This window comes from Mesorhizobium sp. ORM8.1 (assembly GCF_053005525.2).
This window is the reverse complement of sequence record NZ_CM132600.1, coordinates 1441831-2349370: the sequence shown is the minus strand read 5'-3', so window position 1 is coordinate 2349370 and position 907540 is coordinate 1441831. Positions and strand designations below refer to the sequence as shown.

General features: G+C 62.4%; 803 protein-coding genes, 1 tRNA gene, 91 pseudogenes and 2 riboswitches (2 of these 897 running past the window's edge). Of the genes and pseudogenes, 441 read left to right on the top strand and 454 right to left on the bottom strand.

Annotated features, from left to right (window positions below; all coding sequences use genetic code 11):
• On the top strand, nt 1-666 hold the 3' portion of the coding sequence (locus tag ACVDG8_RS12085; RefSeq protein ID WP_447254922.1) for a tyrosine-type recombinase/integrase. Its footprint begins 174 nt before the window's first position; the window shows 666 of its 840 coding nt (coding positions 175-840); its start codon lies beyond the left edge, outside the window; the stop codon is at nt 664-666.
• Here ACVDG8_RS12085 and ACVDG8_RS12080 read toward each other — a convergent pair whose 3' ends face one another.
• The 5 genes from ACVDG8_RS12080 to ACVDG8_RS12060 form a co-directional block, all read right to left on the bottom strand.
• Entirely contained in the window at nt 667-1665 is a 999-nt protein-coding gene (locus ACVDG8_RS12080) for a tyrosine-type recombinase/integrase (protein WP_455707826.1), read from the bottom strand.
• Nucleotides 1662-2600, bottom strand: coding sequence for a tyrosine-type recombinase/integrase (locus ACVDG8_RS12075; RefSeq protein WP_447254919.1), 939 nt, complete (start codon nt 2598-2600; stop codon nt 1662-1664). The genes ACVDG8_RS12080 and ACVDG8_RS12075 overlap by 4 nt, the downstream gene beginning before the upstream one ends.
• Complete coding sequence (locus ACVDG8_RS12070) at nt 2597-3820, bottom strand: tyrosine-type recombinase/integrase (RefSeq protein WP_447254918.1); 1224 nt, start codon at nt 3818-3820, stop codon at nt 2597-2599. The genes ACVDG8_RS12075 and ACVDG8_RS12070 overlap by 4 nt, the downstream gene beginning before the upstream one ends.
• Before the next feature lie 107 nt (nt 3821-3927).
• Nucleotides 3928-4710: a tyrosine-type recombinase/integrase gene (locus ACVDG8_RS12065; protein ID WP_447254917.1), complete on the bottom strand. Its 783-nt coding sequence runs from the start codon at nt 4708-4710 to the stop codon at nt 3928-3930.
• Entirely contained in the window at nt 4707-5948 is a 1242-nt protein-coding gene (locus ACVDG8_RS12060) for a site-specific integrase (RefSeq protein ID WP_447254916.1), read from the bottom strand. Before ACVDG8_RS12060 ends, ACVDG8_RS12065 begins: the two co-directional genes overlap by 4 nt.
• Before the next feature lie 124 nt (nt 5949-6072).
• On the opposite strand from ACVDG8_RS12060, the pseudogene ACVDG8_RS12055 reads away from it, so the two are divergent.
• A pseudogene (locus ACVDG8_RS12055) lies at nt 6073-6215 on the top strand (transposase domain-containing protein); the annotation flags it as partial.
• A gap of 48 nt (nt 6216-6263) precedes the next feature.
• On the opposite strand, the pseudogene virG reads toward ACVDG8_RS12055, so the two are convergent.
• Nucleotides 6264-6991 (bottom strand): annotated as a pseudogene (gene virG / locus ACVDG8_RS12050) (two-component system response regulator VirG).
• A gap of 454 nt (nt 6992-7445) precedes the next feature.
• Between virG and ACVDG8_RS12045 the strand changes: the two are divergent.
• From ACVDG8_RS12045 to virB11, 11 genes and pseudogenes are all read left to right on the top strand, one after another.
• Entirely contained in the window at nt 7446-8228 is a 783-nt protein-coding gene (locus tag ACVDG8_RS12045; RefSeq protein WP_447254914.1) for a type IV secretion system lytic transglycosylase VirB1, read from the top strand.
• A gap of 74 nt (nt 8229-8302) precedes the next feature.
• The gene (virB2, locus tag ACVDG8_RS12040; RefSeq protein WP_411908931.1) at nt 8303-8608 is read left to right on the top strand and encodes a pilin major subunit VirB2; all 306 of its coding nucleotides are present in this window, start codon (nt 8303-8305) and stop codon (nt 8606-8608) included.
• The gene (locus ACVDG8_RS12035; protein WP_447254913.1) at nt 8608-8934 is read left to right on the top strand and encodes a type IV secretion system protein VirB3; all 327 of its coding nucleotides are present in this window, start codon (nt 8608-8610) and stop codon (nt 8932-8934) included. Before virB2 ends, ACVDG8_RS12035 begins: the two co-directional genes overlap by 1 nt.
• Entirely contained in the window at nt 8934-11303 is a 2370-nt protein-coding gene (gene virB4, locus ACVDG8_RS12030) for a type IV secretion/conjugal transfer ATPase VirB4 (RefSeq protein WP_447254912.1), read from the top strand. The genes ACVDG8_RS12035 and virB4 overlap by 1 nt, the downstream gene beginning before the upstream one ends.
• A gap of 9 nt (nt 11304-11312) precedes the next feature.
• Nucleotides 11313-11990 (top strand): type IV secretion system protein VirB5, encoded by a 678-nt coding sequence (locus ACVDG8_RS12025; protein WP_455707825.1) that lies wholly within the window; start codon nt 11313-11315, stop codon nt 11988-11990.
• Between the two features lie 58 nt (nt 11991-12048).
• Entirely contained in the window at nt 12049-12936 is an 888-nt protein-coding gene (locus ACVDG8_RS12020) for a type IV secretion system protein (protein WP_447254910.1), read from the top strand.
• A 22-nt stretch (nt 12937-12958) separates the two neighbouring features.
• Nucleotides 12959-13117 (top strand): type IV secretion system lipoprotein VirB7, encoded by a 159-nt coding sequence (locus ACVDG8_RS12015; RefSeq protein ID WP_447254909.1) that lies wholly within the window; start codon nt 12959-12961, stop codon nt 13115-13117.
• Nucleotides 13114-13827 carry a type IV secretion system protein VirB8 gene (locus ACVDG8_RS12010; protein WP_447254908.1) on the top strand — a complete coding sequence of 238 codons (714 nt, stop codon included), beginning with the start codon at nt 13114-13116 and terminating at the stop codon, nt 13825-13827. The genes ACVDG8_RS12015 and ACVDG8_RS12010 overlap by 4 nt, the downstream gene beginning before the upstream one ends.
• Nucleotides 13824-14704 (top strand): annotated as a pseudogene (locus ACVDG8_RS12005) (TrbG/VirB9 family P-type conjugative transfer protein). Before ACVDG8_RS12010 ends, ACVDG8_RS12005 begins: the two are co-directional and overlap by 4 nt.
• Entirely contained in the window at nt 14701-15849 is a 1149-nt protein-coding gene (gene virB10 / locus ACVDG8_RS12000) for a type IV secretion system protein VirB10 (protein WP_447254907.1), read from the top strand. The pseudogene ACVDG8_RS12005 and the gene virB10 overlap by 4 nt, the downstream one beginning before the upstream one ends.
• Nucleotides 15833-16873 (top strand): P-type DNA transfer ATPase VirB11, encoded by a 1041-nt coding sequence (virB11, locus tag ACVDG8_RS11995; protein ID WP_447254906.1) that lies wholly within the window; start codon nt 15833-15835, stop codon nt 16871-16873. The genes virB10 and virB11 overlap by 17 nt, the downstream gene beginning before the upstream one ends.
• A gap of 117 nt (nt 16874-16990) precedes the next feature.
• Here virB11 and ACVDG8_RS11990 read toward each other — a convergent pair whose 3' ends face one another.
• The 4 genes and pseudogenes from ACVDG8_RS11990 to ACVDG8_RS11975 all read right to left on the bottom strand — a co-directional run bounded on the left by ACVDG8_RS11990 (nt 16991) and on the right by ACVDG8_RS11975 (nt 22492).
• The gene (locus ACVDG8_RS11990) at nt 16991-18916 is read right to left on the bottom strand and encodes an ATP-binding protein (protein ID WP_455707709.1); all 1926 of its coding nucleotides are present in this window, start codon (nt 18914-18916) and stop codon (nt 16991-16993) included.
• Nucleotides 18895-19455 (bottom strand): hypothetical protein, encoded by a 561-nt coding sequence (locus tag ACVDG8_RS11985; RefSeq protein WP_455707708.1) that lies wholly within the window; start codon nt 19453-19455, stop codon nt 18895-18897. The genes ACVDG8_RS11990 and ACVDG8_RS11985 overlap by 22 nt, the downstream gene beginning before the upstream one ends.
• A gap of 180 nt (nt 19456-19635) precedes the next feature.
• Nucleotides 19636-20388: a carbonic anhydrase gene (locus ACVDG8_RS11980; protein ID WP_447254904.1), complete on the bottom strand. Its 753-nt coding sequence runs from the start codon at nt 20386-20388 to the stop codon at nt 19636-19638.
• Nucleotides 20389-21338: 950 nt separating this feature from the next.
• Nucleotides 21339-22492: pseudogene (locus tag ACVDG8_RS11975) on the bottom strand (porin).
• Nucleotides 22493-23262: 770 nt separating this feature from the next.
• Between ACVDG8_RS11975 and ACVDG8_RS11970 the strand changes: the two are divergent.
• Nucleotides 23263-23595, top strand: coding sequence for a helix-turn-helix domain-containing protein (locus tag ACVDG8_RS11970; RefSeq protein WP_447254902.1), 333 nt, complete (start codon nt 23263-23265; stop codon nt 23593-23595).
• A 107-nt stretch (nt 23596-23702) separates the two neighbouring features.
• Nucleotides 23703-23953, top strand: a pseudogene (locus ACVDG8_RS11965) (IS1 family transposase); the annotation flags it as partial.
• A gap of 202 nt (nt 23954-24155) precedes the next feature.
• Here the strand turns inward: ACVDG8_RS11965 and ACVDG8_RS11960 are convergent.
• On the bottom strand, nt 24156-24341 hold the full coding sequence (locus tag ACVDG8_RS11960) for a hypothetical protein (protein WP_447254901.1): 186 nt from the start codon (nt 24339-24341) through the stop codon (nt 24156-24158).
• A gap of 360 nt (nt 24342-24701) precedes the next feature.
• Nucleotides 24702-26348, bottom strand: coding sequence for an MFS transporter (locus ACVDG8_RS11955; protein ID WP_447254900.1), 1647 nt, complete (start codon nt 26346-26348; stop codon nt 24702-24704).
• Between the two features lie 141 nt (nt 26349-26489).
• On the opposite strand from ACVDG8_RS11955, the gene ACVDG8_RS11950 reads away from it, so the two are divergent.
• Complete coding sequence (locus ACVDG8_RS11950; RefSeq protein WP_455707707.1) at nt 26490-26678, top strand: hypothetical protein; 189 nt, start codon at nt 26490-26492, stop codon at nt 26676-26678.
• 10 nt (nt 26679-26688) lie between these two features.
• On the opposite strand, the gene ACVDG8_RS11945 is transcribed toward ACVDG8_RS11950, so the two are convergent.
• The 9 genes from ACVDG8_RS11945 to ACVDG8_RS11905 form a co-directional block, all read right to left on the bottom strand.
• On the bottom strand, nt 26689-27672 hold the full coding sequence (locus tag ACVDG8_RS11945; protein WP_447254899.1) for a beta-ketoacyl-ACP synthase III: 984 nt from the start codon (nt 27670-27672) through the stop codon (nt 26689-26691).
• Nucleotides 27669-28934, bottom strand: a complete 1266-nt coding sequence (locus ACVDG8_RS11940; RefSeq protein ID WP_447254898.1) for an adenosylmethionine--8-amino-7-oxononanoate transaminase — start codon at nt 28932-28934, stop codon at nt 27669-27671. The genes ACVDG8_RS11945 and ACVDG8_RS11940 overlap by 4 nt, the downstream gene beginning before the upstream one ends.
• Nucleotides 28934-29569 carry a dethiobiotin synthase gene (gene bioD / locus ACVDG8_RS11935; protein WP_447254897.1) on the bottom strand — a complete coding sequence of 212 codons (636 nt, stop codon included), beginning with the start codon at nt 29567-29569 and terminating at the stop codon, nt 28934-28936. The genes ACVDG8_RS11940 and bioD overlap by 1 nt, the downstream gene beginning before the upstream one ends.
• The gene (locus ACVDG8_RS11930; protein WP_455707706.1) at nt 29566-30708 is read right to left on the bottom strand and encodes an 8-amino-7-oxononanoate synthase; all 1143 of its coding nucleotides are present in this window, start codon (nt 30706-30708) and stop codon (nt 29566-29568) included. Before ACVDG8_RS11930 ends, bioD begins: the two co-directional genes overlap by 4 nt.
• Nucleotides 30705-31715 (bottom strand): biotin synthase BioB, encoded by a 1011-nt coding sequence (gene bioB, locus ACVDG8_RS11925; protein ID WP_447254895.1) that lies wholly within the window; start codon nt 31713-31715, stop codon nt 30705-30707. The genes ACVDG8_RS11930 and bioB overlap by 4 nt, the downstream gene beginning before the upstream one ends.
• 199 nt (nt 31716-31914) lie before the next feature.
• Complete coding sequence (nadC, locus tag ACVDG8_RS11920) at nt 31915-32796, bottom strand: carboxylating nicotinate-nucleotide diphosphorylase (RefSeq protein ID WP_447254894.1); 882 nt, start codon at nt 32794-32796, stop codon at nt 31915-31917.
• A complete protein-coding gene (locus ACVDG8_RS11915) occupies nt 32793-34340 on the bottom strand; it encodes an L-aspartate oxidase (RefSeq protein ID WP_447254893.1) in 1548 nt (515 codons plus the stop codon). Before ACVDG8_RS11915 ends, nadC begins: the two co-directional genes overlap by 4 nt.
• Nucleotides 34337-35311, bottom strand: coding sequence for a quinolinate synthase NadA (gene nadA / locus ACVDG8_RS11910; RefSeq protein WP_455707705.1), 975 nt, complete (start codon nt 35309-35311; stop codon nt 34337-34339). The genes ACVDG8_RS11915 and nadA overlap by 4 nt, the downstream gene beginning before the upstream one ends.
• Before the next feature lie 64 nt (nt 35312-35375).
• On the bottom strand, nt 35376-36335 hold the full coding sequence (locus ACVDG8_RS11905; protein ID WP_455707704.1) for an NUDIX hydrolase: 960 nt from the start codon (nt 36333-36335) through the stop codon (nt 35376-35378).
• Nucleotides 36336-36510: 175 nt separating this feature from the next.
• Between ACVDG8_RS11905 and panB the strand changes: the two genes are divergently transcribed.
• The 8 genes from panB (at nt 36511) to ACVDG8_RS11865 (ending at nt 42404) form a co-directional block, all read left to right on the top strand.
• Entirely contained in the window at nt 36511-37347 is an 837-nt protein-coding gene (gene panB, locus ACVDG8_RS11900; RefSeq protein WP_447254890.1) for a 3-methyl-2-oxobutanoate hydroxymethyltransferase, read from the top strand.
• Nucleotides 37344-38207 carry a pantoate--beta-alanine ligase gene (gene panC / locus ACVDG8_RS11895; protein ID WP_447254889.1) on the top strand — a complete coding sequence of 288 codons (864 nt, stop codon included), beginning with the start codon at nt 37344-37346 and terminating at the stop codon, nt 38205-38207. Before panB ends, panC begins: the two co-directional genes overlap by 4 nt.
• A gap of 169 nt (nt 38208-38376) precedes the next feature.
• A complete protein-coding gene (locus ACVDG8_RS11890) occupies nt 38377-39102 on the top strand; it encodes a LuxR family transcriptional regulator (protein ID WP_447254888.1) in 726 nt (241 codons plus the stop codon).
• 94 nt (nt 39103-39196) lie between these two features.
• The gene (locus tag ACVDG8_RS11885; RefSeq protein WP_447254887.1) at nt 39197-39832 is read left to right on the top strand and encodes an acyl-homoserine-lactone synthase; all 636 of its coding nucleotides are present in this window, start codon (nt 39197-39199) and stop codon (nt 39830-39832) included.
• Between the two features lie 771 nt (nt 39833-40603).
• Nucleotides 40604-40819 carry an RNA-binding protein gene (locus ACVDG8_RS11880; protein ID WP_447254885.1) on the top strand — a complete coding sequence of 72 codons (216 nt, stop codon included), beginning with the start codon at nt 40604-40606 and terminating at the stop codon, nt 40817-40819.
• Between the two features lie 559 nt (nt 40820-41378).
• Nucleotides 41379-41600 carry a hypothetical protein gene (locus tag ACVDG8_RS11875; RefSeq protein WP_447254884.1) on the top strand — a complete coding sequence of 74 codons (222 nt, stop codon included), beginning with the start codon at nt 41379-41381 and terminating at the stop codon, nt 41598-41600.
• Nucleotides 41600-41848, top strand: coding sequence for a DUF982 domain-containing protein (locus ACVDG8_RS11870; protein ID WP_447254883.1), 249 nt, complete (start codon nt 41600-41602; stop codon nt 41846-41848). The genes ACVDG8_RS11875 and ACVDG8_RS11870 overlap by 1 nt, the downstream gene beginning before the upstream one ends.
• Before the next feature lie 280 nt (nt 41849-42128).
• Entirely contained in the window at nt 42129-42404 is a 276-nt protein-coding gene (locus tag ACVDG8_RS11865) for a DUF982 domain-containing protein (RefSeq protein ID WP_447254881.1), read from the top strand.
• A gap of 1531 nt (nt 42405-43935) precedes the next feature.
• On the opposite strand, the gene ACVDG8_RS11860 is transcribed toward ACVDG8_RS11865, so the two are convergent.
• The 6 genes and pseudogenes from ACVDG8_RS11860 to ACVDG8_RS11835 all read right to left on the bottom strand — a co-directional run bounded on the left by ACVDG8_RS11860 (nt 43936) and on the right by ACVDG8_RS11835 (nt 50958).
• Nucleotides 43936-45171, bottom strand: a complete 1236-nt coding sequence (locus ACVDG8_RS11860; RefSeq protein ID WP_447254880.1) for a coniferyl-alcohol dehydrogenase — start codon at nt 45169-45171, stop codon at nt 43936-43938.
• Between the two features lie 221 nt (nt 45172-45392).
• Nucleotides 45393-46199 carry a galactosyl transferase gene (locus ACVDG8_RS11855; protein WP_447254879.1) on the bottom strand — a complete coding sequence of 269 codons (807 nt, stop codon included), beginning with the start codon at nt 46197-46199 and terminating at the stop codon, nt 45393-45395.
• Nucleotides 46196-47212, bottom strand: coding sequence for a polysaccharide pyruvyl transferase family protein (locus ACVDG8_RS11850; RefSeq protein WP_447254878.1), 1017 nt, complete (start codon nt 47210-47212; stop codon nt 46196-46198). Before ACVDG8_RS11850 ends, ACVDG8_RS11855 begins: the two co-directional genes overlap by 4 nt.
• A 34-nt stretch (nt 47213-47246) precedes the next feature.
• Nucleotides 47247-48728: a lipopolysaccharide biosynthesis protein gene (locus ACVDG8_RS11845; protein WP_447254877.1), complete on the bottom strand. Its 1482-nt coding sequence runs from the start codon at nt 48726-48728 to the stop codon at nt 47247-47249.
• 333 nt (nt 48729-49061) lie between these two features.
• Nucleotides 49062-49996 (bottom strand): annotated as a pseudogene (locus ACVDG8_RS11840) (polysaccharide pyruvyl transferase family protein).
• Entirely contained in the window at nt 49993-50958 is a 966-nt protein-coding gene (locus tag ACVDG8_RS11835) for a glycosyltransferase family 2 protein (protein ID WP_447254875.1), read from the bottom strand. The pseudogene ACVDG8_RS11840 and the gene ACVDG8_RS11835 overlap by 4 nt, the downstream one beginning before the upstream one ends.
• Before the next feature lie 519 nt (nt 50959-51477).
• Here ACVDG8_RS11835 and ACVDG8_RS11830 point away from each other — a divergent pair.
• Complete coding sequence (locus tag ACVDG8_RS11830; protein WP_447254874.1) at nt 51478-51732, top strand: helix-turn-helix domain-containing protein; 255 nt, start codon at nt 51478-51480, stop codon at nt 51730-51732.
• 169 nt (nt 51733-51901) lie between these two features.
• On the opposite strand, the gene ACVDG8_RS11825 is transcribed toward ACVDG8_RS11830, so the two are convergent.
• Nucleotides 51902-52291, bottom strand: a complete 390-nt coding sequence (locus tag ACVDG8_RS11825) for a hypothetical protein (protein WP_447254873.1) — start codon at nt 52289-52291, stop codon at nt 51902-51904.
• Between the two features lie 485 nt (nt 52292-52776).
• Between ACVDG8_RS11825 and queC the strand changes: the two are divergent.
• From queC to queE, 3 genes and pseudogenes are all read left to right on the top strand, one after another.
• Nucleotides 52777-53474: pseudogene (gene queC / locus ACVDG8_RS11820) on the top strand (7-cyano-7-deazaguanine synthase QueC).
• Nucleotides 53474-53830 carry a 6-carboxytetrahydropterin synthase QueD gene (queD, locus tag ACVDG8_RS11815; RefSeq protein WP_447254871.1) on the top strand — a complete coding sequence of 119 codons (357 nt, stop codon included), beginning with the start codon at nt 53474-53476 and terminating at the stop codon, nt 53828-53830. Before queC ends, queD begins: the two are co-directional and overlap by 1 nt.
• Entirely contained in the window at nt 53827-54561 is a 735-nt protein-coding gene (queE, locus tag ACVDG8_RS11810; RefSeq protein ID WP_447257311.1) for a 7-carboxy-7-deazaguanine synthase QueE, read from the top strand. Before queD ends, queE begins: the two co-directional genes overlap by 4 nt.
• Before the next feature lie 162 nt (nt 54562-54723).
• On the opposite strand, the gene ACVDG8_RS11805 is transcribed toward queE, so the two are convergent.
• The gene (locus ACVDG8_RS11805) at nt 54724-54885 is read right to left on the bottom strand and encodes a hypothetical protein (protein ID WP_447254870.1); all 162 of its coding nucleotides are present in this window, start codon (nt 54883-54885) and stop codon (nt 54724-54726) included.
• 51 nt (nt 54886-54936) lie between these two features.
• Between ACVDG8_RS11805 and ACVDG8_RS11800 the strand changes: the two genes are divergently transcribed.
• Both ACVDG8_RS11800 and ACVDG8_RS11795 read left to right on the top strand, forming a co-directional pair.
• Entirely contained in the window at nt 54937-55311 is a 375-nt protein-coding gene (locus ACVDG8_RS11800; RefSeq protein ID WP_447254869.1) for a hypothetical protein, read from the top strand.
• Nucleotides 55266-55597 (top strand): annotated as a pseudogene (locus tag ACVDG8_RS11795) (LysR family transcriptional regulator); the annotation flags it as partial. The gene ACVDG8_RS11800 and the pseudogene ACVDG8_RS11795, both read left to right, overlap by 46 nt.
• A gap of 34 nt (nt 55598-55631) precedes the next feature.
• On the opposite strand, the gene ACVDG8_RS11790 reads toward ACVDG8_RS11795, so the two are convergent.
• Together ACVDG8_RS11790 and ACVDG8_RS11785 are read right to left on the bottom strand one after the other, a co-directional pair.
• Complete coding sequence (locus ACVDG8_RS11790) at nt 55632-56444, bottom strand: TIM barrel protein (protein WP_447254868.1); 813 nt, start codon at nt 56442-56444, stop codon at nt 55632-55634.
• Between the two features lie 383 nt (nt 56445-56827).
• Nucleotides 56828-57534 (bottom strand): annotated as a pseudogene (locus tag ACVDG8_RS11785) (NAD(P)H-dependent flavin oxidoreductase).
• 448 nt (nt 57535-57982) lie between these two features.
• Here ACVDG8_RS11785 and ACVDG8_RS11780 point away from each other — a divergent pair.
• The 6 genes and pseudogenes from ACVDG8_RS11780 to ltrA all read left to right on the top strand — a co-directional run bounded on the left by ACVDG8_RS11780 (nt 57983) and on the right by ltrA (nt 64134).
• Complete coding sequence (locus ACVDG8_RS11780; RefSeq protein ID WP_455707703.1) at nt 57983-58909, top strand: LysR family transcriptional regulator; 927 nt, start codon at nt 57983-57985, stop codon at nt 58907-58909.
• Nucleotides 58910-59884: 975 nt separating this feature from the next.
• A complete protein-coding gene (locus ACVDG8_RS11775; protein ID WP_447254866.1) occupies nt 59885-60373 on the top strand; it encodes a hypothetical protein in 489 nt (162 codons plus the stop codon).
• A 364-nt stretch (nt 60374-60737) separates the two neighbouring features.
• Entirely contained in the window at nt 60738-60935 is a 198-nt protein-coding gene (locus tag ACVDG8_RS11770; RefSeq protein WP_447254865.1) for a hypothetical protein, read from the top strand.
• Between the two features lie 9 nt (nt 60936-60944).
• A complete protein-coding gene (locus ACVDG8_RS11765; RefSeq protein WP_447254864.1) occupies nt 60945-61703 on the top strand; it encodes a nitroreductase in 759 nt (252 codons plus the stop codon).
• Between the two features lie 289 nt (nt 61704-61992).
• Nucleotides 61993-62246, top strand: a pseudogene (locus tag ACVDG8_RS11760) (Tn3 family transposase); the annotation flags it as partial.
• Between the two features lie 625 nt (nt 62247-62871).
• The gene (gene ltrA, locus ACVDG8_RS11755; protein WP_447254863.1) at nt 62872-64134 is read left to right on the top strand and encodes a group II intron reverse transcriptase/maturase; all 1263 of its coding nucleotides are present in this window, start codon (nt 62872-62874) and stop codon (nt 64132-64134) included.
• 249 nt (nt 64135-64383) lie between these two features.
• Here the strand turns inward: ltrA and ACVDG8_RS11750 are convergent.
• Nucleotides 64384-65683 (bottom strand): annotated as a pseudogene (locus ACVDG8_RS11750) (ISNCY family transposase).
• Between the two features lie 630 nt (nt 65684-66313).
• On the opposite strand from ACVDG8_RS11750, the gene ACVDG8_RS11745 reads away from it, so the two are divergent.
• The 21 genes and pseudogenes from ACVDG8_RS11745 (at nt 66314) to ACVDG8_RS11645 (ending at nt 88887) form a co-directional block, all read left to right on the top strand.
• Nucleotides 66314-67276 carry an ArdC family protein gene (locus ACVDG8_RS11745; RefSeq protein WP_447254862.1) on the top strand — a complete coding sequence of 321 codons (963 nt, stop codon included), beginning with the start codon at nt 66314-66316 and terminating at the stop codon, nt 67274-67276.
• A gap of 126 nt (nt 67277-67402) precedes the next feature.
• Nucleotides 67403-67813, top strand: coding sequence for a DUF2958 domain-containing protein (locus tag ACVDG8_RS11740; protein ID WP_447254861.1), 411 nt, complete (start codon nt 67403-67405; stop codon nt 67811-67813).
• Nucleotides 67814-67896: 83 nt separating this feature from the next.
• Nucleotides 67897-69624 (top strand): ParB/RepB/Spo0J family partition protein, encoded by a 1728-nt coding sequence (locus ACVDG8_RS11735; protein WP_447254860.1) that lies wholly within the window; start codon nt 67897-67899, stop codon nt 69622-69624.
• Nucleotides 69625-70146: 522 nt separating this feature from the next.
• Nucleotides 70147-70470, top strand: a complete 324-nt coding sequence (locus tag ACVDG8_RS11730) for a DUF736 domain-containing protein (RefSeq protein ID WP_013533279.1) — start codon at nt 70147-70149, stop codon at nt 70468-70470.
• Nucleotides 70471-70615: 145 nt separating this feature from the next.
• The gene (locus tag ACVDG8_RS11725) at nt 70616-70855 is read left to right on the top strand and encodes a helix-turn-helix transcriptional regulator (protein ID WP_447254859.1); all 240 of its coding nucleotides are present in this window, start codon (nt 70616-70618) and stop codon (nt 70853-70855) included.
• A complete protein-coding gene (locus ACVDG8_RS11720) occupies nt 70852-71400 on the top strand; it encodes a S26 family signal peptidase (RefSeq protein ID WP_447254858.1) in 549 nt (182 codons plus the stop codon). Before ACVDG8_RS11725 ends, ACVDG8_RS11720 begins: the two co-directional genes overlap by 4 nt.
• Complete coding sequence (locus ACVDG8_RS11715) at nt 71388-72071, top strand: lytic transglycosylase domain-containing protein (protein WP_447254857.1); 684 nt, start codon at nt 71388-71390, stop codon at nt 72069-72071. The genes ACVDG8_RS11720 and ACVDG8_RS11715 overlap by 13 nt, the downstream gene beginning before the upstream one ends.
• A gap of 180 nt (nt 72072-72251) precedes the next feature.
• Nucleotides 72252-74222: a relaxase/mobilization nuclease RlxS gene (rlxS, locus tag ACVDG8_RS11710; RefSeq protein WP_447254856.1), complete on the top strand. Its 1971-nt coding sequence runs from the start codon at nt 72252-72254 to the stop codon at nt 74220-74222.
• A gap of 758 nt (nt 74223-74980) precedes the next feature.
• Nucleotides 74981-76803: pseudogene (gene glmS / locus ACVDG8_RS11705) on the top strand (glutamine--fructose-6-phosphate transaminase (isomerizing)).
• 188 nt (nt 76804-76991) lie between these two features.
• Nucleotides 76992-79022, top strand: coding sequence for a conjugal transfer protein TraG (locus ACVDG8_RS11700; RefSeq protein ID WP_455707824.1), 2031 nt, complete (start codon nt 76992-76994; stop codon nt 79020-79022).
• A gap of 116 nt (nt 79023-79138) precedes the next feature.
• A complete protein-coding gene (locus ACVDG8_RS11695) occupies nt 79139-79552 on the top strand; it encodes a CopG family transcriptional regulator (protein WP_447254854.1) in 414 nt (137 codons plus the stop codon).
• Complete coding sequence (trbB, locus tag ACVDG8_RS11690) at nt 79549-80517, top strand: P-type conjugative transfer ATPase TrbB (RefSeq protein ID WP_013533270.1); 969 nt, start codon at nt 79549-79551, stop codon at nt 80515-80517. The genes ACVDG8_RS11695 and trbB (ACVDG8_RS11690) overlap by 4 nt, the downstream gene beginning before the upstream one ends.
• A gap of 11 nt (nt 80518-80528) precedes the next feature.
• Nucleotides 80529-80837: a TrbC/VirB2 family protein gene (locus ACVDG8_RS11685; RefSeq protein ID WP_013533269.1), complete on the top strand. Its 309-nt coding sequence runs from the start codon at nt 80529-80531 to the stop codon at nt 80835-80837.
• Nucleotides 80837-81109 carry a VirB3 family type IV secretion system protein gene (locus ACVDG8_RS11680; protein ID WP_447254853.1) on the top strand — a complete coding sequence of 91 codons (273 nt, stop codon included), beginning with the start codon at nt 80837-80839 and terminating at the stop codon, nt 81107-81109. The genes ACVDG8_RS11685 and ACVDG8_RS11680 overlap by 1 nt, the downstream gene beginning before the upstream one ends.
• The gene (gene trbE / locus ACVDG8_RS11675) at nt 81103-83544 is read left to right on the top strand and encodes a conjugal transfer protein TrbE (RefSeq protein ID WP_455707702.1); all 2442 of its coding nucleotides are present in this window, start codon (nt 81103-81105) and stop codon (nt 83542-83544) included. Before ACVDG8_RS11680 ends, trbE (ACVDG8_RS11675) begins: the two co-directional genes overlap by 7 nt.
• Nucleotides 83545-83549: 5 nt before the next feature.
• Complete coding sequence (gene trbJ / locus ACVDG8_RS11670; protein WP_447254852.1) at nt 83550-84275, top strand: P-type conjugative transfer protein TrbJ; 726 nt, start codon at nt 83550-83552, stop codon at nt 84273-84275.
• Between the two features lie 30 nt (nt 84276-84305).
• Nucleotides 84306-85628: a P-type conjugative transfer protein TrbL gene (trbL, locus tag ACVDG8_RS11665; RefSeq protein WP_447254851.1), complete on the top strand. Its 1323-nt coding sequence runs from the start codon at nt 84306-84308 to the stop codon at nt 85626-85628.
• Nucleotides 85629-86360, top strand: a complete 732-nt coding sequence (trbF, locus tag ACVDG8_RS11660) for a conjugal transfer protein TrbF (protein ID WP_447254850.1) — start codon at nt 85629-85631, stop codon at nt 86358-86360.
• Nucleotides 86350-87378 (top strand): P-type conjugative transfer protein TrbG, encoded by a 1029-nt coding sequence (gene trbG / locus ACVDG8_RS11655; RefSeq protein ID WP_447254849.1) that lies wholly within the window; start codon nt 86350-86352, stop codon nt 87376-87378. Before trbF (ACVDG8_RS11660) ends, trbG (ACVDG8_RS11655) begins: the two co-directional genes overlap by 11 nt.
• Nucleotides 87379-87391: 13 nt before the next feature.
• Nucleotides 87392-88612, top strand: coding sequence for a TrbI/VirB10 family protein (locus tag ACVDG8_RS11650; RefSeq protein WP_447254848.1), 1221 nt, complete (start codon nt 87392-87394; stop codon nt 88610-88612).
• A gap of 2 nt (nt 88613-88614) precedes the next feature.
• Entirely contained in the window at nt 88615-88887 is a 273-nt protein-coding gene (locus tag ACVDG8_RS11645) for a DUF2274 domain-containing protein (RefSeq protein WP_013533261.1), read from the top strand.
• Between the two features lie 254 nt (nt 88888-89141).
• Here the strand turns inward: ACVDG8_RS11645 and hemN are convergent, their stop codons facing one another.
• The gene (hemN, locus tag ACVDG8_RS11640; RefSeq protein WP_455707701.1) at nt 89142-90503 is read right to left on the bottom strand and encodes an oxygen-independent coproporphyrinogen III oxidase; all 1362 of its coding nucleotides are present in this window, start codon (nt 90501-90503) and stop codon (nt 89142-89144) included.
• 139 nt (nt 90504-90642) lie between these two features.
• Here hemN and ACVDG8_RS11635 point away from each other — a divergent pair, with 139 nt between their 5' ends.
• The 13 genes from ACVDG8_RS11635 to ACVDG8_RS11575 all read left to right on the top strand — a co-directional run bounded on the left by ACVDG8_RS11635 (nt 90643) and on the right by ACVDG8_RS11575 (nt 104978).
• Nucleotides 90643-91392, top strand: a complete 750-nt coding sequence (locus ACVDG8_RS11635) for a Crp/Fnr family transcriptional regulator (protein WP_447254846.1) — start codon at nt 90643-90645, stop codon at nt 91390-91392.
• Between the two features lie 448 nt (nt 91393-91840).
• On the top strand, nt 91841-93469 hold the full coding sequence (gene ccoN, locus ACVDG8_RS11630) for a cytochrome-c oxidase, cbb3-type subunit I (RefSeq protein WP_447254845.1): 1629 nt from the start codon (nt 91841-91843) through the stop codon (nt 93467-93469).
• Nucleotides 93460-94191, top strand: coding sequence for a cytochrome-c oxidase, cbb3-type subunit II (ccoO, locus tag ACVDG8_RS11625; RefSeq protein ID WP_447254844.1), 732 nt, complete (start codon nt 93460-93462; stop codon nt 94189-94191). The genes ccoN and ccoO overlap by 10 nt, the downstream gene beginning before the upstream one ends.
• 10 nt (nt 94192-94201) lie before the next feature.
• Nucleotides 94202-94351, top strand: a complete 150-nt coding sequence (locus ACVDG8_RS11620) for a cbb3-type cytochrome c oxidase subunit 3 (RefSeq protein WP_447254843.1) — start codon at nt 94202-94204, stop codon at nt 94349-94351.
• A 2-nt stretch (nt 94352-94353) separates the two neighbouring features.
• Entirely contained in the window at nt 94354-95217 is an 864-nt protein-coding gene (ccoP, locus tag ACVDG8_RS11615; protein ID WP_447254842.1) for a cytochrome-c oxidase, cbb3-type subunit III, read from the top strand.
• A gap of 139 nt (nt 95218-95356) precedes the next feature.
• The gene (ccoG, locus tag ACVDG8_RS11610; protein ID WP_447254841.1) at nt 95357-96916 is read left to right on the top strand and encodes a cytochrome c oxidase accessory protein CcoG; all 1560 of its coding nucleotides are present in this window, start codon (nt 95357-95359) and stop codon (nt 96914-96916) included.
• Nucleotides 96913-97410 carry a FixH family protein gene (locus tag ACVDG8_RS11605; protein WP_447254840.1) on the top strand — a complete coding sequence of 166 codons (498 nt, stop codon included), beginning with the start codon at nt 96913-96915 and terminating at the stop codon, nt 97408-97410. The genes ccoG and ACVDG8_RS11605 overlap by 4 nt, the downstream gene beginning before the upstream one ends.
• Nucleotides 97407-99692: a cation-translocating P-type ATPase gene (locus ACVDG8_RS11600; RefSeq protein WP_455707700.1), complete on the top strand. Its 2286-nt coding sequence runs from the start codon at nt 97407-97409 to the stop codon at nt 99690-99692. Before ACVDG8_RS11605 ends, ACVDG8_RS11600 begins: the two co-directional genes overlap by 4 nt.
• A complete protein-coding gene (gene ccoS, locus ACVDG8_RS11595) occupies nt 99692-99847 on the top strand; it encodes a cbb3-type cytochrome oxidase assembly protein CcoS (protein WP_447254839.1) in 156 nt (51 codons plus the stop codon). The genes ACVDG8_RS11600 and ccoS overlap by 1 nt, the downstream gene beginning before the upstream one ends.
• A gap of 424 nt (nt 99848-100271) precedes the next feature.
• Nucleotides 100272-100559 carry a hypothetical protein gene (locus ACVDG8_RS11590; RefSeq protein WP_455707699.1) on the top strand — a complete coding sequence of 96 codons (288 nt, stop codon included), beginning with the start codon at nt 100272-100274 and terminating at the stop codon, nt 100557-100559.
• Nucleotides 100560-100682: 123 nt separating this feature from the next.
• Nucleotides 100683-101870, top strand: a complete 1188-nt coding sequence (gene ubiM, locus ACVDG8_RS11585) for a 5-demethoxyubiquinol-8 5-hydroxylase UbiM (RefSeq protein WP_447254837.1) — start codon at nt 100683-100685, stop codon at nt 101868-101870.
• Between the two features lie 520 nt (nt 101871-102390).
• A protein-coding gene (locus tag ACVDG8_RS11580) for an IS5 family transposase (protein ID WP_455707698.1) occupies nt 102391-103142 on the top strand; the annotation gives its coding sequence in 2 pieces (ribosomal slippage) (nt 102391-102721 and nt 102721-103142; 753 coding nt in all).
• 264 nt (nt 103143-103406) lie between these two features.
• Nucleotides 103407-104978 carry a RelA/SpoT domain-containing protein gene (locus ACVDG8_RS11575; RefSeq protein WP_455707697.1) on the top strand — a complete coding sequence of 524 codons (1572 nt, stop codon included), beginning with the start codon at nt 103407-103409 and terminating at the stop codon, nt 104976-104978.
• Nucleotides 104979-105235: 257 nt separating this feature from the next.
• On the opposite strand, the gene ACVDG8_RS11570 is transcribed toward ACVDG8_RS11575, so the two are convergent.
• Nucleotides 105236-105997 carry a DUF5677 domain-containing protein gene (locus ACVDG8_RS11570; protein WP_455707696.1) on the bottom strand — a complete coding sequence of 254 codons (762 nt, stop codon included), beginning with the start codon at nt 105995-105997 and terminating at the stop codon, nt 105236-105238.
• Nucleotides 105998-106453: 456 nt separating this feature from the next.
• On the opposite strand from ACVDG8_RS11570, the pseudogene ACVDG8_RS11565 reads away from it, so the two are divergent.
• Nucleotides 106454-107823: pseudogene (locus ACVDG8_RS11565) on the top strand (TolC family outer membrane protein).
• A gap of 354 nt (nt 107824-108177) precedes the next feature.
• Here ACVDG8_RS11565 and hxsA read toward each other — a convergent pair.
• The 9 genes from hxsA to ACVDG8_RS11520 form a co-directional block, all read right to left on the bottom strand.
• On the bottom strand, nt 108178-108702 hold the full coding sequence (gene hxsA, locus ACVDG8_RS11560; protein WP_447254834.1) for a His-Xaa-Ser repeat protein HxsA: 525 nt from the start codon (nt 108700-108702) through the stop codon (nt 108178-108180).
• Entirely contained in the window at nt 108699-109088 is a 390-nt protein-coding gene (locus ACVDG8_RS11555; protein WP_455707695.1) for a hypothetical protein, read from the bottom strand. Before ACVDG8_RS11555 ends, hxsA begins: the two co-directional genes overlap by 4 nt.
• On the bottom strand, nt 109085-109798 hold the full coding sequence (locus ACVDG8_RS11550; RefSeq protein WP_455707694.1) for a hypothetical protein: 714 nt from the start codon (nt 109796-109798) through the stop codon (nt 109085-109087). The genes ACVDG8_RS11555 and ACVDG8_RS11550 overlap by 4 nt, the downstream gene beginning before the upstream one ends.
• Nucleotides 109795-111204 (bottom strand): His-Xaa-Ser system radical SAM maturase HxsB, encoded by a 1410-nt coding sequence (gene hxsB / locus ACVDG8_RS11545; protein WP_447254832.1) that lies wholly within the window; start codon nt 111202-111204, stop codon nt 109795-109797. Before hxsB ends, ACVDG8_RS11550 begins: the two co-directional genes overlap by 4 nt.
• Entirely contained in the window at nt 111201-111584 is a 384-nt protein-coding gene (locus ACVDG8_RS11540) for a hypothetical protein (protein ID WP_447254831.1), read from the bottom strand. Before ACVDG8_RS11540 ends, hxsB begins: the two co-directional genes overlap by 4 nt.
• Before the next feature lie 32 nt (nt 111585-111616).
• Complete coding sequence (locus ACVDG8_RS11535) at nt 111617-112345, bottom strand: thermonuclease family protein (RefSeq protein ID WP_447254830.1); 729 nt, start codon at nt 112343-112345, stop codon at nt 111617-111619.
• A 195-nt stretch (nt 112346-112540) separates the two neighbouring features.
• On the bottom strand, nt 112541-113743 hold the full coding sequence (locus tag ACVDG8_RS11530; RefSeq protein WP_455707693.1) for a PAN domain-containing protein: 1203 nt from the start codon (nt 113741-113743) through the stop codon (nt 112541-112543).
• Complete coding sequence (locus ACVDG8_RS11525; protein ID WP_447254828.1) at nt 113715-115364, bottom strand: hypothetical protein; 1650 nt, start codon at nt 115362-115364, stop codon at nt 113715-113717. The genes ACVDG8_RS11530 and ACVDG8_RS11525 overlap by 29 nt, the downstream gene beginning before the upstream one ends.
• Nucleotides 115365-115866: 502 nt before the next feature.
• The gene (locus ACVDG8_RS11520; RefSeq protein ID WP_447254827.1) at nt 115867-116427 is read right to left on the bottom strand and encodes a YdeI/OmpD-associated family protein; all 561 of its coding nucleotides are present in this window, start codon (nt 116425-116427) and stop codon (nt 115867-115869) included.
• A gap of 501 nt (nt 116428-116928) precedes the next feature.
• On the opposite strand from ACVDG8_RS11520, the gene ACVDG8_RS11515 reads away from it, so the two are divergent.
• Both ACVDG8_RS11515 and ACVDG8_RS11510 read left to right on the top strand, forming a co-directional pair.
• Complete coding sequence (locus ACVDG8_RS11515; protein WP_455707692.1) at nt 116929-117192, top strand: hypothetical protein; 264 nt, start codon at nt 116929-116931, stop codon at nt 117190-117192.
• A 12-nt stretch (nt 117193-117204) separates the two neighbouring features.
• Nucleotides 117205-117393: a helix-turn-helix transcriptional regulator gene (locus ACVDG8_RS11510; RefSeq protein ID WP_447254825.1), complete on the top strand. Its 189-nt coding sequence runs from the start codon at nt 117205-117207 to the stop codon at nt 117391-117393.
• A 1007-nt stretch (nt 117394-118400) separates the two neighbouring features.
• Here ACVDG8_RS11510 and ACVDG8_RS11505 read toward each other — a convergent pair.
• Nucleotides 118401-119300, bottom strand: coding sequence for a LysR family transcriptional regulator (locus ACVDG8_RS11505; protein ID WP_447254824.1), 900 nt, complete (start codon nt 119298-119300; stop codon nt 118401-118403).
• A gap of 103 nt (nt 119301-119403) precedes the next feature.
• Between ACVDG8_RS11505 and ACVDG8_RS11500 the strand changes: the two genes are divergently transcribed.
• Both ACVDG8_RS11500 and ACVDG8_RS11495 read left to right on the top strand, forming a co-directional pair.
• Nucleotides 119404-120219: an alpha/beta fold hydrolase gene (locus ACVDG8_RS11500; RefSeq protein WP_447254823.1), complete on the top strand. Its 816-nt coding sequence runs from the start codon at nt 119404-119406 to the stop codon at nt 120217-120219.
• Between the two features lie 158 nt (nt 120220-120377).
• Nucleotides 120378-120827, top strand: coding sequence for a hypothetical protein (locus ACVDG8_RS11495; RefSeq protein WP_447254822.1), 450 nt, complete (start codon nt 120378-120380; stop codon nt 120825-120827).
• A 139-nt stretch (nt 120828-120966) separates the two neighbouring features.
• Here ACVDG8_RS11495 and ACVDG8_RS11490 read toward each other — a convergent pair whose 3' ends face one another.
• The 3 genes and pseudogenes from ACVDG8_RS11490 to ACVDG8_RS11480 form a co-directional block, all read right to left on the bottom strand.
• The gene (locus ACVDG8_RS11490) at nt 120967-121788 is read right to left on the bottom strand and encodes an alpha/beta hydrolase (protein ID WP_447254821.1); all 822 of its coding nucleotides are present in this window, start codon (nt 121786-121788) and stop codon (nt 120967-120969) included.
• Nucleotides 121789-121799: 11 nt separating this feature from the next.
• Nucleotides 121800-123281, bottom strand: a complete 1482-nt coding sequence (locus tag ACVDG8_RS11485) for an NAD-dependent succinate-semialdehyde dehydrogenase (protein ID WP_447254820.1) — start codon at nt 123279-123281, stop codon at nt 121800-121802.
• Nucleotides 123282-123297: 16 nt separating this feature from the next.
• Nucleotides 123298-124523, bottom strand: a pseudogene (locus ACVDG8_RS11480) (iron-containing alcohol dehydrogenase).
• A 179-nt stretch (nt 124524-124702) separates the two neighbouring features.
• Here ACVDG8_RS11480 and ACVDG8_RS11475 point away from each other — a divergent pair.
• The 5 genes and pseudogenes from ACVDG8_RS11475 (at nt 124703) to ACVDG8_RS11455 (ending at nt 129661) form a co-directional block, all read left to right on the top strand.
• Entirely contained in the window at nt 124703-125404 is a 702-nt protein-coding gene (locus ACVDG8_RS11475; RefSeq protein ID WP_447254818.1) for a GntR family transcriptional regulator, read from the top strand.
• Nucleotides 125405-125415: 11 nt separating this feature from the next.
• Nucleotides 125416-127008 carry a sugar ABC transporter ATP-binding protein gene (locus ACVDG8_RS11470; protein WP_447254817.1) on the top strand — a complete coding sequence of 531 codons (1593 nt, stop codon included), beginning with the start codon at nt 125416-125418 and terminating at the stop codon, nt 127006-127008.
• Nucleotides 126996-127994: an ABC transporter permease gene (locus ACVDG8_RS11465; protein WP_447254816.1), complete on the top strand. Its 999-nt coding sequence runs from the start codon at nt 126996-126998 to the stop codon at nt 127992-127994. Before ACVDG8_RS11470 ends, ACVDG8_RS11465 begins: the two co-directional genes overlap by 13 nt.
• 54 nt (nt 127995-128048) lie before the next feature.
• Complete coding sequence (locus ACVDG8_RS11460) at nt 128049-128999, top strand: substrate-binding domain-containing protein (RefSeq protein ID WP_447254815.1); 951 nt, start codon at nt 128049-128051, stop codon at nt 128997-128999.
• A gap of 70 nt (nt 129000-129069) precedes the next feature.
• Nucleotides 129070-129661: pseudogene (locus ACVDG8_RS11455) on the top strand (DJ-1/PfpI family protein).
• A gap of 223 nt (nt 129662-129884) precedes the next feature.
• Here ACVDG8_RS11455 and ACVDG8_RS11450 read toward each other — a convergent pair.
• From ACVDG8_RS11450 to ACVDG8_RS11425, 6 genes are all read right to left on the bottom strand, one after another.
• Nucleotides 129885-130631 (bottom strand): ribonuclease activity regulator RraA, encoded by a 747-nt coding sequence (locus ACVDG8_RS11450; protein WP_447254813.1) that lies wholly within the window; start codon nt 130629-130631, stop codon nt 129885-129887.
• 24 nt (nt 130632-130655) lie between these two features.
• Nucleotides 130656-131819: a mandelate racemase/muconate lactonizing enzyme family protein gene (locus tag ACVDG8_RS11445; RefSeq protein WP_447254812.1), complete on the bottom strand. Its 1164-nt coding sequence runs from the start codon at nt 131817-131819 to the stop codon at nt 130656-130658.
• A 32-nt stretch (nt 131820-131851) separates the two neighbouring features.
• Entirely contained in the window at nt 131852-132949 is a 1098-nt protein-coding gene (locus ACVDG8_RS11440; protein ID WP_447254811.1) for an ABC transporter ATP-binding protein, read from the bottom strand.
• A 124-nt stretch (nt 132950-133073) separates the two neighbouring features.
• On the bottom strand, nt 133074-133964 hold the full coding sequence (locus ACVDG8_RS11435) for a carbohydrate ABC transporter permease (protein WP_447254810.1): 891 nt from the start codon (nt 133962-133964) through the stop codon (nt 133074-133076).
• Nucleotides 133961-134908, bottom strand: a complete 948-nt coding sequence (locus ACVDG8_RS11430) for a carbohydrate ABC transporter permease (protein ID WP_447254809.1) — start codon at nt 134906-134908, stop codon at nt 133961-133963. The genes ACVDG8_RS11435 and ACVDG8_RS11430 overlap by 4 nt, the downstream gene beginning before the upstream one ends.
• A gap of 78 nt (nt 134909-134986) precedes the next feature.
• Entirely contained in the window at nt 134987-136468 is a 1482-nt protein-coding gene (locus tag ACVDG8_RS11425) for an ABC transporter substrate-binding protein (RefSeq protein WP_447254808.1), read from the bottom strand.
• A gap of 182 nt (nt 136469-136650) precedes the next feature.
• Between ACVDG8_RS11425 and ACVDG8_RS11420 the strand changes: the two genes are divergently transcribed.
• From ACVDG8_RS11420 to ACVDG8_RS11360, 13 genes and pseudogenes are all read left to right on the top strand, one after another.
• Nucleotides 136651-137361, top strand: a complete 711-nt coding sequence (locus tag ACVDG8_RS11420; RefSeq protein ID WP_447254807.1) for a GntR family transcriptional regulator — start codon at nt 136651-136653, stop codon at nt 137359-137361.
• Nucleotides 137362-137409: 48 nt separating this feature from the next.
• Nucleotides 137410-138576, top strand: coding sequence for a mandelate racemase/muconate lactonizing enzyme family protein (locus ACVDG8_RS11415; protein ID WP_455707691.1), 1167 nt, complete (start codon nt 137410-137412; stop codon nt 138574-138576).
• A 44-nt stretch (nt 138577-138620) separates the two neighbouring features.
• The gene (locus ACVDG8_RS11410; RefSeq protein ID WP_447254806.1) at nt 138621-139979 is read left to right on the top strand and encodes a mandelate racemase/muconate lactonizing enzyme family protein; all 1359 of its coding nucleotides are present in this window, start codon (nt 138621-138623) and stop codon (nt 139977-139979) included.
• Between the two features lie 46 nt (nt 139980-140025).
• Entirely contained in the window at nt 140026-140352 is a 327-nt protein-coding gene (locus ACVDG8_RS11405; protein WP_447254805.1) for an NIPSNAP family protein, read from the top strand.
• Nucleotides 140353-140360: 8 nt separating this feature from the next.
• A pseudogene (locus tag ACVDG8_RS11400) lies at nt 140361-141559 on the top strand (mandelate racemase/muconate lactonizing enzyme family protein).
• 190 nt (nt 141560-141749) lie between these two features.
• The gene (locus ACVDG8_RS11395) at nt 141750-142352 is read left to right on the top strand and encodes an ANTAR domain-containing response regulator (protein WP_447254803.1); all 603 of its coding nucleotides are present in this window, start codon (nt 141750-141752) and stop codon (nt 142350-142352) included.
• Nucleotides 142349-143586 (top strand): annotated as a pseudogene (locus tag ACVDG8_RS11390) (CmpA/NrtA family ABC transporter substrate-binding protein). The gene ACVDG8_RS11395 and the pseudogene ACVDG8_RS11390 overlap by 4 nt, the downstream one beginning before the upstream one ends.
• 355 nt (nt 143587-143941) lie before the next feature.
• Nucleotides 143942-145258: a CmpA/NrtA family ABC transporter substrate-binding protein gene (locus ACVDG8_RS11385; RefSeq protein WP_447257307.1), complete on the top strand. Its 1317-nt coding sequence runs from the start codon at nt 143942-143944 to the stop codon at nt 145256-145258.
• Between the two features lie 61 nt (nt 145259-145319).
• The gene (ntrB, locus tag ACVDG8_RS11380) at nt 145320-146216 is read left to right on the top strand and encodes a nitrate ABC transporter permease (RefSeq protein WP_447254801.1); all 897 of its coding nucleotides are present in this window, start codon (nt 145320-145322) and stop codon (nt 146214-146216) included.
• Nucleotides 146217-146226: 10 nt separating this feature from the next.
• A complete protein-coding gene (locus tag ACVDG8_RS11375) occupies nt 146227-147024 on the top strand; it encodes an ABC transporter ATP-binding protein (RefSeq protein WP_447254800.1) in 798 nt (265 codons plus the stop codon).
• A gap of 4 nt (nt 147025-147028) precedes the next feature.
• Nucleotides 147029-149477: pseudogene (gene nirB, locus ACVDG8_RS11370) on the top strand (nitrite reductase large subunit NirB).
• A 66-nt stretch (nt 149478-149543) separates the two neighbouring features.
• Entirely contained in the window at nt 149544-149873 is a 330-nt protein-coding gene (nirD, locus tag ACVDG8_RS11365) for a nitrite reductase small subunit NirD (protein ID WP_447254798.1), read from the top strand.
• Nucleotide 149874: 1 nt separating this feature from the next.
• A pseudogene (locus tag ACVDG8_RS11360) lies at nt 149875-152537 on the top strand (nitrate reductase).
• A gap of 38 nt (nt 152538-152575) precedes the next feature.
• Here ACVDG8_RS11360 and atzF read toward each other — a convergent pair.
• From atzF to ACVDG8_RS11320, 8 genes are read right to left on the bottom strand one after another with little or no spacing between them, the layout of a single operon-like run.
• Nucleotides 152576-154402: an allophanate hydrolase gene (gene atzF / locus ACVDG8_RS11355; protein ID WP_447254796.1), complete on the bottom strand. Its 1827-nt coding sequence runs from the start codon at nt 154400-154402 to the stop codon at nt 152576-152578.
• Nucleotides 154399-154749, bottom strand: coding sequence for a cupin domain-containing protein (locus tag ACVDG8_RS11350; protein WP_447254795.1), 351 nt, complete (start codon nt 154747-154749; stop codon nt 154399-154401). Before ACVDG8_RS11350 ends, atzF begins: the two co-directional genes overlap by 4 nt.
• Nucleotides 154742-155410, bottom strand: a complete 669-nt coding sequence (locus ACVDG8_RS11345; RefSeq protein WP_447254794.1) for a cysteine hydrolase family protein — start codon at nt 155408-155410, stop codon at nt 154742-154744. Before ACVDG8_RS11345 ends, ACVDG8_RS11350 begins: the two co-directional genes overlap by 8 nt.
• Nucleotides 155410-156933, bottom strand: coding sequence for an ABC transporter ATP-binding protein (locus ACVDG8_RS11340; protein WP_447254793.1), 1524 nt, complete (start codon nt 156931-156933; stop codon nt 155410-155412). Before ACVDG8_RS11340 ends, ACVDG8_RS11345 begins: the two co-directional genes overlap by 1 nt.
• Nucleotides 156934-156943: 10 nt before the next feature.
• Entirely contained in the window at nt 156944-157645 is a 702-nt protein-coding gene (gene biuH / locus ACVDG8_RS11335; protein ID WP_447254792.1) for a biuret amidohydrolase, read from the bottom strand.
• A gap of 14 nt (nt 157646-157659) precedes the next feature.
• Nucleotides 157660-158586 (bottom strand): ABC transporter permease, encoded by a 927-nt coding sequence (locus ACVDG8_RS11330; protein WP_447254791.1) that lies wholly within the window; start codon nt 158584-158586, stop codon nt 157660-157662.
• A complete protein-coding gene (locus ACVDG8_RS11325; RefSeq protein ID WP_447254790.1) occupies nt 158586-159710 on the bottom strand; it encodes an ABC transporter permease in 1125 nt (374 codons plus the stop codon). The genes ACVDG8_RS11330 and ACVDG8_RS11325 overlap by 1 nt, the downstream gene beginning before the upstream one ends.
• 18 nt (nt 159711-159728) lie before the next feature.
• Entirely contained in the window at nt 159729-160856 is a 1128-nt protein-coding gene (locus ACVDG8_RS11320; protein ID WP_447254789.1) for a BMP family ABC transporter substrate-binding protein, read from the bottom strand.
• A gap of 262 nt (nt 160857-161118) precedes the next feature.
• Here ACVDG8_RS11320 and ACVDG8_RS11315 point away from each other — a divergent pair, with 262 nt between their 5' ends.
• The 6 genes from ACVDG8_RS11315 to ACVDG8_RS11290 all read left to right on the top strand — a co-directional run bounded on the left by ACVDG8_RS11315 (nt 161119) and on the right by ACVDG8_RS11290 (nt 167501).
• Nucleotides 161119-161847 (top strand): GntR family transcriptional regulator, encoded by a 729-nt coding sequence (locus ACVDG8_RS11315; RefSeq protein WP_447254788.1) that lies wholly within the window; start codon nt 161119-161121, stop codon nt 161845-161847.
• 326 nt (nt 161848-162173) lie between these two features.
• On the top strand, nt 162174-164723 hold the full coding sequence (locus ACVDG8_RS11310; RefSeq protein ID WP_447254787.1) for a caspase family protein: 2550 nt from the start codon (nt 162174-162176) through the stop codon (nt 164721-164723).
• A gap of 17 nt (nt 164724-164740) precedes the next feature.
• On the top strand, nt 164741-165010 hold the full coding sequence (locus ACVDG8_RS11305; protein WP_455707690.1) for a hypothetical protein: 270 nt from the start codon (nt 164741-164743) through the stop codon (nt 165008-165010).
• 142 nt (nt 165011-165152) lie between these two features.
• On the top strand, nt 165153-165740 hold the full coding sequence (locus ACVDG8_RS11300) for a YceI family protein (RefSeq protein ID WP_455707689.1): 588 nt from the start codon (nt 165153-165155) through the stop codon (nt 165738-165740).
• Nucleotides 165677-166255, top strand: coding sequence for an OmpA family protein (locus tag ACVDG8_RS11295; protein ID WP_455707688.1), 579 nt, complete (start codon nt 165677-165679; stop codon nt 166253-166255). The genes ACVDG8_RS11300 and ACVDG8_RS11295 overlap by 64 nt, the downstream gene beginning before the upstream one ends.
• Before the next feature lie 40 nt (nt 166256-166295).
• Nucleotides 166296-167501, top strand: coding sequence for a caspase family protein (locus tag ACVDG8_RS11290; RefSeq protein WP_447254784.1), 1206 nt, complete (start codon nt 166296-166298; stop codon nt 167499-167501).
• A gap of 63 nt (nt 167502-167564) precedes the next feature.
• Here the strand turns inward: ACVDG8_RS11290 and ACVDG8_RS11285 are convergent, their stop codons facing one another.
• Entirely contained in the window at nt 167565-168032 is a 468-nt protein-coding gene (locus ACVDG8_RS11285; protein ID WP_447254783.1) for a DUF6931 family protein, read from the bottom strand.
• Nucleotides 168033-168313: 281 nt separating this feature from the next.
• Between ACVDG8_RS11285 and ACVDG8_RS11280 the strand changes: the two genes are divergently transcribed.
• Nucleotides 168314-168814, top strand: a complete 501-nt coding sequence (locus ACVDG8_RS11280) for an OmpA family protein (RefSeq protein ID WP_447254782.1) — start codon at nt 168314-168316, stop codon at nt 168812-168814.
• A gap of 90 nt (nt 168815-168904) precedes the next feature.
• On the opposite strand, the gene ACVDG8_RS11275 is transcribed toward ACVDG8_RS11280, so the two are convergent.
• From ACVDG8_RS11275 to tagH (ACVDG8_RS11245), 7 genes are all read right to left on the bottom strand, one after another.
• A complete protein-coding gene (locus ACVDG8_RS11275; protein WP_447254781.1) occupies nt 168905-171343 on the bottom strand; it encodes a M23 family metallopeptidase in 2439 nt (812 codons plus the stop codon).
• Nucleotides 171340-171837 (bottom strand): DUF1036 domain-containing protein, encoded by a 498-nt coding sequence (locus tag ACVDG8_RS11270; RefSeq protein ID WP_447254780.1) that lies wholly within the window; start codon nt 171835-171837, stop codon nt 171340-171342. Before ACVDG8_RS11270 ends, ACVDG8_RS11275 begins: the two co-directional genes overlap by 4 nt.
• Before the next feature lie 12 nt (nt 171838-171849).
• Entirely contained in the window at nt 171850-174441 is a 2592-nt protein-coding gene (locus ACVDG8_RS11265) for a protein kinase domain-containing protein (RefSeq protein ID WP_447254779.1), read from the bottom strand.
• Nucleotides 174438-175217: a PP2C family protein-serine/threonine phosphatase gene (locus ACVDG8_RS11260; RefSeq protein ID WP_447254778.1), complete on the bottom strand. Its 780-nt coding sequence runs from the start codon at nt 175215-175217 to the stop codon at nt 174438-174440. The genes ACVDG8_RS11265 and ACVDG8_RS11260 overlap by 4 nt, the downstream gene beginning before the upstream one ends.
• 135 nt (nt 175218-175352) lie before the next feature.
• Entirely contained in the window at nt 175353-178883 is a 3531-nt protein-coding gene (tssM, locus tag ACVDG8_RS11255) for a type VI secretion system membrane subunit TssM (protein WP_447254777.1), read from the bottom strand.
• On the bottom strand, nt 178883-180415 hold the full coding sequence (gene tssL, locus ACVDG8_RS11250) for a type VI secretion system protein TssL, long form (RefSeq protein WP_447254776.1): 1533 nt from the start codon (nt 180413-180415) through the stop codon (nt 178883-178885). Before tssL (ACVDG8_RS11250) ends, tssM (ACVDG8_RS11255) begins: the two co-directional genes overlap by 1 nt.
• 392 nt (nt 180416-180807) lie before the next feature.
• On the bottom strand, nt 180808-181884 hold the full coding sequence (gene tagH / locus ACVDG8_RS11245) for a type VI secretion system-associated FHA domain protein TagH (protein WP_447254775.1): 1077 nt from the start codon (nt 181882-181884) through the stop codon (nt 180808-180810).
• 247 nt (nt 181885-182131) lie between these two features.
• On the opposite strand from tagH (ACVDG8_RS11245), the gene tssI reads away from it, so the two are divergent.
• Genes tssI through ACVDG8_RS11230 form a run of 3 tightly spaced genes read left to right on the top strand, consistent with a single transcriptional unit; the run spans nt 182132 to nt 185237 of the window.
• Nucleotides 182132-184459: a type VI secretion system tip protein TssI/VgrG gene (gene tssI, locus ACVDG8_RS11240; protein ID WP_447254774.1), complete on the top strand. Its 2328-nt coding sequence runs from the start codon at nt 182132-182134 to the stop codon at nt 184457-184459.
• Nucleotides 184460-184470: 11 nt separating this feature from the next.
• Nucleotides 184471-184896 carry a DUF6484 domain-containing protein gene (locus ACVDG8_RS11235; RefSeq protein WP_447254773.1) on the top strand — a complete coding sequence of 142 codons (426 nt, stop codon included), beginning with the start codon at nt 184471-184473 and terminating at the stop codon, nt 184894-184896.
• Nucleotides 184896-185237 (top strand): hypothetical protein, encoded by a 342-nt coding sequence (locus ACVDG8_RS11230; protein WP_447254772.1) that lies wholly within the window; start codon nt 184896-184898, stop codon nt 185235-185237. The genes ACVDG8_RS11235 and ACVDG8_RS11230 overlap by 1 nt, the downstream gene beginning before the upstream one ends.
• Here ACVDG8_RS11230 and ACVDG8_RS11225 read toward each other — a convergent pair whose 3' ends face one another.
• From ACVDG8_RS11225 to tssA, 18 genes and pseudogenes are all read right to left on the bottom strand, one after another.
• Nucleotides 185238-186149 (bottom strand): hypothetical protein, encoded by a 912-nt coding sequence (locus tag ACVDG8_RS11225; RefSeq protein WP_447254771.1) that lies wholly within the window; start codon nt 186147-186149, stop codon nt 185238-185240.
• A 10-nt stretch (nt 186150-186159) separates the two neighbouring features.
• Complete coding sequence (locus tag ACVDG8_RS11220; RefSeq protein WP_447254770.1) at nt 186160-187131, bottom strand: DUF4150 domain-containing protein; 972 nt, start codon at nt 187129-187131, stop codon at nt 186160-186162.
• Nucleotides 187131-188150 carry a 3-oxoacyl-ACP synthase gene (locus tag ACVDG8_RS11215; RefSeq protein WP_447254769.1) on the bottom strand — a complete coding sequence of 340 codons (1020 nt, stop codon included), beginning with the start codon at nt 188148-188150 and terminating at the stop codon, nt 187131-187133. The genes ACVDG8_RS11220 and ACVDG8_RS11215 overlap by 1 nt, the downstream gene beginning before the upstream one ends.
• Nucleotides 188147-189244, bottom strand: a complete 1098-nt coding sequence (locus ACVDG8_RS11210; RefSeq protein WP_447257306.1) for a DUF2169 family type VI secretion system accessory protein — start codon at nt 189242-189244, stop codon at nt 188147-188149. Before ACVDG8_RS11210 ends, ACVDG8_RS11215 begins: the two co-directional genes overlap by 4 nt.
• Nucleotides 189244-189426 carry a hypothetical protein gene (locus tag ACVDG8_RS11205; RefSeq protein ID WP_455707687.1) on the bottom strand — a complete coding sequence of 61 codons (183 nt, stop codon included), beginning with the start codon at nt 189424-189426 and terminating at the stop codon, nt 189244-189246. The genes ACVDG8_RS11210 and ACVDG8_RS11205 overlap by 1 nt, the downstream gene beginning before the upstream one ends.
• Before the next feature lie 68 nt (nt 189427-189494).
• Nucleotides 189495-189785 carry a type VI secretion system-associated protein TagF gene (tagF, locus tag ACVDG8_RS11200; RefSeq protein WP_455707686.1) on the bottom strand — a complete coding sequence of 97 codons (291 nt, stop codon included), beginning with the start codon at nt 189783-189785 and terminating at the stop codon, nt 189495-189497.
• The gene (gene tssM, locus ACVDG8_RS11195; protein ID WP_447254767.1) at nt 189767-193309 is read right to left on the bottom strand and encodes a type VI secretion system membrane subunit TssM; all 3543 of its coding nucleotides are present in this window, start codon (nt 193307-193309) and stop codon (nt 189767-189769) included. The genes tagF and tssM (ACVDG8_RS11195) overlap by 19 nt, the downstream gene beginning before the upstream one ends.
• Before the next feature lies 1 nt (nt 193310).
• Nucleotides 193311-194639, bottom strand: a complete 1329-nt coding sequence (gene tssL, locus ACVDG8_RS11190; protein ID WP_447254766.1) for a type VI secretion system protein TssL, long form — start codon at nt 194637-194639, stop codon at nt 193311-193313.
• 4 nt (nt 194640-194643) lie between these two features.
• On the bottom strand, nt 194644-195978 hold the full coding sequence (tssK, locus tag ACVDG8_RS11185; RefSeq protein ID WP_447254765.1) for a type VI secretion system baseplate subunit TssK: 1335 nt from the start codon (nt 195976-195978) through the stop codon (nt 194644-194646).
• A gap of 107 nt (nt 195979-196085) precedes the next feature.
• A complete protein-coding gene (gene tssJ / locus ACVDG8_RS11180; RefSeq protein WP_447254764.1) occupies nt 196086-196538 on the bottom strand; it encodes a type VI secretion system lipoprotein TssJ in 453 nt (150 codons plus the stop codon).
• A gap of 6 nt (nt 196539-196544) precedes the next feature.
• A pseudogene (tagH, locus tag ACVDG8_RS11175) lies at nt 196545-197998 on the bottom strand (type VI secretion system-associated FHA domain protein TagH); the annotation flags it as partial.
• On the bottom strand, nt 197995-199062 hold the full coding sequence (gene tssG / locus ACVDG8_RS11170) for a type VI secretion system baseplate subunit TssG (RefSeq protein ID WP_447254762.1): 1068 nt from the start codon (nt 199060-199062) through the stop codon (nt 197995-197997). The gene tssG and the pseudogene tagH (ACVDG8_RS11175), both read right to left, overlap by 4 nt.
• Entirely contained in the window at nt 199026-200900 is a 1875-nt protein-coding gene (tssF, locus tag ACVDG8_RS11165; RefSeq protein ID WP_447254761.1) for a type VI secretion system baseplate subunit TssF, read from the bottom strand. Before tssF ends, tssG begins: the two co-directional genes overlap by 37 nt.
• A 1-nt stretch (nt 200901) precedes the next feature.
• Nucleotides 200902-201654 carry a type VI secretion system baseplate subunit TssE gene (gene tssE, locus ACVDG8_RS11160; RefSeq protein ID WP_447254760.1) on the bottom strand — a complete coding sequence of 251 codons (753 nt, stop codon included), beginning with the start codon at nt 201652-201654 and terminating at the stop codon, nt 200902-200904.
• A complete protein-coding gene (locus ACVDG8_RS11155) occupies nt 201641-202102 on the bottom strand; it encodes an Hcp family type VI secretion system effector (protein ID WP_371011106.1) in 462 nt (153 codons plus the stop codon). Before ACVDG8_RS11155 ends, tssE begins: the two co-directional genes overlap by 14 nt.
• 48 nt (nt 202103-202150) lie before the next feature.
• Nucleotides 202151-203656, bottom strand: coding sequence for a type VI secretion system contractile sheath large subunit (tssC, locus tag ACVDG8_RS11150; RefSeq protein ID WP_320251167.1), 1506 nt, complete (start codon nt 203654-203656; stop codon nt 202151-202153).
• 3 nt (nt 203657-203659) lie between these two features.
• Nucleotides 203660-204196, bottom strand: a complete 537-nt coding sequence (tssB, locus tag ACVDG8_RS11145) for a type VI secretion system contractile sheath small subunit (RefSeq protein ID WP_447254759.1) — start codon at nt 204194-204196, stop codon at nt 203660-203662.
• A 6-nt stretch (nt 204197-204202) separates the two neighbouring features.
• Entirely contained in the window at nt 204203-205375 is a 1173-nt protein-coding gene (tssA, locus tag ACVDG8_RS11140; protein WP_447254758.1) for a type VI secretion system protein TssA, read from the bottom strand.
• Nucleotides 205376-205697: 322 nt separating this feature from the next.
• Between tssA and ACVDG8_RS11135 the strand changes: the two genes are divergently transcribed.
• Nucleotides 205698-208523: a type VI secretion system ATPase TssH gene (locus tag ACVDG8_RS11135; protein ID WP_447254757.1), complete on the top strand. Its 2826-nt coding sequence runs from the start codon at nt 205698-205700 to the stop codon at nt 208521-208523.
• A gap of 125 nt (nt 208524-208648) precedes the next feature.
• Here the strand turns inward: ACVDG8_RS11135 and ACVDG8_RS11130 are convergent, their stop codons facing one another.
• Genes ACVDG8_RS11130 through ACVDG8_RS11110 form a run of 5 tightly spaced genes read right to left on the bottom strand, consistent with a single transcriptional unit; the run spans nt 208649 to nt 212186 of the window.
• Nucleotides 208649-209461, bottom strand: a complete 813-nt coding sequence (locus tag ACVDG8_RS11130) for an SDR family NAD(P)-dependent oxidoreductase (RefSeq protein ID WP_447254756.1) — start codon at nt 209459-209461, stop codon at nt 208649-208651.
• A 28-nt stretch (nt 209462-209489) separates the two neighbouring features.
• Complete coding sequence (locus ACVDG8_RS11125) at nt 209490-210011, bottom strand: SRPBCC domain-containing protein (protein WP_455707685.1); 522 nt, start codon at nt 210009-210011, stop codon at nt 209490-209492.
• A 3-nt stretch (nt 210012-210014) separates the two neighbouring features.
• Nucleotides 210015-210617, bottom strand: a complete 603-nt coding sequence (locus ACVDG8_RS11120; protein WP_455707823.1) for an NADPH-dependent F420 reductase — start codon at nt 210615-210617, stop codon at nt 210015-210017.
• Nucleotides 210618-210648: 31 nt separating this feature from the next.
• Nucleotides 210649-211401 (bottom strand): SDR family NAD(P)-dependent oxidoreductase, encoded by a 753-nt coding sequence (locus ACVDG8_RS11115; protein WP_447254753.1) that lies wholly within the window; start codon nt 211399-211401, stop codon nt 210649-210651.
• A gap of 50 nt (nt 211402-211451) precedes the next feature.
• Nucleotides 211452-212186 carry an SDR family NAD(P)-dependent oxidoreductase gene (locus ACVDG8_RS11110; protein WP_447254752.1) on the bottom strand — a complete coding sequence of 245 codons (735 nt, stop codon included), beginning with the start codon at nt 212184-212186 and terminating at the stop codon, nt 211452-211454.
• Nucleotides 212187-212475: 289 nt separating this feature from the next.
• On the opposite strand from ACVDG8_RS11110, the gene ACVDG8_RS11105 reads away from it, so the two are divergent.
• A complete protein-coding gene (locus tag ACVDG8_RS11105) occupies nt 212476-213372 on the top strand; it encodes a LysR family transcriptional regulator (protein ID WP_447254751.1) in 897 nt (298 codons plus the stop codon).
• Between the two features lie 173 nt (nt 213373-213545).
• Here ACVDG8_RS11105 and ACVDG8_RS11100 read toward each other — a convergent pair whose 3' ends face one another.
• Entirely contained in the window at nt 213546-214085 is a 540-nt protein-coding gene (locus tag ACVDG8_RS11100) for a TetR/AcrR family transcriptional regulator (RefSeq protein WP_447254750.1), read from the bottom strand.
• Between the two features lie 166 nt (nt 214086-214251).
• Here ACVDG8_RS11100 and ACVDG8_RS11095 point away from each other — a divergent pair, with 166 nt between their 5' ends.
• Entirely contained in the window at nt 214252-215226 is a 975-nt protein-coding gene (locus tag ACVDG8_RS11095; protein WP_455707684.1) for an alpha/beta hydrolase, read from the top strand.
• 50 nt (nt 215227-215276) lie between these two features.
• Here the strand turns inward: ACVDG8_RS11095 and ACVDG8_RS11090 are convergent, their stop codons facing one another.
• The 4 genes from ACVDG8_RS11090 to ACVDG8_RS11075 all read right to left on the bottom strand — a co-directional run bounded on the left by ACVDG8_RS11090 (nt 215277) and on the right by ACVDG8_RS11075 (nt 227189).
• Nucleotides 215277-215978, bottom strand: a complete 702-nt coding sequence (locus ACVDG8_RS11090) for a thermonuclease family protein (RefSeq protein ID WP_447254748.1) — start codon at nt 215976-215978, stop codon at nt 215277-215279.
• Nucleotides 215979-216005: 27 nt separating this feature from the next.
• Nucleotides 216006-217229 (bottom strand): ABC transporter substrate-binding protein, encoded by a 1224-nt coding sequence (locus ACVDG8_RS11085; protein ID WP_447254747.1) that lies wholly within the window; start codon nt 217227-217229, stop codon nt 216006-216008.
• A 274-nt stretch (nt 217230-217503) separates the two neighbouring features.
• The gene (locus tag ACVDG8_RS11080) at nt 217504-217872 is read right to left on the bottom strand and encodes a hypothetical protein (protein WP_447254746.1); all 369 of its coding nucleotides are present in this window, start codon (nt 217870-217872) and stop codon (nt 217504-217506) included.
• A gap of 257 nt (nt 217873-218129) precedes the next feature.
• Nucleotides 218130-227189, bottom strand: a complete 9060-nt coding sequence (locus ACVDG8_RS11075) for an Ig-like domain-containing protein (RefSeq protein ID WP_447254745.1) — start codon at nt 227187-227189, stop codon at nt 218130-218132.
• A gap of 322 nt (nt 227190-227511) precedes the next feature.
• Here ACVDG8_RS11075 and ACVDG8_RS11070 point away from each other — a divergent pair, with 322 nt between their 5' ends.
• Nucleotides 227512-228450, top strand: coding sequence for a transglutaminase-like cysteine peptidase (locus tag ACVDG8_RS11070; protein ID WP_447254744.1), 939 nt, complete (start codon nt 227512-227514; stop codon nt 228448-228450).
• Between the two features lie 132 nt (nt 228451-228582).
• On the opposite strand, the gene ACVDG8_RS11065 is transcribed toward ACVDG8_RS11070, so the two are convergent.
• Genes ACVDG8_RS11065 through ACVDG8_RS11050 form a run of 4 tightly spaced genes read right to left on the bottom strand, consistent with a single transcriptional unit; the run spans nt 228583 to nt 234100 of the window.
• Complete coding sequence (locus tag ACVDG8_RS11065) at nt 228583-229161, bottom strand: ribbon-helix-helix domain-containing protein (protein ID WP_455707683.1); 579 nt, start codon at nt 229159-229161, stop codon at nt 228583-228585.
• Nucleotides 229151-230440 carry an HlyD family type I secretion periplasmic adaptor subunit gene (locus tag ACVDG8_RS11060; RefSeq protein ID WP_447254742.1) on the bottom strand — a complete coding sequence of 430 codons (1290 nt, stop codon included), beginning with the start codon at nt 230438-230440 and terminating at the stop codon, nt 229151-229153. Before ACVDG8_RS11060 ends, ACVDG8_RS11065 begins: the two co-directional genes overlap by 11 nt.
• A 42-nt stretch (nt 230441-230482) precedes the next feature.
• The gene (locus ACVDG8_RS11055) at nt 230483-232615 is read right to left on the bottom strand and encodes a type I secretion system permease/ATPase (protein ID WP_447254741.1); all 2133 of its coding nucleotides are present in this window, start codon (nt 232613-232615) and stop codon (nt 230483-230485) included.
• Between the two features lie 36 nt (nt 232616-232651).
• On the bottom strand, nt 232652-234100 hold the full coding sequence (locus ACVDG8_RS11050; RefSeq protein WP_447254740.1) for a TolC family outer membrane protein: 1449 nt from the start codon (nt 234098-234100) through the stop codon (nt 232652-232654).
• 554 nt (nt 234101-234654) lie between these two features.
• On the opposite strand from ACVDG8_RS11050, the gene ACVDG8_RS11045 reads away from it, so the two are divergent.
• Complete coding sequence (locus ACVDG8_RS11045) at nt 234655-234888, top strand: FCD domain-containing protein (protein ID WP_455707682.1); 234 nt, start codon at nt 234655-234657, stop codon at nt 234886-234888.
• Nucleotides 234889-235205: 317 nt separating this feature from the next.
• On the top strand, nt 235206-236399 hold the full coding sequence (locus ACVDG8_RS11040) for a tetratricopeptide repeat protein (RefSeq protein WP_455707681.1): 1194 nt from the start codon (nt 235206-235208) through the stop codon (nt 236397-236399).
• A gap of 20 nt (nt 236400-236419) precedes the next feature.
• Here ACVDG8_RS11040 and ACVDG8_RS11035 read toward each other — a convergent pair whose 3' ends face one another.
• From ACVDG8_RS11035 to ACVDG8_RS11025, 3 genes are read right to left on the bottom strand one after another with little or no spacing between them, the layout of a single operon-like run.
• A complete protein-coding gene (locus ACVDG8_RS11035; protein WP_447257304.1) occupies nt 236420-237202 on the bottom strand; it encodes a GntR family transcriptional regulator in 783 nt (260 codons plus the stop codon).
• Nucleotides 237203-237207: 5 nt separating this feature from the next.
• Nucleotides 237208-238071 (bottom strand): Gfo/Idh/MocA family protein, encoded by an 864-nt coding sequence (locus ACVDG8_RS11030; RefSeq protein WP_455707680.1) that lies wholly within the window; start codon nt 238069-238071, stop codon nt 237208-237210.
• Nucleotides 238035-238241 (bottom strand): hypothetical protein, encoded by a 207-nt coding sequence (locus ACVDG8_RS11025; RefSeq protein WP_455707679.1) that lies wholly within the window; start codon nt 238239-238241, stop codon nt 238035-238037. The genes ACVDG8_RS11030 and ACVDG8_RS11025 overlap by 37 nt, the downstream gene beginning before the upstream one ends.
• A 178-nt stretch (nt 238242-238419) precedes the next feature.
• On the opposite strand from ACVDG8_RS11025, the gene ACVDG8_RS11020 reads away from it, so the two are divergent.
• The 11 genes from ACVDG8_RS11020 (at nt 238420) to ACVDG8_RS10970 (ending at nt 248616) form a co-directional block, all read left to right on the top strand.
• On the top strand, nt 238420-239688 hold the full coding sequence (locus ACVDG8_RS11020) for an ABC transporter substrate-binding protein (protein WP_447254737.1): 1269 nt from the start codon (nt 238420-238422) through the stop codon (nt 239686-239688).
• Between the two features lie 97 nt (nt 239689-239785).
• Nucleotides 239786-240673: a carbohydrate ABC transporter permease gene (locus ACVDG8_RS11015; protein WP_447254736.1), complete on the top strand. Its 888-nt coding sequence runs from the start codon at nt 239786-239788 to the stop codon at nt 240671-240673.
• Between the two features lie 8 nt (nt 240674-240681).
• Entirely contained in the window at nt 240682-241557 is an 876-nt protein-coding gene (locus ACVDG8_RS11010; protein WP_447254735.1) for a carbohydrate ABC transporter permease, read from the top strand.
• A gap of 33 nt (nt 241558-241590) precedes the next feature.
• Entirely contained in the window at nt 241591-241785 is a 195-nt protein-coding gene (locus ACVDG8_RS11005; protein WP_455707678.1) for a hypothetical protein, read from the top strand.
• On the top strand, nt 241782-242633 hold the full coding sequence (locus tag ACVDG8_RS11000) for an SIS domain-containing protein (RefSeq protein ID WP_455707677.1): 852 nt from the start codon (nt 241782-241784) through the stop codon (nt 242631-242633). The genes ACVDG8_RS11005 and ACVDG8_RS11000 overlap by 4 nt, the downstream gene beginning before the upstream one ends.
• Nucleotides 242633-243562, top strand: coding sequence for an ROK family protein (locus ACVDG8_RS10995; RefSeq protein ID WP_455707676.1), 930 nt, complete (start codon nt 242633-242635; stop codon nt 243560-243562). The genes ACVDG8_RS11000 and ACVDG8_RS10995 overlap by 1 nt, the downstream gene beginning before the upstream one ends.
• Before the next feature lie 4 nt (nt 243563-243566).
• Nucleotides 243567-244658 (top strand): ABC transporter ATP-binding protein, encoded by a 1092-nt coding sequence (locus ACVDG8_RS10990; protein WP_447254732.1) that lies wholly within the window; start codon nt 243567-243569, stop codon nt 244656-244658.
• Between the two features lie 172 nt (nt 244659-244830).
• The gene (locus tag ACVDG8_RS10985) at nt 244831-245829 is read left to right on the top strand and encodes an ABC transporter ATP-binding protein (RefSeq protein ID WP_447254731.1); all 999 of its coding nucleotides are present in this window, start codon (nt 244831-244833) and stop codon (nt 245827-245829) included.
• 1 nt (nt 245830) lies between these two features.
• On the top strand, nt 245831-246700 hold the full coding sequence (locus tag ACVDG8_RS10980; RefSeq protein WP_447254730.1) for an ABC transporter permease: 870 nt from the start codon (nt 245831-245833) through the stop codon (nt 246698-246700).
• The gene (locus ACVDG8_RS10975) at nt 246697-247500 is read left to right on the top strand and encodes an ABC transporter permease (RefSeq protein WP_447254729.1); all 804 of its coding nucleotides are present in this window, start codon (nt 246697-246699) and stop codon (nt 247498-247500) included. Before ACVDG8_RS10980 ends, ACVDG8_RS10975 begins: the two co-directional genes overlap by 4 nt.
• 69 nt (nt 247501-247569) lie before the next feature.
• Nucleotides 247570-248616, top strand: a complete 1047-nt coding sequence (locus tag ACVDG8_RS10970; protein ID WP_447254728.1) for an extracellular solute-binding protein — start codon at nt 247570-247572, stop codon at nt 248614-248616.
• Nucleotides 248617-248689: 73 nt separating this feature from the next.
• Here ACVDG8_RS10970 and ACVDG8_RS10965 read toward each other — a convergent pair whose 3' ends face one another.
• Nucleotides 248690-249391 carry a GntR family transcriptional regulator gene (locus tag ACVDG8_RS10965; RefSeq protein ID WP_447254727.1) on the bottom strand — a complete coding sequence of 234 codons (702 nt, stop codon included), beginning with the start codon at nt 249389-249391 and terminating at the stop codon, nt 248690-248692.
• A 141-nt stretch (nt 249392-249532) separates the two neighbouring features.
• On the opposite strand from ACVDG8_RS10965, the gene ACVDG8_RS10960 reads away from it, so the two are divergent.
• The 4 genes from ACVDG8_RS10960 (at nt 249533) to ACVDG8_RS10945 (ending at nt 253133) form a co-directional block, all read left to right on the top strand.
• Nucleotides 249533-250417 carry a fumarylacetoacetate hydrolase family protein gene (locus ACVDG8_RS10960; RefSeq protein ID WP_447254726.1) on the top strand — a complete coding sequence of 295 codons (885 nt, stop codon included), beginning with the start codon at nt 249533-249535 and terminating at the stop codon, nt 250415-250417.
• Nucleotides 250418-250445: 28 nt separating this feature from the next.
• Nucleotides 250446-251720 (top strand): amidohydrolase family protein, encoded by a 1275-nt coding sequence (locus ACVDG8_RS10955; RefSeq protein ID WP_447254725.1) that lies wholly within the window; start codon nt 250446-250448, stop codon nt 251718-251720.
• Between the two features lie 5 nt (nt 251721-251725).
• Nucleotides 251726-252244 (top strand): DUF5943 domain-containing protein, encoded by a 519-nt coding sequence (locus ACVDG8_RS10950; protein WP_447254724.1) that lies wholly within the window; start codon nt 251726-251728, stop codon nt 252242-252244.
• Between the two features lie 361 nt (nt 252245-252605).
• A complete protein-coding gene (locus tag ACVDG8_RS10945) occupies nt 252606-253133 on the top strand; it encodes a hypothetical protein (RefSeq protein ID WP_447254723.1) in 528 nt (175 codons plus the stop codon).
• Between the two features lie 128 nt (nt 253134-253261).
• Here ACVDG8_RS10945 and ACVDG8_RS10940 read toward each other — a convergent pair whose 3' ends face one another.
• Both ACVDG8_RS10940 and ACVDG8_RS10935 read right to left on the bottom strand, forming a co-directional pair.
• Entirely contained in the window at nt 253262-253969 is a 708-nt protein-coding gene (locus tag ACVDG8_RS10940) for a hypothetical protein (RefSeq protein ID WP_447254722.1), read from the bottom strand.
• Between the two features lie 490 nt (nt 253970-254459).
• Complete coding sequence (locus ACVDG8_RS10935) at nt 254460-255446, bottom strand: aldo/keto reductase (RefSeq protein ID WP_447254721.1); 987 nt, start codon at nt 255444-255446, stop codon at nt 254460-254462.
• A 163-nt stretch (nt 255447-255609) separates the two neighbouring features.
• Between ACVDG8_RS10935 and ACVDG8_RS10930 the strand changes: the two genes are divergently transcribed.
• The 5 genes from ACVDG8_RS10930 to ACVDG8_RS10910 all read left to right on the top strand — a co-directional run bounded on the left by ACVDG8_RS10930 (nt 255610) and on the right by ACVDG8_RS10910 (nt 260208).
• Nucleotides 255610-256824: an ABC transporter substrate-binding protein gene (locus ACVDG8_RS10930; protein ID WP_447254720.1), complete on the top strand. Its 1215-nt coding sequence runs from the start codon at nt 255610-255612 to the stop codon at nt 256822-256824.
• Nucleotides 256825-256896: 72 nt separating this feature from the next.
• Complete coding sequence (locus ACVDG8_RS10925; RefSeq protein ID WP_447254719.1) at nt 256897-257769, top strand: branched-chain amino acid ABC transporter permease; 873 nt, start codon at nt 256897-256899, stop codon at nt 257767-257769.
• Nucleotides 257766-258770, top strand: coding sequence for a branched-chain amino acid ABC transporter permease (locus ACVDG8_RS10920; protein WP_447254718.1), 1005 nt, complete (start codon nt 257766-257768; stop codon nt 258768-258770). Before ACVDG8_RS10925 ends, ACVDG8_RS10920 begins: the two co-directional genes overlap by 4 nt.
• Complete coding sequence (locus ACVDG8_RS10915) at nt 258767-259489, top strand: ABC transporter ATP-binding protein (RefSeq protein ID WP_447254717.1); 723 nt, start codon at nt 258767-258769, stop codon at nt 259487-259489. Before ACVDG8_RS10920 ends, ACVDG8_RS10915 begins: the two co-directional genes overlap by 4 nt.
• Nucleotides 259486-260208 (top strand): ABC transporter ATP-binding protein, encoded by a 723-nt coding sequence (locus tag ACVDG8_RS10910; RefSeq protein ID WP_447254716.1) that lies wholly within the window; start codon nt 259486-259488, stop codon nt 260206-260208. The genes ACVDG8_RS10915 and ACVDG8_RS10910 overlap by 4 nt, the downstream gene beginning before the upstream one ends.
• Nucleotides 260209-260210: 2 nt before the next feature.
• Here the strand turns inward: ACVDG8_RS10910 and ACVDG8_RS10905 are convergent, their stop codons facing one another.
• Nucleotides 260211-260951, bottom strand: coding sequence for a FadR/GntR family transcriptional regulator (locus ACVDG8_RS10905; protein WP_447254715.1), 741 nt, complete (start codon nt 260949-260951; stop codon nt 260211-260213).
• 122 nt (nt 260952-261073) lie between these two features.
• On the opposite strand from ACVDG8_RS10905, the gene ACVDG8_RS10900 reads away from it, so the two are divergent.
• Nucleotides 261074-261988 (top strand): NAD(P)-dependent oxidoreductase, encoded by a 915-nt coding sequence (locus tag ACVDG8_RS10900; RefSeq protein WP_447254714.1) that lies wholly within the window; start codon nt 261074-261076, stop codon nt 261986-261988.
• A gap of 70 nt (nt 261989-262058) precedes the next feature.
• On the opposite strand, the gene ACVDG8_RS10895 is transcribed toward ACVDG8_RS10900, so the two are convergent.
• From ACVDG8_RS10895 to ACVDG8_RS10880, 4 genes are all read right to left on the bottom strand, one after another.
• On the bottom strand, nt 262059-263135 hold the full coding sequence (locus ACVDG8_RS10895) for an ImmA/IrrE family metallo-endopeptidase (RefSeq protein ID WP_447254713.1): 1077 nt from the start codon (nt 263133-263135) through the stop codon (nt 262059-262061).
• A 5-nt stretch (nt 263136-263140) separates the two neighbouring features.
• On the bottom strand, nt 263141-263773 hold the full coding sequence (locus ACVDG8_RS10890) for a hypothetical protein (protein WP_455707675.1): 633 nt from the start codon (nt 263771-263773) through the stop codon (nt 263141-263143).
• Between the two features lie 527 nt (nt 263774-264300).
• Complete coding sequence (locus tag ACVDG8_RS10885; protein WP_447254711.1) at nt 264301-265086, bottom strand: FadR/GntR family transcriptional regulator; 786 nt, start codon at nt 265084-265086, stop codon at nt 264301-264303.
• A 3-nt stretch (nt 265087-265089) separates the two neighbouring features.
• A complete protein-coding gene (locus ACVDG8_RS10880) occupies nt 265090-266532 on the bottom strand; it encodes an FAD-binding oxidoreductase (RefSeq protein WP_447254710.1) in 1443 nt (480 codons plus the stop codon).
• A gap of 161 nt (nt 266533-266693) precedes the next feature.
• On the opposite strand from ACVDG8_RS10880, the gene gloA reads away from it, so the two are divergent.
• Nucleotides 266694-267107, top strand: a complete 414-nt coding sequence (gene gloA / locus ACVDG8_RS10875) for a lactoylglutathione lyase (RefSeq protein ID WP_095080570.1) — start codon at nt 266694-266696, stop codon at nt 267105-267107.
• A 71-nt stretch (nt 267108-267178) separates the two neighbouring features.
• Here gloA and ACVDG8_RS10870 read toward each other — a convergent pair whose 3' ends face one another.
• The 4 genes from ACVDG8_RS10870 to ACVDG8_RS10855 all read right to left on the bottom strand — a co-directional run bounded on the left by ACVDG8_RS10870 (nt 267179) and on the right by ACVDG8_RS10855 (nt 272097).
• Nucleotides 267179-268144 carry an ABC transporter permease gene (locus ACVDG8_RS10870; protein ID WP_447254709.1) on the bottom strand — a complete coding sequence of 322 codons (966 nt, stop codon included), beginning with the start codon at nt 268142-268144 and terminating at the stop codon, nt 267179-267181.
• Between the two features lie 4 nt (nt 268145-268148).
• The gene (locus ACVDG8_RS10865) at nt 268149-269651 is read right to left on the bottom strand and encodes a sugar ABC transporter ATP-binding protein (protein ID WP_447257303.1); all 1503 of its coding nucleotides are present in this window, start codon (nt 269649-269651) and stop codon (nt 268149-268151) included.
• Between the two features lie 5 nt (nt 269652-269656).
• Nucleotides 269657-270640 carry an ABC transporter permease gene (locus ACVDG8_RS10860; RefSeq protein ID WP_447254708.1) on the bottom strand — a complete coding sequence of 328 codons (984 nt, stop codon included), beginning with the start codon at nt 270638-270640 and terminating at the stop codon, nt 269657-269659.
• Nucleotides 270641-271020: 380 nt separating this feature from the next.
• Nucleotides 271021-272097, bottom strand: a complete 1077-nt coding sequence (locus tag ACVDG8_RS10855; protein WP_447254707.1) for a sugar ABC transporter substrate-binding protein — start codon at nt 272095-272097, stop codon at nt 271021-271023.
• Between the two features lie 213 nt (nt 272098-272310).
• Here ACVDG8_RS10855 and ACVDG8_RS10850 point away from each other — a divergent pair, with 213 nt between their 5' ends.
• Entirely contained in the window at nt 272311-273909 is a 1599-nt protein-coding gene (locus ACVDG8_RS10850) for a GMC family oxidoreductase (RefSeq protein ID WP_447254706.1), read from the top strand.
• A gap of 335 nt (nt 273910-274244) precedes the next feature.
• Here ACVDG8_RS10850 and ACVDG8_RS10845 read toward each other — a convergent pair whose 3' ends face one another.
• The gene (locus ACVDG8_RS10845) at nt 274245-275072 is read right to left on the bottom strand and encodes an NAD-dependent epimerase/dehydratase family protein (protein ID WP_447254705.1); all 828 of its coding nucleotides are present in this window, start codon (nt 275070-275072) and stop codon (nt 274245-274247) included.
• Between the two features lie 202 nt (nt 275073-275274).
• On the opposite strand from ACVDG8_RS10845, the gene ACVDG8_RS10840 reads away from it, so the two are divergent.
• Nucleotides 275275-275952, top strand: a complete 678-nt coding sequence (locus ACVDG8_RS10840) for a FadR/GntR family transcriptional regulator (RefSeq protein ID WP_455707674.1) — start codon at nt 275275-275277, stop codon at nt 275950-275952.
• 48 nt (nt 275953-276000) lie between these two features.
• On the opposite strand, the pseudogene kdgD reads toward ACVDG8_RS10840, so the two are convergent.
• From kdgD to ACVDG8_RS10820, 4 genes and pseudogenes are all read right to left on the bottom strand, one after another.
• Nucleotides 276001-276908, bottom strand: a pseudogene (gene kdgD, locus ACVDG8_RS10835) (5-dehydro-4-deoxyglucarate dehydratase).
• A gap of 104 nt (nt 276909-277012) precedes the next feature.
• Nucleotides 277013-277840: an ATP-binding cassette domain-containing protein gene (locus ACVDG8_RS10830; RefSeq protein WP_447254703.1), complete on the bottom strand. Its 828-nt coding sequence runs from the start codon at nt 277838-277840 to the stop codon at nt 277013-277015.
• Entirely contained in the window at nt 277837-278910 is a 1074-nt protein-coding gene (locus tag ACVDG8_RS10825; protein ID WP_447254702.1) for an ABC transporter permease, read from the bottom strand. Before ACVDG8_RS10825 ends, ACVDG8_RS10830 begins: the two co-directional genes overlap by 4 nt.
• A 141-nt stretch (nt 278911-279051) precedes the next feature.
• Nucleotides 279052-280098 (bottom strand): substrate-binding domain-containing protein, encoded by a 1047-nt coding sequence (locus ACVDG8_RS10820; RefSeq protein ID WP_447254701.1) that lies wholly within the window; start codon nt 280096-280098, stop codon nt 279052-279054.
• Nucleotides 280099-280296: 198 nt separating this feature from the next.
• Here ACVDG8_RS10820 and ACVDG8_RS10815 point away from each other — a divergent pair, with 198 nt between their 5' ends.
• A complete protein-coding gene (locus ACVDG8_RS10815) occupies nt 280297-281325 on the top strand; it encodes an aldo/keto reductase (protein WP_447254700.1) in 1029 nt (342 codons plus the stop codon).
• A gap of 13 nt (nt 281326-281338) precedes the next feature.
• Here ACVDG8_RS10815 and ACVDG8_RS10810 read toward each other — a convergent pair whose 3' ends face one another.
• From ACVDG8_RS10810 to ACVDG8_RS10790, 5 genes are read right to left on the bottom strand one after another with little or no spacing between them, the layout of a single operon-like run.
• A complete protein-coding gene (locus ACVDG8_RS10810; RefSeq protein WP_447254699.1) occupies nt 281339-282643 on the bottom strand; it encodes an NAD(P)/FAD-dependent oxidoreductase in 1305 nt (434 codons plus the stop codon).
• Nucleotides 282640-283620 carry a branched-chain amino acid ABC transporter permease gene (locus ACVDG8_RS10805; protein ID WP_447257302.1) on the bottom strand — a complete coding sequence of 327 codons (981 nt, stop codon included), beginning with the start codon at nt 283618-283620 and terminating at the stop codon, nt 282640-282642. Before ACVDG8_RS10805 ends, ACVDG8_RS10810 begins: the two co-directional genes overlap by 4 nt.
• The gene (locus tag ACVDG8_RS10800; RefSeq protein WP_447254698.1) at nt 283617-284525 is read right to left on the bottom strand and encodes a branched-chain amino acid ABC transporter permease; all 909 of its coding nucleotides are present in this window, start codon (nt 284523-284525) and stop codon (nt 283617-283619) included. Before ACVDG8_RS10800 ends, ACVDG8_RS10805 begins: the two co-directional genes overlap by 4 nt.
• Entirely contained in the window at nt 284522-285271 is a 750-nt protein-coding gene (locus tag ACVDG8_RS10795) for a branched-chain amino acid ABC transporter ATP-binding protein (protein ID WP_447254697.1), read from the bottom strand. The genes ACVDG8_RS10800 and ACVDG8_RS10795 overlap by 4 nt, the downstream gene beginning before the upstream one ends.
• Nucleotides 285268-286068 (bottom strand): ABC transporter ATP-binding protein, encoded by an 801-nt coding sequence (locus tag ACVDG8_RS10790; protein ID WP_447254696.1) that lies wholly within the window; start codon nt 286066-286068, stop codon nt 285268-285270. The genes ACVDG8_RS10795 and ACVDG8_RS10790 overlap by 4 nt, the downstream gene beginning before the upstream one ends.
• Nucleotides 286069-286190: 122 nt before the next feature.
• Between ACVDG8_RS10790 and ACVDG8_RS10785 the strand changes: the two genes are divergently transcribed.
• The 6 genes from ACVDG8_RS10785 to ACVDG8_RS10760 are packed head-to-tail and all read left to right on the top strand — an operon-like array spanning nt 286191 to nt 290544.
• A complete protein-coding gene (locus tag ACVDG8_RS10785) occupies nt 286191-286922 on the top strand; it encodes a GntR family transcriptional regulator (protein ID WP_447254695.1) in 732 nt (243 codons plus the stop codon).
• Nucleotides 286919-287401 (top strand): DUF3830 family protein, encoded by a 483-nt coding sequence (locus ACVDG8_RS10780; RefSeq protein WP_447254694.1) that lies wholly within the window; start codon nt 286919-286921, stop codon nt 287399-287401. The genes ACVDG8_RS10785 and ACVDG8_RS10780 overlap by 4 nt, the downstream gene beginning before the upstream one ends.
• A 1-nt stretch (nt 287402) precedes the next feature.
• A complete protein-coding gene (locus ACVDG8_RS10775) occupies nt 287403-287756 on the top strand; it encodes a TIGR04076 family protein (RefSeq protein WP_447254693.1) in 354 nt (117 codons plus the stop codon).
• Complete coding sequence (locus ACVDG8_RS10770; protein WP_447254692.1) at nt 287753-288808, top strand: aldo/keto reductase; 1056 nt, start codon at nt 287753-287755, stop codon at nt 288806-288808. The genes ACVDG8_RS10775 and ACVDG8_RS10770 overlap by 4 nt, the downstream gene beginning before the upstream one ends.
• Nucleotides 288809-288813: 5 nt before the next feature.
• Nucleotides 288814-289242 carry a hypothetical protein gene (locus ACVDG8_RS10765; protein WP_447254691.1) on the top strand — a complete coding sequence of 143 codons (429 nt, stop codon included), beginning with the start codon at nt 288814-288816 and terminating at the stop codon, nt 289240-289242.
• A 42-nt stretch (nt 289243-289284) separates the two neighbouring features.
• Nucleotides 289285-290544, top strand: coding sequence for an ABC transporter substrate-binding protein (locus ACVDG8_RS10760; protein ID WP_447254690.1), 1260 nt, complete (start codon nt 289285-289287; stop codon nt 290542-290544).
• A gap of 125 nt (nt 290545-290669) precedes the next feature.
• On the opposite strand, the gene ACVDG8_RS10755 is transcribed toward ACVDG8_RS10760, so the two are convergent.
• The 6 genes from ACVDG8_RS10755 to ACVDG8_RS10730 form a co-directional block, all read right to left on the bottom strand.
• Nucleotides 290670-291755, bottom strand: a complete 1086-nt coding sequence (locus ACVDG8_RS10755; RefSeq protein WP_447254689.1) for a Gfo/Idh/MocA family protein — start codon at nt 291753-291755, stop codon at nt 290670-290672.
• 53 nt (nt 291756-291808) lie between these two features.
• Nucleotides 291809-292573, bottom strand: coding sequence for an ATP-binding cassette domain-containing protein (locus ACVDG8_RS10750; RefSeq protein WP_447254688.1), 765 nt, complete (start codon nt 292571-292573; stop codon nt 291809-291811).
• The gene (locus tag ACVDG8_RS10745) at nt 292570-293574 is read right to left on the bottom strand and encodes an ABC transporter permease (protein ID WP_447254687.1); all 1005 of its coding nucleotides are present in this window, start codon (nt 293572-293574) and stop codon (nt 292570-292572) included. Before ACVDG8_RS10745 ends, ACVDG8_RS10750 begins: the two co-directional genes overlap by 4 nt.
• Nucleotides 293571-294560 (bottom strand): sugar ABC transporter substrate-binding protein, encoded by a 990-nt coding sequence (locus ACVDG8_RS10740; protein ID WP_447254686.1) that lies wholly within the window; start codon nt 294558-294560, stop codon nt 293571-293573. Before ACVDG8_RS10740 ends, ACVDG8_RS10745 begins: the two co-directional genes overlap by 4 nt.
• Nucleotides 294561-294938: 378 nt before the next feature.
• Nucleotides 294939-295139, bottom strand: coding sequence for a hypothetical protein (locus tag ACVDG8_RS10735; protein WP_455707673.1), 201 nt, complete (start codon nt 295137-295139; stop codon nt 294939-294941).
• A 59-nt stretch (nt 295140-295198) separates the two neighbouring features.
• Nucleotides 295199-295585, bottom strand: coding sequence for a hypothetical protein (locus ACVDG8_RS10730; protein WP_455707672.1), 387 nt, complete (start codon nt 295583-295585; stop codon nt 295199-295201).
• Nucleotides 295586-295703: 118 nt separating this feature from the next.
• Here ACVDG8_RS10730 and ACVDG8_RS10725 point away from each other — a divergent pair, with 118 nt between their 5' ends.
• Nucleotides 295704-297233, top strand: coding sequence for an MDR family MFS transporter (locus ACVDG8_RS10725; RefSeq protein ID WP_447254684.1), 1530 nt, complete (start codon nt 295704-295706; stop codon nt 297231-297233).
• 21 nt (nt 297234-297254) lie between these two features.
• On the opposite strand, the gene ACVDG8_RS10720 is transcribed toward ACVDG8_RS10725, so the two are convergent.
• From ACVDG8_RS10720 to ACVDG8_RS10675, 10 genes are read right to left on the bottom strand one after another with little or no spacing between them, the layout of a single operon-like run.
• Entirely contained in the window at nt 297255-298346 is a 1092-nt protein-coding gene (locus ACVDG8_RS10720) for an ABC transporter ATP-binding protein (RefSeq protein ID WP_447254683.1), read from the bottom strand.
• Nucleotides 298347-298401: 55 nt separating this feature from the next.
• On the bottom strand, nt 298402-299439 hold the full coding sequence (locus ACVDG8_RS10715; protein ID WP_447254682.1) for an ROK family protein: 1038 nt from the start codon (nt 299437-299439) through the stop codon (nt 298402-298404).
• Entirely contained in the window at nt 299439-300161 is a 723-nt protein-coding gene (locus ACVDG8_RS10710) for a ribulose-phosphate 3-epimerase (RefSeq protein WP_447254681.1), read from the bottom strand. The genes ACVDG8_RS10715 and ACVDG8_RS10710 overlap by 1 nt, the downstream gene beginning before the upstream one ends.
• A complete protein-coding gene (locus ACVDG8_RS10705) occupies nt 300158-300976 on the bottom strand; it encodes an alpha/beta fold hydrolase (protein WP_447254680.1) in 819 nt (272 codons plus the stop codon). The genes ACVDG8_RS10710 and ACVDG8_RS10705 overlap by 4 nt, the downstream gene beginning before the upstream one ends.
• Nucleotides 300976-301794, bottom strand: a complete 819-nt coding sequence (locus ACVDG8_RS10700) for a sugar phosphate isomerase/epimerase family protein (RefSeq protein WP_447254679.1) — start codon at nt 301792-301794, stop codon at nt 300976-300978. The genes ACVDG8_RS10705 and ACVDG8_RS10700 overlap by 1 nt, the downstream gene beginning before the upstream one ends.
• Nucleotides 301794-302870 carry a Gfo/Idh/MocA family protein gene (locus tag ACVDG8_RS10695; RefSeq protein WP_447254678.1) on the bottom strand — a complete coding sequence of 359 codons (1077 nt, stop codon included), beginning with the start codon at nt 302868-302870 and terminating at the stop codon, nt 301794-301796. The genes ACVDG8_RS10700 and ACVDG8_RS10695 overlap by 1 nt, the downstream gene beginning before the upstream one ends.
• Before the next feature lie 2 nt (nt 302871-302872).
• Entirely contained in the window at nt 302873-303694 is an 822-nt protein-coding gene (locus ACVDG8_RS10690; protein ID WP_447254677.1) for a sugar phosphate isomerase/epimerase family protein, read from the bottom strand.
• 22 nt (nt 303695-303716) lie between these two features.
• Entirely contained in the window at nt 303717-304553 is an 837-nt protein-coding gene (locus ACVDG8_RS10685) for a carbohydrate ABC transporter permease (RefSeq protein WP_447254676.1), read from the bottom strand.
• On the bottom strand, nt 304550-305482 hold the full coding sequence (locus ACVDG8_RS10680) for a carbohydrate ABC transporter permease (RefSeq protein ID WP_447254675.1): 933 nt from the start codon (nt 305480-305482) through the stop codon (nt 304550-304552). Before ACVDG8_RS10680 ends, ACVDG8_RS10685 begins: the two co-directional genes overlap by 4 nt.
• Before the next feature lie 2 nt (nt 305483-305484).
• Entirely contained in the window at nt 305485-306846 is a 1362-nt protein-coding gene (locus ACVDG8_RS10675) for an ABC transporter substrate-binding protein (protein WP_447254674.1), read from the bottom strand.
• Between the two features lie 173 nt (nt 306847-307019).
• Between ACVDG8_RS10675 and ACVDG8_RS10670 the strand changes: the two genes are divergently transcribed.
• Together ACVDG8_RS10670 and ACVDG8_RS10665 are read left to right on the top strand one after the other, a co-directional pair.
• Nucleotides 307020-308168, top strand: coding sequence for a Gfo/Idh/MocA family protein (locus ACVDG8_RS10670; RefSeq protein WP_447254673.1), 1149 nt, complete (start codon nt 307020-307022; stop codon nt 308166-308168).
• Between the two features lie 10 nt (nt 308169-308178).
• Entirely contained in the window at nt 308179-309132 is a 954-nt protein-coding gene (locus ACVDG8_RS10665) for an alpha/beta hydrolase (RefSeq protein ID WP_447257301.1), read from the top strand.
• Here ACVDG8_RS10665 and ACVDG8_RS10660 read toward each other — a convergent pair whose 3' ends face one another.
• Nucleotides 309133-310149 carry a LacI family DNA-binding transcriptional regulator gene (locus tag ACVDG8_RS10660; protein WP_447254672.1) on the bottom strand — a complete coding sequence of 339 codons (1017 nt, stop codon included), beginning with the start codon at nt 310147-310149 and terminating at the stop codon, nt 309133-309135.
• A gap of 231 nt (nt 310150-310380) precedes the next feature.
• Nucleotides 310381-311877 carry an HAL/PAL/TAL family ammonia-lyase gene (locus ACVDG8_RS10655; protein ID WP_447254671.1) on the bottom strand — a complete coding sequence of 499 codons (1497 nt, stop codon included), beginning with the start codon at nt 311875-311877 and terminating at the stop codon, nt 310381-310383.
• 304 nt (nt 311878-312181) lie between these two features.
• Here ACVDG8_RS10655 and ACVDG8_RS10650 point away from each other — a divergent pair, with 304 nt between their 5' ends.
• The 3 genes from ACVDG8_RS10650 (at nt 312182) to ACVDG8_RS10640 (ending at nt 313923) form a co-directional block, all read left to right on the top strand.
• Nucleotides 312182-312682 (top strand): carboxymuconolactone decarboxylase family protein, encoded by a 501-nt coding sequence (locus tag ACVDG8_RS10650; RefSeq protein WP_447254670.1) that lies wholly within the window; start codon nt 312182-312184, stop codon nt 312680-312682.
• A 14-nt stretch (nt 312683-312696) separates the two neighbouring features.
• Nucleotides 312697-313539 carry a sigma-70 family RNA polymerase sigma factor gene (locus ACVDG8_RS10645; RefSeq protein WP_447254669.1) on the top strand — a complete coding sequence of 281 codons (843 nt, stop codon included), beginning with the start codon at nt 312697-312699 and terminating at the stop codon, nt 313537-313539.
• 90 nt (nt 313540-313629) lie between these two features.
• Nucleotides 313630-313923 (top strand): hypothetical protein, encoded by a 294-nt coding sequence (locus ACVDG8_RS10640; RefSeq protein WP_447254668.1) that lies wholly within the window; start codon nt 313630-313632, stop codon nt 313921-313923.
• Between the two features lie 72 nt (nt 313924-313995).
• Here the strand turns inward: ACVDG8_RS10640 and ACVDG8_RS10635 are convergent, their stop codons facing one another.
• On the bottom strand, nt 313996-314898 hold the full coding sequence (locus ACVDG8_RS10635; protein WP_447254667.1) for an SDR family oxidoreductase: 903 nt from the start codon (nt 314896-314898) through the stop codon (nt 313996-313998).
• Nucleotides 314899-314997: 99 nt separating this feature from the next.
• On the opposite strand from ACVDG8_RS10635, the pseudogene ACVDG8_RS10630 reads away from it, so the two are divergent.
• A pseudogene (locus ACVDG8_RS10630) lies at nt 314998-315830 on the top strand (helix-turn-helix transcriptional regulator).
• Nucleotides 315831-315880: 50 nt separating this feature from the next.
• Here the strand turns inward: ACVDG8_RS10630 and ACVDG8_RS10625 are convergent.
• Both ACVDG8_RS10625 and ACVDG8_RS10620 read right to left on the bottom strand, forming a co-directional pair.
• The gene (locus tag ACVDG8_RS10625) at nt 315881-316489 is read right to left on the bottom strand and encodes an NAD(P)-dependent oxidoreductase (RefSeq protein WP_447257300.1); all 609 of its coding nucleotides are present in this window, start codon (nt 316487-316489) and stop codon (nt 315881-315883) included.
• A 33-nt stretch (nt 316490-316522) separates the two neighbouring features.
• Nucleotides 316523-317158 (bottom strand): annotated as a pseudogene (locus tag ACVDG8_RS10620) (DsbA family protein); the annotation flags it as partial.
• 105 nt (nt 317159-317263) lie between these two features.
• Between ACVDG8_RS10620 and ACVDG8_RS10615 the strand changes: the two are divergent.
• The 3 genes from ACVDG8_RS10615 (at nt 317264) to ACVDG8_RS10605 (ending at nt 318821) form a co-directional block, all read left to right on the top strand.
• Entirely contained in the window at nt 317264-318205 is a 942-nt protein-coding gene (locus ACVDG8_RS10615) for a LysR family transcriptional regulator (RefSeq protein WP_447254665.1), read from the top strand.
• A 125-nt stretch (nt 318206-318330) separates the two neighbouring features.
• A complete protein-coding gene (locus ACVDG8_RS10610) occupies nt 318331-318666 on the top strand; it encodes a hypothetical protein (RefSeq protein ID WP_447254664.1) in 336 nt (111 codons plus the stop codon).
• Nucleotides 318651-318821: a hypothetical protein gene (locus ACVDG8_RS10605; protein WP_455707671.1), complete on the top strand. Its 171-nt coding sequence runs from the start codon at nt 318651-318653 to the stop codon at nt 318819-318821. The genes ACVDG8_RS10610 and ACVDG8_RS10605 overlap by 16 nt, the downstream gene beginning before the upstream one ends.
• A 9-nt stretch (nt 318822-318830) precedes the next feature.
• On the opposite strand, the gene ACVDG8_RS10600 is transcribed toward ACVDG8_RS10605, so the two are convergent.
• Nucleotides 318831-319748, bottom strand: coding sequence for a LysR substrate-binding domain-containing protein (locus ACVDG8_RS10600; RefSeq protein ID WP_447254662.1), 918 nt, complete (start codon nt 319746-319748; stop codon nt 318831-318833).
• 78 nt (nt 319749-319826) lie between these two features.
• Here ACVDG8_RS10600 and ACVDG8_RS10595 point away from each other — a divergent pair, with 78 nt between their 5' ends.
• Nucleotides 319827-320654, top strand: a complete 828-nt coding sequence (locus tag ACVDG8_RS10595) for a class I SAM-dependent methyltransferase (RefSeq protein WP_447254661.1) — start codon at nt 319827-319829, stop codon at nt 320652-320654.
• Between the two features lie 68 nt (nt 320655-320722).
• Nucleotides 320723-321226 (top strand): hypothetical protein, encoded by a 504-nt coding sequence (locus ACVDG8_RS10590; RefSeq protein WP_447254660.1) that lies wholly within the window; start codon nt 320723-320725, stop codon nt 321224-321226.
• Here the strand turns inward: ACVDG8_RS10590 and ACVDG8_RS10585 are convergent, their stop codons facing one another.
• The 9 genes and pseudogenes from ACVDG8_RS10585 to ACVDG8_RS10545 form a co-directional block, all read right to left on the bottom strand.
• A complete protein-coding gene (locus ACVDG8_RS10585) occupies nt 321227-322114 on the bottom strand; it encodes an intradiol ring-cleavage dioxygenase (RefSeq protein ID WP_447257299.1) in 888 nt (295 codons plus the stop codon). It lies immediately after the preceding gene.
• Nucleotides 322114-323878: pseudogene (locus ACVDG8_RS10580) on the bottom strand (FAD-dependent oxidoreductase). Before ACVDG8_RS10580 ends, ACVDG8_RS10585 begins: the two are co-directional and overlap by 1 nt.
• Nucleotides 323871-324959, bottom strand: a complete 1089-nt coding sequence (locus tag ACVDG8_RS10575; RefSeq protein WP_447254658.1) for a branched-chain amino acid ABC transporter permease — start codon at nt 324957-324959, stop codon at nt 323871-323873. The pseudogene ACVDG8_RS10580 and the gene ACVDG8_RS10575 overlap by 8 nt, the downstream one beginning before the upstream one ends.
• A 1-nt stretch (nt 324960) precedes the next feature.
• Entirely contained in the window at nt 324961-325824 is an 864-nt protein-coding gene (locus tag ACVDG8_RS10570) for a branched-chain amino acid ABC transporter permease (RefSeq protein WP_447254657.1), read from the bottom strand.
• A pseudogene (locus ACVDG8_RS10565) lies at nt 325821-326530 on the bottom strand (ABC transporter ATP-binding protein). The gene ACVDG8_RS10570 and the pseudogene ACVDG8_RS10565 overlap by 4 nt, the downstream one beginning before the upstream one ends.
• Nucleotides 326530-327249: an ABC transporter ATP-binding protein gene (locus tag ACVDG8_RS10560; protein ID WP_447254656.1), complete on the bottom strand. Its 720-nt coding sequence runs from the start codon at nt 327247-327249 to the stop codon at nt 326530-326532. Before ACVDG8_RS10560 ends, ACVDG8_RS10565 begins: the two are co-directional and overlap by 1 nt.
• Nucleotides 327250-327414: 165 nt before the next feature.
• Nucleotides 327415-328692 (bottom strand): ABC transporter substrate-binding protein, encoded by a 1278-nt coding sequence (locus ACVDG8_RS10555; RefSeq protein ID WP_447254655.1) that lies wholly within the window; start codon nt 328690-328692, stop codon nt 327415-327417.
• A 22-nt stretch (nt 328693-328714) separates the two neighbouring features.
• The gene (locus ACVDG8_RS10550) at nt 328715-329773 is read right to left on the bottom strand and encodes a maleylacetate reductase (protein ID WP_447254654.1); all 1059 of its coding nucleotides are present in this window, start codon (nt 329771-329773) and stop codon (nt 328715-328717) included.
• Nucleotides 329770-330624, bottom strand: coding sequence for a dioxygenase family protein (locus ACVDG8_RS10545; RefSeq protein ID WP_447254653.1), 855 nt, complete (start codon nt 330622-330624; stop codon nt 329770-329772). The genes ACVDG8_RS10550 and ACVDG8_RS10545 overlap by 4 nt, the downstream gene beginning before the upstream one ends.
• A gap of 78 nt (nt 330625-330702) precedes the next feature.
• Here ACVDG8_RS10545 and ACVDG8_RS10540 point away from each other — a divergent pair, with 78 nt between their 5' ends.
• Nucleotides 330703-331653: a LysR family transcriptional regulator gene (locus tag ACVDG8_RS10540; RefSeq protein ID WP_447254652.1), complete on the top strand. Its 951-nt coding sequence runs from the start codon at nt 330703-330705 to the stop codon at nt 331651-331653.
• Nucleotides 331654-331656: 3 nt separating this feature from the next.
• Here ACVDG8_RS10540 and ACVDG8_RS10535 read toward each other — a convergent pair whose 3' ends face one another.
• Complete coding sequence (locus ACVDG8_RS10535; RefSeq protein WP_447254651.1) at nt 331657-332196, bottom strand: Lrp/AsnC family transcriptional regulator; 540 nt, start codon at nt 332194-332196, stop codon at nt 331657-331659.
• A gap of 48 nt (nt 332197-332244) precedes the next feature.
• Between ACVDG8_RS10535 and ACVDG8_RS10530 the strand changes: the two genes are divergently transcribed.
• Nucleotides 332245-333423, top strand: a complete 1179-nt coding sequence (locus tag ACVDG8_RS10530) for an MFS transporter (protein WP_447254650.1) — start codon at nt 332245-332247, stop codon at nt 333421-333423.
• Between the two features lie 12 nt (nt 333424-333435).
• On the opposite strand, the gene ACVDG8_RS10525 is transcribed toward ACVDG8_RS10530, so the two are convergent.
• From ACVDG8_RS10525 to ACVDG8_RS10515, 3 genes are all read right to left on the bottom strand, one after another.
• Nucleotides 333436-334389, bottom strand: a complete 954-nt coding sequence (locus ACVDG8_RS10525) for a sigma-70 family RNA polymerase sigma factor (RefSeq protein ID WP_447254649.1) — start codon at nt 334387-334389, stop codon at nt 333436-333438.
• Between the two features lies 1 nt (nt 334390).
• Nucleotides 334391-334810: a GFA family protein gene (locus tag ACVDG8_RS10520; protein ID WP_447254648.1), complete on the bottom strand. Its 420-nt coding sequence runs from the start codon at nt 334808-334810 to the stop codon at nt 334391-334393.
• 160 nt (nt 334811-334970) lie between these two features.
• Complete coding sequence (locus ACVDG8_RS10515; protein ID WP_447254647.1) at nt 334971-335615, bottom strand: dihydrofolate reductase family protein; 645 nt, start codon at nt 335613-335615, stop codon at nt 334971-334973.
• 51 nt (nt 335616-335666) lie between these two features.
• Here ACVDG8_RS10515 and ACVDG8_RS10510 point away from each other — a divergent pair, with 51 nt between their 5' ends.
• Nucleotides 335667-336089 (top strand): GNAT family N-acetyltransferase, encoded by a 423-nt coding sequence (locus ACVDG8_RS10510; protein ID WP_447254646.1) that lies wholly within the window; start codon nt 335667-335669, stop codon nt 336087-336089.
• Here ACVDG8_RS10510 and ACVDG8_RS10505 read toward each other — a convergent pair.
• A complete protein-coding gene (locus ACVDG8_RS10505) occupies nt 336086-337201 on the bottom strand; it encodes an anhydro-N-acetylmuramic acid kinase (RefSeq protein WP_447254645.1) in 1116 nt (371 codons plus the stop codon). The genes ACVDG8_RS10510 and ACVDG8_RS10505 overlap by 4 nt on opposite strands.
• A gap of 200 nt (nt 337202-337401) precedes the next feature.
• Between ACVDG8_RS10505 and ACVDG8_RS10500 the strand changes: the two genes are divergently transcribed.
• From ACVDG8_RS10500 to ACVDG8_RS10480, 5 genes are all read left to right on the top strand, one after another.
• Nucleotides 337402-338085, top strand: a complete 684-nt coding sequence (locus tag ACVDG8_RS10500) for an SDR family NAD(P)-dependent oxidoreductase (protein WP_447254644.1) — start codon at nt 337402-337404, stop codon at nt 338083-338085.
• A 187-nt stretch (nt 338086-338272) separates the two neighbouring features.
• Nucleotides 338273-339115: a MetQ/NlpA family lipoprotein gene (locus ACVDG8_RS10495; protein WP_447254643.1), complete on the top strand. Its 843-nt coding sequence runs from the start codon at nt 338273-338275 to the stop codon at nt 339113-339115.
• A gap of 83 nt (nt 339116-339198) precedes the next feature.
• Nucleotides 339199-340290: a methionine ABC transporter ATP-binding protein gene (locus ACVDG8_RS10490; protein WP_447257298.1), complete on the top strand. Its 1092-nt coding sequence runs from the start codon at nt 339199-339201 to the stop codon at nt 340288-340290.
• A complete protein-coding gene (locus tag ACVDG8_RS10485) occupies nt 340271-340927 on the top strand; it encodes a methionine ABC transporter permease (protein WP_447254642.1) in 657 nt (218 codons plus the stop codon). The genes ACVDG8_RS10490 and ACVDG8_RS10485 overlap by 20 nt, the downstream gene beginning before the upstream one ends.
• Nucleotides 340928-341187: 260 nt before the next feature.
• Nucleotides 341188-342207 carry an isopenicillin N synthase family dioxygenase gene (locus ACVDG8_RS10480; protein WP_447254641.1) on the top strand — a complete coding sequence of 340 codons (1020 nt, stop codon included), beginning with the start codon at nt 341188-341190 and terminating at the stop codon, nt 342205-342207.
• Between the two features lie 225 nt (nt 342208-342432).
• Here ACVDG8_RS10480 and hpaH read toward each other — a convergent pair whose 3' ends face one another.
• From hpaH to ACVDG8_RS10460, 4 genes and pseudogenes are all read right to left on the bottom strand, one after another.
• Nucleotides 342433-343236, bottom strand: coding sequence for a 2-oxo-hept-4-ene-1,7-dioate hydratase (hpaH, locus tag ACVDG8_RS10475; RefSeq protein WP_447254640.1), 804 nt, complete (start codon nt 343234-343236; stop codon nt 342433-342435).
• A pseudogene (locus ACVDG8_RS10470) lies at nt 343233-344109 on the bottom strand (fumarylacetoacetate hydrolase family protein). The gene hpaH and the pseudogene ACVDG8_RS10470 overlap by 4 nt, the downstream one beginning before the upstream one ends.
• A 19-nt stretch (nt 344110-344128) precedes the next feature.
• Nucleotides 344129-344263, bottom strand: a pseudogene (locus ACVDG8_RS10465) (3,4-dihydroxyphenylacetate 2,3-dioxygenase); the annotation flags it as partial.
• A gap of 52 nt (nt 344264-344315) precedes the next feature.
• Nucleotides 344316-344702, bottom strand: a complete 387-nt coding sequence (locus tag ACVDG8_RS10460; RefSeq protein WP_447254639.1) for a 5-carboxymethyl-2-hydroxymuconate isomerase — start codon at nt 344700-344702, stop codon at nt 344316-344318.
• 185 nt (nt 344703-344887) lie between these two features.
• Here ACVDG8_RS10460 and hpaR point away from each other — a divergent pair, with 185 nt between their 5' ends.
• Together hpaR and ACVDG8_RS10450 are read left to right on the top strand one after the other, a co-directional pair.
• Complete coding sequence (gene hpaR, locus ACVDG8_RS10455; RefSeq protein WP_447257297.1) at nt 344888-345292, top strand: homoprotocatechuate degradation operon regulator HpaR; 405 nt, start codon at nt 344888-344890, stop codon at nt 345290-345292.
• Between the two features lie 138 nt (nt 345293-345430).
• Nucleotides 345431-346594, top strand: a complete 1164-nt coding sequence (locus ACVDG8_RS10450) for an IS4 family transposase (RefSeq protein WP_447253600.1) — start codon at nt 345431-345433, stop codon at nt 346592-346594.
• 186 nt (nt 346595-346780) lie between these two features.
• Here ACVDG8_RS10450 and ACVDG8_RS10445 read toward each other — a convergent pair whose 3' ends face one another.
• The 3 genes and pseudogenes from ACVDG8_RS10445 to ACVDG8_RS10435 all read right to left on the bottom strand — a co-directional run bounded on the left by ACVDG8_RS10445 (nt 346781) and on the right by ACVDG8_RS10435 (nt 348300).
• Complete coding sequence (locus tag ACVDG8_RS10445; RefSeq protein WP_447257296.1) at nt 346781-346966, bottom strand: flavin reductase family protein; 186 nt, start codon at nt 346964-346966, stop codon at nt 346781-346783.
• Between the two features lie 19 nt (nt 346967-346985).
• Nucleotides 346986-347304, bottom strand: a pseudogene (locus ACVDG8_RS10440) (4-hydroxyphenylacetate 3-hydroxylase C-terminal domain-containing protein); the annotation flags it as partial.
• A 105-nt stretch (nt 347305-347409) separates the two neighbouring features.
• Nucleotides 347410-348300, bottom strand: a complete 891-nt coding sequence (locus ACVDG8_RS10435; RefSeq protein ID WP_447254638.1) for a LysR family transcriptional regulator — start codon at nt 348298-348300, stop codon at nt 347410-347412.
• Nucleotides 348301-348416: 116 nt separating this feature from the next.
• Between ACVDG8_RS10435 and ACVDG8_RS10430 the strand changes: the two genes are divergently transcribed.
• Nucleotides 348417-349163 (top strand): SDR family NAD(P)-dependent oxidoreductase, encoded by a 747-nt coding sequence (locus ACVDG8_RS10430; protein WP_447257295.1) that lies wholly within the window; start codon nt 348417-348419, stop codon nt 349161-349163.
• A gap of 9 nt (nt 349164-349172) precedes the next feature.
• Here the strand turns inward: ACVDG8_RS10430 and ACVDG8_RS10425 are convergent, their stop codons facing one another.
• Nucleotides 349173-349310 (bottom strand): hypothetical protein, encoded by a 138-nt coding sequence (locus tag ACVDG8_RS10425; protein WP_447254637.1) that lies wholly within the window; start codon nt 349308-349310, stop codon nt 349173-349175.
• Between ACVDG8_RS10425 and ACVDG8_RS10420 the strand changes: the two genes are divergently transcribed.
• Nucleotides 349303-349494 carry an ABC transporter permease subunit gene (locus tag ACVDG8_RS10420; protein ID WP_447254636.1) on the top strand — a complete coding sequence of 64 codons (192 nt, stop codon included), beginning with the start codon at nt 349303-349305 and terminating at the stop codon, nt 349492-349494. The two genes, ACVDG8_RS10425 and ACVDG8_RS10420, sit on opposite strands and share 8 nt — an antisense overlap.
• 6 nt (nt 349495-349500) lie before the next feature.
• Here ACVDG8_RS10420 and ACVDG8_RS10415 read toward each other — a convergent pair whose 3' ends face one another.
• Complete coding sequence (locus tag ACVDG8_RS10415; protein ID WP_447254635.1) at nt 349501-350403, bottom strand: LysR family transcriptional regulator; 903 nt, start codon at nt 350401-350403, stop codon at nt 349501-349503.
• 102 nt (nt 350404-350505) lie between these two features.
• Here ACVDG8_RS10415 and ACVDG8_RS10410 point away from each other — a divergent pair, with 102 nt between their 5' ends.
• Nucleotides 350506-351492 carry a zinc-dependent alcohol dehydrogenase family protein gene (locus ACVDG8_RS10410; RefSeq protein WP_447254634.1) on the top strand — a complete coding sequence of 329 codons (987 nt, stop codon included), beginning with the start codon at nt 350506-350508 and terminating at the stop codon, nt 351490-351492.
• Nucleotides 351493-351569: 77 nt separating this feature from the next.
• Here the strand turns inward: ACVDG8_RS10410 and ACVDG8_RS10405 are convergent, their stop codons facing one another.
• Complete coding sequence (locus ACVDG8_RS10405; protein WP_447254633.1) at nt 351570-352604, bottom strand: class I SAM-dependent methyltransferase; 1035 nt, start codon at nt 352602-352604, stop codon at nt 351570-351572.
• 319 nt (nt 352605-352923) lie between these two features.
• On the opposite strand from ACVDG8_RS10405, the gene ACVDG8_RS10400 reads away from it, so the two are divergent.
• Entirely contained in the window at nt 352924-354882 is a 1959-nt protein-coding gene (locus ACVDG8_RS10400; protein ID WP_447254632.1) for a putative bifunctional diguanylate cyclase/phosphodiesterase, read from the top strand.
• 90 nt (nt 354883-354972) lie between these two features.
• Here the strand turns inward: ACVDG8_RS10400 and ACVDG8_RS10395 are convergent, their stop codons facing one another.
• Entirely contained in the window at nt 354973-355869 is an 897-nt protein-coding gene (locus tag ACVDG8_RS10395) for an AraC family transcriptional regulator (RefSeq protein ID WP_447254631.1), read from the bottom strand.
• Nucleotides 355870-356018: 149 nt separating this feature from the next.
• On the opposite strand from ACVDG8_RS10395, the gene ACVDG8_RS10390 reads away from it, so the two are divergent.
• Nucleotides 356019-356744: an SDR family oxidoreductase gene (locus ACVDG8_RS10390; RefSeq protein WP_447254630.1), complete on the top strand. Its 726-nt coding sequence runs from the start codon at nt 356019-356021 to the stop codon at nt 356742-356744.
• Between the two features lie 12 nt (nt 356745-356756).
• On the opposite strand, the gene ACVDG8_RS10385 is transcribed toward ACVDG8_RS10390, so the two are convergent.
• The 7 genes from ACVDG8_RS10385 to ACVDG8_RS10355 all read right to left on the bottom strand — a co-directional run bounded on the left by ACVDG8_RS10385 (nt 356757) and on the right by ACVDG8_RS10355 (nt 364345).
• Nucleotides 356757-356927 (bottom strand): hypothetical protein, encoded by a 171-nt coding sequence (locus tag ACVDG8_RS10385; RefSeq protein WP_447254629.1) that lies wholly within the window; start codon nt 356925-356927, stop codon nt 356757-356759.
• A gap of 143 nt (nt 356928-357070) precedes the next feature.
• Nucleotides 357071-360472 carry an acyl-[ACP]--phospholipid O-acyltransferase gene (locus ACVDG8_RS10380; RefSeq protein ID WP_447254628.1) on the bottom strand — a complete coding sequence of 1134 codons (3402 nt, stop codon included), beginning with the start codon at nt 360470-360472 and terminating at the stop codon, nt 357071-357073.
• 470 nt (nt 360473-360942) lie between these two features.
• The gene (locus ACVDG8_RS10375; protein WP_447254627.1) at nt 360943-361668 is read right to left on the bottom strand and encodes an MgtC/SapB family protein; all 726 of its coding nucleotides are present in this window, start codon (nt 361666-361668) and stop codon (nt 360943-360945) included.
• A gap of 104 nt (nt 361669-361772) precedes the next feature.
• Nucleotides 361773-361931, bottom strand: coding sequence for a peptide ABC transporter permease (locus ACVDG8_RS10370; RefSeq protein ID WP_447254626.1), 159 nt, complete (start codon nt 361929-361931; stop codon nt 361773-361775).
• Between the two features lie 132 nt (nt 361932-362063).
• Nucleotides 362064-363128, bottom strand: coding sequence for a class II fructose-bisphosphate aldolase (gene fba / locus ACVDG8_RS10365; RefSeq protein ID WP_447254625.1), 1065 nt, complete (start codon nt 363126-363128; stop codon nt 362064-362066).
• A 157-nt stretch (nt 363129-363285) separates the two neighbouring features.
• Nucleotides 363286-364020 (bottom strand): FadR/GntR family transcriptional regulator, encoded by a 735-nt coding sequence (locus ACVDG8_RS10360; RefSeq protein WP_447254624.1) that lies wholly within the window; start codon nt 364018-364020, stop codon nt 363286-363288.
• 61 nt (nt 364021-364081) lie between these two features.
• Nucleotides 364082-364345: a hypothetical protein gene (locus ACVDG8_RS10355; protein ID WP_447254623.1), complete on the bottom strand. Its 264-nt coding sequence runs from the start codon at nt 364343-364345 to the stop codon at nt 364082-364084.
• 34 nt (nt 364346-364379) lie between these two features.
• On the opposite strand from ACVDG8_RS10355, the gene ACVDG8_RS10350 reads away from it, so the two are divergent.
• Nucleotides 364380-366191 carry an autotransporter outer membrane beta-barrel domain-containing protein gene (locus ACVDG8_RS10350; RefSeq protein ID WP_447254622.1) on the top strand — a complete coding sequence of 604 codons (1812 nt, stop codon included), beginning with the start codon at nt 364380-364382 and terminating at the stop codon, nt 366189-366191.
• Between the two features lie 143 nt (nt 366192-366334).
• Here ACVDG8_RS10350 and ACVDG8_RS10345 read toward each other — a convergent pair whose 3' ends face one another.
• The 3 genes and pseudogenes from ACVDG8_RS10345 to mtnK all read right to left on the bottom strand — a co-directional run bounded on the left by ACVDG8_RS10345 (nt 366335) and on the right by mtnK (nt 369911).
• A complete protein-coding gene (locus ACVDG8_RS10345) occupies nt 366335-366799 on the bottom strand; it encodes a 6,7-dimethyl-8-ribityllumazine synthase (RefSeq protein WP_447254621.1) in 465 nt (154 codons plus the stop codon).
• A 77-nt stretch (nt 366800-366876) separates the two neighbouring features.
• Nucleotides 366877-367021: riboswitch (FMN riboswitch) on the bottom strand.
• A 529-nt stretch (nt 367022-367550) separates the two neighbouring features.
• Entirely contained in the window at nt 367551-368645 is a 1095-nt protein-coding gene (gene mtnA / locus ACVDG8_RS10340) for an S-methyl-5-thioribose-1-phosphate isomerase (protein ID WP_447254620.1), read from the bottom strand.
• Nucleotides 368642-369911 (bottom strand): annotated as a pseudogene (gene mtnK, locus ACVDG8_RS10335) (S-methyl-5-thioribose kinase). Before mtnK ends, mtnA begins: the two are co-directional and overlap by 4 nt.
• Before the next feature lie 137 nt (nt 369912-370048).
• Between mtnK and ACVDG8_RS10330 the strand changes: the two are divergent.
• The 3 genes from ACVDG8_RS10330 to ACVDG8_RS10320 all read left to right on the top strand — a co-directional run bounded on the left by ACVDG8_RS10330 (nt 370049) and on the right by ACVDG8_RS10320 (nt 373713).
• The gene (locus ACVDG8_RS10330; protein ID WP_447254618.1) at nt 370049-371560 is read left to right on the top strand and encodes a sugar ABC transporter ATP-binding protein; all 1512 of its coding nucleotides are present in this window, start codon (nt 370049-370051) and stop codon (nt 371558-371560) included.
• 66 nt (nt 371561-371626) lie between these two features.
• Nucleotides 371627-372622, top strand: a complete 996-nt coding sequence (locus tag ACVDG8_RS10325; RefSeq protein ID WP_447254617.1) for an ABC transporter permease — start codon at nt 371627-371629, stop codon at nt 372620-372622.
• A gap of 38 nt (nt 372623-372660) precedes the next feature.
• Nucleotides 372661-373713 carry a substrate-binding domain-containing protein gene (locus ACVDG8_RS10320; protein ID WP_447254616.1) on the top strand — a complete coding sequence of 351 codons (1053 nt, stop codon included), beginning with the start codon at nt 372661-372663 and terminating at the stop codon, nt 373711-373713.
• Nucleotides 373714-373788: 75 nt separating this feature from the next.
• Here ACVDG8_RS10320 and ACVDG8_RS10315 read toward each other — a convergent pair whose 3' ends face one another.
• Entirely contained in the window at nt 373789-374028 is a 240-nt protein-coding gene (locus tag ACVDG8_RS10315) for a DUF1127 domain-containing protein (protein WP_447254615.1), read from the bottom strand.
• Between the two features lie 258 nt (nt 374029-374286).
• Between ACVDG8_RS10315 and ACVDG8_RS10310 the strand changes: the two are divergent.
• A pseudogene (locus ACVDG8_RS10310) lies at nt 374287-375814 on the top strand (winged helix-turn-helix domain-containing tetratricopeptide repeat protein).
• A gap of 50 nt (nt 375815-375864) precedes the next feature.
• Here ACVDG8_RS10310 and ACVDG8_RS10305 read toward each other — a convergent pair.
• The 4 genes from ACVDG8_RS10305 to ACVDG8_RS10290 form a co-directional block, all read right to left on the bottom strand.
• Entirely contained in the window at nt 375865-376935 is a 1071-nt protein-coding gene (locus ACVDG8_RS10305; protein WP_447254614.1) for a D-alanine--D-alanine ligase family protein, read from the bottom strand.
• Between the two features lie 30 nt (nt 376936-376965).
• Complete coding sequence (locus ACVDG8_RS10300) at nt 376966-377580, bottom strand: hypothetical protein (protein ID WP_447254613.1); 615 nt, start codon at nt 377578-377580, stop codon at nt 376966-376968.
• A gap of 215 nt (nt 377581-377795) precedes the next feature.
• Entirely contained in the window at nt 377796-379850 is a 2055-nt protein-coding gene (locus ACVDG8_RS10295) for a bifunctional aldolase/short-chain dehydrogenase (RefSeq protein ID WP_455707822.1), read from the bottom strand.
• Nucleotides 379851-379934: 84 nt separating this feature from the next.
• Entirely contained in the window at nt 379935-380900 is a 966-nt protein-coding gene (locus tag ACVDG8_RS10290; protein WP_447254612.1) for a sugar-binding transcriptional regulator, read from the bottom strand.
• Nucleotides 380901-381103: 203 nt separating this feature from the next.
• Between ACVDG8_RS10290 and ACVDG8_RS10285 the strand changes: the two genes are divergently transcribed.
• The 5 genes from ACVDG8_RS10285 (at nt 381104) to ACVDG8_RS10265 (ending at nt 390086) form a co-directional block, all read left to right on the top strand.
• Nucleotides 381104-382744, top strand: coding sequence for an acyl-CoA synthetase (locus ACVDG8_RS10285; RefSeq protein WP_447254611.1), 1641 nt, complete (start codon nt 381104-381106; stop codon nt 382742-382744).
• A gap of 451 nt (nt 382745-383195) precedes the next feature.
• The gene (locus ACVDG8_RS10280) at nt 383196-383810 is read left to right on the top strand and encodes a TetR family transcriptional regulator (RefSeq protein WP_447254610.1); all 615 of its coding nucleotides are present in this window, start codon (nt 383196-383198) and stop codon (nt 383808-383810) included.
• Between the two features lie 53 nt (nt 383811-383863).
• Nucleotides 383864-385012 carry an efflux RND transporter periplasmic adaptor subunit gene (locus ACVDG8_RS10275; protein WP_447254609.1) on the top strand — a complete coding sequence of 383 codons (1149 nt, stop codon included), beginning with the start codon at nt 383864-383866 and terminating at the stop codon, nt 385010-385012.
• Between the two features lie 307 nt (nt 385013-385319).
• Nucleotides 385320-388469, top strand: a complete 3150-nt coding sequence (locus ACVDG8_RS10270; RefSeq protein WP_447254608.1) for an efflux RND transporter permease subunit — start codon at nt 385320-385322, stop codon at nt 388467-388469.
• A 261-nt stretch (nt 388470-388730) separates the two neighbouring features.
• Entirely contained in the window at nt 388731-390086 is a 1356-nt protein-coding gene (locus tag ACVDG8_RS10265; protein WP_447254607.1) for an LLM class flavin-dependent oxidoreductase, read from the top strand.
• Nucleotides 390087-390157: 71 nt separating this feature from the next.
• Here the strand turns inward: ACVDG8_RS10265 and ACVDG8_RS10260 are convergent, their stop codons facing one another.
• From ACVDG8_RS10260 to ACVDG8_RS10185, 16 genes and pseudogenes are all read right to left on the bottom strand, one after another.
• The gene (locus ACVDG8_RS10260; protein ID WP_447254606.1) at nt 390158-391867 is read right to left on the bottom strand and encodes an APC family permease; all 1710 of its coding nucleotides are present in this window, start codon (nt 391865-391867) and stop codon (nt 390158-390160) included.
• A 268-nt stretch (nt 391868-392135) separates the two neighbouring features.
• A complete protein-coding gene (locus ACVDG8_RS10255; RefSeq protein WP_447254605.1) occupies nt 392136-394505 on the bottom strand; it encodes a DUF1989 domain-containing protein in 2370 nt (789 codons plus the stop codon).
• A gap of 257 nt (nt 394506-394762) precedes the next feature.
• Nucleotides 394763-395386, bottom strand: a complete 624-nt coding sequence (locus ACVDG8_RS10250; protein WP_447254604.1) for a sarcosine oxidase subunit gamma — start codon at nt 395384-395386, stop codon at nt 394763-394765.
• Nucleotides 395379-398359, bottom strand: a pseudogene (locus ACVDG8_RS10245) (sarcosine oxidase subunit alpha). Before ACVDG8_RS10245 ends, ACVDG8_RS10250 begins: the two are co-directional and overlap by 8 nt.
• Nucleotides 398359-398634, bottom strand: coding sequence for a sarcosine oxidase subunit delta (locus ACVDG8_RS10240; protein ID WP_447254602.1), 276 nt, complete (start codon nt 398632-398634; stop codon nt 398359-398361). Before ACVDG8_RS10240 ends, ACVDG8_RS10245 begins: the two are co-directional and overlap by 1 nt.
• A gap of 10 nt (nt 398635-398644) precedes the next feature.
• A pseudogene (locus tag ACVDG8_RS10235) lies at nt 398645-399897 on the bottom strand (sarcosine oxidase subunit beta family protein).
• A 37-nt stretch (nt 399898-399934) separates the two neighbouring features.
• On the bottom strand, nt 399935-401242 hold the full coding sequence (gene glnT, locus ACVDG8_RS10230) for a type III glutamate--ammonia ligase (protein ID WP_447254600.1): 1308 nt from the start codon (nt 401240-401242) through the stop codon (nt 399935-399937).
• 36 nt (nt 401243-401278) lie between these two features.
• A pseudogene (locus ACVDG8_RS10225) lies at nt 401279-402606 on the bottom strand (FMN-binding glutamate synthase family protein).
• Between the two features lie 6 nt (nt 402607-402612).
• On the bottom strand, nt 402613-403344 hold the full coding sequence (locus tag ACVDG8_RS10220; RefSeq protein WP_447257294.1) for a GltB/FmdC/FwdC-like GXGXG domain-containing protein: 732 nt from the start codon (nt 403342-403344) through the stop codon (nt 402613-402615).
• A gap of 19 nt (nt 403345-403363) precedes the next feature.
• On the bottom strand, nt 403364-404260 hold the full coding sequence (locus ACVDG8_RS10215; RefSeq protein ID WP_447254599.1) for a class II glutamine amidotransferase: 897 nt from the start codon (nt 404258-404260) through the stop codon (nt 403364-403366).
• Nucleotides 404261-404355: 95 nt separating this feature from the next.
• Nucleotides 404356-404682: a hypothetical protein gene (locus ACVDG8_RS10210; RefSeq protein ID WP_447254598.1), complete on the bottom strand. Its 327-nt coding sequence runs from the start codon at nt 404680-404682 to the stop codon at nt 404356-404358.
• Complete coding sequence (locus ACVDG8_RS10205; protein WP_447254597.1) at nt 404679-405368, bottom strand: hypothetical protein; 690 nt, start codon at nt 405366-405368, stop codon at nt 404679-404681. The genes ACVDG8_RS10210 and ACVDG8_RS10205 overlap by 4 nt, the downstream gene beginning before the upstream one ends.
• Before the next feature lie 48 nt (nt 405369-405416).
• A complete protein-coding gene (locus ACVDG8_RS10200; RefSeq protein ID WP_447254596.1) occupies nt 405417-406820 on the bottom strand; it encodes an APC family permease in 1404 nt (467 codons plus the stop codon).
• A 14-nt stretch (nt 406821-406834) separates the two neighbouring features.
• On the bottom strand, nt 406835-406996 hold the full coding sequence (locus tag ACVDG8_RS10195) for a hypothetical protein (RefSeq protein WP_447254595.1): 162 nt from the start codon (nt 406994-406996) through the stop codon (nt 406835-406837).
• A 15-nt stretch (nt 406997-407011) separates the two neighbouring features.
• Entirely contained in the window at nt 407012-407389 is a 378-nt protein-coding gene (locus tag ACVDG8_RS10190; protein ID WP_371011888.1) for a hypothetical protein, read from the bottom strand.
• 11 nt (nt 407390-407400) lie between these two features.
• Nucleotides 407401-407688, bottom strand: a complete 288-nt coding sequence (locus ACVDG8_RS10185; RefSeq protein ID WP_447254594.1) for a hypothetical protein — start codon at nt 407686-407688, stop codon at nt 407401-407403.
• Between the two features lie 297 nt (nt 407689-407985).
• Between ACVDG8_RS10185 and ACVDG8_RS10180 the strand changes: the two genes are divergently transcribed.
• The 4 genes and pseudogenes from ACVDG8_RS10180 to ACVDG8_RS10165 all read left to right on the top strand — a co-directional run bounded on the left by ACVDG8_RS10180 (nt 407986) and on the right by ACVDG8_RS10165 (nt 411868).
• Nucleotides 407986-409119 (top strand): aminomethyltransferase family protein, encoded by a 1134-nt coding sequence (locus tag ACVDG8_RS10180; protein ID WP_447254593.1) that lies wholly within the window; start codon nt 407986-407988, stop codon nt 409117-409119.
• Nucleotides 409120-409260: 141 nt separating this feature from the next.
• Nucleotides 409261-409857, top strand: coding sequence for a dimethylamine monooxygenase subunit DmmA family protein (locus ACVDG8_RS10175; RefSeq protein ID WP_447254592.1), 597 nt, complete (start codon nt 409261-409263; stop codon nt 409855-409857).
• Nucleotides 409854-410819 carry a PDR/VanB family oxidoreductase gene (locus ACVDG8_RS10170; RefSeq protein ID WP_447254591.1) on the top strand — a complete coding sequence of 322 codons (966 nt, stop codon included), beginning with the start codon at nt 409854-409856 and terminating at the stop codon, nt 410817-410819. Before ACVDG8_RS10175 ends, ACVDG8_RS10170 begins: the two co-directional genes overlap by 4 nt.
• A gap of 9 nt (nt 410820-410828) precedes the next feature.
• Nucleotides 410829-411868 (top strand): annotated as a pseudogene (locus tag ACVDG8_RS10165) (heme-dependent oxidative N-demethylase family protein).
• A gap of 48 nt (nt 411869-411916) precedes the next feature.
• Here ACVDG8_RS10165 and ACVDG8_RS10160 read toward each other — a convergent pair.
• Nucleotides 411917-412633 (bottom strand): helix-turn-helix domain-containing protein, encoded by a 717-nt coding sequence (locus ACVDG8_RS10160; protein ID WP_447254589.1) that lies wholly within the window; start codon nt 412631-412633, stop codon nt 411917-411919.
• 318 nt (nt 412634-412951) lie between these two features.
• Between ACVDG8_RS10160 and ACVDG8_RS10155 the strand changes: the two genes are divergently transcribed.
• Entirely contained in the window at nt 412952-414310 is a 1359-nt protein-coding gene (locus ACVDG8_RS10155) for an NAD(P)-binding domain-containing protein (RefSeq protein WP_447254588.1), read from the top strand.
• A 75-nt stretch (nt 414311-414385) separates the two neighbouring features.
• Here the strand turns inward: ACVDG8_RS10155 and ACVDG8_RS10150 are convergent, their stop codons facing one another.
• The 4 genes and pseudogenes from ACVDG8_RS10150 to ACVDG8_RS10135 form a co-directional block, all read right to left on the bottom strand.
• On the bottom strand, nt 414386-415150 hold the full coding sequence (locus ACVDG8_RS10150; protein WP_447254587.1) for an SDR family oxidoreductase: 765 nt from the start codon (nt 415148-415150) through the stop codon (nt 414386-414388).
• Nucleotides 415151-415205: 55 nt separating this feature from the next.
• Nucleotides 415206-415727, bottom strand: coding sequence for a hypothetical protein (locus tag ACVDG8_RS10145; RefSeq protein ID WP_447254586.1), 522 nt, complete (start codon nt 415725-415727; stop codon nt 415206-415208).
• 155 nt (nt 415728-415882) lie between these two features.
• Nucleotides 415883-416626, bottom strand: coding sequence for a DUF427 domain-containing protein (locus ACVDG8_RS10140; RefSeq protein ID WP_455707670.1), 744 nt, complete (start codon nt 416624-416626; stop codon nt 415883-415885).
• A gap of 211 nt (nt 416627-416837) precedes the next feature.
• Nucleotides 416838-418491: pseudogene (locus tag ACVDG8_RS10135) on the bottom strand (ABC transporter substrate-binding protein).
• Between the two features lie 125 nt (nt 418492-418616).
• On the opposite strand from ACVDG8_RS10135, the gene ACVDG8_RS10130 reads away from it, so the two are divergent.
• Nucleotides 418617-419519 (top strand): LysR family transcriptional regulator, encoded by a 903-nt coding sequence (locus ACVDG8_RS10130; protein WP_447254584.1) that lies wholly within the window; start codon nt 418617-418619, stop codon nt 419517-419519.
• A 6-nt stretch (nt 419520-419525) separates the two neighbouring features.
• On the opposite strand, the pseudogene ACVDG8_RS10125 reads toward ACVDG8_RS10130, so the two are convergent.
• The 8 genes and pseudogenes from ACVDG8_RS10125 to ACVDG8_RS10090 all read right to left on the bottom strand — a co-directional run bounded on the left by ACVDG8_RS10125 (nt 419526) and on the right by ACVDG8_RS10090 (nt 429288).
• Nucleotides 419526-421558, bottom strand: a pseudogene (locus ACVDG8_RS10125) (dipeptide ABC transporter ATP-binding protein).
• The gene (locus tag ACVDG8_RS10120) at nt 421539-422423 is read right to left on the bottom strand and encodes an ABC transporter permease (RefSeq protein ID WP_447254582.1); all 885 of its coding nucleotides are present in this window, start codon (nt 422421-422423) and stop codon (nt 421539-421541) included. The pseudogene ACVDG8_RS10125 and the gene ACVDG8_RS10120 overlap by 20 nt, the downstream one beginning before the upstream one ends.
• Nucleotides 422420-423310 (bottom strand): ABC transporter permease, encoded by an 891-nt coding sequence (locus ACVDG8_RS10115; protein ID WP_455707821.1) that lies wholly within the window; start codon nt 423308-423310, stop codon nt 422420-422422. The genes ACVDG8_RS10120 and ACVDG8_RS10115 overlap by 4 nt, the downstream gene beginning before the upstream one ends.
• Nucleotides 423311-423504: 194 nt before the next feature.
• Nucleotides 423505-425162, bottom strand: a pseudogene (locus ACVDG8_RS10110) (ABC transporter substrate-binding protein).
• Nucleotides 425163-425406: 244 nt separating this feature from the next.
• The gene (locus ACVDG8_RS10105; RefSeq protein ID WP_447254580.1) at nt 425407-426591 is read right to left on the bottom strand and encodes a mandelate racemase/muconate lactonizing enzyme family protein; all 1185 of its coding nucleotides are present in this window, start codon (nt 426589-426591) and stop codon (nt 425407-425409) included.
• Nucleotides 426588-427694: a mandelate racemase/muconate lactonizing enzyme family protein gene (locus ACVDG8_RS10100; RefSeq protein WP_447254579.1), complete on the bottom strand. Its 1107-nt coding sequence runs from the start codon at nt 427692-427694 to the stop codon at nt 426588-426590. Before ACVDG8_RS10100 ends, ACVDG8_RS10105 begins: the two co-directional genes overlap by 4 nt.
• Nucleotides 427695-427720: 26 nt before the next feature.
• Nucleotides 427721-428413, bottom strand: a complete 693-nt coding sequence (locus ACVDG8_RS10095; protein ID WP_447254578.1) for a GntR family transcriptional regulator — start codon at nt 428411-428413, stop codon at nt 427721-427723.
• A gap of 86 nt (nt 428414-428499) precedes the next feature.
• Nucleotides 428500-429288, bottom strand: coding sequence for a HalD/BesD family halogenase (locus ACVDG8_RS10090; protein WP_447254577.1), 789 nt, complete (start codon nt 429286-429288; stop codon nt 428500-428502).
• A gap of 103 nt (nt 429289-429391) precedes the next feature.
• Between ACVDG8_RS10090 and ACVDG8_RS10085 the strand changes: the two genes are divergently transcribed.
• Nucleotides 429392-430300: a LysR substrate-binding domain-containing protein gene (locus tag ACVDG8_RS10085; RefSeq protein ID WP_455707669.1), complete on the top strand. Its 909-nt coding sequence runs from the start codon at nt 429392-429394 to the stop codon at nt 430298-430300.
• Here ACVDG8_RS10085 and ACVDG8_RS10080 read toward each other — a convergent pair.
• From ACVDG8_RS10080 to ACVDG8_RS10070, 3 genes are read right to left on the bottom strand one after another with little or no spacing between them, the layout of a single operon-like run.
• Nucleotides 430221-431540 (bottom strand): efflux RND transporter periplasmic adaptor subunit, encoded by a 1320-nt coding sequence (locus ACVDG8_RS10080; protein ID WP_455707668.1) that lies wholly within the window; start codon nt 431538-431540, stop codon nt 430221-430223. The two genes, ACVDG8_RS10085 and ACVDG8_RS10080, sit on opposite strands and share 80 nt — an antisense overlap.
• A 15-nt stretch (nt 431541-431555) precedes the next feature.
• Entirely contained in the window at nt 431556-434756 is a 3201-nt protein-coding gene (locus ACVDG8_RS10075) for an efflux RND transporter permease subunit (RefSeq protein ID WP_447254574.1), read from the bottom strand.
• On the bottom strand, nt 434750-434986 hold the full coding sequence (locus ACVDG8_RS10070) for a hypothetical protein (RefSeq protein WP_447254573.1): 237 nt from the start codon (nt 434984-434986) through the stop codon (nt 434750-434752). Before ACVDG8_RS10070 ends, ACVDG8_RS10075 begins: the two co-directional genes overlap by 7 nt.
• 253 nt (nt 434987-435239) lie before the next feature.
• Between ACVDG8_RS10070 and ACVDG8_RS10065 the strand changes: the two are divergent.
• Nucleotides 435240-435822, top strand: a pseudogene (locus ACVDG8_RS10065) (TetR/AcrR family transcriptional regulator).
• 469 nt (nt 435823-436291) lie between these two features.
• On the opposite strand, the gene ACVDG8_RS10060 reads toward ACVDG8_RS10065, so the two are convergent.
• The 6 genes from ACVDG8_RS10060 to ACVDG8_RS10035 all read right to left on the bottom strand — a co-directional run bounded on the left by ACVDG8_RS10060 (nt 436292) and on the right by ACVDG8_RS10035 (nt 442032).
• Entirely contained in the window at nt 436292-437314 is a 1023-nt protein-coding gene (locus tag ACVDG8_RS10060) for a LacI family DNA-binding transcriptional regulator (RefSeq protein WP_447254572.1), read from the bottom strand.
• Nucleotides 437315-437357: 43 nt separating this feature from the next.
• The gene (locus ACVDG8_RS10055) at nt 437358-438152 is read right to left on the bottom strand and encodes an ATP-binding cassette domain-containing protein (protein WP_447254571.1); all 795 of its coding nucleotides are present in this window, start codon (nt 438150-438152) and stop codon (nt 437358-437360) included.
• 3 nt (nt 438153-438155) lie between these two features.
• Nucleotides 438156-439142: an ABC transporter permease gene (locus tag ACVDG8_RS10050; protein WP_447254570.1), complete on the bottom strand. Its 987-nt coding sequence runs from the start codon at nt 439140-439142 to the stop codon at nt 438156-438158.
• Between the two features lie 94 nt (nt 439143-439236).
• A complete protein-coding gene (locus tag ACVDG8_RS10045; protein WP_447254569.1) occupies nt 439237-440169 on the bottom strand; it encodes a substrate-binding domain-containing protein in 933 nt (310 codons plus the stop codon).
• A 180-nt stretch (nt 440170-440349) separates the two neighbouring features.
• Nucleotides 440350-440784: an ABC transporter permease subunit gene (locus ACVDG8_RS10040; protein ID WP_455707667.1), complete on the bottom strand. Its 435-nt coding sequence runs from the start codon at nt 440782-440784 to the stop codon at nt 440350-440352.
• A gap of 90 nt (nt 440785-440874) precedes the next feature.
• Nucleotides 440875-442032, bottom strand: a complete 1158-nt coding sequence (locus ACVDG8_RS10035; RefSeq protein ID WP_447254568.1) for a fumarylacetoacetate hydrolase family protein — start codon at nt 442030-442032, stop codon at nt 440875-440877.
• A 183-nt stretch (nt 442033-442215) separates the two neighbouring features.
• On the opposite strand from ACVDG8_RS10035, the gene ACVDG8_RS10030 reads away from it, so the two are divergent.
• From ACVDG8_RS10030 to ACVDG8_RS10000, 7 genes and pseudogenes are all read left to right on the top strand, one after another.
• Entirely contained in the window at nt 442216-443499 is a 1284-nt protein-coding gene (locus tag ACVDG8_RS10030) for an NAD(P)/FAD-dependent oxidoreductase (RefSeq protein ID WP_447254567.1), read from the top strand.
• A gap of 108 nt (nt 443500-443607) precedes the next feature.
• A pseudogene (locus tag ACVDG8_RS10025) lies at nt 443608-444497 on the top strand (ABC transporter permease).
• Entirely contained in the window at nt 444494-445312 is an 819-nt protein-coding gene (locus tag ACVDG8_RS10020; RefSeq protein WP_447254565.1) for an ABC transporter permease, read from the top strand. Before ACVDG8_RS10025 ends, ACVDG8_RS10020 begins: the two are co-directional and overlap by 4 nt.
• Before the next feature lie 26 nt (nt 445313-445338).
• Nucleotides 445339-446405: pseudogene (locus tag ACVDG8_RS10015) on the top strand (ABC transporter substrate-binding protein).
• 176 nt (nt 446406-446581) lie between these two features.
• The gene (locus ACVDG8_RS10010; RefSeq protein WP_447254563.1) at nt 446582-447184 is read left to right on the top strand and encodes a cupin domain-containing protein; all 603 of its coding nucleotides are present in this window, start codon (nt 446582-446584) and stop codon (nt 447182-447184) included.
• Entirely contained in the window at nt 447174-448259 is a 1086-nt protein-coding gene (locus tag ACVDG8_RS10005; protein WP_447254562.1) for an ABC transporter ATP-binding protein, read from the top strand. The genes ACVDG8_RS10010 and ACVDG8_RS10005 overlap by 11 nt, the downstream gene beginning before the upstream one ends.
• A 34-nt stretch (nt 448260-448293) precedes the next feature.
• Nucleotides 448294-449721 (top strand): aldehyde dehydrogenase family protein, encoded by a 1428-nt coding sequence (locus ACVDG8_RS10000; protein ID WP_447254561.1) that lies wholly within the window; start codon nt 448294-448296, stop codon nt 449719-449721.
• Between the two features lie 36 nt (nt 449722-449757).
• On the opposite strand, the gene ACVDG8_RS09995 is transcribed toward ACVDG8_RS10000, so the two are convergent.
• Nucleotides 449758-450459 (bottom strand): GntR family transcriptional regulator, encoded by a 702-nt coding sequence (locus ACVDG8_RS09995; RefSeq protein ID WP_447254560.1) that lies wholly within the window; start codon nt 450457-450459, stop codon nt 449758-449760.
• 229 nt (nt 450460-450688) lie between these two features.
• Here ACVDG8_RS09995 and ACVDG8_RS09990 point away from each other — a divergent pair, with 229 nt between their 5' ends.
• From ACVDG8_RS09990 to ACVDG8_RS09950, 9 genes and pseudogenes are all read left to right on the top strand, one after another.
• Nucleotides 450689-451729: an ABC transporter substrate-binding protein gene (locus tag ACVDG8_RS09990; RefSeq protein WP_447254559.1), complete on the top strand. Its 1041-nt coding sequence runs from the start codon at nt 450689-450691 to the stop codon at nt 451727-451729.
• 131 nt (nt 451730-451860) lie between these two features.
• Nucleotides 451861-452943, top strand: a complete 1083-nt coding sequence (locus tag ACVDG8_RS09985; protein WP_447257291.1) for an ABC transporter ATP-binding protein — start codon at nt 451861-451863, stop codon at nt 452941-452943.
• Complete coding sequence (locus ACVDG8_RS09980) at nt 452940-453851, top strand: ABC transporter permease (RefSeq protein WP_447254558.1); 912 nt, start codon at nt 452940-452942, stop codon at nt 453849-453851. Before ACVDG8_RS09985 ends, ACVDG8_RS09980 begins: the two co-directional genes overlap by 4 nt.
• Entirely contained in the window at nt 453848-454648 is an 801-nt protein-coding gene (locus ACVDG8_RS09975; protein WP_447254557.1) for an ABC transporter permease, read from the top strand. Before ACVDG8_RS09980 ends, ACVDG8_RS09975 begins: the two co-directional genes overlap by 4 nt.
• A 15-nt stretch (nt 454649-454663) precedes the next feature.
• A pseudogene (ggt, locus tag ACVDG8_RS09970) lies at nt 454664-456249 on the top strand (gamma-glutamyltransferase).
• Between the two features lie 175 nt (nt 456250-456424).
• A pseudogene (locus ACVDG8_RS09965) lies at nt 456425-457949 on the top strand (acyl--CoA ligase).
• Nucleotides 457949-458934 (top strand): annotated as a pseudogene (locus tag ACVDG8_RS09960) (2-dehydropantoate 2-reductase). Before ACVDG8_RS09965 ends, ACVDG8_RS09960 begins: the two co-directional pseudogenes overlap by 1 nt.
• Nucleotides 458935-458991: 57 nt before the next feature.
• Nucleotides 458992-459630, top strand: coding sequence for a 2'-5' RNA ligase family protein (locus tag ACVDG8_RS09955; RefSeq protein WP_447254554.1), 639 nt, complete (start codon nt 458992-458994; stop codon nt 459628-459630).
• Nucleotides 459631-459759: 129 nt separating this feature from the next.
• On the top strand, nt 459760-460113 hold the full coding sequence (locus ACVDG8_RS09950) for a SnoaL-like domain-containing protein (RefSeq protein WP_447254553.1): 354 nt from the start codon (nt 459760-459762) through the stop codon (nt 460111-460113).
• Nucleotides 460114-460178: 65 nt separating this feature from the next.
• On the opposite strand, the gene ACVDG8_RS09945 is transcribed toward ACVDG8_RS09950, so the two are convergent.
• Together ACVDG8_RS09945 and ACVDG8_RS09940 are read right to left on the bottom strand one after the other, a co-directional pair.
• Nucleotides 460179-460658, bottom strand: a complete 480-nt coding sequence (locus ACVDG8_RS09945; RefSeq protein WP_447254552.1) for an SRPBCC family protein — start codon at nt 460656-460658, stop codon at nt 460179-460181.
• Nucleotides 460655-461008, bottom strand: coding sequence for an ArsR/SmtB family transcription factor (locus tag ACVDG8_RS09940; RefSeq protein WP_447254551.1), 354 nt, complete (start codon nt 461006-461008; stop codon nt 460655-460657). The genes ACVDG8_RS09945 and ACVDG8_RS09940 overlap by 4 nt, the downstream gene beginning before the upstream one ends.
• A gap of 149 nt (nt 461009-461157) precedes the next feature.
• On the opposite strand from ACVDG8_RS09940, the gene ACVDG8_RS09935 reads away from it, so the two are divergent.
• A complete protein-coding gene (locus ACVDG8_RS09935; protein WP_447254550.1) occupies nt 461158-461520 on the top strand; it encodes an ArsC family reductase in 363 nt (120 codons plus the stop codon).
• A 192-nt stretch (nt 461521-461712) separates the two neighbouring features.
• Here ACVDG8_RS09935 and ACVDG8_RS09930 read toward each other — a convergent pair whose 3' ends face one another.
• From ACVDG8_RS09930 to ACVDG8_RS09920, 3 genes are all read right to left on the bottom strand, one after another.
• On the bottom strand, nt 461713-462063 hold the full coding sequence (locus tag ACVDG8_RS09930; RefSeq protein ID WP_447254549.1) for a DUF488 domain-containing protein: 351 nt from the start codon (nt 462061-462063) through the stop codon (nt 461713-461715).
• A 76-nt stretch (nt 462064-462139) separates the two neighbouring features.
• A complete protein-coding gene (locus ACVDG8_RS09925; protein WP_447254548.1) occupies nt 462140-463396 on the bottom strand; it encodes an aminopeptidase in 1257 nt (418 codons plus the stop codon).
• A gap of 159 nt (nt 463397-463555) precedes the next feature.
• Nucleotides 463556-464470: a LysR substrate-binding domain-containing protein gene (locus tag ACVDG8_RS09920; protein WP_447254547.1), complete on the bottom strand. Its 915-nt coding sequence runs from the start codon at nt 464468-464470 to the stop codon at nt 463556-463558.
• 99 nt (nt 464471-464569) lie between these two features.
• On the opposite strand from ACVDG8_RS09920, the gene ACVDG8_RS09915 reads away from it, so the two are divergent.
• The 3 genes from ACVDG8_RS09915 (at nt 464570) to sbmA (ending at nt 467616) form a co-directional block, all read left to right on the top strand.
• Nucleotides 464570-464761, top strand: a complete 192-nt coding sequence (locus ACVDG8_RS09915; protein WP_447257290.1) for a hypothetical protein — start codon at nt 464570-464572, stop codon at nt 464759-464761.
• Between the two features lie 367 nt (nt 464762-465128).
• On the top strand, nt 465129-466244 hold the full coding sequence (locus ACVDG8_RS09910; protein ID WP_455707820.1) for a YbfB/YjiJ family MFS transporter: 1116 nt from the start codon (nt 465129-465131) through the stop codon (nt 466242-466244).
• A gap of 118 nt (nt 466245-466362) precedes the next feature.
• Entirely contained in the window at nt 466363-467616 is a 1254-nt protein-coding gene (gene sbmA / locus ACVDG8_RS09905) for a peptide antibiotic transporter SbmA (protein WP_447254545.1), read from the top strand.
• 27 nt (nt 467617-467643) lie between these two features.
• Here sbmA and ACVDG8_RS09900 read toward each other — a convergent pair whose 3' ends face one another.
• On the bottom strand, nt 467644-468651 hold the full coding sequence (locus ACVDG8_RS09900; protein WP_447254544.1) for a polysaccharide deacetylase family protein: 1008 nt from the start codon (nt 468649-468651) through the stop codon (nt 467644-467646).
• 214 nt (nt 468652-468865) lie between these two features.
• Here ACVDG8_RS09900 and ACVDG8_RS09895 point away from each other — a divergent pair, with 214 nt between their 5' ends.
• Together ACVDG8_RS09895 and der are read left to right on the top strand one after the other, a co-directional pair.
• Nucleotides 468866-469531 carry a tetratricopeptide repeat protein gene (locus tag ACVDG8_RS09895; RefSeq protein ID WP_447254543.1) on the top strand — a complete coding sequence of 222 codons (666 nt, stop codon included), beginning with the start codon at nt 468866-468868 and terminating at the stop codon, nt 469529-469531.
• Nucleotides 469532-469537: 6 nt separating this feature from the next.
• On the top strand, nt 469538-470965 hold the full coding sequence (gene der, locus ACVDG8_RS09890; protein WP_447254542.1) for a ribosome biogenesis GTPase Der: 1428 nt from the start codon (nt 469538-469540) through the stop codon (nt 470963-470965).
• A 1-nt stretch (nt 470966) separates the two neighbouring features.
• On the opposite strand, the gene ACVDG8_RS09885 is transcribed toward der, so the two are convergent.
• Nucleotides 470967-471887 carry a LysR substrate-binding domain-containing protein gene (locus ACVDG8_RS09885; RefSeq protein ID WP_447254541.1) on the bottom strand — a complete coding sequence of 307 codons (921 nt, stop codon included), beginning with the start codon at nt 471885-471887 and terminating at the stop codon, nt 470967-470969.
• Nucleotides 471888-472002: 115 nt separating this feature from the next.
• Here ACVDG8_RS09885 and ACVDG8_RS09880 point away from each other — a divergent pair, with 115 nt between their 5' ends.
• The 7 genes from ACVDG8_RS09880 to ACVDG8_RS09850 all read left to right on the top strand — a co-directional run bounded on the left by ACVDG8_RS09880 (nt 472003) and on the right by ACVDG8_RS09850 (nt 477624).
• A complete protein-coding gene (locus ACVDG8_RS09880) occupies nt 472003-473301 on the top strand; it encodes an MFS transporter (protein WP_447254540.1) in 1299 nt (432 codons plus the stop codon).
• Nucleotides 473302-473441: 140 nt separating this feature from the next.
• On the top strand, nt 473442-474629 hold the full coding sequence (locus ACVDG8_RS09875; protein WP_447254539.1) for a cell wall hydrolase: 1188 nt from the start codon (nt 473442-473444) through the stop codon (nt 474627-474629).
• 334 nt (nt 474630-474963) lie between these two features.
• Nucleotides 474964-475356 carry an AtpZ/AtpI family protein gene (locus ACVDG8_RS09870; RefSeq protein ID WP_447254538.1) on the top strand — a complete coding sequence of 131 codons (393 nt, stop codon included), beginning with the start codon at nt 474964-474966 and terminating at the stop codon, nt 475354-475356.
• A gap of 65 nt (nt 475357-475421) precedes the next feature.
• Nucleotides 475422-476183: a F0F1 ATP synthase subunit A gene (locus ACVDG8_RS09865; protein ID WP_447254537.1), complete on the top strand. Its 762-nt coding sequence runs from the start codon at nt 475422-475424 to the stop codon at nt 476181-476183.
• 78 nt (nt 476184-476261) lie between these two features.
• On the top strand, nt 476262-476486 hold the full coding sequence (locus tag ACVDG8_RS09860) for a F0F1 ATP synthase subunit C (protein WP_447254536.1): 225 nt from the start codon (nt 476262-476264) through the stop codon (nt 476484-476486).
• A 59-nt stretch (nt 476487-476545) separates the two neighbouring features.
• A complete protein-coding gene (locus tag ACVDG8_RS09855) occupies nt 476546-477121 on the top strand; it encodes a F0F1 ATP synthase subunit B (protein ID WP_447254535.1) in 576 nt (191 codons plus the stop codon).
• 11 nt (nt 477122-477132) lie between these two features.
• On the top strand, nt 477133-477624 hold the full coding sequence (locus ACVDG8_RS09850; protein ID WP_447254534.1) for a F0F1 ATP synthase subunit B: 492 nt from the start codon (nt 477133-477135) through the stop codon (nt 477622-477624).
• A 232-nt stretch (nt 477625-477856) separates the two neighbouring features.
• Here the strand turns inward: ACVDG8_RS09850 and ACVDG8_RS09845 are convergent, their stop codons facing one another.
• On the bottom strand, nt 477857-478552 hold the full coding sequence (locus ACVDG8_RS09845) for a ribonuclease HII (protein ID WP_447254533.1): 696 nt from the start codon (nt 478550-478552) through the stop codon (nt 477857-477859).
• Nucleotides 478553-478699: 147 nt separating this feature from the next.
• Nucleotides 478700-479854, bottom strand: coding sequence for a PA0069 family radical SAM protein (locus ACVDG8_RS09840; protein ID WP_447254532.1), 1155 nt, complete (start codon nt 479852-479854; stop codon nt 478700-478702).
• A gap of 149 nt (nt 479855-480003) precedes the next feature.
• Between ACVDG8_RS09840 and ACVDG8_RS09835 the strand changes: the two are divergent.
• Together ACVDG8_RS09835 and ACVDG8_RS09830 are read left to right on the top strand one after the other, a co-directional pair.
• Nucleotides 480004-480506 (top strand): annotated as a pseudogene (locus tag ACVDG8_RS09835) (glycosyltransferase family 2 protein).
• A gap of 160 nt (nt 480507-480666) precedes the next feature.
• Entirely contained in the window at nt 480667-481641 is a 975-nt protein-coding gene (locus ACVDG8_RS09830; protein ID WP_447254530.1) for a hypothetical protein, read from the top strand.
• A 7-nt stretch (nt 481642-481648) separates the two neighbouring features.
• Here the strand turns inward: ACVDG8_RS09830 and ACVDG8_RS09825 are convergent, their stop codons facing one another.
• From ACVDG8_RS09825 to ACVDG8_RS09795, 7 genes and pseudogenes are all read right to left on the bottom strand, one after another.
• The gene (locus tag ACVDG8_RS09825; RefSeq protein WP_447254529.1) at nt 481649-482074 is read right to left on the bottom strand and encodes a GFA family protein; all 426 of its coding nucleotides are present in this window, start codon (nt 482072-482074) and stop codon (nt 481649-481651) included.
• 122 nt (nt 482075-482196) lie between these two features.
• Complete coding sequence (gene moaB / locus ACVDG8_RS09820) at nt 482197-482754, bottom strand: molybdenum cofactor biosynthesis protein B (protein ID WP_447254528.1); 558 nt, start codon at nt 482752-482754, stop codon at nt 482197-482199.
• Nucleotides 482754-483610, bottom strand: a pseudogene (locus ACVDG8_RS09815) (4-(cytidine 5'-diphospho)-2-C-methyl-D-erythritol kinase). The gene moaB and the pseudogene ACVDG8_RS09815 overlap by 1 nt, the downstream one beginning before the upstream one ends.
• 50 nt (nt 483611-483660) lie before the next feature.
• Nucleotides 483661-483846 carry a hypothetical protein gene (locus ACVDG8_RS09810; RefSeq protein ID WP_447254526.1) on the bottom strand — a complete coding sequence of 62 codons (186 nt, stop codon included), beginning with the start codon at nt 483844-483846 and terminating at the stop codon, nt 483661-483663.
• 83 nt (nt 483847-483929) lie between these two features.
• The gene (locus tag ACVDG8_RS09805; protein ID WP_447257289.1) at nt 483930-484787 is read right to left on the bottom strand and encodes a S49 family peptidase; all 858 of its coding nucleotides are present in this window, start codon (nt 484785-484787) and stop codon (nt 483930-483932) included.
• A gap of 114 nt (nt 484788-484901) precedes the next feature.
• Nucleotides 484902-485699 carry a methyltransferase gene (locus ACVDG8_RS09800; protein WP_447254525.1) on the bottom strand — a complete coding sequence of 266 codons (798 nt, stop codon included), beginning with the start codon at nt 485697-485699 and terminating at the stop codon, nt 484902-484904.
• Nucleotides 485699-485923: a putative signal transducing protein gene (locus tag ACVDG8_RS09795; protein WP_371011816.1), complete on the bottom strand. Its 225-nt coding sequence runs from the start codon at nt 485921-485923 to the stop codon at nt 485699-485701. The genes ACVDG8_RS09800 and ACVDG8_RS09795 overlap by 1 nt, the downstream gene beginning before the upstream one ends.
• Nucleotides 485924-486087: 164 nt before the next feature.
• Between ACVDG8_RS09795 and ACVDG8_RS09790 the strand changes: the two genes are divergently transcribed.
• From ACVDG8_RS09790 to ACVDG8_RS09780, 3 genes are all read left to right on the top strand, one after another.
• Complete coding sequence (locus ACVDG8_RS09790) at nt 486088-487101, top strand: polyprenyl synthetase family protein (RefSeq protein WP_447254524.1); 1014 nt, start codon at nt 486088-486090, stop codon at nt 487099-487101.
• Nucleotides 487102-487104: 3 nt separating this feature from the next.
• Nucleotides 487105-487443: a DUF1284 domain-containing protein gene (locus tag ACVDG8_RS09785; RefSeq protein WP_447257288.1), complete on the top strand. Its 339-nt coding sequence runs from the start codon at nt 487105-487107 to the stop codon at nt 487441-487443.
• Nucleotides 487444-487650: 207 nt separating this feature from the next.
• The gene (locus ACVDG8_RS09780; protein ID WP_447254523.1) at nt 487651-489420 is read left to right on the top strand and encodes a tetratricopeptide repeat protein; all 1770 of its coding nucleotides are present in this window, start codon (nt 487651-487653) and stop codon (nt 489418-489420) included.
• Between the two features lie 49 nt (nt 489421-489469).
• On the opposite strand, the gene ACVDG8_RS09775 is transcribed toward ACVDG8_RS09780, so the two are convergent.
• Nucleotides 489470-489931: an N-acetyltransferase family protein gene (locus ACVDG8_RS09775; RefSeq protein ID WP_447254522.1), complete on the bottom strand. Its 462-nt coding sequence runs from the start codon at nt 489929-489931 to the stop codon at nt 489470-489472.
• A gap of 192 nt (nt 489932-490123) precedes the next feature.
• Between ACVDG8_RS09775 and ACVDG8_RS09770 the strand changes: the two genes are divergently transcribed.
• A complete protein-coding gene (locus tag ACVDG8_RS09770) occupies nt 490124-491047 on the top strand; it encodes a glycine--tRNA ligase subunit alpha (RefSeq protein WP_447257287.1) in 924 nt (307 codons plus the stop codon).
• Here the strand turns inward: ACVDG8_RS09770 and ACVDG8_RS09765 are convergent.
• Nucleotides 491044-491226 (bottom strand): hypothetical protein, encoded by a 183-nt coding sequence (locus tag ACVDG8_RS09765; protein WP_447254521.1) that lies wholly within the window; start codon nt 491224-491226, stop codon nt 491044-491046. The two genes, ACVDG8_RS09770 and ACVDG8_RS09765, sit on opposite strands and share 4 nt — an antisense overlap.
• A 253-nt stretch (nt 491227-491479) precedes the next feature.
• On the opposite strand from ACVDG8_RS09765, the gene ACVDG8_RS09760 reads away from it, so the two are divergent.
• From ACVDG8_RS09760 to ACVDG8_RS09750, 3 genes and pseudogenes are all read left to right on the top strand, one after another.
• Nucleotides 491480-491881 carry an endonuclease domain-containing protein gene (locus ACVDG8_RS09760; protein WP_447254520.1) on the top strand — a complete coding sequence of 134 codons (402 nt, stop codon included), beginning with the start codon at nt 491480-491482 and terminating at the stop codon, nt 491879-491881.
• A 69-nt stretch (nt 491882-491950) separates the two neighbouring features.
• Nucleotides 491951-494273 (top strand): annotated as a pseudogene (gene glyS, locus ACVDG8_RS09755) (glycine--tRNA ligase subunit beta).
• A 164-nt stretch (nt 494274-494437) separates the two neighbouring features.
• The gene (locus tag ACVDG8_RS09750) at nt 494438-494797 is read left to right on the top strand and encodes an ATPase (protein WP_447254519.1); all 360 of its coding nucleotides are present in this window, start codon (nt 494438-494440) and stop codon (nt 494795-494797) included.
• Between the two features lie 98 nt (nt 494798-494895).
• Here ACVDG8_RS09750 and ACVDG8_RS09745 read toward each other — a convergent pair whose 3' ends face one another.
• Nucleotides 494896-495279 (bottom strand): hypothetical protein, encoded by a 384-nt coding sequence (locus ACVDG8_RS09745; protein ID WP_447254518.1) that lies wholly within the window; start codon nt 495277-495279, stop codon nt 494896-494898.
• Nucleotides 495280-495390: 111 nt separating this feature from the next.
• Nucleotides 495391-495906 carry a hypothetical protein gene (locus ACVDG8_RS09740; protein WP_447254517.1) on the bottom strand — a complete coding sequence of 172 codons (516 nt, stop codon included), beginning with the start codon at nt 495904-495906 and terminating at the stop codon, nt 495391-495393.
• A gap of 171 nt (nt 495907-496077) precedes the next feature.
• On the opposite strand from ACVDG8_RS09740, the gene ACVDG8_RS09735 reads away from it, so the two are divergent.
• From ACVDG8_RS09735 to ACVDG8_RS09725, 3 genes are all read left to right on the top strand, one after another.
• Nucleotides 496078-497040, top strand: a complete 963-nt coding sequence (locus ACVDG8_RS09735) for an L-threonylcarbamoyladenylate synthase (RefSeq protein ID WP_447254516.1) — start codon at nt 496078-496080, stop codon at nt 497038-497040.
• A gap of 80 nt (nt 497041-497120) precedes the next feature.
• Nucleotides 497121-498551: an FAD-binding oxidoreductase gene (locus ACVDG8_RS09730; RefSeq protein WP_447254515.1), complete on the top strand. Its 1431-nt coding sequence runs from the start codon at nt 497121-497123 to the stop codon at nt 498549-498551.
• A 185-nt stretch (nt 498552-498736) separates the two neighbouring features.
• Nucleotides 498737-499303, top strand: coding sequence for a DUF6101 family protein (locus ACVDG8_RS09725; protein WP_447254514.1), 567 nt, complete (start codon nt 498737-498739; stop codon nt 499301-499303).
• A 164-nt stretch (nt 499304-499467) separates the two neighbouring features.
• On the opposite strand, the gene ubiA is transcribed toward ACVDG8_RS09725, so the two are convergent.
• Together ubiA and ACVDG8_RS09715 are read right to left on the bottom strand one after the other, a co-directional pair.
• Entirely contained in the window at nt 499468-500451 is a 984-nt protein-coding gene (ubiA, locus tag ACVDG8_RS09720) for a 4-hydroxybenzoate octaprenyltransferase (RefSeq protein WP_447257286.1), read from the bottom strand.
• Nucleotides 500452-500502: 51 nt separating this feature from the next.
• Nucleotides 500503-501414, bottom strand: coding sequence for a LysR family transcriptional regulator (locus tag ACVDG8_RS09715; protein WP_447254513.1), 912 nt, complete (start codon nt 501412-501414; stop codon nt 500503-500505).
• Nucleotides 501415-501504: 90 nt separating this feature from the next.
• Between ACVDG8_RS09715 and ACVDG8_RS09710 the strand changes: the two genes are divergently transcribed.
• The 3 genes from ACVDG8_RS09710 (at nt 501505) to ACVDG8_RS09700 (ending at nt 504287) form a co-directional block, all read left to right on the top strand.
• Nucleotides 501505-502299, top strand: coding sequence for a phytanoyl-CoA dioxygenase family protein (locus ACVDG8_RS09710; RefSeq protein ID WP_447254512.1), 795 nt, complete (start codon nt 501505-501507; stop codon nt 502297-502299).
• A gap of 174 nt (nt 502300-502473) precedes the next feature.
• Nucleotides 502474-503754: a phosphoribosylamine--glycine ligase gene (purD, locus tag ACVDG8_RS09705; RefSeq protein WP_447254511.1), complete on the top strand. Its 1281-nt coding sequence runs from the start codon at nt 502474-502476 to the stop codon at nt 503752-503754.
• Nucleotides 503755-503903: 149 nt separating this feature from the next.
• Nucleotides 503904-504287, top strand: a complete 384-nt coding sequence (locus ACVDG8_RS09700) for a hypothetical protein (protein WP_447254510.1) — start codon at nt 503904-503906, stop codon at nt 504285-504287.
• Nucleotides 504288-504324: 37 nt separating this feature from the next.
• On the opposite strand, the gene melA (ACVDG8_RS09695) is transcribed toward ACVDG8_RS09700, so the two are convergent.
• The 6 genes and pseudogenes from melA (ACVDG8_RS09695) to melA (ACVDG8_RS09670) all read right to left on the bottom strand — a co-directional run bounded on the left by melA (ACVDG8_RS09695) (nt 504325) and on the right by melA (ACVDG8_RS09670) (nt 513310).
• Complete coding sequence (gene melA, locus ACVDG8_RS09695; RefSeq protein WP_447254509.1) at nt 504325-505695, bottom strand: alpha-galactosidase; 1371 nt, start codon at nt 505693-505695, stop codon at nt 504325-504327.
• Between the two features lie 18 nt (nt 505696-505713).
• Nucleotides 505714-507384 (bottom strand): ABC transporter ATP-binding protein, encoded by a 1671-nt coding sequence (locus ACVDG8_RS09690; protein WP_447254508.1) that lies wholly within the window; start codon nt 507382-507384, stop codon nt 505714-505716.
• A gap of 10 nt (nt 507385-507394) precedes the next feature.
• A pseudogene (locus tag ACVDG8_RS09685) lies at nt 507395-508474 on the bottom strand (ABC transporter permease); the annotation flags it as partial.
• 53 nt (nt 508475-508527) lie between these two features.
• Nucleotides 508528-509535, bottom strand: coding sequence for an ABC transporter permease (locus ACVDG8_RS09680; protein ID WP_447254507.1), 1008 nt, complete (start codon nt 509533-509535; stop codon nt 508528-508530).
• Nucleotides 509536-509644: 109 nt separating this feature from the next.
• Nucleotides 509645-511725 (bottom strand): annotated as a pseudogene (locus ACVDG8_RS09675) (ABC transporter substrate-binding protein).
• Nucleotides 511726-511843: 118 nt separating this feature from the next.
• Nucleotides 511844-513310 carry an alpha-galactosidase gene (melA, locus tag ACVDG8_RS09670; protein ID WP_447254505.1) on the bottom strand — a complete coding sequence of 489 codons (1467 nt, stop codon included), beginning with the start codon at nt 513308-513310 and terminating at the stop codon, nt 511844-511846.
• 246 nt (nt 513311-513556) lie between these two features.
• On the opposite strand from melA (ACVDG8_RS09670), the gene ACVDG8_RS09665 reads away from it, so the two are divergent.
• On the top strand, nt 513557-514399 hold the full coding sequence (locus ACVDG8_RS09665; RefSeq protein WP_455707819.1) for an AraC family ligand binding domain-containing protein: 843 nt from the start codon (nt 513557-513559) through the stop codon (nt 514397-514399).
• A 16-nt stretch (nt 514400-514415) separates the two neighbouring features.
• Here ACVDG8_RS09665 and ACVDG8_RS09660 read toward each other — a convergent pair whose 3' ends face one another.
• Nucleotides 514416-515579: a glycoside hydrolase family 25 protein gene (locus tag ACVDG8_RS09660; protein ID WP_447254503.1), complete on the bottom strand. Its 1164-nt coding sequence runs from the start codon at nt 515577-515579 to the stop codon at nt 514416-514418.
• Nucleotides 515580-515874: 295 nt separating this feature from the next.
• Between ACVDG8_RS09660 and ACVDG8_RS09655 the strand changes: the two genes are divergently transcribed.
• From ACVDG8_RS09655 to ACVDG8_RS09630, 6 genes and pseudogenes are all read left to right on the top strand, one after another.
• On the top strand, nt 515875-516759 hold the full coding sequence (locus ACVDG8_RS09655; RefSeq protein WP_447254502.1) for an AraC family transcriptional regulator: 885 nt from the start codon (nt 515875-515877) through the stop codon (nt 516757-516759).
• Nucleotides 516760-517065: 306 nt separating this feature from the next.
• Nucleotides 517066-518145, top strand: a complete 1080-nt coding sequence (locus ACVDG8_RS09650) for an ABC transporter substrate-binding protein (RefSeq protein ID WP_447254501.1) — start codon at nt 517066-517068, stop codon at nt 518143-518145.
• A 70-nt stretch (nt 518146-518215) separates the two neighbouring features.
• The gene (locus ACVDG8_RS09645) at nt 518216-519046 is read left to right on the top strand and encodes an ATP-binding cassette domain-containing protein (protein ID WP_447254500.1); all 831 of its coding nucleotides are present in this window, start codon (nt 518216-518218) and stop codon (nt 519044-519046) included.
• On the top strand, nt 519043-520296 hold the full coding sequence (locus tag ACVDG8_RS09640) for a sugar ABC transporter permease (RefSeq protein WP_447254499.1): 1254 nt from the start codon (nt 519043-519045) through the stop codon (nt 520294-520296). Before ACVDG8_RS09645 ends, ACVDG8_RS09640 begins: the two co-directional genes overlap by 4 nt.
• A gap of 23 nt (nt 520297-520319) precedes the next feature.
• On the top strand, nt 520320-521048 hold the full coding sequence (locus ACVDG8_RS09635) for an SDR family oxidoreductase (RefSeq protein WP_447254498.1): 729 nt from the start codon (nt 520320-520322) through the stop codon (nt 521046-521048).
• Nucleotides 521049-521231: 183 nt separating this feature from the next.
• Nucleotides 521232-522838: pseudogene (locus tag ACVDG8_RS09630) on the top strand (FGGY-family carbohydrate kinase).
• A gap of 8 nt (nt 522839-522846) precedes the next feature.
• On the opposite strand, the gene ACVDG8_RS09625 reads toward ACVDG8_RS09630, so the two are convergent.
• Nucleotides 522847-523077, bottom strand: coding sequence for a hypothetical protein (locus tag ACVDG8_RS09625; RefSeq protein WP_447254496.1), 231 nt, complete (start codon nt 523075-523077; stop codon nt 522847-522849).
• A 434-nt stretch (nt 523078-523511) separates the two neighbouring features.
• On the opposite strand from ACVDG8_RS09625, the gene ACVDG8_RS09620 reads away from it, so the two are divergent.
• Together ACVDG8_RS09620 and ACVDG8_RS09615 are read left to right on the top strand one after the other, a co-directional pair.
• Nucleotides 523512-525281: an acyl-CoA dehydrogenase family protein gene (locus tag ACVDG8_RS09620; RefSeq protein ID WP_447254495.1), complete on the top strand. Its 1770-nt coding sequence runs from the start codon at nt 523512-523514 to the stop codon at nt 525279-525281.
• A gap of 26 nt (nt 525282-525307) precedes the next feature.
• Nucleotides 525308-526060 carry a crotonase/enoyl-CoA hydratase family protein gene (locus ACVDG8_RS09615; protein ID WP_447254494.1) on the top strand — a complete coding sequence of 251 codons (753 nt, stop codon included), beginning with the start codon at nt 525308-525310 and terminating at the stop codon, nt 526058-526060.
• Nucleotides 526061-526082: 22 nt separating this feature from the next.
• On the opposite strand, the gene pdxH is transcribed toward ACVDG8_RS09615, so the two are convergent.
• Nucleotides 526083-526700 (bottom strand): pyridoxamine 5'-phosphate oxidase, encoded by a 618-nt coding sequence (pdxH, locus tag ACVDG8_RS09610; RefSeq protein ID WP_455707666.1) that lies wholly within the window; start codon nt 526698-526700, stop codon nt 526083-526085.
• A 40-nt stretch (nt 526701-526740) separates the two neighbouring features.
• Between pdxH and ACVDG8_RS09605 the strand changes: the two genes are divergently transcribed.
• The 4 genes from ACVDG8_RS09605 (at nt 526741) to ACVDG8_RS09590 (ending at nt 529784) form a co-directional block, all read left to right on the top strand.
• The gene (locus ACVDG8_RS09605; protein WP_447254493.1) at nt 526741-527190 is read left to right on the top strand and encodes an RT0821/Lpp0805 family surface protein; all 450 of its coding nucleotides are present in this window, start codon (nt 526741-526743) and stop codon (nt 527188-527190) included.
• A gap of 99 nt (nt 527191-527289) precedes the next feature.
• A complete protein-coding gene (locus tag ACVDG8_RS09600) occupies nt 527290-528219 on the top strand; it encodes a DnaJ C-terminal domain-containing protein (RefSeq protein WP_447254492.1) in 930 nt (309 codons plus the stop codon).
• A gap of 106 nt (nt 528220-528325) precedes the next feature.
• Entirely contained in the window at nt 528326-529144 is an 819-nt protein-coding gene (fabI, locus tag ACVDG8_RS09595; RefSeq protein ID WP_447254491.1) for an enoyl-ACP reductase FabI, read from the top strand.
• A gap of 52 nt (nt 529145-529196) precedes the next feature.
• The gene (locus ACVDG8_RS09590; RefSeq protein WP_447254490.1) at nt 529197-529784 is read left to right on the top strand and encodes a histidine phosphatase family protein; all 588 of its coding nucleotides are present in this window, start codon (nt 529197-529199) and stop codon (nt 529782-529784) included.
• A 134-nt stretch (nt 529785-529918) separates the two neighbouring features.
• On the opposite strand, the gene ACVDG8_RS09585 is transcribed toward ACVDG8_RS09590, so the two are convergent.
• The 7 genes from ACVDG8_RS09585 to ACVDG8_RS09555 all read right to left on the bottom strand — a co-directional run bounded on the left by ACVDG8_RS09585 (nt 529919) and on the right by ACVDG8_RS09555 (nt 534523).
• Complete coding sequence (locus ACVDG8_RS09585) at nt 529919-530182, bottom strand: DUF1344 domain-containing protein (protein ID WP_041002438.1); 264 nt, start codon at nt 530180-530182, stop codon at nt 529919-529921.
• Nucleotides 530183-530343: 161 nt separating this feature from the next.
• Complete coding sequence (locus ACVDG8_RS09580; protein WP_455707665.1) at nt 530344-531399, bottom strand: hypothetical protein; 1056 nt, start codon at nt 531397-531399, stop codon at nt 530344-530346.
• On the bottom strand, nt 531350-531898 hold the full coding sequence (locus tag ACVDG8_RS09575) for a hypothetical protein (protein ID WP_455707664.1): 549 nt from the start codon (nt 531896-531898) through the stop codon (nt 531350-531352). The genes ACVDG8_RS09580 and ACVDG8_RS09575 overlap by 50 nt, the downstream gene beginning before the upstream one ends.
• A 67-nt stretch (nt 531899-531965) precedes the next feature.
• Complete coding sequence (locus ACVDG8_RS09570; RefSeq protein WP_447254488.1) at nt 531966-532682, bottom strand: methyltransferase domain-containing protein; 717 nt, start codon at nt 532680-532682, stop codon at nt 531966-531968.
• Between the two features lie 2 nt (nt 532683-532684).
• Nucleotides 532685-533092 carry a GtrA family protein gene (locus tag ACVDG8_RS09565; RefSeq protein ID WP_447254487.1) on the bottom strand — a complete coding sequence of 136 codons (408 nt, stop codon included), beginning with the start codon at nt 533090-533092 and terminating at the stop codon, nt 532685-532687.
• Nucleotides 533089-534072: a glycosyltransferase family 2 protein gene (locus tag ACVDG8_RS09560; protein ID WP_447254486.1), complete on the bottom strand. Its 984-nt coding sequence runs from the start codon at nt 534070-534072 to the stop codon at nt 533089-533091. Before ACVDG8_RS09560 ends, ACVDG8_RS09565 begins: the two co-directional genes overlap by 4 nt.
• Before the next feature lie 322 nt (nt 534073-534394).
• Nucleotides 534395-534523: a hypothetical protein gene (locus ACVDG8_RS09555; RefSeq protein ID WP_447254485.1), complete on the bottom strand. Its 129-nt coding sequence runs from the start codon at nt 534521-534523 to the stop codon at nt 534395-534397.
• Here ACVDG8_RS09555 and aroC point away from each other — a divergent pair.
• Both aroC and ribB read left to right on the top strand, forming a co-directional pair.
• Nucleotides 534522-535628 carry a chorismate synthase gene (gene aroC, locus ACVDG8_RS09550; RefSeq protein WP_447254484.1) on the top strand — a complete coding sequence of 369 codons (1107 nt, stop codon included), beginning with the start codon at nt 534522-534524 and terminating at the stop codon, nt 535626-535628. The two genes, ACVDG8_RS09555 and aroC, sit on opposite strands and share 2 nt — an antisense overlap.
• A gap of 134 nt (nt 535629-535762) precedes the next feature.
• Nucleotides 535763-536863, top strand: coding sequence for a 3,4-dihydroxy-2-butanone-4-phosphate synthase (ribB, locus tag ACVDG8_RS09545; protein WP_455707663.1), 1101 nt, complete (start codon nt 535763-535765; stop codon nt 536861-536863).
• 264 nt (nt 536864-537127) lie between these two features.
• Here ribB and ACVDG8_RS09540 read toward each other — a convergent pair whose 3' ends face one another.
• The gene (locus tag ACVDG8_RS09540) at nt 537128-538348 is read right to left on the bottom strand and encodes an MFS transporter (protein WP_447254483.1); all 1221 of its coding nucleotides are present in this window, start codon (nt 538346-538348) and stop codon (nt 537128-537130) included.
• A gap of 122 nt (nt 538349-538470) precedes the next feature.
• Between ACVDG8_RS09540 and ACVDG8_RS09535 the strand changes: the two genes are divergently transcribed.
• Together ACVDG8_RS09535 and ACVDG8_RS09530 are read left to right on the top strand one after the other, a co-directional pair.
• Nucleotides 538471-539064, top strand: coding sequence for a TetR/AcrR family transcriptional regulator (locus tag ACVDG8_RS09535; protein WP_455707662.1), 594 nt, complete (start codon nt 538471-538473; stop codon nt 539062-539064).
• 132 nt (nt 539065-539196) lie between these two features.
• On the top strand, nt 539197-540180 hold the full coding sequence (locus ACVDG8_RS09530) for a hypothetical protein (protein ID WP_447254481.1): 984 nt from the start codon (nt 539197-539199) through the stop codon (nt 540178-540180).
• Here the strand turns inward: ACVDG8_RS09530 and bluB are convergent, their stop codons facing one another.
• Nucleotides 540181-540825, bottom strand: a complete 645-nt coding sequence (bluB, locus tag ACVDG8_RS09525) for a 5,6-dimethylbenzimidazole synthase (RefSeq protein ID WP_455707661.1) — start codon at nt 540823-540825, stop codon at nt 540181-540183.
• A 126-nt stretch (nt 540826-540951) separates the two neighbouring features.
• Nucleotides 540952-541129: riboswitch (cobalamin riboswitch) on the bottom strand.
• Between the two features lie 115 nt (nt 541130-541244).
• On the opposite strand from bluB, the gene ACVDG8_RS09520 reads away from it, so the two are divergent.
• From ACVDG8_RS09520 to ACVDG8_RS09495, 6 genes are all read left to right on the top strand, one after another.
• Nucleotides 541245-542171 carry a histone deacetylase family protein gene (locus ACVDG8_RS09520; protein ID WP_447254479.1) on the top strand — a complete coding sequence of 309 codons (927 nt, stop codon included), beginning with the start codon at nt 541245-541247 and terminating at the stop codon, nt 542169-542171.
• A 3-nt stretch (nt 542172-542174) separates the two neighbouring features.
• On the top strand, nt 542175-542426 hold the full coding sequence (locus ACVDG8_RS09515; protein WP_027164646.1) for an exodeoxyribonuclease VII small subunit: 252 nt from the start codon (nt 542175-542177) through the stop codon (nt 542424-542426).
• Between the two features lie 43 nt (nt 542427-542469).
• Nucleotides 542470-542736 (top strand): DUF2277 domain-containing protein, encoded by a 267-nt coding sequence (locus tag ACVDG8_RS09510; RefSeq protein ID WP_371011765.1) that lies wholly within the window; start codon nt 542470-542472, stop codon nt 542734-542736.
• Nucleotides 542737-542745: 9 nt separating this feature from the next.
• Nucleotides 542746-543666 carry a pirin family protein gene (locus tag ACVDG8_RS09505; protein ID WP_447254478.1) on the top strand — a complete coding sequence of 307 codons (921 nt, stop codon included), beginning with the start codon at nt 542746-542748 and terminating at the stop codon, nt 543664-543666.
• Between the two features lie 270 nt (nt 543667-543936).
• Nucleotides 543937-545844 (top strand): 1-deoxy-D-xylulose-5-phosphate synthase, encoded by a 1908-nt coding sequence (gene dxs, locus ACVDG8_RS09500; RefSeq protein ID WP_447254477.1) that lies wholly within the window; start codon nt 543937-543939, stop codon nt 545842-545844.
• Nucleotides 545845-545992: 148 nt separating this feature from the next.
• Nucleotides 545993-546277: a hypothetical protein gene (locus ACVDG8_RS09495; protein WP_447254476.1), complete on the top strand. Its 285-nt coding sequence runs from the start codon at nt 545993-545995 to the stop codon at nt 546275-546277.
• On the opposite strand, the gene ACVDG8_RS09490 is transcribed toward ACVDG8_RS09495, so the two are convergent.
• Nucleotides 546278-546679, bottom strand: a complete 402-nt coding sequence (locus ACVDG8_RS09490; RefSeq protein ID WP_447254475.1) for a GFA family protein — start codon at nt 546677-546679, stop codon at nt 546278-546280. It lies immediately after the preceding gene.
• A gap of 98 nt (nt 546680-546777) precedes the next feature.
• On the opposite strand from ACVDG8_RS09490, the gene ACVDG8_RS09485 reads away from it, so the two are divergent.
• The 3 genes from ACVDG8_RS09485 (at nt 546778) to ACVDG8_RS09475 (ending at nt 551509) form a co-directional block, all read left to right on the top strand.
• Complete coding sequence (locus ACVDG8_RS09485; protein WP_455707660.1) at nt 546778-547560, top strand: TlyA family RNA methyltransferase; 783 nt, start codon at nt 546778-546780, stop codon at nt 547558-547560.
• Complete coding sequence (locus tag ACVDG8_RS09480) at nt 547557-548792, top strand: class I SAM-dependent RNA methyltransferase (protein WP_447254473.1); 1236 nt, start codon at nt 547557-547559, stop codon at nt 548790-548792. The genes ACVDG8_RS09485 and ACVDG8_RS09480 overlap by 4 nt, the downstream gene beginning before the upstream one ends.
• Nucleotides 548793-548947: 155 nt before the next feature.
• Nucleotides 548948-551509 (top strand): caspase family protein, encoded by a 2562-nt coding sequence (locus ACVDG8_RS09475; protein WP_455707659.1) that lies wholly within the window; start codon nt 548948-548950, stop codon nt 551507-551509.
• A gap of 144 nt (nt 551510-551653) precedes the next feature.
• On the opposite strand, the gene ACVDG8_RS09470 is transcribed toward ACVDG8_RS09475, so the two are convergent.
• From ACVDG8_RS09470 to ACVDG8_RS09455, 4 genes and pseudogenes are all read right to left on the bottom strand, one after another.
• The gene (locus tag ACVDG8_RS09470; RefSeq protein WP_447254471.1) at nt 551654-552331 is read right to left on the bottom strand and encodes a transglutaminase-like cysteine peptidase; all 678 of its coding nucleotides are present in this window, start codon (nt 552329-552331) and stop codon (nt 551654-551656) included.
• Between the two features lie 108 nt (nt 552332-552439).
• Nucleotides 552440-552565 (bottom strand): annotated as a pseudogene (locus ACVDG8_RS09465) (AbrB/MazE/SpoVT family DNA-binding domain-containing protein); the annotation flags it as partial.
• A 116-nt stretch (nt 552566-552681) separates the two neighbouring features.
• On the bottom strand, nt 552682-554094 hold the full coding sequence (gene tldD / locus ACVDG8_RS09460; RefSeq protein ID WP_447254470.1) for a metalloprotease TldD: 1413 nt from the start codon (nt 554092-554094) through the stop codon (nt 552682-552684).
• A 115-nt stretch (nt 554095-554209) separates the two neighbouring features.
• A complete protein-coding gene (locus ACVDG8_RS09455) occupies nt 554210-554749 on the bottom strand; it encodes an invasion associated locus B family protein (RefSeq protein WP_447254469.1) in 540 nt (179 codons plus the stop codon).
• 329 nt (nt 554750-555078) lie between these two features.
• Here ACVDG8_RS09455 and coxB (ACVDG8_RS09450) point away from each other — a divergent pair, with 329 nt between their 5' ends.
• From coxB (ACVDG8_RS09450) to ACVDG8_RS09375, 16 genes and pseudogenes are all read left to right on the top strand, one after another.
• Nucleotides 555079-555963, top strand: a complete 885-nt coding sequence (gene coxB / locus ACVDG8_RS09450) for a cytochrome c oxidase subunit II (RefSeq protein WP_447254468.1) — start codon at nt 555079-555081, stop codon at nt 555961-555963.
• Nucleotides 555964-556001: 38 nt separating this feature from the next.
• Nucleotides 556002-557654, top strand: a complete 1653-nt coding sequence (gene ctaD, locus ACVDG8_RS09445; protein ID WP_447254467.1) for a cytochrome c oxidase subunit I — start codon at nt 556002-556004, stop codon at nt 557652-557654.
• Between the two features lie 72 nt (nt 557655-557726).
• A complete protein-coding gene (locus ACVDG8_RS09440; RefSeq protein WP_447254466.1) occupies nt 557727-558671 on the top strand; it encodes a heme o synthase in 945 nt (314 codons plus the stop codon).
• Entirely contained in the window at nt 558668-558859 is a 192-nt protein-coding gene (locus tag ACVDG8_RS09435; protein WP_447254465.1) for a hypothetical protein, read from the top strand. The genes ACVDG8_RS09440 and ACVDG8_RS09435 overlap by 4 nt, the downstream gene beginning before the upstream one ends.
• Entirely contained in the window at nt 558859-559491 is a 633-nt protein-coding gene (locus tag ACVDG8_RS09430; RefSeq protein WP_447254464.1) for a cytochrome c oxidase assembly protein, read from the top strand. The genes ACVDG8_RS09435 and ACVDG8_RS09430 overlap by 1 nt, the downstream gene beginning before the upstream one ends.
• Nucleotide 559492: 1 nt before the next feature.
• On the top strand, nt 559493-560374 hold the full coding sequence (locus ACVDG8_RS09425; RefSeq protein WP_447254463.1) for a cytochrome c oxidase subunit 3: 882 nt from the start codon (nt 559493-559495) through the stop codon (nt 560372-560374).
• Nucleotides 560375-560630: 256 nt separating this feature from the next.
• Nucleotides 560631-561137, top strand: coding sequence for a L,D-transpeptidase family protein (locus tag ACVDG8_RS09420; RefSeq protein ID WP_447254462.1), 507 nt, complete (start codon nt 560631-560633; stop codon nt 561135-561137).
• A gap of 107 nt (nt 561138-561244) precedes the next feature.
• Nucleotides 561245-561631, top strand: coding sequence for a DUF983 domain-containing protein (locus tag ACVDG8_RS09415; RefSeq protein ID WP_447254461.1), 387 nt, complete (start codon nt 561245-561247; stop codon nt 561629-561631).
• Entirely contained in the window at nt 561628-562383 is a 756-nt protein-coding gene (locus ACVDG8_RS09410; protein ID WP_447254460.1) for an SURF1 family protein, read from the top strand. The genes ACVDG8_RS09415 and ACVDG8_RS09410 overlap by 4 nt, the downstream gene beginning before the upstream one ends.
• Nucleotides 562380-562526: a hypothetical protein gene (locus ACVDG8_RS09405; RefSeq protein ID WP_447254459.1), complete on the top strand. Its 147-nt coding sequence runs from the start codon at nt 562380-562382 to the stop codon at nt 562524-562526. The genes ACVDG8_RS09410 and ACVDG8_RS09405 overlap by 4 nt, the downstream gene beginning before the upstream one ends.
• 15 nt (nt 562527-562541) lie before the next feature.
• A pseudogene (ispH, locus tag ACVDG8_RS09400) lies at nt 562542-563545 on the top strand (4-hydroxy-3-methylbut-2-enyl diphosphate reductase).
• 6 nt (nt 563546-563551) lie between these two features.
• Nucleotides 563552-564514, top strand: coding sequence for a homoserine kinase (locus ACVDG8_RS09395; protein WP_455707658.1), 963 nt, complete (start codon nt 563552-563554; stop codon nt 564512-564514).
• Nucleotides 564511-565056, top strand: a complete 546-nt coding sequence (gene rnhA / locus ACVDG8_RS09390; RefSeq protein ID WP_447254457.1) for a ribonuclease HI — start codon at nt 564511-564513, stop codon at nt 565054-565056. Before ACVDG8_RS09395 ends, rnhA begins: the two co-directional genes overlap by 4 nt.
• Before the next feature lie 29 nt (nt 565057-565085).
• Nucleotides 565086-565184, top strand: a pseudogene (locus ACVDG8_RS09385) (histidine phosphatase family protein); the annotation flags it as partial.
• 317 nt (nt 565185-565501) lie between these two features.
• Entirely contained in the window at nt 565502-565783 is a 282-nt protein-coding gene (locus ACVDG8_RS09380) for a ribbon-helix-helix domain-containing protein (protein WP_447254456.1), read from the top strand.
• Nucleotides 565773-566084, top strand: coding sequence for a type II toxin-antitoxin system RelE/ParE family toxin (locus tag ACVDG8_RS09375; protein ID WP_447254455.1), 312 nt, complete (start codon nt 565773-565775; stop codon nt 566082-566084). Before ACVDG8_RS09380 ends, ACVDG8_RS09375 begins: the two co-directional genes overlap by 11 nt.
• A gap of 175 nt (nt 566085-566259) precedes the next feature.
• On the opposite strand, the gene ACVDG8_RS09370 is transcribed toward ACVDG8_RS09375, so the two are convergent.
• The 3 genes from ACVDG8_RS09370 to ACVDG8_RS09360 all read right to left on the bottom strand — a co-directional run bounded on the left by ACVDG8_RS09370 (nt 566260) and on the right by ACVDG8_RS09360 (nt 568210).
• Entirely contained in the window at nt 566260-566736 is a 477-nt protein-coding gene (locus ACVDG8_RS09370; protein ID WP_447254454.1) for a DUF2938 domain-containing protein, read from the bottom strand.
• 100 nt (nt 566737-566836) lie between these two features.
• Entirely contained in the window at nt 566837-567319 is a 483-nt protein-coding gene (locus ACVDG8_RS09365) for a redoxin family protein (protein WP_447254453.1), read from the bottom strand.
• An 84-nt stretch (nt 567320-567403) separates the two neighbouring features.
• Nucleotides 567404-568210, bottom strand: coding sequence for a protein-disulfide reductase DsbD domain-containing protein (locus ACVDG8_RS09360; RefSeq protein ID WP_447254452.1), 807 nt, complete (start codon nt 568208-568210; stop codon nt 567404-567406).
• A gap of 127 nt (nt 568211-568337) precedes the next feature.
• On the opposite strand from ACVDG8_RS09360, the gene ACVDG8_RS09355 reads away from it, so the two are divergent.
• Entirely contained in the window at nt 568338-568946 is a 609-nt protein-coding gene (locus ACVDG8_RS09355; RefSeq protein WP_447254451.1) for a YqgE/AlgH family protein, read from the top strand.
• 24 nt (nt 568947-568970) lie between these two features.
• On the opposite strand, the gene ACVDG8_RS09350 is transcribed toward ACVDG8_RS09355, so the two are convergent.
• Genes ACVDG8_RS09350 through thrC form a run of 4 tightly spaced genes read right to left on the bottom strand, consistent with a single transcriptional unit; the run spans nt 568971 to nt 575180 of the window.
• Nucleotides 568971-571859 (bottom strand): EAL domain-containing protein, encoded by a 2889-nt coding sequence (locus tag ACVDG8_RS09350; protein WP_455707657.1) that lies wholly within the window; start codon nt 571857-571859, stop codon nt 568971-568973.
• Nucleotides 571860-571861: 2 nt separating this feature from the next.
• Nucleotides 571862-572458, bottom strand: a complete 597-nt coding sequence (locus ACVDG8_RS09345; protein ID WP_371011735.1) for a GNAT family N-acetyltransferase — start codon at nt 572456-572458, stop codon at nt 571862-571864.
• Between the two features lie 17 nt (nt 572459-572475).
• Nucleotides 572476-573768 carry a M16 family metallopeptidase gene (locus ACVDG8_RS09340; protein ID WP_447254449.1) on the bottom strand — a complete coding sequence of 431 codons (1293 nt, stop codon included), beginning with the start codon at nt 573766-573768 and terminating at the stop codon, nt 572476-572478.
• Nucleotides 573769-573782: 14 nt separating this feature from the next.
• Nucleotides 573783-575180: a threonine synthase gene (thrC, locus tag ACVDG8_RS09335; RefSeq protein WP_447257284.1), complete on the bottom strand. Its 1398-nt coding sequence runs from the start codon at nt 575178-575180 to the stop codon at nt 573783-573785.
• Between the two features lie 128 nt (nt 575181-575308).
• On the opposite strand from thrC, the gene ACVDG8_RS09330 reads away from it, so the two are divergent.
• The 4 genes from ACVDG8_RS09330 to ACVDG8_RS09315 all read left to right on the top strand — a co-directional run bounded on the left by ACVDG8_RS09330 (nt 575309) and on the right by ACVDG8_RS09315 (nt 576967).
• Entirely contained in the window at nt 575309-576064 is a 756-nt protein-coding gene (locus ACVDG8_RS09330; RefSeq protein WP_447254448.1) for a hypothetical protein, read from the top strand.
• 309 nt (nt 576065-576373) lie between these two features.
• On the top strand, nt 576374-576586 hold the full coding sequence (locus tag ACVDG8_RS09325; protein ID WP_447254447.1) for a hypothetical protein: 213 nt from the start codon (nt 576374-576376) through the stop codon (nt 576584-576586).
• Entirely contained in the window at nt 576529-576654 is a 126-nt protein-coding gene (locus ACVDG8_RS09320; RefSeq protein ID WP_447257283.1) for a hypothetical protein, read from the top strand. The genes ACVDG8_RS09325 and ACVDG8_RS09320 overlap by 58 nt, the downstream gene beginning before the upstream one ends.
• The gene (locus ACVDG8_RS09315; RefSeq protein WP_447254446.1) at nt 576626-576967 is read left to right on the top strand and encodes a BrnA antitoxin family protein; all 342 of its coding nucleotides are present in this window, start codon (nt 576626-576628) and stop codon (nt 576965-576967) included. The genes ACVDG8_RS09320 and ACVDG8_RS09315 overlap by 29 nt, the downstream gene beginning before the upstream one ends.
• Nucleotides 576968-577028: 61 nt before the next feature.
• Here ACVDG8_RS09315 and ACVDG8_RS09310 read toward each other — a convergent pair whose 3' ends face one another.
• The gene (locus ACVDG8_RS09310) at nt 577029-577718 is read right to left on the bottom strand and encodes an HAD family hydrolase (protein WP_447254445.1); all 690 of its coding nucleotides are present in this window, start codon (nt 577716-577718) and stop codon (nt 577029-577031) included.
• A gap of 154 nt (nt 577719-577872) precedes the next feature.
• On the opposite strand from ACVDG8_RS09310, the gene ACVDG8_RS09305 reads away from it, so the two are divergent.
• Nucleotides 577873-579006, top strand: coding sequence for a DNA methyltransferase (locus ACVDG8_RS09305; RefSeq protein ID WP_447254444.1), 1134 nt, complete (start codon nt 577873-577875; stop codon nt 579004-579006).
• A gap of 44 nt (nt 579007-579050) precedes the next feature.
• On the opposite strand, the gene ACVDG8_RS09300 is transcribed toward ACVDG8_RS09305, so the two are convergent.
• Both ACVDG8_RS09300 and mutY read right to left on the bottom strand, forming a co-directional pair.
• Entirely contained in the window at nt 579051-579662 is a 612-nt protein-coding gene (locus ACVDG8_RS09300) for an HAD family hydrolase (RefSeq protein ID WP_447254443.1), read from the bottom strand.
• Between the two features lie 26 nt (nt 579663-579688).
• Entirely contained in the window at nt 579689-580852 is a 1164-nt protein-coding gene (gene mutY, locus ACVDG8_RS09295; RefSeq protein ID WP_447254442.1) for an A/G-specific adenine glycosylase, read from the bottom strand.
• A 26-nt stretch (nt 580853-580878) separates the two neighbouring features.
• Here mutY and ACVDG8_RS09290 point away from each other — a divergent pair, with 26 nt between their 5' ends.
• From ACVDG8_RS09290 to smc, 3 genes are all read left to right on the top strand, one after another.
• Nucleotides 580879-581388 (top strand): DUF721 domain-containing protein, encoded by a 510-nt coding sequence (locus ACVDG8_RS09290; RefSeq protein ID WP_447254441.1) that lies wholly within the window; start codon nt 580879-580881, stop codon nt 581386-581388.
• Nucleotides 581389-581542: 154 nt separating this feature from the next.
• Nucleotides 581543-582289, top strand: coding sequence for a DsbA family protein (locus ACVDG8_RS09285; protein ID WP_447254440.1), 747 nt, complete (start codon nt 581543-581545; stop codon nt 582287-582289).
• A 117-nt stretch (nt 582290-582406) separates the two neighbouring features.
• Nucleotides 582407-585865 (top strand): chromosome segregation protein SMC, encoded by a 3459-nt coding sequence (smc, locus tag ACVDG8_RS09280; protein ID WP_447254439.1) that lies wholly within the window; start codon nt 582407-582409, stop codon nt 585863-585865.
• Between the two features lie 112 nt (nt 585866-585977).
• Here smc and ACVDG8_RS09275 read toward each other — a convergent pair whose 3' ends face one another.
• The 7 genes and pseudogenes from ACVDG8_RS09275 to ACVDG8_RS09245 form a co-directional block, all read right to left on the bottom strand.
• Nucleotides 585978-587096 carry a DUF262 domain-containing protein gene (locus ACVDG8_RS09275; RefSeq protein ID WP_447254438.1) on the bottom strand — a complete coding sequence of 373 codons (1119 nt, stop codon included), beginning with the start codon at nt 587094-587096 and terminating at the stop codon, nt 585978-585980.
• 83 nt (nt 587097-587179) lie between these two features.
• A pseudogene (locus tag ACVDG8_RS09270) lies at nt 587180-588378 on the bottom strand (IS256 family transposase).
• An 83-nt stretch (nt 588379-588461) separates the two neighbouring features.
• On the bottom strand, nt 588462-589313 hold the full coding sequence (locus ACVDG8_RS09265) for an FRG domain-containing protein (RefSeq protein WP_455707656.1): 852 nt from the start codon (nt 589311-589313) through the stop codon (nt 588462-588464).
• Nucleotides 589314-589437: 124 nt separating this feature from the next.
• Nucleotides 589438-591146 (bottom strand): annotated as a pseudogene (locus tag ACVDG8_RS09260) (HAD-IIB family hydrolase).
• 297 nt (nt 591147-591443) lie between these two features.
• The gene (locus tag ACVDG8_RS09255; RefSeq protein WP_447254435.1) at nt 591444-592073 is read right to left on the bottom strand and encodes an SDR family oxidoreductase; all 630 of its coding nucleotides are present in this window, start codon (nt 592071-592073) and stop codon (nt 591444-591446) included.
• A 1-nt stretch (nt 592074) separates the two neighbouring features.
• Nucleotides 592075-593025 carry an alpha/beta hydrolase gene (locus tag ACVDG8_RS09250; protein WP_447254434.1) on the bottom strand — a complete coding sequence of 317 codons (951 nt, stop codon included), beginning with the start codon at nt 593023-593025 and terminating at the stop codon, nt 592075-592077.
• Nucleotides 593026-593061: 36 nt separating this feature from the next.
• The gene (locus ACVDG8_RS09245; RefSeq protein ID WP_447254433.1) at nt 593062-593940 is read right to left on the bottom strand and encodes an NmrA/HSCARG family protein; all 879 of its coding nucleotides are present in this window, start codon (nt 593938-593940) and stop codon (nt 593062-593064) included.
• A gap of 113 nt (nt 593941-594053) precedes the next feature.
• Between ACVDG8_RS09245 and ACVDG8_RS09240 the strand changes: the two genes are divergently transcribed.
• The 5 genes from ACVDG8_RS09240 (at nt 594054) to ACVDG8_RS09220 (ending at nt 598760) form a co-directional block, all read left to right on the top strand.
• On the top strand, nt 594054-594950 hold the full coding sequence (locus ACVDG8_RS09240) for a LysR family transcriptional regulator (RefSeq protein WP_447254432.1): 897 nt from the start codon (nt 594054-594056) through the stop codon (nt 594948-594950).
• Between the two features lie 648 nt (nt 594951-595598).
• Nucleotides 595599-596132 carry a sigma-70 family RNA polymerase sigma factor gene (locus ACVDG8_RS09235; protein ID WP_447254431.1) on the top strand — a complete coding sequence of 178 codons (534 nt, stop codon included), beginning with the start codon at nt 595599-595601 and terminating at the stop codon, nt 596130-596132.
• Entirely contained in the window at nt 596119-596904 is a 786-nt protein-coding gene (locus tag ACVDG8_RS09230; RefSeq protein WP_447254430.1) for an anti-sigma factor family protein, read from the top strand. Before ACVDG8_RS09235 ends, ACVDG8_RS09230 begins: the two co-directional genes overlap by 14 nt.
• A gap of 430 nt (nt 596905-597334) precedes the next feature.
• On the top strand, nt 597335-597742 hold the full coding sequence (locus ACVDG8_RS09225; protein ID WP_447254429.1) for a hypothetical protein: 408 nt from the start codon (nt 597335-597337) through the stop codon (nt 597740-597742).
• A gap of 367 nt (nt 597743-598109) precedes the next feature.
• A complete protein-coding gene (locus ACVDG8_RS09220; RefSeq protein ID WP_447254428.1) occupies nt 598110-598760 on the top strand; it encodes a DUF4336 domain-containing protein in 651 nt (216 codons plus the stop codon).
• A 645-nt stretch (nt 598761-599405) separates the two neighbouring features.
• On the opposite strand, the gene ACVDG8_RS09215 is transcribed toward ACVDG8_RS09220, so the two are convergent.
• The 9 genes and pseudogenes from ACVDG8_RS09215 to ACVDG8_RS09175 form a co-directional block, all read right to left on the bottom strand.
• Nucleotides 599406-600953 carry a Do family serine endopeptidase gene (locus ACVDG8_RS09215; RefSeq protein WP_447257282.1) on the bottom strand — a complete coding sequence of 516 codons (1548 nt, stop codon included), beginning with the start codon at nt 600951-600953 and terminating at the stop codon, nt 599406-599408.
• A gap of 319 nt (nt 600954-601272) precedes the next feature.
• A pseudogene (locus ACVDG8_RS09210) lies at nt 601273-601856 on the bottom strand (virulence factor family protein).
• A 754-nt stretch (nt 601857-602610) separates the two neighbouring features.
• Nucleotides 602611-605277: a bifunctional lysylphosphatidylglycerol flippase/synthetase MprF gene (gene mprF / locus ACVDG8_RS09205; RefSeq protein WP_455707655.1), complete on the bottom strand. Its 2667-nt coding sequence runs from the start codon at nt 605275-605277 to the stop codon at nt 602611-602613.
• A gap of 3 nt (nt 605278-605280) precedes the next feature.
• Nucleotides 605281-606240 (bottom strand): ABC transporter permease, encoded by a 960-nt coding sequence (locus tag ACVDG8_RS09200; RefSeq protein ID WP_447254424.1) that lies wholly within the window; start codon nt 606238-606240, stop codon nt 605281-605283.
• A complete protein-coding gene (locus ACVDG8_RS09195) occupies nt 606224-607165 on the bottom strand; it encodes an ABC transporter ATP-binding protein (protein ID WP_447254423.1) in 942 nt (313 codons plus the stop codon). Before ACVDG8_RS09195 ends, ACVDG8_RS09200 begins: the two co-directional genes overlap by 17 nt.
• Nucleotides 607162-608037 carry a COG1470 family protein gene (locus ACVDG8_RS09190; protein ID WP_447254422.1) on the bottom strand — a complete coding sequence of 292 codons (876 nt, stop codon included), beginning with the start codon at nt 608035-608037 and terminating at the stop codon, nt 607162-607164. The genes ACVDG8_RS09195 and ACVDG8_RS09190 overlap by 4 nt, the downstream gene beginning before the upstream one ends.
• Nucleotides 608038-608606: 569 nt before the next feature.
• Nucleotides 608607-609032, bottom strand: a complete 426-nt coding sequence (locus ACVDG8_RS09185; protein WP_027167798.1) for an ion channel — start codon at nt 609030-609032, stop codon at nt 608607-608609.
• 172 nt (nt 609033-609204) lie between these two features.
• Nucleotides 609205-609396 carry a hypothetical protein gene (locus ACVDG8_RS09180; RefSeq protein ID WP_447254421.1) on the bottom strand — a complete coding sequence of 64 codons (192 nt, stop codon included), beginning with the start codon at nt 609394-609396 and terminating at the stop codon, nt 609205-609207.
• Between the two features lie 307 nt (nt 609397-609703).
• Nucleotides 609704-610903, bottom strand: coding sequence for an IS256 family transposase (locus ACVDG8_RS09175; protein ID WP_023780675.1), 1200 nt, complete (start codon nt 610901-610903; stop codon nt 609704-609706).
• Between the two features lie 264 nt (nt 610904-611167).
• Between ACVDG8_RS09175 and ACVDG8_RS09170 the strand changes: the two genes are divergently transcribed.
• Nucleotides 611168-611440, top strand: coding sequence for a hypothetical protein (locus tag ACVDG8_RS09170; RefSeq protein WP_447254420.1), 273 nt, complete (start codon nt 611168-611170; stop codon nt 611438-611440).
• An 18-nt stretch (nt 611441-611458) separates the two neighbouring features.
• On the opposite strand, the gene ACVDG8_RS09165 is transcribed toward ACVDG8_RS09170, so the two are convergent.
• The 6 genes from ACVDG8_RS09165 to ACVDG8_RS09140 all read right to left on the bottom strand — a co-directional run bounded on the left by ACVDG8_RS09165 (nt 611459) and on the right by ACVDG8_RS09140 (nt 616430).
• Nucleotides 611459-612205, bottom strand: a complete 747-nt coding sequence (locus ACVDG8_RS09165; protein ID WP_455707818.1) for an FAD-dependent monooxygenase — start codon at nt 612203-612205, stop codon at nt 611459-611461.
• The gene (locus tag ACVDG8_RS09160; protein ID WP_455707654.1) at nt 612202-612660 is read right to left on the bottom strand and encodes an FAD-dependent monooxygenase; all 459 of its coding nucleotides are present in this window, start codon (nt 612658-612660) and stop codon (nt 612202-612204) included. The genes ACVDG8_RS09165 and ACVDG8_RS09160 overlap by 4 nt, the downstream gene beginning before the upstream one ends.
• A 16-nt stretch (nt 612661-612676) precedes the next feature.
• Nucleotides 612677-613237: an SH3 domain-containing protein gene (locus ACVDG8_RS09155; protein WP_447254418.1), complete on the bottom strand. Its 561-nt coding sequence runs from the start codon at nt 613235-613237 to the stop codon at nt 612677-612679.
• 91 nt (nt 613238-613328) lie between these two features.
• Nucleotides 613329-613646 carry a DUF982 domain-containing protein gene (locus ACVDG8_RS09150; protein ID WP_447254417.1) on the bottom strand — a complete coding sequence of 106 codons (318 nt, stop codon included), beginning with the start codon at nt 613644-613646 and terminating at the stop codon, nt 613329-613331.
• Nucleotides 613643-614068, bottom strand: a complete 426-nt coding sequence (locus ACVDG8_RS09145; RefSeq protein WP_447254416.1) for a hypothetical protein — start codon at nt 614066-614068, stop codon at nt 613643-613645. Before ACVDG8_RS09145 ends, ACVDG8_RS09150 begins: the two co-directional genes overlap by 4 nt.
• A gap of 490 nt (nt 614069-614558) precedes the next feature.
• Nucleotides 614559-616430: a chloride channel protein gene (locus ACVDG8_RS09140; protein WP_447254415.1), complete on the bottom strand. Its 1872-nt coding sequence runs from the start codon at nt 616428-616430 to the stop codon at nt 614559-614561.
• 123 nt (nt 616431-616553) lie between these two features.
• Between ACVDG8_RS09140 and ACVDG8_RS09135 the strand changes: the two genes are divergently transcribed.
• The 3 genes and pseudogenes from ACVDG8_RS09135 to ACVDG8_RS09125 all read left to right on the top strand — a co-directional run.
• Entirely contained in the window at nt 616554-617102 is a 549-nt protein-coding gene (locus ACVDG8_RS09135; protein ID WP_447254414.1) for a MarR family transcriptional regulator, read from the top strand.
• A complete protein-coding gene (locus tag ACVDG8_RS09130; RefSeq protein ID WP_447254413.1) occupies nt 617089-617850 on the top strand; it encodes a DUF4336 domain-containing protein in 762 nt (253 codons plus the stop codon). Before ACVDG8_RS09135 ends, ACVDG8_RS09130 begins: the two co-directional genes overlap by 14 nt.
• A gap of 234 nt (nt 617851-618084) precedes the next feature.
• Nucleotides 618085-618456, top strand: a pseudogene (locus ACVDG8_RS09125) (ATP-binding cassette domain-containing protein); the annotation flags it as partial.
• Here ACVDG8_RS09125 and tnpB read toward each other — a convergent pair.
• The 6 genes and pseudogenes from tnpB to ACVDG8_RS09095 form a co-directional block, all read right to left on the bottom strand.
• The gene (gene tnpB, locus ACVDG8_RS09120) at nt 618451-618774 is read right to left on the bottom strand and encodes an IS66 family insertion sequence element accessory protein TnpB (RefSeq protein WP_447254412.1); all 324 of its coding nucleotides are present in this window, start codon (nt 618772-618774) and stop codon (nt 618451-618453) included. The pseudogene ACVDG8_RS09125 and the gene tnpB sit on opposite strands and share 6 nt — an antisense overlap.
• A complete protein-coding gene (gene tnpA, locus ACVDG8_RS09115; RefSeq protein ID WP_447254411.1) occupies nt 618771-619652 on the bottom strand; it encodes an IS66-like element accessory protein TnpA in 882 nt (293 codons plus the stop codon). The genes tnpB and tnpA overlap by 4 nt, the downstream gene beginning before the upstream one ends.
• Nucleotides 619653-619907: 255 nt before the next feature.
• Nucleotides 619908-619982, bottom strand: a tRNA-Gln gene (locus tag ACVDG8_RS09110).
• A gap of 99 nt (nt 619983-620081) precedes the next feature.
• Nucleotides 620082-621201 (bottom strand): annotated as a pseudogene (locus ACVDG8_RS09105) (glycosyltransferase).
• Nucleotides 621198-622322, bottom strand: a complete 1125-nt coding sequence (locus ACVDG8_RS09100) for a glycosyltransferase family 4 protein (RefSeq protein ID WP_447254409.1) — start codon at nt 622320-622322, stop codon at nt 621198-621200. Before ACVDG8_RS09100 ends, ACVDG8_RS09105 begins: the two are co-directional and overlap by 4 nt.
• A gap of 77 nt (nt 622323-622399) precedes the next feature.
• On the bottom strand, nt 622400-623674 hold the full coding sequence (locus tag ACVDG8_RS09095; RefSeq protein ID WP_447254408.1) for a hypothetical protein: 1275 nt from the start codon (nt 623672-623674) through the stop codon (nt 622400-622402).
• Nucleotides 623675-623895: 221 nt separating this feature from the next.
• Here ACVDG8_RS09095 and ACVDG8_RS09090 point away from each other — a divergent pair, with 221 nt between their 5' ends.
• The gene (locus ACVDG8_RS09090; protein ID WP_455707653.1) at nt 623896-624651 is read left to right on the top strand and encodes a hypothetical protein; all 756 of its coding nucleotides are present in this window, start codon (nt 623896-623898) and stop codon (nt 624649-624651) included.
• A 644-nt stretch (nt 624652-625295) separates the two neighbouring features.
• Here ACVDG8_RS09090 and ACVDG8_RS09085 read toward each other — a convergent pair.
• On the bottom strand, nt 625296-626024 hold the full coding sequence (locus ACVDG8_RS09085) for an FkbM family methyltransferase (RefSeq protein ID WP_455707652.1): 729 nt from the start codon (nt 626022-626024) through the stop codon (nt 625296-625298).
• Between the two features lie 218 nt (nt 626025-626242).
• Between ACVDG8_RS09085 and ACVDG8_RS09080 the strand changes: the two genes are divergently transcribed.
• Complete coding sequence (locus ACVDG8_RS09080; RefSeq protein ID WP_447254405.1) at nt 626243-627064, top strand: ABC transporter permease; 822 nt, start codon at nt 626243-626245, stop codon at nt 627062-627064.
• A complete protein-coding gene (locus ACVDG8_RS09075; protein WP_447254404.1) occupies nt 627064-627768 on the top strand; it encodes an ABC transporter ATP-binding protein in 705 nt (234 codons plus the stop codon). The genes ACVDG8_RS09080 and ACVDG8_RS09075 overlap by 1 nt, the downstream gene beginning before the upstream one ends.
• A gap of 26 nt (nt 627769-627794) precedes the next feature.
• On the opposite strand, the gene ACVDG8_RS09070 is transcribed toward ACVDG8_RS09075, so the two are convergent.
• The 7 genes from ACVDG8_RS09070 to ACVDG8_RS09040 form a co-directional block, all read right to left on the bottom strand.
• Entirely contained in the window at nt 627795-628553 is a 759-nt protein-coding gene (locus ACVDG8_RS09070; protein WP_447254403.1) for a hypothetical protein, read from the bottom strand.
• A gap of 347 nt (nt 628554-628900) precedes the next feature.
• A complete protein-coding gene (locus tag ACVDG8_RS09065; protein ID WP_455707651.1) occupies nt 628901-629023 on the bottom strand; it encodes a hypothetical protein in 123 nt (40 codons plus the stop codon).
• An 80-nt stretch (nt 629024-629103) separates the two neighbouring features.
• Entirely contained in the window at nt 629104-630015 is a 912-nt protein-coding gene (locus ACVDG8_RS09060) for an NAD-dependent epimerase/dehydratase family protein (protein WP_447254401.1), read from the bottom strand.
• A gap of 11 nt (nt 630016-630026) precedes the next feature.
• Nucleotides 630027-631013: a GDP-mannose 4,6-dehydratase gene (gene gmd, locus ACVDG8_RS09055; protein WP_447254400.1), complete on the bottom strand. Its 987-nt coding sequence runs from the start codon at nt 631011-631013 to the stop codon at nt 630027-630029.
• 86 nt (nt 631014-631099) lie between these two features.
• A complete protein-coding gene (locus ACVDG8_RS09050) occupies nt 631100-632515 on the bottom strand; it encodes a mannose-1-phosphate guanylyltransferase/mannose-6-phosphate isomerase (RefSeq protein ID WP_447254399.1) in 1416 nt (471 codons plus the stop codon).
• 11 nt (nt 632516-632526) lie between these two features.
• Nucleotides 632527-633939 (bottom strand): phosphomannomutase, encoded by a 1413-nt coding sequence (locus ACVDG8_RS09045; RefSeq protein ID WP_447254398.1) that lies wholly within the window; start codon nt 633937-633939, stop codon nt 632527-632529.
• Nucleotides 633940-634032: 93 nt separating this feature from the next.
• Nucleotides 634033-634377 (bottom strand): VOC family protein, encoded by a 345-nt coding sequence (locus ACVDG8_RS09040; protein WP_447254397.1) that lies wholly within the window; start codon nt 634375-634377, stop codon nt 634033-634035.
• 216 nt (nt 634378-634593) lie between these two features.
• Between ACVDG8_RS09040 and ppdK the strand changes: the two genes are divergently transcribed.
• The 5 genes from ppdK to ACVDG8_RS09015 all read left to right on the top strand — a co-directional run bounded on the left by ppdK (nt 634594) and on the right by ACVDG8_RS09015 (nt 640619).
• Nucleotides 634594-637278, top strand: coding sequence for a pyruvate, phosphate dikinase (ppdK, locus tag ACVDG8_RS09035; RefSeq protein WP_447254396.1), 2685 nt, complete (start codon nt 634594-634596; stop codon nt 637276-637278).
• A 114-nt stretch (nt 637279-637392) separates the two neighbouring features.
• Nucleotides 637393-638496 (top strand): glycosyltransferase family 9 protein, encoded by a 1104-nt coding sequence (locus ACVDG8_RS09030; protein WP_447254395.1) that lies wholly within the window; start codon nt 637393-637395, stop codon nt 638494-638496.
• A gap of 174 nt (nt 638497-638670) precedes the next feature.
• Nucleotides 638671-638829 (top strand): hypothetical protein, encoded by a 159-nt coding sequence (locus ACVDG8_RS09025; RefSeq protein ID WP_455707650.1) that lies wholly within the window; start codon nt 638671-638673, stop codon nt 638827-638829.
• A gap of 88 nt (nt 638830-638917) precedes the next feature.
• On the top strand, nt 638918-639769 hold the full coding sequence (locus ACVDG8_RS09020) for a glycosyltransferase family 9 protein (protein ID WP_447254394.1): 852 nt from the start codon (nt 638918-638920) through the stop codon (nt 639767-639769).
• Between the two features lie 103 nt (nt 639770-639872).
• Nucleotides 639873-640619 (top strand): polysaccharide deacetylase family protein, encoded by a 747-nt coding sequence (locus ACVDG8_RS09015; RefSeq protein WP_447254393.1) that lies wholly within the window; start codon nt 639873-639875, stop codon nt 640617-640619.
• 43 nt (nt 640620-640662) lie between these two features.
• Here the strand turns inward: ACVDG8_RS09015 and ACVDG8_RS09010 are convergent, their stop codons facing one another.
• A complete protein-coding gene (locus tag ACVDG8_RS09010) occupies nt 640663-641052 on the bottom strand; it encodes a DUF427 domain-containing protein (RefSeq protein ID WP_447254392.1) in 390 nt (129 codons plus the stop codon).
• Between the two features lie 106 nt (nt 641053-641158).
• On the bottom strand, nt 641159-641515 hold the full coding sequence (locus ACVDG8_RS09005; RefSeq protein WP_447254391.1) for a hypothetical protein: 357 nt from the start codon (nt 641513-641515) through the stop codon (nt 641159-641161).
• A gap of 191 nt (nt 641516-641706) precedes the next feature.
• Between ACVDG8_RS09005 and ACVDG8_RS09000 the strand changes: the two genes are divergently transcribed.
• Both ACVDG8_RS09000 and ACVDG8_RS08995 read left to right on the top strand, forming a co-directional pair.
• Entirely contained in the window at nt 641707-643335 is a 1629-nt protein-coding gene (locus tag ACVDG8_RS09000) for a fatty-acid--CoA ligase (RefSeq protein ID WP_447254390.1), read from the top strand.
• 140 nt (nt 643336-643475) lie between these two features.
• Nucleotides 643476-644261 carry a DUF1499 domain-containing protein gene (locus tag ACVDG8_RS08995; RefSeq protein WP_447254389.1) on the top strand — a complete coding sequence of 262 codons (786 nt, stop codon included), beginning with the start codon at nt 643476-643478 and terminating at the stop codon, nt 644259-644261.
• A gap of 2 nt (nt 644262-644263) precedes the next feature.
• Here the strand turns inward: ACVDG8_RS08995 and ACVDG8_RS08990 are convergent, their stop codons facing one another.
• Complete coding sequence (locus ACVDG8_RS08990) at nt 644264-645169, bottom strand: MBL fold metallo-hydrolase (protein WP_447254388.1); 906 nt, start codon at nt 645167-645169, stop codon at nt 644264-644266.
• Nucleotides 645170-645268: 99 nt separating this feature from the next.
• On the opposite strand from ACVDG8_RS08990, the gene ACVDG8_RS08985 reads away from it, so the two are divergent.
• The 9 genes from ACVDG8_RS08985 (at nt 645269) to ACVDG8_RS08945 (ending at nt 653554) form a co-directional block, all read left to right on the top strand.
• Complete coding sequence (locus ACVDG8_RS08985) at nt 645269-645859, top strand: biotin transporter BioY (protein WP_447254387.1); 591 nt, start codon at nt 645269-645271, stop codon at nt 645857-645859.
• Between the two features lie 255 nt (nt 645860-646114).
• On the top strand, nt 646115-647005 hold the full coding sequence (rfbA, locus tag ACVDG8_RS08980; protein WP_447254386.1) for a glucose-1-phosphate thymidylyltransferase RfbA: 891 nt from the start codon (nt 646115-646117) through the stop codon (nt 647003-647005).
• Nucleotides 646998-647552 carry a dTDP-4-dehydrorhamnose 3,5-epimerase gene (rfbC, locus tag ACVDG8_RS08975; RefSeq protein ID WP_447254385.1) on the top strand — a complete coding sequence of 185 codons (555 nt, stop codon included), beginning with the start codon at nt 646998-647000 and terminating at the stop codon, nt 647550-647552. Before rfbA ends, rfbC begins: the two co-directional genes overlap by 8 nt.
• A gap of 14 nt (nt 647553-647566) precedes the next feature.
• Complete coding sequence (gene rfbB, locus ACVDG8_RS08970) at nt 647567-648649, top strand: dTDP-glucose 4,6-dehydratase (protein WP_447257281.1); 1083 nt, start codon at nt 647567-647569, stop codon at nt 648647-648649.
• Complete coding sequence (gene rfbD / locus ACVDG8_RS08965) at nt 648646-649533, top strand: dTDP-4-dehydrorhamnose reductase (protein WP_447254384.1); 888 nt, start codon at nt 648646-648648, stop codon at nt 649531-649533. Before rfbB ends, rfbD begins: the two co-directional genes overlap by 4 nt.
• A 349-nt stretch (nt 649534-649882) precedes the next feature.
• Complete coding sequence (locus tag ACVDG8_RS08960; RefSeq protein WP_455707649.1) at nt 649883-651895, top strand: SDR family NAD(P)-dependent oxidoreductase; 2013 nt, start codon at nt 649883-649885, stop codon at nt 651893-651895.
• 208 nt (nt 651896-652103) lie between these two features.
• A complete protein-coding gene (locus tag ACVDG8_RS08955; protein WP_447254382.1) occupies nt 652104-652262 on the top strand; it encodes a glycosyltransferase in 159 nt (52 codons plus the stop codon).
• A gap of 63 nt (nt 652263-652325) precedes the next feature.
• Nucleotides 652326-653015, top strand: coding sequence for a glycosyltransferase family 2 protein (locus ACVDG8_RS08950; RefSeq protein WP_447257445.1), 690 nt, complete (start codon nt 652326-652328; stop codon nt 653013-653015).
• Nucleotides 653015-653554 carry a sugar transferase gene (locus tag ACVDG8_RS08945; protein WP_447257280.1) on the top strand — a complete coding sequence of 180 codons (540 nt, stop codon included), beginning with the start codon at nt 653015-653017 and terminating at the stop codon, nt 653552-653554. The genes ACVDG8_RS08950 and ACVDG8_RS08945 overlap by 1 nt, the downstream gene beginning before the upstream one ends.
• Here the strand turns inward: ACVDG8_RS08945 and ACVDG8_RS08940 are convergent.
• Together ACVDG8_RS08940 and ACVDG8_RS08935 are read right to left on the bottom strand one after the other, a co-directional pair.
• A pseudogene (locus ACVDG8_RS08940) lies at nt 653542-654479 on the bottom strand (NAD-dependent epimerase/dehydratase family protein). The gene ACVDG8_RS08945 and the pseudogene ACVDG8_RS08940 overlap by 13 nt on opposite strands.
• Nucleotides 654476-655768, bottom strand: coding sequence for an O-antigen ligase family protein (locus tag ACVDG8_RS08935; protein ID WP_447254380.1), 1293 nt, complete (start codon nt 655766-655768; stop codon nt 654476-654478). Before ACVDG8_RS08935 ends, ACVDG8_RS08940 begins: the two are co-directional and overlap by 4 nt.
• A gap of 441 nt (nt 655769-656209) precedes the next feature.
• Between ACVDG8_RS08935 and cysD the strand changes: the two genes are divergently transcribed.
• From cysD to cysQ, 3 genes and pseudogenes are all read left to right on the top strand, one after another.
• On the top strand, nt 656210-657115 hold the full coding sequence (gene cysD / locus ACVDG8_RS08930; RefSeq protein WP_447254379.1) for a sulfate adenylyltransferase subunit CysD: 906 nt from the start codon (nt 656210-656212) through the stop codon (nt 657113-657115).
• A 2-nt stretch (nt 657116-657117) separates the two neighbouring features.
• Nucleotides 657118-659052 (top strand): annotated as a pseudogene (gene cysN, locus ACVDG8_RS08925) (sulfate adenylyltransferase subunit CysN); the annotation flags it as partial.
• A 12-nt stretch (nt 659053-659064) separates the two neighbouring features.
• Nucleotides 659065-659859 (top strand): 3'(2'),5'-bisphosphate nucleotidase CysQ, encoded by a 795-nt coding sequence (gene cysQ / locus ACVDG8_RS08920; protein ID WP_447257279.1) that lies wholly within the window; start codon nt 659065-659067, stop codon nt 659857-659859.
• 194 nt (nt 659860-660053) lie between these two features.
• On the opposite strand, the gene ACVDG8_RS08915 is transcribed toward cysQ, so the two are convergent.
• The 4 genes from ACVDG8_RS08915 to ACVDG8_RS08900 form a co-directional block, all read right to left on the bottom strand.
• Nucleotides 660054-661196 (bottom strand): DegT/DnrJ/EryC1/StrS family aminotransferase, encoded by a 1143-nt coding sequence (locus ACVDG8_RS08915; RefSeq protein ID WP_447254377.1) that lies wholly within the window; start codon nt 661194-661196, stop codon nt 660054-660056.
• 294 nt (nt 661197-661490) lie between these two features.
• Nucleotides 661491-662414, bottom strand: coding sequence for a carbohydrate kinase family protein (locus ACVDG8_RS08910; RefSeq protein WP_447254376.1), 924 nt, complete (start codon nt 662412-662414; stop codon nt 661491-661493).
• The gene (locus ACVDG8_RS08905; protein WP_447254375.1) at nt 662411-662857 is read right to left on the bottom strand and encodes an RbsD/FucU family protein; all 447 of its coding nucleotides are present in this window, start codon (nt 662855-662857) and stop codon (nt 662411-662413) included. The genes ACVDG8_RS08910 and ACVDG8_RS08905 overlap by 4 nt, the downstream gene beginning before the upstream one ends.
• Nucleotides 662858-662859: 2 nt before the next feature.
• Nucleotides 662860-664083 carry an ROK family transcriptional regulator gene (locus ACVDG8_RS08900; protein ID WP_447254374.1) on the bottom strand — a complete coding sequence of 408 codons (1224 nt, stop codon included), beginning with the start codon at nt 664081-664083 and terminating at the stop codon, nt 662860-662862.
• A gap of 211 nt (nt 664084-664294) precedes the next feature.
• Between ACVDG8_RS08900 and ACVDG8_RS08895 the strand changes: the two genes are divergently transcribed.
• The 10 genes from ACVDG8_RS08895 to bglA all read left to right on the top strand — a co-directional run bounded on the left by ACVDG8_RS08895 (nt 664295) and on the right by bglA (nt 680449).
• On the top strand, nt 664295-665323 hold the full coding sequence (locus ACVDG8_RS08895; RefSeq protein WP_447254373.1) for a substrate-binding domain-containing protein: 1029 nt from the start codon (nt 664295-664297) through the stop codon (nt 665321-665323).
• A gap of 95 nt (nt 665324-665418) precedes the next feature.
• On the top strand, nt 665419-666495 hold the full coding sequence (locus ACVDG8_RS08890; RefSeq protein ID WP_447254372.1) for an ABC transporter permease: 1077 nt from the start codon (nt 665419-665421) through the stop codon (nt 666493-666495).
• Nucleotides 666492-667271: an ATP-binding cassette domain-containing protein gene (locus ACVDG8_RS08885; protein WP_447254371.1), complete on the top strand. Its 780-nt coding sequence runs from the start codon at nt 666492-666494 to the stop codon at nt 667269-667271. The genes ACVDG8_RS08890 and ACVDG8_RS08885 overlap by 4 nt, the downstream gene beginning before the upstream one ends.
• A gap of 134 nt (nt 667272-667405) precedes the next feature.
• Nucleotides 667406-669868: a glycogen/starch/alpha-glucan phosphorylase gene (locus ACVDG8_RS08880; RefSeq protein WP_447254370.1), complete on the top strand. Its 2463-nt coding sequence runs from the start codon at nt 667406-667408 to the stop codon at nt 669866-669868.
• 57 nt (nt 669869-669925) lie between these two features.
• Nucleotides 669926-672148, top strand: a complete 2223-nt coding sequence (gene glgB, locus ACVDG8_RS08875; protein ID WP_447254369.1) for a 1,4-alpha-glucan branching protein GlgB — start codon at nt 669926-669928, stop codon at nt 672146-672148.
• A 52-nt stretch (nt 672149-672200) separates the two neighbouring features.
• Nucleotides 672201-673466, top strand: coding sequence for a glucose-1-phosphate adenylyltransferase (gene glgC, locus ACVDG8_RS08870; protein ID WP_447254368.1), 1266 nt, complete (start codon nt 672201-672203; stop codon nt 673464-673466).
• 95 nt (nt 673467-673561) lie between these two features.
• Entirely contained in the window at nt 673562-675007 is a 1446-nt protein-coding gene (glgA, locus tag ACVDG8_RS08865) for a glycogen synthase GlgA (protein WP_447254367.1), read from the top strand.
• A gap of 3 nt (nt 675008-675010) precedes the next feature.
• Nucleotides 675011-676639 carry an alpha-D-glucose phosphate-specific phosphoglucomutase gene (locus ACVDG8_RS08860; RefSeq protein ID WP_447254366.1) on the top strand — a complete coding sequence of 543 codons (1629 nt, stop codon included), beginning with the start codon at nt 675011-675013 and terminating at the stop codon, nt 676637-676639.
• A 154-nt stretch (nt 676640-676793) separates the two neighbouring features.
• The gene (gene glgX / locus ACVDG8_RS08855) at nt 676794-678794 is read left to right on the top strand and encodes a glycogen debranching protein GlgX (protein WP_447254365.1); all 2001 of its coding nucleotides are present in this window, start codon (nt 676794-676796) and stop codon (nt 678792-678794) included.
• The gene (bglA, locus tag ACVDG8_RS08850) at nt 678794-680449 is read left to right on the top strand and encodes a beta-galactosidase BglA (protein ID WP_447254364.1); all 1656 of its coding nucleotides are present in this window, start codon (nt 678794-678796) and stop codon (nt 680447-680449) included. Before glgX ends, bglA begins: the two co-directional genes overlap by 1 nt.
• A 16-nt stretch (nt 680450-680465) precedes the next feature.
• On the opposite strand, the gene ACVDG8_RS08845 is transcribed toward bglA, so the two are convergent.
• Both ACVDG8_RS08845 and ACVDG8_RS08840 read right to left on the bottom strand, forming a co-directional pair.
• Nucleotides 680466-682208 (bottom strand): TadG family pilus assembly protein, encoded by a 1743-nt coding sequence (locus tag ACVDG8_RS08845; protein ID WP_455707648.1) that lies wholly within the window; start codon nt 682206-682208, stop codon nt 680466-680468.
• A gap of 19 nt (nt 682209-682227) precedes the next feature.
• Nucleotides 682228-682674, bottom strand: coding sequence for a TadE/TadG family type IV pilus assembly protein (locus ACVDG8_RS08840; RefSeq protein WP_447257278.1), 447 nt, complete (start codon nt 682672-682674; stop codon nt 682228-682230).
• 293 nt (nt 682675-682967) lie between these two features.
• Here ACVDG8_RS08840 and ACVDG8_RS08835 point away from each other — a divergent pair, with 293 nt between their 5' ends.
• The 4 genes from ACVDG8_RS08835 (at nt 682968) to ACVDG8_RS08820 (ending at nt 688413) form a co-directional block, all read left to right on the top strand.
• Nucleotides 682968-684560, top strand: coding sequence for a peptide ABC transporter substrate-binding protein (locus ACVDG8_RS08835; protein WP_447254362.1), 1593 nt, complete (start codon nt 682968-682970; stop codon nt 684558-684560).
• Between the two features lie 175 nt (nt 684561-684735).
• Complete coding sequence (locus ACVDG8_RS08830) at nt 684736-685659, top strand: ABC transporter permease subunit (protein ID WP_447254361.1); 924 nt, start codon at nt 684736-684738, stop codon at nt 685657-685659.
• A complete protein-coding gene (locus ACVDG8_RS08825) occupies nt 685652-686776 on the top strand; it encodes an ABC transporter permease (protein WP_447254360.1) in 1125 nt (374 codons plus the stop codon). Before ACVDG8_RS08830 ends, ACVDG8_RS08825 begins: the two co-directional genes overlap by 8 nt.
• A 17-nt stretch (nt 686777-686793) precedes the next feature.
• The gene (locus ACVDG8_RS08820; RefSeq protein ID WP_447254359.1) at nt 686794-688413 is read left to right on the top strand and encodes an ABC transporter ATP-binding protein; all 1620 of its coding nucleotides are present in this window, start codon (nt 686794-686796) and stop codon (nt 688411-688413) included.
• 27 nt (nt 688414-688440) lie between these two features.
• Here ACVDG8_RS08820 and ACVDG8_RS08815 read toward each other — a convergent pair whose 3' ends face one another.
• Complete coding sequence (locus ACVDG8_RS08815; RefSeq protein ID WP_447254358.1) at nt 688441-688782, bottom strand: hypothetical protein; 342 nt, start codon at nt 688780-688782, stop codon at nt 688441-688443.
• A 194-nt stretch (nt 688783-688976) separates the two neighbouring features.
• Between ACVDG8_RS08815 and ACVDG8_RS08810 the strand changes: the two are divergent.
• Both ACVDG8_RS08810 and ACVDG8_RS08805 read left to right on the top strand, forming a co-directional pair.
• Nucleotides 688977-689257, top strand: a pseudogene (locus ACVDG8_RS08810) (type II toxin-antitoxin system ParD family antitoxin); the annotation flags it as partial.
• A 14-nt stretch (nt 689258-689271) separates the two neighbouring features.
• Complete coding sequence (locus tag ACVDG8_RS08805) at nt 689272-689637, top strand: type II toxin-antitoxin system RelE/ParE family toxin (protein ID WP_447254356.1); 366 nt, start codon at nt 689272-689274, stop codon at nt 689635-689637.
• 191 nt (nt 689638-689828) lie between these two features.
• On the opposite strand, the gene ACVDG8_RS08800 is transcribed toward ACVDG8_RS08805, so the two are convergent.
• Nucleotides 689829-691139: a tyrosine-type recombinase/integrase gene (locus ACVDG8_RS08800; RefSeq protein ID WP_447254355.1), complete on the bottom strand. Its 1311-nt coding sequence runs from the start codon at nt 691137-691139 to the stop codon at nt 689829-689831.
• Nucleotides 691140-691749: 610 nt separating this feature from the next.
• On the opposite strand from ACVDG8_RS08800, the gene ACVDG8_RS08795 reads away from it, so the two are divergent.
• A complete protein-coding gene (locus ACVDG8_RS08795; RefSeq protein ID WP_447254354.1) occupies nt 691750-692712 on the top strand; it encodes an ArdC family protein in 963 nt (320 codons plus the stop codon).
• Nucleotides 692709-693098 carry a DUF2958 domain-containing protein gene (locus tag ACVDG8_RS08790; RefSeq protein ID WP_447254353.1) on the top strand — a complete coding sequence of 130 codons (390 nt, stop codon included), beginning with the start codon at nt 692709-692711 and terminating at the stop codon, nt 693096-693098. The genes ACVDG8_RS08795 and ACVDG8_RS08790 overlap by 4 nt, the downstream gene beginning before the upstream one ends.
• A gap of 19 nt (nt 693099-693117) precedes the next feature.
• Here ACVDG8_RS08790 and ACVDG8_RS08785 read toward each other — a convergent pair whose 3' ends face one another.
• Nucleotides 693118-693324, bottom strand: coding sequence for a hypothetical protein (locus ACVDG8_RS08785; RefSeq protein WP_455707647.1), 207 nt, complete (start codon nt 693322-693324; stop codon nt 693118-693120).
• Nucleotides 693325-693363: 39 nt separating this feature from the next.
• Here ACVDG8_RS08785 and ACVDG8_RS08780 point away from each other — a divergent pair, with 39 nt between their 5' ends.
• The 4 genes from ACVDG8_RS08780 to ACVDG8_RS08765 all read left to right on the top strand — a co-directional run bounded on the left by ACVDG8_RS08780 (nt 693364) and on the right by ACVDG8_RS08765 (nt 702079).
• Nucleotides 693364-695280, top strand: coding sequence for a DNA-binding protein (locus ACVDG8_RS08780; RefSeq protein ID WP_455707646.1), 1917 nt, complete (start codon nt 693364-693366; stop codon nt 695278-695280).
• Nucleotides 695281-695441: 161 nt separating this feature from the next.
• Nucleotides 695442-699782 (top strand): strawberry notch-like NTP hydrolase domain-containing protein, encoded by a 4341-nt coding sequence (locus ACVDG8_RS08775; protein ID WP_455707645.1) that lies wholly within the window; start codon nt 695442-695444, stop codon nt 699780-699782.
• Nucleotides 699730-700791 carry a DUF7146 domain-containing protein gene (locus tag ACVDG8_RS08770; protein WP_447254352.1) on the top strand — a complete coding sequence of 354 codons (1062 nt, stop codon included), beginning with the start codon at nt 699730-699732 and terminating at the stop codon, nt 700789-700791. The genes ACVDG8_RS08775 and ACVDG8_RS08770 overlap by 53 nt, the downstream gene beginning before the upstream one ends.
• A 358-nt stretch (nt 700792-701149) precedes the next feature.
• Nucleotides 701150-702079, top strand: coding sequence for a DUF2493 domain-containing protein (locus ACVDG8_RS08765; protein WP_447254351.1), 930 nt, complete (start codon nt 701150-701152; stop codon nt 702077-702079).
• A 17-nt stretch (nt 702080-702096) separates the two neighbouring features.
• Here ACVDG8_RS08765 and ACVDG8_RS08760 read toward each other — a convergent pair whose 3' ends face one another.
• The 3 genes from ACVDG8_RS08760 to ACVDG8_RS08750 are packed head-to-tail and all read right to left on the bottom strand — an operon-like array spanning nt 702097 to nt 705390.
• A complete protein-coding gene (locus ACVDG8_RS08760; RefSeq protein WP_447254350.1) occupies nt 702097-702663 on the bottom strand; it encodes an ATP-binding cassette domain-containing protein in 567 nt (188 codons plus the stop codon).
• A 55-nt stretch (nt 702664-702718) separates the two neighbouring features.
• Complete coding sequence (locus ACVDG8_RS08755) at nt 702719-703723, bottom strand: hypothetical protein (protein ID WP_455707644.1); 1005 nt, start codon at nt 703721-703723, stop codon at nt 702719-702721.
• Nucleotides 703720-705390: an ATP-binding cassette domain-containing protein gene (locus tag ACVDG8_RS08750; RefSeq protein ID WP_447254348.1), complete on the bottom strand. Its 1671-nt coding sequence runs from the start codon at nt 705388-705390 to the stop codon at nt 703720-703722. Before ACVDG8_RS08750 ends, ACVDG8_RS08755 begins: the two co-directional genes overlap by 4 nt.
• Before the next feature lie 100 nt (nt 705391-705490).
• Here ACVDG8_RS08750 and ACVDG8_RS08745 point away from each other — a divergent pair, with 100 nt between their 5' ends.
• From ACVDG8_RS08745 to cydX, 3 genes are read left to right on the top strand one after another with little or no spacing between them, the layout of a single operon-like run.
• Nucleotides 705491-707065, top strand: a complete 1575-nt coding sequence (locus ACVDG8_RS08745; RefSeq protein WP_447254347.1) for a cytochrome ubiquinol oxidase subunit I — start codon at nt 705491-705493, stop codon at nt 707063-707065.
• Nucleotides 707066-707091: 26 nt separating this feature from the next.
• The gene (gene cydB / locus ACVDG8_RS08740; RefSeq protein ID WP_447254346.1) at nt 707092-708246 is read left to right on the top strand and encodes a cytochrome d ubiquinol oxidase subunit II; all 1155 of its coding nucleotides are present in this window, start codon (nt 707092-707094) and stop codon (nt 708244-708246) included.
• A 24-nt stretch (nt 708247-708270) separates the two neighbouring features.
• Nucleotides 708271-708402, top strand: a complete 132-nt coding sequence (gene cydX / locus ACVDG8_RS08735) for a cytochrome bd-I oxidase subunit CydX (RefSeq protein ID WP_447254345.1) — start codon at nt 708271-708273, stop codon at nt 708400-708402.
• Nucleotides 708403-708435: 33 nt separating this feature from the next.
• On the opposite strand, the gene ACVDG8_RS08730 is transcribed toward cydX, so the two are convergent.
• Both ACVDG8_RS08730 and ACVDG8_RS08725 read right to left on the bottom strand, forming a co-directional pair.
• Nucleotides 708436-708765, bottom strand: a complete 330-nt coding sequence (locus ACVDG8_RS08730; RefSeq protein WP_447254344.1) for a rhodanese-like domain-containing protein — start codon at nt 708763-708765, stop codon at nt 708436-708438.
• A 116-nt stretch (nt 708766-708881) separates the two neighbouring features.
• Nucleotides 708882-709244, bottom strand: coding sequence for an ArsR/SmtB family transcription factor (locus tag ACVDG8_RS08725; protein WP_447254343.1), 363 nt, complete (start codon nt 709242-709244; stop codon nt 708882-708884).
• Nucleotides 709245-709590: 346 nt separating this feature from the next.
• Between ACVDG8_RS08725 and ACVDG8_RS08720 the strand changes: the two genes are divergently transcribed.
• The 16 genes and pseudogenes from ACVDG8_RS08720 (at nt 709591) to ACVDG8_RS08645 (ending at nt 725231) form a co-directional block, all read left to right on the top strand.
• The gene (locus tag ACVDG8_RS08720) at nt 709591-709764 is read left to right on the top strand and encodes a hypothetical protein (protein WP_447254342.1); all 174 of its coding nucleotides are present in this window, start codon (nt 709591-709593) and stop codon (nt 709762-709764) included.
• 483 nt (nt 709765-710247) lie between these two features.
• Nucleotides 710248-711012 (top strand): ImuA family protein, encoded by a 765-nt coding sequence (locus ACVDG8_RS08715; protein ID WP_447254341.1) that lies wholly within the window; start codon nt 710248-710250, stop codon nt 711010-711012.
• Nucleotides 710924-712447 carry a DUF6504 family protein gene (locus ACVDG8_RS08710; protein ID WP_447254340.1) on the top strand — a complete coding sequence of 508 codons (1524 nt, stop codon included), beginning with the start codon at nt 710924-710926 and terminating at the stop codon, nt 712445-712447. Before ACVDG8_RS08715 ends, ACVDG8_RS08710 begins: the two co-directional genes overlap by 89 nt.
• Nucleotides 712444-715710, top strand: a complete 3267-nt coding sequence (locus ACVDG8_RS08705) for an error-prone DNA polymerase (protein ID WP_447254339.1) — start codon at nt 712444-712446, stop codon at nt 715708-715710. The genes ACVDG8_RS08710 and ACVDG8_RS08705 overlap by 4 nt, the downstream gene beginning before the upstream one ends.
• Before the next feature lie 695 nt (nt 715711-716405).
• Nucleotides 716406-716732 (top strand): DUF736 domain-containing protein, encoded by a 327-nt coding sequence (locus ACVDG8_RS08700; protein WP_447254338.1) that lies wholly within the window; start codon nt 716406-716408, stop codon nt 716730-716732.
• A gap of 180 nt (nt 716733-716912) precedes the next feature.
• Nucleotides 716913-717167, top strand: a complete 255-nt coding sequence (locus ACVDG8_RS08695; protein ID WP_447254337.1) for a DNA -binding domain-containing protein — start codon at nt 716913-716915, stop codon at nt 717165-717167.
• 128 nt (nt 717168-717295) lie between these two features.
• Nucleotides 717296-717604: a transcriptional regulator domain-containing protein gene (locus ACVDG8_RS08690; RefSeq protein ID WP_447254336.1), complete on the top strand. Its 309-nt coding sequence runs from the start codon at nt 717296-717298 to the stop codon at nt 717602-717604.
• A gap of 49 nt (nt 717605-717653) precedes the next feature.
• Nucleotides 717654-718058 carry a DUF2285 domain-containing protein gene (locus tag ACVDG8_RS08685; RefSeq protein ID WP_447254335.1) on the top strand — a complete coding sequence of 135 codons (405 nt, stop codon included), beginning with the start codon at nt 717654-717656 and terminating at the stop codon, nt 718056-718058.
• Nucleotides 718059-718186: 128 nt separating this feature from the next.
• Nucleotides 718187-718468, top strand: a complete 282-nt coding sequence (locus ACVDG8_RS08680; RefSeq protein ID WP_447254334.1) for a helix-turn-helix domain-containing protein — start codon at nt 718187-718189, stop codon at nt 718466-718468.
• An 84-nt stretch (nt 718469-718552) separates the two neighbouring features.
• On the top strand, nt 718553-719071 hold the full coding sequence (locus ACVDG8_RS08675; RefSeq protein ID WP_447254333.1) for a DUF2840 domain-containing protein: 519 nt from the start codon (nt 718553-718555) through the stop codon (nt 719069-719071).
• A 102-nt stretch (nt 719072-719173) separates the two neighbouring features.
• Nucleotides 719174-719611 carry a S26 family signal peptidase gene (locus ACVDG8_RS08670; protein WP_455707643.1) on the top strand — a complete coding sequence of 146 codons (438 nt, stop codon included), beginning with the start codon at nt 719174-719176 and terminating at the stop codon, nt 719609-719611.
• Nucleotides 719612-719681: 70 nt separating this feature from the next.
• Nucleotides 719682-720017, top strand: coding sequence for a DUF736 domain-containing protein (locus tag ACVDG8_RS08665; protein WP_447254331.1), 336 nt, complete (start codon nt 719682-719684; stop codon nt 720015-720017).
• 3 nt (nt 720018-720020) lie between these two features.
• Entirely contained in the window at nt 720021-720779 is a 759-nt protein-coding gene (locus tag ACVDG8_RS08660; RefSeq protein ID WP_447257276.1) for a lytic transglycosylase domain-containing protein, read from the top strand.
• A 243-nt stretch (nt 720780-721022) separates the two neighbouring features.
• Nucleotides 721023-722762, top strand: coding sequence for a relaxase/mobilization nuclease domain-containing protein (locus ACVDG8_RS08655; protein ID WP_447254330.1), 1740 nt, complete (start codon nt 721023-721025; stop codon nt 722760-722762).
• A gap of 21 nt (nt 722763-722783) precedes the next feature.
• Nucleotides 722784-724771 (top strand): annotated as a pseudogene (locus ACVDG8_RS08650) (conjugal transfer protein TraG).
• A gap of 58 nt (nt 724772-724829) precedes the next feature.
• On the top strand, nt 724830-725231 hold the full coding sequence (locus ACVDG8_RS08645) for a CopG family transcriptional regulator (protein WP_455707642.1): 402 nt from the start codon (nt 724830-724832) through the stop codon (nt 725229-725231).
• 97 nt (nt 725232-725328) lie between these two features.
• Here ACVDG8_RS08645 and ACVDG8_RS08640 read toward each other — a convergent pair whose 3' ends face one another.
• From ACVDG8_RS08640 to ACVDG8_RS08625, 4 genes are all read right to left on the bottom strand, one after another.
• A complete protein-coding gene (locus tag ACVDG8_RS08640; RefSeq protein WP_455707641.1) occupies nt 725329-725841 on the bottom strand; it encodes a Fic family protein in 513 nt (170 codons plus the stop codon).
• 8 nt (nt 725842-725849) lie between these two features.
• Nucleotides 725850-726116, bottom strand: coding sequence for a hypothetical protein (locus tag ACVDG8_RS08635; RefSeq protein ID WP_455707640.1), 267 nt, complete (start codon nt 726114-726116; stop codon nt 725850-725852).
• A complete protein-coding gene (locus tag ACVDG8_RS08630) occupies nt 726116-726883 on the bottom strand; it encodes a hypothetical protein (protein WP_455707639.1) in 768 nt (255 codons plus the stop codon). Before ACVDG8_RS08630 ends, ACVDG8_RS08635 begins: the two co-directional genes overlap by 1 nt.
• Before the next feature lie 128 nt (nt 726884-727011).
• Nucleotides 727012-727215: a hypothetical protein gene (locus ACVDG8_RS08625; RefSeq protein ID WP_447254326.1), complete on the bottom strand. Its 204-nt coding sequence runs from the start codon at nt 727213-727215 to the stop codon at nt 727012-727014.
• 217 nt (nt 727216-727432) lie between these two features.
• Here ACVDG8_RS08625 and trbB (ACVDG8_RS08620) point away from each other — a divergent pair.
• From trbB (ACVDG8_RS08620) to ACVDG8_RS08575, 10 genes and pseudogenes are all read left to right on the top strand, one after another.
• A pseudogene (gene trbB / locus ACVDG8_RS08620) lies at nt 727433-728417 on the top strand (P-type conjugative transfer ATPase TrbB).
• On the top strand, nt 728414-728746 hold the full coding sequence (locus ACVDG8_RS08615; RefSeq protein WP_447254324.1) for a TrbC/VirB2 family protein: 333 nt from the start codon (nt 728414-728416) through the stop codon (nt 728744-728746). Before trbB (ACVDG8_RS08620) ends, ACVDG8_RS08615 begins: the two are co-directional and overlap by 4 nt.
• A 287-nt stretch (nt 728747-729033) precedes the next feature.
• A pseudogene (trbE, locus tag ACVDG8_RS08610) lies at nt 729034-731478 on the top strand (conjugal transfer protein TrbE).
• A complete protein-coding gene (gene trbJ, locus ACVDG8_RS08605; protein WP_447254323.1) occupies nt 731475-732233 on the top strand; it encodes a P-type conjugative transfer protein TrbJ in 759 nt (252 codons plus the stop codon). The pseudogene trbE (ACVDG8_RS08610) and the gene trbJ (ACVDG8_RS08605) overlap by 4 nt, the downstream one beginning before the upstream one ends.
• A gap of 9 nt (nt 732234-732242) precedes the next feature.
• Nucleotides 732243-732569, top strand: coding sequence for a putative entry exclusion protein TrbK-alt (gene trbK-alt / locus ACVDG8_RS08600; protein WP_447254322.1), 327 nt, complete (start codon nt 732243-732245; stop codon nt 732567-732569).
• A 2-nt stretch (nt 732570-732571) separates the two neighbouring features.
• The gene (trbL, locus tag ACVDG8_RS08595; protein WP_447254321.1) at nt 732572-733918 is read left to right on the top strand and encodes a P-type conjugative transfer protein TrbL; all 1347 of its coding nucleotides are present in this window, start codon (nt 732572-732574) and stop codon (nt 733916-733918) included.
• A gap of 3 nt (nt 733919-733921) precedes the next feature.
• Nucleotides 733922-734612, top strand: a pseudogene (gene trbF, locus ACVDG8_RS08590) (conjugal transfer protein TrbF).
• Nucleotides 734609-735586, top strand: a pseudogene (gene trbG / locus ACVDG8_RS08585) (P-type conjugative transfer protein TrbG); the annotation flags it as partial. The pseudogenes trbF (ACVDG8_RS08590) and trbG (ACVDG8_RS08585), both read left to right, overlap by 4 nt.
• A gap of 72 nt (nt 735587-735658) precedes the next feature.
• Nucleotides 735659-736813, top strand: coding sequence for a TrbI/VirB10 family protein (locus ACVDG8_RS08580; protein ID WP_447254318.1), 1155 nt, complete (start codon nt 735659-735661; stop codon nt 736811-736813).
• 1 nt (nt 736814) lies between these two features.
• Complete coding sequence (locus ACVDG8_RS08575; protein WP_447254317.1) at nt 736815-737039, top strand: DUF2274 domain-containing protein; 225 nt, start codon at nt 736815-736817, stop codon at nt 737037-737039.
• A gap of 75 nt (nt 737040-737114) precedes the next feature.
• On the opposite strand, the gene ACVDG8_RS08570 is transcribed toward ACVDG8_RS08575, so the two are convergent.
• Entirely contained in the window at nt 737115-738032 is a 918-nt protein-coding gene (locus ACVDG8_RS08570; protein WP_447254316.1) for a LysR family transcriptional regulator, read from the bottom strand.
• Between the two features lie 307 nt (nt 738033-738339).
• Here ACVDG8_RS08570 and ACVDG8_RS08565 point away from each other — a divergent pair, with 307 nt between their 5' ends.
• The 4 genes from ACVDG8_RS08565 (at nt 738340) to ACVDG8_RS08550 (ending at nt 741992) form a co-directional block, all read left to right on the top strand.
• Nucleotides 738340-738999, top strand: a complete 660-nt coding sequence (locus ACVDG8_RS08565; RefSeq protein ID WP_447254315.1) for an ABC transporter permease subunit — start codon at nt 738340-738342, stop codon at nt 738997-738999.
• A 10-nt stretch (nt 739000-739009) separates the two neighbouring features.
• Nucleotides 739010-739759, top strand: a complete 750-nt coding sequence (locus ACVDG8_RS08560; RefSeq protein ID WP_447254314.1) for an ABC transporter permease — start codon at nt 739010-739012, stop codon at nt 739757-739759.
• Nucleotides 739760-739828: 69 nt separating this feature from the next.
• Nucleotides 739829-740659, top strand: a complete 831-nt coding sequence (locus tag ACVDG8_RS08555) for a transporter substrate-binding domain-containing protein (RefSeq protein WP_447257274.1) — start codon at nt 739829-739831, stop codon at nt 740657-740659.
• Nucleotides 740660-740738: 79 nt separating this feature from the next.
• The gene (locus ACVDG8_RS08550; RefSeq protein WP_447254313.1) at nt 740739-741992 is read left to right on the top strand and encodes a CapA family protein; all 1254 of its coding nucleotides are present in this window, start codon (nt 740739-740741) and stop codon (nt 741990-741992) included.
• 16 nt (nt 741993-742008) lie between these two features.
• Here the strand turns inward: ACVDG8_RS08550 and ACVDG8_RS08545 are convergent, their stop codons facing one another.
• Nucleotides 742009-742515 carry a helix-turn-helix domain-containing protein gene (locus tag ACVDG8_RS08545; protein WP_447254312.1) on the bottom strand — a complete coding sequence of 169 codons (507 nt, stop codon included), beginning with the start codon at nt 742513-742515 and terminating at the stop codon, nt 742009-742011.
• 196 nt (nt 742516-742711) lie between these two features.
• On the opposite strand from ACVDG8_RS08545, the gene ACVDG8_RS08540 reads away from it, so the two are divergent.
• Together ACVDG8_RS08540 and ACVDG8_RS08535 are read left to right on the top strand one after the other, a co-directional pair.
• Complete coding sequence (locus ACVDG8_RS08540; protein ID WP_455707638.1) at nt 742712-742912, top strand: helix-turn-helix domain-containing protein; 201 nt, start codon at nt 742712-742714, stop codon at nt 742910-742912.
• Nucleotides 742913-743301: 389 nt separating this feature from the next.
• Nucleotides 743302-743604 carry a hypothetical protein gene (locus ACVDG8_RS08535; protein WP_455707637.1) on the top strand — a complete coding sequence of 101 codons (303 nt, stop codon included), beginning with the start codon at nt 743302-743304 and terminating at the stop codon, nt 743602-743604.
• Here ACVDG8_RS08535 and ACVDG8_RS08530 read toward each other — a convergent pair.
• Nucleotides 743582-744634 carry a sensor histidine kinase gene (locus tag ACVDG8_RS08530; protein ID WP_447254309.1) on the bottom strand — a complete coding sequence of 351 codons (1053 nt, stop codon included), beginning with the start codon at nt 744632-744634 and terminating at the stop codon, nt 743582-743584. The two genes, ACVDG8_RS08535 and ACVDG8_RS08530, sit on opposite strands and share 23 nt — an antisense overlap.
• Nucleotides 744631-746070 (bottom strand): ATPase domain-containing protein, encoded by a 1440-nt coding sequence (locus ACVDG8_RS08525; protein WP_447257273.1) that lies wholly within the window; start codon nt 746068-746070, stop codon nt 744631-744633. The genes ACVDG8_RS08530 and ACVDG8_RS08525 overlap by 4 nt, the downstream gene beginning before the upstream one ends.
• Before the next feature lie 271 nt (nt 746071-746341).
• On the opposite strand from ACVDG8_RS08525, the gene ACVDG8_RS08520 reads away from it, so the two are divergent.
• Nucleotides 746342-748258, top strand: a complete 1917-nt coding sequence (locus ACVDG8_RS08520) for a PAS domain S-box protein (RefSeq protein ID WP_447254308.1) — start codon at nt 746342-746344, stop codon at nt 748256-748258.
• 421 nt (nt 748259-748679) lie between these two features.
• Here the strand turns inward: ACVDG8_RS08520 and ACVDG8_RS08515 are convergent.
• The 5 genes and pseudogenes from ACVDG8_RS08515 to ACVDG8_RS08495 form a co-directional block, all read right to left on the bottom strand.
• Nucleotides 748680-749872: pseudogene (locus ACVDG8_RS08515) on the bottom strand (IS91 family transposase).
• A 3-nt stretch (nt 749873-749875) separates the two neighbouring features.
• A complete protein-coding gene (locus tag ACVDG8_RS08510) occupies nt 749876-750781 on the bottom strand; it encodes a tyrosine-type recombinase/integrase (RefSeq protein ID WP_447254306.1) in 906 nt (301 codons plus the stop codon).
• 259 nt (nt 750782-751040) lie between these two features.
• Nucleotides 751041-752453, bottom strand: coding sequence for a hypothetical protein (locus ACVDG8_RS08505; protein ID WP_455707636.1), 1413 nt, complete (start codon nt 752451-752453; stop codon nt 751041-751043).
• Complete coding sequence (locus ACVDG8_RS08500) at nt 752443-753651, bottom strand: MFS transporter (protein WP_447257272.1); 1209 nt, start codon at nt 753649-753651, stop codon at nt 752443-752445. Before ACVDG8_RS08500 ends, ACVDG8_RS08505 begins: the two co-directional genes overlap by 11 nt.
• A gap of 96 nt (nt 753652-753747) precedes the next feature.
• Nucleotides 753748-754419 (bottom strand): helix-turn-helix domain-containing protein, encoded by a 672-nt coding sequence (locus ACVDG8_RS08495; protein ID WP_455707635.1) that lies wholly within the window; start codon nt 754417-754419, stop codon nt 753748-753750.
• Between the two features lie 2 nt (nt 754420-754421).
• Here ACVDG8_RS08495 and ACVDG8_RS08490 point away from each other — a divergent pair, with 2 nt between their 5' ends.
• Nucleotides 754422-755621, top strand: a complete 1200-nt coding sequence (locus tag ACVDG8_RS08490) for an IS256 family transposase (RefSeq protein WP_023780675.1) — start codon at nt 754422-754424, stop codon at nt 755619-755621.
• On the opposite strand, the gene ACVDG8_RS08485 is transcribed toward ACVDG8_RS08490, so the two are convergent.
• On the bottom strand, nt 755622-755972 hold the full coding sequence (locus ACVDG8_RS08485; RefSeq protein ID WP_447254303.1) for a hypothetical protein: 351 nt from the start codon (nt 755970-755972) through the stop codon (nt 755622-755624).
• A gap of 371 nt (nt 755973-756343) precedes the next feature.
• Between ACVDG8_RS08485 and ACVDG8_RS08480 the strand changes: the two genes are divergently transcribed.
• Complete coding sequence (locus tag ACVDG8_RS08480) at nt 756344-757339, top strand: class I SAM-dependent methyltransferase (RefSeq protein ID WP_447254302.1); 996 nt, start codon at nt 756344-756346, stop codon at nt 757337-757339.
• 15 nt (nt 757340-757354) lie between these two features.
• A complete protein-coding gene (locus ACVDG8_RS08475; protein WP_447254301.1) occupies nt 757355-758284 on the top strand; it encodes a LysR family transcriptional regulator in 930 nt (309 codons plus the stop codon).
• On the opposite strand, the pseudogene ACVDG8_RS08470 reads toward ACVDG8_RS08475, so the two are convergent.
• From ACVDG8_RS08470 to ACVDG8_RS08460, 3 genes and pseudogenes are all read right to left on the bottom strand, one after another.
• A pseudogene (locus ACVDG8_RS08470) lies at nt 758262-758965 on the bottom strand (type II toxin-antitoxin system HipA family toxin); the annotation flags it as partial. The gene ACVDG8_RS08475 and the pseudogene ACVDG8_RS08470 overlap by 23 nt on opposite strands.
• A 227-nt stretch (nt 758966-759192) precedes the next feature.
• Nucleotides 759193-759642, bottom strand: a complete 450-nt coding sequence (locus ACVDG8_RS08465) for a response regulator (protein WP_447254300.1) — start codon at nt 759640-759642, stop codon at nt 759193-759195.
• 859 nt (nt 759643-760501) lie between these two features.
• On the bottom strand, nt 760502-762604 hold the full coding sequence (locus ACVDG8_RS08460; RefSeq protein ID WP_447254299.1) for an acyltransferase family protein: 2103 nt from the start codon (nt 762602-762604) through the stop codon (nt 760502-760504).
• Between the two features lie 710 nt (nt 762605-763314).
• On the opposite strand from ACVDG8_RS08460, the pseudogene ACVDG8_RS08455 reads away from it, so the two are divergent.
• Nucleotides 763315-765295: pseudogene (locus tag ACVDG8_RS08455) on the top strand (ABC transporter ATP-binding protein/permease).
• Between the two features lie 363 nt (nt 765296-765658).
• Here ACVDG8_RS08455 and istB (ACVDG8_RS08450) read toward each other — a convergent pair.
• Nucleotides 765659-766385, bottom strand: a pseudogene (gene istB / locus ACVDG8_RS08450) (IS21-like element helper ATPase IstB).
• Nucleotides 766318-767886, bottom strand: a pseudogene (gene istA / locus ACVDG8_RS08445) (IS21 family transposase). The pseudogenes istB (ACVDG8_RS08450) and istA (ACVDG8_RS08445) overlap by 68 nt, the downstream one beginning before the upstream one ends.
• A gap of 571 nt (nt 767887-768457) precedes the next feature.
• On the opposite strand from istA (ACVDG8_RS08445), the gene ACVDG8_RS08440 reads away from it, so the two are divergent.
• Entirely contained in the window at nt 768458-768766 is a 309-nt protein-coding gene (locus ACVDG8_RS08440; protein WP_455707634.1) for a DUF768 domain-containing protein, read from the top strand.
• 193 nt (nt 768767-768959) lie between these two features.
• Here ACVDG8_RS08440 and ACVDG8_RS08435 read toward each other — a convergent pair whose 3' ends face one another.
• Nucleotides 768960-769223, bottom strand: coding sequence for a hypothetical protein (locus ACVDG8_RS08435; RefSeq protein WP_447254297.1), 264 nt, complete (start codon nt 769221-769223; stop codon nt 768960-768962).
• Nucleotides 769224-769237: 14 nt separating this feature from the next.
• Nucleotides 769238-769828, bottom strand: a complete 591-nt coding sequence (locus ACVDG8_RS08430; protein ID WP_447254296.1) for a hypothetical protein — start codon at nt 769826-769828, stop codon at nt 769238-769240.
• Between the two features lie 566 nt (nt 769829-770394).
• On the opposite strand from ACVDG8_RS08430, the gene ACVDG8_RS08425 reads away from it, so the two are divergent.
• Nucleotides 770395-770874 (top strand): enolase C-terminal domain-like protein, encoded by a 480-nt coding sequence (locus ACVDG8_RS08425; protein WP_447254295.1) that lies wholly within the window; start codon nt 770395-770397, stop codon nt 770872-770874.
• Between the two features lie 175 nt (nt 770875-771049).
• Here the strand turns inward: ACVDG8_RS08425 and ACVDG8_RS08420 are convergent, their stop codons facing one another.
• The 6 genes and pseudogenes from ACVDG8_RS08420 to ACVDG8_RS08395 all read right to left on the bottom strand — a co-directional run bounded on the left by ACVDG8_RS08420 (nt 771050) and on the right by ACVDG8_RS08395 (nt 774439).
• Nucleotides 771050-771376: a low affinity iron permease family protein gene (locus tag ACVDG8_RS08420; RefSeq protein WP_447254294.1), complete on the bottom strand. Its 327-nt coding sequence runs from the start codon at nt 771374-771376 to the stop codon at nt 771050-771052.
• A 276-nt stretch (nt 771377-771652) separates the two neighbouring features.
• Nucleotides 771653-771781, bottom strand: a pseudogene (locus tag ACVDG8_RS08415) (DUF2269 family protein); the annotation flags it as partial.
• Nucleotides 771782-771859: 78 nt separating this feature from the next.
• Entirely contained in the window at nt 771860-772234 is a 375-nt protein-coding gene (locus tag ACVDG8_RS08410) for an NAD-dependent epimerase/dehydratase family protein (RefSeq protein ID WP_447254293.1), read from the bottom strand.
• Nucleotides 772235-772380: 146 nt separating this feature from the next.
• Nucleotides 772381-772671, bottom strand: coding sequence for an FAD-dependent oxidoreductase (locus tag ACVDG8_RS08405; protein WP_447254292.1), 291 nt, complete (start codon nt 772669-772671; stop codon nt 772381-772383).
• Nucleotides 772672-772693: 22 nt separating this feature from the next.
• The gene (locus ACVDG8_RS08400) at nt 772694-773647 is read right to left on the bottom strand and encodes an IS481 family transposase (RefSeq protein ID WP_447252244.1); all 954 of its coding nucleotides are present in this window, start codon (nt 773645-773647) and stop codon (nt 772694-772696) included.
• Nucleotides 773648-774061: 414 nt separating this feature from the next.
• Nucleotides 774062-774439: a hypothetical protein gene (locus ACVDG8_RS08395; protein ID WP_455707633.1), complete on the bottom strand. Its 378-nt coding sequence runs from the start codon at nt 774437-774439 to the stop codon at nt 774062-774064.
• 156 nt (nt 774440-774595) lie between these two features.
• Here ACVDG8_RS08395 and ACVDG8_RS08390 point away from each other — a divergent pair, with 156 nt between their 5' ends.
• Nucleotides 774596-774886, top strand: a complete 291-nt coding sequence (locus ACVDG8_RS08390) for a hypothetical protein (RefSeq protein ID WP_447254291.1) — start codon at nt 774596-774598, stop codon at nt 774884-774886.
• A 601-nt stretch (nt 774887-775487) separates the two neighbouring features.
• Here the strand turns inward: ACVDG8_RS08390 and ACVDG8_RS08385 are convergent.
• On the bottom strand, nt 775488-778640 hold the full coding sequence (locus ACVDG8_RS08385; protein WP_447254290.1) for a GAF domain-containing protein: 3153 nt from the start codon (nt 778638-778640) through the stop codon (nt 775488-775490).
• Nucleotides 778641-778868: 228 nt separating this feature from the next.
• Between ACVDG8_RS08385 and ACVDG8_RS08380 the strand changes: the two genes are divergently transcribed.
• Nucleotides 778869-779111: a hypothetical protein gene (locus ACVDG8_RS08380; RefSeq protein ID WP_455707632.1), complete on the top strand. Its 243-nt coding sequence runs from the start codon at nt 778869-778871 to the stop codon at nt 779109-779111.
• Between the two features lie 237 nt (nt 779112-779348).
• Nucleotides 779349-780038 (top strand): annotated as a pseudogene (locus tag ACVDG8_RS08375) (IS256 family transposase); the annotation flags it as partial.
• 569 nt (nt 780039-780607) lie between these two features.
• Here ACVDG8_RS08375 and ACVDG8_RS08370 read toward each other — a convergent pair.
• The gene (locus tag ACVDG8_RS08370; RefSeq protein ID WP_447254288.1) at nt 780608-780862 is read right to left on the bottom strand and encodes a hypothetical protein; all 255 of its coding nucleotides are present in this window, start codon (nt 780860-780862) and stop codon (nt 780608-780610) included.
• A gap of 1086 nt (nt 780863-781948) precedes the next feature.
• Nucleotides 781949-782212 carry a hypothetical protein gene (locus tag ACVDG8_RS08365; protein WP_447254287.1) on the bottom strand — a complete coding sequence of 88 codons (264 nt, stop codon included), beginning with the start codon at nt 782210-782212 and terminating at the stop codon, nt 781949-781951.
• 181 nt (nt 782213-782393) lie between these two features.
• Between ACVDG8_RS08365 and ACVDG8_RS08360 the strand changes: the two genes are divergently transcribed.
• Nucleotides 782394-782558, top strand: coding sequence for a hypothetical protein (locus ACVDG8_RS08360; RefSeq protein WP_447254286.1), 165 nt, complete (start codon nt 782394-782396; stop codon nt 782556-782558).
• A gap of 317 nt (nt 782559-782875) precedes the next feature.
• Here ACVDG8_RS08360 and ACVDG8_RS08355 read toward each other — a convergent pair whose 3' ends face one another.
• From ACVDG8_RS08355 to ACVDG8_RS08340, 4 genes are all read right to left on the bottom strand, one after another.
• Nucleotides 782876-783172: a DUF982 domain-containing protein gene (locus tag ACVDG8_RS08355; protein WP_447254285.1), complete on the bottom strand. Its 297-nt coding sequence runs from the start codon at nt 783170-783172 to the stop codon at nt 782876-782878.
• A gap of 189 nt (nt 783173-783361) precedes the next feature.
• Entirely contained in the window at nt 783362-783502 is a 141-nt protein-coding gene (locus tag ACVDG8_RS08350; protein WP_447254284.1) for a hypothetical protein, read from the bottom strand.
• Nucleotides 783503-783547: 45 nt separating this feature from the next.
• Nucleotides 783548-784234, bottom strand: a complete 687-nt coding sequence (locus ACVDG8_RS08345) for a PDZ domain-containing protein (protein ID WP_455707631.1) — start codon at nt 784232-784234, stop codon at nt 783548-783550.
• A 14-nt stretch (nt 784235-784248) separates the two neighbouring features.
• Entirely contained in the window at nt 784249-784941 is a 693-nt protein-coding gene (locus tag ACVDG8_RS08340) for a trypsin-like peptidase domain-containing protein (RefSeq protein WP_455707630.1), read from the bottom strand.
• A 253-nt stretch (nt 784942-785194) separates the two neighbouring features.
• Here ACVDG8_RS08340 and ACVDG8_RS08335 point away from each other — a divergent pair, with 253 nt between their 5' ends.
• The 4 genes from ACVDG8_RS08335 (at nt 785195) to ACVDG8_RS08320 (ending at nt 787664) form a co-directional block, all read left to right on the top strand.
• Nucleotides 785195-785554, top strand: a complete 360-nt coding sequence (locus ACVDG8_RS08335) for a hypothetical protein (protein ID WP_447257269.1) — start codon at nt 785195-785197, stop codon at nt 785552-785554.
• 266 nt (nt 785555-785820) lie between these two features.
• The gene (locus ACVDG8_RS08330) at nt 785821-786291 is read left to right on the top strand and encodes an Hsp20 family protein (protein WP_447254282.1); all 471 of its coding nucleotides are present in this window, start codon (nt 785821-785823) and stop codon (nt 786289-786291) included.
• A 75-nt stretch (nt 786292-786366) separates the two neighbouring features.
• Nucleotides 786367-786861 (top strand): Hsp20/alpha crystallin family protein, encoded by a 495-nt coding sequence (locus tag ACVDG8_RS08325; protein ID WP_447254281.1) that lies wholly within the window; start codon nt 786367-786369, stop codon nt 786859-786861.
• A 71-nt stretch (nt 786862-786932) separates the two neighbouring features.
• Nucleotides 786933-787664 (top strand): NADH dehydrogenase ubiquinone Fe-S protein 4, encoded by a 732-nt coding sequence (locus ACVDG8_RS08320; protein WP_447257268.1) that lies wholly within the window; start codon nt 786933-786935, stop codon nt 787662-787664.
• A 321-nt stretch (nt 787665-787985) separates the two neighbouring features.
• Here the strand turns inward: ACVDG8_RS08320 and ACVDG8_RS08315 are convergent.
• A pseudogene (locus tag ACVDG8_RS08315) lies at nt 787986-788207 on the bottom strand (DUF3072 domain-containing protein).
• Nucleotides 788208-788665: 458 nt separating this feature from the next.
• Nucleotides 788666-789865 carry an IS256 family transposase gene (locus ACVDG8_RS08310; protein WP_023780675.1) on the bottom strand — a complete coding sequence of 400 codons (1200 nt, stop codon included), beginning with the start codon at nt 789863-789865 and terminating at the stop codon, nt 788666-788668.
• Nucleotides 789866-790163: 298 nt separating this feature from the next.
• Between ACVDG8_RS08310 and ACVDG8_RS08305 the strand changes: the two genes are divergently transcribed.
• Nucleotides 790164-790475, top strand: a complete 312-nt coding sequence (locus ACVDG8_RS08305; RefSeq protein WP_447254280.1) for a hypothetical protein — start codon at nt 790164-790166, stop codon at nt 790473-790475.
• A 51-nt stretch (nt 790476-790526) separates the two neighbouring features.
• Here ACVDG8_RS08305 and xth read toward each other — a convergent pair whose 3' ends face one another.
• Entirely contained in the window at nt 790527-791312 is a 786-nt protein-coding gene (gene xth / locus ACVDG8_RS08300) for an exodeoxyribonuclease III (RefSeq protein ID WP_447257267.1), read from the bottom strand.
• Nucleotides 791313-791618: 306 nt separating this feature from the next.
• On the opposite strand from xth, the gene ACVDG8_RS08295 reads away from it, so the two are divergent.
• From ACVDG8_RS08295 to ACVDG8_RS08280, 4 genes are all read left to right on the top strand, one after another.
• Nucleotides 791619-792548 carry an alpha/beta fold hydrolase gene (locus ACVDG8_RS08295; protein ID WP_455707817.1) on the top strand — a complete coding sequence of 310 codons (930 nt, stop codon included), beginning with the start codon at nt 791619-791621 and terminating at the stop codon, nt 792546-792548.
• Nucleotides 792545-793090: a DUF1003 domain-containing protein gene (locus tag ACVDG8_RS08290; RefSeq protein ID WP_447254278.1), complete on the top strand. Its 546-nt coding sequence runs from the start codon at nt 792545-792547 to the stop codon at nt 793088-793090. Before ACVDG8_RS08295 ends, ACVDG8_RS08290 begins: the two co-directional genes overlap by 4 nt.
• Nucleotides 793091-793367: 277 nt before the next feature.
• Nucleotides 793368-793760, top strand: a complete 393-nt coding sequence (locus tag ACVDG8_RS08285) for a response regulator transcription factor (RefSeq protein ID WP_447254277.1) — start codon at nt 793368-793370, stop codon at nt 793758-793760.
• A 309-nt stretch (nt 793761-794069) separates the two neighbouring features.
• Complete coding sequence (locus ACVDG8_RS08280) at nt 794070-794219, top strand: hypothetical protein (RefSeq protein WP_447254276.1); 150 nt, start codon at nt 794070-794072, stop codon at nt 794217-794219.
• 3 nt (nt 794220-794222) lie between these two features.
• On the opposite strand, the gene ACVDG8_RS08275 is transcribed toward ACVDG8_RS08280, so the two are convergent.
• The 4 genes from ACVDG8_RS08275 to ACVDG8_RS08260 all read right to left on the bottom strand — a co-directional run bounded on the left by ACVDG8_RS08275 (nt 794223) and on the right by ACVDG8_RS08260 (nt 796005).
• Nucleotides 794223-794573, bottom strand: coding sequence for a hypothetical protein (locus ACVDG8_RS08275; RefSeq protein ID WP_447254275.1), 351 nt, complete (start codon nt 794571-794573; stop codon nt 794223-794225).
• Nucleotides 794524-794700 carry a hypothetical protein gene (locus tag ACVDG8_RS08270; RefSeq protein WP_447254274.1) on the bottom strand — a complete coding sequence of 59 codons (177 nt, stop codon included), beginning with the start codon at nt 794698-794700 and terminating at the stop codon, nt 794524-794526. Before ACVDG8_RS08270 ends, ACVDG8_RS08275 begins: the two co-directional genes overlap by 50 nt.
• A gap of 314 nt (nt 794701-795014) precedes the next feature.
• Complete coding sequence (locus ACVDG8_RS08265) at nt 795015-795251, bottom strand: DUF6894 family protein (RefSeq protein WP_447254273.1); 237 nt, start codon at nt 795249-795251, stop codon at nt 795015-795017.
• A gap of 13 nt (nt 795252-795264) precedes the next feature.
• A complete protein-coding gene (locus ACVDG8_RS08260; RefSeq protein ID WP_447254272.1) occupies nt 795265-796005 on the bottom strand; it encodes a Crp/Fnr family transcriptional regulator in 741 nt (246 codons plus the stop codon).
• 464 nt (nt 796006-796469) lie between these two features.
• On the opposite strand from ACVDG8_RS08260, the gene ACVDG8_RS08255 reads away from it, so the two are divergent.
• The 4 genes from ACVDG8_RS08255 to ACVDG8_RS08240 all read left to right on the top strand — a co-directional run bounded on the left by ACVDG8_RS08255 (nt 796470) and on the right by ACVDG8_RS08240 (nt 802258).
• Nucleotides 796470-797675 (top strand): hypothetical protein, encoded by a 1206-nt coding sequence (locus tag ACVDG8_RS08255; protein ID WP_447254271.1) that lies wholly within the window; start codon nt 796470-796472, stop codon nt 797673-797675.
• Nucleotides 797676-797791: 116 nt separating this feature from the next.
• Entirely contained in the window at nt 797792-798910 is a 1119-nt protein-coding gene (locus tag ACVDG8_RS08250) for a DEAD/DEAH box helicase (RefSeq protein WP_455707629.1), read from the top strand.
• 22 nt (nt 798911-798932) lie between these two features.
• Nucleotides 798933-799790: a TRCF domain-containing protein gene (locus ACVDG8_RS08245; RefSeq protein WP_455707628.1), complete on the top strand. Its 858-nt coding sequence runs from the start codon at nt 798933-798935 to the stop codon at nt 799788-799790.
• A gap of 476 nt (nt 799791-800266) precedes the next feature.
• A complete protein-coding gene (locus ACVDG8_RS08240; protein ID WP_447254269.1) occupies nt 800267-802258 on the top strand; it encodes an AI-2E family transporter in 1992 nt (663 codons plus the stop codon).
• A 75-nt stretch (nt 802259-802333) separates the two neighbouring features.
• On the opposite strand, the gene cyoD is transcribed toward ACVDG8_RS08240, so the two are convergent.
• The 6 genes from cyoD to ACVDG8_RS08210 form a co-directional block, all read right to left on the bottom strand.
• On the bottom strand, nt 802334-802744 hold the full coding sequence (gene cyoD, locus ACVDG8_RS08235; protein ID WP_447254268.1) for a cytochrome o ubiquinol oxidase subunit IV: 411 nt from the start codon (nt 802742-802744) through the stop codon (nt 802334-802336).
• Entirely contained in the window at nt 802741-803427 is a 687-nt protein-coding gene (locus ACVDG8_RS08230) for a cytochrome (ubi)quinol oxidase subunit III (protein ID WP_447254267.1), read from the bottom strand. The genes cyoD and ACVDG8_RS08230 overlap by 4 nt, the downstream gene beginning before the upstream one ends.
• The gene (cyoB, locus tag ACVDG8_RS08225; RefSeq protein WP_447257266.1) at nt 803424-805424 is read right to left on the bottom strand and encodes a cytochrome o ubiquinol oxidase subunit I; all 2001 of its coding nucleotides are present in this window, start codon (nt 805422-805424) and stop codon (nt 803424-803426) included. The genes ACVDG8_RS08230 and cyoB overlap by 4 nt, the downstream gene beginning before the upstream one ends.
• Nucleotides 805425-805426: 2 nt before the next feature.
• A complete protein-coding gene (locus ACVDG8_RS08220) occupies nt 805427-805993 on the bottom strand; it encodes a cytochrome ubiquinol oxidase subunit II (RefSeq protein WP_447254266.1) in 567 nt (188 codons plus the stop codon).
• Between the two features lie 74 nt (nt 805994-806067).
• Nucleotides 806068-806379, bottom strand: coding sequence for a hypothetical protein (locus ACVDG8_RS08215; protein ID WP_447254265.1), 312 nt, complete (start codon nt 806377-806379; stop codon nt 806068-806070).
• A 299-nt stretch (nt 806380-806678) separates the two neighbouring features.
• Complete coding sequence (locus ACVDG8_RS08210; RefSeq protein WP_447254264.1) at nt 806679-807548, bottom strand: MBL fold metallo-hydrolase; 870 nt, start codon at nt 807546-807548, stop codon at nt 806679-806681.
• A 313-nt stretch (nt 807549-807861) separates the two neighbouring features.
• On the opposite strand from ACVDG8_RS08210, the gene ACVDG8_RS08205 reads away from it, so the two are divergent.
• The gene (locus ACVDG8_RS08205) at nt 807862-809031 is read left to right on the top strand and encodes a beta-glucosidase (protein ID WP_447254263.1); all 1170 of its coding nucleotides are present in this window, start codon (nt 807862-807864) and stop codon (nt 809029-809031) included.
• Nucleotides 809032-809083: 52 nt separating this feature from the next.
• Here ACVDG8_RS08205 and ACVDG8_RS08200 read toward each other — a convergent pair whose 3' ends face one another.
• The 4 genes from ACVDG8_RS08200 to ACVDG8_RS08185 form a co-directional block, all read right to left on the bottom strand.
• On the bottom strand, nt 809084-809239 hold the full coding sequence (locus ACVDG8_RS08200) for a hypothetical protein (protein ID WP_447257265.1): 156 nt from the start codon (nt 809237-809239) through the stop codon (nt 809084-809086).
• Complete coding sequence (locus tag ACVDG8_RS08195) at nt 809205-809462, bottom strand: DUF892 family protein (RefSeq protein WP_447254262.1); 258 nt, start codon at nt 809460-809462, stop codon at nt 809205-809207. The genes ACVDG8_RS08200 and ACVDG8_RS08195 overlap by 35 nt, the downstream gene beginning before the upstream one ends.
• Before the next feature lie 182 nt (nt 809463-809644).
• A complete protein-coding gene (glf, locus tag ACVDG8_RS08190; RefSeq protein WP_447257264.1) occupies nt 809645-810790 on the bottom strand; it encodes a UDP-galactopyranose mutase in 1146 nt (381 codons plus the stop codon).
• Between the two features lie 2 nt (nt 810791-810792).
• Nucleotides 810793-811965 (bottom strand): glycosyltransferase family 1 protein, encoded by a 1173-nt coding sequence (locus ACVDG8_RS08185; RefSeq protein WP_447254261.1) that lies wholly within the window; start codon nt 811963-811965, stop codon nt 810793-810795.
• A 354-nt stretch (nt 811966-812319) separates the two neighbouring features.
• On the opposite strand from ACVDG8_RS08185, the gene ACVDG8_RS08180 reads away from it, so the two are divergent.
• Nucleotides 812320-813237, top strand: a complete 918-nt coding sequence (locus tag ACVDG8_RS08180; RefSeq protein WP_447254260.1) for a hypothetical protein — start codon at nt 812320-812322, stop codon at nt 813235-813237.
• Between the two features lie 215 nt (nt 813238-813452).
• Here the strand turns inward: ACVDG8_RS08180 and ACVDG8_RS08175 are convergent, their stop codons facing one another.
• Nucleotides 813453-814232, bottom strand: a complete 780-nt coding sequence (locus ACVDG8_RS08175; RefSeq protein ID WP_447254259.1) for a hypothetical protein — start codon at nt 814230-814232, stop codon at nt 813453-813455.
• Nucleotides 814233-814292: 60 nt separating this feature from the next.
• Nucleotides 814293-814973, bottom strand: coding sequence for a M20/M25/M40 family metallo-hydrolase (locus ACVDG8_RS08170; RefSeq protein ID WP_447254258.1), 681 nt, complete (start codon nt 814971-814973; stop codon nt 814293-814295).
• Nucleotides 814974-815257: 284 nt separating this feature from the next.
• Here ACVDG8_RS08170 and ACVDG8_RS08165 point away from each other — a divergent pair, with 284 nt between their 5' ends.
• Entirely contained in the window at nt 815258-815749 is a 492-nt protein-coding gene (locus tag ACVDG8_RS08165) for a DUF6894 family protein (RefSeq protein WP_447254257.1), read from the top strand.
• 186 nt (nt 815750-815935) lie between these two features.
• Here the strand turns inward: ACVDG8_RS08165 and ACVDG8_RS08160 are convergent, their stop codons facing one another.
• Complete coding sequence (locus ACVDG8_RS08160) at nt 815936-816301, bottom strand: hypothetical protein (protein WP_447254256.1); 366 nt, start codon at nt 816299-816301, stop codon at nt 815936-815938.
• Nucleotides 816302-816369: 68 nt separating this feature from the next.
• On the opposite strand from ACVDG8_RS08160, the gene ACVDG8_RS08155 reads away from it, so the two are divergent.
• The 4 genes from ACVDG8_RS08155 (at nt 816370) to ACVDG8_RS08140 (ending at nt 818557) form a co-directional block, all read left to right on the top strand.
• On the top strand, nt 816370-816981 hold the full coding sequence (locus tag ACVDG8_RS08155) for a hypothetical protein (RefSeq protein WP_447254255.1): 612 nt from the start codon (nt 816370-816372) through the stop codon (nt 816979-816981).
• Nucleotides 816978-817349: a phage holin family protein gene (locus tag ACVDG8_RS08150; protein ID WP_455707627.1), complete on the top strand. Its 372-nt coding sequence runs from the start codon at nt 816978-816980 to the stop codon at nt 817347-817349. Before ACVDG8_RS08155 ends, ACVDG8_RS08150 begins: the two co-directional genes overlap by 4 nt.
• Nucleotides 817350-817365: 16 nt before the next feature.
• Entirely contained in the window at nt 817366-818205 is an 840-nt protein-coding gene (locus ACVDG8_RS08145; protein WP_447254253.1) for a hypothetical protein, read from the top strand.
• Between the two features lie 103 nt (nt 818206-818308).
• On the top strand, nt 818309-818557 hold the full coding sequence (locus ACVDG8_RS08140; protein ID WP_447254252.1) for a hypothetical protein: 249 nt from the start codon (nt 818309-818311) through the stop codon (nt 818555-818557).
• A 36-nt stretch (nt 818558-818593) separates the two neighbouring features.
• On the opposite strand, the pseudogene ACVDG8_RS08135 reads toward ACVDG8_RS08140, so the two are convergent.
• From ACVDG8_RS08135 to ACVDG8_RS08120, 4 genes and pseudogenes are all read right to left on the bottom strand, one after another.
• Nucleotides 818594-819647 (bottom strand): annotated as a pseudogene (locus tag ACVDG8_RS08135) (GGDEF domain-containing protein).
• 267 nt (nt 819648-819914) lie between these two features.
• Nucleotides 819915-820952 carry a sensor histidine kinase gene (locus ACVDG8_RS08130; RefSeq protein ID WP_455707626.1) on the bottom strand — a complete coding sequence of 346 codons (1038 nt, stop codon included), beginning with the start codon at nt 820950-820952 and terminating at the stop codon, nt 819915-819917.
• Nucleotides 820952-822438 (bottom strand): annotated as a pseudogene (locus tag ACVDG8_RS08125) (ATPase domain-containing protein). The gene ACVDG8_RS08130 and the pseudogene ACVDG8_RS08125 overlap by 1 nt, the downstream one beginning before the upstream one ends.
• A gap of 915 nt (nt 822439-823353) precedes the next feature.
• A complete protein-coding gene (locus ACVDG8_RS08120; protein WP_447254249.1) occupies nt 823354-823527 on the bottom strand; it encodes a hypothetical protein in 174 nt (57 codons plus the stop codon).
• Nucleotides 823528-823891: 364 nt separating this feature from the next.
• Here ACVDG8_RS08120 and ACVDG8_RS08115 point away from each other — a divergent pair.
• From ACVDG8_RS08115 to ACVDG8_RS08065, 11 genes and pseudogenes are all read left to right on the top strand, one after another.
• Nucleotides 823892-824805 (top strand): annotated as a pseudogene (locus tag ACVDG8_RS08115) (hypothetical protein).
• A 316-nt stretch (nt 824806-825121) separates the two neighbouring features.
• Nucleotides 825122-825610, top strand: a complete 489-nt coding sequence (locus ACVDG8_RS08110) for a hypothetical protein (protein ID WP_447254248.1) — start codon at nt 825122-825124, stop codon at nt 825608-825610.
• Nucleotides 825607-826827 carry an Nramp family divalent metal transporter gene (locus tag ACVDG8_RS08105; protein WP_447254247.1) on the top strand — a complete coding sequence of 407 codons (1221 nt, stop codon included), beginning with the start codon at nt 825607-825609 and terminating at the stop codon, nt 826825-826827. Before ACVDG8_RS08110 ends, ACVDG8_RS08105 begins: the two co-directional genes overlap by 4 nt.
• On the top strand, nt 826824-827186 hold the full coding sequence (locus ACVDG8_RS08100) for a hypothetical protein (protein ID WP_447254246.1): 363 nt from the start codon (nt 826824-826826) through the stop codon (nt 827184-827186). The genes ACVDG8_RS08105 and ACVDG8_RS08100 overlap by 4 nt, the downstream gene beginning before the upstream one ends.
• 2 nt (nt 827187-827188) lie before the next feature.
• Nucleotides 827189-827509, top strand: a complete 321-nt coding sequence (locus ACVDG8_RS08095; RefSeq protein ID WP_447254245.1) for a hypothetical protein — start codon at nt 827189-827191, stop codon at nt 827507-827509.
• Nucleotides 827510-827524: 15 nt separating this feature from the next.
• Complete coding sequence (gene coxB / locus ACVDG8_RS08090) at nt 827525-828592, top strand: cytochrome c oxidase subunit II (protein WP_447254244.1); 1068 nt, start codon at nt 827525-827527, stop codon at nt 828590-828592.
• On the top strand, nt 828589-830520 hold the full coding sequence (ctaD, locus tag ACVDG8_RS08085; RefSeq protein WP_447254243.1) for a cytochrome c oxidase subunit I: 1932 nt from the start codon (nt 828589-828591) through the stop codon (nt 830518-830520). The genes coxB (ACVDG8_RS08090) and ctaD (ACVDG8_RS08085) overlap by 4 nt, the downstream gene beginning before the upstream one ends.
• A complete protein-coding gene (locus tag ACVDG8_RS08080) occupies nt 830517-831119 on the top strand; it encodes a cytochrome c oxidase subunit 3 (protein WP_447254242.1) in 603 nt (200 codons plus the stop codon). Before ctaD (ACVDG8_RS08085) ends, ACVDG8_RS08080 begins: the two co-directional genes overlap by 4 nt.
• Nucleotide 831120: 1 nt before the next feature.
• Nucleotides 831121-831462, top strand: a complete 342-nt coding sequence (locus tag ACVDG8_RS08075) for a hypothetical protein (protein ID WP_447254241.1) — start codon at nt 831121-831123, stop codon at nt 831460-831462.
• Nucleotides 831459-832349 (top strand): cytochrome c oxidase assembly protein, encoded by an 891-nt coding sequence (locus ACVDG8_RS08070; RefSeq protein WP_447254240.1) that lies wholly within the window; start codon nt 831459-831461, stop codon nt 832347-832349. The genes ACVDG8_RS08075 and ACVDG8_RS08070 overlap by 4 nt, the downstream gene beginning before the upstream one ends.
• Before the next feature lie 90 nt (nt 832350-832439).
• Complete coding sequence (locus ACVDG8_RS08065) at nt 832440-833015, top strand: c-type cytochrome (protein ID WP_447254239.1); 576 nt, start codon at nt 832440-832442, stop codon at nt 833013-833015.
• On the opposite strand, the gene ACVDG8_RS08060 is transcribed toward ACVDG8_RS08065, so the two are convergent.
• Nucleotides 833000-834079 carry a c-type cytochrome gene (locus ACVDG8_RS08060; RefSeq protein ID WP_455707625.1) on the bottom strand — a complete coding sequence of 360 codons (1080 nt, stop codon included), beginning with the start codon at nt 834077-834079 and terminating at the stop codon, nt 833000-833002. The genes ACVDG8_RS08065 and ACVDG8_RS08060 overlap by 16 nt on opposite strands.
• Before the next feature lie 180 nt (nt 834080-834259).
• Between ACVDG8_RS08060 and ACVDG8_RS08055 the strand changes: the two genes are divergently transcribed.
• Nucleotides 834260-834487: a hypothetical protein gene (locus ACVDG8_RS08055; protein ID WP_455707624.1), complete on the top strand. Its 228-nt coding sequence runs from the start codon at nt 834260-834262 to the stop codon at nt 834485-834487.
• Between the two features lie 45 nt (nt 834488-834532).
• On the opposite strand, the gene ACVDG8_RS08050 is transcribed toward ACVDG8_RS08055, so the two are convergent.
• Nucleotides 834533-836866: an FdhF/YdeP family oxidoreductase gene (locus ACVDG8_RS08050; protein WP_447254237.1), complete on the bottom strand. Its 2334-nt coding sequence runs from the start codon at nt 836864-836866 to the stop codon at nt 834533-834535.
• Between the two features lie 308 nt (nt 836867-837174).
• Between ACVDG8_RS08050 and ACVDG8_RS08045 the strand changes: the two genes are divergently transcribed.
• On the top strand, nt 837175-837477 hold the full coding sequence (locus tag ACVDG8_RS08045) for a hypothetical protein (RefSeq protein WP_447254236.1): 303 nt from the start codon (nt 837175-837177) through the stop codon (nt 837475-837477).
• 13 nt (nt 837478-837490) lie between these two features.
• Here ACVDG8_RS08045 and ACVDG8_RS08040 read toward each other — a convergent pair whose 3' ends face one another.
• Nucleotides 837491-838054, bottom strand: a complete 564-nt coding sequence (locus ACVDG8_RS08040) for a DUF1003 domain-containing protein (protein WP_447254235.1) — start codon at nt 838052-838054, stop codon at nt 837491-837493.
• A 247-nt stretch (nt 838055-838301) separates the two neighbouring features.
• Between ACVDG8_RS08040 and ACVDG8_RS08035 the strand changes: the two genes are divergently transcribed.
• A complete protein-coding gene (locus ACVDG8_RS08035) occupies nt 838302-838862 on the top strand; it encodes a sigma-70 family RNA polymerase sigma factor (protein WP_447254234.1) in 561 nt (186 codons plus the stop codon).
• A gap of 6 nt (nt 838863-838868) precedes the next feature.
• Here the strand turns inward: ACVDG8_RS08035 and ACVDG8_RS08030 are convergent, their stop codons facing one another.
• The 4 genes from ACVDG8_RS08030 to ACVDG8_RS08015 all read right to left on the bottom strand — a co-directional run bounded on the left by ACVDG8_RS08030 (nt 838869) and on the right by ACVDG8_RS08015 (nt 841928).
• Nucleotides 838869-839045 carry a hypothetical protein gene (locus ACVDG8_RS08030; RefSeq protein ID WP_447254233.1) on the bottom strand — a complete coding sequence of 59 codons (177 nt, stop codon included), beginning with the start codon at nt 839043-839045 and terminating at the stop codon, nt 838869-838871.
• 443 nt (nt 839046-839488) lie between these two features.
• On the bottom strand, nt 839489-840442 hold the full coding sequence (locus tag ACVDG8_RS08025; RefSeq protein WP_447254232.1) for a class I SAM-dependent methyltransferase: 954 nt from the start codon (nt 840440-840442) through the stop codon (nt 839489-839491).
• Complete coding sequence (locus ACVDG8_RS08020) at nt 840403-841395, bottom strand: GNAT family N-acetyltransferase (protein WP_447254231.1); 993 nt, start codon at nt 841393-841395, stop codon at nt 840403-840405. The genes ACVDG8_RS08025 and ACVDG8_RS08020 overlap by 40 nt, the downstream gene beginning before the upstream one ends.
• The gene (locus tag ACVDG8_RS08015) at nt 841392-841928 is read right to left on the bottom strand and encodes a glycosyltransferase (RefSeq protein WP_455707623.1); all 537 of its coding nucleotides are present in this window, start codon (nt 841926-841928) and stop codon (nt 841392-841394) included. The genes ACVDG8_RS08020 and ACVDG8_RS08015 overlap by 4 nt, the downstream gene beginning before the upstream one ends.
• Nucleotides 841929-842110: 182 nt before the next feature.
• On the opposite strand from ACVDG8_RS08015, the gene ACVDG8_RS08010 reads away from it, so the two are divergent.
• Nucleotides 842111-842461: a hypothetical protein gene (locus ACVDG8_RS08010; protein ID WP_455707622.1), complete on the top strand. Its 351-nt coding sequence runs from the start codon at nt 842111-842113 to the stop codon at nt 842459-842461.
• On the opposite strand, the gene ACVDG8_RS08005 is transcribed toward ACVDG8_RS08010, so the two are convergent.
• From ACVDG8_RS08005 to ACVDG8_RS07965, 9 genes and pseudogenes are all read right to left on the bottom strand, one after another.
• Nucleotides 842452-843297, bottom strand: coding sequence for a PIG-L deacetylase family protein (locus ACVDG8_RS08005; RefSeq protein WP_455707621.1), 846 nt, complete (start codon nt 843295-843297; stop codon nt 842452-842454). The two genes, ACVDG8_RS08010 and ACVDG8_RS08005, sit on opposite strands and share 10 nt — an antisense overlap.
• Before the next feature lie 7 nt (nt 843298-843304).
• On the bottom strand, nt 843305-844237 hold the full coding sequence (locus tag ACVDG8_RS08000; RefSeq protein ID WP_447254227.1) for a beta-xylosidase: 933 nt from the start codon (nt 844235-844237) through the stop codon (nt 843305-843307).
• Nucleotides 844230-844991, bottom strand: coding sequence for a TIGR04290 family methyltransferase (locus tag ACVDG8_RS07995; protein ID WP_447254226.1), 762 nt, complete (start codon nt 844989-844991; stop codon nt 844230-844232). The genes ACVDG8_RS08000 and ACVDG8_RS07995 overlap by 8 nt, the downstream gene beginning before the upstream one ends.
• Nucleotides 844992-844993: 2 nt before the next feature.
• Nucleotides 844994-845797: a nucleotidyltransferase family protein gene (locus ACVDG8_RS07990; RefSeq protein WP_447254225.1), complete on the bottom strand. Its 804-nt coding sequence runs from the start codon at nt 845795-845797 to the stop codon at nt 844994-844996.
• Nucleotides 845797-846897 carry a CgeB family protein gene (locus tag ACVDG8_RS07985; RefSeq protein ID WP_447254224.1) on the bottom strand — a complete coding sequence of 367 codons (1101 nt, stop codon included), beginning with the start codon at nt 846895-846897 and terminating at the stop codon, nt 845797-845799. Before ACVDG8_RS07985 ends, ACVDG8_RS07990 begins: the two co-directional genes overlap by 1 nt.
• A gap of 13 nt (nt 846898-846910) precedes the next feature.
• A complete protein-coding gene (locus ACVDG8_RS07980; RefSeq protein WP_447254223.1) occupies nt 846911-847507 on the bottom strand; it encodes a histidine phosphatase family protein in 597 nt (198 codons plus the stop codon).
• Nucleotides 847504-848606: pseudogene (locus tag ACVDG8_RS07975) on the bottom strand (inositol-3-phosphate synthase). Before ACVDG8_RS07975 ends, ACVDG8_RS07980 begins: the two are co-directional and overlap by 4 nt.
• Nucleotides 848506-849060 carry a hypothetical protein gene (locus tag ACVDG8_RS07970; RefSeq protein WP_455707620.1) on the bottom strand — a complete coding sequence of 185 codons (555 nt, stop codon included), beginning with the start codon at nt 849058-849060 and terminating at the stop codon, nt 848506-848508. Before ACVDG8_RS07970 ends, ACVDG8_RS07975 begins: the two are co-directional and overlap by 101 nt.
• A gap of 6 nt (nt 849061-849066) precedes the next feature.
• The gene (locus ACVDG8_RS07965; protein ID WP_455707619.1) at nt 849067-849468 is read right to left on the bottom strand and encodes a hypothetical protein; all 402 of its coding nucleotides are present in this window, start codon (nt 849466-849468) and stop codon (nt 849067-849069) included.
• 84 nt (nt 849469-849552) lie between these two features.
• On the opposite strand from ACVDG8_RS07965, the gene ACVDG8_RS07960 reads away from it, so the two are divergent.
• Nucleotides 849553-850506: a hypothetical protein gene (locus ACVDG8_RS07960; protein ID WP_455707618.1), complete on the top strand. Its 954-nt coding sequence runs from the start codon at nt 849553-849555 to the stop codon at nt 850504-850506.
• Between the two features lie 12 nt (nt 850507-850518).
• Here ACVDG8_RS07960 and ACVDG8_RS07955 read toward each other — a convergent pair whose 3' ends face one another.
• The 9 genes and pseudogenes from ACVDG8_RS07955 to ACVDG8_RS07915 all read right to left on the bottom strand — a co-directional run bounded on the left by ACVDG8_RS07955 (nt 850519) and on the right by ACVDG8_RS07915 (nt 859719).
• Nucleotides 850519-850704: a hypothetical protein gene (locus tag ACVDG8_RS07955; protein ID WP_447254220.1), complete on the bottom strand. Its 186-nt coding sequence runs from the start codon at nt 850702-850704 to the stop codon at nt 850519-850521.
• Nucleotides 850705-850799: 95 nt separating this feature from the next.
• A pseudogene (locus ACVDG8_RS07950) lies at nt 850800-851830 on the bottom strand (UDP-glucuronic acid decarboxylase family protein).
• Between the two features lie 23 nt (nt 851831-851853).
• Nucleotides 851854-852963 (bottom strand): CgeB family protein, encoded by a 1110-nt coding sequence (locus ACVDG8_RS07945; protein ID WP_447254218.1) that lies wholly within the window; start codon nt 852961-852963, stop codon nt 851854-851856.
• Nucleotides 852960-854054 carry a CgeB family protein gene (locus tag ACVDG8_RS07940; protein ID WP_447254217.1) on the bottom strand — a complete coding sequence of 365 codons (1095 nt, stop codon included), beginning with the start codon at nt 854052-854054 and terminating at the stop codon, nt 852960-852962. Before ACVDG8_RS07940 ends, ACVDG8_RS07945 begins: the two co-directional genes overlap by 4 nt.
• Nucleotides 854051-855181: a CgeB family protein gene (locus ACVDG8_RS07935; RefSeq protein ID WP_447254216.1), complete on the bottom strand. Its 1131-nt coding sequence runs from the start codon at nt 855179-855181 to the stop codon at nt 854051-854053. The genes ACVDG8_RS07940 and ACVDG8_RS07935 overlap by 4 nt, the downstream gene beginning before the upstream one ends.
• A gap of 255 nt (nt 855182-855436) precedes the next feature.
• Nucleotides 855437-856243 (bottom strand): annotated as a pseudogene (locus tag ACVDG8_RS07930) (glycosyltransferase family 4 protein); the annotation flags it as partial.
• Between the two features lie 23 nt (nt 856244-856266).
• A complete protein-coding gene (locus ACVDG8_RS07925) occupies nt 856267-857559 on the bottom strand; it encodes a TIGR04295 family B12-binding domain-containing radical SAM protein (protein ID WP_447254215.1) in 1293 nt (430 codons plus the stop codon).
• A pseudogene (locus tag ACVDG8_RS07920) lies at nt 857556-858616 on the bottom strand (NAD-dependent epimerase/dehydratase family protein). The gene ACVDG8_RS07925 and the pseudogene ACVDG8_RS07920 overlap by 4 nt, the downstream one beginning before the upstream one ends.
• The gene (locus ACVDG8_RS07915) at nt 858613-859719 is read right to left on the bottom strand and encodes an NAD-dependent epimerase/dehydratase family protein (RefSeq protein WP_447254213.1); all 1107 of its coding nucleotides are present in this window, start codon (nt 859717-859719) and stop codon (nt 858613-858615) included. The pseudogene ACVDG8_RS07920 and the gene ACVDG8_RS07915 overlap by 4 nt, the downstream one beginning before the upstream one ends.
• 203 nt (nt 859720-859922) lie before the next feature.
• Here ACVDG8_RS07915 and ACVDG8_RS07910 point away from each other — a divergent pair, with 203 nt between their 5' ends.
• Entirely contained in the window at nt 859923-860198 is a 276-nt protein-coding gene (locus ACVDG8_RS07910; protein ID WP_447254212.1) for a hypothetical protein, read from the top strand.
• A gap of 63 nt (nt 860199-860261) precedes the next feature.
• Nucleotides 860262-861281 (top strand): SDR family oxidoreductase, encoded by a 1020-nt coding sequence (locus ACVDG8_RS07905; protein WP_447254211.1) that lies wholly within the window; start codon nt 860262-860264, stop codon nt 861279-861281.
• A 349-nt stretch (nt 861282-861630) separates the two neighbouring features.
• On the opposite strand, the pseudogene ACVDG8_RS07900 reads toward ACVDG8_RS07905, so the two are convergent.
• Nucleotides 861631-862808: pseudogene (locus ACVDG8_RS07900) on the bottom strand (zinc-dependent alcohol dehydrogenase).
• A 94-nt stretch (nt 862809-862902) separates the two neighbouring features.
• The gene (locus tag ACVDG8_RS07895) at nt 862903-863688 is read right to left on the bottom strand and encodes an SDR family NAD(P)-dependent oxidoreductase (RefSeq protein WP_447254210.1); all 786 of its coding nucleotides are present in this window, start codon (nt 863686-863688) and stop codon (nt 862903-862905) included.
• Between the two features lie 164 nt (nt 863689-863852).
• Here ACVDG8_RS07895 and ACVDG8_RS07890 point away from each other — a divergent pair, with 164 nt between their 5' ends.
• Entirely contained in the window at nt 863853-864062 is a 210-nt protein-coding gene (locus ACVDG8_RS07890; protein ID WP_447254209.1) for a hypothetical protein, read from the top strand.
• Nucleotides 864063-864098: 36 nt separating this feature from the next.
• Here the strand turns inward: ACVDG8_RS07890 and ACVDG8_RS07885 are convergent, their stop codons facing one another.
• Both ACVDG8_RS07885 and ACVDG8_RS07880 read right to left on the bottom strand, forming a co-directional pair.
• Nucleotides 864099-864284 carry a hypothetical protein gene (locus tag ACVDG8_RS07885; protein ID WP_455707617.1) on the bottom strand — a complete coding sequence of 62 codons (186 nt, stop codon included), beginning with the start codon at nt 864282-864284 and terminating at the stop codon, nt 864099-864101.
• A gap of 666 nt (nt 864285-864950) precedes the next feature.
• Nucleotides 864951-865532, bottom strand: a complete 582-nt coding sequence (locus tag ACVDG8_RS07880; RefSeq protein WP_447254208.1) for a response regulator — start codon at nt 865530-865532, stop codon at nt 864951-864953.
• 237 nt (nt 865533-865769) lie between these two features.
• Here ACVDG8_RS07880 and ACVDG8_RS07875 point away from each other — a divergent pair, with 237 nt between their 5' ends.
• The 6 genes from ACVDG8_RS07875 to ACVDG8_RS07850 all read left to right on the top strand — a co-directional run bounded on the left by ACVDG8_RS07875 (nt 865770) and on the right by ACVDG8_RS07850 (nt 870534).
• A complete protein-coding gene (locus ACVDG8_RS07875) occupies nt 865770-865994 on the top strand; it encodes a hypothetical protein (protein WP_447251567.1) in 225 nt (74 codons plus the stop codon).
• A 162-nt stretch (nt 865995-866156) separates the two neighbouring features.
• Nucleotides 866157-867611 (top strand): CheR family methyltransferase, encoded by a 1455-nt coding sequence (locus tag ACVDG8_RS07870; protein ID WP_455707616.1) that lies wholly within the window; start codon nt 866157-866159, stop codon nt 867609-867611.
• Between the two features lie 74 nt (nt 867612-867685).
• Entirely contained in the window at nt 867686-869200 is a 1515-nt protein-coding gene (locus ACVDG8_RS07865) for a sensor histidine kinase (RefSeq protein ID WP_455707615.1), read from the top strand.
• Between the two features lie 14 nt (nt 869201-869214).
• On the top strand, nt 869215-869580 hold the full coding sequence (locus ACVDG8_RS07860; RefSeq protein ID WP_447254207.1) for a response regulator: 366 nt from the start codon (nt 869215-869217) through the stop codon (nt 869578-869580).
• Nucleotides 869581-870183, top strand: coding sequence for a diguanylate cyclase (locus ACVDG8_RS07855; protein WP_447254206.1), 603 nt, complete (start codon nt 869581-869583; stop codon nt 870181-870183).
• Between the two features lie 219 nt (nt 870184-870402).
• Entirely contained in the window at nt 870403-870534 is a 132-nt protein-coding gene (locus ACVDG8_RS07850; RefSeq protein WP_447254205.1) for a hypothetical protein, read from the top strand.
• Nucleotides 870535-870556: 22 nt separating this feature from the next.
• On the opposite strand, the gene ACVDG8_RS07845 is transcribed toward ACVDG8_RS07850, so the two are convergent.
• The 5 genes and pseudogenes from ACVDG8_RS07845 to ACVDG8_RS07825 form a co-directional block, all read right to left on the bottom strand.
• Nucleotides 870557-870769, bottom strand: a complete 213-nt coding sequence (locus ACVDG8_RS07845) for a hypothetical protein (protein ID WP_447254204.1) — start codon at nt 870767-870769, stop codon at nt 870557-870559.
• Between the two features lie 52 nt (nt 870770-870821).
• Complete coding sequence (locus ACVDG8_RS07840) at nt 870822-871421, bottom strand: hypothetical protein (RefSeq protein ID WP_447254203.1); 600 nt, start codon at nt 871419-871421, stop codon at nt 870822-870824.
• A 22-nt stretch (nt 871422-871443) separates the two neighbouring features.
• A complete protein-coding gene (locus tag ACVDG8_RS07835; protein WP_447254202.1) occupies nt 871444-872190 on the bottom strand; it encodes a DUF4142 domain-containing protein in 747 nt (248 codons plus the stop codon).
• 124 nt (nt 872191-872314) lie between these two features.
• Complete coding sequence (locus ACVDG8_RS07830) at nt 872315-872518, bottom strand: hypothetical protein (protein WP_447254201.1); 204 nt, start codon at nt 872516-872518, stop codon at nt 872315-872317.
• Between the two features lie 496 nt (nt 872519-873014).
• Nucleotides 873015-873394 (bottom strand): annotated as a pseudogene (locus tag ACVDG8_RS07825) (hypothetical protein).
• 308 nt (nt 873395-873702) lie between these two features.
• Between ACVDG8_RS07825 and ACVDG8_RS07820 the strand changes: the two are divergent.
• Nucleotides 873703-876390: an EAL domain-containing protein gene (locus ACVDG8_RS07820; protein ID WP_447257262.1), complete on the top strand. Its 2688-nt coding sequence runs from the start codon at nt 873703-873705 to the stop codon at nt 876388-876390.
• A 431-nt stretch (nt 876391-876821) separates the two neighbouring features.
• Here the strand turns inward: ACVDG8_RS07820 and ACVDG8_RS07815 are convergent.
• From ACVDG8_RS07815 to ACVDG8_RS07785, 7 genes and pseudogenes are all read right to left on the bottom strand, one after another.
• A pseudogene (locus tag ACVDG8_RS07815) lies at nt 876822-877780 on the bottom strand (NAD-dependent epimerase/dehydratase family protein); the annotation flags it as partial.
• Nucleotides 877781-877813: 33 nt separating this feature from the next.
• Nucleotides 877814-878209, bottom strand: coding sequence for a DegT/DnrJ/EryC1/StrS family aminotransferase (locus ACVDG8_RS07810; RefSeq protein WP_447254200.1), 396 nt, complete (start codon nt 878207-878209; stop codon nt 877814-877816).
• A gap of 205 nt (nt 878210-878414) precedes the next feature.
• Nucleotides 878415-878648, bottom strand: a complete 234-nt coding sequence (locus ACVDG8_RS07805; protein ID WP_447254199.1) for a hypothetical protein — start codon at nt 878646-878648, stop codon at nt 878415-878417.
• A gap of 669 nt (nt 878649-879317) precedes the next feature.
• Complete coding sequence (locus ACVDG8_RS07800; protein WP_447254198.1) at nt 879318-879530, bottom strand: hypothetical protein; 213 nt, start codon at nt 879528-879530, stop codon at nt 879318-879320.
• A gap of 302 nt (nt 879531-879832) precedes the next feature.
• Nucleotides 879833-880297 (bottom strand): hypothetical protein, encoded by a 465-nt coding sequence (locus ACVDG8_RS07795; RefSeq protein WP_447254197.1) that lies wholly within the window; start codon nt 880295-880297, stop codon nt 879833-879835.
• A 178-nt stretch (nt 880298-880475) separates the two neighbouring features.
• Nucleotides 880476-880964 (bottom strand): hypothetical protein, encoded by a 489-nt coding sequence (locus tag ACVDG8_RS07790; RefSeq protein WP_447254196.1) that lies wholly within the window; start codon nt 880962-880964, stop codon nt 880476-880478.
• A gap of 63 nt (nt 880965-881027) precedes the next feature.
• Nucleotides 881028-881924: a PRC-barrel domain-containing protein gene (locus ACVDG8_RS07785; RefSeq protein ID WP_455707614.1), complete on the bottom strand. Its 897-nt coding sequence runs from the start codon at nt 881922-881924 to the stop codon at nt 881028-881030.
• Nucleotides 881925-883589: 1665 nt separating this feature from the next.
• Here ACVDG8_RS07785 and ACVDG8_RS07780 point away from each other — a divergent pair.
• The 3 genes from ACVDG8_RS07780 (at nt 883590) to ACVDG8_RS07770 (ending at nt 885965) form a co-directional block, all read left to right on the top strand.
• Nucleotides 883590-884075 (top strand): hypothetical protein, encoded by a 486-nt coding sequence (locus ACVDG8_RS07780; protein ID WP_447254194.1) that lies wholly within the window; start codon nt 883590-883592, stop codon nt 884073-884075.
• Nucleotides 884076-884897: 822 nt separating this feature from the next.
• Nucleotides 884898-885113 (top strand): CsbD family protein, encoded by a 216-nt coding sequence (locus tag ACVDG8_RS07775; RefSeq protein ID WP_447257261.1) that lies wholly within the window; start codon nt 884898-884900, stop codon nt 885111-885113.
• Between the two features lie 432 nt (nt 885114-885545).
• The gene (locus tag ACVDG8_RS07770; RefSeq protein WP_455707613.1) at nt 885546-885965 is read left to right on the top strand and encodes a hypothetical protein; all 420 of its coding nucleotides are present in this window, start codon (nt 885546-885548) and stop codon (nt 885963-885965) included.
• A gap of 154 nt (nt 885966-886119) precedes the next feature.
• On the opposite strand, the gene ACVDG8_RS07765 is transcribed toward ACVDG8_RS07770, so the two are convergent.
• The 5 genes and pseudogenes from ACVDG8_RS07765 to ACVDG8_RS07745 all read right to left on the bottom strand — a co-directional run bounded on the left by ACVDG8_RS07765 (nt 886120) and on the right by ACVDG8_RS07745 (nt 889228).
• Nucleotides 886120-886884: an ABC transporter ATP-binding protein gene (locus tag ACVDG8_RS07765; RefSeq protein ID WP_447254192.1), complete on the bottom strand. Its 765-nt coding sequence runs from the start codon at nt 886882-886884 to the stop codon at nt 886120-886122.
• A 1-nt stretch (nt 886885) separates the two neighbouring features.
• Nucleotides 886886-887431 (bottom strand): hypothetical protein, encoded by a 546-nt coding sequence (locus ACVDG8_RS07760; RefSeq protein ID WP_447257443.1) that lies wholly within the window; start codon nt 887429-887431, stop codon nt 886886-886888.
• A gap of 17 nt (nt 887432-887448) precedes the next feature.
• Nucleotides 887449-887556: pseudogene (locus tag ACVDG8_RS07755) on the bottom strand (hypothetical protein); the annotation flags it as partial.
• Nucleotides 887553-888392 carry an ABC transporter permease gene (locus ACVDG8_RS07750; protein ID WP_447254191.1) on the bottom strand — a complete coding sequence of 280 codons (840 nt, stop codon included), beginning with the start codon at nt 888390-888392 and terminating at the stop codon, nt 887553-887555. The pseudogene ACVDG8_RS07755 and the gene ACVDG8_RS07750, both read right to left, overlap by 4 nt.
• Nucleotides 888389-889228, bottom strand: coding sequence for an ABC transporter permease (locus ACVDG8_RS07745; protein ID WP_447254190.1), 840 nt, complete (start codon nt 889226-889228; stop codon nt 888389-888391). The genes ACVDG8_RS07750 and ACVDG8_RS07745 overlap by 4 nt, the downstream gene beginning before the upstream one ends.
• A 514-nt stretch (nt 889229-889742) precedes the next feature.
• Here ACVDG8_RS07745 and ACVDG8_RS07740 point away from each other — a divergent pair.
• Nucleotides 889743-890048, top strand: coding sequence for a hypothetical protein (locus ACVDG8_RS07740; RefSeq protein ID WP_447254189.1), 306 nt, complete (start codon nt 889743-889745; stop codon nt 890046-890048).
• A 159-nt stretch (nt 890049-890207) separates the two neighbouring features.
• On the opposite strand, the pseudogene ACVDG8_RS07735 reads toward ACVDG8_RS07740, so the two are convergent.
• The 3 genes and pseudogenes from ACVDG8_RS07735 to ACVDG8_RS07725 form a co-directional block, all read right to left on the bottom strand.
• Nucleotides 890208-891456: pseudogene (locus tag ACVDG8_RS07735) on the bottom strand (type II toxin-antitoxin system HipA family toxin).
• Complete coding sequence (locus tag ACVDG8_RS07730; RefSeq protein ID WP_447254188.1) at nt 891449-891784, bottom strand: helix-turn-helix domain-containing protein; 336 nt, start codon at nt 891782-891784, stop codon at nt 891449-891451. The pseudogene ACVDG8_RS07735 and the gene ACVDG8_RS07730 overlap by 8 nt, the downstream one beginning before the upstream one ends.
• Before the next feature lie 175 nt (nt 891785-891959).
• Nucleotides 891960-892157, bottom strand: coding sequence for a hypothetical protein (locus ACVDG8_RS07725; protein WP_447254187.1), 198 nt, complete (start codon nt 892155-892157; stop codon nt 891960-891962).
• A 156-nt stretch (nt 892158-892313) separates the two neighbouring features.
• Between ACVDG8_RS07725 and ACVDG8_RS07720 the strand changes: the two are divergent.
• Both ACVDG8_RS07720 and ACVDG8_RS07715 read left to right on the top strand, forming a co-directional pair.
• Nucleotides 892314-892478 (top strand): annotated as a pseudogene (locus tag ACVDG8_RS07720) (glycoside hydrolase family 108 protein); the annotation flags it as partial.
• A 508-nt stretch (nt 892479-892986) separates the two neighbouring features.
• Nucleotides 892987-893463: a class I SAM-dependent methyltransferase gene (locus tag ACVDG8_RS07715; protein WP_447254186.1), complete on the top strand. Its 477-nt coding sequence runs from the start codon at nt 892987-892989 to the stop codon at nt 893461-893463.
• Here the strand turns inward: ACVDG8_RS07715 and ACVDG8_RS07710 are convergent.
• A complete protein-coding gene (locus tag ACVDG8_RS07710; RefSeq protein ID WP_447254185.1) occupies nt 893440-893688 on the bottom strand; it encodes a hypothetical protein in 249 nt (82 codons plus the stop codon). The genes ACVDG8_RS07715 and ACVDG8_RS07710 overlap by 24 nt on opposite strands.
• A gap of 493 nt (nt 893689-894181) precedes the next feature.
• On the opposite strand from ACVDG8_RS07710, the gene ACVDG8_RS07705 reads away from it, so the two are divergent.
• Together ACVDG8_RS07705 and ACVDG8_RS07700 are read left to right on the top strand one after the other, a co-directional pair.
• Complete coding sequence (locus tag ACVDG8_RS07705; RefSeq protein ID WP_455707612.1) at nt 894182-895012, top strand: Fic family protein; 831 nt, start codon at nt 894182-894184, stop codon at nt 895010-895012.
• A 557-nt stretch (nt 895013-895569) separates the two neighbouring features.
• Nucleotides 895570-895716 (top strand): hypothetical protein, encoded by a 147-nt coding sequence (locus ACVDG8_RS07700; protein WP_447254183.1) that lies wholly within the window; start codon nt 895570-895572, stop codon nt 895714-895716.
• Between the two features lie 159 nt (nt 895717-895875).
• Here the strand turns inward: ACVDG8_RS07700 and ACVDG8_RS07695 are convergent, their stop codons facing one another.
• Complete coding sequence (locus tag ACVDG8_RS07695; RefSeq protein WP_455707816.1) at nt 895876-896034, bottom strand: hypothetical protein; 159 nt, start codon at nt 896032-896034, stop codon at nt 895876-895878.
• Nucleotides 896035-896626: 592 nt separating this feature from the next.
• Here ACVDG8_RS07695 and ACVDG8_RS07690 point away from each other — a divergent pair.
• Nucleotides 896627-896755: pseudogene (locus ACVDG8_RS07690) on the top strand (IS256 family transposase); the annotation flags it as partial.
• Here ACVDG8_RS07690 and ACVDG8_RS07685 read toward each other — a convergent pair.
• Nucleotides 896754-896936: pseudogene (locus tag ACVDG8_RS07685) on the bottom strand (transposase); the annotation flags it as partial. The pseudogenes ACVDG8_RS07690 and ACVDG8_RS07685 overlap by 2 nt on opposite strands.
• Between ACVDG8_RS07685 and ACVDG8_RS07680 the strand changes: the two are divergent.
• Together ACVDG8_RS07680 and ACVDG8_RS07675 are read left to right on the top strand one after the other, a co-directional pair.
• The gene (locus ACVDG8_RS07680) at nt 896908-897759 is read left to right on the top strand and encodes a nucleotidyltransferase and HEPN domain-containing protein (RefSeq protein ID WP_447254181.1); all 852 of its coding nucleotides are present in this window, start codon (nt 896908-896910) and stop codon (nt 897757-897759) included. The pseudogene ACVDG8_RS07685 and the gene ACVDG8_RS07680 sit on opposite strands and share 29 nt — an antisense overlap.
• A gap of 416 nt (nt 897760-898175) precedes the next feature.
• Nucleotides 898176-898274: pseudogene (locus ACVDG8_RS07675) on the top strand (BA14K family protein); the annotation flags it as partial.
• A gap of 574 nt (nt 898275-898848) precedes the next feature.
• On the opposite strand, the gene ACVDG8_RS07670 reads toward ACVDG8_RS07675, so the two are convergent.
• Together ACVDG8_RS07670 and ACVDG8_RS07665 are read right to left on the bottom strand one after the other, a co-directional pair.
• On the bottom strand, nt 898849-899148 hold the full coding sequence (locus ACVDG8_RS07670) for a DUF1236 domain-containing protein (RefSeq protein ID WP_447254180.1): 300 nt from the start codon (nt 899146-899148) through the stop codon (nt 898849-898851).
• A 382-nt stretch (nt 899149-899530) separates the two neighbouring features.
• Nucleotides 899531-899770, bottom strand: coding sequence for a hypothetical protein (locus ACVDG8_RS07665; RefSeq protein WP_447254179.1), 240 nt, complete (start codon nt 899768-899770; stop codon nt 899531-899533).
• 496 nt (nt 899771-900266) lie between these two features.
• Here ACVDG8_RS07665 and ACVDG8_RS07660 point away from each other — a divergent pair, with 496 nt between their 5' ends.
• On the top strand, nt 900267-900530 hold the full coding sequence (locus ACVDG8_RS07660; protein ID WP_447254178.1) for a hypothetical protein: 264 nt from the start codon (nt 900267-900269) through the stop codon (nt 900528-900530).
• 212 nt (nt 900531-900742) lie between these two features.
• Here the strand turns inward: ACVDG8_RS07660 and ACVDG8_RS07655 are convergent, their stop codons facing one another.
• The 4 genes and pseudogenes from ACVDG8_RS07655 to istA (ACVDG8_RS07640) all read right to left on the bottom strand — a co-directional run bounded on the left by ACVDG8_RS07655 (nt 900743) and on the right by istA (ACVDG8_RS07640) (nt 903887).
• Nucleotides 900743-900961 carry a hypothetical protein gene (locus ACVDG8_RS07655; protein WP_447254177.1) on the bottom strand — a complete coding sequence of 73 codons (219 nt, stop codon included), beginning with the start codon at nt 900959-900961 and terminating at the stop codon, nt 900743-900745.
• 4 nt (nt 900962-900965) lie between these two features.
• On the bottom strand, nt 900966-901274 hold the full coding sequence (locus ACVDG8_RS07650) for a DUF3606 domain-containing protein (protein ID WP_447254176.1): 309 nt from the start codon (nt 901272-901274) through the stop codon (nt 900966-900968).
• Between the two features lie 385 nt (nt 901275-901659).
• Nucleotides 901660-902386 (bottom strand): annotated as a pseudogene (istB, locus tag ACVDG8_RS07645) (IS21-like element helper ATPase IstB).
• Complete coding sequence (istA, locus tag ACVDG8_RS07640; protein ID WP_447257260.1) at nt 902319-903887, bottom strand: IS21 family transposase; 1569 nt, start codon at nt 903885-903887, stop codon at nt 902319-902321. The pseudogene istB (ACVDG8_RS07645) and the gene istA (ACVDG8_RS07640) overlap by 68 nt, the downstream one beginning before the upstream one ends.
• 116 nt (nt 903888-904003) lie before the next feature.
• Here istA (ACVDG8_RS07640) and ACVDG8_RS07635 point away from each other — a divergent pair.
• The 3 genes and pseudogenes from ACVDG8_RS07635 to ACVDG8_RS07625 all read left to right on the top strand — a co-directional run.
• Nucleotides 904004-904261: pseudogene (locus tag ACVDG8_RS07635) on the top strand (hypothetical protein); the annotation flags it as partial.
• A 232-nt stretch (nt 904262-904493) separates the two neighbouring features.
• Complete coding sequence (locus tag ACVDG8_RS07630) at nt 904494-904589, top strand: putative RiPP precursor (protein ID WP_447254175.1); 96 nt, start codon at nt 904494-904496, stop codon at nt 904587-904589.
• A gap of 625 nt (nt 904590-905214) precedes the next feature.
• A complete protein-coding gene (locus tag ACVDG8_RS07625; protein WP_447254174.1) occupies nt 905215-905622 on the top strand; it encodes an ArsR/SmtB family transcription factor in 408 nt (135 codons plus the stop codon).
• A 687-nt stretch (nt 905623-906309) separates the two neighbouring features.
• Here the strand turns inward: ACVDG8_RS07625 and ACVDG8_RS07620 are convergent.
• Nucleotides 906310-906540: a DUF3606 domain-containing protein gene (locus ACVDG8_RS07620; protein ID WP_447254173.1), complete on the bottom strand. Its 231-nt coding sequence runs from the start codon at nt 906538-906540 to the stop codon at nt 906310-906312.
• A 129-nt stretch (nt 906541-906669) separates the two neighbouring features.
• Here ACVDG8_RS07620 and ACVDG8_RS07615 point away from each other — a divergent pair, with 129 nt between their 5' ends.
• On the top strand, nt 906670-907540 hold the 5' portion of the coding sequence (locus ACVDG8_RS07615; protein WP_447257259.1) for an ATP-dependent DNA ligase. The gene runs 11 nt beyond the window's last position; 871 of the gene's 882 nt are visible here — the first part of the coding sequence; it begins with the start codon at nt 906670-906672; its stop codon lies beyond the right edge, outside the window.

Genomic DNA, 907540 nt, shown 5'->3' with positions numbered 1-907540 from the left:
AGGGAGGCGCGGAACGCGACGCCAGCCTCCTGGGCGCGCCGCCTCGAAGTGCTGCGGCCCTTTGCCGAGCATGAGAGACGTCTCGACCCACGCAACGAGCTTCCCGCAAGCAGCATGTTCGGCAAAGCGCACCAGCGCCGGACGCCACATATCTACACCGACCAAGAGATCGTCGCGCTGCTGCAGGCGGCGCGGCGGCTGCAGCCGCAACACTCCATTCGACCGGCAACATACGAGACCATGTTGGGGCTGATCGCAGCCACGGGATTGCGGATTTCCGAGGCACTCAAGCTCCGATGCGGCGACGTCGATATTGCCGGCCGATGTCTGACCGTGCGCATGACCAAGTTCACCAAGTCAAGGCACGTGCCATTTGATGCCAGCGTCGCGGCTGCGCTCTCGCGCTATGTGGCAATCCGCGCCCGCTACGCTCCGGCCGAGTCGGATGCATCTTTCTTCGTCGGCGCCTCAGGGCAAGTGCCGTCCAAGCGGCAGGTCCATTGGACATTCCAGCAGTTGCGTCGGGACGCAAATATTGTTGCTCGTGGGGCCTATGACGAGGTTCGCATTCACGATCTGCGCCATAACTCCGAGTGCCGGATTATTCCGAGTAGCGACCGGGAGGCCAAAGAGTGCGGGCGATCTGTGGCTGTTGGGTCGGCATAATCAGAGGCTCTTCAGGAATGCAAGGAGATGGTCGTCGGGCTTGTAGCGGCCCAACCGGATGTCGGCCGTGTCGGTCTTCGCCAGAGCTTGCTCCTTGAGCTTCATGTCGGCCTGAAGATAGATGGCGGTGGTTTCGACCGACTCGTGGCCCAGCCACAGAGCAATGACAGAGCGGTCGACGCCGTGCTGGAGCAGGTCCATTGCCAGGGTATGCCTCAGCACATGCGGCGTTACGTGCTTGCTGGCCAGCGATGGGCAGTGGCGACGTGCGACGGCGAGGTGCTTGTTCAGCAGGTATTGAAGTGCGTCGTGACTCAATGACGTGCCGCTTATCGTCGGGAAGGCAGGATCGGCGCTCCGCCCGTGTCGCTCGACAAGCCAGGCACGCAGCACCGTGACCGTATCCTTGCGAAGCGGGGTGTTGCGGAGTTTTCGGCCCTTTCCCTGGCATTGCACATAGGCGGCCGGGCCGAGGACAATGTCCTCGCAGCGAAAGCCGACGATTTCGGCAGCACGCAGGCCGGTTTGCACGGCCAGCAACAGAAGCGCCCGGTCACGGCGCCCGATCCAACTGCTGAGGTCGGGAGCGGCGAGCAAGGCGGCCACTTCGACGCTGGTGAGGAAGGCGACCGGCCGGCGAACATAACGCTTGCTCGGGATGGCGAGCACGCGCTGAGCCAATGCGCTGTGTTCCGGCGCATGCAAGGCCACATAGCGGAAGAAGGAATGGATGGCGGCAAGACGGACATTGCGGCTCCTGGCGGTGTTGTCGCGGTCGCGTTCGAGATGGTCGAGGAAGGCGCCGAGGAACGCGGTGTCGAGATCCGGCAAGGTGACGTGCGAGGCCCCCTTGCGTAGCTGCCGCTGGGCATAGGCCAGCAGCAGGCAGAAGGTATCGCGGTAGCTCGCCAGCGTATGCGGGCTTGCTTGTCGTTGTCTGATGAGGCGATCGGTGAAGAAGGCCTCAAGAAGAGCGGGGAACGTTGGGGCGGCGCTCATGGGCGGGATTCCGGCTGAGATTGTTCCGCCCGCAGCAGCGCCTGCTGCAGCAGCTCCGGCGTTGCCGTCAAATACCAATAGGTGTCGGTGATGTGGGCATGGCCGAGATAGGTCGCCAACTCGGGCAGGTGGCGTTCGACATCGACGCCGTTGCGATACCAGCGCAGCAATGTTGTCACGGCCAGTCGGTGGCGAAGGTCGTGCAGGCGTGGCCCGCGGGAGTCATTGGCGCCGCGGAGGCCGACCTCGCGCGACAGCATGACGAACGTCCACCGCACGGCCCATTCGGTTAAACGCGTCCCGCGTTCGGAAAGGAAGAAGCTGGCGCTCAGCGGATTCGGGCATGACCGGTCTCGGCTGGCCGCATAGATTTTGAGCGCCTGTTGCGTCGAGGGGTGAAGCGGCACATAGCGCGACTTGCCGAACTTCGTGTCGCGAACCGTCAGGACGCCATCAACGAGATCGGTGTCGTCGCGATCGAGACGCAACGGTTCGTTACAGCGCATGCCGGTCGCAGCGTACAAGCCGAAGAGCGTGGCATACGTCTGGGGGCGAAGGCCGACTGTCGACGGCAAGCGTTTTGCCGCGTCGATCAGTCGGATGATCTCTTCGTCGCGATAAATATAGGGGGACGATGGCCGACGATACCGGTGAGGAAGAAGGTCGGGCGGCGGCACGACGGTCCCCGGGTCAATGGCGCTGCAATAGCGCGCGAACCGGCGAACCATCGCCAACCGGTTGGCCCACTGGGCGGGCTGTGCCTCTGCCGGCTGCATGGCCCAGGCCAGGGCAATCTCGGTGGTGATGAAGGTGGCGCCGGAAGATTCGGCAAAGACAACGAAGCGCTGCAGCAACCGTCCGGAAAGAAGCAGCTTATGGCCGAGGGCGCGGCGCGCGGCCAGATACGCTTCGAGCGCTGCTTGCAACGCGCTCATGATGCGACTCCTGGCCAGGGTAGCGCAATGGGACGCAACGCCGCGATGTCGACTTTGGCATAGATCTGCGTCGTGTTCGGCTGGCTGTGGCGGAGAAGTTGACCGATTTCAACGAGCGAGGCGCCGCGGCGCAGCAGATCGGTGGCGAGTGAGTGACGCAACAGGTGCGCACCCTTGAACGCCGGCGTCAGACCGGCGCGCTTGAGCGCACGATGGACGATGCAGCAAATAGTCGACGGGCTGACAAAACTCCGTCTGGGCGCCTTTATGCGAATGAAGACGCGGCGTGTTGAGCAAACAGGCCGATCCTGCCGCAGATAGTCGACCAAGGCGGCACCGACATCCGCCGGCAGTGGCAGCCGCGCCAGCCGTTGACCCTTGCCATGCACGACGATCTCGCCGCAATCCCAGTCGAGATCGTCCAGGGTCAGGGCTGAGACTTCGCCACCCCGTAAGCCGAGGCGCGCGAGCAGCATCAGAACCGCGTAGTCCCTGCGGCCGGCCGGTGTTCTCCTGTCGCAAGACGCAAGGAGCCGTTCGACCTGTTCGGCAGGCAGCGCCTTCGGCAGGTGTGCCAAGCGCCAGCTGGCGATCCCAGGCACCGCAACAGCGAGATCGGCGGCAAGCAACCCGCGTTGCTGGAGGAAGCGCAGAAACGAACGCAGCGCCGTGACCGCCAACTTGGCGCGGCCGGGCGAACCGGCCTGGGCTCGCCGCACGATGAACCGATGAACGTCGCCCACTCGCAGTCGGTCAAAATCCGGATCGTTGCCCCCAAACTGTTCGTCCAGGAATCCACGAACAATCGGCAGATAGTTCGTCAATGTCGATGCCGAGAGACCACGCTCGGTGCGCAGGAATTCCCCAAATGCGTCGATCAGCTTACCCTTGGCGCTCGTATCGACCTCTGGCAGCGGCACCGGCACGCCGCCCGTGTCGCGCAGATATCGTAGCAACTGCCGAATGGTCCAAGCATCGCCACGCCTCGGGCGCAGACCAAGTTCCGTCAGAAATCGATCGGCGTGCTCTTCCCCGAGCAGGTCCAGTGGAACATCCTGCCTCGCCAGCCAAGCGCTGAAACCGGCCAGGAGCTTCATCTTCTCCCGAACAGTCGCTTTGGCGTATCCCTGGCCATCAAGCAGAGCCTCGAAGCCATCCTGGTGGCTCTCCAATCGGCCTATCCAGCGATCTTTGTGTAGCGCCTCATTCAGATCAAGCATCGTCTGTCTCCCTATAGCGTGGGAAGTCCACGCTCAGAAAGAGCAGCCAAATAATGCCGAGCAATCAACGGCTGACGCTGATCCAATCACTTCCAATCATTAGAAAATTACGCCGCAGCGATGGCGTCACTCGGAATAATCCGGCACTCGGAGTTATGACGAAGATCGTGAATCCGCGGACCATTGCGCTGCCCCCGCTGCCGCAGACCGATCTGTCGCGAGAGCTGCCAGAACACCCGGTGCACGTATTGGTGCAGCAATCTGCCGCCCTGCTCGGCCACAAAGAAATAGGGGCTACGAGGCGCGACGAGATGCGCGTCGCGTCGCGCGGCATAGTCCGACAGCACGGCGACCGTCGTGGCATGGAGCGGGACCAGCCGCGACTTGCCGAACTCCGTCTCCCGAATGGTGAGGATACCTTGGTCGAGATCGACGTCGTCTCGGCGCAGGTCGAGCGCTTCGGAATGGCGTAGCCCGGCGACCGCAATCAATCCGAACAGGCAATGATATGTCCAGCGACGCAGCGCGTTGGCCGGCGGCAGCGACAGTGCCGCCGCCAGAAGCGCCGTGATCTCAGCATCGGTATAGATGTAAGGCTTTGCACGCCGCGCCGGCGGCACAGCGTCTTGAGGTGGCACTTCCGTCATGGGGTCGAAATGAGCGAGGTGCTGAGCGAAGCAGCGCACATCGGTCAGGCGGATGGACCAACTCGGTTGTCGGCCGATCAACGTCACCCACTTCATCGCCAGCGCCGTGGTGACGGTCTCGGCGCCGCGAGCCTCCATAAAGGTGACGAAATCCGACAACCGTCGAGCGGGGCCATGATACTTGTATCCCAATCCCTGGCGCATGCCCACATAGCGCTCGAGCGCTGTTCGAAGACGGCTCATTGGACACCTCCCGGCCAGGGCAGGCTCAGTTCGCGCACCTTCTCGATGTCGAGCTTGGCATAGATCCTTGTGCTGTCGATGCTCCGGTGACGAAGCAACTGGCCGATCTCGGCAAAGCTGGCCCCCGACCGCAGCAGGTCGGTCGCAAGGCTGTGGCGGAAGAGGTGCGCGCCGTGGTGCGCATAGCCGTGAATACCCGCCCGCTCGAGGGCCTCCGTCGCGATCATCGTGATGGCGCAGCCTGAGGCAAAGCCGACGTGCGGAGCAAGCATTCGCAGAAATAACCGGCGACACGGTGAAGCCGGTCGCCCATGCCGGATGTAGGCGACGATAGCCGCACCGACATCGTGGCGTAGCGGCATCATCGCTTGCCGCCGTCCCTTGCCATGGACGAGGACACTGCCCGACTGCCAATAGATATCATCAAGACTGAGCGCGGCAACCTCGCTGGCGCGCAAGCCCAGCTTGGCCAGCGCCATCAAAACCGCATAGTCGCGAAGGCCCATTGCCGTGGTCCGATCGCAGGCATCGAGAACCATCTGAACCTTCTGTGGTGGCAGGAAGGTTGGTAGGCCAGCAAGCCGCCAGCGACGGATCGACGGCACACAATCGGCCAAGGCCACCGAAATGAAGCCCTTCAGATGCAAATAGCGCAGGAAGGCGCGCACCACCCCGCACATCGCCTTGCCGCTGTCGGCGGAGCCATCGAGAGCATGTCGCTCGACATAACCGATGACGATCTCCGGGGTGAGCGCTGCAAACCCATCTGCGCCAGCCGGACAGACCTCCTGCAGAAATCGGCGCGAGAGCAGCTTGTGGCTTTCCACCGTCGAGGCGGCGAGCCCTCTCTCATTCGTGAGGTAAGCCGCGAACACATCAACAATCTGCTCGTACTCCGTGCGCTCAATCGGAAGGGCGGTTGGTATCAAACCTTCTTGCCGTAACGCGGCAAGCAAGCGCCGGAGCGCCGATCGGTCGCCCGAATCGATGCTCCAGTGTTTGGAACGGTGCTCAAGAAACCGCTCAACATGAACTTCGCTTAAATCCTGGAGATCGTGCCCGTTGCCGACATGCCAGTCTCTCAGCTCACGAAATAGGCTTAGCGATCGCCAGGTGCATTGCCGACCGAAGCCTTCGTCCGACAATCTGCCCGCATAAACGCGTGCAAACTCGCCAAATGGCCCGTGGATCAGCTTCCGATACAGTGTGCTGTGTTGCAGATAGTCACTTGCGTTCATGTGTCCTCTCCTTCGCGTCTATTGCGACGGAGAGAGCCTAAGCTATGCCGATCCAGCTACCGCTACGTTGAGGAAAGTGTTGGTAAAGACTTGCTCACTCGGCATAGTTCGGCGGTCGGCATAAACCCGCAAGCTCAATGGTGTCCAGCCACGCGGCTGTCTCGCCGACGTCCTCACCAGCATCGACAACAGCCATCCCAACAGCCGGATCGACGACCTGCGCCTTGGGCGGATACCCCGGCGCCCGAGCTAAAGGCCGTGGCCTGAGAACACCGCTTGATCAGCCTCATCAGCCAATCGCCAGAATCGCCCCTGTCACGCGGCCAAGGTGCCTCCGTAGCTCACGTCTACGTCAGCGTTGAAGAAGTACCCCGCACCACGACACGTCTTGACCAGGCGAGGATTGGCCGCATCAGCCTCGAGCTTTCGGCGCAAGCGCAAGATCAGGACATCGATACTTCGATCGTAGACCTCTTCTCCACGCACACGGCTCGCGAGCAAAAGCCGTTCTCTGGATAGAACGCTGCGGGGGTTCTCCAGGAACGCGATCAAGAGATTGAACTCACATGCGGTAAGCTTGACCTCGCCACGCTCTGCACAGATCAGCCGCCGCTGCTTGACGCTGAGCTTCCACGGGCTCCAAACCGGAATGAGCGATGATCTTTCGTTCGCGGATTGGAAATGCGCTGGCGGAGCGCTACGCGAATGCGGGCCAGGAACTCGCGCAGCCCGAAAGGCTTGGGAATGAAATCGGTTGCGCCGAGCTCCAGTGCAACGACTTTTTCGGCCTCATCGAGCCGGTCGCCGCTGATCACTATGATGGGCAAATCCGATCTCGTCGCCAGCTTGCGGACGATCGCAAGCCCGTCCTCCCGGCCCAGGTTGAGGTCAACAACCACGAGGTCGACTGGCTCATGGGATAGAACGTGGTTGAACTGCTTGCTATCGTTGACTGCGGTCACCTTCAAGGCATGCATCATGAGATACTCGGCGATGAGGCGCCGCATTGCGGCATCATCGTCAATGACAAGAACATGTTTCAACGGCTCACCTTCAATCTTGAATCCCCTTCAGTCCAAAGCTGTTGCCGAGCAACCTTCTGGCACGGACGCACAACAGCTATCCCTTGCTACCACGCGCCGTTGCGTGCGGCCAATGTAGGGCCGTTGCTCGTCCTGTTCTTTTCATCCACAGCCAATTGACCGCATCAAGGCGGTCCGCGGCGACCAGACGGATCCAAGCGCCGGCATGACCCTGCCGTGGCGTCCTTCGCTTCAGGACTCGTCATACCAAGATGCTTTGGATGTCGTGGCTGATCGGGCCCGCCACCCCGCGGATGCGCAAGATGCTCACCGACGCTGACACGAACAAGGTCTTTGTTTCAGTTGAAGCCGAAATGCTGAACTTGAACATCACGCAGTAACAAACCTCCCCGATAAGCGCGTGCCGGACAGGGCCAGAACCTGTCGGGCGGCTTGGAAAGGTAGGTGATAGGGAATGTTTATTGCAGTTTGGCCGCTGGCCATCGCCCTGTTGACATCCATGTCACTCACAGCCGAGCCCGCGCCACTTTCGCCCCGTGAGTTTCACCGCCTATCGCGCAAATGCGCTCCATGGGTTGCGCCGTCCACCCTTGCCGCGATTGCCAAGATTGAAAGTGGCTTTGAAACGCTGGTGGCTCATGACAACACCACAGGTGAGCAGCTTCGCTGGGTAGACCACCTGCAAGCCACGCGCGGCATCAAGGACCGACTCGAAGCACAACATTCCGTCGATGTTGGGTTGATGCAGATAAACAGCAAGAACTTTCCCATGCTCAATCTCACGCCGGAAAAGGCTTTCGAGCCCTGCGCCTCGCTTTCGGCCGCCGCCCACTTGCTTGAAAGCCGGTATGCCGGCGGCACGACTGCTCCGGCGCAGCAGCTGGCGCTTCGCCGTGCCATCTCGGCCTACAACACGGGCGACGTCACGCGTGGCTTTGCCAACGGTTATGTACGCAAGGTCGAGTCGGCCGCAAAGGACATCTCAAGCCACCTTGAGGCAACGCAGGAGCCGACCGCCCAAGATGCGCAACACCTTGAGGCACCCGGTCGGAAAGCCGTGCCGCCTCTGCTCCAACAGAACCAAAAGGCCAACCGAAAGCAGCCCCGCCAAAATTCCTGGGACATCTGGGGCTCCTATCAGACAAACCGCTCCGGGGCCGATCCCTCCGATCCGACAGACAGCCAGGCTGCGGATGAGCGGGAACCCTCGAACCCGAACAAACTCGTATTCGAATGAAACATGGAGATACAATGATGAAGCCACTCAAAATACTTCGTGCGCTTAAAACGCGTGTTCCTTCACCTTTTTCCATGCTGCGCATGGCGGCTGAATATGCACCGGCCGCTGCTGCGGGCGTGGCGTGGACGGTCTTCTCCAGCGGGCCGGCCGCGGCCCAGGTGACCGGAGGGACGGATCCTGCCAAGATGGTCCAGAATATCTGCACCTTCATACTTGGTCCCTTCGGACAATCACTGGCCGTGCTCGGCCTCGTGGCCATCGGCATCTCCTGGATGTTCGGTCGTGCTTCACTTGGCCTGGTTGCGGGTGTCGTTGGAGGAATCGTCATCATGTTTGGCGCCAGCTTCTTGGGCAAGGCGCTCATAGGCGCTGGCTGATGAGCGACCGGCTGGAAGTGAGCACCCTCTATGTGGCGGCGACACGCCCCGCACTGGTTCTGGGGGTGCCGCTGACCCTGGCCGGAGCGCTCATGATGTTGGCGGGACTCATCATCATCATCCTTAAGAACCCGCTCTATGAAGTCGTGCTCGTGCCACTCTGGTTCGGAGCACGGCTGATTGTTGAGCGTGATTATAATGCCGCAAGCGTCGCGTTCCTCTATTTGCAGACCGCCGGCAGAAGCGTGGACGGGCAGGTCTGGGGCGGCGCGAGCGTCAGCGCCAATCCGATTAGAGTGCCGAAACGCGGAAGAGGAATGGTGTAATGTTTGGCGCCAGTGGCCGGACCGAGAGATCTGGCGAGATCTACCTTCCGTATGTCGGTCATCTAAGCGATCAGGTTGTCCTTCTGGAGGACGGATCGATCATGGCCATGGCACATGTGAACGGGCTGCCGTTTGATCTGGAAGACGCTGAGATGCGCAACTCGCGCTGCCGCGCGTTCAACACTCTCTTGCGTAACATCGCCGATGACAATGTCACGCTGTACGCGCATCTTGTGCGAAACAACGATGTGCCGGAGCCGGCCTCGCGCCAGTTTCAAAGTGCATTCGCTGGCAGTCTGAGCGAGGCGTATGAGAGCCGTGTGCTGTCGGGCAAGCTCTTTCGCAACGATCACTTCCTCACTGTCGTCGTGTTCCCTCGCACCGCAATCGGCAAGGTCGGCTGGCGTATTGCCAAATCGTCCAGACGCAATGACAACGATCTGGCCACACAAATGCGAAGCCTGGAGGACCTCTGGCAGATCATTGCTGGCTCACTGGGCGGTTACGGTCTGCGCCGGTTGGGCATTCGTGAGAAAGGCAACGTGCTGTTCACGGAGATCGGCGAGGCGCTTCGGCTGATAATGACGTGCCGGTTTCTTCCGGTTCCAATGGTTACCGGCTCGCTTGGCGCCTCGATCTACACGGACCAGGTCATCTGCGGGAAGCGGGCGCTTGAGATTCGACGGCCCGGGGCTAGCTCCGTGGGATCATTGTTTTCGTTCCGTGAATATCCCGCGACCACGCGCCCGGGCATGCTTAACCCGTTGCTGTCGGCCAACTTCCCGCTTGTGCTCAGCCAGAGCTTTTCCTTCCTCACTCGGCCACAAGCTCATGCGAAGCTTAGCCTTAAGTCCAGCCAGATGACGAGCGCTGGCGACAAGGCTCTCACCCAGATCAATGAACTTGCCGAGGCAGAGGACGCACTGGCAAGCAACGAGTTCGTCATGGGTTCGCATCATCTGAGCCTGTGCGTCTATGCCGAGAGCCTCAACAGCCTTGCAGATCGCGCAGCCAATGCGCGCGCAAGGCTGGCCGACGCGGGCGCGGTTATCGTCCAGGAGGGCATCGGCATGGAGGCCGCGTACTGGTCTCAACTTCCGGGGAACAACAGATGGCGCACACGTCCCGGGGCGATCACCTCGCACAATTTTGCCGGGCTTGTGTCATTTGAGAACTTCCCAAGCGGTTCCGCTTCCGGCCACTGGGGCAAAGCTGTTGCGCGCTTTCGCACGAACGGTGGAACTTCTTTCGACTACATCCCCCATGAGAATGACGTCGGCATGACGGCGATATTTGGGCCCGTCGGCAAAGGCAAGACGACGCTGATGACCTTTATCCTCGCGATGCTTGAGCAAAGCGTGGTCGATCGCGATGGTGCCATCGTCTTTTTCGACAAGGACCGGGGTGGCGAACTGCTGGTGCGAGCCACGGGAGGGACATATCTAGCATTGCGCAGAGGCGCTCCGAGCGGCCTGGCCCCTCTGCGCGGACTGGACAACACCTCTGCCTCGTTGGACTTTCTGCGCGAATGGTTGATCGCCCTGATCGAGAGTGACGGCCGTGGTCCGATCTCGCCGGAGGAAAGCCGTCGGCTGGAACGCGGCATTGTTCGTCAACTTTCGTTCGAACCCGTCATGCGCTCAATTGCGGGCCTGCGCGAATTCCTGCTGCACGGCCCGTCCGAGGGCGCCGGCGCGCGGCTGCAGCGGTGGTGTAGAGGGAATGCGCTCGGATGGGCCTTTGACGGCGATGTCGACGAAGTAAGGCTTGATGCCTCAATTACCGGCTTCGACATGACGCAGCTCTTGGAATTTGAGGAGGTCTGTGCGCCGGCCGCCGCATATCTTCTGCACCGCGTGGGCGCTGTTGTCGATGGGCGCCGGTTCGTCATGAGCTGCGACGAATTTCGCTTCTATCTGCTCAACCCGCAATTCTCGGCTGTTATCGACAAGTTCTTGCTCACCGTCCGCAAGAACAACGGCATGTTGATACTCGCAACGCAGCAGCCTGAACACGTGCTTGAATCGCCGCTCGGAGCCAGCCTCGTTGCACAATGCATGACCAAGATCTTCTATCCATCACCGACGGCCGACCGGGCCGCTTATGTCGATGGCTTGAAATGCACCACGCAGGAGTTCGAGGCAATCCGACACGGAATGGCAATTGGCAGCCGCAAGTTCTTGCTCAAGCGCGACAGCGGGAGTGTTGTTTGCGAATTCGATCTTGGCCAGATGCGCGAGTATGTAGCCGTACTCTCGGGGCGGGCCAACACCGTGCGCTTTGCCGACCAGCTTCGTGACCAGCACGGAGATGCCCCAAGTGCGTGGCTCGACAAGTTCATGGCTCGTTACCACGAAGTTCAAGACTGACGGAGGAATATTCATGAGATTTGCCAAGCTTGCAGCGCTGCTTCCTTTCTGCTTAGCACACAGGCCCGGGCGCAATTGGCCGTCTTCGACCCGGCGGTACTAACACAAGCAGGCTTAACAGCGGGTTCCACTGCGAAGATCCTTGTAACGTCGGCCCAGACGCTCGCTACGACCATCGAAATGGTGGAGATATTAAAGTCGTCATTTGCTGTAACGGGACTGCTGAGCACACTGAACCAAGGAAATCACTACCCGTCGAGCAAAACGCTGGAGGGGCAGATGTTTGATGCTCGGGCGCCAGTTTCGAACATGGCGCGTAACATTGTGCAGGACCCAACTCGGAGAGTCACCGGCACAGATGCAGAAGGGAAATTGTTAGAGGGGCAAATCGCTGGTGCCGCCAATGCCGCAGCTCTTGCAGCCGACACTCTGGACATAATGGACAAGCGCCTTAAGGCTAACGACAACACGCCTGGTCAGCTTTCCAGCTCGAGGAATATTGTGCAGGCCACCGTGACCAACGGTCTGGTCCTCAAGCAGATTCACGATGCGATGATCCAAAATGTCGAGGCCACGAGTCTGCTGACGATGGCCACTGCACAAGGCAGCCTTCACGCCGTGGAGGAGGCCGTCACGCAGCGTCGCGAACGCCAGGACACCGCCAAGCTATTTAGCCCCCTCCCGTGAACCACGCACAGTTCATCCGGCTCAACTGCGCTGATCAGGGACAAATCAGGCTCACGCCATGAATTTCAAAATTCCCGCGCCATTCACGACTATACACGCCATCTTTGATGGGGCCTTTAAGGCCGGGCTGCACACAATGCTTGAAAACATCCAAGAGGCGGTCAGTGCGCCTCTGGTTGCGTGTGTCACGCTTTGGATAATAATCCAAGGCTGTCTGGTCATGCGTGGTCAAGTCGATGCGCGCGGGGGCATATCGCGCGTGATCATGGTCTCGATTGTCGTTGCCCTTATCTTAGGCCAGGCCAACTACCAGCAGTACATTGAAGTGCTCTTCGACGAGACGATTCCCAAGTTTGCCAACGAGATCAGTGGCAGCGACTTGCCCTTCCTCGGGATTGCCCAGAAGCTCGATATCATGTTTGCTACGAGCCAGTATGCCTTTCAGCTGATTGCTGCCGAAATCGGGCCTATGAACGGCCAGGACATACTTGCTTTCGAGGGAGCGCAATGGATTTTCTACGGCGCGCTGTGGACAGCGTTCGAGATCTACGATGCCGTTGGAATTCTGACGAAGGTGCTCCTGACGATCGGCCCGCTGGTCCTTGTAGGCTACCTGTTCGATCACACTCGAGACATAGCCACCAGATGGATCGGCCAACTGCTCTCGTACGGGCTGCTGCTTCTCCTCCTCAACATCGTCGCAACGATCGTTATCGGTGCCGAAGCAGTCTCGCTGGCAGCCATTCTTGTGGTGATCAAGCTGGCGAACACGACGGCAGCCAAGATCATCGGGCTTTACGAGCTCGACATGCTTTTCCTGGCTGGTGACGCTCTCATCGTCGCGCTTCCGACGATCGCAAGCGCCATCGCCGGCGGCTCCTGGGGAGGGGCCAACCGATCTCTTAACAGCCTCAATCGCCACTTTGCCAAGACGGCGGGTGGTTAATCAATCAACCGGTGCCAAGAACATGAAACGTTATCTACTGTTGTCACTCCTCGCTTTGGCGGCCTGCAAGACAACCGATCGGCTTGCGACCTGCACGGGTGCGCCATTCCAGCTGAACGCGGGACAATGGGAAACCACCCCTGAGGATCTTCAGGTCGAGTGTGCGGAAGAGCCCAAGTGAAATTTCCTGAACATGCCCTTCTGGTGGAAAGAGAAACGCTAGCCGCCCACTACAAGAAGGTGGAAGCGTTTCAAACGTCACGAGCGAAGTCTGCGCGGCGGCTATCAAAGGCCCTGATAGCCTTTGCCGCAGCGGCGGTCCTAGGAAATGTGGCCCAGGCATTTACGATCGCTGCCATGGTCCCGTTGGCCAAGCTCGTACCTGTGTTCCTCTGGGTACGGCCGGATGGAACCGTTGACAGCGAAGTGGCAATCTCTCGACTGCCGGCAACCCAAGATCGAGCCGTCATAGATGCTTCCCTGTGGGAATATGTACGCCTGCGCGAAGGCTACACAGCAGATACAGCCCAATATGCCTATGACCTCGTATCGAGTTTCAGCGCACCTTCTGTGCAACAGCAATATCAGGATTTCTTCAACTATCCCAATCCCACCTCGCCGCAAATCACGGTTGGCAAGCGCGGCAAGCTGGAGGTCGGGCATATTTCCTCAAATGACCTCAGTCCGGACGTTCAGCAGATCCGATACAAACGTTCGCTTGTTATCGATGGGCAGATGCCGATCGTGACCACCTGGACAGCCACCATCCGCTACGAGCGCTTGACGGGTCTGCCCGGGCAATCGAGGCTCACCAATCCGGGAGGTCTACTCGTCACCTCCTATCAAGCCTCGGAAGATTCCGTATCGAACCTGGGCAACGTGCAGCCATGACAAAAAGAGCATTTCTCGCGCTGGCCTGTTCACTATTGCTAACGATGGAAGCGTGCGCGGAAGACACGCCACTTGCCGGCAAGCATGATGCGCGGATGCGCTACCTGGCTTACCGTCCCGACGAAGTGGTGCGCCTATCGACCGCAGTGGGGGCAACGCTGGTTGTCACATTCGCGGCCAATGAGACCGTCGCAGCCGTGGCCGTTTCCAACAGCAAAGACCTGGCTGCGCTTCCGCGTGCCAACTATCTTTTTTCAAGGCTAGCCGGATGCTGCCGCCGCAGCCGGTGATCGTGCTGGCCGAGAGCGAGTCCGGTACGCGCAGATACGTCTTCAGTATTTCAACGAAAGCTATGCCTAAACTCGATGAGCGGCAACCAGACCTATACTATAGTGTGCAGTTCACCTATCCTGCTGATGAGGCTGCTGCTCAGAGAAAGGAGGCAGCAAGGCGCTCGATACTTGGGCAGGCCAGGGCGAAAGTGCTGCAAGACGAGAAAGTTCAGGATCTGTTGAATCGGCCCGCCGCAACTGCCAGTCCGGACGAAAGCAATTTTCACTACGTCGCAAAGGGCGATCGATCGCTGGCGCCACTGGAAGTTTTTGATAATGGCTTTACGACCGTATTTGGCTTCGCAGGCAATTCCCGCATACCTTCCCTCTACATTATCAATCCCGACGGCAAGGAAGCCGCTGCCAATTACACGGTCAAAGGGGACTATGTTGAAGTTTCCGCGGTGGCCCGGGAATGGCGACTGAGAGATGGCAAAACGGTCTTGTCCATTTTCAACAGAGCTTATGATCCTGTGGGACGAGCGCCAGCGAGCGGTACAGTGACACCCGACGTGTGGCGCGTTTTGAAAGGCTCGGGCCGATGAGTGAAACCGGCCCACAGGCGGGACATGATGTCCATGCATCATCGATGGTTGCGGAGCCGGCCCGCCGGCATCTATCGGGATTGCAGAAGTTGGCCGTCGCTGCTCTTGTTCTCATCTCATCTCTATCGCTCATATGGCTCGGAGGTCGCCCTAGCGCACAAGACGAACCATCTCAGCCAAAACCGCCAATTGTCGCCAACGCCGAGCCATTCCGCTCCGTGCCGATTGAGATTGCTCCCGAACCTCCAGCACCCGTACAGGCGGCGCAGGTGGCAGATCCTGCGCCATCCTCGCCTTCCACGCCGGCCCCACCGGCGCCGGCTGATCCGCCGCCGGAGGAAACACCAATTTTCGCCTACAGCGGCAGCGGTCAAACGCCAAATGACGATCAGCGAAGCCAAGACAACCATAAGGATGCACCGGCGACCACGGATGAGATTTCAATCGATGGCGATCTGTCAGGCCGATTGAAGCCGGATGTACAGGAGCCGAGCCGGGCCACACTTTTGCCACACCCTGATCTCGTGATTACTCAAGGAACGATCATTCCCTGCATTTTGCAAACGGCGATCGACACAAATTTGCCCGGCTATGTGAAGTGCGTCTTACCTAAAGCCGTCCGCGGCGCCACCAACAATGTCGTGCTCTTGGATCGCGGGACGACCGTGATTGGCGAGATCCAGAGCGGTCTCCAGCAGGGTGATGCGCGTGTCTTCGTGCTGTGGACGCGCATCGAAACAACTGACCATGCCCTGGTTTCGATAGCATCGCCGGGTGCTGACGAGCTCGGCCGCTCCGGAATGCCTGGCACGGTGGACAATCACTTCCGGGAACGCTTTGGCGGAGCGATTCTCATGAGCGTCATCCAGGGCGCGTTTCAGGCGGCCGGTCAATATGCCGCCGGCTCTGGCGGAGGAAGCGGCAGCAACAGCTTCCAGAGCAGTGGTGGACAAGCCGTCGAGACGACACTGAGATCGACGGTCAACATTCCGCCAACCCTGAAGAAAAACCAGGGAGATGCCGTATCCATCTTTGTGGCTCGGGACCTCGATTTCTCGGATGTATACGATCTTAGAGCGACTGCTGTGGCGCCATCCCCGCAACATCGCGAACGCAGGAGAGACAACAATGCAATCGGAGGCTGATCCTCAATTGCGTTTGCTTCTCGAGCCCGTTCTGAAATGGCTTGAGGAGCCAAAGACCGAGGAGGTCGCTATCAACCGGCCTGGGGAAGCCTTTGTCCGACAGGCCGGCGTTTTCACGAAACATCCGCTACCGCTGTCTTATGACGATCTGGAAGACATCGCGATCCTCGCTGGAGCGCTGCGCAAGCAAGATGTCGGACCGCAAAGCCCCCTCTGTGCGACTGAGCTGCCGAACGGAGAGCGGTTGCAGATCTGTTTGCCGCCCGCTGTTCCCTCAGGAACAATAAGCCTGACGATACGGCGTCCCTCAAGTCGTGTGACCGAACTCAAGGAAGTTTCTTCTCGCTACGAACACTCGCGTTGGAATCAATGGCGGTCACGAAAAGAGCGCCAGGAGCGGCAGGACGAAACGATTCTTCAGCACTACGACCATGGTGACTTGGAGCAATTTTTGCGGGCCTGCGTTTGCGGGCGGCTCACCATGCTGCTTTGTGGGCCTACTGGAAGCGGCAAAACGACAATGAGCAAGACTTTGATCGACGCTATACCCCCGCAAGAGAGGTTGATTAGTATCGAAGACACGCTCGAGCTTGCAATCCCGCACGAGAATCATGTCCGGTTACTCTATCCGAAAGACAGGACAGGCGTAGGCGCGGTGACAGCCGAGCAACTGTTGCAGGCCAGCTTGCGCATGCGCCCTGATCGAATATTGCTCGGCGAGATGCGCGATGATGCTGCTTGGGCTTACCTTAGCGAAGTCGTCTCCGGCCATGCGGGATCAATATCAACCATCCACGGGGCTGATCCGGTCCAAGGCTTCAAGAAGCTCTTTTCACTCGTCAAGAGCAGTGCACAAGGAGCCGCTGTGGAAGACCGCACGCTTCTTGACATGCTCTCGGCTGCCGTTGACGTCATTGTCCCGTTCCGTACCCAAGGAGAAGTCTATGAGGTGGGAGAAGTATGGCTCGCCGCCGATGCCCGGCGACGGGGAGAGACAGTAGCCGACCTTCTCAACAAGCACTAAGGCTGAAACAGCGTCTCGGGATCGATAGGTCGGTGATGTGACGCGTCGCTTTGTTCTGCGTCGATGCCTTTTGAGAGGCCTTCCCGGATTGCTTGAGGCACGAGCAAGCCGGCAGCATCATGCCATCATCATGGTACGAACGGCATGCCCCATTGACCGCGACGGGACCGGCTTGGATAGCCAAAGGACGAAGGCCTGATCATCAGGTGTGACCGGTATGGGGTCGATTTCACCGACGACTATGACAGGCACCGTCATGAGGATGGGGCATACGGAGCCGGCCTGTCCTCGCTCCAGGAAAGGCATTTTACCCAGGATCAGCAGGTCAGCTGCCTTGCCGCTCTCGATCCACTCGCAAAGACCTTCGAAGGTCGCGAAGCCGACCGGCTCATAACCCAGCGCGGCGATCCGGTCGGTGTAGATCTCCAACTCTGCTGGATTGGGCTCCACGACTGCAACGATTTCTCCGTTGCCAAGTGATCCGTCGTACCGACCGAAAGCGATGTCTGCGCTGACTGCCTCCTCCTCGGAGGCCGGCAGGTAGATGTCAAAGCGCGTACCTCGGCCAATAGCCGAGGTGACGTCAAGGCATCCTGCGAGCGCGCTCACGTGCCTGTCAACCGCGGCAAGACCAAGCCCGGTCCCGCCGACACGAGAGCGTGTCGTAAAAAAGGGCTCAAAGACATGCGGAAGTATCGAACTTGCAATTCCTGGGCCATTGTCGCTGATGGATATGAGAACGTAATCTCCAGGTCTCAAGGTTCCCTGAGCCAGCGGCTTGGTGTGGCGCACCTGGGCGCGAGAAACGCTAACCTCGACACGGCCCTCGTGCACGAAAGCCTCAGATGCGTTTTTGCACAGATTCATGAGGATCTGCTGTATCTCCGTTGGGCTGCCGTCGACCACGGTTTGCCACTGGTTGATCTTGAAGTTCAACTGAACATCCGTACGAACTGTGACCCGCAGCAATGGCGCAAGATCCATAAGAAGTTCAGAGACGTTGAAAGGCACTGCCACGCGCTGTCGGTTTCGGCTGAGTGACAAGATCTGGTCGACGATCAGCTTGGCTCGGTGTCCAGCTAAGATGATTTGGTCGATGTGATTCCGAATTCTGGAGGGGCGACGCACAAGGCTTTGAGCAATCTCTGAATAGCCGATTATTGCTCCTAAAATATTGTTGAACTCATGTGTGGCGCCGCTTGCGATCGTGCCGACCGTCCTCAGCCTTTCCACATGCTCCCATCGACTCACCAGAAGGTCGCGTTCGGCATTTACACGTCGCACCTCAAGATGATTGCCCAAACGCACAATAGCACTGGCAAGAACCCGCAGTTCGTCTGCTGAGGGGAGCGAGCGGGTTCGTTCAAAAACAAGGAGGCAAACCACAACCTGCTGATCGGAAGCTCTGCAAGCAACAATTTGACAAACACCGGAAAGCGGTAGGGCGGTCGAAACCATCTCAGCCGCCGGAACGACGCGAAACACTGGCCGTCCGGCGCGCACAAGTGAAACGACTTCAGCAATGAGCGGCACGTTCCAGACGGGTGCGTACGTGTTCGCCACAAAGCACTCAGTATGCCTGCTGAGAGTCGGATCTACCAGGGCAAGCGCGCATTGATCCGCACCGAAAACGCGTTGAACGGCTCTGAGTGCTTCTTCGGTGGAAAAGCGCGCCGAGGTGTCCTTTGCTTTACTTTCGTTGAGGCGAGTTTCGATCTCACGCATTGCCTCTTCAAGCTCCAACCGCCTTTTCAGCCGGTTCGTCCGCAGATGCTGCCTGGAGGACCGAATGATCGCGAACAAGCAGAGGCACGTGGACACCAAACCGAAGAAAAGTCGCGTGCGCTGCGCTCGCGCGCCGGCCAGGCTGTAGCCGTCCAGATGCTCTCGCTCCAGTTCGGCAGCCGTGGAGAACGTGTCCGGAGATGCGATCTGATCGGCAGCTTGGTCCAACCTCCATGAAGAAGAAAGGGCAGCGCCAGCCTTGCTCAGAACGAGCTTGGGTTCAGCCGAAAACACGATCAGCATCGAAAGTTCAACCATGCCCGAGGGTGCCCCCCAAGGCGACCAATCGAGCGAGCTAGGTGTGCAAGACAGCTTTTTATGAGTTGATTTTGTTCGACCAAGGCTGAGACGGCAGCCTTTTTGCTTTCGATCGAGTTTATGAGCTGCGCGAGCAATCTGGTTTGCCGGGAACTCTCATCGGGCGAAATCTCGAGAGCGCCTTGCAAGTTTTCACGATTCTTTTGCAATGCCTGTCCGGTAGAAGCAACCGAACGGGAGTCCAATGCCATATCCATCCTGGCGAAGCGGGCGATGTCGCGCCGGAGCAATGCGTCGTTGATCTGAATCGTTCGCAGCTGGCTTAGGATCGCGTCATCGATTTTCGGGGGCTGCCCCTGCGTCCCGACCAAGAACGCAATCGAGGCGGCTAGGGCGATCATAATTGCCTTGTCGGGATTGAGCCATGTTTCCCAAGGAAACGGCGTTTGATCCGCGATGCACCCCTTGCGAAGGTCCGACATGAATTCCAGTTCATGGGTTCGGTATGCGGCCGGATGCTGCTGGAACAGGAAAGCCACGCCTACCTCTCCCCCTTATGAGAACGGCTTAACACCGTTACTGAACCTGGTCCTGGTCCGCTCCATGGCGAATATGACCGCCCAAAGGGCCTACGCGACACGGAGCACATCCTTACGATCTTGAAAGCAGATCAATATGACGCGCAGGCGGTGCTTCGACCTCTCACAACGGCAGGGGCCTCAGCTTAGGCCTAGGATGAAGCGCCGATTGGGTGTGCGGATAGGGCGCGCGTTTCCGGGATACAGCGAGGTAAATCGCTCTATATCTGCTGGGTCGACATCAACCGGTTCCGTCGCCACCATCCAGTCGACGTTTTCCGTGCATGGCGGCGTCGTCAAAGATCCTTCATACGTCCAGTAGCCTAGCGAAGCCGGCAGAAGCTCATTCGGGTCTACGTGATCGACGGCTGCCTCTTCGCCGGACCTTGCAGGAAATACGGCAGCAAGCCTGGCAAAACTGGCATTTGGGGCCCCTGGCGTCAGAAACACGGCCAGAACACCCACAGTATCGCTGTTGCGGTCCTTATGGACAAAATGCGCTTCCATCGGGAAGCTCTTGCCTGCTACGTGGTGCTCGCTTGGTGCATGGAAATGGAACTGTAGCAGCTCATAGACACGGTCCCCTCGAGTGAGCGTGCCGCCTTGCGGCAGGTTGATCTGAATGGTGTGGCCGTTGTTCACCATCCTGCCGCCGCCGCTGCGCCAACCTATGGCGATGTGCGGAATATCCGCTTTGACCGCGCCCCTGATATCGACCGGCGACTGCTGCATGCCCGCCGAGCAGACCAAATTCGCCTTGTCCAGATGCCCCCATTGTTCGGGGCCCACCGGGCCGGCATATCCCCATTGCGTGCTGTCCGCCCGCGCGGCTTCAGCGCAAATGGGACACGCGCCGAGTGCAACGAATCCTTTGATCAGATTACGACGGTGCATATTGCTGTGGCTCCTGCTGAACACTTCAATTTAGCGTGGCATGGGAACTGCGCGCGCAGCTGTGATGTGGCGACAGGGGCCAAACAGTTCGGTACGCCACCATCGCGGCCTCAGGGCGGCCGATGGTCCCGCGCACGGTCGTGCTCGCCGGCCACATGCGCTTGTGGCGGCTATTTCCCCCGGTAGAGGGTGGCCCCAGCTGCCCGGCAGTATCCATGCTCATTGTCCCCACGACCGCCATTGGCCGTTCGGTTGCAGATCACATTGGCAACTCCACCGAATGGCGGCACCCGGGCCGCACTGGACAAGCGATTCCATGCAACAACTCCGATGGCCCCACCACGCCAACTGACGCGTCATATTCATCATCGGACAGCCAGAGAAATCGATTGGTTCGATAAAGAGCATCCATGACGTGGATGCATACATCGCCCAACCCGCGGTGCTGCTTGGGACCCGGCTCGGGATCGGAGGGCCGCCATATCCCGGCGACAATCACGCGGCTGAGAACTAGGCGAGGTGGCACGAAATTGGACTAGACCTTATGCTGTCACGCGTTCCATCCGGACCAAAGGCTTGCGAGCCTGGGCATTCGGCTGCGATTGAGATCGGGTTGCCCTGAAGGCGGCCCAAACAGAAAAATTCTCACTGATGTTGCGACGACGCCCGCCGAAACTGATCCTGAACCCCTGAAGAAGGTTCGAGTGACTGGACGAAATGTCCAGGTGTTTCTCAGCCCTCTTGCGTCGTGCTCTCGATATCGGCAGCTTCGTCGCAATGGTAGTAGCACAACAGGGATGCAGATCGATGTCGCGAACCAGCTGTTGAGTTTGCTGAGCGCTCTATGGGAGTCTCGCCGAGGAGGAGTCGGGGCATGATCGTGCGGGACGGCATCTTGAAGGGCCAGACACCGAGGCGCCCGTCGGGCGCCGACGTTCAGATTCATTCCGTTAGAACGAGCTTTGGAATCGCAGAACGCCGCCGAGGCTGTCCGCTTTGCCGACGTTAGCCGGGTTCGTGCCGGAAGGGCCGACGGGAGTGAGCTTGGCGTAGTCGGCATAATCGAGTTCGGCTGTGATTGTGAAACCTGGAATGGCCGTATAGGCGATGTTTGCAGCCAGTCCGCAGTTGCTGAGCTGATCAGCTGAGACCTGGAGGTTCAACGACGTTTTCTCGTCGAAGCTGTAAGTGGCCCCTACCCACAAAGCCCAGTCGCCGCTCCAATTCTTGTAGAAGCTGCGACCATGAGCGGCGATTGCCTTGGTTGGGTCGTCGTTGAGATTGCCAGGGAGCCGTAGCCGAACATACCGAATAGCGACAGGTCATCTGTGACGTTGAGGTCGATGCGGACCTTGCCGGCCAAAGCGTTGTAGTTGCTGTCACGAGCGATTAGGCCGGTGATCGCGCCGCCGGCCTGCGTCTGTCTCATGCCTAAGACGACGTGGGGAACATGGCCGTCAAGAGAACCGACCTCACCCGCCCCTTGTTCAAGTGAAACCAGAGCTGAAAACCCAGTGTCGGAATCTAAATAGTACTGAGCTACGTTGGTGTCGAATTCGCCATACGGAACGAGTGCGTTGTTGAGGACGTTCCCGGCGTATCCTGCAAACGTGTCGAAGGCCGAGTCGTCCTTCCCGACACGCAGGCCACCAAGCTGGATCCAGGCGGAAGACAACTTGGCGCCGCTGTTGAGGGCATGGTTCTGAGCAATGTCCGGACCCGGATAGGCATTGCGGTTGCCGAAGTTCACGCGGCTTTCAGTATAGGTCTTAAGTGGTCCGATTTCGGTCTCCTGGTCCGTCCAAGTCTTAAACGTGAGACGCGTGTTGCTTCCCCAGGTCGGCCGAACTTCCCCGGTTCTCGCAGTGGACGTGGCTGCCCCCACATGCGAACGGACACCGCCCAGGCCGACGTCGTAACGGACGTAGCCGCCGACGCGCAGGCAGGTGTCGGTGTTGGGGACATGGAAATAGCCCGGACCGTAGACGTCGCAGATCTGGACGTATTCGGTCCGGTCCAACGCGGAGATTTCGTCCGCCGCGCGCGCCGCCGAAACCGAGATCAGGGCCGCAACCGAGCCGAGAAGAAGACTGCATACCTTCATTCTGGATCTCCATTCAAAAAGGTGATCGCGCTCTTCTTTGCAATCTGAGGAATGCGGAATACCCGCTGAATAGGTGAGTAGCCGTCTAGTCGCATAAGGGATCGACATCTTGTCTGGCGCAAAGTGCGACATACGGAAGACGCGCTTTGCCGGGCGGTCTTCTGCCCGACGAAGTGAGAGTCGAGTCCGGCTGAAACAGACTGTCACAACTCTATTGCCCGCCCCGCTATGCTTCCACATGGCTGTTCGGCCAGACTCTTGCGACACACCGGAGGGGCAGCCCTAGTGCATCCATCGCCATGGTCTTCTCCGCTGTTCGTGGGCTGGCCGTCTGTGTTCCATGCGGACCAGCAAGCGACGTGCCAATTCTGACCAGCTGGCTCGCGACATTTAAATTCGCCACTGCTGCTTGAAGTTGGGACAACTTCCATGTTTGGAACGTGACGTCTTTGGTTCCATGCCGACAGCTTTTGTTCGCTATGAAAGGTCACGACAGCGTGCGTGCCCGCTCACGGCGAGCAATCTGGAATCGAGCCAAGCATGGCCCGCTCGGTTCGCACCGGCACATGCGCATTCGCGGCAAAGTTGACCGTCCGCAGTTCACCCAATCCGAATGCGGATTGGGTGATGCATGCTCACGGGATTTGCGCGGCTGGTACAGGACGATATCTCTTGGGGGGCGGACACAGTCTGGCCAACTCTCGACAGATCCGGCTTCGGGCTTATATAAACGGCCTAAAATGGGTTAAGGTCGTTTTTATGAGACAAGAATGCGCTCGACGGTGACCGATACATTGCCTCCCAGAGTCAAGCGGGCGCTCGGCAAGCTGGGCGCCGACATCGCGCTCGCCCGTAAAAAGCGCAGTCTCACCGTAATGATGATGGCGGAACGACTCGGCATCGCAAAGAGCACCTATCTGAAGATCGAAAAAGGAGAGCCGACAGTCGCTATGGGTGCTTACGCCATGACCTTTTTTGTTCTGGGCTTTGACGAGGCTCTGACTAAAATCATCGACGCCCAGCGCGACGAACAAGGCCTGCTCCTCGACGCCGAACGTTTGCCCAAAAGGGTAAGGGTACGGAAATCGACCGGTGCAACATGAGACGTTTCACCTCGGCGAGGAAGCGAGGTCACTGGGCACGGGCTTCGCGCGAGAGCGCTCGTCACTGGCCATCAATTCCATCGAAAGAGCGGCGACGAATCCGTGTTCCACAACGCGCTGGCTACACCTGGACTTGGACGGCCGTTGGTGCCGACACAAGCTTGTCAAGCGTGGCTTGTCGGCGGGCGCCACAGTGAATACGCGATGGGCTTCATGGACGATCTTCGCGCCGCCTCGGCAATCGCGTCCAGCTGACCAGCGACGGTCACCGGCCTATCTGGAGGATGTTGAAGGTGCATTCGGCGGAGACGTTGACTTCGCTATGCTGATCAAGCTCTACGGCGCTTCGCCTGAAAGCGCCGTTCTCGAAGTCGGTCGAGGCTCAGGACAATTCGTTGCCCTGCACTTCATGTACTACAATTTCGTGCGCTTCCATGCTTCGCTGCGCGTGACCCGGGCGCTGGAGTGGCTGGCAAGCTTTGGAGAGAGGCGATATCATTGCGCTGATCGAAGCCGAAAGGCCTACAGTTCGCGACTCCTACAAGCAGAACATTGCCTCGCTATCTGCCCTTCACAGCGTCCTTGACTATCGAGAGCTTCGGCCCGTGAGCTTCCCGGATGATCTTGGCGGCTTCGTCTCTGGTGATGCCGACCTTGCGGGCATAGTAGGCGGCCTCCGCTTTAAGCCCGTCCTCTAACGCCGCATCAATCGCCTGCTTTGCCTTCTGCTTCGCCTTCTTTGCCATAAAGCGAATCATAGCACATCGCGGGACTTGGCTGAATGGTCGCAGCGCGCGAGCGAATTGATGCGTAGTCGCTGCGCTTCGCCTCGAGACCGGGATCGAGACCGGATATGCCAAGAAATCCGGCTCGCGAGGGCCTGGCGACACCGCCACAATTTTAGACTGCCCAGGAGTGGGAATGACTGCTGGGTTTCGGGCCAGGGATCGTGTGGCCGATGCTGTTTCACACGCGAACTGCTGTATGCCGAGCTTCTGGTTGGCCGCGCGGAATCCGGAGCTTTTGCGGCAAAGTAGGTCTCTCGGCCCGCCAGAAGCGCCAGAGGCCAGACCCCAATGCCCGATGCGATCGCTTTTGTGCTCACGTCACCTCGGAGGGCGAGAAAAGAGTGTTGGGGAACGGGTACGCGCGGCCTCAGTCGTGCGTTCAATGGAAAGCACTGTGTGAGGAGGATCCTCCCCATCATGCAGTGACAGGAGATGATCACCGATTTCCTTATCCGCTGCCGTGAGCCGATGATTCAGGCGAAGAAAGTCCATCCAGGTCGGCGTGCGGAATGTCTCTGTCCAAATCGAAGGCGTTTGAAGATTTCGCTGCAGTGTCCAGTTTCGCGCACCGGCACGGCTCTGAACATGCCGCCTGGCGCGCATGTAGCCCAGAAAGGTCTCGATGTTCTCTTCGGGTATCCGATACTCCACCTTGACCACTATGGGTCCACTTCTGGGCTTCAAGTCGAGTGCCAGCTCCGGCGGGCGAAAATCCGAACTTTCCTGATCCGTTTCCTCCCATGGACCGACCGGAAACAGCATTCCCGCAGCCGCAACCAGCAACAGAGCGCCTGCGGCGCCCTCCAAAGCCCAGCCTAAGGAGTAGTTCTGTGCGACAGTACCCCAGATCCAGCTGCCAGCCGCCATCCCGCCTGCGCTCAAGGCGTAGTAGATCGACAGTGTGCGGCCGACCACCCATCTGGGGCTTGCCAGTTGCACCGACACGTCGATCCCAGTCCAGGTGATGAGCCAACCCGCGCCGCCAAGTGCCAGCGAAACGGCCGCCACGGGTACCGATGATGTGAGTGCAAGCGAAAGGCAACATGCCGCACAAGCGACGGAGGCGAAGGACACCAGCCTGTTTTGAGACGTGATCCGCCTTAGAAAGCTATTGCTCATGCCCGCAATGAAAGCACCCATCCCGAAGCCGGCCAGCAAGATGCCGTAGATGATCGGGCCGCTCTTCAGCTGGTCCCGGACAAATAGAGGCAGCAATGCAAGGATGGAGATGCTTGCCAGGCCGAAAAGGGCTGCACGGGCAATCGCTGCCCTGATCTCCAGGGACATCACAGTGAAGCGGACTCCGTCATGAATTGCCATCGTCATGCGTTCACGAGGGAGAGGGGAAGTAAGAACGTTCCATCGTGTGCGCCATATCGCGGTTAGCGGCGCCAGATCACTCAGCGCTGCCAAGGCGAAAGCGGCAAGCGGTCCAAAGAACGCCAGGACCACGCCCCCCAAAGCCGGACCAACGCTGCGTACAATGTTGTATCCTACGGACATCAGGGTGACCGCGGCCGGGATGTCCCTTTTGTGAAGGATATCGCCAACAGATGCATGCCAGGCCGGATCATTCAAGGCAAAGCCGCAGCCGGCCAGGAAACCCAATGCGAGAATTAGCCATGGACCGGCAAATCCCAGACCCACGGATATCATCAGCGTCGTTGAAGCCAATGCTATCAGGCAGTGCCCCGCAAACATCACCCATCGGCGGCTGAAATTGTCGGCAATGGCTCCGGCAACGATTGAGAGGAGGAACACCGGCAAGGTGGATGCAGCCTGCACGAGCGCAACCATCAGGTCCGAAGCGGAAATAGTGGCCATCAGCCAACTGATGGCCACCGTCTGCACGAGCCAGCCCAGGCTGGATATTTGTGTGGCAGTCCAGATCGAGCGAAACACCGGGTTTCGAAAGGGAGCGAGCGTTGCTGAGGCAGGCAGATGGGTATTGTTTTCGGACTGCATGATCATTTGATGCCTTCGAGGGGCCGCTTGTTCAATTCTCGGCTGCCGGTGCTGCCGCTACAATATTGATCTATGGACCAGAAGGGCCGGACTTATCGACCAGGAGGACTCCGTCGAGGTGAGGAGGGGTGATGAACTCTGTTGGCTCCGCTCTCCCATGCTGGCGCCGACAAGCCGCGAAAGACAGCATGGCCGATCGTGCTGATCGACAGAATCGTCTGCAACTTTGATCACTCTGGCCTGACCACGCCAGCGCCCATGAAGCTTGCCGGCGACCATTTTTTCGTGCGCCCGTTCGTTCGTGTCATCGGTGACGGATCCTGTGCATGACCGCGTACGGCTAAATTCCTATGACGAGTGCGCCTCCGCTGAGACCGGCACCGGCCGCCGCAAGAAGAATCTTTTCGCCTGGCCGAAACGGCTGCACCCGATGCGAAAGCGAGAGCGAGAGCGGGATCGTCGCGGCGGAAGAGTTGCCGTAATCGGCAATCGTCTTGACGATTGCTTCATCGGCTATGCCGAGATTCCTGCCGACCGCATCGAAAATCCGAGCATTGGCCTGGTGCGGCACGAAACAATCTATGTCTTGCGGCAGCATTCGGGCGGCAGTGAGCGCACCTCTCGAGCAGTCAGTCATCATCTCCACGGCCTTGGCGAACACTTCACGCCCGTCACTGATGGTCATCCGGGTTTGCTCGAGGTCCAGCTCGCCATGAAACGGCGTGTTGCTTCCGCCGGCGGGAATCTGAATCAGCCCGTAGCGCGAGCCGTCCGAGGCCAGCGCCGCGCCGAGAATGCCTCGGTCCGGCTCTTTGCACGGGGCAACCACCACCGCGCCGGCGGCATCTGCGAACAGCACCGCGCTTGCGCGCTCGGCCGGATTGATCCGGCGGCTGAGGATATTGGCGGCAATCACCAAGCTCGCTTTGCCATGGAGGCGGGTGAACCCATCCGCCAACATCAAGGCATAGATGAAGCCGGCGCACGCGCCCGTCAGGTCAACTGCACCAGCGCGGTCGAATCCCAGCCGGTGGGCCACCAGCGGCGCGCTCGGCGGCAGAAGATGGTCGGGCGTGGACGTCGCCAGCAACAGCAGGCCGATATCGTCACGGTCGACACCGGCATTCGCCAGCGCCATGTCGCCGGCGCGCGCGGCAAGGCCCGACAATGTGTCTTCGCCCGCTGCCCAGAAGCGCGACCGTATCCCGGTGCGCCGCTCGATCCAGCCGGGTTCGAGCCCGAGACGACCTTCGATTTCCGCGTTCTCGACCTTGCGCGCCGGCGCGTGATGACCGAAGCCGACGATGCGCGACGACCGGTTCATGATCGCGAACCGAAGCGTTCGCCGGCCTCCTCTATGGCGTCATAGAGCCCGTCCAGTTCGTCGCCGGTGATGCAATAGGGCGGCAAAAGATAGAGGACATTTCCGAGCGGGCGCACCAGCATGCCACGCTCGAGGAAAAAAGCGCGCAGTTTCGGCCCGATCTCCGCCAGATATCCGGCCGAGCCGGTGCGCAGATCAAGAGCTAGGATCGTGCCGTTCGCTCGGCTCTCGGCGAAGAAGGGATTGTTTTGGAAGCGTTGCAGGCCAGCGGTCTGTCTCGCGCTTATGGCCGCAATCCGCTCGGCGACCGGCTCGTTCCGCCAGACCTCGACATTTGCAAATGCGGCCGCGCAGGCGATCGGATTCGCGGTGTAGGAACTTGAGTGGAAAAAGGTCTTCTTCCGATCCACCGAATAGTGGGCCTGGAAGATGGCATCGCTGGCGAGCGTGGCCGCCAGCGGGAGGGCGCCGCCAGTCAGGCCCTTCGAAGTGCACAATATGTCCGGTGAGATCGATGCCTGCTCGCAGGCGAACATGGTTCCGGTGCGCCCCCAGCCGGTCATCACTTCGTCGGCGATCAAGAGCGTGCCGGAGGCCTCAGCGATCCTCTTCAATTCGGTCAGAACCCAGGCCGGATACATCAGCATGCCGCCGGCGCCAAGCACGAGCGGCTCGATGATCAGCGCGGCGGCGCGGCCCTCGCGAGACAGGGCCTCGAAACGGTCCAGCGTTTCCTGCTCGCGCCCCGCGGCCGGAAAAGGAATGGTGTCGACCTCGAACAATAGCGGTTCATAGGCGGCATTGAACACGCCTCGGGCGCCGACGCTCATCGTGCCGATCGTGTCGCCATGATAGCTGTGTTCCATGGCGACTATGCGCGAGCGCGGCGCGCCGATGTTGCGGAAATAGCCGAGCGCCATCTTCAGCGCGACTTCAACGCACGTAGAGCCGCTGTCGGAATAAAAGACCCAGTCGAGGCCTGACGGCACCATGTCGATCAGCGCCGAGGCCAATTGCTCTGCCGGCTGATGGGTGAGGCCGGCGAAGATCACCTGGTCAAGCATCTCGGTCGCGCGCCGGATCGCTTCCATGATCGGTGGATGGCAGTGGCCGTGAGTGACCACCCACCAGGAGGAGATTGCATCGAGGATATGACGTTCCTCATTCGTCTGCAGCCAAGCTCCTTCCGTGCGGACAATGGACGGCATCGGTGGCTCGATCGCGTGCTGGGTGAATGGATGCCAAACGCACGACCGCGACATCACTCGCCTCCGAGAATCTGGGCGAGGTCGAAGCCAGCAAACATCGCCTTTCGCAGAGTTTCGCGCGTGAGCGGAGCGAGGTGTGGCAGTCTGCCGAGCTGACGCACCGCGCCCAATTCGGTAATTGTCCTTTGCGTATCGGTCGCCTCTTCACCGATAAAGACAACGCCAATCAGCGGGATGGAGCGAGCCCGCAGGGCTTCGATCGACAGCAGGCTGTGGTTTATCGTGCCGAGCTCGGTGCGGGCGCACAGGATCACCGGCAGCCGCCATTCGGCGAAGATGTCAATGAATCTTGTCTGTCGGTTGATCGGCACCATCAGTCCGCCAGCGCCTTCGATGACCAGCGGTGTGGCCAGGACCGGAAATGAAAGATCGGCAGCCTCGATCGAGACACCGTCGATTTCGGCTGAACGGTGCGGCGACAGCGGGCTCCTCAAGCGGTAGGCCTCCGGCAGCACGCGCCCAGATGGCAGGCCAGCGAGCCGTTCGACCACCTCACTGTCGGTCTCCTCATCGAGACCTGATTGCACCGGCTTCCAGTAGAAGCCGTCGAGCAGGCCTGCCAGCCCCGCGGCAAAAACCGTTTTGCCAATTCCGGTATCTGTTCCGGTGACGACGATGCGTTTGCTCATGCCGTGGTGGCCAACACTTCGGCAAGCGTCTCGACCATGGCGCAAATGTCAGCCTTGCCGACATTGAGCGTCAGCGAAATGCGCAGCCGCGAGGTACCCTCCGGCACCGTCGGCGGACGAATGCCGCGTATGTCGAAGCCGCGAGCCTGCAGAGCCGCCGCGATCGCCATGGTGCGCGTCACCTCCCCAATGACAAATGGCTGGATCTGCGAACCGCTGGGCTTGGCTCCGCAATGCTCGGCCAGTTGCCGGCTTGCGAAGGCAACGTGCTCGTGCAACTGAACACGGCGCATCGGCTCGTCGACAAGCATTGCGAGCGCTTCGCGCGCCGCCACTGCCATCAGCGGCGATGGTGCGGTAGCGTAGATAAACGGCCGGCAGCGGTTGACAATATAGTCGCACAGCACTCCCGGCCCGGTAACGAGCGCGCCCGATGCTCCGAGTGCCTTGCCGCATGTATGGAGAGCCATGATGTTGTCGCGGCCCTCGAACGCCGCGGCCAGCCCGCGGCCCCCGGCTCCCCAGACCCCGGTGGCATGTGCCTCGTCGACCAGTATGAAGGCCTCGTGCCGATCGGCAAGCTCGACCAGGCTCTCCATCGGCGCGCAGTCGCCATCCATGCTGTAGAGGCTTTCGACCCCGATCCAGATGCGGCCCATGCCGCCTTCGGCGCGCCAGCGCCTGATCGCGTCCTCAAAAACATCAATGTCATTGTGCGCCACCAGCCTGAACTCGGCGCGTCCAGCCCGCGCGCCTTCATGCATGCTGGCATGCGCGAGTTCATCGAGGATCAAGAGGTCCCCCTTTTTCACCAGGGTGCTCAGGAGGGCGAAGTTGGCGATGTAGCCGCTGCCGAAGAACAGCGCCCGTTCGGCCCCGAAGAACGCGGCAGCATCTGACTCCAGCGCCTCATGCTCCGGCGCGTTGCCGCGCAGAAGCCGCGATCCGGTAGCGCCGACAGGGGTGCCCCGTTTGATTGCCGCCGCGACTGCATCGCCAAGTCTCTTGGAGGCAGCAAGCCCGAGATAATCGTTGGACGAGAAGTCGAACCCGACCCGCGGCGCCAGTGCGCGCAACCGGTCCTTGCGCGCCAGACCCTGCAAGGTTGCTTGATAGCGGGCAAGCTGCGGCTCGTTCATTTCGCCTCGCATTGCATCGGTTCGATGCCCAGACGTCTAAATAGACGAGTATCCTTGTCCTCCCCGGGATTGCCCGCAGTCAGCAGCGTATCGCCGACAAAAATGGAGTTGGCGCCGGCAAAGAAGCACAGCGCCTGGGTCTCGTCACTCATCGCCGTCCTGCCAGCGGAGAGCCTTACATCCGACTTCGGCATCATGATGCGGGCGAGCGCAATGGTGCGGATGAAATCGATCGGATCGATGGGTTCGGCATCGGCAAGCGGCGTCCCCGGGATGGGGATCAGCATGTTGATCGGCACGCTTTCCGGCGGCTCGGGCAGGTTCGCCAGCGTCACCAGCATGTCGATGCGATCGGCCTTTTCCTCTCCCATACCGACAATGCCGCCGCAGCAGACCCTGATCCCAGCCTCGCGCACGCGCCCAAGCGTTTCCAGCCGGTCGGCAAAGGTCCTGGTCGAAACGACCTTGCCATAATAGCGCGCGGACGTGTCGATGTTGTGGTTGTAGTAGTCGAGACCAGCCGCTTTCAGGCGCTGCGCCTGGCTGAGGTCGAGCATGCCGAGCGTCATGCAGGTCTCCATGCCGAGCGCCTTCACGCCTTCGACCATAGCGAGCACGGCGTCCATGTCGCGCTCCTTCGGACTGCGCCAGGCAGCGCCCATGCAATAGCGGGTTGCGCCAGCATCTCGTGCCTTGGTCGCCTCCTCGATGACATGTTTGACCTCCATCAGCTTCGATGCCTTCAGGCCGGTTTCGTGATGCGCAGACTGGCTGCAATAGCCGCAATCCTCCGGACACCCGCCGGTCTTGATGCTGAGCAGCCGCGACAGCTGCACCCGGTTGCGATCGAAGTTCTGGCGATGGATGGTCTGGGCCAGGAAGAGCAGATCGTTGAACGGCATGCCGTATATAGCCTCGGCCTCTTTGCGGCTCCATCGGGCTAGTGCTGCCTCCATCGACTGCGTGGCAAAGTCCGATTCGCACTCCTCATTCATTCCCGTCATCATCGTCAAAGAACCTCTATTGCTGATCAGCGAGCGCACTCACGAGTCCTTCCAGTGGCGAGCCCCTTCCGATGGGCTCGTCGGTGAGCGCAATACTGGGCGACACCGGAAGTATTGAAGGGTGAGCCGCATGAAACGTGCTCTTTCGAGCCTCTTGTCTGCGCGTGCAGCCCCAGCGTGCTGCTCCTCATTGTGTCTCCCGTTAGTTCAAATGAGTGCTGATGTTCCCGCGAGTCGGCATGTCCAGGCCGATGTCGAGAATGGGCGCGCTGTGTGTCAGCCATCCGACCGAGATGAGGTCAACACCCGTCGCAGCAATAGCCGGAGCCATTTTCGGCGTCACCCGACCGGAAGCCTCGGTGATGGCGCGGCCACCGACCATTGCCACGGCGCGGGCAAGGTCCTCAACCGACATATTGTCGAGCAGCACTGCGTCTACTCTCAGCGCGAGCGCTGTATCGAGCTGCTCAAGGGTCTCGACCTCGACCTCGATCTTCACCATGTGCCCTGCGGCGGCGCGCGCCCGCTCTATTGCCGTGCGAATGTCGCCGGCGATCGCGATATGGTTGTCCTTGATCAGCACGGCATCGTCGAGCCCGAAGCGGTGATTGGCGCCGCCGCCGACGCGTACCGCATATTTCTCCAGCGCGCGCAGGCCGGGCGTCGTCTTTCGCGTGCACACGATCCTCGCCCTGTGGCCATGCACGGCTTCGACCATGGCCGCCGTGGCAGTGGCAATGCCGCTCAGATGACACAGAAAATTGAGCGCCGTGCGCTCGGCCGTGAGCAGGCCTCGCGCCGGTCCGCACAGCATGGCGATAGTCTCGCCCCCGGAGACATCGCTGCCGTCAGCGCGCCAGATTTGCATGTCGATCGCAGGTTCGACGAGCATGAAGGCGAAGGCGGCCAGATCGAGCCCGGCAACGATCCCCGTCTGTCGCGACTTGAGCACCAGCGTGGCGGTGCGATCACGCGGGATCACGGCGTCGCTGGTCAGATCGCCGCATCTGCCCAGGTCTTCGAGAAGAGCACCGCGCACGATCGGCTCGATCAGGGTTGAGGGGAGGGGTGAGAACGAATTCATGTCAGGGTGCTCCGTATTGGTGCCCGCCAGCTGAGTGCGACGGCGGTCTGTATTGCGCTGCGCAGTGTCAGCCGTGACTGGCGCGCATCTGCATCGCGTCCGGCGAAGTCGGAACGATAGTGCGAGCCGCGGCTCTCTTCGCGCCGCAGGGCCGCAATGGCGATCATCAGCGCGACCAAGGCGGGGTCGGAGGCAGCGCTGTCGTGAGCTGCAATCGGCAACAGGGTCGCCACCCCGTCGCGTAGCGTCTCGCCATCGCGGATGATGCCGAGCGCGGCGGAGACGATTGGACGGATGCCGGAGGCGTCTGGCCGTTGAGGCACGAATGCGGAACACACGCGCGGTCGCCGGGTGTGTGATGCGTCGGCGACGCTTTCAGCAACCCAGCGCGCAGTGACCGCCGCTTCGACAAGCGAGTTGCTGGCGAGTCGGTTCGCGCCGTGCAGACCGGTGCAAGCGACCTCTCCGCATGCCCACAATCCCTCGATGGAGCTGCGGCCAGCAGCGTCTACAGCAACACCGCCCATGTGATAATGTGCCGCCGGGCGCACCGGGATCGGGTCGGTCGCGGGATCGATGCCGGCCTGGCGGCACAAATCGGCGATCGCCGGAAAGCGCTTGTCAAATCTGGGGCCCAGACATTGCCTTGCGTCAAGGAACACACGGCGTCCGACAGCGAGCTGGTGCCAAACCGCGCGCGCAACCACGTCGCGAGGCGCAAGCTCGCCCCCTGGGGTTTCAGCGAGGAAACGCTCTCCTTGCTCGTCGACGAGCACAGCACCCTCGCCGCGCACCGCTTCGCTCACCAGCGGCATCGGCCGCCGCGGACTCTCGAGAGCGGTCGGGTGGAACTGAACGAATTCCAGGTCGGCGAACTCCGCCCCGGCACAGGCGGCAAGCGCGAGCCCCTGTCCACATGAGCCAGGCGGGTTTGTCGTATCGCTAAACAAGCCGCCGATGCCGCCGGTTGCCAGCACCGCGCGGCGCGTTGGCAAGGCGATTGCGCCCGCGCACCCGGCCGCGACCACGGCGATAATCGCCCCGTCTTCCACGATAAGCCGGCGGGCCTCCACGTTTTCCAGGATAGTGATGGAGGCTGTGCGCCGCGCCGCGGCGATCAGCGCGCGGACCAGCTCGCGACCCGTGGCATCGCCCGCCGCATGCACGATCCGCCGCTGCGAGTGCGCCGCCTCAAGCCCGAGCTGCAACGCGCCGTCAGCGCGTCGATCGAATGCGACACCGAACCGCTCTAGAGTCCTGATCGCTTCGGGTGCAGCTCGGACCGTTCGCCGCACCGTCGTTTCGTCGCAGAGGCCGTCGCCGGCCGCGAGGGTATCACAAAGATGAAGTTCGGGACTGTCCTCGCCGCCGAGACTTGCCGCAAGACCGCCTTGGGCGAGCTCGCTGCAGGCTCCGGTTCCCAGCCCCGCATTGGACAGAAGCACAACCGGTTCCGGCGCCAGGTGAAGCGCCGTCATCAGGCCTGCCACACCAGCGCCGATGATGACCGGCGCCCCGCCGATGTCATGAACATCGAGGCTCATATGGAAAGCATGCGCTCGACCGAGCGGCGCGCGCGCCCTGCAATCCCGGGATCGATCCGAACCTCATGCCGGTTCTCCTCGAGTGCGACGCGAATGTTAGCCAGCGTGATGCGCTTCATGTGCGGACAGAGATTGCAGGGGCGCACGAACTCGACCTCGGGATGCGCGACCGCGACATTGTCGCTCATCGAACACTCCGTTAGCAGGACGACGCGCGGCGGTTTCTCCCGCTCGACATAATCCAACATGGCCGCAGTCGAGCCGGAGAATTCCGCCTCTGCGACAATCTCTGGCGGGCATTCGGGATGGGCGAGCACGATGACCCCTGGATGCGCATCGCGCAGTTCCCGGATGTCGGCCGCCGTGAAGCGCTCATGCACTTCGCAGTGGCCCTTCCAGGCAATGATCTCCACCTCCGTTTCCGCCGCCACGTTTTTCGCCAGATATTCATCGGGCACCATGATCACACGCGGCACGCCGAGCGATTCCACCACCGCCCTGGCGTTGCCCGAGGTGCAGCAAATGTCCGACTCCGCTTTTACAGCCGCCGAAGTGTTGACGTAGGTGACAACCGGGACCCCCGGATAGCGCTGCCGCATCAGCCGCACGTCTTGTGCCGTGATCGAATCGGCCAGCGAGCAACCGGCGCCCAGGTCTGGGATGAGGACGATCTTGTTCGGATTGAGCAGCTTGGCCGTCTCGGCCATGAAATGCACGCCGGCAACCACGATGATTTGCGCCTCAACCGTAGCCGCTTTGCGGGCCAGTGCCAGGCTGTCGCCGACAATGTCGGCCACGCAATGGAAGATCTCCGGCGTTTGGTAGTTGTGCGCAAGGATGACCGCATTGCGATCGCGCTTCAGCGCGAGGATGGCTTCAATGTCGTTGGAGAATGCCGGCCATTCGACTGGCGGGATCACCCGCCGGACGCGCTCGTACAGGGACGCAGCCGTAGGTAACGCCCCAGTCATCAGCGCCTCCGATTATATTCGATCTGACAATAAGGGGAATATGTCTACCTTGACTATAACTATGTCAAGCCCGCGTGAGCGGCAATTTTGTCCCGGCCACAGCTCTGTCGTCGAGGACGGCGTGGCGGAACCGATAGAGCTTCGCCGGCCGCCCGCCCGTCTCGAGGGAGGTCTCGCCGGTTTCCTCGACCAGCTCTTGCTGCTCAACAAGTCTTCGGAAGTTCGGCTTGTTGATGAGCCTCCCGGCGAGCGCCTCCACGGTCCGCTGCAGCTGAAGCAGCGTGAAGGACGGCCTCATGAGCTCGAATACGACCGGCCGGTACTTGATCTTTGAACGTAGCCGCGCAATGCCGGTCGCCAGGATCCTTCGATGGTCGGCGATCATTGCCTTGCCAGATACCGCCGGCGCGACGTCCCGCCCGCCACCAGCCTCTTCGATCAGGGCAGATTCGTAGAGCAACTCGTAGCGTTGAAGCGTGAGTTCCTCGTTCCAATTGCGGTCGTCGAAACCGAAGGCAATCGCGGCGCGCTGCCGGCGTTCGCGTCGCGTAGTGGCGTCGCTCGCGCCCTCAGCCCACTCAATCAGGCGTGGTCGTAAAATATCGAGCACGACCGGCGTGCCGGAGCGATGATCCTCCCAGGGAAAATACTCGTACCAACTCCGCCACCCACAATTAGCGGAGCCCGTTGCCTGTTCCTTCCGAGTGAGTGCCAGATAGCTGATTGAGATGGCGCGTTCCTGGCGCTCGGCCCCTATGCGGTCCCGATCGGCGAAGGTGTAGAGCTGCTCGATGTACCCCAGCGGGTGGCCGGTCTGTTGCTCCACCCAACCCCTCAGACCGGATTGCAGCGATCGATGCTCAAGCGCATATGGTCCGGACGGAAGGGTGTCCGCGTTCCCGATGGTGAGAAGACAGGGTTCACTGTCGTTTACGGCGACAACAACGGCGATCAGGTCCACTTTTGCTTCGTCGGTCTTGACCGCGGCTCTGACTTTTCTGGTTCCTTTTGCCTGATGGTCCATGATCGCGAAAGTAAGTTGGTCCCAAATTCAGAGTGATTGAATCGATTGAATTTAAGCGTTGCTGCACAAAGGTCAACACCGCACAGCTGGACGTCTTTTTTAGCTCTTCGCACTCGCACAAAAATATGCCAAACGCGACACCCGCGGCGGGTAACGCTAGGGAAGGACGCGTCGGTTGAGCGCAACTGGTGAGACAAAGGCGATGACACCGCCGGATATTCGAACGCGGAAAGGCCAGACTCCACTCGTCTGCCTGACGGCATACACCACGCCGATAGCCAGATTGGTTGATCCACACTGCGACATCGTTCTCGTTGGCGACAGCGTTGGCATGGTACTGCACGGCCTCTCGTCGACGCTGGGCGTCACTCTCGATATGATGATCATGCACGGCCAGGCGGTGCGCCGCGGTCTGGTGCGATCATTGATGGTCGTAGACTTGCCATTCGGTTCCTATGAAGAGAGCCCCGAGCAGGCCTTCCGCAACGCTGCGTGCCTGATGGCGCAGACCGGTTGTGCAGCTGTGAAGCTCGAAGGCGGTGAGAAGATGGCCGAGACCATTCGCTTCCTCGGCGCCCGCGGGGTCCCTGTCATGGCCCATGTCGGTTTAACGCCGCAGGCGGTCAATACTTTCGGTGGCTACCGCGTCCAGGGGCGGGGAGACGATGCCGAGCGCATCAGGCGCGATGCCAGTGCGGTTACGGAGGCCGGCGCCTTCTCCGTGGTGCTGGAGAAAGTGCCCGAGCCCCTCGCAAAGCGCATCACTGCGGAGATCGCCGTCCCAACCATCGGCATCGGCGCCTCACTCGCCTGTGACGGCCAGATTCTGGTGAGCGACGATATGCTCGGGCTTTTCAGCTCCTTCCGGCCGAAATTCGTCAAGCGCTACGCCGAACTAGGCGAACAGGCCGATGCAGCGATTGCGGCTTATGCCGCTGACGTCAGGAGACGGTGCTTTCCGGCGGCGGAACATCTCTACACCAACGAGGCGAAGGCCGGAGACGTCATATGAGCGTGCCGATCGTTCGAACCGCTGCCGAACTTCGCGCGGTTGCGGCGCGATGGCGCCGCTCAGGCGCCAGTATCGCCCTTGTGCCGACCATGGGCGCCTTGCATGAAGGTCATCTGAGTCTCGTGCGTGCCGCGCTTCAGAAGGCCGATCGGGTAGTCGTGACGCTGTTCGTCAACCCCAAGCAATTCAACAGTGCCGCCGACCTTGATGCCTATCCTCGCACGGAAAACGAAGATGCTGCAAAGCTTGCGCCGCTGGGCGCACATTTGCTCTATCTGCCGGATGCAGAAGAGATGTATCCGCCAGGTTTCGCCACGACCATTTCGGTATGCGGTATCAGCGAGGGCCTGTGCGGCGGCTTCCGGCCGGGCCATTTCGACGGCGTGGCGACGGTCGTTGCCAAGCTCTTCCTGCAGACCGGCGCTGACTTCGCCTTTTTTGGCGAAAAGGACTTTCAGCAGCTTCAGCTGGTCAGGCGCGTGGTCCGGGACCTGGACATTCCAATCACTATCCTGGCCTGTCCGACAGTCCGCGAAGCCGATGGTCTTGCACTATCCTCGCGCAATCTTCGGCTCTCGCCAGCACAGCGCGCCATTGCCCCAACATTAGCAGCGGTCTTGCTCGGGGTGGCTGACCGGCTTGCGCGCGGTTCTGCTGTCCTGCCCACTCTTGCCGAAGCGCGCGCAGCAATTCTGGCTGCCGGCTATCGCGAAGTCGAATACCTGGAACTTCGCGGCGAGGCAGATCTGCAACCGCTGACGAGCCTTGACCGACCGGCACGCCTGCTTGTCGCGGCATGGCTCGGCGACATACGGCTTATCGACAACATAGGAATGTCACCGATTGGTGCAACAAATTAGACGCTCGCGGCGCTGAGTCGCCGCACAACAGCCTCATTAAGTAAAGTAGCAGAGCGATACCGGCGGTTATAGTGACGAACCCGCATACGTTGCATCGATCGCCAATCATTTAGACCAAGGTCTCCGCCTGGCAATCGAGCGACGGGCACGGAGGTTATGCAAAGCGCAGATGCATCGCGTATTTGAAGATTTCCTCGAGCAACTCTCCGAAAGCGTCGATGCTGTCGATCTGTGTGAGGCAATGGCGTCTGCCGCAGCCGCATTCGACTTTCCGCTCTTCGCCTATTTCAGTTACCCGTCGGCCTCCGGCCAGAAGCCGCGCTTGATTTCAAATTATCCTTCATCCTGGACGTCACACTATATGCAAATGCGCTATCACAGCCTTGATCCGGTCATCCTGCGCGGGCTTCAAGGCTGGGACACCTTTGTTTGGGGTGTGGACCGACCTCGGCAAGATCTCCCGGCCTCACAGCGACAACTTCTAGAAAAAGCAGCTCGATTTGGCATTCGTTGCGGGCTGACCATGTCGATGCACGACCATCGCGGCCGCTTTGCTGCCCTGACATTCGCTTCCGACCAGTCCCGTCCGCCTCTCTTGCAGTCACTGACACGTTACGAAAAAGCATTGCAGCTGGTCGCGATCAGCTTTCATATTTATGCCCGGCGCAATCTCGCCGAAGATTGCGTGGTGGATGGCGTAATCCTGACCCCGCGAAAATTCGAATGCTTGAAATGGGCGGCGGATGGAAAGTCGGCTTGGGATATCAGCCAGATTCTCAGCGTGTCGAAGCGCACAGTAACCTTCCATTTGGAAAACGCTAAGGCAAAACTGGGCGTGCGAACCATCAACCAAGCCGTAGCACGGCTAGCTGCTTCCTGTCAGTCGAGACCCTGATTCCTTTCTTCGGATACCTGTAAATGTCTACAGGCTGCATCAGCGTGGGCTTTGCTCTTCGATGACCGGAACACATTCCGCACGGAGGCGCCAAATGATGCAGCTAATTACACCTGAGCTCTACGACGAGTTTTCAGGCGAGCTCAACGAAATGTACGGACTGAGGCATCGGGTTTTCAAGGAAAGGCTGGATTGGGATGTTCAGACCCAAGAGGAAATGGAAACGGACGCATACGACGGCCTCAACCCCGTCTATCTCCTTCTCAAAGGATCCGACTGGCGCATTTGCGGTTGCGTCCGTTTTTTGCCGACGACGGGACCGACAATGTTGCGCGACACCTTCCCGAGGCTGCTGGGTGAGACCACGGCGCCAGCGAGTGCCCGCATTTGGGAAAGCAGTCGTTTCGCACTCGATCTTCCTGCATCAACGCCCAAGGCTGGCGGGCTGGCCCAAGCAACGTACGAGCTCTTCGCGGGCATGATCGAATTCGGCTTGGCGAACGAACTCACTCGGATTGTGACAGTGACCGATACCCGCATGGAACGGATCCTGCGTCTCGCAACCTGGCCGTTGGCGCGCATCGGGCAGCCCAAGGTGATCGGCAACACGGAGGCGGTTGCCGGTTTTCTCGAGGTTTCGCAGGCTAGCCTCATGCGCATCCGCTGGAGGGGACGTTTGAACGGACCTGTATTATGGCAGCCGGTTCTCGGCCTGTCGGCATGCGCTTAAGGATGCTCGTCCTGACCACTCGTCTGCCCGGAGCTGACCCGGGCTAGCCCATTCACTGAAGCATGGTAGCGCGATGGCCTGATTGGCGGGCGGTGGTGGGTCAGCGAAAAGGGTTAGACGGCTCCTACTTGCCGATGATCCAATCCACACAGCCAGCCTCGATCCGGTCGCACCCGGTATATTCGCGTACCAGGCCCTTAGCCAATTCGCGCCAGTGAGACTCAGGCAGCCTTATCTCCAAGACCAAATCTCGAAACGCAGCGCGGAGAATGTCGGCATCGAACGCGGAGACCGCAACAGAATCCGGGTCTATATCTTCCCACCCTTGTACGGCGTCATCGCACTGCCGTTGGCGAAGACGTTTCAGGAGCTCACGTGAGGCCTCTATCGTCCGTCTGGTATGGTCCATATCGCGGCGAAAGCTGGCGGTTCCAGCAAGGAGCGGTGCCGCAACCGGAAGCTGACCTCAATGACCGCCCGCGCGATGTCTGTATGCTTGGCAACCACCGCTGCCTCCCCATGAAGGTATTCTTTACTCCCTTTCCATCGGAGCCACTAAAAGGAATCCGCGTACGGTTTGGTTCCTACGTGAAGCGAAGCAGCTCGCCATTGCGTGACGACGAGGAGGAGGCACGGAGGGCGGGCCACGTGCTTGTTATTCGATCCCTCGCTCAGAGATTTTACCGAAGATTCCGACCACATAGAGCGGAGCCTTGGACGCGTTTCATTCGCCTGATACCACGCATGATCCCTTTAAGCGCAGGGGGTCACATGCCAACAAGACGCCTCGCAGACAGCGGTATCTTTGAACCTGAGGAGCTGTCCCTTCTCCAGGAAGTGTTCCATCAAATCTGCGCACACCGTAGGATCGCCCGCCAGAGCGATCAAGGCCAAGCGGCGGCTGAGGCGCTGATCTACCATTACAAAGCTGGCCTTCGCGGCAAGCAGCTGCTGCAGGCTGTCCTTCCCAAGAAGGAGCTGCCTTAGTTTCCTTGTAACCCGACAGGGAACCAGTAGGAAACCCGGAAGTTCGGCTCTCAGCCACTCATGCAGGCGACTGTGGAAAAACCTGACAAAGCCCGGCAGCAGCGATAGCCCGCCTTTATTCGTCAGTGGATCAAGACCGAGACGTTCCGCCGCTACCTTAGGCGGTTGCTGGGATTGCAGGTAGACGACGATCTTCCCCGGGAGCATCGTTTCCTGCTCGACGAACTGAAACGCAGATACGACGAATGGTCCTATGAACCCGAGGTACGAGCTGAAGAGAGATCCCAAGGGGTGGACGGTGGTCGACAGACACACCGGGAAACCCGCTGAACCCGAAGGCCACAAAGCGGTCGGCCTGGAGATCACTTACGCGACGGACTTGGTGATGCTCCTGAATGCCACACACCTGAAAGGCAGGCTTTCCCAAGGTCGGTTCGTCTGAGGGCACCTGCCGACGGCGAGCAGACATCGCCCTTCTTCTGTACGTTTCCGACACTTGATTTTTCAAGAAATTGCGAGGGAGAATAGTCGGTTAGCTTCTGTCTCTCTGGAGGGTGGGATGGATACGCAAGCGTCTGCTGCACAGCGCACGGCGAGGGAACTGGTTCGCGAGGTCCTAGAGGGCTTTCAAGTCGGGGACATGGTGTCCCTAACGGCTACCATTGCAACCGTGCGGGAACGCGGCCCGCATCTTTCGGAGACCGAGTCCCAGCTGGTCGAGATGATCGTTGATGTTGCCCCTAAGTGGGGTGTGTTCATTGACTTCGACTGCGAACCCTGATGCTCCTCGGATGGTTCCATGCCCCGGTAACCGTCAAAGCCCCCAGTCAGGGTGACGTCCGGCACGACATCAGCCACGTTCAGGCGGCCCGGGAACAACTCCTTCAATGGACCAAAAGAGGCCCCAAATGGTATTTGGCGGCGGATGCCTGCTTAGGCGCCATTGACGGCAAGGTTCCGCCACACGAGGTCCGAAAGGCTTTCGTTGAGGCTGCCAAGGAGGAAGGAATGCTGCTCTCCGATCTGTAGGGGGCTTTTTTGTCACTGTGCCCCAGTCACACGATCCCTCGCTCAGAAATTTGCACCAAACATTCCGATCTCCTAAATTAGCCCTGCATGGCACAGCAGAAGTACGACCTGAAGCGAGACCCAGACGGGACCTGGACGGTATTCGATGTGTTCACCGGGCAGCCGGCTGAACCTGATGGTTGGCCGGCCACAGGTCTCGACATGGAGTATGCCGACGATCTGGTGGACATACTGAATGTCGAGGACCTCAAGCGTCGGCTGTCGCAAGGAGGTTCATCTGATGGCCACCCATTGGTTCAACCCTCCGGTCCCTGTCAGCGGCGAATGCCCCGGCATGACCTACAACGTCAACAACGTCGAGGCCGCCTCTGAGCATCTCCTGCAGTGGACCAAGCGTGGCCCGGAATGGAAACAAGCGGTGCGCGTGTGTGCGGCTGCTCTGGCCGATAATGCTACGCCACAGACCGCAGGAAAGTGCTTCAGACTGGCTGCTATAGAGGAGGGAAGGTTCCGAGCTGATCATCAAGGGCTGAATAGAAACGGGGGCTTCGCCTGATGGCGCTCTATTGGTCTTCCGGCCTCTCGCACATTGGGCTTAGCTAAAGCGGTAACTCCCAGTAGACGTTGCCGGAACGAAAGCAGCCCACGGCCGGAGGGAACGACAGTGGGCCTCTCAGCGGCTACCTTCTTGAGAAATGGACCACTGTGGGAAGTAATTTCGACGGCGAAGAATTGTTGCGCCTACTGGCGCCTGCAGTCGAAATTCCGGCTAACGACGTGCCGAGGATCGAGCGTCACCCGGAAATTCACACGACGCATTCGAGGAGGCTGCCAAGGAGCAGGGGATGCTTCGCTCCGCTAAGGCTTGCGGTACAAAGGGTTCAGGTACCTGTGCCTGCGGTCAAACCATGGAAGAACTGAAAACCGAGAGGGGAGCCTTGAAGTTGGGCTCTCAGTCTTTCGACGGATATTCCCATTGGCTCTCCAGGCGTATTGCTTTCGCCGAGCTTTGGCCCCCCTATTCACAGCCAGCCGGCTGCCCAGTAATGTGAGTGGGGAGTGGGGCAGCGGAATGGTGCCTGAGGACGACCTGAAGTTCCGAATTGAGGCAGCGCTTGCTCGCGGCCATCATAGCCAATGGCAGCGCCGATTCCTCCTCGACATGCGCGACCGCCTGGCAAAGCACGGCCCGCACACGCGGCTGAGCGCGAAGCAGTGGGCAAAGCTCTACGAGATCATAGGCGCCGCAACGCCAATTGCCTGTGCACCGCCGCGCTCCAACAAAGCCCCATCGCCCCGCTGGCGGAAGAGCCGCTGGTCAGCCCCAGTCACACGCGAAATCCAGTATTTGACAGCTAGGTTCGCCAGAGCGTTCGGGATTGCTCTGGCACTGTTCGTCGGGTCCCTGATCTACTCGTTCGTTATAAACGGCGAGCAGGTCACTTGGCCGGCCATGCCATCCTTCGCGAGGTCAGGCGTGGGGGACAGAGTCCCGATTGACAGGACACAGTTCACCATAACGGACGGAGATACCATCCGGCTCGGCGGCAGGGCAAAAGGAACCCGGCTGGTCGGCTTCAATGCACCTGAAAGCATCGAGCCGAGGTGCGCGGTTGAAGCAGACCTCGGGCGACGAGCTAAGGCACGACTAACGGAGTTGGTCGCTTCCGCAAAGCTCGAACTGCAAATGATCCCTTGCTCGTGCCCCCAGGGCTCTGAGGGCACAGATCGCTGTAACTATGGTCGAAGCTGCGGGTCTCTCTTTGCAAACGGCCAAGATGTGGGTGACGTTCTGATCGCTGAGGGGCTGGCGGTGCCGTTTGTGTGCGGCGCGAGAAGCTGCCCATCCACCCCAAGGCCGTGGTGTTTATAGACGGTGTCGTCTCAATATTGGCCGGCACCTGGGCCAGAGCATCCCGGATCAGCTGCTTGCGACGGCGCTGTTCGGGCTGTTGATGAAGATGTGGTGGCGCCATCCAAAGCGGCCGCTCGGCGTTGGGCGGCTATATACAGCGCTGATGGGCAGTTCTCTGCCACATGTCCAATACAAAGCGTCAACTAAGTCTCCGGTCTAAGCACCAGCTAGGCTAACCGATTGTCACATTGGCACCATGGAGAAAGCACGACTCATCCGACAGGAGAAAGACGACAGGTCCAACACCTTCGACTGGAGCGATCGGCCCGACAAAACGGCCAACGTCCCCCTCTACGGGTTTTCGGCCGCGGGTGGTGAAGAAATCGCCCAGAATGGTCAAGTCAGGTTCGGGCGCCACCGTGTTCATGCGTACGCCCCGCCGCCAATAGAGGTCCACGCTCGCCGTGGCCGACCAAACCATCACGGCCTCCCTGAAATACCGATAGCAGGTGTCCTGTGGCACCGGGTTGGCGGCTAGCCAAGCGAGTCCATCTGTAAAGCTCTGAGTGACGGCAAGTTCCTTGTGCAGATCAAGCCGCTTGGGCCATTCGGGATCCAGGAGGCAGGCGAAATTCACGATCGAAGAGCCCTCAGGCATTCGACAGGCAAGTGCATGTGACAGATGCCGAATCCCGAGATAATTCACACGTGCGACAATGTCTCGATCCAGCGTACCTGAGACGCCCGCGGCATTCACAAGGCCGTCGATGCGTTCGGGGAACTGGGTAAGCGCTGCATCAATTTCTTCGGGCAAACCCTGATCGATGCGGAGGAACTCGTCCAGCCTGACCACGGGATCACCCAGATCGACGCCAATGAGGCGCGCGCCTTCGCACCGGGCGAGACGGGCGACTTCGGCGCCGACCCCGGAGCAGACGCCGGTTACGACAACGGTTTTACCTGCAAGCTTCAACGGCTTCTCCATTTTGGGCAAAGGACGGCACTCTCGTGAAACGACCTTCCCAACGACTTGTCTGATGACGTCGCGGCGTCCTTGAACGCCGACGCCGCTCGATTGAACTCTTCGATGCCGCCTGAGACGCCGGCGCGTGCCGTTGCCCGCCTTAAACGCTTCGTGCCTCAGAGCGATTGAAGCAGCGATACCGGGCCAATGCACCGCAGTGCTGTCGCTTATGTCGCGTCGGGCAAGATCGACAAATTGATTCTTTGCATGGAGCTCATCCACACCGTAGATACAAAACGGATCCCCATTGGCTTGGACGTCTAAGCGCAAATGCCAAGCCAAACGCTGAAAGAGCCGTTCGGCCTGGCTGCTGAGGTATGGCTTCAGCTTGCAGACATTTTTCCGGGAGCAGCCGGCGCGACCCAGCAGACCTTGGGCCTTCGAATGCCAATGCCTAGCCCGCCTGCGGATGTCAGATAGCTGGAAAGTAGACGATCCGGTCATGTGCGCCGCTCCATCTCTGAAGCGGTGGCCAACATCTTCTTGAATTGCTCCCTCACCTGTGGCGAGGCAATCTCTCTATTATCTGGGGGACTCAGTAGCGGGCTGCCAATTCAAGCCAGCCCATCAACAGGAGTGTCAAAAATCAAGAAAGGGGCGGAGAGCACGGCCGCACGCCCATATTGCGTAAACATCCTGGCTAAGAATTTACAATCACCAACCTATTATGTACGTCCGAAGAACTCTTTTCTGTGCTGAGCTGACAAAATACGCAACCCGACAAGGTTCCTCGCCATACGGATGGGGCGCTTCAGAGCGCTTCTGTTTGCAAAATACATCTGGATCAGGCTCGGAGTCTTACTGTGCGACCCCTTATGTGCAACACGGTATACAGCGCCCCGGAACGGTAGGCAATTTAAGGGAGTTCCGCGCTTGGCCAGAGCTGGTGCTATGCGGACGTGGCTGCCAAGCATGTCTTTGATCCATTCGATGGAAGCGTCTTCCATCTTTGCCGGCAGCCCGTACAGATCCGAACGAATGATCAGCGACGTGCCGCAATAGTGGCTGAACTGGTCGCGACAGAGCAGAAGACTGCCGCCATCATCCCAGAGGTAGCCCTTGTCAATCGTCCAGCCGTTTTCGTTCCGATGCTCCGAAGCATACTGGACGATGCGAGCACTTACAAAATCGTCGTCATCAACGACCATGAAGAAGCGGCTGCCACCGGCATTGAGCATGCCGGCAAGGACACGGCGACCTTTGTCGGCGCGGAATGAATCCAGAAAATCATTCTCAGTCGCCTTGCCTCGCTCATGAGTGTCGTTCGGTGGAAAGCTTACCCAGACCACCGAAAACTTATCGGGTAGCACAGGAAGATCGGCCCCTTCATTGGCAACGACTATCCCTCGCCAATCGGGGTTGGTTTGATTAGCGATGGATGTGACTGTTTGGGCGAGGTTCCTCTTCAGGAGGCTCCAATCACGCGCGTTATCCTGGTGCCTGACAGGGACAATGAACGTGACAGCAGTCATGACAGTCTCCAGTCGCTGACTGCGCCAATCGCCTGTTCTCTTGCCCATCTGATGCCGTCGTCGATCGAAGTTGCCTTGTAGGATAGATCGGTACCGCCGGAAAAAGCATTCATGAACCGGCGAATTTTTCCGTAGTTGTTGTCCAGCACCGCGTGGGGGCGTCCGATGAGAATCGAACAGATATGCACATGCAGCCGGTCCGTAAGGATGGCTTTGCCACGGGAAATCTGCCGGATGCCGCGTCGGAAGCGGTTGTTGGCCGCAGCATTCAGTTTACGCAGCCGCATTTCGGAGGGGCTGAGGTGCAGAAACGCAGATGCCGCACCGAGCGCCTTTGCAACGCGCACCTTCGAGCGGTGCTCGGTGATCCAGTCCTCCTTTGGGATATGGGGATAGGCAGAAAAATCGACCGCTCCGACCTGCTCTTTGTCCTGGCGAAGCATCGCTAGCACCGGGAAGCGGGGCGCATCAGGCAGCACGCTGCCGATGCAAAAAGCCATGTCCGGGCAGAGATACACCTCGCAATCAAAGTTTTCCTGGGCGAACAGAAGGGATTCCTCGTCGCGCACCAGCAGCACGAAGTTCTTATGTCTGCCGATGGCGCGTCTGCTTTGCTCAAGCCGTTCCGCAGACCTGTAATGGATCGATTGCGGAAACTGGACGATCTGCCGGTCGGGAAACAACTGCATTATATGCTCCCGGAAGTCCTGGTGAGACACCCACAAGTCCCCGAAATTGCCGCCCCCATGAATGAATATGGGACCACTCGGGGCGCTTTCCTTGAGTTCATCACGGGAAAAATCATCCGTCGTGCAAACATATGAAGGCCGCTTCGCGTAACGATCCCTCAAATAGGCAATCTCTCCCAGCCATATCGCCGAGTCCCCACAGTTCTTGATGTCGGGAAAATCCAGTATCGCTATCGGCTCATCGGGCTTGACGAACATCTTTAGGCAATCGTGCGTCATGTCCTGCAGCGCAGCGATGAGTTCTAGTTCCTGAGCACCTGGCATCGTACCTCTCTTTTGAATTCAAACGAGCTGGAGATCACGCGTAGCTGACTTTGGACAGCACCTTGAAAGCGAGCTTTCTCACTTCGGTTTCCGGGCCATCCGGACGGCCCATAACGATCCAGAGAAAGAGACTGAAGCCGCAATAGAGAATGCCGCCGAGGCAGATGAGGACGGCGAGTTGGATAACCAACCCGGCCTGCGTGGTCTCAACTCCGATGTAATGATCGGCGAGCGTGACGCCCGCGGCCAGAACGGCCGAGCTGGCGAGCGCCCTGAAATTTGCCAACAATTGAGCCCTGACCGAGACATTGATGAGCCGCTCCACCACGACCATGTTGACCACAGCGCTGAAGAGACCGGTGAGCACCCGGGCGAATATCAGCCCCGGAAGCCCCCAGCACACCAAACCAATCGTAATCACCGGAATTCGGACAAGAAGCATCTGGGTATCACGAACGAACAGCGTGCGGGTCTGCCCTAGCGCCATGCCAAGAGGCTGATTGAGAGAACCCAATGTCTGCAGGGCATAAACTGACGCGAGCGCCTGGATGATGAAAATAGCGGGAAGCCATTTTTCGCCGAGCACCAGTCTCACGAGGGGATCTGCTATGACAGCCATCCCTATGCCGGCAGGCAAGGCAGCCGCCGTCAGCAGGGCCTGCGTTCGCGAATAGGCTGCCGCCAGACGCTGAGCATCATGGCGCACATTGGCGAAAGCCGGATAGATGGTTGCAGTCAGTGGCGCAGTGGCTTCACGGGTGGCCATCATGGCGAGCTGCCCACCCAGCGAATAATAGCCGATCGCAGACCTGTCTAACAGCTTTCCTATGAGCAGGTAGTCGAAACGCCAATTGAGCGTATTGACGATCTGTCCGGCAGTAATCCAGGCCGAAAACGAAAAGAACTCTCGCATATGGGAGAAAGTTACGCGGGGACGGAATGGCATGACCAGATACGACGTCACGACATTTGTCGCCTGCATCACCAAAGTGCCGACCACAAGCGCCCAGTAACTCTGGTAGATGACCACCACGCCGATCGCAGCTACGAATCCGGCCACCTTCTGGGCCACATTCAATACGAACTCTTGTCTGAAAATCAGCTTGCGCTGAAGAATGATTTTTCGCGGGTTCACCAGTCCGCTCATAGCAAGACTGAGGCTCAAAGCGAGTAGCACGCCGAACAGGCGCGGCTCGTTATACATGAGGGACGCAGGATAGGCGAAGGCGGCGAAGAAGATGCACAGGATCAGGCCCCGCGTCGCACCCAATGTCCATGCGGCGCTGAAATGGGATTCTCCCGGGTCTTCATGACGGATGAGCGCTTCACTCAGGGAAAGATCGGTGATCGAGGTCACGACGGCCAACATTGTCGTCGCCAGTGCCACTACGCCAAAGTCTGAAGGCAAGAGATACCTGGCCAGGATAATGGTGCCGAGCATTGAGAGCCCGTTGACGATTATTCTTGAGAGAGTGACCCAGAGACTTCCCGCTACCAGCCGGTCAGCGATGCTCATGGCTGACCCCAACTGGCAAATCCAGAACTCCCGGCTGCAGCCCCATTCTATCGGTGTCCTCTACTGCGCAACTGCTCCGCACCGCGCCTGTCTCGCCGTGGATACGGTCAAAGCTTCCTCGCGCCACAAGACCGTGACGTCTTTGGCTAAGGTCCGTGGGAACTGCCCAACGCACCATTCTCGCCAAGTCTCACCACCACCGAGTTCCAGAATTTTCGGCCCGATTCAGTGCTCGCCCAGTTTCTGTCATCGCGGGTCTGTTCAATCGAGCGACCTCGTCTGGCGAGCAGCACGCCACGCTGATTTTCAACATTTGCTGGAGAGTCCCGTTGCTTAAAGATAGTCTTTGCGGATTCCGTTCAGAACCTCACCCAAGCGACCTTTCAAGCCGTCAAGCGAGCCATCGGGACTAAGCTGCGGTTCCCGGCGGCTCGCTTTGAACAGACCTGCTGCCGAGGGTGCCGCCAAGAATGTTTTGATCTTCGACCGAAGCAAGGACTGGGGCCTTCCCGGCAGCGTGGGCCCTGGGGCCGGGCCAACGATCACTGGTTTCGGAAGGCTGCCAGTGAATGTGACACCCCAAAAGCGCTTCCCTTTCGCCGAGGCTTCCCCCGCGAGGACACGGGCATGAGGTGGGGCTTGTACGTCGCGCCGACACTCATCGCCCAGTCGTTCCATTTGAAGTCATTGATGGAGGCCGATGTGGCTACCGCGATCCAGGGAACTCGAAAGGCATCGGCGATAATCGCGCCGTGCATCGATTCCGCGATGATTAGCTCCGATTGCGCGATATGGCGGATGACCGCCTTTGCGTCACCGCGCGGATCCAGATAGGTGAGTCCGGCCATCTCGCAGACGGCTCGCCACATGCCGAGTTCGGCGGATTCCCAGTGTGGAATGAAGGTCTTCTTGTATAGTTTAGGCAGCTGCTGGAATTCCGGCATCTCGGCAAGCATGACGGCTGGATCAACGATACCCCGTTCGACAGCAAGCCCGAGCCGCTCGGCTGTTTTCGGACCTCGCACACAGCGCAGGTCCCATTCCCGGTTGTTGCTGACATCGGGCGGTATGCCGTATCCGCAACCGCTTCCCACAACCAGCTTGTGCACACCGCGTGGGAGAAGGATGGAGTTGAGGACGGTGCCGACGCCCACGAGCATGGTTTGTTGGTGCACCTCCCGGAATCCAGGCAGCAGAAAGTCCCATAGCCAGAGATTGAGGTCATCGCCAAAATTGCCGTGGCTCGATTCCCAGTGATATGGAGTCATTTCGCCACCGCAAACTTAGCTGTCCCGAGTTCCCTCAGTGTCAGTAGCAACTCAGGGTCACGCCACGCCCAACGCGCGAGTAGGCCGAGGTTTGGCACTTTGCCGCGGCGAAGAAGCCCGGCTTGGCTCCACAGCGCCTGGCGACGCGCTCTGCCTTTGGAGTTGGCGATCGACTCAACTTCCTCTGGCCTTCGAGCAAAACAAGCTTCGAGCGCGTCGAGCGCTGCCCAGGTGTTGAATTGCTGCTGCAGGAAGTGGCGCGATGTGCCGTCGATGCTGTGAAAGATATTAACGCCCAAGCCACGCACGACACCCGGATCACCGCAGAGCAGGCTGCGCCGAGAGGCGAGAACGGTATCGCAGAAGAAAAGCACGTCCTCTGCGGCGCGACGAAGAGTGGCGTCGAAACGGATTTTTTTGAAGATGGTGCGGCCGATGATCATTCCCGATAGATGGAGAAAGCTCCAGTCCTTCAGCATTGCGCTCGCAAGGTCAGGAACTTCGATGACAAGCGGCTCCTCCCGCAATCGAATCACCCCTTCGGCCTCGACGAGTTCGGATATTGCGAGGTGGTAATAGAACTCTTCGCTCGCCTGAATTGAAGCCCAGTAGCAGTCCCCTCCGAAGCACAACATGCTCTCAAATGCATTGTACAGATGATGTGGAAGCCACGTGTCGTCTGAATCGAGGAAAGCGACGAAACGCGTCGAAGGAGAAACGTTCTCAAGCCCGGTGTTGCGAGCGCCACCGGGGCCGGCGTTGGCCTGCCTTATGACCGTGATCCGCGATCTCTGATCGGCGTCAAGCGCTTCCAGCTCGACATCAGCCGGAAGAGGGGACTCATCGTCGATGACCAGAACCTCAAAGTCTTTATAAGTCTGCTCAAATACGCTCTGTAACGACCGGCGAAGAATGCCCGCTTCTTTCTGGTAAAATGGGATGACGATTGTGAAAGTGGCCAATTCTCATCCTTGCCTTCGGGAGGTCTATGCGACGGGCCGAGTAGCGCATTCGGCAATGGCTGGCCAAAGTGATTGTTTGGATGATGGTCATCCATGGTATGGATAGGCCGTCGCGGTGAGATCGGCCTCGGCGCCGTGGTGCTCCGTGATCTGTGGCGGCGATCAGCTCGGGGTTACTCGGCCTACTCTCGTCACCCTTGCCCCAGGCCCGGGCCGCCGCTTCGACATGGCAAGGAAGCTTGAACGACCACCGATCCCAGGGTTGAGCAAACGCCGAATTCCTGCTCAAGAACGTCGGCGATGATCAGCCCCGGATTGCGCAGGGTCGTACAGCCGATCAGACCATCTTACGGCAGGCCGACTTGATGGGACCCAGTCGAACCACCATATACCGCCTCCAGCCGCCGGTCTAATGTGCCCCATGCACCAGGCTGAATTGGCGTCAGTTTATTTGACTATCCGGGTCCAGAGGAACTCTCCCGAGGTGCCAGGCGTCTTTGCTCTTGTTTTGAGGTGTTTATGAAAGAATCACGCATTCCCGAGCCGGTGTTGACGGCCATGTCGGCGGGGACCCACATCATCCGTGCTTATCGTGAGCACCTTGGATATTCCGTCGAGGACCTGGCAGTGGCATGCGGGCTTGCCGCTGAGGAAATCCTCAACATTGAGTCCGGCCTGAGATACAACAAGGGTTATCGGGACCGGATCGCCAAATCGTTGTCGCTACCCGCCGGAATTCTTGAGCCGGAGCCGGACATATTGGACGCTGCCTGATCAGTAGAAGAGTCGTTCCCCGGTCGGCTACCTGGGAGGTCACGGACGCGAGCAGCAGATGGTCGCGGTCTCCCTGGCTGTGAGACATCCGCCCTGGAGAAGCTCGGTAGACAGTTGCTCGCGGGCCGGCCCCGGGCGGATGCAAAATCACACATGCATTCCGGTCACGCTAACTGCCAAGCATATGACCGGCATTTCGTAAGGCGCCGAGGAACAGACCGGCATGGGCGGTAACATCGATCTTGGCCTGCACGGACAGCGGCATGCGGGTCCAGTTCTCCAACGGTGCCATCAGATCTGAGAAAGTGCCATTCACCATGCAATACTGGGTAACAAGGCCTTGTCTGTCCAACGCGACCAGGCCAGTCCGTTCGCTTTGATAGCGGATGGCTGCGATGCGCTGCACCTCCGGGTCACCGTCGACCCGCACGTCGAAAACCAAGGTACCCTGGCTCCTCGCCGCTATTTCCGCGGCTCTTTCGTTGAAGCTTAGCGAGAGTGAGCGGACGCTTTCGACCGCCATCTGGAAAATCGCCCAATCCAGTTCATCCGAGGCCATGTCGGCAATTGCGCGTAACAGAGGGGTGATTGCAACGACGCAGACGGCTTGTTCACAGATGTCGGCTGACGACCGCCTTAGCAGGGTTCTGCCGCCCAGCCACCGTGGTGTCCGATTCGGACTGATGCTGAAGCGGGGGCACGACGACCCCTAAACTTAGACCTCTGCACTAGGCTCACTTTTCCTCATTGCCCTGCCAGGCAGCGCGTGGCCTCTGCAGCCTCCGCTCTTCAACGCAGATCTTTAGCAAGGCAGCTTCTACCCCAGCCATGTCGCGAGGTCCGCTTCGCATCTGTCCTTCTGAGCATATGCCCGGGTTTGAACATCCGCCTGAAGAGGTTCAGTCCCGCAGTCGCGACCCTGCCGCACTCCGGCACGTCAGCGCTTCACACTCCCGCAGGGTTCACAAAGTGGACAGGCTGGGCTAGGGGAGCGCAGAGAAATCTCCGGTCGCAGCCTTACCCGGTCAAAACAAGGATACCATTATGAAGACTCTCGTCATCTGCTCCGGCGGATTGGATTCCGTTTCCCTTGCCCACAAAGTGGCAGCGGAGCACGATCTCGCCGGGCTGCTGTCCTTCGACTACGGCCAGCGGCACAGGAAAGAATTGCGATTCGCCGCTCTGTGCGCGGAGCGACTGAACATTGCGCATCAGATCATCGACATCCGCCAAATCGGCCGCGGCCTTCGCGGCTCGGCGCTGACCGACAGTGTCGACGTGCCGGACGGCCACTATGCCGAAGACACCATGAAGATCACGGTGGTGCCGAACCGGAACGCCATCATGCTGGCAATCGCCTTCGGTCTCGCCGCAGCGCACCAGGTCGAAGCTGTGGGGATGGCCGCTCACGGCGGGGACCATTTCATCTATCCAGATTGCCGTCCCCCTTCATCGAAGCTTTCCAGACGATGCAGGACCGAGCGCTCGACGGCGACCCGCAGATCCGCCTTTATACGCCTTATGTGAACCTCACCAAGGCCGACATCGTCGGCGATGGAGCAAGACACGCAACCCCTTTTGCGCAGACCTGGTCCTGCTACAAGGGCGGCGAGCGTCACTGCGGACGGTGCGGGACCTGCGTCGAACGGCGCGAGGCGTTTCATCTCGCGCAGCACGCCGATCCAACCGACTATGAGGACACCGATTTCTGGCTTGAGGCGCTGCGGAGGAGGAGCGCCTGATGTTCCGCATCACCAAGGAATTCCACTTCTCGGCCTCGCATCAGCTCACCTTTTTGCCACCTGAACACCAGTGCGCGCGCCTGCACGGGCATAACTACATCGTCGAAGTGGAGCTTTCGGCCAAGGAGCTGGACGCGCACGGCTTCGTTCGCGATTATCACGATCTCGCGCCGCTCAAACGCTATATCGATGAGCGCTTTGACCACCGGCACCTCAACGACGTGCTGGCACATGAGCAGGTCACAGCGGAATATTTGGCCAGGCATTTCTATGAATGGTGCAAGGCACGGCTGCCGGAAACCGCCGCCGTGAGGGTGAGCGAAACCCCGAAAACCTGGGCGGAGTACCGGCCGTGACGGACACGCAGCCCGCGATCCGGGTCAGCGAGATATTTGGGCCGACGATCCAGGGCGAGGGCGTGCTTATCGGTTTGCCAACCGTCTTCATCAGAACCGGCGGGTGTGATTACCGCTGCTCCTGGTGCGACAGCCTCCATGCGGTGGACAACCAATTCCGCCATGAATGGAAGATGATGCCAGCGGATGCGGTGTGGCAAAGGGTGATTGCGCTGTCCGGCGGCCGGCCGGTGATGGTGTCGCTGTCAGGCGGAAATCCCGCCATTCAGCCCTTCGGCGGCCTGATCGAGCGAGGCCATGCTGAAGGTTACCGGTTCGCGCTGGAAACCCAGGGTTCGGTGGTCAAGGACTGGTTTGCCGAGCTTGACGTACTGGTCCTCAGCCCAAAGCCGCCGTCGAGCGAGATGAGGATCGATTGGCTTGCATTCGAGGCTTGCATCGAAGCGGCGCGGGAGAAGCCGCAACTCGTGCTCAAGCTCGTTGTTTTCGACGAGAGTGACTACGCCTTCGCCAAAGACGCCGCCGCGCGATTTCCACATCTCCCGGTCTATCTGCAACCCGGCAATCACACGCCACCGGGCCATGGTGAGGAAGACGCGGCCGTCGACCTTGCCGGAATCATGAGGCGCATGGAGTGGCTGATCGAAAAGGTGACGCGAGACAGATGGTTCGAAGCCCGCGTATTGCCGCAGCTGCATGTTCTGCTCTGGGGCAACAAGAGGGCCGTCTAGGTCTCGCTCGCCGTGTGGGAACTGCACGGCCAGAATAACTCGCTCGCATATTACAGCGCTGCTCGGGCAGGTGAGGGGTGTTCAAGCTGGAAAGCGGCGCTCCTGGGCGGTTCTCTTCGGGGAGCCGGACCAGCCTTGGCGGGTCAGAGAAAGGAACGCAGTTTATGCGCGATTGAACGGAGCGAAGGGAAGAAAAAGGGGCTTGGGCGTGAGTCCGAGCCCCCTCGATTGCGCGGCGATGAAGCCGCGACGGCGAGCCTTGTCGGCATACGCCGAGACTGGGCTCACGCCGCAAATGTCCAGATGCCCGCCTTCCTCATCCATTGCGCAAGGTCTCCTTGCTTGCCGCAAGCTGGTGCCGCTCAAGCGTCAGGGTTGGACCGAAATCGCCGCAATGCTCCCGATCAGCTCCAGCGCAAAGTCGCGAGCGCCATCAAGAATGCGGTTCTTGGAGGGACGGCCACGCGCCTTGTGGCGAAGAGCCGGCGCGCCTTGATTGAAACGTCTTCATTAGCCGCTGGACTTGCATGGCCGAGACGCCGAGCAAACCCGCAGCCGTGGCGCTGGCAATTCTTCGTACAGAACCTCGATCCGCTGCAGCTCGCGCTCGCCCATCAGAACCAGTCCCAACTTGCAATCTTCGACGGCGGGACACCCGACGAGGTCTACGCTACGGCAGAAATGAAGAAGCAACTGGCGATCGCTCCGTCCGGCACTTGCGGCAATCGCACTACTCAAGGTCCGAGCTGAAGCCCTCCATCGAGGAGCGGTTTTTCTTGAGCATGGCCTCAAGAGACGTGTCGAGGTTATCGGGTAGGCCTCTAGCATGATCGGCCGATGGTCTCAGGCACAGAGCCTATAGCGACCATGCCCTTCCGGCGAAACTTTCCCGCTGCGGATCATCGAACTTCCCCTGCCGCTTCCCGCATTTACCGAGGCCGTCCAATGGCCCGCCCTTCACAACAGTGATCCGGCAAGCATCCGGATGGTATTGTTACAGGAGACGTCTCGAATGACTTCTCCGCGGGACCCAAAAGCCGTCTCAGCCACCCCTAATTTACTCCCGCCTCTCACGCCGCCATTCGCGTCAATAGCCCTTGTCGGACTAGATCGATGCTCGCGGCAAGTGCGCCTGCCAGATCGTCCAGCGGGTGCGCTGCGTCGACAAACGGTGCGAATGAGAAGGGGCCCACATAACCGCCATCACGTAGCGCGCGGATCTGGCTGCCATTGTCGAAACCTCCCAGGATGCGATCCGGGCGGATCCAGTGGATTGGATCGTTGACTCTCGAAATGTGCACCAGACCGGTCAGTTCGCAGGAGAAGAACGGCTCCCCGGCGAGCGTGTGATGAAACGTGTCGTGCACGAGGCGGAAGATGGACTTGCCATCAATGGAGGCAATGGCCTTAGCCGCTTCGTTCTTCGATCGAAGCGAGCAGGTCTGGAAGCCCTGCGGCTCGATGAGACCGATCAGGCCGCGCGACTGGAGGATCGGCTTGAGCGCCTTCAAGGCGACGTGGAGATCGCCCCGGCGCTGGCCATTGGCGGGCCAGGAGCCGTCGTTGACCGGCATCAGCATGAGCGTCTTGGCTCCGCAGGCCGCCGCATAATCGGCGAGCTTGCTCGCTTCGGCCTTGCGGGCGGGACTCCACTCGTTGAAGCGCTGCAAGGCATTGATGGAAATAATCCCAACGCCTGCTTTGGCGGCGGCAGACCGGACGTCCGCCGCCGGCATGCCGCGTGCAACAGCATTGCTGTGCTGTTGGCTGCGGATCTGGACATCGGTCAGGCCCTGGTCACGGGCAAAAGCGAAAAGCGCCCTGACGTCGAGTCCGGGCGTCGCCATGTGGTCGAGTGCAAAGCGGGGCGCTGCTTGGCGCATGGCTTGGCTTTCCTTCAATATTCCCGGAAATTTTTTTGACCCTATTGCGACACTTCACTTAAGACAAACGATTAGAACAGATGTTTTTCATCTGAAAAGGAGATGGCTGATGAACAGCGCCGACCTCATGGTTTTCCGGGCGGTTGTGAGAGCAAACAGCACGGTTTGGAGCACAACGGCTGGCCACGGTGCTCCGCTTCGCGTGTCATGCGGCCAAACTCATTTCGACATCGGTTAAGGAGCTTGAGGTCAGCACTGCTCCTCTTAAGACCGAGGATCAACGATCAAATCGAGATCAGTAAGTGTGACTGTCGTCGACGGTGACCCGCAGCAGCCGAGTGCCCATCTGTGGGATGCCTCTCGTTTTGCCAAAACTTGGACAGTCACACGATCTTCGCATGATGGGCTCGAAACAAGAACTGCTCAAAATCGTACGATTTGATGATGGTTCCTCCACCCAGGCTTCGGCGCAGCTGACGCCCGTGGCGGCGCGATAGAGGTGAAATCTTTCGCCTGCCTCGCGTGTCCTTCGCCGACGGCAGATCGTTGATGAGGCCCACCGCCTCACCGACAGTCACGTTGGCCGTGTCGAAGTCGCCAGAGCCCATGCCGCCTCGACCTTCGACAATTCTTCGGAATGCAGCGGTGCGCAGCTCTTCTTCCCGCCCGTGCCACTTCTCGATGAATCCGTTTTTGAGCAGTCGGCCGGTATAACCAGCGGTCCAGGCTTTCTGACGGACGATATCGTAGACGGAAGTCCGGATTGTCTCGTCGCCGGAAGCCGCGACTACCTTGTCCTTGGCTCCCGGATGGATGAGCGAATCGCGCGTAGCCCAGAAGCTGGTTCCCATCAGGACCCCGTCTGCTCCGAGCATCAGCGAAGCGGCCAGGCCCCTACGTCGGCGATGCCGCCTGCCGCCACGACAATGACAGAAGGCGAAATCTTTGCCACCAAATCCACGACTGCGGGAACGAAGGGCATGGCTGACCGCGCGACCAGGCCGTGGCCGCCGGCCTCGGTCCCTTGAACAATAAGAACGTCGGCGCCAACGTCGATTGCGCGCCGGGCCTGTTCGAGTGTGTGGATCATGCAAATCAGCGGAACATCGGCTGCTTGACCCGTGCCGCGAGCTTCGCCGGATCCGAAAACGAAAGCATCATCGCGGACGAACGCTCCGCAACTGCGCGGTCAAACCGATCAAGGTCGGCTCGACTGCCCAGGCGACGAACCCGCAGCCAACCCGTTCATCGGTAATCAGCGACGACTCTGTTTCGTACCATTGACGATCAGCATATCCCAACCCAACAGGCCCAGACCGCCGGCGTCGGCGACGGCGGACGCATGCGCGCCACCGGCGGCCTGTGTCATCGCGGCAAGGATGATGGTGCTCGATTTCGAAAGGTTATGTCAGACGCGTTCGTATCGATCTGTACTTCTCCTCCGCTTGAGGAAGTTCCCGGAATTTTCTTTAACGTATTGTCTTGACTTAAGACAAACGATTAGATCAGATGTTTTTCATCTGAAAAGGAGATGGCTGATGAACAGCGCCGACCTCAGGTTTTTCCAGGCGGTTGTGAGAGCAAACAGTATCGGAGGGGCTGCCGGTGTACTCAACACGGTGCAATCCAACGTCACCGCGAGAATAAAATCGCTTGAGGAGGAAATCGGTGCTCCGCTTTTTCATCGCTCCAGGCGAGGGGTCACACTGACAGCCACCGGCATTCAGCTCGTTCCCTATGCCGAGCGCGTCGGAGAGCTTCTGGACGAAGCCAAGCGCGTCGTCACAGACCGCGGTACGCCGTGCGGTTTACTCAGGATCGGCTCGATGGAGACCACTGCAGCGCTTCGCCTTCCGCCGATCCTGATCCGCTATGCTGCAGAATATCCAGAGGTCGACGTACTGGTGGAGGCTGCCCCGACGGAAAAGCTCGTCAGCGAGGTCGTCGCACGCAAACTAGATGGCGCGTTCGTCTCCGGCCCCATCGCTCATCCCGAACTGAAAAGCCTATCGATCGTCGAAGAGGAGCTCGTTGTGATCTCCTCGCCGCGGTTTCGCCAGCTTTCGGATCTGAAGGCCTTGGCCGCATCACCGGCTCTGAAGGTCCTCGCCTTTCGATCGGGATGTTCCTACCGCCGGCGCATGGACATGTTCCTGGCGGCGTGTGGGGTAACGCATGTCCGCTGGATGGAACTTGGAACAATGGACGGGATAATCGGCTGCGTCGCCGCCGGGGTAGGGATGGCCATGCTACCTCGGGGGGTCGTTCAGGATGCGGCAGCCGACGGACGGCTCATTATACACCTGCTACCTGACAACCTGCGGTCGGCCCCGACTGTTTTTGTGACGCGGAGAGACGAGTATCTCTCCGCAGCACTTCAGGCTTTCATGACGGTGGCGTCTGAGGCGCATTCACGGCCTCAGCCGGCAAGACCAGAGCCGGTGCGACAACTACAGCGGGCTTAGGAAAGGTGGAGCAAAAACAAGGGGTCACTCAGACGCAATCGTCGGCGGATCTTGTTGGCAACTCGTAGCGTCCGTTTGCCCAGAGATCGCCTACGATGCTGGACAGGCGCTGCATGCTGCTGCAAAAGCAAGGAATGAGCACGGATTGGAGCACAATGGCTGGCCTGGGTGCTCCGCTCGCGCGTGCCATGCGGCCAAACTCATTTCGACATCGGTTAGGGAGCTTGAGGTCAGCACTGCTGCTCTTAAGACCGAGGTTCAACAATCAAATCGAGATCAGTAAGTGTGACTGTCGTCGATGGTGACCCCCAGCAGCCGAGTGCCCATCCGTGGGATGCCTAGCGAGAACGCGAGTCACCGTTCCATCGAGTATTGTGATGGAGTCGGGCGATTCGCAGACGGAAGCTTCTCAAAGATCAATATCAGCATAGACCTTTCAGTGTGCCGAGGACAGCGATAGTGTCGGATGACGCTGTCCTCATCGGCGCAGGGCGCAGCAAGTCAGAAATGCGACAGTGACGCGTACCTGGTACGACCTAGCGCTTGAAAGCGAGCGCACAGCCGAGGGGCTCGGCTACCGTTCGAGGTTTGTGGCCGCGTTCGGTGAAATTTCACAGACCTGTTTCCTGCAAAGTGCCGAACACAGGAAGCGCTGACAAATCCCGCAAATTGTTTCAACGCTTCCCGACTTATGTCGCGAAACCGCCGCCGGTTGCGCCGTCTTATGGTGGCTCGTCGCGCGAGGCCACCCAGCCTACGAAGTCAGCTGTGAGCCACGGCGGTGTTCGGTGCACGATGGCCCACGCTTCCGCAGCGCAGCGCTGCGTGAGCTTCTGCTGCGGGTACCTGGCACGGGAATTGCGGGACGGGGTGCGGCGCACGACCGAAGCGACGCGATGGGAGCATCTGGGGGAGGGGCCGGAGGTGCCGCTGCCGCGGGCGTGCTGCCATTTGTTTCTTTCTTGGAGCCTATCCATGTCCAGACTAAATGCCGCCTTTGTCACAGTGATCGCTCTGTTGGCCCTCGCATTGTCGCTGCTGGGAGCGCTGAAACGACATCTGGATACGGCCGAGGATCCGCAACGACCGGAGGAACAACGGCCGATAGCAGTTGACTTGCGCATACGCATTCCGCAGCCGCGCGACGCCCTCCTCAACGACCCAGGCGCGCCAATCGCAGGCAATCCGTTTGGCGATGCCGGTATGGTCTCGTTCTTCGACTACAACTGCGGCGTTTGCCGGGCGGCAGCTCTCGACCTTCAGCAGGCCCTCAGGAATGATCCCAATGTAAAGCTTCAAGGAACTCCCAGTCCTGGGGCCATCTTCCAAATTCGCCGCCGTCGCAGCGCTCGCCTCGCGCACTGCGGATCAGGTGTGCACGACGCGTTGCCCGACAGCTTTCTTGCGGGCGACGGTCCGCGCGAACGGCAAACGCCAGAAGTCACTTCACATGCGCCGGCTTGAAGGAGCCGATGCGGGCAAATCCGTATGTCGCCGAAGGGCTCAGCGGCAGCCTCAAAAGACCAAAATCAGAGCGGCTTCCTGTATCCACAGCGCCGATAAGATTCATACAAACAATCGATTTTATCAATCTTGCCCGATGCTGGATAAGGACAGCGCCTAACGGCGCTTCGATCTTTCGATCGCCAGGTGGGACGAACGCTTAAGTCGGGCAACGGCGGGCGCGGGCGCGGTCTGTGGCGGTCATTGAGAAGTTCAATTGAGCGGCTGGCTCCGGTCAAGGACGCCGCGCGCCTCATCAGGCAACTCGTTCGGAAGGTCGCCTGCACGAGAGTGCCGTCCCTCAGCCATTAAATTGGAGAAGCCGTTGAAACTTACAGGTAAAATCATCGTCGTAACCGGTGTCTCCTCCGGAGTCGGCAGCGAGGTCGCCCGTCTTGCCCGGTGCGAAGGCGCGCGCGTCATCGGCTCGTTCGAGGTGATCCCATTGGCACGCTGGATCATTTCTAGACTGCGCATGATCCTTTCCGGAAACCGATTTCCGGTTTCCGGGGTGATGCGCTAGGGACGGTCCATGCCGGAAAACAGAACTACAGTTGCAGATGATGCGGCGATCGTAGACGAGGCAATCACGTCGCGCCGTTCGGTGCGCGCCTTCCTGCCCGACATGGTCGATGACGAGACGATCCGCACCATTCTCTCTGTTGCCGCGCGTGCACCTTCGGGCACCAACATGCAGCCCTGGCGGGTCTACATCATCACCGGCGAGGTCAAGCAGCAGATCACCGACGTCATCCTCAACTCCGGTATCCGCGCCGAAAAGGCCGAGTGGGACGAGTATCGCTTTTATCCCGACCAGTTCTTCGAACCCTATCTCACCCGGCGGCGGGCTAACGGCTTCGGTCTCTACGGCGTGCTCGGCATCGGCCGTCGCGAGGTCGACAGGATGCGCGCGCAGCATGACCGTAATTTCGTCTTCTTCGACGCGCCGGTCGGCATGATCTTCACCGTCGACCGGCGGCTGAACAAGGGATCGTGGATCGATTACGGCATGTTCCTGCAGAACATCATGGTGGCGGCACGGGGCAGGGGCCTGCACACCTGCCCGCAGGCCGCCTTCGCACCCTATCACAAGCAGATCAGGCCGGTGCTCAACATTCCCGATGAGGAGATCGTCGTCTGCGGCATGGCACTCGGCCGTGAAGACACATCCAAGCCCGAAAATGCCTTCCGCACCGACCGCGCGCCGCTGGAAGAGTGGGTGACGTTCGCCAATGAGCTGGCGCCGCGTGAGGTGACGACGCGCCGTCTCTCAGTCTCCTGCATTTCGTAGCCGACTTCCTTGCTGGCGTGACAGAGCGCCTTCCAGAACGAGCGCGCAAACGAGCGGAACCCATAGATGTCGAACTGGTCGGTGCCGGTGCGCTGAGTCCTTGGTCGAGGTCAGAAGGCATCACCCATGACTGTTGCGCCCGATCTGACATCTGGGTCGACGGCAGCCGATCCGTCCGGCCGATCGACGAGCATTTGATGCCACGATCAACGTTCATCACAATGAAGGAGCAGGATCATCTCGGACTGGGCGTGCAAGGTGATGCCGCCGTGTGGCAAACGGAAGCGCGGCACCTCGGCTGCGCAATCTCAAAGACGGGAAGTTCCACACGTTCGAGAATGGCGGTGCATATCCAGCGCTCGCCAATCATATCGGTGCTCCGATCAACTCCGCCCTGATAGTCGACCGCTGGGACGATCTTCTTCACCTGGCGGCGTCGATCACACGCGATCTGTCGTGCCGTCGACGATACTGAAGAAGCTCTCGGCATCGCCAAAGGAGAGCCAGCTCGCCAGGGCGCTGCGGGAACTCGGCCGTATCGAGGGTCTTGACGCCAAGCCACCTGCGGCAATTTGGGATAGACCGCCCGCTGGCGGGCTAGCTAGTGCGCGTCCATAGTGTGCTGCAGCAAGCAGAAGGAGGTTCGATGGTGAACTGACAACATGCTGAGAAGCTGCGTGAAAGATGAGGGTAGGCCCCTCGGGATCGGCTTTCAGGAGCGGGTCTCAAACCAGCCCAAGCTGCTGTGGTAGAAGAGCCATGGTGGTTAGCGTTGGGTCAAAAGCCGCGGACATGATCCGGGGCAGGTAGGCATCCGGAAGATGAGCGCAAGCAAACCCTTCGATGACGCGTCGTTAGCACTCTTTGATACCACTAAAACCGAGGGCGTATGGATCTCTCGGGACAAGTCCGTCGGGAGCCTGATGACTGGGCGGACAGTGGACGGCGTATAGGGGGCATGAGCCGGATGCAGGCTTTTGCGCGGAACTGCAGGAACCAGCTTTCTGATGCCAAGGGAGAAGCACAAGCGGCACACCACCGTGAGGCGAGGGTACCGATGCAGGAAGTTGGGGCGGATCGACCCGTAGTAGTGATGAAAGTCCTGTAATGGGGCTGGAGCGAAGGGGTCGGATCAGGTGGTCGTATTTTCGAAGCAACTGGTAACAGGATGACAACGACAGATGCGACAAACAAGCCGTTTATGATCGATAAGCGGCTGGTGTACGAAGCCTATAAAGCGGTCAAATCCAATGGTGGTGCGGCTGGCGTGGACGGGCAGACGATCGAGCAGTTCGAGGCCGACTTGAAGGGGAATCTCTACAAGATCTGGAATCGGATGAGCTCGGGAAGCTATTTTCCGCCACCGGTGCGTGCCGTCCCCATTCCAAAAAAGAGTGGTGGGGGCCAGCGGATTTTGGGTGTGCCCACCGTGAGCGACAGGATCGCGCAGATGGTGGTCAAGCAGCTCATCGAACCGGATCTCGATCAAATCTTCCTGAAAGATTCCTACGGTTACAGGCCGGGAAAATCGGCACTCGATGCCGTAGGGGTCACGCGTCAGCGGTGCTGGAAATATGACTGGGTTCTAGAATTCGACATTAAAGGACTGTTTGACAACATCTCGCACGAGCTTTTGCTCAGGGCGGTTCGCAGGCACGTAAAGAGCAAATGGGCATTACTATACATCGAGAGATGGCTGACAGCGCCCATGGAAAAGGATGGACAGAGGGTTGAACGAAACTGCGGAACTCCACAAGGGGGCGTAGTTTCGCCGATTCTTTCAAATCTTTTTCTGCACTATGCGCTTGATCTGTGGATGAAACGGACACATCCCGACCTCCCATGGTGTCGGTATGCGGATGACGGGCTGGTGCACTGCCGGACCGAGCAGGAGGCAGAAGCCGTCAAGGCTGCGCTTCAGGCGAGGTTGGCGGAATGCCGACTGGAACTGCACCCGACGAAGACCAAGATCGTCTACTGCAGAGACTCCAAACGCAGAGGGCAACATCCGAACGTGACGTTCGACTTCCTCGGATATTGTTTCCGGCCGCGCGCGGTATGGGGAACGCAAAGCGGGCGACTGTTTTGCGGCTTCACACCAGCGGTCAGTTCCTCGGCGCTGAAAGCGATGCGGGAAAAGATCAGGGACTTGCACATTCGCCGACAGACGCAGCTCTCGCTGAACGACATCGCCTGGCTGATCAATCCGCTCCTCAGGGGGTGGATCAGCTATTATGGACGGTACGCGCCAACGGGGCTGCAGCCCATACTTCGCTACGTCAATCAGACGGTGCTTGCGTGGGCAAGGCGGAAGTTCAAACGCTTTGGCAGGGGTAAGGCTCGGGCAAGTCGGTTCTTACAACGGATCGTCAAGCAGCGCACCGATCTCTTCGTGCACTGGCAACTCGGTCTGATCGGCACGTTTGCCTGATGGGAGCCGTGTGAGCTGAGAGGTTCACGCACGGTTCTGAGAGAGCGGAGGCGCGCAAGCGTCTCCGCTACTCGCCAACCCACTATTTTATTGCGTTTACGATAGTTTGCGACTCAATGGGCAGCGCCTTCGAAGCTGTGTGGTCGGCATGATGGGTGTAAATCGCCGGCGAAAGGCTTTCTGGCGAGAATACGCGCACCGCCAGCGACCGGCGCTCGCCGGTCCATCTCGACCTGGTCGAATGGGATGTCAGGTTAGCCTGAGATGCGCGAAGAGGGCGAGGTTGTAAGCCACCACTGAGGACCAGACGTAAGTCTTGAAGTGGTCGAGCCCGCGCCAGGTGCAGCGTCCCAGACCATAGGCCCGCTTGAGGCAGGAGATGCCGGCCTCGATGCCGGCGCGGAAGTTTCTGAGCTTGCGGTAGACCCAGCGGCTTTTGACCATGTCTTCGATCTTGAGGCCGGCCTTTTTGTGGAAGGCCATGTCGCTGATGCCGAGCTCCTTGGCCTGGCGCAGATTGTTGTGGCTGGCATAGCCGCCGTCGGCTGCCGCCTGCTGCGGCGCCTCGCCATAGAAGGCGATGTGGCGTTCCAGCATCGGCAAGAGACGCTCGCTGTCAGCCGGGTTGCCGGCTTCGATGACGAGATCGAGGATCAGTCCGCTTCTGCCGCTGGTGAGGTTGATTTTGTGGCCATATTGGACGTCGCGGCTGCCCTTGACGATGATTTCGGCATGCGGCTCGAACAAGCTCACCAGCTTCTCGCCGGCCGGCACCGCCTCGCCGGCCAGCACCCGCCGCTCGGTCTGGGCGATGATCCGCTCGATCAGCAGCCGGTAGTGGCCGACAACGGCCTGCCACAGTTCGCCGGCCGGGCCCGACGCCAAGGGCAACTGCGCCGCCGCCTGGTTCAGATACTCCAGGGTTTTGTGGGTGATTGTGAGCAGCTCGCGGTAGCGCTTGATCCGTTTCGGGCGACCGCGGGCATACTGGATCGTGCCATGGGATGGTGCTGCCCAAGGCATCGGCCGCATCGAGAAGCCGCACCATCACCCGCACGCAGTCCCACAAAAGGCTACTGTCGCTCGGCTCGTGCATTAGCGCTGCAGTGACGGTGCTGTCGACACGCACGAGCTTGCCGCTTTCCATCTTGTCCCGCCGGGCGCTCAAAAGCAGCGTCCGATTGATTTCTTCCCAGGTCTCGGCCCGAAGCGCGCTGATCGTCTTGTGCAAGACCGACTTCTTCGGGCTCCAGCCCCACGGCAGCCGGGCAAAAGCTCGGAACGAGGCGGAGTCTTCCAGATGGAAGGCCAGCTCTTGATAGCTCAGTTGGCGGTGCTGCTTGAGCAAAGCGCAGCGCAGCACGGCCTCCGCCGGCAGTCCCTCGCGGCCGGTTTCCTTGACCCCATGCCGGCGCAAGTCCCCAGCCGCTAACTCGAGCAGGTCGCGATGGGCGTCCAGCCATTGCGACATCGCTTTCAGTTCACAGCCGATCTCGTGTCCGCAGAAAAGATCGAATATACTGCTCTGGACGGTGCGTTCTTGACGCATTGTTGGCTCCGGCGGTTGCGGGTTTGTCTTTAGAATCAGTCGCTTGATCTAAAGTGTACCTGAAACCGCCGGGCTTTACCTGCGGAATATCGCGATTCTTCCAACAAATTCAGCAGCTTGCCGTTTATGGATGGGCACTAGCTAGGTCAGCACGCGCCGGGCCTGACCGAAGGGGCTCGGAAGCCAAACATGGCAGCGGCTGACAATATACAATACGCCATTGCTAATGCCAAAACGCCGCCAGAGTGATCGCGGACCTGAGTGGCGCCCGCGCGCCTGAAGGCGCGCGCCGGGTGCTCGTGCACCGAGCCCGCTTTTCTTCGGCAGGCTCAGGCGGTCTCGGCCATCCGGCTTCGCCCCCTGGCTTGGGCAGCCATTCGGCTGCAGACGGCCGCCGGCCGGTTGGCCGGCGTGGTCTGTCTGTTAGGCCGTCCCCGGTGGCGCGCGGTGGGCGGCTCTCCCTTCTAGGCCCGCCGCGGCATCCCGCAACCCTTCGCTGCGCTTCGGGTCCTCCTCTCCGTTCCGGTCCTTCGGATGCGGTCCGCCTTTCACGGCGGGCCTTTCCGGTCGTTTTCGCCGCCCACCCCGCTTCCGGGGGAGGGCGCGATTTGGCGAGCGGAGGACCAGCGCATGCGTTCAACCAACAAACGTTCCGGCAGCCGAAAGGCTGGCGCAAGCAGGGGCGGGCGCTCAGGCGCCAGCCTTTATCAAGAGATCACGGACCGCATCATTGCCGAGCTGGAGCGCGGCACCGTGCCATGGGTCAAGCCATGGGGCACCGCCAAGGCAGGCCTCGGCCTGCCCAGGAACGCAGCCACCGAGCGCCGCTATTCCGGCATCAATATCCTGATCCTGTGGGGCGCGGTCATCGAGCGCAGCTATGCCAGCCAGAACTGGCTGACCTTCCGGCAGGCGCTTGCCCTTGGCGGCAATGTCAGGAAAGGCGAGCGCGGCACGACCATCGTCCACGCCGACCGCTTTGTTCCGCAAAACGAAAAGGAACGCGCCAAGGTCGATGGCGACGAACCACAGGCAGTGCCTTACCTGAAGCGCTTCACCGTCTTCAACGTCGCGCAGTGCGACAACCTGCCCGAACATCTCCATGCCGCCGCCGAACCGCTGCCGTCGCGCCAGATAATCCCGCAGGCCGAGACGCTCATTCGTGCAACCGGCGCGGATGTCCGCATCGGCGGCGATCGCGCTTTCTACATGCCGGGCAGCGACTTCATTCAGGTGCCGCCGCAACCGGCCTTCTTTCAGCAGATCAATTATTACCGCACCTGCTTTCACGAGCTTGGCCACTGGACCGGCCACCCGACGCGCCTTGCGCGCGACCTCTCCGGCTCGTTCGGCACCAAGGCCTACGCGCGCGAGGAACTGGTCGCTGAAATCTGCGCAGCCTTCGTGTGCAGCAGTATCGGCATCGAGCCGACCGTGCGCCATGCCGATTATATCGGCTCGTGGCTGACCGTGCTGCGCGAGGACAATCGCGCCATCTTCCGCGCCGCCAGCCATGCCTCGAAAGCCGCCGATCTCCTGCTCGGCTTCAATGCCGTCGCCGAAGGCGAGGCGCACGCCGAGATCGCCGCATGAGCGCGCTTCGTCGCTGTCCGGCAACCTCGCGCTTCTCGACGCGCGCGAAGCGGCCTCGCCGCTCGATATCGGCGTGTTTGTCAACCCGCTCTCAACCAGCACCAACCGTTCTGAAGGAACTCCGCAATGATCCTGATCACTGACGAACTGCGCCTTCTTCTGCTCGCCAATGGCGCTGCGGAGACCGAAACCGACCACGTTCCGGTCGTGAAACTGTTCAATCCGCTGGGCGCCGCCACCTGGCTCCTGAGCGAGCTCGACGCCGATGGCGATACACTCTTCGGCCTTTGTGATCTCGGATTCGGCTTCCCCGAACTCGGCAGCGTCAGCCTTGCCGAGCTCCAAGCCGTCAAGGGACCGCTTGGCCTCGGCATCGAGCGCGACCTGTATTTCAAGGCGCGATTTCCGCTCTCGGTCTATGCCGAAGCCGCTCGTCTATGCGGTCACATCACCGAGGCCGAACGGCTCTTGCGGCAGGCCGCCGCCGCCCTCTCGCTTTCACTTCCCGAGCTTCCGCCCGACTGGGCGGAACAATAGCGCCATCCGGCGCAAAACCGTCGCGCCGCTCGGCCAGCGGCCTCGCGGTCAGGCAATTTCGGCCATAGCAAAGGAGAAAGACCATGCAGCTTGCCCACGTTTCCATCGACCAATTGAGCGTAGCTGCCGCCAACATGCGGCATTCCAAACGCGCGCCTGACATCTCCGACATCCTGCCCTCGGTGCGGGCGCGCGGCGTCCTTGTTCCGCTTCTGGTGCGGCCCAACGGCTCGCCCGAGACCTTCGAGATCGTCGCCGGACGGCGACGCTATTTCGCCGCCAAGACCGTTGCCGACGAGCGCGGCGAGGCCGAGCCGCTGCCATGCGCCATAATGGAGGATGGTGACGACGCCGACGCGCTCGAAGCCTCCCTGATCGAAAACATCGCCCGCCTCGATCCCGACGAGGTCTCGCAATGGGAAACTTTTTCCCGCCTCATCAAGGAAGGTCGCACCATTGCCGATATCGCGGCCACGTTCGGCCTCACCGAGCATCAGGTGAAGCGGATTCTGGCGCTCGGCGAGCTTCTGCCCAGGATTCGCGAAGCTTATCGCCGCGAGGAAATCGACGCCGAGACGGTGCGCCATCTCACCATGGCCTCGAAGGCGCAGCAGAAGGACTGGCTGGCGCTCTTTGCCGATCCCGACAACCGCGCGCCGCGCGGCTGGCAATTGAAGCAATGGCTGTTCGGCGGCCAGTCGATCTCGACCAAGGTGGCGCTGTTTGCCATCGAGGACTATCCCGGCCTGATCGTCTCCGATCTGTTCGGCGAGGAAAGCTATTTTGCCGACGCCGACCTGTTCTGGCTCAAGCAGAACGAAGCGATAGCCGCCAGGCGCGATGCCTATCTCGAGGCCGAATGGAGCGAAGTGATCGTGCTCGAACCGGGTCAACATTTCCACGCATGGGACCACGAAAAGACGCCGAAGAAGAAGGGCGGCAAGGTCTTTATATCAGTCTCGCATCGCGGCGAGGTCGCGTGTCACGAGGGCTGGCTGTCGCACAAGGAAGCCCGCCGCGCCCGCGCCGATGGCGAGGCCGCAGAGGCCGAGACCCCGGACAAACCTTCGCGGCCCGAACTCACCGGACCAATGCAGAATTATGTCGATCTGCACCGTCATGCCATCGTGCGCTTGGCGCTCCTTGACCGTCCGGCCGCAGCCCTTCGCCTGATGGTGGCGCATGCGATTGCCGGCTCAAGCCTCTGGCAGGTGCGCACCGAGCCGCAGCGCGCCGCCAACGAGATCGTGGCCACAAGCCTTTCAGCCTGCAAGGCCGAGGCCACCTTCGCCGAAAGGCGGCGTGAGATCCTGGCGCTGCTTGGAGAACCGGATGAGGGTGGCACGATCGCTGGCCGCAATGGCGGCGACGTCGGCACGGCAAGCCTGTTCGCGCATCTCCTGACGCTGTCCGACAATGATGTGACGCGCGTTCTCGGCATCGTCATGGCCGAGACGCTCGAAGCCGGCAGCGCCGTCATCGAAGCGCTCGGCAATCATCTCACTGTCGACACCGCCGCTTGCTGGCAACCGGACGACGCCTTCTTCGACCTGTTGCGCGACAGGGAAATTGCCAATTCCATGCTTGCCGAAATCGGCGGCAAGCATGTCGCGGACGGCAATGTCGCCGAGAAGGTGAAGACGCAAAAGACGATCATCCGCGACTTTCTGTGCGGCGACAACGGCAGGCAAAAGGTCGAGACCTGGCTGCCGCGCTGGATGAAATTCCCGGTCGAAAGCTACACGGATCGAGGCGGCTTGCGCACCGCCGATCAATGGGCCCGGGTCCGCTCCCTGTTCGGCTGCCAATAGACCGTCAGGCTGGGCGGCGGCCTCCAAAGTGGCCGCCGCTCGGCATCGTACCCCGGTCGCAATGGCCGCATGTTCGTGACCTTTGCCCCGTCTCACGCGGCACAGTCCAAACCGCCTTGATCCCGCCGATCAATCAGCCAACCGGATGCCTGCCTGGCGCCCAACCTGTGCGCACGGTCTCGATCGGCATGGCGCGGCATCAGCCGCAGTCCTCCAATCCCGGCCCTTCCTGGTTGGCTGCAGCGACCGCGCTTGCCACGATCTCCATGCTCCCTGCCAGGACCATCCCCTGCGGCTGGCTTGTCGACCTATGGACGGGTCCGGCCGCCCGAAACCCTCGCCAGCAGCTTTTTTCCCCGCCGCCTGCGGCGGCTTCCTCGCGCCGCTCCGCTTCAAAAAAGCCGCCCACTCGGGTCCTCCGCTGGCGCTGCGGCCCTGTCGGGTTCAGGCGCTCCGGACGCGTCCATCACGGTCAGCCATCGCAGGGGATGGTCCCCGGCGACAGCAAAAGGAGACTTCGAAATGACCGCGATCGGTTACGTCAACAAGCAGGAAAACGGCGCCTACAAGGGCCAGCTCAAGACCCTCAGCGTCCGCGCCGACATCGACATCATCCCCAACCAGGCCAAGAGCGCCGACAACCATCCCGACTACCGGGTGCTGACGCAAGGGGTCGAAGTTGGCGCCGGCTGGATCCGCACCGGTGAGACGTCCGGCAAGGATTATGTGAGCCTGTCGATTGCAGCGCCGGAGTTCGGACCGCGCAAGCTCTACGCCAATCTGGGCCGCGCCGCCGGCCAGGACGATGACGACACCTACGCCATCATCTGGAACCCGGCCGACTGATCGGGGCTCATCAGAGCCCCGCGCCGCACCCGGCGCGGGGCTCTTGCCGAGGAGCGGCGAAAACTCGCCCCCAACTCTTCGCCCGTCCCCAAGACGACCTCGCCCGCCCATCCTCGCCTGGCTCGCAAGCCAAACGAGGATCATCATGGACAACGAAAACGAACGCGCCGCCCGCGCCAAAAAGGGCAGTCCGTTTCTCAACACAGCCCAAGCCGCCTTCTACATAGGGCTCTCCCAGCGCACGCTGGAAAAGATGCGGCTCAAGGGCGGCGGCCCGAAATTCCGCAAGCATGGCCGCTACGTCCGCTACCACATCGACGAGCTCGACGAGTGGTCGAAAGGCCGCCACAACCAGACCCATTCCAACGATGGAGGCCGCTCATGAGCCGGCGTCCCTCCATCCGTCTGACCGGCAGCCGCCTGCGCCGTGTCCGGGCGACAAAGGCGATCGCCGGGACCACGATCGCGCTGGGCCTGATTGCCTTTGGCCCCCTTGCAAACCCGTCGCCCTTCTTGGTCTGGAACGCCTCGGCGAGCGCGCCGGCCGGCCTCTATCGCGTCGTCGCGGGAGCGCCCGCACGCGGCGACCTGGTGCTCGCCGGCGCACCGGATGCCATTGCCGGCCTCGCTGCCGAACGCGGCTATCTCCCGAACGGCGTTCCCCTTGTAAAGCACATTGCCGCGCTGCCGCACGAACGTGTCTGCGCCTTCAACGAGGCGATCATCATCGGCGGCAAGATCGTCGCACGTCGGCTTGCTACCGACACCCAAGCCCGTCCGCTGCCCTGGTGGAGCGGCTGCCGCGCGCTCGCTGACGACGAATTCTTCGTGCTGAACGGCGAGGTGCTGCGCTCTTTCGACAGCCGCTATTTCGGGCCGGTCCGAGCCGCAAACATCATCGGGAGGCTCGCGCCGCTATGGACCGAGTAGCCCTCCTGATGCTTGGCATGATCGCTGTCGCGCCATGCGCCTGTTCCGCCTCGACCGGCGCTGAGCCGGTCGCCATCTCCCAAAGTCCGCAGCTTGGAAAATGGCAGCACTTCGTTACGGAAGCAAGCAAGCGTTTCCGTATTCCCCAGGCCTGGATTTACGCGGTGATCGATGCCGAAAGCAGCGGCAAGACGATGCTCGACGGCCGGCCGATCACGTCGCGCGCCGGCGCCATGGGCCTCATGCAGGTGATGCCCGACACCTATTCGCAGATGCGTGCCGAGCACGGCCTGGGCGCCGATCCACACGATCCGCGCGACAACATTCTGGCCGGCACTGCCTATCTCCGCACCATGTATGACCGCTTCGGGTTCCCCGGCCTGTTTGCCGCTTATAACGCCGGCCCCGAGCGCTACCAGGCGCATCTGAAGCGCGGCAAGCCGCTGCCGAAAGAGACCGTCGACTACCTCGAGCAGCTCGGGGCGGCCGGAGTCTCGGCATCCGACATCAAGGGATTCAACAGCAAATCTGTCGCTCCGGGCAGGCAAAATGCGCCCTCGGGGCGCTCGCTGTTTTTCCCGCAAAATGGTGGTCGCGCCGGCGCGCGAAACGGCGATCTCTTCGTGCCGCTGGGAAGCGACGTCGCACAGGTCAACGAGCCGGAACGCTAGCAATGGGGGGGGCCGGACGCGTCCGAAGGGGTGGGCGCGGAAGGCAAGATAAAGGCACCGCCTCCAAGAGCCGGCGAAGTGTTTGTCTGCACATCATTTTAGCTGGAGGCAGCCTCCAGCGTCAGGAGAGCTTTGGAGCGCAAATGGCTGATTCGACTCTGTTCCAGGCGGAGGCCAAGCATGCGGGATGACGAGTTCAGACCGAAGCTCGGGAAGATTGGCTCCCGTGGTTCGAAGGCAGGCAAACGCTTTGCCGGCCAGGTGCGGGCGGCGATCAACCGAGCTGGTGGCCGGCCGCAGCGTGGTGGCCGCTTCGCGGGCAGCCGGATAGGCCGGGGTGGGGCGACGGCCGCGCTGCTGAAATCACGCGATCGCCATGCAGCCTTCCGCCAGCGCCGGGTCGTAGTCAAGGCGCGTGTCGTCAAGCTGGCCGGCAAGAGCGCGGACGGGGCGCGTGCGCATCTGCGCTACATCCAGCGCGACGGCGTCACCCGGGACGGCGCGCCTGGCGAGCTCTACGGCGCAGACAGCGACCGCATCGCCGGCAAGGACTTCCTCGATCGCGCCGATGGCGATCGCCATCAATTCCGCTTCATCGTCGCACCCGAGGACGGCATCGAATTTGACGACCTCAAGCCACTGACGCGGCGGCTCATTGCACAGATGGAGGAGGATCTCGGCACGAAGCTCGACTGGGTTGCCGTGGACCATTTCAATACCGGCCATCCGCACACCCATATCATCGTGCGTGGCAAGGACGATCGCGGTGAGAATCTCGTCATAGCGCGCGAATACATCTCGAGCGGCATCCGCGAGCGCGCCGCCGAGCTGGTCAGCCTCGATCTCGGTCCGCGCACAGACCACGAGATCGAGCACCGCCTGCGCCAGGAAATGGAGCAGGAACGCTTCACCAGCATCGACCGCCGCCTGCTGCAGCTGCGTGACGACAGTGGGCTCGTTTCGCCGGATAGCCGCGACGCGTTTCGGCAGACCTTGCACCAGGGGCGCCTGCGCAAGCTCGAGCGGATGCATCTGGCCGAAGAGATCGGCTCGGGCCGCTGGCGCCTCGATGACGGGCTTGAAGCGACGCTGCGCCGGATCGGCGAACACGGCGACATCATCAAGACCTTGCATCGCGAACTGACGGGCAGGGGGATCTCCCGCAGTGCCGCCGACTGCGTGATCCACGATCGATCCGGCGAGCGGGCCGACCCGGTCGTCGGCCGCGTTGTCGCGCGCGGGCTGGCCGACGAGCTCAGCGACCGGCATTACCTCATCGTCGACGGTGTGGATGGCAAAACCCGATACATCGACATCGGCAAAGGCGAGGCGACAGAGCCGACGCCCGACGGCTGCATCGTGCGTGTCGCGCCGAGGAACACAGAGCCCAGGCTGGTTGACCGCACGGTGGCCGAAATCGCGGCTGCCCATCACGGCCGCTACAACATCGACATTCATCTAAAGCACGATCCGACCGCCACCGACCGCTTCGCCGAAACGCATGTCCGCCGGCTGGAGGCAATCCGGCGCGCTACCGGGGGCATCGAGCGCGAGCCCGACGGCACCTGGATCATCGCGCCGGATCATCTCGACCGTGTAGCCGCCTACGAGCGCCAGCAGGCCAGGACCCAGCCTGTCACGGTCGACAAGCTCTCTTCGATACCGCTGGAGCGGCAGGTTGGCTTTGACGGCGCCACCTGGGTCGACAGCCAGCTTGTCTCCGATGAGTCAGAGAGGTTGCGCAATTCGGGCTTCGGCCGTGAGGTGCAGGAGGCGCGGAGCCGCCGGCAGCAGTGGCTCATCGCGCAAGGCCTTGCCCATGAGGAGCAGGATCGGATCGTCTATCGCGCCAACATGATTTCGATCCTCCGCCAGCGAGAGCTGAACCGTGTTGCCGGTCAGCTCTCGGAAGAGCTCGGTCTGTCCTATGCTGAAACGCAACTCGGAGACCGCGTTGAGGGCACGCTCCGCTGCTCAGTTGAGCTCGCCACCCGCAAATATGCCGTTATCGAGAAATCGCGCGAGTTCACGCTCGTGCCATGGCGGCCGGTGCTCGAGCGGCATGTCGGCAAAGAGGTTTCCGGCCTGGTGCAGCGCGAGGGTATCTCTTGGAGCATCGGTCGGCAAAGGAGTGGGCCCAGCGTTTCGTGACTTTCATGGCATATGCGCTGGTGCGGTGTGCCTTCGACCGGCCGGCAAGAGTTCGACAAGGTGCTCCGAGCGATGAGGCATAAATGGCACAACGCGTCCGCTGCTTGCATAGGCAGCCAAAAATGGGGCTGATAGCCCCCGATTCGCATCGGCATCGATCTTTGATGCACGATCCCAAATCGACCGACGCAGACGACGGGAATGCGCTGGACAGCAGAGGACGGTAGCAATGCAAATGATCCTTAGAGCCATCGGCAGAGCCTGGCATTCGGCCTTGTCTAAGGTCGACACAGCCCGGTTGCGGCGGCAGCGCAGGCTACTTGGCGACGTGCCCACGGCTGAATTTCAGCGGCCGAAACCCCGCACCGCCGAACACTCCGCGACTAGGTCGGCCACCGGACCAACTCCGCAAAAGGCGGCGGTGCCCAACAGGGATAGCTTGCAGGGACAATTTGCGCGGCCGCGCAGGTCGAAGAAGCACTGAACATGGCCGCAAATCGCGCCAACCGTTGGCGAATTTGACTGATTACTCACTGTCTGAGACGGGTGAGTTGACGTCACGAGACCTGGCCTATAGCCGAGATCGACGGTCCGTCTCGCCGGATGTCAAACACATGCTCGCCTATCCGCTGGCTGGATGGCAGCTATCCCAAAAATCGATTTTACCTGTTTTGCAGAATTCTACTACGGAGGCTGAGCGCTTGGCGCGTTCCCTTCAGGCCGACTGAGGCCACCGGGAAGAATTCGGAGACGAAGTCATGTGCGGGATTGTTGGCATTGTCGGGCATCAGCCGGTGTCGGAGCGGTTGGTCGAAGCGTTGAAGCGGCTCGAATATCGCGGCTATGACTCAGCCGGCCTTGCCACCATTTGCGAGGGCTCGCTGCACTCCCGGCGCGCGAAGGGCAAGCTTGTCGACCTCGAGAGAAGGTTGAAGGAAGAGCCGCTGAGTGGCATCGTCGGCATCGCACACACACGTTGGGCGACCCATGGCGCACCCACCGAGCGCAACGCGCACCCGCACATTGCGGAGGGTGTGGCCGTGGTGCACAACGGCATCATCGAGAATTTCGCCGAGTTGAAGGATGAACTGGCGGCGGCGGGCGCCGAGTTCCAGACCGATACCGACACCGAGGTTGTCGTACATCTCTTGGCACGATACCGCCATGAGGGCATGGGGCGGGGTGAGGCTATGCATGCCATGCTGAAGCGCGTCAGGGGTGCCTACGCGCTTGGCGTTCTCTTTGAGGATGATCCGTCTACCATCATGGCGGCGCGCAATGGTCCCCCATTGGCGATCGGTCACGGCGACGGCGAGATGTTCCTGGGCTCCGACGCCATTGCGCTTGCTCCCTTCACAAATGCGATCACCTATCTCGTCGACGGCGATTGGGCCGTTATCAGCAAGTCAGGCGCCGATATCTTCAATTTGGACGGCCATCCCGTCGAGCGTCCTCGCCAGACTTCCCTTGCCGGGGCATACCTGGCCGATAAGGGCACGTATCGCCATTTCATGGAGAAGGAAATTCATGAGCAGCCCGACGTCGTGGCCCGTGCGCTCGGTCACCACATCAATTTCGAAGGAATCGCGTCGATACGGCTTCTTGCATGGATTTTGCCAGGATCCCGAGCTTGGCGATCTCGGCTTGCGGCACCGCCTATCTGGCTGGACTGATCGCGAAATACTGGTTCGAGCGCTATGCGCGCCTGCCGGTCGAAATCGATGTCGCATCCGAATTCCGCTACCGGGACATCCCATTGCCGCCGCAGTCGGCGGCTCTTTTCATTTCGCAGTCCGGTGAAACCGCCGACACGCTGGCATCCCTCAGATACTGCAAGGCGCATGGGCTGAAGACCGGCGCTGTCGTCAACAGCCTGGAATCGAGCATCGGACGGGAGGCCGACGCGGTCTTCCCGATCTTCGCCGGCCCGGAGATCGGCGTTGCCTCCACCAAGGCGTTCACCTGCCAGCTTGTGGCTCTAGCCACACTCGCCATTGGCGCTGCCAGGGCCCGTGGAACGGTAACGCAAGATGAGGCGAAGGCGCTCGTCGCGAGTCTTGCCGAAATGCCGGGCGTCATGGGCCGGGTCCTGAACAGCATCAAGCCAGATGTCGAGCTCCTGTCGCGCGAACTGTCAAAATGTCACGACGTCCTGTATATCGGCCGCGGCACCAGTTTCCCACTGGCAATGGAAGGTGCGCTGAAGCTCAAGGAGATTTCCTACATTCATGCCGAGGGATATGCGGCTGGTGAATTGAAGCATGGTCCGATAGCACTGGTCGACGAAAACATGCCAGTGATCGTCATCGCGCCACATGATCGCTTTTTCGACAAGACGGTCTCAAACATGCAGGAAGCGGCCGCCAGAGGCGGTCGGATTATCCTCATCACGGATGAGAAAGGGGCCGCTGCTTCGAAACTCGACACGATGCACACGATCGTGCTGCCGGTAGTCGACGAAATCATCGCGCCAATGATCTTTGCGCTGCCGATACAGCTTCTTGCCTATCACACGGCGGTCTTGATGGGCAAAGATGTCGACCGACCGCGCAATCTCGCAAAGTCGGTTACCGTCGAATGATGGTCACGGCCCTTCGATAGAAATGCACTTCGCCTGAACGAGCAGTCGGACGTTATCGTCGAGGCCTTAATAGCTCCGGCTGGGCCCGGCGCTGCTCCTCATCGCACCTGGTCGTGCGTAGTGTGCATTTCGGTTCACATCGCGCCGCGCGATGCTTGCCCCGGTGTTCAGAACAGCGGAGCAAGCCAATGACGCCCACGAAGTTGCTGATTGGGCAGATCGTCGTCGTATTCGCAATCGTCATGCTCGGCGTGTGGACGGCCACGCAGTGGTGCGGGCACATGCTGGGCCATCAGCCGCCACTCGGCGCGCCGTGGTTTGTTGCGGCTGGGTGGCCGATCTACAAGCCGTGGAAACTGTTCGAATGGTGGTACCACTTTGACGCCTATGCGCCCGAGGTCTTCGATAAGGCCGGTGCGCTCGCCGGCGCGAGTGGGTTCGTGGGCTGTGCCGCCGCCATCGGCGGTTCGCTCTGGCGCGCGCGACAGCTCGGATCGGTGACGACCTATGGCTCGTCAAGGTGGGCAACGACTCAGGAGATCGCGACGGCAGGGCTGTTCCGGCCGTCCGGCGTTTTCCTAGGCAAGCTGAAGGATCGCTATCTGCGACATGACGGGCCCGAGCACGTCATGGCCTTTGCCCCAACACGTTCAGGCAAGGGCGTCGGACTGGTTGTTCCAACTCTTCTGTCCTGGACCGGTTCGGCGGTCATTCATGATATCAAAGGCGAGAATTGGCAGTTGACCTCCGGCTGGCGGTCGAAATTCTCCTATTGCCTTCTATTCAATCCGACGGATCCTAGGTCGGCGCGCTATAACCCGCTGCTTGAGGTACGAAAGGGTCCACAAGAGGTCCGCGATGTTCAGAACATCGCCGACATCCTGGTAGATCCGGAAGGCGCGCTGGACCGCCGGAATCACTGGGAAAAGACAAGTCATTCCCTCCTCGTCGGCGCCGTTTTGCACGTGCTCTATGCCGAAGAGGAAAAGACGCTTGCCCGCGTGGCCACTTTCCTGTCGGACCCGCAGCGTTCCTTTTCCGCGACGCTGCAGCGGATGATGACCACCAACCACCTGGGCACGCCCGACAAGCCTGAGGTCCATCCGGTCGTGGCCTCGGCGGCACGTGAGCTGCTGAACAAATCGGAAAACGAGCGTTCGGGTGTTTTATCGACCGCCATGTCATTTCTCGGGCTCTATCGCGACCCGACGGTCGCGGCGGCAACATCGGCCTGCGACTGGCGCATTGTCGACCTCATGGATGCCGAGCGACCGATATCACTCTACCTGGTCGTGCCGCCGTCGGACATCTCGCGCACCAAGCCCCTGGTACGCCTGATCCTGAACCAGATCGGCAGACGCCTGACCGAGCGCCTTGAGGGCGATCCAAGCAGGAGCCGCAAACATCGGCTCCTCATGATGCTCGACGAATTCCCGGCGCTCGGGCGGTTAGATTTCTTCGAGACCGCGCTCGCCTTCATGGCCGGCTACGGCATTCGCGCATACTTGATCGCGCAATCCTTGAACCAGATATCCAAGGCCTATGGCGAGAACAGCGCCATTCTCGACAACTGCCACGTGCGTATTGCCTTTTCCTCCAATGACGAACGCACCGCCAAGCGCATTTCGGATGCGCTCGGCACCGCAACGGAGCTTAGATCGATGCGCAACTATGCCGGCCACCGGCTGGCGCCCTGGCTGTCGCACGTCATGGTCAGCCGGCAGGAAACGGCCCGACCGCTGCTCACTCCTGGCGAGGTGATGCAGCTGCCCCAAACCGACGAGCTGGTGCTGATTTCAGGGCTGCCGCCGTTGCGCGCCCAGAAGCTGCGCTATTATGAGGACCGGAATTTCACCGAACGCGTGCTACCTTCCCCGGTGCTGCGGGACAGCCCTTACGCAGACCGCCCGGCTTCGCGCACAGACGACTGGACTGGACGGGTGCGCAGCGTTGACGGTCGTCTGGCTGCAGGCGACGAAATTGCCGACGCGGCGATCGGGGACGAGGGCGGCGTCCAGCAGCAGCGCCATCCAGCTCTGCCGGACGATCAAGTCGTGCTTTCTCAAGAAGCTGAGCAGGGCGATCTCTTCAAGTCTGTTGACGATGATAGCGAGCCGGTCGCCGACAAACGTGTCATGGATCGGATTTCGACGGCGGCCCGGGCCTACGGCCTCAATGAGGGAAGGGGCGACGACAAGGACATCGTGCCCGGCTTCTGAACGCTGCTTCCTGTCGGCGTACCTCAGCGTAGATAAGGGCGATAAGCGTTTTTGGGCATCTAGCGGATGCTTGTTCCCGTCGCCGGCGCGCAGCGCTGGCAGTTGGAACAAGCCACATGAAGCCCCGCCGCATTCGTCACCAGTTTCTGCTTGAGTTTGAGTTAAGCGAGAAGCTGGACAAACTCAGTCGTGATCCTTCGACCACCAAATCGGCGATCGTCGCCAAGGCAGTAGAGGCCTTCATCGAGCGGCGTGGCGAGAACGAGCTCGACCAACGCTACGGGGTAAGGCTCGACCGTCTTTCTCGCGACCTCGCTCATGTCAGGCGCGACGCCGAGATGACGATGGAGAGCCTGGCGCTCTTCATCCGCTTCTCGATCACGCTTCACGCCCACACGCCGGCCCCGGACAGGGTAACGCAGGCCATCGGCCAGGAGCGCTTCGACAAATTTGTCGAGCAGGTCGGGCGGCAGATCGCTTCCGGGAAGCGGTCGCTTGGCAAAGACAATGGCGGGGGAGGGGAAGGGTGAACTCTCATCCGGAAGCCGACCATCGCCGCCGCGCGATGCTGCGCACCGCCATGGGCCCGGCGATCACCAAAGCGCTTTCAGACCCATCGATCATCGAGGTGATGGTCAATCCCGACGGAGCACTGCGGATCGATCGGCTCGGGGAAGGCTTGGTCGACACAGGCGTGCACATCCATCCTACCGAGGCGGAGCGCATTGTCCGCCTCGTCGCTTCCCACGTGCGCGCCGAAGCGCATGCGGATAATCCGATCGTAAGCGCCGAACTGCCCTCGGGCGAGCGGTTCGAAGGCCTGCTGCCACCTGTGGTGTTGGCGCCATGCTTTGCCATTCGCAAGCCCGCCGCAAAGCTCTACAGCCTAGCCGATTATGTCGCCGACGGGGTCATGCTGCCGCTGCAGGCTGATGCGTTGAAGAAAGCCGTCCGCGAGCAGCGCAACATCCTGGTCGCGGGCGGCACCTCATCGGGCAAGACAACCCTTGCCAATGCGCTGCTGGCCGTGGTCGCCGACTGCCACGAGCGGGTGATCCTGATCGAGGATACGCGCGAACTTCAATGCGCAGCAAAAGACTGCGTTGCGCTGAGGACCAGGCGTGGTTCTGTCACGCTCGCCGATCTCGTGCGTTCGACACTGCGCCTCAGACCCGATCGCATCATCGTCGGCGAGATCAGAGGCGCGGAAGCGCTCGACATGCTGAAGGCATGGAACACTGGTCACCCAGGCGGCATCGCCACCGTTCACGCCAACTCGGCGCGGTCCGCCCTCTACCGCATCGAGCAGCTCGCACAGGAAGCCGTGGTCACCGTTCCCCGCCGGCTCATCGCCGAGGCGATAGACCTGATTGTCTTCATCGCCGGCCGCGGATCCTCGCGCCGCATCGAGACGATCGCCGAGGTCACTGGCCTCGACGGCAGTGGCGACTACGCCGTCACCCAGCTCACGCTTCCGCAACTCCAGCAACTCTGAAAGGTCACTTCATGCGCAAGAAGCCTCGCTTTCTCTGGGCCACCACGCTCGCGTTTCTTCTCACGTTTCCAGCATACGCCGCCGGCTCCGGAATGCCCTGGGAGCAGCCGCTGCAGCAGATCTTGGAATCTGTGCAGGGGCCGGTCGCCAAGATCATCGCGGTCATCATCATCATCAGCACCGGCCTGACACTCGCCTTTGGGGACACGGCAGGTGGGTTCCGTCGGCTCATCCAGATTGTCTTCGGCTTGTCGATCGCCTTTGCCGCATCGAGCTTCTTCCTCTCCTTCTTCTCCTTTGGCGGCGGGGCGCTCGTCTGATGTTCGCCAGAGAGCACCATATCGAGGGCTTTGAGGTTCCGGTTCACCGGGCACTGACCGAACCGATCTTGCTCGGCGGCGCGCCGCGAGCGGTGGCCATCCTCAGTGGCACCGTCGCCGCGGCCGTCGGGCTGGGGTTGCAGCAGTGGATTGCCGGACTGGTGCTGTGGACCTGCGGGCACACGGTGGCTGTCTTCGCGGCCCGCCGCGACCCGGATTTCGCCAGCGTGCTCGTCCGCCATCTTCGCCTGAAGGGGTGGCTCGCATGCTGAACCTTTCCGAATATCGGGGCAAGGCCGACCGACTTGCCGATCATCTGCCTTGGGCCGCACTGGTGGCACCGGGCATCGTGCTCAACAAGGACGGCAGTTTCCAGCGCACATTTGCATTCCGCGGCCCTGATCTCGAGAGTGCAACAGAAGCCGAACTCATCGGCATCTGCGCACGGGCCAACAATGCGCTCAGACGGCTCGGCTCCGGCTGGGCATTGTTCTTCGAGGCCGACCGCATCGAGGCGCTGGGCTACCCAAGCTCGCGTTTTCCCGACGCCGCGTCATGGTTGGTCGATGAAGAACGGCGCGCGGCCTTTCAAGGCAAGGTCGCGCACTACGAGAGCCGCTATCACCTGACGCTGACGTTCATGCCACCGCCGGACAACCAGGCGCGGGCGCAACGCGCTCTCGTTGACTCGCATCATTCAGGAGGCGAGAGAGAGTGGCGCCAGGAACTGACGCGGTTCCGGGACGAGACCGGCCGCGTGCTGGATCTCCTGTCGGGCTTCATGCCCGCAATACGCGCACTCGATGATGCCGAGACGCTGACTTACCTCCACGGCACGATCTCCACTCTTCGCCATCCAGTCGCCGTGCCGAAAACGCCGATGTATCTCGACGGCATCCTGGTCGATGCGCCGCTTACCGGCGGATTGGAGCCGATGCTTGGCAACCACCATCTGCGCACGCTCACCCTCCTCGGTTTTCCGAATGTCACACGGCCCGGAATTCTCGACGCGCTCAACCATCAGGATTTCCCCTACCGCTGGATGACGCGCTTCATTCCGCTGGACAAGACCGAGGCCACCAGGACGCTGACTCGGTTGCGGCGGCAGTGGTTTGCCAAGCGCAAATCGATCACGGCAATCCTGCGCGAGGTGGTGACCAGCGAACCCGTGCCGCTCGTTGACACCGACGCCGAAAACAAGGCGCTCGATGCCGACGCCGCACTCCAGGCGTTAGGCGGCGATCATGTCGGGTTCGGCTATCTGACGACGACGGTGACGGTTTGGGACAAGGACCATCAAGCCGCCGCGGAGAAACTCCGCGCGGTCGAGCGGGTCGTAAATGGCCTGGGCTTCGCCACGATCCGTGAAGGCGTGAATGCGGTCGAGGCCTGGCTCGGCTCGTTGCCCGGCCATGTCTATGCCAATGTCCGTCAGCCACTCATTCACACATTGAACCTCGCCCACTTGATGCCGCTTTCCTCGGTGTGGGCCGGCCCGGCGGTGAACGAGCATCTCGCCAAAGTTACACAGGCAGAGGCCCCGCCGCTTCTCTTCGCCTCAACCAGCGGGTCGACACCGTTCCGGCTTTCCACCCACGTCGACGATGTCGGCCACATGCTGATCGTCGGACCGACCGGCGCCGGCAAGTCGGTTCTCGTTGCCCTGTTCGCTCTGCAGTTCCGACGCTATGCCGGCGCGCAGGTCTACGTCTTCGACAAAGGCAATTCAGCCCGGGCCGCAATTCTTGCCATGAGTGGCGAGCATCACGCGCTTCGCGCGCACGGTGCGCTTGCCTTCCAGCCGCTGCGCAAGATTGACGATCCGGCGATCCGCAGCTGGGCAGCCGAATGGATCGCCGGGCTGATCGCCCATGAGAACGTCACCGTCACCCCGGAGGCGAAAGAGGCAATCTGGTCGGCACTCACCAGTCTTGCAACGGCGCCGGCGCAGGAACGCACACTCACCGGCCTGTCGGTCTTGCTTCAGTCCAACGCGCTGAAGTCCGCTTTGATGCCCTACACGCTCGACGGGCCCTTCGGCCGGTTGCTGGACGCGGATGACGATCGGCTGGCCTTGTCGGATGTGCAGTGCTTCGAGACCGAAGAGCTGATGCACAGCCAAGGCGCTGTGCTGCCGGTGCTCACCTATCTTTTCCATCGCCTCGAGGCGCGGTTCGATGGACGACCGACATTGCTCATGCTCGACGAGGCCTGGCTCTATCTCGACAATCCGCTCTTTGCGGGGCGTATACGCGAATGGCTGAAGGTGCTGCGCAAGAAGAACGTCTCCGTCGTTTTCGCCACGCAGTCACTGGCCGACATCGCTGGCTCTGCAATCGCACCGGCCATCATCGAGAGCTGCCCACAGCGCATCTTTCTTCCCAATGACCGTGCCGCGGAACCACAGGCACGGGAAGCCTACGAGCGTTTCGGCCTGAACGAGCGGCAGATCGAACTGGTCGCGCGCGCCACGCCGAAGCGGCAATATTATCTGCAATCGCGCCGCGGCAACCGGCTGTTTCAGCTGGGCTTGGGCCCCATCGCGCTTGCGCTATGCGGCGCCTCCGATCCGGCCAGCCAGACCCTGATCGACAGGATCCTGTCGGAACACGGACAGGACGGCTTTGCCTTTCATTTCGTGAATGCCCGCGGGCTCGATTGGGCCGCCGAGCTTCTCCGCCAATTCCCTCAACTAGACATGGAGTAATCGTCATGATGCGGCGCCGTTTCCTTTCCGGCCTGATCACCCTTTCCCTGATGGCCAAACCGATGGCCGACTATGTCCAGCCAGCCTACGCGCTCATTGTCTTCGATCCCTCGAACTACACCCAGAATGTGCTGACGGCGGCACGCTCACTGGAGCAGATCAACAACCAGATACAGTCGCTCCAGAACCAGGCGACCATGCTACAGAACATGGCGCGCAACCTTCAGAGGTTGGATTTTTCTTCGGTGGGCCAGCTCACCGGTTCGCTGCAGCGGATCGACGGGCTCATGGACCAGGCGAGTGGCCTGAGTTTTGATCTGGGCAAGCTGCAGGACCAGTGGCGCAATCAATATCCCGAAAGCTACGACGCCACGATCAAGGTCAGCGATGTGGCAAGCGCAGCGCGCGAGCGCTGGCAGAGCGCCATGCAGGCGTTCCGACAGACTATGGGTGTCCAGTCGCAAATCCTCGAGAACGTCCGCGGCGATCGCGACCTGCTTGCTGATCTCGTCAACCGCAGCCAGGGTGCTGCCGGTGCGCTTGAGGCAAGCCAGGCCACCAACCAACTGATCGCGCTGTCAACCAAGCAGCAGATGCAGATCCAGACGCTGCTCGCGACGCAGTTTCGCGCTGAGGCGGAGGATGCGGCTCGCAAGGCGCAGTCCGAAGAAGCCGCGCGCCAGACGACAAAGCGTTTCCTCGGCACCGGCACGGCCTATCCCGGCAACTGATCACCATTTCTGTCACGAGGGGAAGGCGCAATGAACGACCTCGGGGTCATCGATCGCTTCATGGAGACTTTCATCCGCTATATTGACAGCGGGTTTGGTCTGCTGTCGGGCGATGTCGCCTTCCTCACCACGACCCTGATCGGCATCGACATCACCTTAGCCGGGCTCGCTTGGGCATTCGCCGGCGAGCCCAACATTCTCGGCCGCTTCATCCGCAAGGTGCTCTATGTCGGCGTATTCGCTTTCATCCTGAACAATTTCAAGAATCTCGCCGACATTATATACCGCTCCTTCGCAGGGCTGGGCATCAACGCTTCGGCCGCCAATCTGTCGCCCGACAGTCTCCTGCGGCCCGGACGTATTGCCGCCACAGGCTTCGAGGGCGCGTGGCCGCTGCTGGATCAGGCGAGCCAGCTTCTTGGCTTTCCCGAAATCTTCGGCAACGCGCTCACCATTTTCGTGCTGCTCGTGGCCTGGTTCCTGGTCATCATTGCCTTCTTCATTCTTTCCATCCAGCTCTTCATCACCATTCTGGAGTTCAAGCTCACCACTCTCGCCGGCTTCGTTCTGGTGCCCTTCGCAGTCTGGAACCGGTCGGCGTTCCTGGCCGAGCGCGTGCTCGGCAACGTGATCTCGTCGGGCATCAAGGTGATGGTGCTTGCGGTCATCGTCGGTGTCGGGTCCACGCTGTTCGGCGAGTTCGCTTCGGCGCTGCAAGGCAAGGAGCCGGATTTGGCCGCCGCCATGTCACAGGTGTTGGGCGCGCTGGCGCTGCTTGGGCTAGGTATTTTCGGGCCTGGAATAGCGTCCGGTCTCGTCTCGGGTGCCCCGCAGCTTGGTGCGGGCGCCGCACTGGGTACGGCCGCGGCCGCCGCCGGTGCGTCACTCGTTGCCGGAGGCGCTGCGATCGCCGGGGTGCGCATGGCAGCTGATGGCGGGCTTGCCGCAATTCGCGCCAGCACCACGATTGGTTCGGCAGCTTCCTCTGCCTGGCAATTGGGGCGCGCAACCTCGCCTGACTCCGGCCTGTCGGGTGTGGCTGCCGGGATGCAGGGCGTGGCAGGTGCCGCCAGTGGCGCCGCTGTGCGAGCGGCACGATCTGCCGCGGAAACCTTCGGGCGCAGCGCTGATGCCGGGCGCCAGGCCGCATGGACCGCGACCGGCGGGTCTCCAATCGCCTCGATGACCGAAACTACTGCGGGTCCGACCACCGATGCTGCCCCTAGCTGGGCCAGGCGCCTGCGTTCCCAGCAGTCTGCGCGAGCCCACCGCCACGCCACCATGCAGGCCGTGCGCGATGGTGACAGACCGGGCGGTAGCGCCAATCCCTCTCTCAACGACAAGGACGACTAGATGCTCTTCAAGCGATCCGTTCAACGCTACGGCAAGACACCCGAGCCCATCACACCGTACCAGAAGGCGGGCCAGCTTTGGGATGAGCGCATCGGCTCATCGCGGGTGCAGGCCCGCAACTGGCGGCTGATGGCACTTGGCTGCCTGGCATTGGCGACCGGGCTCTCCGGCGGGCTCGTTTGGCAGTCAATGCAGAGCCGGGTTGTGCCCTACGTCGTCGAGGTCGACCGCTTCGGCGAGGCGCGCGCCGTAACCTCGGCAATCCGGGACTACGAGCCGACGGACGCCCAGATCGCCTGGCATCTTGGCCGTTTCATTCAGAATATCCGTTCCGTTTCCACCGATCCGGTGTTGGTGCGGCAGAACTGGCTGGCCGCCTATGACTTTGCCAGTGACCGCGCCGCGCTCTTCCTCAACGAATATGCCAAGGCGAACGATCCTTTCGGTCAGATCGGAACGCGGAGCGTTTCCGTCCAGGTGACCAGCGTGGTGCGGGCTTCCGGCAGCTCGTTCCAGGTCAAATGGACCGAGCAGGTCTTTGAGCGCGGCAGCCTTGCCAGCACGACCCGCTGGACGGCGATCCTCACCATCATGATCCGCCCGCCAAGCAATACAGACCAACTGCGCAAGAATCCGCTCGGCCTTTTCATCAACGCCATCGATTGGTCGCGCGAGCTCGACAGTGCCGCGCCGACCTCCATTTCCCCCAAGGAGCCCGCCAATGACAAATAAAGCCCCATCGCTCCGTGCCGCGCTGATCCTGTCGGCCTCGGCAGCGGTGCTGTCCGCCTGCGCATCCAAGCCGGTGCCGCCGCCCGAGATTGCCTATGACGCTGCCGACTTCAAAGCAGCGTCGATCGAGAAGCCGCCAGAGAAACCGGTTAAAATCGTCGAGGTGCCAAAGCCGCTACCGCTTCCCGGCCAGTTGCAGCCTGACCCAGTCAAGTCCGCCGAGGACAAGCGCTCTCCTGAAGAACGCGTTGCCGATGCCAATAGGGCCGCAACTCGGCAGCCAACCAGGTATGGCTATGTCAACGCGGTCCAGGTCTATCCCTTCACCGATGGCGCGCTTTATCAGCTCTTTGCCGCGCCGGAGCGCGTCACCGATATCGCTCTGCAGCCGGGCGAGAAACTGACAGCCGTGTCCGCCGGGGACACGGTCCGCTGGGTCATAGGCGATACCATCAGTGGCACCGGCGACGGTCAACGCACCCATGTGTTGGTGAAGCCGTTCGCGCCCGAGCTTACCACAAATCTGGTGATCACCACGGATCGACGCACCTATCACTTGCAGCTCCAAAGCACGGAGAAGACCGCAATGGCGGCCATCTCTTGGACCTACAGCGAAGACCAGATCCTTGCGCTCTCCCGGCGAAACGTTCAGGCCGACGCTGCAACGCCGGTCGCATCGAATGTTGCGCTCGAAAATATCCGCTTCCGCTATTCAATCGCCGGCGACACTCCGCCCTGGAGGCCGACACGGGCCTTTGACGACGGCAGCAAAGTCTATATCGAATTCCCGCGCCGCATCGATCAGGGCGAGGCGCCGCCGCTCTTCATCGTCGGTGCTGACGGCGGCAATCAGCTGGTCAACTACCGCATGCGCGGCAACTACTACATCGTCGATCGCCTGTTCGCCGCGGCCGAACTGCGCCTCGGCGCCAAGCCGCAGCAGGTCGTTCGCATCTCAAGGATTGACGGCGGGCAATTGCCGCGTCGGATGCCACTCTTTGCCGGTTTCGGCAGGTGAGGGGAAAAGGCTCATGACCGATACGTCCCACTCCAATGCGCCTCCGAAACTCGATCCCGACCAGCTGCAGCTGCGCGCCTCACCCCGCGGTGCTGTGCGCTTCAGGCGGGGCGTGATTGTCGCGATCTCTGCCGCCGGATGTGGTGCCATTCTGGGCGTCATGATCATTGCGCTTCAGGGACCGGCATTGCGATTCAAAGAGCAGGCGGAAGACCTCTACCATCCTGACCACAAGCCCACCGCCGAGGGGCTCGACAGCCTGCCCAGGGACTATTCCGGCGTCAAGCCGAAGGCCCCGGTGCTCGGACCGCCGCTACCCGGTGATCTCGGCCGCCCCATCCTCGAGCGGCAGCGCCAACTCGGAATTGCGCCGGGACAGGAGGTCTCCGCCGAGGATCAACGCCTTGCCCAGCAGGCGATCGAAGCGCGCGAGTCGCAAGTGTTGTTCCGGATCGATAACCGACCCAAACCGACAGATCTCGCTGGCGGCGAGGAGAGTCTACAGCAGCGGCCTGAAGCGCCCCAATCCGTAGCGACAGCCGGGTCGGCTTCCGTTGCGCCAGCCGAGGGCGATCAGAACAACCAACAGCGCAAGCTGGATTTTGTCAGTCAGCGGAGCACAAGCGGAATCTACAATCCGCATGCGCTGCAGACGTCTGCTTCGCTCTACCAACTGATGGCTGGAAGCGTAATCGCGGCAAGCCTCATTACCGGGATCAATTCCGACCTACCCGGCCTCGTCGTCGCGCAGGTCACAGAGAATGTGCAAGACACAGTCACTGGCAGCATCTTGCTCATTCCACAAGGTTCCCGGCTGATCGGCACCTATGACAGCGTGGTGGCGTTTGGGCAAAAGCGCGCATTGCTGGTCTGGCAGCGAATAATCCTGCCGGACGGGTCCTCGATCGAGATCGATAATCTGCCGGCGACAGACACCGCCGGATATGCGGGGCTTGAGGACAAGGTGGATTTCCACACCTGGCAGCTGATCAAGGGGGTTGCGCTCGCGACCTTGCTTGGCGTGGGCACCGAATTGAGCCTCGGAGACAATGAAAGCGATCTGGTCAAGGCGATCCGCGAATCCGCCCAGCAGAACGTCAGTCGAGCCGGCCAGCGCATAACTGAGAAAAATCTCAACGTTCAGCCCACCATAACGATCCGACCAGGCTGGCCACTGCGCGTCATCGTGCACAAGGATCTCTTGCTGCGGCCATACAAAATTGAACGGGAGTGATTATGGCCAACTTGAAACTTGGCAAGCTTCCAGACCGAACGCCCTTGAAGATTACGATCACCGTCAGCGCGGAGTTGAGCCAAGAACTCAAGGCCTATGCTGCGCTCTATCGTCAGACTTATGGCGAGTCTGAAACAGTCGCGGAACTCATCCCTTTTATGCTGGCGGGATTTCTGGACGGCGACCGAGCGTTTGCCAAGGCCAGAAAAGAAGGTCTGGCGACCGCCAGCATCTCAGACGAATCGCGGTCTTTGAAAGCCTCAGATTCCGAATGACCGAAGCAGAGAGTCGGTCAAGTGCAATTGTGGCGCACCGCACGCTCGGCCGGTCCATCCATGAGGCCGAGCTGTGCCAAGCGAAGCTTCCATCTCTCCATCATGTGCCGGCCGGTGTCGACCGGGAAGACGACCATAGCGGAGCGCGTTGATCTGCCTGCGTGCCTGTCAAACAAGGGTGTGGGCGGGCAACATCGTCTGGCAAATAGGTCACCGATGATGGGCCCTGCGCGGACCGCGACGCACTCGCGGGCTCAAACTGCCACGGAGTGCCTGGCCTTTCCCGTTTTGAGATATTTGTCGAACTTCGCAGCGACGCATCTGACAAAGGGACGACTTTCCACCGGTACGACGAAACGATCGCCGTCGAGTTCAAGTCGGACCGACTTGTCGAGGGCCACCGTACTCGACCGAAGAAGGAGCTTCTGGCCGGCTTTGCCGAAGCGTTCCACCAAATCGACTGCCGAGAAGCCGAAATCGCACATCAGGCGCTCAATGATCCAGCCGCGAGCGCGGTCGTCGTTCGAGAAGGCAATCCCGCGGACCGAAGCCAACCCACCGTCATCCACCATGCGGCCATATTCGACGGTGGAAGGCATGTTCTGTATATAGCCTTGCCGGAATTGGCTGATGGACGAGGGGCCGAGGCCGATCAAGGTTTCGTAGCGATCCTCGGTATAGCCCTGAAAGTTGCGACGCAAAGTCCCCGCATGCGCGGCAAGCGCCAGCGCATCGTCCGGTTTGGCGAAATGGTCGAGGCCGATTGGTTCGTATCCTTGGTCGAGTATGGCGCGTGCTGCCAGTTGCGATTGGGCAAGCCGCTCCTCCGGGCTTGGCAACCACGCCTCGTCGATCATGGTCTGATGTTTCTTGAACCATGGCACATGGGCATAGCCAAAAAGGGCGATCCGGTTGGGCTCAAGCATCAGCGCCTGCATGACAGTTGACAAGACGCTCTCCCGGGTCTGGTGCGGCAAGCCGTAGAGCAGGTCGAGGTTGACAGATTCGACGCCGCGGGACCGAACGCCGTCGACAACCGTTTTGGTCTGGGAGAAGGTCTGCTCGCGATTGATGGCTTTTTGCACCTTCGGATCGAAATCCTGGACCCCGAGGCTCGCCCTCGTCATGCCGATTTCGGCAAGCGCATCGAGGCGGGCTTCGTCCATATCGTTGGGTTCGATTTCGACGCTGATCCTGGTGCCGGGAAGAAATGAGAAGCTGTGGCGCAATGCGGTCCCGAGCGCCACCATGTCGTCGGGCCTGAGCATTGTCGGCGAACCGCCGCCCAAATGGACGGCACGCACCCGGCCCTTGCCTCCGGCGAGACTTGCGACGGTGGCGATCTCCGTATGCAATGATCCCAGATATTTGGTCACCGGTTCATAGTGGCGTGTCTGCTTGGTGTGGCAAGCACAGAACCAGCAAAGCCTGTCGCAGAAAGGGATGTGCACGTAGAGCGATATCTCATCGTCCTCGCCGAGCGCCTCCAGCCAGCCACGATAAGCCGCAGCATCGACGCCCGCGTGGAAATGCGGTGCGGTCGGATAGCTGGTATAACGAGGGACGTTTTCGACAATCCGAGCAAGCTGCTTTCGACTGCATGTCGTGGTCACCATGTGCACCGCTGGAACTCTTGACTGGTTGGCCGGCCAACGCCCTGATTTCGATCAAGTGCAGCTCGGACAAACTGCCGCAAGGATTTTTCCACCCTGGATTGCTACCCTGTCGGTGCTTGGAAGAGGGTAGAGCGAACGCATGACATTACGGCAGGACATTCACAGTTCCGGCATTCCCGTTCTTTGCCGCTCTTGCGAGGGAAGGCGTCGCGGTATTTGCGGAGCGCTCGATCCAGACCGCTTGGCTGCGCTTGCCAGGAGTTCATCGCGGCACAAGATCGAGCCAGGAGTCGAACTGGTCGGCGACTGCGAGGCCGTCAACAGCTATTCGAATGTGCTTTCAGGCGTGGTCAAGCTGACGAAGAGCCTTTCGGACGGGCGCCAGCAGATCGTAGGGCTCCAGTTTGCACCGGATTTTCTGGGGCGACCCTTCAAGGTCGAAAGCGAGATCAGTGCGGAAGCGGCAACCGTTGTCACGCTGTGTTCGTTCCCCAAGGCAGCCCTCGAACGGATGGTGAAGGAATCACCGGAACTCGAGCATCGCCTGCTCAAGCAGGCGCTGGACGAACTTGACGCAGCACGCGAATGGATGGTGACGCTCGGGCGCAAGACGGCATCGGAAAAGGTGGCGAGTTTTCTCGTCATGCTCGCCCTGAACATGGATTCCAGTGTTGATCCGGCCGCCATATCGGCGTGCTTCGATCTGCCACTGACTCGTGCCGATATCTCTGATTTCCTTGGTCTGACGAATGAAACCGTGAGCCGCCATCTGACTCGACTGCGAGCTGAAGGCGTGATCCGGATCGAGAACAAGCGCCATGTGAGGGTGGAGAGCGTCGGCCGGCTGGAGCAGCGCTGCGGCGGCCGAAGGCCGCGGCAGTTTGGATAAGCCCAAGCGGCGGGGTCTGCGCCGCCAACTCGAATCCGCGGCAGGACATGCTGCGTTCGAAGACAATGTATTGCTATAGCCTCGAGACGCCCGGTAGCATAGACCCAAGAGCATCCGCGACCCTTGTCGGATAGAGAGGCAGCCGGCAAGAGTTCCGCAAAGCCCGCCGGTGAAGCATTGATCCTTGAGGTCCTCGTACCGGCAAGGGTGGCGGCGATGTCACTGCGTCTTTCCCGAGCCATTCCAGGCGACCTTAGCAGCGCTACTTCCAACGTCGCGGAGGCCGCGCTTCGACATATCCGCCCGCCCCAACGTCCGCTCTTTTTGCGCGAACTCGATTCTACGGAACAAACCTGGCACCTGACATGGATCAGGGCGGGCAGAGGGCAGCTGCGCAATTGATGCCGAGCGGATTTGGCGTCCGCCCGATTCGGGATCAGGATTTGCGATGAAATTCGGCACAGCGATCGTCGTGGTGGGCTTTTTTGCCTTTGCAGCCCTGGTGGCTGCCGGCTTCGGCATTGATGGACCTTTCCGCCAGCATATGGGGGTGCTGTCTTTTGCCCTTGTTGCCTTTACCGGGATCTTGTTGCGCAATACGGAGTTCAAGCCGGCCGCTCCGATCGACCCGTCCGCCTATATGGACGGTCCGATCCGCTACGGCGCCATCGCCACCATGTTCTGGGGTGTCGTTGGCATGTTGGTCGGCGTGGTCATCGCGCTGCAGCTGGCCTACCCCGATCTCAACATTCAGCCGTGGTTCAATTTCGGCCGCTTGCGGCCGCTGCACACGTCAGGCGTCGTCTTCGCATTCGGCGGCAACGCCCTTCTCTGCACATCAATGTATGTCGTGCAGCGCACCAGCCGCGCCCGCCTGTTCGGCGGCGATCTCGCCTGGTTCGTGTTCTGGGGCTACCAGCTTTTCATCGTCATGGCCGCGACCGGCTACCTGCTCGGCATAACCGAGAGCCGCGAATACGCCGAACCCGAATGGTATGTCGACATCTGGCTGACCATCGTCTGGGTCGCTTACCTCATCCTGTTCCTTGGCACGATCCTGAAGCGCAAGGAACCGCATATCTACGTCGCCAACTGGTTCTACCTGTCCTTCATCGTGACCATCGCGATGCTGCATGTGGTCAACAACCTTTCGATGCCGGCTTCTTTCCTCGGTTCCAAGAGTTACTCCGCCTTTTCCGGGGTCCAGGACGCGCTGACGCAGTGGTGGTACGGCCACAACGCCGTCGGCTTTTTCCTCACCGCCGGCTTCCTCGGCATGATGTACTATTTCGTTCCCAAGCAGGCGAACCGGCCAGTCTATTCCTACCGGCTGTCGATCATCCACTTCTGGGCGCTGATCTTCCTGTACATCTGGGCCGGGCCGCACCACCTGCATTTCACCGCTCTGCCCGACTGGGCGCAGACGCTCGGCATGGTGTTCTCGATCATGCTGTGGATGCCGTCATGGGGCGGGATGATCAATGGCCTGATGACGCTGTCCGGCGCCTGGGACAAGCTGCGCACCGATCCGATTATCCGCATGATGGTGATGGCCGTCGCCTTCTACGGCATGTCGACCTTCGAAGGCCCGGTGATGGCGATCAAGGCGGTCAACTCGCTGTCGCATTATACCGACTGGACCATCGGTCACGTGCACTCCGGCGCGCTCGGCTGGGTCGGCATGATTTCTTTCGGCGCGATCTACTACATGGTGCCGAAGCTCTGGAACCGCGACCGGCTCTATTCGCTGCGGCTGGTTACCTGGCACTTCTGGCTGGCGACGCTCGGCATCGTCGTCTACGCCGCCGCCATGTGGGTGTCCGGCATCACGCAGGGCCTGATGTGGCGCGAATACGACGAGCAGGGCTTCCTGGTCTACTCCTTCGCCGAAACCGTCGCTGCCATGCGCCCCTACTACGTCATGCGCGCCATCGGCGGCGCCATGTACCTGTCCGGCGCCCTGATCATGGCCTGGAACATCGTGATGACGATTCTCGGCCGCCAGCGCGAGGAAAAGCCGGTGTCGGGTGCCGCGCCTGTCCTTCGACCTGCCAGGGAGCCAAACCAATGGGCTTGATGGACAAACATGCCATTATCGAGAAGAACGCCACGCTTCTTCTCGTTGGCTCCCTTCTTGTCGTGACTGTCGGCGGCATCGTCGAAATCGCGCCGCTCTTCTATCTCGACAACACGATCGAGAAGGTGGAAGGCATGCGTCCCTACTCGCCGCTCGAGCTCGTCGGGCGCAACATCTATGTGCGCGAGGGCTGCTACCTCTGCCACAGCCAGATGATCAGACCTTTCCGTGACGAGGTCGAGCGCTACGGCCATTACAGCCTGGCGGCAGAGTCGATGTACGATCACCCCTTCCAGTGGGGATCGAAGCGGACGGGGCCGGATCTGGCCCGGGTCGGTGACCGCTACTCGAACGCCTGGCATGTCGCGCATCTTTCGGATCCGCGTTCCGTTGTCCCGGAATCGATCATGCCGAGCTATGCCTTCTTGAAGGACGCACAGATCGAGGTGAAGGATTTCTCGACGCATCTGGTCGCCAACAGGCGGGTCGGCGTTCCCTACAACGATGACATGGTCTCCAACGCCAACGCCGATCTGATGGCGCAGGCCGACCCGAATGCCGACACCTCGGGCCTGGAGAAACGCTATCCCAAAGCTAAGATCGGCGACTTCGACGGCAACCCGCAACAGGTCACCGAAATGGATGCGCTCGTTGCGTATCTGCAGATGCTCGGCACGCTGGTCGATTTTAAGAACTACGACGAAGGCGCCGGTTACCGCTGAGGAGTTTTCCATGAATTACAATCTTATGCGGGAGTTTGCTGACAGCTGGGGTCTAGTTGCCATGGCGCTTTTCGTTGCGGGGGCAAGTGTCTTCGTCCTGCGTCCCGGCAGCCGCGAGCTGGCGGACGAAGCTGCACGAATTCCGCTTCAGGACGAGTGATCATGAGCGAGGAGCACATCGATGAAGTCTCTGGGGTCTCGACCACCGGCCACGAATGGGATGGCATCCGCGAGCTGAACAACCCGCTTCCGCGTTGGTGGATCACCATCTTCTACGTCACCGTCGTGTGGGCGATCGGCTACACAATCGCCTATCCCGCATGGCCGCTGCTGCACTCTGCGACGACGGGTGCTCTCGGCTATTCGAGCCGCAATGACGTCAAGAACGAACTGGCGGCTGCGGAAGCAGCGAAGAGCAAATACCTCGCGGCGGTGAAGTCGAAAAGTGTCTCGGAAATCGAATCGGATGATGCCTTGCGCGAATTCGCCATCGCCGCCGGCGGCGCCGCATTCAAAGTCAACTGCACGCAGTGCCACGGCTCCGGCGCCGAAGGATCCAAGGGCTTTCCCAACCTAAACGACGACGACTGGCTGTGGGGCGGCAAGGCCGAGCAGATCCAGCAGACAATCACGCATGGGATACGCTTCGCGGCCGATCCAGACACCCGACTCTCAGAAATGCCCGACTTCGGCGACATCATCACCGCCGACGAGATCAAGCAGGTTAGCGCATATGTCGTCAGTCTCTCCGGCAAGGTCGCCGATGCGAGTCTGATCCAACCCGGTGCCAAAGTCTTTTCCGACAATTGCGTCGCCTGTCATGGTGAGAACGCGGAGGGGAACAGGGAATTTGGGGGCCCCAACCTCACCGACGCCATTTGGCTGCATGGGGCCGGCGAGGCAGCGGTCGCAGCCCAGGTCCGCGCGCCAAAGGAAGGTGTCATGCCGGCCTGGCTCGGCCGTCTCGGCGAGATCAAAGTCAAGGAGCTTGCGGTTTATGTCCATTCGCTTGGCGGCGGAGAATAGGAAGGCAAGGCCTATTCTCAGCCTCCCCCTGCCAAGCGACGGGGCCCGGCGCAAGCCGGGCCTCGACACCATTTCGGCTGCGCCGCTCGTCGATGCGGCACGAAGCCCCCTTCTGACATCGGATGGGAGTGGTACGCACGTGCGCAATGATACGCGAACAGAACGGCTCGAAGGCTCGGCCACAAATTCCTGGAATATCCGTCAGCCTCTTTACGCTGCGCGCAAGAAAATCTTCCCAAAGCGCACCTCGGGCAACTTTCGCCGCTTCAAATGGCTGGTGATGGCGATCACGCTCGGCATCTACTACCTGACGCCGTGGCTGCGTTGGGATCGCGGTGCATTTGCTCCGGACCAGGCCGTGCTGCTCGACCTTGCCAATCGGCGTTTCTACTTCTTCTTCATCGAGATATGGCCGCAGGAATTCTTCTATGTGGCCGGCCTCCTGGTCATGGCCGGCGTCGGCCTCTTCCTGATCACCTCGACGGTCGGGCGCGCCTGGTGCGGCTATACGTGCCCGCAGACCGTTTGGGTCGATCTGTTTCTGGTCGTAGAGCGCGCCATCGAGGGCGACCGCAACGCTCGCATGAAGCTCGATGCGGGACCCTGGACAGCGCGAAAGCTGATGCTGCGCGTCTCGAAGCACGCGATCTGGCTGGTCATAGGCGCGGCCACCGGCGGCGCCTGGATCTTCTATTTCGCCGATGCGCCAACGCTGGCCGGCGAGCTCTTCACCGGCACGGCGGCTCCCGTCGCCTACATCACCATCGCCGTACTGACGGCGACGACCTATACGTTCGGCGGGCTGATGCGCGAGCAGGTCTGCACCTATATGTGCCCGTGGCCGCGCATCCAGGCGGCCATGCTCGATGAGAACTCCCTCACCGTCACCTACAATGACTGGCGCGGCGAACCGCGCTCGCGCCACGCCAAGAAGGTGATCGCCGCGGGGCAGCCTGTCGGCGACTGCGTCGACTGCAATGCCTGCGTCGCGGTCTGCCCGATGGGGATCGACATCCGCGACGGCCAGCAACTCGAATGCATCACCTGCGCGCTCTGCATCGACGCTTGCGACGGCGTCATGGACAAGCTCGGCAGGGAGCATGGGTTGATCTCCTACGCGACGCTCTCCGACTACAACGCCAACATGATGCTGGCGACCGCCAGGGGCTCGGGTTCAGTCAATCCTTCGCTGGTCCGAACCGCTGACAGCCTGTTCTCCGACAAGGTGGCCCATTTCCACATTCGCAAGATCTTTCGGCCGCGCACCTACGTCTACATGGGCCTGTGGTCGCTGATTGGCCTCGGTCTGCTGTATTCGCTGCTGACGCGCGACCGGCTCGAAGTGAACGTGCTGCACGACCGCAATCCGCAGTTCGTCACCCTGTCCGACGGTTCCATCCGCAACGGCTACACCGTCAAGCTGCTCAACATGATCCCCGAGCCCAGGACGATCATCGTGACCTTTCAGGGCCTGGAAGGAGCAGAGATGAGCGTCGTCGGCATCGATCAGCCGGCAGGCCGCTCCGTTCCCATCTCGGTCGAACCCGACCGCCTGAAAATGCTGAAGGTCTTCGTGCGGCAGCCCGCGGATCAGATCCAGCGCGCGGCGCAGACCTTCACGTTCCGGGTCGAGGACAGAGCGAGCTTCGAGTCGGACCAATACACCGCCACCTTCAACGCGCCGGAGACTACCAGATGACCGCCAAGGCGCAAAAGCCCCGCGAATTCACCGGCAAGCACATGCTGGCCATCATCCTTGCCTTTTTCGGTGTGGTCATCGCGGTCAATCTGACCATGGCGACATTCGCCAACACCAGTTGGACCGGCCTTGTCGTCGAGAACACCTACGTGGCGAGCCAGCAGTTCAACAGGAAGGCCGAGGAGGCGCGCGCGCAGGCTGCCCTTGGCTGGAGCGGGAAACTGACCATCGCATGGGGTGAAGTCCGCTACAACCTTACCGATGCCGGCGGCAAGCCGGTTCCCTTGCGTGGTGTCAAAGTGCTGTTTCGCCATCCCGCTTACGAGAAAGAGGACAAGCCGGTCACGCTCGCACCCGCCACGGGTCAGGAATTCGCCGCCCAGCGCATGCCGAAGGACGGCGTCTGGATCGTCGAGGTGGACGCCGATGCCGGCCTCGCGATGCCCTATCGCGACGTCCGCAGGATCATGATTTCCCATGGAGCGCTGCAATGAGCTGTTGTGCGCCGGGCGCCGAAATAGCGCTGGAACTGGCCCGCACCACATCGGTTCTGGCATCGAGCCAGGAGATCAGGTTGGCGAGCCGCTCGCTTGGCGACAATCTTCGACAGACCGACCTTTCAGTGCCGACGGTTCATTGCGCGGCGTGTATCCAGACGATCGAGACGGCGCTGGGAAAGCTCGAGAATATCGAAGGCGCGCGTGTCAACCTGTCGACGAAGCGGGTCGCGGTCCGGTGGCGTGGAGACGAGGTGCCACCGTTCGTCGCCGCGCTTGGAAGGCTGGGCTACGAGGCGCATCTGTTCGCACCCGAGGTCGGCGACAAGGACAAGACGCTTGCCGAACTGATCCGCGCCGTCGCTGTTGCCGGCTTCGCGGCGGGCAACATCATGCTGCTTTCGGTCTCGGTCTGGTCCGGCGCGGAAGGGGCTACCCGCGACCTGTTTCACTGGGTCTCCGCATTGATCGCCATTCCTGCGCTCGCCTTCGCCGGCGGCATCTTCTTCCGCTCGGCCTGGAATGCACTGCGCCATGGTCGCATGAACATGGACGTGCCGATCGCGGTTGGGGTGTCGCTCGCTTATGCGATGAGTCTTTACGAGACGATCAACCATGGCGAACATGCCTATTTCGATGCGTCGGTGTCACTGCTGTTCTTCCTTTTGATCGGCCGGACGCTGGATCATGTGATGCGGGAGCGTGCCCGGACTGCCGTGAAAGGCCTGTCGCAGCTGGCCGCGCGTGGCGCCATGGTGCTGCGCGGCGACGGCGCGCGCGACTATCTGCCGGTCGGCGAGATCGAACCAGGCATGCAGTTGTTGATCGCGGCCGGCGAAAGAACCCCCGTCGACGGCAAGATCATCCAGGGAACATCGGATCTCGACTGCTCGTTGGCCTCAGGCGAAAGCACGCCGAAAAACGTGGCGCCGGGCGATGCCGTGCAGGCCGGCGTGCTCAATCTTACCGGCCCGCTGACGATCCAGGCGGCAGCCGCCGCAAAGGATTCGTTCCTGGCGGAAATCGTTCGGCTGATGGAGGCCGCCGAGGGCGGCCGCGCGCAATATCGCCGTATCGCCGACCGCGTTTCAGCACTTTATGCCCCGGTGGTTCATCTCACCGCCTTCGTGACCTTCCTGGGCTGGATGGCGGCGACCGGCGACTGGCACCGGGCGATGACGATCGCCATCGCTGTTCTCATCATCACATGCCCGTGCGCGCTCGGCCTCGCCGTGCCGATCGTGCAGGTGGTCGCCGCACGGCGCCTGTTCGAGAACGGCATCATGGTCAAGGACGGCTCTGCCATGGAACGCCTGGCGACAATCGACACGGCGGTGTTCGACAAGACCGGCACGCTCACGCTTGGCCAGCCGCGGCTCGTCAACGCGTCGTCGATCGATCCCGCAATGCTGGAAATCGCAGCCGACCTGGCCGCGCATTCGCGCCATCCATATTCAAAGGCCATAGCCGGCTTTGCCATTCCTGGCGGGCAGCTCAAATTCGATGCCGTCACCGAGCACCCGGGATTTGGAATCGAAGCCACTGACGCGGGAGGTACGTGGCGACTGGGCCGACGCGGATGGGCTGGCTGGAAGGCGCGAACGGGCGGTGAAGGCAAACACGGCTACGGCGGAACGGTGCTGACGAGAAACGGGATGATCGCCGCATCCTTCGTTTTCGAGGATGCGTTGCGCGCCGACGCCAGAGCCGCCATCGATCAATTGAGCGACGCCGGGGTTCCCGTAGAAATGCTGTCGGGCGATACCGCGGCAGCCTGCGCCGAGGTTGCGAAGTCACTCGGAATCGAAGACTTCGTTCCGTGCCTGCTGCCATCCGGCAAGCTCGAGCGCATAGAGACCCTCGCGAAAGCCGGGCACAGGGTTCTGATGGTTGGCGATGGCCTCAATGACACGCCGGCGCTGAGCGCAGCGCATGTCTCGATCGCACCGGCGACCGCCGCCGATGTTGGCCGCAACGCGGCGGACTTCGTCTTCCTGCGCGAAAGTCTTGTGGCCGTGCCCCTCGCGCTGGACGTCTCGCGCAAGGCAGGAAGGCTGATCCGGCAGAACATCGCCATGGCTATCGTCTACAATGCGGTCGCGGTTCCGATCGCTATCTCGGGGCACGTCACACCGTTGATCGCCGCAATCGCGATGTCCGCCTCGTCGTTGCTAGTCATCGGGAATGCATTGCGCCTGGAAGGCTTTGTTCGGCACGCACCAGCGGAAACTGTTGCCAATGATAGACACTCCAACAATGGCGGACGGGTACAGTTGTAATGAGGACGCTTGCCTATTTGATACCTGGGACCCTCCTCCTCGGCGCGCTTGGGCTGTCGGGCTTCCTATGGGCGTTGAAAAGCGGTCAATACGAGGATCTCGACGGGGCAGCAGAGCGTATCCTTCTCGACCATGACGACAAGCCAGAAGGCTGATTCAAGCCGCTCCGCAGAGGACTGCGCGGAATGAGGTTGCATAGGGCAGCTTCACTGCCGCCGGTTGACGCTGATCTGTGAACAGCCTGTGTCGCGGCAGGATTACGTCGCCCATTCCGCCCAATATGCAGGCGGTGATCGTCTAACCGCGGTCGCCCGATTTCTCACGCCGCCTGACCCAGATCAGGGTTATCTACTCATCGGTGTGGTTTCATGGGTCAGTGTTTCAAGGAGAAACCATGCCTACTCGACTAATCGCGCCGCCGAGCGCCTCGCGATCGGTCTGGATCAACACCCACACATCGAGCCTTTTGTTCCAGGAGTATGGCAGGGCGTCGCTTTCGGCTGAGCGAGCGTGGCGAAGTTGAGGTGGATGCTGAACATGGCATGCGTATGCCAACGTTTTGTTTGCAGGAGTGAATGGATGTCGCGATTTCGCCTATTGACGATCTTTATGTCGGGAATGCTGGTAACGGCGGCGTTGCCGGGTCCAGTCGCCTCAGCACCAGTCCTTAACCCCGCCAATCGCAATGCGCTGGTCGAGCAGAACGAATCACTGATGCTGGAGAACAGGCTGAGGCGGCAGCAATTTCAGCAGCAGCAGCACTTCCGTGCCCAGTATCGCGAGATCGCGCCGCTGCAACGGCCCGATCGTATGCTTATTTGCCAGCTTCAGCCGTCAAGCAACGGCTTTGTGAGCATCTGCCGCTGATGAGGCGGCTTGCCACTTATTTAGGCGGCCATAGCTTGCGCGCGTCGTGCTTAAACTAGCATCAAAGGCGTCTTTGATTTCGCAGTTCGTGCTTGGGCACTGGAGAGCCTACGCGATGGCGCCATGTTGATGGCCGAGTCCGATTACAGCTTCGACATCATTGTCGTTGGAGCGGGGCCGGTCGGACTTTCCTTCGCCGCGTCGCTTGCCCAGAGCAAACTCAAGGTGGCGCTTGTTGAAGCGCAGGCCCTGGAGAGACTGGCCAATCCGGCTTTCGACGGTCGCGAGATCGCGCTGACTCATGCCTCGATCAGAATCCTTCGGGAGCTCGGCGCCTGGGATATCATTCCCGCTTCGGACAAATCACCACTTCGAGGCGCGCGCGTGCTTAACGGTTCGAGCGGTTTCGCACTGCGTTTTGATGCTCCAAGGGCGTGTGGAGAAACTCTCGGAATTTTCGTCCCGAACTGCCGCATTCGCGACGCGCTGTTCAAAATCGTTCGGATGCGTGATCAGCCAGAGCTCCTGTGCGGCCACTCGGTCATCGACGCAACGACCAGCCACAAAGGAGCCGTGGTAAGGCTTTCCGACGGCATGCAGTTGAGCGCCAGGCTTGTTGTTGCCGCGGACTCGCGCCTGTCCCCCACGCGTGATCTGCTCGGCATCGGCGCCGACATCAACCGGCTTGGCCACTCGATGCTGATCTGTCGGGTGCGGCACGAGCGCGACCATCACCATGTGGCAACCGAATGGTTCGATCATCATCAAACGATAGCGATGTTGCCTCTGGGGGAGGGGGTGTCCTCGCTGCTGCTCACTCTGCCCTCAAGCGACGTCGACAGACTGCTTGCCTTCAGCGACGATTTGTTCGTCAGGGAATTGACGAAGCGGTGTCGAGGCCGTCTCGGGGAAATGACATTGACAAGCAGCCGCCACGCCTATCCGCTGGTCACCACTTGGGCGCACGAATTCAGGGCTCCGAGCGCCGCCCTCATCGGTGACGCTGCAATCGGCATGCACCCGGTGACAGCGCATGGCTTCAACATTGGTCTCGGCAGCCAAAGGCAACTCGCCGATGCAATCCTGGCTGCAAGTCGCGACGGCCGCGACATTGCCGATCCCGACATGCTGCATCGATACGAAAGGCGGCTGCGCCTCTCGGCGGCGCCGCTCTACCATGGTACGAATATGCTCGTCCGACTCTACTCAAGCGAGCGAACGGGGGCACGGCTTGCGCGCCATGCGGGGCTTCGGTTCGCCCAACATTTTCCTCTTATCCGGCATGGTATTTCGGCCATGCTCAAACGGTGAAAGCAACCAGCAGCTCTGGACCTGTGGACTTGTTGCGACGACCGTCCGGCAAGAGTGGCAGCACTGCCCAAATCACCACTACCGCCGCTCCAGTCGGCAAACGCCTGTTCGTTCGGTGACGGCGTTATTCAGCGCGGATCATCGGCCGCACGGCGAGCTGAATGACCTAACAGTCTGGGTTTGGATGGGATTCCAAAGAGTTGATCTTCCTGTAAAATCACCGCGCAATCCCATGCCACTGCAACTGCCAAAAGGTCCGAAGCAGAACCCGAGCACTTTGAGGTGGGCGGCGCACACCGATCTCCTTGAGTTCGAGCACGAAGCGCCGGCGCAAACGGGATGGGTTGGAGGAGCAACTGGTCGGCACTGGAGGCCTCGGTGTCCGAGCTACAGCTGTTCGACGGCCCATATTTGCGGATGCAGGCAACCAACGCCTCTATCGTCGACCAGTTCATCACCCGACTAGGGCCTGTTGATATTCATGATTCCCATTCTGGCTTGATCGTGATTCAAGCTTCGGATGGAACGATTCGTGCTGACGGACGCCCAGTGGGCGAAGATGGAACCGCATTGTCTGGGTAAGCCAGCGGATCCTGGGCGAAGCGGCCACGACAATCGCCTGTTCGTCGAAGCGGTTCTTTGGATCGTGCGGACTGGCAGTCCGTGTCGTGATCTGCCTGCCCTCTTCGGAAAGTGGAACAGCGTTTTCACGCGATACCGAGGTTGGGTCAAAGCCGATGTTTTCATTCGGCTTTTCGAGGCTTGCTCGGGCCAGCCGGACATGGAATACGCCATGGTCGACGCCGCCATCGTCAAGGTCCATCGACACGGCCAGGGCGCAAAAGGGGGACTCAAAGCCAGGCCATAGGTCGCTCCAAGGGCGGCATGACAACCAAAATCTTGGCGCTTACCGACGCGCTTGGCAATCTCGTGCGCTTTGTCCTGCTGCCGGGCCAGCGCTTCGATACGGTCGGCGTCGAACCGCTCATCCAAGGCCTCTCCTTCGGCGCTCTGATCGCCGACAAAGCCTTCGACAGCAACACCATCATCGCCGATATGAACGAGCGTGGCGCCAAGATCGTCATTTCCCAGCATCCGCGCCGAACAAAGCCGATCCCGCTCGATGCCGAGATGTACAAATGGCGTCATCTGATCGAGAATTTCTTCTGCAAACTCAAAGAATTCAAACGCATCGCCATGCGCGCCGACAAAACCGACCAGAGCTTCAATGCCATCATTCATCTCGCAGCTGCCGTCATCAACTCCAAATGAATCTCAACAAGCCCTAGAACACGGCGCGTTGCAGAGCGATTCCACGAACAGCTCGATCCTTTGTTACTCGCCTTCCTCAACGCCCAGTCGCAGATGTGGATTTTCAGCCCCTACGAACTGCTTCGTACATGGCGGGCCCGCGTCAAGGACGTCGTCAAGTGGCATGAAAACGGCGACCTGAAACTGAAGATTGGAGCGCTGAGCCGGGACGAGGGTCTTCGCCACTAAGCGAAAGAGCTTCGGGTTAAGCAGTTCCAGCGGGTTATGGATGACCCGACCATCATCGACAAATCCGTGAAGAACTTCGGGTCTCCCACGTTCTGTTCTCCCAGCTCGAATTCCTGCACATATTCCCTCGCCAAGCGGCAAAAAGAGCTCGACCGCCTACACGCCGGGTTACGGCCAGCATCGCTGGTGCGGATCGCTGGACTACCAGATGGAAGCCGGGCAGGATTGGGGCAACCTGAACCGTCGCAACGTGGCCGAAGGCATTCGGTCGTGGCGAGCCCGAAGCGAATAGCCACCGACGAACGCCTTGCCGGGTTCGATGCATACATGAGGCTGTCGGACGGGCCAGAGTTCGACCAGCTGACTAGCGATTTCTGTGAAGGGCGCGCAAGAACGGATGCAGAACTTCCGGAATCAGGCTATGGTGCGCAATCCTCAATAGAGACTCAAACTCTGACGATGCAAGCAGCAGCAATCCTCGCCGGCAATGAAGTGCGGCCTGCCGGAAAAAGACTCGGCCAACCGATCGTTGGGTTTGAACACATGTCGAGGGCGGAGAAGGACGAACTCTACCGGGTGTTCTCGGTCGCCAACGATTGGCGAGAGTCGCACGTCTACCCGATGCGAAGCGTCCGCCAGTCCGTCATAGCCCGGATGCGAACACTGGGGTGCAACGGCATAACCGCTGGCCGCGTGAAGCGCATGGCAGCCATTCGCCGTAAGCTCTCCACGACGCCTATCCATCTCGACCAGATACAGGACATCGCCGGTTGCAGGGCGATCCTCGACAACATGGATGGCGTTCGAAAGCTGCTCGCATCCATCAGCGACGAGTTTCCGCACAATATCCGACGTCAGTCACCCTACATCGACGCGCCGAAAGACGATGGCTACCGCAGTCACCACTTTGCGCTGGACTTCGAAAAGGGCGAGCGACGGCGTGTTGAGCTTCAGGTTCGGACCCGGCTCCAGCATTCATGGGCAACCGCCGTGGAAGCTGTCGGGCTCTTTCTCGGGCAGGACATCAAGCACCACAAAGGCGATGTGAACTGGCTAAGGCTGTTTCAGCTCATGTCGGGAGAGTTTGCCCGCGTGGAAGGAGGCGCCGGTCCGCAGGGGATGCCGAGCCGCAGCGACTGCCTGAAGGAGTTGCGGGAGCTGGATCACGTTCTGGGTGCCGCGCAGCTGCTCGATAACATCAAGATTTTGGCGCACTACGCCGAGAACTACGACTACGACAAGGGTCAGTTCTATGTGATCCGCTACCGCCGCGTTGAGAAGACGGTTGATGTCACATCGTTCAGCAGCGAGGGCGACGCCTCGACGTTGGTGAGCGCCATAGAGCGACTGGTCGAAACAGGGCAGGACGACTCCCGCGTGGTCATGGTTGAGGTCGACCGGATGGATGGCCTGGTGGAGACCTACCCCAACTATTTCGGCGACGTGTCGCTGTTCGTGCAAAACCTGAAGCAAATCTGCCTCGGCAAGGACGCCATCAAATACCACATGGCGCCGCAGAAGCTGGTGAAGCCCAAGCCGGAGGAGAAGCCGGACCCAACTTCGCTGTTCCGTCGATACACGCGCTGGAACGATCCTTCCCGCAAGTGACCGTTTAGGTGGGATCGTGTTGGGGTGAATGCCGCTGATCGTTACCCCGCATAGCCGCCCCAGGCTGCGTGGTGGTTTTTCCTGATACCGGTGAACGCTGCTGGTCGCCGGCCGAAATCCATCATCCCCGTGACGGCCAAGGCATGGGACAACGTGCTCCCCCTTCTGAAGCTATTCCTTTGTGCTGGCGGCATCACTTTCACAGTCAGACCTCCCTTATGGTCACGCCATCCCTAAAGGGGAGAAGAGGCTCGAGGCTATTTATGGGACGGAGGCTGCTCTGCTGGAATGGACGCGGTCACTGGTGCAGCGACCGGCATTTCCGCCCGCCGCTGCGCATACACCTCCAGCTTCTCCAGTTGGTCTGAACCCAGGTAGTGGTGAACGGTGCGGTTAGAGCCGGTGAGGATTGACAGGAAGGTGTCGATCGCCGCGTCGAAATCCACCTTCTCCATGTTGGTGAATATCGCGATGTGGAAAATTGGTAACTCGTCCGAGCCCTGGTTGGCGAAATGGCGATCCATCAGCGCCCGCATGTTGTTGTGGGTCTCACAGCACAGGCTGTTGTAGATCGATCGGTAGATGTCGCCCATTCCCGCCATGTCGAAGCGGGTCTTGGTGTCCAGTGGCTTCCCGAGCCGCGCAAGCTCCTTCTCGTGTTCCGCAAGACGCGCTGGCGCCTCGGCCTCAATCGCGGCAAGAAACGGGTTGGTCCTCTTGATCGCCTCGCGGCAAACGATCCGAAACTGCTGATGGTAATGAGCTTGCATCTGGTCGGCATACGCCGGGTCTGACGCCAAGTTCAGTAGGTCGACATGAGCCTCCAGGCACGAGCGCAAGATTGCCTCAACGCCTGTAGAGCGACCGGAGTCGACCAACGCGACTGCGCTATCGATCTGCTCGATGATGGTGGCGTAAAGAGCCATAATGAGCCGCTGGACGGCGTTGCCGCTATTGAAGGTTGTGACCCTCAGCGCGTGAATGGTTGCGGCAAGTTGCTCCTTTAGGAGCTGATACATTGGTCCGTCCATAGCTGTCCCCCTAAACGGAGATAGTGGCTAAGGGCGGCCGCGTTGGAAAGGCGCTTACGATCATCAGGCACGGTTGAGGACACCAACTATGATGGGAGCATCGAGACCTGCGACGGTATGCAGGCCTGCTTAGCCCCGGGCCAAGCTCATTCGATCTCGACCCCAGCGACCGCAAACTGATGCGGCCGCCCTCTTTGGGTGCGAATGTGGTGATCCAATGGTGCTCAGGCGGGAAGCGGTTGCATCCATGGTGTGGATGACATCGATCGAAATAATCTTTTGTGCAATCTATCACCCTTCGCAAAAAAGCTTACCGCGGTACGAAGCGTGGCTGCGCAGATGGGGGCGCGGGTGCGTTCAAAGCGGGCCCGTGCGTGGGCTGATAGCTGCTGTGCCGCCGCGATTGTCCAGCGTTCAGAAGTGAATTTGCGACCAAGTAAGAGACTGGCGGGACTGGCATTCTCCATTCTAGCGACTGCACCGCTATCTTCGAACGCCGCCTCCGCCGAGAGCATTTTGGAAGCTCTATCGGAGGCATACCAGAACAATTCCTCTCTGAATTCGTCCCGCGCCAAGGTCCGCGTTACCGAGGAGAGCGTAGCCATCGCCAAGTCAGGGTGGCGCCCGACGATCGAGGGTTCCGCGAACATCGGTCAATCCAGCAGCCATGTGAACGGGAGCAATAAAAAACGCGCGTAAGACCACCGGCGAATATGGCGTCCAGATCAAACAGACGCTGTTCGACGGTTTTCAGACTAGGAACAACGTCGCCGCCGCCGAATCGCAGGTCAGAGCTTCGGTCGAAAGCCTGCATAACACCGAAGAGAACATTCTGTTCAAGTCAGCCCAGGCTTATATGAATGTCATTCGCAACCGGCAGATAGCAGTTCTGACGCAGCAAAACGTGAGGTTCCTGACCGGGCAGGCGCGAGCTGCGCGTTCCCGCTTCGAGGTTGGCGAGGTTACGCGTACCGACGTCGCTCAAGCCGACGCTTCGCGCGCGTCCGCCGTGGCGGAATTGGCCGCCGCCCGTGAGCAGCTCATGGTGAGCGCGGCGACCTATCGTCAGCTCGTCGGCCACGAGCCGGGGAGGCTCAGGGCCGCTTCGCCGCCGACGAGGCTTTTGCCGCCGAGCCTCGATGCGGCAATCGTGACTGCATCAAGCGAGCACCCCGCTATCCTGGCCTCGCAGCATCTGGTCGACGCGGCAGCGTTTTCGGTGAAATCGGCCGAAGGTGCGCTGCTGCCTCAACTCTCCGCCTCGGCCGGCGTCTCAAGCGCCTATCGCGACACCTTGCCTATATCGAGTCAGCAGGACGGCACGACCAATTCAGCCAGCATCGGCGCGACATTGACCATACCGATCTATTCGGGTGGCCGCACTTCGGCGCTTGTACGACGGAACAAGGAATCGCTTAGTCAGGCCCGGATCGAAGTCGATGTCGGCCGCGATCTGGTGCGTCAGCAAGTGATTGCACCATGGACCACGTACAGCGCAGCCCGGCAAACGGTAGCGGCCAACAGGCAGGTGACCGCCGCTGCGCAGCTTGCCCTGAAGGGCGTCATCGAGGAGCGCGATGTCGGGCAACGCACCACGCTCAACGTTCTCAACGCCCAGGCCGCAGTCATCGCCGGCAAGATCAATCAGGCCAAAGCCGAACACGACGTTGTGGTGGCGAGTTATGGCATCCTACAGGTGATCGGTCACCTTTCGGCCATGCGTCTCAACCTGCAGGTGACAAAATAAAGGCGGGACGACTGTCAAGGACAAGTGGATCGGTCTACACACGCCAGATTCGCGATCCCCGAGTTGAAGCTTCGCATCGATGACACGTGGATGCACGTTCGTACTCCCCACCAGCATGACATTGCCTGCCTCTCATCGTTGATACGTCTCTCTCGGGCATGCGGGTTGCCGGCGAATAGAACCGGCTCATCACCGAGCGCAGCCGGCCGAGTATGATCGTCAGCGACAGCGAAGTGAGTTCACAACAAAAAAACCGCGTCGAATGGCGTTTCATTGCCTGCCCGAAACCCTTCGCCAAAGTGGTTATCGCTCAACCTGCGCCAGAAAGGCCAGGTCGGGAGGGGCTCTGCTGGCCACTTTCGAGCATACGTCGTCGCGACGCCGCGGGAGTTCCACGCCAGAACGCAGCGCTCGGAAGTCCTCAGTTGGCCACGATCCCTAACGCGGTTAACGTTTCTGGGGTGATTGTACCTGTGACCTTGAGATTATAGTCCGACTGCATTCTCAACAAGCCGGCCCTCATTTCGGGGCTCATCGTTCCGTCCAATTCCCCATTGTAGTAGCCGAACGCAAGCATCGCGAATTGAACCTGGAATACGATCTCTTTGAACCGGTTGGCGTTTCCAGGAAGCGTCGCAAGAGGAGCCGGTACTGGCGCCGCAATGGGCGGTTGGTAGGTAGGCGCGGGTGCCTGATAGACGGGTGCCGAATCTGCCGGCGGCGGATAGTAGGTGCCTCCGGATGAAGATCGGTGGCTGCTGTGGGAGCTATGGCTGCTGTGCGAGCTATGGCCAGCCAACGTGTATCTGTGATCCAGCTTGAAGATATCAAAAAGCGATTTTGTCTTGCCGCTATCACCACTTGGCGCGAGCGGCATTGCGACGCTTTCGATCGGCATAAACCCAGCAGCGATCAAGGATGGGATCGCGAAGAACCGCTTTTTCATGCGACACCAAACCTTCCATATCCATGCACTTTTGGATGCCATTCGAAGAAGCCGCCGCACTGATTGCGAAGACTGCAGTTAACGCAATCCTCAACATAAGCCCGTTTCCAATCCGAAATCGTGGATGGTGCGAATGCGCGATAGTCAGGAGGAACAGTGCACAGCGGGAAATTGTAGAGCTTGGTGTCGATGCCACGGCTGATCGAGAAATCCAGCGCCTTGCTCACCAAATCGAAGCCGAGGGAACTGTCGAAAAACAGGGAATCCCAGTTCTTTCGGCCATAGCCGATATTTTCGAGCTGCATGATTGCCCATTTGTCGATGAATGGTAGGGCGACCGTAACGAACTTGGCCAGGTCCAGCAGCCCGGGTGCGTTGGGCTTCATGAGGACGGTTCGCAACTCGATTTTTGCCCCAGCCTCGCAAAGGAGCGAAAGGTTGTTCCTGACCTGATCGAAGGCCCCTGGCTTTCCGACGACATGATCGTGAATCGCGCTGTCGCTGGAATAGACGGGAACCCCCAAAGGATCCGGCTTAGATCCAAAGCGCGGAGCTTGGCGCGATCATCGGCTTCGAAATGCTGAGCATTGGTCAGGATGTGAAAATCGATGTCACGCCGCTGCTCCATCGTCTTTCGCAAGAATTCGAACAGCTCCGATTTGAAAAGCGTCGGCTCTCCGCCTGACAGGCCTATCGTTGAATTCTCCGGCGCCAGAAGCACGGCCGTCTCGAAAAACGGAAACATGTCGACGTGCTGCTGTTTCGGCGGCTGCGAGCACATCACGCATAGCTGGTCACAGCGTTCGGTGATCAAAAGCGTGTTGTGGCGAGAGTTCGCCCGAATTAGCCGATGTGCCGCTTTGCGGAATGGCACGACAAACACAACATCACCGTCCACCTCGGATGGGTCGATCCCAAACAAGTGAAGGCTTCCCGCAGCCCCCTCAAAGTGCGCCTTTTCACCGTCTGCGGTTTCCAATACTGCGTCCAGAGAACTGACGTTGCCCAGCGGCTCAGGCATTCCTTCGCACGACCGCAGCCGAACCACATATGGCTCGATAACGTCAGTCTCGATCTTGACGCGGAGTGGGATCATGTATGCACCGTGATCATGTGATCCCCCCAAGATGGCACACCAGCCCATTTGGCGACCGATTGAAGCGCGGCTTCATCCCGCCGACTGATAACCTCTACAACCTTGTCGAAGAGGTGCATGTGTCGTTGGCAGAACCAAGTATCGGTGCGAGGCAGGTCAATTCGCCCCTCCCTCGACAGATCGTCAACAACGTCTGTCCCGCAGAAGGGCTGATAGGCGCAGTGGATGCAGTCCGGATCAAAGTTGTTGAGCGAGGCACTATTGAGCAACTGGATCTTGGCCTGGTCAATGCCGACCGTCACCGTGCCGATCGACAGATCGACGCGACCTACGCGCGAAAGCATCCTGGCTTCATCCGTCGGGTAAAGCCGCCCGTCGTGATCAATGACTATGTAGTCCGAAGCAAAGAAGTTGGGATTGCGGAGGTCGACATGATCGTCGGTCCCCGATCTGAGGAATCTCCTTAGGCACTGGCTGAAATAATACTCCTCGACGTAGTGACCAGTGCGATGGTTCCGATCAATCAAGTAGTCGATGAAGCTGGAATGAAGTGCATTCCACTTGGCTGTCGAATGCGGATTGGTTTTTCGGCGGCGAGCGAATCCCTGGTGGTTTATCGGTCGGAGATAGATCGATTGCATTCCGTAGCGCTCGAAATTGCCGATGAGCTCCCCGAAATCCGGCGGTGCATCCACGTCGATCGTGGGGAGCGCGGATACCTTGCCCGGTCCAAGGCGACGCACAGCATCGGCCAGGTTGTTGAAGAACGCATCGGTTGTCGCATCATCTTCGGTGCGTTGGCGCTGATGGCTATTTCGATCTCCGTCTAGCGACGTGCTGACGAAAGTGTCCGCTTGATCGAGGTAGGCCCATTCTCGCTCGCCGAGGCGTTGGAGATTGGTGCAGACCACAAATTGGCTGCCAGGAAACCTCGCTCGGGTGAATGAGCGTATCTGTTCAAGCAAATCGACACGCAGCAAAGGTTCGCCGCCCTGAAACTCGACTTTAATCCGTGGCCCCTTCATCGCTCCGATAAAGCGGAGAATCGCGTTCAGAGTCTCGTCGCTCCAGTCGAAACCTTGTGCAGTTTCCGGCGCTCGGGAAACTTGACAGTAGCCGCACGTCAGATTGCAGCGCAGGGTAGGCACGAGGATAACGTATGAAAGTTCCTGCTGTTTTGATTGGCGTCGAGCCCATCGATACGCAAAAGCCGTCCAGTCGGGGTCGCCTTTCCGTTCGAACGAATGGCCACTTTCACGAAGAAAAGTCTGATCGTCAGCCGATAGTTTGTTGCCGACATACCGTTCGAGAAATAACTGATCGCTGAGGAAGAACCCGCCTGCATCGTCGGTTAAGAGAAATTCGCCATCGCCACGCTCGCGAAACTTAAGTGGCCACACTGTCATTTCGCAGTCACCGCTTCGATCAAGGCTTGCCGAAGCGGCAGCGTCTCAACGTAGATCTTCTCTCGATAAACGGCATGGAGCACGCTTTTGCGCACGACATCCATGTCACCCGGAGAAATGCAAGCCACCTCAAGCCCAGCAGCCGATGCGACAAATCTAAGGGATGGATATTGAGCTTGGACACGAACTAACGCGCCATCCACAAAACTGCGAAAGTTCGGCGGAATCTCAATTGTAATCGGATCTGCGCTGTGCGGCCCCATCTGGTCGAAAATCTCCACCCCGGCCATTATACTTTGAAATTCAGATTTGAATATCGGCGGACGGCTGTATTCGAGAGAAATGCCTAAGGCGGTCTCGTCAGGCTTAATGACTGTCAAAGAGCCTCTTGTACTGGGACCCGACACATGTCTCAGCATAGGCTCTCGCACGGAATGCCGTCCTTGTCGCGGTCGAGCTTGCCGCCCCAGGGGCAGTTGGCCAAATACCAGTTCGCTTCATCGCAAGAACTGATTTGCGGGCACGTTCGGCGCGGCTGGCAGGAGTAGCTCTGCGCCACCGGAGGGCGGCTGATGATCCCGAGCGGCTTGACAGTGGATGGCTTAACGCCCCCGGCATGCTCTGCGCGCCAATCCCAGGGCGCCTGAAAGGCACCAACCCACAGACCGACTTTGGCCGCCTCTGCCTTCGCCTGCTGCCTCGCATAGGCGCCGTGGCTGTATTTGGGCCAATCCAGGGCCAAGCCATTCTCAACCAGCCATCCGGCGATGCTCTTGCCGTCCGCGCGGTGGCAGTCCCCGACATAGCGGCCATAACGGTCCCACGAGACGAACGTACAAAGAGTGGGCCTGGAGAGCGTCAGGAACGTATCAAGGGCAGCGGCCGACTTTACGCCGCACTGATATCGAAAGCCCTTGGCGTCGTCGCACTGCTGCCCGGACTCAGGAGCGTCGATGCCGTTGAAGCGGATGCGCTGTCCGTGGATCTCGATCGTGTCGCCGTCGATGACAGAAGCCACCCCGGTGATCGGCTCCGGAGTACGCCCAATCCAGTGGGATACGTTGAGGTCGAGTGCGCCTTCACTGTGCTGAACGACAAACTGCGCCACGAAGGCGGCCGTCGCCGCCACTGTCACGAACACCAGCCGCTTCGGAATGCCTGCCAGCCTACGAGCACGCCGTCGCTGTGCGCCTCTCCGTTTGCGCCATTGGTCGGACCGATTGTCGTATCGGTATTTGTCCACACCCCTCACTCCCCAAGAGGAAGATGCGCCACTGCCCTTACAAGCCAACATAAGGTCCGCCTGTGCGGGTAGGCCGCCTAAGGCCGATGATCGTCAATTCCCTGCAGTCTTTGTCCCCGAAGCCACCCCCTTGAACAGGGACAGCGAGTCTACCTGATCCAGCATTGAACACATCTTATTCGGAGAGTCGAAATTGAAGCCCAAGCACTTCTGATCCGCCGCACATGCCATGACACAATCGGCGTATGCGCCAGGGACGTTCGAATAAGAGTCGCCCACCACAACGGTGTTCTTGTAGAAAACGAGACTGGAGTATTGCAGCTTACCCGCAACAGCCTGCTTCGCTGCCATGGTGGCATCTGGATCCTTCACCAAAATAGACGCGTCCCCTTTCATGAAACATGCAGAATGCTTTTTGTCGTATGTGATAGCTGAGCAACGATTGTCGCCCTCGCATTGGGTCTGACATTGGTCGAATGACACATTCCATAGCGGCATACTCGGCAGGTCGAAGCCCATCGCATCCCAGCCATCCTGGGCAACGAGTTTATTGGCCATCTCGGCTCTGCCAGCGGGAGCCTCATAGTCACTAGCGCTAAAGGTGCCTTTGTCGAGCCATACACATTTCGATCCGAGTTCCAAAGCGGATGCGTCATTCAGCCCGATGGATGCGAGAGTCGTCGCGGGAGAAACCGGCGCTTGAGGCCTCGCCGTTGGGGAGGCCCGGTTCACCAGGTCTGCGTTTACGTCGACGCCATTGACGAGCCGGCGTGTGTAGCACCAGGCATGGTCCCAAGTCGCGTCGTGTTCGTCATTGAAATGATGGCCAGAAACCAACGACCAGTGCGAACCCTGCCAGTCGATTTCTCGAGTGAGGAACTTGTTGAAGTCCGCAGTTATGACATCGGGTTGTTTTGGAGCCGGCGTCGGGGTTGTGGTCTCCGGTTTAGGAGACACTTCGGGGGCAGGTGCTTTGGTGCGCTCCGTCTTACCTTCCTGGGGTACTGTCTCCGTCGTTGGTATCCTGTCATCGCGTTTTTCGGTTTGCGTCGTGTCTATGACAGGTGGAAGTCCGTAGTCTCGTCCGAAGAACAGCGCCGCCCCGTAACCGATACCAACAGCAGCGACAGCGATCGCACCGCCTGTCATCATCCTCCTGAACGCGTTTGCGCGGGCGATCTTGTCATACGCCGCAGCCTCTGCCTGCAGCGTCGGGATGGCCGCCTGTTTGACGACCAGATCGACAGCACGCTCAAGAAGCGCCGTGTTATGCCGGATCAGCACTTTTGCGGCCACCCTTTGTAGACACCTTGACCAGATCGGCGACCTCGGCCGGCAAATCCTCGTTCAGCGCTTTTCGAAGAGCATCCGGATCGTCGGTCAAAACCGGCACATAGAGGATTTCTTTCACGACCTTTTCGACTGGAACCTCAATCCGTTTCTCGACCTCCCTGTCGACAACCACTTCAAAAGGGACCTTGACGGTGCGAACTCGGCGCCAGCGCCATCTTATTAGCATCCGTCTAATCAGTCTCGACAGTCGGCTCTCGGAGCGGTCTTCGGCCTGTGCTGCTATTCTCTGCAAGCCGAGCGCCACCATGGCAGTGATCGGACCGGCCAATCCGGCAATTACGGCGAGAGAGCCGAACCAGATTGCCGCAACCTTTCCTGCTTGGGCCTCGCTTACTTCTTCCGGCTTTTCGCCATACCAGCGAGCCGCGATGCGTCTGATCTGGTCTGTGCGAGCAAGCGGGATGCGCTTCTTTTCGAGTCCGTTCAACTGGGTCGCTATTTCGTCGCGCCGCGCCTGATTTGCAGCCAATACCTTATCCTGGGAGGCCTCCGCTGATTGGGCGGAAGCCAACGTGCTCCGCGCCTGATTGAGGCGCTGCTCCCAATCCGCGGACGTGGCGTCTAGTGACTTTTCGAGGTCACTTCGGCGGTTCTGAAGCACCTGTTTCTGGTCGGCAGTCATCTCAGGGCTTTCAACCCTCAGGCGGTCGAACTCTGTTCGGGCAGCCGCGATCTCTTGATTGATGGCGAGGATTTGCGGTTCGTATCTCGCCTCCATCTTGGCGCGAGGATTGGCAAGTTTTCCGATCTCGTCTTCCCAGTGCTTCACGGACGCAGCGTCGCCGGCTTCTCGCGCGTCTTTGATCCGCTGGACGAAACTGTCCCTTTGCCCTTCAAACTCCCCCACAGCCTGCTTAACCTTGCCATCGCGCTCGGCGACCAAGTCCGCTCGCCTCTGCTCGCTCTCGTGGACTTGTTCCCGTGCTCTGGCCGCCTGAGGCGTCAATACGGTGGCAGCCTGGAGTTCGGTGTCGACGTCGGCGATACGGTCCTGGATTTCCTTACGAGCCTTGTCGGCAAGCGCATTCACCTCTTCCAAATCCGCCCTTGCCTTCGCGACCTGATCAGTCTGCTGAGCTGCCTGATCCGAGGCAGTCAGCTTCGCGCTCTCTCTGTTGAGCGTGTCGATCCCATCCGCCAGCTCCTCATATTGCAGTTCACGAAGGGTGCCGGCGCGCTCCAAGCCCAGCAAGACCGTCTCAAAAGTGATACCGGCCAGAAGCAGGAGAAACACCAGGATAAAAGGCTTCCAGAACCAGGAGGCGCTGTACAAGAGGGTCGCGATCGGAATCTTCGTAAGCTCTGCGATCGAGACGATGAAGAACGGCGCGCTGGCCAGAATGAGGTCCATCGCGGTTGCAGATTGACTTGCTTCGAAGGCTTGGACGCCCAATACAAGACCAGTGGCAAGGCCAATGATTGAAGCTATTATCTCAAGCGCCCACGCGCCACGGTATGTCCACTGGCCATAGCTGGCCAGCTTCTGGCTCATACTTGCGTACATCAGGCTCCCCGCCTCCTTATATCCCCAGTGCACCTTGCCACCGCGCATGGGAATTTGCATCAAAAATTGCCGTCCGCTTGGTTAATCTCCTTGATTCCAAGAAACATCGTTACTTTCACCCTCGGGATATCGATAGAATATGTGCGAGACGTTGGGGTGAATAATTGCCCGTTAGCGGTTGAGCAGCTCTGCGATGAGAACAAGGATCAGCGCCCCGGCTACCACTCGCAATGCGGCGCCCCGGTCCGCAGTTATGGCTGCGAAGGCGCTACCGGAAACGATGCAGTCAAAAGGATGCATGCCGCGACAGCGACTACATTGTTGTAGCCTTTTCAACAGCGTAAGAATCCGACGGTATTTGGGACGGTATTATAGAAATCAGTGAGCGAAATTTGGGGGAAAAATCAGTGTGTTGAACTTGCGGTTGATCATCGAGTGGGAGTGACGGGGGAGTAGAACGGGCTAATTTCGGATAGTGCGGGATAGGATTGCGGAGCGAGATCAACCGAACGTTTTCGATCGTCGCTGATCATCTCTCTGTACGCATCCACAGTTTCATAATCTATCGCCGCTCCAGGAACCCTCGTCCTTCGAAGATCGCAGGCATTGCCTTCTCGATCCGCGCGGTCCGCGTCCGAGACTGCTTCGCGCCGGCGAAGTGAAACAGGTATCCCCTTTGCCGACCCGGCGTCAGCGCCTCGAACGCGCGCTTGAACCGCGGATCGCTGCGGAACTTCTCCTTCAACTCCTCAGGTACGGGAAACTCCGGGGGCTTCGTCTCGACCTTCATTCCGGCCTTCTCGGCCGCCACGGCCTCGCCCACGTAGGCCTTGATGGTGGCCGCCTTCGTCGCAATCTCCTTGGCGCTGATGAACTTCATCACCCGCGCTGCCTGAACCTGCCCGAGCTGCACCAGCAGCTTCTTCGGGTCCTTCAGCAGCGCACCCTGAAAGAACCCCAACGCGCAATATTCTTTGAAGCCCTGAATGATGACGACGTTTTTTCCATCCATTGTGTAGCAGGGCTTTCCCCACTTGCACTCCTCTCTTAAGTCGAACCCAGACAAGATCCTTTGCAGCTCGGCAATCTCAGCCTGCCACCGCTCTCGATACGCCATCTCCATGCTGCACCTCCGTTGTTGCAAGTTGCCGTGAGGCTGACAATCGTTCGAGGGTAGCTTATGTCGAAAATTGGCCGATCCTATCGTCGAAATTCGTGTTTGAAGAGCTCAATGCTGACGGATTAGCGAGACGGCTCTTTCTCGTGCGCGGACTTCGATAGCTTCGGAAAGTCGCCGATCACGCAGGAGACGTTGGGGACAAATGAACGCCTCGCCGTGCCGAAGCCCTGGGAAGGCCGTTGCGCGCCGATACATGTCAAGCAAACTTGACACTCACCGCTGGCTATGACAAGTTTGCTTGACATATAGGAGTATCCAGCTCATGCCTAGCCACCGACAAGTCGCGTTCATCGGATCCCTTGCGGTCGCCGTTATCGGCGCGGTCGTCATCTGGTTCGGCGCAGCCGCCATCATACTGGCCGTCTTCAACCACGATGTGCAGGCCGCGGCGCCTTGGCTGGCGTTGGCCAAGTTCGCGAGCCTGGCGTGGGCGGCGGCAATAGGATGGATGATCACCTGGCCCCGGCTCGACGAGAGGAAAAGGAAGCGCGCAAGCTCTCTTGGTTCATCGGGTCCACCGCAGCCATCCTGCTGACCGCGCCGATCATGCTGCTGTGGCTGGTGAACGGCGGAGCGTTCCTCGCTGAGCTTATGGGTCGCCGCGGCACGCCCGGCGTCTACTTTGCGCTGGGATGGGTCGGACTCGTCTTCGCCCAGCTGCTCTCCACCTTGATTGCCCGGGCCGGGTGGTGGGCGGCAAAGCGCTAGAGGCGCCTGCCCATGAAGAACCGACTGAAGGAGCTGCGCGCCGAACGCGGGTGGAGCCAGGCAGAGCTGGCCGAGCGCCTCGACGTCTCGCGCCAGACCGTCAACTCCATCGAGACCGGCAAATACGACCCCAGCCTGCCGCTCGCCTTCAAGATCGCGCGCCTTTTTGGCCAGTCGATCGAGGCGATCTTCGAGGACTGATGAGGCCGGCAACGGCAGATCTGTTTTGAAGGAGCAACCCGTTTTGAAGGATGCGATCGTCGCTGACGGCATTTTCCGCGAAGATATTCTGGTCGCTCTTTGCAGTCGACGTGGAAAATCGGCCAATCGATGCCGATAGTCGCTGAAACCGAGCAAATCGCATATCGTCCAAATTCTTCTTCAAAAATCAGGAGCGCAAATTTCCGACGGATCGGGCGCACGGTGTTTCATGGCCTGCGGAAAAAATTTTCGTCGACAGATCAAGGCGTTACCATGCCTTGGAACGATCGAGTGGGCGTGAGGGGTTAGCGTAGTTTGGCGTGCTCCGGCGTAGTTTTTCGCAGAAAAACAATGATTTGCGGAATACCGGATTTACTGAAGCCGACTGCCTAAGTCACCGATTTTATGATTTGTGCAAACGAGAGTCGCGCTGGACGCAAAAGGTTGGCAGATCAATGCGACGGTACTTTTCACACTCGATCCGACCCCCGAGAAAAGTTCCGTTACCGGTTTCCGCGCGAACGGTACTTTGGCGCGTTTCAGCGTCCCGCCAAGACCACGGCATCAGGATGTGAGGCCGACTGTCCAGCCGCGGCGGCGCTTGGTCTGCGCAGCATACTAGCCCGCTGGTTGCTCAAGCCGCTCGCCGCCTGGCGCGCCGGGCTGCGCCTGTTCAGAGGCGGGTGCTTTCGATCACTTCCACCAGACAGTCGCCCGCTTGCGTACCGGGGATGCCTAAATCCCGCACACTGTCCATATGGTGCCGATCGCGCAGACAAAGCTCGCATTGATGGCTTTGCAAAAGACCATCAGGTAAGCGGTTCCGACATGGGGTCTTTTTCCCGGAGATCAGGTATCGGCGGAACGATACAAATCCTCGAATAACAGGCGTCGGGATCCGAGGTTCCGTATCAAGGCTGGAGGCAAGACAGCCCGGCGAGGACTTTTAACGGGACACTGCCGAGACTATTCAGGGCTCAATGTTCCGCATTAGAGTTTTTCGATAATTAAGAGCTTTCCCTCACATAAGCAGTAAGACCTTCCGCGAGATGGTCGAAGAGCAAGCGTATGCGGCGAGTCGCTTTCGCATCCTCGTGCATCACGAGCCACATCTCGCGCGTGAATGTGAAACTCTTTTCCAAGATGCGGATCAGATTGGCGTCTCGGCGCGCCGTGTTCAGATGAAGTGAACCGATGCCGATCCCCGCGCGAAGAGCTGCCACCTGCATGGGAGTGCTGTCGCATCGAAAGCCGAACTGAGCGCGGCTCGGCGGAGGGGCGCCGCCGTCAGCGGAGCGCACAATGTACTGGTCTTGGTCGAAGCCGACGAGACGATGGCCGCTGATATCGGCCGGTGTTTTGGGCATGCCGAATGCGGCGACGTAGCTGCGATGGGCGAATAGCCCGAGTTTCACCACTCCGATGCGGCGCGCGAGCAAGGCCTGCTGAGTCGGACGAACCATGCGAACGGCGATATCCGCATCTCCACGCAAGACGTCTTCATTCCGATTGGAGAGTTTGAGTTCGAGCACGATGCCTGGATATCGTTGGCAGAAAGGACTCAAAATATCCGGCAAAACCTCATGACCGATGAGTTCGGCGGCGGTGAGCCGGACAATGCCGCGCTCATCGCGCCTTCCGCCGGACGAAGCGCGCTGCAAGGCGCCGGCCGCGGCCGCCATGGCTTCGGCGCCAGGAAGAAGCACGCGCGCAGCTTCAGTCGGCGCCAGGCCGCCCGGCAAGCGTGTGAACAGGCGCACTCCGATGGCAGTTTCAAGCACTTCGATGTGCCGGCTGGCGGTGGGTTGGCTGATGCCGATTTCTCGGGCGGCCCTGGAAAAGCTGCCCTCACGAAACACCGCCAGGAAAGTGCGGTAGAGATCCCAGGAAAGGCCAGGTTTGTCCATTCATATATGAATAGCTGTTTGGCAAATTTATGCAATTTATTTTGTCGGTGCATTCTGATGTCCTCATGCGAGACAACCTCACATCGAAATGGAAACCTTGCATATGGACAAACAGATACCCGACACCATGACGGCGACCGCCGACGGATCGCCGATGCAATTGATCAGAATGGGCCAGCGCGAGCTCGCATTCGCATGTTCCGGCCAAGGTTCGCCCGTTGTTGTGCTTGAAACAGGACTGGGCGCAGAGAGCGCCGAGTGGGAAACTGTGGAGCGCGCTGTAGCCGGCTTCGCTCGCGTTTTTCGCTACGACCGAGCGGGACGTGGCATGAGCGCTCCAGCGCCCACGCCACGCGACGCGGATATGATTGTCGACGAGCTACATGGACTGCTTCGCGCAGTCGGTCTTCCAGGGCCTTATCTGCTGGTTGGTCAATCGCTCGGCGGTTTGTTGATGCGGGTGTTCGCGCAAAGATACCGGGCGGAAGTTGCCGGCCTTGTGCTCGTCGATTCTATGCACGAGGACCAATTCGATGTGTTCGGTCCCACCTTTCCGCCGCCGACTCCATCCGATCCGCCGGCCCTGGAGGGGATGCGACAATTCTGGACCGGCGGCTGGAAAAGGTCGGACTCGACAGTTGAACGGATCGACTTGGTCGAAGCCATCCGGCAGGGCCGCGAGGTCGGGTCCTTGGGTGATCTCCCCTTGCACGTCATCACGGCAGGTTGCTTCCTGCACATGCCGTTCGTGCCGCCGGCCCGTCGCGAAACGCTACAGGGGCTTTGGGAAGGATTGCAGAGACGTTTCTTGCGATTATCCTCCCAAGGGACCCAGACCTTCGTAAGAACCAGCGGCCATTTCGTTCAACGTGACGATCCTCGGGCAGTCATAGAAGCGATCCGACGCATAAGGTGCTGAAAATTGGACTAGGGTTCGGGACAGTTACCACGAACCCGGACGCGTCTTACGTCGGCATCGCTCGTTCCCAACCCCGATCCCACCTTGTTTCGACATGGTTCGACTGTGGGGCGCCGATGTTCCGCCCACAACATCGATCAAATCAATGAGATATAAAGATGAGAAAACTCGTTCTCGGAACAGCCGTCTTGCTTGGCGTCGGAGCCAGCGTGAACGGAGTATTCATGCTCACCTTACCAGTGGATTGGTATTTCATGGTGCCGGGCGTCACCACGACCGGTCCTTTCAACCAGCATTTCGTCCGTGACATCGGCCTCGTCTTCCTCTTTGTCGGAACGGCGTTTCTGATCGGCGTCGCACGCCCGCGACTTCGCCTGTCTCTGTGGGCCGCGCCCACGCTCTGGGTATGGGGGCATGTGCTGTTTCACTTCTGGGAGGTCGCCGTCGGCATTTGCGGCCCGTCGGCGCTCGCACGTGACTTCCCCGCAGTCACGTTGCCCGCAATCCTCGGCACGGCCGTGACCTTCTGGGCAGCAAAGGACAGCTACGCGCCAAGCAGGGAAGCCGCCAGGTTCGTACCTCCGCAGCTCCAAACATCGACCGATTGATGCCGGTTGGCTTTCGTTCGCCTGTGAACGTTTTTCCGTCTGGATTGCGTAAAAACAAGGAGATAGAGCAGTTTGCCGTTTCCGTGAAACGGTGAAACGCTCTAGGAGGTAACGTCGATAGTCGCCCTCCGGCTCGCAATCAGAGGTGGGTGCTTTCGATCACTTCCACCAGACAGTCGCCCGCTTGCGTACCGGGGATGCCTAAATCCCGCACACTGTCCATATGGTGCCGATCGTGCAGATACGCCTCGATGACAATGAGCCCCCGCGCACGCAGTTGAGCCGCAAAATCGGCCGCTTGCTGGTGAAAAGGTGGCGTTTCCTGATCCCCGACCAGAATGGTCACTGCCGTCTCCGGTGCATGCTGCCGTGACATTGGTGTAAAGGCGGCTGTCTCCACATCGGTGATCCCGATTAGTGGCTCGAGGAAGGACGTTTGAAGCGGCTTCAGATCGTAGAGACCACCCAGCAGCAGCGCTGCATGGATGCGCGCCGGTGTTGGTGTTTCGAACAGGAATGTAGCCAGATGCGCCCCGGCGGAATGGCCGCTGAGGCTTATCCGGCCGGGATCGCCGCCATAGCTGGCGATGTTGTCCAGCACCCATTGTTTGGCACGCCGGACCTGTTCCACGATCGCCGCCATCCTGACCCCAGGCATCAGCGCATAGTCGACGATCACCGCAATCGCGCCAGCCTTGGTCGCGGTATCGGCGATATAGGAATAGTCGGCTTTGGAGAACATGCGCCAGTAGCCGCCATGGATGAAGATATGAACCGGAAGATTGCCGCCCCGGCCTGGCGGAAAGAACAAGTCGAGCTTCTCGGCAGGGTGTTCGCCATAGGCGAGATCGCCCGCCATGGCCAGCGTCGCCCGGGTCGTGGCGCTGCGCGCCACGATATCGGCCACGATGTCATCGAAATCGGCAACGTGGTCGCGGGTGCGGAAGGGATCTTTCTGCATGGAGTGCCCGATCAGAAGGTCACGGCGATATATTTCGCCTCCATGAATTCGGCGATGCCGTGATGCTGGCCGCCTTCGCGGCCAAGGCCGCTCTGCTTGACGCCGCCGAAGGGCGCCGCCGGATCGGACATCATTCCTCGGTTGAGGCCGATCATACCGGCCTCTATTCCCGAAGCCACGCGCATGCCGCGCCCCACGTCGCGCGTATAGATATAGGCGGCAAGGCCATATTCCGTGTCATTGGCATATGCGATGGCCTCCTCCTCGGTTTCGAACCTGGTGATGGGCGCTACCGGCCCGAAGATCTCCTCGTGCGCCATGTCAGCTTCGGGCGATACCTCCGACAGCACCGTCGGCGGATAGAAAAAGCCTTCGCCGTCAGAAGTCGAGCCGCCGCAAAGCACCTTGGCTCCTCGCGACACCGCGTCTTTAACGAGACGGTCGATTTTGTCCACGGCCTTTTTCGTGATCATCGGGCCGCATTCGGTATCGGCATTGGTGCCGGCTCCCACCTTGAGCGCCGCCATGCGCTTGCGGAGCCCGTCGGCAAAGGCATCATGAATGCGCGACTGCACATAGAGACGGTTGGCGGCGGTGCAGGCTTCGCCGGCATTGCGCATCTTCGCAATCATCGCGCCGTCAAGAGCGGCTTCGAGATCGGCATCGTCGAACACGACGAACGGCGCATTGCCGCCGAGCTCCATCGAACAGGAGATCACGTGCCTGGCAGCCTCGCCGAGCAAGGTTCGGCCAACACCGGTCGAGCCGGTGAAGGAAAGCTTCCTGACGCGCGGATCGGCCAGCATGACCGAGGTCAATGGGCCGGGATTGGTCGTGGTGAGCACATTGACGACACCGGCCGGCACGCCCGCGTCGCTGTAGAGCGCTGCCAACGCGAAGGCCGTCAGCGGCGTTTCGCTGGCCGGCTTCAGGATGACCGTGCAGCCCGCTGCCAGCGCCGGTGCGATCTTTCGCGTCGCCATCGCGGCCGGGAAATTCCACGGCGTGATCAAGACGCAGATGCCAATCGGCTCATAGTCGACCACGATGCGGTTGGTGCCTGACGGCGCGGTGCCGAATTCGCCGGTGATGCGAACCGCTTCCTCCGCATTCCAGCGGAAGAACTCGGCCGCGTACGCCACTTCACCGCGCGCGTCGCGCAGCGCCTTGCCGTTCTCCAGCGAGATCAGCATTGCAAGCGTTTCCGACCGTTCGACCATCAGTTCGAAACAGCGCCTGAGAATTTCCGAGCGTTTGCGCGGCGCCGTCTCCCGCCATCCTTTGGCCGCCTTGGCTGCGGCCTCGACAGCAGCGCTGGCATCCTCGATCGTCGCATCCGGAACTGCGGCGATCACCGCCCCTGAAGAGGGATCGACGACATCGATGAGCCGGCCATCCGAAGACCGTCGCCAGATGCCGCCGATATAGAGCCCGTGCGAAAAGCCACGCACGTCGTAGCCGTCCTGGTCGAGTTGCTCAGCGTTCAAGTTCATCATCTTGTTCCGTCGTTCACATTGCGCAGGCGGCGAGGTCGCCGTCATGGGCCGCTTGGACAAGGCGCCGCATGGCGGCGAGATCGAAGGGGCGCGGGTTGTTCTTGATGAGGCGGTCGATGCCGAGCGCTTGCTCGGCGGTCCAGTCGAGCTTATCGGCGGGAAGGCCGAGATCCGCCAGCGTTGGCGTGATGCCGATCGCTGCGAACAACCGCCTGATCTCCCCGATTGTGGCCGCGGCCATCTCGGTCGCGCTTCGCCCTTGGCCTCCAGGCCGAGTGCTGCGCCGATCTCGGCCATTTCGGCTGATGCCACGCGGCTGTTGTAGGTCATGACGTAGGGCATCATTGTCGCAACGCCGAGTCCGTGCGCGGTATGCGTTAGTGCGCCGGCCGGATATTGCACGGCATGGGCCGCCGCCGTTCCGGCGGTGCCGAACGCGCAACCCGCTGCCAGCGCGCCCATCATGACATCGGCACGCGCGTCGGCGTCGCTACCGTCGCTGCAGGCTTTCTCCAGGCTCCGACCAAGCAGCTTGATCGCCAGCAACGCGAAATGGTCGGTCAGCGCGGTCTTTCCAATGAAGACGTGTTGTTGCGGCAGGTTGGGGTCTTCTCCGCGCCGCATGGCGGTGTAGGCCTCGATGGCATGCGTCAAGGCGTCGGCGCCGGCGATCGCGGTCAGGCCGGGCGGGCAGGTCACCGTCAGTTCAGGATCGCAGACGGCGACAGCGGCGATAAGACAGGGGCTCGATATGCCGACTTTAAGCGTCCGGTCTGGATCGGAAATCACCGCGACCGGCGTCACTTCGGAACCGGTGCCGGCCGTGGTGGGTACAGCGATAAGCGGCAGCGTCGGGCCCGGGACCTTGAACTCACCGTAATAGTCCTGGAGCTTGCCGCCATGGCTGAGCAGCAAGCTGGCGCATTTTGCGAAATCGAGACAACTGCCACCGCCGATGCCGATCACCATGTCCGGCTTGAACCCCTTCGCTTCCTCGACGCAGATGCCGACCGTGTCGCGTGGTACGTCGGGCAGCACACGGTCATGCACAAGCACCTCGATCGAGCCTGACTGAAGGGACTTGATGATCTCCGCGAACGCCGACGTGCCGGCGAAACGCTCGTCGGTGCAGACCAGCGCGCGCCGGCCGAACCGGGCGGCGACCGTCGGCAGCACATGGCGCTGCCCCTTCCCAAACAGGATTTCACGCGGCAACCGCAAGGCGGCGAAGAGGGTCATGATGATCGGATCCTTGACGGCGGCTGAACTGGAAATAACGGGGTTAACTCGGTCTGGATCGGTCAGTCCGCGAGGACATCTCTCGCATCCAAAACATATCCGCTTTAAAATCGTATAGGATATAGTATTGCATCGGCCGGAGCATCGTGTTAGCAGTCCTCACTGTCAAGAGGCAAAAGATGCAGACCGCAAACTTACCCGATACGAGTGATGTCAGCCTTGGCGCCGGTCGCATCCAGCGCGCCAATAGCCTCGTCGAAGATGTCTATGAGGCCATCTTCGCGCAGTTGATGGCGTTGAAGATCGCGCCAGGCTCGCGCATTACCGTCGACAGCCTGGTCAAGGAATTCAACGTCTCCCACACGCCGATCCGCGAAGCCCTCGGCCGGCTCGAAGGCGAAGGCCTTGTGCTCAAGACGCATCTGATCGGCTATCGTGCGGCGCCCCAGATCACCCGGCGCCGTTTCGACGAATTGTACGAGATGCGCTTGCTGCTTGAACCGCACGGCGCGGCAAAAGCCGCCGCGGCCATGGACGAGAACAAGCTCAACCTGTTGCTCGAAGCCGCCGGCGTGATGTCGCGCCGCGAAGGCAAGGACGACCGCGTGCGCTATTCGAACTTCGCCAGGCAGGACGCGATCTTCCACGACAAGATCATGGAGTTCTCCCAAAACGAACTTATCCGCGAGACGTTGAGCCACCAGCACACGCACTTCCATATCTTCCGCCTGATGTTCCATGCGCGCGTGACCGAGGAGGCGCTCGACGAACACGAGGCGATCCTGGCCGCGTTCGGCGCGGCCGATCCCGATGCCGCCGAAAAGGCGATGCGCATCCACATAGAACACTCACGCGATCGCCTGCTGCCGGCATTCGATTGAGGTCGCAACTCATGTCCATTGCCGCCAATATCGCCGGGGAAGGCGGGAGCACGTTGTCCAGCGATGCGCATGGTTCGCTAGAACCGGTGCTGCGCGCCCAGGGCTTGTCCAAGCAATACGGCGCCGTGACGGTGTTGTCGGACGTCACGCTCGACGTCCTGCCCGGCGAGATCCACGCTATCATCGGCGAGAACGGCGCCGGCAAGTCGACACTGATGCGGCTGCTTTCCGGTTATGTCGAGCCGACGAGCGGCACCTTGTCGATGTCCGGCCAGCCGGTGAAGTTCGCCAAGCCCGACCAGGCGCAGAATGCCGGCATCGCGCTGGTGCATCAGGAAATCCTGCTCGCCGAGGCGCTTACGGTGACCGACAATCTGTTTCTCGGGCGCGAGCTTTCGCGCGGTCCTGTCGTGGACGACCGCACCATGCGGCGGCTGGCTGCCGAGAAACTGGCGCAGATCGGCTGCGCGGTCTCGCCGACGGCACTGGTGCGCGATATCTCGCTGGCCGATCGGCAGATGGTGCAGATCGCCCGCGCGCTGCTTGACGACCACAAGGTGGTGATCCTCGACGAGCCGACCGCCGTGCTGACCGGCGGGGAAGTCGAGCGGCTGCTGGAGATCGTCCTGCAGCTGAAGGCCCACGGCACCGCCGTGCTCTATATCAGCCATCGGCTGGACGAGGTGCAACGGGTCGCCGACAAGGTCACCGTGCTGCGCGACGGCAAGATGGTCGGCACCTATCCCGGCAAGACGCTAAGCCAGATGGACATGGCACGGCTCATGGTCGGCCGCGAACTGGCAGCGCTCTATCCCGAAAAAACCACGGCGCGTTCCGATGTGCCGATGCTGAGCGTCAGCAACGCCACCGTTCCGGGCTATGCAGAGGACGTGTCGTTCACGGTCCATAAGGGCGAGATCCTTGGGTTTGCCGGCATGATCGGCGCTGGCCGCACTGAACTCTTCGAGGGCATCATTGGGTTGCGTCCGGCAACCGCGACGGTCGAGCTCGAGGGCAAGCCGGTCCATTTCCAGTCGCAACGCGCGGCTATCGACGCCGGTGTCGGCTACCTGACCGAGGATCGCAAGGGCAAGGGACTTCTGCTTCAAGAGCGCCTGGCGCCCAACCTCACGCTGTCCGCCCTCGGCATATTCCATCCTGGCCTTTCGATGGGCCGGCGCCGCGAAGCGGAAGCCCTGGAACAGGCCATCGACACCTATGACATCCGGCTGAAGAGCCTCGGCGCCAAAGCGGGTCAGCTTTCAGGCGGAAACCAGCAGAAGCTGCTGCTGGCCAAGGTGCTGCTGACCGACCCATCCGTGGTCATTATCGACGAGCCGACACGCGGCATCGACATCGCCAACAAAGCGCAGATCTACGCCTTCATCCAGGGTCTGGTGGCCAAGGGAAAGGCCTGCATCGTCATCTCTTCGGAGATGCAGGAATTGATCGGCATTTGCGACCGCATCCTGGTGATGCGGGAAGGCCGTATTACCGGTGAGCTTGCCGGCGCCGAAATGACCGAAAGCAATGTGGCGGTGCTGGCGACCAGTGGTCCCAAGCCAAAGCCAAAAGCCAAGGGATACACAGAATGGCTGTCATGACCGAATCCGCATCCAGGCGCCGCGCCCTCGATCTCAACATCAGTTGGACCGACATTGGGCCCTTCCTTGCGCTGGCGGCTCTTCTGGTGGTGGGTTACCTCATCAACCCCGACTTCCTGTCCGCCACCAACCTCGCCAACGTCGTCACCCGCAGCGCCTTCATCGCCATCATCGCGGTCGGCGCGACTTTTGTGATTTCGTCGGGTGGGCTCGATCTATCTGTCGGCTCGATGGCCGCGTTCATCACCGGCATCACCATCATGTTCATAAATGCGGTGGCGCCGCATGCCGGCATCTGGGCTATTCCCGAGGGCATGGTGGTGGCGATCCTGGTCGGCCTGCTGTGCGGGCTTGCCAACGGGCTCATCGTCACGGTCGGCAAGATCGAACCGTTCATCGCCACGCTGGGCACGATGGGGATATTTCGGGCGCTGATAACCTATCTGACCGACGGCGGGACGATACCGATCGACCGGTCGCTGCGCGAAGCCTACCGGCCGGTCTATTTCGGCACCGTCGCCGGCGTTCCGGTTCCGATCCTGATATCCGTAGCCGTGGCGGCGATCGCATCCTTCATCCTCTACAAGATGAAATACGGCCGCAAATGCGCGGCGGTCGGCGCCAATGAGGATGTCGCCCGCTATTCCGGCATCTCGGTGATCAAGACACGGACCGTCGCCTACATCGTCCAGGGCGTCTGCGTGGCGATCGCCGCGATCTGCTATGTGCCGCGCCTGGGCGCCGCAACGCCGACCACCGGGCAGCTTTGGGAACTGCAGGTCATCACAGCCGTGGTGATCGGCGGCACCGCGCTCCGCGGCGGCAAGGGCCATGTCTGGGGAACGGTCGCCGGCGCCGTCATACTGGAGCTCATCGCTAATCTCATGGTGCTGTCGGACTTCGTCTCCGAATACCTCGTTGCCGCTGTCCAGGGCGTCATCATCATCATCGCCATGCTCATCCAGCGGTTTTCGAATTCGAAATAGCGCCGCGTCCGGACCACGCGGATTAACGTTCTTGTAGGTCCAAGGGAGAAGACAATGTTCAGTAGAAAATGGATTGCGGCGGCGGCACTTGGCTCGCTGCTGCTGGCCGGCCAGGCCATGGCGCAGGACAAGAAAGTCATCGCGGTGTCGATACCGGCGGCCGATCACGGCTGGACCGCCGGCATCGTCTATCACGCGCAGGCCGCTGCCAAGGAAATCAACGCCGCATTCCCGAACGTCGAAGTGGTCGTGAAGACGTCGCCGTCGGCGGCGGAGCAGGTCAGCGCGCTTGAGGACCTGTCGGCCAGCCGCAAGCTGGATGCTCTGGTGATCCTGCCTTACAGCTCGGAAGAGCTGACCCAGCCGGTCAAGGCGATCAAGGACATGGGCACGTTCATCACCGTCGTCGATCGCGGTTTGACCGACGCGTCGATCCAGGATCTTTACCTCGCCGGCGACAACATCGCGGTCGGCACCAACACCGCCAAGTTCATGATCGACAAGCTCGGCGGCAAGGGCGACGTGGTTGTGCTGCGCGGCATTCCGACCGTCATCGACGACGAGCGCATCAAGGGCTTCCAGGACACGATCAAGGGCACGAACCTGAAAGTCCTCGACATCCAGTACGCTCATTGGAACAGCGACGAAGCCTTCAAGCTGATGCAGGACTATTTGGCCAAGTACCCGCACATCGATGCGGTGTGGGCCAATGACGACGACATGCTGCTTGGCGTGATCGAGGCGGTCAAGCAATCGGGCCGGGCCGACATCAAGCTGGCGCTGGGCGGCAATGGCATGAAGGACATCGTCAAGAAAGTGATCGACGGCGACGCCATGACGCCGGTCGAGACGCCATATCCGCCGTCGATGATCAAGACCGCGATCTACATGACCGTCGCTAATCTGGTCGGGCAGGCGCCTGTCCGCGGCGCCGTCAAACTTGACGCGCCGCTGATCACCCAGGCCAACGCCAAGGAATATTACTTCCCCGACTCTCCCTTCTAAGCTTTTCCAGAAACGAAAAGCGGGGCGCCGTGTTTGCGCCCCGCCCCTTCAATCCACAGAGGAAACGACCATGCCAGGCAAGAAAATACTGATGCTGACCGGTGAATTCACCGAGGAATATGAAATCTTCGTCTACCAGCAAGCGATGGAGGCTGTGGGCCACACCATCCACGTGGTATGCCCAGACAAGAACGCCGGAGACCTGATCAAGACCTCGCTGCACGATTTCGAGGGTGACCAGACCTACACCGAAAAGCTCGGCCACTACCAGGTGATCAACAAGACCTTCTCGGAAGCAGAGGCAGCTCGACCAGTACCATGCCGTATATTGCGCGGGCGGCCGTGGCCCGGAATACATCCGTACCGACAAGCGAGTGCAGGCGATCGTGCGCCATTTCCACGAGACCAAGAAGCCGATCTTCACGATCTGCCACGGGGTGCAGATTCTCATCGCCGTGGACGGCGTGGTGCGTGGCAAGAAGGTTGGCGCACTAGGGGCTTGCGAGCCGGAAGTGACACTCGCCGGCGGCACCTACATCGACCTATCTCCGACGGAGGCTTATGTCGACGGCACAATGGTTTCGGCCAAAGGCTGGACGGCCCTCGCTGCCTTCATCCGGGAATGCCTGAAAGTACTCGGCACGGAAATCCGGCACAGCTAGTCAGATGGGTTGGATCCAACGCTTGGTACCCGCCCGAAACCGTCCCAGACCGGTGAAAAGCGGCGTGGGAGACCTCCTCTACGAGGGCTAGCCAGGTCGCTTGCATTTCGGTTGCAGCACGTCGTGTGCAGCCGAGATGTCTGGTCTATGGAGGTTACGGCGGTCGGGGAGCGAACCAGCTGTTGAGGACGCCATGCTGTCGGGCCCGTCAGCTTCCGCCCGGCTACGTGGGTTTGCCAGGATTTGTTCTGCGCCACTCTTCGTACTCTTCGCGGGCATCGTCGTGCAGCGGGTAATAGCGTTGTAGCGGGGCGCCTTTGAGGAGCTTCTCTCGCGAGAACTCTTCCCAGTCGTGGTGCTTCTTCGCTTCTTCGATTACCTTTGCGGCCATTGCGACGGGAACCACCACGACGCCGTCATCGTCGGCAACGATAATGTCGCCGGGGATCACCGTGACACCGCCGCAGGCAATCGGAACGTTGACGGCGTTCGGATAGATGCTGGTTTGCACATGGTAGTTGGGCGTCCAGCCGCGCAGCCATAGGGGCAGATCGAGCTTCTCGACATTTGGTCGGTCGCGCATGCATCCATCGATGACGATGCCCGCGCCGCCTCTGCCCTTGAAATAGGTCGACATCATATCGCCGAAGACGCCCGAGCTCATGTCGCCGCGCGCGTCGACGACGACCACATCGCCGTCCTGCGCATGATAGAGCACGTGCCGGTGCAGTTGCGTTTCCGGATCGGCGTATTCTCCTTCGCTGAAGAGGTCCGGCCGCTGCGGCAAGAACTGCAGCGTCAGCGCCGGCCCGACGATCGACTTCCCATGGTTCTGCGCCACCGGACCGACCATGTGGGGATTGCGGAAGCCCATGTGGCCGAGAGTGCCGGCAACCGTCGCGGCGCCGATTTCCCTTAGCGCGTCGATGAGGTCTTTAGGCGGGCGGGTGATGTCGGGAGTATGCGTCATTGTTGGGCTCCGGATGAAATTGAACTACCAGTTGGTGACAGAACCATCGCGGCGCTTGAGATGAGGCGCTTCCCAGAATCGGAAGCTCTGCGCCTGGATCGCCGCCTCGTTGACCTCGACACCAAGCCCCGGCAGATCGCTGACCGGATAATCGGGGCCGTCGAGCTGTGGTTGCACGGGAAAGAACTCGGAATTGTCGAAGCCTAGCTTCCTTTCCGGCGCCCTGGTCTCGAGCCAGGCGAAGTTCGGTACCGCGGCGGCCAGATGTATGGTCGCGGCCGTGCACACCGGACCCAGCGGGTTGTGCGGCATCAGGTCGACATAATGCGCCTCGCTCCAGCCAGCGATCTTCATCGCTTCGGTGAGCCCGCCGACATTGCAGACATCGAGCCGGTTGAACTGATGGATGCCGCGTTCGATGTAGGGCAGGAACTGCCACTTGCTGGCAAACTCCTCGCCTATGGCGAACGGGATGTCAGTCATCGTGCGCAAGGATTCGTAGGCCTGCGGTGTCTCGTCGCGTATCGGCTCCTCAAGGAAATCCAGCACACCGCGGTCAAGCTTGTTGCAGAAGCTCGCCGCCTCGGCCACCGACAGCCGATGATGATAGTCGATGCCGAGCACGACCTCATCGCCCAGCGCCTCACGCGCCTTGTTCAGCATACCGGCGGTGGTGCCGATCGACTCACGCGGCTCGAAGATGTCCTTGCTGCTTTGACCGGCGGGGAAGAAGCGGATCGCCTGCCATCCCTGCGCCCGCAGTTCGCGGGCCCGTTCAATGGCGACATCGCCCTCGGCCTCGTCGCCTGTCGATGCGAAAGTGGGAATACGGTCGCGCTGCTTGCCGCCGAGCAGCTCGTAGACCGGCACCCCCAGTGCCTTGCCCTTGATATCGTGAAGGGCGATGTCGATGGCCGAAATCGCCGCCTGCAGAACGCGCCCGCCCTCGAAATACTGGCTGCGATAGACTTCTTGCCAGATCCGGCCGATCTGCATGGGGTCTCGGCCGATGAGAAACTCGCGATAGTGCTCGAGCGCGCCGGCCACGGCTTTCTCGCGACCGCTCAAGCCGCTCTCGCCCCAGCCGAAGATGCCCTGGTCGGTCTCGACCTTGACCAGCATCTGGTTGCGCGTTCCCACCCACACCGGATAGGGCTCTATCGCCGTGATCTTAAGCTTCCCGGTCATCTCGGCACTCGTTCCACACGCATCCGCCTGTCTCAGTTGGCCTCGAGCGCCATCTCCGTCTCGCCGTCGAAGAGATGGATGCGCTCCTGATCGAACTCGAGCCAGATCTGCTCGTCGGGTGTGACGGCGATGTTGGGAGACACGCTGATGTTGACGATGGCACCCGAGAGGAGCGCCTGCACGAAGGTGACGTCTCCGGTTGGTTCCACCGTGTAGGCTTTGGCCGGAATGGCGCCGGGAACGGCGCCCTTGTGCAGCTTGATCGTCGAGTGTCGCGCACCGAGCACGACCTTCCTGGTGGTCGCTTTCTGAACCTTGCGCGCGTTGGGGGGCGACAGCGCCAGGCTCCAGCCTTCAGCGCTCGTGAGAACGGTATCGCCGTTTGCCGTCGATGCCTCCAGCGGAACAAGGCTCATTGCCGGGCTGCCGACGAAGCTCGCCACGAACATGTTGGCGGGATGCGCGAAAACCTGCGCCGGCGAATCGTATTGCTGCAGATAGCCGCCGTTCATCACAGCCATCCTATCCGCCATGGTCACGGCCTCAAGCTGGTCGTGCGTCACATAGATGATCGTCGCTTTAAGATCCTGATGGAATCGCTTGATTTCGGAGCGCATCTGCACGCGCAGCTTTGCGTCGAGATTGGAGAGCGGTTCATCCATCAGGAACACGGCCGGATCTCGAACGAGGGCGCGGCCGAGCGCCACGCGCTGCTGTTGGCCGCCCGAAAGTTCGCGCGGCTTGCGTTCAAGCAGTTGCGTCATGTCGAGCACGCGCGCCGCTTCCCTGACCTTCCTGTCGATCTCGGTTTTGGGCAGCTTGCGCATCTGCAGCGGGAAGGCGAGGTTCATATAGACAGACTTTTGCGGATAGAGCGCATAGTTCTGGAACACCATTGCGATGTCGCGGTCCTTTGGGTCGAGGTCGTTGACCACCCGATCCCCGATAAGGATGTCGCCCGATGTGATCGGGATCAGCCCTGCGACAAGATTGAGCGTGGTTGTCTTGCCGCAGCCTGACGGGCCGACGAGCGCAACGAACTCACCGTCATTGACCGTCAGCGAAACGTCATTGACAGCTTTGAAGCTGCCATAGGTCTTGACGAGATCTTTGAGGACCACGTGGGCCATCGGCAAACTCCCCAGAGCATGATGCCGAAAAGTGTGAAGCGGTTTTCGGACGACATCATGCTCTATCTCCCGATTTAGAGCCGGATTCAGATTTCAGGTCGGTTCGACCTGAAATCATCCGGCTCTAGTGCTTGACCGCGCCTTCTGTCAGGGCGCGTACGAAGTATCGTTGCAGGACGAGGAACAGCACCACGACGGGCACGCTCATCATAAAGCTTGCCGCCATCAGCCCCGGAAAGTCGGTCGTATTTTCCGAGAAGAAGCGCTGGATGCCGACCGGCAATGTCAGCTGGTCATTCTTGGAGAGGAAGGTGTAGGCATAAATGTACTCGTTCCACGCGCCGATGAAGGAATAGATCGCCGTGGCGATGATTCCTGGCGCCGAGAGCGGCATCACGATCAGGATAAAGGCCTGGAGCCGCGTCGCCCCGTCGATGCGCGCCGCCTGTTCGAGCTGAACCGGGATGTTGTCGTAGAAGCCCTTGAGCAGCCAGATTGCCAGCGGCAGGCCGAAGGTCAGGTAGGTGAGGATCAGCGACCCATGCGTGTTCACCAGTCCGATCGCGCGCATCAGGATAAAGAGCGGCACGAGAAAGATCACCGCCGGGAACATGTTGCGCAGCAATACCGCGAAGAACAGGAAGTTCCGGCCCGGGAAGGTGAAGCGCGAAAACGCGTAGGCGGCGGGGACCGCCACGATCACTGAAAGGATGGTCGTGGCGGTCGAGACGTAAAGGCTGTTCCAGAAGAAGCGCAGGAAGTCGTGGCCGACGCTGTTCTGCGGGTCGAGCAGTTTTTGGTAGCTGGCGAGGGTAGGTTGGTCAGGCCACCATTGCGGTGGGAATTGCATCGCGGCAAAGCCGGATTTGATCGAGGTGAGCAGCATCCAGATCATCGGCAGCGCGGTGTAAAGCAGCATGAAGATGAGAAAGATGCGCCCCGCCCACCGCCATCCGTCGACGCGCGCACGACGGCGCCGCTGGCCTGGAGGGGCCGTCTCGGCAATCGTGCTCATGCGCTGCCATCCTTCCGCTCGTTGCCGCTTAGCGCACGCACGTAAAAGTAGCCGAGCGTCATCAGAATGAGGAACAGCAGCACCGAATAGGCTGATGCCACTCCCCAGCGCTGGCGGCCGAAGGCGAGTTCATAAATGTGGGTGATCCAGATATGCGACGCGTTCGATGGGCCGCCGCCGGTCATGATCCAGGGGATGATGAAGGAATTGAAGTTGGCCACCGCCAGCAGCAGGATCGTCACCGTCGAGACGTTTCTCAAATGCGGGAAGGTGACGTGCCAGAAGCGCTGCCACGCATTGGCTCCGTCGACTTTAGCGGCGCGCAACAACTGGTCGGGGACCGTCTGCAGGCCGGCCATCATCATGATCATGGCGAACGGAAACTCCCGCCAGATGTTGACGACGATCAGTGAGGGCAGCACCGTGCTGACGCTGTCGATGAAATTCGGCGGCCTGTCGGCCCATCCGAGCTCGACCAGCACCGCGCCGATGATGCCAAAGTCCGAGTGATAGATCCACTTCCAGATGTAAGAGGCGGCGACCGCGCTGATGACCCAGGGAATGATCAGGATGGCGCGCAGAAAACCCCGACCGACAAACTCGCGATGGAGCGCCAGCGCGCTGGCAAACCCCAGGACAAAGGAGATGAAAGTGGATCCCAGCGTCCAGATAAGGGTGTTCCAGGTGACCTTCCAGAAAACCGCGCTGCCGAGGATCGCTGTGTAATTGTCGACGCCGACGAAGATCTTGTCGCGAAGCTGCAGCCCAGGCGGCGTATTAAAAAACGACAGCTCGATCGTGTAGTAGATCGGATAGGCGATGACGATGAGCATCACGGCGATTGCAGGGAGCACATACGCGTAGTCGGCTCGATGCTCCCAGATCTTCCGCAGCAGGGGGCGCAACCTTCGCCGAGCCGCGGTCTTGCCGGTCACGATCGTCACTTTGGCTTGCTCCTGTTTTTTGGAACGAGCCGGCTGCGCTCTTGGGCGCAACCGGTAAGATCGCAGGTCAGGTCGCGACTAGAGCCCGCCGCCCATCAGGTCTTTCACCTTCTTGGCCGCGTCGTCCGCTGACTGATCGACGGTCATTGCCCCGGTAAGGGCATTCTGGAGCATGTCCGGTATGATGATGTTCATAATCTCGGGGGACTGCGGCAGCGCCGGGAACGGGATGCCGTATGGCAGCATCGAAGTGGTGACATCGAGGAACTTGATGCTGTCCAAACGTTCCTTCATCCATTTGGTCTTGAAGCCATTGAGATTGCCCGGGTTCGAGCCGGCATAGGCCATCTTCAGCGACCATTCCGGGCTGGTCCACATGCAGATCAAGGCCTTTGCGGCCGGCTCGTCTACTTTGCCGCCGTCGACATATTCGGGCTTCAGGATGTGAATGTTGGAGCCGCCGAAGACGACTGCGCGCTTCCCGTCGGGGCCGGTCGGTATCAGGCCGTAGCGCATGTTGTCGATGACGGTCTGCGCCTTGTCCTTGTCGGTGCCCGTCGCCTTCTTCTGCAAGTCGAGCATGACATTGTAGTCGGACGGGTGCGAGATCATCATGCCGAGCTGGCCGGCAAGGAACAGCGGCTGGTTGTCGGCCTGCTGGTTGGTGAGCGCCGAAACCGGGACCGACTTGTCGCGAACATACATGTCGTAAGACGCTTGCAGCGCGGCCTTGCTCTGTGGGCTGTTGAGTTCGATATCCTTGTAGGTCGGGTTCGCCGTGGCTTCGTCGAAGACGCCGCCGCCATAGGCCCACAGCTGCGGCATGAAGCGGTACGGCGTATTGCCCGCATTCTTTCGAGCCACGAGACCGTAGCCGGCGATGCCGAGCTTGTCGTGGATCTGCTTGGAGTACTTGACCACATCGTCCCAGGTTGCCGGAGCCTTGTCCGGATCGAGGCCCGCGCGCTTGAAGATGTCGGCATTCCAGATGAAGGCCATCGTTTCGTTGTTGGTCGGAACGCCGTAGGTCACGCCATCCCAGGTCACGGCCTTCATGGCGCCGGGCCAGAAATCCTCGGTCGAATATCCCACGTCCTCGGGCTTGAGCGGTTGCAGATAGCCCTTTGAAGCGAACTCGGTGCCACCCAGGATTTGCAGGCGCACCGCCATTGGCGCGGCGTTGCCAAGCAGCGCCGTGCGGAACTTGTCCAGGAGATCGTTGTAGGTGAGGGCTTCTTCCTCAAGCTGGATGTTCGGGTAGGTCTTGCGGAAGGTTTCGAAGAAATCCTTGTAGTATTGACGCAGGAGGTCAGGGTCGCCCTCGAACACGCCCTGATACCAGAACGTCAGTCGCCCCTTGTAGTCGAGCGGGGTGACCTTGGCGCAATCGCCTGCCGTGTCAAAGTCCTGTGTTCCCGCGATTGAGCGCACATATTCCGGCGACCACTTGCTGAGGTCGACCGGCGGCGCACCCAGCGCAGATGTGGACATCAGCGATGCCGTCAAAACACCGGCGACAGTGCCGCGCAGGACCGCACTGCCGAGCGTTATCCTCGTCATAGGTATCCTCCCTGGTTCTCCGCCCTGCGACCGCGAGGATGCCTTTTCGGCACAGTGTATCCTCTCGATCACTTAGTACGTTTTCAGATCGCCGATTGCCTGTCAACGCACCGGATCGTACATTGTTTGTGAAAGCCGTGTGTGATATCGGGCAAGGTGTGTATTAATTTGGGGAGCCGGCTTTGGCCGAAACGAGCGAATTCAAAGCAGAGCCACCTGAGGGGATCGATCCTCTTGGGGCATCGAGCGAGGGCGCCTCGCTTTATGAGTTGATCAGAGACGACATCATCGAGGGGCGGCTCGCCGCCAACGAACGGCTTGTGGTCACCGATCTCGCCCGGCGTCACGGCACCTCGACCAATCCCGTGCGTGAGGCGCTGCAGCTTTTGCGCGGGGAGGGCTTCGTCACCTTCGTCGCCAACCGCGGGGCGCGCGTCCGCCCCATAGATCAGGATTTCGTCCGCGATATCTACGAGATCGGTGTTCTGATCGAGCCAGCCCTGACGCGATGGTTTGTGAGCATGGCCACCGACGAAGACATCGCCGAACTCGAACGTCTCCAAGGGTTGATCGAAGAGAACAACTTCGCCGACACCTTCAGGCACAGCGAGCTGGATACCGCCTTTCACACCGTGATGTACCAGAGGCACTACAATCGCCATGCCGCCGAACTCTGGTGGAAGCATCGCGAAGTCCTGCGAGCGGTGAGCCGGCGTTTCAACTTCACGCTTGCCCGGCGTGCGGCGATCCTTCGCGAGCACCGCGAGCTCATCGCCCATGTAAAAGCGGGAAATGCGGACGAGGCAGCCGAACTCATTGCGCGCCATGTCGAGGGCTCCGGCCGGCATGTCCTCGAACACATGCGCGCGCGTAGCGCAGCCCGGGCTGGATAACCAATCCAGGACATCGTTTGTCCAGCCATTCAGACAGAGGTAGTTGAGATGAAAATCACGAGCATTCGGCCGTGGCTGATCAAGTCCGATGCTTCATATTGGGGTGAGTATCTGTTCGTCGAAGTGACGACCGACGAGGGGGTGAGCGGCTGGGGCGAGATCACCACCACGACCAAGCTGGCCAACCGCGCGCTCTGCACGATCCTGCGGCAGATCGGCATCGCCGTGGCTGGCGAGGATCCCGCTCGTATCGAGCATCTATGGCATAAGATTTTCCGCAGCTTTACCTACATGGGAAGCCGCGGCGCCGCAGTCGAATGCGTGAGCGCCATCGATATAGCGCTCTGGGACATCAGGGGCAAAGTTCTCGGTAAGCCGATTTACGAGCTGCTGGGCGGACCGGTGCGCGATGAGATCGCACTCTACACCCATCCCAACCAGCGCAAGTTTACCAGCAAGGAGGCGGTGGTCCGCGAAATTCGAGACATCGTCGAGTCCGGACATACCGGGCTCAAGTTCGATCCGTTTCCCCACCAGGGCCGCACCGCCGATGGCTTGTCCCGCGAACAGCGCGACGGCTACCTCGATGGCAGCATGACTCGAAAAGACGAGCGCGAGGCGGCCGAGCTCACGGCTCTGATCCGCGAAACGGCAGGTCCTGATGTCGACATCCTCATCGATGCGCATGGCCGCTTCGACGTTCCGACCGCCATTCGCCTCTGCCGTAGCCTCGAGGAAGCCGGCCAGATCGACTGGTTCGAGGAGCCGTGCCCGCCCGAGAGCCTCAACGCCCTCAAGCAGGTGCGTGAGAAGGTCAGTGCCGCCATCTCATGGGGCGAGCGCGGCCACACGAAGTGGGATTTCGTGCCGGTGCTCGAGAACAAGCTCGCCGACTACATCATGCCCGACGTCACCTGGACCGGCGGCATTACCGAGCTCAAGAAGATTTCCGCCCTATGCGAAGCCTATTACATCCCGGTCTCGCCGCACGACGCGGCGGGCCCGATCAACGTGGTTGCGGGAGCGCAGGTGATGATGACCGTTCCCAACTTCTACAAGCTCGAAACGTCGGAGTGGAACCTGGGCAAATATGATCACCTCATCGACAGACCGCTCGACGTTTCAAACGGCAGCCTCAAGCTGACGTCCAAGCCAGGTCTCGGGGTTGAGATGAATCGCGACTACCTGCAGGCCCACGAGATCGAGCTGGGCTAGCAGCGCCCAGCGACAAGCCCCGCCGATCAGAACGAGGACAAGTCATGCCAAAGACGGGTGGAGCCGGAGAGGCTCTCAATCGGGTCAACACCAACTCCATACCATCCGATCTCCGCATCACCGACATGCGGGTGGCCGAAATCGTTGGCGCACCGTTCACATCGGCGCTGCTCAAGATCTACACAAACCAGGGCATCGTGGGTCTTGGCGAGGTGCGCGACGGCGCCAGCGCCACCTACGCGCTGATGCTGAAGAGCCGGTTGCTTGGCGAAAATCCTTGCGACATCGATCGCCTGTTTCGCCGCATCAAGCAGTTCGGCGGTCACGGGCGGCAAGGCGGTGGCGTCTCGGCGGTCGAGATCGCGCTCTGGGATCTCGCCGGCAAGGCCTATGGCGTCCCGATCTACCAGATGCTCGGCGGCAAGTTTCGCGATCGCTTGCGCGTCTATTGCGATACCGACGCCGAGAAGCCGAGCGGCACCGAGACCGGCAAGCGGCTCAAGGCGCGGATGGATCTCGGTTTCACCTTTTTGAAGATGGACTTGGGCTTGATGCAAATCGCCCATATCCCGGGCGCGGTGGTCGCGCCCGCTGGTGTGCTCGACGGTTTGCGCACTCATGCCAGCCGCGCCCGGGCACGCACGCTGGACGAACGCCGGGCGCGCAACGCCGCCTATGACGCGCAGAACGTGCCGCATCCCTTCACCGGCCTCCATTTCACCGAAAAGGGCATCGACCTGCTCGACCGATATATCCACGAGGTCCGCGAGGTGATCGGCTACGAGATCCCGCTCGCCATCGACCATGTCGGCCACATCTCGCTGCAGGACGGCATCCGGCTCGCCCGGCGGATCGAGAAATATGCTCCGGCCTGGCTCGAGGACGTGGTCCCCTGGCAGTATACCGAGCATTATCGCCAGCTGCAGCAGGCGACGTCGGTGCCGATCTGCACGGGTGAGGACATCTACCTCAAGGAAGGCTTCGAGCCGCTGCTCAAGGCCGGCATCTCGGTCATCCATCCGGACCTGCTTACTTCGGGTGGCATCCTCGAGACCAAGAAGATCGGCGACGCGGCGCAGGACCATGGCGTCGCCATGGCTATCCACATGGCGGAAAGCCCGATCGCCGCGATGGCCGCCGCGCATGTAGCGGTGGCGACGGAAAACTTCATGGCGCTCGAATATCACAGCGTCGAAGTGGACTGGTGGGACGACATCGTCACCGGTCTGCCCAAGCCGCTGGTCAAGGACGGCTTCATCACCGTCCCCGACAAGCCGGGCCTGGGCATCGACGACGTCGTCGACGAAGTAATCAGCCAGCACCTACAGCCCGGCGTCACCGGCATCTGGCAGCCGACCGATCACTGGGACGATGAATATTCCTGGGACCGCACCTGGAGCTGACCCTACATCTCTCCCTTTGGGGGAGAGGTGAACAGAAGGATCGACCATGATCTACGAACTTCGCATTTACGACTGCCTGCCGAGCCGGTTGCCGGCGCTGCTCAAGCGTTTCAACGACCATACCTTGGCGCTGTGGGATAAGCACGGCATTCGCCAGGCTGGGTTCTTCACCACGGTGGTCGGCGAAAGCAGCAATCGACTGACCTATTTCGTCGCCTGGGACTCCCTTGCCGAGCGCGAAGTGAAATGGAAGGCTTTCACCACCGATCCGGCGTGGCTCAAGGTCCGCGACGAGTCCGAGCGCGATGGTCCGATCCTGGCCAATATTTCCAGCCAGTTTCTCGCGCCAACCGCCTTCTCGTCGGTGAAATAGAGGACATCATGAAGATCACCGACCTGCGCTGCGCCGTCATCGGCAAACATCCGATTGTTCGCGTCGTCACCGACGAAGGCCTCTATGGCCTGGGCGAAGTCGAGTATACCAAAAGCTATCTCAAGCCCTTCGTGCTGCATTTCCGCGAGGCGTTGATCGGCGAGGATCCGACCGATGTCGAGCGGGTGATGCTGAAGATCCGCCAGCGCGGCTCGTTCAAGCCCTATGGCGCGGCGGTGAGCGCTATCGAGCACGCGCTGTGGGACATTGCCGGCAAGGCCGCAGGCGTGCCGGCCCACAAACTGCTCGGCGGCAAGGTGCGCGACAAGGTGCGCGTCTACAATGGATCGATCCGCCGGAAACGCACGGGCGACCGGCCGGAGGACTACGCCGCCGACGTCAAATGGATGATGGAGCAGCCGCAGAACTTCTTCATGGTCAAGCAGGAATCTCGTTCCATTCCAACATGAAGGACAGCATCGAGGACTTCCATTATGGCGTGACGCAGAAGAAGGCCGGTTACCACGGTGCCATGGACCAGGGCGTGATCAGCGAGCGCGGTTTCAACCACATGCTCGATTGCGTGATCGCAATGAAGGAAGTGCTGGGCGACAAGGTCAGCCTCGCGCTCGACTGCGGCCCCGGCTGGATGCTGCCCGATGCGATCAAGTTCGCTCGCGCGGTCGAGAAGTACAATTTGATGTGGCTCGAGGACATGCTGACCGGCGACTATGTGCCGTGGGTCAATCCGCAGGCCTATCGGGAGCTGACGACCTCCACCTCGACGCCGATCCACACCGGCGAGCAGATTTACCTGCGGCACAATTTCAAGGAACTGATCGAAACGCAGGCGGTACGCGTCATCGGCCCAGACCCCGCAGATATTGGTGGCATCGCCGAACTCAAATGGGTCGCCGAGCACGCCTACATGCACTCGATCCTGATGGCACCGCACGGCACCGCGAACGGTCTGCTCGGTCTCGGCGCGCTGATCAACGTCTGCGCCACCTTGCCCGCCAACTACATCGCCTTCGAGTACCCGAGCGCCTCCGACCCCTGGTGGGAGGACATCGTCATCGGCCTGCCGCCACGGATCGTGAAGGACAGCATGGTGGACCTGCTCGAAGCGCCGGGGTTGGGCCTCGATATCGACACCGAAGCGGCCGGGAAATATCTCAGGGAAGAGGATGCGGGCTTCTTCGACTGAACCTCCGTCCACATAGCTGTCCCACGCTTCCCGCTCCTCAAGCGCGTGCCACTCAAGCACCAGACGCTGGCGCACACATGACATGTCGCCATCGTGCCGGGTGGCAGTGACGTATGAATAGGGTGGTTTGATTCGGCTGACCACGCCATGCCGCATTGCACAATTTTTCTGTTTAAGCACAATGCCTGGCATGGTCCGATCCTCCCTAGCCGTCCTGGTGATCGACGAAAACCGCATCCGCGCCGCGATCATCGAGGCCGGTTTGCGCGAGGCCGGCCATGAGCGGGTCACCGTCATCCACGACGTGACCGGCATCGCGAGGCGGATCGCCGAGATCGCGCCCGACGTCATCGTCATCGATCTTGAGAACCCCAACCGCGACATGCTGGAAAACATGTTCCAGCTGTCGCGTGCCGTGAAGCGGCCGATCGCCATGTTCGTCGACCGCTCGGACCAGGCCTCGATCGAGGCAGCGGTCGATGCCGGCGTTTCCGCCTATGTCGTCGACGGCCTCAGGCAAGAGCGGGTCAAACCGATCCTGGACATGGCGGTCAGCCGCTTCAATGCCTTCTCGCGTATGGCGCGCGAACTGGAAGAGGCGCGCAGCGAACTGGAGAGCCGCAAGGTGGTCGACCGTGCCAAGGGCATCCTGATGAAGTCGCGCGGCCTGAGCGAAGAAGCGGCCTACACGCTGCTGCGCAAGACGGCGATGAACCAGAACCGCAAGATCAGCGATATCGCCCAGAGCCTGGTGACTGCCGCCAGGCTGCTGGGACCGGCGGAGGACGAATGAGCATGAGGCACCAGATCACCGCTGGCTTCATGCCACTCTTCGACAGCGCCGTGCTGGTCGCCGCAAGCGAGCTCGGCTTCGCAGCACGCGAAGGCATCGATCTCACGCTGCACCGCGAGACGTCCTGGGCCAACATCCGCGACCGCATCGCTATCGGCCACTTCGATCTGGCGCATATGCTGGGGCCCATGCCGCTCGCCTGCAATCTCGGGCTGACGCCGCTCGCCTCGGAGACCATCGTGCCGTTCTCGCTCGGGCTCGGCGGCAATTGCGTCACCATCTCCAACGCGGTCTGGGCGGGCATGGCGGCGCATGGCGCCGAACCCGATCTCGATCCGGCACGCGCCGGGGGGCACTTGGCGCATTCATCCGCGAGCGGGCGGCCGCGGGTCGCGAGCCGCTGCGTTTTGCCGTGGTGCATCCGCACTCCGGGCACAATTACGAACTGCGCTACTGGCTTGCGGCCTGCGGCATCGATCCCTCGCGCGAGATCGAGATCGTCATCGTGCCGCCGCCGTTCATGACCGACGCGCTGGCCGCAGGCCGCATCGACGGCTACTGCGTCGGCGAGCCCTGGAACAGCGCTGCGGTCGCCGCCGGCACCGGCCATATCGTCACGGTCAAGGCGCAGATATGGCGCAACAGCCCCGAGAAGGTGGTCGGCGTCCGCAAGGCCTGGGCGGACGAGAATCCCGAGGCTCTGGCCGCACTGCTGCGCGCGCTGCATCATTCCGCGCGCTGGTGCCAGGATCCGGCCAACCACGCCGAATTGGCCGCAGTGATGGCGCAACCCGGTTTCCTCGGCCTGCCGCCGGCGGTGCAGATGCCGATCCTGACCGGCCATCTCCAATTGGGCGGTGGGGCGGCGCTGGATATCGGCGACTTCTTCCTGCCCTTCGACAAGGCGGCGAATTTTCCGTGGAGGAGCCATGCGCTATGGTTCTACACGCAAATGGTGCGTTGGGGGCATGTGGCGCACAAGCCTGACAATCTGGCCATCGCCCGGGATTGCTACCGGCCCGACCTCTACCGCTCGGCGCTGAAGCCGCTGGGCGTGGCACTTCCCGGTGCCAATTCGAAGGTCGAGGGCGCGCTCAAGGTCGCAACCGCGGTCGGTGCGACCGGGGCGGGTCTGGTGCTCGGGCCGGACGGCTTCTTCGACGGCCAGATCTTCGACCCGGACGAGATCGACGCCTACATCGCTCGCCAGAAATCGACCCGCGCAGAGGCCTGATCATCTCTGCGCCATTCTTGTGCATTGCACAAATATTGTGCGAAGGGTTGCTCTAATGAGCACCCCTTCGCCGGCCAGCCATTTCGCCTGGTATGCCGTTCACGAGCGCTAATCGCTGATTTCATTGATATTTTTCCTTCCTCCCCAAAACTGGCACGGTTCCTGCTTTGAAATAAACAGGCCCTTCGTGGGTCACGAAACCGGCGTCCAATGACGGGCGCCACAGGCAAAGCTGCCGCTCAGGTCAAGACGCGATCCGGATTTCCGGACGCGAAGACCTGGCCGGCGGCTTTTTTGTTTTGGGTCAATCGACGGCGCGGATCGCGTTCAACCGGAGACGACGATGAAGAAGACGATGAAGAAATGGATCGGGACGGGAACATCTCTCAAGGATGTGACACGTCGCGATTTTCTGGTCAGCAGCGCGATGACGGCCGGCCTGTTCGTGGCGGCCCGCAAGCTCTTCCCGTCCGGCGCCTATGCTGCCACTTCCGCGCCGGAAGTCACCGGCGCCAAGCTCGGCTTTATCGCGCTGACCGATGCCGCACCGCTAATGGTCGCCAAGGAGAAGGGGCTGTTCGCCAAGTTCGGCATGCCCGATGTCGAGGTGCTCAAGCAGGCTTCCTGGGGCGCGACGCGTGACAATCTGATGCTCGGCGGCGCCGCCAACGGCATCGACGGCGCCCACATCCTGACGCCGCTGCCCTATCTCATGCATACCGGCAAGGTGACGCAGAACAACCAGCCTCTGCCGATGGCGATCGTGGCGCGGCTCAACTACGACTGCCAGGGCATTTCGGTGGCGCAGGAATATGCCGCCACCGGCGTCGGCCTCGATTCCTCTAAGTTGAGGGACGCCTTCGCCGCCAAGAAGGCGGCCGGCAAGGAAATCAAAGCCGCCATGACCTTCCCGGGCGGCACGCACGATCTGTGGCTGCGCTACTGGCTGGCCGCCGGCGGCATCGATCCCGACAAGGACGTCTCGACCATTGTGGTGCCGCCGCCGCAGATGGTGGCCAACATGAAGGTCGGCAACATGGACGTGTTCTGCGTCGGCGAGCCGTGGAACGAGCAGCTCGTCCACCAGGGCGTCGGCTTCACCGCCGCCACGACGGGCGAATTGTGGAAGGGCCATCCGGAAAAGGCACTCGGCCTGCGCGCCGAATTCATCGAGAAATATCCGAACGCCACCAAGGCGATCCTGATGGCCGTCATGGAGGCCCAGCAATGGTGCGAGGCCCAGGAGAACAAGGATGAGATGGCCGCCATCATCGGCAAGCGGCAATGGATGAACGTGCCCGTCGCCGACATCATCGGCCGCCTCAAGGGCGACATCAACTACGGCAATGGCCGCGTCGCCACCGGCACCGATCTGTATATGAAGTTCTGGAAGGGCGGCGTCTCCTATCCGTTCAAAAGCCACGACTCCTGGTTCATCGCCGAGAACATACGCTGGGGCAAATTCGCCCCGACCACCGAGGTCAAGGCGCTGGTCGATCAGGTCAACCGCGAGGATTTGTGGCGCGAGGCGGCCAAGGACCTCGGCGTCGCGGCGGCCGACATCCCGTCATCCTCCTCGCGCGGTGTCGAGACCTTCTTCGACGGCAAGGTCTTCGATCCGGCCAACCCGTCCGCCTATCTCGACAGCTTGAAGATCAAGACATCGGCTTGATCGGCGGCAACGGCCCTTGCGCCGCTGTCGCGAAATCCCGACCACGGAGTTTTTCCCAGACATGTCGATACAGACTATTGAGGACACCACGGTGAAGGCGTTCCCCGCGCCACCCAAACCGGCTGAGATCATCGCCTTCACCGCCAAGGCGCGGCGCCGCTTCGATCCGATGGCGATTGCCGGCAAACTGGCCAGCGCGCTGGTGCCGCCGGCCGTCGTCATCGCCCTCATGCTGATCGTTTGGCAGATCGCCTGCTCGTCGCCGACATCGAGCCTGCCGCCGCCGAGCCAGGTATGGAACGAAGCTTACGACCTGATCGCGCATCCGTTCTTCAACAACGGCCCGCAGGACATCGGGCTGGCCTGGCGGGTGCTGATCTCGCTGCAGCGTGTTGCCATCGGCTTCGGCATGGCGGCGGTCGTCGGCGTCGCGCTTGGCGCGCTGGTCGGCCAGTCGATCTGGGCGATGCGCGGCCTCGATCCGGTGTTCCAGATCCTGCGCACCGTGCCGCCGCTCGCCTGGCTCCCGCTGTCGCTGGCGGCGTTCCGCGATTCCAGCCCGTCGGCGCTGTTCGTCATCTTCATCACCTCGATCTGGCCGATCATCATCAACACCGCCGTCGGCGTGCGCAACATCCCGCAGGACTACCGCAACGTCGCACGCATCCTGCGGCTCAACCCGTTCGAATTCTTCGTCAAGATCATGGTGCCTGCCGCCGCACCCTACATCTTCACCGGCCTGCGGATCGGCATCGGCTTGTCCTGGCTCGCCATCGTCGCCGCCGAAATGCTGACCGGCGGCGTCGGCATCGGCTTCTTCATCTGGGACGCGTGGAACTCGTCGCGGCTGCCCGACATCATCGTCGCGCTCGCCTATATCGGCGTCACCGGCTTCTGCCTCGACCGGCTGGTCGCGGCCGTCGGCGCCTTCGTCACCCGCGGCACGACGGCAAAGTGAGGACAGCGTGATGACCGCCTATCTGAAGCTCGACCACATCGACAAATCCTTTGCCCGCGGCGGCCAGGTCAGCGAGGTGCTGAAAGACATAAGGCTGACCATCGACAAGAGTGAATTCGTCTCCATCATCGGCCACTCCGGCTGCGGCAAGTCGACCTTGCTCAACCTGATCGCCGGTCTGACCAATGTCTCCGCCGGCGCCGTGCTGCTCGAAGACAAGGAGGTCGACAGCCCCGGTCCCGAACGCGCCGTGGTGTTCCAGAACCATTCGCTGCTGCCCTGGCTGACCGTCTATGAAAACATCAACCTCGCGGTCTCGAAAGTCTTTGGCCGTTCCAAGAGCAAGGCCGAGCGGCATGACTGGATCATGCGCAATCTCGACCTCGTGCAGATGGCGCATGCCAGGGACAAACGCCCGGCGGAGATTTCGGGCGGCATGAAGCAACGCGTCGGCATTGCGCGCGCTCTGGCCATGGAGCCCAAGATCCTGCTGCTCGACGAGCCGTTCGGTGCGCTCGACGCGCTGACGCGCGCGCATCTCCAGGACGCGGTGATGGATATCCATTCCAGGCTCGGCTCGACGACGATCATGATCACCCATGATGTCGACGAGGCGGTGCTGCTTTCCGACCGCATCGTCATGATGACCAACGGCCCGGCGGCGACCATCGGCGAGGTGCTTCCGGTGCCGCTGGCCCGCCCGCGCCGGCGCATCGAACTCGCCTCCGACCGCACCTTCCTGCGCTGCCGCGAAGCGGTGCTGAAATTCCTCTATGAACGCCACCGCTTCGTCGAAGCCGCGGAGTAGACCAATGAGCAAAAAACTCGTCATCATCGGCAACGGCATGGCCCCTGGGCGCATGCTGGAGCACCTTTGGAGCAGGCGCCGGGTCGCTACAGCGTCACTATTTTCAACGCCGAGCCCAGGGTCAATTACGACCGCATCATGCTGTCACCGGTGCTGTCCGGCGAGAAGGCCTATGAGGAAATCATCATCCATGGCGACGGCTGGTACATCGCCAACAACATCACTCTGTATAAAGGCCACAAGATCGTCGCCATCGACCGCACGGCCAAGACCGTCACGTCGGACCACGGTGTCACCGAGCCTTACGACAAGCTCGTCATCGCCACCGGCTCGGTACCGTTCATCATCCCGGTGCCGGGTCACAACCTGCCCGGCGTGCTCACCTATCGCGATCTCGACGACGTCCAGGCGATGATGCTGGCTGCCCAGTCGCGGTCCAAGGCCGTGGTCATCGGCGGCGGCCTGCTTGGGCTCGAAGCCGCGGCCGGCCTGAACGCGCAAGGCATGGACGTCACCGTCCTGCACGTCATGCCGACGCTGATGGAACGCCAGCTCGACCCCGCCGCCGGCTACCTCCTGCAGCGCGCGGTGGAAGAACGCGGCATCAAGGTCATCACCAAGGCCAACACCCAGGCGATCACCGGCAACGGCAAGGTCGAGCAAATTGAGCTTGCCGACGGCACCGTCATTCCAGCGACTTTGGTGGTGATGGCGGTCGGCATCCGGCCGAATGCGGCGCTGGCGAAAGAAGCGGGCATTGCCGTCAATCGCGGCATCGTCGTCGACGCCGGCATGCGCAGCAACGACCCCGACATCTATGCGCTCGGCGAATGCGCCGAGGTCAACGGCATGGTCTACGGGCTGGTGGCGCCGCTCTACGAGATGGCGCGTGTCGCGGCCAGCCAGCTCGCCGGCGACGAGGCAGCCGGGTTCGTCCACATGGACACGCCGACCAAGCTCAAGGTCACCGGCATCGACCTGTTCTCGCTCGGCGACTTCGCCGAGGGCGAGGACCGCCAGGAGATCGTGCTGCGCGATGCCGCGGCCGGCGTCTACAAGCGGCTGGTGCTGAAGGACGACCGCATCATCGGCACCGTGCTCTATGGCGAGACGGCCGATGGCGCCTGGTTCAACGACCTCAAGAAGAAACAGACCGACATATCGCAGATGCGCGATACGTTGATCTTCGGCCAGTCCTACCAGGGGGTGCCCCGCTGGACCCTATGGCGGCCGTTGCAGCCTTGCCGGATGATGCGGAAATCTGTGGCTGCAACGGCGTCTGCAAGGGCAAAATCACGGGCGCGATCACGGCCAAGGGGCTGACCTCGCTCGACGACGTCAGGGCCCACACCAAGGCCTCGGCCTCCTGCGGCTCCTGCACCGGACTGGTCGAGAAGCTGATGGTGCTCACCATCGGCGACAAATACAATCCGGCCGCCGTGCAACCGATGTGCGGCTGCACCACGCTCGGTCATGACGAGGTGCGCCGGCTGATCAAGGCCAAGCATTTGAAGACCATTCCAGCCGTCATGCAGGAACTGGAATGGACGACCTCCTGCGGCTGCGCCAAATGCCGGCCGGCGCTCAACTACTATCTCGTCTGCGACTGGCCGAACGACTACGCCGACGACTACCAGTCGCGCTTCATCAACGAGCGCGTCCACGCCAACATCCAGAAGGACGGCACCTATTCGGTGGTGCCACGCATGTGGGGCGGCGTCACCAATGCAGCGGAGTTGCGCGCCATCGCCGATGTCGTCGACAAGTTCGAGATCCCGATGGTCAAGGTCACCGGCGGCCAGCGCATCGACATGCTGGGCATCCGCAAGGAGGATCTGCCAGCGGTGTGGGCCGATCTCGGCCAGGCCGGCTTCGTCTCCGGCCATGCCTACGCCAAGGGTCTTCGCACGGTGAAGACCTGCGTCGGTTCGGACTGGTGCCGCTTCGGCACGCAGGATTCGACCGGCTTGGGCATCCGCATCGAGAAATTCATGTGGGGTTCGTGGACCCCGGCCAAGGTGAAAATGGCGGTGTCGGGCTGCCCGAGGAACTGCGCCGAGGCGACCTGCAAGGATGTCGGCGTCATCTGCGTCGACAGTGGCTACGAGATCCACTTCGCCGGAGCCGCCGGCCTCGACATCAAGGGCACAGAAGTCCTCGGCCTGGTCAGGACCGAGGATGAGGCGCTGGAGCATATCGTGGCGCTGACGCAGATGTACCGCGAACAGGGCCGCTATCTCGAACGCATCTACAAATGGGCCAAGCGCATCGGCATCCCCGAGATCAAGCGCCAGATCATGGACGATGGCGACAAGCGCAAGGCCTATTACGACCGCTTCGTTTTTTCGCAGAAATTCGCCCAGGTCGATCCATGGTCGGAACGCGTCTCGGGCAAGGACAAGCACGAATTCCGGCCGATGGCTTCTGTCGGGTTTGCCGAGGCGGCGGAGTAGGCGCGTGTACCCGAAAAGTGGAAACCGGTTTTCGGTCAAGAACACGCGCCAGCAGGGATGGAACATATGAACTGGATCGCCATCGGCTCCCTCTCTGATATTCCCCGCCGTGGCGCTCGCTGCGTCGCCACGCCGCAAGGCAAAGTCGCCGTCTTCCGCACCCAAGACGATCAGGTCTATGCCATCGACGACCATTGCCCGCATAGAGGCGGGCCGCTGAGCCAAGGCATCGTCCATGGCACGGCGGTGACCTGTCCCTTGCACAATTGGGTCATCTCGCTGGAGACGGGCAAGGCGCTCGGCGCCGACGAGGGTGCGGTGCGCACCGTTCCGGTCAAGATCGAGGGCGAGCGCCTGTTCCTGGCGCTGGAAGCCCTGGCCAGCCGCGCGGCCTGACATGCAGATCGACGAAGCTCGCGAGATAAAGACCACCTGCCCCTATTGCGGGGTGGGCTGTGGCGTGCTGGCCAAGGTCGCCGCGGACGGGCAAGTGACCGTCCGCGGCGACCCAGACCATCCCGCGAATTTCGGCCGGCTCTGCTCCAAGGGCTCGGCGCTGGCCGAGACCATCGACCTCGACGGCAGGCTGCTTCATCCCGAAATTCACGGCCGCCGCGCCGGCTGGAACGAGGCGCTCGACCTCGTCGCCTCGACTTTCTCGCAGGCCATCGCCGAGCACGGGCCGGATGCGGTCGCCTTCTATGTTTCCGGCCAGTTGCTGACCGAAGACTATTACGTCGCCAACAAGCTGATGAAGGGCTTCATCGGTTCTGCCAACATCGACACCAATTCGCGCCTCTGCATGGCCTCTTCGGTGGCCGGTCACCGCCGCGCCTTCGGCTCCGACACCGTGCCGGGCACCTACAAGGATCTGGAACTCGCCGATCTCATCGTGCTGGTCGGCTCCAATCTCGCCTGGTGCCATCCCGTGCTCTACCAGCGCATCGCCGCGGCTCGTGAAAAGCGGCCGGAGATGAAGGTCGTTCTCATCGACCCGCGTCGTACCATGACCGCTGACATCGCCGACATGCATCTGGCGATCGCGCCGGATGGCGATGTCGCTCTGTTCACCGGCCTGCTGGCCTGGCTTGGCCGGCGCAACGCGCTCGACCGCGCCTATATCACCGCGCACACGACGGGCTTTGGGCAAGCGCTGTTCGCGGCCTCGACGCTCGATCTTGCCGGTGTTGCCGCCGCAACGGGTCTCAGCGAAGACGAACTTGGCCGCTTCTACAGCCTGTTCGCCGCGACAGCGAAGACGGTGACTGTCTATAGCCAGGGCGTGAACCAGTCGTCGTCCGGCACCGACAAGGTCAATGCCATCATCAACTGCCACCTCGCCACCGGCCGCATTGGCAAACCGGGGACTGGGCCGTTTTCGGTAACCGGCCAGCCCAACGCCATGGGCGGCCGCGAGGTCGGCGGCATGGCCAACATGCTCGCCGCCCATATGGAGATCGAGAACCCCGAACACCGCGACCGCGTGCGGCGCTTCTGGAACGCCCCTGACATTGCGCAAAAGCCCGGTCTGAAGGCGGTCGAGATGTTTCAAGCCGTGGCCGACGGGCGCATCAAGGCGCTGTGGATCATGGCCACCAACCCGGTCGATTCGATGCCGGATGCCGACGCCGTCGAAGCGGCGATCAAGGCCTGCCCCTTCGTCGTGGTTTCGGACGTGCTGTTGAGCACGGATACGGTGCGCCGCGCCCATGTCAGGCTGCCCGCCGCCGCTTGGGGCGAGAAGGACGGCACCGTCACCAATTCCGAGCGCCGCATCTCGCGCCAGCGCAGCTTTCTGGCCGTGCCCGGCGAGGCGCGTCCCGACTGGCGGATCATCGCTGAAGTCGGCAAGCGAATGGGCTTTGGCGCTGCGTTTTCCTATACATCACCGTCGGAAATCTTCAGCGAGCATGCCGCTCTGTCAGGTTTCGAGAATAACGGCGCCCGCGATTTCGACATTGGCGCCTATGCGGGTGTCGATGGGGAGACTTATGAGGCGTTTGCCCCATTTCAGTGGCCAGCGCCCGACACCCCTTGGCACGCCGATCGCTTCTTTGCCGACGGCAGCTATTACACTCCGGACGGCAAAGCACGCTTTGTCGCCATCCGCCCGACCGTGCATACCCGCGTCACTCCGGATTATCCGCTGTTGCTCAACACCGGGCGGGTCCGCGACCAATGGCACACCATGACGCGGACCGGCAAGAGCCCGCGTCTGTCCCAGCATATGGCCGAGCCCTTCGTCGAGATCCACCCGGCCGATGCCGCAAGATTCGGCATCGGCGATGCCGACATCGTGCGCGTCTCGACCGCACATGGCCAAGCGCTGCTTCGCGCGCTGGTGACGGCGCGACAGCGGACAGGTTCGGTCTTCGTGCCGATGCACTGGACGGACCAGTTCTCCGCCCGTGCTCGCGTCGATGCGCTGGTGGCGCCAGTCACCGATGCGATATCCGGCCAACCGGCTTCGAAGAACGTTGCTGTCCGCATAGAGCGGTTCGCCGTTGCTGCATTCGGTTTTGCAGCGGTTGCCGAACGTCCCACCTCGATAGACGCGGACTATTGGAGCCTCGCCCGCTGCGTAGGCGGCTGGCGCCTCGAATTTGCCCTCGCGGGCGGCCGGGACTGGGCGGGTTTCGCAGTCTCGCTTCTCGGTGCTGACGAACAAAACGAGACGCTTGCCTATCGTGACGTTGCCGGAGGCCACCATCGCTTCGCTCACTTTGTCGGCAATCGGCTGGTGGGCGCGCTCTATCTTTCACCCGCGCCGGTTGCCGTGTCGCGCGGCTGGGCGGCGGAACAGTTGAATGTCGATCATACCGACCGGCGCGGCAGGCTTGCGGTCGTGGCCGGGCGACCGGGTGGAATCACACCGACCGTGGTGCCATCGTCTGCTCCTGCTTCAACGTCGGCGCCAACCAGATCGCGGAAGCGGTGCGTCGCGGCTGTGCCAGCGTCGAGGCGATTGGCGTGGCCCTTCATGCAGGAACGAATTGCGGTTCGTGTCGTGCCGAGATCAGGACCATCGTCGAGGCACAAGGTCTTCAAGCAGCGGAGTGACAAACGCCAGGGCGTGTCAGGAAGAGTCCGGCTCCATTCTAGTGGGCGTTTTCGGTTTGGTCCGCCATGTTTTTGCCGGGGCCGACGAAGCGGCGCCAGCCGCCGAAGGATGAGATGTCGGACGCACCGCTGAGGCCAACGGTTTCGACCAGAAAGCCCTTGGCCGAACTGCCGTCCTCGAGTTCGATGGTGCCGATGCCGAGCGGTGGCGGGATGGCTGCGACGAAGCGGCCGAAGGCCTCTGCCGGCAGCCGCCAGACTTCGACCTCGACGGCAGCGCCGCCCTTGGCGACACGGATCAGGCCAGGCTTGGGCACGGACTGGCCAGCCAGCGCATAGAGCCTGTAGGCGCAGGATGTCTTTGCCGAGCGCGAGAATCGTGCGCCGAGCTGGCCCAGTTGTCCGTTGAGCGGCATTCCCGAAAGATGCGCGCCGACAACCACGAGGTCGATCATGCCATCATCGGCTGATGATGCTGCGGGTAGACAACCCGGCTGCTGCCAGCCGGTTGCGCCAAGTGGCAGGTTGCTCGTCGCATGGATGTCGCGGGCAAGTGCCGCGGTCAACCAATCCTTGCCGCCCGCCGCCAGCAAGGTCACGCTCATCGGCAGCCCGTCATCGCGCTTGCCGGTCGGCACGGCGATGCCGCACATGTCGAGCAGATTGACGAAATTGGTGTAGGTGCCGAGCCGGCTGTTGGTGGTGATCGGATCGGCGAGCACTGCATCGAGCGCGTAATGCGTCGGCGCGGTCGGCACGCAGAACATATCTACCGAGGCCATGACTGGCGCGAGCTTTGCCTTGTAGTCCTGAAGCGCATAGAGGCCCTTGAAGGCGTCGGCCGCCGAGAGGCCGCGCGCGCCGCCGATGATCTTGCGCGTTACCGGGTGCATGATCGCTTCGTTGGTATCCATGAAATCGCGGATCGCCGCGTAGCGTTCGGCCACCCAGGCGCCTTCATAGAGAAGATTGGCGGTGGCGTAGAAATCGCCGAACGGGACTTCGACCAGCCGGCAGCCAAGCCTCTCCAGCGTGCTAAGAGCGGCCTCGAAGCCTCCCTGCATGGATGCGTCGCCGAAGAATTTCAGATCGGCCTTCGCTGGCACCCCGACGCTCAGCACCGGCGGACGCGCGGCCAGGGCCGGCACCTGCACGGTTCGCGAATAGGCGTCGGCCGCGTCCTTGGCCGCCGCGACACCGAACACTTGATAGGCGTCGTCGACTGTGAGCGCGAACACCGAGACGCAATCGAGCGTGCGGCAAGCCGGCACGACGCCCGCGGCCGACAGCGCGCCGACCGTCGGCTTCAGCCCGACGATGTTGTTGAGACCGGCGGGTATGCGGCCGGAGCCGGCCGTATCCGTGCCGAGCGCGAAGGAGACGATGCCGCGCGCCGTCGCCACCGCCGAACCCGACGAGGAGCCGCCCGGCACCAGGCTGGCATCGACCGCGTTTCGCGGGATCGGGTATGGTGTGCGCACGCCGACCAGGCCGGTGGCGAACTGGTCGAGATTGGTCTTGCCCACCACCAGCGCACCGGCGGCCTTCAGCCGCGCCACCACGGTGGCGTCCTTGTCGGGCGTATAGGCATATTCGGCGCAGGCGGCGGTTGTCGGCATGCCGGCGACGTCGATGTTGTCCTTGACCGCGAACGGTACACCCCACAGCGGCTTGGCCGCCGGGTCGAACCGTCCGAGCTTTTGCGCTTGCGCCAGCATGTCCGCCTTGCCGGCGAGATGTATGAAGATGCCCGGATCGTCGGCGGCCGCGATGCAGGCATGAACGGTATCGATCATGGCGGAGATGGCAACACCGCTGGCATAGGCCGCGTGCAGACTGCCGATGTCGAAGCGGATCTCGCTCATATGGCCTCTCCCAGAATGATCACCGGCAGGTCCCACTGAATCAGCACGGCGCAACCGTCCTTCGTCCACACTGAATGCTCGGTCCCGACCGGGTTCAGGATCACGCTGCCCGAGAAATAATCGCCGTTCTCGTCACTCTGCGTGCCCTCGAGCACGACGATGGTTTCGAGCCCGACATGGCGGTGGCGCGGCACACTGGCGCCGGGCTGGTAATTCAGGATTGCGACCGAGGGTTCGACCGGCCCGCCCTTCGACAGCCAGTGCACGGTGATACCGTCGCGAAAATGCTCGAAGGCCAGATCGCGCCAGCCGCCACTGATGAGGCCGGCAAAACTCAGATTAGCCATTGGCAATTCCCTGCAGCACCTGGTCGGTTGTCGCCGTCCAGCCGACGATGGCGCCCTGCGCGCGGATCATGGCGATGGCCGCCGCCTTGAACTCCGGGAAATAGCTTTCCGTCGCGTCCTCGGCGAGCAGGCATTCATAGCCGCGATCATTGGCCTCGCGCATCGTCGTCTGCACGCAGACCTCCGTGGTGACGCCGGCAAAGACCAGCTGCTGCGCGCCGAGCCGTTTCAGATCGTCGCCGAAGCTGGTTGCATAAAACGCGCCCTTGCCGGGCTTCTCGATGACGGTCTCGCCCGGCAGCGGCGCCAGCTCGTCGAGAATCGCCGTGCCCGGCTCGCCGACGATTAGCACCCGGCCCATCGGCCCGGTATCGCCGATACGGATCGACGGATTGCCGCGATTGCGCTTGGCCGCCGGCAGGTCCGAGAGATCGGCCCTGTGGCACTCCATCGTATGGATGACCGGCAGGCCGGCGGCGCGGAAACCCTCGATCAGTTTCTTCACCGTGGGCACGATGGCCGCGACGCGGCTGACGTCGTTGCCGAGGCTGGCGCCGAAACCGCCGGGCTCGGCGAAATCGCGCTGCATGTCGATGACGACCAGCGCCATCGTGTCGGGCTGGAACGCAAAGGCGAAAGGCTGCGCATCGATCTCCGCCATCAGTGATGTCCCGCCATATGCTCGCCGATGGTCTGCACGCTCGCCTGCGCGATCGGCGTCTCATAGACCAGCGCGCCGTCCGACATGACGAAGATGCGGTCCGACAGTTCCAGCAATTCGTCGAGATCCTCCGACATCAACAGCACGGCCGCACCTGCATTACGCGCCTTCATGATGCGGGCGCGGATTTCGGCCACCGCCGAAAAGTCGAGGCCGAAACATGGGTTGGAGACGATCAGCAGGTCGACCGCGCCGGTCAGTTCGCGCGCCAGCACGGCGCGCTGCACATTGCCGCCCGACAGTGACGCGATGGGCGATGACAGCGAGGCGGTCTTGACCTTGAACTGCTCGATCAGCCTGGCGCTGAAGGCGCGAATGGCACTGGTGCTGATCCAGCTCACCGGTTTGCCGTTGCCGTCGATGTCGAAAGTGCGGAAGGAGATGTTCTCGGCCACCGTCATTTTCGGGGCACAGGCATTCTTCAGCGGCTCCTCGGGAATGAGCCGCACATTGAGCGCACGCGCCTCGGTCCGGGTCGCCGCGTAGGCGGAGCCGCGCACCAGCACTTCACCCGCATCGCGAGGACGCTGGCCGGCCAGCACTTCCAGGAACTCCTTCTGTCCGTTGCCGGAAATGCCAGCAATGCCGACGATTTCGCCCGAGCGCACGCCGAGGTCCTCGATGCGGATCGACTTCAGCCCGGTGCGATCCGGCGCCTTCAACGCCTTGACCTTGAGCACGATTTCGGCATCCGGCTTCGGCGCGGCACGGCTGTCGAGCGCCGCGATAGGCTGGTCGCCGATCATCATCGCCGCCATCGCCTTGTGGTCGAGATCGGCGACACGGCCGGTTCCGGTCAGCTTGCCCTTGCGCAGCACGCTGACATCGTCGGCGAAGGCGGTGACCTCATGGAATTTGTGCGAGATCATCAGCACTGTCAGGTCGCCGGCCCTGGTCATGTCGCGGACCAGCCCCAGCACCTCCTGCGCCTCGCCGGGCGTCAGCACCGAGGTCGGCTCGTCCAGCACCAGGAAGGAGCGGCCGAGATAGAGCTGCTTGATGATTTCGAGCTTCTGCTTCTCGCCGGCGGCAAGCTCAGCCACCTTGACGTCGAGCGGCAGCTTGAACGGCATGCGCTCCATGAACACGGCGAGCTCGCCACGCTCCTTGCGCCAGTCGATGATGCCAGGCACGTTTTCACGCGAGATGACGAGGTTCTCGGCACCCGTCAGTGACGGCACCAGTGTAAAATGCTGGTAAACCATGCCGAGCCCAAGCGCTGAGGCATCGCGCGGACTGGCGACCGCCACCTCGCGGCCGTCGACCAGCATGTCGCCTGATGTCGGGTGATAAAAACCCATCATGCATTTGACCAGCGTCGACTTGCCGGCGCCGTTCTCGCCGAGCAGCGCGTGGAACGAGCCCGCCGGCACCTTCACCGACACGGCGTCCAGCGCCGTGAAGCCGCCGAAGCGCATGGTCATGCCGACGGTTTCGACGCCGACCGCTTTCCTGTCGCTCATCGCGCCCTCCTCACGGCAATTGCGCGACGAGCGCCTTCGAATTGGACACCGTGCCGAAGACGCCGCCCTGCATCTTGATCATCTTGATCGCCGCCAGATGGTTGCCGTGGTCGGTCGCCCCACAGCAATCCTCCAGCATCATGCATTCGTAGCCGCGGTCGTTGGCCTCGCGCATGGTTGTGTGCACGCAGACATCCGTGGTGATGCCGGTGAGCACGATGTTCTGGATGCGGCGCTGGTTGAGGATCAGTTCCAGGTCGGTAGCGCAGAACGAGCCCTTGCCGGGCTTGTCGATGATCGGCTCGCCCTCGATCGGATAGAGGTCGGGGATGATGTCCCAGCCCGGCTCGCCACGCACCAGGATGCGCCCGCACGGACCGGGATCGCCGATGCCGGCATTGATGCGGCGCGAGCGCCAGCGCTTGTTGGCCGGCAGGTCGGCGAGGTCGGGCCGGTGTCCCTCGCGCGTGTGGATGATGGTGTAGCCCTTGGCCCGCATCGCCGAGAGCACCGATTTGATCGGCTCGATCGGCGCGCGCACCAGCGACAGGTCGTAGCCCATATGGTCGACATAGCCGCCCGGTCCGCAGAAATCAGTCTGCATGTCGATGATGATCAGCGCCGTGTTGTCGGGCCGCAGGTCGCCATTGTAGGGCCACGGATAGGGTTCGGCGTCGATCGTGTGCTGGGTGATTTCGGCTCTGGCGTTCATGGGCAAAACTCCAGTCATTTGGTGATCGACAGTTCGCCCGGTGCGCCGACAAGCGAGCGTGTCGGTGACGAGGTGGCGATCATGATGATGAGGGTGAGGATGTAGGGAGCGGCGTAGAACAGGTAATAGCCTTGGGTGACGCCGACCGATTGCAGCGCCGGGCCGAGCGCGCCCGCGCCACCGAACAGAAGGGCGGCGGCAAAACAGCCGAGCGGGTTCCAGCGTGCGAAGATGACCAGCGCCACTGCCATCAGGCCCTGGCCCGACGAGATGCGTTCGGTCCAGCTGCCGGGATAGTAGAGCGACAGATAGGCGCCACCAATGCCGGCCAGCGCGCCACCGACGCCGGTGGCGATCAGCCGGACCGTATCGGGGTTGAGGCCCATGGCGCGCGCCGCATCCGAACTGTCGCCGACAACGCGCACGATGAGGCCGGCGCGCGTGTTGCGGAACGCCCACCACAGGATGATCGAAAGCACCGCCCCGATCAGGAACAGCACGTTGACGTCGAGCGCCGCCTGCACCTGCGGTATGTCGGACCAGCCACCGAACGGAATGGCGGGCAGATTGGGCGCCTTAGGCTTGATGAATGGCTTGCCGAAGAAGAAGGCGAGGCCAGAGCCGAACAGCATCAGCGCGATGCCGATGGCGATGTCGTTCACCTTCGGGAATTTGCAGATCCAGCCGTGGAACAACCCGAAGCACAGGCCGGCGAAGGCTGCGGCAAGCAGGCCGAGCCAGGGCGAGTTGGTCATCACCGCCACCGCATAGGCGGTCATGGCGCCGAAGACCAGCGTGCCTTCGAGCCCCAGATTGATGCGGCCCGAACGCTCGGTGATCGCCTCGCCGAGCGAGACGAAAATGAAGGGGGTCGACACGCGGATGGCGCCGCCGAGAATGGCCAGCGGTACGCCCCAGAGGCCGATCTCGGTTGCGTCCATCAGGAGGCCCTCTGCCACAGATCAGGATTGAAGGCCTTGAAGCGGCCGTAAAAGGTTTCACTGAACAGGATGACGATGAAGATCATGCCTTGCAGCACCAGCACGGTGGCGTCGGGCAGGTCCATGCGGCGCTGGATCAGCCCGCCTGAGGCGTCGATGCCGCCAAGCAGGATGGCGACGGGGATGATGGCCAACGGGTTGTGACGGGCGAGGAAGGCGACGAGGATGCCCGTGTAGCCATAGCCGGCGGCGAGCGAGGCGTTGGCGCTGCCCTGCACGGCGGCGACCTCCAGCATGCCGGCAAGCCCCGCAAAGCCGCCGGCGAGCGCCGTGAAGCCGACGATGAGCGGCCCGACGGCCAGCCCCTGCACCTGGGCGGCCCGCACATTGCCGCCGGCGATGCGTGCGGCAAAGCCCCAGCGGGTCTTTTCGATGAGCACCCAGGAGAGGATGCAGGCGACGACGCCGACAACCAGTCCCCAATGCACGTCCATGCCCGGAATGTTGCCGATGCGATAGATGTCCGCCAGCGGCTGCGTCGACGGCTTGTTTAGCGAGGCCGGGTCGCGCAGCGGACCTTCCACGAGCTGGTTCATCAGCGCGATGGCGATGTAGGCCATCAGCAGGCTCGAGATTGTTTCGTTGACAGCCCGGTAGTGACGCAGCGCGCCGACGGCACCGATCCAGATGCCGCCGGCGGCCATGCCCGCCACGCCCATGGCAAGAATGACGATTGGAGAAGGCGCGCCGCTGAGCGCCACGCCGATGGCAGCCGCCGCGACGCCGCCGAGCACGATGGCGCCTTCGCCGCCGATGACGACAAGGCCAAGTCGCGCCGGCAACGCCACGCAAAGTGCCGCCAACAACAGCGGTGAGGCGCGCGACAGAGAGTTCTGAACCGAGAACCACGAGCCGAAGCCGCCCCGCCACATGGTTTCATAAAGCAGGATCGGTGACTTGCCGACCAAGGCAATGAAAAGGCTGAACAGGGCCATGCCGACGACAACTGCCACGAACGGAATGACGAAGGCCTCCGCTCGCCGCGCGATCCATTCCAGCGCCCCCGGATATCCCCTGGCGCCGGATAGCGCCGGTACGCCGGCCCCTGTCACTGTATCCGCCATCGCCCTGTTCCCCTCAGATCAGGCGGTCGAGCCGACGACCCCGTCGACCAGATAGTCCATGCTTTCGAGTTCGATAGCGGTCTCGACGAAGGCCTGGCCTTCGGTGGCGACGACGACGCCCTTGTTGCTCTTCAGCGGTCCCTTGATCACCGCGAAGCCGCCCTTCATCATCTCGGCTAGCGTGGCATCGAACTGCTTGCGCGCCGGCTCGCCGACGGCGGGGCCGAGCGGGCTCATCTTGACGAAGCCGTCGGCAAGGCCGCCGCGCGTGAAGTTGGGCAGCGGCGTGCCGGCGGTCAGGTCATCGACGAACATCTTGTAGACCTTGGCCCAGTTCCACTCGGCGCCGGTGAGATACTTTTCCGGCGCCAGCGGGCTCTGGTTGGCATGGTAGCCGCACACGAACGCGCTGCGCCCGGCGGCCGTCTCGACCACCACTTTCGGGCTGTCGACATGGCAGGTGATGACATCGGCGCCCTGGTCGACCAGCGCGTTGGTGGCCTCCGCCTCCTTGACCGCCAGCGACCATTCGCCGGTGAAGATGACCTGGCAAGTGATGGCCGGATCGACCGAGCGCGCGCCGAGCAGGAAGGAGTTGATGTTGAGCAGGACCTGCGGAATGGGCTTGGCCGCGACGAAGCCGAGCTTCTTGGTCTTCGAGGTGTGGCCGGCAACGACGCCGTTGAGATACTGGCCCATGCCGATATAGCCGAAATACGAGCCGGCATTCATCGGGTGCTTGGCCTTGTCCCACATGCCGCCGCAATGGCGGAACTGCACGTCGGGGAATTTCTTGCACATGGCCAGCATGTGCGGGTCGAAATAGCCGAACGAAGTCGGGAAGATCAGCGAAGCGCCGTCGAGGTTGATCATCGATTCCATCGTCTTCTGGACATCGACCGTCTCGGGGACGTTCTCTTCCTCGACGACGGTGATGCCCTCGATGCCTTTCAGCGTCGCCGCACCTTCGGCATGCGCCTGGTTGTAACCGTAATCGTCCTTCGGGCCGACATAGATAAAGCCGACAGTTGCTGTGGCGGCAAAGGCCCGTGAGATGGGAAAGGCTGCGGAGGCAAGCCCGAGCGCGGCTCCGGCGGCGGAGGTCTTGAGCAACTGGCGGCGGCTAAGCATGAAACGGTCGGTCATCTTGAATGCTCCCCTGTAGGACCCTTTCCGGGTCGGTTAACGCCTTCTCAAGAAAGTGCATGCAATCGTTGTGCCAGTTTAGAAATCAAGATTTATCCAATATAATCAGCCACTATGATCTTTCGTGCTGCACAAGCGAAAGGCAATTGCATGCACTTTTTGCCTTGAAAACAACCAATTTGACAGGAAGCTTAAAACATAGGCATAGAGGGAGAAGGTGAGTCGGAAGCGGCATTCGTCCTGCCGGATCATCGCCTGGCGAATGCGAACGGAAGCTGGAGGAGACGTGCCGGGAAAGCGCAGCTTGATCAGGTCGGGAACGACTGTCGATCAGATGGTGAGGGCGATCGGCGACCGCATCGTCACCGGCGTGCTGCGCCCCGGCGAAAAGCTCGATGAGGCCTCGCTTGCCGCCCGCTTTGAGGTGTCACGCACACCGGTTCGCGAAGCGCTCGGCCAGCTCAGCGCCATGGGTCTTGTCGAAAGGCGGCCCAACAGGGGCGCCATCGTCGCCGTCGTAACGCAGGGATACCTCACCTCGATGTTCGAAAGCATGGCTGAACTGGAAGGCATATGCGCGCGCTTCTGTGCCGAGCGCATGACCGGCAGCGAGCGCCGCGCGCTCGAGGCCGAGCATCAGGCCTCGGCGCGGCTGGTCCAGCTGGGTGCAGAGGAAGACTACGAGTACTTCAACACCGAGTTTCACAGCCGGCTTTATCGCGGTGCCCACAGCACGCACATCTACGAGTTGACCGCGACGACGCGCAGCCGCCTTGCCCCCTTCCGCCGTGCCCAGTTCAGGCTTGCCGGCCGCCTGGCGAAGTCGTGGCAAGAGCATGACGTCATCGTCACCGCCATCCTGCGCGGCGATGGAACCGCGGCCGGGACCGCAGCCAGGAACCACGTCTCGATCGTCAGCGAGGCAAGCGCCGTGTTTGCCGTCGGTGACCAACCGAAAGCCGCAATCACGACGCCGGTCACCGCCGACTGAGAACTTGCTGGTGCACCGGCACATGGCGCCGAAGATACGGATCTGGCGAGCAGGGCGCGCTCGGTGGATCGCAAGCATCCTTCAATCAAAAACATTTTTGGAAAATTCGTCGTTCCGCGATGCGGCACAGCTGTCGTGAACCCATCCGATCATTGCGGTGCCGATGCCCCTGCGGTAACCTCGACCTGATTGGACGATACGCATGCCTCCTGTCGTTAACAGAAGGGTTCCGATCTGTCCCGGCGGATTGTGAACTCTTTAACAGACCTTCGCGTCGCAAGCTGCGTTCTTGAGGCTCACAGGTCATAGCGGTTAGGGATTTTGCCATGCTGCGACGCTGCGCGCTGATTGCAGCCTTGATCGTCGTGGGCCTCGCGACAGTGCAGGCGCGCGCCGATCGAAGGGTTGCCCTTGTCATCGGTAATTCGGAATACCGCGAAATTCCGGCCCTCAAGAATCCGGACAAGGATGCCGAGGACGTGTCGAATACGTTCCGGCTCGCCGGATTCGATGTCTTCGTCGCCAAGGATCTCACCAAGATCGAATTCGAAAAGCAGTTCCGCAACTACCTCGCGGCGGCCGACGGCGCCGATCTGGCGGTCGTCTATTATTCCGGCCACGGCTTTCAGATCGGCGGCGAGAATTTCCTGATCCCGGTCGATGCCTCGCTCAAGGATGCGGCCGACATCGAGGTTCAGGCGGTCAAGCTTGATGATGTGCTGCAGCAGTTGCGGGCGAAATCGAAGATCCAGGTGATCATCCTCGACGCCTGCCGCAACAATCCGTTTCCACGCAAGGACTATTGGCTGCGCGACCAGTTGATCGCCGCCGGCGGCACCGGCCTTGCGCAGGTGAAAAGCTCGCTGAATACGCTGATCGCCTTCGCCACCGAGCCTGGTGCAGTCGCCTATGACGGAACTGGCGATCTCAGCCCGTTTTCCTCCGCATTCTCGCGTCGCGCGCTGGCGCCGAACCAGGAGATACGCTCGGTCATGGCCGCCGTTCGACGCGATGTGGTCGAGGCTACGGCTGGCAAGCAGGTGCCTTGGGAGAACTCCTCGTTGATCGACGAGGTCGTCCTCATGCGTCGCGCCAACCGGCCCGCATTGCCGCCGGTGCTGGAAAAGGTCGTGCCCTCGGGCGTTGGCCCGGTCGCGCTCGACCTGCCCGTGCCGGTCGACGTCGATGGCGGCGCGGTCACCATCAGCATCGAGAGACCGCCGGCTCTGGGACGTCTGATTTTGGACGGCAAGCCGATTGCGACGGGTGAGCCGATAGCCGGTAAGGACTTGCCGCGACTGCAAATGGATGTGCCGAAGAGTACAGGCGCCCAGGAAGAAGTCGATATGCTGGCCTATGCCACGCATGACGACTGGGGCGGTGGATCCCAGGGGATACTGGTGTTCCGGGTCAAGAACGGCGACGGCGCCGAGGGCAAGCAACTCGTGGCCTCGCTCCAGTCCGAGCAGAAGCAGGAGGTGGTGGAACGCGGCATCCACATCACCGGCGCGGCCGAAGCGATCGAGAACCGCGACGTCCAGGTTCCCGTCGGCGTCGGTCCGGTGCCGTTGAAGCTGGATTTCCCGACCAAGGATCCTGCAGTCAGCCTGAAACTTGCCAGCTATCCGGCAACCGGAACACTGTCCTTGCCGGACCGCACCTTGTCTCCGGATTCGAGCCTGATGGCCGATGAGGTCGATAGTTTGCGCTACGAACCCCAGATAGGCGCCGTCAAACCACTGATAGTCGGCTTCCAAATCAGTGCCGACAACACTCCATCCAAGCCGGCCACCATGAAGTTGTCGCCTAGCGTCGATCCCTGCGACAATGAAGCCGGCGAGCCTTTGGACCTGCAAGGTGTCGTCCCCGGTCTGTTGCCGAACGAGATCGGCGCCGACGCGGTGAAAGCCTGCCAGGCGGCGGTGAAGGCCTATCCCGATGTCGCCCGCTTCCATTACGAACTCGGACGCGCGCTGCTTGCAGCCGGCAAGGCCGACGAGGCAAAGAAGACCATCCAGCAAGCTGCCGACGAAGGGCATGTCCGCGCCGTGTTCGAGCTGGGCTACATTGCCTCGTCCGGAATAGGAACGGCTGTGGATCCGAAGAAGGCCAACGGCTTCTACGCGAAGGCATCCGACAAAGGCGATCCGTACGGCATGACTGCCTGGGGGCGTGCCTTGTTCAACGGTCTCGGCGTCGAGCGCGACACCGGCAAGGGACTGGACCTGCTGCTCAAGGCGGCGGCTATGGGCCACACCTATGCCATGAACGACCTGGCCGCGATCTTCAGTGAAGGCCGCAATGGCGTGCCCGCCGATCCCGAGCGCGCCGTTGCCTTCCTCAAGGCGGGCGTTGAACGCCAGGACATGTATTCGATGAACATTCTCGGACGCAACTATCTCAGTGGACTTGGCGTCGAGAAGGATCCGAAGCAGGCACAGGCGCTTTTCCAGAAGGCGATGGACCTCGGCCAGCCTTATGCTCCCGGCAGCCTTGCCCGCATGTACCGTGACGGTGAAGGGGTCGACCAGAACCTTGCCGAAGCGCAGAGGCTGTTCGAGCTAGCGACCGATCGCGGCGACTACTCTGCGGCATATGATCGAGCGGCCATCGAGATGCAGAAGGGCGACAAATCCGACCAGGCCGTCGCCGTACGGTACCTGGCGTTCGCGTCAGGGCTCGACCTTCGCAACGAGTTGCCGAACGCGCGCGCGACGCTGGCGCAGTTCGGCGTGAAGCCGAAAACGGCTGCCTTGAAGCAGTTGCGCTCGGAACTCAAATCGAAAATCCCGGCCGGCGGTTCGGTCGACGACCAACTGGTCAAGACGGCAAGGGCCGTCTGGGAGCAAGCCAATCCGCGTCGGGATCTGTTCTGATCAACAAGGAGGCAATGGTGGGCAGGGCATTGAAGCAGGCGGTCATCGCGGCATTTCTATCCTTTGCGGTCGCTGGGTGCACAACCGTGCCGCCCAGGCTGGAGCCGGCGCCGCCGACGAAACATCGCACCCAGCACGTTCGCTCCACGACCGCGCCGAAGGTGGTCAAGCGGAAGAAGGTGACTGCCAGGAAACTGGCCGAACCGGTCAACACCGAAGACAAGCCTGTGATAAAGCCATTGGGTGGTGGTGGCGGTGCTGGCGGCGGTGGCGGCGGCGGGTGGTGACAAGCCTTGACGCGCCACGCTTTTTGGCCTGCGGTTAGCGCCGTTTCACAGACAGTCGGAAGCGCTCGCCAAGCAAGCGCAAGTGCTCTATGCTCCCGCCTCGTGCCGGTATCGAGATAGGTTGTCCTGGCGGGGGCGTTCCATGTTCGAAGTCGTTGCATTATCGCGCAAAACGCGGGCGAGAGCCGCACCGTGGCGTATTGGCCTGATCGTTGCGGCGATCTTGGGATTGCTGGTCTTCGGATCGCGGTCCGCAAGCGCGGCGCCGAACTGGACCCTCGATCCTGACGCTTCGGTGCTCACCTATCAGTCGGTCAAGAAGAACACGATCGTCGAGACCAACAAGATCAGGAACATCACCGGCACGCTGAGTTCGGCCGGCGACGCCAAGATCAGCTTCGACCTCAATTCCGTCGACACCGGCGTCGACCTGCGCAATGTACGCATGCGCTTCCTGTTCTTCGAAACGTTCAAGTTCCCGACGGCCGAGCTGACGGCGAAGGTCGATCCGGCCGCCTTTGCCGATTTGCCGACCAAGCGCCGGATCAAGACAATTTTGCCGTTCCGGCTGAGCATGCACGGTGTCGATAAGGACCTGGAGGCGAGTGTTGTCGTCACCATGATCAGCGACACCCAGGTCTCCGTCGCTTCGAGGCTCCCGTCGCGGTGCATGTCGAGGACTTCGGCCTGCTGCCGAATGTCGACAAGCTGCAGCAGGCCGCCAATGTGACGAACATCGTGCCTACCGCCTCGGTGTCGTTCGATTTCGTCTTTACCGCCGACGGCAGCAAGCCGGCCGCGGTGCAGACGGTCGCCGCCAGCGCCGAGGTCGGTCCGGTTGCCACCGACGCCGCCAAGACCAATTTCAGCGACGAGGAATGCCTAAACCGGTTTGCCGTGCTGTCGCGCACCGGCGCCATTTACTTCCGCCCGGCAAGCGTCCGGCTCGATGCCAAAAGCCGTCCGCTGCTTAAAGAGGTCGAAGGCGTCGTCGGCAAATGCCCGACCCTCAAGGTCGAGGTGTCCGGCTACACGGATTCCGACGGATCGCCCGAGGCAAACAAAGCGCTCTCCGAACGGCGCGCCAAGTCGGTCGCCGATGCTTTGGTTGCCGACGGCATTCCGCGCAACCAGATAAGCGCTGCCGGCTATGGCGAGGATAAGCCGGTTGCCGCCAACGACACGCCAAAGAACAAGGCGCTCAATCGGCGGATCGAATTCTCCGCCACCAAGCTTGCGAACTGAGGTCGGGGTGGGTTTCCGTCCAATCGCGGTTTGTGCTGGCTTGCTTCGCGGCGCCGGGCTTGCCGCGCTTGTCTTGCTTTTGACGTTGACGGCCGCCAGCGCCGAGCGCCGGGTCGCGCTGGTGCTCGGCAACTCGCAGTATCAGCACGCCGCACCGCTCGCCAATCCCGCCCGCGATGCCCAGGCGATGGCCGATCGCTTGCAGAACCTCGGCTTCGAGGTGGTCTCCGGCTTCGACCTCACCAAGCAGCAGACACAAGCCACGGTCGCCCAGTTCGCCAAGCAGGTGCGCGGCGCCGATGTGGCGCTTTTCTTCTATGCCGGCCATGGCTTGCAGGTTTCAGGCAAGAACTATCTGCTTCCGGTGGATGCCGCGCTCGAGGACGAGACCTCGCTCGATTTCGAGGCCGTATCGGTCGATTTCGTTCTTCGCCAGATGTCGCGCGAGACCAGCATAAGGCTGGTGTTTCTGGATGCATGCCGGGACAATCCGTTGGCCGACGTGCTGGCCAAGACCGCGGGCATCAAGGGCGCGAGCAGCGGCCTTGCCGAAATTCCGATCGAAAATGGCGGCGCCGGGACGCTCGTCGCCTTCGCGGCCAGTCCCGACCAACTCGCCTATGACGGGTCGGGCGACCACTCGCCATTCACGTCGGCATTGCTTCAGCACATCGGGGAATCCAACGTCTCCATCACCGAAGCGATGAACCGGGTGACCAGCGATGTCTTCAAGGCGACCGCCGGCAAGCAACGCCCCTGGATCAATGTCTCGCTGACCACCGAGGTTGTCCTGCATAAGGTCGATCTCAACGCGCCGTTGATCGTCGGCGAGGCAAACACCCCGCCGGCTGAAGCGGGTTCCGAGACGCGCAACACTGGCGCGTCCTCAGGGCAGAATGACGACCAGCTTGCGCTCAATGTTCTTCGCGCGAAGATACCGAAGCTGGCAACCGATGGCCCGATCCTTTTCGATCATCCTATCAAGTTCGGCGACCCGGCGATCGACGGCAAGAGCATCGCCCAGCTGATCAGGAGCGAACCGCTTTTCAGTCCGGTCGAAGGCCTCGACAAATCGGCCTGGCAAGGCAAGCACTGCGACACCTGCCATGAGTGGAACGAGGCAAGGCTCTGCGAGCAGGCGAAGAATTTCGCGGCCAACGACGTCTCGGTCCTGCGCCTGCAGCATCCGCTCGGCACCCGTTTCAAGGTCGCGCTGGCCAGATGGGCGCAAGGCGGCTGCCGGTGATATTGGGCTGAACGATGTCATGCCTATTATGATGGAAAGGCGAGCAGGGATCGGCGAACGCCGTTACGCTTCCATCTCCACCATCTGGATGCCCATTTCGACAAACGCGGCAAGCACGGCGAAACGGTCCGCCAGCGAAGCGCGGGCAAGCCCAGCCAGAATTCCGGCATTGACCGCATGGGCGGCAGGAAATCCGGTCGACAGCATGTTGAAGGCAGGGTTGTGCCATGCCGCTGCCAGAGCGATCCAGGCAGCCGGCGTCGCTGGCGGCAGGTCCAGGGCATTGCTTAAGGCTGCCTGATGGTGTGGGCTGTCAGGTGCGCCGACGCGGTCGTGGACAAGCGCCAGCAATTCGACATCCCGGTCCGGGAGGAGCTCAGCCAGATTGCTCAGGCATTCATGTCCCCACCAGACGGCGGCTCGCTCAGGCAGGAGATAGGCACAGAACGTGACAGCCTCTTCCGGCACGCGTCCGGCAAGCAGGGCACGGCAAAAATCAAGCGGTGGCTGACCGCTGGCCGGCGATTTCATGTCCCTGGCGATGGCGGGACAAGCAAGGAATAGATCCCGAGCCGTTCTGTATCCGAGTTCATTGGCCATGGCTGCTGCACCCCGAGAGCCAGCGGAATAGCACTCAAGCCTTTAGCCGAGAGCCGGTCAAGCCTCACCGTTTAGCAGCTGGCAGCCATCGGCAACGTGCGTTTGTTCACAGACAATCGCTTCCCGATTTGATATCGTGCACACCAGCGAAATCCTCTCAGACAGGAGTGACAGTCATGCGATGGGGCAGTTCAGCCTTGGCATTGGCGGCCATGCTTTTTTCAACGCATGTCTTCGCCGATCCGCTTCAGAAGTCGGAAGACATCGTAAAATTCTTCGCCGGCCAGACCGCCGATCTCGGCGCCTCGCGCGGTATCTGCGTCGGCACGGAGGAAGAGTGCAAGAGCAAGGCCGATAAGAGCGGTTCGTCTCAAAAATCCGGTCTCGACATGATGATCAATTTCGCCCTGGATTCGGCGCAGCTCGACCAGACCGCGCGCACCGAGCTCGACGAGTTCGCCAAGGCTCTGAAGGACAACCGGCTGAGCACGTTCAGCTTCGTTGTCGAAGGTCATACCGATGCAACCGGCCCGGATCGTTACAACCAGACCCTTTCGCAGCGCAGGGCGCAGTCGGTGGCCGCCTTCCTGACGGCAAACGGCATCGAATCGGCCAGGCTCGAAGCAATCGGTGTCGGCAAGTCGCATCCGCGTGTCGCCAACCCTTACGATCCGGTCAACCGCCGCGTGGAAATGCGCATCAGGACCGAGTAAGCGGTCGAAGCCAAGCCGAGACGGTTGGCTAGAGCAATTCCAGGAAAAGTGTGATCGGTTTTCCGTCCGGAATTGCGTAGAAACAAAGAGCTAGAGCGCATCCTGGATTGAATTGACCAGCGCCGTTATCGCCTGCTTGTATTTTTCGAACTCCGGCGATGTCTGCCGGATTTCGGTCGTGGTGGTCGTCGGCTGGCTTGCATCCGTCGCCACGCGCGGCACCTTCTGGCCCATCTTCCGCTCGGCCCAATCTATCACGTAGCCGACGGTCTTGCCGGTAAGGAACGGGTTGGCCTGGATCACGGCCGATCCCAGAACGGCGCTCAGTTGCGACGCGCCGGACGCGGCCAGCACCTGGTGCGCTCCTTCCATGCCGAGGAAGTGGCAGAGATAAAGGCGCCCAGCGGTGATCTGATGGCCGCGGGCGCGCAGATAGGCCTCGCCTTCGCGCGCGAGATTGCGCACCATCTCACGCGACAGCGTCGCGTCGTAGCGAAGCGCAAGCAGGTCGGCCGTCGATAGCGACCGGGCAAGATCGGGACGATAGGTGTTCATCATCCGGATCCAGGTCTTGGTGATGAACTGGCCGGCGCCGGTCGCCGACGAGTTGGGGTTCTTGGCGCGGGCGCTACCGCCGCTTTCGACATGCACGATCCGCTCGGTCAGCGTCTCGACGGCGGCATCGCCGGAGCCGCTGGAAACGACAGAGGTGCTGGAATCGGCGCTGGCGACCGTGGTTGCGCTCCCGAGCGGATCGATCGCCTCGCCATTCTGGTAGAGTTCGAAATGCAGATGGGGGCCGGTCGAAAGCCCTGTGGTCCCGATATAGCCGATGACGTCGCCGGCCTTCACCTTGGTGCCGACGCCGCTGGCGATGGCGAATTTCTGCATATGCGCGTAGCGCGTCTCGCGCCCGTTGGCATGCGTGATCTTGACCAGATTGCCGTAGCTGCCGCCATCGCCCTGGAAGCTGATCTCGCCATCGAACGCGGCCATGATCGGTGTGCCGATCGGGGCCGCCCAGTCGACGCCTTTGTGGATTCGAACCGTGCCGAGGATCGGGTGCTTGCGCGGGCCGAAGGTCGATGTCATCACCCCGGCGACCGGCGTGACCATGCCGTTGGTGACGGTTAGCGAATGAACCTGGTCGTCGCCGGTCACGCAGGCATACTGGCCGTCGCTTTGCTGGAAGACGAAACAGTCGAGCTTGTTGTCCTTGCCCTGGACGCCGACATAGAGCACCCGTCCGGAGATTTCTCCCTGGCCGCGCGGCGTCTGCGAGTAGATCAGCACCAGGCGCTGGTCCTCGCTGGCAAAGGCGTCGAGATCCTGTCCTCGCGACAGATACATGATCGCTTCGCCGATGACGCTGGTCGGCACCTTGTTGCGCGCAGCGGTCGAATAGATCGCATCGAGCAGGCGGTATTGTCGCTTCGGCCCGCCCTGGTCCGAGGCGCCGGAATAGTTGAAGAGGTCCTCGCGGACCCAAGGGTCGACGCCGGACACGAAGGCGCCTGCGGCGTTGCGCGTCAGTGTACCGACATAAATGTTCCTGGCGTAGACGGAGACCTGCATCAGCGACATGGTCGTCGTCTCGCGGTTCGGCCGGAAGCCGCGCATGGCGACAACAAAGCCGGGCTCCAGCCCGTCATGGTTGAACAGCGCCTTCAGCGCTTCGCCCGCAAGCCTGGCGTCGTCGGCGGAGAAATGCGCGTCGAGCGCAACGCTGTCCAGGCTGCGATCGTTGAGGATCTTCACGAAAGTGTCCTCGGTCGCCTCGAAACGCTGATATTCGCTGGTGACGGTCGCGACGGTGGTGTTGTTCTCGATGGCGGTCTTCTTGAAGGCGGGAAGTGCCGCCTCGCCCTGGTCGATGGTTTCGCCCCAACCGGCCTCGGGGTCGTCCGCGTCGGCTTTGGCGGCCGAACCAGCCGGGGCGTCGCTCTCTTCCGGCGCCGCCTGGAGGTCGTTCTCCAGATCGCCCTGCTGATCGTTTGGCGCCACGGCCGGAGCTGATGGAGCCGGTTGCTCATCGTCGGGCAGCGCCGTCGCCGAAGGCTTGGGAGCGGCCTGCCGCTGCGCCTGGAAGAAGGCGAAATCCTCCTGTGTCGACGGGATCGTCGTCATGAACTTTTCGCTGGCGCTCAGCATCACGTCGGAGAGGATCTCGATCTGTGGCGAAGCCCCGGAACTGTCGAGCTCAGCCGGGCGCGAGACGGTGTGGCCCTTGGTGGCGGTGTCGGCATCGGGCGCCAGCGTGATCCACATCGGATCACCGGCAAGGTCGATGATGGCCGGCACATAGACCGACGCATCGGCAGGCACGTCTTCCATGCCCTCGACGGGATGCAGTTCCTCATCCTCGTCGCCGAACGACCAGTCATCCTTGGTGAGATAGAAGCCGGTGGCGATCGCGATGACGGCGAGCGTGGCAACGCCGGCAAGAACGCCACGCCAGATTTTGCGCCGGCGCTCGGCCAGCCGCGCCAGCTTCTTCTGTTTGAAGCTCGTGTCGATGCTGTGCGTCACGGGCTGTTTCCGGTCAGGAAATAGGTCCAGCGCGCCTGCTCGAGCGTGTCGACCTCGACGAAACGCGCCGCGATATGGCCGCGCTGCCAGCACTCGTCGATGCCGCGGATGGAGAAGCGCCGCCGATCGACGCACATCTCCGTCGATCCGTTGAGGATCGCATGGCCGAACACATCGGTCGCGTAAAGGTAGATGTAACGGTTTGCCAGCTCCTCGCGGATGACGTTCACGCACTGGTTGGCGCCGATGGTCCACCAGCCATCGGTCTGGTCGGCATTGTCAACCTTCTGTCCGACGGCGAGGTTGACGACGTCGAGCGTCTGGTTGCAGACGGTGAATTCGGCATGCGCGCTGTTGGTCGAAAGCATCGTGAACAGCGTCGCGCCGAACAGCGCGGCAAACGTCATGCGGCCGGAGAGGTCCGGCAAGGTATGGAGCCAGCTACGTTTCGAGCGTGACGACTGGCAAAATGAATGCGGGGAGCGAAGGTCCATCGGCGTCCATGTCTATCCGCCAAGCCTGAAATACTTGGCGGTGGCGGAGAACTGCGAGCCGTCCGCCTCGATCTCCTCGAGGATTTTGGGCAGGAGTTCCGATACCGGTGTCGGTCTTGCAAACATCGCGGCCTGGATGTCTCGCGGTCCGGTGATCACCAGCATGATCTGGGGCAGGGCCTTGCCGGCCGCCTTGTCCGCGGCGCCAAGGCCAATCGGGATACTGAAGGTCGCCTTGTCGGGTTGCGCGACCATGCGATCGTCGAGATTGAAAGCGATGCCCCGGTGGTCGATCAGCATCACGTTTGAGACGAGCCCGCCATGCGTCAGCAGCGTGCCGCTGATCGGCGCGCCGTCCGGCACCGATGTCCGGTCGAGATCGAGTTGTGGTCGTTCCGCACCGTTGCGGTCGACGAAGCGCAGGAAGTTGGTCACTTCACATTGGGGCTGGTCGATGAGACGAACGCTGATGTCCGGCTCGAGGTGAAACCTCGACTTGAAATCATTGAGCATCTGCTCGAATGGCCGGACGGCCGTTGCGAAGCCTTCGATGGCGGCGGCGCCACCGGTTGCCGATGTCAGCGACGCATAGAAACAGTCGCCGCCGCTGAAGTCGCGCACCCATGAAGCGCGTTGTGCCGCCTCGTCGATCGTCTTCACCGGCGGGACCTCCGGCTTGGGGACATTGATGGCGACGTTGGTATTTTCGGGCTGCGTGGTTGCCGGCGGCTGCGGCTGCTGGGACGGCTGCGTTGTCTGTGTTGGCTCCGATGGCACGGGTTGTGCTGCCGGTTGGCTGGCCGATGCGGCGGGCGCTGCCGGTTCAACAGCCGGGCTGATTGGTTGCGTCGGCGTCTGGCTCGCCGGCGGCAGGGAAGCCTTTGGCTTGGCGAGCTTGGAGAGCATGTCGACGAGGTCCGTTGCGCTGGGTTTTGTCGCCGGCGGAGTTGCTCCCGGGGCGGGCTTGCTTGTTGCCTCCGCCTGGCCAGGCGTCTTCGCCGGCGGCGGCTCGATGACTGGTCCCGGCGGGGTCGAGCTTTCCGTAGCCTTCGGCGGTGACGCCGCCGTTGGCGGGTTCAGTTGGGCAGGCTGCTCGGCGGACTGCTGTGCCTCCGTTGCCGGCGGCACCTCGGGCCTGGGAGTCGGCATGGGGATTTCGGCGGGCTTCCCCGGTTCCGTTTTCTGCTCCGCTGTCGCGTCCGCCTGGCTCTCGGCCGCTGTTGGGGTCTTCACCGGTGCATCCGGCAGGGCAGGTGGGTTCGCCGTCCCGTCAGTGGCAGCGTTGTCCGATTTTGAGGGCTCCGGCTGAGGCTGCACAGGCGATTGCGGCTGCGGTTTCGGCGCTTCCGGTTGCGGTGCCTGGGCCACCGGCTTGGGTGCGTCCGCAACGGGTTTGGGCGGCGCAGGCTTCGGCGTCAGCGGTTTGACTTTCTCTTCGGCCGGCGCAGGCGCCATGATCCCGCTGAAGTAAACGCCGCCTCCCAACAAAACCGCCAGCGTCACGAGACCGCCAGCGATAGCCGGCATCCGCGAGGACTTTCGCGGCGCGGCCGGCGTTGGCGCACTGGCCGGCGCGGGCGCTGGACGTGGTTCCGAAAGATGCGCCGGCCTCACATGCTCAACGAAGCGCTGTTCGCCGGGAGGCGACGATGGCGGACGTCTGGAGTCGGGCGGCGCCGTCCAGCCGGCGCGCGGCAAGCCCGAGCGTTCGCGCGCGCCAAACGATGCCGGCGGCAATGTCGCTTCGACATCCTCGCCTCGCGTTGCCCTGGCGATCTCCGCCATGCTGGCCGGCCGATCGCGCGGATCCGGCTGCAGCATCGCGTCGAGAAGCTCGTGGAAATCGGGGTCGATGTCGGACAGATCCGGCACGGTCCGGCGTTTCTCGATGACCTCGTACTGCGAACCGCTCATGTCGAACGGCTTTCCCCGCAATGCGGCGGCGAGCACCAGTCCGAGGCTGTAGATATCGGACTGCTCGCTGACCTCGCCGCCATAGAGGCCGAGCTGTTCGGGCGAGACGTAGTTGTATTTGCCGGCGAACTTTCCGCCGATCAGCGTTTCGCCGCCGACGGTCGCCGAACGGGCGATGCCGAAATCGATGATCTTGGCGTGATCCACCCGCCCGCCAGGCAGGATGATGTTGTCTGGCGAGAGATCGCGGTGAACCGCGCCCGCCTGGTGCACCGCGGCGAGCCCCGATGTCAGGCGATGACAAAGCCGGCGTACGTCTTCACTTGGCATCGGCCCGCGACGCATCACGTCGAACAGCGATTGGCCGTCCACGAACTCCATCGCGAGATAGGGTCGGCCGATTCCCGGATCGATGGTGAAGACGTGGTAGCGCACCACCGCGTCATGCGACAGATGGTTGAGGATCGACGCTTCCTTGCGAAAAAGAGACAGGATCGTCTGGTCGCGGGCGAATTCGGGCAGCACGATCTTGATCGCCACATGGTCGCCGGTCTGGATATTGTGGCCGCGATAGACTTCGCCCATGCCACCGGAGGCGATCTTCTCGTCAAGCTCGTAAATGCCGCTGAGCTGCGTGCCGACGCCAGTATTGACGTTCGTCGATATCCGGGTCTTGTCGTCGTCGCTCATTTCGCCAGGCTCTCCGCTCCGGACCGATCCGGATGGAGCGCGCCGTTGCGCTCGCCGCCGATCTTCACGAGTACGACAGTCACATTATCGGTTCCGCCGCGCGCAAGCACAGTATCCAGCAGGTTCCGGCACGCCGCTTGCGGCGTCGCGGATATGACCGCGGCTTCGATCTCGGCGTCACTGACATGCGCCGTCAGCCCGTCGGTGCTCAGAACGAAAACATCCCCTGGCATCAGCGCGCCCTGCTGGAAATCGATCTCGAGTTCATCGCTGACACCAACGGCATGGGTGATGACATTGCGGCGCGGCCAGGTGAGCGCTTCCTCCGCACTGATCATGCCGCGATCGAGCAGTTCCTGGACCTCGGTGTGATCCTTCGAGACCTGGAAGATCGTGCCGTTACGGACCAGATAAATGCGGCTGTCACCGGCCCACAGGCAGGCGAACCGCCCGTCCATGGCAAGCAACGCCGCGAAGGTCGAGCCGATGGTGATGCCGCGCGATCGCGATATGTCGCGGATCTCGGAATTGGCGCGGCTCAGCCGGTCCTCGAAGCGCGCGCGAAGGTCGGGCGCCGAGCTCGCAATGCCGATCGTCGCCAGATGATCGACGATGCTGGCCGACGCGACCTCGCCGGCCTCGTGCCCGCCCATGCCATCGGCCACCACCCAGAGGCCGGTCTCAGGCTCTATCAGGTAATTGTCCTCATTATGGTCGCGCACGCAGCCCTTATGGCTCACGCCGAAGCTCTCGATGGGAAGGGCGACAATGCTCAATGTGCCACCAAGCGCTTCGCGAGCGTCCTCTGTGACCAACCACGGGCCGCATGCCCAGCCCACTTTGCCACAAGCGCATACATTAGAGTACCGAAATGAAGGCCGAAGCCGGCGATGCTCTGGAACGCGGCCATGTCAGAACGCCTTCGGACAGCTGAAGCCGGACAGGGCCGGCAGCAAGAAGGGATTGGCCCCGGATCCGGTCTGGAGCGTGTAGGCGACGTCTCGCCCGCCGATCACGAAGCGGGCTTCGGCGTTGGCGCCATTGGCGGTGATGGTCGCCTTGTCAAACAGGCGCTTCAACGCCCATGGCCCTTCGAACTTGAGCGCGGAGTCGCGGCCCGGCATTTCCGGGACGAGGCTGAGGCTCGCCGATCCCGAAGCGGCGCCGCTCGGCCATGTCACCGTGCTTGGCGGGTTGCCGGCCTGCGCGCTCTGCACCGTCTGCCCGTCCACGTTGAGCACCGCGCTGTCGGCTTCGCTGTTCAGCGAGGTGGGCGTGAAGGTGATCGACACCAACGGTGTCGATCCGCCCGACGGGAAGAAGGCGCCGCGGATTTCCGCCGCTGACTGGAACGCCTTTAAGGTCGACTTCGCGAGGTCGCGACTGGAGCGGGCATCCTGTTTCCAGGTCCACTCCTGGCCCGTCATGTCGATCAGCGGCGCAAGGTTCTGCGCAAAGAAGCGGTCCATCAATCCGCCCGGCGCGAACAGCTTGGCGAAATCCGCCATCGAGATCTCTTCCCTGGCGTCGACGGCGAAGGGATAGCGGCCGTTGACGGCTTCCTCGCAGACGCGCGTGACGGTCTGATCGAGGACCTGGTTGAGGTTGGCCACCGAGGCTTCGGCGACATTGCCTTCGAACTCGTCCGCCGCTGCATTGACCATGCGCGCCAGCGGCTTCGGCAGGCGCGAGACATTGGCGCGCAGCGTCGAGATCTGCAGTTGCAGGTTGGCGTTGACGCGTTCGGTCTGAGTAGGGACATCGGCCGCGAGTTTCAGGCTTTGAAAAATGTCGTGGAAATTCTGGGTCAGCGCATCGAGCGGCCGGCGTCCGTTGCTGCCGCTGATCAGCGCCTGGTAAGGCCGGAACTGCGCCTCGACGCTCGCGCCGGCATTCTGCCCAACACCCTGGCCCGAGCCGGCACGGCTCTGCGACTTGCCGCCGGCGATCTGCAGGCCGATGCGGGCCAGGCCCTTGGCCATGCTGGCGATGTCCTGTTGCGGCGCGCTGTTCTCCCCCTCGGCCGCGGTGTTCTCCGTCGTCAATGCGGTCTCACCGGCGATCGCCGTAAAGAGCTGGTCGAGAGGTGAGTCCGGCGCGGCGACGGCGGAAAGCGCGAGATAGTCCGGCTTGTCTTTGAGCAACGCCTTGAACTTCAACTGGTCCAGCACGCCGTTCCATGCGGCGGCGAATTCCTTGCCGTAGCGGTCGATGAGCTTGGAGCCGAGCTTGCGCAGGTCCTGGTCGATGCCGCCCTGTTCGCCGCCGCCGCCGAGCACCCACCGGTCGTCGACGAGCATTTGCGCGATGCGCGAAAGCTGCGGCAGGAAGAAGCGGTTGAAGCCGGCGCGCGTGTAAAGTCCCGGAACGCTGAGATCGGCGAAATCGCTGCCATCGATGCGCTCGAACAGAAGCTGCGCCTCGGGGCCGGCTTTCGCGGCGACGGAGAAGTTTTCCAGCCTTGCTGCGTAGACGGCCGACCTGATCAGTGCCGAAGCGCGGTCGGCAAGGCTCATGCGCCCAAGCGAACGTTGCGCAGCCTCGACCAGCGGCTGGTTGAGATCGAAGACCGGATCATAGGCGTCGTCGAGCGCGAGCATGGCGCGCAGATGCTTTTCGAGTTGCGCGCGGCCCCCGCGGTTGTTCTCGCCGGGATAGCGGTTTTCTTCCCAGTCCTGCCGCATCCAGGAAACGATCAGCTCGTCATCGACCTTCGGCGCCTTGCCGCCCAGCATCAGATAGATCTTCAGCGGCTCGTAGAGCGCGATCGGATCGGCCATCTTGGCCCGGATCGTCCGCTCGGCCTGCACCAGGAGCCGGGAGCGGAAGGTCCGCTCCAGCGCTTGCCGATAGGCGGCTTTAGAGGCCGACAGCAGCCGCTCGCGCTGGCTGAGCCCGAACATCTCCTCGATCGGGTTCCCCTGGTCGCCGTTTTCGAACCCGGCCGGGAGATTGCGCAACTGGTCGAGCGGGCCGATGACGTTTTCGAGGTCGACGTCGGTCACCGTCGTGCTCTTGAGCAGCGAATCCGCGCTGTCGCGATATTGCGCCATCGCCTGCCTGGTGGAAGCGATCAACGACTTGTTGGCGAAGAAGCTGAGGCCAAGCAAGCCCAGCGCCGCCAGGGCCGCCAGCGCAATCGCGGCAAGGCCGCCAAATCTGGCGAGCCTTGCGCGCCGCTCGGCCGCCCGGTCGAAAGACACCCAGCCCGATTCCGGGAAGATCACATTGGTCAGCAGATCGTGCAGGAAGAAGCTTTTGCCGGTGCCGGAAAGATGCGCCTGCGAAGCGCCGCCGAAGCTGCGGCCGATCGAGCCCAGCACCTGGTCGAACGGCGTCCCTTCCTGGGTGCCGGAGGAGAAATAGAGGCCCCGCAGGCTGACATTCACCTGTGATCGGGAGGCATCGAACAAGCTGCCGATGAACTGCATGATCCGGGTCCTGAGCGCACCGAACTGCGCCGGAAAGCCGAAGAGTGCGATACGCGCCACCGGATCGGCCTCTTCCTGCAGGCGGTCGGCGAGTTCTTCCGCCAGGCGCTTCGCCAGCCCGTCGAATTCGGCCGGCGCTTCACCGGCCATGTTCCTGATGCGGTCGGCGGTCTGGAACGTCGCGCCCCACACCTTGCGCCGGCGCGCTTCGTCGAACTCGCCGAAATAATCCATGAAGCCAGAAACGAGATCGGCCTTGGTGAAAAGCAGATAGACGGGAAACTGGATTTTCAGCGTCTCGTGCAGTTCGCGCAGGCGGCTCCTGATCTCGGTGACATGCGCCTCGAGCTGCTGGTCGTCGAAGCCGATGAGATCGGCAAGGCTGACGGCGAGGATCACGCCGTTGATCGGTTGCTTGACGCGGTTCTTTTTGAGCAATCCAAGGAAGGCGAGCCAGCTTGCCTTGTCGCGCTCGCGGTCCGATTCCTGCGTCGTGTAACGGCCGGCCGTGTCGATCAGCACCGCTTCGTCGGTAAACCACCAGTCGCATGACCGGGTGCCGCCGACGCCGGCCACCGGCTGCGCGCTGCCCGAGCCAGCGAGCGGAAACTTCAGCCCTGAATTGACCAGCGCCGTCGTCTTGCCGGCGCCGGGCGGGCCGATGATGATGTACCAGGGAATATCGTAGAGGAAATTGCGCTTGCCACTCGTCCGCTTCAGCGTCGCGATGGCCTCGCTCATGCGCGCTTCGAGGACCTGTGCATCGTCGTTCCGGTCGTCGCTGCGCACGATGGCCGTTTCCAGCGCCTTTTGCGCCTTGCACCCCTGCCAGAAGCGAATGCCGTAGAACAGCGCGAGCACCGCGACGGTCACGCCGATGATCGTCGCCCTCAACCACTCGGGGCCCAGCGGTCGGGTATCAGCAAAGCGGATCAGCGGCCCGACATACCAGACCGCGGCCGAAAAACCGGCCAAGGCAAGCACGCTGAATATCCGCAGCATCCAGCGCATCAGTTGCCGTTCTCCGCCGAGCCGGTCTGCAAGGTTTCCTGTTTCGGGATCATGATGTCGACGCGGCGGTTCCTGGCGCGGCCATCCGCAGTCGTGTTGTCGGCGATCGGCTCGTCCTCGCCCTTGCCGTCGGCGCTGAGCCGCGACGGATCCTTCAATAGCTTGGCCAGCAGCGCCTGGACCGCCTTCGCGCGGGCGACGGAAAGATCGAAGTTCGATTTGAAGGTGCTCGACTTCTTCGGCTTCGCATTGTCGGTGTGGCCGACGATCTTGATCGGCCCGGGCTCGGCGTCGAGCGCTGCGGCGATATCCGCCGCGATGGGCGGGAACTGTGCCTTCAACTCAGCTTGGCCGGAGGCGAACGAAAGCTGGTTGCTGATCTCGACAACGATGAAGTCGCCCTTCGTCCCGACGCTCAGACCGCCGCCGGCGATCTCCTTGGCAAGTGCCGCGCTGATGCGATCGATCTGTGAGGTGTCTGGAACAGCGGGCGGCGGCGGGGTCGCCTGCACCGGTTCGGCAGGCGCCGCCACGCTGGCGCGTTCGATCGAGACCGGGGTGGAGGGATTGAGCGCCAGCAATGCGCCGGCGGTCGCGTCGCCTTCGTCGGTGATCAATATCCGCAGCCCGAAAAAGGCGGCCGTCACCATGGTCGCCGCGGCGGCCGCGATCGCCCAGAGCGGCAGTCGCCCTCGTGGCCCGGGCATCGCCGCTGCCATGCCTTGCCACCGGGGCGACATGTCCCCGGAGGCACGCGGCCTGAAATAGCGCAGCGTGTCGTAAACGTCGCGGCGGATGCGCTCAAGCGTGTTTTGTTCGCCAGGCAATCCCCGATACTGACCTTCGAAACCCAGAGACAGGCAGGCATGCATCAGTTCGAGCAGATCGTAATGCGCCTCGGGCTTGGCGAGGATCTGGTTCAGCGCCTCATAGAAGCCGGCGCCTGTCGGTCGTGTGTGGAAGAACTGCTGCACCAGGCTGTGCTGAGGCCAGGTTTCCTTGCTTGGCCACGGCAGGTTGCCGACAAGGTCGTCGGCGGTTTCGCAAAGCGCGAATTTCGCTATCCGCGCGTCTTCTTCCCCAATACCGGCCTTGGCGACTGCACGATCGAAGGTTTCGACAATGTCGGCGATGTGTTCCGCCAACGCCGCCGCTTGCCGTTCGACCGGTATCAGCCGCAACTGACCGAACAGCATGAGCAATGGGGCCGCGGCGGCAAGGATGGGATTTGTCGCGGCGTATTTCACGCCGGCAGTGGCGTTGAGCAGTGCGTCCTGCTGCAACGCCGGCCTCGCGGCGGGCGCCGCTGCCGGCGTGGCCTCTTGAAAGACCATGGTTCCGGACGACCAGCCGGGCGGCATCTGTCGGCCAACGCCGGGGTCGAACACTGTCGACTCCCCGGCGGGCGCGGGAGCAGACCGTAAACCTTGGGGACCGGAACGATCGGGGGCGGCAAGCGGCTTTTGCCTTTGCCGCGGCGCTCGGATGACGGTTTTGTCCGGCGGCTTGGAGGAATCATCCTTCGAGCTCATCGGCGCACGACCGTCGACGTCGAATGAGGATGTTGAAGGCGCGAAAGGAGAGGCAGACCAGGCTCAATCTTAGCTGCCGGCCGGGTGGAAAGGCTCATCTTGCCGAAACATGACATTCCCGCACACGCCCCAAACCACGCCGCTTTGCCCACTGGGCAAGCTCCCATGCGCTATTCTAGTCGCACGGGAAGCCGATGGAAATCGGAAAGCAGGATGATCAAAGCGGCGGCTTCTTCTATGAGACCCGTCACATAGCGGGCAACCGTGCCGCTGACGGCATCTCTCGCCTAGAGCGCTTCACCGTTTCACGGAAACGGCGAACCGCTCCATCTCTTTGTTTGACGCAATTCCGAACGGAAAACCGCTTCACACCTTTCCTGGAATTGCTCCTGCTATTTCTGTTTGCCGGCCTTTGTGTAGGCTTCGGCGAAATAGGCAAGGAACACATCCAGCATGCCGTTTTCGTGCTTGTCCTCCATCATCCGCCACGTCGCGACAAGCGCGTCCCAGGCCTGGCTTTTCCTGGATGAAAAGGACGCAGGCGGAATTCTTTTGGCGATAGCCTCCGGCGAAAGGTCGTCGAGCAGTCGGGACAATGCTGCCTGCATGGCGGCGTAGGTTGCGATTTCGTGGGTCTTCAGGTCGTGGAACGCGTCCTCGATGCTGTACCTGGCGTCGAGATAGCCGGCCCTGCGCTTGGCGAACATGATCTCCAGTATGTCGTCGGTGCCCGGCACGAATTTCAGCGGGTTGTTGTCCTCGGCGCCGATCATCGTGCGGTGCGGGCTCTTGGCGAGGACTTTGGCCGCCGCGCGTGCCTTCAGCAGCAAGGACAATTGCTCGACCGTGATTCTCAGCACCGTCCCGATCTCGGCGGCAACGTCACGTGGATCGCGCGACTGCAACAACTCCGGCGATATGCCTGCCGCCTTGGCTATGTCGCGTAGTATTCCGTCCGCTTCCGCCGGCCGGTTGGCTGGGATAGCCGGGCTGGGCTGCAGCGCTGAAGACGCCGGTATCGGCGCTGCCCCAGCCGGGCGCTGCTCCAGCGGATTGAGTGGCGCGCTGCCGAGTTCCAGCGGCGTCCCCGTCGACGCTGGCAGCTCGCGTTGCGTCGAACCGGTCCTGGCCTGCGGACGATCGGTCGCGGCGCGTTCTTCGTCGATCGAAACGGCAACGACGTAACGGCCGATCAGCAGCCGGTCACCCTGGGTCAGCCGATGCGGGGCGTTCATGCGCTGGTTGGAGCCGTTGACGAAAGTGCCGTTGCGCGAGACGTCATAGAGCCAGAACGAACCCGCCTGATAGCGAATTTCGCAATGCCGGCCCGAGATGAATTTGTCGGGGTCCGACAGGGTCCAGTCGCAATTTTCGCGCCCGATCTCGAAGCCGCGATCGCGGGCTGCATAGCTCGTCGCGATGCCAGCCGGCAGCCTGTCAACGTTACTGATCTGGAGCGAAATGAACATCCGAAGCCATGGCGGAACCTGAGGTCCCAGACACTCTAGCAGCTTGCCGGCTCGGTGGGCGAGGTGCGTTTCACATGATTGCGCGGCACGGTTTAGCCATTGCTGTTATTTGGCCTCCGTCAAACCTATGCTAAGCTTGCGGCGGTCCGATGCGGTGAATTCGAAAACCTCCCGAACGTGATGCAGTTTACAGAGCGGAGGCTTCAATCCATCACACTGGCGGCCGCGTCCAGGAGGGGCACGACCCATGCCGAACGAACGTGCCACGGTTGTGCAGACGCCGCTTGGCGCCGATGTGCTGACCTTTACCCATCTCGTCGGGCGTGACGAGATCAGCCGTTGTTTTGCCTATACCGTCGGGTTCGTCTCGAAGAGCCGCGACGTCGATCCGCTGAAGATGCTGGGCGGCGTTGTTTCGGTCGAGGGTGAATCCGATCCGAAGCGCTGGTTCAGCGGCCTGGTGTCGGATTTCAAGCTGACCCGCATTGAGGACCGGCTGGCCTTCTACGAAGCCACGGTCAGGCCGTGGCTCTGGTTCCTCGGCAACACCACCGATTGCCGCATTTTCCAGAACATGACAGCGGTCGAGATCGTCGAGAAAATCTTCACCAAATACGGTATCGCCAAATGCGAGAAGCGGCTGCAGGGCTCTTATCCGCAGCGCGAATACTGTGTCCAGTATGACGAGAGCGATCTCGATTTTGTGCAGCGGCTGCTCGAGCACGAGGGCATTTTCTATTTCTTCGAGCATGACGAGGGCAAGCATACGCTGGTGCTCTGCGACGCAATGAGCAAGCTGAAGCCGGCGCCGGGCTATGAGAAGGTGCTTTATAATTTCGAGGGGCATGGCTCGCGGCGCGACGTCGAATACATCACCGAATGGATCCCCGGCAGCGCGGTGCGGCCGGGCGCCTATGCCCATACGGACTATGATTTCGAGAAGCCCGGCGCGGACCTGATGGCGAAATCCGCCCAGCCGTTCGGCCACAAGGAAGCATCGGGCGAAAACTACCGCCAGCCCGGTGCGCATCTCGATGTCGGGCGCGGCGACACGATCGCCGGAATCCGCCGCGAGGAACTTCAGGCGGTGCACCAGCGCAATACAGCCGTTGGGACCGTGCGAGGGCTCTTTTCGGGCTGCAAATTCACGCTGGAAAGTTTTCCGAGTGACGACCAGAACCAGGAATATCTGGTGGTAAGCGCCGAGTATCGGCTGTTCGATCCCGGCTACCGGACCCAGAACGAGGCCCACAGCGAGAACTTCAAAATCGTGCTGGGCGCCGCGCCCACCAAATTGCCTTATCGCCCGTCGCGCATCACGCCGCGGCCGATCATGCGCGGTCCACAGACGGCGACGGTGGTCGGCCCTTCGGGCGAGGAAATCTTCACCGACAAATACGCGCGGGTGAAGGTGCAATTCCACTGGGACCGCCTCGGCAAGAAGGACCAGAATTCTTCTTGCTTCGTGCGCGTGTCGCAGACCTGGGCCGGCAGCGGCTGGGGTTTCATCCAGATCCCGCGCATCGGCCAGGAGGTCATCGTCGATTTCATCGAAGGCGATCCGGACCTGCCGATCATCACCGGCCGCGTCTACAATGCCTCCGAGATGCCGCCCTACGCGCTGCCGGGCAATGCCACGCAATCGGGCTGGAAATCCAATTCCTCGAAGGGTGGCGGCGGCTACAATGAGCTGATGTTCGAGGACAAGGCCGGTTCCGAACTGGTCAACTTCCAGGCGCAGAAGGACCACCATCTGCTGATCAAGCACGATCGCAACAAGACCGTGCAGCACGACCAGTCCGATCGCATCGACCACGACGCCAAGCACTCTGTCGGCCACAACCTCGACGAGGACGTCGGCAACAACAAGACGGTCAAGGTCGGGGTCAATCAGACCACCAACATCGGCAGCAACGACACCGAGACGGTGGGCGCCAACCGCTCGCTGACCGTCCAGGCGAACGAGACGATCCACGTCGCGGCCAATTCAACGGAGAATATCGACGCCAATCATTCGCAGACGGTGGGGATTGTCCAGACGGTGACGGTGGGCGCGGCGCGCATCGATACGGTGGGAGCGTCCGAGACACGCAGCGTCGGTGCGATGCAGTCGAATACGATTGGGGCGTCGCGGTCGGTCGCAGTCGGAGCTGAGCAGAGTCATGATATTGGAGCCGCCGACAGTTGGAACATCGGAGCCGCGCAAAGCGTCAGTGTCGGCGCCGATCAGAGTTTCAATATCGCAAAAAATCAGGGCACCGAAATCGGAGCCGATCGCTCTGCTAAGATCGCAAAGGACGATCTTACCGAGGTCGGGGGCAATAGCGCGCTGAAAGTTGCGAAGAAGAGCTTAGTGGAGATTGGGGAAGACGGCGGCATCAAAGTTGGCAAAACACTGTCGATTGAGGCCGGCGACGCGATCGTCATCAAATGCGGATCGGCAGCGATCGGGATGAAGAAGGATGGTACGATCACCATCGAAGGAAAAAACATAACTATCATCGGATCGGGCGAGATAGAGGTGAAGGCGTCGAGCAATATCACCATGAAGGGCAGCAAGATTAATCAGAATTGAGAGACGCACGAATGGCCAAAACGGTCGCGAAAATCGATGGTGTCGTGATTGGCATTTTTCTCGGATTCGACGATGATGTCGTTCCGTTGGTCGTCTTCCCGGGAAATCCTGAGCAGACGGCGCTGCCTGCACGCAGCTTAACAGAGCTGACGTCTGCCATGATTGGCTCTGAAATCGCCCTGATGTTTCAGGGCGGTGATACCCGAATGCCGTTGATCGTTGGGCGAATAGTCGATCCCGTTCGCAGATCCTCCAATCAGGTTGTCCGTGATGGTGAAAATGTCCGCATAAATGCGGAAGAACGGCTGGAACTACGTTGCGGCAAAGCAACCATCGTCTTGGAAAAGGATGGGCACATCACGATACGTGGGACTTACCTTGTCAGTCATGCAAGCGCATCGAACCGCATTCGCGGCGGGTCGATCAATCTGAACTGATGCCTGTTCCGGTATTGCGCGAGATTGTACGCCAGCACGCCGAAATGGCGGCTTTCCTTTGGGGCGTCTACGATCACCATCTGCTCCATCCGGAAGAAAATCCAGACATGGATGAGGATCGGCTGGCCAGGCTGGTTGAACGGTTGGAGGCGCATCTCGACGGTTTGCGGGTCGCGGGTGATATTGGTCGCGAGATTGCTAACGAACGGTTCGCCGAATATCCCGAGGCAGGGGAGCTTTTCGTCGTTAGGATGCTTCAGTCAACGACTGAGACGGTCGCCGTGACGCGGCTCAATCTCGAGAGTGTGCGGAAATATCTCGCAGCTCATCTGCCGCGCTGACTACTGAATAAGGCGAAGGTCGGTGCCGTCATAGTCGAGTTGCAACGAATTCCATTTCTTGCCGTCGAAACGCCATGCAATACCGCCGCCGACAACATAAAGGTAGTCGGCGTCGGAACGCATGTCCCATCCGGTTCCGGCGGGGTGGAACTCTACCAATTGATTGCCTTGCTCCCGGTAGATGCCATAGTCGCTATCGCCCCAATACGTCTCGCCCTGAAATTGGTGGACGCAAAAAAATCGGCTCTTTGGCGCTTCCAGTTCGATGATCTCCTCATTCACCACGCGAATGCAGGTGCCATTATTGCCGCAGGCGCGGACCACGCCGTTTGGTGTAACGAATACGCCCCAAAGATCGTTCTCGATGGGAAGGTCGATGGCTTGCCAGCCGTCGCCAGCAAGCCGCTGAAGCGTTCCGACTTGCCCGACGCAGTGAATTAGGTCTCGCCGTGGGCCGTGGACGTCACGTAGCCGGTGCGGTCGGGCCGCCTTAAGCGCCGACCAGCTATTTCCATCAAATGCCCATGATTGTCCCTTGTCTCCGACCAGTAGGGTGAGACCGTCGTCATAGGACCACACACGCTGCATCAAGTTCTTAGCTACCTTGGTGGTCGTCCAGTTGCCGCTTTGGTAGCGCCACACTACCCTTCCCACCTGAAGGGCAAAAAGATTGGCAAGACTTGGCGACGTCAGGGAGGCCAGCCACTCGTCAACTTTCAGAGTTTGAGCTTGTGTGCGCGGAGCGAAGCTGCTCACCTCAAACACAACCGAGTATGCGACATCGTGGTCCTGCGTTCCAAGTTCGAACAGAAGCGCGCAATGATCTCGACCAAATGGAACGATCTGCATGCATTGCGCATGATATCGTGGGTCACGAAGGATCGTTTCGATGTCGTCGGTGAACTTGCTCATGGGCGAACTCCTACCTGGTCATGGCCCTGACGTCTTTGATGCTCATTGCCGGTTTGCCGGTCGCTTTCCTGTGTTCGTTGATCTTCTCCTGGATGTGAGCAAGAAAGACTGCGACCAGACAGGCTGCGACCCTTGCTTTCTCCGCAGGGGATTTGCCATCCATGTTCTCATGATTGTCTACTGATGCCTGCGCGCAGGTATCAGTGAACTCGCCGAGGTTGGGATCGTCATTGCTCAGGTTGTCGCGGCATACCTTGCTCTTGTCATAATGATCCGTGCCCGTCGTCTGACCATTTCGGATCCCCCTTGGCTTGCTGTCGCTCTTTGTCCATCTGGAGTGCATGCAAAGGCAGGGCGCGTCGTCGCACTTGTAATTCTTGAACTTGGCCTTGGTCTTATTGCGATTGCCGGACACCGCCATGAATTGATTTTCCACGTAGTGTTCCGACCATTCGCCTTTCTTGCTGTCGCATGGGCTGTCGCCATGCCTATGGAGAACCATGTCATTCCTGGTCAGGATCGTCTTGCAGGAGATGCCGTCGACCTGCCATTGTGCCGCGTGGACCATTGGCGGAGTGTTCGCCTGGGGTGATGCGTGATTGTTGGTCGCGAGATCCGTATGGCGGACGACCGGCTCGCCGTCGAACTTCACATCGCTTGACCAGGAATTGAAATATTCTTTGCCCGTATTTGTGGAGGTGATCACCCCCTTCTTCGCCGCGCACCCGGCTTCGGTCCCAGACGTCTTCGTTAGATATGACTGATTCTTGATGTTGACTGTCTTGTCGGCGATTTTGACGGTGCCTGTTCCTTTGTCGGTGTCCGAGGCGAAGCCGAAGCTCGGATAAGGAACCGGCACACCTGGCGGCGTGGCAGGGTTCTCCGGCGGCGTAAAGCAGACGTCCGGGAATGCTCCCAGGGTTTTCGCGTCGACAGCCTTGCCCGAGATCTCCAGACTGTTCGCAAAAACGTTTGTCGACATCAGCTTGCCACCGCAAAAATGGCAGCGCCACAGGCGCCACTGTCATTGGAAGCCTCTATAAGGACCGGATTGCCCTTATCGTAGCCTTTTCGGGCGGCAGTCCACGCCATCCCGATCATCATGGGAACGACGGCGGCGCCAACATTGCCGACGAATTCGGTGGGCGACCACAAGTCCTGGAAGGCATCGCGACCGCGAATCAGACGCAACGATGCCAGAGCGGTCTGTCTGAACCAGTATTGCTCGCCGACGAGATCAGAAATTCGATAGCCAAGGCGATTCATCTCGATCCCGGTCTGATCAAGTGCGGCTCGATAAGCGGCGGTCATTCCGTCGCCGCGAAGCGGTAGATCTTCTTTGTTGTATATCGCGGCCAACTCGCGAGCCAGGCCGAGGCCGGTCAATCGCAGCGTTCTAGTTCCGCGTTGTGACAACAAGACTGCGGCTGCGGCTTCGCCGGGGATAAAGCCATTTGGATTTTGCGGGGCCAGTATACGACTTTCGCCGATATAGTAGCGGATGGCCTCGGAGGTGAGATAGCTGTCAACTCCGACGATCATGACATATGGCGTTTCACCTGTGGAAATGAGCCGTCGCGCCTGCTCCAGGGCGACATGACCGGATGGGCGTCCATATGCAATAACGCGGGAGCGAGAATAGGCTTCGACTTCCACAATGTCGGCAATGCGGCGCAATAGGTTTGATGGGTTGCGGACAGGATTGCCCGGCCGACCATCTTCTCCAATGCAGAGGATCAACGCGGTCTGTCCCCTTGCTTCGGGGAAACCGTTAAATGCTTCTACGATCGCGCCTGAAGCTAGATGCGCGATGCGCTTCTCTCCGATCCAGGTTCGCGGAAGCGGCACTGGCGCTCCCGTTAGCCACCCGCCTCGCGGACCTCGAAAGCGTGTCTCCTGAAATCCGTCTAGCTTTGCACGCATGGCCGCACACGAAGACGGAGCATCGAGGCCAACTGCCGTCACCATGCCGATCGAGACAACTTCAACCGGCTTGCTCATGAGTCGGCATCCGCAGATGTCTTCATCGTTGCTCGGATATACTCCTTACCTCTGTCCATCGCCCGCAACATGGACTCACTGGGTGGGCCGACCCAGCACTCCGTAAACTCCAGGATCATCCGCTGGATTCGATGCGAGATACGCCAAACCATCGAGAAACGCCGGTTTTCGGCGTCAACAAGCAGTGTGTCCGGCAAGACGCTGGCGTCGAAGACCCTGTGCTGCTGCTTGAACAGAGTCATCGACAGTGCTGTCGAAGGCAATTGGAAGCCCAGTCGTCCTTCCGGCGTCAGATTGACCAATTGCACGTCTTCGCCGCCATGCGGATAGTCGATCTGCTGATCGGGTGGCGCCATCTGGAAATAACGGTCATCGAAATCCGGTGGTAGAAACGGAAAGATGTTCTTCATCCAGTTCTCGTCATAGGTGCCACCATATTCTATGCGCCCGGGCCAGCCGCGGCCCATCGGCCCGAAACTCATCGGTTTGTAGTCGCCGAATGGCGATCGAATTTCCTCGCCGACGGCCTGCGTGTTCGGCAAGCGAAGGCCCGGAATGAAACGTTGGTTCCTTGCCCGTGACCAACCCGTGCCCATGGGATTGTACTTATAGCTGGCGGGAAGCTTGTCTTCCGGATCCAGCCTGTCGACGCCACCCCAGGCGACATCGTAGGAGATCGGCAGCTTCAGGAAGGGCGCCGGCGCGGTCGCCGTAAATACAGGTCCGACGGCTCGCCACTCTCGGTGGCCGACGACTTCGAACAGCTTCGACCAGTTGCCGACTTTGATGCCGACCGGCACTCGCACTGCCGGACGTCCTCCCGGCGCATAGGCCAAGCCATTGACGATCACGTCGCATCGTGGCTTGCGGAAAGCGAAATCGGATTCCCAAAGCGTGGCCGAGAAACCGGGCGTGCCAGTCAAGATATCCGCCATCACCAGAGGAACCTGCTGAGCGGATTTTCGCACTGTCCCGCCAAGTGCTGACGGAAAATCAAAGGTACCCTTCACGATGACCACGATATGCTCGTGGCCGGCGACATCCGTCGCTGTGGTATACTCGTGCGGATATCCCATCTGGTTCCAGATCTGCATCAACTGGTCTCCCAGCTTGCGGCGAATATCTGCTCCAGCGTCGGCTGGGGCGTCTGCGGATCGACGTCGAAAATATCCGTATGCGATGTCCACACCACGAGGTCGTCGATAACATCGCCATCGCCATCAACGGCCGGAACAGGCAGCGCGGCCAGCGCCATGTCGAGTTCGTCGGGCGTCATCTCGCCCCGTTGCGCGGCGAGGGCGGCGGTCTCGATGCCGTCGAACCAGGCATCGGCATAGGCAAGCTTCAGGGTACTTCAGCAAGCCGCGCGACGACGCTCAGCGGAAATTGCCGGCCGACCCGGTCAGCACTTTGCAGCACGATGCCGGCTGAGGCGCCGAAGAAACCAGGACCAGCCAGGAAACGTAGTGCCGTACTCTGCGGCCAAGCTTCGAGCCCAAACATCGGCACAATATTCTGAGCCAGCCAGCGGTCCCACACACGCACGAAATCTCCCGGCAGCCGGCGCGTCACGAAATCGCCGGTGGCGGGCATCTTGCCGTAGAGGCCGGGCACGATCAGATCTGCGGCGGACATGTGAACTTCTTGAACATTTCGAGGGTGTAGGGGTTCTCGACGCTGGCTGCCTTCAACTCGAAGTCGGCCCACATCCCCTTCGTGCCGAGCCGCAGGCTGTAGACGTCGGTGAGCTTGGTCGCTGCGAAGCGGCCGCCGCGCAGCATTCTGAGCCACGCCCAGCTGCCGGTCTCGTTGAGCATTATTTCGGGCGAGCCGTCGACCGGCTGGAAGGCCAGCGAGATCACCCCGGTGCCGTCCTTGCCGGGCCATGTCATCGGCTGCGGCCTGGTCGCGTTGTTGTAGTAGACGAGGTTCTGGCCATCGAGGTTGAGCGTCATCCGCGTCACGTTGGGCGACAGATCCTTGGGCTCCAGCGTGAAGTTCATCACCGGGCCGGTGCCGCCGGGAAACAGGTCGTCGCGGATATGCCTTGCCTGCTCGAACGCCGCGAGCGCCGCCGGGTCGAGGCCGAAATCGGCGCGCCATTTCCACGGCTCGCTGGCGGTGTCGACATAGTTGATCAGGTGGTCGTTGGTGAAGGCGTCGATCAGTCCCGTCGGGCCGAACAGGCGCTGGAAGTCGCGCACGTTGACGTCAACCGCGCTGTCCGGGCTGAACGGATAGCGATTGTTGAGCGCTGCCTGGCAGAAGGGCAGTATGTCGGCGCGCCAGATGGCGTTGAGCTCGTTGGTGACGGCCTTCTGCGACAAGCCGCTTGTGTCGCCGGCAATGCCGCCCAGCCAGTCGTTGATCGGCGAAGGCAGGATCTGCGCCTGCCTGGCGACCGCGCCGGTCAGTTCGGCGAGCCCGCCCTGCTTCTTGATCGCGTCCTGCGGGTTGGGATTGGCGGTTACCGTCTGCAGCACGTTGGACAGCGCCGTCAGCGCCACGATGGCAGCGTCGAGCGACGGCGGCTGGCCGTCGACCTGGGCGATCGTGCCTTTGAGCGGCTTGAAATGCTCGGCAACCAGGCTACCGGTCATGTCCACCTGGTTGGCGGAGCCGGCGCGCGGCAGGAGTTTTGCGCCGGTCGTCACCACCTTGCCGAGCTTGCCCAGTTTCGAAAGCAGCTTCGAGCCTGTCTTGACGGCGCCGCCGCTTTTGTCGTCGGCCGAGGCATCGTCGGAGCGGGTGAGATCGGTTTCCTGCACCACCGCCGTCAGCAAGCGCTTCAGCGCGGAGTCGGCGCTTGAAAGGTCCTTGAGGTTCTCGCTGGCGACGTTGAGGTCGGTCAGCGGCGCCAGCCGCATGTCGCGCAGGAAGGAATCCCACTGCGCGATGTAGTCGTCGTAATAGAGCTTCAGGATGTCCTCGGACAGCGCCGAAACCGATGTTTCAGAATTCTCCGAGCATCCGCCGGCAAACACCGCGCGGTCGAGCGCCGCCTGGCCGGCCACGTCCTCGACCCGGTCGAGGATGGCGTCGTGGAAGCCGGCATAGGTATAGGGCCCAGGAACGCCGACACGCAGCGTCTTGTCGGAGCGGCGGGCGAACACCTTGGCGCCATTCGGCCCGGCAAAGTTGGCCGGTACCCATTCCTTGGCGGCTGCCACTTCCGGGTCGGCCAGAAGCTGCTTATAGGCGCGCTCCGGCAGCGAGATCGTGCAGACCGTCTTGAGTGCCTCGGCGACCAGTTCCTTGTCAGGGGCGATATAGCTGTCGTCGACGGCCATGCGGCTGATGGCGGCAAGCTGGTGCTGCTCGGCATCCGCGGTCGGGAAGGGCGGGGCCGGCGCGAATTGCGGCAGGCTGTTCACCCACCAGTTCTGGACGAAATCGGTGTCCATCTGCGAGAGCCCGGTCATCATCCGGTAGGTCTTCAGCGCGCCGAGCATGAAATCCGGGTCACGGATCTGCCGCCACATCGTCGCCTCGAGCAGGGCGACCATATGCGGTTCGAGCACGTTGCGCAGCGCATGGTCGTAAGTATCGGTCTGCGCGCGCACCAGCTCGGGCGAAGCGGTCGGGCCGAGCAGATTGTGGATCGCGCCTGGTGGCTCGGTTCGGGCCGCCACCACCGCATCCATCGCCGCCAGCGCGCCATCCATCGTCGGCTGCTCGACCGCGGCCGGCATGGCGGCGACGTCCGTGAGCGGCCCCTGCAGCGCTTCGAACTGGCCGGCCTGTTCGGTGATCGCATTGCGGTTGTCGAGATAGGACCAGGTGAATAGTCCGGCGGCGAGCAGGGCGGCGAGCGCGCAGGCGGCGGCGGCCCCGCGCCAGATCCAGGCGCGACGGCGCTGCGCCAGCGGATCGAACGTGCCGAGGCCGGCCTCCTTGAAGATCACTTCGGTAAGCAGGTTCCTGAGGAAGAAGCTGCGTTTCTCGACCCGCGCCGCCGGCATGGCGCGACGCGGCGGCAGCCCGAAGGAAGACGACAGCGCTGCCGTCAGGCGGTCGATGGGTGCGCCTTCCTGCGTCGCTGATGTTAGATAAAGACCGCGCAGCCAGGCGGCTTCCTCGTAGCGGCTCTCGCCGAACATCGCCTCGATCAGCACCTGGATCGGCTCGGACAGGCTGGTCAGCTGCGCCGGGAAACGGAAGATTTCCGCGCGCGAGCCGAGTTTTTCTTCGTCTTCCAGGCGCGGCACCAGCCGCCGCTCCAGTTCGGCGGCAAGCCGGGCTAGCTCGGTCTGGATTGTGCCGGCGTTGACGCGGGCATCGAGCGGAAAAGTGGTTCCCCAGACCTGCTCGCGCGCCGTTGTCGACAAGCCGCCGAAGAAGGCCTCGAACCCCTTGATCAGGTCGGCCTTGGTCAGCATCAGATAGACAGGCAGACGGATCTCGAGCCGATCGTTCAGCTCCGCAAGGCGCCGGCGGATCTTGCGGCCGTGCGCCTTGATCGCTTCCTCGCCCTCCGAGAGCGCATCGATCGACAGCGCGACAATGACGCCGTTGAGTGCGCGGCGACCCCGGTGCTTCTTCAAAAGATCGAGGAAGCCTAGCCACTCCGCCGCGTCAACGTCAGGCTGGCTCTCCTGTTGGACGTAGCGCCCCGCGGTGTCGATCAGCACCGCGTTCTCGGAGAAGAACCAGTCGCAATTGCGCGTGCCGCCGACGCCCTGCAGATCGTCGGTGAGGTCGATTGGAAAGTTGAGGCCGGACTGGCGCAATGCCGTGGTCTTGCCGGTGGCCGGCGGTCCGACGATCACATACCACGGCATCTCGCGCAGGAATTTGCGGCCGCCAAGCTTACGCCGCTTGAGCTCGGCCATCACCTCGCCGAACTTGGCGCCGACGGCCGCGACGCTCTCCTCGCCGGGTGTGAGCTGCTTTTCGGCCACCGGCGCCGCGATCTCGGCGACGAACATGCGGTTGGCGCGGATCGCGCGGCGCTGCGCGATGATCAGCCAGATCAGCCACAGGATGATCAACCCGGCGATCATGCCGATGCGCACATTGTCGGATTCGAACGGCGCGTACGGGCCTACCTGCACGATCGGCCCGAACACCCAGATCAATAGCGACAGCAGCGCGATCCCGATCAACGTCCAGAGGAAGCGCGATGTGATGACGGCCCAGAAGAAGCGCAGGATGAACATCTCAGAGCCTCTTCTCGACCAGGACCTCGACGCGGCGGTTGAGCGCGCGGCCCTCGCGCGTCGAGTTGTCGGCCACGGGGTCGGTTTCGGCGCGGCCCTCGGAAGAGATGCTCTCCTGCGGCACGCCGGCTTGCACCAGAAGCTTGGCTATGGTTTCAGCGCGCGCTTCCGAAAGACGCTGGTTGCTGGCAAGCGGGTTGGACCTTTGCAGGCGCACATTGTCGGTATGGCCAATGACGGTGATTTTTCCGATCAGCTCCTTGTTGTCCAGGATCACCTTGGCGATCGACTCGACCAGCGGCTCGTAGCCCTGGGTCAGTGTCGGCCGCGAAGACTGGAATAGCTCAGGATTGGAGGACTGTATGACAAGCTTGGCCAAGGAGACGCTCTCGGTGCCGCTGAGCGCGCCCTTGAGGTTGTCCGGCGCTGCGGCCTTGAACTCGGGCAGCAGCGCGAAATCGACCGGCTGCGGCGCTTCGGGTTCGGGGGCATCCTGCTTGGGCGCGGCGCGGGTGACGTCGCCGCGCGAGGCCGGCGGCAGCGTGCGCACGAGCGCGGAGAGTTCGACCGCCCGGCTGCTCAAGCCCATCGACAGACCGATATAAGCAGCGGCGGCCACGACAACCGCGGCAAGCGCCATCACCCAGATCGGAACGATGAAGCGCTGTGGCTCGTCGGAGGCGATCACGCCTTTCCAGTTCGGCGACAGTGGCGCGTCCTCGGCATCCGCATTGCGCAGGAAGCGCGCGGCCGCCACACGCACGGCATTGAGCGAACGGTCGCCGGCGCGTCCGGGCACTCGATATTTGCCGCGGAAGCCGAGCGCGAGGCAGTAATACTGCAGCTCCAGCATCTCGCGGTCGCGGTTCGGATGACGCTCCAGCTCGTCAAGGCGGGTGAAAAACTGGGTGCCGGCGTCGACGTCGCCGCGCAGCATGACCACCAGCGGCTGGCGCGGCCAGGCGCTGGCGCCGCCCCATGGCGTGTTGAGCGCAAGGTCGTCGAGCAGCGCCGCCACGGCCCAGGCCGCCTGGTCGGCGCGTTCGAGCGGGGAGCCCGCCGCAACAGCGGCGTCGCGCGCCCGAACTAGCTCGTCGAGCAGGCGCGTGCGCATCACTTCCGGGTTCTCCGGCGCCAGAGCGCTTTCGAGTTCCGGCGCGAATTCGAGCAGCGGCGCGAAGATGTTGATGAGCGTGTTGGGATGGGCGCGCGCTCTTTTTACCGGCGCGCCAGGCGCCAGCGGCGCCAGCGGCCGGGGCGCGGCGCCCGCCAGCCTGATGCGTGTGCGCTCGCGATCCTCCGACAGTCCGAAAGGATCATCCCGGCTCATGGCCTCACCTGTTAACCGAATAGCAATCGACCTGCGGCTCGCTCGGCAGGACACCGGAAACGCCGATGACGAAGCCGGGGGCTTCGAGCAGCGAGGCCCAATGCTCGCTCTTCTGATCCAACTCCAGGCACAGCCTGTCGCCGTCGTAGGGAATCTCGCGCGGCTGCGAATGAAGCGGCTTCAGCGGAATGCCGGGCAGGCGCGACTTCCATAGCCCTTCGAACTGGTCGGCGGAGCCGACGGTCGCCTGGTTGACGAAGATCTTGCGCAGCGCGTCTTCCGACAATTCCGATCCGACACGGATGACGATGCGGCTGGCAACCAGCAGCTTCGGATTGTCGATGCGCACTTTCCAGACATTGGTCGCGTGCCGCATGACCGGTAGCGCGCGCGATTTCGGCTCGATATAGCGAAGGCTGAGGATCAGCGAACGCAGGGCGTCGGCCAGCGCCATATAGGCAGGGCCGGGCGCCATGTGGTCGTAGGTCGGCAATTCGCCGAGTCGGCGCGAGCTCGAGCCGTAGGTCGCCATTTCGCCGGCGAGGCCTGCAAGCTCGAGATAGAGCTCGGCCGGATGAAAGACATCCTGCGCAAGCATGTGCGCAAGTCGCGGCCGCGCGGCATTGGCGAGGTGCAGCATCAAAAGGTCTTCGACGCTGCGGCCGGCTCCGCCCATCACCATCTTGCCATGCGCCTCGGCGATCTGGTCGAGACCGGTGACGACCTCCTGCAGCAATTGCCGGTACCAGTGGATCGCGCCGGTGATCAGCGTCGGCGGCAGGAAAGTTTCATCGAGCGAAATGCCGCCGTCGGCGCGGATACCTTTGATGTCGGCAATCGGCAAGGCGGTATAGCCGCCGACCGATTTGCCGGGCGCGAGCAGAAGCGCTTGTGGCCGGGCGATCTCGATCTCTTCCGGATCGGCGCCGCTCTGGACGGCGTCGCGCACCGAGACGATCTTGCCGTGGTAGCGCGCGCCGGTCGATGCCGCATGCGCCGGATCGAATCCGACGCCGCCGGGCGGCTCGAGCGGCAGCGCGACCAGCACCGGCCCGGCGCCGGTGTCGGCCGTGACCGGCAACGGCTTGGGCGCGTCCATAAGCTCCGGGATGGAAAAGGGCGTGCCGTCCGGGAAAATGCCCCGGGCGGACACGATCGAGACCTGGCCGGCATCGAGCAGCGACTGGTCGAGCGTCAGCTGCTGGAAGCCGAACGTATGGAGCTGGCCGGCCTGCAACGCGCCGCGCACCATGCCCTCGAAGAACCGATCCTGCTGCTGGAAGTGCTGGGTCCTGAGAAACAGGCCCTCCGACCACAGCACCCTGTTTGCATCGCTCATGCCGTTACTCTCTGCACTGCCCTGTCGCCTGTCGTCGCGCCGCTGAGCAATTCCAGGAAAAGTGTGAAACGGTTTTCCGTCCCGGAATTGCGTAAAAACAAGGAGCTCTAGGCGGAAATACCGCCCTTGCCGAGGCTGACATTGATGGTGAATTTCGACCCCGGCGATACCGATTTGGTCGTGCGCCAGTTGCGTCCGCCCGGCTCGCGGATCAGCGCCACGAAGCCGATAGCCGTCGCGTTCGGCTCGACCGTGATGGTCTTGGCCGCCGTCTTGCCGGGCGCGACCGAGATCGCGTCGGAGCCGATGAGATCGGCGCCGAGCGTCGAACTGGCGTCGCCCTGCAGCGCGAAATAGTCGGCTGAGTTGAACTTGCCGGTGCTGGCAAGCCGCATCACCAGCACCGTCACCGGCCGGTCGCCGCCGCCCGGCCCCGGATTCATGCCGGCGCCTCCGGTCACGTTGACCGAGATAACCGATGGTTTCGGCGGGCCGCTCTGGCAAGCCGCAAGCAGCCCCGTAGCGCCGATGGCAACGATGAATTCGCGTCTGTCGATCATGTCCCACTCCTCTTCGTATGCGTCCCTGAAGTCTGCGCCGATCTCGCCCAGGAAACTCGATTCCGCGCTCTGGGCGATGTCGCGATGGCGTTTCTGGTAGAGCTCCCACAACTTGGCATTGCGCCCGCCCGAAAGCAGATTGCCGATCGCGGAATTGGATTTGAGCTCTTCCTCGATCGCGGCCGGATCGAACCGGTCGATCATGCGCCGCAAAGCTGCCTGCACGCCGCGCCAGGCGCGTACGTGATGCTGCGCAAGATCCTTCACCGCATCGCCGATCGCCGCCTCACCGGAGAGAAAGCCAGGGCTGCGTTCTGCAATGATCGTGACGATGACATCCTCGACCGTCGGCAGGAATTTGAGCGGGTTGACCTCGGAAGCGCCAACCATCGTCTGGGCGACGCGCGCGCTTCCTTTTTCTTCGGCCCGCTTGCGCAGAAGCTGCATCAGGCCATCCAGCATCAGCCGGTATTCACGCCCGAATTTTTCCATTTCAGCAACCGCATCGCGGCCGGGAAAGTCGGCCTCCTCGACGCCCATGCCGCGCAAGAACGCAGCGCGAAGCGCCATGTCGTTCGAAGCGGCCTGCGCCGGGCGGGCGGGCTTGGGCGCCGGAAAGGAACGTGGCTGCGGCGGTGGCTCGACTGCTTGCGCCGGAATATCCCAAGGCTGCGCCGGGCGTGGCTTTTCAGCCTGACGCTGCACACGTCCTGCCATATCGGCGCCGTTGGCGGAGGTGGCGTCGCGGCCGGCCCGAAGCTGAAATCGTCATCGAAGCTCGCCGGCTTTGCCGCAGGCCCGGACGCATCGTTGCGCGAAGGCATTTCGCCGAACCCGAACGGATCTGGTTGACGCGGCGCAGCGGCATCGCCGGATTGAGGCGTCGCCACCGGGTCGAGGCTGAACGGGTCGTCGAAGGCAGGCGAACTGCGCTGGATCGCGGCGCGATCATAAGCTCCGGGAACAGGCTGCTCGAACGGGTTAGGCAGGTCCGCCGGACGTGGCGGCCGCGGTTGTTCTTCGACCCTGGCCGAGAAAAAGTCGTCGCCGCCAATGCTGGCGGGCGTCCGGGCTTCCGGCGGTAACCAGGCGGCTGCCGGACGGCTGGCGACCGGGGCGGAGCCGACTGAGGTCTGGCTCGCCTTGGACTGAACCTCGACATGGAACACATAATCGCCCATGCGCAGCCGCATGCCGCTCTGCAGCCGCGCCGACCGGCCGGGTCCCAGAGGGCTGTCGGAGTTGTCGACGAACAATCCGCTGCTCGACGTGTCGGTGATGAAATAGCCGTCGCGGCCGCCGCTGATCTTGCAATGCGCGCGCGACACGAACATGTCCGGATCATCGATCTGCCAGCCGGCGTCGGCGCTGCGTCCGATCACCAGCTCGCCCTCGTCCAGCCGGGCCTGCCTGACCACCTGCGAGCGCGGGCCTTGTTCCAGCGTCAGCAGCAGGCTCATGCGACCGCCTCCGCCAGTTCCGGCCGCCAGCCGACGATGGTATGCAGTCTGAGATCGTCGGCGTCACCTTTTTCGGCGGGCCGTGGCAGCCAGGAGGTTCGCCCGAGCTGGATGGTTCCCATGCGCGGCGGCGGCACGGCGTCGCGCGCCAGCACGATGCGCAGATCGACGTCGAGCGCCTCGCCGATCATGTCGCGAACCGCCTTCTTGAACAGGCCAAGACGCCGTTCGCCGGGCAGGAACGACTTGAAGTCGTCGAGGCTGAGCGGGCCGACGCGCAACTCTATCCTGCTTTGGCGGTTGAAGACGCGCGGGCCGATCGTTACCCCCTTGCCGAGCGTTGCATAGGCCTTGCCGACTCGGCTCTGCAGCGCCTTTGGTATGGTGATCCAGGCGGCGACGAATTCCTTGATCTGCACCGGCACCTTGAAGGCCGTGGCTAGAAACAGGGTCAGCCGTTCCACGCCGTCAACCTGGTTGGCCAGCGATCCAGCCTGTCGCAGCCGCACGGTGTCGAGTTCGGGATCCTGCGTGCCGGGGAGGCCGATCCCGGACATTGCCTCCAGCATGGCGCGGACGCGCCCGCCGACGGAACGCTCGACCTGCACCGCCGGGTGTGCGTCCGCCCAGGCACGGTAGTAAAGCGCCATCATGCGGTGCTGCAGGATGTTGACGAAGTCGATGAAGGTGGTGTCGCTGGTCTGCTCGGCGTCGGCCCCGGTGAACCAGCGCTGCGACAGCCGGTCGAGCACCCAGCGGGTCAGATGCAGCGGCATTGGTCCTTCCGGTCCGAGCAGGCCGAGATTGGCTACCGTCACCCGCGCTGGTGACTTGTCCCCTGTGTCCTGGAACTTGACGACGTCCCGGGCCGAGAAGCTCAGGCGCACATGCTGGCCAAGCCTCGCCGGCTCGCGGTCTGCCGTTCCGGAATGGCCGAACAATCCGTGGCGCTGCTCCAGGCGTCGCAGCAGCTCGAAAAAGTCGAAGCCCTCCGACAGCGTTTCGGCGGTCGTCGTTGCGGGCTGTGCTAGATCAGGTAGCGATTGCCGGGCGTCATCGGCCATGGCACATCCTCCTGTTTCTGCAGCAACCGCGTGCGTGTCCGCACAAACCCATTTATCCCTGCATGGCGGGCGAACAGCCGCGAAAGCAGGGCCGAAAGCAACAGCGAGCTTTGACCCGCCAGCACGGACTGGTCGACATGCAGCGTCACTTCGGTGCCGCGTCCGAAACACATCGGTCCGTCGATCTGCAGCCGCTCGATGACCGGACGCGAATCGATGCGCACGATCGAATGCACGTTGCGGGCAAGGTTTGGATCGCCACGGTCGGCATAGAGATCGAGCAGCGCATGCAACGGATCGACGCCACGTCCTTCCTTGGCCAGGCTGAGGAAATTGAGCGAAAGCTGCGCCACCAGCCGCCAGGCGAGATTGTCGGCGCGGGATTCGCCCTCGGCGCCGGCCGGCAGTGCTGCCGGGATCGCCGGCTGCGGCGGCCGCAGTGCCCCGAGCAAGCGCACTGCCTCCACAGGATCGGCCGTTTCCAGCGTCAGCGTCGGCGTGTCGTCCAGGATCGGCAGGTCGCGGTTGGTGCAGAGCGCCATGATGTCGAGACGCTTGAGCGGCCGGTTCGGCGCGCTCCCTGCCGGGCGCGAGATGGCGATAAAGAGATCGTCACCGGTGTAGGAGGTGCGGGTCAGGCCCTCACGCCGCTCGTCTTCCGTGGCCCGGCGCGGACGCCGCTCGGTCGAATAGACCCAGCCGCTGCCGCGGTTCTGCCCCAGGCTGAACAATTCAGGGATCGTAGCCTCGCTGCCCTCCGCGTCGGCGTCCTCGACCCGGGTGACCCGGAAGATCTCGAAATCGCGCGCCCGCGTGCGGTCGGCATGGAGAACTTGCCGCGTCTTCCGCGGATCGATTTCGATGACGTTGCATTCGCGTTCGAAGAGATTGATGATCGGCGTCGCGAACAGCTCGAAATCGGTCGGCGCCACATCGGCGAGCTCGGGCACCGGGCGCCGGAACAGGAAGATGATCTCCATTCCGCCGTCGCATTTGCGCACCACTGGCTGAAGGCCGGCGACCCGCACATAATGGAAACGCTCCGGAATCATGAAGTATTCGCGCAGCAGCCGATATCCCTCGAAGGTCGGACGGGTGCGCGGCATCAGCGCTTCATCGTCGCGTATGCCGATCATTTCGGGCTCGGGCAGGGCCGTGAGCGGATTGGTCTTGCCTTCTGCCCGCGCGCCGACGGCCGAGCAGGCGCCGAAGATCGCATCGAACAGCAGCGGCGCCTTGGTGCGGCCCGCGAAATAGAGATCGAGGCGGTCGAGCGACAATTCGCTGAGCTTGCCTTTTCCCGACCGGCCGAGCGCGATGCGGAACGCCGCCTCTCCTCGCACGCCGCCGAGCGGCGCGATGCCGGCGGCCGCAAGCGCGCTGCGGTCCTGGAAATAGCTGACCGAGGTGATTGCGATCGGCCACAGCGTGACCTCCTGCGCGGTGGTGAAGGTCGAGCGCGTCGACAGCCCTGGATGCAGGCTGGAGACCAGGCGTGTGCCGCGCGCGACGGCGTGGCCGGCAATCATCGACTGCACCTGCTGGCCGGGTTTCAGCACCGCCATCGCCGTCGCCGGCGCCGGTGTAACCAGATCCGGATAAAGCACATCGAGCACGGCGCGCGAGAAGCGCGAGCGCTCCGCGTCGACCTTCAGCCGGGTGCGCGCGGCAAGGAAGGCCACGCCGTCAAGCAGCCGTTCCACATAGGGATCGGGACAGGGCACCGTATCGAGGGAGAGATTGCGGGCGACTGCCGGGTGCATGTCGGCGAATTCCGCGGCCAGCGCCCGGATATGGGTCAGTTCCTCTTCGTAATATTCGACGAAGACCCGATCCATCTCAGGCCTCCCGGAATTCGGTTCGTGCCAGGCCGTTGTCGAGATTGATCGTCGTGCGCAGCCGCATGCGTTCCGGTGTCGGCGTCATGATCAGCACCGCGTCGATCTCGATCTTGAGGCCGACGGTTTTGTCGCCGAGCGTGACGTTGACGGTCGTGGCGCTCTCCTTCAGGCGCGGCTCGAACGTGGCAAGCACCGCGCGGATTTCGCGCGCCAGCACATCGCGGTCGAAATCCCGTGACGAGCGGCCGGAAAAGGACGGCACGCCATAATTGACGACACTGCGGCGCACCTCCGGAAAGTCGGCGAGTGGCGGCAGCTCGTCCAGCGGCTGTTCGTGTTCGGCGTCGGAAAGCATCGGTACGCATTCGAAGCGCTCGGTGTTGAACAATGCCTCGATGTCGCGCCGGACAGCTTCTCTCAACACGCGTGCCGAAACGACCACGCCGCGGCTTTCGATCTCGGCGCGATGCTCGGTCTGGAAGACCAGCCGGTGCAGGCGCCGTTTCTGCTCCGATGTGAGTTCGGCGTCAGCATCGATGGCGCGTGCGCTGCCGGCAAGAAGAACTTCGACGCGCTCGGCGCCGAGTTCTTCGTCCAGCAGGCGGCGCTGCCCGTCGATCTCCGACGTCAGCCCGGGCAAGTCGTTGACGAGGCGGTCCCAGAGGGAGGGCTGGACCGCCTCGCGCTTTGCCCGCGAACTGCCGGCAAGCTGCGCTTTCGCGCCAGGCCGCTTGGCCTCACTTGCCGACATAGACGTCCATTTCGATCTCGTCGTCCTTGTTGTAGACGAACTTGATCTTCTTGTAGGCGAAGCTGACTTCTTCCTCGATGAGGTCCGCCTCGTCAGCGGCCTGCCGCATATCGTACTCCATGACCGAAGCGTCGGTGAGCGTCACGACCAGATAGTCGCTGGTCTCGCCGTCGATGGTGCGGCGCGCCGAAAACTTCACTTCGTCGAGCGCCTTGTTCTCGAACAGCGCCTTCTTCAGGTAGGGCGACGACTTGTCGTAGTGCTTCGAGAACTTGATCATCCCCATCGACACGCGCCCGCGGCGCGACAGTGAATTGGGATCGTAAGGCGCGATCATCTTGTAATCGACGCCGAATACCTCGATCTCGTCCTCATGGCCGTCGCGCTTGCTTGGGCCCTTTATGTCCGGAACTTTCAAAAAACCATCGATTTTCGTTGTTGTAGCCATTGTCCTTCTCCACCGCTTTCAATGAAACAAAATGACTTTCCTGCAATTTCAGCCCTTCACCGACGGCAGTTCCGACACCAGCCGGAGCGAGGCGTTGATGCCTTCCAGCTGGTAATGCGGACGCAGATAGAAACGGGCGTTGTAGTAACCGGGCCGGCCCTCGACGCTGTCGACCTGGACCTCAGCCGCGGCGAGCGGACGCTTGGCGCGCGCCTTGTCGTCAGCAAAGGCCGGGTTGGCCAGCACGTACCGGTTGATCCATTCGGTCAACCAGATCTCCATGTCGGTGCGTTCCTTGAACGAGCCGATCTTGTCGCGCGCGATCGCCTTGAGATAATGCGCGAAGCGCGACACCGGGAAGAGATAGGGCAGGTTGGCGCTCAGCCTTTCGTTGGACTGGGCGTCGGGATCGACCAGACGCCCGGCACGCGTCTCGTCATCCTGAAGCGAATGCGCGCCGATGAAGGCCGCGAGGTCGGTGTTCTTGCGATGCAGGATCGGCATCAGGCCGAGCTTGGCCAGTTCCGCCTCGCGCCGGTCATCGATGGCGACCTCGGTCGGACATTTCATTGCAATTGAGCCGTCGTCGGTCGGGAAGGCGTGCACCGGCAGGTTCAGCACCGTACCGCCATTCTCGACGCCGCGGATCTGCGTGCCCCAGCCATAGAGCTTGTGGCTGCGGTTGATGTTCACGCCCATCGGGAAAGCGGCGTTCATCCAGACATATTTGTTGTGGTCGCCGCCCACTTCTTCCTCGAAGGTGAAGCCCTTCACCGGAACGGTCTCCGAGCCGTAGGGCAGGCGTGCCAGCACGCGCGGCATGGTGAGGCCGATGTAGCGGGCGTCCTCGCTCTCGCGCAGCGATTGCCAGGAGGCATAGGCCGGGTTGTTCACGATCATCTGCAGGTCTTGCGGGTTCGGCAGTTCCTGCCAGCTGTCCATGCGGAACAGACGCGGCGAGGCGGCGGCGATGAACGGCGTATGCGCCGAGGCGCAGACACCCGAGATGTTGCGCAGCAGGCCGACGTCGCGCGGATGGTTGGAGAACTCGTAGGCGCCGATGATGCAGCCGATCGGCTCGCCGCCCAGCATCGAATACTCATCCGTGTAGACTTTCTTGAAGACCGGGCTCTGGTCCCACATCTGGCCTTCATAATCCTCGAGCGTGTCGGCCAGTTGCTCCTTGGAGATGTTCATCACCCGGATCTTGAGCTTGGTATCCGTCTCGGTGTTGTTGATGAGGTACCAAAGGCCGCGCCAGGTGCCTTCCATCTCGCGCACTTCCGGGGCATGCAGGATCTCGTTGACCTGCGTCGTCAGCATCTTGTCGATGCCGGCGATCAGCGACTTGATCGACTTGATCGCGTTGGACGAGATGGTCGTCGTTTCGGAGCGCGATTGGGCGGCAAGCGCCAGGTTGCGAACCAGTTGCTGCAGCTTCTCGCTGTCGTCCTTCTTGACCTTGAAATCCTTTTCAAGGAGTCCGCTGAATTCGCCAAGATCGATGGCTTCCGCCTCGGCGGTGGCGGCTGCGGTCTTTTGCTGTTCGGCCATGACTTACTCCTCGCCCTTGCCGTCAGACATCGCCTGGTCGGCGATCTTGCTCAGCAGCGGCTCATTGTTCAGAAGCTGCGCGATGCGCTTTTCGGCGTCGACGCGGCCATCCATGAAGCCCAGCAGTTCCTCGAGTTGCCGCCGCATCTTCAGGATCTCGGCCAGTTGCGGCACCTGCTCGGCAACCTTGTCAGGCGCGAAATCACCCATTTTGGCGAAGGTGAGATCGACGAAAAGCTCTTCATCGCGCTCCTGGCCTTCGACTTGCGGCAGGGTGTTCTTGACACGCGCCTTCACGCGCGGTCCCATCGCTTCCATGAATTTGGGGAAGCGGTTGGCGTCGGTTTCGACGAAATTGCGGTCGAGCACCGACTTCGACGCTTCCTTGGTCTGCGAGGCGCCGGAAAGATCGGCCATCACGGCCATGACGAACGGCAACTCGATCGTCGTCGGGCTGCCGTAGGTTTCGACGTCGTAGGCGATCTGCACGCGCGGCGCGCGGTTTCTTTCGATGACCTTCGCTTTGCTCTCTGCTGGCATGCTTTTTTACCTTTCGTCCTTCTGGGCCGGCTTCTTGGGATCGGCGACACCGGCAAGCAGCCGGAATTCCTTCAGCCCCGACGGGGCGAGATCTTCCATCAGTTCCACGAAATCCATGTGCACCATGCGGCGCACGCGCCGGGCGAGATGCGGGATGGGACTGGACGGTTCGGTGCGATCGTAGAAGGCGACCACAAGATCGAGGCATTTGACGACTTCGTCGCGCGAATTGATCCGGTCGGGCAGGCCGGTGCTCGCTTCCATAGGGCTGGACACACTTGCCATCACCTCGGCTCCATGACCGTTTCGGGCGGGCGTCGATGCCCGTTGCTCCGGCTGAGGAGCAGGCTTTGCCGCACCGTTGGCCACGGCGCCGGGGCCGGAATTCCGCTCCAGCGTCGTCAGTAAACGCTGCAGGAACTTCTTTAATTCCGGAACGGTGGCGCCATTGCCTTCGATGCGGGGGTTGAGGGCGGTGTCCACCGCCTCCAGCGCCGAAATAGCGCTACGCGTGTCGGCCATAAATGTCGTCATCGCGTCCGCGGCCTGATCGACCTGCGCCGCGCATCCTGTGCGCACCCGGTTCAGCAACTGGTTGTGGGCCGCCGTCAGTGCCGCTTTTTCGGCATTCCCTAGGCCTGAGGCGGCTTCCTGGAGCATGACGCGCTCGTCGAGCGCTGCCTGTTCCAGATCACGCCCGCTGATCGGGCCGATCGCGCGCGGCGAGAAGAAGATGGTCTGCCTGAGGCTCGCCAGCAGGCCTTCCTGGCCGTTCTGCAGATCGAGCAACGCGTTCATGCGGCGCAAGGCGGCTTCACGCGGCGCGCCCGACCGCAGCGAGGGGTGCATCGTGTCCCAGTACTGCTCGAAGGTCCGCGCAATCAGCGTCAGTCCTTGGGCGAGGCCGGCCAGCCCTTCTTCATTGGCGAGCGCGCGTGTCACGAGAACCAGCAGACGCAGGTCCCGGCCGCGGAGCCGCAATTCCTCCGCTTTTTCCAGAACGGCTGCCCAGTCGACGGGGATCGTGGACTGCGAGGTCTTGTTGCCGCCGTCATGGACGACCTTGAGCTGGGCTTCCGTCAGCCGCTCCAAGTCGTGAAAAGCCGGGTTGTTGCGCAAATCCTCTCCCGACGGATTCGCACCGTCTAGAGGATTCAGCCAGAGTGCGAGATCAATCACACCTACCCCCAGCAAGCGGCTATGTGACTTAACGTTATCATCGGCCCTATGCCACGACAATTGAGCACATGCTCAAAAACTAAAAGAAGCTGAACGCTTCAGTTATCTTTCGGCAAACCCATTGCGCGATTGGCGGACCGGGTATGTGAAATGGCTCGCATAGTTCGGCGCGCAATCCGGGTTTGTTGCTGGAGTTTGCAAGGCTTGTGTAACCGCGAGGTGCCGCCCGGATAGGGTCCGAAGGCCTCGCTCGGCACATGGTTTTGTCAAGCAGCCGCTTATATGGCAGGGTGCGGTCAGCAGATCTCGGGGGCAAGGTTCAATGGAACAGCGCCGGTCGTCGCAGAGTTTCAAGCGCAAGGAACTCGTTGCAAAGCTCAATCCCACAGGGATGCGCGCCTTCAAGGCCGCTGCCGACACGGCCAAGCTGCGCGGCAACCCCTATGTCGAGCTCGTCCATTTCGTCCAGCAACTGGTGCTGTCGGAACGCTCGGACGTGCAGATGATCCTTGCCGACGCCGGCATCGATGCCAGCCGGTTGACGGCGGACATGACGCGGGCCATCGACAAGCTGCCCTATGGCGCGACTTCGGTCGAAGAATTCTCCGACCACATCTTCCACGCCATCCAGGAAGGCTGGAACCTGGCCACATTGGAGTTCGGTGTCGAGGAGGTGCGCAGCGCCCATATCCTGCTCGCCTGCCTGAAGACACCGGTGCTGGAAGGCCTGGTGTCGAAGATCAGCGCCGAATTCGACAAGATCGATGCGGATGGGGTCATTTCCCGTTTCGCCGATGTCACTGAAGGCTCGCTCGAAGCCGGCTCGCCTCCCGCCACAGCCGCCGAACCACCGATGAGACGTGGCCCGGGCGGGGATTCGGCGCTCGCCAAATACGCCACCGATCTCACCCAACGCGCCCGCGATGGCAAGATCGATCCGGTGGTCGGCCGCGATCCCGAAATCCGCCAGATCGTCGATATCCTGATGCGACGCCGGCAAAACAACCCGATCCTGACCGGCGAGGCGGGCGTCGGCAAAACGGCCGTGGTCGAGGGCTTCGCGCTGCGCATTGCCCAGGGCGACGTGCCGCCGACACTTCAGAACGTTTCCGTGCGCATGCTCGATGTCGGGCTGATGCAGGCGGGCGCCAGCGTCAAGGGCGAGTTCGAGAAGCGGCTGAAGGCGGTCATCGACGAAGTCCAGTCGTCCGAGGTGCCGATCATCCTGTTCATCGACGAGGCGCACACGCTGATCGGCGCCGGGGGAGCCGCGGGGACCGGAGACGCGGCCAATCTCCTGAAGCCCGCGCTGGCGCGCGGTGAGTTGCGCACCATCGCCGCCACGACCTGGGCCGAATACAAGCAGCATATCGAGAAGGATCCGGCGCTGACCCGCCGCTTCCAGGTGGTCAAGATCGACGAGCCATCGGAAGCGGTGGCCGTCCTGATGCTGCGCGGCGTCGCCGGCGTCCTCGAGCAGCACCACAAGGTCCAGATCCTCGACGAGGCGATCGAGGCCTCGGTTTCGCTTTCGCATCGCTATATCCCGGCAAGGCAATTGCCGGACAAGGCGGTCAGCCTCCTCGACACCGCCTGCGCCCGCGTTGCCGTCTCGCAGCACGCGACGCCGGCCGAGGTCGAGGATATCCTGCGCCGCCGCCAGGCGCTGGAAGTGGAGAACGGCATTATCGGCCGCGAGGCGGCGATCGGCATCGACGTTGCCGACCGGCAGGCTCGCGTGGACGCTGGATTGGCGGAAACCGAGACCACTTTGGCGGCCGCCCAGGCGCGCTGGGATCGGGAAAAAGCGCTGGTGGCCGAGATCCTGGACTTACGCGCAAAATTGCGTGGCGAGGGCGTTCCGCTCGACGAGGCGGCAGCCGAGGAGGCCGCTGTCGAAATGGAGAACGCGGCCGCGGCCGTTAAAACGCCTGAGAAAAAGGCGGACGAAAGCAAAGCCGCTGAGACCAAGCCTCAGAAAACCAAGGCGTCGAAGGTCAAAGGGGCCAAGGCTGATGTGGCGAAGGCCGAGGCAACGTCCGCAGAGCCGGCGGATGAAGCGACTGCCGATCTGGCGCGACTGCGCGAATTGATGGCGGAACTTGCCGAGGCGCAGGGCGAGACCCCGTTGATCCTGCCGTCGGTCGATCGCAACGCCATCGCCACCGTGGTGCAGGACTGGACCGGCATCCCGACAGGGCGGATGCTCTCCAGCCAGACCGAGAAAGCCCTCAAGCTCGCCGCTACCTTGTCTGAGCGCGTGGTCGGCCAGGACCATGCGATGGAGATGATCGCGAGACGCGTGCAGACCAGCCGCGCCGGCCTTGGCGCGCCGGAAAAGCCGGTCGGTGTGTTCCTGCTTTGCGGTCCCTCCGGGGTCGGCAAGACCGAGACAGCCTTGGCGCTGGCCGAAACGCTCTATGGTGGCGAGCAGAACCTGATCTCGATCAACATGTCCGAATTCCAGGAAGCGCACACCGTATCGACGCTGAAGGGCGCGCCGCCCGGCTATGTCGGCTACGGCAAGGGCGGCATTTTGACCGAGGCCGTGCGGCGCAAACCCTATTCGGTAATCTTGCTCGACGAGGTCGAGAAGGCGCACCCCGACGTGCACGAGATCTTCTTCCAGGTCTTCGACAAAGGCATGATGGACGACAGCGAGGGCCGGCGGATCGATTTCAAGAACACGCTGATCCTGCTTACCTCCAATGTCGGCTCCGAGGTCATCATGGACCGCACCAGGAACGGCACCGTGCGCACCGGCATCGACGATCTGGACACCGCCCTGCGCAGCCCATTGCTCAAGGTCTTTCCGGCGGCCTTCCTCGGCCGCGTGGTGACCATCCCCTATTATCCGCTGTCGGATGCGATGATCGAAGCGATCACGCGCCATCAGTTCGCCAAGATCGCGCGCCGGCTGCGCGCAAGCAACGACGCGGAACTGGTGATCGGCGATGGCGTCATGGATCTGGTCAAGGCGCGCTGCAACGAGATCGAGTCCGGCGGGCGCATGATAGACGCCATCCTCACCAACACGTTGCTGCCGGAACTGAGCCGTGGCGTGCTCAATCGCTCGCTGGAGGGCCAAAAGATGACGAAGGTCACCGTCGGCACTTCGGCGGATGGGTTCACTTATACGTTCGAATAGCTTCCAAAAACCGGTGAAGGTCACGGCCAGTATTCGGCCTGAAGACACCGGGCAGGAGAAACTCAAGGGACGCTCAGCCGCTGGCGTCGACCGTCTGCTGGTCGGCGCCATAATCGTCCCGGCAGCTACGCGACGAAACGGACTACGCCGCCATCCACCCGTAAAGCCGCGCCAGTTGTCGCCGAAGACTGCTCCGAGCATGCATAGATGATCATGTTGGCCACCTCATCGGTAGTCGCGAAGCGTTGGATGAGGGTGGTTGGACGCATCGCCTTCAGGAAGCCCTGCTCGGCTTCTTGCTGCGTGATCCCGTTTGCGTCGGCCTGCTTCGCCATGAAGTCGCCCAGGATCTCAGAGCGGGTAGGTCCCGGCAAGACGGCGTTGACAGTGACGCCCGTGCCCGCGACCGCCTCGGCAAGCCCGCGCGAGATCGCGAGTTGAGCTGTCTTGGTCATGCCGTAGTCAAGCATTTCCTTAGGGATGTTGACCGCGGACTCGCTACTTACAAACACGACACGGCCCCAGCCTTTCGCCACCATCCGCGGCAGGTAATGACGGGTCACGCGCACGCCACTCATTACGTTCAACTGGAAGAGGCCGAGCCAGTCCTCGTCGGGGATCTTCGCGATGTCCTCAACGCCATTGTAGCCCCGGATGTGAGCAGTACCAACGTTGTTCACAAGGATATCGGCGTCCGGCGCCAGCGCGATCAAGGCCTCGGCACCCTCGGCTGTCGCAAGATCGGCGGCGATACCCGAGATGTCGCTTCCGGGAAAGGCCTGCCGCATCTGCCGCACCGCCTCGTCGACCCGGGTATTCCCACGGCCGTTGACGACGACCGATGCACCGGCACGGGCCAGCCCCTCCGCCGTCGCGCGGCCGATACCGGCGGTCGATCCGGTGACAATCGCCTTGCGGCCCCTGAGTTCAATATTCATATCATTCATCTCCAATGGTAGGTGGTGATCATCCGCCGATCCAGGCTAGATCCGCCTTGTTCGCGACTTCCGCCTCCGCAGCGCGGGCGAGGCTTTCGACCCATTCCTGGTGATAGCGGTAAAGCGCGCCGGGACGCTTTCGCCCGAGCTCCTCGAGGAACCAGGGCCCCTGCTGCGTTTCTTCGGTCAGCACATGGCAGCCATCGGCTGTAGGAGTGATGACCCAGCCGTGGTACGCGCTCGAGCCGGTCTCGTCGCCATCGACTGTTGTCGCCCACGCGAGCCTGCGGAAGGGCTCGCACTCCGTCACGACCAGGCTCATCGGGAATCCAACCGTCACCCGGCTGTATCTGGTTTCAAGCGCCAGTTCCCGCTCACCGGTCAGGATCTTGACCTGGTCTTCGGCGGGAAAGTAGCTCGACCAATTCTCGGCTTCGACGAGCAGCTTCCAGACCACTTCAGGCGGCGCCTTCACGTCAATGTCGTTGAGTGCGTAGATGGCCGACGTCTTCGGATCATATGGCCCAGGCCAACTCACATGGTCGTACATCGATCACTGCTCCTTCTTGAACAAATCCTGGAAGATCAACTGGCCCCAAATGCGGCCGCGTGCGTGCACCAGCGCGCCACCCTCGTTGAGCTTTCCCAGCTTGACGGGTGCAAACCCGAGCTGCTTGGCCAAGGCCGCCACGGGAGCGATCGCGTCCTCGTCGTCGCTCGACAGAAAGACGACCCGATGGCCGCCCTCGACGACCGGATCGGCAGCCAGTGTGGCCGCAATCAGGTGATTGAAACCTTTCACGAGCTTGGCGCCGGTGAACGCCTTCGCGACGAAGGCGGAGGACGGGAGACCGTCCAGCTCTTCGGGGAGAACTCCAAACGTGTTCATCGCGTCGATGGCCGTCTTGCCTTCCCAGTTCGGCAGCGCCTTCGCGACCTCGCGATGCTCCCAGAACGGGACCGCCAAGATGATCGTGTCGGCCTCGAGCGCATCCCGCAGCGACTTGGCGACGACCGTGGGTCCGATCGCCCGGGCCTGCGGCGCCAATGCCTCGGGCGGCCGGCGGCTCGCGACGGTCACGTCCATGTTCTTGCGGGCAAACGCCTTGGCGAGAGCCTGGCCGATATTGCCGAAGCCGATAATTGAATAGCTCATAATGTTTCTCCGATCTCGTGTTGATGCCGGGTCAGACCTGCGCCATGCCTCCATCGACCGCCAGATCCACGCCGGTGATGTAAGAACTTTCATCGGAGGCGAGGAAGGTGACGGCAGCCGCGATTTCCTCGGGCTTTCCCCTGCGACCCATTGGGATCTGTGAAGCAAATTGAGCGGCCGCTTGCTCGGCTTGCTCACGGGTAAGGCCCGTCGTTGTCTCTAAGGCGGGGGTCTCGATTGGCCCGGGGCTCATCGTATTCACGCGGATTTTGCGGTCTTTCAGCTCCAGTGTCCAAGCGCGCGCAAAGTTGCGCACAGCAGCCTTACTCGCGGCATAGGTGCTAAACCCAGGAACCCCCAACACGTTCGACACTGAAGAGTTCAGGATAATCGAACCGCCGTCTTTGAAGAGAGGAAGGGCCTTCTGCACCGTAAAGAACAGACCCTTCACGTTCACATCGAAGGTCTGGTCAAAATGGGCCTCGGTAGCGGCCGTGAGCGGTGCGATTGTCCCAGCGCCCGCGTTCGCGAAGACAATGTCGATGTGACCATGTTTCTCTTTCACGACAGCATAAAGCCGGTCCAGATCTTCCAAGTGCGAGACGTCGCCGACGACGGTCGTAACGTTTCTCGCGATGAAGCCCGCAGCCTCCCTCAGCTCTTTCTCTCTTCGCCCGGTGATCACGACGTGCGCACCTTCTTCGACGAAGCGTTTGGCTGTGGCCAACCCAATCCCGCTGCTTCCGCCCGTGATGACAGCGATCTTACCTTCGAGTTTTTTCATAGTCGTTTTCCTTTCGTTGTACGCACGCGAGGCGCGGGACCGCGCCGGGATCAGACTTGCGCCAGGCCACCGTCGACGGCGACCTCGCTGGCGGTCATGAAGCTGCTGTCAGACGACGCGAGAAAGGCGGCCACGGCCCCGATCTCCGCCGGATCGGCCATGCGCTGGAGCGGCGTCATCGCGGCGAAGACCTTCTGGCCCTCCTCGCCAAGCGCCTCCTTCGCGAGTTCGGTCGCGGTCGCCCCGGGCGACAGCACGTTTACCCGGATGCCGGTGCCCTTCAGGTCCTCGGCCCAGGTCCGCGCGAGGTTGCGCACTGCCGCCTTGCTCGCGCTGTAGGCGCTCATTGCCGGGGCGCCCGTGGTGCCGGCGCTCGATCCGGTCAGGATGATCGAGCCGCCCTTGCCCATCAGCGGCAGCGCCTTCTGGACCGTGAAGATCGTACCCTTCACATTGGTGTCGAAGGTTTCGTCGATGTGTTCGGCGGTGATCTCGCCGAGCCGGCCCTGGCTTCCCGCCCCGGCATTGGCGAAGACGATGTCGAGGGTTCCGCGCTCGGCCTTCACCGCCGCGTACAGCCGGTCGAGGTCGGCCTCATCCGAGACCGAGCCCGTCACCGCGCGGGCATTGAGCCCAAGCTCGGCCACGGCGGCGTCCAGCGCTTCCTGCCGGCGGCCGAAGATGAAGACGAAGGCGCCCTCGTCGATGAAGCGTTTCGCCGCGGCGCGGCCGATGCCGGTAGCGCCGCCCGTGATGACTGCAACCTTACCGTCCAGCTTTCCCATGACTTTTCCTTTCGGGCTCTGCCTTTGGTCGTTCGGGAAGAACCCCGAGATCCCGGAGATAAGTCCGCCGGCGTCAGCCTTTGAGTGCGGAAGCGCGCACATCGGTGGTGCAAAATCGATCCGGTTGACGACTGGCGCCAGCCGCGACGATCGGTGTCCCCGATTCAGGATTGGACCGTGCTTATCGGCGTGGGCTATGATGATCGCCCCGCGCAACCCACATGCGAGATGCTGTTCGATGTGTTGGGCACAGGCTTCGAAAGCGCACCTTGCGGTGCCGCATTGCACCATGATCGACTGGGATGACATTCGCTATTTTTTGGCCGTGGCGCGCGGAGGCTCGGTGCGCGCTGCCGGCGAGCGGCTCAGTGTGAACCACTCGACCGTGCTGCGGCGCATCGCCCAGCTCGAGGAACGCCTCGGGGTGCGGATGTTCGAAAAGCTGCCTTCGGGCTACCGCCTGACGGCTGCGGGCGAGGAGGTCCTCGAGCTTGCGGAGCAGATGGAAGCGTCGTCGCACCAGCTTGAGACGCGCGTCTACGGCCGCGACCAGAGCGTGCGCGGGCTTCTGCGCGTGACGCTGGCACCGCCCCTCGCGACACACCTGCTCATGCCGGACTTCGCCGATTTCACGCGTCTGCATCCCGATATCGAGATGGAAATCCTGTCGTCCGGCGAGCTGGCAAATCTGACCAACCGAGAGGCCGACGTGGCGATCCGCGTCGTCTACGACCGCAAAACCCTGCCGCTCAATCTTCACGGCCTGAAGGGACCGGAGCTGTTCGGCGGCGTCTACATGTCCCGCGATCGGCTGGCCGCATGGCGTGCGGGCGCGCCCGATCCCATCCGGTGGATCGTCATAAGCGTGCATGGAATTCCGGATTGGGCCAGCGAGGGTGAGGTCCGCACCACGGGGGTTCCGTTCAGGGTCACGGACGCCGAGGCACAGATCGTTGCTGTGCGACAAGGGCTCGGGATCACGACGCTGCCGTGCTTCGTCGGAGATGCCGACCCCTTGCTGGTGAGGGTGCCGGGCGCCGACCTGCACATGTACGGAACGCTCTGGCTTCTCACACAGGGGGAGACACGCAAGACGAAGCGCGTGCGCCTCTTCACGGAGTTCGTATCCCGCAGGCTCGCCGCGTACGCCCCGCTTCTTATGGGGCTGTCCATAGCGCGCGACTGACGCCCGGCAGGTCGCCGGCGACGCCTGCGCAATCCGGTCGGAGGCCGAGCTGCGGTCGCTTGAAGCGGCGTCGGCGCTTCGTTTGAAGGGCTGCGTGCTGAACTTCCGGCCGATGGCGATCTACGATTACTGACGGCGCCCGCCCCTGACTTGCCTTCTGCGCCCTTGCGTCATCAAGTCGTGCCATCCTTTGGTCGTACTCCACGCAAGATCTGATCGACAAGGTCGTTGCCATATCCTTCTGTGAGTGGAGCGAACCTCAGCAGCAGGCGAAGATAGATCGCGCCGAAGAGAGCATCGATCAGCAAGATCGGATCAGTGCCGGTTGCAAATTCGCCCGTTGCCTTGCCGCGTTCGACATCGGCGGCCGCCGATGCGCGCCGTTCCGCAATGTGCTTGTCATAGAGCTCTCTTAGGACCGCGGGGTCGTTTTGGCCCTCTGCAATAAGGTCCGCGAAGAACTTGCCGAACAGGCCGTTGAACTCGCCGATCAGGATCCGCACCCTGCCACGGAGGGCCGCCTCCGCGGTCACGGCTTCTACCGCGTCCAGTTTAACCGAAACGCGCTCGTGAAACATCGCCATGATCAATGCGGCCTTGTTCGGCCACCATTTGTAGAGCGTGGGTTTGCCGACCCCGGCGCGCTTGGCGATGGCTTCCATGGTCAGGTCGCGAGCGGAGCTCTCCTGCAGCAGCTCGTAGACAGCATCCATGATCACCGAGTGTGCTTCGGCCGCATCGCTGCGGGGTCGACCGGAGCGGGGTGTTGAAACGGGGATTTTGGACATCGAGCCAAATTAACAGAACGGCACGTCAGCGCAATTGACCGCGACTTATAATTACGGTACGTTTCGTTAATTAAACGCAATGGAGAAAGTCATGAAATCGGCAACCGTACAAAACCCGGCTCGGCCCCGGCCGCGGATTACAACCCACCCGCTAACCGCTGAGGACGCTGCCGTCATGGCGACATTGCGCGGCCTCGCCGTGCCAAATAAGGGTCGAATGCAGGGCGTCGGCGCTCGCGGCACTTTCGACGCCATCATGAGCAACATCGGCGCGCCAGAGGCTGTCACCTATCGATCCGATACCGTGGGCGGCGTCTCGGGTTGGTGGTGCATGCCGAGCGACGCCGCGGCCGGGCAGGCGCTCCTGCATTGCCACGGCGGCTGGTTCAACTGGGGCACCGCGAAGGCGTTCCGCCACCTGGTGGGCCACATAGCCGCGCGTGCCAAAACGCAAGCCTTCATTCCCGATTACCGGCTGGCCCCCGAACATCCCTTTCCGGCCGGATTGGATGACGTTCAAGCCGCTTATGATGGCCTTGTCGCAGGAGGCGCTCAGCGTATCGTCATTCTCGGCGACTCAGCGGGAGGCAATCTCGCGCTCTCGCTGCTCTCAATCCTTGCGGGCCGCTCCTCCACCGATACCGACAAGCCAGTCGGAGCGGTCGTGTTGTCGCCGGTGACGGACCTGACGCTCTCGGGGGCATCCTGGGAGAGCCGTGCGACCGCCGACCCATATTTCACGCGGCTCCAGGTTGTTGAACTGGTCCGCTCTTACCTTGCTGGTCACGACCCATCCGATCCCCTGGCTTCGCCATTATACGGGAGCATGGTGGGTCTTCCTCCGGTGCGCCTACATGTCGGCGACGACGAGATGCTTCTTGATGACGCCACACGCTATTTCGAGCAGGCCGTTGCGGCCGAGGTCGATGCCACGCTCGACGTTTGGAACGGCATGCCGCACGGCTTTCTGTCCGGCGTCGGCCACCTGTCGGCAGCGGACAAGGCGCTGGACAAGATCGCAGCTTTTGTGACCGCGCGCATAGCTGCCAGCTGCAGTCAAGCCTAGTCGCAAGCTCGTCCGCTTCCTGCAAGGCGCGCCGGTTTGGGCCAATGCGGCTATTGGGGCGGGCCGAAAATACCCATTTGCGCGCCCTTGGCCACGGCCTCGGCCTTGGCGTAGATGCCGCTCGGCAGCGCCGTCGCCCAGCCGTTGGAAACGAGCCAGGCGCCGGCGTCCTGTCTGCCCAGTCTGCAGGGCGCGGCGATGGCAAAGCGCTCGGTGTCAGGCGGTACGAAGCAGTTCAGCGCTCGCCCGCGCAGCCATGAATTGAACGCGGCGCGCGCACGCTGCCCGCAGGGCCATGCGACATCGTGGAATGAACAGATCTTGTCCGGGTCGACGCCCCGGACCCCGCTGATCGCGAGACTGCGCCCCATTGCTTCGAAGGTCACGGATGATGTGGCGATCGGACGGTAGAGCAGGACCTCCCGCCAATCCTGCGGCATTGGCGTTTTCAAAGGCACGGCCAGGCCGAGATCGCCGAGCGGCGGGCGAGCCTCGACCCGTTCGAGCTGGTCAGTATCGAGCTGCGGCGGCGCGATAAGATCCTGGGCAATCGTGCGCGCCGGCGAGCGTCGTTGCGCGGGGATTGCGAGCATAATCGGCCGGTCGGGCTGATGAACCTCGTTGGATGGTGGCGTCGGCGTGGACTCGTCGACGGAAAGCGAACCCCTTGCCCGGACGATCAGCAGCGCGCCGGCCAGGAGCAGGACGCCTGCGAGCGCTACCGCGAGTTGGCTGCGGGCCAGAAAGACCATCAGTCCAAGCGAGAGCCCGAGGCCCGGTCAGTAACCTGACGTCGACTTCTCAACCAGTTTGAGCGCACCTTTCTGGACCTGATAAAACGGCATCGATCGTTCACTGGCCCCATCCGTTCGAAACCGAAACAGACCTGTCGATCCGCGAAATCCGCTCCGGTTCTCGAGGACCCGATTGCTGAAGCCGTCAGGCCCGACCGAGCTGGCAATCCCGGCGGTCAGCGCAACCATATCATAGGCGTAGGCGACATTGGCGTCGGCCGGATAATTGTAGGTCGACTTGAAGCGGTCGGCGATCGGGCCGGCTTCACTTGCGTCAAGCGTGGCGATGTAGGCGCCTTCGAACCCCGGTTCGAGCGGGCGTTCCAGCCAGCGGTTGGTCCCCACCACCGCGGTCGCTTTTCCCGGAATCCCCTTCGACTTCAACGCATCGAGTATAGCCGAGGGGCTGGCGCCGCCGCTGGCGATGATGACCGCGTCGGGAGCATCGACGACCGCCTGCATGTCGTTGACCACCTTGGTGCCGCCGTCGCTTGCCGAGTAAGGGATGGTGACCGCAAGCGCCGCGCCATAGATGCTGAGGCCGTTGGTCACTCTTTTTTCGACAGCGGCGGCGTCCGGACCGGCCGCGACCAGCAAAACGAATTTCTTGCGGCCCTTCGCCGCCAGGCCAGCGGCTCCGGCTGCCGCACTGTCCGCTTCGCTGAGGCGCACCGCATAGACACCCGGAGCGCCGGCGAAATCGTCAGCCAGCGCCAGCACCGGCGGATGGTTCGATCCCGACAGCTTGGCAAGGTGCTGGGCTGACGGCAGCTCGACCGGGCCGATGACGGCCTTCGCGTCCGTGGTGATCGCCTTCACCGCCAGCTCACTGGCAAATGCGCTATCGCCTTTGGTGTCTTCCACCGTGAGCGTCAGCAATTTGTCGCCGAGATCGGCCATCGCCAGCTTGGCGCCATCGAGCATCTTCCTGCCGGTTTCCCCGGCGATCCCCGGGGCCGACAATGGCAGCAGCATGGTGATCTTGGTCGGGCCGGCGCCGAGTGATTGAGCGCCTTTGGCCGGCGCGGTTGCCACAGCGCCGCCTGGCGCGGTTGCCGCACTGCCGGCCGGCGCCGATGTTGCCGCGATCGCGGCCGGGTCGAGCGTGTCGGAAACGCTGCTTTTCGACTGGCATCCCGACACGATCGCCCCGATCGTGAGGGCGATCGCCCACGTCCACGAACCGTGGACCTGCCGGCCATCCACCATGGATATCCCCAACCCCATATCCCAGCCGGGTATCTCCCGGTCTGATCGTCACTTCATCTTACGCTAAAGCAATTGCAGGAAAAGTGTAAACGGTTTCCGTGCGGAATTGCGTCAAAACAAGAGTTAGAGCAGTTCGCCGTTTCTATGAAACGGTGAAATGCTCCAGACTTGCCTCGCCGTCTTTCGAGACCGGATGCTGAAGGTGCCGGTGAGTGGCCTCGACCAGTCTTCCATCGGCTGTCATGCCCAGCCAGCCGACGGCTTCATATTGCGCTTACTGCATGTACTCGACCATGCGATCGTGGAAGCACTCGCACTTGTTGAGCGTATCTTCGTCTTTGTAGTTCGTCTTCAGGTAGCCGTAGGCCATGCCGCAGGCAACCTTGGCCTCCGAGGCCCAGACGAAGGCGGGCCGGGACGAATTGATCCATTCCGAGCTGTTGGCGACGGCGACCGACTCGTCCATCAGTTTCACCACCTGGGCCTTGAGGTCGACGATGTTGTCGTTCAGCACCAGGTTGGATGTGCCGGCGGTTCGGCAATAGTCGGCCACCGGTCCCCCGATAATGTCGGCTGCGAAGCCCGTCGATCCGGCCAGCAACAGCGCCGCGGCCGAAGCCAGCAATCTTGCACAACGCTTCATTTAAGTCCCTCTCCAAACTTCAATTTTATGCCTCGCTAATACATAGCATGGAGCACAGTTGCGTACTGTGCCACTTAAGCCACAGTCATCGTCGTAAGGGACGGTGCCCGCATCTGTCTGGGCCGCCTATCCCGTCGTCTGCTTCAGCCAAACGGTCAGGCAACCAGAGGCACAGCTTCACACATTCTTAGATCAGGTTTCGCCGAAGGGATATTTGTTTCCCTTCGGCGAAACTGATTGATCGCCGCGCATGCATCTTATGGCACAGCCACACTCGCTGCGTGATGCGCGTCGTCATATACAATATTGATTGTATGGGAGATGCCCGAGTAGGCCGTCAAAGTTGCCACTTCGACAGTCGAGCCGCCGTGGGTGACGTCGATGTGGATGTTTGTCCCGTCGTTGGTCGCGCTGAGGCTACCGAGTGCCTGCGTCTGAGTCTGGCTGCCGCCGAAAACGGCATCCAGGACTTTGCTCAAATCGACAATGTCCCCCTCACCGGAGTGATAATCTGCGATCAGGTCATGGATTCCCACGTGGGTCCACGTAGCGGCATTGATGACGAAGGTATCTGCGCCGGCGCCACCGGTCATGTTGGTCTGGCCGCTGCCGGCGATCAGGGTATTGGCATTGGCATCGCCAACCAGAATGTCACCATCATGCGAGGAGCCGATCAGGTTCTCTATCCCCGTCAACGTGTCACCGGTCGCTGCTCCGCCGTAAATGTGCGTCAAGAGATTGACCTGGACGGAACCCGCCGCGTTTGAGAAGTCCACCGTGTCGTTGGTTCCGTTCCCCGTAAAAGTGTCGTGCCCGTTCGCGCTTGCGGCAAAAACGTCGTTCGTCCCCGACAGTTGGTATCCGGGAGCGGTGTGGGTGCCGACGAGGGATACCGAGAGATTGCTTGCGCTCGAGGCTATATCGCCATCGCCATCGGTGATAGTTGGAGCGAAGGTCAGGCTTGTATCGGTCACCGTCACTTTCTCGTTATAGCTGACGGATGTGAGGCCAACCGTGGTCCCGGTGTTTACAACGTCCATCTCTGAGAAACCACCATACGTCGCGACAAAGCTATTGAATGCTGCCGTGGCGCCAGTTCCAGTCCAGTGGGCCGCGTCGACTATGAAAGTTGCGGCATTCCCCGTCAGCGTCTCGGTCAAAGAGTGTGTATGCGAGGAATCCCAGATATAAACCTGGAAGCTGTCGGTTGATGTCGGCGAATAGACGCCAAACGACGCGTAAATTTGTGCTGTGCCGAACTTGAAACCAACAACCTCGCCGTTGTCAAAGTTGGCATTATTTACCCCAAAGCTGTGATTGTTTGAATTCACATATCCCAGCGTAAACGTGTCGGATGCCGGTATATAATTGGTGCCCCCCTGGATCAGAACGTCGTAGCCGGACGGCGGGGTGCCGCTGCCAGTGCTGGAGGTTGTCCCGTTGACTTCAGCCCAGCCGCTATGACCAGCCGAGATGCTCGTCAGATCAGTGCTTGCCGAGGCTTGCAGCTGGTTCGATGCGAGATGGAAATCGTATGTGCCATCCGTCGCCATCGTAAGTGTGAAAAACTGATCACTTGCCAGTCCCGACTGCGCGCCCGCCAGCGTCTGATACGCGAACATTTCCGAGCTGTGGGTTGTCGCGTCGTAATGCGTGTACTCGTAGAATGTGTAGGCCGCCCCCGTGGTCGGAGTGACCGTGACCTTGTTGATTTGCTCGCTGGTTGCGCTGGTCCCCACATTATTGCTGAACGCATAAGTCTCGCCAGCGGGCGCGGTGCCCATGGCGATCCCGATCGCGGTCGCCGCACTGGGGCCGTCCGCGCCGAAGATAGGCTGCCATGAACCGTGGGCGTCGGTATTGCTCACGTTTGGCATGACGGCGCTTTGAATGGAGAGGATCTGGGGAACGTCGTCGAGCGCGTTGACGGTGATGGTGTTGGTGGTCGTGTTGCCGACGCTGTCCTTCACCTGGTAGGTGAAGGTGTCGGCCAGTTCGCTCGACGAGCCGTTGATCACCGGGCTGGTCAGCGTGTAGGTGAACGTCCCGTTGCTGTTGAGGATGATCGTGCCGTGGGTGCCCGTCCCCGAGCCCACCAGGCTGTAGGTGTCGGCGCCGACCCCGCCCGAAGCATGTCCGACCAGGGTTGCACCGCTCGTCACGTTCGAACCGTTGCCCGCCAGCGAACCGACCACCGGCAGACCCGCCTCGTTCACCGTCACCGTGTCCGGCGTCGCCGCCAGGCCCGAGGCGTTGACCGTGATGGCCAGCGTCGTCGTCGAGGTGTTCCCGTCGCCGTCCTTGATTGTGTAGACGAAGTTGTCCACCCCGCCCACATTGGGCTTGGCCACATAGCTGTAGCTGCCGTCCGCGCTCAGCGTCAGGTCGCCATAGGTGCCGTGGATCACCGAACCCACGCCGCTGCTCAGCGCCGTCGCCGTGTTCGTTCCCGCCGCAACCCCGACGACACCGCCGCCCGCCGCATAACCATCGGCGCCCGACTTGTCGTTGCTCTCGACATTGGCCCCCACCGTCTGGCCCGAGATCAGGCTGTTGGTGTCAGGGGCCGCCACAGGCGCGTCGTCGAGCGCGTTGACGGTGATGGTGTTGGTGGTCGTGTTGCCGACGCTGTCCTTCACCTGGTAGGTGAAGGTGTCGGCCAGTTCGCTCGACGAGCCGTTGATCACCGGGCTGGTCAGCGTGTAGGTGAACGTCCCGTTGCTGTTGAGGACGATCGTTCCGTGGGTGCCCGTCCCCGAGCCCACCAGGCTGTAGGTGTCGGCGCCGACGCCGCCCGAAGCATGCCCGACCAGGGTTGCCCCGCTCGTCACGTTCGAACCGTTGCCCGCCAGCGAACCGACCACCGGCAGACCCGCCTCGTTCACCGTCACCGTGTCCGGCGTCGCCGCCAGGCCCGAGGCGTTGACCGTGATGGCCAGCGTCGTCGTCGAGGTGTTCCCGTCGCCGTCCTTGATTGTGTAGACGAAGTTGTCCACCCCGCCCACATTGGGCTTGGCCACATAGCTGTAGCTGCCGTCCGCGCTCAGCGTCAGGTCGCCATAGGTTCCGTGGATCACCGAACCCACGCCGGTGCTCAGCGCCGTCGCCGTGTTCGTTCCCGCCGCAACCCCGACGACACCGCCGCCCGCCGCATAACCATCGGCGCCCGACTTGTCGTTGCTCTCGACATTGGCCCCCACCGTCTGGCCCGAGATCAGGCTGTTGGTGTCAGGGGCCGCCACAGGCGCGTCGTCGAGCGCGTTGACGGTGATGGTGTTGGTGGTCGTGTTGCCGACGCTGTCCTTCACCTGGTAGGTGAAGGTGTCGGCCAGTTCGCTCGACGAGCCGTTGATCACCGGGCTGGTCAGCGTGTAGGTGAACGTCCCGTTGCTGTTGAGGATGATCGTGCCGTGGGTGCCCGTCCCCGAGCCCACCAGGCTGTAGGTGTCGGCGCCGACCCCGCCCGAAGCATGTCCGACCAGGGTTGCACCGCTCGTCACGTTCGAACCGTTGCCCGCCAGCGAACCGACCACCGGCAGACCCGCCTCGTTCACCGTCACCGTGTCCGGCGTCGCCGCCAGGCCCGAGGCGTTGACCGTGATGGCCAGCGTCGTCGTCGAGGTGTTCCCGTCGCCGTCCTTGATTGTGTAGACGAAGTTGTCCACCCCGCCCACATTGGGCTTGGCCACATAGCTGTAGCTGCCGTCCGCGCTCAGCGTCAGGTCGCCATAGGTGCCGTGGATCACCGAACCCACGCCGGTGCTCAGCGCCGTCGCCGTGTTCGTTCCCGCCGCAACCCCGACGACACCGCCGCCCGCCGCATAACCATCGGCGCCCGACTTGTCGTTGCTCTCGACATTGGCCCCCACCGTCTGGCCCGAGATCAGGCTGTTGGTGTCAGGGGCCGCCACAGGCGCGTCGTCGAGCGCGTTGACGGTGATGGTGTTGGTGGTCGTGTTGCCGACGCTGTCCTTCACCTGGTAGGTGAAGGTGTCGGCCAGTTCGCTCGACGAGCCGTTGATCACCGGGCTGGTCAGCGTGTAGGTGAACGTCCCGTTGCTGTTGAGGACGATCGTTCCGTGGGTGCCCGTCCCCGAGCCCACCAGGCTGTAGGTGTCGGCGCCGACGCCGCCCGAAGCATGCCCGACCAGGGTTGCACCGCTCGTCACGTTCGAGCCGTTGCCCGCCAGCGAACCGACCACCGGCAGACCCGCCTCGTTCACCGTCACCGTGTCCGGCGTCGCCGCCAGGCCCGAGGCGTTGACCGTGATGGCCAGCGTCGTCGTCGAGGTGTTCCCGTCGCCGTCCTTGATTGTGTAGACGAAGTTGTCCACCCCGCCCACATTGGGCTTGGCCACATAGCTGTAGCTGCCGTCCGCGCTCAGCGTCAGGTCGCCATAGGTTCCGTGGATCACCGAACCCACGCCGCTGCTCAGCGCCGTCGCCGTGTTCTGTCCCGCCGCAACCCCGACGACCCCGCCGCCCGCCGCATAACCATCGGCGCCCGACTTGTCGTTGCTCTCGACATTGGCCCCCACCGTCTGGCCCGAGATCAGGCTGTTGGTGTCAGGGGCCGCCACAGGCGCGTCGTCGAGCGCGTTGACGGTGATGGTGTTGGTGGTCGTGTTGCCGACGCTGTCCTTCACCTGGTAGGTGAAGGTGTCGGCCAGTTCGCTCGACGAGCCGTTGATCACCGGGCTGGTCAGCGTGTAGGTGAACGTCCCGTTGCTGTTGAGGATGATCGTGCCGTGGGTGCCCGTCCCCGAGCCCACCAGGCTGTAGGTGTCGGCGCCGACCCCGCCCGAAGCATGTCCGACCAGGGTTGCACCGCTCGTCACGTTCGAACCGTTGCCCGCCAGCGAACCGACCACCGGCAGACCCGCCTCGTTCACCGTCACCGTGTCCGGCGTCGCCGCCAGGCCCGAGGCGTTGACCGTGATGGCCAGCGTCGTCGTCGAGGTGTTCCCGTCGCCGTCCTTGATTGTGTAGACGAAGTTGTCCACCCCGCCCACATTGGGCTTGGCCACATAGCTGTAGCTGCCGTCCGCGCTCAGCGTCAGGTCGCCATAGGTGCCGTGGATCACCGAACCCACGCCGGTGCTCAGCGCCGTCGCCGTGTTCGTTCCCGCCGCAACCCCGACGACACCGCCGCCCGCCGCATAACCATCGGCGCCCGACTTGTCGTTGCTCTCGACATTGGCCCCCACCGTCTGGCCCGAGATCAGGCTGTTGGTGTCAGGGGCCGCCACAGGCGCGTCGTCGAGCGCGTTGACGGTGATGGTGTTGGTGGTCGTGTTGCCGACGCTGTCCTTCACCTGGTAGGTGAAGGTGTCGGCCAGTTCGCTCGACGAGCCGTTGATCACCGGGCTGGTCAGCGTGTAGGTGAACGTCCCGTTGCTGTTGAGGACGATCGTTCCGTGGGTGCCCGTCCCCGAGCCCACCAGGCTGTAGGTGTCGGCGCCGACGCCGCCCGAAGCATGCCCGACCAGGGTTGCACCGCTCGTCACGTTCGAGCCGTTGCCCGCCAGCGAACCGACCACCGGCAGACCCGCCTCGTTCACCGTCACCGTGTCCGGCGTCGCCGCCAGACCCGAGGCGTTGACCGTGATGGCCAGCGTCGTCGTCGAGGTGTTCCCGTCGCCGTCCTTGATTGTGTAGACGAAGTTGTCCACCCCGCCCACATTGGGCTTGGCCACATAGCTGTAGCTGCCGTCCGCGCTCAGCGTCAGGTCGCCATAGGTTCCGTGGATCACCGAACCCACGCCGCTGCTCAGCGCCGTCGCCGTGTTCGTTCCCGCCGCAACCCCGACGACCCCGCCGCCCGCCGCATAACCATCGGCGCCCGACTTGTCGTTGCTCTCGACATTGGCCCCCACCGTCTGGCCCGAGATCAGGCTGTTGGTGTCAGGGGCCGCCACAGGCGCGTCGTCGAGCGCGTTGACGGTGATGGTGTTGGTGGTCGTGTTGCCGACGCTGTCCTTCACCTGGTAGGTGAAGGTGTCGGCCAGTTCGCTCGACGAGCCGTTGATCACCGGGCTGGTCAGCGTGTAGGTGAACGTCCCGTTGCTGTTGAGGACGATCGTTCCGTGGGTGCCCGTCCCCGAGCCCACCAGGCTGTAGGTGTCGGCGCCGACGCCGCCCGAAGCATGCCCGACCAGGGTTGCACCGCTCGTCACGTTCGAGCCGTTGCCCGCCAGCGAACCGACCACCGGCAGACCCGCCTCGTTCACCGTCACCGTGTCCGGCGTCGCCGCCAGGCCCGAGGCGTTGACCGTGATGGCCAGCGTCGTCGTCGAGGTGTTCCCGTCGCCGTCCTTGATTGTGTAGACGAAGTTGTCCACCCCGCCCACATTGGGCTTGGCCACATAGCTGTAGCTGCCGTCCGCGCTCAGCGTCAGGTCGCCATAGGTTCCGTGGATCACCGAACCCACGCCGCTGCTCAGCGCCGTCGCCGTGTTCTGTCCCGCCGCAACCCCGACGACCCCGCCGCCCGCCGCATAACCATCGGCGCCCGACTTGTCGTTGCTCTCGACATTGGCCCCCACCGTCTGGCCCGAGATCAGGCTGTTGGTGTCAGGGGCCGCCGTCGGATGGTCGTCGACCACGTCGATCGTCAGGGTGCCGGCTTTTGTCTGGCTGTCCAGATCCGTCACCGCGATATCAAAGCTTGGGGTGGCCTCGGGGTCCGCCCCCGGCGTGGTGCTGTGATAGGCGTCCGTCAGCGTGTAGGTATAGTGGATCGTGCCGTTGAGCGTGCCGTCATAGGTGTAGTAGGCGTTCACCGTGCCGCCCGTCGTCGGGTCCGTGAACGTTGTCGGATGCGCTGGATCGCTCGACAGCGTGTTCCCGCCCAGCGAGACCGTGCTCACGCCATCCTGGGAGGTGAAGCCGATCGTGCCGCTCGTCGCGTTCGAACCGTCGTGCAACGAACCGGTCGCCAGCCCCGCCTCGTACACGATCGCACCGGCAGAACCCTCGGTCGGGATCGTCCCCAGCGTGACATCCCCCTTTGCGATATCGACCGTCAGCGTCGTGTGCGACAGGTCGCCGTCGCCGTCCTCGATCGTGTAGGTGAACACGTCGCTGTGGCCGCCGGCCGTGTTCGCGTCGCGAACATAGTTGTAGCTGCCGTCCGAGTTCAGCGTCAGCGTGCCGTACAGGCCATGGATCGCATTGCCGACATTGGCGTCGATGCCGCCGAGCGTCGTTCCGGCCGTGACGCCGACAACGCCATTGCCGGCCTTGCCGTCCGCGCCGAACACGTCCACGTTCGTCATGCCGGCGGCCGGAGCGGTCTCGCCAACACCCGTCAGCACGTTGCCGCTGATCAAGGCATGGCTGCCCGACGCGACGCTGTTGGCGTCGGTGTTGGCCACCGGCGCATCGTCGACGACGTTGATCACCAGGCTGCCCTGCGCGGTGTGCGGCACCGCGTCGGCATCGATCACCGTGACCGCAAAGGTCGGCTGCGTCTCGGTGTTCTGCCCTTGGGTCTGGGTCGGGTCGAGATAGTTGTGCTGCAGCGTGTAGCTGTAGTGGATCGTCCCGGTGCCGGCGGTACCGTCATAGGAATACCACGCGCTCACCGTGCCGGTCGCGTCGGTGAACGACGTCGGATTGGCGGGATCGCTCGACAGCGCATGGCTGCCCAGCGACACCGAACTCACCCCGTCGGGAGAGGTGAAGGCGATCGTGCCGCTCGTCGTCGTCGCCGTCAGGCCGACGCCCGAGCCGTTGGCCAGACCCGCCTCGTAGACGATATCGGCCGTGCTGCCCGCGTCCGGCGTGTTGGCGCCGATCTGCGGCGTCCCTGCCGCGACGTTGATCGTCAGCGTGGTGTGCGCCAGATCGCCGTCGCCGTCCTTGATGGTGTAGGTGAACGTGTCGCTCACCCCGCCCGGCGAGCCGGCGTCCCGCTGATAGGTGTAGCTGCCGTCCGAGCCCAGCGTCAGCGTGCCGTACAGGCCATGGATCGCATTGCCGACATTGGCGTCGATGCCGCCGACCGTCGTTCCGGCCGTGACGCCGACAACGCCATTGCCGGCCTTGCCGTCCGCGCCGAACACGTCCACGTTCGTCGTGCCGGCGGCCGGAGCGGTCTCGCCAACACCCGTCAGCACGTTGCCGCTGATCAAGGCATGGCCGCCCGACGCGACGCTGTTGGCGTCGGCGTTGGCCGTGGGACCATCGTCGTGGAAGCTGGCACTGCCGCCGATGTCGGCCGAGGCGCTGGCCGTGTGGCCGCCGGAATCCGTCACGGTTGCGGTCAGCTTCACCAGGTTTGACGCCAGACTGGTGGCATCGTCCGGCGTATTGGGCAGATCGTCCTGATGCACCGCGCGGTCCTGCGTCAGCGTCACCACGCCAGTTGCAGTGTTAACGCTCATCGTGAAGACCAGCGCGCCACCGGCATCGCCGACATGGGCCTCGACCGTGTTGCCGTTGAGCACCAGCACCACTGCCTCGCCGGTGGCGCTGTCGATGAGGTTCGACGTCTCGCCCTGGGAAGTGACGCTCAGGCCGTAGCTGATCGCGGGCGTGCCGCTGCCCGGCACCACCGTGAATATGCCGGCAAAGCTCAGCGTGTCGGTGGTCGAGCCGGCGGGGCCGGTGTGCGAGCCGTCCGGCAGGAAACTTTCGTCCACGTTCAGCGTCGGAGGAGCACCTGTCAACGAGATCGTTGAATCCTTCTCGACCAATCCCGGAAACAGTTCGCGGGTTTCCGGATGGCCGAACGCCAGATCCGTCGGCGGCAGCAAGGCCGAAAGGCCGAATCCGTCGCCGATCCCGCCAGCGGGAACTTCGAAGTTGCCGCCGGCGCTGCCCGGGGCGGAAGCCGATCCGGCCGAAATCGAGCCGTCGGCGCCGAAGGCGACATCGACATGGCTTGCCTCGAGCGCCGCCAGCAGCGCAACGCGCGGCACCTCGACGTCGCCGATGATGAAGGTTGGCACGTTGAGGGCGCCGTCCTTGATGACGATGACGGTGCCGTCGGCTTGTTCGAGCAACAAATTGTGGCCGTCGACCTTGATGTTGTCGATGGAAATGCTGGCGGGCAGTTTGACGATGTGGTTGGCGTCGGCGACGTATTCGTGCGGAGCGGCCGGCGCATTCGTTGCCGCTGTTTTTGCCGCCGGAGCTGCCGGCTGAACGGGCGCGCCGCTGCCGACATCGACCGGTACCGGCTCGGCGGCCGCCGGCTGGGCAGCCTGGGCAACCTGGATGCCCGCCTGCGTCGGCGAATTGTTGTGTTCATAAGAGACGGAATGCTCGTCCCAAGAACTCGATACGGTGTCCAATTCGTTACTGGTCGTCATCGCCAAACCCCTCCGGCATTTCCCGGAAAGAGACAGGGGCCACCTCTGCTTTGCAACCATCCCGCAAGCATTTTCATATATTATAATATGTCTGCTCAGGCATTTTTTACACGTGGTAAACCGCGAACATATAACCTGATATACGTACGCCTGAGTTCCGGTCTTTTGTGCATTGCTCAACGCTCGCGGATGATAAACAGAAGTATAAATTTGAATAAAATTTTACGAAAATAAAGTGTTGTCGCTTATATGAAACTTATCCACCTTCATTTCCAGTAACTTGAGACAAGATTGGTAGCGTCCACAGTCAAAGGTGGGCGTTATGACAAAAGAAAAATCTGCCCTGGGGATAACCGGGCTCAAACTGCTCCTGCTGGCAATCGGCATCACCGGCCTGCCGCAACCGTCATCGGCGAGCGCCGTTGCGGGCGGCCTCGACCCTGTCGAGATGTCGCTGGCGAAGGTCGAAACGCCTTTCGCGCTCGGCGGTGTTTCGCTGCTGCGGCCTAAGCCTTGGCAGCCTGCCTCCGCCTACACGATAGGCATGGCTTTCGACAGTTACAGCATTGCCGCTATCGATCAGGAAGGCGGCGCTTCGGCGGCGCAAGGCAATGCCGGGATCGACCCCATCCAGACGGCGGCGATCATTCCCGGCGTGTTCGGCTCCGTCGCTCTGTCGATGAACAATTTTCCCGTCTCGGCGCGCTGGGCGCCGGTCTACAAGGCAATTGTCGACTGTACCGCGGGCAGTGCCTGCGATCGCAAAGACAGCATCTTTGCCGCGATCATCGATGTCGCCAAGGACAAGCGCTTCATCGACAAGCTGTCCTTCGTCAACGCGAGCATAAACCGCGCCATCGCCTACAAGAAGGACAGCGTCGTATACGGCAAGCTCGACTACTGGGCCAAGCCCTCGGAAATCCTCGAGCACCGGGCAGGCGACTGCGAGGATTTCGCCATCCTCAAGATGGCGGCGCTGCTGCGTGCCGGCATTCCGGCGCAGAGCATGTCGCTTGTCGTCCTGCAGGATCGCAAGCGCGGTTTCTTCCACGCCGTGCTGTCGGTCAGCACCGGTAGCGGCGTGTTCATTCTCGACAGCCTGAGCAACGTCGTTTCGCGCGACACCGATCTGCCGGACTACGTGCCGCTCTATTCGTTCAGCACCGACCGCGCCTGGATCCATGGCGCCAAGGCCGGCGCGGCACAAGTCGCCGACATCAAGGGCGGCCTTGCGACGGTCGCACCCGGCGAGGGCCTGTAACGGAGCCGGTCTTCCGGAATTGCGTGAAAACAAAGCGATAGAACGGTTCGCCGTGAAACGGTGAAACGCCCTAGCCGCCGAAGACGAACGCCATCAGGAGTTCCTGCTCGATCACCGGCGCCCGCACCGCGCTCAACTGACCCCGGTAGCGGCGGTCGCCCGCGCCGATGACGAAACCGGTCGCCACAGGTGTTTCGCCATTGGCATCGAGCCGCGCGAAGATATCGGCGACATTGAGATCCAGCGCCAGCTTGAGATCGGGCGCGTGTCGTCGTTTGACGTGACCGGCAACTGACGCCGGACCAGCTGCTGGAACGGCGCGTTGAAGGTCAGGATTTTCTTCGACGATGCCAGCGCGAAAGCCGGCGAAGGGCAGGCGAGAAGGATGGCATTGATCGTCTTGATCGACGCCAGCTTTTGCAGGGTCGAATTTTCGTCGGCCAGCCCGCGCATGCAGGCCACCCGGATCGCCGATGTCAGGTTTCCGGTGTGGGCATGGCTCTCGGCGATCTCGTCGATCAGCGAGCCGATGGTGCATTTACGGTTCTCGGCCATCTGCTTCAGCGCGGTCCAGAAGGCCCGCTCGAGGCGAATGCCGCGCCGTACGCCGCCACGCGCCACGACGCGGAACTCCAGCCCGAAATCCTCGGTCGCCAATGGCGGCAGCAGCCGTTCGCGCGCGACGGGAGGAGAGATAGTGCTATCGCTCACTCATCGCCTCCTCGCGCGCCTTGTTGATCGGCTTCATCAGATAGGTGAGGATGGTCTTGCGTCCGGTCTTGATGTCGACCGAACAGATCATGCCGGGGATGATCGAATAGGTCTTGCCGTCCCGCGCCAGTGTCGACTTCTCGGTGGCGACGCGCACCTGGTAGTAGGGCTCGCCCGTCTTCTGGTCGACGAGGCTGTCGGCGGTGATGTTGGATACCTTGCCCGCGATGCCGCCGAAGATCGAGAAGTCATAGGCGGTTATCTTGATCAACGCGTCCTGGCCCTGCCGGATGAAGGCGACATCGCGCGGCGAGACCCGCGCTTCGACCAGCAGCGTCTCGGAGGTCGGCACGATGCCGGCCACCACGGCGCCCGGTTGCACGAAGGCGCCGAGGGTGTTGACGTCGAGCGTGTTGACGATGCCATCGACCGGAGAGCGGATGTCGGTTCGCGCCACCTTGTCGGTAGCGCCGCGAATGGTCTCGTCGACGACCGAAATATCGGCCAGCGCCTGGGTCAGGTCGCCCAGCGCTTCCTGCTTCAGCTGCAGGCCGAGCTCGTCGACCTGCAACTGCGCTTCGGTGATGGCCGCCTGGCTTTTCTTGATGGTCTCGCCGGCGAGGTTCAATTGCCCATGCAATTCAGTTTGCTCGCGCTCGACGCGGAGCTGCTCGGTCCTCGCCATAAGGCCTTTCTTGACCATGGCTTCGACCAGCGTCGTTTCCTGGTCGCTGACCGCAAGGTTCTTGGTCAGGCGATCCACATTGGCATTGGCTTCGTCCAGCTCCTTCTCGCGCTGGTCGAGGCGCGACTTCAGAACCGAAAGCTTTACTTCAAAATTGCCGCGGCGCGCGAGCAGCAGGTTCTGCTCGTTGTCGCAGATTTCGGGCGCCACCGTCTGGATCTCGGAGGGGCAGGGAAACGCACCCTCGATAGTGCCGCTCTGCTCGAATTTCAGTCGCGCGATACGCGCCTGCAAGGCGCGCGCCTTGGCCTGCTGCTCGCCGAGGCTGGACGTGTTCATCGTGTTGTCGAGGCGGATGATCAGGTCGTTCTTCTTCACGACCTGTCCGATTTGCACGGCAATTTCCTGGACGACGCCCGGTTCGCTGGCCTGGATGACCTGGGTCTTGGAGGCCGGTATGACCTTGCCGTCGCCGCGCGCGATCTCATCGACCTCTGCAAAAGACGCCCATGCGACGGAGCTCGCAAAAAGCGCTCCGATGATGAATATGGAGGCCGACGCGAACAGCGGCGGCCGGTCTTCCCTGGCAAGCATTTCCCGAGCCCCAACGCTTTGAATGCAATAGAGTCTGCTTCGTCAGGCGCTTGTTTTCTGCAGCGCCTGTATCACTTGGTCCTTCGGTCCATCGGCAACGATCTTGCCTTGATCCACAACGATGAGGCGGTCGGCGAGCTCCAGCATGCTGAAGCGGTGCGTCGAGACGATCAGCGTCGTGTTGCGGTCGAAGGCCACTTTCAACTGCTTGATGAGCTGGCGTTCGGAAGCCAGATCCATGGAGCCCGACGGCTCGTCGAGGAAGACGATCTTCGGCTTGGTCAGCAACAGACGGGCGATGGCCACGGCCTGTCTCTGGCCACCCGAGAGGTTGGTGCCGCGCTCGCCGACATTCATGTCGTAGCCACGCGGGTGGCGGGAGACGAAATCGTCGACGCCGGCCGCCTTGGCCGCTTCGACGATTTGCTCATCGCTCGCCTCCGGGCAGGCCATCAGGAGATTTTCCTTGATGGTGCCGGAGAACAGATCGTTGGCTTGTGCGACGATGCCGACAGCGGCGCGAACTTCCGAAGGATGGTATTGGCGGATGTCGACCCCGTCCAAAAGCAGCTCGCCGGAAGTCGGCACGAAAAGGCGGCCGATGAGCCGGCCCATCGTCGTCTTTCCCGAGCCGATGCGACCGATGATGCCGATGCGTTCACCGGGCTTCACCGCAAAACTCATCGCGGTCAGGACTTCGGTTTCGGCCCCCGGATAGGTGAAGCCGACATTCCTGAACACCATGGCGCCGTTTCGGATGGGGCGGTTGACGAAGCCGACCGTATCCGGCCGATCCTCCGGCTGCGCCATGATCGAGTTCACCATGCGCAGCGAAAGCATGGCCTGGCGATACCTGGACAGGGTCATCGCGATCTGGCCAAGCGGAGCCACGGCGCGACTTGCCAGCATGACCGTGCCGATGATTGCTCCGGTGGATACATGGCCTTCCGCGAAAGCATAGGCGCCGGCCACGATCAGCGCGATGGTGACCATCTGCTGGATGGCTGAGGTTATGTTGCCGGCGGCTGCTGAAAGCTGCTTGATTTTCTCGGACGTGTTGGCCGCGTTTTTCGAGTGCTCGCCCCATTTGCGCAGCAGATACGCCTCGGCCCGCAGCGACTTGATGGTCTCCAGCGTCGAGATGGACTCGACCAGCAGCGCCTGGCGCTGCGAGGCCTCGTTCATGGAGGCCGCGACCCGCTTGCCGATGCGCCGTTGCGTGACCAATCCGACGATCACCGACGCGACGAAGGCCAGCGCCGGTATGATGACCAGCCAATCGCCGATCGCATAGATAACAAGCAGAAAGACGAAGACGAATGCGGTGTCGATGAACACGCTGATGGTGTTCGAGGTGAAGAATTCGCGCACGAACTCATATTGCGACACCCGGTTTGCGTATTCGCCTGTGGAGCCGGGGCGTGCCGACAGCGATGAGTTCAGCACTTTCTCGAACAGCATGTAGGAGATGCGCAGGTCTGCCTTGCGCCCGGCATAGTCGATGAGGGAGGCCCTGGCCGTCTTCAGCAACAGATCGAAAAGGATGACGGCAGAGATGCCGATCGACAGCACCCAAAGCGTCGATATCGCCTTGTTCGGCAAGATCCGATCGTAGACGTTCATGGTGAAGACCGGCGACGCGATCGCCAGCAGATTGATGAATAGAGCCGACAGCACGACCTTCGAATAGGTGCGCCAGAACGGCCCCATCGTTCCGGTCAGCCAATGCCGCCGTTCGATCCTGGCGGCCGAACCGACATTCATCCCCTCGGTTGCATTGGCATAGGTGATCGAGAACGAGACGCCGCCGCTGATGTAGCTTTCGGCAAGCTCTGATTTGCTGACGGTGGTGCGCCCGTCTTCCTGAGGCGCGGTCGTGAATGCGCCGTCCTCGGTCTCGGCGAGCAAAGCGACGGGAAGTCGGCTGACGCGGAACAGGATAGCGGGGAGATCGATGCGCCCCCGAACGAAGTCGCGATGGCTGAACTCGGTGATTTCAAGGCCGACGCGCTCTGCAAGGCGCCGGATGGCGTCAATGTCGATGCGCGTGTCGGACAGCGGCACGCCGGCAAACAGCACCGTCTCCGCGCTCGGCCGGCCGAGATATCCGGCGACAGCCGCGAAGCAGCCCTTGAAGGCCTCCTTTGGGGAAAGAATGTTGGGTTGCTGGTTCACGGTCCGCCCGGGGGCACTCTCGCTTGGCCCGACCTGTCACTTCTTCCTTACCGGTGCGAGGATATCGAAGGGCAGGTCGTTCTTCTGCTCCGACGGCGTCCGCGCATAGGTTTCGGTGTCAGCCGTTTCAGGCGTGCCGAACTCGGTCTTCGCGTAGGCGCTGGCCTGTTTTGGCGGCTGAATGTCCATTGTCTTCAGCAATTGCCCGGTTGCGGCAAGCAGCCGGTATTCGGCGAAAAGCGACGCATAGGACGCCGTGTCCGCCAGTGTCGCGGTGTTGAAGCGGGTGTTCTGCGCGTCGAGCACGTCGAGCAGCGACCGCTGCCCGACCTTGAACTGCTCGCGATAGGACGCCACCAGCTTTTCGTTGGTGGCGGCCTGCTGCCTCAGCGTCTTTGCCTGCTCGGCCTGCCGGAAGCGACGATCCCATGAGGTGCGAACAGCTTCCTCGATTTCGCGCAGGACCTGGTGCAAGGCCAGCCGCTGCTCGCTGGTGCGGCGGATTTGCTCCTGCTCGTTGGCCTTGTCGATGCCGCCGCGATAAAGGTTCCAGCGCAGCACCACCCGCGCCTGCAGGTCGTTGGTGCCACCGTCGCTGCCATCGATGTCGGAGCCTGCCCGGGCAACTCCTTCGGCAGTGATGGAGGGGCCGAACTTTGCCCGTGCGGCGTCCACCAGCGAGGCCGCGGCGTCGATATCGCTGTTGGCCATGTGCACGCGTGGATTGTTCTGTCGCGCCAGCCCGATCGCTTCATCGAGCGACCTTGGCAACGCAGCGGAAACATCGCCCGGTTTGGCGGCGCTGGTCAGCGGCTTTCCGACAGTCTTGAAGAACCGGATCTTTGCGGCCTCCATTTCCTCGGTGGCTTCCTGCAAGCGCGCCTTGGCGGCGAACAGCCGCTCCTCCGCCTGTTGGCGGTCGGCATCGTTCAGCGCGCCGCCGGCGATGCCTTGCCGGATGTCGCCGAGAATTGCCTGATGGAAGGCAAGGTTCTTTTTGGCTTCGGCAACGATCGAAGCCTGCAGCATGGCTTCGAGGTAATCCTGGACGACGGAGAGGCCGATGAATTCGGACCGTTCCAGAACGCGGAACGAGGCACCGTCCACCCGCGAGGCCTGGCGGTTGAGTTCGGCGCGCCTTGCACCGCTATCATAGAGCGTTTGCGAAACCGTGAGATCGGTTTCTGCCGGATAGAGCGTGTCGTTCTCGATATCCAGCGCGCGTCTGTCAGGATTGTCGAGGCGGCGAGCCCCTGCCGATGCCTCGACATCCACACTCGGCAGATAGAGGCCCTTCGCCTGGCGCAATTCGAATTCGATGGCTTCACGATTTTCGATCGCCTGGCCGATCTCCGGATTGGACTCCACCGCCACTGCCATGGCCTCTCGTAGCGTGAGAGCGTGAGCGCTGCCATAGCCCAACATGGTGGCAGTCATCATCAAGCCAAGACGCTTGGCCATGGCCGACATTGCTGTCTTATTCATTCCCCACACCCCATGCTCCCGACGCCATTAGGGCGCTACATCCCCGGTGAGAGTGTCTAACAAATTACGGGAGATGTGAGCACTGATTGATTTAGTGATCCCTAAAATCGCTCAATAAGATTGCAGGATGTGGCAGAAATGGCACAAAAAATGCTCTTTTGGCCGCAAACGAGGGCGGTCCGACATCGGGAAGACGGCTAAAGCGTCTTCAACTCACCTGTATGGGGACTCAACCACTCGATCCCGGGCATGAAGAGTCTGACATGGCGACGATTTTTGCAGTAATGGTTCTTGGCATCTGTATTCGCCATGCTCTGAGGCGGTGGAAATCCGACAGCTTGAAGACCTCGCGGATCGGCGGTCTGATGTCTGTTTCCTCGACATGCCGCAAGATGCGGCGAGAACTTGCGAATGCCCGGCCATTGGCTCGCCGCTCACCGGGAGGCTTTTGTTCGCATCGAAGCGCGGCCTGACCAGCCATCCTGTGCGCAAAGCGCGCGGCCGAGGCCGCTCTCGAATTCCACGCAATCATTGCGGCTGCCTGCCCTAACAGAATGATCGTTGACCTCTATCAGCCTGTCCGTGACAAGCTGACAGAGACACAAATCCAGCCGATTCCAATTACCGAGCCGGCTCGAATGAGGGCCTCGATCGCGGAGCATAGGCGCGTCACTGACGCCCCTAGGATGCGCGATGCAGCCAAGGCAACGCGCGAGATGCAAAATCACATTCGCAACACGGCCCGCTGCGCCGGTATCTCCCTCACGTCGAGCGTCCTTTCGGATTGAGTTAACGGAGCTGCCGCCCAGACTCCGTGTGCGGCTCGGCAGATGACTTTGGCGCGCAGCTGGTCCCGACATTTGACGAAGCCTTGAGTGAAGGCCGCTCCTATTCCTGGGTACACCCCGGCGTAGCCGTCTTGCAGAGAATATCGCCGCTGCGTCGACCGATGTTTAGGTGCTACTTGCATCGTACACGCCAAACTGTCTGTTCTGCTGTTTTCTCGACAATGTGTATGGCCGCCGCTTTGCATCTCAGCCTATGTCCTTCGGCTCGACCTGCCCGGTGAAGTAGAAACCGGTTGAGGTCTTCTGGGGAAATTCCGATGAAGGTGGCCATGACCAGGGATGAGCAGACAGCGCTGGCGCGCAAATGGCGTTGGCTTATCAGGCTGGTGTTGATCATTATCGTGGCGGTTGTCCTGCAGTACTTCCGCGATTTTTTCACCGACCCGAATTACACCGCGTGCCTTGATAAGACCTTAGGCGCCGACCGGCGGATCGAGACTTGCACACAAGTGATCGAGCACGGCGCCATCGACAGACGCGGTGCCGCCTATGAAATGCGCGGCAATGCCTGGATTACAAAACGCGACTATGACCGCGCCATGGCCGACTACGACCAGGCCGTCAGCCTCCATCCGAAAAACGCGCTTGTATTTTACAATCGAGGCAGGGCGTGGTTGTTGAAGGGCGACAACGACCGCGCGATCGCCGATTGCGACCAGGCTATCGCTCTCGATCCAAAAATGGTCGATGCCTATAACAATCGTGGCCTGGCGTGGGCCGGGAAGGGTGAAGACGACCGCGCGATCGCCGACTACGATCACGCGACCAGCCTCGATCCGTTGCGTGCGAACCCTTTCTACAATCTGGGCATGGCGCGCGCCCGTAAAGGTGACAAAGACCGGGCGATGGCCGATTTCAGCACCGCCATTACGCTCGATCTGAATTTCGGTGCTGCTTATGTCGGCCGCGGCTACATCCGCATCGATAAGGGTGACAAGGAGGGTGCCGTCGCGGATTTCGACAATGCGCTCCGGATCGATCCGAAGAATGACGAAGCTTCTTATGGGCGGGGGATTGCCTATTTCCATTCCGGCGCGATGGCCAAGGCGCGGGTCGATTTCGAGCGTGCCGCGATACTGCATCCAGACTGTGCCTACTGCGCGATATGGCTGGATATGGCCGAGCGGCGCCTCACCGGCGCCGGAAGCCATCTACAGGGCCGGATCGGCAAGATCGACATGACCAAATGGCCAGCGCCGGTGATCCGGATGCTGCTCGGCGAGAAAACGGCCGCCGAGACGCTGGCGGCGGCAGCCGACACCGTGGATGCCAACACAATGACCGGACAGGTCTGCGAGGCCAATTTCTACACGGCCGAGTTCGACCATATCCAGGGCCAGGAGGATGAGGCGTTGCGGCTTTATCGGACGGCCGTCAGCGATTGCCCTGCGGACTTCATCGAAGCCGCGGCGGCCAAGGCGGCGCTGCGCGAACTGGGCGCGTCGCTATAGGTTGCCTCCCAGCCCACCGGCTATTCGCGGGCCATAGGTGTTATTGGAATACGGGCGGCGGTCTTGCCGGCGCGCGAGAACGATGTGCGCAGGCGGTAGCGGTCGCCGGCGTAGCGGATCGTCGAGGACAGGAGCGGCCGGCCGGCCGCATCGACGATGAGCTGGCGCATGACCAAAGTGGATTTGCCGACCTCGATGTCGAGATGCCCGGCCAGCACGGGATCGGCGCCGCGTGCCTCGATCGTGGCCTCGGCGCGCGCCAGGTCGATACCGGCATCGATGAGTAGCCCGAACAGCGAGGCATTGCTGAAATCGACATGGCTGAGATCGGGGACAAGCGCGAGCGGGAAGAACGAGGTGTCGACGGCGACCGGCACCTGGTCGAGGCGCCGGATCCGCTCCAGGTGGAACAGCGCAGCACCCGGCGCGATCGCAAGCTCCTCGGCTTCGTCCAGCGATGCCGGCGCCTGTTCGGCGCGCAGCACGTCGGAAGAGGGCGTCAGGCCGAGGCGCCTGGCGGTCTCGCTGAACGATTCCAGCGTGTTGGGAAACTCCTTCGGCACCTTGGCCGAGACGTACCAGCCGCGCCCGTGCGAGGGCGTCAGCACGCCTTCCTCGACAAGGCTCTGCAGGGCACGGCGCAAGGTCACCCTTGAAATCGACATGCGCGTGAACAGGTCGCGCTCGGCCGGCAGCCGTGCGCCAGACGCAAGCTTGCCGCTGGCGATCTCCTTGAGGATCGCATCGGCCGCTTGCCGCCAGAGTGGTTCGGGTCCGTCCGACTGCAGTGGCGAGCCCTCCATCTCGGTCACCTCTTGATCTTTTCCCACACGCCCGTTCGCATCGAACGGTAGCAGGCGTCAATTATGTGGTTGACGATGACGCCGTCCTCGAAGGTTTCGAGCGGCGTCGTCCCCGCCGCGAAATGGTCGACAAAGTGGCGCATCTGTTGCGAAAAGCCGTAGGCGCGGGTCTCTTCGGGCACCGGGTAAACCCAGCCGGTCTCGGCATCGGCCTTCTCGACGAGATAGCCCACCGGCTTTTCGATAAAACCCCAGACCGGACCGACCGACGTGTCGGTGACGATGCGGCCGGCCGACCCGACCAGTTCGTGGCGAAGCTGCATGCCGCCTTTCTCGATCCATGACGATTCGATCGTGGCGAGCTGGCCGCCGGCGAATTTCAGCAGCGCGATCGCCGTGTCTTCCCCGGTCGTCTTGTCGCCATGCGCCATCGTGGCGCCCCATGCGAACACCTCGGTGATGAGATTGTCCTTGCCGAAAAAGTGGCGCGCGCTTTCGACGGTGTGGCAGCCCATGTCGAGCAGGGCGCCGCCGCCGGCAAGCTCGGCGTTCCAGAAATGCGGCGCGTGCGGGCCGGAATGCGCCTCACGCGCCCGCATGGTCAAGAGATTGCCGATGCCGCCGGCCTGGATCATCTGGTGGGCCTTGGCGATGTTGGGGGAGAATACCGCGCATTCGGCGTAGCCATGCCAGATGCCGGCGCGCTGGACGATGTCGAGGATTTCCTGCGCTTCCTTGCCGGTGCGCGCCAGCGGCTTGGTGCAGATCACCGCCTTGCCATGCCTGGCGGCGATCCTGACGGCTTCGAGATGGATTTCGTTGGGCAGGGCGATCACCACCAGCTCGACCGCCGGATCGGCGCACAGCACCTCGATATCCCGGTGCGCGGTGACCTTAGGCCCCCACTTTTAGCGAAGGCCGTGGCGCGCTCGAAGCTGCGCGACGAGCAGGCGACGAGCTCGGCATTGCGCACGTCGAGCAGCGAGTCCGCATAGGTGTCGGCGATGAAGCCCGAGCCCAGAATTCCAACGCCAATCATTCAAATCCTCCCAGATTTTTTGCCATCAGCTTGCTGCTGCTCAGCCATAGCAGCGGCTGTTTGATGGAAAAGACAACACAATACCACTTGTCACAAGATGTATCAGTAGGTATGGTCCGAGGCAACAGTGCAAAATCGTGAATCCACACGAAGCACCATCTTGAGGGAGAGCAGGAAAATGCGTTCCATACGTGTATCGATCCCGCTGGCGGCGACGCTCGGCGTGATGTTTTCAGGCGGTGTCGGTGCGGCGCTGGCCGACCCGGTCACCATCACCTTGAACAGCTGGCGCACCGAGGACATCGCCGTCTGGCAGGATACCATCCTGCCGGCCTTCGAGGCCAAGCATCCCGACATCAAGGTCGAGTTCGCGCCGATCAACACCAATGAATACAACGCCGCCATCCAGTCGCAGATCGAAGGCGGCGCCGGCGGCGACCTGATCACCTGCCGGCCGTTCGACGTCAACCGCGAATGGATCAAGCGCGGCTATTTCGAATCGCTCGAAGGCCTGCCGGGCTTGGCGAATTTCGACAAGACCTCGCGTGCGGCATGGAGCGGTGCCGACGACAAGACCTATTGCCTGCCGGTCGCGGCCGTGCTCGCCGGCTTCTACTACAACGCCGACATCTTCAAGGAACTGAACCTCAAGGTGCCGACCACCAGCGCCGAGTTCATCGACGTGCTGACCGCAATCAAGAAAGACGGCCGTTACACGCCGCTTGCTTACGGCTCGGCGGAGTCCTGGCAGCTCGCCTATAACGGTCTCTACTCGATCGGCCCGGCCTATTGGAAAGGCGAGGCGGGCCGGCTCGGCCTGATCGACGGCAAGAAGAAGCTGACCGATCCGGAGTTCGTCGACGCCATAGCCGCCTTCGAAGCGTGGAAGCCGTTCCTGCCGGCCGGGCAGGAGAGCCTGAACTATGCCGACATGACGCAGCTGTTCACGCTCGGCAAAGCCGCCATCCTTCCCGACGGCTCATGGGACATCAACCAGGCGACCTCGACCAACCTTAATGTCGGCGTGTTCGGCCCGCCGGTGCCGAAGGCGGGCGACCAGCGCTATCTCCAGGAAATGCCGGATATGGGCATCGGCATCAACGCCAAGAGCACGCATAAGGAAGCGGCAAAAACCTTCCTCGACTGGGTCGCCGGGCCTGAGTTCCAGGAGCTCTACGTCAACGCCGCGCCTGGCTTCTTTGCCATGAGCTCGAAGCCTGTGACCTACAAGAACAAGCTGGCGCAGGACTTCGCCGACCTGAAGAAGGGTGCTCAGCTCACCCCGCGTTTGGCGCTGGATCGGCTCAGCGCCGGCACGCCGCCGCTCGACGACGAGACCTGGCGCCTGCTGCAGGTGATGTTCACCAAGTCCGACGTCACGCCGCAGCAGGTTGCGACCGAACTCCAGGCCGGCCTCGCCTCCTGGTACGGACCGCAGAAGAAGTAATCCGGCACCGTCTCGCGCATGCCTTGCCAGAGGGCAGGGCATGCGCAAGCTACCGGCACGCCAGCCATGATGACCGGCGTGAAGATGAGGTTTTCCGTTGATATCTCCCGCCGTCGCCTATCGAAACCTGCTTCTGTTCGTGCTGCCGGCCCTGGCCGTCTACCTGGTCTTTGCCGTGCTGCCGCTGGCGACCTCGATCGTCATGAGCTTCTTCCAGACCAGCGGTGCGGCGGGTGACACCTTCGTCGGCTTTGCCAATTACGTGCGGCTGTTCACCCACCCGACGATCAGCGCCCGTTTCTGGAACGCATTGCTCAACAACATGCAGTATTTCGCCATTCACCTGATCGTCGAAGTGCCGATGGGCCTGCTGCTGGCAGCATTGCTGACATCGGGAAAACTTGCGCGCTCGGAAGGCATCTACCGCACGCTGCTGTTCATCCCGGCGACGCTGTCGGTGGTGATCGTCGGCTTCGTCTGGCGGCTGATCATCAACCCGCTCTGGGGTCTGGTCGGCTTTCCCTTGCTGGGCACGGAATCGACGGCGCTCACCACCATCTCGCTGATGTCGGTCTGGCAGTATTTCGGCATTCCCATGGTCTTCCTCTACAGCGCCTTGCTGGCGGTGCCCAACGAGCTGGTGGAGGCCGCCAACATCGACGGTGCCGGCGGCTGGACGACCTTCTGGAAGATCAAGTTCCCGCTGATCGCACCGCAATTCGGGCTGATCGCGATCCTCACCTATATCTGGACGTTCAACGGTTTCGACCTGGTGTTCGCGCTCAACGGCTCGGCGCCCGGTCCGAACTACAGCACCGACATCCTCGGCACCTATTTCTACCGCACCTTCTTCGGCTCGAGCGGACAGCTTGCCGATCTCGATCTGGGCAGCGCCGTCGCAACGGTCATCTTCCTCACCGTGTTGCTGGTCACCGCGGCCTATTTCTGGCTGATCCAGCGCCGCCTGAAATCCTATTCGGTCTAGGAACTGAGATGAGCGCCCCAGACCTCAGCATACCTGTCGCCCGTCGTCACCGGGACCGCGAACCCTGGACGGCCGAGCGCGTCATCGTGCATGCGCTGCTGATCCTGTTCGTGCTGCTCGCCATCGGGCCGGTGCTGATCGTCATCATCAATTCGCTGAAGACGACGCCGGCGATCTTCGGTGGGCCGTTCGACCTGCCGACGGCCAAGACCTTCAGCCTCGAAGGCTACAAGCGCGTCTTCACGCGCGGCAATTTCATCGTCAACTACCGCAACAGCCTGATCGTCACGGTGACGACCATCGTGCTGACCGTTGTGCTGTCGACGCTCGCCGCCTTCGCCTTGGTCGAGTACCGGGTGCGGCTGGCCTCGCTGCTTGGCGGTCTGTTCGTGATCGGCATCATGCTGCCGATCCGGCTCGGCACCATCCCGCTCATCCAGATGATGCTGGCCTGGCGACTGATGGACACGCTGGCCGCGCTGATCCTCGTCTACACCGCCATGAGCATCCCGATCGCGGTGACGTTGATGGTCACCTATTTCCGCACCGTGCCGACCGATCTCAAGGAAGCGGCGCGCATGGATGGGGCGAGCGAATTGCGCACCTTCTGGATCGTGCTGCCTTTGGTCAGGCCGGGCCTCGCCGCTGTTGCCGCACTCACCATGCTGCCGGTCTGGAACGACCTCTGGTTCCCGCTGATCCTGGCGCCTAGCCGGCAGAACCAGACGGTCACGCTCGGCGTCCAGCAATTCGTCGGCCAGTTCATGAACGACTACCCGGCACTGCTCGCCGCGCTGACGCTGGGCGCGGTGCCGCTGGTGCTGCTCTTCACCCTCTTCTCGCGGCAATTCATCAGCGGGCTGAGCAAGGGCTACAGCAAATAATTTCCGACATTTCGAACTGATGGAACACCAAAAATGCAGATAGGCACTTACATCCGCCGGCAGCCCGAGACCCTCACCCGGATTCCCGGCGCGATAGGGAAGGCGCTCGATGGTTTTTCAAGCCTGCGCCAGACGCCGGAACGGATTGTGCTGCTCGGCACCGGCTCTTCGATGAACGCGCTGCTGGCAGGTGCGGAGGCGCTTGAAGAAGGACCGGCGCCTCGGTGATCGCCAAGGAGCCGGAGGCTTTTCTGCGCCTGCCGCCCAGGGCGTCGAACCAGCGGACGCTCGTGCTGGCCGCCTCGCAATCCGGCATGAGCATCACCACCATCGAGGCGGTACGCCTGTCGGTCGAGCACGGCTTTCCGACGCTCGTCATCACCGGCGAGGAAGGCAGCCTGATCACCGAGACCGGCGCCGAGATCATCGTCATGCCGATCGGCCCGGAGACCGTCGGCCCCAAGACCATGGGTTACACCGCGACCGTCATCTCGGTGCTGGCGGTGACGGCCAGGCTTGCCGGCAAAACGGTCGATGTGTCGGGGCTGCTTGCGCAGTTGCAGCAGACAACCGAAACCGGCCTTGCGGCGGCAAAGGACCTGATCGCTCGCTTCGGCGTCCCCGACTACATCCTGGTCGCAGGCCAGGCGACGCATCTCGGCACCGCGCTCGAAACATCGCTCAAGATCGCCGAGATCAGCGGCGTGCCGACGGCTGGCTTCGACACCGAAGAGGCGCTGCACGGCCATGTCTACGGCACCACCAACAACAGCCTGGTCGTCGCCGTCGCGCAGACCGAGACCGAGGCGAAAGTGGCCGCCAATCTCGGCGAGGCGCTGGCCGAGCTTGGACCGCGCACGGTCGTGCTCAACCTCTCCGGCCATCCAACGCGCTTCGACCTCGATGTCAGCTGGCCGACAGCGCCCGGGCAGCAATGGCTTGCCGGCTGCTGGGCGCCGATCCCGCTGCAATGGTATGGCTGCGAGTTGGCAATCGCGCGCGGCATCGATCCCGACAAGATGATCTACCCCAACCTCGGAAAGCGGCTCAACGTGCGCATCCGCAAGGAGGCATGATGGTAACCGCGATCGGAATCGACATTGGCGGCAGCCTGGTCAAGCTCGGCGTCGTCGATGGTTCGGGTAAGGTCCTGGCGCGCGGCGCGGTCCCTGTCCATCGCGACATCGAGTTCGCCGATTTCGTGCATCTGGTCACCGAGGCGACCGAGGCGCTGAGGAAGGCCTATCCCGGCATCGCCGCCATCGGCATCGGCGTTCCCGGCACGCCCAATCCCGAGACCGGCATGCTCAACGGCCGCTGCCCGGCGATCCCGGCGCTGCTCAAGGGCTCATTGTCAAAGCTGTTCTCGATCCGCTTCGGCGTGCCGGCCGTGGTCCGCAACGATGCCGTCAGCGCCACCCACGGCGAAATGCGCCACGGCGCCGGGCGTCCGTTCTCGCGCTTTGCGCTGTTGACGCTCGGCACCGGCATTGGCGGGTCGATGGTCATCGACCGCAAGGTCATCGACGGTCCGGACGGACTGCCGCCGCAATTCGGCTGCATCTCGCTCGACCCGGCCCGCACCGACATCGCCGATCCGGTGCCGGGCATGGTCGAGAACCTGGCCAGCGCCCGCGCGCTGGTCAATCGCTATCGCCAGCTCCAGCCCGACACCGACGCGAAGGACGCCGAGACCGTCGTCGACCTCGCCAAGCAAGGCGATGCGATCGCACTGCAGGTCGTCGACGAGGTGGCGCGCTGGCTTGGCCAGATGATCGGCATCATGTCGAACATGCTCAACATCGAAGCGGCGATCATCGGCGGCGGCCTGTCGCTCGCCGGTCCGTTCTTCATAGATCGCATCGCCGAGAATGTCAGGGATTTCGTCCTGCTCAAGCCTGGCCGCCCACCGGTGATCGTGGCGGCCGAGCACGGCAACGACGCCGGCGTGATCGGCACCGCCGCACTGGCGCTCGACATGTTCGCGCCCGGGGCAAAGGAGTAGCGCCATGGCCGATGTCGAACTGCGCAAGATTTCGAAGAGCTTTCAGAACCTCAAGGTCGTCCACGATATCGACCTCGACATCGCCGAGGGCGAGTTCGTCGTCCTCGTCGGGCCGTCCGGCTGCGGCAAGTCGACGACGCTGCGCATGGTGGCGGGGCTCGACCGGCCAAGCGGTGGCGAGATCCACATCGGCGGCCGGCTGGTCAACGACGTCCAGGCCAGGGACCGCGATATCGCCATGGTCTTCCAGAGTTATGCGCTCTACCCGCAGATGACGGTGGCGCAGAACATGGCTTTCGGTCTGCGCATCCGCAAAGTGCTGGACGCCGAGGTGACGCAGCGCATCGCCCGTGTCGCCGACATACTCGACCTCAGCGAGCTGTTGCAGCGCAAGCCGCATCAGCTTTCGGGCGGCCAGCGCCAGCGCGTCGCCATGGGCCGCGCCATGGTGCGCCAGCCGAAAGTCTTCCTGTTCGACGAGCCGCTGTCCAATCTCGACGCCAAGCTTCGCGGCAAGATGCGCGCCGAGATCAAGCGGCTGCATCAGATGGTCGCCACCACCACGGTCTATGTCACCCACGACCAGGTCGAGGCGATGACCTTGGCCGACCGTGTCGTGGTCATGAACAAGGGCCGCATCGAACAGATCGGGCCGCCCAACGATCTCTACCACGAGCCGGCCAGCCGCTTCGTCGCCGGCTTCATCGGCAGCCCCGGCATGAACTTCTTCAAATGCCGGCTGGAAGCGCGCGGCGACAAGCTGGCGGTCATACTCGGCGACGGCACGGCACTCGCCGTGCCTGCCTCCCGCACGGCGCGCTATGCTGGCCATGCCGGGCGCGAGCTCGAATTCGGCCTGCGGCCCGAGCACATCACCGAGCAGTGCGAGCGGCCCGATACCGTCGACATCAAGGTGCCGGTCGAGGTCGTCGAGCCGATGGGCATGGAGACGCTGCTGCATGTACTGGTCGCCGGCGCCGAGGCCACAGCGCGCATCGATCCGGCGGCGACGCCGAAGCCTGGCGAGATGGCGACGCTGTCGCTCGGCATGGCGCATATGCACCTGCTCGATCCCGAAACCGGCAAGGTGCTGTGAAAACCCGAAGGTTCCGGCGCAACGGGCTCCGCCACACATTCGCGTGTCGAAACGCAAAAACAATATATTATCCGTTGACAAATATAATTTTGGAGCGAATTTTTAGGTGCGGCGCCAGACGGCCGTGATGGCCCATGGGCCGTCTCCATGCAGTCCCAGGAATGTGCCGGTCATGATCGACATCCACAGCGTGTCAAAATCCTTCGTGACCAGGGATGCCGATCCCGTCCACGCGCTGAGGCAAGTCAGCCTGGAAATCTATGACAACGAGTTCTTCACGCTGCTTGGCCCGTCAGGCTGCGGCAAGACGACCCTCTTGCGCCTGATCGCCGGCTTCGAGGCGCCGACCACGGGCGCCATCCGCATCGCCGGCAGCGATGTCGCCGCCTTGCCGCCGCAGAAGCGGCCGGTCAACACGGTGTTCCAGAGCTACGCGCTGTTCCCGCATATGAGCGTGGCCGAAAATGTCGCGTTTGGGCTGGAAATGCAGAACGCGCCGAAAGCACTGATCGACGAGCGCGTCGGGGAAGCGCTGGCAATGGTGCGGCTCGAAGGCTTTGCCGCGCGGCGCCCGTCGCAATTGTCGGGCGGCCAGCAGCAGCGCGTCGCGGTGGCGCGTGCATTGGCGCCCAAGCCCAGCGTGCTCTTGCTCGACGAACCCCTGTCGGCGCTCGACCTCAAATTGCGCAAGGGCATGCAGAGCGAATTGAAGCGGCTGCAGCGCGAAACCGGCATCACCTTCGTTCTCGTCACCCACGACCAGGAAGAGGCGCTGGCCATGTCCGACCGCATCGCGGTGATGCGCGGCGGCGACGTGCTCCAGGTCGGCACGCCGCGCGACATCTACGACAACCCGCAGGATCGCTTCGTGGCCGACTTCATCGGCGAGTCCAATCTGTTGCCCGGCGCCGCGCTTGGCCGCGATCCGGCAAAGACGATCGTCGTGCGGCCCGAGCATATCGTTGTCTCACCGGCATTCGGCGATGCGAAAGGTCACGCCCGCGGCGCGGTCTCCGCCATCACCTTCCTCGGCTCCGACACACTCTACGAAGTCGTGCTGGAGGAGGGGGCAAAGCTGCATTCGCGCACGCGCGGCGGCGCCGTGCTCGCGACAGGCGACAGCGTCGTCGTCGACTGGGCGCGCCATGTCGAGCGAGAGCTGGCGAACTGAGATGGGTCCGAACCGCACCTGGCTCCTGATCGCGCCGGCCATGCTGGTCATCGGCGTCTTCATGGTGCTGCCGCTGTTCCTGGCGGTCGGCTATTCCTTCATGACCGCCAACCCCTATGGCGGCGTCACCGCGCCGGCGACCTTCGATGCCTATCTGCAATTCCTCTACCAGCGCGATTTCGACGACAGCCTGGTGTTCTCGCCGAGCTACGCGCTGATCATCCTGCGCTCGGTCTATCTCGCCGTCGCCACGACTTTGATCTGCCTCGTGCTCGGCCTGCCGGTCGCCTGGTACATCGTCTGCCAGACGCCGGAGCGGCGGCGCATTCTCCTCTTCGCCGTCACGCTGCCGTTCTGGATCAACACGCTGATCCGCACCTATTGCTGGATCCTGATCCTGCGCGACGAAGGGCTGGCCAACGGCGCGCTGCGGAGCGCCGGCATCATCTCCGATCCCTTGCCGCTGCTTTACAATGACGGCTCGATCCTGCTCGGCCTCGTCTACACCTTCCTGCCCTTCATGGTGCTGCCGATCTATTCGACGCTGGAGCGCATCGACCCCAGGCTGATCGAGGCCGCGCACGATCTCTACGCCAGCCGCGCCGCCGTCTTCCGCCGCATCGTCTGGCCGCTGGCGCGGCCCGGCGCGCTGGCCGGCGCCACGCTGGTCTTCGCGCCGGCATTGGGCTCCTTCCTGGCGCCGGATCTGCTCGGCGGCGGCAAGAAGCTTTTGATCGGCAGCCTGATCCAAATGCAATTCACCTCCTCGCGCAATTGGCCATTTGGCGCAGCGCTGTCGACCGTCGTCACGGTCGTCGTGCTGACCGTCTTCGTGGTGCGTTCGCGTCGCGTACAGGAGGACCGGCGATGAGCGGCGCAAAACCCTTCGACTGGCGCCGCACGCCCGGATTATCGGCCTACACGGCGCTGATCTTCGTGTTCTTCTACGCGCCGCTGCTGATCCTGGTGATCTATGCCTTCAACTCGAGCCGGCTGGTCACCGTCTGGGCCGGCTTCAGCGTCAAATGGTTCGTCGCGGTCGCCAACAATGACGCGATCCGCGACGCGGCCATCAACAGCGTCATCATCGCCATCGTCGCCACCATCGCCTCGACGGCGATCGCCACCGCCGGCGCGCTGGCGCTGGAACGCGGCCGGCTGCGCTTCGGGCGCGGCGCCGCGACGGCGCTTATCGCGATGCCGCTGGTGGTGCCGGAGATCGTCGTGGCGATCACCACCCTGATCTTCTTTTCCGGGCTCGGCATGCATCACGGGCTGTTCAACCTGATGATCGCCCACACCGTCTTCTGCATCCCGTTCGCGCTGCTGCCGATCCAGGCGCGGCTGCGCGACATGGGCGGGACATTGGAGGAGGCGGGGCGCGACCTCTATGCCGACGAGTGGCGGCTGTTTGTCCGCGTCACGCTACCCCTGTTGCTGCCGGCGATCTCGGCCGGCGCCATCATGGCCTTTGTGATTTCGCTCGACGATTTCCTGATCTCGATGATGGTGTCGAGCGCCGGATCGACCACTTTGCCCGTCTACATCTACGGCATGATGCGGCTTGGCGTGACCCCGGAGGTCAACGCCATCTCCACCATCCTGCTTGCCGTTTCCATCGTCTTCGTCGCCGCCGCCCTGCTGGTCGGGAGGCGCAACAGATTTGCCTAAGCCATGAGCCCGGACAATGGGAACCGGGATCATGGTCACAACGAGAAGACAAACCAGAGGAGAATAACCGTGACCAAATGGAAGGAAGGACTTTCGGGACTGGCCTTGGCCGCCGCCATGCTCGGCGCGATCACCACCAGTGCGCTGGCCGACGCCGGCGAGCTGCATATCTACAACTGGACCGACTACACCTCGGACGAGATGATCAAGAAGTTCGAGGCCGAGACCGGGATCAAGGTCACCATCGATACCTACGATTCCAACGAGACAGCCCTCGCCAAGCTGAGCTCGGGCGCCGCCGGCTACGACGTGATGATCATCAGCAACGATTTCGTGCCGATCTTCGTCAAGCAGAAGCTGTTCCAGGAAGTCGACGCCGGCGCGATGCCGAACTTCAAGAATGTCGATCCGAAATGGCAACACCGGCCCTGGGATCCGGATGCGAAATACACTGTGCCATGGGTCTGGGGCACCACATCCTATTCCGTCGACACCGCCGTCTACAAAGGCCCGACCGACAGCCTGAAACCGCTGTTCGATCCGCCGGCGGAATTGAAGGGCAAGGTCGGCATGTTCGGCTCGCCGACCGAGGTGATATCGCTGGCGCTGGTCTATCTCGGCAAGGATCAGTGCAACAGCAATCCGGCCGATCTGAAGGAACTCGACGCCTTGCTCGAGGCGCAGAAGCCGTTCGTCAAAGTCTATAATTCGGACGGCATCGTCGAGCGCCAGGTCGCCGGCGAAACGGTCATGCACGAGCAGTGGTCGGGCAAGGCGCTGGCGACGCGGCAGCAGAAGTCGACGGTCAAATACGTCTATCCCAAGGAAGGCGCTGTCGGCTGGATGGACAATGTCGCCGTGCCGACCAGCGCGCCCAATGTCGAGAACGCCAAGAAGTTCCTCAACTTCCTGATGGATCCGCAAAACATCGCGCTGCAGCAGAAATACACCGGATACCAGAGCGCGATCGCCGGTTCGAACAAATTCCTGGCGGCCGACATTGGCGGCTCGCCGGAGTTCAACCCGCCGGCCGATCTCAAGATCACCTTCGCCCCGTCATGCGACGAGAAGGCGATCCGCGCCTATGACCGGATCTGGACGAATTTGCGCCAGTAGGACGGCAACGCAAAACGCCGCCCGTTTGCACGGGCGGCGTTTTGTTTTCCGCAGGAGGAAGCCGAATGAAAAGCTACGCCCGCTCGATCGTCTTCGGCGCCGGAAGGTCGGAGGCTTCCGCCGCCAGCAGGATGTCGGTGGTCACCGCCAGATGCGCCGCCAGCAATTCAGCGGCCTTCTCGGCATTGCGGTCAAGCACGGCGGCGGCGAGGTCCTGATGTTCCTTGCTGATGTTGCGCGCCCTTGGCGCCAGCGAGACCGAGCGGCGGCGGTAGCGCTCGCTCTGGTCGTAAAGCTGGTCGCGCAGGCGCAGCAGCCAGTGGCTGTCGCAGCCGGCGACCAGGGCCTTGTGGAAGGCGGCATGCGCGGTCGCCCATTCGTCGCTCGAATGCACCGGATCGTCGGGCGTATGCTCGGGCGTGCGCGACAGCCGGTGCAGGGCGGCGACCAATTGCGATTCCCAGGCGACGTCGCCGACCTCGATGGCGCGGCGGATGCAAAGCGTCTCGATCTGGATGCGCGTCTTGGTGAGGTCGAGCAGATCCTCGGCCGAGATCGGCGCGGCGCGAAATCCGCGCTGCGGCTCGGCCACGACGAGGCCTTCCGAGGTCAGCCGCGACAGCGCCTCGCGGATGGCGCCGAGGCTGACCGACAGCCTGTCGCACAATTCCTGGACCTTGAGCCGGCTGCCCGGCGCGATCCGGCACGACAACAGGTCGGCGCGCAAATCCTCATACGCGCCCTGGGTGAGATTGATCGAGCCTTCCCTAGCCATGCGTTTGCCTGCGGCCGAATCCGTCCATTAAGGAGCCTTGATACATTATCTCAGAAGTCAGAATACAAAATAATATATTCTCTGTTGACAGATATATAATTTCTCAACAAAGTCCAGCCTTCACAAGCGAGGATGTGGCCAGTGCGATTTGCAGCTTATAAATCGCCGCGGGGACCTGGGCTGGCGATCGCCTTGCCTTCAGGCGAGTTCCGCGGCATCGACGCCGGCGATGCGATGTTTCCCGGTTGGCTGGACGAGCTGATCGCCGATGGTGCGCAGGCGCTGCATGCCGCCGGCGAGAAGCTCGCCTGCGGTCGCAAGATCGATCCGAAAGCCGTCGAATGGCTGCCGCCGATCTCGCGGCCCGGCAAGATCGTCTGCGTCGGCCTGAACTATGTCGACCATTCGGTCGAGAGCGGCTTCGTGCCGCCGACCTATCCGACTTTGTTCGCCCGCTTCTCGACCAGCCTGATCGGCCATGGCGCGGCGATCCGTCGTCCCGAAGCCTCGATCCAGCTCGACTATGAGGGCGAGATGGTGGCGGTCATCGGCAAGGCCGGCCGCCACATCGCTCCCGCCCAGGCGCTGAGCCACGTCGCCGGCTATTCCATTTTCAACGACGCCTCGATCCGCGACTTCCAGACCAAGGCGCCGCAATGGACCGTCGGCAAGAATTTCGACGGCACCGGCTCCTTCGGTCCGATCTTCGTGACGGCGGACGAGTTGCCGCCGGGCGGCAAGGGCCTGCGCATCCAGACGCGGCTGAACGGCCAGGTCGTGCAGAACGCCTCGACCGACGACATGATCTTCGATGTCGTCTCGCTGATCTCGATCATCAGCGAGGCGATCACGCTGGAGCCCGGCGACATCCTCGTCACCGGCACGCCCTCCGGCGTCGGCGTGGCGCGCAAGCCGCAATTGTTCATGAAGCACGGCGACATCTGCGAGGTCGAGCTCGAAGGCGTCGGCATCCTGTCCAATGTGGTGGCCGACGACGTCGCCGCCCGGCAAGCCGCCAATCAATAACCCGCCAAACGCGAAAGGACGTTTTGCCATGACAAGAGTGATGTTTCGAAATGCCATGATCTGGGACGGCACCGGCGCCGATGCCTTTCCGGCCGACGTGCTGGTCGAGAACGGCCGCATCAAAACCATCGCGCGTACCCTCAACCAATTGTCGGGCGACGGCGCAACGACGGTCGACTGCCATGGCATGACGCTGATGCCCGGCCTGGTCGAAGGCCACGCCCACATCTCCTTCGGCGGCGCGGTCAAGGATTCCGACCTCGGCCTGATCCCGCCCGAAGAGCATCTGCTGCTCACCATGCGCAACGCCAAGACCTTGCTCGACCATGGCTTCACCAGCGCCTACAGCGCCGCGACCTCGAAGCTCAGGCTCGACATCGTCATCCGCAACGAAATCAACGCCGGTCGGCTGCCGGGACCGCGCATGCGCGCCGGCAGCCCGGAGATCACGGTCACCGGCGGCCTCGGCGACGAGCGCCAGCAGCACATGTATCACGAGAGCTTCGGCATGATCGCCGACGGCGTCGAGGAGATCACCAAGGCGGTGCGGCTCTGCTGCCGCGAAGGCGCCGACAACATCAAGATCAATATCTCCGGCGATGATCTCAGCCCCGCCGCGCATGGCGGTCTGACCGTCATGAGCGAGGCCGAGGTGCTGACGGCCGTGCAGGTGGCGCGCGACTTCGGCAAGAAGATCAACTGCCACGCCCGTGCCGCCGGTTCGGTGAAGCGTGCGGTCAAATGCGGCGTCGACGTCATCTACCACTGCGAATCCGCCGACGAGGAGGCGCTCGACGCGCTGGAATCGGCCAAGGACCGCATCTTCGTCGGCCCGGCCATCGGCATCATCTATGGCACGCTGTACGAAGGCGAGCCCTTCGGCTTCACCCATGAGATGGCGGTCAAGTTCGGCATGCAGCGCATCCTCGACGACAGCCGTAAGGTCTATACCGAATTGCGCAAGCGCGGCGTGCGCGCGCTGATCGGCGGCGACTATGGCTTCGCGCAGACGCCGCAAGGCACCAACGCGCGGGATCTAAAACATTTCGTCGATCTCTTGGGATATTCGCCCAGCGAAGCGCTGCAATGCGGCACGCGGCTCGGCGGTCAGGTGATGGGCCTCGGCGACGAGCTCGGCATGGTCAAGGAAGGTTTTATTGCCGACCTCCTGCTGGTCAATGGCGACCCGCTGAAGGACCTCGACATGATGGTGCATGAGAAGAACCTCATCGTCATCATGAAGGATGGCGAGCTCTACAAGGACCAGTCGGCCTCGGTCGCCTCGCAGCGGCAGGCGGCTTGAGCATCATGCAGCCTGCCGTTCCGATCGATGTCGATGATACCAGCGGCATCTGGCGGACCGACGGGCTGCCGATGGTCTATCTGCCCAGGCACTTCCTGGTGAACAATCACCGCGCGGTCGAGGCAGCCCTCGGCCGCGAGGCTTACAGGACGATCCTGCGCGCCGCGACGGCGAAATCCGCCATCGAATGGTGCGCGGCGCAGGTGCGGGGCAAAGGCCTCGACCCGGAAGCGACGTTCCGCCACTATTTCCAGCGCCTATCGCAGCGCGGCTGGGGCCAGTTCTCGGTCGACACGCTCGATATCACCGTCCGTCGCGGCAGCATCAGCCTGCGCAACTCGATCTTCGCACTGGAGGCCGGGCAGGGGCGCGCCCAGCCCGTCTGCTACATGTTCGAAGGTTTCGTCACCGGCGCCTTCTCATTCCTGCTCGGCATTGCCGATCCGACGGCCGTCGAGTGCGAGGAGACGTACTGCGCCTCCGACGGTCAGCATGACCATTGCCGGTTCGATTTCGCGGCTTAAACATACAGGTATCAGGAAACGCTATAGCCGAGGTTCATTCCGGTCTTTGTGGCAAAACCTATAACGACATCAATTTCGAGGTGTTAGCGGAAGAGCCTTGCCTCCTCTGTGCGTAATCATAAAGTCGCAATTCGCTTCGCTGTTGCGGGCCAGGGGAGCGTAAACTTGGGAAAGGCCGTCTTTTTCGGGGATGCAGATCAGAGTGGAGAACCATCGGCTGATACAACTTTGCATATTACATTGAATAAGATACCTGAGCCAAATGATGGGAAGTTGATATCATCAAGTTTTGGGGAGGTCTGTAAGAGTCATGGGTCAGGCAAAACAACGGGCTGTAGCGAATAGACAATGGCACGACACGTTGACGCTCGATGAGCGCGTCCTGGTTGATGCAGCAGAGCGTCTCTTTGGTCGATTCATTGAACCAGCCGAGTCGACTGGCATGTGCTACCGTATGACGTTCTTCCTACACCTCTACCTCGCCGCCAAAGGCATACGGACGGTTCCCGTTGTGGGATACGTGAATGACGGGTCCGATGAAGTTATGATATCGCACGCCTGGATCGAGTTTGAGGGCAAGAAGACGGACTTGACGCTCGGCATTACCGAACACTCTGATCTCAATCCCGTCGGCAATGTAATCATCCTAGATCGAATAGTGCGATCCGGTCGAAACTATAGCTACCACCGGGAGAAGTCGCCTGAGGGTCGCGCCATTGAAACCCTGTGGCTGCAGGATTCGGAAATAGGCCCTCTCGTCCGGCGCAAGGCCGATGAACACTCGGCGATGTGCATTTGGGCGAGTAGTCCCGACCAAATGCGTGCGTTCCTAGACGCTGCGCCTGATGGTCTTACCTACGATGCGATCCGGACAATCATCGACAGATAAGTGGCGAAAACGCAACCGTGAAAAAGGGCAAGGAGGGCCGCTGCTGGTGAAGATCGGCTGACTATATTTTGTCGTTAGGAGCGTCGCGCAAGCCGGAATGCAAGTGCTCCGTCTGATAGAAGGTTCTCTCACGAGTCTCGGTCCGGGATCGAGTAGATATACCAATGGCCCTCTTGTTCGGCGCGCCATAGAAGCCCGGACGCTTGTAGCTCTAAGTTTATATGGGCCAGAGGCACATCCTCTATTTTGCTGCGATTAATTTTGTCGACTGCGCCTTGGGCATGAAAATACGCAGCGCGGATAGCTTGGACGATCTGATGGCGCTGCAGGTATCCGGCCGACATCCCGCCGTAGCCAGGGTACATAACGCCCCAATCGGGTGACTCCCCCTGTTTTGTGAGATAATCGTCGTAGCCGGATCGGGCTGGAGGATACCAGATATTCTCGCCATCGACGGAACCGCCGTCACCGCCGATGATCAAGCCATTGCCATGGATTACGCCGCTGCCTCCATCGCCCCCACGACCCCGGCTGCCGAAGCCGACGCGACCACCTCGACCGCCTATCACCGTGCCATTACCAAAGATTTCGCCGCCTCCGCCGTGGCCTCCCTGCGCAAGTGTTGGCGCATCTGAAGCGATTTCGCTCGTGCGACTGTTCACGGCGTAGAGTTCCTCGCGAAAGGATTTTACCTCCGTGATTGTGAACCCTTTCCGCTGGCTTGTTTGGCTGTCGTATTCATCATGGTGGACAAGGCACAGGAACGCGAGATTGTCCTCCTTGGGGTTGGCGCTGTCGCGATCAAGATGAGAGATCTGGCCTTGCTTGATAGCCATATCGCCGTTGAGTCCGTAGCAGATGCAACACCGCCTCCGAGACCGCAAGAGCACTTTTGCCTGTACGTTATCGGATATTGGTGCTCGCGCCATCGGTTATTCATTTCGACAGAGATGTTCCTATCTAGCGTAAGATACCGTATTCCTTTGGGCGTGTCTTCCGCGCGTGCGAATAGAACTTGCGGCCGAAGTATCGGCAACGACCGGCAAATTCTCCCTGCCGGCGACCAAGGTAAATCGGCTGCTTTTGGTGTGCCCAAAAGCGGCCAATTCAGTACCGCTGCTAGGAAGGGGTACGATGTAAGACGTACCGCCGTTCTTCGATTGGCCCGTGGTCCTTCGAAGGTTTCGTCACCGGCGCCTTCTCGTTCCTGCTTGGCACCGCCGATCCGACGGCGGTCGCGTGCGAGGAGACGTACTGCGCCTGCAATGGCCAACATGACCATTGCAGGTTCGATTTCGCGGTCGAGCTATAGGCGACTGAGGCTGATCACCAGCGCTGGTGCACGTAAGGCTTGATGTCCTGTTCGTAGATCGCCTTCACCTTACCCATGACGTCGTCCGACAACGGCGCAAGTGCTGCGGCCTCGGCATTGGAAACCGCCTGGGCCGGATTGCGGGCGCCGGGGATGACCACGCTGACCGCGTCGAACATCAGGATCCAGCGCAGCGCGAACTTCGCCATCGTCGTGTCGCCGGAGACCAGCGGCCGGATGCGCTCGACCGCCGCCAGCCCGACCTCGTAGGGCACGCCCGAAAACGTCTCTCCGACATCAAAGGCTTCGCCGTTGCGGTTGAACAGGCGATGGTCGGTGGTCTCGAACTTGGTGTCGGCCTTGAACTTGCCTGACAGCAAGCCGCTGGCCAGCGGCACGCGGGCAATGATCGCCACATCGTTCTTCTTCGCCTCGCCGAAGAACAGTTCGGCCGGTCGCTGGCGGAGGGCGTTGAAGATGATCTGCACGCTGACGACGCCGGGATACTGCATCGCCTTCAGCGCCTCTTCGACGCGCTCGACGCTGACGCCGTAATTGCGGATCTTGCCCTGCTCAGTGAGCTTGTCGAGGCGCTCGAACACCTCCGGGTGGTAATAGAGGTCGGTCGGCGGGCAGTGCAGCTGCACTAGGTCCAGCGTATCCGTCTCGAGATATCTCAGGCTGCGGTCGATCCAGCCGGTCAAATTCTCCAGGCTGTAGCCTTCGACGCTCTGCTTCGGCAGTCGCCGTCCGGCCTTGGTGGCGATGAACGGGCGCTCGCCGCCACGCTCCTTCATCACCCGCGCGATCAGCTTTTCCGAGCGGCCATCGCCATAGACGTCGGCGGTGTCGAGGAAGGTGACGCCGGCGTCGAGCGCGGCATGGAGCGCCGCAATCGCGTCGTCGTCATTGACCTCGCCCCAGGCCGCGCCGATCGCCCAGGCGCCGAAGCCGATTTCGCTGACTGACTTGCCGGTACGGCCAAACTTCCGTGATTGCATCTTGCTGTTCCTGACTGCGGTTCCGCGGGCGATTCTGGTGAGCGCCGGCGTTCTAGCGCATCGCAATGCGATTGACATCCCTGTCCGTAAGATTTACCAGATTACAGGGTTGTATGACAACCCGGTAAGACTGCAAAGATTTTGGAGTCGGGAGGATCTCAAGTTGAATATTGTTCTGAAACTGGCCGCGTCAGCGGCCTTATGCCTCGGCGCGTTCGCCCATCCGGCCATGGCCGAGGACAACATCGTCAAGATAGGCGTCGTCGCCGCCGAGTCCGGTTCGTTCGTCTCCGCCGGCCATACCTTGCCGGCCGGCGTCGGCCTTGCCGTCAAGCAGATCAACGATGCCGGCGGCTTCAAGGTCGGCGGCAAGACCTACAAGCTCGAAATGGTCAAGCGCGACGACCGCACCGATATCGCCACGGCAATAGCCGCCACGCAGGAACTGGTGCGCGACGTGAAGGTGCAGGCGATCTTCGGCTCGGAGACGCATGACTTCACGCTGGCCATGGCCAAGATCACCCAGCCGGCCAAGATCATCCATTTCGCCGGCAATTCGACGCTGGCGAAAATCCTCAACCCGGATTCGGTCAAGCCGGGCGGCGAGGACCACTATCTCTTCCAGTCCGAGCCGCAGGAATTCCAACGCTCGGGCTCGACCGCGCGCGGCGTGCTCTCCCTGCTCGAGCCACTGCTCGGCTTCAAGCCGAAGAAGTCGGTGATGATCGTCGGCAACGACGCCACCGGGCAGTTCCTGTCGTCCTACTACTTCAAGGCGCTGAAGGCGGAAGGGCAGGACGTTCCCGACATCATCTTCTACCCGCCCGACACGACCGATTTCTCGCCCTTCCTGACGCGGGCCAAGAGCCTCAATCCGGATATCATCCACTTCTGGTACAATGGCGATTCAACGCTGACGGCGCTGCCGCAGGCGCTGGAGCTGGGGGCGGCCAAGAGCTACTTCCTGTTCGGCGTCGACCCCGGCATCTGGAAGGAAAAGCAGCTTTCGGCCGACGTGCCGGTGGCGATGAGTTGCGTTCCGGTATGCTGGGGCGAGTCCTCCAACCCGAAGGCCAAGGCCTATTTCGACGCCTACTTCGCCGCCGGCGCGCCGCATGGCGTGACCTCGTCGGTGTCGCTGCTCTACCACGACTATGTGCACTTCCTCGTCGAGGCCTGGCAGAAGGCCGACAGCTTCGATCCGGACAAGACGGTCGATGCGCTGCTGACGCTGCACCATCAGGGCGTGGTCTCGGATGATTTGACCTTCAATCCGACGCACCAGGTCACCCACGCGACGGAAGTCTGCGCCGCGGCGCCGGGCGGGAATATCTCCTGCGCCATGCAGCAGCCGCCGGCCGAAGCGCCGAAGAGCTAAGGCGTCATCATCCCCGGGTTGGCGGCAACACCTGCCGCCAAGCCCTTTCTTGCAAGACAGGTCCCGATCGCCGTGGATATTTTCATCCAGCAAATCCTCAACGGCCTTTCCATCGCCAGCGTCATCACGCTCATCGCCATCGGCGTGACGCTGATCTTCGGCCTGACCGGCATCATCAACTTCGCCCATGGCGAGTTCCTGATGATCGGCGGCATCGTCACCTGGCTTGCCGTCAGCGCCGGCCTCGGTTTCCCGGTTGCCGTGGTGCTTTCGATCCTGGCGGTCGGCCTGATGGGCTACATCCTCGAGCGCGGCCTGTTCCGTTTCACGCTGGAGCGGCCGACCAACGGCTTCATCGTCTCGCTCGGCCTCATCGTCGTCCTGCAGCACGTCGTCGTGCTGTTCTGGAACCCCAACCAGAAGAGCATTCCGCGCCCGCTGACCACGGTCTGGGAGGTCGGCGGCGTACGCATCGCCTCGGTCCGCGTCATGGTCATCGCCATCACCATTGCCGTGGTGGCGCTGAGCTTCCGCATGATCACCGCCAGCCGCTACGGCCGCGCGCTCAGGGCAAGCGTCGAGGACCGCGATACGGCCGCCTTGATGGGCATTCCGGTGCGCCGTTACATCACCGGTGTCTTCGTGCTCGGCAGCGCGCTGGCCGGGCTCGGCGGTGCGCTTTTGATCGCGCTGTTTCCGATCACGCCCTTCACCGGCGGCACCATGGTGATGAAAGGTTTTGCCGTGGCGCTCATCGGTGGCCTCGGCAACATCTACGGCGCCGTCGCCGCCGGTCTCATCCTCGGCATCGTCGAGGGCTTCAGCGCCGGCTACGGCTTCTCGCAATGGACCGACGCCTATTCCTTTGCCCTGATGATCCTCGTGCTGATCGTGCGCCCGCACGGCCTGTTCGGCGGCACCAGTGGCCCCCGGATGGCGTCATGAATGCGGGCTCCAGGGCGTTGCGCTCGCTGCTGCCTGTGCTGGTGATCCTGGCGTTGATCGCGGCCGTGCCGCTGTTTTCGCCCAGCAACCGCTTCCTGTCGCTGGCGATCTCCGCCGGCATCAACGTCATCGCGCTTTACGGCCTGTCGGTGCTGTTCGGCCAGACCGGCATTCTGTCGATGGGCCACGCAGCCCTGGTCGGCGTCGGCGCCTATGCGGCGGCGATCCTGGCGCGGGATTTCGGCGTCGGTTTCTGGCTGGCGCTGCCGGCGGCCGCCCTTGCCAGTGCCATCTTCGCGATGGTCGTCGGCATTCCGTCGCTGCGCGTCGGCGGCCATCACTTCGTCATCATGACATTCGCCTTCGGCCAATTGCTCGCCATCGTGCTCACCAATAGCGGCGACTATACAGGTGCGGCCACAGGGCTCGACATCGCCGGTCCGGTCACCCTGTTCGGCGTCGATATGAGCGATCTGACGCGCTACTATCTGATGGTGGTGGCCTTCGTCACGCTCGCCGCGGTGGCGAGTTGGGCGATCATCCATTCCTCTTATGGCCGCACGCTGCGCGCCATTCGCGAGAACGAAAAGCTCGCCGCTTCGCTCGGCATCAATGTCGGCCGCCACAAGATCGGCGCCTTCGTCGTCAGCGGCGTCTTTGCCGGCATCTCCGGCGTGCTCCTAGCCTATTTCCTCGGCCACATCTCGCCCTCGCAATTCTCGTCTTTCCCGAGCATCTATCTGGCGCTGATGGTGATGATCGGCGGCGCCAGGCTGATCGAGGGGCCGCTCGCCGGCGGCATCCTCGTTGCCTTCCTGCCGGAAGTGCTCAATCTCGATCCGGTGCAGTCACGCATCGTCTACGGCGTCTGCCTGATCGCGGTGATCATGCTTCTGCCTGACGGGCTGATCGGCGGCATCGTGCGCGCGCTGCGCGGCCTGGTCGCCGGCAAGCCGAAGACCGAAGAGCGCGACGCCGCCCCCTCGGAGGCGCGGCGATGAGCCCGATCCTGGCGATCAACGGCTTGAGCAAACAGTTCGGCGGCGTCACCGCCCTTGCCGGCGTCGACCTCGCCATCGCGGAGGGCGAAATCCTCGGCGTCGTCGGCCCGAACGGTTCGGGCAAGACCACCTTGTTCAACGTCGTCACCGGCGTCCACAGACCGAGCGGTGGCACGGTCGCGTTTCGCGGCCGCAACATCACCGGCCTCGCACCACATGCCATATCGCGCGCCGGCATCGGCTACACCTTCCAGCAGGCCATGGCCTTTGCCGGCCTTGGCGTGCTGGAAAATGTCCAGATCGCCAGCGAACACGCGCGGGCAGGGGGCAACGCCAACCCGTGGCCGACACCGCAGGCGCTGCTCGACTTCGTCGGCTTGAGCGCGCTTGCCAATGAGAAGGCCGGCGTGCTGCCCTTCGGCAGCCTGCGCCTGCTCGGCCTGGCGCTGGCGCTGGCCACGCGACCGTCGCTGCTGCTGCTCGACGAGCCGGCCGCCGGGCTCAACGACCGAGAGACCACCGCCCTTGTCGGGCTGGTGCGCCAGCTTCCTGGACACGGCATCACCGTCTGCGTCATCGACCATGACATGAAGCTGATGCAGATGCTGTGCCGGCGTCTTGCCGTGCTCGACTTCGGCTCCAAGATCGCCGACGGGCCGACCGAAGCCGTGCTTGCCGATCCCAAGGTGCTCGAAGTCTATCTCGGAGGCGATCTGTGAGCCTGCTCGCCGTTTCCGATGTGGTCACCGGCTATGGCCCGACGATCGTCAACCGCAACGTCTCGCTGACGCTGGAGAAGGGCGAGATCGTCACCATCCTCGGCCCCAACGGCGCCGGCAAATCAACCTTGCTGAAGGCGATAGCCGGCCTGATCAAACCCCGCGCGGGGAGCATCACCTTCGATGGCGCCGATGTCACCGGGCTTGCCGCCGACGTTATGGCCAGGCGCTCCGTCGTGCTGGTGCCGGAGGGCCGCAAGATCTTTGTCGACATGAGTGTCGAGGAAAACCTGCGCCTCGGCGCCTATGCCCGCCGCGACGAGGCCGCCGTCGAGGCCGATTTCCAGACGATGCTGGCCTTCTTCCCGATCCTCGCCACCAAGCGGCGCGACAAGGGCGGCTCGCTGAGCGGCGGCCAGCAGCAGATGCTGGCCATCGCGCGCGGGCTGATGACGCGGCCGCGCGTGCTGTTGCTCGACGAACCCTCGCTCGGCCTGTCGCCGCTGCTGGTCAAGGAGATCAAGGCGATCATCCTGGGCATCGGCGAGCGCTTCGGCGCCTCGGTGCTGCTGGTCGAACAGAATGCGGGTCTCGCTTTGGCCGTCGCCTCGCGCGGCTATCTGATGCAGAACGGCCGCATCGTCGTCTCGGGCGCCATCGCCGAACTCAGCGACATGTCGCTGATGCGCGAACTCTATCTCGGCGGAGTCGCCGGATGAGTTCAGTCGTGAACAGCCTTGTCCCGCAAATCCTCGAAGCGGGCATAGCTCTTGGCCAGGTGGCTGCGCATGGCGCGCCGCGCCGCGTTGACGTCCCTGGCTTCGATGGCCCCGAGGATGGCGCGATGCTCGCGCTGCATGCGGGCGAGGTATTTCTCCCGCTCGTCCTCGGTCATCCGGTCGAGCCGTGTCCACTGGCGCGGGATCATGGCGCTTCCGAATGTGTCGAACAGCCGGGTGAAATTCGGGTTCTGCGTCGCCGCCAGAATGGCGCGGTGGAAGCCGAAATCCTCTTCCGAACCGGAGCCGCCGGCGCGCACCGCCGCCTCCAATGCATCGAGCCGCGCGCCCATCTGCTGAAGCGCGGCATCGCTGCGCCGCTCGGCGGCAAGGCCGGTCGCTTCGACCTCGATGCCCATGCGCAGTTCCAGCACGCGCAGCACCTCGTCGATCGATTCGAGGTCGTCGGGCAGGATCGAAAAGGTCCTTGGCAGCGGATCCTTGGCGACGAAGGCGCCGAGGCCCTGACGCGTCGTGATCAGTCCGCGAGCCCGCAAAGCCGCCAGCGCCTCGCGCACCACGGTGCGGCTGACGCCGGTGGCGGTGACGATTTCCTGCTCGGTCGGCAGCCGCTGTCCGGGCGCCAGGTCGCCGGATTCGATCTGCGCGATCAAGGTGTTGACGAGCCCGGTCCGCAGATTGGGCGCCTGCGGTATGGCATCGAAAAGCATGGTTTCCGCCATTGCGGGGCTCCGGTTCGATTCGCCGGCAAAGGCCCGAATCTCGCTCAAAGGATTGCATCGACAGGTGCCCGCCGCAAGGTGACGAAAGTTGTGCCCGCAGCCGCGGGCTATTGGAGGGTTTCATGAAAGAACGCATCGGCTTCATCGGCCTGGGCAGCATGGGCGCCGGCATGGCCGACAACCTGCTGCGCAAGGGCTGGCCGCTGACGGTCCATGTGCACCGCAGCCGCACCGCAGCCGACCGGCTGATCGCGGCCGGCGCCACCGAGGCGGCAAGCCCGCGCGAGCTCGCCGCCGCCTGCGACATCGTCATCCTGTGCGTCACCGGCTCGCGCGAGGTCGAAGCGCTGGTCAAGGGCCCGGACGGGCTGGCCGCCGCTGCGGACGGACATGCCGCCGCCGGCAAGCCGCTGCTGATCATCGACTGCTCGACCTCCAACCCGTCCTCGACGACGGCGCTCGCCACCGACCTAGCCACCCAGGGCATCACGCTGATCGACGCGCCGCTGGCGCGCACGCCCAAGGAAGCGGCCGAAGGCAAGCTCGACGTCATGGTCGGTGGCGCGGCCGAAGCCGTCGCCCGCGCGCGCCCGGTGCTCGAAGCTTTTGCGGCCCGCGTCGTTCCCACCGGCCCGACCGGCAGCGGCCACACCATGAAGCTGCTCAACAACTTCATCTCGATGGGCTATTCGGCGATCTATTCCGAAGCGCTGACGCTCGGCGTGAAGGCGGGGCTCACGCCGCAGGTCTTCAACGGCGTCATCTCCGGCAGCCGCATGGATTGCGGCTTCTACCAGGCCTTCTTCGATTTCGTCCTCAACCGCAACGAGAACGCCCAGCGCTTTGCCATCGCCAACGCGCTGAAGGACATGACCTATCTTGCGTCTTTCGCGCAGGCGGCAGGGGTTGCGAACCCGGTCGGCGCGGTGGTGCGGAACGGCTTTGCGACGGCCGTTGCTACTGGCCACGGCGAAAAATTCGTGCCGGCGCTGTCGGATATCATTGCTGGGCTGAACGGGGTGTCGCTGGTGGAGTGATGGGACTGGGCGCTAAAGCATAGTGACTGACATAGCATGTCGCCTCTTTGGGTAGGCCATGCCATCGACGTCACGAAATCAGCCGAAGCTGAAATGGCGCGATGCTGGATCCGTCACTATCCCGTCCCGGCTTCGTTGCGAGACCAAACAGCAAATTTTCAATTTCTTCCTTAGGGAGATTTAGGTCGCGAGCGATCTCGGCCTTGGTTATTTTTTCTTTCCAAAGCTCTGTCAGAACCTTTTGCCAAACTACCGACTGTTCTCGTTCAATTCCAAAGGGCTCAGCTTGCCTATATCCACTCTCAGTGGCTTGGATACAGAACATACGGTATTGCCAAGGTGAGAGAATACCTAATTGATTGAGTCGATGAAGCAATGACATCACCGAAACTGACCATCTCTTTTTAAACTCAACGATTTGGTTCAGTGTATGGACACGTGGGATTGTGGCGATCACGTCCGCTGCTGGCATAAGAAAGGCAGAGGCAAAGAGATTGGCCTCGTCTTCAGCGCGCCGCCCGCGAGGTCCACCGTGCCGATGTAAAACGATATGACCAAGCTCGTGCGCGGCATCGTGCCGGCTGTGCTCCGCCGTCTTAAGTGTATTCAAAAAAACAAAGGGGCGATCGCCCCGCCAGAGGGAGAAGGCATCGACGGCACGCGTATTCTCGGCCAAAGTGAAAACGCGAACTCCTTTCGCCTCTAGAAGTTGAAGGATGTTCTTGATCGGGCGCTCGCCAATCGCCCATCGTTCACGCAGAGAGCGAGCCGCTATTTCTGGATCGTCCCCAGCCAAATCCTCTAGGTCCAACGCTGGAAGATCAAAGCGTTCCTCAACCCAATCCGACACCAAGAACGAAAGCGTGCCAGCCGCGAGGGCGGCATCTCGTTCCCCGGCCGACATTGCGGACATGCTTCTAAAGCTGGCCGCACCTTCTTGAGGTTCTTGGATATCGTCGGCAGAGAAGAATCCGATAGGAAACTGCAGAACTCGCGCTATCACCGACAACGTTTCGGAACTAGGTATGATCTCCCCTGTTTCGTATCGCAATACCGTATTCGGCTGCACTCCTATCGCTTGCGCGAGTCCCTTCTTAGTCAGCCCTCGCCTCCGGCGAGCCAGCCTCAATCTGCTTGGCGTGAACATCGCACTTACCGACGACGAATAACTGCAATGTCGAGATCGGGAGCCTGCGAAGAATCCGGCGAAGCGACCGCGATCTTAGACCAATCTTCGCCACTGAGAATGAAGATGCGTTCGCTGAACTTCTCAAAATAGCCCGACTTGAACTCGACGGGCCTCGACAGCTCCGCGCGAACGTTGTGCCCATCGTCGAAGATACAAAGGTACCAAGTCGGATAGCCGGATGGTTCCGGGCCAGTTTCGCTATTTGCAAACAATTCGATCTGATCGTTCAGATCCGCAACCTTACTAGTCGCGGCTCCCTTTATGGTGCGGTTGCGAGGAGAGCGTGTACGGTCGGCTGTCCCGCCGTCCGAATTCATAATCGCAACTTTCACGCCGAGGTCGTGGTGAACGACTGTTTCGATTCCATCGTCGTCCTGCTTGATCCATCCTTCACGACAGAACTTCTGTCGCAAGCGAGCAACAGCATTCGACCAGGCATGGAAACCGGGTGAGGACTTAGGAAAGTCGTCCGTGCAGCCGCCGCGCGCTGCAACTGCCGCCTTAACAATTTCTATCCATTGTCCTTTGTCGGACCAGAAGCGTTGCCGCAGCAAGCGCTCGACGGCTTGAGGGTCGTCGTAAATGATAGAAGCCATCTGGAGAATCATCCACGTTGCTTTTTTCAGTCACGAATGTGGAGGAAAAAAGCTACGTGGTCAAGCAGCCGTTAATGGCTTCGGTGTCAGCATTGGCAGGCGCTTCCGCCAACAGATCCTGTTGGCGCTACTTCCATAAACCACTCCGATATTCACTCAGGGGCTCCCAAGCCTTGATGAACGGCAGAGGTTCTGCACTCTCGTCGAACTGCGATATGGTTGCACCCGAAGATTTGAGTTCTGCAACCGCGGCAGCCAACTTGTCGGCGCTATACCATCGGTAAAACTGCTTATTATAGCGAACGCGGCCGTTCGTGTAATTTCGGTAGATGCACTGGAACTCGTACGTCTCAGGGTCATACGAGTCTGCGGGAAAGTGTCGAATTACATAAATTAGTTCAGGATAGATCCCGCCAACCGACTGGGGCAAGCTCCTCGACATGGAACGCTCCGATGTGCCTTCCCGTAGGCGTATAGCGGCTTCGTCCTGTGGGAACAAACGAGCGAATTTCGACTGCTAGCGGAATCTACCCCGCCGCCTGCTTGCGCACAGCCTTTCGCAGCCTCGAATGCCGCGCCGGAGACGGAGCCTCCGCAACCACCTCCCCATCATGCAGTCCAACCCGGAGCGCGGCCCCTGCCAGGTGGTCACGCATCGCCGCTTGCGCCCCCTCCGCGTCGCCGTCGCGGATGGCGGCAAAAATGCGCTCGTGTTCGCCGAGCGTGATGCTGGCCATGTCGTCGGATTTCTGCTGGTTGCCGGCGGCCAGGATGCTTTCGCGCACGCGTTCGGAGACGAAGACCAGGAACTGGCCCATATAGGAATTGCGCGTCGCCTCGGCGACGGTGCGGTGGAATTCGAGGTCGCTGCGCAGCCAGGCGACGCTGCCATAGGGGGCGGCGCGCATGCCGGAAAGCGCATTGGTCATGGCGGTGAGGTCGGCCTTGGTGCGCCTTTTGGCGGCAAGCGCGGCCGCCTGGACTTCGAGGATGCCACGCAGTTCGAACAGATTGCGGAAGGAATCGGCGCGCTGCAGCGCCTCATAGTCGATGGTCAGCACCGTCGGGTTGGTGGTCTCGACCACGAAGGCGCCGCGGCCCTGCTGCGACCAGATGCGGCCTTCCGAGCGCAGCCTGGCGATCGCCTCGCGCACCACGTTGCGGCTGACCCCGAATGTGGTCGCCAGCGCCTGTTCGGTCGGCAGCTGGTCGCCGGGTTTCAGGCGCCCTTGCGCGATCTCGCGCGAGATCGAACTGGCAACCAGGGTGGAGAGGTGCGGTCCGCGATTGACCTTGTCGAGCTTCAGCGTCATCGCTCACCTATAGTCGACGCCGGGTGAGGACGCCAGAATGCGACCGTTGCTCAAAATATGGCGCGGGTCGAACGCGTCCTTGATGCCGGCCGCCAGATCGAGCGTCACCGGATCGATGCGTTCGAGGAACGCCTGCTGCTTGACCCGGCCGATGCCGTGCTCGGCGCTGATCGAGCCGCCATAGCGGTCGACGACGGCGAAGATCTCGGCCTCCGCCTCCTCGAACAGGTGCTCGATCGCTTCCGTGCCCATGCCTTCCGGCGGCACTACGTTGAGGTGGATGTTGCCGTCACCGACATGGCCATAGGTGACGGGCAGCGCGTCGGGGCGCGCCCGCTGCAATTCGGTGAGCGCATCGGTGACGAAATCGGCGAGCTTCGAGATCGGCACCGAGACGTCGGTGCGCAGATAACGGCCGCCGCGCCCCTGCCGCTCGACCATGATCTCACGATAGAGCCACAGCCGCTCGGCCTGCGCCCGGCTCGAGGCGATGACGCCATCCTCGACGATATCCCCGACACTGCCGAGGAAGCCCAGGAGCATGTTGTTGAGGTCGATCAGCCCGCCCGAGGCGACCTCGATCAGCACATAGGCCGGGTAAGGCTTGTTCAATGGCTCGGGGAAATCCTTGCCTTCGCGCATGGTGATCTCGATGCCGCCGCGCAGGATCAGCTCGAAGGCGGTGAGGAGGTCGCTGCAGCCGCGCCGCGCGCGGGCATAAAGCGCCATCGCATCCTCGACCGAGCGCAAGCCCACGAGAGCCGTTTCGATCTGCGTCGGCTTGGGGAACAGCTTCAACGCCGCCGCGGTGACGATGCCGAGCGTGCCTTCCGAGCCGATGAAGATCTGCTTCAAATCATAACCGCGATTGTCCTTGCGCAGCACCTTCAGCCCGTTCCAGATGCGGCCGTCGGCCAGCACCACTTCGAGGCCCAGCACCAGGTCGCGCGTCATGCCGTAGCGCAGCACGTTGAAGCCGCCGGCATTGGTGGCGACATTGCCGCCGATGCGGCAGCTTCCCTGGGCGCCGAAGGTGATCGGCAGGATGCAGTCGCTCTCCTCGGCGGCGCGCTTGGCGTCCTCCAGGATGCAGCCGGCCTCGACCACGATGGCGAAGTCGATCGGGCTGATCGAGCGGATACGGTTCATGCGCTCCAGCGAGACGACGATCTCGTAGCCGTCGGCCGCCACGGCAGCACCGACAAGGCCGGTCAGGCCGCCTTGCGGCACGACCGGGATGCGCTCTTTATGGCAAAAGCGCATGAGCGCCGACATCTCTTCCGCCGAGGAAGGTCGCGCCACCGCCAACGGGCGTCCAGAATGGTCGCCCGACCAGTCGCGGCTGTAGCGCGCGAGGTCTTGCGGCTCGGTCAGGAGCCCGCCATTCGGTAGCATGCCAGCCAGGGCTGCGATCAGCGATGCGGAGGGAGGCGGCGCGGCATTCATGAATGGAACCTGGGGCCTTCCGGAAAACGACTGGACAAACGCCGTTCTTGTCGTGTTATCATACAACCCTGATTTAGAACATCAAGCGAAGCCGTTTTCCCGCCAAGCGTTTGATGTGGATGGTCAGACCAGCAAATCACCTTAGACGGAGGATTTTCCCAATGAGCGACGCTCCCGGCTTTCGCTACATGCACACCATGATCAGGGTGCTCGACCTCGACAAGTCGATCGCCTTCTACACCGAGGTTCTCGGCATGACCTTGCTGCGCCGCGAAGACTATCCCGGCGGCAAGTTCACCAACGCCTTTGTCGGCTATGGTCCCGAAGACAAGGAAGCCGTCGTCGAGCTGACGCTGAACTGGGGCAGGGAAGAGCCCTATGAGATCGGCACCGGCTTCGGCCACCTTGCGCTCGGCGTCAACGACATTTACGCCGTCTGCGCGGAACTCGAAAAGCGCGGCGCCAAGATCCCGCGCAAGCCCGGCCCCATGCAGCATGGCACCACCCACATCGCCTTCGTCGAGGACCCGGACGGCTACAAGATCGAGCTGATCGGCCTCGACACGATGCAATAAGTTTGGACCGGACCGCACCGGCTTTGCACCGATGCGGTCCCTGTCCGTCCGCGCTTGCTTGGGAGGCGGGGTCACTTGATGACCGCGATCTTGCTGCGGTCGATGGTGATGGCGACGGCGGCAATCAGCACCGCGCCGAACACCATGTTTTCCAGGAAGATGTTGACGCCGACGAAGGTCATGCCGATGCGCACGATCGAGATGATCAGTGCACCGACGGCCGTGCGCGCCACCCCACCCAGGCCGCCGGTGATCGCCGTGCCGCCGACGATGACGGCGGCGATGGCCGGCAGCAAAAGCTGGTTGGCAAGCACCGGCGAGCCGCTCGACAATCTGGCCGCCAGTATGACGCCGGCGATCGCGGCGAGCATGCCTGAGGCGGCGAAGGCGATGATCTTGGTGCGGTCGACATTGATGCCCGCGGCCCAGGCTGCCGGCTCGCCGGCGCCGACCGCGATCGCCTGGCGGCCGAAGCGCGTGTAGCGCAACGCCAGGAAGGCGGCGATGCCGATCACCGCCGAGATCAGCACCACCACCGGAATACCGGCTACCGCCGCATTGATCCATGCGGTGTTTTCTCGGCCACCTTCCTCGATGGTGATGGCGCGGCCGCTGGAGACCCACAGCGCTAGGCCGGTGACCACGCCGCCGGTGGCCAAAGTCGCCACGAAGGACGGCACGCGCAGCTTGACGTGGACGACTCCGCTCAAAACGCCGAAGGCAAGGCCGGACAGGATCGCCACCGGAAAGGCGGCAAGCCCGAGCGAGGGCAGCAATTGCGCCAGGATGACGCTGGCCAGCGAAGCGACGGCCTGGATCGACAGGTCGATGCCACCGAGCAGGATGGCGAAGGTGACGCCGGTCGCCAGGATGAACAGCACGGCTGTGTTGGCGAAGAGCAACGCCACCGTCTCGCCGGTGAGGAAGCCGGGCGCGGCGATTTCGATGATCGCTAGCAGCGCGACGAGCAGAACCAGCGGAATGGCGCCTTGCGTCCACTTGCCTTCGAAGACCTGCCTGATGGAAGTTTCGTTCATCGGCTCACACCATTGCCCGTAAGAGGTCAACCTGGTTCGGCTTGTTGCCGGGGCTGGCGTCGAAGCGCGCGGTGATCTCGCCGTCGCGCATCACCAGCACCTGGTGCGACAGGCCGATCGTCTCTTCCAGCGTGTCGGAAATCAGAAGGATCGCCACGCCTTGCGCCGAGAGGTCGCGCACCAGCTCGTAGACCTCCTCCTTGGCGCCGACATCGAGGCCGCGCGTTGGATGGTCGAGCACCAGGATGCGCGAGCCTGCCGTCATCCAGCGCGCCAGCACCACCTTCTGCTGGTTGCCGCCGCTGAGCTTGCGGCAGGCGGCGTCGGGTCCCGGCGCCTTGATGCGCAGCCGCTTGATCCAATCGGCGGCAAGCCGGCGCTCCTTGCCATAGTCGATGGCGCCATGGCGCATGACGCTCGACAGATCGGCGAGCGAAATGTTTTCCGCGATCGACAGGAACATGACCAGCCCCTCGAGCCTGCGCTCGCGCGGTACATAGCCGATGCCCTGGCGCACGGCCGGTTCGGGCGAGCTGAAACGCACGGCGTCGCCGGCGATTTTCATTTCGCCGGCATCGTGCTGCAGAAAGCCGCCGATGGTGCGGGTAACTTCCTCACGGCCGGAGCCGACGACGCCGGCGATCCCGACGATCTCGCCGGCTCGGATCGACAGATCGACGCCGTGATAGAAGCCGTTGGCGCCGAGGCCCTTGGCCTCGATCATGATTTTCTCGCGCGGCGCCTGTTGGCGCGCCTCGCGGTAATATTCGGCCTGCAGCCCGCGCCCGACCATGATCTCATGCAGCTCCGGCGCGGTCACTTGCGCCGCGCGGTGCTCGGCGACGACGGCGCCGTCCTTCATAGTGTAGACGCGGTCGGAAATCGCCAGCACCTCGTCGAGGCGATGCGAGACGAAGACGAAGCTGGCGCGGGATTTGAGCGAGCGCACGCGCGCGAACAGCACCTCGATGTCGGCGGCGTTGAGCACCGAGGTCGGTTCGTCGAGCAGGATGAGCAATGGACGCTCGACCATCTCCTCCAAGGTCAGCGCCTTGGCGAGCTCGACCATCTGGCGCGCGGCGAAGGTCAGCTCGGAGGTGCGCGCGGTGACGTCGATGTCGACGCCGATCTTGGCCAGCTGCCGGCGCGCGGCCGCATTCATGGCGCGCCAGTTGACGAGGCCGAAGCGGGTGAAGCGATCCTCCTCGCCGAGATAGATGTTTTCGGCGACCGTCAGGTTGAGCACCAGCGACTGTTCCTGGAACACCATGCCGATGCCATGCCGTGCCGCGTCACGGGCATTGCGCATGCGCAGCGGCTCGCCGTCCAGCGTGAGCGTGCCGCCATCCAGCCGGTAGCCGCCGGCCAGCACGCGCATCAGCGTCGACTTGCCGGCGCCGTTTTCGCCGATCAGTCCGACCACCTCGTTCGGCCGCACTTCGATCGAGACGTCGCGCAGCGCCTGGACGCCGGGGAAATTCTTGACGATGCCGGTTGCCCGCAGCATGGCGCTCACTTCACGATCCTGAGGCGAACGCGGTCGAGCGACAGCGCCACCGCGGCGATGATCATCAGGCCCTGCACCGTCTGTTGGATATAGGGCGAGATGCCGAGCAGGATCATGCCATTGGCAAGCACGGTGACGATCAGCACGCCGATCAGCGTGTTGACGACGCCGCCTTCGCCGCCGGTCAGCGCCGTGCCGCCGACCACCACGGCGGTGACCGCGGCAAACAGCCGGCCGTCGCCGATGACGGCGTGCGACTGTCCGAGCTGCGCGGCGGCCAGCACGCCTGATATGCCGAAGAAGAAGCCGGCCAGCGCGAAGGCGGCGATGCGCACGCGCACCACATTGACGCCGGAGAGCTTGGTCACGTCCTCGTCGCCGCCGATCGCCAATATGTGGCGGCCGAGCCTGGTGTGATACTGGATGATTGCGGCAAGCAGGAAGGCGCCGAGCGCGACCCAGACCGCCAGCGGCAGGCCGAGGAAACGGTGCAGTGCGAGGTCGCGGATCGAGGCGTCGTTGAGGCGGATCGCCGAGCCGCCCAGCATATAGACCGACAGGCCAAGGCCGATGAACCACATGCCGAGCGTGGCCATGAAGGACGGGATGCGCAGCATCGTCTGGATGAGGCCGCTGATGAACCCCATCGCGGTGCCGGCGACAACAGCGGCGAGCACCGCCCACCAGCCATAATCGTTGCCGTTGGCATCATTGGCCGCGAGCAGCACCACCACCATCGCCGACACCGACAGCGTGCCTTCGACCGAAAGGTCGATGCTGCCCATCAGGATGATGAAGGTCAGCCCCATGGCCAGCGTCAGCGGCACGGCGGCGGAGTTGGCGAGCCGCACCAAATTGCGCAGCTCGATGAAATTGGGATTGGCGATGGCGATCAGGACGCAGAGCACAATCAACACCGCCAGCGGCGCCAGGCTGCGCCAGCGCTTGCCGCCGAACAGAGTGGCGATGCGGCCGGGGATCAAGCTCATAAAAGTCGTCCGCTCGATGTCCGAAACGGACTTCATGGGTTCTGTATGGATTGTCAAGAAACCGCTTCCCGTCTGCTGGCAGGGCAATCGCATCTGCCAGGTTTGCGCTCTACGAATACCCCCACCCTTAATCCCTCCCCACAAGGGGAGGGAGACTTGGTAGGCGCTGGTCTCCGCAAACCACTCGGCTCCGGCGCCCAAAGGCGTGGCATGCGGCAGCGTTCCCTCCCCCTTGTGGGGAGGGTTAGGGTGGGGGTCCTCTTCGTAAGAATTCATATGCGATTGCCCCGCGTCTGCTGGCGACAGCCGTCGCGATGAGGGATCGCGACGGCTGCGGGAGGAAGCGGGCCACCAGGCAGACAGCAGCCCGCTCTGGCTGATCAGGTCCGGATGGCTCCGGTCACCCGACCCCACAGGTCGTTCCAGTCGATCTCCGGCTTCGCATCGACATTGGTCTTGTAATATTCCTCGACATTGTCGTGCGAGATCAGCACCGCCTTGCCATAGAATTCGCGGTGCTCCGGCGGCTCCTTGGTCGGATCGAACTTGCCGATCTTGGCGTTGTAGCCGATCGCCAGCCCCATGCCGCCCTGCCAGAACGGATCGGAGGTGACGGTGCAGGCGAACTCGCCGGTGCGCACCGCGTCGACCGCCGTCTTGATGCCGTCGACGCCGACGATCGGCACCTTGCCGGCGAGGTTTTCGGCGCGCAGCGCTTCGAGCGCGCCGGAGCCCATATCGTCATTGGCGGCCCAGATGCCCTTGATATCGTCGCCGAAGCGGGTGAGCAGGTTGCCCATCAGGTCGAAGGCTTCGGTCGATTTCCAGTTGGCGACCTGGAAGTCGAGCAGCTTGATGTCGGGATTGGCGGCGAGCGCGGCGTCGAGGCCCTTCTTGCGTTCGATGGCCGCCGTGGTCGAGATCAGGCCGCCAAGCGCGACGATGCCGCCCTTGCCGCCGATGGTCTTGAACAGGATCTCGGCAATCGTCTTGCCGCTTTCGATGCCGTCGAACTCGATATGCGAGACATAGTTCGGGTTGAAGTCCTTCGGATGCAGGTCGGCAGGCTTGTTCCACTGCGTCACGACATAGGCGCCGGCCTTGGCGCAGGCCTCGACGATCGGGCGCGCATCGGGCGTGTCGTTGGGGTCGGAATTGAGCACCATGTTGCCGCCGGTCTTGGCCAGCATCGCCTTGATGTCGGCAATGCCCTTCTCGCTGTTGCCTTCCGAAACCAGCGTGACGTGGTCTAGGCCCGCCCATTTGGCGTAGGCCTCGGCACCCGTCTTCCAGACGGCGTGGTAGGGGTTGGACAACGACCGGATCGATGTCACCAGCGTCGGCTTGTCGGCCGCGCGCAACACCTTCGGCATGGCGAGCGTCGCCACGCCTGCGGTGGCGCCCAGCATCAGCGTCCGGCGACTGACCTTGCTGGAAAACGTAAAACCGTCCTTCATTTTCGATCCTCCCGATTGAAATCTGTTGTTGCCCGGCGCGTGCGCGGAGAGCGCGGCTGAGGCTTCCGATTGATGGGTCGCCAAGTTCCTCCACTTGTACGATAACCCTTCAACACGATAACCATACCCTTTCTCTTGACGCGGCACAAGCGACTTGAGATCGTCGCGCGTGAAGAGGGCGGGGCCAAGATCTGCCTCGGCAAGGGAGTGACAATGGCGGATTACATCATCGTTGGCGGCGGCTCGGCCGGCTGCGTTCTTGCCGCCAGGCTGAGCGAGGATCCCGGCGTGTCGGTGGTCCTGCTCGAGGCCGGTCCGCCCGACACTGACCGCTATATCCATATGCCGGTCGGCTTCTTCAAGATGACGGCGGGGCCGCTGATCTGGGGCTATGACGCGGCACCCGGCAAGGCGATCGACGGGCGCGTCATGGTCTATCCGCAGGCGCGCGTGCTGGGCGGCGGCTCCTCGATCAATGCCCAGGTTTTCACCCGCGGCTGCCCGCGGGATTATGACGACTGGGCCGCCAAAGACGGCTGCGCGGGGTGGAGCTATGCCGAGGTGCTGCCCTATTTCGTCCGCTCCGAAGGCAACGACACTTTCGCCGGTCCGCAGCACGGCATCGACGGTCCGCTCGGCGTCTCCAGCGGCGCGCCGCATCCGCTGACCCGCATCTTCGTCAAGGCGGCGCAACAGGCCGGTCTTCCCTTCCGCGCCGACTTCAACGCCGGCGAGCAGGAAGGCGCCGGCTTCTACCAGACGACGACGCGCAACGGGAAACGCTCGAGCACCGTCGTTGCTTATCTGCGGCCCGCGCTGGGGCGAAAAAATCTGACGCTGCGCACCGACGCCACGGTGAGCCGCGCCGTCGTCGAGAACGGCCGCGCCATCGGCGTCGAGATCATCGTCAACGGCCGCAACGAGTTGCTGCGCGCCGAGCGTGAGGTAATCGTCACCGCCGGCGCCATCGGCTCGCCGAAACTGCTGATGCTGTCGGGCATTGGCCCCGCCGCGCATCTCGGCATGCATGGCATCAAGGTGGTCCACGACGCGGCGAGCGTCGGCCAGAATCTGCACGATCACATGGATGTCGATGTCGTGGCCGAGCTCAACGGACCGCATGGCATCGACCGCTACAAGAAAAAGCGCTGGCAGGCGGTCGCCGGCTTGGAATACGCGCTGTTCGGCAAGGGGCCGGTGGCGTCCAACATCGTCGAGGCCGGCGGCTTCTGGTGGGGCGACCGCGCCGAGAAGACGCCCGACATCCAGTTCCATTTCCTGCCCGGCGCCGGCGTCGAGGAAGGCATCGGCTCGGTGCCCGGCGGCAATGGCTGCACGCTGAATTCCTACCATGTGCGGCCGCGTTCGCGCGGCAGCGTCACGCTCAAATCGGCGGATCTGCGCGATAAGCCGATCATCGATCCCAACCCCTTCGCCGAGCGCTACGATCTCGAACGCGCCATCGACGGCATCGAGATCAGCCGCGAGATCCTGTCGCAGCCGGCCTTCGCCAGATACATCAGCCGCGAGCATCTGCCGGGCGCGCCAACGCAAGGCCGAGCGGCACTCGAAGCCTTCGCCCGCGAGCACGGCCGCAGCGCCTACCATCCGGTCGGCACCTGCCGCATGGGCAGCGATGCCGACAGCGTCGTCGATCCCGAGCTTCACGTGCGCGGTGTTGAAGGCCTGCGTGTCTGCGACAGCTCGGTCATGCCGAGCATCGTGTCGTCCAACACCAATGCGGCGGTCATCATGATCGCGGAGAAGGCGGCGGATCTGATTGTGGGGCGGAAGGCGCCGGCGGCAGCATAGCCAAGGCAATCGCATATGGCAGCGCCAGCCCCCACACGCAGCTTGGCGCATGCTTTGTCTAATGCGGCGCTAGTCGACCCCACTCCGTCTCGGCTTCGCCGAGCCACCTCTCCCCGATCGACGGGGTAGAGGAAAGGCGCCAAGCTTTTTGCCGTCGACGCTCGTCCAGCAAAGCGCCCTTCCTTTCCCTCCGGAGGGAAAGGTGGCGCTGCGAAGCAGCGACGGATTGGGGGAACCACGTCGCAATCAAGCCTCGGGCCGATCGGTCACGCCAGTCACAGAAGATGAGCATAGCTCAGCGGCGTATGCGATTATCGGCTCCCGACGCAACAAACTCAGTCGTCCTCGAACATCGCGCTTGGCGGGAACCCCTGGCGGCTGTAGTCGACGACGACGAACTTGCCGCCCTGGTAGCGCTCGACCACGGGATTGTCCGTCACCTTGCCGCGCACACGTTCGGCCTGGTCGTCGGAACTGTCGAGCGGCGTCCAGCCGAGCTTCTTACGGGCATCGTGCCGCCAGAAGCCGCGGCTGTTGTTGGACTGGCCCCAGATGACGGAGCAGTCGACGCGCTCTGCTTCAGCGCAACGCTCGATCAGCCGGACGAAATCGTGATGCGATATCCAGGTCGACAGGATGCGTTCGTCCGGCACTTCCGGCAGCACCGAGCCGATGCGGATCAGCACGCTTTCCACCGCATGCTTGTCGAAGTAGAGCCGCGCCAGCATCTCGCCATAGGCTTTCGACAGTCCGTAATAGCCGTCGGGCCTGAGCAGGCAGTCCTGGTCGAGAATCTCGGTACGCTCGTAAAGCCCGACCGCGTGCACGGAGGAGGGGAACACGACCCGCACCTTCTCTTTGCGCGCCGCCTCGTAAATGTGGAAGGCGCCGCGAAAATTGGGGCCGAGCACGGTCTCGAAGGATTGCTCGGTCGAGATGCCGCCAAAATGCAGGATCAGGCCGCAGCCTTCGGCTAGCGCGTTCACCGCTTGCTGGTCTTCGATATCGGCAATGGTGAAGCTGGCATTTTGCGGCAACGGGATCGGCAAAGGCACGACGTCGGTCAGCCGCAAGGTCCAGCCCAGCGCGGCCAGCCTCATCGAAAGCAGCCGTCCGATCGTGCCGGACGCCCCGGTCAACAGCACCGGCTTTTCGGAGATCATAACGCCCTGTCCTTTCGCTGAACCCGCAGGCATGTTCGCGCTGATGCGGCAAGGCGAGTGAAGATTGCCTTCGGCGAGCGCGACGCCAATGTCATCATATCACCTGACAAATTATTGGTTGCCAAGAAACGCGGTTCGTTTATTGCTTGATGGCGATGAAACGTTCCTTTGGCCTTCCCCGCAGATCAGCCGCACGGCGCAGGTGGCCGACTGGTTTGCGCGCGAAATACGTGCCGGCCATTTGACCAGCGGCGAGAAACTGCCGACCGAGCAGGAATTGATCTCCCAGTTCGGCGTCAGCCGCACGGTGATCCGCGAAGCCATGGCGTCGCTGCGCTCGGAAGGGCTTGTCGTCAGCCGCCAGGGCTCCGGCGTGTTCGTCGCCGACCATCTGGCCAACGCCACGTTTCGCATCGTTTCCGACGAGCTGCACTCGCTGACCGAAGTCCAGAACGTGCTGCAGCTTCGCCTCGCCGTCGAGCAGGAGGCCGCCGGCATCGCCGCCGAAAAGCGAGGCGACGACGATCTTGCCCGCATGCGCGATTGCCTGGACGCCATCGACGCCTCGATCGCCGCCGGCGACAGCGCCATCGAGCCGGATTTTGCCTTCCATCGCGCGATCGCGTCGGCCACCGGCAATCCCTATTTCGAACGCTTCATGCATTTTCTCGGACCCGTCATCATCCCGCGCCAGCTGATGCGGCCGCGGGCCGAAACGCCGGAGCAGCGGCGGCATTATCTGGAGCAGGTCCAGATGGAGCATCGCCGCATCTACCAGGCCATCGAGCGCCAGAATGTCGAGGCCGCGCGCTTCACCTTGCGCGAGCATCTCGAGGCGGGGCGCGAGCGTTACCGGCGCATGGTCGACGCTTCGGCCTGACACGCCACAAAGTCCAGTCTTCGCTCCGCCTCCGCAATCCATTCGGCGCTATACCAGCTCGGCGACCGGCATCTTGCAGGCCTGCATCAGCGCCGCGAGCTGGTGCTCCTCATCCGCCGTCAGGTCGAGCAGCGGTGTCCGCACCGGCCCGCAGTCGATGCCGGCGATGCGCGCGCCCGCCTTGACGATCGACACCGCATAGCCGGCGCGCCGGTTGCGGATGGCGAGATAGGGCAGGAAGAACGAGCGGATGAGGTCGTCGATTTCCGTCTTGCGGCCGACCTGCAAGGCATTGAAGAAGCGCAGCGCGATCTCGGGCGCGAAATTGTAGATCGCCGACGAATAGGTCGTCATGCCGATGGCCGCCGCGGCACTGGCATGGACCTCGGCCGTCGGCATGCCGCCGATGAAGACCAGCCGGTCGCCCATGCGGTAGCGTGTGGCGGTGAGGAGCTCGATGTCGCCGACGCCGTCCTTGAAGCCGATCAGATTAGGGCAATCCTGCGCCACGCGCTCGAGCGTCTCGGGCGTCAAAATGGCATTGTCCCGGTTATAGGCGATCACGCCGATGCCGACTGCGCGGCAGATGGCGGTGAGGTGCCGGCGCAGGCCCTCCTGCTCGGATTTCACCAGATAGGGCGGCAGCACCAAAGGCCGTCGGCGCCATTGCCCTCGGCCGCCTTGGCGAACTCCACCGCTATATGCGTGCCGTAGCCGACGCCGGCCAAGAGCGGCATCGTGTCCGGCACCTCCTGCGAGGCTGCCCGCACGACACGCCGGTATTCCTCCAGCGTCAGCGAAAAGAACTCGCCGGTGCCGCCGGCGGCGAACAGCCCGCTTGCCCCGGCTTTGCCCTGGGCAGCGACATGGGCGCGATAGCCGTCTTCGTTGAAGCCGCCATCATCGTCGAAAAACGTCAGCGGAAAAGACAGCAGCCCGCGACCAAGGGTTTTCATCAGTTCGGTGGGTGAGAACGTCAAGGCAGATACTCCGTGCGAGGAGCCGGCCGATTGCGAGGTCTGGCCGACGAGGATTTTTTAGCCGTGCCGTGCCGGCAGGTTCATACGAGGCCCGGCCGCACTTCGGCCGCGGCGGCGTCGATCGCCTTGCGGCCAAGGCCCGACTTGACGATGCGGATCAGTTCTTCCTCGCTGGTGTTGGCGGTGGAGGCGTCGAGCGCCACCTCGCCCGAATGCAGGAAGTTGATGCGGTCGCAGACTTCAAAAATCTGGTTGTAATTGTGGACGATCAGGATCACCGAGACCTGACGCTGCTGGCGCAGATTCTGGATCAGGCCCAAGACATGCGCGCTCTCGCGCACGCCAAGGGCGGCCAGCGGCTCGTCGAGCACCAGGATTTTCGGTGACGAATAGATCGAGCGGGCGACCGCGATGCACTGGCGCTGTCCGCCCGACAGGAGATCGACGGTGCTGTTGACGCTCGGGATCGTGATGCCCAGCGTGTCGAGATAGAGCTGCGCCTGTTCGCGCATCTTCCTGTTGTCGAGCAGGTTCAGGCCGAGGAAGCGCTTGTGGTATTCGCGGCCGAGAAACATGTTGTGGAAGACGCTGAGATCGCCGATCAGCGCCAAATCCTGGTAGACGGTTTCGATGCCTTGGGCGCGGGCGTCACGCGGCGAGGCGAAACGCACCTCCTTGCCTTGCGAGACGATCGTGCCGGTGTCGGGCTGGTGGAAGCCGGACAGGATCTTGATCAGCGTCGACTTGCCGGCGCCATTGTCGCCGACCAGCGCCAGCACTTCGCCCCGGCGCAGTTTGATCGAGACATCGACGAGCGCGGTGACCGCGCCGAAACTCTTGGAGATGTTGGTCATCTCCAGCACGGTTGGGGCGTCGGCCGCGAGCGGCGGAATGGTTTGCGTGTTCATAGGCGCCTCCGTGTGCGCAGGCGGTCGACCTGGATCGAGAGGATCATGGCGGCGATGATGGCGGCGCCCAGATAGATGTCGGACACCGTCGCCTGGGCGCCGATCATCACCAGGCCGTTGTTCAGCGAAGCAACGACGAAAGCGCCGATCAGCGCGCCGATGACGGTGCCGGAGCCGCCCAGCAGCGAGGTGCCGCCGATGACCGCGGCCGCGATCGCCTGCAAGGTCAGGAACGGGCTGCCGGCCTGCGGATCGGCCGAGGTGAACTGCGCCGTGTTGATGATGCCGGCGAACGCCGCGAAGCCGCCGGCGATCATGAAATTGTAGATCTTCATGCGGTCGGTGCGCACGCCGATCTCGCGCGCGCCGATAATGTTGGACCCGGTGGCGATGGTGTGGAGGCCGAAGGTGGTGCGGGAGAGCACCACCGCCAGCACCAGCACGAGCAGCACCGCCCACAGGAAAGGCGTGAAAGCCGTGATGCCGTGCCAGGACAGCAGTGCATCCGACGGCTGGTAGAGGCTCTGGCCGAAGATGGCGTTGAAGGGCTGCTCGACCGGCGCCACGATCGGCTGGCTGTTGTAGATCGAAACGACGATGCCCTGCAGGAAGAACAGCATGCCGACCGTGGTGATCAGCGACGGCACCTTGAAGCGCACGGTGATGATGCCGTTGATGGCGCCGACCAGGATGCCGATCAAGACGCCGATCAGCGCACCGACGGCCAGCGGCACACCATAGGTGACCGACAGCAGCGCCATGACATAGGGCGCGATCGAGAAGGTGGCGCTCAGCGACAGGTCGATCTCGCCGGTGATCATCAGCATCACTTCGGCGGCGGCGATCAGGCCGAGCCGGCCGGTGTCGCGCAGCACCACGCTCATGAATTGCGGCGACAGGAAGCCACCATCGCTGCCGACCTGGAAATAGATGACGAGCACAATGGCGACGACGGCGATGCTGGCTTCCCGGTAGCGGGAGAGCAGGATGAGCAGCCTTTCCGTCATCGTGTGCGGGACCTTGACGCCGACGGCGCTCTTCCCGGCCTGGGCGGGTTTTGTTGGCGGCACTCTTGTCTTCCCGATTTCGAATTCTGGGCGAAAAACCGGCTTGTGGGCGAAGAAGAATGGCGGGCCACAAGCCAGACGGCGGTGCCTCGCCACATCATCCGGAAATGAGGCGGCGAGGGCAGGGGTCGCTATGGAATGACGTCAGGTCGGCTCGACGTCGCTGCGGCCCTCGAAGCGCGACTTGCCGACATAGGCGTCGACATTGTCCTTGGTCACATAGGCCTGGCTGGTGTCGCTGTTGGCCGGGCCGACGAGGCCGCCCGAGAGCTTGTAAAGATACATCTGCTGCACCGGCAGGAAGCCTTGCAGATAGGCCTGCTGGTCGGTGGTGAAGTTGACGTCGCCAGCCTTGATGAAGTCGAGCGTCTGCGGGAACAGGTCGAAGCCTGCAACGGCGCCGCCGGCTTTCACCAGGCCGTATTTGTTGGACACGAAGCCGCAGGCATAAGTGTCGGAACCGCCGGTTCCGAACAGGCCGTTGACGGTCTTGTGGCTGAGATAATAGCTCTCGACGCGCGAGATTTCCGTTGCCGGATCCGGGCCGGTGTTGACGACATCGTAGGTGACGCCGTTGTTGGTGTCCTTGATCGCCTGGATGTAGCCGTCGAGGCGCGGCTGCGTGTTGAGCGAGCCGGGCACGCCGATCGACAGCATGACATGGCCGCCCTTGGGGATGAGCTTCAGCCATTTCAGCGCTGAGTTGTAGCCCGACTGGTAGAGCGGCTGGCCGACATAGGAGAGCCGCTTGTTGGGGCTGCCGACCGGCACGTCGGCGTTGAAGGCGACCACGGGAATGCCGGCTTGCGCCGCCATGTCGGTGGCGGCGTCGAAAGCCGTCGGGTCGACGAGGCAGACGGCGATGCCGTCCGACTTCTGCGCGATCGCCGTCTGCATGGCGCTGACCATTTCGGAGACGACGTTCTTCTGCGAACCCGTCCACTGGTAGCTGCAGCCGAAGGCGGCGCAGGCATCCTGGATGCCATAGACGGTCGGCGTGAAGAACTGGTCCAGCGTCACATGGCAGACGAAGTGGAACTTGTAGGGCTTCTTCGGCAGCCCGGGCGATGAATCGGCTGCCTTTGCGGCGCTGATGCCGCCGGCAAGACCTGCGCCCGCCAGTCCACTGGCAAGGCCAGCAGCCCCCAGGCCGAGCTTTCCGGCCAGTGCGAAAGCGCTGCGCCGGCTCATGGCCATCTCCATTTCATTTTTCTGTTCGTCGTTCACTTGGTTCCTCCCTCTTCGTTTTGCAAGCTTACCCGCTTGTGTGTCATCTGGTTACATTGTTATATGACAAGTTAGGTGTCAATGGTCTTTCGATCCGGTTTCACGCACGCCTCCGCGAGGAGCGGCCGGCACGATGGATGACAAGGATCACAGGAAGAGAAAATGGCTGAAATCGAGTTCAGGGCTGTTAGCAAGGGCGGCCTGAAGATCACGACGATGGGTCTCGGCGGCACTGGGCTCGGCAACATGTACCGCGCCGTCGACACGGACGCGGCGGTCAAGACGGTGCAGGCGGCCTACGACAATGGCATCCGCTATTTCGATACAGCACCCGTCTACGGCTTCGGTGTCAGCGAGACGCGGCTTGGGCTGGCGATCAAGTCGCTGCCCCGCGCGGACATCGTCATCTCGTCGAAGATCGGTTACGACCTCGTGCCGATCCCGCCCGAGGAACTGAAGCCGGCACTGTGGGATGAACCCGGTTCCTTCCGCGCCGAGTTCGACTATTCGCGCGACGCCGTGATGCGCTCGCTCGAAGGCACGCTGAAGCGGCTCGACACTGACTATGTCGATATGGTCTCGATCCACGATCCCGACGAAGCCGTCCATTTCGGCCCTGGCGAGGATCCTTACGCCAGGAGCCGTTTCAAGGAAGCCATGGACGGCGCCTATCCGGCACTCGACGAATTGCGCGCGCAGGGCGTCATCAAGGCGGTCGGCGTCGGCATCAACCAATGGCAGATGCTGTCCGATTTCGTCGTTGCCGGCGCCTTCGACTATTTCCTGCTCGCGGGCCGCTACACGCTGCTCGAGCAGGAGCCGCTGGCGACCTTGCTGCCGCTCTGCGAACAGCGCGGCACCAGGATCATCATCGGCGGTCCCTACAATTCCGGCATCCTGGCGACAGGTGCGGTGAAGGGCGCCACCTTCAACACCAGGCCGGCGCCGGAACAGGTGCTGGAGCGCGTGCGCCACATCGAGGCCGTCTGCGCCAGCCACGGTGTATCGCTGCCGGCCGCCGCCCTGCAATTTCCGCTCGGCCACCCCTTGGTGTCGAGTGTCATCCCCGGCGCCCGCTCGGCCGACGAACTCAAGCAGAACATGGCCTATCTGCGCGAGGACATCCCCTCGACCCTGTGGGCCGATCTCAAGCAGGCGGGGCTGATAGAGGCCGAAGCGCCGATGCCTTGAGCGGGTGCTCGAACTAGCCGGCCGCCTCCAGCCGATCGCGCAGCATGCTCCAGGGAAGAAGCATGTTGGGTGCATAGCGCACGATGCCGTGGAATGGGATCGACGATGGCTTGGCGAAGGGAAGCGGCAAGTCGCGGGCGTCCGCGCCGCTTGCCCAGTCCGCAAGGACCTTGCCCATCGCAGTCGTCATGGCGATACCGCGCCCGTTGCAGGCGCGGCCGGCGATCAGTCCGGGTCCAAGGTCCAGGAGGTGCGGCAGGAAATCCGGTTCGACCGCGGCCATTCCCGACCAGCTGTAAGCGAGAGGCGGCAAGTCAGGCAGGTCGAGATGATGGCCAAGCCGTCGCCAGATCGCTTGCGGGACGCGCGCATCGGCGCCGGCACCGAGGATATGCATGCCGCCGCTGATCAGCCGGTTGTCGGCGTCGAAGCGGAAGGTAAAGAGATTGCGCCTGGTGTCGCCGACGCCTTGCCCGCCCGGAAGCAAACGCGTGCGCACGTCGCGCGGCAGCGGCTCGGTCGCGATCTGAAAAACCTTCAGCGGAACATAGGTTCGCCGCAGCAGCGGATCGAGCGACCCGCCATAGGCGTTGGTGGCGATCAGCACCTTGCCGGCGCGCACTGAGCCCGATGGTGTTTTCAGCCTCCAGCCATCGGTCACGCGATCGACCGAGGTCACCGGCGTGTGCTCGAAGATCTTCGCCCGTGCCTTCTCCGCGGCATCGGCCAAGCCGTTCGCGTAGCCGACCGGATTGAGCACGCCGCCCGAACGATCCATCCAGCCGCCGACGTAGCCGCGCGCGCCCGTCAGCGCCTCGACGTCCTGCCGATCCAGCGTGACGGCCGGCCGGCCGCGCCGAGCCCATTGCCCGGCTCGTGATTTGACCTTCTCGAAAGCGGCGGGCGAATGCGCCGGCTGGATCCATCCGTTCTGCACGGCGTCGCAGTCGATGCCGTGGCGTTTGATCAGGCCGAAGACCAGCTCGGCGCTGCCGGCGGCGAAATCGATCAGGCGTTCGCCGCGCTCGGAGCCGAGATGCGCAAGGATGCTGTCCGGATCCATCTTGGCGAAGTTCGGCACGACGAAACCGGCATTCCGGCCGGTCGCGCCCCAGGCGATGATTTCCGCTTCGAGAACAGCAACGGACAATCCCCTCGCGGCTGCGTGCAGCGCTGTCGACAGGCCGGCAAAGCCGCCGCCGACGATGGCCAGGTCGACATCGAGCCCGCCTTGCAAAGCCGGCCGGTCGCGGCGGTTGCGGCTGACGGCATGCCAGAGCGATGCGCCGCGGGCTTCCTGTCGGATCGCGGCATTCATGAGCTGGAATTGCTCTCGCCCGCGACCGCCTTCGCCTGCTTGCCGAAGCGGCGCCGTGGCCGGTCGCCGAACAAACCGTTCGGCCGGATCAAGAGGATGACGCACAGCATGACGCCGATGGCGACGATCTGCAGCGAGGCAGCGCGGGCCTGTTGCTCGGGCGCAAACAACACGCTGGTCAGCGTGCCTGATCCGGCCCATATCGCCCACACCAGAATGCTGCCGATGACGGCGCCGAGATTGCTGCCCGAGCCGCCGACGATCAGCATCACCCAGACCTGGAAGGTCAGAATCGGCAGATAATTGTCGGGCGCGATGAAGCCGGTGAAATGCGCCTGCAGCGCACCGGCGAGCGCCATAATGGCGCCGCCGACGGCAAACGCCTGGACGCGGTAGAAGCGCGCGCTCTTGCCGAGCGAAATCGCCGCCCGCTCGTCCTCGCGCAGCGCCTTCAGCACGCGCCCCCAAGGGCTGCGCGCCAAGTGCTCTAATGCGAGATAGGCGATCAAGGTCACCGCAGCGACCACGGCAAGGTTGGACAGGTTGAACAGCAGCGGCGTCTCGGCAAGGCTGCCGAACGGGCGCGGGATGAAGCCGATGCCGAACGGCCCGCCGGTGAGCTTCTGCGCATTGAGCGCGACCAGTTGCACCACGACGGCGACGCCGAATGTGGTGATCGCCAGATAGTCGGACCTGAGCCGCAACGTCGCCATGCCGGTCAGCGCCGCGGCGATGCCGCCGACGACCATGGCGCCCGCCCAGCCGACCAGGATCGGCAGGCCGAAGCCACCCAGCCGCGCCGCGTCGTCCGGTGTGGTCAGCAGCGCCGATGTATAGGCGCCGATGGCGACGAAGCCGGCGAGGCCGACATTGAACAGGCCGGTCAAGCCCCACTGCAGGTTGAGCCCCAGCGTGACCAGCGAAAAGATCAGCGCGGTGGTCAGGAAGAAGGCGCCGTAGCCGAGCAGGTCCATCAGCGTTCCTTCACACCAAAAAGGCCGATCGGCCGCACGAACAGCACCGCCATCAGGATGATGAAGGAGACGGCGGCGCGCCATTCGGCGCCGATCAGCTGCACCGCGCTGGCTTCGGCGAGGCCGATGATCAAGCCGCCGAGCACCGCGCCCGGGATGCTGCCGATGCCGCCCAGAATGGCGGCGGCGAACATCGGCAGCAGCATGTCGAAGCCCATGAATGGGCGGATCTGCACCAGAATGCCGATCATCACGCCGGCGACGCAGGCCAGCGCCGCGCCGATGATCCAGGTGACGCGCACCACGCCGGCGACGTCGATGCCGACGATGCGGGCCAACGCTGCATTCTGGCTCAGCGCCTGCATGGAGCGGCCGGTCTGCGTGCGCGTCATCAACAGATGCACGCCGAGCACCAGCACGGCGGTCAGCAGCAGCAATGCGATCTGGTCCGGCGTGATGCGGATGCCGAAACCGACCGGCATGGCGATCTGGATCGCCCGGCTGAAATAGGTCGGCCGCGAGGTGAAGGTGAATTCGAGCAGGCTGCGCAGCGCCATCGAGGCGCCGAAGCTTGCCATCACCACGATGATCGCCTGTCCCTGCGAGCGCAGTCGCGAAAACAGCACCTTGTCGAGCAGCAGCGCGAGCAAGGCGGTGAACGCCATGCCGACAGCCAGGGCGATCAGGAGCGGCCAGCCGAAGGACAACGGTGCGATCGGCGCTATTTTGCCGAACATCGCGCCGATGGCGCTGACGACGGTGAGCGTCGCATAGGTGCCCCAGGCCATGAAGTCGCCATGCGCGAAGTTCGAGAAGCGCAGGATCGAATAGGTGAGCGTCACGCCGATGGCGCCGAGGCCGATCATCGAGCCGGTCAGCAACCCGTCGACGACAAATTGCAGGCTCATGCAGCACCTCCCTTGCCGGCGTGAGAAGGACGCTGGCCGAGATAGAGTTCGGCGACGACCGGATCGTTCCACAGTTCGGAGGCGACGCCTTCGTGCCGGTCCTTGCCCTCGACCAGCACATAGGCGCGGTCGCCGATGGCCAGCGCCGCTTTGGCGTTCTGTTCGACCAGCAGGATGGTGACGCCGGACTTGCGGATGCCGGCCAGCATCTCGAACACCATCGAGACGAATTTCGGCGACAGGCCGGCCGATGGCTCGTCGAGCACCAGCACCTTGGGATGGATGATCAAGGCGCGGGCGACGGCGAGCATCTGCCGCTGCCCGCCGGACAGATTGCCGGCGGCGGTTCGGCGCTGGCGGACGAGGTCGGGGAAGGCGGCATACATTTCCTCGATGCGGGCGGGAATTTCGCGCCGCTCGAGGATGCCGCAGGCGACTTTGAGATTGTCCTCGACCGACATCAGCGGGAAGATGTTTTCGGTCTGCGGCACGAAGGCGAGGCCAAGCCGCACCATGGTGTGGGCGGGGGCGGCGGTGATGTCCTTGCCGTCCAGCAGCACCGTGCCGCCGGTGATCGGGACAAGGCCGGCGATCGCCTTGATGAAGCTCGACTTGCCGGCGCCATTGGGGCCGAGGACAACGACGATCTCGCCCTTGCCGACGGTGATCGAGGCACCGCGCACGATGGGCACGCCGGGTTCGTAGCCGGCTTCGAGGTTGCGCACATCGAGCACGGTCTCGCTCATGCGGTGCCTCCGAGATAGGCCTCGATGACGCGCGGGTCGCGGGCGACTTCTTCCGCCGTGCCTTCGCTGAGCAGCTGGCCGCTCGCCATGACCAGCACGCGATGGCAGAGCCGCGTCACCATGTCGATATTGTGCTCGATCAACAGGAAGGTGATGCCGCGTGCGTTGATGTCGCGAATGCGATCGATGATGACCTCGAGCAGCGTCGCGTTGACGCCGGCCGCCGGCTCATCGAGCAGGATGATCGCCGGGTCGGCCATCATGACGCGGGCAAGCTCCAGCAATTTGCGTTGGCCGCCGGAAAGCACGCGCGCCGGCTCATGCGCGAGATGCGTGAGGGTGACGAGTTCCAAAAGGTCGAGCGCCTTGGCCCTGGCTGCTCGTTCCTGCGCCGCCACCCGCCACGGCGTGACGAAGTTGGCGAGCAGTCTTTCTCCGGCCTGGCCCTGCGCCGCCAGCATGATGTTTTCGATCAGCGTCAGATTGGGCAGCGGGCGCGGGATCTGGAAGGTGCGGCCAAGACCTCGGCCGATACGCAGATGCGCGGCCTCACCGGAGACACGTATGCCGTTCAGCAGGATATCGCCACTGGTCGGCAATATGCTGCCGGCGAGAAGATCGAACATCGTCGTCTTGCCGGCGCCGTTGGGTCCGATCAGGCCGAGGATTTCGCCCGCTTTGACATCGAACGAGACGTCGTTGACGGCGACGAGGCCGCCGAACCGCCTGACGACATTCTTTGCCGTCAGGACCGGTGCCCGGGTCTCCTGCCCTTGGCGCTCCGCTGCCCCGCTCATCAAACCCTCTGGTCGAAGACGATCGTCGTCGTCTCCTTGATTTGTGATCACACTTGCTTTGATCACGCTATTCGGCTTTAATTTCATCCGCAAGCCGAAAACGGGCCAAGACCGGGAGTGCCATGCAAAAGGCTGCCATCGAACGAAACAACGAAACGATCGCGGCCCAGCTTACGCCGGTCGGCCGCGAGACCGTGCAGGATCGCGTCTATTCCGAGTTGCGCCGGGCTCTGATCGGCGGCCTGTTCGAGCCGAACCAGGTGCTGACCATCCGTGGCCTGGCAGATGCGCTGGTCACGTCGACCATGCCGGTGCGCGAAGCGCTCGGACGGCTGATCACGGAAAAGGCGCTCGAGGCGCTGCCCAACCGCTCGGTGCGCGTGCCGCCGATCACGCTGGAGCGTATCGATGACCTTTTGCGCGCCCGCTCCCTCATCGAAGGCGAAGCGATCGCGCTTGCCGCCACGCGCATGAACCCGCGCCAGATCGCGTCGATCGAGGCTATGCTCGGCGAGTGGGACGAGATGCGGGCGCTGAAGCACAAGAAGGATATCGACCGCGAAGCGACGCTCAACCAGAGCTTCCATTTCGAGATCTACCGCTGCTGCGGCTCGGCCGTGCTGATCCCGATGATCGAAAGCCTGTGGCTGCAATCGGGACCTTGCATCCGCGTTGCCATCTACGCTTTTTCCGATGCCGGCGAGGTCGACACCGCGCATTATCACCGCAGCATCGTCGCGGCTCTCGCCAAACAGGATGCGCAGGCCGCGCGCGAAGCATTGGTCGCCGATATCAGCCGGCCTTTTGCTTTCCTGCGCGACAAGCTTCGATCCGCTGGGAAAGACAAGACATGAGCTCCATCAGCATCACCGAGCCGCGCTCGAAGCTTTCCGTGACGGCGCTGTTGCTGCCCGAAAAGGCGCCGGAAAATGCCGCCTTTCTCCGGGCGTATCTCGCCACGCCACGTGTCGTTCCCGGCATCCATGCGATGTGGACGGGACCTGAGATTTCCTGTCCGGTTCCATCAGCCGATCTCGAAGGCCAGTCCTATGCCCGGCCTCTGCCGGCGGAGAACGCGACGCTGACGCCGCAGCCGGGAGACATCGTGCTGTCCTACGTGCCGCCGCGCATGTGGGGCGGCAACCCCAATGCCATCTTCGACATCGGCCTCTACTACGGGCAAGGGGCGCGGCTTTTGTTCCCGATCGGCTGGCTGGCCGGCAGCGTGGTGGCCCAGGTGCGGGCCGATCAGCGCGACCAGTTCGCCGCTGCCTGCGGCGTGATCCGCCGCAACGGCGCCTGCGACATCACCTTCAGCCTGGCGGAGGCCTGACATGGCGGACGACAGTTTCGAGCTCTTCGACCTTCGCGTCGAGGCGGTCATCCCCGAGGGCAAGCCGATCTATTGCGGCGCCAAGCCCGGCGACTATTTCGAGCTCAAGGGCGAGATGCTGTCGATGCCGGCAGGACAGAGTTTTTCGATCTATTCGCTTGCCTCCGTCTTGCCGTTCCTCGCGGCAAAGCAGCGCTCGACCGACCGGAACGATTGGATGACCTCGGACGCCGAGATCGCCTGTCCCGATCCCAATTGCGCCAGCCGGCTCCGCATCGTCAGGCTGGCCAAGCGCCGATTCAGCCACGCCGAAACCACGGCAGTGCCGCTGCCGAAGGAGAAAGACCAGGAATGACCGCCAAGACCTTCGAGCTCAGCCCCGGCTACACCATCTCGCGCGTCATCCGCGGTGGCTGGCAGCTCGCCGGCGGGCATGGCGCGATCGACCGCAGCCAGGCGGTCACAGACCTGATTGCCACCTTCCATGCCGGCATCTTCACCTATGACTGCGCCGACATCTACACCGGCGTCGAGGAGCTGATCGGCGCCGCGCGCCTTCGATTGGCCAACGAGCGCGGTCTCGACGTTGCCGCCAGGATGAAAGTGCACACCAAGCTGGTGCCCGACCTCGAAAGACTGGCCATCGTCAGCCGCGACTATATCAGGGGCATCGTCGACCAATCGCTGCGGCGGTTGAAGACCGAGCGCATCGATCTCGTCCAGTTCCACTGGTGGGATTATGAGCAGCCCCGTTATGTCGAGGCGATGGGCTGGCTGAACGAGATGCGGCTCGAGGGCAAGCTGCGCAATCTCGGCACCACCAATTTCGATACCGAGCGTCTAAGCGAAATCCTCGCCGCCGGCATCCCGCTGGTCAGCCAGCAGTTGCAGTATTCCGTGCTCGACCAGCGTCCGGCCCGCAACCTTGCCGCGCTGGCGAAGCAGCATGGCATGCATTTCCTCTGCTACGGATCGGTGGCGGGCGGCTTCCTAAGCGAAAGATGGCTGGGCGTGGCCGAGCCTTCCGCGCCGCTCGAGAACCGTTCGCTGGTCAAGTACAAGCTGATCATCGACGACTTCGGCGGCTGGGAGCTTTTCCAATCGCTGCTGAAGGCGTTGAAAGCGGTCGCCGATCGCCACGGCGTCGACATCGCCACCATTGCCAGCGCCTGGGTGCTGGAACAGCCGCAGGTCGCCGCCGTCATCGTCGGCGCCCGCAACCAGGCGCACGCGCTCGCCAATGCCCGTATCATGGACGTCGCGCTGTCGGCCGAGGACCGCGCCGAGATCGGCGCCGTGATCGCGCAAAGCCCCGGCCTCGACGGCGACGTCTACACGCTGGAGCGCGACCGTCACGGCCGCCACGGCTCGATCATGCACTACAATCTGAACGCGGGCCGGGTGTGAGCGCCATGAACCAGGAGGCTTCGCTGTTTTCCCGCGCCAGCGCCGAAGTGGTCGATCTGCACCGCTTCTTCGTCGACTGGTTCGTCGCCGCGCGTGCCGATACGGTCGATTTCGGCCGCTTCGAAGCCGTCATGGGGGAAGGCTTGACCATGATCGCGCCAAGCGGTGCGGTCCTCGATCGCGATGCGGTCATCGACCATGTCAGGCAAAGCCGCGCGAGTTGCGATGAGAGCTTTGCCATTGCCATCGAGGACATCGGGCCCGGCTGGCAGGCCGGCGACATGATTGTCGTGCTCTATGTCGAAGCGCAGCTTCGTGGCGGCAAGCACAGCCGTCGCCGGTCGAGCGCCGTCTTTACCGTCAATTCATCGGCGCCCAACGGCGTCGAATGGCGGCATCTGCATGAGACCTGGCTGCAGATGCCGGGAGGCTAAACAGGCAAAGTTCTTAGTCGTGTAACGAAAAGGGGAACAGCAATGAAAAAGACAATACTCCAACTCACCACCGCGCTCGCTCTGGTGACGATGGCCGGCGCCGCCCACGCGGCCAACTGCAAGATCACCGTCGGCCTGGTCATGGAGCTGACCGGTCCGGCCGGTGAATATGGCCAGGCCGGCGCCAAGTCGGTCGAGATGGCCTTCCGCGACATCAATGCCGCGGGCGGCGTGCGCGGCTGCGATCTGGCGACCGACACGCGCGACAGCCAGAGCCAGGGCAACATCGCGGTCGACGCGGCGACCCAGCTGGTCCAGGTCAAGAAGGTGCCGGTGATCATCGGCGGCATCATCTCCTCGGTGTCGATCCCGATCCTGACCTCGGTCACGGCGCCGGCCAAGATCGTCCAGGTCTCGCCGGCATCGTCCTCGCCGACGCTGACGGCGCTTGGCCGCGACGGCAAGACCAACGGCATCTTCTTCCGCACCATCACCTCGGACGCGCTGCAGGGCGTCGCCGCCGCCAAATACGCCATCGACAAGGGTTTCAAGAAGCTGTCGATCATCCACGTCAACAACGACTTCGGCGTCAACATGGTGGCCGAGTTCTCGCGCGCCTACAAAGCGCTCGGCGGCACCATCGTCTCCGACACGCCCTACAACGAGAAACAGTCGAGCTACGCCTCGGAAGTCACGGCGGCGATGGCTGGCGAACCGGACGGGCTCTACCTCGTCAGCACCCCCGTCGACGGTGCAACCGTTGCCCGCACCTGGATTTCGCAGGGCGGCGTGCAGAAGTTCCTGCTCAATGACGGCATGAACAGCCCCGACTTCATCGAGTCGGTCGGCGCCGACTATCTGAAGGAAGCCTACGGCACGTCGTCCGGCACCAGCCCGACGGCGTCCACCGACTATTTCATGAAGAACTACAAGGAATTCTCCGGCATCGAACCGTCGAACCCGGCCGCCGATCGCTCATACGACGCCGGCGCCATCGTCGGCCTGGCCATCGCCATTGCCGGTTCCGAGGAACCGGCCAAGATCAAGGATGCCATGTTCAAGGCGGTCGATCCGGCCGGCACGCCGATCTATGCCGGCAAGGACGAGTTCGCCAAGGCGCTCGGCCTGATCAAGGAAGGCAAGCCGATCCGCTACGAAGGCGTCATCGGCCCGGTCGCCTTCGACAAATATGGCGACATCACCGGCCCGTTCCGGCTCTGGAAGATCGTCGACGGCAAGGTGACGACCGACGGCGAGATGACCACCGACGACGTCAACGCGTTGCAGGCGAAATTGCAGTAGCGTCCGGACGACTTGTCCGGCGGCGCCCATCGTGGAGCGCCGCCGGACGCTTTGATTTTCTTGGACGGCAGGCAAGCGGCTTGCCCGGCAAGGCTGTTCGAGACGAACGGCCGGCTCCTTCGGCCTCAGCGCTCGCCGCTTTCCTTCATCCGTTCGATGATCTGCGCCATCAGCGCGAGGTCGCGGCGTGAATCGGCGAGGTCGGTGAGCGGCTTGGTGCCGTCCATTATGTGGCGATGGAAGATCTCCAGCTCGTTCGAGAAGGCGTCGCCATAGAGCGGCCCGAAGGCCTTCGTCACCGGACCGAGCGGACCGGCTTCCGTCACTTCCAGCCGCGTCGGCAGGCTGCGGATGTAGGGCGTCTCATAGATGATGCGCACCCGCTTGCTGTTCGAGCGCACCTCGATCATGGCGTCGAACAGGCCGAGATCGTCGACCACCGCATCGTAAAGGCAGGCGAAATGGCCGTAGTCGAAGGTAACGCTGGTGTTGGCGCCGCCATTGGTACGGTGCGCCGCCACCACCCGTTTCGGCTCGCCGAGCAAGCCGCGCATGGCCGAGATGTGGTGCGAGGAAAGCGCCGTCAGCCCGCGATAGGCGCGCACCAGATCGGCGGGCGCGTCCTTGCCGACCACCTCGCGGATCAGCGCGTCGCGCTCGCTGGCGCCGCGCGCAAGGATCGCCGGGTCGATGTCGGTGGGATAGAGCACATTCCGGCTCTTCTTGAGGAAATGCCGCCCTTCCGAGATCAGGTCGAAGATGCGCACATGGGTGATGTCGTCATAGGTCGGCAGTTCCTGCCGCGCCGCCAGATAGGCCGGCGCGTAGCGGCGCATGTAGCCGACGAAGATGGTCTTGTCGTAGTCCTTGCTTAGCGCCAGCAATTCGTCGATCTCGCGCACCGTCAGGCATGCCGGCTTTTCGAGCAGGATGTGCTTCCCGGCTTCGATGGCGGCGCGCACGAAGCGGCTGTGCGTGTCGTCGGAGGACAGCACGAAGACGGCGTCGATATCGGGCGAAGCAATCAGCGTCTCTGAGCGCTCGAACGCCCGGGCGCTCCGATATTGCGATGTGATGAGGTTCACCAGGCTCGGCGAAACATCGTGGACGCCGGCGATCGCCCAGCGGTCGCGCTGGTCGGCCAGCACCGGCAGATGGATCGACTGCGCGACCTCTCCTAGACCCACAAGCCCGACACGGATCAGCGCCACGGCACACTCCCTTCCAACGTGATTGCTCTGTCAAATTCTCTGCGGCGCGGTGCTCAGGCCGCGCCGGTCACCAGCGCCACCAGCTCATTGCCGCTGGTCTCGGACGAACGCACCGTAGCCACCATCTTGCCGGCGCGCATCACCCAGATCTGGTCGCACAGGCGCCGCACCTGATCGAAATTGTGGCTGATCAGGATGATGCTCACGCCTTGCTCGCGCAACTTGCGGATCAGCGCCTCGACATTGGCTGTCTCCTGCACGCCGAGCGCGGCGGTCGGTTCGTCCATCACCACAAGCTTGGCTCCCGAGCCGGCGGCCCGGCAGATCGAGATCGCCTGCCGCTGTCCGCCCGACAGCCGTCGCACGCGCTGGCCCACCGAAGGCACATTGATCGACAGGCGCGACAGCATCGCACGCGCCTGGTTCTTCATCGCCTTGCGGTCGAGCAGGGCGAACGGCCCGATGCGGCGCACGATCTCGCGGTTGAGGAACAGGTTCTGCGCCACCGTCAATTCGTCGATCAGCGCCAGGTTCTGGTGCACGGTTTCGATGCCTGCCTTGCGCGCGCCGTCGGGATTGGAGAACGGATGCGGCCTGCCATCGAAATGGATCGTGCCGCCGTCGGGTTGATGCACGCCGACCAGGCAGCGGATCAGCGTCGACTTGCCGGCGCCGTTGTCGCCGATCACCGCGGTGACCTCGCCGCGGCGGGCCTGGAAGTCGACATCCGTGAAGGCGCGGATGCCGCCGAAATGTTTGCTCAGCCCCTGGCAGGCGAGGATCGCGTCGGCGGGTCGGATGTGGTTGGCCGCGCTCATTTCTGGTAGCGCATGATCAGGGCAGCCAGCACCACGATGACGCCGACGGCGAGCGGTTGATAGAAGGCCGAGACGCTGAGCAGCGTCAGCCCGTTGACCAGCGCCGTCAGCATCAGCGCGCCGACGGCCGGGCCCAGAATGCTGGCGCGGCCGCCGAACAGGCTGACGCCGCCCAGCACCACGGCTGCGACTGAATTCAACAGCAGGCTGGTGTTGATCTGCGGCTCGGCCGAGCCGATGCGCGCCACCAGAAGGATCGCGGCGATGCCGGCGCAGAAGCCGGAGATCGTGTAGGCGGCGATCTTCACCCTGTTGGTGCGGATGCCGAGCGCGCCGGCGCTTTCGGCCTGGCCGCCGGTTGCCAGCAGATGCACGCCGAAGCGCGTGTGGTAGAGCGCGATATGAGCGACGATGATGGCGGCGATCGCCACCCAGACCGGATAGCCGAATGGTCCGAACTTGCCCGAGGCGAGCTTGAGCAGGAAGGTCGAGCCGACCATGGTCGGCTCGCCGCCGGAGATGATCAGGCCAATGCCGGTGATGCCGGAAAGCGTGCCCAGCGTCACCACGAAATCGGGAATGCGGCCCGCGGTGATCAGCACGCCGTTGACGAGGCCGATGGCGCTGGTTGCCAGCACCGCCGCCACGCAGGCGGCGAAGATACCCCAACCCGCCGCGTCGAGGAGGCCGAGGATGACGGCGCCGAGCATGACGGCGGCGGCGAGCGACAGATCTATGCCCGAGGTCGCCACGACGAAGGTCTGTCCGATCGACAGCACGACCAGGATCGCGGCGGCGAGCAGCACCGCCTGCAGATTGGCGACGCTGAGGAAAACCGGCGAGGTGATGCCGAACAGAATGACCAGCCCGACCAGGCCGACGACGGATGCCCAGTCGGCCCAGAAGGATGGGTCGAGGAGGAGAGCCGCAAGGGAGGAACGGCTCTCCTCCGTGACGCCCGCCTGTGGGTTGGCGGGCGCGTTGTCGGTCGGAATGCTCACTTCAGCATCTCGCGGAAGGGATCGGGATAGTCGCCGCCCGGCCGCGGGAAATTCTTCAGCGAGGCTTCGGCATTGTCCTTGTTGATCAACAGCACCGGCGCCGGCACGTTGGCGGGCAGTTCCTTGCCCTTGGCCGCCGCCTTGCAGGCTTCGACGCCCATGGCGCCGACCACATAGGGATATTGCGCGACGGTCGCCGTAAGCTCGCCGGCCGCGACCGATTTCAGCGCGTCGACGATGCCGTCGAGGCCGATCACCTTGACGTCCTTGCCGGAGGTCCTGACCGCGCGCTCGACGCCGAGCGCCATGATGTCGTTGGCGGCAAAGAAGCCGGCGAGATCCGGATGCGCCTGGAGGATATCGGTCGCCGCCGTCAGCGCCTTCTCGCGATCCCAGTCGGCGCTCACCATCACCACCACGTCGAGCTTGCCTTCGACGGCCTGCTTGAAACCCTTGATGCGGGCGTTGGAGCCGACATCGCCGACGATGCCGGCGATCAGCGCGACCTTGGAGCCGTTCGGCACCAGCTTCAGCATCTCCTCGCCGGCCAGCGCGCCGGCCGCGACATTGTCGGTGCCGATATAGGTCGACACGGTGAAGCCGGCGGCCTTGGCCTGCTCCGCATCGATGGTCGAGTCGATGTTGACGATCGGCTTCTTCTTCTGGGCGACCGGCACCAGCGCCTGCACCAGGTTGGAGACGCTGATCGGATTGACCAGGTAGCAATCATAGTCCTGCAGCGCCATGGCGGTCAGCTTGTCGGCCTGTCCCGTCGCGTCGCCCATGTTGGCGGCGGCCTGCACGGTGACGGCCACACCGTCGGCCTCGGCCTGCTCCTCGATGCCCTTCTGCATGTATTGGAAGAACGGATTGTCGAGGCCCTTGACGATCGCCGCGACCTTGGCGGCGTCCTCGGCATGGGCGGGCAGGGCAAGCGTCGTTGCAAGCAAGCCGGCGCCGAGCGCCAGGCGATTGAACATGCGCATATATCTTCCTCCTCCGGATTTTTGGTTGTCGGCTCGTTGTTCTGCGAACGGCAACGCTGATGCGACACAAGCGACCCCGGCGCTTGCGTTGGAAAAACGATGACCGGCTGGTACGCGCAACGCGCGCCCGGTGCGGGTCTCTTCCATGTCAGGCATTTGCTCCTCCCAGAGCGCTGGTTTATGCCTCGCCAGCGTTTCCGCATGGTTTAGAAAAATTTTACGTACGTCAAGAATTAAAATAGAGCGCAGTGGATTTTTATACGCCGGGACACGACAGGAACTGGTCAATCTCAGGAGATTGGCGGCGGCAACAGTTGATCCCACCAAAGCGGGAGAAGATGTTGCGTCCAGACAGGGCTGGGCTTGCGGCTGCGCCGCCTACTTCGCCTCGGCCAGCGACTGCTCGGTCTCGTCCATCATCTGTTTGACGGCGTCGGCTGACCTGCGCATCTCCGCTTCGTCCATGGCCCAACCGGCGAAGCGTTCCAACAGGCCGGCGAATGTCACGAGGTCCTGCTCATCCCACTGCGCCAAAGAGCCGGCGAAGATCCGCCATTTGGTCTGGCGCACCGCCGTCACCAGGCGCTCGCTCTTGGCGGTGAGCTTGAGACAAATGCGCCGGGCATCGAGTTGCGATGCTACGCGGAAGGCGTAGCCGCGCTCGACGAGATCGGCGGAGATGCGGCTGGCGCGGAGGGGTCGATGCCCACGCGCTCGGCGATGATGCCGACCGTCATCTCGTCCTGCGGGTTATCGCTGACGATCGCACTGAGTGCCAGAATCGCATCGAGGTGGCTCACTTCCAGCGAGGGATCGATGCGCGCCAGGATCAAACGACCGAATTCCCGGCGCTGGACGGAACGGCGCACCTTGTTCATCACCGCATCGATGGCGGCAACGGCTTCGGCCGCCGCCTCGGACAGGCCGCTGCCGCGCGCCAGATCCGCAAGGTCCTGATTGCCATGCGCCTGGCAAAGGGCTGAATATCGGTCGGGCTTGTCCGGCCCGGCATCGTTGCTGTTCATACCGTGGCGCGCTAGCAAAAATACATGCGGATGTCAATTGTGTGCTGATAGCATATATTTGATGTTGACATATATCTGCTGCGGGCACATAAGCCGCGTCCAGTCTACGGAGACACCAATGACCCTCGACTCGACCCTTCCGGATGCGCGGCCCGTAGAGGCCGAAGCCGGGCCGGACCTGACGACATTGATCGTCTATCTGGGCGCGCTGATTGCCATGTTCATGGCCACCATCGACATGCAGATCGTCGTCACCGCCTTGCCCACCATTGCCGGCGAGCTTGGCAATCTGCATCTGTTCGGCTGGGTGGGTGCCGCCTACCTGCTCTCGACCGCCGCGGTTTCGCCGTTCTACGGCAAGCTCGGCGACATGTATGGCCGCAAGAACGTGGTGCTGACGGCGATCGGCCTGTTCCTGCTGGGGTCGCTGGTCTGCGGCATGGCATGGTCGATGAAGAGCCTGATCGCCGCGCGCGTGCTTCAGGGCATCGGTGGCGGTGGCCTGATGGTCTCGGCCTTCGCCATGATCGGCGAATTGTTTTCGCCGCGCGATCGCGCCAAATACCAGGGCTACAGTTCGGCGGTGTTCGCGCTGTCGTCGGTGCTCGGCCCATTGGCCGGCGGCTACATCACCAGCCTGTTCGGCTGGCGCTGGGTATTCCTGGTCAATCTGCCGATCGGCATCGTCGTGATGGCGGTGCTGGCGTTCGCCATGCGCAGCCGCTTCAACGAAAAGAAGCACCATGTCGATTATCTTGGCGGCGTGCTGCTCGCCATCGGCACCACGGCCATCGTCTATTGGGGCTATCATGTGCTCGACCCTTCCGGGCCGGACCTCTTCACCTTTGCGCTGCCGATCCTTGCGCTGGTCGCCATCACCTTGTTCATCATGGTCGAGCGCCGGGCCGACGAGCCGATCGTGCCCTTGCGGCTGTTCGGCAATTCGACGGTCAGCATCGTCTCGGGCGTGTCGCTGGTCGCCGGCACAGTGACGCTGGGCATGTTCTTCTATTTCGCGCTCTACATGCAGACGCTGACGGGTCTCAGCCCCGCCGAAGTCGGCTTCCTGTTCCTGCCGGCGTCGCTGACGTCGATGGTCATCTCGATCGTGGCCGGGCGGGTGATTGCCGCAACTGGACGCTACAAATGGATGCCGGTGGTGGCGATGGCCATTGGCGGGCTGTTGATGCTGGGCTTTGTCTTCACCAACCAGCACACGCCGATCTGGGTGCTGGCGACGATGATGGCTGTGTTCGGCATCAGCATGGGCCTGCAGTTCCAGGTGCTGATCGTGGCGATCCAGGCGGCAGCACCGCTGCAGGACATCGGCGCGGTGACCTCGCTGATCACCCAGGCGCGGACGCTGGGCGCATCGCTCGGTCTGGCGCTGAATGGCGCGGTGATGATCTGGGCCCTGAACCGGCAGACGGCAAAGCTTCCCACCGAAGCCGCCGCCCTGCTGCCGGATGGGTTGAACGGGCTCACCCCACACATTGCCGCGAGCCTGCCGGCCGCGATCCGCGAGGTCGTGCTCGATCACTATTCCGGCGGGTTCAACGTGATGTTCATGTGGGTGGCGGCGCTCTATTTCGTCGCCATGGGGCTGACGCTGCTGCTCGAGAACAGGGAAATCCCGAAGCGAGCCTGAAAAAGTCGAGGCAGGCAGAGCTCAGACAGGCTGAAGCGGCACCAGCGCCTGCCCATCGGCATTGAACAGATGGCAGGCCGATGGCGCGATATCGAGCGCGATCGGCGCATGCAGCGGCGTCGCGTCGCCGCCTTCGGCCTGCACGACCAGCGGAACTTCGGGCGTAACCTCGACATGGAAGATGGTCAGGCTGCCGAGCCGCTCGGCGAGTGCCGCCTGTCCCTTGAACGGGCCGTCGGGCGCGATCTTCAGATGCTCCGGCCGCATGCCAAGCAGCAATTCGTCGCCGGGTTTGGCGCCGCCAGCCGCCACAGGCACCGTGAGGGACTTGCCGCCGGGCAGGCTTACGCCGACGCCGTCGCTTCCGGCCGTGGTCACCTTCACCTTGATCAGGTTCATCTTCGGCGAGCCGATGAAGCCGGCGACGAAAATATTGGCTGGGCGGTTGTAGAGGTCGAGCGGCGAGCCGACCTGCTCGATGCGGCCGGCATTCAGCACCACGATCTTGTCGGCCATGGTCATGGCCTCGGTCTGGTCGTGGGTGACATAGATCATCGTCGCCTTGAGCTGCTCGTGCAGCCGCATCAGCTCCAGCCGCATGCTGACGCGCAATGCTGCGTCGAGATTGGACAGCGGCTCGTCGAATAGGAACACTTTCGGGTTGCGCACGATGGCGCGGCCAATGGCGACGCGCTGGCGCTGGCCGCCGGACAGCGCCTTCGGCCGGCGTTCGAGCAGATGCGCAAGCTGCAGCACGTCGGCCGCTTCCTTCACCTTGCGCTCGCGCTCCTGCGTCGGCACGCCGGCGATCTTCAGCGCGAAGCCCATATTGTCGGCGACGCTCATATGCGGGTAGAGCGCGTAGGATTGGAACACCATCGCAAGCCCGCGCTCGGACGGATCGATGTCGTTGGCGCGCGTGCCGTCGATGGTGAGGTCGCCTGAGGTGATTTTTTCCAGGCCCGCGATCATGCGCAGCAAGGTCGACTTGCCGCAGCCGGAAGGGCCGACGAAGACGACGAATTCGCGGTCGGCGACGTCGAGGTCGATACCGCGGATGATCTCCGCCGATCCGTAGGATTTGCGCACGCCGCGCAGCTTGAGCTCAGCCATGGCTTGTCTCCCTAGAGCATGATGCCGAAAAGTGTGAAGCGGTTTTCGGACGACATCATGCTCTGTCTCTTTGATGAGAGCCTGCCGATCCTTCGGCATTGTTCTTGGCCTCTTCGTTCTGCACCATCGAAAGCGCCGTGCCCGGCTCGCCCTCCCACAGGATCAAGCTGGCGGCGCCGACGAGGCCGGCGCGGTCGCCGAGCTCGGCCGGCACGATCGGCACGTCGCGATAGGCTTGCATCGCCCGCTGGTCGATGGTTGCCCTGATCCCGGGCGCCAAAAGGTCGAACCCGTTGGACAGCCCGCCGCCCATGACGATCAGGTCGGGCGAGTAGAGATGCAAGAGATTGGTGAAGCCGATGCCGAGCCACGTCGCCTCGGCTTCGATCAACTGACGGGCCGCCGCATCATCGCCGCGCGCGGCCTCCACGACATGCCGGGCCGAGACGTCGCCATCCCCGGCAAGTCGCCTGAGCAACGAACCGTCCCCGGGCGCGGTCAGCCGCGTCGCTCGCCGTCCGAGCGCGGTGCCTGAAGCAACCGCCTCGAAGCAGCCGACATTGCCGCAGAAGCAGCGATCGCTTTCGTTGGTGATCGTCATGTGGCCGATCTCGGCCGCCAGACCGCGCCGGCCGTGATAGATGTGGCCATCGGCGATCACGCCGCCGCCGATGCCGGTCGACACGGTGACGAAGACCAGCGAACTGGTGCCGCGACCGGCGCCGAAGCGCCATTCGCCGAGTGCGGCCGCATTGGCGTCGTTCTCCAGCCGCACCGGCAGGCCGAACTGCCGGCCAAGGATGTCGATCATCGGCACATTGTGCCAGCCCGACAGCGTCGGCGGCCCGATGACAATGCCGGCCTTGGGATCGAGCGGGCCGGGCGCGCACGCGCCGATGCCGACGACCTTGGCCTGCGGATGCTCGTCGAGGAGTTTGTTGGCGAGCGCGATGATCCGGCCGATCACCGCTTCCGATCCGGCGCCCGCCATTGTCGGTTCCGAGACGCGCGCGACGACCTCGCCGCCGCGCTCGACCAGCGCGCCGCGCAGCTCCGTGCCGCCGAGGTCGAAGGCTAGCGCAAGCGTCTCCATCAGGCGGCTGCCTTCAGCCCATGCAGCCAGGCCATGCGCTGTGCAAGGTCGGGATCGCCGAAGGCGAGCGAGCCCAGCACCACCGTGTCCGCGCCGGCGGCGCGCAGCAGCGGCACCGTCTCGTGACGGATACCGCCATCGGCGGCAAGCACGATGTCGGCCTCGCGACCGGCTTGCCGCATCAGCGCGCGCGCCTCGATCAGGCGTGGGCAGGCTTTCTCCGACAGGCTTTGTCCCTTGACGCCGATCGAGGTGCCGAGCAGCGTCACGAAAGCGACGTGCGCCAGGAACGGAACGATGGCCGCGACCGGCGTCTCCAGCCGCAGCACCACGCCGGCCTCGGCGCCGAGTTCGCGCGCCAGCCTTGCCGCGCGCAGGCCCGCCTCGCCGTTTTCGGCGTGGATGGTGATCAGGTCGGCGCCGGCTTCGATGAACTGGCGCGTCTGCGCCTCGACGATTTCCGCCTCGACCATCAGATGCACGTGGATCGGCCTGGCCGTGAGCTTGGCAATGCGCGCCACCAGGTCGGGGAAAAACAGGAAGCCCGGCGTGAAGCGGGCATCCGCCACGTCGATATGGTGAAGATCGGCATGCGCTTCGATGCGCTTCAGCTCGCGCTCCATATTGGCGAGATCCGCCGACCACAGCGAGAACTCGCCGAGCAGACGGTTGCGCGGCAGGGCAGCGATGGCGGCGGGGCCGGAGAGGGGTTTGCTGGTCATGACGGAATGAGGCTCCGGACTTTTGATTGGGGCTGAAGAAAGCTCGCGATCTGCGCGTGCAGCTCGCTGAAGTGCCTTTGGCTGTCGGCCGCCTTCGGCGTGATTTCGGCGAAAATCGCGTTGGGAATTGCGGCGGCCAACATGTAGCCGGCCGACAGCGGGTGTAGGGCGTCGACCGCGTTGCCCAGGATCAGCGTCGGCATATCGAGCGCCGCCGCGTCGCGTTCGGAAACACCGGGCCCATCGCTGGCGATATTGGCAAGCACCTGCGCGAATGTCCTGGCATCGGGACGATCGAAATAGCCGAGCAGCGAGGCCAGATTATCGCGTGCCTCGCGATAGAGCCTTATGGCGGTATCGGACTGTGCAAAAAGCGAGCGTCCCTTGTCCGTTCCATGCTCCAGGATGAGCCCGGCGACCTCGACGATTGGCTGCAAGTTCTGCGGCGCAGGCGAAAACGTCCATGCCGGTCTCACCAGGATGAGGCCCGCAACGCGTCGCGGATGACGGCAGGCCAGCCGCAACGCGATCGCCGCGCCCATCGAGACACCGCCGGCAACGAAACGGTCGAGGCCTGCCTGATCGGCGGCGGCCAGTACATCGTCGGCGAACATCTCGAAGGAGAATGGCCGCCGCTCGCCAAGCCCGGATCCGCCGTGGCCACGGCATTCCAGCGTGACACGCCGGAAGCCGGCGGGAAAGGTTTGCGAGATCTGCGCCTCGCCGCCGCCCAGCCCATGCTGGAAGACCACGGACAGGCCTTCACCGGTATCGCTGACCTGCAGCGTGGCGCCGTCGCGCAGCAGCGTCGCCATCACACCAGCCCCTTGAGGAAACCGGCGACGCCTGGCGCCTCTTCGGCCGAGAGCCCATGCGTCACCAGCGGTCCGTCGAAGCTGTTGGCCCTCAACCGGGCGATGAAGTCGGCGAAGTCGACCACACCTTGTCCGGCCGTGGCAAAGCGGCCGTCGGCGAAACGGTCTTTCGCGTGGGCGAGCGAGACATGTCCCGCGGTGCGTTCGACGGCCGCGGCGACGATGGCGCGCGCTTCGTCAGAATCGGCCTGTTCAAAGAGGTTGGCGGGATCGAGCACGATGCGCAGTCGCTTCGAGCCCATTTCGCCGATCAGCCGCATCGCGTCGTCGGCTGAGGTCACGATGTTGGCCTGCTCCGGCTCGATGCCGAGATCGACGCCATGGCGCTCCGCGACCTGCAAGGCCTTCTCCATCTCGCGCGCCATGTCGACCCAGGCCGATGGGTCGCTGTTGTCGGGATGGTGCGCCCACTGGTCCTCGGCGTTGCGCGTTCCGGTGCAGAGCGTCACCAGAGGCGTCGACAGCCTGGCGGCGGTCTCGATGATGACCGCAAGCCGCCGCAGCCCATCGTCGCGCACGGCTTGGTCGGGATGCGCCATGTTGTAGGTACCGGACAGCGCGACAAGACCGACGCCCGAAGCCTTGGCGGCGGCATCGATGGCGCGGATCGTTTCGTCCGGAACCACGTCCGGCATCGACGGCAGGCCGGCGCAGGCAAGGTTGAACTGGGTGACCGTAAAGCCGGCGTCGCGTACGGCGGCCAAAACGCCGGCCGGCTCGCTGCCTGGAAAAGTCTTGGCGAACACCCCGATCTGCATCAGACCGCTCCGCTCACGCTGGCGAGCTCGACACGCTCGCCGCTCTCGACCGAGCGGGCTATCGCCACCATGGCACGGATCGAGGCAAGTCCGTCCTCGACGGTGGCGCCGCGTTGCGGCTTGCCGTCGAGCACTGTGTCGGCGAGGCCTTCCAGCTGGCGGCGGAAGAAATGGCCGTCGGCGCCAAGCGGCTTGCGCGAGGTCGCGTCCCTTTCGTGGAAAATGTCGACCTCGCTGGCGCGGAAATACCAGGGGTTGAAGGTCTTGGCGATCACCGAACCGTTCTCGCCATAGAGCTGGAAACCTTCGTGCCAGTCCATGCGCACGGCGACGGTGAGGTCGAGATGGCCGAGCGCGCCATTGGCGAATTCGGTTTCGACGAACCAGCAATAGGCGCCGAATTTTTCATGAAGGCGGGCGCGAACGGCGGTCATGTCTCCAACCAGGAAGCGCGCCGTGTCGACCAGGTGCGAGCCATGCGCCAGCATGAAATATTGCCTGAGATCTGCCTTGGGATTTCCCGCCGGCTTCTTCGCCAGTTTGCTGGTGACCGGCAATGGCTGCACGGCGTCGGTGTTGGTGTAGCGGTGTGTGGAGTCGCAATACCAAGCCTTTAGCGCCAGGATATCGCCCATCTCGTCGCGCACGAAATCGCGCGCCGCCTCCAGCGCCGGGTCGAAGCGCTTCATATGCCCGACCTGCAGCACCTTGCCGGAGCGCTTGACCGCCTCGGCCAGCTTCTCGCCTTCCTCGACCGAGACGCCGATCGGCTTTTCGCACAGCACATGCTTGCCGGCCTCCAGCGCCTTGATCGACATCGGCACGTGATAGGCATCGGAGACGGCGACGATCACCGCCTCGAGCTCGGGGTCGGCGAGCATCTGGTCATAGTCGCCATACATCCTCTGCGGTTCGTAGGTCGCGCCCATGCGTGCCAAGAGATCGGGCGCGGCATCGCAGATCGCGTAGAGGTCGGCATTGGCCGCCTTCGCGCAGGATTCCAGATGCGCGAACTGCGCGATAGGGCCGCAGCCCAGGACACCGACACGCAGGCGACGGTCTTGCTTGCGGATCATCGTCAGGCTCCGTAGCCGCGCATGGTCTGGCGGTTGGTTTTGACCGCGCCGGCGGGATCGGCGGCCGCGGTTTCGGATTCCTCCTCCAGCACCAGCCAGCCGTTGAAATTGGGGGCCGCGCTGGCGATCTCGATCACCTTTGGCGTATCGCAGATGCCCTTGCCGAGCATCGCCCAGGTGCCGCTCGCATCGACGTCCTTCAGATGCACATAGCGGATGCGGTCGCGGTAGGTGGTGAGCGTATCGGCCATGTCCTGACCGCCGCGCAAGATGTGGCCGGTGTCCGGTACCCAGCCGACCAGCGAGGCGTCGAGCAGGCCGAAGATGCGATCATAATCGGCGCGGTCGAAGAGCAGCGTGTTGTGATGCGAGCTCGGATGCACCGCGACCTGGACGCCGGCCTTGCGGCCGAGCTCGCCGGCTCTGTTGTAGACCTCGGCGGCGATGGCGAACTTGTCGTCGCGCGGTCCGTCGGACACGACGGTCGCCGAGCCCATCGAGACCAGCGCGCCGGAAAAGGCAGCGGCGAAATCGACCCAGCGCTTGGCGGCCTCGAGGTCAGCGCCGATCTGATCCTGCAACGTAAAACCGCTCTTCGAGCCGAAAGCGAAGGAGACCAGCGTCAGCCCGGACGACTTTAGCGCCGCGGCGAACTCGGACGGCCGGTCGGCATAGCGGCCGATCATTGTGTCGGTGATCTCGATGCCGGCATAGCCGCCATCGGCGATCGCCTTCAACAGATCGTCGGGGCCGCCGGCGAAACGGTCGCCCAGCATTTCCCAGGTGAAGGTCTGGCAGCCGACTTTGAGGTCTTTCACGATCATTCTTTCATGTCCTTGAACCCGCTCATTCCTTGACGCCACCTTGGGTCAGGCCTTCGATGATGTGGCGCTGGAAGAACAGCACCAGCACGATCAGCGGCACGGTGACGACGGCCGAGGCGGCTGCGATATCGCCCCAGGGCACGTAATAGAGGTTGGTGAAGTTGGCGATGCCGACGGGGATCGTCTGGCGGTCGATGTTGGAGGTGAAGGCGAGCGCAAACAGGAATTCGTTCCAGGCGCTGATGAAGGCAAGCAGGCCGGTGGTCACCAGGCTGGGCAATGACATCGGCAGGATGATGTGCCACAGCAGGCCCGGGATCGAGACCCCGTCCATGCGCGCTGCTTCGTCGATCTCGCGCGGCAACGTCTCGAAATAGCCGAACAGCACCCAGGTGACCAAAGGCAGGCCGAGCGCCAGATAGGTGATGATCAGCGCCGTATAGGTGTCGAGCAGGCCGAGATTGGTCGCCAGCAGGTAGAGCGGCCCGACCAGCGCGATCTGCGGGAACATCGACACCGACAGGATCACCATCAAGATGCCGAAGCGCCCTTTGACGTTCAGCCTGGAGAGCGCAAAGGCGGCAAGCGAGCCGACGATCAGGCACAGGAAAGTCGTCGCAAGCGCCACCACCAGCGAGTTCCAGACATAGCGGTGCAGCTGCTTCTCGACGAAGGCGTTGTAGTAGTGCTCGAGCGTGAAGGGATGCGGGATCAGCGACGGCGCGCCCGAGGTCAGCGCCCTGTCGAGCTGGAACGAGGTCGAGAACTGCCAGATGAACGGGCCGCCCGACCAGACCAGGATCATGAAGGCGCCGAGATAGATCATGAAGCTTTGCAGCGGCGAGCGCGTGTCGTTCATTGCGCCCTCCTGATCTGCCGGATGAGCAAAGCGACGAAGACCAGCGCGATGAAGCCCTCGGTGATGAACATCGCCGTCGAGACGGCGGAGCCGTAGCCGAACTGCAAGGTCGAGAACAGCACCTTGTAGGATAGCGTCGACAGCGTCTCGGTGGAATCGGCCGGGCCGCCGCCGGTCAGCACATAGACCAGGTCGAAGACGCGGAAAGCGTCGAGCGCACGGAACAGGCCGGCGATCAAAAGCGTCGGCATCAACAGCGGCAGGCGGATGTACCAGAAGGTGATCCAGCCCTTGGCGCCGTCCATGCGCGCCGCCTCGATCAGCGAGTTGGGAATGGTCTGCAGCCCGGTGAGCAGCAGCAGCGCCATGAACGGCGTCGTCTTCCAGACGTCGGCGATGATGATGGCGGTCATCGCCGTGCTGGTCGAACCGTACCAATTGATCTTCTGATCGATCAGCCCCGCATGCAGGAGCATGTAGTTGATGATGCCGTTCTGGCCGTCGAACAGCCAGCCGAACATTTTCGAGGTGACGACGGTCGGCATCGCCCATGGCACCAGCATCGCCGCGCGCACGAGGCCGCGGCCCTTGAATGCCTCGAACAGGATCAGCGCCATGCCAAGCCCGATCACCGTCTCCAGCACGGTGGACGCGAAGGTGAACCACATCGTGTGCCACCACGCATTCCAGAACTGCGCGTCGCCCCAAAGCTGCGCGTAGTTGGCAAAGCCGGTGAAGTCCTGATCCTGCGTGATCAGGGAGGTGTTGGTGAACGACAGATAGAGGCCGTTGAGGATCGGATAGAAGGAGACCGACGCCAGCGAAACGAAGGCTGGCGCCAGAAGGAGCAAGGCCCAGAGCCCGCTGGGCAGCGCCCTGCCAAGCCGCCGCGGCCGGCCAGCGCCTGGAACGGTGGCGGCCGCGGTCATGGTCAGGCGACGATCTTGGTGATCTGGTCGGCGAGCGCGTCCATCTCGGCCTGGACATTGCCGGAAACCAGCGCCTTGGAGATGCCGGACTGCAGCGCCAGCGTCACCTTGGCGTATTGCGGCGTCTTCGGCCGCGCCGTGGCGCCGGTGAACACTTTTTCAAGGCTCGCCATGAAGGGCTGTTCCTTCTTGATCTGCGCGTCCTGGAACAAGGCTGGCCGGGTCGGCGCCAGGCCGAAATTGAGCGCGATGCGGTGCTGGGTCTCGGTCGACGACAGCCAGGTGAGCAGCTCGATCGCCGCCTCGCGCTGCTTCGAATTGGCGTTGACGCCGAGCTGGTAGCCGCCGAGGCAGGCCGAGCTCTTGCCGCCGGCGAAGGCGGGCAGGGGCGCGACGCCGACCTTGTCCACCACTTGCGAGGCCTTGGCGTCCTGCGCGATCGGATAGACGTAGGACCAGTTGCGCATGAACATCGCCTTGCCCGAGGTGAAGGGCTGGCGCGACGGCTCCTCGTCCCAGGACAGCACGTCCTGCGGGCTGATCTTGGTGGTGGCGATGGTGTCGTGCAAGAACTGGATGGCTTCGACCGCGCCCTTCTGGTTGATCACCGACGACTTGCCGTCGGGCGCGAGGATCGCGCCGTTGTTGGAGGTGATGATCTCGACCGCGTCGCAGATCAGTACTTCGGCCTGCTTGCCTTGCCAAAGATAGCCGAAATCGACATCGCCGGCCTTCTGTCCCGCGGCGGCCAAAGTCGCCATGTCGGCCCAGGTCTCCGGCACCTTGCCGCCATGCTTTTCCAGCACGTCCTTGCGATAGTAGAACATGCCCGAATCCATGAACCAGGGCAGGGCGGTCAGCTTGCCGTCATAGGTACAGGCATCGAGCGTGCCGGTGAAGTAGGCGCTGCGCTTGTCGGCCGGGAAATATTCGTCGAGCGCCAGCGCCCAGCCGGCGGCGGCGAAGCCGGCGATCCAGATGACGTCCTGGCTGAACACGTCGGGCGTGCCGCTGCGGCGCGCAAGCTGCTGCACCAGGCCCTGATAGACCTCCGTCGAGGAGCTCGGCGGCGGCAGCTCGATGTTCTTGACCAGGACGCGGTCCTGCGATTCGTTGAAGACCTTGATCAGGTCGCCAAAAGTCTCCTTGCCGAAGAAGGCGGCGCTGGCGAAGCTGATTTCGGCGCGCGATTGCGCTCGTGCCCGGCTGATGCCGAGGCCGGAACCGAGCGCCGCGGCGCCCAGCATGCCGGCGCCGATGAGAAACTGCCGGCGATCTGCGATCGTGACGTGCCCAACAGGCATCGTCGTGACGTGGCCAATGGGCTTTGAACCGGCGGTTGGCCGTTTTTTCATGTCAGTCATGTTTTCTCCTCCAAACGCTGGCAAGCCTCCCGATGCGCCAGCGTGTTCGTATGCTCTAGAAAAATTTTACGCGCGTCAAGAATTAAAATGCTGTATAGCGAATCTCGAAAAATCGCTCGCCGCTTCTGGTGGAGCGCGGACGCACATATTGCCGCTTTGGGAGGCGAGTAAAAATGCAAGCAAAATCAGGGGCGAAGCTCGGCATCGGTGTCGTCGGCTGCGGCAACATATCGATGACCTACCTTCGTAACGCGGCGCTTTTCAGCGGCGTCGAACTACGCGCCTGCGCCGACATTTCCGCCGACATGGCCGCCTTGCGGGCCAAGGAATATGGCATCCGCGCGCTGTCGGTCGATGCGCTGTTGGCCGATCCGGAGGTCGACCTCGTCCTCAACCTCACCATCCCGGCGGCGCATTTCGATGTCTCGTTTTCGGCGCTCTCGGCGGGAAAACATGTCTTCACCGAAAAGCCGCTCGCGACCTCGGCCAGCGACGGCCGCAGGCTGGTCGCCGAGGCGGCCAAGCGCCGGCTTGCGCTCGGCTCGGCGCCGGACACGTTCCTCGGCGCCGCCGGACGACGCGCACGCCGCCTGATGAACGAAGGCGCCATCGGCCGCGCCGTCACCGGCACCGCCTTCATGATGGGGCGCGGCATGGAGCACTGGCATCCGAACCCGCAATTCTACTATCAGCCGGGCGGCGGCCCGGTCTTCGACATGGGGCCCTATTATCTGACCATGCTGGTCAACCTGCTCGGTCCGGTCGACCGCGTCATGGCGACGGCGACACGCGGCCAGGAGGAGCGGCTGATCACCGCCGAAGGTCCTTACAAGAACACCAGCTTCCGGGTCGGCACGCCGACCAACATCCTGTCGCTGCTCGAATTCCGCTCCGGCGCCACCGTCACCTTCGGCGCCTCCTGGGATGTCTTCAAGCATTCCAACCACCCGATCGAATTGCACGGCACCGAAGGGTCGCTCAGGCTGCCCGACCCCGACACGTTCGGCGGCACGGTCTCGCTTTCCGAGCGTGGCGCCGACTGGAAGGATTTCTTGAGCGAGAGCGAACTCTACGGCGCGCGCAACTGGCCCTATGCGGCGCCCGACCGCGCCAACTACCGCATGCTCGGCGTCGCCGACCTGGCGCGATCGCTTATCGAGGGCAGGAAGCCGCGCGCGTCCGGGGAACTGGCGCTGCATGTGCTGGAGATCATGGAGGCGATCCTGGCCTCCGGCGAAAGCCGCAACGCGGTCGCGATCGTCGGCACCGTCGACCAGCCGCCGTTGCTTGGCGAGGACGAGGCGGCGAGTCTGCTTGCCTGAGCGCGTTGCCATGTCGTCTCCGCTCGATCCGCAAGCGCAGCATGTGCTCGACCTCGGCCGGCAGGGCAACGCTCCGCCGTTCGAGACCGGGACACCGGATGAAGCCAGGCGTGCCTACGAAAAGAGCTTTCCCGACCTGCAGGGCGGGCGCGAGCCTGTCGCCTCCGTCAGCGAATGCACCATCGCCGGTCCGAGCGGACCGCTGCGGCTTCGCCTCTATCGCGGCCAGGGCGCACTCGCGGCCGATGCGCCGGCGTTGATCTATCTGCATGGCGGCGGCTGGGTGATCGGCAATCTGGATTCGCATGACGAGATCTGCCGATGGTTCGCCAATAGCGCGGCCTGCGTCGTTATTGCGCCCGACTACCGGCTGGCGCCCGAGCACAAATTTCCGGCGGCGATCGAGGATTGCCAGGCCACGCTCGCCTTTCTGCGCGAGACGGGTGGCGTGCTCGGCATCGATGCCAGCCGCATCGCGGTCGCCGGCGACAGCGCCGGCGGCAATCTTGCCTCGGTGCTGGCGCTGCTCGTGCGCGGCGAGGAGAATCCGCTGACCGCGCAGCTATTGTTTTATCCGAACACCGACGCCGCCCAGGCCGCGGATAGCTATCGCCGCTTCGGCGAGGGCTTCGGCCTGACGGCATCGACCATGGCCTGGTTCCGCGATCACTATGTGCGCGATGCGGCCGACATCGAGGACTGGCGCGTCTCGCCGCTCAAGGCCAGGAGTCTTGCCGGCGCCGCACCTGCTTTCGTCGCCATCGCCGGCCACGACATCCTCGCGGACGAGGGCGAGGCCTATGCGAAGCGGCTGAGAGCCGATGGTGTGCCGGTGGTGCTCCGGCACTGGCCAGGGCAGATCCACGGCTTCGTCTCGATGGGCCGTCACGGTCCGGCATCGCGGCAGGCGGTCGAGGCGGCGGTCACCGCCTGGCGCGGCTTCGATACCGCGTTGGCGAGATAATCAGGCCGACTGGCGCATCATCAGCGTGGCGTCGAGGCTGACCTTCGGCGTCACCGCGGCCGCGTCCTCGTCGAGCAGCGCCAAGAGCGTCTCGACGCTGCGGCCGGCCATGGCGGTAAAATCTTGCGCCATGGTGGTGAGCGCAGGGCAGGTGTAGCGGCTGAGCGGATGGTCGTCATGCGCCGCGATGCGCAAGTCGCAATCCGCTTTGCGGCCCACGCGCAGGCCTTTCGAGAAGGCTGCCGCCATCACGCCGAAGGCGAGACGGTCGTTGGCGCACAAAATGGTCTTGCCCGGCAGGCCGCCATTGGCCAGCATCTTTTCGGTCTGCTCGTAGCCGATGCGCTCGAAATCCCAGGTGTAGTCGTCGATGTTGCCGAACACGACGGGCTCAAGCCCGAGACGCTGCATCGATGTCAGGTAGCTGTCCAATCGCTCCGGCGAATTGTGGTTGACATGCGGGATGTCGAAATACACCGGGGCATCGCCTGAACGGCACAGGTATTCGACGATCGTCGCCACGCTCTTGGCGTTGTTGTTGCCGACGAAGGGCGTGTCGCCTTCGAGGAAGGTGTCGAAATAGACGATCGGGATGGTCTGCGTCAGCTTCTCCAGCGTGCGCTGGTCGGACCGCCTGCCGAGCGGCGCGATCAGCGCGCCGGAGACTTTCAACGACAGGATGGTTCGCGCCGCCTCGACCTCGAGCTCGGTCAAGCCATGCGAGGAGATGACGATCGGCCAATAGCCTTCATCGCGCAGCCTGAGCTCGATGCGGCTGACCATCTCCGAATAGAACGGATCGGCGACCGTCGGCACGACGATGCCGATGCTGCGCGTGCGCTTGCGGTTGAGGTTGCGCGCAAACAGATTCGGCTGGTAGTCCGACGAGCGCAGCGCCTCTTCGATGCGCTTTCTGGTTGCCGGCTTGACGCTGGTCGGATCGTCGAAATACTTCGACAGGGTTGGCCTGGAGACACCGCAGGAGCGGGCGAAATCCTCCATCGTCTTGTGCGTCATCGCCGTTCAATCCCTCGCGACATGGATTTTTGGTCCGTTCCATGCGCCGCTCCGGCATCTTCCTTACGGTGCGCCGGCGCACGACTGCAAGTTGAAACTTTACAGAAAGCCCTGCAAGTTTCAACGCGTCGAGAGAATTTATTGCATGCGTAAACTTTTGATGGCGCAAATTATTGGTCGGACTGGTGACAAGGTCAGCAGCCTGGAACAACGGTGTCAATCCGGGTCCGATCAGAACCGCGGGTTCGCCACCAGCCGCGCCACCCGCGCCATGTCGCCGCTCATCTCGCGGTCGTCGTCGAGCGGGGCGACCAGCGCGCGCACGGCGGCATAAGCGCGCCGCGGTCCTTCGCCCATGCTGTCCAGCACGCCGCGCAGCTCGACCCCGGTGGCCGCGAAGATCAGTTCCATCGCAACCATGTAGCGCAGGCGTTCGATGATCGCGGCAGTCTTGGCCACGACGCGCGGCGCCATCGACGACTGGTCCTCGACGCCGTCCGAGATCGCGAGCGGGCTGAGCGACATCGGATTGGCGAGGTGCCGGATCTCCGCCTCGAGCGCGGCAACCGGCTTCTGCAGTTCGGCATAGCCCTGGCGGCTGCCACCCCGGGCCGACAGGAAGCGCGGCAGCTCCGCCACCGTCGGCGACATCAGCTTCATCGAACGATTGGCGGTGCCGACGGCGCAATGCGCCAGCGCCTGGCCGAGCTGCTCGAAGGTCAATGTGAAGGCCGTCAAATCGAAATTGCCGTTGGAAATGACCCGCTCGGCCTCGGCCAGGATGACCGGATTGTCGCCGGAATGGCCAAGCTCGATCTCCGTCGCCAGCTTCGCCTGCTCATAGGCATAGAGCAGCCCGCCCCAGACTTGCGGCACGCAACGAAAACTCAGCGGGTCCTGCAGGCGCCGGGCGGCGTTCTCCTGCCAGAGCCCGCTGCCTGAAAGCTCTGCCCGCAGACGCGCGCCGATCTCGCGTTGGCCGAAGGCCGGCCGCGCCGCAAGCGCGTCCTCGTCGATCGCCTTGAGCGAGGCGCGGAACGCCTCGTAATTGAGCGCCACCGCCGCCAGCGACCAGTCGATCAGGCAGGCGACCTCTTCGAGCGCCAGGCATGCGGTGCCGGTCGAAAGGCTGTTGGCGACGATAATGGCATGGCCGTCCTTTTCGCGCAGGTCGAGCGGCTCCAGCCCGGCAAGCTTGAGCGCCTCGGCCGACGGCATGATCCTGCCCTGATATTCCGTCTCGCCATCGCCACGCAGCGCCCGCGCCAGATGGCCGAGTGGCGCAAGGTCCGCGGCGCCTACCGATCCCCAGGAAGGGATCACCGGATGGACGCCGGCGTTGAGCGCCGCGATCAGCCCCATCACCACGCCTTCCGACACGCCGGTGCCGCCCGCCGCCATGCCGCAGATGCGCGCCACCAAAAGCGCCCGCACCGCCTCGGTCGGCAGCGACGGACCGGCGCCCATCGAGTGGCTGAGCGGCACGCTGTGCTGGAAGGCGATCAGGTCGGCTTGCGCCAGCGGCGTGTCGACACAGGCGCCGAGCCCGGTGGTGACGCCATAGAGCGGCTTGCCGAGCTGGGTCAGGTGCTCGATCAGCGCGCGGCTGGCGCGGATGCGGCGTAGCGCTTCCTCGCCAAGCACCAGCCTGGCATTGCGCCGCGCGATCTCGGCGACATCGCCGACGCCGAGCGGCTTGGCATCGAGGACGATCACTCTGGCTGTCATCTGGCGGCTATCCCGTAAGCATCCCGGCTGATCGGACGAAAGCCAAAGGATAGCGGCCATCGGCGCTAGCCATTGTCGAAAATCCGCCGTCGCGGTCGCCGTTGTTACGTCAGTGATGTTCTTATCCGAAGGTCGTCGCAGAACGTCACATCCACCGGATGGACACAAGGGTGCCGGGCTATCCGAAGTCGAAAGGCTGATACCAGCGGTCAGTGTCGCGTAGCGCAAGGGAATTCTGGCGTCATGTCACATTGGACAGAAGCTGGCTCGTCTTGAGGTCGGAACCAATGAAAGGAAACCGACCATGACAGTCAGACTCGACCCCCTTGCCGCCGCCCCTTCGCTGATGAAGGAGTGGCACCGCGCCTCGATCGCCATTGCCTCCAGCCTCGACCAGGATCTGGCCGAACTCATCGAAATCCGCGCCTCGCAGATCAATGGCTGCGCCAACTGCATCAACATGCACACGACCTGTGCCCGCGAGCGCGGCGAAACAGAGCAGCGCATCTACCTACTCTCGGCCTGGCGCGAGGTGCCGTGCTATACCGACCGCGAGCGCGCGGCGCTTGGCTGGACCGAGGCGCTGACGCGGATGAGCGAAGGCCACACGCATGAGGCGGCCTACGAGGCGCTAAAACCTCATTTCTCCGAGGAGGAGCGGGTGAAGCTCACATTGATGATCAACATAATCAATGGCTGGAACCGCATCGCGGTCGGCTTCGGCGGCTTTGTCGATCCCGCAACGGTCAAGGCTTCGAACAAGGCGGCTGCCGTCGCGGCTGCCAACAAGGCGGCCGCCGCTTGACGGCGGAGCCGGAAATGACGGGCGCGGCGGCGGCCTTCGAGCCGCTGCGCCCGAAGCTGATGCGCGTCGCTTATCGCATGCTGGGCTCCGTCGCCGACGCCGAGGATGTGCTGCAGGAGGCCTTCATTCGCTGGATGAGAGCCGAGCGCTCCGAGGTGCATCGGCCCGAGGCCTTCCTGCGCCGCACGGTCACGCGGCTCTGCCTCGACCAACTCAAATCCGCCCGTCACCAGCGCGAGACTTATGTCGGCCAGTGGCTTCCCGAACCTGTCGTGGAAGAGGACGAAGTGGACGATGTCAGCCTGCCGCTGATGCTGGCGCTGGAACGCCTGTCGCCGCTCGAGCGCGCCGCGTTCCTGCTGCACGATGTGTTCGGCTTGCAGTTCGAGGATATTGCCGCCGAGATCGATCGCGATCCGGCCGCCTGCCGCCAGCTGGCGGCCCGCGCCCGTGAGCATGTCCGCGAGGCGCGGCCGCGCTTCAAGGTCGAGAAGCAGCGCGGACTGGAGATCGCCGAGGCGTTCTTCAACGCCTCGCGCAGCGGCGACATGAAGGCGCTCGGCGCGATGCTGAGCGCCGACGTTGCCGCCCATGCCGACGGCGGCGGCAAGCGTCCGGCGGCGACCGAGCCGGTCCTCGGCTTCGACGCGGTCATGCGGCAATACGCTGTTGTGGCGGCGTGGCTGAAGGACAATCGATCGAAGCTCGTCCGTCTTGCCTTTATCAACGGCCTGCCGGGCTTCGTCACGCTGGAGGCCGATGGCGAGTTGCAGACCACGGCGCTCGATATCGAGGACGGCAGGATCACGACGATCTATGTGATGCGCAATCCCGACAAGCTGAGGCATCTGCATTAGCTTGAGCCGGAGGCCAACGCGGCGGGAACTTTTGCTCGGCTGGCGATTTGGATATGCTGCGGACCTCAATCGCCAGAAAGGTTGCCGCCGATGACGAAATACCTAGCGATCTTCGCGCTCGTGCTTGCCGCGGTGGCGAGCATGTCCGCTCCGGCATTCGCCGGCGAAAAGCACCATCGTCATCATCACTATCGTCACTACCGCGTGGTCGAGCAGGAACGCTACGTTCCGGCTCACGAGGATCTCATCGACATGCTGTTCGGCGGTCCGCGTTATTATGACCAGCAAATGTCCACCACGGCGGCGGGCGCCTGCGCTTATCACCGCGTCGGGCCGGATGCGAATGCGGTAAACGATGTCAACGACAACTATTGCGGAAAATAGTCCGCAAGCGATGAAAGCGGGTCAGCCCTTCGACAATGACTGACCCGCTCTTAAGTCCAGGGCCGATGCGGCTTAGGCAGCGGCAGCCCGCGAATAGTCCATCCGTTCGAGGTCGGCCATCAGGGTCGGTCCGGTCGGCTGCCAGCCAAGCTGCGCACGCGTCCATTCGCTGGAGGCGGGCATGTCGAGGTCGGCAAATATGGAAAGCCAGCCGAAATGGCCGGCCGCTTCTTCCGGCGACAGCGAGACCACCGGTATGTTGAGGCCGGCGCCGATCGCTTCCGCGATGTCGCGCATCGAGACGCCTTCCTCGGCGACCGCGTTGTAGCGCACACCGGCCACCTGCTTGTCCAGTGCGAGGCGGTAAAGCCGCGCCACATCCAGCACATGCCCCGCCGGCCAGCGGTTGCAGCCGTCGCCGATATAGGCCGACACACCCTTGGCGCGGGTGAGGTCAAGCAGTGGCGTGATCAGGCCCTGCTTCACCGTGTCGTGCACTTGCGGCAGCCGCACCACCGATACGTTGACGCCCGCCTCAGCCAAAGCTGCGCCGGTTAGCTCGGACAGGATGCGCGGATTGCGATGCTCGGTGTTGAAGACTTCTTCCTTCGCCAACTGCCCAGGACCGGGGCTACCCATGCCGGTGCCGGACGTGATGAGCAGCAGCCGGTCCGAACCGGCCAGCGCGCCGCCCAACGCCTCGATCACCCGTTTGTCTTTTTCGCAGTTCGCCACGAAATTCGAGAAGTCGTGATCGAAGGCGGTGTGGATCACGGCATCCGACTTTGCCGCACCCTCGCGTAGGCTGTCGAGGTCTTCGAGGTCGCCGCGATGCGCCTCGGCGCCTGCGGCTGCAAGCGCCCGGGCGCCTGCGTCGGAACGCGTCAGGCCAAGCACCTGATGCCCGGCGGCAAGAAGTTCGGGGACGATTCTGGAACCGATGAAACCGGTGGCGCCTGTAAGGAATACACGCATGGGGAGGATCTCCTGGGTTGTTAGGAGGCCCTTCTCGCGCTATAAATCATCCTGTTAAAGTAGTGACTTTATCATGGTATAATACTCAACAGGATCACCATGCCCGCGCAGACCATCAACAAGCTTGGCAATTTCCTGCGGGATCGCCGCATGCGTCTCGACCCGGTCGCCTTCGGTTTCACCACCGGGCGCCGGCGCACGCAGGGCTGCGCCGCGAAGAGGTGGCGCAACGCGCCAACATCAGCCCGACCTGGTACACCTGGCTGGAACAGGGCCGCGGCGGCGCGCCGTCGGCGGATGTGCTGAACCGCATCGCAAGCGGACTGATGCTGACCGAGCCCGAACGCGAGCACCTGTTCATGCTCGGCCTCGGGCGCCCGCCGGAGGTCCGCTATAAAGGCGTCGACAGCGTGACGCCGCGCCTGCAGCGCGTGCTTGACGCCATGCCGCTCAGCCCGGCGATCGTCAAGACCGCGACCTGGGATGTGGTCGCGTGGAACCGCGCCGCCGCGGCAATGCTGACCGACTATTCCAAGCTGCCGCGCGAGCAGCGCAACATTTTGCGCCTGATGTTCGGCAGCCCGCGGGTGCGCGCCGCGCAGGACGATTGGCAGGCCGTGGCACGCTTCGTGGTCGGCTCATTCAGGGCCGACGCTGCCCGGGCCGGCGCCGGCGCGGAGGTCACCGAACTCGTCGAGGAGCTGTGCCGGACCAGTCCGGAGTTCGAGGCGCTGTGGCGCGACAGCGATCTGGTTGCCGGTCAAGGCGAGGGCCTGAAACGTCTCCGCCATCCTGAGATCGGCTTGGTCGAGCTGGAGTTTTCCGTCTTCGCGGTCGACGGTCGCCCGGAGCTCGGCATGATCGTCTACAACCCGGCGACGCCCGCGGATGCCGAGCGCATTCAAGCGCTGATCGCGTCACGCTCGGCATGATGGCGGACCGCCGCATCCAGCGGTCCGCCACAAAGGACTGAAGGGTTACCTCAGTAACCGACGGTGAAGCGCTGCCGGATGTGCTTGGGCTTCTCGATCTCGTCGGCCATGACGATGGCGTAGTCCTCGAAGGAGATGCTGCTGCCTTTATCGTTGGTCAAAAGCGTGTCCTTGCCCAAACGGTACTTGCCGGTGCGCTCGCCCGCCACAAACAGGGCCGACGGCGACAGGAAGGTCCAGTCGAGATCGCTGACCGTCCTGAGCTTGTCCAGGAAGTCCGCGCCCTTGAGCGCCTCCGCCTTGTAGATGGCGGGGAATTCAGGCGTGTCGACCAGGCGCTTGCCGGGGGCGACTTCCAGGCTGCCGGCACCGCCGACGACGAGATAGCGCTTGACGCCGGAGGCCCGCACCGCCGCGATCAGCGTGTCGGGATCGCTGGCGGTGAAATGCACCGAGCTGATCACGGCGTCATGGCCTTTTATCAAGGCGGCGAGACCGTCCTTGTCGAAGACGTCGCCTTTGATCGCGGTGACGCCGGGCAGCTGAGCAATCTTGTCCGGATTGCGGGCAATCGCGGTGATGGCATGGCCGCGATCGGAGAGTTCCTTGAGCACGCGCGCGCCGACCTGGCCGGAGGCGCCGATGAGTGCGATCTTCATGGTGGTTTCCTTTTGCTTGGGGGAAGAAATCGGGGCCGCCTGGATATGGGCGACGAGATTGTCGTAGCTGCCGAACAATGCGTTCGAGCCGATAAGCCGGGGCGCGTCGTTGCGAATGACCGCGAGCGAGGGAACGCCATTGGCGTGAAGCCGCTGGAACAGGGTGCGTCCGCGGCCGACCAGGTCGCGGTTTATCGCCAGCAACGCATCCGTCGGCGCCTTGAGCGCCTCGGCCGCCTGCGCCATGCCGGCATCGCTCAGCACCTGGGCTACGCCGTCTGCTGTCACGATATCGCGGCCGTCGACATAACGTGCCCGCTGGATTGCCTTCAGCGCCGGCAGCCGCCGGTGCGGATCGTCCAGGCCCGCGGCGCTGATGCCGAGTGTTGCCGCGCTGGAATCGAGCAGCGTGCCGCGCACATCGAGAACATTGTCGAGATAAGCCTGGGTGAAGCGTTGTCCGCTCAGCCGCTCGATGCGCTGGTCGTTGGCCCAGGCATGGGCGGCAAAGCCTGCATCCAGCGGCCGCGCACCGGCGCCCGAGAACAGGCCGGTCGGCAAAAGCTCGATCGCGACGCCGCTCGCCGCGAGCCTGTCCAGCATCGGCGTGGCGCCGTAGCACCAGCCGCAAAGCGGATCGAAAAGATAGGTCACGGTGGCATCGGTCATGGCGATCTCGTTCATCCAGCGTCGTTCCACCTAGATGGCAGTTCGGTGGCTTGCGAAAAACCGCGATCAATCATACAAACTGTATGATCAGATCAGACAATAGCCATGCCCGACCTCCTCAATCTCAACCGGCTCGTTTACTTCACCACCGTCGTGGAGACCGGATCCTTCACCGCCGCCGCTGACCGCCTCGGTGTCGCCAAGGCTGTGGTCAGCCACCAGCTGGGCCGCCTCGAGGAAGAACTCGGCGCGACGCTTTTGCGGCGCACGACCAGGCGCGTCACGGCGACGGAGGAAGGCCGGCAGTTCTACGATCGTGCTGCCATCATCCTGCGCGAAGCCGAAGCCGCCTATGGCGATATTGCGCAAAGCGCTGGCAGGCCGACCGGGACACTGCGTGTCACCAGCTCGCTCGACTACGGCGCCAAGATCGTCGCGCCGACCATTGCCGGCTATCTTCGGAAATATCCCAAGATGAAGGTCGAGGCGATCTTCGACGACGCCATCAGCAACCTGGTCGACGAACAGATCGACCTCGGTATCCGTATTGGTTGGCTCACCGATTCCAGCAACCAGGCGCGGCGGCTCGGAACCTTGCAGCAATTTGTCGTCGCGGCGCCGAAGCTGGCGTCCGGCCTTCCAGCCGATGTGAGCCCGAAGCTCGCAAAATCGCTGCCCTGGGTCGGCAACGCGCAATTGCGCGGCATCGGCCAGTGGCTGTTCTCGAGGGAGGGCGAGACAGTGCTGACCGAACTCAATCCTGTCGTGACGTGCAACAAGACACCGGCGGTGCAGGCTTGCGTCATCGCCGGCATCGGCCTCGGCATCTTCCCCGACTTCGCCGTCGAGGACGATATCGCCGCCGGCCGTCTCGTGCGGGTGTTCGCCGACTGGACGCTGCCTTCGGGTGGCATCCACGCCGTCTATCCGCCCGCCCGTTTCAGGCCGGCCAAGGTGCGTGCCTTCGTCGATCTGCTGGCGGCGGCGGAGCGGAAGCGAGCGCGAAGCCGGGACTTAGGGCGTTTCACCGTTTCACGGAAACGGTGAAACCTCTAAGCCTTTGTTTTTACGCAATTCCGGGCGGAAAACCGCTCACACTTTTCCTGGAATTGCTCTAGGCTAATATCCACCGCCAGGCCTCTCCAGGCAATACGTTTCACGGGAGATGTATCATGACCGTCAATGATCTCAGTTGGTCTGCCACCGAAAAGAAGGCTGCCCGCGCGGCCTTCGACAAGGCTCTCGAGGTGGCGCTCGCGAGCACTATGGCGGAGTTCAAAGCAAAGGCAGCTGCCGCCACCACCTTTTCCGATATGTGGGAGATCGAGGACTATCTGAAACTGCAAAGGCGAAATCTCGACCGGATGTTCGACTATCGCTACTCGCAACTGACGGTCGTTTTTGCCGCTCTCATCCGCAAAGGATATCTGGACGAAAACTTGCTTTCAGGTTTGTCGCAAGAAAAACGCGAAGAAATCCGCAGAATGCTTGCGTGGCACGAGAGATAGGGCTTGAAAGCCATCAGCTTCGCGCCGCCGCGCGCCTGGCCCTACAGCCTGCCATGGCGCTCGATCAGCCGCTTGCCGGTATCTCCGCCCGCTACGGTGCGCGCGCCACGGACTTCGTCACCATGCAGCTTGAATATCCACGAACGGCGCTGTGAGTTTCAGGCTCAGGACGCGTTTCCATTGCGCATGATGTGGTCGATGAAGGCGCGCAGCTTGGGCAGCACCTGATGCCGCGCGGGATAGTACAAAAACACCCCCGGTGAGGTGACCGCAAAGGCGCCAAGCACTTCACGCAGTCGACCGTCCGCTAGAGCCGGCCCGGCAACCGGGCTCGGCACCTGCGCAAGTCCGACACCCTGGACCGCCGCCCCGACAAGCGCTGGATAGTCATGCGCGATCAGCGGTCCGGAGACGATCGCCTCTATCGTCTTGTTGCCGTCGACAAAGGACCATGGCGCGACCGAGCCGTTGGAGCGGCGCATGCGCAGGCAGGCATGCGCGCGCAGATCCTCGATGGCCTCCGGCGGCGCCCGGAGGCTGAGATAATCGGGGCTGCCGACGACGATCATCGGGAAAGGCGGCGCCAGCCGCACCGCCACCATGTCGGGGGCGATGAACTCACCGAGCCGGATGCCGGCGTCGAAGCCCCCGGCCGTGAGGTCGACCAGCTCGCCGCTGGCCGCGATTTCCAGCTCGATGTCCGGATAGTCACGGCAGAAGGATGCCAGCAGCGGCTCGAGCAGGATCGGCACCACCGAAGGCGGCACCGAGAGCCGCAGCTTTCCGGCTGGCCGCTGGCCGAGCTCGCTCGCCGCTTCGCTCGCCGCGATCAACTCCTCGAAAGCCGGTCCCGCGCGCGACAGGAAGCGCTCGCCGGCCTCGGTCAGGCCGACGCTGCGTGTCGTGCGCATGAACAGCGCCGCGCCGACCCGCGCCTCCAGCGTGCGTATCGCCTGGCTGATCGCCGACGGGGTCACGCGCAATTCGGCGGCCGCCTTGCGGAAATTGCGGTGCCTGGCGACGCTCAGGAACGCCTCGACGCCATCGAGCGCCCCGTTTCGGACTGTGAAGTTCTGCTTCATAGGCCATCGACATTATCGCGGATAGTTACAGATCGGAAGCCACCCTATCTGTGTTGCGACAGGACAGGAGCAATAGCCATGACGGACGAACTCGAACGCGTGCGCGATCACTATCGCGCGACAGGACTGGTCGACCGGCTGAAGACGGCGCTGGCGGTTTTCGGACCCGAGGAACAGCAACTGAAGCCGGAACAATTGGCCACGCTCGACCAGTTCCACACGCGCGGGCTTGCGGCCACCGCCGAGCTGGCCAATCTGGCTGTCATCTCCGCCGGCATGTCGGTGCTCGACGTCGGATCGGGGGTCGGTGGGCCGGCCCGCTTTCTTGCGGCGACCTATGGCTGCGATGTCACCGGCATCGACCTCAGCGAACCCTTCGTCGAGGCCGCGCGCTATTTGACCGCGCGGACCGGGCAAGACGGCAAGGTGTCGTTCGAGGCCGGCAGCGCGCTGGCGTTGCCCTTCGAGGACGGGCGTTTCGACGCCGTGCTCCTGCAGCATGTGGCGATGAACATAGCCGACCGGCCGTTGCTCTATCGCGAGATCAGGCGTGTGCTGAAGCAGGGTGCAAAATTCGCGACCTTCGACGTCGTGCTGGATGCAGGCGATCCGCACTATCCGGTTCCCTGGGCCAAGACTTCGGGCGAGAGCTTCCTGCTGACGGCCGCCGCCACCTGCGAGGCGATCGAGGCAGCCGGCTTCGGCACGCTTGTCCGGCGAGACGATACCGACGGCGCCAAGGCCTGGTTCACCGAGCTTCGCGCATCCGGCCCGCCATCGCCCAATCTCGGCATCATCATGGGGCCGGGCTTCGCGGAATTCACCGTCAATCTCGGACGCAACCTGGTGCAAGGCCGGCTGGGCATCCTGACCGCGGTGTTCGAAGCCATTCCCGTCAAAAGCTAGAGCATGATCCCGAAAAGTGGGAACCGGTTTTCGGAAAAGATCATGCTCCAACAAAGAGCTACGCAAAAATGTCACCGGCGACGATCTTCAACATTCATCTCGGCCTCGGCTACGTGCCGTGGCTGCTTTGCTTCGGCACGTATATCTGGCCAAGGCTCCAGGCGATGGATCGCGTCGAGGCGCAGCGCGCCATCGCGACGCTGCACAGCTTCCGCTTCTTCGGCTTGGTCTTCATCCTGCCGGGCGTCGTCGGTCCGGATCTGCCCGCGCGGTTCGCCGTCTTCGCTGCCTATGGCGATTTTGCCACCGGCCTGCTCGCCATGCTGGCGCTGCTTGCGGCGAGACGGCCAGCGATCTTCTGGCCACTCGTCGTTGTCTTCAATGTCGTTGGCGTGATCGACCTTCTCGGCGACTACTATTACGGCGTCGTGCTCGACCTTCCCGGCCACGCCGGGCAGTTGGGCGCGACCTATGCGATCCCGATCATCTACGTGCCGCTGCTGATGATCACGCACATCGCCGCCTTCTATCTGCTGGCGCGGCGCGACCAGCGCCACGTCGCGGCGGCGTAGCTATCGGTCGCCCGGACGCGCCAGCACGAAATCATAGTCGACGTCCCAGAATGGACCGGCAAAATCGAGTTCTTTCGACCGGTCCGCATCGTCCACACGCTTGAATTCGGCGAGCAGGCTTTCCTTCACGCCGAACACCGCGTCCGAATTGATATAGGGGTCGTCGGGGTCGAAGATGTGCGTCGTCAGCGTCTCGAAGCCGTCGGCCTTGACGATGAAGTGGAGATGCGCCGGACGATAGGGATGGCGGCCGAGCCCGTGCAGCAGTTTGCCGACCGTTCCGTCATCGGGGATCGGATAGAATTTCGGCTTCACCGCGCGGAACCAGTAGCGGCCGTCGACGCCGGTGCGGAACACGCCGCGCAGGTTGAAGTCCGGCTGGATGCCCTTCTGCTGCACGTCATAGAAACCTTCGTCATTGGCCTGCCAGACATCGAGCACCGCGTCGGCCACCGGCTTGCCTTCGGTGTCGAGGATGCGGCCATGAATCGCCATGTCCTCGCCCTTGGCATCGAGGCAGATGTTGGCGCCCATCGGTAGCTCCGGCGCGTCCGCAATGTGGAAGGGGCCGAGCACGGTCGATTCCGACGCGCCGGACGGCTTGCGGTTGTTGATCGCGTCGACCAGCATCGACACGCCAAGCACGTCGGACAACAGGATGAACTCCTGGCGCCATTCGTTGCAGAGCTGACCGGTTTTGGTCAGGAACAGGATCGCCTGCATCCATTCGTCCTGCGTCGGCTCGATCTCCTTGACCGCCTCATGCAGCTTGCGGGTGATGACCTCCATCACGTGGCGCAGCCGCTCGTCCTTCGCGTTCTTGTTGCGGCCGGTCACGACCTCAACGGAATTCTCTTCGGTGAAGAAACCTTTTTCATGTGCGTCCATCATGCACCTCCCAAGGCCAGAACGGATTTCAGCGCGCGGCGAAGCTCTTCAACCGGATTGTCGGCGATCGCTTCGCGGCGCCAGCAAACATGCTGGTCGGGTCGCGTCAGCACGATGCCGCTGTCGCGCACCTGGCGCAGATTGGCCCAGTCGCCGGTCAGGTCCTGCCAAACCTGGCGTGGCCCGATGATATGCGCGTTGATGTCGATGCCGAGTTCCCTGGACAGCGCCTTGGCGGCATCGGCCCAGCCCTTGCCGCCAATGCCGGTGAAGACGGTGAAGCGGCCCTTGCCGCACAGGTCGAGCGTCGAGGCCTTGGCGCCGCCGTCGCCGAACACCCAGGCATGCGGCAGCCGCGCGCCCGGCCAGGTCGTCGGCTGGTAGTGCAGCTCGGCATCCTTCTCGAAGGCCGGCTCCTTCTGCCCGTCGCTCAAGATAGCCGCCGACCTGTAGCGCTGGTTCATCTCGACGCCATGGGCGTCGAACTCATAGACCTTGTAGGCGATGGTCTCGCGGATTTTGCGCCGCTGTTCCTCGGCCGCTGGCGTGTCGTCGCAGCGCGCGTCCATGTTCTGCTGCATCTTCACCGGGTCGATCGAGATCGAGCAGTCCCAGCGCCTTGAAGATCGGCCCGAACTCCTCGATCGACTTGTTGGCGCGGGTCACGATCTGCTTGGCGATCGGCGCGCGCTCGATCTGGAAACTGTCGAGCAGTTTTGCACCTGCCTTGCCGCCAAGCACATAGGCAAGCTTCCAAGCGAGGTTGAAGGCGTCCTGGATCGAGGTGTTGGAGCCGAGCCCATTGGACGGCGGATGCCGGTGGGCGGCATCGCCCATGCAGAAGACGCGGCCGTTCTGCATGGTTGTCGCGTACATGTTGTTCACCGTCCAGGTCGAGACCTGGAGGATATCGATGTCGAGTTCCGGATCGCCGACCAGATCGCGCGCGACCTTGGTGGCGAAGGCCTTGTCGACCACCGGCGCCGGCTGGTTGATGTCGTAGCCCCAGACGATCAGCCATTCGTTCCAGGGTCGCACCATGCGCACCAGCCCCATGCCGATGCCGCCGACATCGGCGCCCGGCTGCACCACCCAGTAGAGCACCGATGGGCGGTGCGCGACATATTTGCTGAGGTCGGCCCGAAACAGGATGTTCATCGAGCCGCCGACGCCCATCTTGCCTTCGAAGGTCAGGCCGGCATCCTCGGCCACCTTGGAATTGCCGCCATCGGCGCCGACCAGATATTTCGAGCCGATGGTGAAGTCCTTGCCGGTGAGCCGGTCGCGGCAGGTCGTCGTCACGCCATCCGCATCCTGGACATGGCTCAGATACTCGACCGACATGCGTCCCTGCGTGCCGCGCGAACAGGCGGTCTTGTAGAGCAGCGGCTCCATGAAGGTCTGCGGCAGGTCGTTCATATGCGTGGGCGAGGAGAGCTGGTGCTCGGCGCGCGAATTGGGATGCTTGCCCCAGGTCTTCAGCCGGCCGATCTCCTCGCCGGCCAAGGAGGTGCAGAACACGTTCTCGCCCATCAGGTCCTGGTCGGCGGCAAACATATAGGCCTCGTCCTCGACATCCCGGCCAAGGTCGCGCAGCACCTCCATGGTGCGCTGGTTGGTGATGTGCGCGCGCGGTGTATTCGCCAACCAGCGGTAGCGGTTGATCACCATGTTCTCGACGCCATAGGTGGCAAGCAGCGCCGCAGTGGCCGAGCCCGCCGGCCCGGTGCCGATGATGAGAACGTCGGTGGTGATGTCAGCCATGCATGCCTCCCGCGATGGTCTTTGTCGGTGACGCGCCCGTCAGGATGCGACGGACGGGAAAGAGCTGGATTCCGGTGCGGTTCGTAAACAGGCCCCACAATCCGCGCGGCGCCACCAGCATCACCACGATGCCGATCAGGCCGAGGATGAGCAGGTACCAGGAGCCGTAGTCGGCCAGCACATTGCGGAGCACGAAGAAGACGATGACGCCGACGATCGGCCCTTCGATGGTGCCGATGCCGCCGATCACGACGATGAAGATGACATAGGCCGTCCAGTCGGTGACCGAGAAGGCGGCGTCGGGCGAGATGCGCGCCTTCTGCACATAGATCAGCGCGCCGGTGATGCCGCTGACAAGGCCCGCGAGCAGGTAGACGGTCGACTTCATCCAGCGCGGATCGACGCCGACGGCGCGCGCTGCCTCCTGGTTGTCCCTGACGGCGGCGAGGCCGAGCCCCTGCCTGGAGCGCAGCAGCCGATGGATGAACAGGATCGTGGCGGCGGCAAGAACAAGCGCCAGCCAGTAGCAGAGCACGTCGGTGGCTTGTGAGGCGCGCCAGCCGAACAGCTCGGCGATCCATCGGACGCCGAACATGTCGCGCACAGCACCCGAGGGCAGCGAGGTTCCGGTGCCGCCGCCAAGCGCCTTCCATTGCGCGAAGGAGAGCCGCACCACCTCGGCGATCACCCAGGTGCCGATGGCGAAATAGGCGCCTTGCAGACGGAAAACGAAGAAGCCGGTGGGGACAGTGAGCAGCGCCGCCAGCAGCCCGGCCAGCACGATGCCGATCAGCGGATCGAGGCCGAACAGGATGACGGTGGCAAACATCGTGTAGGCGCCGAAGCCGACGAAGGCCTGCTGTCCGACCGAGACGAGCCCGGCGAAGCCGGCAAGCAGGTTCCAGCACTGGGCAAGCACCAGCATGGTCAGGATGAAGAACAGGTCCTGAATCACCGCGCGCGAGGCAAACAGCGGCGCGGCCAAACCGATCGCCAGCACGGCGACGGCAATCACCAGGAACGCCGACGACAGCCGCGTGCGGGTCTCGACTTTGAAGCTCGGCAGCGCCTCGACCGTCATCTCAGTCCACCGCCCTTGGGAACAGGCCGCGCGGCCGCGCCAGAAGCACCAGCAGGAAGGCGATGTGCCCGGCCAGGATCTGCCATTCCGGATTGATCGAGGCGCCGGCGGTCTGGGCCACGCCAATGATGATGCCGCCGGCAAGCGTTCCCCAGAACGAGCCGAGCCCGCCGATGATCACCGCCTCGAAGGCGTAGATCAGCCGCGCCGGGCCGATGGTAGGATCGAAATTGGCGCGCGTGCCGAGATAGAGCGCGGCGATCGTCACCACCACCATGGCAAGCCCGGTGGCGATGGCGAATATGCGGTCGGGGCGGATGCCCATCAGGCCCGCCGTGACGCGGTCGTCGGAGGTGGCGCGAAAGGCGCGGCCGAGCGCGGTGCGGTAGAAGATCAGGTTAAGCCCGACGATTACCGCGATCGCCGACACGAAGGTGAGCAGCGGCATCGTGCCGACATTGATCGGGCCGAACCGCAGCGACGCGGTCTCCAGCGCGCCGACCGAGACACGGCGGCTGTCGGCGGAGAAGCGTTCGAGCAGGGCGTTCTGGATGACGATCGACAGGCCGAAGGTGACGAGCAAGGGCGGCAGGATGTCGGGGCCGAGCGTGCGGTTGAGGACCAGATATTGCAGCGCAAAGCCGAGCGCGAACATCACCGGCATCGCAATCAGCGCCGCGACCAACGGGTTCAGCCCAAGTGCTGTCACCAGCGTCAGGATCAGGAAGGCGGCAAGCACGATCAGGTCGCCATGCGCGAGATTGACCAGCCGCATGATGCCGAAGACGAGGGCCAGCCCAGCGGCGAACAGCGCATAGAGGCCGCCGAGCAGCACGCCCTGGACGATGGTGTCGAGCCAGATCATGGCGTCCTCGCCCCGAAATAGGCGGCATGGATGTCGTCGCGGCTGATTTCGCCTGGCTTGCCGGAAAGCGTGATGCGCCCCTCCATCATGCAATAGACGCGATCGGCCACTTTCAACGCCTGGCCGATATCCTGCTCGACGATGACGATCGAGGCGCCGGCGGCGCGGATCCTTGGAAAGGCGGCGTAGATGTCCTTGATCACCACCGGCGCCAGGCCGAGGCTGATCTCGTCGCACAAAAGCACGCGCGGATTGGACATCAGCGCGCGGCCGATCGCCACCATCTGCTGCTGCCCGCCGGAAAGCGCGGTGCCCGGATTGTGTCGGCGTTCCTTCAGGATCGGGAAGAGGTCATATACGGTCTCCAGCGACCATGCGCCGGCAACCGCGCGGCCATATCTGCCGATCAGGAGGTTCTCCTCGACCGCAGCGACGGGAACAGCTTGCGGCCCTCGGGCACCATGGCGACGCCGAGCGCGACGATCTCGGGCGCCGGCAGCGCACCGACCGGTCGGCCTTCGAACAGCACCTGGCCGGCGCCGTTGGCGAGCACGCCGGAGATCGAGCGCAGCAAGGTCGACTTGCCGGCGCCGTTGGCGCCGATGATGGCCACCGTCTCGCCGGCATGGAGCGCGACGTCGACGCCGAACAGCGCCTGGAAGTCGCCGTAGAAAGCCGTCAGGTTCTTTGTCTGAAGCAGCGCCATCAGACCTCGATCCCGAGATAGATTTCGCGCACCGCTTGCGAGGCCATGATCTGGTCCGGCCTGCCGATGCCGATCACCTTGCCGAAATTGAGTACCAGCAGCCGGGAGACCACCGAATTCAGCGCATGCAGCACATGCTCGATCCAGATGATCGAGGCGCCGCGGCGGTGAATCGTCTGAATGGTCTCGACGAGTTGATGACATTCGCCTTCCGTCAGGCCGCCAGCAATCTCGTCGAGCAGCAGCACCTTGGGCTGGGTAGCGAGCGCCCGGGCAAGCTCGAGGCGCTTGCGATGCAACAGGCTGAGGCTTCCCGCCTGCTGGTTGGCGCGGCTGAGCAGCCCGGTCTCGGAAAGGATGGCGGCGCACTCGTCCGGCACGTCGCTTTCGCGCTTGCGCGCGCCGAAGGTCGCGGCCACCAGCAAATTCTCGAACACCGTCAGTTTCTCGAAGGGCTGCGGGATCTGGAAGGTGCGTCCGATGCCGGCCAGGCAGCGCGCCATCGGCGGCTGCCGCGTGATGTCGGCGCCGTCGAACGTCACCTGGCCGGCATCGACGCGGATGTTGCCGGTGATCAGGTTGAACAGCGTCGATTTGCCGGCGCCGTTCGGCCCGATGATGCCCAGCGCCTCGCCGTCTTCGAGCGCGAACGAGACCTTGTCGGCGACGGTCAGCGCGCCGAAGTTTTTCGAGACGTTGTCGAGGGCGAGGATGGGCATGGTCAGCAGGCCAATGGTACCTTCTCCGCGTTCACGGGGAGAAGGTGGCCCGAAGGGCCGGATGAGGGGCGGCGCGGATTTCTGCGGGGCTGGCGCTGCCCTCATCTGCCTGCCGGCATCTTCTCCCCGTGAACGGGGAGAAGGGCGCTGTATGAACCGCCCCTCTCACGCGATCGCTTCCATCTTGCCGCCGGTCGGAATGTTCGGCGCCGTCTTGTTCTCGGTGATGACCAGATCGTAGCCGCCGCCGTCCTTCAGCCGCCACTGGCCGCCGACCAGCGGCGTCTTGGCGACGTTCTTGGCGGCGAAGGGCGGTAGATTGGCGCCGTTCCAGGCGATCGGGCCGACAATGGTGTCGAGCTTGGTTGCGGCAATCGCGTTGATCACGGCGGCGTTGTCGCCGGCATCGGCGCGCTTCATGACATCGGCGGCGAGCTCGAACAGCGCATGCACGAAGCCGATCGGCTGCGTCCACGGCCTGCCGGTCGCCTTGGTGAAACCTTCCGCCAGTTGCGCCGAGCTGTCGCCGGTCAGCGACGATTTGAACGGATGGCTGGGCGTCCACCAGACTTCCGACGACAGATTGTTGCCGGTCTTGCCGAGCGCCTCGACCGCTTGCGGAAACAGGATCGCCTTGCCGATCGAGGCGACTTTCGGCTTAAAACCTTGCTGCTGCGCCTGGTTCCAGAAAGTGGTGAAATCGGGCGGGATCATCACGCCGGTGATGATCTCGCAACCCGCCGATTTGAACGCATTGATCTGCGCCGAAAAATCGTCGGTGAGGTTCTGGTAGCGGCCGGGATCGTTGAGCGTGTAGCCGCCTTTGTCGAGCACCGGCGGGAAGCCGACGACCTTGTCGCCCCAGGCGTTGCCGTCGCCGTCATTGGGAAAGAGGCCGCCGACCTTCTTGTTGGTTTCGACCTGCGCCCACATGTTGGTGTAGACGGCGATAACATCCTCCAGCCCCCAGAAGAAATGGAAGGCGCTTTTGAACGGCTTCCACGACGTGGGGTCGGCGGGATTACCTTGCTGGCCGATGAACCATGGCTGCCATGGCGCGACGGTGGAGATGCAGGGGACTTCTTCCGCCTGGCAGGTGGTGGTGACCGGATTGGTGGTCTCCGGCGTCGAGGCGACCAGCATCAGGCTGACCTCGTCGTCGACGATCAACTGCTTGGCGACTTCGGCGGCACGGTTGGGATTGGACTGGCTGTCCTTGACGACGACCTCGTAGTCGAGCCCGGCGGCCTTGGTCGCCGCCAGGAAACCATCGATGATGAATTTGTCGGCCTCGGCGAAGGCGGCCAGCGGTCCGGTCTGCGGGCTGACATAGCCAAGCTTGACGGTGGCTCCCTTGGCGAGCGCCGGCATGGCAAGGCCGCCTGTGCCGGCGAGCAATCCGGTGGCGGCGGCGGTCTTCAGCAATTCACGTCTGGTGATCATCTTGTTCTCCTCCCGATAGAACTCAATGCGGTGGGCGTTCCCCCTGCCATGCGCTCTGCAATAGCGAGCGGATGGCGGCGCGGTCGAACGGTCGCGGATTGGGGTAGGGGCTTTTCGTCGCGATCTCGGCGGCGCGGTCGAGGTCGCTTTCCTTCAGCCCGAAATCCTTCAGCGCCAGCGGTGAGCCGATCGATTTCGCGAAATCGTAAAGCGCCTGTCCAGGCGAGCCGCCGAAAATCTCGGCCACCGGCCGCAAAAGCTCAGGCACGGCGACGGCGTTAAAGCCGATCGTGTGCGGCAGCATGACCGCATGTGTCTCGGCGTGCGGCGTGTCGAAGCTGCCGCCGAGCGTGTGGCAGATCTTGTGATGCAGCGCCATGGCGACCTGGCCGAGCACCGTGCCGCAAAGCCATGCGCCATAGAGCGCCTTGGAGCGTGCCTCGGCATCGCGCGGGCTGGCGACGATCGCGGGCAGCGCTTCCTTCAGCGCGCGCATGCCCTCAGTGGCCATCATCGACGTGATCGGGTTGCGGTCCTCGGCATAGAGCGCTTCGGCGGCATGGGCGATGGCGTTGAGCCCGCTGGTCACGCTCATGCCGACCGGCAGGCCGAGCGTCAGCTCGGGATCGTAGATCACCACTTCGGGCAACACCTTGGGGCTGCGCAACGTGGTCTTGGCGCCGCCTTCCGTCTGTCCGAGGATCGGCGTCACTTCCGATCCGGCATAGGTGGTCGGGATGACGATCTGGGCGATGTCGGTGCGGTAGGCGATCGCCTTGCCGAGCCCGGTCGTCGAGCCGCCGCCGAGCGACACCACGCAATCGGCGTTGAGTTCGGCGGCTTTGGCGACGGCGCGCTCGGTGACGTCGACCGGCGTGTGCATGGTGGCCCCGGAAAACGTGCCGACGCACAGCGTGCGGAGCCGTTCGGCCAGCGCCTCGGCATCCTTGGCCTGTTGCGGCGTCGAAAGGACGAACGCGCGGCGACAGCCGAGAGCTTCGATGTGCTCGGCCGTACGCGCCGACGCGCCATTGCCAAAGACGATGCGGGCGTTGCTGCCCTGGTAGGTGAAGCCTTTCATGCCGCCCGCCGCTCCTTCCTTGCCCGCACCATCACGAAGCCGAAGTCGAGCGCCCAGTGCGCGTCCTGCTTGCGGAAGGCGCCGAGCAGTTCTTGCTTGACGCCGAACAGCGCGTCCTCGTCCACGAGCGGATCGCCGGCATCGTAGACATGCGTGCTGATGGTCTCGAACCCGTCGGCCTTGACGATGAAATGCAGATGCGCCGGACGCCGCAGCGGATAGCCGATGCCGCCGAGCATCTCGCCGACCGGTCCGTCGGCCGGCACAGCGTAGCCGCAGGGCCTGACGGTCCGGTAGTGGAAGGAGCCGTCCTTGCCGGTCTCGAACACGCCGCGCAGGTTGAATTCCGGCTGCAGGTCGGGCTGCTGGTTCTCGTAAAAACCCTGAGCGTTGGCCTGCCAGGTTTCGATGGTGGCAGCAGCGACCGGCTCGCCGTCGAGATCGGTGACGCGGCCTTGGACCCGCAGCGGCTCACCCTTGCCGTCGAGCGAGATGTTGGCGCCAAGCGGCAGGCGCGGCGCATCGGCGCGATAGAAAGGCCCGCGCACCGTGTTGGGGGTGGCGCCTTTCGGCCGGCGCGAATTAATCTCCTCGATCAAGGCGGTGACGCCGAGCAGATCGGACAACAGCACCCATTCCTGCCGCTTGTCGTCGCTGGCGTGGCCGACCTCGGTGAGAAATTTGATGGCGTGCCGCCAGTCCTCGGCGGTGGGGCGGGTTTCGCGCACCGCAAGATGCAGATGCTCGACCAGCGAAACGAGGAATTTCGGCAGCGCTCCGTCGGCGCGCCGCTTCAGCCGCTCGACGACAAGCTCGGCCGAACTCGCCTCGTTGAACCAGGTGCCTGCCATGCTTCCTCCTGGGAAGAAGCTAGCAGCTCATCACGTAGCGCTTGATGATTTCTCGGCGACTTAATATAGCAATTTGCTATGAAGATCGACGAACGTCATCTCGTGCAGCTGGCCGCCGTAGTCCAGGCCGGCGGCGTCACCGAGGGCGCGGCCATGCTCGGTCTGACGCAGCCGGCGGTTTCGCGCACGCTGTCCATGCTGGAGAAACGGCTCGGCGAGCCGCTGTTTGCGAAGGGCCGGCGGCCGTTGCAGCCGACGCCGCTCGGGCGTGCGCTGGCCGACCACGGCCAGGCGATGCTGGTGGCCTCGCGCAAGGCCTCGACACTGGTCGAACGCTTTCGCCAGGGCCGCACTGGCGTGGTCCGTGTTGGCGGCACGCCCTTCTTCATGGACGCGCTGATCTCCGGCATGATCGCGGAGTTCCAGAATGGATCGCCTGATGTCCGCATCGACCAGAGCTACGGCTATCTGCCGGACCTGCGCGAGGCGCTCAACGCCGACCGCATCGACCTCGCCATCTGCCCGATCGACATGCTCGACGAAGGCTCGGGCATGCGCTTCCAGGAAATCCTTCCCGGACGCAACGTCGTCGCTTGCCGCTCCACGCATCCACTGCTTTTGAAGCGCAAGCTCAATCCGGCCGAGTTGCTCGACTATCCCTGGATCGCGCCGCCGCCGGGCAGCCCGCTGCTTGCCGATTTGCGCAGCCTGGCGCTGTCGCTCGGCGCGACGGAGATTAAGATCCGCTATGCCGGCGGCTCGCTGACCAGCGCAGTCAATTACATGAAAGCGAGCGATGCGCTCACCATCCTGCCGCACAGCGTCGTCTTTGCCTTTCGCACGGAAAAGGCGATCACCGCGCTGCCGGTCAACATCCCGCATCCCGAACGCGCGCTTGGCCTGCTCTATCGCACAGAGGATCTGCGCGCCCCGGCGGTCGAAGCGTTTTCGGCCCATATCCGCAAGAGCTTCGAAAACCTGAAGCACCTGATCAAGCGCCACGAGCAGGCCGTGGTCTGGGGACTGTGAGGCCTAGTACATCGGGTTTGCCATGTGCTTCGGCGCCGGCCACTCCGCCGTGATCTCCGGCTGCACCGGGCGCTCGAGATAGGTCGACAGCACCACATAGCTGCGCGTCGAGGTGACGCCCGGCGTGTCGTAGAGCCGCGCCAGCAGGCCTTCGAGCGCCCGCGTGTCCTCGGTGCGCACCTTGAGCAGCATGCAGGTGTCGCCGGCGACCGTATGGATCTCCTCGACTTCCGGATATTTTGAGACCGCCATCAACTCCGGCGTCTTGCCCCAGCCCCTGGTGTCGATATGCACGAAGGCCAGCAGCGGCTTCTTCACCGCGCGCGGATCGATGATCGCCGAAGTGCCGCGGATGGCGCCGCCGCGCTTGAGCCGCTTGACCCGCTCATGCGCCGCCGGCGGCGACAGGCCGACGCGCTCGCCGAGATCAGCGTAGCTGATGGTCGCGTCCTCGACCAGCACGCCTAATATTTTTCGGTCTATGGCGTCGAGGTCTCGGGTCGATGGCCTGTTCCGCTGAATGTCATCTGTTTCTGCGTCCATATGGAAATTCTCCATTGATGCTGAATTTAATTCGGCAATTATGCTCATATGTCGAACAGCGATCAATCAGCAATTCTGACAGCATCGTCGCGCGCGGCAATCCCGGCGGCGGCCTATCTGCTGACCGGCTGCATCGCCGTCATCGGCTCCAATTCCCTGGTTCTGGGGCCGATTGCGCCGGCGGTGGCGCAGTCTTTCGGCACCAGCGTGCCGGCCGTGATGACAGCGGCGGCGGCCTTCGGTCTCGGCACCTCGGCCAGCGCGCTGTTTCTTGCCCGCTACATCGACAGGATCGGTGCCCGGCGCATGCTGCAGGGCGCCTTGTTGTTGCTGGCGCTGGCATTGGTCGCCAGTGCACTTGCGCCGACGGTAGTGTCTCTGGTTGCCGCCCAACTGGTCGCCGGCATCGCGGCTGGTGTCGCCATGCCGGCGATCTATGCGAGCTCCGCCGCGATCGCGCCGCCTGGACGCGAGAGCGGCACCATCGGCGTCGTGCTCACCGGCTGGACGCTGTCGATGGTGGCCGGCGTCTCGCTGTCGGCCGTGCTCGCCGATCTCATCCATTGGCGCGCCGTCTTTGCCGCCGTGGCCTTGCTGGCCGCAGCTGCCGTCGCTGGCCTTGCGATGAGCTCGTTACCCGACATACGCAAAAGCGGCCCGGCGCCGTCGCCGCTGGCCGCGTTGGCCGTGCCGGGCATCCTGCCGCTCTTGATTGCCTGCGGCGCCTTCATGACCGCCTTCTATGGCGTCTACGGCTATCTCGGCGACCATCTCCACGAAGGTCTCGGCGAGCCGGTCGCCGCCAATGGCCTGGCGGCGGTCGCCTACGGCCTTGGCTTCGGCGCGGCCGCCTTGCTCGACGGCGTCATCGATCGCCTCGGCGCGCGCCGCGTCATGCCCTTCGCCTATCTGCTGGTCGCCGCCGTCTATGTCGCGATCGCCCTTGCAAGCGGCGGCTTCGGCCTGCTGATCGCGGCGATCGCCGTCTGGGGCCTCGCCAATCATTTCGGCTTGAACGTGCTGGTGATGAGGCTTACCGCGCTCGACCCATCGCGCCGTGGCACCATCATGGGGCTGAACAGCGCGGTCACCTATCTCGCCGTCACCGTCGGCACGGCTGGTTTCGGGCCGCTCTATACCAATCTCGGCTTCGCCAATTGCGCACTGATCGCCGCCGTGCTGATGCTGGTGGCGGCTACCGCCGCGGCCTGGCGATCAGCGCGCTGATCGAGCTCCCGGTCAGCCCATAACAGCGACCGTGCGCGCCGCCTTCAGCAGCCACGGACAGGCATAATAGTCCTTGATCTGTTGGATGCTGCCGTCGACGGCCTCGATCCGGACCGGATAGGCCGGATACCAGCCGTCTTCGCCTTCGTGCAGCACGAGCAGCACGATCTTGTCATCGACCGCGCCGATCGTCACTGTCCAGTTCGCTTTGCCGTTTTCATATTCGACGAAATAAGGCGACTGCGACAACGGGCCCTTGAAGCAATCCGAGACCTGCAATTGCGCGTCCTCGCTGGTCAATGCCCGCACGCCGTCCCAGTCGCGGCGGTTGAACAGCTCGACATAGCGCTGGAGCAATCTTGAAAGCTGCGGATCCTGCCGAGGCTCCAGGCGGATCACTGGCTCGCTGGGCAGCGCGGCCAGCTTGGCACGGCCCCGGCTCAACGCCGCCTTGACGCCGCCGACGGTCGACCCGACGAGGTCGGCAATCTCTTCCAGCGAATGATCGAAGACGTCCTTCAGCAAAACACAGGCCCGCTCTTTCGGCGGCAAATGGATCACCAGGCGTTCGATGGCGCGATCGGCGCCCTGACCAGCCGGTTCGACGGGCAGAACAATTTCGTCGACCGCGAAACCGGCTTCGGCGCGCTGGCGCGCCTGCCGACGGCGCAGGAAATCGATGCAGCGATTGTGCGCTGTGCGAAACAGCCAGGGACGGAGTGCGCCCGGATCGTCGATCTTCTCGATGTTGCGATAGATATCGAACAGCGTTTCCTGCATGACGTCCTCGGCATCGAGCACCGAGCCCGTCATGCGCGCGCAATAGCGGTGCAGCCGGCCGCGCAAATCCGCGACCGTTTCCAGGAACGCGGCATAGCGGACGTCGAAGATCCGGGTGGGCTCAACTGTTGGCTGCATCTTCATGCCATCCGGAACCTCGTCATGCGCGCGCTGCAGGGCCACCATCTTACATCGTCCTGATGTCATCGGGAGTCCGATCGAAGCGATCGTGCCTGCCGTCGGCATACATTACCGGCGCCGCCGCCAGTTCATCCGGATCGACGCCGTCAAGCGCTGCGATCGGAATGGCGATGACGACGCCGCCCAGCATCGGAATATCGCCTCGCGCCGGCATCCGCGTGCCGCAGGTCGAGCAGAAATGATATTCTATGCTGGGCCGCTCCTGGCCCGGCGGAGTCCACTGATACTCGGTTTGCGCTTCGGCTCCGGACAGGAGCCGATAGTGCTGCGGGCCGACGAGCCCGATCCAGGAGCGCGTCTTGGTGCATGTCGAACAATTGCATTTGACGGTCCCCTGGCTAAGGTCGATATCGGCCTCGAACCGGACTTTGCCGCAATGGCAGCTTCCTGCGTAGGTTTTCAGCATTCCCGCTCTCTCCGCGTTTGCCCGACCGGCGCAGTCGCCGGCCTGACTCCAAGACGTATGCCGGCGAGAAAAGGATACGTGCTACCCGACGGATTCTCGCGGTCGGGCAGGCTTGGCCGCGCAGTCATGCCGGTGCTTGCTGTCTGGATTTGCGCCAAGGTCATTTCAGCACGCGATAAGTCAGCGTCACGACGCCATTTTCGAACCGGTGTGTGTCCGTCAGCTCCAACCTGACCAGCGATGGGTCGACATCCTGGAACGCGCGCTTTCCGTAGCCGACCCGCGTCGGCAGGATCGACAGCTGATACTCGTCGACAAGCCCGTTGGCGAGCAACGTCTGATCGAGTTGGCTGATGCCGTATTTCAGTATGTCGCCGCCGCCCTGCGCCTTGATCTCGGCGATACCCTCCGCAACATCGCCTTCGATAAGGGAAGCGTTCCAGCCGACCTCTTTTAGGCTCCGCGACGCGACCAACTTCTTCAGGCCGTTCATGCGGTCCATATACTTGCCTTCAATCCGCGGCCACCGACTGGAGAACAGCTCGTAGGTCACGCGGCCAAGCAGGAAATATTCCGCTTCGCCGGCTTTCTCATAGGAATGTTCAACGGCGTCTCCGACAAAAAAGGGCGACGCCCAGTTCATGGGCGCCTCGATGACGCCGTCGAGCGAAACGAAGCTTCCGACGATCAATTTCCTCACCACAAACTCTCCTGCTGCGTGGGCGATGCCCCTAGGACGTTCGAGGCGGGCTCCGGGATACGTGCCGCGAGAATTTTTTCGGCGCGATGGCTGGCTTGCCGACACCCTGGGTCGTTCGCTATGCCTTGGCGGAGCATCGGCCGGATCGGGAGCGCGATGAAGACGACCCTTGAAGTTACGGCCGAACCTTTGGCGCAGGATCTCGCTTCCCTGAGTGGAAGCCTCATCGCCTTCAATGATGCCGATGCCGGAGCTTCAGGCAGGAAGCTGCTGGCCGTCTTCATGCGCGACGAAGGTGGTGCGATCGTCGCTGGCATTTCCGGTTACACAGCCTGGGGCTGGCTCTATGTGCAGTGGCTATGGGTCGACGAGACGCTGCGCGGCCAGCGCGTTGCCGGCGGCATGCTCGACGCCGCCGAACGGGAGGCCCTGGCGCGCGGCTGCCACGGCGCCTGGATCGATACGTTCAACCCCATCGCCGCCAGGGTCTATGAGCGCCAGGGCTACCGGCCGTTCGGATCGCTGCCCGATTTCCCGGTCGGCCGCAGCCGCATCTTCCTGCAGAAGAAGCTGCCTTAACCCGCGAGCTTGCCGCCGCGCATTGGCTCTGGCGCGCCGGTGGTGCTCGGAAAGCTGATCGGCAGGCCGCGCAGCACGCGCACGGCGAGGAAAGCAAAACATTCCGCCTCCACCGCGTCGCCTTTCCAGCCGAGTGCTTCAGCCTGGATGATTTCGACGCCGGCGCGTTGGCCGAGCATTGCCATCATCGTCGGGTTGTGGCGGCCGCCGCCGCTGACCGCCAGCCGCTTCGGCCGGCGCGGCAAGAGGTCGAGAGCCTTGCCGACGGCCGACACGGTGAAAGCCGTCAGCGTCGCCGCGCCATCCTCCACGTTCAGCCCTTCGGCCATCGCAGCGGTGAAGTCGAAGCGGTCGAGCGACTTCGGATAGGGTTTTGTCAGGTAGGGATGTTCCAGCAGCTTCACGAGCCGTGCCTCGTCGACTTTTCCGGCGGCGGCCAGCTTGCCGTCGCGGTCCATCTCGCCAAGACCTTGCTCCTTGATGAAATCGTTGACCGGCGCGTTGGCCGGCCCGGTGTCGAAAGCGACGATTGCGTCCTTGCCGTCCCACCAGGTGATGTTGCCGACACCGCCGAGATTAAGCACGGCGGTGTCGCCGCTGACGTCGACTTGCCTGAGCAGCGCCGCGTGGTAAGCAGCGGCCAAGGGGGCGCCCTGGCCGCCCGCCGCCACATCGGCCGAGCGGAAATCATAGGCGACCTTGGTGTTGAGGAGCGCGGCCATCAATTCGCCGTCGCCGAGCTGGCGGGTCCTGCCGATCTTTCCCGGTTGAGGCGCGCGGTGCAGCACCGTCTGGCCGTGGAAGCCGACGACGCCGATATCGGCCATGCCCATGCCCTGGCTCTCGACCAGGTTCCTGACCGCCGCCGACTGGGCGCGCGTCAGCGCTTCCTCGGCTTCGCGAAAGATCGCCGGCTCCGGTCCGTCGAAATTCCAGGCGCGCGCCTGGCGCAGCGTCTCTTCTAGGAGCGCGCGGATCGATTGCGGGTAGGGGGCCAAAGTGTAGGTGCCGGTGTCGGCGATGCGCTCGCCGTCGGTCTTGATCAGCGCCACGTCGATGTTGCCGTCAAGCACGGTGCCGGTCATCAGGCCGACGGCCCAGATTGGTTCCATGATCGTTCCTCGAATCGCCCTTGATCACGTTTCGGACGGATCGGCCCGGCAGGCAAGTCCTCAGCCACGCAGGTGGCCTTTTGCGCCAAAGGACGAAAATCGAGCAACCACGTCCTTGCCTCTTGCCGCCGAAGGCGCTTGTCTGCGCCACCATCGCGTTAGCTGAACTCGAAGACACCAAATCACAAGGAGCAAACATCATGGCAGCCAATGTCGCAGTGATCGCGGGCGCCGGAGCCGGGCTGAGCGGCTCGCTGGCGCGCCTTCTGAACAAGGAAGGCTACCGTGTCGTGCTCGCCGCCCGCAATGTCGACAAGCTTGGCGATCTCATCAAGGAAGCCGGCGCGCAGGCGGTGGAAACCGACGTGTCGGATGCCACCTCCGTCGAACGATTGTTCGAAGCCGCCGACAAAGCCGGCCCGCTCGAGCTTGCCGTCTTCAACGCCAGCGGCCGCACCCGCGGCCCGATCGTCGAACTCGATCCCGAGGCGGTCAAGCAATCCCTGCTGGTCGGCGCCTATGGCGGTTTCCTGGTCGGCCAGCAGGCGGCGCGCCGGCTTCTGGCGCGCGGCTCGGGCTCGATCCTGTTCACCGGAGCCTCGGCAAGCATCAAGGGCTTCCCCGGCTCGGCGGGCTTTGCCATGCCGAAATTCGGCCTGCGCGGACTGGCGCAGTCGATGGCGCGCGAACTCGGGCCAAAGAACATCCATGTCGCGCATTTCATCATCGACGGCCAGATCGCATCGCCCGCGAGGACAGCCGATCGGCCGGATAGTCATTTGTCTCCCGATGCAATCGCCGAGACCTATCTTGCGATCCATCGCCAGCATCGCAGCGCCTGGAGCTTCGAGGTCGAACTCAGGCCATGGGTCGAGACATTCTGATGGCCGCACCGGTAACAGGGCAGTGGTCGGCGTGCTCCCAGTGGTAAAATCTTTGAGAGAATATTTCCTGCGCGTCGTTTGAGAAGAAAAGCGCTTCTTTGCCTAATGAGGCAGCATTGACGATCCTGAGATCAAGGCTTCGCATCCCGCCGGGCCGAAATGATTTCAGGATTTCAAGGAACGCATTATGTTCGACGCTTCAAATTCTCTCCTTACGTCAATCATCAGGCGCGCCGGACTTGCAGCGCTGCTCGCCACGACATTTGCCGTTGTTGGGCTCACCGCGCCGTCGCCCTCCTTCGCCGAGGACAAGAAGGCGATCAAGGTCGGCATCATCAGCGGCGAGGACGAGGATGTCTGGCGCGTCGTCACCGCCGAGGCGTCCAAGAAGGGCCTGACGATCGAGACCGTCGTCTTCAACGACTACACCCAGCCCAATGAGGCGCTGGAGCGCGGCGAGATCGACGCCAACGCCTTCCAGCACAAGCCTTACCTCGACAACCAGATCAAGACCCAAGGCTACCACATCGTGCCGGTCGGCTACACCGGCGTCTGGCCGATCGGCCTCTATTCGAAGAAATTCACCAAGGTCGCCGACCTGCCGGAAGGCGGCGTCATCGGCCTGCCGAACGACCCCTCCAATGAGGGCCGCGCGCTGCACGTCCTGGAGCATGAAGGCCTGATCAAGCTCAAGGACGGCACCGGTATCCTGGCGACGACGGCCGACATTGCCGACAACCCGAAGAAGCTCGAGATCAAGGAACTCGACGCCGGCATCGTCGGTCGCTCGGTCGAGGATCTCGACGCTGCCGTGGTCAACACCGACTGGGCGCTGAAGAGCGGCCTCGGTCCGGAAAACCGCATCGCGCAGGAACCGGTGGCCGACAATCCCTACCGCAACTTCATCGCCGTCAAGGCCGGCAACGAAAATGAGGCCTGGGTGAAGACGCTGGTCGCCTCTTACCAGAACGAGACGGTGAAGGCTGAATTCGACAAGGTCTACAAGGGCACCGGGATCAGCGCCTATTGATCGGGGCATGGCTGGCAGGAGCAGGCGGTCCGCTTTTGAGCGGGCCGCCGACGCATTTGTGGGCCATCGAAATGGATGAAGATATGAACCTGCATGTGACAGCTGAACTGGACGATCCTATCCGCATCGATCCCGTGGTCCGGGAAGACGTCGTCCGCCTTGTCGATCTTAAGCGCCGCTTCGGTGCGACACCGGCGCTCGACGGCGTTTCGCTCACCGTGCAGAAGGGCGAGATCCTTGGCATCATCGGCCGCAGCGGCGCCGGCAAGTCGACGCTGATCCGCTGCCTGAACGGCCTGGAGCGGCCGGATTCCGGCGAGGTCTTCATCGAGGCCCGCGAGATCAGCCGTCTCAGCGAGCGCGACCTGCAGCCGCTGCGTCGCCGCATCGGCATGGTCTTCCAGCACTTCAACCTTCTGTCGGCCAAGACGGTGGAGGAGAACGTCGCGCTGCCGCTCAAGATCGAAGGCCGGCCCCGCGCCGAGCGCCTGGCGCGCGCGGCCGAGCTGCTGCAATTGGTCGGCCTGTCGGAGAAAGCGAAAGCCTATCCCTTCTCGCTGTCAGGCGGGCAGAAGCAACGCGTCGGCATCGCCAGGGCGCTCGCCGCGCGGCCGGCGCTGCTCTTGTCCGACGAGGCGACCTCGGCGCTCGATCCGGAGACGACGCGCTCGATCCTGGCGCTCTTGAAGGACATCAATGCCAGGCTCGGCCTCACCATCCTGCTGATCACGCATGAGATGGAGGTGATCCGCTCGATCGCCGACCGCGTCGCGGTGATCGATGCTGGCCGCATCGTCGAGGAGGGCGCTGTCTGGCAGGTCTTCGCCAATCCGAAATCGGAGATCACGCGCAGCCTGCTCGGCGCCATCCGGCCGCAACTGCCGCCGGAGATCGCCGGTCGGCTCGCGGCCGGCGAAGGCGCCGAAACGATCCTGAGGATCGACGTCGCCGGCCAGGCCGCGCACGGTCCGCTTCTGTCCGATCTGAGTGCCGCCGTGCCTGGCCCGTTTCGCCTGGTGCATGGCGGCATCGACCATGTGCAGCGCCAGCCTGTCGGCACGCTGTTCCTGTCCGTTCCTGGAGCCGACGCCGTGCATCTGGCGCGGGTTATCGCATTCCTGAAAGACCGCGATGCGCGGGTGGAGGTGCTTGGCCATGTCGCCAGTCCTGTTTGAACTTCTGTTGCGCTCGATCTGGGAAACCGTGCTGATGACCGGCGCGTCCGGTTTGATCTCGCTGATCTTCGGCCTGCCGCTCGGCCTGGCGCTAGTCGCCACCGATCGTGGCGGCATCGCCGAAAACCTCTGGGTAAACCGCATCCTCGCCGCCCTCATCAACGGCTTCCGCTCGGTGCCCTTCATCATCCTTCTGGTGGCGCTGATCCCGGTGACGCGGTTGATCGTCGGCACTTCGATCGGCACCTGGGCGGCGATCGTGCCGTTGTCGATCGCGGCGACACCCTATTATGCCCGCATCGCCGAAGTCTCGCTGCGCGAGGTCGATCCCGGCCTGATCGAGGCGGCGCGCGCCATGGGCGGCAATCGCTGGACGATCATCCGCGAGGTGCTGGTGCCGGAAGCGCTGCCGGGCATCGTCGCCGGCTTCACGGTGACATTGGTGACGCTGGTCGGTGCTTCCGCCATGGCCGGCGCCATCGGCGCGGGCGGGCTCGGCGATCTCGCCATCCGTTACGGCTACCAGCGCTTCGAGACCAACGTCATGATCGCGGTGGTCGTCGTCCTTATCATCCTGGTCTGCGGCATCCAGTGGATTGGCGATCGGCTGGTCGCGCGGCTCGATCGTCGCGGATGAAGAACGTTCCAACCGAGAGGCGAGCGAACGCAATTTGCCGCAAAAGCCGGGAATTGAGCGCTGGCTTGCTGCGTTTGCAATGAGATTGGCCGGTGCGTTTCTTCACCCGCAATGACGCGCATGTCATCGTGCAGCGGGGTCGTAAGTCTCGCCGAGAGCGTTTCACCAATGGCGAACCGCTCTATCTCTTTGATTTAACGCAATTCAGGACAGCAAACCGTTTCGCACTTTTCCTGGAATTGCTCTTGAGGAGCCTGTCCATGCCCAGAATAATTCCGGTGCTTGATCTCGAACGCCTGGAGCAGGGCGCGTCGGAGCTGCGGACGTTTCTTTTCGATCTACGCACCGCCGCCCGCGATGTCGGCTTCTTCTATCTCACGGGACACGGCATAACGCAGTCGGAGATAGACGCCGTGCTCGGTGCCACGCGGCGCTTCTTCGCGTTGCCGGAGGCGGACAAGCTTGGCATCGAGATGGCGAAGTCGCCGCAGTTCCGCGGCTATACGCGCGCCGGCGGCGAATTGACCAAAGGCAAGGCCGACTGGCGCGAACAGCTCGACATCGGTGTCGAGCGCGCGACCATTTCGCAGGGACCAGGCGTGCCGGCCTGGACGCGGCTGCAAGGCCCGAACCAGTGGCCGGCAGCACTTCCCGATCTCAAGCCGGCATTGCTCGCCTGGCAGACCAAGGCGACCGATGTGGCGATCCGGCTGCTCAAGGCCTTTGCGCTCTCGCTCGACCAGCCGGAGGACGCCTTCGATCCGATCTACAGAAGCGAGCCCAACCATCGCATGAAGATCGTGCGCTATCCCGGCCGCGACGCCACTGGCGACGACCAGGGTGTCGGCGCGCACAAGGATGGCGGCTTTCTCACGCTTCTGCTGCAGGACGAGAACAAGGGCCTTCAGGTCGAATATGACGGCAGCTGGGTCGACGTCGATCCGATCCCGCAGACATTGGTGGTCAATATCGGCGAGCTGCTCGAGCTGGCCTCGAGCGGCTATCTCAGGGCAACCGTCCACCGCGTGGTCACGCCGCCGGCAGGCGTCGAGCGGATCTCGGTGCCGTTCTTCTTCAGCGCCCGGCTCGACGCGACGATCCCGCTGCTCGATCTGCCGGAGGAACTGGCGGCGGAGGCGCGCGGTCCGGCCAGCGATCCCGACAATCCGCTGTTCCGCAACGTCGGAACCAATGTGCTGAAAAGCCGGCTGCGTTCGCATCCGGATGTCGCGCGCCGGCACTATGCCGATCTTCTGGAAAAAGTATCGGCCACGGACTGATTGTTGGCCGCTTTTAGGCGAGAATTTTTCGCGTTTCCGGTCTTTTTTGGAATTATGTTCGTGGCAAATACACCGCTTAGGCCCCACATATCGTGCATCGTTCGGTGTTTTCCTCCCATTGCACCGGACGGTGTTCCCCTCTGAAGGTTATGACCTTCATACTTGGCCGGGCCGCTTTCGCGCCCGGCCTTTTTCTTTTAAGGACCGCGGAGGAAATCGCTTCGATCAGGCGAAGCCGATGCGGATCGTTCCGTATGGACCGAAATCCGAGACAATGGCGTCGCCATGCCGGCATTCGACCGGACGGATGAAGGAACCCGAGAGCACGAGCTGTCCGGCTTCGATGCGCATGCCATATTGATGCAGCCGGTTGGCGAGCCAGACGATGCCCTTTGCCGGGTGGTCGAGCACGCCGGCGCCAAGTCCCGTCTCCTCGACTTCGCCATTGCGCGACACGATGGCGCCAATCCAGCGCAGGTCGGCTTCGCGTGGCGCGGCCTTGCGGCCGCCGACGACGATGCCGGCATTGGCCGCATTGTCTGAGATCGTGTCGAAGAAGGTGCGGATATTGCCGCTCTCCTTGTTCGCCCGCTCGATGCGGGTGTCGAGGATCTCCAGCGCCGGCGTGACGTAATCGGTGGCGTCGAGGACGTCGTCGACCGAAATGTCGGGACCTGCCAGCGGCGTCTTCATGACGAAGGCGATCTCGGCCTCGATGCGCGGCTGGATAAAACGGTCGGCAGGCACCGTGCCGCCATCTTCGAAAAACATGTCGTCGAACAGGATGCCGGAATCCGGGATGTCGATGCTCAGCGCCGACTGCATCGCCTTCGAGGTCAGGCCGATCTTCCAGCCCTTGATTGCACGTCCCGATGCGGCCTTCCGCTTCACCAGCGCGGCCTGCACGCGATAGGCGTCGTGCATCGTCGCCTGCGGAAAATCGAGGCTGAGCAGCCTGATCTGGCGGCGCTCGCGTTCGGCCTCGAACAGCCTGCTTGCGGCGTCCTCGACTTGGCTTTCGGTCATCATCGTTGGGCTCCTTCGTCGACGACACCATTGCTGAGCAGCCCGATGCCTTCGGCCTCGACCTCGATCACATCGCCGGGCTTCAGCCAGACCGGCGGGTCGAAGCGGGCGCCGGCGCCGGTCGGCGTTCCGGTGACGATCACATCGCCCGGGGCCAGCGTGGTGAAGGTCGAGATGTAGTTGATGATCTTGCGGAACGAAAAGATCATGCGGCCGGTGCGGTCCTGCTGGCGGACCTCGCCGTTGACCCGCGTGGTCAGCGCAATGTCGGCGATCTGCGCCTCATCGGTGTACGGCACAAGCCACGGGCCGATCGAACCGGTGCGGTCGAAATTCTTGCCTTGCGTGACGTTGAACTTGGCGTGGCGCACCCAGTCGCGGATCGTGCCTTCATTGCACAGCGAAAGCGCCGCGATATGGCCAAGCGCATCGGCCTCGGCGATGCGGCGGCCGCCCTTGCCGATGACGATGACGATCTCCCCCTCATAGTCGAGCTGCGGTGATTCCGGTGGCCGCACCAGCGGCGCGCCATGGCCGACGAAGGAGCGCGGAAAGCGGATGAACAGCGACGGGTTGGAGGGCGCTGCCCTGTCCGTCCTTGTACTCCTCGTTGCGGTCCGGATAATTGACGCCGACGCGGATGATTTTTTCCGGAGAGGGGATCGGGATTTCGTAGGCGATATCCTCGACCGGGAAGTCGGCGGCGAAAGCCACCGCATCTTCCGCCAGCCGTTGCAACGCACCAGCCTCGATCACTTCGCGCAGCGTTGGCCACTGAGCGTGGCGCGCCGAAAGGTCGACGACGCCCTTGTCGGTGACCGCACCGTAGCGCGTCTTGCCGGCGACGGTGAAGGTGGCGAGGCGCGCCGTGCTCATGCTGGAAACTCCGTGTGAATCATGGCGCCACGATCGGCGATGCCGCCAGGTCGGACGGACGCGGCTTCACGCCTGCAAACACACTGCCTTCCTCGAACCAGCTTTTCGGCGCCGGCGCGCCCCACAGCGTCTGGCGCTGCGGGTCCCTCAGGTCCTATTTGATCGGCTCCGCGCTCACTTGCCGCCCCGATTACCCACTGCCCCGGTTACTTGCTGCGAAGGCGCGGATGGATGGCGTTCTTCTTCCAACTGAGCTCGGCGTCGATTTCGCGGATCTCCAGCGACAGCGCGAAATACGGCGTCGCAAACAGCGATGAGAGATGATCTGTCACCGCTGCAAAGATCGCTTCACCGGCGCTTTTCTTTTCCGCTTCGCTGCGGCCCTTGCCGATGCGGAAATTCATGTCGATGAAGCCGTTCTCGGGCAGGCGGTCGGCGATCGCATAGGCCTCGGCGCGGAAGGCGCGTACCCTGATCGCGCCCGGCTCGAACAGGCCGCTGGCGAGGATGATGCGTGACACCAGCGCGCAGAGCTCGCCAATGTCGACCTTGGCGTCGAGATTCGCGGAATATTCGATCGCCATGTGCGGCACGGCGTTCCTCCACTTGATGGCGGAATGTCAAGCGTCGTTCTCTGCCTGCGGTACAACATGGATGCCGGGATTGCCGCCCCGGCAAAATCGCGGATATAGCTTCGATTTGAATAGCGTTGCGAGTCGCACTCGCAATTCCCTGGAGACCGACCTTGCTGCCGACCAGCACCCGCCGATCCTTGCCGATGGCGCTTCTGCGTGCCCGCGAAGTGATCATGGCGCATTTCCGGCCGATGCTTGCCCGCCACGACATCACCGAGCAGCAGTGGCGCGTGCTGCGGGTGCTGGCCGAAACAGGGCCGCTGGAGGCGACCGAGCTTGCCAACCGCGCCTCGATCCTGCCGCCCAGCCTCACCCGCATCATCAAGGCGATGGAAGAGCGCGAGTTCATCAGCCGCAACAAGGTCAAGGACGACGGCCGCCGCGCTTTGCTTGCCATAAGTCCGGCCGGCGTGGCGTTGATTGAGGAGCTTTCGCCCGAGCGCGTCGCCATCTACGAGGCGATCGAGCAGCGCTACGGCGCCGAGGAGCACGAGCGCCTGCTCGACATGCTGGAGAGCCTGATCCAGTCGGAATCGACGGAAGGCTGAGCGCTTCTTCCTTCTCCCCTTGTGCAGGGCTGTCCGGGGAAAGTTTTGAGTGAATCGAAATGCCGCATGTGCATGCCCCGTAAAACGGGGTTTGTCCGTCTTTTCTCTGGTTGTCGAGACTCAGAAAAGGAACGGGGCATGCGCTTTGCACCTAGCATCTTCGGGCAGCTTCTTGAAGCCGTCGATCGCCGTCAATTCCAGGCAATTGTGGATCGCCACGACGGGGATGCCTACGACAAATCGTTCAGGAGCTGGGATCATCTGGTGGTGCTGATCTATGCCCAGTTCTGCGGCAGCAGCGGTCTGCGCGGCCTGGAGGCCGGCTGGAACGCCAACCGCCAGCACCATTACCACCTGGGCAGCGGTCCGCTGATGCGTTCGACCTTGTCGGACGCCAACAGACGGCGTCCGGTCGCCATCTTTGCCGAGGCCTTCAGCCTTGTGGCGGGCCTGCTCGACCGACAGACGCGGCAAGAGGGCCAAGACATGCTGCGGCTGATCGACTCGACCCCCATTCCACTCGGCAAGCTGTGCGACTGGGCCAAGTCGAACGGCCGCATCCGCGGCATGAAGGTGCATGTCGTCTATGACCCGAAGGCCGACCATCCGCGCGTCCTCGACATCACCGACGCCAACGTCAACGACGCCCAGATCGGCCGCCGGATCACCATCGAACCCGCGGCGACCTATGTGTTCGACAAGGGCTATTGCCACTATGGCTGGTGGACGGCGATCGCCGAGGCCGGGTCGGTCTTCGTGACGCGGCCCAAGACCAACATGGGGCTGGCGCAGGTGTGCAATCGCCCCATAGCCGAGCCGCAGGGCGACGGCTTCCTGGTCCTGGAAGACAGTGAGGTGAGCCTGGTCAGCAAGGGCGTTTGCAAGCTGCCGATGCGCCTGCGGCGCCTGCGCATTCAGCGCGAGCAGGGCGACACCATCATGCTTTTGACCAACGACCTGGAGCGCTCCGCAGTCGAGATCGGGCAGCTCTACAAAGGCCGCTGGCAAATCGAGCTTCTGTTCCGCTGGATCAAGCAGCACCTCAATATCCGCAAGTTCCTGGGCAATAACGCCAATGCAATCCGCCTGCAGCTCTTCGCGGCAATGATGGCCTATGCACTGCTGCGCATCGTCGCGCGCACCCGCTGCGTCGCCATTCCAATCCTGAGGTTCACAGAGATGGTCGCCCAATACTTGTTCGGGCGGCGAAAAATACACGCCATCGACAAGCCGCCGCCGGTCAATCCGAGCCGACCAAGAGACCGATCCTCCCCCAATCAGATGGCCTTCATATATGAATAACTTTCCCCGGACAGCCCTGCCCCTTGTGGGAGAAGGTGGCCTCGCGAAGCGAGGTCGGATGAGGGGTGCTCCAGCTTGGCAATGCGTTCGAAATCGCCGCCTCACTCCGCTGGAACACCCCTCATCCGTCTCGGCGCTGCGCGCCGATCCACCTTCTCCCACAAGGGAGAAGGCAAAGGGCGTCCATCACCCTCCAAAGCTCCCCAGCGCGCTCGGCTGCATGTAGTTGCGGCCGACATGGAGCAGCGCCGCTTCGTCGCTGCCGTGGCGGATGTCGACGACGCGGCCGAACATCACATTGTGCGTGCCGACCTTGTTGACCGCGCCGATCTCGCAATCGAAGGAGACGATGGCGTCGAGCAGCGCCGGCATGCCGGACGGCATGGTCTGCCAGCGCGCGGCCATTCGCCCAGGGGATGGGGTTATGCGCCATGGCGTTGGAAAAGCTCCAGAACATGTGGCGCAGCGCGATCACCTCACCGAGCGCCGCCTGGTTGCCGCGAAAGGCATCGCCGCCGGTGGCGCGCAGCGCCTTGGCGAGCAGTCCCTGCGAGGAAGTCGAGCTTGACGGCAAAGCGCGTGCAGCCCTGGAAGCAATAGCCATGCATGAAGCCAGACGCCGGATGGAAGGACAGGATTTTTTGCGCGTCGCGCAGCACCAGCACGTCCTCCCAGGGGATGAAGACGTTGTCGAGCACCAGGATCGCGTCAGCAATCCGGCTTCGGCCGCGACAAGTCGCTGCATGCCATCGAGAAATGCACCGACCTCAAGACGGCTTGGATCAATCTCGGCTGACCGAAGCCCACGCAGACGATCAGGCGTCGCTCATCAGCGCCTTCTGCAGGTAATCGCTGAAGGCGCGAGCCTTTTGCGACAGCCGGCGCCCGGCCGGAAAGACCGCATAAGCCGTCATCGGTTCGAGCTGATAGTCGGCAAGAACCTCCGCCAGGCTGCCTGAAGCCAATTCATCGGCGCACATCCATGTCGAGGCGATTGTGATGCCGAGGCCGGCGCTGGCGCTGGTGACCGCGGCCATGGCCGAACGAGTGAGGACGCGCGGTGCGACCGGCTGCACTTCCTTGGCGCCGTTGCGGCGCCCGGTCCAGTGCTGCTGGCCGTCATCGCCCGGACTGCTGATGACGTGATGCTCGCGTAAATCGGCAAGCTTCTCGGGTGTGCCGTGGCGGGCAATATAGGCAGGCGACGCCACGAACAGGCGGCGCGTCTCGGCAAGCTTGCGCGTTACGAAGCTCGAGTCCGGCTGGTTGCCGAGGCGAAGCGCCATGTCGGCGCCTTCGGCGATCAGGTTCTCGTAGCGGTCGGACATCATCAGGTCGATCCTGACATCCGGATGCCTTTCAAGAAATGCCGGCAGCAGCGGAACGATCTGCCTGACGCCGAATGTCGGCGGCATGGTCACGCGCAACATGCCGGACAGCCGGTCCGCTCCGCGCGCGGCATTCTCCGCCTCCTCAATCCCGGCAAGCGCCTCGCGTGCGCGCGAAAGCAGCGCTTCGCCGGCATCGGTCAGCGACAGTTGGCGTGTGGTCCTGGTCAGCAGCTTGACGCCAAGCCGCTCTTCCAGCGCCGCGACCGTGCGCGACACGGAAGGCTGCGACAGCCCGAACTCGCGCCCCACCTTGGAGAAGCTGCCGGTCTCCACCGCGCGGACGAAAATTGCAAGTTGCTGGAGCCGATCATTCATACGGATTGCGTATATATCATATGCGTCTGACTTCGCTACTGGCTTTCCTGCGCATGGTCTACTTGTCGATCAACACGCCGATCCGCGGCGTTCGCACGGCAAAAAGGAGAAAGATGATGGGTGAACTGGAGAGCAAGGTGGCGATCGTGACGGGCGCCTCGAAGGGTATAGGTGCTGCGATCGCGCGGCAGTTCGCCAAAGCCGGCGCCGCGGTCGTGGTCAATTACGCGTCCAGCAAGGACGATGCCGACAAGGTGGTCGGCGACATTCTACGCGACGGCGGCAAGGCCATCGCCATCCAGGCCGACGTCAGCAAAGGCGCGGATGTAAAACGGCTTTTCGCGGAGACGAAAGCCACATTCGGCATACCGGCCATCCTGGTCAACAATGCCGGCGTCTACCGGTTCGCGCCGCTAGAGGACGTGACCGAAGCCGAGTTCCATCGTCAGTTCGATACCAACGTACTCGGCATTCTTCTGACCACGCAGGAAGCGGCAAAGGCCTTCGATGGGAACGGCGGCAGCGTGATCAACCTGAGCACCATTTCGAGCGCCAATCCGGTGCCCAATTCGGTCGTGTATTCGGCGTCGAAAAGCGCGGTCGACACCATCACCAAGGCCCTCGCCAATGAGCTCGCCGGGCGCAGGATCAGGGTCAATGCGATCGCTCCCGGCATGACCGAAACCGAAGGCCTCGCCATGGCCGGCATCCCGGGCGAGGCTGCCAGGACAATCGGCGCCACACTGCCGATGGGCCGGGTGGGGCAACCCGACGACATTGCCCGTGTTGCCGTGTTCCTGGCTTCCGACCAGTCCGCCTGGCTCACCGGCGAGCGCATCACCGCCTCGGGCGGACAGCGTTAGACAAGCGCTTTAAGCCCGCAGGCGGGAGCCTTCCGGATCGAAGAACGGCATCGGCGCGACGACGGCTCGCACCGGTGTCCCATCGACGCCGATGCTGAGTTCGGTGCCGATCGCCGTGAAGGGCAGCTTGAGATGCGCCGTGGCCACCGCTTTGGCCATCCGCGCGCTGATGGGTTCGCGTTACGGGCTGGCGTTGATCGCTGTGCGCGACGATGAGATGGCGGCCTCGGCCAACGGCATCGATGTGCTCAAGGTCAAGGTCCTGGCGATGCTGTTCCTGCCAAAGGGGCTGATGCGGCTTGGTGTGATGCGAAGGCTGAAGTCGGCCTGACGGCTCTCAGCTCATCAGCTTCGGCAATCCCGCCGCCAGCGCGTCGACGGCCAGCCGCACCTTCAGCGGCAGATGCGGCGTCTGCAGCCACAGCGTATGGCAGTCGTAGAGATAGTCCGGCCGGTCCTGCAGCAGGCGGATGAGCGCGCCCGCTTCGATCCGCTGGCGCACCAGCCAGTAGGGCAGCCAGGCCAGCCCCATGCCCTCGGTCGCGGCATCGGCGATGGCGTCGAGGTCGTCGAGCCGCAGCCTGCCGACGGGCGCGATCTCGCTGACGGAGCGGTCGTCGCGCGGAAACAGCCATGGCTGCAGCATCTGGCCGAGCCGGCGGTAGAGGATCGCCTGATGGTTGGCGATATCCTCCAGGTGGAGGGGCTGTCCGAATCTTTCGACATAGGCGGGCGCGGCGCAGACGATCATGCGCTGGCGCGCCACGCGCCGCGCGATGATGCCGGCCCTGTCGTCCAGCGCGCCGGTGCGGATCGCCAGGTCGAAGCCGTCCTCGACGAGGTCGGCGAAACGGTCGCTGAGCGACAGGTCCAACTCCAGCGTCGGATGGCGCCGGGCCAGTTCCAGCAGGATCGGCGTCACGCAATGCCGGCCGAAATGCGCCGGCATCGTCACGCGCAGCTTGCCGCGCGGCTCGGACAACTGGTCGGCGGCCAGCGCGTCCGCGGCGTCCGCCTCCGCCAGCACGATCCGGCAGCGCTCGTAATAGGCACGTCCGAAATCGGTCAGGCTCTGCCGGCGCGTCGTGCGGTTGAGCAATCGCATGCCGAGGCGCTCTTCCAGAAAGCGCACATGCTTGCCGACCATCGGGCCCGATAGGTCGAGCGCCGCTGCAGCGGCCGCGAAGGAGCCGAGATCGACGGCCCGGACGAACACTTCCATGCTTTCGAGGCGATCCATATTGAAAACCAATGGTTTCTACTGTTCTGCCCGCCGCGTGATTTATCCTCCTTATGGTCGCCTGCATAGTCAATTCCACCGTTTGGATTTGGAGTTGAAGAAATGACAAGGGTTGTTCGTTTTCACCGCCATGGTGGGCCGGAAGTGTTGCGCATCGAGGATGTCGAGGTCCCTCCGCCTGGAACTGGCGAAGTGCAAATCGGCGTCAAGGCGCTTGGCCTGAACCGCGCCGAGGCCTTGATGCGCAGGGGCACCTATATCGAGACACCGGCGCTGCCGTCGGGCCTCGGCCTCGAAGCGGCGGGCATTGTCGAGGCGCTCGGCGTGGGTGTTGATGGGCTCGCGCCGGGCGATGCGGTCAGCATCATTCCGCCGCGTTCGATGGCGCGCTGGCCGGCCTATGGCGAACGCGTCATCTTTCCGGCCGAGCTCGTCGTCAAGCATCCGGCGGCACTCGGCTTCGAGGCGGCGGCGGCGACATGGATGCAGTACCTCACCGCCTATGGTGCGCTGGTTGATATCGCCGGTCTCGGCCCTGGTGAACCTGTGGTCATCACTGCCGCCTCGAGCAGCGTCGGGCTGGCCGCCGTCCAGATCGCAAACTTGATCGGCGCCGTGCCGATCGCCGTCACCCGGACATCGGCCAAGAAGGACGCGTTGCTGAACTCCGGCGCAGCCCATGTCGTTGCAGCGCAGGAGGAGGATATCGAGGCGCGGCTGAAGGCGGTCGCGCCACAAGGCGTGCGTGTCGTCCTCGATGCCGTCGGCGGCCCGATCTTCACGCCGCTGACCGCGGCGATGGCGCGCGGCGGCATGCTCATCGAATATGGCGGCCTCAGCCCCGAGCCGACGCCATTCCCGCTGTTCGAAGTGCTGGCCAAGACGCTGACCCTGCGCGGCTATCTCGTCCACGAAATCACCGGCGATCCGGCCCGGCTGGAAGCCGCCAAGACTTTCATCCTCGAAGGGCTTGTATCCGGCGCGCTGACGCCGCTGATCGCCAGGACCTTTCCGTTCGACGAGATCGTCGAGGCGCATCGTTTCCTGGAATCGGGCGAGCAATTCGGCAAGATCGTAGTGACGATGTGAGGCGCCCGAAAAAGTTCAGGCGCGCCCGTTATGAGGCGCGCGCCTGATCGATCATGCCGGCTGAATTCGGAGCGGTCTTATGCGCGCTTTTCGATCACTGCGTAGAGCACGTTGCGGTTTTCGCCGAAGAACACCTGTGCTTCGACGGTGTTGCGGTCGACGCTGGCATTGACGATGTTCCACATGTCGGCTTCCGAGCGCAGCAGCAGCACCCAGTCCATGAAGGTTTCGCGGTAGCCGGCGTCAGGGGTGCCGTCGGCGTAGTTGGCGAACAGGAACCTGCCGCCGGGCTTCAGCATCTGCAGGCAGGTCTTCGTCAGCTTCACCGCGACGTTATGCGCCAGGTAGTCGTAGAGGCCGGAGGCGTAGATGAGGTCGAACTTGCCCATCTTGTGGCCTCTGGTCAGCACGGTGCGCACCGATCCGTCGACTGCCTCGACCGCCGTGCCCTGGAAGTCGCGCGCGATCAATCCAACGCTCTGCGGATCCTGGTCGAGCGCAACCCACCGCTTGAGACGGCCCTCGGCGAGTGCTTCAGAACGATTGGCCTCGCGCAGATGTCCGGCCGCGATGGCCAGCACCTCGGCTTCTGGTCCGTGCCTTGTCGCGGTCTCATCGACATATCGGGTCAACAGGTCGCGCCGTTCGCGCGCCGCGACGCAAGACGGCACATTCTGTGTATGACTATAGAGGGCTTTGCCAATCTCCGAGGCGTTTGCCACGTCGTCGGCCACGTGCGGGTCGCAGTAGATGAAGTCGAGCAGCTGCGCGTCGCCGGAATAACCCCGGGGCTTGGTGAAAGACCAGTGCGTGAGCGGATCCTGGAGAAAATACTGCAGGATCGCATGGCTCTGCGCCACCGGGATCAAGGCTTGCCAGACATCGGGATGCACCCTGGAGCGCAGCGCGTTGAGGATCGACAGCAGGCGACGGACGGTCTCGGCCGGATCCTTCTGCTGTTCGATCTGCTGCTGTGTGGTCTGCAGAATAAGCGCCAGCTCCGCGCGAGCGATTTGGAAGGCCTCGCCGTGATGCTCGGGCTTTCCTCGATGGAGAGTGCCGGCAATCATCTTGGCAGTAATGAGACTTTTGCCATCAAAGACAGTTTGCACCGGATGCTCCATGGTTAAGTTCTCTTAATTTATTGCGTAGAATGCCACGTTTGCCAACGGTGTCTCATCGGGATTTTACCGTTATGATTAATTTCGCGTAAACCATGTCGGCTTATTAGAGATCTCGCATGTCGGATTTCTCGTTCGAGTTAACGCAAACTTGTCTTGCGCCATTGCATTTTATTGCGTGGCAAATCGTTGTCCCGAGGAGCAGGCCCGAGTGGGGGCAGAAGCCAGAAAAGAGCTTGCGGAGCGCAAAACCCCTGAACCGGGGGCTATTGCCAATGAACGCGCGTCATCCAGATTGCCCGATGTGGACGTGGAGCCCTACGAGCCGCGCCATGGGCCGGGCTCGGATGAGCTCCGCGCGCTTTACCATACGGAAGCCCAAGGGAAGCGCCGGGCGGAAGCCAGGCCGGGGCTTTGGATCGCCGTTGTCATTTATGTCCTGTTTTCGGCGTCGGACCTGCTGCTGATACCGGACGTGGCAGCCCATACGATCGCGGCGCGTTTCGCCGTCGGCCTCACCGCGCTGTTGATCCTGGAAGCACAACTTCGCCGCGGGGTCGCGACCAAATGGCTTAACCTGACATGTGCGGCGGCCATCATCTTCGGCTATATCGGCTGGCTGTGGCCCGCATCCATGGGTGCGGACAAGCAAAGCGTCGCTTACTACATGGTGTTCGGCACTATCTTCATGATGAGTGCCAATCTTTTCTTCACGTTCAGCTTCAAGCTGTCAATCATAACGTCGACGATCATCCTGTGTATTTTGTACATCGTGAATTATTTTGTTCCGGCATCGCTGACATACAAGATGGTGTTCGGAACGTTCTACGTTTCCTGTTTTACATTTACGTCATATGTGAACTGGAAGCTGAATGAAGAACGCTACAACGTCTTCCTGAACGCGCTCGAAGCCAAGATCCAGCACAAGGAAGCCACCGAGCGCGGCAAGGCCTTGCTGCGGCTATCGCGGACGGACCCGCTCACCGGTCTGGAGAACCGGCGCGCGATCGACGAGAAGCTGCGCGATTACTGGAGCGACTGGCAAAAGCAGGGCAGCCGTTTTGCCGCGATCCTCATCGATGTGGATTTCTTCAAGAAGTTCAACGACTGTTACGGCCATCAGGAAGGCGACCGTTGCCTGATCCATGTCGCCAACGCTCTGAGCGATCTGGTCAAGCAATATGATGGCTCGATCGGCCGCTATGGCGGTGAAGAGTTCATTGTGCTCGCCCGCATGGACGGCAAGGAGCGTGTCACCGAACTTGCCGAAGCCATTTGCCGCACGGTCGAGAATCTGGAGCTCATTCACGAGTTGCGCCGCGATGGCATCTCGATCGTGACGGCAAGCGTAGGCGCGGCGTTCACCAGGGCACAGGCCGGGGCCAAACTGGAGAAGATTATCCACGAGGCCGATCGGGCGCTTTATCTGGCAAAGGCAAGCGGTCGCAATTGCGCGCGGCTGTTCGATCCGACCGACCCGCAGAGCGGCGACGAGAGCGAGAATATCGCGGCTCTGTTGAAAATCGCCATCGAACGCAATCTCGTTTCGTTGGTCTACCAACCGATCCAGGATGTAGCGTCCGGACGGTATGAGGCTGTCGAGGCGCTGATGCGCCTCAAAATGCTCGACGGCGTGTTGGTTCCGCCGAGCCTGTTCATTCCCGTCGCCGAACGCACAGGCGCCATACTGGAGCTCGGGCGCTGGGCGATAAGAACTGTCTGCACCGATCTGCAGGCACATGACGATTTCCGTGTCGTCAGCGTCAACGTCTCGCCGGTCCAGCTCAAGGCGCCCGGCTTCGCAACGTCCGTCGCGGCCATTCTGGGCGAGACCGGCGTGCCCGGCAGCAGGCTGGCCTTCGAGATCACTGAAGGGCGCGAGCTGGAGATGGACTCCGACATCCTGCGCTGCATCAGCGACCTCAAAACCCTGGGCATCAGGATATGGCTCGATGATTTCGGCACCGGCTTCGCCGGCCTGTCGTGGCTGCGCCTGATCGATTTCGATACGGTCAAGATCGACCGCTCCTTCCTGCACGACTGCGGCACCGCCAAGGGCATGGCGATGCTCCAGGACATCATCGCGCTCGTCCGCAACCGCGGCCACCAGATCCTGGTCGAAGGCGTGGAAACCGAAGAGCAGATGACGCTGATGCGCGAATTCGGCATCGACAAGGTCCAGGGCTACCACGTCGGCCGCCCCATGCCGGCGACGAGTTTCCAGATCAAGCCGGCGGCACGGCCGTTCACGGTGCTGAAGTCGGCGTGAGGGCTGGGGTGCGGGAAGAGTTGCTCGCGCGCTGTGGCCTGGGCCGCAATTCAGCAAGATCAATTTGGGGTGGCCCGGCTACGGCGGGGCTCAATAGGCTGTAGCCGAGTCCGGTATCTTCTGCAGCCGCTCGATGTCTTGGCGGGGCGGCACACCGAAAAGCCGTCGATATTCGCGGCTGAACTGGGAGGGGCTGTCATAGCCAACCGCGAACCCGGCCGACCCGGCGTTGGCCCCGTCGGCAAGCATCAGCCTGCGCGCTTCCTGCAGGCGCAGCTGCTTTTGATATTCCAGCGGGGTCATGCGCGTGATCGCCTTGAAGTGAGCGTGCAGCGACGACGCGCTCATCCCTGATGCCGCGGCAATCTCGTCGATCCTCAATTGCCCGTGGAAACCGTTGCGAATGGTGGCGATGGCGCGGCTGACCTGGTTCAGGTGGCTGTTGGCGGACCCTATCTGACGAAGCGTCGCGCCGTGCGGCCCGGTGAGCAACCGGTAAAGGATCTCACGCTCGATGAGCGGCGCCAGAACATCGATGGTTTCGGGGCGATCGAGCAGCTTCACCAGCCGGCAGGCGGCATCGATCAGGTCCGGGTCGCTCGGATAGACCGCAAGCACAGGCAAGTCTCTTTCGGGAGAAGCACGCCGTTCCGTCAAAAGCAGGTCGGCAAGTGTCGCGGGGTTGAAGTCGATCTTGCAGCAAAGGTATGGCGCAGCCGGGCTGGCCTCGAGGACATGGCCGACCAGAGGCAGGTCTACCGACACGAGAAGATAGCTCGACGCATCGTAGACCACGCTTTGGTCGGCCAGCGACATACGCTTAGACCCTTGGGCGATTATGCAAAGCGAGGCTTCATAAACGGCCGGTATCGGCGCGCTGGGATGATTGGCGCGAATAAGCGTCAGTCGTGGCACTGCAGTGCCCACCATGCCCGAGTTCGGCCCAAGCCGCGTGATCAGCTGTGCCAGTTCGTTGATTTTCTCCATGCCGCATAAATCTTCATCGCGCGCGATGTTGCAAGGCTCGTCGATTCCTTTGGAGGATCGTGCAAACTCTTTGGACGATCACGCTACCGCCTTCCGTCTGTGTGGCGCCATTTTCCACCCCGTCACCGCAAACCAAAAAAGGAACGATCATGACGGGACTGAAAGACAAGGTTGTGCTCATCACCGGAGCCTCGAGCGGCATCGGCGAAGCGACGGTTCGCGAACTCGCCGCGGCGGGGGCAAGACTGTTCATCGGGGCCCGACGCAGCGAGCGTCTGAAGGCACTGGCCGAGGAAGTCGGCCACGGCGTCGTTTGGCGCGAACTTGATGTAACGGATGCAGCTAGCTTCGATGCGTTCGCCGATGCCGCCTACGCGGAATTCGGACAGATCGATGCGCTGGTCAACAATGCCGGCGTCATGCCGCTGTCGCCGCTTGCGGCGCTGAAGCGGGATGAGTGGTCGCGCATGATAAACGTCAACATCTTCGGTGTGCTGAACGGGATCGCGGCGGTGCTGCCACGTTTCGTCGCGCAGCGGAACGGGCACATCGTCAATGTCGCTTCGGTCGGCGCCCACATCGTGCTGCCGACCGCCGCGGTCTATTGCGGCACGAAATATGCGGTGTGGGCGATCACCGAAGGGTTGCGCCAGGAGCATGACGACATCCGCGCGACGATCATCTCGCCCGGCGTGACCGCGACCGAGCTCGGCGACGACATCAGCGATCCGCAGATCGCTGCGGCTCTGAAGGATTGGCGGCAGAAGTCGCTCACACCGGACGCCATAGCGCGGGCGATCCGCTTTGCTCTCGATCAACCGGATGGCGTCGACGTCAATGAAGTGATCGTGCGGCCGACAGCGGCTAACATGTAGAAGCTTCGCCTGCTATGTCGGCTTGCGGGTGAGCAACTGAGCTCCCCGCATGTCCGACAAGAGGCGCATACCTGCGACGCGCGCCTCGCCGCGCGAAAAGCGCTGGGTGATCGGGCCGAACAGCATCCGCGAGGCGGACAGGAAGGCTTCGCCATCGGCGACGCTGACATGGTGGCCGTGCATTGTTTCCTCCTCCGGTTCATGGTCCCGCTGCGCGGGCTCCCGTCTTTCGCGGGATTGAGACGCAACGGCAGAGCCGATGCAACCGCAACGGCAGAGATTTGATGAACACGCCGGCGCTGGCGCCAGCCTGTCTTGTGGCCGGATCAGGCAGCCTTGACCTTCAGCTCGTCCTCGCCGCGCACCATCCTGACGACGCCGGCGAAGTCGAGCTTGCCGGAGCCGAGCACCGGCACCTTGGGCACGACGCGCACTTCGGCCGGCACCATCAGGTCCATGGCGCCGCTGGCCTTGGCGAAGGCGAGGAAGTCCGCGCGCGTGGCGCCGGCGGCCTCGGTGATCAGGATCAGCTTCTCGCCCTTGCGGGCATCGGGCAGCGTGGCGACGGCCGACAGCGAGCCCTTCCACAATTCACCGGCCAGCGCCTCGACCGAAGCCAGCGAGACCATCTCGCCGGCGATCTTGGCAAAGCGCTTGGCGCGGCCACGGATCGAGATGAAGCCGCCATCGTCGATCGTGACGACGTCGCCGGTATCGTGCCAGCCATCGGCCAGCGGCTCGATCACGCCAGGGTTCTCGGCGCGCAAATAGCCGGCCATGACGTTGGGGCCGCGAACGAACAGCCGCCCGCCTTCCTCGACGCCCGGCACCGGGTCCAGCCGGTATTCCATGCCGGGCATGATTTTGCCGACGCTGCCCGCCTTGTTGTACATCGGGGTGTTGATGGCGATCACCGGCGCGGTTTCGGTCACGCCATAGCCTTCCAGGATGCGCAACCCGAACTTCTCCATATAGGTCTGGCGGGTCGCGGCCTTCACCGGTTCGGCGCCGGCAAAGCAGTAGCGCACCGAGCGGAAGTCGTAAGGATGCGCTGTGCGGGCATAGCCGGCGAGGAACGTATCGGTGCCGAAGATGATCGTCGCGTTCGAGGCATAGATCAGTTCCGGCACGATGCGGTAATGCAGCGGCGAGGGGTAGAAATAGACCGGCACGCCCGAGATCAGCGGCAGCACCGTGCCCGCCGTCATGCCGAAGGAGTGGAAGATCGGCAGCACGTTGAATACCTTGTCGCCCGAGTGAAAGTCGATGCGCGAGGCGGCCTGGGCGGCGTTGGCCAGTATGTTGCGGTGGGTCAGCACCACGCCCTTAGGCGTGCCTTCCGAGCCCGACGTGAACAGGATCGCCGCCGCATCGTCCGGCTTGCGCGCCACACGTGGCGTCGACTTGCGCACCAGGCCGAGCAGCTTGTCCTTGATGCCGATGGTCTTGCGCAGATCGTCGAGCCAGACGATGTCGACCGATTTGCCGATTTCCTCGACCACGGGTCCGAGCTTTGCCTGGTCGATGAAAGCGCGGGACGTCAGCACAGTGCGCACCTCGGCCGCCTTGCAGGCCGACAGGATGTTGGCAGCACCGGCGGTGAAGTTGATCATCGCCGGCACCTTGCCCGCCGACATGACGCCGAGCAGGGCTGCGCAGGCGCCATTGGCATTGGGCAGCATGATGCCCAGCGTCTGCTGATCGGGGTAGAGATGTTCGAACTTCTCGCCGAGCACGGCGGCGGCCGTCAGCAGCTTGCCGTAGTTCAGCGACCCGGTGACCGGATCTTCGACGGCAAGCTCCTTCATGCCGCGCTCATGCGCCGTCTCGATGATCTTCTGCAGCACCGTCTTGTCGATGTCCTGGGTGCGGAAGACGAGGTCCGACATCACCTGGTAGAGCGCCGAACCGGCGGCGGCGCGGCGCTGGCGGCCCTTCAATTCCGGCGAAACCTCGAGCTTCACCGGCTCAAGGATGGTGACCTTGACCTTCGGGAACAGGCGACGGCGCACATGCTGCGAGGACAGCCGCGAGAAGTAGCTCTTCTCCAGCCCTTCGATGCGCACCGGCACCACCATCGATCCGGTCTTGTCGGCAACCATGGCGGCGCCGTCATAGACCTTCATCAGGCCGCCGGTGACGGTGATGCGTCCTTCGGGGAAGATGACCAGCGGATCGCCGCCCTGCACGACCTTGATCAGCGTGCGCGTCGACATCGGCTTGGCCGGATTGAGCGGCAGCGCCCGCGCAAGCTTCATGAACGGCTTCATCCACCAGGCCTGCGCGATCGTATAGTCGATGGCGAAGACCGGCTCCTCGTCGGTCAGCGTCAGCGCCAGCGGGCCGTCGAGGAAGCTGACATGGTTGAGCGCCAGGATCGGCGCCTTGCCGGCCGCCTTGAGGTTATCGAGGCCTTCCACTTCAAGCCGCAGGAAAGCGCGGAACAGGATGGAGACGAAATCGCGGAACGGATTGGTCGGCAGGTATTTCAGCATCAGCCAGGCGGCGATCGCATTGGCGATAACGAGGCCGAACAGGATACCGCCGGTGGAGACCTTCGTCTGGATCAGGGCGACGAGAATGCCGCCGACCGTCATGAAGCCGGCATTGACGATGCTGACCGCTGCGACGACGCGGGCGCGGCGCGCCTCGGGCGACCAGGCCTGCACGGCGGCGAAGGTCGGCACCACCAGGAAGGCGGCGGCAATGGCCATGCCGGCGAGGTCGATGGCGACGCGGATGGTGTTCGGCCCGGCGAAGAAAAGGGCAAGTGTTTCGGCCTTCGGCGAAGGCGTCATGCTTGAGATGGTCCAGGCGAGATGCAAACCGAACAGCGCCATGAGCGCCGTACCGACGGGCGCTGGCAAGAGCACGATACGGCCCTGCGACATCCAGGCGGCAATGGCCGAGCCGATGGCGATCGAGACAGCGAACACGGCGAGATAGGCGGTGACCGCGATCTCGTTGCCGCCGAGCTGCTCCTTGATCAGCGTCGGCTGGATCGACAGCACGATGGCGCCGATCAACCAGAACCACGAGGTCATCAGGCCGGCGCGCCAGATACGCGTGTCGGTGCGCAACTCCGAGACCTGGCGCCAGGTCGAGCGGAAGATGTTCTTGTCGATGGCAAGGTCGGGCGCGGCCGAACCGGTGGAGGGGATATAGCGGCTGACGAGCCAGCAGCCGACGGCCAACGCCATCATGATCGGTCCGAACACCGCGACGCCGATGCCGTCGGCCGAGACAACGCCGCCGGCTATGGTGCCGCCGAGGATGGCGGCGAAGGTGGCCGACTCGATCCAGGCGTTGGCCTTGGGTAGTTCCCTGCGCTCGAGGTGATCGGGCAGGATGCCGTATTTGATCGGCCCGAACAGCGCCGAGATGACGCCGAACATCAAGAGCGCCGTCATCAGCACGGGGATCGACGACAGCGCGATGCCGACGACGGAGACTCCCGCCGCGGCGATCTCGGCGAATTTCAGCCGCTTGGCGATCAGCGCCTTGTCGAAACGGTCGGCGATCTCGCCGCCCAGGGCTGACAAAAGCAGGAAGGGCGCCATGAACACGGCGCCTGCCAGCGTCACCAGCGACGCCGCCTGATCGGCGGCAAGCGTGAACAGAATGAGGAACACCAGCGTGTTCTTCAAGAAATTGTCGTTGAAGGCCGAGAGGAATTGCGTCCAGAAGAGCGGCGCGAAGCGCCTAGACATCATAAGATGGGTGTTCATGGCAATTTCCATTGGGCAAGACCGACAGGCAATCCGATCGGATTGTGCGGTGACTTGCTCGGTTTGAGCCTTGTTTATCGGGCAGGGGTTAAAGTTCGTTACCGCAGTTCAGTCCAATCCATTTGCTTCTTGTTCTTGGCGCCTCGTAGCGTCTGTCGGAGACGGGTCTCCAGACTGTCCGGGCGCTTGAACAATTGCGAGCATGGCTGTCGGCGAGCATCGATATGATCCTTTCGTTTCAAGGTTAGTTCAGGTCGGCGCCGGCTTGTTTCAGGCCGGATACAATGGTCATTGCGTGGACCGAGTGCTTCCAGCACAGCGCTGACGACTCCTCCCGACCAGTCGCATTTCCTATATGAACAGTGTTCATATCCGCACCATAGCACATCTTGAACGCTGTTCAAGAGAAAAATGAACACGGTTCACCGCGAGGGATGTGTGGCTAATCCAGGCGAAATGAGGCGTTGTCTCTAGAACGGCTTCTCGCCGATCACTTCGAAGCGCTCGATCGCGCAGTGCTGGGCGATCACCGCCAGCACGTCCGTCGAAGGCTCGACCGCGTCGGGCTGCTTCCATTGGACATTGAAGGAAAAAACGAAGCGGTTGCCGTCGCGATCGTGTTCCACGCCGACGAAGCGTGCGTCGTAGCCGAGCGGCCGTACGATGCCCCCAATGTCGGGCGGCGAACTCTTCGGCCATGACACCGAAAGGATCGCCTTGTGATCGCGCGCGATCTTGAGATCGACCCGTTTCAGGGCCTGCAGTGTCACCAGCGTTAGAACGGTCGCGATTCCGGCGAGACCATACTGGCCGCCGCCGAAGGCCAGCCCAATCATGGTCATGATCCACATGGTGGCGGCGGTGGTCACGCCGGTGACGAGATCGCCGCGCCGCAGGATGGCGCCGCCGCCGATGAAGCCGACGCCGGTGAGCACGCCGAGCGCGAAGCGCATGACGTCCATGCGCACGAACGAGTCCGGCCCCTTGCCTGAAACGTCGAGCAGCATATTGGCCTGGACCATGGCAACGCAGGCTGCAAGGCCGACCAGGATGGTCGTACGAAGCCCGGCGGAATGGCCGCGCGCCTCGCGGTTCAAGCCGATAACGAAACCCGCCAGCAGCGTCAGCAACAGCCGCAAGACGAGATCCGGCCAGGTTGGATGAAGCGGCATGTCGCAGCAGAGCGGCTCGAACATCTGTTTACCAGCGCGGTGCGGAAAGACCGCGCCTCGATTGCGTTTGAGACGTTCAACTGGCAGGGTTGAGGATTGTTCCTTTAGCCGCCCCCGGCGGACGGTCATCAATGGGCGGCGAGGCTGACCAACAACGCCAGTGCCACGATGCCCACCAGCCCTGCGATGAAGATGATGCGCTGCGTGCGCGTGCGCAGGATGATCTCGCCCTGACGGGCACTTTGGCCGGAAAAGACCGGTCCCTCGCTGTCACGATCCTTGCTCATGATCTGCTCCTTCCCTTTGAACGGGTGTGGAAGGTCTGTGAGCGGAAACCAATTTGTCGGCGTGAAGTTCCGCCGCATTTTTCTGGTGGATGCCCGCGACCGGAATTGCACCGGCCGCGGGCAAACGGCGGCTCAGCCGAATTTCGGATCGAGGCTGCCGGACTTGTAACGCTTGGCCATGTCGGCCAGCGGGATCGGCTTGATCTTCGGCGCATTGCCGGCGGTGCCGAACTGCTCGAAGCGCTCCTTGCAGAGCTTCTTCATCGCCGCCATCGCCGGCGTCAGATACTTGCGCGGATCGAACTCCGACGGGTTTTCGGTCAGCACTTTGCGGATCGCGCCGGTGAGCGCCATACGGTTGTCGGTGTCGATGTTGATCTTGCGCACGCCATGCTTGATGCCGCGCTGGATCTCTTCCACCGGCACGCCCCAGGTCGGCTTCATCTGGCCGCCGTATTTGTTGATGATCTCCTGCAGATCCTCCGGCACCGAGGACGAGCCGTGCATGACCAGATGCATGTTGGGCAGGCGGCGGTGGATCTCCTCGATCACGTTCATCGCCAGCACCGCGCCATCCGGCTTGCGCGAGAATTTATAAGCGCCGTGGCTGGTGCCCATGGCCACCGCCAGCGCATCGACATGCGTGTCCTTGACGAACTCCACCGCCTGCACCGGATCGGTCAAAAGCTGGTCGTGGCTGATCGCGCCTTCGACGCCGTGGCCGTCCTCCTGCTCGCCGCCGCCGCTTTCCAGCGAGCCGAGCACGCCGATCTCGCCTTCCACCGAAACACCGCCCCAATGCGCCATGTCGACGACGCGGCGCGTGATACCGGAATTATACGCATAGTCGGCCGGCGACTTGCCGTCTTCCTTCAGCGAGCCGTCCATCATCACCGAGGTGAAGCCGTACTGGATCGCGGTCACGCAGGTCGCTTCGTTGTTGCCGTGGTCGAGATGCATGCAGACCGGGATGTCGGGATGGATCTCGACCAGCGCGTCGATCAGCTTGGCCAGCACCACGTCATTTGCGTAGGCGCGCGCGCCGCGGCTGGCCTGCAGGATGACCGGCGACTTGGTCTCCTCGGCCGCCTCCATGATGGCGAGGCCCTGTTCCATGTTGTTCATGTTGAAGGCAGGCACGCCATAGCCCTGTTCTGCGGCATGGTCGAGCAATTGTCTCAGTGTGATGCGAGCCAACGACTAGTCTCCCGTATCTGGTTCGAGCCCGTGTTTGAAAAGGCCGCCCGATCGTCGGGCGGCCCCGTTGCTTCTGGCCGGATTTCCGCCCGACCGCAACAGCCCGGAGACTTGCGAGGCGCAATTCTTGTTACAGCCTGTAGGAGGCGCGCAGGCGCTACTGCCGGCTGCCCTGCCTGGCCGCGAGCGAAAGCCGTACGTCCTCTTCAGCGCCATCCAGCAAGGCGATCAGCGCCTTGCTGGTGGCTGCCGGATCACGCTTCCCGATGTTCTCGGCGATTTCCTGATGCAGCCTCAGCGAATGGCTTTGTCCAGCCGGATTGTCGTCCGAAAGCCGGAAGCTGATGATCAGCGCCGTCTCGATCAAGGCAGCCAGCGAGCCGATCATCTCGTTTCCGGACATGTGCAGGATGGACTGATGGAAGGCGAGGTCAGGGATGGCAAAGCGTTCGCCGTCATCGCCGGCCTTTTCCATCTCGTCCAGGATTGCCCACAGCTCGGCTACTTGCTCGGATGTGGCGCGCTCCGCCGCCAACGCCCCGGCCATCGGCTCGATCGCACGGCGCAACTCGAACAGCGAGCGCGCATCCTCGGCCGTCGCCCGCGCCCCGAACCGCCACATCAGCACGTCCGGATCGAGGAAATTCCAGTCCCGGCGCGGGCGCACCCGCGTTCCCGTTCGCGGACGCATCTCCACCATGCCCTTGCCGGCGAGAACCTTGATGACTTCGCGCAGGCAGGTGCGGCTGGCGCCATAGGAGGCGCTCCAGTCATCGCCGTTCGGCAGCTGGTCGCCGGGTGTGAATTCGCCGCTGACGATGCTTTGGCCGATCTCGTTGAGCAGCCTGCCATGCAGACCGGTATGCGACGAGCCGGCCATGAACGGCGTCATCAGGAGCATCCGGGAACGGCTTGCGTTAATCTTCATACTATTCACATTATTCATATGATTGTCACGTGCGCCTCCTAGTAAGCACACCGTTGAACAAGCAGCCAGAGCCGATCGACAAAATACCGCGCAACCGCACCTGAAGAACCACAAAAATCTGGGCTTCTGACATCGCCGGCGGCGCTTCCCGTCGTCGCCCGATGTCGTGCGCGCAATTTTGTCGACGAGCCATACAACAGGAACGCGACAGAATGTCCTCCACGATGATTTTCCGCGCCAGCCAGGCCGCCGCGAGGCAAACGGCAATGGCTTGGATCCCCAAAGTCATGGCCTCCTGCCTTATTGCGTCCGGAGCTCTCGTTATGACATCGGCGCCGGCCTTTGCCGTCGAACCGTGGATTATGGTCGAGAAGACGACCTTCACGGGCGACGCGATCGTCGCCAAGCAGCAGGGTGTGACGACGGACGGAACGAACTGGTATTTCTCCGGCACCAATGTGCTGGAGCGCACCGACAAGAGCTATAACCCCAGCCTCCAGGTCTCGCCGGCGATCCCGAATGTCCTCAAGCTGCCGTCTCAATACTCCGACATCGGGCTCAACCACATCGGTGACATCGATTACGCCGACGGCTATCTCTACATCTCGCTCGACTCCAGCAACCGCGATCCGGTCACCGGCGGCAAATACGAGAATCCGGTCTTCGCGGTCTACCGCGCCAGCGACCTGAGCTTCACCGGCCAGGCTTTCGCGCTCAATCCGCCGCACGGCATCCACGACATCGCCAGCTGGGTCGCCGTCGATGCCAAGAACGGCCTCGGCTATGGCATGGCCTATGAAAACGCGACGGAGATAGCTGTATACAATCTCTCGGATTGGAGTTTTAAGGAATACATCCCGCTATCCCACACGATCGACCAGGCCCAGGGCGGCAAGCTGCTCGACGGCTGGATGTATTTTTCCACCGACAATGACGACAAGATCATCTACCGAGCGAACCTGAAGACCGGCGAAGTCGAGAATCTGGGCAATCTGAAGCTCGACAGCGAGCAGGAAGTCGAGGGTCTGTCCTTCAACATGACCAAGGACGGTTGGTCGATGTACATCCTCAACCGGGAAGCGCTGGAGGGGAATCCCGACGAGGAGGCCGTCGGCTTCTATCGCTATCTGCGTCCCTACGGGAACGCGCTTTCCGGCGAAGTCCATGCCGACATCATGGGCGCGCTTGTCGACGACAGCCGCTTCGCGCGGGATTCGGCAAACCGCCGGCTCCGCTCGGCCTTCGATGCGGATGACGTGTCCCTGACCACCGCCGCCATCGACGCCAGTGGCCTGCATGCCGCGCCCGCCACGGCCGACGGCATCGTGATCTGGAGCGAAGCGCTTGCCATGACCGGCAATGTGAGCGGCTCGGGTGATGCCGCCGGCTTCGACCGCACGACCGCGGGCTTCGTCGGCGGCGCCGACATTCCGCTCGCGAGCTGGCGGCTGGGCGTACTCGGCGGCTACAGCCGCACCAATTTCGACGTCACCAACCGTGCTTCCTCCGGCTCCAGCGACAATTACGATCTCGGCCTCTATGCCGGCACGCAATGGGGAGCTCTCGGCTTCCGTGCCGGCGCGGTCTACGGCTGGCACGACATCGACATCCGGCGCAATGTCGTCTTCCCGGCCTTCAGCGAGTCGTTGTCGGCGGGCTACAGGGCCGAGACGGCGCAGGCTTTCAGCGAGCTCGCCTACAAGCTCGACACAAGCCTCGGCGCGTTCGAACCCTTCGCCAATCTGGCCTATGTCCATCTCGACACGGATGGTTTCGCCGAGACCGGCGGCACCACCTCGGCTTTGACCAGCCAGGGAGCCTCGAGCGAAAACACCTTCTCGACCCTTGGCCTGCGCGCCTCGACCCGGCTCGGAACGGGCATGACCGCCTTGCATGGTATGCTCGGCTGGCAGCATGCCTATGGCGATGTCCAACCGGCGACGACGCTTACCTTCAACACCGGGGCGTCCTTCGCCAGCGCCGGCGTGCCGATCGCCAGGGATGCGTTAGCGCTGGAAGCCGGCTTCGATGTGTTCCTGTCGCCCAAGGCAACGCTGGGCGCCTCCTATTCCGGCCTGATCGCCAAGGAAGCCCAGGGCCACACTTTCAAGATCAACTTCGACCTGAAGCTGTAGAGCAATTCTAGGAAAAGTGCGTAGGGGCTCCGTGGAATTGCGTAAAAACACAGATTTAGAGCGGTTCCGCGGTTCTGTGAAACGCTGAACCGCTTGAGCCGGGCCGAAGAGTGCCGGGCGGGCTTCCCCGCCCGGCGGCTTCCTCAGGCAGCGAGTCTTGCGCGCGCGGCGAGGGTCTCGACGCAGGCTTTCGCCGCTTCCTTGCCCTTCACGATGAAATGCTGGTGGAAGAAGCGGTGATGCTCGGCGCTGTCATGATAGTTGTGCGGCGTGAGCACCGCCGACAGCACCGGCACGCCGGTCGCAAGCTGCACGTTCATCATGCCGTCCAGCACGGCGCCCGCGACGAAGTCGTGGCGATAGATGCCGCCATTGACGATGAAGGCGGTGCCGAGGATCGCCGCATAGCGGCCGGTCTCGGCCAGCGTCTTGGCGTGCAGCGGGATTTCATAGGCGCCCGGCACGTCGAAGACATCGACGTCAAAGCCGAGCACGGCAAGCTCTGCTTCGAAGGCTTGCACGCACTGGTCGACGATATCGGCGTGCCATCGCGCCCGAATGACGGCGATGCGGCGGGTTTCATGGTTTCTTGGGGTATGCTGATTCATGGGTCCATCCTTCCGTTTCGAACCAGAATCAGGACGCACGATACGAAACCCGGCCCGCGCGAGCGGTCCGTCTTCCGTTTCGTTCTCTTCCATCCGGACTGTAACCGTCGGCTCCGGAATCACACCGGATCTGCTGACCCTCTCGTTGCCGAAAGGCGCTCGCGGGCTTGGGTCGAAACCCTTACCGCCGGTGGGGACTTTCACCCCGCCCTGAGAACATTAACGGCGGTTTTATGAGAGGATGGGAAGGGGCTGTCAATTGGTTGGAGCGCTAATCTCCCCCCTTGAGGGGGAGATGGCCGGCAGGCCAGAGGGGGTCGGTTCGACTGGATGCGACCTGCTTGTGGCAGATGGAGGTTAGCGCTCCACGCGCGGCGACCCCCTCTGTCGCCTTCGGCGACATCTCCCCCTCGAGGGGCTACGGCATCCACACATCTTCTGTGACTGGCGTGACTGGTCGGCCCGAGGCTTGATTGCCATGTGGTTCCCCCAATCCGTCGCTGCTTCGCAGCGCCACCTTCCCCTCCGGAGGGAAAGGAAGGGAGTTTTGCTGGACGAGCGTTGACGGCAAAAAGCTTGGCGCCTTTCCTCTACCCCGTCGATCGGGGAGAGGTGGCTCGGCGAAGCCGAGACGGAGTGGGGGGTCGACCAGCGCAGTGTTAGACAAAGCATGCGCCAAGCTGCCATGCACGCTATCGCCAAGACCAGCCGGCTGGAAATGTGTGCATACCGTAGCCTCGAGGGGGGGAGATCACCCACGCTCCGGAAACATCGCCTTCAACCCTTCGCGCGAGGCCTTAGCCACGCCGCGCTCGGTGATCAATCCCGTCACCAGCCTTGCCGGCGTCACGTCGAACGCCGGGTTTGCCGCCGGCGTCGCCTCGGGCGACACGCGCACCTGGGCGATCTTGCCGTCCGCGGTCTTGCCCCAGACCAGCGACACCTCGTCGCCCGAACGTTCCTCGATCGGGATTTCGGCCAGCCCGTCGGCCACCGTCCAGTCGATGGTCGGCGAAGGCAGCGCGACATAGAACGGCACATCGTTGTCGGCGGCGGCCAGCGCTTTGAGATAGGTGCCGATCTTGTTGCAGACATCGCCATTGGCGGTGGTGCGGTCGGTGCCGACGATCACCATGTCGATGTCGCCATGCTGCATCAGATGGCCGCCGGCATTGTCGACGATCAGCGTGTGCGGCACGCCATGGCCGGCCATCTCCCAGGCGGTCAGCTGGGCGCCCTGGTTGCGCGGCCTGGTTTCGTCGACATAGACATGGACCGGAATGCCGGCCTCGACGGCGAGATAAATCGGCGACGTGGCGGTGCCGTAATCGACGGTTGCCAGCCAGCCGGCATTGCAATGGGTCAGGATGTTGACCGGCTCGCCAGGCTTCTTGCGCGCGGCGATCTGCCTGATGATGGCAAGCCCGTTCTCGCCGATGGCGCGGTTCAGCCCGACATCCTCGTCGGCGATCTCGGCGGCGCGCTTGTAAGCGGCCTCGGCGCGCTCTCCTGGCGCCAACGGCTTCAGGAAGCGCCGCATCTCGTCCAGCGCCCAGCGCAGATTGATCGCGGTCGGCCGCGTCTTGTTTAGCGTCTCCCAGACGGCGTCGAGCGCCGCGTCCGATGCATCGTCCCTCATCTGGATGGCGACGCCGTAGGCGGCGGTGACGCCGATCAGCGGCGCGCCGCGCACCCACATGTCGCGGATCGCGGTGGCGATGCCGGCGACAGTCCCGATCGTCTCGATGCGGAATTCATGCGGCAGCCAGCGCTGGTCGATGATCTCGACGGAACGCTTGTCGTCGCTCAGCCAGATGGTGCGAAAGTGGCGGTCGCCGACGTTCAAATTCTCTTCTCCTGTTCGATCAGCGCGGCCAGCCCGTTGACCTCGTCGATGCTGTGGATCTGGCGTCGGTTGACGGCGATATGGCGGCCGAAGCGCAGCGCCTTGGCCTCACATCTGGCGCGCAGATCGGGATCGGCAATGGTTTCGAAATCGGCATTGTGGGCAAGGCCGAGGATACGCCGGTGCACCTCGATGCCGGCAAAGCCGAGCAGGTCGGTCCAGATGGAGTGCAGCACATGGTCAAGCGCCTGCTCGGCGCCGAGCAGGTCGCCTTGGTCCTCGAACAGGCTCTTCTGGTAGAGCATGCCGGTGCGTTCGGTGCGCCACAAAGCTGAGAATTCGGCGCGGAACACAGCCCAGGTCTCGTTGGTCACTTCAAGCAGATAGTCGCGCATCGAGATCCCTTCTGCCGTTCTCCTCATGGCCGTGCTGCGAGAAGAAGGACATCCAGAAATTGGCGAGCAACATGCCGACATCGAAGGCCATCGGGCCATAGAAGGCGAATTCCGGATCGATCATCCTTGTCTCGGTGTCGGTGACCATGATCGAGCCGGAATGCAGATCGCCATGCAGCAGCGTCTCGGCATTGGCTGCAAACAGATGCTTCAGCCGCTGCGCCTCGACCTTGAGATCGCGGTCGGCACGCAATTCGGCGACCAGGCCGTCGAGCTGCGGCGAGGTATGCCGGTTCAACTTGGCATCGAAATAGGGGTCGGAAAACACCAGGTCTTCGGTGATGCCGCAGAGCTCGACATTGTCGGCGAACAACGCAAGGTCGGCCTTGCGGTCCTTGGTCGGCATAGAGAGGTCCGAGCCGCGGAACAAAGTGCGGGCCATGAACAGGCCGATATCCCTGGCGATGTTGGGCAACAGGCGCCCGTCGATCAGCGCGCGCCTGAGAATGATGTGTGGCGGTGCCAGATACTCCATGATGATCAGCGCCTGGCCTTCATCGAAATAATAGATGGCCGGCACTGAGCCAGGCGCTCGGCGCTCCTGCCTGGTCAGCGCGTGATATTCGAAGAAGGAGCGTTTCAGCGGCAGCGGCCAGCTGTCGCCGACTAGCCGCACATAGGGCAGCGCCTGCTTGACCACCGCCGCGCCGTGATCGCCCTCGACGATGAAGACGAGGTTCAAATTGCCGTCACCGACCTCGCGCACTTTCCACTGGCTGGCATCCCTGCCGATGCGCTCGGTCAGTGCGGTGGTCTCGCCGAGGCGCTTCGGCAGCGTCTCCACCGACAATGCTTCGAACTTTCCGGTCATTCTCTCCCCTCCTGCGCGTGGTTCCAGACGATAGCGGAGCCACGGCGGCGAGGCCAAGCTAGGAAGCGATCTGGCAAATGTCAATCGTGTTGACAATTGCCGAGCGAGCTCATAGCGTCATGGTCAGGGAGGAACGAATGGGCGCAGATGCCGTGTTCCGTGTGGAGGGCTTAAGGAAATCCTTTGGGCAGAACGAGGTGCTTGGCGGCATCTCGCTCGATCTCTTTGCGGGCGAGGTAACCGTGCTGATGGGCGCCAATGGCGCCGGCAAATCCACCCTGGTCAAGATCGTCAGCGGGGTCTACGACCGTGGCGCTGGCGCGATGCAGCTCGCCGGCAAGGGGTTCGACCCGCACACGCCTGCCGAGGCGATCCGCGCCGGCGTCGTCACCGTGCACCAGAACATCAATGACGGCGTGGTCGCCGACCTCGACGTCGCCACCAACCTGACCCTCGACAGGCTGAGCGGCAAGGGCGCGTCATTGCTGTTCAAGCCGCGCAATGTCCGCGCCGAGGCGAAAGCCGTCGCCGACCGCATGGGGTTGACGCTCGATCTCAAGGCGCGCGTTGCCGACCTAGCGCTCGCCGACCGCCAGATGGTGGCAATCGCTCGCGCCATGGCGCATCAGCCGAAAGTGCTGATCCTCGACGAACCGACCTCCTCGCTGTCGAGCGCCGAGGCCGACCGGCTGTTCGCGCTGATCGACCGGCTGCGCGGGCAGGGTGTCGCCATCCTCTACATCTCGCACCGCATGTCCGACATCAGACGGCTGGCCGACCGCATCGTCTCGATGCGCGACGGCATCGTCTCCGGCGTCTTCGACCAAAAGCCGCTCGACTATGAGGGCGCGGTCAACGCAATGCTCGGCCGCAAGATCCATCTCGACCAGGTGGTGGCGAGACACTCGGCGCGCCCGGTCTTCACCGCCGAAGGCCTGCGCATCGCGCCGGGCGCCAAGCCAATCTCGATGACGCTCGGCACCGGCGAGGTGGTGGCCATCACCGGCCTGGTCGGCGTCGGCAAGACGGCTTTGGCCGAGACTTTGTTCGGCGTGCGCAGGCCGCTCGCCGGCGCCATGCATATGGATGGCAAGCCCTATGCGCCGGGGTCGGCGCGCGCGGCGATCGCGGCCGGCGTTTTCCTCGTCGCCAAGGACCGCGCGCAGAGCGGCATCGTCGGCGGCTTCAACATCGAGCGCAACATCAGCCTGCCGTTCCTGAAGCGCATGTCGAGCCTGAGCGTGATGAAGAAGCGCGCCGAGCGGCTCGTCGCGCGCCGCCAGATCGACGAGCTCGGCATCGTCTGCCGCTCGGAGAAGGACGAGCTCTCGGCGCTGTCCGGCGGCAACCAGCAGAAGGTGATGGTGGCGCGTTGGATGTCGCAGGCCTCACGTCTGTTCATCCTCGACGAGCCGTTCCAGGGCGTCGACATCTCGGCCCGGCGCGACATCGCCGCCAAGCTCAGGGCAAGCGCCGACGGCCGCGCGACGCTGATCTTTGTCACCGAGATCGACGAGGCGCTGGAGACGGCCGACCGCATCCTGGTGATGTCGGAACACACAATCGTCGGCGAGCACAGGAACGCCGACATCGACCTCGACCGGTTGCTCGCCGAAGTGGCCGGCGGGCCGCTCAACAGCGCGGCGTGAGATCAGGGAATATGGAGTGGAATGGGAAATGAGCTTTGCCTGGACAGCCACGCGGCGGAGCGCTGAATGACGGCGCGCGACTATGCCATCCGCTATGGCTTCATCGTCCTGCTGGTCGGGCTGATCGCCTATTTCGCTCTCTCCGCCGACGGTTTCGTCTCGCCGCAAAGTGCCGTCTTCATCTTCCAGTCGGTGGCGATCACCGGCGTGCTGGCGCTTGGCGTCACCGCGACGCTTGTCGTCGGCGGCTTCGATCTGTCGATCGGCTCGGTCGCCACCAGCGCCATGATGGCGGCGTCCTATGCGATGGTGGTGCTGGAGCAGAACACCGTCGTTGCTGTCATCGCCTGCCTTGTCATCGGCGTCATCGTCGGCCTCATCAATGGCTGGCTGATCGTCTATATGCGCGTGCCCGACCTCCTGGCGACGCTCGGCATGATGTTCCTCTTGCTTGGCCTGCAGCGTATCCCGACAGAAGGCCGCTCTATCGCCACCGGCATGACCTTGCCCGACGGCTCGGTCGCCAACGGCAAGTTCTCCGACGCCTTCCTGGCGCTCGGCCGCCACCGCTTCGACTTCTTCATCCCGAACCTGATCCCGGTCTCGGTCGTCGTGCTGGTCGTGCTCGCCGTGCTGATCTGGTTCTTCCTCGAATACACCCGCTTCGGCCGCATGATGTATGCCGTCGGCTCAAACGAGCGCGCCGCCGAACTCGCCGGCGCGCCTGTCAAGGCATACAAAATCTGGGCCTACGTCATTTCAGGAGTTTTTGCCTCGATCGGCGGAATTTTGCTGGCCGCCCGGCTTGGACGCGGCGACATCGCCTCGGGTAATAATCTCCTGCTCGACGCTGTTGCCGCGGCGCTCATCGGCTACGCGGTGCTCGGCGCCGCCAAGCCGAACGCCTTCGGTACGGCGGTCGGCGCGGTGTTTGTCGGCGTGTTGCTGCAGGGCCTGACGATGATGAACGCGCCTTACTACACGCAGGATTTCGTCAAGGGCGCGGTTCTCGTCGTCGCCCTTGTCTTCACCTTCGCCCTTTCCGGCAGGGGCAAGAGATAGGTTCGACCGGGGTATTCAGAAAGAAAATGGAGGAAAAATTGAGCATCACGAGAAGACTTTTGGGGAAGGCGGCCCTTGGCCTGGCGGGCGCGGCGCTGCTGGTGCAGGGTACCGCCCTTGCGGCGGACAAGCCGGCGCCGTTCGACAAGCCCGGCGTCAAGATCGCGCTGGTGCGCTATCTGTCGACCGGTGACTTCTTCCAGGCCTATCTGTCGGGTGTCGAGGCGCAGTCCAAGGCGCTCGGCATCGACCTGCGCGTGCTGGACAGCCGCCAGGACGCCGCACTCCAGGCCGACATGGTCGACCAGGCCATCGCGCTTGGCGTGCAGGGCATCATCATCCAGCACGGCCTGACGGAATCGATGAAGGACGCCGCCCAGCGCGCGGTCGATGCCGGCATCAAGGTGGTGGCCTTCGACGTCAATGTCGAAAACCCGAAGATCCCGCAGATCGAGCAGTCGGACAAGGACCTCGCAAAGCTCGCGCTCGAACAGGCGGTCAAGGACAATGGCGACAGCTGGAACGCCGGCTATGTCTATGTCGCCGGCATCGCGCCGCTCGACCGCCGCAACGAGACCTGGCTCGACGTCAAGAAGAAATACGCCGGCATCAAGGAAGTCGCGCAGTTCGGCACGCTCGACAACCCGATCGCCAATTCCGTCGCCAACCAGGCGCGCTCGGTGCTGCAGGCGCATCCCGACATCAAGGTGATGTTCGCGCCCTATGACGAGTTCGCCAAGGGCGTGAAAATCGCCGTCGACGAGGCCGGGCTGAACAAGGGCATCAAGATCTATTCGGCCGACATCTCGACCTCGGACATCGCGGCCATGCGCGAGACCGACAGCGCCTGGGCCGCGACCGCCGCCACCAACCCGGCCGTCGTCGGCCAGGTCTCGGTGCGCGCGCTGGCGCAACTGCTTGCCGGTGAAGACCCCGGCCACAACGTCATCGTGCCGCCGACGCTGATCACCCAGAAGGAGCTGGTCGACAAGGACATCAAGAACATGGAAGACCTGTCGGCCAAGCTGCCGCAGTTCGCCCACGCCAATGTCGCCATGCCGGCCTGGATGCCGAACCCGAACGCCAAGTAAACTCAGGCAAATTGAACACAGAAAGAGCGGCTTTCGGGCCGCTCTTTCTGTTTGGATAACCGCCAATCGTTCGCCCTATCGCTGCCAGAAAGGCAGCTTGGCGATCTCCTCCTCGACCTGCCATCTGGTCAGCCCGATATCGTCGATCAAATGCGGATTGTCGCTCGCCATGCGCTTGAGATCGAAGCGGAAGCGGGTCTGTCTGCGGCGCGCCGCGAGAAGGCTGCGCAACGCCGCCAGGCTATAAGGCCGAGGCCTTTCGCGAATGGACGGCCGCTCTGCCAGCCCCTGGCAAGGCAAAAGGATATCGTTCATGGCAACCTCCATGCAGTTTGGGCTCGAAGGCCCGTGACTTGAATGAGGTTGAATTCTGCCGGATGCCGCCAGTGGAGTAATTAAGCGCTCCCAAATAGTTCTCAAAACTTCCAAATCGGCTAGAGCATTTCACCATTTCGCGGAAACGGCGAATCGCTCTATCCCTTTGTTTTTACGCAATTCCGGGCGGAGGGTTACGGCGAAGTCGCCGAACTTAACCGCTCACACTTTTCCTGGGATTGCTCTATAGATCGCCGCATGCAGGGATCGCGCTTTGCCTTCGGACCGTTCATGCTTGATCCGGGCGCGGGAACGCTGCTTCGCGGCGATATCCCCGTCGCCGCCGGACATCGCGGCTTGAAGCTCTTGGAGGCCCTCGTCGCGCGTCCAGGCGAAATCCTGGCCAAGGCCGAGCTGATGGACGCGGCGTGGCCGGGCATGGCAGTCGAGGAAGGCAATCTCACCGTGTCGAGGAAGGCAATCTCACCGTACAGATCGCGCAATTGCGCAAGCTGCTCGGGCCGGCGGCCGATGGCGGCGAGTGGATCGCCACAATCCCGCGCGTCGGCTACCGCTTCACCGGCGCCATCGAACAGCTCGACGCCAAGCGCAAGCCCTTGCCGCTGCCCGACAAACCGTCGATCGCCGTGCTGCCCTTCATCAATCTGAGCAACGATCCCGCGCAAGGTCTTTCGCCGACGGCTTGACCGAAGACCTGATCACCGACCTGTCGCGGATTCCGGGCCTGTTCGTCATCGCGCGCAATTCGGTCTTTGCCTACAAGGGCAAGGCGATGGATGTGCGCGAGATCGCCCGGGACCTTGGTGTGCGCTATCTTCTGGAGGGCAGCGCACGACGCGCCGCGGGGCGCGTGCGCATCAACGCCCAGCTGATCGATGCGCTGAGCGGCGAGCATATCTGGGCTGAGCGCTTCGATCGCGGCCTTGAAGACATTTTCGCCGTCCAGGACGAGGCGACGGCCAAGATCGTCGAGGCACTGCTCGGCCGGCTGCGCGCGCTGCCGGAGCGCAACCGGCCGAAGAACCTCGAAGCCTATGATCTGTGCGTGCGGGCGCGAAAACTGTTCGACGAGTCGCCGCAGATGGCGCGCGAAGCGCATCTGATGCTGACGCGCGCCATCTCGCTCGATCCCGATTATGCCGAGGCCTATCGCTGGCTGGCCATGAACCACTGGATGGGCTGGGTGCATTGGGGCAAGCCGATCGAACCTGCCCGGAGCACGTCCCTGGAATTGGCGCGCAAGGCCGTGGCGATCGATCCCAACGATGCCGGCTGCGTCTGGGTCCTGGCAAACCTGCTCGCCTATGAGCGCGACTTCGAGCAGTCCGACTTGGAATTCGCCAAGGCGATCGAGCTCGATCCGAACGAGGCCGACATCTGGGCGACCTTGTCCGACATCGTGGTCCTCGCCGGCAAGGTCGAGGAAGGCCTCGAGCATATTCGCAAGGCGTTCCGGCTGAACCCGTTTCCGCCGAGCTGGTACTATCTGACGCTCGGCCAGGCGCAATATGCGGCCGGCGACTACGAGGCCGCTGTCGAGACGCTGCGCAGCGACGAGACATATCGCACAAGCTCACGCCGCTTCCTGGCGGCAAGCCTTGCCCAGCTCGGCCGCCTCGACGAGGCACGTACCGAGGTCGAATTGTTCCTCGTCGGCAACCCGCATTTCTCCACGCAGCGCTGGGTCGAGACCGAGCCGTTCCGCGATGAGGCGACACTCCGGCATTTTGTCGACGGCTTCCGCAAGGCTGGTCTGCCGGAGTGAACCGACGACGTAACCACGGGTCGCTACCGAGATTTCAAACCCTCAGGTCTTCATCGGCCGGCACGCGCCAGCCCATGCGCCACCAGCCGATCGATGACTTCCGGATAGCTCACACCGCTAGCCGCCATGGCCTTGGCGTACATGCTGATGTCGGTGAAACCGGGAATGGTGTTGAGTTCGTTGATCAGGAAATTCATGTCGGGCATCAGGAAGAAATCGACGCGGGCCATGCCGTCGCAGCCGAGCGCTCTGAACGCCTTTGCGGCCATGGCGCGCATGGCGCCCTCGACCTCAGGCGGCAGCTCGGCCGGCACGATCAGCGCCGCGCCATCCTCGTCGATGTATTTGGCGTTGTAATTGTAGAAGCCATGACTTTCCGCCGGCACGATCTCGCCTGGCCGCGAGACGAAGAGTTCGCCCGTGGGGCTCTCCAGCACGCTGTATTCGATCTCGCGGCCACGAACGAATTCCTCCGCCAAAAGCTTGCGATCGTGCTGGAAGGCTTCCGCCAGCGCGCGATCGAATTCCTGGCTGCCATTGACCTTTGCGACGCCGACTGAGGAGCCTTGCCGCGCCGGCTTGATGAACAGCGGCAGGCCGACCTGGTCTTCCAGTTCTGTGAGCGAAGGCACCGACCCTTCATCGATCGTCACCGAGCGTGCCACAGGCACTCCCGCCGCCTTGAGCAGCCGCTTGGCGATTTCCTTGTCCAGCGCCGTGGCGGAGCCCAGGATGCCGCAGCCGGCCAGCGGCACGCGCGCCACCTCGGCCAGCCCCTGCACCGCGCCGTCCTCGCCATGCAGGCCGTGCAGCACGGGAAACAGGATGTCGATGCGAGGCAGGTCGTGGGCTGCGCCGCTGGCGGGGATCGCCAGCATTCGTCCATACCCGCCAGGCACCAGGCAGAGCTGCGTGCCAGCCGACGGCCTCGTGAGCGCGCCGTCTTCAAAGCGGCTCAGCAGCCATTGCCCTTCGCGGGTGACGAAGATTGGGACGGCATCGTATTTCGCCGGCTCCAGCGCAGCCATGACGTTGGTCGCCGAAAGCACCGACACCTCATGCTCGGCGGAGCGCCCGCCGAACAGCACACCGATACGCAGTCTCTTTGATATGTCGGCCAAGAATGTCTCCAAATCGCTTGTGCGGAAAGTCTAGGCACCGATGGCGATGCCGCGCCGGGCGAAAAACCTGTCGAAGGCGGCCAGCGGCAGCGTTGCGTTCGCCTGGCTTTGCAGGTCGTGGCCGGAGGGATTGTGGAAGCGGATTTCCTTGGGCGAGGCTGCCGTCACCAGCACCAGATGCCCGCCCCTGGACGGCGGTTCGCGTTCGGGCCAGCGGATGCCGGGATTGACCGAAGCGATGAAGAACCGCCAACGCGAGAGGATCCCGGGGATGGTCTCGATATCGACATTCGTCATGGTTTCGGCGGCCAGGTCGAAACGATCGTGAATGAAACGGACGAAGGGTTCGTAGATCAGCCCCTTGATCGAGCCGTCGGCCTCGTTGACGACATAACCGCCATAGGCCGTGCAGGCATGGGCGAGCTCCAGCGTCGGATGGATTTCGCCGCGTTCGGCAAGGATCATCTTCAGGCAGGCCATGCCGCAGGCATTGACGGCCCAGCGCGCATAGTCCTCGATCGTTCCCGCGCCGGAGTTGCGCCACAGCGGATCGCGATAGAGTGCCGACGGCCCCTCCGCCAGAAGCGGCAAGGTCATCTCGGGCGATTCCCACTGGCTGAAATAAGGCACTTCCCTGAATTGCATGCCGGCTCCACCGGTCTTGCGCCCGAATACCGGCGCGAGGCACCCCCAAAAACCGCCTGAGCAATAAGCGAGGGATTTGAGCGGATTTTGACCGGTTCGCGCAGTTCTTCAGCAGAAGCGTAAAAGGGTGTCCATCGGAGTCGCATCAAAGAACGAGACCGCGCGGTTCGACGTCTTGGCAAAACGACGAACCGCTCGAAGGACGTCCTACATCCTCAGCGCAGCGCTGCCGCGATGTTGCCGCCATCCACCGTCGTCACGTCGGCGGTGGTGCGGTCGGCCAGCGCCTGGTGCAGGAAAGCCTGCGCCACATCGTCGGCCGTCACTTCCTGTCCGAGCAGATTGCCGGACATGTATTCCTTCTCCGACACGCCGCGCGCGCCGGAACGGCTGGCGATCATCGCGTCGGTCAACAGGCCCGAGCGGATGCGGTCGGCATTGACCGCGTTGGAGCGGATGCCGTGCGCGCCATAGTCCAGCGCATATTGCCGTGACAGGAACAGCGTCGCGGCCTTCGGAATGCCATAGGCGCCGAATTTCGGGCCGGGATTGATCGCCTGTTTGGAGGTGTTGAACAGAAGCACGCCGCCGGTGCCCTGTTCCAGCATGATGCGCACCGCGTTCTGCGCCGCCGACTGGTGGGCGAAGAAGTTGAGCTCGAAACTTTTGCGCAGCGTGGCGTCGTCGAGTTCGCCGATGCGACCTTCCCAGGCCGCACCCGCATTCGAGACCAGGATGTCGACGCCGCCATAGACCGCGACCGCCTTGTCGAAGGCGGCGCGCATCTCGGCCGGGTTGGTGATGTCGGCGCCGACGCCGATCGAATTGTTGCCGGCCGCTTTTGCCGCTTCCGCTGCTTTCGCAGGGTCGAGGTCGACGACCACGGCATGGGCGCCGTTGGCGGCGAAAAGCTTGGCGGTCGCCGCACCGATGGCGCCGGCGCCACCGGTGATCAGCACGACCTGGCCGGTCAGCGGCTTCGGCTTGTTCGAGGCGAGCTTGGCCTGTTCCAGCGACCAGTATTCGAGCGGGAACAGATCGGCCTTGGACAGCGGATGGAAATGGCCGATCGCCTCGGCGCCACGCACTGCCTCGATCCACATCTCGCCGACATCGGAGGCGATCCTGGCATCCTTCAGCGTGCGGCCATGGCCGAACATGCCGAGACCCGGCACCAGCGTCAGGCGCGGCATCGGGTCGAGCATGGTGCGCTTGACGTCGTCCAGCGCGTCATTGGTCTCGAAATAGGCGCGGTAGTCGTTGGCGAAGGCCTCGACATGGCTCTTGAGGACGGCCTTGTAGTCGCCGAGCTTGTCGGCGTCGGGCGCCGGCACCGCCATCGGCCCGGTCTTGATGCGGATCGAGAGATCCGGCGTCGACACACCGCGCCCGGCATAGTCGGCAATCTTCGCAGAATTGATGAAATCGACGATCGCGTCCGAAGTGCGGAAGTCGCTGACCATGCGGTCGAAGCGGCCTTCGCCACGCGCCACGGCCACCGCGCCGCGCAATGCCGACGCGATGTCGCTGGCCTTGGCGAGCTTTGCCGGCAGCGCCGCCTTGGCCGCCTGCGGCTTGCCGTTTTGCGCGACATAGTCTTCGGCCATAGTCACATAGTGGATCATGCGGTCATAAGCCTGCCTGGCATCGTCACCGAAGGTGAAGATGCCGTGCTTGTCGAGGATCAGGCCTTCGACGCTAGGGTCGGCGTCGAAGACTTCCGCCGCCACCTTGGCAAGGTCGAAGCCCGGCTTGATGTAAGGCACGTAACCCATCTTGTCGCCGAACACGGTCTTGATCAGCGGCTTGCTGTCTTCCTGGTCGACAATGGCGAGGATCGCCGTCGAATGCGTGTGGTCGACGAAACGGTGCGGCAGGAAGGCATGCAGCAGCGTTTCGACCGACGGGTTGGGGGAGGCGGGGTCGATGAGGTTGGAGCGCTGCAGCGCCACCATGTCCTCGTCGGCAAGCGTGTCCAGCCCGCGCGCTTTCAAGAGCGCGCCCATCTTCACCGCTGGCAGGCCTTGCGGCTCGATGACGGCCATGTCCCAGCCGCTGCCCTTGACGCACAGCACATCCCATTCGTCGCCGAGGAGATCGGTGGCCTTGGTCTTGCACGACGTGTTGCCGCCGCCATGCAGCACCAGCCGCGGTTCGCCGCCGAGCAGGCGGGTGGTGTAGACGCGCAGCGCAAGGTCGCGGCCGACGCCCTTTTTCGCATAGTCGGCAACCATCTTTTCGGCGTCGGCGTCGTTCCAAAGGTTCTGCATGTCGTAGCGTCCAATTCCGTCTTTTTTGCTCATGAACAGAAAGCCGCGACGTCTTGATGACAGACGCGGCGAGAGGTGGTTTTTCTAGGATGCTTTCTTGCCGGCTTCGCCCGCGTGATCGAGAAGACGCTGGGCCATATGTGCGCCGATCACCAGATGCGTGCAGAGCCCGCCGGCGATGGCCGCGAGCAGCGGCTCGAACTTGGTGTCTTCCTGCACCACCATCAGCCGCTTTTCGATGGCGCGCAGCGAGGCGAGTTCAGCGGAAATGACGCGCCGGTTGTAGCTGCAGTCGAGCACCTCGCCGCTCGCGTCGATGATCTGCCCGGCGATGACGCCGGCAGCGCCCTGGCGCCGCAGCGCTTCCATCTCGGCCGCCGCCAGCGCGCCGCATTTCACCAGATGGCTGTCGGCATCGACCGCGCCGACGGAGTAGAGCGCCAGATCGCAGTCGCCGATGCCGGCGAGCTGGTCGCGGATCACCGGCTCGGCGCGCAGGCCTTGCGCCAGGGCTTCCGTCGACAGCACCAGCGGCGCATAGAAATTCAGACCCTTGGCGTTGAGCCGCCGCGCAATCTCCATCGTGCACTGGTCGGGCCGGTAGGAATAGGGCGCGCCGAGATTGCCGCAGAGCTGCACCACGGTGACGTCCTGAAGATCGGCATAGGACATGATGTCGGCAATGGTGTAGACGGTGCGGCCCCAGGCGACGCCGATGCGGTCGCCCTTCTTCACCAGCTCCAGGAACACGCTCGCCGCCAGCACCGCGATGTCGGTCGACGGATCGGCGAGATAGGCGTTATCCGGCGCGATCCAGACGGCGTCTAACCTGAAGGCATCCTCCAGCCGGCGCGCCATGACATCGTCGGTGAAGAGCTGCGTCGAGGTCGAGATGTTGACGATGCCGGTCTCGCGCGCCTTGCGCAGATACATGGCGACCGAGGCGCGCGAAATGTTGAGCTGGCTTGCCACTTCGTCCTGGCGCAGGCCATGGGCATAGTACAGCCAGGCGGCCTTGTGGATGAGCTGTTCTGCCGGTCTGATCGCCATGCCGCCTCCTCGGCTGACATTAGTCACGGCTCTCGACAAAAGTCAAACTCGGTGCGGCGGGCCGCCGTCGCCTGCCAGTATGGCTCAGCATGGATCGCCATTCTACCAGGACGACGCATCATAGCATTTTCAGCCATTCCGGGGGATAGCGTGACAGCGTGCCTAAGGTTAGAAAGCTCGAAAAGAACTTTGGGGAGAACGGGATGGCCAATCCCTACGAACAGGATCTCGACAGGAACGCCGCCAACCATCAGCCGCTGACGCCGCTGACCTATCTGCAGCGCGCGGCAAAAACCTATCCCGACCATGTCGCCATCATCCATGGCAACCAACGCATCACCTATCGCGACTTCTGGCGCCGCTCGCTGAAGCTCGCCTCGGCGCTTTCCAGGCGCGGCATCGGCAAGGGCGATACGGTGACGGTGATGCTGTCCAACACGCCGCCGATGCTGGAAGCGCATTTCGGCGTGCCGATGACCAAGGCGGTGCTGCATTCCCTCAACACCCGGCTGGATGCCGCCGTCATCGCCTTCCAACTCGACCATGCCGAGACCAAGGTGCTGATCGTCGACCGCGAATTCTCCGGTGTGGTCAGGGAGGCGCTGACTCTGGCCAAGGTCAAGCCGTTGGTCATCGACTATGACGATCCGGACTATGCGTCCGACGCGCCCTATCCGAAGGGCGAGCGGATCGGCTCGCTCGACTATGAGGATTTTCTCGCCGGCGGCGACGAGGCCTTCGCCTGGTCGATGCCCGATGACGAATGGGACGCCATCTCGCTCAACTACACGTCGGGCACGACAGGCAATCCGAAGGGCGTCGTCTACCACCATCGCGGCGCGGCCCTGATGGCCTACACCAACACCATCCATGCCGGCATGGCCAAGCACGCGGTTTATCTCTGGACGCTGCCGATGTTCCACTGCAATGGCTGGTGTTTTCCGTGGACGCTTGCCGTCCAGGCCGGCACGCATGTCTGCCTGCGCTGGGTGCGGCCAAAGCCGATGTATGATGCGATAGCCGACCACGGCGTCACCCATCTCTGCGGTGCACCGGTCGTCATGTCGGTGCTGATCAACGCGAAGGACGAGGACAAGCGCGAATTCTCGCAGATCGTCACCTTCAACACCGCCGCGGCACCCCCGCCGGAAGCTGTGCTGTCCGGCATGGCCGACGCCGGCTTCGCGGTCACCCATCTCTACGGCCTGACCGAGACCTACGGCCCGGCCGTCGTCAACGAATGGCACAATGACTGGGACGCATTGGAGAAGGGGCCGAGGACGGCCAAGAAAGCGCGCCAGGGCGTGCGCTACGCCTCGCTCGAAGGCCTGACCGTGATGGACCCCCAGACGATGGTCGAGACGCCGGCCGATGGCGAAACCATCGGCGAGGTCATGTTCCGCGGCAACATCGTCATGAAAGGCTATCTGAAGAACCGCAAGGCGACCGACGAGGCCTTCGCCGGCGGCTGGTTCCATTCCGGCGATCTCGGTGTCATGCATCCGGACGGCTATATCCAGCTCAAGGACCGCTCCAAGGACATCATCATCTCGGGCGGCGAGAACATCTCCTCAATCGAGGTCGAGGACGCGCTCTACAAGCATCCTGCCGTTGCATCCTGCGGTGTCGTCGCCAAGGCCGATGACAAATGGGGCGAGGTGCCGGTCGCCTATGTCGAGCTGAAGCCCGGCAAGAGCGCGACCGAGGCCGAAATCATCGAGCACTGCCGAGGGCTGCTGGCACGCTTCAAGGTGCCGAAGGCTGTGGTGTTTGCCGAAATCCCGAAGACCTCGACGGGGAAGATCCAGAAGTTCAGGCTGAGGGAGATGGCGAAGGGGGCGTAGCGGACACGTGCTCTTTCGCATTGACCTCGACAATTTGTCGCAGACCTTTGGGATTTCGTCATTCTCGGGTGGAGCAGTCGCGAAGCGACGTCGCGGAGACCCCAGGATCCATGCCGTGACCATGCGGCCGTGCTTCAACGGTTGCGAATATCTCGCTGCAAGCTGTACGCGACCATCGAGTGTAATTCATTGACATGGTTGCATTTTTCAGCCGACGTCACGGCATGGATCCTAGGGTCTGCGCCGCGTCGCTACGCTCCTTGCCTCGCCCTAGGATGACGACCTCATCGGGGGCGCGCCCACCAATCGCAAGCGTCGGCTATTGCGCCCCGCCAACTGTCACTATCTGTCACCAACTATACACGTACGTCGATTTCCGCGTTGACATCCGGCCTCCTTCATTTTACGAATGACGAAAATCGAAATTCGTCACTTGTCAAACGAAAGCACCATGTCCGAAGCCGCCAACATAGCCAACATAACGGCCGACCCCGCCAGGCAGGAGAATGTGACGCGCATTCTCGACTGCGCCGAGCGGCTCTTCCGGCACTATGGCTACGGCAAGACCAATGTGGCCGACATCGCCCGCGAGCTCGGCATGTCGCCGGCCAACATCTACCGCTTCTTCGCGTCCAAGGTTGAAATCCACCAAGCCGTCTGCGGCCGCATGCTCGGCGCGAGCTATAACATGGCCTACGAGATCTCGCGGCTTCCGATCAGCGCCGAGGAGCGGCTGCGCCGTTACGTGCATGCCCAATACAAGATGACGCTGGAAGTCCTGTTGGACGACCAGAAGGTCCACGAAATGGTTATCGTCGCGCTTGAGCGCGACTGGGCCGTCATCGACAAGCATATCGACAGCATCCATGACATTTTCGCCGAGATCATCCGCGACGGCATCGAGGCCGGCGAATTCCGCAAACAAGATCCTGTGACGGCCTCGCGCTGCTTCGGCGCCGCCACGGTTATTCTCTGCCATCCGCAGATGGTGGCGCAGTGCCTTGCCAAGACCAACAGGGCAACGACCGACGACCTTATCGACTACGCCATCAGAGCCTTGAAATAGAAGCTGTCCGCCGGGTGCCGGTTGACGATCATCTCCAGTTCGGGAGTGCTAAGGTGTCTTTGTCCAGTTCCATCATCCGCAAGCTGCCAGCCGCGGGCCTGATCGTCGCGGCGCTCGGGCTTGCCGCGTGTTCGCAGGAGAAAGCGGCCCCGGTCGCGGAAGTCATCCGTCCGGTGAAAGTCGTCGAGATCGGCGAGGCGCAGACCACCCGCCAGCTCGACTATTCGGGCTCGGTGCGCGCCCGTGTCGAAATGAACCTCGGCTTTCGCGTCGCCGGCAAGGTCACCGAGCGCTTGGTCGACATCGGCCAGCATGTGAATGCCGGCGATGTGCTCGCCCGCATCGATCCCGCCGACTACGCGCTGTCGGTCAAGAGCGCGCAGGCAAACCTCGATGCCGCCGAGCGCCAGGTCGAAATCGTCGATATCGCCAAGAAGCGCGCCGAGCAGCTCTACACCAAGACCTTCGCGCCGAAGTCGCAGCTCGACCAGGCGACGCTGACTTACGACCAGGCGATCGCGACGCGCGATGCCGCCCGCTCGACGCTCGCCCAGGCACAGAACCAGGTCCAATACGCGGATCTCAAGGCCAGCAAGGATGGCATCGTCACCGCTGTCTCCGCCGATGTCGGCCAGGTCGTCGCCGCCGGCACGCCGGTGATGACGGTTGCGGTCGACGGCGAGAAGGAAGTGCTGATCGCGGTGCCGGAAATGGATATTGCCGGCTTCCGTCCGGGCAAGGAGGTCAAGGCGAGCTTCTGGTCCGATGACGCGCTCACGCTTGCCGGCAAGGTCCGCGAGGTGGCGGGCAGCGCCGATGCGCAGTCGCGCACCTTCGCGGTCCGGGTTTCGCTGCCCAGCGATCCGCGCGTGCTGCTTGGCATGACCGCCAATGTCGCGGCGACGGTCGGCAGCAAGGCGCAACTGGTGTCGATCCCGCTGACCGCGATGGCTGAGAAGGATGGCAAGCAGATCGTCTGGACGGTCGACCGCGCCTCGGACACGGTTCATCCGCGCCCGATCAAGGTCGCAAACTTCACCGCCGACGGCGTCGCCGTGGCCGACGGCCTGAAACAAGGTGACGTCGTGGTCGCCGCCGGCACGCAGTTCATGACCGATAACCTGAAGGTCAAGCTTTCCAGCGACGCTCAGCAATCCGCTTCGGCGGAGGACGATGTCGCGACAACGAGTAGCCTGCACTGATGCATGTCGCCCAAAAGTGCGAAGCGGTTTTGGGACAACGACATGCATCCAACTAAGACCTAAGTCAGGCGTGACGAACGCCGTTCCCGCCCCCGTGTCAATCCGCGGGCCGGGGAAGGCATGGGTTCCGGGCGGCGACGCCCGACCGTGAGATGCCGGCATGTTGGCTCCCCCGCAGCAGTGCCGCGTCCCACGCGATACGCGATCTCTCTCCGCTTGAGGGGTTCGCCGCCCGGAAGCCCGACCGAGAATTCATGGAACAGCATGGCAAGCCTGCCTTGCCGGCCAATTGGACTGGACTTGCGCCATGACTACTGCAAACGACAACAGCACTGAGAAGCGGCCTTTCAACCTCTCGCGCTGGGCAATCGGGCATCCAAGCATCGCCCGCTTCCTGTTCGGGCTGATCATCCTTGCCGGCGCGCTCGGCCTGATGCGCATGGGTCAGAAGGAAGATCCGGATTTCACCTTCCGCGTCATGGTGGTGCAGGCGATCTGGCCGGGCGCTTCGATCAAGGACATGGAAGACCAGGTCGTCAACAAGATCGAGCGCAAGCTGCAGGAAACGCCGCATCTCGATTTCGTCCGCTCCTATACGCGGGCCGGCAGCGCCATCATCACGCTCCAGGTCAAGGGCGACACCAACGCCGAGGAGGTGAAGGACGCCTTCTACCAGGTGCGCAAGAAGGTCGGCGACATCTCAGGCGACCTGCCGCAGGGCCTGCTTGGTCCCTATTTCAACGACGAGTTCGGCGATACCTTCATCACGCTGCACTCGATCAGCGGCGACGGCTTCACCTATCCGGAACTGAAGAAATTCGCCATCCAGGCGCGCGACATGCTGTTGACGACGCCGGGCGTCGAGAAGGCCGTCATCATCGGCGACCAGCCCGAGAAGATCTATATCGACGTCTCGTCCAAGGCGCTCGCCGAACGCGGCCTGACGATGGTCGACCTGCAGAACGCCATCAAGGGTCAGAACGCCGTCGATCCGGCGGGTTCGGTCGACACCGGCTTGCGCTCGGTGCGCATCTCGGTCGAAGGCGACGTGACCAGGGCCGCCGATATCCGCGAGCTGCGCCTGCGTTCCGGCAACCAGGTGACGCGTCTCGGCGACATCGCCACCGTCTCTTCCGGCCTTCAGGATCCTTACGACAACAAATACCTCTTCAACGGCCATGAGAGCGTTCAGCTCGGCGTCGTCATGGCCAAGGGTTTTAACGTCAGGGACGTCGGCAAGGATGTCGAAGCGACCTATCAGCGCTTCGAGGCGGGTTTGCCCTACGGTGTTGCGGTCGATCAGATCTCCGACCAGCCACAGGTCGTCAAGGACGCGGTGAGCGAATTCATGGAGGCGCTCGGCGAAGCGCTGCTCATCGTGCTTGCCGTCTCGCTGCTGTCGATCGGCTGGCGCTCCGGCCTGGTCATCGCCATCGCTATCCCGCTGGTTCTGGCCGCCACCTTCGCCATCATGTACGAGATCGGCATCGACCTGCAGCGCATCTCGCTCGGCGCGCTGATCATCGCGCTCGGCCTTCTGGTCGACGACGCCATGATCGTCGTCGAGATGATGGAGCGAAAGCTCGAGGAAGGGCTGGTCAAGATCGAGGCGGCGAGCTTCGCCTATACCTCGACCGCTTTCCCGATGCTGACCGGCACGCTGATCACCACGGCCGGCTTCATTCCCGTTGGCTTCGCCGCCTCGACCGCCGGCGAGTACGTGCGCACGCTGTTCTATGTCGTCGGCATCGCGCTGATCGTGTCTTGGTTCGTCGCGGTCTATTTCACGCCGTGGCTCGGCTACATGATCCTGAAGCAGCGCAAGCATGCCGGCACCCATCACGATGTCTTCGACACCGGCTTCTACCGGCGGCTGCGCGCCACCGTCACCTGGGCCGTGCGCCACCGCATCATCGTGCTGGTGATGACATTGGTCACCTTCGCCACCAGCCTGTGGGCCTTCCAGTTCATCCCGCAGAACTTCTTCCCGCAATCCTCGCGTCCCGAAATCCTGGTCGATCTCTGGCTGCCGGAAGGCACCTCGATCAAGGAAGTGGAAAAGCAGGCCAAGGCGTTTGAAGCCAGGATGACGGACGACCCGGACAAGCGCTTCATCGCCACCTATATCGGCGAAGGCGCGCCGCGCTTCTTCCTGCCGCTCGACCAGCAGCTCCGCAACCCGAACTTCGCCCAGCTTCTGGTCATGGCCAAGGACGAGCCGGCGCGCGAGCGGCTGATCGTCAAGATGCGCACGATCCTGGCCGACGATTTCCCCTCGATCCGCGGCAAGGTCGACCGCCTCTTCCTCGGCCCGCCCACCGGCTGGCCGGTGCAGATGCGCGTCATGGGTCCCGACCGCCAGGAGGTGCGCCGCATCGCCGACGAGGTCAAGGCGAAGTTCCAGGCAAACCCGCTGCTCGGCGCCATCCATGACGACTGGCTGGAGCCTGTGCCGGCAATGAAGCTGGTCATCGATCAGGACCGTGCCCGTGCATTGGGCGTCACCTCGCAGCGCATCCGCCAGATGCTGCAGGCGACCATGTCCGGCGCGCCGCTCGACGATTTCCGCGACGGCGAGGAAACGGTCTCGATCGTCGCCCGCGAACCGGCGGCGACCCGCAAGCTGCTGTCCTCGGTCGACTCGGTCTACATCCCCACCGACTTCGGCGGTTCGGTGCCATTGTCGCAGGTGGCCAAGGTCGTGCCTGTCATGGAGCAGGGCCTCGAATGGCGGCGCGATCGCCTGCCGACCATCTCGGTGCGCGCCACGCTGCCCGACGGCGTGCAGTCGAACGACGTCGTCACCAAGATGTACAACGACATGAAGGACCTGCGCGCCGGCCTGGCTCCGGGCTACAAGATCGAGATCCAGGGTGGCGCGGAGGACTCGGCCGAGAGCCAGGCCTCGATCGCCGCCAAGGCGCCGATCATGCTCGCCATCATCGTCGTGCTCCTGATGATCCAGCTGCAGCATTTCGGCAAGGCGATGCTGGTGCTGGCAACTGGCCCGCTCGGCATCATCGGCGCCGCTGCGGCCCTTTTGATCAGCGGCGCGCCGTTCGGCTTCGTTGCCATCCTCGGTGTTATCGCGCTGCTCGGCATCATCATGCGCAACTCGATCATCCTGGTCGATCAGATCGACCAGGATATCGCGACCGGCATGGAGCGCTCCGAGGCGATCGTGGGCGCTGCCGTGCGCCGTTTCCGGCCGATCACGCTGACGGCGCTGACCGCCGTGCTGGCGCTGATTCCGATCTCGCGCGCCGTCTTCTGGGGGCCGCTGGCCTACGCCATGATGGGCGGCATCCTGGTTGCGACCGTGCTCACCATCCTGGTGCTGCCGGCCGGCTACGCGCTGTTCTTCGGCCGCGAGAAGAAGAAGGCCAAGACCGACGAACAGACGCCGGAGAAGATCGAAGGCACTGAACGGCCGCAGTTGGCGCTGGCCGCGGAATAGAGCATGATCCCGAAAAGTGCGCAGGGGTTTTGCTCCGCTGACCTCCGGCTCGGGATATCATGCTGAAACAAGAAGGTGGCAACCTTGGATCATCCGCCATCGGTGAACGCCGGTGGCGGATGATCCGCATCACAGGGCCCCGGGTGAAAATGCTCCCCGCGGCGGATCTCGCAAAACAGAATTCCTTTTCATGAACTTGATGCCGGCCGATCCTGCACCGATATCGGAGCGGCTACGCTCGTCATCGCTGGATCATTCCCCATGGCAGAAAATCGGCAATTGCGACTCGGCGCCTTCATGCGCCCCGTCAGTCTTCACACCGGCGCCTGGCGCTATCCGGGTTCCTATCCCGACGCCAATTTCAACTTCGCGCATCTGAAGCGCTTCGCGCAGACGCTTGAGGCAGCGAAATTCGACGCCTTCTTCATGGCCGATCACCTGGCTGTGCTCAACATGCCGATCGAGGCTCTGCGTCGCAGCCACACGGTCACATCCTTCGAGCCGTTCACGCTGTTGTCGGCGCTGGCCGCCGTCACCGACTATATCGGCCTGGTCGCCACCGCATCGACCACCTTCGACGCGCCCTATCACATAGCCCGCCGCTTCGCCTCGCTCGACCATATCAGCGGTGGCCGCGCCGGCTGGAACATCGTGACGACCTCCAATCCCGACGCCGCGCTGAATTTCGGCCTCGATGAGCATGTCGAGCACGACGAGCGCTACCACAACGCGCGCGAATTCTACGATGTGGTCACCGGTCTTTGGGACAGCTTTGCCGACGACGCCTTCATACGCGATGCCGAGAGCGGGCTCTATTTCGATCCCGAGAAACTCCATGTGCTCAATCACAAGGGAGAGCATCTGTCGGTGCGCGGACCGCTCAACATAGCGCGCCCGGTGCAGGGTTGGCCGGTTATCGTCCAGGCCGGCGCGTCGGATGCGGGACGGCAACTGGCTGCCGAAACCGCCGAGGTGATCTTCGCCGCCCACAGCGATCTCGCGGCTGGGCAGCGTTTCTTTGCCGATGTCAAAAGCCGCGCCGAAAAGCTCGGCCGATCGCGCGACGACATCAAGATCCTGCCCGGCGCCTTCGTCATCGTCGGCGACAGCGTCGAGGAAGCACGGGCCAAGCGCGCCAAGCTCGACAGCCTGGTCTATTACGAGAGCGGCATCGCCTCGCTGTCGATCGCTCTTGGACATGACGCGTCTGCCTTTGATCCCGACGCCGCCCTGCCGGACATACCGGAGACCAATGCCTCGAAGAGCAGTCGCGAGCGCGTCATCGAACTGGCCCGGAAGGAGAATCTGACCGTACGCCAGCTGGCGCAGAGGCTCGGCGGCTATGCCGGCCTTGCCTTCGTCGGCACGCCGCAGACCATCGCCGACGAGATGGAGGAATGGCTGGTGACGGAAGGGTCCGACGGTTTCAACGTCATGTTCCCGTATCTTCCCGCCGGCCTGGACGACTTTGCTGGAAAGGTGGTGCCGGAACTGCAGCGGCGCGGGCTGTTCCGCCGCGAATACGAGGGCGCGACCTTGCGCGAGAATCTCGGCCTGAAGCGGCCGCCCAACCGATTCTTCGAAGGCGAGCAAGCGGCCATTCGCAGGGCCGGCTAACGTCGGCGTGGGAGATAGCAAAAACAAACGGGCGCGCCGAAGCGCGCCCGTTTGTTTTCAAACCGTCATCGTCAGATGACGAAGTACCAGTTGGCGAGCAGCATCACCACCACGCCGGCGACCAATGTCAGATAGGGCAGCATGCCTGCCTTCTTGACCGAGAGGTCGGCTCCCGACATGCCGAGATCGGCCAGCATGTGGTCGGGGAATTTGCCCTTGTCCTGGATGTAGTGCCGGAAGCAGAACACCGGGATGATCAGGGCCGCGGTGATGAGCCCCGCCCAAAGCGCCATCGGGTTCCACACCTTGGCGCCGGCGCCCATGAAGATCGCGTTGACATAGGCGAAGATCGCCCCGATCCCGAGCAGCCAGCTCGGTGCCTTCCACGGCCGGTTGATATGGCCGTTGTCGATGCGATGGATCCAGCCGGCATTGAGGTTGAGGAAGTTGAAGATGATGTAGCCGCAATTCGACACGGCGAGGATGAAGAAGAAGCTCGTCGCGTCGGCCGAGGCGATGGCCAGCACGATCAGGTTGAAGCAGAGGTCGGTCCACATGGCCCGCGTCGGCGCGCCGTGCTCGTTGACGTGGCTGAGATAGCGCGGCAGCCAGCCATCGACCGAACCCTGGTAGAGCGTGCGCGAGGAGCCGGCCATCGCCGTCATGATGCACAGCACCAGCGCCAGGATCATCAGCATGACCAGGAGGCTGTGGATCAGTGCCCCGCCGCCGACCATGCCGGCAAGCGCATCCGCCACGCCTGAGCCGTCGACGATCGGCGTTGCCAGCATGCCGTTCAGGCCGAGCACGCCCTGGAAGGTGAAGGGCACCAGGATGAACAGGAGCATGCAAAGCAGGCCGGAATAGAAGATGGCCTTGAAGGTATCGGTGCCGGGGTTCTTGAATTCCGAGGTGTAGCAGACGGCGGTCTCGAAGCCGTAGGTCGACCATGCCGCGATGAACATCCCGCCCAGCACCAGCGTCCAGCCGGCGATATTCCAGGCGCCCGGGTCCGGCGCGTAGGCGGCGGCCAGCGGCACCAGCGGCGAGAAGTTGGCATAGTTGATCTGTCCGGTGATGATCGGCACGACGCCGACGATCAGCATCGGGATGATGACCAGCAGGCCGATATATTTCTGCACATTGGCCGTGCCGAGGATGCCGCGATGCTGGATGGCGAAGATGATCAGCATCAGCACCGCGCCGATGAAGAAGGTGGCATTGAACGTGAACGAGACCGGGCCCAGCGTATGGCTGAACAGCGTCCAGTTGCGGATCGCAGGCGTCGCCGTGGCCGTCACCGCCGTGATGGCGTCGGCCGGCGCGGTTCCGGCATGGGCCGCGATATAGGCGACGACGTCGGGCGAAGCCGCGGTGAACAGTGGGATCGGCGCCAGCGCGTTGAGGATATAGGCCGCGGCGATCGAGCAGCCGAGCGACAGCACCGGCGACCAGGCGAACCAGTTGCACCACACCGATAGCGGCGCGATGAATTTCGAGTAACGCAGCCAGGCCGTGGCGCCGTAGATCGAGGCGCCGCCCGACTTGTTAGGGAACAGGCCGGCGATCTCGGCATAGGTGAAGGATTGCAGGAAGCCCATGATCATGGACACCGTCCAGATCAGGAAGGCCAGCGTTCCGGTGGTGCCGGCAATGCCGCCGATCGAGAACAGGACCAGCGCTGGAACGCCGCTTGCCACCCAGAAGGCGCCACGCCAGTCGATATTCCTGAGCAGCTTGCTTTCGGCAGGCTGCTCCAGGGCCGTGCTTATCGTGCTCATGTCAGTGAATTCCCCTTTTTGTTGTTCCCCGCCGGCGATGCCTCGGCTTCGCGAAGCTTTTCCCCGGCATGTGACCGCACGACTCCGGTGTTTCCACTCAGTCGTATTTCTTTCTTAGCAGTGAAGATTGATCCGACGCGCTTTCACGTCAAGCGTTTTGTGAATGTCGTGCACATCACGCTGGCGAAACATCGACCCGACCGCCCGCCGGTGGCAGCCGGCAGGGGGTCGGATCAGCCTCGGGAGGCTTTTCAGGAACGCGGCTGTTTCAGGAACGCGGCTTGCTCTTCCGCGGATCGTAGTGAGCGAAGGCGACGACCCGCGCCGGCAGCCGCTTGGCATGGCCGTCGAGCTTGCCGACCTCGACCTCGGTGCCGATCTCGGCATGGGTGACGTCGAGCCTGGCCAGCGCGATCGTCTTGCCGAGCACCGGAGAGCGCATGCCGGAGGTGACAACGCCGATCTGGGCGCGGCCGACATGGACGCAGTCGCCATGGCCGACCGCGATATTGGCGTCGATATCGAGGCCGACGAGCTTGTGCTGCGGATGCTCCTTGCGCTTGACCAGTGCGTCGCGGCCGATGAAGTCGTCCGCTTTCGTTTTCAGCGGCACGGTGAAGCCGATGCCGGCTTCGAACGGATCCGTCTGGTCGGAGAACTCATAGCCGGCGAAGATCAGCCCGGCCTCGATGCGCACCATGTCGAGCGCCTGCAGGCCCATCGGCTTCAGCCCATGCGGCTGGCCGGCTTCCCAGACGGCGTCGAACACTTTTTCGGCGTCGCGCGGATGGCACCAGATCTCGTAGCCGAGCTCGCCCGTGTAGCCGGTGCGCGAGACCACGACCGGAACGCCGTTGCCGCCGCCGATGCGTGCGACCGCGAAGCGGAACCATTCGAGCTCACCGATCGACGGTTGCACCGGGGAGGTCCAGACGACGTCCTTGAGGATGTCGCGGCTCTTCGGCCCTTGCACGGCGATGTTGTGCATCTGGTCGGTGGAGGAGCGCACCAGCACATTGAGGCCGAGCCTCGATGCCGTCTCGCGCAGCCACTCGCCGGAAAAATCGTCGCCGCCGACCCAGCGGAAATTGTCCTTGCCGAGCCGCAGCAGCGTGCCGTCGTCGATCATGCCGCCATGCTCGTAGCACATCGCCGTATAGACCACCTGGCCGACGCCGAGCTTCTTGACGTCACGGGTCAGCGTGTATTGCAGCAGCGCTTCGGCGTCCGGTCCGGTGACCTCGAACTTGCGCAGCGGCGACAGGTCCATGATCACGGCCGCCTGCCGGCAGGCCCAGTATTCGGCGATGGGACCTTCCTTGGCGAAGGAGTTCGCCAGCCAGTAGCCTCGATATTCCACGAAGTCGCGCGTGTGCTTGGCAAAGCTCGAATGAAAGGCTGTCTCGCGGGTCATTTTCGGTTCCGAGTCGGGCTTCATGCGTCTGGCGATCGCTCGCGAGAATTTGTGCTGGCCGGAATAGGTCCGCACATGGATGTCGGTGAGCTCCCAGCCATTGGCCGGCGTGGTGTCGTCCGGACAGGCCGAGGAGACGCAGACGATGTCGGTCAGGGCTCTCAAGAGCACATAGTCGCCCGGGCGCGACCACGGCTCGTCCGACACCATCACGCCATGCGCGTCGATCGCGGTGTTGAAGAAGAAGTTGATCGCCATCCAGCCGGCGCGGGGCGTCACGCCCTTGTCGGTCAGCGCGCGGTTGAAATTCTCCGAACAGTTGATGTGGCCCGGATAGCCGATGTCGTCGTAATATTTGGCAGCACATGCGAGCGCGAAGGCATCATGCCGGCCGCAGGTGTCCTGCACCACCTCGACCAGCGGCTCCATGTCCTGGTCATAGTATTTCGAATGCAGGCCGGGCATCGGATAGGCCGAGCCCATCAGCGTGCGGGTCGTCGTCACGTCGAGCGGATGGTCAAGGCCCTGGTCCAGCTTGCGCGCCGAAAAACACTGGAAGTCGGTGCATTGGCGGCCATCGACATCGATGATCTGCAGATAGTCGCCGGCCTTGACGAAATAGGATTCGGCCGTCGCCGAGTGGACGCGCAGGTCGAGCACCGGATCGGCGAGCGGATCGGGCAGTCCGGACTTCGTCTTCAGGCGGATCATGGCGCGGCGCACCATCACGGTGAGCGGCGTTGCGGTGTTGTGGCCATCGACCAGCATCGGTCCGCCCGGTGCCGCGATCAGCAGCGCGCCGTCGCGTGCGACGGTGAAGCTCTGCTCGGTGCCGGCTGGCGTGGCGCCGCCAAACACGCGAACGGCGTTAGGCTGGTCAAGCTGGACCTGGCGGCGTTGCAAGCTGAGGCGCAGCGCCGACAGGCTGTCGTCGCCTTCGGCAAGCAGCGCCTTGATGCCGGCGGCGTTGCTGTTTTCCCGTTCGCCGAAAATGCCGGGAGCGGTGACGCCGGATTTATCCCAGGCCAGCAGCTCGCAAGGCTGTCCGCCCTCGACATTGCTGACGCTGACCGTATCGCCAGCCTCGATGTCGATCAGCACCGCGCCATTGCCCTGGATCGTATAGCGCTCTATGCCCGGCGGCAGCGCGATCTGCCCGGGCCTCAGGATGAGGCTGGGCTGGGGCGGTCCGGGCAGAACGGTAGGGTAGGGCGATCGGCTCATCTCAACCCTCCTCCGAGCGAGAAACAAGTTTGCCTGTGTGTAAACTTATTTTAGCAGCAAGAATAGCAGCGTAGTCGCGTTTGGCAAGCTCTGGCTTCCCCTTCTCCCCTTGTGGGAGAAGGTGTCGCCGAAGGCGACGGATGAGGGGTGTTCCAGCGGAGTGAGACGTTAGCGTTCCCTGGAACACCCCTCATCCGTCTCGTCGTTAGCGCGCCGATCCACCTTCTCCCACAAGGGGAGAAGGGAAGGGCAAAGCGCTACGCTAGGTCCTCGGAATGGCTGATCGTCACGCCATACTCCGCAGCAGAATCGAGCATCGTGTGCCACAGGCTCTCAGCGAACGTCGCGAACACCAGGAGATTGAACACCGCCTGTCCGTTGCGATTGTCACCCCGCCATAGCGTAACGCTCGTGTGATCCATCGAGGTTGCAGCCGCCGCGCCGACAACGAACACATCGGGATGCAGATCGATCGACGACAGCTTGGCCAGCATCGTCCGCGCCTTCGCACCCGATACGCCGATCAGCACCCGCGCATGCGATTGGTCGGACAGCGAAGCCGGTCCGGCAAAGACGGGTGCCAGCGCCTCTATCCCGTGCTTGCCGCCTTTCGACAGGACGAAGAACTGATCCGGTCCGGACCAGATCAGCGTAGCATCCGCCGTGCCGACTGCCTTCGGCGTTTCAGGCGCCGCGACGCCGAAGCGTGCTTTCGCGGCCGTGCTCATGTCAGCCGCCTTGCCGCGCCGCGCCATCACTTGAACCAGGTCGAAATTGCGGATCTCGGTCAGCGACACGCCAGCTTCGCCCTGCGCGCCGTAGACGCCGGGTGCGAGCGCCCGTTCGATCGGGCTGCGGACGTTCCAGGAAAACTCAGCCACGCTGGCGCCCTCCATCCGGATCGTAGAAGACGGGATTGCAGAGCTCGACATCATAGTCCTCGCCCCGCAATGGATCATGCGCATGGACGATCTCGCCGATGCGGTCGCATCCGCGTTCGACCAGGCCGAGCCCGATCCACTGGTCGAGCGTCGGCGAGAAGCAGACCGAGGTGACGTAGCCCTGGTCGTTGCCGGGGCCGGGCATCTCGCCCTTCGGGATGATATGCGCGCCGGAGCGCAAGCGCCGCTTCTTGTCGGCCGGCTTGATACCGACGACGACCTGACGGTTCGGCGCGACCAGCGCCTCGCGACCGGCCATGACGCGACCGATGAAATCCTTCTTGGTCGACATCATCTTGCCGAGGCCGAGATCGGCGGCGGTCGTCGTGCCGCTGAGCTCCGGTCCGGCGACATGGCCCTTTTCGACGCGCATCACGCCGAGCGCTTCGGTGCCGTAAGGCGTCACGCCGAACGGTTGTCCCGCCAGCATCAGATTGCGCGCCATCGCCTCGCCGTAACGTGCCGGCACCGAAATCTCGAACGCCATCTCGCCGGAGAAGGAGATGCGGAACAGCCGCGCCTTGATGCCACCGCGCAAAGCAACTTCACGAGCACCCATGAACGGAAATCCCTCGTTCGACAGGTCTTCCGCCGGATCGACGATCTCCTTCAGCAGGTCCCGCGTCTTCGGTCCGGCGATCGAGAATTGCGCCCACTGGTCGGACACGGAAGTCAGTTGCACGTCGAGTTCGGGGAACAGCACCTGCCGGCAGAATTCGAGATGCTGCATCACCAGTCCGGCCTTGGCCGTCGTGGTGGTCAGGAAATAATGGTCCTCGGCCAGACGCGAGGTCGTGCCGTCATCATAGACGATGCCATCCTCGCGCAGCATCAGCCCGTAGCGCGCCTTGCCGACGGCAAGGTTGGAGAAGGTGTTGATGTAGACGTGGTCGAGGAAGGTGCCGGCATCCGAGCCGTGCACGTCGATCTTGCCGAGCGTCGAGACATCGCAGAAGCCGACGCCGCCGCGCACCGCCTTGACCTCGCGCGTCACCGATTCCAGCCAGTCCTTCTCGCCCGCGCGGGGGTACCACTGCGCACGTTTCCATAAGCCGGTGTCGACGAAGATCGCGCCCTGTTCGGCCGCCCAGTGATGCGATGGCGTCAACCGTGTCGCATGGAAAGTCTCATCGCGATGATGGCCGGCGAAGGCGCCGATGGCGACCGGCACGTAAGGCGGCCGGTAGATCGTCGTGCCCGTCTCGGGAATGGACTTGCCCGACACCGCCGCCATGATGGCAAGGCCGGCGACATTTGAGGTCTTGCCCTGGTCGGTCGCCATGCCGAGCGTCGTATAGCGCTTCAGATGCTCGACCGATTGGAAACCCTCGCGCTGCGCCAGTTCGACATCGGAAGCCGTCACGTCATGCTGCTGGTCGACGAAGGCCTTGCCCTTGCCTGCGACATGCCAGAGCGGCGTCAGCGAGAAGGCTTCGTCGTCGGCGACGGGCAGCGAGCCCACGCTGCCGCTGCGCCCGGCATCGCGTGCCGCGGCTGCACCGGCCTCGAAGCCTTCGCGCAGGCAGGCGCCGAGGCCGAAGGCGCCGTTGGCCGCGCCGGCGGCAACCATGCCGGGCGGTGCGCCATCCGGCACGAAAGCGGCGATGTCGTCGCGCCATTTCGGCCGCCCGCGATGGTAGGAGGTGAGACCGACCGCCGGGTTCCAGCCACCGGAGATCGCAAGCCCATCGGCCTCGACCTCGGCGCGCGCGCCGCCGGTCAGCGACACGGAAATCCTGCGCACGCCATTCTTGCCGCCGTCGACGCCGCTGACCGAGCCGTGCAGCACGGTGAAGCCGTTCTTGGAGGCAAGCGAGCGATGCGCCGGTGAGACGTCGGCTCGCGCATCGATGACCGCTGCGACCTGCAGTCCTGCCGCGATCGCCGTTTCGATCGTGCGCCAGCCATCCTCATTGTTGGTGAAGAGCGCGATGCGCCTCGCTGGCGTTGCGGCGTAGCGGTTGATGTAGCTGCGCGTGGCGGACGCCATCATCACGCCCGGCGTGTCGTTGCCGGCAAAGACGATCGGACGTTCGATCGCGCCGGCGGCGACCACGCAGCGCTTGGCCACGATGCGCCACATGCGCTGACGCACCTGATGCTCCGGCGGGGTAGGCAGATGGTCGTTGACGCGCTCGATCGCGCCATAGGTGCCGCCGTCATAGACGCCGAACAATGTCGTGCGCGTCATGATGCGCACATCGGGCATCGCCGCGAGCTCGGCGAGCGCGCGGGCGATCCAATCCGCGGCCGGCAGTCCGTCGATCATGCCGCCATCGGCAAGCAGCCGACCGCCGGGGACAAAATCCTCCTCGCACAAAATCACGCGTGCGCCGCTGCGGCCTGCCGCGAGCGCGGCGGCGAGCCCCGCCGGGCCGGAGCCGGCGATCACCACATCGCAATGCGCCCAGGCCTTGTCGTAATGGTCGGGATCGGGGACGACGGCAGCGCGGCCAGGCCTGCGGCGCGGCGGATGGCCGGCTCGTAGATCGCTTCCCAGAACTTCGCCGGCCACATGAAGGTCTTGTAGTAGAACCCGGCGACGAAGATCGGCGCGAACAGCTGGTTGACCGACATGACGTCGTAGGCGAGCGACGGCCAGCGGTTCTGGCTGGCCGCTTCCAGGCCGTCATAGAGCTCGGCGGTGGTGGCCTTGGTGTTAGCCTCGCGCCGTGCGCCGGTGCGCAGCTCGACCAGCGCGTTGGGCTCTTCCGAGCCGGCGGTGAGGATGCCGCGCGGCCGATGGTATTTGAACGAGCGGCCGACCAGCTTGACGCCGTTGGCGACCAGCGCCGACGCCAGCGTGTCGCCCTTGAAGCCGGCAAAGCTCTTGCCGTCGAAGCGGAAATTCAACGATGACGAGCGGTCGACGAGGCCGCCGGAGGCGAGACGATTGGATTGGCTGTCCGCCATCACGCACCAACCTTGGCGGCGCCGGCGCCCGCCGCCGGTTCGACAGCCGAAATCTCATGCGTCAGCGTGTTGCGGGTGACCTTCAGCCAGGAGCGGCAGCCACCACCGTGATACCAGCTCTCGCTCATCACGCCGGCGATGTTGTCGCGCAGATAAACGTAGTCGTAGACGGCGTCCTCGCCGGCATCCGCCGCGGGGCGCTGCGGCTTGGCGTCGCCGAGATAGGTGAACTCGCCGAGTTCGCGTTCGCCACAGAAGGGACAGACAATTCGCATCTAGCCGTCCTCAGTGCAGGTTCGGTTGGGCGCCTTGGCCCTTTTCGTCGATCATGGCGCCGCGCTGGAAGCGGTCGAGGCGGAACAGCGCCGCCTCCTTGTGCGACTCGTCCCGCGCCAGAAGATGGGCAAAGACGAAGCCCGAGCCCGGCGTCGCCTTGAAGCCGCCATAGCACCAGCCGGCGTTGAGGTAGAGCCCGTCGATCGGGCTCTTGTCGATGATCGGCGAGCCGTCCATCGACATGTCCATGATGCCCCCCACTGGCGCAGCAGCCGCACGCGGCCGATCATCGGGATCAGCGCCATGCCGCCTTCGCAGACATCTTCCATCACCGGCAGATTGCCGCGCTGTGCATAGGAATTGTAGCCATCGATATCGCCGCCGAAGACCAGGCCGCCCTTGTCGGACTGGCTGACATAGAAATGCCCGGCGCCGAAGGTCATGACGTTGGGCAGGAGCGGCTTGATCGCTTCGGAGACGAAGGCCTGCAGCACGTGGCTTTCGATCGGCAGGCGCAGGCCCGCCATCGCGGCGACGCGCGAGGAGGAGCCAGCCACCGCCATGCCGACCTTGCCGGCGCCGATCTTGCCGCGCGAGGTCTCGACGCCGGTCACCTTGCCGTTGGCGTCGCGGCTAAAGCCGGTGACCTCGCAATTCTGGATGATGTCGACGCCGAGTTCGCTCGCCGCATGGGCATAACCCCAGACCACCGCGTCATGGCGCGCCGTGCCGCCGCGCCGCTGCAGGAGCCCGCCCTGCACGGGGAAGCGCGCATGGTCGAAATTCAGGAACGGCATCATCTTCTTCAGCGCCGCCTGGTCGAGCAGTTCGGCATCGATGCCGTTGATGCGCATGGTGTTGCCGCGTCGCGCATAGGCGTCGCGCTGCGCGTCGGAGTGATAGAGGTTGATCACCCCGCGCTGGCTGACCATGGCGTTATAGTTGAGATCCTGCTCCATCCGTTCCCAGAGCTTCATCGAGAGCTCGTAGAAGCCGGTGTTGCCGGGCAGGCCGTAATTGGAGCGGATGATGGTTGTGTTGCGGCCGGCATTGCCGGAGCCGATCCAGCCTTTTTCCAGCACCGCGACATTGCGGATGCCGAACTCGCTGGCGAGGAACCAGGCCGTCGCCAGCCCGTGGCCGCCGCCGCCGACGATCACCACGTCGTAGCGATCCTTCGGCGTGGCGTCGCGCCAGGTGCGTTGCCAGTTCTTGTGGCCGGACAAGGCGGCTCGGGCGAGCGAGAAGATCGAGTATTTCATTCAGTTCATTCCGAGATCGCTCGCCCAAACTGGATAGCTAGATATCCAGCGTGTGGTCGCGCTCCCATTGCGTGAAGTGCGAAGCATAGGAATTCCATTCCTGGTGCTTCAGCTTTAGGTAAGCCGACGAGAATTCCTCACCCAGCGCCGCCTTCAGCGATTTGTCCTTGTCGAACTCGCGCAGTGCATCGAGCAGGTTGAGCGGCAGTTTTGGCGCGCCCTTCACGGTGTGGCCGTGCTGGTACATGTCGATGTCATAGCGCTTGCCGGGATCGGCCTTGGAGCGGATGCCGTCGAGACCGGCGGCGATGATCACCGCCTGCAGCAGATAAGGGTTGGCGGCGCCGTCGGGCAGGCGCAATTCGAAACGGCCGGGCCCGGGCACGCGCACCATGTGGGTGCGGTTGTTGCCGGTCCAGGTCACTGTGTTCGGCGCCCAGGTCGCGCCCGAAATGGTGCGCGGCGCGTTGATGCGCTTATAGGAATTGACCGTCGGATTGGTGATCGCGGCAAGTGCCGAGGCATGCTTCATGATGCCGCCGAGGAAGTTCCGGCCCTTGGCGGACAAGCCCAGCTCCATCGAATCGTCGGCGAACACATTGGTCTTGCCGGCCTTGTCCCACACCGAGATATGCGCGTGGCAGCCATTGCCGGTCAGGCCCTGGAAGGGTTTCGGCATGAAGGTGGCGCGCAGACCATGCTTCTCGGCCACCGACTTGACCATGAACTTGAAGAAGGAGTGTTTGTCGGCGGTCGGCAGCGCGTCGTCGAACCGCCAGTTCATCTCGAACTGGCCGTTGGCGTCCTCGTGGTCGTTCTGATACGGACCCCAGCCCAGCGCCAGCATGTGGTCGCAGATCTCGGCGATCACGTCGTAGCGGCGCATCACCGCCTGCTGGTCGTAGCAAGGCTTCGAGGCGGTGTCGTATTTGTCGGAGATGACGCTGCCGTCCGGCGAGATCAGGAAGAATTCGGCTTCGACGCCGGTCTTCACATGCATGCCCTCGGCTGCCGCCTCCGCGATCACCCGCTTCAGCGTGTTGCGCGGCGCCTGGTCGACTTCCTTGTCGTCCATGATGCAGTTGGCGGCCACCCAGGCCACATCGGGCTTCCATGGCAGCTGGATCAGCGAGTCCGGATCCGGCACCGCCAGCATGTCGGGATGCGCCGGCGTCAGGTCGAGCCAGGTCGCAAAACCGGCAAAGCCCGCACCCTCCTTCTGCATGTCGGCGATCGCCTGCGCCGGCACCAGCTTGGCGCGCTGCCCGCTGAACAGATCGGTGTAGGAGATCATGAAATATTTGACGCCGTTCTCCTTGGCGAATGCGGCGAGATCGTTCCCCATTATAATTCCTCGCTTATGTGATCTGGGTAGTCTTGGTCAGAAGCCGTTTTTCCCCGGTATCCAGTTGGTGCCGGCAAGCGGCACGCCGGCCATGGCGGCGGCTTCGATGGTGAGCGCGACGAGATCCTCGGGCTCGAGGTTGTGCAGGCTGTTCTTGCCGCACGCACGCGCAATCGTCTGCGCCTCGAGCGTCATCACCTTGAGGTAGTTCGCCAGCCGCCGTCCGGCCGCGATCGGGTCGACCCGCTTCATCAGCTCGGGGTCCTGCGTGGTGATGCCGGCCGGGTCGCGGCCCTCATGCCAGTCGTCATAGGCGCCGGCGGTGGTGCCGAGCGCATTGTACTCCGCCTCCCAGCGCGGATCGTTGTCGCCGAGCGCCACCAGCGCCGCCGTGCCGATCGATACGGCGTCGACGCCGAGCGCCAGCGCCTTGGCGACATCGGCGCCGTTGCGGATGCCGCCGGAGACGATGAGCTGCACCTTCCGGTGCATGCCGAGATCCTGCAGCGCCTGCACCGCCGGCCTGATGCAGGCAAGCGTCGGCTGGCCGACATTTTCGATGAACACTTCCTGCGTTGCCGCCGTGCCGCCCTGCATGCCGTCGACGACGACGACGTCGGCGCCGGCCTTCACCGCAAGCGCGGTGTCGTAATAGGGACGGGCGCCGCCGACCTTGACGTAGATCGGCTTTTCCCAGTCGGTGATTTCGCGCAGCTCGAGGATCTTGATCTCGAGATCGTCCGGCCCGGTCCAGTCGGGATGGCGCGAGGCCGAGCGCTGGTCGATGCCTTTCGGAAGGGTACGCATCTCGGCGACGCGGTCGGAGATTTTTGTCCGAGCAGCATGCCGCCGCCGCCGGGCTTGGCGCCCTGGCCGACGACCACTTCGATCGCGTCGGCGCGGCGCAGGTCGCGCGGGTTCATGCCGTAGCGCGATGGCAGATATTGATAGACCAACTGCTTGGAATGACCGCGTTCTTCCTCGGTCATGCCGCCGTCGCCGGTCGTGGTCGAGGTGCCGGAGAGCGTCGCGCCACGACCCAGGGCTTCCTTGGCCGGGCCGGAGAGCGAACCAAAACTCATGCCGGCAATCGTGATCGGGATCTTCAGCTCGATCGGTTTCTTGGCATGGCGCGAGCCAAGCACCACCGATGTGTCGCAGCGCTCGCGATAGCCTTCGAGCGGATAGCGCGAGATCGAAGCGCCGAGGAACAGCAGATCGTCGAAATGCGGCAGCTTGCGCTTGGCGCCGGCGCCGCGGATATCATAGATGCCGGTCTGGGCCGCACGGCGGATTTCGGAGAGCGTGTAGTCGTCGAAGGTCGCGGATTTGCGCGGCGTCGTCGGCGGGTTCTTGTAGGTCATGATGCCTCAATAAGCGTCGGCGTTGTCGATATTGAAATTGTAGAGTGTGCGCGCCGAGCCGTAGCGCTTGAACTCCGACGGCTTGACACCGGTGACGCCCGCACGGTCGAGCAGGCCCTGCAGCAGCTCGATATGCTCGGGCCGCATCTCCTTGGCGATGCAATCGGCGCCGAGACTGTGGACGTTGCCGCGCACGAACAGTCGCGCCTCGTAGATGGAATCGCCCAGCGCATCGCCGGCATCGCCCAGCACCACCAGATTGCCGGATTGCGCCATGAAAGCCGACATGTGGCCGATATTGCCGTGCACGACGATGTCGATGCCTTTCATCGAGATGCCGCAACGCGACGAGGCGTTGCCCTCGATGACCAGCAGCCCGCCTTTGCCGGTCGCGCCGGCATACTGGCTGGCGTCGCCCTTGATGACGATCTGGCCCGACATCATGTTCTCGCCGACGCCTGGGCCGGCCGAGCCATGCACGGTGATCGTGGCGCCGTCATTCATGCCGGCGCAATAGTAGCCGACGCTGCCGCGCACATCGATCGAGACCGGCTGGTCAACGCCGACGGCGACCGAATGGCTGCCCCTGGGGTGAAGCACCTCCCAGGCGGTTTCGTTCGAACCGGGCGCGAGCTTGTGCAGCGCCTGGTTCAATTCGCGCAGCGAATGTTCGGCAAGATCAAAGACGCGTGACGCCTGACTATTGGCATGGCTCTGGTCGCCCTGCGCCTTCGGCATGGTGGTTGCTGGCATCAGCTCAATGCTCCCAGAAATAGACGGTCGCGGGCTCCGGTTCCCAGACCCGCGCATTGTCGATGCCGGGCAGCTTGGTCAGCGCGCGATATTCCGAGCCGAAGGCGACATACTGGTCGGTCTCGGCCATGACGGCGGGCTTGCAGGCGATCGGGTCGCGCACCACGCCAAAGCCGTTCTTGGTGCCGACGACGAAGGTGAAGAAGCCGTCGAGGTCCGACAGCGTGCCTTCCAGCGCCTCGCCGAGATTCTTGCCGTGCGCCATCCGGTTGGAAAGATAGGCGGCCGCCACTTCCGTGTCGTTTTCGGTCTCGAAGGTCATGCCGTCACGGATCAGCTCGCGCCGCACATTGTTGTGGTTGGAGAGCGAGCCATTGTGCACCAGGCACTGGTCGGCGCCGGTCGAGAACGGATGCGCACCCATCGTGGTCACCGCCGATTCCGTCGCCATGCGGGTGTGGCCGATGCCGTGCGTGCCGGTCATGGCGCGGACATCGAAGCGGTCGACGACGGCTTCCGGCAGGCCGACTTCCTTGTAGATCTCCACCGCCTCGCCGGCGCCCATGATGCGCACGTCCGGCCGCAATGTCTGCAGCGCCTCGCGCGCGGCGTCGACCTTGTCGGGCGTGGTCCTGATGACGGCATGGGTGGATTTCGCGGCAAGACTGACCGGCGCGCCGATCGCCTTGGCGAGCTCGGCGTCAAGGCCGCGGAAATCGCGCTCGGGCTTGGCCGACTGGATGGTGATCTTGGCTTCATTTTTGGAAGCGGCGCCATAGATGGCGATGCCGGCGCTGTCCGGGCCGCGGTCGCTGAGCGACACCAGCATCTCCGACAGCATGGCGCCAAGCTTCGGCTCCAGCGATTTGTCTTTCAGGAACAGTCCGACGATTCCGCACATGCCAGCCTCCGGCGTTTATGTGGTTCTTGTGATGATGTATCGAATGCGGTTGCCGAATTCAATTGGTATGAAAGAAATTTTCCTGTCGTTATACATTAGTCCAACGACATATCAGGCTCGACGCCTCGATCCTCGCTATCGCCGTCCGCGCCGGCCTTGTGAACCGAGATCGTGTGGCGGATGCGGGCGATCCTGTAGGCATCGAGGATCGACAGCGCATAGATCAGGAAGCCGCCGGCATGGCGGCCGATGAAACTGGCATCGGACGGTGCTATCTTGGTCGTTACCCAGGCAAGGATCACCATGAAGAACAGAAACTGCAGGCCGCGCACCGGGACGCCAAGCATGACGTGGCCGCTGCCGGGCAGCACCACCGCGGCGGCAAGCACCAGATAAGGATTTGCGGGCGCGGTGTCGGTCATGCCGCTTGGCTTTCACGCTGGTTGATCACCTCGCGAAGCGTGGATGCCGTCTCCAGCAACCGTTCGATCAACGCCGGATCGATCCCGGCTTCGCCGAAGGCGGCCTGCCGGAACACGCCGTAGCGTGCACGCTCGGCCTCGGCCAGCAGCCAGACGATGCGCACGCCCTTCGGCGTGATCAGCAATTCCTTGGCGCGGCCTTCGGCAAAGATCCCGGCATGCGCGGCGATCAGGTCTTGTGGAAAGGCGATCCCCCGGCGATCGCTCCTCAGCACAGCCTCGGTGGGAAGGGCGGTCGTCTTGGGCAGCGTGTGCGCCAGATGGTCGAAATTGGAGAAGGTGGTGGCCGAGCCCGGGCGCATCATCATGTCGAAGGTAGCCGGCACCGCGACCGGCTCGGTGATCGTAACGCTCAGCCAGCATGTCGGCAGCTTCCGGGTCGCGAGCGTGTCGACGATGGTGCGCACCTGCGCGCGCTGACCGTTCCAGGAGCCGGCCCATGCGGTAACCCCCGCCGTGCCGTCCGAGATATCGACGGCGTCGGCAATGACAGCTCGGACGCTTGCCGTGTCGGCCTCATGCGCCGTCTTGGCACGGTTGCGGCTGGCCCGCGCCAGCCATGCGATATGGAGGACCACGGCAAGTACGATCGCCCCGACAAACAAAGCTGACGCCAACTCCGACATCCCGTCACACTGCGGCTCGCCCTGCTTCCGGGCAAGCCGTCTTTCCGTTCAATAGCCCTGTGGCTTCGGCCACGGCATGGTGAACTGGTCGCCGCGGCGCACGAACTTGTAGCGGTAGAAATGGAACCACACCGAGATCAGGAAATAGAAGATCACCATCGCGCTCAGCTGCGACCCGAAGCCCAGGAAGATGGCAAAGAAGGTCACCACGCACAGGCAGAACAAGACGATCGCCGGCAGCGGATGGAAGGGGTGCGTGTAGCCGCGGCGGATCGTTCCCAGCGGCCACTTCTTGCGGAACATCATGATGTTGATGCTCATGAACGTGTATTGCAGGACGCCCGACAGGATCGAGAAGGTGATCGCCTGGTTGAGGTCGGCGATGAAGGCGAAAGCCAGCGCGATCGGCAGCAGGAACAGGATCGACCGGTAAGGCGTGCGGTATTTGGGATGCACGGCCGAGAACCAGCTCGGCAGATAGCGGTCGCGTCCAAGCGAGAACCAGGCACGGGCCGCGTCATTGATGCAGCCATTGGCCGAGGCCAGCGCCGCCAACAGCGTGGCGATGAAGAGCAGGTTCTCGAGCAACGGGCTGCCGGTCAGCTTGCCGGCGTCCCAGAGCGGATAATAGGTGATGCCGAGATATTCCCAGGGCATCAGCGAGGCGCAGACATACCAGGTCATGGCGGCGGCGATCAGAAGCGTGATCATGCCGGCCATGGTGCCGTAGGGCAGCGAGCGCGCCGGCGAGCGCACTTCCTCCGCTGCCTGCGTCGTGCCCTCGATGCCGAGATAGTACCAGATGCCGAACTGGAAGGCGGCGATGACGCCGATCCAGCCATAGGGCAGCGCATTGCCGGGCGTGACCAGCTCGTTGAGCTTCAGCACCGCGCCTTGCGTCCACGGGCTGACCGAGAAGAACAGGACGACGATCGAGACATAGGCGATCGCGGTGATGACGAAGTTGACATTGAGCGTCATCAGGACGCCGCGATAATTGAGCCAGCCCAGCACCACGATGGTGGCGGCGATGAAGGAGTTGTGCGTCAACCCTTCGACGCCGGCCTTGGCAACGATGGTGTCGCCGAGCAGGATGGCGTCGGAAACTTCCAGCATGGTGTAGGCAAAGACCAGGAACAGCGCGACGTTGAACGCCATCAGCGGCCCGACGATGTGCTTGGCCTGCGCGTACTGGCCGCCGGCTGCGGCAACCGTCGAGGTCACTTCCGAATCGATCATCGCGACCGAAGTGTAGAGCAGGCCGACGATCCAGCAGACGATCAGCGCCGCCAGCGCGCCGCCCTTGTCGGCCGAAAAATTCCAGCCGGTGAATTCGCCGACCAAGACGATGCCGACGCCGAGCGCCCAGACATGGGCGGGGCCGAGCACCCTGAGCAGCGAAACCCGGTCGCCGTTTACTGCCGTTCCCACCGATTCAACCGCGGCTGTCATTGTTCGATCCCCACTCAGATGCGGTGTTTTTCGGAGACGGCTTCAAGCTCGCCTTCGCGCGACGAGGTAAGCGTCTCTTCGGAATAAGTCGTGTCGACCTGGAACCAGTCGTAGAGCATCCACAGCGCCAGCAAGACCGAGATGCCCCAGCATGCGTAATTGAGTGCCATCCACATGGATATTGTCCCCGATTACTTGTCGTCGAATTTCTCGTTGATGACCTCGCGATATTCGCGATCGGAGGCGCGGAACAGGAAGACGAAATAGGCGATGAGCACGATGGCCATGATGATGAGGGTCGGCCAGTCGATGATGTAGTGGAAGCGGTTCTGGATGACGTCATGCGCGGTCTCGGGCGTGTAGCCGAGCTTTTCCCAGATCGCGGCCATGGTCGGGTTCTGGCCGAGTGCCTCCCAGGTCTTGGCGTCGAGCGCGTCGATGGATTTCGCCGCCCCGGCAAAACCAAGCTTCAACGGCAGCCAGAGCGCCACGAAAATGGCGACCACCACGACGGCGATGTCGAAAATCTGCCCGGCCTTGCTCTGCTCAGGCGGTATATAGCGGGACATGCGTTCTATCCTCAGGACTGGCGGTTGCGGGATGCGTCGGCGTTCTTGATGTCGAGCCCGTAGATGAAGTCCTTGTCTTCCTTGTAGTGGTTGAGCATCGCCAGGATCGCCGCGGTGTTGAAGATCAGCACGGCGAGCGCGGCGACCGCGACCACCACCTTGATCCCGGTGAGCGGGATATACGGCCATGTCATAAACAGGACGAAGAGGATCGTCGCCCACAGGCACACGATCAGCAGCACGGAGCCGCGCACGTCGGAACGGTACAGCGCTTCGATGCGCTGCTGCAGGTCGGACATCGGTTTTTCCCCTTTCTCGATGCCCGGCCCCGAAATCGGCCGGACATCCACTCTTTCTACAGAGTGAAATTTTTTTCATAAGTTCCAACCGAATCTCGAGATTGTCAAGCCGGATTTACGATTGGTTAACTGTTGGCTTTGCTGGGGCGATTTTGCCTGACGATGAAATTATTTGCTTCAAGGGGATTGCAGCTGCCGGAGGTTTGCGGTCAATATTCGAACCAAGCTCCGCCGCCGAGCAGGAGCAGGGAACAGCAACGACCTAAAACGACTTAGATTTGTACGGAGGACGATCGGATGACGGCATCCTGGAGATTCTCGACCCTGGCGGATCGCCATCGCGCGCTGGGTTCGAAGCTCGAGGACTGGAGCGGCATGGGCACCGCCTGGACCTACGACAAGGACGCCGACGAGGAATATATCGCCATCCGCACCAAGGCCGGGCTGATGGACGTGTCAGGCTTGAAGAAGGTCCACATCACCGGCCCGCACGCCTCGCACCTCATTGATCTCGCCACCACGCGCGATGTCGAAAAAATCTATCCTGGCAAGTCGGCCTATGCCTGCATGCTGAACGAGGCGGGAAAATTCACCGACGATTGCATCCTCTACCGCACCGGCCCGAACGCCTGGATGGTCGTGCATGGCTCGGGTACCGGCCATGAGGAGTTGCAGCGCGCCGCGATGGGCCGCGATGTCTCGCTGCGCTTCGACGACAATCTGCATGATCTGTCGCTGCAGGGGCCGACGGCGGTCGACTATCTCGCCAAGCACGTACCAGGCATCCGCGATCTCAACTATTTCCACCACATGCAGACGCAGCTGTTCGGTTTCCCGGTGATGATCTCGCGCACCGGCTATACCGGCGAGCGCGGCTACGAGATATTCTGCCGCGGCCAGGACGCCGGCACGATCTGGGACAGGATCCTCGACGAGGGCAAGAGCGCCGGCATCATTCCGTGCCGCTTCACCACGCTCGATATGCTGCGCGTCGAGAGCTATCTGCTCTTCTACCCATATGACAACTCGCAAAAATACCCGTTCGCGAACGAAGGTCCCGGCGACACGCTGTGGGAGCTCGGGCTCGATTTCACCGTCAGCCCCGGCAAGACCGGTTTTCGCGGCGCCGAGGAACACTACCGGCTGAAGGGCAAGGAGCGCTTCAAGATTTTTGGCGTGCTGCTCGACGGCAAGGAGCCGGCCGACGAGGGTGCGCCGGTCTATCGCGACGGCAAACAGGTCGGCGTGGTGACCTGCGCCATGTATTCGCCGCTGGTCGAGAAATCGATGGGCATCGCCCGCCTCGACGTCGACTGTGCGGTGAAGGACACCAAGCTGGAGATCCGCAACAAGAGCGGCGCGATCAAGGCGACGGCGCAACCCTTGCCGTTCGACGATCCGAAAAAGACCAAGCGCACCGCCAAGGGTTGAGGCATCATCAACGGGAGGGGTTTCGAGGTACCAGAGCATGATCCTGAAAAGTGGGAACCGGTTTTCGGAAAAGATCATGCTCCAACAAAGGGTTAGATCAGGATGGCGATTCAACGAAACGTCATCCTGGTCTAAGGAAGAATGGCAGCCAAGACGATCATCAGCCGGCCCAATTACGGAACGCTCTCTCCGCAGCCCGGCAGGCATCATCTTTTCATCGCCGATGCGGAAGGCGCGCTGGCGATCACCGACATGGCCGGCAATGCGCCGCCCGGCTTTTTCGACGGCGCCGAGATCGTCTTCATTGCGGGTCCCGAGGGCAAGCATATCGCCGCCCTTGAGGCGCTGAAGCCGGCGCAACTGCATCTGCCGCCATCCTTCGCCAGCCTCTTGCCGCGTCTGAAGCAGACGCTGACCAACGCCCATATGGGGCTGCGGCTCTATCTTGCCGGCACCGAAGGCCTGATCGGCCAGGCAATGCAGGTGGCGCTCGAAGCCGGCATCGATCATACTTCCATGCAGACCGAGCATCGCGGCTCGCTGGCGCGGCGCATGCAATGCGTGCACTGCAAGGGCATCACCGAGAACGTGACGACGCAGCCCGCCACCTGTGCGCATTGCGGCCTGCTGCTCCTGGTGCGCGACCACTATTCCAGGCGCCTCGCCGCCTTCCAGGGCGTGTGCATCAATGCCGAGGATCGCTCGGAAATTCCTCCCATTGAGGAGGCCTTCCCATGAGCGCCGGCACCACCAAGCTCGATGTCGTGGTCAGCGATGTCGTTCCGGTCAACGAGCTGGTCACCCGCTTCCATTTCCGCCGTCGCGACGGCGAATTGCTGCCGACCTTTTCCGGCGGCGCCCATGTCGTGGTCGAGATGCGCGACGGCGACCGGACCAGGCTCAATCCCTATTCGCTGATGGGCTCGCCGCTCGACACGCGCGAATACACGATCTCGGTGCGGCGCGACGATGTCGGCCGCGGCGGCTCGCTGTTCATGCATCGGTCCGTCAAGCCGGGACTGGAGATGGTGATCAGCTATCCGGTCAATTTGTTCTCGCTCGATCTGCGCGCCAAAAAACATCTGATGCTGGCCGGCGGCATCGGCATCACGCCCTTCATGGCGCAGACCGCGCAGCTCGCCGCTGCCGGCGGCAATTTCGAACTGCACTACACCTGCCGCACCGCCTCGCTCGGCACCTATGCCGATGTCTTGCAGCAACGCCATGGCAACCGGGTCAGGCTCTATCACGACGACCGCGAAGAGCGCATCGATCTCGACCGGCTGTTGTCCTCGCAGCCGCTCGGCACGCATCTTTATGTCTGCGGCCCTGCCGGCATGATCAACTGGGTGCGCGATCGCGCGGCAGCGCTCGGCTGGCCGCCGGAGACCGTGCATTACGAGCATTTCGCCGCACCGCAGCCCGGCCTGCCCTTCGACGTGACTTTGGCCGTCAGCGGCAAGACCATCCGCGTCGACGAGCAGCAGAGCCTTTTGGAGGCGATCGAGGCTGCGGGTGTCGATCCACCTTATCTGTGCCGTGGCGGCGTCTGCGGCCAGTGCGAGACCAACGTCATTTCCCACGATGGCAAGTTCATCCACAACGATCACTGGCTGAGCGAGGAAGACCACCGTTCCGGCTGCAAGATCATGCCTTGCGTCTCGCGCTTCGAGGGCAAGTCACTGGTCTTGGAAAGATAGGAGGCGAGCATGGGCATCACCTTTCGCAAGGAAACGTTCCGCGACGATTTCACCTTCAGGAACAGTCCGGAGCACATTAGGCGCTTTCCGTTCCCGTTCCACGAAGACGCCTACATGTACGCGGTCAACATCGAGCCGCATGTCGTCGGGCCAAAGGGCTCGGTGCTGGAAAACCTGATCGACGTCGACGAGCACTATGTCGCAGAGATGCAGGACCGCGCCTTGGTGCTGGCCGAGGATCCGCTGCGCTGCCAGTCGCTGCCGCACATGACCTTGGCCGGCTGGGATCTGCTCGAGCTTTTGATGGAGCAGCAGGCGCTCGGCTATCCCGAGCATTTCACACTTGAGCGCGACGGCAATCGCTGGCGCTGGATCAACCGGCCGCTCGGCATCGACGACACCTTCACCTTCGGCGACACCTCGACATTGCCTTATGGGCCGATGGAATACATCACCCGCCAGAGCCAGGGCGATTTCTGCATCCTCGACCAGCGCGACGGCAATCTGTGGATGGATGCCGGCATGGTCACCACCCAGGCCGACTGGTCGCTCGATTTCGACATCGGCATGAACTTCTTCGAGTGGCACGCGCCTGTGCCGCTGGCGCATGAGAAGGGGATTTTCACCCGCGCGCTGAAGTTCCTCACCAACATCCAGCAGGGCAAGCCGGCGCGGCGTCTCAACTGGACGATGACCGTCAACCCGCGCCTCGACACCAGCCCCGAAAATTATCACAAATGGGGGCCGGACCGTGGCACGGTCACGCTGGAGAATGTCGGCGACAAGGTGCATCTGCGCGTCGAATTGCAAAGCTTCTGGCGGCTGCCGCGCTCAACGGCATCGTCTTCCCGATCCGCTGCTACCTGATCAAGATGGACGAGTTGGTCACCCAGCCGAAATGGGCGCGTCGCCTGCACCGCGTCATCCGCGACCTGCCGGAGGAGCTCGCCACCTACAAGGGGCTGACGCGGTATCGGCCGACGCTGGTGGAATGGCTATGGAAGCTGGATGATGGGAGTGCGACGTCGTCGGGGTTCGGGCCGGATTAGAGCAGCCGGTGAAGCTGCCGATCTCCCCACAAGGGGAGATCGCCAATCTCACCCAGCGCTGTTCTGCGGATAGCAGATGATCGACAGATACCTCGTCGGCAGCTTTGTCAGCTCTTCCGGTCCGTGCGGCGCGTCGGCGTCGAAGAACAGGCTGTCGCCTGGCTTCATCGGATAGAGGTTGTTGCCGTGGCGGTAAACGACCTCGCCCTCGAGCATGTAGAGGAACTCCATGCCAGCGTGCTGGAAGGTCGGGAAGACGTCGGAATTCTCGGTCAGCGTGATGAGATAGGGCTCGACGACGACGCCGCTGGTGTTGGCGCCGATATGTCCGAGCAGATTGTACTGATGGCCGGCGCGTGTGCCGCGCCGCTCGACATCGACGCCTTCGCCGGCCTTGACGAAGACGGCGCTGTGCTCTTCCTCGAAGCGACGGAAGAAGGCGGTCACCGGAACGCCGAGCGCCCGCGACAGCGCCTGCAATGTCGTCAACGACGGCGAGGTGATGCCGTTCTCGATCTTCGACAGCATGCCGAGCGAAATGTCGGTTGCCGCGGCAAGATCGGCGACCGTGATGCCGAGCTTCTTGCGGAACGCCCGCACCTCATGGCCGATCGCCACTTCCAGCACTTTTTCGCGCGTGTCGCGGATGGCATGCGGATTTTGCGTCAGCGGCGTGCGGATCGTGCGCCCATCGGCCGAGACTGGTTTGGGCGATGACTTCGCCTTCGCCGCGATGCCGCCGGTGTCAGCAGTCTTCTTCGCCATGTCGCCCCCCGAGATCTGCCGATTTATTTCACTCAAGGTGAACATATTCAGTGGCGATACAGGAGCGCAACCGCCCCCGCAAGCCATGAGATGTCGCAAGCGATCGCCGACCCGGCGGCGAACGCGATCGTCTTTGCGCACAAAAACCGTTTCACGCAAAGCCGTTGCCACAGATGTTTGTTGACAGCACCGAAGACCCAATTAGTGTCACTGTCAGTGAAATTTGTTTCGTGAGAGCAATCCCAGGAAAAGTGTCGAACGGTTTTCCGCCCGGGATTGCGTCAAGAAAGAAGTCGAAATCAAAAGAGGAGGTCCACCTTGAAAACCCGCGTTGCCGTCATCGGCGCCGGACCGTCGGGTCTGGCGCAGCTCAGGGCCTTCAAGTCTGCGCAAGACAAGGGCGCCGAGATTCCGGAAATCGTCTGCTTCGAGAAGCAATCCGACTGGGGCGGCTTGTGGAACTACACCTGGCGCACCGGCCTCGACGAGCATGGCGATCCGGTGCACGGCTCGATGTACCGCTATCTCTGGTCGAACGGCCCGAAGGAATGCCTCGAATTCGCCGACTACACGTTCGAGGAGCATTTCGGCCGGCCGATCGCGTCCTATCCGCCGCGTGCCGTTCTGTGGGATTACATCAAGGGCCGCGTCGAGAAATCAGGCCTGCGCAAATGGGTGCGCTTCAACAGCCCGGTGCGCATGGTGACCTATTCGGATGAGACCAAGAAATTCACCGTCACCGCGCATGACCGTACCAACGATGTCACCTACTCCGAAGAGTTCGACAATGTCGTTGTCGCGTCCGGCCATTTCTCGGTGCCCAACGTTCCCTATTTCGAGGGTTTCTCGACCTTCAACGGCCGCATCCTGCACAGCCACGATTTCCGCGATGCGATGGAGTTCAAGGGCAAGGACATCCTGATCATCGGCCGTTCCTATTCGGCCGAGGACATCGGTTCGCAATGCTACAAATACGGCGCCAAGTCGATCACCTCCAGCTACCGCTCCAAGCCGATGGGCTTCAAATGGCCGGAGAACTGGAAAGAGGTGCCGCTGCTGCAGAAGGTCGTCGGCAAGACGGCGCATTTCAAGGACGGCACCACCAAGGATGTAGATGCCATCATCCTGTGCACCGGCTACCTGCACTCCTTCCCGTTCCTCACCGATGACCTGAAACTCAAGACCACTAACCGCATGTGGCCGGACAGCCTCTATGAGGGCGTCGTCTGGGAGAAGAATCCAAAACTGTCCTATATCGGCATGCAGGACCAGTTCTACACCTTCAACATGTTCGACGCGCAGGCCTGGTTTGCCCGCGACGTCATCATGGGCCGCATCAAGCTGCCATCGGCCGAGGCGATGGCCGAGCACGGCGCCAAGTGGCGTGCGCGTGAGGAGACGCTGGAGGATGCCGAGCAGATGATCTGGTTCCAGGGCGACTACACCAAGGAGCTGATGGACCAGACCGATTACCCCGGCTTCGACGTCGAGGCGGTCAACCAGACTTTCATGGAGTGGGAGCACCACAAGGCGGAAGACATTATGAGCTTCCGCGATCACGCCTACCGGTCGCTGATGACCGGCACCATGGCGCCGCTGCACCACACGCCCTGGCTGCAGGCGCTGGACGATTCGATGGAGAGCTATCTCGAGGTGAAGGGCGTGGCGGCCGAATAGGCGCGCGCTCGCCACGCCAGGATTTCTATTGCCCGTCGCGCCCCGGGAGACGACCGGATCAGTCGCCGCCTCGGCCTACCAGCAGACGTAGCCACCATCGACGATCAGGTCGAGGCCGGTGACGAAGCTCGACGCGCGGCTGGCGAGGAACACGGCCGGTCCAACCATCTCCTCCGGGTCCGCCATGCGCCTCATTGGCGTGTCGCGCTTGAAGATCTTTATCTCCTCAGCCACCTCGGGGCGCTTGTTCATCGGCGTCAGCGTATAGCCCGGGCTGACGACATTGACGCGCAAACCGCGATCCGCCCACTCCATGGCGAGGCTTTTGGACATGTGGATGACCGCGGCTTTGGACGAGTTGTAATGCGCTTGCGTCAGTCCTCGATTGACGATGGTGCCCGACATGGAGGCGATGTTGATGATCGAGCCCGAGCGGCGAGGCAGCATGACGCGCGCTTCGGCCCGACAGGATAAAAACACGCCCGCGACGTTGACGTCGTGCACCTTGCGCCATTTGTCCACCGACATGGTCTCAGCCGGTTCCGAGCCGGCGATGCCGGCATTGTTGACGGCGACGGTCAGCGCCCCGAGTTCGGCTTCGATGTGCTCGACCGCCCTTGCCAGGTCGGTTTCGGAGGTCACACTGCCTGTCAGCGCCAAGGCTTTGCGGCCGAGCGCCCTGATGCTTTCAGCCGTCTGCTCAAGCCCACCATTGGAAGCATGACCGAAACAGGCCACATCGGCGCCGGCTTCCGCAAGCCCGATCGCGATCGCCTGGCCAATTCCACTGCCGGCTCCGGTCACCAGCGCCACGCCACCATCCAGTTTGAAAAGATCCATGCCACCCTCCCTAAACCTTGAGGGTATTCGCTATCGCGTCTCTCGATCAACCTTTTCAGAAATCACAGGCCTTGGGGCGCTTGTCGGCGGACCAATCCTTGAGCGCCATCGGCTTGAACCTGCCCTTTACCGGCTTGCCGTCTTCCACGTCCTTTGAGACGGTGGCCTTGCCGGTCAGATAATTGATGTCGCAACCGCCAACCGTCGTCTTGACGCCGTCGGATGTCTGCTCGTTCCAGTCCCAGTTGCGGCTATAGCCGCCGACGATGAACTTGCCTTGGCGATAAACGATCGTCAGCGTTTCTTCGGTCGATTTGTCGGCGCCGCAGCCGAAGCAGGACGTGACGGCAAGCGATCCCTTGCCCTTGTTTTGAAGGTCGATGACCCGATCTTCGGTCAGCGCTTTTCTGATGACATCCGGCTGACGCGCCGGATCGGGCCTCTCATCGTCCAGATAGATGGAGAGATCGGCTGGCTCGCCGGGCTCCTGCATGATGACGACCCGGTCGGTTTTGCCATCCTGGTCGATGTCGAGTTTGAGTTCGAAGATCGGAACATTGTCGGCAAGCGCTGGCATGGGCATCGCAGGCAAGGCGAGAAGCCAGAGCCAAGCCACATGATGAGATCGCTTGTTCATCGCCAATCGCCCGCCGCTCGGTGCAAGCTATCACTGGCGAGAGCCAGCGCAATGCGCAATGCGGCGACTGGCTTAAGTCAGCCCGAACGCCAGCCTCAGAAATAGCCGTCCGATGCTGCAGTCGCTTCCTTGGGGACCTCGACGCCGTCGACCAGGATCTTGTCGACCAGCTCGTGGTGGAAGCACACCAGCCCCTTGATGCGCTCGGCCTCGTGCACCGGCTCGGGATAATACCAGACCATGTTCTCGTGCCGCTTCTTGGGCGTCGTCACGTGGTAGTAGTTGGAGATGCCCTTATAGGGGCAGCGCGAGATGTAGCGGCTGGGCGCAAACATATCGAGACGCGTATCCGAGATCGGCAGATAGTGCCGCACCGGGTGTCCGGTCTCGAACAGGAAGACGCCGCGCCGTGAATCGGCGACCTGCTCGCCGTCGAGGATCACCTGCACGCGGCGTGACGACGGCAGGCAGTCGACGCGGCGGAACGGATCGCGGGCGTGCACGAAAATCTCCTCGTCCTCTTCATACCAGTGCGTCATCTTCGGCCAGTAGAACGAAATGTAGTCGCCGATCGGCGGGCAGCCCTTGACCGGATCGAGGTAGCGCCAGGCGCCGTCCTCGACCAGCGTGATGCCGGTGTTGAGCGAATAATGCGTGGCGACGCCCTTGAACGGGTCCTCCGTCGTCGTCCGGCTCGGCAGCAGGAATTCCTCGCGCACGTCGTTCATCGGGAAGTAATAGACCGGCAGATGGTCGCTCTCGTAGAACACGAGCGCCTTGGTGGTGTCGGCAACGATCATCGACCCGACCTGCACCCTGATCCGCTTCAGCATCGGCATGGTGAAAGCGATGTAGCCCGGCTCGGACTCATACTGAACGATGGTGTCGAGCAGCGGGAAATGCGGCCCGCGGCCGCGCAGATGGGGCTTGCGAATTGTCGTTGTCCTCTTCTCGTCGTTTGCAGTCAGAGCATGATGCCGAAAAGTGTGAAGCGGTTTTCGGACGACATCATGCTCTATCTCTTGCTCTGGGCTTTACGCGCGCTCATGGTCAACTCACCGAGACACGGTCGAGCAACAGGCCGGCGGCGATCGGCGCCAGGCCGCTGACATTCTTGCGCACCGGCACCAGCAGATCGGGAAAATAGCTGAAGATGATCGGCGTCTCGTCGAGCAGCAGCTTCTGGATATCGGACGCAGCCTTGCGCTGCGCGTCGAGGTCGAGCGCCTTGAGATAGGAGGCGGCCATTCCGTCGTAAGCGGCGTTCTTGAAATGCGCCGCATTCCATGGACCGTCGCTGACCAGCGGGCTTTTCAGGAACACGTTCGGCACGCTGCGATGCGCATAGTCGGTGATGCCGAGCGGGCTGTCCAGCCAGTCCGACTGGCCGAACACCGCCTTGCCGTAATATTTGTCCTGGTCCTCGATGTTGAGCGAGATGCGGGCGCCGATCTCCTTGGCGAAATTCTGGAACAGCTGCGCATAGCCCGGAATATCGGAATAGCGCAGCGTCGTCAGCGTGATGTCGAAGCCATTGGCAAGCCCCGCCGCCTCCATCAGCTGCTTGGCCTTGGCGATGTCCTGCGTGCGCTGTGCCACCGACTTGTCGGTGGCGGGGAAAGCCGGCGCGAACGGGCTGTCATTGCCGGTCGCCGCCATGCCGCGGCAGAGCCCATCGACCAGCTTGGAGCGGTCGATGCTGAGTGCCAGCGCCTGGCGCACGCGCTTGTCGGTGAACGGGCCGATGTCGCAGCGCATATGGAGCTGGCGGTGCGCGGTCGAAGCCACGCGCAGCACCGTGACATCGGGGCTGTTCAGCACCACCTGGCTGACGTCGAGCGGAACCGCGTCGAGCAGGTCCACTTCGCCGGCCTGCAGCGCCAGGATGCGCGGCTGCACGTCGGCGTAGAATTTGAACTCGAGCCGGTCGGGCAGGGCCTTCTCGCCCCAATAGTCGGGATTGCGCACGAAGCTCGCCCCGACCTTCGGCGTATAGCTTTCCAACCGGAACGGGCCGGTGCCTTCAAAGTCTTTTCGTAGTCGCCCTTGTAGCTCGCCGGCAGGATGACGGCGTTGTAATTGTCGATCGACACCGAATAGGGAAGCTGCCGTTCGGCGCGTCGAGATGGAACTCGACGGTATGGTCGTCGACCTTGCGCGTGCCGCCTTTCGACAACAGCCCCTTGAACACCGACAGCGCGTTGGAAGCCCCCTTCGGATCGGCGAGACGATCGAAGGTCGCCACCACGTCGTCGGCTTTGAACTCCTCGCCATTGTGGAATTTCACGCCCTTGCGCAGCTTGAAGGTCCACACGCTGCCATCGGCATTGGGCGACCAGCTTTCGGCGAGCACCGGCTTCAGCGTCAGGTCGGGCTGCGTCACGCACAGGAACTCAGCCACCTGGAAGACGAGCTGATAGCTGCCGCTGTCATAGAAGGTGACCGGGTCGATGGCCCCGCCTGGCACCGCGACGCCGGCGCGTATCGTGCCGCCCGGCTTGCCTTCGGCACGGGCTTGCGGCGCGCCAAGGCCGACCGTCGAGATAATGCCGCCGAGGAAGGGCAGCGACAGGCCGAGTACACTGCCATGACGCAAAAATTCGCGCCGGCCGATCCTGCCGGCGAGCAATTCGTCGATAGCGGAATTTTCGATTGCTGTGAGGGTCTTGCGGGCAGCGTCGATCGTCGTGAAATGCTTCGGCATGGCGGCATTCCTTGGCTGTCGTGGGGCTCCGGCATTTAGGTCACTGTTGACCGCGACCGGAAAGCGATATTTTTTGATTGCAGTCATCGAAATTTTCGATGGCGATGCGCTTGAGGACAAAAACCATGGATACCGAGAATCTGCGCAGTTTCCTGGAGGTTGCGACACATGGCAGCTTCACGGTCGCGGCGAGCCGGCTGAACCTCGCGCAGTCGACGGTCAGCGCGCGAATCCGTGGTTTGGAAGAGCAGTTGGGGCGCAAGCTCTTCGTGCGCGACAGCGACGGCGTCTCGCTGACGCCCGCCGGCCGGCAGTTCCTGCCGCATGCCTCGACGATCACGCGCACCTGGGAGCAATCGCGGCAGGACATCGCCGTTCCCGATGGCTATGAGACGTTGCTCAGGCTGACCGCGCCCGCCTATCTCTGGGACAGCATCACCTCGCCCTGGATCGGCTGGATGCGTGAGCGGCGGCCCAATGTGGCGCTGCGGCTGGAAGGCAGTTTCCCGGATCTGGCCATCGATCAGATGGCCGAAGGCCTGCTCGACATCTGCATCCTCTATCTGCCGAAACCGCATCCCGGCATCGTCTATGAGACGCTGGCTGTCGATCAGGTAGTGCTCGTCCGGCACACGCGGCAGGAGGGGCCGTGGACGGAAAACTACATCCTGATGGATTGGGGGCTGGAATTCCGGGTCGAGCATGATCGTGCCTTTGCCGGTATGGTGAAGCCTGCCATTTCCGCCGGCCTGGTCTTCATAGGGCTGCAACACGTGCTGTCGCAAAAGGCCGCCGCCTACCTGCCGCTCAGCGCCGTGAGCACGCATATCGAGCGCGGCGAGTTGCGGCGCGTCGAGGGCGCGCCGGTGTTCCAGCGGCCGCTTTACCTGGCCTATCCCAGCAATCCGGCGTCGTCCGATGTTCTGGAGGTCGCGCTCGCCGGCCTGCGCGCCTTGGCCAGGGACTGGTCCGACGTCCAGGGCTTTGCCGAGGGCGACCGCGGCTTCAGCATGACGCCAGCATTCTGACCGCGATCATGCCGGCTGCAAGGCCTTCGGCGCCTGCAGCCTTGCCAGCTCCGCATAAGGGATATGGCAGCGGATGGTGTGCCCCGGTTGCGCCTCGGCCAATTCCGGCTCCTGCGTCTCGCAGATGGCGCCGATCTTGCGCGGGCAGCGTGTGGGAAGACGCAGCCTTTCGGCGGGTTGGCCGCGCTCGGGATCTCGCCATCGAGGCGGATGCGTGAACTCTCGGTACGGTCAAGCTTGGGCACGGCCGACAGCAGCGCTTCGGTATAGGGGTGATGCGGGCCGGAGAAGACCGCTTCCGACGGGCCGAACTCCATGATGCGGCCGAGATAGAGCACGGCGATCTTGTCGGAGAGATAGCGCACCACGCCAAGGTCGTGCGAGATGAAGATGTAGCTGACATCCTGCTTTGTCTGCAGGTCGGCCAGAAGGTTGAGGATCGCCGCCTGCACCGAGACGTCGAGCGCCGAGGTCGGCTCGTCGCAGACCACGATGCGCGGGTCGCCGGCGAAGGCGCGCGCGATCGCCACGCGCTGCTTCAGCCCGCCCGACAGCTGGCGCGGCTTGACCGCAAGATGCCGGTCGGTGAGCCGCACCGAGCGGACGAGTTCCTCGAGGCGCGTGTCCAACGCCTTGCCGCTGAGCCCGCCCAGCCGCTTCAAGGCGCGGCTCAGGATATGCAGGATCGAATGCGAGCGGTTGAGCGCCGAGTCCGGATTCTGGAAGACGATCTGCACCGCCTTGACCTGGTCCTCGGATCGGTTGGCGAGCCGTGGTGCGAGCTTCTTTCCTTCGAGCTCGATTGAGCCGCCATCGTCCGGCGAGACGAGACCGAGCAGGAGCCTGGCGAAGGTGGTCTTGCCGCTGCCGGATTCGCCGACCAGGCCGAGCGTCTCGCCGGGGCTCAGGCTGACCGAGACGTCCTTCACAGCACGCAGCGGATGACCATAGCTGCCATAGGTCTTGTTCAGCCCGTCGACCTGCAGCACCGGCGGCGCCTGCTTGGGCGCGGGCGCGAAGACCTCGGCGGGTGTCGCGCGCGGCAGCGACTGTGCCTTGTCGTGATAGTGGCAGCGCGACAGTCGGCCGTCTTCCAGTTCGTAGAGCGGCGGCGGCTCGGCGCGGCAGCGCTCGGTCGCCAGCGCGCAGCGATCGGCGAAGGCACAGCCGACGATATTGGCGCCGATGCCGGGCAGGAAGCCGGGAATGGTGTCGAGGCGGCCCTGGTCCTTGCGCTGGCCACCGCGCGGCAGGCAGCGCAGCAGCGCCACGGTGTAGGGATGGCGCGGATCGTTGAAGACGTCCTTGGTCGAACCTTCCTCGACCAGCATGCCGGCATAAAGAACGCCGACGCGGTCGCACATGTTGGAGACGACCGCGAGGTTGTGGCTGATGAACAGGATCGAGGCCGACAGCTCGCGCCGCAACTGCCCGATCAGGTCGAGCACTTCGGCTTCCACCGTTGCATCGAGACCGGTCGTTGGCTCGTCGAGGATCAGCATCGAGGGATCGTTGGCCAAGGCCATGGCGATCGCCACGCGCTGCTGCATGCCGCCCGAAAGCTGGTGCGGATAGCGCTGCATGACACTTGGCGGATCCGAGATGCGCACCCGGTTGAGGATAGCGGTCGCCTTGTCGGTCGCGGCCTGCCCGGTGACGCCGGCAAGCTCGAAGATCTCGGTCAATTGACGGCCGATGCGGATGGAAGGGTTCAGCGCCTTGCCGGGGTCCTGATAGACCATCGACACGCTGTCGGCGCGGGCACGCCGCAGCGCCTCGGCGTCGAGCTTCATCAGGTCCTGGCCGTCGAGCTCGATCGAACCGCCGGTGATCGAGCCGTTACGCGGCAGGTAGCGCACCACCGACAGCGCCACGGTCGACTTGCCGCAGCCGGATTCGCCGACCAGCCCGTAGGATTCGCCGGCACCGATGGTGAGATTGACGTTGCGCAGCACCGCGCGGTTGCGGCCGCCGACACGATAGGCGACGGAAAGGTCCTTCAGTTCGAGCGCGTTCTTGTCAGTCATTGAACGCTCCATGCACGCCGTCGGCCACCAGGTTGACGCCGATCACCAGCGAGGCGATCGCCAGCGCATCGAACAGCACCGTCCACCAGAAGCCGCCGCCGATCATGCCGTAATTCGAGGAGATCGACAGGCCCCAGTCGGGCGAGGGCGGCTGGATGCCGAAGCCCATGAAGGACAGTGTCGCCACCGCGAAGATCGCGTAGCCCAGCCGCACCGTCGTCTCGACCAGGATCGGCGGGATGACATTGGGTAGGATCTCGACGAACATCGTATGCATCGCACCCTCGTGGCGCAGCTTGGCCGCGGCGACATAGTCGAGCTCGCGTTCGGCCAGCACCGCCGAGCGTACTGTGCGGGCGATGATCGGCGCGAAGCTGAGACCAATGACCACGATTACGGTCGTCTTCGAGGTGCCGAGCGCGACGATGGCAAGCAGCGCGACGATCACCACCGGGATCGCCATGAAGGCTTCCAGCACGCGGCTGATGATATCGTCGACGATGCCGCGGAAATAGCCGATGACGAGGCCGAGCGCGGTGCCGGCAATCGTCGCCAGGATGGTGGCGAGCGGCGCCACCGTCAGGATGTCGCGCGAGCCGACGATGACGCGCGAGAACACGTCGCGTCCAATCTGGTCGGTGCCGAACCAATGCTCGGCCGACGGCGGCGCCAGCGCGTTGATGATGTCGTCGGCGAGCGGATCGTAAGGCACCAGGTGTTCGCCGAACAACGCGCAGATGACCCAGAACAGCACGATGCCGAAACCGGTCAGGAAGGTACGGGAGCGCAACAGCGAATGCAGCACCTCGCCCCAGGGGCTGCGCCGTGTGGTGTCGGGTGCCGCGGGCATACCGACGGGCGTGTCAGTGGCGCTCATTGCTCAGCCCCCAGTCGGATACGCGGATTGAGCACGGAATAGAGGAAGTCGGCGGCAAGCGTTGCGACCGAATAGACGATGCCGATGGTCAGGATGCCGGCCTCCAGCATCGGGAAGTCCTTGCCGCGCGCGGCGGTGAAGATCAGCGAGCCGATGCCCTGGTAGCGGAACAGCGTCTCGATCACGACCAGGCCGCCGATCAGATAGCCGGTCTGCGTCGCGATCACGGTGATGGTCGGCAACAGCGCGTTGCGCAGCACGTGGCGCCAGATCACTGTGCGCCACGGCAGGCCCTTCAGCACGGCGGTTCTTGTGTAGTCGGCATCGAGCGCCTCGATCATGCCGGATCGCGCCATGCGGGCGATGTAGCCGAACAGCACCAGGAACAGCGGCAGCGAGGGCAGGATCAGATAGTAGATCTGGGTGAAGAAGCCGGCGCCTTTCGGCCAGGTCGCGGCGATCGGCAGCCAGCGCAGCCAGACCCCGAAGATCAGGATCAGGATGATGCCGGTGACGAATTCGGGCAGCACCGTCACCGACAGGCCGCCAAGGCTGATGATGCGGTCGAGCGGCCGGTTGAGGTTGAGCGCGGCGACGACGCCGCCGAAGATGCCGATCGGCACCACCAGCACGAATGCGATCAAGGCCAGTTTCAACGAGTTGCCCAAGGCATCGATGACGAACGGGGCCACCGGGGCGCGGAAGACATAGGACATGCCCATGTCGCCCTGCACGAATTTCCAGATCCATGTTCCGTATTGGACGAGCAACGGCCGGTCGACGCCGAGCGAATGGTTGAGCGTGTCGACGGCGCGCTGGTCGGCGAATGGACCCAGGATCGCGCGCCCGACATTGCCCGGCAGCACCTGGCCGCCGAGGAACACCATGACGCTGAGCAGGAACAGCGTGACGAGCGACAAAGCCAGGCGCCGGACGAGGAAAGAGAGAATGGCTGAGACTCCTTGTGAAGCCAGCTCCGCGCGGGAGCTGGCCGTTAGAGGATTGGCTTTCCCTTCTGAGCATGATCCCGAAAACTGGGCACCGGTTTTCGGAAAGGATCATGCTCCAACAATGCGTCAGTTCAGCCTTTCGACGCTTTCTCCAGGAACAGCTGTGACATGGCGGTGGGCTGCACGCCGGCCACGCCTTTCGCCGTTGCCGTCAGATAGTCGTAGAAATAGCCGAAGATCACCGGCGTTTCCTCGAGCAGCAGCTTCTGGATCTTGCCGGCGTCGGCCTTCTGCGCTTCGAGATCGAGCGCCCCGATATAGCTCGCCGCGAGCTGGTCGTAGTCCTTGTTCTTGAAGTGGGCGGCGTTCCAGGTGCCGTCGCTCTTCAGCGGTGCCGCGAGGTAGACATTGGGCACGCCGCGATGGCCGTAGTCGGTGATGCCCATCGCCGAGTCCAGCCAGTTCGACTTGCCGAACACGGCATCGCCGTAATAGGCGCCCTGGTCGAGGATATTCAGCTCGAGCTCGATGCCGATTTCCTTGACCCAGTTCTGGATGAGCTGCGCGTATTCCGGAATTTCCAGATAGCGCTCGGTGGTGAGCGTCATTTTGAAGCCCTGGCCGACGCCCGCCGCTTCCATCAACTGCTTGGCCTGGGCAATGTCCTGCTTGCGCTGCGGCACGCTGGTGTCGGTCGAGGGTAGACGGCGGCAAACGGGCTGTCATTGCCGAGCGCCGAGCGTCCCTTCATCAGGCCGGCGACGAGTTTCTCGCGGTCGAGGCAGAGCGCGATGGCGCGGCGCACGCGGGCGTCCTTCGTCGGGCCCTCGTCGCAGTGCATATGCAACTGCTGATGCGCGGACGATTTCAGGCTGATGATGTCGACATTGGGGTCGTTGAGCACGGCAACGCCCGCCAGCACCGGCATCTGGTTGATGATGTCGATCTGGCCGCCCTGCAGCGCCAGGATCTGCGGCTGCATGTCGGCGAAGAAGGTGAACTCGGTGCGGTCCGGCAAGGCCTTCTCGCCCCAATAATCGTCATTGCGCACGAAGGAGGCGCCGACCTTGGCCGTGTACTTTTCGATCTTGAACGGCCCGGTGCCGTCGAAGCTCTTTTCGTAGTCGCCCTTGTAGCTCGCCGGGATGATGACGGCGTTGTAATTGTCGGACGACAGCATGTAGGGGAAGTTGCCGTTCGGCGCGTCGAGATGGAATTCGACGGTATAGTCGTCGACCTTCTTCGAGGCGCCCTTCTTCAGGATGCCGGTGAACACCGACAGCGCATTGGACGAATTCGCCGGATCGGCGAGGCGATCGATGCTGGCCACCACGTCGTCGGCCTTCATCTCGCCGCCAGAGTGGAACTTCACGCCCTTGCGCAGCTTGAAGGTCCACACCGTGCCGTCGGTGTTCGGCGCCCAGCTTTCGGCAAGCGCCGGCTTCAGCACCAGGTCCGGGCCGTCGACGCACAGGAATTCGGCGACCTGCTGCATGACGAGCAGGCCACCGGCGTCGGCGATGGTGACGGGGTCGATCGCCGCCGCCGGCACGCTGCTGCCGACGCGGATGGTGGCGCCCGGCGCGCCGGCTCGCGCCAGCGAAGGCGCCGCGCCGAAGCCGGCGGCCATGCCGATGCGGCCGAGCAACGGCAGCGACAGGCCAAGCAGGCTGCCGTGGCGGACGAATTCGCGGCGGCTGATGCGGCCGTCGATCAAACCGTCGATGAGATGGTTTTCAAGCGGCGTGCGGCCGCGGCGGAGAAGATCGAGAATCCGATAGTTCTTCATGGGTCTAACCCTTTTCCCCTGTTTTTGTGGTTGGCGAGTGCATTTCAAATCGACGAGCGCCGTGGAGTTCTCCGGTCCCCGGCATTCATCCCTTGTCAGTTGACCGGACTGTAGCATGCGGTTTTGTCTGGTCCATCCGCTCGTTGAGGCGGAAAGGTCAGATTTTCTTGATGAATTGTCTGTCGGCCAGGCGACCCATGGTCGCCCTTTTCTCGATAAGTCCTGCTAGCTTTTCGACATCCTCCTAATTGAGCGGCAGTCTGCGGTAGGTCCCGGGTTTTTCCGGGTCGTGATATTTGTTGCAGGGGCCGTTCTCGACGAAGTCGCGATGGCACGCGGCAAGCCTGTCCCGCGATAGCGTGACGCCGAGGCCATGTCCCTCCGGCACCGGCACGACATTGTTCTTCGGCGAAAACGGACCTTCCTCGATGATGTCCATCGGCTGCATGCGAAACAGCGACTGGTTGGGCTCCCTGATCCAGCCAAGCGCTGCGCACAGATGCAGGTAGCAGGCGCTGCCGATGCCGGTGTCGCCGCTGTAGCACCAGTAATCGATGCCGGCATGCTCGCAGGCGCCGACGAAGCGGACCATGCGGTTGATGCCGCCATGCGCAGTCGGGTTGCCGACAAAGGCGTCCGGGACCTTCAGCTCCATGCCGCGGGCGATATCGATGTTGTGGGTCGAAAACGGGATCGAGGTGTGGCGGCGCAGTTCGCGCATCTCCTCAGATGTCGCCACCGGGTCTTCCCAGTTACGCACGCCTAGCTCCTCCAGCGGCCGCGCCAACTGCCTGGCGGTCGCCAGCGAATAGGCCTGGTTGGAATCGATGCGGATCATCGCCTCGTCGCCGAGTTTTTTGCGGATCAGTTCGACCATCTTCATCGATACCCTTGGGTCCTGCGTCGAGAACTTGCCCTCGAAAAAGGTCGTGCCGTAACGCTCGTTGAGTTCGACGCAATAGTCGGCGACTTCCTCCGGGGTTTTCTCGCCCTTCACCTTGGCGCCGTCGCCGCGCAGCGAGAAATAGTCGGTGAACGGGATGTCCTTGCGCACCGCGCCGCCGAGCAATTGATAGAGCGGCTGCTTCCACGCCTTGCCGCGCAGGTCCCACAGCGCCATCTCGACGGCGCCGAAGGCCATGATGCGGGTGCGGTCGTTGATCGACTGCACGCCGCTCCAGAACGGCAGGCAGACTTCCTCGGCGCCGGCAATGTCGAAGGCGTCGCGGCCGGCGAGCCGCGGCGCCAGCACATCGTTGATGACGGAAGCGGCCCCTGGCGTGGGCGCCTCGCCGATGCCGACAAGCCCGTCCTCGGTTTCGACCTCGACGATGGTCGGTGAGAACCCGTCGAGTTCGCCGAACACCCAGACGTAAGGCGCTTCCAGCCGGTAGTTGATTGGCGTTGCCTTGATGCGCTTGATCTTCATGAGCCGATCTCGAAGAACGGGTTGCCGAGCAGGCCCGGGTCCACGTCGATGCCGAGGCCGGGGCCGTCGGGAACGCCCATGTGGCTGCCTGTCACCGGCGGGGCGTTGGTGGCCGTGCGCACCGTCACCCATTCATGGAAGGCGATGGCGTGCAGCCGGCGCTCCTGCGGTGTCGACAGCGACAGATGCGCCATCGCCGCGGTGTCGATCTCGGCGCCGCCTGTGTCCTCGACGGTGATCATGAAGCCAAGATCGACGGCGACGTCGCGGATCAGCCGCGTCTGGGTCACGCCGCCCAGCCGCGAGATCTTCAGCGTCAGCCCGTCGGCAGCACCCCTGCGGTGGATTTCCAGCATCTCGCCCAGCGAGGTGACGCTCTCGTCCAGCACCATCGGCTTGTCCAACATGCGGCGCACCGACATGTTCTCCTCAATCGTCGTGCAGGGCTGCTCGAACGTGTAGTCGATGCCGCGCGTGGCGTCGGCGAACTGACGCGCCTGGTAAGGCGTCCAGCCGGCATTGGCGTCGCAGAAGATCACCGTGCCTTTCGGCACGGCCGAAGCGACAGCCGTCACCCGCTCGATGTCGTCGTGAACATTGCCGCCGACCTTGACCTGCAGGCGGCGACAGCCCTCGGCGATGATCCTCTTGGCCAGCGCCGACATCTGGTCGAGCGTGCCGTGGGTGACGACGCGATAGGTCTCCGCCATGTCGCTTTCGCGGCCGCCGAGCATGGTCACCAGCGGCACGTCGGCCGCGCGGGCGGCCAGATCCCAGCACGCCATGTCGAGCGCCGACTTGATGTAGGGATGGCCCTTGAACACCGTGTCCATCAGCCGGCCGATGCCTGCGAGGCCGCGCGGGTCCTGGCCGATGAGATGCGGCGCGATCTCCGGCACGCCCGCGCGCGCTCCCGCCGGAAACGCGGCCGAGTAGAAATTGCCGAGCGGCGCCATCTCGCCCCAGCCGGTGACGCCGCTGTCCGACGTGATGGCGACGATCATCGCGTCGAAACAGTCGGCGACCCGCCCCTTGGACATGCGGTAAGGCCCGTCCACGAAGGGCTGCACGACATGATAGGCCTTGATGCTCTTGATCTTCACTTTGCTGTCCGTTGTCAGGATGTTGGTCAGGGGCCCTTCGACGCGCGCTTTTCGAAGCTGCGCGCATAGGCGAGAAGCTCTTCGAAATCGAGGTCGATATGTTCGCGCGCATGACGTTGCGTGGCCTTCATGTCGGCTCCTTTCAGCAGCGCCACATAGGTCTCGTGCACGTCGAGGGCCGGCACCGCCTCGTTGCGGGCGCGCTGATGCAGGGCGAAATACATCTGCAGCCGGCTGGTCAGTCGCTGCCAGGTTTCCAGAAGCACTGAATTGTCGGCCCATTCGTAGATGAGCCCGTGCAATTGCAGCGCCGTCTCGATCTGGCGCGTGGTGTCCAGCGCGCGCGTCGCCTGCTTCACCGCCTCGTGGCGATGGTCGAGCTCGTCGAAGAAGCGCTGATCGCGCTGCGGCCATGCCAATTCGATGGCGAACTCATCGAGCACCTTGTTCAGCGAATAGGCATCGACGATGTCCTTGGCGGTGACGTCGATGACGAAAGTGCCGGCGTAGGGAATGCTGGTCAGGATGCCTTCCTGCACCAGCTCGCGCATGGCCTCGCGCAGCGGCGCGCGGCTCACCCGCATCTGCTCGGAGATGCGCAGCTCGTTGAGCTTCTGGCCCGGCTCCAACTGTCCGGTAAGGATCGCGCGCCGCAGCAGGGCGACGATCTCCGCCCTGCGGGTCGTGTCCGCGATCGGACTGAAATCCAGCTTTGCCATGCATCACCCCCAGATGGACTTCTGCAAGACAATCAGATTGTCGACAATCTAACAAGTAGGCATTGCAGGATTTTTTCGCTGCGCCTTTATGCGGCACGGCCGTAGAAACCGATCCGTTCTTCGTCGCTGAACATGACGCCTGGGCGTTCATAGTAGGAGAAGACCGCGATCATGCGTTCGCGGTCACCCTCGACGGTGGTGACCCGATGGGCGGTGTTCTTGCCGCGGAAGACGTTCAGGGTACCGGCCTTGATGCGCAGGATTTTCGCCTCTGGGTCGCGCGCTTCGAGCAGTTTTGCCACGCCGTCATAGTTTGGGTCGCTGTCCGAGCGCAGGTCGGTGCGGTATTCGAAATCGCCGCCGCGCTCGGGCGCCTGCAGCAAAAGCGTCGTGGTGAATTCCGAACGATCGAAGTGCCAGTTGAGAGCTTCGCCGGCCCGATAACCCATGACGTTGGCGCGGGCGAGGGGATCCTGCATGACATGCAGCTGAGGCTTGCCCATCGTCGCGGCCAGGAAGCGGACCAGCGGTTCGTATTCATAGATCGAAAGAACGGTGCTGCCGGGAATCTGGTCGGCGCAGACGGTGTGGCTGATCGTCTCCACCTTGCGCAGCGCTGGATGCTCCGGCGCGAGTTCCGGGATCGACGGCTTGAAGTAGATGTTGTGCATGCGTTTGTGCACATGCGAGTTCGTGTCCATCACCGGCCGGATCTCGGCGACGGCCTTCTCGGCGATGCCTGGGCGTAGGAAACCTTCGAGATTGAACATGCCGTGCTCTTTCAGCGCGGCCTTGCAGTCCTCCACCAGGCGTGTCCGTTCGCGGCTGCCCTCACGGTCGAGCGGGTAGCGGTCGAGATCGAGAATGTCTTTCATCGTCATGTCCTCGTGAAATCCTAAGACACTAGACAGCAAGGAAATCTTTCTCTCAACGCAGAAAATTGTTAGGCTTGCCTAAGGAAAACTTGGGGAGGCTAAGATGGAAAGACTTCCGCCGCTGAACGCGATGCGGACTTTCGAAGTCGCCGCGCGCACCGGCTCCTTCACGCTCGCCGCCACCGAGCTCGGCGTGTCGTCGGCCGCCGTCAGCCAGCAGATCCGCAATCTGGAGGACTGGTTCGGCAAACAGCTTTTTGTGCGCAACGGCAACCGCATCGCGCTGACAGATGCCGGCCATGCCATCTATCCGCAGACGGCCCGCGCGCTCGGCGAGATCGCGGCGGTCGGCCGGCGCATGCAGGAAGGCGGCTTGCGGACGCGCCTGGTCGTCAGCGTGCCGTTCTCGCTGGCCGAGCTATGGCTGGCGCCGCGCCTGGCCGTGCTGCTCGACAGCTTTCCCCATATGGCGATCGATGTCCGTGTCGAGGACGATCCGGTCGACGTCGTGCGCCAGAACATCGACTTGCGCATCTCCTATGGCGACTATCACTATCCGGCGCTGAAGATGGTCAGGCTCGTCCATGACGAGGTGCTGCCGGTCGCGGCGCCTGAATTCTGGAAGCGCCATGGCAACGCAGCCTCCAGCCTGGCTGACGTGCATGAGAGCCATTTCATCCACACCAATTGGGGACCGAACTATGCCTCGCATCCGAGCTGGGCGGACTGGTTCGCGGCCGCCGGTGGCAATCGCGCGCCCGATCCCTCGCATGGCCGGCGTGTCGGGCTTTCCAGCCTGGCGATCGGCGCGGCAAGGTTGGGCTTAGGCATAGCGCTTGGCCAGCGGATCATGGCCGGCGCGGACCTCGAAGCGGGCAGCCTGGTCGCCTTGTCGCCCGTTTCGGTACGCCTCGGCCAGCCCTATTGCGCCTTCATGCTGCTGGCCAAGGCCGAACGCGTGGATATTGCCGGGCTGGTCGAACTGCTTGGCGGCAATCCCGGGAACACATAGGCGGTGCCTGGAATTGCATGGGCCCACATAAGCAAAACGGCGCCCTAGGCGTGGGAGCCGAGGGCGCCGTCGGACCGGGTCTGATGGGGGAATCAGCTGGCCGGTTTCGGTTGCGGCAAGGAGAAACCGGCATTCCTGGTCCGATCTTCTGCAAATTGCCCGTGATCACCTGGTCGGTCTCGGAGATGCCGGAGGTCACGGAAACGAGGTCGCCATCGGTGGGCCCAAGCGACACCAGCTTCTGGTCGACGGTGTTGCCCTTGCCCAGCACGTAGAGGTACTTGCCGAGCTGGCTGGAACCGAGCGCCACCTGCGGCACCATCAGCGTGTTGGGCTGCTCCTTCACATGCAGGCGCACGCGCACATATTGCCCAGGCAGCAGCGTGAACTTGGCGTTGCCGATGGTGGCCCGAGCCGTGATGGTGCCGGTCGAATGGTCGATCGTGTTGTCGATGAAGGTGAGCTGGCCCTTCTGGCTTGGCACCGTCTCGCCGGGCAAGAGCACATCGACGGCGATCGGACCGGCGGCCTTTGCCTGAGCGATCTGGATGAGATCGGTCTCGCTCGGGTTGAAGGTCACATAGATCGGGTCGAGCTGCACCAGCGTGTTGAGCACCGTGCCGGCGACGCTGACCAGCGTGCCGATCGAGGCCTGGTTGCGGCCGATGCGGCCGTTGAACGGCGCCTTGATTTCGGCATAACCGAGATTGAGCTCGGCCGTCCGCACCGCCGCCTGGTCGACGGCAAGGGCAGCTTGCGCCGTGCGCAAGGTGCTGGTGCGCTGGTCGAAGCTGTCCTTGTCGAGGTAGCCGGCCTTGGCAAGGTCGGTGCCGCGGCCGAGATTGGAGCGGGCGTAGTCAAGCGTCGCGGTGTCGCGCTGCACTTGCGCCTGCGCCTGGTCGAGCGCCGCTTGATAATCCTGTGGCGCGATCCGGTAGAGCAGGTCACCCTGGCTGACGTCGCTGCCGTCGGCGGCGGTCTGCTCCTGCAGATAGCCCGGCACGCGCGCCTGCAGCGTGATGCTGCGGATCGATTCGACACGCGCGGCGTAGTCGAGATAGATCGGCAGCGTCTTCTTGACGACATTGACCACCGGCACCGGCATGACAAAGGCCGCCGGCGCCGGTGCGGCGCCCGCCGTGCCGCTACCGAGGTAGCCCGGGTTCAACAGGTGAACGCTTGCCACCGAGGCCGCGCCTACCGCCACGGCGGCGCCTAAAGCTATTTTCCATCTACGCATAATCGTTCTCCAATCCTATTCGGCCGCCTGGGCGAGCGGCTGAAGCGCCGGCTCGGCGGTCGGTTCAATTTCTTCTTGCTCAGGGGCGTCGTGGTGTCCCTTGGCCGGTTCCTTTTCGCCGCGCCGTTCGCGCAGCTTTTCGATGACCGCGTAGAAGACCGGCACGAAGACCAGCGACAGCACCGTCGCCGCCACCATGCCGCCAAAGACGGTGGTGCCGATCGACTGGCGGCTGGCAGCGCCAGCGCCCGTCGCGAACATCAGCGGCAGCACGCCGAGGATGAAGGCGAAAGCCGTCATCAGGATCGGCCGCAGCCTGAGCCGCGCGGCTTCCATCGCCGCTTCGACGATGGTCAGGCCTTCCTCGCGACGCCGTCTTGCGAACTCGACGATCAGGATCGCGTTCTTGGCCGCCAGGCCAATCAGCATGACGAAGCCGATCTGCGAGTAGACGTCGATCTGCATGCCGCGCACCAGCAAGGCCACGAAGGCGCCGAACAAGGCGAGCGGCACCGCCAGCAGCACCATGAACGGCATCGCCCAGCTCTCATACTGCATCGCCAGGATCAGGAAGACGAAGACGATGGCGAGGCCGAAGACGACCGACGCGATCGATCCTGCCTTGAGCTCCTGGAAGGTGATGCCGGTCCATTCGAAACCGAAATCCCTGGGCAGCGCGGTGGCAGCCGCGCGTTCCATGGCAGCGACCGCCTGTCCCGAAGAGAAGCCCGGTGCGGCGCCGCCATTGATCGAGGCCGATGCGTTGTTGTTGTAGTGCGGCACGGTTTCCGGACCGACGAACGGCACCAGCTTGCCCAACGTCGAGAGCGGCACCATGCCGCCAGACGCGTTGCGCACATAGAGCCGCGAGATGTCGGCCACGCCTGCACGTGCATCCTTGTCGGCCTGGATGGTCACCCGGAAGGTACGGCCAAACAGGTTGAAGTCGTTCACGTAGAGCGAGCCGAGATAGATCTGCAGCGTGTTGAAGACGTCGGGCAGGTTGAGGCCGAGCAGTTTGGCCTTGCTGCGGTCGAGGTCGTAGTTGAGCTGCGGCGTCGAGGTCGAGAACGGCGAGAACAACTGTTGCGGATTGATCTCCGGCTGCTTGCGTGCCTCGGCGATCACGGCTTGCGTCGCGTCGTTGAGAGCCACGCTGCCGCGCCCGGTCAGATCCTCGACGACGAATTCGAAGCCGCCCGTGGTGCCGATACCCGGGATGGAAGGCGGATCGAAGGACAGCGCGAAGGCTTCCGGAATCTGCATCAGCTTGCCGCGCACGTCGGCGACGAGCTTCGATGCGCTCTGGTCGGGGCCGCGCTGCTCCCACGGCTTCAGGATGGCGAACTCGACCGCCGAGTTCGATTGCGCAGCACTGGTCAGGAAGTTCAGGCCGCTGATCGAGCCGACAATGTCGACACCGGGCGTCGCCTGCAATATGTCGCGCGCCTTCTGAGCCACCGCGTCGGTGCGCTCCAGCGAAGCGCCATCAGGCAGCTGGATGACGACGAAGAAGTAGCCTTGGTCCTCGACTGGTAGGAAGGTCGATGGCAGCTTCTGCCAGACGAAGTAGGTGGCGACCAGGCCTGCCGCGAACAGGCCGAGCATGATCCAGCGCAGCCGGATGAGGATGCGCACGCCATGAGCATAGGCATGCGACAGTTTGTCGAAGCCCGTGTTGAACCAGCGGAACGGCGCGAACTGCGTCGCGCCGCCATGGCGCAGGAAGGCGGCACTCAGCGCTGGGCTCAGCGTCAGCGAGTTGAAGGCCGAGATGCCGACAGAAATCGCCACCGTCAGCGCGAACTGGTTGTAGAGCTTGCCGGAGACGCCTGGAATGAAGGCGACGGGCACGAACACCGCCATCAGCACCGCGGTGGTGGCGATGATCGGGCCGGTGACTTCAGCCATCGCGGCTCTGGTCGCCGCCAGCGGTTTGAGGCCCGCCTCCAATTGTCGCTCGACATTTTCCACAACCACGATGGCGTCGTCGACGACGAGGCCGATGGCCAGCACCATGCCGAGCAGGGACAGCATGTTGAGCGAGAAGCCGAGCATCTCCATGACGACCATCGTCGCCACCAGCGACACCGGGATGGCGATGGTCGGGATGATCGTCGTGCGCCAGCTCTGCAGGAAGATGAACACCACGGCCACGACCAGCACCAGGGCTTCGCCGAGCGTGATCAGCACGTCATGCATCGAGGCCGATACGAAGCGCGTTGTGTCGTAATGCATGGCGTAGGAGACGCCCTTGGGGAAACGGGTCGACAGCTCCTGCATCTTGTCCTTGACGCGCTGCTGCAGATCGAGCGCGTTGGAACCGGGCATCTGGTAGACGGCGAGCACGACGGTCGGGTCCTTGCCGAAGAAGGCCGACGACGAATATTGCAGCGCGCCGAGCTCGATACGCGCGACGTCGCGCAGCCGCACCAGCGAGCCGGTGTCGGTGTTGGCGCGCACGACGATGTCGCCGAACTCCTTCGGGTCGCTCAGGCGGCCGACGGCGTTGACCTGCATCTCGAAGGCGGTGCCGGCGGGCGCCGGCGACTGGCCGATCTTGCCCGCCGCCACCTGGACGTTCTGTTCCGAGATGGCGTTCTGGACGTCGACGGCGGTGATGCCGAGATTGGCCAGTTTGTCCGGATCGAGCCAGACGCGCATCGAATAGCGCCGCTCGCCGAAAATCTGCACGTCGCCGACGCCTTGCAGGCGCTTCAACGGATCGACGATCTGCAGATAGGCAAGGTTGCTCAGCGCCACCGGATCGACCGAACTGTCGGGCGAGGTCAGGTTGACGATGAGGACGAAATTCGGGTTCTGCTTCTTGATCGTCACGCCGCCCTGATTGACGATCGCCGGCAGCGACGAGGCGGCTTGCGAGACGCGGTTCTGGACGTCGACGGCAGCTGTGCTGAGCGAATAGCCGACATCGAAGGTGATGGTGATGGTCGAGGAGCCGTCATTGGAGCTCGTCGACGACATGTAGGTCATGCCTTGCACGCCGTTGATCTGCTGCTCCAGCGGCGTCGTCACCGTATCGGCGACCACCTGCGCGCTGGCGCCCGGATAGTGCGCGCTGACCACGACCTGCGGCGGCGTGATGTCGGGAAACTGCGAAACCGGCAAAAGGAAATAACAAATCGTCCCGGCGAGCACCATGATGATGGCGATCGCCGAGGCGAAGATCGGACGATGGATGAAAAAGTTTACCATGACGCGGAAGCCTCGCCGAACGGTCTTGCCGAATGGCGCGAGCGCCGGGCCCGGCCTGAGCCGGAATCCTCCAGGAAGGATGGCGGGATCTCGCCCGGTATCTGCTCCGCCGCGCGCTTGCGCAGCATCCGTTCGAAGGCCTTGGGGTCAACCCCGTCCGCCTTCATCACCAGCCGGATCATCGGATCCCGGATGGCTTCGTCGATCGTCAGGTCTTTGCGCTTTTGCATAGGAGCGGCTCCTTGCTTGCGGCCCGCATCGGTTGATCGCAGGCCGTTTTTCTCATTCTTCACCGGCCGAAGCCGCATGACAGGCTGGTTTTCTGTCCTATTTCACTCTGGCAGGGCTATCGGTGTGCCTTGTCGTTTGACGGAGAGTGATATAGGTGTTACCAGTAAGTAACATGCTGGAAGTTACAGACCGGTAACACCCTAGTCAAGAGGTGACCCCGGGTTTTTTTGGAAACGACGAAAGGAGATCATGATGACTGACGGCGTCGCGGAGCGTTCCCGTCCTCGGGACCGGATCCTGGAGACGGCTCAGGACATGTTTCACAAGCACGGCATCAAGGGTGTGGGCGTCGACGCCATCACCGAGGCTGCCGGCACCAACAAGATGACGCTTTACCGTCACTTCGAGATCCAAGGACGAGCTGATCATCGAATGCCTGCGCGCCACGGCGGCGAAGGGTTCGAGGATGTGGGACGAGTTCGAGGCAAGGCACCCCGGCGACAAGCTCGCCCAATTGCATGCCTGGGTTCAAAAGGCTTCGGAAATGCTGAACGCCGACAGCCGCGGCTGCGACATGGCCAATGCCGCTGTCGAGCTCAGCGAGACCGACCATCCGGCCAGGCGCGTCATCAAGGAATTGAAGGAAGCCCAGCGCGCAAGGCTGGTTACGCTTTGCCGTGACGCCGGCATTGGCCAGGCCGAGCTGCTTGCCGATACGCTGTCCTTGCTGCACGAAGGCGCGCGCGTCTCGATGCAAAGCGTCGGCGCCGAAGGCCCGAGCGCGCAGTTCGTGCGCATGGCCGAGGGCCTGATTGCCTCATTCCGGGCGCGCTAAGGCGCGCCTCCCCTCATCTGGCCCTACGGGCCACCTTCTCCCTGAGGGAGAAGAAATAACGCCGGCGCTGACCGTCTCCTCTCCCCGAGGGGAGAGGTCGGATTGCCCGAATTGCAAAGCAATTCGACTTGGCAATCTGGGTGAGGGGCTGACGCCGCATCCAATCGGGCAAAGAAAAAGCCCGCTGCCGGGAGGAGGTGGCAGCGGGCTTGATTTCGAATGCGGCACGGGAGGAGGTGTACCGCACTCAGCGTCGGCATCACATCTGGGAGGAGGAGACGGCCGACACGAAGACAAATACGAGTTGCCCAATGATTCGGCAATTGCGAAACGTGCATAGCTGCTGTGCAGAATTGCGGGATCAATCGTCTGACAAATAGGAAGAACCGCGTTTGGCGCCCGGGTAGGGCATGATGACGAAAGTGTGAAAGCGGTTTTCGGACAACATCATGCTCTTTGACACGAAGTCCTACTGCACCGGCACGTTCTCCTTGAAGATCAGCCGCGGCTCGATGAATTTCTTCGTCAGGTAAGGCGCCGATGAGGCGATCGAGCCGAGCAGGCGGATCACCGATTGCTCGGCGATCAGCCGCGCATTCTGGTCGATGACGACATCGGCAAGGTCGTCGACGAGATAGCGCCGCGTTTCCTTGGTCAGGTCGTGGCAGATGAAGACCGGCTTCTTGCGCGGCTTGGCCTCGAGCAGCGCCTTGGCGACGCCCGAGCGCCCGCCGCCGACGCAATAAACGCCGAGCAGCTCCGGTTCGTTGTGCAGCGCCTGCATGGTCGCGCGGTAGCAGGCGTCCGGCTCGTCATTACTCTCGGCGGCACTTGAGACGGTGAGGTTGGGAAACTCCTCGCTGAGCACCGAGCGGAAACCCATCTCGCGCTCCTCGTGGCCGCGATAGGAACGCGAGCCCACCACCATCGCCAGATGTCCTGTGCGGCCGCCGAGGAAGCGACCCATCAGCAGCGCCGCGGTGCGGCCCGCCACGCGGTTGTCGATGCCGACATAGGCCGAGCGCGGTGCTGCCGGCACATCGGAGACCAGCGTCACCAGCCTGATCCCAGCCTCGACAAGCTCGCGCAGTATGTTGCGCGTGCGCGGATGATCGACGGCGATGACGCCGACGCCATTGGCCTTCAGCGAGAGGTTCTCGACCGCGCTCTGCAGCGCGCCGGGCGAGATGCCGGCAAGATTATGAATGCGGCAGGAGGCGACGAGCGGCAGGCGTGCGGCGTAGTCCTCGATATGGCCGGCAAGGTCGGCCATGAAGGCATTGCTGCCGATCGGCAGGAAAAACTCCAGATGCGCCGGCTTCGACGGCAGCACCACCTGGTCGAGCGTCGGCAGGTAGCCGAGCTGCTTGGCCGCCTCCATCACGCGCTGCCGGTTGGCGGCACTTGCGCCTGGCCGGTTGTTCAGCACCCGGTCGACAGTCGCGGTCGACAGGCCGCAGCTTCTGGCGATGTCGGCTACGGTGGCTTTCATGGGTCCAGTCATAGGATCGGATGCAAGTCCGTGTCAGCCGAAATCAGCCATGCGATGGCGGGCCGTCGGTAATCGCATCGCGGATTTCCTTGTCCGACATCCCAGTGATGACGCGCTCGACCTCGGCGACGGTGGTCTTTTTCGGGTCGATGTCGTCGGCCACCACCTTGCCCCGGCGCATCACCACGATGCGGTCGACCACCTGGAAGACATGGTGGATGTTGTGGGCGATGAAGATGCAGGAATGACCGGAATCGCGCGCGCCGCGCACGAAGCTCAGCACGCCTTGGGTTTCGGCGACGCCGAGATTGTTGGTCGGCTCGTCGAGGATGATGAGGTCGCTGTCGAAATGCATGGCCCGCGCGATGGCCACCGCCTGCCGCTCGCCGCCGGACAGCGAGCCGATCGGCGTCGTCGGCGGGATGTTCTTGGTGATGCCGACCTGCCTCAGCAGATCGCGCGCCACCGTGTTCATCGCCTCCTGGTCCATGCGGTTCAAGAAGCGCGGCGACTTGATCGGCTCGCGTCCGAGGAACAGGTTGCGCGCGATCGACAGCTGCGTGACCAGCGCCGAGTCCTGATAGATCGTCTCGATGCCATGCGCGATGGCGTCGCTGGTCGAGCGCAGCGTCACCTTCTTGCCGCGGATGAAGATGTCGCCGCTGGTCAACGGCACGGCGCCCGACAGCACCTTGATCAGTGTCGATTTGCCGGCGCCGTTGTCGCCGAGCAGGCCGACGATCTCCTTCTCGTTGACGTGGAAGTTGGCGTCCACCAGCGCCTGCACGCGCCCATAGGACTTGCGGATGTCTGTCATGCGGATAAGCGGCTCAGCCATGGTTCAAGTTCCTGCCTGGTGCCGGCGTTCGAGCCATGAGTGCAGCGCCATCATGCCGAGGATGATGGCGCCGATGAAGATGTTGTAGGCAAGCCCGGGCACGCCGATCAGCACGATGCCGTTGCGCATGACGCGCAGGATCAGGATGCCGAGCACCGTGCCGATGATCGTGCCGCGCCCGCCGGTCAACGCCGTGCCGCCGATCACCACCATGGCGATGACCTCGAGCTCGTAGCCGGTGCCGCTGTTGGGGTTGGCGGCCGAGGTACGCAACGACGAGATGACGCCGGCAAGCGAGGCCATCACCGCCGACAGGATGAACAAGCCGACCTTGACGCCGTTGACGTTGACGCCGCGCGCGCGGGCGGCACTAGGATTGCCGCCGGCTGCCTGGATCCAGTTGCCGACCCGGCTCTGCGTCAGCACGTAGCCGAGCACGATCGCGGCACCGATGAACCAGAACAGCGAGGCATAGACGCGGAACGGTCCGACATAGAAGTCACCGACCAGGATGTTCGCCAGCCAGCTGCCTTCCGCGCTCCAGGTGCGCTGCGGGAAACCGTCGGTGACGAACAGCGCCGTGCCGCGCACGACCAACAACATGCCGAGCGTCACCAGGAAGGACGGGATCTTGAGTTGCGTGACGAACCAGCCGTTGACCAGCCCGATGAAGGCGGCGACCACCAGCGCGATGAGCAGGCCAACCTCCAGCGAGGTGAGGCCGCTGTTGTAGAGCGTCCACATCAGCACCGGCGAAAAGCCGAACAGCGAGCCGACCGAGAGGTCGAATTCGCCTGAGGTCATCAGCAAGGTCATCGCCAGCGCGATCAGCCCGAGCTCGACGGTGAAGGCCAGGATGTTGGAGATGTTCTGCGGCGACAGGAAGTCCGGGTTGATGCCCCAGAAGACGACAAGCTCGACGACGAGCAGCACCAGCGGGCCGAATTCCGGCCGCCCGATCAGACGTTGGATGAAGGAACGGTTTTCCATTGGACCCGCGACATGAGGGCCGGCCACCCGATGCGGCGCGACAGGACAGGAAAACGGTCGCGACTTTTCTAGTCGCGACCGTCGGGTTCAGGGATTATTTGCCGGACAGGATCTTGTCGTAGACGCCGGCGGTGTCCTTCTCGTAGAGCGCGCCGGTGATGACGTTGAAGCCCGGAGGAATGCCGCTGGCGGCCATGTTGGCCAGCGAAAGCGCGACATAGCTGGTCGCCTGCGGGTCCTGCCACTGACCGGCGTTGACGTAGCCGTTCAGCACTTCCTGGGTGGTGTCGAGCGAGTTGCCCCAGCCGACGACCGGGATTTCGCCCGGCTTGATGCCGGCCTGGTCGAAGACGCGCTTGATCGAGCCGGTGACGAGGTCGCCGAGGCCGATGATCGCCTTCACCTTGCCCTTATGCGCGGTCAGGTAATCGACCATTCGGTTGATCGCTTCGGCCTGGTCGAGCGTGGCTTCGGTCACCTCATAGGCGATGCCGGCCGGGCCGAACACGCTCTTGATGCCTTCTTCTTCCTGCACGCCATAGGTGGCGCCCGGGATCTCGACCGGCATCCAGACGAAGTCGCCCTTTTTCACCAGGCCCTTGTCGACCAGATACTGCGCCCAGTGCTTGCCGAAGGTGACGTTGTCGCCGCCGACATAGGCGTTGAAGTCGGCCTTCGGATCGGGCGTGTTGAAGTTGATGATCGGGATATTGGCGGCACGCGCCTCCTTGACGATCTCGATCAGGCTGCCCGGATCGGGGCTGGTGGTGGCGATGCCGTCGGCCTTGGCCGAGATCGCGGCGCGCACAGCCTCCTGTTGCGAAGCCACGTCGCCATTGTGGAACGAGGTGTTGACGGTGTTGCCGGTGTCCTTGGCCCATTGCTTGGCTCCGGCCAGGAAGTAGGTCCAGACCGGGTCGGCCGGCCCGCCATGCGAAATCCAGTAGAACGTCTTGGCCTGTGCCGCCGCCGGAATGGCGAGCGCCACGATCAAGCCAAGCACAAGCAGTCTTAGCCTCGAAAGCATTCGATTTCCTCCCATGTTGAAACCAGTTCCAAGTCAGCGCGACGCGGCCGAGAGACCGCGCCTCCTGCCAGCACCGACCGGAACGTCTAGAGCATTCCCTTTTTCAGGCGATGGCAAGCCTCCATCGCCAATGGATGTTGGCGCAGCCGCGCACGCCATCAGCAATCCCATCAGATTGCATCAGTTGCGTGATATTTGTGAGGTCGGGCCTAACCGCGCTGGCCTGCCCGCCGGCGCTCGGCGCGGCGGGCGCGCCAGATCCTGCCGAGCCGGTCCGCCGCCAGCGCCAACACCAAGAGCGCCGATCGCGGAACTGATCCATGCGGCATCGATGCCGAGCAGCGCCATGCCGCCCAGCACCACTTGGACCAGCAGCGCGCCTATGGCGCTGCCGTGGCCGCCCGACAGCCGCGTGCCGCCGAGCAGCGCCGCCGCGATGGCGAGAAGCGCAACGCCGTTGCCGTCGGCGGCGGCGACCGAGCCCTGCGCGCCGAGACGGATGATGCCCGCCAGTCCGGCGATCGCGCCCATCAGCGCCAGCACGGTCAGCCGCGCCTTGCCTGTGGCGATGCCGGCATGGGCGGCGGCCTCGGGATTGCCGCCGGTCGCTTGCACCCGGTAGCCGAAGCGGGTGCTGCGATCTTGGAGCGGATTGCGGCCGCAGTCACCGGTATTTCTATAAAATTGTGTTGATGGCGGTCGTCGCTAGAGGAGGCCGGCTCTCGCGAGGTCGCGCATGAGGTGGCTGGCGCCATAGGTCCAGTGCGGGCAGTCCGGCGACAGCCGCACGCGGTTGGTGAGCGCGCCGAGTTTTTCCGACGAGATGGTGACGATGTCGCCGACCTTGTGGGTAAAACCCTTGCCTTTCTCACCGCGATCCTTCGAGGGCACGAACATGGTGCCGAGATAGAGCGCCAGCCCGTCCGGATACTGGTGATGCGGCCCCATTGCGGCCTTGACCAGCTCTTCCGGCGAGCGGCTGATTTCCGCCATCGAGCTTGCGCCCTCCAGCGAGAACCCATCTTCGCCCTCGACGCTGAGCCGCACCGTTGCGCGCTTCACGTCCGCAATGGAAAAGGTCTCGTCGAACAGCCGGATGAATGGACCGAGCGCGGCGGAAGCGTTGTTGTCCTTGGCCTTGCCGAGCAGCAGCGCCGAGCGTCCCTCGACATCGCGCAGATTGACGTCGTTGCCGAGCGTCGCGCCGACGATGCGGCCCGAACTGTCGGCGATCATGGCGATCTCCGGCTCCGGATTGTTCCAGGTCGAGACTGGATGCAGGCCGACATCGGCGCCGAAGCCGACCGAGGCCATCGGCTGGCATTTGGTGAAGATCTCGGCATCCGAGCCGATGCCAACTTCCAGATATTGCGACCAGGCGCCGCGCGAAATCAGCTTCGCCTTGATCTCCATCGCTTCGGGCGAGCCGGGCTTGAGCTTCGACAAATCATGGCCGATCAGTCCGGCGATATCGGCGCGGATGGCGTCGGCCTTTTCGGCCGAGCCGCGCGCCTGTTCCTCGATGACGCGCTCGAGCAGGCTGACGACGAAGGTGACGCCGGAAGCCTTCACCGCTTGCAGGTCGACGGGCGAAAGCAGGATCGGTTTCTTCGCGTCGCGGTTGGTCTCGAAACTGTTCGCGGCAATGTCGGCAAGGGCGCCGATGGCTTTGCCCTTGGCCGCGCGCACATAGCCGGCCGGATCTTTCAGCTCGCAGAGATCGCGCACCGTCGGCGCCGTGGTCGAGGTGATGTCGATGACCTCACCGTCACGCACCGTGACCACCAGCGGGTGGGTTGCCGCGCCGGTCCTGGCGCGGCCGATGAAAAGGCCGTCTGAGGGCAGGCGGGTCGGATCGGTCATGGTCAGGTCCTCTCGATTGGCGGTGGCACTTTCCCCGGATTCCGGTGAAACGTCTATCCCTCGTCCGGCAACCGGCTCGTCTGCCGCTACAGACCTTGCCGCGCTGGCCCATCGATGCACTCTTTCAAATCTGTGAAATCAAAAATAGGATTTTCACGAACATCGACATTTCGCAGGTGATCCGTGCCGACAGCCTTTTCCGATCCGATCTGGCGGAAGCCGCCAACAGCCACGCCATTCCAGTCGGACCTGGCGTCCGGAGGCACGTTCGACGTAGTCATCGTCGGCGGCGGCTTCATGGGTCTGTCGACCGCGCTGCACGCAGCCCGCGCCGGTCTGTCCGTCCAGGTATTGGACGCCGGCGCGATCGGGCAGGGCGCTTCCGGCTTGAATGGCGGCCAGGTCATCCCCGGCCTCAAATACGATCCGGAATGGCTGCTCGAGCATTTCGGCAAGGAGCGCGGCGAGACCCTTGTTCAATTCGCCGCCTCGACCGCCGATACCGTGTTCGATGTCATTCGCGACGAGAAGCTCGCGGTGCCGTTCACGCGCAATGGCTGGATCCAGGCCGCGCATACCGAGACCGCCCTGAAGGCGGCCGCCAACCGCGACCGGCAATGGCGGGCGCGCGGCGCCGATGTCAAATTGCTCGACCAGGCCGAGATCGCGGCAATGACCGGCGCCAAGGGCTATCTCGGCGGCTGGCTCGACCGCCGCGCCGGCGTCATCGATCCCTTGTCCTACACGCTTGAACTGGCGCGCGTCGCGACTTCCGCCGGCGCCAGGATCGCCGAACACCAAAAGGTGGTGAAGCTCGCCAAGGAGGCCGGCGTCTGGCGCGTTTCAACGCAGGCAGGCGTTGACCTTCGCGCAAAGTCGGTCGTGCTCGCCACCAATGCCTATACCGACGGTCTGTGGCCTGGTCTCGCGCAGACGATCGTGCCGTTGCATTCCTTCCAGATCGCCACGGCGCCGCTGCCGCCCGAGCTTGCTTCCAAAATCCTGCCCAGCGGCCAGGCCGTCTCGGATTCGCGCCGCATCCTGGTCTATTACCGCAAAAGCCCCGATGGCCGCATGGTGCTTGGCGGGCGCGGACGCATGGCGCTGCCTTCCAGCGCCGCGGACTGGGCGCATTGCGAGCGCGCGCTCGCCCGCCTCTACCCGGCGCTGTCCGGCATCGCGATCGAAAAGCGATGGTTCGGCCGCGTGGCGATGACGCCCGATCATTTGCCGCATCTGCATGAGCTGGAGAAAGGCCTGCTTGCCGTGGTCGGCTGCCAGGGCAGGGGCGTCGGCCTGATGAGCGCATTGGGCAAGCGCATGGCAAGCTATCTGGCAAGCGGCGACGCTACGCAATTGCCGTTCCCGCTGTCGCCGATCCGGCCGGTCCCGTTCCACGCCTTCCGCCAAATCGGCGTCGCCGCTGCTATCACTTGGTACCGGATGCTCGACGCGTTCGAACGCTGAGATCGTTCAAGCTGCCGCGATCCGCGCGATTCAGCTTGACAGTTTCATGAATATGAAAAAGCATTAGTCGATTTCATAAATTCGATGAACGCTTCCCAAGGCAGTTGAATGTCGTCGACCATCGTCACAGCACGGCCCTTGCCGGAAAACCGCATCTCGCCGGTGTTCCGCCTTGCCATGCTGCTGCCGGGTGGACTGGTCACCTTCGTCCTGATCCTGTTCGCGCTCGGCCTGGTGGTCTTCCTCGCTTTCAGGAGCAATGACGGCTCGCTGCTCGGCGCTGGGCTGACGGCTCAGAATTTCCTCACCGTCGTCACCGACCCGCTCTATTGGACGGTGACGCTGCGCTCGCTGATCATCGCCGGCCTGGTGACGCTGGCAACCGTCGTCACCGCCTATCCGGTCGCCTATTATCTCGCCTTCCACGCCGGGCGCCGCCGCAACCTTTGCTTTTCCTGGTAACGCTGCCGTTCTGGACCAGCTATCTGCTGCGCGTCTTCGCCTGGAAGATCGTGCTTGCCTATAATGGCGTGCTGAACTCGGCCCTCCTCGAGACCGGCCTCTGGTCGCAGCCGTCGCTTGCCTTCCTCAACACGCCGGCGGCCGTGGTCGTCACGCTCGCGCATGCCTATGCGCCCTTCGCCATCCTGCCGATCTACGTGGCGCTGGACACGATCCCGAAATCGCTGCTCGAAGCCGCTTCCGATCTCGGCGCACGGCCCTTCACATCGTTCCGCCGCGTCGTGCTGCCAAACTCCATGCCGGGCGTGCTGGCGGCGGCACTGGTCGTCTTCGTGCCGACCGTCGGCGACTATGTCACGCCGGCCATGGTCGGCGGCCCCGCCAGCACCATGATCGGCACGCTGATCCAGTCGCAGTTCGGCAAGGCCAATGACTGGCCGTTCGGCGCGGCCCTCTCGGTCTGCGTCATGCTGGTCATCCTGTGCGTGGTGCTGGTCGCGCGTGGTGCCGACCGCAGATTTGGCAGCCGCACATGAGCGCGCGCGCCGACACCAATACGGGCGGCCACTGGCTAGGCCTCTATGTGCTTGGCTACCTGGTTTTTCTCTATCTGCCGGTTCTGCTGATCCCGCTGTTTTCCTTCAACAACTCCATTCAGGCGGCCTTCCCGTTGCAGGGTTTTACCCTTGAATGGTATCGGACGCTCTACGGCAACCCCGCTCTGTCCGGCGCCCTGGCCAACAGCCTGGTCATCGGCTTCATCGCTGCCTCCGGCGCGACGCTCTGCGGCATCACGGTTTCCTACATGGACCTTTACGGCCGCTCGCCGCTTGCCGCGACGATCAGCGCCATCGCCCGGCTGCCGATCCTGATCCCGGGGGTCATCGTCGGCATATCGCTCTTGATCCTCATCAATCTCATCGGCCTCGGCCCGTCGCGCATTGCGATTGTGCTCGGCCACATCCTCGTCGCGCTGCCGACAACGGTGGTGATCATGCGCAGCCGTTTCGCCGCCATCCCGAAGACCATTCGCGAAGCGGCGCTCGATCTCGGCGCTTCCGACTGGACGACATTCCGGCGCGTCATGCTGCCGCTCAGCCTGCCTGCCATCATCTCGGCCTTCATGCTGGCTTTCCTGATCTCATTCGACGAATTCATCGTCGTCTTCTTCCTGGCCGGCACCGAGCCGACGCTGCCGCTCTACATCTGGAGCCAGCTGCGTTTCCCTCGCTCGCTGCCCACCGTCATGGCGCTCGGAACGGTGATCCTCAGCGTGTCCTTCATCATCGCCGGCTCCGCCGAAATCCTGCGTCATCGCGGCCTTGGTACCGCGCGCCGTAATTCAGCATGACCACAACAATGAAGAGGAGAACGAAAATGACAATCCACTTGAAATCGATCACCGGCCGAGCCCTGGCGGGCGTCACGGCGCTGGCCATGGCGCTGTCGTCGACAGTCGCCTTCGCCGCCGACAAGCTGCAATATTTCACCTGGTCGGGCTATGAGCTGCCCGACTTCAACAAGAGTTTCCTTGCCGCGCATCCCGACGGCGTCGAGGCGACGATCTTCGGCGATGACGACGACGCCTTCACCAAGGTCAAGGCCGGCTTCCGCCCCGACATCGCGCATCCCTGCTATGACAAGGTGGCGCGCTGGAACAAGGAAGGGCTGCTGCAGCCGATCGACACCAAGCGCATCAAGAACTGGGACTCAATCTTCCCGGTATTCAAGAACCTGCCCGATTTGCAGGCCGGCGACGGCAAGGTGTGGATGGTGCCGTGGGACTGGGGCAACACCTCGATCCTCTACCGCACCGATCTGGTGAAGAACCCGGAGGCGAGCTGGAACCTTTGTGGGACAAGCAATATGCCGGCCGCATGGCGACCATCGACGCCGTACATGACACGCCGATCGTCGCAGCGCTGCTGGCCGGCGTGAACCCCTTCGACATGACGCCGGACCAGATGGACAAGGTCGCGCAAAAGCTGCGCGAGCAACGCCCGCTGCTGTCGAGCTACACCACCGACATGACCTCGGTCGAGCAGGCGCTGGCCAGCGGCCAGCTGGTCGCCGCCATGACCTGGAACGCGTCGGCCACCTCGCTCAAGAAGCAGGGCGTGCCGGTCGAGTTCATGAAGCCGAAGGAAGGCATGCTGACCTGGGCCTGCGGCTTCGTCATGCTCAAGGATGCCAAGAATGTCGATCTCGCCTATGACTTCATCAACAGCCGGCTCGACGCCGATTCGGGCAAGTTCCTGATCCAGTCCTATGGCTATGGCAGCTCGCTTTCGACCGCTTTCGCCGGCGTGTCCAAGGACGAGCTCGACAAGCTGCAACTGCCGGCGGATCCGGACGTGATGCTGAAGTCGACGATCTTCACCGGCCCGATGAAGCAGAATGACGATGTGGCCAAGATGTTCGAGAAAGTGAAGGCCGGCGGGTGAGCCTGATCTTCCCTTCTCCCCTTGTGGGAGAAGGTGTCGCCGAAGGCGACGGATGAGGGGTGCTCCAGGGAATGCGAACGTCTCACTTCGCTGGAACACCCTCAACCGTCTCGGCGCTAACGCGCCGATCCACCTTCTCCCACAAGGGGAGAAGGGAAGACAACGAGGACGATTGCATGGACATTCTTGACGAAGCCAAGCCGAAGGACGACGCCGATGTCCGCGTCGGCCGGCGCGTGCGGGCGCTGCGGCTGGAGCGCAATTTGTCGCTGGCCGAGCTTGCGGCAAAGGCCGGCATTTCCATCGGCGCACTCAGCCAGATCGAGCGCGGCATGTCCTCGCTGCGCGTCAAGGTGATCTGGCCGCTGGCCGCCGCGCTCGACATCGAGCCGTCGGCGCTGATCACCGACGGCAACGAGGCGGTCAACGATCTCTATTGCGTGCGCGCCGACAAGCGGCGGCAGATACCCGTCAAATCCGAGGGCATCGCCAAGGCGCTGCTGTCACCGCCGGGGGCGACGCTCACCGGCATGCTGGTGACGGTCGAGGCCGGCGGCGGCACTGCGGAAGCCTACGCCCATGCCGGCCACGAATTCGGCTTGGTGATGACCGGCGAGGTCGAACTGGTGGTGGACGCCACCACCTATGTGCTGAAGGCCGGTGACAGCTTCGCCTTCAAGAGCACGCTGCTGCACGCTTTCCGCAACCCCGGTGTCGAGCGTTGTGAGATCCTCTGGGTCAACACGACAAAACCGTCCGAGGTGCGCGATGGCGCCTGACGCGCTCGTTCGACTGCGGAAAGTCTCGAAGGTTTTCCCAGGCGGCGTGGTCGGCCTCGACACTGTCGATCTGGATATCGCCCAAGGCGAATTCCTGACCCTGCTTGGGCCCTCCGGCTGCGGCAAGACCACAAGTCTGCGCGTCATCGCCGGCTTCGAAAGTCCGTCCGGCGGCAATGTCCTGCTCGATGGCCGCGACATCACCGGCCTCAGGCCCTTCGAGCGCCCCGTCAACACCGTCTTCCAGGACTATGCGCTGTTCCCGCATATGGATGTGGCGGCCAATGTCGGCTTCGGCCTGTCGCTGCGCAAAATGTCCGGCGCCGACCAGGCGAAGCGCATGCGCGAGGCGCTCGACATGGTCGGGCTCGCCGATAAGGTCCGCGCCCGTGTCTCGGAACTCTCCGGTGGCCAGCGCCAGCGCGTCGCGCTCGCCCGTGCCATCGTCTGCCAGCCACGCGTGCTTTTGCTCGACGAGCCGCTGTCGGCGCTCGACGCGCATCTGCGCGAGCAGATGCAGGTGGAGCTCAAGCGCCTGCAGTCGCGGCTCGGCACCACCTTCGTCATGGTCACCCACGACCAGACCGAGGCGCTATCGATCTCCGACCGCATCGTCGTCATGGACAAGGGCCGCATCGAGCAGATCGCGCCGCCTGCCACGCTCTATGACCGGCCGGCGACGAAGTTCGTCGCCTCCTTCATCGGCACCATGAACCTCTTGCAGTCGCGCTTCCTCGGCCGCGACGGCGAACGTCTGCGCTTTGCAGCCGGCGACCTGCCGCTGGAAGCGACGTCCGACGATGGCGAGACGCCGGCTGCCGGCGACACGCGCACCGTCGGCGTTCGCCCGGAAGATCTGCTGGTCACCGGCGAAGCGGCCGACGGTACCGCGCCGGCGCGGGTCAGCGGCGTCGTCTTCCATGGGCGTACGCTGCGCCTTCACGCCGAGCTCGGGCAGGGCACACCGATCGTCATCGACGCCCCGCGCGGGGCCGACGGTTTTCAATTCAGCGTCGGCGATGTGGCGCATATCAGTCTGCGGCGTGGCGCCAACTGCCCTATGCTCTCCAACTGAACCTTTCCTCCATTCCCAGATAACGGAGCCCTTCGTGAGCAATCATCTGAAGTTTTTCATCGACGGCAAATGGGTGGCGCCCGCCGTCCCGGCGACATTGGACGTCATCGACCCGTCGACCGAAGAGGCCTACACCAAGATTTCCGTCGGCTCGAAGGCCGATGTCGACAGGGCCGTCGCCGCCGCCAAGGCCGCCTTCCCGTCTTTCTCGCAGACCAGCAAGGCCGAGCGCCTGACGCTGCTGAAGCGCATCCTCGAAGTCTACAACGAACGCTTCGAGGACATCGCCCAGGCCGTAAGTCAGGAAAATGGTTCACCCATCACCTGGGCGCGCGAGGCGCAGGCCTGGGCCGGCCGCGCGCATATGGAAGCCACTATTCATGCCCTTGAGGACTATGAGTTCGCCGAAAAGCGCGGCTCGACCATGGTGGTCAAGGAACCGATCGGCGTCTGCGCGCTGATCACGCCGTGGAACTGGCCGCTCAACCAGATCGTCTGCAAGGTGGCGCCGGCGATCGCCGCCGGCTGCACGGTCGTGCTGAAGCCGTCCGAGATCGCGCCGATCAGCGGCATCGTCTTTTCCGAAGTGATGGAAGCCGCCGGCACGCCGAAGGGCGTCTACAATATGATCAACGGCACGGGTCCGGATGTCGGCCAGATCATGGCCGGCCATCCCGATGTCGACATGGTCTCCTTCACCGGTTCGACCCGGGCGGGCATCATCGTCGCCAAGACGGCTGCCGAGACGGTCAAGCGTGTGGCGCAGGAACTCGGCGGCAAGTCGGCCAACATCGTGCTTCCGGACGCCGATTTCGAAACGGCGGTGAGGAAGGGCGTCGAGGGCTGTTTCGGCAACAGCGGCCAGTCATGCGACGCGCCGACCCGCATGCTGGTGCCGGCAGCCCGCCACGACGAGGCGCTCGCCATCGCCAAGAGGGCCGCCGAAGCCCACAATGTCGGCGACCCGCGCAATGAAGACACCAAGCTCGGCCCAGTCGTCAGCGAGCTACAGTTCAACAAGATCCAGCGGCTGATCGAAGCCGGCATCAAGGAAGGCGCCACGCTGGTCACCGGCGGCCCCGGCCGGCCGGAACACCTTAACCGCGGCTACTATGTCAGGCCGACCGTGTTCGGCCATGTCACGCCCGGCATGACCATCGAAAAGGAAGAGATCTTCGGCCCGGTGCTGTCGGTCATCTCCTACGACGACGATGACGACGCGGTGAAGATCGCCAACGACACCGTCTACGGCCTCGCCGCCTATGTGCAGTCCGGCGATATCGACCATGCACGCAAAGTCGCAGCCCAACTGCGCGCGGGCCAGGTGTCGATCAACTATCCGGAATGGGACACGTTCGCGCCCTTCGGCGGTTACAAGCAGTCCGGCAACGGCCGCGAGTATGCCGATTGGGCGATCCACGACTTCCTCGAGGTCAAGGGCATCATCGGCTACGGCGCCTGATCGATTTCCGGCCCGGCGCGGCAACGCGTCGGGCTATCACGACGCCTTGGCGAAAAATCCCTGATAGTCGGACTTGGCCTGCAGCAGGCGCAGGATGTTTTCGCGCGATCCGCGCACATGCGCGCGGGCGCGCTCGCCAGCCAAGGCAACATCCCCGTCGCAGATCGCATCGACGATGCCGGTGTGTTCCTCGCGGGTGAGCTTCCACTCGTCCAGCCACAACAGCTCCGTCCAGACATATTGCTGGCACTTGTCGAGGATACCGCAGAGCATGCCGTGCAGCATCTCGTTGCCGCTGATCTCGGCGATCACCCGGTGCAGGTCGATGCCGACTTGCAGCTCCTCGAATTTTTCCCTGGTGCTGCGCTCGGGGATCGCCGCCAGCCGCTCGCATTCGGCAAGCATGTGGCGCAGCCGCGCCTTGTCGGCGGCGGTGGCGTTGGCCGCCGCCAGCTCGGTCGCGCGCCCGTCGAGCAATTCGCGAATGTCGAAGGCTTCGCGGAACATGGTCAGGTTGAACTCGGCGACGATATAGCCCTGGCGTGGGCGGCCGATCACCAGGCCGTCGCGCTCGAGCCGGTTGAAGGCCTCGCGCACCGGCGTGCGGCTGACCTTCAGCCGCTCGGCGATTTCGCTCTCCGTCACGCGTGCGCCCGGCGGAAGCTGCCCTGTGATGATCAGCGCCTTGAGCGACCCGAAGACCGAATCGCGCAGCGTGTCCTTCTTCTCCTTGCTCAACCGTCCCGCCTCTCACCGTCTGTCATGGATTCGCAGTCTAGTGCCTTTTGGCTCCTGCTTGAAACAGGCTGTTCGCGAGGAACAGCCGCTGCAAACTGCCTTGTTTCCCTATCGCCAAAAAACGCGACGACCCTTGTTGACATCGGCATCCGGCGAATTACACTCAAAATTGTATACAAATTCGCATACCAAATCAATGATAACGGGAACACCGGTTGGAGAAGCGAAAATGACGAAGAAACTTTGTATTCATGGCCTGGCTATCGCCGGCCTGCTGGCCTCGGTCGCCGTTCCGGCCTCGGCCGCCGACACCATCACTGTCGCCTCCTGGGGCGGCACCTATCAGGACGCGCAGACCAAGGCCTTCTTCGATCCGACGGCCAAGGAACTCGGCATCACCATCAAGCAGGACACCACCAACGGCCTCGATGACGTGCGCCTGCAGGTCACCGGCAACGCCGTCAAATGGGACGTCACCGAACTCGGCGCCGATGAATGCGCGCGGGGCTCCAAGGAGGGCCTGTTCGAGAAGCTCGACTACAGCGTCATCGACAAGAGCGGCATCAACCCGAAGCTCGTCCATGACGACTGGGTCGGCATCTCCTACACCTCCGTCGTGCTGATCTACCGCACGGATGTTTTCGGCGACAAGGGGCCGAAGACCTGGGCCGATTTCTGGGACGTCGAAAAATTCCCTGGACGTCGCGCACTGTCCGGCAGCCAGGCGACGGAGACGCTGAGCGTCGCCGCACTCGCCAAGGGCATCCCGATCGACAAGGTCTATCCGGTCGACATCGACGGCGCGCTGCAATCCGTCGACAAGGTCAAGGGCCATATCGATGCCTGGTGGACCTCCGGCGCGCAGGCCATGCAGCTCGTCAAGGACGGCGAGGTCGATATGGCGAGCATCTGGAACGGCCGCGCCGGCACCTTGAAGAAAGAAGGCGCGCCGGTCAGCTTCTCCTTCGACCAGGGCGTGCTGACCGCGGACTGCATGGTCATCCCGAAGGGTTCGAAGAACAAGGACCTCGCCATGAAGGCGCTGGCCAAATTCGTCAGCCCCGAGCTCCAGGCCAATCTGCCGCTCTATGTCGACAACGGCCCGGCCAACGAGAAGGCCTTCGAGACAGGCAAGATCCCGCAGGACCGCATCAGGGACATCAACTCGGCGCCGGCAAACGTCAAGAAGCAGGTGCTCCAGGATCCCGAATTCTGGCGTGACAACCTCGTCGACGCGACCGAGAAGTTCAACAACCTGATCCAGCAATAAGCGGGCAAGCAATTCCAGGAAAAGTGCGTAGCGGTTTTCCGTCCGGGATTGCGTAACAACAAAATCGAGGTGGCGCTCAGCTGCCGCCTCGCTCGCTTCCGCGTCAATGTATCGGAGCCAGGGAGATGCTCTTGTCCATCGCGCCGACCGCGCTTCCCATCGGCATAAGCGGCATCGAAAAGAGGTTCGGCGGCGTCTCCGTGCTGCGTGATCTTTCGCTCGATGTCGCCGCCGGCGAATTCCTGACGCTGCTTGGGCCCTCGGGCTCCGGCAAGACGACGCTGCTGATGATCCTGGCCGGCTTCGTTCGCGCCAATGCCGGCTCGATCAAGGTCGGCGGCGAGGAGATCATCGCCATGCCGCCGCACAAGCGCAACATCGGCATGGTGTTCCAGAACTATGCGTTGTTTCCGCATATGAACGTCTTCCACAACATCGCCTTTCCGCTGAAGCAGCGCCGCGTGCCGGCGACGCAAACCGCCGAGCGTGTCGAACGGGTGCTCGACCTCGTGCGCCTGAAAGGACTTGGCGAACGCCGCGTCGACCAGCTCTCCGGCGGTCAGCGTCAGCGCGTGGCGCTGGCTCGCGCCATCGTCTTCGAACCGCGCATCGTGCTGATGGACGAGCCGTTGTCTGCGCTCGACAAGGGCCTGCGCGAGCACATGCAGATCGAATTGCGCAACCTGCATCGAAGGCTCGGCATGACGACCGTCTATGTCACGCACGACCAGCGCGAGGCGATCACCATGTCGGACCGCATCGCTGTGATGAATGCCGGCTGCATCGAGCAGATCGGCCGGCCGGAGGTGCTCTATGCCAGCCCCGGCACGCGCTTCGTCGCCGGCTTCATCGGCGATTCCAACTTCATTCCCGTCGAATGCCGCAATGGCAGCGTCTGGTATGAGGACAGGAAGCTGCGCATGACAGCCGCCGCGCCGTCCTCCGGCAGGCAGCTGATGGTGGTGCGGCCGGAAAAGCTGCGGCTTGTCGCCGAAGGCGCCGAGACGACCGAGATCAACGTCATCCCGGCAACGGTCGGCGACGTCATCTACCAGGGCGACAGCTTCGTCTGCTACGCAACCTTGCGCGATGGCCGCCAGGTGACGCTGCGCGACTATTGCCGCTCCGACGTGCTGGCGAAATTGCCGGCGCCGGGCGAGCCGGTCAATCTCGGCATCGACGCGCAAGATATCGTGCTGGTGGCGGATCAATGAGCATCGGGTCCGCCATCCCGGACAATGCCGGCGCGCTCAACGCCGATGCGTTGCACACCGATGCGCGCCGCGAATCCTTCGGCCTGCTGGCGCTGCTGTCGCCCGGCCTGCTGCTCGTCTTTGCCATCATCATTGTGCCGATCGGCTGGCTGTTCTGGCTTTCGCTGTTCGACGAGACGGGCCAGCTCAGTGCTTCGAACTACGCGCGCTTCTTCGAGCAGGCGTCCTACATCAAGACCTTCCTCACCACCTTCAAGATCGCCTTCACCGTCACCGGCGCTTGTGTCGTGCTCGGCTATCCGCTGGCCTATATGCTGTCGCAGCTGCCGCGCCGCGCCGCCTCGATCTGCCTGATCTTCGTCATCCTGCCGTTCTGGACCTCGGTGCTGGTGCGCACCTATGCCTGGCTGGTCATCCTGCAACGCAAGGGCCTGATCAACAGCTGGCTGATCGATCTCGGCGTCATCAATCAGCCGCTGCCGCTCGCCAACAACTTCACCGGCGTCGTCATCGGCATGACCCACATCATGCTGCCGTTCCTGGTGCTGCCGCTCTATGCCTCGATGAAGACGATCGACATGGATTGCCTGCGCGCCGGCATGAATCTCGGCGCCAGTCCGGCCGCCACCTTCCGGCAGATCTTCTTTCCGCTGTCGCTGCCCGGCCTCGCCTCGGGCGTGGTCATCGTCTTCGTGCTCTGCCTCGGCTTCTTCGTCACGCCGGCATTGATGGGTGGCGGCAAGGTCATCATGTGGGCAATGCGCATGGAGCAGACCACCAGCCTCTATTCCAACTGGGGCGCCGGCGCAGCGCTCGGCGTCGTGCTGCTTGCCGTGACGCTGGCCTTGCTCGGCCTGTTCCAGTGGCTGCTCGGCGCGCGCGCAACGGGTGTGTGGAACCGGCGATGAGCATGGAAAACAGCCTGCCCATTTCACACCGGCAACGCCTCTGGCTCTATGCGCTCGGCGGCCTTGTCATGCTGTTCCTCATCGCGCCGTCGGTCATCATCGTCATCATGTCCTTCTCCGGTTCGAGCCTCTTACAATTCCCGCCGCAACAGTGGTCGCTGCGCTGGTATGAAAGCTATTTCGGCTCGCTGGAGTGGCGCGACGCCACCATCGTCTCGGTCAAGGTCGCGGTGATGACGATGTTTGTTGCGACACCGCTCGGCACCGCCGCCGCCTACGCCATCAACGCTGGCACGCTGCGGTTGACGGGCTTGATCAACGCGCTGCTCACGGCGTCGCTGATTGTCCCGGTCATCCTGGTCGGCATCGGCACCTTCTTTCTCTATGCCCGCATCGGCCTCAACAACACGCTGACCGGCCTGGTTATCGCGCATACCGTGCAGGCGTTGCCGCTGGTGGTGCTGACCGTGCTTTCCGGCCTTCGCTCTTACGACATGAACCAGGAGAGAGTGGCGCGCAGCCTGGGTGCCAATCGCTTCTCGGCTTTCTTCCAGGTGACGATGCCGCAGATCCGCTTCTCGATCGTTTCCGGCGCGCTGTTTGCCTTCATTACCTCTTTCGACGAGGTGGTGGTGTCGCTGTTCATCTCCGGCGGCGAGACCACGACGCTGACGCGCCGCATGTTCAATGCGCTGCGCGACCAGATCGATCCGACGATTGCCGCCATTTCGACTTGCCTGATCGTGCTATCGATCGTCTTGTTGTCCGCTGCCCAGCTTTTCGGCCGCGGACGTTGAATTCAGGGATAAAGCATGCGTGATTTCCAGTTTCCCGGCCGCTCGCCGGTCCGCGCCACCCAGGCCATGGCCGCCACCTCGCATCCGCTGGCAACGCTCGCCGCCATCGACATGCTGCGCTCCGGCGGCAATGCGATGGACGCCGCCGTTTGCGCCGCGGCCGTCCAGGCCGTGGTCGAGCCGCAGTCGACCGGCATCGGCGGCGATTGTTTCGTGCTCTATTGCCCCAAGGGCGAGGGCAATGTGATCGCCTTCAACGGCTCAGGCCGCGCGCCCAAGGCGGCAACCGTCGACTGGTATCTGGACAAGGGGTTCAACGAGCTGCCGAAACAGGGCCCGCACGCGGTCACCATTCCCGGCGCCATCGATGCCTGGTGCCAGCTCCTGGAAGACCATGGCCGCAAGAGCATAGAAGACGCGCTGGCACCGGCCATTCATTATGCCGAGAACGGCTACGTCGTGCATGACCGCGTCGCCTTCGACTGGCAGGACCCGGAAACCGACCTGTCGGCCGACGAGTTCGCGGCGCGTATTTTTCTACCGGGCGGCCAGCCGCTCAAGGCTGGTGACGTGCACCGCCAGCCGGAGCTTGCCGAAACGCTGCGCATTATCGCGAAAAAAGGCCGCGCCGGTTTCTACGAAGGCGCGGTCGCTGAAGATCTCGTCGGTCGGCTGCGGCAGCTCGGCGGGCTGCACACGCTCGACGATTTCGCCGCGACGAAGGGCGACTACAGGACCCCGGTCAGCACCTCCTATCGCGGCCACGACGTCCACCAGATGCCGCCCAACAACCAGGGCCTGACCGCGCTGCTGATGCTCAACGTCCTGTCGGGTTTCGACCTCGACGCGCTGGACCCCAACGGCGCCGAACGGCTGCATCTGGAGATCGAGGCGGGCCGGCTGGCCTACCAGGACCGCGACGCCTTTTTCGGCGACCAGGATCATGTCGACGTTCCGGTGAAGGCGCTGCTCTCCAGCGACTATGCAAATAGGTTGCGCGCCGCGATCGATCCCGAGCGCGCCATGACGCATCTGCCGCGCCTCGATCTGCCGGGCAGCGACACGGTCTACCTCACCGTGGTCGATCGCGACTTGAATGCGGTGAGCTTCATCAACTCGACCTACTATTCCTTCGGCAGCGGCGTGGTCGGTCCGAAAACCGGCGTCATCCTGCAGAACCGCGGCGCGAGCTTTAGGCTCGATGCAAAGCACCCCAACGCCATCGCGCCCGGCAAGCGGCCGATGCACACCATCATGCCGGGCATGATGACTAAGGGTGGCCGCGCGGTCATGCCGTTCGGCGTCATGGGCGGCGGCTACCAGCCCTTCGGTCACGTCCATGTGCTGACCAACATGATCGACTTCGGCATGGACCCGCAGCAGGCGATCGATGCCGCGCGCGTCTTCTACAATCACGATGTCGTCGAGGCCGAGCGGAGCGTGCGCCCAGATGCCACCGAGGGCTTCGCCGCCGGGGCCATCGCGTCGTCGAACCCGATCATCCGCTCGGCGGCGGCCAAGCGGTGCTGATCGATTGGGAGAAGGGGACGCTGACGGGTGCGTCCGATCCGCGCAAGGATGGGCTGGCGCTCGGATATTGAGCTAGAGCAATTCCAGGAAAAGTGCGTAGCGGTTAAGTTCGGCGACTTCGCCGTAACCCTCCGTCCGGAATTGCGTCAAAACAAAGAGATAGAGCGGTTCGCCGTTTCCGTGAAACGGTGAAACGCTCTAGGGTTTCCTGGACATCGGCCAATCGCTCGAAACATAGTTGGAACCATGACCGGAGCAGAAAACATCGATCTCGCCCACCGCCTTGCCGCAGGCGCCGAAGACGCGCCGGCGATCCTGGCGCCTGACCGGGCGGCCCTTTCCCACGGCGGACTGCGCAACCTGATCCACGGCACCGTCGCGCGGCTCAATGCGCTCGGCATCGGCCGTGGCGACCGTGTCGCCATCGTGCTGCCCAACGGACCGGAAATGGCGACCGCCTTTATCTCTGTGGCGGCGGGCGCCTCGACCGCGCCGCTCAACCCGGCCTATCGCGCCGACGAGCTCGATTTTTATCTGAGCGACATCGGCGTCAAGGCGATCCTCGTTGGCAAGGACGAGACGGGACCGGTGGTCGAAATTGCCGCAAAGCTCGGCATCCGCGTGCTGCGGTTGGTCGTGCCGGAAAACGCGCCCGCGGGTGTCTTCGCGATCGAGGGCGATCCGGTCGGACCGTCAGTCACCTCCGGGTCGGCAAAGGACGGCGACATCGCACTGCTGCTGCACATCCGGCACCACGTCGCGGCCGAAGCTGGTGCCGCTCAGCCATGCCAACCTCGCCGCCTCGGCCGCGCATATCGGCGCGACGCTCGGCCTGGGGCCGGACGACCGTTGCCTCAACATCATGCCGCTGTTCCACATCCACGGGTTGATCGCGGCGGTGCTGTCGTCGCTCGCTGCCGGCGGCAGCGTCTTCTGCACGCCTGGCTTCAACGCGCTGCGCTTCTTCCAATGGCTCTCCGACGCGAAGCCGAGCTGGTATACGGCGGTGCCGACCATGCATCAGGCGATTCTGCCGCGCGCCGCGCGCAATCCCGAACAACTGGCCGGAGCGAGGCTGCGCTTCATCCGCTCGTCCTCGGCGTCGCTGCCGGCGCAGGTGATGGGCGAACTGGAAGCGACCTTCGGCTGCCCGGTGATCGAATCCTATGGCATGACCGAGGCCGCGCATCAGATGGCCTCCAACCGCCTGCCGCCCGGGCAGCGCAAGCCGGGCAGCGTCGGCGCCGGCGCCGGGCCGGACGTGGCCGTGATGGCGCCCGACGGGCGCTTGCTCAGCGCCGGCGAGACCGGCGAGATCGTCATTCGCGGCCCGAACGTCACCGCCGGCTATGAGAAGAACCCGGACGCCAACGCCAGCGCCTTCGCGCATGGCTGGTTCCACACCGGCGACCAGGGCGTGCTCGACGACGACGGCTATCTGCGCGTCACCGGCCGGCTGAAGGAGATCATCAATCGCGGCGGTGAAAAAATCTCGCCGCTCGAGGTCGACGAGGTGCTGATGGACCATCCGGCCGTGGTGCAGGTCGTCACTTTCGCCATGCCGCATGACAAGCTCGGCGAAGAGGTCGCGGCCGCCGTCGTGCTGCGCGAAGGCGAGAGCGCCAGCGAGGCCGACATCCGCGGCTTTGCCGCGACGCGGCTCGCCGATTTCAAGGTGCCGCGCAAGGTGCTGATCCTCGACGAGATTCCGAAAGGCGCGACGGGCAAATTGCAGCGCATCGGCCTCGCCGCCAAGCTTGGGCTCGGCTGATGCGCGTTGCTGTTTTCGGCGCCGGCGCGATCGGCGGTTATCTCGCGGCAAAGCTGGCGCTCGCCGGCCGGGTCGACCTGTCGGTGGTGGCGCGCGGCGCCCATCTCGATGCGATCAAAGCTGACGGCCTCAAATTGATCGAGGACGGCAAGGAAACGACCGCGCAGGTGAGGGCGGCGGCGCGGGCCGAGGACCTCGGCGTGCAGGACTATGTCGTGCTGGCGCTGAAGGCGCATTCGCTGGCGCCGGCGCTCGACCAGATCGCGCCCTTGCTTGGCCCCGATACCGCGGTCGTCACCATGCAGAATGGCGTACCGTGGTGGTATTTCTACAGGGCGGGCGGTGCGCTGGAAGGCACGCGCCTTGCCGCGGTCGATCCCGGCGGCACGATCTGGCAACGCATCGGGCCGGAGCGTGTCATCGGCTCCGTCGTCTATCCGGCGGTCGAGGTCGACGCGCCGGGCCTGATCCGTCATGTCGAAGGCACGCGCTTTTCGCTCGGCGAGCCTTCGGGTGAAAAAGTGAGCGTGTCGCGGCACTTGCCCGCGAGTTGGTCAAGGCTGGGCTGCAGGCGCCGGTTCGTGAGGATATTCGCTCGGAGATCTGGACAAAGCTCTGGGGCAATCTGTCCTTCAACCCGATCTCGGCGCTGACCGGCAGCACGCTGGCAGCAATCGTCGCTGACGAAGGCACGCGCGCCCTTGCCCGCGCCATGATGCTGGAGGCGCAGGCGATCGGCGAGCAACTCGGCGTGCGCTTTCCGGTCGCGGTCGACCGCCGCATCAAGGGTGCCGGCGACGTCGGCGAGCACAAGACCTCGATGCTGCAGGACCTCGAGCGCGGCCGTCCGATGGAGATCGATGCGTTGGTCACCGCCGTGCAGGAACTCGGCCGGCTGACAGGCCAGCCGACGCCGATCATCGACAGCGTGCTGGCGCTGGTGCGGCGTCTGGCTATCGAGCGCGGGTGCTATTTGCCCTTGTAGTTTGTTCTTGTTTTGTTCTATATTGGCACCTTGGATGATATCCAAGAGGGATCAGCCATGGGCGAAGGACCGTGGTACGACGAGAATAAGAATGGCCAGTTATGTTTCCGCTTGGGCGACCGGAACCCAAAACCTAAGCGGACGAAAGAGCCCCATTTCTTTTATGGAGCGCTGGTCGAAAAGCCCGACAATGAGCTTTTAGCGGATCGAGGCAAAATTTACTGTCGGGAGTACGGGCTGCGCAACGCATGGCTAACGCCGGTCGAGCAGATACACATAACTCTGATGGGCCTAGGCGACGGCAGATCCGAATACGTGAGGGAGGCAGCTCGCCACATCGGTTCGCTGATACAGGCAAAGCCCTTCGACGTTTGCTTCGACCGATTGTCGGCTTTCGGCGGTGGAGCCTTGGTGCTTCGCAGCGGCGATCATTCGCCGGTCTTGCAGGAATTCTGGCGTAAACTCTCGGCGGTCGTCCATGACAGTCCGCTCCAGGATTTCGTGACCAGCAAATTAGAGCCTCATGTGACATTGCTCCGCGACAGAAACGAAGTGCCGAAAATCCAAGAACGGCTCGTCGAGCCAGTAAGGTGGAGAGTGCGGAATTTTGCACTGATCCACAGCCACGAGGGCGAGTACGAAGTCCATAGTAGCTGGCAGCTGATCGGCCAGGATGATGCACATGCCGTCATGTGAGCACCTCAATCCGCGGTTATCATTTGGCGACGCCACCTGCTGACACGAATTGTCACCTTGGAGCGGGCGCATCGGTGGCAAGCGAGCAATCGCTGCCCTACTTGCAACTCGTCTGAACAGGAGGAAATCATGACCACTGCCGAAATTGCCAAGGATTTCACGGAACTCCTCAAGCAGGGCGACAGCCACGGCGCTGCCGCGAAGTACAATGCCGACGACATCGTCAGCTATGAGGCGATGGAAGGGCCGATGGCCGTCTGCAACGGCAAGGACGCCGTCAAGCAGAAGGGCGAGTGGTGGGAAGCCAACCATGAGGTTCACGGCGGCTCGATTGACGGCCCTTACGTCAATGGCGACCAGTTCGCGCTGCGCTTCAAGTTCGACATAACGCCCAAGTCCACAGGCGAGCGCGTCACCATGGATGAGGTCGGTCTCTACACGGTCAAGAACGGCAAGATCAGCGAAGAGCGTTTTTACTACTAGACTGTTTCTGCCCACGCGGCGGCGAGAGCTACGCGCTCCTGCCGCCGCTTGGGCAAAATCTCAAATCAAATCGTCTTCACATAGTCCGCAAGCTGGTCGGCCACCGTGCTCCAGCCCCCGAAAAAACCCATCTCTTCATGGTTGTTGCGCGTCGCCTCGTCGCGGTGGATCGCGGTGGCGGTGTAGCGCGTGCCTTTGCCTTCGGGCGTCAGCGCAATGATTGCGGTGATGAAGGGTTCGCCGGAAGGCCGGTAGCCCGGCAGCAGCGCGTCGGTCCACACCAGCCGCTCGTTCGGCACGATCTCCAGATAGCAGCAATGGCGGTCGCTGACCTCCTTGCCGTCGGGCGACTGCATGCGGGTGCGAAACAGGCCGCCGGGCCTGAGGTCGATTTCGCAATCGGTGATGATCCAGGGCTTCGGCGTGAACCATTGCTTGACGTGCTCGGGCGTCGTCCAGGCGCGCCACAACAGGTCACGCGGCGCGTCGAGGAAGCGCTCCAGCGTTAGATCCAGCTTCGGGTTGGGCTTGAAGGGATAGGTCACTTTTCAGTCTCCTTGAGGCTCATAACATAGGCGTCGAACTGATCGAGGCGGCGCTCCCACAGCGCCCGCTGCTCGGCGAGCCAGTTTTCGGCGAGCTTCAGCGGCTCGGGCGAGAGCCGGTAGGTTCTCACCCGCCCGGCTTTTTCAGACTGCACCAACCCGCAGCCTTCCAGCACCTTGAGGTGCTCGACGAAGGAGGGCAGCGCCATGCCGAAGGGTTCGGCCAGTTCGCTGACCGAGGCCGGGCTCCTGTTCAGCCGCTCGACCACGCGCCGGCGCGTCGGATCGGCCAGCGCGCGAAAGATGCCGTCGATCGGCGGCATGCTTTGGCTGACGGTCTGCAGGCTCATGGCTGACTTTCCTCCCGGCTCCGTTGCTATTTACTTAGGAAAAAACCTTAGTGTTGGCAAGTGCAAAATCACAAGCCACCCGAGTGCTGGCAAAGCCCCACCGGCGGGCTTAGGATTCACTCAGATTCGCAACATTCCCGAGGTCCGCCTTGACGACCACCATGTACGGCATCACCACCTGCGACACGATCAGGAAGGCGCGTGTCTGGCTGGAGAGCCATGACGTGCCCTACCGGTTCCACGACTATCGCGCCGAGGGGATCGAGGCGGACAGGCTCAACGGCTGGATCGGCAAGGTCGGCTGGGAAAAGCTGCTCAACAAGGGCAGCACCACCTTCCGCGAACTGCCCGACAAGGACAAGGCCGGACTCGACGAGAAGAAGGCCAGGAAGCTGATGCTGGCCAAGCCGACGATGATCAAGCGGCCCGTGCTGGAGCTGGGGGATGACGTTCTCGTTGGCTTCAAGCCGGAGGTTTACGAGGCGAAGGTGAAACATGACTCAACCTTGTAGGTCGTGATCCTTGGCGCCCCCTCTGTCCTGCCGGACATCTCCCCCACGAGGGGGAGATTGGACTTCACGCCGGCTTTCGCCAATCTGCAACGTCGCAGGAATAAGCGGGGCGTTCGAGCTGCTGATCTCCCCCTTGTGGGGGAGATGTCCGGCAGGACAGAGGGGGGCGCTGTCCCGCCGGCGTTTCAATGCCTAGGCTCGCAAAAACCCGGCCAGCGCCACCGCATTGTTATGCGCCTCGTCATGCGCGCCATAGAGCAATGTCACCTTGCCGTCGCGCAGCAGACCACGCAGCTGCGCCACCGCCTCGCCATTCCCGTCCAGCTCAGCCCGATACCGCTTCTGAAACTCCGCCCAGCGCTCCGGCTCATGCCCGAACCATTTGCGCAGTTCATCGCTCGGCGCGATCTCCTTCAGCCATAGCGTCAGCGCGGCATCCTCCTTGCGGACGCCGCGCGGCCAGATGCGGTCGACCAGCACGCGCTGGCCGTCCGCCTTGTCAGGCGCCTCGTAGACGCGCTTCACTGCTATGTCGAAGGCCATCGCGCCTCCTTACCAGGCAATTCCAGGAAAAGTGTGCAGCGGTTCGCGGACCGCAATTGCTTAACGAAAGAACTCCTCAGGCCCACTCGCCCTTGCGCATCACCGGCACGCGGCTGCCGTCCTTGGCCACGCCGTCGATGTCGATCTTGTCCGAGCCGATCATCCAGTCGATGTGGATAAAGCTCTTGTTGCCGCCACGCTTGGCGATCTCGTCCTGGCTAAGCGCGGCGCCATTGACGAAGCATTTCGAATAGCACTGCCCAAGCGCGATATGGCAGGCGGCGTTCTCGTCGAACAGCGTGTTGAAGAACAACAGGCCGCTGGCCGAGATCGGCGAGGAATGCGGCACCAGCGCCACTTCACCCAGACGCCGCGAACCCTCGTCGGTGTCGAGCACTTTCTTCAGGACGTCCTCGCCCTTCGAGGCCTTTGCCTCGACGATGCGGCCGCCTTCGAAGCGCACCGAGATCTCGTCGATCAGCGTGCCCTGGTAGGACAGCGGCTTCGTCGACGACACATGGCCCTCGACGCGCCTTGCATGCGGCGTGGTGAAGACTTCCTCGGTCGGGATATTGGGGTTGCAGGTGATGCCGTTCTTGGCCGTCGAGGCGCCGCCCATCCATTCGTGGCCCTCGGCCAGGCCGACGGTCAGGTCGGTGCCCGGTCCGGTGAAATGAAGCGCATCGAAATTATGCGCATTCAGCCATTTGGTGCGCTCTGCCAAAGCCGCGTTATGCGCTTTCCAGTTGCCGATCGGATCCTCGACGTCGACGCGCGATGCCGCGAAGATGGCGTCCGCCAGCTTCACCACGGCGACGTCGTCGGGCTCGCCTGGAAACACCTGCTTCGCCCAGGCGAGATCAGGGTAGGCGACGATGTTCCAGTTGATGTCGAAGCCGGTGATCTTCTCCAGCGCCGGCTGGTAGGCCATCGAGTTCGCCTTGTTGGCGCGCGCCACCTTGGCCGGGTCCTGCGCCGACAAGAGCGACGGATCCTCGCCGCGCACCGCAAGCCGCGCCGCATTTTTGGAGAAAGCTTTCGCCATGCCTTCGTAGAGCCAGCCGGCGGCGTGGTCGAAGCCGGCGTCGGCGCCATAGCGGAAGCGCGCCAGCGTGATCTCGTCATCGTTGAAGATCGGCGTCACCAGTCCGGCGCCGGCCTTGTAGGCATGCTCGACGATGCGCCGGGTCAGCGGCAGCGCCGCGATCGAGGAGGTCAGCACCAGATCCTGTCCGGGCTGCAGCTGCAGCCCGACCTTGATGGCGACCTCGGCCAGCCTGTCGAGCTTCACCGGATCGATGGTTGCCGAGACGCCGCGTGAATGTGTGGTCATGATCCTGCCTACCGTGATGTTGGGGTCCGGTCTTTACATAGACCGGCGCGGCCGGCCTTTCCACAGTCAACGACTGGGCCCGAGCATGATCCCGAAAAGTGTGCAGCGGTTTTTGCTGCGCTGACCTTCGGTTCGGAATAGATCATGCTCAAAATGGGCTCAAGCGGCGCTGTCGAACGCCTGGAACTGCGCCATCGTCATCTCGATCTCCTCGCGGATCCACGCCTTGAAGTCGCGCACCTTGCGGCTTTCGCTCTTTGTGGCCGAGGTCACCAGCCAGTAGCCGAGCCCGCTTTGCGCCCGTACGCCGAAGGGCGCGATCAGCCTGCCGTCGGCCAACGCATCGGCGGTCAACAATTGCCAGGCCAGCATCACGCCGTGGCCGGCGATCGCCGATTCCAGGCAAAGCATCGGGTCGGTGAAGCGGGCGCCTTTCTGGAAGGTGACGGGCTTGACGCCGGCTGCCTTGAACCAGCTGTCCCAATTGATCATCGCCCGCTCGTCGGTGATGGCGCAGGTCTGCGCCAGGTCCTCGATCGAATGCAGCTTGGCCGCGATCGACGGCGCGCAGACCGGGAAGACTTCCTGCGCCAGCAGCAGCTCGGCCCGGCCGCCGGGCCATGTGCCATCGCCCAGCCGGATGGCGATGTCGATGTCGGAATGGTCGAGATCGGCGATCCTGACGGAAGCGTCGATACGCAGGAGCACATTTGGATGCCGGGAAAAATGTCGCGACAGCCGCGGCAGCAGCCATTTCGAGGCGAAGGCCGGCGCCACCGAAACCACCAGCGTGCATTGGTTCGCCTCGTCGACCAGCGCCACCGCTTGCGCAAGCTCGCGAAAACCGTCGCTCAGCCGCTGGGTGAAAGCCAGGCCGAATTCCGTCGGCACCAGACCGGACGGCGTGCGTTCGAACAGCGCCTGGCCGAGCTGGCTTTCCGTGCGCTTGACTTGCTGGCTGACGGCGCTGACCGAGACATTGAGCTCGGCCGCCGCTGCCGCCAGCGATCCCAGCCGGGCGACGGTTTCCACGGCGCGCAAGCCGTTGAGATGGACGCGGTTCAACATAGCCATTCAGTTTTTCTAAACTGGCCGGACCGAAATCTCAATTGAAACCGCGCGAGGAAAGGCGGATTTTAGCGACAGAAGGATCAGGCCTTGGAGGCACGTCCGATGAAGATTTTATCCTTCCTGAAGGGACTTTCTGGCGCCGGGGCAGGGCAACCTCACGACAACGACATTGTCCGCTGGGTCGTCGACCCGCTGTCGCATCCGGTTCTTGATACGATGTCCGAGCGCGAGCTCGGCGACATGCCGTTTCGCTTGACGGCATATCGGACAGCGCACGAAACGGCGAATTGCTGAAGATCGCTCTTGGGAAGTGACGCTCACCGGGAGGCGAGGCGCTGCAACCATGGTGTACAGCCCGCTGTCGTCAGCGCTGCCCCTCATTGCCCTGCCGGGCATTTCTCCCCGTATAGTGACGGGGAGAAAGGGCTAGGCGCCAGCGCTGCGACTTTGCCTTCTCCCCGTTCACGGGGAGAAGGTGGCCCGAAGGGCGGATGAGGGGCGGCGCCGAGTGGAAGATTTTGGCGCCAATCCGGTGCAGGCGATCTTTCCACGATCGTCAGACTGGCCCAACATAAGCGCATTGTCTCCTCCCTCGGCGCGTCTATTTTGCGCCGCGATGAACGCCGCCTCGCCATCTCCCTTGCGTCTCGCCTTTGCCGGTATGGCAGCGCTTGCCGTTGCCATGGGCATCGGCCGCTTCGTCTACACGCCGATCCTGCCCGGTATGATGGAGGAACTGCATCTGACCCCGGCCGATGCCGGCTGGATCGCGTCGGCCAATTATCTCGGCTACCTCGTCGGCGCCTTGGCCGCGGCCGGCGGCTGGGCGCATGGCCGCGAACGCCTGCTGATGTTTTCAAGCCTCGCCGCCAGCGCCCTGCTGGCCGGCCTGATGGGCCTCAACGAGACGATGGTAGCCTTTCTCATCATCCGCTTCCTCGCTGGTCTCGCCAGCGCCTTCGTCATGGTGTTCATGTCGTCGATCGTCTTCAGCCACCTGGCCGCCGGCGGGCGCGGCGACCTGCAGGCGCTGCATTTCGGCGGCGTTGGCCTCGGCATTGCGGCATCCTCGGCGCTGCTTGCCATCCTCGTCACCGAGCATGCCGGCTGGTCGGCCGGCTGGCTGTGGTCGGGCGTCATTTCGCTGGCGGGGCTGCTCGTCGTCGCGCTGCTTGCCGGCTCGGCCACCACGGCCAACGGCGTCGCCGGCCACGAACCGTCGCTGCCGCGAGACACGTCCCTGGTGAAGATGATCGTCGCCTACGGCCTGTTCGGCTTCGGCTATGTGGTGACCGCGACCTTCCTCGTCGCCATCGTCCGCCAGGGCGGCGGCAGCCATGTCTTCGAGGCAAGCGTCTGGATGGTCACCGGGCTTGCCGGCTTTCCATCGACCTGGCTGTGGCAAAAGCTCGCCGTCAGGATAGGACTCTATGGCGCTTACGCCTTGAGTTGCCTGATCGAAGTGGTTGGCGTCACGGCCAGCGTCGTCGTCAAAGGATCCGCCGGGCCGCTGATAGCCGGCGTCCTGCTCGGCGGCACGTTCATCGCCATCACCGCGCTCGGCCTGCAGGCGGCGAGGCAGTTGGCGCCGCAAGCGCCGCGCCGCATCTTCGCGGTGATGACGGCGGCCTTCGGCCTTGGCCAGATCGTCGGCCCGATCGCCGCCGGCCTGCTCGCCCAGGCTTCGGGCAATTATACCCTTGCCTCGGTCATGGCTGCGGCCGCTCTGCTGGTGTCCGGTTTCATCGCCTGGTCGGCTGCGCCAAAATCGCCATGATTTGCGGCCTTGCTCTCTGCAGGGCATCGGGCGCGCAGGCATTTTCTTTCCCCCTAATGTGTGACTTTATGCCCGCTGTTGTCAGCTGATTTGCGCATCGATTCGAGGAACCCCCACAGTGTTCGTATCCTTCTTCCCGCAGCCGAAGCTATTTTTCACCTCGGCCGCAGTCTGGAGCCTTGCGGCGGTTTTGTTCTGGTTTTTTGGAGGTGAGCAGTTGGGTGCCGTCTTCGGACTGCCGCCTGCCGCTAATACGATCGTAGGCGTCGCTGTGTTTTGGTCTAAGTCTTTTATCTGGTTTTACATGTATTACGCGGTCGTCGTACTATCCTTTTATCTATTTTGGTCTTTGTACAGCCCTCATCCTTGGCAAAACTGGTCGATATTGGGATCTTCACTGATCCTTTTTGTAACATATTATCTTGTTCAAGTGGATGTAGCATTCAATACTTGGTATGGGCCATTCTACGACTTGATCCAGAAAGCTCTGGCAAAGCCCTTCTCCACGACGCCCTGGGATTTTTACAGCCAGCTTCTGACGATTCTTTGGGTCGCGCTCATGGCGGTGACAATTGGATCCCTCAATAGGTTTTTTGTTAGCCATTGGGTATTCAGGTGGCGCACCGCGATGAATGACTACTACATGAGTAATTGGGATCGTCTGCGCCACATTGAGGGAGCATCACAGCGTGTCCAGGACGATACGATGAGATTTTCAACGATGGTGGAGGGGCTGGGTGTAAATCTAGTCAGTTCCATCATGACGCTAATCGCCTTTTTGCCTATTTTGTTGGTTCTTTCAACCAGCGTTACAGAGCTGCCAATTGTTGGTGAAGTGCCGCATTCGCTTGTCGTGGTCGCCATTCTGTGGTCGATTTTCGGAACAATGTTTCTTTGGTTGGTTGGTATCAAACTTCCTGGGCTGGAATTTCGCAATCAACGCGTGGAGGCGTCCTATCGTAAAGAGCTGGTTTTTGGCGAGGATGATGAAAATCGTGCGTCACCCCCGACCATTCAACAATTATTTGGAAATGTTAGGAAGAATTACTTCAGGCTGTATTTCCACTATGTGTATTTTAACATAGCCAGAATATTTTATCTGCAGATCGATAACATATTTCCTTATTTTGTTCTCGTTCCGACAATGGTTTCCGGAAAAATCACGTTTGGGGTGTTCAATCAGATTCTCAATTCTTTTGATCAGGTTCGAACGTCATTTCAATATCTGGTAAGATCGTGGTCTGACGTCGTGGTGCTAATCTCGATCTACAAACGTCTTCGAGCCTTTGAAGCGACTTTGGAAGGTGGGGAACTACCCAGTATCGACCGCCGCTTTATTGAGCGCCAGGCAAAAGAGCCCGATCCTGCTTGAGGGTAGGAGCGGAATTCGGTCGGCGGCTCAGCCGCCCACCGCCGTCTGCGCCGTGCCGGCACCTTGCCGCGCGGCATAATCGCGAAAACTGATGCACTCGACATCCGTCTTGACGCAAACCTCGCCGGCGAGGCGCTCCAGCGCGTTCCAGTAGGCGCCGTCATTCATCAGCGTGAAATGGAAGCCGAGCTCCAGCGGCAGCCGCTTGCCATTGTACTGAGCGTCGAAAGCGGCGCGGAATGTCTGGTAGGCGCGCTCGGTGAATTCGACAGCCTGGGCCGGTTTTTCGGTGGCACCGGAATGGCGGACATAGAGATTGTAATCCATGGCGACCACCGGCTTGGCCTTCGGTCCTTCCGGAACAAGCGGCAGGGCAAAGCGCATTGTGCCGTTCACGGTCGGCGGCAGGGCAGGGCCTTTCGAGACGCCGCTGGCGTCATACTGGAAACCGGCCTCCGGCAGCGCCTCGTAAAGTGCGTTGTTGGTCGACAGATAGGGCGCGCGGAACCCGACCAGCGCATGGTGCGCGAAATCGTGCCAGCCGGCCGGCTCCGGGATGCCGTTGATGGCATAGGCGTTTTCGAAGATGCGCCGGACGGAGGCAAACTCGGCCAGCCAATCGGCCTTGCTCCAGTCTTTGCCGTCGAAGTGGCCGCAGGCATGGCTGCCGATGTCGTGGCCCTCGGCGGCCGCCAGCCTGACCTGCTCCAGCCGGTCGGCCACGTCCTGCCTGGAGGCGGCGAAGCCGACATTGGATTTGCCGGCGGCCCTGCCGGGTCCAGAGTACTGTGAGCGCGTGTCTGGCGAAAGCAGGAAGACGCAGGACAGGAAATAGGTGAAATGCGCGCCGGTGCGCTTTGCCAGCGCCCGACTGCGCTGCCATTGCGAGATCTCGCGTGCCGCGTCGAAGGAAATCAGCACGATCTGTTTGGGCTTTGGCGCAGCCGCCGCCGCTTTGGGCGGATCGGCGAAGGCCGCACTGGTGGCGGCAAGCGAGGCGAGACTGAACCCAAGGACACGGCACGAACGAAGCATGGGCAACCTTCTGGCAGGACCGTTTCCGGCCGGTTGGAAGCCGGCTATCGCCCAAATGTGGCGCCGATGAGGTCCGGCAAGCCCGGAGGTTCCCCCAGAGGTTCCATTGGCTTGTCCCGCCGATTTTCCGGCCCGCCCCCTTCCATGCGGACAAATATTCGCTAAAACGCGGGCTCAAGAAGCGCCCCACCCGGGGCAGCAATGGTTTTGATTGATGTCGGACGATAGTTTTATTCGCGAAGTCAACGACGAGATGCGTCGCGAGCAGGCGCAGAAGCTGTGGGACCGTTTCGGCCCGGCTCTGCTCGGTCTGGCGATCCTGGTTGTGCTCGGCACAGCCGCCGTCGTCGGCTACCGCTATTGGGACGAGACCCGCGCCAACCGCTCGGGCGACGCTTTCTCGGCGGCGCTCAAGCTCGCCAATGACGGCAAGAGTGACGAGGCGATCGCCGCGCTCGATCAGCTGGAAAAGGACGGCTACGGCGCCTATCCGCTGCTTGCCCGCATGCGTGCCGCGACCGTCAAGGCCGACAAGGGCGACGTCGACGGCGCGGTCAAGGATTTCGACGCGGTCGCGGCCGACACGGCCATTCCGACCGGCATCCGCGACATCGCGCGGCTGAGGGCGGCGCTGCTGCTTGTCGATCACGGCTCCTTCGCCGATGTCTCCAGCCGCGTCGAGGCGCTCACAGCCGACACCAATCCGCTGCGCCATTCGGCACGCGAGGCGCTTGGCCTCGCCGCCTGGAAGGACGGCAAATCGCAGGATGCTCTCAAATTGTTCGACCAGATCTCTTCGGATGACGGCGCCCCGCGCAATGTGCGCCAGCGCGCGCAGCTTATGTCCGAACTGATCCGTGGGTCGGGCAACGCGTCGTGACCCCCGATGTCGTTCAAAGTCGCCATCATCGGCCGGCCTAACGTCGGCAAATCGACTCTTTTCAATCGGCTGGTCGGAAGAAAGCTGGCGCTTGTCGACGACACGCCGGGCGTGACACGCGACCGCCGCGTCCATGCGGCAAAACTCTACGACCTGCATTTCGACGTCATCGACACCGCCGGTTTCGAGGATGCCGCGGCCTCGACGCTGCCCGGCCGCATGCGCCAGCAGACCGAGATCGCCATCCGCGAGGCGGATCTTATCTTCTTCACCATCGATGCAAAGTCGGGCCTGTTGCCCGACGACCGCACCTTTGCCGAGATCGTGCGCAAGTCCGGCAAGCCGGTGGTGCTGGTCGCCAACAAGGCCGAGGCCAAGGGCGCCCAGGGCGGCATGCTCGAGGCCTGGGAACTGGGCCTGGGCGAGCCGATCCCGGTCTCGGCCGAGCACGGCCAGGGCATGCCCGATCTGCGCGACGCGGTGATCGCCGCACTTGGCGAGGAACGTGCCTTCGGCGAGGAAGAGGACGAGGCCGACGAGATCGCCGCCAGCGAAGTGCTGATCGGCGAGGACATCGCCGATCCGGATGCTGAAGCCACCTATGACGACACCAAGCCGATGCGCATCGCCGTCGTCGGCCGTCCCAACGCCGGCAAGTCGACGCTGATCAATGCGCTGATCGGCGAGGAGCGGCTGCTGACCGGCCCGGAAGCCGGCATCACCCGCGATTCGATTTCCGTCGACTGGGATTGGCGCGGCCGCCGGGTCAAGCTGTTCGACACCGCCGGCATGCGCCGCAAGGCCAGGATTCACGAAAAGCTGGAAGTGATGTCGGTGCAGGACGGCCTGCGCGCCATCCGCTTCGCCGAGATCGTCATCATCGTGCTCGACGCCACCATCCCCTTCGAGAAGCAGGACCTGCAGATCGCCGATCTGATCATCCGCGAGGGCAGGGCGCCGGTGATCGCGTTCAACAAATGGGATCTGATCGACAACCCGCAGGAATTGCTCGCCGAGCTGCGCGAAAAGACCGGGCGGCTTTTGCCGCAGGTGCGCGGCATCCAGGCCGTCACCGTCTCGGCCGAAACCGGACGCGGCCTCGACAAGCTGATGGACGCCGTCATCAAGACCCACAAGGTGTGGAACAGCCGTGTGTCGACCGGCAAGCTCAACCGCTGGCTGGAAAGCATATTGGCGCATCATCCGCCGCCCGCCGTTGCCGGCCGCCGGCTCAAGGTCAAATATGTTACCCAGGCCAAGACCCGCCCGCCGGGTTTTGTCGTCCAGTGCTCGCGGCCGGACGCCATGCCGCAATCCTATGTCCGCTACCTGTCGAACAGCCTGCGAGAGGCCTTCGACATGCCGGGGGTGCCGATCCGCATCGCGCTGCGCACCTCGGACAATCCTTTCGCGGGTCGGGCGAAGAAGCGCTGAGCTAAGCGACCTCTCGCAGCCCTTCACCTGGTCTCGATCCCTCCGGCAGCGTCTCCACCGCCGCCTGCAGCAGGATCTCCGCCAGCCGCGCCGCCACCGGATCGAGCTCGGCATCCCTCTGGTGCAGATGCAGCGCCATCTTCGGCAAGGCCGGCAGATCCAGCGTTCCCGGCACGATCGCCCTGACATTGGCGGGCAGGCCGATATCGGTGCGGATGGTCAGGCCGAGGCCGGCGGCCACCGCCGCCCAGATGCCGCCGAGGCTTGGACTGGAAAAGGCCATGCGCCAGGCGATGCCGGCGCGGTCGAGCGTCTCCGTCGCCACGGTTCTGAGCAGGCAAGGCGCGTCGAGCGCCACCATCGACAAGACCTCGCCTTCGCCTAACCGCACGTCCAAGGGTTTGGCCGGACCGATCCAGCGCATCTGCACGTCGGCGACAGGACGGCTGTAAGGCAGCGTCGCGCCATCGTGCCAGGCGAGCGCGATATCGAGGCTCCCCGACAGGATACGCTCGACAAGGTCGTGGCTGCGCCCGATCCGCGCCTCGATGCGCACCTTCGGATGAGCGCGGGCAAACCGGCCGAGCACGTCGGGCAGCACGGCCTCGCCGAAATCCTCCTGCAGGCCAAGCCGCACCCAGCCTTCCAACTCGATGCCGCGAATGGCCGAGGCAGCCTCGTCATTGAGCTCGATCAACCGTCGCGCATAGCCGAGCATCGTCTCGCCGGCCTCGGTCAGCGCCAGGCCGCGCCCCGCCTTGCGGAAGATCGGCGTCGCGGCCTGTTCCTCGAGCTTCTTCAACTGCGCGCTAACGGCCGATGTCGAGCGTCCAAGCCGTTCGGCCGCCTTGGCGAAGCTGCCCAGCTCCATGCCGGTGACGAAAGTCCTCAAGACATCGAGATCGAATGTAACGCGGCGCATAGTACCATCCTGATTTTCAGGATTATTGATCAAAAACTTCCTGATTTTATGGATAAAGCTATGGCGCTACATCCTGCCCGTCAAGCCGCTCGACCGGCATCACGGGAATTCAATCATGTCTGCCATTGTTACGCCCGCCCATATTACGCCCGCCAATATTACGCCTAGCGAATGCCTGCCGCTTCCAGCGGCCGCATCTGTTCATCGGAGCTTCGGGCCAAATCACCGCTGGAAGGTGCTGGGCATCGGCGTTGCCGCCAATGCCGGCTTCTCCGCCACTTTCTCCGGCATTCCGGCCACCGCCGTGGTGATGCGCCAGGGCTATCACCTCGACAACGCCTCGCTTGGGCTGGCGCTTGGTCTCCTTGGCCTCGGCGTTGCGCTCAGCGAACTGCCCTGGGGCGCGCTCACCGATCGCTGGGGCGACCGTCGCGTGCTTCTGACCGGGCTCGGCGCGACTGCGGCGTGGCTCTTCATCATGGCGATCCTCGTCGTGCCGACAAAACTAGCCGTTCCAGGCGTCACGCTGCTTTCGGCAAGCCTGCTCGTCGCCGGCCTGCTCGGCGGCAGCGTCAACGGTTCCAGCGGCCGCGCCATCATGGGCTGGTTCCGCGAAGGCGAGCGCGGCTTTGCCATGAGCATCAGGCAGACGGCGGTGCCGCTCGGCGGCGGCCTTGGCGCGCTGGTCCTGCCCTCGCTTGCCCAAAACTTCGGCTTTGCCGCTGTCTTCGGCCTGCTGGCGGCCGTCTCCACCATCGCTGCCTTCTTTGCCTGGCGCTGGCTGCATGAGCCGCCTGCCGAAGGCAGCGGTGCCGCCGCTGCGACCGTCAGCGGCCCGGCGCCGCTGCGCAACATCGAAGTCTGGCGGATCTCGATCGCGATAGGCCTGCTCTGCTTCCCGCAGGTCGCCGTGCTGACCTTCGCCTCGGTCTTCCTGCACGACTTCGCCGGCATGGGCACCTGGGTGACCAGCGCCACGCTTGGCGTTGTGCAGGCCGGCGCCATGACGATGCGCGTCTGGAGCGGCCGTTTCACCGATCGTCACGGCAACCGCCGGCCCTTCCTCAGGCTCTGCAGCGCGCTGAGCGCCTTGGCCTTTGCGATTCTGTGGCTGCTGGTGCTGGCAGCCGGCAGCCAACCGGCTTTGATGGTGGCGTTGCCTTTCATGGTGGTCGTCGCCGGCATTTCCGTCTCGGCCTGGCATGGCGTCGCCTACACCGAGCTCGCCACGCTTGCCGGCGCCGGCCATGTCGGCACCGCGCTCAGCCTCGCCAACAGCTTCGTCTTCATCGGCTTCTGCCTGGTGCCGATCGCCATTCCGTGGCTTCTGGTGCTCTTTGCGTGGCACGGCGTGTGGCTGGCCGCTGCTGCCTGCGCGGCGATCGCCTGGCCAATCTTCCTGCGGCAGGCCTGAACTTTTCGCCGATTCTTTTGCAGAAACGAGAGGTCGGCTCGCCGCCAACTTGAAAAGAACACGATCGATGTCGTTAACCCCGCATCAAGGTTAATGCTTCACTTTGGCTCTCCGGGGTCAGTAGCGTTCTGGAGAGTTCAGTGCATCGACGCGTTTCAATGCGGCTTGCCGCCGTCGCCGCCGTTGCGAGAAAACGTTCCTTCCTTCCACCATTGGTTCTGGGGCTCGGCATCTGGGTCGGCTTCCCCTCGGTCGTCGCCTATCAGGACATGGCGAGCCTGGTGTCCGGGCTGGAAACGCCCAACGCCCGCTGGAACGCTTATATCGAGAAATCGGCCGCCGGCTCGGTGCATGCGGCCGAAATGCCGTTCGTCGATTCCACCACCACCGGCTCGCTCTCCGGCTCGGGCATGAATTTGCCGGGCGTCGGCACCGTCGCCTTTCGCGGCAAGGGCAGCGCCGTCGGCGTAACGCCTGACGAGGACCGCGTCGTGCGCGCCGACAAGAAGGGGCGCCTGGTGCAGATATCGCCGGTCACGCCGCCGAAAAATTTCAGCGCCGGCTCGATCTTCGAGCGCTCCTCCTCGCTGATCCAGCCAAGCATGGACAGCGATCTCAAGCTCACCTTCGCCAAGCCGGGCATCAGGGGCAAGGAAGTCCAGATCGCCCAGGCCTTCCATCTGCGCGAGGACAAGAAGCCGGATCCCGATGTGCCGGCGGCCCTTGTCGCGCTGATCAACAACGACAAGCCGGATATCCTCGCCACCGCCTATGCCCAGGCGGCGCCCGATTACGCCAAGGCATCACCCTTCGAAGCCCTGTTGCAGGACGAGGAGCCGAACAACGGCCGCTTCATCCCGCCGATGGGCAAGGGCGACCATGCCTGGCTGCAGAACCCGCTGCCGGCGAGCGTCTTTTCCAAGCCCGAACAGGCCTGCCTCGCCAAGGGCATCTATTTCGAGGCGCGCAGCGAGCCTGTGCGCGGCCAGGCCGCGGTTGCGCAGGTGATCCTCAACCGCGTCCGCAACCCCGCCTATCCGAAGACCATCTGCGGCGTCGTCTACCAGAACGACGACTGGTTCAACCGCTGCCAGTTCTCCTTCGCCTGCGACGGCAGGAAGAAGACCATCACCGAACAGGCTTCCTACAAGACCGCGCAGGATGTCGCCATGGCGGTGACGGCCGGCAAGATATTCATTCCCGAAGTCGGCTCGTCGACGCATTACTACGCCAATTACGTCCATCCGGGTTGGGCGCGCGCCATGCACAAGATGACCAGAATCGGCCTGCACATCTTCTACCGCACCTATGGCGGCGGCTGGAGCTGAGCCGTTTAAGCGGCTCCACTCGAGCCGTTCAAGCGGCTCCACTCGAGCCGCTCGGGTGGTTCGAACCGAACCACTAAGCGACCTCTTCGGCACTGCTCCACGCGGCCCTTCCTCCATGCCGATCGGCGCGCCTTCGCGCACGGATTCGCACCGAGTCCTCACGCGGGCGTGAAGGGCACGATGTCGCACCTCCATAAGCCGTTGATTTTACTGGCGAAAATACATCGCTCTGAAGTTCGGTCCGTGGCTTGACGGGCGCGGACCCTCTAACTATGTTGCCGGCGACTTTAGAAGCGGACGGACGGCAATCGTCTGCCCGGGCAGGGGGGTTGCGATGGCCGACAAAACCGGGCCAGACGGAACCGGAGAAACCGGCCGCGGCAGGCAGCCAGACGCCACCATCCGCGACGACGAACTTGAGCGCCGCCGGCGCAGTCTCGAAGCATCGCTTGCGACGAGGCGGCCGGACCGGCCTGAGGGGAAAGGCGAAGCCAACGCCGCGACCGGTTACGGTCAGGCACTGAAGCTGTCCAGCGAGTTCATCGCCGGAGTGGTGGTTGGTGTCGGCTTAGGCTGGTTTGTCGACCGGCTGGCGGGAACAGCGCCATTTGGGCTGATCGTCGGTTTGTTGTTGGGTTTTGGCGCGGGCGTGCTCAACGTCCTGCGTTCGTCGGGGCAGGTGGCGCAGTTCGGACAGGACGGCAAGCCTCGCGAACCGAAGCAATGAAGTGGCGCCATTCTGGCGCGGGTTTAGAGAAGTGAAGCCGATTGTGGCTTTGACGGGGATTTAAAGTGGCTGCTGCTGACAAGGTCGATCCGATCCACCAGTTCCAGATCCATCCGATCATCCCGCTGCATATTGGCGGCTACGACATCTCCTTCACCAATTCCGCGCTGTTCATGGTCGTGACGGTCATCCTCGCGTCCGCCTTCCTCTACATGAGCACCGCCAGCCGCGCCCTGATCCCCGGCCGCCTGCAGTCGGTTTCCGAAATGGCCTACGAGTTCGTCGGCAACATGCTGCGCGATGCCGCCGGCAAGCAGGGCATGCAGTTCTTCCCGCTGGTGTTCTCGCTGTTCATGTTCGTGCTGGTCGCCAACCTGATCGGCCTGTTCCCTTATTTCTTCACCGTCACCAGCCACATCATCGTCACCTTCACTCTGGCGATCCTGGTCATCGGCACCGTCATCGTCTATGGCTTTGCCAAGCACGGCTTCGGCTTCCTCAAGCTGTTCGTTCCGGCTGGCGTGCCCGGTTATCTTCTGCCGCTGGTGGTGGCGATCGAAATCATCTCCTTCGTCTCGCGTCCCGTCAGCCTCTCGGTTCGTCTTTTCGCCAACATGCTGGCCGGCCACATCACGCTGAAAGTATTCTCAGGCTTTGTCGTCAGCCTCAGCGCGTTTGGCGCCTTGGGCATTGCCGGCTCGGTGCTGCCGCTTGCGATGGCGGTTGCGCTCTCCGCGCTCGAACTGCTGGTCGCCTTCTTGCAGGCCTACGTGTTCGCGGTGCTGACCTGCATGTATCTGAACGACGCCCTGCACCCGAGCCACTGATCGATTTTACCGGCGCCCCGGCGCCAGCATACCCAACATACCAACTGCAACGAACACGCAAACCACAGGAGTTTTGAAATGGACGTAACTGCAGCAGCTGCTATCGGCGCTGGCATCGCCTGCATCGGCATGGGCGGCGCGGGCATCGGCCTAGGCAACATCTTCGGCAGCTACCTCTCGGGTGCGCTGCGCAACCCGTCGGCTGCCGATGGCCAGTTCGGCCGCCTGATCTTCGGCTTCGCCGTGACCGAAGCTCTGGGCATCTTCTCGCTCCTGATCGCTCTGCTCCTGGTCTTCAAGTAAGAAGCGCGCGCTGACAAAAGGGGCCGCATGGTGCGGCCCCGTACGGACAGGGGAATGAGATGTTCGTGACATCTGCCTTTGCGCAAGAAACCGCGCCGGCCGCAGGCGATACGCATTCGGGCACTGCGGTGCCTGCTGCGGAGCATGAGGCGTTCCCGCCGTTCGATCCCAAGACCTTTCCGTCGCAGATCCTGTGGCTGGTCATCACCTTCGGGCTCTTCTATCTGTTCCTGAAGCGAGTGGTGATGCCGCGTCTCGGCGGCATCATCGATGTGCGTAACGACCGCATCACCCAGGATCTCGACCATGCCGCAAGGCTGAAGGGCGAGGCCGACGCCGCCGTTGCCGCCTATGAGCAGGAACTGGCGGAAGCCAAGGCCAACGCCAACAAGATCGGCCAGCAGGCCAGCGACGCCGCCAAGGCGGAGGCCGAGACGGCGCGCAAGAAGGTCGAGGCCGAGCTGGACAAGAAGCTTGGCGAGGCCGAGGCAAGCATCGCCTCGATCAAGGCCAAGGCGATGAAGGAAGTCGGCACGATCGCCGAGGACACGACGTCGGCCATCGTCGAGGCGCTCGTCGGCGGCAAGACCGACAAGGCCGAGATCGCGGCCGCCGTCAAATCCGCGGGCCGGTGAGGAGCGAGATCATGGACGCCACATCACTCGCGACACTTTGGGCAACCATTGCCCTGATCATCTTCCTCGGCGCCATCATCTATCTGAAGGTGCCGGGCATGCTGACCAAGTCGCTCGACGCCCGCGCGGCCAAGATCGGCAGCGAGCTCGAAGAAGCCCGCAAGCTTCGTGAAGAGGCCCAGCAGCTGCTCGGCCAGTATCAGCAGAAGCGCAAGGAAGCCGAGAAGGAGGCCGCCGACATCGTCGCCGCGGCCAAGCGCGAAGCCGAAATGCTGGCAAGCGAAGCGCATCAGAAGACCGAGGACTACGTCACGCGGCGCACCGCGCTTGCCGAGCAGAAGATCGCCCAGGCCGAGCGCGAGGCCGTCAGCGAAGTGCGCGCCTCAGCCGTCGACATCGCCGTCGAGGCCGCCCGCGTGCTGCTTGCCGCCAAGGTCGATGCCAAGGCAGGCGCCGATTTGTTCAAATCCGCGCTGCAGGACGTCAAGGCCAAGCTGAACTGAGCGCTGCTTAAGTCGCCAACATGAAGCCGCCCGGGCAACCTGGCGGCTTTTTTGAGCGCAGATAATCTCCCCCTCGAGGGGGAGATGTCGCCGAAGGCGACAGAGGGGGTCGGTCCGACTGGGCGCGGCGCACCATTTGGCGCAGACACCGGTGGTAAGAGCAAGTTGGCGCTTCACGCGCGGCGACCCCCTCTGCCTGCCGGCCATCTCCCCCTCGAGGGGGGAGATTACGCTAGTCAAGCCCGGCGAAGCTCTCTTCCTCAACCACTTCCACACCACCCAGCCTGAACGGCGCGAACGACGCCCGGTGCAGCCTTGCCACCGGGCCATGCGCCTCGATGGCGGTGCGGTGCCGCACCGTCGCGTAGCCCATATGCACCTCGAAGCCGTAGCGTTCATGGTGGCCGCCGCAGCCGCACATCATGCGGTCGCGCATCACCTTGGCGATGATCGAGGCGGCGGCGATCGATTGCGAGCGCTGGTCGCCCTTGATCAGCGCGCGGCCCTCGCAGGCCAGGCCGGGCGGAATGTCGCGGCCGTCGGCCAACGCCAGCTTAGGCCGCAACGACAGGCCGGCGGCTGCGCGGCGCATCGCTTCCAAGCTGGCCTTCAAAATGTTGCTGTTGTCGATGCCCTCGGCACTGATCGACGCCATCGACACACTGAGCGCGGAACCCAGGATTTTCACGAACAGCGCCTCGCGCTGCAAATGCGTGAGCCGCTTGGAATCGTCGAGGCCCTCGGGGATGTTGGCCGGATTGAGCACCACCGCCGCGGCCACCACCGGCCCGGCCAGCGGCCCGCGACCGGCCTCGTCCATGCCGGCGACCGGCCATAGGCCGTCGGCTATCGCCTTGGTTTCGATGGAGAAGTCGGGCTTCTCGACCATTTCGAAGAGAAGCGGAGAATCGGAACGCGCGCGAGCCATGGTGCGGCGAGGTTCGCATCGGCTCCGATTCTCCGCAAGTCCTTCCGGGTCGGATGGGGCGTCGGACCGGGAAGGCACCGTCTCACGGCCGGGGGACAGGCCGGACGGGATCTTTACGCCGGGGGCTCTCGCCACCCGGCATGATGTTCAAAGCAGCATCAACTGCTCGCTCGTATTGGCGCCGGCAACGAACTGGTCGACCCTGAGCGTGCGCCGCTCGGCATTGAGGCCGAGCCGCTTGGCGGCGATCTCGAAGCGCCGGCCGATCTGCCAGGCATAGGGACCGGCGCCCTTCATGCGCTTGCCCCATTCCGAATCATAGTCCTTGCCATCGCGCATCGAGCGGATCAGCGACATCACGTGCCGGTAACGGTCCGGATAGTGGCGCAGCAGCCAGTCCTTGAAGATCGGCGCCACTTCGAGCGGCAGGCGCAGGATGACATAGCCTGCCTCCCTGGCTCCGGCGGCGCGCGCCGAATCGAGGATGCGCTCCAACTCCGGATCGGTCAGCCCGGGAATGATCGGCGCCACCATCACCGAGGCCGGGATGCCGGCGTCCGACAACTGCCGGATCGCCTCCAGCCGCTTCGTCGGCGTCGATGCGCGCGGCTCCATCGTGCGCGCCAGCATGCGATCGAGCGTCGTCACCGACAGCGCCACCTTGGCAAGGCCGCGCTCGGCCATGCGTGCCAGGATGTCGATGTCGCGCGTCACCAGCGCTGATTTGGTGACGATGCCGACCGGATGGCCGCGCGCCTCCAGCACCTCCAGGATCTCGCGCATGATCCGGTACTGCTTCTCGATCGGCTGGTAGGGATCGGTGTTGGTGCCGATGGCGATGGTGCGCGGCTGGTATCCCGGCTTCGACAATTCCTTGTCGAGCATACGAGCCGCATCCGGCTTGGCGAACAGTTTCGATTCGAAATCGAGCCCCGGCGACAGGCCCATGAAGGCGTGCGTCGGCCTGGCGAAGCAATAGACGCAGCCATGCTCGCAGCCGCGATAGGGGTTGATCGACCGGTCGAAGGAAATGTCGGGCGATTCGTTGCGGGTGATGATGGTGCGCGGCTTCTCGACCTGCACCTCGGTCTTGAAGGGTGGCAATTCCTCAAGCGAGTTCCAGCCGTCATCGAACACATGACGGCTGACCGGCTCGAAGCGGCCGGACGGGTTGATGCCGGCCGAGCGGCCGCGATTGCGGTCGGGCCGCACACGCATGCCGCTCTGTTCGATCATCGCATTTGCCATCTCGGCCCTGCCTGCTCCGAAAGCGGCAATGTCGGCGCGCACGATCTGTTCCATTTTCGCCCTCTCCCAGGGACTGTCCGCAGGCTGTCGAATCGGTCTGTTCATGAAACTATTCCTATTTTGTTGATGAGAACAAAGCAAGAACTTTTTGCACTGCGATGCGGAACTGGCGCGATGCCTGGCTTTCGGCTATTCGGCTAAGAATGCTCAGCGTTCTCATCGAAACCAGGAACGACGAAGAGGGCCTTGCCCGCACGCTCGCCTCGCTGGTCGGCGGCGCGGTCGAGGGTGTCGTGCGCGATGTCATCGTCTGCGATACCGGTTCGACCGACCAGACGCACCGGGTGGCCGAACATGCGGGCTGCAACTACGTCACCGGCGGCGTCGCGGCCGGCATCGGCCAGGCCAGGGGCGACTGGCTGCTGCTGCTTGAGCCGGGCGCGCGCTTGTCCGAAGGCTGGATCGAAGAGGTTGCGGCTCACACGGCAAAGCAGACCATGCCGGCGCGCTTCTCCCGCGCGCGGGGCAATCGCGCGCCGTTCTTGGCAAGGGTCTTCTCCGGCAACCGCGCGCTGGCCGAGGGTCTCGTCATCAGCAAGCGCCAGGCCGCCGCGCTTGCCAAAAGCGCGCGAGTGCCGAAGCGCTGGCGCGCGGTCTCGCCACCAGAAGGCTGAATGCCGAGATCTGGGTCGCGCCGCCCAAGTGACGCCGATGCAGTTTTCTGTGGGAAAATTTACCGCACCTCTATTGTGCATTGCACAAAATCCTGGTTAGCATCGTTATTACGCGGCGCAATCGGGTTTGGGTAACAGCGCAGCGGCGACAAGCCGACGCCTCGTCGGACGCCGTTCATTACGAGGACCTTGATGAATCCTGTAACCCCAGACCTATCCGGCGCGGCCAGCCTGGAGGCCATCGCCCGCAACGGCAGCCTGTTCAGGCGCATCGCCGCGCGCATCCCGACCTATCTGACGGACCTTCGCGAGAACCCGGCCTGGCTGCCGATGTTCATGCTGGCGCGCACCATGCCGGGTCGCCGCATGCATTGGCTCGGCGCCAAACGCGCCCGGCCGATCGAGAATGCGGGAGAGACGATGTTCACCGGCGTCGACCGCGACGGCGTGGTCGAGGCGTTGCGTTCGGATGGCCTGTTTTCAGGTCTCATGCTGCCGCCGGCAATCCATGAAGAGATCGCCGCCTTCGCAGCCAACACGCCATGCTTCGGCAATTTCGATCGCCGTCTCGAATTCATGCCGCTAGAGCATGCCGAGGCTGAGCAGCGTCTCGGTCGCTCGCTGCTCAGCGGGCATTATTTCGAGCGCATCCTGGATTGCCCGGCAGCCTTGGCCATCCAGAGGGATCCGCTGCTTCTCGATGTCGCCCGGCACTATCTCGGCGGCCAGGCCAAGCTGATCACCACGCGCGTCTGGTGGAGCTTCCCGACCGGCAAGGCGTCCGACGCCGACAAGAACCTCGCTTCGCTCGGCAAATATCATTTCGACCTCGACGACTGGCGCATGCTGAAATTCTTTTTCTATCTGGTGCCGGTCGATGCCGGCACGGGCCCGCATGTCTTTGTTCGCGGCAGCCATAAGCGCAGGGCGCTCAAACATCAGCTGACGCTTCTGGTCGGCCATGCCGCCGAAGACGTTCTCGCCGTCTACGGTCCGCAAAGTCCGGTTACGCTGACGGGAGAAGCAGGGCTTGGCTTTGTCGAGGATCCGTTCGGCTTCCACATGGGCACGGTGCCGGCGCAAACGCCGCGCCTGATGATGGAGGTCGGCTTCGGCGTCTCAAAGCCGTCGCGTCGCCGCTTCCATGGCGAGCCGGTGATCCGCTGACCAGGGGTCAAATCCCCCGGAGTTCAATGGGCATCCAGGCGCCACGGCGCCTGGCCAGGCGTTGCTCGCGCGTCTCGGCGTCGTAGCGGACCGGGACCGGCTCGCGGGAGAATTGGTCGCGATCGTCGAGCGCGTTGACGATGATGATCGCTCTGGCATCGTCGCCAGTTCCCGCAACGGCGGCGACATAGACGCCGCAGTCGCGGCACAGGAGATAGTCGGCGGTGCGCAAACCAAAGCGGTAGACCTGCAGGCGCTCCCTGTCCTCGATCGACACCACCAGTTTGCCGTTCGGATCGGCTGCCGCGCGCGAGCCGTGCCGAATGCAGAACGAGCACTGACAGGCGCGGATTTCCAGTTCGGCAGAATCGATCCCGGTGGAGAAGCTCAGGCGGATGTTGCCGCAATGGCAGCCGCCGTTGCGAACACTCATGGCTTGCCCCTTGTTCGCTCGCACAAGGTACTTTGCTGGCAACAGCTTCGGAATGGCGCCTTGAAGGCTGAAGCTTGGTTTATCCTGGCAAACGAAATGCCGATAGACAGTCCTGCCTTGGTTTACGAGCCGGACCTGCCGCTGCGCCGCAGATGCTCGTCGAGGCGCGGCATGATCTCGACGAAGTTGCAGGGCATGTGCCGGTAGTCGAGCTGCGCCTTGATGATGCCGTCCCAAGCGTCCTTGCAGGCGCCGGGCGAGCCCGGCAGCACGAAGACGAAGGTGGCGTTGACGACGCCGCCGGTCGCCCGGCTCTGGATCGTCGAGGTGCCGATCTTGTCATAGGAAATGCGGTGGAAGACTTCGGAAAAGCCGTCCATTCGCTTCTCGAAGATCGGCTCCAGCGCTTCCGGTGTCACGTCACGGCCGGTGAAGCCGGTACCGCCGGTGGTGATGACGACATCGATCCCCTTGTCCCGCGACCAGCCAAGCACCTTGTCGCGGATTTTTTCCTGGTCGTCGGTGACGATGTCGCGCGCGGCAAGCATATGGCCGGCCTCCGTGATCCGGTCGGCCAGCGTCTGGCCGGATCTATCCTCGGCGAGGCTGCGTGTGTCCGAAACGGTCAGCACCGCGATGCGCACTGGAATGAAAGGCCGGCTCTCGTCGAGCTTTGCCATCAGTCGGCCTCCATGCTGCGCGTCGCCGCCACGAACCAGTCGGGATGGCGGGTGCGGATTTCCACCGCCGCGCGCTTGGCGACATTGCCGGTTTCGAACAGGCCAAAGCAGGTGGCGCCGGAACCGGACATCCGTATGAAGGCCGCGTCGGCCCTTTTGAGGGCCCTGAGCGCTTCGCCGATCGCCGGCTGGATGGAGCGGGCGGCAGTCTCGAGATCGTTGCGCGTCGTCTCCAGCCAGTTGCGGATCGAGTGGAAGTCGAGGCGCTTCGGTAGTGGCGGCAGCGCCTCATTGTCGCGCCTGGAGAGCGCCTTGAACACGTCCGGTGTCGGGACAACCACGGCCGGGTTGACGAGAACGAGGCCGAGCGACGGGAACCCGGCCACCGGCGACAGATCATCGCCTATGCCGCGCGCGAGCAGCGGTTTGGCCTTCAGGCACATCGGCAGGTCGGCGCCGAGCGACAGGCCGATCCGGGCCAGCGAATTGCTGTCGACATCGAGTTTCCACAGCTGCACCAGTCCGTTGAGCGCGGCCGCCGCGTCACTGGAGCCGCCGCCGATGCCGGAGGCAATCGGCAGGTTCTTTTCAATCGGATGGCGACGGGCGGCGTCCGCTCCGCGCCGGCTTCGCGGCGCAACGCGTCGCGCGCCTTCACCACCAGATTGCCGTCGTCGAGCAGCAGCCCGTCGGCATAACGGCCCGATATCGTAAAGGCGTCCTGCTCGGCCGGCTCGATCTCCAGCCGATCGCCGAAGCGGGTGAAGACGGCAAGGCTGTCGAGCAGATGATAACCATCGGCGCGCTGTCCGGTCACATGCAGCGCCAGATTGATCTTGGCAGGCGCAAGCCACATCCGGGCTTGCGTCCCGGCCTCGAGAATGTCGGCTGCTGGGGAAATAGCGCTCAGTCCTTGGCCAGGCGGTATTCGCCGGTCTTCGGGTCCTTGACCAGCGTGCCCATCGTGCCGTTGGCGCTCTGCTTTTCGGTGCGCCGGATCTTGGCCGTCACGCGCTCGGCCTCGCGCAGGAAAGCGCGGTATCCGAAATAAGCGGCGGCGCCGATGACGGCGAAGAAAATGATCTGCGGCATGTCAAAACTCCTCCCGCAAAAGGCGGCAAGGCCGGCTGGGACGGATCAGTCAGGCTGGCATGCTAGACGCTTTCATGGCTTTTTCAAAGCCCGAAGCGCGCCCACAATGCGCGCTCTTCCGCCGCATCGATGACACCGCTGGCCGCGGCGGCCGCGATTTCGGGCACTGATGAGCGCGAGCCGAACAGGCCGAAGCGGCTGAACAACCCGCGCGGCGCGGTGATCAGCCTGAGCTCGGTCTTGGCTCCGAAGCGGGTCTTGAGCACGCCGCGCATGTCGCCCAGCGCATCGACAAGGCCGAGCTCAAGACCCTTCTTGGCGGTCCAGAACAGGCCGGTGAAGAGGTCCGGATCGTCCTTGAGCTTGCTGCCGCGCCGCTCCTTGACCAGATCGATGAAGGTCTCATGCACTTCGAGCTGCAGCGTCTTCAGCCGCTCGACATCCTCCTTCTTTTCCGGCTTGAACGGGTCGAGCACGGCCTTGTTCTGGCCGGCGGTATGGACGCGGCGCTCGATGCCGATCTTCTTCATCAGCTCCGGGAAGCCGAAAGAAGCCGAGACCACGCCGATCGAGCCGACGATCGAGGACGGATCGGCAAAGATCTCGTCGCCCGCAACCGCGATCATGTAGCCGCCGGAGGCCGCCACATCCTCGACGAAGACCAGAACGCGCTTGTTCTTTTCCACGGCGAGGTCGCGGATGCGCTTGAAGATCAGCCGCGACTGCACCGGCGAGCCGCCCGGCGAATTGATCGAGATGGCGACCGCCGGCGCGTCGAAGCCAAACGCCTTCTCGATCAGCCCGGCTGTCGAGGCCAGCGACAGGCTAGGCCGGAACTGACCGCCGCCGGCCATGATGGTGCCGTGCAGCCGGATGACCGGAATGGTGACGGCTGTCGAGCGCCAGGATTTCGGCAGCAGGCGGTTGAAGAGGCGTTTCACCAAGGATTGTCTCCGGTCGGTATCATCTTGCAGGAGAAAGATGAGAACTCATCTTTGCTCCCGGGCATGTAGGAATTCGCTGAAGAACGGCAATGCCGCATTGCCGGCCTGGGATCAATCGCCGAACAGCGACGCCAGCCCGTTGTTGATCATTTCGGTTCGTTCCGTCGGCTCGTTGCCGGAGGGCCCATGCAGGATGTGCGGCGGCCGGATCGCGAGCTTGCCGCGCGCGCCGAGCCTGGCGCGCACGATAATGCGGATCGCGGCTTCGTCGGGGCGCGGATGCACGCACAGCATCTCGGCATCGCCGAAGCGGCCCTCGAGCGCATCGAGGATGGCGACGAGCTGTTCGGGCCGGGCGATCACCGCCAGTCCGCCGCGCGGCTTGACGACAGCGGCCGCGCTCCGGATCCAGCTCTCGAAAAGGCCGTCCTCCGAGACATGTGCCTCCCGGCGCAGCGCATCCGGCGTCGACCGGTCCTCCGCGGCGTTGAAGGGTGGGTTCATGATGACGAAGTCGAAAGAATTGTCGGAAAGGCCGGCCTCGACGCGCGCCCGGCCGGTGAGCGTGACGTCGGCCGTCAGCGCCGAGGCGCGGTCGCCGAGATGCGCATTGCCCGGATGCGCAAGCGTGGCTGCGGCGAACGCCGCCATGTCGGCGGAACGCTCGACCAGCACGGCCCGCGCCGCCGGGCAGCGCGACAGCACGGCAAGTGCTGCCGCGCCCGCGCCGGCGCCGAAATCGGCGAGTTGGCCAAAAAAGCCCGATGGCACGGCAGCGGCCAGCATCATGGCGTCCATGCCGGCGCGGTGACCGCCCCGGCTTGGCTGCACCAGCCAGAACCGGCCGCGATGGAAGGCATCGACCGTGTGGGCCGGCGTGTCCGGGGCGAGGGCGCCTGGCGCTGTCATTATTTGGTGCGGATCTCGTTCTCGATGCCGGCATCCTTCAGGATGCGGCGCGCGGCGTCGGCTTTGTCGGCATCGACCATGACGCGCCTCGCCAAAAGGCCGATCGACCCTTCGAGAATGCTCATATTCTGGTCGGCGACGAAGCAGGCGATGCCGGCGTCGCGCATCAGCGATTCGACAAAGGAGATGATGACTGCGTCATTGGTGCGGACAAGCTCGATCATGGAACGAAAATCGCAGGTTAGAACGTTGATGTAAACGCGTGCCTGGACCGATGCTTGACGGCCCGCGCCAATTCGCCTCTTGCCGTGCCATATTGTAGCGCCCTAGAGTCGGCGTTGGGACCAGGGTGCCGTCATGCGCGTGAATTGAGACGGGAGTTGTCGTGGTGGGTGTCGTTCTGAACATCGAAGGCAAGCGGGAACCCGCTTCCATCAAGGATCTCATCGATCTGACGGCCGGTGACATGGGGCGCGTCAACGAGCTCATCCTGTCCAAGGCCGGCTCCGACGTCGAAATGATCCCGGAGATTGCCAACCACCTGATCTCGTCGGGCGGCAAGCGACTGCGGCCAATGCTCACGCTCGCCGCCGCGCAGATGTTCGGCTATTCGGGCGAAGGTCACGTCAAGCTCGCCACCGCGGTCGAGTTCATGCACACCGCCACCCTGCTGCATGACGATGTGGTCGACGAAAGCGCGCTGCGCCGCGGCAAGAAGACGGCGCGCATGATCTGGGGCAACCAGGCAAGCGTGCTGGTCGGCGATTTCCTGCTCGGCCAGGCTTTTCGCATGATGGTCGAGGTCGGCTCGCTGGAAGCTCTCGACATCCTGTCGGCCGCCGCCTCCATCATCGCCGAGGGCGAGGTGATGCAGCTTGCCGCCGCCAAGAACCTCGAAACCACCGAGGACGAGCATTTCGCCGTCATCAAGGCCAAGACCGCGGCGCTGTTTTCGGCCGCGGCGGAAGTCGGCCCGGTGATTGCGCTTGCCTCGCGCAACGATCGCGCGGCGCTGCGTTCCTACGGCATGAATCTCGGCCTTGCCTTCCAGCTCATCGACGATGCGCTGGATTATGGCGGCTCCAGCAAGGACCTCGGCAAGAATGTCGGCGACGATTTTCGCGAGGGCAAGGTGACGCTGCCGGTGATCCTCGCCTACCGGCGCGGCACCAAGGCCGAACGCACCTTCTGGAAGCGCGCCATCGAGGAGAACGTCACCGACGATGCCGGGCTGGAAAAGGCGATCGGCCTGATGGCCCGCCATGGCGCCATTGCCGACACGATCGGGCGCGCCCGCCATTTCGGCGAGATCGCCCGCGACGCTCTGGCGCCGCTGGAAGCGACGCCGCAGAAGCTGGCCTTGATCGACGTCATCGATTTCTGCATCAGCCGGGTGAACTGACAGCTGCCGGACTGTCCCGCCCCTCCGGCAAAAAAGCCGGGAGGGCAGTTTTGTCGTCTCGACGGCCCGGACCATATCTGCGTTCCGCTGCTCGATGAACCGGAACCGCACTGCCTGGGCCAGAGCGCGGCAGGCAGGGACCAGTTCGCGGCGCGCGACGTCGGCGAACTCCTGCGCCGGCCGGTCGCCGCCGGCGCCCGTTTCAGCCTCGATGCCACGCGCCTTGCCGCGATGCGGCAGGCCTTTTCCGATGGGCGCACGCGCGAGGCATGCCGGGGCTGCGAATGGTCTGATCTGTGCAGCGCCGTGGCAGTCGCCGGATACACCGGCGCCCGCCTTTGACAGCGCGCCAGGCGCGGCGTTCGGAGCCGGCTTGCGCGTCATCGCAACATTTTCGCCGGCAGCCACCCTTTGTTAAGTCGGTGACCTGATTGTGAAATCAGGCCGGGATTGAAGCCTGACCCCAAAAAGGCCATGCTTTGTCCGGAGAAGTTCGAGTCTACAGGCGGTCCGCCGAGAGCGGAATCGCGTCTGGCTGAAAGGGATACGATGCGGCAAGGACGTGCGCGCTGGCTGACGAGGCTGGCATTTTTGACCGGTGTGGCGCTTTCAGTGCTGCCGGCCCAGGCCAAGGAAGACCCGGTTCAGATTTCGTCCTTCTCGGGCGCTTATCTTGCCGCCCATATCGCTGAAAGCGACAACGATCTCGACAATGCCATCGCCTATTACAAGCAGGCGCTGGCCTTTGCCCCGAATGACCAGGAGCTGCAGCAGAGCCTGATGCTGGCGTTGGTCGCGCAAGGCCGTTTCGAGGAATCGCTGGTTTATGCCGACAAGCTCAAGGAAGTGCCCGATGTCGAGCGCTTCTCGCGCCTGGCGCTGGCCGTCGATTCCTTCCATAAGAAGGACTACACCAAGGCCCAGTACTGGCTGAAGCTGTCGCTCGAATCCGATCTCGACCGGCTCTTGTCCGGCGTCATGGACGGCTGGGCCAAGGAAGGCGCCGGCGATGCCATCGAGGCGATGGACTCCATCGACAAGCTGCGCGGGCCGGACTGGTTCGGACTGTTCAAGTCCTTCCACCGCGCGCTGATCGCCGACGCTGCCGGTCTTAACGACAAGGCTGACGAACTCTATTCCGCCACCATGGCCGACACCACGTCCGGCGGCTCCGCGCCCGAAACCTGGATGCGCAATGCGCAGGCCTACGCCTCGTTCCTCGTCCGCAAGGGCGACAAGTCGAAGGCGCTCGCGGTTCTGAACCAGGCCGAGGCTTTCGCGCCGGGCAAGCTGGAAATCACCACTTTGCGCGACCGCATCGCCAAGGGCGACAAGATCGAGCCGTTCATCGCCAAGCCGGCGGATGGCGCCTCTGAAATCCTGCTTGATCTGGCCACCGCGCTGAACCGTGGCGGCGGCGAGCCCTTCGTGCGGCTCTATCTGCAATACGCGCTGGCGCTGAAGCCGGACAGCGATGCGGCACTTGTGCAGCTCGCCGGCGTCGCCGAGCAGCTGAAGGACGGCGAGGGCGCCATCGCGCTTTACCGCCGCATTCCGGACTCTTCGCCGCTGAAGGAGCTCTCCGACCTGCAGCTCGGCCTCAACCTTGCCGATCTCGACAAGCACGACGAGGCGATCGCCCATCTCACGGCCTATATCGCCAAGCATCCTGACGACATGCGCGCCTATCTGGCGCTTGGCGGCGTCTACGGCTCCAAGGAGGATTTCCGTTCGGCGGCCAACCTCTACGACAAGGCCGTCGAAACGCTGAAGACGCCAACTGCCGCCAACTGGAATATTTTTTACCAGCGCGGCATCGCCTATGAGCGGCTGAAGGAATGGCCGAAGGCCGAGCCCAATTTTCTTAAGGCGCTGGAACTGCAGCCCGACCAGCCGCAGGTCATGAACTATCTCGGCTATTCCTGGGTCGACATGAACATGAAGCTCAAGGAAGGCCTGGCGATGATCCAGAAGGCCGTCGATCTGCGGCCGAACGACGGCTACATCGTCGATTCGCTGGGCTGGGCCTATTTCCGCATGGGCCGCTTCGACGACTCCGTGCGCGAGATGGAGCGCGCCGTGTCGCTGAAGCCGGAGGATCCGGTCCTCAACGACCATCTCGGCGACGCCTACTGGCGCGTCGGCCGCAAGCTCGAAGCCACCTATCAGTGGACCCAGGCGCGCGACTTGAAGCCCGATCCGGATGTGCTGGCCACCTTGCAGCAGAAGCTGCTCAAGGGCTTGCCGCCGATCGAATCCAACACCGCGCAGGAAACCCCGAAGGTGAAGCCGGTGCCGGCGCCCGCGCCGAAAGGCTGAGCGCCGCGATCTTGAGGTTTTCGCGGGGCCCCGGGGCCCCGCGGCGTTTTCAGAACAGTTTTCGGTAGACCACGAAGCCGGAGCGATCGCCTATCTTGTCGTAGAGCTGCATGGCGGTGTGGTTGGTTTCATGCGTCAGCCAGTAGACGCGGCCCGAGCCGGCCTCTTTTGCGCGCTCGTAGACGCCTTCGATCAAGGCCCGGCCGACGCCCTGGCCGCGTGCGTCCTGCGATGTGAACAGATCCTGCAGGTAGCAGTTCGGCGAAATCGCCGTCGTCGTGCGATGATAGAGATAGTGGACCAGCCCCAGAAGCCTGCCATCGCGCTCGGCCACCAGCGCATGCATCGGCTCATAGGCGTCGAAGAAGCGCGACCAGGTCATCTGCGTGATCTCGCCGGCCAGCGCCGTCGGGCCGGAGCGCTCGTAGAAGGCGTTGTAGCCGTCCCAAAGCGGCAGCCACCGTTCGTAATCCTGCCGGCTGACGGGGCGGATCGTGAGTTGACCGGGCATGGCTGGACCTTCTCTGTTGACGCTTAGCGGAGCAGAAGGTCACCGCTGCTCGCCGGCAATGGGCCAGCCGCCCGCAAAGCGTTCAACCTCCGCCGAAGCGGGGCGTTGCCTTGACGCTCGGCGGCCCGACAACTAGGGAAGCGTCATTCCGTGCTTTCCGAGGCCGCCGTGACCATCGAGATTCCTGCCCATATGCATCCCAGCCGCTCCTTCCAGGGGCTGATCCTGACCTTGCACAATTACTGGGCGGACTACGGTTGCCTGATCCTGCAGCCCTACGACATGGAGGTCGGCGCCGGCACTTTCCATCCGGCCACCACCTTGCGCGCGCTCGGCCCCTTGCGCTGGAACGCGGCTTACGTGCAGCCGTCGCGCCGGCCGAAGGACGGCCGCTACGGCGAAAACCCGAACCGCCTGCAGCATTATTACCAATACCAGGTGATCCTGAAGCCTAACCCACCGAACCTGCAGGAGCTCTATCTCGGCTCGCTCGCGGCGATCGGCGTCGATCCGCTGCTGCACGACATCCGCTTCGTCGAGGACGATTGGGAAAGCCCGACGCTGGGCGCCTGGGGCCTCGGCTGGGAATGCTGGTGCGACGGCATGGAAGTCTCGCAGTTCACCTATTTCCAGCAGGTCTGCGGCATCGAATGCGCGCCGGTGGCGGGCGAATTGACCTACGGGCTGGAGCGGCTGGCCATGTATGTGCAGGGCGTCGACAATGTCTACGATCTGAACTTCAACGGCCGCGAGGGCGCCGAGAAGGTGACTTATGGCGACGTCTTCCTGCAGGCCGAGCAGGAATATTCGCGCCACAATTTCGAATTCGCCAACACCTCGATGCTGCTCAGGCACTTCGAGGACGCCGAGACCGAATGCAAGGCGCTGCTCGATGCCGGCTCGCCGAAACCCGGCGACAACCTGGCCATGCACCGCATGGTCTTCCCGGCCTACGATCAGTGCATCAAGGCCAGCCACGTCTTCAACCTGCTCGACGCGCGCGGCGTGATTTCCGTCACCGAGCGCCAGAGCTACATCCTGCGCGTGCGCAACCTGGCCAAGGCTTGCGGCGAAGCGTTCCTGAAGACACGGGCTGGCGGGCTTGCGGCGGCTTAGTCCAATACTGCTTTGGTGGTCTCGGCCGCGACGGTGATCGGCAACGCGATCTGTGCCGTCGCGCCATCGATCATGCGAATGGCCTGCCTCACGCCCGGCATCGTAATCGTGCCATGCGCCTGGGCGGCGAAGCAGGCGCTGAGCGCCAGGATCTGCAGGGTTCTCGATACCGTCTTCATCGTCGTTCAGCCAATAATTCTCTGCCTGAGCGTTTGTCGCTTCAGCGCCGTGTTCGGTTCATGGGAAGTTCTGCTCCAAGGACGGGCCGGGCCGACCGATCCCGACAGACGGCTGAAAATTTCCGGAGACAGGCGATCGATGCGCCTCAGCTTGCGGGGTGACAGCAGCGGGGCGAGTTGCTATTTGCTCCTACCTCCCCCTCGATGGGGAGGTCGCCGCGAAGCGGCGGGTGGGGGTGACTGGCGCTTCCCTATGCCAAAACTTGATCGGTTCAAACTGCAGTCCGCGCGAAGGCTCCGCGCCGCGATGACGGATGAAGAACGGTTGCTGTGGCGGCACCTCTGGCGCATCCCGGTGGAAGGGACGCACTTCCGCCGACAGGCGTCAGTCGGCACCTATTACCCCGACTTCCTATCTCATCGACTGAAGCTGATTGTCGAGGTGGACGGCTCTCACCACAGTGCCGATGATCAACTGCGCCATGATGAAGTCCGAACACGGTGGTTTGAGAGCCAAGGCTATCGCGTAATCCGCTTCTGGAACCATGAGATAAAAAACGAACTGGATTCCGTGCTCGATACAATTTATGCGGCGGTGGAAGAACAGAAATTACACCTGCATCTGCGCGATGGTGCCGAAGGTAATGGCAGCTGAGAGGCCGCCACCCCGCCCCGGCGCTACGCGTCGACCCTCCCTATCAAGGGGAGGGTAGGGAGCTTAACTATGCCTGACCTTTTGCTCGAACTTCGTTCCGAGGAAATCCCCGCCCGCATGCAGCGCAAGGCTGCCGGCGACCTCAGGAAGATGCTGACCGACGGTCTGGTCGAGGCGGGTCTGACCTATGAGGCGGCGCGCGAATACTGGACGCCGCGGCGCCTGACGCTCGATGTCCGTGGGCTGACCGCGCGCTCGAAGGATATTCGCGACGAGATCAAAGGCCCTTCGACCACGGCGCCCGAGCAGGCGGTGCAAGGCTTCCTGCGCAAGGCCGGGCTTTCGTCTATTGCCGAGGCGCATGTCCATTCCGACCCGAAGAAGGGCGATTTCTATGTCGCCCACATCTCGAAGCCGGGCAGGGCGGCGGAAGCAATCATCGCCGAGCTGGTGCCGGCCATCGTCAAAAACTTCCCCTGGCCGAAATCGATGCGCTGGGGGCCGGCTTCGGCAAAACCCGGCGCGCTGCGCTGGGTGCGGCCGCTGCAGTCGATCGTCTGCACCTTCGGCCCGGAAACCGAGGAGCCGGTGGTGGTCGATTTCGACATCGACGGCATCCGCTCCGGCAACATCACCTACGGCCACCGCTTCCACGCGCCGGGCGCCATCACCGTGCGCCGCTTCGACGACTATGTGAGCAAGCTGGAAGCGGCCAAGGTCGTGCTCGATGCCGACCGGCGCAAGGAGATCATCCTGGCCGACGCCCGCAACATCGCGTTCGCCAACGGGCTCGACCTCGTCGAGGACGAGGGCCTGCTGGAAGAGGTCTCGGGTCTCGTCGAATGGCCGGTCGTGCTGATGGGCGAATTCGAGCAGGATTTCCTGAGCATCCCAAGCGAGGTCATTCGGCTGACCATCCGCGCCAACCAGAAATGCTTCGTCACCTCGCGTCCGGTCTCCGCCTCAGAGGAAGAGATTGGCCAATCGCCACTTTCCAACCACTTCGTCCTCACCGCCAACATCGAGGCTAAGGATGGCGGCAGGGAGATCGCTTACGGCAACGGTAAGGTGGTGCGGTCGCGTCTGTCCGACGCGCTCTATTTCTGGCGCACCGACCAGAGCGACCTGCCGGACCTCGACCAGCTCCAGGCATCGGCGACGAAGTTCGATCTGAATTTGAAGAAGCCGCTCGACCAGCGCATGGCGCGGCTCGACCATCTCAACGTGACCTTCCATGCCAAGCTGGGTACGCAGGGCGAGCGGGTGGCACGGATCAAAAAGCTGGCGCAAGAATTGGCGCCGACCGTGGCGCAGTCGATCTCCCCCTTGAGGGGGAGATGGCCGGCAGGCCAGAGGGGGTCGGTGCGACTGGGCTCGGCCTGCAGCGGCGAACGAACGCTGGCGCTCCACGCGAGGCGACCCCCTCTGTCGCCTTCGGCGACATCTCCCCCTCAAGGGGGAGATTACCGCGCTCGTCGCCCGTGCTGCCGTGCTAGCCAAGGCCGATCTGCAGACCGAAGTGGTCGGCGAATTTCCGGAACTGCAAGGCGCCATGGGCCGCAAATACGCGCTGCTGCAGGGCGAGCATCCGTCGGTGGCTGCCGCCGCCGAGGAGCATTACAAGCCGCAAGGGCCGTCCGACCGTGTGCCGACCGATCCGGTGTCGATTGCCGTCGCGCTCGCCGACAAGCTGGATACGCTGACTGGCTTCTGGGCCATCGACGAGAAGCCGACCGGCTCGAAGGATCCGTTCGCGCTGCGTCGCGCCGCGCTCGGCGTGGTCAGGATTCTGATCGAGAACCGGATTCGTCTCGCGCTGACAGCGACCTTCGCCAATGCCTTTGCGAATTTCGCCGGCGGCGCGGATCAGAAGTCCGACCTCCTCGCCTTCTTTCACGACCGCCTGAAGGTCTACCTGCGCGACCAGGGCGCGCGGCATGATCTCATCGATGCCGTCATCACGCCGCAGTCGGACGACTTGCTGCAGATCGTGCGCCGCGTCGAGGCGCTGGGCTCTTTGCTCGACACCGACGAAGGCAAGAATCTGGTTGCCGGCACCAAGCGCGCCGCCAACATCCTGGCCGCCGAGGAGAAGAAGAAAACGGCCATCGCCGAGACCGTTGAGCCGGCGCTGTTTCGCGAAGAAGCGGAAAAGAAGCTGTTCGCAGCGGTGAATCAGGCCGAGAAGGAAGCCGGCCAAGCAATTCAAAACGAAGATTTTTCCGCCGCCATGCTGGCGCTTAGCGTGTTGCGTGAACCGGTTGATTCATTCTTTGAAGGCGTTCTCGTCAATGATGAGGACCAGGCCGTGCGCGCCAACCGCCTGGCGCTGCTTGCCCGCATCCGCGCGGCCACGGACCAGGTCGCCGATTTTTCAAAAATCGCCGGCTGACAGCGCAAAAATCGCGCTTACGAAGCTGCCAGCACCCGCTATGGTGCGGGCATTCCTCGACAATCCGGCGCCCGCAAATTTAATGCGCCGGAGCCGGCTTACAGTCATATGGCGATGACCTCGACGTGGGAGAACTGAGGCGTTCTTAACCACGGAGGCATGCCATGAATTCCGATCACGATATCGACCTGATTGAAGAGACCCCGGCCGCCGCCGAGGGCGTCGAACCCGCTTCCGAAAACGTGCTTGACCATGCCGCCGCCGCGGCAGTCGAAGCCGCCGATGTGTCGGACGACGACGAGGAAGAAGGCGACGAGGAAGACGGCGACGACGCCGATAAGGAAGCCACTGCCTCGGCCGACGACGAGTCGGAAGACGAGGATGAAGACGGCGACGAAGAAGACGAAGACGATTCTGACGATAAGGAAGCCACTGCCTCGGGCGACGATGAGTCCGATGACGAGGATGAAGATGGCGAGGACGAAGACGACAAGGAAGAAGACGACAAGGAAGAGGCGGCCTGAGCCGTTCTTTCTCGTCATCTGAAAAACGGAGGGCGGCGCCTAGGCGTCGCCCTTTTTTCGTCGGTCAACCCGGTCAGTCTTCCAGGAAAATTGGCGCTTCAATCCTCCAGGATGCTGACCCGCACGCTGTCAGGGTAGACATCGACCTCGATCAGCGGCTCGCCATTGACGATGGCGTTCCGTGTGGCGCCACTCATGGCGCCGCCGCGTTCCAGCATGCGCTGCAGGTCGGCGCGCGAACCGTCGGTGCGGAACCACGGATCGCCCTGGTCGTCGCCATCGCGCCGGTGGAATTTGTGATAGTTGGCGCGATCCTGCCGCACCATCTGCGCCGCGCTGCCCAGCGGATAGCCGTCGCTGGCGCGGTGGTCGCGATCGGAAATTCGCGCCGTGTAAGAGCCGAGCATATCGTCGGCCCGCGCCGTGCCCAGCGACGTTGCCAAAAGCAGCCCGGCAACCGCGATTGCCTTCGAGACAGTCATCGAAACCCCCTTGTTCAAAATGCCAAAAACTGTTGTGCGCGATCCCGATGACGGAAATCGGACAGGAGACCGGCCAGACGCCTAGCACGCAGCGGCAGGGTCGAATGTGATCTACATCGCCTTGCCGACGCGCGGCAATGCCGGGGCGTTTTGCGGCTGTGCTTGCGACTGCGCCTGGGGTTGCGCGCCGCCCGAGGCACTGGCTGTGGCGGCTGGCTGGCTACCGGTTTTGCCGGCGCCGTTCGAAGCCGCGGCCGTGCCGTTGGCGGGCGTGGCGGGCGCGGTGCCTTTCGCCGGCGCGGTGGCTGCGGGTGTCTGGGGCTTAGCCGATGCGGTCGCCGCGGGCACCGCGAAGGCGCCGCCGACGATGCCGCCGCGGATGATCATCGGCCCCAGCTGATGCGCGGACGGGATCGCTGCCACCTTCTCGTCGGTGACGGCGGGCATCGGGTCGCCCAGCGCGATCACGGATGGGGTAGAAGTGGCCGACAGCCTGGCGGGCTCGATTGCCTTCACGTAAATGACCGACGGCGTCGATGTCGACACGCCGGGCGTGACGATCGACGAGGCATGCGACATGCCGGTCACCGCCAATAGGCCGATACCGAACGCTCCGAGCAAACGCATTACAAACTCCCCAAGCCCGCAACCACACCAACCCGCACCTTAGTGCCGGCAGATTGAAGCCGCCTTGCGCGGATACTTAACATTTTAGGGATTGATAAATCGCCAATAGCCGCACTTGCCCCGCATTCACGGCCGTACTACGCACCTGCGGCTGTAAGATTGGTGGCGAAATTGGCTGAGATACTGGCGGTCGGCGAGGCGATGGAGCGGGCATTGGCGTTGCTCGAAGGCGGCGATGTCGTCGCCATCCCGACCGAGACCGTCTATGGCCTGGCGGGCGATGCCACCAATGGCGTCGCCGTGGCGCGCATCTTCGAAGCCAAGGGCCGGCCGCGTTTCAATCCGCTGATCGCCCATGTCGCCGATCACGGCATGGCGAACCGCATCGCCGAATTCGATCCGCTCTCGGCCAGGCTCGCCGAAGCCTTCTGGCCTGGACCGTTGACTCTGGTGCTGCCGCAGCGCCCGGAGAACGTCATCCACCCGCTGGTCACCGCCGGGCTCGACACCGTCGCTTTGCGCATGCCTCGAGGGTTCGGCGGCGAATTGATCGCGCGGCTCGGCCGGCCGCTCGCCGCCCCCAGCGCCAATACCTCCGGCAGGATCAGCGGCACGACAGCGCAGGCCGTGGCCGCTGACCTCGGCGACAGGATCAGGCTGGTCGTCGACGGCGGCGCGACGCCCGTCGGGGTGGAATCGACTATTCTCAAGGTCGAACACGGCAAGCTGCGGCTTCTCAGGCCAGGCGGCATCGCCGCCGAAGAGATCGAAAGCGTGGCCAGCGCGAAACTGGTGCGTGGCGCCAAGGGCATCGAGGCGCCGGGCATGCTCGCCTCGCACTACGCGCCGGGGGCGGCAATGCGGCTCAATGCTGGGGAGATTGTGAGGGGCGAGGCGTTGCTGGCCTTCGGTCGCGACCGCGCCGAGAACTGGCGGGATGCGGTGGCCGTCCGCAATCTCTCCGAAACCGGCGATCTGCGCGAGGCGGCGGCCAACCTCTTCGCCGCCATGCAGGCGCTCGATCGCAGCGGCGCGGCGACCATCGCCGTCGAGCCGATCCCGTTCGACGGGCTCGGCGAGGCGATCAACGACCGGCTGGCGCGCGCCGCCGCGCCGCGTGACAAGATCGCCTGAGCGTATCTCTTTGTTTTGACGCAATTCCAGACGGAAAACCGCTTCACACTTTTCCTCGAATTGCTCTAGTCTCGCCGCCCATGAACGATCAGCCTTTCGATCTCGACCCCGCCGTCATCGACCGCTTCGCGCAGATCGTCGGCGACAAATACGCGCTGCGCGACCAGGCCGACATCGCGCCTTACATCACCGAGCGGCGCGGTCTCTGGCATGGCAGGACGGCGCTGGTGCTCAGACCAGGCAGTGTCGAGGAAGTGAGCCGCATCATGCGGCTCGCCACCGAAACCGGCACGCCCATCGTGCCGCAAAGCGGCAACACCGGATTGGTCGGCGCCCAGGTGCCGGACGCATCCGGCCGCGACATCGTGCTGTCGCTGTCGCGGCTGAACCGCATCCGCGAGATCGACGTGCTGTCGAACACGGTGACCGTCGAGGCCGGCGTCATCCTGCAGACGCTGCAGGAAGCGGCGGACGCCGCCGACCGTCTGTTTCCGCTGTCGCTCGCCGCGCAAGGCTCCTGCCAGATCGGCGGCAATCTCTCCTCCAATGCCGGCGGCACCGGCGTGCTTGCCTACGGCAATGCGCGCGAGCTCTGCCTTGGGGTCGAGGTGGTGTTGCCGACAGGCGAGGTGTTCGACGATTTGCGCAAGCTGAAGAAGGACAACACCGGCTACGATTTGAAGAACCTCTTCGTCGGCGCCGAAGGCACGCTCGGCGTCATCACCGCCGCCGTCCTGAAGCTCTTCCCGAAGCCGAAGGGCCGAGAGGTTGCCTTTGCCGGCCTGTCGTCGCCCAAGGCCGCGCTGTCGCTCTTTACCCTGGCGATGGACCGGGCCGGCGCCTCGCTCACCGCTTTCGAGCTGATCGGCAAAAGGCCTTACGATTTCACGCTCAAGCACGGGCAAGGCATCACGCGGCCGCTGGCCGACGACTGGCCGTGGTATGTGCTGACGCAGGTGTCCTCAGGCCGCTCCGAGGAAGACGGCAGGGAGCTGATCGAGGAGATCCTGGCCGAGGCCCTCGAGCAGGGCATCATCGGCGACGCGGTGGTCTCGGCAAGCCTTGCCCAAGGTGATGCCTTCTGGAATTTCCGCGAAACGCTGCCCGAGTGCCAGAAGCCCGAGGGCGCCTCGATCAAGCACGACATCTCGGTGCCGACCGCCGCGATCCCGGAATTCATCGACAAGGCGGCCGGCGTGGTGGAAGGGGTCTGCCCCGGTGCGCGCGTCGTCTGCTTCGGCCACATGGGCGACGGCAATCTTCACTACAACATCTCGCGTCCCGTGGATTGGCAGGACGCGGCGTTCCTCGACCTCTACCATCCCATGAACCACGCCGTGCACGATGTCGTGCGCTCCTTCCATGGCTCGATATCGGCCGAGCATGGCATCGGCCAGTTGAAGCGCGACGAGCTGATCGCCACGGCGCCGCCGATGGCGATCGACCTGATGCGCCGGGTGAAGGCGGCCTTCGATCCGGCCGGCATCATGAATCCCGGTAAGGTTATCTGATCCTTCACCAATCCGGCACTCGGTCGCATTCCGATAACCATCGGCTCAGATCAGCAAAATTTAACCGACTTTCTTAAGCGCGGCGGTAAGAAGCGAGCGCTAATGTTTCCCCCATAACGAGGCCGGAAAAACCGGCTCTGAGAGAACCGGAAAACGGCCCTCAGGATTAACAGGGAAGACATTCGATGAACACTGGACTGAAGCCAGTATGGGCCGGACGCAACATGCGCCTCGACCCGTTTCGCCTGCCGCAAATGGTGAGCTATGCCACCCGCGACGATTACGGCGATGTCACCTTCACCATCGACCACCGCGGCGCGGTCATCCGCCGTCTGCTGGAGATGAGCGGCGTGCCGGCGATCATCGCGCTGCCCGCCAATGCGTTTCGCGGCGTCGCCGCGCGCGCCTTGGAAGATCCGGAGGGCAACGTCACGGTGACGCTGGAGCTCCTCCACAATGACCCGATGCTGTCGGTGCCGCTGCTGGTCGCCGACGACCTCGAGGACGTCGCCGCCGACTGGCGCGCCTGGGCCGATGCCTATCGCCTGCCGATGCTTCTGATCGAGGCCGACGGCGTCGCCCGCACGCTCGAGGAATCGCTTGGCGTCGCCATCAAGGCGCTGCCGCCGCAGCAGCGCCGCAAGGGCCGCGTCTCCAACATGCGCCGCCCGCGCTTCCTCGCCCGCCGCAAGGCCGGCAATCTCGGCCTGAGGCTCGTCATCGACGGCCAGGAGATTATCGCTAGGGAGTAGTGCGATTTCCCCTTCTCCCCTAGTGGGAGAAGGTGTCGCCGAAGGCGACGGATGAGGGGTGTTCCAGGGAACGCCAACGCCTCACTCCGCTGGAACACCCCTCATCCGTCTCGGCGCTGCGCGCCGATCCACCTTCTCCCGCAAGGGGAGAAGGGGAAGCGCCGCTAAACCAGCGGTTTCAGCCATATCCAGACCGAGCCGCCGATCAGGCCGAGGAAGATCAGCCAGCCGACCTGGTTGTTCGACTTGAACAGTTTCAGGCATTGATCCGGATCGTTGATGTCGAGCCGCACGATCTGGCGCGCCATATGCGCGCCGGCGGCGATCAGCCCGGCCAGCGCCACCACCGGCACCTGCGCCGAGGCGAAGGCGATGGCGAAGCAGATCAGCGTGCCGCCATAGAGGCCTGCCAGCCAAATCTTGGTGTTATCGCCGAACAGCCGCGCCGTCGAGCGCACGCCGACGATGGCGTCATCTTCTTTGTCCTGATGCGCGTAGATCGTGTCGTAGCCGATCACCCACAGGATCGAGCCGATATAGAGCATGATGGCAGGATCATCGATGTCGCCGAACTCGACCGCCCAGCCCATCAGCGCGCCCCAGGAGAAGGCCAGCCCAAGCACGAATTGCGGCCAGTTGGTGAAGCGCTTCATAAAGGGATAGACGGCAACGATTGCCAGCGAGGCGATGCCGAGCGGAATGGCGAAGCTGTTGAACTGCAGCAGCACGACCAGGCCGACCAGCGCCTGCAGGATCAGGAACACCCAGGCCTGGCGGCGCGATACCTTGCCGGCCGGCAGCGGCCGCGAGCGGGTGCGCTCGACCTGGTTGTCGATGTCGACATCGACGATGTCATTATAGGTGCAGCCGGCGCCGCGCATGGCGACGGCGCCGATGAAAAACAAGAACAGATACCAGGGCGCCGGCAGCAGCGTCAGCAGCGGGTCGCTCGGGCGCGGATAGGCGCCGGCGGCAAGCGCTGCCGACCACCAGCAGGGCCATAGCAGCAATTGCCAGCCGATCGGCCGGTCCCAGCGGGCAAGCTGCGCGTAGGGCCAGAGCCAGCGCGGCAGCATGCGGTAAGCCCAATGGCCGCTCGGGGCGTCGGCGACACGGCCCTGTGCCGCTTTCGACTGGATGGTTTCCATCGCCATGGAGTGGCAGCAGCGCGGGCGGGCGTCAAGCGGCCGCATCGTCGCTCACGCGGTGAAAACATCGTGACTGGCAAACCATGTCTTCGCGATCTCGATAAAGGCCTGCGCTGCCTTCGACAGCCGCTGGCGCGTGTCGAAGGTCAGGATGATCCGCTGCATCGGCAATGCGTCGGAGAGCGGCTTGCAGACCAGGGGCAGGCCGTCATAGCTGCGATCGCCATAGGGCCTGGTGTAGCTGACGGCGACGCCGAAGCCGTTGGCGACCATGCTGCGTTGCAGCTCGAACGAGCTTGTCGATGACTGGGCGACGGGCGACAGCCCGCGGCTCAGGAACAGATCCAGCATATGCTGCCAGCTGTGCGGCTGGTCGGTGGTGATCAGCGGATATGAAGCTAATTCCGCCAGGCTGACGGCGCGCTTGTCGGCCAGCACATGGCCGGCGGGCAGCAGCGCGTGCGGCCGAAGTTCATGCAGGAGCACGCGCTTGAAATGCGCCGGAAGGCCGAGATCGTAGGTCAGGCCGAGATCGACGGCGCTGTCGGCCAGGCGCCGTCCCAGCGTCTCGAAAGTCTCGTCGCGTATGACGACGGTGACCGCCGGGCAGCGCTCGGCAAAGGCGCGCATCAGCGCCGGCGCGAAATAGGGCGCGAGGTCCTCGAAGCAGCCGAGCACCAGCTCGCCGCCGACATCAGCCTCGCGCGATCCCAGCCAGACAAGCTCGTCCGCCTCGGCCAGCACCTGCCTTGCCTTGGCGACGGCCTGGCGGCCGAACGATGTCAGCGCGACGCCGCTGCCGCGCTGGCGCACGAACAGTTTCTGGCCAAGCGCGTCCTCGACATTGTCGATCGCCACTGAAATGGAAGGCTGCGACACGTTGAGTATCGCCGCCGCTGCCGTCACGCTGCCATAGCGGGCGACGGCGATGACATAGCGCAATTGCACGAGGGTCGGCTTCATAGGCAAAAACTATAAGCGAGATGATAAGTTATTATTTTACACGATATGGGGTGGCTGCGATAGTCGGCCATCGAACCCAAGGAGAGCGCCATGACCAGCCCGAAAATCGATGCCGCGACCATTGCCGATTACCAGCGCGACGGCGCTGTCTGTGTCCGTGGCGCTTTCAAGGACTGGGTCGATGTCATCGCCGACGGCATCGAGCGTAACATCCAAAACCGCAGCGCCACCGCGTCCGACATCGCCGACGGCAAGGGCAGCTTCTTCGACGATTATTGCAACTGGGAGCGTATTCCCGAATTCGCCAGGGTCGTGCGCGAGTCGCCCGCCGCCGAGCTCGCGGCTTCGGTCATGCAGTCGCGCACGGCGCAGTTCTTCCATGATCACGTGCTGGTCAAGGAACCGGGCACGCAGAAGCCGACGCCCTGGCACCAGGACATCCCCTATTACTTCGTCGACGGCAGCCAGACGGTGAGCTTCTGGATCCCGATCGATCCGGTGAAGGAGGCGACGTTGCGATTGATCGCCGGCTCGCACAAATGGGACAAGATGGTGCTGCCGGTGCGCTGGCTGAACGATGCCAATTTCTACGCCGGCGAGGGCGACTACCGGCCGGTGCCCGATCCCGACAACGACCCGTCGCTGAAGGTGCTGGAATGGGAGATGGAGCCGGGCGACGCCATCCTGTTCGACTTCCGCACCGCGCATGGCGCGCGCGGCAACCTCACTTCGGCGCGGCGCCGGGCGCTGTCGCTGCGCTGGGTCGGCGACGACGCGCGCTATGTCGAGCGTCCCGGCCGCACCTCGCCGCCCTATCCGGGGCACGACATGAAGCCCGGCCAGAAACTGCGCGAGGACTGGTTTCCTGTCGTCTACCAGAGCTGAGGCCTGTTCGACCGACTTGACCATCTTGTTGCGCACGGGCCTGCCTCATCACATCTTGATGAGAGCCATGTTCCCGTGCGCAATTGCCGCCAAAATGCCAATGTGCCTTGACCCGCCGCCCGTGGGGCAATAGCGGGTTCAGGCGCAGACGGTTCGCAGCAGCAAGAGGTGGCCATGAATGTTCTTCTTCTCGGCTCGGGCGGCCGCGAGCATGCGCTGGCCTGGAAGATCGCCGCCTCGCCGCTGCTGACCAAGCTCTATGCTTCGCCAGGCAATCCGGGCATCGGCAAGCTCGCCGAACTGGTCAAGCTGGACGTTGCCGACCACGCCGCCGTCGCCGCCTTTTGCCAGGACAAGAAGATCGATCTCGTCGTCGTCGGCCCGGAAGGCCCGCTGGTCGCCGGCATTGCCGATGACCTGCGCGCCTGGGGCATCCGCGTCTTCGGCCCGTCCAGGGCCGCCGCACGGCTCGAAGGCTCGAAAGGCTTCACCAAGGACCTTTGCGCGAAATTCAACATTCCGACCGCCGCCTATAGCCGCTTCGGCGACCTCGCCTCGGCCAAAGCCTATGTCGGACAAGTCGGCGCGCCGATCGTCATCAAGGCCGACGGGCTGGCCGCCGGCAAGGGCGTCACCATCGCCATGACTTTGGACGAGGCGAATGCGGCGCTCGACGCCTGCTTTGAGGGCGCCTTCGGCACCGCCGGCGCCGAAGTGGTGGTCGAGGAATATATGACCGGCGAGGAGGCGAGCTTCTTTTGCCTTTGCGACGGCATGACCGCGCTGCCCTTCGGCACCGCGCAAGACCACAAGCGCGTCGGCGACGGCGATGTCGGCCCCAACACCGGCGGCATGGGCGCCTATTCGCCGGCCCCGGTGATGACGCCTGAAATGACCGAACGCACCATGCGCGAGATCGTCGAGCCGACCATGCGCGGCATGGCCGAGCTCGAAGCGCCTTTCGCCGGCATCCTGTTTGCCGGCCTGATGATCACCGAACAGGGACCGAAGCTGATCGAATACAACACCCGCTTCGGCGATCCCGAATGCCAGGTGCTGATGATGCGGCTGAAGGACGACCTGCTTGTCCTGCTCAACGCCGCCGTCGACGGCCAACTGGCGCATATGTCGGTGCGCTGGAGCGACGAGGCGGCATTGACCGTGGTGATGGCCGCCAGGGGCTATCCCGGCACGCCGGAAAAGGGCTCGGTCATCCGTGGCCTCGACGAGGCCGAACAGGACGGCGCCCAGATCTTCCACGCCGGCACCGCCATCAATGGCGGCGCGCTGGTCGCCAATGGCGGCCGCGTGCTCAACGTCACCGCGCTCGGCAAGACCGTCGGCGAGGCGCAGGACAAGGCCTATGCCGCGATCGAGCACATCGACTGGCCGCAGGGTTTTTACCGCCACGACATCGGCTGGCGCGCCGTCGAGCGCGAGAAGGATAGTGGCTAGAGGCGATCCGAGATCGAGCCATCGCCGCTGCAATATGAAAGTTTCAGTTAGGCAGCGCCCCGTTTGCGGATGTTCGCAAACTTTGTTATACCATCCTGCCACAAGATCATCTTTAGTCGCAAAAAGTAACTTTCACCGATGGATTTCCGATGGGGCGAAGTCTGATCCTTCTTGTTTGGATTGTCGTTGGAACGTGGACAAGTTCGGCACTGGCTCTAGATTCTACCGAGAAAACCTTTCCCCAAGACATCACGCTTAGTGATTTAGCTCCCTTAAAGCTCGCAATCCAGAGGCACCTTGCCATCTCGGCAGAGCCAACAGTATTCATCGCGATGGCCCGCATAGGAGAAAGTGGGATGGTCTACCTTTGCGGGCTTACGGATGGTGGCAGCAGATCGACCTCCATTCTCTTCTTTGCCAAGAAGGCAGATGGAGCCATCAAAATCGAAGAAATCGATAGTAACTCCAAAGTCGATGGCAAGGCCAAAGAGCTTTGCGACAGTCACGGCTTTCGCACCCCCATTCCCGGCTGAACCTACGCAAGCCTCCTGGCAGATATTACCGCAGCCGTCAGGCGGCTTGGCTCTTCCTCCCGCCCCGCGCCCAGTCCGGCAGCCAGTCGCCATGCGCCGCCAGCAGATCGTCGACTAGCGACCAGATCTGGTCGAGATCGAGTTCGGCCGCCGTGTGTGGGTCCATCATCGCCGCGTGGTAGATGTGCTCGCGGTTCTCGCTCATCAGCGCCCGCACCGTCAGTTCCTGGACGTTGATGTTGGTGCGGATCAGCGCCGTCAGTTGCGGCGGCAGGTCGCCGATATAGGTCGGCTGGATGCCGGAGGCATCGACCAGGCACGGCACTTCGGCGGCGCAGTCGGACGGCAGCGAGGTGATGCAGCCATTGTTGCGCACGTTGCCGTAGATCACCGACGGCTCGCCGGTCCACACCGAATTCATGATCGAGGAGGCATACTCCCTGGACTCCTCGACCTCGATGCGCTGGGCCGAGCGGTAGGCCTGCGCCTGGTCTTTCCAACGCTCGATCTGCTCGATGCAGCGCTTGGGATATTCATCGAGCGGGATGCCGAACTTCTCGATCAGGTCGGGTCGGCCCTCCTTGATGAAATATGGCGTGTATTCGGCGAAATGCTCCGAGCTTTCGGTGACGAAATAGCCGAGCTTGGTCAGCATCTCGTAGCGCACCTTGTTGGGGCAGCGCGGGTTCCAGCCGGGTTTTGGTGCGCGGCCTTCGCGATAGGCGCGCACGAGATCGGGATAGAGATCGCGGTAGCTGCCATCGGGCTGGCGATGCTCGAATTTCAGGTAGAAGGCCATATGGTTGATGCCGGCCGAGCGGTAGCGGATTTCCTCGTAGGGAAGGTCGAGGTCGTGCGCCAGTTCCATCGCCGTGCCCTGCACCGAGTGGCACAGGCCGACCTGCTTGATTTGGGGGTATTTCTCGGCGATCGCCCAGGTGTTGATCGCCATCGGGTTGACATATTGCAGCATGATCGCCTCCGGGCAGACGGCGAGCATGTCCTCGCAGATACTCCACAAATGCGGCACGGTCCTGAGGCCTCGCATGATGCCGCCGACTCCGAGCGTATCGGCGATCGTCTGGCGCAAGCCGTATTTTTTCGGCACCTCGAAATCGGTGACGGTGCAGGGCTCGTAACCGCCGATCTGGAAGGCGACGACGACGAAATCGGCGCCGGTGAGCGCCTTGCGCTGGTCGGAATAGGTCTCGGCTTTCGCCTTCACGCCGAGCGTCGCGATCAGCTTGTTGACGACGATGGCGCTCTCCTCCAGCCGCTGCGGATTGATGTCCATCAGCGCGATCGTCGCGCCCGACAGCGCCGGCCGCTGCAAAACGTCGCCGACGATGTTCTTCATGAACACCGTCGAACCGGCGCCGATGAATGTGATCCTGGGATTTCTTGCCACTTGAACCTCCGGCACTTTCTACGCCACGTCGAAGGCGGCCCTGACGAGCCGTTCGGTGTAGGCGGTCTTGGGATTGGTGAGGACCTCGTCGACGGGTCCCTGCTCGACGACCTTGCCGTTCTGCATGACGATGACGCGGTGGCAGAGCGCGCGCACGACCTTGAGGTCGTGCGAGATGAACAGGTAGCTCAGGCCGCGCTCGTCCTGCAGCTTGCGCAACAGGTCGATGATCTGCGCCTGCACCGACAGGTCGAGCGCCGATGTCGGTTCGTCGAGCAGGATGAATTCAGGCTCCAACGCGATGGCCCGCGCAATGGCGATGCGTTGCCGCTGGCCGCCGGAAAACTCGTGCGGAAAGCGCGAAAGAATGTCGCCGGGCATGCCGGCGCTGACCAGCGCCTCACGCACCCGCTCGACCCGCTCGCGCCGCGTCGCGCCGATCCGGTTGACGACCAGCCCTTCCTCGATGATCTGGCCGATCGTCATGCGCGGGTTGAGCGAGGAGAACGGATCCTGGAAGACGACCTGCATGCGTGAGCGCAGCGGCCGCATCTCGGTCCGCGACAGGCCCTGGATCGGTTGGCCGTCGAAGCTGATCTCGCCGCGCTTTGTGTCGGTCAGCCGGATCAACGCCTGGCCGAAACTGGTCTTGCCGGAGCCGGACTCGCCGACCAGCCCCAGCGTCTCGTGGCGGCAGAGTTTCAGGCCGAGATCATCGACGGCGACCAGCTCGCGCCAGTCCGGCTTCAGGAACGAGCCGTGGCGCAGCATGTAGGACACGCGCACCCCGCTCGCCTCGAGAATGGCGCCACTGCCCTTGGGCAGCGGCTGCGGTCGGCCGTGCGGCTCGGAAGCGAGCAGCCGCTGTGTGTAAGGATGCCGCGGGTCGGCGAACAGGCGCTCGGTGACGTTGTGCTCGCACATCTCGCCATGCTGCATGACATAGACGTAGTCGGAGAATTTCCGCACCACCGTGAGATCATGGGTGATCAGGATGACCGCCATCCTGAGCTCTTTCTGCAGGTTGCGGATCAGGTTCAGGATCTGCGCCTGTACGGTGACGTCGAGCGCGGTCGTCGGCTCGTCGGCGATCAGCACATCGGGATCGTTGGCGAGCGCCATTGCGATCATCACGCGCTGACGCTGCCCGCCCGAGAGCTGGTGCGGATACTGCTTGAGCCGGGCCTCCGGTTCCGGGATCTGGACATGGCGCAAAAGCTCGAGCGCGCGGGCCCATGCCTCCCTGCGACCGACCTTGCGATGCACCCTGATCGCCTCGACGATCTGGCTGCCGACCGTGTAGATCGGGTTGAGCGAGCTCATCGGCTCCTGGAAGATCATCGAGATGCGGTTGCCGCGCAATTTGCGCCGGGCACTTTCCGGGTACTTCAGGATGTTTTGACCGCAATAGTCGACGCTGGAGCGCGGCGATACCGTCGCCCGTCGCGACAACAGCCCCATCACCGTGCGCGCGGTCACCGACTTGCCCGAGCCGGATTCGCCGACGATGGCGATCGTCTCGCCGCGATAGAGCTGGAACGAGATATCTTTCACCGCTTCGACGGTGCCATGCTCGACCTTGAAAGCGACCTCGATGTTGCGGGCGTCGATGATCGGCTGCTCGTGGCGCACGTCATGGTCGAGCCGGACGGCCGGGGCGAAATTGTCTGCAAGCGTTATCGTCGTCATCCCTGCCACCTCAATAGGGATCGACGGCATCGCGCAGGCCGTCGCCCAGCGCGTTGAAGGCAAAGACGGTGACCAGCACGAAGCCGACCGGCGACAGGATCCAGGGATAGGTGCCGATGACCGAATAGGTCGCGGTGTCCTGCAGCATCAGCCCCCATGAGATCAGCGGCGGCTTCACCGCGAAGCCGAGGAAACCGAGGAAGGATTCGAGCAGCACCACCGTCGGGATCGCGATCGTCACGGCGACGATCACGTGGCTCATCACATTGGGGAAGATGTGCTGCATGATGATGCGACGGTCGGTGGCGCCGACCGCCATGGCGGCGCGCACATAGTCGATCCGCGCCAGCGCCAGCGTCTTGCCGCGCACCTCGCGCGACATCTGCGCCCAGCCCAGCGCCGACATGACGATGATGACGAAGGCGAGGAAGACGTTGGTCGGCGCCGTCACCGGGATCAGCGTCATCAGCGCCAGATAGAGCGGCAATTGTGGGAAGGCGAGCACCAGTTCGACGAAGCGCTGCACCCAGACGTCGAACCTGCCGCCGAAATAGCCGGAGACCATGCCGACCGTGGTGCCAACGACGGTGATGATGAAGACCACCGTCAGCGCGATCATCAGCGAGACGCGCGAGCCATGGATGGCGCGCGACAGCACATCGCGGCCGAACTTGTCGGTGCCGAGGAAATGCACCGGCTGGCCGTCCGTCGAGGCGAAGAAATGCCGGTCCGCCGGGATCAGCCCGAGAAGCTTGTAGGGCGCGCCTTCGACGAAGAAGCCGAGCAGCCTGGGGTGGTCGTAGTCGGGGCCGACGATCGGCTGGAAGGTGACCGGATCGAGATCGGCCGAATCGGCGAGCGCGTAGACCCGCGGCCGGAAGGTGAAATTGCCGTCCGTGTCGTGGAAGACAGGCAATTGCGGCGGCGCGAAACCGACGTCGGTCGCCTTCGGGTCCATCGGCGCCAGGAATTCCGCGAACACCGCCATCACCAGCAACAGCACGACGAGCCAAAGCCCGGCCATGCCGGTCCACGAGCGCTTCAGCCGGCGCCAAACCAGCGCGATGTAGCTTTCATTGCCGCGCGCCGGTGCGGCGACGGTTCCTTCGGCCGGCGGCGGCGGGGAGGGTCGCGCGCCAGCATCTAGCGCTCCCCGAACTGGCGCACGCGCGGGTCGAGCAGCACCAGCAGCATGTCGGCGATGATGTTGCCGACGATCAGCGTCGCCGACAGCACCATCATGAAGGTTGCCGTCACATAGACGTCGCCGACCGCCATCGAGCCGACAATCGCCGGGCCGACGGTGGGCAGCGCGAAGATGATCGCCGTCTCGATCTCGCCGGTCAGCATGTAAGGCAGCACCACGCCCTGATACATGATCAGCGGATGCAGCGCGTTGGGCACGGCATGGCGCATGACGACGGCGCCGCCGGTCAGCCCCTTGGCCCTGGCCGTCTCGACATATTGCGCGTTGAGCGTATCGAGCAGATTGCCGCGCATCACGCGCATGTTGTAGGCGAGCCCGCCGAAAGTGGCGATCGCCACCACCGGCCAGACATGCTTGACGAGGTCGACGAACTTCGCCCACGACCATGGCGCGCCGCCATATTGCGGCGAAAAGAATGAGCCGATCTCCGACACGTTGAACTGGAAGACCAGGAGATAGACGATGATCAGCGCCATCAGGAAGCGCGGCACCGTCATGCCGAGGAAGGAGATGGCCGACAGCGTCGTGTCGATCCAGGTGTACTGCCTCGTCGCCGCCCATATGCCGAAGGTGATGCCGAACACCGAGGCGAGCAGGTGGCAGACCAGCGCCAAGAGCAGCGTGCGCGGCAGGCGCTCGCCGACCACATCGGCCACCGGCTTGTTGTAATAGAGGCTGTAGCCGAAATCGCCGCGGGTGACGATGCCGCCGATCCAGTTGAGATATTGCACCGGCAGCGGCTTATCGAGGCCGTGCTCGACGCGGTAGGCCTGCGCCTGTGCGTCGGCTTGCGCGTAGGAAGCGCCGCCCTGGTTGATCAGCTGCGAGCGGATGTAGTCGGCATAGTCGCCCGGCGGCGCCTGGATGATGGCGAAGGTGACCAGGCTCAGGATTGCCAGGACGGGGATTGCCGAGGCGATGCGCGTGAGCAGAAATCGCAACATGGACGGTCTGCTTCCTTTCTCGCCGGTCACTCTCTTGGGTGCGACGCAGTGTTAGCTTGTCCGGCCGCACCGCGGCGCGGCCGGACGTCTCTGGTCAGGGAGGTAAACCTTACATCGGACCCTTGTCACCCGGTTTGCCGGGAAGCTCCTCGGGGAAGAGCTCATACTTGGCCTGCTTGTCGGCCTTGACGAACACACGCTCGCGGATGATCGAATCCTCGGCCCAGTTGAACATGAAGATCGGCGTGCCCTGCGGAATGTTGGAGAAGCGCTTGTTGACGATCAGCGCGCCGGGATACTCCGTCAGGCCGATATTATAGACATGTTCCGTCGAGATCTTCTGGAAATCCTTCATCAGCTTGGCGCGCTCGTCATTGTCTGACGAGGAGACGAACTTGTTGACGATGTCGACAAGGTCCTTTTCGAAAGGCATCAGATCGACCTGGCCGCTTTCCGGCGCGCGGTGATCCCAGCTGGTCTTTGGGCCGATGGGAGCCAGTTGCACGGTATTCTGCACGACGGAGGTCAGCTCCTGCTCGTTGCGCCGGATCAGCCAGTCGAAGCGGCCGGAATATTGCGTGGCGTCGCGCTGGGTGCCGTTGAGACCGTTGAGCACGACACGCAGACCGAGCTTTTCCATCTGGGCGACGACGCCTTCGGCGAGGCTCTTGTCCGTGCCGTAGTCGTTGTTGACCAGCATCACGATCTCGACATTCTTGCCGCCGGCGGTACCGGAAGGAAATTCACGAAACCGTCGCCGTCGGTATCCTTGAGGCCGGCCTTGGCAAGCTCGGCCTTGGCGCCGGCGAGGTCGAAGGGATAATAGACGGTCGACTTGCGGTCATAGAAGCTGGTGCCGGAGGAGAAGCCGCCGGGATAGATGGCGGTGAACGGCCCCTTGACCAGGGAATCTCCAAGCGCCTTGCGGTCGAGCGCCATGGTGACGGCCTTGCGGAAATCCTCGTTGCGGTTCAGCTCGCGGATGGCCTGGCCGCGCTCGTCCGGGTTACCCCAGCCATTGGCGGAGAAGTTCAGGCGCAGATTGTAGCCGATGAGCCGTGGGCCGAAGGCCAGGCGTGCCGGCGCATTCGCCTCCGCCGCGCGCTTCAGCGAGGCGACGAAGTTTTCCGGCTGCTCGAGGTTGGAGAAGTCGCCGGAGCCCGCCACCGCCTGCACGTCGCGGTCGGCCCAGGTCGACAGCTTATAGTGCAGCTCGTTCAGGTAGGGCAGCTGGTTGCCCTTCTCGTCGACCTTCCAATAGTACGGGTTGCGGCGCAGGACGATGATATCGTCGGGGCGATAGTCGACCGGCACCCAGGCGCCCATCACCGGCATGTTCATGTATTCCGGCGGAAAGGCGTTCTTGAACTGGTCGTAGGTGTTCTTCGAATATTTCGGATGCTGCGGCTTCAATATGTGCGCTGGGCCGGGGCAGAAGGTGCCATAGGCCATGGCGTAGAGGTATTGTTTCGGGAAGGCGTCCTTGAAGGTCCACTCGACCGTGTAGTCGTCGATCTTTTTCAGCGTCGTGCCGACGCCGAAAGTCTCCTGCGTCGCGCCGTTGAGCGGCGAGACGTTCGGGTCGACGACCTCGTCATCCCAGTAGAACATGACATCGTCGGCGTTGAAGGCGACGCCATCCGACCATTTGGCGCCTTCGATCAGATGCATGGTCAGCTTGTGGCCGTCCTTCGACCAATCCCAGCTTTTGGCGAGGTTCGGCAGCGGCTCGGTGTCCTTGGCTTCGACCTGGAACAGCGGCGCGGTGCGCGTCAGGCATTCGGAGAGGCCGATGTCGATGCCGCCCCAGCCTTGCGTCTGGCCGGCGCCGTAGTTCCAGCCTTCCGGCCGGCCGCCGATGACATGGCGCATCGTGTCGCCATAGACGCCGATGCCGTCCGGCATGTTGGCCGTCTTGAAGACCAGCGGCTCCTTCGGCAGGCGGTCCTTCACCGGCGGCAGCTTGCCGGTCTTGACGTATTTTTCGGTGACCCAGTCCGGCTCGTGATATTCCGGCAGCGCCTTGAACTCCAGGATGGAGTCGCGCGCCACGTATTTGATCTTGCCCTCTGCGGGAAATGTCGCCGGCGTCGGCGGGATCGTCGGCTCGGACGCGAAAGCGTTGAGTGCCGGAACGGAGACGCTCAGCGCCAGTCCGGCGGCAAGGCCGATATTGCGTAGTTTCCTCACTGTCTCTCTCCCTCTTGTTTATTCCGGAGCGCTTGCACCTGCTCCGCTTCTCCTCGAATTCAAAACGGCTTCATGGCGACGGATCTGCCTCCCGCAATCCACCGTCACCGCAGGAGGTTCAGCCGGTCTGCTTCAGCGCGGCCTTCTCGGCGCGCAATTCCTCGATCGAACGCACGTTGCGCCGCGCGGCGCCGGCCCATTCGCGGGTCTTGACCGCGGCTCTCGACAGCCGCTCCTTCGCCGCGGGAACAGCATGCGCATATTGCGGCAGCCATTGAGCCTGGGCGACGACCATTTCATCGACCATCTGCCAGACCTCCTCCGGCGTCGACACAGCACCGACCAGCGGGTCGTGCAGCACGGCGAGCTTTAGAAGATCGATATCGCCTGATATCGCGGCATGCACCGACATACGCTGGACGTTGATCGAGGCCATACAGGTCGCGGCACACGCTTCGGGCAGGGTGATGCCGGCCGCCATGTTGATGCCGAACCGGTCGACGAAGCCGGGCGACTCGATGATGGCGTCCTGCGGCAGATTGGTGATCACGCCTTCGTTCTTGACGTTGAAGTGGCCACGATAGATGCGGTTAGTCTCCAACGCCTCGATGATGTGGCTGGCATGCTCGTTGGAGCGCCTTGTCGGGTCGATCGGCTTCGACGCCGCTTCGAGGAATTGCGGGTACTCGGTCTCGAACCAGTTGCGGGTCTCGGTCGAGTAACGCAGATAGCCGCCGGTCTCGCCATGGATCCAGTCCGACATGTCGATCCAGCGCGTGATCTCGTCGGGCCGCTTGCGGTACCAAGGCAGATATTCGGAGAGATGGCCGTTGCTTTCGGTCGAGTAGACGCCGAAGCGCTTCAAGACGTCGATACGCAGCTTTTCCTGCTTGGAATAGACAGGATGCGCCTCGAAGGCGGCGATGAGCTCATCCTTGCCGATCGGCCGGCCGTTGAGGCGCAGGTCGATGAACCAGGTCTGGTGGTTGATGCCGGAGCAGACATAGTCGAGCTCGCCGGGCGACTTGGCGCCGAGCACTTCGGCGATCTGCTCGGCGCCGTGCTGGACGCCGTGGCAGAGCCCGACCGTATCGACCTTGCCGTATTCGATCGCGGCCCAGGTGTTCATCGCCATCGGGTTGGCATAGTTGAGGAACTTGGCGCCGGTCGCGGCGACCTCGTTTATGTCCTTGCAGAAATCGAGGATCACCGGGATGTTGCGCTGGCCGTAGAGGATGCCGCCGGCGCAGATCGTATCGCCGACGCATTGGTCGATGCCGTATTTCAGTGGAATGCGGATGTCGTCGGCATAGGCCTCTAGGCCGCCGACGCGCACGCAGCTGATGATGTAGCGCGCGCCTTCCAGCGCCTTGCGGCGGTCGGTGGTCGCGGTGACTTTTGTCGGCAGCTTGTTGGCTTCCACGATCCGGTCGAGGATCGCCTTGATCATTGCCAGATTGTGCTCGCTGATGTCGGTGAGCGCGAATTCGATGTCCTTGAATTCCGGCACGCACAAAATGTCGGTGAACAGCTTCTTGGTGAACCCGACGCTGCCGGCGCCGATAATAGCGATTTTGAAGCTCATCACCTTCACCTCGATCCGATCGAATGCCAGGCAAGGAGCAGCAAGGGAGGATATGGCGGCGCGCCGGGGCGCACATGCCATTCGAGCCGGAATTCCGGCTCTTTCTCCTCCCGCCCGCTCCTCGACCGCGGGTCTTTCGCGTTCTCAGGATTTGGATTATGCCGTTATTCGCGGGCGCGGCCAGAGAACGATTATGCTTTCGAGGGTAATTTTGTGCTGCGCGACCTGATCGCCAACGGACAGGTGATGCGGACGGTCTCGCTGCCGCGCGGGCGCCAGCGCCTGCATGCGATGCCGACCAGCACGGGCTATGAAATCCGCGACGGCGTGACCTATGACTGGGATGGACGCAAGCGCGGCCAGACACCCTTCACCGTGCTGCAGCACACGATCAGCGGCACGGGACAGTTGCGCTACGAAAACCGCAACTACCGCCTGCAGGCCAACGACACGCTGCTGGTGCTGGTGCCGCACAACCATCGCTACTGGCTGGGGCAGGGCGACCGCTGGGAGTATTTCTGGATCTCGATGAACGGCGAGGAAGCGCTGCGCATCCACAAATCCATCCTGAGCGTCTCCGGACCCGTGTTGCGGCTGCAGCCGGCGACCATCGACCACCTTGCCGATTGCAGCCTGCGCCTCATTGAGGGCGCGGCTTCGCCCGGCAAGGCTTCGGCGATCGCTTACGAGGCGGCGATGGCGCTTTACGACGATGTCTTCGGCTCGCACGCCTTTGCCGAAAAGCAGAGCGCCATGCAGCCGGTGATCGACCACATCAACGCCAATCTCGACAAGGCTCTGCCGGTGTCGGATCTCGTCCAGATCAGCGGCCTCAGCCGGGCGCATTTCTCGCGCTGCTTTGCCGAGAGCGAAGGGCTGCCGCCGGCCGAATTCGTGCTGCAGCAGCGGCTGCAACGCGCGGCCAAGCTTTTGACCAAGGCCGATTTCCTGCCGGTCAAGGAAGTCGCCGTCCTGTGCGGCTTCGAGGATGCGAACTATTTCTCCAAGGTCTTTCGCCGTTTCTACGGCATCACCCCGACGCAATTCCGCACCACCGGCATGTATGCCAGCCTCGGCAGTCATCGCTGAAGGTTGGTTGGGGACTTCAGCGCTTGGCGCTGTCGAGCGCCGTCGAGGCGGTGCTTACCGGATCGGCGGCGGCGGCAAACGCTGCGTCGATCTGCTCGGGCGTGCGCTGCACCGAGCGCTTCCAGGCGACATATTGCACGATGCCGAAACTGGCGCGTTGCGGCACCGTCTTCACCACCGGCATGCGGAAGCCGTTGCGGAACCTGCCCCATCGCGTCCCGAGCACCGTGACCATTTCCTCGAAGGTCGGCGGCGTCGCCACATCGGCATAGGTGATCGTGGTCTTGCCGGCGAGTGCTGCTTGGCGCGACAGCGGCACCGGGATCGAGGCGAGGTAGTCGGTCGGCACGTCGATCAGCCCGCCGAACGTCCATTGCTGGCGCAATTCGCTGGCGTTCATCGGCGCCACGCTGACGTCGATATCGTTGGGCGTGCCCGGCACGCGATAGGGGCAGGAGAAATGCCCGCAATTGGCTTGCGCGGCGAACTGCCAGAGCGCGTAGCCCCGCCAGTTGCCCATCGGGAAATGCACGTCGATGGTCGGCTTGTAGCGCGCATACCAGAGCGGCAGCCGCGACAGCAGCCGATAGGTGTAGCGGTTGTCGGCGATGTACTGCGCCGTCCTGCCATTGGTGTAGAGCACCGGGAAGCGGCCAAGGCGGCGGTGCACCTGCCGCACGAATTCTTCGGCGTCCTCCAGCGACATCCATTGCGTCGGATCGATGCCTTCGATGTCGAGCGCCAGCAGGTCGTCCGCCGCCGGTGAGGCGAAATCGATGAAATTGTTCGCCTGCTCGACCGGATTGCCGGGACGCGCCAGGTGATAGGCGCCCCATTTCAGGCCGAGCGCCTTGGCCACCACCTTGCGTGTCTGGAACAATTCGCGCGTCACCGCATAGCGCTTCCACAGCGCCTTGCAGAGCTTCACGTCGGTCTCGCCGCCGAAGCAGAAATAGGGCGGCGGCAGGCCGTCGGACGCCTTGTTGATGAAACCGACGACACGCTTGTCGGTGACAAGCTGCCCCCAGTCGATGGAATTGTACTCATAGGCGTCGATGATCAGCGCGCGGTCGGCATTCTTCCACGGCTCGGAGAAATCCGAGGCCTGTGCCGCCGTGCCCAGCGCAACCGCCGCCGCGAGAAGCGCCAGGCGGCGAAGAGGGCGCGCCGGCTTTTTCAATCAGGGTGTCCCCACTGACCAGGGGACGATCCTGAACCGCTATGGTTAAGGAAATGCTTCGGGGCTTGGTGAGCACGACGGCAAAGGCCCCATCTCATCGCTGCTGTTCTCACCAGCTGTTTTCGGATGGCGCAGAAACGACAAAAAAGTATCGGTCGGGTGGACAAGCCGTGGTGGCAGGCGCTTCAATTGCCGCCTAAGCTTCCAATCGCGGCGGCCAGTGGGAATACACGGCCTGCCGAAAGGAAAGCGCAGCAACCGGTCACAAGGCCGGACCCGCGCGGGAGGAATGAAGATGAACCCGGACCTGGAAGTCGTCCAGATCAGACAAGGTGAGTCGTTCAAGGCCTGGGCCCACGGCTACCCTTTCCGCACCGTGCGCTGGCACTTCCACCCCGAATATGAGCTGCACCTGGTCGTGGCCACCACCGGCCGCTATTTCGTCGGCGACTTCATCGGCGAGTTCGAGCCCGGCAATCTGGTGCTCACCGGTCCCAATCTGCCGCACAACTGGGTCAGCGACGTGCCGCCGGGCGAGACCGTGCCGCTGCGCGGCCGCGTCGTGCAGTTCTCCGAAGAGTTCATCGCCGACGCTTCCGCGGCACTTCCCGAGCTTGCCGCCTGCGCCGGCATCCTCGAAACCAGCCGTCGCGGCGCGCTGTTCTCGCCGGCGACGGCCGAACTCGCCGCGCCCCTGCTTGCCGAACTGGTCGAGGCGCAAGGCGTGCGCCGCCTGTCGCTGTTCATGGCCGTGCTCGACATCCTGAGCCGCGCCGGCGATGTCCGCACGCTGACCAGCGCCGGCTACCTTCCCGATCCCTCCGGCTTCATGTCGGCCGGCATCAACCAGGCGCTCGCCTACATCAATTGCCACCTGACCGAGCCGTTCAGCGAAGGCACGCTTGCCGAGATCGCCGGGCGGAGTCCCAGCGCCTTCTCGCGCAGTTTCCGCCGGCACACCGGGATGGCGCTGGTGCAGTATGTGAACCGCCTGCGCATCAACCTCGCCTGCCAACTGTTGATGAGCGAGGACCAGATGTCGATCACCGAGATCTGCTACGCCGCCGGCTACAACAACATCTCGAATTTCAACCGCCAGTTCCTCGCGCAGAAAGGCATGTCGCCTTCGCGCTTCAGGGCGTTGCTGGCGCAGAATGTAAACGCGGAGATTGCCGCCTAACAGGGAGGAAGCGGGAGGAGCCTAAAGCAATTCCGAGACTGTTTTCGTCCGGAGCTGCGTCAAACAAAGAAACACTCAGGGAAGGAATAACGCGGGGTGCAGGGCGCCCTGTGCTGGAGATCGCTTGTCCTGAAATCCGGCACGTGCAGGAGGATGCAGGCACGATTGAACGGGATCGGTTGACCGCAATCCCGCAAGCCGCTGCCAGTCATACTCCTTTCAACAGTTCGACATGCAGTCAAGGCCTGGCGCGCCGTTTGCCGCGCAGGTCCTCGTGAAACCATTTCTTGAAACGGAGTCATTCGAATGACCAGCTATGCATGGAAATCGCCGTTTGCGTTGAAATCCACAATCGCCGCCGTTTTCGCGGCCTCACTGCTCAGCGGCACGGCGGCCTTCGCCGACACGGTGACCGACGCAACGGTTGCCTTCCTGATGCCCGACCAGGCATCCACCCGCTACGAGCAGCACGACTATCCCGGCTTCGCCGCCGAGATGAAGAAGCTTTGCCCTGGCTGCAAGGTGATCTACCAGAACGCCGACGCCGACGCCGCGCGCCAGCAGCAGCAGTTCAACTCGGTGATCTCGCAAGGCGCCAAAGCGATCGTTCTCGACCCGGTCGACTCGACCGCCGCCGCCTCGCTGGTCAAGCTGGCGCAGAGCCAGGGCGTCAAGGTGATCGCCTATGACCGGCCCATCCCGACGGCGCCCGCCGACTTCTACGTCTCTTTCAACAATGAAGGCATCGGCAAGGCCATCGCCGATTCGCTGGTCGAGCACCTCAAGGCGCTGAAGGTGGACCCGGCCGGCGGTGGCCTGCTGCAGATCAACGGCTCGCCGACCGACGCGGCCGCCGGCCTGATCAAGAAGGGCATCCATGAGGGCCTCGACAACAGCGGCTATCCGATCCTGGCCGAGTTCGACACGCCGGAATGGGCGCCGCCGAAGGCACAGCAATGGGCCAGCGGCCAGATCACCCGCTTCGGCACCAAGATCCTCGGCGTCGTCGCCGCCAATGACGGCACCGGCGGTGGCGCTATCGCCGCCTTCAAGGCGGCCGGCGTCGATCCGGTGCCGCCGGTGACCGGCAACGACGCCACGATCGCGGCTCTCCAGCTGATCATTGCCGGCGACCAGTACAACACCATCTCCAAGCCGAGCGAGATCGTCGCGGCCGCCGCGGCCAACGTTGCCGTCAAGCTGTTGTCGGGCGAAACGCCGAAGGCCGAGATGACGCTCTACGACACGCCCTCGCAGCTGTTCACGCCGGCTGTCGTGACGCAGGAAAACCTCAAGGCCGAAATCATCGACAAGAAGATCAACACGGCCGCCGAGCTCTGCGTCGATCGCTATGTCGAGGGCTGCAAGAAGCTCGGCATCAACTGATCCACCCCACGGCATCCGGCCGCCGTCGGGGCGGCCGGATGCGAACTCAACCGTCACGAAAGGTCAGCGCATGAGTGAGAGTCCCGAAGGGGCGGCCGGCGAGCTGGTGCTCAGCCTGCGCGGCATATCGAAACATTTCGGCGCGGTCTCGGCGCTCACCGACATCGATCTCGACGTCCATGCCGGGGAAGTGGTCGCGCTGGTTGGCGACAATGGCGCCGGCAAGTCGACGCTGGTTAAGATCCTGGCCGGCGTGCACCAGCCGAGCTCGGGGACGATCAGTTTTCGCGGCAAGCAGGTCACCATGCCCGACCCCAGCGCGGCGCTGACGCTGGGCATCGCCACGGTCTTCCAGGACCTAGCGCTCTGCGAAAACCTCGATGTGGTCGCCAACATATTTTTGGGCAACGAGCTCAGCCCGCTTCGGCTGGACGAGGTGGCGATGGAGATGCGGGCCTGGACGCTGCTCAACGAATTGTCGGCGCGCATCCCGAGCGTGCGCGAGGCGGTCGCCTCGCTGTCGGGCGGCCAGCGCCAGACGGTCGCCATCGCCCGCTCGCTGCTGCTCGAGCCGAAACTGATCCTCCTCGACGAGCCGACCGCGGCACTCGGCGTCGCCCAGACTGCGGAGGTGCTCAACCTCATCGACCGCGTCCGCGCGCGCGGCCTCGGCGTCGTGATGATCAGCCACAACATGGCGGATGTCCGCGCCGTCGCCGACCGCATCGTCGTGCTGCGGCTGGGGCGCAACAACGGCGTCTTCGAACCCGACGCCTCGAACCAGGATCTTGTCAGCGCCATCACCGGCGCGTCGAACAATTCGGTGTCGCGTCGCGCGGAACGCCTGCGGGCGGAGCACGATAGGGCCGCCAGCGGGCAGGCCGGGGAGCAGCATCCATGACGCCGGAACAAGGCACTTCCGCCCCGTTGGCGCTCGACCGCGCCGACGCAAGGGTCAAGCATGAGGCCGGCGTCGGTGGCGCGGTCCGCGCCTTCCTCGATCGCGTGCGCAGCGGCGATCTCGGCTCGCTGCCGGTCGTCGTCGGCCTCGTCGTCATCTGGACCGTGTTCACCAGCCTCAATCCGGTGTTCGTTTCCAGCAGCAACCTGGTCAACCTCCTGTTCGATTGCTCGACGGTCGGCGTTATCGCGCTCGGCATCGTCTGCGTGCTGATGGTCGGCGAGATCGACCTCTCCGTCGGTTCGGTCAGCGGCTTTGCCTCCGCGATGGTCGGCACGCTGTGGGTCAACCAGGGATGGCCGGTCGCGCTCGCTATCCTCGCCGCGCTGGCCTTCGGCGCGCTCATCGGATCGCTCTACGCCTTGCTGTTCAACCGGCTCGGCATGCCGAGTTTCGTTTCGACACTGGCAGGCCTGCTCGCGGTGCTGGGCATGCAGCTCTACATCCTCGGCTCCACCGGCTCGATCAACCTGCCTTATGGCTCGAACCTGGTGAATTTCGGCCAGCTGATGGTGATGCCGAAATGGGTCTCCTACACGCTGGCGGCGACGCCGGGCCTGGCGATGCTGGTCACCGGCCTGCGCACCGTCGCGCGCCGCCGCGCCGCCAATTTGTCGGCGCCATCCGTGGCCGGCCTCATCGCGCGCGTCGCCGCCATAACAATCGGCCTCGAGCTGATCGTCGCCTACCTGAACCAGTCGCGCGGCATCCCATGGATGTTCGGCCTGTTCGTCGGTCTCGTCGTGGCGATGAACTACGCCTTGACCAGGACCAAATGGGGGCGTTCGATGACTGCCGTCGGCGGCAACCGGGAGGCGGCGCGGCGCGCCGGCATCAAGGTGCGCGCCATCTATCTCAGCGCTTTCGCGCTATGCTCGGTCTTTGCCGCGCTCGGCGGCGTGCTTGCGGCCGCCAGGCTTGCTTCCGCCAGCCAGCAGGCGGGCACCGGCGACGTCAACCTCAACGCGATCGCGGCAGCCGTCATCGGCGGCACCAGCCTGTTTGGCGGCCGCGGCAGCGCCTATTCCGCGCTGCTCGGCATCATCGTCATCCAGTCGATCGCTAGCGGTCTGACGCTGCTCGATCTGTCTTCCTCGCTTCGCTACATGATCACCGGTGCCGTGCTGGCCATCGCCGTGATCGTCGACTCCCTTGCGCGCAGGTCCCGTGCCTCGCACGGCCGCGCCTGAACCGCTCAACGAGAAGGGTACACATGGCTCAGAATCTTTCCGGAAAAGTCGCCGCGGTCACCGGCGCGGCATCTGGCATCGGCCTCGAATGCGCCAGGGCGATGCTGACCGCCGGCGCCCGTGTCGTGTTGGTCGACAGGGCGCAAGACAGGCTGAAGGAGGTCGTCGAAGAACTTGGTGCAGGCGCGATCCCGTTGGTGGTCGACCTCACCAGCCCTGCCAGCGTGGCGACCATGCTGCCTGGAATCCTCGAAAAGGCCGGCCAACTCGACATCTTCCACGCCAATGCCGGCTCCTATGTCGGCGGCGAGATACTCAATGGCGATCCGGACGCCTGGGACCGCATGCTGAACCTCAACATCAACTCGGTCTTCCGCTCGGTGCATGCGGTGCTGCCGCACATGGTCGAACGCAAGACCGGCGACATCATCGTCACCAGTTCGATCGCCGGTCTCGTCCCCGTCGTCTGGGAGCCGGTCTACACGGCCTCCAAGCACGCCATACAGGCCTTCGTCCATACGTTGCGCAGGCAGGTGGCCAAGCACGGCCTGCGCGTCGGCGCCGTGGCGCCTGGCCCGGTGGTGACGGCGCTGATCAGCGACTGGCCGAAGCAGAAGCTCGAGGACGAGCTCGCCGCCGGTGGGCTGATGCAGCCCGTCGAGGTCGCGGAAGCCGTCCTGTTCATGCTCACGCGCCCGAGAAACGTCACCATTCGCGATCTGGTGATCCTGCCGCAGAGCAATGATTTGTGAGGGGAGGAAGGGAATATGGGAGTAGGGCAGTAGGGCAGTAGGTGAAAGAAAGATCTCCGACCTTGCGACCGACCGCTGACGACTGACAATCTCCCTACTGCCCTACTGCCCTACTGCCCTACTGCCCTACTGCCCTACTGCCCTACTGCCCTACTGCCCTACTGCCCTACCTCTGAGGTCCCCATGCCCTCCCATTTCCTCGGCGTCGATGTCGGCACTGGCAGCGCGCGAGCCGGCGTCTTCGATGAGCGCGGACATCTGGTGGCTTCAGCCAAGCGCGATATCGCTCTGTTCATGGAACCCGGCGAGATCGCCGAGCAATCGAGCCGCGACATCTGGCAGGCGGTATGCGCCAGCGTGCGCGAGGCGGTCGAGAAGTCTGGCATCAGCCCCCGGGAGATAAGCGGCATCGGCTTTGACGCGACCTGTTCCCTGGTGGTGGTCGGCGACGATGGCGAGGCCCTGCCGGTCGGCCATTCAGGCGACAGCGACAGAAACATCATCGTCTGGATGGACCACCGCGCCCTCGACCAGACCAGGCGCATCAACGCCGGCCGGCATCCTGTCCTCGATTATGTCGGCGGCGTCATTTCGCCGGAAATGGAAACGCCGAAGCTTTTGTGGCTGAAGGAGAACCTGCCCGAGACCTTCGCCAGGGCGCGGCATTTCTTCGACCTCGCCGACTACCTGAGCTGGCGTGCCACGGGCAGCCTTGCCCGCTCAGTCTGCACGCTCGCCTGCAAATGGACCTATCTCGGCCATGAGCGGCGCTGGGACGACAGCTATTTTCACGCCGTCGGGCTTGGCGAGCTTGCCGACGAGGGTTTTGCCCGCGTCGGCACCGAAGTGGTCGATCCGGGCACGGCGGTGGGCGCCGGCCTGTCGGAGGCGGCCGCGGCCGAACTGGGGTTGGCCGCCGGCACAATCGTCGCCGCCGGGCTGATCGACGCCCATGCCGGTGGCGTCGGGACCGTGGGTGCCGCCGGCGATGCCGGTACCCTCGCTTCGCGCATGGCCTATGTGCTCGGAACGTCGGCCTGCACCATGGCAAGCAGCCAAGACCCGGCCTTCGTCCCCGGTGTGGGGGGCCATACTTTTCCGCCATGGTGCCGGGGTTCTGGCTGAGCGAGGGCGGCCAGTCGGCCGCCGGGGCGGCAATCGATCTCCTGGTGCGCTTCCACCCGGCCGCGGCCGAGGCCTCGGAGCGCGCCGCGGCGCAAGGCAAATCGCTGGTCGATTGGCTGGCCGCGACCGCGGCGGCAAGCTCGCCCGACCTCTCGGCGGCGGCCGGCCTCGCCGGCAGCATCCATGTCGTGCCCGAGTTCCTCGGCAACCGCTCGCCATTGGCGGATCCGGACGCCCGTGGCCTGATCGCGGGACTTGGCACCGACCGTTCCGTCGAAAGTCTCGTCGGCCTCTACATGGCCGGGCTCTGTGGTCTCGGCTACGGCGTGCGCCAGATCGTGGCGGCGATGGCGTCGTCCGGTCTTGCTGTCGACACCATCGTCATCAGCGGCGGCGCCGGGCAGTCGTCGCTGGTGCGCCAACTGCTTGCCGACGCCACCGGCCTGCCGGTCGCCGCCTCGCAATCGCCGGAACCGGTGCTTTTGGGAGCCGCGATGCTCGGAGCGGTCGCCGCCGGCCACTATCCCGACCTTTCCACCGCCATGCCTGCCATGTCCCGGCTCGGCGAGATCTTCCAGCCGGCGACCGGCGCCATGCGGACTTGGCACGGCCGGCGCTACGAAGCTTTTCTCGCCCTGCAGACGGTGGGTCGCAGCATACGCTGAGGCACCTGTCAGCGCCGGAACTGGACCTCGAACGGATCGGGCGCCGGCTCCTGCGGCAGCGTGCCTTCGGCTTTGCGCTTCCTGTGATGGGCAAGCGAGCATTGCGGCGAGCACAATATGCCGCGATCGGTCCAGTAGGCCGGGCCCTTTTCAAGCTCGCCATGGTAGTACTGGAAGCCTGCGGCCTGGTAAGGCAGACCGCATTCGATGCAGCGGTAGGTTTCGGGTCTGGCAAGCATCAGATGTTCCGGTTCAGTCTGCACGATCAGCGGATCAAGATCATACCGCAGGGTGCAATTCCTTGTCGCAGAATTTCGATAGGTGAGGATCGTAGCTTCGAGGTCACAAAGCAATCTTGAAGCCTTCGCGGGTTCGTCATCCACGGGCAGAGCAAGGAGCGAGGCGACGCAGCGCAGACCCGAGGATCCATGCCGTGACATCGAGGCGTCTCCACGGTCCAGATTCTGCTCCGCTGCGCCCTCCGCGGAAAGTCGCGGCATGAATCCTCGGGTCTACGCTCCCGCTCCGCCCGTGGATGACGAACTCTACTGCCGCAAAATCCGCGTGACAAAATTTGACGTTTACGTAAAAAGAAGATGCAAGGCCGACCCAAAGGCGGATGGCCTCGCTTTGGTCATGCGCCTAGGCTCGGCCGGAACGGGAGGAGGAAACCATGTATCGCGCACCCGTCGACGACATCGCTTTTACGCTCAAGCACGTAGCGGGGCTGAAGCCGGCGCTCGATGCCGGAACCTTCGGCGATCTTGGTGAGGACCTTGTCGATGCGATCCTGGCCGAGGCTGGCCGCTTCGCCAGCGAGGAGGTGGCGCCGCTCTACAAGATCGGCGACGAGCATGGCGCGGTGCTCAAGGACGCGACTGTGACCACGCCGCCCGGCTGGAAGGAGCTTTACCGGCGCTGGACCGAAGGCGGCTGGAACGCGTTGTCCGGTCCCGAGGAATTCGGCGGCCAGGGGCTGCCGACGATGCTGGCCGTCGCCGCGCTCGAAATGTGGAACTCCGCCGCCATGGCCTTCGGCATCGGCCCGACGCTGACCATGGGCGCGGTCGAGGCGCTCGACAAGCACGCCTCCGAGGCGCTTAAGCAAAAGTATCTGGCCAAGCTGGTTTCCGGCGAGTGGATGGGCACGATGAACCTGACCGAGCCGCAGGCGGGTTCCGACCTCGCGGCCTTGCGCAGCCGCGCCGAGCCGGTCGGCGACGGCACCTACCGCATCTTCGGCCAGAAGATTTTCATCACCTATGGCGAGCATGATTTCACCGACAACATCGTACATCTGGTGCTGGCCAGGCTGCCCGACGCGCCGGCCGGCACGCGCGGCATCTCGCTGTTTTTGGTGCCGAAGTTTTTCGTCAATGACGACGGCTCGCTCGGTGCCCGCAACGACGTCTTCTGTTCCGGCCTAGAGCACAAGCTCGGCATCCATGCCTCGCCGACCTGCACCATGATCTATGGCGACGGTTTTCAAGGTGCTGCGCCCGGCGCCATCGGCTGGCTGATCGGCGAGGAGAACAACGGGCTGGCCTGCATGTTCACCATGATGAACAACGCCAGGCTTTGCGTCGGCATGCAAGGCGTGGCCGTAGCCGAGACCGCGACGCAAAAGGCGATTGCCTATGCCAATGAACGCCGCCAGGGCAAGGCGTCGGATTATGCCGGCTCCGGCATGGCGCCGATCGTCCATCACCCGGATGTGCAGCGCAATCTTCTGACCATGAAGGCGCTGACGCAGATCGCGCGCTCGATCAGCTATGCCTGCGCGCACGCCATCGACCGCGCGCGCGTTGGCGAAGGCGAGGCGGCCGCCCAATGGCGCGACCGCGCCAATTTGCTGACGCCGCTCGCCAAGGCGTTTTCCACCGATGTCGGCGTCGAGGTTGCCTCGCTGGGTGTCCAGGTGCATGGCGGCATGGGCTTCATCGAGGAGACCGGTGCGGCGGCGCTCTACCGCGATGCCCGCATCGCGCCGATCTATGAAGGCACCAACGGCATCCAGGCGATCGACTTGGTGTCGCGCAAACTGCCGCTCGACGGAGGCGAGCATGTGCATCGCTACATCGGCGAACTGAAAGCGGTCGCCGACGCGGTGCGTATGTCGAACATCGAAGGTTTCGGCCGCACCGCCGACAATCTCGATCGCGCGCTTGCCGATCTCGACGAGGCGACGCGCTTCCTGCAGGGGCTGCTGGCCGACGGCAAGACCGAAGCTGCCATGGCCGGCGCCACGCCCTATCTGCGCCTGATCTCGCTCGCCGCCGGCGGCGCCTATCTGGCGCAAGGCGGCCTTGCCGACCGCCGCCGCATCGCGCTCTGCCGCTTCTTCGCCGAAAACCTGCTTGGCGAAACGCGCGCCCTGAAGGAACGCGTCATCGATGGCGCCGACAGCCTCGCCGCCGCCGGCAAGGCGCTGATCTCCGCCTGAACCCCCGACCTTCGAAGGAACTGACAGTGACCGACCATATCCTCATCGAGCGCCAGGGCGCAGTGCAGATCATCCGCATCAACCGCCCGGACAAGAAGAATGCTTTGACGCGCGCGATGTACGCCAAGATGTCGGCCGCGCTTGCCGAAGGCGACGCCGATCCGGCTGTCCGCGTCCATGTCTTCCTCGGCGTTCCCGGCGCTTTTTCCTCGGGCAACGACCTTGCCGATTTCCTGATCATCGCCACCGGCGGCGAGGGCGGCAACGAGGTCTGGGATTTCCTGATGGCGCTGGCCAGGACGGAGAAGCCGATGGTCTCCGGTGTCGACGGTATCGCCGTCGGCATCGGCACCACGCTCAACCTGCATTGCGACCTGACCTTCGCCACGCCGCGCACGATCTTCCGCACGCCCTTCGTCGATCTCGGCCTGGTGCCGGAGGCCGGCTCCAGCCTGATTGCACCGCAGCTCCTCGGCAGGCAGGGCGCCTTTGCGCTGCTTGGGCTCGGCGAGGGCTTTTCCGCCGAGCGCGCCAAGGCTGCTGGCCTGATCTACGACGTGGTCTCGGAGGACGCGCTGGAAGGCGCGGTGCTGGCGGCGGCCGGCGAGATCGCGGCCAAGCCTCCGCAGGCGCTGAAGATCGCGCGCGACCTGATGCGCGAGCCGCGCGAGGCGCTTGTCGCCCGCATCAAGGTCGAAAGCGAGCATTTCCGCGAGCGCCTGACCTCCGACGAGGCGCGCGCCGCGCTCACCGCCTTCATGACACGCAAGAAAGGCTGAGACTCTCCGCCTCAGGTGTCTTTCAGGGATAGAGCCGCGTCTTGTTCCAGCCGCCCTTGGCATCGCTCGAAAACACCAGGCGGTCGTGCAGCCGGAACGGCCGGTCGTGCCAGAACTCGATCGTCTGCGGCAGGATGCGGAAGCCCGACCAGTATTTCGGCCGCGGGATCTCGCCGATCGCATAGCGCGCCGTGTATTCGGCCACCGCTTTCTCCAATGCGAAGCGGCTTTCCAATGGCCGCGACTGCTTCGCGGCCCAGGCGCCGATGCGGCTGCCGCGCGGCCTGGTCGCATAATAGGCGTCGGCTTCGGCGTCGCTCACCACTTCCACCGGCCCGCGTATGCGCACTTGACGGCGCAGCGATTTCCAGTGGAAGCACATCGCCGCCTTCATGCTGCCAAGAATTTCACGGCCCTTGGCGCTTTCGAAATTCGTGTAGAACACAAAGCCCCGTTCATCGAATCCCTTGAGCAGCACCATTCGCACATCCGGCATGCCGTCGGCATCGACGGTCGCCAGGGCGACGCCGTTGGCGTCGTTGATCTCGCTCTTGGTGGCGTCCTCCAGCCATGCGGCAAACAGCCGGAACGGCTCGGAAGCCTCGGTGAAGTCACTGCTTGTTAACTCAGTTTCGGTCATAGTTTTCCGAATTTTTACCGTTGCGGGAGGAGTTTGCCTGTTGTCGCGCATCATGCAAGCTTTTGACAGCAGGCAACGGAGCGTTATCGCTTCGGCCAGCGTCAAGGCTGCGTTCGTGATGCTGGCGCTGCCGCTTGCCGCCTGCGGCGCCGGCGGCTTCAGCCTGGAAAAGGCCGAGGTCGACCGCTCGATCATCACCTCCAGCGCGCCGGCAGCGCCCGCCGACAAGGATTCCGACCAGACCACCATCGGCAATGCCGTCTCCTCCGCCGACATCAAGGAATTGGGCGGCCAGGCCGTGCCATGGGCCAATGCCGGCACCGGCTCGCGCGGCGCGATCACCGAACTGGTGGAGTTGAAGGATAGCGGCCTGACCTGCCGCCGCTTCACCGCCACCCGCGAGAGCTTCGACGGCGTTGCCCTCTACAAGGGCCAGCTCTGCCTAGCCGGCGCCGGCGGCTGGCGCATGCAGGAATTCAAGGCGCTCTGATTTTGGGGGCTAAATCCCTCTTGCGCCACTGGAATTTCTTCCTATGCGAGCGCATATAGGGGGCAACCGTGAACTCATTCTCTCTTGCAGGCAGGAAGCATGCGCGACCCCTATGAGGTGCTGGGCGTTGCCAAGAACGCATCGGCCAAGGACATAAAATCGGCTTACCGCAAGCTCGCCAAGAAGCATCATCCGGACCAGAACCCGAATGATCCCAAGGCGAAGGACCGTTTTGCCGCCGCCAACCAGGCTTACGAGATTGTCGGCGACGAGAAGACGCGCGCCGCTTACGATCGCGGCGAGATCGATGGCGACGGCAAGCCGAAATTCCAGGGTTTCGAAGGTGCGCCCGGCGGTGACCCGTTCGGCGGGTTCCGTCGCCAGCAGGGCCCTGGCGGCGCGCATTTCGAATTCCGCAGCGGCCGCCCGGGTGGCGATCCGTTCGACGGCAACAGCGACATTTTCAGCCAGATTTTCGGCGATGCGTTTTCCGGCGCCCGCGGCGCCGGCCGTGGCGGCGATCGCCGCCAACCCGTTCAGGCCGCGGATTTGAACGTCACGCTGGACGTCAGCATCGAGGAAGCCGCCACCGCCGAAAAGGTGACGGCGATGTTCCCCGACGGCCGCAAGGTCGCGGTCAAGCTGCCCGCCTATGTCGAGGATGGCCAGACCATCCGGCTCAAGGGTCAGGGCGAGCAGGGACCGGGCCAGCCGGGCGATGCGCTGGTCAAGATCCACATCCGCCGTCATCCGCGTTATCGCATCGAGGGCCGCGACCTGCATGTCGACCTGCCGGTCGATCTCACCGACGCCGTGCTTGGCGCCAAGGTGGCGGTCGAGACGCCGACCGGCAAGCTGGCTGTCAATGTCCCGGCATGGTCGAGTTCGGACAAGGTGCTGCGCCTGAAGGGCAGGGGTCTGCCGGAAAAAGCCGGTGGCAACGGCGACCTCTACGCCCATGTGCGGCTGATGCTGCCGGAAGGCGGGGATACCGAGCTTGAGGCCCTGATGCGCCGCCGAAAAGGCTGATCCTGCCGTTTTTCTCCCCCGGACAGTCTGTTTTGAACGCTTGAAGGGGCTTGGTGCCTGTGCGATAGGGCTTTCCACGAAGCATATTCTTGCGGAGAGCATACACATGGCGGGTGGACAGGGCCTGATGGCCGGTAAACGCGGCCTCATCCTCGGCGTCGCGAACAATCGGTCGATCGCTTACGGCATTGCCAAGGCTTGCGTCGATCATGGCGCCGAGATCGCGCTGACCTATCAGGGCGAGGCCTTCAGGAAGCGCGTCGAGCCGCTGGCGGCGGAACTCAACGCGCATGTCGCCGGGCATTGCGACGTCACCGATCCGGAAAGCCTCGATGCCGTCTTCGCCGACGTCGCCAACCATTGGGGCAAGCTCGACTTTCTCGTCCATGCCATCGCCTTCTCCGACAAGGACGAGTTGACCGGCCGTTATGTCGAGACGACGCGCGACAATTTCCTGCGCACCATGGACATTTCGGTCTATTCCTTCACCACCATCGCCAAGCGCGCTGAGCCGCTGATGACCGATGGCGGCTCGCTTTTGACGCTGACCTATTACGGCGCCGAGAAGGTGATGCCGCATTACAACGTCATGGGTGTCGCCAAGGCGGCGCTCGAGGCCAGCGTGCGCTACCTCGCCGTTGATCTCGGCGCCAAGAAGATCCGCGTCAACGCGATCTCCGCCGGACCGATCAAGACGCTGGCCGCCTCCGGCATCGGCGACTTCCGCTACATCCTGAAATGGAACGAATACAATTCGCCGCTCAAGCAGACGGTGACGCAGGAAGAGGTCGGCGATTCCGGCGTCTATTTCCTGTCGGACCTGTCGCGGGGCGTCACCGGCGAAATCCACCACGTCGATTCCGGCTATCATGTCGTCGGCATGAAGGCGGTCGACGCGCCGGATATCTCGACCGTCAAGGACTAGTCCGCTCCACCGACGATCCGTCCAGGCCCTCACGCGACCTCCGGAACAACTGATGTATCCGCTCGTCTACATCGCGCGCCACGGTCAGACCGAGTGGAATGCCGAGCACCGCTTGCAGGGCCAGGCCGACACTGACATCAACGCGCTCGGCCGCGAGCAGGCGAAGCAAAACGGCCGACGGTTGGCCAAGCTCATCAAAAATCCTGCGGATTTCGATTTCGTCGCCAGCCCGATGCGCCGCACCCGCGAAACCATGGAATTGATGCGCGCCGCGATGGGGCTCGACGCTGAAGCCTATCGCACCGATCCACGTCTGGTGGAATTGAGCTTCGGCGACTGGCAGGGTTTCACCTTCGCCGAGCTCGAGGCGCGGTTCCCCGGCTGCACCAACGGCCGGCGCGCCGCCAAATGGGATTTCCAGCCGCCCGGCGAGGGCGCGGAAAGCTACGAGATGCTGCTCGAGCGGATAAAGCCATGGTTCGACGCGCTTCGCGGGCCGACGGTCTGCGTCACCCATGGCGGCGTCATCCGCTGCGTCTTCCGCCTCGCCGCCGGCCTGTCCAAGCTTGAAGCGGCCGGTCTCGATGTCCCGCAGGATCGCCTGCTCCGGCTGGAAGGGCGGAGCTTGGAGTGGCTTTGAAGAGCGCGGCGTGGCGAATTCAGGTCAGGCCGAGTCGAGAATGGTGGCGTTCGAGAACCGGAGCGGAGCGTACTTAAGTACGTGAGCACCGGAAGCGCAGAACGCCGCCTTTCGCAGGCCGGCCTCACCTGAATCTAATTCTGGTCGCTGTCGGGCAACTGCATATCGGTCACGACATTCTCGCCATTGGTCACGTCATAGGCGATGACGATGTCCATGCCTGGCTTCAGCGAGTCGATATCGGTCTCGGCGTTGAGCTTGTAGGCCTTGCCGTCATCAAGCGTCAGCGTGAGTGTGTCCTTGTCGACCTTCTTGATCAGGCCTTCGGTCTGGCCGGCGAACGCGGCGGCGGTGGAAATCAGCAACATGGCGCAGGCAGCGCCAATCAGGGTACGCATCGTCGTCCTCTTTTAGGTCATTGCGCCAGCTGGTCAGCGGCGGGGTCCTCAACGGCGGATGGAGGAGAGCAGAAACCAACCGAATGTGTCAAAACTAAATCCGCCGGATCACAGTTTGACAGCCGAAAAATCGTAGGAGACCGCAACCGCTCGAGTGCTCGTTACCCGGCGGGGGTTCCTGATGCCGGGACTGGGCCGAGGGATGTGTCAAGCCGTTGCTGCGCAAGCGGCATTCCCAGTTTCCAACGCATCGACGATGCGCGCGCGCCCCAGCCAGGTCCGGGAGGCTGGACATGTTTCGACAGCTGAATTTCGATCGAACCGATATCGCGAGGGTTGACCAGCACGAGACGGACAAGCTTTTCGTTGGCGACGAACCGGTAATCACGGATGGGAAAAAGCACGTTGCCGTCAATCGTGACGGATGTGCCCGTGGTTATAGCGGTGCTCTCCAGATTTCCCTTGACGCCTATGAGGTCGATCAACTGTACGGCGTTCGGCTGCTGGATGCGAAGCCTGACCGTTCCGCCCTCGGACACTGACTCAAGGACCGGCACATCCATGCGCCGCGCGGTAACGCATGTGATCAGCACGATAACAAGCGCACCTGCAGCAAGAGCGATTGCCCCTTTCTGCCGAAAGGCCGTCGGCCTCAATCGATACGCGACAATCCCAAGTGCGATGGGGAACATCCATTTGTAATAATGGACGTTGAAAAACCGGAACATGCCTGTGGGGACGCTGTCTCTATAGCTCGCGTAGACGATCAGATGCACGGCCATCATGCAGCCCGCCACCCGCATGAACAACGGCGCCGGGAAAAACGCCGATACGATCGCAAGAACAACGACGATGAAGAAGATTGGAATAACGCTGATCCAATCGGCGTTGAACTCCAGGAAATAAACCTGGGAGGCGACAAGCAGCGAAAAGAGCCGCTCGGGAACCTGGGAAATATCGAAGCCGATCGACCCCGCGACGACTTGGACATATGTGCCGCCGACCGTTCCCGTGCTCAGCTCGTTGAAAGCCGCGAACAACAGGACCGGCAAGGCGAATCCAACCGCTCCGGCCCCGATGGACACGATTCCGTTTCGGCGCCTGTCCGCATCGTTGGCCACGCCCATTGTTACGACAAACGCGGCATAGGTGAGGGCGGCCGCGGCGCTAGCGGCAAGGTCCGCCGGGCGGGCAGCGAGCTGTGCGCCGACAACCATCCCGAAAAGCAACGCGTTGGACGCAAATCTCGGGGTCGAACCTCTCCCGCCGAAACAGGTCGAAGCGATCAAGAAGGACGAGCGCTGCCGCGAAGAGAAATGCGCTGAGGGTACTGGTCCAGGGAACGACCCACTGCAGCCCGATGACGCGATAGCCGACCATCCCCGCGAGCACCACGATCGCCGCCGGGGCAGACCCGAGATGACGCCGAAACAGGCTGAAGACCAAGAGGAAGAAACCGGCCATCAGCCCAAGATCGATCAGGTAGAAGGGATGCAGTGCCGAGATCCAGACAAACGGCGCGCCGAGCGCAGGGTAAAGCGGCGGATAGAAATGCGACGCCGGCCTGAGATCGAAGGCTGCGAGGGCTTTTGCGGATTTCAGGTAAAGGCCCTGGTCGGTCCATCCCCACCATCCCAGCGGATATTGCGTGCTGTTGCCCGGCACCGGGGGATAGGTCGAATATTTGTACTGGTAGAGGCAGAACAGGATCAGCAACGCCAAAGGCGCGGCATATCTGTTGACCAGCCTTAGGGCGGAAGATCCATACACGGGAAATACCGGATCAGGGGTGCATGTCGTCGCTCGCCACAACGGCGATGTTCGAGCTGAAAGGCCCAAGTTTGATCCCCGCCATCCGTATGCGGGGAGGCCTTGGTCCCGGCCATTCCCGACCGATCAGGCCGCTGCCGAGGAAGTCCACATTTTCGGGCTTGGTCCAATATTGCATTGATGACTTACGAAGCAACAAGCGAAACGCTGCCGGCCAATAATGCAGGAAGGGCAACCCCGTGTGGTGTTCGACGGGGAACCAACGGTTGGGAACGGTTATAAAGACGGACCTGGCAACCCGCAGATGCTCGAGGATGAACTGCCTGCGCTGTTCCACGCCGCCGACATGTTCGAGCACCGCGTTGGAAGTCGCTATGTCGAATGATTTGTCCGCGAAAGGAAGCGGTTCGTTCGGGGCAATCTGGCGGAAGGTCGCGGAAGGATAGCGCGCCTTGACCTGCTCACCTGATCCAATGCCGGCACATGTGATCTTGTCTGGCCAGGGATAGGACTTTTCGAGGAAATTCGCGCCCTCGTTTTCGTCATCCGAAACGCCTATGTCGAGAACCGTCGTGTCCGCCGATGGGCGCATCTGTTCGATGAAAAGATTGAACATATTGAGCCTGGCTGTTTTCAGCAGGTTCATGGCGAAAGAATTCGACGCACCGTCGCGGTAGAAGACGGCGTCGATGTTTTGTTCGCCAGGCGCCTGATCCGGACGAGTGGCCATTTCTATCTCCCCGGATTTCCATGACCGTTGAAGACCAGCCGGTCGTAAAGCGCATAATTGACCAACAGGCCTGCCAGCGCGCCAAGCAGGTATGCCGGCACGTGATAGAAACCGGCATCGACCTTGCCTGCTTCGGTGAGCACGACCAGGTTCGCGCCCATTCCGACGAAGGATGCGACCAGATACTTGCCGTACTCGGCGGTTCTGTTTTGCATGCGACCGTCGCTGAAGGTCACGCTTCGGTTGAGGGCCCAGGTCACGCTCATCGCAATCAGGCTTGCCGGCACACGCGCGGTGACGATGGTGCCTCCAAAGCCGTAGACGAACCCGAAGAACACCACAGCGTCTGTGACGAAACCAACGCCGCCAACGGCCAGGAAGCGCGCCATCTTGGCGCCCGTCACGCTCATCGTTGCACCGGCCGGTAGGCCAGGTAGGCAAGCAGCTTGGCCTCCTTGCGGCCGCGCGCGACGCTGTCGAGGATCAGGCCCGCGAACACGGCCAGGAAGGCAAGGATCATCACCGCCGACGCGGCAATCAGGGTCGGGAAGCGAGGCACCAGCCCGGTGGACAGGTATTGCAGGAAAACCGGCGTTCCAAACCCGATCGCCACCAGGGCCAAAACCGCCGCCACGGCGAGGAAGAACTGAAGCGGTAACAGGTCGCGGATAAGATGGAAAATCAGCAACAGGATGCGCAATCCGTCCTTGTAGGTCGCCAATTTGCTGACCGAGCCTGCAGGCCGCTCTTTGTACTGCGTCTCGATCTCGCTCATGGGCACTCCGAGTTGCAGTGCGTGTATGAGGAGTTCCGTCTCGATCTCGAAGCCCCCGCTTACAGCAGGGAACGTTTTTACGAACCGGCGCGACAGGGCCTTGTAACCCGACAGCATGTCCCGGCTTTGGTCGCCGAAGAAGGTGGACACAAGCCACGTAAGCAGACGATTTCCCAAGACGTGACCCGGCCTGTATGCCTGCTCGCTGGCATGGACGCGCGCGCCGTTCACTTTGTCATACGGGCCCGACAGAATCTCATGGACCATGGCGGGCGCCGCGGTCGCGTCGTATGTGGCGTCACCGTCGACGATGAGATAGACGTCGGCGTCGATATCCGAGAACATCCGCCGCACGACATTACCCTTGCCTTGGCGGCGTTCGGTGCGCACGATCGCGCCGGCTGACGCGGCTACAGCCGCGGTTTCGTCGACAGAATTGTTGTCATAGACATAAATGCGGGCATGCGGCAGCGCCTGGCGAAACTCGGAAATCACGCTCGCAACGGTAGTGGCCTCATTGTAGCAGGGGATGAGCACCGCGACTTCGATGTCAGCGGGCGCATTGCTCGGGCTTTCATCCTGCTTCCGCGGCGGCAGATCGACAGGATGCGCCATCCCGTGGCCGCCACCGTACTGTTGTCCCACAGCCAAGTTCACTCCCGGAATTTACTCAGCGTGCTTGCTATCGGAGATTGAGATTTTTGCCAATCCTAAAAGGAAAACCCATTGCCCTCGGGCTGAAGGTAGCTGTCTTTATCTGCGCAGACCTGCATATACAGTCGCGAACGCGGACCGTACTTTTGAGTACGTCAATTCAAGCCTGATGCCTGCAACAGGCAACCGGTTTTCGATGAAAGATTACGATTTCCAACCAGGTCATCCTGGCTCAGTCTCATGAGCCAGTCAGGCGTGCCGTCAATCATCGAGGCAGACACCCTCAAATATGGGACAGGTCAAACGGCATCGGGCCGTTCATCGCAGATAGCGATAGAAGTTTGACCACTGTGGAAAACGCCAATAGAAGCACCTTGAATCCGGCTTTGCCGCCGGGCAGGACGCTTTTCATGTCTCACAACACCTTCGGCCATCTCTTCCGCGTCACCACCTGGGGTGAAAGCCATGGCGCCGCGCTCGGCTGCGTCGTGGACGGCTGCCCGCCGGGCATCCGCTTCAGGCGCGAGGACATCCAGGCCGAGCTCGACCGGCGTCGCCCCGGACAGTCGCGCTTCGTCACCCAGCGCCGCGAGCCGGACGAGGTCAAGATCCTGTCTGGCTTCATCCTCGACGAGGACGGCGAGACGATGATCACCACCGGCACGCCCGTCTCTATGCTGATCGAAAATGTCGACCAGCGCTCGAAGGATTATGGCGAGATCGCCCGCCAGTACCGGCCTGGCCATGCCGACTACACCTATGACGTCAAATACGGCCTGCGCGACCATCGTGGTGGCGGCCGCTCCTCGGCGCGCGAGACGGCGGCGCGGGTCGCGGCCGGCGCCCTGGCGCGCAAGGTGGTTCCAGGCATGGTGGTGCGCGGCGCGCTGGTCTCGATGGGCGAAAAATCGATCGACCGCGCCAATTGGAACTGGAACTTCATAGGTGATGCCGAAAACCCGTTCTTCACGCCCGATCCTGCTTCGGTACCGGTCTTCACGCAGTATCTCGACGGCATCCGCAAGGCCGGTTCCTCGGTCGGCGCGGTGATCGAGATCGTCGCCGACGGTGTGCCGCCGGGCCTCGGCGCGCCGATCTACGCCAAGCTCGACCAGGATATCGCGTCGGGGCTGATGTCGATCAACGCCGTCAAGGGCGTAGAGATCGGCAATGGCTTCGAAGCGGCCCGCATCACCGGCGAGCAGAATGCCGACGAGATGCGGATGGGCAATGACGGCAAGCCGGTTTTCTTGTCGAACAATGCCGGCGGCATATTGGGTGGCATCTCGACAGGGCAGCAAATCGTCGCCCGCTTCGCCGTCAAGCCGACCTCCTCGATCCTGACCCCGCGCCAGTCGATCGACAAGGACGGCCACGACATCGAGGTGACGACCAAGGGCCGCCACGACCCTTGCGTCGGCATCCGCGCCGTGCCGATCGGCGAGGCCATGGTTGCCTGCGCCATTGCCGACCATTATCTGCGGCATCGAGGACAGACAGGGAAGGGAGGGGAATAGGGCAGTAAGGCAGTAGGGCAGTAGGGCAGTAGGGCAATATGTTACCCAGCCCGCCGAACGCAGCCATATTTTCCTTTTCCCTACTGCCTTACTGCCCTATTCCCCTACTCCCTTGCGAGTGAAACGAGCGCCCCATGCCTTACGACCAGAAAAAGATCGTCGAAGCGATCCGTGCCTTCGAGCGCGGCGAGATCGTCGTCGTCATGGACGATGACGGGCGCGAGAACGAGGGCGACCTGATCGTTGCCGCTGTCCACTGCACGCCGGAAAAGATGGCCTTCATCATCCGCCACACCTCCGGCATCGTCTGCACGCCGATGCCGCGCGAGGAGGCGAAGCGCCTGAACTTGCAGCCGATGGTCGCCGACAATGATTCCGCCCACACCACCGCCTTCACCGTCAGCGTCGATTTCAAGCACGGCACGACAACAGGCATTTCGGCCGAGGACCGCACGCTGACCGTGCGCAATCTTGCCAATGGCAATGTCGGCGGCTCGGATTTCGTGCGGCCCGGCCATATCTTCCCGCTGATTGCGCGCGAAGGCGGCGTGCTGATGCGCTCAGGCCACACCGAGGCGGCTGTCGATCTTTGCAAGCTCGCCGGGCTGCCGCCGGTCGGCGTGATTTCGGAACTTGTCAATGACGACGGCACCGTCAAGCGCGGTCCGCAGGTCGCAAGCTTTGCCGAACAACATGGCCTGAAGCAGGTCTCGGTCGCCGACCTCATCGCCTACCGCCAGCGCAAGGAAACGCTGGTCGAGCGCGTCGCCTGTTCCGAAATCGACACGCTGGGCGGCAAGGCGCAGGTCTTCACCTACACGCTGCCCTGGGATTCCATGCACCATGTCGCGGTCGTCTTCGGCGACATCCGCGACGGCGAAGACGTGCCGGTGCGGCTGCATTCGGAGGATGTCGTCACCGATGTCTTCGGCACCAGCCATCGGCTGGACGCCATCATGAAGGCGATGGGCGAGCGCAAGCGCGGCGTCATCGTCTATCTGCGCGAAGGCTCGGTCGGCGTCGCGCATCAGGAGCGCAAACGCCCCCAGAGCGGCGACCGCGAGGACCATGAGGAGGCCCGCCGCCGCGAAAGCGAATGGCGCGAAATCGGCCTCGGCGCGCAGATCCTGAAGGATCTCGGCATTTCCTCGATCAACCTGGTCGCCTCGCGCGAGCGCCATTATGTCGGCCTCGAAGGCTTTGGCATCCACATCGCCAAGACCGAGATTCTTTAGCGGGCCTTACACGTCGTCATCCTAGGGCGAAGCAAGGAGCGTAGCGACGCGCGCAGACCCTAGGATCCATGCCAGGACTTCAAGGCGTTGCCACAGTCCAGAACTCTGCACCGTTGCACTCTACGATCAAGGTAACGGAATGGATCCTCGGGTCTTCGCGACGGAGCTTCGCTCCTGCTTCGCCCGTGGATGACGACGTCGCGTAGGCTTCGGCCAACTCCGAACGTCTGCGATGATCATGGGACGGCTGACTGCTCCTACCCATCACTCGGCCGGAACGACGACTTCGCCACAATCCTCGTTGCAATCATCCGTGGCCAGGCTGCGCTGGCCGGCGAGCACGGTGAGCAAGGCGATGCCGCCGGCCGCCGCCGAGACCCAGAACCCGCTCTGGGCGCCGAATTCATCCACCACCGCGCCGGCGACAAATGCGCCCAGCGCCATGCCGATGCCGATGCCGGTGGTCACCCAGGTGATGCCCTCGGTCAGCATCGCTTCCGGTACGTGCCGCTCGATCAGGCCGAAAGCGGTGATGAAGGTCGGCGAGATCGCCACCCCGCTAAGGAACACGGTCAGCGCCAGCAGCGGCACGGAGCCCGCGGTGAGCGGCAGCAACGTGCTCAGCGCCAGGACGGCGACCGCCATGGCCAGTTGCCGCTGCAGCGGCGTCTTCAGATTGAGCGCGCCGATGACGATGCCGAGCACGAACGATCCCAGCGCATAGACGCCGATGACCAGGCTGGCCGCACCTGGCTGCCCGAGTTGCTTGGTAAGCGCCACCGTACTGACTTCGGTCGTGGCGAAGGTCGCGCCGACGAAGATAATGGCCAAGGTGATGATCTGCACCGGCCGCAGACGGATCGCCGAGCCGCCTGAGTCATGACCAACCGGCCGGACCGGCGGTTCGGTCGAGCGCTGCAGCAGGAAAGTGGCCCAGCCAACGGCCAGAAACAGCGTGCTCGCCAGGACCCCGGCTTCCGGAAACAGCGCAGCGCTAAGCCCCACCGACAGCGACGCGCCGACGATATAGACCAGTTCGTCCGCGGCCGATTCGAAGGCGAAGGCAGTGTTCATCTGCGGACGCCCGCGAAACGTCTCGGTCCAGCGCGCGCGCACCATGGCCGGCATGCTGGGCATGGCGGCCGCCGCCAGCGCCGATGCGAACAGCGTCCATACCGGCCAATCCTGATTGGCCGCGACGATCAAGACCGCAAAGGCGACAAAGGTAATCAGAGTGGTGGGAACCGCGACCCGGCTCTGGCCAAGGCGGTCGACCAGCCTCGACGTCTGCGGCGAAACGAATGCGTTGGCCAAGGCGAATGTCGCCGAGACGGCGCCCGCCAGCCAGTATTCGCCGCGCGTCTGCGACAGCATCGCAACGATGCCGATCGGCGCCATGGCGATGGGCAGCCGCGCGACAAAGGCCGCCGCGGCAAAGCCTTTCGTGCCGGGAGCCCGAAAGATATCCGCATAAGGGTTTCGCATGATCCTGCTCCTCGACAAGGTGACATACCGCAACTACATACGCTGCGTATGAATGTCAGATAGTTCATACGCCGTGTATGTCAATTGGCATACGCAACGTATGTGAGTAGGGCCAGACGCCGATGCACAGACCGCGCAAGGAGATGATCGCCGAGACACGCGCCAAGTTGATCGCGGCCGCCCGCCATGCCTTCGGCACGATCGGCTACGCGGAGGCCTCGATGGACGATTTCACGGCCTCGGCCGGCCTCACGCGCGGCGCACTTTATCATCATTTCGGCGACAAGAAGGGGCTGCTGCAGGCGGTGATCGCCGAGATTGACGGCGAAATGGCTGTGCGGGTCAACGAGGTGGCCGCGCGCGCGCCGACCCGCTGGCAGCGCTTCGTCGACGAATGCACGACCTATATCGAAATGGCGCTGGAGCCGGAAATCCAGCGCATCATGTTCCGCGACGGCCCGGCGGTGCTCGGCGATCCGGCGCAGTGGCCGAACGCCAATGCCTGCATCGCCTCGATGACCGATCATCTCACCACGCTGCAGGAAAAGGGCGTGGTCGTTTCCGGTGTCGATCCCGAGACCGCCGCGCGGCTGATCAATGGCGCCAGCAGCCAGGCCGCCCAGCGCATCGCCAATTCAAAGGATCCGGAAGCGACGTCAAGGAAAGCGATAACGGCATTTAAGCAATTGCTTGAAGGCTTACTCAAGAAGACCTGACAATAGCACCAGAATAACGATACGAGCCGGGCTTGTGCACCAGTTTTGCGCGATGCAAACCTGTCGCGCAATTGACTTTCCCAGGCGCGGGCGCATGGTCTTCAGCCACTTCTAAGGCGGAGAGTCGGGGCCATGTGGGACTTCAGCATCGGCAAGTCGGTGTCCATCATGATGCGGACATGGCCGTTCATCGTCTTTCGCATGATCGTCTATTTCGGCATCACGATTGCCTACATCATGGCGACCGGCACGGGCGCCAGCGTCGGCTACGGCGTCGGCCACATCTCCACCGATCCCGACGGCCCGGCGTCGTTTGCGCTGTGGGGCGGCGTTGTCGGCTTCGGCATCGTCTCGATCGCCGTCTACTGGATCCGCGAATACATCCTTTATGTGCTCAAGGCCGGCCACATCGCCGTCATGGTCCACCTGATCGACGGCCACGACGTTCCCGACGGCCAGAGCCAGATCGCCTATGCCAAGGAAGTGGTCACCCAGCGTTTCGCCGAGGCCAACATCCTTTTCGTCGTCGACCAGCTGGTCAAGGGCGCCATCCGCGCCATCACCGGCCTGATCGGCGGCATCGCCGCCTTCCTGCCCATTCCGGGCCTCAGCGGCCTGGTCAGCTTCGTCAACACCATCATCCGTCTGTCGCTGACCTATGTCGACGAGATCATCCTCGGCTACAACATCCGCATCAATTCGAACTCGCCCTTCGAGACAGCGCGGCAAGGCGTCGTGCTTTACGCGCAGAACGGCAAGCACATGGTCAAGAACGCCGTCTGGCTGGCGGTGATCATGTGGGGCGTGTCCTTCGTCATCTTCCTGTTGATGCTGGCGCCTGCCGCCGCGATCCTCTGGGTCATGCCCGGACAGCTGGCCGGCTGGGCCTTCGTGCTGGCCATCGTCTTTGCCTGGGCCTTCAAGGCGGCCTTCATCGAGCCGTTTGCCATCGCTTCGCTGATGCAGGTCTATTTCGACGCCATCGAAGGCCAGACCCCCAATCCGGAATGGGATCGCCACCTGGCCGAGGCATCCTCGAAATTCAAGGAATTGCGCGACAGGGCGCTCGGCGCCTTCGGCGGCGGCTCGCGCTGGGATACGCCCCGGGCGGCTTGATCAGCTCTTTGAAGGGCTGCCAAGCCCTGCAATCGCCGATTTCAGCGACGCCTCGCCGGCGCCGCGAAATGTCTCGCTCATCACCAGTTCCGGCAAGGCCAGGCGCTTGCCCCAGCCATGCGTTTCGAGATCCGGCTTCGGCGCGAATTCCGAGACGCGGCCGACGCACAGATAAGCGATCGGCGTGACGTGTTCGGGGATCGACAAAAGCCGCTTCAACGCCTCCGTTTCGATGATGCTGACCCAGCCGACCCCGACACCCTCCGCTCGAGCCGCCAGCCAGAAATTCTGCACGGCGCAGACGGTGCTGTAGAGGTCCATCTCCGGATTGTGCCAGCGCCCAAGCGGCGAGTCCTTCGATCGCTGCCGGTCGCAGGTGATGCACAGATTGAGCGCGCTCTCGCAAATGCCTTCGAGCTTCAGCTTCCGGTAGAGTGCCTGCCGTTCGGCCTCGATGGCCGGCAGTTCCTGTTCGCGCGCGGCCAAAAACAGGTCGCGCACCTGCCGCCGTCTTGTCGCATCGCGGATGACGATGAAATTCCACGGCTGCATATAGCCGACCGACGGCGCATGATGGGCGGCGGTGATGAGCCGCGCCAGCACGCCATCGTCGAGGTTGTCGGTCGAAATGGCTGCGCACGTCACGCCGGGTGAACATCGCCCGGTAGACCGCGTCGCGCGCCAATTGGTCAAAGTCATCGCCGCCGATGGCGGGCGTCTGTGCTTGCATCGCTTTTCCCCTGCGATAAGCAGCCCCCGCCTGACCAAGCGGGTGACCATGTCTGCCAGGCCGGTCTTCTGGCTCGGGATCGACCCGCGTCCGGCGCCTTCCCGTCAACGACAGTGGCGTTTGCCGGCGCGGTCCCCCTCACAGCGTTGGGCACGCCACGGAATAAAACCGTGTTCCCGATTCTCCCGCGTCGCGGGCACCAGGCAGCGATGCGACCTTATCGCGAAGCTTGGCTCCCGCCAATGCCGTCAGCGACACGGCAAGGCGCGATTGTCCCCAGCCATTCGGCATTCAAACATGGCCATCGCGGCCATAGGTCCCTAGATTAGGGGCCATGGCCACACGTCTCTACACCCATCCGATCTTTCTCGAACACATCACGCCGCCCGGCCACCCCGAGCGTCCCGACCGTCTGCGTGCCATCGAGCGTGTGCTGGACGATGAGGCGTTTTCGGCGCTCGACCGCGTCAAGGCGCCGGAAGGCGACGAGGCGACGATCCTCTACGCCCATCCCGAGGATTTCGTTGAGCGCGTGCGCGCGGCGATCCCCGAGAGCGGCATCGCCTCGATCGACGCCGACACCAGCGCCAGCCCGAAGAGCTGGCAGGCGGTGGTGACGGCGATCGGCGCCGCCAACGCGGCTGTCGACGATGTCTTCGAGGGCCGCGCGGCAAACGTCTTCGTTGCCGCCCGTCCGCCCGGCCACCATGCCGAAAAGGCCACGGCAATGGGCTTTTGCCTGTTCAACACGGCGGCCATTGCGGCACGCTATGCACAGAAGAAACACCAGGCCGAGCGCGTCGCCATCATCGACTGGGATGTCCATCACGGCAACGGCACGCAGGACATCTTCTGGGACGATCCGTCGGTGCTCTATTGCTCGACGCATCAGATGCCGCTTTATCCGGGCACCGGCGCCAGGAGCGAGACCGGCGCCGGCAACATCGTCAACGCGCCGCTGGCGCCGCAGACCGGCAGCGATTTGTTCCGCGACGCTTTCCTGTCGCGCGTATTGCCCTCGATCGACGCCTTTGCGCCGGATCTGATCATCATTTCCGCCGGTTTCGATGCGCACCATCGCGACCCGCTGGCCGAGATCAACCTGACCGAGGACGATTTCGACTGGGCGACCGGCCAGTTGATGGAACGCGCCGGCCGCCACAGCGGCAACCGGCTCGTCAGCTTGCTGGAAGGCGGCTACGATCTGCAAGGACTGGCATTTTCAGTCGCCGCCCATGTCGGGCGGCTGATGAAGGGATAAAGTATGGCTGTCGAAGGCAATGAGGACGTCAAGGCGATGAGCTTCGAACAGGCGCTCGACGCGCTGGAGAAGATCGTCGATGATCTGGAGCGTGGCGACGTCCCGCTCGACCAGTCGATCAAGATCTATGAGCGCGGCGAGGCGCTGAAGGCCCATTGCGACCGGTTGCTGAAGGCCGCCGAGGACAAGGTCGAGAAGATCAGGCTGTCGCGCGACGGCAAGCCGGTGGGAACAGAGCCGCTCGACGCAGAGTAATTGAAAACGGTGGGGCAAAGAAAGTAGGTAAGGAGTTCAAGCTATGTGCCGCAACATCAAGACCCTGGCCAATTTCGAACCGCCGGCGACCAATGACGAAGTGCATGACGCGGCACTTCAGTTCGTGCGCAAGCTGAGCGGTTCGACGAAACCCTCCAAGCGCAACGAGCACGCGTTCCATCATGCCGTCGAGGCGATCGCGGCCGTTGCGCGCGAACTGCTCGATTCGCTCGAGACCAACCAGGAACCACGCAACCGCGAGGAAGAGGCGGCCAAGGCGAAAGCCAGGTCGGCGCTGCGCTTCGCCTGAGGGGTCGATATGAGCTTCTTTCCGGGAAACGATCCTGAGCCCGGCGATGCCTTCGCCTGCGATCAGATCGAGTTGATGGTCATCCCCAACGCCAAGGACATTGGCGGCTTCGAGGTGCGCCGCGCGCTGCCGACAGCCAAGCGTCGTCTGGTCGGGCCGTTCATCTTCTTCGATCGCATGGGTCCGGCCATCCTGCGCGCCGGCCATGCGCTCGATGTGCGCCCGCATCCGCATATCGGGCTTTCCACCGTCACTTATTTGTTCGACGGCAAGATCAGGCATCGCGACTCGCTCGGCACCGAAATGGTGATCCAGCCCGGCGACGTGAATTTGATGACCGCGGGGCGCGGCATCGTCCATTCCGAGCGCACGCCCGAGGAATTGCGCGGTGCGCCGATGTCGGTGTCCGGCCTGCAGACCTGGCTGGCGCTCCCGGACGGCAAAGAGGAAGTCGCCCCGGTGTTCGAGAACACCTCTGCAATACGCTTGCCGGAAGTCGACGCCGAGGGCGTCAGCGGCCGCGTCGTGATCGGCGAATTCTCGGGCCTGCGCTCGCCGGTCGCGACCGCCTCGGACACGCTTTACGCCGATCTCAGCCTGGCGGCAGGCGCCAGCGTGAAGATCCCGGCCGATGCCGAGGAGCGCGCCATCTATACGCTCGAAGGCGAGGTTTCGATCGCCGGCGACCGTTTTCCGGCCGAGCGGCTTCTGGTGTTCAAGCCGGGCGAGGAGATCGTCGTTTCGTCCGAGCGCGGCGCCCATTTCATGCTGTTCGGCGGCGCCTCGCTGGGCTCCAAGCGCTACATCTGGTGGAATTTCGTTTCCTCCTCGAAAGAACGCATCGAGCAGGCCAAGCAGGAATGGAAGACAGGCCGCTTCGATATCGTTCCCGGCGATGAGGAGGAGTTCATTCCGCTGCCCGAAGGTTAAGGCGTGTCGATATTCAGGTGATGCCGCCCTGCAAATGCCGGTTTCCTGCGCTTCCGGTGCTCGCGTACTTTAAGTACGCTCCGCTCCGGTTCTCGGAAACCACCATTTTCGGCGCGGCCTGACCTGAATCTCAACACGCCTTAAGGCGACGATAAGTACGCGTCACTGAGGCGCATTTACATTCGCCTATAGCCGGCCTATGCCCGCGCATGATTGTGGCGCAATTTCCTGGTAGCGCCGTGTTCGATCGTTTCAGCAGGACGCGCCCGAGTGAAGCCAGACACGCCGCTGCTCGACAAGGTCCGTATCCCGGCGGACTTGCGAACGCTTGAGGAAAGCGCGCTGCCGCAGCTCGCCGCCGAATTGCGCGCCGAGCTGATCGACGCGGTGTCGCAGACCGGCGGCCATCTCGGCGCCGGCCTCGGCGTGGTGGAACTGACGGTCGCGCTGCACTACGTCTTCAACACGCCGCAGGACCGGCTGATCTGGGACGTCGGCCACCAGGCCTATCCGCACAAGATCCTGACCGGCCGCCGCGACCGCATCCGCACGCTGCGCCAGGAAGGCGGTCTCTCCGGCTTCACGCGGCGCGCCGAGAGCGAATACGATCCGTTTGGCGCGGCGCATTCCTCGACATCGATTTCGGCCGGCCTTGGCATGGCCATGGCGCGCGACCTGTCGGGCGGCCGCAACAACGTCATTTCCGTTATCGGCGACGGCGCCATGTCGGCGGGCATGGCCTTCGAGGCCTTGAACAATGCCGGCGCGCTCGATGCCCGCCTGATCGTCATCCTCAACGACAACGACATGTCGATTGCGCCGCCGACCGGCGCGATGAGCGCCTATCTGGCGAGGCTTGCCTCGGGCAAGACTTATCTCGGCTTGCGCGATTTCGGCAAGAAGCTGACCTCTTATCTCGGCAAGCGCGCCGACCGCGCCATCACCCGCGCCGTCGAGCATGCGCGCGGCTACGTCACCGGCGGCACGCTGTTCGAGGAACTCGGCTTCTACCACATCGGCCCGATCGACGGGCACAATCTCGAACACCTGATCCCGGTGTTGAAGAACGTCCGCGACAATGGCGACGGCCCGGTGCTGATCCATGTCGTGACCCAGAAGGGCAAGGGCTATGCGCCGGCGGAAGCCGCCGCCGACAAGTACCACGGCGTCAACAAGTTCGACGTCATCACCGGCGCGCAGGCCAAGGCGCCCGCCAACGCGCCGGCCTATACCAAGGTCTTTGCCGAAAGCCTGATCCAGGAAGCGCGCGAGGACGACCGCATCGTGGCGGTCACCGCCGCCATGCCGAGCGGCACCGGCCTCGATCTGTTCGGCGAGATATTTCCGGCAAGGACCTTCGATGTCGGCATCGCCGAGCAGCATGCGGTGACCTTCGCCGCGGGGCTGGCCACCGAGGGCTACAAGCCCTTCGCCGCCATCTACTCGACCTTCCTGCAGCGCGCCTACGACCAGGTCGTCCATGACGTGGCGATCCAGAAATTGCCGGTGCGTTTCCCCATCGACCGCGCCGGCTTCGTCGGCGCCGACGGCGCCACGCATTGCGGCGCCTTCGATACCACTTTTCTGGCGACGCTGCCGGGCTTCGTGGTCATGGCCGCTGCCGATGAGGCGGAACTGCGCCACATGGTGCGCACCGCCGCCGATTATGACGGCGGCCCGATCGCCTTCCGCTATCCGCGCGGCAATGGCGTCGGCGTCGATATGCCGGAGCGCGGCGCGGTGCTCGACATCGGCAAGGGCCGCATCCTGAAGGAAGGCACCAAGGTCGCGCTGCTGTCCTTCGGCACAAGACTGCAGGATTGTCTGCTGGCCGCCGAGGAACTCGGCGCTTCCGGCCTGTCCACCACCGTTGCCGATGCGCGTTTCGCCAAGCCGCTGGACGAAGACCTCATCCGCCGCCTGGCGCGCTCGCATGAGGTTCTGGTGACGGTCGAGGAGGGCGCCATCGGCGGTTTCGCCAGCCAGGTGCTGCATTTCCTTGCCCATGAAGGCCTGCTGGAAAGCGGCCTCAAGGTGCGCCCGCTGGTGCTGCCGGACGCGTTCAGCGACCACGCCAAGCCCGAAAAGATGTATGCCGATGCCGGCCTCGACACGGCCGGCATCGTGCGCACGGTCTTCGCCGCGCTTGGCCGCGGCGTCCAGGCGCAGCGCGCCTGAATCGAACTCTCAACTTGCTGAACTGGTTTGCCGGCTATCTCCGGTAACTCTTTGTTAACGTTTTCGTTTGGCGTTTTGCTTACCCTGTCTTTTGGCCGTTTTTCAACGGCGCCCTGCTATACCCGGGTCAAGGCAGGGAGCTAAAAAAATGAAGTCGTTTCTGTGCGGCATGGCCATTCTGGCGGCCACGGTTGCGCCGGCGGCAGCCGAAATGCGCTACGATCGCAACCTCGAAAAGGCCGTGACGGATATCGTCGTCAGCAAGATGGGCAACATCCGCGGCGGCTTTTCCTACAGGCAGGTCCCGCAGCTGGTGGTGGTTCCCGAAGTCCCGCCAGCCGCGCCCGCTCCAGTCGAGACACGCAAGCAGGCCGCCAACGACGGCGGCTTGATGCCCGCCGTCGAACGCCGCGTTTCGCGGATCGTCTTTTAATCAAAACCACATATCGCGCACGCAGCGGCCGTCGCGCGGTAGGTCATCAAATGTTTCGAGGCCGTCAAAATGGTCGATGGGCAGGTCGGCGACTGCTTCAGGCGGCGCCAGCCGGACATTGACGGCAATGCGCGTGCGGCCGCTTTTGCCGGCGCGCAGGCCGCGCCAGGCGAGCACGCAGGCACAGCTCGGGCAAAACAGGATTTCGAGTTCGGGCTCCGCCACTCCGGCGCGCGTGTAGGAACTCACCGGTCCGGAAACCCGGATGCGTTCATCGACATAGTCATAGGCCCAGAGCGCGCCATAGCGGCGGCAAAGCGTGCAGTTGCAGGCGGTGACCGGTCCGGGGTCGCCTTCAAGCGTCCAATGGATTTTGCCGCAATGGCAGGTTCCCGTCAGCATCGGACCTCCATTCCGTCGCCGTATCCCCGGTAATGTGCAGGAGGTACAGGAGGTCGGCAAGTCATCTATCGCCTTGCTATCGCGGCCGGCTTTCGCCAATGAAGGCCGATGAGTTCCCCTTGCCAGCCAGCCAGCGCCAGCGGCTCGACGAACTGCTCGTCGGGCGCGGCCTGTTCGCCAGCCGCTCGCGCGCCCGCGACGCCATCGAACGGGGCACGGTGACGATCGACGGCGCGGTCGCCCGCAAGCCCGGCCAACCCGTCGCGCACGACTGCCAGATCGCCATCGACGATCCGGCGCAAGCCTATGTGTCGCGCGCGGCGCTGAAGCTGATCGCCGGCCTCGACCATTTCGGCCTCGATCCTACGGGCAGCGAAGCGCTCGACATCGGCGCGTCGACCGGTGGCTTCACCCAGGTGCTGCTCGAGCGCGATGCTGCCCACGTCACGGCGATCGATGTCGGCCATGGCCAGATGCACGCCGATATCGCCGACAATCCGCGTGTGACGGTGATCGAAGGGCTGAATGCCCGTCAGCTCACCGCTGCCGATCTTGGTGGCCGTTTCCCCGATTTCCTGGTCTGCGACGTCTCCTTCATCTCGCTCAAGCTGGCGCTGCCGCCGGCGCTCGAATTGGCGCAAGACGGCGCCAAGGCAATCCTGCTCGTCAAGCCGCAGTTCGAGGCCGGGCGCGAAGCAGTCGGCAAGGGCGGCCTGCTCAAGGCGCCAGCCGATGCCGGACGCGTCGCCGAGGGTCTGCGCGATTGGCTGGCCGGCATTCCAGGCTGGCGGGTGCTGGGCCTGCAGCCATCGCCGATCGAAGGCGGCGACGGCAACCGTGAATTCCTGCTTGCCGCGATCAAGGACGCTTCATTGCGATGAGCCCGCGTTTCACCATTGCCAGGCTGGGCTCGCAAGGCGACGGCATCGCCGCTGCGGAAGGCGGTGAGGTCTATATCCCCTTTGCCTTGCCGGGCGAGACGGTGACCGCCGCACGGCAGAAAGACCGCGCCACCTTGATGTCGGTGCTGGAAAGCTCGCCGCTCAGGATCGATCCGGCCTGCCGCCATTTCACGGAATGCGGCGGCTGCGCGCTGCAGCATTTCGAGACCGAGGCCTACCGGCAATGGAAGCGCGAGAAAGTCGTGCAGGCGCTGAAGGGCGTCGCCGCCGAGGTCGGCCCGCTGGTGTCGTGCGCGCCGCACAGCCGCCGCCGCGTCACCTTCAGCGCCAGGCGTAGCGAGGCCGGCATGCAGCTCGGCTTCATGCGCGCGCTTTCCTCCGAAATCATCCCGATCGAGGAATGCCCGATCTCGCTGCCTTCGATCGTCGCGGCGCTTGGCCGTCTGCGCGGCCTGGCTGACCTCGTTTGCGCGACGCCGAAGGCTTTTCATATGACGGTGACGGCCACTGCGTCAGGCCTCGACGTCGCCGTCCACGATGGTGGCAAGCTTGGCGACCACCAGCGCCGCATCGCCTCTAATTTCGCCATGGCCGAGGGTTTTGCGAGGCTTTCCGCCGACGGCGAAATCATCGTCGAACCGAAAAAGCCCACCGTGCAGTTCGGATCCGTGGCCGTCGCCTTGCCGCCGGGCGCCTTCCTGCAGGCGACCGAGGCCGCCGAGCAGACCATGGCTACCCTGGTTGGTCAGCATCTGGCGCGTGCCAAGAAGGTCGCCGACCTGTTCGCCGGTTGCGGCAGTTTCGCGCTGCGGCTGGCGGCGAAGTCCGAGGTTCATGCCGTCGAGGGCGATGCGCCGGCGCTCGCCGCGCTCGACCGCGCCTTCCGCTTCGCCAGCGGCCTGAAACGCGTGACCAGCGAACGCCGCGACCTGTTCCGGCGGCCGCTGACCTTCAAGGAATTGAACGCCTTCGATGGCCTGGTCTTCGATCCGCCGCGCGCCGGCGCCGAGGATCAGTCCAAGCAGATCGCGCGTTCCGACGTGCCGCTGGTCGCAGCCGTCTCCTGCAATCCGGTGACGTTGGCCAGGGATCTGCGCATTCTCCTCGATGGCGGCTATACGCTGAAGAGCGTTACGCCGATCGATCAGTTCCTGTGGTCGCCACATGTCGAGGCGGTCGCGCTGCTCGAGAAGCCGAAGCGGCGGCGATAGACCGCCACCAGCGGCTCGCGAGAAAAATTGTGAAGCGTCTGTTCTTCCGACGAAATTACGCCCTAAAGCCGCCTTTTTGCGGGCCCTAATTTTAGCGGTTCGGGAAACATTTTGATCTTCAGAGCGTTATCACCGTGAATGGATGGCGGATTGCGATGCGGACGTTTCAGAAATTCCTTTGGCTCGTCGTCGCTCTTGTCCTTTTCGTGGCCGGTTCCACGGCTGGCGCGCTGGCGCAGGGCGAAAAGCGGCTGGGCTTCGTCATCGGCAATGGCGCCTATCAGTCCGGCGAACTCGCGACAGCCGCCAATGACGGGGGATTGATCGCTCAGACCCTGCAGGCGGCTGGTTTCGATGTGGTTGGCGCGCGCGATGTGGATCAGGAATCGCTACGCGGCGCCTTGCGCGATTTCCTCGGAAAGGTCTCCGCCGCCGGTCCCGACGCGGTCGTTTTCGTGTATCTCGCCGGCCGCGGCGTGCAGTTCGAAGGCGAGAATTACTTCCTGCCGGTCGACGCCCAGATCGCCAGTCCGGCAGACGTGCCGCTTCAAGCCATGCGGCTCTCCGATATCACCAAGTCTCTGGCCGGGCTGACGACGAAGGTCAACATCGTCGTCCTCGATGCGGCTCGGCCGAATGCCTTTCCGAAAATGAGCCAGCCGTTGGCCGGCGGTCTCGCCCTGGTCGATCCCGACCCGAACATGCTGATTGCATTCAATGCTGCTCCGGGAACTGTTGCGCCGGAAGGCAAGGGCACCTATGGCGCCTATGCTCAGGCGCTCGCCGAGATGATACGCGAAGGCGGCTTGTCGCTTGACGACGTGTTCGACCGCACACGGCTGCGTGTCAACGAGGTGACGCAAGGTGCGGAAGTGCCTTGGAATGCCTCGAAGATCACCACACCGTTCGTCTTCTTCGACCGTGCTGCTGACGCTCCCGCGCCCAAGGTTTCGGAGGCCGAATCCCGGTCCAATCGGACCAGGGCGATCCGCGACTTCGATGCACACGACGCTTACGTCGCGGCTCTCGACCGCGACACGATGCGCGGCTACGAGGATTTCCTTGTCGCCTATCCGCATGACCCGATGGCCAAGCGCGTGCGCGCCATCATCGCTGCGCGGCGCGAGGCGATCACCTGGCGCGAGACGTGGCTGCAGGACACGCCGGAAGCCTATTGGTCTTATCTGCGGCGGTATTCGCATGGCCCGCACGCATGGGACGCGCGTCGCCGGCTCGAGCATTTCGATACGGCACTGGAGCCGCCGGAGGAATTCACGGTCTATGACTATGATGTGCCGCCTCCGCCGGAGGAGGAAATCGTCTATGTCGACCGTCCAGTGCTCTATTTCGACGATCCCGATTTCGATTTCGAGCCGCCGCCGCCGGTCGCTGTGATCTTCCTGCCGCCGCCGCCGCCGGATTTCGTGGTGTTGGCGCCGCCGCCGCCGCCGGTCGACGTCTTTGTTCTGCCGACGCCGGTGTTCGTGCCGATACCCGCGTTTATCAACCCGCCGCGTAACATCGTGCCGCCGCCGAACGACATCATCTTCAACAACATCCACAACACGACCGTCATTAACAACATCAACAACACGACGATCAACAACGAAACCGCCAAGCAGGCCGGACAGCCAAACGGCAATGCACCGAGCGGTCTCACCACCGGGCAGAAACTGGCGGTTGGTGCGGGCGCCGCGGCTCTGGCGGCCACGGTGGCGCTGCCACCGTTGCTGCAGAAAAAGGCGGTGCTGTCCAAGCAGAATCAAGGCGGCCAGCCGCTTAAACCCGGCCAGGCCGCGACACAGGGTCAGCAGCCTGGCGCCGCGACTCCGCTGTCGAAGAACCTGTCCGCCGACAAGCTTGGGACCGACCACGCCTTACCCGGAGCCAACGGCAAGACGCTGCCGCTCGTCAACGGCAAGCCGGTACTAAACGGCCAGAATTTGCCGGGCAACGAGTCGAAGAAGCTGCTCGGCAAGCAAGGCACCCAGGAAAACAACCAGCAGGCAACCGGCAACGGCCAGCAGAACGGAGCCGGCGACGATCAGGGCAAGAATGGCAAGTCTCGCAAGCTGCCGACCGTCAACGGCGCGCCGGCCGAGAACGGGCAGAGCGCCCAGCAGAGGTTCGGGAAGAACAGTCCGAACGCGTTGTCCGGCCAGAACAACGGCAAACCGAAGAAGCTGACACGCAAGGATTTATCGGCCGGCCAGGCTGCCGGACCGAGCGATCAGGGTTCTGCGAGCGGTAACAACAAGGGCAAGAAGTTTCGCAAGCCGCCGACCGTCAGTGGCGCGCCGGCCGATAACCGGCCGAGCGTGCAGGAGCGGCTCAGGAAGAACAATCCGAATGTTTTCTCCGGCCAGAATCAGGGTTCGGCTAACGGGAACAGGAAGTTCCGCGGACTGCCGAACGGCGAACAAGGTTCCGCCGGCGCGGGCGTCGACGTCCAGCGCAACTTCAAGGCCAACAGGCTGAACGAGAACGTCAAGCACCAGTTCAAGCAGGAAAAACCGAACGTGCAGGTGCTTAGGCCGCAGAGGCCCGAGTTCCAGGCGCAGCCAAAACCTCAGATGCAAGAAAGACGCCTGCAGCAGCCGAGGCCTCAGCCTCAGGTGCAGGAGCGGCGCCTGCCGCAACAGCCCAGGGAGCAGCCATCACAAGGTAACAAGAAGCCGACCTGCGGGCATCCTGGCGAGCCACCCTGCAAGCAGTAGGCCAGTAGGTTTGCTTGGCCACGGGCGGCGATGCCAAGTTCATGGGCCGGATTTTGTCCGCCCATGAACTTGCGAGGTAGAGGATATCCGGTTTGTGGCGGGTCAGCCCGTCAAAGGTGGATCGCTCCGGGTCCCGGCCGGCCTTTACGAGCTTGGCGAGAGGCGCTTCGCCGTGCCGCCGCGCTGGTTGATCGACACCCAATTGTTCGGGTTCTGCTGCGACTGGCGTTTCATGAAATAATAGCCGGTGGCGTTCCAGGGCCTGATCTCGTTGACCAGATTGTCCAGGATGAGATCGCCCTTGTCGGTCTTCACCGTCAGGATGGTGTGGCCTTCATTGTGCAGATCGCGCACCACCGTCATCAGCAGCGCCTGCCGGGGAAAGCCGGCCTGCAGGAGCAGCTTGCGCTTGTAGAGGGCATAGATCTTGCAGTCGCCCTTGCCGTCCGTCGGATAGTCCCAGTGGTCCATCATCGTGCCCCAATGGTCGTAGTTGCTGACCGGTTTGATGGAGCTGTTGGCTTTCTGGTTTATCCGCTGGAGCGTGCGCATGTTCTGCGCGGTCAGCTTGACATTCGTGGCTGGCAGCGCGGGCACTTTGCACTCTTTTGGCCGGCGATGGCAGAAATCGAGCCAGCCATAGGGGACGCTGGTTGTTCCGCCAACCGCGGCGGAGCTCGACCCGCCGATGGCAGGTTGCTTCGACGTCTGCTTGAAGAAGCTCGACTGTGCCGCCGCCGGACTGACTTGCAGCGACGTGGCACCAATCAACGAAACAAGGCCAATGAGGGAAGACGTCAGGACGTGAGGGGAACCTAGCACTGCCAACACCACCGCAACGAGGAGACTGTCGAAGAGTTAATGCGGAAACGGCAAGCCTCGCAATTAAATAATTAATAATGTCCTAAAACAATACGTTGCGCTGGTTGGCTAATCGCGAGCATGACGCCGTCGCGCTTCGGCAAGCACGCCAGCATCCATTTCGTCTAATGTCTTCGGTTCGCCGCTGTGCGGCAGAACGCCGAAGACATCTTGCGGTCGCGTTGGGGTGACAGCCAACCGCGACTTCGGCGGAACGCCCTGCGGCTTGATCTCGGATTCAGACATCAAGACACCATTTGCTGAAAACGTCATCTGGCGGAGAATAGTCCTACCAGAATGCCCGGCAATCCTCAAACCCTTGTGCCGCCCACCGTCACCTGGTTCATCCTCAGATGCGGCTGGCCGACGCCGACCGGCACGCCCTGTCCGGCCTTGCCGCACATGCCGATACCGTTGTCGAGCTTCATGTCGTTGCCGATCATCGAGACCCTATGCATGGCGTCGGGACCGTTGCCGATCAACATCGCGCCCTTGATCGGCTGCGTCACCTTGCCGTTCTCGATCATGTAGGCTTCGGTGCAGCCGAACACGAATTTGCCCGACGTGATATCGACCTGGCCGCCGCCGAAGGAGACGGCGTAGATGCCGTTCTTGACCGAGGCGATGATCTCGTCCGGCTCCATGTCGCCCGCGGTCATATAGGTGTTGGTCATGCGCGGCATCGGCTGGTGCGCGTAGCCCTCGCGCCTTCCGTTGCCGGTCGCCTTCATGCCCATCAGCCGGGCGTTCTGGCGGTCCTGCATATAGCCGACAAGCTTGCCGTCCTCGATCAGCACGTTGCGTGCCGAGGGCGTGCCCTCGTCGTCCACGGTGAGCGAACCGCGGCGCTCGGGGATCGTGCCGTCATCGACGACGGTGACGCCCTTGGCCGCCACCTGTTGGCCCAAGAGGCCGGCGAAGGCCGACGTCTTCTTGCGGTTGAAATCGCCTTCCAGACCGTGGCCGACCGCCTCATGCAGCATCACGCCCGGCCAGCCGCTGGACAGCACGATATCGAAGGTGCCGGCTGGTGCGGGAACCGCTTCGAGATTGACCAGCGCCTGCCGCAGAGCCTCGCTGGCGGCATGCTTCCAGTTTTCCTCGCCGACGAACTCGCCAAAGCTCTTGCGGCCGCCCATGCCGTAGGAGCCGCTTTCCTGCCGGTCGCCGTCGCCGACCACGACCGACACGTTGATGCGGACCAGCGGGCGGATGTCGCGCACGATCTGGCCGTCGCCGCGCACGATCTCGACATGCTGCCAGGACGCGGCGAGCGAGGCCGTCACCTGGCGCACGCGCGGATCCCTGGCGCGCACCCAGCTGTCGATCTCCTGCAACAGCTTGGCCTTGGCCTCGAAGGAGGGCGAGGGGATCGGGTTTTCGTCGCCGTAAAGATGCCGGTTGGTGCGCGCGGGCGCGGCGGCCAGCGTTCCGGAATAGCCGCCCTTGACCGTCGAGACGGCATCGGCCGCGCGCCGCAGCGAAGCCTCCGAGAGCTCGCTCGAATGCGCATAGCCGCTCGCCTCGCCGGCCACGGCGCGCAGGCCGAACCCCTGGTCGGTGCTGAAATTGGCCGTCTTCAGCCGGCCATTGTCGAACATCAGCGCCTCGCTCTCGCTGTATTCGATAAACAGCTCGCCGTCGTCGGCGCCCTTGATGGTCTCGGCGACGATCTCTTTGACGCGATCGTCGGAAATGTCGAATTGGCCGATCAGGCTGTTCATGGCGGGCTGTCCACTGGGTAATTTCTCTGGCTTCCCCCGATGTAGGGGTGAAGGCACGCCAAGACAATCGGCGTTCGCCGCACAAAGCGATTGTGATAGCCGCGAAACGCTCTGCTCAGGGCAGGGCGGCGAAGCCGTCGGCGAAGCCTTTGAGGTCGACGGGGATGCCGATGCCTTCCTCGGGCGTCTGGAAGACGATGAAGGTGGCCGACGTGCCGGTCTTCAGCGTGTCGAGCAGCGGCTTCTCGAGGATAACCTCGGCATAGCAGCCGTCCTGGAAGCAGCGCACGAAATAGGCGCGGCCGATATCCTTGCCGTCGACATTGAGGCCGAGGCCGTTGGGCAAGAGCACGCCGAGCGGCGCCAGCACCCGCAGGATCTCGGCCTTGTTGTCGGCAGTGCGCAGCACCACCACCGACAGCCCCATTTCCGGGCGGTCCTCGGCAACGACGTTCTGCATCATCACGCATTGTTCGGAGGTCGCGCCTGCCGGTGTGTCGCAGATGATCGACCACGCGCCATGCGTCGACTTGACCGTGCCGCTCGGCGGCGTGGCGTTGTTCGGCGGGGCGGCGGTGCCGACGGCTATGCCGACGCCGAGCAAGGCGATGGCTAGGGTGACCTTCGCCAGGGTTCTCGAAAGCCAGGAAGTCATGACGGCTCCATTGCGAATCACGGCACTTTAAGCCGCGCTGGGGCCAAGTAAAGGACGAGACCGTCGCCGGTCCGCCCCGATACCCGGCAATTCAGCGCTTTTCCATAGCAAATTCGCCCGAATTGCGACCGTCCGCCGGACCGCCTCGTCACGGCCCGCCATGCCCTTCGGGCTGCGCGCAAAAATGCCGCACGGTTTCGTCCGCTCCTTCCTTGCGGAGGGAAATAGAGTATGGTTTGAACCAGCCTAGGGACAGACCGGGATTCCCAATCCCGGCATCCTCCCTTATTGGTGCGATCAGATCGCGGGAAGTGGGAGACGAGAGGGCGATGAGGAAATTCCTGGCAAGCGCTGAATTCTTGGCAGGTACGGCCGCTTCGGCCGTGCTCTTCTCCAGTGCCGCGGCCCATGCCGACCAGCCCCGCCCATGGGAGATGACCTTCCAGGCGCCGGCGACCGACATGATGCGGCAGATCGAGCGGTTCGGGAACTACACCATGTGGTTCATCGTCCCGATCACCATCCTGGTGCTGTTGCTTCTCTTCGTTTGCATCCTGCGCTTCCGCGCCAGCGTCAACCCGGTTCCGTCCAAGACCAGCCACAACACGCTGATCGAAGTCGTCTGGACCGTCGGGCCGGTGCTCGTGCTGCTCTTGATCGCCATTCCCTCCTTCCAGCTCTTGACCGCGCAATATACGCCGCCGGAAGAGGCCAAGCTCACCGTCAAGGCGACCGGCAACCAGTGGAACTGGGACTACGAATACCAGGTCGACAAGACCTTCTCCTTCAACTCGGCGATTCTCCAGGATGGCGACCGCGCCAAGGCCGGCAAGGAAGATCGCGCCCGCTATCCGCGCCTGCTCGCGGTCGACAATGAACTGGTCGTGCCGGTCAACACCATGACGCGCGTGCTGATCACCGCCACCGACGTCATCCATTCCTTCGCCATGCCGTCCTTCGGCATCAAGATGGACGCCGTGCCCGGCCGCACCAACGAGACCTGGTTCAAGGCCGAGAAGGAAGGCCTCTATTACGGCCAGTGCTCGCAGCTCTGCGGCAAGGACCATGCCTTCATGCCGATCGCGATCCGCGTCGTCTCCGAGGCGCAGTTCAAGACCTGGCTGGCGACGGCCGAGACCGACGTGCCCGGCGCCAACAAGGCGCTGATGGCTGAGATCGATGGTACCAATAAGGTAGCGGCCGCCGGCAACTGATGCCACGGGTTAGCAAGAATTAGGGAACGGAGCGGAACATGGCAGAGGCTGCAGCTCACGACGATCACGACCACAAGCCCTATCATGGCTGGGTCCGGTGGGTGTACTCCACCAACCACAAGGATATCGGCACGCTCTACCTGATCTTCGCGATTTGCGCCGGCATCATCGGCGGCGCGCTCTCGGTCGTCATCCGCATGGAGTTGCAGGAGCCGGGCATCCAGATATTCACCGGTCTGGCGCAGATGGTCTACGGCATGAACGGCGACGCCGCCATCGACGGCGGCAAGAGCATGTACAATGCCTTCGGCACCGCGCACGCGCTGATCATGATCTTCTTCATGGTCATGCCGGCGCTGATCGGCGGTTTTGCCAACTGGATGGTGCCGATCATGATCGGCGCGCCGGACATGGCCTTCCCGCGCATGAACAACATCTCTTTCTGGCTGCTGCCGCCGGCCTTCTTGCTGCTGCTGACCTCGCTGTTCATGCCGAGCGCGCCCGGCGCCTTCGGTGCCGGCGGCGGCTGGACGCTTTATCCGCCGCTCTCGACGTCGGGTCAGCCTGGCCCGGCGATGGATCTGGCGATCCTGTCGATCCATATCGCAGGCGCCTCGTCGATCCTCGGCGCCATCAACTTCATCACCACCATCTTCAACATGCGCGCGCCGGGCATGACGCTGCACAAGATGCCGCTGTTTGCCTGGTCTGTGCTGGTCACCGCCTTCCTGCTCTTGTTGTCGCTGCCTGTGCTCGCCGGCGCCATCACCATGCTTTTGACCGACCGCAATTTCGGCACCTCTTTCTTCGTGCCGGACAATGGCGGTGACCCGATCCTCTTCCAGCATCTGTTCTGGTTCTTCGGTCACCCCGAGGTGTACATCCTGATCCTGCCGGGCTTCGGCATTATCAGCCACATCGTCTCGACCTTCTCGAAGAAGCCCGTCTTCGGCTATCTCGGCATGGCCTATGCCATGGTCGCGATCGGTGCCGTCGGCTTCATCGTCTGGGCGCACCACATGTACACCACCGGCCTGTCGCTCGACACGCAGCGCTACTTCGTGTTCGCCACCATGGTCATCGCTGTGCCGACCGGCGTGAAGATCTTCTCCTGGATCGCCACCATGTGGGGCGGCTCGATCTCCTTCAAGCCGCCGATGCTGTGGGCGCTGGGCTTCATCTTCCTGTTCACCATCGGTGGTGTGACCGGCGTCCAGCTCGCCAATGCCGGCCTCGACCGCTCGCTGCACGACACCTATTTCGTCATCGCCCACTTCCACTATGTGCTGTCGCTGGGCGCCGTGTTCGCGATCTTCGCCGGCTGGTACTACTGGTTCCCGAAAATGACCGGCTACATGTATTCGCCGGTCATCGCCAACACCCACTTCTGGGTCACCTTCGTCGGCGTCAACCTGATCTTCTTCCCGCAGCATTTCCTCGGCCTTGCCGGCATGCCGCGCCGTACGATCGACTATCCCGACGCGTTCGCCGGATGGAACTATGTCTCGTCCGTCGGCTCCTACATCTCGGCGGTCGGCGTCCTGATCTTCCTCTACTGCGTCTTCGAGGCCTTCCAGAAGAAGCGGGTGGCCGGCGCCAATCCGTGGGGCGAGGGTGCCACCACGCTCGAATGGCAGCTGCCTTCGCCGCCGCCGTTCCACCAGTGGGAACAGCTGCCGAAGATCAAGTAGGCAGCCGCCTGAAATACGAGACCGCCGGCCTGCCGGCGGTCTTGGCCAACGGAATAATGGACTTAAGTACGCATGGCCCTTGCTGACGACAGATTGATGGAGGACGCGGGCTTTCGCATATCGGAAGCGACCGCGGGCGATTTCTTCGCCCTGCTGAAGCCGCGCGTCATGTCGTTGGTCGTCTTCACCGCTTTTGTCGGCCTGGTCGCGGCGCCCGTCTCCGTCAACCCATTGATAGCGATGGTCGCCATTCTGGCAATTGCCATAGGTGCGGGCGCCTCGGGCGCGCTCAACATGTGGTACGATGCCGACATCGACGCGGTAATGACCAGGACGGCCAGCCGTCCCGTGCCGGCCGGCCGCGTCTCGCCAGGTGAGGCGCTGGGCTTCGGCCTGGTGCTGTCGGCTCTGTCGGTGATGACGCTCGGCGTGCTGGTCAACTGGCTGTCGGCGTCGCTGCTCGCCTTCACCATCTTCTTCTACGCCGTCATCTACACCATGTGGCTGAAGCGCTGGACGCCGCAGAACATCGTCATCGGCGGCGCCGCCGGCGCCATCCCGCCGGTGATCGGCTGGGCGGCGGTGACCGGATCGGTCAGCCTCGAAAGCGTGATCCTGTTCCTGATCATCTTCCTGTGGACGCCGCCGCACTTCTGGGCGCTCGCTCTGTTCAAGTCCGACGACTACGCCCGCGCCGGCATCCCGATGATGCCGAATGTCGCCGGCCAGGCCTCGACGCGCCGGCAGATCTTCGCCTATGCGCTGATCCTGGCGCCGGTCGGCGTACTGCCTTGGGTGCTCGGCTACACCACCGCCGGCTATGGCGTGGTTTCCGCCGTGCTCGGCCTTGGCTTCGTCTGGTATGCCTGGAAGGTTCTGCGCATGCGCGACGACGACAGCGCGATGAAGCCGGCCAAGGCGCTGTTTGCCTATTCGCTGCTCTATCTCTTCGCCATCTTTGCTGCCTATCTCGTCGACTGCGTGGTCGGGCGCGCCCTGACGATGGGGGGTGCATGATCGTGGCCGACAAGAAACTCGAACTGGTGACGCTGACGGAACGCCAGAAAAAGGCGCGCCGCAACCGCTCCATCGCCATCGGTCTCGCGCTCGCCGCACTGGTCGTCATCTTCTACGCCGTCACCATCGTGCGCTTCGGCCATCACGGCGCCAGCCTGACATCGTCGGGTCTGTTGGGAGGCGGCTGATGAGCGGCGAGACCAGCAAGCCCCGCAAGCTGAACAGCAACGCCGTCGTCGCGGCCGTTTGCCTGGCTTTCTTCACCGGCATGGTCGGCATGGCCTATGCGGCGGTGCCGCTCTACAAGATGTTCTGCCAGGTGACCGGCTATGGCGGCACCACGCAGCGCGCCGAAAAGCAATATGCCGGCCGCGTGCTCGACCGCGAGCTTACCGTCCGCTTCGACGCCAACACCAACGGCATTCCGTGGCGGTTCGAGCCGGTCGCCCGCTCGGTGACCATCAAGATCGGCGCGACGGCGCAGGCGCATTACAGCGCCACCAACAAATTCGACCGCCCGATCACCGGCCGCGCTTCCTTCAACGTGCAGCCGGAAATGGCGGGCGCCTATTTCAACAAGGTGGAGTGCTTCTGCTTCACCGACACCACGCTGAAGCCCGGCGAGACGCTGGACATGCCGGTCGTGTTCTATGTCGATCCGGACATCGTCAACGTGCCGGAACTCAAGGACTTGAAGACCATCACGCTGTCCTACACGATGTTCCCGGTCGAAAAGAAACAGCCGGTCGCCTCATCCGCGCCGGCCGCCGGCAGCAGCACCAACAAAGTTTCCGATACCGAAGCAAATCTCGGGGGTTGATATGGCAGACGCGCACGCAAAACCACAACACGACTACCATCTCGTCAACCCCAGCCCCTGGCCTTTCCTGGGCTCGATCGGCGCGCTGGTCATGGCCATCGGCGGCGTCGCCCTGATGCAGTATCTGAAGGCCGGCAACTTCCCGATCTTCGGCCACAACATCGCCAATCCGTGGCTGTTCTTCATCGGCCTCATCATCGTGCTTTACACGATGTTCGCCTGGTGGTCGGACACCATCAAGGAAGCGCATGAGGGCCATCATACGCGCGTCGTGTCGCTGCACCTGCGCTACGGCATGATCATGTTCATCGCCTCCGAGGTGATGTTCTTCGTCGCCTGGTTCTGGGCCTATTTCGACGCCAGCCTGTTTCCGAGCGAGGCAACCCAGTATGCGCGTGCCGCCTTCACCGGCGGCGTCTGGCCGCCGAAGGGTCTGGAGGTTCTCGATCCCTTCCACCTGCCGCTCTACAACACCATCATCCTGCTCTTGTCGGGCACGACGGTGACCTGGGCGCACCACGCGCTGCTGCATGGCGACCGCAAGGGCCTGATCAACGGCCTGGTGCTGACCGTCGGCCTCGGCATGCTCTTCACCATGGTGCAGGCTTACGAGTACATGCACGCGCCGTTCGGGTTCAAGGACTCCATCTACGGCGCCACCTTCTTCATGGCGACCGGTTTCCACGGCTTCCACGTCATCATCGGCACCATCTTCCTGTTGGTCTGCCTGGTGCGCGCCATGCGTGGCGACTTCACCCCGAAGCAGCATTTCGGCTTCGAGGCGGCCGCCTGGTACTGGCACTTCGTCGACGTGGTCTGGCTGTTCCTGTTCAGCGCCATCTATGTCTGGGGCTCGACCGGCGCGCTGATCGAGGGGCACTGATAAAGGCAATTCCGGGAAAAGCGCGTGGCGATTTTCCGGAATTTGCTTCCAGCACTTTTTCAGGAGTTTTGAAGGCGGTCGCGGCGATGCGGCCGCCTTTCTTCTTTTCGGCGCAATGGCCGGCCATCGCTAGAGCAATTCCGGGAAAAGTGTGAAACGGTTAAGTTCGGCGATTTCGCCGTAACCCTCCGACCGGAATTGCGTCAAAACAAGGAGATAGAGCGGTTCGCCGTGAAACGGTGGAACGCTTCAAGCGATGTGGGCGAGAATTCCCTTTGCCATCTGCGCGTATCTGATCGCGACATCCTCTGTGCAGGAACGCGATGCGCCGCTGGCGCTAAAGGTCGATCTGGTGCGGGTCGAGAAGTCGCAGCGGCAACTGCAGCTGATCGGCGGTGGGCAAATCCTGCGCAACTACAGCATCGCGCTCGGTGGTGATCCCGTCGGCCACAAGCACCGGGAGGGCGACGAGCGGACGCCGGAAGGGCGCTACGTCCTCGACTGGCGCAATCCCAACAGTGTCGCGCACAAGTCAATCCATATCTCCTATCCCAATGCCGACGATGTCGCGGCGGCAAGGTCCCGCGGTATCGATCCCGGCGGCTTCATCATGATCCATGGCCAGCCGAATGGTTTCGGCTGGACGGGCCGGCTGCTTCAAATGGTCGACTGGACCGACGGCTGCATTGCGGTTACGGACTCGGATATCGATGAAATCTGGACAATGGTGGCCGACGGCACACCGATAGAGATCACGAAGTGAGCTAAGCAATTCCGGGAAAAGTGTCACACGGTTTTCCGTCCGGAATTGCGCCAAACAAGGAGATAGAGCGGTTCGCCGTTTCCGCGAAACGCTCTGGAGATCACGCAATGAGCGAAGACAAGGCGATCTGGCCACCCATCGATCCGATCTCGGCGGGCCTGCACGGTCGCTGCCCGCGCTGCGGTGAAGGCAAGCTGTTCTCCGGGTTCCTCACCGTCGGCCAGCGCTGCTACAATTGCGGCCTTGATTATTCCTTCGCCGATGCCGGCGATGGCCCGGCGGTGTTCGTCATCCTGATCATCGGCTTCATTGTCGTCGGCCTTGCGCTGTGGATGGAAGTGACGTTCAGCCCGCCGCTCTGGCTGCATTTCCTGATCTGGCTGCCGCTGGCCCTGGTGCTCTGCCTGACGGCGCTGCGCCTGATCAAGGGCGTGCTGATCACCTTGCAATATTCCAAGAAAGCCGCCGAAGGCAGGCTGGACTCCGGCCAGTGAGCGAAGCCACTGCTTCGGCTGCCGGCCGTTCGCGGCCGCGCTCGGCGTTGCTGCTTGGCCTTGGCCTGGTCCTGCTCGCCATTCTGATCGGGCTCGGTACCTGGCAGGTCCAGCGCCTGCACTGGAAGCAACACCTGCTTGCCACCATCGACAAGCGAACCCATGCGGCGCCCTTGCCGCTGGCCGATGTCGAGAAGGAATTCGCCGCCTCGCAGGATGTCGAATACACGCCGGTGACGGTAACAGGCACCTTCCTGCACCAGGGCGAGCGGCATTTCTTTTCCACTTGGGAAGGCGACAGCGGCTTCAACGTCTACACGCCCCTTGAGCTCGAGGACGGCCGCTTCGTGCTCGTCAATCGTGGTTTCGTTCCCTACGATCTCAAGGATCCGGCCAAGCGCCCGCAGGGCGAGGTTGCCGGCAAGGTCACGGTGACAGGCCTGGCGCGAAACCCGTTGCCGGCCAAGCCGTCGATGATGCTGCCCGACAATGATGTCGCCAAGAACATCTTCTTCTGGAAGGACCGCGACGTCATGGCTGCGAGCGCCGGCCTGCCGGCAGGGGCCGTGCTGGTGCCGTTCTTCATCGACGCCGACAAGACGCCGAACCCAGGCGGCCTGCCGGTCGGCGGCGTCACCATCATCGATCTGCCCAACAACCATCTGCAATATGCGCTGACCTGGTACGGCCTGGCCGCCGCTCTCGCCGCCGTGCTGATCCTGAGGCTGCGCCGTCCAGCGAAACAAGCATGAAGCGCGCCGCTCTTGACAGGGCAGGGGTGCGCACCTCATTTCGCCTTGAGCAATTCCAGGAAAAGTGTGCGGTTAAGTTCGGCGACTTCGCCGTAACCCTCCGCCAGGAATTGCGTCAAAACAAAAAGACAGATTCCGACTGAACCGGCTTACATTTGATGACCCAGAAAAAGCCCCCACTGACGATCAGGCTCTGCCAGCCGCGCGGCTTCTGCGCCGGCGTCGACCGCGCCATCCAGATCGTCGTGCTGGCGCTGAAGAAATACGGCGCGCCGGTCTATGTCCGCCACGAAATCGTGCACAACCGTTATGTCGTGGAAGGCCTGCAGAGCCTGGGCGCGGTGTTCATCGAGGAACTCTCCGAGATCCCGCCGGAGCATCGGCAAAGCCCTGTCGTGTTTTCCGCGCATGGCGTGCCGAAATCGGTGCCGGCGGATGCCCAGGCGCGCGAACTGTTTTACCTCGACGCCACCTGTCCGCTGGTGTCGAAAGTGCATAAGCAGGCAATGCGCCACCAGCGGCTTGGCCGCCACGTCTTTTGATCGGCCATGCCGGCCACCCGGAGGTGATCGGCACCATGGGCCAATTGCCGGAAGGCGCTGTCACCCTGATCGAGACCGAGGCGGATGCGGCAAAGCTCGAGCCAGCCGATCCCAAGGCGCTCGGCTTCGTCACCCAGACGACGCTGTCGGTGGAAGACACGGCCGGCATCATCCGCGCCCTGCAGGATCGCTTTCCCGAATTGCACGCGGCGGCGGCCGAATCGATCTGCTACGCCACCACCAACCGCCAGGAGGCGGTGAAGGAGACGGCGGCCGGCGCCGACCTTTTCCTCATCGTCGGCGCGCCCAATTCGTCCAATTCGCGCCGCCTTGTCGAAGTGGCGGAGCGTGCGGGTGCTGCGATGTCGCTTCTCGTGCAGCGGGCCGCCGAAATTCCGTGGGATGAGATCGGCGGGATTTCGACGCTTGGCCTGTCGGCCGGCGCCTCGGCGCCGGAGATCATCGTCGATGAAATCATCGACGCATTCCGGCAGCGCTTCGACGTCACTATCGATCTGGCCATCACGGCCACCGAAACGGAGGATTTTCCGGTGATGCGGGTTTTGCGCGATGTCGAACTGACGGCGGCCGACATGGCTTTCGTCAACGGAGCCGCGTGAAGCCAGATGGCCGTCTACACCGACGTCAACGAAGGCGAGCTCGGCGCGTTCCTCAAGGCCTACCCGGTCGGTGACCTGTTGTCCTACAAGGGTATCGCCGAGGGCACCGAGAATTCCAATTTCCTTCTCCACACCTCGACCGGCTCCTACATCCTGACCCTCTACGAGAAGCGGGTCGACAAGGCCGACCTGCCTTTTTTCCTAGGCCTGATGGGGCATCTGGCGCGAAAGGGCATTTCCTGCCCGTTGCCGGTCACCGCGCATGACGGCGCCGTCATCGGCACGCTTGCCGGGCGCCCCGCCGTCATCATCACCTTCCTCGAAGGCCTCTCGCTCAGGCGCCCGACGGCCGCGCATTGCGGTGAGGTCGGCAAGGCGCTGGCCGAGCTGCATCTTGCCGGCCAGGATTTTCAGATGAAAAGGGCGAACGCGTTGGCCATCGACGGCTGGCGCAAGCTCTGGAATGCCGCTCGGGACCGCGCCGACGAGGTCGAGCCGGGTCTGGCGGCCGAAGTCGATGCCGATTTCGCCGATTTCGAGCGTAACTGGCCGAACGGGTTGCCGCGCGGCATCATCCACGCCGATCTGTTCCCGGACAATGTCTTCTTCCTCGGCGAGAAACTGTCGGGGCTGATCGATTTCTATTTCGCCTGCGACGACCTCTACGCTTATGACGTCGCCACCTGCCTCAACGCCTGGTGCTTCGAGAAGGACTTTTCCTTCAACCTGACCAAGGGCACGGCGCTGCTTGCCGGCTATCAGTCGGTGCGGCCGCTGGGAAAAGACGAGAAGGCGGCGCTGCCGCTGCTGGCGCGCGGCTCGGCGTTGCGTTTCATGCTGACCAGGCTCTATGACTGGCTGACCGTTCCCGACGGCGGGCTGGTGATGAAGCGCGATCCGACCGAATATATCCGCCGCATGCGCTTCCACCGCGCCATCCGGTCACCATCTGAATACGGGCTGACATGAACAAGCAAGTCGAGATCTTCACCGACGGCGCCTGCTCGGGCAATCCCGGGCCTGGCGGCTGGGGCGCCATCCTACGCTTCAACGGCAAGACCAAGGAGCTGTCGGGCGGCGAAGCCGAGACCACCAACAACCGCATGGAGCTGCTGGCCGCCATCTCGGCCTTGAACGCGTTGAAGGAGCCTTGCGCGGTGGAGCTGCACACCGACAGCAAATATGTCATGGACGGCATCTCCAAATGGATCCATGGCTGGAAGAAGAACGGCTGGAAGACCGCCGACAAGAAGCCGGTCAAGAACGGTGAGCTGTGGCAGGCGCTGGACGAAGCCAACCGCCGCCACAAGGTGACCTGGAACTGGGTCAAGGGACATGCCGGCCATGCCGAGAACGAGCGCGCCGACGAGTTGGCACGGGAAGGCATGGCGCCGTTCAAGAAGGGCTCGGCCGTGTCCGCAAGGCCGAAGCCTGCCGCGGCGCCGAAACCGGCTGCACCCGCGAAGCAGTCGGCCGCCCCGAGGGCACGGCGCTCGACCCAGAGCTACTGACTTAAGGCCCCGGCAGGAAGGCCCCTATCGTGCCGACCGCATACTACATCACGCATCCCCAAGTCCGGATCGATGCCGACATTCCAGTGCCGGAATGGGGATTATCCGACATCGGCCGTGCCAGGGCCGTTTCCTGCTCGCCCTGGGTGGCCGTGAGATCAACCGCGTGGCGGATCAGCCGGCCGGCGGTGGAAACCACTTCGCCTACGATATCGATGCGCGGCGCGTCCTTCACGAATGGCGGCCGATCGATCGGCGCTGATCTCGCCAGAGCCAGCGATCCGGATTTTGGCTGAAGAGGTCACGTCCATCGTTGCCGGGAGCCACCCTCATGGCATCGCGGGACGTTCGACAGCGGATTGTTGGAAAGGGTGAAAAGCCGTACTATTTACTACCATAGAGCAATTGCGGACAATGAAGCGATCTGCAGCAAGGGTGAGATCCTATGGCAAACGTGGAAAAGATCAGCGTGGCCGTAACCCCGCAACAAGCGGCAATCATGCGCGAGGCGGTAGAAGCGGGTGAGTACGCCACCACGAGCGAGATCGTGCGCGAGGCCATGCGCGACTGGCTCGCCAAGCGCGAACTTCGACACGAGGACGTGCGCCGGCTGCGTCAATTGTGGGATGAAGGCAAGGCAAGCGGCAAGCCGGAACCCATAGACTTTGACGTGCTGAGAAAGGAAGCTCGGCAGAGGCTCGCGAAAGCCGCGTCGAATGGTCGTTAGGATAGTCTGGTCGCCAGCGGCCAGGGCCGATCTGCTCGACGTCTATCTGACAATAGGCGGTGAAAATCCAAGAGCAGCCGACCGCCACTACGACCAGTTGGAGGCGCGGGCGATGCAACTGACCGATCAGCCACGCATGGGCGCGAGGCGACCCGACATTCGTCCTTCAACCCGAATGCTGGTCGAGGCGCCGTTCCTGCTGCTTTACGAAACCATCTCGGACACGGACGACGGCTTGATCCAGTGGGTTGAGATCGTGCGTGTGGTGGACGGGCGAAGAGACTTGAACCATCTGTTCTGAGGTGGAAGGCGCGCTACGATTCCGCATTGGAGGAATTCGGCGTCACCGCCACTGTCGGCCGCGGCATCACGCGCGAGCAATTCGAAGCTGCGAAGGACAGGCTGCGCCAGGAAATCATTGGGACCGTTGCCTCGACGACGCCGGCACTAACGAATCCACACCCGCTCAAGGATAATCAGCGGATCAGCAGCGCCGTCGAGAACATGCCGAGCGCAAACACCGTGTGCGCCACGAGGTTGAGCGTGCGCGCCTTCATAGGGTTGGGCACCTTGGACGCTGCCCAGCCGGCACCTAGGCCCGGAGCCAGCAGGAACCAGCCGGCTCCGACCGTGACGATGCCGAGGATGAAGGCCGGCAGGAAGGTCGGGTTGGCCAGCCAGCCCGCGCCGGCAAGCACGACCAGGATCACGCCATAAAGGATGCCCACCAGATAGTGGAAAACCCAGCCCAGCGCCTTTTCATGCTCATAGGGCGCGGCCTCGCCGATATCGTCGTGGAATACCTTTTCGGGCAGATGCCGGACCCAGCGGCCGACTATGGCCCAATTGGGCAAAGGCTGGCCGATCGCCTTGTTGAGGATGATCGCCCAGATATCCATGAACACCGTAGCGCCGACGCCGATCGCCGCCGCGCGCCAGACGATATCGAGCATCACAGCATGATCCCGAAAAGTGGGAATTGGTTTTCGGACAAGATCATGCTCCAACAAAGAGTTAGATCAGGATGGCGGGTCAACGAGACGTCATCCTGATCTAAAGCTGCTCGAGGATCGTTGAGGCGCCGCTCTCGTTGACGCCGGGCTTGGTCTCGACATTGAGCGCGATGAGCTTGCCGTCGTCGACGATCATCGAAAACCGCTTCGAGCGGTGGCCCATGCCGCTGCCGGAGTAATCGGCGTCGAGGCCGACCGCCTTGGCGAAATCGCCATTGCCGTCGGCGAGGTAGAGGATCTTGCCTTCGCCGCCGGTGAAGCGCGCCCAGGCGCCCATGACATGCACGTCGTTGACCGAAACGACCGCGATCGTGTCGACGCCGCGTGTCAGGATGGCGTCATGATTTTCCAGATAGCCCGGCAGGTGGTTGTTGGAGCAGGTCGGCGTGAAGGCGCCGGGGACGCCGAACAGCACGACCTTCTTGCCGGCGAAGATCTCCTTGCCCGTAACCTCTTTTGCGCCGTCCGCGGTCATCGTCTTGAAGGTCGCGTCGGGCAGTTTTTCGCCAACCGAAATGGTCATGGGAAGCCTCGCTGGGGGATGGGAAGGGTCGATGCCTTCGATATCGGACTGCGCGGGCTCCGGCAACTCTTCAAAAGAACTGGATCAAGGGAAAGGCAAGAGCCCGTCCACCGAACCCTCGGCGCTGGTCAGCGTATAATACAACCCGCCATCCGTAGGCGTCGCCGACGGCCGGTCGAGGATCGGCACGGTGAACATCAGCTTGCCGTCCTTCTCGCTTCGTACCGGTGCGCCGAACATGTAGTCGCGCTCGCCGGCGATGAAGAAGTCGACAGAGGCAGGATCGCCTGGCGACTGCGCCTGGACGACAAGCGTCTCATGGTCGCCGGGCAGCACGTTGACGCTGAAATCCGGCCGCGATGGTGTCGGCAGCGCGGCAAGCGCCGTCTTGACCACGGCGGCATCGTTTGCGTTGTCGGGATCGGATGCGGGGTCGACGCTGAGCCGCGTCTGAACCGGAATGCAGATCGTCTCGCAAATGCCGAGGAAAATGTTGGCGTCGATGGTCGCCGGCTGTCCAGGCGCGGCAAGCGTGAAGGTGACGGGAAGCGAGATCGGCCGATCGTAGCCCGCCCATTTGCCGTAGCCGTCATCATGCCGCTGCGGCGGCGGGAACAGCAATTGGACGTCGGCGATGTTGGTGCTGCCGGCTATATCGAGCTGCGGCGGCACGCCGGCATCGCCCGGATCGCGCCAATAGGTCTTCCAGCCGGGCTTGAGCGCGATGTCGAGCACGCCATGGATCTTGCCGGCCTCGTCGGGCTTGCCGGTCGTCACCAGCCGCACCTTGCCGCCTTCCGTGTTGTACCAGGCCGAGGAGGAAGCCTCGGCCGGAAGCCCTGTTGCCCAACCGAACACGGCGCCGAGAACCAGTATTTTCAAGTATCGCATGGCGGTGATTTGACCGTCCGTTCTTGGCGGCGCAATGTCTTCGTCGCGCTGCCGGTATCATATTTGCGTGACATCGGGCAAAGGCGGCATCTTTTCCGCGCTGCGGAAACGGGTTACGCTCTCCCTCATGGACTTGTTGCGCAACAAGAAGACGGCCGCCGGACGCGGCTTCTTCGACGACCAGTTCCTGATTGCCATGCCCGGCATGAAGGACGATCGCTTCGCGCGCTCCGTCATCTATATCTGCGCCCACAGCGACGAGGGCGCCATGGGTCTTATCATCAACCAGACACAGCAGATGCTGTTTCCCGATCTCCTGGTGCAGCTTGGCATCATGAACGAGCAGGAAGCGATCCGCCTGCCGGCGCATGCCCGCGATTTCGTCGTGCGCAATGGCGGCCCGGTCGACCGCAGCCGCGGCTTTGTGCTGCATTCGGGCGATTACCGGGTGGAATCCTCGCTCAACGTCTCCGACGACATCTGCCTGACCGCCACGGTCGACATCCTACGCGCCATCTCGACCGGCCGCGGCCCGCGCCGCGCGCTGATGGCGCTCGGCTATTCCGGCTGGGGCGCCGGCCAGCTCGAAACCGAGATTGCCGAGAATGGTTGGCTGACCTGTCCGGCTACGCCCGAGCTTCTGTTCGACACCGACATCGAGCGCAAATACGACCGGATCCTCGCCTCGATCGGCATCGACCTCGCGCATCTCAGCGCCGCCGCCGGCCACGCTTAACCGATTGCGCTGACGCAGAGGCCGCTAAGCCTGCGTCAGCGGGTACTGTTCCCGCAGCGTCTTCAGCACCTGGTCGCCGGGCATCGGCGCGCCGAACATGAAGCTCTGGACGTATTCGCAGCCCATCTGGCGCAGTTCCAGCGCATCGCTCTCGTCGGAAATGCCTTCCGCGACGACCGAAAGTCCAAGCTCATGCGCCATGTTGACCATGGATTTGATCAGCACCGCGCGTTTCGGCGACGAATCGTCGACGAAGCTCTTGTCGATCTTGATCGTGTCGAAGGGGAAGCGGGTCAGGTAGGAAAGCGAGGAATAGCCGGTGCCGAAATCGTCGAGCGAGAGCCCGATGCCGAGCTGCTTCAGCTTGGTCAGCACATGCGCGGTCTGTTCGGGATTGTCCATGACCAGCGATTCGGTGAGTTCCAGCCGGAAGCAGCGCGGCTTGAGATTGGCGCGCGCAATCACCGAGCGAACGTCGCTGACCAGATCGCGGCGGATGAGCTGGCGGCTTGAGAGGTTGACCGAGACCGACAGCGGCGCATCGCCGATCTGCTTTTGCCAGCTCGCCAGGTCCTCGGCCGCCTGCTGCATGGCGAACAGGCCGAGCTGCACGATCAGTCCGCAGCTTTCGGCCACCGGAATGAAATCGCCGGGAGGGATCATGCCGCGGCGCGGATGATCCCAGCGCAGCAAGGCTTCGAAGCCGGCCACGGTGCCGTCTTCCAGCCGCACGATCGGCTGGTAGGCAAGCGTGAATTCGCGCCGCTCGATGGCGCGGCGAAGATCGGATTCGAACTGCAGCCGGTCGGTGCCGACGGTGCGGAAGGCCGGCCGGAACGGCTCGATGCGGTCGCCGCCGAAGCGCTTGGCCTGGTGCATGGCAAGCTCGGCGTCCTTGACCATGTCCTCGGCCGAGCTTTGCGCCGTCGTCCAGGTGATCAGGCCGATCGAGGCAGTCAGCACGATCTCGCGCTTGGCGAAGGTGATCGGGTTGTTGATGGCGTGCTTGATGGCGTCGGCGATTGCCGCGATGCGGGCCGGGTCCTGCTCCGACAAGAGCATCAGCGCGAACTGGTCGCCGGCAAAGCGCGACAGTGAATCCTTGGGCTTCAGCAGCCGATGCAGCCGGCGCGCGACGGTCAGAAGAATGGTATCGCCGGCCGAGATGCCGAGGCCGTCATTGACCTGTTTGAAGCGGTCGATGTCGATGATGAAGACGGTCGGCCGGACCTTCTCCTCGGTGCGCGCGATCGAGATGATCGCCTCCAGCCGGTTCATGTACAATTCGCGGTTGGGCAGGCCGGTCAAATTATCGTGCACGGCGTCGTGCAGCAGCCTTTCCTCGGATTTCTTCTGCTCGGTGACGTCGACCATGGTGCCGACGCAGCAAATCACCTCGCCGTCCGAGCCGATCACTGGGCGGGCGCGCAGCGAGAACCAGTGATAATGGCCGTCGGCGCCGCGCAGGCGGAAATTCTGCGAGACCTTGCCGCGCCGGTGCTCCAGCACCACGTCGAGCGTAGTGCGGAAGGTGTCGCGGTCATCGGAATGCAGCACCGGCAGCCAGTTGCGGGCGGCTCCTCCCAGGCTGTTCGGCGCTAGGCCGAGCTGCAGGCTGATGTCCGGCTTGGTCACCACGCGGTCGCGCAGCACATCCCAGTCCCAGACGATATCGCCGGAGCCGGCAACGGCGAGTGCCTGCCGTTCGAGGTCCGAGAACAGGCCCTGATGCAGCGCGCCGCCGGCAAAGGCGTGCTGCATGACGGTGAAGCCGATGAGCAGGATGATCAGGATCAGGCCGCCACCCAACGCCGGCTGGGCGATGTCGTTGTCCAGCATGCCGGTGATCGCCATCCACGACCCGCATAGCCAGAGCAGCACCATGACCCAACTCGGCACCAGCATGATGGCGCGGTCGTAGCCGCGGATACCGAGGAAGATGATGAGGCCGAGGCCGGTGAGTGCCGTGGCGGCAAAGGAGATGCGGGCAATGCCGGCGGCGACCGCCGGGTCGACGATTGCCACGCCCGCGATCAACAGCAGGCCGAGGATCCAGACCAGCGCGCCATAGCTGAAATGGCCGTGCCATCGGTTGAGATTGAGATAAGCGAACAGGAACACCACGAAGGTGCCGGCAAGCGCTACCTCGGTGCCGGCCCGCCATATCTGCTCATTGCCGGGCGATATCGCGATGACCTTGTTGAGAAAGCCGAAATCGACGCAGATATAGGCAAGCACCGCCCAGGCAAGTGCTGCCGTCGCCGGGAACATCGAGGTTCCCTTGACGACGAACAGGATGGTCAGAAACAGCGCCAGCAGCCCGGCAATGCCGATGACGATGCCGCGAAACAGCGTGTAGGAATTGACCGAGTCCTTGTAGGAGTCCGGTTCCCACAGATAGACCTGCGGCAGCTTCGGCGAGGCGAGCTCGGCAATGAAGGTCACGACCGTGCCGGGGTTCAGCGTCACCCGGAACACGTCGGCGTCGGGGCTGGTCTGGCGGTCGAGCGCGAAACCTTCGCTGGGCGTGATCGCGGCGATGCGCGTCGAGCCGAGATCGGGCCAGAAGATGCCCGAATTCACCAGGCGGAAATGCGGCGCCACGATCAGCCGGTCGAGCTGCTGGTCGGTGGTGTTGGCAAGCGCGAATACGGCCCAGTCGCCGCTCGAGCGCGCGTCATTGGCCTCGACCTCGATGCGCCGCACGATGCCGTCAGGCCCAGGTGCTGTCGAAACCTGGAAATTCTCGCCCTGGTTCCGATAGATCTCGACGGCGCGCGATAGGTCGAGCGCCTTGTCGTCGCGCGCAATCTTGATCGGCTCCACGGCAAAAGCCGGCACGGCCGTCGAAAACAAGGTGAAGACCGCCAGGATAAGGGCGAACAGCGACGCGAATCGCGCAAAAGTCGTCACAATCAGCCCTTCGTTCCATCGCCCGGCGGATCGTCCGCGATCCGGGCGTAGAGGTAGTGATCCTGCCAGATACCGTTGATCCTTAGATAGGATCGCAGCAGTCCTTCGCGCCGAAATCCGGCTTTTTCAAGCACGCGGATCGATCGGGCGTTGTCGGGAATACAGGCAGCCTCGATCCGGTGCAACCGCAGCGTATCGAAGGCAAAGCGCGACACCAGCTTGACGGCGTCGGTCATCAGGCCGCGGCCGCCGAAGCGCTCGCCGATCCAGTAGCCGACATGGCCGCTCTGGGCGACGCCGTGACGGATGTTGCCGAGCGTGATGCCGCCAGCCAGCTTGCCGCTCGATTTCTCGAAGATGAAGAAGGCGATCGCCGTGCCTTGCGCGTAGTCCTCGCGATAGCGGCTGATGCGCAGCCGCCAGGCGGCGCGGTCGAGCTCATCCGGCTGCCAGCGCGGCTCCCAGGGTTCCAGGAAGGCGCGGCTTTCGCCGCGCACCGTCGACCATTCGCGATAGTCGTTGGTGAAGGGCACGCGCAGCGTGACCTTGTCGCCCTTCAGTGCCGGCAGGTCGCGGCGAAAGAAAGGGAGCGCGAACACGGCTCTTAGAACTGAGGTCAGACTGCGAGCCGGCGGGCCGTCGGCGTCGGGCCCGCTAGCGATTCGAGGATTGCTTCGTAGGGCGCAAGCGTACCGACGGGACCGACAGCAGTAAGCGTCGGCTTGGTCGAGAACAGCCGCGCCGAGAGATCGGTCAGCCGCTCGACGGTCAGCGCCGACAGCCGCTCCATCAATTCCTCCTTGGCGATGGGCCGGCCGAACAGCAGCAACTGCCGGGCAATCTGCGAGGCGCGGCTGGCCGGGCTCTCGGCCGACATGATCAGGCCGGCCCGGTATTGCGCGCGCGCCCGTTCGAGCTCTTCCTGAAGGATGTTTTCGCCGGCTTTCTGCAATTCGTCGATGATCACCGGAACCAGCTTGGCGATATCGCTCTGCCCGGTCGCGGCATGCACACCAAAGATGCCGGTGTCGGAAAAGCCCCAGTGGAAGGCATAGACGGAGTAGCAAAGGCCACGCTTCTCGCGCACTTCCTGGAACAATCTCGACGACATGCCGCCGCCGAGGATCATCGACAGCACCTGCGAGGCGTAGAAGTCGCGCACATGGTAGGCGCGGCCCTCGAAGCCAAGCACGATCTGCGCGTCCATCAGGTCGCGGTCCTCGCGGAAGTCGCCGCCGACATATTGCGCGTATTGCGGAATGTTGCCCGTCGCCTTGGCGCGGAAGCCGCCGAGTCGCTTTTCGACCTCACGCACGAAAGCGTCATGTTTGACGTCGCCGGCAGCCACGACCACCATGTGTTCGGCGGCGTATTGCCGCTCGATGAAGTTGTGCAACTGCTTGGAGGTGAAGGATTTGACCGTTTCCGGCGTGCCGAGGATCGAGCGGCCGATGGTCTGGTGGCGGAAGGCGGTTTCGGTGAATCGGTCGAAGACGATGTCGTCGGGCGTGTCGTGCGCGGCGCCGATCTCCTGCAGGATCACATGCTGCTCGCGCTCCAGCTCTTCCGGATCGAATTCGGACTCTTGCAGGATGTCGGAGAGGATATCGACCGCCAGCGGCACGTCGTCGGAAAGCACCCTGGCATAGTAGGAGGTGGTTTCGACGCTGGTGGCGGCGTTGATCTCGCCGCCGACATTCTCGATTTCCGAAGCGATCTCGAAGGCTGTGCGCCGTTTGGTGCCCTTGAACGCCATGTGCTCGAGCAGATGGGCCATGCCATGCTCCTCGTCGCGTTCATTGCGGGCGCCTGATTTCACCCAGGCGCCAAGGGCAACGGATTCGATGCTTGGAAGGGTTTCGGTGGCGACTGTCAGGCCGTTCGACAGACGGCTTACCTCAACACCCATATGGCAAGTACTCCCTAACGCGCCGCCCTTGAGTGACGGTTCACGTAATCTTCCACCATTTTCAAGTCGGATGGAAGTGTCGTGTATTTTTCGTCGGCTGTCATCAAGCCGTCGAGCCATGCCGGCAGCGCCGGGGCAATGCCGCTGGCGGCCTCGACCGCGGCCGGGAATTTTGCCGGATGCGCGGTGCCGAGCACCACCATCGGCACCGCGCCGCCAGCGTGGGCGGCCGCGACATGCACGGCGGCGGCCGTATGCGGATCAAGCAGATAGCCGCTTTTTTCGAGCGTCGCGCGAATCGTGGCCGCAACCTCGTCGACGCTGGCGCGGCCGGCATCGAACTCGGCGCGGATGCGGGCAAGCTCGCCGGCCTCGATGGTGAAGGCGCCGGACTGTTTCAGCCCGTTCATATAACGCCGCACGGTCTCGGCGTTACGACCCGCCGCTTCGAACAGCAGGCGTTCGAAATTCGACGACACCTGGATGTCCATAGACGGAGAGGTGGTGGCGAACACGCCCCTGGTGCGGTATTCGCCGTTGGCAAGCGTGCGCGCCAGGATGTCGTTGTCGTTGGTGGCGATGATCAGCCGCTCGATCGGCAATCCCATGCGCTTTGCGGCGTAGCCGGCGAAAATATCGCCGAAATTGCCGGTCGGCACGGTGAAGGACACCGGACGGTCCGGGGCGCCGAGCGACAGCGCGGACGAGAAATAATAGACGATCTGGGCCATGATGCGGGCCCAGTTGATCGAATTGACACCCGACAGCGAGACCCGGTCGCGAAAACCGTGGTCGTTGAACATGTCCTTCACCAGGCTCTGGCAATCGTCGAAATTGCCTTCGAGCGACAGCGCATGGACATTTGGCGCTTGCGACGTCGTCATCTGCCGCTGCTGCACCGGCGAGACCTTGCCGTGCGGGAAGAGGATGAAGATGTCGGTGCGGTCGCGCCCGGCGAAGGCATCGATCGCCGCACCCCCGGTGTCGCCGGAAGTGGCGCCGACGATGGTCGCGCGCTGGCCGCGTTCGGCAAGCACATGGTCCATCAGCCTGGCAAGCAACTGCATCGCCACGTCCTTGAAGGCAAGCGTCGGGCCGTGGAACAGCTCCAGCACGAAGCTGTTGGCGCCTGCCTGCACCAGTGGGCAGACGGCCTCATGCCTAAACGTGGCATAGGCCTCGCGCACCAGCCGCTCGAAGACAGGGGCCGCGATCTCGTCGCCGAGGAACGGCGTCAGCACACGTATCGCAAGGTCAGGATAGGCAAGGCCGCGCATGGCGCGGATGTCGGCGGCGGAAAATTGCGGCCATTGGCGCGGCACATAGAGGCCGCCGTCGCGCGCCAGCCCGGCCAGCACCGCATCGGAAAATCCAAGCACGGGTGCGTCCCCGCGGGTACTCACATATTGCATCGTAAAAGGCCCATTGCTGCCGGTCGCGTCATCCACGGCAATTGGTTAATTTTCCGAGCCGGCTCAGTCGCATTTTTGCCGCGCGGTTGCTATACGTCACCGGCTTTATGAGAGGGAAGTGCAGTTTCATGGCGTTTTATTCGGTCAACCGTCGTCTTGTCGCGGGTCTGGCGCTCGTCGGCTTTATGCTTGCCGTCGCCGGCTGCCAATCGGGCGACAATGGTATCCTGAACCTGGGCATCGGCAAGAAGACCGACCCGACCGCGCCGCCGCCGCCGCAGGATCCCAAGGTGCTCGCCAGCCAGTTGCAGGCCTATTGCCCGAAAGTGACGCTGCGCGACGGCACCGCTTACTTCAACACCTATGCCAAGGGCACGACCGCGAAGGCGAAGCCGAAGAAAAAGAAGGGCGAGACCGCGGCGGACGCCGAGGCCGAGGCAGCTGCCGCCGCGGCCGCGCAGACCGGGCCCAACGGCCAACCGGTCGATCCCGATCACGATCCGACCAAGATCATCTACCAGGCCTCGGTTACCGACGTGACGCGCGATTGCACGCGCGCCAACGGCCAGCTGTCGATGAAGATTGCCGTTGCCGGCAAGGTCGTGCCGGGTCCGATGTTCACGCCTAGCACCGTCACCATGCCGATCCGTGTCGCCGTCCAGCATGGCAACGATGTGCTCTATTCGCAGCTTCATCAATATCAGGTGCAGGTCACCGATCCGACCGCCGCCACCCAGTTCGTCTTCACCGACAACAATGTCGTGGTGCCGGAGCCCAGCGCGCGCGACTACCAGGCCTATGCCGGCTACGACGAGAGCACACCGGCGGCGCCTGCCGACAAGGCGAAGGGCAAAAGGAAGAAGCGCGCTCCGGTGACGAATTAGAGCGGCCGCGAGCATCATTGGTTGCATTCCTAGAGCGTTTCACCGTTTCACGGAACGGCGAAACCGCTCTAGCTTTTTGTTTTGACGCAATTCCCGACGGAGGGTTACGGCGAAGTCGCCGAACTTAACCGCTCACACTTTTCCTGGAATTGCTCCAGGTCGAATGGAGTGCGCTAGCTTGGTAGCCGTCGCTTCGTCGGCCTTTCTGGTTGCGCCGCAAATTGCAGTCCATTTTTCGTATATACAAAAATGCTTGTGCCTTAGTACAATTTCTGTATATACAATAAACTCTCGGAATTTGGGATTGCCATGAATTTCGAGTGGGACGAGAGCAAGGCGAAGCGAAACAAGCTCAAGCATGGCGTATCGTTCGATGTCGCTTCGGAATTCGATTTTGACGGTGCAATGGTCTTCGAGGATGCAACCGGGATTACGGCGAAGAACGGTTTGTCGGCGTCGGCTTCATCGGCAACAAAATACACGTCATCATTTACACGATGCGCGACGGCAATGTCCGGGTGATTTCCCTGCGGCGCGCTACCAACGAGGAGATCAAGAGCTATGTCGCCTACATCGAAAGGGGCTACTAAGCGGCGGCCTATCGACGGGGCAGGCCGAAATCCGGATCGTTCCGCCAAAGAAGACCGGACGGCTGTTCTACTGGACAGAATTAAGGCGGCTTTCAATAGCGATGAAGAGGATGCCGCTATAACTGCAGCGGCGCGGACCGATCCCGATGCTCAGCCGAATCTGGTCAGGCGAGGACGTCCCCGCTCATCAAACGCCAAACTGGCGGTCCTTCTTCGGCTCGATCCTGACGTGGTCGAGCGCTTTAAGGCAAGCGGCTCCGGGTGGCAAACACGCATGAACGACGCGCTTCGGAGAGCGGTGGGTCTGGATTGAAAACAGCGATCGGTTCGCGTCAGGAACGGTGCTCGCGTAACCAAAAAAAGCGACAGCCGTCTCAAGCGTCTTCCGACCACTCCGACAGCGCCGCGATCGTGCTGTTGAGTTCCGGCCAGCGGCGGATGACCGTCTCGGCGCCGGCTTCGGTCAGCGCATCGGCATGGCCGGGATAGCTGTGGCTGGCCCCGGTGAAGCCGATGACGCGCATGCCGGCTGCCCTGGCGCCGGCAATGCCGTGCACGGAATCCTCGATGACGAAGGTATTCCTCGGGTTGGCGCCGAGCTTTTCGGCGGCATAGAGGAACACGTCCGGCGCCGGCTTGGGCTTCTTGCTCGGGATATCGAGGCCGGAGAAGATGCGGCCGGCAAAGAACGGCAAGAGCCGCACCTTCTCCAGCATGAACTCGACCCGCTCGGTGCGCGAATTGGAGCAGACGGCGCGTGGCGCGGTGACACTGGCAACCGCCTCGCGGGCGCCGTCGATGATGCGCACGTCCGCGCGCAGCTTGCGATCGACGAGTTCCTCGGCGCGGTCGATCAGCGAAGCCTGGAACGGGATCTGCGATTTCTCCTCGACCCGCATCATGATGTCCTTGAAGGTCAACCCGGCATAGGTCTCGCTCAACTCCTCGGCCGAGATCTCGAACCCGGCCGACGTCAGCAGCTCCGCCTCGATGCGCGCGGCGACGATTTCGGAATCGACGAGCACGCCGTCGCAATCGAAAATGATAAGATCTGGCTGGGGCATGACAATCCGGATGGTTGGGGAGGGGCGCGGCATACACCAATGGGCCGTTTCGCGCAAACATCGGGCGTGGGCCGCAATCCCTTCACCGAATGTTTACGCTGATCGGTAACCATAACGGACAGTAAAACTGTAACGCGTGCCTTTGGGTGTTTCGATGTCTGCCGTGCGTCTTCTCGACGAGCTTTCCCACGCCCCCCAGCAGTCCGAATGGCTGGACACGATCCTCAAAGGCGACTGCATAGCTGCCCTCGACCGGCTGCCGGAAAAGTCGATCGACGTCATCTTTGCCGATCCGCCCTATAATCTGCAGCTCGATGGCGACCTGCACCGGCCCGACCAGTCGAAGGTCAACGCCGTCGACGACGACTGGGACCAGTTCGAGAGTTTCGAGGCTTATGACGCCTTCACCCGCGCCTGGCTGCTTGCCGCGCGCCGCGTGCTGAAGCCAAACGGCACGATCTGGGTCATCGGCTCCTACCACAACATTTTCCGCGTCGGCGCCAAGATGCAGGACCTCGGCTTCTGGATCTTGAACGACGTCGTCTGGCGCAAGACCAACCCGATGCCGAATTTCCGCGGCCGCCGCTTCCAGAACGCGCATGAGACGATGATCTGGGCCACGCGCGACCAGAAGGGCAAGGGCTACACCTTCAACTACGAGGCGCTGAAGGCCTCGAACGACGATCTGCAGATGCGTTCCGACTGGCTGTTCCCGATCTGCACCGGCGGCGAGCGGCTGAAGGACGAGAACGGCAACAAGGTGCATCCGACGCAGAAGCCGGAAGCCTTGCTTGCCCGCATCATGATGGCCTCGACCAAGCCGGGCGACGTCGTGCTCGACCCGTTCTTCGGCTCCGGCACCACCGGCGCCGTCGCCAAGCGCCTCGGCCGCCACTTCGTCGGCATCGAACGCGAGCAGGCCTATATCGACGCCGCCAACGAGCGCATCGCCGCGGTGCGGCCGCTGGAAAATGCCGACCTGACCGTGCTTTCGGGCAAGCGCGCCGAACCGCGCGTCGCCTTTGTCAGCCTGCTGGACACCGGCTTGATGCAGCCCGGCGCCACGCTTTACGACGCCAAGAAACGCTGGGCTGCCAAAGTACGCGCCGACGGCACGCTGGCTATCGGCGACAGCGCCGGCTCGATCCACAAGATCGGCGCCGAGGTGCAGGGGCTGGACGCCTGCAATGGCTGGACCTTCTGGCATTATGAGCGCAGCGGCGGCCTGACCTCGATCGACGAACTGCGCCGCATCGCTCGGTTGGGCATGGAGCGGGCAGGGGCCTGAGCCCTTGGTTCAAGACTTCAACGGATCGCTGCAAGCGATTCAGATCAAGCTGTAATCCCGAACCGCTCAAGGTCCGCTTTAAGCGTCTCGGCGTCGGTGAACAGCACCGATTGCCAGCCGGCGGCCTTGGCGCCGTCGACATTCCTCTGGCTGTCGTCGATGAACAGCGTGGCTGACGGCTCGAGGCCGAACGCGGCGACATGGTGGTCGTAGATGGCGCGGTCCGGCTTGATCTGGCGGATGTCGGCCGAGACCGTCACGCCGCGCGGGCGGCTGAGAAAATCGAAACGCTGCCTGGCTTCGGCCAGCGTGTCGGCGGCGAAGTTGGTCAGCATGGTCACGTCGTGGCCGCTCTCGATCAGGCCGAGCATGATGGCGACGCTGTCCTCATAGGCATGCGGCACCATTTCGTGCCAGTGGCGGCGGAAATTGCGGATGTTTTCGGCGTGGTCGGGGTGCTCGGCAATCAGCAGCGCTTCCGCCTCCTGCCATGTCCGGCCACGATCCTGCTCGATGTTCCAGTCATGCGTGCAGACATTGTCGAAGAACCACTTGCGTTCCTCGGCATCCGGAATGAGACGGCTGAACGGGATATTCGGATCGTAGTGGATCAGCACGCGGCCGATGTCGAACACGATGTGGCGGATTTCGTTCATGTCTGGCCTTTCAATGCGAACGCTATTCAATGCGGGCGGTGTTTTTTGGTAGCGCCCGGTATCGCCGCCTCGATTACCTTTTTCATGACGGTGGGCAGCGCTTCCCCGGAAATTTCATGGGCCAGCGACCAGAAGTGACCTTCCGGGGCATCACCTTTGATGTGGGCGTGAAAGACGTCGAGCTCGAGCGCGAAATGGGTGAAGACATGCGCGATCTGCCCGGCGCGCCGCCAGTCGGCGGGAACAGGCGCCGCGTCCGTCGTCGTCGCGCCATCCATCCTTGCGGTCCAAGCCGTGGTCGGCACTTCCGTCATGCCGCCGAGCAATCCTTTGTCGGGCCGCTTGCGCAACAGGATGGCGCCGTCGCCGCGCACGGCGACGAAAGCGGCGCCGCGCCTGAGCGGCTTGTCGTCCTTCGGCAGCCGGACCGGAAAACGTTCGGGATCGCCTGTCAGAATCGCGCTGCAATCCTCACGCACCGGGCAAAGCATGCAGCGCGGCCGCTTCGGCGTGCAGATCGTGGCGCCGAGGTCCATCGTCGCCTGGGCGAAGTCGCCGGGCCGCGCCCGCGGCACCAGTTTTTCGACCAGCGCGCGGATTTGCGGTTTTGCCTCGCTGAGCGGCGTTTCGATCGAATAAAGCCGGGTCATGACCCGCTCGACATTGCCGTCGACGACCGCCGCCGGCCGGTCGAAGGCGATCGCGGCGATCGCCGCCGCTGTGTAGGCGCCGATTCCGGGCAATTCGCGCAGGCCGGCCTCGGTGTCGGGGAAGCTGCCGCCTTGCAGCGCCACGAGATCGGCGCAGGCTTTCAGGTTGCGCGCCCTGTTATAATAGCCGAGCCCGGCCCAGGCTTTCATCACGTCCTCGGTCGGCGCCGCCGCCAGCGCTCCGACCGTCGGCCATTTTTCGACGAAATTGCGGAAATAGGCTTTCACCGCTTCGACCGTGGTCTGCTGCAGCATCACCTCGGACATCCAGACACGATAGGGATCAGGTCTCACCCCGCTCGCCAAGGCGCCGGGCGCGACGCGCCAGGGCAGGTCGCGGTGATGGGCGTCGTACCAGGCGAGCAGACGGGAAGCGATGTCCAGGGACCCGGCTTTGCTGGTATCCAAAGACCCAGCTTTGCTGGCATCGCCGGCGCTGCTGGATCTAGCGGTCTTGCGGGTCTGGTCTTGCGGTGCCATTGATCGGTCCGGACTGGAGAACGCACATGGCAGGGAAAATGCGCTTCGGCAATCCCGTTCCGGTGAGCGATCTCGCCACCGAGATCCTCGACCCGGTGCTGAGGAAGCGCGCCGGCATCTCGATCGGACTGGTGCAGTCCTGGGAAGAGATCGCCGGGCCGCGGCTGGCCAGCCATTCTCGGCCGGAAAAGATCCAGTGGCCGCGCCGCCTGCATGAGGACGATCCGTTCGAGCCGGCAACGCTGATCATCGCGTGCGAAGGCATGGCCGCGCTGCATCTCCAGCATGAGGCCGGCGAGGTCATCAGCCGGGCCAACGCCTTCCTGGGTTTCAACGCCATCGGCCGCATCAAGATATTGCAAAAGCCTGTGCTCTCGCAAAAGGCCCGGCCGAAGCCCACGCCGCGACCCTTGAGCGCGGATGAAAAGTCGAAGCTTTCGCGTATGGTCGGCGATATCGAGGATGACGGCCTGCGCGCTTCGCTGGAGCGACTTGGCGCCACAATTATGGGTGAAAGGAAGCCCAAAGGATCGTAAGAAGCGTCATGAATGCGTCACCAATCTCGCGCATTCGTGATGCTGATTATCAAGTTTGGCGATTGGATTGGGGATCGCCATGCCTTAATTCGCGCCAACTCTCGCCTTTTCTAGCCCTTGCGTTGCAAAATCCAACCAATATCAGGTGATTCGCATGAACCGTGCCCCGTTTGGCAAAAGCTTGTCCCGCAGAAACGTGTTGACGACGCTGGCCGCCGTTCCTGCGGTGGCGCTGCTTGCCGCATGCAGCGACTCCGGCGACGAGGCCAAGGCCGCCGCTGTGAAGCCCGCCGATCCGGCGACGCCCGCCAAGCCGGCCGCCACGCCGGCGGCGGCTCAGGTGCCGGAGTCGAGTGGGAACGTCGACATGGCGGAGCTGCTCAAGCCCGGTGCACTGCCTGAAAAGCAGCTCGGCAAGGACGACGCCAAGGTCACCATCGTCGAATACGCCTCGATGACCTGCCCGCATTGCGCGCATTTCGCCGAGACCACATTCCCTGAGTTGAAGACCAAGTACATCGATACCGGCAAGGCGCGTTACATCCTGCGCGAATTCCCCTTCGATCCGAGCGCCGAGGCCGGCTTCATGCTGGCGCGGTGCTCGAAGGACAATTATTTCGCCATGGTCGACGTGCTGTTCAAGCAGCAGCCGAGCTGGGTTGGCGTCAACAACACCAAGGAAGCGCTGCTGCAGATCTCCAAACTGGCCGGTTTTACACAGGAGTCCTTTGAGTCCTGCTTGACGGACCAGAAGCTTCTGGACGATGTGAGATCAGTCCAGAAACGCGGAGCGGACGAGTTCAAGGTCGACTCGACGCCGACATTCTTCATAAACGGAAAGACCTACAAAGGGGCGATGTCGATTGAGGAAATGTCGGCCATCATCGACCCTCTGCTCTGACATCCAGGCCGCGCCGAAGCGGTCCGGCCTCGGCGCGCCAGCCGCTTTGTCTTGTCGCGGGTTCTTATCGCAAAACCGCGTAAGACTTTTGTGGAACCCGCTTGAAGGGCGGCGCGAATGAAATTTTCGCGCCTTCGCCTTCTCGGCTTCAAATCCTTCGTTGAGCCCGGCGAGTTCGTCATCGAACGCGGGCTGACCGGCATTGTCGGGCCGAATGGCTGCGGCAAGTCGAATCTCGTCGAAGCCTTGCGCTGGGTGATGGGCGAAAGCTCCTACAAGAACATGCGCGCGTCCGGCATGGACGACGTCATCTTCTCCGGCTCCGGCGCGCGTCCGGCGCGCAACACCGCCGAAGTCACGCTTTTCCTCGACAATAGTGACCGCACGGCACCTTCGGCCTTCAACGATGCCGATGAATTGCAGGTGTCGCGCCGTATCGAGCGCGAGGCGGGCTCGCTTTATCGCATCAATGGCAAGGAAGCCCGCGCCAAGGACGTGCAATTGCTGTTCGCCGACCAGTCGACGGGCGCGCGCTCGCCCTCGATGGTCGGGCAGGGCCGTATCGGCGAGCTGATCCAGGCCAAGCCGCAGGCCCGCCGCGCGCTGCTCGAAGAAGCCGCCGGCATTTCCGGCCTGCACACGCGCCGCCACGAGGCGGAGCTCAGGCTGAAGGCCGCCGAACAGAACCTGGAGCGGCTGGATGACGTCGTCGGCGAGCTGGAAGGCCAGATCGAAAGCCTGAAGCGCCAGGCGCGCCAGGCTTCGCGCTTCAAGAACCTGTCGGCCGATATCCGCAAGGCCGAAGCGACGCTGCTGCATCTGCGCTGGACGTTGGCCAAGACCCAGGAAGGCGAGGCGCGTTCGGCACTTGCCGTCGCCACCGCGCTGGTCGGCGACCGCGCCGCGGCGCAGATGGCCTCCGCCAGGGAGCAGGGCATCGCCGCGCACCGGCTGCCGGACCTGCGCGACGCGGAGGCGGCCGCCGCCGCCGCTTTCCAGCGCCTGTCGATCGCCAAGACGCAGATCGAGGAAGAGGCCGGCCGCATCCGCGCCCGCCAGAGCGAGCTCGAACGCCGCCTGCAACAGCTCGACGCCGACATCGCCCGCGAGGAGCGGATGGTGCGTGACAATGCCGACATTCTGGAGCGCCTGCGCACCGAGGAAGCCGGGCTCAATTCGGACAATGCGGGTGCCGCCGAGCGCGAGGCCACCACGCGCGCCGCTTTCGAGCAGGCTGGCGCAACGCTGTCGCAGAGCGAAGCTCGACTTGCCGCGCTGACCGCTGAACGCGCCGAGGCCTCCGCCTCGCGCAACCAGATCGAGCGCACTTTGCGCGAGAGCGCCGAGCGCCGCGACCGTTTTGCCCGCCAGCTCGCCGAGGTCGACCGCGAGCTTTCCGACATAGTTACCCGCATTTCGGGCCTGCCCGATCCCGCCGAGAAGCGGCTTCTGGTCGAGGACGCGCTTGCCCGCCTGGAAGAAAGCGAGGCCGGCGCCATTGCCGCCGAGCAGGCGGTCGCCGAGGCGCGCACCGCTGAAAATGCCGCCCGTCCGCCGCTGCAGGACGCCAGGGCCGAGTTCGCGCGCATCGAGACCGAAGCACGCACGCTGGCCAAGATACTGAACGCCGCAAGCGGCGATCTTTTCCCCTCGGTGCTGGAACAGATCAGCGTCGAACGCGGCTACGAGACGGCGCTCGGCGCGGCTCTTGGCGAAGACCTCGAAGTCCCGCTCGACCGCAGCGCTCCAGTGCATTGGGGCGAAAGCATTGTACAGCCGGGCGATGCCGCATTGCCCGAAGGCGTAAAGAGCCTGGCTAGCGTCGTGCGTGCGCCGGCCCAGCTCGCGCGCCGCCTGGCGCAGATCGGTATCGTCGATGCCGCCGATGGTCGTCGGCTGCAGGCATTGTTGGCGCCCGGACAGCGGCTGGTCAGCCGCGACGGCGCGCTCTGGCGCTGGGACGGTTTGACGGCAAGCGCCGACGCGCCGACGGCGGCCGCGCAGCGGCTGGCGCAGAAGAACCGCCTGGCCGAGCTCGATGCCGAGGCCGTGCAGGCGACACTGGTCGTGCGCGAGGCCGAGGAGGCGCTGGCGCGCGCCGAGCAGGCGATGCGCCAGGCAAGCGAGGCCGAGCGCAACGCGCGTCAAGCCGGCCGCGATGCCCAGCACGGGCTGGATGCCGCCCGCAACGCGTTGGCCGAGGCCGAGCGGGCCGGCGGTGAACTGGTCAGCCGACGCGCCGCCCTGGACGAAGCCGGCGCGCGTATCGTCGACAGCCATGAGGAGACGCAAGCCGCGTTCCTCGAAGCCGAGGCGATGCTGCAGGACGCGCCCGATCTCGGCGATCTCCAGCTCCAGCTCGAGCAAGCCTCCGCCAATGTTTCGCGCGATCGCGCCACGCTCGCCGATGCACGTGCCGTGCATGAAGGCTTGCGGCGCGAGGCCGAGGCGCGCATGCGCCGGCTCGACGCCATCGGCGCCGAACGTACGAACTGGCTGGAGCGCGCCGAGAACGCCTCGACGCAGATTGCCGCTCTTGGCGAACGCAAGGCAGAGGCCGAAGCCGAACGTGAACGCCTGGCCGACGCGCCGGACGAGATCGACGCCAAGCGCCGTGCGCTGCTGAACCAGCTTTCCGAGGCCGAAGCGCTGCGCAAGGCCGCGGGCGACCGTTTGCAGGAGGCGGAGAATACGCAAGCCGAGCTCGACAAGGCCGCCACCGCCGCCATCCAGTTGCTCGCCGAGTCGCGCGAAACCCGCGTCCGCGCCGAGGAGCGGCTGACCGCGGCCGACGAGCGGCGCGCCGAGGTCGAGGCGCGCATCCAGGAGGCGCTCAACACGCCGCCGCATCTGGTCATCAAGCATACCGGCCTCGAAGCCGACGATCCGATGCCCGACATGGCCGAGATCGAGCGCCAGCTCGACCGGCTGAAGATCGAGCGCGAGCGGCTCGGCGCCGTCAATCTGCGCGCCGAGGAGGAGCAGAAGGAACTGTCCGAGCGGCTGGAAACCATCGTCTCCGAGCGCGAGGACATCATCGAGGCGATCCGCAAGCTCAGACAGGCGATCCAGAGCTTGAATCGCGAGGGCCGCGAGCGCCTGCTGGCCGCCTTCGAGGTGGTCAACGGCCATTTCCAGCGGCTGTTCTCGCATCTGTTCGGCGGCGGCACGGCCGAATTGCAGCTGATCGAGTCGGAAGACCCGCTGGAAGCCGGCCTCGAAATCCTCGCCCGCCCGCCGGGCAAGAAGCCGCAGACCATGACGCTGCTCTCCGGTGGCGAGCAGGCGCTGACGGCGATGTCGCTGATCTTTGCCGTGTTCCTCACCAACCCGGCGCCGATCTGCGTCCTCGACGAAGTCGACGCGCCGCTCGACGACCACAATGTCGAGCGTTTCTGCAACCTGATGGACGAGATGTCGAAGACCACGGAAACGCGCTTCGTCATCATCACCCACAACCCGATCACCATGGCCCGCATGGATCGCCTCTTCGGCGTCACCATGGCCGAGCAGGGCGTCAGCCAGCTGGTCTCCGTCGATCTGCAGGCAGCCGAAGCGATGCGCGAGGCGAGCTGAGGCTTACCATCTGGCAATTGCCGTGGGCATCTAGACGGGTTCGGGGCATCTTGGTATCGCCGTTGCGCAATTCCAACAGCAAAACCGTTCGATACGTCGTTCTGCAATTGCTCTAAGCGGCGGTGATCTTGCGTCCCTCGGGGATAAACTGAATCAATCGCGCTTCGGTTGAGCGACCGGTTGCATAGCCTTTCTCCATGTGCGGCTGCGCCCAAAACTCCTTCACGACATCAAGGATATCGGTGCGAAATGGAGTGCGATTTGCGGCGTGATAGCCGATTCCAAGAGCGAAAACCTCGAATGCGGTGCTAAGAAAAGACCCTTTGAACTCACTCTTGTCCGTGTCCCATCTCTTGAAAACCAAGTCTGCACCGTTCGACGCAATTGTGTCGAAGGTCTTCTTGAAGGCGGTGGCGCTGGCTTGATCCCCGCTAGGGTTATCAAATGCCATCTGAACAATTTCGTCGTCGAGAATCTGGGGAAGATCTCGCAGACTAGTTAAAGTCAATTTGCTAGTAGGCCGATTGTGCAATACTATAAAACGAGTAACGAGCTCAAGATCAAATCGCTCCTCAATAAGTCTGTCGCTAAGCTGAGTGCTTTGAATAAAATTTGGATACGTTGCTAACGCTTCAATCCAGGCAAAAAATTCCGGCGAAACAGAAACAATGAGGGCGGATCGCAATTCTTGACTATTAAGTATTGTCCCGTAGCTATTAAGACGCTGAAATAGATCAAATTTTGCCTGCGGAGACGAGTCTCGCTTAATAATCTTTATATCTATTTTAGATCGCTTGATGTCCAGTCTCTGAGCTTCACTCAGAGACCGCCTGTGGTTAGCACTCTCCCATACCCGTCCTTCAAGCGCTGGTAGAAATTTTGTTTTCTCCAAGGCCAGTGGCGGCTGAAGTACCCCCTGCTTGTCCCTTAGTTCGCCTTGCAGCTCAAGAATGGTCGAGATCCGTTGAAGTCCATCGACCAGCTCCCATTTGCCTTCGGTGGTTTGGGCAACGAAAATCGAAGGTAGTGGTATACCGAGCAGTATACTCTCGACTAGGCGCGATTTCTGGGTCTCGTTCCAGCGAAAAAAGCGCTGGAATTCCGGTCTGATTATGAGTTCGCCATCGCGATAGAGGTTGGTGAGCTCTCCAATGCTCATCGGATATCCATCTGATGAAATCGAGCGACGCGCCTCGGAAACTTGGCTTTCTAAATTATCCGGAGAGGCCATCTTATTTCCTCCAGGATCGTGTCCCGGGGAGTGGTGTAGCTGACGGCATTGGTCGCCGTGCTCTCCGGCATGGGCCGGGCTGATCAGCGCGCCACGGCTGGCAAGCTGATCAGGGGATCATCGCTCATCTGGCTGATCGTTTCCAGAGTCATATATCTGGCCCGCTGCACTGCCCATTCATCGTTCTGTTCGAGCAGGATTGCGCCGACCAGACGCACGATCGCATCGTCGTTCGGGAAGATTCCGACGACCTCGGTGCGCCGCTTGATCTCGCCGTTGAGACGCTCGATCGGATTGGTCGAGTGCAGCTTGGCGCGGTGTTCTTTCGGGAAGGTCATGTAGGCCAGCACGTCGGGCTCGGCGTCGTCCATGATTGTCGCCAACTTCGGCACCTTCGGCCGGATCTGGTCGGCGACGGCGCGCCATTGCACGCTTGCGGCCTCGGGCGTTTCCTGGGCGAAGGCGGTGGCGATGAAAGCGGAGACGACCCTGCGGCCGCTCTTGCCGGCATGGGCCAGCACGTTCCTCATGAAGTGGACGCGGCAGCGCTGCCATGTCGCGCACAGCACCTTGGTGACGGCCGCCTTGATGCCTTCATGGGCATCGGAGACGACGAGCTTGACGCCGCGCAGGCCGCGGCGGGTCAGCTTGCGCAGGAACTCCGTCCAGATCGGCTCGGCCTCCGAGGTGCCAATCTCCATGCCCAGCACCTCGCGCCGGCCGTCCGCGTTGACGCCGACGGCAATGATGACGGCGACCGAGACGATGCGGCCGCCGCGGCGCACCTTCAGGTAGGTGGCGTCGATCCACAGATAGGGCCAGTCGCCCTCGATGGGTCTTTCAAGGAACGCTTTGACCTTGCCGTCGATCTCCTCGCACAGCCGCGAGACCTGGCTCTTCGAAATGCCGCTCATCCCCATGGCCTTGACCAGGTCGTCAACCGAGCGGGTCGAGATACCCTGGACGTAGGCCTCCTGGATGACGGCGGTCAGCGCCTTCTCGGCCATGCGGCGCGGTTCGAGGAAACCGGGGAAATAGCTGCCCTTCCTGAGCTTCGGGATGCGCAGCTCGACGGTGCCGGCGCGCGTCTCCCAGTCGCGCTCGCGATAGCCGTTGCGCTGGGCCGTGCGCAACGGGTTCTTCTCGCCATAGGCGGCGCCGGTGGCGGCCCCAACCTCCATTTCCATCAGCCGCTCGGCGGCAAAGCCGATCATCTCGCGCAGGAGATCGGCATCCGGGTCTTCTCCACGAGCGTGCGCAGGTTCATCATGTCGTCGGTCATCGGTGGTCCTTCCGAATTGGGTTGGCGTCAACAACCAAACCCTACCGGAAAGCGCCGATGACCACCGCAAAGCCGCTCGCTCGCTACAGCGCGACTAACGGCGCACTCGCGAGCGGCTTCACTACCGCCGAGCTACACCACCTGTGGGGACACGACCTCCTCCAGCCTTCAGTTCTGCTCAGCTCTTCCGCTAGCGAGGGCATTTCTGGAAACACCATTGTTTCTCCAAAGCCTAAAAATCGAAGGGACGCGGCGAGTTCGTCGCGAGCGCCAGCAATCCGAAATTTCCAAAGATGGGCTTCGCTATCCCTGGCGAACGCTTCTAGTGAGGTTGTGTCGTTCCCCCAAACAAAAAAAGTTCCACGTTGAGCCACAATCCGCTGGGAGTTGTGCGTACCGAAAATTGCGACTGGCGTCCTGTTTCGCCTCTTGGTCGTTTCGGGACGATATCCCTCGGCGTCATCATCAGCTGTCGTGAGGACGTAGATGGAATTGCCAAACTCTGAGAGGTTTGGTGTCTTCCTATTCCAAAGCACGGGATCAACACACCAGATAACCGGTTGGCCAGCGTCGCCTTCCGAAAAATTTGAGAACGCAAAATGAGCAGCTACAAAAAGGTTCTCGCTCCAATCCAGCAATCGTGTCGGAACGCCGTAATGCTGCATGGCAAACAAATGTTCCCAATCGTTTTGAGGGTACCCAGCAGGCCAGTAGGCTAAACTTCTTTGCCTAAACCGAGTTAAAAGTCTTTTCTCTCGCTCGAAAACGTCGTCTACGGCTCTTCCGTCTCTCATGATTTTTGGCAAGAGCTGGTGAGAATCCAACCGCGCGCCTCTGAACCAAATAAAGTGACCTGCGGGGATTGAGGAGCGGATATTTAAGACCTCGGTCAACAAGCCTTCTATACCGCCAACTTCCTTTTCCACTACAGGCACGAATCCATCTCCCCCTCGCAAGGCCGTATGCAAGCTATTGGCCGATATTCGCCGTGTCCAGCTAAACTCGCGTATTAACCGAACGGTTGCTTACTCGGGGCCGAGCCACCGGCGAACACAGATTCTACTCAGGCGCGGTCGCCGGCGCCGTGTAGCGGCGGCGGACGGCGTCGATCACCAGCTTGCGGCTTTCGTCGGCGGACAATGTCTTGTCCTTCTCGGCCTCGGCCGTTTCGCGGGCGAGGTCCTTGTCCCTGATCTGATGGCGGAACCATTTCGAATAATCGCCGGCGCGCAGGTGGTAGTCCCAGGTCTTGTCGTCGATGCCTTCCGCCATCTGGGCGAAGATGATGAGATTGTGGGCCCTCAGATTCATCGCCTTCTTCGGCCCGGTGAAATAGAAGCTGCCGGCTTCGTCGAGCTCGCCCTCGGCATATTTGCGGCTGTGCCGCTTCAGCGATTGGCGGGGTTCGTTTGCCTTGACCGTGAACGGCGTCTTGTCGTCATGCGGCCGCCAGAACAGCACCCGGTCGCCCTTCGGCAGCGGGATGTCCTTCGGCGCCTTAAGCCCGGTTTCCTTGCAGAAGGTATTGATCACGCCCTTCGCCTTCGGCCCGAGCGCGATCACCGTCGTTACCAGGCGCAGGGCGTCGGTCGAGACCGCTTCAGGGTGAACGGTGATCAGCACCGTGCCAGGCAGCTCCATCGAAAGTGCTGCCCGCGTGTCCCTGCGCCGCTTCGGCATCAGATGATGCGCCTCGTCGATGATCAGCCAGTGCGGCCTTGCCGTGCGGTAGCGGACATTACCGAGGCCGGGCAGCAATTCGGCGAAGAAATCGGGGCGCTCGTCGACCTTCAGCGCCAGCCCATTGACCACGATATTGTTGCCCGGCTTCTCGATGAGTTCCAGCAACTGCTCCTTGTTCGGTGCGGTCGAACCATTGCCGACCGGCACCGCGCCTTTCAGCCCGTCATAATCGCCCTCGGGGTCGAAGATGCAGAACTGCAGCCCTTTCTCGACAAGCCGCTCGGTGAGTGCCGTCGCTAAAGTGGACTTGCCGATACCCGAGCTGCCGGCGATCAGAACCGTCTCGGCCGGCGACAGATAGATTTCCTTGCCGCGCGAGGTTCCAAGCAGCACGCCGCGCGTACGCTTCCTGGCAATCAAATGATCGCGCTTGATCAACTTGCGGATCAGCTCTTCGACCCCTTGCCGCGCGCTTCCTTGGTGACGAGGTCGGCGGTTTCCTTGACGGCCGGCAAGGCATTGGCGACGGCCACGCTGCAGCCCGAGGCCCGTAGGAACGCATGGTCGTTTTCGGCGTCGCCGACGGCGACGACATTGTGCGGCGACAGCTTCAGGTCTTCCAGCACCGCCGCCAGCCCGGTCGCCTTGTTGATACCCGAGGGCAGGATCATCACGGCGCCCTTGTTGAAGATGATTTCCAGCTCGAGCCCGAGCTTCTTGATGACGTCGAGCACGGTGGCCTGATGCGGTTCCCAGGTGGCGACGATCGAGCGGCCGACCGAAAGCGGCTTCACACCACGCTTTTTCAGCCGGTCGATGAACTCGGCGGAAGGCGGGGGCGAGATCGTGCGCTCGTCCTCGCTGGCCGGCGTGTAAACCAGCGCGCCGTTCTCGGCCACGACCTTGTCGAACAGCGAAAGTTCGGGAAACACCTCTTTCAGATCGGGCAGCTCCCGGCCTGTGGCCAGGATGAGCTTGCGCCCGGATTTCTTCAACTTCTCGAGTGCTGCGACCGTGCTGGCCGTGACCAGCCCGTCATGCGCCAACGTGCCGTCATAGTCGGTGGCCAATGCCATGAAATACATGTGCTGAGCCTCTCCACTGGCTGTGGTTCGCGGCACCGGAAGAACCGCGGGGCGAACCACAACGCGTGGATGCGGAAAAGGTTTAGGCCGATTACTCTTATTCCAGCACCTCGCCGCAGTGCGAGTAGGAGGCAGCTAGATGCTCGTGGCTGGAATGCGCCTCTGGCGTCCGTAATCCGCCGGAGAGGAGGCGTGTGAGTTAGCGATATCGCCGGCCGGTCAGCCAGGCAAACTTAACCACCGCGCTCAGGGCCGCCGATCACATCACCCAGGGCGCGCGGGTTTTAATGCTGACTTTCACCAACTGATCAAGGGCGATTTGCGCAGCCACGTATCTGCGGTGAGCTGCTGAACGACGAAATCCGCGACATCGGCTCGCGCGATCGTCCCACCATGTACGCCCGAAAGGTCGGTCAACGCTTTGATGCGGCCGCGCGCCGGCTTGTCGTTGAGGACCATCGGTCGAACGATGGTCCAGTCGAGCGTGCTGCCGCGGATAGCATCTTCCTGCCGATCCTTGTCTTCATAGACTTTCCGCAGCATCAGGGGCAGCAACAATCTGTCGAAGAAAAAGCCGCCATGGCCGCGGCTGTCACCGGCGCCCAGGCCGGTGATGCACACCAACCGGCGGATTTTTTGCTCCGCCATGACGCCGACCAGAGCGCGCGTGGCTGTCGAAAGCATGGTAATCTCGCGGAACGGGCTCATGGCGGTGCCCAATGAACTGACAACGGCATCACAGCCTGCGATGGCACGGGTCAGCGCGGCGGGATCGCGGGCGTCGCCTTCGACGAGCTCGGCGCCGGCGAGGTCAGTGGCCTTTGCCTTGGAGCGAACGAGGGCTACGACGTCGTGTCCCGCTGCGAGAGCCTTGCTGACAATCAGCCGGCCGGTTGCGCCTGTGGCGCCTAATACCAGAATTTTCATATCAAATCTCCGAAGGAGTGCTGATGGACGGGGAAGCATCGATGAGACGTTGGCGGAGGAAGTCGCCGATGGCGTCCACGGACTGCTCGGCTGCGAGAAACTGGCCGAGGGACGACTGGAATACATGTGGCATGCCCTCCCAGACCGACAATGTGATCTCCACGCCGGCCGCCCGCGCCCGGTCGGCATAGCGGATGGAATCGGCGAGCAGCAATTCGTCGTCGCCGACATCGATGCGGATCGGCGGCAGGTCGTGGAACTGCGCATAAAGCGGCGAGGCCTTAGGGTTTGTGGCATCCTGGCCCTGAAGATACATTTCCGCAAAGCCCTGGAGCACGCCGCGCGTGAAGATCGGATCCGCCGCTGCCCTCGTCTCGAAGCTGTCGCCGGTGAGCGCCAGGTCGGTCCAGGGCGACATCGCGGCGGCCCCGACCGGTTGCATTATGCCCTTCGTCTTGTCGGCAGCTAGGATCGACAGCAGTGCCAAGGTCAAACCGCCACCGGCAGAGTCGCCTACAACCGCGATCCGTTCGGCGCCCTCCGCAACGAGACCGCGATAGGCGGCGAGCGCATCGTCGATCGCTGCCGGGAACGGATGCTCGGGCGCGCGCCGGTAGTCCTGGACGAAGGTATCGGCGCCGACGCGTGCGGCGATCTGGCCCGCGAAGTTGGTGAGCGCCTCGGCTGAGCCGAGCACATAGCCACCACCATGAATATAGAGCATGCGTGCGCCCGGCCGTGGGTTCGACAGTCGCAGCCAGAAGCCCGCAATTCCCCCGACCGTCGCGGGCTCGGCCCGCACATTCGCAGCGGCGGGCGTGGCGGCAAACATAGCGTCGAACATCGGGCGCGCGTCAGGGCCCATCGGCTCGCCCTTGTGGGCCGAAGCGGCCTGTCGCATCGCGGCCACGGCCGGACCGTCCTCAGGCAAGAGTGGTTGGATCGTCGTCATCGTTTGGTCTCCTTGGTTGGGGGCAGGGATGCAGGCTCAGCCCTTCGCCCACTGCGTCGCGGCATCCTTGGCAAAAGCGGCATAGGAGCGCGGGGCATGACCGAGCAGCTTGGTCAGACGGGCAATGTCGTTCGCGGTCGCCACTGCGCCATCGCTCTGATACCGGCTGAACATCAGGCGCAGATCGAGCGCGTGCCAGGCGGGCAGCATGGTCTTCGTGCGCTGCTCCATGACGACAAGATCATCACCGCCGTACCGGATCGCGCGGCCGAGGGCTTGGCTCCAGATAGTGGCGATACCTTCGCCGGTCAGGCTGTCCGGACCAACCAGAGCGTAAGTCTCGCGGCCGAGCGGCGTCGCCGCCTGCTCGCGGCGAACCAGCTCGATCGCGGCGGCCTCGCCGATGTCGCGGATATCGACCATCGAGATACCTTTCGCGCCGATCGGCGCGCCGTAGACGCCGGCCTTCAGCAGGACGTCCTTTTGACGAAGATCATTCTGGATGAAGTAGGCAGGGCGTAGAACCGTCGCGGGCAGATCGAGCGCCTCGATCATCCGCTCGACCGTGTACTTGCCCGCGAAATGCGGAACGTCGGCATAGGGCTCGCCGCCGAACACCGAGAGATAGACGATGCCCTTGACGCCGGCCTCGCGAGCCACCGTCAGCGCAAGCATGGCCTGGGTCAATTCGTCCGCGACATTCGGCGCGAGCAGGAACAATGTGCTGACGCCTTCCAGCGCAGATCGTAGCGAATCCGGGTCGGCGAGATCACCGCGGACCGCCTTTACACCTGATGGCAGTTGCGCGGCCTCAGGGGAACGAGTCAAGGCGCGGACCTCGACGTTGCGCCCCTGCAGGTGGGCCAGGACTTGGGACCCGATGGTCCCGGTGCTGCCGGTTACCAAAATAGCCATTGTGAAAACTCCTTATGATGTTTGTGCGTGTCGAGAGAAAGATACGCGTTCCAATCATGAGCGGGAGATGCCACGGTCGGGACAACCTGTCTCGATATTGGAACGTTCATCCTATGGATCTCGAAGCTCTGGCGGACTTCAACCTCGTTGCCACCCATGGCGGTTTCGGCCGAGCTGGTCGCCTCTCCGGGCGATCCAAGGCGACGTTGTCGCGCCATGTGAGCGAACTCGAACACAGCCTTGGCGTGAGGCTGATCGAGCGTGGCTCCCAAAGTTTGCGACTGACAGACGAAGGGCGAGCGCTTCACGAGCGCACCGACGGATTGCTGTCGGAAATTGCGGAGGCGGGGGAGGCCATTGTATTAGGTGCGTCCACCCCCAGAGGCAGGCTGCGGGTGAGCGCTCCGGTGGTTTTCGCGCATGTGGCGCTTCCCAGGATCGCCACCCGGTTCGCTCTCGCCTATCCGGAGGTCAAGCTTGAGATTGTTGCCGAGGATCGCAAGGTCGATCCGGTCGAGGAAGGCTACGACCTTGTGATCCGGATTGATCCGTCACAGGATGAACGGCTCATCGGTCGCCGATTTCTCAATGACGAGCGCCTGATCGTTGCTTCACCGGACATGCCGCGCCCTCAGCCGGCGCCTGGCGGTACACCGAGTCCCGTAAAGGCGATCTTGCTGAGCGCAACTTCGCTGAACGTTGTTTGGCGCATGAAATCCGATGTTCCGGACGAAGTCCTTTTCAAACCCGAGCCGATCCTGCGCTTCTCTTCCCTGCTGATGGTGCGCGAAGCCGTTCTCGCAGGTGGGGGCGCGGCGTTGCTTCCGAAGCTTCTTGTCGCGGACGATATCGAGGCGGGCCGGCTCGTTTGCTGGGGAACTCACGCCGGTCCGTCTGTCGAAATCTGGGCGCTCCAAAGCTCGCGACGTCTTGTCGGCGCCAAGGTTCGCGCTTTCCTGGATGTGATGGAAAGGGCGTTTCCTACCAAAGTTTTCGTTCCTGCACTCTGAACAAGAACCTGTCCTGCCGCCCATAAGCGTTGAGGAAAGAGGTGGCACCGGACATGCAGTCGCACCATTGTGTGCGTCAGCGGCGTAGCGACCTTTGGCTCTGGTCGTGCGCACACGGCTTTATTCTCCGCACGGGCGCGTTACTTTTTGTCAACTAACTACCCTAGTGCTGTCGAACTGCGAATGGGATCGCGGCGAGGTCGGGTTATCCACATAACAGAATTCCGCACATGGTTTCCGTACAAAACCATTCTCGGATCGCTATCCGGGCGCCACTTACGGCGGTGTACGGAAATCGGTCGTTTTCCGGACACGTGATCTCAACCTTGGAGTAACCCGCGTCGGAATTGCGGAAACGAGCCCCCGAATGTGGGAACGACACGCACCGTATGCCGTCAGCTGAAGACTTTTCGAAAAATGATCGTCCAATCTGGAATAGTTTCCGGCCGAGCCTAGTAAGTGGTGCAAACGAGGTGAACACGACGTGACGGGACCACGTTTTGAAAAAGGAGCGGCAGCGAGCACTGATGTTTCGCAACTCTTCAGAGCTTGCCGTCGGAGGAGCACGCTCCCATCTGGCCCAGCGGTTGCTGTCCCTGTCCCTGTCCGCTGGGCCGCCTATTTTACTTCGAAATAGCAAGAGGCAGGATGAAACCAGCGCTCGACGTCGTGCCACATCTGGAGGATCTTTGGCGGTATGGCCGGGTCCTCACCGGAAATGATGCGGACGCCGACGATTTGGTGCAGGAGGCACTTGTCCGCGCACTGTCGCTGGCGCGTACTTACGACAGCTCCAGGCCGCTGCTTCCCTGGCTGATCAGGATTGTTCGGAACACCTTTTTTACCGGCTCTAGTCGGAGCAAGGCCGATAGACTCCGCGTGGCATCTCTGGCTGACATGTCACCTTCGGCATTGCCGCCATCGCAGGAGTATTGCGCCGAACTCTCCGATGTGGGCAGGGCGCTCGCACGGATGCCAACGGAACAGGCTGAAGTGCTTCATCTGGTTGGAGTGCTGGGCTTCACCTATTCCGAAGCCGGGGAATTGCTGGGGATACCGACGGGAACCGTCATGTCCCGGCTGAGCAGGGCTCGTGCCGCCTTGAAACACCATTTGGAAAACGCGGACAACAAAGGTTCCGGTCATTTGAGGATCGTGGGAGGGCGTAATGAGGTCCGATAATCGCGTTTCTGAAGAGGATATCAGCCGCTTTCTGGACGGCGAGCTCTCGCCGTCGCAAAGGTCTGAGCTTCAAGCCCGACTTGCCCGCGAGCCCGGCCTGGCGGCAGAAGTTTTCGCTCACGCCGAGCGCATGGAAGCGCTGCGCAACGCCCAACCACAGCGATTGTTTCCGCCCAGCGCAAGCCTGGACAAGGCAAGGCTGTTGGAAAGCGCATTTCGCCGAAGGAGACTTGTTGCGATGTTCAGGCTGCAAGTTGCTGCTGTCGCGCTGGTTGCTATCGGGTGGTCGGCCAACTCGTTGACCCTGCCGCTTCGCCAGGGAGGCAAAACGGCCGATCAGACCTTCATTTTGGCAGCGCGAGATGCGTTGCGCGTCGCACAGCTGAATGCAGGCCCGGAGAACGGCACCGAGCTGAAGCAGGACAAGATCGAACGGTTGGTGGGTGCGGTCAATGTCAGCATGCCGACCCTGCCGTCGGTGTGGGTGGTGAAGGACGTCCAGGTGCAGCCTTGGAATGGACAGCAGAGTCTTGTAGTGACGGCCGATACACCCAGCGTCGGCCGGATCACGCTTGTCGCCGCTCCAATGAACGGTGAGGACGCTGTTCCACCAACCCCGGCCACTGACGGACGGGTGCCGACGGTCTATTGGCAATCGGGAGGGACGGCCTACGCCTTGATGGGATCCGCCGCGCCGGAACGTCTGGAGAAGGAGGCCAAGCAAATCGAGGTCGCCACGCGCAGGAACGTTGCGCCGAAGACAAGGGGTTAGTCAGTCTGCGATGCTATTGGAAGGGAGCGAATGCACTCCGTATTTGACCTATTGAGCCCTGCATTGTCGGGCCATGACCGGATTGGCCTTGACCGGCCTTCGAGTGAAGGGCCGGCCGCTGCCTTCACACCAAGAGCGAGCCTGGCCCCATGAACGTCCTTTCCTTCGAAAGGCGGTATTTTCCGTCCACGTGTCCTGTCTGCGCCGGCACGGCGCTCGAGGCCGAGGTCGCTCTTCGCAAGGTCGAATTCCAATGCGCATCTTGCGGAGGTTTCGAGATCACTTCCGCGGCCCGCTCTGCAATGAGAGGGCTGTCGGACGAGAACCGTTTAGTGTGGTTGTCGCAAGCCAGGCAACAGGGTTCCACGATTCCGCTGGTTGCCTGCGCTAACGAGGCCCTGAGAACCGACCTCTCTGGTGACACAGACTGATGTCCAAGGAAGTGCGACCGCACGGGCACTTCCTGACGGCCCGGCACCAGGCTGGGGTGGTGTCGGGCCGTTTCCATCTTGGCGCAATGAGTTCAGCTCAACGTCTCGTCATTGATATTCTGACGATCACGATGCGCAGATTGGAAGAGTGCGAAAAGATCGGCCCCATAGGGTATCCCGGTGACGGAGACTACATCGCCGTATTGGGAGACAACGGCCGCGAGAACTGGTTGCTCGGTGGTGAGCCGTGTGGACTGGATGGGGCTGTCCTTGCAGATCAGGCAGCGGCTCTGCCTACGTACTACCCGCACGGATCTCGCCTCGTGCTTGTAACGATAAGAGACAACTGGATTGTCGCGCTCCGGGACTTCGGCGCGGCCGAGACCAGCCAAAATCCCAACGGATGATCCCGAGGAACGCCTTGACTGCAGGGAAAAAGGAAACAGCCGAACTCTGGCGCCACAGCGATCTTCAGGCCGCGACGATGCTACGTGCGTTAACGATGCCTTTGATACGCGCACTGAAACGGCGATTTTGGAGGTCGCCGCCGAGATGAGCCTGGATCGGTTAGAGGTTATTCGACTTGCGATTCGGGAATGGCTGGCGATGCGCAAAGGCGCGCGCTTTCCGACAGACGGCAGCGTGCCATATCAATCTGTGACGGCTGTCTCCTCGGACATCCCCGAGTAGTTCATTATCGATCGCTGAGCCAAGCCCATGCTGCACAGACACACGAATGACCGTTCCAGTTTGGACCTATACGAGCCGATAAATGTGCTCAAGCCTGTGGCTTCCGACGTCTGGATTGTCGATGGACCTGAAATCAGGTTCGGCTTGGGCTGGCTGAAACTGCCCTTTTCAACACGCATGACGATCCTTCGGCTGCGCAGTGGCGAACTGGTCCTGCATTCGCCTGTCGCGTATTCCCCCGCGCTGCGATCGGCGATCGAAATCCTGGGACCAATTCGGTACCTGGTTGCGCCGAACTCCCTTCACTATTGGTGGCTCCCTGGCTGGAAAGTCGCCGTTCCCGGTGCAAAGGTACTGGCTGTGCGTGGGCTGGCGCAGCGAGCGAAGCGCCGGATTGATGTCGATATACTGCTGGTGGGTCGCCATTCACCCTGGCCTGAGGAGATAGATCTCCTGGTGGTCCGTGGTGATATGATTACGGAAGCCGTCTTGTTTCACTGCGGCACCCGAACGCTGATCCTCACCGATCTGATCGAGAACTTCGAGCCGAGCCGCGTTCATAACCGGTTTTTCAAGCTTCTCGTAAGGCTTGCTGGCGCGGCAGACCCGGACGGCAAGTCGCCCATCGACATGCGAGCCAGCTTCGTTCGGCGTCGTCAGGCATTGAAATTGGCGGTTCGTCAGATGCTCGCCTGGCAGCCGGAACGGATCATAATCTCGCACGGCCGATGGTAAGAAAAGGACGGTGCTTCTGAACTGCGGCGGGCATTCCGATGGGTGTTGTAAGAGCCAACTCGTATCGAGCGCATAACGTGCCTTTGATATCTCGCTCCGATTGCAGCGCCTAAGCTTCGCATTTGAACAGAACGGCTAAAATCGCTGTTTTGCTTGTGCTGCTGCCAGCGGTTGCCATGCAGGCGCCGGCGCTGAACACAAGGCCGAGCGTGGTGTCGAGACCAGTGCCCACCGCCAGCGATGCGCGAAGATGTCGCCCGGAATGCCCGACACCATCGACAGCACCCCACCGGCGGATCTTCCATGAAGAACAACGGCGGCAACGGCGCGCCTTCGATCGCGTCGCGGGGCCTGCGTGTAGCCGCTACCGAAGGTAAGACCGCCCAAGACAAGCCCGACAGCCTATCGCCCTGACAACGCGTGATACCGCTGGCAGGAGTTCGTCGCTGGATTAGTCTAGGGAAAGCTCGAGAGCCGCCGGACTAAACCCAAGCGCCTATCTGCCGGCAGGAGCCTCCCGCTTGTCGCTCTTGGCGAGCATCCGTTGGATCATCATTGTTTTCAGCGCGTCGGCTCTGGGGTGCGAAAACCGACGCGCTGAAAAGTCAAACGGATAGCGAACCGACCCTCAGCTCTCTGGTAGGGTCAGCCATTGGCCACAGGCAGTGCGACAAAGCGGCTCGAATCGTCGCGGGTGATCTGCATCAGCACCGCCTTGCGGCCGGCCTTGACGGCATCGGCCATGGCCTTGGAGACGTCGTCCGCGGTGTTGACCTTATTCGAATTGATCGAGGTGATCACGTCGCCCGGCTGAATGCCGCGATCGGCCGCGTCGCTGTCGGGATCGACATCGGTGACCACGAGGCCCTTGCCGCTCTCAGCCTTGGTGACGGTGAGGCCGAGATCGGCCAGCGTGTCGGCCTTGGCGGCGGGCGCCTGACGCTTGCTGCCGTCGTTCGAGGCCTGCTTGTCGCTTGCGGGTAGCGTGCCGAGGTCGACCTTGACCGCCTGGCTCTTGCCGTCACGCCAAACCGTGACATCGACTGATTTGCCCGGCGAGTAAGCCCCGATAAGCCGGGCAAGCTCCTTCGGCGAGGCGACATCCTTGCCGTCGACCTGGGTGATGACGTCACCGGCAACGATGCCAGCCTTCTTGCCCGGGCCGGCATCCTGGGCGCTGGACACCAACGCACCGTTGTTGGACTTCATGCCTAGCGACTCGGCAATGTCCTTGGTGACCGGCTGGATCTCGACGCCGAGCCAGCCGCGCTGGACGGAACCGTTCTTCATCAGGTCCTCAACGACCCGCTTGGCGGTCGAGGCAGGGATGTCGAAGGCGATACCGACGCTGCCACCGGAAGGCGAGAAGATGGCGGTGTTGATGCCGACCACCTGGCCGTTGAGGTTGAAGGTCGGGCCGCCCGAATTGCCGCGGTTGACCGGGGCGTCGATCTGGATGAAGTCGTCATACGGGCCGGCGCCGATGTCGCGGCCGCGAGCCGAGACGATGCCGGCGGTGACCGTGCCGCCGAGGCCGAATGGATTGCCGACAGCAACCACCCAGTCGCCGATGCGGACCTTCGAATCGTCAGCGAAGTCGACATACGTGAACTTGTTGCCGCCGCCGTCGACCTTCAGCACCGCGAGGTCAGTGCGTGGATCGGTGCCGACCAGCTTGGCGTCGAGCTCCTTGCCGTCATTGGTGACGACGCTGAAGTCCGAGCCTTCCGAGACGACGTGGTTGTTGGTGACCAGATAGCCGTCCTCGGAGATGAAGAAGCCCGACCCTTGCGCAACCGGGCGCGGCTGGCCGTTATTGTGGTCGCGGTGACCGAAGCGGCGCATACCGAACTCGCCGCCCTGATCGCCAAAACCTCGGAATTCCTTGAAAAACCGGCGCAGTTCCGGGTTGTCTGGCAAGTTATCGAAACCATTCTGATCGTTGGAGCCGTCGTCGGCCGTCGACTGGACTTTTGCCTTGACCTTGACGCTAACGACCGCCGGCGTGACTCGTTCAACGAGATCGGCGAAGCCCGGCATCTGCGCTGTTTGAACGCGCACGGCATCGGCCAGAACGGGTGTTGTGCCGGTGGCGTAGGCCCCGAAGCCGATCGCCCCGGCGATAGCCACGGACGCTGCGGCAGCCATGATTCGCTTGTGCGTGCTGGAAGATACACTGGGGAAAGTTTTCATCATTTCGTATCCTCTTTCTAGAATCTCGCCCTGATGGGCGACGTGCTGAAAAAGAATAGAGAAGCGCACATTACGACGTCATTTCCATTGCGTGAACATTTGGTAACGTCGGCTAATAATCTATCCAGGCACTGCCCTTGAGATGATCTTGTACTGACGATTGCTGATCAAGGTCAGAAGCTTCCAGTCCTGGCCAAAGCCAAATGGTCGGCTACTTCCTTTGCTCGAATCTGAACAGCAACAGAGCTGCTGAGATCATGCCGTGGCCGCGTTTGCAGCATGGCTGCGTCGGACTCCAGACCGGTGCAGTCAATGAGCGCTACATCTTGGCAGCGACCCTCTTGTTGAAGCCATCCAGGATCTGCTCGGCCAAACGGGCATAGTTGCCATCAAAGTGGTGGCCACCGGTTGTCTTGATCACCTCGACACCTCTTGAGGAGAGCGTGTTACAGAATGTGTCTGTCTCCTCATCTCCGTAGAAACACTGGACCAACTTGGAGGGCACCTGCTCGATCGCTGTTGCGACCGGGACGGCCTCGGAGCTGGGCGCAGCGCCAAGCCACCCTGCGACCTGAATCTCCCAGTCGGCTGCATTCGCGAACCCAAGGAGCGAAATCTGCGCGATACGTGATTTCACTCCAGTGGCGAGGTCGTTGTAGACGAAGGGAAGGACGTCAGCGCCAAAGGAGTAACCAACCAGGGCGACGCTTTTGGCGTGCCATTTTTCGCCATATGTCTGAATGACTGCGGTCAGGTCCGCCGCCGTTTGTTCGGGGGTTTTTTCTCCCAAAAATAGCGGACGCTGTCCCAACCGACTACGGATATCCCACGTGACTGCAGCTCTTCGGCGATTGTCTTGTCCAAGTCGCGCCAGCCGCCATCGCCTGACAGAACGATCGCCATCAGCCCATTCGGGTTTGGCGCCGGCAGCTCGATCAAGGGAAGCGCCGCGAGACCGCTTGCATCGCCCGCATTGAAATGCGGCTGCACAAGTGAGGTAACAGCATCGCTCACGATACCGGGGACAGACTGAATGCTCATCGGCATGCCAGCGCTTTGGAGCGAGGTAAAATAGGCGCGCGCTTCTTTCGGCTCTGCTGCCGTAAAACCAAGGCTCCAAAACCCCTGCAAGGCCTTGGACGGTCCGTACGCGAAACCGCCAAGGCGAGGAGACGAGGGCGCCCCCGCGCAAAGCGGGCGCTCGCTGGGAAGAACCACGCTCGGATCCACCGAGACAGCCCCAGCCACCGTGTTGACGGGAGCCTGCGCCAGAATGGCCCCTGCAAGTGTTCCGCCGGCATCGACACCAGCCAGAATGGGAAAATGGTACTGCAGGCCACTATGCTCGCGCTGCAGTCGGCGGCTCAGTATCTCCACATCGCCCACGAGATTATGGCAGGGCTCCTTTTCTTCCGAGAGCCTGGCCAGATAGGTTTTGGTATCCACGCCGACCGCGAGTGCCCCCTGCCGCCCAAGCGCCGCAAGCGCCGCCTGGTTCGCGTCGCTCCATCCGTTTTGATCCGAAAACAAGACGACGTATCCCTGGATCTGGCCGTCCGGCACCGCAAGGTGGACTTCGCCGTAACGGCCACCCTCAATCGCCAGTGATGGTGTCGGCGCCAGGATTGCAAACGCTGCTGATAGGAAAAAGGCTAGCCTATCCATTCTGGTGTCTTGCTCCTGAGCCTATGAACCTACCACCGATCAGAGCAGTGGCATCCGCGAGGACGACAAATGGGCTCAACGTACCCGAAGCCGCCAGGTAGCGCGGCTCCCACGCTGGATTGAATTTGTTTTTGAAAACTCTGAGGCCCTGGAAATTGTAGAGGCGCGTGCCATATCGCCAAATCATTTCACCCAGCCTGTGCCATCGCGACGATAGGGGAGCCGCCAGTACACCGCTCAGTGGAGCCATGCCGAGGCTCAAACTGCGGTAGCGCATGTCCTTGAGCTCAAGGATCAGCTTCGTGAACAGGAATTCCATGGCATAAGGCGATGCCATGGCCGTGTGCCGCATCAGGCCCACCGACGCTTCCTGGAGGGTTTCGGTCGTCATGACGGTCGTGAAAGCGACGGGAACACCGGCTTGGCGAACGAGGGCGATCCACTGAGAGCCCAGATATGCCGGCTCGAACGCCGCGATCGAGAACCCTTTTTCCCTGGTCTTGCGCGAACGCAGCCACTCGACCGAAACGTCGGTCAGCGGATCCATGATCCGGGCGGTCTGTTGAGGCGGCACCAGTTCGAACGTTAATCCTTCGCGCTCGCCTCGCTTAAGCGCATAGCGAAGGTGGGCACTTGCTCCACCTTTCAGTTCGAAGGCCGCCAGTTGCACACATGCCTCCTCGCCAAGTTTCATGACTGACAGGCCCGCATCCAGATAGAATGGCAGGTTTTCAGGGCGGATCTGGTAGAATGCGGCGCGGCCACCATAACTGGCGGCCAACGCGACGAACCCCTTGATGAGCTCAGGCCAATCCTTGACTGGACCCACGGGGTCGAAGAGCGCGATCCAGCTACGGCCGCGCTTTCCATACATGATGAAAGCGTCTCCCGTTTCGGAGAACATCAGGCTCTTGTCACCCATGAGGGCTAGCATTGTCTGGCTCCTGTCCTGCGCACGAATGATCCGCGAGGCCTGCCCAAGCGCCATCGGGTCCGGACGCGCCGCAAGCCCTTTTGGTGGGCGAAGCAACTGCCAAAGGCCGATTGCGACGGCAAGAACCGCCGCGCCGAGCAAGGCACGCAGCGCCCTGGGAGCTTGCGCGTCGAACTCGAATTGCCACCAGAGATCGCGTGCTGTGTAGTCGGCATTCCGGAACGCAACGAAGAAGATTGCGCTCGTCGCGACGACGATCAGGCTGGCGGCGGCGACCCACCCCAGGGTAAAGGGCTGGTCCAGCATTGACGCTCGCCGGTCGAACTGACGTTTGGTGGCGAGCAGGAGGCAGATCACAATAGCGAGGAATCCAGCCTCGCCATAGGCAAGTCCCTTTGCCAGAGATAAGCCGAGGCTCGCTATGGCCATCAGCAGCGCAAGCCACCAGGCGCCGTCACGTCGCTCGAACAGTCCGCGGGCAACAAACAGAAATACGACGCCTGACAGGCTGCCCATGAAATGAGAGGTTTCCACCACCCACAGAGGCAGTCGCATCGAGAGAATGGCCAGCCTGTGTCCGAAAGTCGGCGTCGCTCCGGACACGAGAAGCATCACTCCGGTCGCAAAAGCGATGACCCCCATGAAGCGCGGTGTAAGGCGTGCTGCCGCCTCGACGAGAGGATCGCCCGCGGCGGGATTCCTCGTTCCGATGGCAAGCCGGGCTTCGAATATTGCGAGCAGAGCCGCGGAAAGCACCACCGGCATGGCAAAATATATCCCCCGATATGCCAGCAGCGCCGCGGCGATCTGATCGACGGAAGCACGTCCCGCGAATGCCCAGAAAACAGCCGCCTCAAATATCCCGATGCCGCCTGGCAAGGTGCTGACGACGCCCAAAGCGGTGGCGGCTGAGAAAATCGCGGCAAAGCTGAGGAAATCGATTGATCCCCCCGGCAGCAGCACCCACAGCGCAGTCGCGGCTCCGAAGAGCCGGATACCAGTCAGCCCAAGCTGCATGGCGGCAATCGCCTTGCTGGGTGGGGCAAGGCAAAAGCCGCCGATGCGGAGCGGCCCGCGCAAGCCAAACAATAGAAGTATGATCGATCCCGAGAGCGCACTCGCAGCCGCGACCTGCAAAAAGGTGGTCGGCCAGTCTAGAAGATGGGAGACCGGGCTCGCCTCGATCAGGGTCGTCAAGCCTCCGAAGCCGGCGAGGCCGAGGCCGAATCCGCCCGCGACGAACAACAGGAGGCGGGCAATATCGTCAGACCGAATCCCGGCAGCGCGGTAGATGCGGTATCTGACAGCCGCGCCTGTGAGAGTGCCAAAGCCAACCGCGTTGCCGAGAGCGGTTCCGCAAAACCCGGCCACCACGGGCGCCAGACGGAGCTTGCGGGCGCCGACGTAATACACCGCACAGATGTCGCGCCCGATCACGGCTGCGAAACTTACCACGGTTGCAAGGATCGACCAGCCGACCGCGGCAGCCGGGAAATGACTGAGCGCGTGCACGAGGGCGTGATAGTCGATGCCCTGGATCGTGCTGCCGAATGCCAGAACAAGAAGGCTCAATGCTGCAAAAATGATTGCGGTAAGCGCGAGGCGTCGTGCCTTGGCACCGGATTGGCTTCCCAGTCGCGGAATATCCAATTGCACCCCACCGGGGGTGGAATTCTCTTCTGCGATGCTCGCGCCTCCGACATCGGTTTGGGCGGCTAGCGACATACCTTACGCCCGTATCTCTTGTCGCTGGAACGAAACGTAGGCGATGGTGAACAGCACAAGAAGTGCTGCGATCATGCCGGCGAGCTGCGGCCAGATCAGGGCCACGCTCAGCGAGAAGGGCAGGGGTGCTCCCATCAGCGCGCCGCTCATTTGGTCAGCAAACAGCAAACCGAGCGAGCGCGTTGCCGGGTTGAGCAAGGCAAGCGTGGCTTCCCCATAGAGCGTGTTGGGCGAGACGCGGGCGATGGCCTGCTGAATATCGATTTGATGAACCGCTGTCATCGGATCGAGAGGGTCGATCGGCGCGACGGCGCCGGCGATCAGCGGCGCCAGCATCGGCCAGAATACGGAGAACAGCAGCCATGCGGTGAGGGCGCACAACGCCGACGTCGCCGGTGCTTTGACGATGGTGGAGAAGGCCATTGCCACCGCCAGCCAGACGCCGGCATAGACGAAGGAGGCAAACAGAAAGGCAACGCCGCGGGCGATCTCCTCGCCGCTGGGCGGCAGCCCGAGCAAGAGCATGCCAAGGCCAGTGACCAGCAGCCACAGGGCCAGCAGGCAGATGGCGATGACGAGCAGCCCGCCCAGGAATTTGCCCGTGAGAAGCGCGTCACGGTAGATCGGTTGAGACAGGACGCGCGACAGCGTGCGGCGGTTGTATTCGCCGTTAATGGCATCGAAGCCGAGTGCGATCGCCACCAATGGCACCAGGAAGCCGAGGAAGAAGACGAAGGATGGCAGGGGTTGCTGCGCGGTGGTGAACAACCGCAGGAACAGGAACTGATCTTCACCGATTGTGGCCTTGATCTGGCCGATCGCGGCATAGACCGATCCGATTGCAGTAAGCAGCATCAGAACCATAACCAGGTGGATGCGGATGCTGTTCATGTGATCGGCGGCTTCCTTGAGCGCGATCGTCGACAGGCCAGCAAATGGTGATCCTTCACGCCGCGACATCATGGTTCACTCCTTCGAAATAGCGGACATAGACCTCGTCGAGCGTGGCCCGGCGGATGGTCATGGAACGAAGCGCACCGCCGGCGCCAACGATGCGCCGGGCGAGGTCAGCCCTGACATCCGCGTCGGCATCGACACGCCAGCGTCCCCCTTTCAAGGCGGTCAGTCCGGATACGTGCGGTGCCCCGGCAAGCACCTTCACCAGATTGGCGTTTTCGACTTCGACCTCGACCATATATGAGCCGCCGAGGACGTTGGCGGTGAGATCTTCGACCCCTCCGATGAGCCCGATGCGGCCTTTGCGGAAAAGCGCGACTCGGCCGCAGATCGTTTGCATCATCGCGAGCTGGTGGGAGGAAAGCACGAACGTCACGCCCTCGGCCACCAGCTCACGGATCAGCTCCAGCAGTTCCTGCGTCGACTGCGGGTCAAGACCCGAAGTCGGTTCGTCAAGGATGGCGATTTCGGCTTGCTTGACGAGCACTTCGGCCAGTCCGAGCCGCTGGCGCATGCCGTGCGAGAAGGTGGCGACGCGGCGATGGGTGACGTCGGCGAGCCGCACCCGCGCCAAAGCATCAATGATGCGCGTGTCGGCCTCTTTGGATATCAGGCCTGCAAGCCTTGCCGTATAGGCGAGATTTTCCCATGCAGTCAGATGATCGTAAAAACCGATCTGGTCCGGCAGGTAACCTACCTGCCGTTTGACGGTCAGCGGCTGGCGCAGCGGATCGAGTCCGAGGATACGGATCGAGCCCGCTGTCGGCTCAGTGAGGCCGAGAAGCAAGAGGATCGTGGTGGTCTTCCCCGAGCCATTAGGGCCGAGCAAACCGAATACCTCGCCCTTCTCGACAGTGAGATCGATGCCGTCAACCGCCGGAAATCGACCGTAACGCTTGACGAGGCCGCGCGCTTCGATAACCGGGCTCATCGGCGTCCGTACCGCGTCACGGCGAAGGCGAGCATCAAGGCAGAGGCGCCGATGACGCCGAGGCCCGTCACTCCCCATAGCGTCGATGTGCGCACGGTGACCCGGAAATTGGCGCTATCGGATGCGCCCTCACCATTGGCACGGACCGAGACCATGTAGTCGCCGGCGATCGCCTGGGTCGAAGGTGTCATCGAGACGCCGACGTCGGATGTTCCGCCTGGTGCGATCTCGTCGACCTTCTCGGGATTGAAGGTGACCTTCCAGCCGGATGGTGGGCTCGCCGAAAGCTTCAGATCGCGGGCCGGGGCCGACCCGCTGTTGGACAGCGTGAATGTGAAGGTGCGTTCCCGACCCGCCGTGGCATCGCCGGAAAGCCGGCCCTGGGGACCTGAAAGAGAAACGGATGGCCTGCCGGTAATGTCGAGCAGCAGTTTGGTGTCGGCGCTGGCGGTGCCGCCGCTGGCGGCGATCGCAACCGGATACTGACCGGCCTGGGCGTTGTCCGGCGGCTGGACGCCGACGGAGAGCGTTTTAGATTCTCCGGCTTTCAGCGGCAAGCTGGTCAGTTCCTGCGAGCCATAACCCTGCTTGAAGGTCACCTGGAAGCCGGGTGGCGCCTTCGAAAGCAGATTGACCGTCGAGTCTTCCTGGCCATCGTTCTTGATGTCGACTTGGAAGTCGAAGGCTGATTTGGCGGTGCCGCGCAATGCAGGGAGCTTGGGTTCCAGTGTCAACTTTGCCGGCTCGGTCTTGGCGAGCGTCACCACCATCGGCAATTTGAGAGCTTCCGTGCCGGCCTTCCCGGACACGGCAAAGTTCACGGCCTTGCCAACGTCACCTGTCGGCGGCGTCAGCTTCAGCACAAGATCCACCGTGCTGTCCGCCCCCGCTATCGCGGCGCCGACTGGTTTGCCGCCGCCATCGATCTCCGACTTCCACCCGCCTGGCAGCCCATCGATCCCGAACTCTACCCGTTGGGGCGGGAGCCCGCGGTTCGCCAACCTCAAGGGCACACTTACGTCCTTGCCGGCCTGGGCCGAGAATTCAGGATAGGGCGTGGTCAGCCACAGGCCGGTCGGCGCTTGGCTCGCGGCACTCGCCGCGGTTTGTGCGTGTGCCTGAGGTGCAGTTGCAACGAGGCCGGCCGCCAATATGGCTGTGGCGACACAGGTTGTTGGCTTTGAAAAGGGCGTGCGAATACCCGCAGGATTCATCGATACCTCCCGCCTACAAATTGAAAATTATCGTTTTCTTGCAAAGCTTTGGCGACTTTGCGCGGGGAGAATGGGGTGCCTCTATTGTGGCACGAGTTGGGCGATTCCAGCCTATCGGGCCCGCGTTCACGGATTTGTTCCTATTTGTAATAACGCGTGATGGCGCTTGCTGCCGATTCTCAGTCGAAAAGGTCGCTCTGCTGGAATGCGAAAGCGCCGCGCGGGCCTTATTTTCCCTTCCCTCGCCAATCCTCTACCAGCGAGAAGAGAAACGAGCCTGACCAGGTCAGGAGTAGCAATCCGTTCAGTGGCGCTATGGACGTGACGAGGCGCATTTCACCGGCGGGTATGACGTTATTGTACCCCAGGGAGGCGTAAGCCTCTGCTGCATAGTAAAAATAATCCATGCTCGACGGAAAGGTCTTTCCGTTGAAATCGCCGAGGGAAAAGGTCTGGTCCGCGAGGTGGAATATCGCGGCATAAATCCCGATCTCCAGAAGATGCAATCCAACCAGGCCGCAGATAACGAAGAGCAGCGCGGGATAAGCCCCAGCTGACCTGCGGGCCAATCTGTCAAGGCGTTGGATTGCCTCATAGTGGAGCGAAGACGAACCGATGACTGCGACAAATGTCAAGGCGATGGCGATCAGCATGTTCAAGGGATTGTCTCGCTGTCTCTTTTCAGCGCTTTGAGCTGCCGGCAGAAGAGGAATGTTTGAGACCCGCGTACGAGTGGATCGTTACCTTCCTGATACCACAGTGCCGACCGTACTCGGCGTGGATCGGGACCACCGGCTAGGTAGTGGGTCGAAAGGTCAAGAGTCGCTACTCTATCTTTTCAAGCTCCGCTGATAACTGCTCGGGCGTAATCAAACCCTGCCTGAAAAGGCTCATCACCTTGATTGCGATCCGCTGACGGTCAGAGTCGCCAACGATGTGGTGCGCGGCGCAATAGTCATCTAATGTTTTTGTCAAAATGGCGAGTTCGACGGAATCAGCCACACCGTATGGTGACATGCTTGCCTCCCAATGCCTGGGACGATAATCGCTTCCGAGCGTCCGCTTGTCTTTGTTTGGTACGGGCGACGGATGGAAGCTACGCTTTAAATGTGACCCCCAAGAGTCAATTTAAACCGCACCCGAAAAAGTGAACGCTCGGCCGGCCTAAGAGGCCAGCAGATGCATCCTCCCTAAAGAAATCGATCACCCAATTGGAGAGCAATTCGTGCATTTCGGCTCCTTCCGCCAAACGGTGGATCGTGTCCCGGGGAGTGGTGTAGCTGACGGCATTGGTCGCCGTGCTCTCCGGCATGGGCCGGGCTGATCAGCGCGCCACGGCTGGCAAGCTGATCAGGGGATCATCGCTCATCTGGCTGATCGTTTCCAGAGTCATATATCTGGCCCGCTGCACTGCCCATTCATCGTTCTGTTCGAGCAGGATTGCGCCGACCAGACGCACGATCGCATCGTCGTTCGGGAAGATTCCGACGACCTCGGTGCGCCGCTTGATCTCGCCGTTGAGACGCTCGATCGGATTGGTCGAGTGCAGCTTGGCGCGGTGTTCTTTCGGGAAGGTCATGTAGGCCAGCACGTCGGGCTCGGCGTCGTCCATGATTGTCGCCAACTTCGGCACCTTCGGCCGGATCTGGTCGGCGACGGCGCGCCATTGCACGCTTGCGGCCTCGGGCGTTTCCTGGGCGAAGGCGGTGGCGATGAAAGCGGAGACGACCCTGCGGCCGCTCTTGCCGGCATGGGCCAGCACGTTCCTCATGAAGTGGACGCGGCAGCGCTGCCATGTCGCGCACAGCACCTTGGTGACGGCCGCCTTGATGCCTTCATGGGCATCGGAGACGACGAGCTTGACGCCGCGCAGGCCGCGGCGGGTCAGCTTGCGCAGGAACTCCGTCCAGATCGGCTCGGCCTCCGAGGTGCCAATCTCCATGCCCAGCACCTCGCGCCGGCCGTCCGCGTTGACGCCGACGGCAATGATGACGGCGACCGAGACGATGCGGCCGCCGCGGCGCACCTTCAGGTAGGTGGCGTCGATCCACAGATAGGGCCAGTCGCCCTCGATGGGTCTTTCAAGGAACGCTTTGACCTTGCCGTCGATCTCCTCGCACAGCCGCGAGACCTGGCTCTTCGAAATGCCGCTCATCCCCATGGCCTTGACCAGGTCGTCAACCGAGCGGGTCGAGATACCCTGGACGTAGGCCTCCTGGATGACGGCGGTCAGCGCCTTCTCGGCCATGCGGCGCGGTTCGAGGAAACCGGGGAAATAGCTGCCCTTCCTGAGCTTCGGGATGCGCAGCTCGACGGTGCCGGCGCGCGTCTCCCAGTCGCGCTCGCGATAGCCGTTGCGCTGGGCCGTGCGCAACGGGTTCTTCTCGCCATAGGCGGCGCCGGTGGCGGCCCCAACCTCCATTTCCATCAGCCGCTCGGCGGCAAAGCCGATCATCTCGCGCAGGAGATCGGCATCCGGGGTCTTCTCCACGAGCGTGCGCAGGTTCATCATGTCGTCGGTCATCGGTGGTCCTTCCGAATTGGGTTGGCGTCAACAACCAAACCCTACCGGAAAGCGCCGATGACCACCGCAAAGCCGCTCGCTCGCTACAGCGCGACTAACGGCGCACTCGCGAGCGGCTTCACTACCGCCGAGCTACACCACCTGTGGGGACACGACCAAACGGTGAGGTAACGGACGGCTGCAGACCGACGTCGCAGGTCATTTCATTGGATCTATTGAGGCGGTGAGAGCATACTGGCCTGCGCCTTCCTCGTAAGGAAAGGCATGCTCGTGCGCATGGGTGCCAGAAGTATCCCGATTGAATACTACATTCTCAGGATTGCCGGGCCGACCGCTCCGGAGTCTGGCACCAATAGCACAATCGTCGGTTACCTTGCCGATCAGCCGATCTTCGCCACGGTCGCGGATTCAGCAGGCACTCGCTACCGCTACGTTGGGCTCGCAGCACGACTGTCCGACGGGCGTTACGATGTCCAATCGCTCTCTTCCGGCGAATGGATCGTTGAGCCGGGCCTCGTCTACAGTTTGGATGGCTGACCTTCCTGCCCAGAACGGTCAACCGATTGGGAGCCGCCAGCGATAGTCGGGTAGCCGCACCGCGTCGCTAATTTCCTTTCCGATCGCCAGGCGCGCCAGCCCGGGCACAGCGAATGCCTTCGTTACCAAGTTGCGGAATAGCAGGCCTAGCTGTGTCCTGGGTGCCAAAGCAGTGGCAAATCGCTCCGCTCCCCGCTGTTTTGCTTGGATGTAGTCCCGTAGGAACGCTTCATAGCTGAGGAAAGCTTCCCGATGCCGTCCGTCGGCTTTCAGGAGTTCGCCTGCCAGCACGTAGGCGGAAATCATCGCCAAGGCTGAACCCTGTCCAGCTAACAGGGAAACGCAAAACGCGGCGTCGCCGGTGAGGGCAACGCGACCTTGAGACCAGCTGTTCATCATGATCTGGCTGACGCTGTCGAAATAGAGCTCCCCAGTACGATCCAACTCCTCCAGAATGTGAGGGCATTCCCACCTCCCATCGTCGTATCTTTCCCGCAGCATTTCCTTTTGCATGACCAACGCCGCTGGCAACGACTCGCTGCCGACGGCGAAGACGAACAGGAAAAGCGTGCGGTTGTGATGCAGCGTGAAACGGCCGACCATTCGCCCCGGCCGGCCGTACATCAAGTACACGTCCTCGTCGCGCGGGCAGTAGCCCTCGACCTCGAATGCCGCGACCGCGTAGCCGAGTTTCTTCTCGAATTGACGCTGGGGCCCGAATGCCAGCCGACGAACGCCCGAATGCAGACCATCCGCGCCTATCACCAAACAAACTTGCGTTCGCCTCCATGTTTGAAACGAACGCGCACGCCGTCTGACGCCTCTTCAAGCCCGGCGATCTCATCGCCAAAAATGATCTCTGTCCTGTCTTTGGCCTTTTCGAAGAGCAGCCGCGAGAGATCGCTGCGCGCGAGCGTGACATAGCGGCCGTTTGTCAACTCGCCGAAGACGTCTGTGCCAAAGCCTGCGACGCGCTTTCCGTTATCGTCCACGATGCGCATTTCGCGCGCATGATATCCCACGCGATTGATATCTGCCTCGAGGCCCATCCTCCCGGCGATCCAATAGCCAAGGCCCCAAAAATCGATGACATAGCCCCCGGTGCGCAATTCAGGCGCCTGTTCGATCAGAGTCGGCCGGAATCCGGCGGCGTCGAGCCAAAAAGCAAGGGCAGGCCCCGCAATGCCGCCGCCGGAAATCAACACCGTTCGGTCGGTCATTTTGAGCCACCCCTTCTTAAAGCACTTCGCCGGGATAGACGCCCCACAAGTCGGTTTGTTTGACGAAGCCGGACGTTTCCCCTAGCGCAACAGCGCACCACTTTCCGTCGCACCGTGTCAGTTTGACTCGGACGCGAGGCTCGAGCCAGGCGGTGATGGGACTATCGATTGTCGGTTTGTTGCGCAGCGCCACATTGTTCTTCGTCCAGGGAGCGACAATCCCCGTTCTGCGCCCCGACAACAGGGGTCCAAAGATCCATCCGGTGGTTCCCTCCCAATCCCTTACGCGGCGCCAATTGCCATACTGCTGGTAGATCTCCAGCGGGATGCCCGGGCGTGTCATGACCCATTGGATGTCGTAGCCGGTGCCAGGGCCGGCGCGAAGGTTGGCCGATGAAGCTTTCAGCGAGACGAAGCGAGGTAGAGGAAGAGCTCTGACCTCCGCCCGCAGCCCAGCCATCGGTGCGGGTATCGAGATCAGCGCGGTTGTAAGAATGAAAAGGGCGAGCACGAGTTGTAACCGACGTCCGACCAGCCGGCGGACTGTCAGGAAGCCGAGCGGTGCTCCGGAATTCATGGTCGTTTACCTGCGAATGGGAAGGATCGTATCATCAGACGCCGTCGGAGGCGCCGCTCACTGTGTCCGGACGATCGCTCGGTACTTAGGCTTATTCGACGAGCATGTGCGCTTCTCGAGCCGCATCGACCAATGCGTCCCTGGCGACGTCGGCCGCAATGCCGCCGTTCATGGCTTGGCGGCAGGCGCGTAGTGCCGCCAGATGCTTCTGACTTCCTGCGCTGCGCCAGTGTTTGGTAAGCAAGTCGACCGCTTGATTGGCGTTGGAAAGGTTCTCGATCTTGCCGAAAATGCCGATCGCCACTGGCACCGGCCTTGAAAACCACGCTTCGTACATGGCCTGGCCCCCATCGCGATGAATGCCCGGCAGTACATGCGCGCTGCCGGGTGATTCTGAAGTGGCCGTCAACCCTTGGTGCTGTCCTGAGCCACGCTGTTGGTCGGGATTGTGTCCATCGCTGCCAACCTGTCCGCACATAGGTCCGCGGCGCCCGGAGCATCCTTCTTCATTCCAGCCAGTTTCACCCACCCGCCGTCGCTGATGAAACTGTCCCTCTGGTAGGACGATGTTCCCTTCAACTTGGCCAGGTTTTCGCTCGCGTTTGACGCTGTGATGAATTTTTGGACGCAAAAATTGGCGACCAGTTCTGCCCGCGCCTTTATGGCCGCAGTCTTCGCCATTGACGATGCTGTTCCTCCCAGGGTCCAACCGCCGGCAGTAAAGCCGACGATCATCGTCAGCATCACCGCGCCTACCAATGACCAGAACCAGAGCGTCTTGGAGGGTTGGTATTCGTCGAAGCGTTCCGAAAATGTTTGATTGTCCGCCATGGCATTTTCCTTTTGATGATGACCGCGAAGCAACCCGACCTTTCGGGCTGGTGAGACCGTTCTGCCAAACCTGGCTCGGCAATTAGGGAAGAGGGGACCAGGAATGACCGGCTTCCAGTTGCGGGCAAAGATGCCAGTGGTGGAGGTCCTCGGACGCTCGATCTCGCCTTCCGCGCTTCAACATCAGCGACATTGTATTTTGGCACCTGGAAATTCTCCAAATGACGCGTGCGGACGAATTTCGCCTTCATGCTGCGTATACCAAGCTTGGCCGGAAACTATTCCAGGCCAGTCGCAATTTTGTGAAGCGGTGGATCCCGCTGGTCGAACGCGGCTGTGCGTCTGGCGCTTTCAGGCGCCGGCCGCTGCCACGTCATGGACACCGGTCATATCGTCCAACAGGGTGCCGCCAGCGACGATCCGATTTCACTACGCCTGGCTCGGTCTTTTTGGCGGCGCGGATCCCGCGCGCTTGATGCCGGCTGGACCGTTATCTCGGATAGATCTTCAGGCCGTCGGCCACGGAGTTGGCGACATGCTCCCTGGTGATGACGCCGACAACGTCATCTTCTCGCGGAATCCCGTGGCCGTGCACGACGACGGCCATGAATGCGTTCTTGCGCCAAATCCGTTCGATCACGTCGGAGACGACCATGCTCTCGCCGACGATCGTGTAGTCACGGCTGGCGATGTCCCCGAGCGTGACGCCGGTATGCGCGCCCTCGAGGCCGCGCCGCAGCCCGGTGTTGACGCGGAGCACACCGAAGATCTGGCCATTTCGGATGACCACCACATGGCGAAGCCTGCCCTCCGCCTCATGCTCTCGCAAAAAATCGTCGAAGCGGTGTTCCGCCTGGAGCACCAGGATGCCGGCGTCCATCACCTCGCGCGCATGGCGGACCAGGAACATGTTGGCGTGCAACGCCTTGGGAATGGCACGTCCCCGACGGACCAGCTTTAACGTGTAGATGTTCTCACGCGAAAGCAGTCGCCGGACTCCGACGCTGGTGGCCACGGCTAAGATCATCGGCATGACGATGTCGTACTCGCGGGTCATCTCGAAGGTCATGGTGATCGCAGTCATCACAGCCCCCGTACCGCCGCCAACCATCGCCCCCATGCCCACCATGGCAAAGGCAGGAATGCTGATCGGGATTGGAATTCCGATGGCCTGCAGCAGTGCGGCAAAGCCGCCGCCCAACGTGGCGCCCATGAACAGCGAAGGCGAGAAGATGCCGCCAGAAGATCCCGAGCCCAGGCTCATGGAGGTAGCTATAACCTTGCAAGCGAACAACAGGGCCAACAGCCATACCGCGGAGGTGTGACCGACCAGGATGCTCTCGATCGTCGCATAGCCCACGCCGTCAACATAATACTGTCCGAGCGTGACGAAGAGAACATACATCAGCAGCCCCAGCAGCAGCATGCCGAGTATGTGGCGTATGTATCGCCCCGGAATTTTGTCGAACCAGTCCTCGACCAGATGCAGGCTGCGGATGAAGCCGGCCGCCGCCACTCCGGTCACCCCACCGAGGGCAGCATAGAGCACCAGCAGCGCGACCGCATTGCCGTCCGTGGTCAGGGCCTGCAATTGCGGCACGGCAAATGCCGGCTGCTGTCCGATGAACCAGCGCCCCACGAAAGTCGCGGCGCCGGTTGCTATCGCAACCGGAAGGAAAGTGCTCACACTCACTTCGGGCATCATCAACTCGATCGCGAACATGACGCCCCCGATCGGCGTGTTGAACGTAGCGGCTATACCGGCACCCGCCCCTGCCGCGACCATAGCGATCCGCTGGCCAACCGGCATCTGGATGATCTGCCCCAATGTCGATCCAAGCGCCGATCCGATCTGGATTATCGGACCCTCTCGACCAACCGACGAGCCACTGCCGATGGCAACGGCTGACGCCAGCGATTTTACCAACGCCACGATAGGGCGGATCTTGCCTTCCTTGTAGTAGATGGCGTCCATGACTTCCGGCACGCCGTGGCCCTTGGCTTCAGGCGCGAAGTTGCTAACAAGAAAGGTGACCACAACGGCGCCGATCACCGGTGCCAGAATGATGAACGCACCCCATCGGCTCGGCGCCGTGAACACGTTCGCGTCATAGCCGACCGCCAACATGCCATTGAAGAAGAGATTGTGAAGCAGACCGATCAAATCCCGAAACAGGACGGCGCCGAGACCGGTTACCACGCCCAGAGCGAGGGCGAGGACGGTAAGATACAAGAGACTGAGCCGATGCCTCTCTTCATCTTCCATCGCCTCACGATGGGGTGCATCCTGTGCGGAAAGTTTGCCAGCTCGATGTACGTTGGCCATCGAACTGCTCGGCGTTGATGTGTCGCCACGTGCCATGAAAGGTCTGCCCCGGGAAATGATTTGCAATGACCGAAGCCCGGGTCTTGCGAACCTGCTAGCGTACCAAGCCTTTGCTTGATATATGTCATGTCATGACATATTGTGAGGGAGTTGAAAAGAGTGTCAGCAGCCGATCCTTCCAGTCCTTCAGGGCCACGATCCGGGAAGGCCGCCAAACGGGCTCGCGCCCGGTTCCAAAAAGCATCCGCTCACGACAGCAACGAAGCGGGTGAAGGAAGATCTTCGAGCCTGGACGACAATGCGTATCAAGGGTTGGCGGGATTCCGCTATGCGCTGCGCCGATTTCTGGCATTCAGCGAGGTTGCCGCCTTGGCCGCCGGGGTCACATCGCAGCAATATCAGGCACTGTTGGCCATCAAGGTCCATCCTGATCAAGCCATCATGATCAAGGACCTCGCGGCGCAGATGCTGCTTCAACCGAATGGCGCGGTGCAACTGGTGGATAGGCTCGTCAGCGCTGGGTTGGCCGAACGGCGACAATCTCCCGCGGATCGCCGCAGTGTGCTTGTCGTCATGACCGACAAAGGGGTCGCGCTGCTTGAGCGCCTTGCCACCGATCACCTTCAGGAAATGTTCAAACACGAACCGTTGCTGGCCGAATCTCTCAGGCGACTGAGAAGTATGGAGCGATCAGGTGAAATCACTTAGCCAAGCTCGCGAATACAACTGGTTGGAGCCGTACGCGCCGATCAATGTGCTCAAAGCGGCGGCAACCGATATCTGGATCGTCGACGGACCGGAAATCGAGTTTGGTTTCGGTTGGCTGAAAGTGCCGTTCACCACCCGCATGACGATTATCCGGCTTCATTGTGGAGATCTGATCCTTCATTCGCCTGTGCGCCACACGTCTGCTCTTCAAACGGCGATAGAGAAGCTGGGGCCGATCCGTTATCTCGTCGCACCGAATTCGCTGCACTATTGGTGGCTGCCGGAATGGAAAGCTCGCTTGCCTGGAGCGACCGTTCTGGCAGTGCCAGATCTGCAAAAGCGCGCGAAGCGCCCGGTAATCGTCGATACGGTGCTGGTGGATCAGAACACGCCGTGGCCCGAAGAAATCAACACGCTGGTTGTCAGCGGCGACGCGATTACCGAGGCGGTATTCTTTCATCGCGCTTCACGAACTCTGATCCTCACCGACTTGATCGAGAACTTCGAACCGAAGCGCATTCATGGCTGGTTCTATCGTATCCTCATGAAACTCGGCGGTGTCGTCGACCCGAATGGCAAGGCCCCGTTCGACATGCAATTGAGCTTCTTTCGGCACCAGAAGCCGTTGCGGGCGGCGGTTCGCCGCATGATCAACTGGCAGCCGGAGCGCGTGATCATCTCACATGGGCGCTGGTACGAGGCGGATGGCGTCAAGGAACTCAAACGCGCCTTCCGCTGGGTGCTGTGACGGCGGATGATTGCCTGACCGGTCGATACCTCGGCCCTGCGTTCGGGGGACAGCCATGAGCATTCGATCGCCGGTCGTTCGCGCAGGATGGCAATCGCCGACCATTCGCTCAGGAGATATGTCATCAAGTGATATATATCCAGCCAAAGTTGTATTGACGGCCGTGGAGCGTTGCTGCGCTACTGATCCGGTATCGTCTGACTGCATGGGCCTGGATGAAGTGCTCTTTCGCGGACGGCAGGCAATAAATGGCCGCTCGAACGCATCTACGCCATTTTCCTCAGACTGGCACAACGCCGCCGCAGCCGAGGCACGGACCTGTCGGGCGGCGAGCAGCAGATGCTGGCGGTCGCTCGCGCACTCGTGCGCGATCCTAAGATTGTGTTGCTCGACGAACCTTTCGAAGGGCTGGCGCCGGTAATCGTTCGCGATCTCATGGAGGCTTGCCAAAAGCTGGCGGACGGCCTGACCATCGTTCTGGTCGAACAGAACTTGGCTGCCACGTTTGCCTTGGCGCATCGCGCCTATATCATCAACAACGGTCAATCCTCAAACGATATCTTGGGGTCTGAATTGGCGTTCCAAGAGCCAAGCTCTATTTCATGAAGCGCGCCAGTCGATGCCCTCGATCAGCATCGCAAGCAGCGCCGGCGTCACTGTGATCGAGCCATTGAAGCCGGCCGTTACCGGCCACACGAAGCTGCCCTGGTCGAGCCGTTTGGTGAACAGGCGCAGGCCGTTTCCATCCCAGAACAGGATCTTCAGCATCGACGCCTTCTTGCCCCGGAAGGCGAACAGATGACCCGAGAACGGGTCCTGCTTCAGCGTTTGCTGCACCAGCATGGCGAGCCCATCGAGACCTTTCCTCATATCGGTGTAGCCCAGCGCCAGATGCACCTTCACGCCCGCGGGAACGATCATCATCTTCCTGTTCCTTCGCTTTCGAGATGCTCACGAACGGCATCCGGATCGCTGCCGGCGGGCGCAAATACGCGCCGGCCGTCAGGCAGATCGATCGCCGTCATTCCATCCGGCGGCTGCAGAAGTGCCGCCGGCGTGCCCTCAGTCAGCGCGACGGGCGCAAGCTTCGCGCGCTTCTTCTGCGCCACGCCGAACTGCACACGCCAGCGAAACAGCATGCCCGTGACGATCCCGTGCTTGCGCGCGACCTGCGAGACGCTGACGCCCGGCTGGTCGCTCTCCAGCGCGATGGCATGCTTTTCCTCGTCGCTGAAGAAGCGTCGGGCAGGCTGCCGAGGCGCGCCAGGATCATCCTTCGATGAGGTCGTCAAGCTCGATTCCGCCGGTGTTCCGCTAGCACTAGTGCTAACGACCGGACGGGCGGAGGGATGAAGATGCGCCCGCCAGTCGATTTCGACCTCGCCCTCGCCCAGTCGGTCACGCCATGTGCGCAGGCTCGTCGGCGAAAGATGCAGCGCGGCGGCGTATTCACGGATGCCCATGACGCTCCAGTTCATCGCCTCGACATGCATCGCCCAGAACGCCTGGACGGCGCGGTTGCGCACATCCGTGCTCACCGCAAAGCGCAGCCGAGCGCGCCTTTTCTGCCGCTTCGCTCGCTCTTCCAGGCGCTTCTGGCGGCGCAATTCCGCCTGATATTCCGCCTGCTTACGTGCCGCGTCGTTGCCCGCGAAGTACTTCAGCCAGCGATCGAGCGTATCCTTCGTCAGGCGATGCACACGGCAATATTCCGTCCGCGTCAGACCGCTGCGCCGCCACGCCTCGACGTGAACCACCCAATAGGACTGCCGGGCCTTGTTCTCGAAATGTCTCAAATTCACCGGAGATCCTCCATGCTACGAAGGAGCCCGACATGTCGCGCCATTGCACTACGCAATCTGGGTGCAAAGTCCGGACGCTTACACACGACCGAAGGATGGCAAGATAAAAGCCCGCACATTGTGCCCACCTGTACATGGGACGATGGCGAGGTTCGCGCTGTCTTTCGACAACCGTTTGATTTGCTTGCAGAAACAACCGCAGTGCTATCGACTGAGCAGTCCCAAGGGATAGCCATGTCCAAAGGGCATCCAGCTTGGCTGGGGCGCCAGGATTCGAACCTGGGAATGTCGGTACCAAAAACCGATGCCTTACCACTTGGCGACGCCCCAGCAGGCGGGCGTGCCCGCTGCGCGCGGCCTTATAGGACGAGGCGCGGCAAAGCTCAATGCCGGGAGAGCACGAAAGCAACAGCAATCACAGGCGACCGGCTAGGCGCCGCGATTGGACAGTCGCATATAGAGGTCGGCATAGGCCTGCCCCATTTTCTCGGCGGTGAAGAGCTCGCAAAACCGTTGGCGCGCCGCCTGTCCCCATCGTTCCGCTTCTTGCGGCGAGATCGATCAGGCGGTTGATGGCCTCGGCCAGGCGATCGGGGTCGGACGGCGGCACGACCAGACCGGTGACATCGGCCTTGTTCACATAGGACGTTCCGGTTCCGATATCGCACGAGATCATTGGCTTGCCGCTCATGGCCGCCTCCACGAGCGAAACCCCGTAAGCCTCCGAGCGTTGGTTCGAGGGAAAGACGAAGCCGTTGCAGGCATGAAGCAGGGCCATCTTCTGTCCTTCCGACACTTCGCCGAGGAAGATGACATTGTCTCGGCCGAGCTTTTCGACCTGGCGTTTCAATTGCTGCTCGATCGGTCCCGATCCGGCAATGACTATTGTGCATCGCGCCCGGTCAGCCGCATCGATAAGCACATCCAGTCCCTTGTAGTAGCGCAGGACGCCGACGAAGAGCACGAATGGACCCGACACCGTCGACCGGCACCAATCGATGTCGGCCGTGGTCGGCGCCGGATAGGCGCTTTCGTCGATGCCGATCGGAATGACGCTCGATTTGGCTGCGAACCGCCTGAGCACGGCGCTCGACCGCAGATAGTCGGGCGATGTCGCGACGATGGCGTCGACGTCGCCCAGGAAGCGCATCATCAACGGCCTGTAGAACGACAGGAGCAACCGTTGCCTGACGACGTCGGAGTGATAGGTGACGACCGCCGGCTTGCCGTGACGGGCGCGGAAATGGGCGATGTCCATGACCGGCCATGGAAAATGATAGTGCACAAGGTCCGATTGCCGGGCGAGCGCGTCGAATTTGCCAAACACCGCGCGCGAGAACCCGGTCGAGGCCAGCTCGAAATCCAGCTTGGCTTTCACGGCCATATGGCGGTCCATGCGCCTGGTGTTTTCCGCCGGAGCGCGGCTCAACGACAGGACCTGCGTCTCGACGCCGTGCCGTGCCGTGCTTTCAGCGATGGCATGGATGGTCCGCTCCACCCCGCCGAAGCTGTCCGGCCAGTATGTCTTGAAGAAATGCAGGACTTTCAAATAGGCGTCTTTCGTCTTAACCGGATGGCCTGCTCAAAGAACTCTAGCATGCCTTTGGCATGATTCTCCCAGGTGAAACGCTCCGCATTCCGGCGGGCTCCGGCGGAAAGCTTCTGGCGCAATGGGGCGTCGAGGCAAAGCTGCCCGAAGGCATCGGCGATCGAATTGACGCTCTGCGGGTCGACGAGAACGGCGCTGCCGCCGGCAACTTCAGGCATCGACGAAATGTTCGAGGTCAGCACCGGTTTGCCGAACGACTGCGCCTCGACGATTGGGAAGCCGAAGCCCTCGTAAAGCGACGGCATGGTCAGAAAGAGGCAGTGCGCGTAGAGGCTCGCCAGCATTCGGTCGTCGACGAAACCGGTGAAGATGACGTTCCGCTCGAGTCCGCCGCGGCGCACGTCGTCGGCCAGGCTCGTCTGTTTCCATCCGCTGCCGCCGACGATAACCAGATCGCAGCGGGAGCGGGTGCTTTCAGGCAGCATCCCATAGGCCTGGATCAGCTTGCCGAGATTCTTTCTCGGCTCGAGCGTGCCGACGAAAAGCGCATAGGGCCTGACGATGCCGAGCGTTTCGAGGCTGGAAAGATCACCTGGCGCGGGAAGGGGAGTGGTGCCGGGTGCAACCGTCGCGACTGGCGCTTTCAGCCACGGAAATTCTGTCCGCAGCGCCGTTGCCGTGGCGTCTGAATCGCTCGCCACGATATCGGCCCGTCGCAGAGCAGGTTTCATCAGCAGGCGCTCGCCGAGCAAGGTCCGGGCGTGCATGGTATCCGGCGCGTGCAGCCAGACGAGATCGTGGATCGTCACCACGCGCGCGATATGCCTGTTCAAAGTGAGCGGCAGCCGGTGGGACGGTCCCCAGAAAACATCCAATTGATCCTGCGCAGCCCAGGCAGGCAGCATGGCTTGCCCCCACAGCGCCCGCGCCGGCAGGGTCTCTGCCCCGCCGGTCCGCAGCTTCGCATCGGCAGGCAGGTCATGGACGGTATTGATCGGGGCGGGAGCGTAGACGCAAATCTCGGCGCCGAGCACCGACAGCGCCTTGATCGACTGGTGGACGAACCTGCCTATTCCATCCGTGGCCGATCTCAGGTTCCTGCCGTCGATGCCGATTTTCAATGTTGTCTCCGGAGGCCGGACATCGGACGTCGCATATTCATGGAATCGAGTTTGAAGGATGATGCGATAGCACCGCCTCAAGCTGAGTCAACAGCCCAGCCGTAAGAGTCGAAAGCTACGCCCCGTCTCCTGTCGTCGCCGGGCGTTTCATCTGCTTCGGTTTCATTGAGTAGCAACGCGATCTTTAGAAAGGCCCTCCTTGAACGGGCTCGAATTGTTGCCGTCTCCAACCAGCCTTCCGCCGACTGGAATGAATGTGTGCGCGGCACATCATCAACCTCAAAGCGAAGCTGACTTCGTAGACGTTTAGAGGCATAGCCGCGTATCCATATTCTGATGGATAGATCGACGTCGGCTGGACACGAAAGGTACAAAGCTGTTCGTGTACAAGGCCCCGTCCATACGCAACATTGAGGTGAGCCGGCGGCGTCCCGTCCCCAATGGCCCGAGCCGAGGATTGTATCCCTGACGGAAACGACTGAGAAACCGTCACGGGCAAACGGCCGCAAGCGTTTCGTAGCAAAGGCTGCGTGGTGTCTCTCGAACTCAGCCTCGTTGTATACGGCCGCCGCCACACTATGGCGCTTTTCGAACAACTCATCAGCGCGGTCGTAAAGAACTTGGTCGTGAACGGTGAGACAGTCGAGAAGGCGGTTGGCCTCCTTGTCTACCTCTGAAGCCAAGGTGCGACTGGACCCCGTGACGTTCAAGGCAACTGCTTGCTCAGGATCATGAACCAGCCCGAGCGTCGATGCGATCGCTGCCCTGGTCTCGGGCAATCGCGAGGTAACGCCTACTACGTGATAATCCTGTTCGAGCGCGCGGAGCGCGATAGGCAGCAGCGGACGTGTGTCCACCACATCTTCGACAATCTCTGTCGTGTTTCCAGCGGCAAGCGCTCTCGTCATATAATTATCAAGTAGAAATCGTACCGTTGATTGGGAGTTCTTCCTCAAAAACGAGGCCAGGGAGAGACTAACAGAGTCTCTGAGGGCCTCATCTTCAAACGAACCATTGTAACCTTTTATTCGGGCTTCGCGCCGCCAATCGGCAATCTGCGAAAGGATGCGTGCTTTCGGATCTCTCAAAACTGTAGTGCAAAACACATCGTCCGGCGCGAACACTCGAATTGGCAGATGGGTGCCAAATGCGTATGAGGTCGAGAATACTGTCGACGCCGCACTCTTCATGGGTTGATTGAAGCGTTCAACACGCCTCAATAGCTTTAGCGTTTCCGTTTCATCCCAGACTCGATCATCTGGTTGATGGGAGTTCAGCCAACTGTTCAGCGACGTGCCGCCGCACTTCTTTAGATGAAAATGATAGATTTTCCTGAAACCACTAGCGAACACCGGCTATAGCCCCCAAGCACAACGCAGGCGCATATGCGTGGCAGAGCCGTTGCGCCCATCGATCTTCTGAATCTGCCAAGTCGCCGCCCGTCCTTTTCGCTAGATCCTCGCCTCGACTTAGCAATTCCCGATGTTATGGCGTCAAAGGCCGGCAGTGAAGACCATTACGCGCGAGCCCGGTGGTTAAGCCCCCAAAAAATGAAACCTGTGATAAAGTTGGGATGAAATTCTGGTTCATCGCGGCAAGACCATCACTGCGCAGGCGAGATGGCGTGGCGTCGGCCGGAACCGGACTACCAGCGCAGATCCCTGCTTTAAAAATTTGGGAAGGACATATGCATAATCGTAAGAATCTTGAGGCTGATCCTGAAATTATGGCAGAGCTTTCGTGTTGGGGAGCGCAGTCATTATCCGCCTTATCTGCTTTTATAGTCGAAAAAATGTACAAAGCAGAGGCAATTAAATGCATGGATTCATTTAAAGAACTTAAGAAGCATGTGGAATACTTCGAAAATAAGGCAGGGGTTAAACTTACATCGATAATCGATGGAATTGATTTCGAAGTCGAAAAGGCCATTCTACTTGATTTTTCAAAAAACTGCTTTGTAGCAGCCAAGGGAGTTGATGGCCTCAATAAAAGTATTGTCAGTATCAAAACTGACTTAAATGGCGTTAGGTCTGCCTTGGCGAGGATACAAACGCAGCTTCTGATAAATTCTTGGATAGTGGGGTCTGCTGATGATGATCAAGATCGCCTCAGAAAGAGAATAATTGGGATTGGTTCTCTGCTATCCCCGATGGCTGTGACTGGCGTGAGCAAGATTAGAATAGGCAGCCAGACTGACGGCGGCTACGTAATGTTGGATGATTTTGTTGGAGTTGATGGGGCCCTGTCATTCGGGATAAACGATGAGGACAGCTGGGACGTAGATATCGCCAATAGGGGGTTATTGTTCATCAGTACGATAACACAATAGAGAGATCACCATCCAGGAATATAAATATTATTTTCTTCAGGGAAAGAATCGGGTCTCCAAATCGTCTGGATGCGACATCAATAGACAAGGCAGTTGATCGCATAGGAGGCGAAAAAATCGTTCTCAAGTGCGATATAGAGGGGTCGGAATGGGACGCTTTTACGTCTGTGGCGGATACTACGCTGAAGAAAGTATCTCAAATAGTCTGTGAATTTCATGGGTTCGGATCGATCGAGAGCGATTTACCATACGCAAAAATGGAAAGAACGTTAACTAAATTGCATTCCGTATTTCAGCCAATTCATGTTCATGCCAACAATAGTGCTCCTTGGCTTATTATTGGTGGAGTGCCGTTCCCGAGCGTTATGGAAGTTACGCTGGTCAATAGACTAATGTATAAATTCCAAGAATCAACAGAGTTATTCCCTACAAACCTTGATTTTCCAAATTCACCTAGATTTCCAGATTTTTATCTCGGTAGATTTCAGTACAGAATAGAAAAATAGGTTGCGCATAGCCTGGCTTGGCGGTCAAAGACTGTCGATCGGCGCCGAGGTCGAAAACTCGGCGCCGATCGCTACTGCGCCCGCTCAAAATAGTATCCGGTCGGTAGAACTGCGGTAGCCGGGGTCCACGGGGTCGTACTAGGTCCATGCGAGGCGATTGCATAGCCAGCCCCCAACAAATGCTCCAGCAGCACTCCCGGACGCCCCCCCTCCAGCTTCAATCATAGGCGGATGCATTTCAACGTACCCACGCTCCACACCACTTTGGACGATCGAGGAGCCTAATTCATGCTCAGCCCCCTCAATATCTATCTTGGCAAAAGTTGGTGCGGCACCGATAAAAGCTGCCAAAGGCTCAATCTGGAGATCGATCTGAGGGACTTCTCCAGCGCTCTGCACGTTGAAAGTCATTGATGAGAGGACAGGCACTCTGATTATCTTACGTTCCGGGCCAATGCCGACCGCATGGACCGTAACGTTCGAAAGGCTGTTTAGTTTTGCTTGGGTGCGCGTGGATGCGGCATTCCAAGGGTACGGGTCGAAGGCGTGGACGTGGCCGCGAAGAGCGCGAAGAGCGAACCACGTGGTTAAATAACCCGCATTGCAGCCAAGGTCGAAGACCACGTCATCCGATCGCACGAAGTTCGTTGAGTCCATCTTTATCAGGGACCACTCCTTCAATCCCGGCGGATACCAGTTTTTTGACTCCTGATGGAACGTGAGGAAACGAAAGCGGTGTCCTGCTTGCTCATGTTCGATGACTTCGGGATCGACGCGAGAATAGGATCCAAGCATCGGTGCATATTTCTCGATTTGATCGAGCTCCCGCATGAAATCGCCGATAATTTGCTCATCCATCACGCGCATGTGATTACTCCGAAATTGAACGCGGTGGTTGTTAACACTGATCTGGTTGCGGCTGCAATGAGCGGACGGCTAGGCATAGCTTCCACGCCGAGCCCCTTTTTTCACGCTGCCCAATTGAAGCCGCAATGAGTAGCGAAATGCGGGCTCGACTCGCGATTTGATAATAACTATACGACCGCACACGGGGCGCTGTTGGGAATACAGATTTGGATGTAGGAATGCCTCGGGCTGACAGGCCAGGAAAATCATTCTTTGAAGCGGTGTTAGATGGTGCTGGCGATCTTCGTGGCGCTTGGTCCCGAAGGCGGACCGCGTCGTACTTTGCATGGACAGATACCATCGCGCGATACCGAAGAAGTGTGCTCGGCCCATTGTGGTTGGTCCTAGGAACCGCGGTAAGTGTTGTTGGCCTGGGGCTGGTCTGGAGTGTCCTTATGGAGATGCCTGTCCAGCGCTTCGTGCCGATGCTCACGGTAGGGCTCATAACTTGGCAGTTTATCGCTGGAACGATTACGGAGGCTAGCGGCGTTTTTCAACGCAATACCGCTACTCTGACAAGTATCTATGCGCCTCGGTTTTCATTTTCGAGCGAATTGCTCTTGCGGCAGCTCGTAATGCTTGGCCACAACGCAATTGTTCTTGCAGTTGTTTGGATCATAATCCCTACCCACTGGAGTTGGACAATGCTGCTCGCATTGCCGGCTCTTATCCTCGTCGTCGGCAACTTATTTGCAGCGGCGCAAGTGATAGGATTCATAGGGGCCAGGTATCGAGATGTTGAACCGCTAGTAGCCGCTATCATGCCGATGTTGTTTTTTCTGACTCCCGTTCTCTACGAGTCTCGGCAGCTAGGTCCGATTAAGAACGTGATGCTTTTCAATCCCTTAGCTCACTGGATAACGGTCATCAGGGATCCGATGATGGGCGACGTTCCGAGTCTCTTGAGCTATTTGGTTGTCGTCGGCACTGGTATCACCCTCTGGATCGCGGCACTTTGGATAACCGGCGCTAAGGGCGCACGTTTACCGTATTGGATGTGATGGCTGAAGTTCTGCTTGAGAATGTGACGGTTAGGTACCCGATCTATGGTGTGGGTGCGACCTCCCTGCGAAATCAGTTAATTAACGTTGGCACTGGAGGCATGCTGTCTCGAGAAGGCCGAGCGACCGTCGAGGTGACCGCACTCAGGGACGTCTCACTTCAGCTGACAAACGGAGACAGGCTTGGACTGGTCGGGCACAACGGTTCCGGCAAGACGACGCTACTCAAGACAATCGCCGGCATTTTCGAGCCGACGCTAGGGAAGATATCAGTTACCGGGCGCATCGCAACTGTCTTCGGTTTGGGTACGGGCGCGTTGCCTGACTTGAGCGGTTATGAGAACATTCGTCGGATGTCCATGCTGCTTGGAGCTACCTTCAAGGAAGCAGAAGCATCAATACCAGACATTGAGGCGTTCACAGAATTGGGCAGTTTTTTGAACGTTCCCATTAGGACCTATTCCGCAGGCATGACCACCCGGCTGCTTTTCGCTGTCGCAACAGCAGTTCACCCCGAGGTGCTGGTCGTGGATGAAGTGTTTGGGGCCGGTGATGTTGGCTTCCAAGCTAAGGCACGAAAGAGAATGGCTGAGTTCGTTGAGCGTGCAAGCATCGTGATATTGGCCTCCCACTCAACCGAGATTCTTGATCAGTTCTGCAACCGTAGAATCATGCTTGAGCACGGACAAATAGTGAATGCATGAAACTGTCGTTTGACGCCTGCTGCGAGCTATTTTCGTTTGGTAAATCTGGCGGCATCGACATACATCTGCGCCCGCGCTTCGACGGTCACAGTATCAGCGTAGCGCGCTCGCGCTTGTGTGCGAACAGGCAACATTGCGTCATGTCGGTCTATTTTTTGCGCCAGTTCGAGGTGGTTACCTATCTCGAAGAAGCTGAGAGCGTCTTTGGCGTACTTTCCGAGCTCGCGAAACGCACCGGTTCTAGTACAATATATAGGACGTTGTAAATCGAGTGCTTGTGAAGCAGGACCAGAAGACGTCTGGCCGACTTCCTCGTAAGGCAGAAGGATAGCGTCGCAGCCTACCATAAGCTCTGCGAAGGTACGATTATCAACTGCGCCGGCAAAGTGAACGCGCTTTAGCAATGCGGAGCGCTTGGCATCGGCTTCATCTCGTTCTCCGGCATCAAACGTAGGCTCAAGAAACTTGGTTATATCTTGGATAGGCGGTTGCTCGCTGGTCGCATGCACGACCCCTTCAGGGTGGAGGCCACCAACAACAAGAATATGATATTCTGGCGGCAAATGATTGAGTGCGCGCAACGCCACTTTAGTCCCTTTAATTCCACCCAGAAAGCCAAAGACACCGAGCACTGTTTGCCCGGACGTTCCGTATACGTCATCCAGCTTTTGGCGATAACGTTCGTGATCGAACTCTGCCTTTTCGGCTTGCGTAAAATAGGAAAGGGGCATGTCGAAGATATGCTTAGGATTGACACCCAGCAGCGTAAGGCGAGTCTTTTTCACGACGAGTTTGCACGACGTGAGCGAATTTTTCCTGGTTTGACCGAATTGCTCGCATTAAGCGACGGAAAACCGTTTGACCGTAACTATGTCTAGCTAAATGGAGTAAAGATCTAAAGCTCTTCGGAAGCGGTGGAGGGAGTGTAGGAACGGTATGATAGGTAATAACAACTCTCTTGCTGACGTTCAGTATTGATTTCAGTGTTGCCCATATCTGCTTTTGTGAGCGGCCGAAAAGCCCAGGCTCAAGTTCAATTACTACAACATCTGCTTCTGATATCACTGCCAGCGATTCTGCTAGCGCGCTTCGCGCCATAGAATGGGCCATCGGTCCCGACGAGCGTAGCAGGTCAACAGGGAGGAGCTATCGAGAGGTTACCGCCGAGCAGTTCGCGTAGCGGGCCTTCAAGGTGCTCGACATACTGGGCGATGCCGCAGTCGCGCTGGTAGCTCGAGATGATCGCAAGTTTCATGTGGACAAATCCCTTACAAGTGGCACAGCGAAGTAGTCATTCGCCACTGCAAATCCGCTGCCAAAATTGCAAGACGTCGGCTATTGTCTGCTCGAATGGCACAAAAGGCACCCATTTGAGTTCCTCAGCGACCTTCGAAATATCACCGGAAGTGACAGGAATATCGTTCGGGCGAACTTTTTCTGGTCAGTGCGCACTTCGATATCTATGCCCGATTGAGCGATAAGAGCATCCAGAATATCTCTGATTCTGCGAGGTTGACCGGACGCGATGTTGTAGACGCAATCAGGCCCCGCATACTGATCTTGAAACGCGGCAATCGTATAAGCGCGCACGACGTCGCGAACATCAAGAAAATCGCGCATGGCTTCCACGTTCCCGACATGGATGACTGGCTCGCTCTTGCCAGACAGGATTTCGGCGACTTGATGCGCGAAATCGGAAACCACATAGGTGTCGGACTGGCCCGGGCCTGTGTGATTGAAAGGGCGAAAGCGAATGGCGCGCAAGCCACTATAGCACATTTGACCAATCATAAGGTCTGCGGCTGCTTTGGTAGCTCCGTAGACGTTCACCGGTCTAAGCGGAGCGTTTTCGGTCAGAGGTTCGGCTGTGCTGTGAAAAGATGCTCCATAAGCTTCTGAACTGCCAACATAGATGAATCGGGCTTTAGGCGTGTGACGCATCACTGATTCCGCCAAGTTCATCGTTCCCATAACATTGACATCCCATGCCCGGCGAGGAGTGTCATGTGCATCAGCCGGCGCAGCAACCGCCGCCAAATGGATGATGGCGGTTGGTCGGATTTCGGAAACAGCCTGGTCAACAGCATCTTGGTCTCGAAGGTCGATTGGGGTCCGCCGTTTCAAGCCCCGCCCGAGCAAGAAAACTTCGCACCGATCGTGCTCGCGTTCCAGCAATTGCAAAAGCGCTGTGCCAACAAACCCGCTAGCGCCGGTCACGAGGATGCGATGAGTCACAGGACCGCCCATATCTTGATCGTTCAGTATCTCGATGGACGCGAGTGGCGCTCGAGATCGGCGTCCACCATCTCGCGGATCATTTCCTCCAGCGAGATCGTCGCCTCCCATCCGAGCTTGGCTTTTGCCTTGGCCGGGTTGCCGAGCAGGATTTCCACTTCAGCCGGCCGGAACAGGTCAGGATCGATGACCAGGTGGTCTTCCATCTTCAACCCGACATGCTCGAAGGCGATCCGGCACATGTCGCGCACCGTCGTCGTCCTGCCCGTGGCGACGACATAGTCGTCCGGTTGGTCCTGCTGCAGCATCAGCCACATGGCGCGGACATAGTCCTTCGAGTGGCCCCAGTCGCGCTTGGCGTCGATATTGCCCAGGCGCAACTCCTTGATCATGCCCTTCTTGATCCGCGCGACCGCGTCGGTGACCTTGCGGGTCACGAACTCGATGCCGCGAAGCGGCGACTCGTGGTTGAACAGGATGCCGCTCGAGGCATGCAGGCTGAAGCTCTCGCGGTAGTTGACGGTGATCCAGTGGCCGTAGAGCTTGGCCACGGCATAAGGCGAGCGCGGGTAGAAAGGTGTCGTTTCCGACTGCATCGGCTCCTGGATAAGGCCGTACATCTCCGACGACGAAGCCTGGTAGAAGCGCGCCGTCGGGATTTCGAGACGCAGCGCCTCGAGCACGTTGGTGACGCCGATCCCGGTGACGTTGCCCGTCAAAATAGGCTGCTGCCACGAGGATTTGACGAAAGACTGGGCGGCAAGATTGTAGACCTCGTCCGGCTTTATGTCGCGCATGGTGCGTGCCAGGCCCGACAGATCCGTCAGGTTGCCGTCGACAATCCGTACGTCTTTTTCGACGCCAAGCCACTTCAGGCGCGTGGTGTTGACGTCGGCGGTGCTCGAGCGCCGCGCAAGTCCGTGGACCTCATAATCCTTTGAGAGCAAAAACTCCGCCAGATAAGCGCCATCCTGCCCGGTAATACCGGTTATCAATGCTGTTTTTTTCATCAATGCTCTCAAAATGTTCCGATAATTGCTCCCCCAAGCCCTTTATCCGTTGTTTGCCCGCCCCAGCCCTGCGGACGAATGAATCGCTATGCGCGCCCGTATACGTCGTCGAAGCGCACTATGTCATCCTCGCCGAGATAATCGCCGCTCTGAACTTCGATGATCACCAGGTCGATCTTGCCCGGGTTCTCCAGCCGGTGTTTGTGGCCGCAGGGGATATAGGTCGACTGGTTGGTCGCCAAGAGCAGCTCCTGGTCGCCGTTGACCACTTTCGCCGACCCGCTGACCACCACCCAATGTTCCGATCGATGGTGGTGCATCTGCAGGCTGAGCCGCCGCCCCGGTTTCACCTCGATGCGTTTGATCTTGAAGCGCTCGCCTTCCTCCAGGACCGTATAGGTGCCCCATGGCCGGTGCACGGTGCTGTGTAGGAGATGCGCCTCATGCCCCGATGCCTTGAGGCTCTCGAACAGCTTCTTGACGTCCTGGACGCGGTCGCGCGAGGCCACCAGCAAGGCGTCCGGCGAATCCACGATCACCAGGTTGCTGACGCCGACGGTGCCGATGACGCGCCTGTCCGAGCTGATATAGCTGCCGGCCGTGTCCACCATGTGAACATCGCCGCGGATCCGGTTGCCGCTGCCGTCGGCCGGGGTCAGTTCCGCCATGGCGTTCCACGAGCCGATATCGTTCCATTCCATCTCGCAGGGAACCACGGCAAGGTTGCGCGTCTTCTCCATCACGGCATGATCGAGCGAGATGCGCGGCGCGAGCGCGAAATGCTCGGCCGAAAGTTCGATTTTCCCGGTCTCGCCGCCATTTTCGACGCGGGCCAGCTCATAGCTTGCGGCAACCGCCTCGAGCACGGCAGGGCAGTGCGCCGCCATCGCCTCGAGCATGGTCCGCGCCTTGAAGCAGAAGATACCGGCATTCCAGAAGAAGCGGCCGGATGCCACGTAGGCCTCGGCCGTGGCGAGGTCCGGCTTTTCGACGAAACGGATGACCTTCTCGCCATCGGCTTCGATATAGCCGAAGGCGGTGTCGGGACGGCTGGGCCTTATGCCGAGCGTGGCGATCAGTCCCTGCCGCGCATGGTCGATCGCCCGTCCCATCACGTCGCTGAACGCGGGCAAGTCGCCGATCATGTGGTCGGCCGGGAAAATGCACAAAATCGCGTCCGGGCCTTGTGTCGTGTTGGCGTGGACGACGGCCGCGGCCACTGCGGCGGCCGTGTCGCGCCCTTCGGGCTCGAGCAGGAACGTATGCGGCGGAACCGCCGGCGACAGTTCGTCGAAATCGTCCTTCGTCAGGAAAAGGTGGTCTTTGGACGTGACCGCGACAAGCTCCGCGACATCCTTCAGTGAAACCGCCCGCAGCACCGTGTGCTGGATCAGCGAGCGGCCGTCGGCGACCTTAAGGAAAGGCTTTGGATGCGATTGCCTGGACGCCGGCCATAGCCGCGACCCGGCGCCGCCGCTGATGATGACGGGAACCACTTTCATTAAACGGCCTCTCACTCATCTGCCTGTATGGTGTCCCGCGCCCGTTCCAGCGCTATTGCCACAATTGCCGCTGCTCTGTCACCGCTTGCGGCCTCGGCATAGCAACGAAACTCCGGAGCGTTGCCGGAAGGCCGCAGATGGACGATCTCGCCGCTTGCCATGCGCGCCCTGATGCCGTCGGTCTCATCGACATCGGCGACAGTTCCGAAGGGAGCGAGAAAATCCTGCAATGCATTCCGGTCGGCGAAACGGTGCATCAGGCTGCGCGATTTCTCGATCGGGAAGTTCTCGAGGCGCTCGCTGGCGCAGACCGGAAGCTGCCAGAGCGCACGCAGGCCGGACAAGGATTTTCCGGTCGATGCCACCGTGCCGAGCACGGCCAGGATCGGCAAAAACGAATCCCTGGTCGGCAGCGCGGACAATGTCTTGCCGGTCAAGACGCAGTCGGACCCAAGCAGGACCCCGCCATTGGCCTCGAAGCCGACGATCGTGCCGCCGGTCGACTGTGCCGCCTGCATGCCGGCTATGACGAAGGGCGACCCGACCTTCGTTCTCACCACCTTGAAGCCGAAGGCGTCGGAAATGCCCGAATTGGAGGTCACCGGCGTCACCACGGTGTCGGCCCGCACGAACAGGGCTGTGGCCAGACCGATCAGATCGCCGCGGAACAACGCGCCATTTTCGTCGATGATAAGAGGACGATCGGCATCGGCGTCTGCCGAGAGCACGGCGTCGAAGTTGAAGTCGCGCACCCAATCCTTCGCCTTCGCCATCGTTTCCGGGCTGACGGCCTCGGTGTCGACGGGCACGAAAGTCTCGGTTTTCCCGACCGAGACGACATCGGCGCCATAGGAGCGCAGCACCTCGACCAGCAGTTCCGCCGCCACGGTGCTGTGCTGATAAACGGCGAGCTTCAATCCGGAAAGCGCGCGCGGCGGCAAGATGGCGCCGACACGGTCCCGAAACGCCGCGAGCGCCTTATCATGGCCGGCCTGCCGCTTGGCATGGGCCGGCGGCCAGGGATAGTGGTCCGACAGCTCGGCGACAGCGCGCGTGATCGCGGCCTCGTCCGCCTTGTCGATCTCGCCTTTCGGGCCATAGAACTTGATGCCGTTGCGGTCGGCCGGGATGTGCGATCCGGTCACCATCAGCGCGGCGCCGCCATGCTGGCGGGCGTAGAAGGCAAGGGCCGGCGTGGGGATCGGGCCGCAGTCGATCGGCTCAAAGCCGGCTGCCGCGAGCGCCGCCATGCAATTCCCGGCAATTTCCGGGCTGCTGTCGCGCAGATCGCGCCCCACGAAGACTTTGCCTTGTTCGAAGCCGGTGGCGCGCAGGCGGCGGGCAAAGCCCGCCGTATAGAGTCCGCTTGCCCTTCCGACCAATTCGGAAGCCAAACCTCGAACGCCGCTTGACCCGAATTTCATCAGTCCGCTTTTGTTGTTGGAAGGTTGGGCTGCTACTTATTGGAGCAGGGCCGCCTGTCAACCGCAAAAATCGGCGGGAAATCTGCGTCTTTTCTAATGTCCCCAGACGGCGAGCTCGTTGCCGGCCGGATCGGTGAAGTGAAAGCGCCTGCCGCCGGGGAAGGCAAAGATCGGCTTGATTACGGCGCCGCCGGCATTCTCGACGGCTTCCAGCGTTTCTTCGAGATTTTCGGAATAGAGCACGGGCAGCGGCTTGGCTGGCGCCTCGCCGGCATCCGCCTGGAAGCCGCCGTCAAGACCTTCGCCAAAGGCCGAATAGGTTGGTCCGTAGTCGGTGAACGACCATGAGAACGCCGCACTGTAGAACGCTTTCACGCTGTCCAGCGTGCCGCCGGTCGCCGGCAGTTCCAGATAGTCGAGTTTTCCGTTGAGTTTCATGACGCTACTCCACTATGTTCCCGTTATGTTCTATATCCCATGCCGGCGCGCGGCAAGTCTTTTTGACGCAGCTTTTGCTTAATCGATTGTAGAGGCCAGGCCCGCCAGGGCGATGCCTTGCCTTTCGCACTGCAGCATCATATCGCTCGAACCGGAAGGCGGGGAACCGGGTCTTGACCCCGCTGTTGTCTATCTTCCACGCACTGGAGGACGAGCATGACCAAGTGGGTTTACACCTTCGGCGACGGCGCTGCCGAAGGCCGTGCGGGCGACCGCAATCTTCTCGGCGGCAAGGGTGCCAACCTGGCCGAGATGTGCAGCCTGGGGCTGCCGGTGCCGCCCGGTTTCACCATCACCACCGAGGTCTGCAACGCCTATTACGCCGACGGCCGCACTTATCCGGCCGCGCTCGAGGCCGATGTCGTGTCGGCGCTCGACCATATCGGCAAGCTCACCGCCCGCCGCTTTGGCGATCCCTCGAAGCTGCTCTTGGTTTCGGTCCGCTCGGGTGCCCGCGCGTCCATGCCCGGCATGATGGACACCGTGCTCAATCTCGGCCTCAACGACGAGACGGTCGAGGCCTTGGCCGCCGATTCCGGCGACGCGCGCTTCGCCTATGACAGCTACCGCCGGTTCATTCAGATGTATTCCGATGTCGTCATGGGCCTCGACCATGAGGTGTTCGAGGAGATCCTCGAGGACGAGAAGGCGAATCTCGGCCACGAGCTCGACACCGAGCTCAGCGCCGAAGAGTGGCAGCATGTGATTTCGCTCTACAAGGCCAAGGTCGAGGAAGAGCTCGGCAAGCCGTTCCCGCAGGACCCGCACGAGCAGCTCTGGGGCGCGATCGGCGCCGTCTTTTCAAGCTGGATGAACAGCCGCGCCATCACCTATCGCCGCCTGCACGACATTCCCGAAAGCTGGGGCACGGCGGTCAACGTCCAAGCCATGGTGTTCGGCAATATGGGCAACACGTCCGCCACCGGCGTCGCCTTCACCCGCAATCCCTCGACAGGCGAAAGGCAGCTCTACGGCGAATTCCTGGTCAACGCCCAGGGCGAGGACGTGGTGGCAGGCATCCGCACGCCGCAAAACATCACCGAAGCGGCGCGCATCGCCGCCGGGTCCGACAAGCCGTCGCTGCAGAAGCTGATGCCGGACGCCTTCCAGCATTTCGTCGACATCTCCGACCGGCTGGAAAAGCACTACCGCGACATGCAGGACCTCGAATTCACCATCGAGCGCGGCAAATTGTGGATGCTGCAGACCCGATCGGGCAAGCGCACCGCCAAGGCGGCGCTCAAGATCGCGGTCGAGATGGCCAGGGACGGGTTGATCACCAAGGAAGAGGCGGTTGCCCGCATCGATGCGGCCTCGCTCGACCAGCTCCTGCACCCGACCATCGATCCGAACGCCGCCCGCGATGTGATCGGCATGGGCCTGCCGGCTTCGCCGGGCGCCGCCACCGGCGAGATCGTCTTTTCCTCCGGCGATGCCGAGGATGCCAAGGCGCTAGGCCGCAAGGCGATCCTGGTGCGCATCGAGACCAGCCCCGAGGATATCCACGGCATGCATGCCGCCGAAGGCATCCTCACCACGCGCGGCGGCATGACCAGCCATGCCGCCGTGGTGGCACGCGGCATGGGCAAACCCTGCGTCTCGGGCGCCGGCTCGCTGCGCGTCGACTACAAGGCCGGCACGCTGCTCTCGATGGGCCAGACCTTCCGCAAGGGCGACATCATCACCATCGACGGCGGCAACGGCCAGGTGCTCAAAGGCGCGGTCGCCATGCTGCAGCCGGAACTCTCCGGCGACTTTGCCGCCATCATGGAGTGGGCCGATGCCGCGCGCCGCATGAAGGTGCGCACCAACGCCGAAACCCCGCTCGACGCACGCATGGCGCGCTCCTTCGGCGCCGAAGGCATCGGCCTTTGCCGCACCGAGCATATGTTCTTCGACGGCGACCGCATCATCGCCATGCGCGAAATGATCCTGGCAGACACGGAAAAGGACCGCCGCGCCGCGCTCGACAAGCTGCTGCCGATGCAGCGCTCGGATTTCCTCGAACTGTTCGAGATCATGGCCGGCCTGCCGGTGACGATCCGCCTGCTCGACCCGCCGCTGCACGAGTTCCTGCCCAAGACCGAAGCCGAGCTTGCCGAGGTTGCCGCCGCCATGAACGTGTCGGCCGACAAGCTCCGCCAGCGCACCGAGGCGCTGCATGAGTTCAATCCGATGCTTGGCCATCGCGGCTGCCGGCTTGCCGTCTCCTATCCGGAGATCGCCGAGATGCAGGCGCGCGCCATCTTCGAGGCCGCCGTCGAGGCCGGCCGCAAGGCCGGCGCGCTGGTGGTGCCGGAAATCATGGTGCCGCTGGTCGGCCTGGTGAAGGAACTGGAATACGTCAAGGCGCGCATCGATGCGGTCGCGCAAAGCGTCATGCAGGAAACCGGCACCAAGATCGACTATTTGACGGGCACGATGATAGAACTGCCGCGCGCGGCGATCCGGGCGCATGTCATCGCCGAGGCAGCCGAATTCTTCTCCTTCGGCACCAACGACCTGACGCAGACCACCTTCGGCATCTCGCGCGACGACGCGGCCTCCTTCCTCGAAACCTATCGGCAGAAGGGCATCATCGAGCAGGATCCATTCGTGTCGCTCGACATTGACGGCGTCGGTGAACTGGTGCGCATGGCCGCCGAAAAGGGCAAGGCGACGCGGCCCGACATCAAACTCGGCATCTGCGGCGAGCATGGCGGCGACCCGGCCTCGATCCGCTTCTGCGAGGAGGTCGGCCTCGACTACGTGTCGTGTTCGCCCTACCGCGTGCCGATCGCAAGGCTGGCCGCGGCACAGGCGGCGGTGGCGGCCAGGAAAGACGGCGCAAAGCGCGCCTGAGCGTCGCGCCTTACGATTTTGTATGGAATGTCACACGAACGTGCGTGTTTCGGCCCTGAATCTCGACACCGTTTGAAACCAGTTTCTGGCCCGAATTCGTCGGTGCCAGAGACCATGTTGCAGATTTCCCCCACCACTTTCCGGTCGATCCTGATCCTGCAGACCAAGTTCATCGGCGATATCGTGCTCGCCTCGACGCTGGCGAAGAACCTGCAGCTTCAATATCCCGGCGTCAGGATCGTGTTTCTGTGCGAGGCGCGCTTCGCAGGTTTTCTGACCGGCCATGGCATCGCTTCCGAGGTCGTTCCCTTCAGCCGCACCAAGATGCGCGGCTCGGTGCTGCAGCGCGGACGCGAGTTCTTCCGCGCGCTGCGCCAATTGCGGCAGCACCGCTTCGATATGACGATCGACATCACCTGTTCGAAAACCTCGCGGGTCATGTCCGAACTGGTCAATGCCCCGATCCGGCTCGGCTATGTTCCGGCCGAAAAGCCGCTGCGCTGGTATGAGCGTCAGCCTGCCAATGTCGCCATGAAGCCGTTCGGATTTGGCGAAAAGCACTTTCTCTACCGTTATCTTTCGCCGCTGGAGGCGCTCGGCGTCGAGCCGCGCGTCAGGGCGCCCGATATCCGGCCGTTGCCTTTCGAGACGACGCGCGCGCTCGCCTTGCTGGCCAGGCACCATATTCAGGCGAACGGCTTTATCGCCGTGCATGCCGGGGCAAGCTTCATCGGGCGCCGCTGGCAGCCGGAGCGCTTTGCCGCCGCCATCGACAGGATAGCCGGGCAAACAGGCCTCGGCATTGTTCTGGTCGGCGGTCCCGACGAGAGCGAAGCGACCGACCGGATCATGGCGTTGACGAAGACGCCTGTCGTCAACCTGGCGGGCGCGCTGCGGCTGGAAACGCTGCTGGCGCTGCTGAGGGAGGCGAGGCTGTTCCTCGGCAACGAGAGCGGTCCCATGCATATGGCGGCGGCGGCCGGCACACCGGTCGTCGGGCTGTTCGGCCTGACCAACCCGATCCGCTGGAGGCCGGTCGGCGTGCCCGCCATCTCCCTGCGGCCATCGATGCCATGCGATTGCGTCGGCGGCGATCTGTGCCACCGGACGGATCCGAGCAAGGCATGCTGCGTCTGGCGCCTGGACATCGATCCGGTCGTCGACGCGGCGCTCGAATTGCTGGCTCGGACGGATATGCTTCTCGAAGCCGCGGTCTGATATTTGTGGGAAATGCCGTGCAAACCTGCCTTTGACGCCGCACCAGGCTCACTATGGCCCACGTCCCTGCAGTTTTGTATAGAGGTCACGTGATCATGCGCGTGACGGTTCCATATGTCGACTTCGTCTCAACCCGGTTTCGTGGACTCCGATTCGTCCGGTGTCCAGACACGGATGTTGCAGACCCCTGGCGCCTTCCGCTCGATCCTGATCCTGCAGACCAAGTTCATCGGTGATCTCGTCCTTGCCTCCGCGCTGACGAAGAACCTGCAACTGGCTTATCCGGGCGTCAGGATCGTCTTCCTTGCGATGCACGCTTTGCAAGCTTTCTGACCGCCCACGGCATCGCGGCCGAGACGGTCACTTTCCAGCGTGCCAGTACGCGCGGCACGATATTGCGGCGTGCCTTGAGCTCTACGGGGTGCTGCGCAAGCTGCGCCGCTTCGGCTTCGATATGACCATCGACCTGACCGATTCAAAAACGACGCACTTCATCGCAATGGCCGTCAATGCGAAGACCCGCGTCGGCTATTGGCCGACCGAGCGGCCGTTGCGTCGGTTCGAGCGTCAGTCCGCCAACGTCCGGGCCAAGCCGTTCGGCTACGGCGAAAAGCATTTTCTGTACCGCTATCTTTCGCCGCTGGAGGCGCTTGGCGTGGATCTGCGGGTGAGGGCTCCTTCTATCCAGCCGCTGCCATTGGAAACCGCGCGGGCCTTGGCTCTGCTGGACAAGGCTGGTCTGCGACGCAACGCCTTCCTGGCGGTGCATGCCGGGGCAAGCTTCGCGGGGCGCCGCTGGCAACCCGAGCGCTTTGCCGAGGCCATCGACACGATATCGACCCAAACCGGCCTGTCCGTCGTTCTGGTCGGCGGTCCCGATGAGACCGAAGCGAACGACCAGATCATGGCTTTGGTCAGGACGCCAGTTGTCAATCTGGTAGGTGCGTTGTCGCTGGAAGCGCTGCTGGCGCTGCTCAAGGAGGCCCGGCTGTTTCTCGGCAACGAGAGCGGGCCGATGCATATTGCCGCGGCAGCCGGAACCCCGGTAGTCGGCCTGTTTGGCCTGACCAACCCCGTCCGCTGGGCGCCGGTCGGCGCGCCCAGCATTTCGCTGCGACCCTTGATGCCATGCGACTGTGTCGGCGGCGATCTTTGCCGCCGGATCGATCCGAGCAGAGCATATTGCGTCTGGCGTCTTGAAGTCGCCCCGGTCGTCGATGCGGTGCGCGAGCTTCTGTCGCAGACGGAGGTGGCCGCGGAGCGCACGGTCTGACATTTGCGTGAAAGGCGCATTGCCGGTCGATGCGTCCCGATTTTCGCCTTGATGCCGGTCTTGTTGCCTCTTCGGCAAGAAATGATGGAATACGGAACGAGTGATGGGTCTGGTTGAAAAGTCTCTGTGCGCGATCGCGCTTGCGGTATCGGTCGTCTCGGCAGGCAATGCCGCGACGCTGGTCGAGCCGACGCTGCGTCTGAAGCCGCAATCCGCTGAACCCAGTGGCGGTCGCGTCGCGCTGACGCTCGACGCCTGCGGCGGAAAGACCGACACAAGAATCCTTTCGGCCCTGGTCGACAACCGCATCCCGGCGACCATTTTCGTCACCGGCATCTGGCTGAAGCGCAATGCCGCGGCTGTCGAGATCATGCGGGCGCATCCCGACCTGTTCGAGCTGGAAAACCATGGCGGCCGCCACATCCCGGCGGTCGATACGCCGCAGAAGATCTATGGCATCCGCGCCGCCGGCAGTCCCGACGCCGTGCAGGCCGAGGTCGAATCCGGCGCCGCCGCTCTTGTCAGCGCGGGTGGGCCGGCGCCGAAATGGTTCCGCGGCGCCACCGCCGAATACAGTCCTTCGGCGATCGCCATGATCCGCAAGCTCGGCTTCAAGATTGCCGGCTTCTCGATCAACGGCGACGGCGGCTCGCTGCTCGGCGCCAGGGAAACGGCGCGCCGCATCGCCGCCGCCAAGGATGGCGATGTCATCATCTCGCATATCAACCAGCCGACCCACGCGGCCGGCGAAGGCGTTGTCCAGGGCCTGCTCGCGTTGAAGCAGAAGGGCATCACCTTCGTGCGCCTGGACGATGCCGAGGGGATCGGCAACGACGGCACGACGGAATAGGCACTCCGCGTGGTAGGCCCGCAGCGTTGGCCAGACCTCTATCTCAGCCCGGTTCGGCTTCGACCGTCACCTTGCTCGTGTAGAACGCGCCGTGGTTGCGGATTTCGGCCATCTCGTCGAAGGGGTGTTCATAGGCCCACATCGCATTCTCGCCAGCTTCCGCGGCGGGCTGGACACTCCAGTAACTGGCATCGCCTTTATAGGGACAGTGCGTCGAGTGCTCGGTGCCGGCGAGCTTGCTGAAATCGATATCGTCGAACGGGATGTAGAAGGCCGCAGGGTAGGGCGGTTCCGAGAGGACCTTGGCCTTGGTCGATCTGGCGATGACGGTGTCGCCGGCGCGTACCGTGACGCTGCCGCGATAGGGTTCGACGGTGATCACCTTGTCCGGATTGCGCTGGAATCCGGGGGCGGGGTTGGCGGGTTTGTCCATGCGGTTTCTCCTTGCGGGAGATTTACATGTGTCGGCACCATGCGTCGCGCAAGCTCGCGCCGCAGGATGCGCGATCACCATTCATTGAACGTCTGTATTGCAGCCGTCAGGCGGCCGTCTTGAAGGCATCCATGAGGCTGGCATAGGCGGCGGCGATGCCCGCGACCGGATTGGCGCTTCTTGCCGCGGTCTCGACCTTCAGCGCGCCGCCGGCGGTTGGCAGCGTGAGCAGCAGGAACTGGCGGTTGTTGGCCTCACCGATGCAGGCGGCCGCGACGTGCTCGCCCACCGATCCGTTCGCGACGCACATCTTGAACAGCAGGGTTCCCCCGACAGCTTCCAGCGCGCCGCCGACCACTTCGGCAAATTCGTCATCGGAAACGGCTTTGCTGTCCGACGTCAGATCGTCCAGACTTTCGGCAAGCGTGCTTTCAAGGGTTTTGTCGTCGAACTGCGTATCCATGCGAACACTCCATTCGCCAATTCTACCCAGCCCGTTAATGAACATTAACGCCGACGATGGCCGGATTGTGGCGGTTTTCCCGGGCTTTTCGGTTCGTCCACCGCCCTTGCACGGATGATGCTGGACAATCCGCTCGATCGTTTCACAATGCGTGAAACAAAAATGCCAAAGCGCAACAAGGGAGGAGAAGAATGCTCGGACTGATGCAGCCATGGCCGCTGCTCTGCCACAAGCTGATCGACCACGCCGAACGCCAGCACGGCAGCCGCGAGATCGTGTCGCGCTCGATCGAGGGGCCGATCGTGCGCACCACCTATGCCGAGATCCATCACCGCGCGTTGAAAGTCGCGCAAAGGCTGGAGCGCGACGGCTTCGGTCTCGGTGACCGCATCGCCACGCTTGCCTGGAATACCGCCCGCCATATCGAGGCCTGGTACGGCATCATGGGCATCGGCGCGATCTATCACACGCTCAACCCGCGGCTTTTCCCCGAGCAGATCGCCTGGATCATGAACAATGCCGAGGACAAGGCGATCTTCGTCGACCTGACCTTCGTGCCGCTGCTGGAAAAGATCGCCGGCGCGGTCCGGTCGTTGCGGCAGGTGATCGTTATGACCGACCGGGCGCACATGCCGCAAACGTCGTTGCCCAATGTTGTCGCCTACGAGGAATGGCTGGCCGAAGCGGACGGCGCCTTCGCCTGGAAGGTCTTCGACGAGAACACCGCCGCCGGCATGTGCTACACCTCCGGCACCACGGGCGACCCGAAAGGCGTGCTTTACAGCCACCGCTCCAATGTCCTCCACGCCATGCTGGCCGCCATGCCCGATGCCATGGGCATGTCGACGCGCGACGTGATCCTTCCCGTGGTGCCGATGTTTCACGCCAATGCCTGGGGGTTGGGCCAGAGCGGACCGATGATCGGCGCCAAGCTGGTCATGCCCGGCTGCAAGATGGACGGCGCTTCGATCTACGAGCTGCTCGACACCGAAAAGGTGACGTTCAGCGCCGCCGTGCCGACGGTGTGGATGATGCTGCTGCAACATCTGGAGGAGACCGGCAAGAAACTGCCGCATCTGCAGAAGGTCGTCATCGGCGGCGCGTCCTGCCCGCGCGCCATCACCGCCAAGTTCCAGGACAATTACGATGTCCAGGTCGTGCATGCCTGGGGCATGACCGAGATGTCGCCGCTCGGCACGCTGTGCACGCTCAAACCGCAATACGAGGTGCTGACCGGCGAGGCCCGGCTCGATATCCAGGGCAAGCAGGGTTTCCCGCCCTTCGGCGTCGAGATGAAGGTGACCGACGACGACGACAATGCGCTGCCCTGGGACGGCAAGACCTTCGGGCATCTCAAGGTGCGCGGCCCGGCCGTGGCTCGCGCCTATTACGGGGGCGCCGGCGCCGAGCAATTCGACGCTGACGGTTGGTTCGACACCGGCGATGTCGCCCACATCGATCCGAACGGCTACATGCAGATCACCGACCGCGCCAAGGACGTCATCAAGTCGGGCGGCGAATGGATATCGACGATCGATCTCGAAAATCTCGCCGTCGGCCATCCCGATGTGGCCGAAGCGGCGGCCATCGGCATCGCGCATTCCAAATGGGGCGAGCGGCCGTTGCTGGTCGTCGTGCGCAAGCCCGGAAAGGAGCCGAGCAAGAGCGATATCCTGACCTTCATGAGCGGCAAGGTGGCCAAATGGTGGGTGCCCGACGACGTCGCCTTCGTCGGCGAGATCCCGCACACCGCCACCGGCAAGATCCAGAAGACCACCTTGCGCGACCAGTTCAGGGATTACCGCCTGCCGACGGAATGAGAGGAAAGCCATCGGGCCGCAATCGCCGCAAATCGAAAAACGGTTTCCAGGAAAATGCCCGATCTTTTCCGTCTGGAACCGATTTCACCGATCGCCGAACTGCGCTAAGTCTCGGCCGGGCTGGGACGATACGGTAAAGAATGGCATCTACTCCTGAACGGCAGACGTCGAGAGCGGCCGGCTGGTCGCGGCGGATCGCGGCATTTTCCCTCGTCCTTTTGCTGACGGTCGCTGCCAGCTATCGGTTCGACCTCGTCGAGACGCCGCCTCTCCTGTGGGTGCTCGCGGTCGTGGCGCTGCTCGCCGCGCTCGCGCTGCTGCTGGCTGGGCTTGCCCTGTCGAAGGTCTGGAGCTTCGGCGACCGCGGCGGGCGCGATCTCAGCGTCGGCGCGCTGCTGGCCATTCTGGTGCTGGCGCCCTTTGGCGTCGCCGTCTACTGGGCGACGATCTATCCGCCGCTGCGCGACATCTCGACCGACCTCGACGATCCGCCGGCGCTCGACACCAGCGACCGTACAAGCGACATGAACGTACTTTCGCCGCCGACGCCGGGCGAGCAGCGCCTGCAGGCCGATGCCTATCCGCTGGTCACGGGGCGCAGCTACAATCTGCCGTTCGAGACCATTGTCGATGCGGTCGAAACCGTGCTCGACCGCCGCAACTGGCAATTGACCGCGCCCTATCCGGACATCAACGGTCAGAGCCAGGCGACGATCAATGCGCTGGCCAAGGGCTTCGTGCTCGGCCTGCCGGCCGACGTCGCCATCCGCATCACCGACGACGGCGATTCGGTGATCGTCGACATGCGTTCGGCCTCGCGCTACGGCCGCTACGACCTCGGCGACAATGCCGCCCGCATCACCGATTTCCTGGCCGAACTCGACCAGGAGGTCGCTGGCCAGGTTGGCCCGGCGCCGGCGGAATAGCTTTACGCCGGCCTGAAGACACCGTCGATTGCAGCATCGCCGTCGGTCGAGACCAGCCCGCGCGCCACCAGATCCTCAAGATGGGCAAGCACCGACAGGCCGGCCGCCCCATGCAGCCGCGGGTCGGTGTCGCGATAGATGGCCGCCACCATCTCCCGGATCGTCAGGTCTCCGGCGCGGATGCGCTCCAGGATCGCCGCTTCGCGCATCTTGCGATGGGTCTTCAGGCCGCGCATGAACCGGCGCGGCTCGGCCACCGGTCCGCCATGGCCCGGCAGCAGCAAACGGTCGTCCCGGGCGATCAGTCTGTCGAGCGAGCTCATGTAATCGGCCATGGCGCCGTCCGGCGGCGCGACGATCGAGGTCGACCACGCCATGACATGGTCGGCCGAAAACAAGGTCCCGGTGCCCTCAAGCGCAAACGCGGCGTGGTTGGCGGTGTGTCCCGGCGTCAGCACCGTGCGGATCGTCCAGCCATCGCCTCGGGTGAGGGCGTTGTCGGTCAGCGCAATATCGGGAACGAAACTGAGATCCGCGCTGGCATCGAGCGGGTTGACCTCGCCGATGCGCAGGGCGCGCGCCGGCCGGTGCGGCCCCTCGGCAAGCAAGGGTGCTCCAGTGCGTTCCTTCAGCCGCGCCGCCAGGGGCGAGTGGTCGCGATGGGTGTGGCTGACAAAGATGTGACTGACCGGCCTGCCGCCGATCGCTGCCAGCAGCGTTTCCAGATGGGCGTCGTCGTCCGGCCCCGGATCGATCACGGCCAGCGTGTCGCGGCCGATGACATAGCTGTTGGTGCCATGGAAGGTGAACGGGCTCGGGTTCCTGGCGGTGATGCGCAGCACGTCCGGCGCGACCGTGACCGCCTTGCCGTAGGCGGGATCGAAGCTGGTATCGAATTCAACTGCCATGCCGGGCTCCGTTGCGATGCGGCAAAACGATTGCCGCCTGATACGGAAGCCAATATAGGAAAACACAAGCCAGCAAATCAGCCACCAACGGGGAAGACCATGGCAACTGCAACCACGATGCGTCCGCTTGTTTCTCTCACTTTGCCCGATCGCGGTGCCGCCCGGCTCGCCACGCAGCTCTTTCTGGCGCTTGCCGGAACCCTGCTGCTCACGCTTTCAGCCAAGACGAAAGTGGTGCTCGGCCCGGTCGACATCTCGCTGCAGACGCTTGCCGTGCTGTTGATCGCTTCCGCCTTTGGCCTGCGCCTCGCCGTCGCGACGCTCGTCCTCTATCTCGTCGAAGGCGCCATGGGCTTTCCCGTCTTCCAAGGCACGCCGGAAAAGGGCATCGGCATCGCCTACATGCTGGGCTCAACCGGCGGTTATCTCGCCGGCTTCGTGGCGATGGCGGCGATCGCCGGCTGGGCCGCCGATCGCGGCTGGGACCGCAATCCGTTCAAGCTGTTCGGCGCCATGCTGACCGGCGAAGTGGTCATGATGGCGATGGGCTTTGCCTGGCTTGCAGTGCTCATCGGGCCGGAAAAGTCGTGGCAGTTCGGCGTCCTTCCGTTCATCGCCGGCGACCTGATCAAGGTCGCTTTAGCCGCCAGCCTAGTGCCGGCCGTGTGGGCGCTGCTCAAGCGCGGCTGAGACAGAACAACGCGAAAATGGGCCGGCGGGCTGAAATCCGCCGGTTTTTTTGCGTCCGGCTTCCGTGACCAATCCGAGATCCGGCCAATCGCCTGGGTTGCAAGTAGCCTATAGGTTGCAGGTAATTGTATCTGCAGCCGAAAGCAGTAAATCCGATATTAGGACCTGTTAGGCATAAACAAGCGAGCAGACACGCGAAACCCGACCGCGGGCAGCTCGATCAGGGCGTGCCCCGGCAGTTCAACGGAGAGCTTGTTGAAGGGAATAATTCTTGCGGGGGGCAGCGGAACACGCCTTTATCCGCTCACGATAGCGGTCTCCAAGCAGATCCTGCCGATCTACGACAAGCCGATGATCTATTACCCGCTGAGCGTGCTGATGCTGGCGGGAATACGCCAGATCATGGTCATCTCGACGCCGCGTGATTTGCCGGTTTTCCAGGCTCTGCTCGGCGATGGCTCGGAATTCGGTCTCGAGCTTTGCTATGCCGAGCAAGCGCAGCCCAACGGCCTCGCCGAAGCGTTCATCATCGGCCGCGATTTCATCGGCAAGGACAACGTGTCGATGATCCTGGGCGACAACATCTATTTCGGTGACGGCCTGTCGAAGCTTTGCCGGACGGCGGCCGAGCGCGAAAGCGGCGCCTCGGTCTTCGCCTACCATGTCGAGGATCCCGAGCGCTACGGCGTGGTTTCCTTCGACAAGGCCACCGGCAAGGCGCTGACCATCGAGGAGAAGCCGCTCAAGCCGAAATCGAGCTGGGCCGTCACCGGGCTTTACTTCTATGACAACAGGGTCGTCGACATCGCCTCGACCATCCGGCCCTCGGCGCGTGGCGAGCTCGAGATCACGGCGGTCAACAACGCTTATCTCGAGCTTGGCGAGCTGCATGTCCACCGTCTCGGCCGTGGCTATGCCTGGCTCGACACCGGCACGCATGACAGCCTGCACGAAGCGTCGTTCTTCGTGCGCACCATCGAGCATCGCCAGGGCATCAAGGTCGCTTGCCCGGAGGAAATCGCTTTCGAACAAGGCTGGCTCAGCGCCGACGAGGTCCTGCAACGCGCCGCGCGCCTTGGTAAGAACGAATACGCCGCCTATCTGCGCAGACGGGTCGCCGATCTGACGGAGGATCAGGGTGCTTGAAGTCAGGAAACTCGCGCTGGAGGGCCTGCTGGAGATCATGCCGAAGCGGCATGGCGACGCGCGCGGCTATTTCAGCGAGACCTGGAACGCAGAGCGTTTTGCCGAAGCCGGCATCGACCTGACATTCGTGCAGGACAACCATTCCTATTCCGCCGCCGCGGGCGTCCTGCGCGGCCTGCACTATCAGCTGCCGCCGCGCGCCCAGTCCAAGTTGCTGCGGGTTCTGCGCGGTCGCGTCTTCGATGTCGTCGTCGACATCCGCCGTTCGTCGCCGACCTTCCGCAAATGGGCGTCGCTGGAGATATCGGCGGAAAAGGGCAACCAGATCCTGGTGCCGAAAGGCTTCGCGCACGGCTTCGTGACGCTCGCGCCGGATACCGAGATTCTGTACAAGGTCACCGATACCTATTCGCCGGAGCATGACCGGTCGATCCGCTTCGACGATCCCGCCATCGGCATCGCCTGGCCATCGCTCGCCGGCGACTTTCAGCTTTCGGACAAGGATCGCAAGGCGCCGTTGCTCGCCGCGGCGGAGGTTTTCGCGTGAGGGAAGAGGGCCGTTTGAATTTCCTGGTTACAGGTGGCGCGGGCTTCATCGGCTCGGCCGTGTGCCGGCATCTGTGCGCCAATCCGGCCTATCGCGTCACCAATCTCGACAAGCTCACCTATGCCGGCAATCTTGCCTCGCTGCGGCCGATCGAGAACGCGCATAATTATCGTTTCGAGCAGGCCGACATCTGCGACGAACGCACAGTTCTCGAAATCCTGCGCCGGGACGACATCGATGTCGTCATGAACCTCGCCGCCGAGAGCCATGTCGACCGTTCGATCGACGGTCCGGGCGCTTTCATCGAGACCAACATCGTCGGCACCTACCGCATCTTGAATGCCGCGCTGGAATACTGGCGCGGCCTGTCGGACGACCGCAAGGCCGGGTTTCGCTTCCACCATGTCTCGACGGACGAGGTGTTCGGCGATCTGCCTTTCGACGGCGGCATGTTCGTCGAGGAGACGCCCTATGCGCCGTCCTCACCCTATTCGGCCTCGAAGGCGGCGTCCGACCACCTGGTGCGGGCCTGGCACGAGACCTACGGCTTGCCCGTGGTTCTCTCCAATTGTTCGAACAATTACGGCCCCTACCATTTTCCCGAAAAGCTGATCCCGCTGGTCATCCTCAATGCGCTCGACGAGAAGCCGCTGCCGATTTATGGCGCCGGCGCCAATGTTCGCGACTGGCTGTTTGTCGAGGATCATGCGCGGGCCCTGGAACTCGTCGCCACGAAAGGGCAGCCGGGCGAGAGTTACAATGTCGGCGGCAATTCCGAACGCACCAATCTTGGCGTCGTCGAGACGATCTGCGATCTGCTCGACCAAAGGCGGCCGCGCATAGGCGGCAAGAGCCATCGCGAGTTGATCGCCTTTGTCACCGACCGCCCCGGCCATGATCGCCGCTATGCGATCGATGCGTCGAAGATTGCGCGCGAACTCGGCTGGGCTCCGCGTGAGAGTTTCGACAGCGGCCTGGCAAGAACCGTCGGCTGGTACCTCGACAACAAATGGTGGTGGGGCCCGATCCGTGAGCAGCGCTACGCCGGCGAGCGGTTGGGCGGAGCCTCGACGGAAGGCCGCAAGGGGGCCGCGTGAGGCTTGCCGTCACCGGACGCGAAGGGCAGGTTGCCGCCAGTCTGCTCGAATTGGGGCGCAACCGCCGTGATGTCGAGGTTGTCGCCGTTGGCCGGCCGGCGTTCGACTTGACGCGGCCCGAGATGGTGTTCGCCGCGCTCGAGGCGGCAAATCCCGACATCGTCGTTTCGGCCGCCGCCTACACCGCCGTCGACCAGGCCGAGGACGAGAAGGAACTGGCTTTTGCCGTCAACGCCGTCGGCGCCGGCAAGGTCGCCGAGGCCGCCGCGCGGCTCGGCGTCCCGGTCATTCATCTGTCGACCGACTATGTCTTCGACGGCGCCAAGGACAGCGCCTATGTCGAGAGCGACCCGACGGCGCCGCTCGGCGTCTACGGCGCCTCCAAGCTCGCCGGCGAAGCGGCGGTTGCGGCGGCCAATCCGCGCCACATCATCCTGCGCACTGCCTGGGTCTACAGCCCGTTCGGAAAGAATTTCGTCAAGACCATGCTGAGGCTTGCCGCCGACCGCGACGAGCTGTCGATCGTCGCCGACCAATGGGGCAATCCGACATCGGCGCTCGATATTGCAGATGCGATCCTGCACGCGGCCGCCATGCTGGTCGAGGGCAAGGACACCGCCTTCGGCATCCATCACCTGGCCGGCACCGGGGAGACCAATTGGAGCGGCTTTGCCCGCCACATCCTGGACACCAGCCGGGCTCTTGGCGGACCACACGCCAGGGTCCGCGACATCGCGACTGCCGATTACCCGACCAAAGCAAGGCGCCCGGCCAATTCGCGGCTGTCGAGCGCCAAATTCGCCGCCGCCTTCGGCTGGACCGCGCCGGACTGGCGGGCGGCGACCGAGATGGTCGTTGCCCGTCTGGTGAAAGAACCGGATTGACGCTAGAAAGCCAGGGCGCCTGGCAGACTCCGGCGTTTCTAAACGGATCAAGGCGCCGGTGCTGCTCCAGTCGCTCAATCAGCTTACGACCAGCACAATGGCAAGGCGACAGCGCATCGGCGCCTGTCTAAGGCGGCCCATGGTCGAGTCCCGGCTCGTTCGGTGTCGTACAAATCATCGTCGTGCGATGGAATATGCACAAAAACCTCTGGCGATACGCCCGACTCCGCGCTATTGCGGTTGCGGGGTAAGGGGATCGGGGATTTGCAATCTAGAGTGGTGACGGTCAATATTTGATTCGGCACTTTTCTGATGGCTAAGTCCCGCGCCTGGAGTTCAGTGCAACCCTATGACGTCCTATGTAGAAGCCGTATCGGGACTCCGACCGAAGATGCGGCGCGCCATCATCATGATCCAGGATCTCGTCATGGTCCTGATTGCCGTGGCGCTTAGCCTGATTCTGTCGCAGTCACACCTCTCATTCGATGCTTTCTCCAACGGTGGACTGGCCTGCTGGGCGATCATCGTCCTCGTCGCCCATCTGCTGTTCCTTTCTTGCGGCCTCTACAACACCGTTTGGCGCTTTGCCTCCACGCCCGACTTCTTCAACATCCTGAAGGGCTGCGGCATTCTGACCGTGGTCCTCTATTTGACCTCGCTCGCCTTCCGCGTCTTCTTCCAGCCCGTCGCCGGCCTTAACGAACGCCAGTTCATCGTCTTTTTCCTTGTCTCCTTCACCATCATTTCGGCGCCGAGGCTTTATTACCGGTTCCTGCGCGACGGCGCGAGTTGGCGCATCCTGCGCCGGGCTCCAGGCGAGGCGCCGATCAGGCAGGCGTTGTTCGTCGGTCTGCTGAGCGAGGCTGACGTCATCGTTCGCTTCACCCGCACGGCCCTGCCGGTGGAATATGCCATCGCCGGCATCATGGCGACCGAAAGCGATGCGCCGCTCGGCACGCAGATCCACGGCGTTCCCGTGGTTGCGGTCAGGCCACGCCTGGTCGAGGTGCTGGAAGAATACGTCAAGGGAACGATGAACCTCGACCTCGTCATCTTTGGCAAGGGCGCCGAGCGCGACATCGAGGACTATGCCGAGCTGGTGCGCGTCGCGCGCCACAGCGGCATCACGGTCGTCCAGTTTTCCGGTCTTTCCGAGCTGGGGCAGGGCGGCAAGCTGGTCCTCGACAAGATCGAGATGGAAACGATCATGCGCCGCTCGGCCGTTGCCACCGATCTCGATCGCATCGGCGCTTTCGTCGACGGCAAGCGCGTCCTTGTTACCGGCGGCGCCGGCTCCATCGGCCGCGTGCTTGTCAAACGTTCGCTCGAGCTCGGCGCCGAGGCAGTGCTGGTGGCCGACAATTCCGAGTTCGGCATTTTTCAGCTCGACCAGCTGGTCGACGACAAGGAACGCAACCGGCTGACCAGCCGTATCGTCGACGTCACCGATCGCCGCCAGATGATGCGTGTCGTCGGGGAGTTCAAGCCGGCCATCATTTTCCACGCCGCGGCGCTAAAGCATGTGCCTATCCTGGAAGAGAACTGGGAAGCGGCGATCGAGACCAACGTTTTCGGCACGCTCGCTTGCGCCGAGGTCGCCGCCAAATGCGGCGTTCCGCAGTTCCTGCTCATTTCCAGCGACAAGGCGGTGGACCCGACGTCCGTGCTCGGCATCACCAAGCGGGCAGCCGAGCAGATCGTCGCCGCGTTGCATGAGGTGCATGCGGCGCCTGGATCGAATGGCGGCGGGCCTAACGGCCATGACAATGGCAACCGTCCTCCCGGCACCAAATTCATCGCCGTGCGCTTCGGCAATGTCTTTGGCTCCAACGGCTCGGTGGCAACCATCTTCCAGACCCAGATCGAGGCTGGCGGCCCGGTCACCATCACCGACCGGCGCATGACCCGCTATTTCATGACCGTTGCCGAGGCCGTCGACCTCGTCATCATGTCGGCCGCCGACGCCGAGCGGCGGCCGGGCAAGGATGACTACGCCATCTACATGCTCGACATGGGCAAGCCGGTGCCGATCCTCGAAGTCGCGGAGACGATGATCCGCATGGCCGGCAAATCTCCCTACACCGACATCCCGATCCGCTTCACCGGGGTCAGGCCGGGCGAGAAGCTGCACGAGACACTGCACGGTGAGAACGAGGAGGTCGTCAAGCTCGACATCGCCAAGATTTTCGGCCTAAGGAGCGAGGTGGTGGGATGGTCAAAGATCCAGGTCGGGTTGACGGCTCTGCAAGCGGCTATGCGCGACCAGGACAAGGCAACGGCTCTCGCGGTGCTGGCGCAATTGCATGACGTGCTGGACGCACCCGAGCGAGAGGTGCCGAAAGCGGCGAGCCAGACAGCCTAGAAACAATCCCAGAAAAAGTCGCGAGCGGTTTTTTGTTTGAAACTGCGTCAAAACAAGGCAATTGGAGCGGTTTGCCGCCCGCTGGTGTGGTTTACTGTTTTCATGAAATTGAAACCGCCCCGCTTAGTCTTGCCCATGCATTGCCGTTATTTTAGCATGCGGGAATATCGCGCGCGGGCGATTACAAGTCGTGACACAAGACCAGTGTGTGGCCGTTCTTCTGGGCACGAAGGACGGCGCGGCATTTATCAATGAGCAGTTGGAAACCTTGGCAGCGCAGTCCTGGCCCCGGATCGACCTGTGGGTTTCCGACGATGGTTCGACCGATGGCACGATATCCATCGTCGAAGCATGGCGGAGCCGATAGAAGAAGGGGCGCCTTACATTGGTTGACGGCCCGCGACAGGGTTTCGCCGCCAATTTCCGTTCCATGACCATAAATCCTTGCATAGAAGCCGGCTATTATGCCTTTTGCGATCAGGATGACGTCTGGGAACCTGATCGGCTCAGGAGCGCCATCCACTGGATAGAAACCCAGGATGCCGAGACGCCGCTTTTGTTCTGCTCGCGCACAACGACAATTTCCGAGACCGGCCGGGCGGCCGGTTACTCTCCGCTCTTCCCGCACCCGCCTTCGTTCCGTAACGCGCTGGTGCAGAGCATTGCCGGCGGCAACACCATGCTGCTCAACCGCGCGGCGCGCGACCTTCTCGCGAAAGCGTCTGCCAGGACCGACTTCATCGGCCACGACTGGTGGGCTTATCTCATCGTTGCCGCTGGTGGAGGCAAGATCCGTTACGAGCCGAGGCCGCTGGTGAGATACCGCCAGCACGGGACAAATCTTGTCGGCGCCAATGTCCCATGGAAGGCGAGGCTTTCCAGGATCGAGCGCCTGCGCAGCGGCCAGTTCGTCGCCTGGATCGATGCCAATCTGCACGGTCTGGCCGTCAACCGCGACCTGCTGACGAGCGATGCGGAGCATTGTCTCTCCCTGTTCACCAGCGCGCGCCAGGGCAACTTTTTGACACGCTTCAGCCTGCTCCGCCAAAGCGGCGTCTACCGGCAGACGTTGCTGGGAACACTGGGCCTTTATCGTGCCGTCCTGCGGCGCTGGATCTGATCGTGGCGGCCAAGCGCGTTCTCGATCTGGCCATCGCGGCTCCGGTGCTGCTGGTGACGGCTCCGGCTCTGCTTGTCGCGATGCTGGCAATCCGCGCGACCTCACCCGGCCCCGCCATCTTCTCGCAAGTCCGCGTCGGCCGGGATGGGGCTTTGTTTGTCTGCCGCAAATTGCGCACGATGCATCGCGAAACGCCGTCCTTGCCCACCCACCAGGCGCCGGCCAATTCGGTCACCGCGATCGGCAAGGTGCTGCGCGCAACCAAGATCGACGAGCTGCCGCAGCTCTGGAACGTGCTCAAGGGCGAGATGAGCCTTGTCGGCCCGCGCCCCTGTCTGCCGACGCAGACCGAACTGATCGAGCGGCGCCGGCAACTGGGCGTGCTCACCGCGCTGCCGGGCATCACCGGGCTTGCGCAGATCAAGGGCATCGATATGTCGGATCCGAAGCTTTGCGCCGAGACCGATGCCGCCTACCTCAAGGCGGCTTCCATGGGCCTGGACCTCAAGATCTTGCTCGGCACGTTCTATCGCAGCTGAGCGGCGTTACGCGCCAGCTGGCGGAGCCGGCCGTGCGTATCGGCTTCGGGTTTCCAGCCTTCCGATGCCAGCAGCGACGCATCGCAAATCTGGCTTGCGGAAAGGGCCTGCCATGACGCTCGCTTGCCAAGCAGGCTTGCTGCCAGCCGAAGCGGCGGCGGTGACATGGGAAGGAGGCGCGGCGGACGGCCAAAACCTTGCCGGAACGCAATCACGATCTCAGACATCGCGACTGGCGCGGAATCGCTCGCGGCATAGACCGAATGGGGCGGTGTCCGCGTCGTCAGCATATGCAATACCGCGTCCGCCACCGCGTCGGCCGATATCAGCGAGCGGACGCCGGTCAACGCGCCGCTGGGCAGCGGCAAGGCGGTATCGGCAAGCCGCATGAGCGCCGCCATGTTGCCCTTCATGCCTTCGCCATAGACCGGTGGCAGCCGCAGCACCGTTGCATCGGCGCGTCCGGCCGCCGCAAAGGCCGCCAATATCGCGATCTCGCCCTCGCGCTTGGAACGTCCATAGGCGTCCTGCGGGACTGCGGGCGTGGCCTCGTCGATGGTGCCGCTGAAGCCTGGGCCTGCGACAGCGCGGATCGAAGAGAGTAAACGAAGCGCCCGCCGATGCATGCCGCCGCTGCCTGGGCCAGCCTTCCGGTCAGGGTTGCGTTTGCCGCCATGTAATCCGCGTCGCTGGCGCGCCGGTCGTTGTTGAGGGCCGCGCAGTGAACGACATGCGAAACGTCCTGCATCAGCGCCAGGAAGGCTGCGTCCGGCGCATCGACGCCGGGCAGCACGACCGCATCGTCCGCGCCCGCCAGTCGTTGCGGTTGGCGGGAGGCGGCCCGTATGTCTAAGCCGGCCGCGCGCAGCCGGCTGACCGCCTGGCGCCCGACGAAGCCCGTCGCGCCGGTGACCAGGACCTTCATGGTTGCCGGCTGGCGCCCGGCAGGATCGCGGGCGCGCTTCTCCCGGTCGGCGCCACAGTGCGCCCGGATGCAAGGTAGGTCCCTGAAATCAGGAACACCATCAGCGTCGCGTCGAGGATGTCATGGCCGACAACAATGCCGGTCATGCCGCCGACGAGGTAGGTGATGACGGTGACGAGGATCATCGTCGCACCGAACCGCTCCACCGGAACGGCGCTGAGCCGCAGCACCCTTGCCGCGTTCCAGGCGGCAACGATGAAGATCGCGGCAAGAGCCAGCGCCCCCAGCAGGCCGGCCTCCACCAGCGCGGTGATAAAGCCGTTGTGGAAGTGGCTGAAGCCGGCATCGAGGCCGAACCGGTCGTGAAATCCCTGCTTCATCAGGTCCCGGCTGGCGGAGATGCCATGACCGAAAATCGGCGCCTCGCGGAACGCGCTGAGGCCGATCTCCCACATCGCCACGCGAAAGCCGATCGCGGTCGAGTGGTCGCCTGTAGCGTTCAGCGCGTCCAGGTCGTTGATCATGAAATCGGTGCGGTTCATGATCACCGGGAAACCGATTGCAGCGATCACCAGGCAGACCGCGCCGACAATCACCACGATACGCACCAGCTGGGCACGCGTGAGCCCTCGGCGGTTGACGAGAAGGACGGCAACACCGGCGACCAGCATGGCCAGCCAGATCGTGCGCGATCCCGAAAGGATGACGGAAGTGGCTCCGCCGAAGGCCGCGACAGCCAGCGGCAGCCAACGCTTTTCGATTCCTACCAGGGCGCCCGCCAGGCACATCATGACGGCAAGGCAGGCAACCGTCGCGAACACGATCGCATTTCCGGCGCCGCCTTCGGGCCTGATGCCAAACCAGTAATACTGGACGACCGCAAGCGCCAGCGCGCCGAAGCAGGCCGCGGCACTCGCCAGCACGGCGATGCGCGCCAGCGCGTTCTTGTCCGTAATGCTCCAGGTCGAATAGGAGATCGGGAAGAAGACCAGGGTGATCAGCGGCAGGAACAACCGCAGATCGTCCTTGAGCGTGCCGTTGACGATCGCGGCCAACACCATCGCCGCGCAATAGGCATAGATCGCTATCGTCAGCGCGAGCATCGGCCGGTCGATGTTCAGACGCCGCCGTTTTGCAGCCAGCAGCAGCGCCGACCATACCGCGGCGCCGTTGAAGGTGACGCTCACCAGCGAGCCGAGCACCGGCGGCGAGAAGAAACAGACGATCGAGAAATAGATATTGATTTGTGCGGGCGTGAGATAGCGCCGGAGCGATGTAAGCGGGTTCAATGCCTTGCTTCGCAATCTTCCAGATTGTCCGCAACCCACGAAGCCAGCCGATGCTGCTCCATGGTTTGCGTCGATCCTGCCTTGCCCCGTTCCCAAGCCCCTATTAGCGGTTGACGTCGATCCGCGATAGGCCAGCGGGTGGATGTTCAGGTAAAAAAACCGGTGCCGCGGAAATCCTGTAACCCGCTGGAGGCAACGGTTCTTCCCTGGCCGGTAGATATTTCGATCCGCAGGTAAGATTTTTCGTCGCGACGGGTTTGGTTGGAAAATTCGTTCCCAAACCATGATGCTCCACACGCGTCTTGCATTGTTATCGGCGGTACCGATCTGTTAGAACGCCTGCACGAAACAGATTGTCCCAATCGAACCTGGCCCGGCGTACGGCTTTCGCCCCAAAACGCAAGATTTCGTTCGGCGGCACGAGAGAATGCTCAACAGTCCATGAACATCGCGCTTACGCATCTGCAGCGGCTCGAGGCCGAATCCATCCACATCTTCCGGGAGGTCGCGGCTTCTTTTTCCAAGCCGGTGATGCTCTATTCGGTGGGCAAGGATTCCTCGGTGCTGATGCATCTGGCGATAAAGGCGTTCTACCCCGCCAAGCCGCCTTTCCCGTTCCTGCATGTCGACACCACCTGGAAGTTCCGCGAGATGATCGCCTTTCGCGATCAGATGGCGCAGAAGCTCGGTTTCGACCTGCTCGTCCATGTCAACGAGGACGGCGTGCGCGACGGCATCAATCCGTTCGACCATGGCTCCAACACCCACACCCATGTGATGAAGACGGTGGCGCTGCGCCAGGCGCTCGACAAATACGGCTTCGACGCGGCCTTCGGTGGTGCGCGCCGCGACGAGGAGAAGTCGCGCGCCAAGGAGCGCATCTTCTCCTTCCGCAACGCCCAGCACGCCTGGGACCCGAAGAACCAGCGGCCGGAAATGTGGAAGATCTTCAACACCCGCATCGCGCCGGGCGAGTCGATTCGCGTCTTCCCGCTGTCGAACTGGACCGAGCTCGACATCTGGCAGTACATCCTGCAGGAAAACATCCCGATCGTGCCGCTCTATTTCGCCAAGGAGCGGCCGGTGGTCGAACGTGACGGCATGCTGATCATGAAGGACGATGACCGTATGCAGCTGCGCCCCGGCGAGACAATCGAGAACCGGCTGGTGCGCTTCCGCACGCTTGGCTGCTACCCGCTGACCGGCGCCATCGACTCCGAAGCCGACACGCTGGAAGCGATCGTCGGCGAGATGCTGACCGCCCGCACCTCCGAGCGCCAGGGCCGACTCATCGACCGCGACGAGGCGGGCTCGATGGAAAAGAAGAAGCGCGAGGGTTATTTCTGAGAATGCGCCACATCATGGCCAAGAGCCTCGCCCCGACCGATTCGATCCGCGACTACATGGCCGCGCAGGAAAGGAAGTCGCTGCTGCGCTTCCTCACCTGCGGTTCGGTCGACGACGGCAAGTCGACGCTGATCGGCCGTCTGCTCTCCGACACCAAGCAGATCTTCGAGGACCAGCTTGCCGCGCTCGAGAAGGACTCGCGCAAGCACGGCACCACCGGCGACGATATCGATTTCGCGCTGCTGGTCGACGGTCTGGAGGCCGAACGCGAGCAGGGCATCACCATCGACGTCGCCTACCGCTTCTTCGCCACGCCCAAGCGCAAGTTTATCGTCGCCGACACGCCCGGCCACGAGCAGTACACCCGCAACATGGCGACCGGCGCCTCGACCGCCGATCTCGCCATCGTGCTGATCGACGCGCGCCAGGGCGTGCTGCGCCAGACCCGGCGCCACTCGATCATCGCCTCGCTGCTCGGCATCCGCCACATCGTGCTGGCCGTCAACAAGATCGACCTTGTCGGTTTCGACAAGGCGGTGTTCGACCAGATCGTCGCCGACTATGGCGAGTTCGCAAAAGAGCTCGGCTTCGTCAGCATCGCGCCGATCGCGATGTCGGCGCGCTTCGGCGACAACGTCACCAGCCGCTCCGAGCGCACGCCCTGGTATTCCGGGCCGTCGCTGATCGAGCATCTGGAAACGGTCTCGGTCGATGAAGCGGCTGTCGAACTGCCGTTCCGCTTCCCGGTGCAGTATGTGAACCGGCCCAATCTCGATTTCCGCGGCTTTGCCGGCACCATCGCGTCCGGCTCGGTCGCGCGGGGCGATGAGGTGGTCGTCGCCAAGTCCGGCAAGGCCTCGCGGGTGAAACGCATCGTCGCGCAGGGCGGGGACCTTGAACGGGCGGTTGCCGGCCAGGCGATCACGCTCGTGCTCGATGACGAGGTCGAGGTTTCCAGAGGCAACATGTTGGTCTCGCTGGCGGCGCGGCCGCAGGTCGCCGACCAGTTCGCCGCCAACATCGTCTGGTTCGACGAGGCGGCGTTGCTGCCTGGCCGCTCCTACATTCTGCGCACCGAGACCGACCAGACCAGCGCAACCGTCACGGATCTGAAATACCGCGTCAACGTCAACGATTTCGCCCGCGAGGCGGCGAAGTCGCTCGAGATGAACGAAGTCGGCATCTGCAACATCTCGACGCGCGCGCCGATCGCCTTTGATGCCTTCGGCGAGAACCGCACCACCGGCGCCTTCATCCTGATCGACCGTATCACCAACGCCACCGTCGGCGCCGGCATGATCCTGCATTCGCTGCGGCGCGCCGAAAACATCCACTGGCAGTCGCTCGATGTCGGCAAGCGCGGCCGTTCCGATCTGAAGAACCAGCGCCCGGCCGTGTTCTGGTTCACCGGGCTCTCCGGCTCCGGCAAGTCGACCATCGCCAATCTGTTCGAGAAGAAGCTGTTCGCGTCGGGACGCCATACCTACATCCTCGATGGCGACAACGTCCGTCACGGCTTGAACCGCGATCTCGGTTTCACCGACGCCGACCGTGTGGAAAACATCCGCCGCGTCGCCGAGGTGGCCAAGCTGATGGCCGATGCCGGCCTGATCGTCATCGTCTCCTTCATCTCGCCCTTCGCCGCCGAGCGGCGCGTCGCGCGCGAACTGATGGCCGAGGGTGAGTTCGTCGAGGTGTTCGTCGACACGCCGTTCGAGGAATGCGCCCGCCGTGACCCGAAGGGGCTTTACGCGCGCGCTCTGAGCGGCGAGATCAAGAACTTCACCGGCGTCGATTCGCCTTATGAAGCGCCGCTGAACCCGGAAATCCATCTGAGGACGCTCGGCAAGAAGCCGGAAGAGATGGCGGAAGCCTTGGAGCATTGGCTGGATGAGCGCGACATTGCCGAGGACCAGTACGACAATGGCGGCGGAATCGACGACGAAGCCATGCTCGGCGTGTTCGAGCGGCTGGCGCTCGACGCCGGGCGCGAAGTGATGCGCGTCTTCCATGAGGGCTGCGCGGTCGACAGCAAGGCCGATTCTTCGCCGGTGACGGAAGCCGACCGCGAAAGCGAGAAGATCATCCTCGCCGGCCTGCGCGCCGCCTATCCGGGCATTCCATGCGTGGCCGAAGAGGAGGTTGCGGCGGGCGTCGCGACGCCCGATCTCGACGGCGCCTTCTTCCTGATCGACCCGCTCGACGGCACCAAGGAATTCGTCAACCGGCGCACCGACTTCACCGTCAACATCGCGCTGGTGCGCCATGGCGTGCCGGAAGTGGGCGTCGTCTACGCGCCTTGCACCGGGCGTTTCTTCAACGGGCGGCCGGGCAAGGCCGAGGCCCTTGAGGTTGACGCCGATTATCGCATTACCGGCCACCGGCCGATCGCCGTGCGGGCAGCGGCCACGCCGCTCGCCGTTGTCGCCAGCCGCTCGCACAACACGCCGGAAACCGATGCCTTCATCCGCGACCTCGGCGCCGCCGAGATCGTCTCGGTCGGCTCGTCGCTGAAATTCTGCCTGCTTGCCGCCGCGGAGGCCGACGTCTATCCGCGCTTCGGCCGCACCATGGAATGGGATACGGCGGCGGGCGATGCCGTGCTGCGCGCCGCCGGTGGCATGACCCGAACACTGGACGGCGAGCCGCTGGTCTACGGCAAGCGCAACCAGGCGAGCGACAGCGATTTCGCCAATCCGCATTTCATTGCAACGGGGAAGAGGGCGTCGTCGCAGCGTCGCTAATTACTGATGCTGGCGGGACAGCGCCCCTCTCTGTCCTGCCGGACATCTCCCCCTCAAGGGGAGATCAGATGTCACGCCGGCTTTCGCCAACTTTCAACAATGAAAGAGTGAGCGCGGCGCGGAAACTGCCAATCTCCCCTTGAGGGGAGATGTCCGGCAGGACAGAGGAGGTGCCTGGCGCCGACCTTTCAGACCTAAGCTGCCGCTACATGCGCCGAATTCGACCCGATATAATTGCGGATCGTCTCGATGATCCGGTCCTGATCCGCTTCGCTGAGATAGGCGTGCATCGGCAAGCAGAGGATCTGCTTGGGCAGTTCCTCCGAGACGGCAAGGCCGGTCGGGGTGCGCGGGTAGTCCTTGTAGGCCACCTGCTCGTGCAGCGGCTTCACATAGTAGATCACCGACGGAATGCCCTTTTCGCCGAGATGCGCCTTCAGCCCGTCGCGCTTCGGCGTTTCGATGGCGTATTGCGCCCAGGCCGAGCGGCCGTGACCGAGATTGCGCGACGCCTTGACGATATCGCCGAGGCCGGCGGCATAGCGGTCGGCAACCACCTGGCGCGCCACCATCTCGTCCTCGATGATGGCGAGCTTCTCGATCAGGATCGCCGCCTGCAGCGTGTCGAGGCGCGAATTGATGCCGACGCGCACATTGTCGTACTGCGTCTCGCCCTTGCCGTGGAAGGCGAAGGACCTGAGCTTGTCGGCCAAGGCGCCGTCATTGGTGAACATCGCGCCGCCGTCGCCATAGCAGCCGAGCGGCTTGGCCGGATAGAAGCTGGTCGAGCCGACATGGCCGAAGGCGCCGCACATCGTGCCATCGGCCGAACCGCCCATCGACTGGGCCGCGTCCTCGATCACCAGAAGGTTCTCGCGCTTGGCGATCGCCATGATCGCCTCGTAGTCGGCGGAAAGCCCGAACAGGTCGACCGGGATGATCGCCTTCGGCTTTAGCCGGCCTTCCTTCTTGACCATCTCGATCGCCGCCTCGAGGCTGGCGATGTCGATGTTGTAGCTGCTCCGGTCGACGTCGACGAAGACCGGCTCGGCCTTGGCCAGCGCCACCACTTCGGCGGTAGCGGCGAAGGTGAAGCTCGGCACGAACACCGCGTCGCCCGGGCCGATGCCGGCGGCAAACAGCGGCAACAGCAGGGCATCGGTGCCGTTGGCGCAGGCCACGACATGCTTGACGCCGATATAGGCCGCAAGCTTGTTTTCGAATTCGGTGACCTGGGGTCCCAGGATATAGCGGCCTTCCTCGACGACGGTGTCGATGGCGGCTTTGAGCCGGTCGCGGATTCGTTCGCGCTGCGCGCCAAGATCGATGAACTGCATGTCGGCCTCAAAATGGATTCACGAAGTCTTGGAGCGTACTTCTGTGCGACCGGGCGGACGCACGTCGCTCCAATAAACCGGCCCGCTGGTACCAGACTTGGCGCGGCTGAGAAAGCCGGCCGGGTCCGAGGCAAATTGCCTATGTGTCGCAGCCTGTTACCGCTGTTTGCCGGCATATCGGCCTGGGATGCCGGAAATCCAAGCTTCCGCGAGCATTTTCAACGCTTTATATCGCGTCGTTCCTGCCTTTGGAAACATAAAGTGATCGGCTGTAGCGGGCCTCTCGGCGTTCGATCAGCCGATCTCGTGGCGCCAGGGTGGGTTGGCGCCAGCCCGCGAAACCGTCACGGCTGCCGCCTTGGCGCCAAGCTCCAGCGCTTTGCGGATCGCGTCCTCGGGAAGATCGCCGATCGCCGCCTTGGTGAGCAGGCCTTGCTCGTGCAGCGAGGCCAGGATGCCGGCATTGAAAGTGTCGCCGGCGCCGACCGTGTCGACGACCTTCACCTTCTGCGGCATCACCGTGACCTTGTGCGCCTTGCTGTAGCCGACGGCGCCTTCGCTGCCATGGGTGACGACGATCAGCTTGGGCCCGCGGTCCAGCCAGTTGCGCACCACGTCCTCATGCGTACCCGCCTCGTCGAACCATTTGAGGTCTTCGTCCGAGAGTTTGACGATGTCGGCCATCGCCATCATCTCGCGGATGCGCCTGAGATGCTTGGCTTTGTCGGGAATGAAGTTCGGCCGGATGTTGGGGTCGAGCATCATCACACGGGCTTCGCGCTCTCGCCGCATGAATTCCTCATAGGCCGATCCGGCCGGCTCCGAGATCAGGCTGATGGCGCCGAACAGCATCGCCTCGATCTCGGTGCCGAGCTTCGGCAGATCCTCGATGGTCAGCATGCGGCCTGCGGTGTTCTCGTCATAGAAGGTGTAGGTCGCCTGGCCGTTGGTGAGCTTCACGAAGGCGAGCGTCGTCGGCCTGGGCGAGGTGTGCGCGTAGGTCGAGCTTACCTTGCTTGCCCCCAGCGCGTCGCGGAACTGGCCGCCGAACAGATCCGAGGAGAGGCCGGAGAAGAAGCCCGCCGGCGCGCCCAGACGTCCGAGCGCGATCGCCGAGTTGAACACCGCGCCGCCGACATAGGGTGCGAAGGCGGCTTCACCCTCGGTCGTCGTGCGCGGCAGCATGTCGATCAGGGCTTCGCCACAGCAAAGGATCATGTCTTGTCGGTCTCCGGCGGATGGATCACGCCCTTGCGGATGATGATGTTGGCAAAAAGCCTGGGTTCGCTGGTCGCCACGATAGCGTGCGCGGCCTTGACGCGTGCATAGAAGTCGGGTCCGGCCAGCGCAACCACCTTGTGGCCCGGCGCGCGCCTGGCGCACACATCTTCCATTTCATGATGCACGGGGTCGGCGAGTGTAGGGTCGCCCTTCACCGAGGCGCGGAACAGCGCCTGCGGCACGGCGTCGTCCACCGGCAGCACCGCAAGCACGGCGTCGAGCACCGCGATGATATGGTGGCCGTCGGCGCGGATCAGCCGCCGCGCCTGTTCCTCGGCGGGATAATTGCCATCGACGATGGCGATCTCGTCGCCATGGCCCATGGCCCGCAGTGTCGCCAGGAACTCGGGCCCGAGCAGCGACGGAATGCCGATCAGCATGGTCAGGCGCCCCCGGCGGTGTGCGGCCCGATGAGGAAACGCTCGGAAAGCGGCAGGCTGGCGCCGCCCAGCGCGCGCGCATGGATGCCGACGGTGCCCTCGCGCACGATGGGCAATTTCAACCCTTCCGCGTCGATACGGGCGATCGCCTCGGTGACGGCGTCGACCAGCCGGTGGCGGACGGCCAGCGGCATCCAGCCGTCGATCACCGCAGCCTCGAAATCGATGACCGAAGAGGCGGCGACGATGGCATAGGCGAGCGCGCTCGCCGCACTGGCGATCCAGTCGTCGAGATCGGCGCCGATCTCGCCCCATTCCTGCGGCGAGGTCCACAGATAGGAGCCGTCTATGCCCCTGGCCGACAGCGCCTTTTCCAGCATGGCGATCGAGGCGACGTCGATGAGCTGCGCCGGCTTGCCGTCTGGTCCGGGCACTGGCATCGAGCCCAGTGCGCCTGCGTTGCCTTTCGGTCCGCTGTAGAGCCGGCCGTTGAGCACGATGCCGCCGCCGGCAAAGGCGCCGATGTAGAAATAGACGAAATCGCGCGCGCCGCCGGCCCGGCCGAAGACCAGCTCGGCTCCGCAGGCCGACGTCGCGTCGTTCTGCAGATAGACCGGAAAGTCACACTGCGCCTGGATGTTGGCGCGGATGTCGCGGTGGCGCCATTCATCCATGACGTCGCGCGGCGCGCCGGCTGTGTCGGCCCAGTTCCACAGTTCGAACGGCATGGCGATGCCGAGACCGGCGATGCGCTTGTCCTGCGCCGGTGTCAGCTCGGCGCGCATCTTTTTGATGCCCTCGGTGACGAATTCGACCGTCTCGCGCGGCGCCGGATAGCGGTAGGAATTCTGCAGCATGGCGCGCACATTGCCGAGGAAATCGATCAACACCAGCTCGGCTGAGCGTCGGCCGATCTTGAGGCCGATGAAGAAGGCGCCTTCCGGGTTGAGCGCCATCGGGATCGAGGGCTGGCCGATCTTGCCGCGCATCGGCGCCTGGCGAACCAGGAGCTTGTCTTCCTCGAGCTCGCGCATGATCACCGACACGGTCTGGGCCGACAGGCCGGTCATGCGCGCAATGTCGGATTTCGCGAGGCTGCCGTGCTGGCGCACCAGGGAAAGCACGAGCCGCTCATTGTGGTCGCGCATGCCGCTCTGGTTGGTGCCGCGATGCAGCCGGCTCTCCAAAGCCTCGGGCGAACCGTGCCTGGCAATGCCGGTCTCCACCCTGATCCTCCCGTCGTTTTACCTTTTGTGCTTTTCGTTCAGAATGAGTGAACAACGCAAGAGTGTCAATAATAAATAAGAGTGATTTAATTATTGACAGCGGTTGCGGAGTGGTGTCTTTTTGACATTGCGCTCACACTGGGAGAACTTCAGTGAGCGCTCCGCAAGCGCCGGTTGGCCGGCGCCCAAGGTGGCTCACTGGGAGGAAATCATGGGTAAATGGACTATACTGAAGGCGGCCGTCGCCGGCCTTGCCTTTTACGGCGCGATGGCCACGGCCTCGCATGCGGCCGACATCGTCGGCCTGATCACCAAGACCGAAGGCAATCCGTTCTTCGTCAAGATGCGCGAAGGCGCGCAGGCCAAGGCCAAGGAACTCGGTCTCACGCTGCAGACCTTTGCCGGCAAATTCGATGGCGACAATGACAGCCAGGTCGCCGCTATCGAGAATCTGATCTCGGCCGGCGCCAAGGGCTTCGCCATCGTGCCGAGCGATTCCAGCGCGATTGTGCCGACCATCAAGAAGGCGCGCGACGCCGGCCTTCTGGTCATTGTGCTCGACACGCCGCTCGATCCGATCGACGCCGCCGACGCAACCTTCGCCACCGACAATTTCAAGGCCGGCGAGCTGATCGGCCAGTGGGCCAAGGGCACGCTGGGCGACAAAGCCTCGAGCGCCAAGATCGCGTTCCTCGATCTCGCCACCAACCAGCCGACCGTCGACTATCTGCGCGACCAGGGCTTCATGAAGGGCTTCGGCATCGACATCAAGGATCCGAAGAAATACGGCGACGAGTCCGACGCGCGCATCTGCGGCCACGAAATGACCGGCGGCGCCGAGGATGGCGGCCGCACTGCTATGGAAACGCTGCTTCAGAAGTGCCCGGACGTAAGCGTGATGTACACCATCAACGAACCGGCCGCGGCCGGCGGCTACCAGGCGCTCAAGGCGGCTGGCAAGGATGACGGCTCGGTGCTGGTGGTGTCAATCGACGGCGGCTGCCCGGGGGTCAAGAACGTCGCGGCCGGCGTCATCGGCGCGACCTCGCAGCAATACCCGCTGAAGATGGCGGCGATGGCCATGGAAGCCATCGAGAAATTCGCCAAGACTGGCGAGAAGCCGAAGCCGACCCCCGGCAAGCAGTTCTTCGACACCGGCGCCACGCTGATCACCGACAAGCCGGTCAAAGGCGTCGAATCGATCGACAGCAAGAAGGGCGCGGAACTTTGCTGGGGCTGATGCCTTCCTAAGACCCGTAACAACGGACTAAACTCAACGAAAGGGCGGCTCCAGCCGCCCTTTCCCGAAACACGGGATCCTTTGGGAGGGGATAAATGAGCGACGACGCAACCGGTTCGGTGTCAGCCGAGCGCGGCCTTCACGGCAGCGAACAGTCCGTAGCGAGCTTTGACGAGGACCGGGGGTCGCCTCTCAAGACCCTGCAGCGCTTCCTGCACGAATATCCGACAGCCATCCCGTTCATCGTTCTGCTTGTCGGCGTGCTGATTTTCTCGGTCGCCGCCGGCGGACGGTTCTTTGCGCCGTTCAATCTTTCGCTTGTGCTGCAACAGGTCACCATCATTGCATTTCTCGGCATCGCCCAGACGCTGGTCATCCTGACCGCGGGCATCGATCTTTCGGTCGGCGCGATGATGGTGCTGTCGTCCATTGTCATGGGTCGGCTGACCGTCACCTACGGCGTGCCGGTCGAGTTGAGTTTCGTGCTTGGTCTGCTCACCGGCCTTGTCTGTGGCCTGATCAACGGCGTTCTGGTGGCTGTAATCAAACTGCCGCCCTTCATCGTCACGCTCGGTACATGGAGCGTCTACGGCGCCATGGTCATCTATGTCTCCCATTCCGAAACCGTGCGGGCGCAGGACATCGAGACGATGGGGCCATTGCTGCAGTGGCTCGGCCATACGATACGGCTTGGCGGCGGTGCCGTGCTGACCTACGGCGCCGTCGCCATGATCCTGACGGCTTTTATTATCTGGTATGTGTTGAACCGTACCGCTTTCGGCCGCCATGTCTACGCAACCGGTGACGACAACGAAGCCGCTCGCCTCGCCGGCATCAATACGCGCGGCGTCTACATTGCCGTGTATACGATCGCCGGCTTCATCTGCGCCGTCGCCAGTTGGGCGCTCATCGGCCGCATCGGCGCGGCAAGCCCGCTCGGCAACCAGACCGCCAACCTCGATGCCATCACCGCCGTGGTGATCGGCGGCACTTCGCTGTTCGGCGGCCGCGGCTCGATCGTCGGCACATTGTTCGGGGCGCTGATCGTCGGCGTCTTCCGCAATGGCCTGGCGCTCGCCGGCGTCGACTCGCTCTGGCAGGAGTTCACCGTCGGCATCCTCATCATCCTCGCCGTCACGATCGACCAGTGGATCAGGAAGATTTCGGCATGAACACGCAGCCCATTCTTCAAGCAAAAGGCCTCAACAAACGCTATGGCAGGGTGGTGGCGCTCGACAACGCCGATTTCGACCTGATGCCGGGCGAGATCCTTGCCGTCATCGGCGACAACGGCGCCGGCAAGTCGACGCTGGTCAAGGCGCTCTGCGGCGCGGTCATACCGGACTCCGGCACGATCGAGCTAAACGGCCAGCAGGTGCATTTCCGCTCGCCCATCGAGGCGCGCCTGGCCGGTATCGAAACCGTCTACCAGAACCTTGCGCTGTCGCCGGCGCTGTCGATCGCCGACAACATGTTCCTCGGCCGTGAGCTGCGCAAGCCGGGTTTTGTCGGCCAGTGGCTGAGACGGCTCGACCGCTCCGCGATGTCGCGCATTGCCCGCGAAAAGCTTTCCGAACTCGGGCTGATGACCATCCAGAACATTAACCAGTCGGTCGAAACGCTCTCCGGCGGCCAGCGCCAGGGCGTTGCTGTCGCTCGCGCGGCGGCCTTCGGCAGCCGTGTCGTCATCATGGACGAACCGACGGCGGCGCTTGGCGTCAAGGAAAGCCGCCGCGTGCTGGAACTGATGCTCGACGTCAAGAAGCGCGGCTTGCCGATCGTGCTCATCTCGCACAACATGCCGCATGTCTTCGAGGTCGCCGACCGCATCCACATCCACCGCCTGGGCCGTCGCCTCGCCGTCATCGATCCCAAGCAATATACAATGTCCGACGCCGTCGCTTTCATGACCGGCGCCAAGGCGCCGCCGGAAGTGCTGGCGGCGTGATCGCGCCGCAATGTCGCGGGCGCGATCTGACGCCCAATTGCCTAAATCGATTGAATGTATGCTGCAACGCACTAAGATGGGCTGGGACGATCGGTGAAAGCCGGTATGATCAGGCCAACTGAACGAGAGGCGAAATGACATCCGCCATGACGATCGAAGTCCCTGTTCTCGACAATCCCGACCCCAAGACGCTCGCCGAAGAAGTCTTGATGTCGCTCAAATACCGGGTCGGCAAGGATACCACCGTCGCCACCCCCTATGACTGGCTGACAGCCTCGATCAAGGTGGTGCGCGACCGCATCATCGATCACTGGATGGAGGCGACCAAGGAAGCCTACGACCGGCAAGAAAAGCGGGTCTATTATCTCTCGCTCGAATTCCTGATCGGGCGCCTGATGCGCGACGCCTTCTCCAATCTCGGCCTGATGGAGAACATGCGCGAGGCGCTGTCCTCGCTCGGCGTCGACCTCGACCTCATTGCCGGCCTCGAGCCGGACGCGGCACTTGGCAATGGCGGCCTTGGCCGGCTCGCCGCCTGCTTCATGGAAAGCATGGCGACTGTTGACATTCCCGCCCACGGCTATGGCATCCGCTACGCCAACGGCATGTTCCGCCAGGAAATCCAGGGCGGCTGGCAGGTCGAATTGCCGGAGAACTGGCTCGACCACGGCAATCCGTGGGAATTCGAGCGGCGCGAGCGCTCCTTCGAGGTAGGCTTCGGCGGCTCGGTGGAATCGATCACCTCGAAGGATGGCAGGCTCGAGCGCCACGTCTGGAAGCCGACCGAGCATGTGCTGGCCGTCGCCTACGACACGCCGGTTGCCGGCTGGCGGGCCAAGCGCGTCAACACGCTGCGGCTGTGGTCCGGCATGCCGATCGACCCGATCCTGCTCGACAAGTTCAATGCCGGCGACCACATCGGCGCGCTTGCCGAAAGCAACAAGGCCGACGCGCTGTCGCGGGTGCTCTATCCGGCCGACTCGCACGTGGCTGGCCAGGAACTCAGGCTCAGGCAGGAATATTTCTTCTCGACCGCCTCGCTGCAGGACATCGTCCAGCGGCATCTGAGCCAATATGGCGACCTGAAGTCGCTGCCCGACAAGGCGGCGATCCACCTGAATGACACCCATCCCGCGGTCGCCGTGGCGGAGCTGATGCGGCTTTTGATGGACGTCCACGGCATGGATTTCGACCTCGCCTGGGACGTCACCAAGCGCACCTTCGGCTACACCAACCACACGCTGTTGCCCGAGGCGCTGGAAAGCTGGCCGGTGCCGCTGTTCGAGCGCTTGCTGCCGCGCCACATGCAGATCGTGTACGCCATCAACGCGCAGGTGCTGCTCGAAGCCCGCGCCACCAACCAGTTCTCGGACGAGCAGATCGCCCGGATTTCGCTGATCCAGGAAAATGGCGATCGCCGCGTGCGCATGGGCAATCTCGCCTTCGTCGGCTCGCATTCGATCAACGGCGTCTCGGCCCTGCATACCGAGCTGATGAAGGAGACGGTGTTCGCCGACCTCCACAAGCTCTATCCCGACCGCATCAACAACAAGACCAACGGCATCACTCCCCGCCGCTGGCTGATCCAGTGCAACCCGGGTCTGACCGGCCTTGCCCGCGAGGCGATCGGCGATCGCTTCCTGGACAATATCGAGGCCATCAAGGCGCTCGATCCTTTTGCCGACGACGCGGCCTTCCGCGAGAAGTTTGCCGGCGTCAAGCGGCAGAACAAGGTAAGGCTCGCCAACCTGATCGCCGATCGGCTCGGCATCAGGATCGACCCGTCTGCGCTGTTCGACATCCAGGTCAAGCGCATCCATGAATACAAACGCCAGCTGCTCAACATCCTGGAAGCGATCGCGCTTTACGACCAGATCCGCTCGCATCCCGAGCGGGACTGGATGCCGCGCGTGAAGATCTTCGGCGGCAAGGCAGCGCCCAGCTACCACAACGCCAAGCTGATCATCAAACTGGCCAACGACGTCGCCAAGGTCATCAACGGCGATCCGTCGGTGCGTGGCCTGCTCAAGGTGGTGTTCGTGCCGAACTACAATGTCAGCTTGGCCGAGGTGCTGATGCCGGCCGCCGACCTTTCCGAGCAGATTTCGACCGCCGGCATGGAGGCGTCCGGCACCGGCAACATGAAGTTCATGATGAATGGCGCCTTGACCATCGGCACGCTCGACGGCGCCAATGTCGAGATGAAGGAGCATGTCGGCGACGATAACATCTTCATTTTCGGCCTGACCACCGCTGAAGTCGCGGAGCGCCGCAACAATGGCTACAATCCGCGTGCGGTTATCGAGGCGTCGCCGGAACTGGCGCAGGCGGTGGCGGCAATTTCGTCCGGCGTCTTCTCGCCCGACGACCCCAACCGTTACCGCGATCTCATGAACGGCCTCTATCAGACCGACTGGTTCATGGTGGCCGCCGACTTCGATTCCTACGCCGACTGCCAGCGCGACGTCGACGCCGTGTGGCGCAACAGTCCCGACTGGTACGCGCGCGCTATCCGCAACGTCGCCCGCGCCGGCTGGTTCTCTTCCGATCGCACGATCCGCCAATATGCGAAAGAAATCTGGAACGTGCCCGTCTGATGTGATTGCATGAGGCCACGAACAACAAAATAGTACCCTGGGAGGGAACACCGCCTGATGAGCAAGCCGCGCGTGACCGCTGCGACAAGCGGGCCGGATGGACTGGCGCCAGCCGGTGATGTCGCGGCGATTGTCGCCGGAACGCATGGTGATCCCTTTGCGGTGCTGGGCGTGCATGAAGCCGGCAAAGGTTTCGTCGCGCGCTGCTTCGTGCCCAATGCCGAATTCGTCTCCGCCTACACGCTGGCCGGCAAGGAAGTCGGCGAACTTTCGCGCCGCGACGATGCCGGCTTCTTCGAGGGCAAGGTTTCGATCCGCAAGCGCCAGCCGCTGCGCTATCACGCGAAAAATGCCGGCGGCGAATGGTGGCTGACCGATCCCTATTCCTTCGGCCCGGTACTCGGGCCGCTCGACGACTATTACATCAATGAAGGCTCGCATCTGCGGCTCTTCGACAAGCTCGGCGCCCACATCATCGACCATGAGGGCGCGACCGGCGTGCATTTCGCCGTCTGGGCGCCCAATGCCAGGCGGGTATCCGTTGTCGGCGCTTTCAACGACTGGGACGGCCGCCGCCACACCATGCGCGACCGCCGCGACACCGGCATCTGGGAGTTGTTCATCCCCGACATCGGCGCCGGCCAGCCTTACAAGTTCGAGATCATCGGCCCCGATAGCGTGCGGCTGCCGCTCAAGGCCGATCCGTTCGCCTTCGAATCCGAACTGCGCCCCGCCACCGCCTCGGTGACGACGCCGCCGATCGCGCATCAATGGGGCGACGAGGCGCATCGCAACTATTGGCGCAAGGCCGATCCGCGGCGCGAGGCGATGTCGATCTACGAGGTCCATGCCGGTTCATGGCAGCTCCGCGATGACGGCACCTTCCTGTCCTGGGACGAGCTCGCCGCGCGGCTGATCCCCTATGTGGTTGATACCGGCTTCACCCATATCGAGTTCCTGCCGATTTCCGAGCATCCCTACGACCCGTCCTGGGGTTATCAGACAACCGGACTTTATGCGCCGACCGCGCGCTTCGGCGATCCCGACGGCTTTGCCCGTTTCGTCGATGGCGCCCACCGCGCCGGCGTCGGCGTCATCCTAGACTGGGTTCCGGCGCATTTCCCGGTCGATGAGCACGGGCTCGTCCATTTCGACGGCACCGCGCTCTACGAGCATGCCGATCCGCGCCAGGGTTTCCACCCCGATTGGAACACCGCGATCTACAATTTCGGCCGCCGCGAAGTGGTGTCGTTCCTGGTCAACAACGCGCTGTTCTGGGCCGAAAAATACCATGTCGACGGTCTGCGCGTCGACGCGGTCGCCTCGATGCTCTACCTCGACTATTCGCGCAAGGCTGGCGAGTGGATCCCCAACGAGAAGGGTGGACGCGAGAATTTGCAGGCTGTCAGCTTCCTGCAGAAAATGAACAAGGAGCTCTACGGCCACCATCCCGGCGTGGTGACGATCGCCGAGGAATCGACCTCATGGCCGAAGGTCTCGCGCCCCGTCCATGAAGGCGGGCTCGGCTTCGGCTTCAAGTGGAACATGGGCTTCATGCACGACACGCTGGAGTACCTCTCCAAGGAACCGATCTTCCGCAAGCACCACCACAACGACATCACCTTCGGCCTGACCTACGCCTTCTCCGAAAATTTCGTGCTGCCGATATCCCACGACGAAGTCGTGCACGGCAAGGGCACGCTTCTGGGCAAGATCGCAGGCGACGACTGGCAGAAGTTTGCCACGCTGCGCGCCTACTACGCCTTCATGTGGGGCTATCCCGGCAAGAAGCTCCTGTTCATGGGCCAGGAATTCGCCCAGCGCCGCGAGTGGAGCGAGGCGCGCGCGCTCGACTGGAACCTGCTCGAATTCGCGCCGCATCGCGGCGTCTGGCAGACGGTGCGCGATCTGAACTACCTTTATCGCTCGCGGCCCGCGCTGCACGCGCGCGACTGCGAGCCGGAAGGCTTTTCCTGGCTGATCGTCGACGACAAGGAAAACTCGGTCTTCGCCTGGCTGCGCAGCGCGCCGGACGGCAATCCGATCGCCGTCATCTCCAATTTCACGCCGGTGCCGCGCGAGAACTATCGCGTGCCGCTGCCGAACGCGGGCAAATGGCGCGAGATCATCAACACCGATGCCGCCGATTATGGCGGCACCGGCATGGGCAATGGCGGTACGGTCGAGGCGCGCGGGGAAGGGGGCGGCACATCGGCGACGATGCTGTTGCCGCCGCTGTCGACGATCATGCTGGAATTCGTCGCGGACCAAGGCAAATAATAGCGCATCTTGCTCCGGCCGCGATCCGGACAGCTTACTTGGGAGGGTAACAATGGCAGAACTCAAGAGAACCCAGCCGCTGGCGCGCGACGCCATGGCCTATGTACTGGCCGGCGGCCGCGGCAGCCGCCTTAAGGAGCTGACCGACCGGCGCGCCAAGCCCGCCGTCTATTTCGGCGGCAAGACGCGCATCATCGATTTCGCGCTCTCCAACGCGCTGAATTCCGGCATCCGTCGCCTCGGCGTCGCCACCCAGTACAAGGCGCATTCGCTGATCCGCCACTTGCAGCGCGGCTGGAACTTCCTTAGGCCCGAGCGAAACGAGAGCTTCGATATCCTGCCCGCATCGCAGCGTGTTTCCGAAACGCAGTGGTATGAAGGCACGGCCGACGCCGTCTACCAGAACATCGACATCATCGAGGCCTACGGGCCCGAATATATGGTGATCCTGGCCGGCGACCACGTCTACAAGATGGATTACGAGCTGATGCTGCGTCAGCATGTCGACGCCAACGCCGACGTCACCGTCGGTTGCCTGGAAGTGCCGCGCATGGAAGCTACCGGCTTCGGCGTCATGCATGTCGACGGCAAGGACAACATCATAGCCTTCGTCGAAAAGCCGGCCGATCCGCCCGGCATCCCCGACAAGCCGGAATTCGCGCTGGCTTCGATGGGCATCTATGTCTTCAAGACAAAATTCCTGATGGAGCAACTGCGCCGCGACGCCGCCGAGCCCGGCTCCAGCCGCGACTTCGGCAAGGACGTCATCCCCTATATCGTCCAGCATGGTAAGGCGATCGCCCACCGCTTCGCCAAATCCTGCGTGCGCTCGACCGCCGAGAACGAGGCCTACTGGCGCGACGTCGGCACCGTCGATGCCTATTGGGAAGCCAATATCGACCTCACCGACATTACCCCAGAGCTCGACCTATACGACCGCGATTGGCCGATCTGGACCTATGCCGAATTGAAGCCGCCGGCAAAGTTCGTCCATGACGAGGATGGCAGGCGCGGCTCGGCCGTCTCGTCGCTCGTGTCGGGCGACTGCATCGTCTCGGGTGCTTCGCTGAAGAGAAGCCTGATCTTCACCGGCGCGCGCATCAATTCGTACTCGACGCTGGAAGAGGTGGTGATGCTGCCCGACGTCCATGTCGGCCGCAACGCCCGCCTCAAGCGCGTCGTCATCGACCATGGCGTTCACGTCCCGGAAGGGCTGGTGGTCGGCGAGGACCCGGTGCTCGACGCCAAGCGCTTCCGCGTGTCGGAAAAGGGCATCTGCCTGATCACGCAGGAGATGATCAACAAGCTGTCAACCTGATCGGCGTCCGGTCGATCAACAAGTTGTCGACCTGGTTGGGTCGATCAACAGATTGTCACTTTGACCTGTCACCTTAGGATCGGAATGTGAGGCGCATGCAGGTTCTGTCGGTCACGCCCGAAATCTTCCCGCTGATCAAGACCGGCGGGCTTGCCGACGTGACCGGCGCGCTGCCGATCGCCCTCGCCGCCAAGGGCGTGGCGATGCGCACGCTGATCCCCGGCTACCCTGTGGTGATGGGCGCCTTCACCAAGAAGAAGGCGGTCTACCAGTATCCGCTGCTGCAGGGCGGCAAGGCTTCGGTCCATGCCGTCAAGATCGGCGATCTCGACCTCTTCGTGCTCGACGCGCCGCATCTGTTCGATCGCCAGGGCGGCCCCTACGGCACCGCTTCGGGCGCCGACTGGCCCGACAATTGGCGGCGCTTTGCAGCACTTAGCCAGGTCGGTGGCGACATCGCCGGCGGCGCCATCTCCGGCTACCAGCCCGATCTCGTGCATGCCCATGACTGGCAGTCGGCGATGACGCTGGCCTATATGCGCTACGGCAAGGCGGTCGGCGTGCCGTCGCTGATCACCGTGCACAATCTGGCCTTCCAGGGCCAGTTCGGCGCCGGCATCTTCGGCGAGCTCGGCCTGCCGGCGGTCGCCATGCAACTCGATGGCGTCGAATATTATGGCGGCGTCGGCTTTCTCAAGGCCGGCCTGCAGGCCGCCTGGGCGATCACCACGGTGAGCCCGACCTATGCGCAGGAAATCCGCTTGCCGGAATTCGGCATGGGCCTCGACGGCCTGATCAATATGCGCGCCACCGACCTCTACGGCATCGTCAACGGCATCGATGTCGACATCTGGAACCCTCAGACCGACAAGCTCCTGGTGGCGAACTACTCGGCCGACACGCTCGAGGCCCGCGCCAAGAACCGCAAGGCCGTCGAGGAGCGCTTCGGCCTCGCGGCCGACGGCAGCCCGATCGTCTGCGTCGTCAGCCGGCTGACCTGGCAGAAGGGCATGGACATCCTGGCCGCGGTCGTCGATGGCATCGTCGCCGCCGGCGCGCGCCTTGCCATCCTGGGCTCAGGCGATGCCGGCCTTGAAGGCACGCTGCTTGCCGCCGCCGCACGTCATCGCGGCCGCGTCGGCGTCGTCGTCGGCTACGACGAGGGCCTTTCCCACGTGATGCAGGGCGGCTGCGACGCCATCGTCATCCCGTCGCGCTTCGAGCCTTGCGGCCTGACCCAGCTCTACGGTTTGCGCTATGGCTGCGTGCCGATCGTTGCCCGCACCGGCGGCCTTGCCGACACCATCATCGACGCCAATGAAGCAGCGCTCTCGGCCGGCGTCGCCACCGGCTTCCAGTTCACGCCCAACAATGGCGGCGCGATGGTGTATGCGATCCAGCGGCTGGTCGAGCAGCATGCCAGGCCGGCGGTCTGGGCCTCGATCCAACGCCAGGGCATGAAGGCCGATGTCTCCTGGGACAAGAGCGCCGAAAGATACGTCGAACTCTATCGCTTGCTGCTTTCAAAAAGGACTGCCTGAGGCATGATCAGAACCGTCCCCACCAAACCCTATACCGACCAGAAGCCCGGCACGTCGGGCCTGCGCAAGAAGGTGCCCGAGTTCCAACAGGAGCACTATGCCGAGAACTTCATCCAGTCGATCTTCGACGCGCTGGACGGTTTTCAAGGCAAGACGCTGGTGATCGGCGGCGACGGCCGCTTCTACAACCGTGAGGTCATCCAGAAGGCGATCGCCATCGCCGCCGGCAACGGCTTCGGCAAGGTGATGGTTGGCCAGGGCGGCATCCTGTCGACGCCGGCCGCCTCCAACATCATCCGCAAATACAAGACCTTCGGCGGCATCATCCTGTCGGCCAGCCACAATCCGGGCGGCCCGCATGAAGATTTCGGCATCAAGTACAATGCCGGCAATGGCGGCCCGGCGCCGGAGAAAATCACCGACGCGATCTTCGCCAAGTCGAAGGAGATCAAGAGCTTCAAGATCGCCGATATCGGCACGATCGACATCGACACCATCGGCACCGTCAAGGCGGGCGACATGACGGTCGAGATCTTCGACTCGGTCAAGGACTATGCCGAGCTGATGGAAAGCCTGTTCGACTTCGACGCCTTGAAGAAGCTGTTCAAATCGGGCTTCCGCCTGCGCTTCGACGCCATGCACGCGGTGACCGGTCCCTACGCCAAGGAAATCTTCGAGCACCGGCTCGGCGCTCCGAACGGCACTTGCCGCAACTTCAAGCCGCTGCCCGATTTCGGCGGCCATCACCCCGATCCGAACCTGGTCCATGCAAAGCATCTCTATGACGAGATGATGGGAGCCGACGCGCCGGACTTCGGCGCCGCCTCGGACGGCGACGGCGACCGCAATCTGATCATCGGCCGCGGCATCTTCGTCACGCCGTCGGACTCGGTCGCGATGCTTGCCGCCAACGCCCGCCTGGCGCCCGGCTACAAGGATGGTCTCAAGGGCATCGCGCGCTCGATGCCGACCAGCGGTGCGGCCGACCGCGTCGCCGAAAAGCTCGGCATCGGCATCTACGAGACGCCGACCGGCTGGAAGTTCTTCGGCAATCTGCTCGACGCCGGCATGGCGACGATCTGCGGCGAGGAGAGCGCCGGCACCGGTTCCAACCATGTGCGCGAGAAGGACGGGCTGTGGGCCGTGCTGTTGTGGCTCAATATCCTGGCCGTGCGCGCGGAGAGCTGCAAGCAGATCGTCACCGAGCACTGGGCGACCTACGGGCGCAACTATTATTCGCGCCATGACTACGAGGAGGTCGAGAGCGACCGCGCCAACGCGCTGGTCGACGAATTGCGTGCCAAGCTTGGCTCGCTGCCCGGCACCAGCGTGCGCGGCCTCAAGATCGCCAAGGCCGACGACTTTGCCTACCACGATCCGGTCGATGGCTCGGTCAGCGAGCACCAGGGCATCAGGATATTATTCGAGGGCGGCTCGCGCGTCGTGCTCCGCCTCTCCGGCACCGGCACGTCGGGCGCCACGCTGCGCGTCTATATCGAGCGCTACGAGCCGGACAAGAACCGGCACGATCTCGACACGCAGGAAGCGCTCGCCGACCTCATCGCCGCCGCCGACGACATCGCCGGCATCAAGAGCCACACCGGCCGCGACAAGCCGAGCGTGATTACTTGAGGGTGGTACTTGCTTTACCCTCCCCTTGTGGGGAGGGTCGATCCGCGCAGCGGATCGGGGTGGGGGTACTCGTAAAGCGCTTTGCTGGCGCCGCCCCGCCCCGCTCACTTCGTTCGCGACCCTCCCCACGAGGGGGAGGGTGGGGGCCGCACCCATGACCAACCTCGGCGCAACCATCACCCCCGAAGGCATCCGCTTCGCCGTCTGGTCCTCATCCGCGCGGCGCCTGTGGGTCTCGCTTTTCGACGACAGCGGCACGCGCGAAACCGATCGGTTGGAGCTGAAGTCGGAAGGCGACGGCGTGCATGCGCTGGTCGTCTCCGGCCTTGCCGAGGGCACGCGCTACGGTTTTCGTGCCGACGGCGATTATGCGCCTGAACGCGGCCTGTGGTTCGATCCCGACAAGCTGCTCACCGACCCTTATGCCACAGAGATCGACCGGCCCTATCAATACCATTGGCGCCTTGCCGCCAAGCGCAACGAAGGCGCCGACACCGCATCGCTGATGCCGAAGACAGTCGCGCGTGCCTTGCCGCAACCGCTGCCAAGCAAGCCACCTTTGTTCCAGCCCGGCGGCCTAATCTACGAGCTCAACGTCCGCTCCTTCACCAAGCTGCATCCCGACGTGCCGGAAGCCCAGCGCGGCACAGTCGCAGCGCTTGGCCATCCGACCATCGTCGATCATCTGAAGCGCCTCGGTGTCTCAGCCGTCGAGCTGATGCCGGTCACGGCATCGATCGACGAGCGCCATCTGCCACCGCTGGGGCTCAGCAACGCCTGGGGCTACAACCCCGTCACCTTCATGGCGCTCGACCCGCGCCTTGCGCCCGGCGGGCTGGTGGAACTGCGCGACACCGTCGCCGCGCTGCGCAAGGCCGGTATCGGCACCATCCTCGACCTCGTCTTCAACCACACCGGAGAGAGCGACCGACTCGGCCCGACGTTGTCGCTGCGCGGCCTCGACGCCCAGGCCTATTACCGGCAATTGCCGGACGGCCGCCTCGCCAACGACACCGGCACCGGCAACACGGCGGCCTGCGATCATCCCGCCGTGCGCGAGATGGTGCTGGACACGCTGCGCCATTTCGTCCGTCACGCCGGCGTCGACGGTTTCCGCTTCGACCTCGCTCCCGTGCTCGGCCGTGTCGATGGCACATTCGAGCCTAACGCGCCGCTGCTCCAGGCCATCGCAAGCGATCCGGTGCTGGCTGACCGGGTGCTGATCGCCGAACCGTGGGACATCGGTCCGAATGGCTACCAGCTCGGCAATTTTCGGCCGCCATATCTGGAATGGAACGACCGCTACCGTGACGACGTCAGGCGCTTCTGGCGCGGCGACACCGGCACGCTCGGCGCCCTGGCCACGCGGCTTGCGGGTTCGTCCGACGTGTTCGGCAGACAAGGGCAGCCTGCCAGCCGCAGCGTCAATTTCATCGCCGCCCATGACGGCATGACGCTGGCCGACATCGTTGCCTATGAGCGCAAGCACAACGCCGCCAATGGCGAGCAGAACCGCGACGGCCACAACGACAATCTGTCGTGGAACAACGGCGTCGAGGGCGAGACGGACGACGTTGCGATCGCCGACGCCCGCTTCGGCGATCGATGCGCGCTGCTTGCAACGCTGTTTGCCGCGCGCGGCACGATCATGCTGACAGCTGGCGACGAGTTCGGCCGCACGCAGCGAGGCAACAACAACGCCTATGCGCAGGACAACGCCATCACCTGGCTCGACTGGACCGGCCGCGACCGGGCGCTGGAGGGCTACACGGCGGCGCTGTCGACGCTTCGTCGTGCTTTCCCGGCATTGACCGAGACACGTTTCCTGACCGGCCAGCGGTCGGACGGGGCGGACATCGCCGATGTCGCTTGGCTGACCGAGACCGGCGCGCCGCTCGGCGAGGCCGACTGGAACGATCCCGCCCGACATCGCCTCGTCATGCTGTTTGGCGATACCACGGGCAATCGACTTGCCGTCATGATCAATGGCGACCGCCGCCAATGCGTCTTCTCCCTGCCGGAGCGGGAAGGCTTGGCATGGCAGCCGGCGATCGAGACGCAGCCGCTCGACCTGGCGCGGCCGCTTCCGGGTCGCAGCGTCAATTTCATGATTGAAAACCGGGTGACAAAGACCCGAGCCAGGAAGGGTTCGTGATGGCTGGCGAGAACACGGAACAAGCGACCGAATGGTGGCGCGGCTGCGTCATCTACCAGATCTATCCGCGTTCCTTCCAGGATACGACCGGCGACGGCAGCGGCGATCTGAAGGGCATCACCGCGCGGCTCGGCCATGTCGCCTCGCTCGGCGTCGACGCCATCTGGCTGTCGCCCTTTTTCAAGTCGCCGATGGCCGACATGGGCTATGATGTCTCGGATTATCGCGACGTCGATCCGATGTTCGGCACGCTGGAGGATTTCGACGCTTTGATCGTCGAGGCGCATCGGCTCGGCCTGAAACTCATCATCGACCAGGTCATCTCGCACTCCTCCGACAAGCATGAATGGTTCGTCGAAAGCCGCGCCGCTCGCGACAGCGCCAAGGCCGATTGGTATGTCTGGGCCGACGCCAGGCCGGACGGCAACGCGCCCAACAACTGGCTATCCGTCTTCGGCGGACCGTCCTGGGAATGGGACGCCACGCGCCGGCAGTATTACATGCACAATTTCCTGGCCGCGCAGCCCGACCTGAACTTCCACAATATGGATGTGCAGGACGCGTTGCTCGACACCGTGCGCTTCTGGCTGGAACGCGGTGTCGACGGCTTTCGCCTCGATACCGCCAACTACTATGTCCACGATCGCTGGCTGCGCGACAACCCGCCCTTGGCGGCGAGCGTCGCCGGCACCAATGGCTCGACCAGCACCTACGGTTTCCAGGAGCATCTCTTCGACAAGACGCGGCCGGAGAACCTCGATTTCCTGCGCCGCTTCCGCGCGCTGCTCGATGAATATCCGGACCGCGCCGCGGTCGGCGAGGTGGGCGACGAGGAGCGTTCGTTGCAGACGCTCGCCGCCTATGTATCCGGCGGCGACAAATTGCAGATGTGCTACACCTTCGACCTGCTCAGCCCGCAGTTTTCCGCCGCTCATGTGCGCGGCTGCGTCGAGGCGTTCGAAAGCACCGCACCGCAGGGCTGGGTCTGCTGGGCTTTCTCCAACCACGATGTCGTGCGCCATGTCAGCCGCTGGACACGGCCGGGTGGCGATCCGGTTGCGGTGGCGAAATTCTCGATCGCGCTGCTTGCCTGCCTGCGCGGCTCGATCTGCCTTTACCAGGGCGAGGAGCTTGGCCTGGAAGAGGCGGAACTCGCCTATGAGGATCTGCGCGATCCCGTCGGCATCCGCTTCTGGCCGGGTGTGAAGGGCAGGGATGGTTGCCGCACCCCGATGGTCTGGGAGACGGAGGCTGAGAATGCCGGCTTCTCCACCGGCAAACCCTGGCTGCCGGTGCCGCAGGCCCACCGTGCCCGCGCCGTCGACCTCGAGAATGGCGAGGATCATTCTGTGCTGTCGGCCTATCGCGCGGTGCTCGCCTTGCGTAAGCGCCATCCGGCGCTGACCTCCGGCTCCATCCGGTTTCTCGACGCGGAGGGCGACGTGCTGGCCTTCATTCGTGAAGGTGATGGCGAGAAGCTCGTCTGCGTCTTCAATTTCGCCGGCGATCCTGTGGGCTGGACGCTGCCGCCGGAGCTTGGCGATGTCGAGCTGGTCGCGCTTGAGATCGACAGCTCTGGCGTCCTTGCCGGCGTCCTCGAAGAGGCCACGCTGGCTCTGCCGCCCCTGGGCTGCTTCATCGGAAGGGTTGGCTAGTCACTTCGACGGCGGTTTACTGGACGAGCACCGAGCGTCCGCAGGTCGCGCCTGTCACCCGCACGTCGGCCTCGCCGACACGCACGCCAAGCGCGCCAAGCAAATTGTAGACGAGGCTGTCGACCGGGGCGGTCACACCGTTGAGCACGGTAACCACCGCCGGCTTCACCGTCCCCAGAAGTGCGGTGAGATCGATGCCGAGACCCAGCGCCGTGACCGTCAGCGACAAATTGTTGACCAGCGAGGTGGTGAGCGACTGCGTCAGGTTCTTGGTCGACACCGTCTTGATCGCCTTGTTGGCGATATCGGTGGCGTTGAAGGTCAAGTTGGTGGGCGTCATGTTGGTGATGTTGAAGTAGGACGAACCGTTGATCTGTATCAGACTGAGGTTGATCAGCAGCAGCTTCAGGCTGACATCCGCGATTTCCGCATCGGAGAAGGATTGCGGCTTGGTGAAGTCGGCGAAACCGGTGGCGTTGCTGTTGGCCAGATGCGCCGCGACCACGCCCGGTTGAGCGGCGATCGTAACCTGGATGCTCGACGGGCCGGTCGGGCAGGTGATGTCGGTCAATCTGGCTTCGGCGTAGGCGATCTCGATGTTGAGTGGCAGGTTGACCGCGAGCAGGCTGATACCGCCGCCGAGATTGGAATTGCCGAGGCCGACGCTGGCATTGATCTTTATGCGCGTCTGCGCGGTGCGAACCACAGTCCCCAATTCCCCCACTGCCAGCCAGGGCGTGGCTTGCGGCGGCTCGCCGATGGCGATCGAAACCGTCGTTGACAACAGCCCCGGTATGGTGGCGCCGAGGTTGACGGCGACCTGATTGGTGCCATTGGCAAGACCGGCGGCCGCCGTCAGCATGCTGAGCGCGCTCGCCGCCACGGTGAGCCCCGGCGGCTTCTGCCCGATGCCGAGATTGCCGACCGACCCGAGGTCGACAAGGGTGCTGAGTGGGATCTTGACGGTGTTGGTGGCGCTGGAGGCCATGGTCTGCAAGGCCACCTTGGCCGAGTTGCCAAGTCCCGGCACATTGGCCATGGCCGTGGCGATCTGTCCGACCGTCGCCTTCGAGGCGAGCACGTCGTTGTAGGAAACGCCGGTCAGATGCAATTGCGTCGCCAACGCATCGGTGAAGGAAAGAACGTCGATATCGGCTGAGATAAGCGAATTATAGTCCATCACGCTGAGCGAGATATTGCCGCCCAGAAGGCCGCCGAGAAGCGCGTTGAGAATGCCGCCATTAAGGCTGGCGAGCCGCGATCCCACCGAAAAGGCCGCTTGTGGCTGCGCGCTGCCGATGGCGCTTGTGCCGATCGTCGGCGGGCTCATCATGGAGGCGGCGAAATAGAGCGTGCCTTGCTTCTTCAGCGACACCTGGACGGCATTGTAAGGCAACTGCCCCGCCTGGAAGCGGCTACCAGTGGCAATGGTGGTCAGACCGGTATAGCGCCCAGGTGTGATCTGGACGACGGCCTTGGTGGCGGTCGGCGCGATCGTCGTGCCTGATTGCTGGACGGCGACGGAGGTGATGCCATTGTCGCTCAGCGCGGTCAGCACCGCCTGCTGGGCGTTGCTGATGTTGTTCGCCGCGGTGATCGCGGCGATGTCGACGATCGACTGCGCGGCGCGGCGCTCGTTGTAAAGCGCGCCTTCGTCGACGGCGAAAGCGGTCAAGGCTAGCGCCACCGGCGTGCACAGCGCCGTCATGACGGCAAAATTGGCGCTCCGGTCGGCGAGCAGCCGCCGCGTCGCCGCCATCAATCCCCCTTGATGTGCATCAAATACCTCCGACACGGATCGTCGACTGGCGCTGGATCGTCGTGCCCGGGAGCGGCAGGTTTCGGAACAGGTTCCAGATCGGCAGGTTGCGCGCATCGTAAGTGACCGAGACGACGAACTGGCTGCCGTCGGCGGCGCTGTCCTGCGCGCTGATTGTCAGCTTGGTGGGATCGACGAACGGGTAGCCCGCGACGTCATTTGCGACAAAGTCGGTCACCAGCGCCTGTCTTTCCGTCTGGTTAAGCCCGGCGATCGCCGTCCGTGCAGCGTCGGCGGCGATCTGCTGCACCGAATGGCTGGCGCCGAAATAGATGCCGTATGCAACTATTCCGAGCAGAAGCACGATGAAGATCGGCGCCAGCATGGCGAATTCGACCGCCGACGTGGCCGCCGTATTGGCTCGGAAACGAGACCAAGAAACGAGGTTTTTCTGGTTCTTCAGCATGAGCTGAGAATGCCAAGACCCGGCTGCAGAAACAGAAAACACATTGAACAACCGGCAGGTGTAGCAAGTTGAATCGAAGCTCTGAGCGTTAGATTTCGCTGTTTTAGCAAAGGTACGCTCACTTTGCGTCAAGCAGGCAATGGTTGAAATAAAATACTCCTCTGTCTAGTCTCCTGCCACCAGCTGCCGGGACGGACCGGCGGCACGCTTGAAAAGGGGCCATTCAAACGGCTCCGATGCGTCAACACTCAAAAAGGCGTGGCTGAGGGGCCGCGCCGACAGGGAGAAACTTCATGCTGAAAAACATGCTGAAGGCGACGGTGTTCGCCGCCACCATGGCTCTGGCCACTGGTACCTTCTACACGCATGCTTTCGCCGAAACCGTCTACAACCGCGGCAGTGCCGCCGAACCGGAATCGGTCGACCCGCACAAGACCTCGACCGTCTATGAAGCCAACATCCTGCGCGATCTGTTCCAGGGGCTGGTCATGCAGGACGAGAAGACCAATCTGATCCCCGGCGCCGCCGAGAGCTGGGCAGTGTCCGACGACGGCACCGTCTACACCTTCAAGCTGCGCAAGGACGGCCTGTGGTCGGATGGCAGCCCGGTGACGGCGGAGGATTTCGTCTATGCCTTCCACCGCCTCGAAGATCCGGCGACCGGCGCCGAATACGCCTCGATGCTCTATCCGGTGAAGGGAGCCGAGGACTTCAACACCAAGAAGGGCAAGGCCGAGGACATGGGCGTCAAGGCGATCGACGCCAACACGCTTGAAGTGACGCTGAAGGCGCCGACGCCTTACTTCCTGGAGATGCTCACCCATCAGGCGACCTATCCGGTCAACAAGGCCTCGATGGACAAGCTCGGCGCCGAGTGGATCAAGCCGGGCAAACTCGTCTCCAACGGCGCCTACACGCTTGCCGAATGGGTGCCGAACGACCACCTCAAGCTGGTCAAGAATCCGAAATTCTGGGATGCGGCCAGCGTCAAGATCGACACTGTCAACTACATCCCGACCGAGGACCGCTCCTCGGCCATGAAGCGCTTCGAGGCCGGCGAGCTCGACAGCTATGACGACCTGCCGACCGAGCAGCTTGCCGACCTGAAGACGAAATTCGGCGACCAGATCCGCGTCGGGCCGTATCTCGGCACCTATTACTACGCCATCAAGACCGACAAGGCGCCGTGGAACAATGTCGAGCTGCGTAACGCCATCTCGATGGCCATCGACCGCGACTTCATCGCCGAGAAGGTGTGGCAGAATTCGATGCTGCCCGGCTACTCGATGGTGCCTCCAGGTGTCGAGGGCTACACGCCGTCATTGGCCAAGTTCGCCGACATGTCGCAGATCGACCGCGAGGATGCCGCCAAGAAGGTGTTTGAGAAGCTCGGCTACACGCCGGAGCATCCGCTGAAGATGGAAATCCGCTACAACACTTCGGAAAACCACAAGAATATGGCGGTCGCCATCCAGGAACAGCTTAAGCCGCTAGGCGTCGAGGTGACACTGCTCAACACCGACACCAAGACCCACTACGGCTTCCTCGAGCAGAAGGGCAATTATGACGTCGCCCGCGCCGCCTGGATCGCCGACTACAAGGATCCCGAGACCTTCCTCGGCATCTCGCGCAAGGCGAGCGGCAACAATTACTCCGACTATGACAGCCCGGCCTACGAGGCTGCCATGGACAAGGCTGCCGCCGCCGGCGGCAAGCCCGAGGAGCGCATGAAGGACCTCGCGGCGGCCGAACGCATTCTCGTCGACGATGTCGGCCAGATCCCGCTTCTCTATTACAGCTACCACGACATCGTGTCCTCGAAGCTGCACGGCTTCACCGACAATGTCATGGACATCCATCCGTCCCGCTTCATCACCAAGGACTGACCAGAAACCTTGGCCGCGCCGCCGCTCCTGTTTTGGGGGCGGCGGCTGCGGTCTGTCGTCGTGCCGGGCCGAAAGTCGGGTTGGATTTTCGGGTTACCCGGTGCGAAGATCAGAGATGCCAGCGCGCCACGGTCTTCGTCCGGAGAGCTGTCGCCCTGGCTGAAACGGGGCACCGATGCTGCGTTATGTCCTGCGGCGGTTGTTGACCGCCATTCCGACGCTGTTCGTCATCGTGACGGTGGCGTTCTTCCTGATCCGTGTCGCGCCGGGTGGTCCGTTCAACCAGGAACGGGGCCTCAGTCCGGAGATCAAGGCCAACATTGAAGCCCAGTTCGGCCTCAACGACCCGCTCTGGCTGCAATATGTCCACTATCTCGGCAACCTTTTGCGCGGCAATTTCGGCCCGAGCTACAATCTGCCCGACTTCACCGTCGCGGAACTCTTCGCCAAAGGCCTGCCGATCTCGATCCAGATAGGCAGCTCGGCGCTGATATTGGCGCTGTTGCTGGGCAGCATTCTGGGCACGATCGCCGCGCTCAACCAGAACAAGATCGGCGACTATTCGGTGATTGCGCTCGCCACCGCCGGCAGCACCATCCCCACCTTCGTCATCGCGCCGGTGATCCAGCTCGTCTTCGGTCTGTCCTGGAAGCTGCTGCCGATCGGTGGCTGGGGCGATGGCGCGCTGATCAACAAGGTCGGGCCGGTGCTGACGCTGGCCCTGCCGCAGATCGCCATCGTCGCCCGGCTGATGCGTGGCTCGATGATCGAGAGCCTGCGCTCGCACCACATCCGCACCGCCCGCGCGCTGGGCCTGTCGGACTGGTCGGTTGTGGTCAAGCACGCGCTGCGCGGCGCCATCCTGCCGATCGTTTCCTTCACCGGTCCGGCGGCGGCGGCGCTGCTCACCGGCTCGATCATCGTCGAGACGATCTTTTCCATTCCAGGCGTCGGCCGCTATTTCGTCGACGCGGCGCTCAACCGCGACTACACGCTGGTCATGGGCACCGTGGTGGTGATCGCGCTCTTCACCATCGTCTTCAACCTGATCGTCGATGTCCTCTACGCGGTCGTCGATCCGAGGGTGCGCTATGACTGAGCTTGCCGTCGTCGTTCCCGAACCGATCGTCGGCCGCTCGGCCTGGGGCAATGCCTGGGCGCGGCTGAAGCGCAACCGCGCCGCCATGTTCAGCCTCTATTACCTGGTGCTGATCGCAATCATCAGCGTGTTCGGCCCATGGGTCGTGCCGCACGAATACACGACCATCTATGGCGACTATGTGCGCATGCCGCCGAGCCTTTCGGCCTACCCGAAACCGGAGATGATCCAGGGGGCGTTGACCGACGCCGTCAAGCGCATGCGTGTCGACATCAAGGAATGGCATCAGGACGGCAACCGGGTCATCGTCACCGTCACCTCGACCAAGCCGATCGACGACCGCAACGCCCGCTACCTCGACCGTTCCGACGCTTTCGACGACACCAAGATCGAGAACAAGTCGCCCGATGGCCTCGAGGTGACGATGAGCGCGGCGGTCAAGCAGCAATATTTCTATTTCGGCACCGACAACACCGGTCGCGATCTCTTGTCGCGCACGCTGATGGCCGGCCGCATATCCCTGGCGATCGGCCTGCTTGCCGGCGTCGTCGCCGGCGTTATCGGCGTCGTCTATGGCGCGACGGCGGGCTTTGCCGGCGGCAGGGTCGACGAGGTGATGATGCGCATCGTCGACGTGCTTTATTCGCTGCCCTTCATCTTCTTCGTCATCATGCTGGTGGTGTTCTTCGGCCGCAATTTCGTGCTGATGTTTTTGGCTGTCGGCGCGGTGCTGTGGCTCGATATGGCGCGCATCGTGCGCGGCCAGGCGCTGTCCATCCGCCGCCAGGAATATGTCCAGGCGGCCGAAGCGATGGGCGTCGGCCAGCGCGGCATTCTCACGCGCCACGTCATTCCCAATCTGCTCGGACCGGTGGTCATCTACATGACGCTGCTGGTGCCGCAGGTGATCATCCTGGAAAGCTTCCTGTCCTTCCTCGGTCTCGGCGTGCAGGAGCCGATGACCAGCTGGGGCGTGCTGATCTCGGTCGGCGCCAAGAACATCGGCTACGCCAACTGGCTGCTGCTGTTCCCGGCCTTCTTCCTCGTCTCGACGCTGTTTGCGCTGAACTTTGTCGGCGACGGCCTGCGCGACGCGCTCGACCCGAGAGATCGATAAAGATGGGGACCGCTGACATGGCTGCTTCCGAAACGATCCTCAGCGTCAAGGACCTGCGCGTCCGCTTCCAGACCCTCGACGGCACTGTCGAGGCGGTCAAAGGCATCAACATCAAGGTCAATGCCGGCGAGACCGTTGCCGTCGTCGGCGAATCCGGCTCCGGCAAGAGCCAGACGATGATGGCGGCGATGAGCCTGCTGTCCTCCAATGGCGACGCGACCGGCCATGTCGACTATCGCGGCCGGAACCTTTTGACGATGTCGAAGAGCGAGCTCAACAAGGTGCGTGGCCGCAAGATCAGCATGATCTTCCAGGAGCCGATGACCTCGCTCGATCCGCTCTACACCATCGGCAACCAGCTGATCGAGCCGATCCGCCGCCATCGCGGGCTAAATGGGACAGCGGCCAGGGAAGAGGCGCTGAAGCTTTTGCGACTGGTGCACATTCCCGACCCCGAGCGGCGGCTGAAATCCTATCCACATGAGATGTCGGGCGGCCAGCGCCAGCGCGTCATGATCGCCATGGCCCTGGCCAACGATCCCGACATATTGATCGCCGACGAGCCGACAACGGCGCTCGACGTCACCATCCAGGCGCAGATCCTGATGCTGCTTGCCGAGCTGCAGCGCAAGCTCGGCATGGCGATCGTCTTCATCACCCACGATCTCGGCATCGTGCGGCGCTTCGCCGACCGCGTCTATGTCATGCGCCAGGGCGAGGTGGTGGAGGAGGGCGACGCCGAGGCGCTCTTTGCCAACCCGCAGCACGCCTACACCAGGATGCTGCTCGCGGCCGAGCCGACCGGCACCAAGGCGCCGCCGCCAGCCAACGCGCCGGTGCTGCTCGAAGGCAGGAATGTCGAGGTCACCTTCAAGATCGGCGGCGGCTTCCTCGGCGGCGAGCCGCTGATGCTGCATGCCGTGGACAAGATCTCGATCCGGCTGAAGCGCAACCAGACCATCGGCATCGTCGGCGAATCCGGCTCCGGCAAGTCGACACTAGGCCGCGCGCTGCTCAGGCTGTTGCCCAGCGACGGTGTCATCCGCTTTGGCGACCGCGACATTTCGCAAGCCGACAAGCAGGCGATGCGGCCGCTCAGGCGCGAATTGCAGCTCGTCTTCCAAGATCCGTTCGGCTCGCTGTCGCCGCGCATGACCGTCGGCCAGGTCATCACCGAGGGGCTTTTGGTGCACGAGCCCTCGTTGAGCGGCAAGCAGCGCGACCAACGCGCCGTCGAGGCGCTGCGCGAGGTCGGCCTCGACCCGAATGCGCGCAACCGCTATGCGCACGAATTCTCCGGCGGCCAGCGCCAGCGCATCGCCATTGCCCGCGCCATGATCCTGATGCCGAAAGTGGTGGTGCTGGACGAGCCGACCTCGGCGCTCGACAGGTCGGTGCAAAAGCAGATCGTCGAGTTGCTGCGCAAGCTGCAGGCCGATCACGAGCTGTCTTATCTCTTCATCAGCCATGACCTCGCCGTGGTGCGTGCAATGGCCGACTACATCATCGTCATGAAGCAGGGCAAGATCGTCGAGGAAGGGCCGACGGAAGCGATCTTCAGCAACCCGCAAGCCGCCTACACGCAGACGCTGATGAACGCAGCGATCGACGTCACACGGTTCAGGATAAGCGCCTGAAGCGGGAGCCGGTCACTCCGCGTGCTGTCATTGCGAGGACGGGCACTGACGCCTTCGCACCGCGATGATCGCCTGCTGCTGTTGCTGCAGCCGCTCGATCCGGGCGGTTTCGCGATCGGCCACCGCCGTCTTGACGCGCTCGCCGCCCAGCAGCCAGGTCGGCACGCTGGTCTTGGCGACCTTGCCGCGGCCGATGGCGGTCCGCGATATCTCGGTGGCGGTGTCGCCGAGCGCGGCGTTGAGCTCGCTGCAGCTCATCTTGTCGTATTTGGCCTGGCTGGTCGATGCCACGGTCGAAGAGCAACCGGCCGCAACGAGCAGCATGGCGATCAAACTAAACCGCAAGGCGGCAGTCGACGCGAACTTCATTCTCTACCTGGCCTCGCCGTTCAATGGTTTCGCATATCCCTTGAATTAGGGCGGCTAGCCATTACGCCAAAGTGAGGGCTCGCTGTCGAGTCTCCTCGTCCGTTTTGAGTGATGCGCGCCGGTTGACTGATTGAGCATTGGCATAATATGCCATATCCCTGTATCATGGGCTGTGGATTGAAACGGATATCGCGATGCCGACACGCAACGTTGTCCTGACGGAGCACCTGGACGAGGTGATCGACCGGTTGGTGAAAACCGGGCGGTACCAGAACGCCAGTGAGGTCATGCGCGATGGCTTGCGGCTGATCGAACAGCGCGAGGCGCAGGAAGCTGCGAAGCTCACGGCGCTCAGGAGGCCGCTGCCATTGGCTTCCACGACATTGAACAGGGCCGTTTCCAGGATGTCGCCGAGGACGGGCTGGAAGAGTTCATCAGTGGCCTCGGACAACAGGCAAGCGCACGCGCGAAAAAGCCGGCTTGTAGGCGATGGCCCTGTATCGGCTGTCCGCGGCCGCGAAGGAAGATATCGTTCAGATACTTGCCTACACGCAAGCCAGTTTCGGCGAGACCGCACGTACCCGTTACGAACGATTGCTGATCGCGGCATTGCGCGACATTGCCGCCAGTCCTGAGCGGGTGGGCAGCGTTGCCCGTGCTGAGCTCGGCAACGGAATTCGCAGCTATCACCTAAGACACGGTCGAGACCGCGCACGCACCGAACACGGCATTGTCCAGCGGCCACGCCACTTCCTGCTCTATCGCGCAACGCCCCGGATCATTGGCATCGGCCGGGTCCTTCACGACGCGATGGAACTACAGCGCCATCTGCCCACGAGCTACGGCCATGATTGACGGCGACGCGCATGCGGAAGCCAGTCAAGCGACTGATCTATCAGCGAAATTCTGAGCTTTCGGGAAAACTTCGGACTGGTCGGAGTGGCAGGATTTGAACCTGCGACCCCCTCGTCCCGAACGGGCGGGTTGGCCAGCAAAAGCCCAGATTTCCGGCGTTTCTCATGACGTCCGAAGGCGCTTGTTCACGTTTATTTCCGGCGTTTCTGTGGGGTAACTGTGGGGTAGGCGGAAATGTTCTCCTTCTGTGCCGCAGGCATCCTGACTGTGTTTTTGGGCGGGTTTCGCGAGTGTGACTTCGAGACGATCGCCTGGGCCGCTTCGGCCTGAAAATCGGGGTGATGGTGCCCATAAGTCTGAATCAGCACCTGAACCGTCATGCCGAGGAAGCCGGCCGCCGCCCACGGGTCGGAACCTTGCTGCATCAGCCAGGTCGCGGCTGTGTGGCGGAAGACGTGCGGCGTGATGTCGGTGCGGAACACGCGCCGGATGCCACCTTCGGGTGTCGCCACGTCCTCATACCAGCCGAGCCCGGCCGCCTCGACCACCGAGCGGAATGCTTTCTTGATAGACTGCACAGGCTCGCCGTTCCACTCAACGACGTAGTCGTGCGCGATCATGCGGCCGACGCTTGCGCTTTTTCCGCGTCCCTTGGTCTTGATCTCTAGAGGCGTGCGCGCCCAGCGACGCACATGCGCGAACAGTCGGTCAGGCAGCCTAACCGGTGGTTGGCGCTTCTTCGTCTCACGGCGACCGGCGGCGCGGCGATAGAAAACACCGCGTTCCAAGTCGACATATCCTGCTCCCTCCGTGGGCCGGACGGCGGCGCCGCAAATCGCGGCCGAACGGGTGCCGGTATACAGAGCGACCAGAATGAACCGTGCGACGTGGCGTGCAGTTCGGCGGTCGCTTGGCTTACCCTTCCATGATTGGCGCATGCGCCATGCGGCACGAAGCAGGGCGGCCGCTTCGTCGCGAGTCAGCCAACGGTCGCGCGGTACAGACTTCGCCGGCAGCACGATAGCAGGCGCAGAAGTTATATAGCCTTCCCGGTGATAGTTGTTCAGCGCAGCGCGCAGGTCCTCCAACTGACGTCTGGCGGCCGAGCCGTTGCCATGTGCTTTCGCGTAGTCGCGACAGACCTTACCGTCGATGTCGCCGATCTTGCTGTGGCCGAACCAGCTTAGCACGACGATCAGTCGGTCGGCGGTTTCCTTCGGCTTGGCATGTGAGGGAGCGACGTCGGCGAGGTAAACGCTTATGGCGTCGGCTACCGTGACGGATGCCGGATCACGGCCGCGCTCGCGCGCCGGCCGGTATTTTTCAATGATGTGTTGGGCGAGCCGTTTTTCAGCGCGTTCGCGGTCGCCAGTGCCGCCGCAAGCGCTTGTGAAGGTTGTGCCATCGCGAATGAACCAGCCGGCTCCGTTGCGGAGGCTGCCGTCTGCTTTTCGGCTTTCGGCGCGCCAGACCAGGCGTGCCCCTTTCGACGTCCGCGGCATAGTTCCCTCATCTCGGCGATTGCTGCCAAAGTGACGTATTCCTTGCCTGCGATCAACTCTGTCTGAAGGCGGCCTGCATCTCGTTCTTTTCGCAAACCTGCGGCGCCCATCGAGCCGTCCGGAAAAGCGATTTGGGCCGCTACATTGAGTCGGAGTGGTGTAGTGCCGTCCAATTGCTCTGGGATGTTCATGTTTGCCTTTTTCGGGAGGCGCCTGAGAACAAAAGCCGAGCGCCATCGCTCTAGGTTTTAAGCTTGTGGCGATCTGGCCCTGGTCCGTTCAGCGAAGTGGCGCTGCTATGTCCATCGGTCAACCTCGTGGATTCATCCCTTGAATCTAGACACCTGGGAGCCATGTGTGAACAGCCTTGGATCTGTTGTGCGGTGATTGGGACACTCTAGCGTAAAGAACGGCGGTGTACGCCAAACCTACGATCGCAATCTCTGTTCGGAATTGTCGCCAGACATATGGATGTGGCAATTGCGTCGACTGCTAGTTGGCTAAGTCGGCGACATGCCCGCGAACGAGAGGGGGGAGAGTGTGGACGGGTTTTCCGTGATGGGTTGAGAGCCGGAGGAGAGGCCTCCGACGCCCATCGCGGAGAACCGCGATGTCCAGTCACAACAGTCGAACCCGCTCGGTCGCAGACCGTACGAATTTCTATGACGATGTCACCGACAGGATCATCGCCGAACTGGAGGCAGGTCGCTTCCCGTGGGTTCAGCCATGGGGGACTGCCGCAGCGACGGCGACGCTATCTATGCCCAGGAACGCCGGCACCAACAGGACCTACAGCGGGATCAATGTGCTTATTCTCTGGGGCGCCGTAATCCAGCACGGTTTTCCAACACAAAGCTGGCTGACCTTCCGCCAGGCTCTTTCGCTCGGCGGGAGCGTCCGCAAGGGTGAGCGTGGCACGACCGTGGTGTACGCCGATCGCTTTGTGCCGGCTGATGAGAAGAAGCGGACTCGAGAGACGGGCGAGGAAGCCCAGGCGATACCGTTCCTCAAGCGATTCACCGTGTTCAACGTTACGCAATGTGAAGGGCTACTTGATGCGCTCGCCATATCGGCTCCACCACCCGACGCCGGATTGATTGAGCCGCGGGTCGAGGCGCTCATCAAAGCTACCGGCATTGATTTCCGCATCGGCGGCAGCAGCGCCTACTACGAGCCGACCCACGATTATGTTCAAGTGCCGCCGCCACAAGCTTTCTTCGAACCGGTCAACTGGCATCGCACAGCGCTTCATGAGCTGGGTCACGCGACTGGTCACCGATCCCGTCTGGCCCGCGATTTCTCCGGATCTTTCGGCACTAGAAAGTATGCGTTCGAGGAACTGGTGGCCGAAATTGGTGCGGCCTTCTCCTGCGCCGCGCTCGGCATCGTGCCCACGGTACGGCATGCCGACTATATCGGCTCCTGGCTCGAGGTGCTGCGGGAAGACAATCGCGCCATCGTGCGCGCCGCCAGTCAGGCGAGCAAGGCCGCCGATTGGCTCCTCGGTCACCTACCCGAGGACGTCACAGGCCCGATTGACGCAAATGCGGGTAACGAGAGGAGGGCGGCATGATCCTCCTGACGCCAGAGCTGCGCGAGCGTCTTCTTGCCAATGGCCGCGACCGTGACATGGACCATGTCCCGGCCGTCCGCTTCTTCAATCCGGTCGGCGCCGGCACCTGGCTCGCAACCGAACTCGACAAGGATGGCGATACCCTGTTCGGGTTGGCCGATCTCGGCTTCGGCTGTCCTGAACTCGGTAGTTTCAGCCTCTCGGAGCTGCAATCGGTCCGCTTCGCATTCAGCCTGGGAATTGAGCGCGATCTGCTTTTCGCAGGCCGCTTCCCGATCTCGGCCTACGCCGAGGCTGCCCGCGCGGCCGGGAGCATCCCCGAGGGCGAACGCGTTCTGCGCGCGGCCGCCGGGTCACAGCCCAAGGCGGAAGAGGAAGAGGGTTGAGGGGGTTTTCGCGACGGGTTCAGGGCTGAGAGAGCCTCTCGGCGCCCGTCGCGGAGAAACCACCATGGCTACTGCCGTCCAAAAGATCACCTTGTCGTCCTCGCGCGACATTCCTTTCAACAAGCTGGTGCTTGCCCAGACCAATGTCCGGCGCATCAAGGCCGGCGTCTCGATCGAGGACCTGGCTGCCTCGATCGCGCGCCGAGGCCTGATCCAGAGCATCCATGTTCGTCCCGTGCTCGACGCCGGTGGCGAGGAAACCGGCATGTTCGAGGTGCCAGCTGGAGGTCGCCGATATCGTGCCCTCGAAATGCTCGTGAAACAGAAGCGGCTTGCCAAGACCGCACCAGTCCCCTGTGTCATTGGCAGCAACGCGGTTCTGGCAGAGGAAGTCTCGCTCGCCGAGAATATCGAGCGAGCTCCGCTCCATCCGCTGGACGCTTATCGCGCCTTCAAGGACATGCGCGACAAAGGCATGTCGGAGGAGGAGATTGCGACCGCCTTCTTTATCTCGGTTAACGTCGTCAAACAGCGCCTGAAGCTCACCACGGTTTCGCCGGCGCTCCTCGACATTTATGTCGAAGACGGCATGACGCTCGCCCAGCTTGAAGCGTTCTCGGTCAGCGACGATCACGCGCGGCAAGAGCAAGTGTGGGAGGCAATCAAGAACAGCTGGTCGAACGAGCCATATCAGATCCGCCGCATGTTGACCGAGAACAGCGTCCGCGCCTCCGACAAACGGGCCGTCTTCGTTGGTCTCGACGCTTATGAGGCGGCTGGCGGCCAAGTCTTGCGCGATCTCTTCCAGTCGGATGATGGCGGCTGGCTGCAGGATGTGCCGGTGCTCGATCGTCTGGTTATCGAGAAGCTCCAGATCTTGGCCGCCGAAATCGCCAACGAGGGCTGGAAGTGGATCGAAGTCGCGGTGAGTTTTCCCTACGGCGCGGCAAACGGCTTGCGCGAGCTTGAGGGCACGCCTGTTGATCTCACCGAAGAGGAACAGACCACGCTCGACGCGCTGCATGGCGAGTTCGACAAGCTGCAGGCAGAATACGAAGAGGCAGACGAGTTGCCGGACGAGGTCGACCAACGGTTTAGCGAACTTGAAACGGCCATTCGGGCGCTAGAGGCTCGCCCCGTCCGCTTCGATCCGGTCGACATCGTGAGAGCCGGTGTCTTTGTCAGCGTCGATGCTGATGGATCGCTTCTCGTCGAGCGTGGTTATGTAAGGCCGGAGGACGAAGCCCCCGTTGCGTCCGACGGCGAGAATGGCTCCGGGCCCGGGGGAACTGACAATCTGGCGATGGCGGGATCGGTCCAGCGGGCGGTCATTACCGTCGGCGGCCAGTCAGCCGAACCGGAGGATGATGAGGATGGCATCAAGCCATTGCCGGATCGCTTGATCATGGAACTGACGGCAGAGCGGACTCTGGCGCTTCGCGAGAAGCTCGCGAATGATCCTACGACCGCTTTCCTCGCTGTGCTGCACAAGTTCGTGCGGGACGTGTTTTCTCGCTACAATTCACACGGTGTCGCGATGGAAGTCTCTGTCCGCGGCACAGTTTTGTCGGCCCAATCTGCGGAGCTTCGTGACACGCCTTACGCGCGCGCGATCGAAGCCCGCCACGAGGCCTGGGAGATCCGCCTGCCTGCAGATATCAACGACCTCTGGGATGCGCTTGCGACGCTCAGAGACGACGAGCGAGCCGCGCTTTTTGCCCATTGCGCCTCCTTCGGCGTGAATGCCCTTTATGAAAGGGCCGATCGCTACAGCAACGGCGCCATCTCGGCGCATGGCGTGCGGCAGCGTCTCGCTGATGCCGATCACCTGGCCCGGAAAGTCGGGCTTGACATGGTCGATGCCGGGTGGCGGCCAACGGTCGGCAACTATCTCGGACGCGTCACCAAGGCGCGTATTATCGAGGCCGTTCGCGAGGGTGACGGCGAGCGGGCAGCCCAACTTATCGACCACCTCAAGAAGGACGACATGGCCAAAGAGGCGGAGCGGCTCCTCGCCGGCAGTGGCTGGCTGCCTGAACCGCTGCGGCTCATCGACCTCGATGTCGAGGGTGCGTCCAACGCGGATGACGTCGACAACACGCTACCCGATTTTCTCACCGGCAACGACGAAGACGGTCGGGGCAACGAGGAGAATGAACAGGACCTCGACGCTGCCGAGTAGTCTCGGCTTCGCTGCTCAATTGACTGCCCGGCATTCGCAAGAGCGCCGGGCATTTTTGTGTGCGGTGGTCAGAGTGAGAGTGCGGCCGCGACGGGTTTGAGCCCGTCCGGTCGGAGAGAGCACGGGGGCTTTCCCATCTCGCTCTCCCGAGGACTTTCTCGATGAACGTTTTGTTTCCGACAGCCACCGCCGACCCGGCAGCGGCAATCCACGCGGCAGCCCTGCTTCTGCTTCCCCATCTCGAACGTGGTCAGCGCATCGACGCAGCCGTCTTACGTGCCGCGATGGAAGCCTCGTTCGGCGCGTCCGACGCAAGCGGGGCCTGGGACTGGAAGACCGCTTATGATGCATGCGAGGCGACAACCGTCCTTTTCCTTCGCAAATATGGAAAATCGCTTCTGCGCAAAGCCGGATCTCCGGCTGGCGCCTTGCCGCTTTTCGGCAGGATTGCCGGTCTTCTTCCCACGCACACGCGCCGCTCCGAGGAAAGTCAGACGTTCCAACAATTCTCGACGCCGCTCCCGTTGGGCCTCGCGGCTGTCGCCGCGGCGGCCATCACACCCGCTGATCGCGTGCTGGAGCCTTCCGCTGGCACAGGCCTGCTCGCCATCCTTGCCGAGATCGCCGGCGGCTCGCTCGTCCTCAATGAACTTGCCGAAGTCCGCGCCGGACTGCTGTCCAGCCTCTTTCCGGCCCTCTCGATGACCCGGTTCGACGCCGCACAAATCGATGACCACCTCGATCCGGCGATCATTCCGACTGTCGTGCTAATGAATCCGCCATTCTCGGTGCTTGCCAATGTCCAGGGTCGTGTCTCCGATGCAGCCTTTCGGCATATCGCTTCGGCCCTTGCACGGCTTGCCGGCGGTGGTCGCCTGGTCACGATCAGCGGCGCAAATTTCGGGCCGCAGGCGCCTGCTTGGCGTGACGCTTTCATCCGCCTGCAGGAGCATGGCCGCGTCGTCTTCACCGCAGCTATTGAAGGCTCAGTTTATGCCAAGCATGGCACGACGATCGAGACGCGCCTGACGATCATCGACAAGCTGGCGGCCGAGGATCCTTCGGTCTTTCCGGTTTCTCCCGGTCTTGCCCCGGACATTGCAACGTTGCTCAGTTGGATAGAAGAGCATCTTCCCGCAAGGTTGCCCGTCGCCGACACGATCAAGGTCGAACCGATTGTCGCAATACCGCGCTCCGTGCGCGGCTATCTCGGCCGCTCTGTCGGTAAGCCTGCCCGGCAGGGACATTCCGAACCGATCGGGGTTGAACTCTCTTATGAGACGATCGACTGGGCACCCGACGAGAGAGCGCGGCTGACTGACGCGATCTATGAGCATTATGGATTGCAGACGATCCGCATTCCAGGCTCCCAAGCGCATCCGACCAAACTCGTCCAATCCACCGCGATGGCCTCCGTCGCGCCGCCAAAGCCCAGCTATCGGCCAACGCTTCCTGGCGACATCCTGACGTCACTCTCCGATGCCCAGCTCGAAACACTGATCCTCGCCGGTGAGGCTCATTCGGGCTTTCTCACCGGAACGTGGATGGTCGACGATACGCTGGATATCGTCAAAGCCGCACCGGAGGAGGCGGAAGGGGCCGTGCGCTTCCGGCGCGGGTTTTTTATCGGTGACGGCACCGGCGTCGGCAAGGGCCGAGAGTCCGCCAGTATCGTCCTCGACAACTGGCTGCAGGGCCGCCGCAAGGCCGTGTGGATATCCAAGTCAGACAAGCTGCTCGAGGATGCTCAGCGTGACTGGTCGGCGCTTGGAATGGAGCGTCTGCTGGTCACTCCATTGTCGCGGTTTCCGCAGGGCCGCCCCATCGCTCTGGCGGAAGGCATCCTATTTACAACCTATGCCACGCTGCGTTCCGACGACCGTGGCGAGAAGGTTTCGCGGGTCAAGCAGATCGTTGAATGGTTGGGCTCCGATTTCGATGGAGTGCTCATTTTCGACGAGGCGCACGCAATGCAGAACGCCGGGGGCGGCAAGGGGGAACGCGGTGATGTCGCTCCCTCGCAGCAGGGCCGCGCTGGCCTGCGCCTGCAGCACGCACTGCCGAGCGCGCGTGTCGTGTATGTCTCGGCGACAGGTGCGACCACCGTCGGCAATCTGGCCTATGCCCAGCGGCTTGGCCTCTGGGGCGGCGAAGACTTTCCGTTTTCCACCCGCGGGGAATTCGTCGAGGCGATAGAAGCCGGTGGCGTGGCGGCAATGGAGGTGCTCGCCCGAGACCTGCGAGCGCTTGGCCTGTATACGGCCCGCTCGCTCTCCTTCGATGGGGTCGAGTATGAGGTGGTGGAGCACGAACTGACGTCCGAGCAGCGGCGCATCTACGATGCCTATGCCGGCGCCTTCGCCGTGATTCACAACAATCTCGACGCGGCCATGCAGGCCGCCAATATCACCGGCGACAGCGGCACACTGAACTGCCAGGCCAAGTCAGCCGCCCGCTCGGCGTTCGAGAGTGCCAAGCAGCGCTTCTTTGGTCATCTGCTGACATCGATGAAGACGCCTACGCTGATCCGATCGATCGAGCAGGATCTCGAGGCCGGTCATTCGGCTGTCATCCAGATTGTCTCCACCGGCGAGGCGCTGATGGAGCGGAGGCTGGCCGAGGTCCCGACGCAAGAATGGAACGATATCCGCGTCGACATCACACCCCGGGAATATGTACTCGACTACCTCGCCCATTCCTTCCCGGTCCAGCTCTACGAACCCTTCACGGATTCCGAGGGCAATTTGTCATCCAGGCCGGTCTATCGTGACGGGCAACCCGTCGAAAGCCGCGAGGCCGTCGCGCGTCGTACGGCGCTTATCGAAAAGCTCGCCAGCTTGCCGCCGGTGCCTGGCGCGCTTGACCAGATCGTCCAGCGCTTCGGGACGGATACGGTAGCGGAGGTGACGGGCCGGTCGCGGCGCATCGTCCGGAAGGGCGACATACTGATGGTTGAGAGCCGCGCGGCCTCTGCAAATCTCGCCGAGACGCAGGCTTTCATGGATGATGTGAAAGGCGTTCTGGTCTTTAGCGATGCCGGCGGGACGGGACGCAGCTACCATGCCGAACTGTCGGCGCGGAACACCCGGCTGCGCGTCCACTACCTGCTGGAGCCTGGTTGGAAGGCCGACACCGCCATCCAGGGCCTCGGCCGCACACACCGGACCAACCAGGCGCAGCCGCCGCTGTTCCGGCCGATCGCGACCAATGTGAAAGCGGAGAAGCGTTTCCTCTCCACCATCGCACGCCGCCTCGACACGTTGGGCGCGATCACGCGCGGCCAGCGCCAGACCGGCGGGCATGGCCTGTTCCGGCCAGAGGACAATCTGGAATCGCACTATGCGCGCGCTGCCTTGCGCCAGCTCTATCTGCTGGTCGTCCGCGGCAAGGTCGAAGGGTGCTCGTTGCAGCGGTTCGAGGAGATGACCGGCCTGAAGCTGATGGACGACAACGGCATCAAGGATGAGCTGCCGCCGATCACCACTTTCCTCAATCGTCTGCTGGCACTCACCATCGACCTCCAGGACATTCTGTTCGCGGTCTTCGAGCAATTGCTTACTGCCAAGGTGGAAGGCGCCATCGCGGCTGGCGTCTATGACGTCGGGCTTGAGACCATGCGTGCCGAGAGCTTCGTCGTCACGGAGCGGCGCACGATCTACACCCATCCGGGTACAGGCGCCGAAACGCAGCTCCTCACCGTCGCGCAACGCCAGCGCAATCGACCCATGTCTGCCGAGGAGGCTGTCGCCCATCTCGACGAGCCACATGCCGTTCTCCTCGTCAACGAACGCTCCGGTCGTGCCGCCGTGCAACTTCCGGCACCCTCTTTCATGCTCGACGACGGTGAGATCGAGCGACGGGTCCGCCTGATCCGGCCGATGGAACAACATCATGCCTCACTGCGCATGATGGATGAGAGCCACTGGGGCAGGGCGGATCGTGGCTCTTTCGAAGCCGCATGGAGTGCCGAGGTTGCCGGCATCCCCGCGTTCTCCGATTCGACCATCCACATCGTCGCGGGCTTGCTGCTGCCGATCTGGAAACGGCTGCCCACCGAATCGAGCCGCGTCTATCGCCTGCAGACCGATGACGGTGAGCGCATCATCGGTCGCAGGGTTTCCGCGGCATGGGTCGCCGGCGCACTCGCAATCGGTGTGAGTACGTTGACCGCGGAGGATGCCTTCAACGCCTTGATGGAGGGTCGCACGACACTCGACCTCGCTGAAGGCCTTCATCTGCGCCGCGGCCGCGTTATGGGCGCCAATCGCATCGAGCTTTCGGGTTTCACCGACACCATGCGCGAGCGGCTCTCGGCGTACGGGCTTTTCCACGAAATCATTTCCTGGAAGCTGCGCATGTTCGTTCCCACCGACGCAACAGGCCCCGCCGCGCTTGCGAAGATCCTCCAGCGCTATCCTGTCCAGCGCGTCAGCGAGAGGAGGCCGCCTGATGTTCCCTCACAATGCTTCCGAGCTGGCATACCGTCTTGCGCAACAGGCTGAGGCCGTGTGCCGACGCTATCTTTCCAACGGTCACCGCGAGGGCCGGTACTGGTTGGTTGGCGATGTTCGCAATTCTCCTGGACGATCAATGTTTGTCCGTCTTGAGGGTCCAGACTCCGGTAAAGGCCAGGCAGGCAAGTGGACGGACGCCGCCACCGGCGAGCACGGCGATTTGCTCGACGTCATCAGGGAATTCCTTGGCGCGACTGGGTTCAAGGACGTCGCCGATGAGGCGCGCAGCTTTTTGTCCATGCCCCAGCCAACTCCCGACAAAACGGAACGCAGACGACGATTGGCTCACCCTGCTTTGGGCTCTGCCGAAGCCGCCAGGCGGCTGGTCACCATGTCGCAGGCGATCTCAGGCACGCCCGTCGAGACATACTTGCGTGGACGCGGCATAACGGCCTTGCACGAAACAGGAAGCCTTCGCTTTCATCCGCGCTGCTACTACCGTCCCGACGAGCACGGGCCGACCGAGACCTGGCCCGCAATGATCGCGGCGGTCACCGACCTCAAAGGCAAGCTCACCGGCGCACACCGCACCTGGCTCGATCCGGGCGGCTTCAGCGAGGCCCATCTTGGCCGGGCTCCGATCGATACGCCGCGGCGAGCCATGGGCGAACTGCTTGGACACGCTGTCCGCTTCGGCGTCGGCTGTGATGTGATGGCGGCCGGTGAGGGCATCGAGACCATGTTGTCGCAACGTTCAGCATTGCCCTCTTTGCCGGCGATCGCAGCCCTGTCAGCGGCACATTTGTCAGCCATCCTGTTTCCTGACACGCTGCGGCGGCTCTACATCGCTCGCGATAACGACCCGGCAGGGGATGGGGCAATGGCGACCCTCATCGAACGCGCCAGCTCGGCCGGGATCGAAGCGATTGTGCTGACGCCGCTGCTCGGCGACTTCAACGAGGATCTGCGTCTGCTCGGTCTGGACGCGGTCAGGGCGTCCTTGCGGGTTCAGATCGCACCCCAGGACGTCGCACGTTTTATGCTCCTGGCGGCCTGACCGGAAGGAGGGACGTGATGGCGGCAAGTCGCTGTCGGATGTCAAGCGCATGTCGCGTTCCTCGCCCCGGGGCGGGGCCGGCCCACGGCCTTCCAGAGGGCGATCGGGCAGCGGGCGGTCCGGACCCTGCAATGGCTGCGCCCCGGCTATTTTCCGGCGGCCTATCCACCCCACGCGGCAAGCCGCGTGGGGACCCCGGCTTCAGGCCTTTCCATCGCGAAACAAAATAGCCGGGCTCGCCATCCTTCACTTCCGTTTCGGCCCTGCGCTGGCGCTGCGGGTGCAAGTCCGGACCGCCCGCCGCCTTCGTCGCCATGAAGGCCGCGATGGGCGCGGCCAATCCGCCGAGGAAGCCGACATGGGTAGCCAGCACGACACCGACTTCGAACCGCAATCCGAATCATCCCCGACCGACCATGTGCTTCAGGAGCTCCAGCTCTATGGCTACCGTCCCTTCGAAGACGAGCCCGATCCGCGCCCGCTTCCCGAAGGCCATGTCGTCGCCGCCAGCATCGCCGACATCTTCGACGCCCTCGTTGTGGCGATGGCCGACACACGCCTCGAACCCGACCTCGAGGAACTGCTGTGGGGAACGGTCAACCTCTTCCATCGCGCATGCCATCGGATCGAGCGCGAACTCGATGAAAATGAAGTCTCGCAGCAGCGCCTGCAGCGCGAACAGGATGGGTCCGAGATCAAGTCCGTTGAACTCGAACGGCTCACCGCCCAGGGTCAAACACTGCTCGAACGCCGCAATGCCTTCGAACTGATGCGCGACCAGGCCGCCGAGCACTTCGAGCATCACACGCATTCGATCTGGCGACCGCGTGCGGGCTCCGTTGTCAACCATCGCAATCTCACCGCGGCCATGATCGACAGCCGCGATTTCCTTGCCGCCAAGAAACACGCCGACAATCAAGTTCTTCTACCTGTCGGACCGAAGGTCGCTGTCACCGGCGGGCTCGACTTCCAAGACCACCAGTTGATCTGGGCCAAGCTCGACCAGGTCCGCGCCAAGCATCCGGATATGGTGCTGCTGCACGGCGGATCGCCAAGGGGTGCGGAGTTGATCGCCGCCAAATGGGCCAACAATCGCAAGGTGCCGCAAATTGCCTTCAAGCCCGACTGGACAAGGCACGCCAAGGCCGCACCGTTCAAACGCAACGATGCAATGCTGGACACACTGCCGATCGGCGTCATTCATTTCCCCGGCACGGGCATTCAGGACAATCTCGCCGACAAGGCCCGCAGGCTTGGCATCCCGGTCATGAAGTTCGGCGGCACATGAGTGCCGCCGAGATCAGGTCAGTTGGTCATGACCAGCCGCTGGCATCCAGGAAACACCAAGTTGGTCTCATGGCTCGATAGGATGACGATGCGTTGACGCAGCCGATGCAGTAGCGTGTCGAGGATGCGTTTGCCCTGTTCGGGGTCAATGTGTTCGGTCGGTTCGTCGAGTAGCACCACAAGCTTGTCGGAAAGCCATGCGCGGGCAAGGTTCAGCCTTTGTGCCTCGCCGAGCGACAGCATACTTTGCGTAATCCAGCCATCCAGGCCGCCGGCTGCCCGGATCCGGTCTCCCAGTTCCACGCCATTCAGCGCAGCCCACAATTCGTCCTCGCCGGCGTTTGGGGCAAACAGGTTTTCGCGCACCGTGTCGGCCAGAACCGTTGCGTCGTGCGGGCAGAAGCAACTCATCGAGCGGCGTGCATCCACACTGAGCCCGACGCCATCACCCAGGACGTGCCCGTCACCGGCGTCCAGCCAACCGGCAATCTGTTTGAGCAGGGAGGTCTTGCCGCAACCGCTTGTGCCTTGCAGGGCCGTCGGGCTGCCAGCTTTGAAAATGGCAGTGAGAGGCGGTCCGATCAATCGGCCATCTGGAGCGTGGCGGGACAATTCGTCCAGTGCTAGCGAAAAAATGCGTTCACGGCCGTGCCTCCATGCCAGTCCGTCTCCGTTGATCGACCATTTCGCCAGCGCAGCGCGCCGCCCTCTCGCGCGCGAAGGCGACCAGGATCCTCGAAGCGCCCTGTAAAGATTCGCCCATGGCCAACCAGGCGAATGCCAGCATGGCCGGTGGCAGCAGCGCCGTGCCGCGCAGGCCAGTCAGCCAGGCGCAAACAAGGACACTCAACATGGCGCATGGCGCCAGGCAACTGGCCAGCATGTCGATCAGGGCTTGTCGGTGGCGAAGCATCGCCGCGCTCTTCTGGGCGCTGACGTAGCCGTCAAACGACTCACTGAGCGTAGATTTCCAGTGGCCTTCGCCCTGCAGCGGCACCACGGACTGCATCGCGGAACCAAGCCGGCGGGAGGACTGCTGCCGGCCTTCGCGGATATCTGCCAGATCGGCCTTGGCCCATTTCGCCAGGGAATAGGCCCCTCCTGCATATGCCGCCATAAGCAGCAGGATCGCCACTGTTGCCAGCGGCGTCATCCATAGGGTCACGGCGAGAAGCAAAAGAAGAGCGGCGCCGACGGTCGACGACGGAAGATCGACCCGCAGGCGCGCATAATCCACGTCTTCGACGTCGTCGAGAAAATCGGCAAGCCGATCCTGGTTGCCAAGTTGCCAGCCCGCCTTGCGCACGGAAGGGGCCGCCGCCATCGCAGCGAACAGTGTCGAGCGGCGCAAAACCTGATCGATGAGTGCCGCCCGGTGGCCGACAACACGCTCGCCATATTTGGCCGCGGTCCGTGTCAGTGCGAACAAGCGTATAAACGCAGCCGGCATATGAAAATTGAACGTCAGAGCGGCGGGCGTCAGGCCTGCCAGGGCGACCGCGCCGAGCAGCCAGACGGATACGCTTGTCAGCAGAATTCCGCCTATCAGCGCCGCAAATGCGAGCACAAAGGCGAGACGCCATCGCGCCGTGTTTCGGAAGCTCTCTTCTGATCGGGTGGCAATCGAGGAAGCGCCGTCGGTCACGCGACTTTCTCCTGTGCCTGCCGAGTGCCCAACCCGACGTCGATCGATTTTCCTGCGAGCATGACCAGGCTCCTGTCATGCGTCGCCACGAGAACAAGCCGGCTGCGCGCCGCGTCGGCAAGCGCGCGGCGAACCAATGCGGCATTTGCGGGATCAAGCTTGGCGGTCGGCTCGTCGGCAAAGATGTCGCGGCCCGAGATCAGCGCTCGTGCCAGGCCGATACGCACGCGCTGCCCGCCTGACAGGTTTTCACCGCCGGCCTTGATCAACGCATCAAGCCCTCCTGGCAGAAGCACGTCATCGAGAAGGCCGACTTGGCCCGCGACCAGAAGCTGGCGGGTCCGGCAACATAGTCCGGTCCCCCAGCCGATGGCTTCACCAAGTGTACCTTCGGGCACATAGATGTCGGTGGAGCACCAGGCGATTGCTGGCCGGTCAAGCTCCGATCTGTCGGATTGCCTTGACCCAATCCGGGCAAGATGACGCAGCAAGGTTGATTTGCCAGATCCGCTTGGTCCGGTGATGGCCACCAGCCCGGTTGGGGGCAGCTGGGATACAGCAGCGACCAGGTCGCGGGTCAGGATTGCGTCTTCGAAATCAGCCGATTGCGAGAGAGCGGCCAGCACGAGCGTGTCGAGCGCGGTTGCGGCGGCAAGGCCCTCGGCCTTGGCGTGATACTGCTCGGCGTACCGGCGAAACGGGGCGAAATACTCCGGCGCGATCATCAGGATGGACAGGCTTTGCCAGAGCTGCAGACCGGCAAAGCCGGGAATGTGCATCAGCTTGAGATGTCCTAGGCCGAGAAATACGGCCAGGATTGCGATTGAAAGTGAGGAGAAGAAGTCGATGATGCCGGCGTTCAGGAAGGCAATCTTGAGTACGCTCATCGTGCCTGATGCGTAGGTGTCCAGCCGTGTCTCGAGTTTGCGCCTTTCGCGCGCCAGCGCATGATTCCCCAGAATTGTCGGCAACGTGCGGATGCGGTCGGCGAATTGCGCGGCAAGCCGACCGAAGGCTTTCTCCTGCGCCTCGGCGCCATTGCGGATCGCGCCGCCGATGAGGACAAAGAAGACAATCATCACCGGAGTCAGCAGCACGAGGGCAAATGCCGCCTCCCACGAGACGGCCGCGATCACCGCTGCGGCAGCCAACGGCCCCAGTCCCAGCATGATCGAAGCGAGGCGATGCCCGACTGCCAGGCCGGCGACGGCTTGCGGATAGCGTTGGAGGCCGGCGATCAATGTTCCGAGCGGCATCGCCTGGATATCGCCAGGCAAAGCCGCGGCGAGGGCGCGGCGCGCGGCCTCAAGCAAACCGTTGGCGACTTTCAGTTCGGTGCTGGCGACGGCGCGGTCGGTCGCCAGGCCGACGACCGACGCGAGGATCAGGCTCGCCAAGCCGGCTCCAGGCTGCAACCAGCTGGCCTCGCCGGCGATCATCTCACCGACGAAGACTGCCGCCAGCCCGGTGAAGGCAAGCCGCAATCCAATACGCACCATCTGCAGCGCCAGGGTGGCACGCAGGCCGGGGGCAGCCAGGCTACGCGCCAGGCTAAGCGTCGTACTGCAGGGGACGTTCGACCCGGAAAGGGCGTCCGAAACAGGCGCCTCAGGCGCCTTTGGCCCAATCGGACGGGAGTGACGGCGGATCGAGATGGTTTTGAGCATGGCACATCTTTCCCATGCCCGATCTTTCAGCGAATTGATGCACGTCAAAGGCGTGGCCGGCGGACGCTCTATGAAGGAGCCGTCCTATCGGAGCACTGCAATGACCAGCCCCATGCTTGTGGAACTGTCGCGACTGCAATTCGCGCTGACAGCCATGTACCATTTCCTGTTCGTCCCGTTGACGCTGGGCCTGTCCATCATGCTCGCCATGATGGAGACGGTATATGTCATGACCGGCGGCACGATCTGGCGCGACATGGTCAAATTCTGGGGCGTGCTGTTCGGCATCAATTTTGCCCTTGGCGTCGCCACGGGCATCACCATGGAATTCCAGTTCGGCATGAACTGGGCCTATTATTCACATTATGTCGGCGACGTCTTCGGCGCGCCCCTGGCGATCGAAGGCCTGATGGCCTTCTTCTTGGAGGCGACATTCGTTGGCCTGTTCTTCTTCGGTTGGGACAAGCTATCGGCACGTGCGCATCTCGCCGTCACCTGGCTTACCGCGCTGGGCACGAATTTCTCGGCGCTGTGGATCCTGATCGCCAATGGCTGGATGCAAAATCCCGTAGGTGCGGCCTTCAACCCGGACACGATGCGCATGGAGGTGACGGACTTCACGTCTGTCCTCTTCAACCCCGTCGCGCAGGCGAAATTCGTCCACACGGTCTCGGCCGGCTATGTCTGCGGCGCCGTCTTCGTGCTCGGCGTCTCTGCTTTCTACATGCTGCGCGGGCGCCACATCGATCTCGCCAAACGCTCCTTCGTCATCGCCTCGGCCTTCGGCATCGCCTCCTCGCTGTCTGTCATCGTGCTCGGCGACGAGAGCGGATATGCCATCACCGACAACCAGAAGATGAAGCTCGCCGCGATGGAGGCGATGTGGGAGACCGAGCCGGCTCCGGCGTCCTTCACCGCCTTCGGTATTCCCTCCATGAGCGATCACACGACCCATTTCGCTATCCATATTCCCTGGGTCATGGGCCTTATCGGCACACGCTCGATCGACAAGGAAATCCCCGGCATCTTCGAGCTGGTGACGAAGGCCGAGGGGCGCATCCGCAACGGGTTGACCGGCTATGACGCACTGGAGAAGCTCAAGGTCAACCATGGCGACGCGGCGGCACGTGCAAGTTTCGAAGCGACAAGCAAGGATCTAGGCTATGCCCTGCTGCTGAAGCGCTATATCGAGGATCCGCGCCAGGCCAGCGACGATCAGATCAAGCAGGCCGCCTGGTCGACCGTCCCTGAAGTGCCGGCGATCTTCTTCACCTTCCGCATCATGGTGCTGTGCGCCTTCCTGCTGCTCGCCGTCTTCGCGCTCTCGATGTGGCATACGATGCGGGAAACGCCGGCATCACGCTGGCTGCTGCGTATGGCGCTCGTCGCGATGCCGTTGCCATGGATCGCCATCGAACTTGGCTGGTTCGTCGCAGAATTCGGGCGCCAGCCGTGGATCATCGAAGGCACTCTGCCGACCTTCCTCGCAACCTCCGAGCTTGGCGTTCCCGATCTTTTGATCACCATACTCGGCTTCACCCTCGTCTATGGCGTGCTCGCCGTGATCGAGGTGAGGCTGATGTTGCAGGCGATAGCGAAAGGTCCCCTCATTGGCGCCGGTGTCGCGTCTCTCACTGGCGAGGGCGCCCGAGTTCATCTGGCCGCCGCCCAATAACCTGGCTTGTGCAAGGGACAACGACGATGATCGATCTTCTCTTCAATTACGAGACGCTGCGGATCGTGTGGTGGGTGCTGCTTGGCGTCCTTCTGATGGGCTTCGCGGTGACGGATGGCTTCGATATGGGCGTCGGGGCGCTTCTGCCCTTCGTCGCAAAGACGGACATCGAGCGGCGCGTTGCCATCAACACGATCGGGCCGGTCTGGGAGGGCAACCAGGTCTGGTTCATCCTGGGCGGCGGCGCCATCTTCGCCGCCTGGCCAGCGCTCTATGCCATGAGCTTTTCCGGCTTTTACCTCGCAATGTTCCTGGTGCTGTTCGCGATGATCCTGCGGCCGGTCGCCTTCAAGTACCGCTCCAAGCGGGAAGATCCCCGCTGGCGTTCGACCTGGGACTGGGCGCTGTTCATCGGCGGCGCTGTGCCGGCACTCATCTTTGGCGTGGCAGTGGGCAATGCGCTGAGAGGCGTCCCGTTCCATTTCTCCACTGACCTGCGGCCATTCTACGAGGGCACCCTGTTTGGACTGGTCAATCCGGCGGCCCTGTACTGCGGTCTGGTCTCGCTTTCCATGCTTGTCATGCACGGCGCCGCATGGCTGGTGTTCAAAGCCGAAGGTCCGGTGGCCGCCCGGGCCAGAAGCATCGGTGGCCGGTCCGCATTGGCCGCCGCGTTCCTGTTCGCCGGCGGGGCAGTCCTTGTCAGACTTGGGTTGCTGGGCGGCTATGAGGTGACGAGCGCGATGGTCTGGGACGGACCGTCAAATCCGCTTGGCAAGACAGTCATCGCGAATGCAAGCGCCTGGCTGCGCAACTTCCACACCACGCCAATCCTTTGCCTGGTTCCGGCTTTGGGGATTGTCGCCCCGCTGGTCGCCGCCGCAGGCTTCAGCGCCCGTCGTGAAGGCCTCACCTTGCTCGCATCAAAGCTTGGCGTGATCTGTATTATCGCGACCGTCGGCCTGGCGATGTTTCCTATCATCCTGCCCTCAAGCACAAATCCGGGCCATTCATTGGCGGTGTTCGACGCGTCTTCAAGCCGGGCGACGCTGCGCAACATGCTGATCGCGACGGTCATTTTCCTGCCGCTCATTCTCGCCTACACGGCCTGGGTCTACCGCGTGCTCTGGGGAAAGGTCAGCGAAGCATCGGTGCGCGGGGCAGGGTCTTCGGCGTACTGATAGTAAAGACTGGAGATTGCAACGATGTGGTACTTCGCCTGGATCCTCGGCCTCGGACTGGCCACTACGGTCGGTATCCTGAATGCCCTCTGGTACGAGTTGCGCGCCGTTCGCGCGCAGCCCTCCGAACAGATCGAGCAACTCAAAGCCCCGTGAAACCCGCATTGATGTTGCCACGCGACGCGGCGATCAGCTTGCCGACGCAAAACCTTGCGCACGCCAGGCGCTGATGCCGCCGGCCATATGCGTATCGTGCGGCTGTCCCGCAGCCATGGCGATGGCGATGGCTTGCGATGACCTGCCGCCAGCATGGCAATAGAACACGACGGGTTTGCCTGGCGGGATAAGCGCTATTTTGTCGCGAAGGCTGCCCAAAGGGATATGAATGGCACCGGCTATATGCCCGGATGCCCACTCGCCGTCGTCCCTGACATCGACAAGCGTGATGGCGTCACCCAACTGACGCACCTGCGTCGGTGTCAGCGTCTTTTCCGCCGAGCGCGCTCCAAAACCAAACATTGCACTTCTCCTGTTTCGTGCGCGTCAACCATGCCGCGCCGCTTCCCGAGATTTCGTAGCCGTTCGTTCAAGGCGACAAAGCAAGCAAAGCGGTCGTGGGTCGCCAGTGCTTATGCTCAAGCACAAAAGGCCGAGTGAAGCGCGTCAACAACCGTGAGCACTTCCGGCCGGGTGATGCGATAGTAGACAGTGGTGCCATCGCGACGCGAATCGACCAGACCATCAGCGCGCAACCGCATGAGTTGCTGCGACATCGCCACCTGCCCGATCTCGAGCAATTCGCGCATCTCGGCGACAGAGCGCTCATCCTTTCCCAACGCGCAAAGAACCAGAAGCCGCTGCGGATGGGACATGCTTTTGAGCAACTCCGCAGCCTTTCCCGAAGCGGGGATCATATCCACTACATTCATATTTTTGAATTTATGATCTTTGAATGTTAAATGCAAGCCGTCCATCGAATTTAGGGGCCACCAACGCATTCAGGGGCTCCGGCTATTCGGGGCTGAGGGTCCGATGCTGCCGGCCGATACTCTCGACGCGGCCACAATCTGCGATCGGTTGATCCAGCGCCTGCCGAGCCGGGCGAAGGCCGGCCAACTCGGGGCAATATCGGCTCGTTGACTGAATCACGAACCGACCGCCGCGTTCATCAGCGCTATTCCTTGGTCCGGCCCGAGAGCCTGATGCCATCAACCCGTGAAGGGTCGGACTACGCAAAGCGTGCCGCCGCTTCGGCTACGCCTGCACGGTGATTGCGGCCTCGGCCGGACACATCGGGCGCCTGTCACGCGGGGATCGATCCCGCTTCCAGCAGGAGCCGGAAAGATGTCCCTCGCACAAGCAAACGCCTTCGCCTTCAGCCTCGCCAACAGCCTGATGGTCAGCATCGTCATCTTCAGAGCGGGCGATGGAACGCTCGCCGTCGCGCCGGCCGACGAGTATGACGGAGACGCTGCGGAGATCGTTGGTGAAATCGACCCGCACTCGGCAAACGCCTAGGATGGTCAGCAACCGGCTTAAGCCACCCGTTGCTCGGCCTGGGCCAACACCTGTGATCACTGTCCAAATCCATCACCGCTGGCCACTCGTTCGGACCACCGTGGGCGGGGACAGTCGGTCCCGCGTCCCGTCCTGCGGCCGGCGCTATGCTGACGCTCCTACGGCTGTCCTGTTAACCGCCCACGGCGGAGGCGAATTTCCTTCGTCCCGCGCGCGACAATGTCCGCATTGCGGACGCGCGCAGGACTGCGGTTTATGCGCCGTCTTTGCTCAGGGCGCCGACGGTCGCCGGCGCGACGTCAAGCGGGCTTATCAAGGCCTTCGACTGTGTCGTCCTGTCAGCAAAAAACTCTATCGGTGCCACCAGACAGGCGGTCGCCGCAGGCATTTCTTCCGCAGCGCCACCTCGCCATGCCATTGACTCTTTATTAGGAAGAGAACAAATGAGGAACATGCCGCCAGCATTTTGCGTTCAGGGAACAGATGAGTGCACAGACGCCAAGCGCTGCCATTTCCGATCTCCGAGATCGCATCGCGCGTCTCGAAGGTGGCAACAGGCGCGAACGAGCGGTGCTCCCTTTCGGCATCGCTGCTGTCGACAGCCATTTGCCTGGGGGCGGTGTGGCGCTTGGCGCGCTCCATGAAGTTGCCGGTGGTGGCAATGGAGCGATTGATGGCGCTGCCGCGTCGCTTTTTGCGGCGGGAATTGCGGCGAGGACGCAGGGCAAGGTGCTGTGGTGTGTGACGCGCCAGGATCTGTTTGCGCCGGCAATTGCCCAGGTCGGACTTCACCCCGACCGGGTGATCTATGTCGAAGCCGGTGACGACAAATCCTTGCTCGCCTGCTTCGAGGAAGGTCTGCGGCATGTGGGGCTTGGGGCTGTGGTCGCGGAAGTCGCGCGCCTGTCCATGACTGCCTCGCGCCGGTTGCAACTGGCATCCGAAGGCTCCGGCGCGATGGGCATCGCCATCCGCCGCTGGCGCCGCCAGACCGAAGTGGCCGATTTCGGGCAGCCGACGGCATCTGTCACCCGCTGGCGGGTTTCCGTCCTGCCATCGCAACCGCTTCCCGTGCCCGGCGTTGGCCGGGCGCGATGGCAACTGGAACTGATCCGGTCTCGTGGAGGGGAAACGCTCGATATCGAAGTGGAGGCTTGTGATGCAAAGGGTCGTCTCGCTCTTCCTTCCAAACTGGTCGACCGACCGGCTCAGAAGGAAATTGGGCGACGTCTCGCTGCCACCGGATAGACCTTTGGTGCTGGTCGGGCGGCAAGGCAATCGTCGCCTTGTGACCGCGGCTGATCGTGCGGCATTAGAAGCCGGCTTGCGCATCGGCATGCCGGCGACGAAGGCACAGGCCCTCGTACAAGGTCTGGTGGTTATGGACGCTGAGCCAGACGCCGACGCGGCGGCATTGGAGCGGCTGGCGCTGTGGGCGTTGCGGCGCTACGCGCCGATCGTCGCTGTGGATCCTCCGGACGGATTGGTCCTGGACACCAGCGGCGCCGATCACCTGCATGGCGGCGAACGCTTGATGCTGACCGGTATGATCGAGCGTCTCGGTCAGGTCGGCTTGTCGGCGCGGGCCGCGATAGCCGATAGCTGGGGCGCCGCACACGCTGTCGCGCGCTGCGTCAGGCAGACCGTCAGCGTTGTCGCCGTCGACGCGACCTATGATGCAGTTCTTCCTCTGCCTGTCACGGCACTGCGTTTGCCCGATGCGATCGTGAGCGGTCTGCGGGCTTTGGGCTTCGACAGGGTGGGTGAGCTTCTGCAGCAGCCGCGTGCGCCGCTGACGCTGCGCTTCGGGCCCGAATTGGGCCGCCGGCTTGACCAGATTGCTGGACGCCTTGCCGAACCGATAGAGCCGGTGCGACCAGCCGACGTGCTTGAGGTAAAACGGACCTTTGGCGAGCCCATTGGTGCGGCCGAGACGATCGCGCGTTACGTCGGCAAGCTCGTGCAATCGTTGTGTGCCGAACTGGAGACGAAGGGTCTCGGCGCCCTGCGGCTCGACCTGCTGCTTTACCGCGTCGACAACCGCGTCGAGGCCATTCGCGTTGGCACGGCCTTGCCGGTCCGCGATGTGAAGCGGCTGACAGGGATCATCCGCGACAAGATCGAGACGATCGATCCGGGCTTCGGCATCGAGTTGATGCGCCTGTCCGCGCCCCTGGCCGAACCGTTGACGCCGAGGCAGACAATTTCCTCGCTCATCGAGCAGCCGGATACAGACATCTCGGACCTGATCGACATTCTCGGCAACCGTGTCGGCGAGGAGAGGTTGTATCGCTTTGCACCGGTGGCCAGCGACGTGCCGGAGCGATCGTTTCGGCGCGTGGCGCCCGCGTCCGTTGAGACAGGCGAGGCATGGCCAGACCATTGGCCGCGTCCGGCGCGTTTGTTTGCCGTTCCTGAGCTGATCGAGGCGATGGCGCTGCTGCCGGATCATCCGCCGGCGAGCTTTACCTGGAGAGGCATCCGGCGAAGGGTGAAGCGCGCCGATGGCCCTGAGCGGGTATTCGGCGAATGGTGGAAGCGTGACGCCGAGCTTGCCGCCGTGCGCGACTATTTCCAGGTCGAGGATGAAGGAGGCGAGCGGTTCTGGATCTATCGCGCCGGCGATGGCGAGGATGCCGCGACCGGTTCGCATCGCTGGTTCCTGCACGGCATCTTCGGATGACTGCACCTTACGTTGAGTTGCAATGTACCTCGCATTTCTCCTTCTTGCGCGGCGCGAGCTCCTGCGAGGAATTGTTTGCGCAGGCCGCCATCATGGACATGTCGGCACTTGCCATCTGCGATCGCAACAGCCTGGCCGGAATCGTTCGGGCGCATGAGGCGGCAAAGGCGACCGGCGTCAGGCTGATCGTCGGCTGCCGGCTGGATCTGGCGGAAGAAATCTCCATCCTGGTCTACCCCGCCGATCGTGCGGCCTATTCCAGGCTTTGCCGGTTGCTGTCGCTCGGCAAGAAGCGCGGCGGCAAGGCGAAGTGCGTGCTGCATTGGGACGATCTTGTTGCTTATGGCGAGGGCCTCGTTGCGGTGTTTGTTCCCGACCAGGCCGACGACGAATGCGCGCTCTGGCTCAGGCGGTTGCGCGAGGCATTTGGCGGTCGGGCTTACATGGCGCTGACTCTGCGCCGCCGTCCCAATGATGCGCTGCGGCTGCACGATCTGTCCAATCTTGCCGAACAGGCCGGCGTGCCAACGGTCGTCACCAATGATGTCCTTTTCCATGAACCATCAAGGCGCATCCTGCAGGATGTCGTCACCTGCATCCGGCACAATGTCACGATCGATGATGCTGGGTTTCGGCGGGAGCGGCATGCCGACCGCTACCTGAAACCGCCCGATGAAATGGCGCGGTTGTTTGGCCGCTATCCCAAAGCGATGGCGCGCACGCTCGAGGTCGCGGCGCGCTGTCGGTTCTCCTTGGAGGAACTTGCTTATCAATATCCAGAGGAGCGGATGCTGCCGGGCCTGACACCGCAGCAGGCGTTGGAGAAGCTCACTTGGGAAGGCGCGACGGAGCGCTTTCCCGAGGGTGTGCCGGACAAGGTTGTTGGCACGCTCAAGCATGAATTGCAGCTCATCGAGAAGCTGCAATACGCGCTGTATTTTCTGACGGTCAATTCGATCGTCCGCTTTGCCCGCAGCCAGGATATTCTGTGCCAGGGCAGGGGGTCGGCTGCCAACAGCGCCGTTTGCTACGTGCTCGGCATCACGTCGATCGATCCCGACCGCAATGATCTTCTGTTTGAACGCTTTGTCTCGGAGGAGCGCCGCGAGCCGCCCGATATCGATGTCGACTTCGAACATGAACGGCGCGAAATCGTCATGCAGTGGGTGTTCGACGCCTATGGTCGTGAGCACGCCGCACTCTGCTCGACCGTCATCCGCTATCGCTCGAAAGGCGCCTTGCGTGACGTCGGTAAGGCTTTGGGTCTGCCCGAAGACCTGATCAAGATGCTGTCGTCTCAGGTCTGGGGCTGGTCGGACGAAGGCGTCCAACCCAAGCACGCCGAGGAGCTGAACCTCAATCTCGGCGACCGCCGTCTGCGGCTGGCGTTGGATCTGGCAACGCAGCTGATCGGCGCACCGCGTCATCTGTCGCAGCATCCCGGTGGCTTCGTTTTGACCCGCGACCGGCTCGACGATCTGGTGCCGATCGAGCCGGCCGCGATGAAGGACCGCCAGGTCATTGAATGGGACAAGGATGACATCGATGCGCTGAAATTCATGAAGGTCGATGTGCTGGCGCTCGGCATGTTGTCATGCATGAAACGCGGCTTCGATCTGCTGGCCGAGCACAAAGGCATCAATCTCGATCTCGCCTCGATCCCGGCCGAGGACCCACGAACTTATGCAATGATCCGCAAGGCCGACACGCTCGGCACCTTCCAAATCGAATCCCGTGCACAAATGTCGATGCTGCCGCGCATCAAGCCGCGGACTTTTTACGACCTGGTCATCGAGGTCGCGATCGTACGGCCGGGGCCGATCCAAGGCGACATGGTGCACCCCTATCTGCGCCGGCGTGAAGGCAAGGAAGAGGTGGTCTATCCCAAGCCCGAGCTGGAAAAGGTGCTCGGGAAAACACTGGGTGTGCCTTTGTTCCAGGAGCAGGCAATGCGTGTGGCGATCGAATGCGCCGGCTTCACCCCTGGCGAGGCCGATCAACTTCGCCGCGCCATGGCGACCTTCAAGCACACAGGCGGCGTCTCGAAATTCGGCACCAAGCTGATCGCCGGCATGGTGAAGAACGGCTACGAGCGGGAGTTCGCGGAGAAGACCTTCAAACAGCTCGAAGGCTTCGGCAGCTACGGTTTTCCGGAAAGTCACGCTGCAAGCTTCGCACTGATCGCCTACGCTTCGTCCTGGATGAAATGCCACCATCCCGATGTCTTCTGTGCCGCTCTCCTCAATGCCCAGCCGATGGGCTTCTATGCGCCAGCGCAGATCGTTCGCGATGCGCGCGACCATGGCGTCGAGGTGCGTCCGGTCTGCATCAACGCCTCACGCTGGGATTGCACGCTTGAGCCCGCTGCGTATGACGATCGGTTCGCGGTTCGACTTGGGCTGCGCATGGTCCGTGGTCTGGCCAATGCCGATGCCGCCACCATCGTCACCGCGCGTGCCGACCAGCCCTTTGTGTCAGTGGATGACCTGTGGCATCGCGCAGGTGTTCCCGCGGCTTCGCTGGTTGAACTCGCCCAGGCCGACGCGTTTCAGCCTTCCTTGTCACTGGCGAGGCGGGAGGCCTTGTGGGCGATCAAGGCGCTGCGCGACGAGCCGTTGCCTTTATTTGCTGCCGCCTCCGCTCGCGAGCAGCAAACGGTACAGGAGATCCACGAGCCCCTTGTCGCGCTGCGCGCCATGACATCAGGTGGCGAGGTTGTCGAAGACTATGGGCATGTCGGCCTGACGTTGCGCGACCATCCTGTGTCCTTCCTGCGTGCCGACCTGGGTCGCAAACACATCGTCTCGTGCCGGGAGGCGATGCAGGCGCGCGATGGCCAATGGCTGGAAGCGGCTGGCCTCGTATTGGTCCGGCAGCGGCCGGGCTCGGCCAAGGGCGTCATGTTCATCACGATCGAGGACGAGACCGGCATCGCCAACCTGGTGGTGTGCGTCAAGGTCTTCGAGAAATATCGCAGGGTTGTGCTCGGTGCCGGCATGATCGGCGTTTATGGGGGCATTCAGCGGGAAGGCGAGGTGGTCCATCTCGTCGCCCATAGACTGAGCGATCTCTCGAGCGACCTGGCCAGCGTTGGCGATCGGGACGCCGCCTTTCCCTTGCCGCATGGGCGGGGCGATGAGTTTCATCATGGCAGTCCGACGCCCGACCCGCGTGGCATGCCGAAAGGGCCGCAGCCCAGGAATATCATCGACCCGTATCTTCACATCGACCAGATCAAGATGAAGACGCGCGATTTCAAATAGGTGTGCGGCATTGGCTATTCAGCAATGACCAGCGATGACCGTTACGGCCGTCGGCCTCGTTCCCAGAAGCTGTCATTCGGGCTATTCGGTCGAGGACATCAGGGCGAGGGCGATCTCGCATAAGTGCGCGTGCCTACTGCTCGGCCATGCGCAGATCAGCCAGCCGCGTCTTCATGCACCGACAGCTGCGTCAGTCGTGCCCCGGTCGATCGCGGCGTCGCTAATATACCCCCACGTCCGTCCGGTCCAGGATCGTCGCCTCCACGATCGCCGGCGAGGGGACGGAGCCGTGGAGGATGGACCATTGGCGTCTGCGGGAAATACGGTCAGCGTATCGTGGGTGAATGCCATTGTTGGTGGCCATTGAGCGCCACGTGTTCGGCTTCTGATTTTGAGCCGGGCAGACATATCTCCGTCTACCCTGTCGCCACGACCACACCGATAGCGGTCTCTTCGATTGGTGTTTCTGGTCCGATGGGCAGCTTCGCCTCGATCGCCTGTGACGCAACGGCACGTCGCGACTTTCTTCCCCTGCCGGCTGCGCCGTCATTCCTCGCGATACAACAAAGTCGCTCCCGCACCGTCCTCCGCTTTGCTCCGGCCCTTGGGTGCGCCGGCGATCGCCTTCGACCTTGCGACCACCATCGAGACCGCAATGGTGCGGCTCGAAACAGACAGGATCAAGGAGAACTATCATGGCTACCATCGGCGCCTTCAAGAAGTCCGGCAACAACGAGTTCACTGGCGACATCGTCACCCTCAGCGTCCAGGCTCGCGGCGTTCGCATTATCCCCGAAACCCGCGCCAACGGCGACAACGCTCCCAGCCACCGCGTCTTCGTCGGGCGAGCGGAAATCGGCGCCGCCTGGGCCAAGCAGTCCAACGAGGGTCGCGATTATCTCGGGCTCAAGCTCGACGATCCGAGCTTCACATCCCCGATCTTCGCCAATCTCTTCAATGACGAAGACGGCGAGGGCTACAGCCTGATCTGGTCACGCCCGAGCCGCCGCAACGCCGATTAAGCGACTGGAAAGGCCCGCCCGAACCACTCGGGCGGGCCTTCCTTTGGATCCCACCTGGCGTCACGGCGCCGCTGCAAAATCGGGACGATGTCGAGACAGCATCGCATGATGCGCTTCGCGCCCCTTCGCTGGCGATACCAGAGGCATAAGATTGTCGGCCAATACCGGACGGAAACAGCCATGATCGAACCATTTGACGACACCGCGCCGACTGGCGAAGACCTCGCCGACTATGATCGCAGCCACGTCAAGCTCTACATGCGTTTGTTCGACGCCGACGCCGATGGCGCCGATTGGCGCGAGGTGGTCAGGATCCTCTTCGAGATTGATCCGACACAGGAGCCCCAACGCGCCCGGGATGTCTATGACAGCCATCTTGCGCGGGCACGCTGGATGACACGCACAGGCTACCGCCAGCTGCTGCGCGAGACCTGAAACCAGCGAGCGCTGCCATACAGCGATGTCGAAAAGGCATCACCCAATGCCTTCCCGGGACGTTTCTTCAATCGCCAGAGTTCGGAATCGATTCGAGCACGACTTGCCATTTCGCGAGGAGATGCACGATGAAACCGGATATGTCGCGTTGGCGGAACAACAGCAGCTACGATTTCTTCGACACCTTGCCAATTGAAGGTCTCGCCTGGGAATGTCTACGCCGCTCTGATCCTTATCATCGATTTTATCGGGACATCGCTATCGCCGGAGCTGAACGCGAGCCCTTAACAACTGGAGCTCAGAAACGCTGGGGGTTGCGATTTCCCGGCGCGGCCCGATTTGTCGTCTTTGGCGCAAGACGTTTTGTGGTCGCCTCTGGTCGATCCTGCCGTACTGGCTCTCACGTCCTCACCGGATTTCCTATCACTCGATCCTGAAGCGCTTGTCGGGCCCCGCGGGGGTCGTGAGAGCCCGCAAGGTTCTCACATGATTCATGACGACGCGATCGCCACGCAGCTTCTTCTCCTTCCCGGCAGCAAGGGTGATGGTTCTCTGGCGGCATTGATCCCGCTGGATTCCCAAACGCAGGGACGCATCGAGGCTCTCGTGCGATTCTGGCGTGGCCATCGCAAGCGGCCTGTACCGGCGGACACGCGCATGACGGTTCAGCAGCGTCGCCGTCTGCGCCTGATGTTGCAGGCCGCCGATGCCCGTACGAACGGCGCCAGCTACCGCGAGATCGCGACGGCCTGCTACGGGGCAGGGCGTGTTGACGCCAATCCCTGGAAAACCTCATCGCTGCGAGACACCGTGATCGGCCTCGCCAGAGGCGGGACCGCCATGATCGGAGGCGGATACCTGCAACTTCTGCGCCACCGCAGGCGAACCTAGCGCATGGGGGTGGCGATTTAATGCCCCCCAATCTTCGCCATCCCCCTCGAAACAAGCTTTCCGCCACCGTGATCGTCGTCCGCCGCTGAACGCCAGCGGTTCCCTGCAGCCACACGGAGGCCCGACCCATGCGACCTGATCTAGCCGCTTTGCCGCCGCGCTTTTTTCGCACCAAGGAAGCTGCCGATTTCCTCAGCCTGTCATCGCGCACGCTCGAAAAGCATCGGACCTACGGGACCGGCCCCACCTATCGCAAACTTGGCGGCCGCGTCGTCTATGCCATTGACGATCTGCAGGCTTGGGCTGAGCGCGGAGCGGTGACGTCAACATCGGATCCTCGCGGCTCGGTACTTCCCGCCAAGCGCCACCAGCCGGCAACTCCAATCCCGACTGGACGGCATGACCGCTGACCACCGGTCCACGCGAAGGCCGCGGGCCGATCGCGCAGCGGTCGCCGATCCGACCGCGCATCCCATGAGATCAGGACACCGAGAATGATCGACATCGTCAACTACACCTCAGGCGGATCCGTGCGCGACGCGGCGCAGAAAGACGGTCTGACGCGTGTCGAGCTGATATGGAGTGCGAAGAGAATTGAGTTCTGGCTTCGCTTCGGGACAGTCGATCGAGAACAGATCCTCGATCGGCGTCGGCGGGTCGTTTCGTTTCGCCCTGGCACTACCTTTGCCTTCGTGCGCTGGGCCGCGAATGGCTTCGGCACGGTCATCTCGCGCCTCGATGTCGTGCTAGCCGTCTCTGCGAGCCAACCCTATCGGACGCTGCCTTTCGTGCGGCCTGGTGGCGACATCCTGCTGACGGTGCAAGGTTGGCAGAATGTCGAGCGGGTGTTGCAGGCAATCGATGCAATCGAGTGTATCGGGATCGATCCAGAAGCAGTCTCACCTGATCATTGGCGGCACGTCCACCACCGGATGGCTGCCGGTGAGGCGGCTCGCACCTACACATCCGATCTGCATTTCGCCTATCTCCTGCGGCGGCGGGTGCAGCCGTGAGGCGATCAGCGCTTATCGTTGCGATGGCTTTGGCCAGCACAGGGGTGCTTCTTCCTGCTCACGGCATTGCCGCGAAAGCTTGTCTGGAACGCTTCGGCCAGCGTGCCGATCGGGTTCTATCAGATCGACAGCGACAGCGAGGTTTCGGGTGGCGACCTCGTCGCCGTACGGGCGCCCGAACCGTTGGCAACGTTCCTTGCCAAGCGGGCCTATCTGCCGAAAGGTGTGTTGCTGCTTAAACGCATCCTAGCGGTTTCTGGCCAGACGGTGTGCCGCGACAGGCTCGCCATTTCAGTCGACGGCCATCACGTTGGCGATGCGCTTGAGCGAGATGGTGCCGGCCGAGATCTGCCTTACTGGCAAGGCTGCCGGATTATTCCCGCCGGGGCCGTTTTCCTTATGAATCGGCAAGTCCGCGACAGTTTCGACGGCCGTTACTTCGGCCTCGTTTCAACCAATTGCATCATCGGCCGCGCCGTCCCGCTGTGGACCGACGAGCAAGGAGACGGCCGCTTTCAATGGCGCGCGCCAACGCGGTGAGCGCGCCCCTGGCGGCCCCTCTCATGCCGTCCCGACATCACCGCCGATCACCCGCGAAAGGAGACATGACATGCCACAGATCGGACAATTCACCCGCAATCAGAGCGGCTATTCGGGCCGCATCCGCACACTCAGCCTCGATACCGGCATCGCGATCGTCGAGGCGGATGCGAGCGACGCGGAAAAGGCGCCCGACTACCGTGTGCACGCCGGAAGTGAAGACGGGCCGGTGGTCGGTGCCGGTTGGAAACGCTCCGGTGAAAAGGCCGGCGAGTTCGTCTCGCTGCAGATAGACGACCCGACCTTCGCACGACCGCTCCGCGCCAATCTGTTCCAGAACGGCGACGACAAGACGTCGTGGTCGCTGCAGTGGTCGCGTCAACGCGACCGCGCCGAGAAGGCTTGAGTGATGCTTGCGCGCCGTCGGTCGACGAACCGTTTGCGTCAGCTCGTATTGCCTTGCGTGCGTCTGGACAATGCGCTCGCCCTGCTTGCCGGCCTCTGGCTCATATGCGCCAGTCCCGCGACCTCGCTGGCGCAAAACCCAACGGTCGTCACGCCCTCGGCGCGCAGCTACGAAGTTCACATCACGGAGGCGGCGGGGCGCTTCGGGCTTCCGCCCGCCTGGATCCGCGCCGTACTTTGCGCGGAAAGCGCAGGCGACCTACGCGCCACCTCGGGAAAAGGCGCCATGGGACTGATGCAGATCGTGCCGGGAACCTGGGCCGAGCTGCGGCTTCGCTATCGGCTCGGCAGCAACCCTTACGATCCGCACGACAACATCATCGCGGGCTCGGCCTACATCCGCGAGCTCCTGGATCGCTACGGATCGCCCGGCTGGATTGCCGCCTATAATGCAGGCCCGGGGCGCTACGAAGCGTCATTGCGGGGTCGGCGGCTGCCTCGCGAGACGCGCGCCTATGTCATCGCCGTTGCATCCGCCATCAGCAGCGGCGGCACGGCGACAGGGCACAGCAGCGCATCCCCTCCCTCATCCAGCTGGAGGAAAGCGCCGCTCTTCGTCGGCGAACCAGCAGACAAGCCCGCAGCCGGTCCAGCGCCCCTCGATAGCGTGCCGAGGGCGCAGACCGTGCACCAACCGTCTGACGTCGCACCTCGGTCGGCCGGCCTCTTCGTGGCCAAGGCGAACGACAGGACTGAGCCATGAGCGGGTTCGGCGCTTTTCGTATCAACGCGGGCTCTCGCGCAGGTTGGCGAGTGCAAGGGGTGAACGCAGCGGAGGCGACCGAACGATGGCTAGATAAAAGCGCGCACATTGCGCGTCGGCCGGTCGGTTGTTTTTGTGGCGTTTTCAGGTGCGATGCGCACATTGTGGCCGTTCGACGCAATGTGCGTCGAACACCCAAGACTTTGCATCTGCATCCTCTTTTCCACATTGCGGGGCAGCGACATGGCCGATGAGCGCGAGTTCCGCATTCGACCCGGCCGCATGCGCTCCAACCGCGCTCAAGCCGCGCGGCCGTTCATCTCACAGGCGCTGGCGGCGGCTAGGAAGGCGGGCGGCAGCATCTCCCGTTCCGGTCAAATCAGTCCTGGCAACCGATCGCGCTTCGGCCGGGGCCGGATCGCCAACGTCCAGGCCAACCGTCTGCTGACCGGGCGCTCCCGCGTCACGGTTATCAAGACCCGTGTCGTTCGCCATTCCAATCGCGCCGTGCCGCTTGCCGCCCACCTCACCTACCTGCGGCGCGAGGGCGTGAGCCGTGAAGGGGAAAAGGCTCGCATGTTCAGCCCAGGAACCGACGATGCCGACGTCAAGGATTTCGCCGAGCGCTGCGATGGCGACCGTCACCATTTCCGCTTCATCGTCTCGCCCGACGATGCCGTCGACATGGCTGATCTCAAGTCCTTCACCCGCGACCTGATGAGCCAGGTGGAAAAGGATCTGGGCACGACACTCGACTGGGTCGCCGCGGACCACTGGAACACCGACAATCCCCACATCCACATCATCCTTCGCGGCCGCGCAGATGACGGACAGGATCTCGTGATCTCGCGCGCCTATATCAAGGAAGGGATGCGCGCGCGTGCGGCCGATCTTGTTACGCAGGAACTCGGCCCTCGCTCTGAACTCGACATTCGCCGCAATTTGGAGCGGCAGATTGGAGCTGAGCGCTGGACGCAACTTGACCGGCAACTGCTTCGCGACCTTGTCGGCACCGGCGTCATCGATCTTGCCCAGGGTCCTCACAGTCAACCCGATGAGTATCACGTGCAGAAGGTCGGCCGCCTGCGCAAGCTCGAAGCCCTCGGCCTGGCCGATCAGGTCGGGCCAGGCCAATGGGTGATCGACGACAAGGCGGAAGCAACCCTGCGCGAACTCGGCGAGCGCGGCGATATCATCAAGCGGATGCACCGCGCGCTGAGCGAGCGGGGCGTCGAGCGCGGATCGGCGAGTTACGTGCTTGCCGCCGAGAGCCTCGATGTGCCGATTATCGGTCGGCTGCTCGATCGCGGTTTGGATGACGAACTGAGCGGAACTGCCTATGCCGTGGTCGATGGCGTCGACGGACGCACCCACCACATCAGACTTGCCCATCTGGAGGCGGCTGGCGACAGCCCGCCGGGCTCGATTGTCGAACTGCGCAAGTTCGATGATGCGTCAGGCCAACGTCGAGTAGCGCTCGCCGTCCGCTCCGATCGTGACTTGCATGAGCAGATCACGGCAGCGGGAGCCACCTGGCTCGACCGTCAGGCCATCGCTCGCGAGCCTGTCGCCTTGAGCGTTGGTGGCTTCGGCGCCGAGGTGCACCGGGCCATGGAACAGAGGGCCGATCACCTCGTCGGCGAAGGACTGGCGAAGCGTCAAGGCGGGCGTTTTGTCTTCAGCCGCGACCTGATCGAGACGCTGCGCCGCAGGGAACTCGAGCTGGTTGGTGAGAAGCTTGCCGCCGAGACCGGACAGCCCTTCAAGCGAACTGGTTCAGGCGACTTTGTTGCTGGCGCTTATCGTCAGCGCTTGTCGCTGGCATCCGGCCGTTTCGCCATGATCGACGACGGTCTTGGCTTCCAGCTCGTTCCCTGGACTCCCTCCCTTGAGAAGCGTCTCGGCCAGCACGTCTCCGGTTTGGCTCGCGGTGACGGCGGAACCGACTGGAGCTTTGGCCGCAAGCGCGGGATCGGTCTGTGAGACACAAGAAAGGAACTCGCCATGTCCGCCACGAAGATCCTCTGGGGTCAGATCCTGACTGTCTTCCTGATTGTCCTGCTGACAGTATGGGCCGCGACGCAATGGACCGCATGGAGGCTCGGATTCCAGGCGCAACTCGGCCCGCCCTGGTTCGACGTCGGCGGGCTGCCGGTTTACTACCCGCCAGCGCTGTTCTGGTGGTGGTATTTCTACGACGCCTACGCTCCCGACATCTTCCTGGAGGGCGGCTTGATTGCCGTATCCGGGGGTTCCTGTCGATCATCGTTGCAATCGGCATGTCGGTGTGGCGGGCGCGCGAGGTGAAGAACGTGCACACCTATGGCTCGGCGCGCTGGGCCGACCGACGGGAGGTGGAGCTTGCAGGTCTTCTTGGCAGCGATGGCGTGGTGCTTGGACGCTATGAGCGCCATTATCTGCGTCACGATGGTCCCGAGCATGTGCTGTGCTTCGCGCCGACCCGATCCGGCAAGGGCGTCGGCCTGGTGGTGCCTTCGTTGCTCTCCTGGCCAGGGTCGGCGATTGTCCACGACATCAAGGGCGAAAACTGGCAACTGACCGCTGGCTTCCGGGCTCTGCACGGCCGAGTGCTGCTCTTCGATCCGACCAATTCGAAATCGTCCGCCTACAATCCCTTGCTGGAAGTCCGCCGCGGCGAATGGGAGGTCCGCGACGCCCAGAACATCGCCGACATTCTTGTCGACCCGGAAGGCAGTCTGGAGAAACGCAACCATTGGGAAAAGACTTCTCACGCGCTGCTGGTCGGCGCGATCCTGCATGTCCTCTATGCCGAGGAGGACAAGACGCTGGCCGGTGTCGCCGCCTTCCTCTCGGATCCGAAGCGGCCGATCGAATCGACGCTCGCCGCAATGATGAAGACCGCCCATCTCGGCGAGGCCGGCCCGCATCCGGTCATCGCCAGCGCCGCGCGCGAACTGCTCAATAAATCCGACAATGAACGCTCGGGCGTGCTGTCCACCGCGATGTCCTTCCTCGGCCTCTACCGCGATCCCGTTGTCGCCGAGGCGACCCGGCGTTGCGACTGGCGCATCGCCGACATCGTCGGCGCCAAACTGCCGGCAACGCTCTATCTCGTCGTGCCGCCTTCGGACATCAACCGAACCAAGCCGCTTATTCGCCTCATCCTCAACCAGATTGGACGCCGCCTCACCGAGGACCTGCATACGAAGACAAGCCGCCACCGGCTGCTGCTGATGCTGGACGAGTTTCCAGCTCTTGGCCGCCTCGATTTCTTCGAGTCCGCGTTGGCCTTCATGGCGGGATATGGGCTCAAAAGCTTCCTGATTGCTCAGTCGCTAAACCAGATCGAAAAGGCCTATGGCCCGAACAACTCGATCCTCGACAACTGTCATGTGCGCGTGAGCTTCGCCACGAACGATGAGAGGACTGCCAAGCGCGTCTCTGACGCACTCGGCACGGCCACCGAGATGCGGGCGATGAAGAACTATGCCGGCCACAGGCTCTCGCCTTGGCTCGGACACCTCATGGTGTCGCGGCAGGAGACAGCGCGACAGCTTCTGACTCCAGGCGAGATCATGCAGCTTCCGCCGACCGATGAGATCGTGATGGTTGCGGGGGCGCCGCCGATCAGGGCGAAGAAGGCGCGATACTACGAAGATGTCCGCTTTCGCGAGCGCATCCTGCCGACACCTCAGTTGGATAGAACCGAAATGGCCGATCCTGGCGACTGGAACCAGCTCCCGCTACCGACCCGACCTGACGGCGCCGATGCTTCCGGTATGGCCCGGAACGACGATGGCGATCCAACGGAATCGGAACGACGCCTGCAACCCGAGCTCAATCGTGAGCGGCCAGTCGAGAAAACGGCCCCAATCGACAACGAGTTCGAGATCGGTCGAGACGACGACAGCGACGACGATGAGGCCATTCGCAATCGACGTTTGGCTCGCCTAATGCAGGGCGTGGCGCGGCAGGTTTCGCTCGACCCCGATGACGGCATGGAGTTGTAGGCGCCATGACGGCTCGCAAAAGAAAGTTCAGATTTCCGTCTATCTCGATCAGACGGTCATGACGATGCTTCGCGACTACGCGGCGCGGCGCGATCAACCCCAATCCATGATCGCAGAGGCCGCGATCGCTTCGTTCCTGTCGCCGGACGCCGACGAACGCCGAGAGGCGGCGATCGCCAAGCGCCTCGATCAGATTGATCGCCGACAGGCGCGCCAGGAGCGCGATATTGGCATCGCCGTAGAGACATTGGCGGTATTCGTCCGTTTCTGGCTGGCGACCACGCCGGCGCTGCCGGAGCCCGCCGCGCAGGCCGCGCGCGCCAAGGCGGCGGAACGCTACGAAGCTTTCGTCACCGCCTTGGGAAGGCGCCTGGCCAAGGGACCGAAACTGCGGCAGGAGATTTCTGAAGATGTTCATCCGATGGATGACAACGGATCGCCGTCCTCAACCGGATTGTAGCACGTCCTGCGCGCCATCAACGGCGTGTCCTCGCAAGATCGCGGCGAACTGCCACAGCATTGGCGTGCTCGGCTTGCCGTTTGTCGGCGGTGATCGCTCACACGCCGGGGAGCGAAGCAGTTGGCTCCCCCGACATTCCTTGTTTTGCCAGTTCTCCGAGGAAACGACTAAACGGCACGATGTTCTGGTTCACACTGGCCTGCTCAAGAGCGGCCATGTAGTCGGTGCGGCGTTGCACGGGAATGACAGTCCAGGGATAACCGCCGGCCGCCATCATGACATTCATCAGGAACCGTCCCATGCGGCCGTTCCCATCCATGTAGGGGTGGATATAGACAAAAACGAAATGCCCAAGCACGACACGCACCGCCGGATCATGCTCTGCTTCGAGCATCTCAAAAAAGACAGGCATCGTGTCGCGCACCGCATCGGGCGGCAGCGGAACGTGCATGGAACTACGGATGAACACGCGCTCTCCGCGGTAGCCGGCGAGATCGCCGGGTTTGACGATACCCGCAGCCACGCTGGGGGCAAATAGCTCGCGGTACCATTCTCCATGATCGTCATCGACGATGCGGCCAGGGTTTCGATTGGCAAGCACAGACGCCACGCTGCGTTTTACCGCTTCAAAGGCTTGGTAGTAGCCGCGCGCAGCGAGCGCATCGCGGTGCTCTCCGTCTCGTGGATTCCGTCGGGGTTCCAGGTGGCGCTGCGCACGCGATCGATCAGGCCGGGGCTGACCCGATAACCCTCGATGGAGAGTGAATGATAGGCATCGGTGGCGTAAACGTCATCGACGCGCCGAAGATAGTCATCGACGTCACTAGGGCGTCCAGGTGACTCCGGAAAATTCTCGATGACGGCGCCGCGCATTTCCTGCCACATCAGCCTGATCCGTCCGGCATAGGGTGATGTCTCGCGGCGCGGCAATGACAACTCCACCCGAGTGTCGAACGGGTCGGTTTCGCGAATCTTATAGCCTGCAGCCTGCATGCTGCGGACAATGTCATCTGCAATGCGCTCGCGGCCAATGTTGCGAAAGGCGCCGGCGAGCCGCCCGGCGATCTTGCTGTGCCCCCTTCGAGCAGGCGCGCGAGAATTTCGGATGCATCCGAAAACACCGCCAATGCCGTCCGCGCGTCGGTAGGCTTTTGCGTGAAGAAAGCGGGTGAGGCTTCGATGAGCGCGGCTGGCAAGGCATAAAGACGAAGGCCGTCTATCTCGGCAACGTCGCGAGCACCCGGCATGCTGGCTCGCATGTCATAAATCGAGGTGCCGTGCGGAAGCGCGGTGGGCTTGTTGCCTCCAGCAGGAGATCGCACCAACAATTGCCCCGGCACGGTGCGATTGCCGGCATGGAAGGAGAGGGAGGGTTCGGGGGCGAGGCACCAGTCCTTGCCGAACCGATCGTTCAAGTAGCTGGTGCAGAAATCCCAAAATGAAGCGTACCAGCCTGTCGTCTCGCCCAGTCGTTGTCGGGGATTAGCCGGAATGTACCAGCCCTTCATGACTTCTTGCAGGAACCCGCCGTTGAGGAGCCGTTCGCGATGAGTTCGTGAGAGATCGCTTGAGCGGATGGCAACGATGTGTCGATCCTGCAGATCCTTCAGCGCGGCGAGCGACTCGGCCAATTTCTCACGCGGCGGGGCCATTTTGCGCGTTCCTTAGGCTTTTGTGTTGAGCGCTCATTAGGGTTTGGTGCTGCTTGGATACTAGGTTTTCATGATGACCGTTTATTAGGTTATCATGCTGCACCATCTTTAGGGTATTTTGCAATAGGCTACTCAACCGTTGTAGAAGGCGATTGCTCTGCGCGCCTGAACCGAAACTGGGTTCGGCCATGTCCATGCCGACAAAGGTCATTGCTGGATAAGCCTGCAGCGCAAAGCCAGCGTGGATTCAGGACTTCGTCGGCACCCAAGGTGATGACGACGACGATGATGATGATGATCAGGAAGACGAGCATGCCGATCATGCCGATCATGTCGGCGCCGATGCCTTGAGACGCAGGGTTCTCAAAGTTTCGATCTCAGAAGCGTTCTCGACTCGCAGGAGGGTGGCAGCGGCACCGCCGTTTTCCTGTATTTACACGCCACACTACGAGGGCTCGATATAGTTGTTGCGGCGGCCCAAAATAGCCCTCTCTTAATCATCCCCGACCGGGAACCATTTGAAGTGTTCCCGACCGAAACGGGGACACGATGGCGAACTCGCAAAACAATACGGAAGGCCGCGCGCGCAGCTCGCGCATGCTGCGAACCGCGCTCGGACCGGCTATCAGCCGGTTCCTGGAAGATCCCGAAATCGTCGAAGTGATGCTGAATCCGGATGGCCGGATCTGGGTAGATCGGCTCTCTGAAGGTCTGGCCGAGACGGGGGAGATGCTTTCAGCCGCCGATGGCGAGCGAGATCGTGCGCCTGGTCGCCCATCATGTCGGCGCCGAAGTGCATTCCCGCTCTCCGCGCGTCTCGGCTGAGTTGCCAGAGACCGGAGAGCGTTTCGAAGGGCTGCTGCCGCCCGTCGTCACTGCGCCGGCGTTTGCGATCCGCAAACCCGCCGTCGCCGTCTTCACGCTCGAAGACTACGTCGCGGCAGGCATCATGAGCGAGGACCAGGCAGAGACGCTACGCGCCGCAGTCGCCAGCCGTGCCAACATCCTTGTTGCTGGCGGCACATCCACAGGCAAGACGACGCTCACCAACGCCTTGCTCGCCGAGGTCGCAAGAGGGCCTGATCGCGTCGTCATCATCGAGGACACGCGCGAACTGCAGTGCGCGGCATCCAACCTCGTCGCTATGCGGACCAAGGATGGCGTTGCCACCCTCTCGGACCTGGTTCGCTCCTCGCTGCGGCTGCGGCCCGATCGCATTCCGATCGGCGAGGTCCGCGGGCCGGAGGCCCTCGACCTGCTCAAGGCGTGGGGCACTGGACATCCCGGCGGCATCGGCACCATCCATGCCGGCTCAGGCATCGGCGCGCTGCGCCGGCTCGAGCAACTCATCCAGGAAGCCGTCGTCACCGTTCCGCGCGCGCTGATTGCCGAAACCATCGACATCGTCGCGGTGCTCGCCGGACGTGGCTCAGCGCGGCGGCTTGCCGAACTCGCGCGCGTCGAAGGTCTCGGCCCCGACGGCGACTATCGCATCTTCCAAGCCAAACCTACCGACACAGGAGAGAATTCATGATCGCTGTCCTTTCACGCGGCTACCGCAATATCGTTGCCGCAGCCACGACCCTTGCTATCAGTCTTACAGTGGCCCCGGCCGCCTATGCGTCCGGCTCATCGATGCCTTGGGAACAGCCGCTCGAGAAGATCCTGCAATCGATCGAAGGGCCGGTCTCCAAGATCATTGCCGTCATCATCATCATCGTGACGGGTCTGACGCTTGCCTTCGGTGATACCTCGGGCGGCTTTCGCCGGTTGATCCAGATCGTCTTTGGTCTGTCGATAGCCTTTGCGGCATCCAGCTTCTTTTTGTCGTTCTTTTCGTTCGGCGGCGGAGCCTTGATCTGATGGCGACCGCTTTCGAACAGCTCGACGCGGTGCCGGGGTGGATCGTCCCGGTGCACAAGGCGCTGACCGAGCACATTCTGCTCGGCGGCGCGCCGCGCTCCATCGCCATCCTGAACGGCACACTCGCCGGCGCCGTCGGCCTCGGCCTGCGTCTCTGGCTGGTGGGTCTCATCATCTGGGCGCTCGGCCATGCCGCCGCCGTATGGGCCGCCAAACGCGATCCGCTGTTTTGGTTGGCCGCCGGCACCTGCGGCTTCCCAGCCACCTGTCGGTTTGAGGACGCGGCCATGATGAACCTTGCCGAATTTCGTCGCCGTGCCAGCCGTCTTGCCGACTACCTGCCCTGGGCTGCGCTCATCGCGCCCGGCGTCGTTCTGAACAAGGATGGCAGCTTGCAGCGAACCGCGAATTTTCGCGGGCCTGACCTGGATTCCGCCGTTGCGGCCGAACTGGTCGCGGTCGCCTCGCGCATCAACAACGCGTTTCGCCGCCTTGGCTCGGGCTGGAGCGTCTTTGTTGAGGCGCAGCGGCATGAGGCGGCGATCTATCCGCAGAGCCGGTTCCCCGATCCTGCCTCTGGCCTGGTCGACGCCGAGCGCAAGGCTGACTTCGAGGAGGAAGGCGCGCATTTCGTATCGAGCTACTTTCTCACCTTCCTCTATTTGCCGCCAGCCGAGGAGGCCGCGCGGACAGAAGGGTGGCTCTACGAGGGGCGCGAGCAGTCTGGCGTGGACCCGCATGAGATCCTGCGCGCCTTTGTTGACCGCACCGAGCGGGTCCTCTCCCTGCTCGACGGCTTTATGCCGGAATGTCATTGGCTCGACGACGGTGAGACACTGACATACCTGCATTCAACTGTGTCGACGAAGCGCCATCGCGTGCGCGTCCCGGAGACGCCGGTCTATCTCGACGCGTTGCTCGCTGACGCTCCCCTGACAGGCGGGCTCGAGCCGCGCCTCGGTCATCAGAACCTCCGGATGCTGACCATTGTCGGCTTCCCGACCGTCACAACGCCAGGCTTGCTCGATGAGCTCAACCGGCTGGCATTTCCCTATCGATGGTCGACGCGCGCGATCCTGCTCGACAAGGTCGACGCCACCAAGCTGCTGACGAAAATCCGCCGCCAGTGGTTTGCCAAGCGCAAGAGCATTGCAGCGATCCTGAAGGAGGTGATGACGAACGAGGCGTCCGTGCTTGTCGACACGGACGCCTCCAACAAAGCGGCCGACGCCGACATCGCCTTGCAGGAACTCGGCGCTGACATGTCGGGTATGGCCTATGTGACCGCCACCATCACGGTCTGGGATGCCGATCCGCGCCTTGCCGACGAGAAACTGCGCTTAGCCGAGAAGGTCATCCAGGGGCGTGACTTCACGGCCATGGTCGAGACCGTCAACGCCGTCGACGCTTGGTTAGGCTCGTTGCCGGGCCATGCCTACGCCAATGTCCGTCAGCCGCCTCTGTCGACGCTCAATCTCGCCCACATGATTCCCCTCTGCCATGTGGGCGGGGCCGGAACGGGACGAGCACTTCGGTAGTCCCCCTTGCTTTACGGCAAGACCGAAGGCTCGACCCCGTTCCGGTTGTCCCTGCACGTCGGCGACGTCGGCCACACCCTCGTTGTCGGCCCCACCGGCGCGGGCAAGTCCGTGCTGCTGGCGCTGATGGCCCTGCAATTCCGTCGCTACCCGCGCAGCCAGGTCTTCGCCTTCGACTTCGGCGGCTCGATCCGCGCAGCCACACTGGCCATGGGAGGTGACTGGCACGATCTCGGGGGCGAACTCACCGATGGTGCGCAGGCATCCGTCTCCCTCCAGCCGCTCGCCCGTGTCCACGACACCTATGAGCGCGCCTGGGCGGCCGACTGGATCGTTGCGATCCTTGCCCGCGAGGGCATCCCCATCAACCCTGACGTCAAGGAGCATATCTGGACCGCGCTGACGTCGCTCGCCTCGGCCCCCGTGGCGGAGCGCACCATCACCGGCATGAGCGTGCTCCTCCAGGCGAACGCCTTGAAGCAGGCCCTGCGGTCCTACTGCATCGGTGGTCCGCACGGACGACTGCTCGACGCCGAGGCCGAGCATCTTGGCGCGGCATCCGTCCAGGCGTTCGAGATCGAGGGCCTGGTTGGCACCGCAGCCGCACCAGCCGTCCTGTCCTACCTGTTTCATCGCATCGGTGACCGGCTCGACGGACGGCCGACGCTGCTGATCATCGATGAAGGTTGGCTGGCGCTCGACGACGAGGGCTTTGCCGGCCAGTTGCGCGAGTGGTTGAAGACACTGCGCAAGAAGAACGCCAGCGTCATCTTCGCCACCCAGTCCTTGTCCGACATTGACGGTTCGGCCATCGCGCCGGCGATCATCGAGAGCTGCCCGACACGGTTGCTCTTGCCGAACGAGCGTGCGGTCGAGCCGCAGATTACCGCCATCTACCGCCGCTTCGGCCTCAACGACCGCCAGATCGAGATACTGGCGCGCGCAACACCCAAGCGCGACTACTACTGCCAGTCCCGACGCGGTAACCGCCTCTTCGAGCTCGGCCTGTCGGAAGTCGGCCTGGCACTCTGCGCCGCATCCTCCAAGACGGACCAGGCGCTGATCGCCAGCATCGTCGCCGAGCATGGCCGCGACGGTTTCCTCGAGGCCTGGCTGCGTGCGCGAGGCGTTGGCTGGGCTTCGGACCTTATCCCCGACCTCATCCCCCAAGCTGAAAAGGAGCCTCAATCATGAACACTCATCGAATTCCCACGCGCGCTGTTTTGCTCGCCGCGGCCATGCTTGCGCCGCCGCTCATGGTTTCGCCGATGGTGGCGACGCCGGCACATGCGTTGATCGTGTTTGATCCCTCGAACTACAGCCAGAATGTTCTGACAGCGGCGCGATCGCTCCAGCAGATCACCAACCAGATCACATCGCTGCAGAACCAGGCCCAGATGCTGATCAACCAGGCCCGCAATCTTGCGAACCTGCCTTTCTCCTCGCTCCAGCAGTTGCAGCAATCGGTGCAGCGCACGCAGCAACTGCTCAACCAGGCGCAGAACATCGCCTTCGACGTTGGGCAGGTCGACCAGATGTTCCAGCAGAGATATGGCGCCGTTTCGTTCTCCACGTCGGACGAGGCGCTCGTTGCCGACGCGCGTTCGCGCTGGCGCAACACCGTTGGCGGTCTCCAGGACGCGATGCGCGTGCAGGCGGGCGTCGTCGGAAACATCGAGACCAACCGGACACAGATGTCGGCATTGGTCAGTTCGAGCCAGTCCGCGACAGGAGCGCTCCAGGCAACGCAAGCCGGCAACCAGCTTCTCGCGCTGCAGGCACAGCAACTCGCAGACCTTACCGCCGTTGTCGCCGCCAACGGCCGCGGCCAGGCACTGACCGATGCGGAACGTGCCGCGGCCGCCGAACAGGGGCGCGAACAGCGCCGCCGCTTCCTGACCCCAGGTGCGGGCTATCAGGCCGGCAATGCCCAGATGTTCAACCGCTGAGGCCTGACCATGGACGGCAAGATCTTCGCGCGCCTTCTCGCCGTCATCTTCGTCGCGGTTGCCGTCACGGCGACCGCGCTCGAGATGACCCGCAAGCAGGAAAGTCAGCCGGGCACCGCAACTGCCGTGCCCGCGCCTTCGGGGCCGGATCCACTTCGCGAAAACCTTCGCCACTGCCAGGGGCTCGGCGAGGCTGCCTTGCGTGACAGCGATTGCTTGCGCTTGTGGGCAGAGCAGCGCGACCGGTTCCTTGGTTACCGGACACCGTCTGCGAACCGGTCGTCCGAGCTGCTCGCGCCGCGGTCGCTAGAGGCGACCAAACCGGGGGCGCGATAAGCATGGGCAGCACTGGCATCATCGACCAATTCCTTGGTACCTTCACCCGCTATATCGACAGCGGTTTCGGCCTGCTTGGTGGCGAAGTCGCTTTCATCGCCACCACCCTCATTGTCATTGACGTTACGCTTGCAGCTCTCTTCTGGAGTTGGGGCGCCGATGACGACATCCTGGCGCGGCTCGTCAAGAAGACGCTGTTCGTCGGTATCTTCGCCTATCTGATTTCCAACTGGAACAGCCTTGCCCGCATCGTCTTCGAAAGTTTTTCCGGTCTCGGCCTGAAGGCCAGTGGCACCGGGTTTTCGGCCCAGGACCTCCTGCGGCCCGGCAAGGTGGCGCAAACCGGTCTCGACGCAGGACGACCGCTGCTCGAGGCCATTTCTGGCCTGATGGGCTACGTGTCCTTCTTCGAAAACTTCATCCAGATCGCCTGCCTGCTGTTTGCCTGGGCGCTGGTCCTCCTCGCTTTCTTCATCCTCGCCGTGCAGCTCTTCGTCACGCTGATCGAATTCAAGCTGTCGACACTGGCCGGTTTCGTGCTGATCCCGTTCGGCCTCTTCGGCAAGACCGCCTTCATGGCCGAACGCGTGCTCGGCAATGTCATCTCATCGGGCATCAAGGTGCTGGTGCTGGCCGTGGTTATTGGTATTGGCTCGACCCTGTTTGGCGAGTTCACTCAAGGGTTCGGCGGCGAAAATCCCACCATCGATCAAGCCATGGCGATCGTGCTGGCCGCATTGTCACTTCTCGGCCTCGGCATCTTCTGTCCGGGCATTGCCAACGGCATCGTATCCGGCGGACCCCAGCTCGGTGCCGGTGCCGCCGTTGGCACAGGTCTGGCTGCAGGCGGCATGGTGCTTGCCACTGGCGGCGCCGCAAGCCTGGCAGCACGCGGCGGGTCGGCCGCATTCTCCGCAGGCGGCTCGACTGCGCGCGGCGGTTCGATTGCAGGATTGTCTGGCCAGGGTGGCGCCGCACCTGCCACTTCCGGCTTGGGCGGCGTTGCAAGTGCGGGTTTTTCGCAGAATGCCTCGCCGCTCAGGCGCGCCGCCGCGCGCGCTGGTGAGTCCGTGCATGCGACTACCGGCGCTGGTCCACGGTCTGCAACTGCGGCGACCGGTGAAACCGCGACAGCGCAAAACCCCGGGGGCAACGCCGAACATGCAAACGCCCCTCCCGTCTCCCGCGCCGCCGGGGCGGGCGAGGTGGCACAAAGTGCCCCTGACTGGGCTAGACGCATGCAACGGTCGCAACGCCTGTCGCACGGCGTCCAGACCGCGGCCCATGCGGTCCGCGCTGGCGATGCCCACGGCAGCGGCAGTTCCGTTTCTCTCTCCGAAGGCAAATGACCCATGAACATTTTTCGACGGCCCGCCGTCCACTACGGCAAGTCACCTCAGCCCGAGACTCCATACCAGAAGGCCGCGCAGGTCTGGGACGACCGCATCGGGTCTGCTCGCGTGCAGGCCAGAAACTGGCGCTTGATGGCCTTTGGATCGCTGATCCTGTCGGCCGGCCTGGCGGCCGCTCTTGTGTCGCAGTCACTGCGCGGGACCGTGGTCCCTTGGGTGGTGCAGATCGACACGCTCGGACAGGCGCAGGCGCTCGCGCCCGCGACGACGGACTATAAGCCGACCGATCCGCAAATAGCCTGGCATCTGGCTCGCTTCATCGAGCAGGTTCGGTCAACCCCGGCCGATCCGATCATCGTGCGGCAGAACTGGCTGCGCGCCTATGAGTGGACCACCGACGAGGGTGCCGCGGCGCTCAACGACTATGCCCGCGTCAACGACCCTTTCTCCAAGGTCGGCAAGCAGCAGGTCTCGGTGGAAGTCTCGTCGGTCATTCGCGCCTCTGCGGATTCCTTTCGCGTCGCCTGGGCAGAGCGCCATTACGAAAATGGCCAGCTGTCCACCACCGAGCGATGGACCGCCATCCTGACAACGGTGATCCAGCCGCCGCGCGACGCTCGACCGGCTTCGTTCCAATCCGCTTGGCATCTACATCAACGCCATCAACTGGTCGCGGGAGATGAATCAATGATGGTGCCTTCGCATGGTGTCGCAACGCGCGCGTCGGGGTGGTCCGCTTTTGCAATGGTGTTGCTTTCGAGCTCAGTCCTTGCCTGCTGCGCAACACCCCAGAAACCGCCAAAGATTGCCTACGATGCCTATGTGCCGCCTCTGCCGTCCGCTCCGGCAGCGGCCCCCGATGAAAGGCCAAAACCGCTGCACATTCCACCGGGCTGGGTGGCGGCGCGCGGTGGGGTGGCCGGCCATACGCCAGCGGCACGCGTTGAAAATGCCAACGCTGCGGCGCGCGTCCAGCCGCGTCGTGAGGGCTATTACAACGCCATTCAAATCTATCCATGGAGTGAAGGTGCACTTTATCAGGTCTATGCCGCTCCAGGACAGATTACGGATATCGCGCTGGAGCCTGGCGAAAGCCTGACCGGCGAAGGTCCAATCGCGGCGGGCGATACCGCGCGCTGGATCATCGGCGACACCGAAAGCGGATCTGGCGTCACCCGGCGCGTTCATGTGCTGGTCAAGCCTTCTCGCGCCGGCATCACCACAAATCTCGTCATCACCACCGACCGGCGCAGCTACATGATCGAGCTGCAATCTGGCGAGAAGCCGTACATGCCCGCCGTGGCGTGGGCCTATCCCGCGCTCCCGGCCGGACAGGCGCGGCCGATCCCCGCGACGCCGGCGATGCCCGAACTCACCGCTCGCAATTACCGCTATGGTCTCACCGGCGACGCGGCCGCCTGGAGGCCCGTCAGCGTCTTCGATGATGGCAGGCGGGTCTACGTCGAGTTTCCACGCGGCATCGTGCAAGGCGAGATGCCGCCCATCTTCGTCATCGGCCCGGACGGCGAGGCCGAGATCGCCAACAGCCGCGTCTACCAGAACACGCTGATCGTCGACCGTCTTTTCGGCGCGGCAGAACTACGGCTTGGCAGTGGCAAGCGGCAACAGACCGTCAGAATCGTGCGCACCGATGGGACGAGAAGCGTCACTCCGAGACCAGGCTTCAGTGCAACCTCGAACCTCACGGATGCACCCGGCCAACGGGGAGGAGAAGTCATGAGCGAGAACGAAAACACTGCTTCCCCCATGCAGCTTCGCGCCGATCCGCCGCGTGTCACGCGCCTGTCCCGCAAGGTGCTCGCCGGCATAAGCCTGTTTGCATCGCTCGGCGTCGGTGGCGCGCTGATCTACGCGCTTCAGACGCGTGACGCAGGCAGGCATGGCGACGAGCTCTACTCGACGTCCAACAGGCAGCCTGCCGACGGGCTCGCCGGCCTGCCGCGCGACTATACCGGCCCCATTCTTGGGCCACCGCTGCCTGGCGATCTTGGCCGGCCGATGCTTGACGCCCAGAACAAGGGACAGCCCGTGGTGCCGCCAATGATCGTGGCGCCCACGGTCGACGAGGCCGAACAGCGTCGACGGGCCGAGGAGGAGGCAGCCCGAACCTCGCGTGTCTTCTTCCAGACGGGGCAATCGACCGCGGCAATGGCTCAAACGTCCGAAGGAATTGCCCCGCCGAACCTTGGCGGTCCCGATCTCGCCGGTCAGGCGGGCGCGGCGACCATTCAAGACCGACAACTGGGCTTCCTGAATGCGGCCGCTGATCGGCGAACCGTAGCACCGGACCGCGTCACCCCGCCGGCATCGCCTTATGTGCTTCAGGCAGGGGCCGTCATTCCAGCCGCGCTCATCACCGGCATCCGCTCCGATCTGCCTGGCCAGATTACCGCGCAGGTCACTGAAAATGTCTATGACAGCCCGACGGGCCGCTCGCTGTTGGTCCCGCAAGGCACACGGGTCATTGGCCAGTACGACAACGGCGTGGGCTTCGGCCAGCGGCGCGTATTGCTCGTCTGGAACAGGCTGGTCTTTCCCAACGGCCGTTCAATCGTTCTGGAACGCCAGCCTGGGACCGACGCCCAAGGCTATGCCGGCCTCGAGGACGGCGTCGACTATCATTGGGCCGAGCTTTTCAAGGCGGCGGCACTCACCACCATTCTCAGCGTCGGTGCGGAGGCCGGCTCCTCGGGGCAGGAGAGCGACATCGTGCGCGCGCTGCGCGGCGGCGCTTCCGACAGTATCAGCCAGGTCGGTCAGCAGATCGTCCAGCGCCAGCTGAACATCGCGCCGACGCTGACGATACGGCCGGGATTCGATGTGCGTGTCGTCGTTACCCGCGATCTCGTGCTCGAACCCTATGAGGGCTGAAATGGCCAAGCTGAAACTCGGTCCGATTGCAGACGACAAGCCGGTAAAAGTCACAATCGAACTACCGGCGCCGCTGCACCGCGATCTGTCCAGGTATGCCGAGATCCTTGCGCGCGAGTCGGGTCAGCCACGCGCTGATCCTCTGCGCCTGGTCGTGCCGATGCTGGAGCGCTTTATCGCGACGGATCGCGGCTTTGCCAAGGCCAGGCGGGAGCGCAAATCTTAAATATCGAGGTCGCGAAGCAGGGGCGATCTATGCCAACGGCAGTACGGCCGCACCGCAGGAGGTTTCCTGCGAACCTTACGCCGCGGCGGAGATCGTCGGAGCGAAGGCGGATACGATCGCTTCAAGTGAAACGTTCATGGCGTTGGTGAAGGTCCTGCCTTTCTGCCAGATCGCCACGTAGTGATAGAGGGCGGAGGGTTCTACTGGTCTTGCCAGCAGTTGAAACGCCGCGTACTCGCGCGCAATGATCTCATTGGTGATCGAGATCCCAAGGCCGGCGGACACGTATCCGGCCTCGTGACCGTTGCAGTCGAATTCAACCAGTATATCGGGCTCGACACCGGCGAAGCGCAACGCATTGAAGTTCATCTGATGGGCGGCAAATTGCGGATCGATATCGACGATCGTTTCTCCTGCGAGGTCATGGGCCTCGATGCGCGACTGTCGGGAGAACCGATGATCGGGATGAAAGATGCATACATTGCGGGCCGAGCCCAATGGCGCCCACTCAAACAAGCTTGGATCGAGAGGCAGTCTTGAGATTCCGAGATCTGCCCGCCCTGCCAAAATGTGCTCTCCGATCTGATCGTGACTTCCCGAAATCGACCGCACAGTCGAGGCAGTCTTCGAACGGATTGTCGCTACAACCCGGGGCAAGGTCACGAAACCGAAGACGGAAGGCGCAGCAATCCCGATCCGTTGCTTTTCGTCGTTCTTCATGGCGAAGATCGACGATTCCAGCCGATCCAAGGACGTTATGGCGAGGTCGACGCTTCGCAGCAGTTGCCAGGCTTCCTGCAGCGGAACGATACGGTTCGAGGACCTTTTGAAGAGCGTGATGCCAAGTGTTGCCTCAAGTTGCTTCACATGTTGACTGACCGCCGGCTGGCTTATGCCGAGGGCCATTGCCGCGCGCCTTGTCGAACCGGTCCGTAGCACCTCGCGGAAGACCTGTAACTGCCGGAGCTTCAGACCGCCTCGCAGCAACTCCATCCTTTTTCCATGCCTTTCCGACCGCGTGCTGAGCCAAGCGCGGGTGATTGCCGGGCGTGGCGACCAAATCGGTCGGCTCCATGCTACGCATCAGCTTTGAACTTAACACGATCATATAAGAATTAGTTATAGAGTAAATTATGAAAATCATAGATTGATTTGCGGTAGTCGGAGTTTATATTAAGTCAAACGTGTTAATTAACTTTAAGTTATCATTGGAACAACGCGCAACCACAGGTAAATATTCCAGATAACTTCGCTTAACAAGCGATGCGCTACTGGAACTGCGAGCCGAAAAAGGTGCGTTATGAACGGTTTTGCTGCTCAGTTTCTTTTCGCATTCACGGTGACGCTGGGCCTTGCGCTTGTCAGCGGGTCTCTCGGTACAGTATTAGGGCTGTTCCTGGCCATTTCGAAAGGTGCGGCCTCCCCCCGACTAAGAAGGATTGTGACGGCTTACACGACGGTGGTTCGTGGCGTGCCAGAACTTGTCATTATCCTGCTCATCTACTTTGGAGGCACCACCTTCGCCAGCATGGTCGTCGGCCGCTATGTGGAGGTGAATGCGTTCACCGCAGGGGTGATCGCACTCTCGGTCGTGTTCAGTGGCTATGCGACCGAAGTGTTCCGGGGCGCGATTGCCGCCGTACCCGCTGGACAGACAGAAGCGTCGAAGTCGCTTGGGCTGAATGCCTGGCAGCGTTGGGCCTTCATCATCGGTCCTCAGATGCTGCGGCTGGCGCTGCCGGCATATGGCAACCTGTGGATCTCGCTTTTCAAGGATACCGCACTGGTGTCCATCGTCGGGCTGACCGACATCATGCGCGTTGCCTTCGTCGGTGCCGGGTCCCTGCGTGCGCCGCTGACCTTCTATCTCGCGGCCTCAGCGCTGTATCTCACCCTCACAACAATGACGCTGCTGTCGATCCGGTTTGCGGAGCGGCGCTACCCCGCTTTCGGTCGCTAGGGGAACTCCTGTGAACCTTCTGTTGATGCTTGATGCGGTGGTGGTGCTCTCCTCAGGCGTGGGCCTCACCTTGACGCTGACTGTGCTGTCGCTAATTGCGGGATTTTTACTGTCGGTGCCCCTGGCTTTCATCCGCGCCTTCGCGCGTCCCAACCTGTCGCTCGCAGTGTTGAGCTACACCTATGTCTTCCGCGGTACACCCATGCTCGTTCAACTCTTCTTGCTCTATTATGGCTTGAGCCAGATCGAGGCTGTGCGGGCCAGCGTCTTTTGGGTGATCCTGCGGGATCCTTTCTGGTGCGCCCTCCTGACATTCTCGCTGAACAGCGCGGCTCATACCACCGAGATCCTGTGTCGAGGTCTGCAGTCGGTACCGAAGGGCCTCACCGAGGCCGCCGCGGCTCTCGGCTTGAATCGTCTGCAAACCGCCCGCCTTGTCACTTTTCCGATCGCGTTCAGGATCTCGCTTCCGGCCTACGGGAACGAAATTGTGGGCATGATCAAGGGTTCGTCTCTGGCAAGCACCGTGACGCTTCTCGAGCTCACCGGCATGGCGAGGCAGATGGTGTCGGCCACCTTCGCCCCCTTCGAAATCTTCATCGTCGCCGGCGCGATCTACCTGTCGCTCACCACGATTGCCGTGAAGGCAACTCAGTTCCTGGAACGACGGCTTTCGACCGACGGTCCTCCTGGCGCACGACGCAGGCTGCGACCAAAGCCAGCGCTGTGCGAACCCGAGATCACGACACCCACGCCGTGACCGTGCAGCATCAGGCTGCATTCCCGCCAACCAAAACGAAAGAGGTGCCTTATGCGCATACCCTTTGCCATGGCTGTTTTGCTCGCATCATTCATATCAATCTTCCCTGTCCGGGCCGAGGACGGGCGCGCGCTATCGATCGCCACCGAAGGCGCCTCGCCGCCTTGGGACGGCACCGATGCCAATGGTGAGCTCTACGGCTACGACGTTGATGTTGGCCGCGAGCTCTGTCGCCGCATCAACTTCAAATGCAGCTTTGTCGCGCAGGATTGGGACGGCATCATTCCGGCCCTGGTCGTAGGCAAGTTCGATGTCATCATGTCCGGCATGGCGATCACCGAGAAACGCAAGCAGTCGATCGCATTTTCAGTTCCCTACGCCGGCGGCTTCAATCAGTTCGTCGTGCGCAAGGAACTGGGGCTCGACCCCGGCGACATCAAGCAAAGAGTCAACCTCTCGACGGTCGGAGACAAGGAAAAAGCGGCCATCGAGCACGTCAGAACGACGCTGAGCGGCAAGGCCATCGGGGTCCTGCGTTCGTCTAACTCGGAAGCTGTCCTGAAGGATCTCTTCGGCGATGTCGTGACCATCCGCAGCTATGACAGCCTAGACAATCTGGAGCTCGATCTTGCCGCCGGGCGCGTCGATGGCGGGCTTGCCGACTTTTTCACGTGGCGCGATTTCCTGGAGACGCCGGCCGGTTCGATCGCTGTGTTTTTCGGCCCGGAACTCAAGGGCGGCCTCTGGGGTCCTGGCGTCGGCGCCGGCATGCGCAAAGGCGACTCCGAGTTGCTCGCCAAGTTCAACGCTGCCATCGATGCGGCCACCAAGGATGGGACGCTCAAGGCGTTGAGCATGAAGTGGTTCAAGACGGACATCGCACCGGCCGTCTCGAAATAACGGCGGCACAAGCTTCGACATCGTGTGGCGCTGGCCGCGTGCCGGCGCCCGACATCCCAAATCCCAAAAGGCAAACTCCATGAAAGACCATTTTTGCGCGGTCGTAACCGGCCAGTCCCTGATCACGCATGACATCCGCAATATCCAGGATGAACGGTTCGCCGAAATTGTCCGCTTCCTGGGGAAGGGGGATCTCGTATTCACCAACTTCGAGTCGACGATCCTTGGCAAGCATGGCGGTTGGCCGACCAAGGGCAAATATTTCGGCTATTCCAAGGCCGAAGTGTTGGACGCGTTGCAGGCAATCGGCTTCAACGCGCTTGCCTTGGCGAACAACCACGCTTTCGACCTCGGCCCGAGCGGCGTGCTCAATACCCTGGAAGAGGTAGAAGCGCGCGGGTACCTGCATGCAGGGATAGGGGCGGACGAGACGGACGCGGCCAGACCGGGGGGCCGCCGGCTTGGGGGGCGCGAGGTCGCGCTTCTTGCTGTTGATGCAGGCCCAGGGCCGGCCAATATGTATGCGCAGAACGCTACGGCTTTTCGTCCGGCGCGTGCTGGCGTTAACCGGCTTATGACCACTCGAAAGTTCGGGGTGCCGAACGGGCATTTCCGCAGACTCGCGCGTCTTGGCGAACATTTGCAAATCTCGCCCTTCGAACTGGCCAACCACGCGCAGCCGGAGGATCCGCCGGAGGTGGCGAGCGGCAAGGAGATCAATTTCTACGGCACTGTTTTTGCGCAAGCTGCGAACTTTGGTCGGATCGTCGAGGTCGACTCTGAGAGCGCGGCCGTCCATCTGTCAGCTATCCGGCAAGCAGCAGCGCGAGGCGATTTCGTCGTTGCCTACCTGCATCATCACCATTGGGAGCCAGGTTGGCAGGACGTGCCGCGATGGGTGCGGACCTTTGCCCGGTCCTGCATCGATGCTGGCGCGGACCTCTTCGTCAGCCACGGCGCCCCCGTGCTGCAAGCGCTGGAGATCTATAATGGCTCGCCGATCTTCTACGGACTCGGCAACTTCCTCTTCCACGTGCATCCCAACGAAAACGAATGGGACCCGCCGGAAGTCTGGCAGAGCATTGTCGCAGCGTGCCGTTATGACGTGAGCGGGAGAATTGAAGGGATAGACCTCCTGCCCGTTGTGATCGGCGCCGACGCGAAGTCTATCGGATCAGCCACGGGCAGCTTGGTTCCGACGGCTGTGAACGGGAATGTGGCGCGAGATATACTTGAGGGGTTTGCAACCCGTTCGCGGCCTTTCGGTACTGATATCACAGTCTCTGGGTCGACCGGCCGCATCACTATGCCCGTTGCGCGAAAATACGGCTGACAAGTCCTACTGACAGTCAGGCCGTCTTGCGCTCAGCCGGCGAGTACTCGTCGGCCGCTTTGCTGTTAGCGTTGGCCAATGTCAACTCGTCCCCTAGTGCCGCGATCAGGGCTGAGATGCGGCCACGCACGCTAGGGGGAAGGTTCATCAGCCCTTCGATCAGGCGTCGGCCTTCCGCGCTGGCGATGAAGTCGAGCCTTTCATCCACGGGCAGGGGTTTCGCTTCCACACTTTTCTGATCATTACCCGGCAGGCCCTCAAAGAAGCGGCTCACTGGGACGTCCAACGACTTGGCGATCTCGTAGAGCATTGATGCGCTGACGCGGTTCCTAGCGTTCTCATATTTCTGAACCTGCTGGAAGCTAATGCCTATGGACCGGGCGAGTTGGCCCTGCGAAACGTCCGACTGGACGCGAACCATTGCGATCTGTTTGCCAACATGTTGATCGGCGGGGTGAGGGGCCCACTCGTTCGTTGGCTCCGATCCACTCTGAACGAGGACGGAGCGTTGCAGTTTCAACATGCCTCCCCATGCTCCTCTCTTAACCGGATAGGGATGTGCCTCCCGTGCCTGGAACCGGTGCCGATGCCACCTGAGCGCCAAGTCGCTATATAATACACATTATAGGGCGCAAAATAACCCTATATGTGGCAAACAAAATCGGCCTGCCGATTGTGGCCTCATGGTGAGTCCACGACAGATTCGAGCCGCACGAGCTTTGCTTGGTTGGTCGCAGCAGGAGCTTGCTGACAAGGCAATTGTGTCGCTGAATGCACTCGCCCGATTGGAAAACGGCAAGGTCGATTCCCGGATCAGTACTTTGCAGGCCATTGAGGCTGCTTTGGCAAAAGCGGGGGTCGAATTCTTGTCCGCCGGTCAAAGGGGTGAGGGTGTGCGGCTGTTAGATCCTCAAGCTTGAATGTCCAGTTGGCGTGCTCTTCACAAACGCATTGAGCGAGCTATCTCGGTAACCGACTTATGGCTGATTTGGGGCCGCAAGGAGACGGTCAGCTTGCGGGATTATGCTGTCGAAAAGCTGTGGTCGCTTTAATGGCCAAGCAGAAGCCCGGAGTCGTCACTTTCCGGAACGCACGCGCTATTGATCTGCGAGCGGTTTCACCAAATAGGACCGCATGGTGCGGCTACTGGTCGAGAAGAACGCCTCGACAGGCACGCCCGGCGCTAGGGTCAGGCCTTTCAGCTCTTCAACTCAGTGCGCGATAGGCTGACGCGAACCGTCTAGAAGCCCGCGCCGCTGCCGGCGCTCAACGCCTTGGATACAGCATCTACAACGCCGCGAAGGCTCTGGTGGACGGCAGGATTCGGATCGCTGCCAAGGAACTTGGATCACGTGGCATAGCAGTCAACGCCGTAGTTCCACGAAACCCATCGCCACCGAACTGTTCCCCAGGGCAAAGTCGGATGCCGATCTCGACGCCAACAAAACGGCTGGCCTACCGGAGGAGCCAGGGGCATGTGGCGCACCGAAGTCCGCAGAATGATCTACTTACTTTGATGGGTGGGGATAGCCAAGTCAGAGAGCCGGCATTCGAACAAGCGTCGAAGATCTTGAAGAGGACAGCCGCAATCAGCTCAGCACCTCCGCTGTAAGGCGGGAGAGTGGACCGCTAATCGAGAAACGCAGCCCATCCGTCGCGAAGACGAGATCGGGAGCCTCCCCGAACAGACTGGTCAATGCGGCGCGCATATAGCGCGTTCCATATCCTACTCGCGAGGGTACGACTACCGTCGGTCCGCCTGTCTCGGTCCATCTCAACGTCAGCATTGGTTCCGAACTCGACACTATATTCCACTCCAGGCGTATCCGGCCTTCGGGTTGAGACAAGCCGCCATATTTGATGGCGTTTGTCGCGAGTTCATGAAGGGAAAGTGCGAGGGTTGTGCCGGCATCGCGCGAAAGCAGCACCTCAGGTCCTTCAATCGTGATGCCACTTTGTCCTTCGGAGATGTACGGCGCGAGGACCGATTTTGAGACATCCGTTAAGGTCACGGTCTCGCCACCGGCGTCAAAGACTGCGGAATGCACGTTCGACAGCGCCCGCAATCGCCCCTTGAAATCTTGGACGAGGCCATCTGTCGAAGTCGCCCCGCGCCGTGTCATGTCAAAAATGGATACCACGGTTGCCAGAATGTTTTTCACACGATGATTGAGTTCGTGGCGCAGCTCCGTCTCCCGCTCAAGATAGTCGCGCACGTCGCGCTGTCGTGCCCTGGTGAGGAGTGCCGACTGGATTCCGCTTATCAGCTCAAGCGCGGCCACGGGACGCTGATAGAATATCTGCCGCGAACGTGGCCAAGCAGCACTCAAGGCCGCTTGGATGCGCGACTGCTGTGCCGCGCGGTCCAGCAGAACAACAATTGGGATTTCCGACCAATTCGGCTGGGCGTGAAGGAAGCCGCCAACTGTTGCGATAGCCTTGGAATCTAAAGCTTCGTGGGTAACAACCAGCACTCCAGGGGACAGTGCGAGCAAATCCTTCAAATCCTCGGGGCTCGCGGCTTGAGCTCGTAGACCTCGTTCTTGCAGCAGGGAGGCCGTGTAAGCAGCATCCTTGCGGTAGGGCGCCAAAATCAGCACCCAATCCAGTGTTCCCAGACTATTGCGCTCGGTGTCGCTCACGTCTCGGGCAGAGGATTGTATGCAACGACCGAAACCCCGGAACTCGCGATGAAAAGTTCCCGAACATCAAGGTCGTGCGGGCCGTGGCGCTTCTTGACGACGGTGATGTTGCGCCTCAGGCGGCCCTCGTGCTCGGCCATCCGAAGAAGAAGCACCGTGTCACCGAGAAAACTCACGTCCACGTCTATCCCGACATTCTGTCCGAGCAATCCATGCTGAGCGACAATGAGCATGGTCAGCACGTCAGCGCGCGCGAGATGTTTCAGGAGAGACTGGATATCCAGCACCGCCTTTTCGCGATGAGGAAGTGAATTCAGATACCCGGTAAAGCTGTCGATCACCACGACACGAGTGTTATTGCGGCTGACGACCTGCTGCACGATTTGGCCGAACTCGCCCGGCGAGATTTCGTTCGGACTAAAATCGTAGATGACGAGTTGGCCATCCTTGTAGAACTGCCGAAGGTCCATCCCAAGCCCCTCCGAGCGGCGAAAGAAAGTCTCCAGTCGCTCCTCAAAAAGGAACAGTGCGACGCTTTCGCCCCGCTGAAGCGCGGCAGTGGCGTAAAGTGACGACATCGTCGACTTGCCTGTCCCCGACTGGCCAATCACGAGCGTTATAGTTCCCGATTCCTGGCCGCCGCCGAACATCTCGTCGAGCGCGTCGACCCCAGATTTGATCAGTTGCGGTTTGCTCACTTCGGGAGGCGATCCGGGAACAAGCCTCGGAAACACCACAACACCTTCGCCCTCGCGAATGGCCATGTCGTGATAACCATCAGCAAACGGCACGCCCCGCATTTTGCTCACTTCGATACGCCGGCGCACCGCACCGTAATCCTCGAGAGATTTATCAAGCCGGATGACTCCGTGGGCGATGCCTTCGATCTCCTCGCCGTTGTGATCGCCGCCGCTTGTTTGGGTGTCGAGCAAAACCGCCACAATGCCCCGCTTGGCCAGGAAAGCCTTGAAGCCGATCAGTTCGCGCCGGAACCTTGGCGTGTCGCCGGTAATCAGCCGGATTTCTAGAAGCGAGTCATAGACCAGCCTGTGCGGTTGATATTCTTCGATCGCACGTTCGATCGCCTTGCGGGTCTCATCCAAACGAAGGTCGGCAGTCTGGAAAATCGTCTGATCGGCCGCGCCACTCACGGTGTCCGAAGCTGACAGCTCCTCAACACGGATTCCATCCAGCGTCCAGCCATGTGAAGACGCAATCGCTTGTAGTTCGGCGGCGGTTTGGGAAAGGCTGACATAGATGCAGCGTTCACCGGCCGCCACCCCGGCGCGCAGAAATTGCAACGCCGCGGTTGTCTTGCCTGCCCCCGGGTCACCTTGCACGATGTAGAAGTTGGAAGCGGGCAGTCCACCGCGAAGGATTTCGTCCAAGCCAGAAATACCGGAACTTACAACGGGCTGCATTTTTCGCTCGGCCATTCCGTTCTTCTCTCCAATCAGGATCATAAGCCCGCCGGTTGGGTACATAGGTTCGAAGCAGAACCGGAGACAGACCTAGCGGCGGCCCCACCCCAGCTATCTGAAATTCTACTTTGTCTACTGGCCCCACCCCCGTCAGGCAAGTAGCTCGTTGTAAGCCACGGCACTGTCAGCCAGTGCTGTCCAAGCCCGCATGCTTCGCTATCCGTCCATCGGTGGAACCATCCAAGACGGCGGCAGTTTCATAGAGTCAGCAATAGTGGATGGGGTGATGATTCAAGGGACCGTCAATCAAGCCGATGAGGATCGCTACCGCGTACTCGTCGAGGCCGTTACCGACTATGCGATCTATATGTTGGACCGTTCGGGTACCGTGACGAGCTGGAACACGGGAGCCGAGCGGTTCAAAGGCTATTCCGCGAGCGAGATCATCGGTCAGCATTTCTCTTGTTTCTACACTGAAGAGGATCGGGAAACCGGGCTTCCCTCGCGGGCTCTGGAGACAGTTGCCCAAGAAGGCAAGTTTGAGAGCGAAGGCTGGCGGCTCCGTCGCGATGGGACGCGTTTCTGGGCTCACGTGCTCATTGACCCAATCCGGGACCCAAGCGGCAAACTGACCGGCTTCGCCAAAGTCACCCGTGATCTTACAGAGCGCAAGAAAGCCGAGGAAGAACTTCGCCAAAGCCAGGAGCAGTTTCAACGCCTGGTCCAGGGAGTGACGGATTACGCGATCTATATGCTGGACCCAGAAGGAGTAATCACGAGTTGGAACGCGGGTGCGGAACGTATCAAGGGTTATTCGGCAGATGAAATAATCGGCAGGCACTTTTCGCAATTCTATACGCCCGAGGACCGTGAGCGAGGCAGCCCGCAAAGCGCCCTCGATATCGCCGCCCGTGAAGGGCGAGTTGAGCGCGAAGGCTGGCGAATACGAAAAGATGGGACCGCTTTCTGGTCCCACGTGGTCATCGACGCCATTCGGCACGAGGACGGCGAGCTCCTGGGGTTCGCCAAGATCACGCGCGACATTACCGAGCGAAAGAAGGCGCAGGAGTCATTAGACCAGGCCCGCGAGGCCCTTTTCCATTCACAAAAAATGGATGCGATCGGCAAGCTGACGGGCGGCGTTGCCCACGATTTCAACAATTTGCTGATGGCGGTTCTGGGCAGTCTTGGGTTGCTCCGCAAACGGCTTCCCGACGATCCACAGTTGCTGCGTCTTCTGGACAACGCGGTGCTCGGGGCGCGACGGGGGGCGTCCTTGACGCAGCGCATGCTGGCCTTTGCCCGGCGGCAGCAACTCGATCCAAAACCTGTGGACCTAATTGGGCTTATCCAGGGAATGAGAGAGTTGCTGGAGCGGTCGCTCGGCTCAAGGGCGATCATAGAGACGAAATTTCCGCTCTCGCTCGATCATGTGATGATCGATGAAAGTCAGATCGAACTTGCCTTGCTCAACCTGTGTGTCAACGCCAGGGACGCAATGCCTGACGGTGGGACCATCGTCATTTCCGCCCGGATGGAACAGGTCGGCGAAAGCAATGATGCTGGCTTGGCTCCGGGTCAATATGTTTGCCTCTCGGTAACAGACAGTGGCGAAGGAATGGACGAGGAAACGCTGGCGCGGGCAACGGAACCATTCTTCACCACAAAGGGTGTCGGCAAAGGCACGGGTCTCGGTCTGTCTATGGTGCATGGAATGACAGAACAAATGGGCGGGCGCCTGGCGCTTAGGAGCCGGAAGGGGGTTGGTACGACGGCAGAGCTGTGGCTGCCGGTCGCAACCGCGAACTCAGAAGTCACACGCGGGCCGGATGTACTCGCCCAGGAGCCCATTGAGGCGGTCTCTCTGCGGATCCTGGCAGTGGATGACGACGCCCTGGTCCTGTTGAATACCGCTGCGATGCTCGAGGATCTCGGCCATACAGTTGCGGAGGCGCATTCTGCGGCAGCAGCCCTAAGCGTGTTGGAGGAGCAGCGGTTCGACCTGGTCATAACGGATCACGCGATGCCGAAGATGACTGGCCTACAGCTGTCGAACACTATCAAAGACAAGTGGCCGAACATCCCCGTCATTATAGCAACGGGCTACGCCGAACTCCCGGGCACCAGTGAGATAAACCTTCTCAGCAAGCCGTTCACGGAAGAAGAACTAGCAAGCGCAATTGCAACCGCTAACCTTGTATAGGGTCGCTGCGAGACTGCCCAGCTTAGTTCCGGCGCTGGATGGCCACCGCACACCGGCTTCCATATGTTTACACCGGCGATGTCCGCTTCTGGAGGACGATGGGGTCAGCGCAATGACCGAAATTGTGAAGGGTTTCGGGTGCCGTCAGGCGTACGAAAGCCTCCCATGCAGGAACCCGCGGGCCGCATGCTGTGCGCTATGGGGATTTGTGTGGCGGGTGTGCCAGCGTCTGTCGCGAACGCTCACATTTCGTGCTGCGAGCGTGTCGAGGAAGTAACGTCCGGCTTGGTCGGGGAGCTTGTTACGGTGATTCTGACTGGGTTCGCGTGCCTGATGACCGGCGCAACAGCAAAGCGCACATGCGTTTCCGTTGACCTGCGCCGGCGTAGCGCGGTCGTGGGGGCAAGCGGGCCATGCCGGGTCATGGAGAGTTCTCCCGGCTCGCTGCGGTCGCGTTGGGCGGTCCGCGCGGCTGCCTCCACCGTTCGAACACCTCGATGACGACCATGCGTCCGCCGCAGCACGGGCATGACGGGCGGAAGTCTTCCGGCGCGTGCGGGGTGTCGTCATCGGGAGGTGTGGCAACGCTCAGCAGTTCGCGGGCGAGCGCGAGGCTGGCCTTGCGGGAGCCGCCGGCAAGCAGGCCGTAATGCCGGATGCGATGGAAGCCGTGCGGGAGGACATGGAACAGGAAGCGGCGGACGAACTCATCAATCGCGAGCACCATGACCTGCTGGCGGTTGGCGCCGTCACGGCGGTAATCCTTGTAGCGGAAGGTGACGCCGCTCTTGTCGAAGGCGATCAGCCGGCTGTTCGAGATCGCGACCCGGTGGGTGTAGCGCGACAGGTAGGCGAGCACCGCCTCCGGTCCCGCGAACGGCGCCTTGGCATAGACCACCCAGCGCTTCTTCCGGACCGGCGACAGGTGCCGCAGGAATGCCTGGCGGTCGCCCAGGTGCGCCATCGATCCGAAGAAGCTGAGCCGTCCGGCCTCGTGCAGCGTAACCAGCCGGGTGAGGAAGAGCCGGCGGAACAGTTTGCCGAGCACGCGCACTGGAAGGAGAAAAGCCGGACGCGACGATATCCACCGGCTTCCGTCCGGCGCGATGCCGCCGCCTGGTACGATCATGTGGACATGCGGATGCTGCGTCATTGCCGAGCCCCAGGTGTGGAGGACGGCGGTGATGCCGATGCGCGCGCCGAGGTGCTTGGGATCCGCCGCGATCGTCAGCATCGTCTCCGATGCCGCCTTGAACAACAGATCGTACACCTGCGCCTTGTTGTGGAACGCGATGTCGGCGACCTCGGCCGGCAGCGTGAACACGACGTGGAAGTATCCCACCGGCAGCAGGTCGGCTTCGCGCTCGGCGAGCCATGTACGCGCGGCCGCGCCCTGGCACCTGGGACAATGCCGGTTGCGGCAGGAATTGTAGGCGATGCGCCACTCGCCGCAGTCCTCGCAGGCTTCGACATGCCCGCCGAGGGCCGCGGTACGACATTGCTCGATCGCCGACATGACCTTGAGTTGCTGCAGACTCAGATGACCTGCATAGGCGGCCGATAGGCGGGCCCGGCGGCACGGAAGATGTCGGCGACCTCGATCGAGGCGCGCACGGATCAGCCGGGCGGCGACTTGCCTTCCATCAGCGCCATCAGCCGGTCGAGCGGCCCGGCGACCGCGTGGATCGTCCGGGTCGAGACCTTGGTGTAAAGCGCGGTCGTATCGAGCTTGCTGTGGCCTAGCAGCACTTGGATGACGCGGATGTCGACATCCTGCTCGAGCAGATGGGTGGCAAAGCTGTGCCGCAGCGTATGCGGGCTGATGCGCTTGCGGATGCCTGCGACTTCAGCAGCCTCCTGGACGGCGCGGTGCAGTTGCCGCGACGAGATCGGATCGGTGCAACTGCGCCCCGGGAACAGCCAGCCATGCGGAAGCATCACCCCGCGCCGCTTGCCTTCGCGCCACCACAGCCGCAGCAGTTCCAGAAGTTGCGGCGAGAGCATGGCGTTGCGGTCCTTGCGTCCCTTGCCCTGTTCGACGCGGATCAGCATGCGTGTGGAGTCGATATCATCGACCTTCAGGTGCGCGACCTCCGATACGCGCAGGCCCGCGCCATAGGCAACACCGAGCGCGGCCTTGTACTTGATACCAGGTGCTGCTTCGAGCAGCCGCGCCGCTTCCTCCACGCTCAGCACGTCTGGCAGCTTGCGTGGATAGCGCATGATCACCAGCACACGGGCCAGATCCCGCCGCTTCAGCGTCATCAGGAACAGGAACCGCAACGCTGAGACCGCGCCGTTGATGGTCGCAGGCCCGACGCCGTTCTCATGCTGATACAGCTGGAAGCGACGGATGTCCTCGGGCGTCGCAGTATCGGGAGCGCGCCCAAGGAATGCGGTAAAGCGCCGGACGTGACGCACGTAATCCTGCTGTGTATGCGGTCCCAGACCTCGCATCAGCATGTCTTGCTGCATGCGCTGACGAAGCGGTGATATCGGTGCATTGGTCGGCAGGGTAGCCATGGCGAGTTCCTCTCGTTGAAGGGAACTCCATGGTCTGGTCGGGCCGTTAGGCACTCAAAGCCGAAGATTACCATACCGCATTGCCAACCGCGCCTTCCCGCGAAGCGGGTTCGTGCATTGGGCGCATAGCTGCCGTTCAACGCTCGGCCACCTAACGATGAACGGCGTAGACGCCGGTAGGGCTTGCCCGTCGTGTTAAAACCCACCGCTCACTGTCGCTCCGCCTTCGCTTGCGCGTGAATGACGAGCACGAGTCAAATCACGCATAAGCCCATTCCGCATCGGTCGGCGCGATCATCCTTTGCCGCAGCCGGTTGTGGAGTTGCTGCCACGAAGGGTCCGTCACGAAGCTGCTCATGCTTCCACATGCCTTGGCGAAAGGAATATCGCCGACGCGGTTGACGAGGCCGCTTACCGCACCGGTCCTGCACTCCAGGAATTGTTCGAAGGGATCATCATCACACTCAATGACCCGATGCCCCCACGCTCCGGGCATGTCGTCCGTTGCAAGAGCTCGACGAAGATCTCCGTCGATGCCCGCTATCTCCAGAGCCTGGCAGACGACATAGCGCATCAGGGGATAGTAGAGCGGCTGATAACTGCCTCCCAGCGCGCGCACGCGAGGCAGGATCGACAGCACCAGAAACATCAGCAGCAGATTGGGGATCAGGCTGCGGTTCGCCAGGCGCTCGATTATGTCGCTCGCCGTGAAGCGGGCTACCTTTGTGCCGGTCGCCGGATGGATGAGGTCTCCGGCGGTCAACCGCAGCGGCAGGCGTTTGCCATTTTCATAGAACCAGAAGAAATCGGTGCCGCGCGCGAGCCAGCCACTCCACGGGCCGGCACCTAGCCTGTCGAGCCCGGCAACGATATTGGACGCGACCGTCGGGTGCTCGAGCAGTCGCGTCCGTAGCCAGGAGTCGTCGTCGGACAAATGGTCCGCCACCAGGTCGGCGATATCCTCGTCGTCAATCTGCAGGAAGGCGAAGGTGTCCCCGAACAGTTTTGGCCAAAGCATGAGGTTGGCGGCCTTGATGGCATGCGACGGCCGGTCGAACGGCGTCTGCGGTAGAAGGCTGCGAAGCTGAGCGAGGGCGCCTCCCTCTTTGTTTGGTTCCGTCGGCACCAGCTCAAACCGATAGGATGCCGGCCCTGTAAGAAGGTTGTATCCGATCATCCTGCTTCGGCTGAGGCCAAAGACGTTGATCGGCTTCCCGTCTACCGCGAACCAGCCGGGCCCCTTGCGCGGCTTTTCAACAAGGCTCACCGTCGAAACGGCGTAGGAGACGTAGGACGAGCAGCCATGCGCCGACAGGCCAAGCAGGCTCAGTATATGCGTGTAGTACGCCTCGGGCTCCAACAGGAGAAAAAGGTGCGGGCCGGTCTGCAACACGCGGCGTTCCGCGAATTCCGAGCAGATTCGTGAAACGGCGCTGGCGGGTAATCCACTTCGCTTTCCCGCGTTGCTGATCGTATCAAGCAACTTCGAGAAGGCGCGACGTCGAATTGCAGGCTCGGCTGTCTGCCGCGGTGCCTCGAAAAGGCGGGAGGCGTAGTCGCGGACGGGCCGTGCATAACAGGGCCGCATCCAGGGGTATAGCGTCGCCAGCGACCCGAGGATGATCTGTTTCGCGTCTGCATCTGCTGTTAGCTCGTCCACCTCACGATTCACCCTTTCGATGTCCGGCCCCGAGGCTCAATGAAGGGATGCTGATCAGGAGCATCACGCCGAAGCCGAAGAAGACCGTCGAGGGAAATACACTGTCGCCCAGGACGGTTGCGGTGCCGAAAATGAGCAATCCGAGCGCGACCGCGAGACTGTGCATGACACCCTTGGCCCTGCCCAACACATTATCGCCGACACGCGACTGCAGTGTGACCTCGATGCTCACCCGGCCCAGATTGTAGAGACATCCGAGCGTGGCAAAAACAATTAGTGTCCAAGGCGCGCGCAAAGTGATCAACGACATCAGCGCGAGCGCAGTTGAGCCCAGCAGCATGAGATGAAGTATAGGAGCACTTACCGCTCGTGTCAGCCTGACGAAAAATCCCGCTCCGACCAGCGAACCCGCCGACCAAGCGGCCTCAAGGTGGGCAAAATCCGCGGCCGTGCCTTCCTGTTTTTCGAAGATGAAGCTTGATCCCATCACCGTGACCAGCACTGCGCCTCCATAGAGAAGCGCATATGCGGCAAAGAGACGAAGCAGGCGCCGATCGATGGTAGGCGCGGAGGTATTTGGCCTGTTGCCGCCTGGCAGGATCGGGTCCAGCCGCATCCAGGAAAGCGAGCCAGCGGACATCAGAAAGAACAGGGCAATGGCCGCGAATGCGGGGGCAGGGGAGCCGCCATTCAACAAAGATCCGGCCAGCAATGCTGCGCCGAGACTGCCCAACTGCATGACGAAGAAGATGCTCGAATTCGCCTTCGCGAGATCGCCGCCGCGCGCCGCGAGCGGGATCATTGCTTGCGCGGCGGTCAGCGCGACACGATCGCAAAGCGAGAACAGAACCGCTGATAGGCACAGCGTTGGCAATACCTCGAGATGGAGGAGCGAGAACGCCGTCGTCAGCATAACGGCAAAGCGACCGACGTCCGCCGCGATGCCCAGGCGTCGGCGATCAAACCGATCCGCCAGTACGCCAGCCGGAGGGCTCGCGATCAATTCGACGACACTGACGATGGCAAGCACGGTTGCGACGCCGGCGCTTCCGTAGCCCGCTTCGACAAGCGCCCAGGAACAGGCGATGTAATAGCCATTTCGTCCGACAGCCGCCGCAAAGGTGGTGGCCAGAAACCAACGGTGAATGCCTGGTCGAGCGCCCGGTCTCCTGTCACAACAAATGCGGATTGCGTTTGACACGGGCGGCACATCCAATCGCCGCTCTTCGTATCCGATTTGCCGAATCCTGCTTAACATTCCTGCCTAGTTTTTCAGATAGTTGCTGGAATAGGCAAAGGCATCGGTTCAAATTTTGCACCGGCGGCGAAACTCTGTCGGATTGACTCCGAACGCCCGCTTGAAAGCGATCGAGAAGTGGCTCGAACTGCCGAAGCCGCATTCCAGCGCGATCTCCGTTGCCGAGCTGCTGGTCGATCGCAGCATATCGGCCGACCGTTCCAGACGACGCTGCGCCATGAACGCATGCGGCGTCATGCCGGTCGACTGCTTGAAGGCCCTGCTGAAATGGAAACGGCTCACGCCGACCTCTTTTGCCAGATCGGCCAGAGTCGGCATTTCGTCCGGTGACGCCTCGATCATCGCGACCGCACGTTTGAGATCGAAAGAGGATAAACCTCCCTTCGCCGGCTCATGGAGGCTGCCGTTCAACCTGACCATTTGAACAAGCAGTTGCATGGCCTGGCTCTCGACCATTGTCACGCTGATCGGGTCGGGCTGCATGAGCTCGTTGACGACGCGCTGCAAGGCCATCTCGACCGTGGCGTCGCGAAATCCGATCGAAGCGGGCAGGTCGCCCGAGCGACGGTCGTGTCCCCACAGGTGGTGTAGCTCGGCGGTAGTGAAGCCGCTCGCGAGTGCGCCGTTAGTCGCGCTGTAGCGAGCGAGCGGCTTGCGGTGGTCATCGGCGCTTTCCGGTAGGGTTTGGTTGTTGACGCCAACCCAATTCGGAAGGACCACCGATGACCGACGACATGATGAACCTGCGCACGCTCGTGGAGAAGACCCCGGATGCCGATCTCCTGCGCGAGATGATCGGCTTTGCCGCCGAGCGGCTGATGGAAATGGAGGTTGGGGCCGCCACCGGCGCCGCCTATGGCGAGAAGAACCCGTTGCGCACGGCCCAGCGCAACGGCTATCGCGAGCGCGACTGGGAGACGCGCGCCGGCACCGTCGAGCTGCGCATCCCGAAGCTCAGGAAGGGCAGCTATTTCCCCGGTTTCCTCGAACCGCGCCGCATGGCCGAGAAGGCGCTGACCGCCGTCATCCAGGAGGCCTACGTCCAGGGTATCTCGACCCGCTCGGTTGACGACCTGGTCAAGGCCATGGGGATGAGCGGCATTTCGAAGAGCCAGGTCTCGCGGCTGTGCGAGGAGATCGACGGCAAGGTCAAAGCGTTCCTTGAAAGACCCATCGAGGGCGACTGGCCCTATCTGTGGATCGACGCCACCTACCTGAAGGTGCGCCGCGGCGGCCGCATCGTCTCGGTCGCCGTCATCATTGCCGTCGGCGTCAACGCGGACGGCCGGCGCGAGGTGCTGGGCATGGAGATTGGCACCTCGGAGGCCGAGCCGATCTGGACGGAGTTCCTGCGCAAGCTGACCCGCCGCGGCCTGCGCGGCGTCAAGCTCGTCGTCTCCGATGCCCATGAAGGCATCAAGGCGGCCGTCACCAAGGTGCTGTGCGCGACATGGCAGCGCTGCCGCGTCCACTTCATGAGGAACGTGCTGGCCCATGCCGGCAAGAGCGGCCGCAGGGTCGTCTCCGCTTTCATCGCCACCGCCTTCGCCCAGGAAACGCCCGAGGCCGCAAGCGTGCAATGGCGCGCCGTCGCCGACCAGATCCGGCCGAAGGTGCCGAAGTTGGCGACAATCATGGACGACGCCGAGCCCGACGTGCTGGCCTACATGACCTTCCCGAAAGAACACCGCGCCAAGCTGCACTCGACCAATCCGATCGAGCGTCTCAACGGCGAGATCAAGCGGCGCACCGAGGTCGTCGGAATCTTCCCGAACGACGATGCGATCGTGCGTCTGGTCGGCGCAATCCTGCTCGAACAGAACGATGAATGGGCAGTGCAGCGGGCCAGATATATGACTCTGGAAACGATCAGCCAGATGAGCGATGATCCCCTGATCAGCTTGCCAGCCGTGGCGCGCTGATCAGCCCGGCCCATGCCGGAGAGCACGGCGACCAATGCCGTCAGCTACACCACTCCCCGGGACACGATCCGAGCGACGGCGCACCATTCCCCCGAACGCCTCGTCGGCGAACGCCTGCTCAATGGAGACCAGAAGGTAGGCGCCCGTCGGCTCTCCCTCGTCCCACCCCGTCCAGTCACTGCCTGCTGGCATGTGGATTACCGAGCCGGCGCGCCGCGGCGAGAACGAGATGCGGCGGCCATCAACGAAGTCTTCTCCACGGCACGCGGCGCCTTTCAGATTCATCAGGAATATGTGGCCCGGAAAGGAGATGCCCGTTTCCTGGCGCGCCAGACCTGTCCTCTTGATCAAGTCTGCCCGCACGTTTCCCCAACTCTCATGTTGGTGCGCGAACGTTAGATGCTGCGAGCGGCGTAACTTTTCGGGGTCGAGACAAAGAGTATCCACGCAGAGAGCAACCTTCGCACCAAAAGCAGCCCCCTCCCGTGTTGTGCAGAACCACGGGTTGCTGGACAACTCACAAATAACTCAGGATTGGTAGAAGATGTCACTTTAGTAAAAAAACGGCAATCGAATGAAAGCCGCTCGTATTGTGCCAGCCTACCAGTGCCTCGCCGAAGACTCGAAGCGGCTTGAAACATTAGGCCACTCTTAAGTTAGTGGTGTTTCCGCGCCGAGCTCTTGGCAGCTCACCAAAGCAACGTGTGGGAGGCATTATTCCGATGCGTGGTCTTAGCGACTTTCTGGCCGAGTGCGATCATGGTCCGCGGATCAACGAGCTGGCCGGCTTTTTCGCGGCGACAGCCGCAGGCAAGAGCGGCATGCCGGTCCGTAGACCTCAGGCCGATGCCCGTCTTCTGCCGGGTGATGGGTTGTTGCACGATCTCGTTAGCCTGCATGCTTCCCGGCAAGGCTTCTTTGACCAGCACTACCATGGCAGCATTCCTTACAGATTGGAGGAGGAGTGCCGGATGGCCTACGCCGTGTTGAAATATGCTCGGTCCCGTGGCGGCCCTCTGTCGCTATACAGCCTTGGAACAGCGGAAGGCACGATGGCCAGGACGCTGTCCGAGTTCTCCGGCGGGCAGATTCTTTCGCTGTCGTGCAGCCCGAATCCCGAAAACTACAAATCCTTCATGGCGTATGGCGAGCCGGCCCACGCCGAGTTCTTCATCGGCCCGTTTCACTGGTTGACCAAGGATGTGCTCGGATCTGACCGGCGGCTCGCGAAATTCACGCAAGGCTTCGATATCATTCTCGAGGACACGACCTTTCAGATGTACTCACCAAACCGACCCAAACAGATCGAGTTCGTGACCCAGCACCTCAAGGAAGGCGGCATCTTTGTGTTCGTCGAGAAATTCCGGGCAGCGGATGAAGGCGACTACCGGCGCCGCGAGGACCAGAAGGATTACGGCTTTAAGGCACGGTATTTTCCGCAGGACGAAATCGAGCGGAAGAAAACCGCCGTGCTGGGGACAATGTTCAACAACGAAGCGACGTTAGTGGAGATGTCTCGCGCAGTGCGTGCGCAGTTCAAGCATTGCATCATGACGTGGAACAGCGGCAACTTCTGCAGTCTCGCGGCAAGCAACAGCAAGGAAAATCTCGGCCTCTACGTTTCGCAGATGCCGGCGGCCGCCATTCCGCACGAATATGTCTACGAGGATAGCGTATCCCCAGCCTCACCGACTGCGGTGGCGGAAATTCCAGCCTGACGAAGCCATGGCGACATGACGCGGAACGGGAACGCCATCCAGTTATTGACCTACGCCTTTGCGGCCATGGATCACGGCAGCCTGCATCAGGCGGCAAGAGCGCTCAGGGTCCAGGAATCCTCGGTCAGCCGCAACGTCGTCAAACTCGAACAGCTTCTCGACATGCAACTCTTCGAGCGCAGCGTGCGCGGGGTTCGGCTGACAGCGACTGGCCGAGCCTGGATCGAAATCGTACGGGCTCACTACGAAGGGCTGCTTGATGCTTTTGCTGACCGCGTCCGCGACAACGATGATGCCAAGACGCTTAGGATCGGACTGTGCTGGGTGACAGGAGGAGACTTCCTCAAGCGGCTCATTGATCGTTTCGGCACGAGATATCCGGAGATTGGCCTGACCGTTGAGAATGTGTCGTCTGGGCAGTGCCTGGCGGCCGTACGCCGCAGGCGCTGTGACATTGTGTTTACGCACGATTCCGGCGCTGTCAAATCCTGCAGCAGCGAGGTGTTCTGGCAGGAGCGGCTCTTCGTGCTCCTGCCGTCTTGTCATTCGCTTGTCGCCAGGTCGGTGCTGACATGGTCGGATCTCGCCGGCATGCCCCTGCTTGTTCCAGTTGGATTGGAAGGGCCGCCGTTGGATCTATGCTTGCTGGAACGGGTTGCGGCCGACGGCGGCCCGGCCGTTCAAGCGTGTCGCGCGAACCAGGCGACTGTCATCTTCAAGGTGCAACTCGGGCAAGGCGTCACTTTCGCCGGGGAAAGCTATGCCAGGACAATTGCAACCGAGTCCGCCCTGTGGCGGCCGCTTGATGGTAAAAACAGCATCAGTTCAATCAAAGGCGTGTGGCTCGAATCCAATCCAAAACGTGCTGTCCTGCGCCTGATCGGCCTCGCCAGGAATATGGCGGCGGCAACGCGAACCAAGCCTAGAGCGCCAAGCCCCTGTTGAGATCATCGTGCTCGAAGGCGCTGGCCATACGATTGATCTCGGCCGGCTTGCGCCCACCGCCTTGGCGACATCGCGCCAGGTCGAAGTCACGGCGGCGACCTCCTTGATGATCGTTCGCGCCTGCGCAAGTGTCAGCGCAAAATATTCTGCGACCGCCTCCAGCAGATCAAGCGAACACGTCCCTTCATCGAGATCGATGTTTGTCGTCAGAACCCGCGGCTTGAGGTCAGTCGGAACCGGATTGAGATCGTAGGCAGGCGAGAGAGATCATCCTGTTCTTCCCAGCCAAAGGAAGCCGTGGCTGCGTAGATGGTCATCGACATTGGATATCATCACGTGGAAGACGACACGACGGTAGAGGGCATGCGCGTCGGTTTTTCCCTGTGCGCCATGGCGCGTGAGCGCATCGACCATGTCGGGATAACTGCCACGCTCGCCATTCTTGGCGCCCATCATCGCCATGGCGGACAGGAATGGGGTTCGCGTCTCGCCATCGCGATCGAAACGCGTCGACAGCATCACCGGCTTGCCGGCGACTTTGATGAGTTCGTGCCGCGGCGTGATGATGCCGGCTCGGCCCGCCAGGCGCAACGCGATCTCTTCCCATGTCTCGATGCTGTAGTCGTCCATTTCTTTGGGGAATTTGGCGATCGCGAGACGGCCATGTTGGTCGATGATTGACGGGTATATCAGCAAGGGAAACCGCCATGACTTTTGTGATAGAACGGCTGGCCGCCTTCGTTGCGGCGACCCGCAAGGAACATCTCAGCGCCGAGGTCAAAGCGAAAGCGGAACGCGCTGTTCTCGACACGCTCGCGTCGCTGGTGGCGGGCGTTCCAACGGAAAACGCAAGGCTTTCCAGCCGCTCGGCCCTCGCATGTAACGGGCCATCTGCGCGGTTCGATCGACTACGACTGGGCAAAGGACGGACTTGTTGTCACCCTGAAGGTCCAGCCGGAACGCCTTGCGCAATAATCGCCCAAGTGACCTTCGATAGGGCAAGGCGTGGGTTCAATCAGCACTGGCCGGTTTCGGCTACCCGGTATCAGAGCGACACGAGGTCTCGCAAGCATGTTGCCACCGCTGCAATCATATGGCTTGCCGAAGAACATGCTGCCTTCCGGCAGGTCCGCTACCGCAACGCCGCAAGGGCCTGACGTCACCACGATCTTGATGGGCGGCCATCGATCGCGAACGGCGGCCGAAAGTTTCAGGCTATCCATACTGCCTGGCATATCGATATCCGTGAACATCACTTGAATCATGACATCGGACTCAAGTATGGCGATGGCTTCGTGGGCATTGGCCGCCTCGAAAACCACAAACCCTCCGCTGCGCAGAGATTCCGCGATGTCCATGCGGATGAACAGTTCTCGTCTTCGACAACCAAAACACCTATAGGTAGCGACATTAGACCGTACCTATCTGTAATTGCTCTCAACTCCTGCGCGCCGAAATCGCTCCATTAAAACAGTTACGAGCCCCTCGGTCGGGCGCTGCATGCCGGCCATTGCGGACCGCTAACGCAACCACCCATGGGCATCTCAACCTTGCGCATCGCTAGAAACGGGATGCGCCCAATATGCGAACAGCGATGGCGTCGAACCCGCCTTTGTAAATCCTCGACAAGACGGCTTGCGCTGTTTCCGCTCTCTGCTGTGTACATCCCCGTAGATCGCCGCCGCCCAGCCTCGCTGGACTGTCTGTGACACGATCCCACACTGCCCAGGTGCCACTCCCCTCGACATGGCAGTAGAATCGACGTTGGTGATTTTGCATAACAAGGAACTCGCCAACCGCTCTTTGGCTGCATTGTATCGAGGAAGCTGGTTAATTGGGACGATAGTTGCGGGAACGGTGCGACAGCATAGATCCACCCAATCGGAGCGCGGCGCAGCTGCTACCGAAATTTCTTGACAGGTCGGCCCGAGGGTCCGTTAGCCCGCCGCATACGCAAAATCGGCTAACCAGTGCGCTTGGACGTGGTGATCGCATACGCCTGGATGGCCTCCAGAGGAGTTTCTAGAGTTCGCCGCGGGCCGGATTGGCCTAGCCGTCGCGCGCCTCATGGTGCATGTGAAGATCGGCTTTGCGGCGCCTTTCAGCTGACATTCCACATCAAATAGGGGACAGCCCCATTGATCCGACATACCCGATGGCTCCAGTTATGTAGCGCCTCTAACCTACTGCTCGTGCCCGAAGACCCCTTAGTGGCCACTAAGGCCGGTTTGGCGGATCCTCCAATCCAAGCCTGCCCTTACCTATTACTGGATCGAGCAGGCTGCGGCATTCGTCACTTGTCAACATCCCCCGATCGGCGAGACCGTCCTGAATTTTGGCGATGACCTGGTCAGCCGAAAACGTCCCCTGTAATCCGTTGGGCAGAATTCCAGGCCGACCTTGGCTTCCATTCGGCTCGGACTGGCGATGTCGCGCCGGAATTTGTGCAGGCGAGCCGTAGAAGCGCACCATGTTTTCGATTTGGGCATCGTTGCCGTGACCAGTCACATTGCCGACATGGAGAGCGGTAGCTTGTGTACCCGTCCATGCGATCGGCGCCCAATTAGAGCTCGCTTTGACGTATCTGCTTCCGGCACGCAGCCCCATCCAGAAAAGCCACACGTCATCAGCATTCGGGCAGAGCTTCATGAATTGGCTCTCCTCTATCACTTCGGGGGCGAGTGAAGTCGGGGAGTAGAGGACGCCGCCAACGCCGGTGGGAAAGAGCATTTGCGTGTCGTCCCTGACGGCCTGGTCCCATTTGCTATAAGGCTGGATTTGCCCCGCGATGTCATAGGTGATCGAGTGCGCGCGATGACACACAATCGTCGGCTCTCCGGCGAATTCTCTGGCTTTCGTGGCGAGTGCTGATAGCCATCGGCTGGCGTAATAGACGTCATCGTCCGCGGTGACGAGATAGGCCTGCGGAAATTCGATCAGCGCGGGTATGATTTTCTTGTAGGAGCGAGTGTCCTTGGCCACTCGAATTTCAAGACCGTCTGCCTTTAAAGCGGTCACTGACGACGGCAGCACCGCCAGGTCCTTGGCTGCAACCCACAGGATCGTCCTGTCTGCTTTGACTGTCTGCGACAAAAGGCACTTGATTGTCAGGGCCAGGGTTGGGAATCGAGGGGGATAGGAAGTCAAGGACACGATCACTTCACCAGGCAATCCGCTTGGACGGCCTTCCCGCCGCAAGAGCCAACGCGTGTGCACAAGCAGCGTCGCCAGTAGCCTTGCAAGAGAATCCAACATAGGCGACATATATGCGGCGAAGCGCCACGAAAGTGCATGGCGCACGCTGCCGAGAAGCTTTCCAGCTAGGCCGCTGCCTGTCCCCAGAAACCAGGGCGCTAGAATTGGTGACCGCTTCAACGAGAGATAGGCCGCGTACGACACGCCGACCGTCACGAGCAGGAGGACGACGTCGTTGGACGCCCCCAAATCGCGCAAGGAATAGTGTACGAACTGGTGGACAAACATGATCGCCAAGGATGCTTCGCCCAGGGGCGCAAGCATCACGCCGATCTTCGTTCTTGCGGTAAGCACCCGTATGCCTGAGAGGAACACCAACGATAGAGAAAGCGCCAGCAGGAGGCCTAGGAGCGGCGGGCCAAAGATCGAGTACTTCATGCTGAATTCGAGATTGAACCCGTTCGCTTTTGCAATCAGCGCCGCGCTGCAGACACCCGCTAGGAATGCGAGTTGCACGATAAAGCGGGGCCAATTGGTGCGCAGGAGATGCCCAAACCAGTAGCAAGGCAACGCGAGCGGCACAGCGGCAATGGCCCAAGGCGAAAAGTTCTGCGGCCAAAGCGTCGAAATGGCGTACGCCAACAAGGTACTGAACAAGATGCACGCAAGGGCGCGTGGATCCTCCGGGCGTGACGTCCACGCAATGATTTCGTTGTAAAGCAACTGGGTGAGGAAGAGACAGGGAATGAACCAGAAAACGCCGAAGTCTCTAACCAGATACATGCCCCCGAAGAGATCGTTGCGAGCCATCTCGCGCAGTTCCCAGGCAGCCGGCGTGTCGTGAAGGACCAGCCTGCGAAGGAGGACTGCCAGGGTCAGGGCAAGCAGAAACGCCCCATATGGTATGAGAAGGCCGCCAATCTTTTTCCAGAAAAGTTCGTTTCGATCGGCAGGTCGAAACAGGTAGCCTGAGAGAACGAAAAACAGCGGCATATGGAAAAGGAAAATTGCCTGGGTGAGGGCCGAGTCCCATGATTTGGATCCTTCGCTCGTGATGTGCGCTGCGACGACGAGCAGAATCCCGGCGCCTTTAGCGGCATCCAACCAGACTTCACGCACTGCCATGGGATGCGTTCCTAGCGATACTTGATAAATTCCTACAGCACTAATTTAGCATCTGCAACATTAGAATGTTGCGATGCACAAGCAGGGTTCTCGTGAACAGCAGCGGATGTAAGGAGCCGAACCACAGCTCGGCATTTCCCGCAGTGCGAGCGCCTAACCGGCCACCCCGGCTCGCGGCGAATTGGTCCCGGATTGCCGCCAAAACGATCGCCGCGCTTTGCCCACCCATCACTCCTTCCTTCGGGCAATTTAAGGTTTCACGCGTTTTAAGGTTTCACGCGTTCCTGGAGCAGACGTTGCAGCCGCGACGATCCCGGGCGAGACGCAGACCCGCTGCGATAAGTTTGGTAAGGATGTGTGTGGCGTCGATAGCGCGCTCCGCGCAAGGCGGTCAGCGACCCATTCCTGAACATAAAGCCTGCTTCTACGAGCGGTTTGTACGGATGTTACAAAAGACCGCTTATTCGCAAATGATGGCGACCGCACGTCCGCGCAGCCAGTGGCAAGCCGCAGCTTCGCCGCTTGGAATCGAGATCATCGCCGCTTAAGTCCAGGATCTGGCCGGGCGTCTCGCTGGCGATATCACTCACAGTCCGGTGGAACACGCTAGGACCGATCAGGCCGCCATCGGCTGGGCAGCAAGTCAGCCTGCCAGCCTCCCGAAGTTCGATGTGGTGAAACCTTTTGGTCGTCAGGCCGTTGTCGGCCGCATGTCCCAAACCAGATCCCGGCCTCAAGCTGCCAGCAGCGTCAAACGTCGCGGCACCGCGAAATCGCGCCAGCTGGAGAAGCAAACCCTCGGGGCCGTATCCAAATCTCCCGACGGAGCCATCCCACCTCCCGACGTCATCGAACCCGACGCCAAGCTTACGCCCGAGCAGGCCGAAGGGCTCCGCAAGAAGCACCTGCTGAAGCGCTTCTGGATCAGCGCTCGAGTATATTGGAGCCGCAAAGGCGACAGGCTGGCGTGGCCGTTCACCATTGGCCTGCTGGCCCTGATCGTCATCAATGTCGGCGTTCAGTATGGCATCAACGTCTGGAACCGATCGATTTTCGATGCCATCGAGAAGCGTGACGCCCATACCGTCTATTTCCTCAGCATCGTGTTCCTGCCCCTCGTGGCCGGCAATGCGGGGCTGGTCGTGGCGCAGGTGTTCCTGCGCATGACGCTTCAGCGCCGCTGGCGCTCCTGGCTGACCACGTCGATTATCGGACGATGGTTGGCCAATGGCCGCTATTATCAACTGAACCTTGTCAGCGGTGACCATCAGAACCCCGAGGCCCGCATTGCTGAAGATCTTCGTATTGCCACGGAGTCGCCTGTCGATTTCGTGGCCGGGGTCATTTCAGCGTTTCTGGCCGCGGCCACTTTTATCGTGGTTCTCTGGACAATCGGCGGCGCTCTCACTTTGCCGCTCGCGGGCTCAAGCATCACAATTCCAGGCTTCCTGGTCATAACAGCGGTCATCTATGCCGCCATCACCTCCACCTCGATGGTCTTCATTGGCCGTCATTTTGTCGAGCTGTCGGAGAGGAAAAATCAGACAGAGGCTGAGTTTCGCTACACGCTGACGCACGTGCGCGAAAACGGCGAGAGCATCGCACTGCTCGGTGGTGAAGAGGAGGAGCGCAGCGGCATCGACAAAACCTTCGCTCATGTCCTGAGCCAATGGGCGTTGCTGACCGGACAGCATATGCGCACGGCTCTGGTGTCGCAGGGGTCGAGCCTGTTTGCGCCAGTCGTGCCGGTGCTGCTTTGCGCGCCCAAATTCCTTGAAGGCTCAATGACCCTTGGACAGGTCATGCAGGCGGCCTCCGCTTTCGCCATCGTGCAGGGCGCGTTCGGATGGCTGGTCGACAATTACCCACGCCTGGCGGACTGGAACGCTTCAGCGCGGCGCGTCGCCTCGCTGATGATGTCGCTCGACGGGTTGGAACGCGCGGAGCAAAGCGAGGCCTTGGGGCGCATCGGTCGTGGCGACACGCAAGGCGATACGATGCTTAGCCTGAAGGACCTCTCAGTGTCTCTCGACGACGGCACCGCAGTGGTCAAGGAAACCGAGGTCGCGATCGAAGCTGGCGAGCGTGTCTTGGTCGCCGGCGAGATCCGGATCAGGCAAAAGCACTCTTGTGCGCGCGATCGCGGGGCTGTGGCCGTGGGGTGGAGGCAGCGTCAATTTCCGTCCCGGCAAGCGGATGTTCATGTTGCCGCAACGGCCCTACATTCCTTCGGGTACGCTGCGCCGAGCGGCAGCCTATCCTGGTGCGGCAGACAACTGGACGATAAAAGAAATCCGGGCCGCCCTGGATAAGGTAGGCCTCGGTCATTTGGGTGACAGGATCGAGGAGGAGGCCCCTTGGGACCAGACGCTGTCGGGTGGCGAAAAGCAGCGGCTCGCTTTTGCGCGCCTCTTGCTGCACGCGCCCGACATTGTCGTGCTGGATGAGGCGACCGCAGCACTCGATGAGAAGAGCCAGGACAAGATGATGGAGACCATCATCCACGAGTTACCTGATGTGACCATCATAAGCGTTGCACATCGGGTCGAACTGGAAGCTTACCACAGCCGCAAGATCACCCTGGAGCGGCGCAAGGGTGGCGCAAAGCTGGTCAGCGATATCGATCTTGTCCCGCGCAAGAGCGGCCGAAAACTGCTGGCAAGCCTACTGCGGCGCCGACGTTCCGCGTAATTGCGGATAGAGCAGGAAGCACGCTGGACGGCGCGACAGATGTCGCTCGTCGTTGAGGCGAGCTGGCAAATCTGAAGACCTTGACGGCCTGTCCGAACCGCCGGCACGCGCTGTTGGAGACCCGCAGGCCTTCGGCATCGAAGCGCGGCGCCTCATCCAGGGTACCGACCAGGTCATCACGTCGCGAGAGTTCGAAGGCCACGAACGCGTAACTGTCAATGACCACGGAATCGGGGCCCTGTTTTTTCGCGCAAAAGGGACCCCGGCTTTCGGTGTTGAGAGGCACGCCGGTAAGCGCCCGATCAGGCGAAGCTGGTCGGGGTTGCACAGCCTGATCGGGCGCGACTGATTGGCTTTCGGACTTCAGCTTTGAGAGCGGCTCTTGAAGCGCCAGGATTCGTTGCCAGTCTCGGCGATCTCGCAGTGATGGGTGAGGCGGTCGAGCAGCGCGGTTGTCATCTTGGCGTCGCCGAAGACGCTCGGCCATTCCCCGAAGGCGAGATTGGTGGTGATGATGACACTGGTGCGTTCGTAAAGCTTTGAGACCAGATGGAAGAGCAACTGCCCGCCGGCCTGGGCGATAGCCGAGTTCATCGAAGACGACAAAGTCAAGCCGGGTAAGGTGATCGGCAATGCGGCCCTGCCGGCCGGCACGGGTCTCGGTCTCGAGCCTGTTGACGAGGTCGACAACGTTGAAGAAGCGCCCGCGTGCGCCGTTGCGGATGAGAGAACGGGCAATGGCGATCGCCAGATGCGACTTGCCGGTGCCTGTCCCGCCGACCAGGACGACATTGCGCTGATCGGCGACGAAGGCGCCGCCGGCGAGATCGCGGATCAGGGGTTCGTTGACCGGCGTGTCGGCGAAGTCGAAGTCCTCGATGTCCTTGGCCAGCGGCAACTTGGCGACGGCGAGCTGGTATTTGATGGAGCGGGCCTGCTTCTCCGATATCTCGGCCCGCAAGAGGTCACCGACGATCCTGGGCGGCTCGTGCTGTCGCTTGATGGCGACGCCCATGATCTCGTCATAGGCGCTGCGCATCCCGTAGAGCTTCAGCGCCCCCATCAGTTCCAGAACCTCGGTGCGTTCCATGGCCGTTTGTCCTCCTGAGACTGTCATAGCGGGCGCAGTCGGCGACCGGCTCGTGAGCCAGCTTCAGCGCCTGGGGAATGGAAAGGATCGTGCCGGGCGCCGGATCGCGGCTGCGGGCCAGGATGTTGAGGATTACCGCCGCCGAAGAGACGCCATGCTCGAGCGCTTCCTGGCAGGCGGCCTCGACCGCGCTCAATCCGTCGGTCAGCACGCAGGTGAGGATCGACACCATCTGCCGGTCGCCGTCATCGGCCGCCCTTAGCTTGCGGCGCACCTTCTCCATGGCTGATGGCAGAACCCATTCCCGGAAAGGCGCGCCATTGCGCAGGCCGCCCGGCTTGCGGGCCAGCACCGGCACGTAGTGCCAGGGATTGTAGACGACCTCGTTGCGGCCGAAAGAGCGTGCGTGCTCGCCGACGACCGCGCCATCCTGGCGGATGACGATGCGGTCGGCATAGGCATGGATCTCGACGGGCCGGCCGACGGCGCTCGACAGCACCGAGTATTTGTTGTTGTCGAAGCGCACCGTGCAGGTCTTCGACACCGATGCGGGAATGCAGTGGAAGCCGTCAAAGCGCCCGGCATAGGGAATGAAGCTGGCGCGCTCTTCCTCGAACACCTCCCAGATAGTCCGATCCCCCTGCTCGGGATGGCGATGCGCCTTGGCATAGGCGACGCATTTGTCGGCCAGCCAGCCGTTGAGATCCTCCAGCGTCTTGAAGCGCAGCCTCGGCGTGAAGAAGCGCTCACGCACCAGACCGACCTGGTTCTCGACCTGACCCTTCTCCCAGCCCGCCGCCGGCGTGCAGGCCTCCGGCTCGACAAGATAATGCCCGCACATCTGCGCAAAGCGGCGGTTGTAGCGGCGATCCCTGCCGATGAAGATCGCGTCCACTGCCGTCTTCATGTTGTCGTAGATGCCACGCGTGCAGGCGCCGCGGAAGAAGCTGAACGCCCGGTCATGGGCGTCGAACACCATCTCCTGCGTTTCGCGCGGATAGGCCCGCACGAAGAACATACGGCTGTGGCAAAGCCGCATGTGCGCCACCTTCACCGTTACCGTCACGCCGTCGAGCAGAACGATCTCGTGGCTCCAGTCGAACTGATAGGCCCCGCCCGGCGCAAAGCTCAACGGAATGTAGGCTTCGGCCGCGGCGCTGCCGCGATCCGCCTCCCAACTCTGAGCATGCCGCCACACCGAACTTTAGCTGCCGTCATAGCCGAGGCCGCGAAGCTCCTCGAAGACCCGGATCAGTGTCAGCCGCTCCCGCTGAGACTTGGCCGCATTCGCCGACAGCAGCCGATCCAACTCGTCACGCCAGGCGCCCATCCGGGGATAAGGCTGATGCTTGCGCTCGTAGCGGAACTCTGTCTCCTCGGAACGCAAAACCTTGCGCACCACCTTCCGGGAGATCTTCAGCTCCCGGCAGATCGCCTTGATCGACTTTCCCTGCACCAGCGACAGCCGGCGTATCTTTGCAATCCTCTCCACAACCAACATCCAAAACACAAATGCCTCCGATCAAACCGGAGGCATCTTGATGACCCCATCGTTAAGGGGTCGCGTTTGGACGAAAATCACCCCTCAAACAGGGTCCTCATTCCATGAAAAATCACAGTCTCACTTGGTGCCGACGTATAAGCGGCTCGTGCGCGGTCCGACGGAGCACGTGGTCGGCGCGTATTGACGCGGCAGAAGATCAGGGCGCGAGCCTAGATCCCGTGGCCCCTTCGGACCTGATGAGAGCCGTCCAAGAGGGCTCCTCGGCGCCAAATCGAACTTTGATCCCGATGTCATGATGGCTGCTGCTGAGAAGAATGTCGGACGCGCTCGGCCAAAGCAACGAAGCCTCCCGCTTGCCGGCGTCGCGACTGGGCAGCTCGACCCCGTCGTCGGCACTGCCGTCGCCTGCCGTCGGTGCAAGGGACTAAAGACGCACGAGGTAAGCCCACAGTCCCTAAGGGTCTGGTCGCCAAAATTATCGCGGCGAGACTTTGCAATTGAACCGCACCGGAGGATTCTGCGCATTTCGCCCGCCCCTAAGGGGAACCTAATGTAGCGCGCGTTCTTAATGGTTTTGATGAGCGCTCGCGGCATAAACTTCTTTCACCAATGGATGGCAGAGCACCTGCCGAATGCCGCGACCAATGATCCCGTTGCTGTGAGTGACCTCGCCGACGAGATGATGAAAGCGGCCGCCCGCGTAGGTATTCCGGCCGGCGAGATCGACGAGGAAGTGGACAGCATTTTCGAGGTGATCTTCGAGGCGATGCGCCCTCGGGAAAGTAACCTGCCCGAGGGTTACCAAGCCCCCTTGAATTTGTTGGCCGAGCGGCTGGCAAGGAGGCCGGCATCTCGGTGGTTCAAGCCGGGGAGTTGATCAAGCGCATCGGCACAGATTGGGATGCGCTCCTCAACGAAGCTCATTTCCTGAAAGAGCTAGAAGGCAGACTGGCTAAGGAATGATCCCAAGGTTCTATGTTGTAGAGGCGTAAGACCGACCTTTTGCGGTAGAGGCAGTGGATTTAGACCACGGAAGGTGCCTGGGATATCGTCCGCACATTGCTGCTTGTTCACTCCATGTCGGGCACGTCGCCGCTCACAAACAGGGTCTTCGGCGGGCCATAGTCTCCAAGCGCCGGATCGGCGTCCCGGCTCCACGCGATGACGCCAACATGCTTGCCAGCCAGGGCTCTTGCGGTCCGGATCGCCCGCTCTTCGCTTTGCTGATCAGTTGGGCCGTACATCGGAAATAGATCACCGTCGTCACTGCGGTCAAACGCGACGACGACGATGAGCTTGGGCTTTTTCTGCTCCGGAGGGACGTGGGACGACATTTTCGACACCTTTCTCAATTGAGGGGCGCGGATCCCGCCTCGAGCGCGTCGATAGCGTCGAGCACAGCTTGGCGCTTCGGCTCGACAGGCTCATCGGGAGTGAATTGGGCACATGCCAACGGCGTGTATGCAACTGTCACCGCCATGACGAGTTCTCTCGCTAAGGATCCATCGGCCATGTCGTTGGTCGCCGTGCAGGCCAGTTCTCCAATCCTCATGTCATGGAACTCGTTCTTACCGTCCTCAGCTTTTATGATGGCGCGCAGTTGCGCCAACGCCGTGACGCGGTCGACAAGCTGCGTCTCCGGGTCAGTAAGCAACTGTAGGCCATGAACCTGTCGCCGGCTCTCGTCCGACCAGCCCTCACAGCACGCCTTGATTGCTGCATTGCAGGCCGCCCACCAAACCTCGGCGGCGGCATACTCGTCTTCCAACGGCTCCTGGTCGGGCGGGAAACCCTTGTCGTCCCAGCCTTCGACCGCGAACGAGCCTTCGGCTGCCTTCTCACCCGCCATACCGGCGCGCTTCAGCACTTCCTTTGCCGCTGCGATGCCGCGTCGCTTTTCCTCAGGGGTGGCGCCCCTGGCATTCATCACTATGTCCATGGCCAGTGTCTCTGTGACGTCTGTCCAAGAGTGAACGAAAAGGGAACAGAGAGTCAAGAGACCGCTTGACCGGGGAGAGTATGTTCCTCATTTTACAGTATGCTTGATATCTACAGCCCGAAACAAACGCGCCCAGCTACTTGTCGACGCTGATCTAGTCGCCACGCCGGGTGGCCTGCCGCTATTGCAAGTGCCGGCGTAATTAGCAGCCTTGCGACCCGATCCAGATCTTCGGCGATGCCGACGTCGATTCCCTCGCTGAACCATGACCTGCGAGAAAGGCGGGCGGGATTACGGGTTTGTGGACGTAGAAGCCTTCGTGCCGACCGGCCGAGAAGCCACCGGCCTGCGCATCCGCTGCCTGAAGTGATCAAAATAAAACCGTGCCGGTGTGGAAAGAGGACAGCAGCCAGCTGTTGACCAGCATAGGTTCTATCTCGCGGCCGGGTTCACCGCGGTAAAAATCAAAGTAGGCAAGGATGACCTGTCAGAGGATGTAGCCCGGGTAAAGCCATTCGGGACCGCATCGGCCCGCACATCCCCTTCATGGTTGACGCCAATTACGCGTGCGACGTTCCTCGGGCGATCGAGGCGGCGAAAGCATTCGCACCTACGATCTGTTGTGGTTCGAGGAGCCGATCATACCGGACGACTATCAGGGCTATGCTAAAATCGCCGAGGCGACCGGCATGCCGCTCGCCATGGGAGAGAATTTGCATCTGAACGAAGAGTTCGAGCAGGCCTCCGCCTGGTCCAAGCTTTCCTATGTTCAACCCGACGCTTCAAATTGTGGCGGCATCACGGGCTGGCTGCGGGGTGGCCGATCCTGCACGCACGGCCGGCATTCGCGTGTGCAGTCACGGCATGCAGGAACTCCATGTCAGCTTGGTCGCGGCCAATCCACGGCCGGTTGGGTCGAGGCGCATGGTTTCGATATCGACCTCTACACCACCCGACCGCTCAAGCTTCAGGACGGGGCTGGCGATCGCCCCCGACGAGCCGGGCGTGGGTGTCACCTTCGACTGGCACAAACTGGGTGGCTTTGAGCAACAGAGATCGACCGCTGTCTGTTTTGGTGGCTGACTGAGACTATGACGGCCTTGTGGCTCCACGAAAGAACTTTGTCTGTCTCGCACGTTGCCGCGGCGTGCCATATGCGGGGCCGTCGACAAGGGTTTCACGGCCTATGAGGCGGAGCGTCGCCCTTCGAAACGCCGCGCATCAATCGCTCTGCTGCTTGCGATGGCGGTGCTTTTCGATTTCCTCGGGCTCTTCATCGTCGATGCGCGTGATGTTCGAGGCATTGTGATCTGATCGCAGGATCTCATCCAGTTTGGCGTGGATGGCTTGCGTGTCGCGGTGCTCCGCTCGCTGGATGAACAGCGTCATAGCCCAGGTGAAAAGGGTAGCCGCTCCATGCCAGTCCAAGCTCTGTCGCTCGAAGATCATCCAAAGGAGCGCGTAGGCCAACAGGACCAGGAATGCGGCGGGACGTGAGGTCAGTGTGCCGATGTAGGTAAGCACGCCGGTGACGGGATGTTTGCCCATCCCAAAGAACTCACGGCGGTTAGCCTGGTTCCCGACCTCTGCATGCTGCGCCTCCGTGAGCCGGCCGGGCGAGGGATGAACTCACGGCGGGTGGGGTGTTTCCGCGTCCATTTGGTGGTCGAGATGGTGATCCATCTCCGGACAGCGACGGCCGGTGCTTCGGTCAGCGCGATGGTGGCAGCAGAGCGTTGGTTTCGCCGTTGCCCGCGAGAAAGCGCACGTGAGTTTCTCAGTTGCAAAACTCCTTCGATCAAGTTGGTTGCCGATCCTGCGCAGCTACAACGCCGGCCACCCGATTGCCGGGCGCGCAATCATCAGCCAGAAAATGGCGAGCACGGCGGCGAAAGCGGGGAAGCCGAAGGCAAACCAACGCCTGAACAGCTGATTGTAGCGCTCTGGCGGGGGTTGGTTGGACAGTGCGGCGAGGGGGCGGCGTTGACCCAGTCAAGTCTATGCGTCATCAATGCTTCATCGCCATCGAGCTTACTGGCGGAAAAGGCGGATGGTGCTGGCGATCGACGCGAGGGCGGAAAAGTGGATTACCTTGTTCACGCTTGCCTGCTCACACGCGCCAAAGAGGGCCGCGGCGCCGGTCGAATGGACATCCCGGGTGTTTTCCCGGGCACTAACCTGTAGGACGCCGGCACAGTTCACGACGGCGTCCACGCCGGCGAAGTGAGGGATCCAGCCCTGAAGTCGCAAGGCCCGCGTCATGTCCAGCAAAATCGACGGGATCTCCAGGTGAAAGCCGGCGCCTGCGCGGTGAAGCACACGAACCACGTCGTGCCTCTCAGCTGACAGGCGCGCACAAAGCGCGCTCCCAATCAGGCCCGATGCGCCGGTGACCAGAACTTTCATTCTTTCCTCCCTCCTTCGCCGGCGTGTCGCTGCGCTGGCGAGACCTTAATCCAAGCCGAAGCCGGCAGCCTCACGCCAGGTGGAACAAGTTTCAGGCCCCTAACGCAGCCAGGAGTGCGCTGGGAGAGTCCGATCGCGCCTGCAGGTCAACGTCCTCGAAATTTCGTCGACGGCTCGCCGCAATGGCGGAGGTCGTGGTGAATGTGCGTTGCTGCCGTGGCGGCGTGTCCGAACGCGACAGCAATTTGATTGAGCCCCTCGGCCACATCACCGATGGCATAGAGGCCGGGCGTCGATGTCTCCAGATGTCCATTGACCAGGACATAGCCTTCTGCGTCACAGGTGGCCCCGAGCGCAACCGCGAGTTCGGAGCGTACGTCACAGCCCATCGAGGGGTACACCACATCGATGTTGCGGACCGAGGCGCCCTCGGCCATGCGGACATCGAAGCCGGTTGCCCTAGGTGTGGAGCCTCAACAGGTTGTCCTCGGTTAGAGCGAGGCGGCTGATAGGTGGTTTTGACTTTAGGCTGCCGTGTGGACGATGCCAATTGTATCTGTGCAGCCAGACAGGCAGTTCGGCGGCGCGGTGATTTGATGTCGGATAGGCGATGGCGTAGGCCCATTCGCGCAGCGCCGTCTGGATGAAGCGCTCGGCCTTGCCATTGGTCTTGGGCGTATAGGGCCTTGTCCTGACATGCTTGAGGCCGAGATCACGGCAGGCCTTGGCGAAAGCCTTCGATCTGTAGCAGGAGCCGTTGTCGCTCATGACGCGCGCTATGGTGACGCCGAGGCTGGCATAGTAGGCTACCGCCGCCTTGAGGAAGGCGATGGCGCTCTCCTTTTTCTCGTCGGGCAGGATTTGCGAGAAGGCGATGCGGGAAGCATCGTCGATGCAGACATGGACGAATTCCCAGCCGGCGCCGCGCGACTTGCCCTTTTGCGGATCACCGGTGATGCGATGGCCGACTTGGCTGAAGCGTCCGAGCTTCTTGATGTCGATATGGATCATCTCGCCGGGATGCTCGCGCTCGTAGCGCCGGACCGGTTCGGCCGGCTCGATATCGCTTAGCCGCGACAGCCCGGCACGCTTGAGAACCCGGCTGACGGTGGCGGGCGAGACGCCGACCTCATGGGCGATGTGCTTGCCGGTCCAACGCTGCCGCCGCAGCGCCACGATCCGCTCGGCGATCGGCTGCTCGGTGGCGCTGGGGCTGTGCGTGGGCCGCGACGAGCGGTCGGCCATGCCGGCCCGCCCTTCGGCCTTATAGCGCTCGACCCAACGCGCCACGATCTTGGCCGACACGCCATAGACGCGCGCCGCATGGGCCTGGGAAAGACGCCCCTCAATGACCGACAGCGCCATCTCCTCTCGACGCAACGGTGTCAAACGGGCATTCTTGTGGATGTTCATTCGGACCCTCCGGTGAGTGCTGAGGCTTGGTAACTCCAGTCTCCTCGGTTCGGTCCGAATGGACAACCCTCTGAAAGCCCACACCTAGGGACCAGATCATCGACGGCGTCCCAGATTTCAACTCCGCCTGCCATCGCAACGCCGCGGGCGGCTTCGGAAACATCGTCCGGGCAGTTGGCGAGCAAGGCAACCTAGCCGCCATATTGCTTCAGGAACAGAGCCTCCTTGACGCGAGATGTTCCGGGCCAACGACACCGATGCGGCTACCCCTTGCCTCATACGCATCGCAGATCGGACACAGTCTGACAATGCCAGCTGCGATCGCCTGCTCCAGTCCTGCGATTGCAGGCGCCTTGTCCACGATGCCGGTTGCTAGAACTGCGCGCCTTGCTTTTACCATCCCGAAGGTAGTGGTTAGAAAAAGCATCCATCGCGCTGTTCGGCGTAGCCTACGCAACCGTCGACAACCCTCGCGCCGTGCATCCGTGCCTGGGCTCTAAGGCGCCCGAGCAACTCCTCCCCGTTGATGCCATCGGGAAAGCCCGGACAATTGTGGGATTTTGGGATGAGCTTGGCACGGGCATCGCCTGCGTCCAATGAGATCACCGAACGCAGGAACCTGGCCAAATACGTGGCTGCCGCGAGCCCCGCGGGGCCGCCGCCGACGATGGCGACATCAAAAACCTGTTTGCTTGAAGAACTTGGCATGGCGCCTAAACCGGAACATACCAAGCTTTGTTCCTCCTCGTGTCGAAACGGATGCGCATCACCTGGACAGGTCTGCACGCGCAAGAAGCGAGAGGCTCCGACCGCAGCGTGAGCGGCAGGCCACTGTAACCGTCAGCCTGCGAAAACCTGGTGGTGGCCTGCAATCACAGCGCGACATGACGTGAAGGTAAAGATGGAACCTCGGACCACCGCCGCACTTAATTTTCGAAGAGGTCTGAGATGAGCGCGACCAGAGCGTTTTTTGAAAATTGGCTGCAGGAGAATGTCGGCACACTTCCTGGCCGGGAGGAAGTCAGCGTCGCCGTGCTCGCTCAGCAATTCGAACAAGATGCAGAGCTGGCCGGTTACGGGCGAGACGTAAGGGAAGACGAACTCGGAAACGTCGAAGATGCCATCGAGCAAGCGATAAGGAACGCAGGGTCCGGGGTGGGAAGCCTGAGCTCAAAGGACAGCGATCTGACACCGGTCATGGACGAGCTCGAGGTCGATGATGCAAAAAGCGGTCCATAGGCAGCCGCCGAGCTATTGGCGGCAAGTTGCGGCCGCGTCGGCACACGCCAGGGCGAGTGCCCGAACGCCCTAGGTCCCCCCGTTATATCTGTGCTTAATTCGCCAGCTCGGTGCCATGCACAGTTGAGGAACATTCCTGCCGCCCGAAGTTAGGATAGTTCCTTCACACCCGGTGCGCTCATGCTGACTGCGAACCTCCCAGGCAAATGGCTGACCCGGCAGTCACATCTCGCGGCGGACGGCTTTTGTCGGTTTTTTTGCTAGCTGTTGGCCGTTTCCGCGCAAGCCGAGGCACAGCCGCCGCCTTGTGCGGTTGGCGTGCTGGGATTTGGCACGCCGCCTGGCAAGTCGACGTGATGCGGCGACGCCGGAGTGTTGTGCCACTCTCCGTTCCGCACGTGGAACCGGATCGGCAAGAAGTCGATAAACCTGCACCGACATTCGCACGGCAATTTGAAGCCGCTGACGCACCAATATGATCTCGGTGTAGACAGCTGGGACTTCCGGCCCATTTTGCTGCACACCTTGCGCGGCAAGCGCGGGGTCCGATCACGCGGCTGAAGGTGAAAGCGTCGGCGAGCGAGCGCCGGCCGTTGCCCGTTCACTTTCGATCCAGCACCTTGCGGATCTTCTCCGCCAATTCGTCGATCGTGTAGGGTTTGGTCAAAAGTTCCGTTCCGAAATCGAGCGTGCCGTTGTGGACAATTGCGTTTCGCGTATAGCCGGTGGTGTAGAGTACTTTTAGCGACGGGTGCATTGTCTTGACCCGGTCCGCCAGCTCCCGGCCCGACATCTCCGGCATAACCACGTCAGTGAACAGAAGCGAAGGCACTTGCCCGCTTTCGACGGCTGCCAGCGCCTCCCTTGGCCCTTGCATTTCCGACACGGAATAGCCCAGTTCCCGCAGCGCTTCCGCGGCCATCAGCCGGACGCGATCTTCATCCTCGACAACCATGATGATCTCGTCCACACGGCCGGGGTGCTCGCCCGCTACGGCCTCGGTTTGGCTATCGAGCACGCCATGATGCGAACGCGGCAAATAAATCTTCAAAGTGGTTCCGATGCCCTGCTCGGAATAGATCTTCACGCTGCCGCCGGACTGGCGAACAAATCCGTAGACTTGGCTGAGCCCCAGCCCAGTGCCTTTGCCGATCCCTTTGGTGGTGAAGAACGGATCGAAGGCTCTGGCCAACACATCAGCAGTCATGCCGGTTCCGGTATCCGTGATGGCTATCATTACATACTGGCCGGAAGGGATCGCATTCTCCCTCGCATAGCGATCGTCGATGTGGGCGTTGGATGTCTCGATCGTCAGCTTTCCGCCGATAGGCATGGCATCCCTTGCGTTGACGCAAAGATTGAGCAGCGCGCTTTCCAATTGACCTGCGTCGGCCTCCACATGCCACAATCCCGCCGCCAGCACGGTTTCGATCTGGATCGTCTCGCCAAGCGTCCGGTTCAGCAATTCGCTCATTCCGGAGACAAGTCGATTTGGGTTCAGCCGCTTCGGCGCCAGCGGTTGTTGGCGAGAAAAGGCAAGCAGTCGTTTGGTAAGTTCCGCCGCACGTTGTGCGCCATCAATCGCGCCGGTGACGAATTGGTGGACGTTGGTATCGCCGTTCCTGAGCTTGCGCTGCACGAGGTTCAGGCCCCCGATAATGACGGCCAGCATGTTGTTGAAGTCGTGGGCGATGCCACCGGTGAGCTGTCCGACAGCTTCCATCTTCTGGGCCTGGCGCAAGTGCTCTTCTGCTCTGGTGCGTTCGGCAACTTCATCTTTGACACGTTGTTCGAGCGTGCCGTTGAGTGTCTGCAGCGCCTTGAACAGTCGAGAGTTGTCGATCGCCGTCGCGGCATGACCCGCAAGACCCAGTAAGGCCATCTCTTGCTGTTTAGCGAAGATGCCGGTCTCTGAGTGACCAAAGAAGAGGCCGCCCAGCACCTCGCCCGAACGCGAGACGACCGGCACGGCAAGATAGGACCGCACCGGCAGATGGCCTTCCGGCATTCCCTTGCGGGGCAAGTTCTTTCCGTAACGCGGATCGGCGAGGATATCGTCGGAGCGTACCACGCTTGTTCCGCGGAAAGTGGGCTCGAACACCGCAGTGTTGCGCGGCATGGGAAAGTTTTCGAAAGCAGAACGAGGTGCCCCCGACAGGGCGTAGAGCATATAGCTGTCGCCCTTGTCGTCGATTACATTGTAGAAGAAAGCGCCGAATTGCGCGCCCGACAGCGTCACGCCGGCGTCGGTGACCGTCTGGACGATCCGCTCCACGTCAAGCTCGGCCGCCACAGCTGCCGCGGTGGCGTTCATCAATTGAAGCTGATGCTCCACCCGCTTTCGCTCGGTGATGTCCATGACGGTGCCGATGAAGCGAACCGCGCAGCCGGACTGAAAAAGCGATTCTCCCGTCGCGGCAAGCCAGCGCTCCTTGCCATCCCGCAGCCCGATCGTCCGATAATCGATGTCGTAGCGGGAAGACGTGCCCGGCGCGAGCGCCTGGCGCACGGCCTCGTCGGCCCGCTCCCGATCTTCTGGATGAAGACCCGCCAAGAAAGCGCTTTCATATGTCACCTCCGCCTCCGGCGGCAGGCCAAACAGGGCTTTGCACCGGTCGTCCCACCGCAGGACCCCGGTAATGGGGTCGTAATCCCAGGTCCCAATCGCAGCCGCGTCGGTGGCAAGCCTCAGCCGCTCCTCGCTCGCCCGGGCCGCTTGTTCCGAGCGAACGCGCTCGATGTGAGCCCAAGACCGCTCGGTCACTTCGCTCAGCAGTGACAGTTCGCGCTGCGACCAGACGCGGCGCTGCTTGTCGTGGATGGCCATCAGGGCGGTCAGACGCCCCTGTTTGACCAAAGGCATGCAGATGGTTGCCGTTATGCCGATGTCTTGAAACGTCTGTGCTTCCTCGGGAGCAATTTCCTCGAGGTTGTTGTTGATGATAAGCGGCCGATTGGCGCTAAGGTTGGTGACAGCCAGCCGACCGAAATCGGCAAGCCTGTAATACCCCGTGATGCTGGGCGAGCCGGGTGCGCTCCAGTCGCCGCGGATGGTGAAATGGTCCTGGTCCTGCTCCATGTCGGCGTAGGCGCAAATCGAAACGTCCAGATGTTCGCCCAGGAGACGAGTGGTGATCCTCATCACAGCGTCGGCGTCGGCTGCAACGGCAATCTCTCTGCCGAGGCGGTCCAAAAAGGCGAGGCGCTCGGCGTTCTCACGCAGGGCGCGTTCGGCGCGAAGCCTCTCCATCGCCGTGCGCGTCCGCTCCGCCACTTCCGAAATGAGGACTACCTCCTCCTTCGCCCAGCGTCTGGGCGCGGAGTGGTTAAGATATAGCAGCGCCACCAGACCGCCATGCTCGGTAACCGGCATGTTGATGACAGATTGGGCGCTGATGGCTTTGAGAGCCTCTGCATGGTCGCTGGTTCGCGGATCTGTCTCGGCATTTTCAAAAACAACGGTGTCACCTCGCTTCAAGTCCTCGATATACGAGCCGTAGTTCCTGAAGTTCAGCGTCCCAGCCAGGCTTTTGATCCCCGGCGCGTTCCAATCCCTTTCGATGGTGATCGTTTCGTTCTCAAGATCAATCGTGCCGTATCCGGCCCGGCTGACGCCAAAATGAATTCCCAGCAGTTCCGCGGCTGCGTAGGCCAGTTCGGCGGGATCAGCGATCTCGCGAATCCGGTCGCCCAGCGCTGCCAAAAGCTCGAAGCGCTGAAGTTCCGATTGCCGATCGCTTGAATTGGCCCCCATATCGCCCCCGTTTTGCCCGGACGTAACAATGCAATATGCGGCCAAGAGTTCCCCGCAGGACGGCAGGTTCTCTTTGGCGGGCCAGTCCGAACACGCCGCACTCCTCATAGGTTAATGACAGGTGGTCCGCGGTGCCGCATAAAAGCGAAATCCGCAGGGCATTTGTCGCGCTTTGCTGGCTGGGTGCGTCGTCAACCGCACTCTCACTCGTTCGGAGACGTTTGATGCTTGACCGGCCAGACCTCACACACGCAAGCTCTCTATCCAGATGATCTGAATACGCTTAGCGGCGTTTTCGACGCGCTGTGCCAGGAATTTGCTGTTCTGCCAGACACCGAGACGGCCGATTCTATCGCGAGAGAGCTGGTCAGGCTTTTCCAGACCGGGGTGACGGAAGCGGCCATGCTGATGATTGCCATGCGCACGCGTTGGCAGGTCGATTGGAAAATGGAAGGCAGCAGCGCTGCCTGACGTTCGATGCTCAGGCGACTGCGACATGGGATCAAAGCCCTACGATGGCAGCCCGATGGATAGAAAACTTTCCGGGTTGCCGTCCGCGTTCAGAGCTTCGAGCGTCTCAAGATGCTTGGCGGTGGCAAATCCGTTGACGCTGAACTGGCCACGGTCGATCCAAAGGGCACCGCCTGGTGGCATGAGGTTCGTACTAATGACGGATGTCATGATGGAGTAGCGAGGCGCCATATCTCCGGCCGCATCGTCTCGGTCGCCGTCATCATTGCCGTCGGCGTCAATGCGGACGGCCGGCGCGAGGTGCTGGGCATGGAGATTGGCACCTCGCAGGCCGAGCCGATCTGGACGGAGTTCCTGCGCAAGCTGACCCGCCGCGGCCTGCGCGGCGTCAAGCTCGTCGTCTCCGATGCCCATGAAGGCATCAAGGCGGCCGTCATCAAGGTGCTGTCGGCGACATGGCAGAGGTGCCGCGTCCACTTCATGAGGAACGTGCTGGCGCATGCCGGCAAGAGCGGCCGCAGGGTCGTCTCGGCCTTCATCGCCACCGCCTTCGCCCAGGAGACGCCCGGGGCCGCGTCCGTGCAATGGCGCGCCGTCGCCGACCAGATCAGGCCCAAGGTGCCGAAGCTGGCGACAATCATGGATGATGCCGAGCCCGACGTGCTGGCCTACATGACTTTCCCCAAGGAGCACCGCGCCAAGCTGCACTCGACCAATCCGATCGAGCGCCTCAACGGCGAGATCAAGCGGCGCACCGAGGTCGTCGGCATCTTCCCAAACGACGACGCGATCGTGCGCCTCGTCGGCGCGATCCTGCTCGAACAGAACGATGAATGGGCCGTGCAGCGCGCCAGATACATGACGCTGGAAACCATCAGCCAAATGAGCGATGATCCGCTCATCAGCCTGCCAGCCGTGGCACGTTGATCAGCCCGGCCCCATGCCGGACAGCGCGGCGACCAAGCCGTCAGCTACACCACGCCCCGGGACACGATCGAATCTGCTGCGATGTCCACACAGAACTGAATAATGCGAGATCCCCAAAAATCAGTCTGCGCCAATAATGATGAGGCGGTGGAGAAAAGAACCCGTGTGCTAGCCGCCACCAGGAGTGCAACAAAGGCGGCCGATCAGCGTTAAAACCTCGTCCAAAGTGGAGCCTGGCGTATGGACCCGGCAACTGCAGCAGTGATGATCTTGCTTTGGTGTAGCCCAATCGAGGCTTTTGTCTGCAAACCCATTGAAATGCCGCGCGCGATATTTTCATCGCTTGACCAATGCCGGACCACACTGAAGAATAGGCTGGCAAGCGCTCCAAGGGGTGAAATCATCGGGCGCTGCCGCCGAGTTGACGCAACGGTGACAGGCGCGCTCCCGGACCGCCATTCATCCGTTACGGTGACGCGCGGCCCTGACCAGCAATAGCTGCATCGTCCGCACAAAAAATAGAAGCCCGCCACCCTGAGGCAGCGGCCTTAGCTCTCGGCCGATTCAGCCTAAAAGCTCGTTGGGACGAACCACGGACTGGTGTCATATCCCAACTTCGGTGCCATTGTATTGGCGGAACCAACCGACGATTGCGCAACTGTGCCGGTGGATTTGCAATCGAGCTTGGGAGCCGGCTTGCTTGGTTTGCTGTGACTTGCAGAACATCCGTTTGCAGCCTGCGCAACGATCGGCTTCTTCTCTTTCGCAACGGCAACGCCAGTGACGGCCAGCGCGATTGCTGCACCAAAGATAACGACTCTCATGAAAACGCCCTCACCCTGCACGTTCGAAACGAACGTGCCAAGTTTACGTTACGGCAACCATAATTTCCAGCAAAGTACCCTAGACCTATGCGCGGCGCCTTGGGACCTCAGTTCGCCAACATCCCACCTTCGACTCCGAACTAAGGCCCGCGTCGGCCACATAAGAAGCTTGGCGCGCGGATCCTTTCCAACGGCCAGTTGTCAGATATGTGCATCGCTGGCGGCCATCGCTTCTTTGCGCAGCTTCTCGATATCCTGCAGTTCAGGTGAAAGCGCATAGGCCTGCTCAAAAATGGACGAGAAGCGCCAATACGAATTCCTATCGTCCTACTCGATTGAGCGGATAGCCTTCAGGAACAGAAGCCGTTGCTGCCGAGACCGCGTGGCATCGTTTTTTAAGTGTAGGACATGGTTGCCGTTAAGGTCGAGAAGAATTAGCCCGCCACCAAAGCAACGGGCCGTCTGGGCAATTTGCACACAAGATCAGGCGCGCATCACGAACACGAAGCCGGACATATGATCGATTTGAACCTCCCACGCCCCGCTGTGGTTGGTCGCCGTCCTGGTGGCGATCGAAGCCGCCGCCTGCCGGATCAGCGCTGCTGACTCAGCGATAGGCGGCGCCGTGCTCACAAACGGCCTGCTGGTTAGGGCCGGCTCCTGTTTACATCCCAATCTATAGGCGCCGGGCCGCCAAGCCTTGACCCGCGGACAAAATGGCCGGCGCGACTACCGGTGAAAGTAATCGGTTGCCGCGCCGGCCACTGCGACGAGCCGAGGGAGGATCGCCGCTTGCCCGACGTAGAGCGCGCCGATTGGTGGGCAATTCCTTGGTAAAAAACGTACCGTGGATTTATCTTGAAGGGCCAATTCCAGCGGGCTTATAAAAGTTGACGTTAACCATTGCCTGCAGGGGAGGCTGCGATGGTCGTAACGTGCACAGATATCACCAGTGCGATAGTTGAAGCCACCTTTCTTGCTCGACGGAAGTCCGTGGCCGCAAGTGCAGTATTTCGCCGGGATATGGATCAGACTCGGCAGACGATTGCCGCATCGCGCGCGCTTTTAGAACGCCTTCGCCAGGCGTCAGAACGAAGAACGCGAACTGCGCCAATTAGCGTCTGCGGGTACGATGCCGACATTATGCGCAAGGTCTTCCGCGAGCTGGTCTTGCAAACCGGAGTGCCTGAGTGTCAGTGGCGCGATCTGGCCAAGAGTCTTGTGTTCGAGTTCACCGAGTGCGAGCGGGTTGAAGCTGGATTGCTCGATTGGATCATCAGCAAGCCCGGCGCCACCCAGCCATAGACCTTTTGTCGCGAAGCACGTTGGACCAAAAAAGGTCTTCATCATCGGCCTTGCTAACCATCGGTGCGAGCATATCCTTATACTTCAACGGAATGAGTTAGCCTCTCGTGGTCGCCTGGATCTTTGGCCCATGGCGCTTCCTCGATCCTCAGGGTGCCTGAAACATTCATTTCGTCTAAAATGTTCCGGGACTATTTTTTAGCGCATGCTGGATGAATCGCTAGACGTGGCCGACATGGCGAAGCGGCTCGGGCCGGACCATGGCTGCATGAACTGGGATCTGATCAAGGTGATCTATTGCCAGGAGTGCCGCGCCGCCGGCCGAGATGATCGCAACCTGCAGTTCGCGAACCACGCGCTGATACCGGGAATGAGGAGGCAAGATGTTTGACAGCAATCTCACCGAGAGACCGGGTAAAGGGTGGAGCGCAACCCAGGCCAGCGACAGCGATTTCGCCACCCGCATCTATCGAGAAGGGGAAGGTTGGCGCGCACATAATCTCACTCGGGCGGAAGCTGGCCAACAGGCCAAAGGGGATGGCACCGTGCGAACAAGCGCCGACGTTGCAATCGCTCCGGGGACACGATGGCGACGCTCGTCGGCTACATAACCCGGCCTAATCGGACCCCACGCCGACTGGTCGGTGTTATCGCTCCGCAGAGGCGCCGCCCTCGCAAGCTGCGTCGGATGAAGACCTTCCGCACCTCTCACAAGAGGTCTGCGTTGCTGATCTTTGGCCCTGTCATCCACGGCGGTGCTGTAGGCACATCTTCGATGACGCCGATCTTGCGGGCCCAAGTCGTGAAGGCCTTGTGCGCAGCCTCGACAGGCTTGCGACCGTCGTAAGCCGAGTAGCACGCCTCACAGGCCGCCGCGTGGAGGAGGCCTCGTTTTTCGACGGGCCATTCTTCCAAAAACTCAATGGCATCCATCACGCAGTCGATTTTTTGGATGTAGCCATTCTCCCCTACGAAGACTGGCTGCTTGAAAGCATCAGTTTCCATGGTGACCTCCCTTCAACAACTGAACGTGGTGATCGATTCCGCAGATGCACTGCTCGTATTCGAACCGCTGAATGCCGGCTGGACATCACGGAAAAGATTGGAAGCACTTCCTTTACATTCAAGACCGAGTTGCCAGGCGAACGCCAGCAGCCTCTCGAAGCCGATGGCAGGCACTGCGGCTACGATTTACTAGGAGCGAACGGCCAGCGGCACCAGGCCCTCCTGCCGTTCGCCGAGATAGCAGACGACCCGGTCGCCGACGCGCTGGAAATTGAGATCGACTTTCGCCTCGCCCGCGGCTAAATGCGCGAGATCAATGTCGAACGCCAAGGTTGCCGAGAGCGATCTGGGCTGTCTTCATCTGCACGTAGTCGCTCAAGAGTTTGAGACGGCCACGAAAAGCGATTGTCCCTGCCGCTCTATACGGAACAGGATAGGCTTGTTCTGCTGCCGGGATTTTGCCCACTCCTCTCGGACATCCGAAGGCTGGGTAACTTTCAGTTTGTTTGCCGAGACGATCACATCGCCGGGCTTGAGACCGCTTTCAGCGGCAAGACTGTTCGGTGCGACCCCCTGGACAAAGACGCCGGTGGCACCCGGTTCCAGACCGAGTTGCTGGCGCGCTTGGTCCGGAATGGGACTGAGCGACAGTCCGAGAGCTTGATCCGCTGCTTCCGGATTCGGAACAGCACCGGTCTGCACCTCCTCGTCCTTGCGTTGACCGACGGTCAGTTCCACCTCCTGCTGGGAGCCGCCGCGGTTCGTTGTCAGCGTGGCTTTCGACCCTGGCTTTTCGTTCGCCGCAGCCAGCGTCAAGTCATGGACACCCTGGATGTCCTTGCCGTTGAACCGGGTGATTACATCGCCTGATCGTAAGCCGGCCTTCTCCGCCGGACTGCCTGGCTCAACCGAAGCGACCAGCGCTCCCTTGGTGCCTGCCATTCCAAGCGCCTCGGCAAGCGACGGGGTCACCTCCTGGAGGCGTACGCCGATGAAACCGCGCTCGATCCGACCGCTGCGGATCAGTTGATCGGCGACGCTCCGCGCGGTTCGCGACGGCACGGCGAAACCGATGCCTATGCTGCCCCCGACGGCGAGACGATGGCGGTGTTGACGCCGATCACTTCGCCGCGTGCGTTAAACAGGGGGCCGCCGGAATTGCCTCTGTTGATCGAGGCGTCCGTCTGGAGGAAATCGTCATAAGGGCCGGCCTGGATGTCGCGCGAGCGGGCCGAAAGAACACCGACGGTAACGGTTCCCCCGAGCCCGAAAGGACTGCCGATCGCGATCGTCCAGGCACCCGGCTGCATTGCGTCGGAATCACCCCAGGCCGTGGTGGTCATGCTGGGCCGTGGATCGACCTTCAGCACCGCGATGTCGGTTGCTGGATCGCGACCCACCAGGCGCGCGGGCGAAGTCTCCTTGTCGGAGAACACGACGTGGATTTCGGTGGAGTTGGCCACGACGTGATTGTTCGTGACGATGTAGCCCTCGGGACTGATGACGAAGCCGGAGCCCAGCGCTTCCCGCACTTGCGGCTGGACAGGCCCGCGCCCGTCGAAGGGGTTCAGAAAGTCGTCCAGCGTCGTTTGATCCTGGATGATCTGCCTGGTCGTGATGGCAACCACCGCCGGCAGTTTCTGGCGCACGATGGCGCTGAAGTCGTTTGGGATTTCCTGTGCTGAAACCTGAGTGAAGCCGCCAGCTGAGAGCATTAGAGTTGCTGCGACCAAGCCCATGCACAGCTGCTTCCCGGATATGTAAGACATGATCGGTTCTCCTGTCCGGATCGCGCCGGCGCCGCTGGATGACCTCGCCTGTTGGATGCTCGAACTGAGATTGAAGCCGATTGTTTCACCGCGTCCAAAAAATTGGTGCCCGAGGTGTTGAACCGCGAAAGCTGCACCCTTGCGCGACCATTGAAATTTGGTCGAAACTCTCCAAAATTTCAGCCGGTGGAAATCACGAGAGCCACCAAAACGACGTCAACAGAGGAGCCTATCGAAAGCCGAGGGACCACCGATGGAAAGAGCCATTTCGACAAGTTTTGCCCCAGTCGGGTCCGAAGCCCCTGATGTTTTTCTTGACCGCTTGCTGCATCCGGCACGGCATTTCAAGCGGCCTCAGGACGTGCTGGACGACATGACGCTCGAGGCCCAGGAGAAGCGTGCGATCCTCTCCTCATGGGCATCGGATGCCTGTGCAGTGGAATCGATGCCGGCACTGCGCATGCCGCCCGGCGTCACCGAACCGGTCAGCCTCGATGCCATCATGGACGCGTTGCTCCAATTGGATCAATGCGAGAAGCTTCCCGCCGCCGGTCGCAGTCACGAGATCGACGTCGCGGCCGCCGGTTTCACAGCACTGGTCGATCGACTTTAACCCAAGCGCCGCCCTTCCGGAATCCGAGGGGGCCTTTCTGCTGGCGAATTTTCGCCAGCAGAACCACACAGTGCGTTCTTACCGCCGCATTTCCCTATACGTCCGGATCTTGCCTGAAAATTTTCCTAAGCGCCCTCTTGAACGCGCAAACCGCCATTCTAAATCGACAATCGCCGGCCGCCTGATGGGGCCGGCGCTAAGTCAGGAGGCGTCAAGGCTCTCTTGGCGTCCTTTTGTATCCATGTTGCTCAAAGGAGGATGTGGCTATGAAGACAAACCTCGATTTTACCCCCTTGTTCCGGTCCAGCATCGGCTTCGATCGCATTTTCGATCTGCTCGAAAATGCGAGCCGTGTCACCGCGATAGACAATTGGCCGCCCTACAACATCGCCAAGACCGGTGAGGACGACTATCGCATCACAATGGCGGTAGCCGGTTTCTCGCAGGATCAACTGACCATCACTCATCAACCGAACTTGCTGCTCGTGAGCGGCTCGCAATCGGGTGAGGACAACGGCCAGTATCTTTATCGCGGCGTTCCCGGGCGCGCCTTCGAGCGGCAGTTCGAACTGGCAGACCATGTGAAGGTCGTCGGCGCCAGCCTGCAAAACGGGCTGCTGAACATCGATCTCAAGCGCGAGCTTCCCGAAGAGATGAAACCGCGCCGGATCGCTATCGCCGGCAGCACGGCGCAGGCCAAGCCACGGCAGATCGAGGCCGAGAAGGACGCAGCCTGAAGTCACAGTGAATCGGTAGCGACGGGCACCGGCGAATCCTCCGGTGCCGCACGCTTGAACATGGAGGTGAATGAGATGAATATGCGTGACCTTATCCCGTGGGGCCGCAACAACAACCAGGCTCCCAGCATCTATGGCGGTGGCGATCCCTTTGTTTCGCTTCACCGCGAGGTAAACAGGCTCTTTGACGATGTGTTGAGGAGCTTCGAGACGCATTTGCCTTCCGTGGGGCAGCTCTCGTCTTTCGACAATGGCTGGCCGAAGGTGGAGATTTCGGAGTCGGACAATGAGCTTCGCGTCACCGCCGAGGTCCCCGGTATGGAAGAGAAGGACATCCAAGTCCTGCTCGATGAGGACGTGCTGACCCTGCGCGGTGAGAAGCGGTCGGAGACCGACGCGAAGGATTACTCCGAGCGCTTCTACGGCCGCTTCGAGCGGCGCATACCCCTCGGCTACGAGGTCGAGGACGACAAGGTCAAGGCGACCTTTGCCAATGGCGTCCTGACCCTGACGCTGCCGAAGAACCCTAATGCGCAGTCGAAAGTGAAGCGTATCCCGATCACCCACTGACGCATGGAGCAAGTCGGGGGCGGCAGGCAGCCGCCTCCGACGCATCCTTCGCAAAATGGGAGGATGGAATGATGCAGAAGCAAGAAGAAGCCGCAGAAAATCCCGCACCGGCAAACGACAATCGCAAGCGCGCGCTGTCATTCGGCAGATCCGAGTTCCCGCGTGATGCGGTCGCGCGGATCTACAAGCCTTCCCGTTCAGTCACGACCTCGGGCCGTGCGCGGCCGAAAGGCTGGCGTCTGGTGTTCGAGCGGCGTATGGCGCCGGTCATCGAACCGCTGATGGGCTACACCGGAAGTGGTGACACGCTGACTCAGGTGGAGCTCGATTTTCCAACGGTTCAGGCGGCCATCGACTATGCCGAACGTCAGGGCCTCGCTTATTCGGTTCAGGTAAACCCCGCGGCGGAAAAATCCGCGAAATCTTCCAGTGCCGAAAAGCGGGTGCAGGCCGGCAGGGACGTTGTCTGGAACCGCCTGCAACTGGCGTTGCTCACGAGCAGCTACGGTGCCGTTTCACAGGCCTCGCATTATGGACCGGCATTGGCCGATCCTGAGGCGCTTTATGCATCGCCGATGGACCTCGTTGTCGATCCTCTTCTGACAGTCGACCAGAAACGCGCCATCCTGCGGAACTGGGCACGGAACGAGTATCTTGTGGATCTCGCGACGGCCGAAGGGATGCCTGAAAACGCGAGTCCGACACGGCTAGACGAAGTGGAATCGGCACTGCTCGCACTGGAGCAGCTTACGACAGCGAAACTGGCCGTTTCCGTTCCTGAACAGAAGCAGAAGGCAGCGTGAGGTGGGCATCATGGAGCCGGCGCCGGGGAAGGATTGTTCGATGCACACAGACAATGGCGCTGCGCGGCGGACTCCAGATTTCGGCGATCCGAGGGATGCAGTGAAGGCCGCAATCGAACTCTATGGCTCAGAAGCGCAGACAGCAGTGGCGTGGAACTTTCCAAGTGCAGGGATTTTGTGAAAGGCCCGATGCGCCGCCTGGGTGTTACGCCACCTGAGGGCATACCCTGACGCGCAGCTATGATGGGAAGAACGTTATGGGTAACTTGCGCAAGTCGCACATCGCTGCTCGTGATGCCCGGAACGGTAGGCCCACCGCCTTCAAAGCTTCAGCTTCGCCCTTAGCGCATCAATGCGCTTCGAGGCCTCGGCTTTGCTGAGATCTTCGGCGTAGCTTTTGTCGTCGTTCGCCTGCTCACACAATGTTTTCAGTTAGGAAGCCTGCGACGGAGTCATTGGCTCGTCACCAGTCGTCCAATCGTCAGGATTCTTGTTGATGTTATCGCTTTTTTCTCGGGCCGAAGCTTGCATTTCGTTCTCCATACGCAGAACGGCAAAACGCGTTTGATCTCCTTTTGTTCCGCAATATTCAGCGGCGATTATATATTCCACGAGCAGATTAGGAGATAGCCTGCGAGGCGTGCTATACGGGGGTGAAGATTTCCCCAATGGCCGTTTTTCCGGCCATGCTTGCCCCTACGCCTTCAATGAGATTGTGCTCGCTCGCGCCCTGCGGTCAAGCCTAGCGCAGCAGCGGGCGCTAACGCATGCTTTGGTTGAGGAACTTGCCCGTGTTCGCATGGAGGTCCGGGACGCATTCGCGCATTATGCAAGTTCACAATAGAGGCGTTGTCGTTGGAGGGTTGGAGCATTGGCTCGCAACGCCGAAACGGCATCAATTGTTCCAGGGCAGCGCCGGGAAGATCAGGGAGGATCGTGTCCCGGGGAGTGGTGTAGCTGACGGCATTGGTCGCCGTGCTCTCCGGCATGGGCCGGGCTGATCAGCGCGCCACGGCTGGCAAGCTGATCAGGGGATCATCGCTCATCTGGCTGATCGTTTCCAGAGTCATATATCTGGCCCGCTGCACTGCCCATTCATCGTTCTGTTCGAGCAGGATTGCGCCGACCAGACGCACGATCGCATCGTCGTTCGGGAAGATTCCGACGACCTCGGTGCGCCGCTTGATCTCGCCGTTGAGACGCTCGATCGGATTGGTCGAGTGCAGCTTGGCGCGGTGTTCTTTCGGGAAGGTCATGTAGGCCAGCACGTCGGGCTCGGCGTCGTCCATGATTGTCGCCAACTTCGGCACCTTCGGCCGGATCTGGTCGGCGACGGCGCGCCATTGCACGCTTGCGGCCTCGGGCGTTTCCTGGGCGAAGGCGGTGGCGATGAAAGCGGAGACGACCCTGCGGCCGCTCTTGCCGGCATGGGCCAGCACGTTCCTCATGAAGTGGACGCGGCAGCGCTGCCATGTCGCGCACAGCACCTTGGTGACGGCCGCCTTGATGCCTTCATGGGCATCGGAGACGACGAGCTTGACGCCGCGCAGGCCGCGGCGGGTCAGCTTGCGCAGGAACTCCGTCCAGATCGGCTCGGCCTCCGAGGTGCCAATCTCCATGCCCAGCACCTCGCGCCGGCCGTCCGCGTTGACGCCGACGGCAATGATGACGGCGACCGAGACGATGCGGCCGCCGCGGCGCACCTTCAGGTAGGTGGCGTCGATCCACAGATAGGGCCAGTCGCCCTCGATGGGTCTTTCAAGGAACGCTTTGACCTTGCCGTCGATCTCCTCGCACAGCCGCGAGACCTGGCTCTTCGAAATGCCGCTCATCCCCATGGCCTTGACCAGGTCGTCAACCGAGCGGGTCGAGATACCCTGGACGTAGGCCTCCTGGATGACGGCGGTCAGCGCCTTCTCGGCCATGCGGCGCGGTTCGAGGAAACCGGGGAAATAGCTGCCCTTCCTGAGCTTCGGGATGCGCAGCTCGACGGTGCCGGCGCGCGTCTCCCAGTCGCGCTCGCGATAGCCGTTGCGCTGGGCCGTGCGCAACGGGTTCTTCTCGCCATAGGCGGCGCCGGTGGCGGCCCCAACCTCCATTTCCATCAGCCGCTCGGCGGCAAAGCCGATCATCTCGCGCAGGAGATCGGCATCCGGGGTCTTCTCCACGAGCGTGCGCAGGTTCATCATGTCGTCGGTCATCGGTGGTCCTTCCGAATTGGGTTGGCGTCAACAACCAAACCCTACCGGAAAGCGCCGATGACCACCGCAAAGCCGCTCGCTCGCTACAGCGCGACTAACGGCGCACTCGCGAGCGGCTTCACTACCGCCGAGCTACACCACCTGTGGGGACACGACCTCAGGGAGCGTTGCTACTCTTTGATTTCCCGCTTGAATTTCCTCACGACCATCTCGAACAGGATATCTGAAATCCACATTGCGGAAACGCCACGGCCGCCATCCGCATAGTTTGGCGCGCTTGCGGTTGTGCATCCGCTGCATGCTTTTCGAGACGCTCGCGTTGATCCAAATTTGCCAGCAACGGCAGGCTTTTGGCATCATCGGCAGCAGGGATCGATGCCGAAATTTCGCTTCGACTTCATCGAAGGCATGCCGGAGCCTGCAATCTTTTGCCAACATGGCTGATCGGGATCAGGCTGGCAGGGAAACGAAGCGCGCCGCCAAGCAAACCATGCTTGATGGCGCGGATCCGACCAGTTGGGTGGCGACAGTTTACGACGAGGCGGGTTATCTCTCGCCACCTCGGTTTCCAGGATCTGATCGCCGCGTCCGAGAATTCGGAGCAGTCTAGGCAAGCGGAAGGGCCTGGCGTCATTGGTCGGGCTGAAGCTCGGATTTCCATTCAGCCTGGCCAGTCCAACTCGATCCAGGCGGGCGCGTGATCGCTCGGCTTTTCCCATCCCCGCGCCGCGACGTCCACATCCGCGCCACCCAGCCTGTCCATGAGCGAGGGGCTTACGAGGAGATGGTCCATCCGAAGGCCGGAGCTGCGGTCGTAACCACCCCGGTAGGAGAAATTCCAGTAGGTGTAGATCCGCCTTGCGGGATGGATCAGCCTGACCGCGTCGATCCAGCCGTCAGCAAGCATGTCGGCGTAAGCTTGCCGGCTCTCCGGAAAGTAGACGGCATCACCGAGCCATCGAGCCGGGACGGCGGCGTCGATCGGCGTCGGCACAACATTATAGTCGCCGCAGAGCACGCTGGCAGGCGAGTCTCTGATCAGGAGCCGTCCGTAGTCGATCAGCCGCTCGAACCAGCGGAGCTTGTAGTCGAACTTCGGGCCGGGCGCTGGGTTGCCATTGGGCAAGTAGAGACAGCCGACGACGAGGCCGTCGATCTCCGCCTCGATGTAACGGCTATGCGTGTCATCGGAGTCACCCGGCAAGCCGCGGCGACGTTCCTGCGGCTGCTTGCCTCGAGCGAGAATGGCTACGCCGTTGTAGGACTTCTGCCCATGCCATATAGCCCCGTAGCCGGCGTTCCCGATGGCATCGGCCGGAAATTTCTCGTCCGATGTCTTTAATTCCTGAAGACAAACGATGTCGTACTGCGTCTCGCCCAGCCATTTGAGCAGAACCGGCAATCGCCCATTGACGCCGTTCACATTGAAGGTCGCGACCCGGATCATCTGACGCTGCAAGGCGACCCATTCAATGGTGCTCTCCATTTGGTAGTTTATCTGGCCAACCAGCATAACCGCCAATCGTCAGGAAGGTTTCGCCGGCTGTGCAGCGTTGTCCTGCTCTGGCGGAACAAGCTGTGACCCCGAAGGTTGGGCTCACGCAGACAGCTTCCAACAGGCACGAGCATGGCGTTCGACAGAGATGGATCGAAACTGGCGGCCGGGCTGCTTGTCACCGCATTGGCTGCACTGGCGGGATACAACGCCATCCGCGCCAAACGTGCGATCGCCAGCCGGGCGAACGGACGTGTGATGGCGATCGAGGGTCTGCGCCTGCATTTTATCGAAGCCGGAACCGGCATGCCGCTGCTTCTCCTGCACGGCAACGGATCCATGGCGGAGGATTTCAGGTCGAGCGGCGTCTTCGATGAGGCGGCAAAGACCTACCGGGTGCTCGCATTTGACCGCCCCGGCTTTGGGCGAAGTTCACGGCCGCGCGGCCGGCGCTGGTCGGCTTGCGAGCAGGCCGATCTCATACATGGCGCCGTCAGCCGGCTGGGCATAGAAAAATATTTGGTGCTTGGACATTCCTGGGGAGCTTGGATCGCCCTCGAGTTGGCGCGCAGGCATTCTCCGTCGATCGCCGGCATTGTGCTGGTCTCAGGTTATTACTATCCGCCACCGCGGCTGGATCTTGCACTGGCCGCGCTCCCTGTATTGCCTGTGATCGGCACTGCGTGTCGCCACACCTTGCTGCCGCCGCTTGTGAGGCTTGCCTGGCCTTGGGTAATGGAGAAGATCTTTCGACCCGCCGCGGTCGCCAGCGACTTCGCCGCATTTGCCAAGGATGCCGCCAGCCGTCCTTCCCAACTGCGGGCGGTTTGTTCGGAGTCAGCATCTATGCTGGCCGCGGCCCTGTTGAGGAAGGCCAGCTATAAGGACATTTCCGTGCCGACCGGCATCCTGGCGGGATCTGGAGACCGGCTGTTCGATGCAGAACGCGATGCACGACGCCTGCATGCCGAAGTCGGTGGATCTTTCCTCGAGGTTGTCCGAGGCGCCGGCCATATGGTTCATCAGAGCGCCCCGCAGGCAGTGGTCGGCATGGTGCACACGATTGCGGCACGGCACGCCTCTTCCCCCGAGGGCCGCCGGCACCGGTCCGGCCTGGCAGGGGTTCCAGGCGGGCGACATGTGAGGCCGCTTGCACCAAATCGTCGTTCAAACGGGTTTTCCAAATGAGCAACCAAAGTCCAGCCGATATGCACTCGGTGCTCCACCAAAACATACAGGCCCTGATCGATCACAGGCGAAAACAGGAGGAGCAGCAAGGATTTCAGGTGCAGATTGCCGGCGCCATTTCGCGCTTCGCGGGAAGCATGACTTTCGTCTATCTGCATCTCGCAATTCTCGTCGCCTGGATCCTTGCGAACCTTGGCGCGATACCAGCCATCCCAGCTTGGGACCCGACTTTTGTGATCCTGGCCATGGTCGCCTCGGTTGAGGCAATTTTCCTGTCGACTTTCGTGCTGATCAACCAGAACAGAATGGTCGAACACAGCGAGCGCCGAGCGGAACTGGATTTGCAGATCAGCCTTCTCAACGAACATGAAACCACGCGACTGATCGAGATGGTGGCTGCCCTGACGGCGCGTCTGAACGTCTCGACCCCGGCCGACAAGGAGCTGCCGCAACTGGCCGAGAACGTCGATCCCCGCAAGGTGATGACACAAATCCAGCAAGCGTCAAAAGATGAGGAAAAGGGAAGATCGAAGACATCGTAGGCAAGCCGCGGCAGCGGATCGACCCGACAAGGGCCTGCAGCCAACGAACCTCGCTGCGGGCTCAAGGGTCGGCTACAGGCCCGTGATTAGCCCCATGGTCTGGCCCCTGAGGCTGTTGCGGCAGCTAATTCCGTTCGGCGTTCTCCAAGTCGGCTATGACGTCACGCAATCGCGTCAGTGCAGAGCTTCAAATTCAATCGAAAGGCCGGTGGCGTGTCAGATGGAACCAAGTTGCCGCCGAAAACGTAGTATCGGTGGCGACTTGGGAAGATGCCGGATGATCGAAGGTGCTGTTCTGATCGTCGAAGACGAGGCGATGATCCTGCTCGACCTCGAGTCAGCTTTGGAGGAAGTCGGCTTCCAGGTCGTGGGCGTCCGAACTGCCGCCGAGGCGCTGGCGGTTTTCGACCCCGATCCAACCAGGTTCAAGGCCGTTCTCACCGACATCCGTTTAGGACCGGGACAATCGGGGTGGGAGGTCGCGCGGCATTTGCGAAGATCAAACTCGACCATGCCGGTTGTCTACATCAGCGGCGACAGCGCGGTAGAGTGGGGAGCGGAAGGCGTGCCCAACAGTATAATGATCACCAAGCCCTTTTTTCTGCCGCAGATCATAACTGCTGTTTCTCAACTCTTAAACGCGCAGCAGGGTCCAGAAACTCAGATCTAGGAATCGGACCTCGGCTCGGAACGTTGACTAGCCACCTGCCGGCAACGCATCCCGTATCCTACGCCGTCCTTCCGCGGCGCAGACCCAGAACATCGGCGTCTTGGCACTTTTTATTCTCGCCCCATGAAACCGCACGGAACATTCTTTCCATCCGACGTTGGACGGCGCCGGGCAGTTGTTGCACAATCCCTATTGTCCCGGCATCGGAGACTGGAACCCCGCCGCTTCAGCCCTCCTCGGCTCCCCCAAGGCGGGCGGCGCGGAAGTTGAGATGCAAGAGACGACTTTACGCCATCGGAGCTTGCCGTATTGAGCCGCGTCCTGGCGCGCAGCAATCTCGAAAACGAGACTGAAGCCGAGAAAGAACGGCGGGCGTCGCGCATCCTGGCTTATTACCAAGCCGGGATAACGGACGAGAACGAACTTGAACAGCTTTCTCGACAGCCGCTGGGAAGGTGACGGCTAGTCTTCCTTCTTCAGAGCTTCCGCCTCGTCCTTGAGCTTCGGCCAATCGGCGCCATGCCGGCGGAGAAGTGTTCGCGCCTGCTTGGGATCAATGTCGGTGACCTCAACCAGATGTTCGACCTCAAGTTCCTGTCCTTTCATCACCCGGCTGGCTTCGTGAGGTTTTCGTTTCATTTCAGTGCCCATCTCGCAGATAACATGAACCACCGCGTTGACCTGCGGTTCCAAGGGCCAAAGAAAATTGGGCGCCTGTCGCAGTCGATCCTCCTCGGCAGCCCTCCTGAAAGCAGGCGCGGGTTCATTGCTTGAGCTTTCGGTCGAGTTCGTCAAGCAAAGACCGATGCTCACGGGGCATGTCCGCATCTGTCGGCCGACCCAGCAATTGGCGAAGCTGGCGACGATTGGCCTCCGATGAAATCCACTGCCGTATCAGGCGGGCAATGGCTTTTTGTTGTGCCTTGCCGATTTCTTCCATGTTCAGATCCCGAGCTTGTCCGGGGTCGAACTCGGCGGCTCTCTGATGGTTCCCGCTCACCCGGGACAAACCGCGGCGGGCGAAGGAACCGGCCCGGTCAAGGCTGCGGGTTAAACGGTCAGCTGATCGGCCGCCCGATGGTATCGGCCCATGTGAAGAGACCGCACGGAAGCGGGGTTGATCAGCAATCGGCTTCGCCCGCCATCGGCCAGTGGTGGCCAAATGATTGCGATGTCGTGTTCCTGGCAGGAGTTGCCCGCAGCGGATCCATGCAGTGCCAATCCGGTTGGCCTGACGCTGAAGGCGGGTCCAAATTATTTCATCAATTTGACTTGAAGTGAGAGGCTCAGCCGCAAAATCTTGTCGCCATTTTCATCACGCACCTCGACAAACAATTGCTGCCCGTCGACGCTCTTCAGCGACTCTCTCGTGAGGTCGATCAGGCCTTCGAATCCCGCTTGTCGCACTTCCTCGAGGCCAGCACATTCGACCCCTATCTCATCCTCGAAGAACACATCGCGATCGCCGCTGTCGAAGTAAAATCGTCTCATCGGAGAGCTTCCGTCACAACTGGTCAGCGGGGTTCCTTTGATGCAGGTAGGTCGTGTCGAAATCTCCTGCATGAGTGAGGCCGGCCCAGTCCAGTGCATGCACTTTTGATCCCGTGGTGGCGATCAGGCCTTTGCGTCGTAGTTCCTGAAGCATGCGGTTGACGTGGACCGTGGAAAGACCCAGCGCATCGCCAAGGGCTGCCTGTGTAATGGGGAGATCCGCCACGTGATCCTGGATGCGTCCGACCGAGCGCAGGCGACAAATCAGCTCGCACAGGATGTGAGCCATGCGCGTGTAACCCTCGCGTCTTCCCACATTGGTGACCCACTCTCTGTAGATCGCGGCATCGATCAACGTCGACCGCCAAAAAGCGGTGGCGATGCGAGGGTGCTGGTCGCAAATACTGCGGATAGTGTCGTGCCGCATGAAACCTATTCGAGCTGGCGTAAGGGTCGAGAAGTTACAATCCATGACCGACAGATGCAGCCCGTGCAGATCAGGAATGTCGCCGGCCACAAAGAAGGAGGTGATCTGTCGTTTTCCTTCGCCAGTATGCTTGGTGGACCCGACCAGCCCATCTAGAACGACGAACGAGTAAACAGGACGGTCGCCCTCACGCACTAGGTCATGGTTGGCAGAAAAATCCTTCTCCTGGATCGGAATGCCTCTCAGAACGCCGATGTCGGCCTCCCGAACATCCGAGATGGTCTGGAGCTTGCGAATGAGCACATCCGAGGGCGAAGTGGTAGACAAATTAGTGACCTAGCTGATGTGTTGATCGAACTGTTAGTCGCGCCAAAAGTTCCGGTCAGCCGGTGACGGCTCCCGGAGCGATGGGCGTCGCGTGGTGATCGTTATTGTGGCAATTCGCATGGAAACGCATGAACGGCCCCAGAGGCGGCGCCGCTTGACGTTGTTCGGCACGCAGCGTTCCGCCGGCAGCGAGCGTGATTGGAGATCCCGGAATGATCGAAGCTACCGTTTTCAAGCAGCCATAGGTGAGCCGAGGCAGTGACGCATTAACCTGTGACATAGGCCCGATCCGAAAATGTCCCGCTTACAGCCTGGTTGGGAGCCAACTCATCACGGCGCAGCTCGATCCTGTCGCTCGCCTCGTTTCAAAGCGCGTCCGCCCGGTGCTGGAACACTTTTGATGCGCGCCACCAGGAACGGGGTGGCTCTGCTGACGTTCTCCCGGTGGCAAGGTGAGATTATCAGTGAACAGGCATATTGCGCATACGGATGTCGAACAAATCGGTCACACGGATGAAAACGGGTTCGCGATAGAGCAGGGCGGCCCGCCATCTTCAGCAATCGCGGCAGCGCTGGCCGGCGGCCTGGAAGCCCGTCCTGACAAGCACGTCTTCCACATAGCCGCCTCGGAACGCAGTGCCGAGGAGATTGCCGCGGCTTTGCGTCAGTTCCTGCCCCACGCGGAGATCATTTTCCTGCCGTCCTGGGATTGCCTACCCTACGATAGGGTGTGGCCAACACGCGCCAGTATGGGGCGAAGGCTTCGTGCGCTGCGCCAGATCGCAACCAAGCCCGATCGTGCGCGCATCGCTGTCATGTCCATCGAAGCCAGTCTGCAGCGGGTGCCGCCCGCTCCGGTCATCGCCGGCGGGTTCGATGTTCTGGAGGTGGGGCAAAAGTTCGACCGGGACGATTTCAGAATGAGGTCCGAAGCAATCGGCTATGTCGTCGACGAGCGGGTCGACGAACCGGGTGAGATAGCTTTTCGGGGCGACCTCATGGATATCTTTCCCGCTGGCGACGATGGACCGGTTCGTATCGTCATCGGTCCGGACGGCTGCGTCCGCGAAATCAAGACTTACGATCCAGCCAGCCAGCTCAGCGAACAGATGCGTCGCTCCATCACCGTGGGACCGGCATCCGAGCTGATTTTAAAAGCCGGGGACCATCCCGCGTTGGCAGCCATGCGCGCGACCTCGATGGAAGAGCGTCTCGTCGCGTTGTATGGCGGCATGCCCTCGGTCTTCGATGCAACATCCAGCGCCTCGATATCCTTCCTTGAAGGGATCGATGGTCCGCCGCTCGATCGAATTCTCGATCTGGTCGAGGATGCACGTCGTGCCAGGCAGGAGGTTGCCGGACCGGCAAAACCCTTGCCGACGCAATTTTACCTGTCGCGTGACGAGTGGGATGCTGCCGTGCGTAGCCGCCACATGAGACTTGCCGCTTCTGCCTCTCGAGTCCCCAAATTCTTTCGCCAAGCTCGACCCGGGCATGGGTTCGCGGAATTCGTGACGGCTCAGGCGAGCGCCGGGGTCCGCGTGGTGTTCACCGGCGATGTGTCTGAACTGCAGCGAGCCGATCGCCTGCTCGACAGGAAGCTGGGCCGCCGGGGGAGAAAGCGGCCGACTGGCCGCAAATCCTTTCGGCGGCGCGAGGCTCACTTCTGAAGGCTGAATTCGTCCTCGACGAAGGGTTTGTCGATGCGCAATCCGGCATCGCGGTGGTGACCGCAACGGACCTATTTGGTTCCGCCTTGAAGGTGGATGGCAACGCGGCCAGGACTATGTTCGAACCCGAGTTGCGCATTGGCGATGTCGTCGTTCATGAAGATCATGGCCTGGGCGTGCTCGTGGCAGTCGAACAGGTCGATCTGGCCGGCCAGCAACAGGATGTCGTCAGGCTGGAATATCATGGCGGAGCTTCCTTGCTGGTTCCGGTCGATGAGTTTGGGCGGATATGGCGCTACGGCTCGGAGCCCGATGCAGTACCACTCGATCGGCTTAACGGCGAAGGCTGGCCCAGGCGACGCGAAGCGGCGTTGCGCGAGATCGACTGGCTCGCCAAGCGCCTGGTGAGCCTTGCCGAAGTCAGGTCCAGCCAGCCTGCCGAGATCATAAAGCCCTCGCGCGCCGACTTGGCCCGATTTGCAGCGAAATTTCCCTATACCGAGACTGCCGACCAGGCTGCCGCCATCCGCGCCGTGCTTGACGACCTGTCGTCGGGGAAAACAATGAACAGGCTGGTCTGCGGCGATGTCGGCTTCGGCAAGACAGAGGTGGCCCTGCGCGCTTGCGCCGCCGTTGCTCTGTGCGAGAAACAAGTTGCGATCATAGCGCCGACAACGGTGTTGGCACGCCAGCACTACGAGACGTTCAGCCGCCGCTTCGCAGGAACGGGCCTCCAGGTTGCGCACCTTTCAAGAATGGTCGGGGCAGCGGAAGCAAGAGCGACAAAAGAGGGCCTGCGCAGTGGGCAGGTTGCGGTCGTGGTGGGTACTCAAGCGCTAGCCGCCAAGAGCGTCGACTTTGCCAATCTTGGGCTGCTGGTGATCGACGAGGAGCACCGGTTCGGTGTCAAGTTGAAGCAGGCCCTGCGGAACATGGCGCGCCGGCTTCACACGCTGAGCATGAGCGCCACGCCGATACCCCGGACGCTGCAATCGGCGCTGTCGGGCATCCAGGATGTCAGCGTTCTAAACTCTCCGCCCGCCAAAAGGCGTCCGGTCCGCACGGTCCTGTCAGCGTTCGATCCAGCATCGGTGCGCGCCGCCCTTTGCGTGAATTTCAAAGGGGTGGACAGAGCTTCTTCGTGGTCCCGCGCATCGAGGACATCGCCCCGGTCTGCGACCAGCTCAACAGACTGGCGCCGGAACTCGAGGTTAAGACGGCGCATGGCGAAATGAAAGGAGACAGCTGGACGAAGTCATGGTCGGTTTCGCCGACGGTGATGGAGACATCTTGTTGAGCACCGACATCATCGAGAGCGGGCTTGATGTGCCGCGGGCCAACACCATCATTGTTTGGCGAGCGGATCGCTTCGGTCTGGCACAGCTGCACCAGCTCCGCGGCCGGGTCGGTAGAGGAGTGGTGCAGGCCATTGCGTTTCTTCTGACCGAGCCTGGCGTTGAACTGGCCGACAGCACCAAGGCCCGACTTTCGACGATGCTTGCGCTCGATCGGCTCGGCTCCGGCTTGGCGATCAGCCAAAGGGACCTCGACCTGCGCGGTGCCGGAGATCTCTTCGGCGAAGATCAGGCTGGACATATGAAGCTGCTCGGAGCCGGCCTCTATGAGCACTTGCTGGAGCGGGCGGTTTCGGCGGCTGGAGGAGGGCCTGGTCCCGAAAAGCAACTTGCCGACATCGCCGGCTCGGAAAAAGGGGCTTTCCCCGAAAGTTATGTCAACGAGCCGACGGTGCGTGTTGGCCTTTATGCGCGGCTCTCTCGGATGCGTTCGGGCTCGGACCTCGATGCATTCAGCGAAGAGCTCGAGGACCGCTTTGGAGACATGCCTGGCGAGGTGGCCGTTTTGCTGGAGCTTGCCAGGTTGCGAATAGCAGCGTCGGAACTGGGTGTGGCCAAAGTCGATGTGGGCCCTAGCGCCATCGCGATCACATTGCACAACAAGCCGGCGGCCGCACAATGGCGCGATAGCAAGGGATTGGAGTACCGAAACGGCCGCTTAATTTTCAGGCCGACCCAGCCCCGCGTCGCAGACGCCGATGCCGTTCGCTTGGCGCTTGATGCCATGCGCGCCGCCCAGGCGAGTGACGTGATTGATTGAATCTGCAGCCACTGGCGAACGCGCAATATCATCCCGCGACGTCGCGTCGTGCGTGGGAACTCGGCCGGAGTCCAAGGCTCCTTGCGCCGGCGCCGTGCCTGGAGATTTCGGTCGCATTGCCGGCTCCAGATCGTGTGGGAAGTTCGGCGAGTCGATAGGCAGTTCGTCGGTGGAAATCCACTCTTTCTGAGTCACTGCCGGAAGCATCTCAGCAACCTCGATCATGATGTCGTTCACGAAATTATCCATCGATGCGCGAATTCCTTTCATGACCAATCCTTGGAACCAATGTCCCCGCCGGTCCCATGGCGTTGTCAAGAGCAAGGCCCGACATTCGGGTCAACTGGCTGCACACAAACGAGCGGGCGAGTCGGCCAATCGATTGGCAGCGCAAGCGGGACTCTCTTCAAGCTGGCACCACAAGTTGCGCTCTGCCTGAATATGTCTGATCATGCGGAGTTGGGCAGGAGAATTGGATGGCGACAAGTCGGCTAAACGGCGCGCAACCCTCTGTTCCTCGGTTGAGGGACATCGACATAGGGACCACGGCACACCCGCGCACTGCTTTGCCCACGGTAGCGACTGTCGTGACAGTAGTTGCCGCATTATATTTCGGCCGCGAGGTATTCCTCCCCATTGCCATCGCGCTGCTGTTCACCTTCGCGCTTGCGCCGGTGGTTTCCGCGCTCAAACGGATCGGCATTCCCCGCCTTGCAGCCGTCATCTCCAGCGTGCTTGGCACCTTCGCAGCGCTCGCCCTGTTCTCCTTCGTTGTCGTTACGCAAGTCGGTGAGCTGGCGCAGAATGTTTCGCTTTACCAAGCGAATATCCTGACCAAGGTCAGGTCCCTGAAAGAAACCGGCGTCGGCGGCGGCATCATCGCCAGGTTGACCGGAGTGATCGAGCGCGTTGGCCAGGAGATCAACAAGCAGGAGCCCTCGCAGCCAGCAGCCAGCCAGCCTCAACGCGAACCGGTTCCCGTTGAGATCGTATCGCGCGAAAGGCCGCTCGAGATCCTGCAAAACCTGATCGCCCCGCTTATCAGTCCGCTGGCGTCAGCGGGGCTCATAATTGTCGTCGTTATTTTCATGCTGCTCGAGCGCGAGGATCTTCGAGATCGGTTCATAAGGTTGGTCGGCTACGGCGACCTTCACAGAACCACCGAAGCGCTCCAGGACGCCGGCAAGCGGCTCGGCCGCTATCTGCTCATGCAACTGGTCGTGAACATCTTGTACGCCGTTCCGATCTCGATCGGGCTGTGGGTCCTTGGGATCCCCAATGCACTGCTGTGGGGGTTGCTGGCGTTGGCGCTGCGCTTCGTTCCCTATATCGGTCCTATCATCGGTGCACTGCTGCCCTTGTTCCTTGCTCTGGCCGTGGCTCCTGGATGGTCGCTCGTACTATGGACAGCCGCGCTGTTCGTGATCATGGAAGTTATCACTGGCAACGTCATCGAACCCTGGCTCTACGGGTCCCGCACAGGGCTCTCTCCCTTGGCAATCATCGTAGCCGCGATTTTCTGGACCTGGCTCTGGGGACCTCTCGGTCTGGTTTTGTCTACGCCGCTCACGGTCTGTCTCGTCGTGCTGGGCAGGCATGTGGCGCAGTTCGAGTTCCTCGACGTTTTGTTTGGCAACGAACCTGTGCTCGAGCCACATGCCCGGCTGTATCAGCGTCTGCTGGCCGGCGATCCAGAAGAAGCCACGGACCACGCCGAGGAGATTCTCGAGGAACAATATCTGTTCGAGTTCTACGGCAAGGTCGCGGTTCCCGCCCTGCTGCTCGGCGAACAAGACCGGGTCAGGGGCGTGATGGATGATCACCAACTGCGGCAGCTGGCTGCCAGCGCCCAGACATTGGTGGCGAATCTTGACGACAGCGCTCAGGAGGAAGCGGAGGAGGACGATATCGCTACGGGCGATGCGTCTGGCTCGGACAGGGAGAAGGCAATCGATGGGGAAGCAGGACAGGACGTCGATCTCCCAGACGGCACCGGCCTGGCCGTACTTTGTGCCGGCGGCCGCGGCGAACTCGACGACGCGGCCGCGGCGATGCTGGGGCAGGTGTTGCTGACCCAAGGCGCGGTCACGTCAAAGGCCAGTTTTGCAGAGCTGCATCCGGCGAGCATTCGCCGGCTGCAGCTGGATGGGCTGAACACTGTCGCGATCGGGTTCCTGAACCGCAACTCCGTCAAACATGCGCGTTTTATGGTGCGTCGCATAAAACGCATCAATCCAGCGATACGGGTGGGCGTAGTGTTCTGGGGAGGAAACGACGACGACCATGGAGAGACAGCCGGTAAATTAGCCAACGACATTAATGCTGACTTCGTCGCGCTCGACATGGTGAGCGCGGTGACGGGGGCGCTGTCGAGGGAGCCGCCGGTTGCACTGAGCACCGTTGCCAAGCGGCGCGCTCGCCGCAGGCCACCGGCGCGCAGCAAAGACACCTTTGTATCAGCCAGATGAGGTGGAAGAGAGCGCTCGTTTGGCCTCTCGGATTCTGGTGGATAGGCTTCGGTGCTCGGGCAAGCTGCAGGTCGCTCAAGGCATTGTTGTGGCCTGATGGGTCGACATGGCAGCCATGTTCTCATTCAGGTGGGCCATGATCCAGACTGAGCCCAGAACCACCAGCGCCACGATCAGCACGCCGAAGGCGAGGGCCAGGATGTTGTTGGTGTTGTCCGGCCCGGTGGTCAGGTGCAGAAAGAAGACAAGATGCACACCCATCTGCGCGACAGTGAGCACCACCAGGGCCGAGATGACCGCCGGCTGGTAAATCAGGTTGGTTTGCGCCGCCATGAACGACGCAATCGTGAGCAGGATGGCCAGGCCGAAGCCGAGCAGGTAGCCCAAAAGCCCGCCAGCCATTTCGTGCTCTGTTATGCGTTCCTCGCCCGGTGCTGAATCGCGGCGGTCCTGTATTTCGCCGGGCCTGCTCTCGGTCTCTGTCATGGCGATGCTCCCAATACATAGACCAGGGTGAAGATGGCAACCCAGACGATGTCGAGTGCGTGCCAGAAAAGGCTGAAGCAATGCAGCCGCCGCAAAATGTCCGGCCGAAAGCCCTTGACCCACAGCTGCGCCATCATGGTGCCCAGCCAGAGCAGCCCAAGTCCGACGTGGGTCCCGTGGCAGCCTACGAGCGCAAAAAAGGCTGAAAGAAATGCGCTGCGCGAGGGGCCTGCCTGCTCGCCGATCATTGCCGTGAACTCCTGCACCTCCAGGAACAGGAAGGCTGCCCCGAGCAACCCGGTGACGAGAAGCCAGGACTGCGTGGCAGCCATCGATCTGCGGTGGGTCGCGAGCGATGCCAAGCCACCGGTGAAGCTTGAGGTGAGGAGGAGGCCCGTCTGCACGGCGACGCGCGTGGGCTCGAACAAATCCTTGCCGGTCGGTCCGCCGGCGGTCGCCTTGGCAAGCACGGCATACGCCGCGAAGAAGGCCGAGAATATGATGATGTCGGACAGCAGAAAGATCCAGAAGCCATATGCCACGGTGACGAATTTCGAGGCTGGCCCGCCTTCTCCGTGGCCGGTCGCGGAGCGCACGCCGTGCCGGCCGCCGTGACCAAGCCGACAGGGGTCTCGTGTCTGGGTGCCCGCGCCGAAGCCGCCGGGTAAAGCGTGATCGCTCATGCCGGGCGCTCCCATCTGCGCAACCAGGCAAACTGCGCGGCCTCGCGGTCCTGGTCGATGCGCGCAACCTCGTCGGCGGCGATCTCGTAGTCCCCATGATCGCGCCAGGCGAAGGCGACGAAGGTGATATAGGCGCCGATGAAGTCGACGATCGCCAGCCACCATATGTGCCAGATCAGCGCAAAGCCGATCAGCGTGCTGAAGAAGGCGGTGACGAAGCCTGTCGGGCTGTTGCGCGGCATCTCGATGGGCTCGTATTCATTGTCCTCGTCTGCGCTCTGCTCAATCCCTCTTTGCTTGATGCGCCAGTAGGGCTCTTCGTTCTCGACGTGAGGCAGCCGCGCATAGTTGAAGACGGGAGGAGGGGATGATGTCGACCATTCCAGCGAACGCCCGTCCCACCGGTCGCCGGTTTCGTCACGAAGTCTGTCGCGAAGCCGGATCGAAACGAGAAGCTGTGCGATCTGCAGGGCGGCGCCGGCGATCATGACCAGAACGCCGAACGCGGCCACAACCAGCCACGGCGTCCAAAGATCCAAGTCGATATGTTGCAGGCGCCGCGTCATGCCGAGCAGACCGACGACATAAAGCGGCACGAAGACCAGCACGTAGCCGGCCAAGGTGACCCAGAATGCCGCCTTCCCCCAGCCTTCGTGCAAGCGGAAGCCGAACGCCTTGGGGAACCAGTAGGTGAAGCCGGCGAAAGCGCCGAACAGCACGCCCGAAATGATGACGTTGTGGAAATGGGCCACCAGGAAAAGAGAGTTGTGCAGCACGAAGTCGGCCGGTGGGACGGCAAGCAGAACGCCAGTCATGCCGCCAATTGTGAAGGTGGTCACGAAAGCCAGCGCCCAAAGCATCGGCGTGTCGAAGCGAACGCGCCCGCCATACATGGTGAAGAGCCAGTTGTAGATCTTTACGCCGGTGCCGACCGCGATGACTGACGTGGCGATGCCGAAGGCTGCGTTGACGTCCGCTCCGGCGCCCATGGTGAAGAAATGGTGCAGCCAGACCATGAAGGACACGATGCAGATGAACATCGTGGCCGCGACCATCGAACGGTATCCGAACAGCGGCTTTGACGAGAAAGTCGAGAAGATTTCGGAAAAGATACCGAAGGCAGGAAGCACCAGAATGTACACTTCGGGATGGCCCCAGGCCCAGATCAGGTTGACGAACATCATCTGATTTCCGCCGGCTTCGTTGGTGAAGAAATGGAAGCCGAGATAGCGGTCCAGCGTCAGTATCGCGAGCGTGGCGGTGAGGATCGGGAAGGCCGCGACAATGAGCAGGTTGGACGCGAGCGAGGTCCAGCAGAACATCGGCATTCGCAGATAGCCCATTCCCGGGGCACGTATCTTGAGGATGGTCGTCACCAGGTTGACGCCGGTCAGGAGCGTTCCGACACCGGAGATCTGGATCGACCACAGATAGTAATCGACGCCGACGCCCGGCGAGTAGGTGGTTTCCGACAAGGGGGCGTAGGGCAGCCAGCCGGTGCGCGCGAACTCGCCGACGACAAGTGAGATGTTGACCAGCAGGGCTCCGGAAGCCGTCAGCCAGAAGCTGACGGAATTGAGTGTCGGAAAGGCGACATCGCGTATGCCAAGCTGCAGAGGCACAACGAAATTCATCAGGCCGATCATGAAAGGCATCGCCGCGAAGAAGATCATGATCGTGCCGTGTGCGGAAAAGATCTGGTCATAATGCTCGGGCGGCAGGTAGCCCGGTCCGTGGATCGCCAGCACTTGTTGTGTGCGCATCATGATGGCATCGACGAAGCCACGCAGAAGCATGAGCATCGCCAGCACGATGTACATCACGCCGATCCGCTTGTGGTCGACCGAGGTTATCCACTCGCTCCAGAGATAGGGCCAGTAGCCCTTCACCGTGATCCAGCCAAGCACGGCGGCTGCTGCCAGAAAGACGCCGAGGGCCGCACCGAGCGGGATGGGTTGATCGAAAGGAATGGCCGACCAGTCGAGCTTGCCCAGCATCGTCATTCTGCCCCTTCTGCTTGTGGACGATGCGCCATGGGTGGCGCCGCCACCGCGGGTATTTCCTTTGGACTCACCTGTGGCTCGCCGCTGGCCGCGCTTTCAGAAGGCCCCGGGCCCGGCGGCAGGGCCTGATGAACAACTGCCTCGAACAGCCCAGGCTGCACACGGCCGAACGAGGCCGGCGGCACGTTTTTGCTTTGCCGAGCGAGGTCGCGATAAGCGCTGGCGTTGAGTTCGCCGCCGCCAAGCAGCGACGCGGCCCAGCGGGTGAAGGCATCGGACGAAACTGCGTTCGCGCGGAAGTTCATGTCCGAGAAGCCGTCGCCGCTGAATTGGGCCGACTGACCGAAATAGCTGCCTTCTCTGTCGGCCTGCAGATGCAGCTCGGTCTGCATGCCGTTCACGACGTAAACCATGCTGCCAAGCTGAGGCACGAAGAACGTGTTCATCACGCTGGCCGACGTCAGCTTGAAATGCACCGGAACGCCGGCCGGAATGACCAGCTGATTAACCGCTCCCACGCCTTGCGCTGGATAGAGGAACAGCCATTTCCAGTCGAGCGCCACGACCTGCACATCCAGAGGCCGCTGGCCGGACTCGATCGGTTGGCGCGGATCGAGGTGGTATGATCCATAGTAGATCAACCCACCGAGAAAGAGATGGTGAGCGTCGGGATCGACCAGATCAACTCGATCCGGCCGGAATAGGTGAATTCCGGATCGTAACGAGCACTCCGGTTCCTGGCGCGGAATTTCCAGGCGAAGGCCAGCAATGCGATCAGCGTCGGAACCACGATCACCAGCATAACCGTCAGCGAGTTCAGAAGGATCGTGCGATTGCCCGCGCCAATTGGACCTTGCGGATCGAGCACACCACCCGCGCAACCTGGCATGAATGCGATGGCCGGTATCCACAGCAGAGGGTGTGCCAACCGGGCGCTCGATTGCGGCAATGCCAACTCCGCCGCGCAACTTGGAGAGCGCCCATCGCAGGGCCGCCGGTCCGTCGCGTTTTGCATCTGACGTTTCCCCTCACGCAGAACTCCAAGGCAGTTCGCCGGGTGCCGCCCACCGCCGAACGAACGCCCTAACTGGCGCCTCCCGGGTTTGTTCCGCCGACGCCTATCCATGGCGCCGGGGAAGCTTTGGAGAACCCTCGTTTCCGCTGGCGCAACCCGGCGGACACTTGATCGGCCCCGACTCAATTTTGCCGGTTTCTGAGCAGCGACAGAGATCGGCGGGTCGTACGGGCTCAGCTACTTGGGACAGTTGCCGGTTCGCGCGCGAATTTCATTTTCGGCGGCACGGCGACCTCCCTGAACCGGTCAGCCAGGGTGTCAAGAGCTTGGCGCATGCCAACGCCCGCGGCCGCCGCCCCATGTCCGCTGATGACCATCTGCGGTTTTAGCGCAGCCAATTGCTTCACGGATCTTTCCGCCGCGTCCCAGTCCGGCGTGAAGTAGCGCGGCGGACCGTGCATCTCGAGATCCTGAACGGCGACTTCATAGACCGACTCCTGACCCGTGGTGATGAACGCATCGCCCACGATCAACGAGCGGTCTTCCTCGCGCCAGAGCGAGACATGCCCTGGAGCATGTCCGGGTGTGTGCAGCCATCGCCATCCAGACATTGCCGGAAGCGATCCGTCGGCCGGCAGGATCTGCAACCTGTTGCCAAGATCGATCGGCCCGCGTGGAAAGAGCGGCGAAAGCAGTGCCATCAGTCCACCTCCCACCCAGGGATCCGGGGGCGAATAGGACCTGGTTCCGTCCAGATAGGGACGCTCGAGTGGATGCGCGAAGACAGGGACGTCCCAGGCATTGGCGAGGTCCAGAACCGTGCCCACATGATCGAAATGGCCGTGCGTCAAGATGATCGCGGCGGGCCGCGCGCCGGTCCCAAACCGACTTTCCGCGGCCGCAACGATGCTGCTTTTAGACGTCGGCAACCCCGTGTCGATCAGCACCCAGTTCCGATCTCCGCTGCCTGGGGCGCCGAAGAACACGACGTTCACAATTGATAGCCGCAAATAGCCCAAGTCTGATGCGATGCTCCATGCACCGTCGCCACGATCCTCTCGCCTGGCGTGGTCGATCTCGGAAAGTCGAATTTGAACAGTCATACGATCCCGTGCCTCTGTTGATCTGCTTGGTACTGAGTACTGAGAACCCGGTCGATTGTTCGACAGGGTGGTTATCGCCCCGAACTTGGTTCGGCGCTCCTTGTTCCTGCTTGCCGTTTGCCACTTGGCTCCCGGGCAGCCGAGCACGGGAACAAACGTTCGAAAAATCGGTTCGGCACAACCTGGCCACGCAAGGACAAGGGGGTATGCCGGACCGAGAACAGACTTACCCCAGCGGATGCAGTATTGCGCCCCGGCGCTCGCTTCCCGAACAAGACCGAGTTCGAAACCGATTGCCCATGGAGACCTCGAGATGACTGGAATGCGGCAAACGGACGGCCATGAAGGGGAGGCTTCGGTTCCGGGAGCGTCACGCTTTGCCAGTTTTTTCATGGCCGGCTTCGAGTGCTCCTCGCACCGCCGCAAGGACGGCGTTCGCCTCGACCTCATTCGTGCGACCTCGCACAATTTACATGCCCTGGGCGATTATCGCGGCTGCGCGGATCTCGGCCTTCGCACCGTCCGCGACGGGCTGCGTTGGCACTTGATCGAAACCGCCCCCGGAACCTATGACTGGTCAAGTTGGGCGCCGATGGTCGAGGCGGCCCGATCGGCGGGTGTCCAGGTTATCTGGGACATCTTCCATTACGGATCGCCAGACCATGTGGATCAAGGGTCGATGCATTTCATCGACGCTTATGCTTCCTTCGCAGCGGAGGCCGTGAGGGTACACCGTTCGATCGCCGGAACACCGCCTCTGTTGTGCCCGATCAACGAAATCTCCTTTTTCGCATGGGCCGTCGAGGTCGGCTATTTCCCGCGCGTGGGGCCGAACAAAAGGGGATGGTTCAAGCGACATCTCGTCAAGGCCGCCATCGCGGGGGTTCGTGCAATGCGCGAGATCGACCCCGCCTGCAGATTTGTCTGGGCCGAGCCGCTTATCCACATTGCTCCTCGCGACCGGACCCGCGGCGAACGGCGCCGGGCCGAAAACGCCCGTCGGGGGCAGTTCGAAGCCTACGATATGCTGTTGGGCCGCGCCGAACCTGAGCTCGGCGGGAGCGAAGATATTGTGGATGTCGTGGGCCTGAATTTTTATCCGCACAATCAATGGTACATAAACGGGCCGACAATTCCGATGGGACACCACGAGTACCGTGCTCTGTCGGAAATGCTGCTCGAGGTCGCTCATCGTTACGGCAAGCCGATGTTCATTGCCGAGACCGGCTCCGAAGGATCCGGCGGGCCGGCTTGGCTCCACTATGTTTGCGACGAGGTGCGGGCCGCGATGAGTCTCGAAGCAACGATCGAGGGTGTTTGCCTTTACCCGATAACGGCCTATCCCGGCTGGGACAATTCGCGACATGCGGAGGTGGGATTGTTTTCGGTCGTCCAGGCAGATGGCATGAGGCGCCTGCGCAGGCCCATCGCGGACGAATTGATCCGCCAGCAAGCTTTGTTCGCCGCGAACCGGACGGGCTGACGGATGTGGCCCGGCGCGGGGCGTCTGCTATGAACGCCCGCGCCCCGTTTGATCAGCTCTTTGCGGTTCCCCCGCCTCGCGCAGCTTGGCATACCGCCAGGTGACGTCGCTCAGGTTCCTTCAGCCAATTGGCCATGGCTTCCTCTTCGCTTAGATCGTGCTTGAGAACCCGTTCAGCGTCCTCGAAGCCACCGGCCTCGGCGAGCACCAACCGCGAATTGTAAGCGGCAATCTCGTCGTTTTCGAAGCGAAGTTCGCCAGGCTGATCTTGATGATTTCGTCGCCGGCTCTCGAATGTCCCATGGCAGCAGCCATGCTGCCAACATCGACAACGCCGTATCCTTTAGAGTGGAGTGCTCTTCGTCGAGGTCCTCCAGGACGGTTTCAAGTCGCGTGATCTGGCCTTCGGTTTCCTGAATGTGCCGACGCAAGCGGTCGTTCGCCTCCCGGATAATTCTCTCTACGCCCGACTTGTGGTTTCATTATCCGATAGCGCCTGGTTTTCCATGGCAGCATGGGCGTTGCGTAAACCGACAAGGAATACGGAACGGCTTTCTGAATCGACGTTTGTGTCCAGCGTAATTCTCGTTTCAATTTCGCCGCCCCCGAGCTTTTAAGTCCTGTATGCGGGGGAGCTTACCGCCCGCTCCGCAAATGGCGACTCCGGGATGCTCTTTTGGATGCGAGAGAAAGTAGCCAGGGCCTGCCCGACCACCTGGTCCATGTTGTAATAGCGGTATGTTGCCAGGCGACCGACAAACCACACGTCGAGACAGGTTGTGGAAAGCGCTTCATAGCGCTTGTAGAGCGCTTCGTTTTCGGCCCGCGGCACCGGGTAATATGGGTCCCCGATGTCGGTGGGATATTCGTAGGTCAGGCTGGTCCGAGCGCTCTGTTGGCCGGTAAGATGTTTGTACTCGGTGATGCGTGTGTAATCTTCTGTCTGGGGATAGTTGACGACAGCGACCGGCTGAAACTGTTCGCGGTCCAGTGTAATGTGCTCGAAGCGAAGCGAGCGATAGGGAAGGTGCCCGAGCTGCCAGCCGAAATATTCATCGATTGGGCCGGTATAAATCAGGCGTCTGAACGGTATCTTCTCACGAATCTCGCGAAAATCAGTCTGCAGCAGGATCTTGATGTTCGGATGATCGAGCATACGTTCGAACATCCGTGTGTACCCGCCAGCTGGCATTTTCTGGAAGCTGTCGCTGAAATAGCGGTCGTCGCGGTTGGTCCTGGTCGGCACTCGTGCTGTCACCGATTTGCTCAATTGACTGGGATCGACGCCCCATTGCTTCCTGGTGTAGCCCCGGAAGAACTTCTCGTAGAGCTCACGTCCCACGGTGCTGACCACGACGTCCTCAGCCGTGTGAACGTCCTCCACGGTCTCGCGTCGCGACGCAAAGAAATCCTCCAGCTGCGTCGAGGTAAGGTTGAGCCCATAAAGGCGGTTGATCGTGTCGAGATTGATCGGGATGGGAACGAGTTTCCCGTCCACCGCCGCCAGCACCCTGTGCTCGTATGACCGCCATTCGGTGAACTGCGACAGGTAGTCCACGATCGCCTGGCTGTTGGTGTGGAAGATATGCGGCCCGTAGCGATGGATAAGGATGCCGGCTTCATTGTAGCAATCATAGGCGTTGCCGCCGATGTGGCTGCGGCGATCGACCAGGAGCACGCTCTCGCGGCGCTGCGAAGCTATTCTTTCAGCAATCACGCTGCCGGCAAAGCCGGCGCCAACGACCAGCCAATCGAACATGGTCATGCGCTCCTGCGAAGGGGCACGACCTTCTTGCGTTGATAGGCGCACTCGATGTGAGCTGCCATGGCATTCCATGTTTTCTCCCAGGACATGTCCGCTAGGTAGGCATCGACTTGCTGCAGCAGAGGCTGACGCGGTCGCGTAAGGACGGAGCGCAGCTTGATTTCCAGATCGTCACCGTCGGCGATCTCCACCACGCCGGCAGCACCGTAGCTACGTACGACATCGACGATCGCCGTCGAGACCACCGGCAGACCCGCCGCGAGGAATTCCGGCGTCTTGGTCGGGCTGATGAAGCGGGTCGCCTCGTTGAGTGCAAACGGCATCCAACCGGCGTCCCAATGGCGCAAATAGTCGGGCAGGTCGCAGTAAGCTTTCGGTCCCAACCAATGCAGGTTTTCGGCTTGCGGGAGCCTTGCAGGGTCGATCTTGACGACCGGGCCGAGCATCACGAAATGCACGTCCGGCATGATCTTTCCTGCTAGCGCTACGAGACCGACGTCCAGTCTTTCGTCGATGACGCCGAAATATCCCACCCTCGGATGGGGGATGCCGGCCTGATCGGCTGGGTCCTTTCCCGGCTTCCTGGCCCCATGAAAGTGCTGCACATCGATGCTGCTCGGAAAGGGGTAGATCGCAGGATGCAGATGACGCTTGCTCTCGAAAAGGCTCAGGCCGCCGGTGAAGACGAGATCGGCGCGGCGCAGAAGAGCCTTTTCCATGTGCCCCAGTTCGGGCGGCGCATTCTTGAACGCGGAGAGTTCGTCCATGCAGTCGTAGACGCATATGTCCGGGTCGAGGTACTCCGTGAAGCGAAGAGCCATTGGCGTGTAGTACCAAGCGATCAACCGACTGTGCGGCATAGAAGCGATTGTCTGCTGAACAAATCTCCGCTGGATGGCATCTGCTTTCGCCGCCGAGGTGCCCAGCGGCAGCACTGGCGTGACAATTAGAATGTTTGCCGAGGCCTCGCTCGTCCGCACCAGTGGCTGGGGCAGTTCTTCGAAAACAGGTTCTTCAAAGTAGACCACTCTCTGCTGCGCGGATGCGAGTGTGAGGAGATGCTGCGGCCGTTGGTGAACGAAATTCCATCGTAGGTGTGAGAAGCAAACCAATAGATTTTCGCGACGAACGTATTTACTGCCGGTTATCCCGCCAAAGGCCGCTTCCATAGATATGCTCCTTCAATCAACCTTATTTGTACTGAGATTAACATTTGTTAATCGCAGATAGAGGTGAACTAGACTTTGATTCCAGCTCCTAACTTTCAATCAGGTGAGTTGTTCCAAGTGAGATGAAGAGGCCACGTCGCCCGCTTTGCCGCTCACGAATGCGAGGGTTCTTGTCGCGGCGGTAAGAACGGCTGTCGGAACCCGGCCGTCAGCGAGAGCGCGTGCGAAACAGAGCAATCCCGGTGGAGAGTGGCATTGCCGTATTTGCGTTGAACTCGTCGGCTATAAAATGGGCAGGACATCAAATGATTCGCCTGCATCGCTGCCCGATGCCGGGCGAATTCCGGGGCTGATATGAAGATCAACTTTGAAACCAATGTTTTTCCATTGTTTCATCCGCAAAGCGTCGATGATCTCAAGGACCCGTGTCCTGTCTTCGATGGCGGTGTGTGGCACGTCTTCGGGTCAAGCGGCACGGTCACCACCGAGACGTGGAGAATCCTGCATGCCACGGCGCCGGATCTTTATGGGCCCTGGGCCGAGCACGAGCCGATCGAACTTCCAATCAACGGCACTGGTGTTGCGGCTCCCGGTGTGATCCACGAGAGCGGCGTCTTCCATATGTTCATCCAGACCGAGTTCATGAAGTCAGGTGGCCGTTGCGAGCATGCGGTTTCCAACGACGGATTCCATTGGGTGGTTCTCAGCCCGGCCATCCTTGCCATTCCGGACACGGAGGAGGATGGTATCTACGATCCTCATCCCGCAGTCATTGGCGGCAAGCGCTATCTCGCCTACTCGGCCATGCCGAAATTCACCAGGGTGCCTCAGCCCGACATCTATCTGGCGCGCAGCCAGTCCGACTCTTGGTTCGGTCCGTGGAAGCGGATCGGCAAGATCCTCGATCACAACGATGTTCCTCACCACAATACGAGAGAGGACCCCGACTACGAATGGGGCATAGAAGGCGCACAACTGGTCGAGTTGCCGAATGGCCGGGTGCTTCTCAACGCAACGTGCTTTCTCCCAAATGGCGTTAGGGGAAACCGGCAACGTGTGTTTTTCGCCATCGCTGACGAGGTTGGCGGGCCTTACGTCTCGATCGGTCCTGTGCTCGAACCGGGCCAACCAGGAGAGAACGGCCACTCGACGGTGATGATTGAAGGCAATCAGCTTTCGCTGTTCTACCAGAGCCGGGTAGCCGCAACCGATCACCGGTGGCGCTACGGCTTGGCCAGATGCGACGTCGCTCTGGTTTCAAACGTTGCATGATCGCTGTCATTCGGCGACAGCCGTTCGGCCGGCCGAACGCCTGTCGCCGCGCAATAGGCCTCATTGAGAGAGACTATCCGCTACGAGCATTGAAGAAGGACCCCATGCTTGGCCGCAGAATGTGGCCGATGGACTGAGCTGGGCAGCGTTGGGGGCACAATAGGCTGCGCGCCTCTTGCTTTCAACCCTTTGACTCGGGCCAGCCAGGGCCCCCATCAAGGCGCGTGCGGCTCAAGCAGCTTGGTGCAGACATCGCGGATAAGATGTGGCAGGACATCGAATGCATACCCGATATGCAACCGCTCGAGCGGCGTGTGATAATCTCTTCCCCAAGGACCGATGTTGATCGTCGGGACGTGGGGCAGGGCGCATTGCCGCGGCCAGCGTACGCTGTCCTTCCAGGCCGGCGTGTTGCGGGCGACGATGTCGAGAGAGGATTCCGCCGCTTCGCCAAAGAAGCTCATGTCCGAAATCCCGGCGAAATTGTCCGCGCAATCGACTGGGTTGCCATAGCGCGCCATCGCCTCGGCGGCGACGTCGATGGCCGCGGCTCGCAGCCGGGTTGCGGCCGGCAGCTCGGAAAGGTTCTTCGGCAGATAGGGGATTGACCCTAAGCCCGTAACGATTGCCGGTCCGGTCAACCGGCTGAGTTCCCAGGCCTGCTCCGTTATCAATCGGCATTTCTCAGGCAGCGCGAGATCGCCGGCGGCAATCGAGGCGGAAACAGCTTCGAGCCGCGCCCGCTCCTGCCCGCCGAGATGCTCCAGCAAGGTCTCATACCGCTGGACCGGAACAGACTTCGCCATGTCGACCTGTCCGGCGTGTGTACTGACGCGAGATTGCAGCTCCTGGAGAAGGCGCGAGGCCGCTTCGGCGCATAGCATGTCGAACCGATCGAGCACCTCAGTGGGGCTGCGGCGATAGCTCAGCACATTGAAGGTGGCGTAGGCCGTCCTTGGCGTGGTGACATCGTATCCGGTCTTTCCCTCTCGCATTCCAAGCAGGCTGGGTGGCGTACCGGGTGCCGTGCCGCACGCTTCGGCGAGCTCGGGCGCCTATTCTACCCGGGCAGCGATTGCGGCGGCGATCGCGGCCGCGTTGAGGCCATTCAGCGGAAATCCGCTATGTGCAGGAACGCCGACGACATAGGCGGTCGGTAGCAGCTTGCCCACTGTTCCCAGGGCGATGATGCTACCTTGGCTTCCGTCGCCGTCATCGGCGATCGCGTCAAGATTGATTGCGGCGATCAGATCGAGGTCGCGCTCTTGGCAAATTTCGGGCAGCATCCGCGCCGCCTTACGGGCGCCGGCGGAATTGTTCTCCTCGTCCGGCACGGCGATAAAAAGCAGATTTCCAGACCGCTTCGGCCCTCCGGCGAAATCCGCGCATACGGACAGGCCAGCCGCAAGGCCGGCCTTCATGTCGAGAAGGCCACGTCCGGCCAGGAAGTCGCCGCCTGCGAAATCGTGGTGAGCCAATCTTGCCGCCGGAGCCTTGGCTTCGACGAGGGATTCGCGAAGGGCTTGTGTCAGGGCCTCTGGCCGAGTGGCCAGATGCTCCAATTGCCCGTAGTCGCTGGTTCCGACGGTGTCGTAGTGGCCGGTCAAAAGTACGCCCGAGCGACCAGTGCCGCGAAGCAGCATTGCCACGCAGTGGCGGCCGTCCTGAGGAGCGATCTCGATCGTCCAGATTTCGGCGTTCCGAAATGCCGTTTCCCCTCGCAGTTCCTCCGCCAACCACGGACCGAAACGCAGCCTCGCCGTCCGTCGGTGATGCTTTTCTGCTGAGTGAGTTCAACTGCCCAGCGCCGCGCGCGACTGGACAGCGTTTCGGGCATCCTGCGGGTCATTGTCGTCCTGGCATTCGGGAGGGCACGACGAAGCCTAACCTGGCCCAGCGACATCTCTCAAGCACGGTTCGGTATGTCCTAGGGGATTCCACTGGGGAACCGTCCCACCCGAAGGGAACTTTCAACCGGGAGGCAGCTTTATTTTGACCACATGAAAACGACGAGGCGAAGATGCAAGTGCTCGATACCGCGATACATACCGGGCCGGAGGACGTTCTGGTCGAGTTTCTAGGCGAAGGCGGCGAAAAGATCGCCGTAACCATGATCCTGTCCGACTCCCGACTGAAGCCTGACGGTGCCGCGCTGCTCAGCCGGGCCAAGCAGATGATGGTCCAGTGCGCTGTTTTCAGCGTGGCGCCCGACGAATATAGCCGTAAGGACAATGCTCTTCCCGACAGGCCGACCGGACCAACCGAGGCGACAGGCCCATATACATTCGAATATTACGACGAAGGCAACGTGCGGACGCTTGAGGCCGTCGACCTGCCAAGCTTGGCGGCTGCCCATGATGAGGCACTGCGGTCGGCGATCGATCTGCTCGACGATCCGGCCTCTCCATCCTCTCGGGAGGATTGGGCGGTCCGGGTTCGCGACGGCAGCGGCAATGTAGTCCTATCGATCGATTTCGAAGAGGCAAGACGTGCAAAGTCTGCGGTCGCCTGACCAGGAAGGTGAACCTCTCGGCTTTGCGGTGAAAGGTCAGGTGGATGGACAGCTTCATGTCACTGCATGCGTTAGCCGCCCGGAAGGGGGACGGCTTGCGTCCGGAATTAGCCCGTTTGCTGCAGGCGCGCATCGGCTTGGCCGCGGCGGGGATTGCAGATCTGCAGTCATATAGCGGCGCCGGCCTCAAGCAGGCCGGGCCCAATCCGGTTGGAGATGTTGGCGCAGCACAGCCCAATGTAATCCGACTTCCTGCCCGTCAAAAGGCAACAGCCGGTCACGGGGTCGGCGGTTAAGGCAGGAATAGCGGCCGATGGCGCGCTGCGGCAGTGGCACGCGATGAAGGCTCGCCCAAACAATCGCCGCCAACTCAGTCGAAAAATCGGACACGGCCGTAAACATGGCATGGCCGGGCAGACCGTCCCGCCCTGTTTTATCGCGCGTCGGCGCACGCGTGTCACGGCTCGAATCGCAAAAGCTTTTCGTCCATGGAACATCGAAGGTTTTTCGACGTTGGGCAGCCACGGAGGAACGTGCCATGAACAGTGTCATTTATCTTATCGGCCTCGTCGTTGTCGTGCTCGCGGTCCTCTCCTTCCTCGGTTTTCACTAGGTGACCCATGCAAAGCAATGACGGCCAGGGCCGTGAACCCTCTGACTTCGACCAGGCGAAACGTGATGCTTCCGACAGGCTTCGCCAGGAAAAAGAACGCGCGAGCGAGCTGCTTCACGATGCTCGCGACGAACTGACCCACAAGGCTGGCGACTACGCAACAGAAGCCACGCAGGTCATCTCCGATAAGGCGCAGGAGGCGCAGCGCGACATCGGGTCGAGCCTGGCAGCATTGGGCGGCGCACTACGCGCGGCCAGCGATCACCTGGCCAACAACGATGAACGGACCGCATCGAAATTTGCCCTGGACGCCGCCGGTGGCCTGGAGCGACTTTCCTCGTCCCTGAAACAAAAGCCTTTCGCACAGGTGCTTGAGGATGTGCAGTCTTTCGGCCGGCAAAATCCCGGCGTCCTCCTTGCTGGATCGGTGTTGGCCGGACTGGCGCTCGGCCGGTTCATCAAGGCTTCTCCACCGGCAACCCGTCAAACATCTCAGAGCGTTTCGGAAGACGCCGACTCGCAGACTGCTCAACCTGCTGAACGGCCGGCTGACGGGTCGTGGGGATTTGATCATGTCGGCGATGATCTCGCCACGCAGCATGCGGAGCAAGACCGATGAACACGCAAGACAATCCCAGCCTCGCGACCCTGGTGACCGACCTGGCCCAGCACGCCACCACGCTGGTGCAAACCGAAGCCCGACTTCTACGGGCGGAACTGTCCGAAAAGCTTACCAAAGCCGGATCTGGCGCCGCCGAGGTGCTGGGCGGCGCGATCTGCCTGCTCGCGGCGCTGCTGGTGCTGCTGCAGGCACTTGTCATTGCCCTGACGCGGGCTGGGCTGGGCGCCGGGTGGTCCTCCCTTTGGTCGGTGTGGTCGTGGCAATTCTTGGCGTCATCCTGCTGCGGAGCGGAATGGCAAGCATGGCGCCTTCCGAACTTACCCCTGACCGAACCCAGGAACAGCTCAGGCGCGACGCGAATGTGATCAAGGAACAAGTGAGATGAACGAGAAATCCGCAGCTGAACTTGAACGCGAGGCGGAGGCCGCGCGCGCCAGGGTGGTGGAAACCGCCGAATCCATCCGAGGCAAAATGACGCCGGGACAATTGCTGGACGAATTCACCGGCATCTTCTCCGGCGGAGAGAGTTCGGCCATGCTCAACAACCTGAGAACGCAGGTCAGGGACAATCCCTTGCCCGTCACGATGGTGGGCGCGGGCCTGGCATGGTTGATGCTGGGCAGCGGTCCTTCAAACGGCAGCCGAGGCCTGGCCGGTCACGCGGCGGCTACGGCGCCCGGCCGGCGTGATGAGGCGGACGGCGAAGGGTTGGGCAGCACGCTCGCCGATGCCGCGGCGCCGCTCTCTTCGGCTGCAAGTAGCGTCAGCGACAGCATTTTGAACGCGGCAAGGAGCGCCACCAAAGGGCTGACGGACAATGCGGCGAGCGCAGGATCGGCGACTAGCGACATGACGGCGAGAGCCAGCCGTTCGGCGCAGGAGCTACTGAATGACCAGCCCTTGGCCGTTGCCGCGGTCGGTCTGGCCATCGGCGCCGCGATAGGTGCCATGCTGCCCCACACAACAATGGAGGATGAGCAACTGGGCGGCTATCGCGAAAAGCTTCGCAACACTTCCCGGGCCATGCTCGACCAAGGCATTGACCAGGCCGAACAGGTCGCTGCCGACGCATATGAAACAGTCAAGCAAGAAGCCGGTCGGCAAGACAAGAAGGCAGGGACGTTGGCCGACCGGCTCGGCGGGATCGTCAAGTCTGCGGCCGACGCGACGGAGCAATCCGTGCGCGAACGCAGTTCGCGCACTTCGGAGGAAGAACCCTAGACGCTATGGCCGCCGGCGCAAGGAAGCCAATGCTATATCGCCGCGGTGTCGACCTGAACTTCATTCTCGATCAGCTGCGAACCAGCATGGCAAACGTTTCCAATTGTGGCGGCATCACAGGCTGGCTGCGGGTGACCAATCTTGCTCGCACGGCCGGCCTGCAGCAACGCCAGGTGAGCTTGGTCACGACCCAATCCAATCCGATTGGATCGAGGCGCATATTATCGACCACTACATCACCCGGCCGCTCAAGCTTGCGGACGGGCTGGCGATCGCCCCGGACGAGCCGGGCGTGGGTGTCACCTTCGACTGGCAGAAACTGCATGAGTTTGAGGAGAAGCGCATCGGCTGAAGCTCTCGCGCGACAGCATCGGCCTCCCCGACGGCATCATCTTTTCGAGCGAATGGGTTTGCGCTCCGAAGACTCCGCTCGGTGCAGAAATACGCGGTTTCGCCCCGTTTGCTTGGCCAGATAAAGCGCGGCATCCGCTTGACGCTGCAATTGCTCCGGCGAAATGGCCTCTTCGGACGCTTGAACCGCGACCCCGATGCTCAAGGTGACGCAGCCTGATATGCGCGATCCGGGGTTGGGCAAACCAGCGTCCTCAACGCCCTTGCGAATTCTCTCTGCGACCGAAACGGCCTCTTCCTCATTCACTGCGGGCAGGAGCACCAGAAACTCTTCGCCGCCGTAGCGGGCCACTTGATCGCGATCTCGCCTGACGCTTTCCTGGATGATGCCGGCGACCTCGACCAGACAGCGGTCGCCCTCGGCATGGCCAAGGTGATCATTCAGCTTCTTGAAGTGGTCAATGTCGCACATCAGCATCGCCGCGCCGTCCAGGCACCGTTTGTCACTGCCCCACAATTGGTCGAGCGTTTCCGTCATCCAGCGCCGGTTGGCGATGCCGGTGAGCGGATCGGTCTTGGCAAGCAGTTCCAGTCGATCGTTGGCTTTGGCCAGTTCGGCGACCCTGTGCCTGTCGCGAAGCTCGAACAAGAAAGTCTTCTGCGCGAGAATTGTCATGATGCGGCGGGCCGCGACGGTCGCGAAAATCCCACTGGCGAAAAACAGGGTCGCAGCAACGGCGCTTCCAAAACCGATGGCCGGATTCTGCAGCTGAAAAGCCAGATAGAGACCGAGCGACAAGGAGCGGCAATGGTCACCGTCCAAGCCAGCGGAATGCCGAAGATAATAATGGCCGTAATGGCCACGAACAGCATGATATTCAAATGCCGCTCGTAGAATTCGCCGCCCGCGCTGCAACCCAGACCATCCACGCGCGGATGATCTTCGCCGTCTGCGACCAGATACGGTCTCGAAACAGGCGTCGTATCTCGCCTTTGAGGCGGATGTCGCGCGTACGGCGCGCCAGAAGGCGGTCCACTTCGCCGGTTAAGGCAGGGTTGTCCTGCACGTCAAGATGCACCAGATCTGACACAATGGTTGGCCTAAGCTTGCTCTCCCATCCGACGGTCCCGCAGGTCCGAACTGCCAAGCGTGCCTGATTATCCTGAAGATTTAATTTCCAGAGAGCGCGGGCTGTGCGGTATCACCCAACAAGCAGTCGCAGGCTGCATCAGCGGCGTCCGAAGCATCGCCGGCGCATGCGAAGCGGGCCCGATCCTGTGGCTGTTCGCCAACAATGCCTCGCCGTCACGTTGGCTGCGCATCGGCATCAGCATTGGTTGGCGGCTAGGCACGATGCCTAATATGGCGGAACGAGCCTGGTGTGACGGAGCGGCAGTCTCATTGCGAATTGCAGACCATCCGTGTGGTATTTCAGATCGATCTCGGCCTGGCATTGTACGGTGACAACCTTTTCCAACAAGGTCGTGCCAAATCCCCGCCGTTTAGGAGATGTTACCTTGGGGCCGGCGCGCTCCCGCCAGGAGAAGTCCAGCATTCGAGCGTCTGCGGGCGAACTCACCGACCACCGGATTTCAAGCCTTCCCTCCGGCTTGGACAGCGCGCCGTATTTTGAAGAATTTGAAGCCAGTTCGTGAAAAGCCATGCCGATGGGTATGGCGAGATCCGCCACGAGCGCAACATCAGGACCCTCCATCGAAATGCGCGAGGTTTCCGGCGTATCATAGGGCCGCAGTTCTGTTTTCAACAGCTTGTGCAGTAAAGCTGTCTGCCAGTAGTCGTCCGTCAACATCGTGTGCGTTTCGGCCAGCGAAATTAGCCTGGCCGAAAAATCCCTCACGAAATGGTCGACGCTGTCACTCGACCTGGCGGTAGCCCCCATCATCGCGCGGACGTTGGCCAGCGTGTTTTTCACACGGTGATGGAGTTCCCGGATCAACAGCCTCTGGCGCTGGGCCACCTCCTCCTGCTGCTCAAGCAAGGATTTGACCTCCAGCTGCCGCGCGCGGGCGCGCAGGGCGGAGCGCACCGAGTTTAAGAGACTTGAAGCCAGAAACGGCCGCTCGAGGATGATAGCGTAGTGATCAAGAAATCTCAGTCGTTCATCGAGTTCGGTCTCACGCATTGTGAGCAGGACGATGGGGAAATCCGACCACGCTGGCTGGCCATCGATCCATGCGGCAAACAGCTTTCGATCGGAATGGGTCAAGGCTTCTTCAGCGACCACGAGGCACTGAGCTCTGTCCAGGAGGGAAACAGCATCCGGCAAATCGACACAGATCTGCGCCGCGATACCTTTTGACAAGAGGATCGAAGCCGCAATTTTCGCATCACGCCCGACCGGTGCGAGGATCAGAACTTCGTTGTTGGCTGGCATCACGATGTCTGGTCTTGAATGAGGTCGCTCTGCTTGCCTTCGAATGACGGAACTCCCGTCAGGATACCTCGGAATTTTTCCAGGGGTTCTCCAACGTCCAGACCGTGCTCGCTGATCTTGAATTCGCGAATGGTGTCTTCGTGCGAGCCTACCCGCTTCTTGACCACGGAGATCGCCCGCCTCAGGCGTCCGCCGTTCTCGAAGAACCGCAACAGCATGACGGAATCGCATAGATAGGTCATGTCCACTGGCGCCGCCATCTGCCCCAGGAGTCCATGGTTCGCTAACAGCAGGATGGTGACGATGCCTTTCTGGTTAAGGTAGGTGAGGATCTCGTGCATTTGGAGAACGAGATGCTGTTCTTCCGCCATTGCATTCAGGTAACCCGTCAGACTGTCGATCACCACGAGGCGAGCATTTGCGCGGTCCACTGCAGCTTGGATCCGCGACGACAATTCGCCGGGTGACATCTCGGCCGGCTCTATTTTTTCGAGCAGGAGCAGCCCACTCCTCACGAAGGAGTCCAGCTCCAGGCCGAGGCCTTTGGCGCGTGCAAGGAAGATCCTCGTCGTCTCGTCGAACAAAAGAACCAGGGCAGTCTCACCACGTTGAAGCGCAGCGTGACAGAAGGTCGACGCGATGGTGGATTTGCCGATACCGGAGGGCCCCATTAAGAGCGTGCTCGTACCGCGTGCCAAGCCGCCTCGTAGGAGTGCATCAAGAGAAGTGTCACTCAGTGCTGGCGGCCCATGCTCGCCATCGTCATGTTCAGCCGCGACCAGCCGGGGAAAACCTGGACCCCGCCGGGGCGGATAACAAAATCGTGGAACCCGCCGCGCAACTCTACGCCACGCATTTTGATGACGCGCAACCGGCGGCGTTCACCGCCATAAACCGGCGACAGCTGTTCCATTCGGATCACGCCATGGCTGATGGAGTGCAAGTTCAGATCGTCATGTTCCGCGGTCAGGTCGTCGAGGAGCAGCACCGTGACGTTGTGGAGAAGAAAAAAGCTCTTCAAGGCCAGCACCTGCCGCCGGTAGCGCAAGGACCCTTGGGACAGCAAGCGGATCTCGGACAGCGAGTCGAACACGACGCGATCAGGCTTGAGCCGGTCAATTTCGGCAATTGCAGTTTGCACCGTTTCGCCGAGCTCGAGATTGGACGAATGCACCAGTGTCTGGAGCTGCGACGGATCCAAACTAAGTTCAGGGGGAACCAGTTCCAGGATCTCAATATCGTCCAGCGACAGTCCGTGTCGCTCAGCTACCGACTGGAGCTCGCGCTTGCTCTCGGAAAGAGTGATATACAAGCATTTTTCGCCGTTTTGAGCGCCATTGACGAGAAACTGAAGGCCGAGCGTCGTCTTGCCAGACCCTGGCCGGCCCTCCACCAAATGGGACCGAAATTTCGCGTAGCCGCCTCGCAAGATGTAATCGAGGCCTTGGACACCGGTCGCTACGGGAGAAGCGTCGTCTCTTTCCAAAGTTGCCCTCGCGCTCTGATCGAGAACACTCGTAACGGCCGGCTTTTTCAATAGTTCCACACTGCGGCGGCGCTCGAATGAGGAGCCACATTCAACAAGACGGTCAGCGAGCTGCTGGAAACAGACCGGCGCTCCTTCAAGCCGCCCGCCTTCGGAACTCAGGGGCCGAACCGGCCTAGAAGATCGTTGCTTGCTCGCTTGTTATCTCAGGATTCAGCGGCTCTGGGGCTGGTCCTAATCGCGCCGATGCGGTCGTTCTGCAGCATGGCCCCGAATGTTCGCAAACAACGTTGGAGTGGTCTGTATGGCGTCCCGCAAGCATGCGGAACGATACGGGATACATTTCGGCTTTGGCTCGTGAACCCCAACAAATCAACGATATCAATCAACCTTAGAGACTGGCATAACCGTTATTTGTCAATCAGTTAGGAAGCATTTTTCCTGATTGGTTAGAGAAACTGACCCAACCCCTCGCTGACCCACTCATACCGAATGGCACCTTTCGGCCCCAATGCGGCGCGCTCATATCGCCATGGAGGCACCGCTGGCATGGGAACCAACGAGGGGGCCGAACAAAATCGACCGATGCGTCGCATCCGCGCGGGCGGCCGGCGGTTCCTCAGATATCCGTGGCGCCAACCGTCACATGCCGAGCGCCTGCACATCTTCCAGTAAGTCAAGGTGGCCCGAGATGCGATCATCTCGTCGGTGGCTGGTTGATGACTGGCTTCGGCAAATGCGGCCACCGCCTGCTCAAGTTTGCAACGGCCGCATCGGCAAGGTGGATGTGGTGAATGGCCCGGTGGGTCAGCATTGCCAGCCACGCATCGCGAAACAAGCTGCTGGTCTTGGCATTCGCGAGGTTGAAAGTTGCTATCATTGGAAAGCCTCATTGACCCGGCGGATTGAACTTCATCAAGCGCGGCCTGGCCTCGGCGACCGGCCGCTGATACGGTCGCAAAGGGCGAGGCTTACACAAACGCCGCGGTTATTGCCGGCCAGCAATTCGCCCGCGCGGTTAATAGTGTGCACGGCATGCTTCGCGCCCAGGCGAGCCTTCGCCAACTCAAAATCAAGTACGTCGACCATTGGCCCGTTTCCTTCGGGGGCATGGTCGCTTCAGAGATCCAACTGCGGCCAATTGCTATGATTCCTGCGACCGAATGGCTGCACAGCCAGAGGCTCGGCTGCGATGGTGGGCAACACGGTGCGCGTCACGGTTACGCATGTTGATAGCTCCCCGGGCAGCCATGTGTAGGTCGGTCCTGATGCGATTACTCCATAAGGCGAAACCTCGGAGCGGCCGGAACAGAAGAGACCTCGCGACATTGTTATTTAGCTGACTATCAACGAACAGGAGGTTTTCATGGGTCGCGGTGTTTTGCTCTGGCTGCTGGGTATTCCAATTCCGATCATCATCCTCATCATGTTGTTCGCGCGGTAGGAGGGTGATATGGGCGCGACATTTGTGACCGCCGGGGACTCTGCGCAAACGGAGTCTTCCTATTCAGCCGTGAGTTGGGGGCCAATCATTGCAGGCGCGTTTGCGGCTTCGACTCTGACAATTATTCTCATGTTGCTGGGCTCCGGGCTTGGTCTCAGCATGGCCTCGCCGTGGTCGGGCGCCAACGCGTCAGCCACCACATTTTGCGGTATCTACCGCCGCTTGGCTGGTGGTCGTGCAATGGCTTTCATCAGGAGCGGGAGGATATCTCACCGGCCGACTCCGCACCAAGTGGGTGGGTATCCACACCGATGAAGTCTATTTCCGTGACACCACCCACGGGTTCCTGGCTTGCGCACTCGCTACGCTTCTTGTCGCGGGTGTTCTCGGCTCCGCGCTTTCCACTGTCTTAAGTTCTGGAGTGCAGGCAGTTTCGACGGCTGCTGCCGGGGCGGCGACGGGGGCTACGGCTGGTGCCGCGACCAAGGCAGCGGACCGTTCGACGGCACATCCTACTATGTAGATGCCATATTCCGCCCCACAGACCCCACCAAGCTTGCCGCCGCCACTAGCGAAAGCGACTCGGCATCGACCGCCCAGCTACGCGAATCCTGCTCGCCAGTGCGGCCAACGGCGGCGAAATCACGGCCGTAGACAGCGCGTATCTTGCGCAACTTGTAGCTGCTCGCACCGGGCTTTCGCAAGCCGATGCTAAGGCGCGGGTGGACACCATGATCGCCAAAATAAAACATGCAAAGATCAAGGCCCAGCAGGCTGCCGATACTGCCCGGAAGGCCAGCGCCACCTTCGCCTTGCTAGGCGCTCTGTCCTTAGTCGTCGGCGCCTTCATCGCCAGTGTAGCCGCAGCACTGGGCGGTCGACCGCGGGACGAAGAGGAGGCGATCTTCTTAACCAAAAGATGAGTCTGCCGCCCTTTCCCGGTGCCTAAACTCAACGGAGGCCCGCTGTTAGAGAGCGAGCCTTCTTTGGCAACGCATTCGTACCCCTCGCCACAATGTTCTGGTGATCCCAAGATCTTGTCGCGTCCGCCAAAGACGGCGCGGTTCTCGTCCGCGCATTCGTGTCGGAACCATCCAAAGGCGTTCCGTGTTCTGAGGCTTGTGGCCGCTGGTTTGCGGGGTCGAGGTAATTTGCTTTGCGCGACATCTCACTATTGAAGCGACACGCTCGGTTTCGCGCCCCGAGGCAGCCGCTCGGCCCGATCATGGGGTGGAACGCTTGCTGCGAAAAAGCGTTGATCGTCACCACCAATTGATTTCTCAAATATTTGCGGCTGTCGGCGGTGATATCAAAGAACCTGCAATGAGAGCTTCCATCGTCGTATCCTTGGTTTTGTCATCGCTTGGGCTTGCGGCATGTTCAGCTTCGGATGCGACACAAGCCGAGCAGCTTGACAAGCGTGCTGGTTCCTTGGCGGCGACAGCACTCATGGCGCTGAACGGGTGGTTGGACTCGAGCCTTCCCTCTCGCTACACCGGGGACACGCTGGACGCTATGACACGCCAAATCTCGCAAGTGGGCGAGCAGCTTGGCAAGAAAAGCGGCGCAGGCGTGGCGGGCGGGCGTGCCGGGCGCATATCGAATGTGCTGGTACAAGCCCGAGCCGGCTTGGATGATGATGACCGGGTTGCCGTCGAGAAGACACGCGATGAATTGGCGTCCGCCATACGCGATCTGGCTTCGTCCGCTCCCGCCGTCGCACAATGAAGAAGCTGCTTGAAATATCGCTCGGCGTCGTAACCAGCGTCGGAGGTTTCCTCGAGGTCGGGTCGCTGGCGACCGCGGCGCAGGCCGGGGCGGCATATCACTATCAGCTTGTCTGGGCGATCGTGCTCGGCACCATCTGCATCATCTTTCTGGTCGAGATGGCCGGCCGGTTCGCAGCGGTAAGCCACCATACGATTTCGGATGGCATCCGCGAGCGGTTCGGCTTCAACTTCTTCCTTTGGCCACTCATCGGAACCATGCTCATCAACTTCCTGGTGCTTGCCGCGGAAATCGGCGGTGCGGCAATCGCGCTCGAGCTTGCGACAGGCATCGGTTACCAATGGTGGGCGCTGCCGGTGGCGTTTTTGGCGTGGCTTTTGCTCTGGCGGGGAACTTTCGGCCTCATCGAAAAAGGTGTGTCCTTCCTGGGCCTTGTGACGCTTTGCTTCATCGTCGCTGCTATTATTCTGAAGCCCGATTGGGGCGAAATCGCCAGGGGCGCGGTTCCAAGCCTGCCGGAGCACGACGAGGCGAGCTACTGGTTCATGACTGTCAGCATCCTGGGCGCGTCGATCTCGCCTTATCTCTTCATGTTCTATTCTTCCGGCGCGGTGGAAGACTGGTGGGACGAAAGCTATCTAGGTTCCAACAGGGCGATAGCCGGTCTCGGCATGACTTTCGGCGGCTCGATATCGGTCGCGGCCCTAATCCTGGCGGCCCTTGTCCTGGCCGGTCACGGCATCGTCCAGGTCGAGGATTATCATCAACTGCCGCTGATGCTGATTTCGACCTTCGGCTTCTGGGGGTTCGTGTTGTTTGCGGCGTCGCTCGGAATTGCCTGTTTCGGCGCCGCGCTGGAGCTCGCACTGCAGCAGGCTTATCTGGTGGCGCAGGGCTTCGGTTGGACCTGGGGCGAAAGCCTCAGGCCGAGCGAAGACCCCGGATTTAGCGCCGTCTATACGATTTGCCTTCTTCTTGCCCCGATGCCGATCGCCCTAGGATTGGATCCTCTGCGGCTCACCATCTTCTCCATGGCCCTGACCGCCGCCGCGCTACCGCTGACGATCGTTCCATTCCTGTTCCTGATGAATGACGAACTCTATGTCGGCAAGCATCGAAACGGCATCATCTCGAATGCCGCGGTCGTCCTCATCATCGCCCTCGGCTTCGTTCTGGCGGTGGTCACCATCCCGCTCCAGATATTCGGCGGCTCATGATGGAACTCGTTCGCGACATCCTTGACAAACAGGTGGTCGACCACGAGCAGGTCAAGATCGGCAAGGTCGACGGCGTCGTCGCCGAATTGCAGGAAGGGCAACCGCCAAAGATCGTTGCCATCGAGATAGGTTCGATCGTCTTGCTCCAGCGGCTCGGTCCACGGGCCGGACGCATGATGGCCGCAATGGCCGAGAAGTTGGGTGGCCCTCGCCATGCGAGGCCTCATCGCATCCCCTGGTCCACCGTGCGGGATATCGGCGTCGACGTCGAGTTCGATGTCGATGTCCGCCAAACCCAGATCTTCGCCTGGCAGGACTGGCTTCGAGACCACGTGATTGGCCGTATCCCCGGAGCGTGAACATGGCTGAGATCAATCTCGAACTTCTGGTCGGCCAACGGCTGCTGGCGCGCGACGGCGAAACGGTCGGCTATATCGAGGCAATCCGTGCCGAGCAGGATGGAGACGATCTTGTCGTTACCGAATTCCATGTCGGAGCCTATGCAGCCTTGGAACGGCTTTCGGCGCTGAGAATGGGCGTTGCGGTGCTTGACCTGTTCCGGTTGCGGCGTCCTTACGGTGGTTACCGAATTCCTTGGGATAAGCTCGATATCTCCGACCCCCGAAAACCGAGGCTTCTTTGCTCAAGGCAGGAATTGGCGCCGCTGCAGCCAGGATCATGATCGGAGCGACCTAGCATGGGAAGTTTTTCGATCGGGGCTGCGACGATTCCTATCCGTCCGTTGGGACAGCCCCGCGCTTTTGGTGTGGCTCTCGCGGCGCTGTCGCTTGCCGGGTGCAGCGAGTGGCAATCCGTCCTGCATCCGCACGGCACCGGTGCGCGAACGACCCTCGATCTGATCTGGCTTTTTACCGGCGTCTGTATCGCTGTTTGGGGGCTGGTCATGGTAGCCCTCGGACTGGCGCTCCTGCGCCGCCGGCCGAACCGACGGACCGGAGAGCAGCAGCTTCTTGCTCTTGATCGGCAACGCGAGCGAAACAGCTTTCGCATCGTCGTGACAGCCGTAACGGCGACGCTTGTCATCCTCATTGGCTTGACCCTTGCCAGTTTCCTGACCGGAAAATCCAATGCGGCCCTTACCGGCAGCGAGGCTCTCACGATCCGCGTCACAGGCCATCAGTGGTGGTGGGAGGCGCGTTATCCCGGTCCCGACGGCGTGTCGACCGTCGTCACCGCCAACGAGATCCATGTGCCGGTCGGCGAGCCGGTCAAGATCGAGCTCTATTCCGCCGATGTGATCCACAGCTTCTGGGTGCCGAGCCTGTCCGGCAAGCGCGATCTCATTCCGGGCCGCCCGAGCGCGCTGACGCTTCAGGTCGACAAGGTCGGCACCTATCGTGGGCAGTGCGCCGAGTTCTGCGGCTATCAGCATGCCCATATGGCCATGACGGTCGTGGCCGAAAGCCGCCCGTCCTTTGGGGCCTGGCTCGCGCATCAGGGCCTGGGTGCCGTCAGCCCGGTAGGCGAGGAGGTGCAGCGTGGGCAGGTCGCCTTTCTCGGCACGGGCTGCGCGCTTTGTCATACGATCGAGGGCACGCCGGCGGCAGGGACCGTCGGGCCGGACCTGACGCACCTGGCAGGGCGGAGTTCCCTGGCCGCCGACACCTTGCCGATGACGCGCGGCGCACTCGCCGCCTGGATTGCCGATCCGCAAGCGATCAAACCGGGCGCCAAGATGCCTGGCATCGCTCTTAGCGCCGACGATCTCAATGCGGTCGTCGCCTATCTGGAGAGCCTGAAGTGACCGCCATCGAATCCGCAAACAGCGAAAGCGGCCTCAAAGGACTGCGCGACACCGGCATCGACGATGCAATACTGCACGCGCAATTGTCCGAGACCTGGAAAACCCAGCGCGGGTTTTATGGCTGGCTTTCGACCGTAGACCACAAGCGGATCGGACATCGCTATATCGTAACGGCGTTTATCTTCCTCGTCCTGGCCGGACTGGCGGCGTTGGTAATGCGGTTGCAGCTGGCGTCGCCGGAGGCGGGGCATGTCGGCCCCGATCTCTACAACCAGCTTTTCACTATGCATGGCACGACCATGATGTTTCTCTTCGCCGTTCCGGTCATGGAGGCATTCGCCGTCTATCTGGTGCCGCTGATGATCGGCACGCGCAACGTCGCCTTTCCGCGGCTCAATGCGTTCAGCTATTGGGTCTATCTTTCGGGCGGGCTGATGATCTGGGTTGCCTTCGCACTCGACACCGGCGCTGACGCGGGCTGGTTCTCCTACGTGCCGCTCGCTGGTCCGGACTACGGCATCGGCAAGCGTCCCGATTTCTGGGCGCAGATGGTGACCTATACCGAAGTGTCGGCTCTTGCCGTTGCCGTCGAGATCATCGCCACTGTGTTCAAGCAGCGCGCCGCCGGCATGACGCTGGACCGCATGCCGCTCTATGTCTGGTCGGCCCTGGTCATGGCCTTTATCATCCTCTTCGCCATGCCGGCCGTAATGGTCTCCAGCACGATGCTTATCCTCGACCGGCTGGTGGGAACGCAGTTCTTCAACCCGGCGGCCGGCGGCGATGCGCTGCTGTGGCAGCATCTGTTCTGGTTCTTCGGCCATCCGGAAGTCTACATCATCTTCATTCCGGCCACCGGCTTCGTCTCGGCCATCCTGCCGGTCTTCGTCCGCCGGCCGGTGTTCGGCTATCTCGGCATCGTAGTGTCACTGATCGCGATCGGCTTTTTGTCCTTCGGGCTGTGGGTGCACCATATGTTCGCAACCGGTCTGCCGCAGCTCGGCGAGAGTTTTTTCACCGCATCCTCGATGATGATCGCCATACCGAGCGGCGTCCAGATCTTCTGCTGGATCGCGACGATCTGGGGTGGACGACCTGTCTTCGCGACACCGTTCCTGTTTGTCCTCGGTTTCATTGTCGTCTTCGTTATCGGCGGCCTGACGGGCGTCATGGTCGCCTCTGTGCCGCTCGACCTTCAGGTGCATGATACCTATTTCGTCGTTGCGCACTTCCACTACGTGCTGGTCGGCGGCGCCGTGTTTCCGCTGCTCGGGGCCGTCTACTACTGGTTCCCCAAGATCACCGGACGCATGCTCTCCGAGCGGCTTGGCCGCTGGAATTTCTGGCTGCTCTTCGTCGGCTTCAACGCCACTTTCTTCCCGATGCACATCCTTGGGCTGCAGGGAATGCCGCGCCGGGTCTACACTTATCCGCTTGAGAGCGGCTGGGGCGGCACAAACCTGTTCGTCAGCCTCTCCAGCCTCGTCCTTGCCGCCGGCTTCGGCCTGCTCCTGCTGAACGTCGTCCTGAGCATCCGCAACGGGCGTATGGCCGGCGACAACCCCTGGGGCGCAGGCACGCTGGAATGGGCGACAACATCGCCGCCGCCGGCTTACGATTTCCTGCGCATTCCGGCCGTCAATCATCGTGAGCCGATCTGGGCCGATCCCCAGGTGCTGACGGTGGTCGAAGGTCTGCGCGTCGATGCGCGCGAGGTGATCGCAAGCACGGTTGCCGATGCGGTGCCGCAGATCCGCGAACCGTCGGCGGACAACTCCATTTGGCCGTTTCTCGCTGCAATCGCCGTCGGCGTGGCCTTTCTTGCTTCCATCTATACGCCTTGGGCAGTCGTCTGGGGTTCCCTGCCGGTCACCGTGACGCTGATCGGCTGGTTCTGGCCGAAAGGCGTTCCGGAGGACCAGGAATGAGACAGCGCGCAATTGCCGATGTCAGCCGACTGCCGACCTATGATTTCGGCGCCGGCAGCCCGATGTGGTGGGGAACGTTGGCCTTTATCGCGCTCGAGGCGACCGGCTTCGCGCTGGCGATCGGTGCCTATTTCTATCTGGCGTCAGTCAATCCGCACTGGCCGATCGCGGCGCCGTCTCCCGATCTGTTTCCAGGCACCGCCATCTTGATCGTCCTCATACTCAGCGTCGTTCCCAACCACATGGTCGAGGTGTGGGCACGCAAGCAGGATATTGCGAAGGTGCGCATCGGCATAGTCGTGATGTCGATTGCCGGCCTGCTACCGCTGGTGTTGCGCATCTGGGAATTCTCGGCGTTGGAGATACGCTGGGACCAGAATGCCTACGGCTCGATGGTGTGGTTCATGATCGGATTGCACACCACGCATCTGCTCACCGACGTCGGTGACACCATCGTGCTTGCGGCCTTGATGGTTACCGAGAAGGGCAAGACCGGCCGGCGTTTCAGCGATGTGTCAGACAACGCTTTCTATTGGGATTTCGTGGTCGTCTCCTGGGCGGTGCTTTATCTGGTCATCTACTGGTTTCCGAGGATGTGACATGCGCACGATCCGCAGTAGTGTCTGCTGGGCGGGACTTGCAGCCAGCCCACTTGCCTGGGCGGGCTCACTGCAGTTCGACTACTCAGCCGCACACTGGCAGTGCCTTTCCGGCCGGCCGCTTGCGCTGTTGATCTCTCTGGCTGGAATCCTGTTCGGCATGGCCGGCTCGCTTCTCTCCTGGCGTGCCCTGAGTGATGAGGGCCATGGAATGGCGCCGCCGCTTACATTGCGCACACGCCGCTTCGTCGCCCGCGCATCGCTCGGCATCGGCGCAATTTTCATCCTTGCCATGGTGCTGCAAGTCGCCGCCGGGCTGATTTTCACCGGGTGCGAGCTGTGAACGCTGCTTGGGGTGCCGTTCTGTCGGGGTTGTCCACCGGCGTCGGCCATTGCTTCGGCGGCCCGGTGTATTTCGGCTGGACCTTCGCTGTTCCCGTCATTTTGCCGCTCGTCGCAACGGCGTTGCTCTACGGTCTGGGCGTTCGTCGGCTGTGGCGACGGGCGGGCATCGGTCACGGAGTGACCACAAACCAGGTCGCCTGCTTCACCGCCGGCTGGCTGGTGCTCGCTTTTGCGCTGGTTTCGCCACTCCATCAGGCGAGCCAGACGGTGTTCGCCGCCCATATGATCGAGCATGAGCTGATGATGGCAATAGCCGCGCCGCTTATCGTGCTTGCCCGCCCGCTCGGGCCGATGCTTTGGGCCCTGCCTCTTAATTGGCGCAGGCGCTTGGGAGCGATATCCAAAGGCCGCTGGTTTGCCAACCTCTGGGGCGAACTGACGACCCCATTCATTGCCACCCTGGTTCACGGATTGGCAATATGGGCCTGGCACGCGCCGCCGCTGTTCGACGCTGCTCTCACGCAACCGCCGACGCATTGGGCGCAGCATTTCTCCTTCCTCTTTTCCGGCATCCTGTTCTGGTGGTCTATGTTCTTCAGCCCGGCCAGCCGAAAGGGCTACGGGCTGGCAATATGCGATCTGTTCGTCACAGCGGGTCACAGCGGGCTTCTTGGCGCATTGCTGCTGTTCTCCCGTCATGTCTGGTTTCCTATGCAGGGCATCGGTTCGCTGGCCTGGAATCTCACGCCTGTGGAAGACCAGCAGCTTGCCGGGCTGATCATGTGGATCCCGGCGGGAATGGTCTATGTCGGCGCGGCCCTGGTTCTGGCCGGATTGTGGATATCGGCGCCGCGTCGGCCAAGGCCGTTTGCGCATGATGCCTGATTTTTTCCGTGACGACTGTTGACCTGTGCCGATGAACATATGGAACCCCGCGGCCAGCCGCGCTTTCTCTAAATAACATCCAGGCTTGGTATGTCGGCCATGGTCCTTAAACAGCGCCCAGATGACTCGCCCGCGCGTAGCGACGTCGTGTGGCGCATCCTGCTGGGGCTTCTCTTTCTTGCCGGTCTTTTTTTCGTCCTGCCGCGGACCAAGCAACGCAAGGCTCTCGCCTCTCAGGCACTCGATTGGTCCACCATCTCAGAACCACGGCTTGCGTCGTGGATTGCAGCTATCGTTGTCGCCGCGGCTGTCGTGGCCGCCGGCTATGTGGTGAAGGACTGGAATGCGAATTTTATGCAAGAGGCGCAAATCGAGCAGCAGACCGGCGGCGACGCCTCGCGGGCTATCCCAGCAATGATCAGCAATGGCTGCGGCGGATGCCATGAAATTCCCGGCGTCCCAGGCGCCAGAGGAACGGTCGGGCCGTCGCTCGAAGGCGTCGGCCGGCGCTTCTATATCGGCGGCAAGGCGCGCACCTCGACAGATGCGATGATCCGCTGGATAGGCCATGCCCGGGATGTCGATCCCGGAACGGCGATGCCGAATACCGATCTTTCGCCGCAGGATGCGCGCGACATCGCAGCTTATCTCTACGCACGGACATGAGGCGGGAATATCCTTCTGATCCGCCGCCAGATGAGCAGCCACGCAAGCACGACCAGGCACCCGGCGCAGGCGAGAAAGAACGCCTGGGTGGACAGCACCATTAAGGTCTCCGAAGTTTGCGCTCCGGCGCGCATCTGATGGACGTCGGCGGCTGCGACGCGGACTTGCGAATTGCCGAACCGCGTGAATACATAATTGGCGAGATTTGTCACCTCAGCGTCGTCGAGCCAGTTTCCGAACGCCGCCATGGATCGACGCCCCGCAACATCACCCGCCTGAACGCCATAGAGGATCGTCATGATGACGTTTTCGGATGACCCTGCTCCGGTTGTCGTATTGTTGACGAGGGAGGGGTAAATGCCGTCGGCTGATCCTTTGCCGTCGCGTCCATGGCAACCCGCGCAAAGCGAAGCATAGAGGCCCGCTGCCTCGGAGTTCGTCTCGCCTTGCAGAGGCTCTTGCCCGTCGAGGGCTGTCGCCGGCGAAGCGATGCCGCTCCAATGGAAACGCGGTTCGGTCTCGTCGCCGGGTTGCGCCGGCACATCGCGCAGGTAGGCGACGATGGCGCGGATGTCTTCGTCTTGCAAATGGCTGAGACTGTTGGTCACCGTCTCCGCCATCGGCCCGCCGGCAATGCCTTTTCCTGGCTGGTCGCCGGTCCGCAGAAAACGGAAGAGTTCGTCGTCACTCCAGCCGCCGATGCCGGCGGTGCGATCGGACGTGATGTTGAACGCCTGCCAGATGCCGGCCGAACCGCCGGCAAGCTTCTTGCTCGCGTCCATGCCGAGCGTCAGGTTGCGCGGCGTGTGGCAGGCGCCGCAATGGCCGAGAACTTCGACAAGATAGGTCCCGCGATTCCACTGATCGCTGCGGGAGCGATCCGCAATGAAGGCGCCGCCGCGCAGGTTTGCAATCTTCCAGAATTTCAGCAGAGGACGCTGACTGAATGGAAAGGGGAGGGTGATCCTGGGTCGAGGTTGAGCGATCGGCGGCTGTGCAAACAGATAGGCCTTGATTGCCAGGACGTCCGTCCGGTTCATGTGCGCGAAGCTGTCATAGGGCATCGCGGGATAAAGATCGGCGCCATCGCGCCTGATGCCCTCCGTCAACGCGCGGACGAACTCGTCATCCGAATAAAGTCCGATCCCGGTGTCGGGATCCGGAGTGATGTTGGTGGAATAGATTTCGCCGAAAGGTGTCGGCACTCGATAGCCGCCGGCGAGCGGCCGGCTAGGCTCGGAGGTGTGACAGCCGATGCAATCGGCGGCCCGGGCAAGGTATTCGCCGCGGCCGACGTCCGAAGCCCAAAGTGGCCTGATGCCGACAAAAAGCAACAGCGTGAGCAAGGCAAGGCCACCGATTGTGCCTCTAAAAAGTCGCCGGTTGAGCCGCAAATGCATTTTGAGAACCCGAATGAGCGGGCTCAATTCAACCCGCATCGACGATGTATGTTCCTCAACCGTCAGGCTTGAGACCGCCTAGCTTCGCGATTGCCTTAGCGTCGGGCTTATTCCGACCTAGATGCGATCAGCCCGGCGTTGCTCTGCTTGGCGTGCCGCCAGCCGGACCGGAACGGACTTGGCGGCGGGGACGTGCGCCTTCTCGGCCCGATGCCACAATGGAATCAGGGGGTTGAGTTCGGGATAATAGCCGGCACAGTTTCCAGACGGGATCGAATAGGGCGTCACCCTTAGCCCGCGAACGCGCCGCTCGACACCATCGTCGGCGGCCGTTTCCAAGTCGACTTCGTCGCCTTCGGACAGTCCGAACCTTGCAATGTCCCGCTCGTTCATCAGCAGCACCATCCGGGTTCCGTTGATGCCGCGCAGGCGGTCGCGGTAGCCGTACACCGTCGTGTTGAACTGGTCGTTCGAGCGGATCGTTATCAATGTCAACACGTCCGGCTTGGAGACATTGATATCGGGATCGGTTTCCAGCATCGTCGGCGGCTTGAAATTGGCCTTCTTGTTCGGTGTCTCCCACACGCGTTTCGATGCTTTGATGTCGCGATGGAAGCCGCCGGGCGTCAGGAAGCGTTTGTTGAAGTCCTTGAAATGAGCAGGGTAGCAGCGCTCGATTTCGTCCCTGATCCGCGAATAGTCCGTAACCCAGTCATCCCAAGGTACAGAGCTCCGGTCCGCCACGGTTGCTTTCGCCAGTTCCGCCACGATCTTCGGCTCTGAAAGCAGACGCGGCCCGGCCGGCTGGCGATAGCCGAAGGAGCCGTGAATACACGCGGTTGAGTCCTCCATCGAGACATGCTGCTCGCCGCTTGCCTGAACATCCCTTTCAATCCGCGACAGGCAGGGCAGCAGATAGGTGACTGCTCCAGGCAGGAGATGGCTGCGGTTGAGTTTCGTCGCGATCTCGACATGCACCCTGAGGTGTCGCCATGCCTCTTCGACCAGCCCGGTTTCGGGCACGGCGCGAACGAAATTGCCGCCAAGCCCGATAAAGGCTTTGACCGAGCCGTCGATCACGCCTTCGCACGTCTCGACCGTGTCGCGGCCTTTCTCGCGCGGCGGCTCGAAATGGTAGAACTCGGCAAGCTTGTCGAGCGGAACGAGTTCAGGCTTTTCCGAGATTCCGACTGTGCGCTGGCCCTGGACATTGGAGTGGCCACGCAAAGGCGACACGCCGGCGCCCGGCTTGCCGATGTTCCCACGCATGAGCAGCAGATTGCACAGCATATGGACGTTTTCCGTGCCGTGCCGGTGCTGCGTCAGGCCCATGCCGTAGTTCCCGATGACTGCCGTGGCCTTTGAATAGATCTCGCCGACATGCTCCAGATCGGCGCGCGTGATGCCGGATCGCTCGACGATCTTGTCCCATGGCGTGCGGCGCAGATAGGCCTCGAATTCATCGAAGCCATGCGTGTGCTCGGCAATGAACGCGGTGTCGAGGACGCGCTGAGCGCCAGCTTGCAACGCGGCATCGTCCAGCGCCAGCACGGCCTTGGCGATGCCCGTCATGGCGGCGATGTCGCCGCCGCCGCGAACCTGGTAGAAATCGCTGGACATCTTGGTGCCGGGGCCGGGCGATAGCATCTCGACCGGGCTTTGCGGGTTCTTGAACCGTTTGAGCCCTCGCTCCGGCAGCGGATTGAAGGTTATGACCGGCACGCCGCGCTGGCGCGCCTCTTCGATTGGATGCAGCAGCCTGGGCGCGGTCACGCCGGTGTTGTGTCCGAAAAAGAACATCATGTCGCAATGCTCGAAGTCCTCGATCTGCACGGTCCCCACCGGGGAACCGATGGATTCCGGCAACCCGACAGATGTCGATTCGTGGCACATGTTGGAAGAGTCCGGCAGATTGCTCGAACCATAGATCCGAGCAAAAAGCTGGTACATGAACGAGGCTTCGAGCGAGGCGCGGCCGGAAGTGTAGAACACCACCGATTTTGGGTCGAGCTTTCTAAGTTCGTCGCCGATATCGCGGAACGCTGTTTCCCACGAGACCGGCTCATATTTGTCGGTGACTTCATTGTAGCGCATCGGTTCGACAAGCCGGCCTTGTTTCTCGAGATCATGGTCCGGCCAGTCGAGCAACGCGTTGACCGGGTGCATGGCAAAGAACTCCGGGCCGCAGCGGTGCTTGGTCTGGTCCCAGATCGTCGCTTTGGCGCCATTTTCACAAAACTCGAATGGACGCGGATCGGCGGGCTTCGCCCATGAGCATGAAACGCACATGTAGCCGTCGGATTTGTTCTGGCGCATCAGCGTGCTCCAGATGCCCGAGACAAGCAGGCCCTCGCCGCTTGCCTTGCGTATTAGCGATTTGAGCGATCCCCAGCCGCCGGTGGGACGATTGTACGGATGGATGTCGACGTGGTCGGTGACGGAGGGTTTCATCGCGATGCCCTGGGCAGTTGGAGTTGCTATCCAACCCGCGATTTGAAGCCTTGTTCCCTGGTAGGGATTCTGTTTCCACTGGATCGCGGGTTTTGTGAGTAGCAGGGTCGGCACGGCGTTACGCAGGCCATCGGTCCCTTCACGGAGCCTGAGCGGTGGCGCGAACAAAGCACCTACATTTCGCTGTTGTCGATAATCCCGCCCTTTCCGGAGGAGAAGTTGCTCGCTGTTTTTTCAAGGAGACCTCAGTCTGTCCGGCCTGTTGCTGCCGAACGCGAAATCATCGGTCTGTTGGCGACAACGGTGCCATGAGCAGTCCGTTCGTCGGTGGCCATCTTCATCCGCCTTGGCCCGGAACGTTCGACAAGTCTCCTGGTTCGGATGCCGATGGAGCAAGGATCGAGAACATCATGAAAACGATATTTTTGACGCTTTTTGCGGCGAGGTTGCTTGCCGGTTGTGACAACAGCGATCCCAATTCGTCCGGGACCGACACGATAAACAGCCAACCGGTCGACCAGAATCCGCAGGTGGACAAAGACCCCACCGCTAAGACCTCGACAGCCGGAGACCAGCAGGGGGCACAGCCGGCGCAACCTGCGAACCCCTGAAGCGAGTTGCGGTTCACGAAGCCTCTGGATCGATCTCCTCGATCTTGTCCAAAATGGTTTCCGGCGCGACATCCCGCGCCAGTTCCGGGACTTCGTGGTCCACCTCGGTTTCGACGCCGAGATGCTTGGCTATGGCCGACACTATGTTGACCACTCGGGTGATTTCATGCTCCGCCAAGAGATTGGTCTGAAGGTCAAGTTCCGCGCGCCGGCGGGCGGCGCGATCCATTCTGTTCTGGCTGATCATGACGAAGGTCGACAGGAAGATCGCTTCGACCGACGCGATCATCGCCAGCACCACGAGCGAAGGATCCCATGGCGCGATACCAAGCGCGCCTAAATTCCCCAGGATCCATGCACCGAAGATCAGCATATGAATATATATCGAGGCCATGCTGCCCGCAAAGCCGGTGACGGCGTCGGCTATTCGATCCTGGAGGGAGGCATTTCCTTCTTCATCCCTTCGCCGTTCCGTCAAGGCGTGCAGATTGCGCTCGAGCGCGGGTGAGAGACCGCTCGGCTGCGGCGGGGGGACCGTTGTTTCATATCTTGAAGCGTCGACACGTTGCGAGCCCATGGCAGTCTCCTGAGCGGTGTCCGAACTGCCGCTGCTGCGATTGGTTCCGACCGGAAAACGCTCCGAGCGCTATCGGTTTTTCATCGCGGACCTGGTGTTCGCTTTGTGCTGAGACAGGCAAGCATCGTCACTTTGAAATGAGTTCGCTCCGGGAAGGAACGTTCCCGATTTTCGCGCATTCCTCGTCATCTGCATTGATCAACTTGCTCTTGCTGGGGCCTGAACATTGTTACCCAGAGACCGTGCCATGGCGACCCACGAAGCGGACAGCCTTTCCATCGTCGATCTCATTCCGGCCTTGCGCGCTTTCGCGCGTACGTTCTGCCGCGTGCCGGCCGATGCTGATGACCTGGTGCAGGAAACCTTGACCAAGGGCCTTGCAAATCTCGACAAATTCGAGCCGGGCACGCGCATGAAGTCCTGGCTCTTCACCATCATGCGCAACACCCACTATACCCGCATCAGGGCTGCGGCGCGCGAAGCGCCCGGCCTGCTCGACTGCGCCTCCGGCCGGCCTGTTTCGGAAGCCTCGCAGGACTGGTCCGTTCAGAGCAGGGAAGTTCACCAGGCGATCCAGAAGCTGCCGGCACACCAGCGCGAGGTTCTCATGCTGATTGGCGTGCTTGGCGTCAGCTATGAGGAGACTGCCGAGATTTGCGGCTGCGCGGTCGGAACCGTGAAAAGCCGGCTGAACCGCGCGCGAGTGGGCGTGTTGGAATTTTTGGGAGAGACGTCATCGCAAGCGGTGGTGGAGAGACGTCATCCGCTGGCCGAGGATCACAGGGATTCGGCAGCTGGCGGAGGCTAACCAACGTCAGTTCGTGGTCTCTTGCCGCCGTTTCTGGATCAACGCATTCTGCAATTCGATGGCAAGTTGCGTCAGGCGATCAGGAACCTTTTCCTGCTCGATAGCGCTCAACAATGTTGCAATCTCGCTATCCATGCCCAAGGAGGCTTGGGAGGCGAGGTTACGCGGGGCCGTGCGAGACATTGTATTTCTCTTAACAAATGGTAGCCTTCACGCCACTCACCACAGACGGCCGGATTTTGCAAATGCGCTCTCGGTGATAGCGCCGATCCGTTCCCAGTCTACACAACATTCTGGCGGGAATTCGTGATTTTCCGCCGAGCAACTCGAGCGGCTGCATTCAGCCGCTGCAGCATCAATCTTCCGGAATCTGGTCGGCTGCATGGTCCTGTTATAGATCGGACTTAGTCCGATTGCCGTCCAGGCCGCGCTGTTGCGTGTGCTGCGTTTTATCCGTGTTGGACAGGATGTCATTTTCTCCAACCATATGGTTGGGAAAATTGGTTGCAGCTCCGGTTCCCGAGCCTTTGCCCTGGCTGCCGCGGCCGAGGTGCTTCTTTGTCGCCGGATGCCATGTTCCGTCTCCTGGTTCCGCAATCGACTCGGCCCAAACTGCGCCTTGCCTTTTATGTTCCACCGATGCGCCGAAGTAAAAACGCCGCCCCGTCCCAGCGGCTGAACGGCATTTCGACATCGAGGATAAGCTGCATTCCGCATGCGCGGGCGCGGCGCTTGACGTCGGCATGATCGAGAGCCGGTGAACCGCGATACGAGTAGTTCAGAATCGCCGTCAGTCCCCCTGCCTTTAAAACCCGCCCTATCTCCACAAAATGCCGCTCGTCCACGCCGGCGAGCACCAGATAGGGAAAGCTGTCCACCGCCAGTACGCAGTCGAAACTTGCATCGGCGAAATAAGCCAGATCGAAGCCCGTGGCCCGGTGAAAATCCACGTTGGCAATCCCGGCGCACCGCCGGCGCGCGATGGCGATCATGTTCGACGATATGTCGATGCCGACGATGCGGTTCGCCTTGCTGTGCAACGCGCTTTCGAAACGGCCTATGCCGCAGCCGATATCCAGAATGTCCTTGTCTTGACCAGTCAGACCTTGCCGCTCGAGCCAGTCGACGATCTCGTCCGTGGTCGTCGCCAATTTTTCCTCATCGCCAAGCGAGGAAAGCTGCACGCTGGCGGCCGGGGAAACGGCCGAAGCCCGGTCGAAGCCGACGGCCAAACGGCTGACGATTGTCGCAGGCGCCTCATCGCTGCCGCGGTCATGGCAAACTGAAGATGCCGTCGCGCGAAGCGCCTCGAAGACCTGCGGATGATCGGCAAGCAGGCCGGCGACCTGTCGCAGCCATGCTCGTTGGCGAATGTCACGGGCGCATAGGCTCAGCGTAACGTCGGCCAGGTCGTCCGGATCGATTTCCGAGCCGATCTCCAAGGCCAATCTGGCGAGAGCGACCTCGGCGGGGAGCGCTTGCAGAAGACATTCTTCGAGCACGCGCAAAGCAGCCATGCGTGGCGATCGTGCGACCGTGCTCACGACGTCTGGCGCGTCCAGATCTTTTGCATCGTCCATCGATCCAGCGCTCCCCAAGCATATTTGTAGCTTTCGCGACCGCGTAGAAAGTCGAATTCGCGCGCGCCCTCGCGGGTCGCGCCGATGATGGCATTGCCGATCAGAATCGCGCCCGGACTTTCCTCTGTATAAGCGGGGTCGAAGCCGCCGAGATAAGCGTAGGCGCGGCCGCGATGGTGAAAACCGTAATAGGCGCCGACAACGGCGTCGCCGATTTTCATTGTCCAGCACCGCGCCAGGCCGTTTGCGGTAAGGCGAGGCAAGGCATCGCGGTGGAATCCAACGACGGTTGGGTCCGCCAGCACGCCGTCGCCTTGTCCGGCCCAGCGGGCGCCGTGCAGGCGGACAAGCTCATCGAGGAATAGTTCGGGATCGCTTTGCGCCGGGGCGATCACGACGCGGCCTCGTTGCTGCGCCGCCCTATGGGCGCGGCGCAGCTGGCGCCGTCTTCTGGCGGGTACCGAGCCGCTCAGCGTTTCATCGCCGTCCAGAGTGAGCACGGGACAGACGGCATGACCGGCATGCCGTTCCTCGTGCGTGCCAGCCATTGCCAGGGGCAAGGCAATGGCCTCGACGGGAAGATCGGGCAGGATCCATTGCGACCAGTCGAGCGAGAGCGCCGCCTTCGCGATTGCCGGACCGACATGCTGCTCCCCGCCGGGCGCGCACAGAATGTCGAGATAGTCGCTCAGCGAGATTCCAATCGGCAGCAGGCGCGCTCCGAGAGCATGCCGTTCGATGTAAAGCGGCGCCAGACCAATGAGGTCGTCGCCGCTCCACATAGCAATCGCCGCGAGATCGCCCGGCGCGAACGCACGCCACCACGGCAGCAGCCAGGCAGGAGACTGGAAGGGCGTCGCCGAGGCGCTTTGCGACCAGAGCCGCCACCAGCTGGATTCGATGCGCTCGAATGCGTCTCGGTCGCGAATGATTTCCGTGCGTGGATCGTTCACGTGGCGGCCCCATGCCCCGGTCCTCGCGCGCCGAGCTTGGCCAATTCGCGATAGGCGTCCATGTAGGACGACACCATGCGATCGAGCGAAAAGCGGCGACGCGCCTCGGCCCGGCAGGTCTCGTTGTCGAGTTCAGCCGAGGCGACGATCGCCTTCGCCATTTCGTCGATATCGTCGACGAGAAAACCGGTCTTGCCGTGTTCGACGACATCGGACAGGGCACCATTGGGAAAGGCAACGACCGGCGTGCCGCAAGCCAGCGCTTCCATGGCGACGAGCGAACTCGTCTCCGCCGCAAGGCTAGGCACCACGAGACAGCGGGCGGCGTTGAGAAGACGTCGCTTGGCGCAGAAGCCGAGTGGCCCAAGGAAACGCCGACGCCTGTCGAGGCGAGGACAGACCTCTTCGTCGAAATACTGGATATGCGTCTGATACGGATAAAGCCGTCCGCCGACGGCCAGCGGGACCTCCGCTCGGCTGGCGGCTTGCAGCGCAAGATGTATGCCTTTTTCCGGACAGATGCGACTGAGCACGAGCGCGAAGTTGCGCCGAGATCAAGCTTGCCAAGCGCGTCGATATCGACGCCGTTCGGGATCGGCGCTTTAAGCCGCGATCCCGCCGGCGCGGTTCTGTGCTGCGCTTCCGAGACCGTATGCAGCCACAAATCCTCTCGCGACGGTCGGAGTACCCCGGCCGGGTACCAACTGAGCGGCAAATGCAGCGTCACCAACGTTGCGCCGTCCTCGGGCAAATAGGCGTCGAAGTCGATGCCGTGCAGGTGAACGACGTCGATGGGCCAGAGTGCCCGCGCCTTGGCTATCGCCCTGCGCTGCGCGTGCTGGGCGCGGCTCTTGGCCGCTTCGTCGAGCGTGCCCTCCTCGGCCGGTATCTCGACCAGTGTGCCGGCGGCGCTAGACCCCTCGCAACCGATAACGATCGAGCGGTGTCCTTCTCGAACCAAAGCGTGGTCGAGCATCGAAAGCACCTGCTCGGCGCCGCCAACCGCATCGGGCCCGACAGGCGCCAGCGGGTAAGCGACGTTGAGGACGGTCAGGGTCATGGCTGATCGAACCCGAGCTTCTGGTGGGCGACAGCGACTGCGCTCAACCACGCGGCAGGATCGAAACTTATGGGCAGCGACTGATAGTAGAGCCTGCCTTCGTTCGGTAGTGCGTGAAAGTCGTAGGCTGGTGCCAGCCGGAAGCGCTCGGTCGGCTCAAGGAAGGGTGCGAGCGTCCGCTGTTGCGTCTTGTGGCAGGCCAGCATCTTTTGCTTCAGTTGAAAGTCCGGTTCGCTCAAATCGATTTCGATGCAATCGGCCGCGCAACCGCCGGCGAAGTTCTGAAAGACTGGCCCTTGCGGTCCGGCGGAATAAAACGCCATCTCTATGATGTACGGCGCCTGGCGCCGGTCCCGTCGCAGCAGACGGCATGCGCCGTGGACGGCGAACGCTGTGGCATCATGGTCGGGATGCCCCCCTTCGAAAGGGTGCGTGCAAATAAAGCGCGTCTCGGCATCGGCGAGAATATGAGCCAGCGCCTGCGTAAGCTCGGCAAGATACGCCGCGGCTTGCGCATCCGGAAAGCCAAGATCGATCAAATTATCGGATGGCAAGCCTGCCGCCAAAAATGCGGCCTCTAGTTCCAGGCGGCGGGCGCGAGCATATCCTTGCCATGTCTCAAAGCCATGGGCTTGCGCGTCCGTGAGGTCTCGCGGCGCTCCATCGGTGACATGAACGATTTGACAGGCCGGCAGTGCGGCGAGATGGCCACCGACACCGATCGTCTCGTCATCCGGGTGCGCGACGACGATCATGAGCCCAGCACCGCGCGAGCCGTCGCCGCCATTCAGCACTGCGGTAAATTCGTCCAGTACATGCGAGGACTGATCGAAAGCAAGCATGACTGTCTCATGCGGCCGAAGCACGGGGCATCCGCGCCGCGGCCGCAGCTAACCCCGGCGCATAACGGCGGATCATGGTGGCGCAGAATTCGGCGAACTCCTCAGGCACTTGCGGCGGGCTGGTATGGTGCGGTTGCAGGCCGCGATGCTCCGGCGTGAAGCAGAACGTGACGGTGACGTCGAAGTCGGCAAGCGTCGCCATTTGCCGGTCGAACCAGTCGAGTGCGTTCGGCCTGAAACTGTCCGCCCAGGAAAGGCCGGTTCGCAAGCTGGTGACGCCGAGGCGTTTCATCCAGGCAACGGCGTCATCCAGGCGAGGGTCCTCGAAATGAAACCACTGCACCAGCCCCAACTGCGGGGTGTAACGCACGAACTCTTCAAGCGCCGGCTTCGGCGTGCCATCCTCGCGCAGCAGGCCCATGTAGAAGTGGCGGTAATAGGAAGAGCCCTCTGCCTCGCGGTGGCGGGTCGTGGCACCCCACGCGCGCGGCAGATCGTAGAGGCTATACCATTGGATGCGGGGGGCGTTGTCGAGCAGCAATTCGGCCGTCCGGCGCAGGCCCCAGAGCTGGACTTCCTCGGCGCCGAAAGTCGAAACACCGACTTCGCTCACCCAAATTGGCAGGTCGGTAACAGCCGCGATCTCGCCGAGCTTCTGCGGCCATTCGTGGATCTGCCAAAGGTTCCAGTCGAGCGGGAAGCCGTGCACGGCGACGGCGTCGACATGGTCGAGCACGCCGAACTCCTTCATCCGGGTCATGAAACCGGCATCGATCGGCGAGATGCCGCCCAGGACCTTGGTGAGGGCGGTGTTCTCGCGGGCGATCGCATCGGCTGCCAGGATTGCCATGTCGGCGAAGCGGCTCCAGTCCGGGTCGAGCTCAGGATCCCAATGGGATTTGTTGTTGGGCTCGTTCCAGATCATCGCGGCCTCAATCATGGGTTCGTCCTTTCGCGGGATAGACGGCGCCGCCTCCGGCCGGCTCGCCGGCGGCACGGCAGAAAAACACCTCGTCTTCCGGGTGCTGCAGGATTTCGAAGCCAGCGCTTCGCAGCATCGCTTCGGTGCAGGAGCGGTTAGGGATCCACCAATTGGTCGGATCGTCGGCGTAGCGGTGCTCAATGAAATGCAGTTTCGGGAAGGCGGCGCGATCGAACAGGTCGCGCGTCCAGAAATGGTAATTCTCTTCGAGCGGAAGAGCCTCGCTGCTGCCACGTTGCATGGACTGGAAAACCATCAGGTCGCCGGCGACATGCTGGCGGATCAGATCGAGCGCCAGCAACGGATGGCGCAGATGGTAGAGCACCCCCATGAACAGCACGATGTCGAAGGTCTCTCTCAGCGCCCCTACGTCGTATACCGAGAGTTGGCGGAACTCGATCTCGCAGTCCGCGATCTCGGAGGCAAAGCGTGCTTGCGCCAGATAGGCCTCATCGAAGTCGATACCGAGCACGCGGTCGGCGCCACGCCTTTTCATCTCGATGGAGTAGAATCCGGCATTGCAGCCGATGTCGAGCACGGATTTGCCTGACAGATCGGCCGGAATGGCGTCGGCGAATTTGCGCCACTTGATCAGGGGGTAGTTGCCGAGGAAATGGTTGGGCGCGGTTTCGACGCCGGCCAGTTCCATGTTGTGGAACCAAGGCCCCAGCTCATCAATGCGAGCCCGTATCTCGGCATTGGAATGCAGCATGGCTAGCCTCCTTCGCCCGGAAAAGATGGGACGCCTGACCGCTCCTGAGGCAAGTGCGTCAGCATCATCTCCTCATCCGGCGTTACGTTGTTCTCGAGCAGTCGCAGAGCCGTGCGGTAGCCATTGAAGGTTCCGACGTCGACATAGGCGCTGCCGGCCTTGACCGCGGAGGCTTCGCCGCCGGCAGCGAGAAAGGCGTTGACCAAGGTGCCGAAATATTCGTCACGGCGTTCCCGTTCGCGCCAAAGCGCGGCGAGTTGATGGAAGAAATGGCCCGGCATCTTGAATGCGCCCCAGATCCAATTCGTCGCGGCGTCGCGCTGCTTGACCTGGATCTCTTTCACGCGGCCGTTCTGGTCGGTCACGACGGCATCGAAAAGCTCCGGCCGCTCCACCGGAAACAACAGGAACGACAGCTCGTCGTCGGGCAGGTGGCAGAAACCGTCTTCGGGAAACCAGATGGTGTCGGGCAACCCGATCAGTACCGTCTCGTCGGGTGCCACCAGCGGCGCGGCGCGAAACATTGCGTCGCAAAGGCCGACGGGCGAGGGCTGGGTCACGAAGATCGCGGCCGCGCTCTCGTAGCCGGCTGCGTAATATTCGAGGATGTCCGATTTGCCCGCACCAATGACAAAACAGATCTTGTCGACGCCGTTGCGTACCATGCGCCGCACCAGATATTCGCTCACTGCGCAAGGACGTTCGGTCTGCCCATCCATCCGGCTGCCGACGGGCAGCAGCTCCTTCGAAAAACCGAGCGGCTGAATACGGCTGCCGCGTCCGGCCGCAGGCACGATGCCCAACATCACACAGCTTCCTTCATCGGTTCGTTTGCGGAAGCTCTCAAGGCGTCGTTCAGCAACCGGTCCAGTTGCGCCGCCCGCAAGGCCGACGTGTGCTCGCTGAGAACGCGTTCGCGAGCCCGGGCGCGAATGCGCCGGAGTTCGTCAGCCGAGAGGCTGAGCGCCGCGACCACGTCATCGGTGGAATTGGCGAGCAGGATTTCGCTTCCCGGTTCGAAGAAGCTGCTCAGGCCGGGCCAATCATCCGAGACGATCGCTGCCCCGCAGGCCGCTGCTTCGAACAATCGGCCCGAAGGGCACCAGCCTGTCCGCGCCATCGCCTCACGGGTGACGTTCAGCGTCAGGCGCGACGAGCAGAAGAAGGCAGGGTGATCGGCGGGCGGCAGGTGCCTGACGAAGAAAATATTCTCGTTCCAGGGGAATTCCTGCGGATATTGCGCGCCGCCAATGATGAAGCGCTGGTCGGGCAACCGGGCGGCGGGGGCGACCAGAAGTCTTTCAACCCCGGCCTGACGATCCGCCGCATAGGTTCCGAGATAAGACAGATCGGCAGCAAACTCGGCTCTTGGCTGAGCGGGACGATGCCGGTCCGGATCGACGTGGCCATAGAGGGGCAGGACACGGCGCGCGCCCAACGTCTTTTTCAGGGCATCGAGCGCCGGTCCTCCGGTGTAGCTCAGCACCAGATCGAAATCGCGCAGCCCTTCGGGGCCGAAGTAGGGCGGGTAATCGCTTAGCTCGATCCTTGCCAGCGTCACCGGCGTGTCGAGATCGTAAAACACCTTCAGCCCGCGACAGCTTTGCTGCGCCAGCAACGAGGCCGCGACGGCATCGGGACAGTAGGAGGTGACGATGACGACGTCGGCGTGCTGGATTTCGACTTCCGCAGCATGGCGGATATCCTCCCAATCCGGGTAGAGCACGATGTTGCCGCCATCGAGATGGTCGAGATCCCTGGCACCCGCGTAATAGGGCGTATCGTGCTCGAAAAAACTGATAGACCAACCGAGCCGCGCCAGCGAACGAATGAGCCCACGCCACAGCGTGGCGTGCCCATTTCCCCAGGAAGAGGTGACGGTGAGACCGAAAATGACCATACGCATTCGGCAGCTCCGGTCAGGCGACTTCATTGAGACGGATAAGCTTCGAACCCCAGTCGCCATAGACGATCGTGGTCACCGAGGCGGGCTCGATGTCGAAGCGGAAGCAGTCGCCGAGTTGAAGCCCCAGGATCCTGCACACGGCGGCTTTGATGACATCGGCATGGCTGACCAAGGCAACGCACTGGTTCTGCATGGTCTGGCGCAGCGCATCCATGAGCGCGACCACACGCTGCTGGACATCGTGCATTGTCTCCCCGCTCGGCGTGCGCGCGCTTTGACGCTGATCGTTCCACATCCGCCAGGCGGCATCCCCATTCAGTTCATCGAACGTCTTTCCTGACCAGGTGCCGAAATCGATTTCGTCGAGCTCGTCGCAGATCGCGATCTTGTCGATGGCGCAAGCGATCGCCATGGGCTTGGCGGTCTCCAGCGTGCGCTCGCGCGGGCTGCTGCAGATCGCGCCCAGCGGTTCGCGTGCCATGCGGCGGGCCAATTGCATGGCTTGCGCCTGGCCCGCCGCGCCGAGGCAAACACCATCCATGCGACCCGCCAGGTAGCAGCCGACATTGTCGTGCGCGGCGTGCCGGACCAGAAAGAAAGTCGTCGTCATTCTGCAGCGTCGAGCAGTGGCTCGTCCCTGCCGGCGATGAAGTCGAGCGTGCGCTGACGGGCTTGCGCGTCGGTGAACTGCTCCGGTGGCGATTTCATGAAATAGCTGCAGGGGCCGGTGAGGGCTCCGGCAATGCCGCGATCGAGAGCGAGCTTGGCGCAGCGCACGGCATCGATGACGACGCCGGCCGAATTGGGGAATCCCAAACCTCCAGCTTGAGTTCGGCATTCAAGGGAACGCCGCCGAAGGTCGTGCCCTCGACACGTATGTAGGCCCATTTGCGATCGGTCAGCCAGGGAACATGATCGCTGGGGCCGACGTGAATGTCGCCTGCCGCGAGTGGAACATCGATCTGGCTGGCGACGGATTGGGTTTTCGAGATCTTCTTCGATTCCAGCCGCTCGCGTTCGAGCATGTTGAGGAAATCCGTGTTGCCGCCGAAATTGAGCTGGTAGGTGCGGTCGATGCGCACGCCGCGCTCGCGAAAAAGATTGGCGAGCATGCGATGCACGATGGTTGCGCCGACCTGGCTCTTGATGTCGTCCCCGACCAGCGGCAGGCCGCGCTCCTCGAAGCGCTGACGCCACTCCGGCCGCGAAGCGATGAACACGGGTATGCAGTTCACGAAGCCGCATCCGGCTTCGAGCGCGCATTCGGCGTAGAAGCGCGTCGCCTCCTCCGATCCGACCGGCAGATAAGACACCAGCACATCGGGTTCGCTTTGCCGCAGCCGGCCGACCACGTCGACGACCGGATCCTGCGACTCCTTGATTTCGCCGCGCAGATATTTGCCGATGCCGTCGAGCGTCGGACCGCGCTCGACGCGAACCCCGGTCGGTTCCACGTCCGCGAAACGAAAGGTGTTGTTGGGCGCGCTGTAGATCGCTTCGGCGACATCTCGACCGACTTTGCCGTTGGCCACATCGAAGGCGCAGACTATTTCGATGTCATGGACATGATAGCCGCCGAGATCGGCATGCATCAGCCCGGGTATCGGCTCATTGCTCTTCGCGTCGCGATAATAGGTCAGGCCTTGCACCAGGGAGGATGCGCAATTGCCGACGCCAACGATGCCGATACGAACTTTCTTCGATGTCACGAACCCGCTGCCTCTGCTGCTGAAAGGTAAGTTCCTTGGCGCCGAACCGTGAGCGGCCCGGAATGTTCCTTGGCACCGCGCAAAAATTGCGCCGCCGGCTTGCGGATCGAAAACGCCTGCTTTCGCGTTGGCGGCCAGACAGCGAAGCAGGGCGATGATCGTCTTCGGTGACCACAGGCAAAAGCGCGACGCTGGCCGGCTTGCCAAAGCCGCCTGCGCTGAAGCGGGCGATATCGGCCGAATGCCGGCCGGCGTCGAACGGCATTGCGCTCTGGTCGGCCTTTTCATCAACGTCTCGGAACTTGTTCAAGGCCTCGCCGATGCGGAGTTCGAGGTCGGCGGCGTCGACCGCAATTCGCCCTCGCAGCAGCTCGGCGCCCGAATTCTGGTCGAGCTGGCCTTGGATGTAGCGCGGTCGTGGCGAAGCGGGTTTGCCGTTGCCGGTGCGCTCCACGGCGACTTACCAGAGATGATGGCCAGGCTGGATTGCCGGGGCGAGATCTCCACAGGCGCCGCCGAAGGCTACGCGCACTATGCGCTCTATCCCGAAACTTATCTTGCCGCGGCGCATCGGTCGGCGCTCGGCGCGAACACCTGCGTCATCGGCATCCGCAGCATTGGTCTCGGGCTTGCTGCCATGGTGGCCGCTGCTCTTGGTGCACCACCGCCCGTCAGCATTCGTCCGGTCGGACATCCGTTTTGCCGGCACATCGCCGCCGAGCCTGATCTCATCGGCAACTGGCGCCGAAACCCGACAGCGAGCTACGCCATCGTCGATGAAGGTCCGGGCCTGTCGGGAAGTTCCTTCCATGCTGTTGTCGACTGGTTGCTTGGCCGGGGTGTCGATCTCGAACGCATCCATTTGTTCCCGAGCCATCGAAACGGTCCGGGCAGGGAAGCATCACAAGAGATCCACGCCATCTGGTCGCACTGCCGCAAGCATTGCGTGGATTTCGAACACACGTTCGACGGCCGGATCGTTCCGAATCTGGCCGACTGGATAGGCCGGCTCTTGGCCAGACCCGACGTCCAGCTCTGCGAGATTTCCGGCGGAACGTGGCGACACCACCTCGATTTGCCGCCCGTACAGTGGCCCCCGGTTTTTGGCGGTTTCGAACGGCGCAAGTTCATGGCCGCGGCAGGAGCCGAGCGATGGCTGGTCAAATACGCCGGGCTTGGCCATATCGGAACACGCAAGCTGCGCACGGCCAGATTGCTCCACGAAGCCGGTTTCGCCGCGCCGGTCGCAGGCCTGTGTCACGGTTTTCTGGTCGAGCGTTGGGTCGAGGGGGGCAGGCTGAACAACACCGACCTGCATAAGGACAAGGTGGTCGAATGGCTCGGGCGGTATCTTGGCTGGCGCGGCGCCAATCTGCAAACGACGGAGGCTGGTGCTGCGCCGGATGAGCTGGCAAGGATGGCCGTGCAAAATTGCGGCGAGGCCCTGGGGGCGAGCCGGGCGGCCGACCTGCGCCACTGGTTCGCGGCGCGACCGCTGCCGCGATCGGCACCGCGGGTCGAGATCGATGGGCGCCTGCACCCGTGGGAGTTCCTTGTCTGCCCCGACGGTACACTGCTCAAGACGGACGCCGTCGATCACTGTCGTTCGCACGATCTTGTCGGCTGCCAGGGCATCGAGTGGGACATTGCCGGCGCCGGCGTCGAATACGACCTCTCAGACGCCCAATTGCTGAAGCTGGTCGCATGCGCGGAGGCTGCGATGCATCGCGCTGTCGATCGCGAACTGCTGAGCTATATGCAGCCCTGCTATCTCTCTTTCCAGTTGGGATTATGGACCCTGGCTGACCAGGCTGGAGCCGATGAAAGGGACCGTTTGCAGCCTCCGATCAGGCGCTACGAGGCAGGCTTGGCCCACGTCCTCGGTCAAGCAAGGCATTGAAACCGCCTGTGCTCAATCGAGCTTGCGCAGCATATCGGCTTCCTGCTCCAGAATGGCGGCTATCTCCTCGCGCCCCATATGCGTCATCATCAGGCTGACGCAGCATTCCAGATAGGTGATTGAGGCCCGGCGCAAAAATGCAGTGGTCCGCTCGGCCGCGAGCTGATCGATATCCGTGACGCTTCGCTTCGGTTGCACCGCTTTGTTCTCCATGCCGGTTGGCGGTCCCAACCGGCAGGTCTGCCGGATGTTCCCGCCTCCGGCGAAAAGTGAGAGCGCACCGAGCGGCGCGTTTACACGGGAAGGTTTTGCGCCTTGCCCGAAGTCGACGTTTTTACCGTGGTGATCGGCTCTATCGCGCTGTCGTCGATGTCGGCGAAATACGCGATCGTCTGCAGCAAACCTTCCCGCAGCGGCACCCTTGGGGACCAGCCCAGCAGCAATTTCGCCCGCGTGATGTCGGGCCGGCGCCGCCGGGGTCGTCCTGCGGCAAGGGCAGGAATGTCACTGCCGAGCGGGTGCCCGTCATCTCGCGCACGAGCCTTGCGAGCTCGAGAATGGTGAATTCTCCGGGATTGCCTAGGTTGACCGGCTGGCGCGGATTGGGATCGACGTCCATGAGACGCAGCAACCCTTCCACAAGGTCGGTTACGAAGCAGAACGACCTCGTCTGGCGACCGTCGCCGAATATGGTCAGCGGCCGCTTTTCGAGAGCCTGCATCACCAGGTTCGAGACGATGCGGCCGTCGGCCGGATCCATTCTCGGACCGTAGGTGTTGAAGATGCGGGCCACGCGGACATCGGCCCGTTCCGCCCGCAGATAATCGAAGCAAAGCGTCTCCGCCGTTCGCTTACCCTCGTCGTAGCAGGCGCGCGGTCCGGTGCAGTTCACATGGCCGAGATAGTCTTCGTTCTGCGGATGCTGTTCCGGATCGCCATAGACTTCGCTGGTCGAAGCTTGCAGGAAACGGGCGCCGTTCTTGACGGCGAGCTCGAGGAGATTGAGCGTGCCGATCACGCACGTGCGCGTGGTGTGGACCGGGTCGGCCTGGTAGCGCGGCGGCGACGCCGCGCAAGCCATGTTGAAGATGCGATCGACCGGCTCGTCGAGCTCGATCGGCTCGCAGACATCCTGTTCGACCAGGTGGAAACGCGGCCGCCCGATCAGCGAACCGATGTTTTCAAGTCTGCCGGTGAGAAAGTTGTCAACGCAGATCACCCGGTGTCCGCTCTCAAGCAGCGTCTCGCACACATGCGAGCCGAGGAAGCCGGCGCCGCCGGCAACAAGCACCGTCAGCCTTTGCGCTTTTCTGGATTGCCGCATTGCCATTTTCTCCTGTCTGCCTGTCATGCTGCACTTTCCACGTCCAGATCGAGCACCGGACGTGCCTGAATTGGCTGCATAAGCGCGGAAATGAATTCGCGTGCCCGCGCAGCTCCGGTATGTTCGGCTAGGACAATCGCCTGAGCCTGCCTGGCCATGCTCAACCTTGCCCGGTCTGGCTGTCGGTCGACAATTGCAATCACCTGCTCGGCGCTGCCGGCCGTCGCAATCGCCGATTTGGGGAAGAAGCTGTCGAGCCCCGGCCACCAGTCGCTGATGATCGGCGTGGAGCAGGCGGCGGCCTCGAACAGCCGCACACTGGGCGACCATCCAGCCTCGATCATCGACGCGCGCGTCAGGTTCAGCGTGTAGCGCTGGCTGCTGTAGAACGCGGCGTGCTCGGCGGGCGGCAGATGGTCGATGCGCTCGACATTGTCGGGCCACACGATCCCGGACGGGTATTGCGAGCCGGCCACGACAAAACGCCGCTCGGGCAGCCGGAGCGCCGGCTCAAGCAGCAGCGTTTCCAATGCCTGCTGCCGGTCCGGACTGTAGGTACCGAGATAGCCCAGGTCCCATCGAATGGGGTCTTTGGTTCGATGGTGGCGTTTCGGATCGACGGAGCAATAGAGCGGCTCGGCGCGCCGTGCGCCGAACTCCGACCTCAGGCGGTCAAGCGTCGGGCCCCCGCTAAAGGAGAAGTAGCAGTCGAAATAGGGAATCTGACGGCGGACCAGATAGTCGCAATCGTTCTGCGCGAGCTTGGCCAGTGTCACAGGCGTGTCGATGTCGTAAAAGCAGAACTGCCCCGTGCACAAAGAGGTCAGGCAGTCGATCACGCCCGTCCCCTCGGGGACGAAGGATCCGACGATGACAATGTCCGCCCGCTGCAGCTCTCGGTCGTAGCTTCGGCGCAGCTCGTCGACGCTGTCATAGTAGCGCAAGGCGCAGAAATCGGGATCGTGCAGGTCTCTGTGGTGCGCATACCATGGCACGTCGCGCTCGAGAAACGTGATGCGATGGCCGAGCTCGTTCAATCCCCTCAGCAATCCGCGAAAGGTCGTGGCATGTCCGTTGCCCCAGGACGAAGACAGCGAAAGGCCGAGAAAGACGATGTCGAGTTGCTTCCTCATTCCGCCGCCTCCACGCTCTGATTTTCCAAACGCCGCTTGAATATCGCATCGACCAGTTCAGCCCTCAGCGTGTAGGTGTGTTCCGCAAGCACACGCCGGAGCGCCGCCGCGCCGATGGCGCGGGCTTTCGCCGGCGAAAGCGTGCGCATGATTTCAGCGACGTCGGCGCCGTCTCTTGCGACCAGGATTTCCTCACCAGGCGTCAGGAAGATTTCGACGCCGAGCCAGGCGTCGGTCACCAGGCATGCGCCGGCGCCTGCTGCTTCGAAGACGCGGGTTGCGGGCGAAAAGCCATTAGCGGCCATGCTGTCACGGCTGATGTTGAGGACCGCCTTCGGCGTGACGTTGAAGACATTGTGATCCCTCGTCCCGACATGCCCGAGCCGTGAGACGTTGGGCGGCAGCGGCTTGTCTCCCCACCCGGAGCCGCCGAGCAGGAAGCGCTGGCTGTCCAGCGCTCGCGCGGGTTCAAGAAAGAAGGCTTCGACGCGCGTCTCCCTGTCGGGCAGCCGGTTGCCCAGAAAGGCAAGGTCACAGGCAAAGCGCGGATTCCTGGCAACAGGATGATGCGTCTCCGGATCGAGCGCGTTGTAGACGGGAACGCACTCGGCCGCGCCCAGCGCCCGGTAATCCCACACCACCGGATCGCCGCCGCCATAGGTCAGCACGAGGTCGATCCTGCTCAGCGCTTCATGCAAGGGATGATCCGGATCGCTGCGCAATTCGTTGAGCGTGGCCGGCGCGTCGACATCCCAGAATACCGTCAATGCATCCGGGCGTGCATGGTCGAGCACCGCGCGGAGCAACGCGTCGTCCTCGAAGCCGACGCCGCTTGCCTTGACCACGATGTCGGCCTGGGCGGCGCGTGCCGCGACCTGCATGAGCGCATGCGGGGTGGCCTCGTAGACGACCACGCTGCACCAGTCTGGCGCTTCGATGTCGCGATGCTTCTGACGGTCGAACGCGTCAGGTTCATAAAAGACGATGTCGTAGCCGCGCCTGGCGAGCGCTTTGAGCAGTCCTCGATAATAGGTCGCCGCGCCGTTCCAATAGGACGACAGCAGGCTCGATCCGTAAAACGCGATTTTCATGCGGCGGCCTCCCTTGCCGGAATGTCTTTGACCACGTGGCGATTGCTGCACGCCGCCAGAACGTCGAACAGTTCCTCGGCGCGGTGCCGGCATGTGTGCCGGGCGAGAATGGTTTCGAGGCCGGCTGCGGCCAGCGACTTTGCCAGCTGCGGATCGTTCAGGATGTCTTGGAGGTGCCGGCGCATTTCGGCACCGTCCCGGGCAAACAGAAAATCCTGTCCGGCGCGAAACAGGCCCTCGGCGTCCGACCATGGCGCCGAGACGAGGGGAATGCCGCAGGCGAGCGCTTCGAACATGCGGATCGTCGGAATTCCCGGCAGGCTTTCGCGGTAAGGCCGGCGCGGAATGTGCATGGTGACACGGTGGTCTGCGAACGCCTTCGGCACATCGGCATTGGCGATCCAGCCTTCATGGCGCAGGCCGGCGTCGCTCAGGGCGGTGAGAGCCTCCGGCGGATAGCGCACACCGTGGACCGTCCCCGACAGACCGAGATCGCGCGCCGGCTCGATGAGGAACTCCGTGATCTCGGCGCTGCGTTCGTCATCGCCCCAATTGCCGATCCAGATCAGGTCCGATCCGGGATAACTATCGGGAGACGGCTTGAACAGCCGGGCATCCGCCGCCTCGTGCCAGGTAAAGACCCGCTTGCCCCAACCGGCGCGAAGATAGCCTTCTCGCAAGGCCTCGCCGAACACCAGCACGCCGTCATAGTGCTCGAGGTTCAAGGCCGAGATCGCTTGCGTCGCCGATACCGACCGGTGATGCGTGTCGTGGAAAAGAAGCGTGAAGTCGGCGCCGTTGGCCCTCGCCCGCCCGATGCGGGCAACCAGGTCGGGATCCGTCCATTCGTGGACGATCACCACATCGGCGTCGGAAATCCAGGCTTCGTGATCGAAGGACGCATCGTAGGCCACCGGCATCAATTCCGGGAAATCCTTGCGAAACCGCTCGATGGCGAAACTTCCCTGTTCGGCCAAGAGGTTGGAGCGGCTCCAGCCGTCTGCCGGCTCGAGCGCAATCACATGGTGCCCGCGCGCGACGAGTTCGCGCATGATGCCGCGCTGGAAATGCGCGTTGCCGTGGTTCCAGTCGGAGACGGCGGAATGGGTGTAGAATTTGAAGTGCATGGCTAGCGCCCCGCGACGGCCACAGCCGCCAGATCGTAGATTTCGCTTGTTGCGCCGGCCTGGACCGGCAGCGAGAACCTGCGAGCCCGATCGGCCGCGTGCGTGCCGAGCTGGCGGCGCAATTCGTCGTCGCCGGCGAGTCGGGCGATGCAGCTCGCAAGCGCATGGGCATCGCGCGCCGCAAAAAAGGGCAACGCCATCCCAGAGTTCGCGGTAAGTGGGAATGTCGGCGAGCACCAAGGCCGTGCCGGACGTCGCGGCTTCGAGCGCGGCAAGCCCGAACGGCTCGTAGATGGACGTCGACACAAAGATGCCCGCCCTCGCCATCAAGCGCCGCACTTCGGCATAACCAATCGCGCCGAGCGCATTGCAATTGTCGAGATGGGCACGCTGACCGTCGGGACCGTTCAGCGATCCTGCCGCGTAGACCGGCCACGATGCGGTGGCCGCCGCCTTGTCGAGTGTGTCGGCGTTCTTGCCCTCGTCCCACCAGCGCGCCGCTGCAAAGACGAAAGCCTCGCGCTCCTCGGCCGCCGGAGCGGGAAGGGCGCCATTGTGGACGACGGACAGCCTCGCGATGGGCCCATAGCAGGCCTGCAGCATGTCGGCGTGGCTTTGGCTCGGCGCAATGACGGCATCGGCCCGCTCGAAGCCTGCGCTGTTGCGCCGCCTTTGCCAGGCCCAATCGGCTGCAATGACGTCGCCGCGCACCGCATTCAGCCATGTCACCACGCAGGAATGCGACACCGCGACGATGGGGCATCGAAAGTCGAGACTGACTGCCTGGGCTGGTGCATTGAGGTGGACGAGATCGATGGCGTGCGCACTGACCAGAACGTCGAGTTCGCCGGGTAATCGGCCGAGCTCCTTCTCGTCGCGTGTCATCCAGTCCGGCGGAGTCCTGAGCCATGTCAGCGTTGCGAAGGCCCGCGCCTCCGCAGCCTGGGCTGGCGATGGCTCAGGCCCCAGTCCGGCGAGCACGATGCTGTTACCCTCGGCAGTCAGCGCGCGCGCCAAATCGAGCGAATAGCGCCACACACCGCCGACGGCGTCGGTCGTCATCAGGATGCGTCGTGGGCGGCGGATCAATGACTGCAGCATGAGGCCTCCAACTCGGCCAGCGCGCGTGGGCGTTTCTCCTGGATGTCGCTGAAGGTCTCGAAGGAGGCGAGATAGTGCTCGTGGGCCCGTTCCCAGGCGAAATCATCGGGCTCGCCCCACATCTCGCGATAGCTGGGCGAACTCGGATAGGGGTAGAGCGGCACCGGCTCGTTGGCCCAGACGCCGTTGTCGATGAGATGCTGGCGCCAATAATCCACCAGCGCCGGATCGTCCTCGACCACGCCGATCAGATTGGCCTGCACGAAAGGGACATGGCGGCGGGCATCGACCAGCAGGGCGGCCAATTCCTCGGTGCCCAGGCGGCAACGTTTGGCCAGCATCTCACGGCCTTCGACTGTGAGGCTTTCGAGACCGGCTTCTATCGAGACGCAGCCGGCCGCGCCCAGCAACTTCAACAGCTCCGGTTTCCACAGATCGATGCGGGTTTGCACGCCGAACTGGATGTCGCGGTCGACCAGCGCCTCCAGCAAGGCTTTCTGCGGCAGGAATATCTCGTCGATGAAATAGATGTAGCCGACGCCCTGCGCGATCAGCCCGTCGATCTCGGCGATGACGGCATCATGGTTGCGGCGCCGATAGCCGTCGCGGAAATCGATTTTGGCGCAGAAGCTGCAATTATACGGGCAGCCGCGAGACGCCTCCACCTCGGCGCCCGCGCCGTGCTGATTCTCGTCGAACCGATGGTGATGGTGCGGATGGGCGGCGATCCAGTCGGAGGGCCAGTGCAGGGCAGGGTGGTCGATGAAGCGGCTGGCATGCGGGCCGCCATTGGCGGCGAGCGCGCCGTCGGCAAGGCGCGCCGTATGCGGCACGTTTTCCCAATCGCTGCGCCGGGCGAGATCGGCGACGATCTCCTCGCATTCGCCTTTGACGACGATATCGACGCCGAGCTTGCGCAGGGTCGGCGCCGGCGTTGCCGAGCCATGCGGTCCGACCGCGATGGTACGGCCGCCGCGCGCCGCCAGATGGCCGAGGAATTCCGCCGGCACCCGCAGTTCCGGCGGCGCGCAGCGCCAGAACAGATAGGTCGGTGCGGTGGCCACGACGCTCATGTCGGGCGCAAAGGCCGCCACGCGCTCGGCGAGCATGGCGTTGTCGAGCTTCTGCAGTTGGCCGTCCAGCATCAGCACCTCGTGGCCGTCGGCCTCCAGCAATGCCTTGGAGTAGCCGAGCTCCAGCGGCAAATGCGGCTGGCGGCAGCCGAAATAGATGCTGTGTTCGTATGTCCAAAAGGGATTGACCAATGCGACTTTCATGCGACGTACCTCGCGGCTTCCGGGTCCGGCGCCAGACGATGCTGCCGCAGCCAGTCGGCGAGATCGCGAATGCCGTCTCGCCATGAGAACTTCGCCTTCCAGCCGAGCGCGGCTTCGATCCTGCGAGTGTCGGCGACGAAGAAGGGCTGGTCGCCGGTGCGCTCGCGGTCGTAACGAAGCGCAATGTCGCGGCCGGTCATGCTGGCGATCTCGGCCAGCAGTGTCCGCAGGCTGACGGCGTTCTGTGGTCCGCCGCCCAGGTTGAAGGCCTGGCCCTTGAGGTCGTCGATCGCGGCGAGCACGCCACGGTAGGCGGCGACCGCATCACTGACATGCAGGATGTCGCGCACCTGCCTGCCGTCGCCGTAGATGGTAATGGGCCGGCCGGCGAGCGCGCTCAGCAGGAAATGCGCGACCCAGCCCTGATCCTCAGTGCCGAACTGGCGCGGCCCGTAGATGCAGCTCATGCGCAGCACCGCCGTGCGCAGGCCGTACGACTTGGCGTAGTCGAGGACATACTGGTCGGCCGCTCCCTGGAGCAGCCATAGGGCGTGCAGAAATCGAGGCCGATGGTCTCGTCCACGCCGTTGGCGCGGATGTTGTCGTCACAAGGCTCGTAGTGATCCGGCGTTTGCCGCACTGCGATCTGCGGCAGCGCGCCATAGACCTTATTGGTGCTGGCGAAGATCACTGGCGCGCCGGTCTGGCGAGCGGTTTCCAGCACGTGGAATGTGCCCCTGAGATTGACGTCAAGATCTTCAGCCGGGTCGACCAAGCTGGTGGTGACCGCCGTCTGTGCGGCCAGATGGAATATCGCCTTCGCGGCTGCCAGCGCGGCTGCCAGCGCATTTGCATCGCGCACATCGGCTCGTTCCACGGCAAGCAGTTTGCCGTGTTTTTGCGCCAGCCACTGCAGGTTCTGTTCGACGCCCGGGCGGCTGAGATTGTCGACGACCAGCACCGGCTCGCCATCCGACATCAGGCTGTCGGCGAGGTTGGAGCCGATAAAGCCGCTGCCGCCGAGGATGGCAATGGCAACTTCGCGATGATGGCTCATGAGACCAGTCCCCGCTCTTCCAGTTCCCGCTTCATGTCGGCGCCGCGGTCGACGGCGGCGGTGTTGCGAACCCAGGCGACAAACTCGTCGAGCGAGCTCTCAAGCCGGTGCTCCGGCTGGAAACCGAGCAACTCGTGCGCCTTCGAAATATCGGCAAAGCAGTTGCGGATGTCGCCGGAGCGTGACTTGCCGAGAATCTCCGGCGACCTGCCCGGCACCCCCATCGCTTCGGCAAGCATGCGGGCGACCTCGTTGATCGAATAGGAGCGGCCGCTGCCGATGTTGATTGCGTGGCCATGCGCCTGGCGCTGCTCCAGCGCCAGGCGCATGGCACGGGCGACATCGCGCACATGGACGAAGTCGCGCTTCTGCTCGCCATCCTCGAAGATCATCGGGCGCTGGCCGTTGGCCAGGCGGGAGGCGAAATTGGCAAGCACGCCGGTGTAGGGATTGGAAAGCGCCTGGCCGGCGCCGAAGACGTTGAACAGGCGCAGAGCCACCGCCTCGATCCCATAGGCTTGGCCGAAGATCAGCACGGCGCGTTCCTGCGCGTATTTGGTCAGCGCATAGATCGAAGCGAGATCGGCTCGCTTCTCTTCATCTGTCGGCACAGGCGTCAGTATGTCTCCGCTGTCCGACATAAGGTCCCATTGGCCGCCCTTCATGTCGCTCGCCTGGCGGCGCGCGTCGTCGACGCGCCGACCGTCCGCGGTTTGGTAGAGGCCTTCGCCATAGATGCTCATCGACGAGGCGACGACGATCCGTTCCACCGGCTGCTTGATCAGTGCCTCCAGCAGGATCGCGGTGCCGAGATCGTTGGTGCCGACATAGCGGGCGATCTCGTACATGGACTGGCCGACACCGACTTCGGCCGCCAGATGAACGACCGCGTCGACGTGCGACAGCGCCTGGACAACGACCTCGCGGTCACGGACGTCGCCCTTCATCAACTCGGCGCCGGCGGGAAGAATGATGGCCTCAGCGCCATGCACCTGCTCCAGCAGTGCATCCAGGATTCGTACCTCGTAGCCATGTTCGACGAGCTCCTGAGCGACGTGGCGGCCAATGAAGCCGCAGCCTCCCGTAACCAATATGCGTTTCACGATGACTCCTTGCAGGTTTGCCTTGGGTGGATTTGGCTTTGGCGCCCCGAACTGCCGGGCAAAAGGTTTGTTCCCTTGCTTCATCAAAGTTCCATTCGCTCGAGGCGCGGATGGGGCGCTGCCGTCTGGGCGCGGTGCTTTGGAACATTGCCGCTTCGCAGCTGTTAGGCCGCTCATCCACCGACGGTGAGAAAGGGAAATCGATGTCCGAAGCGAAGACGACCACCAATCACGACGAAATCCGCAAATGGGCGGAAGAGCGCGACGGCCATCCCGCCGTTGTCCGCACCGGCGGCAAGGGCGGCATCCTGCGGATCGACTTCGGCGAACCTGAAGACACGCTCGAACCGATCGAGTGGGACGAGTTCTTCCGGATCTTCGACGAGAACGATCTCGCTTTCCTGCATCAAGACGAGGCCGGCAGGGGTGGACAAAGCCGCTTCAACAAATTCGTCGAGCGCAGCGGCGCCACTGACTGAGGCGCCCCTGCACGGCCGCAACCCACCACCGCCGGCGCAGCCGGTATTCAGCAGGAGTAAAACATGTCCGATAAATCAAATCCCGCCGGCACATCGCGGCGCAATGTGGTCGGGGGCATGGCGGGTGGCGTGCTCGCCGCCCTGGCGACACCGGCGCAGGCACAGCAAGCCAGCGCAGCGGCGGCTTCAGGCCCGGCAGCACCCGCCAAGCAGGATCCGACCAAGCAATATCCGCAGCCGCCTTTCAAGGCGCAGCAGCAGGACTGGCCCGGCCTCGCCGGCAAAATGGATCCGCCACCCGATCATGGCGAAGACAGCTACAAGGGATCTGGCCGGCTTGCCGGCCGCAAGGCGCTGGTCACCGGCGGCGATTCCGGCATGGGTCGCGCGGCCGCCATTGCCTTCGCGCGCGAAGGTGCCGATGTCGCCTTCGGCTATCTGCCGGCCGAGGAGCCGGACGCCAAAGAGGTCGTTCGGCTGATCGAGGCAGCCGGCAGGAAGGCGCTGCCGCTGCCCGGCGATATCCGCGAGGAAGCCTTTTGCCAGAAGCTCGTCGAGGATGCGGTGGTCGGCCTCGGCGGGCTGGACATCCTGGTCAGCAACGCCGCGCGCCAGCACCCGCAAAAGCAATTAGCCGATATCACGACGGAAGCATTCGATTGGACCTTCAAGACCAATGTCTACGCCATGTTCTGGATCACCAAGGCGGCGCTGAAGCATATGGATGCCGGATCGTCGATCATCATCACAAGCTCGGTCAACGCCTATGATCCGGACGAGGCCCTGGTCGATTACGCAATGACCAAGGCTTGCGGCATGAACTTCACCAAGAGTCTCGCCAAGCAGGTCGCCAAGAAAGGCATCCGCGTCAACGCCGTTGCTCCGGGGCCAATCTGGACGCCCCTGCAGCCAAGCGGCGGCCAGTTCCCGGACAAGCTGCCGAAGTTTGGCGCCGATAGCCCGATGGGCAGGCCGGGCCAGCCGGCCGAACTCGCCTCGATCTATGTGCTTCTGGCCTCGCAGGAGGATAGCTACGCGACCGGTCAGGTCTATGGCGCGGTTGGCGGCGGCGGAGGTCCTTGACCCGGTGCGAATGCCAGCGCCGCCTTTCGCTTACTCGAGCGGTTCGTCGGTCGGCCGAGGCGTCGCGCCTGCGTGTCGCCTGCGACCGGCATTGCGATTGGCCACGCGGCTGTCGAGCGGCGATCCGGCCGCTTTCTTCGCGCCGGCGGTTTTGGGAGCCGTTGGCCTGGCGCCGGAATCGCTGTCTTCAGCATCGCGGCTCGGATGCGGCAGGCCATCGGTATTGGGCGATCTCACCGGGGGCTCGGCGGTCTGTTTTGCCGATGCGGGTTTTTCTTGGCCATTTCACCTCTCCTTCACCAGCCAGCCAGCCGGCCGGACAGGGACGTCCGGCGGCTGGGTAGAATGATCAGCCGTGCGGGCGCATGACCACTTTGATGCAGCCATCCTGCTTGTCGCGGAAAGTCTGGTAGAGATCGGGGCCGGCCTCGAGGTCAGCCCGATGGGTGATCACAAAGAGGGATCGATCTCGCCGTTCTGCACCTTGTGCAGCAACGGCTCGAGATAGCGCTGCGTATGGGTCTGTCCCATGCGGAACGTCAGCCCCTTGTTCATCGCGGCGCCGAACGGGATATGGTCGACGAGCCCGATATAGACGCCGGGCACCGAGATCGTGCCGCCCTTGCGGCAACAGTAGATCGCCTCGCGCAGGACATGCGGCCTGTCGGTGCCGAGATAGACGGCGGCCTTTATCTTGTCGATCGCCGCATCGAAACTTGCGCCGGGATCGGATTCGGTACCGACGCAATCGATGCAGCGGTCCGGCCCGCGTCCATCGGTCATTGCCATCAGCGCGTCGTAGATGTCGGAGTTGCTGAAATCGAGTGTCTCAGCCTTGCCGTGCGTGCGCGCCATGGCCAAGCGCTCCGGCACCTTGTCGATCGCGATGACGCGTCCGGCGCCCAGCATCCAGGCGCTTTGGATGGCGAATTGCCCGACCGGTCCGCATCCCCAGATCGCAACCGTATCGCCGTCCTCGATGCCGGCATTTTCCGCCGCCATATAGCCCGTCGGGAAGATATCGGACAAAAACAGCACCTGCTCGTCGCCGATGCCGTCAGGCACCTTGATCGGGCCGACATCGGCGAAGGGCACGCGCAGATATTCGGCCTGGCCGCCCCAGTAGCCGCCGACGAGATGCGAATAGCCGAACAGGCCGGCAGGCGATTGACCCATTACCTTCGCCGCCTCCTTGGCGTTCGGGTTCGACCGGTCGCATAGCGAGAACAGCCCATGCTGGCAGAACCAGCATTCGCCGCAGGAAATGTTGAAGGGAACGACGACCCGGTCGCCCTTGCTGAATTTGGTGTGGCCACGGCCGACCTCGACCACTTCGCCCATTGTCTCATGGCCCAGCACATCGCCAGATTCCATCGTCGGCATGTAGCCGTTCATCAAATGGAGATCCGAACCGCAGATCGCGCAGCAGGTGACCTGGATGATGATGTCGCGCTCATCCTCAATTGTCGGATCGGCCACCTGTTCGCAGCGTATGTCGCCTTTGCCGTGCCAGGTGAGGGCCTTCATGTTCTGCTCCTTGCGGGATTTGCTGGACAAGATTGGTGAGGCCGAACTTGCACCCTTGTGAAATGTTCCCGCCTCAACCAGGACCCGGTGGGCCTCACCTTTTGTCGGCCGAGCCTGGTTCGGCCATGTCGCGGTGCTGCTCGGCCAGGGTTCCTGCCGGCGTGACATGCGTCGCCGCGACCTGGAGCTTGTTTTTCCAACCGCTGACCACCTGCTCCTCGCCAGCCATCATGGCCTCGTAGCCGTCCTTGGCGACATCGGCGGGATTGGCCTTTTCATCGGTTCCCACCTTGGTGTCCATCATGTCGGCACGTTCGAAGAACCGCGTCTGGGTCGCGCCCGGCATCAGCACCGTAACAGTGACGCCGCTGTCCTTCAGCTCGTGACGCAGAGCGACGGCGAAGGAATCAATAAAGGCTTTTGTGCCATTATAGACCGCCTGGAAGGTGCCGGGCATGAAGCCGGCGATCGAGCCGGTGAACAGAACCCGTCCGCGCCCGCTGCGCACCATGCGCTCGCCGAGCCGGCGGGCAAGATAGACCGTGCCGGTGATGTTGGTGTCGATGACGCGGCGGACCTTTGCCCAGTCCTGGTCGACGAAGCCGCGTCCCAATCCGCGCCCGGCGTTGAGGAGCAACAGGTCGATCGAACGGTCGCCGATCGTAGCGATCAGCTGATCGGCGCCTTTCTCGGTCGAAAGGTCCGCCTCAACCGCTTCGACCGCCACATTGTGCGACTGAAGCGCCTCGGCAGCCTGGCGGATCGCCGGCTCGTCGGCCACGACGACGAGGCCATAGCCGTCCTTCGCGCATAACTTGGCGAGTTCCCTGCCGATCCCGCTCGATGCGCCGGTCACGACGGCGAGCTTTCCGTTTTCCATCCGAACCTCCGTTGATTGCCGAGCACATTTCAGAACATCGGCCGAACAGGCGCGGGGCGCGAATGTTCCACTCGAGGCCGGAAATGCGCTGCTGGATTGGAGAGGTCCGGAACTGCGGAACCAATCGCGCTTGCAGCTGTTGCCGCAAAAAGCGGAGTTAAGGCATGGGAACGTTTTCAGACCTCGACAAAAAACTCGCCGACAATGTCTACGCACACGGCAGCGAGTTGACCGACGCGAGTGCAGACCTGCCGCAAAACATCAAAGACATAGTGGATCTCCTGATGCCCTTTATTCGGCCCGAAGCGCGCGAGACGGTGCGGACGGAAATCCTCGGCATCATTCACGAGAACCTCTGCGAGGACGCATCCTGAAGGCGCAACAGTCCTGTTGTCGGTCAGAGCAGCCCGCTATCGTCCCAGCAGCGCGGCGATCATGAAGACGACTGCGGCTGCGATGACAACCGCGACGATCACCAGCACCGGAGTGTTCCTGCCGGGGCGCGGCGCACGCTCATCCTCTGGCGGCCGCATCGCGTTGGCGAAGCTGGCCTGATTGACGAAGCGGGGCGTGCCGGTGGCGGCGGCAACAGGCACGGACCCGGCGTCCGCTGCTTCGGCATCGGTTTCTTGGGGCGCCGCCGCCGGGTCGAGATCCCGGAGTTTTATCCTCTGTCATGCCAGACTGGATGTCGCCTCTGTTTTCGGCAGGGGTGCGTTGGGCGTTCACGATAATGCTCCTTGCAGCGGGGCGCCTCAAACTCCGGCTGGATCGGGACGTTCCATTCGGGCGAACGGGACCAACGGCCCGCAGCTTCAATCCTTCGCATGAGTCGACCTCGTCGTTTCCGGCCAAACAGTCTTTTTGTGCCTCTGGAACATTGGCGACGGAGTTCAGCTTGGTGTCGCTACAGATGCCCCCGCGTGGTCTGTCGAAGATCGGTGGGCAACACCTGATCGGCCCGCACCTATGCTCAAAGGCGCCGGCTTGCGCGTCAGTCGGTCCTGCGGCGAAGGCCCTCCTACGGCGAAGCCAAACGCTTTTTCGAACTCTCCGATTGGCAATTGCATGAGATCGTCTGCAGTTGCCATGCCGGCGCCACGATGCAGGCCGGCTGGGCCGCTGGACGTGTCCGCAGGATCATCAATGGAAGCAAGATATTGGCTTGGTTGAGAAAAGGATTCATGGCGCACTGAGTATAGCGCCTGCCTTGATTATCCGGACTGCGGAATTGCGTAGGCTGCGCGACCAATCGCTGAAAATCAATGTAGCAGACCGGCCGAGTTGCTTGCGACCCGTTTCAGGATGGAGTTCAGCCATAGCTCGGTGGACATGCCGGCAGGACGATCGGCTACGTCGCGAATGGCTAGCTCCAGCGTCATTTCGATCAGCCGGTCTGCGGCCTTGGCGTCCGGAAGCATGAGGCGCGCGGCCAGCCGCAGTTTCGGCAGCAGCGTCATCACATCAAGCGGATCCTCTAAGCGCTCCTGCGGGTCCTTGACGGGAAAAAGCGCCGCAATGATTTTTCGCCGATCGGCCGGCTTCATCAGGTTGGCGACATGATCGAGCCGGGAGGGGATGACGTTCCGGTCATACGCGCTAAAGAAGACGAAGGGGACGCCGCGCTCCAAAAGGCGATCGGCGACCGGGAACACGGAGGCGCCGTGGAGGTCGATGTCCAACACGGCCGCATCGGCACGTTCGACCAAAGATTGCGCCTCAGCGACGGTAGAAACCGGACCTAATATGCTCGCGCCTAGTCCGGCGAAATAACGCGCGATGTCGTCAGCGACGAGGAACTCGTCTTCGACAATCAGGATCTTGGTTTCTGCAAGAAATTCCACCTTATCTCCCAACATTGTTGAGGCCGACAGCCACCGGCAAAGGTTTCCATTCCGCTTCCACTCACGGGAACGGTTTGAGATTCCTCGGCATGAGACATTGACGTACCCGAGACCTCGCTCAACGCCGCCCGTTTCAAGTTGTTCCCGCCGGTGGCTTTGGCCGGGTGCAGGATAATTGTTGAAAGCTTTGGGCCAAACCGGCCTTGTGATCGCCGTTCGGACGGAGCATGCTTTGGCATGGACCAGATCGGGCGTCATCTGGAGGATTTGCGTGTCTTGCAGCGCGAACTTCGCGACGAAGCCGAATTGCTATGGATCTTGTCCAGGCGCACAGCAAACGACCTCGGCGATTCCGGTGATGACCTGCGCTCGATGATCGAGGTGGCGCGGGAGAAGAATCGATCCGCGCGTCTTGGCCGCGATCTTGCGCAAATGCGGCTGCTGCTGATCAAAAACGCTTGACGCGGCGATGCTCCGATTAGTTCCCTAGGCAGAACCAGCGTAGTCAAACGTCGTTGCCGCCTTATCTACAGTGGCGCAAGCAATCGGAAGGCGGGGTAAGTGTCGCATAACTCAAGATTGCCGATCGTCGGAATTGGCGCTTCGGCTGGCGGCATTCCGGCTATGGAAAGTCTTTTCAGGGGTCTGCCGGACGCGCCCGGCATGGCCTTCGTCGTCGTGACCCATCTTAGCCCTGAGCGCGAGAGCTTGCTGCACGACGTGCTCGGGCGCTACACCGCAATGCCCGTAACGATCGCCGAGGACGCAACGGAGGTCGAGCCGGACAAAGTCTATGTGATGCCGCAAAATGCCATCCTGACGATCGATGACGGCAAGCTGCACCTGCGGCGACCGACCGCGGCGAACCGTGAGCGCAAACCGGTCGATATCTTTTTCGGTGCGCTCGCCGAAGACCAGGGTGAGTACGCCGTCGGCATCATCCTGTCGGGCGGCGACGGCGACGGCACGCTCGGCGCCAAGATGATTAAGGAACATGGCGGCTTCGTGCTGGCGCAAGCCGGCGACGGCTCAGGCCCGCGCAATCCTGACATGCCCCAGAGTGCGATTGCCAGCGGCGTCGTCGACATGGCCGTGTCCGCGGAGGAAATGGGCGAAAAGCTGATGGACTTTGCCCGCGGCTTCGACAGTCTCGACAGACTGACCGAAAACAGCGAGGACGCGTCGGAGGATATCGACCGCGCGCGCGCGGAGATTTACGACATCCTGCGGTCCCAGTCCGGCCATGACTTTTCCGGCTACAAGACCAAGACCTTCATCCGCCGGGTCAAGCGACGCATGCAGATAGGCCAGATGACATCGCTGTCCGGCTATATCGACCTGCTGCGCAAGGACCCGCGCGAGGTCACGGCGCTGTTTCGCGACCTCCTGATCAACGTCACCAACTTCTTTCGCGATGCCGACGCCTTCGAACTCCTGGAAAAAAAGGTCGTGCCGAAGCTGTTCGAGGGCAAGACCGCCTCCGACACGATCAGGATCTGGGTGCCGGGCTGCGCCACCGGTGAGGAGGTGTATTCGATCGGTATGCTGCTGCGTGAGCATATGGACACGTTGTCGGCCGTGCCGAGGATACAAATCTTCGCCACCGATATCGACGAGCCGGCGCTCACGGTTGCGCGCTCGGCACGCTATCCCGTCAGCATGCTCGATGGTGTCTCCACCGAGCGGCGCCAGCGGTTCTTCAACAATGAGAACGAGAGCTTCGTTCTGACCAGCGACGTGCGCGAACTGTGTATCTTTTCGCCGCACAGCGTCATCAAGGATCCACCCTTTTCGCGCATGGACATGGTCTCGTGCCGCAATCTTCTCATCTATTTCGGCCCGGATATCCAGAACAGGGTGATCCCGATTTTCCACTACGCGCTGAAGCCCTCCGGCTATCTCTTCCTCGGCACCTCGGAAAGCATCGGCCAGCACACTGACCTGTTCGCGACCGTCGACAAAAAGCAACGTGTCTTCAGGGCGCGCGAGGATGTATTGCCAAAGTCGCGCCTGCCGCTGCTGGTCGGCGAAAGCAGCCGGGGGTTCCATTCCTGTCCGATGGGCGACCAGGCAGGATAGGCGAACTCGCCGGCTATCCGCTGCGGCAATCCGTCGAATCCCAGGTTCTGGAACGCCACGCGCCACCGCATGTCGTGGTCAATGCGGAAGGCGACGTCGTCTACTATTCGGCGCGAACCGGACGCTATCTCGAACCGCCCCAGGGCGTACCCAGCCGCAACCTGCTCGGCATGGCCCGGCGCGGTCTGCGGCTCGATTTGCGCGCCGCGCTGCGCGAGGCCGTGACGACGCGTCAAATCGTGCTGCGCGAGAACGTCGCCGTCGATGGCGAGGACGACCGCGTGCAGCTCGTCAACATCACGGTCGAGCCGTTGCCCGACCGCGGTAGCGGCGAGCCGTTCTACCTTGTGCTCTTCCAGTCGGTCGGACCGTCCCGCGACAAGTCGGACGCCGAGCGCGGCAGCAGCTCTCCCGATGACCTGGCCCATCTCGAGCGCGACCTGCGCGAAACGCGCGAGCGTCTGCAATCGACCATCGAGGAGTACGAGACGGCATTGGAGGAGGTGAAGTCCTCCAATGAGGAACTGGTCTCCGTCAACGAGGAGGCGCAGTCGACCAACGAGGAGCTCGAGGCCTCGAAAGAGGAGATGCAGTCCCTCAACGAGGAGCTGAACACGATCAATGCCGAGCTGTCCGGCAAAATCGAGGAACTAGACCACGCCAACAGCGACCTGAAAAACCTGTTCGAGAGCACCGACATCGCAACCGTGTTCCTCGACCGCGAGTTGGTGATCCGCAGCTTCACGCCAGCGGCTTCATCCTTCTTCAATCTGCGCCCATCCGATGTCGGACGCCCGCTCACGGAGCTTTCCAACCAGCTCGATTATCCGGAAATGCGCAGCCACATCGAGAAGGTTTTCGAGACCGGCGAGCCGGTCATCCACCATCTGGCGCGCGATGTGCGGGGCCATTACCACATGGTTCGGCTCATTCCCTATCGCGACAAGGGCGCGCGCATCCACGGCGTGGTGGTGACGCTGGTCGACGTAACCCCACTCGCCGAAGCCGAGGAGCACCAAAAGGTGCTGATCTCGGAGTTGAACCACCGCGTCAAGAACATGCTGGCTGTCGTCACCAGCATCACCAACCGCACCGTCGAAACCTGTTCGACCAAGGAGGAATTCTCGGCCGCTCTGCTTGGGCGGCTCCATGCCATGGCCCGCGCCTACGGGATGCTATCGCGCGAGGGCTGGACGGAAGTGTCGATCGCGGAACTGGTCATCCAGGAGGCGGCGCCCTTCGACCCGCAACGTTTTTCGGTCTCCGGCCCGTCGATCAAGCTCAGACCTCAGCAAGCCTTGTCGCTCAGCATGGCGATGCATGAACTCGCAACGAATGCGGCCAAATACGGCGCCCTCAGTGAACAAGGCGGCAAAGTCGATATCGAATGGTCGCTTCGCGATCACAACCTTGGCCTTACCTGGACGGAAATCGATGGCCCGCCTGTCGTCGACCCGAAACAGGGCGGCTTTGGCCTGTCGCTGGTGAAGGGCGAAATCGAATACCGTCTGGGTGGAACAGCGGAAACCTTTTTCGATCCGGCGGGTTTGAGAGTACGCATCTCCGTTCCGCTCGACCGAAAGACCTGAGTTTGGCAGCCGCATTGCGCATCCTGATCGTGGAAGACGAGTGGCTGATCGCCGCGGACCACGCAGCGAGTCTGAAAAGTGCGGGCCATCGTGTCGTCGGACCTGTGCCTTCCGTGAAGGCAGCCCTCGACCACATCGCGCGGGAAAAGATCGACGCCGCGCTGCTCGACATACAGCTGAACGGAGAAACGAGTTACCGGATCGCTGAGTCCCTGCAGGAAAAGAGCATTCCCTTCGCTTTCGTCACCGGTTATGGGACATCCGAAATCCCGGCCAGATTCGCCGCCGTACCGGTGGTACAGAAGCCGGTGGCCGCCGATGGCCTCACCGATGTTGTCGCGGCGCTGGCCGAGAAACGGTTGAAACCGGAAGGAGAGTGAGTGCTCGCCGATCCGGTGGTACTGATCCTGATGTATTTCGTGCTGCCGGTCTGGCTGGTCGCCGGCTTTGCCGACTGGCTCTGCCACCGCGCGACGCACATAGAGACCACGACGGGCGCGAAGGAATCGCTGATCCATCTGCTGATGTTCGCGGAAGTGGGTGTGCCGTTGCTGGCGGCGATGTTCCTCGAGGTCAACGCACTGATCATAGCCGTGATGATCGTCGCCTTCCTCATTCACGAGGCAACGGCAATGTGGGACGTGCGCTATGCCACCACGGCGCGAACGGTCGGGCCCGTTGAGCAGCATGTTCACAGTTTTCTGGAGATGATTCCGCTGATGGGCATCATCAGTGTCGTCGCGCTGCATTGGGGCCAGTTCCTGGCGCTGTTCGGCTTCGGCAACGAGCCGGCGCGTTACGACATCACCTGGAAACAGCAGCAATTGCCGGTGAGCTATATCGCGGCGGTGATGATCGTGATCGTGCTGTTTGAATTCCTCCCCTATCTGGAGGAGTTCGTCAGGGGCTGGCGCGCCAATTCAGGTCGCCTGGTCCCGCCGGAAGCAAGGCGACACGCCCCCGGCGAAACCACGCTGCGTTAGTCTAGCTGTTTAGTCCAGGCCTGCCGATGGTTGCTGACCGACGCGTCACCGAGCTCCAAGAAAAATCAGCTGCCTTGGTCGATAGCGTGGGGCGCGGGTTGTTGGGCGCCTCCGGCGGGGCGTCCTTTATCGCGGTCGAACCAACGTCTTCCTCGCCGAAATCGACCCGCAGAATGGCGCTCTTTCCCGAGTTCCGCACGGCCCGTTGGAACTATCGAATTGGACGAGTTCTTCCGCATTCTCGACGGCAACAACGTTGTCTTCCTGCATCAGGACATAACCCAGAACGGCGCCACCAGCCGGTCAACAAATTCGTCGAGCGTTTTTGATGCCAGTCGAGCCCGGCTCTGATAAGCCCGGCTCGATCGCGTCATCACTGATTGCCGGGCATTTTGTTGCTGTCTTGCGGGTTCTTGTGGATGCCGGCCGCTGGCGAAGTATCCTGTGGCGCGTTGCCGCCCTGGTTCTGCTCCGGAGCCCGTTTCAACGGCGACGTCGGCCAGCCTTTTTCGACGTAAAGGGACGCGCCATAGCCAAACAATAGGACTGCGGCGGTAAATATCAGCGGCATCAGCACACGTTTCATGTCTGCGTCTTTCTGGTCTTACGCGGCGGCTGATATCCGGCCGCCGCATAGGTCACGCGCCGCGGCGGCGCGCGGCATCCCGTTCGATGTCGTCGGCCGAATAGGTTCCGGCAGCCGGGTCGAAGGCTGCCCATCCGCCGGCTTCATACTCGCCGCGGCGCTCGCCAATATCGACGGAATCGGAGCTGTTCAGGATTTCCCGTGCCTCCGGGGCAAGATCGTCATCGACGCGCGCCGTCACCAGCGTGCCGCCACGGCGAACGCCTTCGGCATAGACATGAGCATCGTTCTCGGGCACGCCGGCATCGGTCAACCCGCCGATGATGCCGCCAGCCGCGCCGCCCACCACGGCGCCTGCGACCGCGCCTGCCGCCATCGCCGCCAGCCAGCCAGCCGCAACGATCGGACCGAGCCCTGGAATGGCCATCGCGCCCAACCCGGTCGCCAAGCCACCGGCGCCTCCGACCACGGCGCCGATGCCGGCGCCACCGGCTGCGTCCTCACTGGCTGGGGAGGCGGCAGTCTGGTGCCGGCCATCGGCATTGTTGGCGACAATGCTGATGTCGGCAGCCGGCACGCCTATGGACTCGAGCTCGCCTACGGCGTCGGAAGCGTCGTCATAGTCGTCGAACAGTGCGGTGATGGTTTGCATCGTGATCTCTCCTCGTTGTGACTTATTGCTGGCCGGCAAAAACGTTGCCCTGGTAATCAAGCGCGACGGACGTGCTCTTGCCGTCCTTCTTCGCCTGGCCCCGCCAGATGCCCTGGCCGTCCTTGGCGAGTGACGAAACGTCGCTATAGCCAGCGTCCTGGATGCGGTTCATGGCTTGCGTCTCGGTGAAGCTGTTGGCGCCTGGGACCGGCGCAGCCGGTTTGGGGCTCGAGCTCGACTTGACGGCCGGCATGCCTGCGTCCGCCGTCGACGGCATCGCCGAGGCGATCTTTTCAATCATGTCTTGATGCATCTTGAGTGTCGGCAGCGTCTCGGCCGCGAAGGCCTTCAACGTCGCATTATCGCCGTCCTTGGCGTAGGACTGGAACAGGTTGACGGCATCGGCATGGGCGCTGCGCTGCATCTCAACGTAAGGCTGGTCGAAGCCGTTCGAGGTGTTCCGCAGTTTCTCCAGGTCGCTCTTGTGCGCAGCGTCGGGTTCGGCCGGCACCTGCAACTTCTGCTCGCCGGCGATCGATTGCAGCTTGGCGTTGGCCGCGCCGTGATCGTCGATCATCTTCTGCGCGAAATCCTTGACCTTTTGATCCTTGGCCTTGTCCTGCACGATCTTGCTGGAATCGACTTCGAACATTCCGCCGATGGCTGCCTTGTTGACGAACGTCTGCGCGTCGTCGGCAGAGAAGGCGGGCGGTGCGAACGTCACCGCCGATGCCAATGTCAGCGATGCAAGCAATGTACGTGTGTTCATGATCCCAAGCTCCTTTGCTTCAATCGGGGTGGGAGCGGAACAAGCAGCGAGCACCTTTGTTCCCCGGCAAGCGGTTCGTTCGGGCTATTCCGATCGGTTGCGCTTGCCGCCTCGACAGGATTGTTCATCTCGGCACTTTTCGATGATGCTTGGACTTCTTGATCGGAACTGTCTCGCTCTTGAGAAAACCATGATCCGCGATCATCAGCGCTACCGCTTCTTCAGTGGTCAATCCGCACCTGCGGGCGAAGTAGCTCGCCTCGGAAACGACGCCGGCGCTCACCCGCTGCAGTTCATTGTTCCCCGATTCCAACTTCCTCTTGCCCATTTTCGACCTCGTATTGGCTGAAGCCGCTCAAGCCTAAAACCGCCGCGACGCCTAACCGGCGAAATGGCAAAATGATCCATGTCTCGCACCTGCGCTTCCTCGGAACCCTGAAAGGGGCAGGTGCGTTGGCCTCTAAAAGGCGGAACGGGTTGGCTGTCGATGTTTCGGGGCCGGCGCGCGCCGGCCAACCCTTGCAGGCGACAGGTCTAGAATGGCAGGCCGCTTCGCCGTCACTTCAAGAGGCTTGAATAATCACTATTTCTCAACAAGTTAATAAGCATTTCGGCCAAATTGATTAAAGAAGCATACCGAATGGCAGCTTTCGGTCCCCAGCGGCGCGTTCATATCGCCATGGAGGGACCGCTGGTGGGAACTAGTCGTCTTCTTGGCTTTTGGTTCGCAATGCGCCGCGCCGGTCGGCCGCGACAGAAACAGGCGGCGCGCGGTACCACCGTGTTGGTTGGCTGATGCGCGCGACCAGCGGGCCCAGTTCTGGTTACTTGAGGTGACCAGATCGGCGAAGCTTCGCCAGCAGGATGATTGCCGTACCGCGGCAGTCGGACAGCACGCGTTCGCGCAACGGCGACGATTCCCAGACAGCAAGGTCAGCGACCAAAAGCGAGGCGTCTCCGTTCACCGAGGCGCATCGCAATTGACCGTTCTTCTCGAGCACGATGATCGCCGCTTCGGCGTCTGCGTATCCGATTGCTGCCATTGTTGGATTTCGACGTCATCGTCGACGCGTACATCGAACAGAACAGAGCCTGCAGTTTTCTCCGCAGCGTCTTGCACCCTGTCGGGAAACGGCCGCTGGATGCCATCGGCGTTCGCGATCGACTGCTCAAATAGAACCATCTCAACGTGCCTAGCTACCATGGCGGCAACAGTGCGCTGTCTGGGACGATTAGCAATAGCTAACGCTGAAGCTTGCACATTTTTCAAAAGGAATCCCTGCTGCCTTTGCCGGATCGAACAGATGATCGACGGACCGGCAGCCGAGCCGTTGGCGTCAGACCTCTACAGAACCGGGCAGCATAGGGGTATCCCCCTCCCTGGGACCGCGTCGCATGACAAACTTTGTCCAATTCATCTGCGATTGGTGAGTCTTCAATAACGATTACGCACTAGTCTTAATTCGCTTTGTGCTTTCGGAGGGAGCACCCAGACCGGAGGAACACAGCTTGGTGGCAAAATCAGCGAAGAATCCGACAGAAGTTTCGGAATCGGCCGCAATTGCTGCGCTGGCGAAGTTGGCGCGGACTTCTCACGCCGGCCCCAGTTCCGATTTGGAAGCCAAACTTCAAGATCTCACGGCTCAGGCCCGACGGTTTGTCACCGTCATTGACAACATCTCCCAGGGCATCTGTCTGTTCGATGCTGAGGAGCGATTAATACTATCGAATCGCCGGTACTCCGAGATTTACCGTCTCTCGCCTGACCGTCTGGTGCCCGGCATCACATTACGCGACATCGTGGTGCAGCGCACCGCCGCAGGCACATCGGCAATGTCGGTCGACGAATATCTCGCTTTGGCCAGGTCAGTGAATTCAGGGGCAGTCTCGCAAACCTGGACTGCCGATCTTGCGGATGGACGCACAGTGCAAGTCTATCATCACCCTATGCCAGACAGCGGTTGGGTTTCCACCCATGAGGACATCACCGAACTGATCGCCACGCGCCACATGGTCGACGAGCGGATATCGCTGCAGACGTTGATCGACTGGGTTCCCGATTATCTATGGGTCAAGGACGCGGAAAGCCGCTTCATTGTCGCCAACAGGGCGCTTGCAGCCGACAGCGGACGGGAAAACACCCGCGACATGATTGGATTGACCGATTTCGATCTTCATGCCCCCGAGCTTGCGGGCAAATTTCGATCCGACGAATTGAATGTTCTAAAAACCGGGCAGCCGATGATCGATGAGGAAGAATTTGTCGTTGATCCCTCAGGCGCAGGCAAATGGCTTTCCTCAACTAAGGTACCGTTGCGCAACGAGCGAAATGAAGTTCTTGGTCTGGTCGGCATTGCTCACGACATAACAGGCCGAAAGCGGGAAGACATGCTCCGTACCGGGCAGGCGCAGATTCTCGAGATGATTGCGACCGGCGCACCGCTGGACGACGTGCTGGACAGCCTGATGCGCTTGATGGAATCGCAACTCACCGGGATCTTGGGTTCTGTGTTGCTCCTCGACAAGGAGGGCAAGCATCTCCGGCATGGCGCCGCGCCGAGCTTGGCCAAGGGGTATATTCGTGCCATCGATGGAGTGGCTATAGGACCGAAGGTCGGGTCTTGCGGGACCGCTGTGTTTCGACGCGAACCCGTTGTCGTTGCCGATATCATGCGAGATCCTCTATGGGAAGATTACCGGGATCTGGTGGCGGAGTACGGTTACCGCTCTTGCTGGTCCACCCCGATCATCTCGCACCAAGGCGCAGTTCTGGGTGTCTTTGCTATGTACTCCATGACCGTTCGCGAGCCAGCCGAGGCCGAGACCCGTCTGATCGACTTTACCACTCGCATCGCCGGGATCGCCATTGAGCGCAAGAGGGCGGAAGATCAAATCCACTTCATGGCCAACCATGATGTGCTTACCGGACTGCCCAATCGGGCCTTGCTCGAGGACCGGCTTTCACAAGCGATTTTACACGCCCGGAGATATGATCGCTGGGTTTCGATCGTCTTCATCGATCTCGACAATTTCAAGCTCATCAATGACACGCTTGGGCACAACGCGGGTGACAGGCTGCTCAAAACAGTCGCCGAACGCATGGCGGCATGCATCAGTTCGACCGATACGGTTATTCGCCTTGGCGGTGACGAGTTCGTCCTCGTGCTTTCAGATCAACCGAAGAACGTCGACCTCATTGCAGAAACCCTACAGAATCTCCGCGCAGCGATCGCTGAGCCGCTTCAATTCGGAGACCATTGCGTAAGGGCGACAGCAAGCTTCGGTATCGCAAACTATCCCAAGGACGGCATAGCTCCGGAAAGCCTTGTGGCCAACGCCGATGCAGCAATGTATCGGGCGAAAGCGGTAGGACGCGACAATTTTCAGTTCTACGCCCCCGAGTTCAACACCAGAGCCCACGAACGCTTCTTGTTGCAGGAAGAGCTACGCAATGCGCTGGCGCGATCAGAGTTCGAGCTCGTCTATCAGCCGCAGGTGGACCTCCGGTCCGGGCAGATCTTTGCGGTAGAGGCGCTGATACGCTGGAACCATCCAACACAAGGCGCGATGCCGCCGGTCGGCTTTATTCCCACGGCCGAGGAGACAGGTCTGATCGTGCCCATCGGCGATTGGGTTCTGCACGAGGCGTGTCGGCAGAACAAGGCTTGGCAGGACATCGGATTGAAGCCGATCACCGTGTCCGTGAATGTTTCGGCACGCCAGTTTAGTGAAAGGAATCTGGTCGAACGTGTCGTTCACGCGCTGAGGGAAAGCGACCTGCAGGGCTGCTACCTCGAGCTTGAGCTGACGGAGAGCCTGATCATGCAGGATGTCGCTCTGGCAGTCGCAACGATGAACAAGCTGAAAGAACTCGGGGTTCAGATTTCGATCGACGATTTTGGCATGGGGTATTCAAGCCTGAGTGCTCTCAAGACGTTTCCAATCGCACGGCTGAAAATCGACAAGTCCTTCATCGACGACGTCGCTACAAACGAGGACGATCAGGCGGTGGCGAGTGCCGTCATATCACTCGGTCAAAAACTCAATATGAAAGTGATTGCGGAGGGGGTCGAGACTGACGAGCAGGTGGCGTTTCTGCGCAAAAACAACTGCGATGAGATGCAAGGTTATCACGTCAGCAAGCCGGTATCTTCTCAAGACATCGAAAACTTGCTGGGGACCGCAGCAGATGATCCCTAAACATCACTAATATGGCCAACGGTCGGCGCCGCATTCACCGACTGCTGCAAGGAGGCAAGGTTCAGTTGCTGAAGTCAGCAGCATTTGCCAGCCCAGCATTGCTATTCAAAGGTCTGGACCTGTGGGCGGTTCGCCGCGGTCCAAGGGTTGCTGATGGAGATGCTGGCCCATGCCCGGCCGCTCCAGCGAGCCTGGTTTTTCGCGCGCCCGATATCCTTAATCCGTGAGGGCGGCTTCGCAAAGAGTGCCAGCAAGATCCGTGCGCTGGGTCGATGCCGGCGAGGTTCTGTGACCAGCCGCGGCGGCGAGCTTAAGCGTCATCCGGCGCGCGCGATCCCCATCAGGGCAAGGCCGGCGTCGCGCGCAGGCGGCGTGTGAAGCCTGTCAGGAGAGCTTCGCAGCCGCGCGAGCGGATCCTCAGTCACCTGCCCGCGCTTGGCGCGCCACCATTCGACCAGGCGCGCAAGGCCCTCATCGAGGTCGACGGTCGCCTTGAAGCCCAGCATTTTCTGCACCTTCGACGTGTCGGCCAGGCGCCGCGAGACTGGGTTCACCTTGCGCTCGGGTCCATACTCCCCGGCTGAAGGTTGGAGCCCATCACGCGCAGGAGCGAGGCGGCCAGGTCGTTCAGGCTGGTTTCCACGCCGCTGGCGATGTTGAACACGTCGTCTTCCACAACCGACAGCAGCGACAGGATGTTGGCTCGGGCGATGTCCTCGATATAGACGAAGTCCATGGTGGCGGACCCGTCGCCGAGGATCAGCGGCGGCTGTCCGGCGTCGATGCGGTCCATCCAGCGGATCAGAACCTCGGTATACTTTCCGTGCAGGTCCATGCGCGGGCCGTACACATTGAAATAGCGCAGGGCCACATAGGGCAGGCCGTACATGTCGTGGAACGAGCGCAACAGGCCTTCCAGCATGACCTTGCTGGCGCCGTACCAGGTGCGGTTGTTGTACTGGTGGTGGCTCTCTTCGGTCGGGAACAGGTCGGCCAAGCCGTAGACCGATGCGGAGGAGGCCGCGCAGATCTTTTTCACGCCCTTGGCCTGGGCGGCCTCAATGACGTTGTAGCTGCCGTCGCACATGACGCCGAGGGCTTCGCGAGGCTCGGCGGCGCAGGCGATCACCCTCAGGGTTGCCATGTGGATGACGGCGTCCATGCCGTCGGTGGCCTTGTGGACAGCCGCCATGTCGCGAATGTCGCCTTCGACAAGTTCGACACGCGGGTCTTGCAGGGCGTCCTTGACGTTTTGCAGGCTGCCACGGACCAGGTTGTCGAGGATGACGATCTTTTCCGGCGCGTGCTCCTTCGGCAGCAGATCGATGGTGGTCGAGCCGATCAGGCCGCAGCCGCCGGTCACCAGAATGCGAGAGCCTTCAAGTTTCATCGTATTTCCCTGTCATCGGTTCGAGGCGCCTTTTCAGGCCCGTTTCCGCGTGAGCGGCGCCCGCTCAACGGTTGCTTGCAATTCCATCACCGCGGCCACGACCACGTCCTGCTGCTGCTCCGTCAACTCCGGAAACATGGGTAGCGACAGAACCTCGGCGGCGGCCCTTTCGGCGTGCCGGAACTGGCCCTGCTTGTAGCCGAGGTCGGCATAGGCGGGCAGCAGGTGAACCGGAATGGGGGTTTCATCATCTGCGACAGCGACAGGCCGCCGAATGAATAGGTCGGTTTCAACGGGTCGGGCACTTCGCGGCCGATGAAGGTGATCAGCCGCGTGGTGTGGACGATCTTGGCCTGCACATACCAGCTGTCGGGCCGAGATCAGTTGTCCTTGAGCGGATCGTTCGAGTTGTAGGACGTCGGCTAGCACCAGACCGCCTCGACGGTGCGCAGCGCCTCGATCGGCCTGTTCGCGAACTTGGCGATGCTGAGCTTGTCCCAGCCCGTTCCGATCGGCTTTTGCAGCTCGTCCGGATATCGGTGTCGCCGGTCTCGATGTAGATGTGACCGCGGCCAAAGAAGCCATCCTGCTCGGCCGCGCGGCAGAACAGGTCGCGCACCTTGGGGCGCTTGAACTAGGCCTCCAGCTCCTTGATCTTTTCGGTCTTGTCGTCGCCATCGTTGGCGGTGAAGCGGATCCACTTGCGCGTTATTTCGCTGGCGATGGTCTCGGCGATCACCCGGTATTCCGGGCGCTGCGCCAGCTCCGTCAGATAGGCATAGCCGAGGAAGGTGATGCCCTCGGTGAGAAAGCCGCTCAGCGCGAAGGCATTGGCCCAGGTCTGGACGCCGCCGATGGCGCTGTCCATGGCGAGACCCTTGCCCTCGGGAACAACGCTGCCGGGGTGCGTCGGTACCTAGAACACCTGCACGGGACTCTGCCGCCGTGGTGGAGGGGCAATCGCATGTGCAGCCATATGAAAGAGAACGTTATCAGCCTCGAAACGCATGCGCTTTCTGACTACCGGAGCGACATCATCTCGACAGCCGTTTGATTGCCGACATTTCGAAATCGGCTCCCTACCTGCGAATGCAATGATAAAGAGCTGGTTGATCTGATCGTAAACGCAGTGGCAGGATAAGGGATGGCCATCAGCTTCGATCTGCGGGCCGAGAATGTTGCAGATGGACGCGGGAGATACGAAAGAGTCACGTAACGCTCTGCTTATTGCCATTCCATGTTTTGACAATATAAATCCGTGCATTGAAACAGGTTACTGTACGCCAACAGAGTAGATAGCAAAGATCCCGTCGAAGAAGCCGAGCGAATGTCATCGAAAGCGAAAGCACCTTCCGGGACTCTTCGATTTTCTGACGACCATCCAAGCGACGCGACAACGCAGCCTAACCTTAGGTCATGACGGTAAAGCGTACATACCCAAAGAGCCCTAGCGCTGATCCCCCGCAGCGCTGGGGCTTTCCTATTCGCAGGCTTCTTTGTGCTTTTCGCCGACATGCGGCCTCGGGGCGTGTTTCTGTTATAGACACAGCGCATCGACATGCTTCCGCGCACGGTCGATGTAGCGAGCAAGTTCGTTGTCCTGCGAAATCATTTCGTCCAGCATCGCCTTCATGTCCGCTTGGTCACTCAGGGCGGCTAGCTCTTTCGGAAGGGCCTCGATGACAGTGATGGCATAAGCCAAAGCCGATCCGACGATGTGGGCGTCTCGATCGTTGAAATCATACTTCATCGCGTCGCTCTTAGTCTGACAACTGGGCTTCCATGATCCAATAGGTGTTTAGGCGAATGCATTCTGCACCGAACACGAACGCAACTTACCGGATTTGGACGAGATACATAGTAATCACCGCTATCCTGCGATCTCAGGGGGGCTACTTCCGAGGAGATTGACCTACGACTAGCTCGGTGGGCAAAGGAAACGGGCGACGCTCGCCCGTTTTTGTCACAGTTAGCGATGTCAGGTCCAAAAATGTTCAGCCGTTCATGCTTGGACCTCTTCCGGTAGCCTTTTCAAGCTCCCTGAGGCGTCTCTCACTCCCTCGCATGAGTTAAGATGCGGAATACCGGCCAATGCGCTATCGCTTCGCGCAATTTTCTGAAAACCTTGCCTTCCGTGTTGATGGCAGACCGGACTTGAACCGCGGCCCATCCGGCTTTCATCGTCCCGCCGACATGACAATGGCAAACGATAGCGTGCAACTGCCAATCCGCTAGCTCGAAGAAACGCTTGGCTTCGCCATATGTATCGTTCTTCAATCCCTGCGCGCATAGCATTGGATCGGCGGAAGCGATGCTGAGCGCGGAGCCCACGTCCTGGGCTTTGTCGCGCACATCCAAGGTCATGTATTCCGTCCCGGGGAAGGCGGCGAGACACCGCTCGGGGTTTCGTTCGAGCAGCATGGCCCAATGTTCCAAACGCTGACGCCGCGTCATGGCCGGAAAGGACGCTTCGACGTTCGCGACCTCCTGCAGTTCTTCAAGTGTCTGATGTTTCATGGCCGTCTCCTGTTGGCGAGGCGCTTGCCTGCAGATTGCACAGGCCGGCTGGGCCTCAGTCGTCCCCTATGCAGTGAACCTGCAATCGGTGGGGAAGTTCCATTGCCGAGAAAATTTGACTGTGCGCCTGCCTTGATTTTCCGCTGTCTCGCTAGCCTGGAAACTCCCATGCAATCAGCTACTGCGATGCTTGGATTAGTCGTTGGAGCAAAGGGTAATCCTTCAGATCTCTGTAAGGCGTGAGGTCTAAATCGCCTGGCACGCAGCGAAGTTGTTCCTCATCGATCGCTTTCTCATGGCCCTTGATCACGCTTTGATAGTGCCGCCAAGTCAGGCCTGCCCCTCTGACCGCGTCTCTTTCGACGCGCGAGGCGATTTGATGAGCGTGCAGATAATGAAGTCGCAACTCGTCCAAAAGAGTTTTTTCAACAATTTCGTGGCACACCAGAAACGGTTCGAGCCGCATGTCCTTGCCTCTCCACCTCATGGTGCGTGGCAGATGCCGGTCGATATAAATCGTCGTTGCATCCTTGCTATACCCAGCAGTATAGGGAATGTCGAATTCGTGGCTGACCCTAACTCGTCGATGAAGCGCGGAAACGACATCAGACAGGACGAGGTCGCTGATATCTTCAGAGCTATGACGGACCTCGTCGACTAACTTCAAACCCGGCTCCTGCGGTTGTCAGGCGTAGCGCCGGCTGCGCAGGCCAGCGCTTCGCGATGACTTTTACTTGTTGAGGATGATGCGCTGCTTGTCCCGGTTTTGGGCGTAGGTGGCCTTATCGTAGGAAGTTTGCGCCTTCAACTGGTCCTTGGTGAAATTCGTATAGAGGTAACGGTTGCCGTTCTTATCGGTCATGACCTTGAGGTTCTCCATACCGACGGCGACCTTCTTTTCGCCAATGCCCAGAAAGCCGCCTACATCAACGATTACCGAGTCGACCTTCTTGTCACCGGTAAGGATTACATCGCCGATCTCGCCGACTTTCGCGTCATCAGCGCCGTAGACGTTTGTTCCGATCAGATTAGCCGCACTGATTTTGTCTGACGGCATTTCGGTCAGGGTCGTCTTGTCGATCGAGGCCGTCGGAGTCGTGTCGGTTTTGCTCGTAGCCGCTTGGCTGTCCGTGCTAGCCGGCTGGACCGTGGAGGCGGCCGCAGTGTCGTAAGCCTTAGTATCGAAATTGGGCTGAGCTTTAAGCTCATCCTTGGTCGTCTTTGCGACTAACCAACGATCTCCATTCTTGTTGATCCATTCAAGCTTGCCGAAGTCGTAGGCGACATTCTTCTCACCCACGCCAAGGAAACCGCCGACGCCAATGACGACGAGCTTGGCATTCCCGTCCTTGTCCAGGACGATGTCATTGACATCGCCTATCTTCGTCGCGTCATCGGCTGTGCTGTCATAGACGGCGGCTCCCATGATCTTGGAGACGAGTTTGCCTTCCGCGACCGGGGCAACGACCTCCGTCTGGGCAGCGGGCTTGCTGGTATTTGCAGCGTATGCACCGGCGGTGCAGATCGCCGTCGACATGAGAGCAGCCGTCGCCACCGTAGTCAGTATCTTGCGGACCATGTGGAATTCCTCCTGTTGCCTGGTTGATTGACCGTCGGTATCTGCCAACGTCATTTCGACCAACGGAAACAACGGACCTACGTTCCGGGGTGGGTCCATGGTCGCAACTGGCGCAAGACCAAAGGCTCACGTAGAAGCTGATGCTAGATTGGCGATGCGTTCGGACGGCAGGGGTGGGAAGACGCTTCCGAACTTCAAATGCGTAGACATGTTCCCTTCTCGGAACGGTACGGAACGATACCAAGCTGGGGCCTGCAGGTGTCTGTGGAACATTTGCGCGTCCAATCGCTTTCGGCGCTGCACCGTCTCCCATCGGTGCGTGTGTTCCCACTCAGACTCGCCCGCTGCCTCATGGTGGCGGGCTTTTTTCTTTCGTCGGCACACTCAGCCCGGCCCGCTCGGTGGCACCATCGTCGTCATTGCCACGAAGCCCGTTTTCAGAAGCTTGGCGTATCTCTCGAACAATGCCAGTTTCTGCGGGTAAGTGAGATGCGTGAGGTGATGGCAGCCGAAGCAACGATGTTGAGCGGCATACTGAAACCAGCGCCCAGGACGCTGATCATCCGCAGTGCGAGCATCGAAATTCCATTTCAACTCAGTGCAGGCTCTCCGAGAGGGGCATCTCATTATTCCTACAGCCGCTTGAACTCGGCAAGTCCCAGCCGTATCCGCTGGCCGGACGTTTCAAACCAAAATAGCGGGTAAGTTCTTCGTCATCGGCCACTAGCAGACAAACCATTCTCCGCAGGCCCCGACCACTTCAAGGCGAGGCATGCGCATTCCATCGCAGGCCCCCCAAGCAAGGTGAACCCAAATTTGTGACCCTCTGAGATGGTGCCTTCATACTCGGTAAGAAACATATATTGGCTGGTGCGAGCGAAACTAGCTGGGGCAAATCTCAGCCAGACTGCCCGCTGCCGTGGCGGGCTTTTCTTTTGGCTCCGAGCATCCGGCTCAATGAATGGCGCCGGCAAGCTCTCGGCAGACTGAACTCCAGAAACGGAAATCGGCCGACCGACCGTCGAAGCGAGCATCCAAATCGCAGTAGGCGACTGCGGTCTGCGCTTGCGGGCCAGAGAGTTCGATTGCCGCCTTTACTGCATCGCTCGGAGCGGCAAAATCTGAAATCCGTCCGTAGCGCAGCGCCGTTGTCTGTCAGAAGCATGCAAGCAATCCTTCCCGCCTTTCATCCAAATCGGACTGTATCAGCGTGAGGTCGCTTGATGCGCGAATTTGGACGCGATCTATGCGATTCCAAAGCGCGCAGAAAAACCTCAGCGCCGACGTCGCACCTTTGCCTCGACGGGCCATTGGCATTGATCACCACCTTGGCCTGCTCGATCGAGAGCCCGTGTTTTTCAGCGAACTCGACTGGGTCGTAAGCTTCTCTCAAAGACGGCCCACCGGTCTTCGTGCCTTGCATCATACCCTCCCACGTTTTGCGACGCCTAAACGCGATGAAAGTACAAAAGTTGCGCTCTGCCGAAATGGCGCGGTTGCGAAGCGCGACAACCTTTCAAATGCATCTACTCCGGTCGCGGTTTCTTACTCTGGTCGCCGCCGCTTTCTGAATTCGAGAATGGTCGCGCCATCTTCTGGCTCTAGCGACTCGTGACCCGGAATGCGCGGCCATGGCGGTCCGTCCCAAGCCGACCTCCAGCGGCTGTTGCGGGCGGCCTCGCCGCACAAGGGTCCGTGGCCGCGTATTTCGGTATGGCACGGTTCGAACGACACGACCGTCGTGCCAGCCAATGCGGAGTGCTGGCGCAGTGGCAAAGCGTGCACAATCTCGGCGAAAAGCCGACACGCCTAGAGAAGGTCGGCGGCCAAACGCGGAAGGTCTGGTCCGACAGCAAAGGGCGCGACGTCGTCGAGATGTTCACCATTGCCGGCATGGGCCATGGAACGCCCCTGCAAACCGGCGGCGGCGATGGTCTCGGCAAAGCAGGGCCGTTCATGCTGGATGTCGGGATTTCCTCGACACGCCACACGGCCCGCTTCTGGGAATTGACGAAGCCGGACGCGCGAAGCAAAGCCGAGGCGAAGGCCGCTTCGGGCGCCGCATTGCAGTCCTTTGCGCGGAAGGAAAAACCGCGGGCAGTCCGTACCGATCCCACACCCGAGAGCGCGTCAGTGCGCGCGGTCCGGCGAGCGGGATTTCCAAGATCATCGAAGATGCGCTGCGCGCAGCGCGGTTGATACGCTGATTTGTCCGGAAAAGCGTGCCGGCGTGAGGAGTGGCGCTGTGCCGGATGGCAACCAACATGCCTGTTCTGCGTTGTGGGTCGTCCGATCGGGAGCTCGGAGAATTCCCAATTAAATTTGTAATTTTGTGCGCTCTTGCGCTGACCTTTACCGTGCCAGCAGCGTCCGCAGCTGAGGCTTACGTGGTCCTGAAGACCCACCATAAGCACTACAACACCAACCAGGATAACAACGTGGTCAACGAAGACGGTCAACGTCTCCGTCACAGGCACCATGGGCAGCTTGCATTCTATGATGAGGGCCAGCGCAACTGGCACCGGCTTCATCGACACGATAGGGTTCTCGTCGTCAGCGCAGTTCCGACCCGTCACGTCCACAGACCCCATGCGGTCGGTCGACCCGACTCTCGCTATCGAGAAGCCGGGCCGCCGGGGCCAGATCAGTAGCCATTGTTCTCGATTGGCGACGCGACGGAACCAACCTTATCGGATGCGGTTGTCCCTGATGGAACTCGCAACACTTCACATCGCAAACGCCAACACGACCGGCAAGCTTTTTCGTGAGGCGCGGCTGGCGATGCTAACGCACAGAGCTCTCCACCATATCGACCTCGCCGATGCGGCGGCCGAGACGGCAGAGAAGGCGGTGGCCGAACTGCTCGAGGCCACACTTGGCCTGCTTCCTGACACAAGGGCTGGCTTTTCAGCTCCGTTGGCCGAGGTGGTTAAACACGATTCCAGGGCATTGGCGGAACTTCCAGCGAGACCTTCCGTTCTTTGTCTGCGCCACAATCGGCGCTCGACAAGAGAGGATGCCATGAGCAGCACAAGCGACAAGGCCAAAGGGCTCGCAAATCAGGCGGCGGGTAAAGCCAAACAAGGCGCCGGCAAGGCGGTCGGAAACGACAGACTACAAGCCGAAGGCGGTGCGCAAGAAGCGAAGGGCAAGGTTCAAAAGACTGTCGGGGACGCAAAGTCGGCGGCCAAGGACGCCACCAACAAGGCCGCCGCGGCAATCAACAAGAAGCTTTGAGATCGAAAACCCCGGGACCACGGTCGATGGGGTTCGCTCCCAGGGAGAGCGGCAGATTGGGCAAGGTCGATGACCCGATTATGACGGCCGAGCCGAAGGGCGTAAGGCGATCTGCCCGGGGGCATGGCTTGATGTAAGATCATCGCAATCAGGACGTGCGCGCTTCAACACCCCTGGAAGTGTTTAACCGACGAAGCGCCGAGGTCGATGCCTGGCGCCAGTAAGTGCAAGCTCGGCGTGAGGCCAGCGTCTTCGAATCGGCGTAACTTGCTTGCTCTCAGTCTCGACAGCGTTAACGTCGCAGTCCCGGCAACCTCGTCTGTGCCAATTCCTTCGATCACGCGCTCGCCCTCGAGCTTCGAACTGCTTATTTTTACGTCGCGGCCCCGCTTTCGATCTGGACGCCATATTAGCCGACGCTAAATCAGAGCAATGCGACGCTTACTGCTAGGCCTTATAGTCTTTCTTTCGTACACCACCTGGCTTCAGGCTGAAGCCTGGCAGCCCTTCGGTGTCCGCCAGCTTGGCTTTACATTCGATATCCCTCCCGGATTCGTCCTGGCGCAGCATTCGGATCAGGGCGCGGCCTTTCAGGGCTCAAGAGATGCCTTTCTGGTCGTTTGGGGCGCGCGACTGGGCAAAGCCAGTTTTCGCGCCGAGATCGAGCATCGCATGATCGAGGACGAAAAGGCCGGTTGGCGCCTGACCTATCGACGCATAGCACCCGGATGGGCGAGCTACTCGGGGGTCAAGAATGGCGAGATCTCGCTACGTCCGCGCAATTTTGGTCTGCGACGAACGCGCCGCACTTTTCACAATGAATTATCGGAAATCCGAAAAGCGACCATATGATCCGATTGTGGTGCGTATGGTGCGGTCGCTGAAGGCACAAGGCTGCTCATGAGGTTCGGGGGCAGCGGGCAAGGGCGCGCTGCAACGGCTACCAACGCCGCGGCATGTATCAGGAGTTCCGCCTGCCCAGCGCTCCTAGCGCGCCGCGGCTGCATCACGAGATCCGATGACCGCGCTCGTCAAGCAGAACGCAGTCATCGGGCCCGAACCCGAGATCGATCGGCTCGCCTTCACCAAGGACGCGACCAACGATCGGCGCGTTGGCTCGGATGCTGGCCGTGCCACCGACATCGATCTCGTAGATCGCGCTCCCGCCCAGATATGACGACGACACGACGCGACCAGACAGTCTGTTGTCGCTCGATGCCGTGCCGACCGACAGTTTTTGTGGCCGAAGCACGACGGTGACTTTGCTGCCGCCGGCAAGCGGCCTTGGGCAGTCCACGTTGACCGTCTGGCCGGTGGCAAGCAGGACCGCAATTGCCCGGCCGGATCCGCTTACCGTGCCGGCAAGCATGTTGGCCTTGCCGAGGAAGTCGGCGACGAAGGCCGTGGCGGGTCGCTCGTAGACTTCCTGCGGGGTTCCGATCTGCTCCACGGAGCCAGCGTTCATGACCACGATGCGATCCGACATGGAGAGCGCTTCGTCCTGGTCGTGCGTGACGAAGATCGCGGTGATGCCGGTTTGCTTCTGGATCTTCTTGATCTCGACACGCATCTCCTCGCGCATGTTGGCGTCCAGTGCCGATAGCGGCTCGTCGAGCAGCAGCACCTGCGGCTCGAAGACGATGCCGCGGGCAAGGGCGATGCGCTGCTGCTGCCCGCCCGACAGTTGCGAGGGCAGCCTCTTCTCGCTGCCCGGCAACCGCACCATTTCGAGCGCCTGGCCGACCCTGCGCGTGATCTCGAGCTTTGGCACGTTACGATACTTCAGCCCGAAAGCGATCCTGCCCGGTGGCGAGCGCGGCGTACCAGACGCGCGTGGTCATGTCGGAATAACCGCCGACCTTGCCGGCATATTTCTTGTCGAGCAGGAGTGCGGCACCTTTTTCCTTGGCTTCCTCTGGCGAGATCACCTTGGTGTTGTAGGCGATGCCTGTGGTGCCGTAGTCGTAAGGCACGGCCGAGAGTTTCGGCGTCAGCTTGCGGAACGGATCGATCATCGGCTGCAGCACATTGGCCATGTTGGGGATGTTGGCCTCGTTGATCTCCGAGGTGAGGCCGCCGTTCACATATTTGATGTAGTAGTTGACGCCCGAGGAATGGATGACCTGATAGTCGCCGGGCTTGGAGGCCTTGATCTTGGTGATGATCTCGTCCTCGTCGTCGAACGTGCCCTGGACCACCTTGATCTTGGTCTTGGCCGTGTAGGGCTGGAAGACATATTTGTCGATTGCGTCCTGCACCGTGCCGCCCAGCCGTCGAAGCGGACCTCTTCGACCGCGGCGAGCGCCTGCCGCATCCATGGGATGTCCAGGCCTGCCGCGGCGGCCGCGGCGGCAGTCAGCGTCAGGAAGGTTCGGCGGCTCAGATCGCCGTTGCGGTATCGATCGTGCAGCCGTTCAAGCCGTTTGCCGTCGGTGATTTTCATCGTGCTTCCTCCGTCGGTTGGCCACGTCTTTTCAATCTGGTCAGGCTTTGCAGGATGAGCCCGCCGAGCAGCAGGATGCCGACGGTCACCAGGATCATCACGGTGCCGAGCGCGTTGATTTCGGGGCTGATCGAGATTTTGAGCATCGAAAGGATCTGGGTGGGCATGGTCTCGACGCCAGCCGGCCGCCAGAACAGGCTGGCCGACGTGTTGTCGAACGAGATGGTGAAGGCGAGCAGCGCGCCGCCGACGACGGCGGGGATGAGCAGCGGCAGCGTGATTTCGCGGAAGGACGAGAAGCGCGAGGCGCCGAGCGAGAGTGCAGCCTCCTCATAGACGCGCCTTATCGCGACCATGCGCGCCCGCGCAATCAGCACCACATAAGGCACGGCCAACATGATATGGCCGAGCACCAGGAGAAACATGGTCCTCGGCTGGTCGACCGCCTTCATCAGCACCAGAAGGCCGACGCCGAGGATGGTCTCCGGGACCAGCGCCGGCAGGATCACCAGCGTGCTCAGCGCCTGGTTGCCCGGGAAATCGAAGCGCACCAGCGCAAAGGCCGTGACCACGCCGATCGCCGTGGTCGCGGCGGCCGTGACCAATGCGATCCACAGCGAGGTGCGGAAGGCGGTCAGCACCGCTTCATTTCCCATCAGCTTGGCGTACCATTGCAGGGAGAAGCCGGTCATCGGGAAGCCACCGAACATCGAAGCGTTGACAGACAGGATCACTGTCGCCACGATCGGCGCGGACATGAAGATATAGACGCACAGCGTGACGAAGCCGGTCAGCCGCCAGGCCCATTTGCCTTCCTGCTTGCGCCGCGCCTTCATCCGCCCAATCCTTTGACGATCTGCGACATGCCCATGTAGCGGGTGTAGATGGCGGCAAAGAAGCCAAGCACGACAAACAGCACGATCGACAGTGTCGCGCCCATCGGCCAGTTCAATTCGCCCATGATCGTATCGTAGATCAGGTTGCCGAACAGCGCGTCGCGGCCGGAGCCGAGCAACTGCGGCGTCACATAACTGCCGGCGGCCAGCACGAAGCAGAGCAGCAGGCCCGCCGCCAGGCCGGGCAGCGAAAGCGGCAGCGTGACCTCGCGGAACGCCTGCGCGCTGGTGCACCCCATCGAGCGGGCCGCCGAGATCAACGTGCGGTCGATGCCCTCGAGGCTGACATAGACGTTGAGGATCATGTAGGGCAGCAGGAAGTGCAAGAGCCCGAGGATCACCGCGCCCTCGTTGTAGAGCATCGGCAACGGTTCGTTGATGATGCCGACTTTCAGCAGCGCAACATTGATGACGTCCTGTTCGCCCAGGATGTTGATCCAGGAGAAGGTGCGGATGGTGAAGCTGATCCAGAACGGCACGATGAGCAAAAGCAAAAGCAGCCATTTGTGCTTGAATGTCGTCGCCCAGATGAAATAGGCCGGGAAGTAGCCGAGCACGCCGCAAATCAGCGCCGTGATGGCGCCGACGCGCAGCGTCTTCAAAAGGAAGGCGGAATAATAGCTGTCGGTGAGGAATTCGTGCCAGTTCGCAGTCGTCAGCGCGCTGGTTTCCACCCCGGCCGTGACGAAGGTGAAGAAGGTATAGGCGGCCATTACGGCGATCGGCAACACCAGGAGAAGATCAGCAATAATAGCACCGGCGATACCAGCAGCCATGCCAGCCGTGGATCATACAATGTCCATCGTCGTTTCATGAGCACCCGGTGCGCTTTCTTTGAAGCGCCTATTTGTTCCCGGGGCCAAGATTGGGTCATTGGAGGTCCGCTGTCTACATCCGGCGATTGAGCCAGCGGACGGTGAAGCGGGTCGTTGAATGCCGACGCGATTGTCATGCCGCCTTCCTCTGAAGTGCCAAGAAAGCCGGTCGCAACCGCGAGGGTTTTCTCTGGGCAAAAACGTCCCGCGTTGCGGCGAACATCTCAAAGGCGGGTCCGTTCCGTCGGCGAGGCCTGGATCATCGGAGCCGGCTGCCGTCGCGTCATTGTGGAGATGACGCTGACCGGGCCCAGATCCCGTGGCCGTGTACAAACTAGGGCCTGGCCATCAGCCACAAACGAATCCGAACGGGATTGGCAGCTTACCCCGTGCAGGTTTGCGATTCGGCCCGTGCAATGGGCCGTCCAATGGAACATCGTACCTGTCGCAGCCGTTTAGCGGTCGTGGAGGCCGCATGCATCTTGTTCAGATCCTGCTTCCCCGCTACGACAACGCCGGCCAGCCCTTCGCCAAGGAAGACTTCGACCGTGTGAAGGGCGAACTTGCCAATGCCTTCGAAGGCGTCACCGCGTATTTTCGGGCGCCCGCCGAAGGGGTGTGGAAGCAGGGAAAAGAGGCCGAGTTGGACGAGATCGTCATCTTCGAGGTTATGACGCAAGAAGTCGTTCTACCCGATTGGCGAAGGCGCCGAGCGGAGTTGGAGCGCCTTTTCCGGCAGGACGAGGTCATTATCCGATACCTACCGATGGCCTTGGTCTAAGCAGGCCTGAAAGTTCACGACGCGTCTGATCTGCTTTCACCGTGCGTCGCGCACCACCATCATCGCTGACCTCTCGTAGCTCTTCAGCATAACGTTCCTGAGCGGCATGCAGCAGCCCATTCAGACGATCTTCAATCAAGAAGCGCTATTGAAGAAGCCTTAGATTACCAGCGCCCTCTTGAGATCGTCGTGCTCGAAGGCGCTCGCCATGCGGTTGATCTCCGCCGATCGGGCGCCTACGGCTCTGGCAACATCGCGCCAGGCCGCAGTCACTGCGGCGACCTCCTTGATCATCGTTCGCGCTTGCGCGAGCGTCAGCGCAAAAAACCCGGCGGCAGCCTCCAGCAAGTCAAGCGAGCAGGTGCCTTCGTCCAGATCGATGTTGGTCGTCAGAACCCGTGGCTTGAGATCGGTCGGCACAGGGTTGAGATCGTAAACGGGCGAGAGCGACCATCCTGCCTTTCCCAGCCAGAGGAAACCGTGGTTGCGCAGGTGATCATCGACATTGGAAATCAGCACGTTGAAGACGACACGGCGATAAAGGGCATGAGCGTCGGTTTTTCCCTGAGCGCCATGTTGTGCGAGCGCATCGACCATCTTCGGATAGCTCCCCCGCTCACCGTCTTTGGCACCCATCATCGCCATGGCGGACAGAAACGGGAAGCGGGCCGCGCCTTTGCGATCGAAGCGTCTCGACAGCATCACGGGCTTGCCGGCGACTTCGATCAGTCCGTTCCGCGGCGTGGCGATGCCGGCTTTCCCGGCCAGGCGTAACGCTACCTCTTCCCAAGTCTCAATACTGTAGCCGTCCGTTTCTTTGGGAAACTTGGCGATGGCCAGGTGACCATGCTGGTCGACGACCGACGACTTCGGTCGTGCGCCGCCCAGGGAAGAGCCGGGTGCGAAGATCATTTGCAGGTCTTCGTCCGTTTCCTCGTCACGCAGAATTCGCTCGGTGATCTGCACAAGCCGGCCAAGTTCGATGAGGGCAGGCACGCCGTCACGGATCGGCGCTTGATAGACATCTGCGCCGACCAACCGAAAGCGTAGCGCGCCAAGTCCTTGTCTGATCGGCGACGCCGAGAAGGTAGTCGCTCTCGGCAAGGGTGCGGACAGCACGTTTCTCACGTTCCGCGAGGCGCCGCTCGGAACGCCGCATGAGGCGTCGCCCCCAGGTGTCGGGTGCAGAGTCGCCGATGGAGCCGAAAGTCGCCATCCCCGCAGGAGGCGCAAAGGCGCCGCGGGTTAATGCCAGAGCTGGCTCCAGGGAGAACCGGTCCGGATCCTCGACCCATGCGGCGTCATACTCGAAGAGGATCGTCTCGGTGCCGCGGACGCGATTGCTTCGTGCCAGGCCGACAGGGCGCGTGCCTCCGCCAAGCTCGATATGGACCTCGAAGTCAGCCATCACGAAGCGTCCTGGGTGACCGCTTGAGGTGGATATGCTTGGGCAGTTCGGCGGTGGCCAGCGCCTGGCCGACGCTGTCGTTGGCGATATCGGCGACCTGGCCCAGACCATCGAGCAGGCCGAGCGCCTGGAGGACGCCGGCATATATGCCGATGCTGACATTCGTGTCGCCGGCCTCAACCCGTTGCAAGGTCGAGCGCGAGGTGAAGGCGCGCTCGGCCACCACCGCCATTGGAAGCCGCCGCCGCCGCCGCGCATCGTGGATATCCGCTCCCAGCTTGCGAAGGGCGCGCCTGACTGCAGATGGAGGATTGTAGGGAGTGGGCATTTGACACCTTCGCGCTACAGATCGTCGCAATAAGTAGCACGAAGGTTACAATTTTCCAATCATGACTCGCGCCCGATTCTTCACGGCGGCACAAAAGAACTTCTGTTTTTGAACACTCGGGCGAAATATCCGCGGCAACTTTGTGACACAAAACCGCGCCGGCAATTCGCATCATTCAGTCGGCGACGTGAAACGCACTAGCTTTTCCGCCGACGGCGTTTCTAACCCGGATCCACGGCTTGCCCGGTCCCTTGCCGGGCTTCAGTGAATTCGGGATTGTCTTTACAACCGCGTGAACGGGACTCTGCGCAGCGACCAGCACGCTTCGCACGATCTTCCTGCCGCTCATCAACTCAACCTTGAAACTTTCCATTGGCCTGCTCCCCAGCGCTTCGGGATTAGCAATATTCCCGAAGCAAAGGATTAACCAATGGCATTCACGTGAACCCGCTCGCGCGTCAAAGCGCAGGCGCAGGAAAGCGGCTTCGTCAGCGGCGAAAGGGACCCGCCGGGGCCGACCAACAGGGGCCCGACACAACCGACGTATGATGCACACCCAGAGCAAAGCCGGGCGCCGCGGCCGGTGCAGAGCATGCAGCTTCAAGAGATCTTCGACATCCACGACCGGCAGAATTGGGACGCTATTAACGGCGACCGGCTGCCGGAAGGCATCGACTATGTTTTAGCGCGGTGAACTGCGATCCGCGCCATTCGATCATTGGCCGCAACGTGCCTTCGGCCCGCTCCTGTTCTCGACCGTGCCGAGACCCCGGTGCCGTCGCCTCGTGCAAGGAGGAGTAGAACCGGCAGACCACTTGGGTTTTCTTTCCAGGCGCTTACACATGTCAAAGCGCGAACCGCGGTAACGGCGTAGCTTCCGTTCTCCCTGTCCAACCCGAAACAGGGATCAAGGCCTGGTCTGTTACCCCTGTCCCCCCGCCCGACAGGCCGGGCTTGACTTAGGCGATTTCACTTCCTGTTTGATAGGGACCGGGCTACCATGGCGGCCGAATAGTCGCTATGACTGGAGGCGCGCTTGGAGGGGACGCGATGGCGCCAAGGTTCATAGCCAAACTGCTTTCCCGGCCGAGCGGAATCGGCGGCTGGCTAGTCCGAGCCGGCATGAACCGCGGCGATGCCCCGGCTGAACAGCCATACCTTCGATCAATTACAGCTGGTTCCGCAAGATCGTACCGTGGAGGTTGGATTCGGCGGCGCAGCGCTATTGCCACAGCTTCTTGCCGGCGCGGCTTTCACTGCTGTGCCGATCCTTCGCGCGATGTTGTGACGCTGCCGCCGGCCGGTTCGCCGATGCAGTGCGCGCCGTACGAGCCGAGTTCCGACTTGGCACGGTCGAGAACCTGCCTTTGCCGGACGCCGCCTTCGACAAGGCCCTCAGCGTCCACACGGTGTATTTCTGGCAAAGCCTTGGAGCGGGGTCCGCGGAGCTAGCACGCGTTCAAGCCAGGCGGCGCGTCGTGCTGGGCTTCCTCCCGAAGGCGCATATGGACCGCATGAACATGCCGCCCGACATCTTCACACCGCGCGAGCCGCACGAGGTCATTGCCGGCAATTCGCGGTATGCTTTACAATCGCTCTTCATTGATTTTTATTGCTTTTCATGCGACAAGCCAGGCTGTGCATCATTTTCACGCCTAGGTATCGATTTTCATGACTGATGGCTCTGAGAACTGTTTTTCAGGCCCCGTTACCTTTTTCACGACCGGCGACTGCCCGAAGAGGCGCTGCCGGCGGGATATGCTGCGCTTATCGATGCCTACCGACTTAAAGCACCGGTGCCCCTGCGGCTCGCGGCCATCGGACAGCGCCACAAGATTTATGAAGCGGAAGGCTGGCGGGTATTCACGCCGCGCCACGCGCCGCGCGGCGATCTTGCCGGGCACCTAACCTTCGCGTTGCGCTACGAAGGCCTGGATCTTTGCGTCCTCAAGACCCTGTTCAGGACAACCGGGCCTGGGCCAGTCGAGGCCATCGTCCGGGCCGCGCCCACGGGCTCTTTCGCGCGCCGGATATGGTTCCTATACGAGTGGCTGATGCAGGCCAGGCTTGACCTGCCGGACGCAGCCAACGGCGCCTATGCGCTGATCGTCGACCCCGAGCAGCAATGGGCTGCGGGTGGCACGACGTCAACACGCCACCGTGTCAAAAACAATCTCCCCGGCACGCCGGCCTTCTGTCCCCTGATATTCAGGACACCCGCCCTGGACGCGTTCGTGGCACGCAACCTTGCCCGGGAAGCCCGCGCGCTCGTGGCCAGCGTACCAGCGGACCTGCTGGCGCGGACAGCGGCGTTCCTGCTTTTGAAGGATTCTGCGGTCGAGTTTTCAGATCGAAGGGGAAGATCCGCCGCAGGACCGGATCCAGCGTTGGGGACAGGTGATTGCGCAAGCGGGCCGACGTCCGATCGATCGCGCCGAACTCGAGCGGCTGCAAAGGATCGTTATTGGAGATGCGCGCTTCGTCCATCTGGGGCTGCGTACCGAAGGCGGGTTTGTCGGCGAGCATGACCGCACGAGCGGGGCGGCCATTCCCGATCATATCAGCGCCCGGCATGAGGATCTGGCAGAACTGGTCGATGGTCTCACTGCCTTCGACAGAACGTTTGCCCCTGCGCTCGATCCGGTTATGGCGGCGGCCGTCCTCGCATTCGGGTTTGTCTATATCCATCCCTTCGAGGACGGAAACGGCCGCTTGCACCGCTTTTTAATCCACCACGTCCTGGCTGAGCGCGGGTTCAATCCGCCGGGCGTTGTGTTTCCCATTTCCGCCGTCATTCTCGACCGCATCGAAGAGTACCGGCATACGCTCGAAAGCTATTCACAAAGGATGCTGCCGCTGATCCGCTGGCGGCCGACCGAACGCAATAACGTCCAGGTTTTAAATGACACGGCCGATTTCTACCGGTATTTCGACGCGACGCCTCACGCGGAATTTCTGTTCTCATGTGTGGCGCGAACAATCGATATCGATCTGCCCGCAGAAACCGTCTTCCTGAAAGCATACGACACCTTCAAGGCCCGCGTGCTCAACCTCGCCGACATGCCCGACCGCCTGGTCGATCTCCTGTTCCGGTTTCTGAGGCAGAACGGAGGGATACTCTCCAAGCGGGCCCGCGAGCGCGAGTTTGCCGGCCTGACCGACGCGGAAGCAGCGGACATTGAAGCAATCTTTGCAGAGATCAACCCGCCAGCGGCGGCCGTGCTGTGATAGGCTCGTCAATTCAACAGGGCGAAGGACGGCATGCGTGAAAGGCAATGCCCTCGCTGGTCCGGTTGATCTGGCTGGTCGCGAACGTCATGGTGGCCTGAAGAAGCACAGCGGCCTTGGTGCTGACCACGATGCGTGAAGCGCGAGAGGTGCGTACGCTTGCGAGGAAGCGTCCAAACATATCAGTTCCTTAGCTGCTTGCGGTGAAGCGCTATCTCAGCACCTTCGCCCAGGACGTGAGCGAGCCCGGCAAGACACGTAAGCCGAAAGTTACCCTCTACGGAGCGTCCTACGCTTGCGAGTTGAGAGCCGTTTCCAGCAAAGCGCAGGCCTAAGGGGCCCGCTTCTCCTCATTCCCTCGCCGCGCGTCCGGTTTCCTCCGGCGGGCTTTTCCCGAGTTTCGCGCAGAACTGGTTTGAGGCAATGGAACATTGTTGCGCCGAAACGCTTTTGGCTTTGCGCCGTTACCCTTCGGTGCGTGCGCTTCCCTCAGACCCTCGCCCGGCTGCTTAGGCGGCCGGGCCCTTGCTGCCCGATTGAACAGGGGAACTATGTCGATGAAGAAGACCTATCAGAAGCCCGTGCTGACCAAGGGGCGAGCGGCTGTCCTCAGTGACGGCTTTTGCCAACTTATCTACCGTCAGTTTGGGGCCGATTGGCTAAAGCAGCGTCACGCCATTGCAGCGGAGGGCCGCTCGGCTTGACCGGCAAGCCTTACAGGATTGCAGCGCCTTCCCCCAAGGTCATACAGTGAAACCTTCGAACTAATGCAGTGGTTAGCGATGGGGCGTGCCGGTTCAACGACACCGAGGACACCGTCCTCAGGCAGACTGCTCGCCTGCCTCTCCTTCGGCAAGAGACGGCTACGCCGGACCGGTCGTCTTCAACCGCACGCCTGGGCCCTGACCGACCTGATGATCTCCTAGCGTCACAAAGATCACTCCCGCATCCTCCAGTGCCTGTCGAATCCTGCAAAGCTTGGCAGCCGGCGGAGTTCGGATTTCGTTTTCAAAATCGCGCACCGTGCTTTCGCTCAACTGCGCCTTAGCGGCCAGCCGGACCTGGGGCCAATTCAGAAAAGCCCGACCAGCACGGCATAGTTGAGGCGTAAGGGGCAACGCGATCTCCGGGTTTCAAAGTACTTGGCGAGAACGAACTTTCGGGGGGTCCGTTCCCTTTGCTGATTGGCCACAGCTAACGAGCGGAGACTGCCGGTAGTGGTCCGCGCAGACTAGCCCGGCTGCTCAGGTGGCCAGGCTTGCTTGTATATAAGGGGAGCCTGATATTCACGGCCCGGTTTCAGGGGCGGCAGCGATCGCTCGCTGCTGGTTGAGGCTACCAAGTCTTGGAAGGGCCCCGCATCGCAGTCTGGGGTGCGGGCTTACATTCTCGCAGATAGTTGGAGTTGTGGTGCCATTCGCCGAGTTGAGAGCCCAGGAGAGCCTTGCGAACGAGATCCTCCCCAGTTGGCTGCGCAGGCCGAGCAGGTGAGAGACAGAACCTCAGTCGATTATTCTGGGTAGTGTGCTGAGAGTTCTGCAAATTCGCTGAGAGGGGGCGGTCATGGCAGGCTGGTGATTGTTCACGTCACCGATTCCGCGAAGGAACGCCACCATGACCAAGACTGAAGATAAATCCGCCATAGCCGCCGTCAAAGACATTCTGCTTTCGAACCCGGACGGACTTCACGAGGTGATCCGCGCGGTGATGCAGGAGGTGCTCGAGGCTGAGATGGACGAGGCGCCACCAAGGCTCGCTCCGAACACTGGTAGCGCTCGAACAGTTCAGTAGAGAAGCGCCCCGAGCGGTCCTGCGGAACCCGCAGCTCAAGTTTGCCGACCCGCGTGACAAGGGTGCGGCCGTAATAGCCAGAGCGATAGCCCAGACGCTCCGGCGTGCGCTCGCTCTTCGAAGCACCCAACGACGCGCTGGCCGAAAGCAGTGCGGACTGGAAGAAGAGCGGCCGCATCCTGAAGATTATCCTGTTCGGCTCCTACGCCCGCGGCGACTGGGTCGGCGAGCCGCTATCGATGAAGGGCTATCGCAATGATTTCGATCTGCTGGTGGTCGTCAACAACAACAAGCTCGCCGACTTCGCCTACTGGTACAAGGCAAAGGACCGGCTCGACCGTGACCGCGCCATCAAGACACCGACCAGCTTCATCGTCCACAGCCGCCGCTTCGTGAACACGGCGCTGCGCCAAGGGCAGTACTTTTTCACCGACATCCGCCGCGAGGGCATTGTCCTCTACGAATGGGATGACGAACCTCTGGCCCAGCCCAAGCCGCTCACATCGGCAGAGATCTACATCACTGTAGCAGAACATTTCACAAAGCGATTTCCCTTCGCTCAGTATCAGATGAAGCTGTTTTCCATCGCGCTCGCGGACCGGCAACTGAGCAACTCGGCCTTCCAGCTGCATCAGGCTATAGAGCATGCCTATTCGACTGTTTTGTTGACTCTCACCAACTACAGCCCACCGTCCCACAAGCTCACATTTCTCCGCGGTCTCGCTGAGGACCAAGACCGAAGGTTGTCAGAGGCTTGGCCTCGCGATCAGCAACGTCATCGCGCATGGTTCAACACGCTGAACGAAGCCTATGTGAAGGCCCGCTACTCTGAACACTACGAGATAACTGAGGAAGCGCTTGTCTGGCTAGGCGAGCAGACCACGGTGCTTCAAAAGTGCGCAGAACAGATTTGCCTTGAGCAATTGGCATGGATCAGAGAGGCCGCCATCGCCTAAGAGTCGCGTTTAGCTCGCAGCGGGTGCACCGGCCTTGCCGAACGGGTGATGGTCGATTCGAAACGTCTGGAGCTTCTAGAAGTTAACGCATATTTGGGCGTGAGCTTCTTGTTGCGCCAGTAGTACTCGAGCGCGCCCGACAGTATGGGATTGACCTCCTTCGCGGCTAGTTGTTCCAGCGCGCGAAGGCAGGAATCCAGCTGCATCCGCTGGGTAGGCTTCGCGAGATGCCGCTTCGCCTCCTCGGGCGAGAGACGCCGACCTTTCTCGAGGACGGCTACGTTGTAGTATTCAGTGCGAGCCGACCCAGAGCGCGCCGCCGCTGCCGCCGGCTCCGTCTATCGATGTGCTCGCGCTGCTGGACCGGTTGAGCTTGGCCGAGCGCGCGCTGGCGAAGTCCACCCCCAACGTCTGGCGAACAAATTGACAACTGCTTCAGCCGCTATCGCTCCTATCGGCCGGAAGATAACTCGTACCAACCCTTTTCAGGTGGCCCGCGAAGGCAGTGCCAATAGCAAAGAGCGTCCAATGATGTCGCCGATATCATCGATGCCAACACCGCAGCGATCTCGGCAAATACCGTCAAGCCCGGCATGTTCCTACCAATTGCCCGTCTCCCCACCGGCTTCGGCCGGTGGGGTTCTTCTTGAGTTCGGCAGCTATTCCGGCAATTCGATCTGATCACCGGATTCGGAAAGCCTTAGCATACAGGGGCCTGAGGCTCGGGAGTCGTCCGCATCAACTCGGCTTAGTGACGCGCAGGTCGATGCGTTCTTTGTGACGGCAAGCAAGTTATAGGAACGCCGCTCAGCGAAGCAATCCGGCTCAGATTGACAACTTCCGGAAGGAGCGCTACCGGTGCCGCAGGAAGTATGGGCGTTGCTGAGGATGGGTGATGGATTGTGGTCAGTACTGTAGGCTGAATGAGGCCTTCGATAATCCATTCGTGTTCCATCTGACGGATGGCTTCTATTCCGAAGTGAACAACTTCCTGACCCCGATAATGTTCAGCCTGTACTATCGCCGTCGCCTAATCTTCCCGCCACTTCGAAAATGGCGGGAAGCTTTGGTAAATGCGTGAGCTTTACGTCATTCGATCACCTGGATCACCTTGCGGGTGCTCGGGTCGATCAGCACGGTGTGATCGTTGACGACAGCATAACGATACTTGACGTCCGGTACCTGCTGCAGCTCGACCGTGTCGGGCACCGACGAGCCGACGCCCAGCTCGAGGCCGAGCACGTTGACGGAAGCGATCTTATGCTTGTGGACATATTCCTTGACCACAGTCTGCTGCTCAGGCGTAACGATCACCTCGTCAGCGGCCGCAATACCGATGCCGGCCATCAGAGCGAAACCGGCAATAGCAGGAATAAGATTGGTTTTCATCTTTACTCTCCTGTTTCGTTGGCGAGCTCCGCCTCCTCCGCGCGGCGGAAACACCGACAGATCGAAACATGGGAGCTCGGAGGAAAAACGCCCTCGTTTAGGTCTTGTTCCGTCAGCGGTCGCTAATTGATGCGTCGACTCCGGCGCGGAACAGTTGCCCAGCGGATCTGTTTATTTCCGCCTCGGGAATTGGAGGATCGTCGCCGCGGGTTCCGGCTCCAACAGCTCATGCCTCGGCTGCTCATGATAAAAGACTTGTCGCGCGTCGCGCTGATCGACCTTCTGGCCGCAACAGGGCAAGGGTAGAAATAGTCAGCTTCGCTCGCCGGCCGGCCGCCGTGTCGCTTGCCCGGGATAGGTGGCCCGAGGTCCGATAGTTTCGTCATGCTGCCCTGACCCTATCCAATGGCAATGTGATGACACCGCCGAGCGACAGGTCCTCATCGATCCGGCGGATTTCCCCAGTCAGCTCGTTGTCAGTCTTCGGCTTTGCCTTCGGCGGCGCCGGAATTGAGTGCGGAAAATTGTAGCCCGGGATGGCAACGCTGGCCCGACCATCGACCAATTTCGCGATCGTCGCGTCAATAATGATCTCGTCGCCAATGCTTAGATCGATCGCCATAAGGCCATTCTGGCGCAGCGTCCGCGTTCGTCAAGCATCTGCTAATGGAACATTTCGCTGACGATGAAATTGAGTCGTGCGGCGCGTTTAGGATGGTTCGCTCCGCGATGCGTCGGGAGTGGACCTCCCGATCAGAGAGAGCCCATCATGCGCGGGTCTGATGGGCTCTCACTAACCGCCGTGTCGCCGATCGTTCAGCCAAGCTGAACTCGGACACTGCTCCGAGCCGTTCATCGACGACCCTGAACCAGTGTTCCTGCAAGGCCCTCGGCGACACCGGGCCCCTACAATGTTGCAAGCTGCGTCGGGGCGTCGCTCTGGCCGGGAACTTGGACCAAGGTCTGATGCTCGCGCGCATTGGTCCCTGTCATGAAACCTATAGCCGCCTCAACTATTAGAGAGCGCTGGTGGACCAACGTCCCTTCATTCACCAGTTCATGGGTGCCCGCCTACTTCCCCAGGAGGCGGGCATCCATGCCCCTAATGCGAGGTTGCAATGCCAATTCCACTTCACTTGAATGACCAGGATCTGATGTTCGAATGCCCAAGCTGCCGGGGTCCAATCATCCGCAAGGGCTCCTGGTTTAAGTCGATATCCAGCTTTAGTTGCCCGGCCTGCAAGACCGCGCTTCGCCTCGGCTATCCTGAAAAGCTGCATTTATTCGAAAGCTACAAGCGTCGGGCCGAGAAGAATGGCGCCGATGGGCAAATGGCTTGTCCGGTGAAGGGCGGGCTCCCGCCATCACGGATCGAGATTTAGCGGTCTGTGCCTGGCCGTTCATGCCAGATGATCTCTCTTAGGCTCGATCCCGATTCCAACGCTGTGGCTCTTCTCTTCGCCAGGCGCGCGTTTCCCGCAGGGACCTCGCGCTCCTCGCCGCTAAAGCACTGAGAAGCAAAACGGCGCTGACGTCGCATTTCTGCCTCGATGGGCCGTTTGAATTTATAACTATCGCGAGGCCGGGCCGCTGATCATTTCGAAAAATCACGTGCTACGGGCTCAGCCAAACTAAACTCGAAGACGCTGCTCGCATCCTCGTCGACCACCCGAAACCAATGCTCCTGCAAAGCCCTCGGTGAAATTGGCGCGCCAGCCACACGCTCGGCCGCCTTTATCGGCTCTTCCACCACCACGGTTTGGGATGAGACGACCTCTTCGCCATAAAGCTCTTTAACCTGATAGCGAGGCATTCTGTCACCGCTGCTCCATAGCCTTGGCCTCGCGCTCCAGCGTCGCGCGGTCATTGCCATGCTTCTTAATCAGTTCTCGCACCTGCTGCGTCGTCAGCCCGGCCTTCTGGGCGAAATACTCCACCTCATAGTCCTCATCTGCCGAAACGCGGTTGCGATCGCGGAAGTCGCTTCTGGGACGACGACGATGGCCGTGGCTAAGAAGGATCAGGAGCGCGTCACCTACGCCTGGATGTACGGTCAGCAGGCGCGCAAGGATGGCAAGGAACGCGCCGTGCCGGAGTATTGGCATGAATATGAGAACGTCATGCATGCCTGTCCGGCCAATTCAATACGGCTTCGGTCGCGCGGCTTCGCGGCAAGGCCTTTCGCCGATCAGTCCAACGTATTAGCTCTGGGGTGTAGAGCCCGTTCGCCATCTCTTCATTCGGCAAAACACCGGGCGGGCAGTGCTCTTCGCTCGTGGCCCGGATCAGCTGAAGCGCAGCGCGACAGTTAGGATCGTTCGATCGAGCGGCCTCGCCGCCGGCCATTTCGAGAAATCACGGTGTCAATGACCACGGAATCGGGGCCCTGTTTTTTCGCGCAAAAGGGACCCCGGCTTTCGGTGTTGAGAGGCACGCCGGTGAGCGCCCGATCAGGCGAAGCTGGTCGGGGTTGCACAGCCTGATCGGGCGCGACTGATTGGCTTTCGGACTTCAGCTTTGAGAGCGGCTCTTGAAGCGCCAGGATTCGTTGCCAGTCTCGGCGATCTCGCAGTGATGGGTGAGGCGGTCGAGCAGCGCGGTTGTCATCTTGGCGTCGCCGAAGACGCTCGGCCATTCCCCGAAGGCGAGATTGGTGGTGATGATGACACTGGTGCGTTCGTAAAGCTTTGAGACCAGATGGAAGAGCAACTGCCCGCCGGCCTGGGCGATAGCCGAGTTCATCGAAGACGACAAAGTCAAGCCGGGTAAGGTGATCGGCAATGCGGCCCTGCCGGCCGGCACGGGTCTCGGTCTCGAGCCTGTTGACGAGGTCGACAACGTTGAAGAAGCGCCCGCGTGCGCCGTTGCGGATGAGAGAACGGGCAATGGCGATCGCCAGATGCGACTTGCCGGTGCCTGTCCCGCCGACCAGGACGACATTGCGCTGATCGGCGACGAAGGCGCCGCCGGCGAGATCGCGGATCAGGGGTTCGTTGACCGGCGTGTCGGCGAAGTCGAAGTCCTCGATGTCCTTGGCCAGCGGCAACTTGGCGACGGCGAGCTGGTATTTGATGGAGCGGGCCTGCTTCTCCGATATCTCGGCCCGCAAGAGGTCACCGACGATCCTGGGCGGCTCGTGCTGTCGCTTGATGGCGACGCCCATGATCTCGTCATAGGCGCTGCGCATCCCGTAGAGCTTCAGCGCCCCCATCAGTTCCAGAACCTCGGTGCGTTCCATGGCCGTTTGTCCTCCTGAGACTGTCATAGCGGGCGCAGTCGGCGACCGGCTCGTGAGCCAGCTTCAGCGCCTGGGGAATGGAAAGGATCGTGCCGGGCGCCGGATCGCGGCTGCGGGCCAGGATGTTGAGGATTACCGCCGCCGAAGAGACGCCATGCTCGAGCGCTTCCTGGCAGGCGGCCTCGACCGCGCTCAATCCGTCGGTCAGCACGCAGGTGAGGATCGACACCATCTGCCGGTCGCCGTCATCGGCCGCCCTTAGCTTGCGGCGCACCTTCTCCATGGCTGATGGCAGAACCCATTCCCGGAAAGGCGCGCCATTGCGCAGGCCGCCCGGCTTGCGGGCCAGCACCGGCACGTAGTGCCAGGGATTGTAGACGACCTCGTTGCGGCCGAAAGAGCGTGCGTGCTCGCCGACGACCGCGCCATCCTGGCGGATGACGATGCGGTCGGCATAGGCATGGATCTCGACGGGCCGGCCGACGGCGCTCGACAGCACCGAGTATTTGTTGTTGTCGAAGCGCACCGTGCAGGTCTTCGACACCGATGCGGGAATGCAGTGGAAGCCGTCAAAGCGCCCGGCATAGGGAATGAAGCTGGCGCGCTCTTCCTCGAACACCTCCCAGATAGTCCGATCCCCCTGCTCGGGATGGCGATGCGCCTTGGCATAGGCGACGCATTTGTCGGCCAGCCAGCCGTTGAGATCCTCCAGCGTCTTGAAGCGCAGCCTCGGCGTGAAGAAGCGCTCACGCACCAGACCGACCTGGTTCTCGACCTGACCCTTCTCCCAGCCCGCCGCCGGCGTGCAGGCCTCCGGCTCGACAAGATAATGCCCGCACACCTGCGCAAAGCGGCGGTTGTAGCGGCGATCCCTGCCGATGAAGATCGCGTCCACCGCCGTCTTCATGTTGTCGTAGATGCCACGCGTGCAGGCGCCGCGGAAGAAGCTGAACGCCCGGTCATGGGCGCCGAACACCATCTCCTGCGTTTCGCGCGGATAGGCCCGCACGAAGAACATACGGCTGTGGCAAAGCCGCATGTGCGCCACCTTCACCGTTACCGTCACGCCGTCGAGCAGAACGATCTCGTGGCTCCAGTCGAACTGATAGGCCCCGCCCGGCGCAAAACTCAGCGGAATGTAGGCCTCGGCCGCGGCGCTGCCGCGATCCGCCTCCCAGCTCTGAGCATGCCGCCATACCGAACTGTAGCTGCCGTCATAGCCGAGGCCGCGAAGCTCCTCGAAGACCCGGATCAGTGTCAGCCGCTCCCGCTGTGGCTTCGCCGCATTCGCCGATAGCAGCCGATCCAACTCGTCACGCCAGGCGCCCATCCGGGGATGAGGTTGATGCTTGCGCTCGTAGCGGAACTCCGTCTCGCTCGAACGCAGAACCTTGCGCACCACCTTCCGGGAGATCCCCAACTCCCGGCAGATCGCCTTGATCGACTTCCCCTGCACCAGCGACAAGCGCCGTATCTTTGCAATCGTCTCCACGACCAACATCCAAAACACAAATGCCTCCGATCAAACCGGAGGCATCTTGATGACCCCTTCGTTAAGGGGTCCCGTTTGGACGAAAATCACCCCTCAAACCGGGTCCTCATTCCACGAAAAATCACATTCTGCGGGCTTTGTCGCGTCATCGCTCCAAGGTCCGCGAAATGATTGCCTCGCCTGTTTGTGGCGCGTTGGCGGCGGCGTATCTCACGCTTCCGGTGGTTGCCTACTTCCGCGCGACCGGCATTCCGCTTCCTGATCCGGCTAACGACACTACGACGCTCGCGGCGGCGTTTCTCATTGGCGTTTCCGCCATGTGGATCTCGGATATCCTGTTCGAGATGATCGTGCGGAAGTTTAAGCCGGTAGGCGAAGATTGATCCTCGATGCCATCCTGAACCTGAAGCGCGAACTCGACGAGATCTCGCCGCAGTGATGGAACCTTTGCCGCGTAACCAGCCTTGTCTCTCCGGTCAGGACGGCTCCTGGCTAGTCCAGCCCTTCAATTCGCCCGCTCCGGTTCGCCGCGGCGGGCTTTTTTGTGTATCTTGACAACCCGCAACAGCACGGGCCAATTTCTCGACGTTTGAGGGACCGTAGCGGGGAATTCCCATGAAGAAGACTTACGAGAAGCCTACGCTGGTTCGCAAGGCGAAGCTTTCCGCAATCGTCGCGGGGGCGTCGATTATCATTACCCCAGCGCCGTGATGAGATGCCGGTGCCCTATAGCGCTTAATAGCAATATCCAATATACTGCGTCGTAGCGTTGGGGTCCTGATGCTGCTCTGGCGGGGCAGAGTTTAGGAAAAAGACGCGGCCCGCTGGCTTCGGTTGGCGGGCTTTTTTGCGGCTTTTGGAGCATCCAGCTCGAAGAACGCCGCCGGTTTAGATCTCGCAAGACTGAGCACCAGAAACGGTAATCTGCCGACCGAGCGCAAAGCGATCATCCAAAGCACAGTAGGCCACTGCGGTCTGCGCTTGCGACCCCTAGAGATCGACGGCATCGCTAGGATCGACGAAAACCGCAGCGCAGGCCATTGTCTGTCCGAAGCATCGAGCAATCCTTCCTCGGCACCCTTTATACTACAGCCTTGGCCCTATGGCGCAACCTGAAGCTGCCGCCAGGCCGGGCTTAAGGCAGGCCAAGCAGGAGGTAACGCCATAAACTTTTGATGGTGCGGACCTCAGATTGATGCGCTATCGCCAATATGCTTTGGCCTGGCGGGTCAAAGCCAACCCCTTTGCCCGCTGGTTCCGGCCGGCGGGCTTTTTAGCATCCGCTTGACTGGAGCGACCCGGTTCAGCAATTTTGTCCTGAATTGGTAGCAAGCTTATGACTGCTTATGTCCGACAGCGGCTCGCTGAAATTGGCGCTGATCCAGCGCTCCGTCGAGGGCCGATCAATGCCCACTACCAACGGAATTTAGCCGCTGAGTTACTTTCCGGCCTGGGGTATAGGATACGGCTATTGACTATTGTCCATTTGCTGGACAGGGAAAGGAGTGTTGCGGATCTAGTTTCTCGAATTAAATGCAGCCAGGCCACTCTGTCGCAACATTTAGGCAAGTTGCTTGAGGTCGGTATCGTCGAGGGTCGTTATCATGGTGGGCGGCGGTACTATTCCTGCAAATCGCACGAAGCCAAAGAGGTCGTCCTTTTGCTCGATCGGCTCGCCAGCAATGAAATGATCCCAAGTGGAGCAGGCGATGATCCTTCGCTGGCTCGTCTAAAGCGCCGATAACTGCCGGATGGCGAGAAACCTCATTGAGTTTGATGACGATGATCTCCGCAGCCTGATTCTCCGGGCTGTGCAAATTTTAGAGCAGGAGAACCTCGACGAACAGTATCGCCGACGGGTCGAACGGCGGTATCGGAAGCCATTCGCCGCGTTCGAGAGCAGTTGAGAAGAGAGCCTTAGCCTCCGGTTGATGTATGCCGGGCGGCCGTCGCTTGGCTGCAGGTCTTCAACTTCGTGTCTCTTGGAGATGGCCCAGCCTCTGCTGCGCGGGGAGGTTCAATGTCTGATCTTTCCGGGAGCCTCGGCCCCTGACATCAGCTTGTTGTAAGCCCCGGCATCCTCGGATGTATCAAACGGTCTTGATGTCGAGGTTCCGTCCTTGTGAAGAGTGACAGCCAGGAAGGGTAGCCCAAAGACTGGCGGCGGGTAGACCGCGTAGATCACGTTCTTTTTCATTGCCCATTCTAACGGCAGGCCGGCTCTTTGCAACAGGGCGCGGCCCATTCCTACTTAAGGAGCCGCTTCCCAGGGAACTCCAAGACAGTGGCCATCAGTTCCGGCTCTAGCGACTCGTGACCCGCCTGTTCATGCCAGAGAACTTGGCGCAAATCGCGCTGATCGAGCTTCTGGCCGCAATATCGGCAACGGTAGAAATAGTTCTTCTCGAGCGCCGGCTCGCCATCATGTCGCTTACCCGGGATTCGCGGCCCTAGATCGGAGAGCTTGATCATCGCGGCTGATAGACAAGCTTTCGGCCTCCCTCTCAAGTCGGGCGTGATTGTTGCCATGCTGCCGCATCAGCATTCTCGCTTCCGGCATTGTGAGGTGAAACTTTCGGGCTAAATGGGCGACCTCGCACGGGTCTTCAGCGGGTACGGGTTTTCGATCGTTAGGGTGGTCTTCGCTCTGCCGCTCAGTCATGGCCGTTTCCTCCTCCAGGGGAACAGCCTCCCGGTTCGAATGTTCCGCCTTTTACTTTTTTACCAATCACTAACGGAACTGAAACGGCTGTGCGATATTGAATCAAATTCGCGTTTTTTGGGGCGTTCCATGCGTAAGCGTGCTGGCGGGGGCCGGCTAGACTTCATCCAGCCGTTGATGCCGACCCTGGTCGAAAAGCCCCCGGAGGGCGATGGCTGGCTGCATGAAGTAAAGTTCGACGGCTACCGGTCCCAGATCGTCATTGACGGCGCTGAGGTTCGCATCTTTACCCGTCGTGGGCTCGACTGGACGGCCAAATATCGCGACCTCGTGGAGGCCGCAAAAGGGCTCACCGTTCAAAGCGCGATTATCGATGGCGAAATAGTAGTCTTGAATGATGCAGGCGTTTCAGACTTCGGCGAGTTGCGCAAAGCCATCACCCGGCGCCAGCACGATCTGTATTTCGTCGCCTTCGATCTCCTGCACCTCAACGGCCACGACTTGCGAGACATGCGGCTCGAGGACCGGCGCGAAGTGCTGCAGGCGATGATCCCGGATGGACAGCGGATCCAGTTCAGCGAGGCGCTGCCAGGCAGCGGCGCCACGGTCTTTCATCTGGTTGACCAGGCCGGCCTTGAAGGCGTTGTATCGAAGCGGAACGACAGCAAATATCGCTCGGGACCTTCGACCAATTGGCTGAAGGCCAAGTGCTATACGATCGATGAATTCGACCTGCTTGGCGTCGAGCGCGAGCCGGGCAAGCCGGCCTTTGCCCTGATGGCAGAGCGTGGCACTAGGCGCTATGTCGGCTCGGCCTTCATCACCTTGAACCGGGAAATGCGCGAACGGCTTTGGAAACGCGTCCAGGACCGCCCAGGGACGGCGCCAAAGGGCATGAAGCGGCCGGCGACTCAATGGGTCAAGCCGGGCCTGATCGGCCGCGTGAAACACCTTCGTGGCGAAGAGGACTTGCGGCACGCTTCGTTGCAAGATTTCCGGG

Excerpts from the sequence above, each read along its gene's own strand:
- ACVDG8_RS12080 (WP_455707826.1), bottom strand. The coding sequence starts at position 1,665 with ATGAGCGCCGCCCCAACGTTCCCCGCTCTTCTTGAGGCCTTCTTCACC.
- ACVDG8_RS12075 (WP_447254919.1), bottom strand. The coding sequence starts at position 2,600 with ATGAGCGCGTTGCAAGCAGCGCTCGAAGCGTATCTGGCCGCGCGCCGC.
- ACVDG8_RS12070 (WP_447254918.1), bottom strand. The coding sequence starts at position 3,820 with ATGCTTGATCTGAATGAGGCGCTACACAAAGATCGCTGGATAGGCCGA.
- ACVDG8_RS12065 (WP_447254917.1), bottom strand. The coding sequence starts at position 4,710 with ATGAGCCGTCTTCGAACAGCGCTCGAGCGCTATGTGGGCATGCGCCAG.
- ACVDG8_RS12060 (WP_447254916.1), bottom strand. The coding sequence starts at position 5,948 with ATGAACGCAAGTGACTATCTGCAACACAGCACACTGTATCGGAAGCTG.
- ACVDG8_RS12045 (WP_447254914.1), top strand. The coding sequence starts at position 7,446 with ATGTTTATTGCAGTTTGGCCGCTGGCCATCGCCCTGTTGACATCCATG.
- virB2 (WP_411908931.1), top strand. The coding sequence starts at position 8,303 with ATGCTGCGCATGGCGGCTGAATATGCACCGGCCGCTGCTGCGGGCGTG.
- ACVDG8_RS12035 (WP_447254913.1), top strand. The coding sequence starts at position 8,608 with ATGAGCGACCGGCTGGAAGTGAGCACCCTCTATGTGGCGGCGACACGC.
- virB4 (WP_447254912.1), top strand. The coding sequence starts at position 8,934 with ATGTTTGGCGCCAGTGGCCGGACCGAGAGATCTGGCGAGATCTACCTT.
- ACVDG8_RS12020 (WP_447254910.1), top strand. The coding sequence starts at position 12,049 with ATGAATTTCAAAATTCCCGCGCCATTCACGACTATACACGCCATCTTT.
- ACVDG8_RS12015 (WP_447254909.1), top strand. The coding sequence starts at position 12,959 with ATGAAACGTTATCTACTGTTGTCACTCCTCGCTTTGGCGGCCTGCAAG.
- virB10 (WP_447254907.1), top strand. The coding sequence starts at position 14,701 with ATGAGTGAAACCGGCCCACAGGCGGGACATGATGTCCATGCATCATCG.
- virB11 (WP_447254906.1), top strand. The coding sequence starts at position 15,833 with ATGCAATCGGAGGCTGATCCTCAATTGCGTTTGCTTCTCGAGCCCGTT.
- ACVDG8_RS11990 (WP_455707709.1), bottom strand. The coding sequence starts at position 18,916 with ATGGTTGAACTTTCGATGCTGATCGTGTTTTCGGCTGAACCCAAGCTC.
- ACVDG8_RS11980 (WP_447254904.1), bottom strand. The coding sequence starts at position 20,388 with ATGCACCGTCGTAATCTGATCAAAGGATTCGTTGCACTCGGCGCGTGT.
- ACVDG8_RS11970 (WP_447254902.1), top strand. The coding sequence starts at position 23,263 with ATGCGCTCGACGGTGACCGATACATTGCCTCCCAGAGTCAAGCGGGCG.
- ACVDG8_RS11960 (WP_447254901.1), bottom strand. The coding sequence starts at position 24,341 with ATGGCAAAGAAGGCGAAGCAGAAGGCAAAGCAGGCGATTGATGCGGCG.
- ACVDG8_RS11955 (WP_447254900.1), bottom strand. The coding sequence starts at position 26,348 with ATGCAGTCCGAAAACAATACCCATCTGCCTGCCTCAGCAACGCTCGCT.
- ACVDG8_RS11945 (WP_447254899.1), bottom strand. The coding sequence starts at position 27,672 with ATGAACCGGTCGTCGCGCATCGTCGGCTTCGGTCATCACGCGCCGGCG.
- ACVDG8_RS11940 (WP_447254898.1), bottom strand. The coding sequence starts at position 28,934 with ATGTCGCGGTCGTGCGTTTGGCATCCATTCACCCAGCACGCGATCGAG.
- bioD (WP_447254897.1), bottom strand. The coding sequence starts at position 29,569 with ATGAGCAAACGCATCGTCGTCACCGGAACAGATACCGGAATTGGCAAA.
- ACVDG8_RS11930 (WP_455707706.1), bottom strand. The coding sequence starts at position 30,708 with ATGAACGAGCCGCAGCTTGCCCGCTATCAAGCAACCTTGCAGGGTCTG.
- bioB (WP_447254895.1), bottom strand. The coding sequence starts at position 31,715 with ATGATGACGGGAATGAATGAGGAGTGCGAATCGGACTTTGCCACGCAG.
- nadC (WP_447254894.1), bottom strand. The coding sequence starts at position 32,796 with ATGAATTCGTTCTCACCCCTCCCCTCAACCCTGATCGAGCCGATCGTG.
- ACVDG8_RS11915 (WP_447254893.1), bottom strand. The coding sequence starts at position 34,340 with ATGAGCCTCGATGTTCATGACATCGGCGGGGCGCCGGTCATCATCGGC.
- nadA (WP_455707705.1), bottom strand. The coding sequence starts at position 35,311 with ATGACTGGGGCGTTACCTACGGCTGCGTCCCTGTACGAGCGCGTCCGG.
- ACVDG8_RS11905 (WP_455707704.1), bottom strand. The coding sequence starts at position 36,335 with ATGGACCATCAGGCAAAAGGAACCAGAAAAGTCAGAGCCGCGGTCAAG.
- panC (WP_447254889.1), top strand. The coding sequence starts at position 37,344 with ATGAGCGTGCCGATCGTTCGAACCGCTGCCGAACTTCGCGCGGTTGCG.
- ACVDG8_RS11890 (WP_447254888.1), top strand. The coding sequence starts at position 38,377 with ATGCATCGCGTATTTGAAGATTTCCTCGAGCAACTCTCCGAAAGCGTC.
- ACVDG8_RS11885 (WP_447254887.1), top strand. The coding sequence starts at position 39,197 with ATGATGCAGCTAATTACACCTGAGCTCTACGACGAGTTTTCAGGCGAG.
- ACVDG8_RS11880 (WP_447254885.1), top strand. The coding sequence starts at position 40,604 with ATGCCAACAAGACGCCTCGCAGACAGCGGTATCTTTGAACCTGAGGAG.
- ACVDG8_RS11875 (WP_447254884.1), top strand. The coding sequence starts at position 41,379 with ATGGATACGCAAGCGTCTGCTGCACAGCGCACGGCGAGGGAACTGGTT.
- ACVDG8_RS11870 (WP_447254883.1), top strand. The coding sequence starts at position 41,600 with ATGCTCCTCGGATGGTTCCATGCCCCGGTAACCGTCAAAGCCCCCAGT.
- ACVDG8_RS11865 (WP_447254881.1), top strand. The coding sequence starts at position 42,129 with ATGGCCACCCATTGGTTCAACCCTCCGGTCCCTGTCAGCGGCGAATGC.
- ACVDG8_RS11860 (WP_447254880.1), bottom strand. The coding sequence starts at position 45,171 with ATGACCGGATCGTCTACTTTCCAGCTATCTGACATCCGCAGGCGGGCT.
- ACVDG8_RS11855 (WP_447254879.1), bottom strand. The coding sequence starts at position 46,199 with ATGACTGCTGTCACGTTCATTGTCCCTGTCAGGCACCAGGATAACGCG.
- ACVDG8_RS11850 (WP_447254878.1), bottom strand. The coding sequence starts at position 47,212 with ATGCCAGGTGCTCAGGAACTAGAACTCATCGCTGCGCTGCAGGACATG.
- ACVDG8_RS11845 (WP_447254877.1), bottom strand. The coding sequence starts at position 48,728 with ATGAGCATCGCTGACCGGCTGGTAGCGGGAAGTCTCTGGGTCACTCTC.
- ACVDG8_RS11830 (WP_447254874.1), top strand. The coding sequence starts at position 51,478 with ATGAAAGAATCACGCATTCCCGAGCCGGTGTTGACGGCCATGTCGGCG.
- ACVDG8_RS11825 (WP_447254873.1), bottom strand. The coding sequence starts at position 52,291 with ATGGCCTCGGATGAACTGGATTGGGCGATTTTCCAGATGGCGGTCGAA.
- queD (WP_447254871.1), top strand. The coding sequence starts at position 53,474 with ATGTTCCGCATCACCAAGGAATTCCACTTCTCGGCCTCGCATCAGCTC.
- ACVDG8_RS11805 (WP_447254870.1), bottom strand. The coding sequence starts at position 54,885 with ATGGATGAGGAAGGCGGGCATCTGGACATTTGCGGCGTGAGCCCAGTC.
- ACVDG8_RS11790 (WP_447254868.1), bottom strand. The coding sequence starts at position 56,444 with ATGCGCCAAGCAGCGCCCCGCTTTGCACTCGACCACATGGCGACGCCC.
- ACVDG8_RS11780 (WP_455707703.1), top strand. The coding sequence starts at position 57,983 with ATGAACAGCGCCGACCTCAGGTTTTTCCAGGCGGTTGTGAGAGCAAAC.
- ACVDG8_RS11775 (WP_447254866.1), top strand. The coding sequence starts at position 59,885 with ATGTCCAGACTAAATGCCGCCTTTGTCACAGTGATCGCTCTGTTGGCC.
- ACVDG8_RS11765 (WP_447254864.1), top strand. The coding sequence starts at position 60,945 with ATGCCGGAAAACAGAACTACAGTTGCAGATGATGCGGCGATCGTAGAC.
- ltrA (WP_447254863.1), top strand. The coding sequence starts at position 62,872 with ATGACAACGACAGATGCGACAAACAAGCCGTTTATGATCGATAAGCGG.
- ACVDG8_RS11745 (WP_447254862.1), top strand. The coding sequence starts at position 66,314 with ATGCGTTCAACCAACAAACGTTCCGGCAGCCGAAAGGCTGGCGCAAGC.
- ACVDG8_RS11740 (WP_447254861.1), top strand. The coding sequence starts at position 67,403 with ATGATCCTGATCACTGACGAACTGCGCCTTCTTCTGCTCGCCAATGGC.
- ACVDG8_RS11735 (WP_447254860.1), top strand. The coding sequence starts at position 67,897 with ATGCAGCTTGCCCACGTTTCCATCGACCAATTGAGCGTAGCTGCCGCC.
- ACVDG8_RS11730 (WP_013533279.1), top strand. The coding sequence starts at position 70,147 with ATGACCGCGATCGGTTACGTCAACAAGCAGGAAAACGGCGCCTACAAG.
- ACVDG8_RS11725 (WP_447254859.1), top strand. The coding sequence starts at position 70,616 with ATGGACAACGAAAACGAACGCGCCGCCCGCGCCAAAAAGGGCAGTCCG.
- ACVDG8_RS11720 (WP_447254858.1), top strand. The coding sequence starts at position 70,852 with ATGAGCCGGCGTCCCTCCATCCGTCTGACCGGCAGCCGCCTGCGCCGT.
- ACVDG8_RS11715 (WP_447254857.1), top strand. The coding sequence starts at position 71,388 with ATGGACCGAGTAGCCCTCCTGATGCTTGGCATGATCGCTGTCGCGCCA.
- rlxS (WP_447254856.1), top strand. The coding sequence starts at position 72,252 with ATGCGGGATGACGAGTTCAGACCGAAGCTCGGGAAGATTGGCTCCCGT.
- ACVDG8_RS11700 (WP_455707824.1), top strand. The coding sequence starts at position 76,992 with ATGACGCCCACGAAGTTGCTGATTGGGCAGATCGTCGTCGTATTCGCA.
- ACVDG8_RS11695 (WP_447254854.1), top strand. The coding sequence starts at position 79,139 with ATGAAGCCCCGCCGCATTCGTCACCAGTTTCTGCTTGAGTTTGAGTTA.
- ACVDG8_RS11685 (WP_013533269.1), top strand. The coding sequence starts at position 80,529 with ATGCGCAAGAAGCCTCGCTTTCTCTGGGCCACCACGCTCGCGTTTCTT.
- ACVDG8_RS11680 (WP_447254853.1), top strand. The coding sequence starts at position 80,837 with ATGTTCGCCAGAGAGCACCATATCGAGGGCTTTGAGGTTCCGGTTCAC.
- trbE (WP_455707702.1), top strand. The coding sequence starts at position 81,103 with ATGCTGAACCTTTCCGAATATCGGGGCAAGGCCGACCGACTTGCCGAT.
- trbJ (WP_447254852.1), top strand. The coding sequence starts at position 83,550 with ATGATGCGGCGCCGTTTCCTTTCCGGCCTGATCACCCTTTCCCTGATG.
- trbL (WP_447254851.1), top strand. The coding sequence starts at position 84,306 with ATGAACGACCTCGGGGTCATCGATCGCTTCATGGAGACTTTCATCCGC.
- trbF (WP_447254850.1), top strand. The coding sequence starts at position 85,629 with ATGCTCTTCAAGCGATCCGTTCAACGCTACGGCAAGACACCCGAGCCC.
- trbG (WP_447254849.1), top strand. The coding sequence starts at position 86,350 with ATGACAAATAAAGCCCCATCGCTCCGTGCCGCGCTGATCCTGTCGGCC.
- ACVDG8_RS11650 (WP_447254848.1), top strand. The coding sequence starts at position 87,392 with ATGACCGATACGTCCCACTCCAATGCGCCTCCGAAACTCGATCCCGAC.
- ACVDG8_RS11645 (WP_013533261.1), top strand. The coding sequence starts at position 88,615 with ATGGCCAACTTGAAACTTGGCAAGCTTCCAGACCGAACGCCCTTGAAG.
- hemN (WP_455707701.1), bottom strand. The coding sequence starts at position 90,503 with ATGGTGACCACGACATGCAGTCGAAAGCAGCTTGCTCGGATTGTCGAA.
- ACVDG8_RS11635 (WP_447254846.1), top strand. The coding sequence starts at position 90,643 with ATGACATTACGGCAGGACATTCACAGTTCCGGCATTCCCGTTCTTTGC.
- ccoN (WP_447254845.1), top strand. The coding sequence starts at position 91,841 with ATGAAATTCGGCACAGCGATCGTCGTGGTGGGCTTTTTTGCCTTTGCA.
- ccoO (WP_447254844.1), top strand. The coding sequence starts at position 93,460 with ATGGGCTTGATGGACAAACATGCCATTATCGAGAAGAACGCCACGCTT.
- ACVDG8_RS11620 (WP_447254843.1), top strand. The coding sequence starts at position 94,202 with ATGAATTACAATCTTATGCGGGAGTTTGCTGACAGCTGGGGTCTAGTT.
- ccoP (WP_447254842.1), top strand. The coding sequence starts at position 94,354 with ATGAGCGAGGAGCACATCGATGAAGTCTCTGGGGTCTCGACCACCGGC.
- ACVDG8_RS11605 (WP_447254840.1), top strand. The coding sequence starts at position 96,913 with ATGACCGCCAAGGCGCAAAAGCCCCGCGAATTCACCGGCAAGCACATG.
- ACVDG8_RS11600 (WP_455707700.1), top strand. The coding sequence starts at position 97,407 with ATGAGCTGTTGTGCGCCGGGCGCCGAAATAGCGCTGGAACTGGCCCGC.
- ccoS (WP_447254839.1), top strand. The coding sequence starts at position 99,692 with ATGAGGACGCTTGCCTATTTGATACCTGGGACCCTCCTCCTCGGCGCG.
- ACVDG8_RS11590 (WP_455707699.1), top strand. The coding sequence starts at position 100,272 with ATGTCGCGATTTCGCCTATTGACGATCTTTATGTCGGGAATGCTGGTA.
- ubiM (WP_447254837.1), top strand. The coding sequence starts at position 100,683 with ATGTTGATGGCCGAGTCCGATTACAGCTTCGACATCATTGTCGTTGGA.
- ACVDG8_RS11575 (WP_455707697.1), top strand. The coding sequence starts at position 103,407 with ATGGATGACCCGACCATCATCGACAAATCCGTGAAGAACTTCGGGTCT.
- ACVDG8_RS11570 (WP_455707696.1), bottom strand. The coding sequence starts at position 105,997 with ATGTATCAGCTCCTAAAGGAGCAACTTGCCGCAACCATTCACGCGCTG.
- hxsA (WP_447254834.1), bottom strand. The coding sequence starts at position 108,702 with ATGAAAAAGCGGTTCTTCGCGATCCCATCCTTGATCGCTGCTGGGTTT.
- ACVDG8_RS11555 (WP_455707695.1), bottom strand. The coding sequence starts at position 109,088 with ATGAAGCCCAACGCACCCGGGCTGCTGGACCTGGCCAAGTTCGTTACG.
- ACVDG8_RS11550 (WP_455707694.1), bottom strand. The coding sequence starts at position 109,798 with ATGATCCCACTCCGCGTCAAGATCGAGACTGACGTTATCGAGCCATAT.
- hxsB (WP_447254832.1), bottom strand. The coding sequence starts at position 111,204 with ATGACAGTGTGGCCACTTAAGTTTCGCGAGCGTGGCGATGGCGAATTT.
- ACVDG8_RS11525 (WP_447254828.1), bottom strand. The coding sequence starts at position 115,364 with ATGCAAATTCCCATGCGCGGTGGCAAGGTGCACTGGGGATATAAGGAG.
- ACVDG8_RS11520 (WP_447254827.1), bottom strand. The coding sequence starts at position 116,427 with ATGGAGATGGCGTATCGAGAGCGGTGGCAGGCTGAGATTGCCGAGCTG.
- ACVDG8_RS11515 (WP_455707692.1), top strand. The coding sequence starts at position 116,929 with ATGGATGATCACCTGGCCCCGGCTCGACGAGAGGAAAAGGAAGCGCGC.
- ACVDG8_RS11510 (WP_447254825.1), top strand. The coding sequence starts at position 117,205 with ATGAAGAACCGACTGAAGGAGCTGCGCGCCGAACGCGGGTGGAGCCAG.
- ACVDG8_RS11505 (WP_447254824.1), bottom strand. The coding sequence starts at position 119,300 with ATGGACAAACCTGGCCTTTCCTGGGATCTCTACCGCACTTTCCTGGCG.
- ACVDG8_RS11500 (WP_447254823.1), top strand. The coding sequence starts at position 119,404 with ATGGACAAACAGATACCCGACACCATGACGGCGACCGCCGACGGATCG.
- ACVDG8_RS11495 (WP_447254822.1), top strand. The coding sequence starts at position 120,378 with ATGAGAAAACTCGTTCTCGGAACAGCCGTCTTGCTTGGCGTCGGAGCC.
- ACVDG8_RS11490 (WP_447254821.1), bottom strand. The coding sequence starts at position 121,788 with ATGCAGAAAGATCCCTTCCGCACCCGCGACCACGTTGCCGATTTCGAT.
- ACVDG8_RS11485 (WP_447254820.1), bottom strand. The coding sequence starts at position 123,281 with ATGAACTTGAACGCTGAGCAACTCGACCAGGACGGCTACGACGTGCGT.
- ACVDG8_RS11475 (WP_447254818.1), top strand. The coding sequence starts at position 124,703 with ATGCAGACCGCAAACTTACCCGATACGAGTGATGTCAGCCTTGGCGCC.
- ACVDG8_RS11470 (WP_447254817.1), top strand. The coding sequence starts at position 125,416 with ATGTCCATTGCCGCCAATATCGCCGGGGAAGGCGGGAGCACGTTGTCC.
- ACVDG8_RS11465 (WP_447254816.1), top strand. The coding sequence starts at position 126,996 with ATGGCTGTCATGACCGAATCCGCATCCAGGCGCCGCGCCCTCGATCTC.
- ACVDG8_RS11460 (WP_447254815.1), top strand. The coding sequence starts at position 128,049 with ATGTTCAGTAGAAAATGGATTGCGGCGGCGGCACTTGGCTCGCTGCTG.
- ACVDG8_RS11450 (WP_447254813.1), bottom strand. The coding sequence starts at position 130,631 with ATGACGCATACTCCCGACATCACCCGCCCGCCTAAAGACCTCATCGAC.
- ACVDG8_RS11445 (WP_447254812.1), bottom strand. The coding sequence starts at position 131,819 with ATGACCGGGAAGCTTAAGATCACGGCGATAGAGCCCTATCCGGTGTGG.
- ACVDG8_RS11440 (WP_447254811.1), bottom strand. The coding sequence starts at position 132,949 with ATGGCCCACGTGGTCCTCAAAGATCTCGTCAAGACCTATGGCAGCTTC.
- ACVDG8_RS11435 (WP_447254810.1), bottom strand. The coding sequence starts at position 133,964 with ATGAGCACGATTGCCGAGACGGCCCCTCCAGGCCAGCGGCGCCGTCGT.
- ACVDG8_RS11425 (WP_447254808.1), bottom strand. The coding sequence starts at position 136,468 with ATGACGAGGATAACGCTCGGCAGTGCGGTCCTGCGCGGCACTGTCGCC.
- ACVDG8_RS11415 (WP_455707691.1), top strand. The coding sequence starts at position 137,410 with ATGAAAATCACGAGCATTCGGCCGTGGCTGATCAAGTCCGATGCTTCA.
- ACVDG8_RS11410 (WP_447254806.1), top strand. The coding sequence starts at position 138,621 with ATGCCAAAGACGGGTGGAGCCGGAGAGGCTCTCAATCGGGTCAACACC.
- ACVDG8_RS11405 (WP_447254805.1), top strand. The coding sequence starts at position 140,026 with ATGATCTACGAACTTCGCATTTACGACTGCCTGCCGAGCCGGTTGCCG.
- ACVDG8_RS11395 (WP_447254803.1), top strand. The coding sequence starts at position 141,750 with ATGGTCCGATCCTCCCTAGCCGTCCTGGTGATCGACGAAAACCGCATC.
- ACVDG8_RS11385 (WP_447257307.1), top strand. The coding sequence starts at position 143,942 with ATGAAGAAATGGATCGGGACGGGAACATCTCTCAAGGATGTGACACGT.
- ntrB (WP_447254801.1), top strand. The coding sequence starts at position 145,320 with ATGTCGATACAGACTATTGAGGACACCACGGTGAAGGCGTTCCCCGCG.
- ACVDG8_RS11375 (WP_447254800.1), top strand. The coding sequence starts at position 146,227 with ATGACCGCCTATCTGAAGCTCGACCACATCGACAAATCCTTTGCCCGC.
- nirD (WP_447254798.1), top strand. The coding sequence starts at position 149,544 with ATGAACTGGATCGCCATCGGCTCCCTCTCTGATATTCCCCGCCGTGGC.
- atzF (WP_447254796.1), bottom strand. The coding sequence starts at position 154,402 with ATGAGCGAGATCCGCTTCGACATCGGCAGTCTGCACGCGGCCTATGCC.
- ACVDG8_RS11350 (WP_447254795.1), bottom strand. The coding sequence starts at position 154,749 with ATGGCTAATCTGAGTTTTGCCGGCCTCATCAGTGGCGGCTGGCGCGAT.
- ACVDG8_RS11345 (WP_447254794.1), bottom strand. The coding sequence starts at position 155,410 with ATGGCGGAGATCGATGCGCAGCCTTTCGCCTTTGCGTTCCAGCCCGAC.
- ACVDG8_RS11340 (WP_447254793.1), bottom strand. The coding sequence starts at position 156,933 with ATGAGCGACAGGAAAGCGGTCGGCGTCGAAACCGTCGGCATGACCATG.
- biuH (WP_447254792.1), bottom strand. The coding sequence starts at position 157,645 with ATGAACGCCAGAGCCGAAATCACCCAGCACACGATCGACGCCGAACCC.
- ACVDG8_RS11330 (WP_447254791.1), bottom strand. The coding sequence starts at position 158,586 with ATGGACGCAACCGAGATCGGCCTCTGGGGCGTACCGCTGGCCATTCTC.
- ACVDG8_RS11325 (WP_447254790.1), bottom strand. The coding sequence starts at position 159,710 with ATGGCGGATACAGTGACAGGGGCCGGCGTACCGGCGCTATCCGGCGCC.
- ACVDG8_RS11320 (WP_447254789.1), bottom strand. The coding sequence starts at position 160,856 with ATGACCGACCGTTTCATGCTTAGCCGCCGCCAGTTGCTCAAGACCTCC.
- ACVDG8_RS11315 (WP_447254788.1), top strand. The coding sequence starts at position 161,119 with ATGCGAACGGAAGCTGGAGGAGACGTGCCGGGAAAGCGCAGCTTGATC.
- ACVDG8_RS11310 (WP_447254787.1), top strand. The coding sequence starts at position 162,174 with ATGCTGCGACGCTGCGCGCTGATTGCAGCCTTGATCGTCGTGGGCCTC.
- ACVDG8_RS11300 (WP_455707689.1), top strand. The coding sequence starts at position 165,153 with ATGTTCGAAGTCGTTGCATTATCGCGCAAAACGCGGGCGAGAGCCGCA.
- ACVDG8_RS11285 (WP_447254783.1), bottom strand. The coding sequence starts at position 168,032 with ATGAAATCGCCGGCCAGCGGTCAGCCACCGCTTGATTTTTGCCGTGCC.
- ACVDG8_RS11280 (WP_447254782.1), top strand. The coding sequence starts at position 168,314 with ATGCTTTTTTCAACGCATGTCTTCGCCGATCCGCTTCAGAAGTCGGAA.
- ACVDG8_RS11270 (WP_447254780.1), bottom strand. The coding sequence starts at position 171,837 with ATGGACCTTCGCTCCCCGCATTCATTTTGCCAGTCGTCACGCTCGAAA.
- ACVDG8_RS11265 (WP_447254779.1), bottom strand. The coding sequence starts at position 174,441 with ATGAGCGACGACGACAAGACCCGGATATCGACGAACGTCAATACTGGC.
- tssM (WP_447254777.1), bottom strand. The coding sequence starts at position 178,883 with ATGCGCTGGATGCTGCGGATATTCAGCGTGCTTGCCTTGGCCGGTTTT.
- tssL (WP_447254776.1), bottom strand. The coding sequence starts at position 180,415 with ATGAGCTCGAAGGATGATTCCTCCAAGCCGCCGGACAAAACCGTCATC.
- tagH (WP_447254775.1), bottom strand. The coding sequence starts at position 181,884 with ATGTTCATTTCGCTCCAGATCAGTAACGTTGACAGGCTGCCGGCTGGC.
- tssI (WP_447254774.1), top strand. The coding sequence starts at position 182,132 with ATGCCGAACGAACGTGCCACGGTTGTGCAGACGCCGCTTGGCGCCGAT.
- ACVDG8_RS11235 (WP_447254773.1), top strand. The coding sequence starts at position 184,471 with ATGGCCAAAACGGTCGCGAAAATCGATGGTGTCGTGATTGGCATTTTT.
- ACVDG8_RS11230 (WP_447254772.1), top strand. The coding sequence starts at position 184,896 with ATGCCTGTTCCGGTATTGCGCGAGATTGTACGCCAGCACGCCGAAATG.
- ACVDG8_RS11225 (WP_447254771.1), bottom strand. The coding sequence starts at position 186,149 with ATGAGCAAGTTCACCGACGACATCGAAACGATCCTTCGTGACCCACGA.
- ACVDG8_RS11220 (WP_447254770.1), bottom strand. The coding sequence starts at position 187,131 with ATGTCGACAAACGTTTTTGCGAACAGTCTGGAGATCTCGGGCAAGGCT.
- ACVDG8_RS11215 (WP_447254769.1), bottom strand. The coding sequence starts at position 188,150 with ATGAGCAAGCCGGTTGAAGTTGTCTCGATCGGCATGGTGACGGCAGTT.
- ACVDG8_RS11210 (WP_447257306.1), bottom strand. The coding sequence starts at position 189,244 with ATGCAGATCTGGAACCAGATGGGATATCCGCACGAGTATACCACAGCG.
- ACVDG8_RS11205 (WP_455707687.1), bottom strand. The coding sequence starts at position 189,426 with ATGACGCCCGACGAACTCGACATGGCGCTGGCCGCGCTGCCTGTTCCG.
- tagF (WP_455707686.1), bottom strand. The coding sequence starts at position 189,785 with ATGTCCGCCGCAGATCTGATCGTGCCCGGCCTCTACGGCAAGATGCCC.
- tssM (WP_447254767.1), bottom strand. The coding sequence starts at position 193,309 with ATGTTCATCCTGCGCTTCTTCTGGGCCGTCATCACATCGCGCTTCCTC.
- tssL (WP_447254766.1), bottom strand. The coding sequence starts at position 194,639 with ATGAGCCGGGATGATCCTTTCGGACTGTCGGAGGATCGCGAGCGCACA.
- tssK (WP_447254765.1), bottom strand. The coding sequence starts at position 195,978 with ATGAGCGATGCAAACAGGGTGCTGTGGTCGGAGGGCCTGTTTCTCAGG.
- tssJ (WP_447254764.1), bottom strand. The coding sequence starts at position 196,538 with ATGATCGACAGACGCGAATTCATCGTTGCCATCGGCGCTACGGGGCTG.
- tssG (WP_447254762.1), bottom strand. The coding sequence starts at position 199,062 with ATGGCCGATGACGCCCGGCAATCGCTACCTGATCTAGCACAGCCCGCA.
- tssF (WP_447254761.1), bottom strand. The coding sequence starts at position 200,900 with ATGGATCGGGTCTTCGTCGAATATTACGAAGAGGAACTGACCCATATC.
- tssE (WP_447254760.1), bottom strand. The coding sequence starts at position 201,654 with ATGTCGGCAAGTGAGGCCAAGCGGCCTGGCGCGAAAGCGCAGCTTGCC.
- ACVDG8_RS11155 (WP_371011106.1), bottom strand. The coding sequence starts at position 202,102 with ATGGCTACAACAACGAAAATCGATGGTTTTTTGAAAGTTCCGGACATA.
- tssC (WP_320251167.1), bottom strand. The coding sequence starts at position 203,656 with ATGGCCGAACAGCAAAAGACCGCAGCCGCCACCGCCGAGGCGGAAGCC.
- tssB (WP_447254759.1), bottom strand. The coding sequence starts at position 204,196 with ATGCCAGCAGAGAGCAAAGCGAAGGTCATCGAAAGAAACCGCGCGCCG.
- ACVDG8_RS11135 (WP_447254757.1), top strand. The coding sequence starts at position 205,698 with ATGGAACAGCGCCGGTCGTCGCAGAGTTTCAAGCGCAAGGAACTCGTT.
- ACVDG8_RS11130 (WP_447254756.1), bottom strand. The coding sequence starts at position 209,461 with ATGAATATTGAACTCAGGGGCCGCAAGGCGATTGTCACCGGATCGACC.
- ACVDG8_RS11125 (WP_455707685.1), bottom strand. The coding sequence starts at position 210,011 with ATGTACGACCATGTGAGTTGGCCTGGGCCATATGATCCGAAGACGTCG.
- ACVDG8_RS11120 (WP_455707823.1), bottom strand. The coding sequence starts at position 210,617 with ATGAGCTATTCAATTATCGGCTTCGGCAATATCGGCCAGGCTCTCGCC.
- ACVDG8_RS11115 (WP_447254753.1), bottom strand. The coding sequence starts at position 211,401 with ATGAAAAAACTCGAAGGTAAGATCGCTGTCATCACGGGCGGAAGCAGC.
- ACVDG8_RS11110 (WP_447254752.1), bottom strand. The coding sequence starts at position 212,186 with ATGGGAAAGCTGGACGGTAAGGTTGCAGTCATCACGGGCGGCGCTACC.
- ACVDG8_RS11105 (WP_447254751.1), top strand. The coding sequence starts at position 212,476 with ATGATCGACTGGGATGACATTCGCTATTTTTTGGCCGTGGCGCGCGGA.
- ACVDG8_RS11100 (WP_447254750.1), bottom strand. The coding sequence starts at position 214,085 with ATGGATGCTGTCTACGAGCTGCTGCAGGAGAGCTCCGCTCGCGACCTG.
- ACVDG8_RS11095 (WP_455707684.1), top strand. The coding sequence starts at position 214,252 with ATGAAATCGGCAACCGTACAAAACCCGGCTCGGCCCCGGCCGCGGATT.
- ACVDG8_RS11090 (WP_447254748.1), bottom strand. The coding sequence starts at position 215,978 with ATGGTCTTTCTGGCCCGCAGCCAACTCGCGGTAGCGCTCGCAGGCGTC.
- ACVDG8_RS11085 (WP_447254747.1), bottom strand. The coding sequence starts at position 217,229 with ATGGTGGATGGCCGGCAGGTCCACGGTTCGTGGACGTGGGCGATCGCC.
- ACVDG8_RS11080 (WP_447254746.1), bottom strand. The coding sequence starts at position 217,872 with ATGAAGCGTTGTGCAAGATTGCTGGCTTCGGCCGCGGCGCTGTTGCTG.
- ACVDG8_RS11075 (WP_447254745.1), bottom strand. The coding sequence starts at position 227,189 with ATGACGACCAGTAACGAATTGGACACCGTATCGAGTTCTTGGGACGAG.
- ACVDG8_RS11070 (WP_447254744.1), top strand. The coding sequence starts at position 227,512 with ATGACAAAAGAAAAATCTGCCCTGGGGATAACCGGGCTCAAACTGCTC.
- ACVDG8_RS11060 (WP_447254742.1), bottom strand. The coding sequence starts at position 230,440 with ATGCTTGCCAGGGAAGACCGGCCGCCGCTGTTCGCGTCGGCCTCCATA.
- ACVDG8_RS11050 (WP_447254740.1), bottom strand. The coding sequence starts at position 234,100 with ATGAATAAGACAGCAATGTCGGCCATGGCCAAGCGTCTTGGCTTGATG.
- ACVDG8_RS11045 (WP_455707682.1), top strand. The coding sequence starts at position 234,655 with ATGATCGTTGACCTCTATCAGCCTGTCCGTGACAAGCTGACAGAGACA.
- ACVDG8_RS11040 (WP_455707681.1), top strand. The coding sequence starts at position 235,206 with ATGAAGGTGGCCATGACCAGGGATGAGCAGACAGCGCTGGCGCGCAAA.
- ACVDG8_RS11035 (WP_447257304.1), bottom strand. The coding sequence starts at position 237,202 with ATGGAGGGCTCGCCACTGCAGTCGGACGGACCCGAACCACTCTGGCGG.
- ACVDG8_RS11025 (WP_455707679.1), bottom strand. The coding sequence starts at position 238,241 with ATGATTGGCGTTGGAATTCTGGGCTCGGGCTTCATCGCCGACACCTAT.
- ACVDG8_RS11020 (WP_447254737.1), top strand. The coding sequence starts at position 238,420 with ATGCGTTCCATACGTGTATCGATCCCGCTGGCGGCGACGCTCGGCGTG.
- ACVDG8_RS11010 (WP_447254735.1), top strand. The coding sequence starts at position 240,682 with ATGAGCGCCCCAGACCTCAGCATACCTGTCGCCCGTCGTCACCGGGAC.
- ACVDG8_RS11005 (WP_455707678.1), top strand. The coding sequence starts at position 241,591 with ATGCAGATAGGCACTTACATCCGCCGGCAGCCCGAGACCCTCACCCGG.
- ACVDG8_RS10995 (WP_455707676.1), top strand. The coding sequence starts at position 242,633 with ATGGTAACCGCGATCGGAATCGACATTGGCGGCAGCCTGGTCAAGCTC.
- ACVDG8_RS10990 (WP_447254732.1), top strand. The coding sequence starts at position 243,567 with ATGGCCGATGTCGAACTGCGCAAGATTTCGAAGAGCTTTCAGAACCTC.
- ACVDG8_RS10985 (WP_447254731.1), top strand. The coding sequence starts at position 244,831 with ATGATCGACATCCACAGCGTGTCAAAATCCTTCGTGACCAGGGATGCC.
- ACVDG8_RS10980 (WP_447254730.1), top strand. The coding sequence starts at position 245,831 with ATGGGTCCGAACCGCACCTGGCTCCTGATCGCGCCGGCCATGCTGGTC.
- ACVDG8_RS10975 (WP_447254729.1), top strand. The coding sequence starts at position 246,697 with ATGAGCGGCGCAAAACCCTTCGACTGGCGCCGCACGCCCGGATTATCG.
- ACVDG8_RS10965 (WP_447254727.1), bottom strand. The coding sequence starts at position 249,391 with ATGGCTAGGGAAGGCTCGATCAATCTCACCCAGGGCGCGTATGAGGAT.
- ACVDG8_RS10955 (WP_447254725.1), top strand. The coding sequence starts at position 250,446 with ATGACAAGAGTGATGTTTCGAAATGCCATGATCTGGGACGGCACCGGC.
- ACVDG8_RS10950 (WP_447254724.1), top strand. The coding sequence starts at position 251,726 with ATGCAGCCTGCCGTTCCGATCGATGTCGATGATACCAGCGGCATCTGG.
- ACVDG8_RS10940 (WP_447254722.1), bottom strand. The coding sequence starts at position 253,969 with ATGGCTATCAAGCAAGGCCAGATCTCTCATCTTGATCGCGACAGCGCC.
- ACVDG8_RS10935 (WP_447254721.1), bottom strand. The coding sequence starts at position 255,446 with ATGCAATCACGGAAGTTTGGCCGTACCGGCAAGTCAGTCAGCGAAATC.
- ACVDG8_RS10920 (WP_447254718.1), top strand. The coding sequence starts at position 257,766 with ATGAATGCGGGCTCCAGGGCGTTGCGCTCGCTGCTGCCTGTGCTGGTG.
- ACVDG8_RS10915 (WP_447254717.1), top strand. The coding sequence starts at position 258,767 with ATGAGCCCGATCCTGGCGATCAACGGCTTGAGCAAACAGTTCGGCGGC.
- ACVDG8_RS10905 (WP_447254715.1), bottom strand. The coding sequence starts at position 260,951 with ATGGCGGAAACCATGCTTTTCGATGCCATACCGCAGGCGCCCAATCTG.
- ACVDG8_RS10900 (WP_447254714.1), top strand. The coding sequence starts at position 261,074 with ATGAAAGAACGCATCGGCTTCATCGGCCTGGGCAGCATGGGCGCCGGC.
- ACVDG8_RS10895 (WP_447254713.1), bottom strand. The coding sequence starts at position 263,135 with ATGTTCACGCCAAGCAGATTGAGGCTGGCTCGCCGGAGGCGAGGGCTG.
- ACVDG8_RS10890 (WP_455707675.1), bottom strand. The coding sequence starts at position 263,773 with ATGGCTTCTATCATTTACGACGACCCTCAAGCCGTCGAGCGCTTGCTG.
- ACVDG8_RS10885 (WP_447254711.1), bottom strand. The coding sequence starts at position 265,086 with ATGACGCTGAAGCTCGACAAGGTCAATCGCGGACCGCACCTCTCCACC.
- ACVDG8_RS10880 (WP_447254710.1), bottom strand. The coding sequence starts at position 266,532 with ATGAATGCCGCGCCGCCTCCCTCCGCATCGCTGATCGCAGCCCTGGCT.
- gloA (WP_095080570.1), top strand. The coding sequence starts at position 266,694 with ATGAGCGACGCTCCCGGCTTTCGCTACATGCACACCATGATCAGGGTG.
- ACVDG8_RS10870 (WP_447254709.1), bottom strand. The coding sequence starts at position 268,144 with ATGAACGAAACTTCCATCAGGCAGGTCTTCGAAGGCAAGTGGACGCAA.
- ACVDG8_RS10865 (WP_447257303.1), bottom strand. The coding sequence starts at position 269,651 with ATGCTGCGGGCAACCGGCATCGTCAAGAATTTCCCCGGCGTCCAGGCG.
- ACVDG8_RS10860 (WP_447254708.1), bottom strand. The coding sequence starts at position 270,640 with ATGAGCTTGATCCCCGGCCGCATCGCCACTCTGTTCGGCGGCAAGCGC.
- ACVDG8_RS10855 (WP_447254707.1), bottom strand. The coding sequence starts at position 272,097 with ATGAAGGACGGTTTTACGTTTTCCAGCAAGGTCAGTCGCCGGACGCTG.
- ACVDG8_RS10850 (WP_447254706.1), top strand. The coding sequence starts at position 272,311 with ATGGCGGATTACATCATCGTTGGCGGCGGCTCGGCCGGCTGCGTTCTT.
- ACVDG8_RS10845 (WP_447254705.1), bottom strand. The coding sequence starts at position 275,072 with ATGATCTCCGAAAAGCCGGTGCTGTTGACCGGGGCGTCCGGCACGATC.
- ACVDG8_RS10830 (WP_447254703.1), bottom strand. The coding sequence starts at position 277,840 with ATGAACACGCAAACCATTCCGCCGCTCGCGGCCGACGCCCCAACCGTG.
- ACVDG8_RS10820 (WP_447254701.1), bottom strand. The coding sequence starts at position 280,098 with ATGAGCCGGCGCAGCGCTTTCGCACTGGCCGGAAAGCTCGGCCTGGGG.
- ACVDG8_RS10815 (WP_447254700.1), top strand. The coding sequence starts at position 280,297 with ATGGCTGAAATCGAGTTCAGGGCTGTTAGCAAGGGCGGCCTGAAGATC.
- ACVDG8_RS10810 (WP_447254699.1), bottom strand. The coding sequence starts at position 282,643 with ATGAATGCCGCGATCCGACAGGAAGCCCGCGGCGCATCGCTCTGGCAT.
- ACVDG8_RS10800 (WP_447254698.1), bottom strand. The coding sequence starts at position 284,525 with ATGAGCCTGCAATTTGTCGTCGACGGGTTGCTGACCGGCTCGATGATC.
- ACVDG8_RS10795 (WP_447254697.1), bottom strand. The coding sequence starts at position 285,271 with ATGAGCGAGACCGTGCTCGATGTGCGCAACCTCGAAGCCGGCTACGAA.
- ACVDG8_RS10790 (WP_447254696.1), bottom strand. The coding sequence starts at position 286,068 with ATGAGCGGGGCAGCGGAGCGCCAAGGGCAGGAGACCCGGGCACCGGTC.
- ACVDG8_RS10785 (WP_447254695.1), top strand. The coding sequence starts at position 286,191 with ATGCAAAAGGCTGCCATCGAACGAAACAACGAAACGATCGCGGCCCAG.
- ACVDG8_RS10780 (WP_447254694.1), top strand. The coding sequence starts at position 286,919 with ATGAGCTCCATCAGCATCACCGAGCCGCGCTCGAAGCTTTCCGTGACG.
- ACVDG8_RS10775 (WP_447254693.1), top strand. The coding sequence starts at position 287,403 with ATGGCGGACGACAGTTTCGAGCTCTTCGACCTTCGCGTCGAGGCGGTC.
- ACVDG8_RS10770 (WP_447254692.1), top strand. The coding sequence starts at position 287,753 with ATGACCGCCAAGACCTTCGAGCTCAGCCCCGGCTACACCATCTCGCGC.
- ACVDG8_RS10765 (WP_447254691.1), top strand. The coding sequence starts at position 288,814 with ATGAACCAGGAGGCTTCGCTGTTTTCCCGCGCCAGCGCCGAAGTGGTC.
- ACVDG8_RS10760 (WP_447254690.1), top strand. The coding sequence starts at position 289,285 with ATGAAAAAGACAATACTCCAACTCACCACCGCGCTCGCTCTGGTGACG.
- ACVDG8_RS10750 (WP_447254688.1), bottom strand. The coding sequence starts at position 292,573 with ATGAGCGCGGCCAACCACATCCGACCCGCCGACGCGATCCTCGCCTGC.
- ACVDG8_RS10740 (WP_447254686.1), bottom strand. The coding sequence starts at position 294,560 with ATGCGCATGTTCAATCGCCTGGCGCTCGGCGCCGGCTTGCTTGCAACG.
- ACVDG8_RS10730 (WP_455707672.1), bottom strand. The coding sequence starts at position 295,585 with ATGAACAGCAACGATGCCGGGCCGGACAAGCCCGACCGATATTCAGCC.
- ACVDG8_RS10725 (WP_447254684.1), top strand. The coding sequence starts at position 295,704 with ATGACCCTCGACTCGACCCTTCCGGATGCGCGGCCCGTAGAGGCCGAA.
- ACVDG8_RS10720 (WP_447254683.1), bottom strand. The coding sequence starts at position 298,346 with ATGGCTGAGCTCAAGCTGCGCGGCGTGCGCAAATCCTACGGATCGGCG.
- ACVDG8_RS10715 (WP_447254682.1), bottom strand. The coding sequence starts at position 299,439 with ATGGAGACGCTTGCGCTAGCCTTCGACCTCGGCGGCACGGAGCTGCGC.
- ACVDG8_RS10710 (WP_447254681.1), bottom strand. The coding sequence starts at position 300,161 with ATGACCAGCAAACCCCTCTCCGGCCCCGCCGCCATCGCTGCCCTGCCG.
- ACVDG8_RS10705 (WP_447254680.1), bottom strand. The coding sequence starts at position 300,976 with ATGGCGACGCTGCTGCGCGACGGCGCCACGCTGCAGGTCAGCGATACC.
- ACVDG8_RS10700 (WP_447254679.1), bottom strand. The coding sequence starts at position 301,794 with ATGCAGATCGGGGTGTTCGCCAAGACTTTTCCAGGCAGCGAGCCGGCC.
- ACVDG8_RS10695 (WP_447254678.1), bottom strand. The coding sequence starts at position 302,870 with ATGATCCGCAAGCAAGACCGTCGCCTGCGTGTCGGTGTCCTGGGCTGC.
- ACVDG8_RS10690 (WP_447254677.1), bottom strand. The coding sequence starts at position 303,694 with ATGATCGTGAAAGACCTCAAAGTCGGCTGCCAGACCTTCACCTGGGAA.
- ACVDG8_RS10685 (WP_447254676.1), bottom strand. The coding sequence starts at position 304,553 with ATGAACGACACGCGCTCGCCGCTGCAAAGCTTCATGATCTATCTCGGC.
- ACVDG8_RS10680 (WP_447254675.1), bottom strand. The coding sequence starts at position 305,482 with ATGACCGCGGCCGCCACCGTTCCAGGCGCTGGCCGGCCGCGGCGGCTT.
- ACVDG8_RS10675 (WP_447254674.1), bottom strand. The coding sequence starts at position 306,846 with ATGACTGACATGAAAAAACGGCCAACCGCCGGTTCAAAGCCCATTGGC.
- ACVDG8_RS10670 (WP_447254673.1), top strand. The coding sequence starts at position 307,020 with ATGCAAGCAAAATCAGGGGCGAAGCTCGGCATCGGTGTCGTCGGCTGC.
- ACVDG8_RS10665 (WP_447257301.1), top strand. The coding sequence starts at position 308,179 with ATGTCGTCTCCGCTCGATCCGCAAGCGCAGCATGTGCTCGACCTCGGC.
- ACVDG8_RS10660 (WP_447254672.1), bottom strand. The coding sequence starts at position 310,149 with ATGACGCACAAGACGATGGAGGATTTCGCCCGCTCCTGCGGTGTCTCC.
- ACVDG8_RS10655 (WP_447254671.1), bottom strand. The coding sequence starts at position 311,877 with ATGACAGCCAGAGTGATCGTCCTCGATGCCAAGCCGCTCGGCGTCGGC.
- ACVDG8_RS10650 (WP_447254670.1), top strand. The coding sequence starts at position 312,182 with ATGACAGTCAGACTCGACCCCCTTGCCGCCGCCCCTTCGCTGATGAAG.
- ACVDG8_RS10645 (WP_447254669.1), top strand. The coding sequence starts at position 312,697 with ATGACGGGCGCGGCGGCGGCCTTCGAGCCGCTGCGCCCGAAGCTGATG.
- ACVDG8_RS10640 (WP_447254668.1), top strand. The coding sequence starts at position 313,630 with ATGACGAAATACCTAGCGATCTTCGCGCTCGTGCTTGCCGCGGTGGCG.
- ACVDG8_RS10635 (WP_447254667.1), bottom strand. The coding sequence starts at position 314,898 with ATGCGTGTATTCCTTACAGGCGCCACCGGTTTCATCGGTTCCAGAATC.
- ACVDG8_RS10625 (WP_447257300.1), bottom strand. The coding sequence starts at position 316,489 with ATGAAGATCGCACTCATCGGCGCCTCCGGCCAGGTCGGCGCGCGCGTG.
- ACVDG8_RS10615 (WP_447254665.1), top strand. The coding sequence starts at position 317,264 with ATGCCCGACCTCCTCAATCTCAACCGGCTCGTTTACTTCACCACCGTC.
- ACVDG8_RS10610 (WP_447254664.1), top strand. The coding sequence starts at position 318,331 with ATGACCGTCAATGATCTCAGTTGGTCTGCCACCGAAAAGAAGGCTGCC.
- ACVDG8_RS10600 (WP_447254662.1), bottom strand. The coding sequence starts at position 319,748 with ATGAAGCAGAACTTCACAGTCCGAAACGGGGCGCTCGATGGCGTCGAG.
- ACVDG8_RS10595 (WP_447254661.1), top strand. The coding sequence starts at position 319,827 with ATGACGGACGAACTCGAACGCGTGCGCGATCACTATCGCGCGACAGGA.
- ACVDG8_RS10590 (WP_447254660.1), top strand. The coding sequence starts at position 320,723 with ATGTCACCGGCGACGATCTTCAACATTCATCTCGGCCTCGGCTACGTG.
- ACVDG8_RS10585 (WP_447257299.1), bottom strand. The coding sequence starts at position 322,114 with ATGGACGCACATGAAAAAGGTTTCTTCACCGAAGAGAATTCCGTTGAG.
- ACVDG8_RS10575 (WP_447254658.1), bottom strand. The coding sequence starts at position 324,959 with ATGACGGTCGAGGCGCTGCCGAGCTTCAAAGTCGAGACCCGCACGCGG.
- ACVDG8_RS10570 (WP_447254657.1), bottom strand. The coding sequence starts at position 325,824 with ATGATCTGGCTCGACACCATCGTCCAGGGCGTGCTGCTCGGCGGCCTC.
- ACVDG8_RS10560 (WP_447254656.1), bottom strand. The coding sequence starts at position 327,249 with ATGCCCATCCTCGCCCTCGACAACGTCTCGAAAAACTTCGGCGCGCTG.
- ACVDG8_RS10555 (WP_447254655.1), bottom strand. The coding sequence starts at position 328,692 with ATGATCACCAGACGTGAATTGCTGAAGACCGCCGCCGCCACCGGATTG.
- ACVDG8_RS10550 (WP_447254654.1), bottom strand. The coding sequence starts at position 329,773 with ATGAAAGGCTTCACCTACCAGGGCAGCAACGCCCGCATCGTCTTTGGC.
- ACVDG8_RS10545 (WP_447254653.1), bottom strand. The coding sequence starts at position 330,624 with ATGGCAGGCACCTGGTTCAACGAGGCGAGTTCGGCCGAGCTTGTCGTC.
- ACVDG8_RS10540 (WP_447254652.1), top strand. The coding sequence starts at position 330,703 with ATGAAGATCGACGAACGTCATCTCGTGCAGCTGGCCGCCGTAGTCCAG.
- ACVDG8_RS10535 (WP_447254651.1), bottom strand. The coding sequence starts at position 332,196 with ATGGACGCAGAAACAGATGACATTCAGCGGAACAGGCCATCGACCCGA.
- ACVDG8_RS10530 (WP_447254650.1), top strand. The coding sequence starts at position 332,245 with ATGTCGAACAGCGATCAATCAGCAATTCTGACAGCATCGTCGCGCGCG.
- ACVDG8_RS10525 (WP_447254649.1), bottom strand. The coding sequence starts at position 334,389 with ATGGTGGCCCTGCAGCGCGCGCATGACGAGGTTCCGGATGGCATGAAG.
- ACVDG8_RS10520 (WP_447254648.1), bottom strand. The coding sequence starts at position 334,810 with ATGCTGAAAACCTACGCAGGAAGCTGCCATTGCGGCAAAGTCCGGTTC.
- ACVDG8_RS10510 (WP_447254646.1), top strand. The coding sequence starts at position 335,667 with ATGAAGACGACCCTTGAAGTTACGGCCGAACCTTTGGCGCAGGATCTC.
- ACVDG8_RS10505 (WP_447254645.1), bottom strand. The coding sequence starts at position 337,201 with ATGGAACCAATCTGGGCCGTCGGCCTGATGACCGGCACCGTGCTTGAC.
- ACVDG8_RS10500 (WP_447254644.1), top strand. The coding sequence starts at position 337,402 with ATGGCAGCCAATGTCGCAGTGATCGCGGGCGCCGGAGCCGGGCTGAGC.
- ACVDG8_RS10495 (WP_447254643.1), top strand. The coding sequence starts at position 338,273 with ATGTTCGACGCTTCAAATTCTCTCCTTACGTCAATCATCAGGCGCGCC.
- ACVDG8_RS10490 (WP_447257298.1), top strand. The coding sequence starts at position 339,199 with ATGAACCTGCATGTGACAGCTGAACTGGACGATCCTATCCGCATCGAT.
- ACVDG8_RS10485 (WP_447254642.1), top strand. The coding sequence starts at position 340,271 with ATGTCGCCAGTCCTGTTTGAACTTCTGTTGCGCTCGATCTGGGAAACC.
- ACVDG8_RS10480 (WP_447254641.1), top strand. The coding sequence starts at position 341,188 with ATGCCCAGAATAATTCCGGTGCTTGATCTCGAACGCCTGGAGCAGGGC.
- hpaH (WP_447254640.1), bottom strand. The coding sequence starts at position 343,236 with ATGATGACCGAAAGCCAAGTCGAGGACGCCGCAAGCAGGCTGTTCGAG.
- hpaR (WP_447257297.1), top strand. The coding sequence starts at position 344,888 with ATGGCGCTTCTGCGTGCCCGCGAAGTGATCATGGCGCATTTCCGGCCG.
- ACVDG8_RS10450 (WP_447253600.1), top strand. The coding sequence starts at position 345,431 with ATGCGCTTTGCACCTAGCATCTTCGGGCAGCTTCTTGAAGCCGTCGAT.
- ACVDG8_RS10445 (WP_447257296.1), bottom strand. The coding sequence starts at position 346,966 with ATGCCGGCGCTGCTCGACGCCATCGTCTCCTTCGATTGCGAGATCGGC.
- ACVDG8_RS10435 (WP_447254638.1), bottom strand. The coding sequence starts at position 348,300 with ATGAATGATCGGCTCCAGCAACTTGCAATTTTCGTCCGCGCGGTGGAG.
- ACVDG8_RS10430 (WP_447257295.1), top strand. The coding sequence starts at position 348,417 with ATGGGTGAACTGGAGAGCAAGGTGGCGATCGTGACGGGCGCCTCGAAG.
- ACVDG8_RS10415 (WP_447254635.1), bottom strand. The coding sequence starts at position 350,403 with ATGGATCGCCTCGAAAGCATGGAAGTGTTCGTCCGGGCCGTCGATCTC.
- ACVDG8_RS10410 (WP_447254634.1), top strand. The coding sequence starts at position 350,506 with ATGACAAGGGTTGTTCGTTTTCACCGCCATGGTGGGCCGGAAGTGTTG.
- ACVDG8_RS10395 (WP_447254631.1), bottom strand. The coding sequence starts at position 355,869 with ATGGAGAAAATCAACGAACTGGCACAGCTGATCACGCGGCTTGGGCCG.
- ACVDG8_RS10390 (WP_447254630.1), top strand. The coding sequence starts at position 356,019 with ATGACGGGACTGAAAGACAAGGTTGTGCTCATCACCGGAGCCTCGAGC.
- ACVDG8_RS10385 (WP_447254629.1), bottom strand. The coding sequence starts at position 356,927 with ATGCACGGCCACCATGTCAGCGTCGCCGATGGCGAAGCCTTCCTGTCC.
- ACVDG8_RS10380 (WP_447254628.1), bottom strand. The coding sequence starts at position 360,472 with ATGAACACCCATCTTATGATGTCTAGGCGCTTCGCGCCGCTCTTCTGG.
- ACVDG8_RS10375 (WP_447254627.1), bottom strand. The coding sequence starts at position 361,668 with ATGTTCGAGCCGCTCTGCTGCGACATGCCGCTTCATCCAACCTGGCCG.
- ACVDG8_RS10370 (WP_447254626.1), bottom strand. The coding sequence starts at position 361,931 with ATGAGCAAGGATCGTGACAGCGAGGGACCGGTCTTTTCCGGCCAAAGT.
- ACVDG8_RS10360 (WP_447254624.1), bottom strand. The coding sequence starts at position 364,020 with ATGACGCCGTTCATGGCCGGCTCGTCGCATACCGGTCTGCATGGCAGG.
- ACVDG8_RS10355 (WP_447254623.1), bottom strand. The coding sequence starts at position 364,345 with ATGACTTTGGGGATCCAAGCCATTGCCGTTTGCCTCGCGGCGGCCTGG.
- ACVDG8_RS10350 (WP_447254622.1), top strand. The coding sequence starts at position 364,380 with ATGACATCGGCGCCGGCCTTTGCCGTCGAACCGTGGATTATGGTCGAG.
- ACVDG8_RS10345 (WP_447254621.1), bottom strand. The coding sequence starts at position 366,799 with ATGAATCAGCATACCCCAAGAAACCATGAAACCCGCCGCATCGCCGTC.
- ACVDG8_RS10330 (WP_447254618.1), top strand. The coding sequence starts at position 370,049 with ATGGGCGCAGATGCCGTGTTCCGTGTGGAGGGCTTAAGGAAATCCTTT.
- ACVDG8_RS10325 (WP_447254617.1), top strand. The coding sequence starts at position 371,627 with ATGACGGCGCGCGACTATGCCATCCGCTATGGCTTCATCGTCCTGCTG.
- ACVDG8_RS10315 (WP_447254615.1), bottom strand. The coding sequence starts at position 374,028 with ATGAACGATATCCTTTTGCCTTGCCAGGGGCTGGCAGAGCGGCCGTCC.
- ACVDG8_RS10300 (WP_447254613.1), bottom strand. The coding sequence starts at position 377,580 with ATGCAATTCAGGGAAGTGCCTTATTTCAGCCAGTGGGAATCGCCCGAG.
- ACVDG8_RS10295 (WP_455707822.1), bottom strand. The coding sequence starts at position 379,850 with ATGCAGAACCTTTGGAACGACGCCGACGCCGAAAAGATGGTTGCCGAC.
- ACVDG8_RS10290 (WP_447254612.1), bottom strand. The coding sequence starts at position 380,900 with ATGGCGATCAGACCGGCAGAACAGCTCATCCACAAGGCCGCCTGGCTG.
- ACVDG8_RS10285 (WP_447254611.1), top strand. The coding sequence starts at position 381,104 with ATGGCCAATCCCTACGAACAGGATCTCGACAGGAACGCCGCCAACCAT.
- ACVDG8_RS10280 (WP_447254610.1), top strand. The coding sequence starts at position 383,196 with ATGTCCGAAGCCGCCAACATAGCCAACATAACGGCCGACCCCGCCAGG.
- ACVDG8_RS10270 (WP_447254608.1), top strand. The coding sequence starts at position 385,320 with ATGACTACTGCAAACGACAACAGCACTGAGAAGCGGCCTTTCAACCTC.
- ACVDG8_RS10265 (WP_447254607.1), top strand. The coding sequence starts at position 388,731 with ATGGCAGAAAATCGGCAATTGCGACTCGGCGCCTTCATGCGCCCCGTC.
- ACVDG8_RS10260 (WP_447254606.1), bottom strand. The coding sequence starts at position 391,867 with ATGAGCACGATAAGCACGGCCCTGGAGCAGCCTGCCGAAAGCAAGCTG.
- ACVDG8_RS10255 (WP_447254605.1), bottom strand. The coding sequence starts at position 394,505 with ATGAGCCGATCGCCCTACCCTACCGTTCTGCCCGGACCGCCCCAGCCC.
- ACVDG8_RS10240 (WP_447254602.1), bottom strand. The coding sequence starts at position 398,634 with ATGCGAATTGTCTGTCCCTTCTGTGGCGAACGCGAACTCGGCGAGTTC.
- glnT (WP_447254600.1), bottom strand. The coding sequence starts at position 401,242 with ATGGGGAACGATCTCGCCGCATTCGCCAAGGAGAACGGCGTCAAATAT.
- ACVDG8_RS10220 (WP_447257294.1), bottom strand. The coding sequence starts at position 403,344 with ATGCCGAAGGCGCAGGGCGACCAGAGCCATGCCAATAGTCAGGCGTCA.
- ACVDG8_RS10215 (WP_447254599.1), bottom strand. The coding sequence starts at position 404,260 with ATGTGCGGAATCGTCGGACTGTTCCTGAAAGACAAATCGCTGGAGCCG.
- ACVDG8_RS10210 (WP_447254598.1), bottom strand. The coding sequence starts at position 404,682 with ATGACCGACACCGCGCCCGCAAATCCTTATCTGGTGCTTGCCGCCGCG.
- ACVDG8_RS10205 (WP_447254597.1), bottom strand. The coding sequence starts at position 405,368 with ATGTCGGAGTTGGCGTCAGCTTTGTTTGTCGGGGCGATCGTACTTGCC.
- ACVDG8_RS10200 (WP_447254596.1), bottom strand. The coding sequence starts at position 406,820 with ATGACAGCCGCGGTTGAATCGGTGGGAACGGCAGTAAACGGCGACCGG.
- ACVDG8_RS10195 (WP_447254595.1), bottom strand. The coding sequence starts at position 406,996 with ATGTGGATGGCACTCAATTACGCATGCTGGGGCATCTCGGTCTTGCTG.
- ACVDG8_RS10190 (WP_371011888.1), bottom strand. The coding sequence starts at position 407,389 with ATGTCCCGCTATATACCGCCTGAGCAGAGCAAGGCCGGGCAGATTTTC.
- ACVDG8_RS10185 (WP_447254594.1), bottom strand. The coding sequence starts at position 407,688 with ATGTCCGACCTGCAGCAGCGCATCGAAGCGCTGTACCGTTCCGACGTG.
- ACVDG8_RS10180 (WP_447254593.1), top strand. The coding sequence starts at position 407,986 with ATGACGGCATCCTGGAGATTCTCGACCCTGGCGGATCGCCATCGCGCG.
- ACVDG8_RS10175 (WP_447254592.1), top strand. The coding sequence starts at position 409,261 with ATGGCAGCCAAGACGATCATCAGCCGGCCCAATTACGGAACGCTCTCT.
- ACVDG8_RS10170 (WP_447254591.1), top strand. The coding sequence starts at position 409,854 with ATGAGCGCCGGCACCACCAAGCTCGATGTCGTGGTCAGCGATGTCGTT.
- ACVDG8_RS10160 (WP_447254589.1), bottom strand. The coding sequence starts at position 412,633 with ATGGCGAAGAAGACTGCTGACACCGGCGGCATCGCGGCGAAGGCGAAG.
- ACVDG8_RS10150 (WP_447254587.1), bottom strand. The coding sequence starts at position 415,150 with ATGGATCTTTTCAAACTGGATGGTGGCGTGGCGCTGGTGACCGGAGCC.
- ACVDG8_RS10145 (WP_447254586.1), bottom strand. The coding sequence starts at position 415,727 with ATGCCAGCGCTTGCCGACAATGTTCCGATCTTCGAACTCAAACTCGAC.
- ACVDG8_RS10140 (WP_455707670.1), bottom strand. The coding sequence starts at position 416,626 with ATGCCGATGCTGAAGCGGATCAGGGTGCAGGTCGGGTCGATGATCGTT.
- ACVDG8_RS10130 (WP_447254584.1), top strand. The coding sequence starts at position 418,617 with ATGGATACCGAGAATCTGCGCAGTTTCCTGGAGGTTGCGACACATGGC.
- ACVDG8_RS10120 (WP_447254582.1), bottom strand. The coding sequence starts at position 422,423 with ATGAGCGCCACTGACACGCCCGTCGGTATGCCCGCGGCACCCGACACC.
- ACVDG8_RS10115 (WP_455707821.1), bottom strand. The coding sequence starts at position 423,310 with ATGGTGTTCCTCGGCGGCCAGGTGCTGCCGGGCAATGTCGGGCGCGCG.
- ACVDG8_RS10105 (WP_447254580.1), bottom strand. The coding sequence starts at position 426,591 with ATGAAGATCAAGCGCATCAAGGCAACGCCAATCAACTACCGGCTGGAA.
- ACVDG8_RS10095 (WP_447254578.1), bottom strand. The coding sequence starts at position 428,413 with ATGGCAAAGCTGGATTTCAGTCCGATCGCGGACACGACCCGCAGGGCG.
- ACVDG8_RS10090 (WP_447254577.1), bottom strand. The coding sequence starts at position 429,288 with ATGAAAGACATTCTCGATCTCGACCGCTACCCGCTCGACCGTGAGGGC.
- ACVDG8_RS10085 (WP_455707669.1), top strand. The coding sequence starts at position 429,392 with ATGGAAAGACTTCCGCCGCTGAACGCGATGCGGACTTTCGAAGTCGCC.
- ACVDG8_RS10080 (WP_455707668.1), bottom strand. The coding sequence starts at position 431,540 with ATGCGTAGATGGAAAATAGCTTTAGGCGCCGCCGTGGCGGTAGGCGCG.
- ACVDG8_RS10075 (WP_447254574.1), bottom strand. The coding sequence starts at position 434,756 with ATGGTAAACTTTTTCATCCATCGTCCGATCTTCGCCTCGGCGATCGCC.
- ACVDG8_RS10070 (WP_447254573.1), bottom strand. The coding sequence starts at position 434,986 with ATGCAAAAGCGCAAAGACCTGACGATCGACGAAGCCATCCGGGATCCG.
- ACVDG8_RS10060 (WP_447254572.1), bottom strand. The coding sequence starts at position 437,314 with ATGAAAGCCACCGTAGCCGACATCGCCAGAAGCTGCGGCCTGTCGACC.
- ACVDG8_RS10055 (WP_447254571.1), bottom strand. The coding sequence starts at position 438,152 with ATGGCTGAGCCGCTTATCCGCATGACAGACATCCGCAAGTCCTATGGG.
- ACVDG8_RS10050 (WP_447254570.1), bottom strand. The coding sequence starts at position 439,142 with ATGGAAAACCGTTCCTTCATCCAACGTCTGATCGGGCGGCCGGAATTC.
- ACVDG8_RS10045 (WP_447254569.1), bottom strand. The coding sequence starts at position 440,169 with ATGCTTTCGAGGCTAAGACTGCTTGTGCTTGGCTTGATCGTGGCGCTC.
- ACVDG8_RS10035 (WP_447254568.1), bottom strand. The coding sequence starts at position 442,032 with ATGACCGATCCGACCCGCCTGCCCTCAGACGGCCTTTTCATCGGCCGC.
- ACVDG8_RS10020 (WP_447254565.1), top strand. The coding sequence starts at position 444,494 with ATGAGCGCGCGCGCCGACACCAATACGGGCGGCCACTGGCTAGGCCTC.
- ACVDG8_RS10010 (WP_447254563.1), top strand. The coding sequence starts at position 446,582 with ATGGACATTCTTGACGAAGCCAAGCCGAAGGACGACGCCGATGTCCGC.
- ACVDG8_RS10005 (WP_447254562.1), top strand. The coding sequence starts at position 447,174 with ATGGCGCCTGACGCGCTCGTTCGACTGCGGAAAGTCTCGAAGGTTTTC.
- ACVDG8_RS09990 (WP_447254559.1), top strand. The coding sequence starts at position 450,689 with ATGACGAAGAAACTTTGTATTCATGGCCTGGCTATCGCCGGCCTGCTG.
- ACVDG8_RS09980 (WP_447254558.1), top strand. The coding sequence starts at position 452,940 with ATGAGCATCGGGTCCGCCATCCCGGACAATGCCGGCGCGCTCAACGCC.
- ACVDG8_RS09975 (WP_447254557.1), top strand. The coding sequence starts at position 453,848 with ATGAGCATGGAAAACAGCCTGCCCATTTCACACCGGCAACGCCTCTGG.
- ACVDG8_RS09955 (WP_447254554.1), top strand. The coding sequence starts at position 458,992 with ATGGGCGAAGGACCGTGGTACGACGAGAATAAGAATGGCCAGTTATGT.
- ACVDG8_RS09950 (WP_447254553.1), top strand. The coding sequence starts at position 459,760 with ATGACCACTGCCGAAATTGCCAAGGATTTCACGGAACTCCTCAAGCAG.
- ACVDG8_RS09940 (WP_447254551.1), bottom strand. The coding sequence starts at position 461,008 with ATGAGCCTGCAGACCGTCAGCCAAAGCATGCCGCCGATCGACGGCATC.
- ACVDG8_RS09930 (WP_447254549.1), bottom strand. The coding sequence starts at position 462,063 with ATGGCCTTCGACATAGCAGTGAAGCGCGTCTACGAGGCGCCTGACAAG.
- ACVDG8_RS09925 (WP_447254548.1), bottom strand. The coding sequence starts at position 463,396 with ATGACCACACATTCACGCGGCGTCTCGGCAACCATCGATCCGGTGAAG.
- ACVDG8_RS09920 (WP_447254547.1), bottom strand. The coding sequence starts at position 464,470 with ATGGCTATGTTGAACCGCGTCCATCTCAACGGCTTGCGCGCCGTGGAA.
- ACVDG8_RS09915 (WP_447257290.1), top strand. The coding sequence starts at position 464,570 with ATGAAGATTTTATCCTTCCTGAAGGGACTTTCTGGCGCCGGGGCAGGG.
- ACVDG8_RS09910 (WP_455707820.1), top strand. The coding sequence starts at position 465,129 with ATGGCAGCGCTTGCCGTTGCCATGGGCATCGGCCGCTTCGTCTACACG.
- ACVDG8_RS09900 (WP_447254544.1), bottom strand. The coding sequence starts at position 468,651 with ATGCTTCGTTCGTGCCGTGTCCTTGGGTTCAGTCTCGCCTCGCTTGCC.
- ACVDG8_RS09895 (WP_447254543.1), top strand. The coding sequence starts at position 468,866 with ATGTCGGACGATAGTTTTATTCGCGAAGTCAACGACGAGATGCGTCGC.
- der (WP_447254542.1), top strand. The coding sequence starts at position 469,538 with ATGTCGTTCAAAGTCGCCATCATCGGCCGGCCTAACGTCGGCAAATCG.
- ACVDG8_RS09885 (WP_447254541.1), bottom strand. The coding sequence starts at position 471,887 with ATGCGCCGCGTTACATTCGATCTCGATGTCTTGAGGACTTTCGTCACC.
- ACVDG8_RS09880 (WP_447254540.1), top strand. The coding sequence starts at position 472,003 with ATGTCTGCCATTGTTACGCCCGCCCATATTACGCCCGCCAATATTACG.
- ACVDG8_RS09870 (WP_447254538.1), top strand. The coding sequence starts at position 474,964 with ATGGCCGACAAAACCGGGCCAGACGGAACCGGAGAAACCGGCCGCGGC.
- ACVDG8_RS09860 (WP_447254536.1), top strand. The coding sequence starts at position 476,262 with ATGGACGTAACTGCAGCAGCTGCTATCGGCGCTGGCATCGCCTGCATC.
- ACVDG8_RS09855 (WP_447254535.1), top strand. The coding sequence starts at position 476,546 with ATGTTCGTGACATCTGCCTTTGCGCAAGAAACCGCGCCGGCCGCAGGC.
- ACVDG8_RS09850 (WP_447254534.1), top strand. The coding sequence starts at position 477,133 with ATGGACGCCACATCACTCGCGACACTTTGGGCAACCATTGCCCTGATC.
- ACVDG8_RS09845 (WP_447254533.1), bottom strand. The coding sequence starts at position 478,552 with ATGGCTCGCGCGCGTTCCGATTCTCCGCTTCTCTTCGAAATGGTCGAG.
- ACVDG8_RS09840 (WP_447254532.1), bottom strand. The coding sequence starts at position 479,854 with ATGGAACAGATCGTGCGCGCCGACATTGCCGCTTTCGGAGCAGGCAGG.
- ACVDG8_RS09830 (WP_447254530.1), top strand. The coding sequence starts at position 480,667 with ATGAATCCTGTAACCCCAGACCTATCCGGCGCGGCCAGCCTGGAGGCC.
- ACVDG8_RS09825 (WP_447254529.1), bottom strand. The coding sequence starts at position 482,074 with ATGAGTGTTCGCAACGGCGGCTGCCATTGCGGCAACATCCGCCTGAGC.
- moaB (WP_447254528.1), bottom strand. The coding sequence starts at position 482,754 with ATGGCAAAGCTCGACGAGAGCCGGCCTTTCATTCCAGTGCGCATCGCG.
- ACVDG8_RS09810 (WP_447254526.1), bottom strand. The coding sequence starts at position 483,846 with ATGCCGCAGATCATTTTCTTCGCCGTCATCGGCGCCGCCGCTTATTTC.
- ACVDG8_RS09800 (WP_447254525.1), bottom strand. The coding sequence starts at position 485,699 with ATGACAGCGCCAGGCGCCCTCGCCCCGGACACGCCGGCCCACACGGTC.
- ACVDG8_RS09795 (WP_371011816.1), bottom strand. The coding sequence starts at position 485,923 with ATGATCGAGCTTGTCCGCACCAATGACGCAGTCATCATCTCCTTTGTC.
- ACVDG8_RS09780 (WP_447254523.1), top strand. The coding sequence starts at position 487,651 with ATGCGGCAAGGACGTGCGCGCTGGCTGACGAGGCTGGCATTTTTGACC.
- ACVDG8_RS09775 (WP_447254522.1), bottom strand. The coding sequence starts at position 489,931 with ATGCCCGGTCAACTCACGATCCGCCCCGTCAGCCGGCAGGATTACGAA.
- ACVDG8_RS09770 (WP_447257287.1), top strand. The coding sequence starts at position 490,124 with ATGCATCCCAGCCGCTCCTTCCAGGGGCTGATCCTGACCTTGCACAAT.
- ACVDG8_RS09765 (WP_447254521.1), bottom strand. The coding sequence starts at position 491,226 with ATGAAGACGGTATCGAGAACCCTGCAGATCCTGGCGCTCAGCGCCTGC.
- ACVDG8_RS09760 (WP_447254520.1), top strand. The coding sequence starts at position 491,480 with ATGCCAAAACTTGATCGGTTCAAACTGCAGTCCGCGCGAAGGCTCCGC.
- ACVDG8_RS09750 (WP_447254519.1), top strand. The coding sequence starts at position 494,438 with ATGAATTCCGATCACGATATCGACCTGATTGAAGAGACCCCGGCCGCC.
- ACVDG8_RS09745 (WP_447254518.1), bottom strand. The coding sequence starts at position 495,279 with ATGACTGTCTCGAAGGCAATCGCGGTTGCCGGGCTGCTTTTGGCAACG.
- ACVDG8_RS09740 (WP_447254517.1), bottom strand. The coding sequence starts at position 495,906 with ATGCGTTTGCTCGGAGCGTTCGGTATCGGCCTATTGGCGGTGACCGGC.
- ACVDG8_RS09730 (WP_447254515.1), top strand. The coding sequence starts at position 497,121 with ATGAACGATCAGCCTTTCGATCTCGACCCCGCCGTCATCGACCGCTTC.
- ACVDG8_RS09725 (WP_447254514.1), top strand. The coding sequence starts at position 498,737 with ATGAACACTGGACTGAAGCCAGTATGGGCCGGACGCAACATGCGCCTC.
- ubiA (WP_447257286.1), bottom strand. The coding sequence starts at position 500,451 with ATGGAAACCATCCAGTCGAAAGCGGCACAGGGCCGTGTCGCCGACGCC.
- ACVDG8_RS09715 (WP_447254513.1), bottom strand. The coding sequence starts at position 501,414 with ATGAAGCCGACCCTCGTGCAATTGCGCTATGTCATCGCCGTCGCCCGC.
- ACVDG8_RS09710 (WP_447254512.1), top strand. The coding sequence starts at position 501,505 with ATGACCAGCCCGAAAATCGATGCCGCGACCATTGCCGATTACCAGCGC.
- purD (WP_447254511.1), top strand. The coding sequence starts at position 502,474 with ATGAATGTTCTTCTTCTCGGCTCGGGCGGCCGCGAGCATGCGCTGGCC.
- ACVDG8_RS09700 (WP_447254510.1), top strand. The coding sequence starts at position 503,904 with ATGGGGCGAAGTCTGATCCTTCTTGTTTGGATTGTCGTTGGAACGTGG.
- ACVDG8_RS09690 (WP_447254508.1), bottom strand. The coding sequence starts at position 507,384 with ATGACGACGATAACGCTTGCAGACAATTTCGCCCCGGCCGTCCGGCTC.
- ACVDG8_RS09680 (WP_447254507.1), bottom strand. The coding sequence starts at position 509,535 with ATGTTGCGATTTCTGCTCACGCGCATCGCCTCGGCAATCCCCGTCCTG.
- melA (WP_447254505.1), bottom strand. The coding sequence starts at position 513,310 with ATGAGCTTCAAAATCGCTATTATCGGCGCCGGCAGCGTCGGGTTCACC.
- ACVDG8_RS09665 (WP_455707819.1), top strand. The coding sequence starts at position 513,557 with ATGCGGACGGTCTCGCTGCCGCGCGGGCGCCAGCGCCTGCATGCGATG.
- ACVDG8_RS09655 (WP_447254502.1), top strand. The coding sequence starts at position 515,875 with ATGAACCCGGACCTGGAAGTCGTCCAGATCAGACAAGGTGAGTCGTTC.
- ACVDG8_RS09650 (WP_447254501.1), top strand. The coding sequence starts at position 517,066 with ATGACCAGCTATGCATGGAAATCGCCGTTTGCGTTGAAATCCACAATC.
- ACVDG8_RS09645 (WP_447254500.1), top strand. The coding sequence starts at position 518,216 with ATGAGTGAGAGTCCCGAAGGGGCGGCCGGCGAGCTGGTGCTCAGCCTG.
- ACVDG8_RS09640 (WP_447254499.1), top strand. The coding sequence starts at position 519,043 with ATGACGCCGGAACAAGGCACTTCCGCCCCGTTGGCGCTCGACCGCGCC.
- ACVDG8_RS09635 (WP_447254498.1), top strand. The coding sequence starts at position 520,320 with ATGGCTCAGAATCTTTCCGGAAAAGTCGCCGCGGTCACCGGCGCGGCA.
- ACVDG8_RS09625 (WP_447254496.1), bottom strand. The coding sequence starts at position 523,077 with ATGCTTGCCAGACCCGAAACCTACCGCTGCATCGAATGCGGTCTGCCT.
- ACVDG8_RS09620 (WP_447254495.1), top strand. The coding sequence starts at position 523,512 with ATGTATCGCGCACCCGTCGACGACATCGCTTTTACGCTCAAGCACGTA.
- pdxH (WP_455707666.1), bottom strand. The coding sequence starts at position 526,700 with ATGACCGAAACTGAGTTAACAAGCAGTGACTTCACCGAGGCTTCCGAG.
- ACVDG8_RS09600 (WP_447254492.1), top strand. The coding sequence starts at position 527,290 with ATGCGCGACCCCTATGAGGTGCTGGGCGTTGCCAAGAACGCATCGGCC.
- fabI (WP_447254491.1), top strand. The coding sequence starts at position 528,326 with ATGGCGGGTGGACAGGGCCTGATGGCCGGTAAACGCGGCCTCATCCTC.
- ACVDG8_RS09590 (WP_447254490.1), top strand. The coding sequence starts at position 529,197 with ATGTATCCGCTCGTCTACATCGCGCGCCACGGTCAGACCGAGTGGAAT.
- ACVDG8_RS09585 (WP_041002438.1), bottom strand. The coding sequence starts at position 530,182 with ATGCGTACCCTGATTGGCGCTGCCTGCGCCATGTTGCTGATTTCCACC.
- ACVDG8_RS09580 (WP_455707665.1), bottom strand. The coding sequence starts at position 531,399 with ATGGTTGTCGGCGCACAGCTCGCTGCCCGCCCGGCGGACCTTGCCGCT.
- ACVDG8_RS09570 (WP_447254488.1), bottom strand. The coding sequence starts at position 532,682 with ATGGCCACTCGTCCGGATCAGGCGCCTGGCGAACAAAACATCGACGCC.
- ACVDG8_RS09565 (WP_447254487.1), bottom strand. The coding sequence starts at position 533,092 with ATGAGCGTGACGGGCGCCAAGATGGCGCGCTTCCTGGCCGTTGGCGGC.
- ACVDG8_RS09560 (WP_447254486.1), bottom strand. The coding sequence starts at position 534,072 with ATGGCGCATCCTGTCGATCTGCCGCCGCGGAAGCAGGATGAAAGCCCG.
- aroC (WP_447254484.1), top strand. The coding sequence starts at position 534,522 with ATGTCTCACAACACCTTCGGCCATCTCTTCCGCGTCACCACCTGGGGT.
- ACVDG8_RS09555 (WP_447254485.1), bottom strand. The coding sequence starts at position 534,523 with ATGAAAAGCGTCCTGCCCGGCGGCAAAGCCGGATTCAAGGTGCTTCTA.
- ribB (WP_455707663.1), top strand. The coding sequence starts at position 535,763 with ATGCCTTACGACCAGAAAAAGATCGTCGAAGCGATCCGTGCCTTCGAG.
- ACVDG8_RS09540 (WP_447254483.1), bottom strand. The coding sequence starts at position 538,348 with ATGCGAAACCCTTATGCGGATATCTTTCGGGCTCCCGGCACGAAAGGC.
- ACVDG8_RS09535 (WP_455707662.1), top strand. The coding sequence starts at position 538,471 with ATGCACAGACCGCGCAAGGAGATGATCGCCGAGACACGCGCCAAGTTG.
- ACVDG8_RS09530 (WP_447254481.1), top strand. The coding sequence starts at position 539,197 with ATGTGGGACTTCAGCATCGGCAAGTCGGTGTCCATCATGATGCGGACA.
- ACVDG8_RS09520 (WP_447254479.1), top strand. The coding sequence starts at position 541,245 with ATGGCCACACGTCTCTACACCCATCCGATCTTTCTCGAACACATCACG.
- ACVDG8_RS09515 (WP_027164646.1), top strand. The coding sequence starts at position 542,175 with ATGGCTGTCGAAGGCAATGAGGACGTCAAGGCGATGAGCTTCGAACAG.
- ACVDG8_RS09510 (WP_371011765.1), top strand. The coding sequence starts at position 542,470 with ATGTGCCGCAACATCAAGACCCTGGCCAATTTCGAACCGCCGGCGACC.
- ACVDG8_RS09505 (WP_447254478.1), top strand. The coding sequence starts at position 542,746 with ATGAGCTTCTTTCCGGGAAACGATCCTGAGCCCGGCGATGCCTTCGCC.
- ACVDG8_RS09495 (WP_447254476.1), top strand. The coding sequence starts at position 545,993 with ATGAAGTCGTTTCTGTGCGGCATGGCCATTCTGGCGGCCACGGTTGCG.
- ACVDG8_RS09490 (WP_447254475.1), bottom strand. The coding sequence starts at position 546,679 with ATGCTGACGGGAACCTGCCATTGCGGCAAAATCCATTGGACGCTTGAA.
- ACVDG8_RS09485 (WP_455707660.1), top strand. The coding sequence starts at position 546,778 with ATGAAGGCCGATGAGTTCCCCTTGCCAGCCAGCCAGCGCCAGCGGCTC.
- ACVDG8_RS09480 (WP_447254473.1), top strand. The coding sequence starts at position 547,557 with ATGAGCCCGCGTTTCACCATTGCCAGGCTGGGCTCGCAAGGCGACGGC.
- ACVDG8_RS09475 (WP_455707659.1), top strand. The coding sequence starts at position 548,948 with ATGCGGACGTTTCAGAAATTCCTTTGGCTCGTCGTCGCTCTTGTCCTT.
- tldD (WP_447254470.1), bottom strand. The coding sequence starts at position 554,094 with ATGAACAGCCTGATCGGCCAATTCGACATTTCCGACGATCGCGTCAAA.
- ACVDG8_RS09455 (WP_447254469.1), bottom strand. The coding sequence starts at position 554,749 with ATGACTTCCTGGCTTTCGAGAACCCTGGCGAAGGTCACCCTAGCCATC.
- coxB (WP_447254468.1), top strand. The coding sequence starts at position 555,079 with ATGAGGAAATTCCTGGCAAGCGCTGAATTCTTGGCAGGTACGGCCGCT.
- ctaD (WP_447254467.1), top strand. The coding sequence starts at position 556,002 with ATGGCAGAGGCTGCAGCTCACGACGATCACGACCACAAGCCCTATCAT.
- ACVDG8_RS09440 (WP_447254466.1), top strand. The coding sequence starts at position 557,727 with ATGGCCCTTGCTGACGACAGATTGATGGAGGACGCGGGCTTTCGCATA.
- ACVDG8_RS09435 (WP_447254465.1), top strand. The coding sequence starts at position 558,668 with ATGATCGTGGCCGACAAGAAACTCGAACTGGTGACGCTGACGGAACGC.
- ACVDG8_RS09430 (WP_447254464.1), top strand. The coding sequence starts at position 558,859 with ATGAGCGGCGAGACCAGCAAGCCCCGCAAGCTGAACAGCAACGCCGTC.
- ACVDG8_RS09425 (WP_447254463.1), top strand. The coding sequence starts at position 559,493 with ATGGCAGACGCGCACGCAAAACCACAACACGACTACCATCTCGTCAAC.
- ACVDG8_RS09420 (WP_447254462.1), top strand. The coding sequence starts at position 560,631 with ATGTGGGCGAGAATTCCCTTTGCCATCTGCGCGTATCTGATCGCGACA.
- ACVDG8_RS09415 (WP_447254461.1), top strand. The coding sequence starts at position 561,245 with ATGAGCGAAGACAAGGCGATCTGGCCACCCATCGATCCGATCTCGGCG.
- ACVDG8_RS09405 (WP_447254459.1), top strand. The coding sequence starts at position 562,380 with ATGAAGCGCGCCGCTCTTGACAGGGCAGGGGTGCGCACCTCATTTCGC.
- ACVDG8_RS09395 (WP_455707658.1), top strand. The coding sequence starts at position 563,552 with ATGGCCGTCTACACCGACGTCAACGAAGGCGAGCTCGGCGCGTTCCTC.
- rnhA (WP_447254457.1), top strand. The coding sequence starts at position 564,511 with ATGAACAAGCAAGTCGAGATCTTCACCGACGGCGCCTGCTCGGGCAAT.
- ACVDG8_RS09380 (WP_447254456.1), top strand. The coding sequence starts at position 565,502 with ATGGCAAACGTGGAAAAGATCAGCGTGGCCGTAACCCCGCAACAAGCG.
- ACVDG8_RS09375 (WP_447254455.1), top strand. The coding sequence starts at position 565,773 with ATGGTCGTTAGGATAGTCTGGTCGCCAGCGGCCAGGGCCGATCTGCTC.
- ACVDG8_RS09370 (WP_447254454.1), bottom strand. The coding sequence starts at position 566,736 with ATGCTCGATATCGTCTGGCGCGCGGCGGCGATCGGCGTCGGCGCTACG.
- ACVDG8_RS09365 (WP_447254453.1), bottom strand. The coding sequence starts at position 567,319 with ATGACCATTTCGGTTGGCGAAAAACTGCCCGACGCGACCTTCAAGACG.
- ACVDG8_RS09360 (WP_447254452.1), bottom strand. The coding sequence starts at position 568,210 with ATGCGATACTTGAAAATACTGGTTCTCGGCGCCGTGTTCGGTTGGGCA.
- ACVDG8_RS09355 (WP_447254451.1), top strand. The coding sequence starts at position 568,338 with ATGGACTTGTTGCGCAACAAGAAGACGGCCGCCGGACGCGGCTTCTTC.
- ACVDG8_RS09340 (WP_447254449.1), bottom strand. The coding sequence starts at position 573,768 with ATGGGTGTTGAGGTAAGCCGTCTGTCGAACGGCCTGACAGTCGCCACC.
- thrC (WP_447257284.1), bottom strand. The coding sequence starts at position 575,180 with ATGCAATATGTGAGTACCCGCGGGGACGCACCCGTGCTTGGATTTTCC.
- ACVDG8_RS09330 (WP_447254448.1), top strand. The coding sequence starts at position 575,309 with ATGGCGTTTTATTCGGTCAACCGTCGTCTTGTCGCGGGTCTGGCGCTC.
- ACVDG8_RS09325 (WP_447254447.1), top strand. The coding sequence starts at position 576,374 with ATGAATTTCGAGTGGGACGAGAGCAAGGCGAAGCGAAACAAGCTCAAG.
- ACVDG8_RS09315 (WP_447254446.1), top strand. The coding sequence starts at position 576,626 with ATGTCGCCTACATCGAAAGGGGCTACTAAGCGGCGGCCTATCGACGGG.
- ACVDG8_RS09310 (WP_447254445.1), bottom strand. The coding sequence starts at position 577,718 with ATGCCCCAGCCAGATCTTATCATTTTCGATTGCGACGGCGTGCTCGTC.
- ACVDG8_RS09305 (WP_447254444.1), top strand. The coding sequence starts at position 577,873 with ATGTCTGCCGTGCGTCTTCTCGACGAGCTTTCCCACGCCCCCCAGCAG.
- ACVDG8_RS09300 (WP_447254443.1), bottom strand. The coding sequence starts at position 579,662 with ATGAACGAAATCCGCCACATCGTGTTCGACATCGGCCGCGTGCTGATC.
- mutY (WP_447254442.1), bottom strand. The coding sequence starts at position 580,852 with ATGGCACCGCAAGACCAGACCCGCAAGACCGCTAGATCCAGCAGCGCC.
- ACVDG8_RS09290 (WP_447254441.1), top strand. The coding sequence starts at position 580,879 with ATGGCAGGGAAAATGCGCTTCGGCAATCCCGTTCCGGTGAGCGATCTC.
- ACVDG8_RS09285 (WP_447254440.1), top strand. The coding sequence starts at position 581,543 with ATGAACCGTGCCCCGTTTGGCAAAAGCTTGTCCCGCAGAAACGTGTTG.
- smc (WP_447254439.1), top strand. The coding sequence starts at position 582,407 with ATGAAATTTTCGCGCCTTCGCCTTCTCGGCTTCAAATCCTTCGTTGAG.
- ACVDG8_RS09275 (WP_447254438.1), bottom strand. The coding sequence starts at position 587,096 with ATGGCCTCTCCGGATAATTTAGAAAGCCAAGTTTCCGAGGCGCGTCGC.
- ACVDG8_RS09255 (WP_447254435.1), bottom strand. The coding sequence starts at position 592,073 with ATGAAAATTCTGGTATTAGGCGCCACAGGCGCAACCGGCCGGCTGATT.
- ACVDG8_RS09250 (WP_447254434.1), bottom strand. The coding sequence starts at position 593,025 with ATGACGACGATCCAACCACTCTTGCCTGAGGACGGTCCGGCCGTGGCC.
- ACVDG8_RS09245 (WP_447254433.1), bottom strand. The coding sequence starts at position 593,940 with ATGGCTATTTTGGTAACCGGCAGCACCGGGACCATCGGGTCCCAAGTC.
- ACVDG8_RS09240 (WP_447254432.1), top strand. The coding sequence starts at position 594,054 with ATGGATCTCGAAGCTCTGGCGGACTTCAACCTCGTTGCCACCCATGGC.
- ACVDG8_RS09235 (WP_447254431.1), top strand. The coding sequence starts at position 595,599 with ATGAAACCAGCGCTCGACGTCGTGCCACATCTGGAGGATCTTTGGCGG.
- ACVDG8_RS09230 (WP_447254430.1), top strand. The coding sequence starts at position 596,119 with ATGAGGTCCGATAATCGCGTTTCTGAAGAGGATATCAGCCGCTTTCTG.
- ACVDG8_RS09225 (WP_447254429.1), top strand. The coding sequence starts at position 597,335 with ATGTCCAAGGAAGTGCGACCGCACGGGCACTTCCTGACGGCCCGGCAC.
- ACVDG8_RS09215 (WP_447257282.1), bottom strand. The coding sequence starts at position 600,953 with ATGAAAACTTTCCCCAGTGTATCTTCCAGCACGCACAAGCGAATCATG.
- mprF (WP_455707655.1), bottom strand. The coding sequence starts at position 605,277 with ATGTCGCTAGCCGCCCAAACCGATGTCGGAGGCGCGAGCATCGCAGAA.
- ACVDG8_RS09200 (WP_447254424.1), bottom strand. The coding sequence starts at position 606,240 with ATGATGTCGCGGCGTGAAGGATCACCATTTGCTGGCCTGTCGACGATC.
- ACVDG8_RS09195 (WP_447254423.1), bottom strand. The coding sequence starts at position 607,165 with ATGAGCCCGGTTATCGAAGCGCGCGGCCTCGTCAAGCGTTACGGTCGA.
- ACVDG8_RS09185 (WP_027167798.1), bottom strand. The coding sequence starts at position 609,032 with ATGCTGATCGCCATCGCCTTGACATTTGTCGCAGTCATCGGTTCGTCT.
- ACVDG8_RS09180 (WP_447254421.1), bottom strand. The coding sequence starts at position 609,396 with ATGTCACCATACGGTGTGGCTGATTCCGTCGAACTCGCCATTTTGACA.
- ACVDG8_RS09175 (WP_023780675.1), bottom strand. The coding sequence starts at position 610,903 with ATGACCGACGACATGATGAACCTGCGCACGCTCGTGGAGAAGACCCCG.
- ACVDG8_RS09170 (WP_447254420.1), top strand. The coding sequence starts at position 611,168 with ATGCTCGTGCGCATGGGTGCCAGAAGTATCCCGATTGAATACTACATT.
- ACVDG8_RS09160 (WP_455707654.1), bottom strand. The coding sequence starts at position 612,660 with ATGACCGACCGAACGGTGTTGATTTCCGGCGGCGGCATTGCGGGGCCT.
- ACVDG8_RS09155 (WP_447254418.1), bottom strand. The coding sequence starts at position 613,237 with ATGAATTCCGGAGCACCGCTCGGCTTCCTGACAGTCCGCCGGCTGGTC.
- ACVDG8_RS09145 (WP_447254416.1), bottom strand. The coding sequence starts at position 614,068 with ATGGCGGACAATCAAACATTTTCGGAACGCTTCGACGAATACCAACCC.
- ACVDG8_RS09140 (WP_447254415.1), bottom strand. The coding sequence starts at position 616,430 with ATGGCACGTGGCGACACATCAACGCCGAGCAGTTCGATGGCCAACGTA.
- tnpB (WP_447254412.1), bottom strand. The coding sequence starts at position 618,774 with ATGATGATCGTTCCCGCGGGCGTGAAGGTGCATCTGGCGCTGGGCTAC.
- ACVDG8_RS09090 (WP_455707653.1), top strand. The coding sequence starts at position 623,896 with ATGAAATTCTGGTTCATCGCGGCAAGACCATCACTGCGCAGGCGAGAT.
- ACVDG8_RS09085 (WP_455707652.1), bottom strand. The coding sequence starts at position 626,024 with ATGCGCGTGATGGATGAGCAAATTATCGGCGATTTCATGCGGGAGCTC.
- ACVDG8_RS09080 (WP_447254405.1), top strand. The coding sequence starts at position 626,243 with ATGCCTCGGGCTGACAGGCCAGGAAAATCATTCTTTGAAGCGGTGTTA.
- ACVDG8_RS09075 (WP_447254404.1), top strand. The coding sequence starts at position 627,064 with ATGGCTGAAGTTCTGCTTGAGAATGTGACGGTTAGGTACCCGATCTAT.
- ACVDG8_RS09065 (WP_455707651.1), bottom strand. The coding sequence starts at position 629,023 with ATGAAACTTGCGATCATCTCGAGCTACCAGCGCGACTGCGGCATCGCC.
- ACVDG8_RS09060 (WP_447254401.1), bottom strand. The coding sequence starts at position 630,015 with ATGGGCGGTCCTGTGACTCATCGCATCCTCGTGACCGGCGCTAGCGGG.
- gmd (WP_447254400.1), bottom strand. The coding sequence starts at position 631,013 with ATGAAAAAAACAGCATTGATAACCGGTATTACCGGGCAGGATGGCGCT.
- ACVDG8_RS09050 (WP_447254399.1), bottom strand. The coding sequence starts at position 632,515 with ATGAAAGTGGTTCCCGTCATCATCAGCGGCGGCGCCGGGTCGCGGCTA.
- ACVDG8_RS09045 (WP_447254398.1), bottom strand. The coding sequence starts at position 633,939 with ATGAAATTCGGGTCAAGCGGCGTTCGAGGTTTGGCTTCCGAATTGGTC.
- ACVDG8_RS09040 (WP_447254397.1), bottom strand. The coding sequence starts at position 634,377 with ATGAAACTCAACGGAAAACTCGACTATCTGGAACTGCCGGCGACCGGC.
- ppdK (WP_447254396.1), top strand. The coding sequence starts at position 634,594 with ATGACCAAGTGGGTTTACACCTTCGGCGACGGCGCTGCCGAAGGCCGT.
- ACVDG8_RS09030 (WP_447254395.1), top strand. The coding sequence starts at position 637,393 with ATGTTGCAGATTTCCCCCACCACTTTCCGGTCGATCCTGATCCTGCAG.
- ACVDG8_RS09025 (WP_455707650.1), top strand. The coding sequence starts at position 638,671 with ATGTTGCAGACCCCTGGCGCCTTCCGCTCGATCCTGATCCTGCAGACC.
- ACVDG8_RS09015 (WP_447254393.1), top strand. The coding sequence starts at position 639,873 with ATGGGTCTGGTTGAAAAGTCTCTGTGCGCGATCGCGCTTGCGGTATCG.
- ACVDG8_RS09010 (WP_447254392.1), bottom strand. The coding sequence starts at position 641,052 with ATGGACAAACCCGCCAACCCCGCCCCCGGATTCCAGCGCAATCCGGAC.
- ACVDG8_RS09005 (WP_447254391.1), bottom strand. The coding sequence starts at position 641,515 with ATGGATACGCAGTTCGACGACAAAACCCTTGAAAGCACGCTTGCCGAA.
- ACVDG8_RS09000 (WP_447254390.1), top strand. The coding sequence starts at position 641,707 with ATGCTCGGACTGATGCAGCCATGGCCGCTGCTCTGCCACAAGCTGATC.
- ACVDG8_RS08995 (WP_447254389.1), top strand. The coding sequence starts at position 643,476 with ATGGCATCTACTCCTGAACGGCAGACGTCGAGAGCGGCCGGCTGGTCG.
- ACVDG8_RS08990 (WP_447254388.1), bottom strand. The coding sequence starts at position 645,169 with ATGGCAGTTGAATTCGATACCAGCTTCGATCCCGCCTACGGCAAGGCG.
- ACVDG8_RS08985 (WP_447254387.1), top strand. The coding sequence starts at position 645,269 with ATGGCAACTGCAACCACGATGCGTCCGCTTGTTTCTCTCACTTTGCCC.
- ACVDG8_RS08960 (WP_455707649.1), top strand. The coding sequence starts at position 649,883 with ATGACGTCCTATGTAGAAGCCGTATCGGGACTCCGACCGAAGATGCGG.
- ACVDG8_RS08950 (WP_447257445.1), top strand. The coding sequence starts at position 652,326 with ATGACCATAAATCCTTGCATAGAAGCCGGCTATTATGCCTTTTGCGAT.
- cysD (WP_447254379.1), top strand. The coding sequence starts at position 656,210 with ATGAACATCGCGCTTACGCATCTGCAGCGGCTCGAGGCCGAATCCATC.
- cysQ (WP_447257279.1), top strand. The coding sequence starts at position 659,065 with ATGCTCGGCGTGTTCGAGCGGCTGGCGCTCGACGCCGGGCGCGAAGTG.
- ACVDG8_RS08915 (WP_447254377.1), bottom strand. The coding sequence starts at position 661,196 with ATGCAGTTCATCGATCTTGGCGCGCAGCGCGAACGAATCCGCGACCGG.
- ACVDG8_RS08910 (WP_447254376.1), bottom strand. The coding sequence starts at position 662,414 with ATGATCCTTTGCTGTGGCGAAGCCCTGATCGACATGCTGCCGCGCACG.
- ACVDG8_RS08905 (WP_447254375.1), bottom strand. The coding sequence starts at position 662,857 with ATGCTGATCGGCATTCCGTCGCTGCTCGGGCCCGAGTTCCTGGCGACA.
- ACVDG8_RS08895 (WP_447254373.1), top strand. The coding sequence starts at position 664,295 with ATGGGTAAATGGACTATACTGAAGGCGGCCGTCGCCGGCCTTGCCTTT.
- ACVDG8_RS08890 (WP_447254372.1), top strand. The coding sequence starts at position 665,419 with ATGAGCGACGACGCAACCGGTTCGGTGTCAGCCGAGCGCGGCCTTCAC.
- ACVDG8_RS08885 (WP_447254371.1), top strand. The coding sequence starts at position 666,492 with ATGAACACGCAGCCCATTCTTCAAGCAAAAGGCCTCAACAAACGCTAT.
- ACVDG8_RS08880 (WP_447254370.1), top strand. The coding sequence starts at position 667,406 with ATGACATCCGCCATGACGATCGAAGTCCCTGTTCTCGACAATCCCGAC.
- glgB (WP_447254369.1), top strand. The coding sequence starts at position 669,926 with ATGAGCAAGCCGCGCGTGACCGCTGCGACAAGCGGGCCGGATGGACTG.
- glgC (WP_447254368.1), top strand. The coding sequence starts at position 672,201 with ATGGCAGAACTCAAGAGAACCCAGCCGCTGGCGCGCGACGCCATGGCC.
- glgA (WP_447254367.1), top strand. The coding sequence starts at position 673,562 with ATGCAGGTTCTGTCGGTCACGCCCGAAATCTTCCCGCTGATCAAGACC.
- ACVDG8_RS08860 (WP_447254366.1), top strand. The coding sequence starts at position 675,011 with ATGATCAGAACCGTCCCCACCAAACCCTATACCGACCAGAAGCCCGGC.
- glgX (WP_447254365.1), top strand. The coding sequence starts at position 676,794 with ATGACCAACCTCGGCGCAACCATCACCCCCGAAGGCATCCGCTTCGCC.
- bglA (WP_447254364.1), top strand. The coding sequence starts at position 678,794 with ATGGCTGGCGAGAACACGGAACAAGCGACCGAATGGTGGCGCGGCTGC.
- ACVDG8_RS08845 (WP_455707648.1), bottom strand. The coding sequence starts at position 682,208 with ATGGCGGCGACGCGGCGGCTGCTCGCCGACCGGAGCGCCAATTTTGCC.
- ACVDG8_RS08840 (WP_447257278.1), bottom strand. The coding sequence starts at position 682,674 with ATGCTGAAGAACCAGAAAAACCTCGTTTCTTGGTCTCGTTTCCGAGCC.
- ACVDG8_RS08835 (WP_447254362.1), top strand. The coding sequence starts at position 682,968 with ATGCTGAAAAACATGCTGAAGGCGACGGTGTTCGCCGCCACCATGGCT.
- ACVDG8_RS08830 (WP_447254361.1), top strand. The coding sequence starts at position 684,736 with ATGCTGCGTTATGTCCTGCGGCGGTTGTTGACCGCCATTCCGACGCTG.
- ACVDG8_RS08825 (WP_447254360.1), top strand. The coding sequence starts at position 685,652 with ATGACTGAGCTTGCCGTCGTCGTTCCCGAACCGATCGTCGGCCGCTCG.
- ACVDG8_RS08820 (WP_447254359.1), top strand. The coding sequence starts at position 686,794 with ATGGCTGCTTCCGAAACGATCCTCAGCGTCAAGGACCTGCGCGTCCGC.
- ACVDG8_RS08815 (WP_447254358.1), bottom strand. The coding sequence starts at position 688,782 with ATGAAGTTCGCGTCGACTGCCGCCTTGCGGTTTAGTTTGATCGCCATG.
- ACVDG8_RS08805 (WP_447254356.1), top strand. The coding sequence starts at position 689,272 with ATGGCCCTGTATCGGCTGTCCGCGGCCGCGAAGGAAGATATCGTTCAG.
- ACVDG8_RS08800 (WP_447254355.1), bottom strand. The coding sequence starts at position 691,139 with ATGCCGCGGACGTCGAAAGGGGCACGCCTGGTCTGGCGCGCCGAAAGC.
- ACVDG8_RS08795 (WP_447254354.1), top strand. The coding sequence starts at position 691,750 with ATGTCCAGTCACAACAGTCGAACCCGCTCGGTCGCAGACCGTACGAAT.
- ACVDG8_RS08790 (WP_447254353.1), top strand. The coding sequence starts at position 692,709 with ATGATCCTCCTGACGCCAGAGCTGCGCGAGCGTCTTCTTGCCAATGGC.
- ACVDG8_RS08785 (WP_455707647.1), bottom strand. The coding sequence starts at position 693,324 with ATGGATGCTCTGGATCAGGCCTCGGCGCGCGATCGAGGCAGCCAGGTC.
- ACVDG8_RS08780 (WP_455707646.1), top strand. The coding sequence starts at position 693,364 with ATGTTCGAGGTGCCAGCTGGAGGTCGCCGATATCGTGCCCTCGAAATG.
- ACVDG8_RS08775 (WP_455707645.1), top strand. The coding sequence starts at position 695,442 with ATGAACGTTTTGTTTCCGACAGCCACCGCCGACCCGGCAGCGGCAATC.
- ACVDG8_RS08770 (WP_447254352.1), top strand. The coding sequence starts at position 699,730 with ATGTTCCCTCACAATGCTTCCGAGCTGGCATACCGTCTTGCGCAACAG.
- ACVDG8_RS08765 (WP_447254351.1), top strand. The coding sequence starts at position 701,150 with ATGGGTAGCCAGCACGACACCGACTTCGAACCGCAATCCGAATCATCC.
- ACVDG8_RS08750 (WP_447254348.1), bottom strand. The coding sequence starts at position 705,390 with ATGCTCAAAACCATCTCGATCCGCCGTCACTCCCGTCCGATTGGGCCA.
- ACVDG8_RS08745 (WP_447254347.1), top strand. The coding sequence starts at position 705,491 with ATGACCAGCCCCATGCTTGTGGAACTGTCGCGACTGCAATTCGCGCTG.
- cydB (WP_447254346.1), top strand. The coding sequence starts at position 707,092 with ATGATCGATCTTCTCTTCAATTACGAGACGCTGCGGATCGTGTGGTGG.
- cydX (WP_447254345.1), top strand. The coding sequence starts at position 708,271 with ATGTGGTACTTCGCCTGGATCCTCGGCCTCGGACTGGCCACTACGGTC.
- ACVDG8_RS08730 (WP_447254344.1), bottom strand. The coding sequence starts at position 708,765 with ATGTTTGGTTTTGGAGCGCGCTCGGCGGAAAAGACGCTGACACCGACG.
- ACVDG8_RS08725 (WP_447254343.1), bottom strand. The coding sequence starts at position 709,244 with ATGCGTTGGTGGCCCCTAAATTCGATGGACGGCTTGCATTTAACATTC.
- ACVDG8_RS08720 (WP_447254342.1), top strand. The coding sequence starts at position 709,591 with ATGTCCCTCGCACAAGCAAACGCCTTCGCCTTCAGCCTCGCCAACAGC.
- ACVDG8_RS08715 (WP_447254341.1), top strand. The coding sequence starts at position 710,248 with ATGAGTGCACAGACGCCAAGCGCTGCCATTTCCGATCTCCGAGATCGC.
- ACVDG8_RS08710 (WP_447254340.1), top strand. The coding sequence starts at position 710,924 with ATGCAAAGGGTCGTCTCGCTCTTCCTTCCAAACTGGTCGACCGACCGG.
- ACVDG8_RS08705 (WP_447254339.1), top strand. The coding sequence starts at position 712,444 with ATGACTGCACCTTACGTTGAGTTGCAATGTACCTCGCATTTCTCCTTC.
- ACVDG8_RS08700 (WP_447254338.1), top strand. The coding sequence starts at position 716,406 with ATGGCTACCATCGGCGCCTTCAAGAAGTCCGGCAACAACGAGTTCACT.
- ACVDG8_RS08695 (WP_447254337.1), top strand. The coding sequence starts at position 716,913 with ATGATCGAACCATTTGACGACACCGCGCCGACTGGCGAAGACCTCGCC.
- ACVDG8_RS08690 (WP_447254336.1), top strand. The coding sequence starts at position 717,296 with ATGAAACCGGATATGTCGCGTTGGCGGAACAACAGCAGCTACGATTTC.
- ACVDG8_RS08685 (WP_447254335.1), top strand. The coding sequence starts at position 717,654 with ATGATTCATGACGACGCGATCGCCACGCAGCTTCTTCTCCTTCCCGGC.
- ACVDG8_RS08680 (WP_447254334.1), top strand. The coding sequence starts at position 718,187 with ATGCGACCTGATCTAGCCGCTTTGCCGCCGCGCTTTTTTCGCACCAAG.
- ACVDG8_RS08675 (WP_447254333.1), top strand. The coding sequence starts at position 718,553 with ATGATCGACATCGTCAACTACACCTCAGGCGGATCCGTGCGCGACGCG.
- ACVDG8_RS08665 (WP_447254331.1), top strand. The coding sequence starts at position 719,682 with ATGCCACAGATCGGACAATTCACCCGCAATCAGAGCGGCTATTCGGGC.
- ACVDG8_RS08660 (WP_447257276.1), top strand. The coding sequence starts at position 720,021 with ATGCTTGCGCGCCGTCGGTCGACGAACCGTTTGCGTCAGCTCGTATTG.
- ACVDG8_RS08655 (WP_447254330.1), top strand. The coding sequence starts at position 721,023 with ATGGCCGATGAGCGCGAGTTCCGCATTCGACCCGGCCGCATGCGCTCC.
- ACVDG8_RS08645 (WP_455707642.1), top strand. The coding sequence starts at position 724,830 with ATGACGATGCTTCGCGACTACGCGGCGCGGCGCGATCAACCCCAATCC.
- ACVDG8_RS08635 (WP_455707640.1), bottom strand. The coding sequence starts at position 726,116 with ATGTGGCAGGAAATGCGCGGCGCCGTCATCGAGAATTTTCCGGAGTCA.
- ACVDG8_RS08630 (WP_455707639.1), bottom strand. The coding sequence starts at position 726,883 with ATGGCCCCGCCGCGTGAGAAATTGGCCGAGTCGCTCGCCGCGCTGAAG.
- ACVDG8_RS08625 (WP_447254326.1), bottom strand. The coding sequence starts at position 727,215 with ATGATCGGCATGATCGGCATGCTCGTCTTCCTGATCATCATCATCATC.
- ACVDG8_RS08615 (WP_447254324.1), top strand. The coding sequence starts at position 728,414 with ATGATCGCTGTCCTTTCACGCGGCTACCGCAATATCGTTGCCGCAGCC.
- trbJ (WP_447254323.1), top strand. The coding sequence starts at position 731,475 with ATGAACACTCATCGAATTCCCACGCGCGCTGTTTTGCTCGCCGCGGCC.
- trbK-alt (WP_447254322.1), top strand. The coding sequence starts at position 732,243 with ATGGACGGCAAGATCTTCGCGCGCCTTCTCGCCGTCATCTTCGTCGCG.
- trbL (WP_447254321.1), top strand. The coding sequence starts at position 732,572 with ATGGGCAGCACTGGCATCATCGACCAATTCCTTGGTACCTTCACCCGC.
- ACVDG8_RS08580 (WP_447254318.1), top strand. The coding sequence starts at position 735,659 with ATGAGCGAGAACGAAAACACTGCTTCCCCCATGCAGCTTCGCGCCGAT.
- ACVDG8_RS08575 (WP_447254317.1), top strand. The coding sequence starts at position 736,815 with ATGGCCAAGCTGAAACTCGGTCCGATTGCAGACGACAAGCCGGTAAAA.
- ACVDG8_RS08570 (WP_447254316.1), bottom strand. The coding sequence starts at position 738,032 with ATGGAGTTGCTGCGAGGCGGTCTGAAGCTCCGGCAGTTACAGGTCTTC.
- ACVDG8_RS08565 (WP_447254315.1), top strand. The coding sequence starts at position 738,340 with ATGAACGGTTTTGCTGCTCAGTTTCTTTTCGCATTCACGGTGACGCTG.
- ACVDG8_RS08555 (WP_447257274.1), top strand. The coding sequence starts at position 739,829 with ATGGCTGTTTTGCTCGCATCATTCATATCAATCTTCCCTGTCCGGGCC.
- ACVDG8_RS08550 (WP_447254313.1), top strand. The coding sequence starts at position 740,739 with ATGAAAGACCATTTTTGCGCGGTCGTAACCGGCCAGTCCCTGATCACG.
- ACVDG8_RS08545 (WP_447254312.1), bottom strand. The coding sequence starts at position 742,515 with ATGTTGAAACTGCAACGCTCCGTCCTCGTTCAGAGTGGATCGGAGCCA.
- ACVDG8_RS08525 (WP_447257273.1), bottom strand. The coding sequence starts at position 746,070 with ATGGCCGAGCGAAAAATGCAGCCCGTTGTAAGTTCCGGTATTTCTGGC.
- ACVDG8_RS08520 (WP_447254308.1), top strand. The coding sequence starts at position 746,342 with ATGATTCAAGGGACCGTCAATCAAGCCGATGAGGATCGCTACCGCGTA.
- ACVDG8_RS08510 (WP_447254306.1), bottom strand. The coding sequence starts at position 750,781 with ATGGCTACCCTGCCGACCAATGCACCGATATCACCGCTTCGTCAGCGC.
- ACVDG8_RS08490 (WP_023780675.1), top strand. The coding sequence starts at position 754,422 with ATGACCGACGACATGATGAACCTGCGCACGCTCGTGGAGAAGACCCCG.
- ACVDG8_RS08480 (WP_447254302.1), top strand. The coding sequence starts at position 756,344 with ATGCGTGGTCTTAGCGACTTTCTGGCCGAGTGCGATCATGGTCCGCGG.
- ACVDG8_RS08475 (WP_447254301.1), top strand. The coding sequence starts at position 757,355 with ATGACGCGGAACGGGAACGCCATCCAGTTATTGACCTACGCCTTTGCG.
- ACVDG8_RS08465 (WP_447254300.1), bottom strand. The coding sequence starts at position 759,642 with ATGGACATCGCGGAATCTCTGCGCAGCGGAGGGTTTGTGGTTTTCGAG.
- ACVDG8_RS08460 (WP_447254299.1), bottom strand. The coding sequence starts at position 762,604 with ATGGCAGTGCGTGAAGTCTGGTTGGATGCCGCTAAAGGCGCCGGGATT.
- ACVDG8_RS08440 (WP_455707634.1), top strand. The coding sequence starts at position 768,458 with ATGGTTTTGATGAGCGCTCGCGGCATAAACTTCTTTCACCAATGGATG.
- ACVDG8_RS08435 (WP_447254297.1), bottom strand. The coding sequence starts at position 769,223 with ATGTCGTCCCACGTCCCTCCGGAGCAGAAAAAGCCCAAGCTCATCGTC.
- ACVDG8_RS08430 (WP_447254296.1), bottom strand. The coding sequence starts at position 769,828 with ATGGACATAGTGATGAATGCCAGGGGCGCCACCCCTGAGGAAAAGCGA.
- ACVDG8_RS08420 (WP_447254294.1), bottom strand. The coding sequence starts at position 771,376 with ATGGGCAAACATCCCGTCACCGGCGTGCTTACCTACATCGGCACACTG.
- ACVDG8_RS08410 (WP_447254293.1), bottom strand. The coding sequence starts at position 772,234 with ATGAAAGTTCTGGTCACCGGCGCATCGGGCCTGATTGGGAGCGCGCTT.
- ACVDG8_RS08405 (WP_447254292.1), bottom strand. The coding sequence starts at position 772,671 with ATGGCCGAGGGCGCCTCGGTCCGCAACATCGATGTGGTGTACCCCTCG.
- ACVDG8_RS08400 (WP_447252244.1), bottom strand. The coding sequence starts at position 773,647 with ATGAACATCCACAAGAATGCCCGTTTGACACCGTTGCGTCGAGAGGAG.
- ACVDG8_RS08390 (WP_447254291.1), top strand. The coding sequence starts at position 774,596 with ATGAGCGCGACCAGAGCGTTTTTTGAAAATTGGCTGCAGGAGAATGTC.
- ACVDG8_RS08385 (WP_447254290.1), bottom strand. The coding sequence starts at position 778,640 with ATGGGGGCCAATTCAAGCGATCGGCAATCGGAACTTCAGCGCTTCGAG.
- ACVDG8_RS08370 (WP_447254288.1), bottom strand. The coding sequence starts at position 780,862 with ATGAGAGTCGTTATCTTTGGTGCAGCAATCGCGCTGGCCGTCACTGGC.
- ACVDG8_RS08365 (WP_447254287.1), bottom strand. The coding sequence starts at position 782,212 with ATGATGAAGACCTTTTTTGGTCCAACGTGCTTCGCGACAAAAGGTCTA.
- ACVDG8_RS08355 (WP_447254285.1), bottom strand. The coding sequence starts at position 783,172 with ATGGAAACTGATGCTTTCAAGCAGCCAGTCTTCGTAGGGGAGAATGGC.
- ACVDG8_RS08340 (WP_455707630.1), bottom strand. The coding sequence starts at position 784,941 with ATGTCTTACATATCCGGGAAGCAGCTGTGCATGGGCTTGGTCGCAGCA.
- ACVDG8_RS08335 (WP_447257269.1), top strand. The coding sequence starts at position 785,195 with ATGGAAAGAGCCATTTCGACAAGTTTTGCCCCAGTCGGGTCCGAAGCC.
- ACVDG8_RS08330 (WP_447254282.1), top strand. The coding sequence starts at position 785,821 with ATGAAGACAAACCTCGATTTTACCCCCTTGTTCCGGTCCAGCATCGGC.
- ACVDG8_RS08325 (WP_447254281.1), top strand. The coding sequence starts at position 786,367 with ATGAATATGCGTGACCTTATCCCGTGGGGCCGCAACAACAACCAGGCT.
- ACVDG8_RS08320 (WP_447257268.1), top strand. The coding sequence starts at position 786,933 with ATGCAGAAGCAAGAAGAAGCCGCAGAAAATCCCGCACCGGCAAACGAC.
- ACVDG8_RS08310 (WP_023780675.1), bottom strand. The coding sequence starts at position 789,865 with ATGACCGACGACATGATGAACCTGCGCACGCTCGTGGAGAAGACCCCG.
- ACVDG8_RS08305 (WP_447254280.1), top strand. The coding sequence starts at position 790,164 with ATGCTTTTCGAGACGCTCGCGTTGATCCAAATTTGCCAGCAACGGCAG.
- xth (WP_447257267.1), bottom strand. The coding sequence starts at position 791,312 with ATGATCCGGGTCGCGACCTTCAATGTGAACGGCGTCAATGGGCGATTG.
- ACVDG8_RS08295 (WP_455707817.1), top strand. The coding sequence starts at position 791,619 with ATGGCGATCGAGGGTCTGCGCCTGCATTTTATCGAAGCCGGAACCGGC.
- ACVDG8_RS08290 (WP_447254278.1), top strand. The coding sequence starts at position 792,545 with ATGAGCAACCAAAGTCCAGCCGATATGCACTCGGTGCTCCACCAAAAC.
- ACVDG8_RS08285 (WP_447254277.1), top strand. The coding sequence starts at position 793,368 with ATGATCGAAGGTGCTGTTCTGATCGTCGAAGACGAGGCGATGATCCTG.
- ACVDG8_RS08270 (WP_447254274.1), bottom strand. The coding sequence starts at position 794,700 with ATGGAAGAAATCGGCAAGGCACAACAAAAAGCCATTGCCCGCCTGATA.
- ACVDG8_RS08265 (WP_447254273.1), bottom strand. The coding sequence starts at position 795,251 with ATGAGACGATTTTACTTCGACAGCGGCGATCGCGATGTGTTCTTCGAG.
- ACVDG8_RS08250 (WP_455707629.1), top strand. The coding sequence starts at position 797,792 with ATGTTCGAACCCGAGTTGCGCATTGGCGATGTCGTCGTTCATGAAGAT.
- ACVDG8_RS08245 (WP_455707628.1), top strand. The coding sequence starts at position 798,933 with ATGGTCGGTTTCGCCGACGGTGATGGAGACATCTTGTTGAGCACCGAC.
- ACVDG8_RS08240 (WP_447254269.1), top strand. The coding sequence starts at position 800,267 with ATGGCGACAAGTCGGCTAAACGGCGCGCAACCCTCTGTTCCTCGGTTG.
- cyoD (WP_447254268.1), bottom strand. The coding sequence starts at position 802,744 with ATGACAGAGACCGAGAGCAGGCCCGGCGAAATACAGGACCGCCGCGAT.
- ACVDG8_RS08230 (WP_447254267.1), bottom strand. The coding sequence starts at position 803,427 with ATGAGCGATCACGCTTTACCCGGCGGCTTCGGCGCGGGCACCCAGACA.
- cyoB (WP_447257266.1), bottom strand. The coding sequence starts at position 805,424 with ATGCTGGGCAAGCTCGACTGGTCGGCCATTCCTTTCGATCAACCCATC.
- ACVDG8_RS08210 (WP_447254264.1), bottom strand. The coding sequence starts at position 807,548 with ATGACTGTTCAAATTCGACTTTCCGAGATCGACCACGCCAGGCGAGAG.
- ACVDG8_RS08205 (WP_447254263.1), top strand. The coding sequence starts at position 807,862 with ATGACTGGAATGCGGCAAACGGACGGCCATGAAGGGGAGGCTTCGGTT.
- glf (WP_447257264.1), bottom strand. The coding sequence starts at position 810,790 with ATGTTCGATTGGCTGGTCGTTGGCGCCGGCTTTGCCGGCAGCGTGATT.
- ACVDG8_RS08185 (WP_447254261.1), bottom strand. The coding sequence starts at position 811,965 with ATGGAAGCGGCCTTTGGCGGGATAACCGGCAGTAAATACGTTCGTCGC.
- ACVDG8_RS08180 (WP_447254260.1), top strand. The coding sequence starts at position 812,320 with ATGAAGATCAACTTTGAAACCAATGTTTTTCCATTGTTTCATCCGCAA.
- ACVDG8_RS08175 (WP_447254259.1), bottom strand. The coding sequence starts at position 814,232 with ATGCGAGAGGGAAAGACCGGATACGATGTCACCACGCCAAGGACGGCC.
- ACVDG8_RS08165 (WP_447254257.1), top strand. The coding sequence starts at position 815,258 with ATGCAAGTGCTCGATACCGCGATACATACCGGGCCGGAGGACGTTCTG.
- ACVDG8_RS08160 (WP_447254256.1), bottom strand. The coding sequence starts at position 816,301 with ATGACACTGTTCATGGCACGTTCCTCCGTGGCTGCCCAACGTCGAAAA.
- ACVDG8_RS08155 (WP_447254255.1), top strand. The coding sequence starts at position 816,370 with ATGCAAAGCAATGACGGCCAGGGCCGTGAACCCTCTGACTTCGACCAG.
- ACVDG8_RS08150 (WP_455707627.1), top strand. The coding sequence starts at position 816,978 with ATGAACACGCAAGACAATCCCAGCCTCGCGACCCTGGTGACCGACCTG.
- ACVDG8_RS08145 (WP_447254253.1), top strand. The coding sequence starts at position 817,366 with ATGAACGAGAAATCCGCAGCTGAACTTGAACGCGAGGCGGAGGCCGCG.
- ACVDG8_RS08130 (WP_455707626.1), bottom strand. The coding sequence starts at position 820,952 with ATGCCAGCCAACAACGAAGTTCTGATCCTCGCACCGGTCGGGCGTGAT.
- ACVDG8_RS08120 (WP_447254249.1), bottom strand. The coding sequence starts at position 823,527 with ATGGTCGACGTACTTGATTTTGAGTTGGCGAAGGCTCGCCTGGGCGCG.
- ACVDG8_RS08105 (WP_447254247.1), top strand. The coding sequence starts at position 825,607 with ATGAAGAAGCTGCTTGAAATATCGCTCGGCGTCGTAACCAGCGTCGGA.
- ACVDG8_RS08100 (WP_447254246.1), top strand. The coding sequence starts at position 826,824 with ATGATGGAACTCGTTCGCGACATCCTTGACAAACAGGTGGTCGACCAC.
- ACVDG8_RS08095 (WP_447254245.1), top strand. The coding sequence starts at position 827,189 with ATGGCTGAGATCAATCTCGAACTTCTGGTCGGCCAACGGCTGCTGGCG.
- coxB (WP_447254244.1), top strand. The coding sequence starts at position 827,525 with ATGGGAAGTTTTTCGATCGGGGCTGCGACGATTCCTATCCGTCCGTTG.
- ACVDG8_RS08080 (WP_447254242.1), top strand. The coding sequence starts at position 830,517 with ATGAGACAGCGCGCAATTGCCGATGTCAGCCGACTGCCGACCTATGAT.
- ACVDG8_RS08075 (WP_447254241.1), top strand. The coding sequence starts at position 831,121 with ATGCGCACGATCCGCAGTAGTGTCTGCTGGGCGGGACTTGCAGCCAGC.
- ACVDG8_RS08065 (WP_447254239.1), top strand. The coding sequence starts at position 832,440 with ATGTCGGCCATGGTCCTTAAACAGCGCCCAGATGACTCGCCCGCGCGT.
- ACVDG8_RS08060 (WP_455707625.1), bottom strand. The coding sequence starts at position 834,079 with ATGCCCTATGACAGCTTCGCGCACATGAACCGGACGGACGTCCTGGCA.
- ACVDG8_RS08050 (WP_447254237.1), bottom strand. The coding sequence starts at position 836,866 with ATGAAACCCTCCGTCACCGACCACGTCGACATCCATCCGTACAATCGT.
- ACVDG8_RS08045 (WP_447254236.1), top strand. The coding sequence starts at position 837,175 with ATGAGCAGTCCGTTCGTCGGTGGCCATCTTCATCCGCCTTGGCCCGGA.
- ACVDG8_RS08040 (WP_447254235.1), bottom strand. The coding sequence starts at position 838,054 with ATGGGCTCGCAACGTGTCGACGCTTCAAGATATGAAACAACGGTCCCC.
- ACVDG8_RS08035 (WP_447254234.1), top strand. The coding sequence starts at position 838,302 with ATGGCGACCCACGAAGCGGACAGCCTTTCCATCGTCGATCTCATTCCG.
- ACVDG8_RS08030 (WP_447254233.1), bottom strand. The coding sequence starts at position 839,045 with ATGTCTCGCACGGCCCCGCGTAACCTCGCCTCCCAAGCCTCCTTGGGC.
- ACVDG8_RS08025 (WP_447254232.1), bottom strand. The coding sequence starts at position 840,442 with ATGGACGATGCAAAAGATCTGGACGCGCCAGACGTCGTGAGCACGGTC.
- ACVDG8_RS08010 (WP_455707622.1), top strand. The coding sequence starts at position 842,111 with ATGCAGCGTCACCAACGTTGCGCCGTCCTCGGGCAAATAGGCGTCGAA.
- ACVDG8_RS08005 (WP_455707621.1), bottom strand. The coding sequence starts at position 843,297 with ATGCTTGCTTTCGATCAGTCCTCGCATGTACTGGACGAATTTACCGCA.
- ACVDG8_RS08000 (WP_447254227.1), bottom strand. The coding sequence starts at position 844,237 with ATGATTGAGGCCGCGATGATCTGGAACGAGCCCAACAACAAATCCCAT.
- ACVDG8_RS07995 (WP_447254226.1), bottom strand. The coding sequence starts at position 844,991 with ATGCTGCATTCCAATGCCGAGATACGGGCTCGCATTGATGAGCTGGGG.
- ACVDG8_RS07990 (WP_447254225.1), bottom strand. The coding sequence starts at position 845,797 with ATGTTGGGCATCGTGCCTGCGGCCGGACGCGGCAGCCGTATTCAGCCG.
- ACVDG8_RS07985 (WP_447254224.1), bottom strand. The coding sequence starts at position 846,897 with ATGCGTATGGTCATTTTCGGTCTCACCGTCACCTCTTCCTGGGGAAAT.
- ACVDG8_RS07980 (WP_447254223.1), bottom strand. The coding sequence starts at position 847,507 with ATGACGACGACTTTCTTTCTGGTCCGGCACGCCGCGCACGACAATGTC.
- ACVDG8_RS07965 (WP_455707619.1), bottom strand. The coding sequence starts at position 849,468 with ATGGATGCGTTCGAGATCGACACCCCGGCCAAGCAACCAGTCGACAAC.
- ACVDG8_RS07945 (WP_447254218.1), bottom strand. The coding sequence starts at position 852,963 with ATGAGGAAGCAACTCGACATCGTCTTTCTCGGCCTTTCGCTGTCTTCG.
- ACVDG8_RS07940 (WP_447254217.1), bottom strand. The coding sequence starts at position 854,054 with ATGAAAATCGCGTTTTACGGATCGAGCCTGCTGTCGTCCTATTGGAAC.
- ACVDG8_RS07935 (WP_447254216.1), bottom strand. The coding sequence starts at position 855,181 with ATGCACTTCAAATTCTACACCCATTCCGCCGTCTCCGACTGGAACCAC.
- ACVDG8_RS07925 (WP_447254215.1), bottom strand. The coding sequence starts at position 857,559 with ATGAAAGTCGCATTGGTCAATCCCTTTTGGACATACGAACACAGCATC.
- ACVDG8_RS07910 (WP_447254212.1), top strand. The coding sequence starts at position 859,923 with ATGTCCGAAGCGAAGACGACCACCAATCACGACGAAATCCGCAAATGG.
- ACVDG8_RS07905 (WP_447254211.1), top strand. The coding sequence starts at position 860,262 with ATGTCCGATAAATCAAATCCCGCCGGCACATCGCGGCGCAATGTGGTC.
- ACVDG8_RS07895 (WP_447254210.1), bottom strand. The coding sequence starts at position 863,688 with ATGGAAAACGGAAAGCTCGCCGTCGTGACCGGCGCATCGAGCGGGATC.
- ACVDG8_RS07890 (WP_447254209.1), top strand. The coding sequence starts at position 863,853 with ATGGGAACGTTTTCAGACCTCGACAAAAAACTCGCCGACAATGTCTAC.
- ACVDG8_RS07875 (WP_447251567.1), top strand. The coding sequence starts at position 865,770 with ATGGACCAGATCGGGCGTCATCTGGAGGATTTGCGTGTCTTGCAGCGC.
- ACVDG8_RS07870 (WP_455707616.1), top strand. The coding sequence starts at position 866,157 with ATGGAAAGTCTTTTCAGGGGTCTGCCGGACGCGCCCGGCATGGCCTTC.
- ACVDG8_RS07845 (WP_447254204.1), bottom strand. The coding sequence starts at position 870,769 with ATGAAACGTGTGCTGATGCCGCTGATATTTACCGCCGCAGTCCTATTG.
- ACVDG8_RS07840 (WP_447254203.1), bottom strand. The coding sequence starts at position 871,421 with ATGCAAACCATCACCGCACTGTTCGACGACTATGACGACGCTTCCGAC.
- ACVDG8_RS07835 (WP_447254202.1), bottom strand. The coding sequence starts at position 872,190 with ATGAACACACGTACATTGCTTGCATCGCTGACATTGGCATCGGCGGTG.
- ACVDG8_RS07830 (WP_447254201.1), bottom strand. The coding sequence starts at position 872,518 with ATGGGCAAGAGGAAGTTGGAATCGGGGAACAATGAACTGCAGCGGGTG.
- ACVDG8_RS07805 (WP_447254199.1), bottom strand. The coding sequence starts at position 878,648 with ATGGACAGCGCCATCGGCGGCGTCCAGACCTGGGCCAATGCCTTCGCG.
- ACVDG8_RS07800 (WP_447254198.1), bottom strand. The coding sequence starts at position 879,530 with ATGAAGTATGATTTCAACGATCGAGACGCCCACATCGTCGGATCGGCT.
- ACVDG8_RS07795 (WP_447254197.1), bottom strand. The coding sequence starts at position 880,297 with ATGAAACATCAGACACTTGAAGAACTGCAGGAGGTCGCGAACGTCGAA.
- ACVDG8_RS07780 (WP_447254194.1), top strand. The coding sequence starts at position 883,590 with ATGGCACGGTTCGAACGACACGACCGTCGTGCCAGCCAATGCGGAGTG.
- ACVDG8_RS07775 (WP_447257261.1), top strand. The coding sequence starts at position 884,898 with ATGAGCAGCACAAGCGACAAGGCCAAAGGGCTCGCAAATCAGGCGGCG.
- ACVDG8_RS07770 (WP_455707613.1), top strand. The coding sequence starts at position 885,546 with ATGCGACGCTTACTGCTAGGCCTTATAGTCTTTCTTTCGTACACCACC.
- ACVDG8_RS07760 (WP_447257443.1), bottom strand. The coding sequence starts at position 887,431 with ATGGATGCGGCAGGCGCTCGCCGCGGTCGAAGAGGTCCGCTTCGACGG.
- ACVDG8_RS07750 (WP_447254191.1), bottom strand. The coding sequence starts at position 888,392 with ATGAAGGCGCGGCGCAAGCAGGAAGGCAAATGGGCCTGGCGGCTGACC.
- ACVDG8_RS07745 (WP_447254190.1), bottom strand. The coding sequence starts at position 889,228 with ATGGCTGCTGGTATCGCCGGTGCTATTATTGCTGATCTTCTCCTGGTG.
- ACVDG8_RS07740 (WP_447254189.1), top strand. The coding sequence starts at position 889,743 with ATGCATCTTGTTCAGATCCTGCTTCCCCGCTACGACAACGCCGGCCAG.
- ACVDG8_RS07730 (WP_447254188.1), bottom strand. The coding sequence starts at position 891,784 with ATGCCCACTCCCTACAATCCTCCATCTGCAGTCAGGCGCGCCCTTCGC.
- ACVDG8_RS07725 (WP_447254187.1), bottom strand. The coding sequence starts at position 892,157 with ATGGAAAGTTTCAAGGTTGAGTTGATGAGCGGCAGGAAGATCGTGCGA.
- ACVDG8_RS07700 (WP_447254183.1), top strand. The coding sequence starts at position 895,570 with ATGAAGAAGACCTATCAGAAGCCCGTGCTGACCAAGGGGCGAGCGGCT.
- ACVDG8_RS07670 (WP_447254180.1), bottom strand. The coding sequence starts at position 899,148 with ATGAAAACCAATCTTATTCCTGCTATTGCCGGTTTCGCTCTGATGGCC.
- ACVDG8_RS07665 (WP_447254179.1), bottom strand. The coding sequence starts at position 899,770 with ATGGCGATCGATCTAAGCATTGGCGACGAGATCATTATTGACGCGACG.
- ACVDG8_RS07660 (WP_447254178.1), top strand. The coding sequence starts at position 900,267 with ATGCCAATTCCACTTCACTTGAATGACCAGGATCTGATGTTCGAATGC.
- ACVDG8_RS07655 (WP_447254177.1), bottom strand. The coding sequence starts at position 900,961 with ATGCCTCGCTATCAGGTTAAAGAGCTTTATGGCGAAGAGGTCGTCTCA.
- ACVDG8_RS07650 (WP_447254176.1), bottom strand. The coding sequence starts at position 901,274 with ATGCATGACGTTCTCATATTCATGCCAATACTCCGGCACGGCGCGTTC.
- istA (WP_447257260.1), bottom strand. The coding sequence starts at position 903,887 with ATGTTGGTCGTGGAGACGATTGCAAAGATACGGCGCTTGTCGCTGGTG.
- ACVDG8_RS07630 (WP_447254175.1), top strand. The coding sequence starts at position 904,494 with ATGAAGAAGACTTACGAGAAGCCTACGCTGGTTCGCAAGGCGAAGCTT.
- ACVDG8_RS07625 (WP_447254174.1), top strand. The coding sequence starts at position 905,215 with ATGACTGCTTATGTCCGACAGCGGCTCGCTGAAATTGGCGCTGATCCA.
- ACVDG8_RS07620 (WP_447254173.1), bottom strand. The coding sequence starts at position 906,540 with ATGACTGAGCGGCAGAGCGAAGACCACCCTAACGATCGAAAACCCGTA.